This window comes from Streptomyces fradiae (genome assembly GCF_041270065.1).
Lineage (GTDB): Bacteria > Actinomycetota > Actinomycetes > Streptomycetales > Streptomycetaceae > Streptomyces.
In genome coordinates this window covers 4,883,953-5,796,334 of the sequence record NZ_CP065958.1, presented here as the reverse complement: position 1 = coordinate 5,796,334, position 912,382 = coordinate 4,883,953, and the positions used below count along the sequence as shown (strand labels likewise).

Sequence of the window (912,382 nt, the reverse complement as noted above, 5' to 3'; positions counted from 1 at the left end):
TAGGGCCTCGAACCGGGGCAGTTCCGTACCAGAGGAGAGGGCAGCGGGGATTAGCCCATCTCCTCCAACGCCTTGCCCTTGGTCTCCCTGACGTACCTGAGCACGAAGGGGATCGAGAGCACGGCGAAGACCGTGTAGATGACGTAGGTGCCGGAGAGGTTCCAGTCCGCGAGGGACGGGAAGCTGGCGGTGATGGCCCAGTTGGCGATCCACTGGGCGGAGGCGGCGACGCCGAGGGCGGCGGCGCGGATCCGGTTGGGGAACATCTCGCCGAGGAAGACCCAGACGACCACGCCCCACGAGAGGGCGAAGAAGAGTACGAAGACGTGGGCGGCGACGAGCGCCACGACGCCCTGGGTGGTGGGGAGCTTGCCGTCGACGAGGTCGGCGGAGAAGGCCCAGGCCTCGAAGGCGAGGGCGATCGCCATGCCGACGGAGCCGACGAGGGCGAGCGGCTTGCGGCCGACCCGGTCGACCAGGACCATCGCGATCACGGTGCCGACGATGTTGATGATCGACGTGGTGAACGAGTAGAAGAACGAGCCCGAGGGGTCGATGCCGACGGACTGCCACAGCGTCGCGGAGTAGTAGAAGGCGACGTTGATGCCGACGAGCTGCTGGAAGACGGAGAGGCCGATGCCGACCCAGACGATGGGGAGCAGCTTGAACCGGCTGCCGGCGGTCATCAGGTCCCTGAAGGTGGACTTGTGCTCGCTGCGCATGGCCAGGTCGATCTCGGCGACCCGGCGGTCCAGGTCGACGCCGTGGCCCTCGACCTCGGCGAGGACCTCCTTGGCACGGTCGGTCCGGCCGACGGAGATGAGGAAGCGCGGGGACTCGGGGATCGCGAAGGAGAGCAGGCCGTAGAGGAGGGCGGGGACGACCATCACGCCGAGCATCCACTGCCAGGCCTCCAGGCCGGCGATCTCGCCGCGCTGGTCGCCGTCGGCGATCTGCAGGATGCCGTAGTTGACCAGCTGGGAGATGGCGATGCCGATGACGATGGCGGCCTGCTGGAAGGAGCCGAGGCGGCCGCGGTACGCGGCGGGGGCGACCTCGGCGATGTAGGCGGGGCCGATGACGGAGGCCATGCCGATGGCGAAGCCGCCGACGATCCGCCAGAAGGCGAGGTCCCAGAGGGCGAAGGGCAGCGCGGAGCCGACGGCGCTGACGGCGAAGAGCACGGCGGAGATCTGCATGCAGCGGATCCGGCCGATGCGGTCGGCGATCCGGCCGGCGGTGGCGGCGCCGATGGCGCAGCCGATCAGGGCGATGGCGATGACCTGGGCGAGGGTGCCGGAGCCGATGTCGTAGCGGTCGCGGATGGCCTCGACGGCGCCGTTGATGACGGAGCTGTCGTAGCCGAAGAGGAAGCCGCCCATCGCGGCGGACGCCGTGATGAAGATGACGTGTCCGATGTGGTCCGGATGGGCCGAACGGCCTTCGGACGAAGGCGGTGTGGGCGCCTGCGCGGTGCTGGTCACAAGGACTCCTCGGGGCTCCGGCAGCGTCGCCGGTGCGGTGGGGGGCGAGCCCTTCAAGTGGGGCACAAGTTCACGCCGGGCACCACTTGAAGGTAAAAGCAACGTTGCAGAGACTATGCCTTCAGGTTTCGAAGTCAATAGGCGATGTCGTATGACTTGAAACGCACTCGATGGCTTGTTGCCTTCAGGAGTTGAAGTGATCTTGAGGAGTCGCCCTGGGAAAGGAGCCTGCTCAGCGGAGCCGCTGGCTGATCACCTTCGAGACGCCGTCGCCCTGCATCGACACGCCGTACAGCGCGTCCGCGACCTCCATCGTGCGCTTCTGGTGCGTGATCACGATCAGCTGCGAGGACTCCTGGAGCTCCTGCATGATCCGGATCAGCCGCTGCAGGTTGGTGTCGTCGAGCGCCGCCTCGACCTCGTCCATCACGTAGAACGGGCTGGGCCGCGCCTTGAAGATGGAGACCAGCAGCGCCACGGCCGTCAGCGAGCGCTCGCCGCCGGAGAGCAGCGAGAGCCGCTTGACCTTCTTGCCCGGCGGGCGGGCCTCGACGTCCACGCCGGTGGTGAGCATGTTGTCCGGGTCGGTGAGCACCAGCCGGCCCTCGCCGCCGGGGAAGAGCCGGGAGAACACGCCCTCGAACTCGCGGGCGGTGTCCCGGTACGCCTCGGTGAAGACCTGCTCGACGCGCAGATCGACCTCCTTCACGACCTGAAGGAGGTCCGTCCGGGTCTTCTTCAGGTCCTCCAGCTGCTCCGACAGGAACTGGTGCCGTTCCTCCAGGGCCGCGAACTCCTCCAGGGCGAGCGGATTCACCTTGCCGAGCTGCTGATACGCCCGTTCGGCGGCCTTCAGCCGCTTCTCCTGCTCCGCGCGGACGAAGGGCCGGGGCTGGTTGCGCGGGTGGTCGGGGTCGTCGGGGAGCGTCTCGCCCTCGGCTGGCGGCGACGGCGGTACGGGCTGGTGGGGGCCGTACTCCTCGACCAGCGCCGCCGGTTCGACACCCAGCTCCTCCAGGGAGCGGGACTCCAGCTGCTCGATCCGCAGGCGCTTCTCCGCGCCGAGCACCTCGCCGCGGTGCACCGAGTCGGTGAGCTTGTCCAGCTCCGCCTTCAGCTCGCGGCCCCTGGTGCGGGCCGCCGTCAGGCCCTGCTCGCGGGCGCCCTTGGCCGCCTCGGCGAGCGCGCGCTCCCGCTCGGCGCGGGTCAGCGACACCTCGATGTGGGCGAGCAGCTGGCGGGCGCCGGCGGCGACGGCCCGGGCGACCTCGGCCTCGTGGCGCAGCCGGGCCCGGCGCTGCTCGGCGCGCGCCCGGGCCTCGCGCTCGGCGCGGGCCGCCCGGTCGAGCGAGTCCGCCCGGCCGGCCAGGCCCTTGACCCGCTCCTCGTGGGTACGGACCTGGAGGCGGGCCTCCATCTCGGTCTGGCGCGCGTTGGAACCGTCGATCGCGAGCCGGTCGCGCACCGACGCGTCGGGCTCCTCCGCCCCCTCGTCCTGCAGGGTCTCCTCCGCGACCAGCAGCCGCTCGGTCAGCTCCTCCGCCTCGACGAGCGCCCTCTCCAGGGCCTCCTCGGCCCGGGCCGCCGCGGCGGCGGTCCGCTCGGCCTCCCCGGCCGCTCCCCTGGCCTGCCCGGCCAGCCGGCCGAGCTGCTGCGCCACCTGCGACTTCTCCCGGTCGGCCGTCCTGCGCCGCTCGGCCAGCTCCTCCACCAGCCGCGCCGCCTCACGCCGCCGCTCCTGGGCCGCCTCCTTGGCGGTGACCAGCTCGGCGCAGCGCACCTCCAGTTCGGCCAGCTCGGCCGCCGCCTCGTCCACCGAGGCCTGCACCTCCAGGAGACTGGGCGCCCCGGCGGAACCGCCCTGCGCGAAGTGCGCGCCCAGGAGGTCCCCCTCGCCGGTCACCGCCGTCAGCTCCGGCCGCGCCCGCACCAGCTCGACGGCCTCGTCGAGCCCGGTGACGACCACGATGCCGCGCAGCAACCTCCGTACGGAGCCGATGAGTTCGGCGGGGCCGGTGACGAGGGAGGCGGCCGCATGCACCCCGTCCGGCAGCGGCACCTCCGGTACGGCCGGCTGGTCGCCCGCCAGCAGCAGTGCCGCCCGCCCCGCGTCCTGCTTGCGCAGCAGGCGCAGCGCCTCGGCGGCGGTGGCGGGGCTGGTGACGGCGAGGGCGTCGGCGGCGGCGCCCAGGGCGGCGGCGAGGGGGAGCTCGTATCCGGGGGTGACGGTGAGGAGTTCGGCGGCCGGGCCGAGCAGGCCGGTGAGGCCGGCGGAGAGCAGGGCGCCGGTGCCGTCCTTGCGGCGCAGGCCCAGGGCGAGGGCGTCGTGGCGGGCGCGGGTGGCGGCGCGGGAGCGGTCGGCTTCGGCGGCGGCCTCGCGGGCGGCGGTGAGGGCGGTCTCGGCGTCGGCGAGTTCGCGGCGGGCGGCCTCGTAGCGCTCCCCCAGCTCGGTGTCGCCCGCGTCGAGGCCGTCGACCTCGGCCTGCAGCTGCTCGTACTCCTCCTGGGCGGCAACCGCCCGCTCCTGGGCCTCGTCGCGGGCGGCGGCCATCCGGTCGATCTCGGCCTGGGCCGAAGCGGCGCGCGAGCGGGCCGCGTTGACCTGGCCGTGCAGCCGGGCGAGGCCCTCGCGGCGGTCGGCGATGGCGCGCGCGAGGTCCTTGAGGCGGCGCTCCTCGACGGCGAGGGCGCGTTCCAGTTCGGCGCGGTGGGCGACGGTGTCGTCGAGGGCGCGCTCGGCGGCTTCGAGGGCGGCCTCCAGTTCGGCCTCCTGCTCGCGGATGCGGGCGGCCTCGCGCTCCATGTCCTCCGGGTCGCGGCCGCGCCGCTCCTCCGGCGGCTGCGCGGTGGCGCTGGTGATCCGGGCGTCGGCGAGGGAGACGGTGCCGCGCACCCGCTCGGCGAGCTGCGACAGCTCGTACCAGCTCTGCTGGGCGCGCTGGAGCCGCGGCGCGAGGCGGCGCACCTCGTCCTCCAGGCCGGCCTCCTTCGCGAGGGCCGCCCTCAGTTCGGCCTCGGTGGCCTCCTTGCGGGCGAGCAGCGCGGCCTCGTCGGCGACCTCCGCCTTCAGCGCCTCCTTGAGGCGTACGAGGTCGTCGGAGAGCAGCCGCAGCCGCGCGTCGCGCAGGTCGGCCTGGATGACGGCGGCGCGGCGGGCGACCGCGGCCTGCCGGCCGAGCGGCTTGAGCTGGCGGCGCAGTTCGTCGGTGAGGTCCTGGACGCGCGCGAGGTTGGCCTGCATCGCGTCCAGCTTCCGCAGCGCCTTCTCCTTGCGCTTGCGGTGCTTGAGGACGCCGGCGGCCTCCTCGATGAAGGCACGGCGGCCCGCCGGGTCGGCGTGCAGGACGGAGTCGAGCTGCCCCTGGCCGACGATGACGTGCATCTCGCGGCCGATGCCCGAGTCGGACAGCAGGTCCTGGATGTCGAGCAGCCGGCAGGTGTCGCCGTTGATCTGGTACTCGCTGCTGCCGCCGCGGAACATGATCCGGGTGATGGTGACTTCGGCGTAGTCGATCGGCAGCGCGCCGTCGGAGTTGTCGATGGTCAGCGAGACCTCGGCGCGGCCGAGCGGCGGGCGCCCGGTCGTGCCGGCGAAGATGACGTCCTCCATCTTGCCGCCGCGCAGCGACTTGGCGCCCTGCTCTCCCATGACCCAGGACAGCGCGTCCACGACATTGGACTTGCCCGAGCCGTTGGGCCCGACGACGCAGGTGATTCCCGGTTCGAACCGCAGCGTGGTGGCGGAGGCGAACGACTTGAAACCGCGGAGCGTCAGGGCCTTGAGGTGCACGCCTGCGGACTCTACCCGGGGTCTCGGGTTTCACCCGTGATCGTGCAGGGCACACCCTCCCCCAAGGAGTGTCACGCGGGGGACGGGGGGCGCCTCAGGAGCTGCACGAGAGGTTCGCGAGAGCTTCGGCGAGAGGTCCGCGAGAGGCTTCGCAAGAAGGCAAGAAGGAAGGGACGCCGGAGCGCCCCTTGCAGGTCCAGCATGTGCGATGTCGTGCAGTGTCGGCCATGTGCGATGCCGGCTGTGCTGGCGTGAGTGTTTCTCACCTGGCCCCTCGGGGCTGGGACCTCAGGTGAGCGCAGGCTCCGCATTGGTGACGTCGAGATCGATGCTGTCCAGCAGCGACTCTCCCTGGTGCTGGGCGGCGGCAGCCGCAAGCGCGTCGTTCTCGGACTGGATCCGAACCAGCTCGGACTCGAGGTCCTGGACGCGCTGCTGAAGCCGTCGCATCTCGGCGAGGAGTCGCGGGTCGGAGCCGCCGACGTAACCGAGAAGCGCCTTTGCCATGATGGATGGTCCTCCACAATGAGTGACCGACCGAAGCGGTGTGGGTCGTGAGGGATTCGCACCCGCGGTGCTCGGCCGTGCTCTTTGTCGTGCCGGTTCTCACGGTCGAACAGCTAAGGTGCGCGGGGCTTCCAGAGTCTCACCAAAAAGTTTGACGGTCAACACGATCACGCCCTGCTTCCGGGGCTCACCGGGGGGCTGCGGCCGCGGAATTCCGGCGGCGGCGCCTCGCAACTCGGTGCCCGAGGGGCGTGGAGATCATCCTTACTGCCGCAGCCTGGCACGGCGCGCCGTTCTACGCAACCACCAGGTGGTTCTCGCTTCCGCGGCCGTTCACCGCAACCCCCGTCCGGGGCCGTTCGGGGGCGTCGGACGGGGGTGTGCGGAGCGTGGTCGGGGGTCTTCGGAGGGCGAGGGTCAGCGGATGGCGAAGCCGTCGTAGCCGCCGCGCGGGGTGTCCCATATCTCAGTGACACCGTCCACGCGCCCGGGCGTGTCGGCGGAACGGAGCCAGTCGAGCAGACGGTGGCAATTGTCACTCGGCCCCTCGGCCACGACCTGGACCCGGCCGTCGTCGAGGTTCAGGGCGAAACCGACGAGCCCGCCGATCTCCAGCGCGTTTGCCCTGGTGAACCAGCGGAAGCCCACTCCCTGTACCCGGCCGCGCACCCAGGCGGTGATCCGTACGTCCTCATTCATGCCTGCACGCTAACGGGCGAATTACGGAAGGAGCACGTCAGCCCCGCATGTCATGGCGTACAGTCCGTGCGGAACGGGCCTCACCCGTTCGGCGGCACCCTGTTCGAAGGCCCGCCGGAAGGCCCGCAGAAGCAAAGATCAGCAAAGAGCGCAGCTCAGACCGTTGAGCTCAGGCGCGGTTCAGTTCAGTACGTCAGGAGGCGAGCAGATGGGACGGCATCGCGGCACACGGCGCGGCGCACCCGTGAAGACCGGGCTGCTCGGTGTCTCCGCGGCGGTCGCGGTCGGCGCGATCGGCATCGCCTCGGGTCTGCTGCCCGGCGGCGAGACGTTCTCGTTCGACAACGCCGGCAAGGACGAGCCGCGCGTGACGGCACAGGCCGAGCAGCAGGCGCCGAGTCTGAACACCCAGGGCGGCGCCTCGGCCACCGCGGCCGGCCAGTCGGCCGGGACCCGGAAGACCGCCGCCCCGTCGGCGAAGCCCGCGCCGAAGCCGACCCCCTCGAAGACGGCGACGCCGAGCCCGAAGCCCACGACCGCGAAGCCCACGCCCAAGGCGACCCCGGCTCCGGTGCGGACGACCCCGCCGGCGCCGGCCCCGACCACCCGGGCCCCCGTCGCGCCGACCACCGTCGCCCGCTCCCTGAGCGCCCGCGAGCAGGCCGCCGAGGCCGAGGTCGTGCGCCTGGTGAACGCGGAGCGCGCCAAGGTGGGCTGCGTCCCGGTCCGCTCGGACGCCGAGCTCGCCGCCCTGGCCGGCGCCTTCAGCGCCGACATGGCCGCCCGGAACTTCTTCGACCACACCGACCCCGACGGCGCGACCCCGTGGTCCCGCGCCCAGAAGGCCGGAGTCTCGGACCTCGGGGGCGAGAACATCGCCCGCGGCCAGGTCGACGCGGCCGCGGTGATGAAGTCCTGGATGGCCAGCGACGGACACCGCGCCAACATCCTGAACTGCGACTACACCGCGCTCGGCGTCGGTGTGCACTTCGGCTCCGGCGGCCCGTGGTGGACGCAGGACTTCGGCTTCTGAGCCCCGGACTCCCCGGATACGCGGGAGGGCCCCGTCACCGATGCGGTGACGGGGCCCTCTCGCGTACGGGGCGGGCGACGGCTCAGGCCGCGACCTTGCCGAGCGCGAAGGTGCGGGCCGTGGCGGCGACCCGGCGGCCGAGGTGCTCGGCGGTGGCTATGTCGGCCTTGTGGACGCCCTCCGGGCCCAGGTCGTTGGGGGTCTGGGCGCCCGCGCCGGCGAAGAAGCCGAGGCGGTTGAGGTCGTTCTCGGAGGCCTCGGTGGTGTTCCAGCCGGGCTTCAGACCGAGGTTGACCCAGGTCATGCCGTGCTGGCCGGCGAGGGTCTGGAAGAACTGCAGGGTGTGCAGCTTGTCGCCGCTCTTCGAGCCGGAGTTGGTGAAGCCGGCGGCCAGCTTGTCCAGCCAGGCGTCGGTGAACCAGCGCTTCGAGGTGGCCTCGGCGAACTGGTGGAAGGCGCCGGAGGCGGTGCCCATGTAGGTCGGCGAGCCGAAGACGATCGCGTCGGAGGCGTCGAGGAGCTCCCATTCGGCGTCGGTGATCTCGTCGACCTTGATCAGGTGCACGGTGGCGCCGGCGTCGGCGGCTCCGTCCCGGACGGCCTCGGCGAGGACGGCGGTGTGGCCGAAGCCGGAGTGGTACGCGATGGAGACGACGGGCGTGGTCATGAAAGGGCTCCTCGGCGGTGCGAAGGACGGCAGGAGGGGAACGACGAGAAGTAGAGCACTAACTTTTGGATAGTGCAACCCTGTGGTTAGCGCCCACTGTTCCACAGCGCTGTCCGCGCGTATGGTAGAGGGCATGAGCGATGACCCGGGCCTCGAAGGCCTCGCCTTCAACGTGTTCGCCAAGGCCTGTCCCTCCCGCGGCACGCTGGAGCACGTGACCGGCCGCTGGGGCAGCCTCACCCTGGGCGCCCTGCACGAGGGCGGCGCCCGCTTCAACGAGCTGCGCCGCCGGGTGGACGGCGTCAGCGAGAAGATGCTCTCCCAGACCCTGCACGCGCTGGAGCGCGACGGACTGGTGCACCGCGAGGCCCAGCCCACCAACCCGCCCCGGGTCGACTACCGGCTCACACCGCTGGGCACCGAGGTCGCCGAGCGGCTGCTCGGCCTGATCCACCTCGTCGAGGGGCGCATGCCGCAGGTGCTCGCCGCCCGCGAGAGTTACGACGCGGAGCGCGCGCCCGTCACCGGGTGAGCCGGGCGGCGCGTCAGGCGGTGAGCCGGGCGGTGCGTCAGGCGGACGCGCGCGGCGGACGCTGGCAGCGCGGGCAGTAGTAGCTGGAGCGGTTCATCCACGGACGGCGGCGCATCGGCGTCCCGCACCGGCGACAGGGCTCGCCCTCCCGCCCGTAGGCGTCGAGCGAGCGGTCGAAGTAGCCGGACTCGCCGTTCACGTTCACGTACAGGCTGTCGAAGCTGGTGCCGCCGACCGCGAGCGCCGCGTTCATCACGTCCCGGACGTGCCCGAGCAGCTCGGCCGAGCGCGGCCGGGTGAACGTGGCCGTCGGCCGCTCGTAGTGCAGCTTCGAGCGCCACAGCGCCTCGTCCGCGTAGATGTTGCCGACCCCGCTGATCAGCGACTGGTCGAGCAGCGCCCGCTTGATCGTGGTCCGCCGCAGCCGCAGCGCGCTCGCGAAGGCGGCGTCGTCGAAGGCCGGGTCCAGCGGGTCGCGCGCGATGTGCGCGATGACGTCCGGCAGCCCGTCGGTGCTGTCCGGGGCGGTGTCGTGCAGCGAGAGCCCACCGAAGGTCCGCTGGTCCACGAAGCGCAGCTCCGTGCCGGCCGTGTCGTCGAAGCGGATCCGGATCCGCAGATGCTTCTCGTCCGCCGCGTCCTCCGGCTGTACGAGCAGCTGGCCGCTCATCCCGAGGTGTCCGAGCACGGAGGCGTCGCCGGAGTCCAGCGGCAGCCACAGATACTTGCCGCGCCGTCGGGCGACCCCGAACCGCTGTCCCTTCAGGCGCGCCGCGAAGTCCGCCCCGCCCTCGGGGTGCCGGCGCACCGCGCGCGGGTGCAGGACCTCGACCTCCGCGACGGTCCGCCCCGCGACCCACCGCTCAAGACCGCGTCGTACGACCTCGACCTCGGGCAACTCGGGCACGGGACTTCCTCCGGACGGCACGCAGAAGGCTGGTGGGGACTGCTGATCGCAGCCTACCGCCGGGCACCGACAGCACGATGCCCCCGTCCCTGAGCGGGACGGGGGCATGCGCCCGGAAACGGAAGGGGTCAGGCGGTGGCCTGGTCCCCGGCGGAAGAGGTGTCGGCGCCCTCTTCCACGGTCGCGGCCTTCGCCGCTGCCGCGCGCTCGTCCGCGGCGGCGCGAATCGCGCGCCACGCGGACTCCGCCGCCTGCTGTTCCGCTTCCTTCTTGCTGCGGCCGGTGCCGGTGCCGTACGAGACACCACCGACGCGGGCGGCAGCAGTGAACGTCTTCTCGTGGTCCGGACCCTCCTCGCTGACGAGGTACTCCGGCACACCGAGACCCTCGGCCGCGGTGAGCTCCTGGAGACTGGTCTTCCAGTCCAGGCCGGCACCGAGGTTCGAGGACTTCTCGATCAGCGGGTCGAAGAGCCGGTGGACCAGCTCGGACGCCGCGTCGAGGCCCCGGTCGAGATACACCGCGCCGATCACCGCTTCAAGGGTGTCGGCGAGGATGGACGCCTTGTCCCGGCCGCCCGTGCCTTCCTCGCCCCGGCCGAGCCGGATGAAGGAGCCCAGGTCGAGGCCGCGGCCCACCTCCGCCAGCGCACGCGAGTTGACCACCGCGGCCCGAAGCTTGGCCAGCTGGCCCTCGGGGAGATCCGGGTGGGTGCGGTACAGCGTGTCCGTGACCACCAGGCCGAGCACCGAGTCCCCGAGGAACTCCAGCCGCTCGTTGGTGGGCAGACCGCCGTTCTCGTACGCGTACGAACGGTGGGTGAGCGCACGCACCAGAAGGGCGGACTCGAGCTGATACCCGAGCCGCCCTTCCAGAAGCGTGTGGGACGAGGCCGAATTGACGTGGTCAGACATCGTGCCTCTCACCAGCCCCTCAGACCGAGAGGACCTGGCGCTTGTTGTAGGTGCCGCAGCTCGGGCACGCGATGTGCTGCTGCTTCGGCTCCTGGCAACGCTCACACGAAACCAGGGTGGGGACCGCAGCCTTCCACTGCGACCGGCGGTGGCGCGTGTTGCTGCGCGACATCTTCCGCTTCGGAACAGCCACGGCTACTTCTCCTGCTCTTCGTCGACACCGGTTGCGGCGCCGCTCATGTTGTCCTTCTCATCGGTTCCCAGCGAACCGGCGAGTCCCTGCAATGCCGCCCAACGTGCGTCGACGGCGTCGTGGTGGTGGTCCGGGTTGTCGTTCAGGTTGATTCCGCACTCGGAACACAGACCTTCACAGTCCTCCCGGCACACCGGCTGCATCGGCAGTGCGAGCACCACCGCATCACGCAGCACGGGTTCGAGGTCGAACATGCCGTCCTCGAGGGGGATCATGCTCTCGTCGTCCTCGGCTTCGTCGTCCGCGGCCGCCTTGGAGCGGCCCCGGTCGTCGGAGTCGGGGTACGAGAACATCTCCTGGTAGTCCGCGTCGACATCAAGCTCGACGGGCTCCAGACACCTTACGCACTCCCCCTCGGCCGACGCACGGGCGGTGCCTGTGACAAGCACCCCTTCCATGACCGACTCGAGGCGGAGCTCGATCTCCACCGGGGCGCCCTCGGGCACCGCGATGACCCCCGCGATCCCCAGGTCCCTGGGGGCGTCGACCGTGCGGGAGAGCCGCTGCAGGGCACCAGGACGCCGTCCCAGCTCGTGTGTGTCGAACACGAGGGGATTGCGGTGGTCGAGGCGCGTGCTCAGGGCTCTTCCTGCTTTCGGATCGTTCACAACGTGAGGGGCTGCCGAACGAGGGCAGCATGGATGGGCCACGACAGGCGTGACCGAACAGCCAGGATACTGGACGCTTCGCGCAGCTCCCAATCCGGGATCAGTGGCCCTGTTCGTACCGGCGCAGCTGTTCGAGGTCGATCATGCTCGTGTCGAAGAAGCTGGTCTCGTCGAGCGAGGCGGGCGCCTGCTGCTGGACCGGCTGCTGCTGCTCGTACGTGTACTGCCCCTGGTACGCGTAGGGGTCGGCCTGCTGGGGCTGCTGCGGGTACCCGTAGGGGTCCTGCTGGACCGGCTGCTGGTACCCGTAGGGGTCCTGCTGCTGGTACACGTACGGGTCCTGCTGGGCCGGAATCTGTACGGGCTGCGCCGGCTGGGCCGGCTGTACGGGCTCGGGCTCGGGGTCGGCCAGCTCCGCGAGGCCGGCCAGGTAGTCGGCGTCGCTGCCGTGGTGAAGGCCGCCCGCGCCGCCGGCCGCGTCCTGGGCGGCCATGTGCTCGCCGAGGGCGTCGGAGGCGATCCGGCCGTGCAGCGTCTGGCGGCCGCGGCCGACGGCCTCCAGGGTCTTACTCAGGACGGCCTCGAAGGCGCCCAGCTTGACGTCCACGTAGGCGTCGGCGCGCTGGATCAGGGTCTGCGGGTCCGCGCTGTACTCGGGGGCGTCCTCGTCGGCGTACCCCTCGGCGTCGAGGCCCGGGCCCCGGCCGAGCAGCTTCTCGCGGCCGCGGTCCACCGAGGCGATGGTCTTGTTGAGGACGACCTCGAAGTTGGCGAGCTTGGAGTCGACGTAGTCGTCGGCCTCGGCGCGGATCTCCTCGGCCTCGCGGCGGGCCTCGGCGAGGATCCGCTCGGCCTCGTCCTGGGACTGCCGGGCGACCTGGGAGTCGGAGACGATCGAGCCGCGCTCGGCGTGGGCGGCCTCGATGATCCGCTCCGCCTCCTGGCGGGCCTGCTCGACCATCTGCTCGCGCCCGCCCAGGAGCTCCTGGGCCTGGGCCAGGGAGCCGGGCAGGGCGCCCCTGACCTCTTCGAGCAGAGCGAGCAGCTCGGCCCGGTTGACCACGCAGGACGCCGACATGGGCATGGAGCGGGCGCTCCGGACCGTATCGACGATGTCGTCGAGCTTCTTCTGCACGTCCACCGGTGCTCGCCACTCTCTACAGCTGGATGGAGACGGACGGGACGACTGTAAGGCCAGTCGGGGCCCGTCCGGCACCTGGTGACGGAGCGTCAGGGGCGGTGGCCGGGGGTCACGGCCGGTGCACGGCCGGTGGAGACCCGGTTCAGCGCTCCCGGAGGCGCTCGGTGAGCCGGCCGAGGACCTGCGGCGGCACCAGGTGGGAGACGTCGCCGCCCCAGGCCGCGACCTCCTTGACCAGGGAGGACGACAGGAAGCTGTAGGTGGGGTTGGTGGGCACGAACAGCGTCTCGACGCCGGAGAGCCCGTTGTTCATCTGGGCCATCTGCAGCTCGTAGTCGAAGTCGCTGACGGCGCGGAGCCCCTTGACGATGGCGGGGATGTCGCGCTGCTTGCAGAAGTCGACGAGGAGGCCGTGGAAGGACTCGACCTCGACGTTCCCGAAGTCGGCGGTGACCTCGCGGATCAGCTCGATCCGCTCGTCGACCGTGAACAGGCCCTTCTTCGACTGGTTGATCATCACCGCGACGTGCACGACGTCGTACAGCTTGGAGGCGCGGGCGATGATGTCGAGATGTCCATTGGTGATGGGGTCGAACGACCCCGGACATACGGCGCGGCGCAACTTGGTTCCCTCGCTCTCCGGTCCGGTCATCGTGCGTCTTCGCACGTAGAGGCGGCGCGACCGTACCAAAACGTTCCCTCGCCGTAGCGACGGGCCCGCAGTGGTTCGAAGCCGTCCGGCCAGCCGAATTCGCCGCCCCGGGTGCTGCGCTCCACGGTGACGAGGGCATCCTCCGCCATCCAGCCCCCCGACCGCATTGTGAGGAGGATCTCGCAGAGATCGGCGTCGGCGACGGCGTAGGGCGGGTCGAGGAAGACCAGGTCGTACGGCTCGGCCGGGGCCGCTCCGGTGACGATCTGCTCGGCCTTGCCGGTGCGCAGCTCGGCGCCGGGCAGGCCGAGACTGCGGATGTTGTCGCGGACGGTCTTCGCGGCGCGCGGCTCGGCCTCCACGAGGAGGGCGTGGGCGGCGCCGCGGGACAGCGCCTCCAGGCCGACGGCGCCGGAGCCCGCGTACAGGTCGGCGACCCGGGCGCCGGCGAGGCCGTGGAAGGACTCCCAGGTGGAGAAGAGACCTTCCCTCGCGCGGTCGGAGGTGGGCCGGGTGCCGTTGCCCGGGGGCACGGCGAGCCGTCGTCCGCCGGCGGTGCCGGCGATCACGCGGGTCATGTGGGTTCCTCGTTCTCCATAAACCATTGCGTACGCAATAGCTTATGGCGGTCCGGGCGGGATTCGGCCTGGTGTGCGGCGACCGGCGGCGCTCAGCGGTGGTCAGCGGCCGTCAGCGGTGGTCAGCCCTTCTCCAGGTACTCCTCCCGGTCCTTGTCGAGCAGCGCGTCGAGCGCCGTGCGCAGGGCGGGGTGGGCGGTGAGGTCGGGGTCGGCGAGGACGAGGGCCGTGGCCTCCTCGCGGGCGGCGGCGATGACCTCCTCGTCCTCGATGACGGCGAGGACCCGCAGGGAGGAGCGGACGCCGGACTGGGCCTGGCCGAGGACGTCGCCCTCGCGGCGCTGTTCGAGGTCGATCCGGGAGAGCTCGAAGCCGTCGAGGGTGGAGGCGACCGCGCCGAGGCGCTGGCGGGCGGGGCTGGCCTCGGGCATCTCGGTGACGAGGAGGCAGAGGCCGGCGGCGGAGCCGCGGCCGACGCGGCCGCGGAGCTGGTGAAGCTGGGAGACGCCGAAGCGGTCGGCGTCCATGATCACCATGGCGGTGGCGTTGGGCACGTTGACGCCGACCTCGATGACGGTGGTGGCGACCAGGACGTCCACCTCGCCGGCGGCGAAGCGGCGCATGACCTCGTCCTTGTCGTCGGGGTGCATCCGGCCGTGCAGCACCTCGACGCGGAGTCCGGCGAGCGGCCCGGCGCGCAGCTGCTCGGCGACGTCGAGGACGGCGAGCGGCGGGCGCTTCTCGGCCTCGTCCTCGGGGCTGGGCTTCTTCCCGCCGCCCTTCCGCTCCTTCTGGTCCTCCTCGTCGCCGATCCTCGGGCACACCACGTATCCCTGGTGGCCGGCCTCGACCTCCTCGCGGACCCGTTCCCAGGCGCGGGCGAGGAAATGGGGCTTGTCGGCGGCGGGGACGACATGGCTGGCGATCGGGGAGCGGCCGGCGGGCAGCTGGTCGAGGACGGAGGTCTCCAGGTCGCCGAAGACGGTCATCGCGACCGTACGGGGAATGGGCGTGGCGGTCATGACGAGCAGGTGCGGGGGCTGTTTGCCCTTGCCGCGCAGGGCGTCGCGCTGTTCGACGCCGAAGCGGTGCTGTTCGTCGACGACGACCAGGCCGAGGTCGCGGAACTGCACCTTGTCCTCGATCAGGGCGTGGGTGCCGATGACGATCCCGGCCTCGCCGGTGACCAGGTCGAGCAGCGCCTGCCGCCGGGCGGCGGCGCCCATGGAACCGGTGAGCAGCACGACCTTGGTGCCCTGGTCGGCGCCGCCGAGCATGCCGCCCTCGGCGAGGTCGCCCATCATCTCGGTGACCGAGCGGTGGTGCTGCTGGGCGAGCACCTCGGTGGGCGCGAGCATGGCGGCCTGTCCCCCGGCGTCGACGACGGCGAGCATGGCGCGCAGCGCGACCATGGTCTTGCCGGAGCCGACCTCGCCCTGGAGGAGGCGGTGCATGGGGTGCTCCGTGGCGAGGTCGTCGAAGATCTCCGCGGACACCTTCTGCTGGCCGTCGGTGAGGGTGAAGGGGAGGCGGGCGTCGAAGGCGGTGAGGAGGCCGTCGGGGGCGGGGCGGCGGGGGACGGCGGCGAGCTGGGTGTCGGCGTGCCGGCGGCGGGCCAGGGCGACCTGGAGGACGAAGGCCTCGTCCCACTTGAGGCGGTCGCGGGCGTCGGCGATGTCGGCCTTGGTGTGCGGCCGGTGGATCTTCAGCAGCGCGTCGGGCAGCTCGGTGAGGCCGCGGCCCTCGCGCAGGGCGGGCGGCAGCGGGTCGACGAGGCCCTCCCAGGCGGTGGCGGCCATGGAGTCGAGGGCGATGCCGACGGACTGCTCGATGGTCCAGGACTCCAGCTGCTTGCAGGCCGGGTAGATGGGCAGCAGTTCGCTCGCGAAGGCCTTGACGGTCTCGGTGTCGCTGTCGGCGTCGAGGAGCTTGTACTCGGGGTGGGCGAGCTGGAGGCGCCGGTTGAACATGCCGACCTTGCCGGCGAACATGGCGCGCCGGCCGGGCAGCAGTTCCTTCTGGTGGAAGTGGACGGTGCGGCCGAAGAAGACCAGCTGCATCCGGCCGCTGCCGTCGGTGATGGTGACCTCCAGGCGCTGGCCCTTGCCGCGGCCGCCCCGGTTGAAGGTGTGCACGCGCGCGTCGGCGACCTGGGCGACCACGGTGACGTGCTCGTCCAGCGGGAGGTCGGCGAGCGCGGTGAGCTCGCCGCGCTCGGCGTACCGCCGCGGGTAGTGGTGCAGCAGGTCGCCGACCGTGTGCAGGTCCAGGTGCTCGGCCATCACCTTGGCGGTGGCGGCGCCGAGCAGTTTCTTGAGGGGTTCGTCGAGCGCGGGCACGTGGTCCATTGCACACCACGGCACTGACAGAAGTCGCGCCCCTCGGCCCCGTACACCCGCCTATTCGACGCCGATGAGCAGCGGGGGCGCTCCCTCGCCGGCGTGGTAGACGGTGGTGTCGACGGCCAAGTAGGTGGTGCGGACGTGCCGTTCGAGGGTGTCGGCGAGGTCGTCGGGGGTGTCGGCGGCGACGACCACGGTGACGAGTTCGCCGCCGGCGGAGAGCATCCGGTCGAGGACGGTGACGGCGGTGGCGGTGAGGTCCCGGCCGATGACGGCGACGTCGCCCTCGATGAGGCCGAGGACGTCGCCGGCCTGGCAGACGCCGGCGGAGGTGAAGGACTGGCGTGCGGCGACGCCGAGTTCGGCGTAGCGGGTGGCGCCGGCGGCGGCGGTCATGGCGACGACGTCCTCGTCGAAGCGCCGCTCGGGTTCGTGGACGGCGAGCGCGGCGATGCCCTGGACGGCGGCGCGGGTGGGGATGAGGGCGACCCGGATGCCCTCGCGGCGGGCGTGCTCGGCGGCCTCGGCGGCGATCTCGCGCAGTTCGGTGTCGTTGGGGAGCAGCACGATCTCGCGGGCGTGGGCGCGCCGGATGGCCTCGGTGAGCTCGGCGGCGGTGGGGGTCTCGCCGGGGCGGGCGACCAGCGTGGTGGCACCGGCCTCGGTGCACAGCCCGGCCAGGCCCTCGCCGGGCAGCACGGCGACGACGGCCCGCTCGGCGGGTTCGGGGCGGCTCTCGAAGTGGGTGACGCGGATCCGGTACGGGCGTCCCGCCTCGACGCCGGCCTCGACGGCGGCGCCGGCGTCGTCGACGTGGACGTGCACGTTCCACAGGCCGTCGCCGCCGACGACGACCAGGGACTCCCCCAGCTCGTCGAGCCGGCCGCGGAGCCGGTCCACGGCCTGGTCGTCGGCCTCCAGGAGGTAGATGACCTCGTAGGCGGGGCCGGTGCCGGCGGCGCAGTCGGTGCCGAGCGGCGGGTGGTGGTGCGGGGCGGGTTCGGCGGGCCGGTCGGGTGCCTCGCCGGTGAGGGTCTCCAGGAGGGCGCCGAGGACGGCGACCAGACCGGCGCCGCCGGCGTCCACGACGCCGGCCCGGCGCAGCGCGTCGAGCTGTCCGGGGGTGGCGTCGAGGGCGGCGCGGGCCCCCTCGTACGCCCGTTCCGCGACGGTGACGAGGTCCCCGCCCGCGGCGCAGGCGCCGGCCGCCGCGTCGGCGACGGTGAGGAGGGTGCCCTCGACGGGGTGGGCGACGGCCTGGCGGGCCTGGCCGGCGGCGTTCGCGAGGGCGCGGGCGAGGTGGTCGCCGTCGGCGCCCTCGGCGAGGACCACGGCCATGCCGCGGAGCAGCTGGGAGAGGATCGTGCCGGAGTTGCCGCGGGCGCCGAGGAGGGCGCCGTGCGCCATGATCCGTATGATCTCCGCCACGTCGGCGGCCCGGTCGGCGGCGTCCACGGCGCGGGCGGCGGACTCCACCGTCAGGTAGAGGTTGGTGCCGGTGTCCCCGTCGGCGACGGGATAGACGTTGATGGCGTCGATCTCCGCGCGCTCTCTCCCGAGCGCCGCAAGGGCTCCCGCGCACCAGGATCGGACCGTCTCGGCGTCGAGGGTCTGCGGAGCTCGCGGCAACGGGTGGTCCTCCTGTGCTTCGCGGTGGGTTCACCGCAGGGTAGACCGGCGTCCGCCCGGAGCCGGGGGCGGGGGCCGGGCGGGCCGTGGTAGTTTCGTTCCACCGAAGCATCCGTTGTATGCTGCTTCGGTTGCCCGGCACTGACCGGGCCATTCCCCGGCAAGCCACTTCAGATCCCTGATCCGATTCCGGTGCGCCGGTTTCACTGTAAATCTGAAGTCTTTGGAGTGACCCGTGGCTGCCAACTGCGACGTCTGCGGCAAGGGGCCGGGCTTCGGCAACAACATTTCGCACTCGCACCGCCGTACGTCTCGTCGCTGGAACCCGAACATCCAGCGTGTGCGTGCCGTGGTCGGTCGGACGCCGAAGCGGCTCAACGTCTGCACCTCGTGCATCAAGGCCGGCAAGGTCTCGCGCTAATCGCGACGTCGTGTCGTAGCGCAGCCCCTGCGGTTGCCTTGAAAGGCCGGTTCACCTCGGTGAACCGGCCTTTTGCCTTGCCCGGAAACGGCTTGCCCGGAGACAGTCCGGCGGGCGACGGCTAGCGGCGCAGTCGCCAGGCGTGGTCGACCGGGCCGATGCCCGCGCCCAGCGCGAATCCGGCGGCGATGGCGCCCGTGACATACGCCTTGGCCTGCCGTACGGCCTCCGGGACCGTGAGGCCCTTCGCGAGGCCCGAGGCGACCGCGGAGGCGAGCGTGCAGCCGGTGCCGTGGGTGTGCCGGTTGTCGTACCGGGGGGCGCGCAGCCAGTGCTCCTCGGTGCCGTCGGTGAGCAGGTCCACGGCCTCCGGGGCGGCTCCGGGCAGGTGTCCGCCCTTGATCAGGGCCCAGCGCGGTCCGTACGCCAGGATCGCGTCGGCCGCCCGCCGCATGCCGGCCTCGTCCGCGACCTCGATGCCCGTGAGCTGCGCCACCTCGTCCAGGTTGGGCGTGGCGACGGTCGCGACGGGCAGCAGCTTCGTACGGACGGAGTCCAGGGCGGAGGCGGCGAGCAGGGAGTCGCCGTGCTTGGAGACGCCCACCGGGTCGACGACGACGGGGGCGTCCACGGGGGCAAGCAGTTCGGCCACGGTCTCCACGAGCGCCGCCGAGGCCAGCATGCCGGTCTTGACGGCCTGGACGCCGATGTCGTCCACCACAGCCCGGTACTGGGCCCGTACGGCCTCCTCGGGCAGCTCCCAGGCGCCTTGGACGCCCAGGGAGTTCTGGGCGGTCACGGCGGTGATCACGCTCATGCCGTGGACGCCGAGCGCGAGCATGGTCTTGAGGTCGGCCTGGATGCCCGCGCCGCCGCCGGAGTCCGATCCGGCGACGGTGAGCACCAGGGGCGGCCGGGAGGTCACTCGGTCTCCCCGAAGTGGTCCCAGCCGCCGGTGCTGTGCCAGGGGGCGCCGTCGACGGTGACCTGGGGCAGCGCGGAGGGGTTGAGGACCTCGCCGATGACCTTCCAGCGGGCGGGCAGCTTCACGTCCGGCGGGAAGGTGGCGACGATCGCGTGGTCCTCTCCCCCGGTGAGCACCCACTGCAGCGGGTCGACGCCGACGGCCTGGCCGATGTCGTTCATCTGGCTGGGGATGTCGATGAGGCCGGAGCGCAGGTCGATGCGGACCTTGCTGGCCTCGGCGATGTGCCCGAGGTCGGCGATCAGGCCGTCGCTGACGTCGCACATGGCGGTGGCGCCGAGGCCGGCCGCGGCGGGGCCGGCGTGGTACGGCGGCTCGGGGCGGCGGTGGGCCTCGACGAAGGCGCGCGGGGAGCGGAAGCCGCGGGAGAGCACCGCGTAGCCGGCGGCGGACCAGCCGAGCCAGCCGGTGTAGGCGACCACGTCGCCGGGCTTGGCGCCGCCGCGGATGACCGGGTCGTGGTTGCGCAGGTCGCCGAGGGCGGTGATGGAGACCATGATCGTGTCGCCGCGGACCACGTCGCCGCCGACCACGGCAGCACCGGCGACCTGACATTCGTCGCGCAGTCCGTCCATGAGTTCGGTGGTCCAGGTGACCGGGAGCTCGGCGGGTACGACGAGGCCGAGGAGCAGCGCGGTGGGGACGGCGCCCATGGCGGCGATGTCGGCGAGGTTCTGCGCGGCGGCCTTGCGGCCGACGTCGTAGGCCGTGGACCAGTCGCGGCGGAAGTGGCGTCCTTCGAGCAGGATGTCCGTGCTGGCCACCACCCGCCGGTCGGGGGCGGAGACGACCGCGGCGTCGTCGCCGGGCCCGATCCGCACCGCCGGGGTGGAGGTGAGCCGGGAGGTCAGCTCCCTGATGAGCCCGAACTCGCCGAGCTCTCCGACTGTGCCCTTCACCGCGATTCACCTCGTGTCGTCGTGCCGGCCGCCGCGCCGCCGTGCCGCTCCTCGCCGTGCGGGTCGCGGGCCGTCACCGTGCCGGATACCGTCAAGTAGACCGTCAACTTCTCATGTGCGTACGCCACCCCGCGTGCGCCTCCGAGCCCGGAGGTCTCCCCGCGGCCCGCGGCGACGCGGTACCGTGGCGTCTCTTTCTCCCACAAGATCCTCGTGGCCGCCCTGGAGGTTCCGTGGTTCAGGCGTACATCCTTATTCAGACCGAGGTGGGCAAGGCGACGACCGTCGCCGAGACCATCGCCAAGATTCCTGGAGTGATCCAGGCGGAGGACGTGACCGGTCCCTATGACGTGATCGTGCGGGCCGAGGCCGACACCGTGGACGCGCTCGGGCGCATGGTGGTCGCCAAGGTCCAGCAAGTGGAAGGCATCACGCGCACCCTCACCTGCCCGGTCGTGCATATCTAGCCCCCGTCTACCCTTGGCCGGTGATGTCTTCCCACCGGCCTTTCGGCCTGCCCGCCTTCGTCGCCGCGGCCCTGCTGCTGCCGGCCGCCACCGGCTGTTCCGCGTCGGACGCGAAGGCGTCGGTGCCGGTTCCCGGTCCGCCGGCGGCCGAGGCCGCCGTCTGCCGTGCGCTCGCGAAGGAGCTGCCCGGCACCGTGGCCGGTCTGGCGCGGACCGGGACCGAGCCGGAGTCCGAGCTGACCGCCGCGTGGGGGGATGCGGCGATCGTACTGCGCTGCGGGGTCCCCCGGCCCGAAAAGATGAACGATCCACAGGCGCAGGGGATCGACGCGAACGGCGTGAACTGGCTGTTCGAGCCGCGCGCGGGCGACGGGCCGCGCTTCACCACCACGTACCGCAAGGCGTATGTGGAGGTGACGCTCGACGCGCGCTACGCGCATGACGTCGGCCCGCTGGTGGACCTGGCCGAGCCGGTGAAGAAGGCCGTGCCCCCCAGCCTCTGAGAGAAGCCTCCGAGAGACCGGGGGGCCGGGACACCCAAGGGTGGCCCGGGGGTTCTAGCGCAGACCGGTGGAGCGGTTGAGCGCGGCCTGGATGAGCCGGTCGACGAGCTCCGGGTAGCTGACGCCGCTCTCCTGCCACATCCGCGGGTACATCGAGATGGGCGTGAAGCCGGGCATGGTGTTGATCTCGTTGATGACGAAGCCGCCGTCCTCGGTGAGGAAGAAGTCGGCGCGCACCAGGCCCTCGCAGGACACGGACTCGTAGGCGAGGACCGCGAGCCGCTGCACCTCGGCGGTGGCCTCGTCGCCGATCGGCGCGGGCACCAGGCCGGAGGCCGAGTCGATGTACTTGGCCTCGAAGTCGTAGAAGTCGTGGTCGGTGACCGGCGGGATCTCGGCGGGCACGCTGGCGCGCGGGCCGTCCTCGAACTCCAGGACGCCGCACTCGATCTCGCGGCCGCGCAGCAGCGCCTCCACGATGATCTTCGGGTCGTGGCGGCGGGCCTCCTCGACGGCCTCGTCGAGGCCGGAGAGGTCGTCGACCTTGGTGATGCCGACGGACGAGCCGCCGCGGGCCGGCTTCACGAAGAGCGGCCAGCCGTGGTCGGCGGCGAACTCCACGATCTTCTTGCGGGCGGCGGCCGGGTTCTGCTCCCACTCGCGCGGGCGGATCACCTCGTACGGGCCGACCGGCAGGCCGAAGGAGACGAAGACCCGCTTCATGTACTCCTTGTCCTGGCCGACGGCGGAGGCGAGGACGCCGGCGCCGACGTACGGGATGTCGGAGAGCTCCAGGAGGCCCTGGAGGGTGCCGTCCTCGCCGTACGGGCCGTGCAGCACGGGGAACACGACGTCGACCTCGCCGAGCGCCTGCGGCAGCGCGCCGGGCTCGTTGAGGACCACCTCGCGGCTGGCCGGGTCGACGGGCAGCACGACGCCGCCGGTGGCGGACTCGGCGAGTTCGGCGACGTCCGGCAGGGCGCGGTCGCTGATGGCCATCCGCTCGGGGGCGTCGGCGGTCAGCGCCCAGCGGCCCTCGCGGGTGATGCCGATGGGCAGCACGTCGTACTTGTCCCGGTCGATGGCGCGCAGGACGGCACCGGCGGTGACGACGGAGATGGCGTGCTCGGAGCTGCGTCCGCCGAAGACGACGGCCACGCGCGGCTTGCGGGGGCTCTGGGTGTTCTCGCTCATATCGCGATGAGCGTACCTTGCGGCGTCCGAACTGCTGAGCCCCCGCGGCCGCCGCGCGCGTACGGCTCAAGAAGGGCCCCTCCTTGCCCGGCTCAGCGGCGCTCGGGCTTGGCGCTGCGCGACATGAGCTCCTTGAGCGCGACGACCGGCGGCTTGCCGTCGTGGACGATCGAGACGACCGTCTCGGTGATGGGCATGTCGACGCCGTGGCGGCGGCCCAGATCCAGCACGGACTCGCAGGACTTGACGCCCTCGGCGGTCTGCTTGGTGGCCGCGATGGTCTCCTGGAGGGTCATCCCGCGGCCCAGGTTGGTGCCGAAGGTGTTGTTCCGGGAGAGCGGCGAGGAGCAGGTGGCGACGAGGTCGCCCAGGCCCGCGAGGCCGGAGAAGGTCAGCGGGTCGGCGCCCATGGCGAGGCCGAGGCGGGTGGTCTCGGCGAGGCCGCGGGTGATGAGGGTGGCCTTGGAGTTGTCGCCGAGACCCATGCCGTTGGCGATGCCGACGGCGAGGCCGATGACGTTCTTCACCGCGCCGCCGAGTTCGCAGCCGACGACGTCGGTGTTGGTGTACGGGCGGAAGTACGGGGTCATGCAGGCGCTCTGGAGCCGCTGGGCGACCGACTCGTCGGCGCAGGCGACCACGGCGGCGGCGGGCTGCCGGGCGGCGATCTCCTTGGCCAGGTTGGGGCCGGTGAGCACGGCCACGCGCTCGGCGGGCACGTCGGCGACCTCGCGGATGACCTCGCTCATGCGCTTGGCGGTCCCGAGTTCGATGCCCTTCATCAGGGACACCAGGACGGTGTCCGGGGCGAGTTTCGGCGCCCACTGGGCGAGGTTCTCGCGCAGCGTCTGGGAGGGGACGACGAGCACGGTGAAGTCGGCGTCGCGGGCGGCCTCGGCCGGGTCGGCGGTGGCCGTGATGCCCTTGGGGAGTTCGACGCCGGGGAGGTACTCGGGGTTGGTCCCGGTGCTGTTGATGGCCTCGGCGAGGGCGGCGCGGCGGCCCCACAGGCTCACCTCGCAGCCCGCGTCGGCGAGCACCATGGCGAAGGCGGTGCCCCACGATCCGTTGCCGAAGACGGCTGCCTTGGTCACTTGGTGCCCTCTCCGGTCGTGCCCTCCGCGGCGGCCTTGCGGCGCTGTTCCTGCCGGGCCTTCCGGTGGTCGTACGGCTCGGCCGGCGCCTGCTCCCCGCGCACCTCCTCCAGGAGGCGGGTGATGGCGGCCATGATCTCCTCGGTGGCCTCGCGCAGCACGTCGGGCGTGGGCTCGACGTCGTAGAAGCGGGAGAGGTCGACCGGCGGACCGGCCTGCACGATCAGGGTCTTGCGGGGGCGCAGCCGGAGCTTGTCCTGCTTGGCGTACGGCGGCATGGCGAGGTTGGCGCCCCACTGGGCGACCGGGATGACGGGGGCCTTGGTGAGCAGGGCGACGCGGGCGGCGCCGGTCTTGCCGGCCATCGGCCACATCTCGGGGTCGCGGGTGAGGGTGCCCTCGGGGTAGAAGGCGACGCACTCGCCGCGCTCGATGGCGTCGACGGCGGCCCGGAAGGCGTCCAGGGCGTTGGTGGTCTCGCGGTAGACCGGGATCTGGCCGGTGTTGCGGAGCATGGTGCCGACGAATCCGGCCTTGAAGAGGCCCGCCTTGGCCAGGAAGCGGGGCACGCGGCCGGTGTTGTACTGGTAGTGCGCGTAGGAGAGCGGGTCCAGGTACGAGTTGTGGTTGACCGCGGTGATGAAGCCGCCGTCGGCCGGGATGTGCTCCTGTCCGCGCCAGTCCCGGTTGAACAGCACCACCAGTGGGGGTTTGGCGATGACCGCCGCCAGGCGGTACCAGAAGCCGATTCTGCGGCGGGACACGCGAACACCTTTCTCCGGACTGCGCAAGGGGTCAAGTGTCACCCCCTGCTCCTGGCCTGTCGAGGACACCGTACGCCCCGGGGCTCGGGCGGTTCGCGCGGGCGGGACAGAATGGGGCGCGATGACGAGCCACGCCGAGCACGACACCGAGAACGACTGGTCGCTGGTGGTGCCCCTGAAGCCGCTGGCCCGCGCCAAGAGCCGCCTCGCACCCGCCGTGGGCGGGGCGCTGCGCGGCCGGCTCGCGCTCGCGTTCGCCGAGGACACGGTGGCGGCGGCCCTTTCCTGTGCCGCGGTACGGGATGTGGCGGTCGTCACGGACGACCCGGCGGCCGCGGCGGCGCTCGGCGCCCTCGGCGCCCGTATCGTCCCGGACCTCCCGGGCGCGGGCCTCAACGGCGCCCTCTCGCACGGCGCCCGCGCGGTCCGCGCGCTGCGCCCGGCCGCCCGGATCGCCGCCCTCAACGCCGACCTCCCGGCCGTCCGCCCCGCCGAGCTGGCCCGGGTCCTGGCGGTGGCCCGACAATTTCCCCGGGCTTTTCTCGCCGATGCCGCCGAAATAGGTACGACATTCCTCTCGGCGGCCCCGGGCGTCGAATTGGAACCCGCATTCGGAGGCCCTTCCCGCCGCCGCCATTTGTCCTCGGGCGCGGTGGAAATCCACCTCCCGGACGTCGATTCCGTCCGCCGCGACGTCGACACCGGCGACGACCTGGCGGCGGCCATGGCGCTGGGCGTGGGCCCGCGGACGGCGGCGCGCTGGGTACGGGCCGCGGGCTAGGGCCGTCCTCCGGGACGTACTCCGGGCCGTCGTCCGGGGCGTCCCCGGGCCCGGCCGATAGGCTGGCCGTATGCAGGCGACCGCGTACACGTACGACCCCGAGACCCGCAGCGGCAGTGTGCTGCTCGACGACGGCACCCCGGTGGAGTTCGGGGGCGAGGCCTTCGAGGCCGGGGGGCTGCGGTTGTTGCGGCCGGGGCAGCGGGTGCGGATCGAGACGGAGGGCACCGGGAGTGCCCTGCGGATCACGCTGGTGACGCTGCAGACCTTCTAGGAGCGCGGGCGGACACGCCGCGGGCCGGGCTCCCCTGGGGGGAGCCCGGCCCGGCGTGTGAGCACCAGCCGTCCTACTTCTTCGCGGCGGTCTTCTTCGCGGTGGTCTTGCGCGCCGTCGTCTTCTTGGCGGGCGCCTTCTTCGCGGTGGCCTTCTTGGCCGGCGCGGTCTTCTTCGCGACGGTCTTCTTGGCCGCGGCGGTGGTCTTCTTCGCCGGGGTCGCCTTCTTCGCGGCCGCGGTGGTCTTCTTGGCGGCGGCCGTGGTCTTCTTGGCGACCGTCTTCTTGGCCGCGGCGGTGGTCTTCTTCGCCACGGTCTTCTTGGCCGGGGCCGCCTTCTTGGCGGCGGCCTTCTTGGCGGTGGTGGCCTTCTTGGCCGCCGCCTTCTTCACCGTCGCGGCGGCCGCGCCGCCGGTCAGGGAGCCCTTCGGGGCCTTCTTGACGGAGACCTCGCCGCCCTTGGGGAGCTTCTTCGAGCCGCTGACCAGGTCCTTGAAGCCCTGACCGGCACGGAAGCGCGGGACGGAGGTCTTCTTGACCCGGACGCGCTCACCCGTCTGCGGGTTGCGGGCGTAACGGGCCGGACGGTCGACCTTCTCGAACGAGCCGAAACCGGTGACCGAGACCCGGTCCCCGGAGACCACGGCGCGCACGATGGCGTCGAGCACGTGGTCGACGGCTTCGGCGGCCTGCTGGCGACCGCCCAACTTGTCGGCAATCGCTTCTACGAGCTGCGCCTTGTTCACGTCTTCCCCTTCGGAGACTTTGCCGGAACGAAAGTGTTCAAGCTTTTTCGCACGTTAGGCATGTATATACCGCAAATCAAACACGAAACGGGCTAATCACCCTTGTGCCGCAACGCGGTGGACGAGTTGCGGAGTTCCGGGTGTCAGTCGTCTTCAGGGAATCGACCCTCGTCGAGGTCCTTCATCAACCGGTCCAGACGCGTTGCCGCGTCCTTGAGATCGTGCTTCGCCGCGGCCGTGACGACCAGCAGCTTCCGGGACAGCGCCATCCTTACGCCCTCCGGGACTTGCAGTTCGCGCACCCTTGTGTGCGCTTCCTTCAATCGGGCGGCGACTGCCTCGTAGAGCTCGAGTTGGCTGTCGCGTTCCATGCACCGATTGTGCCATCTAGGGCGAGTTGTCGCCCGACAGGGTCTCAACAAGCGACTGCGCCCCCCACCGGACGGTGGGGGGCGCAGTACTGGAAAAGCGCTGCTCAGACGGTAATTGTACGGGGCTTGAAGGCCGGCCTGGCGGCCTCGTAGGCCGCGATGTCCGCTTCGTTCTGAAGGGTGAGGCTGATGTCGTCCAGACCGTTCAGGAGCCGCCAGCGGGCGTTCTCGTCGAGCTCGAAGTCGGCGTCGATCCCGGCCGCGAGGACCTTGCGGGCCTCCAGGTCGACGGTGATCTCGGCGGTCGGGTCGGCCTCGGTCAGCTCCCACAGCGCGTCCACGGTCGCCTGCGGCAGGACCACCGTCAGCAGACCGTTCTTCAGCGAGTTGCCGCGGAAGATGTCGGCGAAGCGGCTGGAGATCACGGTCTTGAAGCCGTAGTTCTGCAGCGCCCAGACGGCGTGCTCGCGGGAGGAGCCGGTGCCGAAGTCGGGGCCGGCCACCAGGACCGTGGCGCCCTGCCGCTCGGGGCGGTTGAGGACGAACTGCTCGTCCTTGCGCCAGGCCTCGAAGAGGCCGTCCTCGAAGCCGTCGCGGGTGACCTTCTTGAGCCAGTGCGCGGGGATGATCTGGTCGGTGTCGACGTTGCTGCGGCGCAGCGGAACGGCGCGGCCGGTGTGGCTGGTGAATGCTTCCATGGTTCCTCAGACCCCCGCGGTGGTGGCGACGTCGGACAGATCGGCCGGGGAGGCCAGGTGGCCCAGGACGGCGGTGGCGGCGGCGACCTGGGGGGAGACCAGGTGGGTGCGGCCGCCCTTGCCCTGCCGTCCCTCGAAGTTGCGGTTGGAGGTGGACGCGGAGCGCTCACCGGGGGCCAGTTGGTCGGGGTTCATGCCCAGACACATGGAGCAGCCCGCGTGCCGCCATTCGGCGCCGGCCTCCTTGAAGACCTTGTCCAGGCCCTCCTCGACGGCCTGCAGGGCGACCCGGACGGAGCCGGGGACGACCAGCATGCGGACGCCGTCGGCGACCTTGCGGCCCTCCAGGAGGGAGGCCGCGTTGCGCAGGTCCTCGATGCGGCCGTTGGTGCAGGAGCCTACGAAGACGGTGTCGACCCTGATGTCGCGCAGCGGCTGCCCGGCGGTCAACCCCATGTACTCCAGGGCCTTTTCGGCGGCGAGGCGCTCCGAAGCGTCTTCGTACGAAGCGGGGTCGGGGACGTGCGCCGAAAGCGGCGCGCCCTGGCCGGGGTTGGTGCCCCAGGTGACGAACGGCGCGAGCTCGGCGGCGTCGATGACGACCTCGGCGTCGAAGACGGCGTCCTCGTCGGTCTTGAGGGTCTTCCAGTACGCGACGGCGGCGTCCCAGTCCTCGCCCTCGGGGGCGTGGGCGCGGCCCTTCAGGTAGGCGAAGGTGGTCTCGTCGGGGGCGATCATGCCCGCGCGGGCGCCGGCCTCGATGGACATGTTGCAGATGGTCATCCGGGCCTCCATCGAGAGCTTCTCGATGGCGGAGCCGCGGTACTCCAGGACGTAGCCCTGGCCGCCGCCGGTGCCGATCCGGGCGATGATCGCCAGGATCAGGTCCTTGGCGGTGACGTCCTCGGGCAGCTCGCCGTCCACGGTGATGGCCATGGTCTTCGGGCGGGCCAGGGGCAGCGTCTGGGTGGCGAGCACGTGCTCGACCTGGCTGGTGCCGATGCCGAACGCCAGCGCGCCGAAGGCGCCGTGCGTGGAGGTGTGCGAGTCGCCGCAGACCACCGTGGTGCCCGGCTGGGTCAGTCCCAGCTGCGGTCCCACCACGTGGACGACGCCCTGCTCGACATCGCCCAGCGGGTGCAGCCGGACGCCGAACTCGGCGCAGTTCTTGCGGAGGGTCTCCAGCTGGGCGCGGGAGACCGGGTCGGCGATCGGCTTGTCGATGTCGAGGGTCGGGGTGTTGTGGTCCTCGGTGGCGATGGTGAGGTCGAGGCGCCGCACCTGCCGGCCGTTCTGGCGCAGGCCGTCGAAGGCCTGGGGGCTGGTCACCTCGTGCAGCAGGTGCAGATCGATGAAGAGGAGGTCGGGCTCGCCTTCGGCGCGCCGGACGACGTGGTCGTCCCAGACCTTCTCCGCGAGAGTCCTACCCATCGCTTTCCCTCCGGCCGGCGGCGTGCGCCGACACCACTAGAGATCGTTTCGCGGGCCGTCGTGCGGCCGCCTCACCAGAGTGACGCGTTCCTCGGAAAATTGAACTTGCGTTTCACAGAGTGAGACGCGAATATCGTTGCATGGACAACTCTAGCGGCGTAGGCGTTCTCGACAAGGCAGCCCTTGTCCTGAGCGCCCTGGAGTCCGGTCCGGCCACCCTCGCAGGACTGGTCGCGGCGACGGGACTCGCACGACCCACGGCCCACCGACTGGCCGTGGCACTGGAACACCACCGGATGGTGGCCCGCGACATGCAGGGCCGGTTCATCCTCGGACCGCGGCTCGCGGAGCTCGCCGCCGCGGCCGGCGAGGACCGGCTGCTCGCGACGGCCGGACCGGTGCTCACGCATCTGCGCGACGTGACCGGCGAGAGCGCCCAGCTCTACCGGCGCCAGGGCGACATGCGCATCTGCGTGGCGGCGGCCGAGCGGCTGTCCGGACTCCGGGACACCGTCCCGGTCGGTTCGACGCTCACGATGAAGGCCGGCTCGTCCGCGCAGATCCTGATGGCCTGGGAGGAGCCCGAGCGGCTGCACCGCGGCCTCCAGGGCGCCCGCTTCACGGCGACGGCCCTGTCGGGCGTACGGCGCCGCGGCTGGGCCCAGTCGATCGGCGAGCGGGAGCCGGGCGTCGCGTCCGTCTCCGCGCCCGTGCGCGGCCCCAGCAACCGCGTGGTGGCCGCCGTGTCGGTCTCCGGGCCGATCGAGCGCCTGACCCGCCACCCGGGCCGGATGCACGCCCAGGCGGTCATCGACGCCGCCGCGCGCCTGTCCGAGGCCCTGCGCCGCAACGGCTGACCCGCTTTCCCTCTGTTCAGCTGTACGCGCTTCATCTGCACGTGTCCGGCCCACCGCTCCAACGCCGCAGCGGTGGGCCGGAGTTGTGTCCGCCACAAGATCGTCCGTGATGGAACGACGAAGAAGCCCTCCCCCGAAGGGAAGGGCTTCTTCTGTGCGTACCCCCGACCGGATTCGAACCGGCGCTACCGCCTTGAGAGGGCGGCGTGCTAGGCCGCTACACAACGGGGGCATGGATCCTGCGTCTCCGCAGATCCAAGCTGGTCTACCAGGACTCGAACCTAGACTAACTGAACCAGAATCAGTCGTGCTGCCAATTACACCATAGACCAAAGTGGTTTAGACCAACTCGTACCCCCGACCGGATTCGAACCGGCGCTACCGCCTTGAGAGGGCGGCGTGCTAGGCCGCTACACAACGGGGGCCCTAGCGATCCTGCATCAGAGTCACCGGGAGCTACCCAAGTGATCCTGCGGGAAGGATCTGTACCCCCGACCGGATTCGAACCGGCGCTACTGCCTTGAGAGGGCAGCGTGCTAGGCCGCTACACAACGGGGGCTTTGTGGATCTATTATCCACGGTTGCAGATGAGCTCTGCGAGCTGGCCTACCTGGACTCGAACCAAGACTAACTGAACCAGAATCAGTCGTGCTGCCAATTACACCATAGGCCACCGGGGCGCGATCCCATCGAGAGGGGATCTTGCTCTGGCTTGCGCTTCCGGGGCTTTCCGGCCTTTCGGCCCGTTCCCCTCGGCGCAGGAAGAACATTACCCGAAGGTGGACGGTGCTCCAAAACGCGTATCCGCTCGCAGCAGCGCCGGGAGCTGGCGGAGGTTCGTGATCCGCTTCAGTTCGGGCCGTCCGCCGGTGTCCGCGCGGTCCAGCCAGATGCCCGTCAGGCCGGCCCCGTCGGCGCCGCGCGCGTCGATGTCGGGGTGGTCCCCCACGTACGCGACCTCGCAGGGCCGCAGGTCGAGGGCGGTGCAGGCGGCATGGAAGGCCTCCGGGGCCGGCTTGGCCACGCCGAGCTCCACGGCGCACACCACGGCCTCGAAGCGGTCCCGCACGCCGAGCGCGCGGAGCTTGTGGTCCTGGTTGTGCAGGCTGGAGTTGGAGAGGACCGCCTGACGGTAGTCGGCGGCGAGCAGGTCCAGGACGGGCACGGCGTCGGGGAACAGCGCCCAGGCGGCCTCGTAATGGACCACATAGCGCTCGAACCAGCCGTCGGCCTCCCCGGCGGTCAGCTCCGGCCGCCCGAGGAAGTCCCGGACCCTCCCCCGCCGCTGCTCCTGCCAGTCCCCGCCGCCCGCCTCGTAACGCCGCCAGTGCAGCTCCGTGAGCTCCTTCCAGCGCGCGAGGGCGTCCTCCACCGACCCGTACCGCCCGAGCAGCCCCTCCGCGGCGAGATGGGCGCGCATGCCCGCACGGTCGGCGGCGGCGTAATCGAAGAGCGTGTCGTCGATGTCCCAGAGGACGGCGCGGATGGCCATGGAAACGACGGTACCCCCGTCCCGGGGCGGGACGGGGGTACTCCGGGCGGGCCCGGGGAGGGTCAGCCGGCGAGCTTCGCCAGGGCCGCGTCGATGCGGGTCAGGGTCTTCTCCTCGCCCAGGATCTGGAGGGACTCGAAGAGCGGGAGGCCGACCGTGCGGCCGGTGACGGCGACGCGGACCGGGGCCTGGGCCTTGCCGAGCTTGAGGCCGTGGGCCTCGCCGGCGGCCAGGACGGCGTTCTTGAGCGACTCCGGGTCGTTCCAGTCGGCGGCCACGAGCTTCTCGCGGGCGGTGGTGAGGAGGGCGGCGGGCTCGCCCTTCATCGCCTTGTCCCAGGAGGGCTGGTCGAAGACCGGCTCCTTCAGGAAGAGGAAGTCGACGTTGGCCGTGATGTCCGACAGGACGGTCAGGCGGGTCTGGGCGTAGGGCGCGATGGCCTCCCAGGCGGCCCGGTCGAAGTCCTCCGGGGCCCAGTTCGCGTGCGGGGCCCGCAGCCAGGGCTCGCAGGCCGCGGCGAAGTCCTTCACGTCCAGCATGCGGATGTGGTCCGCGTTGATGGACTCGGCCTTCTTGAGGTCGAAGCGGGCCGGGTTGGCGTTGACGTCCGCGATGTCGAACTTCTCGACCATCTCGGGGATGGTGAAGAGGTCCTGGTCGGCGGAGAAGGACCAGCCGAGGAGGGACAGGTAGTTCAGCAGGCCCTCGGGGAGGAAGCCGCGCTCCCGGTAGAGGTTGAGAGAGGCCTGCGGGTCGCGCTTGGAGAGCTTCTTGTTGCCCTCGCCCATCACGTACGGCAGGTGGCCGAAGTGCGGGATCTCCTTGGCGACGCCCAGCTCGATCAGCGCCTTGTAGAGCGCAATCTGGCGCGGGGTGGAGGAGAGCAGGTCCTCGCCGCGCAGGACGTGGGTGATCTCCATCAGGGCGTCGTCGACCGGGTTGACCAGGGTGTACAGCGGGGCGCCGTTGGCGCGCACGATGCCGTAGTCCGGGACGTTCTCCGGGGTGAAGGTGAGCTCGCCGCGGACCAGGTCGGTGAAGGTGATGGTCTCGTCGGGCATCCGGAAGCGGACGATGGCCTCGCGGCCCTCCGCCTGGTAGACCTCGACCTGCTCGGCGGTCAGCTCGCGGCAGTGGCCGTCGTAGCCGGACGGCTTGCCGGCGGCGCGGGCGGCCTCGCGGCGGTCGTCCAGCTCGGTCTGGGTGCAGTAGCAGTGGTACGCGTACCCGCCGGCGAGCAGCCGCTCGGCGACGTCCTTGTAGATGTCCATCCGCTGCGACTGGCGGTACGGCTCGTGCGGGCCGCCGGTCTCGGGGCCCTCGTCCCAGTCGAGGCCGAGCCACTTCAGCGAGTCGAGGAGCTGGTTGTACGACTCCTCGGAGTCGCGCGCAGCGTCGGTGTCCTCGATGCGGAAGACCATGGTGCCCTGGTTGTGCCGGGCGAAGGCCCAGTTGAAGAGGGCGGTGCGGACCAGGCCCACGTGGGGGTTGCCGGTCGGCGAGGGACAGAAACGGACGCGGATATTCGCGTTAGCCACGCTTGATCACCCTGTTGGTGAGAGTGCCGATGCCTTCGATGGTGACGGCGACCTCGTCGCCGACGTTGAGGGGGCCGACCCCGGCGGGGGTGCCGGTGAGGATGACGTCGCCCGGGAGCAGCGTCATGGCCTCGGAGATGTGGACGACCAGGTCCTCGATGGAGCGGATCATGTCGCTCGTACGACCCAGCTGACGCTGTTCGCCGTTGACCGTCGCCTGGACGGTGAGGTCGTTCGCGTCGGCGGTGCTCAGGCCGGTCTCGATCCAGGGGCCCAGCGGGCAGGAGGTGTCGAAGCCCTTGGCGCGGGCCCACTGGGACTCGCGCTTCTGGACGTCGCGCGCGGTGACGTCGTTGGCACAGGTGTAGCCGAAGACGACGTCCTGGACGCGCTCGCGGGGCACCTCGCGGCACATGCGGCCGATGACCACGGCCAGTTCGGCCTCGTGGTGCAGCTCGTGGGAGAAGGAGGGGTACTCGATGGCGTCGCCGGGGCCGATCACCGAGGTGGTGGGCTTGAAGAAGGCCACCGGGACCTCGGGGACCTCGTTGCCGAGTTCCTTGGCGTGCTCCGCGTAGTTGCGCCCGATGCCCACGACCTTGTTGGGGAGCACGGGCGGCAGGAGCCGGACCTTGCTCAGCGGGACCTTGGTGCCGCTGAGCTCGAAGTCGGTGTACGGGATGCCCTTGATGATGTCGAGGACCAGGCCGCCGGACTCGACGGTCCCCTCGCCCTCCACGGCTCCGAAGGCGACGTTGCCGTCGATGGAGAATCTGGCGATGCGCACGAGTGCTGTCGCCCCTCACTTGCTACTGGCTGGAGTCTGACGCTGTCAGGCTATCTCGGCCGGTAGCGGTGACCGTCTGATCACTCGGCGGAGAGGTACGCCGGGACGTACGGGGCGGGCGGGACCATCAGGACCGTGCGGCGCGGGTTGGCGGTCGCGCCGGGGAGCGCGGCGGCGTACTCGGGCTGGGCTCCCCGGCCGAGCTCCTGCGCGTCCTCGAGGTGGGCGAGGGTGGAGCGGCGGGGGTTGGCCGTGGTGCGGAGTACGGACGTCGTGTTCATCGCGGTGTCGGACCCTTGTCTGCGTGGGGCGCGCCCGTAGGGGGCGCGTGGTACGGGATGCCCATTCTGTAAAGCGTCAGGCTAAACATGCAATTCCCTTCGAATGCATGGCGGATTCAACGAACTACGTGTGAGTTTGCTCACCACCACGGGAACAATCCGGGCATTACGCACCGCCATTCGAGGTAACCGAAACGGACATTCCTCCACTGAACGATTCATTCCGCTGCTGATCATCGCGACTGGGACACCCCCACCCCTCCGTCACTTCGCCAGGTTTCGCCCGGTTCGTCCGTGATCATCTTCTACATGGGGTGACACCGCGTTCACACGTTGTCATGCCTGTCTCGGCACGCTCCACGGCCCTTGTTGGAGATCCGGCACTGTGCTGGAATTCCACGCACCGCCGCGGGCTTCAGGCCGGCGCGCAGGGGGCGCAACGCAGCGCCGGCCGAGTGGCGGGGAAGGGGGATCTGCGCCGGTCACCGACGACCACCACTGGGGCGCACCTGCGCCCCACGACGCCGACACCGTCCTCTCCGTTCACCCGGAAGGACGCCTGGTCCAGAGGTTGCGACGCTAGTGCAGGGACGTTTCAAGAGGGATGGCACGGGCTCTTCCCAGGCCCGCAAGGGCCGAGGGGAAGCTGCTGCGGAGCAGGAGCCGCGTGCCGGGACCCAGCACGGATCCCCGGCCCCGCACCCCCAGAACCAGGGGAAGCCCCAGGGGAAGACCCAGGGCAAGGGCGACTCCGGCGACGGCTCGGGCCGCGGCACCGCCGCGGACGCCGTGGCGGAGAGCGCTCCGCTGCCCCGGCTGGCCGGCGACAACCAGGTCGGCCCGCGAATAGCCCTGCGCAACTGGCGCATCTCCACGCGCCTGGTCGCGCTGCTGACCCTCCCCGTGGTCGCGGCGACCAGCCTCGGCGGCATCCGCATCAACGAGTCCTTGCAGGACATGGAACAGCTGGATCAGATGCAGCTGCTCACCAGGTTGACCAAGGAAGCCACCAACTTCGCCGAGAAGCTGCAGCGGGAGCGCGACCTCTCCGCCGGTCCGCTGGCGAACGGCCGGTCGAGCGGCGACTACCAGGTCGCGAGCCCGCGCAAGGAGACCGACCGCGCGCACCGGGCCTTCCTCGACGCCACCAACGAGATCCCGGCGACCGACGACGACGAGTCGCTGCGCAGCATCCGGCAGAACGTCAGCCAGATCGCCTCGCAGGTCAGCTCGCTCGGCTCGATCCGCGCCACCGCGTACGAGAAGAACGTCGCCCACTCGGTGACGGTCGAGGCCTACAGCCGTCTCATCCGCTCGCTGCTCAGCCTGTCCCAGGACATGGCCCAGGCCACCAGCAACCCGGACATGATCAAGCGGACCCGCGCGCTCGCCGCGTTCTCGTCCGCCAAGGAGTACGCCTCCATCCAGCAGGCGATCATCGCCTCCGCGCTGCCCCCCAACGACAGCCGCGCCGGCAGCATCGCGCTCGGCGACCGCCTCTACGGCGACGCCGCGTTCACCAGCGAGGACGTCGAGCTCAAGTCGTTCAAGGCGATCTACGAGTCGACCGGCGGCGACGCCGAGGAGCTCACCGCCTCCCTGGAGAGCGGCAACCCCTCGATCGAGGCCGCCAACAACTACACGCGCCGGATGCTGAAGGCGGACCGTCCGCTCGACATCAAGCGCGGTCACTTGAACTTCACCGACGAGTACGACACCAAGATGCGTGCGATGAAGACCATCGAGGCCACGCTGCTCGGCGAGATGGAGACCAAGGCGCGCGAGCTGCGGCAGGAGTCGCAGCGCGACGCCATCATCAACGGTGCGCTGATCCTCCTCGTCCTCGGCGTCTCCCTCGTCGGCGCCTTCGTCGTGGCCCGGTCCATGATCCGCTCGCTGCGCCGGCTCCAGGACACCGCGACCAAGGTCGCCCAGGAACGCCTGCCCGAGCTGGTCAAGCAGCTCTCCGAGTCCGACCCGCAGGACGTCGACACCTCCGTCGAGTCCGTCGGTGTGCACTCCCGGGACGAGATCGGCCAGGTGGCCGCGGCCTTCGACGACGTGCACCGCGAGGCGGTCCGCCTCGCCGCCGAGCAGGCCCTCCTCCGGGGCAACGTCAACGCGATGTTCACCAACCTCTCGCGCCGTTCCCAGGGCCTCATCCAGCGCCAGCTCTCGCTCATCTCCGAGCTGGAGTCCCGCGAGGCCGACCCGGACCAGCTGTCCTCGCTGTTCAAGCTCGACCACCTCGCGACCCGTATGCGCCGTAACGGCGAGAACCTCCTCGTCCTCGCGGGCGAGGAGCCGGGCCGCCGCTGGACCCGCCCGGTCCCGCTGGTCGACGTGCTCCGTGCCGCCGCCTCCGAGGTGGAGCAGTACGAGCGCATCGAACTGGCCGCGGTCCCGGCGACCGAGGTCGCCGGCCGGGTCGTCAACGACCTCGTCCACCTCCTCGCCGAGCTGCTCGAGAACGCCACCTCGTTCTCCTCGCCGCAGACCAAGGTCCGGGTCACCGGTCACGCGCTGCCCGACGGCCGCGTGCTCGTCGAGATCCACGACACCGGCATCGGCCTCTCCCCCGAGGACCTGGCCGCGATCAACGAGCGGCTCGCCTCGCCGCCCACCGTGGACGTCTCGGTCTCCCGCCGCATGGGTCTGTTCGTGGTCGGCCGGCTGTCCCTGCGCCACGGCATCCGGATCCAGCTGCGGCCGTCCGACTCGGGCGGCACCACCGCGCTCGTCATGCTCCCGGTCGACGTCGCCCACGGCGGCAAGAAGCCCGCGCCGAAGCCCGGCGCCGGCGGCCAGGGCGCGATGCCGCAGGGCCAGGGTGCCCCGGGCGGGCGCCTCGCCGGCGGTCAGGGCGCGGCCGGTGGCCCCGGCGCGCTCGGCGGCGGGCGTCCGGGCGGTGCCCCGTCGGCGCCCGGCGGCCGGCTCGGTGCCGGTGCGGCCCGTGGCGCGCTGCCCGCGCGCGACGGCGCCGGCCAGGGCCAGAACGGCCCGAGCGGCCAGAACTTCTTCCAGGAGCGCTCGCAGGCGCCCGCCCCGGCGCAGGCCCAGGCTCCGGCCCAGGACCCGGGTCCGCAGACCCAGCCGATGCCGCCGGTCCCGCAGGACGACCGGCGCCCGGCGCCCGGTGGTTTCGGCGGCGGCGCGCAGAGCGCCATCCCGTCCCGTACGGACGTGTGGGGCGGCCAGGGTCCGGCGAACGGGCAGCCCGCGCGCGGCCCGCAGGCCCCGCAGGCTCCCCAGCAGCCGCAGGCCCCGCAGGAGCCGCGTCCGGTCCAGGGCGGCTTCCCGCGGGCCGAGCTGCCCGGGGGCACGTCTCAGCCACAGCACCCGGCCCGGCCGCAGGCCACCAGCTGGGGCAACGACCAGGCGCAGCCGGTCCGCCGGCCGCAGCAGGACATGACGCCGCTGGACGCGCCGCGTGGTCACGAGGAGCCGTTCGACGGTCCGGGCTCCACCGGCCAGTTCGCGCGCCCCGACTTCGGTGCGCCGCAGGCTCCCCAGCAGGCCCCGGCCCAGCAGCCGATGGCCCCGCAGGGCTACCAGGACCCGGCGTCCACGGCGCAGTTCCCGCGCCCGGACTTCGGCGCCCAGCAGGCTCCCCAGCAGCAGCAGTACGGCCACCAGCCGTACGTACCGCAGGCACAGGCCCCGCAGCAGGCACCGCAGGCCCCGCGCCAGCGCACGGCGAACGAGCCGCAGCAGCCCCAGCAGCCGCAGCTCCAGCAGCCGCGCCGCCCGGAGGCCCTGCCGCCGGCGCAGCACGCCGGTGACGGCCGTACCCCGCTGTACGACACGCTGGAGACCAACTGGTTCCACCAGGAGCAGGGCCAGGCCCAGGGCGGTCAGCCGCAGGGCCAGTACCAGGCTCCCGCGCAGGGCCAGTACCAGGCTCCCGCGCAGAACCAGGGTCAGGGCCAGGGCCAGTACCAGGCCCCGCGTCAGGCCCCGGCTCCGGCCGCTCCCTCCCAGGGCGCGCCGGACGTCGAGCGGACGACGCAGACCCCGGTGGTCCCGCAGTCCGAGGCGGGCCGGCCGAACGGCCCGGCCGCCTGGCGGACCTCGCCCAACGACGAGCTGGTGCGCCAGGCCGAGCGGGTGCGCAAGCCCGCCGCCGGCGGGGTCACCACCTCCGGGCTCCCGCGGCGCGTGCCGCGGGCCAACCTCGTGCCCGGGACCGCCCAGGAGCAGGCCACGCAGGCCGGCCCCCAGGTGTCCCGCGCACCCGACGACGTCCGCGGCCGGCTCACCAATCTGCGCCGCGGTATCCAGCAGGGCCGTCAGGCGGGCAACTCGACCACGGGTTCCTTCCATGTCGGTCCGACCCACCAGCAGGAGCGTTAGTTGAGCGCGATGAGCCAGGCGGCGCAGAATCTGAACTGGTTGATCACCAACTTCGTGGACAACACCCCCGGGGTGTCGCACACGGTGGTGGTCTCCGCCGACGGACTGCTCCTTGCCATGTCCGAAGGGTTCCCCCGCGACCGCGCCGACCAGCTTGCGGCGGTCGCGTCCGGACTGACCTCGCTGACCGCGGGCGCGTCCAGGATCTTCGAGGGCGGACCCGTGGCACAGACCGTGGTGGAGATGGAGCGCGGCTTCCTCTTCATCATGTCGGTCTCCGACGGCTCCTCGATGGCCGTACTCGCCCACCCGGAGTGCGACATCGGTCTCGTGGGCTACGAGATGGCGCTGCTCGTCGACCGGGCGGGCAGCGTCCTCACCCCCGATCTGCGGGCCGAGCTCCAGGGCAGCCTGCTCCGCTAGCCGGGGCGCCGCCCGTCGAGCCCGGACCGCTCGAATCCGTACCCGAGACCGATCCGTACCCGAAACCGACACGCCCGCGGGCGGTGCGCCCCTCCGCACCGCCCCGGACCCGTTCACCGTCCGGCCGCCCCAAAGCACTCGGCCCCCCACCGGCCCCATCAGACGGCAGAAGGTTCTGCTGTCACGCCCGGAGGATTCATGACCCCGCCCCCCGCCTCTCACGATCCGTACGGCACATCGATAGACGAGCCGTACGGAGCGGAAGGCGACCAGCCGCTGGTCCGGCCCTATGCCATGACCGGCGGCCGGACCCGGCCGCGCTACCAGCTCGCCATCGAGGCGCTGGTCAGCACCACGGCCGACCCGGCGCATCTGGCCACCCTGCTGCCGGAGCACCAGCGGATCTGCCACCTCTGCCGTGAGGTCAAGTCGGTGGCCGAGGTGTCGGCGCTCCTGTCGATGCCGCTCGGCGTCGCCCGCATCCTCGTGGCCGACCTGGCCGAGGCGGGCATGGTGGCCATCCACCAGCCGGGCAACGGAGAGGCCGGCGGCACGCCGGACGTGACACTGCTCGAAAGGGTGCTCAGTGGACTTCGCAAGCTCTAGCGGCCCCGCCTCCGCGGCCCGTTCGACCACCAGCGCGAAGATCGTGGTGGCCGGCGGGTTCGGCGTGGGCAAGACCACGTTCGTGGGCGCCGTCTCCGAGATCAACCCGCTGCGGACCGAGGCCGTCATGACGTCCGCCTCGGCGGGCATCGACGACCTGACGCACACCGGTGGCAAGACGACCACCACCGTGGCGATGGACTTCGGCCGTATCACCCTGGACCAGGACCTGATCCTGTACCTCTTCGGTACGCCCGGTCAGGACCGCTTCTGGTTCATGTGGGACGACCTGGTCCGCGGTGCCATCGGCGCCGTGGTGCTCGTGGACACCCGGCGGCTCGCCGACTGCTTCCCCGCGGTCGACTACTTCGAGAACTCGGGCCTCCCCTTCGTCATCGCGCTCAACGGTTTCGACGGGCAGCAGCCCTACACGCCGGACGAGGTGCGCGAGGCGCTGCAGATCGGGCCGGACGCTCCCATCATCACGACCGATGCCCGCCACCGCGCGGACGCCAAGAGCGCGCTCATCACCCTCGTCGAGCACGCCCTCATGGCGCGGTTGAAGTAGTACACCGCAAGTAGAAGTCGATATACGTCAGTTGTCGTAGAGATTTTGGGGGCGGTCTGTGTCGTTGGACACGACCGCCCTTGACGGTTCCGCCGGTTCATAACGTTTCGACAGAGAATTGCGGCGTCTCGGACACCCGACGCATCCGGCTGATGCCGCTGCGCTCACATGAGCCCCGCCTTTTGGCGGGGCTCGCTCTTTATGCCCGTTTTATCGGCGGCGTGAGCCACGAAAACCGGGCGCTCCGCACTGTTTGGAGGGGACCCCCTTCACGTGCTGCAATTCATGAACTCCCGAGTAGTACGGCCCTGAACGAAACACCCGGCACAACACAGGTGCCGGCGCCGAGAGGTTGTTGGTCGAGTGAGGCGAAGCAAGGAAAGCTCCGCGGAGCAGCAGACGCGGGGCAACTTCACGCCGCCGTCGCGCGCGGCTATGCCGCCCGCGGACGAGCCCGTGGCGTCGCCGGCCCCGAGCCGCAAGGGCAGCACCAGCAAGATGTCCCCGCGCAACTGGCGGGTGCCCACCAAGCTGAACGCGATCCTCCTCATACCCGTGCTTGTGGGCCTCGTCATGGGCGGCTTCCAGGTGAAGACGGCCATCGACACCTGGCAGGAGGCGCAGGACGCCGAGAAGACGGCGCTCATCGTGCGCGCCGCCTCGGACTACGGCCAGGCTCTGCTCAACGAGCGCGACCTCACCGCCGCCCCGCTCCTCAAGGCGAAGTCGCCCGAGGACCGCGAGAGCGACGAGGTCACCCAGGCCTACGCCGCCACCGACGCCGCCAAGGCGAAGTTCGACGAGGCCGTCAAGAGCATGCCGAGCGGGGACGGCCTTGAGCGCCGCCTGAGCCTGTTCCGCAACGCCGAGCCGAAGCTCGAGGAGCTCCGCAAGGTCGCGTACACCCGGTCCCAGGACCCGGTGACCACCCAGACCTCGTACACCGAGGTCCAGCACTACCTGATGGAGTTCTCCAACGAGCTCGGTCTGGGCACCGGCAACATCACCAGCTACGGCCGCACCGTCTACGCGATCCAGCTGTCGAAGGCCGCCGAGTCCCTGCAGCGCTCGATCGGCACCCAGCTGCTCGTCCGGCCCAGCGCGAAGGACGAGGTCTTCGCCCAGCAGTCGGTCGCCTTCAACTCGTACAACTACCTGGAGCAGATCGCCCTCGGCGAGTACCAGTCCGGCGGCACGCAGGCGGACGTGGACCGGCTGAAGGAGGTCATGGCGGGCAAGGCCTCCGAGGGCGCCAAGAAGATGGCCCAGCTGGGCATCGAGCTGCCCAAGGGCACCGGCAAGGACCAGTCCGTCTACGCAGGCGTGGCCCAGGCCATCGGCGGTGCCAAGGACGCCGACGCGATCGCGGACCTGAAGAAGCAGGGCATCACGCCCGAGACCTGGATGGCCGTCGCCACCGCCAAGTTCGACGGCTACACCGAGGTCGAGAAGGAGCTCGTCGACAAGGCCGTGACCGAGGCCGCCGACATCTCCGGCGAGGCCCAGACCGACGCCTACGTCACCGGTGGCATCACCGTCGTCGCCCTGCTCGCCGCCTTCATCCTGGCCGGCCTCATGGCCCGCCAGATGAGCCGCTCGATGCGCGAGCTGCGCACCGCCGCCTTCGGCATCGCCGAGCAGCGTCTGCCGATGCTCGTCGACCAGCTCTCCCGGACCGAGCCCGGCCGGGTCGACACCCGGGTGCAGCCCATCCCGATCGACTCCACGGACGAGATCGGCGAGGTCGCCCGCGCCTTCGACCAGGTGCACCGCGAGGCCGTCCGGCTCGCCGCCGAGCAGGCCCTGCTCCGCGGCAACATCAACGCGATCTTCACCAACCTGTCGCAGCGCAACCAGTCGCTGATCGAGGGCCAGCTGGGCCTCATCACCGACCTGGAGAACAACGAGGCCGACCCGGACCAGCTGGAGAACCTCTTCCGCCTGGACCACCTGGCCACCCGTATGCGCCGTAACGGCGAGAACCTCCTGGTCCTCGCCGGCCAGGAGCCCGGCCGCCGCTGGGACCAGCCGGTCCCGCTGGTGGACGTCATGCGCGCCGCCGCCTCCGAGGTGGAGCAGTACGAGCGCATCGACATCGCCGGTGTACCGGAGGCCGAGATCCACGGCCAGGCCGTGACCGACCTCGTGCACCTGCTCGCCGAGCTCCTGGAGAACGCCACCACGTTCTCCTCCCCGCAGACCAAGGTCCGGGTCACCGCGACCCGGCTGCCCGACGGCCGCGTGATGGTCGAGATCCACGACAAGGGCATCGGCCTCACCGCCGAGGACTTCGCGGACATCAACCACAAGCTGGCCAACCCGCCGACCGTGGACGCGGCCGTCTCCCAGCGCATGGGCCTCTTCGTGGTCGGCCGGCTCTCCGACCGCCACGGCATCCGGGTCCAGCTGCGCCCCTCGGGCGAGCAGGCCGGCACCACGTCGCTGGTCATGCTGCCGGACGCGATCACCCATGGTGGTGGTGGCGAGACGGCGCCGATGCAGGACGACTTCACCGTCTCGCAGATCATCCCGCAGCAGCAGGTCCAGTCGGCCTTCGAGCCGCAGGCCCAGCCGATGCGCACCGCGGCCGAGCTCGGCTTCGACGACTCGCGCTACGAGCAGCCGGGCGAGGAGCGCCAGCTCGACCCGGTCAACCGCTCGCTGATGCGCGAGGAGCGCCGGGCGGCCCTGGAGGCCCAGGTGCAGGGCGGCGAGCGCCCGATGTTCCAGGACGAGCTCGAATCCGGCGCGCCCGATCAGCAGACGTTCGTACAGCAGGAGCACGAGCAGGAGTACGCATCGGCCTACCCCGGTGAGTACCAGCAGGAGTACCAGCAGGACTACGCGCAGCCGCAGCAGCCGCAGGGCCAGGACGCCTACGGCTATGCCGAGCAGGGTTACGAGGGCTACCAGCAGCCCGCAGACGGCTACCCGGCGCAGGGCTATGCGGAAGCCGGGTACGACCAGGGCGCGACCGCTCAGCAGGGGTACGCGAACGGCTACGAACCCCAGGCCGACCAGGGCGGCTGGCCGCAGCAGCCCGGCTACGACCAGGGCTACGCACAGCAGTTCGGGACGGAATCGGAATCTGCCCAGGGCGCTCCCGAACAGGACCGCGACCGCGTAGGCTTCGACCGTCCGGGGAGTGGCCCCACTCCCACCCCGGACGCCGGCCACACGCTGACCGGTGCCGGACTGCCGCGCCGCGGCAGCAGCGCCCCGCAGGCGCCGCAGACCCCGCAGGCGGGACAGTCCGAGCCGCCGGCCCAGCAGATGCGGCAGGACAGCACGAGCACGGCACCCATGGACGCCGGCGGCTCCGACGACTGGCGCTCGGCCAACGACGAGCGCTGGCAGCGGGCCGAGAAGCTCCGCGACCCGAAGGCGGGCGGGGTCACCTCCTCCGGCCTTCCCCGACGGGTTCCCAAGGCCAATCTGGTCGAGGGAGCCGCGGAGCACACCCCGCAGGGCGGCCCACAGGTCTCCCGCGCACCCGAGGACGTCCGGGGCAGGTTGAGCAACCTGCGCCGCGGCATCCAGCAGGGACGCAGCGCGGGTACGGACACGAACGGATCGGGCCTCGGCCCGGGCAACACCTACAACCAGGAGCGTTAGTGTGAGCGCGATGAGCCAGGCGGCGCAGAATCTGAACTGGTTGATCACCAACTTCGTGGACAACACCCCCGGGGTGTCGCACACGGTGGTGGTCTCCGCCGACGGCCTCCTGCTGGCGATGTCCGACGGGTTTCCCCGGGACCGCGCCGACCAGCTTGCGGCGGTCGCCTCCGGACTGACCTCGCTGACCGCGGGCGCGTCCCGGATCTTCGAGGGCGGTGCGGTCAACCAGACCGTCGTGGAGATGGAGCGCGGCTTCCTCTTCATCATGTCGATCTCGGACGGCTCCTCGCTGGCCGTGCTCTCCCACCCGGAGTCCGACATCGGTCTCGTGGGCTACGAGATGGCTCTGCTCGTCGACCGGGCGGGCAGCGTGCTCACCCCCGATCTGCGGGCCGAGCTCCAGGGAAGTCTTCTCAACTAACAGACAGACAGTGCGTTTCTCGCCACCGCACCGTAGGGTGCGGTGGCGCGGTTCCAAGGGACATGGGACCGCGAGGCAGTCGGAGGAGGAGACGTGGGCACACCCCCGGGCGGAAGCCCTTATAACGGTTTTGACGCGCATCAGTCGCCGGTGGGCGACCCCGCGCAGAACCGCTACAACTTTCCCTCCGCGCCGAGCAGACCGGGTATGTCGCAGCCGTATCAGCAGCCGCAGGCCCAGCCCACGCCCACCGGTGCGCCGGGTGCGCCGGCCGGCCGTGCGGGCGCCGCGGGCGGGAACAACCCGCTCGTCCGCCCGTACGCGATGACCGGCGGCCGGACCCGGCCGCGTTACCAGCTCGCCATCGAGGCGCTGGTCAGTACCACGGCCGATCCGGCCCGGCTGCAGGGGCAGTTGCCCGAGCACCAGCGGATCTGCCGGCTGTGCTTCGAGATCAAGTCGGTCGCCGAGATCTCGGCACTGCTCTCCATCCCCCTCGGCGTTGCCCGGATTCTCGTGGCCGACCTGGCCGAGGCCGGACTCGTAGCCATCCACCAGCCCGGCGGCGACGAGGCCGCCGGCGGTCAGCCAGACGTGACACTGCTCGAAAGGGTGCTCAGTGGACTTCGCAAGCTCTAGCGGCGGCGCGGCCCGTTCAACCACCAGCGCGAAGATCGTGGTGGCGGGCGGCTTCGGCGTGGGCAAGACCACGTTCGTCGGCGCGGTCTCGGAGATCAACCCGCTGCGAACCGAGGCCGTCATGACGTCCGCTTCCGCGGGCATCGACGACCTCACCCACACGGGCGACAAGACGACGACGACTGTCGCCATGGACTTCGGCCGCATCACCCTGGACCAGGACCTGATCCTGTACCTCTTCGGTACGCCCGGTCAGGACCGCTTCTGGTTCATGTGGGACGACCTGGTGCGCGGTGCCATCGGCGCCGTCGTCCTGGTGGACACCCGGCGGCTCGCCGACTGCTTCCCCGCGGTCGACTACTTCGAGAACTCGGGCCTCCCCTTCGTCATCGCCCTCAACGGCTTCGACGGCCACCAGCCGTACCAGCCGGAGGAGGTCCGCGAGGCCCTTCAGATCGGTCCCGACACCCCGATCATCACCACCGACGCCCGCCACCGCGCGGACGCCAAGAGCGCGCTCATCACGCTGGTCGAGCACGCCCTCATGGCCCGCCTGCGGTAGTTGTCCCGCCGTCTTTCGCGGAAGGCCGCGTTCCCGTTCCGGGACGCGGCCTTCCGCATGTGATCCCCGAACTCCGCATGTGATCCCCGACACGCGAAACCGCCCCCGCGGGGCGGGGCGTCCAGTACGTTGTACGGGGACCTCGGGGGGAGACGATGGGTTCGCTGGACGGTACGCGCCGGATCGGCCGCTTCACGGTCGAACGCACGCTGGGCAACGGCGGGATGGGCAAGGTCTATCTGTGCCGCACCCCCGCCGGGTTACGCCTGGCGGTCAAGGTGATCAGCGCCGAGCTCGCGCACTCGCGGGCCGGGCGGATCAGGTTCCACCGCGAGGTCGAGGCGCTGCGCGACGTGCGCAGCCCGTACACCCTCCCGCTGTACGACGCCGAGACGCTCACCCCGCCGTACTGGCTCGCCTCCCGCTACGTGGAGGGCCCCACCCTCGACCAGCACGTGCGCAAGCGGGGGCCGCTGCCCGAGCGGCGGGTCGCCGAGCTGGGCGCGATGCTCGCCGAGGCGCTGGCCGGGGTGCACGCCCACGGGCTGATCCACCGGGACCTCAAGCCCAGCAACATCATCCTGGAGGACGGCGAGCCGCGGCTCATCGACTTCGGCATCGTCCGCTCCGACAGCTGGACCCGGGGTCTGACCGACCCGATGTCGCCACCCGGCACCAACGGCTTCATCCCGGCCGAGAGCCTGCGCGGCGGCGAACCGACGCCCGCCGTCGACGTGTTCGCGCTCGGGGTCGTCCTGGTCTTCGCCGCCACCGGCCTGCTGCCCTTCGGGCACGGCCTTCCCGCCACCCTGCGGATCTACCAGGGGGTGCCGCCCCGGCTCACCGGTGTACCGGCCGCGCTCGCCGGGGTCGTCCGCTCCTGCCTCGCCCCCGCCCCGGCCGACCGGCCCGGTCCGGACGAGCTGATGGCGGAGCTCGGGGCGCTCCTGAAGCCCCCGCCGGGGGCCGGGCGTCCGGTGCCGAAGCCGCCGCACCCGCCGACCGTCCCGGTCGCCGATCCCCCGCACCACTGCCACGCCCCCGTGCCGCCGGCCGCCGGCGGGGGCTGCGCGCTGCGCCCGGTCGCCGCGCGGCTGCTCGCGGCCGGGCTGTCCCGTCCGCTGATCCGGAAGGCGGTGCTGCACCGTGAGCCCTGAGCCCGTGGTCGAACTGCGCGACGGCTGGGAGTCGTTGGTACGGGAATGGGCGCGCCGCCGCGGCGAGCCGGTCCAGACCGAGGACGGCGCCCTCTTCCTGGAGACCAGGACCGGCGACCCGTCCGGGCCCCGGCTCACCGTGGACATCAGCCGGGCCGCCGGCTCGCTGGTGGTGGCCGTCACCGACGGGACGCTCGTCCCCTCGGACCGGCTGGCCCCGACGGCGGCCGCCGCGACCGCGTGGAACGCCCACGAGGTGACGCCGGCGGCGGTGCTCGGCGACGCCCGCAGCGAGGAACCGCTGCTCTCCGCGGTGCTCGCGCTGCCGCTGGTCTGCCATCTGACGGCCACCGGGTTCGCGACCACCCTCGACGCGCTGCTCGACCGCTCGGTGCGGCTGCTGCGGGAGTGCCACGACCTGGGTTTCGTGCTGCGGAGCTCCGATGACCTCGCCTCGCCGGAGTGAGCCCGTGGAGACCTCCGCGCTGATCCTCACCTTCGTGGTGCTGCCGCCGACGGCCCTGCTGCTCGCGCTGTGGGCGAGCACCGGCTCCTGGTTCTCCGGCTCCCGGCGCCCCGAGGAGCCGGAGCCGCGGCACGAGGCACCGGCCACGCCCGAGGCCCCTTCCGCGTACGCGTCCGAGTCCGAGTCCCTGTCCGAGGAGGCGCCGATGCCCGAGCAGGACGGGACCCGGGAGGGGCGGGGCGCCCGGCCGCGGACGGAGCGGGCGGCCCACCCCCGGCTGCAGGACGACGTCCGGTGGATGGTGTCCAACTCGCGCGCGGTCCTCGGCGACGCCCTCGACACCGCGCTCGACGCGGCGGCCGGGCTGCTGCCGTTCCGTACGGCCCCGACGGCCCCGACGCCTCCGGGGCAGGAGCCCGCACCGGCCCCCGCTCCCGGAGCTCCCGCTCCCGCGCCTGGACCGCCCGCGGCGCTGCCGCCCGCGCCCCGGGCCCCCGAACTGCCGAGCGGCTGGCGGCCGGCGCCGGAGCCCGCTCCTGAGCCGGAGCCGACACCGGTGCCGAAGCCGGAGCCGCCGCCCGCACCCGCACCGGAGCCGGCCGCCGGGCCCGGGACCGTGTACCGGGCCGCCGCCGCGACGGCCGCCGCGCGCGAGTCCGACACCCTCGCCCTCGGCACCGGCTACCGGGCCGTCGTCACCGCCGCGACCTGGCTGCGCCCCGACGGGTACGTGGAGTGGGACGGCGCCCTGTGCCGGGCCCGCTGGCGCGGCCCCGCGACGGCCTACCCGCGCCCCGGGGACCTGGTCCGGGTCACCGCGTCGCCGGACACCGACCCGCCGCTGCTCATCGCCTCCCCGCTCCACTGAACTCCCCGCTCTCCTGGACCTTTCGCTCTCCTGACGCACACCCGAAGCATGCTCACCGTCCCCGTTCCGCCCTCGCACGCCGGAGTAGCCGTGTACCCGACCGCAAGTCCCGACGAAGCCCCGCTCCCCGTGCCGTACATGGGCTTCGAGTTCGACAGCGCCCAGCGGCTGCCGCTGCTGCTGTGCCTGGACACCTCCTCGTCGCTCAGCCAGAGCGGCGCGATCGGCGCGCTCAACGACGCCCTCGACTCCTGGGCCGGGAGCCTCGCCGAGGACACCGCGCTCAGCGCCGCCGTGGACGTCGCCCTCATCACCTTCGGCGGCACCGAGGGCATCACCGTCTGGCAGGGCGCCACCCCGCTGGGCGCGCTCGCCCCGCGCTGGCCGCACAGCCCGTTCGTACCGGCCCACGAGTTCCGGCCGCCGGCGCTGCGCGCGCACGGCGTGACCCTGATGGACCGGGCGCTGCGGCTCGCCATGGAGGTCGTCGCCGACTACAAGGCCGGGCTGCGCGAGGAGGGCCTCACCTACTACCGGCCGCAGATCTGCGTGGTCACGGACGGCGCGCCCAGCGACGAGCAGGGCCGCTTCTCGCACGCGTACCGGGATCTGCTGCCCGAGCTGCGCAAGGCCGAGGAGGAGCGCCGCTTCCGGCTCTTCGCGGTCGGCGTCGGCGAGCGGCACGCCGGGGCCGAGGAGGTCCTCAAGGAGCTGGCCCCGCACTACCACGCCTGGCTGGACGGCTTCCCGTTCGCCGAGCTGCTCACCGCGATGTCGCACAGCGCCCGCGCCACCCAGGGCGGTGCCGACGAGGCCGAGTTCCAGGAGATCTTCGCCCGGCTGAAGCGCCGGCGCGGCGGCGGGCAGGTCCCGGCGTGAGCCCCGGCGGGGCGAGCCGGCGGGGCCGGCCCGCCCACCGCTGGCGGGTGCACGGGATCAGCGCGACCGGCTACCGGCACCTGCGGGACGACAAGCCCTGCCAGGACGCCTGGAAGCACCGGGAGGTCCCGGGCGGTCTGGTCCTGGCGGTGGCGGACGGCGCGGGCAGCGCCGAACGCTCCGGCGAGGGCGCGCGGGTGGCGGTGGAGCTCGCGGTGGACGCCTTCGCCCCGGTCGCCGCGCCCTGGCGGCGCGGGGACGACCCGCACGAGCGCAGGGAGCTGCTGACCGAGGCCTTCCGCGAGGTCCGGGCCGAGTTCCTGACCTGGTGCGCGGGCCCGGCCGCCCCGTTCGCGACCACCCTCACCGTGGTGGTGGCCGCGGAGGGCTGGCTGGGCCAGGTGTCGATCGGCGACGGCCTGGTGCTGCTGCGGGCGGAGGGCGGGGTGCCGGACGAGCGCCCGCCCGGTGGCGGGGACACGGCCTCGCCGCCCGGCCCCGCCTCGTACCATCTGCTCCCCCAGACCCACTCCGGCAGCGAGTACGCCAACGAGACCGTCTTCCTCGGCTCGCCGACCGCGCTCGGGCAGCTGCGGGTGGACTGTGTCCGCGACCCGCGGATCGAAGGGGTGCTGCTGTCCACGGACGGGCTCACGCACGCCCTGCTCCGCCGCTCCCCCGCCGGGCCGCCGCTGCCGCACGACGCCTTCCTCGGCCATCTCTTCGAACGGCTCGGCCGGGACGGCTACGACCACGACGAGGAGGACCGCCGGCTCGCGGAATTCCTCGCCTCCGACCAGATCTCCCGAGTGACCGGGGACGACAAGACTCTCCTGTGGGCGATACGACATGACGACCACTGACGGCACCGGCGCCGGCACCGGCTCCGACTCCGGCGACGACGACTCCCTCACCGACCCCGTGGACCTGACGCTCGGCGACGGCACCCGGATCAGCCGCACCGGCAAGCCCCTCGGCACCGGCGGCCAGGGCAGCGTCTGGGCCTTCGCGGAACGCGCCGACCTCGCCGGCAAGATCTACAACCGGCCGCCCGACGCGGCCCAGCTGCGTCGGCTCGCCGCGATGCTGCGCGCCGACCCGCTGGCCGGGGAGCAACTCGCGGCCGGGCAGCCGCCGATGCTGGTGTGGCCGGTGCAGCTGATCGAGTCGGCGGGGCGGCCGGTCGGGTACGGGATGCCGATCCTGGACCCGGCGGCGCACGTCCGGCTCAGCGGGCTGCTGCAGAAGAACGTGCGGCGCAGCCAGTACCAGGGCCGGGCGCACTGGGGCTTCCTGCTCGGGGTGGCGTCCAACCTCGCGTACATGACGGCGGAGCTGCACCAGCGCGGCTATGTGGTCGGCGATCTGTCCAGCGCGAACGCGGTGGTCGACCCGAAGGGCTATGTCACCCTGCTCGACTGCGACTCCTTCGCCTTCACCGACCCGCTGACCGGTGAGTTCTTCGGCAGCGACGTCTTCACCGACGACTACGCGGGACCCGAGCGGCACCGCGGCGGGCCGCCGACCCGGCACTCGGACGACTTCGCGCTCGCGGTCCTCGTCTACCAGCTGCTGACCAGCGGGAACCATCCGTACGACGGGAGCCCGCGGGTCGGTGCGGCCGAGTCCACCCGCAAGGACAACGTGCTCGCCGGGAACTCCTTCCTGGTGCATCCGGACCGGGTGCGGGTGCCGCGCCGGCAGCTGCCGGTCGAGACGCTGCCGCCGGAGGTGCTGCGGCTGGCCCGGCAGACCTTCGGGCCCGGCTGGCGCGAGCCCGCCCGGCGGCCGTCCTCGGCGGCCTGGCTGCAGGCCCTGGACGAGGCGAAGGAGTCCGTGGTGGTGTGCGGCGAGGTGCCGGAGCACCACTACGGCGGGCATCTGCGGGCCTGCCCGTGGTGCGCGCACGCGGAGAAGGGCCACCCGGACCCCTTCACCGGGGGCGGCGGGACCCGGGTCCGGGCCCCCGGCGCGTCCGCCTCGGCGTCGTATTCGGCCTCGGCGTCCGCCTCGGCGTCCGCGTCCGTATCGGCATCGGCTTCGGCCTCGGCGTCCGCCTCCGCGTCGGCGCGGCCGTCGGCGTCCGCGAAGGCCTCCGCTCCGCCGCCCCCGCCGCCCCCGGCGGCACCGCCCTCGCCGCCTTCGCCGACGCCCGCGCACGCGCAGAAGCCGGACCCGCTGACCAAGGGCGACATCGCGCTCGCGATCACCCTGATCGTGGGGGCGCTGGCCATCCTGGTCGGGGTGGTCTGGGGGATCGTCGCGCTGATCGGGGCGCTGGTCTCCTGACGCCCGTGCCGGCGGCACACACGGCTACGGACACGGCGAAGGGCCGGACCCCGGGTGTTCCCGGGGGTCCGGCCCTTCGCCGTCGGTCCGTGCGTCAGCGCCAGCTGTGCGGGGCGCGGAAGCCGTTCTCGCGCTCCAGACGGCGCCAGCCGGCGGTGCGGGGACGGTGGTGGGCGGCCGGCTCGGCGGGCTGGGCCGCGGCGCGGGCGAGGAGGACCGCGGTGATGGCGGCGAGCTCCTCGGGGTCGGCGTGGCCCTTCTCGACCCGGAGCAGGTTGGCTGTGGCAGGCGTGGTCACTTCGGTGAACTCCTCTGATGAGGGTTGCTGAGGCGGGGGAGGTCGGGGGAAGCCCGGGAGGCTTACTGCGGCGGGTTGCCGTGCTTGCGGGACGGCAGGTCCGCGTGCTTGGTGCGGAGCATCGCAAGGGACTTGGCAAGGACCTCGCGGGTCTCGGCGGGGTCGATGACGTCGTCGACGAGGCCGCGCTCCGCCGCGTAGTACGGGTGCATCAGCTCGGCCTTGTACTCCTTGACCATGCGCGTCCGCATCGCCTCGGGGTCCTCGGCCTCCGCGATCTGCTTGCGGAAGATCACGTTCGCGGCGCCCTCGGCGCCCATGACCGCGATTTCGTTGGTGGGCCAGGCGTACGTCAGGTCGGCGCCGATGGACTGGGAGTCCATCACGATGTACGCGCCGCCGTAGGCCTTGCGCAGGATCAGCGAGATCCGGGGCACGGTCGCGTTGCAGTACGCGTACAGCAGCTTCGCGCCGTGCCGGATGATTCCACCGTGCTCCTGGTCTACACCAGGCAGGAAGCCGGGTACGTCCAGAAGAGTGATGATCGGGATGTTGAAGGCGTCGCACATCTGCACGAAGCGGGCGGCCTTCTCGGAGGCCTCGATGTCAAGGACACCGGCGAGGGACTGCGGCTGGTTGGCGACGATGCCGACGACCTGGCCGTCGAGCCGGGCCAGGGCGCAGATGATGTTGCGGGCCCAGCGCTCGTGGATCTCCAGGTAGTCGCCCTCGTCGACGAGCTCCTCGATGACCTTGTGCATGTCGTACGGGCGGTTGCCGTCGGCCGGCACCAGGTCGAGCAGCACGTCGGAGCGGCGGTCCGCCGGGTCCTCGGAGGCGACGACCGGCGGGTTCTCGCGGTTGTTCTGCGGCAGCATCGACAGCAGGTACCGCACCTCGGCGATGCAGGTCTCCTCGTCGTCGTACGCGAAGTGCGCCACGCCGCTGGTCTCGGCGTGCACGTCGGCACCGCCCAGTCCGTTCTGGGTGATCTCCTCGCCGGTGACCGCCTTGACGACGTCCGGGCCGGTGATGAACATCTGCGAGGTCTCGCGGACCATGAAGACGAAGTCCGTGAGGGCCGGGCTGTAGGCGGCGCCGCCGGCGCACGGGCCGAGCATCACGGAGATCTGCGGGATGACGCCGGAGGCCTTGGTGTTGCGCTGGAAGATGCCGCCGTAGCCGGCGAGGGCGGAGACGCCCTCCTGGATACGGGCGCCGGCGCCGTCGTTCAGGGAGACCAGCGGCGCACCGGCCGCGATGGCCATGTCCATGATCTTGTGGATCTTGGTGGCGTGGGCCTCGCCCAGGGCACCGCCGAAGATCCGGAAGTCGTGCGCGTAGGTGAAGACCGTGCGGCCCTCGACCGTGCCCCAGCCGGTGATGACACCGTCGGTGTACGGCTTCTTGGCCTCCAGGCCGAAGCCGCTGGCGCGGTGCCGGCGCAGCTGCTCGACCTCCTGGAAGGAACCCGGGTCCAGGAGCAGCTCGATCCGCTCGCGCGCGGTGAGCTTGCCCTTCGCGTGCTGCGCCTCGGTCGCACGGTCACTCGGGCCGCGCCGCGCCTGCTCACGCAGTTCGTGCAGCTCGGCCACACGGCCACGGGCGTCGGCGGGCTCGCTCGGGATCTGGTCCACAACGGTCATGTACCGACCCTACGAACTCACCCGATAAAACCCCGCCGTCGACTCCGTACAGTCTCGCGTGTCGAATCCTGGTGGGGCATGACAGAACCGTCGCCCCACCAGGTCGAGTCGACAGCCGTACACCCCAGATGATTGTAGGGTTTCCACATAGACCCCGTCCGGACCGTACGCGTGGCCCCTACCGCGGCACGTCACATCAGCACGTCACATCAGCACGTCGCAGCGGTGGCCCGCCCCGGCCGTCCCCGGGGTGATCCGCAGCCGCAGCCCGCCCGTCCCGGCGGCCAGCACCTCGACCGACGCGTCCCGGGCGAGCACCGCCCGGACCGGCCGGTCCCAGCGCAGCTCGTAGGGCTGTCCTGAGCGCATCGGCTCGGCGGTCCGCAGGGTCGCGGTGGTCCCCGTCCGGCGGAGCAGGACGCTCGCGGGGGCGGAGGCGGTGAGCCGGTCCACCGTACCGGCGCGCCAGTAGTTGGCGGCGGTCAGTCCGAGGGACGGGACGCGGACGGCCTGGAGCTCGGCGCGGTTGGCGAGGATCCGCAGCCAGCCGGGGTCGGCGGCGCGGGCGGCGAGGGTGCGGACGCCGGCGCCGGGCATCAGGAGGTAGGCGTACGAGGCGTCCGCCGGGTCGGTGCCGTGGTCGAACCAGAGGGTCTGGTAGCGGCGGGTGCGGCGCTCGGTGGAGCTGGTGGTGTTGATGTCGCTCCAGGCGCCGGTGCGGTCCTCGCGCAGGGTGCGCAGGTCCGCGGCGCCATCGGGGCCGGCGCCGCCGGGGCGGGGGAAGACCCAGCCTCCGTGGCCGGCCAGGTGGGCCCAGCCGTCGCCGGTGGTCAGCGCGGCGGTGCCTCCCTCCCCCAGGCAGCGGTTGTCGACGATCGTCTCGACCGGGACGCCGTCCTTCGCGGTGATGCCGGCGCCCAGGCAGATGACGGTGTCCGCCGCGCAGAACCAGGACTTGCGGGCCTCCAGGGTGGAGCCGAGGCCCTTGAGGTGCTGACCGACGGCGGCGAACTCGCCGTCGGTGACGCCGCCCACCCACTTCACGGCGGGCCGGGGCGCGCCCCACTCGCCGCCGGCGCGGTCGGCGAGGCGTTTGGTGGAGACGGTGGTGCCGGGCAGCCGGTAGGGGTCGACGGTGGGCCAGAACCAGTCGGTGTACTGGCCGCCCTGACCCTTCGTCCACCAGGAGAGCATCCCGGATCCGGTGTGCCAGCCGCGCGGGTTCTCTCCGTTGCCGCACTCGTAGTGGGTGATCCGCTCGGAGGCCATGGAGATGTTCGCGGCCCAGCCGGGGCGGCGGTGCACGGCCCGGTCCATGGCGGCGAAGAGACGGTGGCCGGTGGGTTCGGGTGCGGCGGGGGCGGGGCCGTCGGCGATGGCGCGGAGCCGGGCGAGGTCGGCGACGCCGAACTGGCGGGCTTCGAGGATCGGGGTGACCGTGTCGCGTTCGATCCACCCCTTCACGCGCGCGTGCCAGCGGTCCCGCTCGGCGGGGCTCGCGCCGCCGGCGAGCACCGCGATCGCGGCGATCAGACCCTGGCCGTGGAAGTGGTCGGAGCGCATGATCTGCCGCTCGTCGCCCTTGAGGTAACCGCGGCTGATGGCACGCCCGTTGACGCTGTCCATCATCAGGCCGTCGTAGAGGAAGGGCGCGTAGGCCCGTTCGACGCTGTCGAGGATGATCTGCCGGTTCGGGTCGATGACGGCCCAGCTGGATCCGGCGAGCAGGGTGAAGAGCCGGCCGAGGCCGTCGAGCATGACCTGTCCGTAGGTGCCGGAGTAGGCGACCCAGGTGTGCTGGACGAAGGAGCCGTCGGCGTAGAGGCCGTCGCCCTTGGTGACGTACGGGAAGACGGGCGAGAGCGCGTCCCGGGCGAGGGCGATCTTGGCGGGGCTCGCGCCGAGGACCCCGCGCAGGGCGACCGAGCGGCACAGGTCGACACGGTTGGCGCCGGTGGAGGTGCCGGTGTACGAGCCGAGCGTCACGTCGGGGACGAAGTGGTCGACGGCGGCGCAGGCGGCGGCGATCCGCTCGGCGCCGAGCAGCGGGTGGAGCGCGGCGACGATGTCCATGAGGATCCGCGGGGAGCCGATCTGCCATTCCCACCAGTTGCCGTAGCGCGGAGCACCGCTCCGGTAGACCCGCTCGGAGAGGTGGTCGAGGCCGCGCAGGACGTCGGCGAGGAGCGCCGGGTCGCCGGTGGAGCCGGTGCCCTCCTGCACATACGCCTGGGTCATGGTCCACAGCCGGCCGTAGCTCTGGGTGATGCCGGCGGGCGGGTCGAAGGGGACGCCGGGCCAGAGGGTGGTGGCGGTGGGGGCCATGGCGGCGCGGAAGCCGCGGGCGAGGGTGCCGGTCTCGGCGAGCCGGGAGGCGTAGGGCTCGGCCGCGGCGTCGTAGCCGGAGCCGAGTTGGAGGTCGAGCCAGCGCCGCCGCAGCGTCTCGAACTCGGCCGAGTCCGAGTCGGCGTCCGTGCCCTCGGCCGTGGCGGCCTGGGCCTGCGGTGCGAGGGCTAGGACTGCTGCGGCGGCAGCAGCGGCAGCGGAGGTGGTGGTCAGGAAGGTGCGGCGGGACCAGACGGGCACGGGAGCCTCCCGGGGGGATGGGGACCGGTTGGCGCCTGGTTCTAGCAGCGGCCTTCCGACGCAATCAATGAGCACAGCAAGCGCTTGCTGCCCTGGAGGGGTGAATCTCTTCCCCAGATGTTGAAAGTTGAACGGAATAGGTCTATGGTCGATGTCGTTGAAGGTTCAACGAATGCACGACCAAGCGCCTCCCCCCGCGCACCGTCCCCCCAAGGAGCACGTCATGGGTCTCTTCAGCCGCAAGAACAACACCGAGTCCGCCGCCACCGTCGCCACCCTCCCCGTGGACCCGGCCCTGGCCGCCCTGACCGGCGACTACACCATCGACCCGGCCCACAGCAGCATCGGCTTCACCGTTCGGCACGCCATGGTCACCAACGTCCGCGGCAGCTTCGCCGAGCACGAGGGCTCGCTGAAGCTGAACGGCACCGACCCGGCCGCCTCCAGCGCCGCCATCGATGTCAAGATCGCCTCGATCGACACCGGCATCGCGGACCGCGACGGGCACCTGCGCAGCGGCGACTTCTTCGACGCGGAGACCTTCCCGCTGATGACCTTCCGGTCCACCGAGGCCGCGCACCTGGGCGGCGACAAGTACCAGGTCAAGGGCGACCTGACGATCAAGGACGTCACCAAGCCGCTCGCCATCGACCTGGAGTTCAACGGCACCGCGACCGACGTCTACGGCAACGAGCGGGTCGGCTTCGAGGGCACCGCCGAGATCCTGCGCTCCGACTGGGGCCTGACCTGGAACGCGGCCCTGGAGACCGGCGGCGTCATGGTCTCCGACAAGGTGAAGCTGAACTTCGACATCTCCGCCATCAAGAACGCCGCCTGATCCCCCGGTTCCAGGCGACCGCACACCCCGAACCCGGCAGCCCCGAGGGCTGCCGGGCGGTGGTGTTTCCCCCTGCCTCTCGCCTCCGCCCGACTCAGCCGCGCTCCAGGGCGCCGAGCACCGGCTCCAGCTCCTCCGGCATGACCGCGAGGAGGACCGGTCCGGCGGCCGACTCGCAGGCCACGATCCGGGCGAGCGGATTGAGTCGTACGGCCTCGCGGACGGTGGGCCGGCGGGTGCCGGTGACCCGCAGCTCGGCCGGCAGCACGACCTCGCCGCCGCGCGCGAACGGGCGCCAGACCAGCGGCCGCGCGCCGATCACCAGGCGCCCCGGCCGCCAGCGGGAGCCCTGCCGGAGCAGCACGGGGACGGCGGCCGTGCCCCCGTCGGCGAGCGCGGCGGCGCGGCGGCGCTGCCCGCCCCGGACGAGCCAGCCGACGAGCAGCACGAACGGCAGGAAGAACAGCAGCTCGGTCATGCGCGGCCGTCCCGGCGGTCCGCGGCGGCCGTGACCGTACGGATCAGGCGGCCGTTCTCCAGCGCCCCCGGTCCGGCCAGGAAGCCGAAGCGGCGGCGGGCGTAGCTGTAGGAGAGGGCACGGGAGGGGTCGGCCAGGGACTGGGTGCCGGGGGCGCCGCTGTGGCCGACGGCGGTCGGGCCGAGGGAGGGGTAGCGGGTGGCGAGCGGGACGAAGCCGAGGCCGAAGGCGTTGGTCTCGCCGGTGACCAGGTCCGTGCCCGAGGAGTGCGCCCGGGAGAACTCGGCGAGCGTCTCCGGCTTGAGCAGCGGGGGCCGGCCGTCGAGCTCGCCGGCCACCGCCGCGTACACCCGGGCGAGGCCGCGCGCGGTGCCGATGCCGCCGCCGGAGAGCGGCGAGGCGGCGTGCACGGCGCGGGAGTTGCCGAAGGCGACGATGTCGAAGGGCGGATCGGCCTGCTGGTCGAAGGCGACGGCGAGCAGACTGTCCGGCGCGATCGGGTGCTCCGCCTCGAAGGCCTCCTGGACCGGGGTGGGCCGCACCGGCAGGGCCGGGCGGAAGCGGGCCTCCAACTCCTCGGGCAGGCCGAGGTGGTAGTCGGCGCCGTACGGCTCGCGGACGCGCTCGGCGTAGTGGTCCTGGACCGTGCGGCCGGTGGCGCGCAGCACCACCTCGCCGGCCAGGGCGCCGAAGCTGAGCGCGTGGTAGCCGTGGCCGGTGCCGGGCTCCCAGTACGGGGCGTGGGCGGCGATCCGGGCGGCGACGAGGCGGTCGTCGGCGAGCTCGTCGAGGGTGAAGCCGCCGGTGACGCCGATGGCGCCGGCCCGGTGGGCGAGCAGCTCGCGGACGGTGACGGCGCCCTTGCCCGCGGCGGCGAACTCGGGCCAGTAGGACGCCACTTCGCGGTCGAGGTCCAGTGCGCCGTCCTGCACGAGGAGGGCGGCGACCAGGGCGGTGACGCCCTTGGCGGAGGAGTAGAGCGCGAGGAGCGTGTCGCCTTCGACACCCTCGCCGCCCCACAGGTCGACCACGAGCTCGCCGCGGTGGTAGACGGCGAGCTGGGCGCCGCCGTCCCGGGCCTCCTCGGCCGCGACCGTGGCGAACTCCTCCCGTACGGACTCGAATCCGCTCGCCACGGTGCCGTGGACCTGCGTCATGACCGCCCCTCCCCCTGTGTGCATCCTCGCGGCTGTCTCAGACACCCGAACGATCAAGGGCCCGCCCGGATTCCCGCCCGGATTCCCGCCCGGGGCCGCTGGTCGCGAAGAGCAGTCCGGCGGCGACGAGGACGGCGGCGGCGGTGGCCGCGTGGATGCCGAGGGCGGCGGCGTACGAGCCGCCGTGGCTCAGGACCGAGAGGCAGTCGCCGACGGGCGCGATCGTCATCAGCAGCATCACCCAGGCCAGCGAGCGGCGGCGGCCGAGGGCCAGCAGGGCGAGGATGACGGCGCCGTTGGCGAGGTCGCGGGCGGCCTTGACGCCGAAGTAGCCGGCCGCCTGACCCTCGGGCCAGGCCGGGATGCCGAAGCCGGCGGCGGCGGTCTCCGGGGCGAAGAGGAAGTCGAGGCCGAACCAGAGGCAGGCGAGGCCGCCGAGGGCGGCGAGGACGGTGGCGGCGCGGTGGGTGAGGGACGTCCTGGACGCCTGCGCGAGGGACGGGGCGGACGACTGCACGGACGACTGCACGGACATGGGAACCCCCTGGAGCTGACGGACACAGCTGACGGACACAGTTGGCGGACAAAACCAGCGACCTAGCGGCGCTAGGCACAACGGCAACGCTAGACCTAGCTATGCTCTCCTGTCTAGCACCGCTAGAATTCTTTGTGTGAGGGATTGCCAGTGGCGGCCGTTAGCGTCGGCGACATGGAATTCCGTATCGACAGCGGGGCGTTGACCGAGGCCGTGGCCTGGGCCGCCCGCGTGCTGCCCGCCCGCTCCCCCGTCCCGGTCCTCGGCGGCCTGCTCCTGGAGGCGACGGCGGACGGACGGCTCGGCGTCTCCGGTCTCGACTACGAGGCCTCGGCCCGGACCGAGGCCGACGCCGAGGTCCTCGGGGAGGGCCGGGCCCTGGTGCTCGGGCGGCGGCTGCTCGACATCTGCAAGGTGCTGCCGCCGGGGCCGGTGGAGTGCGCGGTGGACGGGGCGCGGCTCTCGGTGACCGGCGGCGGCGCCAGGTTCGGGCTCTCGCTGCTGCCGCTCGACGACTATCCGGACCGGCCCGCGCTGCCCGCGCTGCGCGGCGAGGTCGACGCGGCGGCGTTCGCGGCGGCCGTCGGGCATGTGGCGGTGGCGGCCGGGCGGGACGACGCGCTGCCGGTGCTCACCGGAATACGCCTCGGCCTGGACGGCGCGACGATGACGCTGGCCGCGACCGACCGCTATCGGTACGCGGTGCGCACCCTGGAGTGGAAGCCGGCGGCAGACGCCTCCGGCGAGGCGCTGGACGTCGTGGTGCCGGCCCGCCGGCTCAGCGAGGTGGCCCGCTCGTTCACCGGCGCCGGGAGGGTCCGGCTCGCCCTGGACGGCGGCTCGCTCGGCTTCGAGAGCGGCGGGATGCGCACCACCACCCGGCTGCTCGACGGCCGGCTCCCCCGGCACGACAAGCTCTTCGCGCTCGGGGAGCACGCGGTGGCCGTGACCGGGCGGGCGCCGCTGGTGGAGGCCGTGAAGCGGGTGGCGGTGGTCGCGGAGGGCGACAGCCCCGTACAGCTGGCCTTCGACGGGACGACCGTCCACCTCCAGGCGGGGTACGAGGACGATGTGGCCTCGCAGCGGCTGCCGGCCGCGCTGACCGGCGCCGACGCCATGACGGTGGCCTTCAACCCGGGGTATCTGCTCGACGCGCTGGGCTCGTTCGACGCGCCGGAGCTGAGCCTGCGGCTGCTCGGTCCGGGCCAGCGGGCCCTGATCACGGACGCGACGGACGGAGGTGAGGGCACCCACCGGCATCTGCTGATGTCGGTGAAGCCGCTGGTCTGACGACCGCGCGGGGTCGACCGCGCGGGGCTTCTAGAAGCCCCCTCCGCCGTCGAACCCGCCGCCTCCGTCGAAGCCTCCGCCCCCGCCGAAGTCGCTGCCGCCGAAGTCACCGGGGTTGAAGTCGGCGCCGGAGAAGTCGCCGCCCTGGAAGTCCTGGAAGTCCCCGCCGCCGTACTCGGAGGCGTAGGCGGGGGTGGAGAGCATCGAGCCGAGCATGGTGCCGACGAGCAGGCCGGGCAGCAGGCCGCCGCCGAAGTAGCCGCCGGCCCACGGGCCGTACGCCGGGCCCGCCTCCCAGTAGGGGCGGCGGCCGCCGTCGGTGTCGACCGTGCGGGCCTGCGGGTCCTGGCCGTCGTCCAGCCGGGCCGCGTCGGCGGCGCAGACCGGGACCTCGCGGGGCGCGCCGCCGGCCGGGGTCCAGGTGCGGTCCTGGGCCGAGGGGCCGTGGCGGGGGTCGAAGAAGCAGGGCGGGCGGCGCTCGGGCAGCGGCCGGTGCTCGCGGCGGGCGGCCAGGACGGCGAGCGAGAAGCGTCCGTCCTCCAGGGCCTGGGTGACGGCCCGCACCTCGTGCGGCCGGGTCACGGCGCCCATCCGCGACTTCGCCGTGTCGTAGGAGTCGAGGGCGCGCTCGTAGTCGCCGCGCATGGCGTCGTCGGCGCCGGCCTCGGCCGGGTGGAAGTCGAGCCGTTCGAGCTCCTCGCCGAAGGCGGTGATGTCCTCGTCCACGACGACCCGCAGCCGGTCGAGGGCGGCGCGCTCCTCGGCCTCCTTGCGGAGCCGGTTGCGCCGGACCACGGCGTAGGCGCCGGCGCCGCCGGCCACCACGACACCGCCGAGGACGACGAGTCCGGCCACCGGCACCCCGGAGTCGTCGGCGGCCGTGCCCCAGGAGGCCGGGGCGGAGCCGCGCAGGGTGGGCAGGGCCTGGTCGACGAAGTTGTTGAGCTCGGTGGCCGCGTCCACGCCGGGCTGCCGTACGGAGGTGACGAGGTTGTCGACGGCGGCGCTCGACATCACGGCGCGGTCGGCGCCCGCGTCGAAGCCGTCGCCGAGGCGGATCGCGTAGAGCCCGGTGATCCCGGTCTGGGTGCGTACGTTGCGCAGCAGGTTCTCGGGCGGGAACTGCGCGTTCGCCGGCAGCACCGCCACGAAGAGCGGTTTGTCGGCGTCCTTGATCTTCTGCGCGAGGGCGGTGGCGTCGGCCGTGGAGAGCTGATCGGCGGCGCCGGGGTCGACGTACACCGGGCCCTGCTTGAGGGCCGCGGCCACGTCGGGCACGCCCGTGGCCCTGGCGCTCGCGGTGGGCGCCAGGACCAGAAGCAGCAGGAGTATCAGCCCGCCGAGGGCGGACCACACGGATATCGCCCTGGTCCTCATGATTCGAAGCTACCCGAACCAGACCAAACCGAACACAGATGGCTGATATCGAACGATCGGTCTGTCCGTTCCGGACTATTCGGCGGGGTCGACGCCGGCCCGCAGCAGCCCGTAGGTGAAGGCGTCCTCCAGGGCCTGCCAGGAGGCCGCGATGACGTTCTCGCCGACACCGACCGTGGACCACTCGCCGTTGCCGTCGCTGGTGGTGACCAGGACGCGGGTGGTGGACTCGGTGCCGTGCCGGCCCTCCAGGATGCGGACCTTGTAGTCGATGAGCTCGAACTTGGCGAGCTGCGGGTAGATCCGCTCCAGGCCGATCCGGATCGCCCGGTCGAGGGCGTTGACGGGGCCGTTGCCCTCGGCGGTGGCGACGATCCGCTCGCCCTTGGCCCAGAGCTTCACGGTGGCCTCGTTGGCGTGGGTGCCGTCGGGGCGGTCCTCGACGATCGCGCGCCAGGACTCCGTACGGAAGTAGCGGCGGGCCCGGCCCTCCGCCTCCTCGCGGAGCAGCAGCTCGAAGGAGGCGTCGGCGGCCTCGTAGGTGTAGCCCTTGAGCTCGCGCTCCTTGACCCGCTCGACGACCCGGGCGACCAGGGCGCGGTCGCCGCCGAGGTCGATGCCGAGCTCCTTGCCCTTGAGCTCGATGGAGGCGCGGCCGGCCATGTCGGAGACCAGCATCCGCATGGTGTTGCCGACCAGCTCGGGGTCGATGTGCTGGTAGAGGTCGGGGTCCACCTTGATGGCGGAGGCGTGCAGGCCGGCCTTGTGGGCGAAGGCGGAGACGCCGACGTAGGGCTGGTGGGTGGAGGGGGTGAGGTTGACGACCTCGGCGATGGCGTGCGAGATCCGGGTCATCTCGGCGAGCGCGCCGTCGGGCAGCACCCGCTTGCCGTACTTGAGCTCCAGGGCCGCGACGACAGGGAAGAGGTTGGCGTTGCCGACCCGCTCGCCGTAGCCGTTGGCGGTGCACTGGACGTGGGTGGCGCCGGCGTCGACGGCGGCGAGGGTGTTGGCGACGGCGCAGCCGGTGTCGTCCTGGGCGTGGATGCCGAGGCGGGCGCCGGTGTCGGCGCGGACGGTGGCGACCACGGCCTGGACCTGGGCGGGCAGCATGCCGCCGTTGGTGTCGCAGAGGATGACGACGTCGGCGCCGGCCTCGTGCGCGGTGCGGACGACGTCCTTGGCGTAGCCGGGGTTGGCCTTGTAGCCGTCGAAGAAGTGCTCGCAGTCGACGAAGACCCGGCGGCCCTGGGCGCGCAGGTGGGAGACGGTGTCGCGGACCATCTCCAGGTTCTCGTCGAGGGTGGTGCGCAGGGCGAGCTCGACGTGCCGGTCGTGGGACTTGGCGACCAGGGTGATCACCGGGGCGCCGGAGTCGAGCAGGGCCTTGACCTGCGGGTCGTCGGCGGCGCTGCCGCCGGCCCGGCGGGTGGCGCCGAAGGCGACCAGCTGGGCGTTCTTGAACGCGATCTCCTGCCGGGCGCGGGCGAAGAACTCGGTGTCCCGCGGGTTGGCGCCGGGCCAGCCGCCCTCGATGAAGCCGACCCCGAAGTCGTCGAGGTGCCGCGCGATGGTCAGCTTGTCCGCGACGGTGAGGTTGATGCCTTCACGCTGCGCGCCGTCGCGCAGGGTGGTGTCGAAGACATGGAAACTGTCGTCGAGGCGCGAGCCCTCGGCGTTCTCCGTGGTCATGGCTCTGATGACTCCTGTCGGATGTGGCTCCGGAAGGTATGGATCCACTTGCCCCCATTCTCACGCGCCGTCCGCTTCCGGCACTGGTGGGGCCGGAAAACGAAAAAACCCCTCGCGGGTGCGAGAGGTCTGCGCGCGGGTCTGGGGCACGGTGTCCACTGCCGCGGGGGTCGTACCGCGAATCAGTGGCCACTGCGGACCGGCGCGCTGCTGCCGATAATCATGGTGGTAGCGAGCACGCCGGAAGTCTGACACAGGTGGCGGATCAGGCGGACGCCGGTCTCACGATACGGGCATTTGATCTCGCGGCCGCCGCGGCTCGGTGGTGGCGCCCACCCGGGCCAGGTCGATGTCGCGGGTCTCCCTCATGGTGAGGTAGACGATCAGGGAGACGGCGGCACAGCCGGCCACGTACCAGTAGTAGCCGGACTCGATTCCCGCGTCCTTGAACCACAGGGCCACGTATTCGGCGGTGCCGCCGAACAGCGCGTTGGCGATGGCGTACGGCAGTGCGACGCCGAGGGCGCGGATGCCGGTCGGGAAGAGCTCGGCCTTCACGCAGGCGTTGATCGAGGTGTAGCCGGTGACGACGACCAGCGCGAGCAGGGCGAGCCCGAGGGCGGGCCAGAAGGATCCGGCGTGCTGGAGCAGCGTCATGATCGGCACGGTGAGGAGGGTGGAGCCGACCGCGAAGGTGATGAGCAGCGGGCGGCGGCCGATCCGGTCGGAGAGCCGGCCGGCGAGCGGCTGCAGGCAGGCGAAGACGATCAGCGCACAGAAGGAGACCAGGGTCGCGGTCTGCTTGGGCAGTCCGGCGGAGTTGGACAGGTACTTGGTGAGGTAGGTGGTGTACGTGTAGTAGGCCACCGTGCCGCCCATGGTGAGCGCGACGACGAGGAAGGCCTCGCGCTTGTGCGCCCACAGGGCCTTGAGGGTGCCCTGCTGGCCCTGGGCGACGCCGGCGTCGGCGGTCTCCTCGTACACCTCGGTCTCCAGCATGGTGCGGCGGAGGTAGAAGACGACGGCCGCGCCGAGGGCGCCGACGATGAAGGGGATGCGCCAGCCCCAGCTGTGCAGGGCCTCGGTGGACATGGTCCGCTGGAGGACGATCTGCAGGCCGAGGCCGATGATCTGACCGGCCGTCATGGACACGTACTGGAAGCTGGAGGCGAAGCCGCGGTGCTGCGGGGCGGAGGCCTCGGTGAGGTAGGTGGCGCTGGCGGCGTACTCGCCGCCGACGGACAGGCCCTGCAGGAGCCGGGCGATCAGGAGGACGGCGGCGCCGCCGTAGCCGGCGACGGCGTAGGTGGGTGCGACGGCGATGAGGACCGCCGAGGCGGACATCAGGGTGACGGTGAGGGTGAGGGCCGCCTTGCGGCCCTTGCGGTCACCGACCCGGCCGAGCAGCCAGCCGCCGACCGGGCGCATGAAGAAGCCGACGGCGAAGATGCCGGCGGTGTTCATGAGCTTGGCGGTGTCGTTCCCCTCGGGGAAGAACGCCCCCGCGAAGTAGGTCGCGAAGCTCGCGTACACGAACCAGTCGAACCATTCGACCATGTTGCCGGCCGAACCGACCCAGATCTTCTTCCAGTGCTCTCGTCCCATGGGCAGGAACCGTGCCGGAGGCGGCCGGGCGGCAACAAGGGTGAACGGCGCAACGATCGGGACTACTTGCGTGCCTAACGGTCACGGAAGCAGTGTTTCGGCGATGAACTCCCGTACGTGGTCGAGGACTTGGGCCCGGCCGGTGCCGGGGATGCCGACCGCGACGTGCACGCTGAATCCGTCGAGCAGGGCCCGCATCCGGTGCGCGAAGCGATCCGGGTCGACGGGCCGGAACTCGCCGCGCGAGACGCCCTCGGCGAGGATCGCGACCAGGTCGCGGTGCCAGGCGCCCTCGATGGCGGCCTGCCGGGCGCGGGCGTCGTCGTCGGCGTTCTGCGAGCGGTTCCAGACCTCCAGCCAGAGCGTCCAGTGCGGGTCGCGCGGCCCGTCCGGCACGTACACCTCGACATAGCCGTCCAGCCGCTCCCGCGCGGTGCCCGGCCCCGCGAGCAGCGCCCCGCGCTCGGCCCCGAGCCGCCCCTCGCTCCACTCCAGCGTCTGCAGCAGCAGCTCGTCCTTGGTGCGGAAGTAATAGAGCAGATGCCCACTGCTCATCCCGACCTGCCGCCCGAGCCCGGCCATGGTCAGCCCGTCGAGCCCGCGCTCGGCGATGGTGCCCATGGCGGCGGCGAGCACGTCCTCCCGGGGCGGCGCGGCCTGATTGCGGCGCCGGGGGTGGGACGGCGAGGGGGTGGGGTTGCTGCTCTGACTCACTCGTACGTTCTACAGGATGCGGCGGCCGGGAGGACCCGGCCGCCGGGCTCAGACCGGTTCCACGCGGACGGCGTCCGGCGGGAAGAGGGTCTCGTACGCGGTGGTGCAGTCACCGAGCGCGATGGCCACCTCGGCCCCACAGGCGCAGACCCGGTTGGCACCCCCGTCGCCCGCGGGCCCGCAGCAGCCGATGAGCCGCCGGTAGTCCGGGTGGAAGTCGAGCGGGAGCACGTCGTCGGGGTGCAGGACGTAGCAGTCCCGCGGACCGCCGGCGACGAGCCAGCCGGACTCGCCGCACCTCCACGGACCGTCGGGGAACGCCCCGTCGTACGCGTCGTCGTCGCCCTCGTACGGGACGAACGGCCCCGTCCGGCGCTCGGGGTCGACCGCGTAGCGGCCGCGCGGCAGGGTCGCCGGCGGGCGCCGATAGCCGTCCGGACCGACGAGCCCGTCGAAGCCGGGCCGTTCGGGCATCGGGTCGAGCAGCCGGAGGGGCACGGTGAGGGGGCGGTCGCAGGCCGCGCAGAGCAGTCTCTCCATCGGCCGCGATCCTAGAGCGGCAGCACGGACCGGGACACCGGCTTTCTGTTCCGGCGGCGCGCCCCCTCGCCTTCGGACGGAGGAGGCGCCTTGTATGTTCGTGGCGCCCCCAGAGCTACGACTGCCGACGCGCCCGCACAGCGTCGGTGTAGAGCTCGCGAGTCAAGTCCTTCTCCTCGATGCCAAGCTCGGCCAGGACGACACGGATGTCGCTCAGCGCCTCGTGGACCTGGGCATCAGCTACCAGGGTCTCCACCTCAAGGAAGGTTCCATCCACCTCGGGGACTCGCACGAGGGTCGCAAGCATCTCTCGGCCCCGGGCCTTGAAGGTGTAGTTCCGGCACCGCTTCTCAAACGCGATCGTGGGGACATAGCCGAGACCACGGACGATCGCGTGCGCCGCGTCGGCGTTCTCGACCCGGGTCTCCGCTTCCGGCTTCGAGCCCGACGCCTCATCGACTGCGGCGCCTTTGTACGTCAGGACGGTTCGCGTGTCGGTAGGTCCGTGGACGGTGCGGATGCGCAGCTCGGCGCCGCGCGCTTCGAGGTTGCCATCCGGGGCGTCGTAGTACGTGTCCTGGTAGACCTCGGGGACACCCTCAGCCCGCCCGTCGAGTCGCCGCAGGACCTCCTCCGGTGTGTGCACGCGGGCCTTGAGCTCCGCCTCGATCACCGGCTTCTCCCTTCCCTCATACGGTCCGCTCCGCACCGTCGAGGAGCGCCTCGAACATTCGCCGGAAGCCCCGGCAGAAGGGGCCGTGCGGCGTCTCCATCACCTTGTACGTCGCCGACTCGTGGCCTTCCCAGCCCGCGTCGAAGGCGCCGGTGAACATCGTGCCGTCGAGCCGAATAATGCGCCAAGTGGGCAGCTGCCGGTACCGGTAGACCTGTACGTCGCCCGAGAGTTCGCGCAGTCGTGCCTCTGCCAGCCGAATCCCACTGGCGAGGGATTCGGCGGACTCCCCGATCTCGGCTGCGCGGCGGACGGTGGCCGGCGACTCGGGGTCGAGGAGCAGCACCCGGACGCGCAATCCCCGACCGCCCTGGTCACGAGGCAGGCAGTACTCCCTGAGGAGGCTGTCGTTGAGGCCGATGAGCCCAAGGCCGCGCACGGCCAGGACGTCGAGCTCCTCGGCGGCTGCGGCATGCTGGCGGATCTCCGCGCGCGCGGAGGCCTGGGAGGAGTAGACCCTGACGACCTCAGGGAAGGCGGCAAGGTCGAATGCGACCCCGCCGGCCCGCTTCTCCCTGCCGGCGGCGAGGCCGAGGATGTGGCGGGCGTCGTCGGGCATCCGCAGGCCGTCGGCGATCCGCTCGTAGACCTCCAAGTCCTTGACTTCCCGCCTGCCGTTGATGATCTCGTTCACGCGCCCCTGCGACAGTTCGACGGCAGTGGCGATCCGGGCCTGACTGGCGCCGCTGTACCGCTGTACATACCGGAAGACCGCGCCGATGTCGCGCGCACGCAGGGCCTGCCGGACCTCCGCCCGCTCCCACGACCATGCCTCTAACTCGATGGGTCCGAGGGCCATGCGACGCCTCCACAGTCATCGTGGGATCGAAATCCATCTCACCATGAGATTACCGGTCTGAGATCGAATCAGCACCCTCCGTCACCAGATCCTTGCGGCATGACATCTCGGCTCACGGACCGGCTGCCCGCTGGACGCACGATCATGATGCGGGCGGCCGGTAGATGGTGGGATGGGGTACGGGTCCCCTGCGAGACCACGCAAATTCCCGTCCCCGGACCGCAGCGGACCTCCGGCCCTCTCTGGCGGATCCCCTCGACTTCTCACCGATGGACCACGTGCGTCAAGGCCCTGGAACGGGCCCGCCGGCACGCTGTCGCCACCGAGCTCAGCCCGCATGCGTCGCCCAGTGAGCGCCCCGGCCAAACCGACCGCCCACATCCTCCCCGAGTGCCGGTTCGAGGTGCACTTCGCTTGCAAGACCGGCGAGGTCCGCACCCCGACCTACGACGACCTCGTATTCACCGTGTCGTGTGTCTGCCCCTGCCACCCCCCGGCCCCGAAGGAGCACCCCCGTGCCTGACCGCCGCTGCGCCCGCTGCCGCAAGGCCACCAGCCCGAACGGGGCGCCCGTCGTGGTCGTCGCTGTCGAGGACGGTCGCGACGTGTACGCATGCGCCGACCACCGGACCGAGCTGGCGGCACCCGCTGGCGACCTGCTCGTCGCGACCGCCCAATACCAGGACATGGCCCGCCGCCGTCGCGCGGGCCGATGAACGTCTGCTCGTGGACGAGACAGCGGTCCGTCCGCGAGCAGGCCCAAAACCGCCCCGGCCGCATACCTCGCCAGGAACCCGACCGGGGCGCACCCACCCTCTTGCAGAACGGGAGGCACCACCATGAGTACCACTGCGACACCCGCGGTTCGAGACGCCGCATCCCTCCTCACTCGGGCCGAATTCGACGGCGTCACGGCCACTGTCCTCGACAACAACCGCGACATGGCCGAGCAGGACGCCCGGCGGATCGTCGAGGAGGCCCTCAAGTTCGTCGCTGCCGCAGCCATGTTCCCGGGCGGTATGCGGCCGTCCCGCACGATTGACGAGGGCTGGCACGCGCTGATCCTCCACACTCGCGTCTACCAGGCGCTGTGCAGGCGGCTCGGCCGCTTCGTACACCATGTCCCCGAGCGGCCGGACCCGACGCGGCACGACCCGACGGCCCTGGAGCGCACGCAGGCCCGGATCACCGAGGCCGGCTACGTGGTCGACCGCACCCTGTGGCTCGGGCCCTCGAACGGCGGTATCCCTGTCGCCGCAGAGTGCGAGCACGCGAGTTGTGGGGACGGGAACTGCGAGGCCAACTGCAGCGACGCCCACCCGAACTGACCGGCACAGCGCTAGGCTGACTGTCCGTGAGCACCTCGTGGCAGAACGACAACGCGAACGGCCTCCTCGGCCATCTCACCGAGCTGCGCCGCACCCGCCGATTCCTCGGCACCCGCCGTGGCCCCGGACGCTGCCGCAGCTGCAAGGGCGCCCGCCGCGTCGTCCTGGTCGACGCCGATCGCCACGTGCTGTACAGCGAGCCGTGCCTCGCCTGCACCGGTGACGGCACCAGCGAACCCGTCGCCTCACCGTGAGAGCCCGGGCCCGGCCGGTCACATCTCCCGTGACCGGCCGGGCCTGTCGCGGGATACCCCGCTCAGACCGCCGGCTGCTGCTGGGTGATGCAGTGGATGCCGCCGCCGCCCGCGAAGATCGGGCGGGCGTCGACCAGGGTGACCTCGCGGTCCGGGAAGAGGCGGCGGAAGATCTCGGCCGCGAGTTCGTCGTGCGGGTCGTCGAAGGCGCAGAGGACGACGCCGCCGTTGCAGAGGTAGTGGTTGATGTAGGAGTAGTCGACCCAGTCGCCCTCCTCGTCCTTGAGGACGGTGGGGGCCGGGACCTCGATGACCTCCAGGGGGCGGCCCTGGGCGTCGGTCTGGCCGCGCAGCAGGTTGACGTAGAGGCGGGAGCGCTCGTAGTCGGGGTGCTGGGGGTTCTGCTGGCTGTGGACCAGGACGGTGCCGGGGCGGGCGAAGGCGGCGACGATGTCGACGTGGCCCTGGGTGCCGTAGAGGCCGTAGTCGCCGGCCAGACCGTGCGGGAGCCAGATCGCCTTGGTGGTGCCGAGCCTGGCGTGGATCTCGGCCTCGACCTGCTGGCGGTTCCACTCGGGGTTGCGGCCCGCGCCGAGCTGGACGGTGTCGGTGAGCAGGACGGTGCCCTCGCCGTCGACGTGGATGGCGCCGCCCTCGTTCACGAGGGGGGACGGCAGTACGGGGACCCCCGCCACGTCCGCGACATGGCGGGCGATCTTGGAGTCGTGCTCCCAGCGGGCCCAGTCCTGCCCGCCCCAGCCGTTGAAGACCCAGTCCACGGCGGCGAGCCGGCCGTCCTCGTCCTTGACGAAGGTGGGGCCGATGTCGCGCATCCAGGCGTCGTCGAGCTCCCGCTCGACCAGCTCGACGCCGTCACCGAGGAGGGCCCGGGCCGAGTCGGCGTCGCCGGGCGCGACGACCATGGTGACCGGCTCGAAGCGGTGGACGGCGCGGGCGACGGAGGCCCAGGCCTCGCGGGCCTCGGCCAGCTCCTCGTCGTTGGTGAAGGTGGGGTTGGGGCTGGGCCAGGCCATCCAGGTGCGCTCGTGGGGGGTCCACTCGGCGGGCATGCGGTAGTTCATCAGGGCGGGTCCTAAGCGGTTCAGAGGAAGTAGAGGCGGTTGAGCGAGACGGACTCGGCCGCCTCCGAGCGGATCGGCGTGCCGTCGAGCGAGACGAGGCCGGTGCGGCCGTCGACCTGGACGTCGCCGATGCGGGAGTTGAGCCGCAGGTCGGCGGGGCCGATGCCGCGGGTGCCGCGCACCGGGACGCGCCGGCGGCGGGTGGGCATCCGGTCGGCGCCGAGGTCGACGGCGGCCTGCGCGACGAAGGCCACGGAGATGTCGGCGGCGGTCGCCCCGTGGGCGCCGAACTGCGGGCCGAGCACGAGCGGTTCGCAGGTGTCGGTGGCGGCGTTCGGGTCGCCGGTGACCCCGTACGCGGGGAAGCCGGATTTCAGCACCAGCTGCGGCTTGGCGCCGAAGAACTCGGGCCGCCACAGCACGATGTCGGCGAGCTTGCCGGTCTCGATCGAGCCGATCTCGTGCGCGAGGCCGTGCGCGATGGCCGGGTTGAGGGTGAGCTTGGCCAGGTAGCGCAGCACGCGCGCGTTGTCGTCGTGCGCGCCGTCGCCCTCAAGGGGCCCGAGCTCGGCCTTCATCTTGCCGGCCATGGCGAAGGTCCGGCGTACGGTCTCGCCGGCCCTTCCCATGCCCTGCGCGTCCGAGGACGTGATGCCGATCGCACCGAGGTCGTGCAGGACGTCCTCGGCGCCCATCGTCCCGGCCCGGATCCGGTCGCGCGCCATCGCGGCGTCGCCGGGCAGGTCGGTCTTCAGGTCGTGGACGGACACGATCATGCCGTAGTGCTCGGCGACGGCGTCGCGTCCGAAGGGCAGCGTGGGGTTGGTGGAGGAGCCGATGACGTTCGGCACGCCCGCCATCTTCAGCACGTTGGGGACGTGCCCGCCGCCGCAGCCCTCGATGTGGAAGGCGTGGATGGTGCGCCCGTCGAGGACCTTCAGGGTGTCCTCGACCGACAGGCACTCGTTGAGGCCGTCGCTGTGCAGGGCGACCTGGACGTCGTGCTCCTCGGCGACCCGCAGTGCGGTGTCCAGGGCCCGGGTGTGGGCGCCCATGTCCTCGTGGACCTTGAAGCCGGAGGCGCCGCCCTCGGCCAGCGCCTCGACGAGCGGCGCCGGGTCGGAGGAGGAGCCGCGGGCGAGGAAGCCGATGTTGACCGGCCAGGCGTCGAAGGCGTTGAAGGCGTGCCGCAGCGCCCACGGCGAGTTGACGCCGACGCCCCAGACCGGGCCGAACTCCTGGCCGATGACCGTGGTGACACCGCTGGCGAGCGAGGCCTCCATGATCCGGGGCGAGAGCAGGTGGACATGGGTGTCGACGGCGCCGGCGGTGGCGATCAGGCCCTCGCCGGAGACGATCGAGGTGCCGGTGCCGACGACCACGTCGACGCCGTCGAGGGTGTCCGGGTTGCCGGCCCGCCCGATGGCGTGGATGCGGCCCTCGCGGATGCCGATCGAGGTCTTGCGGACGCCCTGCACGGGGTCGATCACCAGCACGTTGCTGATCACGACGTCGCAGGTGTCGCGGACGGCGGCGGCCTTCAGGTGCAGCCCGTCGCGGGCGGTCTTGCCGAAGCCGGCGAGGAACTCGTCGCCGGGCTTCTGGGAGTCGGACTCGACGCGTACGACGAGGCCGGAGTCGCCCAGGACGACCCGGTCGCCGGCCCGGGGGCCGTGCACGGAGGCGTACTCGTAGGGGTCCATCACTCGCCCTCCTTCGGGGCTTCGGCGCCGAGATATCCGCAGGCCGCGGCCCTGCGCAGGGCCTCGTCCCGCGCCCCGGGGGCGTCCAGCGGGCCGTCGACCAGGCCGGCGAAGCCGATCGCGACGCGGGCGCCGCCGATCGGGACCAGGCCGACCTCGGCCGCGCCGCCGGGGTCGAAGCGGAAGGAGGCTCCGGCCGGGATGGCCAGGCGCATGCCGTACGCCGCCGCGCGGTCGAACTCGAGGCGCGGATTGGCCTCGAAGAAGTGGAAGTGGGAGGTGACGCTGACCGGGACCGCGGCGGTGTTGCGGACGACGAGGGCGACGGCCGGGGCGGTCTCCTCGTACGCGGGCCCCGGGAGCAGCGCGCCGGGCGCGCCGTCCCCCAGCGTGCCCCCGCCGATGGGGTCGGAGACCACCGCGAGCCGGGAGCCATCGTCGAAGACGGCCTCGACGTGCACCTCGGTGACCACGTCGGCGACGCCGGGCAGCACGTCGTCGGGGCCGAGCACCGAGCGGGCCGCCGCGATCGCCTCGGCGAGCCGCCGGCCGTCGCGGGCCGCCTCGCAGACGGTGTCCGCGATCAGCGCGGTCGCCTCGGGGACATTGAGCCGCAGGCCGCGGGCCCGGCGCGCGCGGGCCAGCTCGGCCGCGCCGAAGAGCAGCAGCCGGTCGCGTTCCGTGGGGGTCAGTCGCACGTCCCGTACACCTCCTGATCGAACGACTTCGAGCACACTTTGAGCAACACTCTAAATGGTGAGACGCCATCTTCCAAGCATTGACGTGACCGACGGACGTGGTTCACATTGAACGGCAAGCCGGGACTAGAGCGGCGCTCAAAATCGGCGCCCCACGATCTGGGAGTTCTCATGGCGATAGAACAGCGCGGAGTCGACACCGTCCCCGAGGAGGAACGCACCAGCGGTCCCCGCGACCTCGTGTCGATCCTGCTCGGCTCCAACCTCTGCCTCGGCGTGATCGTCTTCGGCTGGCTCCCGGTCTCCTTCGGGCTCGGCTGGTGGGCCTCGGTGACCTCGGTGGTCGCCGGCACCCTCGTCGGCGTCGCCGTCACCGCCCCGCTCGCGCTGGTCTCGCTGCGCACCGCCACCAACCTCTCCACCTCCTCCGGCGCCTTCTTCGGCGTCCGCGGCCGGCTCGTCGGCTCGGTGGTCGGACTGCTGCTCTCCCTCGGCTACACCGCGCTGACCCTGTGGATCGGCGGCGACGTGATGGTCGGCACCCTGGAGCGGCTGATCGGCCTGCCCACCGGCGGCGCCACGCACTCCGCCGTGTACGCGCTGCTCGCCGCGCTCACCGTGATCGGCGCGGTCTACGGCTACCGGCTGCTGCTCCGGCTCAGCCAGGTCCTCGCCATCGGCATGACCGTGCTGCTCGCCGTCGGACTCGTCGCGTACGCCGGGGACTTCACCACCGCGGCGGCGCCCGACACCCCATATCTGCTCGGCTCCTTCTGGCCGACCTGGCTGCTCTCGGCGGTCGCCGCGGGCCTCAGCGGACCGGTCGCCTTCATCACCCTGCTCGGCGACTACACCCGCTACATCTCGCCGCGGAAGCACGACCCGAAGAAGGTCTGGCGGGCCACCTGTCTCGGCCTGGTCATCGGCCTCCTCGTGCCCCAGCTCTTCGGCACCTTCACCGCCCTCGCCGCCCGCGGCGGCGCCGACTACGCCGGACCGCTGGTCGCCGCCTCGCCCGTCTGGTACCTGGTGCCGCTGCTGCTCGCCGCGACCGCCGGCTCGGTCGGCAACGCCGGACTGATGCTCTACTCGATGGGCCTGGACCTGGACGCGATCCTGCCGAAGGCCACCCGCGCCCGCGCCACCCTGGTCGTCGCGGCCGTCGCCACCGCCTTCGTCTTCCTCGGGCACTTCGCCTCGGACGCCCAGACCGCGATGACCTCGTTCGTGCTGCTGCTCACCGCGATCGGCACGCCGTGGGCGGTCATCACCCTGATCGGGCACCGGCGGTGCCGTGGGGAGTACGACGCGGAGGCGCTCCAGGTCTACAACCGGCGCTCGCGCGGCGGGATCTACTGGTTCGCCGCCGGCTGGCACCCGCGCGCCACCGCCGCCTGGGCGATCGGCGCGGCGGTCGGCCTGGCCGGGGTGTCCACCCCGCTCTACGAGGGCCCGCTGCTCTCCCTGACCGGCGGCATCGACTGCAGCTTCGTGCTCTCCGGGATCGTCGGCGGAGTGCTGTACGCGCTGCTCACGCCGGCGTCCACCGCGCAGGCGGCGCCCGGGAACGCGGAAGCGCCCGGGACGGAGACCGTCCCGGGCGCCCTGGTGGACTCGGAGCCGTAAACCCCTGATGGGCTCGGGGCCGTGAACCCCGGGCCCCGGGTGCTACTTGCCCAGCTCGTGCATCCAGCCGTGGACATCCTCGGCGCGGCCGGTCTGGATGGCGAGCAGCGCCTCGCGCAGCTTCATCGTGGTCTCGCCCGGCTGACCGCCGGAGTGCTGCCAGTCGCCCCGGGCGGACTTGACCGTGCCGACCGGGGTGATGACGGCGGCGGTGCCGCAGGCGAAGACCTCGGTGAGGGTGCCGTTCGCGGTGTCGGCCTGCCACTGGTCGATGGAGACGCGGCCCTCCTCGACCTCGTACCCGAGGTCGGTGGCGAGCTTGAGCAGCGAGTCACGCGTGATGCCCGCGAGCAGGGAGCCGGTGAGGGCCGGGGTGATGATCTTGTTCCCGTACACGAAGTACAGGTTCATGCCGCCGAGTTCCTCGACCCACTTGTGCTCGACCGCGTCCAGGTAGCAGACCTGGTCGCAGCCCTTCTCGGCCGCCTCGGCCTGCGCGAGCAGGGAGGCCGCGTAGTTGCCGCCGGTCTTGGCGTCGCCCATGCCGCCGGGGACGGCGCGGACCCGGTCCTCGGAGGCCCAGATGGAGACGGGCTTCACGCCGCCGGCGAAGTACGGGCCGGCCGGGGAGGCGATGACGACGAACAGGTACTCGTTGGCCGGGCGGACGCCCAGGCCGACCTCGGTCGCGATCATGAACGGGCGCAGGTAGAGCGACTCCTCGCCGCCGTGCGCCGGGACCCAGGCCTGGTCCTGGCGGACCAGCACGTCACAGGCCTCGATGAAGGTCTCGACGGGCAGCTCGGGCATGCCGAGGCGGTGCGCGGAGCCCTGGAAGCGGCGGGCGTTGGCGTCCGGGCGGAAGCTGGCGACGGAGCCGTCGGGGCGGCGGTAGGCCTTCAGGCCCTCGAAGATCTCCTGGGCGTAGTGCAGGACGTTCGTCGCCGGGTCGAGGGAGAGCGGGCCGTACGGCACGAGCTGGCCGTCGTGCCAGCCGCGGCCCTCCGTCCAGCGGACGGTGACCATGTGGTCGGTGAAGTGCCGGCCGAACCCGGGGTTGGCCAGGATCGCCTCGCGCTCCGCGTCGGACAGCGGGCTGGAGGAGGGCTTGAGCTCGATGGTGGGCGTCGTCATGAGTGCTTGTCCTTCACCGGTTGTGTGGGTCGGACCGCGCTCACGCCGCTCCGCAGTCACGCAAACCTCACGCGGTACTGCTAGGACGTCCGAGCTTTCCCGCATGCCGCGGCCCCACGTTCGATTATCGCGCGTGGGAGCCGGTGCACGAAACGGTGTGTACGCGGTCCAGGGTTCGATGGTGGCACCCTGCGACCGCACAGGTACAGCCGCCGGGTGCGAGGGGCGACCCGGCGGCTGTCTTCGTGGAAGGTGCGAAGCGTCAGCGGCGGGTCAGCTCGCTACTCGCGCGGCGAGCGCGTCGCCGATCTCGTCCGTGGAGCGGACGGCGTCGCCGCGCTCGGTGAGGTCGGCGGCGACGGCCGCCTCGATCCGGGCGGCCTCGGACTCGTGGCCGAGGTGGCGCAGCAGGAGGGCGACGGAGAGGACGGTGGCCGTCGGGTCGGCCTTGCCCTGGCCCGCGATGTCCGGCGCGGAGCCGTGCACCGGCTCGAACATGGACGGGAAGGCGCCGCTCGGGTTGATGTTGCCCGAGGCGGCGACGCCGATGCCGCCGGAGACGGCCGCGGCGAGGTCGGTGATGATGTCGCCGAAGAGGTTGTCGGTGACGATGACGTCGAACCGGGCCGGGTCGGTGACCAGGAAGATCGTCGCGGCGTCGACGTGCAGGTAGTCGGTGGTGACCTCGGGGAACTCGGCCGCGACCTTGTTGAAGATGTTCGTCCACAGGTGGCCCGCGAAGGTCAGCACGTTGTTCTTGTGGACCAGCGTGAGCTTCTTGCGGGGGCGGGCCTGGGCGCGGGCGAAGGCGTCCCGGACCACGCGCTCGACACCGTAGGCGGTGTTGACGGAGACCTCGGTGGCGACCTCGTGCTCGGTGCCCTTGCGGATGGTGCCGCCGTTGCCGGTGTACGGGCCCTCGGTGCCCTCGCGGACCACGACGAAGTCGATCTCGGGCTGGCCGGCGAGCGGGGTCGCGACGCCGGGGAGCAGCTTCGAGGGACGCAGGTTGACGTGGTGGTCGAAGGCGAAGCGGAGCTTCAGCAGGAAGCCGCGCTCCAGGACGCCGGACGGGACCGACGGGTCGCCGATCGCGCCGAGCAGGATCGCGTCGTGCTGCTTGAGGGCGTCGAGGTCGGCGTCGGTGAGGGTCTCACCGGTGGCGTGGTAGCGCTTGGCGCCGAAGTCGTACTCCTTCGTCTCCAGCTTCACATCCTGGGGAAGGACGGCCGCGAGGACCTTGAGGCCCTGGGCCACGACCTCCTGGCCGATGCCGTCGCCGGGGATGACTGCGAGATCGATGCTGTGAGACATGTCGGCACCCTACTGCTCGTCCCATCGTCTGACACGTCCCGTCCACCATGTGGACGAACGGACAGGTCGGGAAGTGGACCCGGGCGGGTTTCAGTGGCCGGTCTCGCCACCGTTGTCACGGCGGTCGAGGGCGCGCTGGAGGGCGGCGGCGGCGTTCTTGCGGGCGTCGTCGCTGGGGCGGACGGCGGAGTGGCGGACGCGGCGGGCGGTCTGAGCGGCCATGAGGGATCGACTCCTTGAGATCAGGGCGGTGATCGAAGGCGCCGGAATGGGGCGGGGAGCGCCGCCGCAGGGGTTGCCTGCATGGGGCGTCGCGCTCTCGACCGCCCTGCGCTCGATGGAGCGGGACGTTCGGCTTCCACAAAGCTAGACCCGAACCGCGCGACTGTCTCCACAATTACTCGGACTTCCTACTATCTGAGACGGCGCACACTCGCACACCTAGCTAGATTGCATTCCTACCTAGGTAGTGATGGAATGCCGCCATGGCCGCAGACCGCAGACCCAGCTGGCTCAAGGGAGTCCTCGACCTGCTCGTCCTCTCCTGCCTGACCGACGGGGAGAGTTACGGGTACGAGATCGCCAAGGCGCTCGCGGAGGCGGGCCTGGGCGAGATCAAGGGCGGGACGCTCTATCCCGTACTGAACCGCCTGGAGGAGGCGGGCCTGGTGGAGGCCGAGTTCCGGGCCGCCGAACGCGGCCCCGGGCGGCGCTACTACCGGCTCACGGGGGCGGGCCGCACCCATCTCACGGCCGAGACCGAGGCGTGGACGGAGTTCCACCGGGCCGTACAGAACAAGCTGCACACAGGGGGAACCGCATCATGAGCACCGACGCCTACTTCACCGAACTCACCGAGACGCTGCGCACATCCGGCGTCCCCGAGGAGCAGATCACCCGGACGGTGGACGAACTGCGCACCCACCTGGCGGAGTCCGGGACGACGCCGGAGGAGGAGTTCGGCCCGGCCGCCGCGTTCGCCGGCTCGCTCGGCGGGCTCGCGCCCACGCCCGGCGAGCCGGAGGCCGAGGCGGAGCGCTGGACCTGGACGGCGGACCTCTTCAACGACCGGCGGATGCTCGCGGTCCACGGCGACCAGGGCTGGGAGGTGGAGTCGCTGGACTCCCTCGGCCGCTTCGTCTGCCGCCGCGCACCCGGAATCGCCCTCGCCTGGGAGTACCGGCGCGAGGTGATCGCCGGCCGGCGCCGGGCGGCGGTGTTCGGCGCGCTGGAGCCGGAGGGCTGGGAACTGTGCGGCGAGTGGCTGGTGTACGGCTACTTCAAGCGCCCGAAGGCGGCGACGGCCGGCCCGGAGGGCGCCCTGCGCGCGGTCCCGCGCACCCCCGTCGGCCATCTCTTCCTGAGCCGGCGCGCGAAGGCGCTGCTCGCGGTGTGGGCGGTGGCCTCGGCGGCGGCGTACGTGTCGATGGGCACGCCGGGCCTCGCGGTCCTGGTGGCGCTCGGCGGCGCGGCCATGGCGCTGCTGACGGCGAGCCTGGAGACCCGGAAGGGCGAGGAGGCCCGGAGGAGCAAGGAGACCCAGACCCCTTCCTAACCTCTAAAGTGTCATTGACAGGTTAGAGGTGGACGCGGTTGACTCCTCTCGTCACCACATAACCGGTCACCGCCGCATGAGGGGTTAGAGACATGTCCGTGCTCCCGGTCCACCACCGCTCCGTCACCGTCCGCGGCCACGCGATCCACTACCGGGAGGCGGGCCCCGCCGACGCGCCCGCACTGCTCCTGCTGCACGGCTTCCCGACCAGCTCGCACATGTTCCGCGAGCTGATCCCCCGGCTCGCCCACCGCTACCGCCTGATCGCCCCGGACCATCTGGGCTTCGGCCGCAGCGACGCGCCGGACGCCGCCGACTTCCCGTACACCTTCGCGGAACTGGCGGCGCTCACCGCAGAGTTCACCGAGGAGCTGAAGCTCGACCGGTTCGCGCTCTACATCCAGGACTACGGCGCGCCGATCGGCCTGCGCCTCGCCCTCGCGCACCCCGAGCGGATCACCGCGATCATCAGCCAGAACGGCAACGCGTACGAGGAGGGGCTGGGCGCCGAGGCCTGGGCGCCGGTCCTCGCGATGATCGCCGACCGGACGCCCGAGACCGAGGAGCCGGTGCGGGAGATCCGCTCCCTGGACGGCATCCGCTGGCAGTACGAGACGGGCGTCCCGGAGGAGTTCCGCGAGCTGCTCAGCCCGGACGCCTGGCACCACGACGCGGCCCTGATGGCCCGCCCGGGCCAGGACGCGATCCAGCTCGACCTGATCGGCGACTACGGGGCCAACTTCGCCCTCTACCCGGCCTTCCAGGAGTACTTCCGCACCAGCCGGGTGCCGCTGCTCGCCGTCTGGGGCGAGGGCGACCAGGTCTTCGTACCGGCCGGTGCCGAGGCCTTCCGGCGCGATCTCCCGGACGCCGAGATCCATCTGCTGCCCACGGGCCACTTCGCCCTGGAGACCCACGCGCCGCGGATCGCCGCGCTGATCGACGACTTCCTGGCGCGGCGGGTCACCGACGCGCCGTAGCGGTCAGGCCGGGGCAGTCAGGCCGTAGCCCGCTCCAGCTCGTGGGTCACGCGCTCCACCCATGCGGTGAAATCCATGCGCGCGTGCGCGTCGCCCTCGCACAGGGCGGTGACCTGCGCGTGCGTGAGCCGCTCCGGTCCCGTCGCGGTGAGCAGCCGGTGCAGCTCCCGCATCACGGTCGTCAACCGCTGGGCGTCGGGGTGGTCGATCGCGTCGACCCCGTGCCCGGGGCCGAGGGTCGTCGAACCAGGCATGCCGTACCTCCTCGCAGCACCGGCCCCCTCCCCAGCAGCGTAAACCCGCCCCATGGAAACCGCCCCCGACCTCGGTTGGGGGACCAAGGAAGGGGGCGGTGTTCAGTGGCCGCTCGGGGAAGAGAGCGGCGAGGGGCGTCAGCCCATGTGCGGGTAGCCGTACTCGGTCGGCGGGACCAGCGTCTCCTTGATGGCGCGGGTCAGCGTCCAGCGCATCAGGTTCTGCGGGGCGCCGGCCTTGTCGTTCGTACCCGAGGCGCGGCCGCCGCCGAAGGGCTGCTGGCCGACGACGGCGCCGGTCGACTTGTCGTTGATGTAGAAGTTGCCGGCGGCGTAGCGCAGCTTCTCCATCGTGTACGCGGCGGCGGCGCGGTCGTTCGCGATGACCGAGCCGGTCAGGGCGTAGGCGGACACCGACTCCATCTGGGTCAGCATCTCGTCGTACTTCGCGTCGTCGTAGACGTGGATCGCGAGGATCGGGCCGAAGTACTCGGTCGTGAAGACCTCGTTCTCGGGGTCGGCGCACTCGATGACCGTCGGGCGCACGAAGTAGCCCTCGGAGTCGTCGTACGTGCCACCGGCGACGATCGTGCAGGTCTCGTCGGCCTTGGCGCGGTCGATCGCGGCCTTGTTCTTCGCGAAGGCGCGGTCGTCGATGACGGCGCCGATGAAGTTGGTGAGGTCGGTGACGTCACCCATCTTGATGCCGTCGACCTCGGCCGCGAACTCCTCCTTGAAGCCGTCGTTCCAGATGGAGGCCGGGACGTAGGCGCGGGAGGAGGCGGAGCACTTCTGGCCCTGGAACTCGAAGGAGCCGCGGGTCAGCGCGGTCTTCAGGACGGCGCGGTCGGCGCTGGGGTGCGCGACGACGAAGTCCTTGCCGCCGGTCTCGCCGACGATCCGCGGGTAGGAGCGGTACTTCTCGATGTTGGTGCCGACCGTCTTCCACAGGTGCTGGAAGGTGCGGGTGGAACCGGTGAAGTGGATGCCGGCCAGGTCGGGGTGGTTCAGGGCCACGTCCGAGACGGCGATGCCGTCGCCGGTCACCAGGTTGATGACGCCCTTCGGCAGGCCGGCCTCCTCCAGGAGCTCCATGAGGAGCACGGCGGAGTGGGTCTGGGTCGGGGACGGCTTCCAGACCACCACGTTGCCCATGAGGGCGGGGGCGGTGGGCAGGTTGCCCGCGATGGCCGTGAAGTTGAACGGCGTGATCGCGTAGACGAAGCCCTCCAGCGGGCGGTGGTCGAGCCGGTTCCACACGCCGGGGGAGTTCGCCGGCGGCTGCTCGGCGAGGATCTGGCGGGCGTAGGCGACGTTGAAGCGCCAGAAGTCGACGAGCTCGCACGGGGTGTCGATCTCGGCCTGCTGGGCGGTCTTCGACTGGCCGAGCATGGTGGAGGCGGCCAGCGTCTCGCGCCACGGGCCGGCGAGCAGCTCGGCGGCGCGCAGGATGATCGCGGCGCGGTCGTCGAAGGACATCGCGCGCCAGGCCGGGGCGGCGGCCAGGGCGGCGTCGATCGCGTCCTGGGCGTCGGCCTGGGTGGCACCGCGGAAGGTGCCGATGACGGCCTTGTGGTTGTGCGGCTGGACGACCTTGAACTCCTCGCCGCCGCCCATGCGCTTCACGCCGCCGATGGTCATCGGCAGGTCGCGCGGGTTGTCGGCCAGCTCCTTGAGCTTGGCCTCCAGGCGGGCGCGCTCGGGGGAGCCCGGGGCGTAGCCGTGCACCGGCTCGTTGACGGGAGTGGGGACCTGGGTCACAGCGTCCATGTGTCTCTTGACTCCTTCGGAGGGGTGGGAGGCCTGGGGGGTGGGGGGCTTAGGCCGTGCCATGTGGATCAGGCCGGATCAGCGAGCGGCGTCCGGTGCCGTGGATCGCAAGGCGGAGGAGGGAAGCGATGCGGAGCATCGGCGACCGACGACAACGCGGCGAGGCGCGGTATCGGACGTCGGGAGCCCGGCATGATCCACATGGCACGGCCTAACCCTTGGTGAGCATGGAGCGGACGAAGAAGAGGAGGTTGGCCGGCTTCTCCGCGAGGCGGCGCATGAAGTAGCCGTACCAGTCGGTGCCGTAGGCCGTGTAGACGCGCATCCGGTGGCCTTCGGCGGCGAGCCGGTTCTGCTCCTCGCTGCGGATGCCGTACAGCATCTGGAACTCGTACTCGTCCAGCTTGCGCCCGGCGCGCCGGGCCAGCTCCTGGGCGATCGAGATGAGGCGCGGGTCGTGCGACCCGATCATCGGGTAGCCCTCGCCGTCCATGAGGATCTTCATGATCCGGACGTACGCCTTGTCGATCTCGGCCTTGTCCTGGATCGCGACCTCGGCGGGCTCCTTGTAGGCGCCCTTCACGATCCGCACGCGCGAGCCGGCGGCGGCCAGGCGGCGGGCGTCGTCCTCGGTGCGGAAGAGGTAGGCCTGGATGACGCAGCCGGTCTGCGGGAAGTCCTTCCGCAGCTCCTCGTGGATGGCGAACATCGAGTCGAGCGTGGTGTGGTCCTCGGCGTCCAGGGTGACCGTGGTGCCGATCTCGGCGGCGGCCGCGACGACCGGGCGGACGTTCGCCAGCGCGAGCTCATGACCGTTGTCGAGCGACTGGCCGAACATCGACAGCTTGACGGACATCTCGGCGCGGGTGCCGAGGCCGAGCTCCTTGAGCCGGCCGATCAGCTCCAGGTAGGCGTCGCGGGCGGCGTACGACTGCTCGACGGTGGTGATGTCCTCACCGACGACGTCGAGGGTGACCTCCAGGCCGCGGGCGGCCAGGTCCTGCACGATCGGGACGACGTCGTTCACCGACTCGCCGGCGATGAAACGGGCCACGACCTGCTTGGTCCCGGGGGCGGCCGACACGAAACGGCGCATCTTGTCGCTGCGCGACGCGGCGAGGATCACGGGACCCAGCACGGGGGACCTCCAGAGGGCAGGGTGACGAAAGGCGCCGTACCCGAATTTTCGTAACCAAACGGGAACAGCACGAAGAACCACCGTGAAACCTAAGGATCGCTCCGATCGTCCGCCATCTACAGCTGTCACGCATCCGTGTCCGCGCTCTCAGACATCTGTCTGAAGAACTCCGGTCACGGTGCGAGAATGGCGCCGTGAAGGGCGATTACCAGGACCTGGTCGACGAGATCTCGGCGCTGCTCGGCACCCCCGCGACCCTGGAGAACCGTGACTTCGGCCTGATCGCCTTCGGCGCGCACGACAGCGAGGACGACAGCGCGATGGACCCGGTCCGCACCCGGTCGATCCTCACCAGGAAGTCCACGCCCGCGGTCCGCGCCTGGTTCGAGGGCTTCGGCATCGCCCGGGCGACCGGCCCGGTGCGCATTCCGGCCGCGCCGGACGCCGGGGTCTTCCGGGACCGGATCTGTCTGCCGGTACGCCATCGGGGTGTCGTCCTCGGGTACGTCTGGCTGCTCGACGCCGAGCCGGGTCCCTCGCACGAGCGGCTCACCGCCGCGATGGAGGTCGCGTCCCGGATCGGGGACCTGCTCGCCGACGAGGAGCGGGCGGGCGCCGACCTCTCCCGCGAGCTGCGGACCACGCTGACGGCGGAGCGCGGCTGGCAGTACGACATGGCCGTCGCCGCCCTGCGCACCGCGCTCGGCCCGGACGCGGACGGCCTGCACACCCTGGTCTGCCTGGCGCCCTGGCCCGAGGAGGACTCCCCCTCGCCGCGTACGGTGCCGGGCGCGGCGGCCCTTTGCACGGTGCCGTGGCGGGCGACGGCGGGCCCGGTCGGGGTCGGTTCACCCGAGGGCCGGGCCGCGCCGAATCCGTACGTCCCCGGCTCCGGCACCGGAACCGGCCCCAGCACCGGCCCCGGCACCGGACGCGCCCTCGCCGTGCTCGTCCGGCTGCGCTCGGCCGACAACCTCTCCCCCGCCGGCACCGCCGCCGACCGGCTGCGCGGCACGGCGGGCCCGGCCGCCGTCGCCGGGGTCGCCGCGCCCCGGCGCGGGCTCGCGGAGCTCGACGCGTCCTGGCGCGAGGCCGCCTCCGCCGCCCGGGCGGCGACCGCCCAGCCGCGGCTCGGCCCGCTCGCGGAGTGGTCGGCCATCGGCCCGTACCGGATGCTCACCGCCCTCCCGGCGGCCGAACCGGACCCGGCGGTCCGTGCGCTGCTCGCCCCGGCCCATGCCGAACTGGCCCGCACGGCCGAGGTGTTCCTCGATCACGCGGGCCAGGCGGGGCGCACGGCGACGGCCCTCGGCATCCACCGCCAGACCCTCTACTACCGGCTCTCCCGCGTCGAGCAGCTCACCGGCCTCGACCTGGACGCGGGCGAGGACCGTCTGTTGCTGCACATGGCGCTGAAGTCGGCGCGCCTGTAGGGCGGTTGAGCGCCGGGGTTGTCACGAGGTCTTACGAGGTCGGCTCCAGGCGGACGCAGCAGTGGCCCTCACCGGGCGCCAGGCACGCCTCGTACCCCTGCTCGTCGAGTCCTTCGAGGACTCCGCGCATCAGATGCAGGTTCAACCCGCAGACGGTGGCGGTGTGTTCGCGCGCGAGCGCGTGGAACGGGCAGTTGCCGAGCACGAGCGCGGTGCCGTCCGGGCCGTCGGGGCGCGGCTCGAAGCCGTACCGCTCCAGGAAGGCGAAGAGCTCGGCGCACTCCCGCTCGGCGAGCCGGGCGCCGAGGGCGTGGGCGTTGCGGTGCAGGACCTCCCGGGCGGGCTCGCCGGTGGTCTCGGACTCCTCCAGGGCCTGGGCGAGCAGCCGGCCGGCGAGTTCGTAGTGCCGCTCGGGCAGGCTGACGGCGACCTCGCGCCCGGAGCGCCGGTACAGCTTGGCGGGGCGGCCGGCGCCCGGCCCGGTCCGGCCGGAGCGGCGCTCGTAGACCACGTCGAGCAGGCCCTCGTCGGCCAGCCGGTCGAGGTGGAAGGCGGCGGTCTGCCGGGCGAGTCCGAGCGCCTCGGCTGCCTCGTCGCGGCCGACCGGATCCGGCCGGCGGACCACATGGTCGTAGAGCCGGCGCCGGGTCGGCTCGTCAAGGGCGGCTACCGCCGATACGTCATTCGAGTGCTCCACGAACACCAGTGTAAAACCCACCCCCATTGACTTAAGAGAGCGAGCGCGCTTCTATCGTTAATGAGAGTTGTCGATAGAAAAATCGGCAGCGAGAGCCATGAGAGGCGTGCGCCATGTCGTCCCCCACTGCCCCATCCACCACTCCCGGGCGGCAGCAACGCCGGGCCGCGCTCCACGACCCCGGCTACCAGGCCTTCCTCATCCTGCGCACCGGCTTCACCGTGGCGCCGATCCTGTTCGGCCTGGACAAGTTCGCCAATCTGCTCACCGACTGGCCCCAGTACCTCGCGCCCTGGATCGACGACATCGTCCCGGGCACCGCGCAGCAGGCCATGTACGCGGTGGGCGTCATCGAGATCGTCGCGGGCGTCGCCGTCGCGCTCGCCCCGCGGTTCGGCGGCTGGCTGGTGGCGGCCTGGCTGGCCGGCATCATCATCAACCTGCTGACCATCCCCGGCTACTACGACGTCGCCCTGCGCGACTTCGGCCTGCTGCTCGGCGCGGTCGCCCTGGCCCGGCTCGCGGAGCGCTACCGGGCGGACCGGGTGGAATGACCGGGCCGGTCTGACCAGCCCTACTCCCCCATCAGCACCTTGAGCCCCTCGGTCAGGTCACCGGCGGTCGGCGCGGTCTCCGGATCGACCACCCACTGGATCATCACGCCGGTCGCCAGGGCCTGCAGGAGCAGGCCGGCGACCCGGGCCTTCTCGGGGTCCGCCGCCGGGTCGATGCCGAGCATGCCCTCGGCCATGCCGAGCCGGCCCTCCCGCTGCGGCTCCTTGATCGCCTCACGGAGCTTCTCGTCGTCGTCGAGGCGGGTGACGACCTCGGTCTGCAGCTTCCAGACCGGGCGGCTCGCCTCGGCGGCGCCGATCAGGCGCTCCCAGACGGCGCGGAACCGTTCGTACGGATCGGCGGGGAGCTTGTCGGCACCCTCGGCGTCGGCCCCGCCGACCGCGTCGCCCCACTCCTCGGTGAGCGCGAGGAAGGCCTGCTGGAGCAGGGCGTCCTTGGAGCCGTAGTGGTAGCCGATGGAGGCGAGGTTGGTGCCGGAGGCGGCGACGACGTCACGGGCGGTGGTGCGCCCGTACCCCTTCTCCAGGAGGCAGCGCTTGGCGCCCTCCAGCAGATCTTCCTTGTGTCCCATGACAGCACTGTACCCGGCCACTAGACGCCCGTGTAAGACGGATGTCTAGCGGCCGGGTACGGGTGTATCCACCGGTCAGACGGGTCAGACCAGGTTGACCGAGCGGGCCGAGGCCGCGCCGATCTCCTCCGCGATCTCCGCGAGGACCGGCGCCGGGACGGTCTCGTCGACGGTGAGCACGACGAGCGCCTCGCCGCCCTCCACGGTCCGGGAGACCTGCATGCCGGCGATGTTCAGACCGGCCTCGCCCAGGATCCTGCCGACCGTGCCGACGACGCCCGGACGGTCCTCGTAGCGCAGCACCGCCATGTGGTCGGCGAGCGCCAGGTCCACGTCGTAGTCGCCGACCGCGACGATCTTCTGCAGGTGCTTCGGGCCCGCGAGGGTGCCGGAGACCGAGATCTCCTGGCCGTTCGAGAGCGTGCCGCGCACGGTGACCATGTTGCGGTGGTCGGGCGACTCGGAGCTCGTGGTCAGACGCACCTCGACACCGCGCTCCTGCGCGAACAGCGGGGCGTTGACGTACGACACGGTCTCGTCGACCACGTCCTCGAACACGCCCTTGAGCGCGGAGAGTTCGAGCACCTTCACATCGTGCTGGGTGATCTCGCCGTAGACCTCGACGTCAAGGCGCGAGGCGACCTCGCCGGCCAGGGCGGTGAAGATCCGGCCGAGCTTCTCGGCCAGCGGCAGACCCGGCTTCACGTCCTCGGCGATGACGCCGCCCTGGACGTTGACCGCGTCCGGGACCAGCTCGCCGGCGAGCGCCAGGCGCACCGAGCGGGCGACCGCGATGCCCGCCTTCTCCTGGGCCTCGTCCGTGGAGGCGCCGAGGTGCGGGGTGCAGACGACCTGGTCGAGCTCGAAGAGCGGGGAGTCCGTGCAGGGCTCCTTCGCGTACACGTCGAGGCCCGCGCCGGCGACCCGGCCCTCCTTGAGCGCCGAGTACAGCGCCGCCTCGTCCACGATCCCGCCGCGCGCGGCGTTGACGATCCGGACCGAGGGCTTGACCTTGTGCAGCGCCTCGTCGCCGATGAGACCGAGGGTCTCCGGGGTCTTCGGCAGGTGGACGGTGATGAAGTCGGCGACCTCGAGCAGCTCGTCCAGGGACAGCAGCTTCACGCCCATCTGGGCGGCGCGGGCCGGCTGCACGTAGGGGTCGTAGGCGACGATCTTCATGCCGAACGCGGACATGCGCTGGGCGACCAGGACGCCGATGCGGCCGAGGCCGACGACGCCGAGGGTCTTCTCGCTGAGCTCGACGCCGGTGTACTTCGAGCGCTTCCACTCGCCGTTCTTCAGCGCGGTGTTGGCCTGCGGGATGTTGCGCGCGGTGGCGACGAGCAGACCGCAGGCGAGCTCGGCGGCGGTGACGATGTTGGAGGTCGGGGCGTTCACGACCATCACGCCGGCCTTGGTGGCGGCGGAGACGTCCACGTTGTCCAGGCCGACACCGGCGCGGGCGACCACGCGCAGCTTCTTGGCGGCGGCGATGGCCTCCGCGTCGACCTTGGTCGCGGAGCGGATCAGGATGGCGTCGACGTCGGCGATCGCGGGGAGCAGCTCCGCGCGGTCGGCGCCGTTGCACTGCCGGATCTCGAAGTCCGGGCCCAGTGCGTCCACGGTGGCGGGCGACAGCTCTTCAGCGATGAGTACGACGGGTTTCGAGCTCACGTTGAGTCCTCACAGAGACGGTGCGGACGGCCGTCCCGACGGCCGCAGCGGTGGAGGGGGCTTGCCGCGTGAAAGCGCACGACGCTGTGGGCCAGACGCGATGTTGTTGAGCAGTGTAGTGGTGCGGTGGCGCGGTTCCTGCGCCTCGTTGGAAGGATCACCCTTCCGTGGTTGGACGGGGTGTCCAACGATGTGGCCCGGGTGCGGACACTGTGTCCGGACCCGGGCCCAGAGGCTTACGCCTCCTCGTCGTTCACCCAGCTCATGAGCTTGCGCAGCTCCTTGCCGGTGGTCTCCAGGAGGTGCTTCTCGTCCTGGGTCTTGTACTCGTTGTACTTCTTCAGACCGCCGTGGTACTCGTCCATCCAGTTCTTGGCGAAGGTGCCGTCCTGGATCTCGGTGAGGACCTTCTTCATCTCGGCCTTGGTGTCGGCCGTGATGATGCGCGGGCCGGTGACGTAGTCGCCCCACTCGGCGGTCTCGGAGACGGACCAGCGCATCTTCTCCAGGCCGCCCTCGTACATGAGGTCGACGATGAGCTTCAGCTCGTGGAGGCACTCGAAGTAGGCGATCTCCGGCTGGTAGCCGGCCTCGACCAGGGTCTCGAAGCCCGCCTTGACGAGCGCGGAGGCGCCGCCGCAGAGCACGGCCTGCTCGCCGAAGAGGTCGGTCTCGGTCTCCTCGGTGAAGGTGGTCTTGATGACACCGGCACGGGTGCCGCCGATGGCCTTGGCGTACGACAGGGCCAGGGCGAAGGCGTTGCCCGTGGCGTCCTGCTCGACGGCGGCGATCGCCGGAACGCCGCGGCCCTCCTCGTACTGACGGCGGACCAGGTGGCCCGGGCCCTTCGGGGCGACCAGGGCGACGTCCACGCCGGCCGGGGGCTTGATGAAGCCGAAGCGGACGTTGAAGCCGTGGGCGAAGAAGAGGGCGTCGCCGTCGTTCAGGTGCGGGGCGATGGACTCCTCGTAGACCTTGGCCTGGATCGGGTCCGGGATCAGGATCATGATCACGTCGGCCTCGGCGGCCGCCTCGGCGGGCGTGACCACGCGCAGGCCCTGCTCCTCGGCCTTGGCCTTGGACTTGGAGCCCTCGTGCAGACCGACGCGGACGTCGACACCCGAGTCACGGAGCGACAGCGCGTGGGCGTGGCCCTGGCTGCCGTAACCGATCACCGCGACCTTGCGGCCCTGGATGATCGAGAGGTCGGCGTCGGCGTCGTAGAACAGCTCGGCCACTGGAAATCTCCTTGAGGTGCTGGTGTTGCGTCCCACCGTACGGCGGGGTGCGGGAGGAAGGTTGTCGGGTCTCGCCAGGCGGACCGCCGGCCGGACCGGCGGTCGACCCCTGGTGACGTGCGGTGTATCAGAAGCTGCGGTGCATCAGACGCTGCGGTGGATCAGGCGCTGCGGTGTATCAGGCGCTGCGGTCGAGGGCGCGCAGCGAGCGGTCCGTGATGGACCGGGCCCCGCGCCCTATGGCGATCGTGCCGGACTGGACGAGCTCCTTGATGCCGAACTGCTCCAGCATCTTGAGCATCGCCTCCAGCTTGTCACTCGAACCGGTGGCCTCGATGGTGACCGCCTCGGGCGAGACGTCCACGGTCTTGGCGCGGAACAGCTGGACGATCTCGACGATCTGGGAGCGGGTCTCGTTGTCGGCGCGGACCTTCACCAGGACGAGCTCGCGCTGGATCGCGGCGCTGGGCTCGAGTTCGACGATCTTCAGGACGTTGACCAGCTTGTTGAGCTGCTTGGTCACCTGCTCCAGGGGCAGGTCCTCGACACCGACCACGATGGTGATGCGGGAGATGTCGGGGTGCTCGGTGACACCGACCGCGAGCGAGTCGATGTTGAAGCCGCGGCGGGAGAACAGGGCGGCGATCCGGGCGAGGATGCCGGGCGTGTTCTCGACCAGGACGGAGAGCGTGTGCTTCGTGGACATGATGGGGGTCTCCTGTTCGCGCTTTCGCTCTTCGCCTCAGTCGTCTTCGCCGTCGCCGAAGTCGGGGCGGACGCCCCGGGCGGCCATGACCTCGTCGTTCGAGGTGCCGGCGGCGACCATCGGCCAGACCTGCGCGTCCTCGTGGACGATGAAGTCGATCACGACCGGGCGGTCGTTGATGGCGTTGGCCTCGGCGATGACCTTGTCCAGGTCGGCCGGGTCCTCACAGCGCAGGGCGACACAGCCCATGGCCTCGGACAGCTTCACGAAGTCCGGGACGCGGGTGCCCTTGGCCTCCGGGTTGATGTCCTCCGGGCCGGAGTGCAGGACCGTGTTGGAGTAGCGCTGGTTGTAGAAGAGGGTCTGCCACTGACGGACCATGCCGAGGGCACCGTTGTTGATGATGGCGACCTTGATCGGGATGTTGTTCAGGGCGCAGGTGGTGAGCTCCTGATTGGTCATCTGGAAGCAGCCGTCGCCGTCGACCGCCCAGACCGTGCGGTCCGGCATGCCGGCCTTGGCGCCCATGGCGGCCGGGACCGCGTAGCCCATCGTTCCGGCGCCGCCGGAGTTGAGCCAGGTCGCGGGCTGCTCGTAGTCGATGAAGTGGGCGGCCCACATCTGGTGCTGGCCGACGCCGGCGGCGAAGATCGTGCCCTCGGGGGCGAGCTTGCCGATCCGCTCGATGACCTGCTGCGGCGAGAGGCTGCCGTCCTCCGGCAGGTCGTAGCCGAGCGGGTAGGTCTCGCGCCAGCGGTTCAGGTCGCTCCACCAGGCGGTGTAGTCGCCCTTGTGGCCGTCGCTGTGCTCGGCCTGGACGGCCTGGACCAGGTCGGCGATGACCTCGCGGGCGTCGCCGACGATCGGGACGTCGGCGGTGCGGTTCTTGCCGATCTCCGCCGGGTCGATGTCGGCGTGGACGATCTTGGCGTACGGGGCGAAGCTGTCCAGCTTGCCGGTGACGCGGTCGTCGAAGCGGGCGCCGAGGGCGACGATCAGGTCGGCCTTCTGCAGCGCGGTGACGGCGGTGACCGCACCGTGCATGCCGGGCATTCCCACGTGCAGCGGGTGGCTGTCGGGGAACGCGCCCAGGGCCATCAGGGTGGTGGTGACCGGGGCGCCGGTGAGCTCCGCGAGGACCTTCAGCTCGGCGGTGGCGCCGGCCTTCAGGACGCCGCCGCCGACGTACAGGACGGGCCGCTTGGCGGCGGTGATCAGCTTGGCGGCCTCGCGGATCTGCTTGGCGTGCGGCTTGGTCACCGGGCGGTAGCCGGGCAGCTCGGTCTGCGGCGGCCAGCTGAAGGTGGTCTTCGCCTGGAGGGCGTCCTTGGCGATGTCGACCAGGACCGGGCCGGGGCGGCCGGTGGCGGCGATGTGGAAGGCCTCGGCGATGGTCCGCGGGATGTCCTCGGCCCGGGTGACCAGGAAGTTGTGCTTGGTGATCGGCATCGTGATGCCGCAGATGTCCGCCTCCTGGAAGGCGTCGGTGCCGATCGCCTTGGAGGAGACCTGGCCGGTGATCGCGACGAGCGGGACGGAGTCCATGTGGGCGTCGGCGATCGGGGTGACCAGGTTGGTCGCACCGGGGCCCGAGGTCGCCATGCAGACGCCGACCTTGCCGGTGGCCTGCGCGTAACCGGTGGCGGCGTGGCCCGCGCCCTGCTCGTGGCGGACCAGGATGTGGCGGACCCGCTTCGAGTCCATCATCGGGTCGTACGCCGGGAGAATCGCGCCGCCCGGAATGCCGAAGACGGTGTCGGCGCCCACTTCCTCGAGAGAGCGGATGAGGGACTGCGCACCCGTGACGTGCTCGACGGTGGTGGCGGGCTGTGCGCCGCTACGGGTCCGCGGCTGCGGATGGTGCCCGGTGGCCTGCTCGGTCATCAGCATTCTCTTCTCGAAGCAGAGGTTTTTGCGAGGGTTTGGTACGACTTCGGGGTGATCCGGTGCAACAAAAAACCCCCCGTGCCGATAGGCAAGCGAGGGGAGCGCGTCGGGTGCGTTTCAGGCGGGCCTTCCTTGGCCTGCCTCAGCCGACGCGCTGTCCAAGTACGAGAATTCGGGTGCGCATGGCACTGACCCTCCCCCCGACGCACTGTCACTGTCAAGTAGGTGGGACAGGCGTCTCATCATGTGAGCGGGTGGGCGGCCGGTTTCCGGCGCTGACCGCGACCGCTCCGGGCAGCGGATACTCGTCCCGCACCAGCGCCCGGCGCAGCCGGTACTCGTCCAGCGGGCCGGAGAACGCCATGCCCTGGCCGTGGGTGCAGCCCATGGAGCGCAGCGCCAGCACCTGCTCGGGCATGTCCACGCCGTCGGCGACGGACTGCATCCCGAGGTCGCCGGCGATGCGGAGCAGCCCGCTGGTGATCTTGCGCAGTCTGGCCGATTCCACGATGCCCTCGACCAGGCCGCGGTCCAGCTTCAGTATGTCGACCGGAAGCCGCCGCAGGGCGTTGATCGCGGCATGTCCGCTGCCGAATCCGTCGAGGGCGATCTTGACGCCGAGCCGGCGCAGGGCGGCCAGGCGCTGCTCCAGCTCGTCGAAGGAGACCCGGGGGTCCCGGGGGTCGCTGTCGGCGAGCTCGACGATCAGCGAGCCGGAGGGCAGCCCGTGCCGGGTGAGCAGCGACTCGACGGAGCCCAGCGGCAGCGAGCGGTCGAGCAGCCGGCGGGCGGAGAGCCGCACGGTGACCGGGGCGCGATGGCCGATTCCGGCCCGCTCGGCGGCCTGCTCGACGGCCTCCTCCAAGAGCCAGCGGCCGAGCTCGGCGGTGCGCTCGCCGTCCTCGGCGACCCGCAGGAACTCGGCCGGCGTGAAGAGGATGCCCTGCGCGGAGCGCCAGCGGGCCTGGGCGGCGACGGCGGCGATCCGGCCGGTGCTCAGGTCGACCACGGGCTGGTGGAGCAGGGCGAACTCGCCGTCGTGCAGCGCGGTGCGCAGCCGGGCGGCGAGCTCGGTGCGGCGCACCACCTCGGCCTGCATCTGCGGGGCGTAGAGCTCTACCCGGTCCTTGCCGGCGGCCTTGGCCCGGTACATGGCGAGGTCGGCGTTGCGCAGCAGGTCGCCCGCGCCGATGCCGGGCTCGGCGAAGGCGACGCCGATGGAGGCGGCGACCCGCACCTCGTGGGCGGCGCCGTCCACCCGGTACGGCTGGGAGAGCGTGACCCGCAGCCGGTCGGCGATCTCGGCCACCCGGCACTCGCGGTCGGCCCGGTCGCGGTTGCCGTCGCCGAGGATGAGCGCGGCGAACTCGTCGCCGCCGAGCCGGGCGGCGGTGTCCCCGGCCCGCACGGACTCGTGGAGCCGGCGGGCGGCCTGGACGAGGAGTTCGTCGCCGGCCTGGTGGCCGAGCCGGTCGTTGACCGCCTTGAAGCCGTCGAGGTCGATGAAGAGCACCGCGGTGCCGATGTCGGTGGCGCGGCGGCCACTGAGCGCGCCGCGCACCCGCTCGGTGAACAGCGCCCGGTTGGGCAGGTCGGTGAGCGGGTCGTGCTCGGCGTTGTGCCGCAACTGGGCCTGGAGCCGGACCCGTTCGGTGACGTCGCGGCTGTTGAAGATCAGCCCGCCCTGGTGCCGGTTGACGGTGGACTCGACGTTGAGCCAGTCGCCGCGACCGGAGCGGAAGCGGCACTCGATCCGGGTGGTGGGCTCCTCGGAGGGCGGGGCGGCCAGGAAGCGGCGCACCTCGTGGACGACGCCGCCGAGGTCCTCGGGGTGGATGAGGGAGGCCAGCTCGGAGCCGATCAGCTCCTCGGCCTCTCGCCCGTACACCCCGGCGGCGGCCGGGCTGACGTAGCGCAGTATGCCGGTCGGCGCGGCGATCATGATGACGTCGCTCGAGCCCTGCACGAGGGACCTGAAGTGGTTCTCCTTCTGGGCCAGTTCGTGGGTGAGGGCGATGTTGTCGAGCAGCATGATGCCCTGCCGGACGACGAGGGCGAGCACGACCGTGCACCCGGTGAGGACGACGACGCGGTCGACGCTGCGGCCCTCGACGACGTTGTACAGGATGCTCAGGGTGCAGACTGCGGCCGCGAGGTACGGCGTGAGCGCGGCGAGCGAGCCGGCGAGCGGGCGGCTGTGCGGGTGCCGGACGCGGGCCGCGGCGGGCCCGGGGTCGACGTGCCGGCGCACCCCCCAGGGGGCGTACGCGAGCAGCAGGGAGCCCGCGAACCAGCCGGCGTCGAGGAGCTGACCGGAGCTGTAGTGCTCGCGCAGGAGCGGCGAGGTGAACAGCGCGTCGCACAGCACGGTGAGGGCGAGCGCGGCGATGGCGGTGTGGACGGCCGAGCGGTTGATGTGGGAGCGCCGGAAGTGCAGCGCGAGCACCATGCTGACGAGCACGATGTCGAGCAGCGGGTACGCGAGGGAGAGCGCCGCGCGGGCGACGCTCTCGCCCGGCACGTACGCGGTGTGCGCGAGGGCGAGGCTCCACGACAGGGTGAGCAGGGAGCCGCCGATCAGCCAGGAGTCGAGGCCGAGGCAGACCCAGCCGGCCCGGGTGACGGGCTTCTTGGCGAGGACGAGCAGGCCGACGATGGCGGGCGGGGCGAAGAGCAGGAAGCAGAGGTCTGCGGAGGAGGGGCTGGGCACCGCGCGGCGGAGCACGACCTCGTACCACCCCCAGACGGCGTTCCCGGTGGCGGCCATGAAGGACGAGAAGGCGAAGAGGTACCAGGCGGGGCGGAAGGCGCGGCGGCGGCCCCGGGCGTAGAGGAAGCAGGAGACGGCGGCGGCGAGCGCGGCGGCGCTCAGCCCGAAGTCGCCCATGACGAGGGCGAGTTCCGCGGAGCCCCAGCCGACCGCGGCGCCGGTGGCATAGCCGCCGCAGAGCAGGCCGAGGCCGAGCTGCGCGAGCGCCCCGCCCGCGCCGGGGCGGGGCCGCCCGGGCCGCCGGCCGCGTCCGGGGGCGGGTGCTCCGGGGCCGGAGCCGGCGCCGGAGCCGGGTCCGGCGGTGCCGCCGACGCCCGCGCCGACGGGCGCGGGTGCGGCGAGGGCCGCGGTGCTCACCGGTCCCTCCGGGATCTCGCCGGGGTGCGGCTGCGCCGGCTGCGCCGTGAGGGCGTCGGCGGGGCCTTCGGAACGCGGTACGGCGTGGCTTCCGCAGCCGCCGGACGGCTCGCCGAGCTCCTCGCAGCGGGTGCCGGCCGCGCGCGGCGCGGGCACGGCGACGGTGCCGCGGCCGTCCGCGGCGGGTCCGGGTCCGGGGGCGCGGGCGGGCTGGTCCGGCACCGGCCGGTCCGGCAGGGCGGCTGCGCGACGCGGGGCGACCGGCGGCGGCACCGTCGCGTCGGATCGTCGGTCGCTCGGCCGTGCTCCACCCGTCGCCCCCCTCGGAATCTGATGTCCCGTCACTTCGCTCCCCAGCGTCTGCCCGTTCTCGACGCAGTCCCCCGCTCCGGGACCATACACCAGGATCGTCACTCAGGGACAGGGGTGCAGTACTCTCCGTGACGGTCAGGGGGCTTGTGAGGAGCGCGTTCGGGGGGGCGCACGCCCCCGGGGAGCCGGCTCAGGTGGTGAGGACCACGTTGGCCAGGTCCTCGCCCGCGACGAAGCGGGTCAGCTGGGCCGCGATCAGGCGCTTGGCGCGCGGCATGAACGCCGAGGTGGAGCCGCCCACATGGGGGCTCACGAGCACACCGGGAGCGTGCCACAGGGGGTGCCCGGCCGGCAGCGGTTCCGGATCGGTGACATCGAGTGCCGCGCGGATCCGGCCGCTCTCGGCCTCCTTCAGGAGCGCGGCGGTGTCCACCACCGGACCGCGCGCCACGTTGACGAGCAGGGCGCCGTCCTTCATCCGGGCCAGGAAGTCCGCGCCGGCCAGCTGCCGGGTCTCCGGGGTGAGCGGGGTGGACAGCACCACCACGTCGGCCTGCGGCAGTTGCGCGGCCAGTTCGGTCATCGGCAGCACCGGCCCGCGCGCGGTGGTGCGCGCCGAGCGCGCGACGCGGACGATCCGCGCGCACTCGAAGGGCGCGAGCCGGTCCTCGATGGCGGCGCCGATCGATCCGTACCCGACGATCAGCACCGACTTGTCGGCGAGCGCCGGATAGAACCCGGCCCGCCACTCCTCCGCGTCCTGACCACGCACGAAGCCCGGGATGCCGCGCAGCGAGGCGAGGATCAGGGCCAGGGTCAGCTCGGCGGTGCTGGCCTCGTGCACGCCCCGCGCATTGCACAGGCGCACGCCGGAGCGCAGCGCCCCGATGCCGGGCGTGACGTGGTCGACCCCGGCGGACAGGGTCTGCACGACGCGCACCGAGCTCATCCCGGCGAGCGGCCGGACGGCGATCTCCTCGCCCTTCATGTAGGGCACGACATAGAAGGCGCAGCGGGCGGGATCGGCCGGAAAGTCCGGCCCGCCGTCCCAGAAACGGTAGTTCAGGCCCGACGCGCCCGGCGCGGGCAGGCCGTCGATCTCGTCCGCGGGAATCGGAAGCCACACGTCAGCGGCGGTGTCATCGAGTGTCATGACCGGGAGGCTATGCGATGAATCCCGCGCGCCATTGGTTACTTTGGGGGCTGCACAGGGAGGGGTTGCGGCAGGTGGAGCGCAGGACGATCGGGGCGGCGGCGCTCGGAGTGGGTGCGGTGGGCCTCGGGTGCATGCCGATGAACTGGGCGTACAGCTCCTCCCGGCAGCGGGGCGACCGGTCCCTGCGTACGGTGCACGCGGCCCTGGACGCCGGGGTGAGCCTGCTCGACACCGCCGACATGTACGGGCCGTTCACCAACGAGCTGCTGCTCGGGCGGGTGCTGAAGGAGCGCCGGGCGGACGTGTTCGTGTCGACGAAGTGCGGTCTCCTTGTGGGCGACGGGCATGTGGTGGCCAACGGGCGGCCCGGTTATGTGCGCCGGGCCTGTGATGCCTCGCTGCGGCGGCTGCAGACCGATGTGATCGACCTCTACCAGCTGCACCGGGCCGATCCCGAGGTGCCGGTGGAGGAGACCTGGGGCGCGATGGCCGATCTCGTGCGGGCCGGAAAGGTGCGGGCGCTCGGGCTGTGCGCGGTGGGTGCCCGGACCCGGTTCTTCCGGCGGCCGGTGACGGGCGGCGGCTTTGACGGAACGATCCGGCAGCTTGAGCGGATCCAGCAGGTGTTCCCGGTGAGCGCGGTCGAGGCGGAGCTGTCGGTGTGGTCCCCGGAGGCCCTGGAACGGCTGCTGCCGTGGTGCGCGGCGCGGGGCGTGGGCTTTCTGGCCGCGATGCCGCTGGGCAGCGGCTTCCTCACCGGCACGCTGACGCCCGGCGGCGGTTTCGAGGCGGACGATCCGCGCGCCCGGCACCCGCGCTTCACGGCCGAGATGATGGCCGCGAACCAGCCGCTGGTGGCGGGCCTGCGCCGGGTCGCGGCCCGGCACGGCGCGGAGGTCACCCCGGCGCAGGTCGCGCTGGCCTGGGCGCTCGCCCAGGGCCCGCACGTCGTCCCGATCCCGGGCACCAAGCACGAGCGGTGGGCGGTCGAGAACGCCCGCGCGGCCGGCCTCGTCCTCGACGCCGCCGACCTGACGGAGATCGCGGCGCTTCCGGCGGCCCGGGGGTCGTGGGACTGAGCCGCGTCCGGGCCCTTGTCGGTCCGGCGGTGTATCAAGGAAGGAGCCGCCGGAAGCAGCCGCCGAAGGGACCGGGTCATGAGCCGAGGCCGAGTCGTCAGCAGGACACTGACGGGCGGCGCGGTCGCGCTGCTCCTGGCCACCGGGTGCTCCTCCACCCCGTCCTCCGGCCCGTCCTCCGCCCCGCCCGCCAGCCCGCCGCCCGCGTCCACCGCGCCGCCGACGACGAGCCCGGCGGCACCCGTACGGGTCGCCGGGACGCTGACCGAGGGGCTGAAGTCGCCGTGGGGGCTCGCCGAGCTGCCCGGCGGGGATCTGCTGGTGTCGTCGCGGGACGAGCGGACGGTGACCCGGATCGACGGGCGGACGGGCCGGCAGACGCCGGTCGGCGAGGTGCCGGGGGTCGTGCCGGGCGGGGAGGGCGGGCTGCTCGGGCTCGCCGTGCGGGACGGCTGGGTGTACGCGTATCTGACCGCCGAGTCGGACAACCGGATCGTCCGGATGCGGTACGGCGGGGGCGCGGGCGACCGGCTCGGGGCGCCGGAGCCGGTGCTCACCGGTCTCCCCAAGGGCTTCATCCACAACGGCGGGCGGATCGCGTTCGGCCCGGACGGGATGCTGTACGCGGGGACCGGCGAGACCGGGCGGACCGGGCTCGCCCAGGACAAGGGCTCGCTCGGCGGGAAGATCCTGCGGATGACCCCGGAGGGCCGCCCGGCGCCCGGCAACCCCTTCCCGGGCTCCCTGGTGTACTCGTACGGCCACCGCAACGTCCAGGGCCTCGCCTGGGACGCCGACGGACGCCTCTGGGCATCGGAATTCGGCCAGAACACCTGGGACGAGCTGAACCTGATCCGGCCCGGCCGGAACTACGGCTGGCCGGTGGTGGAGGGCATCGCCGGGCGGGCCGGCTACACCGACCCGGTGGCCCAGTGGCCCACCTCGGAGGCCTCGCCGAGCGGCATCGCGTACGCCCGGGGCGCGATCTGGATGGCCGGGCTGCGCGGCGAGCGCCTGTGGCGCATTCCGCTCTCCGGCGCGGAACGATCCGGGGAGCCGGTGGCGTTCCTGAAGGGTGAGTACGGACGGCTGCGCACGGTCCAGGCGACCGCGGGCGGCACCCGGCTCTGGCTGGTGACCAGCGAGACCGACACCCGGGGCACCCCGGGACCCGGCGACGACCGGATCCTGCGCCTGGAGGTCGGCTAGCACCTCGTGAGGGAGGCGGAGCACGTGTTCAACATGATGGAAGAGCTGTTCGCACCGGGCCGCAAGCACACCGACGACGAGCGGCAGCGGCTCGCGCTGACCCGGGAGGACCTGGGCGACGGCGACCCGTACCGGGGGCCGATAGACCTGTCCTCGGGGAAGGTGACCATACGGCTGCCCCGCCCCGCCGACGGCGACTGATCAGGCCGGTGCGTCGAGCAGCCGCAGCCGGTGTGCGAGCGCGGCCGCCTCGCCGCGCCCCGCGACGCCCAGTTTGGCGAGGATGTTGGAGACGTGGACGCTCGCCGTCTTCGGCGAGATGAAGAGCTCCTCGGCGATCTGGCGGTTGGTGCGCCCGGCGGCGACGAGGCGCAGGACGTCCTGTTCGCGCGGGGTGAGGCCGAAGGCGTCGCCCTCCTCCGGCTCCGGCTGCCGCGGGGCGTCCGGGGCGGCGGAGAGCGGGGCGAGGCGGGCCCGGGCGGCGAGCAGTTCGACGTCCTCGCGCAGCGGCTGCGCCCCGAGGCGTACGGCGGTGGTGTGGGCGGCGTGGAGCAGGGCGGCGGCCTCCTCGCGCCGGCCGCCCTCGGCGAGCAGCGCGTCGGCGTGGCGATGCCGGGCCCGGGCCAGCTCGTAGGGGCGGTCGAGGGGCTCGAAGGCGGCGACGACCTCGGCCCAGCGCTCGGCGGTGGCCCGGTCCTCGGCGCGGGCGAGTTCGGCGGAGACCTGGTGGGCGTACGCCTGCCAGACGGGCGCCGGGGCGGCGAGGCTCCGGACGCAGCGGCGTATCAGGTCGAGCGCGGCGGCGCGGCCCGCGTCGGCGGCGGGCAGGCCGCGGGCGTCGGCCTCGGCGGTGACGGCGGTGAGGACGAGCGGCCAGCCGTAGCGGTGGGTGCCGGGCGGGAAGCCGGCCTCGGCCGCGGCGGCGAGGCCGGTGCGGACGTCGGCGAGGCGGCCCTCGGCGGCGGCGATCTGAAGGGCCACGTGGGCGGTCGGCAGGGTGTACTGCGGGATGGGGTCGCGGCTGCCGTAGCGGGCGGAGGACTCGGCGAGCCGGCCGGCGGCGGTGCCGGGATCGCCGCGCTCGACGGCGAGCCGGGCGAGGAGCAGCAGGGCGGTGCCGCCGGGCTTGGTGTCGGCCGCGCCGCCGCGCAGCAGCAGTTCGCACTCCTCCTGGGCGCGGTCCCACTCGCCGAGGGAGTACAGCGACTCCGCGAGGTTGGCGCGAACCCAGCCGGCGCTGTCGACGAGGCCGTGGGCGCGGGCGGAGGCGATGCCGTCGGTGGCGATGTCGACGGCCTCCCGGGAGCGGCCGAGGCCCTCCAGGCCGGAGGAGATGTTGACGTAGGTGCGCGAGGCCTCGTGGAACTGGCCGAGGGCCAGGGTCCGTCGGCGTACCTCGTGGAGCTGGGCGAGTCCGGCGTCGGGGTCGCCCGCGGCCGTCATGAGGGAGCCGAGGGTGCCGAGGGCGGAGAGTTCGGTGGCCTCGGCCTTGACCAACCGGGCGTATTCGACGGCGCGTTCGGCGTCTGCGAAGGCCCCGGGGCCGGGGTTGCGGAGCATGCCCCAGCCGGCCGCGATGCCCAGGACGACGGCGTGCACGGCGGACGGCGGCAGGCCGCGGACGAGTTCCTGCGCGCGGGCGATCTCGGCCCAGCCGTCGCCGCGGGCCAGGTTGGACTGGAGGCGGGCGCGTTCGACGTAGAACCAGGCGGCGCGCAGCGGGTCGTGTTCCTCGTCGCTGTCGAGGATGCGGAGCGCGGTGCGGCCGATCTTGAGGGCCCGTTCGCGTTCGCCGGAGAGGCGGGCGGCGAAGGCGGCCTCGGCGAGCAGGTCGAGATGGCGGAGCGGGGTCTCGGGGTCGCGGGAGCAGGCAGGGTAGGACTCGGCGTAGTCGAGGGGGCGCAGGGCGGCGCGGACCGCGTCGGGGACCTCGTCCCAGAGTTCCATGGCCCGTTCGAGGAGCCGGAGTTGTTCGGCGTAGGCGTAGCGCTTGCGGGCCTCGACGGAGGCGCGCAGGACGGCGGGCAGGGCGCGGGCGGCGTCGCGGGCGTGGTACCAGTACGTGGCGAGCCGGGTGGCGCGTTCGTCGGCGCGGACCAGCGCGGGGTCGGCCTCCAGGGCTTCGGCGTAGCGCCGGTGCAGCCGGGAGCGTTCGCCGGGCAGCAGGTCGTCGCTGACGGCCTCGCGGACCAGGGAGTGGCGGAAACGGTAGCCGTCGCCTTCGGGGGCGGCGAGCAGGATGTTGGCGCCGACGGCGAGGCGCAGGGCCTCGATGAGGGTGTCCTCGGGCAGTCCGGAGACGGCGGCAAGCAGGTCGAACTCGACGGTGGAGCCGCCTTCGGCGGCGATCCGGACGACCCGCTGGGCGGCCTCGGGCAGGGCTTCGACGCGGACCAGGAGCAGGTCGCGCAGGGAGTCGCTGAGGGCGGTGGCGGCGCAGCCGGACTCGTGGGAGGCGACGAGTTCCTCGACGAAGAAGGCGTTGCCGTCGGAGCGTTCGAAGACCTGGTCGAGGAGGGCGGGGTCGGGTTCGGCGGCGAGGATGCCGGTGAGCTGGCGGTGCACCTCGGCACGGGTGAAGCGGGCGAGTTCGATGCGGCGGACGGAGCGCAGCCGGTCGAGTTCGGCGAGCAGCGGGCGCAGCGGGTGGCGGCGGTGGATGTCGTCGGCGCGGTAGGTGGCGACGACGGTGATCCGGCCGTGGGCGAGGGTGCGGAAGAGGTAGGCGAGCAGGTGCCGGGTGGAGGTGTCGGCCCAGTGCAGGTCCTCCAGGACGAGGGCGACGGTGCGGTCGGCGGCGAGGCCTTCGAGGAGCCGTACGGTGAGCTCGAAGAGGCGGGCGGTGGCCTCCTCGGCGGCGGGTTCGTGGCCGGTGGGGTCGCCGAGTTCGGGGAGCAGCCGGGCGAGTTCGCCCTCCTGGCCGGCGGCGGCCGCGGCGAACTCCTCGGGGAGTTCCCGGCGCAGCGCGCGCAGGGCGGTGGAGAAGGGGGCGAAGGGCAGTCCGTCGGCGCCGATCTCGACGCAGCCGCCGAGCGCGACGACGGCGCCGGCGGCGCGGGCCCGGGCGGTGAACTCCTCGACGAGGCGGGTCTTGCCGACCCCGGCCTCGCCGCCGAGGAGGAGCGCCTGGGGCTCTCCCGCGGCCGCGCGGGAGAGCGCCTCGGTGAGGGCGGTGAGTTCGCCGGCCCGGCCGACGAAGACGGGGCTGACTGACCTGGTCTCCACGGCGCCGAGCATCGCACAGGCGTCCGCGGGTGTGCTCGTACGGGTGTCACGCGGCGTATCCGAGCCGTGCGGCATTCCGGGTCACGCGGCCCGGACGAAGCGCTGCCGGTCGGTATTCACCCGCCCCTCGGGTTCCTGGCGCCGGCTGCGGGCGGCCTCGCGGGCCTCCCGGGCGAGGCGCTGGGCGGCGGCCCGGGCGACGAGCTCGGCGTGGCGGACCTGGTGGAGTTCGTACGCGTACATGGTGTGCTCCCTGGGGTTCGGGGCCGGTCGGTCCCGGTGTCGGTATCGCTTCCTGCGATGCCTCTACTGTCGTTTCCCAGGGGGTGCGGCCACATCGGGAGAGTGCCGCATGTTCGGCGTACGGGGGTCCTTAGATGCGCCCCAGGGGGCCTTAGGCGCGCCCCGGCCCGGCCTCAGGCGACCTCAGGCCTCCTTCGCGGCCCGCCACTCCGGGGCGAGCACCGACCAGATCTCGGTGTCGTTGCGCTTGCCGCGGTAGGGGTAGTTCTCGCGGAGCACGCCTTCCTTCGTCATGCCGAGGCGGCGGGCGACGGCGATGCTGGGCGTGTTCGCGGGCGAGACCTGCCATTCGACGCGGTGGATGCCGCGCCGCTCGATCGCCCAGTCGATGATGGCCCGGCAGGCGCGGGTGACCAGGCCCCGGCCCGCGTACCCGGGCTCGATCCAGCAGCCGGCCTCGGCCGTCCCGCCCGTCGCGTCGAAGTGGACGAAGAGGACGCCGCCGACGAGGAGGCCGTCGACCCGGATGCCGTAGAGGTAGCCGGCGTCGCGGGCGGCCCGGTCGGCGTAGCGGGTGAGGTGGGCGCGGGCGGTGTCGAGGTCGGTGACGATGTCCGGGAGGCCGACGTGCGCGCCGATGAAGTCACGGCCGCGGTCGATGTGGGCGAGGAACTCGTCCGCCTGCCAGGGGGCCAGCGGGGTGAGCTCGGCGCCGTCGTCACCCAGTGGTATCGCGAACATCTTCGGTCGTCTCCTCCGCCTGCGTCGCCGTGAGCACCCGCTGTGCGGGTATCCGCGCGGGCTCCGGGGCCTCCAGGGTCTCCAGGGCCTCGGTGGCGATCTTCGCACGGGCGTCGGCGGCCACGCGGCACTCCGGCGGCTCGATGCTGATCCGCGGCAGCCGGCGGTCCAGCCAGCGGGGCAGCCACCAGTTGGCGCCGCCGAGCATGTGCATGAGGGCGGGGACGAGGAGGGTGCGCAGGACGAAGGCGTCGAGGGCGACGGCGGCGGCGAGCGCGATGCCGAACATCGCGATGACCCGGTCGCCGGAGAGGACGAAGGCGAGGAAGACGGAGATCATGATGACCGCCGCCGAGTTGATCACCCGGCTGGTCTCGGCGAGGCCGACCCGGACCGCGCGCCGGTTGTCGCCGGTCTCCAGCCACTCCTCGTACATCCGGCTGACCAGGAAGACCTGGTAGTCCATGGAGAGGCCGAAGAGCACCGAGACCATGATCACGGGCAGGAAGGGTTCGATGGGCCCGGCGCTGCCGAGGCCGAGCAGCTCGGTGCCCCAGCCCCACTGGAAGATCGCGACGACCACGCCGAAGGCGCCGGCGACGGCCATGACGTTCATCAGGGCGGCCTTGAGCGGGATGCCGATCGAGCGGAAGGCGAGCAGCAGCAGGACGCAGCCGAGCGCGATGACCACGCCGACGAAGAGCGGCAGCTTGCCGACGATGATCTCGGCGAAGTCGTCGAAGGAGGCGGTGACGCCGCCGACGTGGACCTGGAGCGAGCTGCCGTCCTCGGCGGCCGGCAGGACGTCGTGGCGGAGCCGGTCGACCAGCTCGCTGGTGGCCTTCGACTGGGGCGAGGAGTCGGGGACGACGGTGAGGACGGCGGTGTCGCCGGGGCCGTTGTACGTGATCGGGGAGACCGACTCGACGCCCTTGGTGTGCGCGAGGCGGGCCGGCAGCGCGTCGAGGGCGACCCGGTCGTCGGCGCCGTCGAGCTCGGCGACGAGGGTGAGCGGCCCGTTCGTACCGGGTCCGAAGCCCTCGGCGATCAGGTCGTAGGCCTTGCGGGTGGTGGCGGTGGCCGCGTTGTTGCCCTGGTCGGAGCTGCCCAGGTGGAGGGCGAAGGTGGGCAGGGCGAGGACGAGCATGACGACGGCGGCGACCGCGCCGAGCAGCTTGGGGTGGCGCTCGACGAAGGCGGACCAGCGGGCGGCGAAGCCGGTGGGGAGCTCGGGCTGGGGGCCGTGCTCGGCGAGCTGCCGGCGTTCCTTGCGGCTCAGCGCGCGCATGCCGATGAGGGAGAGCAGCGCGGGCAGCAGGGTGACGGAGGCGGCGACGGTGAGGACGACGGTGAGCGAGGCGGCGATGGCGACGCCGTTGAGGAAGCCGAGCCGGAGGATGAGCATGCCGAGCAGGGCGATGCAGACGGTGGCGCCGGCGAAGACCACGGCGCGGCCGGTGGTGGCGACGGCTATCCGGGCGGCCTCGGCCACCGGCAGGCCGCGTTTGAGGCCCTTGCGGTGGCGGGTCACGATGAACAGCGCGTAGTCGATGCCGACGCCGAGGCCGATCAGCATGCCCAGCATGGGCGCGAAGTCGGCGACCGTCATCAGATGGCCGAGGAGCACGATCCCGGAGTAGGCGATGCCGACGCTGACCAGGGCGGTCGCGATGGGGAGCACGGCGGCGGCGAGGGAGCCGAAGGCGAGGAAGAGGACGACGGCGGCGACGGCCACGCCGACGATCTCGGCGGTGTGACCGCCGGTGGAGACGGTGGCGCCGACGGCGGCGCCGCCGAGCTCGACCTGGACGCCGTCGGTGGCGGCGGCCTTCGCGGTGTCGACGAGGGCCTGGGCCTCGCTCTTCGGGATGTCGTCGGCCTGCGCGTCGAAGGTGACGGCGGCGTAGGCGGTGCGCCCGTCCTCGCTGATCTGGCCGGGGGCGGAGCCGTACGGGGAGGCGACGGAGGCGATGCCGGGGAGGTCCTCGACCTTGTGGAGCATGGCGGTCATCCGCTGTTCCACGTCGGGGGCGCGGACGCTGCCGCGGTCGGTGTGCCAGACGATGGTGTCGCTGTCGCCGCCGGCGCCGTGGAAGCCGCGGTCGAGGAGGGCGGTGGCCCGGCCCGACTCGGTGCCGGGCACCTCGTAGTCGTTGGAGTACGCGCTTCCGGCGAGCGCCGCTCCGGTGACGGCGCCGCCGAGGGCGACGAGCCAGAGCAGAACGGCGACGAGGCGGTGCTTCACGCACCACCGGGCGATGGCTGCCAACGAAGGTTCTCCCCTGGGTGGGTCAGTGCTCCGCCCACTGTCGCAGCCAATCGTGATCGTTTGCCCGTTTCGTGGCGATCCTCACAGGGATGTCGGAAAGGGATAAGGAACCGGGGCAATCCGATCCCTCGCCCCTTATGGAGAGCGCGCGAAGTGCCCGGCACGGGGAGAGCGCGAAGTGCACGACCGGCGGCCGGCGAACGGCTTACGGTGGCGTCCATGACGGACAGCACCGCGGTGGACAAGTGGGGCCACTACGAACTGACTCTGATCTTTCCGCCGTTCACCCGAGAGGCGCCCGAGACGGCGCCGCCGAACGACCCCGGGCGGGCCCGCCGCGTCGCCGAGTCGCTCGGCACCGTCGCCGAGGTCCTGGAGGAGCTGCCCTCGCGCGCCCTGGACGAGCTGCCGCGGCCGGAGACCCGGGCGGGCCTCGACCTCGTCGCCGTCGGCTGCTGGGGCGGGACCGTCCTGGTCGTCGACCCGGCCCTGGCCGGTGACGCGGTGGTCGCCGCGATGGCCGAGGAGATCGGCCGGCAGCGGGCGCTGCACCCGGAGGCCCGGATCGCCGGCTCCGTACTGCTCGACGCGGGGCAGGCGTACGAGGAGCATCTGATCGATCTGCCGGGCGGCCCGGCGCTGCGGGTCGGCGGCTGGGACGACGAGGAGGCCTGGGAGCCGGACGGCGACCCGGCGGAGCTGCTGCGCGCGGTCGGCATCGACCCCGCCGACCACGGCGACGCCGACGTCGACCTCGACGAGGAGCCGCGCCTGGCCGACTGGGACGCGTACGTGCTGCTCGCCCTCGGCCGGCAGCTCACCGACGGCGACCGTTCCCGGCTGCGGCCTTCGCTGTTCCGCGTACGGCGCACCGAGCGGGCCGCGGCGAACCTCACCGACGTGTGGTTCGGCTGATCTTCGCCGCCCCAACTTCCCACAGAAACTTCACAGTTGCGGCTCTGCAATGTTCGCGTCAACGCGCCGACGCGTCCTAGGGTGGGGCATTCCGGGGTGGGCCAGCAACGGGGGCCGTGCACCACCCCGTGACACGACGACTCCCCCTGCCCCCATCAAGGGATCAGCAACCGTGAGTTCTCACATAACAAGCCCACCGAAACGGCTCAGGGGCCGTCTGGCGGCCGTGATCCTCGGCACCTCGCTGCTCGCCGTCGGCCTGCCGGTCGGACTCCCCGGCGCCCAGTCCGAGGCGGACGCGGCACCGGTCAAGCGCTGCCAGGACAAGTTCGGCACCAGCCCGAAGGAGCCCGCCCGCAACACCCTGCCCGGCTACAAGCCGGCCGGGCCCAACCAGTGGCAGACGCCCGACGCGGAGCAGCTGTTCTACGACTTCGAGCAGCCGACCCTCAACGTCACCGGCATCAACGCGCCCGCCGACGTCGCCAAGTACGGCACGGACACCGGCAAGTACAAGATCGGCACTCCGGAGCACGCCTACGCCTCCTGGAACAGCCGCCAGGCGAGCAACAACACCTACAAGGGCCCGTTCGCCGACTGGCTGCAGGACGTCTACATCGAGAACAACGCCCGCAACCGGCGCGGTGGCGGCTTCGAGCGCGAGGTGGCCCGCCACTTCGACCTCGGCGGCGTCAACTGGCTGTGCGAGACGTATCTGCGCGACTTCGACCCGCAGCTCGACAAGGAACTGCGGCAGAAGCTCGGCGACAAGGTCGTCGGCCCCAACGGGCGGCGCTTCGACGCGGTCGACCCGCGCACCAAGACCGTCTACGAGTTCAAGTCCGGCATCGACCCCAAGCCCAAGCAGCTGAAGGTCGACGCCGAGCTCGTCCGGCGCGGCTGGCGCGTGGTCTACATCCACGGCCAGGAGCCCACCGACAAGGTCAAGGCCCAGTACCGGGCGGCCGGCATCAACTACTACCGGCACGGCGCCACCCCGGCCCCGTACGCGCCGGGCAACCAGTACAAGTCGCGGTTCCCGGGCCTGATGACGGCGAACCCGGCCAAGCCGTCGACCGGCGCCGGCAACGACCTGATCAGCCGGTCCATGCCGACCCCGGAGGACGTGCGCCGCCGGCAGGAGGCCGCCCGCCCGTTCCAGCAGAACACCAAGAACGCCCTGCGCGGCCCCGGCGGCGTCGACTTCACCAGCCTGGAGCTGCGCTACGTCGGCCAGAACGAGACCGGCAGCCTCAACTACTCCTTCTCCGCGAAGAACACCGATGAGGACGAGAACCCCGGCTTCGGCGGCATGGAGAAGGCCCAGATGGCCTCGGACTCCTTCTTCACCTGGCTGGCGCTGTCGCCCGAGAAGTTCTGGGTGAACCTCAACCCGGACGAGCCCGACCGGATCATGGACCGCTCCTTCGGCAAGACCGACGCGGGCCGGGTGCTGCTCGACGCCGACCTGGAGATGAAGCACGATTTCTCCCGGGCGATGGACCCCAAGACCCCGGCGGGCTCCGAGTTCTGGAAGAACCTCACCCACAAGGACAACCGGATCTGCCTGCACGGCATCCGCAACTGGATCACCCCGCAGCCGGCCAAGGTGCGCGAGCAGGACGGCGGCATCTTCATCCTCGACGCCCCGCTCAAGGTCAACTCCGTCCCGCAGGAGACGAAGACCCAGCCGCCCGGCGAGCAGTGCCGGCTGACCGAGGCCGAGATCCAGCACAACCAGGCGCTCGTCGAGCGGCTCCTCGTCCCGATCGTGGAGAAGAAGATCGCCGAGGGCCCGGCCTACGCCGATCTGCGGCGCGTCTACGCCTCCCGGGTGGCCGCCGAGTGGATCAAGCAGCAGGACGCGAAGAAGCCCGGCGAGTTCCACAAGATCATCGGCAGCGACGACGCGAGCCGCTGGCCGATCCGCGGCGCGAAGTGGGACTCGTACGAGGTCTGGAAGAACTACCGCAAGTCGTTCATGGAGGGCGACTACAAGTACGAGTACAAGGAGGGCGAGTACGTCTACACGCTGACCGTCGGCGGCGTGGACTTCTCCAAGTCGCCCAAGAAGAACATCACCCGCACCCAGTTCAACGCGGAGAAGCCGAATCTGTCGGACGTCACCAAGGGCTCGCGGGCCGAGGTCCTCGGCTACAAGGACTCGCCGACCACCCTGCTCGGCGGTGACACCGCGGTGCGGAAGTCCCCGCCCAAGCCCAGCCCGAGCCACCCGACGCCCAGCCCGTCCCCGACGAAGCCGGGCGACCCGTCCACGCCGCCGCCGAGCGGCACCCCCGGCCCGTCCAAGCCGGGCGGGGACTCCGGCGGCACGGGCGGCACCGGCCCGGGCGGCGACCTCGCCCACACCGGCTCCGACACCCCGATCGGCCTGATCGCCGGCATCGCGGCGCTGCTCGCCGCGGCGGGCGGAGCCCTGCTGTGGTGGAAGCGCGGCCGCAGCGGCTCCGGACAGCACTGACACGCAGCACGCACGGGGGCGGCCCCGCACCGGAACTCCGGTGCGGGGCCGCCCCTTTACGCGTACGAGAAGGCGGGCTCAGCCCTCGCTGACGCCCAGCTTCTCCAGGATCAGGTCCTTGACCTTCGCCGCGTCGGCCTGGCCACGGGTGGCCTTCATGACCGCGCCGACCAGGGCGCCGACCGCGGCGACCTTGCCGCCGCGGATCTTGTCGGCGATGGCCGCGTTGCCCGCGATGGCCTCGTCGACGGCCGCGCCGAGCGCGCTGTCGTCGGAGACGACCTTCAGACCGCGCTTCTCGACGACCTCGTCCGGGGTGCCCTCGCCGGCGAGGACGCCCTCGATGACCTGACGGGCCAGCTTGTCGTTCAGGTCACCGGCGGCGACCAGGGCCGACACGCGGGCCACGTCCGCCGGCGTGATGGGCAGCTCCTCCAGGGAGACGCCCTTCTCGTTGGCGTTGCGGGCCAGCTCGCCCATCCACCACTTGCGGGCCGACGCCGCGTCGGCGCCCGCCTCGGTGGTGGCGACGATCGCGTCGACCGCACCGGCGTTGAGGATGGACTGCATGTCCAGCTCGGACACGCCCCACTCCTCGCGCAGCCGGTTGCGGCGCAGCCGCGGCAGCTCCGGCAGACCCTTCCGCAGTTCCTCGACCCACTCGCGGGCGGGGGCCACCGGCACCAGGTCCGGCTCGGGGAAGTAGCGGTAGTCCTCGGCGTTGTCCTTGATGCGGCCGCCGGTGGTGGTGCCGTCGTCCTCGTGGAAGTGCCGGGTCTCCTGGACGATCGTGCCGCCCGCGGAGAGCACCGCCGCGTGCCGCTGGATCTCGAAGCGCGCCGCCCGCTCCACCGAACGGAGCGAGTTGACGTTCTTCGTCTCCGAGCGGGTGCCGAAGGTCTTCGCGCCGTTGCGGCGCAGCGACAGGTTGACGTCGCAGCGCATCTGGCCCTTGTCCATGCGCGCCTCGGAGACGCCCAGGGCGCGGATCAGCTCGCGCAGCTCGGCGACGTACGCCTTGGCGACCTCGGGGGCCCGCTCGCCGGCGCCCTCGATCGGCTTGGTGACGATCTCGATCAGCGGGATGCCTGCCCGGTTGTAGTCGAGCAGCGAGTGCGAGGCTCCGTGGATGCGGCCGGTCGCGCCACCGATGTGGGTGGACTTGCCGGTGTCCTCCTCCATGTGGGCGCGCTCGATCTCCACGCGGAAGACCTCGCCGTCCTCCAGCTGGACGTCCAGATAGCCGTTGAAGGCGATCGGCTCGTCGTACTGCGAGGTCTGGAAGTTCTTCGGCATGTCCGGATAGAAGTAGTTCTTCCGGGCGAAGCGGCACCACTCGGCGATCTCGCAGTTCAGCGCGAGGCCGATCTTGATCGCGGACTCGACGCCGACGGCGTTGACGACCGGCAGCGCGCCGGGCAGGCCGAGGCAGGTCGGGCAGGTCTGCGCGTTGGCGTCCTGGCCGAGCTCGGTCGAGCAGCCGCAGAACATCTTCGTCTTCGTGCCGAGCTCGACATGGACCTCCAGGCCCATGACGGGGTCGAACTCGGCGAGCGCCGCCTCGTACGACAGCAGTTCAGTGACAGTCACGGTGGAACTTTCCCTCTCAGCCCAGCAGGACGTCGTCGTCGCCGAGACGCTTCAGCTCGCGGTACAGGATCGCGAGGCCGGTGACGATGGCGGCGGCGGACACCACGGCGTCGACGAGCTTGAGCGTGTCGTGCTCGGCGCGGGCCTTCTTGATCTGCTTCGTCACGGCGATGGCGCCGAACGCGGTGGTGCCCATGGACAGGTACGTACCGGTCTTGGACTTCTTGAAGCCCTTGGCCTTCTGCAGTGCACTGGTGGAACTCGTGGTCGTACTCACAGCGACGGAGCCTCCTCGAGCAGCGGGTGGCCCCACTTTTCCACGAAGGCGGCCTCGACGGCGGCACCGACCTTGTAGAGGCGGTCGTCCTTCAGGGCGGGGGCGATGATCTGCAGACCGACCGGCAGGCCGTCCTCCGGCGCGAGGCCGCAGGGCAGCGACATGGCGGCGTTGCCCGCCAGGTTGGTCGGGATGGTGCAGAGGTCCGCGAGGTACATCGCCATCGGGTCGTCGGCGCGCTCGCCGATCGCGAAGGCGGTGGTCGGCGTGGTCGGCGACACGATGACGTCGACCTGCTCGAAGGCCTTCTCGAACTCGCGGGTGATGAGCGTGCGGACCTTCTGCGCCGAGCCGAACCAGGCGTCGTAGTAGCCGGAGCTCAGCGCGTACGTACCGAGGATGATGCGGCGCTTGACCTCGGGGCCGAAGCCGGCCTCGCGGGTGAGCGCGGTGACGTCCTCGGCGGACCGGGTGCCGTCGTCGCCGGCCCGCAGGCCGTAGCGCAGGCCGTCGAAGCGGGCCAGGTTGGACGAGCACTCGGACGGCGCGATCAGGTAGTACGCGGAGAGCGCGAGGTCGAAGGTGGGGCAGTCCACCTCGACGATCTCGGCGCCCAGCGACTTGAGCAGTTCGACGGACTCGTCGAAGCGCTGCACGACGCCGGCCTGGTAGCCCTCGCCGCGGAACTGCTTGACGACACCGACCCGCATGCCCTGGACGCTGCCGTTGCGGGCGGCCTCGACGACCGGCGGGACCGGGGCGTCGATGGAGGTCGAGTCGAGCGGGTCGTGCCCGGCGATGGCCTCGTGCAGCAGGGCCGCGTCGAGGACCGTACGGGCACAGGGGCCGCCCTGGTCGAGCGAGGACGAGAAGGCCACCATGCCGAAGCGGGAGACCGCGCCGTAGGTCGGCTTGACGCCGACGGTGCCGGTGACGGCGGCGGGCTGGCGGATGGAACCGCCGGTGTCCGTGCCGATGGCGAGCGGGGCCTCGTACGAGGCGAGGGCGGCCGAGGAGCCACCGCCGGAGCCGCCGGGGATCCGGGTCAGGTCCCAGGGGTTGCCGGTCGGGCCGTAGGCGCTGTTCTCCGTGGAGGAGCCCATCGCGAACTCGTCCATGTTGGTCTTGCCCAGGATGACCACGTCGGCCGCCTTGAGCTTCTTGACCAGCGTGGCGTCGTACGGCGGGATCCAGCCCTCCAGCATCTTCGAGCCGACCGTCGTGGGCACGCCCCGGGTCGTGAAGATGTCCTTGAGCGCGAGCGGGACGCCGGCCAGCGGGCCGAGCTTCTCGCCGCGGGCGCGCTTCTCGTCCACGGCGCGGGCCTGCGCGAGCGCGCCCTCGCGGTCGACGTGCAGGAAGGCGTGCACCTTCTCGTCGACGGCGTCGATGCGCGCGAGGTGGGCCTCGGTGACCTGGACGGCGGTGAGCTCGCCGGAGGCGATCTTCGCCGCGATCTCGGCGGCGGTGAGCTTGATGATCGTGCTGTTGTCCGTCATGGCGTTCTTAGTCCTCCCCCAGGATCTGCGGCACCTTGAAACGCTGCTGCTCCTGGGCCGGGGCGCCGGAGAGCGCCTGCTCGGGGGTGAGCGACGGACGGACCTCGTCCGCCCGCATGACATTGGTCAGCGGCAGCGGGTGGGAGGTCGGGGGTACGTCTTGGTCGGCGACCTCGGAGACGCGGGCGACCGCGCCGATGATGTCGTCGAGCTGTCCGGCGAAGTGGTCGAGTTCTTCGCTCTTGAGCTCCAGACGTGCCAGCCGGGCGAGGTGGGCGACCTCCTCGCGCGTGATGCCAGGCATGCGGATCCTCACGGGGTGAGTTTGATGGTGTTGGCCCAATCCTATGGGGCCCGCGCCGCTCCCCGTGAAACGGTCACTGCACCACGTGGTCCGAAGGGTGGTCGACCTCGGCCAGGGCCGCGATCTCCGAGGGGCGGCGCCAGCCGTGTTCGCCGCGGGCGCGGAGCCAGGCGGTGGTCTCGGCGGGCGGCATGGCGGCGGCGACCAGCCAGCCCTGGACGGCGTCGCAGCCCAGGTCGCGCAGGCGCTCCCAGGTCTCGTCGTCCTCGACGCCCTCGGCGACGACCAGCAGGCCGAGGGAGTGGGCGAGGTCGAGGGTGCAGCGGACGATCTCGGCGTCCTCGGAGTCGACGGCGAGCCGGGCGACGAAGGAGCGGTCGATCTTGAGCTCGCTCACCGGGAGGCGGCGCAGGTGGACCAGGGAGGAGTAGCCGGTGCCGAAGTCGTCGAGGGACATCTTCACGCCGTGGCCGGTGAGCCCGGCCATGGTGTCGGCGGCCCGCTGCGGGTCCTCCAGGAGCACGTGCTCGGTTATCTCCAGCTGGAGCGCGCCGGCCGGGACGCCGTGCCGGGCGAGCCGGGCGGCGACGGCGCCGGCGAAGCCGGGGGTGTGCACGTCGCGCGGCGAGACGTTGACGGCGACCGGCACGTCGAGCCCTTGGGCGCGCCAGCGGGCGACCTGGGCGAGGGCGGTCTCCAGGACGTATTCGGTGAGGTGGGGCATGAGGCCGGAGGACTCGGCGATGGCGATGAACTCGTCCGGAGGAACCTTCCCTCTCTCGGGATGGACCCAGCGGACCAGCGCCTCGAGACCGGCCACCTGGCCGTCGAAGCGGACCTTCGGCTGGTAGTGCAGCTCGACCTCGCCGGCGTCGAGGGCGCGCCGCAGGTCGCCGAGGAGTCCGAGCCGGTCGGGGGTGTTGGAGTCGCGCTTGGACTCGTAGACCTCGACGCCGGTGCGGTCCCGCTTGGCCTGGTACATGGCGACGTCGGCGCGGCGCAGCAGGCCCTCGGCGTCCAGGGCGTGCTCCGGGAAGACGGCGACGCCGGCGCTGGCCTCCAGGACCAGGGTGAGCCCGTCGAGGTCGAGCGGGGAGGACAGCTCGGCGACGAGGTGGCGGGCGACCCGCTGGGCGCTGGTGGTGGAGTCGGCGGTGGGCAGCAGGACGGCGAACTCGTCGCCGCCGAGCCGGGCGGCCTCGGCGCCGCGGGGCAGCGCGAGCCGGAGCCGTTCGGCGATCTGCAGGAGCAGCCGGTCGCCGGCGAGGTGCCCGAGGGTGTCGTTGACCGAGCGGAAGCGGTCGAGGTCGATCAGGACGAGCGCGGAGCGGACGCCCTCGCCCTCGGCCTCCTCCAGGGCGGTCCAGGTGCGCTCCAGGAGCCACTGGCGGTTGGGCAGTCCGGTGAGCGGGTCGCGCAGCTGTTCCTCGGCGCGGGCGCGGGCGATCCACAGGGTGGAGTCGAGGGCGATCAGCGGGACGGCGAAGAGCGGCAGGAGCGGGGGCCGGGAGGCGGCGACGACGCAGATGAGGGGGGCGATGCCGAGCAGGGCGACGGCGACCAGGCCCTGGCGGAGCAGCGCGGTGCGGGCGGCGGTGGGCAGTCCGCCGGTCTGCGGGGCGAGGGCGTACCACAGCAGCAGCCGGGTCGCCACAAGGTAGGCGACGGCGGCGAGCATCACTTCCGGTACGTCGCCGATCCCCCAGTCGAGGGGCTGCCAGGGCCGCTCGACGGTGGGGACGTCGCCGAAGGTGGCGAGGACGAGGGCGGCGGCGCCGGTGCCGATGACGTCGACGGCGCCGTGCAGCAGGCCCTGGCGCCAGCGGTGCCGGCGGGCGGCGGCGACGAGCACGACCACGGTGAGCGAGACCAGACAGGCGGGCACCCAGCCGTACAGGAGCAGCACGGCGAGGGTGAGGGCGGCGCCGGAGCCGGTGCCGCCCCACCAGCGGTCGCGGCCGAGCGCGACCAGGTGGCCGACGATGAGGCCGGTGAGGACGGCGAGGGACCAGCCGGCGGAGCCGCCGGGGAAGAGTCCCTGGCCGGTGCTCAGCGTCCGGTAGAGACCGGCGGTGAGCAGGACGGCGGCGACGCCCACCAGTGCTCCGGGCAGCCCGGAGGTGATGCCCACGAACGCCGCACGGCCCTGGGGCCGTGCGACCGGGGCGGCACTCTCGGTCGGTTTCATTCCCGTCCCTCTCACAGCCGGCGGTGCCGTCGCAACGCGGGGCCGTCGTGATGCCTCTGGGCCGTCGTCCCGCCGCGCGCCGGACACACGTGTCCTGCTCCTGCGCGCCGGCAGGGCCTCGCGCGGCCGTGCGTGACGGACGCACGGTCACCACACTAGGCCGCGGAGGGCCGCTACGGGCAGCGCTCTCCATCTCTTGCCCGAATGCGACCCGGCCACCCCTAACGATCTGGTATGCGCCGAACGGGTGAGCTTCCGGGGCCCGTCCGCGGCTACTCGGCGACGGGCAGCGCGGCCTCCTGAGCGGCTTCCGGACCCTGTTCGAGCAGGATCCGGAAGCCGGGCTCGTCGAGAACCGGAACCTTCAGCTGCATCGCCTTGTCGTACTTGGAGCCGGGATTGTCGCCGACGACCACGAAGGCGGTCTTCTTCGAAACGGAACCCGTCACCTTCGCTCCCAGGGCTTGCAGCGACTCTTTTGCGCCATCCCTGGTGAAGTCCTGCAGGGTGCCGGTGACCACCACGGTCAGTCCCTCCAGCGGGCGCGGGCCCTGCTCCTCGCCGGCGCCCTCGTCCTCGAAGGTGACCCCGGCCGCGCGCCACTTGCGCACGATCTCCCGGTGCCAGTCCTCCTCGAACCACTGCTTCACGGCGGTGGCGATGATCCCGCCGACCCCGTCGACCGCCGCCAGCTCCTCCTCGGTGGCCTGCTCGATCCGCTCCAGGGAGCGGAACTCGCGGGCCAGCGCCTCGGCGGCGACCGGGCCGACGTGCCGGATCGACAGCCCGTTGAGGAAGCGGGCGAGCGGGCGGGTCTTGGCCGCCGCGATGTTCTCCAGCATCGCCAGGGCGTTCTTCTTCGGCTCGCCCTTCTGGTTGGCGAAGACGAAGACGACCTTCTCCTCGCCGGTCTTCGGGTCGCGCTTGGGCAGCCCGCTGTCCGCGTCGAGGACATACGCCTTGATCGGCAGCAGCTGCTCGATGGTCAGGTCGAAGAGGTCGCCCTCGTCGGCGAGCGGCGGCTCGGCCGGCTCAAGCGGGCGCGTCAGCGCCGCCGCCGCGACCATGCCGAAGTTCTCGATGTCCAGGGAGGACCGCCCGGCCAGGAAGAACAGCCGCTCGCGCAGCTGGGCGGGGCACGACCGCGCGTTGGGGCAGCGCAGGTCGATGTCCCCCTCCTTCATCGGCTTCAGCGGCGTGCCGCACTCCGGGCACTCGGCCGGCATCACGAACTCCCGCTCGGAGCCGTCCCGCAGGTCCGCGACCGGGCCGAGGATCTCCGGGATCACGTCACCGGCCTTGCGCAGCACGACCGTGTCGCCGATCAGCACGCCCTTGGCCTTCACCACGTCCTGGTTGTGCAGGGTGGCGAACTCGACCTCGGAGCCGGCCACCGTCACCGGCTCCACCTGCGCGTACGGCGTGACCCGGCCCGTACGCCCGACGCCGACCTTGATGTCGACCAGCTTGGTGTTGACCTCCTCCGGCGCGTACTTCCAGGCGATCGCCCAGCGCGGGGCGCGCGCCGTGGAGCCGAGCCGGCCCTGCAGCGGGATCTCGTCGAGCTTGACGACGACGCCGTCGATCTCGTGCTCGACGGAGTGCCGGTTCTCCCCGAAGTACGCGATGAAGTCCTTCACCGCGGCCAGACCGGAGACCACCTTGTTGTGCCGGGCGGTGGGCAGGCCCCACTCGTGCAGCAGCTCGTACGTCTCCGAGAGCCGGGAGATGTCGAAGCCCTCGCGGGCGCCGATGCCGTGCACCACCATGTGCAGCGGCCGGGACGCCGTCACCTTCGGGTCCTTCTGGCGCAGCGAACCCGCCGCCGCGTTGCGCGGATTGGCGAAGGGCTTGTCCCCGGCCTCCACCAGGCGCGCGTTGAGCCCCTCGAAGGCCTCCATCGGGAAGTAGACCTCGCCGCGGATCTCCACCAGGTCCGGGATGCGCTCGCCGCGCAGCCGGTCCGGGATGTCGGCGATCGTCCGCACGTTCGGCGTGATGTCCTCGCCGGTGCGTCCGTCGCCGCGGGTCGCGGCCCGGGTCAGCCGCCCGTGCTCGTACGTGAGGTTCACGGCGAGGCCGTCGACCTTGAGCTCGCACAGGAAATGGTAGTCGCCCGTGCCGACGTCCTTCGCGATCCGCTCGGCCCAGGCGGCCAGCTCCTCGTCGTCGAACGCGTTGTCCAGCGACAGCATCCGCTCGCGGTGCTGGACCGCGGTGAACTCCGTCTCGTACGACCCGGCCACCTTCTGGGTCGGCGAGTCCGGCGTCCGCAGCTCCGGGTACTCCTCCTCCAGGGCCTCCAGGGCGCGCAGGAGCCTGTCGAACTCCGCGTCGCTGACGACCGGCTGGTCCTTCACGTAGTACCGGAAGCGGTGCTCCTCGACCTGCTCCGCCAGCTCGGCGTGCTTCTCCCGCGCCTCGGCGGGGGCCCCCTGTTCGACTGCCACCGTTCCTCGTCCTCCCGATCCCTGAAACCCGGTCACTCTGGGTTGTCCGCGAGCGATCTCGCCGCCCGGACGCAGTGCGCGAGCGCCTTGCGCGCGTACGCCGGCGAGGCCCCCGCGAGACCGCAGGCCGGGGTGACCACCACGGACTCGGCGAGAGTCCCCGGATTCAGCCCCAGCCTGCGCCACAGCGTCCTGACACCCATGACGCTACCGCCAGGGTCCGACAATGCCCCCGAGGCCGGGTCCGTGGACGGCACCACACCGGCGAAGAGCTTGGTCCCGGCCTCCACGGCCTCCCCGATCGGCTCCTCGTCACGCTCGGTGAGCAGCGAGAAGTCGAACGACACCCCGGCCGCCCCGGCCCGCCGCAGCAGCCCGAACGGCACGCCCGGCGCGCACGAGTGCACCACGACCGGACCGCCGTGCACCGCGATCACGTCCCGCAGCGCGCTCTCCACCACCTGCCGGTCCACGGCCCGGTGGGTGCGGTAGCCGCTGGCGGTACGGATCTGCCCGAGGAGTACGGCGGTCAGCGAGGGCTCGTCGAGCTGCAGCACGATCCGGGCGCCCGGCACCCGCTTGCCGACCTCCGCGAGGTGCCCGCGCAGCCCCTCGGCCAGCGAACCGGCCAGGTCCCGGCAGGCCCCCGGGTCCGACAGGGCGGCCTCTCCCCCGCGCAGCTCCAGGGCCGCGGCGAGCGTCCACGGCCCCACCGCCTGCACCTTCAGCGCGCCCTCGTACCCCTGCGTGAACTCCTCCAGGGCGTCCAGGTCCTCCCCGACCCACGACCGCGCCCGCCGGGTGTCCCGCCCGGGCCGGTCGCTGATCCGCCACCCGCTCGGCTCCACGTGCGCGTACAGCTCGACGAGCATCCCGGCGGTCCGCCCGATCATGTCCGCGCCGGGCCCGCGGGCCGGCAGCTCGGCGAGGAACGGAAAGTCCTCGAAGGACCCGGTCACGGTCTTGGCGGCCTCTCGCGCGTCGCCGCCGGGCAGGGAGCCGACGCCGGTGGCGGGGGCCCAGGGGAAGGTGTCCTTGTCGCTGTTCTCGCTCACCCGGGAAGCGTACGTGCCAGCCGTTCCAGGGTCTCGCGGGTGGCGACGGTGACGGGGTGGCCGGGGCCAAGGACGCGGGTGCGGGCGGCGAGGACGGCGGTGAGTTCGGGGAGGGCGTCGGCCGGGGCGAGGCAGCGGGCGAGGTTGAAACGGGCGGAGAGCGTGTGCGGGTGATCCGCGCCGAGGAGCCGGTGCCGGGCCGCCACCACGGCCGCCAGCTCCGCCCGTGCGAGGTCCCGGTCACCGGACTCCAGGAGCAGGACCGCCCGGTTCTCCCGGGTGACGAGCGCGTTGGGATGGTCGGCGCCCAGGGTGCGGGCCTCCGCCGCCCGTACGGTCTCCAGCTCGGCCAGCGCCTCCTGGGTGCGCCCGAGCAGGGCGAGGCACACCGCGAGGTTGTGCCGGCAGGCGAGGGTGCGCCAGTGGTCCGGCCCCAGGGCGCGGGCGCAGCCGTCCAGCGCCCCGGCGTACTCGGTGCGGGCCCGCTCCAGTTGTCCGTTCTGCTGGAGCGCGGTGGCCAGCTCGTTGCGGACCTGGAGGGCGAAGACGAGGTCGGAGTCCTCGGCCGGGACGAGGGCGGGGTCCGCGGCGGTGGCCGCGTCCGGGTGCGGGTGCGCGTCCAGGTCCGGGTCCGCCGCCGGGGCCGGGGCGGTCGGGCGGTCCGCGCCGACGGCGACGCCGACGGCGGCGGCCAGTTCGCCGAGCAGGGCGAGTGCTTCCCGCTCGCGGCCGGCGTTCAGGAGCGCCCGGCCGTGCTCGAAGCACGCCTCCCGCACCGTCCGGTGCGCGTCCCCGAGCCGGTCCGCGGCGCCCCGGCGCACCCGCTCCACCTCCGTGCCCGCCTCGGCGACCAGGCCCCGGGCGTTCAGCGAGCGGACGGCGAGCACCGCGCCCGCCCAGACGTCCTCCGGCGCGTCCGGCCCCAGGTCGTCGAGCAGGTGCGGCACGAGCAGCGGCCAGAGCGGACCGTGCTCCTCCGGCACCTCACTGTCCAGCGCCGCCTCCGCGGACAGCCGCTCCCGCTCCCCCCGGTACGCGTCCCGCACCAGCGGATGGAGCGTCACCACCGGCTCGCCGTCCGTACGGAGCGAGGCCAGGCCCAGCCGGTCGAGGGCCTGGAGGCAGGTCCACAGCTCGCCCGGCGGGATGTCGACGCGGCCCGGGGCGAGGACCCGCAGCGGTACGGGCGCGTCCGCGAAGCCGGCGAGGAGGCGGAGGACGTCCTCCACGCGCGCGTGGCCCCGGTCCTGGAGGAGGCGCAGGGACATGGCCCAGATCCGGGCGAGGGTGCCGTCGCGGTCGACGGCGAGGTCTCCCGTACCGAGGGCGGCGAGATAGGCGCCGTACGTGGCGGGCTCGCCGTCCGTACGGAGGAAGGCGGGGCGCTCGGCGACCGAGGCCAGGTAGCGGCCGGCGCTGTCCAGGGCGAGCGGCAGGCCCCCGAGGCGTACGGCGAGCAGCTCGGCGTCCGTCGCCGGGCCGGCCTGCTCGCCGGCGCGGTCGGCGAGCACGCGGGCGCCCTCGGGGCCGGGCAGGGCGCCGAGCGGGTGGAGGACGGGTCCTGCGCCCCAGGCGGCGGGGTCGCCGTCGCGGGTGGTGACGAGGACCAGACCGCTCGTACGGGGCGCGCGGGCCCAGCCCGTACCGGCGGCGAGCGATCCCGGGCCGTCGAGCAGGGCCAGGTCGTCGGCGTTGTCGAGGACGAGGAGCCAGGGGCCGGGCAGGGCGGCGAGGCGTTCCCACAGCAGGTCGGCGGTCTGGCCGCTCGCCAGCTCGTCCTCGCGGACGCCGACCCGGCGGGCGACCGCCCGCAGCCCGCCCGCGAGCCGCCCGGCGTCCTGCGCGGCCACCCACCACACGGGGGCGCCGCGGCGCGCGAGCACGTCGGCGGCCGCCAGGGCGAGGCTGGTCTTGCCGACGCCGCCGAGCCCGTACAGGACGTGTGTGCCGGAGGCGTCGAGCAGCCGCGCGAGCAGCTCCGCGCGCCCGCGCAGGGGCGTGCCGCGCCGCCCGAACGGGGGCGCGACGGTCACCTCGTCGGCGGGCGGCGGCGTCTGATGCACCACCAGGTTCTCGATGTGCCCGGCCTGGACGACGGTCCCCTGGGTCCCGCCGCTGATCGAGTTCCCGCCCGCCCCCGCACCCGCCCCCGTGGTCATCGCGGCGTCAGCGCCCGGGCCGCACGGTCAGGTCGTTGACCTCCGCGTCGCGCGGCAGGTCGAGCGCCATGACGATGGTCGTCGCCACCGACTCGGGGTCGATCCAGCGCTCAGGGTCGTACTCCTTGCCCTCCTGCTGGTGCACCTTCGCCTGCATGGGGCTCGCGGTCCGCCCCGGGTACACGGAGGTGACCCGCACCCCGTTGCCGTGCTCCTCGTGGCGCAGGGAGTCGGCGAGCGCCTTGAGCCCGTGCTTGGACGCGGCGTACGCGCCCCACTCGGCGTGCGCGGCGAGCCCGGCGCCCGAGTTCACGAACACCACATGCCCCTTGGAGACCCGCAGCTGCGGCAGGAAGTGCCGGGTGAGCTCGGCGGGGGCGACCAGGTTGACGTTCAGCTGATGGTGCCAGCTCTTCGGGGTGAGCTCCCCGACCGGCCCGAGGTCGACGACCCCGGCGATGTGCAGCAGGCTGTCGACCCGCTCCGGCAGCGTCTGGTGCGAGAACGCCCACGACAGCCGGTCCGGATCCGCCAGGTCCCCGACGAGCGTCCGCGCCCCGGGAAACTCCGCCGCCAACTCCTTCGCCCGCCCCGCGTCCCGCACATGCAGCACAAGCTCGTCCCCGCGCGCGTGCAGCCGCCGCGCGACGGCGGCGCCGATGCCGGAGCCGGCTCCGGTGATCACATGAGTAGCCATGGGCCCATGCTCTCAGGACTCACGGAAGCGGCGCGGCAGCGGACCAGAAGTCGGAGCGGACGTTGGGGGTGGGGATCTTGCCGAGGGGGTAGGCGGGGCCGTTGGGCGGGGTGGTGGGTTCGGCGACCTCGGACTCCTCGACGCAGGGGGTGTCGGCCTTGAAGACCACTTGGCCCTTGTAGCCGACGCTCAAGGTGAGCTGGAATCCATCGGACGTCTTGGCGAAGATGGCCGGCATCGCCTTGCTCTTGTTCACACCGGTGATCTCGTAGCCGCTCTTCTGCCAGAAACGCTCGATGACTCCGAGGAAACTGCCCCGCCGCTGTTCGGAGATGATCGTCATCACCTTCCGCCGCCGCGTCACCGTGCAGCTTCCGCTGGTCCAGGTGTGGTGCGTCCACTGGATCTCCGGCACGACCGCTCCGATGGTCGCGTCGAGCATCGCGTCCGCACGGTCCGCCGCATCCTGCATGTTCATGTTCTCCGTGGCTCCTCCCCCACTCAGAATTCCGCAACCCGCGAGTAGCGCGCCCACCAGGAGTCCGGGCAAGGCAACACGAGCCGCGCGGCCGGGCAGCTTCATCGGTACTCCTCCGTGGTGATGTTCTCAGGCGCCCCACCGACGATCTGGGCGATGTTGTTCGCGGACTCCGGGTCCAGTTCCGGTGTGAAGTACTGGGAGTGGGCGTCGAAGCCCCCCAGTTCGAGAGCGGGGGCGGGCCCGTCATCGACCCTGAAGCGACGGGCTCCGAAGCCTTCACTGGCCGGATCCTGGCCGAAGTAGAGGTGGTCGGTGAGCCTGGGAGCGACCACGGCGGCGGTCGTACCCGTCAACGGCAATCCGGCCAATGCCTCGGCCGGTTTCGGAAGGTGGGTCACGGGATCGTTGTCCGCCGCACCCACGAATACGTGTCCCCGGCCTACGCCCAGGTCCTCGGCCCGGTCCACGCCGACACCAGGACTGCCGAGCAGAACGATGTCGTCCACGCCTGGGATCCCGCCGGACTGCCGTGCCGCGGTGCCCACGGTGAGCGAACCATAGGAGTGTCCGATGGCGGTCAGGTGGGGGTCCTTGTTCTGGTTCGTGGCCTCCAGGCCTGCCATGAACGCGTTGTAGGCGGGCGCGCCCTTCTCCGCATTGCTCGTGGACACGACCTGCGCGAAGTTCGGAGCGTCGTAGCCGAGCCAGACGATCGCCGCGCTGGAGGGATCCACATCACGCGCGCCGACAGCCGTGTCCTTGGCCCGCTTCATCGTGTCCTTGACGAACTCCTTGTCGAGAGTGGTCGCCAGCCCGGGCACGTACGCCGACACATTCTTCGACGTGTCCGGGTTGCCGTACGCCACGATCGCGCGCCCATTCCCCTCGTCCCCGATGCCCAGCAGGAACATCGGCGGGTCGCTCGGCTTGTTCAGCTTGTCCCGGATCATGCGCAGCGCGTCGAGCTTGGTCGCGGAGTCGCCGTCGTCCTTCCGGCCCAACTCGTCGATCAGCAGCGGCAGATAGCGCCGGTTCGCCTCGTCCCTCGCGACGGCCGGAATGCCGTCCACCGCGCCGATCAGGTCCGGCGCGATGTCGAGGTACTCCCGGCGCTGCTCCTCGGGAAGTGCGTCCCACCATGCCCTGCGTTCGGCGGGGGTCTTGTCCATCGGAACGTGGTCCCTGAGGTACCTGCCGGCGGCGGACCGTACGTCCGCCGTGTCGCCGGCGACGTCCTTCAGGGTGGCCTTGGTGACGTCGAGGCCCTTCTCCGCCTTGAGGCCGTTCAGGGTCTTCGCGTATCGGGCGTCGATCTCGGACGCAGAGCGCACGGCCCGGGCGACACGGTCGGCCACATCCTGTGCCTTCAGCGCGTTCGGGTTGAGCGGCTTGAAGCCCGAGTAGCCCGGATACACGGGCGACTGCCCGTTGGGGCCGAAGCCGGGCGGTTCCAGCGGGAGGCGGGAACTGCCCTTGACCATGCCGCCCGGGGCCTCCTTCTTCGCGCCGGTCAGGTCCGCGACCTCGGCCGCCGGATAGCTCACCGAGCCGTCCTCGTGGACGGTGAGGTTCTGGGCGGCGGCATCCGCGAGGGCATGCTTCAACTGGCGCTGCGGCTCGGCGAGATCGCCGGCCAGGCCGTTGAGCGCCGTGCGGACGAGCCCGCACTCTGCGTGCATGTACGAGAAATTGCGGCTGAGGCGCTGGAGTCGGCCGACGGCCGCCGTCGCGGACTCGCTCTCCTGGGTCTCGCGGAGCTTGGCCGACATCGCCCGGTCGACGCGTACCCGGTCGGAGTCCGAGCGGCCGGAGACCTGGTGCCAGGCGTCGCCCGCCTGCTCGAATTCGGAGAGCTTCAGGTCGCGAAGCTGGTGCCAGGTGAGGGTTCCGGTCGTCATCGCCTGTCCTTCGACTTCGCGCCGACCCCGGCGAAGGAGTCCCGGACCTGGATGTCGGTCTCGCCCATCTCCTTCGCGACCTTGTGCAGAGCGCCCTCGAGCCCGTCGCACTCGTCGCGCACCGCCGCGAGTCGGTCCTCCCAGGACTTCCGTACGCGCGCGAGTGCGGCGACGGCGGTCAGACCCGCGCCGGCCGCCGTCACGCCCTCGTGGCCGGGGCCGAGGGCCGCGCGGCTCGTCTCGGTGCTGATGTGCAGGTCACCGGCGGTGCCGGCGGCGCTGGTCCAGGGGCCGCCGGTGTGCTGGAGGTTCCCCGGGCCCGTGCCGCCTGCCGGGGGCGCGGGCGCGGGCGCGGTGGACGCCAAGGCCATCCGGGCGTCGCCTTCCAGCGGCCCGAAGAGTTCCTGCCAGCGCGTCGAGTACGACATGGCCCCCCGTTCTTCCCCGTCTGCGGCGTGCGCCGCTCGGCAAGATTAACGAGGCAAGATCATCGATACGCAACCGCGAAGGGAGGTTCGAGCAAATCCGGACGCGACGCCATAACACTCCCGCTGACCAGTGCACAAGAGTGATGCCGCCCAGGTCGCACGCCCTTCGGACCGTTCGCGAACTCAACGCATCACGGTCTCCTCCAGGTACGCGAGGGCCGCCGCACCGTCCTCCGCGAAGAAGACCAGGTCGCTCAGCGGGATCGGCAGGAAGCCCTCGGCCTCCATGCGGCGGAACTGGGTCTTCAGGCCGTCGTAGAAGCCGGCCGTGTTGAGGAGGACGACGGGCTTGGTGTGCTTGGCGTGCTTCTTGAGTTCGAGGATCTCGGTGGCCTCGTCGAGGGTGCCGGTGCCGCCGACCATGACGACGATCGCGTCGGACCTGGCGAGGAGGAGGGCCTTGCGCTCGGCGAGGTCCTTGGTGATGAGCATCTCGTCGGCGACCGGGCGGGCCTTGGCGGCCAGGAAGTCCACCGAGACGCCGACCAGTCGGCCACCGGCCTCCGCGACGCCGTCCGCAACGACCTTCATCAGGCCGGTGTCGGAGCCGCCCCAGACGAGGGTGTGGCCCGCCTTGCCGAGGCGGGTGGCGAAGTCGCGGGCGGGGGTGGTGTAGCGCTCGTCGAGGTCGGCGGCGGAGAGGAAGACGCAGATGTTCATGCGCTCCACCGTAGGCGCTCGCACCGACAGCGAGAATTTTTTCCGGAAGTTCCCGCCGGGAGCGATGAGTTCCGCGGACGGCGCCGGTCTGCCCTTCCATGGACGAGGTGAAGACGACGCGGTGCGGGGCCCGGGGACTTGTCAGGTCGCAGGACGGGACGCGGATCGCCTATGAGCGGTACGGGGACGGGCCGCCGGTGATCCTGGTGAGCGGGGCGCTCGGGACGGCCGGCGGCGAGCGGGCGCTGGCCGGGCTGCTCGCGCGGCGCTATTCGGTGGTGGCGTACGACCGGCGCGGGCGGGGCGCCAGCGGGGACACCGCGCCGTACGCGGTGGAGCGGGAGATCGCCGACCTGGCGGCGCTCGTCGACGCGGTGGGCGGCGCGGCGGGTACAGCGGCGGTGCACGGGACGGCCTGCGGCGGCGCGCTCGCGCTGGCGGCGGCCGCGGCGGGGGTGCCGGTCGGGCCGGTGTCGGTGTACGAGCCGCCGTACGGCCCTGAGGCGGCGGCCCGGCGGAGCCGGGTGCGGGCGCTGCTCGACCGGGGGCAGCGGGGCGCGGCGCTGGACGCGTTCCTCGCCGAGGGGGCGGAGGCCATCGGCCCGGCGCGGCCGCGCCCGGCCCTGGAGGCGCTGGCGCACACCCTGGCGTACGACGACGCGGTGGTGGGCGACGGCGCGGTGCCGGCGGCGCGCCTCGGCCGGGTGCACGCGCGCGTGCTGGTGGTCGACGGCGGGGCGAGCCCGTCGTGGACGCGGCGGGTGGCCCGTTCGGTGGCGGCGGCGGTCCCGCGCGGCCGGCACCGCACGCTGACCGGCCAGACCCACCAGGTGGCGCCGCACGTGCTCGCGCCGGTCCTGGCGGGGTTCCTGGACGAGTGCCGCGCGGAGGAGCCGGCCGGGACCTGAGGCGGCCCTGGGCGATCAGGCGCCGGGCCTCAGACAGTCGCCGGCGCCGTCCTCCGTACCGTCGTGGCGATGGTCGCCGAGCCGACCACCCGCGTGCCGTCGTACAGCACGATCGCCTGGCCCGGGGCCACGCCCCGGACCGGCTCGTCGAAGGTGACGGACAGCTCGCCGTCGGCCAGGGTCGCGCTCACCGGGGTCTCGTCGCCGTGGGCGCGCAGCTGGGCGGTGTAGCGGCCGGGGCCCTCGGCGGCGGCGCCGCACCAGCGGGGCTTGATGGCGGTGAGGGCGGTGACGTCGAGGGCCTCGGCGGGGCCGACGGTGACCGTGTTGTTCACGGGCGAGATGTCGAGGACGTAGCGCGGCTTGCCGTCCGGGGCGGGGTGCCCGATGCGCAGGCCCTTGCGCTGGCCGATGGTGAAGCCGTACGCGCCCTCGTGGGTGCCCACCTTCGTACCGGACTCGTCGACGATGTCGCCCTCCGCCGTGCCGAGGCGGGAGGCGAGGAAGCCCTGGGTGTCGCCGTCGGCAATGAAGCAGATGTCGTGGCTGTCGGGCTTCTTCGCGACCGCGAGGCCGCGCCGCTCCGCCTCCGCCCGGATCTCGTCCTTGGTGGTGAGGGTGTCGCCGAGCGGGAACATGGCGTGCGCCAGCTGCTTCTCGTCGAGCACGCCGAGCACGTACGACTGGTCCTTGGCCATGTCGGAGGCCCGGTGCAGCTCTCGGGTGCCGTCCTCGTTCAGGACGACGGTCGCGTAGTGGCCGGTGCAGACGGCGTCGAAGCCGAGCGCGAGGGCCTTGTCGAGCAGCGCGGCGAACTTGATCTTCTCGTTGCAGCGCAGGCACGGGTTGGGCGTGCGGCCCGCCTCGTACTCGGCGACGAAGTCGTCCACGACGTCCTCGCGGAAGCGCTCGGCGAGGTCCCACACGTAGAAGGGGATGCCGATGACGTCGGCGGCGCGCCGGGCGTCGCGCGAGTCCTCGATGGTGCAGCAGCCCCGCGCGCCGGTACGGAACGACTGCGGGTTCGCGGAGAGGGCCAGGTGCACGCCGGTGACGTCGTGACCGGCCTCCGCGGCGCGGGCGGCGGCGACGGCGGAGTCCACTCCGCCGGACATGGCGGCGAGGACCCGGAGGGGTCGGGGGTCGGGGCGCTGCGGCGAGGTCTCAGTCATAGCCCTACCAGGGTACGGGGCGCCGGGAACCGGGATCGCGGGAGTAAGCGTTGTCGATCACATGGGGAACAAGGGGAGCGGAAAGAAGCGGCCTGCGAAGAAGGGAGCCGCGGGGAAGAAGGGCGGGGCGGGGAAGAAGGGCGGGGCGGGGAAGAAGGGCGGGGCCACGCGGCGGGCGGTCCTGCTCGGCGGCGCGGTCGCCGTCGCCGGCGCCGCCGTCTTCGCCCGCGACGAGCTGGGCCGGCTGTGGTGGCGGCTGCCCGGCATGGAGAAGAAGCGGGTCGAGGGCGAGCTCGACCACAAGGGCGCCGAGTGGACGGCCGCCTCCGACTACAACTGGCGGCGGGCCGACCGCCCCGACGACTACGTGATCGACCGGGTCGTCATCCATGTCGTCCAGGGCAGCTACCGGTCGGCGCTCAAGGTGTTCAAGGACCCGTCCCACGGGGCCGCCGCGCACTACGTGGTGCGCAAGGACGGGCACATCGCCCAGATGATCCGCGAGCTCGACGTCGCCTTCCACGCCGGCAACCGCGACATGAACGAGCGCAGCATCGGCATCGAGCACGAGGGCTTCGTCGACCGCCCGCAGGACTTCACGACGGCGATGTACGAGTCCTCCGCCCGGCTGACCGCCGACATATGCGCCCGGTACGGGATACCCGTGGACCGGGAGCACATCATCGGGCACGTGGAGGTGCCGGGCACGGACCACACGGACCCGGGGCCGCACTGGGACTGGAAGCGGTACATCGCGCTGGTGCGGAAGGCGCGCGAGAAGGTCCCGGCCGGCGTCGGCTGAGGCCGGCGGGTCAGGTCAGGTCAGATCAGGCCGGGCCGTCAGGTCAGGCCGGCCGTCCGCGCGCGTTCCACCGCCGGGGCGATGGCCTCGGCGACCGCCGTCACGTCCTCCTTGGTGGAGGTGTGGCCGAGGCTGAAGCGGAGGGTGCCGCGCGCCAGGTCCGGCGAGGCGCCGGTGGCCAGCAGGACGTGGCTGGGCTGGGCGATGCCGGCGGTGCAGGCGGAGCCGGTGGAGCAGGCGATGCCGGCGGCGTCGAGGAGGAGCAGCAGGGAGTCGCCCTCGCAGCCGGGGAAGCTGAAGTGGGCGTTGGCGGGGAGCCGCCCGTCCGGGTCGCCGCCGAGGATCGCGTCCGGGACGGCGGTACGGACGGCGGTGACGAGCTCGTCGCGCAGGGCGCCGACGGTACGGGCGAAGTCCTCCTGGCCGTCGGCCGCGTGGCGGGCGGCCACGGCGAAGGCGGCGACGGCGGGCACGTCGAGGGTGCCGGAACGGACGTGGCGCTCCTGGCCGCCGCCGTGCAGCACGGGGACCGGGGTGTACTCGCGGCCCAGGAGCAGCGCGCCGATGCCGTAGGGGCCGCCGATCTTGTGGCCGGAGACGGTCATGGCGGCGAGGCCGGACGCGGCGAAGTCGACCGGGACCTGGCCGACGGCCTGGACCGCGTCGGCGTGCAGCGGTACGCCGAACTCTGCGGCGACGTCGGCCAGTTCACGGACCGGCATGATCGTGCCGATCTCGTTGTTGGCCCACATCACGGTGGCCAGGGCGACGTCCTCGGGGTTCCGGGCGATCGCCTCGCGCAGGGCGTCGGGGTGCACCCGGCCGTACGAGTCGACCGGCAGGTACTCGACGGTGGCCCCCTCGTGGGTCGCGAGCCAGTCCACGGCGTCCAGCACCGCGTGATGCTCGACGGGGCTGGCGAGCACCCGCGTCCGGCGCGGGTCGGCGTCCCGCCGCGACCAGTAGAGGCCCTTCACTGCGAGGTTGTCGGCCTCGGTGCCGCCGGAGGTGAGAACGACCTCACTGGGCCGCGCGCCGAGCGCGCCCGCGAGGGTCTCCCGGGCCTCCTCGACGGTCCGCCGGGCGCGGCGCCCGGCGGCGTGCAGCGAGGAGGCGTTGCCCGTGACGGCGAGGTGGGCGGTCATCGCCTCGATCGCCTCGGGGAGCATGGGCGTGGTCGCCGCGTGGTCGAGGTAAGCCATCATGGTGCGTCGATTCTACGAGGCGGTGCCGGCCACCTGGGAAGGCGGCCGGTTTGCGCCACCGGGGGCGGCAGGGCGGGGCGGGGTCGCGGGCGGAGCCGCCGACCGAGCTGCGGGCCGAGGCCCGGCCGAGCCGCAGGCGGAGTCACGGGCCGCACCATCGAAGGCTCGGGCGGCGTCGCCGACAGAATCACCTGGCCGAGTAGCGGCTTGAATCGCCGACCGTGTCGCGCGCGGAGCCGCGGGCCGAGGCACCGACCGAGCCCAGACGGAGGCGCGGGCCGCACCGGCGGAGGCTCGGCCGGGTGCGCCAGCCGAGCCGCGGGTTGCACTGGCGGGATCGCCAGCCGAGCCACGGCCGGATCGCGGACGAAGTCACCCGCCAAGCCGCCAGCCAAGCCACCGACCACAGCACCCAGCCGAGTCGCGGGCCGCGGCACCGGCCGGGCCGCGCGCGCAGTTACGGGCCGCACCGGCAGGGTCGCCGGTGCGAGCCGCGGCCGGAATCGCCGGCCGTGCCGCGCGGAGCCACGGTCCCAGGCACCGACCGAGCCGCAGGCCGAGTCACCGTCCCGAGCCGCAGGCGGAGTCGCAGGCCGGGTCACCGGGCCGGGTCACCCGTCGGCTCGCCGGCCGCGTGAACAGTGCCGCCGTACAAGGTCACCGTCTCTGCCGCCGCCTCCGCGAGGTAGGTGCGGGCCTCGGGCGGGGTGAGGACCTCCAGGCTGGCGCCCAGGGCGAGGAGTGGGCGGAGTTCGCCGAGTTCGGCGACGGACAGCTCGACGTCCGTCCAGTCGGCGGTGGCACGGACGGGGGGCGGGGCGGTGAGGCGGTCGGCGTGGAGGCGCAGGAAGCGGTCGTAGCGGTCGCGGTGGACCCGGGCGGTGACGGTCAGCCCGGCCGGGCGCCGCTCGACCCGTTCCCGCAGCAGCGCCCACACCTCGGCGAGTTCGACGCCGGGGCGGCGCCGTACCGGCTCGTCGAGCGGTTCGGCGGCCTCGACCCGATCGGCCCGGAACAGGCGCGGCTCGCCCTCGCGGTCCGCGACCAGGTACCAGACGCCGGCCTTCACGACGAGGCCGTACGGGTCGACGGTGTACGCCTTCGGGGCGGGCGCCCCGCTGCTGCGGTAGCGCAGCGCGAGCCGCCGGTCGGCGAACACCGCCCGGTGCAGCACGTCCAGGTCCAGGTCCGCCCGCGGCGCGCTCATCCAGCGGTCCGGGTCCACCAGGATCCTGCGACTGGTCGCCTCGGCACCCGGGCGGTGCGGGGCGGGCAGTGCTGCCATCACCTTCCGCAGCGCCGAGCCAAGCGCCTCGTCGAGCCCGAGCGCCCGGTGCGCCCCCTGCGCGGCGAGCACGAACAGGGCCCGTGACTCGTCGGCGGTCAGCCCGGTGACGTCCGTCCGGTACCCGGCGAGCAGCGCGATCCCCCCGTACCGCCCGCGCTCCGCGTACACGGGCACGCCCGCCGCCGACAGCGCCTCGACGTCCCGGTAGACCGTCCGTACCGACACCTCAAGTCGCTCAGCCAGCTCGCTCGCGGGCACGAGCCCCCGGGTCTGGAGCAGCAGGAGGAGGGACAGCAGCCGGTCGGACTTCACCGGGGCAGGCTAGCGGGGCGGCGGCGCCGGGCGGCCTGCGCCCGGGGCGCACAAGCCCGCGGTACGGCGCCGCCGAGGCGCGCGGAACGCCGGAGGGCGTTCGCGGCCGGCCGCGCCCCGCTCGGCAGACTCCGCCGGGGCGCGCGGAACGCCCGGCACCGATCGGGCCGGCCTCACCGGACCGGCCCGCAGAGCCGTCCGTCCGTGCCGGCCGTGCCGGCCGCGCCGCGCCGTCAGCCCCTCGGCGCCCGCGCCAGCTGGCGGGACTGGGCGACCAGCCGGTCCGCGCTGTCCCAGACCTCGGCGTCCTCCTCCAGGAAGCCGCCCGCGAGGTTGCGGGTGGTGATGGAGACGCGGAGGGGGCCGGGGGCCGGGCGGCAGCGGACGTGGGTGGTGAGTTCGACCGTGGGGGTCCAGCCCTTGAGGCCCAGCTCGAAGGAGGTCGGCGGGAGGGCGTCGACCGTGAGCAGGAGGGAGAGCGGGTCGGGGTCGCGGCCGTCGGCGAGGCCGAACCAGCCGCGCATCGCGCCCTTGCCGGACGGCGCGCCGATCGCCCAGCCGACGGTCGCCGGGTCGAGCCGGATGTCGAGGCGCTCGGTGATCGCCGAGGAGCCGGGGATCGCCGGGGTGGGACCGTCAGAGGCGCCGAAGCACTGGTCGATCGGGGCGATCGCGGGCGGGGCCGCCGTGGTGCGGACGTCGTCCGGGAGCGCGTCCAGGTCGCCGTACGAGGCGAGCACGCGGATCCGCTCGACCTCGGTGCCGTCCTCCGCGTACTGGAGGAGGGAGGCCTGGCCGGTGGACAGGGTGCGGCCGGTGCGGACCGTCTCGACGCGGATCACGGCCGGGCCCGGCACGGACGGCGTGAGGTAGTGCGCCGAGATCGTGAACGGGTCGGGGTGCGGCAGGTGCTGGCCGAGCGCGCGGCCGAGGAGGGCGAGGAGGTAGCCGCCGTTGACGGCGTGGATGATCGTCCAGCCCGCGGAGAGCTCGGCGTCGTACACCCCGGGCGCGCGCAGGGTGACTGCCGTGTCCCGGTCGAACTCGCTCGCGCTCGCGCTCACGGTCTCCATGCTGCTCGTACTCATGGCCGAAACGCTACAGGAACAGATTACTAAGCGGTAGCTTTTTCGTTTCCGGGTTCCTCACGCGCGTTCGACCGGCGGTTCCAGGCGCGCGGTGCCCGCCAGTGGTACCGCATCGCGAGCAGCCGCAGCACGAAGGCGGTCAGCACGGCGATGCCGCTGGTGTAGGCGTTGAGCACGTCGAAGCGGAGGGCGAGCACGACGATCGTCGCGCCCACGATGGCCGGTACGGCGTAGAGGTCGCGGTCCCAGCGCAGCAGCGACGGCACCTCGTTGGCGAGCACGTCGCGCAGCACACCGCCGCCGACGGCCGTGGCCAGGCCGAGCGCCGCCGAGGAGGTCAGGCCGAGGCCGTAGTCGTACGCCTTGGTCGTCCCGGTCACGCAGAACAGGCCGAGGCCCGCCGCGTCGAAGACGTTGACCGCGTTCTGGGTCCGCTCCACCTCCGGGTGGAGGAAGAACACCAGCACGGCCGCGACCAGTGGCATCAGGAAGTAGCCGAGATCGGTGAAGGCGGCCGGCGGCACCGCACCGATGATCAGGTCACGGAAGATCCCGCCGCCGAGCGCGGTGGCCTCGGCCAGGACGGCGATGCCGAAGACGTCGAAGTTCTTGCGGACGGCGAGCAGCGCGCCCGAGATGGCGAAGACGAAGATGCCGACGAGGTCCAGCGCATGCTGGACCGACGGATTGAACAGATCGTGGAGCACCGAACCATTGTCCCGGCTCCGCAGGGCCCTCCCGTCCGCCCCACGCGCGTGAGGCCCCGTCGCCTGACGGCGACAGGGCCCCCTCACGTACGAGAAGCGCAGATCACTCCTCGGTCTTCGCGTCCTCCGGCTTCGAGTCCTCGGACTCCTGGACCGCCTCGGGCTTCGAGTCCTCCGGCTCCGGCGCCACGTCCTCCGGCGTCACGTCCTTCGGCGTCACGTCCTCCGGCTCCGGCGTCACGTCCTCCGGCTCCGCCTGCTTCTGCGCAGGAACCACCGGCTTCGCGTCCTCCGGCTCCGGCTCCCCCGCCCGCGTGATCGTCCCCTCCGCGATCTCCCGCGCGAAGTGGCACGCCACCTTGTGGCCGTCGCCCGCGTCCGTCAGCTCCGGGCGCTCGGTCGCGCAGCGCGTCGCCTGCGCCCACGGGCAGCGGGTGTGGAAGCGGCAGCCGGCCGGCGGGTTGGCCGGGGACGGGAGGTCGCCGTGCAGCAGGATGCGCTCGCGGCGCTCCTCGACCTCCGGGTCCGGGACCGGGACCGCCGACATCAGGGCGCGGGTGTACGGGTGCAGCGGCTCCGCGTACAGCACGTCGCTCGGCGCCTCCTCGACCAGCGAGCCGAGGTACATCACACCGATGACGTCCGAGATGTGCCGGACCACCGCCAGGTCGTGGGCGATGACCAGGTAGGTCAGGCCCATCGACTCCTGCAGCTCCTCCAGGAGGTTGATCACCTGGGCCTGGATGGAGACGTCCAGGGCCGAGACGGGCTCGTCGCAGATGATCAGGTCCGGCTCCAGGACGAGCGCCCGCGCGATGCCGATGCGCTGGCGCTGGCCGCCGGAGAACTCGTGCGGGTAGCGGGAGAGGGCGTTGGCGGGCAGGCCCACCTTGGCCAGGATCTCCTTGATCTTCTCCCGGCGCTCCTCCTGGTCCGCGCCGATCCCGTGCGCGGCCATGCCCTCGCTGAGGATCGACTCGATGTTCTGCCGCGGGTTGAGGCTGCCCAGCGGGTCCTGGAAGACCATCTGGAGCCGGCGGCGGAAGGAGCGCAGCTCCTTCTCGGGGAGCTTGGCCACATCGGTGCCGTCGAGCACGACCGAGCCGTCGGTGATGTCGACCAGGCGCAGTACGGCACGCCCGAGGGTCGTCTTGCCGCAGCCCGACTCGCCGACCAGGCCGTAGGTCTGGCCCGCCTCGACCGACAGCGAGATGCCGTCGACGGCGTAGACGTGGCCGACCGTGCGGTCGAAGAGGATGCCCTTCTTGACGGGGAAGTGGACCTTCACTCCGTCCAGTTCGAGCAGGCTCATGCCGGGACCTCCGTCGTGGCCAGGACCGGGTTGGCGCAGCGGGCGCGGTGTCCGGCCTCGCGGGGTTCGGTCAGTTCGGGCGTGCCGGTGAGGCACTCCATCTCGTACCGGTCGCAGCGCGGGGCGAAGGCGCAGCCCTCGGCCCAGGCGATCTGGTCGTTGATGGACCCGCGAATGGGGTTCAGGGACTCGCCGCGCGGGGCGTCGAGCCGGGGGATGGAGCCGAGCAGCCCGTGGGTGTACGGGTGCGTGGGGTGCGCGAACAGCTCGCGGCGGCCGGCCGATTCGACGACCTTGCCCGCGTAGAGCACGTTCACCTGGTCGCACAGGCCGGCGACGACACCCAGGTCGTGGGTGATCATCAGCAGCGCGGTGCCCTCCTGGTCGACCAGTTCCTTGAGGAGTTCGAGGATCTGGGCCTGGATGGTGACGTCGAGCGCGGTGGTCGGCTCGTCGGCGATGAGCAGCCGGGGGGCGCAGGCCACCGCCATGGCGATGAGCGCGCGCTGCCGCATGCCGCCGGAGAGCTGGTGCGGGAACTCCTTCAGGCGCCGCGTCGGGTCGGGGATGCCGACCCGGTCGAGCAGGTGGGCGGCCTCCTTGCGGGCGGCCTCCCCCTTCAGGCCGCGGTGGCGCTGGAGGATCTCGGTGACCTGGAGGCCGATCGGGATGACCGGGTTCAGCGAGGACAGCGGGTCCTGGAAGATCATCGCCAGGTCGCGGCCGCGCAGGTCGCGCATCTTGCCGGGGCTGAGCGTCAGCAGGTCGGTGCCGTCGAAGTCGGCGCGCCCGCCGAGCGTGACGCCCTTGGCCGGCAGCAGGCCCATGAGGGCGAGCGAGGTCACGGACTTGCCGCAGCCCGACTCGCCGACCAGGCCGACGACCTGGCCCTGGTCCACGCTGAAGGAGACGCCGTTGACCGCCCGGACGTCCTTGCGGCCGCGGCCGCCGAAGGTGACGGTGAGTTCGTCCACGGTGAGGAGTGGCATGACTAACCTCGCAGCTTCGGGTCGAGCGCTTCGCGCATGGCCTCGCCGAGCAGGGTGAAGCCGAGGGCGGTGATGATGATGGCGACCGCCGGATACATGGACATCATCGGCGCGTTGTCGAAGAAGCGTTCCGCCTGCGAGAGCATGACGCCCCACTCGGGAACCGACGGGTCGGGGTTGCCGAGTCCCAGGTAGGAGAGGGCGGCGGCCTCGATGATGGCGGTGGCGAGGCTGAGCGTCGCCTGGACGATCACCGGGCTGAGCGAGTTAGGCATGATCTGGGTGAGGACGATCCGCCGCTTGCGCAGGCCGAGCGCGCGGGCCGCGAGCACGTAGTCGCTGCCGCCCTGGGCGAGCATCGAGCCGCGCAGCAGGCGGGCGAAGACCGGGATCTGCACCACGCCGACGGCGATCATCACGGTGGTGAGCGACTGGCCCATCACGGCGGCGACGGAGACGGCTAGGAGCAGCGAGGGCAGCGCGAGGAGGATGTCGGTGACGCGCATGACCGCGTCGTCGATCCGCTGTCCCGTCCGGCCGCCGAGGGTGGCGGCCGCACCCGACAGGGCGCCGATCAGGGCGCCGATGATCAGGCCGATGAGCATGGAGACCACGCCGACGAGCAGCGTCTGGCGGGCGCCGACGAGCATGCGGGAGAAGACGTCGCGGCCGAGGTGGTCGAGGCCGAACCAGTTCTCGGCGCGCGCGCCGACGAACTGTCCGCGGTTGGGGAAGACCTCGCCGCGCCAGGCCTGGTCGGTCGGGGCGTGCGGGGCGATCCAGGGGCCGATGATCGCGAGCAGCACGAACGCGGCGATGATCACGGCGCCGATGATCGCGGCCTTGCTGGAGCGCAGCCGGCGCATCGCCTCGCGCCACAGGCTGGCGCCGCTGGCGGTCTCGGTCGTCGCCGTGAGCTGGGCGAGGCGGTCGACCTTGGAAGCGGTGTTTGTCAGGCTCATCAGTGCACCCGCACCCTCGGATCGATGACGCTGTAGGCGAGGTCCACGAGCATGTTGATCAGCACGTAGATCATGGCGATGAACATGATGAAGCCGACGAGCACCGGATAGTCGCGGGCGTCGATGGCGGTGCGGATGAAGGAGCCGATGCCGCCGAAGGAGAAGACCGACTCGGTGAGCACCGCGCCGGAGAGCAGGCTTCCGGTGAGCAGACCGATGGTGGTGACCACCGGCAGCAGCGCGTTGCGCAGGATGTGCCGGCCGCGGACGACGCGGCGCTCCAGGCCCTTGGACTCGGCGGTGCGGATGTAGTCCTCGCCGAGCACCTCCAGGACGCTGGCGCGGGTCATCCGCACGATGACGGCGAGCGGGATGGAGGCCAGGGCGATGCCGGGCAGCACCAGGTGCATCAGCGCGTCCCAGGCGGCGTCGAACTCTCCGGTGAGCAGGCCGTCGAGGACGGCGAAGCCGGTCACGCTGGTCGCGTCCATGCCGGTGGACTGGCGGCCGAAGGTGCCGAAGACGTCGCCGAAGGCGCCCTTGAGGATGTCGGCCAGGAAGAAGACCGGGATGCAGATGCCCACGAGCGAGCCGGAGACGGAGGCCACGTCGAGCCAGCCGCCGCGCTTGCGGGCGGCCAGATAGCCGAGCGGGACGCCCACGACGACCGCCAGGAACATGGCGGCGAGGCTGAGTTCGACCGTGGCGGGGAAGCGCAGCACGAACTCGTCCCAGACCGGCTGTCCGGTCTGCACCGAGGTGCCGAGGTCGAGGTTGAAGAGCCGCTTGAGGAAGCGTCCGTACTGGACGTAGATCGGCTGGTCGAGTCCCAGTGCGCGGTTGATCCGCGCCACGTCGGCTTCGGTCGCCCGCTCGCCCAGGATCGCTGAGGCGGGTCCGCCGGGCAGCCGGTTCAGCCAGATGAAGAGCAGAACCGACAGGCCGAGCAGGGTGGGTATCAGCTGGAGAAGTCGTCGTACGACGAGTCGCAACACCCCGCGTGCCCCTTTCTTGCGTTGTTCGGGAGTCGGATGCGCGGACGCCCGGTCACGAGAGGAACGCGTGACCGGGCGGACCGCTGGCGGTGGTGTTACTTGAAGGAGACCTCGGCGAAGTTCTCCTGCGTCAGCGGGGAGACCTTCGGCGGGTTGACGTTCTTGCCGAACGCGATGGCCGGCGGCGAGGAGGACAGCGGGACACCGGGGAGGTAGTCCATGATCGCCTCGTTGGCGGCCTTGTACAGGTCGGTGCGCTTGGTCGGGTCGCCCTGGAGCGAGCCCGCCTTCACCGCGGCGAAGACCTTGTCGTCCTTGAAGCCCCACTGCTTGTCGTACCCGGCGAACCAGGTGCCGATGAAGTTGTAGCCGTCGTTGAAGTCACCGGTCCAGCCGAGCATGTGCAGGGCGCAGGAGCCGGCCTCGGTGGCGTCCAGGTAGTCCGGGTTCCACTTCATCGGCTTCGGGGTGACCTTGATGCCGGCCTTCTCCAGGTCGGCCTTGATCAGCTCGAAGATGTCCTGCGGGGCAGGCATGTACGGGCGGGTGACCTCGGTCGGGTAGCAGAACTCGACGTTCAGGTTGCTCTCGCCGGCGGCGGCGAGGAGCTGCTTGGCCTTGGCCGTGTCGAAGGGGTACTTCTTCACGTTCTCGGACCAGCCGGCGACCGTGTCGGGCATGAACTGGGTCGCGACCTTGCCGCCCGCGGGCAGCTGGGTCTTGACGATGTTCTCGCGGTCCATGGCGTGGGCGATGGCCTGGCGGACCTCGGGCTTCTTCAGCGCCGGGTTCTTCTCCTGCGACATGCCGACGTAGAGCAGGTTGAAGACGTCACGGGTCGGGACCTTGAAGCCGGCCGCCTCGAGCGTCTTGATGTCGGCGGGCGCGACCAGGTCGTAGCCGTCGATGTCACCGGCCTGCAGCGCCTGGCGGCGGCCGCTCTCGGTGTCGATGGTGCGGAAGACCAGGTTCTTGACCTTGGCCTTCTCACCCCAGTAGTCGTCGAAGCGGGTCAGGGTGACTTCCTTGTTGCCCTTGTTCCACTTCGTGATCTTGTACGGGCCGGTGCCGGCGACCGTGCCGGCCTCCTGGCTGTACTTGGGGTACGTGATGGCGTCGCCCTTGGCGGTCGCCTCCTGCTTCGCGTACTCCTTGAGCGCCTTCGGCGAGTGGATCGCGAGGGCCTGCAGGGAGAAGCCGCCGGGAAGGTTGGCGGAGGGCTCGAAGACCTCGATGACGGCCGTGTTCGCGTCCTTGACGGTGCAGGACTTGTAGTTGGCCTTCGGGGTTTCCTTGTCCTCGTTCTTCGCGAACCCGCCCATGATGGTCTGCCAGTAGTAGGAGACCGCGCTGGACTGGTACGTGCCCTTCCAGTTGAACCAGTAGTCGTAGTTCGCGCAGACCGCGGCGGCGTCGAACTTCTCGCCGTCGTGGAACTTCACGCCCTGACGCAGGTTGAACGTCCAGACCGTGCCCGCAGGGTTGCTGGACCACTTCTCGGCGAGACCGCCGACCAGCTTGCTGCCGCCGGACTCGTGCTCCAGCAGGGCCTCGAAGGCCTGCCGGGTGACACGGAAGGTCTCGCCGTCGGAGGCGAGGGCCGGGTCGAGGGAGGCCGGGTCACCGGGGGCACCGAACACGAAGGTGTCCTTGGCGCCGTCCTTGTCCCCGTCCTTGCCCCGCTCGCTCGCGCAGCCGGTGGCGATGAGGCCGACCGCGAGGGCCGCCGTCAAAGCCCGGGCTGACCGGGACGTGAATATTCGCATGGGTCCACCCCTGGGTCGCCATGTGTGGTCGGTCTGACCGGCCGAACGCTACTGGCGAGTGACGCGGCAGAGAACAGTCCGCATAGCGGTGATATCAAGCTGAGACCCGGACAGTTGGCAAATCGGGCGGATGCGGGACAGAGCCGCCGCGTCGCCCGCAAGCGGAGCCAAAACCTCAGCTCGGAAAGGGATTTCGCCACCGTCTTGACAAAGCGGCGGGAAGGACTCAGGCGTGCCGTGCGGGCGGGTAGCCGTATCCCGACTGGTGAGACGAGGAGCCCGGCCCCGCGGCGTGCGCGTCGCGGTCGTAGAACGGACGGGCGTGGGCGTACAGCCACATCGCGACCGGGTCGTACGTGTCGGACATGGCCACCGTGGAGACCGGCAGTCCGTCGGGGACGGCGGCGACGGTCTGGTGCATCATCGCCCGCACGGCCTCGACGGAGGCCGGCGAGGAGTCGTACAGGTCGAGGCCGATCGCGAGGTACGGGGAGCCGAGCGCGGGCTGCACCCAGGCGCGGCGCAGCGAGCGGACGGCGGAGGTGCGGTGCGCGTTCTGCGTGAGCAGGGCGTAGAACTGCGGGATCTCCACGGCGGGTTCGGAGAGCCGCAGCGGGCCCGCGGGCATCCGGTCGAGGCCGGTGGCGATCCGGCGCAGGTCGGCCCAGGGGATGCCGACGCCGCCGCCGGGGGCGTGCGGATTGAGCCAGATGCCCCAGCGGTCGGGGTAGAGGGCGCGGGCGATCTCGAGTCCGGAGACGAGTTCGTGGCCGCGGGTCCAGCCGGAGGCGGCGAGCTCCTGGGCGGAGGTGACGCACGGCGCGTAGCCGTAGCCGTCGACCTCCATGTTGCCGTACTGGGCGTCGGGCGAGCCCGGGGTGCCCTGCCAGAGCAGCATCCGCACCTCGGAGCCGGCGAGGGCGCGCAGCAGCTGCTCGTAGGCGTCGTGGCGCCCGGGTGCCACCTGGCGCAGCATGTGCTCGACCTGTCCGGTCGCGGCGGTGCCTGACGCGCTCACCGTGGGTCCCGCCCCTCTTGTCGTACGACTCGGCTCGGTGGTTCTCGGAGTGGTTCTTGAAGTGGTTCTTGAATCAGTTCAGCTTAAACAAGGGGTACGTCACACGGCGGCGCGCTGGTAGAAGGGGCGCACCTTGTCCAGCATCCAGTCGCCGACCGGGTCCTGGGCCACGTCGAGCAGGATGAGGTTGACCGGCCAGGCGACCTCGACCCGGCCGAGGGCGCGGCCGAGGGCGTCGAGCGGGGCGTTGCGGTCGGCGTCGGGGCCGGTGAGCTCGACGCCGACGAAGAGCGCGGGCTCGGTGCCCTCGACGCTGGCGAGGACCCGGCGGGCGACCGCGACGACGCCGGTGGCCTCGAACTCGGCGGAGGCGGCGGCGAGGAAGTCGACCGGGTCGTCCTGCCAGTCCGGTTCGAAGAGCCGCACCCGGCCGCCGCTGGCCGGCCCGTCGAGGGCGGTGCGGCCGGTCCGGCACAGCTCGGCGACGGCGGGCGGGGGCAGCGGGACGCCGACGGTGCCGCCGGGGTTCACGGCGATGCCGAGCTGCGGCGGCAGACCGCGGGCGAAGTCCCGGGCGGGGGCGATGGTGTACGACATGTGCTCGCCGGCGATGGCGAGGAACTGCTGCTCGGAGCTGAACACGGGCACGTAGGCGGCGCCGTCGATCTCCATGGTGGGCAGGTCGAGGTCCCGGCTCTCCGGCCCGCCGCCGTTGGGCAGCGGCACCCAGACGGGGCTGCGCCCGAGCACCTCGACCAGGCGTCCGCCGGCGGAGGGGTTGCCGAGGGAGGCGGCCAGCACTTCCTCGAGCTCATTGCCCGGCCACGTCACGTCCACGGTTCGTCGTCCCCTTCCCGGCACACGGTCGGTCAGAACCCTAATGGCGCTGTCGGCCCCGTGTGACCGAAAAGGGTGCGGAGTGCGTCACGGCCAGACACGGTCTAGTCCCGGAAGGCGATCTTCCGCAGGGCGTCGGCGGCGTCGCGGTCGAGCAGGGTGACCGAGGCGCAGCCCGGGGGCAGGGTGCCGGCCTCGGCGGTGCGGACCAGGCGGGCGACGGCGCGGCGGTGGCGGGCGAAGGCGTACGGGGAGACGCCGCGGCCGCGGTCGCGCTGGCCGGCCCGGGCGGTGGCCGGGTCGACGTCGAGCAGGATCAGGTGCATGGCGGCGCCGCGGCGGCGGGCGTCGCGGGCGAGCCAGCCGCGCACCCAGGACTGGGTGCCGCAGTCGTGGACGATCACCCCGGCGCCGGTGCGCAGGGCGCGGCGCAGCCCCGCGTAGTGGGCGAGGCGGGCGAGCGGGCGGTAGAGCGCGTACGGCAGGAAGCGGGGCAGCCGGGCCTCCCAGCGCTCCCGGGTGTCCTGGGAGTCGACGGCGCGGCCCTCGGCGGCCCGGGCCATCAGGGTGGACTTGCCGGCGCCGGGCAGCCCGGAGACGACCACGACGTCGCCGGCGGCGAAGGTGAGCGCGCGGGGGCTGCGGCCGGCCCGCTCGCGCAGGTCGCGCAGCAGCCGGGCGCGGCGCCGGCTGCGGGCCCGCTCGCGGGTGCGGGCCCGGGCGACCGCCCGCTGGGCGGGTATGCCGGTGTTCGTCATTCCGGTGTTCGTCGCCGCGGCCGGGAGGCCGGTGTGCCGGATCGTCATCGCTTCTCCCCCTGTCGGGTCTCCCCGTGTCGGGTCTCCCGTGACGGGACTGCGGGACCCCTGCCCACAAAGTGTAAAGAGACGGTAATGCGGCACAAGCGATTTGCCGCGCGGATCGGCCGTGCAATGATGAGCGCGCCACGCGCTCGCACGAGCGCGCACAACCGCATACCGGCCGCTCGAATCCGCGCGGGAGAGTTCCGGGTCCAGCCGGCGCAGTCGCGCCGCGTGCCCGGGCGCCGAAGGAGCAAGTACCTCCCTTGAATCTCTCAGGCCCCGTACCGCGTGGATGAGGCAGATCTGAAAAGCGGGTCGCCCTGCCGCGTCCCCACCCAAGGTGCAAGCCGATCTCTCGGTGACGAGATGCTCTCGGTGAACCTCTCAGGTTCCATGACAGATGGGGAGGATCGTCCTCACCGTCATGTATGTCGTGCCCCGCACGCCTTGGACCCGGGAGCCACCCCATGAGCACTGCCCCCCGTCTGACCGCCCTCGATGCCCTGCATCGCTCGCTGGGCGCGACCATGACCGACTTCGCCGGCTGGGACATGCCGCTGCGGTACGGCAGCGAGCGCGACGAGCACAACGCCGTCCGCAACCAGGCCGGCCTCTTCGACCTCTCCCACATGGGCGAGATCACCGTCACCGGCCCGCAGGCCGTGGAGCTCCTGGACTACGCCCTGGTCGGCAACATCTCGACCGTGGGCAACGGGCGCGCCCGCTACACGATGATCTGCCAGGAGGACGGCGGCATCATCGACGACCTGATCGTCTACCGCCTGGGTGAGACCGAGGCTGGGTTTTCTGAATACATGGTCGTCGCCAACGCCTCCAACGCCCAGGTCGTGCTCGACGCCCTGGCGGCCCGCTCCGAGGGCTTCGACGCCGAGGTCCGCGACGACCGCGACGCGTACGCCCTGATCGCCGTCCAGGGCCCGGAGTCCCCCGGCATCCTGAAGTCGCTCACCGACGCCGACCTGGACGGTCTGAAGTACTACGCGGGCCTGCCCGGCACCGTCGCCGGCGTGGACGCGCTGATCGCCCGTACCGGCTACACCGGCGAGGACGGCTTCGAGCTGTTCCTGAAGCCGGCCGACGCCGAGGGCGTGTGGCGGGCGCTGACCGAGGCCGGCAAGGACGTCGGCCTGATCCCGTGCGGCCTGTCCTGCCGCGACACGCTGCGCCTGGAGGCGGGCATGCCGCTGTACGGGCACGAGCTGAACACCTCGCTCACCCCCTTCGACGCGGGCCTCGGCCGGGTCGTGAAGTTCGAGAAGACCACCAACGAGGGCCGCTTCGTCGGCCGCGAGGCCCTTGAGAAGGCCGCCGAGCGCGCCGCGTCCGCCCCGCCGCGCAAGCTGGTCGGCCTGATCGCCGAGGGCCGCCGCGTCCCGCGCGCCGGCATGTCGGTGGTCGCGAACGGCGAGGTCATCGGCGAGATCACCTCCGGCGCCCCGTCCCCCACCCTGGCCAAGCCGATCGCCATGGCGTACGTGGACGCGGCCTTCGCCGAGCCGGGCACGGAGGGCGTCGGCGTCGACATCCGCGGCACGCACGAGCCGTACACGGTCGTGGCGCTGCCGTTCTACAAGCGCCAGAAGTGAGGATGGGGCGACAGCCCCGCCCCCTCCGAACGTGACGCTTTCGTCTCCGGACGTGACGCATTCGTCTCAGGACACGTCTCACCCCGCAAGACCCCCGTACATCCGCACTCCCCGCATCCAGGAGAATCAGGTCATGAGCAACCCCCAGCAGCTTCGCTACAGCAAGGAGCACGAGTGGCTGTCGGCCGTCGAGGACGGCGTCGCCACGGTCGGCATCACCGAGCACGCGGCGAACGCGCTCGGCGACATCGTGTACGTCCAGCTCCCGGCCGTCGGTGACACCATCACCGCCGGCGAGTCCTGTGGCGAGCTGGAGTCGACGAAGTCCGTCAGCGACCTCTTCGCCCCCGTGACCGGCGAGGTCGTCGCGGCCAACGAGGACGTCGTCGCCAACCCGGAGCTGGTGAACACCGACCCGTTCGAGGGTGGCTGGCTGTTCAAGGTGCGCATCGACGAGGAGCCGGCCGACCTGCTCTCCGCCGACGAGTACACCGCCTTCACCGCAGGCTGACCGAGACCCCCAGGGATCGCTTCATGTCGCTTCTGAACACCCCTCTCCACGAGCTGGACCCGGACGTCGCCGCCGCCGTCGACGCCGAGCTCCGCCGCCAGCAGTCCACCCTCGAGATGATCGCCTCGGAGAACTTCGCTCCGGTCGCGGTCATGGAGGCCCAGGGCTCCGTCCTCACCAACAAGTACGCCGAGGGCTACCCGGGCCGCCGCTACTACGGCGGCTGCGAGCACGTCGACGTGGCCGAGCAGATCGCGATCGACCGGATCAAGGACCTGTTCGGCGCCGAGTACGCCAACGTGCAGCCGCACTCCGGCGCCTCCGCCAACCAGGCCGCGCTGTTCGCGATCGCCCAGCCCGGCGACACGATCCTCGGTCTCGACCTGGCGCACGGCGGCCACCTCACCCACGGCATGCGCCTGAACTTCTCGGGCAAGCAGTTCAACGTGGTCGCGTACCACGTGGACGAGCACGGCCTGGTCGACATGGCCGAGGTCGAGCGCCTCGCCAAGGAGCACCGCCCGAAGGTGATCATCGCCGGCTGGTCGGCGTACCCGCGTCAGCTCGACTTCGCCGAGTTCCGCCGGATCGCCGACGAGGTCGAGGCCTACCTGTGGGTCGACATGGCCCACTTCGCGGGCCTGGTCGCGGCCGGTCTGCACCCGAACCCGGTCGAGTACGCGGACGTGGTGACCTCCACCACGCACAAGACGCTCGGCGGCCCGCGCGGCGGCATCATCCTGGCGAAGAAGGAGTTCGCGAAGAAGCTGAACTCCTCGGTCTTCCCCGGCTTCCAGGGCGGCCCGCTGGAGCACGTGATCGCGGCCAAGGCCGTCTCCTTCAAGGTCGCGGCCTCGGAGGAGTTCAAGGAGCGCCAGCAGCGCACCCTGGACGGCGCCCGGATCATCGCCGAGCGCCTGGTGCAGGACGACGTCAAGCAGCACGGCGTGTCCGTGCTGTCCGGCGGCACCGACGTGCACCTGCTCCTGGTCGACCTGCGGAACTCGGAGCTGGACGGCCAGCAGGCCGAGGACCGGCTGCACGAGGTGGGCATCACGGTCAACCGGAACGCCGTTCCGAACGACCCGCGCCCGCCGATGGTCACCTCCGGCCTGCGCATCGGCACGCCGGCCCTCGCCACCCGCGGCTTCGACGCCGAGGACTTCCGCGAGGTCGCCGACGTGATCGCCGAGACCCTGAAGCCCGGCTTCGACGCCGAGGCGCTGAAGGCCCGGGTGACGGCGCTGGCCGACAAGCACCCGCTGTACCCCGGCCTGAAGTAATTTCGTACGATTTAGTTGCGGCTTTGTTCGTACGACAGCTCCGGGGCACCGCGCACACTGGACAGTGAGCGCGGTGCCCCACCGCATTACCGCCCTCCCCGCTTCACCGCCCCTCCCCGCTCTTCCGGCTCGTTCTGCACCACCCCGGCAGACAACGGCGTCTAGCCCCACAAGGAGTCCCCCGTGGCCATCTCGGTCTTCGACCTGTTCTCGATCGGCATCGGCCCGTCGAGCTCCCACACGGTGGGCCCGATGCGCGCGGCCCGCATGTTCGCCCGCCGGCTGAAGAACGAGGGCCTGCTCGCCCACACCGCGTCGATACGGGCGGAGCTGTACGGCTCGCTGGGCGCGACCGGCCACGGCCACGGCACCCCGAAGGCGGTGCTGCTCGGCCTGGAGGGCAACTCGCCGCGCACGGTCGACGTGGAGAACGCCGACGACGAGTTCGAGCGGATCAAGGCGAGCGGGAAGATCAACCTGCTCGGCGCGCACGAGATCCCGTTCTCCTTCGACGACGATCTGATCCTGCACCGCCGCAAGGCGCTGCCGTACCACGCCAACGGCATGACGGTCTTCGCGTACGACGCCGAGGGCGCGCTCATCCTGGAGAAGACGTACTACTCGGTCGGCGGCGGCTTCGTCGTGGACGAGGACGCGGTGGCCGGCGAGAACCCGATCATCCCGGACGACACCGTCCTGAAGTACCCCTTCCGCACCGGCGACGAGCTGCTCCGCCTCACCAAGGAGACCGGCCTGTCGATCTCCTCGCTGATGCTGGAGAACGAGAAGGCCTGGCGCACCGAGGACGAGATCCGCGCCGGCCTCCTGGAGATCTGGCGGGTCATGCAGGCCTGCGTCTCGCGCGGCATGTCCCGCGAGGGCATCCTGCCGGGCGGCCTGAAGGTCCGCCGCCGCGCCTCGACCCTGGCCCGCAAGCTGCGCTCCGAGGGCGACCCGACCACCCACGCGATGGAGTGGATCACTCTGTACGCGATGGCCGTGAACGAGGAGAACGCGGCGGGCGGCCGCGTGGTCACCGCCCCGACGAACGGCGCGGCCGGCATCATCCCGGCCGTCCTGCACTACTACATGAACTTCGTGCCCGGGGCCGACGAGGACGGCGTGGTCCGCTTCCTCCTCGCCGCCGGCGCCATCGGCATGCTCTTCAAGGAGAACGCCTCCATCTCCGGCGCCGAGGTCGGCTGCCAGGGCGAGGTCGGCTCCGCCTGCTCCATGGCCGCCGGCGCCCTCGCCGAGGTCCTCGGCGGCTCCCCCGAGCAGGTGGAGAACGCCGCCGAGATCGGCATGGAGCACAACCTGGGCCTGACCTGCGACCCGGTCGGCGGCCTCGTCCAGATCCCCTGCATCGAGCGCAACGGCATGGCCTCGGTCAAGGCCGTCACGGCGGCGAAGATGTCGATGCGCGGCGACGGCAGCCACCTGGTCTCCCTCGACAAGGTCATCAAGACCATGAAGGAGACCGGCGCGGACATGTCGGTCAAGTACAAGGAGACCGCGCGGGGCGGGCTCGCGGTGAACATCATCGAGTGCTGAGGCCGCCGCCGCCCCGGGCCGTCCGCTAGGGCAGCAGCCAGTGCGGGTCCGGGACGACGGTGAGCAGGGCGGAGACGAGGACCACGAGGGCGAGGACGCCCAGTTCGACCCGGGCCGGGGGGCGGGCGTCGGCGCCGTGCAGCATGCGGCGGCGGGCGGTGAGGGCGAGCAGGGCGGTGAGCCCGAAGAGCGCGAGCTTGACCAGCAGGACCCGGCCGTACGCGGTGGAGAGCACGCCGTCGAGCGGGAGCCGGCGCAGGGTGGAGAAGGTGCCGGTGACGCAGAGGGCGGCGAACGCGCAGGCCGCCATCCGCGCGTACCGCATCAGCACGTCCTGGCCGCCGCCGCGCAGCCGCATGGTGCGCAGCACGTACAGGAGGCTGCCGCACCACAGGGAGGCGGCGGTGAGGTGCACGACGGTGAGGCTGACGCCGATCGCCGGGGTGTACGCCTCGGGGTGGGCGCGCATGGCCTCGGCGCCGACGGCGACGGCGAGCGGCCCGAGGGCGAGGGCGGGGCGGCGGGTGGCGGCGCACAGCGCGGCGAGCGCGAGCGCGTTGGTGGTGACGAGGAGGAGCCGGCCCTCGCGGAGCCCGTAGACGGTGCCGAGGCTGAGGCCGCTGAGCCGGCCGAGGAGGACGAGCATGCCCGCGGAGGCGGCGGCGCCGGTGGCGGCGGCCGGGACGGACCAGCGGCGGGGCAGCGGGCCCTCGCCGGCCAGGCGTACGCCGGCGAGCTCGCCGATCTGGACGGCGAGCGCGGTGAGGACCAGGAGCCGCAGCAGCGTGATGGTGCCGGCGGCGGGGATCTCCAGCTCGCCGGTGCCCGTCTGGGCGAGCGAGACGCCGAGGAGGGCGACGGTGAGGACGCCGATGAGGGCGAGAACAGCTGCCGTCAGACGGATCGGGGTGCCGAGGGGTCCGGGGAGGCTCACCGAATGATCGTTACCGGGGGCCGGACGGGCGGCAACTCGCGTACGTACGCATGGTCGTACGGAGCCGCCCGCCCGCGCCCCGAGCGGGGTCAGCCCCTGGCTCAGGCCTTGCTGAGGTGGGACCAGAACTCCTCGAAGGAGAGCTTGCCGTCGCCGTTGTCGTCGCGCTGCTTGATGAGCGCCTCGGCGACCGTCTCGGTCGTGTAGAAGTCGCCCATCTCGGCCATGACGTGCTTGTACTCGGCGGCCGTGATGAAGCCGTCCCCGTCCACGTCGAACTTGTTGAATGCCGTACGTGCCGACTCGATGTCCGCCACTGCTTCCGCCCCTTCATGGTGCTTGATGTCGGGGGCCAGATTAGCGGGCGGCCCGGTGGCCGATGATGGGGGCATGAACAGCGACGTGGCGGAGATGGCGGAGATACTGGCGGCGGCGGCCCGCGGGGAGTTCCCGCCGCCGGACGGTTCGACGACGGTGCTGCCGCAGCCGAGCGGCCGGGACGCGGGGGTGCTCTCCTTCACGGCGCACTCGGTGGTCTTCCTCGACGAGGACCCGGAGTGGATCCGGGCGGAGCTCGCCCGGGCCTCGACGGACCCGCTGGTGGCGAGCATGACCCCGCGCTTCCTTACGGCGCTCACGGCCCGCACCGGCCGTTCGATGAACACCATCGACCTGATGACGGTCGCGGACGCGCTGCCCGGCCCGCCGGAGCTCGCGCTCCGGGAGATCCACGACCAGGACCATCCGCGGGTGGCCCGGGCGCTGAAGTACCGCGACGAGGTACGGGTGTGGGTCACCGACGGCGGTCTGGTGACCCTGGGCCGGGGCGTGGCGGGCCGGGTGGAGGTGGCGATCGAGGTCGACGAGGACGCCCGCCACCGCGGCCTGGGCCGCGCCCTGGCCACGGCCGCCCGCCATCTCACCCCGGACCCGGTGGTGTGGTCCCAGCAGTCCCCCGGCAACGCCCGCAGCGTCCGCGTCTTCCAGGCGGCGGGCTACCGCCCGGTGGGCTCGGAGGCGCTGCTGATCGCCGCCTGAGCCGTCAACGGAACACTCCGGTGTGGCCGAGCGAGTAGCGGCCCGGCTGGGGGTAGACCGCGAGGCCGTGGGGGCCGCTGCCGACCGGGATGCGGGCCAGCTGCTTCCCGCTCGTCGTGTCGATCGCGTAGACCTCGGAGTCGTAGCGGCCGGAGAGCCACAGCACCTTGCCGTCGGCGGAGACCCCGCCCATGTCGGGGGATCCGCCGTCGGGCAGCTTCCACTTCTTGGTGAGGGCGTTCTTGGTGAAGTCGAAGACCGAGATCGTGCCCTCGCCGCGGTTCGAGACGTACATCTCCTTGGAGTCGCGGGAGACGTAGAGGCCGTGGCAGCCCTTGCCGGTGGGCAGCAGGGTCGGGGTGGTGAACCTGTCCCCGTCGAGTACCCACATGCCGTGCGCCATCATGTCGGCGACGTAGAAGGTCTTGCCGTCCGGGGAGAGCTTCACGTCCTGCGGCATGGCGCCTTCGAGGGGCAGCTTCTGCTGGCCGACGACCTCCATCTTCTCGGTGTCGACCTTGAGGAGTTCGCCGGAGAACTCGCAGGAGACGACGAAGTAGCGCCCGTCGGCGGAGAAGTCGGCGTGGTTGACGCCGTAGCAGGTGACCGGGACGGTCTTCCTGCGCTCCATGGTGTGCGGGTCGCGGAAGACCAGCTCGCGGTCGAGCGAGGCCATGACGACGGCGTACTTGCCGTTCGGGGTGAAGTACAGGTTGTACGGGTCGTGCACCTCGACCGGTTTGCCGGCGACGCCGGTGGCGGGGTCGATGGGGGTGAGGGTGTGGCCGCGGTCGTTGTTGACCCAGAGGGTCTTCAGGTCCCAGGAGGGGACGACGTGCTGCGGCTGGTTGCCGACCGGGATGGTCTCGATGACCTTGTAGGTGGCGGGGTCGATGACGGAGACCGTGTTGGAGTTGGTGTTGGGGACGTAGACCCGGGACGGGAAGCCCTTGACGACCGGGGAGAGCGCGTTCGGGCGGTCGGCGGCGTAGATGTCGTCCGGCTGGAGCAGCGGCGGCATGCCGGGCAGTCCGGCGGGCGCCGCGGCCGGCCTGGGCACGGCGGCCTTGGTGGTGGCGGCGCTGGGGTGCGGGGTCGCGGGCCGGGGGCTGCCGCAGGCCGCGAGGCTGCCGAGCAGCAGGGCGGTGGCGGTGGCGGCGAGGACGGCCTTGTTGCGGCGATACGGGGACGGGGTCGAGGGAATCGGCATCAGCTCAGCAGCTCCGTGGTGGTGACCGCGGAGAGGCCGCGGCGGTCGAGGTCGGCGAGGAGGCGGGGCAGCGCGGCGACGGTGTCCTGGTAGCCGAAGTGCAGGCTGACCACCGAGCCGGGCGTGATCCGTCCGGTGACGTTGGCGACGACGGCCGCCGGTCCGGGCGAGGTGAAGTCGAGGGAGTCGACGTCGTACGAGAGGGCGTGCGGGTAGCCGGCCCGGCGGGCGGCGCGCAGCACGGTCTCGGTGGCGTGCGGGGTACGGGAGGGGCGGAACCAGCTGCCGACGGAGCCGGTGAGGCGGCGCAGCCGGCCGGCGCAGGCGTCGATCTCGGCGAAGGCCTCGTCCTCGGTCATGGCGCTGATGTCGATGTGGCGCTGGGTGTGGTTGCCGAGGTCGTGGCCGCCGTCGAGGATCCGCCGGGCCATCGAGGGGTGCTGGTCGAGCCAGCTGCCGACGGCGAGGACGGTGATCCGGGCGCCGGCCCGCTCGGCGCCGTCGAGGATCGCGCGGGCGAGCGCGGGGTCGCCCTGGCCGTGGAAGGTGAGGGCGACGCGGGGCCGGTCGCGGGGCCCGTGGGCGATCTCGGCGGGCCGGCCGGGCCAGCGGCGGGGCGCGGGGGCGGCGACGGGCGCGGCGTGGGCGGGCCGCTCGGTCTTCGGGGCGGGGCGGGGCTCCGTGCCGCAGGCGGTGGCGAGGGCCCCCGCGAGGGCGGTGGCCGCGCCCGCCCGGAGGGCACCGCGGCGGTCGGTCGGCATCACGGGGACCATTTAAAGGCGGACAGGTCCGAAAGATGACGATTGAGCCGATTCAGGACGTTTGCGGGTCGCGATCAGCCGTCCACCATGCGGACGGGCCGAGGAAACACCCGATGAACCCCATAGTTATTCATGTTTTGCAAGGCGGGTGCTCTAGGTCACCAATGATTCATCGAGGAATCATTCCAGTTTGTCCGGATCTGACCCGGTAGGGACTTTTGGCGTCGAGGCCACCCGTCTGCCATAGTCGATGACACGACCCCCATTGACCCGGGCCAGGTCGTCGAAGCAGCCGCGGATACACCCCCCCAATCCGCGGCGCACCACACGAGAGCCCCCAGCGCGCCCCACCCGGGCCGGACGGGGGCTTTCGTGCATCCGCGACGGCATCCGCGACCGCATCCGCGACACAGGCCCGGCCCTAGCGGTCGCTGACCCGCATCTCGAACCAGGTGGTCTTGCCGCGCGGCGCGAGGTCGACACCCCAGCGGTCGGAGAGCTTGTCGACGAGGAAGAGCCCACGGCCGCTCACGTCCAGCTCGTGCACCGGCATCAGACAGGGCAGCCCGCGCGAGGGGTCGCGCACCTCGACCCGGATCCAGCCGCGGCGGCGCAGCAGGCGGAGGGCGAAGACCCGGGCGCCGGTGTGGCGGACGGCGTTGCCGACGAGTTCGGAGACCAGCAGCACGGCGTGCTCGGCGATCTGCGGGGTGAGGCCCCAGTGCCGCACTATCACCCACTGGGTGAGCCGGCGGGCGACCGCGGCGGATTCCGGCCGGGACGGCAACCGGGCGTCCTCGTCGGCCGGATTCCCGTACAACTTCAGTGCTTCCGCGGCCTGTTCGTCCTCGGTGCCCGGCACCCACCGGGCGGCGGTCGCGCCGCCGCGCTGCCGCGGTTGTTCCGTACCCTCCAGGCCCGCCATGCCCACCATCATGGCCGGACGGGGCCCGGCGCGGGGCCGTTCCGGGGGATTCGCCCCCTCGGAATCGACAATTCCGCGAGACTGACTCTGGCATATACCAAAGTCAGTCGGAACGCGGTCGTGAACGGCCTGATCCGACCGGTTCCGGCCGGGTCGGGCTGCCGGGTCCGGCCGGATCAGGCTCCCGGATCGGGCCGTTCACGCGAGGTCGAACGCCTAGACGAACTTCGCCTTGCCCGGGCCCTCTTCGACGAAGCTGCGCATGCCGCGCTCGCGGTCCTCGGTGGCGAACAGGCCCGCGAACCAGGTGCGCTCGACGGCCAGACCGGTGTCGATGTCCGTCTCCAGACCCTGGTCGATCGCCTCCTTGGCCGCGCGCAGCGCGATGGCCGGGCCCTGGGCGAGCTTGGCGGCCCAGGCGTGGGCCTGCTCGTACACCTCGGCGGCCGGGACCACCCGGTCGACCAGGCCGAGCTGGAGCGCCTCGTCGGCCTTCACCATGCGGCCGGTGAAGATGAGGTCCTTGGCCTTGGAGGGGCCGATGAGCCGGGCGAGGCGCTGGGTGCCGCCGGCGCCCGGGATCAGCCCGAGCAGGATCTCCGGCTGGCCCAGCTTGGCGTTGTCCGCGGCGATCCGGTAGTCGGCGCAGAGCGTCAGCTCGCAGCCGCCGCCCAGCGCGTAGCCGGTGATCGCGGCCACGACCGGCTTGGGGATGCGGGCGATCGCGGTGAAGGAGTCCTGCAGCGCGCAGGACCGCTTGACCATGGCCGCGTGGTCCATGACCTGCATCTCCTTGATGTCCGCGCCGGCCGCGAACACCTTCTCGCCGCCGTAGAGGATCACGGCCCGCACGTCGTCGCGGTCGGTCGCCTCCTGGGCCAGCTCGCGCAGCCGGTCCTGGGTGGCGATGTCCAGGGCGTTCATCGGGGGGCGGTCGAGACGGATCGTGCCGACGCCTTCGGCGACTTCGAGGTTCACAGTCATGGTCGGAAGGTTAGCCGCCGTTAACGGGGAGGGCCCCGGTGCGGTTGGTCACAACCGCACCGGGGCCCTCGTCACGCGCACGAAAGGGCTTACGCCTTCCACTCCGACCAGTCCATGTTCCAGCCGTTGAGGCCGTTGTCGGGCTGGATCTGCTTGTCCTTCGAGTTCTTCACGACGACCACGTCACCGATGAGCGAGTGGTCGTAGAACCACGCGGCCGGCGTCGAGGAGTCCCCGGCGCCCCGGGCGTCGCGCAGACCGACGCAGCCGTGGCTGGTGTTGGTGGTGCCGAAGATCCCCGGCGAGCCCCAGTAGTTGCCGTGCACGAAGGTGCCCGAGGCGGACAGGCGCATCGCGTGCGGCACGTCCTTGATGTCGTACTCACCGCCGAAGCCGACCGTGGCCCCGTTCATCCGGGTCACCTTGAACTTCTCGCTGATGACCATCTGCCCGTTGTACGTCGTCGTGGACGGCGCGCCCGCGCTGATCGGGATGGTCTTGACGATCGCGCCGTCGCGCTCGACCTTCATCGTGTGCGCGGAGGCGTCCACCGTGGAGACCTGACGGCGCCCGATGGTGAAGGAGAAGGTCTTCTTCTGCTTGCCGTAGACGCCCGGGCGGCCCTCGACGCCGTCCAGGTTGAGCTGCACGGTCACCTTGGTGCCCGCGGCCCAGTACTCCTCCGGCCGGAAGTCGAGGCGGTCGTTGCCGAACCAGTGGCCCTCGATCTCCACCGCCGGCTCCGCCGTCACCTTGATGGCGCGCTCGACGGCCTCCGGGTCGGTGATGCCCCGGGTGAAGTTGATGGAGACCGGCATGCCGACGCCGACGGTCTGCCCGTTCTCCGGCGTGTAGTGGCCGATGAAGGTGTTCTTCGGGGTGAGGGTCGAGAAGGTGGTGTCCTTCGCCGACTCACGGCCCTCGGTGTCCTTGGCGATGGCGTGCACCTTGTACTGGGTGCTCGCCGACAGGTGGCCCACCGGCTCCCAGCTGCTGCCGTCGGCGGCCAGCTTGCCCTCCACCGGGTGGCCCTCGGTGTCGGCGACGGTGACCGTGGTCAGCTTGCCCTGCTGGGCCGTCACCTTCAGGGCCCCGCTGGTGGCGACCGCGTCGGCGCCGTCCTTCGGGGCGATCGTCACGACGGCCTGCGAGGCCGCGTTCTCCTGCTTGCCGCCGCCGCTCGCGCCGCCGTCCTTGCCCCCGCTCGCACCGGCGTCGGTGCCACCGCCGCCGCAGGCGGTCAGGACGAGGAGCAGCGTCCCCGTCGCCAGGGCCCCCAGGCGGGCGCCACGGCGGCGTCGTCCGGCGGTCGATCCGGATATCGGCTGCCCGTTCACTATGGTGTTCTCCCCTCGCACGACCCCGGCGATGCCCGGGCCCCACCCCCGTGCGCATCCTCACGCGCACACGGCGTTAATTAATCACACCGGAGGACACGAAAGTTCCTCGTACATGTCACCGTTCAGTCCCAGTTGGCGTGATACGGCGGACGGGGCGCGGGCGTGCGCTGTTCTGTGACGTGCAGGGGGCGTGCGCAAGGGGTGCGCGGAAGGGCTCAGTCCAGGGCCGAGCCGGCCTTCCAGCGGCCCCAGTCGAGGTTCCAGCCGCCGAGCCCGTTGTCCGGGGCGACCTGCTTGTCCTTCGAGTTCACCACCTCGACCACGTCGCCGACGAGGGTCCGGTCGAAGAACCAGCCGGCCGGGGTGTCCGGCCCGCCGCCCTTCACGTCCCGCAGGCCGACGCAGCCGTGGCTCACGTTCGCCGAGCCGAAGGTCGAGGCGGAGGCCCAGTAGTTGCCGTGCAGGAAGGTGCCCGAGTCGGTCAGCCGGATCGCGTGCGGCACGTCCTTGATGTCGTACTCGCCGCCGAAGCCGACCGTGGCCCCGTTCATCCGCGTCACGTCGTACAGCTCGGTCGCCACCATCTTCCCGTTGTACGTGGTGGTCTTCGGCGCCCCGGCGGTGATCGGCAGCGTGGTGAGCAGCGCGCCGTCCCGGTGGATCTCCATGGTGTGCTTCTCGGCGTCGACCAGGGACACCTGCGAACGGCCCACCGTGAAGCCGACCGTCTTGCGCTGGATGCCGTACACCCCCGGCGCGCCCTCGACGTCACGCAGCGCCAGGTCGACGGTGACCCTGGTGCCCGGCCGCCAGTACGCGGCGGGGCGGAAGTCCAGGCGCTCCTTGCCGAACCAGTGGCCGGCCACCTCGACCGGAGGGTCGGAGGTGACGCGGATGGCCCGCTCGACCTCGGCCCGGTTCTCGATCTCCCGGTTGAAGGAGAAGGAGACGATCATCCCGACGCCGACCGTGGAGCGGTTCTCCGGCTTGAAGTAGCCGATGAAGCGGTGCTCGGGGACGACGGTGGTGAAGGTGGTGTGCCGGGCCGAGCGGCGCCCGTGCCCGTCGAGCGCGACCGCGTCCACGCTGTACTTGGCGGCGAGGGCGAGCCGGGTGTCCGGGCGGGGCCGCCAGCGCAGCCCGTCGGCGGAGATCTCCCCCGCCACCTCGGTGCGCTGGGCGTCCTCCACCTGGACCACCGTCACCCGCTCCAGGCGCCCGCTGTCGACCTTCACCTCGACCGGCCCGCTGGCTGGGACCGCGCGGGCCCCGTCCTCGGGGCTGACCCGGATGACGTCACCGGGTGCCCGCGCCTTCCCCGGGAGCGTCAGGTCGATGCCCCCGCCGCCGTCCCCTCCGGTGCAGCCCGCGAGCCCCACGAGCAGTCCTGCCACCGCGAGGGCGTACCCCGCCCGCTTCAGTACAAGTGTCACGCCCAGACCAACGACGGCCCCCCTCCAGGGGAAACGTGCGTACGGGTCATGTTGGGAGCGCGCCCGCGCGGGCAGAACAGGTGGGAGAACACGTACGGGGGACGGTCGCCGGGACGCGGCCGGGCGGTCGGGACACGGCTCCCTCCCGTACGAGAGCCGCGGGAGGCCGGACGGTGTCGAGCGCAGCCGAGCAGGAGGCGGTACGTCAGCATGCCCGCGTGCCGCGGGAGGCGAGGGTGTGGCCGGGCGCGCCCACGCCCCTCGGCGCCCGCTGCCGGGTGGGGCCGGGCGGGGTCGCGGGCACCAACTTCGCGTTGTGGGCGGGCGGGGCGGAGGCCGTCGAGCTGTGTCTGTTCGACGCGGACGGCAGCGAGATCCGGCTGCCGCTCAGCGAGCTGACCCATGAGATCTGGCACGGCTTCGTGCCCGGCGTCGGACCCGGGCAGCGCTACGGCTACCGGGTGCACGGGCGCTGGGACCCGTGGACCGGGGCCCGCTGGAACCCGGCGAAGCTGCTCCTCGACCCGTACGCGCGGGCGGTCGACGGCGGCCGGGGGAACGATTACACGTCCCTGCCGCCCGAGGTGTACGGGCACGTCCGCGACTGGCCCCAGCAGCATGTCGCCGACACCGTCCGCGACGAGCGGGACTCCGCCCCGTACGTCCCCAAGGGCGTGGTCGTCCAGGACGACGACGACTGGTCGGACGACCGCAGGCCCAAGACGCCCTGGCCGGACTCCGTCCTCTACGAACTGCACGTCAAGGGTTTCACCGCCCGCCACCCCGGCATCCCCGAGCGGCTGCGCGGCACCTACGCGGGCCTCGCCCATCCGGCGGCCGTCGAGCATCTCGTACGGCTCGGGGTGACGGCCGTCGAACTGCTGCCGGTGCACCAGTTCGCGCACGAGGACCATCTGCTGCGCCGCGGCCTGACCAACTACTGGGGCTACAACTCGATCGGCTACTTCGCGCCGCACGCCGCCTACTCCTCCTCCGGCACCACCGGGCAGCAGGTCGGCGAGTTCAAGCGGATGGTGCGGGCGCTGCACGCGGCCGGCATCGAGGTCATCCTCGACGTGGTCTACAACCACACGGCGGAGGCCGGCGAGCTCGGCCCCACCCTGTCCCTGAAGGGCATCGACAACCGCGGCTACTACCGGCTCCAGTCGGACGCGCGGCGATACGCCGACTACACGGGCTGCGGCAACACCCTGCACGTGGTGCAGCCGCAGGTGCTGCGGCTGATCACCGACAGCCTGCGCTACTGGGTGACCGAGATGGGCGTGGACGGCTTCCGCTTCGACCTGGCGGCGGCCCTCGCCCGGTCGATGCACGACGTCGACATGCTCTCCCCGTTCCTCGCCGTCATCGCACAGGACCCGGTCCTGCGCCGGGTCAAGCTGATCGCCGAGCCGTGGGACGTCGGCAACGGCGGCTACCAGGTGGGCGCCTTCCCTCCGCTGTGGACCGAGTGGAACGACCGCTACCGGGACGCCGTACGGGACTTCTGGCGCGGCGCGCTGCCCGATGTGCGCGACCTCGGCTACCGGCTCTCCGGCTCCAGCGACCTCTACGCCTGGGGCGGGCGCCGCCCGTACGCCTCGGTCAACTTCGTCACCGCCCACGACGGCTTCACCCTGCGCGACCTGGTCACCTACGAGCGCAAACACAACGAGGCCAACGGGGAGGGCAACCGGGACGGCACCGACGACAACCGGGCCTGGAACTGCGGGGTGGAGGGCGAGACCGACGACCCGGCGGTGAGCGCCCTGCGCCGCCGTCAGCTGCGCAACCTGATGACGACCCTGCTGCTCTCCACCGGTGTGCCGATGCTGGTCGCGGGCGACGAGATGGGCCGCACCCAGGGCGGCAACAACAACGCCTACTGCCAGGACAACGAGACCGGCTGGCTCGACTGGACCCTGCCGGACGAGCCGGGCCGCGCCGAACTCCTGGCGCTGACGAGGCGGCTGCTCGCCCTGCGCCACCGCCACCCGGTGCTGCGCCGCCGCGCCTTCTTCTCCGGCCGGCGGGGCGCGGACGGGCTGCGCGACCTGGCCTGGTTCACGGCGGCCGGCACCGAGATGACGGAGCCCGACTGGTACGCCCCGGCCGCCACCCTCGGCCTCTATCTCTCCGGCCGCGACATCCCGGGCCGCGACCCGCGCGGCGAGCGGATCACCGACGACAGCTTCCTCGCCGTGCTGCACGCGGGCCCCGACCCGGTGGACTTCCGGCTGCCGGGGCCGCCGTGGGCGGAGTCGTACGACCTGGTCGTGGACACCGCCCGGGAGGAGCAGTCCGCCGCCCCGGCGACGGCGCACCGCGGCGGGGAGGTGCTGACGGTGGCGGGGCGGTCGGTGGTGCTGCTGCGGGTCGGGGGATGAGTCAGTCCCGCGAGGTGCGCACGTAGCAGGTGAAGGTGCCGTCCACGTCGACGTCCGGTCCGACGTAGGCGTAGCTGTTCGCCGCGGAGCCGTAGGTGTAGAAGCCCCCCGCCGGACGCCCGTCCGCCGTCCAGGACTTGGGCGCGGCGCCGTACGCGCGCTCGCACTTGTCCCTGGCCTTGCGCGTCGCGAGGGCGTCCGGGTCCTGCTGCCCGCGCAGCTTCTCCTTGATCTTCACCTGGCCGAAGACCCGCAGGTCCGCGCCGGCGCCGCAGGGCACGACGCGGACGACCTGGAGGCTGCCGCCGAGGCCGGTGTCGGCGGAGCCGCAGGCCCCGGGCGCGACCTGGGCCAGCGGGGTCACGGCCTTCTCGGCGTCGGCGGCCGCCTTCGCCGCCGCGGGCGGCGCCGGCACGGGCGCGGCGCCGAGCCGGGTCAGCCGGTACTCGGCCTTCAGCGAGGTCACGCCCTTCAGCCGGCCGGCATCGTGCAGGGCCTTGAGGGCGGGGGTGTAGTCGGCGGTGGCGCTGGTCAGCCGGCCCTCGCCGTCGAGCACCACGGTCAGCGGCACGCGCTCGGCGTCGTCGTTGTAGAGCAGTGCGTTCTCGAGCCGTACGGGCAGGGCGGCGGCCGCCGTCTGCGGCGGGACGCTCAGCGTGTACGTACGGCTGCCGTCGGCGCCCTTGGCGGGCTGCTTCTGCGCGTCGGCGTGCCGGACCACCTCGGCGAGCGTCCGCCCGTACGGCGCGGCGTCGCCCGCGTACTGGAGGACGCCGTCGTAGAAGTCGACCATCTCCTTGGGCGCGGAGGCGGAGTAGCGCAGCCAGTCGCCCTTGCGCGTCTCGTAGGTGACGTCGTTGCCGTCGACCAGATAGGTGCCGGGCGCGCCGGGGCCGCCGGGCGTGCCACCGAGGTCGCCGGCGGCGTCCTCCGGGAAGCGGCGCGGGACGGTCACGGTGCGTTCGGCGCGAGCCGTCTTCTTCGCGTAGTCCTGTGTGCCGGTCGTCCGGTCCACGGCGGTGCCCTTGGCGGAGCCGTAGCTCAGCGTCCAGGTGAAGGCGGACGAGCCGGACGCCGTGGTGGCCTTGCTCGCCGCCTGCAGCTGGTCGTCGAGCCGGACCTCGTACACCGGCGTGCCCGTCGGCTTCGGCTGCTTCGCGTCCGTGGCCGCCCCGCCGCCGGACTGGCAGCCCGCCAGGGCCGCGAGCAGCAGCGGCAGGGCCGCCCGTCCGACCGGCGCGTTTCTCATGTTCCCCACCCCTTGATCGTCGAGCGGCGATCGTACGGGACGGGGGCGCCCACCGACCGAGGTGGTGCCGGTGGCCGGAAAACCACATGAGGGATGTCAGGGGTGAACCCTAGGCTCGGGCCTGATGCCCGAGAAACATGCACCCGCCAAGGACCGGCCGGCCGAGTCCGCCCCCGAAGACCGGTCCGCCGTCCGCTCGCTGCTGCGCCTCTGGCCGTACGTACGGCCCGTGCGCGCCCGGCTGTTCACCGCCGCCCTCGTCGCGATCGTCGCCTCCTGTCTGTCGCTGGTCATTCCGCTGGTCCTGAAATGGCTGGTGGACGGGCCGGTCACGGACCGGGACACGGCCGGCGTGTGGTTCGGCGCCCTCTACCTGCTGCTGCTCGGCATCGCCGAGGCGCTGCTCTTCGGCCTGCGGCGGTGGCTGGTGGCCCGGCCGCTGGCCGGCGTCGAGGCGCGCATGCGGGCCGCGCTCTACCAGCGGCTGCAGCGCCTCCCGATCGCCTTCCACGACCGCTGGGCCTCCGGCCAGCTCCTGTCGCGCGGCACCACGGATCTGATGCTGGTCCGCATGTTCCTGGCCTTCCCGCTGACCTTCCTGCTGGTCAACGCGGTGACGATCCTGGTCGGTTACGCGGTGCTGCTCGCCCAGGACTGGACGCTCGGCCTGGTGCTGCTCACCCCGGTGGCGCCGATGGTGATCCTCTGCTCGGTCTTCGAGCGGAAGTACGCGGTGGTGGCGCGGCGGGCGCAGGACCAGGTGGGCGATCTGACGACGGTGGTCGAGGAGAGCGTCCTCGGCATCCGCATCGTCAAGGGCTTCGGCCGCCACCGCAGCCAGGCGGAGGCCTTCCGGAACCTGGCCGAGCGGCTGCGGGGCACGGAACTGGCCAAGGCCCGGCTGCTCGCCGGGATCTGGGCGCTCATCACCTTCCTGCCGGAGCTGGCGGTGGGCGCGGCGCTTGTGCTCGGCACCGTGCAGGTCGCGAACGGCGAGCTGTCGGCCGGCACCCTGGTGGCCTTCCTGTCGACGGCCCTTGCGCTGCGCTGGCCGGTGGAGTCGATCGGCTTCCTCCTTGCGATGAGCCAGGAGGCGGCGACGGCGACGGAACGGTACTTCGAGGTGATGGACGCGGCGGAGGAGTCGGATGCGGGGGCGGGCACCGAGGGACGTGCGGACGGGGTGCGGGACGGGGTGCGGGACGGGGTGCGGTTCGAGAGCGTCACGTTCCGTTTTCCCGACGCGCCGGCGGACGCGCCGCCCGTGCTCGACGGGATCGACCTGCACGTCCGGCCCGGCGAGACGATGGCGCTGGTCGGCGGCACCGGCTGCGGCAAGACCACGCTCACCGCGCTCGTACCGCGCCTGCACGAGCTTTCCGGCGGGCGGATCCTGCTCGACGGCGAGGACATCACCCGCATGCCGCGCGAGCGGCTGCGGTCGCTGGTGTCGGTGGCCTTCGAGGACCCCACCCTCTTCTCGGCGAGCATCGGCGAGAACGTCCTGATGGGCGCGGGACCGGAGGCGGGCGAGCCGGAGCTGCGGCGCGCCCTTGCCGTCGCCCAGGCCGAGGGCTTCGTGGACCGGCTGCCCGACGGCACCGCCACCGAGGTCGGCGAGCAGGGGCTCAGCCTGTCCGGCGGCCAGCGCCAGCGGCTCGCGCTCGCCCGCGCGGTGGTCGGGCGACCCCGCTTCCTGGTCCTGGACGACCCGCTCTCCGCGCTCGACGTGCACACCGAGGCCCGGGTCGAGGCGGCGCTGCGGGAGGTGCTGCGCGACACCACCGCCCTGGTGGTGGCGCACCGGCCGTCGACGGTGCTGCTCGCCGACCGGGTCGCGCTGCTGTCCGGCGGCCGGATCACGGCGGTGGGCACGCATCAGGAACTGCTCCGGGAGAGCCCGGAGTACGCCTGGCTGATGTCGGGTGCGGCCGATGAGCAGGACGAGTACGAGGGGGCCCGATGACGGACACCGAGTCGACGGCGGCGGCAGAGCCGAAGACGAAGGACACGCCCGCCCCCGACCCCTTCGACCAGGACGACCTCCCCACCGCGCCGGGCGCGACCGGCCGGCTGCTCCGCTCGCTGCTCGCCGCGCACCGGACGCGGGTGGTGGTCGCGGCGCTCGTGCTGCTCGTGCAGCAGGCGGCGCTGCAGGCGGGCCCGCTGCTCGTGGCGTACGCGATCGACCGGGGCGTACCGGCCTTCCGGGACGGCAACCACGCCCCGCTGATCGCGGTGGCGCTCGGCTATCTGGCGTGTGCGGCGGGCAGCGGGCTGCTGCAGTACGCGTTCGTGCGCGCGGCGGCCCGGATCAACCAGGACGTGCTGCTCGATCTGCGCGGGCGGATCTTCCGGCACGCGCAGGTGCTCAGCGTGGACTTCCACGAGCGCTACACCTCCGGCCGGCTGATCTCCCGGTCGACCACGGACGTCGAGTCGCTGCGCGAGCTGCTCTCCGAGGGGCTGCAGGAACTCATCGGCGTCGTCCTGTCGTTCGTCTCGATCTCGCTGATGCTGCTCTGGCTGGATCTGGGCATCGGTGCGGTGGCGGTGGCCTCGTTCGGGCCGCTGTATCTGCTCGTCCGGCTCTACCGGCGGCGTACGGCGGTGGTGTTCGCGAAGCGGTCGACGGCGATCGCCGGGGTGATCGTGAAGTTCGCGGAGACGATGAACGGGATCCGGCCGGTACGGGCGTTCCGCCGGGAGCGGGCCAACGACGTGGAGTTCGGCGCCCTGAACGACCGGCACGAGCGCAGCAACGGCGACGCGATCCTGGAGATGGCGCGCTATGTCGTCGGCTCGCGGCTCGTCGCCAACACGGCGGTGGCCGGCATGTGTCTGTGGGGCGCGCTGCGGGTCGTGGACGGCTCGCTCGAGCTGGGTGTCCTTGCGGCGGCGGTGCTGTACATCCGGCGGCTGTACGACCCGATCGACCGGCTCGGGATGTTCCTCAACTCGTACGAGTCGGCGGCGGCCTCGCTCGCCAAGATCGCGGGCCTGCTCGCGCAGGAGCCGGGCGTCCCGGAAACGGCGACGCCGCGCCCGCTGCCGGAGCGGACCGGGGCGGCGCCGGGGCGGGAGGTCGTCTTCGAGGGCGTCCGCTTCGCGTACCGGACGGGCGGCGAGGTGCTGCCGCGCTTCGACCTGACGATCCCGGCCGGGCAGACGGTCGCGGTGGTCGGCGCGACGGGCGCGGGCAAGTCGACGCTCGCGAAGCTCCTCGCCCGCTTCTACGACCCGACGGACGGGCGGGTCCTGCTCGACGGGGTCGACCTGCGGGACCTGGCGACGCCGGAACTGCGGCGCGGGGTGGTGATGGTGACGCAGGAGGCGTTCCTGTTCTCCGGGACGGTCGCGGAGAACATCGCGATCGGGCGGCCGGACGCGAGCCGCGCGGAGATCGAGCAGGCGGCGAAGGCGATCGGCGCGCACGACTTCATCGCGGGGCTCCCGGACGGCTACGACACGGACGTCCGCAAGCGCGGCGGCCGCATCTCGGCCGGCCAGCGCCAGCTGGTGGCCTTCGCCCGCGCGCTCCTCGCCGACCCGGCCGTCCTCATCCTCGACGAGGCGACCAGCTCCCTCGACGTCCCCGGCGAACGCGCCGTCCAGCGCGCCATGGACACCGTCCTCGCCGGCCGCACCGCGGTCGTCATCGCCCACCGCCTCTCCACGGTCGAGGTCGCCGACCGCGTCCTCGTCATGGACGCGGGCCACATCGCCGAGGACGGCACCCCCGCCGCCCTGGTCCGCGGCGACGGCCACTACGCGGGCCTGCACCGGGCGTGGCGGGACAGCCTGGTCGGCTGACGGCCCGTACCCGTACCCGTACCGGTAACCGAACGCCCCCGCCGGGGACGCCCGAAGGCGGCCTTTGGCCGGGGGCGTTCGGCGTGCGGGTCATGCACCCGTCCGCTTCCTCAGCAGCCCGTACGACAGGGCCGCCGCCAGGAGCGAGACCGCGGCCGCGCCCAGGGCCGCCGCGCCGACGGCCTCGGTGAAGGCGGCGCGGGCCGCGTCCAGGACCGGGCCGGGCGAGGGGAGGGCGGCGGCGAGGGAGTCGCGGGCCGGGGGCGGGGTCCAGGGGGGCATCGAGGCGGTGTAGACGGCGGCGCCGAGGGCGCCGAGGAGGCCCATGCCGAGGGCGCCGCCGAGTTCCTGGCCGGATTCGAGGACGGCGGCCGCGGCGCCGGCGCGGTCGGTGGGGGCGGCGCCCAGGGCGAGTTCGTTGGCGAGGGTCATCGCGGAGACGAGGCCGGCCGCGTAAGCGCCGCAGGCGGTGAGGACGACCCACAGCGGGGTGCCGAGGTCGACCAGGCCGAGCCACCCGAAACCGGCCGCGGCGACGACGAACCCGCCGGCCATCACGTACGCCCGGTCGATCCGCCCCGCGAGCGCCGCGGCCGTCGGGGCGGCGACCATGACGCCGGCGCTCGGCACCAGGCTCCACAGCGCGGCCTCCAACGGGCTCTGGCCCAGGACGGACTGGAGGTACTGGGTGAGGAAGACCGCGAAGCCGACCGTGACGCACATGGCGAGCATGTTGACCAGGAGCGCGCCGCCGTACGCCGGGAGGCGGAGCAGCGAGAGGTCGACCATGGGGTGGGCGGCGCGGGACTGGCGGCGTACGAAGAGCGCGCCGACGCCGAGCCCGGCGGCGACGGCGAGCGCCGCCCCGCCCGACCAGCCGTCCTTGGCGAACTCCTTCACCCCGTACACCACCGGCAGCATCGCGCCCAGCGAGAGCACCGCGCTGAACCAGTCGAAGCGCCCGGCCGCCGCCGCGCCGCGCGAGGCGGGCAGCAGGAGCGGGCCGAGGAGCAGCAGCAGCGCCATGGCGGGAAGGTTGACGAGGAAGACCGAGCCCCACCAGAAGTGTTCGAGGAGCGCGCCGCTGAGGATCGGGCCGAGCGAGATGCCGCTGGCCATGACGGCGGTCCAGACGGTGACGGCCCTGGCGCGCTGCGCCTCGTCACGGAACAGCGTGCGGATCATCGCGAGCGTGGACGGCATCAGGCAGGCGCCGCCGACGCCGAGGAGCGCGCGGGCCCCGATGAGCCCGCCCGCGCTCCCGGCGAGCGCGGCGGCGACGGACGCGGCGCCGAACAGGGCCGCCCCGCCGAGCAGGACGGTGCGGCGGCCGATCCGGTCGCCGAGCGCGCCCATGGTGACGAGGAGTCCGGCGAGCACGAAGCCGTAGATGTCGAGGATCCACAGCTGGGCGTTGACGCCGGGGTGGAGTTCGGCGGCGATCGACGGGATCGCGAAGTAGAGGACGGAGACGTCCATGGAGACGAGCAGCAGCGGCAGCATCAGGACGCCGAGAGCGACCCATTCGCGCCGCCCGGCGCGCTCGGAGTCGTCGCGGTCCGCGCGGTCGGAGCGGTCGGAGCGGTCGTCACGGTCCGCGCGCCGTGGTGAGGAGAGCGTCATGCCCGGAGGGAAGCAGCGGCGTCCCGCACCCCGCCAACCCCGCCCTAGTGCACCCCACCCCCTCGGCCGGAAAATCGCAGGTCACACCCGTGTACGGCGTGCCGGTCGCACTAGTACACTCGCGCGCCGTGACGCCTCAGCCGCCCTACCTCGCCATCGCCGCCGAGATCGCCCGCCGGATCCGGTCCGGCGCGCTCGTCCCGGGTGACCGGGTGCCGTCGACGCGGGCCATCACCCGGGAGTGGGGGGTCGCGATGGCGACGGCGACGAAGGCGCTCGCGGCGCTGCGCCGGCAGGGTCTGGTGCGGCCGGAGCCGGGCGTGGGGACGGTGGTCGCGGCACCGCCCGCGGACCGTTCCGCGGCGGCGGCGCATCTGACGCGGGAGCGGATCGTCGCGGCGGCGATCGAACTGGCCGACGCTGAGGGGCTCGGTGCGCTGACGATGCGCCGGCTCGCGACGGTGCTGTCGGTCTCGACGACGGCGCTGTACCGCCATGTGCCCGGCAAGGGCGAGCTGGTGCGCCTGATGACGGACGCGGTGTGCGCGGAGCTCCCGCTGGGGCCGGTGCCGGCGGACTGGCGCACGGGTCTGGAGCGCGGCGCGCGCTGGCTGCGCGGGGTGTACACGCGGCACCGGTGGATGGCGCACGCCATGGCGGGGTTCATGCGGCCGGTCGCCGCCCCGCACGCGATGGCGTACACGGAGTGGATCCTCGCGGCGCTGCGGTCCACGCCGATGACGGCGGGGCAGAAGCTGCACAGCCATCTGACGATCTTCGCGTATGTCCAAGGGGTGGGAATGGCCGACGACTTGGAGGAGCAGGCGCGCCAGGAGACGGGCTTGTCGGGCGACGAGTGGATGGAAAAGAACGAGCCACGGTTCGACGCGATCCAGTCGGCCGGTTCCTACCCTCTCCTGAATGCCCTGACGGAGGAGGGCGGGTTCGTGCTCGACCTGGAGTCGCTCTTCGAATTCGGCCTCCGGAGAACGCTGGACGGCATCGCCGTCATGATCGGTGAAACGTCCGCTTAACGAACAGGCCCCTTCGGCCATCGGACGAATTCCGGCCAACTTGTTGACGCGCTCCTGACAGCCGGTGTCCATACCTGCCACTCTCTCCCCGGCTCTTCGCAAACACGTTCAGCCGTTCACCCGCACGTGCTCCACAGCTCTGTTTGCTCTGCCCGGCCGTCCCCACCCAGCCGGCCGGTACCCCCCTCGCAAAAGGAGTCTGCGTGAGATCCACGCCCAGCCGTCGCGCCACCGCGACCGGCGCTCTGATCGCTGCCGCCGCCATGATCGCCGTCGGTGTCCAGACCGGCACCGCCACCGCCGACCAGCTCGGCGCCGCGCCCCAGGCGCAGGCCGCCGGCAAGGCCAACCCCGGCAAGCTGCCGGCCGACCTCTCCCCGGCCCAGCGGGCCGCGCTGATCAAGGCCGCCCAGGCCGACTCGGCCGCCACCGCCCAGCGGCTCGGCCTCGGCGCCCAGGAGAAGCTGGTCGTCCGCGACGTGGTCCAGAGCCGTGACGGCTCGACCTACACGCGCTACGAGCGCACCTTCCAGGGCCTCCCGGTGCTCGGCGGCGACCTCGTCGTCGAGGCCACCAAGGCCGGCGCGACCACCTCGGTCACCAAGGCCACCCGCGCGGACATCACCAAGGTCGACGTCGCCGCCGCGACCGTCGCCCCGGCCGCCGCCGAGAAGCAGGCCGTCGGCCGCGCCAACGCCGAGGGCGCCAAGTCCACCAAGGCGAACCGCGCCCCGCGCAAGGTCGTCTGGGCCGCGAACGGCACCCCCGTCCTCGCGTACGAGACCGTCGTCGGCGGCCTCCAGCACGACGGCACCCCGAACGAGCTGCACGTCATCACGGACGCCAAGTCCGGTGCCAAGCTCTTCGAGTGGCAGGCCATCGAGACCGGCATCGGCAACACGATGTACAGCGGCCAGGTGACCCTCGGCACCGCGCCCTCGTACTCGCTGACCGACACCACGCGCGGCAACCACAAGACGTACAACCTCAACGGCGGTACGTCGGGCACCGGCACGCTGTTCACCAACAGCACCGACACCTGGGGCAACGGCCTGCCCTCCAACAAGGAGACGGCCGGCGCCGACGCCCACTACGGCGCCGCGCTCACCTGGGACTACTACAAGAACGTGCACGGCCGCTCCGGCATCCGCGGCGACGGCGTCGGCGCGTACTCCCGGGTCCACTACGGCAACGCGTACGTCAACGCCTTCTGGTCCGACTCGTGCTTCTGCATGACGTACGGCGACGGCACCAACAACACCAAGCCGCTGACGTCCATCGACGTGGCCGCGCACGAGATGACGCACGGCGTCACCTCCAACACCGCGGGCCTGGTCTACAGCGGTGAGTCCGGCGGCCTCAACGAGGCCACCTCGGACATCATGGCGGCGGCCGTCGAGTTCTACGCCAACAACGCCAACGACAAGGGCGACTACCTCGTCGGCGAGAAGATCGACATCCGCGGCAACGGCACCCCGCTGCGCTACATGGACAAGCCGAGCAAGGACGGCTCGTCCAAGGACTCGTGGTACTCGGGCATCGGCTCCATCGACGTCCACTACTCCTCGGGCCCGGCGAACCACTTCTTCTACCTGCTCTCCGAGGGCAGCGGCGCCAAGACCGTCAACGGCGTGAACTACGACTCGCCGACCTCCGACGGCCTGCCGGTCACCGGCATAGGCATCGACAAGGCCCGCCTGATCTGGTTCAAGGCGCTCACCACCAAGTTCACCTCGAACACCAACTACGCCGGTGCCCGCACCGGTACGGTCGCCGCGGCCACCGAGCTCTACGGGGCCGGCAGCGCCGAGGTCACGGCGGTCGAGAACGCCTGGGCCGCCATCAACGTCGGCTCCCGCCCCGGCGGCGGCACCCCCGGCGGCACGGTGTTCACCAACGACACCAACGTCAACATCCCGGACAACGGCGCGGCGGTGACCTCCTCGGTCAACGTCACGGGCATCACGGGCAACGCGCCCAGCAACCTCTCCGTCGGCGTGGACATCGTCCACACCTGGATCGGTGACCTGGTCGTCGACCTGATCGCCCCCGACGGCTCGGTCTACAACCTGCACAACCGGACCGGCAGCAGCGCGGACAACATCCAGCAGACCTACACCGTGAACGCCTCCTCGGAGGTCGCCAACGGCACCTGGAAGCTCCGCGTCCAGGACAAGGCCAGCTACGACACCGGCTACATCAACAGCTTCAAGCTGACCTTCCCGTAAGGGAACCGGCGCCGGCGCCACCGTGCCGATCGCGCTGACAGTGCGTCAAAATGACGGTCCCCGGGGCGAATTCGCCCCGGGGACCGTCGACGGCATTTCGGGGGTGTGTCCGTGCACGCGTCAGGACGAGGACGACAGGAGCTGGGTCCGGAGGACCCGCGGCAGGTCGGGGAGTACGCGATCACCGGCAGGCTCGGCGAGGGCGGCATGGGCCGGGTCTACCAGGGCCGCTCCCCCGGCGGCCGGCTGGTCGCCGTCAAGGTGGCCCGCGCCGAACTCGCCGCCGACGAAGGCTTCCGCGCCCGCTTCCGCAGCGAGATCTCCGCCGCACGGCAGGTCGGCGGCTTCCACACCGCGCAGGTCGTGGACGCGGACCCGGACGCCACCCCGCCCTGGATGGTCACCGCCTTCGTGGCCGGCCGCGACCTCGACCGGACGGTGACCGAGGACGGGCCGTTCGACGAGGGCGCGCTGTACGCCCTGGGCGCGGCGCTCGCCGAGGCGCTGACCGCGATCCACGCCTGCGGGGTGGTGCACCGCGACCTCAAGCCGGGCAACGTCATCATGTCCGACGACGGGCCCCGGGTCCTCGACTTCGGCATCGCCCGCGCCCTCCACGACACCCGGCTCACCCACACCGGAAGCGTGATCGGCACGGCCGGGTTCCTCGCGCCCGAGCAGATCGAGCAGGGCACGGTCGGGCCCGCCTGCGACGTGTTCGCGCTCGGCGCGGTCCTGGTGCACGCGGCGGGCGGCAGCGCGTTCGGCGAGGGCCCGCCGATGAGCCTGCTCTACCGGGCCGTGCACGGCGAACCGGACGTGTCGGCGGTGCCGGAGGGGCTGCGTGCCCTGGTCGGCTCCTGCCTTGCCAAGGACCCGGCGGACCGGCCCACCGCGCCGGGCCTCCTCGCCGAACTGCGCGTCCACGCGCCGGTGGTGCCGGTCGCGGACCCGGCCCCGGCCCCGGCCCCGGTCCCCGATGCGGTCCCGAGGCCGCCGGCCGCGCCGCCCGCCGCCCCGGTGCAGGCACCCGCCGCCCCGGTGCCGGTGCCGCCCACCGCCGTCGCCCCGCCCGCCCCCGTGGTCTTCGAGGCGACCCCGGGCCGCAAGCTCGCCGGACTCGTCTGGAGCCTGGCCGGCGCACTGTTCGCGGGCCTGGTCACGCTCGGGGCCTGGCAGACCGACTACGCGGAGTACGACTCCGGGGAGAGCCTGCGGCTCTGGGCGCCGTTGGCGCTCGCCGCGTTCGCGCTCCGCATCGCGGCCGTCCTGGCCCGCCCCCACACCGTCACCGTCGAGGCGCCCGGACTCACCGTCCGCAGCCGCCGCGGCACCCACAAGGACGACCCGCTCGTCACCATCCCGTGGACGGACGTCGTCGCCGTCAGCCGCCCGCCGGTCGCCAAGGGCCCGAACGTGCAACTGCTCCTCAGGCTGCGCTGGGGCGCCCCGCTGCCGCTCCCCCGCCAGGGCGTCGAGCCCCGCCAGCCCGACTGGGTCACCGTCACCGTCCCGCGCCCGGTCGGCACCACGACCACCACCCTGCGGGGACAGCTGCGCGAGGCCGTCGCCCGCTGCGCCCCGCACGTCCACGTCGACTACCTCTGAGCCCGCCGGGGGCCGCGCCCCCGCCCGTACGCTGGGCGGATGATCAGGGTGCTGCTTGCCGACGACGAGACGATGATCCGGGCCGGGGTACGGGCGATCCTCGCCACCGACCCCGGGATCGAGGTGGTCGCCGAGGCCGGGGACGGGCACCAGGCGGTCGAACTGGCCCGGCTGCACCGCCCCGACGTGGCCCTGCTCGACATCCGGATGCCCCGGCTCGACGGGCTCGGCGCGGCCGAGGAGCTGCGGCGGGCGGCGCCCGGGACGGCGGTCGTGGTGCTCACCACCTTCTCGGAGGACGCGTACATCGAGCGGGCCCTGGGCAGCGGCGTGAGCGGCTTCCTGCTGAAGTCCGGGGATCCGCGCGAGCTGATCGCCGGGGTGCGGGCGGTCGCGGGCGGCGGGGCGGCGCTCTCGCCCCTCGTCGCCCGCCGGGTCATCGACACCCTCGGCGGCGAGCGGCTCGGCCGGGCCGCCGACGCCCGGGACCGGCTGGCGCCGCTCACCGGCCGCGAACGGGAGGTGGTGGCGCTGCTCGCGGCCGGCCTGTCGAATCAGGAGATCGCCGAGCGGCTCCATGTGGTGGAGGCGACCGTCAAGGCGCATGTGAGCGCGGTTCTTGGCCGTCTGGGCCTGCGCAACCGGGTGCAGCTCGCGGTCCTCGCGTACGAGGCGGGCCTGGTCCCGGGCACGTCGGATGCGGATGCGGACGCGTCGGATGCGTGAGCGCCTCTTCGACCTCGGTCTGTGGCTGCTGCTCTGCGTCCCGGTGCTGCTGCGCTCCGACCCCGCGGACGGCGGCTCGTGGACCCAGGTCGCGGTGGGTGTGGCCGTCCTCGGCGGGTGCGTCGCGGTCAGCCGGCGGTGGCCGCTGCTGCCGCTCGCCGTCACGGTCGCGGTCAGCCTGCCCGCCACCCTGGAGCTGTTCACCCCCTCGTACAGCCTCGCCCTGGTCGCCTTCGGGTATCTCGCCGGGCGGCGGCAGGAGCAGAGCCGGGGCGCGTGGTGGCTGTTCGGCGCGGTGGCGGCGGTGGGCCTGGTGCTCACCCGGTTCACCGGGACCTCGCTCGGGCCGTGGTTCACGCTGCTGCTCGCGATCGCGCTCGCGGTCGTGGCGCCGTGGCTGATCGGGCGTTACGTACGCCAGTACGACCGGCTCGTACGCAGCGGCTGGGAGCTGGCGGACCGGATGGAGCGCGAGCAGGCGGCGGTCGCGGACCGGGAGCGGCTGCGCGAACGGTCCCGCATCGCGGGCGACATGCACGACTCCCTCGGCCACGACCTGGCGCTCATCGCGGTCCGCGCGGGCGCCCTGGAGGTCGACCCGGCCCTCGGCCCGGACCAGCAGCACGCGGCGGGCGAACTCCGCCGTGCGGCGGCGGACGCGACCGAGCGTCTCCGGGACGTGATCGGCGTGCTCCGGGAGGACCACACGGCACCCCCGACGACCCCACCCGCCGAAACGCTCCCCGCCCTGCTCGCCCGCGCCCACGCCTCCGGCCTCCCGATCACCCTCACCGGCGCCCCGGTGCCGAACCTGCCCGGCATGCCCGGCCGCGCGCTCCACCGGGTCGTCCAGGAGGCCCTGACCAATGCGGCCAAGCACGCACCGGGCGCCCCGATCACGGTGACGGTGGAGGTGGAGGAGCCCGGCGACACGGTCCGGGTACGGGTGGCCAACGGCCCGGCCGGCGACTTCTCGCGCGGGCCCGCCGGCGGTCCGGGCAGCGATACGGACACCCCGCGCGGGCCCGCCGGCGGGACGGGCGCCCCGCGGGGCGCCAACCCGCCCGGCCGCAGTGCCGGCACGTCGCACGCGACGGCCACCGGCACCGGTCTCGTGGGCCTCGACGAGCGGGTGCGGCTCGCGGGGGGTTCGCTCGATCACGGGGCGTCCCCGGACGGGGGCTTCGTCCTGACGGCCACGGTGCCCCGGCGGGCGCCGGTGGCGGCGCCGGCCGCCGCACCGACCTCGGCGCGTGAACTGGACCGGGCCCGCCGGGAGGTGCGCCGCGACCTGGTCCGGGCGATCTGGATCCCGATCGCGCTGCTCGTCGCCCTGACCGCGCTGGTGGGCGCGGTCGCCGTCTGGACCCAGTCCCGCTCCTACCTGGAGCCCGACAACTACGCGCGCCTCCTCGTCGGCCGGCCCTACGCCGACCTGTCCGACGACCTCCCCGACCACCCCCTCCCCACCGCCCCGCCCGGCCTCCCGCCGGAGCCGTCGTCCGCGGACGAGTGCCGGTACTACCGCTCCACCGTCTTCGCGGCGGTTCCGGTGTACCGGCTCTGCTTCACCGACGGCCGGCTGGTCTCGAAGGACCGGCTGGGCTGAGGCGGGCCCTCAGCGCAGCAGCACCCCCGCCCCCTCCCCCGTCGTCTCCGCCGGGAGGGCCGCCAGGCCGAGTTCGGCCGGGTGGGTGAGGAGGGGATGGGCGGGGAGGACGCGGACCGTGCAGCCGAAGGGGCCCGTGCGGTCCAGGGAGAGGGCGCCCGCGTAGGGGAGGCGGCCCTCCAGGTCCGGGCCGCCCGCGGGCTTGAGGACGGCGGTGCGGGGGGAGAGGAGGCGGTCGTCGGCGTCGACGCGGCCGGTGACGACCTGGACCTCGACGTCGTCGGGGTGGAGCTCGCCGAGGGACACGCGGACCCGGACCGCCGGGGTCGCGCCGAGTTCCGCGTCGCGGAGGTCGTCGCCGACCTCGACGTGGTCGACGGAGACCTTGGGCCAGGCGGCGCGTACCCGGGCCTTCCAGGCGGCGAGTTCGCGGGCCGCGTCGGGGCCGAGGGCCCGGTGGGCGGCGGCCGCGGGGGCGTAGAGCCGCTCCACGTACTCCTGGACCATGCGGTCGGCGAGCACCTTGGGGCCGAGGTCGGCGAGGGTGCGGCGGACCATCGCGGTCCAGCCGGCCGGCACCCCGTCGGCGCCCCGGTCGTAGAAGCGGGGGGCGACGCGGCGCTCGATCAGCTCGTAGAGCGCGGCCGCCTCCAGGTCGTCGCGCCGCTCCTCGTCGAGCGCGGCGGCGCCGTCGGCGGTGGGGATGGCCCAGCCGAAGTCGGGCTCGAACCACTCGTCCCACCAGCCGTCCAGGACGGAGAGGTTGAGGCAGCCGTTGAGCGCGGCCTTCATCCCGCTGGTGCCGCACGCCTCAAGGGGGCGCAGCGGGTTGTTCAGCCACACGTCGCAGCCGGGGTAGAGACCGCGGGCCATGCCCATGCCGTAGTCGGGCAGGAAGACGATCCGGTGCCGGACCCGCGGGTCGTCGGCGAACCGCACCAGCTCCTGCACCAGCTTCTTGCCGCCGTCGTCCGCCGGGTGCGCCTTGCCCGCGACGACCAGCTGCACCGGCCGCTCGGGGTGAAGGAGCAGCGACCGCAGCCGGTCCTTGTCGCGGAGCATGAGGGTGAGCCGCTTGTACGAGGGGACCCGGCGGGCGAAGCCGATGGTGAGGACGTCGGGGTCGAGGACGGAGTCGGTCCAGCCGAGTTCGGCGGCGGCCGCGCCGCGCTGCCGCCAGGAGGCCCGCAGCCGCTGCCGTACGTCGAGGACGAGCCGCTCGCGCAGGGTGCGGCGCAGCTCCCACAGCTCGCCGTCGGTGGCGTCGGGGGCGAGCCCGGCGACCTCGGGGGCGGTCCAGGTGGGGGCGTGCACGCCGTTGGTGACGGAGGTCAGCGGGACCTCGTCGGCGTCGAAGCCGGGCCAGAGTCCGGCGAACATGGCGCGGCTGACGGCGCCGTGCAGGGTGGACACGCCGTTGGCGCGGCGGGCGAGCCGCAGTCCCATGGCGGCCATGTTGAAGACGCCGGGGTCGCCGCCGAGCGGGGTCTCGTCGCCGAGGGCGAGGATCCGGCCGGTGTCGACGCCGGGCAGCGCGCCGTCCTCGCCGAGGTGGCGGGCGACCAGGGTGCGGTCGAAGCGGTCGATGCCGGCCGGGACGGGGGTGTGGGTGGTGAACACGGTCCCGGCGCGGACGGCCTCCAGGGCGGCGTCGAAGTCGAGCCCGGGGCGCCCGTCCGCCGCCGGTTCGGCGAGCTCGCGGATGCGTTCGAGGCCGAGGAAGCCCGCGTGGCCCTCGTTGGTGTGGAAGACCTCGGGCGCGGGGGTGCCGGTGAGCCTGGCGTACGTACGGAGCGCGCGGACGCCGCCGATGCCGAGCAGCATCTCCTGGAGCAGCCGGTGCTCGCTGCCGCCGCCGTAGAGCCGGTCGGTGACCTCGCGTTCGCCGGGGGCGTTCTCCTCGACGTCCGAGTCGAGCATGAGGAGCGGGACCCGGCCGACCCGGGCGATCCAGATGTGGGCGTGCAGCGAGCGCCCGCCGGGCAGGGCGAGGGTGACCCGGGCGGGGGTGCCGTCGGGTTCGCGCAGCAGGGAGAGCGGGAGTTCGCCCGGGTCGAGCACCGGGTAGTGCTCCTGCTGCCAGCCGTCGCGGGAGAGCGACTGCCGGAAGTAGCCGTGCCGGTAGAGCAGTCCGACGGCGATCAGCGGCACGCCGAGGTCGCTGGCGGCCTTGAGGTGGTCGCCGGCCAGGATGCCGAGGCCGCCGGAGTACTGCGGGAGGGCGGCGGTGACGCCGAACTCGGGCGAGAAGTAGCCGATCGCGGCAGGCAGGTCGCCGGGCTGCCGCTGGTACCAGCGGGGTTCGGTCAGATAGCGGTCGAGGTCCTCGGCCGCCGCCCGCAGCCGGGCCTGGAAGTCGGGGTCGGCGGCGAGCGCGGCGAGCCGCCCGGCGTCGATGGCGCCGAGCGCGCGGACGGGGTCGCCGTCGGCGGCGCGGACCCCTTCCGGGTCCACGGTCTCGAAGAGGGCGCGGGTCGGCTCGTGCCAGGACCAGCGCAGGTTGCACGCCAGGTCGGCGAGCGGTCGAAGGGTGTCGGGGAGGACGGGACGCACGGTGAATCGACGGATTGCCTTCACGTGTTCCACCTTCGCAGGAGGTGACGGAGCGGGGCGGAAGCACCACGCTGTGCGTCCGCCGTGTTCCGTGACCGGACGCTAGGGCACGCGGGGCGGCGCGCGCCACGGCGCGCGAAGGATCCGCGGCGGCGCGGCGATGAGTTTTCGGGTCCCGGGGAGTCCCATCATCGACACCACCATCGACACGACATCCCTGGCCCGGCTCGGAAGGAACACCACCCCATGGCACGGCAACTCCTGAAGGTCCAGAATTTCAACGTCTCGCTCGACGGCGTCGCCGCCGGCGAGGACCAGACCCTTGAGCGCCCCTTCGGGCATGCGATCGATCCGCAGAAGATGTTCGCCTGGTGCGGGGCGACGGCGAGCTGGCCGACGCGCACCGAGGAGGGCGGCAGCCGGGGTCTGGACGACTATCTGGTGCGGGACTTCTCGCACAACATCGGCGCCGAGATCATGGGCCGCAACAAGTTCGGTCCGCAGCGCGGCCCGTGGCAGGACCTGGAGTGGCAGGGCTGGTGGGGCGACGAGCCGCCGTTCCACACGCCGGTGTTCGTGCTGACCCACCATCCGCGACCCTCGTTCACGCTCTCCGACACCACCTTCCACTTCGTGGACGCCGATCCGGTCACCGCCCTGGAGATGGCGAAGGAGGCGGCGGAGGGGAAGGACGTACGGCTCGGCGGCGGGGTCACCACGGTCCGCGAGTTCCTGGACGCCGACCTGATCGACACCCTGCACATCGCCGTCTCGCCCGTAAAGGCGGGTTCCGGTCTGCGGCTGTGGGAGTCGCCCGAGGAGCTGACCGACCGTTACCACCTCGATGTGGTGCCGAGCCCCAGCGGCGTCACCCACCACCTGTTCTGGCGGAAGTGACCCGGCGGGACGCGCACGCGGCCCCGACCCGGAACCGGCTCCGTCCCCCAGGGACGGAGCCGGTTGCTTGTCCGGGAGCTGTTCTTGTCGTTCGCGCCCCTACGCCCTAGTAGTTAACAAACAGCCGGATTGCCCACCCGAAATCCGGGGGAAGGCTCCTCCTCGTACCCCGCTGTACTCCTCCGAGACCCGCCATCCGAGTGAACGCGCACGGGAGTGGCCATGCCCTCAACTCCCCGGCCGTCGACGGAGCTAGAAAGAGCGCACACCACCCGCACCCTCGCGAACCGTCAGGTGATGCCGTGAATCCGCTCATGGGACGCATTCCCGTCCTGGACGTCAGCCCTCTGGTCGATTGCGGCCGCCGCCCCGCGAAGGCGGTGGTGGGCGAGACCTTCGAGGTCACGGCCACCGTCTTCCGCGAGGGGCACGACGCCGTCGCCGCCAATGTCGTGCTGCGCGGCCCGTCCGGGCGGCCCGGGCCCTGGACCCCGATGCGGGAGCTGGCGCCGGGCTCCGACCGGTGGGGCGCCGAGGTCACCCCGGACGCCGAGGGCCTGTGGACGTACACCGTCGAGGCGTGGAGCGATCCGCTCGCGACCTGGCGGCACACCGCGCGGATCAAGATCCCGGCCGGGATCGACTCCGAGCTGGTCCTCGCCGAGGGCGCGGAGCTGCACGAGCGGGCCGCGAAGGGCGTGCCGAAGAAGGGCGGCGGCCGGGAGGCGGTGCTCGCCGTCGCGGACACCCTGCGCGACGAGTCCCGGCCGGCGGCGGTGCGGCTCGCGGCGGCGCTCGCGCCCCGGGTGGTGGAGTCCCTGGACCGGCATCCGCTGCGCGAACTGGTCTCCCAGTCCCCCGCGTTGCCGCTGCGGGTGGAGCGCGAGCGGGCGCTGTTCGGTGCGTGGTACGAGTTCTTCCCGCGCTCCGAGGGGGTGCGGACGGTCCGCGGGCGGACGAAACCGGGCACCTTCCGCACCGCCGCGGAGCGGCTTCCGGCCATCGCCGCGATGGGCTTCGACGTGGTGTACCTGCCGCCGATCCATCCGATCGGCGTGACCCACCGCAAGGGCCCGAACAACTCGCTGTCGGCGAGCCCGGAGGACGTGGGCGTGCCGTGGGCGATCGGCTCGCCGGAGGGCGGGCACGACGCGGTCCATCCGGACCTGGGCACGATCGAGGACTTCGACGCGTTCGTGGCGCGGGCGCGCGAGCTGCGGCTTGAGATCGCGCTGGACTTCGCGCTGCAGTGCTCGCCGGACCACCCGTGGGTGGAGAAGCACCCGGAGTGGTTCAGGCGCCGGCCCGACGGCTCTATCGCGTACGCGGAGAACCCGCCGAAGAAGTACCAGGACATCTATCCGATCGACTTCGACGGCGCCGGCGACGACATGGCCGGGATCGTCGCGGAGACGGTGCGGGTGCTTCGGCACTGGATGGACCACGGGGTGCGGATCTTCCGGGTGGACAACCCGCACACCAAGCCGGTGGTGTTCTGGGAGCGGGTGATCGGCGAGATCAACGGCCAGGACCCGGATGTCATCTTCCTGGCGGAGGCGTTCACCCGCCCTGCGATGATGCGCACGCTCGGCGCGGTCGGCTTCCAGCAGTCGTACACGTACTTCACGTGGCGCAACACCAAGGCGGAGCTGACCGAGTACCTGACGGAGCTGTCCGGGGACGCGGCCGCGCACATGCGCCCGAACCTCTTCGTGAACACCCCGGACATCCTGCACGCCTATCTGCAGCACGGCGGCCGGCCGGCCTTCGAGACGCGGGCGGTGCTCGCCGCGACCCTCTCCCCGACCTGGGGCATGTACGCGGGCTACGAGCTGTGCGAGGGCACGCCGCTGCGCGAGGGCTGCGAGGAGTACCTGGACTCGGAGAAGTACCAACTGCGACCGCGCGACTGGGAGTCGGCGGAGCGCTCGGGCGCCTCGATCGCCCCGCTGATCACCAGCCTGAACCGGATCCGGCGCCGCAACCCGGCGCTGCGGCGGCTGCGGAACCTGACCTTCCACGCGACGGACAACGACGCCGTCATCGCGTACGCCAAGCGTTCGGGTCCGAACACCGTTCTGGTGGTCGCCAACCTCGACCCCCACCACACCCAGGAGGCCACGGTCTCGTTGAACATGCCGGAACTCGGCCTCGCCTGGCACGAGACCGTGCCGGTGCGCGACGAGCTCACCGGCGAGACCTATCACTGGGGCAGGGCCAACTACGTGCGTCTGGAACCGGGTGTCACGCCCGCGCACGTGCTCGTCCTGCGACCGTCCCCGCAGACCGGAGGGTCACCCACATCATGACAGTCAACGAACCCGTCCCCGACACCTTCGAGGACACCCCCGCCAGGGACCGCGATCCCGACTGGTTCAAGCGGGCGGTCTTCTACGAGGTCCTGGTCCGCTCCTTCCAGGACAGCAACGGCGACGGAGTCGGCGACCTGAAGGGCATCACGTCGCGTCTCGACTATCTGCAGTGGCTGGGGGTGGACTGCCTCTGGCTGCCCCCGTTCTTCAAGTCGCCGCTGCGCGACGGCGGCTACGACGTCGCCGACTACACCTCGGTGCTCCCGGAGTTCGGCGATCTCGCCGACTTCGTGGAGTTCGTGGACGCGGCGCACGCCCGCGGGGTGCGCGTGATCATCGACTTCGTGATGAACCACACGAGCGACGCGCACCCGTGGTTCCAGGAGTCGCGCAGCGACCCGGACGGCCCCTACGGGGACTACTACGTCTGGGCGGACGACGACAAGCAGTACCCGGACGCCCGGATCATCTTCGTGGACACGGAGACGTCCAACTGGACCTTCGACCCGGTCCGCAAGCAGTACTACTGGCACCGCTTCTTCTCCCACCAGCCGGACCTCAACTACGAGAACCCGCGGGTCCAGGAGGAGATCCTGTCCGCGCTGCGCTTCTGGCTGGACCTCGGCATCGACGGGTTCCGGCTGGACGCGGTGCCGTACCTCTACCAGGAGGAGGGCACCAACTGCGAGAACCTGCCCGCCACCCACGCCTTCCTCCGGGCGGTCCGCAAGGAGATCGACGAGCACTACCCGGACCGAGTGCTGCTCGCCGAGGCCAACCAGTGGCCGGAGGACGTGGTCGACTACTTCGGCGACTTCCGCTCCGGCGGCGACGAGTGCCACATGGCCTTCCACTTCCCGGTCATGCCGCGGATCTTCATGGCGGTACGGCGCGAGTCGCGCACCCCGGTCTCCGAGATCCTGGCGAAGACCCCGGCGATCCCGTCCGGCTGCCAGTGGGGCATCTTCCTGCGCAACCACGACGAGCTGACCCTCGAGATGGTCACGGACGAAGAGCGCGACTACATGTACGCCGAGTACGCCAAGGACCCGCGGATGCGGGCCAACATCGGCATCCGGCGGCGGCTCGCCCCGCTCCTCGACAACGACCGCAAGCAGATGGAGCTGTTCACCGCGCTGCTGTTCTCGCTGCCGGGCTCGCCGGTGCTCTACTACGGCGACGAGATCGGCATGGGCGACAACATCTGGCTGGGCGACCGGGACGGGGTGCGCACCCCGATGCAGTGGACGCCGGACCGCAACGCGGGCTTCTCGTCCTGCGATCCGGGCCGGCTCTACCTCCCGGCCATCATGGACCCGGTGCACGGCTACCAGGTGACCAATGTGGAGGCGGGGATGGCCTCGCCGTCCTCGTTGCTGCACTGGACGAAGCGGATGATCGAGATCCGTAAGCAGAACCGTGCCTTCGGGCTCGGCTCGTACACCGAACTGCCGTCGACGAACCCGGCGGTGCTCGCCTTCCTCAGGGAAGACGGTGACGACCTCGTGCTGTGCGTGAACAATTTCTCCCGCTTCGCGCAGCCGACCGAGCTCGACCTGCGCCGCTTCGACGGCGTGAAGCCGGTGGAGCTGATCGGCGGGGTGGAGTTCCCGGCGATCGGGCAGTGGCCGTATCTGCTGACCCTCGCCGGGCACGGGTTCTACTGGTTCCGCCTCAAGCGATCCTGAAGTACCGTCATTTCAGTTCTGTCCCGTGTGAGGCGGTTTCCACCGCCTCATACCGGGAGGCTCCGTACGGGACTTCTTGCCGGACCCGTACGGATCTTCCCCCTCCGACACGTCCCGCACAGCCGGACAGCCGAAGCCGCCATCCGGGACAATCTGCGCATTTGAATGCATACGAACCCACCGTGCGCACCCCGGGGAAAGGACGCGATGCCATGCCGGAGACCGCATCCACCACCCGGGCCCCGGACGCCCTCCTTCCGTCACTCACGCCCCTGCTGCACACCTGGCTGCCCCGGCAGCGCTGGTTCGCCGGCAAGGGCCGCCGGGTCACCGGATTCGCTCTGGACGCGGCCACCGAGCTGCTGCCGCTGGACGGCACCGGACCCGGTCTCCTCCATCTGCTCGTACGGGTCGAGCAACCCGGCCGGCCGGCCGGAACGCCCGCCGACTGCTACCAGTTGCTCCTCGGGGTGCGGCCCCAGCTGCCGCCGCGCCTCGCCCCCGCCCTCATCGGGCGGATCCGCCAGGGCCCGCTGGCGGGCCGGGCCGTCTACGAGGGGCTGCGCGACCCGCGGCTCGCCGGACTGCTCTACGAACGGCTGCGCGCGCCCGGCCGGATCGGCCCGCTGCGCTTCCACACCACCGCCCCGCTGCTGCCCGCGCTCGCCCCGCGGGTGCTCGACGCCGAGCAGTCCAACTCGTCGCTGGTCTACGGAGATTCGTTCATCCTGAAGATCTTCCGGCGGGTCAGCCCGGGCGCCAACCCGGACCTGGAGCTGCCGCTCGCCCTGGCACGGGCGGGCTGCGCGCGGGTGCCGGAGCCGGTGGCCTGGTTCGAGACCGAGCACGCCACCCTGGGTGTCCTTCAGCCCTTCCTGCGCGAGTCGCGGGACGGCTGGCGGCTCGCCCTCGACGCGCTCGCCGACGGGCGGGAGTTCACCACGGAGGCGCGCGCGCTCGGCCGGGCCACCGCCGAGGTGCACCTCGCCCTGGCGACCGCCCTGCCCACCGAGCGCCTCCGGCGCGACCGGGCCGCGCACCTGGCCGCCGCGATGGACGCCCGGCTGCACGCCGCCGCGCAGGCGGTGCCCGCGCTCCTGCCGTACGTCCCGGGGCTGCGGGCCGTGTTCGCCGCCGCGGGCGACGCGGGCGGCGCCGGGCCGCTCCAGCGCATCCACGGCGACCTGCACCTCGGCCAGACGTTGCGCGGCTCGGACGGCGCGTGGGCGGTGATCGACTTCGAGGGCGAGCCTGCCAAGCCGCTCGACGAGCGCCGCAGCCCGCAGCCGCCGGTCCGCGACATCGCCGGCATGCTCCGCTCCTTCGACTACGCGGCCCGCACCCACCGCCCCTGGAACGCCGACTGGGCCGCCCGCTGCCGCGCCGCCTACTGCACGGGCTACGCGGAAGCCTCCGGCACCGACCCCCGCGCCCACCCCGCCCTCCTCCGCGCCTACGAGACCGACAAGGCCGTCTACGAGGTCGTCTACGAGGCCCGCCACCGCCCGGACTGGCTCCCGGTCCCGATGGCGGCGATCGAACGCCTGGCAGGAGGAGCGTGACCCTCCCGTCCCGCCGCCCTACCGGCCGGTGCCCACCCGCACGGGCGGTGCGGGCTTTCGCCCCACCCCGTGTGGGCATTCGTCCCGCAGGGGCTGGGGGTCCCCCCAGGGCGAAGCCAGGGGGAGGGTGGGCACACGGGACGGCGCCCATGCGGGCGCGCTCCGCACCCGGGCCTACCCGCACCACCAGCGCGGCGCACCCGTGGTGCGGGCACAGGCCCGGAAGCCTAGGCCCGGCAAGGGGCGCCGTCCCGTGTGCCCACCCGTCCCGCCCCAGCGGGACGAATGCCCACACGGGGTGGGGCGAACCCCGGCCTCGAGTGCCCGCCCCGTTCGGCCCAGCCTCACCCCACGCATCGTCCCGTCCCGCCTGCGGGGTTCGGACGGGGCCCGTTCGGCCGAGTGTCCGGTGCGCGATGCGCGGCGTTGCGCTTGCGTGGAAGCGCCCGGGCGCGCCCGCCCGTAGATGACTCACTCCCACACCCACTTCAGGAGGCCTCCCCGTGACCGCCCGATCCGCAGGCAGGACAGCCCGCAAGCCGAAGACGCCCGCTCCCCGGGCGGAGGCCAAGCCGGACCTGGCCGTCGTACGCGCGGCGCCCCCGCTCCACCCGGACGACCGGGCCCGGCTGATCGCCGGGGAGCATCACGATCCGCACGGGCTGCTCGGGGCGCACCCCGTGAAGGGCGGGGTGGTGATCCGGGCGCTGCGGCCGTGGGCGAAGGAGGTGGCGGCGGTGCTGCCGAAGGGGCGCCGGGTCGCGCTCCACGCGGACGGCGACGGACTGTTCTCGGCCCTGGTCCCCCGCCTCCGCAAGGTGCCGGAGTACGAGCTCCGCGTCCGCTACACCGACGCCGCCGCCGACGAGCTCGCGCTCCACGACCCGTACCGCTTCCTGCCCGCCCTCGGCGACCTCGACCTGCACCTGATCGGCGAGGGCCGGCACGAGGAGCTGTGGACGGCGCTCGGCGCCCGCGTCATGACCCACCAGGGCGTGACCGGCACCCGCTTCACCGTCTGGGCGCCCAACGCCCGCGGGGTCCGGGTGACCGGCGACTGGACGTACTGGGACGGCAGCGCGCTGCCGATGCGCTCGCTCGGCTCGACCGGCGTGTGGGAGCTGTTCGTGCCGGGCATCGGCGAGGGCGCGGCGTACAAGTTCGACATCACCCGCCCCGACGGCAGCCACACCCTGCGCGCCGACCCGATGGCCCGCCGCACCGAGTGCCCGCCGAACACCGCCTCGATCGTGACCGCCGACCACCATGTGTGGCAGGACGAGGAGTGGATGGCGCGGCGCGGCTCCCGCCCGCACCACGAGGCGCCGATCTCCGTCTACGAGCTGCATCTCCCGTCCTGGCGCCCGGGCCTGACGTACCGCCAGCTCGCCGAGCAGCTCCCCGCCTACGTCCGCGATCTCGGCTTCACGCACGTGGAGTTCATGGCGGTCGCCGAGCACCCCTTCCACGGCTCGTGGGGCTACCAGGTCACCGGCTTCTACGCGCCGACCGCCCGCATGGGCACCCCCGACGACTTCCGCCACCTCGTCGACGCGCTGCACCAGGCCGGCATCGGCGTCCTGATGGACTGGGTGCCGGCGCACTTCCCGCGCGACGACTGGGCCCTTGCCGAGTTCGACGGGCGCCCGCTGTACGAGCACGAGGACCCGCGCCGCTCGGCGCACCCCGACTGGGGCACCCTGGAGTTCGACTACGGGCGCACCGAGGTGCGCAACTTCCTGGTGGCCAACGCGGTGTACTGGTGCGAGCAGTTCCACCTCGACGGGCTGCGCGTGGACGCGGTCGCCTCGATGCTCTACCTCGACTACTCGCGCGAGGGCGGCGACTGGCTGCCGAACGAGTTCGGCGGCCGGGAGAACCTGGACGCGGTGGCCTTCCTCCAGGAGATGAACGCCACCGTCTACAAGCGCTGCCCGGGGATCATCACCTTCGCCGAGGAGTCCACGGCCTGGGACGGGGTGACCCGGCCGACCGACCAGGTCGGCCCGGGCGGCTTCGGCGGGCTCGGCTTCGGCATGAAGTGGAACATGGGCTGGATGCACGACTCGCTCGGCTACATCGGCAAGGAGCCGGTGCACCGCAAGTACCACCACCACGAGATGACCTTCTCGATGGTGTACGCGTACAGCGAGAACTACATCCTGCCGATCTCCCACGACGAGGTCGTCCACGGCAAGCGCGCGCTGGTGTCGAAGATGCCGGGCGACTGGTGGCAGCGGCGCGCCAACCACCGGGCCTATCTGGGCTTCATGTGGTCCCACCCGGGCAAGCAACTCCTCTTCATGGGCCAGGAGTTCGCCCAGGGCGCGGAGTGGTCGGCGGAGCACGGGCCCGAGTGGTGGCTGATGGACGAGACGTACGCCTCGGCCGGCGACCACCGCGGCGTACGGGACCTGGTGCGCGACCTGAACACGGTGTACACGGCGACGCCCTCGCTGTGGGAGCGGGACACCGCTCCCGAGGGCTTCCAGTGGATCGTCGGCGACGCGGCGGAGGACAACGTCTTCGCCTTCCTCCGCTTCGACGCGATCGGCTCGCCGCTGCTCGCGGTCTCCAACTTCTCCCCCGTGGTCCGGCACGACTACCGCCTGGGCGTGCCGGACACCTTCGCCGCCTGGGCAGAGGTCCTGAACACGGACGCGGCGCGCTACGGCGGCGGCGACGTGGTGGGCACGGACCCGGTGAAGACGGAGTCGGTGCCGTGGCACGGGCGGGCGGCGAGCGTCCGGATGACGCTGCCGCCGCTCGCCACCGTCTGGCTCAGGCCCGCCTGATCAGACCGCCCGCCTGATCACACCCATCCGCTGGGTGGCCCGGGTCAGCGCCACGTACAGGTCGTTGATGCCGTGCGGAGCGGCGGATCGGATGGCCTCGGGGTCGACGACGAGCACCGTGTCGAACTCGAGGCCCTTCGCCTGGCGCGGGTCGAGCAGCACGACCGGGCGCGTCAGGTCGGGCTTCGGCCCGTACGCGGCGTCGGGCAGGGCCGCGATCAGGTCGGGGTGGAGGGCGGCCGGGGCGATGACGGCGAGCCGGCCCTCGGGCCGGAGCTCCGCCGCGACCGCGTCGGCGGTCTCCTTCACCGGGTCCTCGACCGTACGGTCCCAGGGCGCGACGCCCGTGGAGCGCACCGAGCGCGGCGGCTCGAAGCCCGGGTCGGCGGCGCGCCGCACCTCGGCGGCGACCTCCATGATCTCGGCCGGGGTGCGGTAGTTGACGCCGAGCCGGACGAGCTCCCAGCGGTCCTCCACGTACGGCGCGAGGATCTCCTGCCAGGAGCCGACGCCGGCCGGGTCGCCGGTCTGCGCCGGGTCGCCGACCAGGGTCATGGAGCGGGTGGGGCTGCGCCGCATGAGCAGCCGCCACAGCATCGCGGACAGCTCCTGCGCCTCGTCGACGATGATGTGGCCGAAGGCCCAGGTGCGGTCGGCGGCGGCGCGTTCGGCGGCGCTGCGGTGGTCGGCCTCCTCGTGGCGCTCGGCGAAGCGTTCGGCGTCGATGATGTCGTGGGCGGACAGCACCTCGGAGGCGTCGGCGTCGAGTTCGGTCTTGTCCTCGAACTCGTACGTGCGGGAGGCGAAGGAGACGTCGAGGACGCCCTGCGCGTAGGCGATCTGCTTCTGTCGTTCGGCCTCCTCGGCGGCGCGGGCGGCGGAGTCGTCCTCGCCGAGGAGTTCGGCGGCCTCGTCGAGGAGGGGGACGTCGGCCGGCGTCCACTCTCCCTGGTCGCGGCGGATCGCCGCGATGTCGGCGTCGTCCAGGTGGGTGGGCTCGGCGAGGTAGTCGGCGAGGAAGGTCTCGGGGGTGAGGGCCGGCCACAGGGTGTCGAGGGCGGCGTGCACCTCGGGGTTGGCGGCGACGCCCTTGGCGAGCAGCGCGCGGTCGTCGGGGCCGAGGAAGTTGGGGCCGCCGTAGGGGTCGGCGCCGATGCGGTCGGCGAGCTGTTCGGCGAGCGCGTCGAGGATCGCGAAGACGAAGTAGGGGCGGGCCAGGTTGTGCGGCAGGAAGGTCTCGCGGGCCTTGTGCCGGGCCTCCAGGGCCATGTCCCAGTCGACGATCAGGTCGCCGTCCTCGTGCGGGACGACCAGCGGCGCGCCGCGCTCGGGGACCTGCTGGCGGTCGCGTACGGCCTGCGCCAGGGCCTCCGCCATCCGGGCGGAGCCCTTGACGGCGGCGGCGCGCGGGGTGTCCGTACCGGTGGCGTGGACGCCGGGGTAGAGCTCGCCGGGGGTGGCGAGGAGGACGCCGGTCTCGCCGAGGGAGGGCAGGACGTTGCCGATGTAGCCGAGGAAGGCGGGGTTCGGGCCGACGATGAGGACGGCGCGCTTGGCGAGCTGCTCGCGGTGGGCGTAGAGGAGGTACGCGGCGCGGTGCAGGGCGACGGCGGTCTTGCCGGTGCCGGGGCCGCCCTCGACGACGAGGACGCCGCGGTGCGGGGAGCGGATGATGGCGTCCTGCTCGGCCTGGATGGTCTGCACGATGTCGTGCATACGGCCGGTGCGGGCGGCGTCGAGCGCGGCGAGCAGGACCTCGTCGGCGTCGCGGTTCTCGTGCCCGGTGCGGGTCGCGTCCCGCAGGTCGAGCACCTCGTCGTGGAGGGACACCACGTCGCGGCCGTGGGTGGTGATGTGGCGGCGGCGCCGGAGCCCCATCGGCTCGTAGCCGGTGGCCAGGTAGAAGGGGCGGGCGACGTCGGCGCGCCAGTCGACGACGAGGGGGGTGCGGTTCGGGTCGTCCCGCCGGATCCCGATCCGCCCGATGTGGTGGTCGCGCCCGTCCCGGAACACGAGCCGCCCGAAGCACAGCCCGCTCTCCCCCGCGTTCAGCGCGGTGAGCAGCCCGGACTGCTCGGCCACGAGCACGTCCCGCTCCAGGCGCGCCTGCGCGCTGCCCTCGCCGGGCGTGGCGAGGGCCCGGGCGACGCCGGCCTCGGCCTGGTCCCTCAGGTCGTCGAGTCGTGCGTAGAGCTCGGTGATGAATTTCTGCTCGTTCCGAAATTCTTCGGTTGACAATTCGACTCCCGGCGCGATACAGTGCGTTTAGTGAATCCGCCCGTGTGCTTGCTGTGCGCGGACACGGAATCCATGAATATACGTGAGACGCGCCCCTGACTGCAATTCTAAGTCCGGGGATTTTTTGTGCCCCGAGAGCGCGAGCGCCGCGAAAATCCCGCGCGCGGGCCGGCGGGCCCCTGCTAGCGTCTGCCGTATGAAGCAGCGTGCCGCGTTCCAGACGACGACGCCGGAGAGTGTCCCGGCGCGCTGACAGCTGAGTTTGTCCGAAGCCCCGGGGCGAGTGCCCCGGGGCTTCGGCGTCGTCGCGTCCGGGTGCTCGCTCCCCCGTGAAGAACGAGGAGTGACGATGAGCATCGACAAGGGTGCCGAAAAGGGAGTCGACCACCGCAGGCTGGGCCGTGAGCTTGAGCTGTTCGACACCGATCCGCTGATCGGGGCCGGGCTGCCGTACTGGCTGCCGGACGGGGCCGTCGTGCGGCACGCGCTGGAGGAGTACGTACGGGAGGCCGAGCGGCGGGCCGGGTACCGGCATGTGTACTCGCCCGTGCTGGGCAAGCGCGAGCTGTACGAGATCTCCGGGCACTGGGCGCACTACCAGGACGACATGTTCCCGCCCATGGACGTCGGCGGCGAGCAGTTCGTGCTGCGGCCCAGCCTCTGCCCGCACCACGCCGTGATGTTCCGCTCCCGCGCGCACAGCTACCGGGAACTCCCCCTCCGCATGGCCGAGTTGGGCGGCATGTTCCGGTCCGAGATGTCCGGTGTGCTCGGCGGGCTGACCCGGGTGCGGGCCATCGGGCTCAACGACGCGCATGTCTTCTGCACCCTCGACCAGGTCGCCGAGGAGGCCGCCGCCGCGCTGCGCCTGATCCGCGAGGCGTACGCCGCCATGGGCATCGAGGCGGCCCGCTACCGGCTCTCGCTCGCCGGGCCCGGCGGCAAGTACGTGGACGCACCCGAGAAGTGGGCCCGTGCCACCGCACTCCTCCGCGAGGTCCTGGACGCCTCCGGGCTCGCCTACGAGGAGGCCGAGGGCGAGGCCGCCTTCTACGGGCCGAAGATCGACGTGCAGGTCGCCGACCCGGCCGGCCGCGAGTCCACCCTCTCCACCGTGCAGATCGACTTCCACCAGCCCGAGCAGTTCGACCTCCACTACATCGGTGCCGACGGCGCCAAGCACCGCCCCGTGATGGTCCACCGCTCCGTCGTCGGCAGCGTCGAACGCGCCGTCGCGCATCTCGTCGAGCACCACGCCGGCGCCTTCCCCGCCTGGCTCGCCCCGGTCCAGCTCGCCGTACTGCCGGTCTCCGACGCCGAGTACGAGGCCGCCGCCGGGCTCGCCGCCCGCTGCGCCGAACTCGGCCTGCGCGCCGAGGTCGTGGGACCCCACCACGGCACCCTCGGCGCCCGCATCCGCGCCTCCCGCCTCGTCCCGTACCAGCTCGTCATCGGCGCGAAGGAGGCCGCCGACGGCCAGGTGGCGGTACGGCTCCGGGACGGACGCCGCCTCGACCCGATGCCGGCGGCCGAACTCGTCGAGCGGGTACGGGGGTTGGTGGCGGCGCACGCCACCGCGCTCTGGGACGACCTCGCCTAGAGCAGCGGGGCCACGACCGCGAGGAGGCGGGCGCCGAGCTCTCGGCGCGCCTCCTCGGTGTCGGCGTGCGGGTCGCCGAAGCCGTCCCAGTCGACCTCGCCGAGCGCGGACTCGAACATCGGCAGGGTCAGCGACTCGTTCGCGTACCCCGGCCACTCGTCCGCCTCCCGCAGCAGCCGCTCCACGAGCGCCAGCGGCGGCGTGCAGCTCTCGGCCAGGAGCACCGCGTCATACAGGTCCTTGCCCTGCGGGTACATGTCGCTGAGCAGCCACATGAGCTTCCAGGCGAGGGAGAGTTCGCGGCTCGCGGCCGTCACGCGCACGCCCACCACCTCGGCCGGCTCGGCGGGCAGCGGAAGGGGCTCGTTGAAGACGAAGTCGAGCTGGACCTGACCGCCGGGCAGGCCCGGCGCCGTCCACGGGATCACCAGACGGTGGCCCGGCACCCGCTCGTAGGTCCAGATCTCCTCGGTCACGGCCCCGGCCGCGGAGAGCTCGATCTCGGACCCCACCGTACGTGCGTGCCGCTCGGCCGCCTCGGCGATGCCGTCGAGCATGGCGCGGGTGCGCGGCTCCTCGATGCGCCAGGTCGCGGGGACCACGACGAAGTCGATGTCCTTGGGCGAGCGGGCGGCCTCGCCGAACCAGGCCGACATCAGCATGCTGCCGCGCAGCACCAGGGAGTCCGCCCAGGGCGAGCCGGCGACGGCCGCGAGGACCAGGCCGAGGGCGGAGCGGCGGGCGTCCTGCCAGCGGGCGCGGAGCTCCGGGTCCGCGACCACGGTGTCCGTGGGGGCGAAGGCCTGGTCGAACTGCTTGAGGGCCGGGTCGAAGGCGCGGTGGCGGACCGCCGCGGCGCCGATCCCGGCGGTCAGGGTGCGGGGCACCTGGTCCCGGTAGCGGACATGGTCGGAGTAGGGGTCGGAGCGGGGGTCGAAGTCGGCGTCGGTCACGGGGTCGGTCACGGGGTTTCCTCTCGTACGGTCTCGTCCAGCCAGCCCTCGTCGAGCGACAGGTCGCTGTCGGACAGGACGAACTCCCGCTCCTCCGAGAGGAGTTCGTGCCCGGCTCCGACCAGCACGGCCCGCAGCGCGTCGCACGCCCGGCCCGCGAGGTCGGCGGGTCCCGGGTGCCGCTGGGTCACGAAACGCTCGTGCCGGCCGCCCGGGCCCGGCAGCACCCGGCGGGCGTTCCACGAGACATGGGCACCGTGCGGCACGACGAGGGCTTCGAGCGCGGCCCGGTCGTGGTCGGCGGGGAGCGCCAGCTTGAGGTGGTGCTCGAAGTAGCCGCCGCCCGGGCCCGCGGGCTCCGTGCTCCACGGCACCGTCTCCACCTTGACCCGCACCGGCTCGAAACCGGCCGCGCGCAGCCCCGCCACGAGCGCCGGGTGGCCGGTGCGGTCGGGCAGGGTCAGCATCGGCTGGACCGGGGTGCGGCCGCGCGCCAGGACGATGGTGGTCAGCTTCAGGCCCCGGTCCGCCGCCCATCCGGCGAGCCGGTCCCGCTGGTCCTCGGTGCGGCAACGGACCGTCACATGCGTCTCGTACACCCGGGCGATTGTGTCAGCAGGAAAGGCCCCGCTCACCCCCATTTCCCACCCGGTCAGGCCGGTTCCCCGGCCGGGAGCAGCGGCTTTCGCTCCACCGGGGAGGTGAGGACGATGGAGGTGGTGGTGCGGCCGAGGGCGGAGGTCTGTTCCAGGACCTCCTCCAGGTGCACGGTGTCGGTGACGGCGACCTTGAGGATCCAGCAGTCCTCGCCGACCACGTGGTGCGCCTCGCGGATCTCGGGGCGGGCGAGGAGTTCGAGGGTGCGGGGGTGCTTGAGGGTGTAGCCGCCGTGCGGGTTGACCCGGACGAAGGCCTGGATGCCGTAGCCGAGGCGGGCGGGGGCGACCTGCGCGCCGTAACCGGTGATCGCGCCGCAGGACTCCAGGCGGCGGACCCGCTCGGTGACGGCGGCGGGGCTGAGCCGGACCCGGCGGCCGAGCTCGCTCAGTTTGATGCGCCCGTCGCTCTGCAGCAGGTCCAGGATCTGCCGGTCCACGGCGTCGAAAGCGGCCGCCGTCGTTTCGACGGCGGCGAACCGCGGCGACCGTGGTTCCTTCGGCGGGACGGCCCGGACTCCCATGTTTCCCCCTTCAGTTGGCGAGGCGCCAACGTAACACTGGTGGGCATGGAGATCTTGGTCATCGGCGGTACCCGCTATTTCGGAAAGCGGCTGATCACGCGCCTGCTCGACGCCGGACATCGCGTCTCGGTCCTCAACCGCGGTTCGTCCCCGGCGCCGGAAGGGGTGACGGAACTGCGCGCCGACCGCAATGACGAGAAGGCGCTGGAAAGCGTCCTCGCGGGGCGGACCTTCGACGTCGTCGTCGACCAGGTCTGCTACACCCCGCGCCAGGCGGCCATCGCCACCCGCGTCTTCGCGGGGCGCACCCGGCGCTATGTGATGACGTCGACGGTCGAGGTGTACGAGTACGAGGACTCGGCGTTCCCGGTCGCCGAGGGCGCCGTCGACCCGGCGACCGTCGCGGTCGACCTCGGCCTGCCGTGGGAGGACCCGGAGTTCCTGGACGCGCACTACGGGGAGGGGAAGCGGCAGGCGGAGGCGGTGTTCGCGGCCGGCGCGGAGTTCCCGTGGGCGGCGGTGCGGGTCGCGCATGTGCTGGGCGGCGCGGACGACTTCACCGGGCGGGTGGCGCACTACGCGGAGCGCATCCGGGCGGGCGAGCCGATCGCCGTACCGCCGGTGAACCGGCCCGCGACCTATGTGTATGTGGAGGAGATCGCGGCCTTCCTGGCGTGGGCCGCGACGGAGACGGATTTCACCGGGCCGGTGAACGCGCATTCCCACGGGCCGCTGACGACGGCGGAGATCTGCGCGGCGATCTGCGCGGAGATCGAGACGGTCCAGGGCGGGGGCCGGACCGCGTTCCGGGAGGTGGAGGTCGGGGAGGTCTCGCCGTTCTCCTTCGCCCGCTCGTACGGCATGGACAATTCCCGCGCGGAAGCACTCGGTTTCCGTTTCTCGCATTCCTCGGAATGGCTCCGCAAGGCCGTCTCCGAGACCCTTTCCGCCGCCACCGTCGCCCAGGAGGGCTGATGCCGACTCTGCACCGCACTCTCGGCGACCGCACCGTCGGCGCCGTCGGACTCGGCGCGATGCCGCTGTCCATCGAGGGGCACCCGGACGAGGCCCGGGCGGTCGCCACCGTCCACGCCGCCCTGGACGCGGGCGTGACCCTGCTGGACACGGCGGACTCCTACCACCCGCCGGGCGGGGAGACCGGGGCCAACGAGCGGCTGGTGGCGCGTGCGCTCGCCGCGTACGGCGGGGACCGCGACGCCGTGCTCGTCGCCACGAAGGGCGGGCGCGGCCGGAGCGCCGACGGCGGCTGGACGGTCGACGGGCGCCCGGAGCACCTGCGGCGGGCGGCCGAGGGCTCGGCGCGGCGCCTGGGGGTGGCCGCGATCGGGCTGTACCAGCTGCACAAGCCGGACCCGGCGGTGCCGTACGCCGAATCGCTGGGCGCGGTACGGGAGTTGCTCGACGCGGGCACGGTCCGGCTCGCCGGGGTCTCGAACGTGGACCGGGAGCAGATCCTGCTGGCCCGGGAGATCCTGGGCGACCGGCTCGTGTCGGTGCAGAACCGGTACTCCCCCGCCGTCCGGGACAGCGAGCCCGAGCTGCGGCTCTGCGCCCAGCTGGGGCTCGCCTTCCTGCCGTGGAGTCCGCTGGGCGGCATCTCGCGCAGCTCGCTCGACGGGGCCTCGGCGCCGGCGGAGGCGGACCCCCGGTTCGGCGCCTTCCACCGGGTGGCCCGGGCGCGGGGCGTGTCGCCGCAGCGGGTCGCGCTCGCCTGGCTGCTCGCCCGGCCCGGCGGTCACGTCCTGCCGATCCCGGGCGCGAGCCGGCCGGAGTCGGCGCGGGACTCGGCGCGGGCCGCGGAACTGGTCCTTACGGAGGCGGAGTCGGCCGAGCTGGACGCCGTACCGGAGCCGTGATGGCCGTACCAGAGCCGTGATGTCAGACCCCGCCCGTACTCTTTGATCATCGGCCACGAGGGTCGTACGACACGCATCACCTGGGGGGAGTCGCCGTGCTGAGCGACGAGATTCCGCTGACGCCGGACGCGGAGTGGCTGGAGGCGCGGCTCGGCGCGGGCTCGCTCTGGCGGCCCGACGAGGCCGCGCTGCCGGCCGAGCTGACGGACGCCGGGACGCGCGCGTTCCTGAGCACCGTCGGGTTCCCGGCGGTCGCGCTCGAACCCGCCGGGCTCGACACCCGGGACCTGCGCGGCGAGCACAGCATGGAGCCGTTCGACGCGGACGAGCTGTACGGCGAGCGCTACCCCGACGACGACTCCCCGCCGACCAACTTCTGCTTCTTCATAGCCTCCTGGGGCGATCAGAACCTGATGCTCGACGCGGACGGCGGCATCACCCACTACGACCCCAACGGCTGGGACCACGCGGCCGGCTGGAAGGGCCCGGCGGCCGACTCGCTGCCGCGGCTCGCCGTGCTGCTCGGTCTGATCGCGGAGGCGAGCGGCGCCCTGGAGGCGGAGGAGGACGACGACGCCCGGGAGGCCGCCGTGACCGCGCTGCGGGAGCGGCTGACGGGCGTCGACGTGAATGTCGGCGACTCCGAGTTCTGGGACGAGGTCTTCGAGAGCCTGCTGTAGCGGCGGGGCTGCTGGAGCGGCGACCCGGGGCGTACGGAACGCCCCCGCCGCGGGTGCGACGGGGGCGTTCCGCGTCCGGGACCCGGATCCGGCTCAAGGCCCGGGGCCCGGGGGCTCGTGGACGTGACGGCTCGGGCTCAGGCTCGCGCTCAGACGCCGGCCCGGGCCTTCTCCTCGCCCTCGTCGGCGCGCTGGTCCGGTACGCCGGCGGGGGCGTGGTCGTCGACGAGGGTGGTCTCGTCGAAGGGCGCGCGGCCGGCGAGGACCTCGGTGACCCGGGCCTTGTCGATCTCCTTGGTCCAGGTGCCGACCAGGACGGTGGCGACGGCGTTGCCCGCGAAGTTGGTGAGGGCGCGGGCCTCGCTCATGAAGCGGTCGATGCCGACGATCAGGCCGACGCCGTCGACGAGTTCGGGGCGGTGCGACTGGAGGCCGCCGGCCAGGGTGGCGAGTCCGGCGCCGGTGACGCCCGCCGCGCCCTTGGAGGCGATGATCATGAAGACGAGGAGGGAGATCTGCTCGCCGATCGACAGCGGGTCGCCCATCGCCTCGGCGACGAAGAGCGAGGCCATCGTCAGATAGATCGCGGTGCCGTCGAGGTTGAAGGAGTAGCCGGTCGGGACGGTGATGCCGACCACCGGCTTGGAGACGCCCAGGTGCTCCATCTTCGCGATCAGGCGGGGCAGCGCCGACTCGGAGGAGGAGGTGGACAGGATGAGCAGGAACTCGCGGCCCAGGTACTTCAGGAGCGACAGGATGTTGACGCCGGCGATCAGCCGGAGCAGCGTGCCGAGCACCACGAAGACGAAGAGCGCGCAGGTGATGTAGAAGCCGATCATGATGACGGCGAGCGACTTCAGGGCGTCGATGCCGGTGGCGCCGACGACGGCGGCCATCGCGCCGAACGCGCCGACCGGCGCGGCCCACATGATCATCGCGAGGATGCGGAAGACAAGCCGCTGGATGTGCCCGATGCCGCGGAGCACCGGCTCGCCGGCGGAGCCCATCGCCTGGAGCGCGAAGCCCGCGAGGAGCGCGACGAGCAGGGTCTGCAGCACCTCGCCCTCGGTGAAGGCGGAGACGATGGTCTTGGGGATGATGCCGAGGAGGAAGTCGGCGGTGCCCTCGCTCGCGCCCGCCGCCTGCTTGGCGCCGGCCTCGGCGATGTCCTTGGTGAGGTGCAGGCTGGACCCGGGCTCCAGGATGTTGCCGACGACCAGGCCGATGCCGAGGGCGACGGTCGACATCACCAGGAAGTAGCCGAGGGCGAGGCCGCCGACCGCGCCGACCTTGGTGGCTTTGCGTACGGAACCGACGCCGAGCACGATCGTGCAGAAGATGATCGGCGAGATCATCATCTTGATCAGGTTGACGAAGCCGGTGCCGAGCGGCTTGAGCTCGACGGCGAAGTCCGGCGCCAGGAAGCCCACGGCGATGCCGAGCACGACGGCGCCGATCACGGCCAGGTACAGGTAATGGGTGCGGTCCCGTCTTGCGGCCACGGGGTTCTCCTCGTCCTCAGGTGTCCACGTCCCGGTGGATCCCCAGGACTATCCATCAGCCCTGTGACCGGGGTCACCCTTGCGTACGTTTCGTTCATGGCCGAAGTACGTCACGAGTACGTCACTCCGGTCCGCGGTACCGCGGTCGCGTGTGACCGGGGCACACTGGCTGACATGCGTCTCCGCCTCCCCCGCCCCCGCAGCCTGGCCGGCCAGCTCTTCGCCATGCAGGTCGTGCTGGTGGCGGCCGTCGTCGCGGGCTGCGCCGTGTTCGCATACGTGACGGACCGCGCCCAGGCGGAGGAGACCGCGCGCCGGCAGTCCACGGCGACGGCGACGGCGGTCGCGGCCTCCCCGGCCGTGGTGGCGGCGGCCCGGGCCGCGGACCGCACGGACCCGACCGCGCTGCTCCAGCCGTACGCGGAGGCCGTACGGCGCGACGCGGGCGTCAGCTATGTGGTGGTCATGGCCCCGGACGGCACGCGCTGGACCCACCCGGAGCCCGAGCAGATCGGGCGCACCTACCTCGGGCACATCGACCGGGCGGTGCGCGGCGAGACCTTCTCCGAGACCCACATGGGCGTCCTCGGCCTCTCGGTGCGCACGGTCGCGCCGGTCTTCGACGCCGGCGACCCGGCGCACCGCCGGGTGATCGCCCTGGTCAGCTCGGGTATCACCATCGAGCGGATCAGCCAGCAGGTACGGGAACAGGTCGCCGCGCTGCTCGGGATGGCGGGCGCGGCGCTCGCGCTCGGCGGCGCCGGCACGTACGTCATCAACGCGCGCCTGCGCCGCAGCACCAAGGGCATGAACGCGACCCAGCTCAGCCGGATGCACGACTACCACGAGGCCGCGCTGCACGCGGTGCGCGAGGGTCTCGTCATGCTGGACGGGCAGCGCCGGATCGCGCTGATCAACGACGGGGCGCGGGAGCTGCTCGGGCTCTGCGGGGCCGACGTGGTGGGCCGCTCGCCGGCGGAGCTCGGGCTGCCCGCGCCGCTGACCGGGGCGCTGCTCTCGGCCGAGCCGCGGGTGGACGAGCTGCATCTGACCGACGAGCGGGTGCTCGTCCTGAGCACCCGGCCGGTGGTCGGCGGGGAGCGCCGCGGCACCGTGGTCACCCTGCGGGACCGCACCGAGCTCCAGTCGCTCTCGGGCGAGCTGGACTCGGAGCGCGGCTTCACGGAGGCGCTGCGCTCGCAGGCGCACGAGGCGGCGAACCGGCTGCACACCGTGGTCTCGCTGATCGAGCTGGGCCGGGTCGAGGAGGCGGTCGGCTTCGCCACGGCCGAACTGGAGCTGGCGCAGGCGCTCACCGACCGGGTGGTGACGGCGGTCGGCGAGCCGGTGCTCGCCGCGCTGCTGCTCGGCAAGGCGGCGCAGGCCAACGAGCGGGGCGTGGAGCTGGTGCTCACCGAGGACAGCCGGATCGACGACGGGCTGCTGCCGGCCTCGCTGCCCGCCCGCGATCTGGTGACCATCCTGGGCAATCTGATCGACAACGCGGTGGAGGCCGCCGGACTCCCCGAGTGCGTACGGAGCGGGCGGGTCACCGTCACCGCGCTCGCCGCGGAAGGCGGGGCCGGCGAGCTGCTGCTGCGGGTCGGGGACAGCGGGCCCGGGGTGCGCCCCGAGGACCGCACCGACGTGCTCGACCGCGGCTGGTCGACCCGCGGCCCGGGCCGGGGCCTCGGCCTGGCGTTGGTCCAGCAGGCCGTTCGCCGCGCCTCGGGCACCCTGACGATCGCCGAATCCCCGCTGGGCGGCGCGGAGTTCACCGTACGGCTGCCGCTGGGTGCTCCCGTCGCCGGACGGATCACGGCGGAGGTGGGCGCGTGAACCGGAGTGCTGGTATCCGGGTGCTGGTGGTCGAGGACGACCCCGTGGCCGCCGACGCGCACGCCCTGTACGCGGGTCGGGTGCCCGGCTTCACGGTGGTGGGCGTGGCGCACTCGCGGGCCGAGGCGGTACGGATCCTCGACCGGACCCGGGTGGATCTGCTGCTGCTCGACCTGTACCTGCCGGACGGGCACGGGCTCCAGCTGCTCCGGGCGCTGCGCGCGGCCGGCCACGCGGCGGACGTGATCGCGGTGACCTCGGCGCGGGACCTGGCGATCGTGCGGGAGGGGGTGTCGCTCGGGGTCGTGCAGTACGTCCTGAAGCCCTTCGCCTTCGCGACGCTGCGGGACCGGCTCGCGCGCTACGCGGAGTTCCGGGCGGCGGCCGGGGAGGCCTCCGGCCAGGACGAGGTGGACCGGGCGCTCGCGACGCTGCGCGCCCCGCAGCCGGCGGCGCTGCCCAAGGGCCTGAGCGGCCCCACCCTGGAGGCGGTGACCCGTTCGCTGCGGGCCGCGCCGGACGGGCTCACGGCGGCGGAGGCGGGCACGGCCGTGGGCATCTCGCGGATCACCGCGCGCCGCTACCTGGAACATCTGGTGACGGCGGGGCGGGCGGCGCGGGCGCCGCAGTACGGTCAGATCGGGCGGCCGGAACTGCAGTACCGGTGGCTGGAGGCGCGCGGCCACTGACGGGGGTCGCTGGCGCGGCCGCCGACCGGGGTCGCCGACCGCGCCAGCGGCCCGTGATCACGGAGAGTCGATCACGTGGTTACTCATCGGTTCCCACGTTCCCACAAGCGAAAGCGTTGGGTGAACGCACCGTAGCCAGCAGTCACCCCCCGCCCCTACCGTGGCCGGGTGCACCATCCCTCACCACCCTTCAACGCCCTCGCCGCGCGCCGACTGCGCGAGGGCCTCGGCATGGCCCCCGGACACGTCGCCTACGGGCTCCGCGCCCAGTACGGCCTGTTCGTCACCCCCGAGACCGTCATCGCCTGGGAGCGCGGCCGCGCCGCGCCCACCGCGCAGGAGCTCACCGCCCTCGCCGGCGTGCTGTGGTGCTCCCCGGCCGAGCTCCTGATGGCCGCCACCACCCTGCGCGAGCACCGGATCGCCCGCGGCCTCGCGCCCGAGGACCTGGCCCGGCAGGTGGGGCTCGACCCCGCCGCGTATCTGCGCATGGAGGAGACCGGCGGCTGGCGCGGCAACGAACGGCAGACCGCCGCCCTCGCCGAGGTCCTCGGCCTCGGCCCGCGCGCGCTGCTGACCGCGACCGGCGGCGACGCGAAGCTGTCCGACCTGCTGCGGGACGCGGCGACGACGCGCTGGCAGGCGTACGTGAAACCGGTCGGCAAGCTGTTGCCGCTGCCGCGGCGGGCGGTGGAGCAGGCGCTGCAGCGGCTGCACACCGACTACCACGCGCGGATGGCGGCGACGAGCAGCTGGGGCGCGTCGGGTGCGACGGGCGACGAGGGCCGGGCGTACCTGGACGAGATCATGGACCATTTCTGGGAGACGGTCGCGCCTCTAGGGTGACCGTGTGAGACGACACATAACCTTCGAACGGCTCCACAACTTCCGTGACCTGGGCGGCTATCCGACCGCCGACGGAGGGAGCGTGCGGTGGGCGACCCTCTACCGTTCCGACTCCCTCGGCAAGCTCGCCGGCCCCGACGCGCGCGCCTCCGATCTGGAGCGCTTCCGGGAGCTGGGCATCGAGGCCGTGATCGACCTGCGCTACCCGTCGGAGATCGCGCACCGCGGCCGCCATCCCGAGAGCGAGCCGCAGACCTGGCACAACCTGAGCATCGAGCACCGCCCCTACGACCAGGTCGACCGGGCCCCGGACCCCGACCCCTGGCGCTTCCTCGCCGACCGGTTCGCCGAGGTCGCCCTCGACGGCGCCGCCGAGATCCGCCGCGCCCTGGAGACCATCGCCACCACCGAGGGCCCCCTGGTCTTCCACTGCGCCGCCGGCAAGGACCGCACGGGCCTCCTCGCCGCCCTCGTCCTCGGCCTCCTCGACGTCCCCGACGAGCACGTCGTGGCGGACTTCGCCCTCACCGAACTCGCCACCGCCCGCTTCTTCGCCGACTGGAAGTCCGCCCACCCCGACGCCCACCTCCGCTGGAACGGCTTCGGCCGCGCCCCCGCCGTCGTCATGGACCTCTTCCTCGCGGACCTGCGCACCGAGTACGGCTCGGTCCAGGAGTACGCCACGGGCCACGTGGGACTGGACCCGGAGGTGATCGGGGCGCTGCGGGCACGGCTGGTGGAACGGGCGGCGGGCTAGACCGCCGGTCCCTGCTTCGCCCGCTCGAACGCGAAGAGTTGCCCCCTCGCGTCCGCCCTGCACGGCGCCTGCGTCAGCGGGGCGCCCTCGGCTCCGGGGGTGTCGGTCACCGTGATGCAGGTGTCGGGGGTGGCGGAGTCGGCCGGGGCGATGCGGTAGCCGGGGCCGTGGGGGGTCAGGGTGAAGGATTCGATACGGGTGGGGTCGCCGCACTCGGAGTCTTCGAGGGCGGCGTCGGGTATCCGGCCGCCGGAGGGGAGGCCGGAGCAGCCGGGGCCGTAGTCGGGGTGGGCGGTGACGAGGCGCCAGTGGGCGTCGGCGAGACGTTTCAGCGAGTAGCGGGGCACGCCGGCGTCCGCGCAGGCGAGCTGGCGGACCTGGCCGGAGCGGTCGCCGCGGCGCTCGCCGAGGCAGAGGCCGGAGTCCACCGCGCGGATCGTCACCGGGCCCTCGGGCGGGCCGCCGCCGTGCGCCGGGGTGCCGTCGCGGACCAGGGCGACCACGCTGACGGCGGCCAGGACCAGGCCGGCCACCCCGATCACGCCCACCAGACCGAGCCGCCGCCGCCCGCCCGGGCCCGCCCCCGGCTCCGGCTCCAGGCCCGGCTCCAGCTCCGGAACCGCCTCCCGGCCCGCCTCCGGCTCGGCGCCGCCCGGCCAGACCGGCGGCTCGGACCGGGTCTCCTCCTCGCCCGCGTCCCCGGCCCCCGCCGCCAGCTCCCTCCGTACCGCCTCCCACTCCGCCGCCTCGCCTTCCCCCGCCCCGCAGGCCCGTACGAACACCGCGAGCAATTCCTCCCTGGGCAGGGTGGCCCGCGACAGCATGTTGGCGACGGTCGAGCGCGGCAGGACCTCGCCGAGAGCGGTGGCGCGGGTGGAGAGTTCGCGGTAGGTGAGGCCGGAGCGGGTCTTGAGGCGGCGGAGGTGGGCGACGAAGTCGGCGGGGGTGCGGGCCGACCGGGGGTCGGGGGCCTGGGCGCCCGTGGTCATGCGTGCCGCTCCCTCGCGTCGGGTCCGGGCCGGACGGGGGTTGGGACATGTCCGGGACGGGCCCAAGCCTTGTTGATCGCGCCGCCGGGCTCAAGCATGGATTCGGCCCCGATCCTCCACACGGGGGGAGGATCGGGGCCGGGACAGTCCAAGCGATGGGCGAACGGTCAGAAGACGGTCAGAAGACCGACTCGGCCTCCCGCATCCGGTCCTCCGGCACCGTCTTCAGCTGCGTGACCGCCTCCGCGAGCGGCACCATCTCGACGTTCGTCCCGCGCAGCGCCGTCATCCTGCCGAACTCCCCGCTGTGCACGGCCTCCACCGCGTGCCAGCCGAAGCGGGTCGCGAGCACCCGGTCGTACGCCGTCGGCGTGCCGCCGCGCTGCACGTGGCCGAGGATGACGGGCCGGGCCTCCTTGCCGAGGCGGCGCTCCAGCTCGTACGCGAGGGCCGTGCCGATGCCCTGGAAGCGCTCGTGGCCGAACTGGTCGATCTCGCCCTTGCCGTAGTCCATCGTGCCCTCGGCCGGGTGCGCGCCCTCGGCGACGCAGATGACGGCGAACTTCTTGCCGCGGGCGAAGCGTTCCTCGACCATCTTGACCAGGTCGGCCGGGTCGAAGGGCCGCTCGGGCAGGCAGATGCCGTGGGCGCCGCCGGCCATGCCGGACTCCAGGGCGATCCAGCCGGCGTGCCGGCCCATCACCTCGACGACCATGACGCGCTGGTGGGACTCGGCGGTGGTCTTGAGCCGGTCCATCGCCTCGGTGGCGACGCCGACGGCGGTGTCGAAGCCGAAGGTGCGGTCGGTGGAGGAGATGTCGTTGTCGATGGTCTTCGGCACGCCGACGACCGGGACGCCGGCCTCGGACAGCATCCGGGCGGCGGTGAGGGTGCCCTCGCCGCCGATCGGGACGAGCGCGTCGAAGCCGCTCTTCTCGATCAGCTCCTTGGCGTTGGCGCAGGCCGCGGCGAAGCGGGCGCGCTCCAGGCGGGAGGAGCCGAGGATGGTGCCGCCGCGGGCGAGGATGCCGCTGACGGCGTTGAGGTCGAGGGTGCGGTAGCGGCCGTCGAGCAGGCCCGCGTAGCCGTCCTCGAAGCCGATGACCTCGTCGCCGTAATGCGTCACGGCCCGGTGCACGACGGACCGGATCACCGCGTTCAGACCGGGGCAGTCGCCGCCCGCTGTCAGTACTCCGATGCGCATCGTGCTGTCTCTCCTGCTCGGTAGTGGTACGGGTGAGCCGTTGTCGATTCTCACACGGTCGGCGGTGCGGAGGCGCTCGCTGCTGCTCCGCGGACCCGCCGCGCACCCGCCGCGGCCGGGCCCTCGGGGGCCTTGTGGGGCCTTTGGTCCCGGCGGTCCGGGCCCTTCGTCCAGCGGGCGTCGTATCGAGCCACAGGGGTATTGTCAAGAGGGCATTGCCGCCCTATCGGTGGTTTTTACATCCACCAGGCTGACAAGTAAGCCGCTCGGATTCGGACAGGAGACCACGGCGTGACGCGCAGCGTGTACGTGACCGGGATCGACCGCGGAGACGGCCGCCAGGTCGTCGAGCTGGGAGTCATGGAGCTCCTCACCCGCCAGGTGGACCGGGTCGGGGTGTTCCGGCCGCTGGTGCACCACCGCCCGGACCGTCTGTTCGACCTGCTGCGCAGCCGCTACCGGCTGACCCAGGACCCCGCCACCGTGTACGGCATGGACTACCACGAGGCGTCCGCGCTGCAGGCCGAGCGGGGCACCGACGAGCTGGTGTCCCAGCTGGTGGACCGGTTCCACGCGGTGGCCCGCGACTACGAGGTCGTCCTGGTCCTCGGCACCGACTTCGCCGCCACCCAGCTGCCCGACGAGCTGGCCCTGAACGCGCGCCTCGCCAACGAGTTCGGCGCCTCGGTGATCCCGGTGGTCGGCGGCAAGGGCCAGCCCGCGGAGTCGGTGCGGGCCGAGGCGCGCAACGCCTTCCGCGCGTACGACGGGCTCGGCTGCGACGTGCTCGCGATGGTGGTCAACCGGGTGGCGGCCGAGGACCGGGCGGCGATAGCCGAGCGGCTGACCGCCCGGCTGCCCGTGCCCTGCTACGTCCTCCCGGACGAGCCGGCGCTCGCCGCGCCGACGGTCTCCCAGATCACCCACGCGCTCGGCGCCACCGTGGTGCTCGGCGACGACGCGGGATTCGCCCGCGACGCCCTCGACTTCGTCTTCGGCGGCGCGATGCTGCCGAACTTCCTCAACGCGCTGACCCCGGGCTGTCTCGTCGTCACCCCCGGCGACCGGGCCGACCTGGTGATCGGCGCGCTGGCCGCGCACTCGGCCGGCACCCCGCCGATCGCGGGCGTGCTGCTCACCCTCGACGAGCGGCCCAGCGACGCGATCCTCACCCTGGCCGCCCGGCTCGCGCCCGGCACCCCGGTCATCTCGGTGCCCGGAACCAGCTTCCCCACGGCCGCCGAACTCTTCGCCCTCGAAGGCAAGTTGAACGCGGCGACGCCCCGCAAGGCGGAGACGGCGCTCGGTCTCTTCGAGCGCCACGTCGACACCGCCGACCTGCTGCGCCGGGTCTCGGTGGCCCGCAGCGGCCGGGTCACCCCGATGATGTTCGAGCACGAACTCCTGGAGCAGGCCCGGGCCGACCGGCGCCGGGTGGTCCTTCCGGAGGGCACCGAGGAGCGGGTGCTGCGCGCCGCCGACGTGCTGCTCCGCCGCGGCGTGTGCGACCTGACCCTGCTCGGCGACGTCGAGACGATCCGCAAGAAGGCCGCCGACCTGGGCATGGACCTCGGCGACAGCCAGCTGATCGACCCGCAGACCTCGGAGCTGCGGGACTCCTTCGCGGAGAAGTACGCGCGGCTGCGCGCCCACAAGGGCGTCACGGTGGAGCTCGCGTACGACGTCGTCTCGGACGTGAACTACTTCGGCACCCTGATGGTCGAGGAGGGCCTGGCCGACGGCATGGTGTCCGGCTCGGTGCACTCCACGGCGGCGACGATCCGCCCGGCCTTCGAGATCATCAAGACGAAGCCGGAAGCCTCGATCGTGTCGTCGGTCTTCTTCATGTGCCTGGCCGACAAGGTGCTCGTGTACGGCGACTGCGCGGTCAACCCGGACCCGAACGCCGAGCAACTGGCCGACATCGCCGTGCAGTCGGCGGCCACCGCCGCGCGCTTCGGCGTGGAGCCGCGGATCGCGATGCTGTCGTACTCCACCGGCACCTCCGGCTCCGGCGCCGACGTCGACAAGGTGCGCGAGGCGACCAAGCTGGTCCGCGAGTCGCGGCCGGAGCTGCGGATCGAGGGGCCGATCCAGTACGACGCGGCCGTCGAGCCGTCCGTCGCGGCCACCAAGCTGCCGGGCTCGGAGGTGGCGGGCCAGGCCACCGTGCTGATCTTCCCGGACCTCAACACCGGCAACAACACCTACAAGGCCGTGCAGCGCTCGGCCGGCGCGGTCGCCGTCGGCCCGGTCCTGCAGGGTCTGCGCAAGCCCGTGAACGACCTCTCGCGCGGCGCGCTCGTCAGCGACATCGTCAACACGGTCGCCATCACGGCGATCCAGTCCCAGCCCCAGCCCGAGTCCCAGGAGCTCCCGGCATGACCCCTCCCACCCGCGTACTGGTCCTCAACTCCGGTTCCTCGTCGGTGAAGTACCAGCTGCTCGACATGCGCGACGACCGCCGGCTGGCCCAGGGACTGGTGGAGCGGATCGGCGAAGAGACCTCGCGGATCGTGCACACCCCGCTCCAGGGAGGCGAGAAGCGCGAGAAGAACGGGCCGATCGCCGACCACGCGGCCGCCCTGAAGGCGGTCGCCGAGGAACTGGCGGCGGACGGCCTGGGGATGGACTCCCCCGAGCTGGCCGCGATCGGGCACCGGGTGGTGCACGGCGGGCTGCGGTTCACCGAGCCGACCGTCATCGACGACGAGGTGCTCGCGGAGATCGAGCGGCTCGTGCCGGTGGCGCCGCTGCACAATCCGGCGAACCTGGTCGGCATCCGTACGGCGATGGCGATGCGCCCGGACCTGCCGCAGGTGGCGGTCTTCGACACCGCCTTCCACACCACCATGCCGGAGTCGGCGGCGCGGTACGCGATCGACGTGGAGACCGCGGACGCGCACCGGATCCGCCGCTACGGTTTCCACGGCACCTCCCACGCGTACGTCTCCCGGGAGACGGCGAAGCTCCTCGGCAAGGAGCCGGCGGAGGTGAACGTGATCGTGCTGCACCTGGGCAACGGGGCCTCCGCCTCGGCGGTGCGCGGCGGCCGGTGCGTGGACACCTCGATGGGGCTGACCCCCCTTGAGGGCCTGGTCATGGGCACCCGTTCGGGCGACATCGACCCGGCGGTGACCTTCCATCTGAAGCGGGTGGCGGGCATGTCGGCGGACGAGATCGACGTACTGCTCAACAAGAAGTCGGGGCTCGTCGGGCTCTGCGGCGACAACGACATGCGGGAGATCCGGCGCCGGATCGACGAGGGCGACGAGCGGGCGGCGCTGGCCTTCGACATCTATGTGCACCGCCTGAAGAAGTACATCGGGGCCTACTACGCGGTGCTCGGCCGGGTGGACGCGGTGGCGTTCACGGCGGGGGTCGGCGAGAACGCGGCGCCGGTGCGGGAGGCTGCGATCGCGGGCCTGGAGGAGCTGGGGCTCGCGGTGGACGCGGAGCTCAACTCCGTACGTTCCGACGAGGCCCGGATCATCTCGCCGGTGTACGCGCGGGTGGCGGTCGCGGTGGTGCCGACGGACGAGGAGCTGGAGATCGCGCGGCAGAGTTACGCGCTCGTTCTGGAAGGGGCGGGCTCGAACGAGTGAACGCCTGAGCGGCCCCGCGCCCATTTGTACTTTCCACCAGACGGAATATTCCGCAGTGAAACAAACCGATAGGATCCGCCGTATGCGCCGTTCCAAAATCGTCTGCACGCTGGGCCCCGCCGTCGACTCCTATGAGCAGCTGAAGGCTCTCATCGAGGCCGGCATGAACGTGGCCCGATTCAACATGAGCCACGGGACCCAGGCAGAGCACCAGGAGCGGTACGACCGCCTCCGCAGGGCCGCCGCCGACACCGGCCGCGCCGTCGGCGTGCTCGCCGACCTCCAGGGCCCCAAGATCCGTCTGGAGACCTTCGCCGAGGGCCCCGTCGAGCTGGTGCGCGGTGACGAGTTCACCATCACCACCGAGGACGTCCCCGGCGACAAGGCCATCTGCGGCACCACGTACAAGGGCCTGCCCGGCGACGTGTCCAAGGGCGACCAGGTCCTGATCAACGACGGCAACGTCGAGCTGCGCGTGGTCGAGGTCGAGGGCCCACGGGTGAAGACCATCGTCGTCGAGGGCGGGGTCATCTCCGACCACAAGGGCATCAACCTGCCCGGCGCCGCGGTCAACGTCCCGGCCCTGTCCGAGAAGGACGTCGAGGACCTCCGCTTCGCGCTGCGCATGGGCTGCGACATGGTCGCCCTCTCCTTCGTCCGCGACGCCGCCGACGTCAAGGACGTCCACAAGGTGATGGACGAGGAGGGCCGCCGGGTCCCCGTCATCGCCAAGGTCGAGAAGCCGCAGGCCGTCGAGAACATGGCCGAGGTCGTCGCCGCCTTCGACGCCGTCATGGTGGCCCGTGGCGACCTCGCCGTCGAGTACCCCCTCGAGCGGGTCCCGATGGTGCAGAAGCGGCTCGTCGAGATGTGCCGCCGCAACGCCAAGCCGGTCATCGTCGCCACCCAGATGATGGAGTCGATGATCACCAACTCGCGGCCGACCCGCGCCGAGGCGAGCGACGTCGCCAACGCGATCCTGGACGGCGCGGACGCGGTCATGCTCTCCGCCGAGTCGAGCGTGGGCGCCTACCCGATCGAGACCGTGAAGACGATGTCGAAGATCGTCGCCGCGGCCGAGGAGGAGCTGCTCTCCAAGGGCCTGCAGCCGCTGGTGCCGGGCAAGAAGCCGCGCACCCAGGGCGGTTCGGTCGCCCGCGCGGCCTGCGAGATCGCCGACTTCCTGGGCGGCAAGGCGCTGATCGCCTTCACCCAGTCCGGCGACACGGCCCGCCGGCTCTCCCGCTACCGCACCCAGCAGCCGATCCTGGCCTTCACCACCGACGAGGGCACCCGCAACCAGCTCACCCTGAGCTGGGGCGTGGAGTCCTTCCTGGTGCCGTTCGTGAACAACACCGACGCCATGGTGGACCTGGTCGACGCCGAGCTCCTGAAGCTGCAGCGCTACAACGCCGGCGACACCATGATCATCACCGCCGGTTCGCCCCCCGGCGTCCCCGGCACCACCAACATGGTCCGGGTGCACCACCTGGGCGGCGCGGCGAACGCCTGACGCGTCCGCCTCGGCTCATGACGGAGCCCCCGTCCCTCCTCGGAGGGGCGGGGGCTCCGTCCTGTGCGGCTCCCGGAAGGGTCTGTGGGTTCTGTTGCGCGGTGGGCCCTGTTACGCGTTGGGCTCGATGGTGTTGCGCAGGCCCGGGACCTTGAGCGTGCCGCCGAACTGGCCGGCCTGCTTCACCGTGCAGTTGGTGAAGACGGCCCACGGGACGTCGAGCGGCGGCGGGGACTGCGGGCTGAAGGTGACCGGGATGAGGCCGAAGAGATTGCCCTTCAGCTCCTCCGTGTACATGGTCACCGTGCCGTTGCGGATGGTGGACTTCGAGCCCGGGTTGGAGCGGACGTGTCCGGTCAGCCCGTCGGAGTGCTCCGTCAGCTGGTGCAGGTTCCAGATGTCCACCTCGTCCGCGGTGAACTTGAGGACCTTCTTGATCTGACCGCTGCCCGTCTTCACCTCGACGATGCCGTGGTACTTGAGGCCGCGCAGCTCCAGGGTGCTGGTCTCCAGGCGCCACGGCGCGTCCGGGAGCAGCGGCATGCCGGGCTCCAGCTCCGCCGCGGCGAGCGCCTCGGGGTCGGGCTCGGGGCAGGGGAAGCGCGGCTTGGCGCCGTCCGGTATGTCCTCGTCCGCGGTCGGTTCGAGGCCCTTCGCGGAGTCGTCCAGCTCCTCCGTGGTGGCGCCGGCCTTGTCGGCGGCGTCCTGGATGGCGGCCTTCGTCTTGTCGACCGTGTCGGTCGTCTCCGTCTTCCCGGCGGGCTTGTCCGCGGTCGTGCCGGTCGGCGCGGTGGGCGCCTTCGTGGGGGCCGTGGTCGTGGTGGGCGCCTTCGTCGGGGTGGCCGACGAGGTGGGCGCGGGCGCCGGTGCGGTCGTCGCGTCGGGCCCGTCGAACAGGTCCTTGAGCGCGTCGCCGAGGCCCAGCGGGTCGAGCGGGTTGACCGACTTGGTGGGCGTCGGGGTGGGCGCGGGCGCCGTGGTGGTCTTGGGCGCGGGCGCCTGGGTGGTGCCCGTCTTCGGCTGCGCGGTCGCGTCGGAGGTCGCCGTCGGCTTGGGTTCCGTGCTCGCCGAGGCGTCCGGGGGGGGGCTCCTCGGTGGGCTGCGCGGTCGCGGTGGCGCTCGCGGTCGGCTTCGGGCTCTCCGTCGCGTCCGCCGTGGCGGACGGGTCGGCCGTCGGCTCGTCCGAGCGGGTCACGCACGGGCCGGGCGCGAAGGGGATGTCCTTGCTGTCGTCGGCGAGGGCGAGCCGGGGCGCCAGGCCCATGCCCACGATCACCGCGGTGGGCATGGCCGCGAGGGCCATCGCCTTGCCGACCGGCGCGTGGAGCTTGTTCAGGAAGGACTTGCGGGGGGCCGCGTGGCGCGGTCCTCTCTCCGTCCCGGCCGACTGTGTTTCGTCACCCCGCACTGTTACTCCCGCCGTTGGCTTCGGTCGTGGTCTCGGCCACCGGGACCTCGGCACCCTGCTGGGGGATCAGCGGCTGCGTCGTACCGGTCGTGCCGTCGTGCTCGTGGTGCTCGCCCGGGGCGGCCGGCGCCGCCTCCGTCCGCTCGTCCGACTCCGGCCGCTCGGCCCACTCCGACTGCTCGGCCCGCTCCGGCTCCTCCGCGGACTCCTCCGCCGGCGGGGCCGGGGCCCACGCCGCGGACATGCCGCCGCCGACGAGGGCGAGGAGGAAGCCGACGACCAGGCCGCCGAAGTTCGACACGGGGATGGAGATGAGTCCGAGCACGATGGCCGCCACGCCCGCGAAGACCCGGACGGCGGGCTGGAACCACATGGTGAGCCCGAGGGTGATCAGCAGCACGCCGATGATCAGCGCACCGGCTCCGGCGGTCGTCGCCATGGCGAGGGTGACGTTGCCGAGGCGCATGTCCCCGTACGGGAGGTACGCGATCGGGACGCCGCCCAGCATCGTGAACAGGCCCGCCCAGAAGGGCCGGGTCTGCCGCCAGACACGGAACCGGTTCTCCTGGTGGACTCCGCTGGAAGCAGTGGACTCGGCGCTCATGGAAACAGCTCCCTGAAAGCGGTGGTACTGAGAAAAGAGGGAAGAGCGGGCAGGTGCCCGTGGTGTGCGGATGCGGGGCCGCGCGAGGCGGCCCCACACCCCCGGGCTTCAGTCCGAGGTGGACGTCTGCCTCAGAAGCACTCGACCCCGGCGCCCTTGCCGCGCTTCAGCGACAGGTCGAGGTCGGGCAGCTTGAAGGTGCCGGCGGTGGTCGCCCACGCCGTCTGCTGCACGTTGGACAGCCGGGCCACGTCCGCGCGCTGGCCGAAGCCGTACGGGTTGGCCTTGGTGTTCGGCTGGATGCCCGGCTTGCCCGGCGCCTTGGCGAGGTTGCCCGCCGCCACGCCGATGTCGATGTTCTCGAACTCGGCGTCGGTCTTGAGCGAGGAGACATCCAGGTAGATGTTCTTCGCGTAGACCTTCTTGGAGGCGTCGTTGGCGCCGCCGGTGCCGGCCTTCAGCTGCAGCGTCACATCGCCGACGAACGGGATGTTCGGCGTCACGACGGACTGGCACATGTTGGTGATCCAGGCCTCGGAGAAGCCGGAGACCGCCACCGGAGCGGCGAAGTCCTTGCCCTCGAGGTCCTTGCCCGCGTCCACGCTGCCGTACTGCACGAAGTCATTGCCGACGAGGCTGTCGGTGCTGACCTTGAACTCCTGGCCGGAGATGCTGAACGACGCGGCGAGCGCGCCCTGGGCCAGGCCGACACCGATCGCGGCCGTCGCGGCCACGCTCGGCACCATGACGACGGCGAACCGCTTCCATCTGGTCCCGCCACGAACCTGGGACTTCATGAGAATTCCTCCTTCTCGGACGTACATCTCCGGATGGGCCCAGGGCCCGTCCTGGGATGGGAGAAGTGCTACGTCCTCGGGAAGGAGAGCGCCGAGGGCTCAGGCGGCACGACGCGCGTCCTAATCACCGGCGATCACCCCCGAGCGACAACCACTGGCCACGCGGTGCGCGGCCGGATCGGACAGGCCCTGCCGGTCAGAGCAGGAACCCCCCTGTCCACGGCCGGCGACGTCGCCGCCGGCCCGCTCGGTGGGGACCCTTCGCCGCGCGCAGTCGGCGGGGAGCCGGGCTGGTGCGGTGTCGGACCGAGCGTCGCCGATCGTGGTCCATTACGGGCGCCCGCACAAGGGGGTTCGTTACTCGCTAGTAACGGCCTGATAACCACGACACGACGGGCCGACATCGGACGGCCACACAGGGTGCCTCCGCGTGACACGACAAAGGAGGATGAGGGCGGAGAAAACCGGACAGATTTTCGGGTTCGATTTACTGCAAGTAACAGCGGCCGCGATTACCAAGTTTTGGTAAAGCGCGGCCGCCGAATGTCACTGTGTCGCCAAATCGTCCCGTTGTGGAGCGCGGGCGAGGACCGGACGAGGGCTCAGAACAGGGCGCTCGCCAGGGCCTGCCGGGCCGCCGTCACCCGCGGGTCGTCGGCGCCGATCACCTCGAAGAGCTCCAGGAGCCGCAGCCGCGCCGCGTCCCGGTCCTCACCGGCCGTGCGGCGCACGGCGTCGATGAGCCGCCCGAAGGCGTCCTGCACGTGCCCGCCCACCAGGTCCAGGTCGGCGGCGGCGATCTGGGCGGCCACGTCGGCCGGGTTGTCCGCCGCGTTCTTGCGCACCTGCTGCGGGTCCACGCCCTGCACCCGGGAGAGCAGTTCGGCCTGGGCGAGCCCCAGCTTGGCCTCCGGGTGACCGGGGTCGTCGGCGAGCACGTTCTTGTACGCCTGGACGGCGCCGGCCAGGTCGCCCGCGTCGAGCGCGGACATGGCCGCCTCGAGCAGCGCGTCATACGGACCGGCCGGCGCGGGCGCGGCGCTCTCGTCGCCGGTCGCGTCGGGGTCGACCTGGATGCCGGTGAGGCCGAAGCGCTCCTCGGCGACCTGGACCAGCTGGTCGAGGGTCTGGCGGATCTGCGCCTCGGGGGCGGCACCCTGGAAGAGCGGCAGCGCCTGACCGGCGACCACCGCGAAAACGGCCGGAATTCCCTGGATGCCGAACTGCTGCATCAGCATCTGGTTGGCGTCGACGTCGACCTTGGCGAGCAGGAACCGCCCGTTGTACTCGACGGCCAGACGCTCCAGAAGGGGGCCGAGCTGCTTGCAGGGCTCGCACCACTCGGCCCAGAAGTCGATGACGACCGGGACCTCGGCGGACCGCTGGAGCACATCGCGCTCGAAGCCGGCCTCGTCGACGTCGATCACCAGGGCGGAGGGGGCGACGGCGGACGTGCCGCCGTGCCGCGCGGCCTCGGCGCGCGCCGCCTCGGCCTTCGCCTTGGCCTCGCCGGCCGCCTTCACCGCGGCGAGGTCGACGACGCCGCTCATGGACATGTTTCGGGGCTGCATGGCTACATCCTCCCCCCTCCGCGCGCGTAACCGGAAAGCCATGGCTGAACCGCGCCGTCCGGGGTGGGACGATGCGGTTCGGTGTGTGCGGGTGTGCGCCGGGTCCCCACCCGGCGCGGTGGTTGTCGCTGAGGCTGTTCAAGCCTTTCGCTACGGGTCGTAGCGTAATGGCAGCGACCCCCGGCGTGGGGCGGGGCCGGTGGTGAACTGGCTCACATCGCCCGCCACTGGCGCAATACCTACTGACGGGTATGGTCGCGTCCATGTGTAGCCGCACCCGTTCCCGAAGCCGAACCGGACGCCCGCGCTCCGTGGAGGCCGACACGGCCATCCTGGAGGCGACCCGGGCGGCCCTCGTGGAACTGGGCTGGTCCAAGCTCTCCATGGGCGATGTCGCGACCCGGGCCGGCGTCGCCAAGACCACGCTCTACCGGCGCTGGGCCAACAAGAACGAACTCGTCGTGGACGCCGTCGCCGTCCTGTTCGACGAACTCGAACTGCCTGATCTGGGTTCCCTGCGCGCCGACATCGAAAACGTCGTCCTGCAGTTCGCCGCGCTGCTCGAACGCCCCGAGACCAAGACCGCCCTGATGGCGGTGGTCGCCGAGTCCACCCGCGACGAACCGCTCCGCGAGCGGATCCGCGACTCCATCGTGGACCGCCAGAAGCGACTGGTCCTGGAGGGCCGCCAGCGCGCCCAGGAGCGCGGCGAGCTGCCCGCCGAGCGCGACCCGGAGACCATCGCGGCCGGCGACGACCTGATCTTCGACGTGGTGGCCGGCGCCGTGGTGCACCGCGCCCTGGTGAGCGCCGAACCGGTCGACCAGGCGTGGGTGCGGCGCCTGTCCGCACTGCTCATCGGCGGCCTCGGCGCGGTGGACGAGGCCGGCCAGGTCGGCTAGGACGGCCGAAAAGCGACGCCGGCGGCCGGGGCCGTACGACGAAGGGGCGGTACGGGAACTCCCGTACCGCCCCTCGTGCCTGACGGCGGAGGCCCTAGAAGCCGGCCGGCTCCGTGTAGACGCCCCACTCCTCGCGGAGCACGTCGCAGATCTCGCCCAGCGTGGCCTCGGCCCGTACGGCGTCGAGCATCGGCGGGATCATGTTGTTCCCGTCCCGGGCCGCCGCCAGCATCGCTTCGAGGGCGGCGCGCACCTTGGCCTCGTCCCGCTTGCCCTTGCGGTCGCCGAGGACGCGGACCTGCTCCCACTCGACCTCGTGGCTGACCCGCAGGATCTCCAGGTCGCCGGTGACCGAGCCGTGGTGCACATTGACGCCGACGACCCGCTTCTCGCCCTTCTCCAGGGCCTGCTGGTAGCGGAAGGCGGACTCGGCGATCTCGCCGGTGAACCAGCCGTCCTCGATGCCGCGCAGGATGCCGGAGGTGATCGGCCCGATCGGGTGCTTGCCGTCCGGGTGGGCGCGCAGACCGCGCTCCTTGATCTGCTCGAAGATCTTCTCGGCGTCGGCCTCGATGCGGTCGGTGAGCTGCTCCACGTACCAGGAACCGCCCAGCGGGTCCGCCACGTTGGCGACGCCGGTCTCCTCCATCAGCACCTGCTGGGTGCGCAGCGCGATCTCGGCGGCCTGCTCGCTGGGGAGCGCGAGGGTCTCGTCGAGGGCGTTGGTGTGCAGCGAGTTGGTGCCGCCGAGGACCGCGGAGAGGGCCTCGACCGCGGTGCGCACGACGTTGTTGTACGGCTGCTGCGCGGTGAGCGAGACACCGGCGGTCTGGGTGTGGAAGCGGAGCCACTGCGCCTTGTCGGTCTTGGCGCCGTAGACCTCCTTCATCCAGCGGGCCCAGATCCGGCGCGCGGCGCGGAACTTGGCGATCTCCTCGAAGAAGTCGAGGTGCGCGTCGAAGAAGAAGGAGAGGCCGGGCGCGAAGACGTCGACGTCGAGGCCGCGGGAGAGACCGAGCTCCACGTAGCCGAAGCCGTCGGCGAGGGTGTACGCGAGCTCCTGCGCGGCCGTCGCCCCGGCCTCGCGGATGTGGTAGCCGGAGACCGAGAGCGGCTTGTACGCGGGGATGCCCTGCGCGCAGTGCTCCATCAGGTCGCCGATCAGGCGCAGGTGCGGCTCCGGCGGGAAGAGCCACTCCTTCTGCGCGATGTACTCCTTGAAGATGTCCGTCTGCAGCGTGCCGTTGAGGACGGCCGGGTCGACGCCCTGGCGCTCGGCGGCGACCAGGTACATGCAGAAGACGGGGACGGCGGGGCCGGAGATCGTCATCGAGGTGGTGACGTCGCCCAGCGGGATGTCCTTGAAGAGGACCTCCATGTCGGCGGCGGAGTCGATGGCGACACCGCAGTGCCCGACCTCGCCGAGCGAGCGCGGGTCGTCGGAGTCGCGGCCCATGAGGGTGGGCATGTCGAAGGCGACCGAGAGCCCGCCGCCGCCGGCGGCCAGGATCATCTTGTAGCGCTCGTTGGTCTGCTCGGCGTTGCCGAAGCCGGCGAACTGGCGGATGGTCCAGGTGCGGCCCCGGTAGCCGGTCGGGTGCAGACCGCGGGTGAAGGGGTACTCACCGGGCCAGCCGATGCGCTCGAACCCCTCGTAGCTGTCCCCGGGGCGCGGGCCGTAGACCGGCTCGACCGGGTCCCCGGAGAGCGTGGTGAAGTCGGCGTCGCGCTTGCGGGCCTTGTCGTAACGGGCCTGCCAGCGACGGCGGCCTTCCTCGATGGCGTCAGCGTCCATGCTTCGAATTTACTAGGACGTCCTAGTAAATGTCGATGGCAAACCTCCGCACATACGTACGGAGGTTCGGGGTCAGGCCTTGGCCGGAGCCGGCTGCGCGCCGCTGACCAGCGGAAGCGTCTCGGCGACGACCTTGCGCTCGACGAAGAAGGCGGCCGTGGGAATCGTGCCGGAGACCAGCACCCACAGCAGCTTGCCGAACGGCCACTTGGCCTTGGAGCCCAGGTCGAAGGCGAAGATCAGGTAGATGATGTACAGGACGCCGTGGGCCTGGGAGACCGCGAAGGTCAGGTCCTCACCGACGCCGAAGCCGTACTTGGCGACCATGCACGCGCAGAGGATGAGGAGCATGACCGCGGTGACGTACGCCATGACGCGGTAGCGGGTCAGCACGCTGGATTTCATGGCATCGAGCGTAACGGCAGGTTCCGGGCGATCTTCGCGCGGGTCAGCCCTCGTCGAAGTCGTGCGCCGCGACCCGCAGCGGGCGCAGCATCGCGAAGATCTCGGCGCACTCCTCGGCGTCGTACGCGCCGAGCCCGAAGTCCATCTCCATCAGGTCGCGGGTGGCGGACTCGACCACCTCGCGGCCCTTCTCGGTGATCGAGGCGAGGGTGCCGCGCCCGTCGTTCGGGTTGGGGCGCTTGGCGACCAGGCCGGACTTCACCAATCGGTCGACGGTGTTGGTCACCGAGGTCGGGTGGACCATGAGCCGCTCGCCGATCTTCGACATCGGCAGCTCGCCGGCCTTGGAGAAGGTCAGCAGGACCAGCGCCTCGTAGCGGGCGAAGGTCAGCCCGTACGGCTTGACCACGGCGTCCACCTCGGCCAGGAGGATCTGGTGGGCGCGCATGATCGAGGTGATCGCGGCCATCGAGGGGACCGGGCCCCAGCGCTTCTGCCAGAGTTCGTCGGCGCGGGCGATGGGGTCGAAGGGGAGACTGAGCGGCTTCGGCACGCGTCGACCTTACCGACTGGTCATATGGCGGTCAGCCCCGTCTCGCCTTTCGGTCGATCCCGTCGTCCTCGGGACCGTTCCGGACCGTCCGGACCGTCCGGACCTCGCGTACGAGCAGGGCCACGCACCCGGTGCCGAGGATCCCGGCGCCCGCGACCACGGTGTGCACGGCGGCGAACTCGGCGGCCACGCCCGCCGCGGCCATGCCGAGGCCCTGGCTGGTCATCATCCCGGCGCTCATCAGCGTCATCGCCCGGCCCCGACGCTCCTCCGGGACGGCCGCGACGAACCAGGCGTCCAGACCGAGGGTGTACGCGCCGGTGGCGCCGGCCAGGACGAGCGCGGCCGCCGCGAGCCCGACGCCCGGCCCGGCCGCGTACAGGAGGAAGGGCAGCAGCCCGGTCGCGGCCAGCGGAAGCACGATCCGGGCCCGGGCGGCGGCGGAGAGCAGCGAACCGGCGAGCAGCTCGCCGAGCACCGTGCCGACCGGCAGCGCGCACATCAGCAGCCCGAGCGCGGCGGTGGACGCCCCGGCCGCGTCCGCGAAGGGCGCGGCCAGCGCCTCGGGCACCACGGCGAACATCGGCGGCACCCAGAACATCAGCATCAGCGCCCGCACCCGGCGGTCCCGCAGCACGCCCCAGGTGGCCCGCAGGCCCTCCCGCTCCCCGGCGCCGCGGGCCGGGCGGCGGGCGGTGCCGAGGCGCAGCAGCAGCGCGGAGCCCAGGAAGGTGCCTGCGGTGATGCCCAGCGCGCCGCGCGGCGGCACGGCGGTGAGCAGCACGCCGCCGACGGCGAAGCCGGCGAGCAGCGCGCTCTGCGACACGATCCGCAGCAGCGACCGCCCGAGCACGAACAGCTCCCCCTCGCCGAGGATGTCGGCGAGGGTCGCCGTCCGGGTGCCCTGGAACACGGGCGCGACGACGGCGACGGCGCAGCGCAGCGCTAGCAGCCCGGCGACGGGCGTGAGCGGCACGGTCATCAATGCGACGCAGGCCGCACAGATCACGTCGCAGACGACGAGGAGCCGGCGCGGCGGGACCCGGTCGGCGAGCCCGGCGAGCACGGTGCCGCCGAAGAGGTACGGCAGGAAGCCGAGCGCGAAGGTGAGCGAGGAGAGCAGCGGCGAGCGGGTGAGCTCGTACACGAGCACGGTGAGCGCGAGCTCGCTGACGACGACGCCGAGCAGCGAGCAGAGGTGCGCGGCGAACACGTAACGGAACTCGCGGACGGCGAAGACGGCACGGTAGCCGGTCTGCGGGGCGGCCGGCGGGCGGGTGTCGGCGGGCGCCGGGGGCTCCCCCGGCGGCTTGAGGTCGTTCGTGGGCATGCCCGCAGCGTGCGGGGGTGTCAGTGTCCCGCCCTAGACTTTCGGCCCCAGCCGAAAGTCTCTGCGGCTCCCTGGAGGCCCCGTGCCGTACCACCTGCACTTCGGCGAGGCCGATCCGCTGCGCATCCGGTTCGCGATCTCGCCGCTGTGGGAGACGCAGTCCGCGGTGCGGGTCCTTGCCCGGCCGCGGCAGCAGAAGTACCACCTGCCGTGGCTGCGGCGGATCGCGGAGGCGGCGCGCGGCCTTGACCTGGCGCCGCTGCAGCTGCTGATGCCGCGGCGCGGGCACAGCCCGGACTGCCTCTATCCGCCGCCGCTCACGCCGGCCGCGGTGCTCGCGGAGGAGATCGCGGCGGTGCGGGCGACCGCGCCGGAGGTCGCCGCCGCGGACTTCGCCCGGGCCCTCGCGGACACGCCGGGGGCCACGGAGAGCGCGGAGGGGCGCCGGATCCTGGCGGACCCGGCCGCCTCGCTCGCCCGCCTCGCGGATCTCCTCGAACGGGCCTGGGAGACGCTGGTCGAGCCGGAGTGGCCGCGCCTGCGGGCGCTGTTGGAGGCGGATGTCGCGTACCACTCGCGGCGGCTCGCCGACGGCGGTCTGGAGCGGCTGCTCGGCGAGCTGCACCCGGCCTTCGCGTGGTCGGAGGAGACGGCCACGCTCGTCGTGGACCACTACCGGGGCGAGCATGTGCGGGCCCTGGCGGGCCAGGGTCTGGTGCTGCTTCCGTCGGTGTTCGTCTGGCCGGAGGTGGTGAGCGGTTTCGACCCGCCGTGGCAGCCGACCATCGCCTACCCGGCGCGCGGGATCGGCGGGCTGTGGACGGAGCCGGGCGAGCGCACCCCGGAGGCGCTGGCCCGGCTCCTCGGCCGGGCGCGGGCGGACGTGCTGTGCGCGCTCGACGAGCCGGCGGGCACCTCGGCGCTCGCGCACCGGCTCGGCCTCGCGCTCTCCTCGGTCTCGGCGCATCTGTCGGTGCTGCGGGCGGCGGGGCTGCTCACCTCTCGGCGGTACGGGCATCAGGTGCTGTACGAGCGGACGGCGCTCGGGATCGCGCTCGCGGTGTCGCAACCGGACACAGACTGACCGGTATGTCACGATAGCCCGACATGTGGCCCGACACGTCACGTCTCGTCGTCCTGTAACCCGACCCGACCCTGGGGGCCGGATGCTCCGCCGCCGTCACGTCACCACCGCCGCCGCTCTCTGCCTTGTCACCGCCCTCCTGCTCACCGGCTGCGGCACGGGCGACGACGGGCCCGACTCCCCCGTCGGGCCTCCCTCGGCGCGCGGCGAGGCGGCGCCGCCGACCGGCGGCTCGCCCTTCTGGGTCGACCCGGAGAGCGACGCGGCCCGGCAGGTGCGGCAGTACGAGGCACAGGGCCGTGCCGAGGACGCCAAGGTACTGCGGCGGATCTCCGAACAGCCGGTGGCGGACTGGCCGGCCGGCGACAACCCGGTGCCGGACGTGTCCCGGGCGGTGAAGGGCGCGGCGCCCGACGAGCGCACGGTGGTCTTCGTCGCGTACAACATCCCGCACCGCGACTGCGGGATGTACTCGGCGGGCGGGGCGCACGACGGGCAGGCCTACCGCACCTGGGTGGACGCCTTCGCCACGGCCATCGGGGACGCGCCCGCCGTCGTGGTCCTGGAGCCCGACGCGGTGCCGCACGTCGTGGACGGCTGCACCCCCGGCGAGTACCACGAGGAGCGGCTGCAACTGCTCTCCGAGGCGATCGAGCGCTTCAAGCGGCAGCCGCACACCCGGGTCTATCTGGACGCCGGCAACCCGGCCTGGATCGACGACCCGAACAAGCTGGTGGAGCCGCTGCGCCGGGCGGGCATCGCGCGCGCCGACGGCTTCGCGCTCAACGTCTCCAACTTCCAGACCAACGACGTCGTACGGGGCTTCGGCGCGGGTCTGTCCCGGCTGCTCGGCGGCACCCACTTCACCGTGGACACCAGCCGCAACGGCGACGGCCCCCTCCCGGGGGACCGGGCGGAGGCCTGGTGCAATCCCCCGGGCCGGGCGCTCGGCGTGCCGCCGACGGACCGGACCGGGGACGAGCTGGTCGACGCGTATCTGTGGATCAAGCGCCCCGGCGACTCGGACGGCCCCTGCCGGGGCGGTCCGGCCGCTGGGACCTGGTGGCCCGACTACGCGCTGGGCCTCGCGCGCCGGGCCAAGGGCTGAGCCGGGCGAGGGGCTGAGCCGGGCGAAGGGTCAGGAAGCCTCCGGCTCATCGCTCTCGCCCGCCACCTGGATCCACTTCGCCTCGGACGGGATCCCGTCCTGGTCCGTCACGAACAGCATGTACCAGCCGGGCGGGACCAGGGTGCGGTCCTTGGGGACCTCGACGGTGACGGTCACCCCGTCCGCCTCCTTCGTCAGACCGAGCTCGATGGAGCGCTGTTCGACGTCCGTCGTGTGGGTGACGGCGCTGGGCCGCATCAGCCGGGCCGCGGTGATCCGGGTCGCGTCCTGGGTCTTGAAGGTGGCCCGGCCGTTCTGGTCGAGCTCCTGCGGGCCCTCGCCGAGCACCGGCCGGTTCCCGCCGGCCCGGTGCAGGGCGGGCGGGGTGAAGACCTCGATGCGCTGCTCGAAGGTGCCGAGCTTGGTGTTGTCCTTGTTGCTGTAGAGCGGGTCGGAGCCGAAGGTGGCGACCCGGCCGTCGGGCAGCAGCAGCGCCTCGGAGTGGTAGTTGCGGCCGACGGTCGGCTCGGCGGCCTCGTTGAAGGCGTTGCTCCGGGGGTCGTAGAACTGCGACTTGAGGATGTCGCTGCCGCCCGATCCCCGGTACTGCTCGGAGCCGCCGCTGGTGAAGACGGTGTCGTCGGGCATGAGCACGCTGCTGAGATAGCGGGTGCCCTGGGGCAGGGCCGGCCCGTCGGTGAAGACGGGGCTGTCCTTGGACAGGTCGATGATGGAGGTGCGGGCGGTGGAGTTGGGGGACTCGCCGACCCCGCCGCCGCCGAGCACCATGACCTTCTGGTCCTGGGCGGGCGGCAGCATCAGGGAGGCGGAGGTCTCCAGCTGGTCGGGGTCGGTGAGGCCGGGCAGCTTGGTGAAGGCGTTCTTCTTCAGGTCCCACAGGCCCGGCTCGCGGCCCTTGTCGGCGGGGCCGTAACCGGCGTTGGAGCCGGTGTAGAGGAGCTTGCCGCCCTTGGTGAGGAAGAGCGCCGGGTAGGTGGGGAAGTAGCGGAAGGGTCCCTTGGACCACTTCTTGGTCTTCGGGTCGTAGATCTCGTTGTCGCCGGGGACGACGTCGCCGACGTCGTTGAGCCCGGACACCGCGAGCACCTTGCCGTCGTCGAGGGTGACGAGGGTCGGGTACCAGCGGGCGTCCTTCATCGGCGCGACCGGGATGTACCGCTCGGCCTTCGGGTCGAACTCGTAGGCCGCCTTGATGCCCTGGAAGTCCTGCTTCTCGGTGGTGAGCTTCTGGGCCAGGCCGTAGACGTTGTCGGCGTCGTCGCCCTTGAGCCCGACGACCTCGTACTGCGCGGCCTCGGTGGTGAGCGCCTGCGGGCCCTCCTTGACGGCCTCGACGAAGACCCGCGCCTCCGCCGCGGTGACCTTGGTCTTCCAGGGCTTCATCTGGCCGCTCTTGAAGTACGAGATCTCGAACTCGCGCTTGGCCTTGGGGACGGTGACGTCGAACTTCGACACGTACTCGACACCGGACGGCGAGCGGAAGACGGTGCCCTTCTTGAGGGTGATCGCCCGGTCGGGACTCTCGTTCTTGACCCGCATGCCGCCGCCGGCCTTCTTCACCTTGCCGTCGAGGATCTCGTAGCGGGCGGTGCCGCCGGCCACCAGGAGGCGCCCGTCGGGGAGCTGGGTGTGGCCGGAGCAGAAGAAGTCCTCCGGGGTGTCGATCTTCTTGAAGGTGTTCTTGACCGGGTCCCACAGGACGGTCTCGAAGGTGCCGGCGTCGAACTTCTTCTGGTTGTTGCCGGAGCCGGCGATGAGCAGCACCTTGCCGGTGTGCAGCAGGGCGGCGTGGATGGCGTTGACCCGGTACTGCTCGGGGACGTCGACCACGTCCCAGGAGCCGTACTTCTTCATGTACTCGGGCTGCGCGATCTTGTACGCGTGGTACTTCTCGCTCGCGAAGGAGACGGCGGCCGGAGCGTTGAGGGCCGCGAGGACGAGGACGGCACCGCTGCCGAACAGGGTCTTCTTGAACTGCTTGGACGGCCGGTAGGCCATGGCTCAGTTCCCTCCGGTCGTCGTGGGCGCGGGAGCGGTGGTGGGCTTGGGACCGGTCTTGGCCGGGGTGGAGACGAGGGTGCGGCCCTCGGCGGCGAGACCCTCGGCGGCGTCCGTACGGCCGCGGGCGCGGGTCCTGGCCCGGGCGGCGGCGCGCACCCGGAGCCGGCGCTTCTCGCGCTGGGCGGTGAAGGCCCACACGGTGATCGGGGCGAGCGCGATGACCAGGGCGAGCACGGCCCAGGTGCGCATAGCGGCGTGGGTGTGGCCGAAGTGGACGGAGGCGACGAGGGAGGCGATGAGGACGGCGGCCCAGTAGAGATGGATCCGGAAGGTGAGGATCCGGTCGGGGCTGGCCTCGCCGCCCTTGGGGGTGACGACGAAGCGGCCGCGGGTGCGGAGCAGCGCGGAGCCCAGCGACTTGAGGTAGATCGGCGCGGAGATCGCGGACATCGCCATGCCGGCGAGGCCGCCGGAGCCCTCGGGCTCGTGCGGCGAGACGTTGTGGCGGCGGTTCCAGAGGTAGAGGCCGATCTGCAGGGCGACGGCGTCGCTGTAGATCATCAGCCAGACCGAGGAGGAGACCTGGGTGCCGGAGGCGCCGAGCCAGAGGAAGAGGACGCAGGAGAGGATGCCGAGCAGCCAGTTGACGGCCGTCATCGGGTAGTAGACCAGCATCAGCGTGTAGTTGAGGAGCCGTCCGGGCGGGGTCCGGAAGGGCGCCTTCCAGTATTGCTTGAGCAGCGTCTCGTAGGTGCCGCGGGACCAGCGCAGCTGCTGGGTGAAGAAGTCGGTCCAGGAGGCCGGCCCCTCCCCCACCGCGAGCACGTCCGGGGTGTAGACGGAGCGCCAGAAACGGCCGGTCAGCGGGTTGCGGCGGCGGTGCAGTTCGAAGCCGGTGGCCATGTCCTCGGTGATGGAGTCGTACAGGCCGCCGATCTGCTTGAGGGCGGAGATCCGCACGACGTTGTTGGTGCCGACGAACATGGGGGTGCGGTAGCGGTTGCCGGCCCGCTGGATGAGCGCGTGGAAGAGGAACTGCTGCGACTCGGCGGCCTTGGTGACGGCGGAGGTGTAGTTGCCGTACACCTGCGGGCCGACCACGAAGGCGATGTCGGGGTCGCGGAAGTAGCCGAGCATCCGCTCAAGAAAGTTGGGCAGCGGCACGTGGTCGGTGTCGACCGAGGCGAAGAAGTCGTAGCCGTCGCCGTGCATCGCGAGCCAGGCGTTGTAGTTGCCGTGCTTGGTGCGGGCCTTGTGGACGCCCTTCCTGCGGTTCCACTCGGGGACTCCGGCCCGGGTGAAGTGCCGGACGCCGAGCTCCTCGCAGAGCGCCTTGGCGTCGGCGTCGTCGCCCTCGTCGAGCAGCCACACGTCGAGCGGCCCGTCGTGGCGCAGCCGTACGGCCCCCTGGAGGGTGGCCCGGACCATGGAGAGCGGTTCCTTGCCGGGCACGTACGTGGTGAGGAAGGCGACCCGGGTGCCGGGGGCGGCGCGCACGGGTATCGGGTCACGGGCGACGAGGGTGGCGTGCGCGATCGAGGTGACGTTCACCAGCATGAAGAAGCAGATCAGCCCGATCGCGACGAGCATGACGGTGTCGTACGGCACCCGCCAGACGTCGTCCCCCTCGCGCACGGTCCAGTGGCTGGGCCAGACGAGATACGCCAGGAGCAGCGCCGAGAGCAGCGGCGCGAGCCCCATGAGGAGGACGGCTCGTATTCGGTGCGGCTCCTTCGAGAGCAGACTCCGGTACTGCACCCGGTAGGGCCCGTTCGCCTGGTCCGGTTCCGTGAGGGGACCGGCGAGTCGGCTGTAGGTGTCGTAGTCGTAGCCTCCCGGCCGCACGGTGCCTCCAGCTGTCGTCGAACCTGTCGATAGCCCCACAAAAGGGGACATTCATCGGCGTGTCGACTGGAAGCGTCCGAGTGAGGGGTTTTCAGATCCCGCCATCCTCTACGCGCAACGGGTGACAGACGGCCCGGGGACCCTGGGGCGCCGAGCCGACCTCCCGCCCGAACCCCTCGACGAAGGCGGTGAGCAGCCGGGCGAACTCCACCCGGTCGGCCGCCGGCCAGTCCGCCATCGCCCGGGCGAACACCTCCTCACGGAGGCGGTGGGTCCGGTCGAGCCGATCCCGGCCCTCGGGCGTGAGCGCGAGCAACGTCCGGCGGGCGTCGCCGGGGTCCGGGGCCCGCGTCAACCACCCCTCCTCGGCGGCGCGCAGCACCAGCCGGCTGGCCCGGGGCTGGTCCACCCCGAGCGCGGCGGCGACGTCCGAGACGGAGCAGGCACCGTCACGCTCCTCGACGGCGTCGAGGACGCCGAAGAGGGTGGGGTCGACGGGCCGGCCCTCGCCGTCGGGCGGGGCGAGGCGGCCGAGGGAGCGGCGGGTCTGGCTGCGGCGGATGGCGACCATGGCGCGCTCGACGGCGGTGAGGGCCTGGCGCTGTTGCTTGTCCGACATGCATGCTAGTTTACAACTGTTGTAAAAACACATGCATTGGCGCCCACGATGGGGGAACGTCATGGAAGACCTCCGCACCCAGCGCCCGCTCGGCTACTGGCTCAAGCACATCGACGGCGCGATCGAGGCCGCCATGGCCCGCCTCTTCGCCGCCGACGACCTGACCCGGCGCGGCTGGCAGGTCCTGAACACCCTCTCGTACGAGCCCATCACCCCGAGCCGGATCGACGAGACCCTGGCCCCCTTCCTCTCCCCCGCCGAACCGTCGACGCGCCCCTACGTCGACGCCCTGGTCCACCGCGGCTGGGCCCGCCCCGGCCCCGCCGACACGATCCAACTGACCGCCCCGGGCCACGCGGCCCACCGCCGCATAGCCGAACAGGTCACCGCCCTCCGGTCCCGGGTCACCGAGAGCCTGTCCCCCGAGGAGTACGGAACCCTCCTCACCCTGCTCCGGCGCGTCGCCGACCACCTGGACGCGACGGAGCCCAGGACCGATTGAGGTCCGGGGCTCCGCGAGGACGCGTCACGCACCCAGGTGCCGCTCCACCGTCTCGACCTTCTGCGTCAGGCCGTCCGTCACGCCGGGGCGGATGTCCGCCTTCAGGACGACGGAGACGCGCGGGGCGCGCGCCTCGACGGCGGCGACGGCGCGCTTGACGACGTCCATCACCTCGTCCCACTCGCCCTCGATCGAGGTGAACATGGCGTCCGTACGGTTCGGGAGGCCCGACTCGCGGACGACGCGGACCGCGTCGGCGACGTACTCGCCGACGTCCTCCCCCACACCCAGGGGGGTCACCGAGAACGCGACGATCATGCGTTGACCACGCCCTCGCGGCGGGCGCGGGACGCGATGACCGCGGCCTCGGCCTCACGCTTCAGCTTGCGCTCGGCGACGAAGCCGCCGAAGGGAAGCACGGAGAGGACGAAGTAGAGCGCGGCCGTGCCGAAGCTCCACTTGGTCTTGTTCCAGGCGTCCAGCCAGAAGAGGACGTAGAGGATGAAGAGGATGCCGTGGATCGCGCCCATGACCGGCACCGCGTTGAAGTCCGTCGTCCGCTTCAGCACCGAGCAGACCAGGAGCAGCAGGAAGGACACTGCTTCCGGTGCGGAGACGAGCCGGAGCCGGTGCAGGGAGGAGGCGGTCTTGATGTCCACGGGAGGGGTCACCTTCGTTCGGATCTTGTGAACGGATGCACAAGGGCCGTTCCATTGTGCACGGCGACTTTGCTGTCCCTTTATCCGGGGGCCCAGTACCTTCCCTGGGTGGCAACGTTCCGACTCCAAGGCAGCAAAGTGCTCGCCGTGACCATGACCGGCGACGCCGTGAAGGCGAAAAACGGCTCGATGGTCGCCTACGACGGCCAGATGGCCTTCAAGAAGATGTCCGGCGGCGGTGAGGGTCTGCGGGGCATGGTGACCCGCCGGCTGACCGGTGAGCAGATGGAGGTGATGGAGGTACGGGGGCAGGGAACCTGCTGGTTCGCCGACCGGGCCTCCGAGATCAACCTCGTCCAACTGCACGGCGACAAGCTGTGGGTGGAGGCGAGCAATCTGCTCTGCACCGACGCCGGGCTGCGCACCGGCACGACGTTCACCGGGCTGCGCGGGGGTGCGACGGGCAACGGTCTGTTCACCACGACCGTGGAGGGCACCGGGCAGGCGGCGATCATGTCGGACGGTCCGGCGGTGGTGCTCCGGGTGAGCCCGCAGTACCCGCTGTCGGTCGACCCCGGCGCGTACATCGCCCACCAGGGCAACCTCCAGCAGAGCTTCCAGTCCGGTGTGACCTTCCGCACCTTCCTGGGCGAGGGCGGCGGCGAGGCGTTCCAGATCCGCTTCGAAGGTGACGGACTCGTGTACGTCCAGCCGTCCGAGCGGAACACGATCGGAGGTGACGTCTGATGCCGTTCCGCGAGATCAACTCCAAGATGATCGAGGCCACGGTGATTCCGGGGCAGCGGCTCTTCAGCCAGCGCGGCGCGATGCTCGCGTACCGCGGCGACGTCAGTTTCACGCCGAACATCACGGGCGGCCAGGGCGGTCTGATGTCGATGATCGGCCGCCGGGTGGCCGGCGAGGCGACCCCGCTGATGACCGTGGAGGGCAGCGGCACGGTGATGTTCGGGCACGGCGGCCACCACATCCAGGTGATCGCGCTGACCGGCGACACCCTCTACGTGGAGGCCGACCGGCTGCTCGCCTTCGACGGCACCCTGGAGCAGGGCACCATGTTCATGGGCTCGCAGGGCGGCGTGATGGGCATGGTGCGCGGCCAGGTGACCGGTCAGGGCCTGTTCACCACGACCCTCAAGGGCCATGGCTCGGTGGCCGTGATGGCGCACGGCGGGGTGATCGAGCTGCCGATCACGCCGGGCCGTCCGGTGCACGTCGACCCGCAGGCGTACGTGGCGCACCACGGCGACGTGCGCAACAAGCTGTCGACGGCGCTCGGCTGGCGGGACATGGTGGGCCGGGGCTCGGGCGAGGCGTTCCAGCTGGAGCTGAGCGGCAGTGGCGCGGTCTACGTCCAGGCCTCGGAGGAGAAGCTGTGAGCACCCCTGTGATCCACGACCCGATGACTCTGCCGTCGGACGACAACGTCAATCCGTACACCTTCTGCGTGGAGCTGAAGGGCTCCCAGTGGTTCCTGCAGAAGGGCAAGATGATCGCCTATTACGGGCGGATCGACTTCAACGGGATCGGTCACGGCCGGCTGGACCGGCTGGTGCGGACCTCGTTCCATTCGCCGCTGCACGCGAGCGACTGGGTGGTGGCGGAGGGCAGCGGGAAGATGCTGCTCGCGGACCGGGCGTTCGACGTGAACTCGTACGACCTGGACGAGGGCAATCTGACGATCCGTTCGGGGAATCTGCTGGCGTACCAGCCCTCGCTGGCGCTGAAGCAGTCGATCGTGCCGGGCTTCGTGACGCTGATCGGTACGGGGAAGTTCGTGGCGGCGTCGAACGGTCCGGTGGTGTTCATGGAGCCGCCGCTGCGGGTGGATCCGCAGGCGCTGGTCGGCTGGGCGGACTGCCCCTCCCCCTGCCACCACTACGATCACGGCTATCTGACCGGCGTGATGGGCGGCGTACGGGCCCTGACGGGCATCGGCGGCTCGTCGGGCGAGGAGCACCAGTTCGAGTTCGTCGGGGCCGGTACGGTGCTGCTGCAGTCCACGGAGCTGCTGATGGCGGAGCGGGCGATCGGCGCGCCGGGGGCGGCGGCGGGACCGGGTGTGCCGGGTGCCGTGCCGGGGATGCCTGGATCGCATGGTTCCGGCCAGAACCAGGCGGGGTCGGTACCGCGTCTTCCCGGCCAGCTGGGGGACCTGCAGCGTCGCTTCGGTCTGTGAGCGGTAGTCTGCGGAGCGTGACGCGTCGAACACACTCCCAGAGTTCGTCAAGTATTCAACTTCTTTAGGTAGAATCCATATATGGAGACCGAGACCGCCACCCCCTGGCTCACGGACGCAGAGCAGTGCGCCTGGCGCACCTTCCTGGACGTCAACAGAATGCTGACGTACCAGTTGGAGAAGGACCTCCAGCCCTTCGGCCTGACGATGAACGACTACGAGATCCTCGTGAACCTCTCGGAGTCGGCGGAGCGGCGGCTGCGCATGAGCGATCTGGCCGCCGCCACCCTGCAGTCCAAGAGCCGGCTCTCGCACCAGATCACCCGGATGGAGAACGCCGGCCTGGTGCGCCGCGAGAACTGCGAGTCCGACCGGCGCGGGCTCTACGCGGTGCTGACGGACGAGGGCATGGCGACCATGCACAAGGTCGCCCCGCACCACGTCGAGTCGGTGCGCAAGCACTTCATCGACCAGATCGGCCCGGAGGCCCTGACCGACCTCCACGACTCGCTGAAGCCGGTCGCCGAGCAGCTGCGCGGCCGCCGCGGGAAGCCGTAGGCCGTGTCTTAGCCCCGCAGCACCTTTCCGTACGGGAAAGGGCCCGGCGCCCCTCGCGGGTGCCGGGCCCTTCTCGTACGTACTGCTGCGCGCGCCTACCGGCCCGTCAGGCTCGCGATCAGCTCGTCGGAGGCCGCGTACGGGTCGAGCTCGCCGGCCGTGATGCGCTCGGCGAGCGCGTCGAGCCGGCGGTCGCCGCGCAGGTCGCCGATCCGCTCCCGCAGGGCGGTGACGGCGATCGTCTCGACCTCGCGGGCCGCCCGGGCCCGGCGCCGCTCCGCGAGCACGCCGTGCTCCTCCATCCAGGCGCGGTGCTTCTCCAGGGCCTCCACGACCTCGTCGACGCCCTCGCCGCGGGCGGCGACGGTCTTGACGATCGGGGGGCGCCAGTCGCCGGGCGCGCGGGCCTCGCCGAGGCCCAGCATGTGGTTGAGCTCGCGCGCGGTGGCGTCCGCGCCGTCCCGGTCGGCCTTGTTGACCACGTACACGTCGCCGATCTCCAGGATGCCCGCCTTGGCGGCCTGGATGCCGTCGCCCATGCCCGGGGCGAGGAGCACCACCGAGGTGTCGGCCTGGGAGGCGATCTCGACCTCGGACTGGCCGACGCCGACGGTCTCCACCAGGATCACCTCGCAGCCGGCCGCGTCCAGGACGCGGATGGCCTGCGGGGCGGACCAGGCGAGACCGCCGAGGTGCCCGCGGGTGGCCATCGAGCGGATGTAGACGCCCGGGTCGGAGGCGTGCTCCGACATCCGCACCCGGTCGCCGAGCAGCGCCCCGCCGCTGAACGGCGAGGACGGGTCGACGGCGAGCACGCCGACCCGCTTGCCGGCCCTGCGGTACGCGGCGACGAGCGCCGAGGTCGAGGTCGACTTGCCGACGCCGGGCGAGCCGGTGAGGCCCACCACGTAGGCGTTGCCGGTCAGCGGCGCGAGCGCCGCCATCACCTCGCGGAGCTGCGGGGACGCCCCCTCCACCAGCGAGATCAGCCGGGCCACGGCGCGCGGCCGGCCCTCCCGTGCCTGGTCGACCAGGGCGGGGACGTCCACCATGTGCGCTGCTCCTTGAGATGACGGACTACGGACCATGTGCCCGGACTGCCTGCCCGGGCCACGGGCCCGGATTACTTGCCGGGGACCTTCACGATCAGGGCGTCGCCCTGGCCGCCGCCGCCGCACAGGGCCGCCGCGCCGACGCCGCCGCCGCGGCGCTTGAGCTCCAGGGCCAGGTGCAGCACCACGCGGGCGCCGGACATGCCGATGGGGTGGCCGAGCGCGATGGCGCCGCCGTTGACGTTCACCTTTTCGGAGGTGACGCCGAGGTCCTTCATTGACTGGTGCGCGACGGCGGCGAAGGCCTCGTTGATCTCGATCAGGTCGAGGTCGGAGACCTCCAGGCCCTCCTTCTTGAGGGCGTGCAGGATCGCGTTGGACGGCTGCGACTGCAGCGAGTTGTCCGGGCCGGCCACGTTGCCGTGGGCGCCGATCTCGGCGATCCACTCCAGGCCGAGCTCCTCCGCCTTGGCCTTGCTCATCACGACCACGGCGGCGGCGCCGTCGGAGATCTGCGAGGAGGTGCCGGCGGTGATGGTGCCGTCCTTGGCGAAGGCCGGGCGCAGCTTGCCGAGGGACTCGGCGGTGGTCTCGGCGCGGATGCCCTCGTCCTGGGAGAAGACGACCGGCTCACCCTTGCGCTGCGGGATCTCGACCGGGGTGATCTCGGCCTCGAAGATGCCGTTCTTCTGGGCGGCGGCGGCGCGCTGGTGCGACAGGGCGGCGATCTCGTCCTGGGCCTCGCGCGGGATGCCGAGGCGGGTGTTGTGCTTCTCGGTGGACTCGCCCATGGCGATGCCCTCGAAGGAGTCGGTGAGGCCGTCGTACGCCATGCAGTCGAGCATCTCGATCGCGCCGTACTTGAAGCCCTCGCGGGACTTCGGCAGCAGGTGCGGGGCGTTCGTCATGGACTCCTGGCCGCCGGCCACGATGATGTCGAACTCGCCGGCGCGGATCAGCTGGTCGGCCAGCGCGATGGCGTCGAGCCCGGACAGACACACCTTGTTGACGGTGAGCGCGGGGACGTTCATCGGGATGCCGCCCTTGACGGCGGCCTGACGGGCGGGGATCTGCCCGGCGCCCGCCTGGAGCACCTGGCCCATGATCACGTACTGCACCTGGTCGCCGCCGATGCCGGCCCGGTCCAGGGCGGCCTTGATGGCGAAACCGCCGAGGTCGGCGCCCGAGAAGGACTTGAGGGAGCCGAGCAGGCGGCCCATGGGCGTGCGGGCGCCCGCGACGATCACTGAGGTGGTACCGGTCGTTCCAGACATGAGGCGCAGCCCCTTGGGATGAGGAGTGAACGAGGGTTTACCTTCAATGTACTGAGCCGCGACGGGCCGGGTCACCGGGCTGCCGGTGTGACGGCGCGCACGTTGCGTAACCATGCCCCGGGCGCTGCACTGGGAGCATGCTGACGCGTATCGACCACATCGGGATCGCCTGCTTCGACCTCGACAAGACGGTGGAGTTCTACCGGGCGACCTACGGCTTCGAGGTGTTCCACGAGGAGGTCAACGAGGAGCAGGGCGTGCGCGAGGCCATGCTCAAGATCAACGAGACCTCCGACGGCGGCGCCTCCTACCTCCAGCTCCTGGAGCCCACCCGCGAGGACTCGGCGGTGGGCAAGTGGCTGGCCAAGAACGGCGAGGGGGTGCACCACATCGCCTTCGGCACGGCCGACGTCGACGCCGACTCGGAGGCCATCCGCGGCAAGGGCGTCCGGGTGCTCTACGACGAGCCGCGGATCGGCTCCATGGGCTCCCGCATCACCTTCCTCCACCCCAAGGACTGCCACGGCGTCCTGACGGAACTGGTCACTTCGGCGAAGCCTTCCGCTGACCACTCCTCAGCGGAGCACTGACCTCCGGATTCCCGGCCCGGTAGAGTGGGCAACTCCGGGCCGGGGCCGGTCGGAGCCGTCCGCGTGCGGCTGCGAAGTCGGGATGTCGGGGTCGTCCGATCTGCCACGATTCCCCGGGGGGACCGTTCTGTCCGGTGAACGGTGCTCGTCGGAATGTCGCGACCGGGGTTGGGGTCTCCCCAGCTCGCCTGGCTCGGGGAAGGATGGACCGCGCAGTGCGGGGCTACGAACGCCAGGAGAGCCACCGAGCTGAAGACGACCATCTCTCGCGGTTCGAGGCCGAGATGGACCGGCTGAAGAAGGAGCGAGAGAAGGCCGTCCAGCACGCCGAGGACCTCGGGTACCAGGTCGAGGTGTTGCGCGCCAAGCTCCACGAGGCGCGCCGCACGATCGCGTCCAGGCCCGCGTACGACAGTGCGGACATCGGCTATCAGGCCGAACAGCTGCTGCGCAACGCGCAGATGCAGGCCGAGCAGCTGCGCCAGGACGCCGAGCGCGAGCTGCGCGAGGCCCGCGCCCAGACGCAGCGGATCCTGCAGGAGCACGCCGAGCAGCAGGCCCGGCTCCAGGCCGAGCTGCACACCGAGGCCGTGCAGCGCCGCCAGCAGCTCGACCAGGAGCTGAGCGAGCGCCGGCAGACCGTCGAGTCGCACGTCAACGAGAACGTGGCGTGGGCCGAGCAGCTGCGGGCCCGCACCGAGTCCCAGGCCCGCCGCCTGATGGAGGAGTCCCGCGCCGAGGCCGAGCAGGCGCTCGCCGCCGCCCGCGCGGAGGCCACCCGGATCGCCGAGGAGACCCGCCGCCGGGCCGGCACCGAGGCGGAGACCGCCCGGGCCGAGGCCGAAGCGATTCTGCTGCGCGCCCGCAAGGACGCCGAGCGGCTGCTCACCGCCGCCTCCAGCCAGGCCGAGGAGGCCACCAGCCACGCCGAGCGGCTGCGCTCCAGCACCACCGCCGAGACGGACCAGGCCCGCCGCGAGGCCGCCGAGCTGTCCCGTACGGCCGAGGTGCGCGTCCAGGAGGCCGAGCTGAGGCTGCGCGAGGCCCGCGTCGAGGCCGAGCGCACCCTCTCCGAGGCCAAGGACGCCGCCGCCAAGCAGATCGCGAGCGCCGAGTCCGTCAACGAGGCCCGCACCCGCACCGCCAAGACCGAGATCGCCCGCCTGGTCGGCGAGGCCACCAAGGAGGCCGAGGCCCTCAAGGAGCAGGCCGAGGAGAAGCTCCGCGAGGCCACCGCCGAGGCCGAGAAGCTGGTCTCCGAGGCCTCCGACAAGGCCCGTACGGTCGCCGCCGAGGACTCCGCCGCCGCGCTCGCCAAGGCCGCGCGCAACGCCGAGGAGATCCTCACCAAGGCCTCCGCGGACGCCCAGGAGACCACCCGCAAGGCCGCCGAGGAGGCCGAGCGGATCCGCCGCGAGGCCGAGACCGAGGCCGACCGGCTGCGTTCGCAGGCCGAGGAGCAGGCCGACGAGCTGCTCGGCTCGGCGAAGGACGACACCAAGGAGTACCGGGCCAAGACGGTCGAGCTGCAGGAGGAGGCCCGCCGACTGCGCGGCGAGGCCGAGCAGCTGCGCGCCGAGGCCATCGCCGAGGGCGAGCGGATCCGCGGCGAGGCCCGGCGCGAGGCGGTCGGCCAGATCGAGGAGGCGGCGAAGACCGCCGAGGAGCTGCTCACCAAGGCCCGCACCGACGCCGAGGAGCTGCGCGGCAGCGCGAGCGCCGAGAGCGAGCGGGTGCGCGCCGAGGCCATGGAGCGGGCGCAGACCCTGCGCACCCAGGCCGAGGAGACCCTGGAGCGCACCCGGGCCGAGGCGGACCGGCTGCGCGCCGAGGCCGAGGAGCAGGCCGAGTCGGTACGGGCCGCGGCCGACCGCGAGGCCGCCGAGACGCGCGAGGAGGCCGGGCGGGCCGCCGCCGCGCGCCGGGCCGAGGCCGCCGAGGAGCTGACCCGGCTGCACACCGAGGCCGAGACCAAGCTCGCCTCGGCCGGCCAGGAGCTGACCGACGCCCGTACCGAGGGCGAGCGGATCCGGCGCGAGGCCGCCGAGGAGACCGAGCGGCTGCGCGCCGAGTCGGCCGAGCGGATCCGTACCCTCCAGGCCCAGGCCGAGACGGAGGCCGAGCGGCTGCGCGCCGAGGCCGCCGCCGACGCCTCGGCCACCCGCAGCGAGGCCGAGACCGCCGCCGGCACCGTGCGGACGGAGGCCGACGCCGAGGCCGAGCGGCTGAAGTCGGAGGCCCAGGAGACCGCCGACCGGCTGCGCGCCGAGGCCGCGGCCGCCGCCGAGCGGGTCGCCGCCGAGGCCGCCGAGGCGCTCGCCGCCGCCCAGGAGGAGGCCAACCGGCGCCGCCGGGAGGCCGAGGAGACCCTGGAGTCGGCGCGCGGCGAGGCCGGCCGGGAGCGCGAACTCGCCCGCGAACAGAGCGAGGAGCTGCTCGCCTCCGCCCGCAACCGGGTCGAGGAGGCGCAGACCGAGGCGCAGCGCCTGGTGTCCGAGGCGGACGCCCGGGCCACCGAGATGGTGTCGGCCGCCGAGACCACCGCGCAGGAGGTGCGGGACTCGGTCTCGGGTCTGCGCGAGACGGCCGAGGAGGAGATCTCCGGGCTGCGCAGCGCCGCCGAGCACGCGGCCGAGCGCACCCGAACCGAGGCGCAGGAGGAGGCGGACCGGGTCCGCGCCGACGCGTACGAGGAGCGGGAGCGGGCCACCGAGGACGCGAACCGGGTCCGCGAGCGCGCCCAGGAGGAGTCCGAGGCCGCCAAGGCGCTGGCCGAGCGGACCGTCGCGGACGCGATCGCCGAGTCGGAGAAGCTGCGGGCGGACACCGCCGAGTACGCCCAGCGGGTACGTACGGAGGTCACCGACTCGCTGGCCTCGGCCGAGCAGGACGCGGCCCGCACCCGCGCGGACGCCCGCGAGGACGCCAACCGGATCCGTTCCGAGGCGGCCGCGCAGGCGGAGACCGTCGTGGGCGAGGCCCGTACGGAGGCGGAGCGGATCGGCGAGGAGGCGGCGCGCGTCCTCGACGAGGCCCGCGAGGCCGCCGACAAGCGGCGCGCGGACGCGGCCGAGCAGGCGGACGCGCTGGTCGGCGAGGCGAGCGCGGAGGCCGAGCGGATCGCCAACGAGGCCGAGCAGCTCCTGGTGGAGGCCGAGCAGGTCAAGGCGGACGGCGAGGCCGAGGCCGAGGCACTGCGGGCGGCCGCACGGGCCGACGGCGAACAGGTCCTCGACGAGGCCCGCCAGGCCGCCGACAAGCGGCGCGCGGACGCCGCCGAACAGGCCGACACCCTCGTGCGCGAGGCGACTGCCGAGGCGGAGCGGCTGACCGCCGACGCCGAGCGGCTCAAGGTGGAGGCCGAGCAGGTCAAGGCAGACGGCGAGGCCGAGGCCGAGGCACTGCGGGCGGCCGCACGGGCCGACGGCGAACAGGTCCTCGACGAGGCCCGCCAGGCCGCCGACAAGCGGCGCGCCGACGCCGCCGAACAGGCCGACACCCTGGTCGGCGAGGCGACGGCGGAGGCCGAGCGGATCACCGCCGAGGCGGCGGAGCTCCTCGAGTCGGCGGAGCAGGACGCGCAGCGGATCCGTACCGAGTCCGAGCAGGTCAAGGTGGACGGCGAGGCGCACGCGCAGGCGCTGCGCAGTGCCGCGCTGGCGGACGCCGACCGGATCCTGGACGAGGCCCGCAAGGCCGCGGACAAGCGCCGGGCGGACGCCGCCGAACAGGCCGACACCCTGATCGGCGAGGCCCGTACGGAGGCCGAGCGGATCGGCGAGGAGGCGGCGCGCGTCCTCGACGAGGCCCGCGAGGCCGCCGACCAGCGGCGCGCCGACGCAGCCGAGCAGGCCGACACCCTGGTCGGCGAGGCGACGGCGGAGGCCGAGCGGATCGCCGCGGAGGCGGTACGGGTGCGGGCGGACGCCGAGGCCGCGGCCGAGGAGATGCGGGCCGACGCGCGCGCGGAGGCCGACCGGACGCTCGACGAGGCCCGGGAGGCGGGCGCGAAGAAGCGCGCGGACGCCGCCGAGCAGGCCGACCAGCTCATCGCCAAGGCCCAGGAGGAGGCGCTGCGCGCCACCACCGAGGCCGAGGAGCAGGCGGACACGATGGTCGGCGCGGCCCGCAAGGAGGCCGAGCGGATCGTCGCCGAGGCGACCATCGAGGGTAACTCGCTGGTGGAGAAGGCCCGTACGGACGCCGACGAACTCCTGGTCGGCGCACGCTCGGACGCGACCGCCATAAGGGAGCGGGCGGAGGAGCTGCGCGGCCGGATCGAGGGCGAGATCGAGGAGCTGCACGAGCGGGCGCGGCGCGAGACGGCCGAGCAGATGAAGACGGCCGGCGAGCGGGTCGACAAGCTGGTGAAGGCCGCCGAGGAGCAGCGCGCCGAGGCCGACGAGAAGGCCAAGGAGCTGGTCTCGGAGGCGACTTCGGAGGCGAGCAAGGTCCGGATCGCCGCGGTGAAGAAGGCCGAGGCGCTGCTCAAGGAGGCCGAGCAGAAGAAGGCCTCGCTGGTCGCGGAGGCGGAGCGGATCAAGGCCGAGGCCGAGCGGGAGGCCGAGCAGACCGTCACGGAGGGCAAGCGCGAGCTGGATGTCCTGGTGCGCAGGCGCGAGAACATCAATGCCGAGATCTCCCGTGTCCAGGACGTGCTGGAAGCGTTGGAGTCTTTCGAGACCCCGTCGGCGGGCGGGAAGTCCGAGGGCCGGGACGGGGTCAAGGCCGGAGCTTCGACGGGGTCCACTCGTTCGGGGGGCAAGTCCTCCGGTAGCTAGCCACTCAAAAGGCTGGACATTCTCCAGATCAAACGGGCATACGCTCGATGACACGCCGCTTCGACCCCTAGGATTCCCCCTAACACCTCACCGGTCTCATTCGACAGGAACCCCATGAGCGACACTTCCTCCCCCTTCGGCTTCGAGCTCGTGCGGCGTGGTTACGACCGCGGTCAGGTGGACGACCGCATTACCAAGCTCGTCGCCGACCGTGACAGTGCTCTGGCCCGAATCACCTCTCTGGAAAAGCGCATCGAGGAGCTGCACCTCGAGACGCAGAACGCCCAGGCCCAGGTCACCGACGCCGAGCCGTCGTACGCCGGTCTCGGCGCGCGCGTCGAGAAGATCCTCCGGCTCGCCGAGGAGGAGGCCAAGGACCTGCGCGAGGAGGCCCGTCGCGCCGCCGAGCAGCACCGTGAGCTCGCCGAGTCGGCCGCCCAGCAGGTGCGCAACGACGCCGAGTCGTTCGCCGCCGAGCGCAAGGCCAAGGCCGAGGACGAGGGCGTCCGGATCGTCGAGAAGGCCCAGGGCGAGGCCAACTCGCTGCGCGCCGAGGCGCAGAAGGACGCGCAGTCGAAGCGCGAGGAGGCGGACGCGCTCTTCGAGGAGACCCGCGCCAAGGCCGCCCAGGCCGCCGCGGACTTCGAGACCAACCTCGCCAAGCGCCGCGAGCAGTCGGAGCGCGACCTGGCCTCCCGTCAGGCCAAGGCCGAGAAGCGCCTCGCGGAGATCGAGCACCGCGCCGAGCAGCTGCGCCTGGAGGCGGAGAAGCTGCGTACGGACGCCGAGCGCCGGGCCCGCCAGACGGTGGAGACCGCGCAGCGCCAGGCCGAGGACATCGTGGCCGACGCGAACGCCAAGGCCGACCGGATCCGTTCGGAATCGGAGCGCGAGCTGGCGGCGCTGACGAACCGCCGCGACTCGATCAACGCGCAGCTGACCAACGTCCGCGAGATGCTGGCCACGCTGACCGGTGCCGCGGTGGCGGCGGCCGGCTCCCCGATCGACGACGAGCGCACCGCGGGCGTCCCGGCCCAGCAGACCCGCTGAGCCCGGCACACCTTCGTAAAAAGACCCCCTGTCATTCCGGTGGCGGGGGGTTTTGCGTGCCCTTAGGTTGGTACGCATGATCGAGCTGGAGGGTCTCACCAAGCGGTTCGGGTCGAAGACGGCGGTCGACCACCTCACCTTCACCGTGCGCCCGGGGGTGATCACCGGCTTCCTGGGGCCGAACGGGGCGGGCAAGTCGACGACGATGCGGATGATGCTCGATCTGGACAACCCGACGAGCGGGACGGTCCGGATCGACGGCAAGCACTACCGGGAGCTGCAGGAGCCGCTGAAGTACATCGGGGCGCTGCTCGACGCCAAGGCGATGCACGGCGGCCGCTCCGCGTACAACAACCTGCTGTGTCTGGCCCAATCGAACAGGATTCCGGCCCAGCGGGTCTCCGAGGTGCTCGATCTGGTCGGTCTGACGGCGGTGGCGCGGAAGAAGTCGAAGGGCTTCTCGCTCGGTATGGGCCAACGCCTTGGAATCGCCTCCGCGTTGCTGGGTGATCCCGAGATCCTGATGTTCGACGAACCCGTCAATGGTCTGGACCCTGAGGGAATTCACTGGATCCGCAATCTGATGAAGGCGCTCGCCGCCGAGGGCCGGACGATCTTCGTTTCCAGTCATCTGATGAGTGAAATGGCGCTGACGGCCGATCATCTGATCGTGATCGGACAGGGAAAGCTGCTCGCCGACACGTCGATGGCCGATTTCATCCAGCAGAATTCCCGGAGTTACGTACGGCTGCGCTCGCCGCAGCAGGAGCGCCTGCGGGACGTGCTGCACGCCAACGGTTTCGTCGCCGTCGAGGCGGGCGGCGGGGTCCTGGAGGTGGACGGCGCGACCACGGAGAAGCTGGGCGAGCTGGCGGCCTCGCAGCAGATCGTGCTGCACGAGCTGAGCTCCCAGCGGGCCTCGCTGGAAGAGGCGTTCATGCAGATGACGGCGGCCGCGGTGGAGTACCACGCGCACGGCACGGACATCCACGGCGGCGGCGACGCCCAAGACCCGGCAGGGCCCCGCTGGGGCGAGAGCTTCGAGGGAGCCTGATCGATGGCAGCGGTATCCGCGGTCCTGCAGTCGGAGTGGACCAAGATCCGGACGGTCTCGTCGACGGTGTGGACGCTGGCCAGCGCGCTGGCGGTGACGGTGGCGATGAGCGCGGCGCTGTCCGCGCTGCTCAAGTCGACCTTCGACGACCTGTCCGAGCTGGAGCAGGCCACCTTCGACCCGACCTTCGTGAGCTTCTCCGGGATGGTGCTCGGCCAGCTGGCGATGGTGGTCTTCGGAGTGCTCGTGGTGGGCACCGAGTACTCCTCGGGCATGATCCGCACCTCGCTCGCCGCCGTCCCGCAGCGGGCCACCTTCCTCTTCTCGAAGATCGCGGTGGCCGGCGTGCTCGCGCTGGTCGTCGGGCTGGTGACCAGCTTCCTGTCCTTCTTCCTCGGGCAGGCGCTGCTCGGCGACCACCGCACCACGCTCGGCGCGGACAACGTACTGCGGGCGGTGGTCGGCGCCGGCCTCTACATGGCCCTGATCGCGCTGTTCTCGATGGGCGTGGCCACGATGCTGCGCTCCTCGATGCTGTCGCTCGGCATCCTGGTGCCCTTCTTCTTCCTGATCTCGCAGATCCTGTCGGCGGTGCCGAAGGCGAAGGAGGTCGCCCGCTACTTCCCGGACCAGGCCGGCTCCAAGATCATGCAGGTGGTGCCGGACGCGATGGGCTCGGAGAAGGCGCCGTACGGGCCCTGGGGCGGGCTCGGGATCATGGTGCTGTGGGTGGTGGCGGCGCTGCTGGGCGGCTATCTGGTGCTGAAGAAGCGGGACGCCTGACGGGACCCGGAATTCTCCCTGAACCGGACCTGCACCGGACCTGCACCGGACCTGATCCGACCCTGATGCGTCCCTGGTTCTTCCCCCAGGTCTCGATTCCGCTTCGTCGGAACCGTAAACGGCTGGATAAGCTCTTCGCTCATACGGGGGGCCACGGCCACCGGCCACGACGCCCCGACGAGGACACGACCTGACCTGTCGATGGGGCTGGAGAATGATCGAGGCAGTCGGCCTGACCAAGCGCTACGGCGCGAAGACGGCCGTGTACAACCTTTCCTTCCAGGTGAGACCCGGCCATGTCACGGGCTTCCTGGGCCCCAACGGCTCGGGCAAGTCGACGACCATGCGGATGATCCTCGGCCTGGACATGCCGACCTCCGGCCATGTGACGATCGGCGGGCACCCCTTCCGGCAGCTGCCGAACGCGCCCCGGCAGGTCGGCGCGCTGCTCGACGCGAAGGCCGTGCACGGCGGCCGCAGCGCCCGCAACCACCTCCTGTCGCTCGCCCAGCTGGCCGGCATCCCGGCCCAGCGGGTCGACGAGGTGCTCGGCGTGGTCGGCCTGCAGGATGTCGCCCGGCGCCGCTCCAAGGGCTTCTCGCTCGGCATGGGGCAGCGGCTCGGCATCGCGGCGGCGCTGCTCGGCGACCCGCAGGTGCTGCTCTTCGACGAGCCGGTCAACGGTCTGGACCCCGAGGGCATCCTCTGGGTGCGCAACCTGATGAAGAAGCTGGCCGCCGAGGGCCGCACCGTCTTCGTCTCCAGCCACCTCATGAGCGAGATGGCGCTCACCGCCGACCATCTGATCGTGATCGGCCGCGGCCAGCTGCTCGCGGACATGAGCGTCAAGGACTTCATCTCGGCGAACTCGGCCGACTTCGCCCGGGTGCGCACCCCGCAGACCGAGCCGCAGCAGCGCGAGAAGCTGACCGCGGTGCTCACCGAGGCCGGCGGCCGGGTGCTCTCGGAGCCGGACGGCGCGCTGCGGGTGACCGGCCTCCCGCTGCCCCGGATCAGCGACCTGGCGCACGGGGCGGACGTCCGGCTGTGGGAGCTCTCCCCGCACCAGGCCTCGCTGGAGGAGGCGTACATGCGGATGACGCAGGGCGCCGTGGACTACCGCTCCACCGACGACCGGCTCGCGCACCTCCAGGCGCCGGTGCCGCCGCACCAGCTGCCGCAGGACCCGCAGGCGCAGTACGTGATCCCCGAGGTGCCGCAGCAGGGCTGGTACGCCCCGCCGCCGCCCGGACAGAACCCGTACGCCACCGCCCCGCAGGACCCGCAGCAGCCGGGCCAGAACCCCGAGGACGCCCGATGAGCAGCCCGACGCAGCCGATGAACGGGCCGGCGCCCGCCCCGTACGCGTACACCTCCCCCATCCCGGTCCGCCGGGCGCACCTCGGCGACGCGCTCGCCTCGGAGTGGACCAAGATCCGCTCGGTGCGCTCCACGATGTGGACGCTGGGGGTCATGGCGCTGCTGATGCTCGGCATCGGGCTCGCGGTCGGCGCGGTCGCCGCCGCCTCGATGTCCGAGTACTCGGAGGAGCCCGCGCTCGGGCTCGGCTTCTTCGGCGTCCTGCCGGCCTCGATCTGTGTGATCACCCTCGGCGTGCTGACCATCAGCTCCGAGTACGGCACCGGCATGATCCGCACCACGCTGACCGCCTGCCCGAGCCGCGGCCGGGTGCTCGCGGCGAAGGCGATCGTCTTCTTCGTCCTGGTCTTCACGCTCGTCACGGTGCTCGCCGGCGTGGTCGGGGCGGCCCAGGTGTCGATGGTCGACGCGGCCACGCCGACCGCCGGCGAGTGGCTGCGGGCCACCGTCGGCGTGGGGCTCTTCCTGTCGCTGCTCGGCCTGCTCGGGATGGGCATCGGCGCGATCGTGCGGCACTCGGCGGGCGCCATCACCGTGATGATCGGTCTGCTGCTGCTCCCGCTGGTGGCGGCGATGTTCATGTTCTCGGAGGCGCTGCGCTCGCTGCAGGCGGCGCTGCTCACGTACGCGCTGCCCTCGCAGATGATCGCGCTCTACAGCGAGACCGCGCCGTTCGACGGGAAGGGTCCGGCCGGCTGGGAGCCGGTGCTCATCCTCTTCGCTCTCACGGCGGCCGTGCTCGGCGGCGCGTTCGCGCTGCTCAACAGCCGGGACGTCTGACCGCCGCTCAGGACCGAGCGCTCAGTAGCGCGGCGCGTTTCGGGACCGCTGCACCCGGGTGGTGCGGCGGTCCTTCGCGTTCCAGCAGGCCTTGTGCCAGTGCCGGCGGTCGTCGACGCCGCCGTACTCGGGCCAGGCCACCAGGTGCGGGGCGCCCGGGGGGATCTCCTGATCGCAGCCGGGGCAGCGGTAGCGCTTGCCCGGCGCGCTGGCGCCGGCGACGTGCCGGACGCACCACTCCTCGCCCTGCCAGGTCTCGGTGCTCTGCACACCGCCGTACCGGTCGCCCTGCTCGCTCTGCCGGTCGGGCTTCGCGCCGCCTCGGGGGCGGTTGTTCCGCGGGGACACTTCGGCACCTCGCTCGGGCTCGGGGACACGGACGGTTCCGTCCAGCGTACGGGCCGCGACGGGGTGTCCCGGCACGGGGCCGGGGGCGGATCAACGGAAAATCGCAAGAACTTCCCGCGGGGCCGTTGCCTTTGGCACGTGTCAGACGTTGTTGCCAGTACGAGGGGACGCGCGGGCGAAGTCCGCGAGGGAGACCGCGCCGGGCCGCGAGGAGGCAGAAGCGATGCGCGTGGGTACGTTCGTGCTGGCCGCCCAGTTTCCGGGGCAGGGCCAGGGTGAGGCACTGCACCGGGCGGTGCGGACGGCGGAGGTCGCCGAGGAGGCGGGCCTGGACTCGGTCTGGCTGGCCGAGCACCACTTCGTGCCGTACGGGGTGTGTCCCTCGGCGATCACCCTGGCCGCCCTGCTGCTCGGCCGGACCCGCCGGCTCCGGGTGGGCACGGCGGTCAGCGTGCTGCCGACCGTCCACCCGGTGGCGCTCGGCGAGCAGGCCGCGATGCTGCACGTGACCTCCGGGGGCCGGTTCACCCTCGGGGTGGGCCGCGGCGGCCCGTGGATCGACCTGGAGGTGTTCGGCGCGGGACTGCCCGCGTACGAACAAGGGTTCCCCGACTCCCTCGACCTGCTGCTGCGCTGGCTGACCGAGCCGCGCGTGGGCGCCCGGGGAGAGCGGTTCTCCTTCCGCGAGGTGGCGGTCGTGCCGCGCCCCGGCGAGCTGATCGGCGGGCCGGCCGCCCCCGAGGTGGTGGTCGCCTGCACCTCGCGGAACAGCGTGAGGCTCGCGGCCGAGCGCGGCCTTCCGATGCTGCTCGGCATGCACTGCGGCGACGCGGAGAAGGCCGAGATGGTGGCCTGCTGGGAGCGGGCCGCGCGGGAGGCCGGGCGCACCCCGGACGAGATCGCGGAGATCGGCGCCGGCCATGTCTCGGCGGGCGTGGTCCAGCTGGCGGACCGTACGGCGGAGGCGTCGGAGGCCTTGGTGAAGGCGATGCCGGGCTGGCTGAAACAGGGTCTCGACGCTCATGTCACGGTGGACGGCAGGTTTCGATCGATGCGGGACCCCGTGGCGTACACCGAGCTGCTGTGCGGGCTTCACCCGGTGGGCACCCCCCGGCTCGCGGCGGACCGGCTCGCGGCGACCGCGGAGCGCACGGGCATCACCCGCTTCGCGCTGCTCGCGGAGGGTTCCGGCGATCTGGCCGGCACGGAGGAGAACCTGCGGCGCCTGGGCTCCGAGGTGCTTCCGCTGCTCGTCTGACATGGGTGGTGAGGTGACTCTCCGGGGGTCCGGGGGGGACGACCGTGCCGCCGCGTCCGCGATCAGTGAAGCTCTCCCGCGACGCGGAGCGGCGGCACCAGGCCTGTCAGCAGTCGCGCAGTTCCGGCGACTGGTTGAGGAGCTGCGCCCGCACGGACGTGAAGCGGGCGAGCCGCTCGTCGACCGACGGGTCCAGCGGGAAGACCGCCACCCGGTGGCAGTTCTGGAAAGCGAGGCGTACCCCGAAGTGCCGCTGCAGCGCACCACGGATGGCGTCGCTCGCGAGAGCGCGCAGCAGCTGACCACGTGCCTGCTCGTCCGGCGGCGGCGTCTGGTTGTCGGCGAAGTCTCCGCCGTCGACCTTCAGCTGGGCCACCAGAGAACTGATCATCTCCCATGCGAAGGGCAGGGAGGTCCGGACGCAGTCGACGAAGGCGGCTTCGTCGACCTCGCCTCGCTCGGCCTGTTCCAACAGGTCCGGTGAGACGTCGAGCGACATGGGTTCTCCTCTCGCGACCCCGGCGGGCGGGGTCTTGCGGGCAGGGACGGGTGGCAGTCGTCGCGCACGCAGCGTGCACGGACGACGACCTCCTGTCCTCCACGTTAAGCGCCGGGTCCTGCCCGCACCAGGAGAATGGGCGCACAACCGGCCAATAAGTGACGGTGGTTGGGCGCACGCGCCGCGGGCGCCGGGCGGACACCGGCGGACGCCCGGCGCCCGCCCGGCGCCCGAATCGCGTGGAGGCTCGTCCGTCTTGTAGCGTTGCGGACCATGCGTCTCGTCATTGCCCGCTGTTCCGTGGACTACGCGGGCCGGCTCACGGCCCACCTGCCCTCCGCTCCCCGTCTGATCCTCGTCAAGGCAGACGGCAGCGTCTCGATCCACGCGGACGACCGGGCGTACAAACCGCTCAACTGGATGTCCCCGCCGTGCACCCTCAAGGAGGGTGTCGACGGCGAGGAGGGCGTCTGGACCGTGATCAACAAAGCGGGCGAGAAACTGATCATCACGATGGAGGAGATCCTCCACGACTCCTCGCACGAGCTGGGCGTCGACCCGGGTCTGATCAAGGACGGCGTGGAGGCGCACCTCCAGGAGCTGCTCGCCGACCGCATCGAGACCCTGGGCGAGGGCTGGACCCTGATCCGCCGCGAGTACCCGACGGCGATCGGCCCGGTGGACATCCTGTGCCGGGACTCCGACGGCGGCACGGTCGCGGTGGAGCTCAAGCGGCGCGGCGAGATCGACGGGGTGGAGCAGCTGACCCGCTATCTGGAGCTGCTCAACCGCGACCCGCACCTGGCGCCGGTGAAGGGCATCTTCGCGGCGCAGGAGATCAAGCCGCAGGCCCGGGTGCTCGCGAACGACCGCGGCATCGACTGCGTGGTGCTCGACTACGACGCGCTGCGGGGCATCGAGGACGACAAGCTGCGGCTTTTCTGACGCCGGATTCGTTGCTGTTGTACGGGTGAGGGCCCGGGTGCGAGTGATCGCGCCCGGGCCCTCGGCGTACCGGACGCCGGGCCGTCAGATGGTGGGAGGCTCGGAGGTAGCCGACGTGGAGCCGCTTGCTTCGCCTCCCCCGCCGGGGCTGGACGGAGTCGACGTCGTGCCGCTCGGCGTCGTCGACGGCGTGCCGCTCGGCGTCCCACTGCTCGTGGCCGACGGCGAGCCCGACGGGGTCGAGGACGGGGTCGTCGACGGCTTGGTCGTCCTCGTCGGCTTCGTCGTCGCCGTCCTGCTCGGCGTCGGGCTGCCCGTCGCCGTCGGCGAGCCGGTCGGCGTCGGCGAGGTGCCGGCGGTGCCGGTCGCGCCCGGGCTCGGCGTGCCGGTCGCGGTCGGGGACGCCGGGTCGGCGGGGCTGGTGGTGGCGTCCTCGGTGGGCTCGGTGTCGTCGCCGCCGCCGTCGTCGAGGCCGGCGTCCTGGGTCGGGGTGCTGTCGGAGGTGACCGTGCCGGTGCCGGGGTCGTCGGCGTCGCCGGAGGTGAGGCCGAGGGTGACCACGGTGCCGAGGACGGCGACGAGTACGGCGCCCGCGCCGACGGCGGCCAGGTTGCGGCGGGCCCCGGTGAGGAGGCCCTTGCGCAGGCCGCCGCCCTTGGCGGGCTCGCGGTCGTCGGGCGGGCCGACGACGACGGTCGCGGGCTCGTCGGTGAACGACGCGAAGGCGTCCAGGGAGGCCGAGGAGCCGGCCATGGGGCGCGCCGGGGCCGGCGAGGCGAGGTCCGGGAAGGCGGGCTTCACGGGCAGCGGGGCGGCCGCGGGTATGCCGCGCGGCGGCGAGGCGGGTCCCTCGCGGCGCGGCAGGGGCGCGGTGCGGGCCGTCGGCCCGGCGGCAGGCTTCCCGGCCGGCTGACCGGCAAGCTGCCCGCCCTGCTGTCCGGTCTTCGGTCCGGTCTTGGGCAGGGGCGTGGTCTTCGCGAACGAGGCCGGCTCGGGCTCGGCGTCCACCGGGGCGGCCTGGCCGGTCAGGTCGGCGACCAGGGCGAGGGCGCGGCGGCCGGCGACGGTGCCGCGCTTGTCGGCGAGGGCACCGCGCATGCCGATCGAGGCCTCCAGCTCGGCGCGGGCCCGCTGGAGGCTGCCGCGGCAGAGCGCGAGGACGCCCAACTCATGGTGGAACCAGGCCTCTTCGGCGACCTCGCCGGCCTGGCGGGCGGCGCCCTGGCCGCCCCGCAGGGCCCGCTCCCAGGCGCTCCAGTGCAGCCCCGCGGCGAAGGCGGGGGCGGCGGCGCGGGCGAGCAGGACGGCGGTGGCCGGGTGTTCGGGGGCGGTGCCGGGGGACAGCGCGGCGAGGGCGGCGAGCAGCGAGTCGGCCTCGGCGGTGGCGCGCTCGGGGGTGACCGAGGGGTGGCCGGCCCACCACGCGTAGTGCTGGGCGACGGCATGGGCGCGGCCGAGCGGGTCGGGCTCGTAGTTCTGGGCGACCAGCTGGGTGAGGACGCCGGCGGCCAGGCGGTAGCGGGTGCCGACCGGGGAGAGCAGTCCGCAGGCCATGAGTTCGCCGACGGCGGCGTCGGCGTGGGTGTCGCCGACGAGCGCGGGCAGGTGGGCCTGGTGCGGGACCTCGCCGCCGAGGGCGACGGCGAGCCGCAGGGTGTCCTGGGCGGCGCGGCTGAGCCGGGAGGCGAGCAGCACGGCGGGGGCGGCGCCCTCGCCGAGGCTGGGCAGGGGCACCTCGCGGAGTTCGACGTCGGGGTCGTCGCCGGCGGCGGCCGGAGCCGCAGCCTGGGCGGTGCTGCCGGTGCTGCCGCCGGGGTTGCCGAAGGCCTCCTCCAGGGCGCCGAAGGCATCGAACTCGGCGGGGCCGACACGCAGCCGGTCGCGCTGCCGGAGCAGGGCGCCGGCCTGGACGAAGCGGAGCGGCAGTCCTTCGGACTCGAACCAGAGGTCGCCGGCCCAGTTGACCTCGTCGTCGGTGAGGGCGCGGCCGGTGGCGTGCTCAAGCAGCTCGACGGCGGCGGCGCGGGCGAGCCCGGTCAGGGCGACCTCTTCGAGGCCGGCCTCGGCCGAGGGCGCGGCTGTGTCCGGGGTGGCGCCGAAGAGGAAGGCGCAGTCGGGGGTGGCGGCGAGCAGTTCGTCGAGCGCGGCGCCGCCGAACTCCAGGTCGTCGACGACCACGATGGCGCCGATGCGGCGGACCTCCAGGAGGAGTTCCTCGCGGTCGGGCCGGAAGCCGGGGGCGTACTGGACGGCGTGGAAGAGCTCGTACAGGAGGTCGGTGGGCGTGCGGTGGTGGCCGGAGAGCCGGACGACGCCGTCGGGGGCGACCTTGCCGCACTCGGCGGCGACCGCGTCGAGGAGCCGGGTGCGGCCGGAGCCGGCCGGGCCGGTGAGCCGGGCGGAGCGGCCCCGGGTGAGGTGCTGCACGAGGGTGTCGCGCTGCTCGTCGCGTTCGAGCAGCGGCAGGGCGGGCGCCGCGGGGCCCGGCGGTACGGGCGGGGCGGCGGCGCGGGCGGCCTCGGCGCGCTCCGGCGCGGTCCTGCGGCGCGGTGCCTGCGGTTGATCCGCGGGCGGGCAGACCTCGATCTCGCTGCCGTCGAGCGGGTTGACGGTGAGCAGGAGGCCGCCGGAGACCAGCCGGGCGGTGCGCACGCGGGCGGGGGCGGTGGACACGGGGGCGGGTGCGGCGGGGCCGGGGCGCACGTCCTCGCCCTCGGCGGCGTGACCGTATTCCTCGGGTCCCCGGTTGATCGGGTCCATGGTCCAAGCTCCCAAGCGGCGGGCGATGTGCAGGCGAGCCGACCCTAGACGGTTGTCCGGGTCCCGTGAACATCCGGGGGCCGGTGGAGACCAAGACGTCACGGTCTTGTGAGGATTGGGTGTGACGCGTGGTTCGCACAGGTGCTTCACAGCCGCGTGTCACGGCCGTGACCTGTGTGCCACGGAGTGTTCGATCGGACGCGAGGAAGCGATCGGACGCCAGGAGGCGATCAGACGCGAGGAAGCGATTCCGCTGCGAGCCCGCCCTCGATCGCGAGGATGCGGTGCAGCCGGGTGGCGACGAGGAGGCGCTGCATCTGCGGCGGCACTCCGCGGAGCACGAGCCGGCGGCCGCAGCGGCCGGCGCGCCGGTGGGCGCCCATGATGACGCCGAGTCCGGTGGCGTCCCAGGAGTCGAGGCCGGTCAGGTCGAGCACGAGGTCGCCGACTCCGTCGTCGACGGCCGTGTGCAGGACCGTTCGGGCGTCAGCCGCGCTGCGGACGTCGAGGCGGCCCCCGACGACCAGCTCGGCGTCGTCGCCCCTGATGTGCATATGCGCTCCCCGAGAGTGCTCCGTGTCGTGTGCCCGTCTTCGCAACGCTTGACTGTCTGACTGCCGCATCGGCAGAAGCGTTGCGCCTTGTAAGCGAACCGATATCGAAATTCACCCCTGGGGGCGATGGCGCCGGGGCGGTCGGACCCCAGTGCGGGAATCGGTGCGCCACCCCGGCGGCAGGGCGCGCCATGCGGAACGCCCTGGGGCGCGCCTGGTGGAGCGCCCCGTGTCCGGTCGAGGTGTCAGTACGTGTAGAAGCCCTGCCCGCTCTTGCGGCCGATGTCACCCGCGTCCACCATCCGGCGCATCAGCTCCGGCGGCGCGAACTTCTCGTCCTGGGACTCCGTGTAGATGTTGTTCGTGGCGTTGACGAGGATGTCGACGCCGGTGAGGTCGGCGGTGGCGAGCGGGCCCATCGCGTGACCGAAGCCCAGCTTGCAGGCGATGTCGATGTCCTCGGCGGTGGCCACGCCCGACTCGTAGAGCTTGGCGGCCTCGACGACGAGCGCCGAGATGAGGCGGGTGGTGACGAAGCCGGCGACGTCGCGGTTGACGACGATGCAGGTCTTGCCGACGGACTCGGCGAACTCCCGCGCGGTGGCGAGGGTCTCGTCGCTGGTCTTGTAGCCGCGGACGAGCTCGACGAGCTGCATCATCGGGACCGGCGAGAAGAAGTGGACGCCGACCACGGCCTCCGGACGCTCCGTCACCGCGGCGATCTTGGTGATCGGGATGGCGGAGGTGTTGGAGGCGAGGACCGCGCCGTCCTTGGCGATCTTGTCGAGGGAGCGGAAGATCTCGTGCTTGACCTCCAGCTTCTCGAAGACGGCCTCGACCACGATGTCCGCGTCGGCGACGGCGTCGAGCTCGGTGGTGGCGGTGATCCGCCCGAGCGCGGCCTCGGCCTCGGCGGCCGTCATCTTCCCCTTGGCGACGAAGCGCTCGTACGAGGCCTTGACGGCGTCCGTGCCCCGGGTCAGCGCGGCGTCGGTGACGTCGCGCAGCACGACGTCCCAGCCTGCCTGGGCCGAGACCTGCGCGATGCCGGACCCCATGAGTCCGGCTCCGATGACGGCGAGCTTCCTGGCCACTGATTCCACCCCTTGATGCCTCAACAACTGTTCACTTCTGGCTCTTCGGCGGAGATTAGCGGGCGGCGGGCGCCATGTGACCGCTAAGTAAGCCACGTCACGCCCGGTTTGACGGACGTCACACTCACGACACCCCCGGCTTGGCCGGATCCGCATCGCGGCATACCCCCCAGGGGTATAGAGTCTGCTGGGAGTCGAGTGACGAACGGGAGGAGGCCGCCATGCGCCGGTTCGCCCCGCGCGCCGTCCCGGCGCCGCTGCTGCTGTTGACCGGCATGGTCAGCCTTCAGTGCGGCACCGCGTTCGCCAAGACGCTTTTCGCCCATATCGGACCTCATGCCGCGACCCTGCTGCGGCTGTTGATCTCCGCCGCACTGCTGTGTCTGTTCTCCCGGCCCGCCGTACGGCTGCTGCGCGGCCACTGGCGGCTGCTCCTGCCGTACGGAGCGGTCTTCGCCGTGATGCAGTTCGCGTTCTACGAGGCGACCTCCCGGCTCCCGCTCGGCGTGGTCGTCACCGTCGAGTACAGCGGGCCGCTGCTGCTCGCCGCGCTCACCTCGCGGCGGGCGCTCGACCGCCTGTGGGTGCTGCTCGCCGCCGCCGGGCTGCTCGTCCTGGGCGGCACCCGGGGCCTGGACGACCCGGTCGGCCTCGCCGCCGCGCTGCTCACCGGCGCGGCCCTGACCGGCTACATCCTGCTCGGCGCCCGGGTCGGGCGGGCCGTGCCGGGCGGCGCGGGCCTGGCCCTCGGGCTCACCGTCGCCGCCGTGCTCGCGCTGCCCACCGCCCCGCTGCTCGGCATCCCCCCGCTCGGCGCCCTCCTGGAGCCGGCCGTGCTCGGCGCGGCGCTCGCTGTGGCCGTACTGACCACGGTGATCCCGTTCTCGCTGGAGTTCGCCGCGCTGCGGCGGCTGCCGCCCCGGGTCTTCGCCGTGCTCTCCACGGTCGAGCCGGTCATCGCCGCGCTGGCCGGCCTCGCCCTGCTCGGCGAACACCTCTCGGGCGCCCAGTGGGCCGCCGTGCTGTGCGTCGTCGGCGCCGCGCTCGGCACCGGCATCGGCGCGGCCGGCGCCGGCGCGGAGCCCACGCCGCCCGCGTCCCCCTCCCCCGCACCACCCGATCGATCCCCATCCCGGAAAGAGAACGGAGTGCACCAGACATGAGCCTGACGACCCTTCACACGAGCACGAGCACGAGCACGGCCGCGACCGAGGCCGCCGCCGCCCGCGTCGCGCCCCTCCTGGAGACCGTCTCCCGCACCAGCCGCTCGGCCGTCCTGGTCGCTGGCGGCTACTTCGACACGGCCGCCGGCATCGGCGCCTTCTCGCGGAACTCCTTCGCCCTGGGCCTGGAGACCGGCCGCGCGGCCCGCCGGCTGCACCGCGGCAACAAAGTGGTGTACGACGTCATCGTCAACGACCTCGGCATGTCCTGTTCCACCGACGTCTGTACGGTCCCGGCCCCGGGCTCGCCCGCCCCGGAGGCGCTCGACCTCGCCCCGCTCGACGCGGCCGCCGCCGCGGCCGGGGTCGCGTACTCCGTCACCCGCGAACGCACCCTGCGCAACCGCGCCGCCCGCGCGATGAAACCGGCCCTGCGGGCACCGGAACTCGATCCGCCGTTCGCCCGCGAGGGCGACGAGATCCTGTTCCGCTCCCGGACGTACGCCAAGGTGCTCGCCGGTGTCGTGAAGGACGACCACGTGGTGCCGCGCTGCCCGCTGATCGTCGCCGAGTACTTCGCCCGCTACTTCGCGCGGCTTCGCGCCTTCCCCGACTGCGCCCGCCGCCATGTCATCGACATCAACTCGCTCGCCGACCGGGACAAGGTGACCAAGGGCGCGGAGATCTATCTGCGCACCCAGGGCACCCCCGAGGAGGAGATCGTGCTGGTTTTCGCCGACGCGGAGTGCACGGATCCGATCGCCCTGCCGTACACCGCGCAGGACTTCTGAGCATCCGTCACACACCGCAAGGGGAGAGCGACATGGCAACGATCTATCTCGACCACCAGGCGACCACCCCGATGGACCCGGCGGTCGCCGCAGCGATGCTGACGGCCGCCACCGAGTGCTTCGCCAATCCGTCCAGCCCGCACGCGGCCGGCATCCGGGCCTTCCGCGAGGTCGAGCGGGCCCGCGGCACGGTGGCCCGGTTCCTCGGGGCGGGGCGCAGCGAGATCTACTTCACCTCGGGCGCGACCGAGGGCAACAACCTGGCGGTCAAGGGCGTGGTCGGCGGCGGTCCTGACGCCCGGCCGCGGCATGTGATCACCACGGCGGTGGAGCACAAGTCCGTGCTCGACACCTGCCGTTCGCTGCGCGCGGCGGGCCACGAGGTGACCGTGCTCCCGGTGGACGCGGCGGGCCGGGTGGACCCGGCGGCGGTCGCGGCGGCGTTGCGCCCGGAGACCGCCCTGGTGTCGGTGATGCTGGCGAACAACGAGATCGCGACGGTCCAGCCGGTGGCCGCGATCGCCGAGCTCACCCGGGCGGCCGGGGTGCCGCTGCACTGCGACGCGACCCAGGGCGTCGGCACGCTCGCGGTGGACGTGCGCGCGCTCGGCGTGGACCTGCTGACCTTCTCCGGCCACAAGATCTACGGCCCGAAGGGCGTGGGCGTGCTCTACGTGTCGAACGCGCTGTCCGACCGGGCCCCGCTGGCGCCGCTGCTGCACGGCGGCGGCCAGGAGCGCGGTCTGCGGGCGGGCACCCTCAACACCGCGGCGGTGATCGGTCTGGCCACGGCGGTCGAGCTGCTCGCGGCGGGCCGCGAGCGGGAGGCGGCGCGCCTCGCCGGCCTGCGGGCCCGGTTCCTCGGGGAGCTGGCCGGGCTCGTGCCGTACACGCTCAACAGCGGGACGGGCGAGGGCTTCCTGCCGCAGGCGGTGAACCTGTCCTTCGCGGGCGCGGACGCGCAGCAGCTGCTCCTGGAGGTGACGGAGGTGGCGGTGTCCTCGGGCTCGGCGTGCAACAGCTCCGCGCAGGAGCCCTCGCACGTGCTGACCGCGATCGGGCTGGCGCCGGAGCGGATCCGGGGCAGCATCCGGGTGGGCTTCGGCCGGTTCTCCACGGAGGCGGAGGCGGTACGGGCGGCCCGCGCGCTCGCGGCGGGGGTACGGGCCTCCGCCGGCATGGCGGCGGCTCAGCCGGCCGGGCGCACCGCGTAGTCGAGCACGGCCCCGCTGAGCAGGTCCTCGATCTCGTCGAGCAGGTCGAGGGCCTCGCGGGAGACCTCGTTCGGCTTGCCGCCCGCGGTCATCCGGTCGGTGATGAACTCGACGACGGTGCCCTGGATCCAGCCGATCTGGCCGCCGACGAGCAGCGGCATCGGGTCCTCGGGCCCGGTGCCGGCCTCCTCGCGCAGGGCGGCGACGGTGGCCTGACGGACGTCCTGCTGAAGGTGGAAGAGCCGGGCCTTGAGGGTGGGGGCGTCCTCGATCACCCGCATGAAGTCGGCGTAGCCGTCCATGAGTCCGTACGCGGGCGAGACCGCGGCGACATGGCCGCGGATCTCGCGCAGCACGGCCCGGGCGGCGGACTCCCCCGGGTCCCGGCCGCGGATCATCCGGGCGAGGCGCTGAGCGACGCCCTCCATCCGGTCGAAGAAGAGGTCCTCCTTGGCCGGGAAGTAGTTGTAGACGGTGTTGACGGAGACGTCGGCGGCCTCCGCGATCTCCGCCACCGTCACGGCCTGGAAGCCGCGCTCCAGGAAGAGCCCGGTCGCGATGTCCGAGATCCGCTGTTTCGTCTGGCGCTTCTTGCGCTCCCTCAACCCTTCAGCCATGCGCTCATCCTAGGCAGCCGTGCACCTCCTTGAATTTTGGAGGCGTTGCAAAATTTCAGTGACTCTGTTTTTGTAGTCAGCATGGCAATCATCAGTACCGCCGGGCTTTCCCGGACCTTCCGCACGCCACGGGGCGAGGTGCACGCGGTCCGCGGCATCGACCTCACCGTCCGCCCCGGCGAGATCCTCGGCTTCCTCGGACCCAACGGCGCCGGCAAGTCCACGACCCTGCGCATGCTCAGCACCCTGCTCCCGCCCACCGGCGGAGCCGCCACCGTCGCCGGCCACGACCTGCTGCGCGACCCCGTCGGCGTCCGCCGGAAGATCGGGTACGTCGCCCAGGGCGGCGGCGTCGACCCGCAGGAGACCGTGCGCTCCGAACTCGTCCTCCAGGGACGGCTCTACGGGCTCCCGCGCGCCGAGGCCGCGGCCCGGGCCGGCGAACTCGCCCGCGACCTCGACCTCACCGAGCTCCTCGACCGGAGCACCACCGCCCTCTCCGGCGGCCAGAAGCGCCGGCTCGACCTCGCGCTCGGCCTGACCCACCGCCCCGCGCTGCTCTTCCTCGACGAGCCGACCACCGGCCTGGACCCCGGCAGCCGGGCCGCCCTGTGGGCGCTTGTGCGGCGGCTGCGCGACGAGCACGGCACCACCGTCGTCCTCACCACCCACTACCTCGACGAGGCGGACGCCCTCGCCGACCGGCTGGTGATCATCGACCGCGGCGTCGTCGCCGCCGAGGGCTCCCCCGCGGCGCTCCGCGCCGAGCACGGCGCGGACACCCTCCAGGACGCCTTCCTCACCATCACCGGGCGCGGCCCCGCGCCCGTCGACACCGCCCCCGTCGCCGTCTGACCGCCGTCCGTCCGCCACCGTCCGACCGTCACCGTCACAGTCCAGGAATCCACGCGATGCTTCTCCACGACACCGCGGTCCTCTTCGGCCGCTACGCCCGGCAGACCCTGCGCTCGCCGTTCCAGATCTTCTTCGGCGCGCTGATGCCGCTGCTCTACCTGTTCTTCTTCGGCCCGCTGCTCACCGGCCTCCCGCTCGGCCGCGAGGGCGACGCCTGGCAGGTCCTGGTACCGGGGCTGCTGCTCCAGCTCGGCCTGTTCGGGGCCTCGTTCGCGGGCTTCGCCGTGATCATGGAGAAGAACTGGGGCGTCCTCGAACGCATGCGGGTCACCCCGGTCAGCCGTCTCGCGCTGCTGCTCGGCCGGACCCTGCGGGACGCCGCCCTCTTCCTCTTCCAGGCCGTCCTCCTCGTCCTCGCCGCCCTGCTCATGGGCCTGCGGGCGCCGCTCGCCGGCATCCTCATCGGCTTCGGCTTCGTCGCCCTGCTGACCTTCTCGCTCGCCTCGCTCTCGTACGTCCTCGCGCTGCGGCTGCCCAGCCCGCAGGAGTTCGGCCCGGCGATCAACACCCTGGCCATGCCCTCGATGCTGCTGTCCGGCCTGATGCTCCCGATGGCCCTCGCGCCCGGCTGGCTCGACGTGCTCTCGCACTTCATGCCGTTCCGCTATCTGGTGGACGCGGTACGGGACGCGTACGTGGGGCACTACGCGACCCCGACGATGCTGTACGGCGTCCTCGCGGCGGCCGGACTCGTGGCGCTCGCCGTGACGGTCGGCACACGGACGTTCCGCGGGGCCCAGGCGTAACTACGCTGGAGTCATGGTCAATCTGACGCGCATCTACACCCGCACCGGCGACCAGGGCACCACCGCCCTCGGCGACATGAGCCGGACCGCCAAGACCGATCTGCGGATCTCGGCCTACGCCGACGCCAACGAGGCCAACGCCGTCATCGGCACGGCCATCGCCCTCGGGCAGCTCGACGAGGACGTGGTGAAGGTCCTCGTCCGCGTGCAGAACGACCTGTTCGACGTGGGCGCCGACCTGTCCACCCCGGTGGTGGAGAACCCGCAGTACCCGCCGCTGCGCGTCGAGCAGTCGTACATCGACAAGCTGGAGGCGGACTGCGACCTCTTCCTGGAGCGCCTCGACAAGCTGCGCTCCTTCATCCTGCCCGGCGGCACGCCCGGCGCGGCGCTGCTGCACCAGGCGTGCACGGTGGTCCGGCGGGCCGAGCGGTCCACGTGGGCGGCGATGGAGGTGCACGGGGAGACCATGAACCCGCTCACCGCCACGTACCTCAACCGGCTCTCAGACCTGCTCTTCATCCTTGCGAGGATCGCGAACCGTGAGGTCGGGGACGTGCTCTGGGTCCCGGGCGGGGACCGCTGACGGTTCCGCCTTCTTGGGCGCCTTCTTCGGCCAGAGCGCGTACGAGAGCGCGATCACGCCGTGGATGCCGGCCGCCCGCCAGGCGGTCCCGATCCAGGCCCACAGCGACTCGGTGTTCCCGTCGGGGCCGACGTACCAAATGGCGAGGAGCAGCAGGCCGGAGGCGACGGCCGCGGCGAGCACCGAGCCCAGCCACACCTTGCCCTCGTGGCGGGCCCGGGCCATGCCGTAGCGCGGCGGCTTCACCGGCGGCGGGCCGCCCGCGAGGCGGTGGGCGGCGTGGCCGTCGAGCCACTTCACCGTGCGGTGGCCGTGGCCGACGGTGTAGCCGATGTAGAGCGCGGCGAGGCCGTGCTTCCAACTGGGGTCGGCGCCGTTCTTCAGGTCGACGGCCGTCACCACCAGGAGCAGCACCTCCAGGAGCGGCTCGCAGAGCAGCAGCGCGAGGCCGGTGCGCGGCATCCGCAGCAGATAGCGGGCGGCGAGTCCGGCGGCGAGCAGGACCCAGAAGCCGACCTCGCAGATCACGATCAGCGTGACGATCACGGGACTCCCCTTTCGGTACGGCTTCCGGTACGTCTCCAGGCTTCCGTGCGGACGGGGCCCGCGCGTCGTCGGCGCCGATGAACCGCATCTACATCCTTCGACGGAGTCCGACGGGGGCGCGGCTCGGTCCGGACGAGGACGCCGGGGCCCGTACCCACCGTGTTGGATGGGGACGTGCGCCTTCCCCGCCCCCCTCGCGACGACCTGCTGATCGCCCTCGCCGGACTGGTCGGCGGCCTGCTGCTGTGGTCCTTCGGCCTCTACACCACGGACGACCGGATCTTCGACCAGCGGTGGGCGCCGCTCGTCCCCCTCGCCGTGATGACGGTGGCGGAGGCGGGGCGCCGGGTGGCTCCGCAGACCGTGCTGATCATCGGCACGGTCGCCGTGGCGGCCGACCAGTTCACCAACGGGAGCCTGGCGACCGTGCTGATGTTCACGGACGTCGTCTACGCCGCCGTCGTCTACGGCACTCCCGCGCAGGCCCGCCGGATCCCGTACTCCACCGCGCTCGTCACCGTGGGCGTCACCGTGGTCTTTCTGGTGTGGTGGCAGAACGCCATCGCGCTCCTCGTCGGCGCGCTGACCGGCATCGTCTCCTTCCTGCCCGCCGTCACCGGCTCGATCGTGCGCAACCACCGGGAGGCGGCGGAGGCCGCCCGGCTGCGGGCCGAGCAGACGGCGCTGCTCGCCGAGATGGACCGGGCGCAGGCGGTGACCGCCGAGCGCAGCCGGATGGCGCGCGAGCTGCACGACATGGTCGCCAACCACCTCTCGGCCATCGCGATCCACTCCACCGCCGCGCTGTCCTTGGACGACCCGGCCACCACCCGGCAGGCGCTGACCGTGATCCGGGAGAACAGCGTGGACGGCCTGGCGGAGATGCGCCGGCTGATCGGGCTGCTGCGGGACAGCAGCGGGGACACCGAGCCGGCCGCCGCGCCGACCCTGGCCGGTCTGGAGGCGCTGCTCGCGCAGGCCCGGACGAACGGCGAGTCCAGCGGGCTCGGCTTCGCCCTGGAGGACACCCGCCCGGCGGGCGAGGAGGCGCTGCCGGCACCGGTCGAGCTGGCCGCGTACCGGATCGTGCAGGAATCTCTGACCAACGCCCTCAAGCACGCCGCCCCGGGCACGGTCGCCGTGTTCCTGGCCCGTGACGCGCGGGCGCTGACCGTACGGGTGTCCAGCCCGTACGGCGACCGGCCAGGGCCGCGCGCGCCGGGCTCGGGGGCCGGACTGGTGGGGATGCGCGAGCGGGTGGCGCTGCTCGGCGGGGAGTTCGAGGCGGGACCGGTCTCCGCGGGCGACGGGACGAAGACCTGGCAGGTGCGGGCGGTGCTGCCCGCGGAGGAGAGGACACCGGACGCATGACGGACACGGGCACGGGACGCGCGACGGACACGGGCCGTACGAGCGGGGCCCGGGTGATCCGGGTCGTGGTCGCCGAGGACCAGAGCGCGGTACGGGCCGGCCTCGTGCTGATCCTCGGCAGCGCGCCCGACATCGCGGTGGTGGGCGAGGCGGCGGACGGCGAGCAGGCCGTCGAGCTGGCCCGCGCACTGCGCCCGGACCTGGTCCTGATGGATGTGCAGATGCCGAAGCTGGACGGGGTGTCGGCGACCCGGCAGGTGGTGGCCGAGGGCCTGGCGGACGTCCTGGTCCTGACCACCTTCGACCTCGACGAGTACGTGTTCGGGGCGCTGCGCGCGGGCGCCTCCGGTTTCCTCCTGAAGAACACGGACGCCCGGGACCTCATCGAGGCGGTACGGACGGTGGCGCGCGGCGAGGGGCTGATCGCCCCGGCGGTGACCCGGCGCCTGATCGCCGAGTTCGCGGCCCCGCGCCGCCCCGAGCCCCGGGTCGATCCGGGCGTCGTGGACCGGCTGACCCCGCGCGAGCGGGAGGTCCTCGGGGCGCTCGGCTCGGGCCTGTCGAACGCGGAGATCGCGGTGCGGCTCGACATGGCGGAGGCGACGGTGAAGACGCACGTCAGCAAGGTGCTGGCAAAGCTGGAACTGCGCAGCCGGGTCCAAGCAGCCGTGCTGGCCCAGGAGTTGGGGATCTGAAAGCAGACATTCCGACGTTGGTCTGGACCTCTTGACGGCTGGTCCAGACCTTTCTACGCTCGCGGGGCGCGCGCACCTTCCCGGACCACCCCCACTCTTGTCGTCCGCAACGTCCGCAACTTGAGGAGCACCGTTGAGCACTCAAGCACCGACGCGCAGAACAGGCTTCAGACGCCGGGCCGCCGCCGGTCTGACCGCCCTCGTCCTGCCCCTGGCCGCGATGATCGGCCTCGCCGCCCCCGCCGAGGCCGCCACCTCCGCGACCGCCACCTATCAGAAGACCCAGGACTGGGGCTCCGGCTTCGAGGGCAAGTGGACGGTGAAGAACACCGGCACCACCACGCTCTCCTCCTGGACCGTCGAGTGGGACTTCCCCTCCGGCACCGCCGTCACCTCCGCCTGGGACGCCACCGTCACCAGCTCCGGAACCCACTGGACCGCCAAGAACGTCGGCTGGAACGGCACCCTCGCCCCCGGCGCGACCATCTCCTTCGGCTTCAACGGCACCGGCTCCGGCGCCCCGTCCGGCTGCAAGGTCAACGGCGGCTCCTGCGACGGCTCCGGCGGCCAGCCCGGCGACAACGCCCCCTCCGCCCCCGGCACCCCGGTCGCCTCCAACATCACCGACACCTCGGTGAAGCTCACCTGGACCGCGGCCACCGACGACCACGGCATCAAGAACTACGACGTGCTGCGCGACGGCGCCAAGGTCACCACGACCACGGGCCTCACGTACACCGACAGCGGTCTGTCCGCCGGCACCGACTACAGCTACACGGTCGTCGCCCGCGACACCATCGACCAGACCGGCCCGGCCAGCGCCGCCACCCCGGTCCACACCACCGGCGGCGGAGGCGGCACCCCGCCCCCGAACGTGGTGAAGATGGGCTACTTCACCAACTGGGGCGTCTACGGGCGCAACTACCACGTGAAGAACATCGTGACCTCGGGCTCCGCGTCCAAGATCACCCACATCAACTACGCCTTCGGCAACGTCACCGGCGGCAAGTGCACCATCGGTGACTCCTACGCCGACTACGACAAGGCGTACACCGCCGACCAGTCCGTCGACGGCGTCGCCGACACCTGGGACCAGCCCCTGCGCGGCAACTTCAACCAGCTGCGCAAGCTGAAGAAGGCCTACCCGAACATCAAGGTCATCTGGTCCTTCGGCGGCTGGACCTGGTCCGGCGGCTTCGGCCAGGCCGTGCAGAACCCGACCGCCTTCGCGCAGTCCTGCTACGACCTGGTGGAGGACCCGCGCTGGGCCGATGTCTTCGACGGCATCGACCTGGACTGGGAGTACCCCAACGCCTGTGGTCTGTCCTGTGACACCAGCGGCCCGAACGCCTTCAAGAACATGATGCAGGCGATGCGCGCCAAGTTCGGCGCCAACGGGATCGTCACCGCGGCCGTCACCGCCGACGCCTCCGCCGGCGGCAAGATCGACGCCACCGACTACGCGGGCGCCGCGCAGTACATGAACTGGTTCAACGTGATGACGTACGACTTCTTCGGCGCCTGGGCGGCGCAGGGCCCGACGGCCCCGCACTCCCCGCTGACCTCGTACGCCGGCATCCCCCAGCAGGGCTTCAACTCCGCCGAGGCGATCGCCAAGTTCAAGGCCAAGGGCGTCCCGTCGAACAAGCTGCTGCTCGGCATCGGCTTCTACGGCCGCGGCTGGACCGGCGTCACCCAGTCCGCCCCCGGCGGCACCGCCACCGGACCGGCGCAGGGCACGTACGAGCAGGGCATCGAGGACTACAAGGTCCTCAAGAACTCCTGCCCGGCCAACGGCACCGTCGCCGGCACCGCCTACGCCCACTGCGGCACCAACTGGTGGAGCTACGACACCCCCGCCACCGTCAACTCCAAGATGAGCTGGGCCAAGAACAATGGCCTCGGCGGCGCGTTCTTCTGGGAGTTCAGCGGTGACACCAGCAACGGCGAGCTGGTCGGCGCCATCAACAGCGGTCTGAGCTAGTTTCCGTACGACGAAGCGGGGGACGGCGCAGCACGCCGTCCCCCGCTTCTTCATGCAGTGCGTGAATACCTACGCGACATTCACCCTCTGGCCGGGCGGTGCCGCCTCCAGCCAGGCCAGGAAGCCTGTCAGGGCGTCCTCGCTCATCGCCAGCTCAAGCCGCGTGCCGTTCACCCGGCAGCCCTGGATCACGGAGTCCGAGAGCAGCGCGAGCTCCTCCTCGCCCTCCGGCATCCGGCGCTCCAGGACCTCGATCGCCGAGCGCTCCATGACGTGCTTGGGGCGGGGCGCGTACGAGAAGACCCGGAACCAGGCGATCTCGTCACCGCTGTACCGGGCCACCCCGTAGGACCAGCCCTTGCCGCTGCGGTCCGGGGTCTCCGCCACGGGGCTGCGCAGCGAACAGTCGAAGGTGCCGCCGGCCCGCTGGATGAGCCTGCGGCGCAAGCCGAAGACGAAGAGCCCGATCACCAGAGTCGCGACGACCAGGCCGCACACGAGCAGCGCGAGGAACATCTTCACCGACCTCCTCGCTGCGTCCCGTGGCCGGCGGAACCGGCCTGACCGAATACGACCTGCATATGCATCGCCTCAGCCGCGGCACGGTCTGGAAAATTCCAGCCGTGCCGCGGCTGAGGTCTGGGGCTCTCGGCGCGGTCCGCTAGCGGACCGCTACCGCGCGCAGCCGGACCTCGGCGCGCCGCTCGGCGGCGGCGTCCTCCTCGGCCTTCGCGCGCTCCAGCGCGCGCTCGGCACGCTGGGCGTCGATCTCGTCCGCCAGCTCGGCGATCTCCGCGAGCAGAGACAGCTTGTCATCGGCGAAGGAGATGAAACCGCCGTGGGCGGCGGCCACGACCGTGCCGCCCTCGCTCGTACGGATCGTCACCGGGCCCGACTCCAGCACACCGAGCAGCGGCTGGTGGCCGGGCATGACGCCGATGTCGCCGGAGGTGGTACGCGCGATGACCAGGGTGGCCTCGCCGGACCAGACACTCCGGTCCGCGGCGACCAGCTCGACGTGCAGCTCAGCAGCCAAGGGTGGCTCCTCGGGTCACCACCCGGCGGTGCTGCCGGGTGTTGGGGTCAATTCTAATGGGCGTGAAGAGGGGGGCGGGACCAGTCCCGCCCCCCTCAGGCGAGCACGGGGCTCAGGAGACGCCGAGCTCCTTGGCGTTGTTCTTGAGGTCCTCAAGACCACCGCACATGAAGAACGCCTGCTCCGGGAAGTGGTCGAACTCACCGTCGCAGATCGCGTTGAACGCGGCGATCGACTCGTCGAGCGGAACGTCCGAACCGTCCACACCGGTGAACTGCTTCGCCGCGTGGGTGTTCTGGGACAGGAAGCGCTCGACACGGCGGGCGCGGTGGACAACGAGCTTGTCCTCCTCGCTCAGCTCGTCGATACCGAGGATCGCGATGATGTCCTGGAGGTCCTTGTACTTCTGCAGGATGCCCTTGACGCGCGTGGCGGCGTCGTAGTGGTCCTGCGCGATGTAGCGCGGGTCCAGGATCCGGGACGTGGAGTCCAGCGGGTCCACGGCCGGGTAGATGCCCTTCTCGGAGATCGGACGGGAGAGAACCGTCGTCGCGTCGAGGTGGGCGAAGGTGGTCGCCGGCGCCGGGTCGGTGAGGTCGTCGGCGGGGACGTAGATCGCCTGCATCGAGGTGATCGAGTGACCACGGGTCGAGGTGATGCGCTCCTGGAGGAGACCCATCTCGTCGGCCAGGTTCGGCTGGTAACCCACCGCGGAGGGCATCCGGCCGAGCAGGGTCGACACCTCGGAACCGGCCTGGGTGAAGCGGAAGATGTTGTCGATGAAGAACAGCACGTCCTGCTTCTGCACATCGCGGAAGTACTCCGCCATGGTCAGACCGGCGAGGGCGACCCGGAGACGGGTGCCCGGCGGCTCGTCCATCTGGCCGAAGACAAGGGCGGTCTTGTCGAGGACGCCCGAGTCCTCCATCTCCGCGATGAGGTCGTTGCCCTCACGCGTACGCTCACCGACACCGGCGAACACGGAAACACCCTCGTGCAGCTTGGCCACACGCATGATCATTTCCTGGATCAGAACGGTCTTGCCGACACCGGCACCACCGAACAGACCGATCTTTCCACCCTTGACGTACGGGGTGAGAAGGTCGACGACCTTCAGGCCGGTCTCGAACATCTCGGTCTTCGACTCGAGCTGGTCGAACGCCGGGGCCTTGCGGTGGATGGACCAGCGCTCGCCGACCTCGGACTCGGCCTCGGGCTCGTTCAGGATCTGACCCAGCGTGTTGAACACGCGGCCCTTGGTGACGTCGCCGACGGGCACGGTGATGCCGTCGCCGGTGTCCACCACGGGGGCCTGGCGGACCAGACCGTCGGTGGGCTGCATCGAGATGGTGCGGACGATGCCGTCACCGAGGTGCTGCGCGACCTCGAGGGTCAGCGTCTTGAGCGCGCCCTCCTCGGCCGGGTCGGCAACCTGGACGTGCAGGGCGTTGTAGATCTCCGGCATCGCGTCGACGGGGAACTCCACGTCGACGACCGGGCCGATGACCCGGGCGACGCGGCCCGTGGCGGCGGCCGTCTCAACAGTGGTCGTCATTACTTGTCACTCCCCGCGGTCGCGTCGGCCAGGGCTGCGGTGCCACCGACGATCTCGCTGATTTCCTGGGTGATTTCGGCCTGGCGGGCCGCGTTGGCAAGTCGGGAGAGGTTGTTGATCAAGTCTCCCGCGTTGTCGGTGGCCGACTTCATCGCGCGGCGCGTGGCGGCGTGCTTGGAGGCAGCCGACTGCAGCAGCGCGTTGTAGATCCGGCTCTCGACGTAGCGCGGCAGCAGGGCGTCGAGGACGTCCTCCGCCGACGGCTCGAAGTCGTACAGCGGTCGGAGGGTGTCCGGCTCGCCGGCCTCCTTCGCCACCTCGTCGAGGCTGAGGGGCAGCAGCCGGGCCTCGATCGCCGTCTGGGTCATCATCGAGACGAACTCGGTGTAGATGATGTGGAGCTCGTCCACGCCACCCTCGGCCGTGTCCTTCTCGATCGCCTCGATCAGCGGTACCGCGATCTTCTTGGCGTCGGCGTACGTGGGCTCGTCCGTGAAGCCGACCCACGTGTCGCTCAGCTTCCGCTCACGGAAGTTGAAGTGCGCGACGCCACGGCGGCCGACCACGTAGATGTCGACCTCCCTGCCCTCGCCCTCCAGCTTCTTGATGAGCTGCTCCGCCGCCTTGATGGCGTTGGAGTTGAAGGCACCGGCCAGACCGCGGTCGCTCGAGAGGAGCAGGACCGCGGCACGGCTCGGGTTCTCCGCCTCCGTGGTCAGCGGGTGCTTGTCGTTCGCACCCGTGGCCACGGCCGTGACCGCGCGCGTGAGCTCGGTCGCGTACGGAGTCGACGCCTGCACCTTGCGCTGCGCCTTGACGACACGCGAGGCGGCGATCATCTCCATCGCCTTGGTGATCTTCTTCGTCGCGGTGACGGATTTGATGCGACGCTTGTAGACCCGGAGCTGCGCTCCCATGAGTCAGGTCCCTTCCGTCGTCACTTCGAGACGTTGACGGCGGAGGCGTCGTCGCCGAGCAGCTTGCCGTCAGAGGTCTCGAACTGCTTCTTGAACTCCGCGATGGCGTCGGCGACGGCCGTCAGGGTGTCGTCCGACATCTTCTTGCCCTCGCGGATGGAGGTCATGAGGCTCGCGTGGTTCTGGCGCAGGAACGCCAGCAGCTCGGCCTCGAAGCGACGGATGTCGGCGACCGGGACGTCGTCCATCTTGCCGGTGGTGCCGGCCCAGACGGAGACGACCTGGTTCTCGGTCGGCATCGGCTGGTACTGAGCCTGCTTGAGCAGCTCGACCATGCGCTGACCGCGCTCCAGCTGCGCCTTCGACGCGGCGTCCAGGTCGGAACCGAAGGCGGCGAACGCCTCCAGCTCACGGAACTGGGCCAGGTCCACGCGGAGGCGGCCGGCGATCTGCTTCATGGCCGGGTGCTGGGCGGAGCCACCGACTCGGGAGACCGAGATACCGACGTTCAGGGCCGGACGCTGGCCGGCGTTGAACAGGTCGGACTCCAGGAAGCACTGGCCGTCGGTGATGGAGATGACGTTGGTCGGGATGAACGCCGAGACGTCGTTGGCCTTGGTCTCGACGATCGGCAGACCGGTCATCGAACCGGCACCCAGCTCGTCCGAGAGCTTGGCACAGCGCTCGAGGAGACGCGAGTGCAGGTAGAAGACGTCACCCGGGTAGGCCTCACGGCCCGGCGGGCGGCGCAGCAGCAGCGACACGGCGCGGTAGGCGTCGGCCTGCTTCGACAGGTCGTCGAAGACGATCAGGACGTGCTTGCCCTGGTACATCCAGTGCTGACCGATGGCGGAACCGGTGTACGGCGCCAGGTACTTGAAGCCGGCCGGGTCGGACGCCGGGGCGGCGACGATCGTCGTGTACTCGAGCGCGCCGGCCTCTTCCAGGGCGCCGCGGACGGACGCGATGGTCGAGCCCTTCTGGCCGACGGCGACGTAGATGCAGCGGACCTGCTTGTTCACGTCGCCCGAGCGCCAGTTGTCGCGCTGGTTGATGATCGTGTCGACGCACAGCGCGGTCTTGCCGGTCTGACGGTCGCCGATGACCAGCTGACGCTGACCACGGCCGACCGGCGTCATGGCGTCGACGGCCTTGTAGCCGGTCTCCATCGGCTCGTGCACCGACTTACGGGCCATAACGCCCGGGGCCTGCAGCTCGAGGGCGCGGCGGCCCTCGGTCGCGATCTCGCCGAGACCGTCGATCGGGTTGCCGAGCGGGTCGACGACGCGACCCAGGTATCCCTCACCGACACCGACGGAGAGGACCTCGCCGGTGCGCTGCACCGACTGTCCCTCCTCGATGCCGCTGAACTCGCCGAGGACGATCGCACCGATCTCGCGCTCTTCGAGGTTCAGCGCGAGACCGAGGGTGCCGTCCTCGAACTTCAGCAGCTCGTTCGCCATGGCCGAGGGAAGACCCTCGACCTTGGCGATGCCGTCGCCGGCCAGGCTGACCGTGCCGACCTCCTCGCGCGAGGCCGCGTCCGGCTGGTACGACTGGACGAAGTTCTCCAGCGCGTCCCGGATCTCCTCCGGCCGGATCGTGAGCTCCGCCATCTGGGTTCCCTGCTCTCCTTGTTGGGCCCGAAGTTTCTTAAGGGGTCTGGGGGCCGACCCCCAGGAATCTTCTGCAATCTCTGCACGGCCCAACCGGGCCGCTTGTGTTGCCGTGTTGCTGTTCTGCTGTGTGGCTGCCGTCAGCCGGCCAGGCGGCGGGTCGCCTCGTCGAGACGCTCCGCGATGGTGCCGTCGATGACCTCGTCGCCGACCCGCACCGAGATCCCGCCGAGGACCGTGGGGTCCACGTCCAGGTTCAGGTGCATCGGGCGGCCGTACAGCTTGGCGAGGACGGCGCCGAGGCGCTGCTTCTGCTGGTCGGTCAGCGGCACCGCCGTGGTGACGACGGCGACCATGCGGTCCCGGCGCGCCGCGGCGAGCTTGGACAGGGACTCGAGTCCCGACTCCAGGCTACGTCCCCGGGGCTGGGTCACCAGCCGGACGACCAGGCGCTCGGTGACGGCGTTGGCCTTCCCGCCGAGCAGGCTGCGGAGCAGCTCGCCCTTGGCGGAGGCCGTGGCCTTCTTGTCCGTCAGCGCGGAGCGGAGCTCGTTGCTGGAGGAGACGATCCGGCCGAATCGGAACAGCTCGTCCTCGACGTCGTCGAGGCCGCCCGCCTTCTGGGCGGCGGTGAGGTCGGCGGTGTTCGCCAGCTCCTCGAGACCGTCGACCAGGTCGCGCGACTGCGACCAGCGGGAGCGGACCATTCCGGAGACCAGGTCGACGGCGGGGCCGTCCACCTGACCCGACAGAAGGCGCTGTGCGAGTTCGGCCTTGGCCTCGCCCGCCTGCGCCGGGTCGGTCAGGACCCGACGCAGCGACACCTCGCGGTCGAGCAGCGCGGTGACCGCCGCCAGCTCGCCCGCGAGCTTGCCGGCGTCGACCGACGTGTTGTCGGTCAGCGCGTCGAGGGCCTCGCGCGCGGTGCTCAGTGCTTCGCGGCTCGCTCCGTTCATCGGACGGCCTCGGCCTTCTCCTCGAGCTCGTCGAGGAACCGGTCGATGGTGCGGCTCTGGCGGGCGTGGTCCTCGAGGGACTCGCCGACCAGCTTCGCGGCCAGATCCGTGGCGAGCTTGCCGACATCCTGACGCAGCGCGGCGGACGCGGCCTTGCGGTCGGCCTCGATCTGCGTGTGGCCGGCCGCGATGATCTCCTCGCGCTGGCGCTGGCCTTCCGCCTTCATCTCCTGGATGATCGCGGTGCCCTGCTCCGTCGCCTCCTGGCGGAGACGCGCGGCTTCGTGGCGGGCCTCGGCGAGCTGAGCCTTGTACTGCTCCAGCACACTCTGAGCCTCGATCTGGGCCGACTCGGCCTTCTCGATGCCACCCTCGATGGCCTCGCGGCGCTCTTCCAGAACCTTGTTGATGTTCGGGAGGAGCTTCTTGGCGAGGAAGCCGAAGACGATGACGAAGGCGATCAGGCCGATGACGAGCTCGTCGAGATGCGGGATGAGCGGAGGCTGCTCCTCCGCCGCTTCCGCAAGAAGCAGAGCGTTCACATCAGTGCCTTCCGTAAAAAGAATCGGGCTGTCGGTCCGGCTTACTTGTAGACGAAGCCCATGACGATGCCGATGAGGGCGAGCGCCTCACAGAAGGCGAAACCCATGATCTGGTTGGTACGGATCAGGCCGGCCGCCTCGGGCTGGCGGGCGAGGGCCTGGGTGCCGTTACCGAAGATGATGCCGACGCCGACGCCGGGGCCGATGGCCGCGAGGCCGTAGCCGATGGAGGCGACGTTTCCGTTGACGGCGGCGAGAGTCTCGAGAGCGGACATGCCGGTTCTTCCTTCTCTTTCAAGGACCCGGTGGGGGTTGGCCACCGGACGACTGTTGGTAAGGGGGTGGTGAAGCTGCTGCCGGGCCGGCTCAGTGGTGCTCGGCGAGCGCGCCCTGGACGTAGCTGCAGGCCAGGAGGACGAAGACGTACGCCTGGACGGCCTGGATGAAGAGCTCGAAGGCGGTCATCACGATGACCATCACGAAGGAGGCGCCGGCGTAGACGAAGCCGAGGCCGTTCATGAGGTACCAGGTGGCCAGCGAGAACATCACGATGAGCAGGTGACCGGCGAACATGTTCGCGAACAGTCGGACCGCGTGCGTGAAGGGCCGGATGATCAGGTTCGAGAAGAACTCGAGCAGCATGATCAGGGGGAGGATCGCGCCCAGCGACTTGTCGTAGCCGAGGATGTTCTTCCAGCCGCCGACGAAGCCGTGCTTCTTGAAGGTCAGCGAGACCCAGATCACGTAGACGATCAGCGCGAGGGCCGCCGGGAAGGCGATCAGCGAGGTGACCGGGAACTGGGCCAGCGGGATGATGGACCAGAGGTTCATGATCCATACGAAGAAGAACAGCGAGACCATGAACGGCACGTACTTCTGGCCGTCCTTCTTGCCGATGATCTCGTAGACGATGCCGCGGCGGACGAAGTCGTAACCGGCCTCGCCGACCATCTGCATCTTGCCGGGGATCAGCTTCGGCTTGTTGAACGCGGCCCAGAAGAAGCCGACGACCACGATCGAACCCAGGATGGCGAGCAGCATCGGCTTGGTGAAGTCGAAGCTGCCCACGGTGAAGATGGGCTCGTACATGAACGTGTGCAGCCCCGGCGCCGGGAAGCCACATCCGGTGAAGATGTGGCAATCCGGGTCGAAGGCAAGCGTCTGGTCAGCACTCACCGCGGGCTCCTTCAGCGTGGCGCATAGGTACGGCAACCTCGTTGTGTCGGCGCGGCACGCAGCCGCGGGTCGGCACTGGACTGGTCTTACGGATAAGGGGGCGGCGGTTCGGCATCGAGCCTCGCGCTGGGACAGGCGCCGCTTCGGATGCCCGCGCCCGCAGTGCCGCAGTTGGCACCGGACGATAGCAGGAAGCCGAACGGCTCTTTATCCCGGCCCTACCCTTCACGACTTCGGTCCCGTTTTGTCGGGCTCGACGTACATGATCTTGGCCTTCATATAGGCCCGGGCCTGGGCGGCGACCCACACGATGGTCGTGGCGAGCAGCGTGAAGGCGAAGGCCTTGAAGTCGAACGCCGAGGTGTCCTTCAGCAAGGCCAGGAAGATGAAGAGGACCAGCAGCTGGGCCGTGTAGAGCATCAGCCCCATGGCCTGGAACAGCTGCGGAAGCTTCTTCGCCGTCCGCTGCAGAACCACCAGCCCGATACCCATGAAGAGAAGGACCACGGCGGTGCCGACGACGGCGCCGAGCGCACCCTTGCCACCGGCGACCACACCGCTGACGACCGTGGCGATGACGCCTACGGCGGCGGTGGGCACTGCGGTGAGCAGCAGGGTGCGTGCGTCGTTGGACGGCATGGCGGTGTCTCCGCTTGCTGGTGGGGGCGATGGTGTCGTCAGGGACGAGCGTAGGCCCGGTCCGAGGTGTGTCTCGGGGCCAACAGACCGTCGCACTACGGTCTTTCGGCACTGTCGCCGGGTCTCGTGAACCGTATCACAAACTATTTGAATAGGTCTTTACCCGTAGGTGTGCCAACTCTCACACGTGAGAGTGACCCTGCGCGTGTGTGCACGGCGGCGGGGAGATATGTCTGGTAATGGCCTCGAATGCGACTCTCGTCAACCGCGGTTAACCCGCGCGTCAACCGCGCGCTCCGGCCTTACTCCGGTCGGAGAAGCGCGAACGGTGACCGATGGCGGTCGCTCCGTTGACTCCGGCCGGCACGGGCTCGCGCTCCTCCAGGACGGCGGCCGGCTCCGGATCCGGTTCCACGACGACGCGGCGGCGCCGGTAGCGCGGCGGCACGACGGCCTCCGCCCAGCGCGGGGCGCGCGGCGTGAAGCGGGGCAGCAGGAGCAGCACCAGACCGACCGCGCTCAGGAAGACCACGGCGAGGACGATCCACATCGAGGTCGAGTGCACCGAGTAGGCCAGCGTGCCGAAGGCGATGAGCGCCGACCAGAAGTACATGATCAGCACCGCGCGGCTGTGCGAGTGCCCGATCTCCAGGAGCCGGTGGTGCAGGTGCCCGCGGTCCGCCGCGAACGGCGACTGGCCCTTCCACGTACGGCGCACGATCGCCAGGACCAGGTCGGCCATCGGGATCGCGATGATGGTCAGCGGCAGCACCAGCGGGATGAAGACCGGCAGCGCCGCGTGCGTGGCCGCCTTCGTCGAACCCTCGAAGATCCGCAGCGCGTCGGGGTCGACCTGGCCGGTGATGGAGATGGCGGAGGCGGCCAGGATCAGGCCGATCAGCATCGAGCCGGAGTCGCCCATGAAGATCCGCGCCGGGTGCATGTTGTGCGGCAGGAAGCCCAGGCACATGCCCATCAGGATCGCGGCGAAGAGCGTCGCGGGGGCGGCCGCCTCGATGCCGTAGCTGAACCAGATCCGGTAGGCGTAGAGGAAGAAGGCCGCGGCGGCGATGCACACCATGCCGGCGGCGAGGCCGTCGAGGCCGTCGACGAAGTTCACGGCGTTGATGGTGAGGACGACCAGGGCGACGGTCAGGAGCGTGCCCTGCCACTGGGTGAGCGCGACCGTGCCGACGCCCGGGATGGGCAGCCACAGGATCGTCAGACCCTGCATGACCATCACGCCCGCGGAGATCATCTGCGCGCCGAGCTTGATCAGCGCGTCCAGCTCGAACTTGTCGTCGAGGACGCCGATCAGCCAGATCAGGGCGGCGCCGGAGAGCAGCGCGCGGGGCTCGTTGGACAGCTCGAAGACGCTGTTGAGGTTCTGCAGGTGGTCGGCGACGAGCAGGCCCGCGCACAGCCCGAAGAACATGGCGATGCCACCGAGCCGCGGAGTCGGTTCTCGGTGCACGTCGCGGGCGCGGATCTCCGGCATCGCGCCGGTCGCGATGGCGAACTTCCGCACCGGACCGGTCAGCAGATAGGTCACCGCGGCCGTGACACAGAGCGTCAGCAGGTAATCACGCACGGGCTGCCCCACAGGAATCGCTGGCCATCTCAGCCCCACACCCTAGCCGGGCCGTCCCCATGGTTGAGGACATACGGGTGGCGCGAACGGTTGCGGTGGGACCCGCGCTACCGGCCATACGGGGGAAAACGCCCTGCTAGTGCGCGTACTTCCGCGCGTACCCGGGCCGTCTCCTCCGCGTCGTCCCGCAACGCGGCGGTGAACAATCCCGCAATTCTCGCCATCTCGGGGGCGCCCATGCCCTGGGTGGTGACGGCCGCCGTGCCGAGCCGGATGCCGCGGCCGTCCCCGTACGGCAGCGCGCAGGTGTCGAGCACGATGCCGGCGGCGGCGAGCCGGGCGCGCGCGGTGCGTCCGTCGACGCCGAGCGGGGCGGGGTCGGCGGTGATGAGGTGGGTGTCGGTGCCGCCGGTGGTGAGCGCGAAGCCCTCGGCGGCGAGGGCGGCCGCGAGCACCCGGGCGTGCTCGACCACCTGATGGGCGTACGTGGTGAAGGCCGGGGTGGACGCCTCGCCGAAGGCCACCGCCTTGGCGGCGATCGTATGCATCTGCGCACCGCCCTGGGAGAACGGGAACACCGCCCGGTCCACCCGCTCGGCCAGCTCGCCCCCGCACAGCAGCAGCCCGCCGCGCGGCCCGCGCAGCACCTTGTGGGTGGTGCCGCAGACGATGTCGGCGTACGGCACGGGGCTCGGGGCCGCGCCGCCGGCGATCAGGCCGAGGGGGTGGGCGGCGTCGGCGATGAGGTACGCGCCGACCTCGTCGGCGATGGCGCGGAAGAGGGGGTAGTCGAGGTGCCGGGGGTAGGAGATCGAGCCGCAGACGATCGCCTTGGGGCGGTGGTGCCGGGCGAGGGCGGCGACCTGCTCGTAGTCGACGAGCCCGGTCTCGGCGTCGACGCCGTACGGGACGAAGTCGAACCAGCGGCCGGAGAAGTTGGCGGGCGAGCCGTGGGTGAGGTGCCCGCCGTACGCGAGGCCCATCGCGAGCACGGTGTCGCCGGGGCGGAGGAGCGCGGCGTAGGCGGCGAGCACGGCGGAGGAGCCGGAGTGCGGCTGTACGTTGGCGTGCTCGGCCCCGAAGAGCGCGCGGGCGCGGTCGACCGCGATCCGCTCGACGGCGTCGACGTACTCGCAGCCGCCGTGGTGCCGGGCGCCCGGGTAGCCCTCGGCGTACTTGTTGGCGAGCTGCGACCCCAGCGCGGCGAGCACCGCGGCGGAGGTGAAGTTCTCGGCGGCGATCAACTGCAGGCTGTCCCCCTGCCGCCGCACCTCCCCGAACAGCACGTCGGCGACCTCGGGATCCTGACGGCGCAGCACGTCGAGCCCGTGCTCGGCTTCGATGGGAGCGGTGACCGGCATGACGCACTCCGTGCGTGAGGGGGGACCTGAAACCCCACTCTAGGCACCAACCCCCACCCCCGCCCCCGGAACTGCTCCAGCCGCCCCCAGGGCCCCACAGAGGCCCCTTCTAGCGCCGCGCCCTGACCCCGGTCAGCGCGGTGACCACCGGATCCAGCGCCGTCTGGATCTCGTCGCCGATCGAGCGGAAGAACGTGATCGGCGCCCCGTACGGGTCGTTCACCTCGTCCGCCTCGACCGACGGGGCGAGGAGCCACCCGCGTAGAGCGGCCGCCGCGCGGACGAGAGCACGCGCGCGGTCGACGGTGCCGTGGCCTTCGCGGGGGTCCGGGAGGGTCGCGGGGTCTATGGCGCGGACGAGGCGGGTGAACTCCTTCAGGGTGAAGGTGCGCAGGCCCGCCGAGTGGCCCATCGAGATGACCTGCGCGCGGTGGTCGCGGGTCGCGGTGAGGACCAGGTCGGCGCGGATGACGTGTTCGTCGAGGAGCTCGCGGCCCATGAAGCCGCTGAAGTCCGCGCCGAAGTCCGCGAGGACCTGCTCCGCGTTGGACTCCATCGGGGCGCCCTCGTGGCCCCAGGTGCCCGCGCTCTCCACGATCAGGCCGCCGCCCATGGGGTCGCCGAGCCGGTCGATCAGGGCATGGCGGGTCAGCCGCTCGGTGATCGGCGAGCGGCAGACGTTGCCGGTGCTGACGTGGAGGATGCGGAAGGTCTTGCCGTCGTGCTCGTGCCCCGCTATGCCACGCCCCTCAGGGGCGGTCAATTCGCCACCTCGAGGTCGGGTACCACCTTCCGGAGCTCCTCCGCCGTGAGCGCGCCCTCGCGCAGCAGCACCGGCACCTTGCCCGTGACGTCCACGATGGACGACGGCACGTTGCCGGGGGTCGGACCGCCGTCGAGGTACACGGAGACGGAGTCGCCGAGCATGCCCTGCGCCGCGTCGCAGTCCTCCGGCGCCGGGTGCCCGGTGAGGTTCGCCGAGGAGACCGCCATCGGGCCGACCTCCGTGAGCAGCTCGATCGCGACCGGGTGCAGCGGCATCCGGATCGCGACGGTGCCCCGGGTGTCGCCGAGGTCCCACTGCAGCGACGGCTGGTGCTTGGCGACCAGGGTCAGCGCGCCCGGCCAGAACGCGTCGACGAGCTCCCACGCCATCTCGGAGAAGTCCGTGACCAGGCCGTGCAGGGTGTTCGGGGAGCCGATGAGCACGGGCGTGGGCATGTTGCGGCCCCGGCCCTTGGCGGCGAGGAGGTCCGCGACGGCCTCCGAGCCGAAGGCGTCCGCCCCGATCCCGTACACCGTGTCGGTGGGGAGGACGACCAGCTCGCCGCGGCGCACGGCGGACGCGGCCTCACGCAGACCCGTCGCCCGGTCCGTCGCCTCGTTGCAGTCGTATCGCCGAGCCATCAGTCCCGGTCCTCCTCGTACACGTCGTGCCTGGTCATGGGGTCGCCTTGCGGGCGGTCGCGAAACGCGGCCGGTTGTTCAGGTCGGGGTGGTCGGCGGCGTCCACCCAGCCGGCCTCCTCGTTGAAGATCCACGGCACCTGGCCGCCCTGGGTGTCCGCGTGCTCGATGACCACCAGGCCGCCGGGCCGCAGCAGCCGGTGCGCGGTGCGCTCGATGCCGCGGATGGTGTCGAGGCCGTCCTCGCCGGAGAAGAGGGCCATCTCCGGGTCGTGGTCGCGGGCCTCGGGGGCCACGTACTCCCACTCGGTGAGCGGGATGTACGGCGGGTTGGAGATGACCAGGTCGACCTGCCCGTTGAGCTCCGGCAGCGCGGTCAGCGCGTCGCCCTCGTGCAGCACCACACGGGAGCCGTCGACGTTCTTGCGGGTCCACACCAGCGCGTCCTCGGACAGCTCCACGCCGTGCACGCGCGAGCGCGGCACCTCCTGGGCCAGCGCGAGCGCGATCGCGCCGGAGCCGGTGCACAGGTCGACGATCAGCGGTTCGACGACGTCCATCGCCCGCACCGCGTCTATGGCCCAGCCGACCACGGACTCGGTCTCGGGGCGCGGCACGAAGACGCCGGGGCCGACCTGGAGCTCCAGGTAGCGGAAGAACGCGCGGCCGGTGATGTGCTGGAGCGGCTCGCGCGCCTCGCGGCGGGCGATGGCCTCCCAGTAGCGGGCGTCGAAGTCCGCGTCCTTGACGTTGTGCAGCTCCCCCCGCTTGACGCCGTGCACGAACGCGGCGAGCTCCTCGGCGTCGAAACGCGGTGAGGGAACGCCGGCGTCGGCCAGCCGCTGGGTGGCCTGGGCCACCTCGGCAAGCAGCAGGTTCACGCTGGTCCTCCGTGGTGCGGGTGGGGCTGACAAGTACGGGCGCTGGCTTACGCGTTGGCGAGCTTCGCCGCCGAGTCCGCGTCCACGCAGGCCTGGATGACGGGGTCGAGTTCGCCGTCGAGCACCTGGTCCAGGTTGTACGCCTTGAAGCCGACGCGGTGGTCCGAGATGCGGTTCTCCGGGAAGTTGTACGTACGGATCTTCTCGGAGCGGTCGACGGTGCGGACCTGGCTGCGGCGGGCGTCGGCGGCCTCGGCCTCGGCCTTCTCCTGCGCGGCGGCGAGCAGCCGGGAGCGGAGGATGCGCATGGCCTGCTCCTTGTTCTGGAGCTGGCTCTTCTCGTTCTGGCAGGAGGCGACGATGCCGGTCGGCAGGTGCGTGATGCGGACCGCGGAGTCGGTGGTGTTGACCGACTGGCCGCCGGGGCCGGACGAGCGGTAGACGTCGATGCGCAGGTCGTTGGCGTGGATCTCCACGTCGACCTCCTCGGCCTCCGGGGTGACGAGCACGCCGGCGGCGGAGGTGTGGATGCGGCCGGCCGACTCGGTGGCGGGCACGCGCTGCACGCGGTGCACCCCGCCCTCGTACTTCAGCCGGGCCCAGACGCCCTGGCCGGGCTCGGTCGCGCCGTTGCCGCCCTTGGTCTTCACGGCGACCTGGACGTCCTTGTAGCCGCCGAGCTCGGACTCGGTGGAGTCGATGATCTCGGTCTTCCAGCCGATCCGCTCGGCGTAGCGGAGGTACATCCGGAGCAGGTCGCCGGCGAACAGGGCGGACTCGTCGCCGCCCGCGCCGGCCTTGATCTCCAGGATGACGTCCTTGTCGTCGCTGGGGTCGCGCGGAACGAGCAGCAGACGGAGCTTGTCGGTGAGCTCCTCGCGCTGCTTCTCCAGCTCCTTGACCTCGGCGGCGAACTCGGGGTCCTCGTGCATCAGCTCGCGGGCCGTCTCGATGTCGTCACCGGTCTGCTTCCAGGAGAGATAGGTGGCGACGATCGGGGTCAGCTCGGCGTACCGCTTGTTCAGCTTGCGCGCGTTGGCCTGGTCGGCGTGGACCGAAGGATCGGCGAGCTGCTTCTCGAGGTCGGCTCGTTCGCCGACCAGTTCCTCGACCGCCTCGAACATCGGGGGCTCCTGGGGTTTTCGTCAGTTGCTACGGGGACGGCAAAGCGCCGGTCCCGGCCGCCCCGCGCAGGGGCAGCCGAAGACCGGCGCTGTGGCTCGCTACTTCTTGGCGGAGCCGGCAGCCTTGCCGAAGCGGGCCTCGAAGCGGGCGACGCGGCCGCCGGTGTCGAGGATCTTCTGCTTGCCCGTGTAGAACGGGTGGCACTCGGAGCAGACCTCGGCACGGATGGTGCCCTCGGTGAGGGTGCTACGGGTGGTGAACGACGCGCCACAGGTGCAGCTGACCTGGGTCTCGACGTACTCGGGGTGGATCTCGCGCTTCAAGGTGTCTCCTAGTTCCGGGAGGGCTCCGGGTCGCCCGTGCGGGATGCACATGCGTGAACCGGGGCCGACGTACCAGTCTGCCAGGACCGGCCGCATCTCCCAAAACCGGGGTCGGTGCGGAACTATTCCTGGGCGAGCTGCGGGGTCATTTCACCAGGCCGGCGGCCTGGCCGGTGGCGGCGTCCCTGGTGGCCGACCCGGGGATCGGCTTGTCCGCCTTGAGCGCCGCCCAGACCTGCTTGCCCTGGGCCTCCAGGGGCACGACGCGGTTGGGGTCGCGCGGGTCGTACTCAACCGGCAGCGTGATCATGTGCACGTCGTCGGCGCCGAGCCCGGACAGGCCCTTGGCGAAGCCCATCAGCTCGTTGACGGAGTCGAGCTCGGAGTCCGGCGTGATGGCCTTGGTGGCGGTGTCGGCGAGGTCGAAGAGCGTCTTGGGGTTGGAGAAGACGCCGACGCTCTTCACCTGGTCGATGAAGGCCTTCATGAAGGCCTGCTGGAGCTGGATGCGGCCGAGGTCGCTGCCGTCGCCGACGCTCTTGCGGGTGCGGACCAGGCCGAGGGACTGCTCGCCGTCGAGGGTGTGGGTGCCCGGTGCGAGGTCGAGGTGGCTCTTGGCGTCCTTGATGGCCTTGGTGGTGGTGATCTCGACGCCGCCGAGCTTGTCGATGAGCTTCTTGAAGCCGGTGAAGTCGACCTCGATGTAGTGGTCCATGCGGATGCCGGACATGGCCTCGACGGTCTTCACGGCGCAGGCCGGGCCGCCGACCTCGTACGCCGTGTTGAACATGGCACGGTGCTCGGCGGGGGCGGTGCTGCCGTCGCCGGCGGTGCACCGCGGGCGGTCGATCAGGGTGTCGCGCGGGATGGAGACCACGGAGGCCTTCTTGTGGCCCTCGTAGACGTGCACGACCATCGCGGTGTCGGAGCGGGCGCCGCCCTCGTCCTTGCCGTACGCGCCGTTGGCACCGGAGCGGGAGTCGGAGCCGAGGACGAGGATGTCCATCGAGCCGTTGTCGACGTTCTCGGGCCGGTCCTTGCCGAGCGCCGCGTTGATGTCGACGCCTTCGAGGTTGCCGTTGAGCTTGAAGTACACGTAACCGAGCCCGGAGCCGCCGGCGAGGACCAGCACGGCGGCGCTCCACGCGGCGATCACCGCGGCGCGGCGGCCCCTGGCGGGCGGCTTGCGGCGGCGGCCCCGGGTGCCTATTCGGCCGTTGCTGTTCTGCTCGGTCATCGTCTTCCCTCAGCCCTATGGTTCACCTTGTGTGACGGCAAAGCACCCGAAAGGGTTGCATGGGCGGCTGTGAGGTTTCGATGAGCGACGGCCGGTAACGCGACTGCGCCCACCGAGCGGGGCTCGGTGGGCGCAGTCGTTTGTGCAGGTCACGGCGAGGTTACGACCCAGGGGCCGCCGTCACGCCGTGTGACGAGGATCTCGGCGTCAGTCGTTGCCGCCGCCGGGCGTCGTCTTCTGGATCTGCAGCAGGAACTCGGCGTTCGACTTCGTCTGCTTGAGCTTGTCGAGCAGCAGCTCGATCGCCTGCTGCTGGTCGAGCGCGTGCAGCACGCGGCGCAGCTTCCAGGTGATGGAGAGCTCCTCGCTGCCGAGCAGGATCTCCTCCTTGCGCGTGCCCGAGGCGTCGACGTCGACGGCCGGGAAGATGCGCTTGTCGGCGAGCTTCCGGTCGAGCTTGAGCTCCATGTTGCCGGTGCCCTTGAACTCCTCGAAGATCACCTCGTCCATGCGCGAGCCGGTGTCGACCAGCGCGGTGGCCAGGATGGTCAGCGAGCCGCCGTCCTCGATGTTGCGCGCGGCACCGAAGAAGCGCTTCGGCGGGTAGAGCGCGGTCGAGTCGACACCACCGGACAGGATGCGGCCGGAGGCGGGCGCCGCGAGGTTGTACGCGCGGCCCAGGCGGGTGATCGAGTCGAGCAGGACGACCACGTCGTGACCCAGCTCCACGAGGCGCTTGGCGCGCTCGATGGCCAGCTCGGCGACGGTGGTGTGGTCCTCGGCGGGACGGTCGAAGGTCGAGGAGATGACCTCGCCCTTCACCGACCGCTGCATGTCGGTGACCTCTTCCGGACGCTCGTCGACGAGGACGACCATCAGGTGGCACTCGGGGTTGTTGTGGGTGATCGCGTTGGCGATCGCCTGCATGATCATGGTCTTGCCGGTCTTCGGCGGGGCCACGATCAGACCGCGCTGGCCCTTGCCGATCGGCGACACGAGGTCGATGATCCGCGTGGTCAGCACGCCCGGGTCGGTCTCCAGACGGAGGCGGTCCTGCGGGTACAGCGGGGTGAGCTTGTTGAACTCGGGGCGGCCGCGGCCGGACTCCGGCGCCATGCCGTTGACCGAGTCGAGGCGCACGAGCGCGTTGAACTTCTCGCGGCGCTCGCCCTCCTTCGGCTGGCGCACGGCACCGGTGACGTGGTCGCCCTTGCGCAGGCCGCTCTTGCGGACCTGGGCGAGGGAGACGTACACGTCGTTCGGGCCGGGCAGGTAGCCGGAGGTCCGGATGAACGCGTAGTTGTCGAGGATGTCGAGGATGCCCGCGACGGGGATCAGCACGTCGTCCTCGGAGACCTGCGGCTCGCCGGTCGCGAAGTCGTCACGGCCGCGACGGCCACGACGGTCGCGGTAGCGGCCGCGACGGCCCCGGCGGCCGCCCTCGAAGTCGTCGTCGTCCTGCGGGCCGGCCTGACCGCCCTGCTGGCCCTGACCCTGGCCGGCCTGCTGGCCGCCCTGGCCCTGGCCGCCCTGACGCTGGCGCTGGCCGCCCTGGCCACCGCCCTGCTGGTCGTCGCCCTTGCGGTCGCGCTGACGGTCGCGGCGGTCGCGGCGGTCACCGCGCTCGCCCCGCTCACCGCGGTCGCGGCGGCCCCGGCCCTCGGCGCCGTCGGCGGCGGCCTCGGCCTTGGCGTCGGTCGCGGCCTGCGGCTCCGCCTTGGTCTCGGTACGAGCCTCGGTACGGGCCTCGGCGCGGGCCTCGGCGCGGGCCTCGGTCTTGACGGCCTGCGCGGTCTCGGCCTTGGCCTCGCCCTCCGGCGAACCGGCGGGGGCGGTGGCGCGCCGGCGGCGGCGCTCGCCGGCCGGGGCCTCGCCCGCCGGCTGGCCCGGGATCTCGATCTGCTGCTGGGCGCTCTCGCCCTGCTCGGCCTGCTCGGCCTTGGGCGCGGCGGTCTCGGCGGCGGACTCGCCCGTGCGGGCCTTGGAGGTGGCGCGGCGCTTCGGCTTGGTCTCGGCGGCGTCGCCGGACTTGGCGGGCGCGGCGGAACCGGCGGCGGAGCCCCCGGCCTGCGCCTCCTTGATGACCTCGATCAGCTGGCTCTTGCGCATCCGCGCGGTGCCCCTGATGCCGAGGCCGGACGCGACCTGCTGCAGCTCGGCCAGGACCATGCCCTCGAGGCCGGTGCCGGAGCGGCGGCGCCGTGCGGTGGTGCCAGTGGCAGCACCTGCGGCGGGCGCGGTGGTGTCGACACTGTTGTCGGCAGTCACGCCCATCAGATCGGTGGTGTCGCTCACGAAGGGTCCTTCCCTGGAGCGGACGTCGGCCATCTGGCTCGGCGACCGGTTGTGCTGTCCGGCAGCGGTCCTGCTTGGTGGACCGTGTCGGGGCGGTGGTCCCGCCGGGTGCGGCGGAGAGAGAAATACATGCTGTGGTCCGGCCCGAGCGCCCCCTGCTCGGCCCTCGACGAGAAAGAACGAGGGGTGTCGCGCCGGTTCCGGAGCGTGCTCGAAACTGCTCAGGCAGGCTGCTCAGGCAGTGGAGGAGGCTCCCGGAAGAATCAGTGGTCCCGGACGGGGACACTCAGCACCGCGTCTCGTAGACGTCGGGTGCAGACTTGAGGTTAACACTACCGGCTCCAACAAACATTCCCCCTCTCCGTCACCGGCAATCCCGTGTCCGCGCGGTCCGGCTCGGAGACCGCGCGGCCGGGTACGTCAGGGCGCGAGCGGCAGCACGCTCGCACCGGGCATGTCGAGCTCGAGCCGGTTCGCGGCCCAGCCCTCGCCCGCAAGCAGGGCGACCTTGTCGGCCGTCCCGTGTTCGGCCAGCGCGAGGACCGTGGGGCCCGCGCCGGAGATGACCGCGGGGATCCCGTCCGCCCGCAGCCGGTGCACCAGGGCCAGGCTCTCCGGCATCGCGGGGGCCCGGTACTCCTGGTGCAGCTTGTCCTCGGTGGCCGCGAGCAGCAGTTCGGGGCGGCGGGTCAGGGCCTCGACGAGGAGGGCGGCGCGGCCGGCGTTGGCGGCGGCGTCGACGTGCGGGACGGTGCGCGGGAGCAGACCGCGGGCGGTCTCGGTGAGCACCGGCTTCCCGGGGACGAAAACCACCGGAACGATGGAATCGGAGGGTTCCATCCTGATCGCCCGCGCGGCACCGGCCTCGGTCCAGGCGAGCGTGAAGCCGCCGAGCAGACAGGCGGCGACGTTGTCGGGGTGCCCCTCGATCTCGGTGGCGAGTTCGAGCAGTGCCGTCTCGTCGAGGCGGGCGTCGCCGCCTATGGTCACGGCGCGGGCGGCGACGATGCCGGCGCAGATGGCGGCGGAGGAGGAGCCGAGGCCGCGGCCGTGCGGGATGCGGTTGGCGCAGACGACCTCGAGGCCGCGCGGCTGCCCGCCGAGCAGGTCGAAGGCCGTGCGCATCGAGCGGACGAGCAGGTGGCTCTCGTCGCGGGGCAGGGTGTCGGCACCCTCGCCGGCGATGTCGACGTGCAGCCCGGAGTCGGCGACCCGGACGACGACGTCGTCGTACAGCCCGAGGGACAGCCCGAAGGCGTCGAATCCGGGGCCGAGATTGGCACTGCTGGCGGGAACGCGCACCCGTACGGCGGCGGCGCGGAACGCTGGACCGGCCATCGCTCGATGACTCTCCTTGACTTGCGGGGTGGCTCGAAGGAAGTGCGGAGAACCCGGGGGCCGTTCGCGCCTCACGGGCGACGGCAACAACACCGCACATCTGCGGCGGGGCGGGTTGGGCACAGCCTATCGAAGGAAGGTTCTGTCGCGACATAGGGCGCACAGGAGGCGCACGATGCGTGTCGCGCGCCAACCTGTGCGCCTATGTAGGTTCCTGATCGGGTTTGCCCCTTGATCGGAAACCAAGGGGCACCGTTTTCAGGCCAGAATTTCGGGACCGGATCCTCAGGCCAGGCCGAGGCGCTCGGCGGCGGCCGAGGCGTCGACCGGGACGGTCACCGGCTGCGGGGCGCCGGCGACGGCCCAGTCGGGGTCCTTGAGGCCGTTGCCCGTGACCGTACAGACGATGGTCTGGCCCGGGTCGACCTTGCCCTGCGCGGCGGCCTTGAGGAGGCCGGCCACCGAGGCGGCCGAGGCGGGCTCGACGAAGACGCCCTCCTGAGCGGCCAACAGGCGGTAGGCCTGCAGGATCTCACGGTCCGTCACCTCGTCGATGAAGCCGCCCGACTCGTCGCGCGCGGCGATCGCGTAGTCCCACGAGGCCGGGTTGCCGATGCGGATCGCGGTGGCGATCGTCGACGGGTCCTTGACGACCTCCCCGCGCACGAGGGGCGCGGAGCCGGAGGCCTGGAAGCCCCACATGCGCGGGCGGTGGGTGGCGAGACCGTCGGCGGCGTACTCGCGGTAGCCCTTCCAGTACGCCGTGATGTTGCCGGCGTTGCCCACGGGCAGGACGTGGATGTCCGGGGCGTCGCCGAGCATGTCCACGATCTCGAAGGCGGCGGTCTTCTGGCCCTCGATACGCACCGGGTTGACGGAATTGACCAGCGCGACCGGGTAGTTGTCGGACAGCGCGCGGGCCAGGTCCAGGCAGTCGTCGAAGTTGCCGTCGACCTGGAGGATCTTCGCGCCGTGCACGAGGGCCTGGCCCATCTTGCCGAGCGCGATCTTGCCCTGCGGGACGAGCACCGCGGAGACCATCCCGGCGCGCACCGCGTACGCGGCGGCGGAGGCCGAGGTGTTGCCGGTGGACGCGCAGATCACGGCCTGCGCGCCCTCCTCCTTGGCCTTCGAGATGGCCATGGTCATGCCGCGGTCCTTGAAGGAACCGGTGGGGTTGGCGCCCTCGACCTTGAGGTGCACCTCGCAGCCCGTGCGCTCGGAGAGGACCTGAGCGGGGACGAGCGGCGTGCCGCCCTCACGGAGCGTGACGACCGGCGTCGTGTCCGTGACCGGAAGACGGTCCCGATACTCCTCGATGATGCCGCGCCACTGGTGGGTGCCCTTGGTGGTCATGGGTCCTTACTCCCCTTCAACACGCATGATGCTGGCGACACCGCGCACGGTGTCGAGCTTGCGCAGCGCCTCGACGGTCCCGGAGAGGGCGGCGTCGGGCGCGCGGTGGGTGACGACGACGAGCGAAGCCTCGCCGTCGCCGTCCTGGCGACCGTGCTGGCGCACGGTGTCGATGGATACGCCGTGCTCGGCGAAGACCGTCGCGACCTGGGCGAGCACGCCCGGCTTGTCGGCCACGTCGAGACTGATGTGGTACCGCGTCACCACGTCGCCCATGGGGCTCACGGGCAGCTGGGTGTACGCGGACTCGCCGGGGCCCGTCGCCTCGTTGAGACGGTTGCGGCAGACGGCGACGACGTCGCCGAGGACGGCCGAGGCGGTCGGCGAGCCGCCGGCGCCCGGGCCGTAGAACATGAGCCGCCCGGCGGCCTCCGCCTCGACGAAGACCGCGTTGTACGCCTCGCGGACGGAGGCGAGCGGGTGGCTGAGCGGGATCATCGCGGGGTGCACGCGCGCGGTGACGGACTCGCCGTCGGCGGCCCGCTCGCAGATCGCGAGCAGCTTGATGGTGCAGCCCATCTGCTTGGCGGAGGCGAAGTCGGCGGCGGTGACCTCGGTCATGCCCTCGCGGTAGACGTCGTCGAGGCGCACGCGCGTGTGGAAGGCGATTCCGGCCAGGATGGCGGCCTTGGCGGCGGCGTCGAAGCCCTCGACGTCGGCGGTCGGGTCGGCCTCGGCGTACCCGAGCGCGGTGGCCTCGTCCAGGGCCTCGGAGTAGCCCGCCCCGGAGGTGTCCATCTTGTCGAGGATGAAGTTGGTCGTGCCGTTGACGATGCCCATCACCCGGTTGATCTTGTCGCCGGCGAGGGACTCGCGCAGCGGCCGGATCAGCGGGATGGCGCCGGCGACGGCGGCCTCGTAGTAGAGGTCCTGGCCGTTCTCGATGGCGGCGGAGTGCAGGGTCGCGCCGTCCTGGGCGAGCAGCGCCTTGTTGGCGGAGACCACGGAGGCGCCGTGCTCGAAGGCGGTGGTGATGAGGGAGCGGGCCGGCTCGATGCCGCCGATGACCTCGATGACGACGTCGATGTCCCCGCGTTTCACGAGGGCGGTCGCGTCGGTGGTGATGAGCTCGGCGGGGACGCCGCCGCGCACCTTGTCGGGCCGGCGGACGGCCACGCCGGCGAGCTCGACCGGCGCACCGATGCGCGCGGCGAGGTCGTCGGCGTGCGTCGTCATGATGCGCGCCACCTCTGAGCCGACCACTCCACAGCCCAGCAGCGCCACCTTCAGCGGACGCGTACGCATCATCCGACCTCGTCTCTCGTACCTACTGATCCGTATCTCTACGGTCGTTTCCCTGATGGGATCTCCGGGGAATCTCCGGGGATCCCCACGGTGGAACCAGTCTCACTCACCGGACGCCCGTTTCAGGGCATAGTCCGAATGGCGAGACATGGTTTCCACCACGTGACTATTTCATCACCCGACGTCGAGACGCAGGAGATCTTCCTCCGTCTCGCGGCGCACGATGACGCGTGCTTCCCCGTCCTGTACGGCCACGACCGGCGGGCGCAGCGCGTGGTTGTAGTTGCTGGCCATGGAGCGGCAGTACGCGCCGGTGGCGGGCACGGCGATGAGGTCGCCGGGCGCGAGGTCGGCCGGCAGGAAGGCGTCGCGCACGACGATGTCGCCGCTCTCGCAGTGCTTGCCCACGACACGGGTCAGCATCGGTTCGGCGTCACTCGTACGGGAGACCAGCGCGACGCTGTACTCGGCGTCGTACAGCGCGGTGCGGATGTTGTCCGACATGCCGCCGTCGACGGAGACGTACGTGCGCAGCCCCTCCAGCGGCTTGACCGTGCCCACCTCGTACAGGGTGAAGGCGGTGGGCCCGACGATGGCGCGCCCGGGCTCGACGGAGATGCGCGGGGTGCGCAGCCCGGCGGCCTCGCACTCGCGGCTCACGATCTCGGTGAGCGCCTTGGCGATGTGATGCGGCTCGCGCGGGTCGTCGTCGGAGGTGTACGCGATGCCCAGGCCGCCCCCGAGGTCGATCTCGGGCAGCTCGACGCCGTGCTCGTCGCGCACCTCGGCGAGCAGCTGCACGACGCGCCGGGCGGACACCTCGAAGCCGGCCATGTCGAAGATCTGGGACCCGATGTGGGAGTGGATCCCGATGAGTTCGAGACCGTCGAGGGTCAGCGCCCGCCGCACCGCCTCGGCGGCCTGTCCGCCGGCGAGCGCGATGCCGAACTTCTGGTCCTCGTGGGCGGTGGCGATGAACTCGTGGGTGTGCGCCTCGACGCCGACGGTGACGCGGATCTGCACGCGCTGCCGCTTGCCGAGGGACTGCGCGATGTGCGCGACCCGCACGATCTCCTGGAAGGAGTCGAGCACGATCCGCCCGACGCCGGCCTCGACCGCGCGGTGGATCTCGTCCGTGCTCTTGTTGTTGCCGTGGAAGGCGATGCGCTCGGCCGGCATGCCGGCGGAGAGGGCGGTGGAGAGCTCGCCGCCGGAGCAGACGTCGAGGTTGAGCCCCTCTTCCTTGAGCCAGCGCACGACGGCGCGGGAGAGGAAGGCCTTGCCCGCGTAGAACACGTCGGCGTCCTTGCCGAAGGCGTCGGCCCAGGCGCGGCAGCGGGCGCGGAAGTCGTCCTCGTCGAGGAAGTAGGCGGGGGTGCCGAACTCCTCGCGGAGCCGGGTCACGGAGAGCCCGCCGACGGTGAGCTGCCCCTGCTCGTCCCGCTCGACGGTCCGGGACCAGACCTTGGGGTCGAGCCGGTTGAGGTCGGCGGGGGGCGCGGAGTAGTGCCCCTCGGGGAGGACGTCGGCGTGGCGGGGCCCGGCGGGGTGGGCGGAACGGCTCATGTCTCTGCGTCTTTCAGATCTGGTCGGGTGCGCTGATGCCGAGCAGGGAGAGGCCACCGGCGAGCACCGTCCCGGCGGCTTCGGCGAGCGCGAGCCGGGAGCGGTGGGCGGCCGAGGGTTTCTCGTCGCCGAGGGGCAGGACGGTGTGCTGATACGCGAGGACCGCGTCGGCGATCCCCTCCAGGTGCCGGGCGACCCGGTCGGGGGCGCGGTGGCGGGCGGCGGAGGCGAGGACGTCGGGGTGGTCGCCGAGGAGGGTGAGGAGGTCGTCGGCGTCGTCGGTCTCCCCCGGCTCGCTCCGGAAGCCGAGCTGCTCGGCGTTGCGGGTGAGGGCGCGGGTGCGGGAGTAGGCGTAGCGCACCCGGAAGAGGGGGTTGTCCTCGTGCTGGTGGAGCAGCTCGTCACCGAGCCTCGCGTGGTCGTGCCCGGCGGCGGCGAGGAGTCCCCAGCGTGCGGCGTCGCGGCCGAGGCGGCGGTAGAGCTCGGCGGCGCCGAAGGGGACGGGCAGGGGCGCGATGTCGGTGGTCAGCCGCCCGCGGGCGTGCTCGACCTCGGGGCTCGCGCCGAGCAGGGCCCAGTCGGGGTCGGCGGCGTCCTCGCAGGCGACCCGGACGAGGATCCCCTGGGAGACGAGGATCCGCCGTACGGCATCGGCGGTGACGGCGGCGCGGACGTCGGCGCGGTGGACCGGCTGGGCGACGGCCCCGCTGGGCCCGCGCCGCCCGTACTCCGCACCGCGCCGCAGGATGTCCCGTACGAGCTCCTGCCGGCTGTCGCCGTCCAGCGTGAAGTTGAGGAACCCGGGCCCGGTGATGTCGACGGAGCGGACGCCGGGGCTGTCGTGGAGCCGTTCCTTCAGGATCGCGGCGACGGCGCGGGCGTCCAGCCCGGCGGGCCGGGCGAGCCCGAGCGCGACACTGCTCGCGTAATCACCGGTGCCGCCGGGCCGGGGCCGCTCGACCTTGACGCGCGCGGGCACCTCGACCCGCAACGCACCCTCGTCGACCGCACGGCGCACGGCGTGCAGCACGGTGAGGGAGAGGTCCGCGGGGGTCACGGGACAAGCCTAGGGGAGGAGGGGGGTACGAACGCGAACGGGTTTCGGCATGTGGGCGGTGGGGGCGGGCGCGGGGCCGGGCCCGGGTCCGCACCGGCACTAGGGCCTGGGGTCTGCCCCTGCTCAGGCCCTGCACGGTGCCGGGCTGAGGCGAGCCCGGTCTCAGCTCCTGCCCGGTACCGCGCCAGGCCTGGGTCGGACTTCGGGACTCAGTCCTCTCGACTCAGGCCTCTCCGGCGCAGCGGCTCGAACTCACTGCGGGCGGCTCCTCGGCGCCGTCCTGCCCCTGCCCACCGCCCGCTCCCCCACCGTCCCGCGGCCCGCGCCGCTCGCGGTGCATGAGCTGCCGTACGACCCGCACGAGCTCGGCCGGCTCGAAGGGCTTGGCGAGGAACGCGTCGACTTCGGAGAGGCCGCCGCCGTCCGTGTCGTACTCGGTACAGGCACTGATGATCGCCACCGGCAGATCCCTGGTCCGCGGATCCTCCCGCAGCCGCGCGGCGGTCTTCAGCCCGTCGAGCCGGGGCATGACGACGTCCAGGGTGACGACATCAGGACAGACCTCATGCACGACATCCAGACACTCGGCACCATCGGCCGCGGTCACCACCTCGAACCCCTCGAGTTCGAGATTGACCCTGATCAGCTGGCGGATCACCCGGTTGTCATCCACAACCAGCACCCGCCCGGACACGCCTGACACACCTCGAGAGTAGGACCCGCGCAGCCACTGCGTCCGGCTTTTGCCCACTTCTGACCCGTGCGAGGGACCCCCACCCCGGTGACGCCCCGGAAATACCTGTTCACAGGCACACTCCGAGAGCTGGTAGTGTTCTTCCCGTCGCCGCGACAAGCGGTGAAGCCCCCGTAGCTCAGGGGATAGAGCAACGGCCTCCGGAGCCGTGTGCGCAGGTTCGAATCCTGCCGGGGGCACTCCAGCTCGGACAGCGTGATCAACCCGCTGACCAGCGAGAGTGCCAAACACAGAGACCCGGACTCAGTCCCACTGAGTCCGGGTCTCTGTCGTTGTGTGTCACTGATCGCGAGTGAGTGGCGAGTGGGAGCGTGAGGGCGCCGGCGCCCATCGCTTGCCCAGCCCCCCCACCCCCACGCACGCAACGTCGGCTGCACGACCCGCGGTCGAACGACAGGGAGTCGCTGTGTCAGGCGCCAACGTGCGGCACACTGTGGTCCGATCCGCATCTAAGCATCACGCCACGGGACTCGAATGCTCTTCTCGAAATGACTGACCAGATCACATACCAGTTTGAGGCCTTCCTCCAGCGCATCACACTTTCAGACAGCGAGAAACTAAACGCCCTAGAACAGGGACAGAGCCTCTCCCGAAGAATCGAGCAGCGATCCGAAGTGCGAGAGTGTCTCATTACGGGGTCGATGGTGAGATCTACAGCCATTCGAAAATTCTCGGATGTTGACATCGTGGCTGTCATCGAACCCGAGGATCAACTTGCCCATTCAGAGCCCGCAGCGCTGGTCTCCGCTGTCGCACAAATACTGCGAGAGATGGAGCCGGACGTACAGGTATCTGAGAACGCTGTCCGCGTCACACATGTGGACGGCGGAGTCGTGGATGTCCTCGCCTCAGTTCACCTCGGCATCAACGCCGAGGGTGACGAAGAGTACCGGATCCCAACTGCCCGCCAGGACGGATGGGAAATATACGCACCTGAAGCGCAGAACAGAAGAATCCGAGAGGCTACCAAGCTACTCGGGGAAGATTTCAAGCGATTGATCCGCCTGTGCAAGTGGTGGAGCAAAACACACGACCAGCCGATTCCGTCTCACGAGATCGAGCTTGCCGCCTATCGGGCGTTCCCTAGGGAGATTCCAGAACTCTCGCGGGCAGTAGTCGAGTTCTCTGAATCCATCAGACACCAGATCGATGGAAGTCCACTAGCGCAGACAGCATTGCTGGACTTCAACAGGCTAGCCCGAGAGGCCTACGGCGAGCAGACCTCGGGCAATTTCCAGAAATCAAGCGAGCTATGGGGGAGGGTGTTCGGTGACGAATTCACAGCTGTCATCGCTTGAGGTCATCGGTCTGGCTGATGACCAGCTCGTCAAGGCAAACAAATATTACAAGTGGAGCCGCAGGCTACCTGTTGCCACCTTCGCCTTGAGCATAGTTTCAATCTTCATCTCCAACCCATACACCTACATCCCTGCATTGCTGGCTCTTGTCGTGCAGGTCAGCTCATGGCTGGCCCGAGACAAGGCTGGCAGTCTCCACAGCGCTGGCGAAGAGGGGAGGACTCACGGACTCTCCCTAAACGCACTAGGCACCCCAGCAGAACGACTTGAGCTCAACAAATGGCTCAGTCGCGTCACTCCCAGAGTGCCCAGCCAGGCAACAGAGCCAGCCACATCAGACTACTACGCAAGCAATGCACCGATTGGCTTGCGAAGACTCTGCGATAATCTCCAAGAAAATTCCTTCTGGAACATGCATCAGTACCAGAAGACGGCGGCCCATTACGCCCGACTCCTTTGGGTATCTTTCGGGGCAACGCTCGCCATGATCCTTGTCGCGATCCCGCTCACCTCCGGAGACGGCAATCTCATTCTCGCCCGAATCTTGGTGGCCGTTCTAGCGTCCGGTGCAGCACTGACCCAACTCGGCGAAGTTCGGTCCTGGAAATCTGCCGAGGCCAAAAGCGAACGCCTCGACATCCGCCTTGACTCGCTATCCTCGCTCTCCGAAGAGGAACTGAGGGAGGAGAAGCTCGGGACGATCCTCGCCATCTATGGTGACTATCGAGTCACCACGGCCGGTGCACCTCCAATTCCCAAATGGATGTACGACCGCGAAAGAGATCGCCTGAATGATCTCTGGGCTAGACGGGCGGACTCCACGTAACAGAAGAGGGAGGACGATGGCGACCGTCCAAGAGAGTTCCAAATCTCAGAAGGTCGCCACTCTCCGACTAGTTACACTCGCTCGGTCCACCCCATAGCTCGTTCAATCTTCGAATTGTTGACTTCTTCATGGCCGTCGATGCAGCCCTCATTGCGGCGGTGAATGACCTCGGGTGAATTGCCCGCTCGACGGGCTACCTCGGCGCCAGGAACGCCCGCGTTCAGCCAGTTGGTAATGCAGGTGTGCCGCAGGTCGTACGGACGGTGGGCGAGCGGGGATTCCACTTTGTCCGGCGGCAGGGCAATCGGGCGGGCTTCCTGCCAGACCCTCCAGTCGCTGGACGTCCCGAGCACGGCGCCCCGCTCGTTGGCGAACAGCCGACCGTCCTTCGCCGTGCCGAACTCCGCTTTGTGCGCGCGGAGCATGGCGACAAGTGTCGGAGGAATCGGGACGGGGCGATCCGCCTCGGGCTCCCGAGACTTGAGCCCGCGCTTGTCGTGGCGCTGCCCCGAATCTGTCCACCGCTTGCCGGACACCGGCCGGGACTCTTTGAGGGTGAGCGTCCCCCATCCCTTCTCGGGCAGGTAGCAGTCCTTCTGCCGGAGCCCCACCGTCTCGGCCGGCCGCATCGCCGCGTAGAGCTGGCAGGCGAAGAAGGCGACGAGTCGCCGCCCGCGGTTCCGGTGGACGGAGCCCACATACGAGACGGCCGTGAGGAGCTGGTCACCCTGGACTGTGTTGACCAGGACACGGGGGTCCACGACGTCCCCCTTGGTGGCCCCCGCGCGCTTCACCCCCGCGAGCGGGTTCTCCTCTAAGTACCCGCACTCGATGGCGTACTCCATGGCCGTGTTGAAGCCGCGACGTCGGCGCTTGTAGGTCTCCCCCGCTGCTGGGGTGTCGTCCAGCTTGAACGAGAGCCGGTACTGGACATCTCGAACCACCTTGGGGTCAGTGAGGGCCGAGAGCCGCAACGATCGCGCCCGGAGCCACGCGCACGCCGCCACAAACTCCGCGGGCGGCTCCTCTTCCTGGTGCGCCGGCACGACCGCCCACCGCATCGCGAGCCGCGTCTCCTCCGGCGTGGGCGCCTTCTTGCCGTCCTCCACCATCGCGAGCGCCACCGTGGCAAGGCTGTCGGCCAGCCCTTCGCGTGTCTTCGCCGCCGCCGTACGCCATCGGCTCGCCATGTACTCACGGCTGAAGTCCCACCACGACGGATCGGGCTTCTCGTTCTCCCTCGCGGCAGCCGCCCGGAGTTCCGACTCCGGCAGGCCGGACGCCACGTCGAACGCCTCGCCCTTCCGCATTGCCTGCCACAGCTCGGACCGGCGGCTCTCCGCAAGAGCCACGGTGGCGAAGCTAGCGGCCTTCACCTTTCCGGCGACCGTCCAGCGGGTCTGGTACGGGGCCTTCTTGCTCCGCACCTGGTTGACCTTCCAGACCCGTACGTCCGTGGAGAGAGTCAGGTCCCCCGAAACGGGCGGGCGCCCGGGGTCTTGCTGGACTTGCGATAGGTCACGCGGCTTCCTCCAGGGTCTCGATCCAGCGCTCCAGGTCCAAGCGACGGATGCGGACCGCGCCGTTCGGGAGCTTGATGGCCTTCGGGCCCTTCTTGAGCTGACGCCACCGGTAGAAGGTGGCTCGGGGCACTCCGATCTCCTCCACGACCTGGGGGATCGTGAGCATCTCGTCACGCGTCGCGGACACGGGTCCTCCTAGACCAGCTACCGAAGACAGGGCGGGGCGCCGCAGAAACCACAGAAACCGCAGAAAGCTGCGAATCCGGTGTCTGACCTGCGGCGTTGGAGGTGCTGGGGTGGTTGCCGCAGGTGGGCGCAGACGCTCCGAGGATTCTGCGGTTTGTGCGGCGGGGGTCCCTTGCGCGGGCAGGAGGGGAGGCTCATGCCTTGGGCTCGCGGACGCTCGGGTGGATGAGGTAGAGGGGCCCCGGCGGTCGGCCCCGTTTGCCGGTGCGGGGCGGGGTCTCGCTGCGGAGGTAGCCGTGCTCCTCGAGGACGGCGGCGACCGGCTCCAGTTCGGCGATGGTGGGGAACTCGGAGCGGGAGAGCTTGGCGAAGAGGTCGCGACGGCTGACGCTCTCCCAGCCGTTGTCCTCCAGGACGGCCAGCAGGCTGCGGGCGCGAGCAAGGGTGGCGTCGGCGCCCATGAGGTCGAAGACGGTCAGGGCGTGGGCGGCGAAATACTCGGCCAGCTCGATCGAGGCGGCCATCGTGGTCGCGCTGATCGGAGTCTTGGTACCGCCGTCAATGTGCTCGGCGAGGTGCAGCAGACCAGCGATGCGGGCCGCGGCGCCCACGAGCTTCCCCGCCCATTTCCCGATGTGCCCGAGGCGCCCGCCCTTGGTGCGGAGCTGCGGCTCCAGACGCTCGGCGTACGCCTTGAGGGCCGCGTCTGCTTCGGGGCCCACCTGGACAACGAGGGGGTCGGTCCAGTCCGCGAGCCTGAGCGTGAGCGCGTAGACGTTGCGCTCGTACGTGGCCCCGATGGTCGCCGGTACGGGGTCGGGGTCGATCTTCCGGAAGCCGACCGCCGCGGTCCGGGAAGTCCGGGAGGAGACGGGGATGGAGGTGGAGGTGGAGGTGGACAACATCGTCGGCCTCTACACGGACCCGGACCACGTCTTGGCGTACGACGACGGTGAGGTCCGCCAGCAGTTCTCCATCTGCTTCCGGGCCCACCCGGTCGGCGGAACCCTCCGCACGAGCAGCGAATCAAAGGAGGTCCGCTGGGTGAACCCAGCGGACCTCGAAGACCTGGACATCCATCCGTCCATGATGCTGCGCATCCGGCACGGCCTGGACGAGTCGCGGCGGGAGCCCTACCTCGGCTGAGCGCCGGCCGCGGCAGCAGCCAAGCGCTCAACCCGCTCATTGGCGGCGTAGATCTCGGGCGCCGCGCGTTGAATGAAGCGCCCCACGATGGTGTCCGGCCCGTATCGCTGCACGATCTCGTCCAGTCGGGCGATCGGGGTGGTGTGCCCGCCGTCTGGTGTCGTCGTCATGTCGGAGACGATCAGCGCGTCCACCAGCTCGTGCCGCTCAAGCTCGAACTCAGTCTCAAGCTCTTGCCGGAGTCCTCGCTCCTCGGCCTCCAGGAGCGCACAGGAGTGATGCGCCACGAGCCGCAACACACGCTCGTCGGCGCCCTCCTGGTCCCGCAGGAACCGGGCCCCGTCGAGCGGGTGGAAGCCGGTGGTCGCGATGGCCGGCGAGTACCCGACGTCGTGCAGTACGGCCGCGGCCTCCAGCAGCTCGGCGTCGGCGCCGAGGATCGGGTTCAGAGACCGAGCCCGCTTGGCGACGCCGAGGGAGTGTGCCCAACGACGCGGCAGCGGCTCGGACAACATCGATTCGGAGAGCGAGTACGCCCACTCGGTAAGCCCCATGGTCGCCAAGGCTACGGGTGCGCGGACGAACCTGGGAGGGCACGTACCGTACGCCCCTTCCCATGCACGGTGCCGAGCAAGCCGTTTCCCTCCATTCGCGCCAGCACACGGCGCACTGCCGTGCGGGATGCCGCGAAGCGTTCACAGAGCCTCGCCTCAGATGGGTAGGCATCACCGACGGCAAGGGATTCCTCCATGATGAGGTCAACCATCCGCTGAGTAAGCGATCGACGGTCGCCGTCTCGACGGACGCGCCAACCGACCCCTGGTTCGGATTCGAGCACCCCCTCGGCTGCAAGCCTCTTCAGCGCGCACGACGAATCGTGTTGCGAGCAACACCAAACGTCCGCCCAAGTTCCCCTTCTGATGGAAAGGAATCAACCAGCTCTCCGTGCTCAATTTTCTCTCGAATTACCGCAGCGATCGGCCAGGTAGGTGTCACGCGGGCTGGAGTCGGTCACGGGCCCCGCTCCTCGTATCGAAGGTCACGATTTGCATCACCATCAGCCGCCTGCAGGTCCACTGCTCTCCAGCGCTCCCTGCCAGCCTCGATCCTAGCCTGCACATTTTCAAGATCTGCCCGAACGTGGGCAATCTGCCGCTGCAGGTCGGCAGCCATGGAACGAGCGCCTTGAAATTCAGATTCAGCGACCTCTCTCTCCATTACCTCCTCACGCGCCCGGGATTCAATCAACCGCGTCTCAGCTTCAATTTCCAATGCCCGCGCTTGATGATATTCTCGCTCAAGGAACGCCAACTCGCGCCTTAGTCGCATCGCGCGCCCAGTAAAGGAATTCCCGGGAAGCGAATCGAGATTAATGCGCCGATCCCTATTGGAAGCGACGGTGGCGATTCGCTGAACGTAAGCCCACTGACGGGGTGTCATGGTAACCGTCACATCACCGTTCTCCCCGAAGTCGGCACCGTTACCATTAGAGAGATTGTCAATTATCTTGATCAGGTAACCGCCCTCCCTGTGGGCTCGACCTGCGTCCCCTCTTGCAGACTTCCCCAATCGCGCCTCATTGGCCACCCTGCGATACTCGGCGGTCAGAGCCGCGATGAGGGCATCGTACTCATCACGAGGAAGCACGTACTCTTCTTCGAAACCACCAACGCGACGCAGGTCTGCGCTCTCGGCTTGAGCCACCGTGGAAGCACTAATTGCCGCGCCCAGCTTCCCCTTAGCGACCTTCAGGAAGAGCGCCAGATTCACGAGAAGGAAGTCCTCTCCGCACCTCCCCTGGAATTCAGCGATCAACTCCGGCCTGGGTCCCACTACGAGGCCAGCTTGTTTATGGACCCAATCCTTCTTCTCATCGTTCGTTACGAATATGACCGAAGACTTTCGCTTTTCCGCCTCACGAAGGAGCTGCTCCCAAACAAAGAAGTCACCATGCCCATTTTCCGACTTCCGCGCATCTTCGAACCCTGGGGGAATTCCCTGCTCTACCCTCTCTTTGAATTTCTCCTTAAATTCCTCGACCTCCTGATCAGTGAATGGACCCCCCGTTCTTCCGTCTAGAATTCCAGCCAGCGCGGCAAGAACCGGGTCATTCGTGACCACTTTAACCAAATCCAGGTCGAACGACTCACTGCGCTTATTGATATCTTCGATGACTCCCTTGAAGGCAGCCTCTAGCGGTTGAGTGAGCTTTTCTCTTTCATCGCCAGGGATTGAACAGCGTCGCGCAAACTTGTTGAGTTCTTGAAGCGCCTTGGATTCTGCCTCACGTAGCGCATTCGGCACGGAGGCGTAGAGGTCAAGATGTTCCTTAATCGCATCGACCCTTCGGCCGTAATACTCCTTCCCGACCTGATGAGGAATCCAAAGGCGATCTTTCACTCCGTCGAGAACATTGATTAGCTCATTGCGGGCGTTCGAGGTGAAGCGGTACAGCTCAAGAAGCACATTCGTATCCAAGACGACGAGGTACTCAGAGACCCCGCGCTCGTAATCCTGGACGGGCCGTCGCCACATCCCAGCAAAGTCGGCAAGAAACGACGAAACCACTCAGACCCCCCTTAGAGTCACTTACGTACAGACCACGATAGCGATCCCCTCAGAGGTGTGTCCGGCTTCGCGCGAGCTGGCCAGGCAGCTCGCGCGACACGAAGCACTGGCAGTCCTGATGCCTGGACTGCGAGTGAGCAGCGAGTGAAGTGCAAGTACCAGTCAGCCTGCCCTGGCGTCCGTGCAGCTCAGAGCAAGGTGTTCACTTCAAGAGCCGACGGCCTCCGGAGCCGTGTGCGCAGGTTCGAATCCTGCCGGGGGCACTTCGCAGGAAGTGCCAACAAGACCCCGCCGTCAGCGGAAACGCTGAGGACGGGGTCTTGTTGCATGTGCAGCCGGATGCCGCCCCGAGCCGCCGTATGTCGGGGCCGGGGCCTATTCGTGGGCGTGGAGGCTGCGGCTTCAGGGAGTCGTGTTCGAAGGGGTCGGGTCGGGCGTGTCCCTGCCGCAGAGTGCGCGGTGATAGCGAAGGTGGGCCTCTTTTATCTTGTGGGCGGGGTGCCGGCGGAGGCGGCCGATGGTGGTGTCGTCCGCGGTGGAACGAACGGTGCCCTCGGCGTCGACGTAGATCGCCAGGGTGTCGAACTGGACGTGGTGGTTCGGGCACAGGACAAGCAGGTTGGACTGTTCGTCGGGACCGTTGTGTGGCCGGCCGAGACCGCGGATGTGTGCGGCCTCGCTGTACGTGCCGAAGCGAGTCGCGAGCCGTAGGTCGCAGACCTGGCATTGGTCGCCGTGCAGCTTCTTCACCCTGGCCGTCAGGGCGGTGTCGCGGACGACGCGGGAGGAGGAGGTTGTGCGTCGTGGGGCCGGGCCCCACTCTGTCGCCTGGTCCTCTTCGAGTTGGTCGACGCCGCTCGCACTTTCGTAGCCGGCCAATCCGAGCCGTTCCATCAGCGCGTGCTGATCGATGTCGGCCAGGTAGGTCTCCCGCAGGACGGCCACGGCCTGGGATCGCACGAAGGGGTCCCGCAACAAATGCTCGGCCTGTTCGGTCACGCCACCGGTGGGATTGAGCCGGTCGAACGTTGCGGCATGAGCCGCGACGGCCTGGCCGGACGGAAGGCCGTGGACGCCCCACAGTTGGCTCGTCCGGAGATGCCAGAACGGATATTCGGGGGTGACGGAGGAGTCGGGAAGGCCGAACTCGGACAGTATCTCCCCCACTTCGTCGCGGAATTCGTGCCATGGCGCAAGGTGTGACTTGCCCGCGGCGACCCTGGAGATGCCCCACAGCAGAGCCAACGGCTTGTGCCTGCTCGGCCGGCCGTTTCTTGTGTGGACCCTGAGGTTCCTCAACCTGTCCATGAGCGTGCTCACCGTCAGCTCGGCGGATGACGGGCCCGATGCGACGGAGGCAGGATCGGGAGCAGGTCCACTCGGCCCGCGGGGCGAGAGAAGCGAAGGCACGGCCACGCGACCATGCCCCTCGGGTCGAACCACGTCTCCCCGCTCCACCCACTCGCGCCAGGAGCGTGGCGCGAGCTCGAGCGTCTCATCGGCCGAGAGATCAGGATTGCCGCGAGCTTCGATCCAAGCCCAGTCGACCCGGTCGTTCTCAGACCTGAGGTCCAGGACCGACAGGTCGTAGCGGTAGTTGGGGAAGGACACGCCCCGCGCCTGCTGCTCGATCTCCACGGCGCTTTCGATGACGGCCACACCGCAGAACTCGACGTATCCCTTGTGCGTCCCGTTGCGCGACACCGAGGAGAAGACCAACAGCGGTGCGGCCAGTGCCCGCTGCTCTGCCGTGAGACCCCGATGTTCCGCCATCGCCTCCAGCAGCACCGCATTGCCCTGCGTGGTTCCCACGGGGACCGTGTGGTCGACCCTGTGGTCCCCGAAGTAGCTGATGCGGTTGTTGTCGAGGTCGAACGAATCGTGCCAGGGAGTCTCGGCCGTACCGGCCTTCCAGAGGCTGGAACGGATCAGGATGCACGGTCGGCGCCGCCCGCCAGGTGCTTTGACCTTCGCGGTCGGATTGATGCCCTTGCTGAGCTGAACCTGAGCGAGGGTTTCGGAGGCCGTGACGTGATGGAGGTTCGGATAGCCGTCGATGAGCACCACGGCGGGGTCGCGGTTCCGGGCAGATCGGAACACCTCACCGACACGCAGATGACTTCCCACTGGCCCTCCCCCGGACGACGCGCCTCGCTTCCCGATCTTGCCATCCTCGCGACGTCCTACGGAGGTGACGTCACCCGACTCACCACCAGTCACGTCCCGTACCCGATCCGCGGAGGTCAGCCCAGGCGGAGTTCCTGTTGGGCGTGGGCCACGCGGAAGAGGGCCTCCGCGATGGTGGTGGATTCGTCGTCGGTGAGGTGGCGGGAGAAGTGTTCCCAGATGCCGGCCATGTAGGCGGGGGCCGTGGCGTGGATGGCGGCGCGGCCGGCTTCGGTGATGGTGGCCCAGGTGACGCGTTTGTCCGTGGGGTCCGGGCGCTTGGTGACCAGGCCTGATCGGGCCATCTCGTCGACCAGGCGGCTGACCCGGGTGCGGCTGAGGACGACCCGTTCGGCGACCTCCTGCATGCGCAGGCCCTGGTCGCCGCCGCTCCTGACTTCCAGGAGGACGTCGTACCAGGTCAGCGGGATGGTGCCGTTGCGCGCCACATCACTCTCGATGGCGCGCACGGCGGCGCTGTGGGCGAGAAGCAGTGCTCGCCAGGCCTCGAGTCGGTGCTCACCTTCGTTCACAGGGACGAGTGTAACGGGACTTGCGTGCGTGCGCACGCATTGATTAATGTGTGTGCGGACGCACTGATTAACCACTCATGCTGGAGGCACGGACATGGTCCAGAAGATCACCCGCGACGAGCTGCAGAAGAAGATCGACGAGGGCCTGGTGACGGTCGTCGAGGCGCTGCCGCTGTCGTACTACGCCGACAAGCACCTCCCCGGCGCCCTCAACCTGCCGCTCGACCAGGTGGACGAGCTCTCCCCGACCCTGCTCCCGAACAAGGACGCGGCGATCGTCACCTACTGCGCCGACGGCCCCTGCCCCAACTCGGGCATCGCCGCTGAGCGTCTGGTGGAGCTCGGCTACACCGACGTGCGCGAGTACTACGAGGGCAAGGCCGACTGGGTCGAGGCCGGCCTGCCGACCGAGTCCGGCGCCTGAGACCGCCGGTCTCCGACCTCCGACCTCCGAACAGAGGACGCGACTGACATGACCACTTCCCCGACTCGTACCGTCGACGGCGTGGAGCTGCCCGCCGTCGGCACCTGGAAGATCGACCCGGGCCACGCCGAGGTCGGCTTCCTCGGTCGCCACTTCATGCTGACCAAGGTCCGCGGCCGGTTCACCGGCGTCGACGCCACCATCGAGATCGGCGAGCGGCCGGAGGACAGCAAGGTCACCGCCGTCATCGACATGGCGAGCGTGGACAGCGGCGACCAGACCCGCGACGACCACCTGCGCTCGGGCGACTTCTTCGACGTGGAGAAGTTCCCGAAGGCCACCTTCACCTCCACCCGGGTGACCTGGGACGGCAAGCGCGGCACGCTCAGTGGCGACCTCACCATCAAGGACGTCACCAAGCCGGTGACCCTGGAGGTCGACTACCTGGGCCACGCCCGCGACCCGTGGGGCAACGACCGTACGGTCTTCTCCGCCCACGGCAAGGTCAACCGCGAGGACTGGGGCCTGACCTGGAACATGGTCCTGGACTCCGGCGGCATCCTCGTCTCCAAGGAGATCGAGCTGTCCCTGGAGCTCGAGGCGATCAAGGAGAACTGACCTCCTGACGCCCGCGCCACGAAGGGCCTCGGTCGTGCCTGCTCGCACGGCCGAGGCCCTTGCCTCGCGCCACGCGCTCAGGCGCCGGTGATCCGGGCCACCAGGGCGAGCAGCGCGCCCCGGATCCGTTCGCCGTCGAACTCGCCCTTCCGCAGCGCGTGCTGGAGGTCGGAGTCCAGGGGCGCGAGAAGCAGATGCGCGCCACAGTCGGCGTCGAGATCCGGACAAGCCTCGCGGAGCAGAATGGTCAGATGCACGCGCCAGAAGGCGTACGAACCTATCTGGTAGCGCGCGCCCGGCGCGGCCGTCTCCGAGAGCCGTACCAGCTCCAGGTTCTCGTCCAGAAGGTCCAGGTAGGCGCCGAAGAAGGCGGTGACGCGCGCCGCCGCCGGAGCGCCCGGGCCGAGCGGTGGCGGGCCGTGCAGGATGCGCTCCTGAAGGCGGCTGTCCTGCGCGTCGAGCAGGGCGGCGGCCAGCCCTGCCTTGCTGCCGAACCTGCGGAAGAGCGTGCCCTTGCCGACGCCGGCCGCGGCGGCGATGGCGTCCATGGACACGTTCGCCACACCGCGCCGGTCGAAGAGTTTCTGGGCGGCGGCGAGGATCCGCAGCCGGTTGCGCGCGGCGTCCGAGCGCTCGGCCGGCGGCTCGTGCAGGGCGCAGGGCAAGGGCGCGCAGGGCAAGGGCGCGGGCGAGAGGTTCTGCACGCGGGGCCTCGGTTCTTTCTCCGTGGGGATGTCGGAGCGGGGGCGGCGTAGGTGCAGTGTACGGGGAATGGTCCAGGCCGGACCGTCGCGGCGCCGTGGCGCCGTGGCGCCGTGGCGCCATGACCCGAGCACGGAGCGCCCACCGACCGACCCTCGGACCGATCACCCGTCCGCCCCCGTCCGACCGCAAACCGACCATCGTGCGACGGCCATATGACCATCGCGCAACCGGCGTCCAGAAGATGGCCCACTCCTTGGCGAGCCGCTTGTACCGCCGCCGCCGACTGTGACAGAGTCCCCAATCGGACCGCAGTCCGTTTACGGGGGTAATCATGGCTGTAACGCGATCCGGCAGGAGCCCTTCGACCTCCTCCCGCAGACGCATTCACTCCACCGTTCCGTAGGACATTCCTAGGGACGTCCCTAGGACATCCCTAGGACATCGCCGCACCCGCAGCCCCGTCCGCATGGACGGTTCCCGCGTGCCCCGAGGCCGCGGCCTGCAACGAGAAATCCTCTTGAGCACGAGCCGGACCGGCCGGCGCCGCCATGCGCCCGCCCGCCCACCCGCCCGTGCTCCTCATCCGTACGCCGTACGACCGGAGGAACCATGACCGTGCACGCCGACACCTTCCTGGACCTGACCCAGCACGAGATCCAGGCGCTCCGCACCGAGTTCAACCTCGCCGACGCCCACACCCACCAGCGCCAGTCCGCCTCCCAGCACGGGATCGTCGAGCGGCTGCCGCAACTGTGGTACGAGGCCGAGGAAGGGCTCCAGGCCACCTACGAACAGCGTTTCACCGAGGCCTTCTTCCGCCTCCACCGCCAGCCCACCGCGCTCGAGAAGAACAAGACGCTGCTGTCGTACGCGGCGTCCATCTCCACCATGGTCGTCGCGATGTACCTCAAGCGGCAGCGCATGGCCGTGACCCTGGTCGAGCCCTGCTTCGACAACCTGCACGACGTGCTGTCGAACATGGGCGTGCCGCTCTACCCGATCGACGAGTCCGCGCTGCACGACGTCGACCGCATCTACACCGAGCTCAAGCGCCGGGTCCGCACCGACGCGCTCTTCCTCGTCGACCCCAACAACCCCACCGGCTTCAGCCTGATGTCGCACGGCCGCCGGGGCCTTGAGGAGGTCGTCCGGTACTGCAAGGACCACGACAAGCTCCTGGTCATCGACTTCTGCTTCGCCTCCTTCACGCTGTACGACGAGGAGCTCGCCCGCTTCGACGTGTACGAGCTCCTGGAGGACTCCGGCGTCCGCTACCTGGTCATCGAGGACACCGGCAAGACCTGGCCCGTGCAGGACGCCAAGGCCGCGATGCTCACCGCCAGCGACGACATCAAGGAGGACGTGTACAACCTGCACACCAGCGTCCTGCTCAACGTCTCGCCCTTCGTCCTCAACATGCTGGCCGAGTACATAGAGAACTCGGCCAAGGACGGCATGGCCTCGGTCCGCGACCTCCTCGACGTCAACCGGGCCGCGGTCAAGGAGGCGCTGGCCGGCACGATCCTGGAGTACCAGGAGCCGGTCGCCAAGACCAGCGTGGCCTGGGCGAAGATCCGGCACCCCGAGCTGACCGCGACCGAGCTGCAGCGCGAACTGCGCGGCGAGGGCGTGTACGTGCTGCCGGGTCGCTTCTTCTTCTGGAACGAGCCCGGCAAGGGCGAGCCCTACATCCGGATGGCCCTGGCCCGCGAGCCGGAGATGTTCGCCGGGGCGATGAAGCGCCTGCGGGAGGTGCTGGACCGCTATGCCGGCTGACACGACCAGCACGACACCCCTCGACGACGCCGAGCCGTTCATCGACGCCGATCTCTTCCTCGGCATGAACAGCGCCGACGACGACATCCGCATCGCCTGCAAGGCGTTCTTCGTGGAACGGCTCGGCGGGCGGGTGACGATGAGCCTGGAGCAGGTGGGTCGCTGCGACGACGTCATCTGGGGCTACTCGCGCGAACTCCAGGACCTCTACTACCCGTTCATGGACCACCTCCACACGGTCATGGACATCAGCCGGGAGGGGTACGAGCCCGCCGACGCGCAGCTCGCCCTCGCCGAGGACTCCGGCCTGCCCGCGCGGCTGCCGTTCACCGACCGGCTGCTGCTCGCCCAGGTGATCCATCGCAAGGGCCTGCTCCACACCGCAGGCCCGCGCCTGGACACCTTCGGAGGGCTTCCGGTCCGCACGGTGGCCGCCCGGTCGGCCGGCGCGCCGGAGCCCTCCTTCCCCGAGCCGCTGGAGCGGCTCTACCGCACGTCACTGGCCCTGCGCCTGCCCCTTCCCCCGTCCCTGCCCGAGGGAGCGTGAGATGTTCCAGGGAGTGATCGCGGCCCTGGTGACGCCGCTCTCGGAGACCGGAGAGGTCTCCGAGAGCGGGGTCGCCCGGCTGCTGGACAGCATCCGTCCGCACGTCGACGCCCTGCTGCCCAACCTCAGCACCGGCGAGGGCCGGTGGCTGACCGACCGCCAGTGGGAGGCCATGCTCACGGCGACCGTGAAGCACGCGGGCGGCCTGCCCGTCCTCGCCGGCGTGCTGCGCCCCACCACGGACCAGGTCCTGGAGCGGGCCCGGGTCGCCGCCGACCTCGGCGCGAACGGGCTGGTCAGCACCACCCCGTACGGCTCCGGCGTCAGCCAGGACCAGATCCACCGCCACTTCGCCGAGCTCGACGCCCGCGCCGGGCTCCCGGTCGTCGCGTACCACGGCACCGAAGTCGCCGACAACTGCGCCGACTTCGAGACGCTGCTGCGCATCTGCGAGCTGCCGTCGGTGGTCGGCGTCAAGGACTCCTCCGGCAGCTCCGCCTTCACCCGGCGGCTCGTCGAGGCCGCGCCCGGCGCCCGCGTCTACGCCGGTCTCGAGCACCTGCTGCTCGAGTCCGGGGCCGTCGACGGGTACGTGGTGGCGCTCGCCAACCTCGAACCGGCGCTGTGCGCCGACCTGTTCGCGGGCCGTCTCGACGACCCGGCCGCGCGGCTGACCGAGGCCGTGGAGCGGTACGGCCTGGAGGAGGACGACTGGTACGTACGGGTCAAGACCGCGCTCTACGAGCGCGGTGTGCTGGAGACGGACCGGACCGTGGACACGGGAGAGGTCGGGGGATGAAGGCAGCCACCACCACGACGACAGACCGCATACCCGGCCCCCGCCCCGGCGAGGCCGGGGCCGACGCCGAATCGGCGCACCGCGAGCTGTTCCGACTCAACCGTTCGCGTCTCGACTCCCGGCTGCTCGCGCGGGTCGAGGAGATCGAGAAGGGCTGGATCCTGCCCCTGATCGACTCGGTCGAGGCGGCCGGCGAGCCGGTGCCCGACCGGGCCGCCTGGCAGCGGCTGCTCGACGGGCTGCTCGCCGAGGAGCGCGAGCCGAGCCCGGCCGGCACGTACCTGGCCGACGAGGCGACCCGCGAGGAATTCACCCTGGTGGTACGGGAGTTCGCGCTCGACGGGCTGACCGAGGCGCAGAACTTCTTCCCCGCCGTGCCCCGGCTGCCGATCAAGTCCCAGATGGCGGTGATGCGGGTTCTCATCGACGAGTTCGGCTGCGGAAACCTCCAGCAGGCGCACTCCCAGCTCTACCGGCTGCTCCTGGCCGAGCTGGGTCTGCCGACCGAGCCGGAGCACTTCGTCGACACCACCGCGGACGAGACCTTCCAGTTCCTCAACGTCTTCTACTGGCTCACCCAGCGCGCCCCGCACGTCGAGTACTTCCTGGGCGCCCTCGCCTATCTGGAGGCCTCCATCCCGGACGCCTTCACCTACCAGGCGCGGGCCTGCGAGCGGCTCGGCATCGCGCACGGCCGCTACTACACCGAGCACCTGCACATCGACACCTTCCACATGCAGGAGATGCAGCTGGCCATCAAGGAGTACGAGGCGGCGCACGGCCTCGATCCGGCGCGGCTGTGGACCGGTGCCCGGCTGCTCTCCGGGCTGATCGGCGGCGCCTTCGACGCGGCCGTGGCCCGCGCTCGGGAGCTGGCCGGCGGGGCGGTGGCATGAGCGCGCCCGATGAGAACAGGACCCCCGGACCGCCCCGCGAGCCCGCCCTCGAAGAGCTCCCCGGCGACCGGCTCCGGGTCCGCGTCGCCGGGCAGGAGTTCGTCGTCGGCGCCTCCTGCCCGCACCGCAAGGGCCGGCTCGTGCACGGCTACGTCAACCCGCGGACGCTGCGGATCAGCTGCCCGCTGCACCACAGCGCCTTCGACCTGGCCACCGGCTGCCCGGCCGGCGGCCCGACCGAGGACGCGCTGCCGGTGTACCGGGCGGGCGTCTGGCCCGGCTACTACCGGGCCGAGGAGGTCTGGCTGCCCGCCTCGGAGCAACTGCTCGACTGGGGCGAGGAGTTCCATGAGCTGATGCTCGGCGACGACCTGCGCATGGCGGCCTTCAAGACCGCCGTGACCGAGGCCGTACGCCCCGGGGACACCGTCCTCGACCTGGGCACCGGCACCGGCATCCTGGCCATGTGGGCCCTGGAGGCCGGGGCCGCCAAGGTCTACGGCATCGACCTCAACGAGAAGGTCCTCGACGCGGCGGTCGAGCGGCTCGACGCGGCCGGCTTCGCCGACCGGTTCGAGCCACTTCTCGGCCTCTCCTTCGACCTGGAGCTGCCCGAGCGGGTCGACATCGTCATCTCCGAGATCATGGGGAACCTCGCCGACAACGAGAACTTCTCCGCGATCCTCGACGACGCCCGCGAACGGTTCCTGCGCCCCGGCGGCCTCATGCTGCCGCGGGTCGTCGACAGCTTCCTGGTGCCGGTGGCCGCCGAGGAGGCGCACGCGCAGCTGACCGGCGAGGGGCCGCGGGACGCGGGCGGGCCGGAGGCGTTCGCCGCCCTGCTCGCGGCGCGCGGCGCGAAGGACCCGTACGCGCTGTACTACGACGTGATCCTGCCGGTCGCCGGGCATCTCGCCGCGCCCCGGCTGGTCCGCCGCTACGAGCCCGAGCGGCCGGAGGCCACCCCGACCTCGTACGACGTGCCGCTCGTCTACACGGTGCAGCGGGACGGCGTGCTCACCGGCTTCAAGGGGTACTTCGCCGCCCGGCTCTCCGAGACCGTCTCGCTGGACATCTCCGGCGACGACATCGCGGGCCGCACCACCTCCGACAGCTGGAAGCACTGCTATCTGCCGATCGGGCGGCCGGTACGGGTGCGGCGCGGCGACCGGATCGCGATGACCCTGGCCCGGGCGGCGGGCCGCGACGGGAGCCCCTTCGGCCAGACGTACACGTGGAAGGGGCGGGTCCTCTCCGGCACCCGGGTGGTGGCCGAATTCGATCACAGCACCGGCACCGCCGAAACCGCCCCGCCCGACTAGCCGTCCAGCACAACAACCAATCACCACGGGGGAGTTCACCAAGGATGACGAACAGCACAGCATCGGCGGCGGCGACGGAGCGGCACCCGGACGAGCACGGGCGGCCGGTCCGTACGTACGACGTCGTGGCCCTCAACGTCCCGATCGCGTACAACGCCTTCGGCGACCACGACCGCAACGGCGCGCTCTACACGCTCGCCTCGGACGCGCCGGAGCTGCGGGAGCTCGCGGCCTCCTGGCCGCAGCCGTTCCCCAGCTATCTGGAACACCCCGAGCTGGTGCCCGGTCCGCACCCGCTCGCCCGCCCGCTGGTCCTGCGGGTCCGGCGCGGCGAGCGGCTGCGGGTGCGGCTGACCAACGAGCTCTCGCGGCGGGCCGGCATCACCCTGCAGGGTGTGCGGTACGACGTGCGCACGATGGACGGCCTGGCGGCGGGCGCGAACCCGGACACGAGCGTGGCGCCGGGCGACACCCGGGTGTACGAGTGGCTGTGCGAGCACGAGGGCGTGTTCCACTTCGGCGACATGTCCGACGCGCGGGGCGAGGGCTCGCAGAGCCACGGCATGGTCGGCGCGGTGGTGGTCGAGGCGCCGGAGGCGACCTGGACCGACCCGGAGACGGGCGGACCGCTGGCCACCGGCCTGTACGCGGACGTCCACCTCCCGGACCGCAGCTTCCGCGAGTTCGTGGTCTTCATGATGGAGTACCCGAGCAACGACAACCCGGTGACGCCGCCGCCGATGCCGGGGCACGGGGGCGGGCACGGCGGCGGGAGCGGCGAGGGCGGGCACGAAGGGCACGCGCTCGCCGCCGTGGCCGACGCCTCCGCTCCGGCCGCCGACACCGGCATCTACCGCCCCTCCGCCACCGGCGCCCCGGCGCTCCGGCCCGGCACCTCCGACACGATCGACGACCTCACCCCGCTCAACAACGCGATGCTGCCGGTCAACCACCGCATCGAGCCGATGGAGTGGCGGATGTACCGCTACCACCAGCTCCTGGAGCAGGGGAAGATCGACCCGGTCCGCGACGCCATGATCGGCGAGGAGATGCACCACAGCTCCTGGCTGTTCGGCGACCCGGCGACGCCCGTACTGCGCGGCTACTCCGGCGACCCGACCGTGATCCGGCTTGTCCACGGCGGCATGCGCGACACTCATGTCTTCCACACCCACCTGCACCAGTGGCGGGTGCGCGCGGAGGACGAGAACGCGCCGATCGTCGACTCCGTCAGCATCGGCCCGCAGGAGGCCATGACCCTCGAACTCATCGGCGGTCTCGGGTCGAAGCAGGGCGCGGTCGGCGACTCGATCTGGCACTGCCACATGTACGTCCACTTCCACATGGGCATGTGGGGCCTGTTCCGGATCTTCGACACCCTCCAGGACGGCACCGGTCACTACCCCGACGGGCGGCCCGTGCAGGCGCTCGTACCGCTCCCCCACCGTGCGGCACCGCCGGAGCCGACGCCCGAGCGGCCCGGCTTCCCCGGCTTCATCACCCAGTCGGCGACCTTCCCGCAGAAGAACCCGCGGCCGCCGCGGACCCCGCTCCAGCCGCCGGGCATGGGCCGGGAGCCCACTCCCCTGGAGCTCGCCGCGTTCGTGGACGACCCGCAGCCCGGCGAGGCCTTCACGAAGATCGGGCCGGCGGACGCGCCCGTACGCCGCTTCCACCTGGTCGTCACCAACGGCACGCTCTACTACCACGGGGACCCGACCGACGAGCACGCCACGACCTGGCACGACCACAACGCCCACTTCTACGTCCTCGCCGAGGAGATCGAGGAGGCCGGCGGCCTGGAGCAGTTCAAGCGGCAACTGGCGGCGGGCGAGCGGACGTTGGAGCCGCTGGTCATTCGCGCCAACAAGGGCGAGGTGCTGGAACTCACCCTCACCAACGCCCTGCCGCCCGGCCCGCAGAAGGAGTCGGCGTTCGACGCGCCGCTGCCCTTCCAGCCCGAACTCGGCCTGCACACCCACCTGGTGAAGTACGACCCGCTGGTCTCCGACGGCTCGGCGGTGGGCTGGAACTACCTGTCCGCGACCACGACCGCCGACCAGGGCGAGGAGGCGTTCGGGCAGTACAACTCGTGGACCTACCGCTGGTACGTGGACGAGGAGTTCGGCACCGTCCTCTTCCATGACCATCTGCTCGCCAACTACCGCCAGCGGCACGGCCTGTTCGGCGCGCTGATGGCGGAGCCGGAGGGCGCGACCTGGGTGTCGCCGGAGGATCACGGCAAGGAGCTGCGGCGCGGTACGCAGGCGGTCGTCAAGCTCGCCGACGGCACGTCGCACCGCGAACTGGTCCTGGCCATCGGCGACTTCGTGCCGATGGTGCGGCACGGGCACGGCGACCACGGCGGGCCGATCAATCCGCCGCCGGCCCCCGGCGCGCCCGACGACCAGGGCGTGATGGGCGTCAACTACCGCAGCGAGCCGCTGTCCGAGCGGGGCGGGGACCCGGCGCACTGGTTCTCCAGCGCCGAACACGGCGACCCGGGCACGCCGCTGCTTCGCGGCTACCCCGGCGAGGACCTGCGCGTGCACGTCGTGCAGGGCTCGCACGACCTCCAGCACAGTTTCACGATCTCCGGGGCGCGCTGGCGGGAGTGGGCGGGCCGGGATGACACCGCCTGGCGCAACCAGCAGACCTTCGGCATCTCGAACGTCGCCCAGATGCGGCTCGCCCCGACGCTGAGCGCCGGCGACCACCTGTGGTCGTTCAGCGCGGGCAACGACCTGTGGCTGGGCTGCTGGGGTCTGCTGCGGCTGCACGAGCGCCCGCAGGCGGACCTGCCGCCGCTGCTGAGGCCGGGGCACCCGGCGCCGGTGCCGGCACCGGTGCCGCTTCCGCCGCGCCGCCGGGTGCGACGGCACACCGTACGGGCCCGTTCCCAGGTCATCGAGTACAGCCCGCTGCGCACCGACCCGTACGGGCTCGTGTTCAGCGCCGAGGGGGACGGCGGCCCGGAGGAGGGCCCGCTGGTGCTGCGCTGCCGGGCCGGCGAGTGGGTGGAGGTCACCCTCGTGAACGAGCTGGACGGGCCGCCGCCCGCCAGCCCGCTGGACCCGCGGCTGATGAACGAGGCCGACCCGGGAGCCCGTACGGTCTCCGGCCGGGTCTCGCTGCACCCCACCCTGCTCGACTTCGACGTGCGGACGGACGACGGCGCGCACGTCGGCCGCAACTCCGACTCGACGGTGAAGCCGGGATCCTCGCGGACCTACCGCTGGTTCGCCGGCGAGCCGGGCGTGGTGCTGCTGCGCTCGCACGCGGACGTGATCTCGCATCCGCGGCGCGGCCTGGTGGGCGTGCTCGTCGTGGAGGAGGCCGACGCCACGCCGTACGACCCGGACACCGGCCGGGAGCGGTGGACCGGCGAGCGGGCCGTGGTCCGCCGGCCGCACGCCGAACCCGTACGGGAACTGGTCCTGGTCACGCAGGACGGGCTGCGGCTCTACCACGACGGCGACCTCACCCAGCCGGTCACCGACCTGTTCTCGGACAGCCCGGACGACGCCGGCCAGAAGGCGTACAACTACCGCACCGCGGCCCTGCACCCGCTCGACCCGGTGCTGTCCGACCCGGAGCCGCCGACCCCGCTCCTGACCGTCCGTCCCGGCGACCAGGTGGCCGTCCATCTGGCGATCGGCTCGCACCGGATGCGCAACCAGGGCTTCACGGTGCACGGGCAGGTGTGGGACGCCTCGGAGACCGGCCTCGGCTGGTACGTGTCGACGATCGGCGCGCTGGCCTCCGGAAGCACCCGGACGGTGCGCTTCCGGGCGCAGCATCCGGGCGACCATCTGTACCGCACCAGCAACATGCACTGGGGTGTCAGCGAGGGCTGGTGGGGACTGATCCGCGTAGAGGAGGGCCCATGACATCCACGCCCGACGTCGTACCCGAAACGACGACCACCGACCCGCGGCTGCCCGCCGCGCCCGACACCATCGCCGTCTACACCGACCTCAACTGCTCCTTCGCCCATGTCGCCGTGCACCGGCTGCACGAGACGCGGCGGCGGCTCGGCCTGGAGGGCAGGGTCTGGTTCGACTTCCGGGCCTTCCCGCTGGAGCTGTTCAACCGCGAGGTCAACGCCCGCCCGGGCGTCGACTCGGAGATCTCCGTCCTCGGCTCCCTGGAGCCCGAGGCCGGCTGGCAGCTCTGGCAGGGCCCGGACTGGACCTACCCGGTGACCACCCTGCCCGCCCTGGAGGCCGTCCACGCGGCCAAGTCCCAGAGCTGGCACGCCAGCGAACAGCTCGACCGCGCCCTGCGCCGCGCCTTCTGGGCGCAGGGCCGCTGCATCTCGCAGCGCCACGTGATCCTGGAGGTCGCGGAGGAGACCGGCGCGGTGGACGTCGACCTCCTCGCCGCCGCCCTCGACAGCGGCACGGCCCGCCCGGCGATCATGTCCCAGTACGACTCGGCCCGCGACGGCCGCGTCAACTGCAGCCCGCACGTCTTCCTCCACGACGGCACGGACGCGGCCAACCCGGGCATCCGGGCCCGCTGGATCAACGGAGGCTTCGGCACGGGCTACCCGTACATCGACGAGGACCGCCCGGAGATCTACGAGAAGCTGCTGCGCCAGGCGGCGGAGCTGCTGTAGACGGGGCGGGGGAACGACCGCGGGGCCGTACGGCAGGACTGCCCATCCTGCCGTACGGCCCCGTTTCATGGGCGATCGGTGTTACTTGACGTTGACCGCCTTCCAGGCGGAGGCGACCGCGTTGTACTCCGCGCTGCCGGCGCCGTAGAGGTCCGTGGCGGCGGACAGGGTGGCGGCGCGGGCGCCGGCGTAGTCCGTGGAGGAGGTCATGTAGGTGGTCAGGGCCTTGTACCAGATCTTGTAGGCCTTCTGGCGGCCGATGCCCGTGACGGTGGAGCCGTCGTAGGTCGGGGAGTTGTAGCTGACGCCGTTGAGGGTCTTGGCACCGCTGCCCTCGGACAGCAGGTAGAAGAAGTGGTTGGCCGGGCCCGAGGAGTAGTGGACGTCGAGACGGCCGACGCCGCTGGACCAGTAGTCGGCGGAGTTGCCGTCCTTGCTGGGCTTGTCCATGTAGCGCAGCGGGGTACCGTTGCCGCGGATGTCGATCTTCTCGCCGATGAGGTAGTCACCGGTGTCCGAGGCGTTGTTGGCGTAGAACTCGACCGAGGTGCCGAAGATGTCGGACGTGGCCTCGTTCAGGCCGCCGGACTCGCGACGGTAGTTGAGACCGGCCGTGGAGGCGGTCAGGCCGTGGGACATCTCGTGGCCGGCGACGTCGAGCGAGGTCAGCGGCTTGGTGTTGTTGGTGCCGTCGCCGTAGGTCATGCAGAAGCACTGGTCGGACCAGAAGGCGTTGACGTACGCGTTGCCGTAGTGGACCCGGCTGTAGGCGGCGACGCCGTCGCCACGGATGCCGTTGCGGCCGAGCTCGTTCTTGTAGAAGTCCCAGGTGACGGCCGCGCCGTAGTGGGCGTCGGCGGCCGCGGTCTCCGGGTTGCTCGCGCTGCCGTTGCCCCAGGTGTCGGTGCTGTTGGTGAACAGCGTGCCGGTGCCGGACGTGCCGCCGTTGAGGTTGTACGTCTTGTGGCCGCCGCGGGTGGCGTCGGTCAGGGTGTAGCCGGCGGAGGTGCCGAGGGTGACCTGGCCGCTGTACTGGGTGTTGCCGACGCCGGTCTCGATGGCCTCGTAGGAGTAGAGCTCCTTGCCGGAGGTGGCGTCCGTGATGACGTGGCGCTCGCTCGGGGTGCCATCGGCTTGCGTGCCGTGGACCACGGTCTCCCACGCGAGGGCGGGCTTGCCGTCGGCCGCCCAGATCACCTTGCGGGCGTCGGCGGCGGCAGCGGCGGCCGGGGCGGCGGCGGCCTTCGTGGTGGCCACGGATATGCGGGCGTTGGTGCCCTTGGTGGTGGAACGGGCGCCGTTCTTCTTCTGGTGCACGACCAGGTCGCCGCCGAGCACCGGCAGGCCCTGGTAGGTGCGCTCGAAGCGGGTGTGGACGGTGCCGTCCGCGTCCTTGACGACGTCGCGGGCGACCAGCTTCTCCTGGTCGGACAGGCCGATCGCCTTCGCGGTGGCGGCGGCTCCGCCCTGGGCCTCCTGGATGGCGGCGGCGCGCTGCGCACCGCTGAGCACGAGCGCGGTCGCGCCGGCCTCGCGCTGGGCGTCGGCGCTGGCGGATCCGGTCTGGACTCCGACGACGACCATGGCGGCGGACGCGATGAGGGCGGCGGCTCGGGCGGTGGTACGAGAGGTACGGCGCGAGGACTGCTGGCGGGTCACGCGGGCTCCTTCGCTGATGAAGCGTGGGGGTTTCATGTGGGGGGTGGTGCGGGTGCGAGCGTGCCAGCGAGCAGGCCTGATTGACAGGTATGCAACAAGGATTTGACCAACCGTTGTCCGAAGGGCGGCCAACTCCGTCCGCTATACGGCGAGCTGACCGCTCCAAGGGTCAATGAGGGTGGAGATAGGGGTGACCGAGGGGCGCCGGAGGGGGTCTGAGCGGCGTCGGAGGGGCGTCGGAGGGGCGGCCGGGAGGTTACGGAACGATGAGCTCCGCCGTCGCCGACAGACGGTGCACCGACGGAGGTTCGGCGAGCGCGGCAGGGGCGCGCAGCGCCAGGGCGGCGTCGTGGGCCGGGCCGCAGGGCAGGTCGTACAGGCTCCAGCCGGCCGGCGCGGGCGCCGCCGCGCTCAGGTCGTCCAGGTGCGCGGCCCGGCCGAGGCCTGTGCCGAGCCCCTTCAGATACGCCTCCTTGCGCGCCCAGATCCGCCCGAAGGCGGCGGCATCGCCGTCCGGTCCGACCTCGGCCCGCTCGGCCGGGTGCAGGACGGCGACCAGTTCCCGTACGGCCGCGGGCTCGGGGCGCAGTTCGACGTCCGCGCCGACCGGGACCGGCGCGGTGGCGATCAGCACCCGGCCGCGCGTGTGCGAGAGAGAGAAGTGCAGCGGGGGCCCGGGCAGCGCGAGGGCGGGCCGGCCGTGGGGTGCGTCGCAGCACGGGCAGGGTTCGCGCGTGAACTCCAGGTCCGCCGGCCGCTCGCCGAGCAGACCGGCGAGTACGGTGCGCAGCGCGACGTGCGCGGCGACGTAGAGCACGCGGTCGGCGGGCCGCAGGAACGCCGCCGCCCGCCGGCGCTCCCGCTCGTCGAGGACGCCCTGGTCGAGGAAGGGCGGGGCGAGCGACGGCGCTTCTGCGGTTTCGTTCAGTTCCAGCAGCCAGGCATCGGCGCGCATTGGTCGGTGGCCCCCCGTCCTTCCGGTCCGGCCCCGACCGTACACGTATGTGACGGTCGAACGGTCGAACTCGTCTGCCAGGGGGCGGGTTCAGGCCGTGCGGACAGGTCAGGCCGTGCGGACGGGTCAGGCCGTGCGGACGGGTCAGGCCGTGCGGACGGGTCAGGCCGTGCGGACGGGTCAGGCCGTGCGGACGGGTCAGGCCGTGCGCTTGTGCGGCGTCGTCTTCTTCGCCGTGGCCTTCTTCGCGGTGGACTTCTTCGCCGTCGTCTTCTTGGCGGGCGTGGGCTGCTTCTTGGCCGGCTGCGTCTTGGCCGGCTGCGTCTTGGCCGGCTGCGTCTTCTGCGCGGTCGACTTCCGGGCCGGCGCCGCCGCCGTCTTCTTCGCCGCGGTCTTCGCCGTCGACTTCTTCGCGCCAGTCTCCTTCAGCGTCGCCGCCGCCGTCCGCTTCCGCGGGCGCAGCTCCGTGACCGGCGCCGCCTCGCCCCGGGCCTCCTTCGCCGCCCGGACGCTGCTCTCCAGGGCCGCCATCAGGTCGATGACCTGGCCGCCGCCGCCCGTCTCGGGCTCCGGCGGGGCGACGCCCGCGCCGCCCTCCGCCTTCGCGGCGATCATCTCCTCGACGGCCTCGCGGTAGTCGTCGTGCAGGGACGAGATGTCGACCTCGCCGAGGGTGGCCATCAGGGCGTCGGCCAGGTCAAGTTCGGCCTCCCGCACCGTCACCGGGGTCTCCGGGGCCACGCCCTCCGGGACGCGGATCTCGTCCGGCCAGAGCAGCCCGTGCATGGCGATCACGTCGTCCACGACCCGCAGCATGCCGAGCCGCTCGCGCCCGCGCAGGGCGTATTTCGCGACCGCCACCTTGTCGCTGCGCTTCAGCGCCTCGCGCAGCAGGGTGTACGGCTTGGCGGCCGGCACTCCGTTGGCGGAGAGGTAGTACGCGGCGTCCATCTGGAGCGGGTCGATCTCACCGGCCGGGACGAAGGCCACGATCTCGATCGTCTTCGCCGTCGGGAGGGGCAGCGCGGCCAGGTCCTCGTCGGTGATCGGGATCATGGTGCCGTCGGCGTCCTCGTACGCCTTGCCGATCTCCGCCTGGGTGACCTCGGCGCCGTCCAGCTCGCACACCTTCTTGTAGCGGATGCGGCCGCCGTCCTCGGTGTGCACCTGGCGGAAGGAGACGGACCGGCTCTCGGTGGCGTTGACCAGCTTGATCGGGATGCTGACCAGGCCGAAGGATATGGCTCCGTTCCAGATGGATCGCACGCTTCATCCCCTTCGCGCCGGCGGCTTGCCCTGTATGTACTGATACGTCCCGATATCCGTGGGATTCTCATCGTATGACGCCCATCACAGAGGTGGAGGGGCGCCGGCTGTCCCTCAGCAACCTGGACAAGGTCCTCCACCCCGCCACCGGCACCACCAAGGGCGAGCTGCTGCACTACTACGCCACCGTCGGGCCCGCGATCCTGCCCCATCTGCGGGACCGGCCGGTCTCCTTCCTGCGCTACCCGGACGGCCCGGACGGGCAGCTCTTCTTCACCAAGAACCCGCCGCCCGGCACGCCCGCCTGGGTGAAGACCACGCCGGTGCCTCGTTCCGACGCCCCGCGCGCCCGGCAGGTCATGGTCCAGGACCTGGCCTCGCTGATGTGGGCGGCGAACCTGGTCGTCGAGTTCCACACGCCGCAGTGGCGGGCCGGCGCGCCCGCCGTGGCCGACCGGCTGGTCCTCGACCTCGACCCGGGGCCGCCCGCGACCGTCGTCGAGTGCTGCCGGGTCGCCCTCCACCTGCGGGAACGGCTGGCGGCGGACGGTCTCACGGCGTACGCGAAGACCTCCGGCTCCAAGGGGCTCCACCTGCTGGTTCCGGTCACGCCGACGCCGTCGGAGGAGGTGTCGGCGTACGCGCGCCGGCTCGCCGTCGATGCCGAGGCGGAGCTGCCGCGGCTTGTCGTGCACCGGATGGCGAAGGCCCTGCGGCCCGGGAAGGTCTTCGTCGACCACAGCCAGAACGCCGCCGCCAAGACCACCGCGACCCCCTACACCCTGCGGGCCCGCCCGCTGCCGTCCGTCTCCGCCCCCGTGACCTGGGACGAGGTCGCCGACACCGCCGAGAGCGGCGCGCCGGAGCGGTTGGTCCTGCTCCTTGACTCGATCGGGCCGCGCCTGGAGACGTACGGCGAGCTGCTCGCCCCGCTGTTCGACCCGTCGGCCGCGGGGCCGGTGCCGTGAGCGGCGGGGGCGGGGGGGGGGTGGGGGGGGGGGGCGGGTTCGGGTTGGGGGGGGGGGGGGGGGGGGGGGGCCGGGGGGCGGGTGCGGAGGCGGGTGCCGGTGCGGGCCGCGGGCCGGGTTCGGGGGGGCGGGTGCCGGTGCGGGCCGCGGGCCGGGGGGGCGGGTGCCGGTGCGGGCCGCGGGCCGGGTTCGGGGGCGGGTGCCGGTGCCGGTGCCGGTGCCGGTGCCGGTGCCGGTGCCGGTGCCGGTGCCGGTGCCGGTGCGGATGTGGGTACGGGCGCGGGTACGGGTCCAGTTGCAGGTGGCGGTACGGGGTGGGGGCCGGGCCCTCAGCCGTACCCGGACCGCGATCCGGGCCGAGCCCCTGCCCGCGGCCCCACGGCCGAGGCCGGCACCGCCCGGGCCCCTGGCCCGGACCCCGAACCCAGCCCCGGGCCGAACCCGGGCGGGGCAGGCCCCGCCTCGGCCCCTGCCCCGACTCCCGACCCCGAACCTGGCCTCGGCCCTGGGTCAAACCCGGGCCGTGCCGCCGGATCCGGCCCGGAGGCCGCAGGCTCCGCCGCAGACTCCGCCTCTGGCCCTGACCCGACTCCGGACCCCGAACCTGACCCCAACCCCGGCCCGAGAGCCACAGGCTCCGCCGCGGACCCTGACCCGGGCCCTGGCCCAACTCCGGGATCCGGCCCCGACGTTGTTCTTCGGCCGCCGGTCGACGTCATGCGGCCGCGCGCCGCCGACGTGCTGCCCCGGCAGGGCGAGGTTCCGGGCGGGTACCAGTACTCCCTCAAGCTCGACGGTTTCCGCGCCCTCGCGTTCGTGCTCGACGGCGGGCAGGTGTTCCTGCAGTCCCGGGCCCGGCGCGACCTGGCGCCGGAGTTCCCCGGGATCGCCGCCTATCTGGGCGAGCGGTTGCCACCCGGGATCGTCCTGGACGGCGAGCTGTGCGCGTACCGCGACGGGCGGCTGAGCTTCACCGACCTGCTGCGCTCGCACCGGGACCGTGAGCGGGCCGGCATCCCCGTCTCGTACATCGCCTTCGACCTGCTCGCCCTCCCCGGCCACGACCTGCGCGCCCGGCCGCTGCGAGAACGCTGGGAACTGCTCGGCGCCGCCCTTGCCGACACCGGGCCGCCGCTCCAGCGGGTGCTCGCCACCGAGGACGAGGCGACCGCCCGCGACTGGTTCGACGCGCTGCGCGCGGCCGGGGTCGAGGGGGTGGTGGCGAAGGCCTGGAACTCTGCGTACCGGCCGGGCGGCACCTGGGCCTGGCGCAAGGTCCGGCACTCGGACACCGTCGACGCCCGGCTCGTCGGGCTCTTCGGGCCGCCCGGCCGGCCGCACGCGCTGCTCGTCCGGCTGCCCGACGGGCGCGAGTTGCGGACGGCGCCGCGGCTCACCGGACAGCAGGCGCACGAGGTCGCCGGGCCGGCGGCCGAGGCCGGGGTCGCCGCCGATCCGGTCGAGCATCCCGAGCACGGGCCGGTACGGCCCCTGGCCGCGCCCGTGACGGTCGAGCTGCGCGTCATCGCCGGCCGCCAGGACACCGCCCGCTTCATCCGCGTACGGGAGACGGAACCCTGGCCCGACCTCGACCCCTTGGACCCGGACGCCGACCCGGACACAGGCCCGGACACTGCTCCGGGCGCCGACTCGGACTCGGGTCACCCGGACTCCGCCCCCGACCCGAACCCGTACCGCGACCCCGCCGGGAACCCCGATCCCGAGGCCGCCCCCGGCCCCGCCCCGGACCGGCACCCGGATCCTGACCCCGACCCGGACACAGCCCCGGACCCCGACTCGGACTCGGGTCCCCCGGACGCCGACCCGGAGGCCGCCCCGGCCCCGGGCACAGACCCGGGCACAGACTCGGGCTCGGGTCCTCCGGGCGCCAACCCCCATCCGGACCCCGCCGCGGATCCCGATCCCGAGGCCGCCCCCGGTCTCGACCGGGACGCCGCCCCGGACTCCGCCCCGGGCGCCGGCTCAGACTCGGGTCCCCCTGACCCGGACCCCAGCCCCAACCCCGGACCCGGACCCCAACCCCGCCCCCCACACCCCCTGACCCGACCACCCCTCCCCCGGCCACCGAAACCGCGCCCCCTGGCCTGAACCCGGCGGCCGCTCTGCTCCGTTCCGTTCAGGACAAAGTCCCCGGACGGGGGTCGCGGGGCGCCCGGGGCGCACTCCGGCGCACAAGTGCGCATGTCCAGCGGGCGCGGGGCGGGCCGGGAGGCCGGGGAAGGGGGCGCGCGGGGGCTCCGGAACGGCCGGGCGGGGGTCCGCCGGGGCTCCCGGCGGACCTGCGGATGGCGCAAAGCGAGCGGCCGCACCGGGCTCGCGGGACCGCGTCCGGCCGGTGGGGCCTTGTGCGGGGTGCGTTGGTGCACACTTGCTGCCTGGTACAGCGCTCACGGGGAAGGCGGCGGCCTGCATGCTGACGGGGATCGAGGAGGTCGACTGGGCCTCGCTGGGCCATGCCTACGGCCCCGCCGACGATGTGCCGGAGCTGCTGCGGGGGCTCGCCTCCGCGGATCCCGCCGAGCGCGAGAACGCCCTCGACGGCATGTACGGAGCCGTCCACCACCAGGGCGACGTCTACGACTCGACCCTCGCCTGCATCCCCTTCCTCCTCGAACTCGTCGCCGACCCCACGGTCCAGGACCGGGGCGGCATCGTGGAGTTGCTCACCAGCATCGGCGGCATCGACCTCTGCGGCGACGAGGAGCTGGACGAACTCGACCCGGACGACGCCGAGTTCACCCCGGCGGCGAACTACGCGATGGCCGCTGCCGCCGTCGCCGCCGGCGCCGACGTCTTCCTCGGCCTGGTCCACGACCCCGACCCCGAGGTGCGGCTCGCGGCGCCGTGCGCGCTCGCCTCGCTGCACGGCGACCCCGTCCACGTACTCGAACTGCTCCGTGAGCGGCTGACGATCGAGCGGGACACGGAGGTACGGCTCGCGCTCGTCGCCGCCCTCGGGCGGATCGCGCTGCGGCACGAGTCGCTGCGCGCCGAGACAGTGGAGTGGCTGGACTGGCTGTCGCGGGTCGCGCAGGCGCCGGGTCTGCGGCTCGCCGCGCTCGCGCAGCTCGCCCGGGTGGCGCCCGCCGAGATCCCGTACGACGTGGTGGAGCGGGTGACGGTGCTGCTCGACGAGGTGCGCACGGCGCCCGCCGACGTCCCCGCGGAACCGGCCCGTACGGCCGCCGCCCCCACCCTCGTCGGGCAGGTCCGCGAACTCCTCGAAGAACACTCGACGGGCCGCCCCACCCCCTGGACCGAGGAGCTCCTCCGCACCCTGCACACCGCCCTCGACGACCGGGTCGACGACCGCATCGCGCTCATCCTGGCCCAGCTGCGCAGCCCCGACTGGGGGCAGCGTTCGGACGCCATCTGGCTGTGTGGCGGTCTGATACGAGTGTGGCGCGGGCGGTACGACGAGGTGGTGCGGCTCGTCGGGGCGCAGCTGGGCGACCCGGAGCCGCGGCTGCGCGAGGCGGCCACGTCGTTCCTTGAGCGCCTCTTCGAGCTGGCCGCGCCCTCGGCCGACGCGCTCGCCGCCCGGTTGACGGCCGGGGCGAGCGGGCCGACCGGGGCGACAGGCGCGACCGGGGTGAACCGGGGGCCTGGCGCGCGGGCCGGCCGGGGCGGCGCGCTGCTCGCGCTCGCCCGGTCGGGCGACTCGCGGGCGATCCCGCTGCTCGCCCGCGCCCTGGAGGAGGAGCGCGAGGTGCGGCGGGAGCTGCTGTACGCGGTGGACGCGCTGGGCCCGGCGGCCCTGCCGCTCGCCCCCGTACTGCGGCGCCGGCTCGCCGAGGTGGAGCTCGACGACCTGCTGTACGACCGGGCGGCGCCGCTGCTGTTCGCGCTGGGGTCGGTACGGGGCGCGCAGGCGCTGCCGGAGGTGCTGCGCGTCCTGCGCGGGGCGCCCGCGAACCGGCGGGACTGGGTGCACGAGGCGTGTCTGCGCACGCTGACGGCGTTCGGCCCGGCGGCCCGGGAGGCGCTGCCGGACGCGCGGCGGCTGCTCGCCTCGCCGTCGGCGGCGGTCTCGGCGATGGCGGCGCGCGCGGTGTGGGCGCTCGACGGTTCGCTGGACGAGGCGCTCGACACCCTCGACCAGTGGCTGCGGCCGGGCACCTCGGGCGAAGAGTGGTGTGCGGCGGCCCTCTCCCTGGGCGCCATCGGCCCGGCGGCGGCACGGACGGCGCCGGCCCTGCGGGCCGGGCTCGGCGCGCGGGAGCTGTGGGTGCGGGTGCGATCGGCGGCGGCGCTGTGGCGGGTGACGGGCGACTCCGTGGACACCCTGCCGGTGCTGCTCGCGGCCTGGGAGGAGAACCGTCACACCCGGGTGGCCGTGGCGGAGTGCCTGGCGGAGATGGGTCCGGCGGCGGCGGGCGCGGAGCCCGCGATCCGCGCGGAGCTGTCCCGGCGGCGGCGCCACAACGCACGCGAGGACGGCGCGGGCTCGCACGACGTGCACGACGACGAGAAGCTCCTGACCTTGTGCCGGGCGGCCCTGTCGCAGCTGGAGCGCCGCGCGGTGTGAAGCCGAGTGCTCACCGTCGGCCCACTGTTACACAATCGCAAAATCGGACATTTACCTTCGTATCCGGTCAGCAGTCACTAGTCGGCAGTCAGCAGTCGGCAGTCGCGACCAGCCCAGCCGCCCGGATCGGAGTCCGTCATGCCCCGCGCCCGCACCGCGCCCCCGTCCCGCCCCGCCCGCCGCCGCGCCGCCCTCGCCGGGGGCGCGCTCGCGCTGGCCGTCGGCGGCGGGCTGCTCGCCTGCGGGGGCGCGGCAGGGGCTGGAACGCATACGACTACGGCTACGGCTACGGCTACGGCGCCCGACGTGGTCGTACGGAATGTGACGGTGGCGCCGGCCGGGCGCGACAAGGCCGCTCCACCCATGGCGGCCTCGGAACCGACCCGCCTGGTCGTACCGTCTGCGGGGGTGGACGCCGGGCCGGTGCTGCGGCTCGGGCTCGACGCGGATCGGGAGATGCAGGTGCCGTCGGAGGAGCAGGCGGAGCAGCCGGGCTGGTACACCGGGAGCGTGACACCGGGCGAGCGCGGGGCCGCGGTGCTGGTCGCGCACTACGACACGGCGCGCGGCCCGGCCCTCCTGCGCGACGTCGCCGGCGTGCGGACCGGGGACCTCATCGAGGTGGGTCGGGCGGACGGCTCGACGGCCCGGTTCGCGGTCCGGGAGATCCAGCAAGTAGACAAAAAGGACTTCCCTACGAATAAGGTCTACGGGAAGACCGAGCGTCCCGAGCTGCGCCTCATCACCTGCGGCGGACCCGTACGGGACGGTCACCGCACCGACAACATCATCCTCTTCGCCGACCTGGTGAAGTAGCGGTGGTGACGTAGCACCGGACACACACAGGAGCAGCGTGGGAATGCGCCGCCGGCGGCCGATCGCCGTCATCACCGCCGCGGGCGGTGCCGTCGGCGTGCTCGCCCTCACCGCGTTGCTCGGCGTGCTGCTCGCCGGCTGCGGCGGGCAGGGCGAGCTGCAGAGCGCGGGGCGCGCGCCCGGCGCCGTCGGGCCGGTGCGGCTCTGGCCGGATCTGCCGCCCGCGACCAATCCGCCGATCGACTACGGCGAGAACACCACGGAGCGGGTCCCCGGCATCGAGGTCCGGGACAACGACGTGCGCTCGGTCGACCCGGTCGCCGTCGTCCAGGCCGAGGTGCGCGGGCACGAGGACGCGCGGTCCGGGCAGGACGGGCTGTACGAGGAGACCGTACGGGCCATCGAGAAGTGCCCCGCCGGCACCAGAGGCACCACCGGCACCACCACCCCGGCCGACAGCCCCGACAGCGCCGCCCGTAAGAACTGCCCCCTCCTCACCCCGTACTACCGCGACCTCACCGGCAACGGGCGGGACGAACTGATCATCGGCATTCGCATGCCCGACCAGCAGCTCGGCCTGCGCGTCTATCTCGCCGAGAACGACGGGCTGACCCGGATCATGTCCACGGTCGACCAGGTGGTGAGCATCGAGCTGGCCGGCCGGGACCTGATCGTACGGGCGAGCTCGGCCGGGATCCCGGGCTACGAGTACCGGACCGCCTGGTCCTGGGACGAGCAGCAGCGCACGATGCTGCCGGCCCGTGACGAGATCGTCCGCGTCAAACCGCGCGGCCCCGGCGCCTCGACCGTCCCCGCACCGGACCTCGTCAGCCCCACCGCGTCCCCGGCCCCCCGCGCCGTACCTCCGCCGGGGGCCTCCGGCAGCCCCTCGCCCGGGCCCACCGCGGACCTCGCGCCCGACGCCTCCGAGGGCGGCCCGTGAGCCGGGCCCCGGGCGCCGGCGCAGCCGGGAGCGGCGGCGCCCGGCGTCGGATGCCGCGGCAGCCCGCCTGGACGGCGACGCTCACCTTCAAGGCCGCCGTCTTCATCGCCGTGATGTGCTGCGCGCTCGCGGCGCTGCTCGGCGTGCTCGTGCACGTGTCGGTGGCCGGGCAGACCGTGCGGGACTCCCGGGACAAGGCGCTGGCCCGGCTCGACGAGGTCGGCCGGCTGTACGAGTCGGGCGAGCCGCTGCCCCGGTTCGCCGGGGTGGACCCGGCGGGCCTGCCCGCCTCGCTGCGGGCGCTCGCGGCGGGCGGCGAGCGGGGCACGATGGTGGCGGATTTCGAGGGGCGCCCGACGATGTGGGCGGCGGGTCCGGCGGACGGGCGCGCCCTGGCCGTACGCATCGACTACACGCAGAGCGCGGCGACGATCGACCGGCTCGACCGTTCGATCCTCGGCTCGTCGGTGCTCGCCATCGGGGCCACCCTGCTCGTCGGGGCGTTCGCCGTCACCCGGGTCACCCGGCGGCTGCACGCGACCGCGACGGTGGCGCGCCGGATCAGCGCCGGCGACCTGGACGCGCGCGTCAACGACCCCCGTACCAAGGACCCTTCCCGCCCCCTCGACGAGGTGGCCACGGTCTCCGGGGCGCTCGACACGATGGCCTCCTCGCTCCAGCGCAAGCTGCAGAGCGAGCAGCGCTTCACGGCGGACGTGGCGCATGAGCTGCGCACCCCGCTGACCGGGCTGTCCGCGGCGGCCGAACTGCTGCCGGAGGGACGGCCGTCGGAGCTGGTACGGGACCGGGTGCGGACGATGCGGGCGCTGACCGAGGACCTGCTCGAGATCTCGCGGCTCGACGCGGGCACCGAGCGGGTCGACCTGGCCGTGCACGACCTCGGGCCGCTGGCCGAGCGGGTGGTGCGCGCCGCCGCGAGCACCTCGGGCACCGTGACCGAGGTGCGGATGGTGCGGGACGCGACCGTGGAGACGGACAAGCGGCGTCTGGAGCGGGTGCTCGGCAATCTGGTCGCGAACGCGCACCGGCACGGCGCGGCGCCGGTGGTCCTGTCGGTGGACGGGCCGGTGGTGACGGTGCGGGACCACGGCGCGGGCTTTCCGGACTATCTGCTCGCGGCCGGCCCGCAGCGGTTCCGCACCGAGAGCGGCGGCAAGGGCCACGGGCTCGGGCTCACCATCGCGGTCGGGCAGGCGGAGGTGATCGGCGCGGAGCTGGTGTTCGCCAACGCGCCGGAGGACGACGAGGGCGGCGGTGCGGTGGCGCGGCTGACGCTGCCGGAGTACGTACGCCTCGCGGAGCCGGACGACGAGGGGCCGGAGGAGCAGGAGGACCCGGAGGAGCCCGAGGCCCCCGAGGACCCGGCGAAGGCGTAACGCCCCGGACGCCCCGAACGCGGCACACCGCGGCACACCGTCACACAAAAGGGACATAAGGCTTACTGCTTGCTACGTTGCGGTCCATGACCGCACCGCCGCCGACGGACGCGAAGGACATCAGGGACGCGCCCCCGCCCGGGGTCCGGGTCCCGAAGCGGCGCGGTGTGGAGTTCTCGCTGCTGGTCGGCGCGGTCCTGATCTCGGTCCTGGGGTACGCGGAGGTCGGGCTCGCCCGCAACGGAGCCGTACCGCCGGACGCCGCCCGTTACGGTGCCGGGCTCGGCACGCTCGCGCTCCTCGCGCATCTCGCCGTACGGCTGCGCGCCCCGTACGCCGATCCCTTGCTGCTGCCGATCGCGGTGCTGCTCAACGGGTTCGGTCTGGTGCTGATCTACCGGCTCGACCTGGAGTCGGCGGCCGACATCGCCGCGCCCACCCAGCTGGTCTGGTCGACCGTCGGGGTCGGACTCTTCATCGTGGTGGTGCTGGTGATCCAGGACCACCGGGTGCTGCAGCGCTACGCCTATCTCTCCGTCACCGCCGCCCTCGCGCTGATGATCCTGCCCATCTTCTTCCCCGCCGTGAACGGGGCGAAGATCTGGATCCGGATCGGCGGACTGTCCTTCCAGCCGGGCGAGTTCGCCAAGATCCTGCTGGCGGTGTTCTTCGCCGCCTACCTGGCCGCCAACCGCAACGCGCTCGCCTACACCGGGCGGAAGATCTGGCGGCTGCAATTCCCGACCGGCCGGGTGCTCGGCCCGATCGTGGCGATCTGGGGCCTGAGCGTCTGCGTCCTCGTCCTGGAACGGGACCTGGGGACCTCGCTGCTGTTCTTCGGCCTCTTCGTGATCATGCTGTACGTGGCGACCGGCCGCACCGGCTGGATCGCGGTCGGGCTGCTGCTCGCCGCGGCCGGCGCCTTCCTGGTCGGCTCGCTCGAACCGCATGTGCACAGCAGGGTGCAGGACTGGCTGGACCCCTTCGCCTCGATCCGCGCGGGCGACGGGCCGGGGCAGCTGGCGCAGTCGCTGTTCGCGTTCGCGGCGGGCGGGATGCTGGGCACGGGTCTGGGCCTCGGGCACTCGGTGCTCATCGGCTTCGCCGCCAAGTCGGACTTCATCCTGGCGACGGCGGGCGAGGAGCTCGGCCTGGTCGGCCTCACCGCGCTCTTCCTGCTGTACGCGCTGCTCGTCGCCCGCGGCTACCGGGCGGGGCTCGCGCTGCGCGACCCCTTCGGGCGGCTGCTGTCCGTCGGCCTGGCCTCGATCCTGGCGCTGCAGGTCTTCGTCATCGCGGGCGGGGTGATGGGGCTGATCCCGCTGACCGGCATGGCGATGCCGTTCCTCGCGCAGGGCGGCTCGTCCGTCGTCACCAACTGGGTGATCGTGGCGCTGCTCGTGCGGGTCTCGGACTCGGCGCGGGCGCCGCGCCCGGACATGGCGGACACGGGTGTGATCGCCCCGATCGCGGAGGACGCGGCGTGATCAGGTACATCCGGCGGGCCGCGGCCCTGTGCTTCCTCCTGCTCGTGGCTTTGCTGGTGAACGCGGCCCGGGTGATGGTCTTCGAGGCCGACTCGTACGACGACAACCCGGCGAACCGGCGGGTCGCGATCACCCGCTGGGGCCAGCCGCGCGGCGAGATCCTGGTGGACGGGCGCCCGGTGACCGGCTCGCGCGACAGCCGGCAGCAGCTGCGCTGGGAACGCACGTACACCCAGGGGCCGTTGTACGCGCCGGTGACCGGCTACGCCTCGCAGACGTACGGCACGACGCTGGTCGAGGACGCCGAGGACGCCGTCCTGTCCGGCACAGACCCGATGCTCGCCCCGCTCCCCCTGTGGAACGACGTCAGCCGCGGCCTGCAGCCCGGCGGCGACGTGGTCACCACCATCCGGGCCCGGATGCAGGAGGCGGCGTACCGCGGCCTCGACGGCAAGCGGGGCGCGGTGGCGGCGATCGAGCCGTCGAGCGGCCGGATCCTGGCGCTCGTCTCCTCGCCCTCGTACGACCCGGGGGTCCTGTCCGGCACCGGCCCGGCGGTGGCGGAGGCGTGGCAGCGGCTCAACACCTCCCCCAACCAGCCGATGCTGGACCGGGCGATCCGGCAGACGTACCCGCCGGGCTCCACCTTCAAGATCGTGACGGCGGCGGCCGCCCTGGACACGGGCGCCGTCACCGACCCGGACGCCCCGACCGACACACCCGACCCCTTCATCCTCCCCGGCACCCGCCAGGTCCTCCCGAACGAGGCCACCGGCTGCGCGAACGCCTCCCTCGCGTACGCCATCCAGTGGTCCTGCAACACGGTGATGGCCGGCCTCGGGGTGAAGGTCGGCCTCGCGGACATGGTGGGCACGGTCGGCAACTTCGGCTTCAACGACCCGGGGCTGCGCATCCCGTCCTGGGTGGCCAAGTCCAACTTCGACACCGATATGTCCGAGGACCAGCTGGCCCTCTCCTCCATCGGCCAGTTCGACACGGCGGCCACCCCGCTGCAGATGGCCATGGTCGCGGCGGCCGTCGCCAACAACGGCGAGATCGCCGCCCCCCACCTGGTCGAACGCACCACCACCTCCGCCGGCACCACCATCGACACCCCGGCCCGCCGCACCTACCGCCAGGCCATGCGCCCCTCCACCGCCACCCGCCTCCAGGACCTCATGATCCGCGCCGTCGAGGACGGCACCGGCACCAACGCCGCCATCCCCGGCGCCCGCGTCGGCGGCAAAACCGGCACCGCCCAACACGGCCTCGGCAACACCGGCACCCCCTACGCCTGGTTCATCGCCTGGGCCCAGGCCCCCGACTCCGCCCAGCCGGCCGTCGCCGTCGCCGTCGTGGTCGAGGACGCGGAGGCCAACCGCACGGACATCAGCGGCGGCGGCAGCGCGGCCCCGATCGCGAAGGCGGTCATGGAGGAGGGGCTGCGGCTGGAGGCGGAGGCGCGGGGGCGGTAGCTCCGGTTATCAGCCGATCTCGGCAGTCGCTGGTGCACACGATGATTGCCGCGGCCCCAACGACTGCCATCAGACATCACGATGGCCCCGCCGGAAGCGCTCTCCGGCGGGGCCACACATGTTTCGAGTTACATCAAGTTACAGCGGGGCATCGGCATCAGTCAGCCACGCTTCGAAGTCCTCGACACCGTGAAGGTAGGACTCCGGCGACTGTTTGAGATCTGCACCTGCCAACCGATCCAAAAGCGTCCACAGGACAGCATTGGAGGAGTAGTCGGCACTCTCGTCCCTGATTTTCTCCATTGCCCAGTCGGCAGCTTCCGCCCGGTCCACCTGGCCGGAAATCAATCCGGCCAGGAGCCTTCGCGCCTCGATGAATGTCTCGTCCATGGCTAGAAGGTACCCGTGAAATTGCCCAGGGCGTCGAACACGTAGTGCACCTTGGTCCCGCCTGTCACGTTCACGTCCGGTCGAACAATTCTCACTCGTCCGGCATGGTCGACAGTCTCGTGCCAGATGCGAGTGGCGCCCGTTGCAGGGTTCCACTCACGAACCAACCGGCGCCCAAGCATCTCGCCGGGCGTACGAGCCACGGCTACCTCGCCGTAGAAGCGGAAGCGTCCATCCGGAAGCTCACGGACTCCAGCCTTGCCATACTTCGCCGCCTGATCCAGAAACTCCCTGGGGTAGGCACTGAAATAGGACTCCGCGCTGTTGCCGCCACCGCTGTCTCCGCTGCCTGAGCTACCGCTGTTGGAGCTTCCGCTACCGCAGTTGTGAACCAGGACAGAAGTGCTGGCCGCCGCCACGTAGTAGGTGTGGAGGTCGGAAACGGTGAGGTTGTGAACAACGGCGGTCTGGGCCGTCCAGCGCCGGACCGCGGTGACCTGGACAAGCGTGCCGCTACTGGTCTGGAGCCACTGGCCGGACTTCAGGTCGGTGGCCTTGATCCAGTCGCCGAGCTCGGGGACCCAGATCGGGTGACCGTCGGTCGCGGTGATCTGAGCCGTCTTTTCACCGGTCTTGCCGTCGACATCGATCGTGATCTTGACCAGGTGCTTGAGACCCTGGCCCTTGATCTCGGCCGTGACCGTCTCGACCCGGGTCTCCCCGGTTTTCGGGTCGGTCGCGACGACCTTGTCGCCGGCCTTCACCTGCTCGATCGGCTTGGTGGAGCCATCGGCCATCAGCACCTTCGTGCCGGGCACGAAGCTGTTGCAGGTTTCGCCGTCGCCGCCGCCGTCGCCGCGCTCGCCGCCACCGCCGTCGGCCTTGCCTGAGCCACCGCTTCCGCTGGAACCGCCCTTACTACGCGCGGAGCCGCCGGACTTGCCGCCGCCTCCACCGCCGGAGCTCTTGCTTCCGCCACCCTTGCTGGATGCGGGGTGGGAGGAGGACTTCGGTGCTGACTTGGCCTGGGCCTGCTTGTGGACGGGGTTACCCGTCTTCCGCTTCGCGGCGGCCGCTGCGTCGGCTCGTCTCTTGGCGGCTTCTGCCGCCTTCTTCTTGGCTCTTTGAGCAGCTTCCTTCTTGGCCTTTTCAATGGCCAGTTTCTTGGCCCTCAGCGCGGCTGCCTCGGCGGCCTTGGCTGCCTTCAGGACCGCTTCCGCCGCCCGCTTGGCCGCCTTGAACGCCTTGATGGCGTCGATGGTGCGGTTGACCGCCTTGATGACGGACGGGATCTTGCCGAGCTTCGTCCACGGAATCGCGTCGATGATGAGGCTCGCGCAGGACCACATGTCACCGCCGAAGCAGGCCATGGCGTCGTTGATACCGATGAAGTCCTTCAACGTCTCCCAGGCCACAGCCAGGATGACCGAGGTGAGGGACTTGCCCTGCATCGCCTGCGCCTGCGCAACCTGAGCTGCGGACAGACCCGCGCCGGCCAGGGCCGCAGCCTTCTCCGAAGCGGTCAGGCTGATCGCGAGACCGGTCGGGTCGGAATACGTGACCGGGTTGTTCTGCGCGTACGCGTACCCGTTGGACTGCAGCGGGTCGTTCAGGTCGAGCACCGGGTCGACGGACAGGAAGCGCCCGACCACCGGGTCGTACAGACGAGCACCCAGCGGCTGGAATCCGGAGGCGTCGTCCCGGTCCTTCCCCAGGAAGCCCTTGTGGTTCTGGAGGTTCTGACCGGCCGTGTCGGCGCCACGCTGGTTGCCGAACGGGTCCTGCTTGCGCACCCGCACCGGCATGCCGGTGTAGAGGGCGACCTCCGCGTACACGCTGCCCTGGTGGTCCATGGCGAGCGCGTTGAGCGCGTCGCCACCCGTGCCGTTGGCGTAGCGCAGAACCGCGCCGCCGGGGCTCGCGTAGGTGCGCTCGGTGCGGACCAGGACACCACCCTGCTGGACGGTGACCGTCGCCTCGCCCAGGTTCAGCGTGGCCTGCTTGCCCTGGATGGTCAGCAGGCGCTCGCCGTCAGGGCCGTAGATGTGACGGGTGTCGTTCTGCGGCAGCCACTGCTGGGCGGCCTGGGCCGCGTCGCAGGTGGCGAGCACGATCGCGGTGCCGTTGACGTTCGCCGCGCCCTGCACCGCGAGGCACAGGCCGGAGGCGACATGGGTCAGCTGACCGGAGGCGTTGCGCTTGACCTGCTGCGCGGTGGTGCCGTTGCACTTCTGCACCTGGAGCGCGGAGCCCGCGGTGTTGGCCGCCGGCTGGACGCACCAGGTGTCGTAGACCGACAGCGTGCCCAGGTTGGCGTCCGTCTGCCCCGGGGCCGGGGTGAAGCGCCAGTTCTGCGCGACCGTGGCATTGCACTGGTACAGCTGGATCGGCTGACCGGCGGCCGCAAGACCCGACTTCAGGTCGAGGCACTTCTGGCCGAGACCCACGTACGGGGTCTTGCCTCCCGTGCCCTGGCCGGTGATCCGGTCGACCTTGCCGTCGTACGTCCAGGTCAGGTCCTGCTTGTCGCCATTCTGGACCGAGGTGATCGACTTGGTCTCGCCGGTCAGCTCGTACAGACGCGTGGCCTCGGCCGTGACCTGCGCACCCGCGGGGGTGGTGTAGGTCTTCGACACCTTGGTCAGCGAGTGCGGCTGGCTGCCGTCGGCCTTGCCGTACGCGTAGGTGCTGACGGCGTCCTTGGCGGTGTTGCCGGAGAGGTCCTTCTCGGTCAGCTTGGTGCGGTTGCCGAGCAGGTCGTACTCGTACTCCTGCCAGTAGCCGGAGGCGTCCGGGCCGGCGGCCACGTTGAGCGTGCCGTCGGCGTTCTTCGGGGTGGTGCAGTTCTGCGTCGCCGGGTCCTTGGAGGTCCAGGCGGACTTCAGCTGCCCGATCGGGTCGTAGACGAAGCACTGGCGCTCCTCGATCCCGACGGACTTCTCCTGGATCGAGGTGACATTGCCGGCCGGGTCGTAGGTGTACGCCCGGTTGGAGACCAGGTTGCCGCCGACGAGACTGGCGTCGTTCTTCTCTCGGTAGACCGACTGCTCCTTGAGCTCACCGCTGCCCTCGTCGTACGAGTTCTGCGTCCACACCCGGTACGGCTGCGCACCGAGGGTGGAACGGAGCACCTGGCCGTAGGGCGAATAGACGGTCTCGGAGCCGTACCAGTCCTTGCCGGAGATCGAGACCGGCTTGCCGTCCTTGTTGTAGCGGACGACCAGCTTCTCGCTGGCGAACTTGCCCACCGCGGGAAGGGTGGATTCGTTCAGCATGCCGTTGTCGGAGTACGCGTAGTCGTACGTGTAGTCCTTGGCGAAGCCCCAGGTGTCGACGATCGACTGCGGCAGGGAGAGGGTGGTCGAGGTCGGCTGGTAATCCTTCGTGTAGCCGTTGACCTTCTGCGTGTACGCCAGCGCGTCCGTGTAGCGGGTGGCGGTGGCGGGCATGCCCTTGCCGCCCGGAGCGGTGTCGTACGTGAAGTCGGCCAGGAGCTTGCCGGTGGAACTGTCCTCACGCTGCTGGGTCGGCCGCGACAGCTCGTCGTAGCCGTTCCAGACCTTGCTTCCAAGGGCATTGGTCGTCGTGAGGACACGGCCCCGGGCGTCGTACTCGGTGCGGGTGGTGCCCGAGTCCGGGTCGGTCGCCGTCTGCATCCGCCCGTTGTGGTCGTACGTCCACGTCCAGGGGTGCGTCGGGTCGGCCGAGGCGGTCGCCTTCACCGGCTGTCCGTGCGAGTCGTACTCGTAGCGCGTCGACGTGAACCCGCCGGGCGCGGCCGGGTTGAAGGTGTCCGTGCGGGTGGTGCGGCCCAGCGCGTCGGTCCAGACGCGGTAGGACGAGTCGCCCTCCGGCTGGATGACCTTCGACCAGTCCTCGCCGTACTCGTAACGGACGGCCCGCTCCGGGTACGCCCTGGAGATGGTCTCCTGGGTGCTCGGGTCCACGTACTTCATGTACGGGGTCTCCTGGAGCACACGGCCCAGACCGTCGTACGTGTAGCGCGTGATGTTCGGGATGGCCGTGTCGGAGAGCGGCGTGAACAGCTCGCCCGGCTTGGCCTCCTTGGTCAGGTAGGCGTTGTTGGTCTGCCAGACCTCACCGGAACTGTTGTAGAGCGTGTCGGTGACGAGGTAGCCGGCGTCGTTGTCGGCCTCTTCGAGCGACTGACGCTCACGGCCGAGGCCGTCGTAGAGGGTGACGGAGGTCTCGATCCGGTCCTCGTAGCCACGCGAGTAGGTGGTGACGTACGGAGGCTTACGGATCTTGATGTTCTCGTCGGTGGGGTCGGTCTCCTCCGCCGGGATGGTGTAGACCGCACGGAAGTCCGGCACGCCGTTGCCCGGCGTACGGCCCGGGGCCCACGCCTCGGCCAGCCGGCCCATCGGGTCGTACACGGCCTCGCTGACGAGATTGTTCGCGTCGGTCGTCTTGAGGGTGACCGCGCGGCCCGGCTCCAGTTCCTGAACCTGCGTGTGACCGAGCGAGTTGGCGGTCGTGACCTTGAAGACCTGCCCGGTGGGCGGGTCGAACGTGAGCGTGGACGACTTGCCGTCCGGGTCGGTCTCCCTGGTCACACGGCCGATAGCGTCGAAGCCGGTGGTGCCGGCGGTCTGAAAGCCGGTGCCTGCGCCGTTCAGCAGCCACGACTCGGTGGCCAGGCCGCGGCTGGTGGAGCCGAGGGCTGTGCCGTAGGCGGTGCCGTCGTAAGCGGTACGAGCACCGCCGCTGAGCGTCGACAGGTCCGCCCAATTGGCGCTCGCGCACGTCGTCGGCGAGTTGAGCACCTGCTTCGACAGACCGATCAGGTTCTTCGTCGTCTCGTGCAGGTACTCCAGCTTGGTGCAGGACTCGTCACCGCTCTTCCCGGTGTCACCGAGCGACTCCACCAGCGTCGGCAGACCGTACGTCGAGTCGTACGTCGTCACCGTCTTGACCGAGCGCACCGTACGCGGGTCGTCCGTGTTCGTACCGGACGACTTGGTGTACGCGATCTCCTCGGGCTCCGTCACGCGCCATGCCTGCAGCGGGCTCAGGCCGTCGCCGAGGTCGCGCCGGGCGAGTTCGGTCGCCGCGGGCTTGGTGATGGAGCGGCTGAGCCAGTCGGTGTCGGCGTCGGTCGCGTTGGAGTAGGTGAGCTCCTCGGCGATGCGGCCGGCGAAGGGCTCGGCGTCCTTGGCGATCTCGGCGCCCGTGATGTCCTTCACGGACACGGTGTCGCCCATGCCGCGGAAGAAGCGGGTGACGGCCTTGGACTGCTTGCTGCCGATGGCCGGGTCCTCGGTGCCGGTGAGCACCGTGGTCTGCTCGAAGCCCGCGAACCGCGAGTACGTGCGGGTCGACTTCTTGGTGAACTCGGCCTCGGCGAGCTTCCAGCCGGGGTTCTTGTACGCGTACGCCGTCTTGGTGGCGAAGGCGCCGTCGACGTTCGGGAGTTCCTCGATCGACTCGACCACGTACTTGTGGAACCAGTCGATGTCCTCGACCTCGGGGTCCGGGTTCCAGTACGACGGGTAGCAGAGACGGGTGTTGGCCTTGAGTGCTGCCGTCTCCGTCTTGCTGGGGAGGTTCTGTCCGGTGGCGCAGTCGTTGGTCTGGCCGGTCGGGTCGTTCGCGTCGGGCGTCTTGTACGTGACGATGGTCTCGCCGCCGTACTCGTTGATGACGCGCGCGATGCGCAGCCGGGAGAAGCCGGGGCGCTCCGGGTGGTACGCCTTGACGCGGTTCGGCATGTCCTCGGCGTTGGGCTCGAACCGCACCGGGTTGAGCGACACGCTCGCGTCGGTGGAGCCGTTGCGGGCGTAGCCGGTGCGCTGGACGGACTCCAGCCACAGGGCGGTGTTCGGGCCGGTCCGCAGCTCCGCGAAGCTCTGCTTGAGCTGGTAGACGTCGACGACCTGGCGGGCCTCGGTGTCGGTGCGGCGCTGGGCCGAGGTCTGGATCTTGTCCAGGCGCTTGCGGGACCAGAAGGTCGGACCCGCGTTCCAGCACATCTTGGCCTTCTCACACCGGAGGTCGCCCGGGGTGTCGTACCAGATTCTGTAGTTGCCGGGGTCCTTCGAGGTGAAGTTGGCCTCGGTGCACTTCACCGCGTCCAGGCAGCGCTCCGCGACGGTGAAGCCGACGCGGGCCGGAGCCGTCGCGCTGAAGATGTTGTCCTTGCGCTGGCCGTAGTAGATGTGGTCCAGCCAGCCGTCGCGGTCGTAGACGACCGGGCCCTTGAAGTACAGGTTCCGGGCGTAGTAGTTCTGGTCCTTGTCCCACCACAGCGTCATGGCGTTGCCGTGGACGTCCTCGACGTAGTCGAGGCCCCAGCGCCAGCCCTGGTTGCAGTAGGACTTCTTCCAGTCCTCGACCGTCGGACCCTGGTAGCAGTCCTCGCCCGCGTGGTTGCCGTACACCGGGACGGTGAGCACCGACTTGGTGGTCGGGTCGTCGTCGGCGGTGTCGGGGGTGCCCTTGTCGGACCAGCCCGGCAGACGGTTCTTGCCGAAGTGGTACTTGGTGCCGTCCTTGGTGGTGACGATCCAGTACTCGCCGTCCTTGGCACCGTTGCCGGTGCTCTGGCCCGTGACCTGCTCGATCTTGGAGCCGTCGCCGTTGGCGGTGAACCACTTGTTCTTGGTGGCGTCCCACACCAGCTCGGTGGTCATGCCGCCGAGCGAGAGGGTGGCGTTGTTGGAGCCCCAGCACAGGTCCGGCGTGCGGTGGGTGGAGTTGTTGGAGCCGGCCTTCTTGGAGTCCTGGCGGCAGTTGTTGTACGTCCGGGTGATGGAGCCCGGGTTGTAGTCCCAGCCGTCGCCGATCCAGGAGGCCTGGTTGTTGCTGGCGGAGGTGCGTCCGTCGACGGACTGCGAGGAGTAGCCGAGGGAGATCTTCGGCATCAGACCGCCGGCGGTCTCCGGGACCTGCACGTCGTACGAGTACGTGAAGGCACCCGAGGACGAGCCGGCCGACCAGGCGCCGGAGGACAGCAGCGGGGAGGCGGTGAAGTCACCGGACACCGAGGAACCGGTGTCCATCATGCCGACCGCGCCCGAACCGCTCGTCGCGCCGGCCGTCTTGAACGACGCCTTGTTCGCCGAAGCACCGTCGGCGCCCTCGGCCTTGCTGTCGGCGTCCTCGGCGAGCAGCTTGCCCACCGGGATGGTGCCGGTGACGATCTTGCGGGTCTTCGCCGACTTGGCGGTCTTCGTGTGGGTGGGCGCGTCCTTGGCGGCCACGGTCTCGACCGTCGAGCGGAGCCGCTCGAACTTGCCTTCGGTCTCGGAGCCGTCGGAGCCGGCCATGGTCTGCGTGCTCGGGTCGGCCTCGCAGTCGCCCACGCCCATGCCGTCGATGACACAGTCGGGCAGCAGCACGAGACCGAACCGGTCGGCGGCCTGCGGGCCGTAGAGGTCGGCGAAGCCGGTGGTGTCGACGCTGAGCGCGACCTGGGCGGCCGGGTCCACGCCGGCCGGCGGCGTGACCTTCATGATCAGACCGGAGACGCCCGCGTCCTGGGACTCCACGGGGGTCTGCAGGTCGACGGTCCAGTCACCGGCGAGCGTCGCCGGGTCCCCGCCCTCCGGCACGCCGATGGCGATCGGCAGATCGCCCGACACCGCCTTCATGGTGCCCGGCGCGTCGGTCGCCTCGAGCGGCGCCGTGCCCACGCCGGCCGTCCACGGCACCGCGTTCTTCGGGTCGTACGGGTCGACCGGGACCTGCGGGGCCAGGCTCAGCTTCGTGTCGGCCGTCTCGTCGCCGGCGGCCTCGGTGTTCTTGGGCAGGTCCGGCAGGTCGACCTGGGAGATCGACTCCTCACGGCTCATGCCCGGGCCGGGGATGGCGAGTGCCTGCCCGCCCAGGCTTGTCACCGTCAGAGTCGAGGACAACAAAAGGACGATCGCCGCGCGGCTTCGCCGCCGGCGCCGTCGTTGTGACTCTGTCAGGGCTGGGCGTCCTCGCCCCAGCCATGACAGCGGACCTGAAGCACGCATGCGCGTCGACTCCCACCCTGGCAACTTCGATACGGACGAGGTGCGGAAACACCAAAAGGCACACGTCTGGCTCAGGCGCGTGCGTGCGCACTCTCTGTCATGCTCCGGGCACTTATCAAGATCGCCGGCAGCCACGTAAAGCCGGGATAAGTGATCTCGATCACGGGATGAAGTCGCGCGGACCGGCACAGTGACGACGCGCCAGACAGATCATTCGAAGTCGACCCATCACAGGCGATTACGGTCCCGAAATGCCGCGAACCGGGCTTCGTTGACGCTTCGTCAAGCACCTTCCATGTTTGCGTAACGGATTCATAAATTCTTCACGCGTAGACGCAATGCTTCACATGTGTGATCGTGTGCGCGCCTTATGCCCCGCGGCTTGCCGTCCGGGGCTCTCTGTGTTGTCCCCATCCATATGGTTCCCACGGGAGTAGACCGCCGTGACCGCGCCGCCCCGATATCTCAGCCCCTTCGTGCGCACGCGCACGCGGCTGTCCCTGACCCTCGGCCTCGTCCTGGCCGCCCTGACCGCTGCCCTGTTGCCCTGGTGGCAGCCCTCCACCCCGCCCACGACCACCGGTTCCGGGGCGGTGGACGCCAAGCAGGCGTCGACCGGCCCGAAGGACGAGGCCACCGCGGTGGCCGAGGCCGCTCGCACCGGCAAGAAGGTACTCGTCGAAACGGCCACCTCGGCCACGGCTCTGACCTGGGCCCTGCCCAACGGTCAGCTCCGCACCCAGACGCACGCGCTGCCCCAGCGGGCGAAGAACGCCGAGGGCCACTGGGCCCCGATCGACAACACGCTGAAGCGTTCCGCAAAGGCGCCCCGTGGACTGGGCATCGCACCGGTGAACGGTGCCGTGCCCGTACGGTTCGCCAGTGGCAGCGCCGACGCCTCACGCGCCAACCGCTCGTACGCCCGCGCCCCGCAGCCCGGTGAGACCGTGCTGGCCGAGGTCGAGTTCGAGGGCCACACCATCGCCTACACCTGGCCGGGCACCCTGCCCGAGCCGGTGCTCGACGGTTCCCGCGCGCTCTACCCCGAGGTACTGCCCGGCGTCGACCTGCTGCTGATCGCGCGCGAGGAGGGCGGCTTCGGCCAGCTCCTGATCGTCAAGACGCCCGAGGCCGCCAAGAACAAGGCCCTCGCCAAGGTCGGTTACGGGCTCCGGTCCGCCACGGCCACCTTCCACAACGACCCCGAGCACGGACGTGTCCAGGTCCTGGACAAGGCCGGTAAGGAGATCGCCGCCGTCCCGACGCCCTTCGCCTGGGACTCGAACGGCCGCGACACCGAGCTCCCCGCCGGCACCACACAGCGCACCGCCACCGGCACCCCGGCGGACGTGCTGAAGCTGTCCGGCCTGACCGGTGTCGAGCCCGGCACCAAGGCCGCTCAGCTGCCCGTCGCCCTGGACGGCGACCGCACCGGCGCCGCCCGCATCGAGCTGGACGTGGCGGGCACGGGCCTGCTGTCCGGGACCGGCGTGAAGTACCCCGTCTTCGTCGACCCGTCGATCAACCCCGGCACCGCGGCCTGGGCGCTCGTGGTCAAGAACTACCCCAACTCCAACTACATCAACGGCACCAACTACAGCGGTGGCACGTCCGAGGCCCGCGTCGGCCACGAGAACGACACCGGCATCACCGCCCGGTCCTTCTGGCGCATGGGCTTCTCCAGCTCCCTCAAGGGTGCGACGATCACCCGCGCCGTCTACAAGGTGAACAACACCCACTCGTGGTCCTGCTCCACCCGCGAGTTCCAGTTCTACCTGACCGGCTCGATCTCCTCCGGCACGACCTGGAACGCCCAGCCGTCCTGGTCGACGCAGCTGAAGCGATGGAGCTTCGCGCACGGCTACTCCTCGTCCTGCCCGGACGCCTACGAGGCCATCGACGTCAAGAGCGCCGCGCAGTCGGCCGCGAACGGCGGCTGGTCGAACATCACCTTCGGCCTGCGCGCCACCACGGAGACGGACTCGTACACCTGGCGCAAGTTCACGGCCAAGTCCGCCGTCCTGGAGGTCGACTACAACCGCCCGCCGACCGAGCCCACCGACGGTGAGATCAACGGGCTCGACTGCGTCGTCAGCGCCACCGGCCCGGGCCAGACCATGGGCAAGACCAACCTGGTCCTGAAGGCCAAGGCCACCGACCCCGACGGCAACCTCCTGGGCCTGCGCTTCAAGTTCTGGAAGAAGGGCGACGCCGTCCCGGCGGGCACCCTGGCCACCAACCTTTCCAGCGGCTACGCCTCGACCACGATCGCGTCGACCACCCTGGTGGACAAGGCCACCTACTTCTGGGCCGTGCGCGCCGAGGACTCCGGCGGCCTCTCCTCCAGCTACTTCCCGGCGAACACCGCGGACAACTGCGCCGTCACCATCGACGGCTCCGCTCCGCCGCCGCCGGCCGTGACCAGCAACGAGTTCAAGCGGGCCACCTCCGACGGCGCCACCTGGGCCACCGTCAAGTTCGGCTCCACCGGCTCCATGACGTTCACCTCCACCGGCGCGGCCAAGTTCCGCTACGGCTGGGAGGGCGTCAACTACGTCGACGTCGCCGCCACCAACGGCTCCCTCACCGTCACGGGTCTCAAGCCGCTGCACGCCGGCCCGAACTGGATGCACGTCTTCGCCCTGGACTCCGTCGGCAACGTCAGTGCCCGCACCGACTACGCCACCTACGTCCCGCCCCGCGACACCGCGGACGGCCCCATGGACGTCGGCGGTGACGGCGTCCCGGACCTGATGATCATCGACGCCAACGGCAACTTCTTCTCCTACCCGGGCACCCCGGGCGGCGAGCTGTACGCCGGCCTCACCGGCTCGTACACCATCGGCACCGACGGCAAGCCGGTCCTCGCGCCGAAGACCCCGTGGTGGAACGGCACCAAGGCGGCGCTGATCTCCCACTACCAGGACGTCTACCCCGGCGACGGCTCCACCGACCTGTTCGCGGTGGACCCCGACGGCACGTTCTACCTGTACCCGGGTGACGGCTACGGCACCTTCAACGTGGACCAGCGGCTGAAGATCCGCCTCCCGTCGAACGCCCCGGCGCCGTCGACCTGGCTGCAGATGAAGGCCATCGGCGACATCACCGGCGACAAGCTGCCCGACCTCACCCTGCGCACCGCGAGCGGCGGGTTCTGGGTGCTCTCGGGCTACACCGGCGCCTCGTTCCAGAGCGCGACGCTGATGAACTCGGACGCCTGGGCGCGCCGTGACATCGTCAACCTCGCGGACATCAACAAGGACGGCACGCCCGACCTGCTCTGGCGCAACCTGGACGCCGGCAGCATGTACGTCCGCCATGGCAAGCCGGGCTCCGTGGCCGGCAGCGTCGACCTCAACTCCCTGATGCTTGCGGCCAACTCGCTCAACGGCGACGTGGCCTACGGCACCAGCTGGACCGAGGCCAACGTGTCCACGGCGATCGGCATCCCGGACGTGAACGGCGACGGTGTCCCGGACATCTGGGCCCGGTTCGCGTCCGACGGCCACATCTCCCTGTACTACCCGTCCACCACCAACACCAACGCGCCGGTCAAGACGGTGCTGTCCTCCAACTGGAACGGCATCAAGTCCTTCGGCTGATGCGTCCGCTCCCGTGAGCAAGGGGTGAGCCCCCGGTGCCGGAATCCCGGCACCGGGGGCTCACCCCTTTCCGTGCGCTCCGCAGACGGCACCACCGGCCGCTGCGGCCACCGACTCCGCCCAGCCCGCCGTCGCGGTCGCGGTCGTCGTCGAGGACGCGGAGGCCAACCGCACGGACGTCAGGGGCGGCAGCCCCTCGGCCGGGCGTTCCGCACATCACATCTGGCACATCACGTCAGGCGAGTTTGAAGTCGCTTCGAATGACGCCGTATTCGGTGGGCTCCACCCAGCAGGTGTACGAGCGGCCCACAAGGTCGGATACATCAATTCCCAGTTGTCCCGCGAGGTCGGTGGCACCGGTCTTGAACGTCCGACCAGGGTCATCGGCCGCCTGGAAATGGGCAGTGGCCCCGCGCAGCTCTACGACGACATACGCGACACGACTTCCTTTTCGGGCGGGCTTGTCGTCATGGTGCTGCTTATGGTCGCCATGGGCATTCATCGGCTGACCGCAGATCCCGCAACGCATCTCGTCTCGCAGAGTGTCCATGGAGGAAATCGTACCTCCACATGGCAAAGCTCCTGCCGGAGCAGCCCTGTGAGAAGACTGTCCGGCAGGAGCCCGGTGAAGTGATCCCTACCCGTCCGTCGAGAAGATGTTCATTCCACCATTTCCATCAGGCCACAGATATTCAAAGGTCGAGGCCGTGTCCTCTGCTGAAGTCCTCATCTGCGCCTGGCAGGGCCCACATGGCGGCTTGGTGCCGGTAATTCTCACCCGTCCGCCGTCAGGAACAGGACTGGCCATGAAGAAGGGGTCGTCCTGAATGACCGTGTCCTTGATCATGGGCGCACCGCCGGCTGCGCGCGCCGCTCGGTTCTCGGTGTGGACCGCCTGCCGTGCGCGTCCCACACCAATGGCCGCCTCCTCCGGGGTGGTGGCACCGCTCCGAAGGGAATACGAGTCGATCTGGGTTCCGTCGGCGTCGAAGACTTCGACATCGGCGTAGTGCGTATTCTCCGTGACCGGACCACAGACCTGCGGAAGGTTGGCGTTGTGGACCAGGACCGGGGTGGCACCCGCCAGCACGTAGTACGTGTGCAGGTCGGAGACGGTCAGGTTGTGGACCGTCGCGTCCTGCGCGGTCCACCGCTGGATCGCGGCGACCTGCACGTGGGTGCCTGCGCTGGTCTGGAGCCATTCGCCGGACTCGAGGTCGGTGGCATCGACCCACTTGCCGAGCTCGGGGACCCAGAAGGGGTGGCCGGCGGTAGCGGTGATCCGGGCCGTCTTCGAGCCGTTCTTGCCGTCGAGGTCGATCGTGACCTTGACCAGGTGCTTGAGGCCCTGACCCTTGATCTCCGCGGTGACCGTCTCGACGACGGGCTCACCGGACTTCGGATCGGTCGCGACGACCTTGTCGCCGGCCTTCACCTTCTCGATCGGCTTGGTGGAACCGTCGGCCATCAGTACCTTCGTGCCGGGCACGAAGCTGTTGACGGGACAGGAACCGCCACTGCCGCTGCTGTCGCCGTCGGCCTTGCCGGAGCCGCCGCCACCGCTGCTGCCGCCGTTGCTGCGGGAGGAGCCGCCGGACTTGCCGCCGCCACCGCCCCCGGAGCTCTTGCCGCCGGAACTCTTGCCACCACCGCTCTTGCCCGCACTCGGGTGCGAGGAGGCCTTCGGCGCGGCCTTGGCCTGGGCCTGCTTGTGGACAGGGTTACCTGTCTTCCGCTTCGCTGCGGCTGCCGCGTCGGCCTTTCTCTTGGCCGCTTCGGCTGCCTTCTTCTTGGCTCTTTGCGCGGCCTCCTTCTTGGCCTTCTCGATGGCCAGTTTCTTGGCCCGTAGCGCTGCCGCCTCGGCCGCCTTGGCCGCCTTGAGGACCGCTTCCGCCGCCCGCTTCGCGGCCTTGAAGGCCTTGATGGCCTCGATGGTGCGGTTGACCGCCTTGATGACGGCCGGGATCTTCCCCAGCTTCGACCACGGAATGGCGTCGACGGCGATGCTGACGCACGACCACATGTCACCGCCGAAGCAGGCCATGGCGTCGTTGATGCCGATGAAGTCCTTCAGCGTCTCCCAGGCCACAGCCAGGATGACCGAGGTGAGGGACTTGCCCTGCATCGCCTGTGCCTGTGCGACCTGAGCTGCGGACAGGCCCGCGCCGGCGAGGGCCGCGGCCTTCTCCGAGGCCGTCAGGCTGATCGCCAGTCCGGTCGGGTCGGAATACGTGACCGGGTTGTTCTGCGCGTACGCGTACCCGTTGGACTGCAGCGGGTCGTTCAGGTCGAGCACCGGGTCGGCGGACAGGAAGCGTCCGACCACCGGGTCGTACAAGCGAGCACCCAGCGGCTGGAAGCCGGAGGCGTCGTCCCGGGTCTTGCCCAGGAATCCCTTGTGGTTCTGAAGGTTGGCACCGGCGGTGCCGCGTTCGTTGCCGAAGGGATCCTGCTTGCGAATGCGCACCGACTGACCGCCGTAGAGGGCGACCTCCGTGTACGCGCTGCCTTGGTGGTCCGTGGTCTGGGCGACCAGCGTCTCCGAGCCGGTGCCGTAGGCGTAGCGCATGACCGCGCCGCCCGGGACCCCGTAGGTGCGCTGGGTGTTGACGAGGACGCCGCCCTGCTGGACAGTCACCTCGGCCTCGCCCAGGTGGAGGGTCGCCTGCTTGCCCTTGATGGTGAGCAGGCGGGCGTTGTCGGGGCCGTAGATGTGACGGGTGTCGTTCTGCGGCAGCCACTGCTGGGCGGCCTGGGCCGCGTCACAGGTGGCGAGCACGATCGGCGTCGCGTTCACGTTCGCCGCGCCCTGCACCGCGAGGCACAGGCCGGAGGCGATGTGGGTCAGCTGACCAGCCGCGTTGCGCTTCAGTTCCTGTGCGGCGGAGCCGTCGCACTTCTGGATCTGGAGCGCCGACCCGGCCGTGTTGGCGGCGGGCTGGAGACACCACGTGCCGTTCACCGAGAGCGCGCCCCGGTCGGCGTCGGTCTGCGGTGCCGTCGCCGTGCCCGGGGTGGGCGTGAACTTGAAGTTCTGCGCCACGGAGGTGTTGCAGGCGTAGAGCTGGATCGGCTGGCCGGCAGCGCCCAGACCCGACTTCAGGTCCAGACACTTCTGGCCGAGACCCACGTACGGGGTCTTGCCGCCGGTGCCCGCTCCGGTGATCCGGTCGACCTGACCGTCATAGGTCCAGGTCAGGTCCTGCTTGTCGCCGTTCTCGACCGAGGTGATCGTCTTGGTCTCGCCGGTGAGTTCGTAGAGCCGGGTGGCCTCGGACGTGATCTGTGCCCCGGCCGGGGTCTTGAGGGTCTTCGACACCTTGGTCAGCGTGTGCGGCTGGTCCTTGGCGGCGTTCTTGCCGTACGCGTACGTGCTGACCGCGTTCTTGGTGGTGTCGCCCGTGAGGTCGTTCTCGGTCAGCTTGGTGCGGTTGCCGAGCAGGTCGTACTCGTACTCCTGCCAGTAACCGGAGTTGTCCGCGCCCGCGGCGACTCGGAGCGTGCCGTCCGCGTTCTTGTTGAGCGAGCCGTCCGGGTTCCTCGGGTTGACGCAGCTCGTCTGGTCCTTGGCGGTCCAGGCGGACTTCAGCTGCCCCATGGGGTCGTAGACGAAGCACTGACGCTCCGCAATCCCGTCAGACTTCTCCTGGATCGACGTGATGTTTCCGGCCGGGTCGTAGCTGTAGGCCCGGTTCGAGACGAGGTTGCCGCCGACGACGCTCTTGTCGGTGGCGGGGTCGTTGGAGCCCTTCTCGCGGTAGACCGAGTGTTCGATGAGCTCACCGCTGGACTCGTCGATGGAGCTCTGCGTCCACACGCGGTACGGCTGGGCACCGAGCGTGGAGCGGAGCACCTGGCCGTACGCGTCGTAGGTGGTCTCGGAGCCGTACCAGTCCTTGCCGGAGATGGAGAGCGGCTTGCCGTCCTTGTTGTAGCGGACGACCAGCTTCTCCGAGCCGAACTTGCCCACCTCGGGAAGGGTGGTCTCGTCCAGCATGCCGCGGTCGTTGTACGTGTAGTCGTACCTGTAGTCCTTCTTGAAACCCCAGGTGTCGACGATGGACTGCGGCAGGGTCAGCGTGGTCGCGGTCGGCTGGTACTCCTTTGTGTAGCCGTTGACCGCCTGGGTGTACGCCTCGCCGTCGGTGTAGCGGGTGGCAGTGGCGGGCATGCCCTTGCCGCCCGAGACGGTGTCGTACGTGAACGAGGACAGCAGCTTGCCGGCGGCGTCGTTCTCACGTGCCTCCTTCGGCCGCGACAGCTCGTCGTAGCCGTTCCAGACCTTGACACCGCGGGCGTTCTCGGTCGTCAGGACACGGCCGAAGGCGTCGTACGTATTACGACTCGTGCCCGCGTCGGGGTCGGTCGCCGTCTCCACCTGACCGTCGTGGTTGTACGTCCACGTCCACGGATGGGTCTGGTCGGCCGACGCAGTCGCCTTGACGAGCTGGCCGTGCGGGTCGAACTCGTAGCGGGTCGACGTGAACCCGCCGGGGGCCGCCGGGTTGAAGGTGTCCGTGCGGGTGGTGCGGCCCAGCGCGTCGGTCCAGACGCGGTAGGACGAGTCCCCCTGCGGCTGGACGACCTTCGACCAGTCCTCGCCGTACTCGTAGCGGACGGCACGGTCCTCGTAGGCCTTGGAGAAGGACTCCGTGGTGACCGGGTCGACCCACTTGAGGTACGGCGTCTCCTTCACTACGCGGCCGAGACCGTCGTAGTCGTAGCGCGTGATGTTCGGGACGGCCGTGTCGGAGAGCGGGGTGAACAGCTCGCCCGGCGTGGCCTCCTTGGTCAGGTAGGCGTTGTTCGTCTGGTAGACCTCACCCGACGTGTTGTGCAGGGTGTCGGTGATCAGCCAGCCGGCGCCGTTATCGGCCTCCTCCTGCTTCTGCCGCTCGCGGCCGAGGCCGTCGTAGAGGGTGACGGAGGTCTCGATCCGGTCCTCGTAGCCCCGCGCGTACGTGGTGACGTACGGAGGCTTACGGATCTTGATGTTCGCGTCGGTCGGGTCGGTCTCCTCCGCCGGAATCGTGTAGACCGCGCGGAAGTCCGCTATGCCGCTGCCCGGCGTACGGCCCGGGGCCCACGCCTCGGACAGCCGGCCCATCGGGTCGTACACGGCCTGGCTCACGTATCCGTTGACGTCGGTCGTCTTGACGGTGACCGAGCGACCCGGCTCCAGCTCCTGGATCTGGGTGTGCCCGAGCACATTGGTCGAGGTGACCTTGAACACCTGGCCCGTGGCCGGGCCCTCGGACGCGTAGCTGATCGTCTCGGACTTGGGGGTCTGCTGGGTCAACTGGTCCGCGGGGGTCTGCTTGACCACGCGGCCGACGGCGTCAAACTCCCGGGTGCCAGTCGTCTGGAAGCCGGTCCCGCTGCCGTTGAGCGTCCAGGACTCGGTGGCCAGACCCCGGGACGTGCCGCCGAGCGCGGTGCCATAGGCCGTACCGTCGTATGCCGTGCGGCTGCCGCTGCTCAGCGACCCGTAGTCCGCCCAGTTGGCGTTCGCGCAGAGCGTCGGCGACACCAGGACCTGCTTGCTCAGGCCGATCAGGTTCTTCGCCGTCTGGTGGACGTACTCCGACTTGGTGCAGGACTCGTCACCGGTCTTCCCGGTGTCACCGAGGGACTCCACCAGAGTCGGCAGCCCGTACGTCGGCTCGTACGTCGTCGACGTCTTCACCGTGCGCACCGTGCGCGTGTCGTCGGTGTTCGTGCCGGACGACTTCGTGTACGCGATCTCCTCGGGCTCCGTGACCCGCCAGGCCCGCAGCGGGGTCAGGCCGTCGTCGCGGTCGCGCTTGGCGAGTTCGGTGGCCTCGGGCTTGGTGATGGAGCGGGACAGCCAGTCGGTGTCGGCCTTCGTGGAGTCGAGGTAGGTGAGCTCCTCGGCGATCCGGCCGGCGAAGGGCTCGCGGTCCTTGGCGATCTCGGCGCCCGTGATGTCCGTGACGGGCACCGTGTCGCCCATGCCCCGGAAGAAGCGGGTCACGGCCTTGGAGCGCTGGCCGGGAGCGTCCGGGGTGCCTTCGACGACCGGGCCCGTGAGGACCGTGGTCTGCTCGAAGCCGGCGAACTGCGAGTACGTCCGGGTGGACTTCTTGGTGAACTCCGCCTCGGCGAGCTTCCAGGCCGGGCTCTTGAACTCGTACTCGGTCCTGGTGGCGAAGCTGCCGTCGATGTTGGGCAGTTCCTCGACGGTGTCCACGACGTACTTGTGGAACCAGTCGATGTCCTCGACCTCGGGGTCCGGGTTCCAGTACGACGGGTAGCAGAGCCGGCTGTTGGCCTTCAGGGCCGCCGTGTCCGTCTTCGTCGGGAGGTTCTGTCCGGTCGCGCAGTCGCCCTCGATCGGCTTGTAGCGGACGATGGTCTCGCCGCCGTACTCGTTGACGACGCGGACGATGCGCAGCCGGGAGAAGCCGGGGCGCTCCGGGTGGTACGCCTTGACGCGGTTCGGCATGTCCTCGGCGTTGGACTCGAACCGGACCGGGTTCAGCGTGACCTTCGCGTCGGTGGAGCCGTTCCGGGCGTAGCCGGTGCGCTGGACGGACTCCAGCCACAGGGCCGTGTTGGGGCCGGTCTTCAGCGTGGCGAAGCTCTGCGTGAGCTGGTAGTCGTCGACGACCTGGCGGGCCGTGGTGTCGGTGCGCCGCTGGGCCGAGGTCTGGATCTTGTCGAGGCGCTTGCGGGTCCAGAAGGACGGGCCGGCGTTCCAGCACTTCTTGCCGGCCTCACAGCGCAGGTCGGCCGGGGTGTCGAACCAGGGCCGGTACTGGCCGGGGTCCTTCGAGGTGAAGTTGGCCTCGGTGCAGGTGACGGTGCCGACGGTGTAGCAGCGCTCCGCGACGGTGAAGCCGACCCGGGCCGGGGCGGTCGCCGTGAAGATGTTGTCGCTGCGCTGGCCGTAGTAGATGTGGTCGAGCCAGCCGTCTCGGTCGTAGACGACCGGAGCCTTGAAGTTGAAGTTGCGGGCGTAGTAGTTCTGGTCCTTCTTCCACCACAGCGACATGGCGTTGCCGTGGACGTCCTCGACGTAGTCGAGGCCCCAGCGCCAGCCCTGCGTGCACCAGGAGTTGGTCCAGTCGGTGGTCGTCGGACCCTTGTAGCAGTCCTCGCCGCTGTGGTTGCCGTAGACGGGGACCGTCAGGACGGAGTCCGTGGTCGGGTCGTCGGCGGCGGTGCCGTGGTCGGACCAGCCCGGGAGCTTGTTCTTGCCGAAGTGGTACTTGGTGCCGTCCTTGGTGGTGACGACCCAGTACTCACCGTCCTTGGCGCCGTTGCCGGTGGCCTCGCCCTTGATCACCTGGACGGTGGAGCCGTCGCCGTTGGCGGTGAACCACTTGGCCTTGGTGGCGTCCCACACCAGCTCGGTGGTCATGCCGCCGAGCGAGAGGGTGGCGTTCTCGGAGCCCCAGCACAGGTCCGCGGTGCGGTGCGTGGAGTTGTTGGAGCCGGCCTTCTTGGAGTCCTGGCGGCAGTTGGCGTACGTACGGGTGATGGAACCCGCGTTGTAGTCCCAGCCGTCGCCGATCCAGGAGGCCTGGTTGTTGGTCGACGAGGTGCGGCCGTCGACGGACTGCGAGGAGTACGCCAGGTTGACCTTCGGCATCAGACCGCCGGCGGTCTCCGGCACCTGGATGTCGTACGAGTAGGTGAACGCGCCCGAGGACGAGCCCGCCGACCAGGCGCCCGAGGAGAGCAGCGGCGAGGCCGTGAAGTCACCGGACACCGACGAACCGGTGTCGAGGCCACCGACGGCGGCGCCGCCGTTCGCGGAGACCGCGGGCTGGACGCCGTCCCGGTAGGAGGCCTTGGTCGCGCTGGAGGGGACGAAGCCCTCGCCGACGAGGCTGGAGACCGGGATGCTGCCGCTGAGGATCTTGCGCGTCTTGGCGCTCTTGGCCGCGGTGGACTTGGTGGGCGCGTCCTTGGCGGCCACCGTCTTCACCGAGCTGCGCAGCCGCTGGAAGTTCTTCTTGCCGTTCTTGACGTCCTTGTCCGCGTCGGAGAACGACATCGGCTCCGTACCGCCGCCGTCGGCGCAGTCGCCGGTGGTCGGGGACGAGTAGACGCAGTCCGGGAGCAGCATCAGACCGAAGCGGTCGGCGGCCTGCGGCCCGTACAGGTCGGCGAAGCCGGTGGTGTCGATGCTGATCGCCACTTCGGCGTTCGGATCGACCGTGGCCGGCGGGGTGAGCTTCATGACGATGCCGGAGACGCCCGCGTCCTGCGAGGTCGTCTGCGGGGCCACGCCCACGGTCCAGTCACCGGCGAGCGCGGCGGGGTCCCCGCCCTCCGGCACGCCGATGGCGACCGGCAGGTTGTTGGTGACCGGCACGGTGGTGCCCGGCGCGCTGGTCCCGGAGAGCGTGGCGTTACCGGTGCCCGAGGTCCACGCCGCGGTGTTGGCGGGGGCGTACGGGTCGACCGGGACCTGCGGAGCCAGGGTGAGCGCCTTGTCCGCGGCCACGTCGCCCTCTGCCGTGGTGGCCGTCGGCAGGTCCGGGAGATCGACCTGGGAGATCGACTCCTCACGGCTCATGCCCGGGCCGGGGACGGCGAGCGCCTGCCCGCCCAGGCTCGTCACCGTCAACGTCGAGGACAACAGAAGGACGATCGCCGCGCGGCTTCGCCGCCGGCGCCGTCGTTGTGACTCTGTCAAGGCTGGGCGTCCTCGCCCCAGCCATGACAGCGGACCTGAAGCACGCATACGCGTCGACTCCCACCCTGGCAATTCAGACAACGGACGAGGTGCGAAAACACCAAAGAGCACACGCCTGACCAGGCGTGTGCGTGCGCACTCTCTGTCATGCCCGGAGCGGATTTCAAGATCGGTCCGAGTCCCGGAAGGAGATATGAGTGATCTGCGTCACAGGGCGAAATGGATCATTCCATTTCACCGACGCCCAATCAGAGAGTTGGGGCCTTTCTGCCGATCACGGCCAATACAGCCCCATGAAAGCCCTAAACCAGACCCAGTTGACGCCGCGTCGCATCGGTTCCACCTTCGCGTAACGGATTCATAAAACCTTCATACATGGACGCCGTCCTTCGCATGTGTGACCGTGTGCGCGCCTTCTGCCCCGCGGCCTGCCGACCGGGGCTGTCTGTGCTGTCCTCAATCCGCCTGGTTCCCACGGGAGTAGACCGCCGTGACCGCGCCGCCCCGATATCTCAGCCCCTTCGTGCGCACGCGCACGCGGCTGTCCCTGACCCTCGGCCTCGTCCTGGCCGCCCTGACCGCCGCCCTGTTGCCCTGGTGGCAGCCCGGCGGCTCTTCCCCGTCCACCGCCGGTGGCGCCACCGACGCCACCCGGGCCTCGACCGGTCCGCGCGACGAGGCCGCCGCGATGACCGAGGCCCTGCGCACCCGCAAGCAGGTGCTCGTCGACACGGCGACCACCGCCACCGCGCTGACCTGGGCGCTGCCTGACGGGCAGTTCAAGACCCGGGTCACGGCCGCGCCGACCCGGGCCAGGAACGCCGAGGGCGAGTGGGCCCCGATCGACAATCGTCTGAGGCGGAGCGCCAAGGCCCCCAAGGGCCTCGGCATCGCGCCCGCGAATCCGGCCGTTCCGGTCCGTTTCGCGAGCGGAAACGCCCAAAAGCCCCGTGCCGACCGTTCGTTCGCCCGCGTCGAGACACCCGGCGAGACGGTGCTCGCCGAGGTGGAGCTCGACGGGCACACGGTCGCCTACACCTGGCCGGGCGCACTGCCCGAGCCGGTGCTCGACGGACCGCGCGCGCTGTACTCGGAGGTGCTGCCGGGGGTCGACCTGCTGCTCGTGGCCCGCGAAGAGGGCGGCATGGCGCAGGTGCTCATCGTCAAGTCCCCCGAGGCGGCACGGCAGGAGGCGCTGCAGACCGTCACGTACGGGCTGCGCTCGACCACCGCCGTGTTCAGGCAGGACCGCAAGGCCAGCCGGGTCCAGGTTCTGGACAAGGCCGGCAAGGAGGTCGGCTCGATCCCGACCCCGTTCGCCTGGGACTCCAGTGGCCGTGACCCCGAGCTGCCCCCGGGCACCCCGAACCGCACGGCCGTCGCCACCCCGGCCGACGTGCTGAAGCTGTCGGGCCTCACCGGCATCGAGCCGGGCGCCCAATCGGCCGCGCTGCCGATCGCCCTGGCCGGCGAGAACACCCACGCGGCCCGGCTCGGCCTCGGCTTCGCCGCCACCGGCCTGACCGCCCGCAAGGACGTCACGTACCCGCTGTTCGTCGACCCGCCGCTGAACACCGGCTGGGACGCGTGGACGGTGGCCTACAAGCCGTACCCGAGCACGAGCTTCTACAACGGCACCAACTTCTCCTCCGGCACCTCCGACGCCCGCGTGGGCCACGAGTCCGACACCGGCGGCACCGCCCGCTCCTTCTGGCGGATGGACTGGTCCAGCAGCATCAAGGGCGCGGAGATCACCAGCGCGACCTTCAAGGTGCTCAACAACCACTCCTGGTCCTGCACCGACCGTGAGATGCAGCTGTGGCGCACCGGCTCGATCTCCTCGGGCACGACGTGGAACGCGCAGCCGAGCTGGTCCGCCGAGATCCAGCGCAAGTCCTTCGCGCACGGCTGGTCGACCTCGTGCCCGGACGCGTACGAGGCCTTCAACGTGAAGTCCGCCGCCCAGTACGTCACCGACAAGGGCTACTCGACGCTCACCATGGGCATGCGGGCCACCAGCGAGTCGGACACCCAGACCTGGCGCAAGTTCCGGGCGACGTCCGCGACCGTCGAGGCCGTCTACAACCGCAACCCGAAGGAGCCCTACAACGGCACCTCGACCCCCGGCGGCGCCTGCACGCCCGGCCCCGGCGCGGGCGTGACGGTCGGCAAGACCAACATCACGCTCAAGGTCACCGCCACGGACCCGGACAACAACATGAGCAAGGTCCGCTTCCGGTTCTGGAAGACCGGTGGCACCGTCCCGGCCGGCACGTACGTGACGATCGGCGCGAGCGGCGGCACCGCCTCACTGACCATTCCGGTCACCGACCCGCTCCTGAAGGACATCACCGCCAACACCACGTTCTCGTGGGACGCGATGGGCCAGGACTCGGCCGGCGCGACCTCCACCAACTACCCGCCGGGCACCGAGCCCTGCCGGATCACGGTCGACCCGAGCGGCCCGTCCCAGCCCATCGTCGAAAGTGACGTGTTCCTCAAGGCCACCTCGGACGGCGCCACCTGGGCGACCGTGAAGTTCGGCCAGACCGGGCCCATCACCTTCGAGTCCCCCGGCGCCGTGAAGTTCACGTACGCCTGGGGCGGCGTCACCCCGGTCACGGTCAACGCCGATGCCAACGGCCTGGCCACCGTGTCCGCCCTGAAGCCGCTGAACGCCGGCCCGAACACGCTCCAGGTCTACGCCTACGACAGCCTCGGCAACCCGAGCGTGCGGACCGACTACACCACCTACGTCCCGCCGAAGGAGAGCGAGGACGCCCCCGGTGACACGGGCGGCGACGGCACGCCCGACCTGCTGGTCATCAACGCCGACGGCACCCTGCGGACGTACCCGGGCGCGCCGGTCGGCGGCACGGGCCAGCCGGGCGGCGAGCTGTACAGCCAGTTGTCCGCCTCGTACACCATGGGCGCCGACGGCAAGCCGGTGCTCAACCCGACCGGGCACTGGTACGACGCGACGACCGGCAAGGCCGCGCTGATCGCGCACTACCAGGACGCCTACCCCGGTGACGGCACGACGGACCTCTTCGCCGTCACCCCCGACGGAGGCTTCTGGCTCTACCCGGGCGACGGCTACGGCTCCTTCGACGTCGGCCAGCGGATGAAGGTCCGCCTGCCGTCGAACGCGCCCGCGCCGTCCACCTGGACCCAGCTGAAGGCCGTCGGTGACATCACCGGCGACAAGCACCCCGACCTCGCGCTGCGGGCCGGGACCGCCTTCTGGGTGCTCTCCGGCTACACCGGCGGCGCCTTCCAGGCCGCCACGCTGATGGAGGGCACCGCGTGGGCACCGCGTGACATCGTCAACATCGCGGACATGAACAAGGACGGCACGCCCGACCTGCTCTGGCGCAACACCGACAACGGCAACATGTACGTCCGCCACGGCAAGCCCGGCGCGGTGGCCGGCAGCGTCGACCTGGAGTCCATCAAGCTGGCGGCGAACTCGCTCAACGGCGACGTCTCCTTCGGCACCAGCTGGACCAAGACCAACGTCGACTGGGCCATCGGCATCCCGGACATCAGCGGCGACGGCATCCCGGACATCTGGGCCCGTTTCGTGTCCGACGGTCACATGGCGATCTACCACCCGTCGACCACCAACACCAACGCCCCGGTGAAGACCGTCATCGGGTCCGGCTGGAACGAGAAGCTCGGCTTCGGGTGATCCGAGGCCCTTCGGGTCGTGTACGAGTGAGCCCCCGGTGCCGGATTCCCGGCGCCGGGGGCTCACCCCGTCCTCGCGGGTACTACTCGGAGCCCTCCGCGATCGCCTCCGTCACCTCGGCGACCCGCAGCGCCTCCTCCGCCGCGAAGCGTTCGCGGTCGAGGGCCTCCGCGATCTCCTCGTCCTGGGTCATGAGGAGGTCGAGGTTGGAGTCGCCGAGGTCGAAGACGCCCATGTCGAGGTAGGCCTTCTGGAGGCGCTCGCCCCAGAGGCCGATGTCCTTGACGCAGGGCACGATCCGGCTGAAGAGCAGCTTGCGGAAGAGGTGCAGGAACTCGCTCTGTTCGCTGAGGTCCTCGGCCTCCTGCTTCGGGATGCCGAAGTTCTCCAGGACCTCGACGCCGCGCAGCCGGTCGCGCATCAGGTAGCAGCCCTCGATGACGAACTCCTCGCGCTCGCGCAGTTCGGCGTCGGTGAGCTGCTTGTAGTAGTCGCGCAGCGCCATCCGGCCGAAGGCCACGTGGCGGGCCTCGTCCTGCATCACGTACGCCAGGATCTGCTTGGGCAGCGGCTTGTCGGTGGTGTCGCGGATCATGCCGAAGGCGGCGAGGGCGAGGCCCTCGATCAGCACCTGCATGCCGAGGTAGGGCATGTCCCAGCGGGTGTCGCGGAGGGTGTCGCCGAGCAGGCCCTGGAGGTTGTCGTTGATCGGGTAGAGCATCCCGATCTTCTCCTGGAGGAAGCGCGCGTAGATCTCGGCGTGCCGGGCCTCGTCCATGGTCTGGGTCGCCGAGTAGAACTTGGCGTCCAGGTCGGGCACCGACTCCACGATCCGGGCGGCGCAGATCATCGCGCCCTGCTCGCCGTGCAGGAACTGGCTGAACTGCCAGGAGGTGTAGTGCCGGCGCAGCTCGCCCTTGTCCTTCTCGGTGAGCTTGGCCCAGTGCCGTGTGCCGTACAGGGACAGGGCCTCGTCAGGGGTGCCGAGCGGGTCGTACGGGTCGACCTCCAGGTCCCAGTCGATGCGTTTGGCGCCGTCCCACTGCTTGTCCTTGCCCTTCTGGTAGAGGGCGAGGAGGCGGTTCTGGCCGCTCTGACCGCTCTGGCCGTCGTCGGCCTGGGGGTCGTACTCCCAGGTGAAACGGGCGGCGCCGGACGCCGGCACCGACCAGATCGGCTCCCCCGGGGCCCGGACGTAGAAGTCGTGCGTCGACACTGACGGCTCCTTCCCGCTGTCTTCCAGCAGGCTCACACGTTGGTAGACGCAGGGTCAACAAGTCGTGCGCGAGGGATTGACCGAGTTACTGACGAGGAGTCTTATAAATGGCATGCCCCGCCTGACCGAGCCCGACTTCAGCCTCCTGCGGGACGCCCTCGGGCCGCTGCGCGACCGCGAGCAGGTCGCACAGCGGCTCCTGGAGTCCTCCCTCAAGCACTCCTACGACCCCGAGACCGAGCTCGACTGGAACGCGCCCTTCGAGGACGGCAAGTGGTTCTGGCCGCCGGAACTGGTCTCCCTCTACGGCACCCCGCTCTGGCGCCGGATGTCCGAGGAGCAGCGGATCGACCTGTCCCGGCACGAGGCCGCGTCGCTCGCCTCGCTGGGCATCTGGTTCGAGATCATCCTCATGCAGCTGCTCGTCCGGCACATCTACGACAAGTCGCTGACCAGCAGTCATGTGCGGTATGCCCTCACCGAGATCGCCGACGAGTGCCGCCACTCGATGATGTTCGCCCGGCTGATCCGGCGCGGCGGCGCGCCCGAGTACCCGGTGCCGCGGATCTACCACAACCTCGGCCGCGTCCTGAAGACCGTCTCCACCACCCCCGGCTCCTTCGCCGCGACCCTCCTCGGCGAGGAGATCCTCGACTGGATGCAGCGCCTGACCTTCCCGGACGAGCGGGTCCAGCCGCTGGTCCGCGGGGTCACCCGCATCCACGTGGTCGAGGAGGCCCGCCACGTGCGCTACGCCCGCGAGGAACTCCGCCGCCAGATGATCACCGCCCCGCGCTGGGAGCAGGAGTTCACCCGCCTCAGCTGCGGCGAGGCCGCCCGGGTCTTCTCCACCTGCTTCATCAACCCCGCCGTCTACGACAACGTCGGCCTGGACCGCCGCGAGGCCGTCGCCCAGGTGAGGGCCAGCGGCCACCGGCGCGAGGTGATGCAGTCGGGCGCGAAGCGGCTGACGGACTTCCTCGACGACATCGGCGTGCTGCGGGGCGCGGGCCGGCGGCTGTGGAGGTCGTCGGGGTTGTTGGCCTGACCTGACATCGCCCCTCGGGCGTCGCCCCCGCGGGGGTTACGCTGCGGGCATGACCAGTGCCGCCTCGCCCGCGTACCGCCGCCTCAGCGTCGAGGAGCGGCGGCGGCAGCTGCTTGAAGCCGCGTTGACGCTGTTCGCGCACCGGCCGCCGGAGGACGTGTCGCTCGACGACGTCGCCGAGGCGGCGGGGGTGTCGCGGCCGCTCGTGTACCGGTACTTCCCCGGCGGGAAGCAGCAGCTGTACGAGGCGGCGCTGCGCTCCTCCGCCGACGCGCTGGAGCGCTGCTTCGCCGAGCCGCCCGAGGGGCCGCCCACCGAGCGCCTTTCCCGGGTACTGGACCGCTATCTGGCCTTCGTGGACCAGCACGACGCGGGGTTCGCCGCCCTGCTGCGCGGCGGGAGCGTCGCCGAGACCTCGCGGACCAGCGCGATCGTCGACGAGGTGCGGCGGGCCGCCGCCGAGCAGATCCTCTTCCATCTGGGCGTGGGCGCGCCCGGGCCGCGGCTCGGGATGATGGTGCGGACCTGGATCGCGGCCGTCGAGGCGGCTTCGCTGATCTGGGTCGACGAGGGCAAGCGCCCGCCGGCCGCCGAGCTGCGGGACTGGCTGGTCGACCATCTGGTCGCGCTGCTCACCGCGACCGCCGCCGGCGACGCGGAGACCGCCGACGTCGTCGCCCGGCTGCTCTCCCAGGAGCGGGCCGCGGGCCCGGTGGGCCGGCTGGCCAGGCGCGTGATCCCCGTGGTGAGCCAGGCCGCGCACCTCCTCTGAACCGGCCAGAGGGGCCAGAGGGGACACTGGTGGGGTGAAGAGCGAGAACACCCCCTTCCGCGGCGGGCCCCTCGACGGCCGGGTCCTGCCCGTGCTCGTCGGCCCGACCGGGCACCCCCCGAAGTGGTACGAGGTGCCGGTCCCGGCCCACGACGGGCACCCGGCCACCGTGTACGCGTACCGCCGCGAGCCCGCCGGCTACACCAAGCGGCTCGGGCTGCAGCGCGGCTGGGTGTACGAGTACGCGCCGGGCGGGCGCGAGCGGCGCGAGCTGAAGTGGCCGTGGTCGAAACCGTCGCCCAGGCCCAAGCCCGAGCCCGGGCCCGGCCCCAAGCCCGCTGCGCCGTCCGAGTGAGCGCGCCGCGCACCGCGCCGATGGTCCGGTAATCACACCATCCGTCCCGTCATCATCCACCTGGAGGTGGTGACGTGCCGGGACGCCTGCTGCGCACGGTCTGTACGGGAGCACTGGCGGGGGTCCTCACGGGGGTCCTGGCCCTGTCGACGACGGTCGCCGGAGCGGCCGGAGCCGCCGCCGCCCCCACCGACCCCACCGACTCCGTCGGCGGCCTCCTCACCCGGCTCCGCACCCTCTACCAGGAGACCGAACGCGCCAGCGAGGCCTACAACGCCGCCGACGAGGCCCTGAAGAAACAGGCCGCCGACACCCGGAAGACCGGCGCCCGCCTTGCCACCGCCCGCGCCGCGCTGCAGAAGGGCCGCGACGAGGTGGGGCGGCTCGCGCGCCAGCAGTACCGCAGCAGCGGCGAGCTCTCCCCGTACCTCGGACTGCTGCTCTCCGCCGACCCCGGCGAGGCCCTCGACCAGCGCCGGCTGCTCGCCCGCGCCGCCCGCGAACGGGCCGCCGCCGTCGCCCGCCTGCAGACCGCCGAGAAGCAGGCGGACGCCCTCGCCGCCGCCTCCCGCACCGCCCTGGAACGCCGCACCGCGCTGCTCGGCGGCCGGAAGAAGCAGAAGGAGACGGTCGAGGCGAAGCTCCGCGAGGTCGAACGGCTGCTCGCCGGCCTCTCCCCCGACCAGCTCGCCCGGCTCGCCTCCCTGGAGACGCAGGCGACCGCCGGCGCCCAGAGCGCCCTGCTCGGCTCCGGCGCGCTCGACGGCGCCCTCGACCCGACCCGTACCCCGTCGCAGGCCGGCGGCGAGGCGCTGCGCTTCGCGGTCGGGCAGGTCGGCAAGCCGTACGAGTGGGGCGCGGAGGGCCCCGACACGTACGACTGCTCCGGCCTGACCCAGGCGGCCTGGGCGGCGGCCGGCCGGGAGCTCCCCCGCACCAGCCAGGAGCAGTGGGAGACCCTCCCGCACGTGGCGCTGACCGACCTGCGCCCCGGCGACCTGGTGGTCTACTTCCCCGAGGCCACCCACATCGCCCTCTACCTCGGCGACGGCATGGTCGTGCACGCCCCGCGCCCCGGCGCCCGGATCAAGGTCTCCCCGATCGCCGCCAACCCGCTGCTCGGCGCCGTACGCCCGGACCCGGCGGCTCGGCCCCTGGACACGTTCGCGCCGCCCGAGCTCCCGGCGGGAGCCACGGACGGCGCGGACGAGGGTCTGTCGGACGAACCGGCTCAGCCGCCGGAGGGCAGCCGGGCTCAGGCCCCGGCCGCCCCGGCGACCGACTCCAGGTAGGCCGCGGTCTTCTCCGGCTCGAAGAAGAAGTTCTCGAAGTCCGCCGGGTTGTCGAAGCCGTTCGCGAACCGGTCGGCCACCGGCTGCAGCTGCCCCGCCGCGCCGATCAGGTTCAGGACGTGCTCCGGCGGGACGCCGAGCATCGCGTTGGTCCACTTCGTGACGTGCTGGGCGGTCTCCCAGTAGCGGTCGAAGGTGGCCCGCATCCACGCCTCGTCGAAGGGCCGGTCGCCGTGCTCGACGATCGCGTCGAGGTACGTGGCGGCGCACTTGGCCGCCGAGTTGGAGCCCTGGCCGGTGATCGGGTCGTTGGCGACGACCACGTCGGCGACGCCGAGCACCAGACCGCCGCCCGGGAGGTGCCCGATCGGGTTGCGCACGGTCGGGGCGTAACGGCCCGCCAGTGTGCCGCCCGCGTCGGTCAGTTCGACCTTCGTGGCCCGCGCGTACTCCCACGGCGTGAACTTCTCCATCAGTTCAAGCGTGAGCGCCAGGTGGTCCGCCGGGTCCTTGATGCCGCGGAAGGCGTCGACCGGACCGCCCGGGACGCCCTCCCAGAAGAGGATGTCGGCGCGCCCGGAGGTGGTGAAGGTCGGCATCACGAACAGCTCGCCGACGCCCGGCACCAGGTTGCAGCGCACCGCGTCGAAGTCCGGGTGCTCGGGGCGCGGGCCGAGCCCGTGCACGTACGCGACGGCGAGCGCGCGCTGCGGCTCCGCGTACGGGGAACGCTCCGCGTCCCGGCCGAACATCGACACCAGCTCGCCCTTGCCGGCGGCGACAAGCACCAGGTCGTAGCCGCGCGCGAAGTAGTCGAGGTCGCCGACGGCCGCGCCGTGGATGACCAGCTGGCCGCCGCGCTGGGCGAAGGTCTCCAGCCAGCCGGCCATCTTGACCCGCTGGTCGACGGACTGCGCGTAGCCGTCGAGCCGGCCGACCCAGTCGATCACGCGCTCGCCGGCGGGGCCGGCGACGGAGACGCCGAGGCCCTCGGTCCGCGGGGCCTGCGACTCCCAGAAGTTGAGGCCCAGGTCGCGCTCGTGGCCGAGCGCGGTGTCGAACATGCACTGGGTGGACATGACCCGCCCGGAACGGATCTCGTCCGCCGTCCGGTTGGACATCAGGGTGACTTCGTAGCCCTTCGACTGCAGTCCGAGGGCGAGCTGGAGGCCGGACTGACCGGCCCCGACTATGAGGATCTTCCGCATGGGCGGTGGTGCTCCTGTCGAACTTTTCAGGCTATTCGGGGGTGGCTTCGAGGGCGTGCTCGACCATCGCGAGCAGCGTCTCGACCACGCTGTACCGCTTGCGCGCGTCCATGATCAGGACCGGTACGTGCTCGGGCACGGTCAGCGCGTCCCGGACGTCCGGCACGTCGAATCGCTCGGTGCCCTCGAAGTGGTTGACGGCCACGATGTACGGCAGCCCGCAGCTCTCGAAGTAGTCGAGCGCGGGGAAGCAGTCGGTGAGCCGGCGGGTGTCGGCCATGACGACGGCGCCGATCGCGCCGCGCACCAGGTCGTCCCACATGAACCAGAAGCGCTGCTGCCCGGGCGTGCCGAAGACGTAAAGCACCAGGTCGTCGTCGAGGGTGATCCGCCCGAAGTCCATCGCGACGGTCGTGGTCAGCTTGTCCGGCGTGGCGGTGAGGTCGTCGGTCTCCTCGCTCGCCTGCGTCATCAGCGCCTCGGTCTGGAGCGGGGTGATCTCCGAGACCGCGCGGACGAAGGTGGTCTTGCCGACGCCGAAGCCGCCCGCGACGACGACCTTGGTCGCGATCGGGGCGCGGGTGTGGTCCAGCTGCCAGTCCCGGGCGCCCTCTTCGGGATCGGGTTCGGCCGCACGTTCAGGCTCGTGTTCGGGCTCGGCCGCGGATTCGGGCTCGGCCGCCGTGGGCTGGGCGGGGATGCCGGTGAGCACCGGCGCTTCGGTTTCGTCGGAGACGGAAGTCGCCTCAGAGACGGCGGAGTCCACTCAGCACCCTTTCGAGCAGCGCGCGGTCGGGCTGGCCGGTGCCGTGACCGGTCCCGTACACACGGATCTTTCCCTGGTCGGCCAGGTCGCTGAGCAGCACCCGGACGACACCCAACGGCATCTTCAGAAGCGCCGATATCTCCGCCACCGTCCGCATCCGGCGGCAGATCTCGACGATGGCCCGCATCTCCGGCATCAGGCCGCGCGCGGCCTTCCCGCCGTCCGTGAGGGCCTTGCGCCCCGGCGCGGCCTCCAGGGCCGCCACGAAGGTCTCCACGAGGAGGACGTGGCCGAAGCGGGTGCGGCCGCCGGTGAGCGAGTAGGGGCGGACCCGGGAGGGGCGGCGCCCCTCTCCGCGTATCGGCAGCCGGTGGCTGTGCGACGCGGCGGTCACTGTGCGCTCTCCATGGACCGGGCGGACTTGGCCAGTTCGCTGCGGAGCTCAGGGGTGAGGACGTGGCCGGCGCGGCCCACGAAGAGCGCCATGTGGTACGCGATGACGCTCATGTCGCAGTCGGGCGTGGCGTGCACGCCGAGCAGCGAGCCGTCGCTGATCGACATGACGAAGACGCTGCCCTCCTCCATCGCGACCATGGTCTGCTTGACCCCGCCGCCGTCCATCAGCCGGGCGGCGCCGATGGTGAGGCTGCCGATGCCCGAGACGATGGTGGCGAGGTCGGCGCTGGAGCCGCGCGGCCCGTCGGCCCGGTCGGCCGCCTCGGGCGCCCCGGTCGGGACGTCCGGGTCCGACGACAGCAGGAGCAGGCCGTCGGAGGAGACCACGGCGACGGAGCGGACGCCCGGCACCTCCTCGACCAGGTTGCCCAGCAGCCACTGCAGGTTGCGGGCCTCGCTGCTCAGTCCGAATGTTCCGGTCGCAGTCAACTGCGTGCCTCCTCGACTGTGTCCCCCGTCTTCTCCTCGGTACGGCTTGCGTCAGCGGCGCGGATCTCGGCCGCGACGTCGCGGCGGCCGTTCTCGGCTCCTCGCTGGAAGCCGCCCAGGCGCCTGCGCAGCGCCTCGGCGTCCACGCCGCCGCGTCGTATCGGCGCGGTGGGGGCACCGGCCTGACGCACTGTCCGCGGGGTGCGCTTGGGCAGTCCCTTGTCGGTGACCCGCTCCCACTGCCCGGAGCGCGGGCCGGACACGAGGTCGGCCTCGGGCTCGGGCGCGTACGTCACCTCGGGCTCCGGTGCCGCGAACTCCTCGGTGGCGCGCTCGTGCGCGTCGGGCTCGGCCGGCGGGTCGGGCAGGCGCACCTGGAGCGTGGTCTCGGACACGGACTCGCCGAGGCCGAGGGTCTGTACGGGCTCCTGTACGGACTCCTGTACGGGTACGGGTTCGGGCGCGGGCTCCTGAACGCGTACGGGTACGGGCTCGGCGGCCGGAAGCGGCGGCTCCGCCTCCGCCTGCGCGATGGCCCGCTCCGCCGCCTCGACCAGCGGGTCGCGGTGCGAGGGCAGGGTGTTGGAGTTCGCCTCGGCGACCGAGCCCGGCAGGGTCAGTACGGGCACGTGGCCGCCCGCCGCCAGGGTGACGGTCGGCGGGACGGTGGCCGGCGGGGCGGAGGGCAGCAGCGGCAGCGGAAGCACCACGACGGCGGTGGTGCCGCCCTGGGTGTGCTCGCGCAGCTCGACCCGTACGCCGTGGCGCTCGGCGAGCAGCGCGGTGACCCGGATGCCCAGGCCCTCGCCGTCCGCGCCGGTGCCGGCCGGGTCGCCGGGGTCGGCGAGCCGCGCGTTGAGCTCGGCGGTGCGGGCGGCGGAGATACCGATGCCCCCGTCCTGGACGGAGAGCATGACCTCGCCGGACTCCAGGAGCCAGCCGGACAGCTGGACCTGGGTGTCGGGCGGCGAGAAGGAGGTGGCGTTCTCCAGGAGTTCGGCGATCAGGTGGCTGAGGTCGTCCGCGGCGAAGCCGGCCACCTGGGCGTGCGGCGGCAGCGACTGGATGCTCACCCGCTCGTAACGCTCGATCTCGCTCACGGCGGCGCGCAGCACGTCGACCAGCGGCACCGGGCCGGGGTGGCCGTGGTGGTGCTCGTGCCCGGCGAGGACCAGCAGGTTCTCGCTGTGGCGGCGCATGACGGTCGCCATGTGGTCGAGCTTGAAGAGGGTGGCGAGCCGGTCCGGGTCCTGCTCGCGCTCCTCCAGCTTCTCGATGACGCCGAGCTGCCGCTCGACCAGGCCGAGGCTGCGCAGCGAGAGGTTGACGAAGGTGTGCTGGACGGTGCCGCGCAGCCGCTGCAGCTCGGCGGTGAGCAGCGCGTTCTGCCCCTGGAGCTCGGCGCGCTGGGCGGCCAGCTCGGCGGCGACGGCCTCGCGGGCGGCGGCCAGTTCGGTGCGCTCGCCGTCGAGCCGCTCGACCCGGGCGGAGAGCTCGGCGAGCCGGCCCTGCAGGGTGTTGAGGGACCGTACGACCTGGGCGAACTCGTCGTTGCGGCCGGTGAAGCGGATCGGGCTGCCGGCCTCGCCGTCCGGTACGGAGCCGGGCTCGGTCGCGGCGGCGAGCCGGGCGGCGCCGATGCGGAGCACGGCGAGCGGGCGGGTCATCGAGCGGGCGACGTAGGTGGCGATGCCGACGGCGACGAGCAGACAGCCGCCGAGGAAGGCGATCCGGACCTCGAGCGCGGTGACGTCGTCGTCGCGGAGCGCGGAGAGGGCGTCGACCCGCTGGGTGGCGAGGGTGGACTCGACGCCGCGCATCTGCTCGATGCGGGCGGAGAGCGCGGCGTCCAGCTTGACCGGGTCGGTGTCGAGTTCGGACTCGGAGAGCTCGGGCCGGTCGGTGAGCTTGCCGAGGTAGCGCTCGGCGCTCTTGACGTCGGGGCCGGCGACGGTGGCGGCGAGGGAGTCGCGGGCCGGGGCGGCGGCAGCCTGGTCGAAGTCGGCGAGGGCGGCGAGTTCGCGGACCCGGGCCTGCTGGGCGGCGGCGGTGAGCGCGTTGCGGGCGCGGTCGGCCTCCTCCGCGCCCTCGGGCTTGTCCGTGACGTAGGTGCCGGTGGCCGGGTCGTAGTGGGTCGTGCCGCCGGACTCGGGGCGCGGGACGGCCAGCGCGGCGAGCAGCAGTCCGCGCTCGGCGGAGGCCTGCTCGGTGGCGCGGCCGAGGGCGGCGGGGGCGCGCAGGGCCTCGGCGGCGCGGGCCGGGGTGCGTTCGGCGAGCGCGTCGGCGAGGGCCTGGAGCTTGCCGATGACGTCGGTGTAGGCCTTGTGGGCCTCCAGGGCGGTGCCCTTGCCGGTGAGCGCGGTGCGCCGGATGGAGGGCAGGCCGGCCAGGTCGCGGCGGAGTTCGGCGGGGGCGGCGGCACGGATCTCGTCGATCTGGCGGTCGACCCGGGCGGAGCGGGCGTCGGTGATCCGGCGCTTGTCCTTGGCGCTGCCGGTCTGCTCGTCGCGGCCGGCGGCGATGTAGGCGACGACCTCGTCGCGCTCGTCGGAGAGCGAGTGGGCGAGGGTGACGGCCTGGCGGTCGAGTTCGGCGAGGGCGACCAGGTCGACCGACTCGTCGAGGTCGGCGGAGGCGGTGAGGACCATGGGGGCGCCGGCGGCGAGCACGGTGACGCCGACCAGGGCGACGCCGGCGAAGAGCCGGCTGCGGACGCGCTTGGCGCGGCCGGCCGGGGCCGCGGCGGCAGGGGTCGTCGCACCGGGACCGGGGGTCGTGGCGCCGGGGGCCGCGGGGGTCGCGGGCAGCCCGGGGTTCTGCGGGTCACCGGGGGTCTGGCTCCGCGTGCCGTTGTTGCTCCGAGGCCGCTTCTTCTGCACCGGTGCTCGCATTCTTGACTCGTCCGCCCATGAAGCAGAGGTGACGACCGGTCACATGTAAGAGCCCCCACCCCTGGTGTGTCTTCCGACCATTTCAGCGGTTCTGGTCAGGGGTCTGGCATCGGCCGCTCCGCCACCCGAACGAGTGAACAACACTCCGTAGTTGGCGAACAACTCCCGCCCGCGGGTACGGGTGTGTCCGGCTTACCGCCGGTTGGATCTTCCGCGCGGGCTTTGGCAGGATGCCCGCCCGCAGCTTCCCGGAGCCTTCACTTCCGGGCCTCCACCCCCGTCAGGCGCCTTTGGTACAGGCCATTTTCGGGCGCCTGGAGGCGGTGTGAAGGAGTGATGCAGGCGGGTCGTCCGGCGAGGCCGCGCGGGGCAGACTGTGGATCATGCGCACGGAAGCGGTGACCCTCCCCGGCAGTCCCGAACGCCCCAATGAGGACTGGGCGGCCGCAGCTCTGCCCGCCGCGGGGGCGGGCGGGACGGTCGTGGTCCTGGACGGGGTGACGCCCCCGGCGGGCGACGACGGTTGTGTGCACGGGGTGCCCTGGTTCACCGCCCGGCTGGGCGGCGCTTTGACGGAACTGTCCGCTTCCCGGCGCGATCTGACGCTGTCCGGGATTCTCTCCTTGGCAATCCGGCGCACCGCGGACGCCCACCGGAACACCTGTGACCTTTCTCACGTCCGTACTCCGCAGGCGACGGTGGCCATGGCGCGCTGGGACGAGGCCACGGTGGAGCACCTGGTGCTGTCCGACGCGGCGCTGCTCCTCGCCGCCCCGGACGGCGCGGTACGGGCTGTGCTCGACGACCGGCTCGACCGGGTGCCGGAGGAGGTGCGCCGCTCCCTGGCGGCCACGGACCGGCTGCGCAACGCGGAGGGCGGCTTCTTCACGGCCGCCGCCGACCCCTCCGTCGCCGCCCGCGCGGTGACCGGGACGAGCCCGCGCTCGGCCGTACGGGCCCTTGCGGCGCTCAGCGACGGCGCGACCCGCTGGGTGGAGCTGTTCCGGGCCGGCGACTGGACGGACCTCTTCGCGGTCCTCGACAAGGAGGGCGCGTACGGGCTGCTGCGCCGGGTGCGGGTCCTGGAGGCGGCGGACGCGGCGGCCGGCGGCGTACACCGCTGGAAGCTCCACGACGACGCGACGGCGGTCTACGCGGAGCTGTGAGCGCCCCGGGCCGCCCTCAGCCCTCCGCCGACCGTACGTTGAAGTGGTGGAGCAGCCGGGCCAGTTCCGCGACCTCGGCGCGGTCCCAGTCGGCGAGCTTGCGGACGTACCGCTCGCGGCGGGCGTCCCGGACGTGGCGGAAGCGGCCCTGGCCCTCCTCGGTGAGCCGGACCAGGGAGGCGCGGCCGTCGGCGGGGTCGGGGTCGCGGGCGACCAGGCCGAGGTCCTCCAGGGCGCGCAGCTGGCGGCTCATCGTGGCCTTGCCGACGCCGAAGTAGCCCGCCAGGTCGGTGGCGCGCTGGGGTCCGGCGTCGTCGAGCCGGACGAAGAGTCCGTAGGCGGCGGGCTCCAGTTCGGGGTGGACCTCGCGGGCCATCTCGCCGGACTGGGCGCGGGCACGGCGCAGAAAGACCGCCAGTTCGCGTTCCAGGGCGAGGAATTCCTGGTCCACACCACTCCCGCTCTTGGGTCCGGCTTCACTCCCCGTACCGCTTACGTGCACGTCAGCACCCCTCGCGCGCTTTCCGCTCGCTGAAAGTTTCTTACGCCGGCGGCCATCGCCGCAGCTCTTTCAGTATTTCGCAGGCGTAGACCAACGGCAGCCGCCGGGCCCTCTTCCGCCCGGCGGGTCTACGTGCGTAGCGTCGTCTCCGGCGACACCGCATGACATGTCCGCGCCAGCTTTGACGCGGACAGCTCCGTCCTGGTTCCCCCGTCCTGGTTCCCCCGCCGAGCCCCTCGGAGGCACGCGATGCGTGTGCACAGATCCGGAACGACCCTCGCCGGCGCCGCTCTCGCGGCCCTGACCCTCACCCTCCCCCTCGCCCTCTCCGGCACCGCGAGCGCCGCGCCGGACCCCGACGCCAAGACCCCGAAGGCCGCCCCGGCCGCCAAGCAGGTCCCCGCCCGCGGCTCCGCCTACATGGGCATGGGCGTGATCGCCCACGACGGCCAGGGCACGGCGCCCGGCGGCATCTCGATCCAGGCCGTCCAGACCGAGGGCGTGGACGTCTCCAGCCACCAGGGGAACGTCGCCTGGTCGACGCTGTGGAACAGCGGGGTGAAGTGGGCCTACGTCAAGGCGACGGAAGGCACCTACTACAAGAACACCTACTTCGCGCAGCAGTACAACGGCTCGTACAACGTGGGCATGATCCGCGGCTCGTACCACTTCGCCACGCCAGACACCACGACGGGCGCGGCGCAGGCCGACTACTTCGTGAACAACGGCGGCGGCTGGTCGAAGGACGGCAAGACGCTGCCCGGCGCGCTCGACATCGAGTGGAACCCGTACGGCGCGACCTGCTACGGCAAGACGCAGTCGGGGATGGTCTCCTGGATCCGCGACTTCGTGAACCGCTACAAGTACCGGACCGGCCGCGACCCGGTGATCTACACGGCCACCAGCTGGTGGAAGCAGTGCACCGGCAACTACGGCGGCTTCGCCACCACCAACCCGCTGTGGGTCGCGCGCTACAACTCCACGGTCGGCGAGCTCCCGGCCGGCTGGGGCTACTACACGATGTGGCAGTACACCTCGACCGGCCCGACGGTCGGCGACCACAACCACTTCAACGGCGACCTCTCGCGGGTGCAGGCGCTCGCGAACGGCTGACGAAGCGATCCGTCCGCCGGTACGCGGCGGGGCTCCGGGGCGGCGGCACCCCGGGGCCCCGCCTCCTCGCGTTCACGGGTCACCCCCTCTTGCCTATTGGTATGGACCAATGCGACCCTCTTGGCGGCGCCACAGGGAGGCCGCAACTCCCGTGCGTCGCACGTGTGTTGCTCGACCCGTCCTCCCCCATGCACGAGAGAGAGCCCCCGCATGCCGTCCCCTCGCCGCACCACCGCCGCCCTCGCCGCGGTCTCCGCCGCCGCGCTCGTCTCCCTCACGCCGACCGCCGCGCAGGCCCACGGTGCCGTGTTCAACCCGGTCAGCCGGATCGCCGCCTGTTACGCCGAGGGGCCTGAGTCCCCCGACTCGCAGGTGTGCAAGGACCTCGTCGCCGACTCCGGCACCCAGCCGCTGTACGACTGGAACGAGGTCAACATCGCCAACGCCGACGGCAACCACCAGGCCGTCATCCCGGACGGCAAGCTCTGCTCGGCCAACCGCGACAAGTACCGCGCGCTCGACTGGGCCCGCACCGACTGGCCGGCCACCGCCGTGAACTCCGGCCCCTTCGGCTTCAAGGTCCGCGTCACCGCCCCGCACTCCGGCACGATGACGATGTACATCACCAAGCAGGGCTTCGACCCGACGCAGCCGCTCAAGTGGTCGGACCTCGACAGCACCCCCGCCGCCGTCTACAACACCACCCGCACCTCGACCGACGGCTACTACGCCTTCAACGGCACCCTGCCGTCCCGCACCGGCCGCCACATCGTCTACATGGTCTGGCAGCGCAACGACAGCCCCGAGGCCTTCTACAGCTGCTCGGACGTCACCTTCGGCAGCGCGACCACCACCACGGCCGCGCAGGCCCCGACGGAGTCGAAGATCGCCGCGGGCGCCTCACTCTCCACCGTCAGCCACGCGGGCCACGGCGGCGACGAACAGCCCCCGGCCCTCTCCGCCGACACCACCGAAACCCCCTCCTCCCCCCTCCCCCTCGCCCTCGCGGGCGCCGGCGCACTCGCCGCCTTCGGCGCGGGCAGCATCCTGCTGACCCGCCGCCGCAACGAGGGCTAAGGCGTCAGGCCTTCAGGGCGGCGACGAAGGACTCCCACGCCGGGGCGGCCACCACGAGGACCGGCCCGGCGGGGACCTTGCTGTCGCGGACCGGGACGACGCCGGGAACGTCGTCCCGGACCTCTACGCAGGAGCCGCCGTTGCCATCGCTGTAGGAGCTCTTGCGCCAGCCGGCGTCAGCGAAGTCATACGACGCCTCGACGCAACTTCCGCAGTCGCCGTCGCTGTAGGAGCTCTTGAACCAGTGGGCGTTGTTCAGGTCGTAGTCGCGCATCGTCTGTAGTCCTCCGCCGCCGATTCGATCAGGGCCAGGGACGCCTCCGGCGACAGCGCGGCGGCCCTCAGCAGATCGTAGGCCGCCTGGCAACGCTTCACCACTGCCGGATCGTCCAGCAGATTCCCCGAAAACAGCGCCTCCGTATAGGCCGTTGGAGGCGCGTCTTCGAACTCCATGAGCTGGATCATGTTCCCCATCTCGGTGTGGGCCCCCGCAGCAAACGGCAGAACCTGAACCAGCGCCTTGCGCTCGCGCACGTGCGCCGCGATGTGGTCCAGTTGCTCGGCCATCACCGCCGGGCCGCCGACCGGGATGCGAAGCGCCGTCTCGTGGAGGATGACCCAGTACACGGGCCGTGTCGCGTCCTTCAGGATCACAGACCGCTCCATCCGCCCTTTGACGGTGTCCTCGACGTACTCATCGGTGGCGAGCGGGTTGCTGGCGAGGGTGACGACCCGCGCGTAGGCCGGCGTCTGCAGCAGGCCAGGCACAACGGTGGGCGCGAACTCGCAGATCTTCGTCGCCACGGCCTCCAGCTCGGCCGCCGCCTGAAAATACGACGCGTACGGCGACTTGTTGATCAACCTCCGCCAGGTCTTCTCGAACAGGTGCCCCGTCTTCAGCACCTCGTCGAACATCGTCGCCAGCTCCAGCTGCGGCTTCCGGACCCCCTGCTCGAACAACCCGATGTACGCCCCGGAGACGAACACCCGCGCACCCAACTCGCTCTGCGTGAGCCCCGCCGCCTCCCGGTGCTCCTTCAGCAGCTCACCGAAGAACTCCCACGCTTCCTGCCGCTTAGCCTTGGCCATGGTTTAACTCCCCAACCCTGCAGCGCAGTTGCCACCCCCGTAGCCACCACCGACTCTACGGACTCCCCCTCACCCAAAGCACCCGGACCCGGAGATTCCCCCGAACGGGGGTTAACGGCGAACAGGAGGGTTCCACTTCCGGCCACATTGACGCCCTATCAGCCATTGACCCCCTGAACCTGACACAGTCCCCGTTTACATTCTTGCTCGTCGGCCGCGTAGCTGAAGAATCGCAGACTCATGCCAATTTGAAGTAAGTTGAGGATTCTCACATGCGCATATCGGCCTCCAAGGTTGCTGTCGCGGCCGCGATCACGCTGGTACCGGTACTGGGAGCCGCCTCCACAGCGAGCGCCGGAACCGCAGGCGCGCAGGTCACCACCTGCCCCAGCGACGGATACATCACGCGCGGCGATCGTTGCACCACGCTCTCCAACGGCTACCTCTCGATCCACCTCGGAGACGGTGGTAAGACGATCTCGGTCGTGTACCGCAAGACGGGCGGAAGCGCCATCACTGGGAAGTTGGGATATCTCCGTAGCGGCAGCACCCATTACAAGGCGTCCCAGACCATCACGACGTCGGTAGAGGCTTACGCCCTGTGGGGCGGGGTCGCCAATCCGTGCTACCCCACCAACGGGCTTCTCTACACATCCGGAACGACCTACCAGACGCCTGCCGCCACCTCCAGCAGCTGCTGACACGGTTCGCGTCCGACCTGCTTCCCGTCCCGGTGCGCTACCGCACCGGGACGCATCACATCGCGCTGCCATCGCCTAGAGAGACCCTGAATTGCTGTACGCGGTATTCAAAGGGCACGAGATGTTCGTGCTCTTGGCCACCCTCATCGCCTTGTCCGTGGGAGCTCTGCGCTTTCGCATCGCGCGATCGAGAGAAACCGAGCGCCCCGCGTTCCACGCCTTGCTCGCGGCAGCCGTCACCGCCGTCGTCTCTCTGACGCTGTGGTCGACCGGATCGCCCACGGAACAGTCGCGGATCTGCATCGTGAACAGCGACATAACCGAGCCCCTCACGACATCCCAGGGAATCCTGAACGCTGGACTCTTCCTCCCGGTCGGCCTCCTCGGCGTGTTGGCGACACGCAACATCCTGGGAACCCTCATCGGCGGCTTCCTGCTGACCACCGGCATTGAAACCGCCCAGGCCACACTGACCTTCCTGGGGCGGGGCTGCGACACGAGCGACCTGCTGATGAACACTCTCGGAGTTGCCGCCGGCGCCGCCGTCGGATGGGTCGTGACAAGGATCGACGACTCCGGAGGTTCGGTGCGCCTGCTTTACGCCACGCGCCCACTCGTCACCGTGTGGCTGGGTTCTGCCGCGCTCCTCATCGGCCTTTGGGTTGCGTTCATTCACCCCGAGAAAGTGGCATATACAGTCGCTGTCGTCGACGCAAACGAAGACCAGCAAGGCGCGGCTCGCAAGGCCGTCGCATCCGCATTCGGCAACCATTTCAAAATCAACAGCATCGATTTTGCGCGAGGCCCGAGTGGTGATGCCGGCACGGTGATGGCCAACCTCGACGTGGGGTTCGCCGAGTTGAGCTGGCCGGATCGCAGAACCTTCAAGGCGTCCCTCGACATGTCGAGCGGGAACGGCTCCACCGGGTATCCGCTCGGCGGCAAACCTGTCGGTCGCCCCATCAACGCGCAGGCGGCACAGGATCTCGCTCTCTCGTATGCCAAGGACCACGCCCCATGGGCCCTGGGCGGCGCCGAACCCGTCACGTCGCCCGTGGGGGCCAAGGCCGAGATGGGCTGGATGACAAGCTGGCGCCGCCACAACAAGGATGGCGTGATGATGCCGATGCGGCTCGACATTCAGGTCGACCCTTCCGGAGCGATGACCCAGCTCATCATGCGCGATATCGATGATCCCGCTCTTCCTGCCCCCAGAGTGACGAGGGAAGAGGCAGCCAGAATGTTCCGTCAGGCAGCCGCGGTCGGCTCGGGTACACCGGTCGAACTCGAGCTGGTCGCGAAATCAGTCGACGACGAGTGGAAGATTCACTGGCTCGCCTTTGGTCAGATCAAGGGAGGGAGCGGTCTCGCAGTCATCGACGCCGAGGCGCGAAATCTCATTAGTTTCAGCTCGCAATCAGCAGGCGTGCCCATCAATGAAGTGGTGGGCGAGGCGGCTCAGTAAACAGCGCCTGCCGCCCCGTCTGCCGGACAGGCCACGCGGGAGGCGCCCGAGGTGTGCGTCGCCCTCGTACCCTCCGTCGCTCCATCGGGTGTCGATTTCGCGCCATCCGCACCAGGACGGGTGGGAGTGGGTGGTTCCGTGGACAAGCTTCGGGAGAGCTCTGTTCGAACGGCCGTCAGCGCACGTCGTCCGATCGCGAAGGTGAGCACTCCATGCGGAAGCAGCAGCGGTGGGTCTACCACCGCGGAGATGGGCCGCGCACGGTCGGGGTGGAGGAGGAACTGCTCCTCGTCGATCCCGAGAGCGGGATGCCCCGGCCGCTGTCCGGCGCCGTCACCGAGATCGCCGCCTGGCACGCCGATGTGCTGCGGCCGGCGGAGCGGGGCGAGCCGGCGAAGTCCGAGTTGTTCTGCGAGATGCTGGAGATCGCCACCCCGCCCTGCGCCACCTCGGCCGAGCTCGACGAGCGGCTGCGGCAGGCCAGGACCGCCGCCGCGGCCGCCGCCAAGGAGGCGGGCGCGGCCGTCGCGGCCCTCGCGACCGCGCCGGTGCGCTTCGACCCGCTGCTCAATCCGGCCGACCGCTACCGGCGGATCGAGGACCGGTTCGCCCGGCTCGTCGACGACAAGCTCACCTGCGCCTGTCACGTGCACGTCCATCTCGCCTCCGCCGAGGAGGGCGTCGGGGTCCTCGACCGGCTCCGGCCCTGGCTCGCGCCGCTCCTCGCGCTCAGCGCCAATTCGCCGTACTGGCAGGGCCGGGACACCGGCTACGCGAGCTGGCGCCACCAGCTCTGGTCGCGCTGGCCGATGAGCGGGCCGAGCGAGCTGTACGGCGACGTCGCGGCGTACGAGGAGACCACGCGGGCGATGCTGGCGAGCGAGGTGCTCGTCGACGACCACATGGTCTACTTCGACGCCCGGCTGTCCCGCCGATACCCGACGGTGGAGGTGCGGGTCGGCGATGTGTGCCAGCACGTCGAGGACGGGGTGCTCCTGGCCGTCCTCGTCCGCGCCCTGGTGGACACCGAGGCGAGGTCCTGGCGGGCGGGCCGGGAGGCCGATCCCGTTCCGACCGCCGTGCTGCGCCTGGCGTCCTGGCGGGCCAGCCGATACGGGCTCCGGGGCGAGCTGCTGCACCCGCTGACCTGGCAGCCGGCCCCGGCGGCGGCCGTCCTGGAGGCCCTGCTCCACCATGTCACCCCGGCCCTGCGGGCCGCCGGCGACCTGGACCGGACCGTGCGCGGACTGGAGCTGCTGTTCGCCCGGGGCACCGGGGCCGACCTCCAGCGGGCCGCGCGGGACGGCGCCCCGGGTCTCGCCTCGGTCGTCGCCGACGCCGTACGCCGTACCACCCCCGCCTGAGACGGCCGGTGGGGCGCGCCCCACGCGGAACGCGCCCCACCGGACCGGCCGTCAGGCCGGACCGGCCGTCACGCCGCCGCGCTCACCGCGAGCTCCGCCGGGGTCAGCGCGATCTCCAGGACCTGGCGGACGTCCGTGACCGGGTGGACCTCCAGCTTCTGGAGGATCTCGGCGGGGACGTCGTCGAGGTCGGCCTCGTTGCGCTTGGGGATCACGACCGTCGTGATGCCCGCGCGGTGGGCGGCGAGGAGCTTCTGCTTCAGGCCACCGATCGGGAGGACCCGGCCGGTGAGGGAGACCTCGCCGGTCATCGCGACGTCCGTGCGCACCTGCCGGCCGCTGAGCAGCGAGGCGAGGGCGGTGGTCATCGTGATGCCCGCGCTGGGGCCGTCCTTCGGGACCGCGCCGGCCGGGAAGTGGATGTGCACGCCGCGGTCCTTGAGACCGGTGACGGGCAGCTCCAGCTCCGCGCCGTGCGAGCGGAGGAAGGAGAGCGCGATCTGCGCGGACTCCTTCATCACGTCGCCCAGCTGACCGGTGAGGGTCAGTCCGGCCGCGCCGGTCTCCGGGTCGGCCAGCGAGGCCTCGACGAAGAGCACGTCGCCGCCCGCGCCGGTGACGGCGAGACCGGTGGCCACACCGGGCACCGAGGTACGGCGCTCGGCCGGGTCCTGGGCGGACTCGGGCACGTGGTGCGGCCGGCCGATCAGGCCGCGCAGGTCGTCCTCGCCGAGGGTGGCGGGCAGCTCGCGCTCGCCGAGCTCGTGCTGGGCGGCCACCTTGCGGAGCAGCCGGGCGATCGAGCGCTCCAGGGTGCGGACGCCCGCCTCCCGGGTGTACTCGCCGGCCAGCTTGCGCAGCGCCGACTCCTCCAGGACGATCTCGCCCTCGGCGAGGCCGGCCCGCTCCAGCTGCCGGGGCAGCAGGTGGTCACGGGCGATGACGACCTTCTCGTCCTCGGTGTAGCCGTCGAGGCGGACCAGCTCCATGCGGTCGAGCAGGGCCTCCGGGATGGCCTCCAGGACGTTCGCCGTGGCCAGGAAGACCACGTCGCTCAGGTCGAGTTCGACCTCCAGGTAGTGGTCGCGGAAGGTGTGGTTCTGCGCCGGGTCGAGGACTTCGAGCAGCGCCGCCGCCGGGTCGCCCCGGAAGTCGGAGCCGACCTTGTCGATCTCGTCGAGCAGGACCACCGGGTTCATGGACCCGGCCTCCTTGATCGCCCGGACGATACGGCCGGGCAGCGCGCCGACGTACGTGCGCCGGTGGCCGCGGATCTCCGCCTCGTCCCGCACGCCGCCGAGGGCGACCCGGACGAACTTGCGGCCCATCGCGTGCGCGACGGACTCGCCGAGCGAGGTCTTGCCGACGCCGGGCGGGCCGACGAGCGCGAGCACCGCGCCGCCGCGGCGGCCGCCGACCACGCCGAGGCCGCGCTCGGCCCGGCGCTTGCGGACGGCCAGGTACTCCGTGATGCGCTCCTTCACGTCCTCCAGGCCCGCGTGCTCGGCGTCCAGGACCGCCTTGGCGCCCAGGATGTCGTACCGGTCCTCGGTCCGCTCGTTCCACGGGAGTTCGAGCACGGTGTCCAGCCAGGTGCGGATCCAGGAGCCCTCCGGGGACTGGTCGCTGGACCGCTCCAGCTTCTCGACCTCCTTGAGGGCCGCTTCGCGGACCTTCTCCGGCAGGTCGGCGGCCTCGACGCGGGCCCGGTAGTCGTCGGTCTCGTCGGCCTCGGCCTCGCCGTTGAGCTCGCGCAGCTCCTTGCGGACGGCTTCGAGCTGACGCCGCAGCAGGAACTCGCGCTGCTGCTTGTCGACGCCCTCCTGGACGTCCTTGGCGATGGTCTCGGCGACGTCCTGCTCGGCCAGGTGCTCGCGCAGCTGCGCGGTGGCGAGCTTGAGGCGGGCGACCGGGTCGGCGGTCTCCAGGAGCGCGAGCTTCTGCTCGACGGTGAGGAAGGGCGAGTAGCCCGAGTTGTCGGCGAGGGCGCCGACGCCCTCGATCTGCTGGACGCGGTCGACGACCTGCCAGGCGCCGCGCTTGCGCAGCCAGCTGGTGGCCAGCGCCTTGTACTCCTTGACCAGTTCGGTCACGGAGCCGGGCAGCGGCTCGGGCAGGACCTCCTCGACGACGGTGCCCTCGACCCACAGGGCGCCGCCGGGGCCGGTGGTCCCGGCGCCGATGCGGACCCGGCCGCGGGCGCGGATCAGGGCGCCGGGGTCGCCGTCGGACAGCCGTCCGACCTGCTCGACGGTGCCGAGCACACCGGTCCCGGCGTACGTGCCGTCCACCCGCGGCACCAGCAGCACCCGGGGCTTCCCGGTCCCGCCGCGCGCGGCGGCCTGCGCGGCCTCGACCGCGGCCCGTACGTCGTTGTCGGACAGGTCCAGCGGCACCACCATTCCGGGCAGCACGACCTCGTCGTCGAGCGGCAGCACAGGCAGAGCGATCGGCGCGGACGCCATGGACTCAGCAGCCATGATCTCCCCTTCGGCAGTCAAGTTGAGCTATGCCGACTCAATGCATCTGCGCCCAGGAATGTTCCCCACCCCCTGTTCGCTCTGAGCGATCACCTCTCCGCAGGCCGTGAACAGCCGATGTAATGGCCTCATGGATATTGCAGCTATTACATCGGCCTGGGTGGCCGGCTGGACCGTCTCCCGGGGCACCCCGCCCGCCGTCGTCGAGCCCTGGGGCTACCGGATCGACGTCGGACTCCCCGGGCACGTCTTCCGGCACGTGCTGCCGCACCCGGACGCGGTGTCCGTCGGGAAGCTGTGCGCGGGGATCGCCGAGCCGGGCGCCTGGCTGAAGGTGATGGCCGCGCCCGAGGAGGTGACGCCCTGGATCACCGAGGGCTGGACGGTGCCCGACGACCCCGGCTTCATGATGACCAAGCGGCTCGACCCCTCGGTCCGGCCCGCGCCGCCCGAGGGCTACGCGCGCACCACCGAGACCCGCGACGGGGTGATCCGGGTGCGCATCCTCGCCCCCGACGGCACCCTGGCGGCCCGCGGCCAGATCGCGCCGACCGGGGAGACGGCGGTCGCGGACCAGATAGAGACGGATCCGGCCCACCGGCGGCGCGGCCTCGGCGCCAATGTGATGCGCACCCTGGAGGCTGCCGCCGCGCAGGCCGGCGCCGAGACCGGGGTCCTGTCGGCGACGACCGACGGGATGGCGCTCTACGACTCCCTCGACTGGTACCACCGCGGTCCGCTCACCGGCATCGTCCGCACCGCCTGAACCGGTCCCCTTCACTCGTTCCGGCTGCGGACGACCCCGAAGTGCGGGCATGCTCGGGCCATGGAGCACGTGAAGCGGTACGGAGCGGCGGCGGTCCTCGCCGCGGTCGTCGTGGTCACCGGCTGCGGCCAGGCCCCCGCGGCGCCCCCGGACACCCCCGGCCCGAGCAGCACCGCACCCCGGGACGGGCAGACCCGGGACGAGCAGCCGGCCCCCCAGGAAGACCTGGTCGAGGTCGTCGTCAGCGGCGGCTTCGCGGGCGTCCGGAACAAGCTGGTCGTCCATTACGACGGCTCCTGGACCCTCCGCAGGGGCACCGGCGAGCCGAGCACCGGCCGGATGACCCCGGCCCGTGTCGCCGAGCTCCGCGCCGCCCTGGAGGACCCGGCGTACGCGAAGGTTCCGGACCGCCCCACCGGCCGCCCGGTCGCCGACGGATTCGAGTACGCCGTCACGTACGCCCACCGGCTCGTCCTCACCCGCGACGGCGAGGACCGCCCGCCCGCGCTCCAGCGGGTCTTCGACGCCCTCCCCGACGGCGGCCCGCCGACCGCGCCCTGAGGCCACGCCCTGAGGTGCGCGCCCCGCGGCCGCGCCCCGTCCGCGCGCCCTGTCCGGAAAGCGCCGATAAGGGTTTGTCCCGGCCGCCCCGCCTTCCGGAGGATGGCCGGGTCGGACACGTACGCACCGAGCCAGGGAGTGAGCATGACCAGCCCCGTCACCCTCGACCGCCGCGAGGGCCCGTACGGAGAGGTCGTCCTGCGCCGGCGGGACGCCGCGCACGCCGGGGACCGCACCCACTACGAGATCATCGCCAACGGCACCTTCCTGATGGACACCTCCGACGGGCGCTCGGAGCGGCTGCTCGTGGACGCGGCGATGGACGCCCTGCCCGAGGAGCGGCGGCCGGGCGCCGCCGTCCTGATCGGCGGTCTCGGTGTCGGCTTCTCGCTGGCGCACGCCGCCGCCGATCCGCGCTGGGGACGGATCGCCGTCGCCGAGCGTGAGGAGGCGATCATCGACTGGCACCGGCAGGGTCCGCTGGCCACCGTGTCGGGCCAGGCGCTCGCCGATCCGCGCACCGTGATCCTGCACACGGACCTGGTGGAGTACGTCCGCACCTCACCGGACACCTACGACGCGCTGTGTCTGGACATCGACAACGGGCCGGACTGGACGGTCACCGAGGACAACGAATCCCTTTATTCCGCCGAGGGTTTGGCGGCCTGCGCGGCCCGCCTGAAGCCGGGCGGAATCCTCGCCGTGTGGTCCGCGCAGCCCTCCGCCGATTTCGAAGGCTCGTTGCGGAATGCCGGATTCAGCGGGGTACGGACGGAAGAGATCCCCGTTGCCCGGGGCGTCCCCGACGTGGTCCACCTCGCCGTCCGCCCCGCCGGATCGCCTGCGTAGCCTTGACGGCGCCGCTGCCTCTAGGCTGCTGCACCGATGTTGGCGACGCGAGGCGGGGCAATGGAGCAGACACACACCACGAACCACGGTGCGGCGACGACTCCGGGAGCTCAGCGCCGCGTCCTGGTCGTCGAGGACGACGCCACGATCGTGGAGGCGATCTCCGCGCGGCTGCGGGCCGAGGGCTTCCTGGTGCAGACCGCGACCGACGGCCCGGCCGCGGTGGACGCCGCCGAGGCGTGGCAGCCGGACCTGATGGTGCTCGACGTGATGCTGCCCGGCTTCGACGGCCTGGAGGTCTGCCGCCGGGTGCAGGCCCAGCGCCCCGTCCCGGTCCTGATGCTCACCGCGCGGGACGACGAGACGGACATGCTGGTCGGCCTGGGCGTCGGCGCCGACGACTACATGACGAAGCCGTTCTCCATGCGCGAGCTGGCCGCCCGGGTGCACGTGCTGCTGCGCCGGGTGGAGCGGGCCGCGCTCGCCGCCGTCACCCCGCGCAGCGGGATCCTGCGGCTCGGCGAGCTGGAGATCGACCACGCGCAGCGCCGGGTCCGGGTCCGCGCGGAGGACGTGCATCTGACGCCCACCGAGTTCGACCTGCTCGTCTGCCTGGCGAACACCCCGCGCGCGGTGCTCTCCCGCGAGCAGCTGCTGGCCGAGGTGTGGGACTGGGCGGACGCCTCCGGTACCCGGACCGTGGACTCCCACATCAAGGCGCTGCGCCGGAAGATCGGCGCCGAGCGGATCCGTACGGTCCATGGCGTCGGCTACGCCCTGGAGACCCCGGCGCCGTGAGCCGGCGGGGGCCCAGGGGGCCGGAGGGACCAGCGGGGTCGGAGCGACCCGACGGACCACAGGGACCCGAAGGACCGGCGGGCCCCGAGTCGCCGAGCGCCCCCCGCGGGCCGCTCGCCCGCCGCCGGCGGCGGCACCGGATAGCGATCTCGATCAAGACCAAGCTGGGCGCCCTGGTCGTCGGGGCGGTCCTGCTGACCTCGGGCCTCGCCCTGGTGGCGATCCGCACCTCGACCGAGTTCCGCTACATCACGATCTTCGCGATGATCGCGACCCTGCTGATCACCCAGTTCGTGGCGCAGTCGCTGACCGCGCCGCTCGACGAGATGAACCATGTCGCCGGGTCGATCTCGGACGGCGACTTCAGCCGCCGGGTGCGCGGCGCCGACCGCCGTGACGAGCTCGGCGACCTGGCCTCCACGATCAACCGCATGGCGGACGACCTGGAGGCCGTGGACCGGCACCGCAAGGAGCTGGTGGCCAATGTCTCGCACGAGCTGCGCACCCCCATCGCCGCGCTGCGGGCGCTCCTGGAGAACGTCGTGGACGGTGTCTCCGAGGCCGACCCGGAGACCATGCGCACGGCCCTGAAGCAGACCGAGCGGCTCGGCCGGCTGGTGGAGACGCTGCTCGACCTGTCACGGCTCGACAACGGTGTCGTCACGCTCCGGCGCACCCGCTTCGAGGTGTGGCCGTATCTGTCCGGGGTGCTGCGCGAGGCCAATCTCGCCGCCTCCCAGCGCGGTCTGTCCTCCACCTCCGGCCTGCACCGCCGCACCGACGTGCATCTGCACCTGGACGTCTCGCCGCCCGAGCTGACCGCGCACGCGGACGCGGAGCGGCTGCACCAGGTGATGGCCAATCTGATCGACAACGCGGTGAAGCACTCCCCGCCGCACGGGCGCGTGACCGTACGGGCCCGGCGCGGCCTGTGTCCCGAGTCGCTGGTCCTCGAGGTCGCCGACGAGGGCCCCGGGATCCCGGCGTCGGAGCGGCACAAGGTCTTCGAGCGCTTCAACCGGGGCGCGGTCCCGGCGCAGCAGGGCCCGGGCAGCGACGGCGGCACCGGTCTCGGCCTGGCCATCGCGCGCTGGGCGGTGGATCTGCACGGCGGTCACATCGGCGTGGCCGAATCGTCACGTGGATGCCGCATTCAGCTCACTCTTCCGGGCAGCTTTCCCGCACGGGATTGACGTAGGGTTCGAACCGGAAGCTCTCGTTCTGCGTGTACGTGTACGACTGCCCCGTGCGGGATTCGTACAGGTGACGCGCGGAACCGGTCAGGGGTGCGGTCCAGCGGGCCGCAGCCACGCTGCTCCGTACCCTCACTGCACCGGAACCACGCTTGTTTCCCGCCATTCACAGCGGCGAAACACCCCGTCAAGTGTGACTTGCGCGACGTTGGAGTGCCCGGCCTGCACCTCCAGGCCAGGGAGGCGTAGCCTTTATTTCCGCTGTCCATCACCTTGTGAAGCGGAAGAGGGCGGTTGCCGCCGTGTCGTCTCAGTCCCCCAGTACCCCGAGCTCCCCGACCGACCAGGACGGGCAGGGGAAGTCCCCCGCCGCCGCCTTCGGTGCCAATGAGTGGCTCGTCGACGAGATCTACCAGCAGTACCTCCAGGACCCGAATTCGGTCGATCGTGCCTGGTGGGACTTCTTCGCCGACTACAAGCCCGGTGGCGCGGAGACCCCCGCCCCGGCCGCCACCACGCCGACCACCCCGAGCGCGCCCGCCGCGCCGCAGGCGGGCCCCGCACAGGCCGCACCTGCCGCGCCCGCCGCTCCGGCCTCCGTGCCCGCGCCGGCCGCCGCCCCCCACCGCGGCCAAGCCCGCGGCCGCCGCCCCGGCTCCGGTGAAGGCCGCTCCGGCCGCCCCGGCCCCCGCGAAGGCCGCCCCGGCGAAGCCGGCCGCGGCCCCCGCCACCGAGGCGCCCGCCGGCCCCGAGCTGGTCACCCTGCGCGGCCCGGCCGCCGCCGTCGCGAAGAACATGAACGCCTCGCTGGAGATGCCGACGGCCACGTCCGTCCGCGCCGTCCCGGTGAAGCTGCTCTTCGACAACCGGATCGTCATCAACAACCACCTCAAGCGCGCCCGGGGCGGGAAGATCTCCTTCACGCACCTGATCGGCTACGCGATGGTGCAGGCGATCAAGGCCATGCCGACGATGAACCACTCCTTCGCGGAGAAGGACGGCAAGCCGACCCTGGTCAAGCCGGAGCACGTGAACTTCGGCCTCGCGATCGACCTGGTGAAGCCCAACGGCGACCGCCAGCTCGTCGTCGCCGGCATCAAGAAGGCCGAGACCCTGAACTTCTTCGAGTTCTGGCAGGCCTACGAGGACATCGTCAAGCGCGCCCGCGTCGGCAAGCTGACGATGGAGGACTTCACCGGCGTCACGGTCTCCCTGACCAACCCCGGCGGCCTCGGCACCGTCCACTCCGTGCCGCGTCTGATGCCCGGACAGTCGGTCATCATGGGCGTCGGCTCCATGGACTACCCCGCCGAGTTCCAGGGCACCTCCCAGGACACCCTGAACAAGCTGGGCATCTCCAAGGTCATGACCCTGACCTCGACCTACGACCACCGGGTCATCCAGGGCGCGGCCTCCGGCGAGTTCCTGCGGATCGTCGCCAACCTCCTCCTCGGCGAGGACGGCTTCTACGACGACGTCTTCAAGTCGCTGCGCATCCCCTACGAGCCGGTCCGCTGGCTCAAGGACATCGACGCCTCGCACGACGACGACGTCACCAAGGCCGCGCGGGTCTTCGAGCTGATCCACTCCTACCGGGTCCGCGGCCACGTCATGGCCGACACCGACCCGCTGGAGTACAAGCAGCGCAAGCACCCCGACCTGGACATCACCGAGCACGGCCTCACCCTGTGGGACCTGGAGCGCGAGTTCGCGGTCGGCGGCTTCGCCGGCAAGTCGATGATGAAGCTCCGCGACATCCTCGGCGTGCTCCGCGACTCGTACTGCCGCACCACCGGCATCGAGTTCATGCACATCCAGGACCCGAAGCAGCGCAAGTGGATCCAGGACCGCGTCGAGCGTCCCCACGCGCGCGTGGAGCGCGAGGAGCAGCTGCGCATCCTGCGCCGGCTGAACGCGGCGGAGGCCTTCGAGACCTTCCTGCAGACCAAGTACGTCGGCCAGAAGCGGTTCTCCCTGGAGGGCGGCGAGTCCGTCATCCCGCTGCTCGACGCGGTCATCGACTCGGCGGCCGAGTCCCGCCTCGACGAGGTCGTCATCGGCATGGCCCACCGCGGCCGCCTCAACGTCCTCGCCAACATCGTCGGCAAGTCGTACGCGCAGATCTTCCGCGAGTTCGAGGGCAACCTCGACCCGAAGTCGATGCACGGCTCCGGCGACGTGAAGTACCACCTGGGCGCCGAGGGCACCTTCACCGGTCTCGACGGCGAGCAGATCAAGGTCTCCCTGGTCGCCAACCCCTCCCACCTGGAGGCGGTCGACCCGGTCCTGGAGGGTGTCTCCCGCGCCAAGCAGGACGTCATCAACAAGGGCGGCACGGACTTCACCGTCCTGCCGGTCGCCCTGCACGGCGACGCGGCCTTCGCGGGCCAGGGCGTCGTGGCCGAGACGCTGAACATGTCGCAGCTGCGCGGCTACCGCACCGGCGGCACGGTCCACATCGTCATCAACAACCAGGTCGGCTTCACCGCGGCCCCCGAGTCCTCGCGTTCCTCGATGTACGCGACGGACGTGGCCCGCATGATCGAGGCGCCGATCTTCCACGTGAACGGCGACGACCCGGAGGCCTGCGTCCGCGTGGCGCGGCTCGCCTTCGAGTTCCGCCAGACGTTCAACAAGGACGTCGTGATCGACCTCATCTGCTACCGCCGCCGCGGTCACAACGAGGGCGACAACCCGCAGTTCACCAACCCGCAGATGTACACCCTGATCGACAAGAAGCGTTCGGTGCGCAAGCTCTACACCGAGTCGCTGATCGGTCGCGGCGACATCACCCTGGAAGAGGCCGAGCAGGCCCTCCAGGACTTCCAGGGCCAGCTGGAGAAGGTCTTCGCGGAGGTCCGCGAGGCCACCTCGGCGCCGGCCCAGGCGCAGGTCCCGGACGCGAAGCCGCAGTTCCCGGTCGCCGTGACCACCGCGGTCTCCCAGGAGGTCGTGAAGCGGATCGCGGAGTCGCAGGTCAACATCCCGGAGCGGGTCACGGTCCACCCGCGTCTGCTGCCGCAGCTGCAGCGCCGCGCGGCCTCGATCGACGACGGCACCATCGACTGGGGCTTCGGCGAGACCCTCGCCATCGGCTCCCTGCTGATGGAGGGCACCCCGGTCCGGCTCTCCGGCCAGGACTCCCGCCGCGGCACCTTCGGCCAGCGCCACGCGGTCCTGGTCGACCAGGAGACCGGCGAGGACTACACGCCGCTGCTCTACCTGACGGACGAGCAGGCCCACTTCAACGTCTACGACTCGCTGCTCAGCGAGTACGCGGCGATGGGCTTCGAGTACGGCTACTCGCTGGCCCGTCCGGACTCCCTGGTCGTCTGGGAGGCCCAGTTCGGCGACTTCGTCAACGGCGCGCAGACCGTCGTCGACGAGTTCATCTCCTCGGCCGAGCAGAAGTGGGGCCAGACCTCCGGCGTCACGCTGCTCCTGCCGCACGGCTACGAGGGCCAGGGCCCGGACCACTCGTCCGCGCGCCCGGAGCGCTTCCTCCAGATGTGCGCCCAGGACAACATGACGGTCGCCATGCCGACGCTGCCGTCGAACTACTTCCACCTGCTGCGCTGGCAGGTCCACAACCCGCACCACAAGCCGCTCATCGTCTTCACCCCGAAGTCGATGCTGCGTCTGAAGGCCGCGGCGTCGAAGGTGGAGGAGTTCACCACCGGCGGCTTCCGCCCGGTGATCGGCGACTCCGCCGTCGAGGCGGGTACGACGAACGCGGCGGACGTCCGCAAGGTCGTCTTCTGCGCCGGCAAGGTCTACTACGACCTGGAGGCCGAGCGGCAGAAGCGCGGCGTCACGGACACCGCGATCATCCGTCTGGAGCGCCTGTACCCGCTGCCGGGTGCCGAGCTGCAGGCCGAGATCGCGAAGTACCCGAACGCCGAGAAGTACCTGTGGGCCCAGGAGGAGCCGGCGAACCAGGGTGCCTGGCCGTTCATCGCGCTCAACCTGATCGACCACCTCGACCTGGCGGTCGGCGCGGACATCCCGGCGGGCGAGCGCCTGCGCCGGATCTCCCGCCCGCACGGCTCGTCCCCGGCGGTCGGCTCGGCCAAGCGCCACCAGGCGGAGCAGGCGCAGCTGGTCGCGGAGGTCTTCGACGCCTGATCCCGCTGATCGGATCGCGTACGACCGAGGCCCGGCTCCCCGAAAGGGGGGCCGGGCCTCCGGCGTTCGTACGCGCTCGTACGGGCTTTCAGCCGAGGTTGGCCTCGAAGTCCCAGTACGGGCGGTTCCGCTGGCGCGCGGAGAGGGTGTGCGGGTGCTGGGCGCCCAGCGTCCGGGTGAGGGTGAGCAGGGCGTCCTCCTCCAGCTTGCCCGCCTCCTCGTTCTCCCGGAGCCCGCGCAGGTCGGTGGCGAGCGCCACCTGGCAGGAGAGCGTGAGCGGGTGCTCGTTGCCGAGGGTGTGCCGGGCCCGGCGCAGGGTGTCGCGGCTGAGCTCGGCGGCGTCGGCCACCCGGCCGTTGAAGTTGCGGGCGGCACCGGCGTTGAGGGCGCAGCCGAGGACCCAGGGGTGGTCGGGTCCGAGGGAGGCGGTCAGACCGGCGAGCGCGGCCTCCAGGATGGCGAGCGCGTCGGCGCGCTGCCCGGAGGCCTGGAGCACGAGCGCGGTGTTGGCGAGGACGCCGGTGGCGACGGGGTGGGCGGGGCCGAGCAGGGAGCGGTAGCCCGCCTCGGCCTCCTGGCTGAGTTCGCGGGCGTGGTCGAGGTCGCCGTGCTCGCGCAGGAAGTTGGCGTAGTTGTTGATGGAGGAGAGCGTCACGTAGTGAGTGCGGCCGTGCACCTGCTCCAGCTGTTCGAGGAGGCTGGCCATGGTGGCGCCGAGGTCCTGCTGGAAGCCGCCCTCGCGGCGCCGGCACAGGGCCAGCTGGGCGCGGGCGTACAGGGTCTGCAGGTGCTGGGGGCCGAGGATCCGGACGTGTACGCGGACGCCGGCCTCCTGGCGGGCCAGCGCCTCCCGGTAGTGGCCGAGCAGGCGCAGGTCGTGGGCGACGTTGTTGCTGATGGTGAGGGTCTGCGAGTGCAGGGCGCCGAGGGTGTTCTCCGCGCGGGCGAAGGTGGCGATGTCCTGGTCGTACGCCTCCTGAAAGCGGCCGAGCAGGCGCAGCGCGATGCCCAGGTTGTTGCCGGCGACGAGGGTGAGGAACTCGTTCTCGCCGAGCAGGCGCTGGGTCTCGGCCAGGATGTCGCGCTGCATCCGCTCCGACTCCTGGTACTGGCCGAGGAAGCGGAGGTCGTTGGCGATGGAGACCGAGGAGCGCAGCGAGGCGAGCGGGTCGGGGGTGGGCGCCTCCTCGATCCGGGCGCGCAGGGCGAGGTCGAGCTGGTAGGCGTCGCGGAAGCGCCCGTAACGGCGCAGGATGTAGCTCTCCTGGTTGGTGAGCTCCTGCATCTCGGGGCTGACCGGGTCCATGAAGCCGGACCAGTTCTCGCGGATCCGCTCCGCGAGCCGGACCCCGGCCTTGAACTCGCCGCTGCGGAAGCAGTAGCGCAGGCAGTTGAGGACGGCGGTCTGCACCCGCGGGTTGCGGCTGGCGAGTGCGCCGGAGGGTTCGAGGTGCGGGAGGAGTTCGGCGTACCGGGGCCAGTTCCGGCTGTCCAGGGGGTTGCCGGGGTCGGCCTCGGCGAGCAGGGTGCGCACCGCCTTGCGGTGGGCCGAGCGGTGTTCGCCGTCGGTGAGCCGGGAGACGATGTCGTGGACGAGCCGGTGCATGTGCACGGACTCCTGCTGGGGTCCCAGCTCCCCGCCGGCCACCGGCCCGCGGGACTCGCGGCTGAGCACCGAGTAGTTGACGAGGGTGTCCAGGGCCCGGGACCAGGCGGCCAGGTCGGTCACCATCCAGCGCAGGTCCTCGGGGAGTTCGGCCTGCGGATAGGCGCGGACGACGCCGAGCGGGATGCGGCCGGGGGCGAAGGAGGCGCACAGGCTGAGCACGTCGATGGCCTGCGGCTGGGAGCGCCGGAGCCGGTTGATCAGTATCGACCAGGAGGTGAGGGACGCGTTGGGGATGCCGTCGCCGCCGGAGGGCTCGTCCACGGCGGAGATGCGTCCGTCGCGGACCATCCGCAGGTACTCGGTGACCTCCATGCGGGACTCGCCGAGCCAGGCGGCGGCCTGTACGAGCGGCAGCGGTACGTCGCCGAACTCGGCGGCGACCTCGTCGGCCTCGGGCGCGGTGATGTGCGGGGCGCGCCGCATCAGATAGCCGGTGGACTCGGCCCGGTCGAAGCCGGGGACTTCGAGGATGTCGGTGTGGTCGCCCCAGCCGCGGTTGCGGGAGGTGACGAGGACGTGGCCGGGGCCCTGGGGCAGGATCACGTTGGCGCCGTCGGTGTCGTCCCAGCCGTCGAAGACGACGAGCCAGCGGGAGTGCGGGGCGCCGCGGCGCAGCGCCTCGCGGACGGCGCGGATGCGTTCGCCGGGCTCGTTGCCGGTGGAGAGGCCGAGCTGGGCGGCGAGTTCGCCGAAGCGGTCGCGCTGCACGTTGCGGTCGTCGGAGCTGACCCACCACACCACGTCGTAGTCGGAGCTGAAGCGGTGGGCGTACTCGGCGGCGATCTGGGTCTTGCCGATGCCCGACATGCCGAGCAGGGTGCAGGCGGCGTTGCCCCGCTCGGCGTCCATGAGCCGTTCCTGGAGCTCGGTGAGCAGGTCGTCGCGGCCGGTGAAGCGCGGGTTGCGGCGCGGGATCTCGCCCCAGATCTCGGGCGGGGTGTCCGGGAACCGGACGAGGGCCGTGGCGGGCAGCCGGCGGCCGGTGGTGCGCCCCGGCTCGACGCCGAGCCGGCTGAGCAGCCGGGCCTCGGCCTCCTCCTCGCCGACGCCCCAGAGGCTGACGGGTTCGAGGACGGCGGTGGCCGGGAGCAGGGTGCGGTTGGTGAGGTTGACGGCGGCGAAGCGCTCGGCGTGGGCTGCGACGAAGCCGCGGAGCACGTCGTTCCATTCGCCGGCCGCGCGCGGGCCGAGCTGGAAGAACCAGTCGTCGAGGACGAGCAGGACGTGCCCGCGGGCGAGCAGCAGATCGCCGAGCGAGTCCTCCAGGGGCACCTCGCGCGGCGGATCCCAGCGCTGCAGGCTGGCGCGCACCCCGTGGGCGTCGAGCCGCTGGTTGATCCAGTTCGCCCACGGGCGGTGATAGCCGGGGAAGACCACGAGGACGTGCTCCGGCGCACCCCTGCCTCCGTGCTCCGCCGCACCGCCCGACCGCTGTTCCGCCATCTGTCGTGTCTCCCGTCCCGCTCCCGCGCACCGCTCTCACAACGCAGTGTCATGTGCCGTCGGCACAGTGTTACCCGGCGGCGAGGGGAGTCGCGCCCAGGCTCGCATGATGCTGCCTCATTTGGGCCGCGAACTCCCGCCCCTCCGCAGTCAGTTCATCGGATTCAAGCAGGATCAGGAGGGCTTCACCCACCTGATCGTGGATGTCGTCGAACTGCTGCCCGGCACCCGACCGCCAGGCCCTCGGGACCCCGTCGGCGGTGACCGCGCGCCGCCACAGATCGGCCAGGGCCAGATGCGCGTAGGCGCCGTGCAGCACGCCCGCGATGGGCCGCGGGTCCGGCCGCCAGCCGACCCGGTGGACGGCGTCCCGCCCGGAGCCGTACAGCGGCACGATCTCGTGGAGCGTGGCCAGTTTGCTGTGGTGCAGCTCGTGCACGAGGGTTTCGGCCATGCCCTGCCCCTCGGCGGGCAGCGAGGTCAGTACGGCCCCGGGCGCGGCGCTCAGGGTGGCGCCGAGGTGCCGGGGGCCGTGCCCGACCAGCGGGACGACCACCCGGACCGCGCCGGCGACCTCGGCCGCCCGGCCCGGGTCGGTGCGCAGCAGCACCTCACGGGCGGCGCGCCAGCGGTCGGACCAGGCGGCGTGGTCGGTGTCGGCGTGCTCGGCGGCGGTGCCGACGGACGGGCCGCCCGCGTCGGCCGGCACCCGGTACGGATCGAGGTCGTCGAGCCGGGCGGTGCCGCCCGGCAGCCGGTGCACCGCGCTCCAGCCGGGGCCGTGACCGGCGAGGACGCCGCGGTGCCGGTCCATGAGGGCCAGTCCGGCGGGCAGCGCCGCCCGGCCGCCGTCCGGGTGGAACCGTGCGGTCCGGCCGTCCGCCCCGACCCGGACCCGCCCGGCGGCCACCCGCAGGCGTCCCACGCCGGGCAGCGAGAGGAGGCCGTCCGGAGTCGCGACGGTCAGATCGAGCGGACTGCCGCAGCGCAGCGCCGCGGTGAGCGCGAGCGCGTCGAAACGGGCGAGCAGCCGGTCCAGACCCGGCCCGGCAGGCTCAGCGAGCGCGGCGGCCAGCCAGACCCCGGTCGACGGGTAGTCGAGGACGCCCCGGACCACGGCGGGGTGCTGCCGCTCGACCCGTTCGAGCAGCCCCCAGGAGCGCTCGAACCCGGCGAGCACGCCGGGTTCGACGGCCTCCCGATGCCGCTGCACCCGGACCAGGAGCGCCTTGAGGAGCAGCAGCCGCCGGGTGTGCAGGGCGGAGCCGAGGAGGGTGAGCCCGGCCGGGTCGGGGCTGGTCCGGGCCAGTCGCGCGAAGGCGGCCGGGGACAGGGGCACGGTCTTCACTCGCGCCTCCCTCCCCGTTGCTGCGGGCCCTCCGCTCCCCACGGGCATCTGGCCGGAAACGACCGGTCGGTCGGGCCGGTCCGGCCGGTCCGCCGAAGGTCAGCGGGCTCTGTCCTCCATCCAGGAGTCGGCCAGGTCGTGCGTCTGCCAGAGCACCTGCTCGACGGCGGCCGACAGGTCGGGATCGTCCATGAAGCGCAAGGTCCGCAGGTCGACGCCGGTGAGATCCGGCATGCGCCGCGGCCGCCCGTCGGTCCTGTCGACGCCGGCCACCCACTCCATGTGCTGCAACACCCTCGGCTCCTCCTCACCGACCCTTGTCCCCCACGGTCGTAGCGGCGGACCGGTTCTTCCCGACCGGCCGAACCCAGAAACCCGTTCGACTCAACTGCGCCCATGCACGCCCCCGTTATCAAGCCGTCCCGATTCCGTCGCGGCGGTGCCGGGGCCGGGTCTTCCGATCAGGCCGGATCGCACGGCCTACGTGTCCCCACCGCGCCAGGCCCACCACGGCGGGGCGATGCGCTTCCGCTCCGCCCGGGTGAGCCTGCCCGGCAGCGGGGCCGGCACGGCCGTGACCTCGGCGAGCAGCGTCCGGGTCCGCTCCACGTCCGCCCAGTCCACCGGCACGAGGGCGCCGTCGAGGCGCCGCCACTGCTCCGCCGCGGCGCGCAGGGCGGTCGCGGCGGCGGCCAGGCGGTCCATCAGGAGGAGGACCGCGCCCTGGCCGTGCAGGGCGCGGGCCAGGGTCACCGTGCCGGGGTGCGTGCCGTGGGCGGTGCGGGTGTCCTCGGCTGCTTGCTGGTAGGCGGCGAGGGCGTCGGTGAGACGCCCGTCGCGGGCGGCCTCGCTCAGCTGGAGGCGGACCCAGGCGAGTTGGAGCCACACCTCGGCGCGGGCGGCCTGGTCATGGGTGGTGCGGACGGCCTGGTCGAGGAGGTGGCGGCTCTCGAAGAGGTCGGGCAGGAAGCCCGCGCGGTCGAAGCGCAGCGCGAGGACGCTGCCGATGAGGACGATGGCCCGGGAGCGGACGCCGGCGGTGGCGGGCAGGCAGGTGAGGGCCTCGCGCAGGACGGACTCGGCGCGGTCGACGGGCGCCGTCCCGGTGTCGGCGGCGGCCCGGCGCAGCAGGGACTCGCCCCAGGTGAGGAGGAGCCGGCCGCGCTGTTCGCCCTCGGCGGGGGTGAGCAGGGTGGCGCTCTCGTACGCCTCGTCGGCGGCCGGGCCGTCGCCGGTGGTCTCGTACAGCCTGGCCCGCGCGGTGGTCCAGCGCAGCCGCAGCGCGAGCGAGTCGCCGAGCAGCGGTTCGGCGCGGTCGAGGGCGTCGGCGACGCTCGCGGGCGGGGCGGCGGCGAGGTGGAGGGCGTCGGCCAGGTCGAGCAGCACCGGGCCGGTGGTCCGCAGGGCGAGTGCGGCGGTGAACTCGGCGGCGGCCTCGGCGCCTTCGGCACGGGCGAGGCGCAGCCGGCCGCGCCGCACCCGCAGGGCGTGCCGGTGGCTCTCGGGCCAGTCGGCCGGGTCGCCGGCGAGCGCGGCGAGGGCCGCGTCGAGCGGTCCGGTCTCCTCGGTGTGCCGCCACAGCGCGTGCTGGACGGCGGCCTGTTCGAGCCGGGCCTCGGCCCACTCCGGGCCGCCGGGCGCGGCGAGCTCCCCGGCCCGTACGAGCTCGGCCAGGGCCCGGTCGAGCAGTTCCCGGCGCTGTCCCCGGTCCCGTACGGCCGCGGTGCCGGCCTGCGCGTACAGCACCTGACCGAGCACCAGACGGGCCCCGGCGAGCTCCTCGGGGCGGGCGGGCGGTCCGTCGGCGCCGAGCGCGGTCTCGGCGAGCTCGCGGGCGGAGGCGAGGAGCGAGGGGTCGGACTGGCCGCGCCACCGGTCGAGCAGCCGGCGGGCGGCGGCGAGCGGTTCGGGGGTGACGAGGTCGGGGTGGTAGAAGCGCAGCACGCGCGCGGGGATGCGGGCGAAGAGCTCGGAGGCGGCGCCCGCCTGCGGTTCGTCGTCCTCCACGGGCACGGTGGCGGCGCCTGCGGCGGCCGGTTCCTCGTCGGTGCCGTGCCCGGCGAGCCGGGCCGCGGCGAGGGCCGGGAAGTTGCGCATGCCCTGCCCGAAGTGCCGCTCGACGAACTCCGAGCAGTGCTTCAGGACCAGCGCGGCGGCGCCCCGGTCGAGCGAGCCGAGGAGATGGTCCTGGACGGCCGGCGGATAGCTGTAGCAGGGGTACGGGGTGGGGCCGGGCAGCCGCCGTAACAGCCCGCTGAGCAGCACCTCGGCGAGCTCCATGGGGCCGGTGTCGGGGAGCATGGCGCGCTGCACCAGCTGCATCACGGGCAGCGCGAGCGGGGCGGCGGCGAGGTGCACGGCGAGCCGGACCGCCCCGGGCGAGGCGCCGGCCCGGAAGGCGCGCAGGAGTTCGTCGTCGCCGCGCCGGGAGGCGGCCGGGGCGGTCGGGCGGGTGGCGGGGACGGTCGCGAATCGCTCACCGGTCACGACGGACGCCGGGAGGCCGATGCGGGCTGCCCAGCCGGGTACCGCTCCCCCGCCGTGCCCGGTCAGCAGCCGCGCCCAGGAGGCGAAGGCCTCGGGGGTCGGGGTGAGCACGGGCACGGCGCGCAGGTCGGCGGCGACGGGCTCCCAGTCCGGCTCGTCGGGCTCGAAGCGGACGTGTCCGCCGGGTCCGGCGGGCCGTTCCAGGGTGCCGGGTTCGACGGTCAGCGCGGTGCGCGGCCACAGCCGGGGCGGCAGCGGCTGGACGAGGGCGAGCGGGGAGTGCCGGGGCCACTGGTGGATGAGCTTCTGGGCGGCGCCGCGCTGCCAGAGCGGGCCGACGCAGTCGGAGACGACGAGGGTGAGGCGGCGCCCGGTGGGGTCGTGGAGCTGGTCGCCGGGCCGGAGCCGGGGCCGGCCGTCGCGATCGGTGGTGGTGGTGACGAGCGGCGGGCCCTCGCCGGTGTCGTGCAGGCGGTGCACCCGGACGTCGCGGAAGGCGCCGGACTGCTGGCAGGCCTGGCGCAGTTCCTCGACCATCCGGGTCCACACGACCATGGCCGGGCCGGTGTCCATGAGCAGCTGGATGTCGGGGCGCTGGCCGGCGGCGGGGCGCAGCACGGGGGTGAGGATGCCGGAGGCGGCGCTGCGCTCGGCGGTGGCCTCCTCGTCGAGGCGGCGGCTGCCGGGGCGGGCGGGCAGCAGGGCGGCGTAGTGGCGCAGCGGCCGGAGCGCCTTCTGCAGGCCGAGGAGGCCGGGCAGGGCGTTGGCGCCGGGTGCGCGGACGGGCAGCGCGGCGCCGCCGCCGCGCGCGGGGACGGCGCGTCCGCCGGGGCCGTCGCCGGGTCCGCCGCCGTCCTTCGGCATCAGCAGGTCGACGGTCTCGGCGGCCCGGCCCGGGGCCGCCTTCGCGGCCTCGGGTGCCTCCGGGTCCGGTGGGGTGTCGGTGGCGGGTGTGCCGGAGCCGCCGTCGGCGCCGGCTCCGGTGGCCGGATCCCGGTGGTCCTCGTCGGTGCCGGGCGCGGCCGGCGGGCCCGGCGGCGGGTCCCCGGCCCGGCCCGCCGGATCGGCGCGCGGCAGCCACTGGGCCAGCCAGACGGCGTCCGCGATCTCCTCGGCCGTCGGGTCCTGCCCGCCGGCCCGGAGTCTGCGGGTGAGCTCTTCCAGATGCATCCGGTGCATCCGGCCATCACCTCGGCTGATCGAGCGGCTGCATGAGCATGTCCGCGATGCGGTCCCGGGTCACCCGCTCGGCGCGGGGGGCGTGCTGGGTCAGATAGAGGGCGTTGAGCAGCTGGTCGGTGGCGATGACCTCGCCCGGCTCCCGGTGCAGGAAGCGGGCGACGAGCCCGGGTTCGGCGGCGGCGGCGTCGGCCCCGAGGTGGGCCTCGATCATGGCGTTGAGCTGCTCCTCGCCGGGCGCCTCCAGCTCCAGGCGAATGCAGCGGCGCAACAGGGCGGCGGGGAAGTCCCGTTCGCCGTTGGAGGTGAGCACGATGAACGGGAAGGTGGTGCAGCGGACCCGTCCGCCGTACACGGGCACCTTGCGTCCGTCGTCGGTGAGCACCTTCACGACCGGTTCGCGGTCGGCGAGCCGCTCCAGCTCGGGGATCGCGAACTCGCCCTCCTCCAGGGCGTTCAGGAGGTCGTTGGGCAGGTCGAGGTCGCTCTTGTCGAGCTCGTCGATGAGCAGCACACGGGGCAGTTCGGAGGGCAGCAGCGCGGTGCCGAGCGGTCCGAGCCGCAGATACGAGCCGATGCCTGCCGCGCTCGCGGCACCGCCCTCCCCGGCCCCGTCCCGGGCGGCTGCGTCCCCGGTGCCGTCCCCCGCTCCGTCCGCGGTACGGGACTCGGCGCGGGCGCGCTCCAGCTGCACGTCCTGGAGGCGGCCGATCGCGTCGTAACGGTAGAGGCCGTCCTGGAGCGTCGAGCGGCTGACGATCGGCCACCGCAGCACCCGCCCGAGGCCCAGCTCGTGGGCGACGGCGTGCGCGAGGGTGGACTTGCCGGTGCCGGGGTTGCCGGTGACGAGCAGCGGACGGCGCAGATAGAGCGCGGCGTTGACGGCGTCGGTCTCGGCGGGCCGGGGGTGGTGGTTCTGCACCAGCCGACGGCGCACGCCGAGCCGCCGGTCGGAGCCGGCCAGGGTGTCGTCGGCGCCGCCCGCGGAGAAGTCCCGCCACGGCGGCGGCGCGGGCAGTCGCCGTATCTCGTCATGCGGATGGCCGGCCCCACGGTAGATCCGCCAATCGTTCACGCCTGACCCCTCCTGGCTGTGATGCCTGCGCCGACCCCCGTCGACCGTACCGCTCGGACCTCTGCTCCGTCTCCGGCCAATCCAGCCCCGTCGAGCGTGAGTTGACCCGAACGGCCGAAGCCGGTCCGCACCCGCCGGCACGCGCCGGGCGGCTCCCCCGTCGAAACTGCCCCGTCGCGGCCGGGTTGAGTCCGCGCGCCGCCGAACGGCCTCGCACGGGCTCCCACTCGGACAACCGTCCGGACCCCCGCCAGGACTCCCGCCCGACCCCTGACCGGTCCCCCATTCCGCCCCGTACGGGTCACCGCTCGTCCTCGCCGAGCAGCGACGGGCCCTCCAGCGGGGCCTCGAACGGCGGGCGGTCGGGCGGGTCGTAGAGCACCGCAAGGCCCTCGGCCCAGGCGTGCTCGGCCCGCTCCCGGGGGTCCGCCTCGGTGTCGCCCACGCGCCGGCGCAGGGTGCGCACGGGACGGTGCAGTCCGTCGGCCGCGCCGGCGCCCGCGAGCAGCACCCCTGCGCCCTTGTGGAACTCGGGGCAGTCGCCGTGCTCGCGGGCCGAGTGCCGCCACAGCGCGACGGGGTGCCCGGCGGCGAGCGCGGCGTCCAGGGCGCGCCGCCCGTCGCCCGTACCGACCGCGCCGCAGAAGACCGGCACGCTGCCGTCGGGGGCCGCGTCCAGGCGCTCGTACGACGCGGTCCGGCTCTCCTTGCGCAGCTGCGCGGCGTGCGCCTCGGCGCCCGCGGCGAGCACCTCGGCGCGCAGCGGCACCGCCCGCAGCGGGCCGCCCTCGCTGCCCCGCCAGCGCCGGTGCCACTCCGGGGAGGGCCGGCGGCGGCCGCGGTGGCGGTCGCGGAGGACGACGGTGCGCCGCTGGCCGAGGGGCAGGGAGCGCTCGCCGAAGGGTTCGTCCTCGGGCGCGAGCCGCCAGGTGTCGAAGGGCAGGTCGAACAGCTCGCGCGGCACCACGAATTCGACCGCGGCGAGGTGGTCGCCGCTGTCCCCGTGGCCCAGGGCCTCGTCGAGCGGGCCGCGCAGGCTGTCCTGGAGCTGGTCCCGGAGCAGTCCCTCGTCGTGGCCGGCCAGCGGGGTCATGGTGCGGCCGTCGAAGAGCAGCATCACGCGCCAGGTGTAGCGCGGGGCTCCGGTGGCCCAGGGCACGGAGTCGATCTCGATCCGCACGTCGGCTCGCGGTCCGGCCGCCCTGGCGGGGGTGACGGGGTCCGCCGGCGCGGGGTCGAGCAGGGCGGCGATCTCCTCGCGCACGGCGGCGTGGGCGTCGCCGGACTCGTCGGTGATCCAGTCGACCAGGCTCCCGAGCCCGAGGGCGGTCGGGGTGCCGGGGCCCGCCTCGGCGCCGTAGCGCTCGGTGAGGTGGCGGACGACGTGCGCCGCGTAGAGGAGCACGGCGTCGAGTCCGAGGTCGGTGCTGCCGCGCCCGTCCTCCCGCTCGCCCTTGTGCAGTTCGTGGAGCAGGCCCACGCCGTCGCGCCAGGTGCGGGCGTCGGTCTCCAGGACGGCCTGGTAGTCGGGGTGGAGGACCCGGCGCTTGACCGCGTCGACGAGGGCCATCACCTCGCCGGGGCCGGTGGGCGAGGGGAGTTCGGCGAACCGTCCGTACAGCTGGGTGCGCCGGGCGGGGCTGACCCCGCGGGCCGCGGCCGGCCACAGCGCCATCTGGCCGTCGGTCCAGGTGCGTCCGGAGCGGAGCGAACGGTGGCGGGCGAGGTGGTGCCGGTCGTGGGCGCGCAGCACCTCGTGGAGCACCTGGCCGCCGGGCACGTCGTGGAGCTCGCGCAGCGAGGTGAGCGGCACGGCGGCCCCCTCGTCCTGGCCGCGGCCCTTGTTGACGCCGATGACGGCGCCCCGGGTGAGGTCGACGACCGGGCCGCCGGAGCAGCCCTCGACGGGGACGCCCCACTTGAGGAGCAGGGCGCCCGCCTCGAAGCCGTACGCCGTGCCGAGCACGTCCCGGACGCCGACCTCGCCGGTCTGCCGGGCCCAGCCGTGCAGGCTGACCTGGGTGGGGGTGGTGGGCGGGCGCTCGCTGAGCCGGACGCAGGCGGCGTCCTCGGCGCCCTCGACCCGGACGAGCGCGAGGTCGGGGAACTCCCAGAAGCCGGGCTCCTCGTCAGGCGTGGCGGGGCGCGGCTTGGCGAGCACCAGCCGGCCGGTGGTCCGGCCGCCCTCCCAGGTGATGCCGACGGCGGGTTCCTCTCTCCACACCGCGCTACCCCCCTTGGCCACGACGTGGGCACAGGTCAGCACCCAGCCGGGGGCGATGAAGAATCCCGTGCCCCAGAACGGGTCGCCGTGCGGGTCATACCCGTCGCCGGGAGCGGCGATGCGCACGAGCGCGGGGCGCACGAGCGCGTCGAAGGCGCTCATACGGCGCCAGGGCCGTTCTCCGGGGAGGCGGCGGGCGGGGGCAGCGGCAGGGTGGGCGCGGCGGGCGGGGCCGGGGGCATGGGCGGCACGGAGGCGGGTACGAGCCCGGGCGCGGCGGCCTCCTCCGCGCGCGTGGCGCCGTCCTCGGCCGGACGGCCAGGTTCCGTCCAGGTCAGGGAGACGTTGATCGAGGCCTTGCCGCCGCCGTCGGCGAGCACGCCGATCACCTTGCCCGCCTGCGCGGAGAGCTCGATCCCGAAGCTGACGGCGACCTCGACCGAGCCCTCCGGGTCGAGTCCGGCGCGCAGCGAGCCGACCACCCCGCGCACCACGTCCGTGAGGCCGCCGGCCATGGAGACCACCCGGTCCCCGATCCGGTCCCCGATCCCGGTGTCCTGGAACGCGCCGCCGGGGACGCCCCGGCGCAGCTCCTCCGCCCCGCTGACCCGGGCCCACACGGGCGTGCCGTCGTCCAGCCGAATCCGGGCGATTCCATCCGTCACAGCGGCCCCCGCTCCCCGAAACGATGATGAAAGAGGCTAGTCCGTGGTGCTCAAGAGGAACAGGGGACGCGGTCGGCTCCGCTGACCACGGCCTATTCTGATCGCATGTACTTCACCGACCGTGGCATCGAGGAACTGGAGAAGCGGCGCGGCGAGGAGGAGGTCACCTTCGAGTGGCTCGCCGAGCAGCTGCGCACGTTCGTCGATCTGAATCCCGACTTCGAGGTGCCGGTCGAGCGCCTCGCGACCTGGCTGGCGCGGCTCGACGACGAGGACGACGACGAGTAGGCGCCGGTCGCGCGATCAGGGGGCGGCTTCCGGCAGGTGGCCGTAGAGGCGGGCGTAGAGGCGGTCGTAGGCGAGGCCGGCGGCCCCGTGGACGACGAGCAGCGCACCGGCCGTCGCCCAGCCGCCGCTGCGGCGGCCGATCCCCCAGGCGAGCAGCGGAAGCCCGGCCGCGAGCTGGGCGGCGGCGAGGACGCGGGCGCGGGGACCGCGCAGGTACGGGCCGATGCGGGTGTCCTCGACGGCGTCGAGTTCGGCGCGTACGGCGTCCCGCCAGCCGGACCATTCGAGGAGTTCGGCGCCCTGGGCGCGGGCCGCCGAGCGCAGCCGGTCGGCGCTGTCGCCGGGCGTGAGGCCGGCGGGCAGGGCGAGTCCGGTGCGGGCGAGGACGGCGACGAGACCGACGAGCCGGGCGTGGGCGTCGGCGTCCGGGTCGGGCCGGGTGAGCGGTTCCAGGGCCTGGACGTCGAGCACGGGGTCGAGCGCGAGCCGGGCGGCGAAGGTCCGCATGGCCTCGTCCTCGCCGACCGGGGTGCCGTCGGCGAGCCAGGTGTAGCCGACGGTACGGCGGAAGCCGGCGGCCAGCGTGAGTCCGGCGCGGTCCGCGTCCCACCAGAGGGCGAGAACCGGCCAGATGGCGGCGCCGACGGCAAGAGCGGTGGCCCAGCCGGTGACGACGCGTTCGACGGGTTCGCCGTCGTCGAGCCAGGGTTTCCCCTCCGGGACCAGCACGCTCCAGTCGGGTCCCGCGGGTGCGAGCAGGAGCTGCTCGCGGAGCAGCTGGGCCGGCGGGCGGACCGCCGGGGGCTCGGCGCGGCAGAGCAGCAGCGCTCCTGCGGAGCGGGATCCCGATGTCGCAATCATGCCCCCAACGTAGGGCAATTGTCCGCTTCAAGGAGTGAATGCCCCGGATTACGCACGCCCCCATCCCTGTCAGGGTCGGGCTCGACTCCGTCCGGGGCGAGTCAGGGTTGACTTGACCGCACCGCGATATATCGTGTCTATCGGAAGACGCGATATGTTGCGTCGCAGTCGACATCGTGACCGTGACACGGGAGGGCAGCACCATGACAGAGTGGTCCGTCACCGAGCCTCGCAAGATCCCGCTGACCGACCCCGTCCGGCGGCTCCAGGTCCGTGTGGTCAACGGAGCGGTGAACGTGGTGGGGACCGACGAGAGTTCCGCGCGGGTGGAGGTCTCGGAGATCGAGGGCCCGCCGCTGATCGTCTCGCAGCAGGGCTCCACGCTGGTCGTGAGCTATGAGGACCTGCACTGGAAGGGCATCCTCAAGTGGCTCGACCCCAAGGGCCACCGGCGCCGGGTCGTGGTCTCCGTGGCCGTGCCGGCCGGCACCGACGTCGAGGTCGGCGCGATCGGCGCCGAGACGGTGATCTCCGGCGTCAGGGGACGCACGGCGGTGCGTGGCGTCACCGGCGACACCACGCTCGTCGGCCTCGCCGGCCCGGTGCGCGCCGAGACGGTCTCCGGGAACCTGGAGGCGCAGTCGGTCACCGGCGCGCTGCAGATCAACTCGGTGACGGGCGACGTCACCGTGATCGACGGCGCCGGCTCGGCGGTGAAGGCCGAGACGGTCAGCGGGGACATGGTCATCGACCTCGACCCGGCGGCCGGCCAGGACGGGCCGCCCGCCGACATCCGGCTGACCAGCGTCTCCGGCGAGGTCGCGATCCGGCTGCCGCACCCGGCGGACGCGCGGGTCGAGGCCAGCACCACCAGCGGTTCCGTGTCGAGCGCCTTCGAGGACCTGCGGATCGGCGGCTCCTGGGGCACCCGTTCCATCTCCGGCACGCTGGGCGCCGGCCAGGGCACCCTGAAGGCGACCACCGTCTCCGGCTCCATCGCCCTGCTGCGCCGCCCCGAGCCGGAGCACGGGCCGGACGGCGACGGCGACGGCTCGGCCGCCGCCTCCCCCGCGTCCGGAAAGGTCCTCTGACATGGCGCCCGTCTTCGCCCACGGCCGGCTCCGGCTCTATCTCCTCAAGCTGCTCGACGAGGCCCCCCGCCACGGGTACGAGGTGATCAGGCTCCTGGAGGAGCGCTTCCAGGGCCTGTACACGCCCTCGGCGGGCACGGTCTACCCGCGGCTCGCCAAGCTGGAGGCGGAGGGTCTGATCACCCACGCCACCGAGGGCGGCCGCAAGGTCTATTCGATCACCGACGCAGGCCGGGCCGAGCTGGCCGGACGCGGCGGCGAACTGGCCGACCTGGAGGAGGAGATCCGCGAGTCCGTCTCCGAACTGGCCGCCGAGATCCGCGACGACGTGCGGGGCGCCGCCGGAAAGCTGCGCAGCGAGATGCGGGCGGCGGCGACCGCCTCCCGTACGGCCGGCGCCTCGGCCTCCTTCGACGCCCGGGAGGAGCTGCGCAAGGCGAAGCAGGAGCTGAAGGAGCAGGCCCGCCAGGCACGGGCGGAGGCGCAGTCGGCCAAGCGGCAGGCGAAGGAGTACCAGCGGATCGCGCAGCAGCTCCAGGACCAGTTCCAGGACCGGCTGAAGGGCGGCGACTGGCCGAAGGGCGTCTGGGAGGGCATCTCGGACATCACCGCCCAGCTGGGCAACCTGGTGACGAGCACGACCCACGGCCCGGCCGCCGGCCGGCCGAGCTCACCCGAACAGGCCGTCTCCGACTGGGCGAAGGACATCGACGGCGCCGCCGAGCCGGCCCGTGAGCTGGACCGGCTGCTCGACCGCTTCCGCGACGACGTCCGCGACGCCGCCCGCGACCACGGCGTGAGCCGCGACCAGCTGGCCGAGGCCCGCCGCCATCTGGCGACGGCGGCGGACGGCATCCTGTCCCTGCTCGGCCCGGACCGCCGCAGGCCGTAGGGCGGGGCCGGGCCGGGAAACCCGCAGGCCGTAGCCGCCGGGTCGGGTCCGGGCCCCGGGCGAGCCCGGGCCCGCCCAGGGCGACGCCCTTCCCGCCTCCCGGCCCCGTCAGCCGCGGTCGGTGGCGGCCACCGTGACCGTCACCCGGGTGCCCGGGGTGGCGAGGACCAGGGCCTTGCCCTGGGCGGGGCGGAGCACGATCGCCCTCCCCCGGGTCGCGACCTGCCACGCGCCCGGGGGCAGGGAGAGTTCGGTGACGCGGGAGCCGCGGGGGCCGGCGGCGTCGTACTCCAGGCGGTAGACGCCGGCCGCGGCGTCGTAGGAGGAGGCGCGGACGGTGCCGGCGACGGCCTCGGCGTAGGGCTCGGCGGTGAGCTCCTTGTTCGTACGGAAGGTGCCGTCGCCGTTCACCGCGCAGTAGCCGCCGCCGTAGCACCAGACGTAGCCCGCCCAGCCGGAGCTGTAGCGGCCGAGCGAGACCATGGCCTCGCGGTAGAAGCGGTTCATGTTCGGGAGGGAGTTGTTGAGCGGGCCCCATTCGCCCACGACCACCGGGACCTTGTACTCCTTGGGGTACTGGGTCACCGCCTGCTCGTAGCTCTCGATCCAGCCGGCGGCCGGGTCGTAGTCCGCGCCCGCCTCCATGCCGGTGTTGTAGAAGTGCGGGGCGTACACGACCTTGGGGTCGTCGATCCGGCCGAGGCCGGTGGGCACGCCCTCGCCGACGATCGGGGTCGGCTCGACGAAGACCCAGGCGTCGCGGTCGGCCGAACGGATCGCGTCCGCCAGGCGGTTGTACATCGGGGTGAGCTGCTCGCGCTCGATGCGGCGGGCCGCGGTGGGCAGGTCCTCGCCCTCCCGGAGTTCGCCCATGGGCTCGTTGACGGGGTCGTAGCCGATGACGGCCGGGTGGCCGGCGAAGCGTTCGGCGAGGACGCGCCACATCCGGGCCTGGGCGCGCCGCAGGTCGGCGTCCTCGTAGAGGTGGGTGAAGGCGCGCTGCACGGCGGGCTGGAAGTACTCGGAGAACCAGTCGTCGGGGTTGCGCTCGAAGGGCAGTCCGTCGGTCCGGGTGGCCCACTCGGGGATGCCGCGGTGCCCGAAGGCGGGGCCGAAGACGTCCTGGTGGGCATCGATGAGGACCTTGACGTCGTACTTCTCGGCCCAGTCCAGGATGCGTTCGATCCTGCGGAGGTAGTCCTGGCTGTACTGGCCGGGGCGGGGCTCCAGGTCGTCCCAGAAGACCAGCAGGCGGGCGAAGTTGAAGCCCTTGGCGCGCATGTCGCGGAAGTGCTTCTCGGTGATGGCGGAGAGGGCCTGCTCGCCGCGGTGGGCCTTGTCCTCGACGTTCCAGCCGCGCAGGGTGAGGGCGCGCCCCTTGGCGTCGGTGAGGACGGGGATCGCCCCACCGGTGCCGTCTTGGGCGGCGGCGGTCGGGACGGCGGCGGTCGGGGCGGCGGTGGGAGCGAGGAGCGCGGCGGCGAGGGCGCCCGCCACGAGGGTGGTACGCAACAAGGGGGACCTCCGGCAGGCGATGTGAGCGTTGTTCACCTTTTCGCGATGCCGGAGATCCCATCAGGACAAGCGTCCTGGTTCAAGAGGTCGGTCCGGAGGTCTTCAGAAGGTCTTCAGTCCGTCTTCAGGACGATCTTTCCGAAGAGCTCGCCGGACGCCATCTTCTCGAAGCCCTCGCGCGCCCGGTCGAGCGGCAGCACCTCGTCGATCACCGGGCGGACGCCGGTGGCCGCGCAGAAGGACAGCAGGTCCTCCAGCTCGTCCTTGGAACCCATGGTGGAGCCGACCACCTTGAGCTCCAGGAAGAAGATCCGGGTGAGTTCGGCGTGCGCGGGGCGGTCGCCGCTGGTGGCGCCGGAGATGACCAGGGTGCCGCCGGGGCGCAGCGACTTGACGGAGTGGGACCAGGTGGCGGCGCCGACCGTCTCGATGACCGCGTCGACGCGCTTCGGCAGCCGCGCGCCCGGCTCGTAGGCCTCGACGGCGCCGAGCTCGACGGCCCGCTTCCGCTTGGCCTCGTCACGGCTGGTGGCGTAGACCCGCAGCCCGGCCGCCTTGCCGAGCGCGATCGCGGCGGTCGCGACACCGCCGCCCGCGCCCTGCACGAGCACCGAGTCGCCGGGCCGTACACCGGCGTTGGTGAACAGCATCCGGTACGCGGTGAGCCAGGCGGTCGGCAGACAGGCGGCCTCCTCGAAGGAGAGCTCCTTCGGCTTGGGCAGCACGTTCCAGCTGGGCACGGTGACCCGCTCGGCGAAGGTCCCCTGGTAGCGCTCGGTGAGGATGGAGCGCGGCTCGTCGGGGCCGACGCCGTGGCCGGTCTGGCCGATGACGGAGTGCAGCACGACCTCGTTGCCGTGCTCGTCGATGCCCGCGGCGTCGCAGCCGAGGATCATCGGCAGCTTCTCCTCGGGCAGTCCGACCCCGCGCAGCGACCACAGGTCGTGGTGGTTGAGCGAGGCGGCCTTCACGGTGACGGTGGTCCAACCGGGCCGCGCCTCGGGCTCGGGGCGCTCCCCCAGTTCGAGGCCGTTCAGCGGCTGGTCGCGGTCGATTCGGGCGGCATAGGCAGCGAACATGGCCCCGACCCTAGGCGCGCACCGGGTGATCGCGTAACCACACCCCGCTGTGACGCGCGTCCCTCATCCAGGCCCTGCCCGCCCCCACGGCACGTACACGAATGCCCCGCCCACGCGAAAGCCCCGCCCGGTTCGGCCGAACCCGGGCGAGGCTTCCTCTCGACTTGCGCGGCGCACGAGGCGCGGGGCGCGATACGCGCTGCGCGTCAGCGGCGGGCGACGCCCTCCGCGCGGGCCGCGGCGGCGACCGCGGAGGCGACGGCCGGGGCCACGCGCTCGTCGAACGGCGACGGGATCACGCAGTCCGCGGACAGGTCGTCGCCGACCACGCCGGCGATGGCGTCGGCGGCGGCGATCTTCATGCCCTCGGTGATCCGGGAGGCCCGGACCTGGAGCGCGCCGGCGAAGATGCCGGGGAACGCGAGGACGTTGTTGATCTGGTTCGGGTAGTCCGAACGGCCGGTGGCCACGACCGCCGCGTACTTGTGCGCGACGTCGGGGTGCACCTCGGGGTTCGGGTTGGCCATGGCGAACACGAAGGCGTTCGGCGCCATGGCCGCGACGGCCGCCTCGGGGACCGTACCGCCGGAGACGCCGATGAAGACGTCCGCGCCGGCCAGGGCGGTCTCCAGGGAGCCGGAGAGGCCCGCCTTGTTGGTGAGCCCGGCGATCTCGCGCTTGACGTCCGTCAGGTCGGTCCGGTCACTGCTCACGATGCCCTTGCGGTCGGTCACGGCGACGTCGCCGATACCCGCCGACAGCAGGAACTTCGCGATGGCCACACCGGCCGCGCCCGCGCCGGAGATGACCGCGCGCAGGTCGCCCAGGGTGCGGTCGGTCAGCTTGGCCGCGTTGCGCAGGGCCGCGAGCGTCACGATCGCGGTGCCGTGCTGGTCGTCGTGGAAGACCGGGATGTCCAGGCGCTCCTGGAGCTTGCGCTCGATCTCGAAGCACCGGGGCGCCGAGATGTCCTCCAGGTTCACGCCGCCGAAGGACGGGGCGAGCCGGACGACGGTCTCGACGATCTCGTCGGCGTCGGTGGTGGCGAGCGCGATCGGAACCGCGTCCACGCCGCCGAACTGCTTGAAGAGGATGGCCTTCCCCTCCATGACCGGGAGGGAGGCCTCCGGGCCGATGTCGCCGAGGCCGAGCACCGCCGTGCCGTCGGTCACGACCGCGACGACCTGGGACTTCCAGGTGTAGTCGTTGACCAGCTCGGGCTGCTCCGCGATTGCCGTGCACACCTTGGCGACGCCGGGCGTGTACGCGAGGGACAGGTCGTCCTTGTCGCGCAGCGGCACCGTGGCCGAAATGGCCATCTTGCCGCCGCGGTGCAGCGCGAACGCCGGGTCGAAGGGCTCCTCGGGAGCCCCTTCCGTACCGGTCTCGCTGCGAGGATTGACGATCTCCGCTGCCATTGGGTTGACCCCTTAAGTCTTCTTCATTTGAGGGTGGCCACTCCCGGTTGAGGAGGGGTGGGTGGGTCCCGCGGCCGCCTTGTCTGGCAGCCGCGCGGGCGCGCCGCACAACGCGCCCTGAGCCCCGGATGAGGGGTGTAAGGATCCTTCTTACCGGACAGACGGGTCCGGAGACGAGTCGATACCTCCTCGGTGACGCGACTCATACCGAGTGCTACCGGCCCTGAACGGAGCACGGATAGAGAATGACTCGTCACTCGATGTCCGATAGGTGCCCCGAGCACCCGAATAGCCGCCTTCGTGTCGTCCGAATGGCGAGATGAACAGGAGAATTTACGGTCCCTTGGGCACCTTCCCGCAGAAGGTTTCGCCTTGGGGGGACTGGCCGCCGCGATTCGGCCACGACCCGTTATCCGATTTTGACATCCGTGGCCGTCGGTTTGAGGCAGTCCGAATGGCAAGATGCCGTAATCACACGAGGTCGCGGCACTCGAAGGTGCGTGCGCGGCCTAAGGCAACTCCCTCACCTGCCGGAGGAACCCGACCATGACCGCACGCTCCACGCGCTCGACGACCGCCGCCAAGACCCGTACGTCCCGTCTTGCCGCGGTCGCCGCCATCGCGGTCGCCGGCTCGATGCTGATGACCGCCTGTGGCGACCAGACCAATGACAGCGGCGCCACCAAGCCGGGCGGTTCCTCCGCACCGGCCGCCGACAAGGCCCCCCTCTTCTCGAAGCTCCCGGCCGACATCCAGAAGGCCGGCATCATCAAGGTCGGCACGGACGCCTCGTACGCGCCGATGGAGTTCACCGAGGGCGGCAAGATCGTGGGTGTCGACCCCGACATCGCCGAGGCCCTGAGCAAGCAGCTCGGTGTGAAGTTCGAGTTCACCTCGGGCACCTTCGACGGCCTGATCACCTCGATCTACACCGGCCGCCAGGACCTGATCATGTCGTCCATGACGGACAACAAGAAGCGTCAGGAGGGCCTGGACGACAACGGGAAGAAGATCGGCAAGGGCATCGACTTCGTCGACTACTTCAGCTCCGGCGTCTCCCTGCTGGTCAAGAAGGGCAACCCGCAGGGCATCAACTCCCTCGACGACCTGTGCGGCAAGACCGTCGCCGTGCAGCGCGGCACGATCTACGAGGACACCTTCAAGGCCCAGGCGACCAAGTGCGGCGCCAACAAGCTGACGATCCAGGCCTTCGACACCGACGCCGAGGCGCAGACCCGCGTCAAGGCCGGCGGCGCCGTGGCCGACCTGAACGACTACCCGGTCGCCGCGTACATCGCGAAGACCTCGGGCGGCGGCAACGACTTCGAGGTCGTCGGCAGCCAGAGCGACGTCGGCCTCTTCGGCATCGGCGTGTCCAAGGACAAGACGCAGCTGCGCGACGCCGTCAAGGACGCGCTCGACGCGATCATCAAGGACGGGTCCTACGCCGAGGCCCTGAAGAAGTGGAACGTCGAGGGCAGCGCCGTGCAGTCGGCCACCGTCAACGCCGGCAAGTGACCTCCTCGTTCCACTGAAGGGCAGTCGTCGTGACTGACAAGATCTCCAAGGAGCCGTCGGACGCGCGTCCGGCCGGCTCCGGCCCCTCGGGCGTCCCGTACGAGGCGATCAAGGCGATCCCGGTGCGCCACTACGGGCGCTGGGTCAGCGCCGTCGTGGTGGTCGCGCTCCTCGGATGGCTCATCTACGCGTTCTCCCAGGGCAACATCATCTGGGACACCGTGTGGGACAAGGTGTTCGACCCGTCCGTCCTCGACGGTCTCGGCAACACCGTGATCATCAGCGTCGCCTCCATGGCGCTGGGCCTCGTGCTCGGCATCCTGTTCGCGGTGATGCGCCTGTCGAAGAACCCGGTCACCGGCGCGGTCGCGTGGCTGTACATCTGGTTCTTCCGGGGCACCCCGGTGTACGTGCAGCTGCTGGTGTGGTTCAACCTGTCGCTGATCTTCCAGTACATCAACCTCGGGCCGATCTACAAGAACGAGACCGTGGACGTCATGACGCCGTTCATGGTCGCCCTGCTCGGCCTCGGCCTCAACGAGGGCGCCTACATGGCGGAGATCGTCCGGGCCGGCATCCAGTCGGTCGACGAGGGCCAGACCGAGGCGGCGCACGCGCTCGGCATGTCGCAGACGAAGACCATGTGGCGGGTCGTGCTGCCGCAGGCCATGCGCGTGATCGTGCCGCCGACGGGCAACGAGTTCATCAACATGCTGAAGACCTCGTCGCTGGTCTCGGCCGTGCAGTACACCGAGCTCCTGCGGGCCTCCTCGAACATCGGAAACACGGCCGGCGCCGTGATGGAGATGCTCTTCGTGGCCTCGATCTGGTACCTCGCGCTGACCAGCGTGTTCAGCGTCGGCCAGTACTACCTGGAGCGTCGTTTCGCCCGCGGTTCGACCCGTAACCTGCCGCCCACCCCGTGGCAGCGGGTCAAGAAGAACCTGGCCACGTTCAAGCGTTCCCCGGAGATGTCGGCATGACCGAGCCCATGGTAAAAGCCGAAGGCGTCCACAAGTCCTACGGAGCCGCGCACATCCTCCGCGGCATCGACCTGGAGGTGCAGAACGGCGAGGTCTTCTGCCTCGTCGGCCCCTCCGGCTCCGGGAAGTCCACCTTCCTGCGCTGCATCAACCACCTGGAGCGCATCGACGGCGGCCGGCTCTCGGTCGACGGCGAGCTGGTGGGCTACCGGCAGAAGGGCGACAAGCTCTACGAGCTGAAGGACAGCGAGGTCGCGGTCCAGCGCCGTGACATCGGCATGGTCTTCCAGCGCTTCAACCTGTTCCCGCACATGACGGCCCTGGCCAATGTCATGGAGGCGCCGATCCAGGTGAAGGGCGAGTCCAAGGCGGTGGCGCGCGAGCGCGCCGAGCGGCTGCTCGACCGGGTCGGCCTGCGGGACAAGATGGGCAACTACCCGTCGCAGCTCTCCGGCGGCCAGCAGCAGCGCGTCGCCATCGCCCGTGCGCTGGCGATGGAGCCGAAGCTGATGCTCTTCGACGAGCCGACCTCGGCGCTCGACCCGGAGCTCGTGGGTGACGTCCTCGACGTCATGCGCGACCTGGCCGAGTCGGGCATGACGATGATCGTCGTCACGCACGAGATGGGCTTCGCCAGGGAGGTCGGCGACTCGCTGGTCTTCATGGACGGCGGCGTGGTGGTCGAGTCGGGCAACCCGAGGGACGTCCTGACGAACCCGCAGCACGACCGGACGAAGGCGTTCCTGTCGAAGGTGCTGTAAGGCGCTGCCCGGCGCTTCGGGCGTACGGGAAGGGGCGGTACGGGCGCGAGCCCGTACCGCCCCTTCCGGCGTCCCCCTGGCCCTACTTCACGGCGAGGAGCAGGGTGTCGGAGGGCGAGGCCCAGACGGTGCGGGCCTCGCCGAAGCCGGCGGCGCGGAGGGCGTCGGCGTGCCAGCGGGGCGCGGGCATGTCGCCGTCGGCGTGCTCGCCGTAGATCTCGAAGCGGCGGGCGGTGGGCTCGGCGAGCACCGGGTCCTTGGCGGCGAGCGCCCACCAGTCGGCCCAGTCGAGCACCCCGGCGGCCTTCTCGCGGTCCATCCGGGCGTGCCGCTGGGCGCGCTCGGCGGCGTTGATGCGGGGCGTGGAGGTGTCGATCATGTGGTCGGCGTTCATCAGGACGCCGCCGTCGCGGACGAGCCCGGCGAGCTGCCCGTAGAGCGCGGCCAGGGGCTCGCTGTGCAGCCAATGAAGGGCCGTGGCGGTGAGGACGGCGTCGTACGTGTCGTACGGCAGCGCCTCGGTCCAGGCGGGGTCCTTGAGGTCGGCGGCCACGAGGCTGACGCGGGCGTCGCCGGCGAAGGTGCCCTCGGCGATGGCGAGGAGCGCGGGGTCGAGGTCGACGCCGGTGCTGGTGGCGCCCGGGAACCGCCGGAGCAGCCGGCTCGTGATACTCCCCGTACCGCAGGCGAGGTCGAGCACGCGGGGCTCCGGTCCCACGAGCGCCTCGACCATGTCGAGCATCACGCGGAAGCGTTCCTCGCGGTCGGGCATGTACCACTCCTGCTGACGGTCCCAGCTGCGCTGCCAGGCCGCCGCCCAGTCGGTCCGGGTCCCGGTTCCGGTCGTGTGAGCGTCCGTGGCGTCCTTGGTGTCCGTCATGTCTCAGCCTCCACCCTCTTCGTAATACCCTCGAAGGGAACGCGTCGCTTACCCTTCCCCGCCCCGACCCTAGACCGCCGGAGTAAGGACTACAAGTGGAACTGGCCTATTACTCGGACTACGCCGTACGCCTGGTCAACACCGAGGAGCCGGCCCGCAACAAGGACTCCCTCACCTCGGTCGAGGCGGTCCGGGACCTCTTCGGCGCCGCGTCCCAGATGGCCCGGCGGGCCACCGACGCCGACGTGACGCGCTTCCGCTCGGTACGCGCCCGGCTGCGCGCCGTCTTCACGGCCGCCGACGAGGGCGACCACACCGGAGCCGTGGACCTGCTGAACTCGCTCCTCCTGGAGTTCCCGGTCAGCCCGCAGATCTCCGGCCACGACTACCTCGACGAGGAGGGCCGGCCGCGGTGGCACATGCACCTCGCCGATCACCCGTCGAACGCGACCGCGGGGTACGCCGCCATCGCCGCGATGGGCCTGGCCTTCCACCTCACCGAGTTCGGCGCCGACCGCCTCGGCCTCTGCCAGGCGGCGCCGTGCCGCAACGCCTACCTGGACACCTCTACCAACCGCTCCCGCCGCTACTGCTCGGACCGCTGCGCGACCCGCGCCAACGTGGCCGCCTACCGCGCCCGCAAGCGTCAGGAGGCCCTCGACGCCGAGCGCACGGGCCTGACGGCGGAGAAGAGCCAGGAGAGCGCCACACCGGCCGACCGCTGACGCCCGGGGGTGACCGGCCGGTACCGCGCCCGCACCCGCCCGAGCACCAGCGGCTCCGGTACGACCCCGAATACCCGGCTGTCCCCCTCGGCGTCCGGATTGTCCCCGAGCACCCACCAGCCGCCGCCGCGCCGCTCGATCAGCCGCTTCACGATGAGCAGATCCTGCTGGAGCGGGTGGCGCAGCACGGCCACGTTCCCGGGCCGCAGCCGCGCCCCGTAATGCACGAACAGCTGATCGCCGTGGAGCAGCGTGGGCACCATCGACACCCCCGTCACCTCGGCGATCCCGAACGGGGCCCCGGGCTCCCGCCCCGCCGTACGCCCCGATTCCACCATCCGGCACCTCCCGGTCCGATCGTCCACGAGTCCCATGGTGACCCTGGACTTTTGTCCTAAGCACCAGGGGGCGCTCGCGAAAACGCGCTTCTCACCGAGTAATGTCCCACTTGAGAAGACGATCACGAGGAAGGACAGCAGAATGCTCTCCCGCCTGTTTGCCCCCAAGGTCAAGGTCAGCGCCCACTGCGACCTCCCCTGCGGCGTGTACGACCCGGCCCAGGCCCGCATCGAGGCCGAGTCCGTCAAGGCCGTCCAGGAGAAGTACCAGGCGAACGAGGACCCGCACTTCCGCGCGCGCGCCGTCGTCATCAAGGAGCAGCGCGCGGAGCTCGCCAAGCACCACGTCTCGGTCCTCTGGAGCGACTACTTCAAGGCCCCGCACTTCGAGAAGTACCCCGAGCTCAACCAGCTCGTGAACGACACCCTGAAGGCCCTGTCGGCGGCGAAGGCCTCGACGGACCCGAAGACGGGCGAGAAGGCGCTGGAGCTCATCGCCGAGATCGACCGCATCTTCTGGGAGACCAAGAAGGCCTGATCTCTGGTTAGGCGTTCTGACCTGCGGTTTCGCGGGCCATGTCGCCTACCTGTCCGCACCCGGTCCGCAAGCCGCCGAGCACGGCGTCCATGACGGCCCGGGTGCGGTCTTCTTCCCCGGGCCACAGGTGCGCGTAGATCCGCAGCGTGATGACGGCGGACGCGTGCCCGAGGACGAGCTGCACCTGCTTGACGCTCGCGCCGCCGCCGATGAGCGCGGAGGCGTAGAAGTGCCGCAGGTCGTGGGTGACCATGTGCGGCAGCTCGACGGGCTTACGGCCCTCACTCTTGGCCGCCTCGTTCTCCTCCGCCTGGAGCGCCCTGCGGGCGCAATTCCACTCGGTCTTCCAACGCCGGTAGTTGAGCGGCTCCCCCTCCTCCATCGTGAACAGCCACTCCTTGGAGGGGCGTGCGGCGAGATGCGCGAGGAGGGCGTCGGTGACAATCTCGCCGACCGGGACCGTACGCCGGGACTTGGCGGTCTTCGGCGGGCCGATCTTCCCCGACTGGAGCCGCTGCCGCTCGACGCGGATGGTGCCGGCCTTGAAGTCGACGTCCGACACCTTCAGGCCGAGCAGTTCACCGATGCGCAGCCCTGATCCGGCGAGGGTGACGATCGCCGCGCGGATGTACGACGGCATCACCCGCGCCATCGCCTCGACCTGCTCGACGGTGGGCGGGGTGACCTCCTCGTCCGGCATCGCCGGGAGGGTGATCCGGCGGCACGGGCTGGAGGCGATGACCTTGTCGTCCACGGCCGCCGTCATGACGCGCACGAGGACGTCGTAGACGTTCCGCACGCTGCCGGGGCCGAGCTGGTCGGACAGGTGCTTGAAGAGCACCTGTATGTCGTTGCGGCGTATCGCCGCCATGGAGCGGGCGCCCAGCGCCGGTACGAGGTGGAGCCGGAGCGCGTTGTCGGTGATGCGTTCACCCGCCTCGCTCGCGATGAGCGAGCCCTCCCACTTCTCGGCGTACTTCTCGAACGTGATCCGGCCGGCGCGCGGGTCGACGTACTGACCGGTGACCATGCTCGCCGTGACCTCGTCGAGCCACCGCTGGGCATCGAGCTTCCGCTCGAAGTGGCGGGCGTGCTCCTTGCCATCAAGGTCGCGGTAGCGGGCCCGCCATTTGCTGTTGGGGCGCTTCTGAATGTTGGCCAAGTGGCCTCTCCTTCGTGTCGGTTGTCAGTAGTGGCCCCCGTCCTCGATGTCGTTGCTGAGCGTGCGAGCGTCCCGCTCGTCGCCCATGAGGCGGAGGCACTGCTCGTGGATGGCCCGCGAGCTGTCGGGATGGGCCTTGATGTGGTCGGCGATGGCGACCACGGCACGATGCAGGCGGTCGCGCGCATCTCGGGCCTCGTAGAACGCTTCGACGGCCTCCTGGACGAGGCGCCGACTATCGATGTCGAGCCCCTCCAGGGGCGGGGACATCAGCTCTTCGAGAGGGAGCTCGAAGACGCGGGAGAAGGCGAGGGCCTCGTCGAGGTTGATGCGCCGCCGGGGGGTGCCGTTCTCGATGCGCCAGACCGCTGTCTGGTTCATCTTGATGCCGGCTCTGGTCACCCGCTCGGCCAGCTCGGTCGTGCTCCACCCCCTGACCTCGCGCTCCAGGGCCACGCGCGCGGCCACGTTCCCTTCGCTGTAGAGCACCGGCACCTCGCCGCCTTCGGGTCTGTCGCCTGCCATCGAACCTCCATCACGACCGTCGCTATCCAAATTGAAACATGAGCTTCCCGATTTGGCTAACCGCCGATCCCGGGGTACAACTTTATGCAGATCGAATCGCCACCTAACCGAATGGGAATGCATGCGATACCTGACCACCGCCGAGGTCGCCGAGCGCTACCGCACAGCCGAGAGCACCGTCCGCTACTGGCGCCAGATCAAGAAGGGGCCGCGCGGCATCAAGGTCGGCAAGCGGGTGCTCTACCCCGAGGCCGAGCTGCTGCGCTACGAGCGCACGCTGATCGACGGCCGGAACGAGTGGGGCCTGGCCTCATGAGCCACCGGAAGCCCCGGACACAGCAACGGCCCCCGGCGCGCCAACGCCGAGGGCCGGAGATTCCCCTGCACGTCGCCCATCCCTGAACGAACGAACTGGTGGGAGGCGGGGACCTTGCCCGTCCCGTCCCTCACCTGAGAGGAACGTCTATGGAGGACTCTACGTCCCTCGCCACCTCGAAGGCGTCCGAGGTTGTCTGGCCCACCCCCGCGGTCCCCGGCCAGGGCATCCCCTGGCGCAACGGGGACCGAGGCGGGGACCGAACGGAGTCACGGTCCCCTGCTTCGACGGGTGTTCCGGTCGGGGACCGAAACACGCCCAGCGCGGAACAGGCGCAGGTCAGTGCCCTGGGGACCGGTCCCGCCGAACCGGACGCCGGGGACCGGACAGAGACTTCCGGTCCGCTGGTCCCCGAACCCGGTCCCCGAATCCCAGGCGAGCACGGCGCGCCCCGAGCCGATGGTGAGGGCCACGGTCCCCACATATCTACGGGGACCGCGGCCCCCGACGGGGGATCGGGGACCGGGGACCGCGCCGGTGCGAGCGACGAGACGGCCGACGAAGGAGCCGCGCTGCTGGATGACCTCCGTACGGCGATCGGCCGGTACGTAGTGCTGCCGAGCGAGGAGGCCCTGACGGCGGTCACGTTGTGGGTGGCGGCCTCCCACATCCAGCCCGCCCTCCAGCACGCGCCACGGCTGGCGGTGGTGGGGCCGACCAAGGGGTGCGGCAAGTCCCGCGTCCTGGACGTGCTCCACGAGACCGTGCATCAGCCGATGATGACGGTGAACACCTCGCCTGCGGTGGTCTTCCGCGTCATCGGCAAGAACCCGCCGACGCTGCTGGTGGACGAGGCCGACACCATCTTCGGCCCCAAGGCCGGTGACAAGGAGGACCTGCGCGGCCTGCTGAACGCGGGGCACCAGCGCAACCGGCCCGCCTGGCGGATCTCCGGCCCGGAGCACAAGCCGACGGCGTTTCCCACCTTCGCCATGGCCGCGCTCGCCGGGATCGGCGACCTGCCGGACACGATCATGGACCGGGCGGTCGTGCTCCGCATGCAGAAGCGCAAGCCGGGCGAGCGCATCGCCCCGTTCCGCTCGCGGTACTCCGTTCCGGAACTGAACGCGCTGCGCGACCGGCTGACCGCCTGGCTGGCCCCGCTGCGGAGCACCGCAGAGGGCTTGGTTCCGCACATGCCGGTCGAGGATCGCGCCGCCGATACGTGGGAGCCCCTGATGATCGTCGCCGGCCTGGCCGGCGGGCACTGGCCCTCGCGGGCCCGTGCCGCCTGCCTGGCGATGACGCGCAACGAGGTGGTCCAGGACGAACAGACGACGCTGAAGACGCGGCTGCTGCGAGACGTCCGCCGCGTGTTCGAGCAGGAGGGGCACAAGGAGGCTCTGCGCAGCCAGGACCTGCTCGCCGCCCTCGTTCAGGACGCGGAGGCGCCTTGGGCCGAGTACGGGACGAAGGGCCTGAACGCCTACCACCTGGCCAACCTGCTGCGCGACTTCGGCATCAGCCCGGCCAACCAGCGCTTCGAGAACGGCAGGCAGGCCAAGGCGTACGCCCGCAACCAGTTCCTCGACGCCTGGGCCCGCTACTGCCCCGACCCCGCCCAACCGGCACCCGCAACCGGCGAGGCTGCGCCCACACGTCGGGCCCAGGGCAAGCCACCGGCCCCTCCGTCGGGGACGTTGCCCATCGGCCCGCCCGGCGGGCCTGCCGGCCCCAGGCCCACGCGCTGACGCCAGCTCCGTATCAATCCGTCGCATCCGTCCCCGCGCAGGTCAGCGCGGGGACGGAGTTCCTTGCCGATACGGATCACTCCGTACCTGCGACCGGCTCCGTACCTGTCCTGACCAGCTACGGGACGGATGCAACGGACGTGACGAAGCCCCACCCCACACGACCACCGGAGCACCACCATGCCCGAAACGAGCACCGACAACTCCCCCACCCGCCGCCGCAAGGGATTCTTCGGCCTGACCCGCCGATCAGCAGCAAGCTGGAGCGAACGAGCCTCTAACGAGGCTTCGTCCGCGCTTGCCCCCGCCCCAGGGGTGGCGGAGGAGGAGGCCGAGCGCCAGGGGGCGCCCGAGCTGGAAGGGGTCATAGCCGACTCCGCCGCCCTCCGCTCCCAGACACCGACCGACGTCCAACCGCCTGTCGAGCAGCCCTCCTGGCGGGACCTCGACGCCCCCGCACTGCCCGCACTGATGAACCGCAAGCGCACCGTGGAGAAGCGCGACCAGGAGAAGACCATCCGCTTCACACGGACAGCGGTCGGCGTGATCAGCGCCGCCGCCCACCAGCGCGGTCAGAAGTTCGCCGGATTCGTCGGCGACGCCGCCCTGGCCGTCGCCCTCGGCAAGGCGGGGCTGGTCGGTAGCCCGGAGGACGACCCGGTCCGCCCACTGGTCGAGGCAGTCGAGGCACACACGGTCGCGCTGAACCGCATCGGCGGCAACCTCAACCAGATCACCGCAGCCATCCACCGAGGAACAGTGCCCGAGCGCGCCGAGGCGGTGCTGGACCGCGTCGAGCAAGCCGCCGAGAGCAGCTACCGACTGATCGACCAGCTCCTGGCGGAAGGCACCGCGCATGGTGCCTGACGTCTCCACCGGCTCCGACACCCGCGGACTGATCGCCTACCTCTTCGGCCCCGGCCGCCGCGACGAACACACCAACCCACACATCGTCGCCGCCTGGGACATGGCCGGCGCCCCTGACCCTGGCCGCGACCCGGCAGCCACCTACTCCCTGCTCGCCAAGCGCCTCGACCACCATGTCGACCTGCGCACCCGCGAGCTGGGCGGCAAGAAGCCACCTCAGCACGTCTGGCACTGCCCCGCCCGCACCGCCCCCGGCGACCGCTACCTCACCGACGCCGAGTGGGCCGAGGTCGCCCGCCGCATCGTTCACGCCACCGGCATCGCCCCCGAAGGAGACGAGAAGGCATGCCGGTGGATCGCCGTGCGCCACGCCGACGACCACATCCACATCATGGCCACCACCGTCCGCGCCGACGGACGCCGCCCACGCACCCACCACGACGGACAGCGGGCCCAAGCCGAATGCCGCAAGATCGAAGCCGAGTTCGGCCTGCGCCGCCTGAAGTCCGGCGACCTCACCGCACCCCGAACCCCCACCGGCGCCGAACGCGCCAAGGCCGAGCGCCAGGGCCAGACGGTCACGGCACGGCAGTGGCTGCGCGAGCAGGCGTACGCGGTCGCTGCCGCCGTACGAACCGAAGCCGACTACTTCACCGTGCTGCAGTCCCTCGGCATCAAGGTCAAGACCCGCCTCGGCCCCGAGACCGGCGACGTGATCGGCTACAGCCTCGCCGCACCCGGCGACACCAACGCGGCCGGCGAACCCATCTGGTACGGCGGCTCGAAACTCGCCCCCGACCTCTCCATCAACCGCCTACGCGAACGCCTCCCCGACCAGGAGATAGCAGACCGCCCCCGATACGCGACGGACCCCGCCGACCCCTGGCGCCACACCACCACCGCCATACACACGGCACGCACCGCCCTCGACTCCGATGACGAAGCCGCCGCCCAGGGCCACCTGGCCGCCTTCGGCGACGCCCTGTACAACATCGCCAGCGCCACGACCGGCCCTCACCAGGCGGAACTACGAGCGGCGGCAATGGCGTTCAACCGCGCCCGCCGCTCCGCCACCCGCGCCGACCACCAGGCCGCCACCGCCCTGCGCAAGGCCGCCAAGGAACTCGCCTACGCCTCCAGCGAACCGGGCGGGCTCGCCATCGCCCTGCTCTTCGCCACCGTGCACCTGGCCCGCGCCGCCGCCAAGTGGCACGAGCAACGCGGCCACGAACAGCAGGCGGCAGCAGCCGAGGAAGCCTTCCGCCACCTCCAGGCGGGCTACCAGCAGGCCGCCCCACCCGTCCTGGCGGACTTGGCCCACCGCGCACCACGAGCCGCAACCGCCAGCCGCTACGAGCAGGACGTGCGCGCGGCCCTCCGCCACCACGCCGACCGAATCCTCGCCGACCCCACTTGGACCGCCCTAGCCACCACCCTCGCCCACGCCGAAAACGCCGGCCACAACCCCCGACGTCTCCTGGCCGAAGTGGGCACCCAGCGGGAACTCGACAGCGCCGAGCACCCCGCCGAGGTCCTCACCTGGCGCATCACTGCTCAGCCGAACCGGCGGACGCAAGCGGCTCGCAGCCGAAGCACCATCAGCGGACCTTCGTCCATGTCCGCCACGCCACACCCTCCGGCCGCACCAGTGGCTACGAGGCCCGAAGAGCGCAGTCGGCACCGCTGACCCCGGTTTCTCCCAGCCAGATTCCCGACGAAGGGACCGGCAGGCGAAGGCCGGCACAGCCCCCTGGTGCGACACGTCCCCGAGGGAACATCGGAAGTGTTCCCTCGGGGAACGCCCAACCCTGAGGAGACGGGGCTTTCCGTTCAGTTCCGGATGGCGTACCAGATCAGCTGGAGCGCTGAGCGGTTGCCTGAAGGTGCTCATAGAGGAAGGGGTCGTCGAGACGTGTGCCGACGACACGATCGCGCACTTCGGTGAGAAGCCAGCCCAGCAGCTCGGCAGTGGCGTCGTACTCATCGTAGAAGCCCATGCGCACGTCGGTGATCTCGAACTCGAACATCACGTCTTTAACGAGGTCTGCCAAGTGCGCGTCAGCGGCTGGGGTATTGGTCGCGGTCCATGTGTTCAGCCAAGGACTCAGGCTGTTGGTGGCCACGGTGATGAGGCTGAGGGAATCCCTGACGGGCACGGGGCTGGGGTGGGTATGCAGCGTGCTCTGCCACCAAGCGGACCAGACGTCCCGTAGGGCCGTGGTCAAGGGCAAGTCCCAGGTAGTCCAGCCCGCCTGAACCAGGCGGGAGGCGATGAGCTCCTCGTCGACGTGGAGCTGGCCGGTGACGAGTGGGCGAATGATGCGCGGGACGAGGCGGCGATAGAGACGAGGGAAGTCCCCCCAATGATCAGGCACCTCTGCGGCAACCGAGGAGACCAGGTCGTCGGCTATGAGGTGCAGTGGCCCGGAGAGTTCCGCGAAGTCTTGCTCGACGTAGCAGTACGTGCACCCTGTGACGAGGAAGGGATCTTCTGAGGCGAAGGCGTGGTCCAGGGCATCGAGAGCTGTCATGAGCTGCTCAGAGCAAGACATGAAGACCTGCCGGGGGACTCCGTCCGGGCGACCGGCGAAGATCGCAGGCTATCAGGCCGTGCCCCAACTCTCACGCAATGCCTTGATGGTCCGAGTGGAGGGGGCCGAGGTTCCGTGAAGGATCTCTCTCCGATCCTCACACGGGCGACTCGATAGGATCGGGCCATGATGGAGAGTCCCGTGGTCGAGCTGCTTGAGGCCGAGTATCGACGCGTTTGGGACCGCTTCTACGACGAGTTCAAGTTCCAGCCGAGTACGAGTTCTTTCAAGTGGCCAGCCATCAAGGAGCCCGTCGCATCGGTTACCTGGAGCCTTGCCGCGCTTGACGACGACCCTGAATACGAGCGTTTGGACCGCCTGGTCGAGGTGGTCGAGCAGGGGCTGACGTCCTGCATTGGCCCGAGCGGAACGCTGCTCGCACTCGACTGGCAGCACACGTCGTATCGCTTCGCCCCGCAGGGTGTCGGTGGCCCTGGGCAGCCAGCATGGCCTTTGAGTCCGTACCCTGACGGGGATTACTACATCTACCTCTCGGAAGACTTCCGTATAGGCAGTTTTGGGCACCCCTGGGAAGAGTCCCTCTGTCTGTTCGGTCAGGAACTCCTCGACGCCGCGTCCGCGGAAGTAGAGAAGCTTCTCGGCCAGCCGATCCGTAGGTCCGGCAGGGCAGTCGGCACCGCCTGAATTGGATCCCTACTCCAAAGGCACCCAAGTAGTCAGGCCCAACAACGCACCCTGATGCCCTCGCTGCCCGTAGCAGCGAGGGCATCAGTCGTCAGGAGGCGCGGACTGTGGGTAACTGCGCGACCCACTTCGTCACCTCGGTCAGGTGGTCGGGCTGAAGCCCGAGGTGTGGGTCGGGCTGTACGAGGAGGGTCGCCGTTCCGCGGGCGGTGCGCTCCTCCGCCCAGGCATGGTCGAGGCCGGTGAAGTCGTCGTCGATCCAGACGGCGGGGGCGTCGACGAGCCAGGCGTCGACGTGGTCGCGCTTCCACAGGTAGCCGTTGGGGTGGCTGGTAGTGATCTGCGGACGCGGGAGATCGACGTGCGGCAGCGTCGGGAGGCCCAGGAGGGGCCCGATGAGGGTGGTGGCGTCCTGGCGCCAGCTGGTGCACCAGACGGGGGTGACCAGGCCGGTGCGGATCACGTCCATGAGCAGGCGGCCGTGGTCGGGGTGGAGCCAGACGGTGATCGGGTTGTCGGTGCTGCGGCCGGTGGGGACGACGTCGTGGCGGACGTGGGTGGCCGGGGTCGAGCCGTCTGCGTTGGGGAAGGGTATGAGGACGCCGTCGATGTCGAGGAGCAGGTAGGGCGGGCGCATCGGTTCCTCCGGGGGAAGCCGGGGCGAATGGCTGGTCAGAGCTTGCGGGCGCGGATCAGCAGGGTGGTGGGCCAGTGGCCCATGCGGGGGTCGTGGAACTCCTGGGCCGAAGTGAGCCAGAAGCCCGCCCGGCTGAGGTGCTTCTCCCAGCGGTCCGCGGAGAACTCCCATCGGGCGATGGGGAGCCGGGTGCGATCGGGAAGAGTTACGTGGTCGCTACGAGGCCGGTCGTCGCCCGAGGGGCTTCGGCCGCCGCGCTGCGGGTGCGGGACGGAGAAGGCGAGCACTCGGCCGGGCGTGAGGCGCTGGGCCATGGCCGGGAGCAGGACCTCGGGCGCGACGAGCCCGACGGCGCCGAAGACGGAGTAGATCGCGTCGAACTGCTCATCGGAGGCGTGCAGGTAGTGCAGGGCGTGGCCGGCGACGAAGGTGAGGTTGTTCAGCCGTCCGTAGTGGGAGCGGGCGCGGCGGACCTGGAGGCCGACCAGGTCGACGCCGGTGACGCGGGCGTTGTGGCGGGTGGCGAGGTGGGCGGCGTTGTGGCCGGGGCCGCAGCCAAGTTCCAGGAGTCGCTTGCCGCGCAGGTCGGGGCCGAGGATCTCGGCTCCGGGACCTTGGCCGGGTCTCGTGGTCCATTCCATCCGTGCGGGTACGGACAGGGGTTCGGCAAGTCCGACGGCGGTGCGCTGGAGGGCGTGGGCGTGCCAGGGGGACGCCTGGGCGAGCACGTCAGATCTCCAGGAGGTGGAGGACGTCGGTGAGGTGGCGACGGACCGCCTTGAGGTAGGCGGGGTCGCTGGCCGGATCGTTGATCCAGCGGACGGCCTGCTCCATGAACCACTCGACGGCCCACATGCGGTGCCAGCCCAAGGCCCAGTTCTCAGCGGTGAGCCCGCCGCGCGGGGCGAGGGCGTCGGGGGTGCCGCCGGCGGTGACGTACTGCTCCAGGAAGACGCGCAGGCGCACGGGGTGAGGGGGATCGATGGTTCCGTGCCAGCTGGCGAGGTCGAGTAGGCCGGGGCCGGTGAAGGCGCGGGCGAAGTCGAGGAGCCGCCAGCCGCGCTCGCCGATGTGGAGGCTGGTTGGGTGGAACTCGGAGTGCACCCAGCCGAACGGTTCCAGCATCGCTCCGGCCGAGCGGGCCTCGGCGGCCTGGGCGATCCGGTCGAGCGCGTCCTCGACGTCGTCGGCGTCCTGCCACCGGTCGGCCTTGCGCAGCTGTTCGAGGTGTTCCAGCGCCCGGGCCGGCAGCGTCCGCAGCCGGTCCTGGTCGAGGACGGGCAGGGGCGGAGCCGTACGGGTGCCGTGCAGGACCACGGCCGCGGCGACGCCGTCGAGGTCGTCGGCCTCGCGTAGGGAGGATCCGAGGTCCTCCATGAGCATGCCGAGCCAGCCGTCCAGGACGGCGGAGGCGTGGACCTGGGGGACGGGTACGCCGAGGGTGTGGGCCAGGCGGAGGGCCTGGTCCTCGCTGTCGAAGGGCTTCTTGGCGTACTTGAAGATGGCCGTGGAGCCGTCGGGGAAGGTCGCGCGCTCGACGCCGGACATGGACCACACGCGTACCTCCTCCCGTACGGCGGTGGTCTGGCCGGTCGCGGTGAGCAGGTTGTCGAGGAGTTCGGCGCTGGGGTTTGTGGTCATGGGAGGGCTCCGGGGGATGGTGGCTTCCGGGGCGGGCGAGGGATGCCGGCCCGCCCCGGAAGCCTGATCGGGTGGGTTACGCGGCGGGGTTCACGCGGTGGGCGTAGACCTGCTCGATCCAGCCCGCCTTGAACGCGGCGAGGTCGTCGCGGAAGTTCGCCATCGAGGCACCGTAGGGCGCGACCACGCCGCCGGACTGGTCCGGCACGGACTGGCAGCCGTGCACGAGCCGGCCGCCGAGGGCGGCGTGGGCCTTGATGGACTCGATGCGGCGGTGCTCGTTGAACCAGCCGCCGTGGTAGACCTCGTCGAGCATCCCGCCCGTCTCGTCGTCCAGGTCGAAGACGACGGAGGTGGCGGCGGGGAAGAACCAGCACGGGCCGACGTTGGAGATGTGCCCGTCGAGCTCGACCTTGTTGAGCGCCATGAGCGTGGCGGCCTCGCGGAGCATCCGCAGGTGGTCGGCGGTGATCTGCGGCAGGCCGAGGCCGGTCAGGTGCTCGTCGCGGAAGAGGTACGTGTACACCTCGTACGCGGTGGCCAGGACGCGGGCCGCGTCGGAGGTGGACTCGCTGTGCTGCTTGATGAAGTCGAGCGCGAGCTGCTCGACCGCGCTCTCGGTCGTCTCGTCCACGTCCAGGAGCTGGGCCTTGACCAGCTCCCAGTCGGCGACGAGCCAGGTGTTGGACTCGAAGCGGAAGAAGTACTCGGCCGGGTCGATCGTGATGCGCCGGCCGTCGACCTGGATGCCGGGCAGGCGGCCCCAGCGCGGGTCGAACGCCTCGGGCAGCTCGACCGTGATGGCCTTGGTGTCGATGGTGGTCACCGTGTCTCCGTCTCTGATCGGCCAGGTCCGGGCACAGGAATGCCCGAGCCCGGTGTGGGCGTACGGAACTTCGGGGTGCCGCCCGGATCCAGGGGGAGCCTGGATCACGGTCGTGCCGTTCCGGGCGGCTGCTGATAAGTGAACCGGTGGTCACGCTCAGTGGGTACGGTGGAAGGCAGTTGAAGCGGTATACGCGGTTTACAGCTCCAGGGCGGAGGCGATCGTGGCGGCGCAGCGAGAACCCAACTCCCTTCTGCGCGATGCCATCGACGCAGTCGGCTGCACCTACGAGGCCCTCGCCAGAGACGTGCGGCGCATCGCCGCCGAGAACGGCGAGATCCTCCAGACCAACAAGTCGGCCATCTCGCACTGGGTGAACGGCAACCGCGCCCCGTCCGGCCGGGTAGGTCAGTACCTGGCCGAGGCACTGTCCCGCCGAGCGGGGCGCACGGTCACCCGTACCGAGATCGGCTTCCAGACCGGTGATGACGAAGAGCCGGCGGAATCCGACCCCGTCCTCGCCGCCACCGACCTGGGCCGTGCCGACGTCGAGCGCCGCCGCTTCCTCGCCATCGCGGCCTTCACCACCGCCGGCGTCACCATGCCGCTCGGATACGACCACGAAGCCACCGCCCGCATGCTCCGCGCCCGCACCGGCACGTCCCTGGTCGGCACGGAGGACGTGGACGTCGTACGCCAGATCACCACGGCCTTCAGCGCCGCCGACGAGCGCCTCGGCGGCGGTCACGGCCTGACCACCGTCACCGCGTACCTCGCCGACACCGCCGCCCCGATGCTCCGCGGACGCTTCCCCAGCGAAGCCTTACGCCGGGCCGCCTTCGGCGCCGTCGCCGAACTCGCCTACCTCGCAGGGTGGAAGCACCACGACCTCGGCCAGGAAGGCGCGGCCCAGCGCTACTACCAGGTCGGCTACAAGCTCGCCTGCGAAGCGGACCCCCACGGCCACGGGGCCTGGATGATGCGTGCCCTCGCCCACCAGGCCCTGAGCCTCAAGCAGCCCCACCACTGCGTCGACCTCGTCGAAGGCGCCCTCCGGGCTGGTCTCGGCCACGTCGACGGCCAGACCGAGGCCCTCCTCCACATCACCCACGCCCGCGCCTACGCCGCGGTCAACGAGAACCCCTTGGCCGCGCGCGCCCTGCTCGCCGCCGAAGACGCCCTCCTCAGGGACGATGGGCCGCAACCCAGCTACTCCCGCGTCAGCGGCCCCGCCGCCGGCACCGTGGCCAGCCACACCGCTCGCACCCTGACCGACCTCGCCGACCACATCGGCACCGAGCAGCAGCACCGGGACGCCCTCACCCGCTGGGACCCCGAAAAGTACAAGCGCGTCCACGCCCTCACCCACGCCGATCTCGGCGACAGCCTCGCCGCTCAGGCCCGCGCCGACGAAGCGGTCGCCGCCTGGACCCAGGCCCTGGTCCTGATGGAGGGCATGACCTCTGACCGCACCCGGAAAGCGATCACCTCGATCCGCTCCACGCTCGCGGTCTACCAGCGCCGCCGCGTTCCCGGTGCCGCCGATCTGGCCCGCCGCGCCCGCGAGGCCCTCGCCTAACATGCCCAACAACCCGTCCGACGAAGGGAACACCGTGCCCCAGCAGACCGACGATCAGCCGAAGGCCCTCAAGCCGGCGTCCGAATCCATGACCCTGCTGGTCGCCGCCGTCATCGTCCACGACAAGGCCACCAACCGCGTCGTCCTCCTCCAGCGCAGCGAGAACGCCAAGTTCGCCCAGGGCCTATGGGACCTCCCCGTCGGCAAGAGCGAGCCGGGCGAACCCATCACCGAAACCGCGGTCCGCGAGCTGTACGAGGAGACCGGCCTCACGGTGAAGCCCGAGTCCCTCAAGGTCGCCCACATCATCCACGGCGCCTGGGGCGTCGAAGCCCCCAACGGCTTCCTCACCGTCGTCTTCGCCGCCCACGAATGGACCGGCGAACCCGAGAACCGCGAACCCCGCAAGCACTCTCAGGTCCGCTGGGTCGACGCCAACGCCATCCCGGACGAATTCGTGGAGACCACCGCCAGCGCCCTCCACCGCTATCTCGAAGGCGGACCGCAGGTCTCCCTGAACAGCTGGAAGTAGTTGCGCGAGACGCGCTACTCAAACAGGACAATTCATGCCGGGCTGCGACGCACGGATGTAGTCCCCCGACCAGTCCGTCGAAGCTTCGGGTACCCGGGCTGGCCTGCCGACACGGTGCGGGAGGCAGAATAGGAGGTGACAAGGCGCGGGCGAGGGAGCGTTGCGAGTGAGGCCGGGAAGGCGGCAGGAGCTGGCCGAGGACACGGGTGAGGCACGTGCTGCGAACGGGGCACTCGCGAATAGCGGCGTCCTGAAGGTCTCAGGGGATCTCGTCCTGGGGCACCACCGCCCCCCGGTCGTGCGCTCGGGCTATCTGCACGAGGTTGCCCAGCTCGCAGCCGCCCAGTTCGAGGGCCGAGCTGCTGAGCTGGCGGCCATGGCTGCGTTCTCCACCTCACCAGACGGTGTCCAGGAGGCCCAGGGAGGCTATGCGGGCACGGCCTACTGGCGATGGCTGGCGCCAGCGTGGTCGGGAAAAACCGCGCTCATGGCGCAGTTCGTGATGCATCCTCCGCAAGGCGTAGACGTGTTGGCCTTCTTCATCACCGCGCGTAATGCAGGACGCTCAGACCGAACCTCCTTCCTAGCCACTCTGCAGGGGCAGTTGCGGGAGTACCTCTGCGACGCCGATGTGGACTGCGCCTCCCAGGGCCAGTTCCTCGATGCCCTCGAACGCGCCGCCGGAAAAGCCACGGCCGAAGGCCGACGGCTGGTCCTGCTGGTTGACGGACTCGATGAGGACACTGGCGTCGAGTCGGCCAGCAGCGGCTACAGCATCGCGGCGCTGCTGCCGCGCATGCCGCCTCCGGGACTACGGATCGTCGTGGCCGGCCGTCCAAATCCACCCATCCCGAGCGACGTGCTGGAGAACCACCCGCTACACAGCGCACGCATCAACCACCTGCTGTCACCGTCACCCGCGGCGCAGGCGCTTCGGAAGGCCGCGGAGCGTGACCTTCATGCCCTGCTGACGGGTGGTGGCCCCGGGCGAGAGGTGGCGTGCCTAATCGCCGCCGCCAGTGGTGGTCTGAGCGCCCAGGACCTTTCCGACCTCATGGGCGAGGTGAGCGCTTGGGAAGTCGAAGAGGTCCTCGGTGGGTCGTTGGGCCGGTCCTTCCAGCACCGGCCAGCCCAATGGCCAGCACCCGGCGAACAACCAGCGCATCTGTTCTCCTTCGCCCACGAAGAGCTGCAGCAGGGCGCTCTGAAGCGGATCTCCCGAGCGGCGCTGGAGGGTTACCGTGCGCGGGTGCACGCCTTCACCGACGCCTGGCGCGAGGCCGGCTGGCCACCTGACACGCCCGAATACGCCCTCGTCGGCTACCCGCAGTTGTTACGCAACCTTGCGGACACCACTCGTCTTACCGTGCTGGCGACCGATGCGGTGCGGCACGAAAGGCTGTGGGAGACCACCGGCTCCGACACCGAGGCGCTGGCCGAGATCGCCGCCGCGATCCGTCTCCACCGGGCCGCCACCGATCCCGACCTGCGGGCGTGTGTGCAGCTCGCTCACCGCCGCGACGAGATCCGGGGACATGTCGCCGCTATCCCCGGCGACGTCATCGAGACCTGGGCCATCCTGGGGCATGTACGACGTGCCCTCACCCTGGCCCAGGTGGCGCACGGTTCGCGGGGGATTCCCGACCTCGTCAGAGGGCTCTTCCGTGTGGGTAGAACAGACCACAACACTGCGTCGCTCGTGGCGTCGGTCGCACGTCAGCTTCTGAGCCCCATCCAGGACGCCTCGGAACTCCGAGACGTCGCCGATGCGCTCTGCGAGGCCGGACACCCCCAACAAGCCGCGGGCCTCGCCCGCAACATCGCCAGGCCCGACCGGCGCGACGACGCACTAGCGGCCGTCGTCAGCTCAATGGCCAAGAGTGGAGACCCTCGACAGGCTGCCGAGCTCGCCCGTGACATCACCGACCCCGACCGGCAGGCCGGAGTCCTTGCCTCCGCGGCTAGGGCGCTCGCCAGATCGAGACGTCACGAGCAAGCCGTGGAGCTCGCCAGAAGCATCACCGACCCAGAGCGGCGGAATGGGGTCCTTCGCTCGCTGTCCGCAGCTGCCGCCGAAGCCGCGGATGATGGGCCAGCCAATGGTTGGGAAACCGAGATCCAGATCCCGAACGAGCCCGTCGAAGACCTCCAATTTGCGAAGGGCTCGGAGCGGGCTGTCGAACGTGCCCGCTGCATCTCTGACCCGGACCGCCAGGCCAGGGCCCTTGGAGCCATTGCCAGGAGGTTAGCCCTAAGCGGATTCCACCGGCAGGCCACCGAACTCGCCGACGAAGCCGCTCGCCTTGCCCGCAGCATCGTAAATCGTGATGAACGAGACGGAGCGCTCACCGTCGCTGCCCGGGCCGTAGCCCGCAGAGGGCACCATGCTTTGGCAGCCGGACTCGCCCGCACCGTCGCCGACAGCGACCGGCGCGCCAGCACCCTGGCGGCTGTCGCAGCGCGGATGGCCCGCGCGGGTGCCAGTCAGCAGGCAGCCGCACTCGCCACCGAGGCAGCAGAGCTCGCCCGTGGCCGAACCGTCCTCAGTTCGAATGCCCCACTGCGGGCGGTCGTCGCCGAGGCCATAGCACTCACGGGACGGCATGAGGAGGCGGCCGAACTCGCCCGTGAAGCAGCGCAGCTCGCCGACTCGTCCAAAGCCTCAAGTCAACGTGCAGCAGCCCTCACGCTGGCCGCCAGGGCCATGGCCCGCACCGGACGCCATCGGCAAGCGATCGACATCGCACGAATGGTCACGGAACCTGACTTGCTAGAGCGGGCGTACGGGGCCGTGGCCGAGGTGATTGCCCACGCGGGGGACCCACGGGATGCGATTGAACTCGTCGGAAGAATCGATGCCCCCGATCGGAAGGCGAAGGCGCTGACAGCAGTCGCCACTGCGCTGGCCTACACGGGGCGTCACCGGCAAGCCGCCGAATTTGCCCTAAGCATCGCCCCGCCGACCAGCCGGGTGAGGGCCCTGTCCCTCGTGATCAAGGCCATGACCCGAGCAGGGTACCGGCAGGAGGCCGTTGAACTTTCCCGGATAGCTGTCGACCTCGCCCACGAAGTCAGACATCCGAACTGGCGCGCCAGAACACTGGCGACCGCCGCTGAGGTGCTGGCCCAGGAAGGGCACCTCGAGCAGGCCGCCGCTCTCGCCCAGGCAGCCGCCGAGCTCGCCCATACGGTCAAAGACCCCGGCCGACGGGCGGCGGCAATGACGGATGCCGCGCGTGCCCTGAGCCGAACGGGGTGTCGGGAACAAGCTGAAGACGTCGGGCGAGAAGCCATCAACGCGGCCCGCACCCTCAAGGACCCCGGGCAGCGGGTCAAGGCGCTGACGTCCACGGCGAGGAAGTGCGGGGATATCCTCGACCGGCGTGTGCTGCTTGCCGAGGCACTCGACATCGGCCCCTTGCAGGAGGTGGTCGAGTGCCTGCCCGACATCGCGCCGGAGACCCTGGAAATGCTGGCGCGACTAATGACCGCCGAACGTCCGGGAATCGACCGTGGGCGTACGGCCCGAGCGGGGACATCGACAGGATGCCAGCTCGACAATGACGCGAAGGAGATGGGCCGATGAGCGGACGGCAGCGACTGGTGGCAGGTCTGACTGGACTGGCGGTGGCGGCGCTGGCCGGGGTCTTCTGTTTTCTGAGCTGGGATCGGGCTAACCAGGTCGCCGGGATCGTCTCGGCCCTGGTGGGCGTCGTGGCCCTGGGGGCCGGGGTCCTGGCCCTTATGTCGGGCCGTGGGGGGTCGGTGCGGATCGCGAACACCGGTCCAGCTACCGCGGTGGGCACGGGTTCACACGCCAATACCGGTCTGACCGCTCAGGGGAGCGTGCACGGAAGCATGGAAGTTGACGGGACCGCAGAGGCACGGGCCGAGGACGGAGGACGCGCGAATACCGGCCACGACCAGCTCTAACGCCGTCGCCGTGCGTGCCTGATAGTGGGAAGCGCAGCGGTCCGCACACAGTCCGCAGGACACCCGATCAAGACCGTCGCACCCCATCGCCAGCCATCAGTAAAAGGCCAGGTCAGCGCCCCACAGGGAAGATCCCCGCAGGTCACCGACCCGGCCCATTACTAGGAGACCAAGAAGGCCTGACCTTCCTCCCTGCAAGGCCCCAAGACCGCACCCGGTCCGCAGTCCGCCGTCACCGGCGTTCACGGCGGCCCGGGTGCGGTCTTCTTCCCCGGGGCACAGGTGCGCGTAGATCCGCAGCGTGCCGATGTACGCGATGAGCGCAGCTCTACTCGTAGAGGGTGGCCGCACGGAGGGCTCGGGCCATGAAGGTCCAATCCCCGTCGGGCGGGATGCCTCCTCCTGCGTGGCGGTATGCGCCTGGAGAGTCATGCACCCATGCGGCGAGCGCCTCAAGGAAGCCGTCCAGCGTGTTGTTCTCCCACTCGTCGCCGCGAGCACGGAACTCCTGGTGCAGCTCCTGGAGGAAGGAAACCAGCTCTTCACGGCTGCGCGGTTCAAACGACATCACGCCAACGTACCCGGAGTGATTTCGTGGGATCCAGGACCGTCACGAGATCAACGCTGGAGCCTGAGGTTGCCGCCGACTGTCGTCAGCATCTGGCCGAGCAAGTGATGACGTCGCGAAGGGTACGCCGGATCGGCGGGCCGAAGACTCGACCGGTCCGCCAAGCCTCGCGAGGATCGGTCCCGGGTACCTCATCCCGCAAACCCTCGGGGATGGCCTGCACGCTCATGATCGACGGAGCCTACTGCCCCCTGGTCAGGGCCCGATCCAGAGGTGACGGCGACGGCTGGTGGGACTGATCGCAACCCGCAGAACGCAATGCAAGCCGTCTTACCGATCAGTCCCAGTAGGACGGCGGCTGCTCGACTCGACCGCCTCTGTGAGCTGTGGGGATGTAGTTGTCAGCACCTCCTGGGAGGGAGGCGACGCACTCCGGCGAGCAGGCGTTGACCAGCAGCGGCAACACGTCCGTGGCCACGCGCAGGGAGATCCACACCTGCTGGAGTCCGCCTTGTGCAATCGGGCCGCCGCAGGCACTGCAGCCTCGGAAGGCTGTGGGACCCCAGCGCCCGGGATCCAGACGCTCCGGATCGAGGCTCATGAGGGATTCCGGGGACGAGGTCAGTTTCGGGAAGGGCGGCCGGATCTTGAAGTTGCCGAAGAGGGCTCGCGTGCTCACCGTGCTGCGGGTCAACCGTCGACAGCGGGTGATCTCGTAGGGGAACCAGTGCAGCCGGTAGGAGGTGTACGGGGTGAACTCCTCCAGGCTGGTCATCGCCCCAATCTCGGGCGGGAGCCGAACCAGGTTGCTGCCGTAGAGCACGAGATGCTTGACCGCCGTCAGGCTGGCGATACTCGGCGGCAGTGTGATGACCTGCCGTCGCTCGTCCGGGCTCAGCTCGATCAGCGGCTTGAACTCCTCGCGCCCGTCAGCAGCAGCCTCATCGACCAGCTCCAGCAGACGCCGCCAGCCCGGCGCGGTGGGGTCCTGCCGCTCAGCGTGGAACCCGACGCGGGCTCGCGGGTGGGGCTTGGACTGATCGAAGCAGGAGCAGAAGTCCCGGAAGATCCCGCGCCCACCCGTCACCGAACCCGCAACGTCGGCCCATCGGTTCGCAACGACCTGCGGCTCTCCCCTGTCCGTCATGGCGCCACGGTACCGAGGCCGTCGCAGTCCGTCGCAGCGAATTCGCGATGAGGTAGCTGACTGCCACAACCCTTTCGCATGTACGGCCGCACCGCTCACTACGCTGGCAGGCGTGAACACGCCGTCGACCCCACGACTGACCCTGGAGAACGCCCGAGCCCTTCAGGGCATGCTCCGAACCGAGATCGGACCGGGGCTCACCGAGCAGGAACTCGACGCGGTCGAGGCACGGTTCGGCTTCACCTTCGCAGCCGACCACCGCGTCTTCCTCTCCGCCGGCCTCCCGCATGGCTCATCGACGTGGCCCGACTGGCGCAACGGCAGCCCCGAGGACCTGGCCGGACGACTGACGCGGCCCGTGGAGGGCGTGCTCTTCGACGTGGAGCACAACGCATTCTGGCATCCCCTCTGGCCGTCGAGGCCGGCGGAGACATCCGAGGCACTGCGCGTCGCGAGGACGGAGTTGGAGAGCGTGCCGCAGCTGGTCCCGGTCTACGGGCACCGCTACCTGCCCGGCACGGCGGGCGAGCACGGGCACCCCGTCCTGTCCGTCTACCAGACCGACATCATCCTGTACGGCAACGACCTCGCCGACTACATCCACCACGAATTCGCCGGCCGCTCGACCAGCCTCCCCGCCCATACGACAGTCGACTTCTGGGCCTACTTCGTCGAGGGCGGACCGGGCATCGACGTCACCCTGCCCACGCCCTTCACGCCGTACGCCACGAGCGCGCAGGAGGCCGTCGACTGCATCAGGATGCTGGCCCTGGAACGCCTGATCGGCCGTCGGCACCACCCGGAGCAGCTCATCGAAGCCGGCCTCACAGCCCTGATTCTCGACGTCGAGACGGAGTCCCTCCCCCTCCTCGCCGGCCTGTCACGCTCCGAGCACGAGCAGGCGGACGCCCTTTTCAACCAGGTGCTTGACGAACTGGGCCTGCTCCAGGACCTCTCGGCCGACACTACCGACCTCCCCTGGGAAGCGGCCCGCTGGGAACTCGTCCGCTGGTGGCTCCGGCTGGTCGTGAACGGCAGCCTGGCCCCCGGCGCCGGCGGTGACCTGATCACGTACGAAGGGTGGGGCGCACTGGCCCAGCCGCAGGCGCTCCGACCCCTGGTCGACAAGACCGACGCCTACAACGACTGGGCAGCGATCCGACGCGGCGACCGGGACCCCCTGGCGGACTCGATCGTCGAGGAGGCAGGACGCCTGCTCGCCGGGCCCTGGCCGCCAGTGGGCTGATCTCACCGGCGGCAGACGAGGATGCCGCCACGGCAGGCGATCTCGTACGCGCCTTCGCGGCGATGTCGTCGGCGACGAGGGCACGGGCCCGGTCGATGGTCGCATCGAAGGGCACGTCGTGCCGGTTCAGCGGCGAGGGTGCCCACGGCCGCGCCCCCACGCCCCAAGGCCGTCCGGCTGCCAATCTTGCGATCAGTAGAACCAGACGACGAGCCGCACCTGATCCGCTCCGTGGAGTTCGCCGAGCGTTCGCATCACGCTCCAGACCGGTCCCAGTTGCGGATGCCGAAGAGGCAGGCGAGAGCGTCGTAGGCGTTGCCGTTGTTGAGGAGGAAGAGGTCGATGGCGGCATGCCACACGGAGTCCTCGTCGTCGGGGCCCCAGAGGCGGGCGCCCGGTCGGCACTCGATCATCCCGCTGACTTCGGTAGACATACCGGGATCGTGCCTGAAGTGCGCCTGACTCGGCATCCGCATCAGCGGTGAGTGCCTCAAGCTCGCCGGCATCCGCACGATCTGCGGTCCCGAAAGGGGTACTGCCCGTGGGTCGCCATGACCAAGGTCGGTATGTGTCTGCGGAGCGACCTTTGTCAGTGGCGGAATGCAGACTCCCGATATGAGAGCCTCCTCGTCCTCCGCCCCCGATTCTTCCCAGACTCCCCCTGTCTGGGTGGAGTCAATGGGTGGCCCCTTGATCGCCATCCCCGTCTCCGCGCTGGACGCGTGGCACGGATGCACAGAGGACGGGATGGTCCTGTCGGACGGACCCGACCCGGACGACTACGACAGGGCCTGTGCTGTGGACGCACTGGCCGGCACCATCACGGTCGGTGAAGAGGGAACGGAGGCTCTGGTGCTGGGGGACGAGCCGGCCACCACCTGCTACATCCCTGAGCATCGCGTCTTCCTGCGCTGGCTCGCCGCCGGCTCCGAAGCCGAGCTCAAGGCCGCGGCAGAAGCCGTTCTCGCCGATCCTGCCACCCCGTGGGAGGAATGCGGGACGTGGACCACAGACGGCCCCGCTGTGCTCATGGACTCCGCCGAAGCGGGGACTGATCTGAGCGTGGAGTATCCGGATGGAGGATTCCCCGCACAGGCAACGGTGTCACTGCCCCCAGGCCGCTGGAGGATCCGTGCCGCCCACACCAAGGCCGACGAGGGGAACTGGGTCGGCCTGGTGCAGCTCCAGGCCGGCGCGCCAAGCCTCTGGGTACCCGCTCCTGCCGTGGGCTAGAGGCGGGTCGCGGTGCGGACGAGGGCGGCGACGGGTTGGGATCTGCTGTGGGGTGGCCAGGCGATGACGGTGGTGACGGGCGGTGCGTCCGGGACCGGGACCGTCGCGTGGGTGTCGCGCAGGTGGGCGCGGAGGGACTCGGGTACGAGCGCGCAGGCCCGGCCGAGTGCGATCAGTTGGAACAGCTGGGTGTGGTCGCGCACCTGGGGGCCGGGGCCGTCCGGGTAGCCTCCGTCCCGTCGGGGCCAGCGTGGCAGGGGCAGGTCCGTCAGGGTGGTGACCTCGGCCATCGACAGACGGGGGCGGTCGGCCAAGGGGTGCCCCACGGGCAGGACCACGATCTGCTGTTCGGTGTGCAGGACCTCGGTGTCGAGTCCGGCCGTCGTGTCGAACGGCCGGTGGAGCAGAGCGACGTCCGCACGCCCGTCGCGCAGCAGCCCTTCCTGCTCGCCGGGCCCGCACAGCATCACCTCGACGGCGACCGCGCCGGGCTCGGCGGCGTAGGCGTCCAGCAGCTTCGACAGCAGTGCACTGGACGCTCCGGCTTTCGTGGCAAGGACCACGCCGGCCGGTTCGGCGGCTGCGCGGCGGGTGCGGCGCTCGGCGGCTGCGACCGCGTCGAGTGCGGCCCGGGCCTCCCGCAGCAGCACCGACCCGGCCTCGGTCAGGGCGACCGCGCGAGGAGTGCGGTGCAGCAGAACGACTCCGAGGCGCCGTTCGAGCTGCTGGATCGCCCGCGACAGCGGTGGTTGCGCCATGGCGAGCCGCTGCGCCGCCCGCCCGAAGTGCAACTCCTCCGCGACGGCGACGAAGTACCGCAACTCCCGCGTCTCCACCGCGTCATCGTATCCGGCGCTCACCAGGACCGATATCCATGCGGTATCGCCGCGCACCCAGTCGGTCTTGGACGTCCCGCCCGAGTCCGCACCACGCTGGACGACATGAGTGAACAGACGATCGCGCTGGTGACCGGTGCGAACAAGGGGATCGGATACGAGATCGCGGCCGGCCTGGGCGCCCTCGGCTGGCGGATCGGCGTGGGCGCGCGGGATCGACAGCGCCGCGACACCGCGGTGGAGAAGCTGCGCGCGGCCGGGACCGACGCGTTCGGCGTTCCGCTCGACGTGGCGGACGACGCGAGTGTGGCCGCCGCGGCCGAGCTGATCGCCGACCGCGCCGGCGGGCTCGACGTCCTGGTCAACAACGCCGCGATCACCGGCGGTATGCCGCAGACGCCCACCACGGTCGAACCCGCGACCGTACGGGGCGTCGTGGAGACCAACGTGATCGGGGTCATCCGCGTCACCAACGCGATGCTGCCGATGCTGCGTGCCTCGGCATCGCCGCGGATCGTGAACATGTCCAGCAGCGTCGGCTCGCTCACCCTGCAGACCACGCCCGGCGTCGACATGGGCCCGGTTCCGGCCGCGTACTTGGCGTCCAAGACCTTCCTCAACGCCGTCACCGTCCAATACGCCAAGGAACTGGGCGACACCCGCATCCTGATCAACTCCGGCTGTCCCGGCTACACGGCCACCGACCTCAACGGCTTCCAGGGCGTCCGCACCGCCCACCAGGGCGCGGCGATCGCGATCCGCCTCGCGACCCTGCCCGACGACGGGCCGACCGGCGGATTCTTCGACGACGGTGGATCAGTGCCCTGGTGACAGGTTCATTCGGCGGCCTGAAGGGTGTAGCGGGCCTTCGGTTTCGAGGTGGCGCCCGCGCGGGCGTAGAAGCGCATCGCCGAGGTGTTCCAGGCGGGGGTCTGCCATTCGACGTGGGGAAGGCCCAGGGCGCGGGCCTCGGCGCGGACGGCGGAGAGGAGGAGGGCGCCGAGGCCGTGGCCGCGGGAGGACTCGGTGAGGTAGAGGCAGTCCATGTGGAGGTACTCGCCGGCGGACCAGGTGGAGAGTTCGGGGGCGCAGGTGGCGTAGCCGGCGAGGGTGCCGTCGGGGAGTTCGGCGACCAGGCAGCGCAGGCGCGGGGCGGGGGTGGCGAAGAGGAGCCGGTGGAGGGCCGCGGCCAGGTCGGGGCGGGGCGGGGCGGCCTGCTCGTACGCTGCGTGCTCGGCGGCAAGTTCGGCGACCCGCGCCAGGTCCTCGGGGCGCGCGTGGCGGACGGTCATCGGACCTCGCCCTCCAGGGTGTCGGCGGCCCAGGCGGCCACCCGGGCGGGGGCCGGGCCGGTGCCGTCGAGGAGGTGGCGGACGAAGGCCTCGCGCTCGTGGGCGAGGACGGCGGCCTCCCAGACGCACGGGGCGAGTCCGGCGCGGCCCGGGCGCAGTTCGGCCGGGCGGCCGGCCGGGCCGGTCCAGACGGCCAGGTCCGACATGTGGCCCTCGATCCAGCTGTGCGCGAGCACGTAGTCGCCGTCGGCGCCCGCGTGCACCAGCAGCACCGCGAGCCCGAGCGAACCCCGGTGCCGGCCGAGCGCCAGGTGGTCGGCGGCGAGCGCGAGCGCCGGGCCGGCCTCCGCCTCGCCGACCGTACGGCCGGGCGCCTCGATCCCGTACACCTTCAGGAGGTGACCGGACATCTCCCGGACGCCCAACGCGCGTACCGTCCGCGCGTGGTGGCCCTCGGCGAGCGCCATGACCGCGCCCCATTCCCCGTGTTCGCTCATGCGGACATCATGCACGGTCCCGCCGTCCCGCCCGCGTGCAGCCAGCGGCGGTACGGGGCCGCGCGGAGGGCGGCCTCGCGGTAGGCGGCGGTGAGGTCGGCGTACGGCCCGTCCAGGGGGACGCCGGGGGCCGCGAAGAGGAGGAGGCGGACGGCGAGGGGGTCGCCGCGGAGGGGGCGGACGGCCATGTCCTCGCGCGGGTGCGAGGTGGGCTGGCAGGGGGCGACGGCCTCGCCGAGGGCGATCAGCGAGGCGGCCGTGTGGTAGTCGGCGTGCAGCAGCGGCGGGTCGAGGCCCGCCGCGCCCAGGACCCGGCGCAGGCCGTCCCACTCGCCGTCGACGGCCGGATCGACCGTCCAGCGGTCGTGCGCGAGGTCGGCGAGGTCGACGACCTCGTGGCCGGCCGCCGGGTGGTCGCTCGCCATGGAGACGAACTGCGGCTCGCGCTCGACCAGGACCCGCCCGGTCAGACCGGCCGGAACCCGCAGCGGGCAGCCCTCCACCTCGTGGACGAACGCCAGGTCGAGCCGGCCCGCGGCGACCGTGCGCAGCAGGATGTGGGCCGAGACGTCGACCCGGAGTTCGATGTCGGTGCCCGGCCGGCCCTGGCGGAGCCGGCGCAGCCAGCCGGGCAGGGCGCGGCTGGCGGTGGAGCCGACCCGGAGGACCGGGCCGTCGGCGGACCGGGCGGCGGCCGCGCGGGTCTCGGTGACCAGGGCGGTCATGCCGTCGACCAGCGGGCGGGCCCGGCTGAGGACGGAGCGGCCCAGCGGGGTGGGCAGACAGCCGGTGCGGCCGCGGGTGAAGAGTTCGGCGCCGAGGGCGTTCTCGATCCGGCGCAGCTGGGTGGTCAGCGAGGGCTGGCTGACGCCGAGCCGGCGGGCCGCCTTGTGCAGGCTGCCGGTGTCCGCGATGGCGCAGAGCGCCCGCAGGTGCCTCACCTCCAGCTCCATGGGTCCGAGGTTAGGGCGGCTCCGGGGCGCGCACCAGACCACGCCGCCCGCCCCCGTACGCCCCGGTGCGAATGTGTCAACTCCCCCGCGATAGCGCGGTGTTATCAGCGGATGGCATCATTCCCCGTCCGCACCCGGCTCCCCCACACTCTCCTCAACCCCACAGGAGGAGCCCCCCATGCGACACCCGAAGTTCCTCACGTCCTTACTCACCGCCGCCCTCGGTGCCGGTCTCACCCTCTCCCTCGGCGCCGCCCCGGCCTCCGCCGCACCCACCCCCACCGCCGACCGCGCCGGATACGCGGGCTACGCCGGTTCGGCCGAGGAGACCAGGGCCAACCAGGCGTTCTTCGACGCCGTCGTGAAGTCGGTCGCGAAGAAGCGGGCCGCCACGCCTGGTGCCGCCGCCGTCACCGTGGTCTACAGCACCGCCAACGCACCCAGTTTCCGTACCCAGATCTCCCGTTCGGCGCAGATCTGGAACAGCTCCGTCGCCAACGTCCGGCTCGTCGAGGGCTCCAACCCCGACTTCGCGTACTACGAGGGGAACGACTCCCGCGGTTCGTACGCGAGCACGGACGGGCACGGCAGCGGCTACATATTCCTCGACTACCGGCAGAACCAGCAGTACAACTCCACCCGCGTCACCGCCCACGAGACCGGGCACGTGCTCGGTCTCCCCGACCACTACAGCGGCCCGTGCAGCGAGCTGATGTCCGGCGGCGGGCCCGGCACGTCCTGCCAGAACGCCTACCCGAACTCCCAGGAACGGTCCCGCGTGGACCAGTTGTGGCGGTACGGGCTCGCCACCGCCCTCAAGGCCGGCTGACGGGCCGGGGACGACCTGAAGGGCGGGGGCGCACCCGCGCCCCCGCCCTCCGTGTACGTCCGCGGTCAGGCCGCCTGCATCAGCCCCCGGCCGAACTCGGCGCCCGGCGGCAGCTGCCGGCGCACCCGGCCGAGCGCCTCCTCGAAGTCCCCGCCGGCGATGCCGGACTCGTAGGCGGCGCCCCCGTAGTGCAGCGTGAGGCTGAGGTCGGCGCGCTCGCCGAGGGTCAACAGGCAGCTGAGCGTGGCCTGCTGGCTGACGCCGTCCGCGACGACGGGGAGCGGCAGGTCCCACTCCAGAACGCACCCGGTGAGGGCCTGCCCGCCCTCGCCCGCGGCGCTGAGCGCGGCGAAGCTCGCGCCCGTGTACTCGATTCCCCTGATCCGGGTGGCCACGTGGCTCCCGGCGGCCGTGATGACGATCGCTTCCGCACCACGGCGGTCCCGGTACCAGCCGGTCCAGACTTCTGTCGACTCCGATGACATGCGGCGGACTGTAGCGGTATGACCGGCTCCGGCGCGCGGCCGGTCACCCAGGGGCCGGACTTCTCCCGGTCTCGCCGTTCTTGCCGGTCACGTGCGTGGTAGTGGCTTCCGCGCCGGGTTCCGTACCGTCTTCCGTGCCGGGTGCCGCGCCGCCTCCGCGGGAGCGCGGCGGTGCACCGTCCGCCGCCGCGTCGCCCTCCGGCTCGTACAGCTCGCAGTCCGGATTGCGGCACGGCTGCACGACCCATTCCGGCACCCAGGCCCCGAGGACCTTGTGCCGTTCGGCCAGCACCTGGCGGGGCTGCCCGCAGGCCGGGCACGGATGCTCGGCGCTGGGGTCCCGCGTGGTGTGCGGCGTCTCGTCCGCCATGGTTCCAGCCTAGGCCGGGCCGGGCGTCACCGCTTCCTGGCGTACCAGCGCACGACGACGCCGTTACCGAAGCTGCGGACGTCCTCCAGGACGTAGTCGTGGACGGCGAACTCCGCGCCGAACAGCGGCATGCCGGAGCCGTAGATCTGCGGGTAGGACTTGATGACCAGCTCGTCGACCTCGTCCACGAGCTGTCGCGCGACCTGGCCGCCGCCGCAGAGCCAGATGTCCAGCGGGCCGTCCTCGGCCTTGAGCTCGCGGACCCGGGCGGCGAGGTCGCCGGCGAAGAGTTCGACGTTGGGGTCGGGCGACTCGGTCAGCGAGCGGGTCGCGACGATCTCGCGGAGGTGGCCGTACGGGCTGGGCATCCCGGCCTCCAGGCCGAGACGGTACGAGCCCATGCCCTGGATGACCGTGTCGAACCGCTTGTTGGGCACACCGGTGAGGCCGGCGGCCTCCCGGAAGGCGGTGGGGACGGTCTCCGGGAACTCGGTGTTCATCCAGGAGGCGTACTCCTCGTCCATGAACTGGAACATGGACGAGGCGTCGCCGTTCGGGTCGCCGATGAAGCCGTCGAGGGAGCAGGCGACGTAGTACGTGAGCTTGCGCAAGCCGGAATCTCTTTCCGTAGGAGGCATGACCAGTGGCCGTAACCACTGCGCCTATAGTGCTCCAGGCGTAGTGGTTGCGCAAGCCCTTATCGGTGCTGCTTTCGAAAGAGTCAGCGACTGCGCCGCGTCACGAACTCCGCGAGCGCCAGCAGGTCCCCCGCCGCCGACAAGTCCGGCACCGCCCGCTGGAGTTGCTCGACCGCGCGGGCCATCCGCTCGGCCGCCTGGCTCTGCGCCCAGTCCCGGCCGCCGGCCCGCTCGACCGCGTCGGCCGCCGCCCGCACCGCGGCGGCGTCCAGGACCGGGCGGGCGTACAGCTCGGCCAGCTCGTCGCCCGCAGGGGTCCCGGAGGTGAGCGCGGCCACCACCGGCAGCGACTTCTTGTGGGCGACGAGATCGGCGCCGGCCGGCTTGCCGGTGCGCCCCGGGTCGCCCCAGATCCCGATCAGGTCGTCGATCAGCTGGAACGCGAGGCCCGCCTCCCGGCCGAACGCGTCCAGGGCCGCGACCGCCTCCTCGTCCGCCCCCGCGTACAGCGCGCCGAGCGCGCAGGAACAGCCGAGCAGGGCCCCGGTCTTGGCGGTGGCCATCGCCACCACCTCGTCCAGGGACACCTCCCGGGGGTCGCGCTGTTCGAAGGCGCAGTCCGCCTGCTGGCCCGCGCACAGCTCGATCACACAGGCGGCGAGCCGGGCCGCGCCGGGGACGGCGGCCGGGTGCGGGTCCTCGGCGAGCAGCCGCAGCGCGAGCGCGTTCATGGCGTCGCCGGCGAGCAGCGCGTCCGGGATGCCGAACACCTTCCAGGCGGTGGGCCGGTGACGGCGGGTCGGGTCCTCGTCGACGATGTCGTCGTGGAGCAGGGTGAAGTTGTGGGCCAGCTCCACCGCCGCGGCGGCCTTGACCGCCGGTGCCGGGTCCGCGCCGAGCGCGCGGGTCGCGGCGAGCACCAGGGCCGGCCGGATGGCCTTGCCGCTCTGGCCGCCCCCGGCCGGGGAGCCGTCGGCCTCCTCCCAGCCGAAGTGGTAGGCGGCGATGCGTCGTATGGAGCCGGGCAGGGACTCGACGGTCGTCCGGAGCTGGGGGTCGACGACGCTGCGCGTCCGGTCCAGGAGCAGCGCGGCGCTGCGTCCCCCGGCGGTCCCGGCCGCCCCGGTCTCGGCGTCCGCGCCGGTCGCGCTGATCGCGGTCATCTTCTCGGTCACTTTCCTCATGGCGTGGCCTGGCCTCGCCTGGCCTGGCCTGATGGATGGCGTGCACCGGGGGCGGGGACCCGTCGGCCTGGCCCCCGACCCCGGTGTGTCAGTGGCGGCGGGCGATCTCGACGTTCTCCAGGACGCCCAGCGCGTCGGGGACGAGCACGGCCGCCGAGTAGTAGGCGGTGACCAGGTAGGAGCTGATCGCCTGGTCGTCGATGCCCATGAAGCGGCAGGACAGGCCGGGTTCGACCTCGTCCGGGAGGCCGGCCTGACGCAGGCCGATCACGCCCTGGTCGGACTCGCCCGTGCGCATGCAGATGATCGAGCTGGTACGGGCGCCGGTGACCGGGATCTTGTCGCACGGGTAGAGCGGAACCCCGCGCCAGGTCGTGATCCGCGTGCCGTCGACGTCGACCGTGTCCGGCACCAGGCCGCGCCGGTTGAGTTCCCGCCCGAACGCGGCGATGGCCTGCGGGTGGGCCAGGAACAGCTTGGAGCCGCGCCGCCGGGACAGCAGCTCGTCCAGGTCGTCGGGGCCGGGCGCGCCGTCCTGCGGCTGGATCCGCTCCCCGTAGTCGCAGTTGGCGAGCAGGCCGAACTCCCGGTGGTTGACCAGCTCGTGCTCCTGGCGCTCGCGCAGCGCCTCGACCGTCAGACGCAGCTGGTGCTCGGTCTGGTCCATCGGATGGTTGTAGAGGTCGGCCACGCGGGTGTGGACCTTGAGCACGGTCTGGGCGACGCTCAGCTCGTACTCGCGCGGGGAGAGCTCGTAGTCCACGAAGGTGTGCGGGACGACCGGTTCGCCGACGTGGCCGGCGGAGAGGTCGATGGCCGCCTCGCCCAGCCGGTTGACGGGGTGCGGGGGCAGGACCGCGAACTCGGCGAGGTGTCCGGCCAGCGCGCCGGCCCGCTCGGCGAGGGCGAGCACATCGGCCCGGGTCAGCTCCAGGACCGTACAGGCGGTGGCGGCGCGGGCGGTCCACTCCCACGAGGCGTCGGCGGCGGCCAGCGCGTCCTCGCCGAAGTACGCGCCGTCGGCGAGGACGCCGAGGACGGTCTCGTCGCCGTACGGCCCCTCGCCGAGCCGCTCGACCCGGCCGTGCGCGAGCAGATGGACCCGGTCGGTGCTGGTGCCGCGGGCGGCGATGACCTCGCCCGCCGCGTACTCCCGCTGGACGCAGCGGGCGGCCAGCTCGGCGAGGACGTCCGGCTCGTCGAAGCCGCGCAGGGCGGGGAGCTCGCCCAGCTCGGCCGGGATCACCGCGACCCGTCCGCCGGTCTGCACGAAGGTGACCCGGCCGTCCCCCACGGCGAAGCTGAGCCTCCGGTTCACCCGGTAGACACCACCCCGGACGTCCACCCACGGCAGCGCGCGCAGCAGCCACCGGGAGGTGATCTCCTGCATCTGCGGGGCGGACTTGGTGGTGCTCGCCAGGTTCCGCGCGGCGGCGGTGCCGAGACTCTGCTGCGCGGGCGCCCCGCCCTCGCGCACCTCGCCGTCAACCGAACCAACGGACATGGAACTCCCTCTCGATACGACAGACCTGCGAAGGGAAGCCTTCCAGCACGGAGCGTGTCCGCGCCATTACACAAAAGAGTGGGTGTCGATCACCGTGGGCCTGGGCATGGCGCGCGTTTTCCCCCGCCTTCCCCCGCTGCCCTCCGCCTTCCCCCGCCGCCCACACGCCCCCGATTCGTCCGGATCGGCTCGCACACGAACCGAACGCATGGCAGCGGAGCGGACCGCTCCGGTACCCCGGTAGGGCAGGAGGAACCGGAAGAACCGGAACCCCCCCGTCCCGAAAGGAGCCGGTCATGGCCACACCCATGTCCGCGAGCCGTTTCCTCGACGCGCTGCGCGACGAAGGCCTGACGGTCGTCGAGGTCGGCAACTGGCGCACCCACAACCGCAACCACAAGGGCCCCTGGGGTCCCGTGCACGGCGTGATGATCCACCACACCGTCACCTGGGGCACCAGCAACACCGTCCGCATCTGCCGGGACGGTTACGAGTCCCTGCCCGGACCGCTCTGCCACGGCGTGATCGCCAAGGACGGCACCGTCCACCTGGTCGGCTACGGCCGGGCCAACCACGCCGGTCTCGGCGACGACGAGGTGCTTCGGGCGGTGATCGCCGAGAAGCGCCTGCCGCCGGACGACGAGGCCACCACCGACGGCAACCGGCACTTCTACGGATTCGAGTGCGAGAACCTCGGCGACGGCACCGACCCGTGGCCGAAGGTCCAGCTGGAGGCCATCGCCAAGGCCGCGGCCGCGGTGTGCCGGGCGCACGGCTGGACCCAGCGCTCGGTCATCGGCCACCTGGAGTGGCAGCCCGGCAAGGTCGACCCGCGCGGCTTCACCATGGCGTCGATGCGGGAGCGGATCGCCGACCGGCTGCGGTAGCGCCGGTCCAGCGGGGCGGCCCGCCCGCGGGCGCGGCGAGAATGGCCGGGTGAACGCGCTCGATCTCTCCCGTCTGCGGCCCCGGCTCCCCTCGCCCCTGGAGCCGGTGGCGGACGAGCGCTTCGCCCGGCACGGACTGACCCTGCTGCTGAAGCGGGACGACCTCATCCATCCCGACCTGCCCGGCAACAAGTGGCGCAAGCTCGCGCTCAACCTGCGCGAGGCGGCCGGCCGGCCCGTGCTCACCTTCGGCGGCGCGTACTCCAACCATCTGCGGGCGACGGCCGCGGCCGGCCGGCTGCTCGGTTTCCCGACGGTGGGAGTGGTCCGCGGCGACGAGCTGGCCGGGCGCCCGCTGAACCCCTCGCTGGCGCGGTGCGCGGCGGACGGGATGCGCCTTGAGTTCGTGGACCGGGCCACGTACCGCGCGAAGAACGACCCGGCGACCGTCGCGGCGCTCCTGGAGCGGGCTCCGGCGGGCGCGTACGTGGTGCCGGAGGGCGGCAGCAACGCGCTCGCCGTCCGCGGGTGCGTGGAGCTGGGCCGCGAGCTCGCCGGCCGCGCCGACGTGGCCGCGGTGGCCTGCGGCACGGGCGGCACCCTGGCGGGCCTGGCGGCCGGTTTCGAGGGCCGGACCCTCGGCGTCCCGGTCCTCAAGGGCGGCTTCCTCGGCGGGGAGGTCCGCGCCCTCCAGGAGGCGGCCTTCGGCGGCCCCCGCGGGGACTGGTCCCTGGACGAGCGCTTCCACGGCGGGGGCTACGCGCGCGTGCCGCCCGTCCTGACCGAGTTCGCACAGAATTTCGAGGCGCGGCACGGACTCGCCATCGAGCGACTGTATGTCGCCAAAATGCTCTACGGACTGATGATCCTCGCGGACGAGGGCGCCTTCGCGCCCGGCACCCGGATCGCCGCCGTCGTCACCGGCGCCCCCGAGGGCACCGCCTGACCGACCGGGGAGAGGCGGCCAAGATCCGAAGGACATGGCCTAGTCGGTCTCCCGGTAGGCCGCGGCCTCCTCCAGGTCGAGCCGGCGCAGCAGGGTGCGCATCATCTCGTCGTCGATGCGGCGGGCGTCGCGGAGCTGGACGAAGACCTCGCGCTCGGCGTCGATCATCTCGCGTGAGAGCCGCCGGTAGGTGTCGTCGGCGGTCTCGCCGGTGGCCTCGTTGACGGTGCCGAGCCGCTCCCAGACGGCGTTGCGGCGGCGCTCCATGACCGTGCGGAGCCGGTCCGCGAGCGGGCCCGGGAGGGCGTTGCGCTCGTCGGCGAGGAGTTCGTCGAGCCGGGCCTCGGCGGCCCGGGAGGCCTCGCTCTGGGCCTGGGCCTCGGCGAGGGTGTCCTGGACGCGGTCGCGGCCGGGCAGCTTCAGGAGGCGGATGAGCGGCGGCAGGGTGAGGCCCTGGACGACGAGGGTGCCGATGACGGTGGTGAAGGTGAGGAAGAGGACCAGGTTGCGGGCGGGGAAGGGGACGCCGTCGGTGGCGATCGGGATGGAGAAGGCGATGGCGAGGGAGACCACGCCGCGCATGCCGGCCCAGCCGACGATCACCGGTGCCCGCCAGTCCACCCCGGCCTCGCGGGTGCGGACCCGCGGGGACAGCCAGCGGGGCAGGAAGGTCGCGGGGAAGACCCAGACGAAGCGCACGACGACCACGAAGACGAAGACCCCGACCGCGTACCAGGCGGCCTCCCCGATCCCGTAGGGGCCGAGGCCCTGCACCACGAAGGGCAGCTGGAGGCCGATCAGCGCGAAGACGGCGGACTCCAGGACGAAGGCGACCATCTTCCAGACCGCCTCCTCCTGGAGGCGGGTGGCGAAGTCGACCTTCCAGTTCTTGTGGCCGAGGAAGAGGCCGACCACGACGACGGCGAGCACCCCGGAGGCGTGCACCTGCTCGGCGGCGGCGTAGGCGATGAACGGGATGAGCAGGGAGAGGGTGTTCTGCAGCAGGGCCTCGCGCAGATGGGTGCGGAGCCAGTGGATGGGGACCATGAGGATCAGGCCGACGCCGACGCCGCCGACGGCGGCGAGCGCGAACTCCCGCAGGCCGCCGGCCCAGCTGATGCCCTCCCCCACGGCGGCGGCGAGCGCGACCTTGTAGGCGGTGATCGCGGTGGCGTCGTTCACCAGGGACTCGCCCTGCAGGATGGTGGTGATCCGGCCCGGCAGGCCGAGCTTGCGGGCGATGGCGGTGGCGGCGACCGCGTCCGGCGGGGCCACGACGGCGCCGAGGACGAGGGCCGCGGTGAGCGGCAGGTCGGGCACCAGGACGTAGGCGAGCCAGCCGACCGCGACGGTCGCGAAGAGCACGTAGCCGACGGAGAGCAGCGCGACCGGCCGGATGTTGGCCCGCAGGTCGAGGTACGAGGAGTCGACGGCGGCCGTGTAGAGCAGCGGCGGCAGCACGAGCGGCAGCACGACGTGCGGGTCGAGGGTGTAGTCGGGCACCCCGGGCAGATAGGCGGCGACGAGACCGACGGCGACCAGGAGGAGCGGGGCGGGTACCGGGCTCCGGCGGGCGAAGCCCGCCACCGCGGTGCTCGCCGCGACCAGCGCCACCAGTTGCAGTGCGTCCATGCCGGTCCCTGTCTGTGCCCGTCCGTCACTCCCGCCACAACGTAACCTGGCCATCATGAGCGAGTGCCCGCACGTTGCCGATATGCCGCGCCCCGAACCGGCGCCGCTGAACGACACCTGTCCGGAGTGCCTGGCGGACGGCACGCACCCCGTCCAGCTGCGGCTCTGTCTGAGCTGCGGGCACGTGGGCTGCTGCGACTCGTCGGTGGGACGGCACGCGACGGCGCACTTCCACACCTCGGGGCACCCGGTGATGCGCACCTTCGAGCCGAACGAGCGCTGGCGCTGGTGCTTCGTGGACGGTTCGATCGTCTGACGGCGCGGGGCGGCGGACTGCCGGCGGACGGTTCGATCGTCCGGTGGCTGGGTACGTCACCCCTCCGCGGGTTCTCCGCGGCCGCCGGTGGCGTACGGCGGGTCCTTCCGGACCGGACCCCGCGGGGGCGGTCCTGCCGGGCCCCCGGCGACACGGCGGGACGGATCGCGATAGCGTCTCGGCGGACTGCAGAACCGACTGCGTACCGCCAGGTCCGGGGCTTTCCGCCCCGGATCCCGAAAGAGCTTGTGCCACCTTGGAGGTGAGGGTGTCCCAGATCGCAGGCGAGCCCGGGACCCAGGACTTCGTGGAAGTCCGGCTGCCCGCTGCGGGTGCCTACCTGTCCGTGCTGCGTACGGCCACGGCCGGTCTCGCGGCGCGCTTGGACTTCACCCTCGACGAGATCGAGGACCTGCGGATCGCGGTCGACGAGGCATGCGCGATCCTGCTCCAGCAGGCGGTGCCGGGCTCCGTACTGAGCTGTGTGTTCCGCCTGATCGACGACTCGCTCGACGTCACGGTGTCCGCCCCGACCACGGACGGCCGGGCGCCGGAGCGCGACACCTTCGCGTGGACGGTGCTCTCGGCGCTGGCCGGGAAGGTGGAGTCGTCGGTCGCCGAGGACCGGACGGTCTCCATCAGCCTGTACAAACAGCGCGGCGCGGGGCCAGGCCCGGCGTGAGGAGCGGGGACGCGACGGCCGGCATCCCTGAACAGCAGCGGGCCCGGCCGCAGGGGGCGGCCGGTGTCGAGGTCGAGGTCGAGGTCGCTACGGAGCAGGCGGACCAGATGAGCGAGCACGAGCAGCACGAAGTGGCCCCGGGCGCGGGCGGGCCGCGGGAGGCCCACGGCCGGGTCCCCGACCGGGCGGCCGACGAGATCCCCCGTCCGACCGCCGATCCGGCTGCCGGCCAGACCCCCGAGCCGGCTCCCGGGGCGGCGTCCGGACCGACTTCCGGACCGGCCTCCGAAGCGGCTCCCGGGGCGGCGTCCGAGCAGCCGCACGACCGCAGCGGCGCGCGGGCGCTCTTCGTCGAGCTGCGCGGTCTCCCGGAGGGTTCGCCGGAGAAGGCGGCGCTGCGCGACCGGCTGGTGCGGATGCACCTGCCGCTGGTGGAGCACCTCGCCCGGCGCTTCCGCAACCGGGGCGAGCCGCTGGACGACCTGACGCAGGTGGCGACGATCGGCCTGATCAAGTCGGTGGACCGGTTCGACCCGGACCGCGGGGTGGAGTTCTCCACGTACGCGACGCCGACGGTGGTGGGCGAGATCAAGCGCCACTTCCGTGACAAGGGCTGGGCGGTACGGGTCCCCCGCCGCCTGCAGGAGCTGCGGCTCTCGCTGACGACGGCGACGGCCGAGCTGTCCCAGCAGCACGGGCGCTCGCCGACGGTGCACGAGCTGGCCGAGCGGCTCGGGATCTCCGAGGAGGAGGTCCTGGAGGGCCTGGAGTCGGCGAACGCCTACTCGACGCTCTCGCTCGACGTGCCGGACACGGACGACGAGTCGCCGGCGGTGGCGGACACCCTGGGCGCGGAGGACGAGGCGCTGGAGGGCGTCGAGTACCGGGAGTCGCTCAAGCCGCTCCTGGAGGACCTGCCGCCGCGGGAGAAGCGGATCCTGCTCCTTCGCTTCTTCGGCAACATGACCCAGTCGCAGATCGCGCAGGAGGTCGGCATCTCGCAGATGCACGTCTCGCGCCTGCTCGCGCGCACGCTGGCGCAGCTGCGGGACAAGCTCCTCGTGGAGGAGTGAGCACCGGTGTACGGCGGAGGGGCCGGGGGTGATCCCCCGGCCCCTCCTTCGTGTACGGCACGTACGGCAGGTGCGTTACGAGGCGTCCTGGCCCGGGCGCCGGATGCCGAGCGCCGCCGTGGTGGACGGGCTCACCAGGAGGACCAGGCCGGTCACGGCGAGCACCGCGAGGGCGATGCCGGCCGGGATCATGACGCTGTTCGCCTGGAGGAGCTGCCAGGCGACGGGCAGCGCCAGGATCTGGGTGATCACGGCCGGGCCGCGGCTCCAGGAGCGGCGCAGCCACAGGCCGCGGGCGGCGATCAGCGGGATGAGGCCGAGGGCGACCAGGGTGACCGCGCCCATGAGGGCCGAGGTGAGGTCGTCGGGCCGGTCGCCGAGGCTGGTGACCAGGAGGACGAGGCCGCCGACGACGAGGGCCAGGCCCTCGACCGCGGCCACCACCGCGGCGGCGGTGAGCCGCCCGGGTCGGGAGACCGGCTCCGTCGGCTGCTCGGAACTGCTCGTGTCGGCGCTGCTCGCCCTGCTCGCACTGCTCATGCAAGGCAGGGTAGCCGGGGCGGGTACGGAACGGGGCGCCCAGGCCGTGCCCGGCGCCGCGCACGGCCGCCCTGCCGCGGGCCGTCGCCGGCCGGGCCGAGATCGACAGGACGCATCCAGGGCTCGTCGGGACGGCCAGGCCCTGACCGGCGCCGCGCGCACGGCCGGCCTGCCGCGGGCCGTCGCCGGCCGAGCTGAGATCGACAGGACGCGTCAGGGCTCGTCGGGACGGCCAGGCCCTGACCGGCGCCGCGCGCACGGCCGGCCTGTCGCGGGCTCGCCTCCGGCCCGGGAGCGGCCGGCAGGTGCCGAGGATCGCAAGGCGGAGGGAGCAGTCAACGCGGTGGGGGTACTCCCCCTGGCTTCGCGGGTGGCCCCCCACCGGGCTCGCCGGGCCCAGGGGGAGCGCGGTGCCGGCCGCCGCGAGCCCGGCCTGATCGCCGGGGCGTGCCCTAGGGGCCCGGATCCGGGCCGGGTCCGGGTCCGATCCGGGTTCCGTCCGGGAGGCCGGGACTGGGCCCGGTACCGCCGGGTAGGTACGCTGGCGGACATGCGCGCGCTTCTCGTGGTCAATCCGGCAGCAACCACCACCAGTGCGCGTACACGGGATGTTCTGATCCACGCGCTCGCCAGCGAGATGAAGCTGGAGGCGGTGACGACCGAGTATCGCGGCCATGCCCGTGACCTGGGGCGCAGGGCCGCCGACTCGGACGACATCGACCTCGTGGTGGCGCTCGGCGGTGACGGCACGGTCAACGAGGTGGTCAACGGGCTGCTGCACGCGGGGCCCGATCCGGACCGGCTGCCGGGGCTCGCCGTGGTGCCGGGCGGCTCGACCAATGTGTTCGCACGGGCGCTCGGGCTGCCGAACGACGCGGTGGAGGCGACCGGCGCGCTGCTCGACGCGCTGCGCGAGCGGCGGGCGCGGACGGTCAGCCTCGGACTGGCGTCCGGGACGCCGGGCACGGACGACGAGGCGGTTCCCGAACGCTGGTTCACCTTCTGCGCCGGTTTCGGTTTCGACGCGAGCGTGATCGGCCGGGTCGAACAGCAGCGCGAGCGCGGCAAGCGTTCGACGCACGCGCTCTATCTGCGTCAGGTGGTGCGCCAGTTCCTGGGCGAGCAGAACCGGCGGCACGGCACGATCACCCTGGAGCGGCCCGGCGAGGATCCGGTGAAGGATCTCGTGCTCTCCATAATCTGCAACACCTCCCCCTGGACCTACCTGGGGAATCGTCCGGTGTACGCGTCGCCGGAGGCCTCCTTCGAGACGGCCCTGGACGTGCTCGGACTGAGCCGGCTGTCGGCTCCTTCGGTGGCCCGGTACGCCACTCAGCTGCTCACTTCGACCCCCGAACGGGGGCCCCGCGGCAAGCACGCGGCGACCCTGCACGATCTCACCGACTTCACCTTGCATTCGAAGGTGCCGCTGCCGCTCCAGATGGACGGTGACCACCTCGGGCTGCGTACGAGCGTGACGTTCACAGGCGTACGCCGTGCACTGCGTGTGATTGTGTGACCAGAAGGACCGAAAGTCCTTCTACTCGAACGTTTAGGCTGCCCTCCACCCCCTAGAAGTACGGCTGTGACGGAGCCGACACCGAGGAATCAAAAAAAACTTTCCAGAAGGGGTTGTATCCGTTGCTGGGGTTTGGGAGTCTCTTCTTGGCGATCGGGACGGCCCGCAAGACCGGCCTCCACTGAGAGCCAGAACCCCACCCCAGTGACAAGGACCACGCCAGTTCACCTGGCAGTCGGCCCTTCCCCTGCGGGGGGATTCGTGAAAGCGTTCACATTCACAAGCAACTTGCACGTAACACCTGAGAGAGGTAGCAGCCATGGACTGGCGTCACAACGCCGTTTGTCGTGAGGAAGACCCCGAGCTGTTCTTCCCCATCGGCAACACCGGTCCTGCGCTGCTGCAGATCGAGGAAGCCAAGGCCGTCTGCCGCCGCTGCCCCGTCATGGAGCAGTGCCTGCAGTGGGCGCTCGAGTCCGGCCAGGACTCCGGCGTCTGGGGTGGCCTCAGCGAGGACGAGCGCCGCGCGATGAAGCGCCGCGCCGCCCGCAACCGGGCGCGCAACGCCAGCGCCTGAGCCACCTGCACAGTCTGAGGCAAGCGGCGCGTACACCGTGTACGCATTCACCGCCCCCGAGCCGCAGCGCGCGCAGTAACCCACAGCATTCGAGCCCCGGACCGATTCCTTTCGGTCCGGGGCTCGCTGCTCTTCCGACCGCAACCGCGGGAGGAACTACCCTCCCCCGGAAGGCAGTTCGCCGCATAAGAATTCCGATCCAGGTATTACTTCTGCGGCTGTACGGGAATGTCGAGCACGACCCGGGTGCCGCGTTCCGCACCCGGCTGCATGTCGAAACTGCCGCCGAGTTCGCCCTCGACCAGGGTCCGTACGATCTGCAGGCCGAGGTTGCCGGCCCGCTGCGGGTCGAACCCCTCGGGCAGGCCGCGGCCGTCGTCCTTGACCGTGATCAGCAGCCGGGCGTCGGCGCGGGGCTCGCCGCGGACCGCGGTGACCTCGACCGTGCCCTGCTCCCCCGGCGCGAAGGCGTGTTCCAGGGCGTTCTGCAGGACCTCGGTGAGGACCATGGAGAGCGGGGTGGCGACCTCGGCGTCGAGGATGCCGAAGCGTCCGTTGCGCCGGCAGGTGACCTTGCCCGGGGAGATCTCGGCGACCATCGCGATCACCCGGTCGGCGATCTCGTCGAACTCGACCCGCTCGTCCAGGTTCTGGGACAGCGTCTCATGCACGATGGCGATCGAACCGACCCGCCGCACCGCCTCGTTGAGCGCCTCGCGGCCCCGGTCGGAGTCCATCCGGCGGGCCTGCAGGCGCAGCAGCGCGGCCACCGTCTGGAGGTTGTTCTTCACCCGGTGGTGGATCTCCCGGATGGTGGCGTCCTTGGTGATCAACTCGCGCTCGCGGCGGCGCAGTTCGGTGACGTCGCGGAGCAGGACGAGGGAGCCGATCCGGGTGCCCTTGGGGCTGAGCGGGATCGCCCGCAGCTGGATCACCCCGCCGCTGCCCTCGATCTCGAACTCGCGCGGGGCGTAGCCGGAGGCCATCTTGACCAGCGCCTCGTCCACCGGTCCACGGGAGGGGGCGAGTTCGGCGGTGACCTGGCCGAGTTCCTGGCCGACCAGGTCGGCGGCGAGGCCGAGCCGGTGGTAGGCGGAGAGCGCGTTGGGCGAGGCGTACTGGACGACGCCGTCGGCGTCGAGCCGCATCAGTCCGTCGCCGGCCCGGGGCGAGGAGTCCATGTCGACCTGCTCCCCGGGGAAGGGGAAGGAGCCGGCCGCGATCATCTGGGCCAGGTCGGAGGCGGACTGGAGGTAGGTGAGCTCCAGGCGGGACGGGGTCCGCACGGTGAGCAGATTGGTGTTGCGGGCGATCACGCCGAGGACGCGGCCCTCACGCCGTACGGGGATGGACTCGACCCGTACGGGGACCTCCTCGCGCCACTCGGGGTCGCCCTCGCGCACGATCCGGCCCTCGTCGAGGGCGGCGTCCAGGAGCGGGCGGCGGCCGCGCGGGACCAGGTGGCCGACCATGTCGTCCTGGTAGGAGGTGGGGCCGGTGTTGGGCCGCATCTGGGCGACGGAGACATAACGGGTGCCGTCCAGGGTGGGGACCCACAGGACCAGGTCGGCGAAGGAGAGGTCGGAGAGCAGCTGCCACTCCGAGACCAGCAGGTGGAGCCAGTCGAGGTCGGACTCTCTCAGCGCGGTGTGCTGGCGGACGAGGTCGTTCATGGAGGGCACGTGTGCGAGCGTACCCGTGGAATTCCCGGGCAGTGAACCTGGAGTTCCCGGCGTCCGTGTTGGAGGATGGGCCGGGCACGACCAGGCTCGCATGGATGGACAGACAAGAATGGTCTAGTCCACAATGCTTCCATAGGGCCTCCGTCCTCCCCGCACAGGAGGACGGACGAGGTACCCGGCGCTCTCTGCCCTGACTGCGCCGAGACCTCCCACACGGCCGAGGGACCGCACACCCCCGGCCGGGCAAGCTCCGGGCTGCGGTGCCGGACGGGTTGAGGGTCCCGTCCCGGCGCCGCGGCCCGCGGGTGCCCCCTCCCTTGCGCTGCCGCTCCGCCGGCCACGCGATCTCTTCCCCGTCACCCCGCCATGGACCCGCCGTGCCCGCGCGGGCTCGTCGGCCTGCCCGGAATCGGACCCGGTTCGAGTGGCCGCCGGGTCGGGCGCGGCCGACCATGAAATGAGCCCGTCCGTGGGGCGGGACGGCATGGGCCGAGGGCCTGCGCTCTGCTAGATTTGGGGCTAGATTGGTCTATACCACCGGCTCCTTTCAAGCCCCTCACCAGATCGGCAGGCACAGCGTGGAAGTTGTCATCGTCAAGGACGCCACGGCGGGCGGCGAGCTCATCGCGGACGGCATCGCCGGCCTCCTGCGCCGCAAGCCCGACGCGCTGCTCGGCGTGGCCACCGGCTCGACCCCGCTGCCCATCTACGACGCCCTGACCGCCAAGGTCCGGGCCGGCGCCGTGGACGTCTCCCGGGCGCGGATCGCCCAGCTCGACGAGTACGTGGGCCTGCCGGCCGGGCATCCCGAGTCGTACCGGGCGACGGTGCTGCGCCAGGTCGTCGAGCCGCTCGGGCTCTCCGCGGAGGCCTTCATGGGCCCCGACGGCTCGGCCGAGGACGTCCAGGCGGCCTGCGAGGCGTACGACAAGGCGCTCGTCGACGCCGGCGGCGTCGACCTGCAGATCCTCGGCATCGGCACCGACGGGCACATCGGCTTCAACGAGCCCTGCTCCTCGCTCGCCTCCCGGACCCGGATCAAGACCCTCACCGAGCAGACCCGGGTCGACAACGCGCGCTTCTTCGACAACGACATCGAGCAGGTGCCGCACCACGTCATCACCCAGGGCATCGGCACCATCCTGGAGGCCCGCCACCTGGTGCTGCTCGCCACCGGCGAGGGCAAGGCCGAGGCCGTGGCGCAGACCGTCGAGGGCCCGGTCGCCGCGCTCGTACCGGCCTCCGCGCTCCAGCTGCACCCGCACGCGACCGTGGTCGTGGACGAGGCCGCCGCCTCCAAGCTGAAGCTCGCGGACTACTTCCGCCACACCTACGCGAACAAGCCCTCCTGGCAGGGCATCTAGCCGCCCCAGGCACCACGCCGTACGCGGAGGGGCCCGGCACCTGATCCAGGTGCCGGGCCCCTCCTCGTACTCCTCAGAGCCCGCGCACTCCCGCGATGACCTCCGCCGCGGCCCGGCCGCAGACGCGGGCGGCGCCGTGGGTGGCGATGTGCAGGGCGCCGCGCGGGGACGACTCGTTCAGGCCCATCTCCACCACCACGGTGTCGGGGCGGGCGGCGAGCAGGGCGTCCAGGGTGCCGGCCATCCACGGGTGCCGGTGGGCGTCCCGTACGACCGCGACCACGCGCCGGTCCCCGGCGGCGGCGAGCACCGCGTCAGCCGAGGCCTCCACGCCGTACGAGCCGGTCGCGGTCCCCGGCAGCAGGCGCTGCAACTCGGCGGCGATGCCCCAGGGCGTCTCGTCGCCGACCGCGAAGTTCGCGACCGGGGTGAAGGAGGCCACGTAGGGCGCCGCGGTCAGCGGCTCGAAGGGCCGCTTCCCCGGGGTCACCCGCAGGGCCCGGCGGGCCGCGACGAGTCCGACCTCGGTGCCGGGCGCGGTCCCCTCCTGTGACGCCGCGCCCGGCCCCGATACAGCCCCCCTGACCCGGTGCGCCTGGGTCCAGGCCGCCAGGGCGCGTACCCGCGCCGCGGCGTCTGCCAGCCGCTCCTCGGGCAGTTCACCGGTCCGTACCGCCTCGACCAGCGCGTCGCGCAGCCGCAGTACGGTGTCCTCGTCGGCCAGCCCGCCGCCGACGCAGATGGCGTCGGCGCCCGCGGCGATCGCGAGGACGGATCCGCGCTCGATGCCGTACGTCGACGCGATGGCCTGCATCTCCATCCCGTCGGTGACGATCAGCCCCTCGAAGCCCAGCTCCCGGCGCAGCAGTCCGGTGAGGATCCGCGGGCTCAGGGTGGCCGGCCGCTCGGGGTCGAGCGCGGGAAGCAGGATATGCGCGCTCATCACCGCTTTGGAACCCGCGGCGATGGCCGCGCGGAAAGGTGCCAGCTCACGGGCGTGCAGTGTGGCGAGGTCCACATCGATCCGGGGCATCGCGTCGTGCGAGTCCACACTGGTGTCGCCGTGCCCCGGGAAGTGCTTGGTGCAGGCGGCGACGCCCACGGCCTGGAGGCCGTCGACGTAGGCCACGGTGTGCCGGGCGACCAGGTCGGGGTCGGCGCCGAAGGAGCGCACCCCGATGACCGGGTTGTCGGCGTTGGAGTTGACGTCGGCGGACGGCGCCCAGTTGAGGTCGATCCCGCACTCGGCGAGCCGGCGGCCGAGCTCGCGGGCCACCGCCCGGGTGAGCTCGACGTCGTCGACGCTGCCGAGGGCGTAGTTGCCGGGGAAGGAGGAGCCCTCCCGTACCTCCAGGCGGGTGACGTCGCCGCCCTCCTCGTCGATGGCGACCAGGACGTCCTCGCGCTCGGCGCGCAGCCGGGCGGTGAGGGCGGCCAGCTGGTCGGGGGCGACGACGTTGCGGCCGAAGAGGCCGACCGAGGACAGTCCCTCGCCGATCCGGCGGAGCAGCCAGTCGGGGGCGGTGGTGCCGACGAAGCCCGGCTGGAGGACGGTGAGCGCGTCCCGGGTCAGGGTGTCCGAGCCGGTTGCGAGCGTGGTCATGGAGCTCCGTTATCCCTTCACCGCGCCGGCGGTCATGCCGCCGACGGCCTTGCGCTGGAGGAAGAGGAAGACGATCAGGACGGGGAGCGCGAAGAGGGTCGAGGCGGCCATGGTGGCGCCCCAGTCGCTGCCGAACGCGGTCTGGAACTGGGTCAGCCAGAGCGTCAGGGTCTGCGACTCCTTGTCCTTGTTGAGCATGAGGATCATCGCGAACTCGTTCCAGGCCGTGATGAAGCCGAAGATCGAGGTCGACATCAGACCCGGGGCGAGCAGCGGGAAGATGACCTTGCGGAAGGCCTGGCCGCGGGTGCAGCCGTCGATCTGGGCGGCCTCCTCCAGCTCCACCGGGACGGCGGCGATGAAGCCGCGCAGGGTCCAGATGGTGAAGGGCAGCACCATCACGAAGTAGATGAGCGTGAGGACCGGGATGCTGTTCAGCATGTCGTTCTCGCGCGAGATCATGTACATCGCGATGACCATGACCTCCCAGGGGGCCATCTGGGCCATCATCACGACGAGGACGATGCCCTTGCGGCCGCGGAACCTCATCCGGGCGAGCGCGAAGCTCGCGAGGAGGGCCACGAGCAGGGCGAGGAGCACCGCGCCGAGGGTCACCACGAGGCTGTTGGCGACATAGGTCCAGAACAGGTCGACGCCGGTGGCGGTGGTGTAGTTCTCGAGCGTGGGCGAGAAGAGGAAGACCGGGTCCTTGGTCATGATCTCGTGCTGCGGCTTCAGCGAGGACGAGAGCATCCAGTAGACGGGGAAGACGAAGACCACCGCGATCACGAGCGCGGAGAGGTTCTTGACGACGCCGCCGACCGTGATCCGCTTGCGGGTGCGGTACTTCACCGGCGCGGCCGGGGCGGCGGTGCCCGCCGTGGTGGTGGTGCTGGTGCTCACAGCTCCTCCTCCTGCTTCAGGATCAGGCGGAAGTAGAAGGACATGATCGCGACGAGCATCACGATCGTGAGGACGGAGATCGCCGCGGCGACGCCGTAGTGGAACTGACCCTGGCCCTCGATGTACGCGAAGACGGGCAGCGTCTCGGACTCGCGGTTCGGGCCGCCCTTGTTCATCGCGTAGATCTGGGTGAACGCCTTGAAGACCCAGATGATCTCCAGGAACGTGGTGATCAGGAAGAACGGCTTGAGGTTCGGGAAGACCACGGCCCAGAAGGTCCGCCAGCCGTTCGCGCCGTCCATCTTGGCGGCCTCGTACAGCTCGGTGCCGATGGTGGTGAGGCCGGCGTACATGTTGAGGGCGACGAAGGGGATGGAGCCCCAGGCGATGAGGACGGTGGAGATGGCGAGGGCGGAGAAGCCGGTCTCGAACCAGTTGTGCTGGTCGTAGCCGGCGAAGCCCATGGTGCGCATCAGCCAGTTGGCGACGCCGAACTGCTCGTCGAAGAGCCACTGGAAGACGGTGACGGAGGCGACGATCGGCATGGCCCAGGCGAAGACCAGGGCGAGCGAGAGCAGCAGCCGCATCTTCTTGCCGAGGCGGTTGAGCAGCAGGCCGATGCCGGTGCCGATGGCCATGATCGCCACGACGTTGACGGCGGTGAAGACGACCGAGCGGAGGACGACGGTCCAGAAGTCCGCCTTGGTGAGCAGATCGGCGTAGTTGTCGAAGCCGACCCACACCGTCTCGCGGGTGATGAACTCCTTGCGGCCCAGCTGCTGGAAGGAGAGCATCACATTGCGGATCAGCGGGTAGAGCAGCAGCGCCGCCATCGACAGCAGGGCCGGGGTGACGAGCAGGTACGGCAGCAGCCCGCCGGGCAGGGAGCGTCTCCCCCGCGAGGGCTGACGGACGTCCTTCGGGCCGGTCGCGGCCGGCGGGGTCGGTGACTTCCCTGCCGCCCTCCCGGGCGCGTCCTGGGGACCGGCGGTCGCCGTCCCCGGGGAGTCCACGGTCATGATCTTCTTCCTCGCGGTTCTGGGGCTCCCGGCCCACCGGGACGCGGCCGCCCGGGGGGAGCGGGCCGCTCACAAACTGCGGAGCACACACTGCGGAGACGAACTACGGAGACGAGCTGCGGAGCACCGGCGGTGCGGCCCGCGTGACCGGGCCGCACCGCCGGGCGGTGATCACTGCTGGTTGATGCGCTCGCCGATGACCTTGTCGGCGGCCTCGCCGGCGGCCTTGGCGTCCTCGCCCTTCAGGACCTTGGTCATGTAGTCCTTGATCGGGTTCGGGGCGGTCTCGACGTTCGCCCAGCCCGGGGTCACCGGGGTGATCTTGCCGACGGGCGCGGCCTGGGCCATGGCCTCAGCGAAGGAGCCGGCGGCCGGCTTGAACTGCGCGGCGTCGTTGTTCGGGAGCAGGGCGCCCTCGGTGGCGGCGGCGTACTTGGTCATGTACTCCTGGCCGGCGGCCAGGGCCAGCCACTCCTTGGCGAGGTCCTTGTTCTGGGAGCGCTCGGCCACGGCGAGGTTGGAGCCGCCGAAGAAGACGGAGCCCGGCTTGTCGGCGGTCTTGCCCGGGATCGGGAAGTAGCCGAAGTCGGCGGTCTTGCCGGCCTTCTTCATGGCGTCGATCGCGCCGCCGGCCTCCCAGCCGAGGCCGATCCAGGACGCGACGCCGCCCTTGGGGACGATGTCGGTGGACTGCTGCGGGGTCGCCTCGTCCTTGTCCTTCGGAGCGGTGGAGTAGGACGCCAGCTCCTTGTAGAAGTTCATGGCGGCCGTGGCCTCGGGGGAGGACAGGTTGCCCTTCCACTTGTCGCCGTCCTTGACGGCGAGGTCGCTGCCCTCGTCCCAGATGAAGCCGGCGAGCACGTACCAGCTCTGGCCCGGCAGGTAGATGGCCTGGGACTTCGGGTCGGCGGCCTTGAGCTTCTTCAGGCCCTCGATCCACTCGGCGCGGGTCTTCGGCGGGGTGACCTTGGCCTTGGCGAAGGCGGCCTTGTCGTAGACGACGACGCGGTTGGCGGCGTACCAGGGGGCGGAGTACAGCTTGCCGTCCAGCTCGTTGGAGGCGAGCATGCCCTTGTTCCAGCCGTCGTAGCCGAGCTTGGCCTTGTCGCCGGAGAGGTCGGCGAGGCCGCCGGTGACCGCGTAGCCGGCGGTCTGGGTGTTGCCGAGCTCCAGGACGTCCGGCGGGGTGTCCTCGGAGAGGGCCGTGGTGACCTTCTCCTGGATGCCGTTCCACTGCTGCTTCTCGACCTTGACCTTGACGCCCGGGTGCTTGGCCTCGAACGTCTTGTTGACCTCGGCCATCCAGGCGTCGGGCGCGGAGCCGTCCATCACCCAGACGGTGATGGTCTTGTTGCCGCCCTCGGCCTTGCCCTTGTCCCCCTTGTCACCGCTCTCGCTGCCACAAGCGGCAATGCTGACCATCATGCCCGCGACGCCGATCGCCGCGATGAGCTTGCGCTTCACGCCATCCTCCTCAAGGGATGCCTGCTCCCCCCTCCCACGGCGCGAAGACATACGTCGAGTGATGCTGTGGGGCTGGGACCTGGTCTTTAATGGTTTAGACCAGTACCCGGAGCTTGGCCTAGACCTTTAGGGGTGTCAAGGGTGTATAAGAAGGGCAGTCGCGTCCGTTATCGGACCGACACCTGAGGGAGGGCGACGACCCGTGACCGGTCCGTGCCACCATGTGAGCCGCGACAGACGGAGGAGCCGGTGACGGCAGCAGCACAGGAGTCGGAAAGGCAGGCCATGGCCACGGACGCGGGGAACACCGAGACAGACAGCGGGGCCGCCACCCGTACCGCGCGCGTGCCCAAGTACTACCGGCTCAAGCGTCATTTGCTCGACATGACCGAGACCCAGGCGCCCGGCACGCCCGTGCCGCCGGAGCGGACCCTCGCCGCGGAGTTCGACACCTCGCGCACGACGGTCCGCCAGGCCCTGCAGGAGCTGGTCGTCGAGGGCCGCCTGGAGCGGATCCAGGGCAAGGGCACCTTCGTGGCCAAGCCCAAGGTCTCCCAGGCCCTGCAGCTCACCTCGTACACCGAGGACATGCGGGCCCAGGGCCTGGAGCCCACCTCGCAGCTGCTCGACATCGGCTATGTGACGGCCGACGACACGCTCGCCGGGCTGCTCGACATCTCGACCGGCGGCCGGGTGCTGCGGATCGAGCGGCTGCGCCTCGCCAGCGGCGAGCCGATGGCGATCGAGACCACCCATCTGTCCGCCAAGCGCTTCCCCGCGCTGCGGCGTTCGCTGGTGAAGTACACCTCGCTCTACACCGCGCTCGCCGAGGTGTACGACGTGCACCTCGCCGAGGCCGAGGAGACCATCGAGACCTCGCTGGCCACCCCGCGCGAGGCCGGCCTGCTCGGCACGGACGTGGGCCTGCCGATGCTGATGCTCTCCCGCCACTCGCTTGACGCCAACGGCGAGCCGGTCGAATGGGTGCGCTCGGTCTACCGCGGCGACCGCTACAAGTTCGTGGCCCGCCTCCAGCGCCCCAACGGCTGACCTCGTACGCACGGAACGGCCGCACCCCTGCGCGGGGTGCGGCCGTTTTCGCGTCTCCAGGCCTTCCGCGCTCCTGTCCAGGCCTTTTCCAGACTTTTGTACGAGACGGGCGGGGCCGCTCCGCGGGCGAACCGGAGCCGGTCGCACCGCCCGGCAGCTTCCGCCTGGCCGGAACGTGACGCCGGCCCGGAAGCCGCTGGTCAGCGGCGTGCCGGAGCCCGCGCGGGGCGCTGTCCCGAAGTGGCCAGGCGGCTTGGCGCCAGCCGGATTCCGGTGACACCGGCCCCCGGGCGGGCCAGTCTTGGACCTGTCGAAGCCGCCCCGGGGTCAACGGGAGCGGCACCGGGGCCGGTCCGGCCCCGGGCTCCGAACCCCCGCCACGGAAGGCTGCTCCGCCATGCGCACGCTCGCCCGTTTCGCCCCGTTCACCCTTCTCGTCCCCGCCGTCGCCGCCGTCGTGCTCTCGCTTGGCACCGCGCCGGCCGCGGTCACCGCCGAGGACGCCGTCACCCCCGTCACCGCCCCCGTACAGCCCGGTGACAGTGGCGACGGCTTCTCCTGGGGCTGAGCCATCTACCTCATCGGCATCTCGATGAGGGCACCGGACGACGAACCCGCACCGGACGACCCCCCACCGCTCCCGTCCGCGACCCGACTCGTCGAGACGCTGCACCGCGTCGCCCGGCCGCAGGACCGCTTCGAGTCCGCCCGGGCGCTCGTCCTCGACCGGTCGGTCCGGCTCGCCCTGTACGTCCGGGCACCCGACGAGATCGAGGCCGTCGGCCACGCGCTGCAGCTCTGCCGGCGCCTCCTCGGACACTCCCCCGAACTCCGCGGCCACCGCATCGCGGACTTCCGGCTCCTGTGAAGCCTGCCCGCCTGCCCCCACCCCGCACCCTTCGAGGAACAACCATGCCCAGGGCCCGTCCCAGCGTCTCCGTCATCATCCCCAACTACAACTACGAGAAGACCCTGCGCGCCTGTCTCGACTCGGTCCTCGCCCAGACCCACGCTCCGCTGGACGTCATCGTCGTCGACGACGCCAGCACCGACCGGTCCCGGGACATCGCCCGCGAGTTCGGCGTCGTGCTCATCGCCAACCCCCGCAACCGCGGCGTGTCCGCCGCCCGGAACCTCGGGGCCGCCGCCGCCCGCGGCGAGGTGCTCTTCTTCCTCGACTCCGACACCGCGCTGCACCCCGAGGCCCTGGCCAACGCCGTCGACCTGCTCGACGCCGACCCCGGACTCGGCTGTGTGCACGGCGTCCTCGACCCCGAACCGCTCTTCGACGACGGCCCCGTCGAGCGCTACCACGCCCTGCACGCGCACTTCTGGCGCCGCCGGGCGGCCGGCGAGGTGCGCACCGCCTTCTTCGCGCTCGGCGCGATCCGCAAGGAGGTGTTCGAGCGGGTCGGCCCCTTCGACGAGAACCTGCGCGACTCCGAGGACGTCGAGTACAGCGGCCGCCTGGTCCGCTCCCACCGGATCCTGATGACGGAGGCGATCCGCGGCCGGCACGACGACGTCGACCGGCTCGGGGCGATGCTCTCGGAGCAGTACCGGCGCTCCCAGCTGCTGATCGCGGCCCTCGGCCAGATGCGGGAGGGCGGACTCACCGCCAACCGGCCGCTGGGCGTGCTCGCCGCCGCGCTCACCGGGCCCGCCCTGCTGCTCGGCCTGATCTCGCCCTGGCTGCTGCTCGTGCCGGCCGCGCTCGCGCTGCTCTTCGCCTGCGCCGACCCGGGGCTCAGCCGGTGCGCGCTGCGCCACCGCGGTCCCCGCTTCCTCCTGTACTTCACCGCGGTCCACTTCCTCCTCCACCAGGCGATCGTGCTCGGCGCAGCGCGCGGACTCGTCCGCTGGTTCACCGAGCCGGACTTCGGGCCGAGCGTCCGCCGCCGGGCCACCGCGTCCACGTCCACTTCTGCCTCCACGACCACGACGTCCGTCTGATCCGTCCCAGGAGTCCGCACATGGCTACGCCCACGCTCACCGGCCGGCAGACCCGCCCGACCGCACGGCCGCCCTCTCCCCGGCCACCCGGCCTCGTCGCCGACCTCACCGCCCTGGTCCGCCCCGGCCAGTGGACGAAGAACCTGGTCGTCGTCCCGCTCGGGCTGCTCGGCGCGCCCCGCCTCGACGGCGCCGCGCTCGGCGGCGCGTTCGCCGCGATCGCCGTCTTCACCCTGGCGTCCGCGCTGATCTACCTGGTCAACGACCTCGGCGACCGGGACCGCGACCGGCGCCACCCGGAGAAGCGGCACCGGCCGATCGCCGCCGGCCGGATCGGGGTCGGCACCGCCGTGACGTTCGCCGCCGCCCTCGCGCTGCTGCTCGCGGCCACGATCGGGCTGACTGTCGCCACCGGCGCCACCGCGCCCGCCGACTGGTGGCCGGTCGCCGCGTACGTCGCGCTGAACGCCGCGTACAGCAGGGGGCTCAAGCACGTGCCGCTGCTCGACGTGTTCATCGTCGCGCTCGGCTTCGTGCTGCGGCTCGCCCAGGGCTGTCTGGCCTCCGGCAACCCGGTGCCCAGCTGGCTCGCGCTCGGGGTCTTCACCCTCTGCCTGCTGCTGATCCTCGGCAAGCGGCGGCACGAGATGGGCGTCGGCGGGGTGCTGCACCGGCCCGCCCTTCGCGGCTACACGGTCGGCTTCCTCGACCAGCTGCTCGGCTTCACCGCGGTGCTCGCGGCGGTGAGCTATGTGCTGCACGTGCAGGCCAGTCCGGTCTTCGGCGCCCACGGGCCGCTGGTCGCCGTCCTCACCGCGCCCTGCGCGCTGTTCGGCCTCGCCCGCTACCTCCAGCTGATCGTGGTCGACGCGGGCGGCGGCAACCCCACCCGGGCCCTGTTCCACGACCGGACGACGGTGGCCAACGCGCTGCTCTGGGCGGGCCTGCTCACCGCGGCCTGGCTGCTCGGCCGATGACGACGACCGCCCTGCCCGCCCCCGGCGTACGGCTCCGGCGCCTGCTGCGGGTCCTGTTCCCGCTCGCCGTCGTCAGCGGCATCGGCGTCGCGCTGTACGAGCGGGCCGGCGAGCTCGCCGCGCTCGTCCTGCGGCCCGGCTCCGTCCCGTACCTGCTGCTCGCCCTCGCCGCCAACGCCGTCGCCGTCCTGTTCACCATGGCCACCTGGCGCAGCCTGCTCGCCGACCTCGGGCCGCGGCTGCCCGGCCGGACCACCACCCGGATCTACTTCACCTCCTACCTCGGCAAGTACGTGCCGGGCGCGGTCTGGGGCGTCCTCGCCCAGCTGCGGATGGCCGGCGCCGCCGGGGTGCCCGCACCCGTCGTGCTCGCCGTCTTCCTGCTCAACCTGATCGTCGCCGTCCTCACCGGCCTCGCCGTCGGACCGGTCGCCGCGCCCTGGACGCTCGGCCCCGGGGCCTGGTGGCTGGTGCTGCCGGGCGCGCTCACCCTCGTACTCCTCGTGAAGCCGCGGCTGCTCAACTCGCTGGCGGCGTGCGCCGCCCGGCTCGCCCGGCGGCCGGCGCCGCAGGCCCGGGCCAGTGCCCGGGGCGTACGCCGGGCGCTCGCCGCCGCCACCGCCTCCTGGGCGGTGTCCGGACTGCATCTGTGGGCGCTGGCGGTGATGCTCGGCGCCCCGCCGCTGACCGCGCTGCCGGTCTGCGTGGGCGGCTTCGCCCTCGCGACCGCCGCCGCGAGCCTCGTGGTCGTCCTGCCGGACGGCTGGGGCGCCCGCGAGGCCCTGCTGCTGCTCTCGCTGACCGCCGTCCTGCCCTGGCAGGAGGCGACGGCGGTCGCGGTGGCCAGCCGGGTGGTCTGCACCCTCAGCGAGGTCCTGGTCGGCGGCGCCGCCCTGCTCCTCACCCTGCCCCGGAAGCCCCGCCCCTCCCCCGTCGTTCCCGACTCTCCCGACTCTCCCGAAGGAATCCCGTGTCCGGACAGCAGCTCTACACCGTCGACGACTGCGAGTCGCTGACCACCAAGCAGGTCCACGGCCTCTACAAGGACCACGTCAACAAGGCCCAGGTCTCCCTGATGACCTCCTTCGGCTTCGGCCAGGAGCTCGTCGAGAGCGCCGAGGGCGTCTGGATCACCCAGCGCGACGGCCGGCGGGTGCTCGACTTCACCGGCGGCGTCGGCGTCCTCAACCACGGCCACAACCACCCGCGGATCCTCGCCGCCCGGCAGCGCTTCCAGGACCGCAAGAGCATGGAGGTCCACAAGACCTACTTCTCGCCGTACGTCGCCGCCCTCGGCCACAACCTGGCCCAACTGCTGCCCGGCGACCTGAACATGTCGTTCTTCCCCAACTCCGGCGCGGAGGCGGTCGAGGGCGCGGTCAAGCTGGCGTACAAGTACCACGGCGGCCGGCGCTCCCGGGTGCTGCGGGCCGACATCTCCTTCCACGGCAAGCTGCTCGGCTCGGGCGCCCTGACCGGCCAGAACGCGTCGGGCTTCCAGTTCCCCGGCATCCCGGGCGTGGGGATCTTCCGGTACGGCGACCTGGACTCCGTACGGAAGCTGGTGGCCGAACTCCGCACCGCCAAGGGCGAGTCGGACGTGTACGCGATCCTCATCGAGCCGCTGTCGGCGTCCACGATGAACGAGTGCTCGGAGGAGTTCCTGCGCGGGCTGCGGGAGTTGTGCACGGCCGAGGACATCGTGCTGCTCTTCGACGAGATCTACACCGGCTGGGGCAAGACCGGCACGCTCTTCCACTTCATGCGCTACGAGGGCCTGGTCCCCGACATCCTCACCACCTCGAAGTCCTTCGGCGGCGGCAAGTCCTCCATCTCCGCCTTCGTCGCCCGCGAGCCGGTCTTCCGCAATGCCTACGACAACCTCACCGACGCCCTGCTCCAGTCGACCTCGACGACCTACTACGGCTTCGGCGAGGAGGCGGTCACCGCGATCGAGGCGGTCAACGTGGCCGTGGAGGACGATTATCCGGCGCGCGCCCGGGCCATCGAGCGGATCCTCGGCCCGGGTCTGGAGCGGATCGCCAAGGAGCACCCGGACGTGGTCGCCGAGGTGCGCGGCCACGGGGCGCTGCACGGCGTCTTCCTGCACAAGGGCCCGAAGGTGCTTGAGCTGGTGACGAAGCTGGTGCCGGGCGCGATGACGAAGGACCCGCGCTTCCGCACCAAGCTGATCACCTCGTCGGTGGTCAACGCCCTGTACCGGGACCACGGCGTCTACACGTACTACACGCTCAACGGCGACAACCCGCTGATGGTCGCCCCCTCCCTGGTCGCCGAGGAGCACGAGGTCGAGTTCTTCCTCGACTGCCTCGACAAGACCCTCGCCCAGGGGCTGCCCCGTCTGCTCACCCGTTTCGTCAAGGAGAAGGTGTCGTCGCTGTGGTAACGCGCGCTGAAGGAACCCGGGTCGTGGTCACCGGCGGTGCCGGAATGCTCGGTTCGACCCTGATCGACCGGCTGCTCGATGACGGCCGGCAGGTGCACTGCGTGGACCTGCGGGCCCCCCGTACGGAGCACGGGAACCTCACCCACACCGTCTCGGACGTCCGGGACGAGGCCGTGATGAAGCGGGTGACGGCGGACGCGGACGTGGTGGTGCACTGCGCGGCGGCGCTGCCCAGCTATCCGGCGGACACCATACGGTCGGTGATCGTCGGCGGTACGGAGGCGGTGCTCGGCGCGGCCGAGGCGAACGCCGTGCCGCGGGTCGTGCACATCTCCTCGACCGCCGTGTACGGGCTGCCGAAGGTGGTGCCGACGCCCGAGGAGTACCCGCGCGAGCCGGTCGACACCTACAGCGCGGCCAAGGCGGAGGCGGAGGTGGTCGCGGAGCGCTTCCGGGGCCGGGAGATGTGCGTGCCGATCCTGCGGCCGAAGACCTTCCTCGGGCCGGGCCGGATGGGGTTGTTCGCGATGCTCTTCGAGTGGGCGGAGGAGGGCCGGAACTTCCCGGTCCTCGGCCGCGGCGACGTCCGCATCCAGATGTTCGACGTGGCCGATCTCGTGGACGCGGTGGTGACGGCGATGGAGGCGCCGGACGAGCGGGCCGACGACACCTTCAACCTCGGGGCGACCGAGTTCGGCACGCTCCGCGAGGACTTCCAGGCCGTCCTGGACGCGGCGGGCCACGGCAAGAAGGTCCGTTCGCTGCCCGCCCGGCCGGCGCTCGCCGCGCTCAGCCTGCTGCAGCGCTCCGGGCTCTCCCCGGTCTACGGGCGGCTGCTGCACAAGCTGCTCGACGACAGCTTCGTCTCCACCGACAAGGCCCGTGACGTGCTCGGCTTCCGGCCGCAGCACTCCAACCAGGACGCCATTCTGCGCACCTTCGCCTGGTGGCGCGCCCAGCAGGCCGCGCAGACCGCCGCCCGCCCCGCGAAGAAGAGCGAGGGCGTCACCAGCGTCGAACCGTGGCGCCAGGGAGCCCTCTCCCTCGCCAAGGTCCTCTTCTAAGGTCCTCTCCTAGGAGCACCCGATCATGTCCTCCCTCCCCCTCGTCTCCGTCATCGTCCCCAACTACAACTACGGGCGCTCGATCGGCCTGTGCGTCGAGGCCGCCCTCGCCCAGACGTACCCGAACATCGAGGTCGTCGTGGTCGACGACTGCTCCACCGACGACTCCGCCCGGATCGCCGCCGAGGCCGGCGCCCGGGTGGTGTCCACCGGCGTCAACAGCGGGGTCGCGGTGGCCCGCAACCTCGGCGCCGAGGTCACCACCGGCGAGATCCTGGTCTTCCTCGACTCCGATGTCGCCATGCACCCCGACGCGGTCGCCAAGGCCGTCGAACTCCTCGCCGCCGGGCAGGGGTACGGGGCGATCTGCGGCACCTACGAGCCCGAGCCGCTGATCCGGGACAGCCTGATCGAGGAGTACCGCTCGCTCCAGCAGTACTACCTGCTGCTCAAGTCGGAGGGCGTGATCACCACCGTCCACACCGCGATCCTGGCCATGCCCCGGCGGGTCTTCGAGGAGGTCGGCCCCTTCAACCCGATCCTGCGGCACACCGAGGACCAGGACTACGGGCGCCGCATCTCCGAGCGGTACACGGTGCTCAGCTCCCTGGAGGTGCGGGGGCGGCACGACCACGACGACACCGTGAGGATCGTCCTCGACAAGGTCTTCGCCCGCGCCCGGCTCGCCGTGCCGCTCATCCTCGGCCGCCGCCACCTCCAGGGCGGCTTCGTCACCGGCCCGCGCGCCGGCGCCAGCCTCGCCGCCCCGCTCGCGGTCGCCGCCCTGGCCGCGCCGCTGCTGTGGGGCGCGCTGTGGGCGCTGCTTCCGCTCGCCCTGTTCGTCCTGGGCGTCCTCGGCGACCTGGACATGTACCGGGAGGTGCGGCGGCACCGGGGCCGGGTCTTCCTCGGCTACTTCGTGGCCGTCAACTTCCTGGTGAACCTGACGGTGTTCGCGGCGATCGCCGTCGCGGGCGTGCAGTGGCTGTGCTCGGCGCGCTTCCGGCATCTGTACGACCCGCAGCCCCGCCCCGACGCGGCGCCCGCCCCTGCCTCGGTGGGTGCGGGTCGTGGCTGACACGCTCGCGCCGGAGGCCGTACGGGAGGAGGCCGCCCCGGCCCCCGCCGTACGGCCCCGGGGGCGCCGCCGCAACCTGCTTGTGGCGGGCGCGGCGGCGGCCTGGCTGGTGCTGCTCGGCGTCGAGTGGGTGCTCGACGGGCGGTTCTGGCCCGGCAACCTGGTCGGCATCGTGCCACCCGCCGCCTTCGTGCTCGTCCCGCTGCTCCTCGCGGCCCTGGCGCCGCTCGCCCGGGGCTCCGCCCGGTGGCGCGCCCTGGGCGCGGCGGGTCTCGCCCTGCTCCTCGGTCTCGGGCAGTCGGGCATCGACCCGGCGGCCCTGTGGCGGTCCGAGCCGCGGCCCGGCGCGGACGCGGTCCGGGTCTTCGCCTGGAACACCAACTCGTGGAACCAGCTCCTCGGCACCCAGGACCACTTCTACGCCTTCCTGAAGGCGAAGCAGGCGGATGTGTATCTGCTGCACGAGTACCAGCACGTCACCGCCGACCGGAAGGGCAAGCTCCCGATCGACGACCTGGCGCGGCTGCGCCGGGAGTTCCCCGGCTACGAGGTGGTGGTGCGCGGCGAGCTGGTGACGCTCTCCCGCTTCCCCGTCGTCGGACAGCCGGCCGTCGGCCCGGCGCGGGCGGTCCCGGCGGGCGCCGACTGGGCGACGACCTACCGCGAGACCAAGGTGCTGCGCACGGACCTGCTGGTCGGGGGCCGGGTGGTGTCGTTCTACAACGTGCACATGCCGGTGTGGAACAGCATGCCGGACGGTCTCCTGTCCCCCGCCTTCTACCGGCACATGCGGGAGCGCTTCGCACCGCGCCGGGCGCAGTACGCGGGCCTGACGGCCGACCTGGCCGCGAACCGCAACCCGGTGGTGGTGGCCGGCGACTTCAACACCACGGCCGCCATGACGGACCTGGACCCGCTGCGGGAGCGGCTCGCCGACGCGGCGGGGGTGAGCACCGACCCGTACCCCACGAGCTGGGAGGAGGGCGGCTGGAAGCCGTTCTGGCGCACCGACTGGGCGTTCACCGGGAACGGGGCGCGGGCCGAGCGCTACTCCTTCGGCGATCCGGAGAAGCTGTCCGACCACGCGACGCAGGACCTGTGGGTCGGGCTGCCGGGGAGGGACTGACCGTGGTCCTCCTCTGCACTCTCGGCTGGGCCGGCTTCCTCGCCCTGCACCTCGCGCTCAACGGGCGCTGGTGGCCCTGGCTCGCGGTCTCACTGCTTCCGCCGGTCGCCCTGGCCGCCGTACCGGTGGCGCTGCTGGCCGCCGCCCTGGCCGGCGGGGCGTGGGGGGCCGCGGGGCTGGCGGCCGGCTGCCTGCTCGTCGCCTGGCCGCAGAACGGGATCAATCTCCGGGCCCTCGGGCGGCGGCGGTCCGGCTGCCCGGATCCGGGCAGCGGGCCGCGGCTGGTCTCCTGGAACACCCAGCACTGGAACCAGGGCGGCGATCCCGACCGGTTCTACGCCTTTCTGCGCGAGCTCGACGCGGACGTGTACGTGCTCCAGGAGTACCTGAACGGCTTCGAGGGCGGCGAGGTCTGGGACATCGACGACGAGGAGCGGCTGCGGGCCGCGTTCCCGGACCACCACCGGGCGATCGGCAACAACGCGGTGACGCTGTCCCGGCTCCCGCTCGCCGGGCCGCCGGTGCCGGTCGGCGCCTGCTCGCTGCGGGCGGACCTGCGGACCGGCGACGGGGTGCTTTCCACGTACAACGTGCACATCCCCGTCCAGCTGACCGTCATGAACCCGCTGCGGCCGGCGTTCTTCCGGGACATGCGGCGACGCTCCCGGGCCCGGGACGCGGAGTACGCGGCGCTCGTCGCCGACCTGCGGGACAACCCGCATCCGGTGCTCGTCACCGGGGACTTCAACACCAGCGCGGCGATCGGCGACATCCGCCGGATGCCCGGCTCGCTGCGCGACGCGATCGGCGTCTGCCGCTCGGTCCTGCCGGCCAGCTGGAACGCCCGGTCGCGGCTGCGGCTGTGGCGGATCGACTGGGCGTTCACGGGCGGCGGCGCCCGGGTCGGCGCGTACCGCTTCCGCGACGCGCGGGGCCTGTCGGACCACCTGGTCCAGGAACTCACCCTCATCTCTCCGAAGAAGGGAAACGACTGATGGAGTACACGACGCTCGGCGGGCCCGACGGCCCGCGCGTGAGCACGCTGTGCCTGGGCACCCTGCCCTTCGGCACCCGGATCGACGAGGAGACCGCCTTCGCCGTCCTCGACCGCTTCCACGAGGCCGGCGGCACCTTCATCGACACCGCCAACACCTACGCCTTCTGGGAACCGGGGGCCACCGGCGCGGAGAGCGAGCTGGTCATCGGGCGCTGGCTGCGCAGCCGGGGCGTCCGGGACGAGATGGTGCTCGCCACCAAGGTGGGCGCGCTGCCCGATCCGCCCGGCTCGGCCTGGCCGGAGTGCGCGGAGGGCCTGTCGGCGCCGGTGATCCGGCGGCAGGTGGAGGAGAGCCTGCGCAATCTCGGCACGGACCGGATCGACCTCTACTACGCGCACATCGACGACCGGGCGACGCCGGTCGCCGAGACGATGGGCGCGTTCGGCGAGCTGGTCGCGGCCGGGAAGATCGGCCGGGCCGGCTGCTCCAACTTCGCGGCCTGGCGGATCGAGGAGTCGCGGGGCGCGGCGCGGGCCGCCGGGGTGCCGGACTACGCGGCGGTGCAGCAGCGCTTCACCTATCTGCGGCCGCGCCCGGGCGCGGAGTTCGGGGTGAACCCGCACGCCTCCGAGGAGCTGCTCGACTATCTGGGCACCCGGCCGGAGCTGACCTTCACGGCGTACACGACCCAGCTGACCGGCGCCTACACCGATCCGGCCAAGGAGGTGCCGGAGCAGTACCGGCACGCCGGCTCGGAGCGGCGCCTGAAGGTCCTCGCGGAGGTCGCGGCGGAGACCGGGGCGACGGCGAACCAGGTGGTCCTGGCCTGGGCGCTGGGCGGGCGGCTCCCGGTGCTCCCGGTGATCGGGGCGAGCTCGCCCGGGCAGCTCGACGAGACGCTGGGCGCGGTGGGGCTGACGCTCGACGAGGAGCTGAGGAAGCGGCTCGACGATGCGGACTAGGACCGGGCCGCTGTACGTGGTGTGGCTGCTCGCCCTGCTGGTGGGCGGGGCGGTCGCGATGGCCGGCCTGGGCCGGCTCGACCAGTCGTTCACGGCGACCGGCGGGCCCGGCCACCGCGCCAACCAGGAGATCCACGAGCGGTACGGGAACGGGGCGGCGGTCCCGCCCCTGGTGGCCGTGCCGCCCGCCGGGGACCCGGACGCGGTGGCCCGCGCGGCGGGCCCGGGCGCGCGGACGGTGACCCGTACGGAGGCCGGCATCAGCTACGCGCTGGTGTACCCGGGCGCCGGGAAGGCGGACCTGGCGGGGCTCGCCGCCGTCGAGGAGACGGCCGAGCGGCTCCGGGCCGCCGGGGCCGAGGTGACGGGCGTCCTGCCGCTGACGGCGGACAGCGCGGCCACGGGGCCCGGGCCTTGGGTCCTGGCGCTGAAAGCGGCCTGCGCCCTCGGCTTCCTGACGCTGCTCGCGCTGGCCTTCCGCTCCCCCCTCGGCGTCCTCGCCCCACTGCTGCTCGCGGCGACCGTCACGGTGGGCGCGCTGCTCGCGACCGAGGCGGCGGCCTCGGTGACCCCGGTGAGCTTCGTCGTGGTCTACCTGATCCCCGTGACGGCTCTCCTGATCACGGTCCACCGCCGGACCCTCCCCCCGGAGGCCGCAACCCGCTCGGCCCGCACCGCCGGCCCGGCGGGCGCGGCGGCCTTCGCCGTACTGGCCCTGTTCCCGGGGGTGTTCCTGCGCTCGATCGGCATCGCGGGCGCGGCGGTGTGTCTGGTGGGGCTCGCGGTGACGGTGTGGCTGGACCCGGTGCTGCGGTCGCTGGCGCGGAGCGGCCGGGCAGGCGGCGCAGGCCGAGGTACCACGCGGCGCGCGGCGGAGCCGACGCCGGCGGCAGGCCCGGCGCGGAGCAGCCGGACAGGCACCCCACGCCGCCGCACGACGCGGCGCGCGGGCGCGCCGACGGTCGGCGCCGACCGGCTCCCCGCCCCGGGGCGGTTCCGCCGCCCCGGCCTCGTCTCCTCCCGCTCCCTCCCCCTCGCCGCCCTCGTCCTCCTCCTGCTCTGCGCCGGTGCGGCCCCGCTCCTCCGGGTCGGGAACCCCGAGGCCCGCGCCCTCGTGGACGCCGGGCCCGCCCGCGCCGGGCTGGACCGGCTCACCGCGGCCGGGGTGGCGCCTGGGGTGCTCAATCCGTTGGAGGTGCTTGTGCCTTCGGGCGCGGTCGGGGAGGTCGTGCGGGCTGTGGCGGGCGTTCCCGGGGTGCGGTTCGTCGTGGCGCCGGACGGGGACGGGTGGCGCAGGGGCGGAACGGCCCTGGTCGTGGTGGTGCCCGAGGAGGAGCCGATGACGGCGGGCGGGGCGCGGGCGGTCGAGGGGGTGCGGGCGGCGGTCGCCGGGACCGGCGCGCTGGTCGGCGGTTCGGGGGTGGTGGACCGGGATCTGGTGGCGGGCGACTACGGGTTGCTGCCGTACGCCGTGCCGGTCGCCGCGCTCGCCGCCTTCGGGGTCCTCGTACGCCGGCGGCAGGGCCTGCGGGACAGCGCCCGCACCCTGCTCGGGGCGCTGCTCGCGGCGGGCGCGGCGGCCGGCGGGCCGGTGCTGCTGTGGCAGTACGGGCTCGCGGGCACCGGCACCGGCACCGGCGCCGTGACGGGCTGGGTGCCGCTGGTGGTCGGGGCGTTCGCGTTCTGCGTGACCCTGGAGCGGCCCGGGCCGCTCGCGGCGGGCGCGTGCGCGCTCGCAGTGCTCGCGGTCGGGATCGGCCCGCAGGTCGAACTCGCCCTGCTCGTCTCGGCGTTCGCCCTGACCGCGCTGCTCGGCGCGCTCGGCGCCCGGGCCCGTCTCACCCCTCGGAGTTCACCCCTATTGGTCTAGACCTAGACGGTGGCACCCCTCTAGCATCGACGACCGCCGTGACAAGGGGGAGATGGGACATGCTGGAGGCGCTCGGCATCAAGGAGTCGACGGAGGACGTCTACCGTCTGCTCCTGGAGCGGCCCGAGTACGGGGTGACGGAGATGGCGGCCCATCTGGGCCGCCGGGAGAGCGAGGTCCGCGACGCGCTTCTGTGCCTGGCGGATCTCAAACTCGTCCTGATGGACGAATCCTCGGGCGAGGTGGAGCCCTTCTCCCCCGACGTCGGGTTCTCCTTCCTGCTGTCCCGCGCGGAGGCCGAACTCAGCAAGCGCAGACGCCAGGTGGAGCAGGCGGGCCGCGCGGTGGCCGGAATCCTCGCCAGCTACTCCGAGGGACCCGAGCACACGACCCGCCGCGATCTGGTCGACCGGATCACCGGGCTCGACGCGGTGCGCGAGCGCCTGGAGGACCTGGCGGCCGGCGCCCGCTCCGAGTGCCTGTCACTGCTACCGGGCGGCGCGCAGCTGCCCGACACCATGGACGCGAGCAAGCCGCTCGACCAACTCGCCCTGGAACGCGGGGTCGGGATCCGGTCGATCTACCAGGACAGTTTCCGGAACGATCCGCCCACCGTCGACTACGTGCGCTGGTACTGCGGCCTCGGCGGCGAGGCCCGCACCGTCCCCGTGGTGCCCATGCTCATGGTCATCGTCGACCGCGAGGCCGCGCTCGTCCCGGTCGACCCGACCGACGGCCGGGCGGGCGCCCTGGAGGTGCGCAGCCCGGGCCTGGTGCACGCCCTGGTCGTCCTCTTCGACCGGATCTGGGAGTCCGGCACCCCGTTCGGCGAGGCCCCGCGCCGCGACGAGCACGACCTCTCGCCGCAGGAGCGGGAGTTGCTGATGCTGCTCGGCATCGGCTGCACCGACGACATCGCCGCCCGCCGGCTCGGGGTCTCGCTGCGCACCGTGCGCCGGATGAGTTCGGAGCTGATGAACCGGCTCGGGGCCCGCAGCCGCTTCGAGGCGGGCGTCCGCGCGGCCAAGGAAGGCTGGTTGTGAACCACCACGGCAACACATCCGTGATACGGACAGGGGTTCCGAGAATGCGAACGGTCCCCTAGATTTCCTCGGCATTACCAGGTCATCGGCACGTGGGACGGGATCGCCATGTCACAAGCGGCACAAGGGAACCAAGGGAAACAATCGGTCATCACCCCCATCAGGGTGGTGATCGGGCTCTGCCTCTTCGCGCCGTTCGTCGCGATGCTGTGGGTGAGCTCCTACGCGAAGGTGGATCCCACCTTCATCGGCGTCCCGTTCTTCTACTGGTACCAGATGCTCTGGGTGCTGATCTCGACCGTGCTCACCGTGGTCGCCTACAAGCTGTGGCAGCGTGACCAGCGCGCCCGCAAGGGAGGTGACGCGCGATGAAGGACGGCGTGAACGGCGTCGCGCTCGGCGTCTTCATCTTCTTCTTCCTGGCCGTCACGGTCATGGGCTTCCTGGCGGCCAGGTGGCGCCGGGCCGAGAACGAGCACAGCCTCGACGAATGGGGCCTGGGCGGCCGCTCGTTCGGCACCTGGATCACCTGGTTCCTGCTGGGCGGCGACCTCTACACCGCGTACACCTTCGTCGCCGTCCCGGCGGCGATCTACGCGGCGGGCGCGGCCGGCTTCTTCGCGGTGCCGTACACCATTCTGGTCTACCCGCTGATCTTCACCTTCCTGCCGCGCCTGTGGTCGGTGTCGCACAAGCACGGGTACGTGACCACCTCGGACTTCGTCCGCGGGCGCTTCGACTCCAAGGGTCTTTCGCTGGCGGTCGCGGTCACCGGCATCCTCGCCACCATGCCGTACATCGCGCTCCAGCTGGTCGGCATCCAGGCCGTCCTGGACGTGATGGGCGTCGGCGGCGGCGAGAACACCAACTGGTTCGTCAAGGACCTGCCGCTGCTCATCGCCTTCGGCGTGCTCGCCGCGTACACCTACTCGTCCGGACTGCGCGCGCCCGCGCTCATCGCGTTCGTCAAGGACACGCTCATCTACATCGTCATCGCGGTGGCGATCATCTACATCCCGATCAAGCTGGGCGGCTTCGACGAGATCTTCGGCAGGGCCGGCGAGGCCTTCGCCCAGGTCAACCCGGCCACCGGCAAGCCCAAGGGCGCGCTCATACCCGGCGAGGCGAGCCAGTGGACGTACGCGACACTGGCGCTCGGCTCGGCGCTCGCGCTGTTCATGTACCCGCACTCGATCACGGCGACGCTGTCGTCGAAGAGCCGCGAGGTGATCCGCCGCAACACCACCATCCTGCCGCTGTACTCGCTGATGCTGGGCCTGCTCGCGCTGCTCGGCTTCATGGCCATCGCGGCCGGCGTCAAGGTGCAGAACGGCCAGCTCGCCATCCCGCAGCTCTTCGAGAACATGTTCCCGGACTGGTTCGCGGGCGTGGCCTTCGCCGCCATCGGCATCGGCGCCCTCGTGCCGGCCGCGATCATGTCGATCGCCGCGGCCAACCTCTTCACCCGCAACATCTACAAGGACTTCATCAAGCGCGACGCGACCCCCGCCCAGGAGACCAAGGTCTCCAAGCTGGTCTCGCTCCTGGTGAAGGTCGGCGCGCTGGTCTTCGTCCTCACCATGGACAAGACCGTCGCGATCAACTTCCAGCTGCTCGGCGGCATCTGGATCCTGCAGACCTTCCCGGCCCTGGTCGGCGGTCTGTTCACCCGCTGGATGCACCGCTGGGCGCTGCTCGCCGGCTGGGCGGTCGGCATGATCTACGGCACGGTCGCCGCGTACGGCGTCGCGAGCCCGACCCAGAAGCACTTCGGCGGCTCCTCCGCCGAGATCCCGGGCATCGGCGAGATGGGCTACATCGCCCTCACCGCCTTCGTGCTCAACGTCCTCGTCACCGTGGTCCTCACCTTCGTCCTCAAGGCCGTCAAGGCCCCCGAGGGCGTGGACGAGACCTCGCCGGCGGACTACACGGCCGACGCGGGTGACGCGGGCGTCGCCGCCGACCTGCCGAAGGTCGGCGCCGCCGGTCACTGACCCCGGACCCGCTCCGTACGAAGCCTCCGCCCGTCCCCGGAATCCCGGGGGCGGGCGGAGCCGCGTCCGGGGCAGACTGCGTGCCATGGACTTCACGATCAGAGCTGTACGGCCCGAGGAGTACGAGGCCCTCGGCGAGCTCACCGGCCGGGCCTACCTCGACGACGGCTTCCTCCTGCACGGCGCGGACGACTGGTACTACGGGCATCTGCGGAACGTGGCCGGGCGGGCCGAGGTGGCCGAGGTGCTCGCCGCCGTGGACGCGGACGGCACCGTCCTGGGCGGGGTGACCTTCGTCCCGGCCCCCGGTGTGATGGGCGACCGCGCCCGGCCCGGCGAGACCGAGATCCGGATGCTGGCCGTCGACCGCGCGGCCCGTGGCCGGGGCGTCGGCGAGGCCCTCGTGCGGGCCTGTGTCGAGCGCGCGCGGGCCGTCCCGGGGTGCGAGAGGATCGTGCTGTCCACCCAGCCCGAGATGCGCACCGCGCACCGCATATACGAGCGCCTGGGCTTCCGCCGCGCCCCGGAACGGGACTGGGCCCCCATCCCGGAGAAGCCCGATTTCCTGCTGCTCTGCTACGCCCTGGAGTTGTAGGAATCCAGACGGCTCGTCAGACGACACACAACATGTGGGGGGTGCCGCGATCGGCGCCCCCCACATGTATGCTCGTCCTCGCTGTCGCCGCAGGGGAATCCGGTGGAAGTCCGGAACTGTCCCGCAACGGTGTACTAAGTGCGTTTCCGTACGACGTGAGTCCGAGGACCTGCCGACAGCGCGCCCGGTCCGTCCGTTCCGGGTGCCACAGACGTCCGGGCCTCGCGGAGTGGGCCGGTGGACGCGGCGCCGCCGTGTGCGTACGTACGCCACGAAAGGCCCGTCGTTTCCCGCCTCCCCCGTCCTGGCCCCGAGCCGAGCGAGGGAGAGCCCCCACGTGACCATCGCGCCCGCCGATCCGGCTTCGGCCCAGGCTTCCGCCGTCGACGGCGACGGTCCCGGGACCGCGCTGCTGCGGACCCTGACCGAGCTGACCGCCGACCTCCCGGACACCGACCCCGGCCGGGTCGCCGCCGCCGCGCTGCGCGGCCGGCACGCCGGCTCGGACGCGGCGGAACTGCGCGAGCTGGCCACCGAGGCCGCCGCCGGCCTGATCGCCGAGGACCCGGCGTACTCCCGGCTGGCCGCCCGCCTCCTGACGCTCACGATCGCCGAGGAGGCGGCCGGCCAGGGCGCCGTGTCCTTCTCCGGCTCCGTCGCCGTCGGCCACCGCGAGGGCCTGATCGCCGACCGCACCGCTGCCTTCGTCGCGCTGCACGCGGAGCGCCTCGACGCGGCGATCGACCCGGCCGCCGACGACCGCTTCGGCTACTTCGGCCTGCGGACGCTGTACTCGCGCTATCTGCTCCGGCACCCGATCACCCGCAAGGTGATCGAGACCCCGCAGCACTTCATGCTGCGCGTCGCCGCCGGTCTGGCCGAGGACGAGTCGGTGCGCGCCCTGGACGAGGTCACGGCGCTGTACGGGCTGATGAGCCGGCTCGACTACCTGCCGTCCTCCCCCACCCTCTTCAACTCCGGCACCCGCCACCCGCAGATGTCGTCCTGCTATCTGCTCGACTCCCCGCTGGACGAGCTGGACTCCATCTACGACCGCTACCACCAGGTCGCGCGCCTCTCCAAGCACGCCGGCGGCATCGGCCTCGCCTACTCCCGCATCCGCGCCCGCGGTTCGCTGATCCGCGGCACCAACGGGCACTCCAACGGCATCGTCCCGTTCCTGAAGACCCTCGACGCCTCCGTCGCCGCCGTGAACCAGGGCGGCCGCCGCAAGGGCGCCGCCGCGGTCTACCTGGAGACCTGGCACGCGGACATCGAGGAGTTCCTGGAGCTCCGCGACAACACCGGCGAGGACGCCCGCCGCACCCACAACCTCAACCTGGCGCACTGGATCCCGGACGAGTTCATGCGCCGGGTCAACGCGGACGCCGAGTGGTCGCTGTTCTCCCCGTCCGACGTGCCCGAGCTGGTCGACCTGTACGGCGCGGAGTTCGACGCCGCCTACCGCAAGGCCGAGGCGGCCGGCCTGGCCCGCAAGACCATGCCGGCCCGCGACCTCTACGGTCGGATGATGCGCACCCTCGCGCAGACCGGCAACGGCTGGATGACCTTCAAGGACGCCTCCAACCGCACCGCCAACCAGACCGCCGAGCCCGGCTCGGTCGTGCACTCCTCGAACCTCTGCACCGAGATCATCGAGGTCACCGACGACGGCGAGACCGCCGTGTGCAACCTCGGCTCGGTCAACCTGGGCGCCTTCGTGCTCCCGGAGACCGGCGACCTCGACTGGGACCGGCTCGACGCGACCGTCCGTACCGCCGTCACCTTCCTCGACCGGGTCGTCGACATCAACTTCTACCCGACCGAGCAGGCCGGCCGCTCCAACGCCAAGTGGCGCCCGGTGGGCCTGGGCGCGATGGGCCTCCAGGACGTCTTCTTCAAGCTGAAGCTGCCCTTCGACTCGGCCGAGGCGCGCGCCCTGTCGACCCGGATCGCCGAGCGGATCATGCTCGCCGCGTACGAGGCCTCCGCCGACCTCGCCGAGCGCAACGGCCCGCTGCCCGCCTGGGAGCAGACCCGCACGGCCCGCGGCGTGCTGCACCCCGACCACTACGACGTCGAGCTCACCTGGCCCGAGCGCTGGGCCGCGCTGCGCGCGCGGATCGCGTCGACCGGCCTGCGCAACTCGCTGCTCCTCGCCATCGCCCCGACCGCGACCATCGCCTCGATCGCCGGCGTCTACGAGTGCATCGAGCCGCAGGTCTCCAACCTGTTCAAGCGCGAGACCCTGTCCGGCGAGTTCCTGCAGGTCAACTCGTACCTGGTGGACGAGCTGAAGCGGCTCGGCGTGTGGGACGCGCAGACCCGCGAGGCGCTGCGCGAGGCCAACGGCTCGGTGGCCGGCTTCGGCTGGGTGCCGGACGAGGTGCGCGAGCTGTACCGGACGGCGTGGGAGATCCCGCAGCGCGGCCTGATCGACATGGCCGCCGCCCGCACCCCGTTCCTGGACCAGTCGCAGTCCCTGAACCTGTTCATGGAGACGCCGACCATCGGCAAGCTGTCCTCGATGTACGCGTACGCCTGGAAGCAGGGCCTGAAGACCACGTACTACCTGCGCTCGCGCCCGGCGACCCGGATCGCCCGCGCCGCCCAGGCCACCACCATTCCCGTACAGCAGGCCACGCCCGACGCGGACGCCGTCGCCTGCTCCCTCGAAAACCCCGAGTCCTGCGAGGCCTGCCAGTAATGAGCGCCCACCCGTCGCCCGACCACCGCCCCTCATCGACGGCGCTCCGCGCCGACAGTCGTTCTCACAACCTGCTCGACCCGGGCTTCGAACTGACCCTGCGTCCGATGCGCTACCCGGACTTCTACGAGCGCTACCGCGACGCGATCAAGAACACCTGGACCGTGGAGGAGGTCGACCTCCACTCGGACGTCGCCGACCTCGCCAAGCTGTCCCCGGGCGAGCAGCACATGATCGGCCGCCTCGTCGCCTTCTTCGCGACCGGCGACTCGATCGTGGCCAACAACCTGGTGCTGACCCTCTACAAGCACATCAACTCCCCGGAGGCGCGGCTGTATCTGAGCCGTCAGCTCTTCGAGGAGGCCGTGCACGTCCAGTTCTATCTGACGCTGCTCGACACCTATCTGCCCGACCCGGACGACCGCGCCGCCGCGTTCGCCGCCGTCGAGAACATCCCCTCCATCCGCGAGAAGGCGCAGTTCTGCTTCAAGTGGATGGACTCGGTCGAGAAGATCGACCAGCTGGAGACGGCCGCCGACCGCCGCCGCTTCCTGCTGAACCTGATCTGCTTCGCCGCCTGCATCGAGGGCCTGTTCTTCTACGGCGCCTTCGCGTACGTCTACTGGTTCCGCTCCCGCGGTCTGCTGCACGGCCTGGCGACCGGCACCAACTGGGTGTTCCGCGACGAGACGATGCACATGAGCTTCGCCTTCGAGGTCGTGGACACCGTCCGCAAGGAGGAGCCGGAGCTCTTCGACGACGCGCTGCAGCAGCAGGTCACCGAGATGCTGAAGGAGGCCGTCGAGGCGGAGCTCCAGTTCGGCCGCGACCTGTGCGGCGACGGCCTGCCGGGCATGAACACCGAGTCCATGCGCGAGTACCTCCAGTGCGTCGCCGACCAGCGCCTCACCCGCCTCGGCTTCGCCCCGGTGTACGGCTCGGAGAACCCCTTCTCCTTCATGGAGCTCCAGGGCGTCCAGGAGCTCACCAACTTCTTCGAGCGCCGCCCGTCCGCCTACCAGGTGGCGGTCGAGGGCTCGGTGGACCTGGACGAGGACTTCTAGCCCGTACGACGAAGGGCCCCGCACTGCGAGGAGTGCGGGGCCCTTTCGCGTACGGACGCGGAGATCAGGCGTTCGGGACGGTCTCGTAGCGCGGGGTGCCCTCTTCCATCTGGCGGAGGGCGTCCTTGCGGTCCCGCTTCGACAGCTTGTCGATGTAGAGGAAGCCGTAGAGGTGGTCCGTCTCGTGCTGGAGGCAGCGGGCGAAGTAGCCGGTGCCGCGGACCTTGATCGGGTTGCCGTGCATGTCCTGGCCGTTGACCTCGGCGTAGTCCGGGCGGGCCAGCTCGGCGTAGGCGGTGGGGACGGACAGGCAGCCCTCGTTGGAGTCGTCGAGGTGGCGCTGCTCGGCCGGCAGGTCGACGAGGACCGGGTTGATCACGTGGCCGACGTGCCGCTTGCCCTCGTCGTCCATGCAGTCGTAGACGAAGACCTTGAGGTCGACGCCGATCTGGTTGGCGGCGAGGCCGACGCCCTCGGCGGTGCGCTGGCTGGTGAACATGTCGTCGATGAGCTGCGCCAGCTCGTCGCCGAACTCGGTGACGTCCTTGCACTCCCGGTGGAGCACGGGGTTGCCCACGACCGTGATGGGGCGCGAGGTGCCGCGCTCGCGGTGGGCGGTCTCGCGGGCCTCGGTGTCCTCGGTGTCGACGATGAAGCCGTCCTCGTCCACGGCGTACACGCCCGTCTGCTCCTGCTCAGTGCCCTGCTGCGACATGTCCGCCGTACGCCTTCTTCCTGAGATCCGAGGGATCCGTCGTAGATATGGGGTACAGCCTACGGGCAGCGGTCAGCAGACTTCTTCCAGATCACGCCATTCCCGGCTGTCCGGGCTGTCCGCCACCCAGCCGTCGAGCAGCCCTCGGACCAGGCCCGCCGGGGCCGCGATGCCGCACTCGCGCTCCGGCACCCACAGCTCGCCGGGCGAGCGGTGGCCCAGCGGACCGGGGTGGCCGGGCTCGCTGTGGTCGTGCGGGTCCAGGTGCTCGCCCTCGCCCTCGGCGCTCGGCATCGTCGACTCGGAGCAGGCGCGGCAGAGCAGCCGGACGGAGGACGACCAGTCCTCGGCGGCGAAGCCCGCGTCGGCGGCCAGCTGCTCCAGGGCGTCCCGGTCGGCCTCGGTGGCGGCCTCCAGGAGAACGACCCAGGTGGGGACAGGGGAGGGCGCCCACAGCTCGATCTCGTCGAAGACGGGGTAGGAGGGGCCGGCGCTGGTGGTGCGCTCGCCGTTGGGCACGCCGTCGTGCAGCACGACCTCGCCCCAGCGGCGGCCGGAGGACGGCAGCGGGATGGACAGCACCTCGATCCGGGCCGGGTCGAGCCGGCGGCCCCACACGACCTCGGCCTCACCCTCCGGGGAGAGCCGCACGGCCGCGCTGCCCAGCTCCATGCCGGCCGGCTCGCCGGTGCCGGAGGCGGCTCCGGGGACCCGCAGTCCGTAGGCCTGCCAGGCGCGGCGGGCCAGCGGCCAGTCCTGCAGGGCGGTGGCGGCGATGCCCACGTTCCACCAGTCGGGGGCGCCGGTCTCCTTGTCGAGGAGGGCGACGGCGCGCAGGCCGGCGGCCCGGGCCTGCTCCCAGTCGTGCCGGAACTTGTGCAGCAGGGCCAGGTTGAACCAGGACTCGGAGAGCCAGGGCTCCAGGTCCGCCGCGCGGGTGAGGAGCGCGCCCGCGTCCTCGTACCGTCCGTCGCCGATCAGCGTGAACGCGCGGTCGGTGGCCTGCCGCCACGAGGCGGAGGGCCGATGCCGTACCTTCCCGAAGATCCTCACGATTCCCGCCTGCCGGTCGCTACACCCTCTTGTTCGCATCCAACCATGCCCGGTCGGACGCGCGCTCATTACCCATGGGTTACCCCGGAGGAGCTGGGGTGACGCCGCCTCGCGCGAGAACCCGGGCGAGGGACTCGACGACGTCGGGGTGATAGTCGCGGGCGGTGCCGAGCCGGAGCCGCTCCAGGGCCCCGAGGGCGCCGCCCGCGCGGTCGCCGGCCAGGTCGTCGTAGGCGTTCACGGTCCGTACGATCCGGGCGGGCAGGGGCTGCTCGCGGTACGGGTCGGCCTGCTGCTCGACGATCCGGGCGACGGCCTCGTGGACCCCGGTCCGGCGCACCACGGCGGCGCCGAGCAGGGCGATCCGGCGCTGTTCCGCGGCGGGCAGCGGGGCGGTGGCGCCGCCGTCGACCGGGTCGACGAGCGAGAGCTGTCCGATGTCGTGCATGAGCGCCGCGTACTCGAGGTCGGTCAGCGCGGGCCCGGAGAGGCCGAGCTCCCGGCCGACCGCCCGGCTGAGCGCGGCGACCCGGCGGGCGTGCCCGGGCGGGGTGCAGCCGGCGATCTCGGTGGCGCGGGCGAGGGAGGCGATGGTCTGCCGGTTGGTGGTGCGCACGGCGGCCCAGCGGCGCAGCGAGACCTGGGTGAGCAGCAGCGGTACGGCGAAGACGGGCAGCGCCCACAGGCCCGCGACGGCCACCCCGAGGGCCATCACGGCGCCGGTGGCGCACACGGCGGAGCCGATGCCGAGCAGGGCGCGCAGCTCGTCGCGGAGCAGCGGCCCGTAGGGGTGGTGCTGGCGGGCGCGGCGCAGCAGGGCGGCGACGACGGCGCCGCAGAGGGCGGTGAGGAGGAGCAGGAGCAGCAGGAAGAGGGCGTACTGCGGGCCCTCGCCGATCCGGGCGGTGAGGGTGCCGGCGTTGTAGAGGGGCTGGAAGCAGAGCGCGGCGAAGCCCACGGTGAGGACCCGGAGCGCGAGCTGGTCGCGGTCCGGGCCGTGGCCGCGGGCGATGTGCGGGACGCTGCCGACGAGGCCGGCGGCGACGACCACGGCGACGGTCTGGAGCACGCCGTGGGTGGTGGGCCGGCCGGCGCTCTCGCCGAGCAGCGCGTACGCGAGGGCGCCGGCGGCGGCCAGCGGCGCGGGTTCCCTCTCGCCGCGCTGGGCGCCCCGGCGGGTGAGCTCGCCGAGCGCGACGAGGACGCCGAAGGCGAGGGCGTGGCCGGGTTCGTCGAGCCCCTGCCAGAGGGTGCCGGCGAGGCCGCCGAGGGCGAGCAGCAGGGCGGCGCCGTGGACGAGCCCGATGGTGACGCGCCCGCCGTTCAGGCGTCCGCCGCTCACGCGGGCTCCTGGAGCGCGGCTTCGGGAGCGGGCGTCTGCGCCTGCGGCGTGCCGCGCGGGGTGGGGACGGCCGGTTCGTCGGCGGTGACCTCGGTCTGCCAGCCGTGCCGGTGCAGGGCGCGGGCCAGGGCCTCGACCATCCGCGGGTCGAACTGGGTGCCGGCGCACCGCTCCAGCTCGGCGAGCGCGGTCCCGACCGGCCGGGCGCGGCTGTAGCAGCGGGTGGAGGTCATGGCGTCGAAGGCGTCGGCGACGGCGACCACCCGCGCGTACTCGGGGATCTCGTGGCCCTTGAGGCCGTACGGGTAGCCGGAGCCGTCCATCCGTTCGTGGTGGTGCAGGATCGCCGTGCGGGCCTCGCCGAGGAAGCCGATGCCGCGCACCATCTCGTGCCCGTACTCGGGATGCAGTTCGATGATCCGGCGTTCCTCGGGGGTGAGCGGGCCGTCCTTGCGGAGCACCCGGGTGGGCACGCCGAGTTTGCCGATGTCGTGCAGGATGCCGGCGAACCGCACGACCTCCAGGCGGGGCTCGTCCATGCCGAGTTCATGGGCGATCAGGACGGACGCGCGGCCGACGCGTTCACTGTGGCCGCGGGTGTAGCGGTCCTTGATGTCGACGGCGTGGACGAGGGCCCGGATGGTGGCCTGGTGGGCGGCGCGTTCGCGGTGGTACTGGGCGAAGCCCCAGCTGGACAGGTACATGGGCAGCAGCGCGAACAGGGCGGCCGGCGGCCCGTATCCGCTGCGCCACAGCACCGCCATCATCAGTCCGGCGAGCCCGTGGACGGCGTGCGGGGCGAGGGCCCGCCCGAGCAGTCCGTGCCAGGCGGTGCGCGGCGGCTGCTGTTCGGCGGTGGCGCGGATGCCGCCGTCGAGGGCGGTGAGGACCAGGCAGAAGGTGAGGGCGGTCGCCCCGGCCGGAAGCAGCACGTAGGGGAAGTCGGGGGTCTGCGGGCCGAGCCCGAGGGACTCGTCGCAGCGCAGGGTGCGTCCGACGGCGGCCGCGGCCCCGACGGCGAGGGCGAGTTGGGCGGCCCGCCAGGCCCGGCGCAGGGCGGCGGGCGGCTGGTCGACCCGGGTGAGCACGGCGCCGGGCAGGGCGGTCAGCGCGGCAGCGGACGGCGGAAGCAGCAGCGCGGCGGCGATGAGCACGGGATAGAAGGAGACGGGGCCCAGGGGCGCGGCTCCGCCGTCGTGGCCCGCCCGGCCGCCGAGGGCGCCGCCGGTGAGCCGGCAGCGGGCGGGCAGTTCGCACAGCGGGTAGAGCGCGGCGAGCAGCAGCACGGTCGGCCAGGGGGTGCCGGCGGCCGGGCGTAACGCGGGCAGGGTGACCGCGGCGGCGGCCAGCAGGGCGCAGCCGATGAACACACGTGCCGTTCGCGGGACCACCATCACGCCTGTCACGCTAGCGAGTTGGGGTCCCCGGAGCGGCCGGGCACGGGCGATTCGCACCATCGGGTGATACAAGCCGATGGGCCGATGGGCCGATAGACAGACCGGGAGCCGGGCGAGGTGCTCGCCCGGCTCCCGGTACGCGTCCTGTGTCTTGCGTCCTGCTGCCTACTGCTCCTGCGGGGTGGCGGGAGCCGCGGCGGTGGTGGTGTCCTGCTCGGGGAGCAGATGGCCCTCGCGGATCAGTTCGATCCGGCCCATCACCTTGGCGCGCAGGTCGATCGGCACGTCATCGCTGCCGCAGCAGCGCTTGACCAGCTTCTTCACGGCCTGCTCGAGCCCGTACTTCTCCAGGCACGGGGAGCACTCCTCGAAGTGCACCTCGAACTTGGTGCAGTCGTTGTCCGGCATCTCGCGGTCGAGGAACTCATAGAGATGGTCCAGGATCTCCGAGCAGTCCGTCTCGTGCGGATCTCCGCAGCTCATGAGCCCGAGCCTTTCAGATCGTGCGACGACTCACCGGCGCCCGCGGGTACCAGCCCGCGGTCGCGAGCGTAGTCCTCGAGCATGCCGCGCAGCTGGCGGCGGCCCCGGTGCAGTCGGGACATCACCGTACCGATGGGTGTACCCATGATGTCCGCGATCTCCTTGTACGCAAAGCCCTCTACATCCGCGAGATAGACGGCGATGCGGAACTCCTCGGGGATCGCCTGCAGCGCTTCCTTCACGTCGGAGTCCGGCAGGTGGTCGAGGGCCTGCGACTCGGCCGAACGCAGTCCGGTCGACATGTGCGACTCGGCGCGGGCGAGCTGCCAGTCCTCGATCTCCTCGGCAGCCGAGCGCTGGGGCTCACGCTGCTTCTTGCGGTACGAGTTGATGAACGTGTTGGTGAGGATGCGGTACAGCCACGCCTTGAGGTTCGTGCCCTCGCGGAACTGGTGGAAGGAGCCGTACGCCTTCGCGTAGGTCTCCTGCACCAGGTCCTCGGCGTCGGCCGGGTTGCGCGTCATGCGCAGCGCGGCCGAGTACATCTGGTCGAGGTAGCCGAGGGCGTCCCGCTCGAAGCGCGCGTTGCGCTCCGCGGTCGTCTCCTCGGGGCCGTCGTCGGTCCCTGTGTCGGTCCCAGTGACCGGACCCACCTCCTCCAGCGCTGCGGCGAACCCGAACGCGGATCCGCTCGCTTCGGAGGATAGACGAGGAACCGCTCCGCCCGCCGCCCGAACAGGGGTGACCCGCGCCGCGGGCAGCACGGTCCAGTCGAGCTCCGTGTGCTGCGGTCGCTCACGGCAGATGGCAGAACCCATGCGACGGACTCCCTCTTCCCTTGCTCCAAGCACCGATGTCCGTCACAACAGCACCGCCCCGCCCGGCATTCCCGGCCCCCGGCGGGCGGTCAGCGGAGTGACGCGAGCCACTCGGTGACCGCGCCCACCACGCTGTCCAGGGCCTCGTCCTGGGTGATCGGGGCGCGCTTGGGCACGGCGAAGCCGTGGTCGGCGTACGGCACCTCGGCGAGGGTGTGCGGGCCGGCCGGGAACTCCGCCGGTTTCCCGAAGGGGTCGTTGCCGCCCTGCACGACGAGGGTCGGCACACCGGCGCCCAGGAGTTCGTCAGCTCGGGAGCGTTCCGGCCTGCCCGGCGGGTGCAGCGGAAAGCTCAGGGCGAGGACGGCGGCGGCGCCGAGCTCGCCGGCGGTGCGGCAGGCGACCCGGGCGCCGGCGCTGCGACCGCCGGCGATCACCGGCAGGCCGGGGACGGCGAGCGCGGGCCACAGTCCGCGCCAGCCTGTGTCAAGGGTCTTGGGCGCGGGGGCGACCTTCTTGCCGGCGACCCGCCAGGGCTGCTCGACCAGGGCCACGCTCACGCCCTCGGCGGGCAGCGCGGCGGCCAGGGCGACCAGGTCGCGGGCCTCGATGCCGCCGCCGGCGCCGTGGCTCACCGCGAGCACGGTCCACGGCTTGCGCGCCGGATGCCAGGTGATCCGGGCGTCCCCGGCGTCGGTGGGAACGATCTCGCTCTTCGTCACGGCCTTGGTCACGTCCCCATCCTGCACCTCGGAGGGGTCAGAACAGGGTCGCCTCCTCCGGGCCCTCCAGCTCCTTCAGCAGCTCGGGCCCGTTGTTGCGCACGTTGCTGACCGCCGTCGCCACCGGGTAGGCCCGCATCAGGCCCTCGGGCGGCGGGGCGAGCAGCCCGCCGAGCGCGCCGGGCGTGGTGCGGGCCGGGTCCAGCCAGGCGTCCCAGCGGTCCGGGGTGAGCATCAGCGGCATCCGGGGGTGGATGTCGGCGAGCGAGCGCGGGCCCTCGGCCGGCGCGACGCCGAGCGGCGCGGTCTCGGCCTCGGTGGTGACCACCGAACAGGTCACCCACCAGGCCAGCGGGTGGGCGTCGGGCAGGGTCCGGTCGCGCCAGAACTCGTAGATCCCGGCCATCGCGAAGACCGAGCCGTCGGCCGGGGTCACGAAGTAGGGCTGCTTACGGGCCCGCTTCCGCTTCCCCTCGACCTCCAGGTCGCGCTCGTCGGCGCCGGTCACCCACTCGTAATAACCGTCGGCCGGCACGATGCAGCGGCGCCGGGCGAAGGCCTCCTTGAAGGACGGCTTCTCGTGCAGGGTCTCCGCGCGGGCGTTGATCATCCGGGCGGCGTTCTCCGGGCCCTGCACCCAGGACGGCACCAGGCCCCACTTCAGGACCCGCATCTGGCGAACCGGGCGCCGCGATTCCGCGTCTTTGAGAGGACGCTCCAGAATCACGTGGACCTGCTTGGTCGGGGCCACGTTCCAGTCGGGCGCCAGCGTCTCCGCCGGCTCCCACTTCTCGACCCCGAAGGCCGCCGCCAGCTCCTCGGGGCTCCTGCTCGCCGCATACCGTCCGCACATGCGTGCCACACTGCCACGCAACCGTCACCCACCGAGGAGCCCGTCCACACCATGACCGAATTCCTCGGCCCGTCCCTCGCCCTCGACACGACCGACGTCCTCGGCACCCAGAGCGCCCCCGAACTGTGGATCGTGATCGTCACGGGGGTCGCCGCGATGCTCGCCGTCGTGCCCCGCTCCATATGGCGCCTGTCCCGGAACGCGATCACCATCGCGCACGAGGGCGGGCACGGGCTTATCGCGCTCGTCACCGGCCGCCGGCTGCAGTCGATCCGGCTGCACTCGGACACCAGCGGGCTGACCGTCTCGCGCGGCCGCCCCACCGGCCTCGGCATGATCCTCACGGCCGCCGCCGGCTACACCGCGGCCCCGCTGCTCGGCCTGGGCGGCGCCGCGCTGCTCTCCTCGCACCGGATCACGCTGCTGCTCTGGCTGGCCACGGCGCTGCTGCTGGTGATGCTGCTGATGGTGCGCAACGCGTACGGGATCTTCACGGTGCTGCTCACCGGCGCGGCCTTCCTCCTGGTCTCCTGGCTGACCGGTCCGGACGTGCAGTCGGTGTTCGCGTACGCGGTGGTGTGGTTCCTGCTGCTCGGCGGGGTGCGCCCGGCCTTCGAGCTGCAGGCCAAGCGCCGGCACGGGGACGCGGGCGACTCCGACGCGGACCAGCTGGGCCGCCTCACCCACGTGCCGCCGATCCTGTGGCTGCTGTTCTTCCACGCGGTCTCGATCTGTTCCCTGATCGGCGGCGGACGCTGGCTGCTCGCCGTGTAGCGGCCGCTCTTCGCCCCCGTAAAGTGAGGGCATGACCGACAGCACCCCGTCCACCGATCCGCTCACCGGCCTGTGGCCCGCCCCGTACGCGGGCGGCGCCGTCGACGCCACCGTCACCGTGCCCGGATCGAAGTCGGTCACCAACCGCGCCCTGGTGCTCGCCGCGCTCGCGGCCGAGCCGGGCTGGGTGCGCCGCCCGCTGCGCTCGCGCGACACCGTGCTGATGGCGGAGGCGCTGCGCACCCTGGGCGTGAAGATCGACGAGGGCGTGGGTCCGGACGGCACCGGAGAGGCCTGGCGGATCATCCCGGCCGGGCTGCGCGGCCCGGCGACCGTGGACGTCGGCAACGCGGGCACGGTCATGCGCTTCCTGCCGCCGGTCGCGGCGCTGGCCGACGGGCCGGTCCGGTTCGACGGCGACCCCCGCTCCCACGAGCGCCCGCTGCACGGGGTGATCGACGCGCTGCGCGCGCTCGGCGCCCGGATCGACGACGACGGGCGCGGCGCGCTGCCGATGACCGTGCACGGCGGCGGCGCTCTGGAGGGCGGTGTCGTGGAGATCGACGCCTCCTCGTCCTCCCAGTTCGTCAGCGCCCTGCTGCTCTCCGGCGCCCGTTTCAACCAGGGCGTGGAGGTGCGGCACGTGGGCGGCCGGCTGCCGTCGCTGCCGCACATCCGGATGACGGTCGACATGCTGCGCGCGGTCGGCGCGCAGGTCGACGAGCCGGAGCACGGCGGGCGCCCCGACGTGTGGCGGGTCGCCCCGTCCGCGCTGCTCGGCCGCGATCTGGTGGTGGAGCCCGACCTGTCGAACGCCCAGCCGTTCCTGGCCGCCGCCCTGGTCACCGGTGGCCGGGTCACCGTGCCGGACTGGCCGGCCAGGACCACCCAGCCCGGTGACGCGCTGCGGGAGATCTTCACCGAGATGGGTGGCTCCTGCGAGCTCACCGACGCGGGCCTCACCTTCACCGGCACCGGCCGGATCCACGGCATCGACGTCGACCTCGGCGAGGTCGGCGAGCTGACCCCGGGCATCGCGGCGGTCGCGGCGCTCGCCGACTCCCCGTCCACCCTGCGCGGCGTCGCGCACCTGCGGCTGCACGAGACCGACCGGCTCGCCGCGCTCACCCGGGAGATCAACGGCCTGGGCGGCGATGTCACGGAGACCGAGGACGGTCTGCACATCCGCCCGCGCCCGCTGCACGGCGGCGTGTTCCACACGTACCACGACCACCGGATGGCGACCGCGGGCGCGATCGTCGGCCTGGCCGTCGAGGGCGTGGAGATCGAGAACGTGAAGACGACCGAGAAGACCTTGCCCGACTTCCCGAGGATGTGGACCGAAATGCTCGGAGTCTGAGCCATGCGGCGTTACGGCAAGCACACCGACGCGGACGACATCCGCCAGCGCCCCAACCGCAAGGGCAGCCGCCCCCGGACCAACATCCGTCCCAAGCACGAGGACGCCGTCGAGGGCATGGTCCTCACCGTGGACCGCGGCCGGCTGACCTGTCTGGTCGAGGACCGGACCGTGATGGCGATGAAGGCCCGCGAACTGGGCCGCAAGGCCGCCGTGGTCGGCGACCGGGTCTCCCTGGTGGGCGACCTGTCCGGCGAGAAGGACACCCTGGCCCGGATCGTGCGGATCGGCGAGCGCAGCTCGGTGCTGCGCCGCACGGCCGACGACGACGATCCGTACGAGCGGGTGGTCGTCGCCAACGCCGACCAGCTGGCGATCGTGACCGCGCTCGCCGACCCCGAGCCGCGCCCACGCCTCATCGACCGCTGTCTGGTCGCCGCCTACGACGGCGGGCTCGACCCCTTCCTGGTGCTGACCAAGTCGGACCTGGCCCCGCCGGAGAAGCTTCTCGAGCTGTACGGCGACCTGGACATCCCGTACGTGGTGGTGAACCGCGAGGAGCTGTACGACGGCGGGGCGGCGGACCGGGTGCGGGAGTATCTGGGCGACCGGGTCACCGCGTTCGTGGGGCACTCGGGCGTGGGCAAGACGACGCTGGTGAACGCGCTCGTACCGGAGGAGCGGCGGCGGCTCACCGGCCATGTGAACGCGGTGACCGGCCGCGGCCGGCACACCACGACCTCGGCGCTCGCGCTGCCGCTCGACAAGGTCGACGGCTGGGTCATCGACACCCCGGGCGTGCGGTCCTTCGGTCTGCACCACGTCGATCCGTCCCGGGTCATCCACGCCTTCCCGGACCTGGAGCCGGGCACCGAGGAGTGCCCGCGCGCGTGCAGCCACGACGAGCCGGACTGCGCGCTCGACGCCTGGGTGGCCGAGGGCCACGCGGACCCGGCCCGGCTGTACTCGCTGCGCCGGCTGCTCGCGACCCGCGAGCGCCGCGAGGGCGACTGACCGCGCACGTTTGCGGGCGGGCACGGTTGGTAAGTGCATAATCGCACCAGGTGATCCACATTGTGATCCATATGGGGCGTGGGAGGCACTGACGATGGCGTGGCTGCTGGTGGTGGTCGCCGGGCTCCTGGAGACGGGTTTCGCGGTGTGCCTGAAGCTCTCGCACGGCTTCACCCGGCTGTGGCCGACGATCGCGTTCTGCGCCTTCGCACTCGGCAGCTTCGGGCTGCTGACCCTCGCCCTGCGCAAGCTGGACGTGGGTCCGGCGTACGCGGTGTGGACCGGGATCGGCGCGGCGGGCACCGCGATCTACGGGATGGTCTTCCTCGGCGACGTCGTGTCCACGCTCAAGATCGTCTCGATCACGCTGGTGATCGCCGGTGTGATCGGCCTCCAGCTCTCCGGCTCCGCGCACTGAGCGTCACCACCCTGCGTGTCGGCGCGCCGGGCGTCCGGGACGGGGACTGCGATCGGGGGCGCCACGACATGGCTGAGCGCGAGCCGTACGGCGAGTTCGCAGCCGGCCGCCCAGCGCTCCCCCGCGCAGGCGGCGGTCTCGGCGACCAGTTCGCCGGGCGCGGGCGGCCCGGCGTCGGCGCGCCGCTGGGCCGGTACGGGTGCGAGCCGGGCGCCGGCCCGGGCGGGCCGCGGCCGGGGCAGGGCGTCGTTCCAGGCGTCGGTGAGCAGGGCCCGCAGGATCGGGCGCTCGGCGGCGCGGGCCACGGTCCACTCGGCGACGGCCACCAGATTGCGCTCGGGCGGGGCCGGGGCGGCGAGCACCCGCCGTACCCCCAGGAGATAGGCGTCGGCCTCGCGCCGGACGAGGGCCCGGGCGAGCCCCTCCTTGCTGCCGAACTCGTTGTAGAGGGTCTGCCGGGACACCCGGGCGCGGGCGGCCACGTCGACCATCCGCACGGCGGACCAGGGCAGCGTGCCGAGGGCCGCGAGGGCCGTGTCGAGCAGGGACTCTCGGGCAGTCGGCATCGTCGCCTCCCAGCCGGATCGGTTCTGCGCTCAGCGTTGACGGACGGACACGCACTGTCAAGGGCCGCCGCGGGGCGACGCGTCTTCGGGGGATAGAGTTTCGAGCATGGCCGATTACCACGACGATCTGCGTCTCGCCCATGTCCTCGCGGATGCCGCGGACGCGGCCACGATGGACCGGTTCCAGGCGCTCGACCTGAAGGTCGAGACGAAGCCCGACATGACCCCGGTCAGCGAGGCGGACAAGGCCGCCGAGGAGCTGATCCGCGGGCAGCTGCAGCGCGCCAGGCCGCGGGACGCGATCCTCGGCGAGGAGTACGGCGTGGAGGGCTCGGGCCCGCGCCGCTGGGTGATCGACCCGATCGACGGCACCAAGAACTACGTGCGCGGGGTGCCGGTGTGGGCGACCCTGATCGCGCTGATGGAGGCCGGCGAGACCGGTTTCCAGCCGGTGGTGGGCGTCGTCTCGGCCCCGGCGCTCGGCCGCCGCTGGTGGGCGGCGAAGGGCCTCGGCGCGTACACCGGCCGCAGCCTGGCCTCGGCGAGCCGGATCGGGGTCTCGAAGGTCGGGCGCCTTGAGGACGCCTCCTTCGCGTACTCCAGCCTGACCGGCTGGGAGGAGCGGGGCCGGCTGGACGGCTTCCTGGACCTCACGCGGGCGGTCTGGCGCACGCGCGCGTACGGCGACTTCTGGCCGTACATGATGGTGGCCGAGGGCTCGGTCGACCTGTGCGCCGAGCCGGAGCTGTCGCTGTGGGACATGGCGGCCACGGCGATCGTGGTGCAGGAGGCCGGCGGCACCTTCACCGGGCTCGACGGGCGGCACGGCCCGCACAGCGGCAACGCGGCGGCGTCGAACGGACTGCTCCACGGCGAGCTGCTGAGCTACCTCAACACGGAACCGCCGCAGCAGGACTGACGTTCCGTCACACCCGTCCCACCGTCACCGCCGAGCCCCCGGCACACGCCCCTCGCGTGCTCCCGGGGGCGCTCCGCGCGCCCCCTTGTCGACCCCCTCCCCCGGTGCCACTCTGAGAATCCCCCCTTTGTGAACTTGTGAAAAAGTTCTCGAAGTCTCCGCACGCGAAGTCTCCGAACCGGAGGTGGTTCCCTCCATGCTCGTCCGTGACGCCATGACCACCGTGATCCTCACCATCGGACCGGCCCACACGCTGCGCCAGGCCGCCCGGCTGATGTCGGCGCGCCGCGTCGGCGCGGCCGTCGTCCAGGACGGCGACGCCGGCGGATTCGGCATCCTCACCGAACGCGACGTCCTCAACGCCATCGGCACCGACCGGAATCCCGACCACGAGACCTGCGACGCCCACACCACCCGCGACGTGGTCTTCGCCGCCCCGACCTGGACCCTGGAAGAGGCCGCGGAGGCGATGACCCGCGGCGGCTTCCGCCATCTCGTGGTGCTCGACGACCACGGGCCGGTCGGCATCGTCTCCGTCCGCGACATCATCCGCTGCTGGCTCCCGGTGCACAGCGCCGCCTGACACCCGCTCCCTCGGCCACAACTCCCTCGACTTGGATTTTGTCCAAGTCGAGGGAGTGTCCGAACTCACATCGGTTCGGGACTCGCCGGCGGCGACTGTTACTCTGACCCCCATGAGCGACCTGTTGGAACGACTGCGCGGCCGTGGCTGGCGAATGACCGCGCAGCGCCGTGTCGTGGCCGAGGTGCTCGACGGGGACCATGTGCACCTGACCGCCGACGAGGTCCACGCCCGGGCCGTCGAGCGCCTGCCCGAGATCTCCCGTGCGACCGTCTACAACACGCTCGGCGAGATGGTCACGCTGGGCGAGGTGATCGAGGTGGCCACGGACGGGCGCGCCAAGCGCTACGACCCGAACGCCCACCGACCGCACCAGCATCTGGTCTGCGCCCGCTGCGGCGCGATCCGTGACGTGCACCCGGCCGGCGACCCGCTGGCCGATCTGCCGGCCACCGAGCGTTTCGGCTTCACCATCTCGGACGTCGAGGTCACCTACCGGGGCATCTGCCCGAGCTGCGCGACGACCGCGTAGCTTCTCAGCGGACACACGAGAGCCCCGCCTTCGGGCGGGGCTTTTCCGTGCCCCGCGACAGCTGCCGGCGCATACGACGAAGGCCCGGATCCGAGGATCCGGGCCTTCGTGCTACTGAGTAGCGGGGACAGGATTTGAACCTGCGACCTCTGGGTTATGAGCCCAGCGAGCTACCGAGCTGCTCCACCCCGCGTCGGTGAACCCAACCTTACGGGACGGCCCTCACCAGCGCAAATCCATTAACGCGGTGCCGTTACGCGGTGAGCTCCTGGTGCAGCGCCTCGCTGAGCCGGGCCGCCCGCTCGGCCACCTCGGCCGGGCCGAGCTCGACCGCGCGGTCGCACCAGCGGCGCCCCTCGGTGAGCTCGCCGCGCCGGGCGGCGAGCAGCGCGAGCCGCAGGGCGGCCCGGCCGTGCCCGGCGTGCGCGGCGCGGGTCCACCACAGGGCGGCCTCCCGCTCGGCGCCCTCGCGGGCGAGCAGCAGACCGAGGTTGAAGGCGCCGTTGCGGGAGCCGGCCTCGGCCGCCTCCCGGTACCAGCGGGCCGCCTCCTCGACGTCGCCGCGCGCGGCGGCGAGCATGCCGACCCGGACCTGGGCGCGGCGGTGGCCCTGCTGGGCGGCCCGCTCGTACCACTCCTCGCACTCGCTCTTCTCCTCGCGCGGCGCGCCGAGGACCGGCGGCCCGGGGGCCGGGCGGCGCGCGTCGAGGACGGTGGCGAGCCGGTAGGCGGCCTCGGCGCTGCCGCCGCCGGCCGCGCAGCGCAGATGGCGCTCGGCGGCCTGCTCGTCGCCGTCGCGCAGGTGCGCGATGCCGACCTGGAGGGCGGCCTCGGTGTGTCCGGCGGCCGCGGCCCGCTCGTACCAGGTGAGCGCGGTGCGGTCGTCGTCCCGGCCGGCGTGGAGGATGCCCAGGTTGAAGGCGGCGTCGACGCTGCCGGCCTCGGCGGCCTTGGAGAACCACGGCTCGGCGCCGCCCGCGTCACCGGCCTGGAGCAGCAGCACGGCCAGCGCGTTGGCGGCCTCGCGGTGCCCGGCGTAGGCGGCCCTGCGGTACCACTGCTCGGCCTGCTGGGTGCGCTCCTGGGCGGCGCAGAGCAGCCCGAGGTTGTAGGCGCCGTTGACGTCGCCCGCGTCCATGGCGGCGCGGTACCAGCGCTCGGCGGTCTGCTGCTCGCCGCGGGCGGCGTGCAGCGCGCCGAGCGCGTTGGCGGCGTTGCCGTCGCCGTCCTGGGCGGCGCGCAGCCACCACACGGCGGCGCTCTCCTCGTCGCCGGCGTCGCGCAGCAGGAAGCCGAGCGCGCGGGCGGCCTTGGCCTCGCCGTCCTTGGCGGAGGTCAGATACCAGCGGCCGGCCTCCTTGAGGTCGCCGCGCTTCTCCAGGATGGCGCCCAGGTGCAGGGCGGCCCGCCGGTGCCCGCGCGCTGCGGCCTGCCGGAACCACTGCTCGGCCTCGCCGAGCCCGTCCTCGGCCCCATCGGCCCCGTCGGCCGCCGGGCGGGTGCCGGCGCCCGGGCGCGCGCCGGCGCGCAGGCCGGTGCCCGTGCTCGTACCCGCGCCTGCGCCCGTGTCGTACGCGTGCGGGCCGCGGGCGGCCGGGCCGGTGGCGCGGCGCTCCAGGGCCAGGGCGAGCCGGTAGGCGGCCTCGCGGTGGCCCTGCTCGGCGGCGGCGCGCAGCCAGCGCTCGGCGCCGACGTCGCTGCGGTGCTCCAGGAGGTCGGCAAGGGCGTACGCGCCCAGGGCGTGGCCCTGCTCGGCGGCCTGGCGCAGCCAGTACTCGGCGGCGGGCTCGTCACCGCGCTCGCGGTGGTGGCGGCCGAGGGCGTGGGCGGCCGGGGCGGAGCCGGCGACGGCGGCGACCCGCCACCAGCCGGCGGCCTCGTCCGGGTAGCCGCGCTGGTGCAGCAGGACGCCCAGGTTGTTGGCGGCGGCACGGTCGCCCTGGCCGGTGGCGCCGCGCAGATAGGGCTCGGCGCCGTCCAGGTCGCCGCGGCGCAGCAGCAGGGCGCCGAGCACGCTCATCGACGCGGCCTCGCCCTTCTCGGCGGCAAGGCGGTGGCGGGCCTCGGTCTCGGCCTCGTTCTCCTGGTCGGCGGTGGTGTCGACGGCCGCATCGACGGCCCCCGCGGCCTCGATGATCTCGTCTGCGGCGTTTCCGGCATGCCGCTGCACAAACCGCCCTGTCTCCAACAGAGTTGCCCTGTCCCCCATAAATACCATCGTCGCACCACCCGCAACCCGCGTACACCTGGTATATCGCAGCCAGTGAGGTCACTTCAGCGTTTTGTCGACATGCCCACAGAGAGACAAGTCAAACACGACTCACGCCAACTCCCCCCATCCATACCGCCCTTCGTGCCCGAGGTGGCTCCGGACACACGACGAGGGCCCGAATCCTTATGGATTCGGGCCCTCGTCGTCAGTAGCGGGGACAGGATTTGAACCTGCGACCTCTGGGTTATGAGCCCAGCGAGCTACCGAGCTGCTCCACCCCGCGTCGGTAAGGAAACCGTATCACGACGCGAGGTGGGGCCTTGACCGATTATCTGCCGGGTTGGGCCGGCTGACCGGACTGCTCGGGCTTGCCCGGCTGGCCCGGCTGACTGGGCTGGAGCTTCGCTCCGGCGTCGGCCGCGCGCTGGAGGGCGTCCTGCAGGGCCTCCTGGGCCTTGCCGTACGCCGTCCAGTCGCCCTTCTGGAGCGCCGCCTGGCCGTCGTCGTACGCCTTCTGGGCGTCCGCGATGGCCTGCTTGAGGGCGGCGTCGTTGGTCGGCGGAGTCGTCGGCGTCGTCGGGGGCTTGGTGCCGGGCGGCTGGGTGGCCGGCGGCTGGGCGCCCTCGACCCCGAAGACCGCGTTCAGGGCGTCCGTCAGGTTGTCCGCGAACACCGTGGTGTCCGTGGTGGTGTCGCCCTTCGGCTGGTCCGTGTCCACATGGGACACCGCCACCTTCTTCAGGAGCGGGTACTGCCCGGTGCGGCCCTGCGCGTACACCGGCTCCACGTACAGGAAGCCGCCGTCCAGCGGGACCGTGAGCAGGTTGCCGTAGATGATGTCGGAGTCGGCGCCCTTCATGTCACGCACGAAGGTCGCCACCGACGGGAGGCTGTTGAGCTTGTTCTGCACCTGCTGGGGTCCCGGCACGTTCTCGCCGACTCTCAGCAGCCTTATCCGGCCGTAGTCCTTGCTGTTGGCGTCCGCGTCCACCGCCATGAACCCGCCCAGGTTGGGCCGTCCGTTCGGCGTGAACGTCGTCGTCAGCGAGAACTTCTGCGCGGTGTCCCCGGGCATCTTCAGGCTCAGGTAGTACGGCGGGACCGCGTTGCCGTCCTTGCTGGTCGGGTCGTCCGGCACCTGCCAGGCGTCCGAGCCGCTGTAGAACTGCGCCGGGTCCTGCACGTGGTAGCGGGTGAGCAGCTCGCGCTGGACCTTGAACATGTCCTGCGGGTAGCGCAGGTGGGCGAGCAGGTCCGGCTTGATCGCGGAGCGCTCCTTGACCGTGCCGGGGAACGCCTTCATCCAGGTCTTCAGGACCGGGTCCTGGGTGTCCCACTGGTAGAGGTTCACCGTGCCGTCGTAGGCGTCGACGGTGGCCTTCACCGAGTTGCGGATGTAGTTGACCTGGTTCTGCTGGGCGACGACCGCGCGCTGCTGGTTACCGACCGTCAGGGCGTCCGCGGTGCTCTCGCCGAGGGTGGTGCGCGAGGCGTACGGGTAGCCGTTGGTGGTGGTGTAGGCGTCGACGATCCACTGGATCCGGCCGTTGACGACCGCCGGGTAGGCGTCGCCGTCGATGGTCAGCCACGGCGCGACGGCCTCGACCCGCTCCTTGGGGGTGCGGTTGTAGAGGATCCGCGAACCGTCGCCGATGGCCCCCGAGTAGAGGATCTGCGGCTCGCTGAACGCGACCGCGTACGCCGCCCGGTTGAAGGCGCTGAAGAGGCTGACCCCGCTGTCGCCCTGGTAGCTGGTGGTCTTCTCGCCGTTCTCCTCGTAGTCGAGCTCCTTCTGGGGCCCGCCGACGATGGAGTACTGGTCGGTCTTCTCGCCGTAGTAGATGCGCTGCTCGTACTTGGGGAGCATGCCCGTCGTCGGCAGGCCCTGCTCGGTGAAGACCGGGGAGCCGTTGCTGTCCGTCTGGGTGCCGGTCGCCATGATGGCGCCGTAGCCGTGGGTGTAGGTGAAGTGGTCGTTGATCCAGTTCCGCTTCGGGATGCCCTTGATGTTGAGCTCACGGAGACCGACCACGGTGTCCTTGCCCGCGTAGCGGTCGACGTCCAGGGTCAGCGGGAACTGGTAGTACTTCCGCTTCTGCTCCAGCTGCTGGAAGGTCGGCGAGACCACGTTCGGGTCGACCAGGCGATAGCTGGCCGCCGTGTCCGAGTCGGTGCGCAGCTGGTCCTTCGCCTTGACCGTCGACTTGCCCGAGTAGTCCTCGGGCTTGGTGGAGTCGATCGCGTAGGCCTTGCGGGTCGCGTCGATGTTCTTCTGGATGTACGGCGCTTCCTTGGCCTGCTCGTTCGGCTGGACCTGGAACTTCTGCACGATGGCCGGGTACAGGCCGCCGATCAGGATCGCCGAGAGCACCATCAGACCGAAGCCGATCACCGGCAGCTGCCAGGTGCGCCGCCACAGCGTGGCGAAGAACAGCACCGCGCAGATCACGGCGATGCAGAAGAGGATGGTCTTCGCCGGCAGGTACGCGTTGGCGTCCACATAACGCAGACCGGTCCAGTTGCCGGTGGCCTTGAAGTCGCTGGACTTCACCGCCAGGCCGTACCGGTCGAGCCAGTACGCCACGGCCTTCAGCGACACGAACACGCCGAGCAGCACCGAGAGGTGGCCGGTCGCGGCGGCGGTGGCGCGCGCGCCCGGGCTGGTGATCCGCAGCCCGCCGTACAGGTAGTGGGTGAGGGCGGCGGCGATCAGCGAGAGGACGGTGGCCGCGAAGCCGAAGGCGAGCAGGAAGCGGTACCAGGGCAGGTCGAACGCGTAGAACGACACGTCGAGCTGGAACTGCGGGTCCTTCTCGCCGAAGGAGACCCCGTTCACCCACATCAGCCAGGTGCGCCACTGCCCGGAGGCGGAGGCGCCGGCGATCAGGCCGACCAGGGCGGTGACCGCGAGCAGCACCCACTTCTTGAAGGGCGCCAGACCCATCCGGTACCGGTCGAGGCTCTGCTGCTCGAGCGACATCGCGCTCAGCGGCGGCCGCAGCCGGTACGCCAGCCAGATGTTCAGGCCGACGGCCAGCGCCATCAGCAGGCCGAACACCAGGAACAGGCCGATCTTGGTCCACAGGGTGGTGGTGAACACGGACGAGTAGTGGACCGAGCGGAACCACAGCCAGTCCGTCCAGAACCCGGCGAACATCACGAACGCCATGGCGAGGACCGCGAGGACGCCCAGCGTCATCAGCAGCGTACGGGCGCGCCGGGACGGCCGGCCGACTCTGATCCTCGGCCCGGAAGGACCTGTGCCGCCGCCGCGGTCCGGCATCTGGAAAGCCAACGTGCGCCCCTCGAGGTTGATGCGTCGAATGCGTCGATAAGCAGGCTCCGCGATCGTAGAGCCCACTGATGCAACTTACTGAGGCTTTACCTAGTTCCCGTCTTCGGGAGAAGACCAGGCAGGATATTGCTCATGTCCAACGTTTCCCCCTCCGGCCCCCCGATGGCCGCGAGCCCCCTCACCCGCGCGGTGCTCGAGATCGACGAGTACGCCTCGGGTCTCGGCTGGGACCGGCCGGCCCGCCTGTTCGCCCTGGTCGACACCGCGCGGCTGCGCGCCCAGGCGCCCTCGCTCTCCTCCCAGCTGGGCGCCGGCGCCGACCAGACCACCACCTACACGCCGATCGAGCAGGAGGAGCTGCCGAAGGGCAAGCCGCTCGACGAATTCCTCGGCACCATCGCCTGGCCCGAGGGCGTGGCCGGCTGCGCGCTGACGGTGGAGCGGCTGATGCTGCCGCCGTCGGCCGAGTCCCAGGTGCCTCAGGGCATGGGCGAGAAGCAGCTCGCCAAGTGGGTGGCCGCGCATCCGGACCGCCAGGAGGTCCGGATGACGGTCGCCGTGCTGCGGGACGGGGCCCGGGAGGCCGCGATCCGGCTGCGCGAGAAGGACTCGCCGAACGAGGTCCTGACCGGCCCCGACCTGGTGCCGGGGCTCGCGGACGCGCTGGCCGCGACCTTCGAGGGCTGAGGCCGCGGCGGTACGGCCGTACGCGGAAGGGGGCGCCCTGCGGGGCGCCCCCTTCCGTATCGGCTCTTGCTGATCAGCTCCCGGAGATCAGCTCTTGGAGCAGCTGGGCAGCGAGCTCGTGTCGCCCTTGCGGAGCTTCTCCAGCGACTTCGTCGCGTCGTCGATGGTGTCCACCTTGATCAGGGTGAGGCCGGCGGGGGTGTCGGAGGCCGCGGCGGCGCAGTTGTCGGCGGGGGTGAGGAAGTACTGGGCGCCCGCCCGGCGCGCGCCGACCAGCTTCATCTCGATGCCGCCGATCGGGCCGACCGCGCCCTTGTCGTCGATGGTGCCGGTGCCGGCGATGAACTTGCCGTCGGTGAGCGGCCCCGGGGTGAGCTTGTCGACGATGCCGAGCGCGAACATGAGTCCGGCGCTGGGGCCGCCGACGTCGGCCAGCTTGATGTCGATGGTGAACGGGAAGACGTGGTCGGTGCCGGCCTGGATGCCGACGATCGCCCGGTCGCCCTCCTCCGACTTCACGGTCTTGATCACCACCTGCTGGGTGGCGGTGGCCTCCTTGTGGGCCTTCTCCGCGGCGGCGGCCTCCTTGGCCGGGACGATCGTGAAGACCACGTCCTGGCCGGGCTTGCGCTTGGTGACCTGCTTGGCGACGTCGCCGGGCTCCTTGACGGGCGTGCCGTCCACGGCGCGGATCACGTCGCCCGCGTGCAGCTTGCCCTCGGCGGGGGTGCCCTTGACGACGGTGGCGACGACGACCCGGGTGGTGACCGGGATGTTCAGCTCCTTGAGGGCGGCGACCTTGGCGCTCTCCTGGGACTGGCTGAACTCCTCGGCGTTCTCCTGGCTCGACTCCTCCTCGGTCTTGCCGTCCGGGTAGAGGGTGTCGTGCGGGACGATCACGCTGTCGTGGGCCAGCCAGCCGTAGACGGCCTCGACCGCGTTCATCCGGTAGTCCGCGCCGGTGACCCGCACGGTCGTCATGTTGAGGTGACCGGTGGTCGGGTAGGTCTGGCGCCCGGAGATCTGCAGAACCGGTTCTCCGCGGGCTTCACCGAGGGTGTTCACGGTCGGGCCGGGGCTCATCTCCGCGTACGGGACCGGAATGAGGACGCCGACGCAGAGCAGCGTGATCAGGACCAGGGTGGAGGCGAGCATCGTCGCGGTGCGGCGTGGCATGGAACGACAGTACGGGACCGGTCTGTGAGTGCGCCCCTGGGGCAGTCCGTACGTGATCAGCCGGTGGTGGTCACCGGCGCGGCCTCGCGTTCGGGCACCAGCGAAGCGGAGGTGGCGGCGGTCGTGGGGTCGGCGGGGACGGCGTGGGCGCGCTCCATGGCGTCCCGGAACCGTGCGTAGCCCGCGAGCTCGGCGACGTCGCCTATCGTCTTGTTCCTCGAAGCCCAGCTTCCCCATATCGCCGCGCCGACGACGGCGAAAAGCGGAATCAGCAACCAAGCCAGCGCTGCCATCCCGACCTCCCATCCCCAATGGTCCGCAGTGAGTTGATCAGCAGATTATTCATCCGCGGAATCAACGCTCACGCGCGGGGGCCGGTTACGCAAATCGGGGCGTTCGACTACGGGTCGTCGGCGTGGCTCCTTGCACCCGAACCTGCTTCTCAGCAGGCGCCGACCCACTCCTCCGTACCGTCGGAAAACGTCTGGTGCTTCCAGATCGGGACCTCGTGCTTCAGGTCGTCGATCAGCATCCGGCAGGCCTCGAAGGCCTCGCCGCGGTGGGGACAGGAGACGGCGACGACGACCGCGATGTCACCCACACGGAGGTCACCCACCCGGTGGACGGCGGCCAGGGCGCGGACCGGGTGGTTCGCGACGACCTTCTCGGCGACGCGGCGCAGCTCGGCCTCGGCGGTGGGGTGGCAGGAGTAGCCGAGCGCGTCGACGTCGGCGCCTCCGTCGTGGTTGCGCACGGTGCCCACGAAGAGGGTCGTGCCGCCGGCCGCGTCGTCGCCGACCGCGCGGAAGACCTCGTCGAGCGAGAGCGGGACGTCCCGGATCGCGAGGAGCTTGATCGGGTCGTCCGCGACGCGCTCACCGGGGTGGTCGGGGCGGTCGCCGGCGTGGGTGTGGGCGTGCGTGTCTGCCATGCCCTCCATCGTGCCGTACGCCGCCGACAGCGCGGAATAGCGTTTTCGACCGGCGGGCCGGACCCTCCGTAGGAGGGTCCTACAGGCCGCGCCGCTTCCGCATCTGCCGCACCAGGGCCGCCGTGCCGAGCAGCGCCACCGTCGCACCGGCCGCGCCCGCCGCCGTCGCGTCCTTGCGGCCGAGCCGGCGCCCGGCGACCGTGTGCCGGCCCTGCACCTCCTCCAGGAGCGCGGCCAGCACCTCCTCGTTGGTCCACTGCGGCCGCCAGCCCGCGTCGTGCAGGCGTCCGACGCTGACCACCCAGGGGTGCATGGTGTACGCGAGGTCGCCCGCCGGGGACGGGGTGAGGCCGATCCGGTGCAGCCGGGCCGCCGCGCCCAGGGCGACCGCCGAGGGCAGCTCCATGCGCCGGATGCCGGACAGCTCCTCGACCTCCTCCTGCTCCAGCCAGCCGTCGCAGCCGACCGCGAACTCGCCGTCGACCTTCTCCAGGGCCGCGTACTCGAGCGCGCTGACCAGGTCGTCGACGTGGCAGAACTGCCAGGTGGGACGCGATCCGGCGACGACGAGCAGCCGGGGCGACTCGAAGTAGCGGGTGAGCGCCGTGTCCGTACCGCCGACCAGGACCGCCGGGCGGACCACGGTCACCTGGAGCCCGGGGTGGGCGCGCGGGGCGCGCCGGGCGAGCCGCTCGATCTCCAGGAGGTCGCCGACGCCGGTGGCCTCGGCGGTGGCCCGCAGCTCGGCGTCCTCGGAGAGCGGGATGTCGTTGTCGGGCAGCGCGCCGTAGACCATCGCCGAGGTGCACAGCACCACCCGGTGCACGCCGGCCGCCGCCGCGGCGGTGAGCACGGTCTGGGTGCCGCGCACGTTGTACGCGGTGCGCGCGGCCGGGTCGGTCTCCAGGTCGAGGTCGACCGCGAGGTGCACGACCACGTCCGCGCCGCGCAGCTTCTCGGCGATGGCCGGATCGCGTACGTCGAGGATGTGCCACTGCGCCTCGGACACCTCGCCGCGGCGCTCGTCGATCGCGATGACCTGCTTGACCTCCTCGGACGCGGCGAGGCGCCGGGTCAGCAGGTCACCGATGCCGGCCGCGGCACCGGTGACCGCGACGACGGGGCCGCGCGCGGCGGACCGGGTTGAGGGGTTTCGCGCTCCGCGAACCTGAGGATCTGGGGAACTCACCGGGCGTCTCCAGCGGTTGTCTTCAGTACGTACCCGAATGACGCGTACGTACCAGGTGGCGTCCATCCTGCCCCAGGCCACGGCCCGGCGGAGCACCGAGCCCGGATCCGGTGCGGATGTCGGGGCGCGGACGCGCCGGTCGGCCCGGTCCGAGCGGCGAGCCAGCGCCTACGCTGGTGGTGAGAGTCCGCCGTCGGCAGCACGCCGGCGGCCCTACGAGCCGAGGAAACCTGTGAGCGACACCCCATTCGGATTCGGCCTTCCGCCGGAGGAGCCGGACGACGGCGACGAGGGCAAGAAGAAGGACCCCGCCGGAGGTGGCCAGGGGTCCGGTGGCCAGGGCGGGGGCAACCCGTTCGGCTTCGGCGGGCTGCCCGGCATGGGCGGGCCGGGCGGCGCGGACAATCCGTTCGCGGCGATGTTCGGTTCGCTGAACCCCCAGGACCTGGGGGCGGCCTTCCAGCAGCTCGGCCAGATGCTGAGTTACGAGGGCGGGCCGGTCAACTGGGACATGGCCAAGCAGATCGCCCGCCAGGTCGTGGCGCAGGGAACCCCGGACGGCACCAAGGACGCGAGCGTCGGCCCCGCCGAGAAGGCGGCGGTCGAGGAGGCGGTGCGCCTCGCCGACCTGTGGCTGGACCAGGCGACCTCGCTGCCCTCGGGCGCGAGCACGGCGGTGGCGTGGAGCCGCGCCGAGTGGGTCGAGGCGACCCTGCCGGCCTGGAAGCAGCTGGTGGACCCGGTCGCCGAGCGGGTCGGCGCGGCGATGGGCGATGTGCTGCCGCAGGAGATGCAGGCCATGGCGGGCCCGCTGATCGGCATGATGCGCTCGATGGGCGGCGCCATGTTCGGCCAGCAGATCGGCCAGGCCGTGGGCGTGCTCGCGGGCGAGGTCGTCGGCTCGACCGATGTCGGCCTGCCGCTGGGCCCGGCCGGCAAGGCGGCGCTGCTGCCGCTGAACGTCGCGGCCTTCGGCAAGGACCTGGGCGTCCCCCAGGACGAGGTCCGGCTCTATCTGGCCCTGCGCGAGGCGGCCCACCAGCGGCTCTTCGCGCATGTGCCGTGGCTGCGCTCGCATCTGTTCGGCGCGGTCGAGGGCTATGCCCGCGGGATCAAGGTCGACACCTCCAAGCTGGAGGAGGCGGTGGGCCAGCTCGACCCGACCCACCCCGAGCAGCTGCAGGAGGCGCTCCAGCAGGGCATGTTCCAGCCCGAGGACACCCCCGAGCAGAAGGCCGCGCTCGCCCGTCTGGAGACGGCGCTTGCGCTGGTCGAGGGCTGGGTGGACGCGGTGGTGCACGAGGCCGCGAAGACCCGGCTGACCTCGGCGGACGCGCTGCGCGAGACGCTGCGCCGGCGCCGGGCGACCGGTGGACCCGCCGAGCAGACCTTCGCCACCCTGATCGGCCTCGAACTGCGTCCGCGCCGGCTGCGGGACGCCTCGCGGCTGTGGGCCTCGCTCACCGACGCGCGCGGTGTGGACGGCCGGGACGGCCTGTGGGAGCACCCGGACATGCTGCCGACGGCGTCCGACCTGGACGACCCGGACGGCTTCGTCCACCGCGAGCAGCTGGACTTCTCCGAGCTGGACAAGATGCTGGGCGAGGCGGCCCGGGGCCGCACCCAGGACGCGGGCCAGGACGACGGCGACGGCAACGGCAACGGCACGAACGACGGCAAGGACGAGACCGAGAAGTGAGCCTGTACGACGACGCGGTCCTGGTGCTCAAGGAGTACGCGGACCAGCCGGAGCTGCGTGACGTCTATCTGGAGCACCTCGCGGCGCACGGTGAGGGCGGCATGTACAAGCCGTCCTCGGCCGGGCACGTGACGGCGAGCGCCCTGGTGATCGACCCCGAGCGGGGCCGGGTCCTCCTCACCCTGCACAAGAAGCTGAACATGTGGCTGCAGATGGGCGGGCACTGCGAGCAGGAGGACGCGACGGTCGCGGCGGCGGCGCTGCGCGAGGGCACCGAGGAGTCCGGCATCGCGGGCCTGACGCTGCTGCCGGGCGGCCCGGTGCGCCTCGACCGGCATTCGATTCCGGCGCCGTGCAACTGGCACCTGGACGTGCAGTACGCGGCGATCGCCCCGGCCGGGGCGGCGGCGGAGATCAGCGACGAGTCGCTGGACCTGCGCTGGTTCGCGTACGACGAGGTGGCCGGCGTGGCGGACACCTCGGTGGTGCGTCTGATGGAGAACACGCTGAAGCGCCTCTGAGCGGTGCAGCGGTAAGGGGCGGTCGCCGTGGCGACCGCCCCTTACGCGTGCCCCGTGGGGCGCTGCCTCAGTTCCAGGTGTCAGTTCCAGGCGTTGTTCTGGTTCTGCGCGTGCGCGCCGTGCTGGCCGACGCCGTACTGGGCGGCGATGCCCTGCCCGATCCCGGCGTTCTGCGGCGGCATGACCTCGCTCGGCTGCACCAGGGCGAAGCCCTGGCCGAGGAAGCTGAGCTCCCAGCCCTCGCCGGTGTTGCCCCGGCGCTGACGGACGCCCGAGTTGTGCGTCTGGGCCTGCATCTGCACCCGGAGCCCGGTGGACCAGGCGACGATCGCGTCGGCGTCGGCGCTCACGTACTTGTCGGGCGTCACCTGCATCATCAGCGGCTGGCCGGAGGTCATCAGGGCGACCTTGCCGCGGCCGGTGATGTTCAGCTGGTACTTGCCGGTGCCGGACACCCCGTACTGGCTGTCCACCGCGATGACCTCGGTGTGCAGGGTCGAGTCGAGCGCGAGCACATAGGCGCTGTCGACGGTCAGACCCTCGTGGTCCACGTCCACGACGTGGATGTACTGCGCCAGGTTGGCGAAGTAGACCGTGCCCTGCCCGGAGCAGCGCATCAGGTCGAGGCCCTCACCGGTGCGGGCGCGGGCCCGGCGCTGGTTGGACGTCTGGTACTCGCCGTCGAAGTCGACCAGGCCCTGGTAGGCGACCATCGCGCCCTTACGGGCCAGGATGTCGTCCTGGCCGGTCAGGGAGACCCGCAGCATCTGCGGGTTCTGCACGACGTAGCGCTCCTGGCTCTGCTGCTCGGCGTGGTTGAAAAGCGGGCTCTGCATCTGTCTCTCGCTCCCCCTCAGCCCCGGACCCGGAGCCGGTCGCTGCTGTCCTCGCTCGGCTGTACGACGACGATGCCCTGGCCCGAGAAGGCCATCTGGAACGCCTCGCCACTGCCCCGGCCGATCAGGGAGGAGGCCTTGAAGCTGCGCTTGCCCTTCACCTTGAGCGCGGGCGACCAGGCGACCAGGGCGTCCGGGTCGACGTAGGTCTCGTCCTCGCCGCGGCCGCAGTCGACGACGACCGGCGTGCCGCGCGAGGTGATGGCGACCCAGCCGGTGCCCGCGAGCTCGACGTTGAACAGGCCCTGTCCGGCGAACTTCGCCAGGCCCTTGACCCGCTCGACGCCCCACTGGAGGTGCGCGTCGAAGGCGAGCAGGTTGGTGCCGTTCACGGAGAGCGAGTCGTTGTTGAGGTTGATGACGACCACGTCGGCGCCGTAGTCGGCGAGGTAGAGCAGGCCGTCGCCGGTGCACTTCATGATCGGCGCGCCCTCGCCGGTGATCCACTGCTGGGCGACCTGCCGGACGGCCGGCGGGTTGGGCTCGTAGCTGATGAAGCCCTCGTAGGCGACCATCGAGCCGGTGCGCGCGTACAGGTCCTGGCCGGTGGCCATGGCGACCTTGAGCATGGCGCGGCCGTGGTTCTCCATCCGGGCCGCGATCGGGGTCGGGGCGTAGCCCGCGAGTTGCTGGTTCATGGTTCCGGGCTCCCTCAGACCTCGTAGGGCTGGACGACGATGAAGTTGCCGGGGGCGCCCCGGAACTGGAGGTTCACGGTCTCCCCGCTGTGTCCGGGGTAGGCGTTGCGGCGCAGCCGGACCTGGCTGGACAGGATGACCTGGGACGCGGCCGACCAGGCGACGACGGCGTTGCAGTCGGCGAAGGTGGTCGGGGTGACGGGCAGCACCACGGGCGTGCCGTGGGTCTTCACGACGACCGTGCCGGTGCCCTGGAACTGCATGGTGAACAGCGCGCCGCCGGGGATGCCGTGGCCCTCGATGCGCCGCACCTCGTACTGCAGCGACTCGTCGAAGGCGAGCACGTTCTCGGCGGAGACGCAGATGCCGTCGCCCTGGAGCTCGATCGGGTGCAGGTGCGCGCCGTTCTCGGCGAGGAAGACCTGGCCGCGTCCGGTGCAGCGCATCAGCTGCATCTCCTGGCCGGTGGCGTTGCCGACGATGCGGCCGGCGAAGCCGGCGCCCTTGTAGGAGAAGTCGACCTTGCCCTGGTACATGACCATGGAGCCCTGGCGGGCGAGGACGGGCGTGCCGCCCATGGCGAGGTCGACCCGCATGAGCTGCTGGTTCTGCGGGGTCCAGCGGACGCCGGTCGCGTTCTCCTTGAACGGCGCGAGCGCGGCGGCGAGCCCGGCGCCGGCGGCCGGCGCGCCCTGGGGCACGCCCTGCTGCGGGAACTGGCCGGGGGCCTGACCGGGGACCTGGCCGAACTGCGGCTGCTGCTGGCCGTACGGGGCCGGGGCCTGCTGTCCGTACGGGGCGGGCGCGGGCTGTCCGTACGGTGCGGGCGCGCCGTGCGGCGGCGTCTGGCCCGGAACCTGGCCGAACTGCGGGGGCTGCGGGGGCTGTCCGTACGGCGCGGGGGCCGGCGCGGGCGCGGGCGGCGGGGTGGGCGCCTGGGGCGTCATGGGGCCGACCATCGTCGGCGCGGAGTGCACCGGCGCGGGCGCGGGCGGCGGCGTCGGAGCGGCCGGGGCACCGAAGGCCGGGGCGGGAGCGGGGGCCGGGGCCGGGGCGGCGGGGGCGCCGAAGGCGGGCGGCGCGGCGGCCTGGGCCGGCGGCGCGAAGCCGGGGGCGGCACCCTGCGGCGCCGGCGGCTGCGCGGCGGGCTCCTCCTCGGCGACCTCGCCGCCGAAGTTCTTCAGGAGCGCTTCCAGACCGCCGTCGAAGCCCTGGCCGACGGCGGCGAACCGCCACACGTCCTTCAGGTAGAAGTCGCCGAGCATGACGGCGCGCTCGGTGGAGAACTCCGCGCCGTCGAAGGCGTAGCGGGCCACCTCCTCGCCGCCCGCGACGATCCGGATCCAGCCGGGCCCGACCTGCGACATCTGCCCGGCGCCGTCGATGGTCGCGGTGAAGGACAGCTTCTGGATCTGCGCCGGGATCCGGTCGAGCGTCACCCGGAAGGATTCCGTGTCACCGGACTGCGCGCCGAGCAGCTGGATGGACTCCTCGGGCGACTTGGGCTGGTTGAAGAAGACGAAATAGCGGTCGTCCGAGAGCCGCTCGTCGGCGTCCAGACCGAAACAGCTGATGTCGAAGCTCAGGCCGGGCCCCGCGATCTGCACGCCCACGTACAGATCGGTTCCCGCCGTGAGATCGCTGATCTTGGCCTTGTGGCCGCGTTGGAATTCCCTGGCCATGAGTGACGACCGTCCCCCATCCGATTACGACGATTGCGTCGCGCCAGGCTAACGGGTGGCCGGGACATCGCGGCAGGGCCGTGCCCGTTCGGTACAGAACCGGAGCACACGGCTACGGAGCGGAACAGGCCGCCACGGAGCGGAGCACGCCCCCGCGGTCACTCCTCGCGGTCGCCCTCGCGGTCGCCCTCGCTGGCGGTGTCCGGTCGGTGCGGCAGCCGTGCGGCGGCGGCCACGCCCTCCAGATAGCCGCGGGCCCGCTCGGTGCGCGGGTAGGCGTCCAGGAGGCGCCAGAAGCGCGGGCCGTGGCCGGGCACGAGCAGATGGGCCAGCTCGTGGCAGAGCACGTAGTCGACGACGTACTCGGGCATGCCCTGGAGCCGGTGGGAGAGCCGGATGCTGCCCTCGGAGGGGGTGCAGGAGCCCCAGCGGGTGTTCTGGTTGGTGACCCAGCGCACCGAGGTGGGGCGGGCCCGGCCGCCGAAGTACTGCTCGGACAGTTGTGCGGCGCGCTCGGTCAGCGCGCCGTCGCCGAGCACCCGCTTGCTCTCCTGCGCGGCCAGCTTGTCCAGCATCACGGTGACCCAGCGCTTCTCCTCCGCCTCCGACATGCGGGCGGGGATGAGCACGACGGTCCGGTCGCCCTCGCGGTAGGCGGAGACCGTTCTGCTCCGGCGGGAGCTTCTGCGCACCTCGACCGCGCTCGTCCCCGAGCCGCGGGGCGGTCTGCTTGTCACGCTGGGCTGTGGGTCGGCCGGCACGGCCCCGACGTTACCCGTATGCGGCGGCGGAAGTCCCGCACCGCCGCATTCGAATGATTAATGCCTCAGCCCTGTGGACAACTTTCCGCACCGGTCGCCCGGACCGGGCAACCTGACCGTGGAAGTGATGACCGGGGAAGCGATGACCGGGGACGACGGGGGTTGACCGATGCATCCGATGGTGAAGCCGGCGCTGCGGCGCGCCTGGCGCGACATGCAGTCCGTGCAGTTCGGGGTGACGCCCGCGCACGCGGTGGTCCTGGGGCCGATGGACCTCACGACCGGCAGCCTGCTCGGGCTGCTCGACGGGACGCGGGGCCTGGAGCTGCTGCGGGCCGAGGCGGCCGCGCTCGGTCTGCCGGAGGGGCGTCTTGACGCGCTGCTCGGCCGGCTCGCCGCCGCCGGGCTGATCGCCGACGCGGCGGTGCGGGGCGACTCCGGACAGGAGCTGGATCCGGTGCGCGCGGACCTGGCCTCGCTGTCGGTGGTCCACCCGGCGCCGGACGGGGCGGCGCGCACACTGGCGGCGCGGCGGGCGGCGCGGGTGCAGGTGCGCGGTGCGGGACGGGTGGGTGCGGCGGTCGCGGCGCTGCTTTCGGCGGCCGGGGTCGGCGGGGTCGAGGTGCTGGACCGGGGCACGGTCCCGCCGTGGGAGGTCGCGCCGGGCGGGCTGCCGGCCGAGGCGGTCGGCGAGCGCCGGACGGTGGCGGCGCGACGCCTGGTGGGCCGGTCGGCGCCGGGCGGGCGGCTGCCGCGGGGCGCGCCCGGCGGGCCGGGTGACGGGAGCGGGGAGCCGGGGCTCGCGCTCGTGGTGGTGACCCCGCGGGACGGTCTCGGCGCCTATGTGCCGGACCCGCTGCCGGCGGAGGCCTGGCTGGCCACCGGGACCCCGCATCTGTACGCGGGGGTGCTCGAAGCCACCGGTGTGGTGGGCCCGTTGGTGCTGCCGGGCGGCACGGCCTGCGCGGGCTGCATGCAGCGGGAGCGGACCGACCGGGAGCCGGTGTGGCCGCGGCTGCCGGCGCAGTGGCGCTCGGGTCCGCCGCATGCCCTGCCGGCCTGTGACGTGACGCTCGCGGCGGCGGTCGCGGGGCTGGCCGCCGCGCACGCCCTGGCCTTCCTGGACGGGGATCTGCCGGCGAGCACCGGGGCGCGCTGGGAGGTGTCGCTGCCGCTGCTCGAGTGGCGCTCGGCGCCGGTCCGGGCGCACCCGGCGTGTCCGTGCGGGGCGCGTCGCGGCGTCGAGGGGGAGCATGCGACCGCGCCCCGAGCGGTGCACGACACAATGGCGGGGCAGGGTTCCCGAGCGGCACGGCAGTCTGGGACTTGGAGGGCGCATGTCTGATCTTCCCCGGAAGGCGGTCACCCGGACCGCCAAGTTGGCCGCGTTGCCCCTGGGCTTCGCCGGCCGGGCCACCTGGGGCCTGGGAAAGCGGATCGGGGGGAAGTCCGCGGAGATCGTGGCGCGGGAGCTGCAGCAGCGGACGGCCGATCAGCTGTTCAAGGTCCTGGGCGAGTTGAAGGGCGGTGCCATGAAGCTCGGGCAGGCGCTGTCCGTCTTCGAGTCGGCGCTGCCGGAGGAGGTCGCCGGGCCCTACCGGGCGGCGCTCACCAAGCTGCAGGACGCGGCGCCGCCGATGCCGACCCGGACCGTGCACGCGGTGCTCGAGGAGCGGCTGGGCGAGGGCTGGCGGGAGCTGTTCGAGGAGTTCGAGGACAAGCCGGCGGCGGCCGCGTCGATCGGACAGGTGCACCGGGCGGTGTGGCACGACGGCCGCGAGGTCGCGGTGAAGGTGCAGTACCCGGGCGCCGGGGAGGCGCTGCTCTCGGACCTCACCCAGCTGAGCCGGTTCGCCCGGCTGCTCGGCCCGCTGATCCCCGGCCTGGACATCAAGCCGCTGATCACGGAGATGCGGGACCGGGTCTCGGAGGAGCTGGACTACGGTCTGGAGGCCGAGGCGCAGCGGGCGCACGCGGCGGTGTTCGCCGACGACCCGGACGTGGTGGTGCCGGCGGTGGTGCACCAGTCGGAGCAGGTGCTGATCACCGAGTGGATGGACGGCGTGCCGCTGTCGGAGGTGATCGCGGACGGCACGGCGGAGCAGCGCGACCGGGCCGGTCAGCTGCTCGCCCGGTTCCTGTTCTCGGGCCCGGCGCGCACCGGGCTGCTGCACGCGGATCCGCACCCGGGGAACTTCCGGCTGCTGCCCGGCCCGGCGGGCGAGGGCGGAGCAGGGGACGGGGGCGGAGCCGGGGACGCCGGGTCGTGGCGGCTCGGGGTGCTCGACTTCGGCACGGTGGACCGGCTGCCGGGCGGGCTGCCGGAGACCATCGGCACCTGTCTGCGGATGACCCTCGCGGGCGAGGCCGAGGAGGTCTACGGGCTGCTGCGGGCGGAGGGCTTCGTGAAGGAGTCCGTGGCGCTCGACCCGGACGCGGTCCTGGAGTACCTGCTGCCGATCATCGAGCCGGCCGAGGTGGAAGCCTTCGGGTTCACCCGCGGCTGGATGCGCGCGCAGGCGGCCCGGATCGCCGACCCCCGCTCCCCCGCCCACCAGTTGGGCAAGCAGCTGAATCTGCCGCCCTCGTATCTGCTGATACACCGTGTGACGTTGAGCACGATCGGGGTGCTGTGCCAGCTGGGCGCGACGGTGCGGCTGCGGGACGAACTCGCGGAGTGGCTTCCCGGCTTCGTCGCCGCGGAGGGGTAGCGCTCACCACCAGGAGGAGTCGAGGCGTCCCTCGATGGCCCTGATGTTGGCGCGGGCGCAGTCCTCGCAGAAGTACTGGCGGGTGCCGTTCTCCACCGAGCAGGTCCAGGTGACGGGCAGCTCCGGGGCGGTCTTGCCGCAGCGGGCGCAGACGACGGGGGGCTTCTTCGTAGGGGCGTCGTTCACCTTGGTGACGATAACCCGAGGAGGGCCCGCCGGCAGGGCAACGCACCGCGGGGGCCGGTCCGTTCGGACCGGCCCCCGCGGGGTCAGGGTCTGCCTGGCTCTTCAGGTCGTCAGTGCATGACGGCCATGGCGAGCGCGCGGCGGGCGCGCAGCGAGACGCGCTCGGCGCGCCGCTGCATCCGCCGGGCGGCGACCAGGCGCACGGCCTGGCGTTCCGCCTCGGCTTCACGCCGCCTGTCGTGCATATGGGCACGGGCCAGGGCTTCTGGGATGAGTTGCATCTCACGGGTCCTGTTCTGGCGCGAGCGGTTCGCGCCGCTGATCGAAACGTCTGGGGTCGCGGAGCCGGAGGGCTCGTGGGCGGACGAGGTCATCGGGGCCTGCTTCTGGGGATCGTGCGTGAGGGGGCGGTCGATGGTTCCGGAGACGTTCATGCCGCGACCGGGTTCTTGCGCGGACGGCCACGGGGCCGCTTGCGGGCGACGACCACACCCTGGACGAAGAGTTCCCCACCCCAGACGCCCCAGGGCTCGCGACGCTCCTGGGCACCCGCCAGGCAGGCCGCCACGAGCGGGCAGGTCTTGCAGAGGGACTTGGCGTACTCGACGTCGGCCGGGGACTCGGCGAAGAAGACCTCGGGGTCGTAGGAACGGCACGGGACGGGCACGCCGAGGTTCTCGATGGCGTCGTCGAGCGCGGTGAGCGTGGTGAGCGGGGTCAAGGCGGAGTCCTTCGTGAGGCCGGGCGGGGGGATCGTTTCGGAAGGCGGTACGGACGGGGCGTGCGCTTCGAGTTGCACGGGTCTGACTTCCTCGTCTGGTCGTTCCGGCCTGGTGGGCCGGGGTTTCGGCTGGTACCGGGTGTTGCTGGTCCCGAGGCCCCCTCGCTCCGTCGTCCCCGTTCGGGGACAAACAGAAGGGCCGCGGATCCCTGATGGGGTTCCGCGGCCCTGAAGGCGCCGGCCTGATCGTCGATCAGGCTGGATCACTCCAGGGTTCGAGCCCACGGAAGGCCCACATCGTGTGGTGGTGCTGCGTCGTCGTCCGCTGAATGCCGGCACCAGTTGCGGCGAAGCCATAGGCAGCGGCCTTGGCCTTGCCCACCACTCCTGCTTCCAGTGCCTTGGTCGGTCGCTCAGCGCCCTCAAGTCGATCCATCAGCAGGCTGTTGGGCATGCCGAGGGACAGACCGGCTCCGGACAGACCGGTGCCAAAGGCGGCGGGCGAGGCAAAGGCGGTGAGGCCGAGCGGGCAGGCGGAGGCGACGACCGAGAGATCGGTCATTTTGGCGGTGCTGGTCTTGATGTTGGTGATGCTGATCACTGGAATCGCCTCCTCTCGGCGTCTCGGAGGGCTCGGGGTGAGCCGGACCCTCATGTTTATTTGGACAAGTACAGCACGAAGACAGGGCTTCAAAGAAGCCGCTGTGTCGTGGTTAAGAACCTATGGGGCTTGACGGGGCGGGCGCAAACTATTTTTCCCACGAGTTTTCATCAGTCCTCCTCGTCGCTTCCTCCGGGCTCCTCACCTGCGCAGATGGCGAGAACATCGGCGCCGAAGCGGTCGAGCTTGCGGGCCCCCACCCCGGAGATCGAGGAGAGCTCGCCGTCGGAGGACGGGACGCGCTCGGCGATCGCCATGAGGGTCTTGTCGGTGAAGACGCAGTAGGCGGGCTGACCGAGCTCGCGGGCCTGGACCGAGCGCCACTCGCGCAGCCGCTCGTACAGCCCCTCGTCCATGTCGGAGGGGCAGCCCTCGCAGCGCATCAGCTTCATCTCGCCGGCCTCGGTGAGGGTGGCGCCGCAGACCCGGCAGAGCACCGGTCCGCGCCGCTTACGGCGGCCGCCGGCGCCCCGGTCGATGCCCCCGCCGCCGCCCGCGCCGGACCCGCCGAGCGGGCCGGAGCCGGGCCGCAGGCCCTTCAGGAAGCGGGTGGGGCGCCGGGAGGCCCGGCCGCCCGGGGAGCGCGAGAGCGCCCAGGACAGCGACAGGTGGAGCCGGGCCCGGGTGACGCCCACGTAGAGCAGCCGGCGCTCCTCCTCGACCTGCTCGTCGGTCTTGGCGTAGGTGATCGGCATCATGCCCTCGGTGAGGCCGACCAGGAAGACGGCGTCCCACTCCAGGCCCTTGGCGGCGTGCAGCGAGGCCAGGGTGACGCCCTGGACGGTGGGGGCGTGCTGGGCGGCGGCCCGCTCGTCGAGCTCGGCGACCAGGTCGGAGAGGGTGGCACCGGACCTGGCCCGGGCGAAGTCCTCGGCGAGCCGGACGAGCGCGGCGAGCGACTCCCAGCGGTCCCGGACGGCGCCGGAGCCGGCCGGCGGCTCGCTCGTCCAGCCCTTGGTGGAGAGCACGGCCCGCACCTGGGACGGCAGGTCGTCGGCGTCGTCGAGCAGCGCGTCGTTCCCCCCGGCGCGGGCGGCGCCGCGCAGGGCGACGCCCGCCTCGCGGACCTCCTGGCGCTCGAAGAAGCGCTCGGCGCCGCGCAGCTGGTAGGGCACGCCGGCGTCGGCGAGGGCCTGCTCGTAGACCTCCGACTGGGCGTTGATCCGGTAGAGCACGGCGATCTCGCCGGCCGGGACGCCGGCGGCGATCAGGTCGCGGATGCGGCGGGCGGTGCCCTCGGCCTCCGCGGGCTCGTCCGCGTACTCGGTGTAGACCGGCTCGGGGCCGGGGTCGCGCTGGGAGATCAGCTCCAGGCGGTGCTCGGCGGCCTTGCCGCGGGCCTGGCTGAGCAGCCCGTTGGCCAGATGGACCACCTGCGGGGTGGAGCGGTAGTCCCGGACCAGCTTGACCACGGTCGCGTTCGGGTGGCGGTTGCGGAAGTTCAGCAGGTGGTCGGGGGTGGCGCCGGTGAACGAGTAGATCGTCTGGCTGGCGTCGCCGACCACGCACAGGTTGTCCCGGTCGCCGAGCCACAGGTCGAGCAGCCGCTGCTGGAGCGGCGACACGTCCTGGTACTCGTCGACCACGAAGTGCTGGTACTGCCGGCGGATCTGGTCGGCGATGTCGTGCCGGTCCTGGAGGATGCCGACGGTGAGCAGCAGCACGTCCTCGAAGTCGATCACGTCGCGGTCGCGCTTCAGCTGCTCGTACATCGCGTAGATCTGGCCGATCTCGGCGGGGTCGCGGGGGGCCTCGCGGACCGACTTGGCGACGGCGGCCGGATAGTCGGCGGGGACGGTCTGGGTGACCTTGGCCCACTCGATCTCGCCGGTGACGTCCCGCAGCTCGTTCCGGTCGAGCCGGACGCGGCAGCGCGCGGCGGCCTCGGCGACCAGCTGGATCTTCCGCTCCAGGAGCCGGGGCAGCTCGCCACCGACGGCTTTCGGCCAGAAGTACTGGAGCTGGCGGAGGGCCGCGGAGTGGAAGGTGCGGGCCTGGACGCCGCCCGCGCCGAGCTGGCGGAGCCGGCCGCGCATCTCGCCGGCGGCCCGGTTGGTGAAGGTGACGGCGAGCACGCTCGCGGGCGGGAGTATGCCCGCCCGCACCCCGTACGCGATGCGGTGGGTGATGGCCCGCGTCTTGCCCGTGCCGGCACCGGCGAGCACGCACACCGGGCCGTGCAGGGCCAGGGCGACCTCGCGCTGCTCGGGGTCGAGCCCGTCGAGCACCGCGTCGGCCGACTCGGGGACCTGCGGGAAGAGAGTGGAGTGCGTTGCTGCTGTCACCCCGCCATGCTGCCAGGTTCCGCGGGGTCGGTGCGGCGGGTTGTCCACAGGCGGGCGGCTCCGGTCATACGAATCACGCTCCGCGTTTTCCGGGAATGGCCGGGTGACCGCGTACGTTCTTCCTCTCGGCACCGACCCGAGCAACCCCGACCCGAGGAGCACCAGGCCATGCAGGGCACTGTGACGATGTACAGCACGACGTGGTGCGGCTACTGCCGCCGGCTGAAGAGCCAGATGGACCGCGAGGGCATCGCGTACACGGAGATCAACATCGAGCAGGACCCGGAGTCGGCCGCTTTCGTGGAGAAGGCCAACGGGGGCAACCAGACCGTTCCGACGGTGCTCTTCGCCGACGGCTCGACGCTGACGAACCCGTCGCTCGCCCAGGTCAAGCAGAAGGTCGGCGTCTGACCCCGCCTGGCCGAAAACAGCCCCCGTCCGGTCCTGCCGGGCGGGGGCTGTCGCGTCTCAGAGCGCGTCGCCGGGCCTCGGCAGCGGCTTGCCGTACCAGAGCTCGATGAGCCGGGAGGCGATCGAGATCCCGTACGGCGCGAGCACCTCGCCGGACTCGAAGGCGGCGGCCAGCTCCTCGCGGGAGAACCAGCGGGCCTCGTGGATCTCCTCGCCGTCCACGTGTATCTCGGCGGAGGTCGCCCGGGCGAGGAAGCCCAGCATCAGGCTGGACGGGAAGGGCCAGGGCTGGCTGGCCACGTACTCGACCTCGCCGACGACGACGCCCGCCTCCTCGAAGACCTCGCGCGCCACGGCCCGCTCGATCGACTCGCCCGGCTCCACGAAGCCGGCCAGGGTCGAGAAGCGGCCCTCCGGCCAGTGCACCTGGCGGCCGAGCAGCGCACGGTCCTGGTCGTCCGTCACCAGCATGATCACGGCCGGGTCGGTGCGCGGGTAGTGCTCGGCGCCGCAGGCCTGGCAGCGGCGGATGTGCCCGGCCGCCGCGATCACCGTGCGCTCGCCGCAGCGCGAGCAGAAGCGGTGCAGCCGCTGCCAGTTCTCCAGGGCCACCGCGTGCACCATCAGACCGGCGTCGCGCGGCGAGAGCAGCAGCCCCGCCTCGCGCAGCCCGGCCGGGCGGGCCGACTGGTCCATCCGGCCCGGCAGGCTGTCCTTCTGCAGCGCGAAGTAGGACACGCCGTCCTCGTCCGTGCCCAGGAAGTAGCGGTGGGTCTCGGTGACCGGGGCCTCGAAGGCCGGGGTCATGACCAGCTCGGTGCGGCCGTCGGGCGTGTCGTCGATCAGCACCTGGCCGCCGGAGACCACGAAGACCCGGGTCGTCGGGTGGCTCCAGGCGGCCGCGAGCCACGCCTCGTCGAGACGGTGGTGGGCGGCGCGGTCGATCCCGCTCGGGGCGGTGAGCGAGATCGGGCGGTCCGCGAACGCGTTGTTCAAGGTGCTCACAGGTGCTTCCAACTCCCCCGGTTCGGTGTCAGTGAATGCGAAGTTCGGCGGACGGCGTTCAGCGCCGGACGGCGGCGCGGAGGGCGGCGGGCAGCTCGCCCCACAGGTGCGCGGCCGTCTCGACGCCCTTCATGAGGAGATCGAGCTCGATCTTCTCGTTCGGCGCGTGCCAGCCGTCCGACGGCACCGAGATGCCCAGGAACAGCACGGGCGCGCCGAGCACGTCCTGCAGGTCGGCCGCCGGCCCCGAGCCGCCCTCGCGGGTGTAGCGGACCTTGGCGCCGTCGAAGGCGCGGCTCATCGCACCGGCCACCGCCTTCAGGGCTGGGTGGTCGAGCGGGGTCAGACAGGGCCGGGTCGGGGCGCCGAAGACGATCTCGTGGCGGACGCCCGCCGGGACCAGGCCGGCGAGCCAGTCCCGTACCGCGGTCTCGATCCGCGCCGGGTCCTGGCCGGCGACCAGGCGGAAGGACAGCTTCAGATGGGCGGCGGCGGGGACGATGGTCTTGCCGCCGGGGCCCTGGTAGCCGCCGCCGATGCCGTTGACCTCGGCGGTCGGGCGGGCCCAGACCCGCTCCAGGGTGGAGTAGCCGGCCTCGCCGAGGGTGCCGTGCGACTTGGCGGTGGCCAGCCAGCCGGCCTCGTCGAAGGGCAGCTCGGCGATCAGCTCCCGCTCGGCCTCGGTGAGCTCGGTCACGCCCTCGTAGAAGCCGGGGATCGCGACCCGCTCGTCGGCGTCGTGCAGGGCGGCGACGATCCGGCCGGCGACGGTGGCCGGGTTGGGCACGGCGCCGCCGAAGGAGCCGGAGTGGATGTCCTGGTCCGGCCCGTACAGGTCGATCTCGCAGTCGGCGACCCCGCGCATGCCGGTGCACACGGTCGGGGTGGTCTCGGACCACATGCCGGTGTCGGAGACGATCACGGCGTCGGCGGCGAGCCGGTCGGCGTGCTTCTCCACCAGGGCGCGGAAGTGCGGCGAGCCCGACTCCTCCTCGCCCTCCACCACCAGCTTCAGGTGGACGGCGGGCGCGGTGCGGCCGGTCGCGGCGAGGTGGGCGCGGACGCCGAGGGTGTGGAAGAACACCTGGCCCTTGTCGTCGGCGGCGCCCCGCCCGTACAGCCGCCCGTCGATCACGGTCGGCTCGAACGGGTCGGTGTGCCAGCCGTCCTCGCGGGCGGCGGGCTGCACGTCGTGGTGCCCGTAGACGAGGACGGTCGGCGCGTCCGGGGCGTCGGACGGCCACTCGGCGAAGACGGCGGGCGCGCCGTCGGTCTCCCACACCTCGACGGTGGGGAAACCGGTCTCCGTGAGCTTGGCGGCGAGCCACTCGGCGCTGCGCCGCACGTCCCCGGCGCGCTCCGGCTGCGCCGACACCGAGGGGATCCGCAGCCACTCGGCGAGGTCGCCGAGGAAGGCCCTGCGGTGCTGCTCGACGTACGCGCGTACGGCAGCGGTCGGTTCGGAGTGGACGGCGTTGTCCGGGGTCTCGCTCATGCCACCGAGCCTATCCGGCGCCGGAAGCCGCTCCGTCCCCGGTGGGAGTGCCGAGCAGCACAGTTTCCAGCTCGGCCCGGCCGGGCAGCCGCCGCGGCCGGACGACCTCCCCGGTCCGTACGTACACGAAGGCGGCGGCCACCTCCTCCGGGTCGAGGCCGTGCTGCTCGGCCCAGGCGAGGCGGTAGATCGCCAGCTGGAGCGGGTCGGCGTTGCGCAGATGGCTGGTCTTCCAGTCGACGATCTCGTACGCGCCGGTGTCCGGGTCCCGGTACACGGCGTCGATCCTGCCCCGGACCACCCGGCCCGCGAGGGAGAGGTGGACGGGGACCTCGACCTTGTACGGGGTGCGGCGGGCGTACGGGGTGCGGTCGAAGGCCTCCTTGAGCGACTCCAGGTCCCGCTCGTCCAGGATCTCCGGCTCGCCCGCGAACTCCTCGCCGCCCGGCAGCTCGTCCGGCCCGAGCAGCGGCAGCGGCAGCTCGTCGAAGCGGGACTCCACCCAGGCGTGGAAGCGGGTGCCGCGCCGGGCGGCCGGCTGCGGCGGCTTCGGCATCGGCCGGGCCAGCTCCTTGGCGAAACCCTCGGGGTCGGCGGCGAGGCGCAGCACCTGGGAGGCGGAGAGGTACGCGGGCAGCAGGACGTCCCGCGTGGTCGCGCGGGCGCGCTGGAGCTCGGCGGTGAGGGCGGTGAGGTCGCGGTCCCAGGAGGCGATGGTGCGGCGCTCTTCCGGTGTGAGGGGGTTCGGCTCCTCGCGCGGTGCGGGCACGTGGGGCTCGTCCCACTCCGGTTCGTACGAAGGGCCTTCCTCGTACGAAGGGTCCTCCAGGTCCTCCGGGAGCCAGAGGTCGTCCGGCTCGTCCAGAGCCGGGGTGGGGGTGGAGGTGGAGGTGGGAACCTCCTGAGCCCACAAGCGGTTCAGCACCGCCTGCGCGGCCTCCCGCCTCCGCGCCAGCCCCTCCTTGTCCAGCGGCAGCGGCCACGCCTGGTCGCGGAGTTCCGCCGCGAGGACCGGGTTCTCGGCGCCCTCCTCCGGCGGGTCGGCCCAGGCCTCGATCTCGCCGTGGCCGGCGGCGCAGTGCTCGTACAGCGCGAGGAGGAAGTCGGAGGGGCCGCGGGGCTTCTTCTGCGCCGGGCCCCACCAGTGGGCGGAGCCGAGGAGCAGGGAGCGGGGGCGGGTGAAGGTCACGTAGCCGAGGCGGAGCTCCTCGGTGTGCTGGTGGTCGCGCAGCGCGCCCTTGAAGGCGGTGAGCGCCTTGGCGTCCCAGGTGTCGAGCACGGGCAGGGTGGCCGCGTCGCCGCGCAGGGCGTGCGGGAGGACCTGCGGCTGGGCGGTCCAGGACTCGCGGGCGCGGGCCGACGGGAACTGGCCGGTGACCAGGCCGGGCACGGCGACGACGTCCCACTCCAGGCCCTTGGACTTGTGCGCGGTCATCACCTTGACGGTGTTCTCGCCGCCCGGCAGCGCGTTGTCCAGGCCCTTCTCGTACTGCGCGGCCGTGCGCAGGAAGCCGAGGAAGGCGAGGAGGGTGGCCTCGCCGTCGAGGGAGGCGAAGCCGGCGGCGATGTCGAGAAAGTTGCCGAGGGTCTCGCGGCGGCGGGCGGCCAGGGCGTGCGGGGAGGCCGACAACTCGACCTCAAGGCCGGTGGCGGCGAGCACCCGGTGCAGCACGTCCATCAGCGGGTCGGCGAGGGAGGTGCGCAGCGCGCGCAGTTCGGCGGCGAGGCGCGCGAAGCGGACCCGGGCCTCGGCGGAGAAGGGCAGCTGGTCGTCCTCGGTGCCGGTGCCGCCGGAGTCGAGGAAGGTGTCGAGCGCGTCGGCGAGGGAGATCACCTCGGCCGGGTCGACGCCCTCGACGGCGGCGGCGAGCCGCTGGTCGGCGTCGTCCGCGTCCGCTCCCGGCCGGTGCACGAGGAGCCGGGCGCGGCGGCCGAGGAGGGCCAGGTCGCGGGGGCCGATCCGCCAGCGGGGGCCGGTGAGGAGCCGTACGAGGGAGGCGTTGGCGCCGGGGTCCTGGAGGACCTCGCAGACCGCGACCAGGTCGGCGACCTCGGGCAGGTGGAGCAGCCCGGACAGGCCGACGACCTCGACCGGCACGTCGCGGGCGACCAGGGCGGCCTGGATGGCGGGGAAGTCGGTGGCGGTGCGGCACAGGACGGCGATCTCGCCGGGCTCGGTGCCGGTGCGGACGAGGTGGGCGAGGGAGTCGGCGATCCAGTCGAGCTCCTCGGCGTGGGTGGGCAGCAGCGCGATCCGCACACTGCCGTCCCGTTCGGCGCCGGGCGCCGGCCGCAGCGCCTCCACGCCCGCGTGCATGGCGCGCAGCGGTGCGGCGAGGCCGTTGGCGAGGTCGAGGAGACGGCCGCCGCTGCGCCGGTTCTCGGAGAGCGCGAAGCGGGTGGCGGGGGTGCCGTCCTCGTAAGGGAAGTGTTCCGGGAAGTCGTCGAGGTTGGCGACGGAGGCGCCGCGCCAGCCGTAGATGGCCTGGCAGGGGTCGCCGACGGCGGTGACGGCGTGGCCGGTGCCCTGGCCGAAGAGGCCGGAGAGCAGCAGCCGCTGGGCGACGGACGTGTCCTGGTACTCGTCGAGGAGCACCACCCGGAACTCGTCGCGGAGGATCGCGCCGACCTCGGGCCGGGTGGTGGCGAGCTCGGCGGAGAGCGCGATCTGGTCGCCGAAGTCGAGCAGGTCGCGGGAGCGTTTGGCGGCGCGGTAGCGCACGACGAGATCGAGGAGCTCGCGCCGTGCGGTCGCCGCCTCGGGGAGTTTGCGCAGGTCGGCGTTGGTGAGCTTGGCGCCGGCGAGTTCGGTGAGCAGCTCGGAGTCGTACGCGAGGAGGCGCTCGGGCCGTACGAGGTGTTCGGCGAGCTCGGCGTCGAGCGCGAGCAGGTCGCCGACCAGGGTGGGGAAGGAGCGGGTGAGCGCGGGGTACGGGCCGGGAGCCTCGCGCAGCACGCGGGCGGCGAGCTGGTGGCGGGTGGCGTCGGCGAGGAGCCGGGAGGTGGGCTCCAGGCCGAGGCGCAGGCCGTGGTCGGTGAGGAGCTGGCCGGCGAAGGCGTGGTACGTGGAGATGCGCGGCTCGCCCGGCGGCTCGTCCGGGTCGATGACGTCGGGGTCGGTGACGCCGGCCCGGACGAGGGCGGTGCGGACGCGCTCGGCGAGCTCGCCGGCGGCCTTGTTGGTGAAGGTGAGGCCGAGGACCTGCTCGGGCGCGACCTGGCCCGTGCCGACCAGCCAGACCACCCGGGCGGCCATCACCGTGGTCTTGCCGGAACCGGCTCCGGCCACGATGACCTGCGGGGCGGGCGGCGCGGTGATGCAGGCCGTCTGCTCCGGGGTGAACGGGATGCCGAGCAGCTCCTTGAGCTGCTCGGGGTCGGTGATGCGTGCGGTCACCCGAAAGAGGCTAACGGGACGCACTGACAGTCCGGACCGGGTGCCCGGTCGGGGTGGGGGCCGTCAGGCGGGGGTGCCCTGGTCCAGCTTGGTGAGGTCCACGGTCTGGTCGGCCGGCGGGGTGACGACCTTCACGGGTTTGTCGTAGTCGGAGAGGACCACGCTGCCGGGGTCCGTGCCGCCCGTCTTCACCGTCTTCAGGATGTAGGGCTTGCCGCGCTCGGAGACGGAGACGGTGGTGGTCTCGCCGCCGGTCTTCCGCTTCACCAGGGTGGCGACGGGGGTGCCCTTCACCTCGCCGTCGGGGCCGCGGACCAGACCGGTGCGCTCTTCCTTGTTCCTGCCGAGGTCGGCGAGGAGCGACTTCAGGTCGCAGACGCTGCCGAGGTCCTCGGTGCCGGGCTGTCCCTGGGGGATCTTCAGCCAGCGCCCCTTGAGGAGCTCGATCGTCGCGTCGATCTGCGCCGGGGGCATGCCCTGCGAGGTCATGGAGGCGCGCCAGAAGGCCTCGTCGCCCTTCATGTACGTGACGCCGCCGGTGCGGCGGAGTTCGGCGACGCCTCCCTGGAGCTTGATGGCGCCCGTGCACTCGCTCTTGTCGCTGACGGAGAAGTCCACGTCCAGCGGCTGCCCGCCGGAGGAGACCCGGCCGGTCATGCGCAGGGAGGTCGCGGACTGGGTGGCGGCGACGGCCTTGTCGCCGATCTGGTCGGCGGTGAGGCCCTTGAAGGGGTCGGGGGCGGGGGTGGGGCTCGGAGCCCGTACGGATACGGGTGGGGGCGCGGCGTGGGCGGCGGGTGCCAGGGCGACGGGCGCGCCGCCGACGAGCAGGGCGGCGGCGACGATGCCGGTGGCGCGGAGGGTGGTGGTGTGGGACGCCATACGAGCCTCCTCGCGGACTTCTCCCCGAAATTCCAGGGTGCCGGAGCGGGCCGGGGGCCGCGACTTCTCGGTGACTTCCTGGGGGCGCGGTCAGTCCACGACCTGGCGGCCCTCCGGGCGGGCGCTGCAGGAGGCGCGGAAGGAGCAGGTCGTGCAGTGCTGCCCGGCGGTGGGCGTGAAGCGCTCGTCGAGGACGCGGCCGGCGGCGCCGGCGAGCAGGTCGCCGATCCACGCGCCGTCCGGCGGTTCCTGCGCCTGCACCTTCGGCAGGGCGTCGCCGCCCTCCTTCTTGGGGGCGGCCTGGCGGAGGTGGACGAGTTCGGCGCCGCCGGGTTCGGGGGTGCGGCCGCCGAAGACCTCGTCGACGGCGCCCTCGCGGACGGCGAGCTGATAGACGGCGAGCTGCGGGTGGTGGGCGACCTCGTCCCTGGTGGGCGCGGACTTGCCGGTCTTGAAGTCGACGACGTAGGCGCGGCCGTGCTCGTCGGCCTCGACGCGGTCCATGGAGCCGCGGATGCGGACCTGGTACGGGCCGGCGCCGAGGGTCACGTCGAAGTCGTGCTCCGTCGCGGCCGGGGTGCGGCCCGCGCCGCGGTCCATGACGTGCCAGTGCAGGAAGCGCTCCAGGGCGACCCGGGCGTTCTGCTTCTCCTGCGCCGACTTCCACGGCGCGTCGAAGGCGAGGGCGTCCCAGACGGAGTCGAGCCGGGCCATGAGGACGTCGAGGTCGGCGGGGGTACGGCCGGAGGCGACCTCGTCGGCGAGGACGTGCACGACGTTGCCGAAGCCCTGGGCGGCGGTCGCCGGGGCGTCCGCCTTGACCTCGCGGCCCAGGAACCACTGCAGCGCGCAGGTGTTGGCGAGCTGGTCGAGCGCGGAGCCGGAGAGCGCGACGGGGCGGTCCCGGTCGCGCAGCGGCACCTCGCTGCGGGTCGGCTCGGCGAGGCCCCACCAGCGGTCCGGGTGGGCGGCCGGGACGAGCGGGTGGCCGTCCTCGTCGGCGAGGGCGGCGAGCGTGGCGAGGCGTTCGGCGGCGGCGGCACGCAGCTCCGGCGAGGCAGCCGGGTCGACGGTGGTGGCGCGCAGCTCGGCGACGAGCGCGGCGACGGCGAGGGGGCGGCGGGGGCGGCCGGTCACCTCCTTCGGCTCGACGCCGAGCTCGGTGAGGAAGCGGGAGGGCTGGTCGCCGTCCTCGGCGGGGGCCTTGACGGCGGTGACGACGAGACGGTCGCGGGCGCGGGTCGCGGCGACGTAGAAGAGCCGGCGCTCCTCCGAGAGGAGGGCGCCGGGGGTGAGCGGCTCGGCGAGCCCGTCGCGGCCGATCCTGTCCGCCTCCAGGAGCGAGCCGCGGCGCCGCAGGTCGGGCCACAGGCCCTCCTGCAGGCCGGCGACGACGACGAGGCCCCACTCCAGGCCCTTGGAGCGGTGCGCGGTCATCAGGCGTACGGCGTCGGGGCGGGTGTGGCGGCGGGTGAGGGTGTCGGCGGCGATGTCCTGCGCGTCCAGCTCCTCCAGGAAGTTCAGCGCGCCGCGCCCGCCGACCCGGTCCTCGGCCCGCGCCGCCGTCTCGAACAGCGCGCACACCGCGTCCAGGTCGCGGTCCGCGTTCCGCCCGGCGGGCCCGCCCCTGAGCGACGCCCGCTCAAGCCGCCCGGGCCACGGCGTCCCGTCCCACAGCAGCCACAACGCCTCCTCCGCCGTTCCCCCGGCCGCCAGCCTCTCCCGCGCCTGCCGCAACAGCAGCCCGAGCCGCCGCGCCCCCCGCGCATACGTCTGGTCGTGCGCGCCCAACCGCTCCGGCTCCGCGAGCGCCCGCGCGAGCAACACATCCGACGGCGCGGGCACCTTGTTCCCGCCTGCCCGCTCCTCATCCCGCAGGGCCCGCCCGAGCCGCCGCAGATCGGCGGGGTCCATCCCGCCGAGCGGCGAGGCGAGCAGAGCGACGGCGGTCTCGGTGTCGAGCCACGGCGCGGGCGCGGCGGGGCTGGTGCCGTCGGCAGGGACCTCGGGCTCGTGGCCCCCACCCGACGCCGCGTCAGCGGGCGCCTGGGCTCCGCCCGTGCCGCCGACGGGGACACCGGGCCTGCGGCCCGTGTCCGGACCGGCAGGCGCGTCGAAGACTGCGCCGACCGTCGCAGTCGCGCCAACGCCAGAGGCCTCCGGGCCCCGGCCCGCACCCGGCGCCGCGTCAGCGGGCGGCTCTCCCCCCGCGGGTGCGGCGGAAACGGCGACGTCCGCCGCGCCCTCGCCCTCGCCGGCCTCCACTCCGCCCGCCGCCGCCCGCAGGGCCAGCAGCAGGGGGGCCACGGCCGGCTCGTGGCGGAGCGGGGTGTCCGCGGCGTCGGTCTCCACGGGGACTCCCGCGGCGGTCAGGGCGCGGCGGAGGGAGGGGAGGGGGGTGGCGGAGCGGGTGAGGACGGCCATGTCGTGCCAGGGGGTGCCGTCTTCGAGGTGGGCGCGGCGGAGGAGGTCGGCGATGTTGTCGGTCTCGGTGGAGGGGGTGGGGTAGGTGTGGACCTCCGCGCGGCCGCCGTCGCGGACCGGGGTGAGGGCGCGGTGCGCGCGGACGCGGTCGGCGGGGAGGCGGGGCAGCGGCATGCGCTGGGTGAGGAGGCGGGTGGCGGCGAGGAGGGCGGCGCCGGAGCGGCGCGAGGTGTCGAGGACGCGGACGGCGGCGCCGAAGGTGGCGGGGAAGTCGAGGATGCCGTTCACGTCGGCGCCGCGGAAGGCGTAGATGGACTGGTCGGGGTCGCCGAAGGCGACGACCGTGGCGGCGGTGCCGGCGGTGAGCCCCCGCAGCAGCCGGACCTGCGCCGGGTCGGTGTCCTGGTACTCGTCGACGAAAACCGCGTCGTACGCGGGAAGGGCGCCGGGCGCCGCCGACTCCGTCAGGAGCACGGCGCGGTGCACGAGCTCGGTGTAGTCAAGGACGCCCTGGAGGTCCAGGACGTCGAGGTACTCCGCGAGGAAACCGGCCGCCGCGCCCCAGTCGGGCCGTCCCACGCGCCGGGCGAAGGCGTCGAGGGCATCGGGGCCGAGGCCCAGCTCGCGGGAGCGGGCGATCACCGCGCGGACCTCGTCGGCGAAGCCGCGCGTGGTGAGGCAGGCGCGCAGTTCGTCGGGCCAGCGGACGTGCCCGAGGCCGAGCTTCGCCAGGTCGATCTGGCCGGCGAGCAGCTCCCGTACCGCCAGGTCCTGCTCCGGGCCGGACAGCAGCCGCAGCGGTTCGGCGAACAGGTCGGCGTCCTGGTGGGCGCGGACGAGGGCGTAGCAGTACGAGTGGAAGGTGGTGGCCTGCGGCGGGCGCCGACCGCCCAGCCGGGCCGCCATCCGGTCGCGGAGTTCCACGGCCGCCTTGCGGCTGAAGGTGAGGACGAGGAGGCGTTCCGGGTCCGCGCCCGCCTCGACCCGGGCCGCGACCGCCTCGACCAGCGTCGTCGTCTTGCCGGTGCCGGGTCCGGCCAGGACCAGAAGTGCTCCGTCCGCGTGGTCAACCACCGCGCGCTGTGCTGCGTCAAGCACAGGGGGCCGCACCGGTGCCGGCACGGCCCGCACCAGCCGGTACGCGCCGGGGCCCCGCGTATAGCGAAGGGTGGAGGAGGAAGTCACGTGGGTCGCCGGTCCTGCTGCTGGGTCTGTCGGGTTCGTGCTCGCGCGGTGTGTCGTTCCGCACGGGGAGCGCTCGGGTGAGGAGCGCGACCCTCGACGTTACGCGATTCCGGGCGCGGACCCGGGTGTCCGACCCGAACCGGGTGTCCGCCCCGAACCCGGCCCCCGGCCCGCGCCACCACGCGCCCTCACTCGCGCACCGCCACCCCGTCCCACCGCGCCCGCCGCATGTCGAGGCGCAGCGCACCGCCGCCCGCCGGCTGCCGCAGCGGGGTGCCCTCCGCGCGGTAGTGGCCGAGCGCGCGGAGCTCGTGGCCGGGCAGCGGGACGCCGTCCGCCCGCACCACGCGCCACCACGGCACGGAGCCTCCGTACAGCGCCATCGCGCGGCCGACCTGCCGGGGGCCTCCCTCGCCCAGCCACTCGGCGACGTCGCCGTAGGTCATCACCCGGCCGGGCGGGATCTCCTCGGCGACCTGAAGGACCCGTTCCGCATAGTCGGGCAGCTCGGGCAGCTCCTGCGTCTCCATTCGGCCCATCCTGCCTCACCCCACCGACAACCCCCTGATGCCTCCGAACGGCCCCGCTTCGTGCCACCATCGTCCGGGCGGTGACTGGTGATACGAGATCAAGAACAAGATCAAGAACACGTTCGAGAACGAACGACGAAAATTGACCCGAAGACAGAGCAGACGACGGAACCGATGACCGAGACGGACAGGGTGATGGCTCACGACAGCCCGCCGGAGCGCGCTCCCGAGCGCGTGTCCGGCGACGAGCCGCTGCTCGCCGCGCGGGTGCACCGGCCGTCGGATCTGATGCGGCTGCTGATCGGCGTCCTCGCCATCGCCGTCGTCCTCGGCATCGCCGCCTTCGCCCACGGCACCACCTCCGGTCTGGAGCAGGACATCAACAAGGGCGCCGGCGGCGCCCCGGACGTCTTCGTCAAGATCGCCGGTCTGGTGTCGTCGATCGCCGTCCTCCTCGTCCCGGTCGCTTTCGCCATCGAACGCCTGGTCAAACGGGACGGGCTGCGCATCGCCGACGGCGTGCTCGCCGCCGTCCTCGCGCACGGCGTGACCCTCGCCACGGACCTGTGGGTGGCGAAGGCCGCGCCCGGCACCATCGCGGACGCGCTGACCCAGCCGCAGTCCGGCGGCGGGCTCACCGACCCGGTGCACAACTACCTCGCGCCCGTCATCGCGTACATGACCGCCGTCGGCATGGCCCGGCGCCCGCGCTGGCGGGTGGTGCTGTGGGTGGTGCTGCTGCTCGACGCGTTCACCATGCTCGTCGCCGGCTACACCACCGCCTTCTCGATCATCCTCACCGTGCTGATCGGCTGGACCGTGGCGTACGGCACGCTGTACGCGGTCGGCTCGCCGAACGTCCGGCCGACCGGGCAGACCCTGCTCGCCGGCCTGCGCCGGGTCGGCTTCCGGCCCGTGACGGCGCTGCGCGCCGAGGGCGTGCCGGACTCGGCCGACAGCGGGGACCGGGGCCGGCGCTACATCGTGACCCTGGAGGACGGGCCGCCGCTCGACGTCACGGTCGTCGACCGCGAGCAGCAGGCGCACGGCTTCTTCTACCGGGCCTGGCGCCGCCTCACCCTGCGCACCATCACCACCCGCCGCTCGATCGTGTCGCTGCGCCAGGCCCTGGAGCAGGAGGCGCTGCTCGCGTACGCGGCGATCGCGGCGGGCGCGAACGCGCCGAAGCTGATCGCCACCTCCGAGCTCGGACCGGACGCCGTGATGCTCGTGTACGAGCACCTGGGCGGCCGGACCCTGGACTCGCTGGACGACGACGAGATCACCGACGAGCTGGTGCGCAGCGCCTGGCGCCAGGTGAAGGCGCTGCAGTCGCGCCGGATCGCGCACCGCAGGCTCGCGGGGGACGCGATTCTGGTGGATCGTTCCGGCAGGGTGATCCTCACCGATCTGCGCGGCGGCGAGATCGCGGCGGGCGACATCGTGCTGCGGATGGACATCGCGCAGCTGCTCACCACCCTCGGTCTGCGGGTCGGGGCGGAGCGGGCGGTCGCCGCGGCCGTGGAGATGCTCGGCCCGGACGCGATCGCCGACTGTCTGCCGCTGCTCCAGCCCATCGCGCTGAGCCGGTCGACCCGCGGGGAGCTGCGCCGGCTGGCCCGTGAGCGTTCCGCGCGCGAGCGCGAGGCGGTGCTCGCGGCCTCCGAGGCGGCCAAGCAGGCCCGGGCGGAGGCGCGGGCCCAGGCCAATCTGGAGACCGACCGGAAGGCGGCCCGGGCGGAGAAGCAGGCCGACAAGAAGGCGGAGAAGCGGGCGCTCGACTCGGCCCTGGACGAGGCCCGCGAGGAGGATCTGCTCGCGCAGATCCGCCAGCAGGTGCTGCTGATCCGGCCGCAGGCGCCGGTGGAGCCGGTCCGCCTGGAGCGCATCAAGCCGCGGACGCTGATCTCGCTGCTCGCGGGCGCGGTCGCCGCGTACTTCCTGCTCTCGCAGATCGCCCGGACGCCGCTGTCGACGGTCAGCGAGGCGGACTGGCGGTGGGTGGCCGCGGCGGTGGTGTTCTCCGCCCTCAGCTATGTGGCGGCGGCGATGAGCCTGCTCGGCTTCGTGCCGGAGCGGGTCGGGTTCTGGCGGACGGTGGTGGCGCAGGTCGCCGGTTCGTTCGTGAAGATCGTCGCCCCGGCGGCGGTCGGCGGAGTCGCCCTCAACACCCGGTTCCTGCAGCGCTCGGGCGTGCGCCCGGGGCTCGCGGTGGCGAGCGTGGGCGCCTCGCAGCTCTTCGGGCTCGGGGCACACATCCTGCTCCTGCTCGCCTTCGGCTATCTGACGGGCACCGAGAAGTCGCAGTCGTTCTCGCCGTCGAGGACGGTCATCGCGGGGCTCCTGACGGTCGCGGTGCTCGTCCTGGTGATGACGGCCATCCCGTTCATGCGGAAGTTCGTCTCGACCCGGGTGCGCTCGCTCTTCGCGGGCGTGGTGCCGCGCATGCTGGACGTGCTCCAGCGGCCGATGAAGCTGGTCACCGGCATCGGCGGGATGCTGCTGCTCACGGGTGCGTTCGTCTTCTGCCTGGACGCGTCGATCCGCGCGTTCGGGCACGGGAACGCCACGATCAGCTACGCGAGCGTGGCCGTGGTCTTCCTCGCGGGCAACGCGCTCGGCTCGGCGGCCCCGACGCCCGGCGGTGTCGGCGCGGTCGAGGGCGCGCTCATCGGTGGTCTCGTCGCGGTGGGCCTGCCCATCGACGTCGCCACCCCGGCGGTGCTCCTCTACCGTCTGCTGACGCTGTGGCTGCCGGTGCTGCCGGGCTGGATCTGCTTCAACTGGCTGACCAAGCAGGAGGCGCTCTAGCCGCCCTTGTCGTACGAGCCGGGCCCCGCCCGTACGACCACGGGCACCCCCGTATGCCACGGGCGCCCCCCTACCCGTACACCGCCACCACGAAGCCGAGCAGCAGCAGCGAGCAGCCGACCTCCACCGCGCCCACCACCGGCACCTTCAGGCCCCGGCCGGGCAGGACGGCCGCGCGGGCGAGGTAGACCGCGAAGGGCAGGGCCAGCCAGGGGTTCAGGAGGGCGGCGGCGAGCAGCGCCGCCGCGTGGTAGGCGACCGAGCCCTTCCGGTACGCGGCCGAGTTCTTCTCGCGGATCATCGTCTTCACGTACGGCACGGTGCCGGCGAAGTAGAGCAGGCAGACGAGCGCCGGGGCGAGGCCCTCGGCGAGGGTGCCGCCGCCGAGCCGGAGCGCGACGAGGAGCATGCCGCAGGCGGGGACGACGGCGGCGAGGCCGTTGAGCAGCGCGCGTTCCCGGTTCACGCGCGCGTGCCGGGCGTTGACCGCGAGGAACGGCGCCATGGCGGCGGCCGCGAGCAGCAGCCACGGGTAGGCGACGGCGAGCGGGAGGCCGAGGACGGCCGTGCAGCCGCCCAGGACGACGGCGGGCCTGACGTGCCGGGCGGCCGCGCGGGGGTTGCGGGACAGTCGGCGGAGCCGTAGCCACTGCTGGGCGTGGAAGGCGGCGACGTACGCGGCCAGCCAGGCGGCGAACAGGGGCAGTTGGGCCCACCCGGGGTCGCCGAGCAGCACGCCCGCCGCGTAGGGCACGGTCAGCATCGCCCAGGCACCGTGCTGGTTCGGGATCCATCGTCCGGCAGCGCTCACCCTCACACCGTCACACACCATCTGCCGGGACAACTACGGGATTTGGTCACCCCACGGAGGGACCATCGGCCCCCTTCCGCGCCCTCCCGCCGGTTCTAGCCTCGAAGCACAGATCTCACAGACGCACAGATCTCACAGATCACGCAGATCGCAGCGACGTGCCGTCGGTCGTGAAGGAGTCAGCCGTGCAGCAGAGGCCCCACCCCGCCGAAACCCTCCTCCGGGCGGGCGGATTCTTCGCCCGCGCCTCCGGTGCTGAGGTCTCCGAGGACCTGCGCACCGTCCACCGCACCGGCGGCCGCGAGGGCGAGGCCTTCTACCGGGACCGCTGGAGCCACGACAAGGTCGTGTACTCGACGCACGGGGTGAACTGCACCGGTTCGTGCCGCTGGAAGGTGTACGTCAAGGACGGCATCATCACCTGGGAGACGCAGGCCACCGACTATCCGTCGGTCGGCCCGGACCGCCCGGAGTACGAGCCGCGCGGCTGCCCGCGCGGGGCCTCCTTCTCCTGGTACAGCTACTCCCCCACCCGGGTCCGCCACCCCATGGTCCGGGGCACGCTCCTCTCGATGTACCGGGAGGCGAAGCAGCGCCTGAAGGACCCGGTGCTCGCCTGGGCGGACATCCAGCGCGACCCGGAGCGCCGCCGCACGTACCAGCGAGCCCGGGGCAAGGGCGGTCTGGTGCGGGCGAGTTGGGACGAGGCCCTGGAGATCGCGGCCGCCGCACACGTGCACACCATCAAGGAGCACGGGCCCGACCGGGTGGCGGGCTTCTCGCCGATCCCGGCGATGTCGATGGCCTCGCACGCGGCCGGCGCCCGCTTCCACTCGCTCATCGGCGCGCCGATGCTGAGCTTCTACGACTGGTACGCGGATCTTCCGGTGGCCTCGCCGCAGGTGTTCGGCGACCAGACCGACGTACCGGAGTCGGGCGACTGGTGGGACGCGGCCTATCTGCTGATGTGGGGCTCGAACGTGCCGGTGACCCGGACCCCGGACGCGCACTGGATGACGGAGGCCCGCTACCGGGGCCAGAAGGTCGTCACGGTCTCCCCCGACTTCGCGGACAACACCAAGTTCGCCGACGAGTGGATGCACCCGCACCCGGGGACGGACGGGGCGCTCGCGCTGGCGATGGGGCATGTGGTCCTGAAGGAGTTCTTCGTCGAGCGGCAGACGCCCTTCTTCCTGGACTACGTCCGCACCTACACCGATCTGCCGTTCCTGGTCTCCCTCCGGGAGACGGAGCGGGGCCTGGTCCCGGGGAAGTTCGTCACCGCCGCCGACCTCGGGCAGGACGTCGAGAACGCCGCCTGGAAGACCGTCCTCGTCGACGACGCCACGGGCGAGCCGGTCGTCCCGAACGGCACCCTCGGCCACCGCTGGGCCACCGACGGCAAGCCCGAGTGGAACCTCGACCTCGGCGACACTGTGCCGCGCCTGAGCCTGCTCGATGAGGGATCGGCCGCCGAGATCGTGCTGCCGCGCTTCGACGAGGAGGGCGAAGTACTGCGGCGGGGCGTGCCCGTACGCCGGCTCACCGCGGACGGCCCGCTGGTCACCACGGTGTACGACCTGCTGCTCGCCCAGTACGGGGTGGGGCGCCCCGGCCTGCCGGGCGAGTGGCCCGACTCGTACGAGGACGCCGGCGCGCCCGGCACCCCGGCCTGGCAGGAGACGCTGACCTCGGTCCCCGCCGCCCAGGCGGCCCGCGTGGCCCGGGAGTTCGCGGACACCGCCGAGCGCTCGCGGGGCCGCTGCATGATCCTCATGGGCGCGGGCACCAACCACTGGTTCCACTCGGAGACGATCTACCGCGCCTTCCTCGCCCTGCTGACGCTGACCGGCTGCCAGGGCCGCAACGGCGGCGGCTGGGGCCACTACGTGGGCCAGGAGAAGTGCCGGCCGGTGACCGGCTGGGCCACCCTCGCGAGCGCCTCCGACTGGGGGCGCCCGCCCCGGCACATGATCGGCGCGGGCTGGTTCTACCTCCACACCGGCCAGTGGCGGTACGACACACTGCCGGCCGACACGCTGGCCTCGCCGCTCGGCGCGGGCCGGTTCGCGGGGATGACGGGCGCCGACTGCCTGGCGGCGGCGGCCCGGATGGGCTGGATGCCCTCGTACCCGACCTTCGACCGCAATCCGCTGGAGCTCGGCGCGCAGCCCGACCCGGTCGGCGACACCGTACGGGCGCTCCAGGACGGCTCGCTCGGCTTCGCCGGGGAGGACCCGGACGCGCCGGAGAACTGGCCGCGGGTGCTCAACGTATGGCGGGCGAATCTCTTCGGCTCGTCGTCCAAGGGCAACGAGTACTTCCTCAAGCATCTGCTCGGCACCCACTCCAACCTCCCGTCCGACGGCCCGCGTTGCACGCCGAGGGACGTGCGGGCGCCGGCCGCCGACGTCGAGGGGAAGCTCGACCTTCTGCTGTCGCTGGACTTCCGGATGACGAGCACGACGCTGCTGAGCGACATCGTGCTGCCGGCCGCGACCTGGTACGAGAAGCACGACCTGTCGTCCACCGACATGCATCCCTTCCTGCACGCCTTCACCCCGGCCGTCGACCCGCCCTGGCAGGCCCGCTCCGACTACGACGCCTTCCTCGCCCTCGCCCGCCGCTTCGGCGAGCTGGCGAAGGAGCACCTGGGGGTGCGCAGGGACCTGGTGGCGACGGCGCTCCAGCACGACACGGCGGGCGGCGAGATGGCGCAGCCCGGCGGGGTGGCGCTCGACTGGTCGAAGGGCGAGTGCCCGGCGGTGCCGGGGCAGAGCATGTACAACCTGACGGTCGTGGAGCGCGACTACGGCGCGGTGGGCGAGAAGTTCGCGGCGCTCGGCCCGCTCGTCGACACCCTCGGGGTCACCACGAAGGCGATCACCTTCGACGTCGGCGAGGAGGTCGCGTACCTCGGCGAGAAGAACGGGCGGGTACGGGGCGGGGTCGCCGACGGCCGGCCGCGGCTCGACACCGCGCAGCGCGCCTGCGAGGCGATCCTCTCCCTCTCCGGCACGTCGAACGGGCGGCTCGCCACCCAGGGCTTCGAGAAGCTGGAGAGGCGAGTCGGTACGGAGATGGCGCACCTGGCGGCGGAGGCCGAGGGCAAGCGGATCACCTTCGCCGACACCCAGGCCCGGCCGGTCCCCGTGATCACCTCGCCGGAGTGGTCGGGCAGCGAGTCCGGCGGGCGCCGCTACACCGCGTTCACCGTCAACACCGAGCAGCTGAAGCCCTGGCACACCCTCACCGGGCGCCAGCACTTCTTCCTGGACCACGACTGGATCCACGAGGTGGGCGAGGCGCTGCCGGTCTACAAGCCACCGCTGGACATGCACCGGTTGTACGGGGAACCGGAGTTGGGGTCCGTACAGGACGGTCGCGACGGGCGGGACGGCCGGGAGGTCGCGGTCCGGTATCTGACCCCGCACAACAAGTGGGCGATCCACTCCCAGTACCAGGACAACCTCTACATGATGACGCTCGGCCGGGGCGGGCAGACGGTCTGGATGTCGCCGCAGGACGCCGACGCGATCGGGGTCCGGGACAACGACTGGATCGAGGCCGTGAACCGCAACGGCGTGGTCACCGCCCGCGCGATCGTCTCCCACAAGATGCCGCCCGGCACGGTGTACATGAACCACGCGCAGGAGCGCACGGTCGGCGTCCCGAAGACGGAGAAGACGGGCCGCCGGGGCGGCATCCACAACTCGCTCACGCGCGTGATGCTCAAGCCGACCCACCTGGTGGGCGGTTACGCGCAGCTCACCTGGGCCTTCAACTACCTGGGCCCGACCGGCAACCAGCGTGACGAGGTGACGGTGATCCGCCGCCGCGACCAGAAGGTGGAGTACTGATCCGATGCGCGTGATGGCTCAAGTGGCGATGGTCATGAACCTCGACAAGTGCATCGGCTGCCACACCTGTTCGGTCACCTGCAAGCAGGCGTGGACCAACCGGCAGGGCACCGAGTACGTCTGGTTCAACAATGTCGAGACGCTTCCCGGGCAGGGCTATCCGCGCCGCTGGGAGGACCAGGAGCGGTGGAAGGGCGGCTGGGAGCGGACCCGCTCGGGGAAGCTGCGGCTGCGGGCCGGCGGGCGGCTCAAGCGGCTCGGGCAGATCTTCGCCAACCCCGAGCTGCCGGAGCTCGACGACTACTACCAGCCGTGGACGTACGAGTACAAGAACCTCACCGAGGCGCCGGCGGGCGACGACCTGCCCGTCGCCCGCCCGGTCTCGCAGCTCACCGGCGCGCCGCTCGACAAGGTCGAATGGGGCCCCAACTGGGACGACAACCTGGGCGGGGCGCCCGAGCACGGGCCGAAGGACCCGCTGGTGGAGAAGGTCCGGGCACAGGTCGGGGAGAGGATCCGCTTCGAGTTCGAGCAGAGTTTCCTCTTCTATCTGCCGCGGATCTGCGAGCACTGCCTCAATCCGGCGTGCGTCTCGTCCTGCCCGTCCGGCGCGATGTACAAGCGGGAGGAGGACGGGATCGTCCTGGTGAACCAGGACCAGTGCCGGGGCTGGCGGATGTGCGTGACCGGCTGCCCGTACAAGAAGGTCTACTTCAACCACGCCACCGGCAAGGCCGAGAAGTGCACCTTCTGCTTCCCGCGCATCGAGGTCGGCATGCCGACCATCTGCTCCGAGACCTGCGTGGGCCGGATGCGCTACCTCGGCGTGATGCTGTACGACGCCGACAAGGTCGCGGACGCGGCGGCCGTGGAGGACGAACACGACCTCTACCCCGCCCAGTTGGAGTGCTTCCTCGATCCGGCCGACCCGGCGGTCGCGGCCGCCGCGCGGGCCTCCGGGATCAGCGAGGAGTGGCTGGACGCGGCCCGCCGCTCCCCCGTCTACGACCTGATCGCGACCTACCAGGTCGCCCTGCCGCTGCATCCGGAGTACCGCACGATGCCGATGGTCTGGTACGTGCCACCGCTCTCGCCCGTCGTCGACGCGGTCGCCGCGACCGGCAGCGACGGCGAGGACGCGGGCAACCTCTTCGGCGCGATCGACGCCCTGCGCATCCCCGTCGAGTACCTCGCCGAACTCCTCACCGCCGGGGACACCTACCCGGTGGAGGCGGTGTTGCGCCGGATGGCGGCCATGCGCTCCTACATGCGGGCGGTCAACCTCGGCGAGGCGAAGGACGACACGATCGCGAAGGCGGTCGGGCTGACCGGCGAGGAGATGGAGGACATGTTCCGGCTGCTCGCCGTCGCCAAGTACGAGGACCGGTACGTGATCCCGACGGCAGCCCGCGCCGACGCGGACGCGCTCGCGGACGCCCACCCGCTGGACGCCGGCTGCCCGGTCGCCGAACAAGGGGGCGGCGGTGGCAGCCGGGTCCTGCTCAACCTCAGCCGTACGAGGAGGAACCCGTGAACCCTGACGCCGTGGTCCGGCTGGTGGCGGCGCGCTGCCTGACCTACCCGGACGAGCGCCTGTACGCCGAACTCCAGCTGCTCCGGCATGTCTTGGAGGGTGTACGGGGCGGGGGCGGGCTCGCGGCCTTCCTCGACCATGCGGAGCGCACCGCCCCGCTGGAGCTCGCCGCGCACTACACCGACACCTTCGACACCAGGAACCGGCGCTGTCTGTACCTCACCTGGTGGACGGACGGCGACACCCGGCGGCGCGGCCTCTCCCTCGTACGGATCAAGGGCCTCTACCGCGACCACGGCCTGGAGTTCGACAGCGACGAGCTGCCCGACTTCCTGCCCGCCGCCCTGGAGTTCGCCGCCCGGCACGAGGAGCCCGGCACGGCGCTGCTCCAGGAGCACCGGGCGGGGCTCGAGCTGCTGCGGCTGGCCCTTGCCGGCGTGGACACCCCGTACACCGGTGTGCTCGAAGCGGTCTGCGGCACGCTCCCCGGCCCCTCCCCGCAGACCAAGGAGGAGGCGAAGGCGCTGGCCCGGTCCGGGCCACCGCGCGAGCTCGTCGGACTCGAACCCTTCGGGCCCGGCGTCGAACTGCCCTGGCCCACCGTGAGCCGTGCGGAAAGGACCCCGGTCTGATGGATCTGCTGCTCTGGGGCGTGCTGCCCTACGTCTCCGTCGTGCTGCTCGTGGCGGGCACGGTCTGGCGCGGCCGGCACGACCGCTTCGGGATCACCACCCACTCCTCGCAGCTGCACGAGTCGCGGCTGCTGCGGATCGGCTCGCCACTGTTCCACTTCGGCATGGCCTTCGTGGTGCTCGGCCACGTGGTCGGACTCCTTGTGCCCATGTCGTGGACGGACGCGGTCGGCCTGAGCGACCACGCGTACCACCTGATGGCGGTGTCCACGGGCGCCGTCGCCGGAGTGGCCGCCACCGTCGGCATCGGGATCCTGGTGTACCGGCGGCTGCGGGTGCCGGCCGTGCGGCGGGCGAGCCTGCGCAGCGACCGGGTGATGTACGCGGTGCTGCTCGGCGCGATGGCCCTCGGGCTGCTCGCCACCGTCCTCAACTCGACCGGTCAGACGGACGGCTACAACTACCGGGAGGGCGTCTCGGTCTGGTTCCGGTCGTTGTTCGCGCTCAGCCCGGACTGGGCGCTGATGGCGGGCGCGCCGCTCGTGTTCAAGCTGCACGTGCTCTTCGGCTTCACACTGTTCGCGCTGATCCCCTACTCCAGGCTCGTACACATGTTCGCCGCGCCGGTGCGGTATCTCTTCCGGCCCTTCGTGGTCTACCGGCGCCGCCGCCCCGGCAGGCTCGCCACCCGCGAGCCGAAGCGCGGCTGGGAGCGGGTGCCGTAGGGGCCGTCGTAGATACAGGGGCGCCGGGCCACCCGCTTGGCCCACCGCCCGCGCGGGCCCCTCCCGGGCGGCCCACGATGGGATCATGCCGATCTCCGCCGCCCAGCGCACCGCCCGGCGCGCCGCCCTGCTGACCGCGACCGCCCTGCTCACCGCGACCAGCGGGTGCTCGGACGACGGAGGGCAGGCGGCCCCCGCATCCAGCGGCCCCACCGGGCTCGACGGGCTCGCGGCGCAGAAGCTCGAATGGTCCGCGTGCCTGCCGCCGTCGCCGGCCGAGGGCGGCGGCCCCGCCCCCACGCCGCTGCCCGACGGCACACCGTGGGAATGCGCCTTCATGACGGCGCCGCTCGACTATTCGAAGCCCGACGGCGAGACCGTCGACCTGGCCCTGATCCGCGCCAGGGCCGCCGCCCCCGACCGGCGGATCGGCTCCCTCGTCTTCAACTTCGGCGGGCCCGGCGGCTCCGGCGTCACCGGCCTGCCCGGCTTCGCCACCGACTTCGAGACCCTGCGCTCCCGCTACGACCTGGTCTCCTTCGACCCGCGCGGGGTCGGCCGCAGCGCGCCCGTCGAGTGCGCCACCGACAAGGAGCTCGACGCCTACTACGCACTCGACTTCACCCCCGACGACAGCGCCGAGGAGAAGACCCTCTCCGAGGCGCAGAAGGCCTACGCCGGCGGCTGCGAGAAGGACGCCGGCAACCGGCTCCCCTACGTCGGCACGGAGAACGCGGCCCGTGACATGGATCTGATGCGCCGGGTCCTCGGCGACGCCAAGCTGCACTACTTCGGCATCTCCTACGGCACCGAACTCGGCGGCGTCTACGCCCACTTGTTCCCCGCGAACGTCGGCCGGGCGGTCTTCGACGCGGTCGTCGACCCCACGGCCGGCGTGGAGGCCGGCGCCCTCGGGCAGACGAAGGGCTTCCAGCTCGCCCTGGACAACTTCGCGCAGGACTGCGTGGACCGCGGCGACGACTGCCGGCTGCCGGGCAGCAGCGTCGCCGAGATCGAGGAGTTCATCACCGGGCTCCTCGCGGAGCTCGACGCCAAGCCCATCGCGGGCATCGGCGACCGCAAGCTCACCCAGACCCAGGCCACCAACGGCATCGCGCAGGCCCTGTACTCCAAGGAGTTCTGGCCCTATCTCGAACAGGGCCTCGACGAGGCCGACGGCGGCAACGGCGCCCTGCTGCTCGCCCTGTCCGACTCCATGAACGGGCGGAACCAGAGCGGCAGTTACAGCAACATCCAGGCCGCCAACGCCGCCATCAACTGCGTGGACTTCAAGGAGCGGTTCACCCTCGGCCAGGCCAAGGAACGCCTCCCCGAGTTCCAGAAGGCCTCCGCCGTCTTCGGCGACTTCATGGGCTGGGCGCTGTCCAGCTGCGGCCAGTGGCCGGTGCCCGGCACCTGGGAGCACCCGAACGTCTCCGCGCCGGGCTCCGCGCCGATCCTGGTCATCGGCAACACCGGCGACCCCGCCACCCCGTACGAGGGCGCCCGCGCCATGGTGAACGCGCTCGGCAAGGGTGTCGGCGTGGAGCTCACCTACAAGGGCCAGGGCCACGGCGCCTACAGCAGCGGCGACAAGTGCGTGAAGTCCGCGACCGACGCGTATCTGCTGAACGGCAAGGTGCCGGCCTCCGGGACCGTCTGCCCGTGACCGTCCGCCCGTAGCCGCCCCCCTAGGATGGCGGTCCGGCTCGGATCAGGGGGTGGCGCTCGGTGCGCTCGTCGTTCATACGTACGGGGGCCGTCGTCGCCCTCTCCGCAGTGCTCGCCACGGGATGTACGGCCACGGGCGGGACCGGCCCCGCCGGCACCCCGAGCTCCGCCCCGGCGGCCGGCGACGCCAAGCCCTCCGTGTCCAGCACCGACCCCGGCGGGCCCGCGCTGCCCGCCGCGCTCACCGGGCAGCACCCCGACTGGCGCCGCTGCACCGCCCCCGAGGGCGGCGAGGCCCCTGGCTCCGCCTGGCGCTGCGCCACGGTGAAGGTGCCCCTCGACTACGCGAAGCCGGACGGGCCGACGATCCCGATCGCGCTGATCCGCAAGGAGGCCGGCGCCAAGGACGCCCGGATCGGCTCGCTGCTCTTCAACTTCGGCGGGCCCGGCGGCTCGGGCGTCGACATCCTGCCGCGCGGCGCCGCCGAGTACACGGCCCTCGGCAGCCGCTACGACCTGGTCTCCTTCGACCCGCGCGGCGTGCAGCGCAGCTCGGGCGTGGTGTGCCGGGACGACAAGGAGCAGGCGAAGGCCGAGCGGACGGTCGACTACACGCCCGAGACGGCGGCCGAGGAGAAGGCCTTCCGCGCCGACGCCGTCGCCTTCGGCCAGGGCTGCGCGCGCCGCTCCGGCCTCGTCCTGCCGTACACCACGACCAGCAACACGGCCCGCGACATGGACCTGATCCGCCAGGTCCTCGGCGACCCGAAGCTGAACTACTTCGGCATCTCGTACGGAACCCAGCTCGGCGCCGCCTACGCCCATCTGTTCCCCAGGAACGTGGGCCGGATGGTGCTCGACGCGGTGGTCGACCCGACCGCCGACTCCGTCGGCCACGCCCGCAACCAGACCATCGGCTTCCAGCGGGCACTCGACAACTATCTGACCTCCACCGGCCAGGACCCGAAGGACGGCACCCGCCGGATCGTCCGGCTCCTGGAGAAGCTCGACAAGAAGCCCCTCGCGGTCGGCGACCGCGAGCTCAACGACTCCCTCGCCCTCACCGGCGTGGTCATGCCGCTGTACGCCCAGCAGAACTGGCCGCTGCTGACCTCGGCGCTCACCAAGGCGGAGAACGGCTCCGGCGCCGAACTCCTCTCCCTCGCCGACTGGTACAACGACCGGGACGCCGCCGGCCACTACTCGACGCAGTCCCACGCGCAGCGGGCGATCTCCTGCGCCGACTCCTCCGAGCGGCCCACCCTCGACGAGGCGCGGACGCTGATCCCCGAGTTCCGCCGCCTCTCCCCCGTCTTCGGCCCCTTCCTCGCCTGGGACACGGCCGGCTGGTGCGCCGACTGGCCGGTCGAGGGCGAGGCCACGACCACCGCGGCGAGCGCCCCGGGCGCCGCCCCGATCCTGGTCGTCGGCACGACGGGCGACCCGGCCACCCCGTACGAGGGCGCGGAGCGGATGGCGAAGGCGCTGGGCCCGGGCGTGGGCGTGCTCGTCACCAACAAGGGCGAGGGCCACGGCGCGTACGGCTCGGCGGCCTGCGCGACGAAGACGATCGACGCGTATCTGCTGCGGGCCGAGGTCCCCGCGTACGGCAAGACCTGTCAGTAGCCGGCAGACACGCACGAGGGCCCCCGGACCTGAGACAGGTCCGGGGGCCCTCACGCATGCCTACGCCTAGTAGATCGGCTTCTCCGGCTCGATCTGGTTGACCCAGCCGATGACGCCGCCGCCGACGTGCACCGCGTCCGCGAAGCCCGCGGACTTGAGCACGGCGAGGACTTCCGCACTGCGGACACCCGTCTTGCAATGCAGGACGATCTTCTTGTCCTGCGGCAGGTCCTGGAGGGCGTTGCCCATCAGGAACTCGTTCTTCGGGATCAGCCGGGCGCCGGGGATCGAGACGATCTCGTACTCGTTCGGCTCGCGGACGTCGATGATGTCGATGTTCTCGCCGTCGTCGATCCACTCCTTGAGCTGCTTCGGAGTGATCGTGGAGCCGAGCGCCGCTTCCTGGGCCTCCTCGGACACGACGCCGCAGAAGGCCTCGTAGTCGATGAGCTCGGTGACGGTCGGGTTCTCGCCGCAGACCGCGCAGTTGGGGTCCTTGCGGACCTTGACCTGGCGGTACTGCATCTCCAGGGCGTCGTAGATCATCAGGCGGCCGACCAGCGGCTCGCCGATGCCCGCGAGGAGCTTGATGGCCTCGTTGACCTGGATGGAGCCGATGGACGCGCACAGCACGCCCAGGACGCCGCCCTCGGCGCAGGACGGGACCATGCCCGGCGGCGGGGGCTCCGGGTAGAGGCAGCGGTAGCAGGGGCCGTGCTCGGACCAGAAGACCGAGGCCTGGCCGTCGAAGCGGTAGATCGAGCCCCACACGTACGGCTTGTTGAGCAGCACGCACGCGTCGTTGACCAGGTAGCGGGTCGCGAAGTTGTCCGTGCCGTCGACGATCAGGTCGTACTGGCTGAAGATCTCCATCACGTTCTCGGCCTCGAGCCGCTCTTCGTGAAGGACCACGTTCACGTACGGGTTGATGCCGAGCACGCTGTCGCGCGCCGACTCCGCCTTGGAGCGGCCGATGTCGGCCTGGCTGTGGATGATCTGGCGCTGCAGGTTCGACTCGTCGACCTCGTCGAACTCCACGATGCCGAGGGTGCCGACACCGGCCGCGGCCAGGTACATCAGCGCCGGGGAGCCGAGACCGCCGGCGCCCACGGCGAGCACCTTGGCGTTCTTCAGCCGCTTCTGTCCGTCCATCCCGACATCCGGGATGATCAGGTGGCGGGAGTACCTGCGGACCTCGTCTACGGTGAGCTCGGCAGCCGGCTCGACCAGGGGTGGCAGCGACACGGAGACCTCATCAATACAGCTGGTCGGGATGTCATTGAGACGCTTGTTCTCCGCACAACACTGCCACGCCCCTTCTCATTCCGAGACACCCCGTCCGATACGCGAGACAATTTCGTCCCAGTAGCCGGGCAGCGAGTGGAATGCACCGGTTTGTCCGGGCCCACCCGGGCGGTCGGTCATGAAGACCGTCCCGGCCCCCTGCCAGCGGGCGATCCGCAGCGCTTCGTCCAGATGTGTCCTGGGCACTCCGTGGACGAGATGGACGAACTTCCCCGCCGGGTAGTCGGCGGTCCACTCCGCCACCTGCGACCAGCGGTAGTCGGTCCAGGCGCCGGAGAACGTCACCAGCTGGTCGGCGACCTCGGCGTAGCCCGGGTACGGATGGGTGCCGTGCCCCAGGACGAGGTGCGCCTCGCCGTCCCGCAGCGCCTCCAGGGTCGCCGAGAGCCGCCGTACGCCGGGCAGGTCGGCCCGGTCGGCGGGCGCCCGGTCCAGATAGAAGCCGTCCGCCTTGTACCAGTCGAGGAACCGCTGCGCGTCGGCGACCAGCTCGTCGTAAGGACGTGACCCATCACACAGGTCGAGGTGTCCGAGCACCCGGACCCCGGCGTTGCGCAGCTTGCCGGCCGCTTCCAGGCAGTGCGGGTCGGGCCGGGCGCCCGGCCCGTCGGCGACGTTGAGCACGGCCCAGTGCACGGGGGCGCCGGGGCGGGTGAGCTCGGCCCACTCGACGGGGGCGAGGAGGGGGTGGGCGTAGCCGGGGACGCCCACTCCCATCCCGGTGACCGCGCCCGTCTCCGTCCCGGTGCCGGTGGCGGTCAGATGCGACATGCCGCCTCCATCCAGATGTCGGCGAGCGACTCCTCCAGATTGATCCGGGGGCGCCAGCCGAGCCGGTCGCGGGCGGTGCGGACGTCGGCCTGCTGCCAGGGTCCGCAGCCGTCGGGGTACGGGTAGGGGGCGGCGGCCAGCTGTTCGGCGATGGTCGCCTCGGTGCGCGGGGCGCCGATCACCGGGCGCTGCGGCGGGCCGTCGACCTCGTGCAGCTGGCCCGCGTAGCCGGCGACCCGGGCGAGCACGGCGGCGGCGTCGCGGAGCTTGACCGCGCGGCCGGTGCCGATGTTGACCACGCCCTGGGCCGCGGACAGGGAGGCGGCGTGCACGGCCCGGGCGACGTCGCGGACGTCCACGAAGTCGCGCTGGACGCCGAGTCCGCTGAGCTTCAGCTCGCCGTCCCCGGCCTGGATGGCCCGGCGCATCGCCTCGGCGAGCCGCCCGAGCGGGGAGCCGGCCGGGGTGCCGGGGCCGACCGGCGAGAACACCCGGAGCACGACCGCGTCGAGGCCGGAGCCGAGGACGAGTTCGGTGGCGGCCAGCTTGGACACGCCGTACGGGCCGCCGGGCCGCGGCACCGCGTCCTCGGCGGTCGACGAGCCGGGCTGGCTGGGCCCGTACTCGGAGGCGCAGCCGACCTGGACGAGCCGGGCGCCGCAGCCGCTGCGCCGCAGCGCCTCGCAGACGGTGGCGACGGCGACGGTGTTGTGCCGGGTCAGGTCGCGGGCGCCGCCGCGGGTGGCGCCCGCGCAGTTGACGACGACGCCCGGGTGGACGGCGTCGAGGAACCGGGTGAGCGCGCCGGGGCTGCCGGTCGCGAGGTCGAACCGTACGTCGGCGTCGTCGCCGCGCCCGAGGGCGGTGAGGTGCACCGCCGGGTCGGCGAGCAGCCGGTCGGCGACGAACCGTCCGATGAATCCATTGGCTCCGAGCAGCAGCACCCTCATCGTGCGGCCCCTACGTGCCGACCGGCCGTGGTGCGGGATCCGGGTGTCATGTGTCCTTCTTCTCCTTGGGAGGTCTCACGTGGGTGACACGCCCGCGGCGTCGGCTCCGCGGGTGCGCGATCGGGTGTGGGGGTGGGGTGGGGGCGGCAGGCCTGCGCCTACGCGTGGGCCGAGGCGCGGGAGAGGGCCTCGGTGGCGTGGGTGAGCAGGGCGAGGGCGGCGCAGCCGCAGACCAGGGCGGGCAGGGCGGCGGGGCCGCCGAGCCGGACGAGCTCGCGGACCGGGGCGCCGATCACGTCGAGGCCGGGGAGGCGGGCGGCGAGGACGCTCGCGAGGGCGAGGAGCTCGGCGGCGCAGGCGGCCCCGAGGGCGCGGGCGGCGGTCTCGGCGAAGCCGTGGACGGCGAGCAGCCGGGCGATCAGGAGCAGCGCGCCGAGCGCGAGGGCGCCGGGGTGGAAGCCGGTGAGGGCGAGCAGTCCGGCGAGCAGGGCGAGGTGGAGGGCGACGGTGCCGAGGAGCAGCGGGCGGGCGCCGGCGGCGAAGTCGGCGAGGCCGCGGCTGGCGGCGAGCCGGTGGCGGGCCCGTACGGCGAAGAGGTGGGCGCACCAGGCGGCGGGGGCGACGGACAGGGCGAGGGCGAGCAGGGGCGCGGTGTCGAAGGCCCAGTCGGCGGCGGCGACCGGGCCGTCGAGGGCGGTGACGACGACCGGCCCGGTGTCGGGTCCGCCGCGCAGCACCTGGTCGAGGAGTCCGTCGCCGGCCGCCGCGTAGGCGAGCAGGCCCAGGGTCCACAGGGGGGCGGCGGTCGGGGTGCCGGCGGTGACGCGGAGCGGGCCGCGGCGCACGGCGACGACGAGTCCGGCGAACAGTCCGACGACGCCGATCGCTCCCGCGGCGAGCCGGAGCCCGCCGGTGCCGAGGGCGAGTCCGAGGGTGGCGAGGGCGGCGACGGCGCCGGGCGCGCAGACGGTGAGCGCCCAGCTCGCGGGGCCGGGCCGGTCCGCCCGGTCGGCCGGGGTACGGGACACGGTGGCCTCCCCGCGCGGGACGCGGGCGTACAGCTCCTCGGCGAGCGAGAACACGTCGCGGTGCCGGAAGCGGGCGGCGGTGCGGTCGGTGACGCCGTGCGTCTCCAGGCCGGCGGCGATCTCCAGCGGGTCCACGGCCCGTTCGCACAGCTCGCGGTGGCGGTGCATCAGGGCCTTGACGGGGTCGGCGGGGCCGCGCCGGGGCCGCGCGGAGGCGGCCTGGACCGCGGTCGGCACCGCGGTCTGCTGAATCGCTTCGGCAGGGGCGGCCGGGGCGGGCTTCGGCTCGACGGCAGGGGCGGGTACGGGGGCTGGTGCGGCCGGTACGGCAGGGGCCGCCGCCAGGTCGAGTCCGCCGGACGGCAGCAGCGCGGGCGGTGCCGTGAGCGCGGGCGCGCTAGGTCCTGTCTGGAGTTCCAGCGCGGGAGAAGGAGCGGTGTCCGGTGCCGTCGCGTCCAAGGCGGAGGAAGGAGCGATGGCGGAGGGGGCACCTCCCGTGCCCGAAGGGCTACGGGGGACCTCGCGACTGACGACAACGCCGGAGGCGGCGGTGCCGGGCGCCGCGACGCCGCGGGGGGACTCCAGACAGGACCTGAGCAGCGCCTCGGAGCGGGAGTCCCAGGGGCCGGGGCTGGTGGGTGCGGCGGGGCCGCGCATGGATGTGCCTCCTTCATGCATCGGGATCTCCCGCACCGGCCGCCGCGGTGACCGGCTGGTCCGCCCAGCTGCCCGGCACATGGGACTCGGCCGGGTGGGCGAAGGGCACGCCGCTGGTGGTGCGGCGGCGGACCGGTGAGTGGGAGAGAAGTTCGAGGTAGATGCCGCGGAACGCCGCCAGGTTCTGTTCCACGGTGAACAGCTCCAGGGCGCGGGCGCGGGCGGCCGCGCCGAGCCGGTACCGGCGGTCCGGGTCGCGCAGCAGCGCGAGGCAGGCGTCGGCGAGCGCCTTGGGGTTGCGCGGGGGGACGACGAGCCCGGTGCCGCCGATGACCTCGACGACCGCGCCGACGTCCGTGGAGACGGTGGCCCGGGCGCAGAACATGGCCTCGACGAGGCCGACCGGGAAGCCCTCGACGACGCTGGAGAGCACGACGACGGCGCTGGCCGCGTAGGCCTCCTCCAGGCTGGGCGCCTCGGGTCCGCCGAGCTCCTCGAAGGAGACCGGGTTCTCGCCGATGGCGTGCGCGCCGGCCGCCTCGTCGGGGAACAGCTGCTCGGCGAGGCCGCGGCAGTGCGCGAGGTACGCGGCGGCGCCGGGCTCGGTCACCGGCGCGGCGACGATCCGCAGCCGGGCGTCGGGCTGCTGCCGGCGCACCTCGGCGAAGGCGTGCAGCAGGGCGACCAGGTCCTTGGCGGGCTCGACCCGGCCGATCCAGGAGAGGGTGGCCGGGTCGCCGCTCTCCTCGTCCTCGCCGACCTCGGCGAAGCGCTCGGCGTCCATGCCGGGGTGGACGGTGCGCAGCCGGGCCCGGTCGGCGCCGCACTTCTCCTGCCAGCGGCGGGCGTGCGCGTTGCCGGGGGTGAGCAGGGCGGCCTGCCGGTAGACCTCGCCGGCGAGCCGTCCGTGGAAGGCGGCGAGCAGGGCGCGTACGGGGGTGGTGAGGGGGGCGTCGGTGGCGGCGAGGTAGTGGGCGCGGAGCTGGACGCCGTACTCGGTGACGAGCAGCGGGGTGCCGAAGAAGCGTTTGGCCAGGAGGCCCGGGAGGGCGGCGGCACCGGCGGAGGCGGCGTGGCAGAGGTCGACGAGCCCGAGGCCGCCGGCCGTTCCGTCGAGGCCGGCCTCCTCGTCGTACCAGCCGAGCGAGAGGGGGCGCAGGGCGCGCTCCAGCTGTTCGGTGAAGGCGAGTTGGTCGGGAACGGTGGCGGCGGCGACGCCGCGGCGGGCGCCGGGGGCGCGGCAGGCGGCCTCCAGGACCCGGACGACGGACTCGGAGCGCAGCGCGGCGGCGAGTCCGCCGCTCTCGCGGGCGAGTTCGGCGAGTCCGTAGAGCCCGGCGGCGAAGCGCTCGGGGCCGCCGTCGGCGGCGGGCCGGTCGGTGCCGTCGCCGGCCGGGTCGGCGGCGCAGACGCCCTCGGCGAGCTCCCGGAACGCGTCCTCGAAGCGGCGCCGGTCGCGCCGGCCGTAGCCGCGGCCGCGGGCCCGGCCGGGGCCGCGGGTGTCGTCCTCGGGGGTCCACAGCGGGGCGGTGCGCACGCCGCGCACATTGGGCGGCAGCGGCAGCCGGCCGGCGGCCTCCTGGCGGGCGTCGCGGCTCAGCGCGTAGAGGTCGAACTCGTGCGGGGCGAGCCCGCGGACGAGCCGGTCGCACCAGAGCCCGGACTCACCGGCGGCATGCGGGTAGCCACCCTCCGTGAGCAGTCCGATCCGCATGAGTACACCCCCGTTCTCCCGTGACGGTTCTCCCGTGACGGCGGTCGCCGTTCGGTCCGGCGACCCGCAGCGTGAAGAACGTAAGCGGACATGACGGGGGTGTGATGGACGGTTGTCCGTCGCACCACCGGAAGGGGTGAATGCGCGTGACTTTCCCGCGCCGGTCGCGTTCCGTGGCGCTACCGGCCGGTTCCGTCACTCTCCGTCAGGCCCCGGGGGGTAATTCGACGGGGTGTCAACTGGTGCCCGTTGACGTCAACTTCCCGGGTGCACCCAGGGGTTGGGGCGGCACCTGATGCCGTCGATGTCGAGCGACTTGGTCTGCTGCTGCATCACCGGGGCGAGCGCGCCGGGCGTGCGGCAGCTCACGTGGTTGTGGCCGAGCCGGTGCCCGACTTCGTGGTTGATGAGCATCTGGCGGTAGGCGTGCATCGCGGCCGGGCCGAAGGTGTCCGAACCCTGCGCCCACCGGAAGGCGTTGATCATCACGCGCTCGGTGGAGGCGGAGTCGCAGGACACGTTGTCGACGGTGGTGTCGAGACCGGACTTGCGGCACCAGTCGCCGGTGGTGCCGGGGCTGGCGAGGGTGATGACGAAGTCCGGGTCCCCGCTGGAGATCCGCTCGAAGGTCATCTCGCCCCGGCCGGCCCAGCTGCGCTCGTCGTTGAGCGTCTTCTGCACCGCCTGCGCGAACAGCGCGCCGTCGAGCCCGAGGCCCTGCTCCACGTCGACCCGGTAGCGGATCTTGCGGCCCTTGCCGGGCGCCTTGTCGAAGCCGGGCACGGCGTCGAACTTCCCCGGGCCGTGCAGCTTCGGGTCGATCGGGAACTGCCGCGCCATCAGCTCCTCGTACGAGGGCGGCGGCGGGGCGGGCGCCGTGGGCGTACGGGTCGGGCGGTCGTCCGAACGGGACGCCGGGTTCTCGGCCCCTGCCCGGTCGGTGGGCCGGTCCGCCGCCCGCGACTGCGCCGCGCCGCCGCTCTCCCGCTCGGCCACCTGCCCGGCCACGACCACGGCGAGCACGGTGGTGATCGCGGCGGCAGCGACCCCGGTGAAGGTCCGCCCGAGGCCGCCGGCCCGCGCGGGTCGCCGCGCGTCGGTGCCGGGCTCGGCCTCCGTGCCGGTCTCGTCCGGCTCCTCGACGGCCGGCCGCGGCGGCGCCTCACGGCGCGGGCCGGGCACGAACGGCGCCGCGGGGCGCGCGGTCTCCTCGTGCTCGGGGTGCCCGCCGCGTACGAAGGCGTCCTCGGCGCTCGGGTCGTACGGCCCCTGGAAGCGCGGCGTGCCGTGCATCGGCGTGTCGAACAGCGGCGCGGGCGTCCGCCTCGGCGCGCCGTACATGGGGACACCCTGCGGCGGGGTGCCCTGCCCGGGGCCGTACGGACGAGGCGGCTGCGGCGCGGCCTGCGGCCGGGGCCCACCGGGGTACTGCGGTGCGGCCTGACCGCCGGGCCCACCAGCCTGCGGCTGCCCACTCGGGTTACGGGGTCCACCGGCCTGCGGCCGTGCGCCGGGCGGGTACGGGGGCGTGCTCTGCGGGTGGAGGCCACCGGCCTGCGGCCGTGGGGCGCCCATGGGCTGCGGCGCGCCCTGCGGTCGGGCGCCGCCACCCGGATACTGCGGCACGCCCTGCGTACGAGGCCCGCCGGCCTGCGGCCGGCCGCCGCCCGGGTACTGCTGCGCGGCCTGCGGCCGCTGCGGCGTCGGGGGCCGGCCGGCCTCCCAGTAGTCACCCGCCTGCGGCTGCGGGCTCTCGCCGCGGCGGCGGCGGCCGCTTCCCGGGCCGGGCCTCGCGGGCTCCTGTCGTCCGGTGTCGGCCACCGGCGCGGGCGCGGGCGCGGGCGCGGGCGCGGGCCCCTTGCGACTATGTCGTCCCACGGTCCGGCTCAGCTCCCGCCCTCGGCCGCGGTCCGCGCGGCATCGGTGATCAGCTCCCGGACCGCCGCGGCGACGGTCTCCGGATACTCCATCATGGCCACGTGCCCCGCCTCCGGGAGCGTGAGCAGCCGCGAGCCGCGGAACGCGGCGGCCGCCTTGCGCGCCATCCGGTAGCCGACCAGCTGGTCGCGGCCGCCGTAGACGAGGAGGGTCGGGGCGAGCACCCGCTCGGCCTGCCGCCAGAGCCCGTGCTGGCCGCCCAAGGTGTACGCGTCGACGATGCCGCGCGAGGAGCGGGCCATCGCGTCCCAGAAGTACGGCAGCTCCAGGCGCCGTTCCATCTCCTCGACGGCGTGCCGGAAGCCCTCTTCGCTGACCCGCCCGGGGTCGCCGTAACAGAGGGAGAGCACCCCGCGGACCCGCTGCTCCGGCGTCCAGTCCCTGCTGAGCCGCGCGAACAGCGGCGCGATGCCGGGCAGGGCGAACAGCGCGGTCGGCCACGCGGTCTTCTGCACGCGCAGCTCCGGCAGCGCCGGGGAGACCAGGGTGAGGGTGCGCACCAGGTCGGGGCGCACGGCGGCGACCCGGGTGGCGACGGCGCCGCCCAGCGAGTTGCCGAACAGGTGCACCGGGCCGCGGCCGGCCGCGTCGAGCAGCCGGATGACCGCCCGGGCGTGTCCCGTCACCGAGTAGTTGCCGTCGTCCGGCGGCGGCGAGTCGCCGAAGCCGGGCAGGTCGACCGCCTCGCCGTCCACGAGGTCGGCGAGCCGCGGCATCAGGTCCGACCAGTTCTGCGAGGAGCCGCCGAGCCCGTGCACGTACAGCGCGGGCGGCAGACCGGGGCGGGCGGCGGGCCGGGAGCGCACGGTCAGGGTGAGCCCGGGCAGCGCGACGGAGCGCAGTCTCTCGCCGTCGGCGACCCGCACGGCGCGCGGCGGGCTCGCGGGCGGGGCGGCGGTCCGGGTTTCCGGCAGCTCGGTCGAGGACATGGCAGCGATATTACGAGACGATCACGCCCGGGCGCGTGTGGGTGGCGTCACAGGATCGGGTGCGGCGCGCCGGGGGAGCTCCTAGGCTCGGAGTTGAGGGTCATCGGACAGGACCCGCGGACCCGCCACGCCGGAAGGAACCGCATGACTGTCGACCCGAACGAGCCGGACACATTCGCCGAGGAAGAGGACGTCGTGCTCGACGAGGAGATCCCGGAGGCCGACGCGGCCGAGCAGCACACCGAACTGCAGCAGCGCGAGGACGAGCGGCCCCAGCAGTTGCCGCACGACCAGGCGAACGACGCGGACGCGGTGGAGCAGACCCGGGTGGTCAGCGTCGACGAGGACGACTACCGCTGATCCGGCCGCTGATCCGGACGGATCGTGCACCCCCGGGGCGGATCGTGCCCGTATCGGCGCGTTGTCCCCGCATTACCGACGGGTAGCCACGTATGGACCGAACACCCTCAGCCGATTTGTTCGGTTACCTGACCATCTTGTTGCCCGTCGCCTCTCGCCCCGAACGTCCGGTCCGTGAAATTCTGCGTTCGCACCGCGCACAGCCGGGTTACCCAAAAGTACGATGGCGGCGCGACGCCAATGCGCGCATGGATCGAACTTTGGAGGCGGCGTGAGCGCCATCGAGCAGACAGAGGCAGCACGCCCCCGGGGCACGCGCCTGCCGCGCCGTGCCCGTCGGAACCAGCTGCTCGGCGCGGCCCAGGAGGTGTTCGTCGCCCAGGGTTACCACTCGGCCGCCATGGACGACATCGCCGAGCGGGCCGGCGTCAGCAAGCCGGTGCTCTACCAGCACTTCCCGGGCAAGCTCGAGCTCTACCTGGCGCTCCTGGACCAGCACTGCGAGGCGCTGCTCCAGTCGGTGCGCACGGCCCTGGGCTCCACCTCCGACAACAAGCTGCGGGTCGCGGCGACCATGGACGCCTACTTCGCGTACGTGGAGGACGAGGGCGGCGCCTTCCGACTCGTCTTCGAGTCGGACCTGACCAACGAGCCCGCCGTGCGCGAGCGCGTCGACCGGGTCTCGCTGCAGTGCGCCGAGGCCATCTCCGAGGTCATCGCGGAGGACACCGGCCTGTCGAAGGACGAGTCCATGCTCCTCGCCGTGGGCCTCGGCGGCGTGTCCCAGGTGGTCGCGCGCTACTGGCTGTCCAGCGAGTCGCCGATCCCCCGCGACACGGCGGTCGGCCTGCTGACCTCGCTCGCCTGGCGCGGCATCGCCGGCTTCCCGCTGCACGGCACGGAGGGCCAGCTCGCCGCCGAGGGCCACTGAGCCGCACGTTTCTTCATGAAGGCCCCGGGCACCCCGCCCGGGGCCTTTCCCTTTCGCCCCTCCCCTTTGTTCCCCCGCGCTGTTCGCTCTTGGCGTGCCCCGTGCGCACCGTGTCCGTCCCCTCACCGGGCTAATGTGTGGCAGGTACGGCGCGGGATCCTCGCGCACAGCAGACCGTTCGGAGGGACATAGCCGTGGAGGTCAAGATCGGCGTGCAGTACGCACCCCGGGAGATCGTTCTGGAGAGCGGGCAGTCCGCCGAAGAGGTCGAGCGTGCGGTCGCCGACGCGCTGGCCGGCAAGACGCCGCTGCTCAGCCTGACGGACGAGAAGGGCCGCAAGGTCCTCGTCCCGTCCGACAAGATCGCGTACATCGAGATCGGCGAGCAGGCCGTGCGCCGGGTGGGCTTCGGCACCCTCTGAGACGTACGACAGAAGCGAAGGGCCCGGCGGACGTGCTGTCCGCCGGGCCCTTCGTCATACCTCTCGCCGTACGTCTCGTCGTACGTCTCGTCGTACGTCCCGTCGTACGTCTCGTCGTACGTCTCGTCGTACGTCTCGACAGTTCGTCACCTTGTCCCCGTCTGCCCACGTCAGGGGGTACGGGGAGGATTGTCATCCGGAGTGACCGGGTAGGACGGGAGTGACCGAACTGCCCGCCCCGCCCCGCACGCGAGGTGATCCGCCGTGTTCCTGGAAGCCCTCGGTTCCGCCCTGCTCGGATTCGCCCTGGCCTGGGCCGCCGCGCACCGGCTCCCCGATCGCCTCCCCGGACGGGCCGCCGTCCTGCTGACCGGCGCGCTCGGCGGCGTCTTCGGCGCCCTGGTGACCCACGGCGCCCTCGGGCCCGGCCACTTCCTGGCCACCCTGATCGGCGCCGTCGCCGTCACCGCCGTACTGCTGTCGCTGCTCGTCCGCCCGGCCTCGCGGCGGCGGCTGCGCCGCTCAGCCGCCGCGGGCTGAGCGAGCGCCCGGCGGCCTGTGCGCTCGCTTACGCGGCCAGGCCGAGCGCGGCCATCCGCTTGGTGTGCGCCTCGGTGATACGGGAGAACATGCGGCCGACCTCGGCGAGGTCGAAGCCCGCGGCCATCCCGTCCACGCCACCGACCAGCATCGTCGACAGCGCGTCGCGCTCGGCGACCACGCGCTGGGCCTGCGACAGGGCCTCGCCCATCAGCCGGCGCGCCCACAGGGCGAGGCGGCCGCCCACCCGCGGGTCGGCGTCGATCGCGGCGCGGACCTTCTCCACGGCGAAGTTGCCGTGGCCGGTGTCGTCGAGCACGGAGAGCACGAGCGCGCGGGTGTCGGTGTCGAGCCGGGCCGCGACCTCGCGGTAGAAGTCACTGGCGATCGAGTCGCCCACGTACGCCTTGACCAGGCCCTCCAGCCAGTCGGACGGCGCGGTCTGCCGGTGGAAGTCGTCCAGCGCCTTGGCGAAGGGCTCCATCGCCCCGGTCGGCTCGGCGTCCACGGCGGAGAGCCGGTCACGCAGCTGCTCGAAGTGGTGGAACTCGGCGGAGGCCATCTTCGCCAGCTCCGCCTTGTCCGCGAGGGTCGGCGCCAGCTTGGCGTCCTCGGCGAGCCGCTCGAAGGCCGCGAGCTCGCCGTAGGCCAGCGCGCCGAGCAGGTCGATCACGGCGGCGCGGTACTGCGGCACGGCGGAGGCCGTGGCCCAGTCCTGGGCGGCGATACCGGTGGGTGTGGCGTTGTCAGGCGTCTCCATGAACCGCACAATAGCCCGCTCCCCGTGACCCCCGGGGCGCCGGTCGTCCCCTGTGACCGCGGCCTCCCCGGGAATTCTCCCAACACACATGCGCGATTCCGGGGTACAGTGGTAATGCGCCTGCTGAGTATGCGGACATGCTTTCGCACGTTCGGACGTACCCGGTGGGCCGACTGATGAATGAGGATGCCCGGTCGGTGGCCCGATCGGCTCCGGCCCGACAGCCCTTCCGGCGGACCCGCCGAAGGGTCCCTCAGCGGCACGACGCTCGAGCGACGGCAGTGGTCCCGCGCCGACCCGACGGTGATCTTCCCGATCCCCCCAGTGGTTCCCGGCACGGTGAGACCCCCTTCGTTCGCCTCGCGCCGCGTCTCACAGAAGAGGCAGCACCCTGACTACGTTCCGAGACCTCGGGATCCTTCCCGAGACGGCCGAGGCCCTGGAAGCCGTCGGCATCGTTTCCCCCTTCCCCATCCAGGAGATGACCCTTCCGGTCGCCCTTTCCGGCACCGACGTCATCGGCCAGGCCAAGACCGGTACGGGCAAGACCCTCGGCTTCGGCCTCCCGATCCTGGAGCGCGTCATCGTCCCCGCCGACGTCGAGGCGGGCCGGGCCGAGCCCGGGCAGCTGACCGACGCCCCGCAGGCGCTCGTCGTCGTGCCCACCCGCGAGCTGTGCCAGCAGGTCACCAACGACCTGCTCACCGCCGGCAAGGTGCGCAACGTGCGGGTCCTCGCCATCTACGGCGGCCGGGCCTACGAGCCGCAGGTCGAGGCGCTGAAGAAGGGCGTCGACGTGATCGTCGGCACCCCCGGCCGGCTGCTCGACCTGGCCGGGCAGCGCAAGCTCGACCTGTCGCACGTCAAGGCGCTCGTCCTGGACGAGGCCGACGAGATGCTCGACCTGGGCTTCCTGCCCGACGTCGAGAAGATCATCAACATGCTTCCGGCGAAGCGCCAGACCATGCTGTTCTCGGCGACCATGCCGGGCGCCGTCATCGGCCTGGCCCGTCGCTACATGTCGAAGCCCACGCACATCCGCGCCACCTCGCCGGACGACGAGGGCGCGACCCACGCGAACATCGCGCAGCACGTCTTCCGCGCCCACAACATGGACAAGCCGGAGATGGTCTCGCGCATCCTGCAGGCCCGCGGCCGCGGTCTCGCGATGATCTTCTGCCGTACGAAGCGCACCGCGGCCGACATCGCCGAGCAGCTGGAGCGCCGCGGCTTCGCCTCCGGCGCGGTCCACGGCGACCTCGGCCAGGGCGCCCGCGAGCAGGCGCTGCGCGCCTTCCGCAACGGCAAGGTCGACGTCCTCGTCGCCACCGACGTCGCCGCCCGCGGCATCGACGTCGAGGGCGTCACGCACGTCATCAACTACCAGTCCCCCGAGGACGAGAAGACCTATCTGCACCGCATCGGCCGCACCGGCCGCGCGGGCGCGAGCGGTACGGCGATCACGCTGGTCGACTGGGACGACATCCCGCGCTGGCAGCTGATCAACAAGGCCCTCGAGCTGAACTTCAGCGACCCGGTCGAGACGTACTCCAGCTCGCCGCACCTGTACGAGCTCCTCAATATCCCCGAGGGCACCAAGGGCATCCTGCCGCGCGCCGAGCGCACCCGCGCCGGTCTCGACGCGGAGGTCCTGGAGGACCTGGGCGAGCCGGGCGGCAAGCGCGGCCGTGGCCCGCGCCGCGAGCAGCAGCAGACCGAGGAGCGCCCGGCCGGCACCCGTACGCCGCGTCAGCGCCGCCGCACCCGTGGCGGTTCGGAGCTCGGTGACGGCGCGCCTGCCGTCGTCGAGACCCCGGCCGTCGGTACGGACTCCGGTACGGACGCCCCCGAGGCGCCCGCCGGCCCGCGCCGCCCGCGCCGCCGCCGCACCCGCGGTACGGGCGGGCCGTCGGCCGGTATCCCGGTCGCCGGCGCGTCGAGCACGACCGCGGTCGCCGAGGCGCCCGAGCCGGTCGTCGAGGCCCCGGTGGCCGAGGCTCCGGTCGTGGAGGCCCCGGTGGCCGAGGCGCCCGCCGAGGCGCCGCGCTCCCGCCGTGGCCGTACCCGGACCCGCGCCGCGGAGGCCACCGAGGTGGCCGAGGCTCCGGTCGCCGAGACCCCCGCCGTCGAGGCTTCGGCCGCCCCGGCCGAGGAGTCCCGGCCGCGCCGCCGGCGTTCCCGTGGCGCGCGTCCGGAGGCCGCCGAGCCGGTGACCGCCGCCGCGCCCGCTGCCCCGGCTCCGGCTGCCGCCGCCCCGGCCCCGCGCAAGCGCCGGGTCCGGCCGCGTCCGGCCGAGGAGACCGTGTCGTTCCAGACGGTCGAGACGGCCGCCGCCGCGCTGGCCGCCGCCACGGCCCGTACGGTGCCGGCCCAGGCGACCGAGCCGAAGGCCGCCGAGGTCAAGGCCGCCGAGCCGAAGGGCGTCGAGCCGAAGGCCGCCGAGGTCAAGGCCGCGGAGGCCAAGGCCGCCGTCCCGGCGCAGGCCGCCGAGCCGGTGACCGCCGCTCCGGCCGCCGCCCCGTCGGCACCGCGTGCGCGCCGCCGCGCCACCCGCCCGGTGACCAGCACGGCCCCGACCGTCGAGGCCCCGGCCGCCCCGGAGCCGGCCCCCGCGCCGGTCGCCGAGGAGCCCAAGCCGCGCCGCCGCGCGACCCGCCGGGCCTCCAGCCCGGTGACGTCGACCGCGGACACCGGTGCCGTGGTGATCGTCGAGGCCGCCGCCCCGGTGGCCGAGCCGGTCGTGACCGAGGAGCCGAAGAAGGCCGCTCCGCGCAAGCGGGTCGCCAAGAAGGCCGTCGCCGCCGAGGCCCCGGCCGAGACGACCGAGGCCCCCAAGAAGGCCGCTCCGCGCAAGCGGGTCGCGAAGAAGGTCGCCGAGACCGTGGCCGAGGCCGCGACCGAGGTGACCGAGGAGCCGAAGAAGGCCGCTCCGCGCAAGCGTGTGGCCAAGAAGGCCGTCGCCGCCGAGGCCCCGGACGCCTCGGAGCCGAAGACGCCGACCCGTCGTCGTACGACGAAGAAGGCCGTCGCCGCCGAGGCTCCGGCCGAGGCCGCGGAGACCGCCCCCAAGAAGGCCGCTCCGCGCAAGCGGGTCGCCAAGAAGGCTGCCGCCCAGCCCGAGGCGTAAGCAGCCGGCAGCACCACCACCGCGGCCCGGCCCCTCTCCGGAGGGTGCCGGGCCGCGGTGCGTTCAGGCGCGGGCGCTCGTCGGAGGCGCCGCTCCGGTTCCGGTTAGAGTCGCTGTATGAGCAAGCCCCGGTCCCTGGCGCTGCCGCCCCGTACCCGTCGCCATCGGCTGGCGACCGCGCGCGGCCCCTTCGCCGTACTCGACACCGCGCCCGACGGACCCCGGCACGGGACCGTGCTGTTGCTGCCCGGGTACACCGGCAGCAAGGAGGACTTCCTCGCGCTGCTCGGCCCGCTCGCCGAGGCCGGGTACCGGGCGGTCGCCGTCGACGGGCGGGGGCAGAACGAGACGCCGGGGCCGCGTGGCCGGGCCGCGTACCGGCGCAAGGCACTGGCGCTGGACGTGGTGGCGCAGGCGGCGGCGCTCGGGGACGGGCCGGTGCATCTGCTCGGGCATTCCTTCGGCGGCCTTGTGGCCCGGGCGGCGGTCGCGCTCGCGCCGGACGCCTTCTCCTCACTGACCCTGCTCTCCTCGGGCCCCGGCCGGGTGGCCCGGCCGCAGCGGGTCCGGATCCACGCGTTGCGCGGCGCGTTCGCGCTGCTGCCGAAGGAGCGGGTGTGGCAGGCGACCCGCTGGCTGGACAGCCGCGGCGAGGAGCCGGGCGCCGAGGACCCGCAGGAGATCGTGGACTTCCTGCGCCGGCGCTGGATGCTGACCCGGATCGCCCAGCTCTCGGGCGCGGGCCGGCTGCTCGTGCGCGACCCGGACGGCACGGCGGCGCTGCGGGCGCTGCCGATGCCGCTGCATCTGGCGTACGGGGACGAGGAGACGGTCTGGCCGGTGCCGGACCTGGCGGCGGCGGCCGCCCGTACCGGCGCGCACCACACGGTGGTGGCGGGGGCCGGCCACTCCCCCAATGTGTCGCACCCGGAGGAGCTCGCGGCACGGCTCGCGGCGTTCTGGGACGCGGTCCAGGAGCGGGCGGTCCCGGGTCGTACCGAGGTGCCGATCGGCGGAAATCCGGCCGAAGCACCCTCGTAACGCGCTTCGTCGATGATGGTCCCGAGAGGGGTCTACCCGACGGTATTTAGCCTCCCGAAAATTTTCCTTAGCGTAGGGAATGTTTGCAGGGTGCATGCCGTTGGACAGGTATGTACGCCGCCACAGAGGCCGGCGTACACCCAGTTCTCCATCAGGAGGATCAACTCAGACGAAGGGAGAAGCCCATGCGCTTCGAAATCCTGCGACTCGACGACATCGACGGCACGCCCGTCGACCGGACCGTCGTGGACGCCGCCTCCGTCAACCGGATCGTGCAACAGGCCGCCGCTATCGGTCAGCGCATCTGGATCCGCCCGGCCGAGACCTCGGCCTCGTAAAGACGAAGCTCCACCACGCACCGCGCCCCCGCACGGACTCCGGAGAACCGAAATCCGTACGGGGGCGCAGTGGTGTGTACGGCACAAGCCCGTCCGGAGGCGTCAGGCGCCCTGGATGACCTGGGTGACGCCGTTGATGATCTGCTGCACGGCGATGGCGGCGAGCATCATGCCGGCCAGCCGGGTCACCAGGACCACGCCGCCGTCCTTGATGACGCGGATGATCAGCAGCGAGTAGCGCATGGCCAGCCACAGCACGACGTGCATGGCGACGATCGCGGCCCAGACGGAGACCTGGGCGGCGGCGCCGTCGGCGTGCTGCACGGCGAGGATGACCGAGACGATGGCACCGGGCCCGGCGAGCAGCGGCATGCCGAGCGGGACCAGGGCGACGTTGACGTCCTTGGTCTGCTGCGGCTCGTCGTTCTTGCCGGTGAGCAGGCTGAGCGCGATGAGCAGCAGGAGCAGTCCGCCCGCGATCATCAGCGCCGGGACGGAGACGTGCAGGTAGTCGAGGATCTGCTGGCCGAGCACGCCGAAGACGGCGATGACGCCGAAGGCCACGGCGACGGCCTGCCAGGCCATGCGGCGCTGGACCTTGGCGGGGCGGCCGGAGGTGAGGGCGAGGAAGATCGGGGTGATCCCCGGGGGATCCATGATCACGAAGAGGGTCAGGAACAGCGAGCCGAAGACGGCGACGTCGAACACGGTGTGGGTGCCTTGCGGGAAAGGGGTGTACACGAACGTCCGGAATCAGGGATTCCGGAGAGTGGGCAGGCCGGAGCCGGCCGGGAGGGGAAGCACGGGGACGCCACGGCACGGCGGACGGGCCGCGCGGAGCGGCCGGCCGTCAGGCAGGAATCGACGACAGGAGTCGAAAGAGGTGTGGCGTTGACGAGGGGTTACGGGCGTCCGCCCGCGCCCGGCACCGGGAAGGCACCGGCGGCGCGGCGGGTGATCTCGCCGTAGATCTCGGGGTCGGTGGTGTACTCGCCGAGGCCGACGGTCTTTCGGCTGCCGTGGTAGTCGCTGGAGCCGGTGGTGAGCAGCCCCAGCTCCTTGGCGAGGCCGCGCAGCCGGGCCCTGGTCGGCTCGTCGTGGTCCATGTGGTCCACCTCGATGCCGTCGAGACCGGCCTCGGCGAGCTTCGCGATGGCGGACTCGGGCACGCACTCGCCGCGCTTGACGGCCAGCGGGTGGGCGAAGACGGTGACCCCGCCGGCGGCCTTGACCAGGCGGATCGCGTCGATCGGGTCGAGCTCGTGCTTCTGCACGTGGGCCCGGCCGCCGTCGGCGATCCACTCGGGCGTGAAGGCGCCGGAGACATCGGGCACGACACCGAGTTCGACCAGCGCCTCGGCGACGTGCGGTCGGCCCACGGAGCCGTCGCCGGCGATCCGGGCGACCTGCTCCCAGGTGACCGGCACGCCGAGCTCCTGGAGCTTGCCGACCATGGCGCGGGCGCGCGGCACCCGGTCGTCCCGGACCAGCTCGCGCTCGGCGAGCAGGGCGGGCTCCTCGGGGTCGAAGAGATAGGCGAGCATGTGGAGGCTCACGCCGTCGTAGCGGCAGGAGAGTTCGGCGCCGGTGACCAGGGTGAGGCCCTCGGGGAGGGCCGCGATGGCCTCGCCGTATCCCCGGGTGGTGTCGTGATCGGTCAGCGCGACCACGTCGAGGCCCGCGGCGGCGGCGTTCCGCACCAGCTCGGCGGGGGTGTCCGTACCGTCCGAGGCCGTGGAGTGGGTGTGCAGGTCGATGCGCACGACGCGGGACTCCGGGGGCTCGGGGCGGACTGAAGGGACCGCTCCAGCATAACGGGCGAATCAAGCCCCTTCGTACGGATCCACCGAAGCCCCCGCCCCTTACCCGCGGTCGCGCGACGCCCCGCCGCCAGGTGAGCAGCACTACGTGAGCGGCGCTACGTGGGCAGCGCTACGTGAGCAGCCTCGGTGTCAGCGCGCCGCACGGCAGCAGCTCGACCTCCGCTCCGGCGTCGCGCAGATCCGTGAGGACCAGCTCGTCGTACATCAGCAGGCCGGACTGCTCGGGCCAGACGATCGCCCACAGCCAGAGTCCGCGCGCCTCGCCGGCGAAGACGGCGCGGTCCTGCGGGGCGCCGGTGACATGCCAGAGCGGGGTGGGGCGGCCGGCGGCGAGCACCTTGACCTGGGGTGGTTTGTCGATCGCCATGCCGGGGCCGGGATCGGGGCCGTCCATGCCCGCGTACCGGGCGCCGAGTCCGACGCCGAGCTCCTCGGCGACGAGCAGCAGCTCCCCGATGCCGCCGAGCGGACCGGGCCCGGAACAGGCCACGGCGGTCGCGCGTCCGCCGCTGCGGTCGTCACCGGCGTACGCCACTCCGGTGAAGAGCCATCCGACGGGCAGGGGCCACGGCATCCACACCGGCACATGGGCCCGGTGCACGACCACACCGAGGCCCTCGACGCTGGGTGGGATCACGGGCTGTAGCGGGTGCACCGAGCCGTGCACGTCGCACTGCCAGGAGTCGGCGAAGAGACCGGGCGCCCTGACCCGGCCACCGCACTTCGGGCAACTGGGTTCGCCCCTCATAGGGCTCAACGGTCCTACCCGCGCGGCCCCGCGTCAAGGACGATCACCGATGATCACCCGTCCGGCCGGAGCGCTTCACCCGGAGCACCCGGAGCACTTCAACCGGACCGCGACCGGACGACGATCATCCGCCGGCGCCGGTCCGCCGCCCCCGGCTCCCCGCTCAGTCCAGGGTCACGGACTTGCGCAGCGGATCGCGCAGGTCCGTTCCGTTGCTGAGCCAGCGCTCCTCCAGGGCCTGCGCGCCGTGCACCCGCTTCCAGGCGGCCTCGTTCGAGGTCATCGGGAGCAGCGGCAGGAAGCGCACCGGGTCCAGCGGGGCGTCGAGATCCAGGTCCTCGACCAGGCCGCCCGACTCGGCGACCAGGACCGAGCTGAAGGGCGCGCCCGGCCACAGGGGTTCGCCCACGTCGAGCGAGGCGCCGGGGGCCACGACGACGCCCTCGACCTGCGGGGTGGCGGCGAGCACGGCGAGCGGGCGGAGCACCTGGTCGGTGTCGGCGAGGCCGGCGCGGACGGTGAGCAGCAGTTCGGCACGCGGGCCCTTCACCGGGTCGGCGAGCGCGGAGGTGGGGTCGGCCATCGGCTGCGCGGACATGCCGAGGGTCGCGTAGCGCACCAGGCCGGCCTCGGCGTCGATGAACCGGAGCACCTCGATCCGGTCGGTGCCGAGGAAGGTGATCGCCGCCCGCGCGTCCGGCTCGCCGAGGGCGGTGCGCAACCGGGCCTCGACCAGAACGAGAATTTCTGCCATGCGGCGAGCATAAAGCGCGTATGGAACGGGCAAAGTAAGGGATTGACCCTCGGTCGGCTGATAGTGTGGGCGACTGGTCGGGCTTGATGACCCGACTGCTCGTCACACGTCATCCCTCACGAGGGACCGGCCGGAGGAGGTGGGACTGCGATGGATCGAAGTCGACCCGGCAGTACCAGCCGCTCTTCCGCCGCCACGCACCCCAGCCCGGTGCGCTCCTCCCTCCGGTGACCCGCGGATCCCGTTAGCCTCTCGGCCTTCCCGGATCCTCATCTCCCCGGTCTCCGGCAGCTCGCACGACGGAAGAGCACCTTCTTGCCTCCCTGTCTGTAGCGAACGCCGTCACCGCGATCCGCCGGTGCCGCCCGCTTTGTGGACGACGTGGCTCCACGTCCTCATTCCGGGCTGTGCCACCGTCGCCGACGGCCTCTCCGTGAAGGAGCACGCCCATGTCGATGATCCGTGACCTGCGCGCCGCCGTCCGTCCGTCCCTGCTGCACCCGCTGCGCAAGACGGCCACCGCGACCGCCTCGCAGTACGCCAACTACGACGCCACCCGCGACCCCACGGCCGCGAGCGCCGTCGTCGACTGCGCCGTCTACCGCGAGGGGCGCCGGGTCGACGACCGCGCGTGCCTCACCCCGCGCGGCGCGATGCGCCAGGTGCGGGAGAGCGGCGGCTTCGCGTGGATCGGTCTGCACGAGCCGACCGAGGCCGAATTCGCCGGTATCGCCGCCGAGTTCGGGCTGCACCCGCTCGCCGTCGAGGACGCCGTCCACGCCCACCAGCGGCCCAAGCTGGAGCGCTACGACGACACTCTCTTCACCGTCTTCAAGACGATCCACTACGTCGAGCACGCCGAACTCACCGCCACCAGCGAGGTCGTGGAGACCGGCGAGGTGATGGTCTTCACCGGCCCCGACTTCGTCATCACCGTCCGGCACGGCGGCCAGGGCTCGCTGCGCAACCTCCGGCACCGCCTCCAGGGCGAGCCGGAGCTGCTCGCCAAGGGCCCCTCCTCCGTGCTGCACGCCATCGCCGACCATGTCGTCGACGGCTACATCGCGGTCGCCGACGCCGTCGAGCTCGACATCGACGAGCTGGAGATCGACGTCTTCTCGCCGGCCGCCAAGGGCTCCACGCGCGGCGCCGACACCGGCCGGATCTACCAGCTCAAGCGCGAGGTCCTGGAGTTCAAGCGGGCGGTCACGCCGCTGCTCCGCCCGATGCAGCTGCTCAGCGAGCGGCCGATGCGACTCGTCGACCCCGACATCCAGAAGTACTTCCGGGACGTCGCCGACCACCTCGCCCGGGTCCAGGAGCAGGTCGTCGCCTTCGACGAACTGCTCAACTCGATCCTCCAGGCCAATCTGGCGCAGGCGACCGTCGCGCAGAACGAGGACATGCGCAAGATCACCTCGTGGGCGGCGATCGTCGCCGTCCCGACGGCGGTCTGCGGCGTCTACGGCATGAACTTCGACCACATGCCGGAGCTGCACTGGAAGTACGGCTACCCGATGGTGCTCGGCGGCATCGCCGTCATCTGCTTCGCCATCCACCGCACGCTCAAGCGCAACGGCTGGTTGTAGCCGCCCCGGGCCGTGGGGCTTCCGTGGCTCGATAGGCTTCGGACCATGACCGAAGAGCTGTTCCTCGTCGAGGAGGCCACCAAGAAGTCGGGCCTCGTCTGGGTACGGGGCGAGGCCCCGGCGGCCCGCGCGCTGTGGCACGTGTGGCACGAGGGCGCCGCGCTCGTCGTCGGCGACGGCCCGGGCGAGCAGCCGCTGCCGGGCCTGACCGACGGCGGCACCGCCGAGGTCACCGTGCGCAGCAAGGACAAGGGCGGCCGGGTCGTCGCCTGGACCGCCGCCGTGCGCGAGCTGCCGGCCGGTACGGAGGAGTGGGCGGCGGCCGTCGCCGAGCTCAAGGGCAAGCGGCTGAACGCGCCCGACGGCGAGGCGATGCCGGAGCGCTGGGCCCGGGAGTGCCGGGTCGTCCGGCTCGAACCGCGGGCCTCGACCACCGACCTGCCGGACGGCTCGCTGGCCGCCGTACCGCTGCCGTCCCCGGGCATCACCCGGCGGCCGATCCCGGCCGGACTGCCGAAGCTGCTTCTGAAGCGGAAGCGGAAGCCCCGCCGCTAGGCCGTCAGTTCGGCGGTACCTGTGCCGAAGGGGTTGTCGGTGGCGGTCCGCCTGAGTGAGCTCAGGTGCGGGGCAGCTGCTTGCCGTAGTCGAGGGTCTGGCCCTTCTCCGGCTCGGCCAGCGGGAAGTCCTTGTCCCACTCGGACAGGATCACCACGCCCGCGCCGCCGCCGCGCGCGAAGCGCAGCGGGTACGGGACGCCCTCCAGGGACACGTCGAGCGAGCCGCCCATGGCGTCCTCGCCGCCCCGGACGTTGATGGTGCGCGTCCCGCCGATCGTGTCGTGGTCGCCCTTGACGAGGTCGCCGTGCAGCCCGATCAGCCCGTCGAGCAGCAGGTTCATGTCGGTGAAGCCGCGCAGCTGCTTGTACGAGGGGTCGTCCTCCGGCACCTTCACGTACTTGTCGCCGAGCGTGTCGGCGGCCTCCGAACCGGCGTCGTCCGGACCGGACTCACCGGAGCCGGAGCCGTCGGAGCCCGAGCCGTCGGAGCCCGCGGCTCCCGAGGGGGCGGCCGAGCCGCCGGCGCCGCCGTCCTCGTGCTCCCAGAAGCCCGCGTCCGCCTTCAGATAGAGCGCGTCGCCGACCCGCAGCAGCTCGAAGGTGCTGTTCTTCGTGGTCACCGAGCCGCTCGCGCCGTCCTGCTTGAGGCGCATGTTCAGCTTGTAGGTGCCGCCCTTGCTGACCAGCGTGCCGGAGAGCCGTACCGCCTTGGCCGTGTCGGCCGCCTGCTGGGCCTTCTGCTCGATCACCGCGGCGTCCAGCCGCCCGACGCCGTTGGTCCCCTCGTCCGGGTCGGCCGCGCAGGCGCCGAGCACCGACACCAGGCCCACGCAGAGCGCGAGCGGAAGGACGGCCCCGCGGACGCGCGAGGTCGGACGGAGCACGGTCACCTGGGCACCTCTCGAGAGGGTGGGGGGACGGCCGGTGGGATCCGGAGCCGGTGGGGGGCGGCAGACCGCAGCGTACCCGGGTCGGGTCACCGCCCCGCAGGCAGCCGGACGGGCGCTCTGCCGAAGCGGCACCGTCCGCCACGGGCTAGCCTGAACCCGGCAAGCGGGACGAGCGGTCACGGACCGGCCCGAATCGTGCGGCACGGAGGAGGCGCGTGGCATGGCGGCAGGCGCCCCCCGGGTCTTCGTCTCCCATCTGGCCGGCGTCCCGGTCTTCGACCCCGTCGGCGACCAGGTCGGCCGGGTCAGCGATCTGGTGGCCATGCTGCGGGTGGGCCGCCGCCCGCCCCGGCTGCTCGGCATGGTGGTCGAGGTGCTGTCCCGGCGCCGGGTCTTCGTGCCCATGACCCGGATCACCGGCGTCGAGTCCGGCCAGGTCATCACCACCGGCGTCGTCAACATGCGGCGCTTCGAACAGCGCCCCACCGAGCGCCTGGTCCTCGGCGAGCTGCTCGACCGGCGGGTGACGCTGGTCGAGAGCGGCGAGGAGGTCACCGTCCTCGACGTGGCGATCCAGCAGCTGCCGGCCCGACGCGACTGGGAGATCGACAAGGTCTTCGTACGGCGCGGCAAGGGCGGGGCGCTTCGCCGCAAGGGCGAGGCGCTGACCGTCGACTGGTCGGCCGTCACCGGCTTCTCCCTGGAGGAGCACGGGCAGGGCGCCGAGAACCTGGTCGCCACCTTCGAGAAGCTGCGCCCGGCCGACCTCGCCAACGCGCTGCACCACCTCTCCCCCAAGCGGCGCGCCGAGGTGGCCGCCGCCCTCGACGACGACCGGCTCGCGGACGTCCTGGAGGAGCTGCCGGAGGACGACCAGATCGAGATCCTGGGCAAGCTGAAGGAGGAGCGGGCCGCCGACGTCCTGGAGGCGATGGACCCGGACGACGCCGCCGACCTCCTGAACGAGCTGCCGGAGGACGAGAAGGAGCGGCTGCTCACCCTGATGCAGCCGGACGACGCGGCGGACGTGCGCCGGCTCATGGCGTACGAGGAGCGGACCGCGGGCGGTCTGATGACGACCGAGCCGATCGTGCTGCGCCCGGACGCGACGGTCGCCGACGCGCTCGCCCGCGTACGGCTGCAGGACCTCTCCCCCGCGCTCGCCGCGCAGGTGTACGTGTGCCGGCCTCCGGACGAGACCCCGACCGGCAAGTACCTGGGCACGGTGCACTTCCAGCGGCTGCTGCGGGATCCGCCGTTCACGCTGGTCAGCGCGCTGGTGGACAGCGATCTGCCGCCGCTCGGGCCGGCCACCCCGCTGCCGGCGGTGACCAGCTACTTCGCCGCGTACAACCTGGTGGCGGCGCCGGTGGTGGACGAGAGCGGTTCGCTGCTCGGCGCGGTGACCGTGGACGACGTGCTCGACCACCTGCTGCCGGACGACTGGCGCGAGACCGAGTTCCACGAGGAGGGGGTGGGCGGTGGCTGAGCGCGCGCAGGAGCGGGACCGCGAGCGCGACCGGGAACGGGGGGAGCGGGAGCGCGCGCTGCCCCGGATCCGGCTCGACCTGCCGCGCGAGCGGCGGACCCGGCTGCTGCCGGAGTACGACCCCGAGGCCTTCGGGCGCCTCTCGGAGCGGATCGCCCGCTTCCTGGGGACGGGCCGGTTCCTGGTCTGGATGACCCTGACGGTCGTCGTCTGGATCGGGTGGAACGTCTTCGCGCCGGCGCCGCTGAAGTTCGACGAGTACCCCTTCATCTTCCTGACGCTCGCCCTGTCCCTCCAGGCCTCGTACGCGGCGCCGCTGATCCTGCTCGCGCAGAACCGGCAGGACGACCGGGACCGGGTCAACCTGGAGCAGGACCGCAAGCAGAACGAGCGCTCGATCGCCGACACCGAGTACCTGACCCGGGAGATCGCGGCGCTGCGGATGGGTCTGGGCGAGGTGGCCACCCGCGACTGGATGCGCTCGGAGCTCCAGGACCTGCTGAAGGACCTGGAGCAGCGGGACGGGGACCGGCGCGACGACCGGCGGGACGACCGGCGGGATCTATTCCCGGACGGCGGTCCGCACGGGAGTGACGTACCCGACCGTTGACAGCCCTTTCATGAGCCGGTGGTCGTCGCCGTACCATCTCTCTATGGCTATGGAAGACGCGGTGCGCGAAGCACTGGCGACGGTGAACGACCCCGAGATCAACAAGCCGATCACCGAGCTCGGCATGGTGAAGTCGGTGGAGATCGGTGACGACGGCACGGTCGCCGTGACGGTCTACCTCACGGTCTCCGGCTGCCCTATGCGCGAGACGATCACCCAGCGCGTGACGGACGCCGTCTCCCGGGTCGAGGGCGTCACCGGCGTCGACGTCTCCCTGGACGTGATGAGCGACGAGCAGCGCAAGGAGCTCGCGGCGGCGCTGCGCGGCACCACCGCCGAGCGCGAGGTCCCGTTCGCCAAGCCGGGCTCGCTGACCCGGGTCTACGCGGTGGCGTCCGGCAAGGGCGGCGTCGGCAAGTCCTCGGTGACGGTCAACCTGGCGGCGGCGATGGCCGCCGACGGTCTGAAGGTCGGTGTCGTGGACGCCGACATCTACGGCCACAGCGTGCCGCGCATGCTGGGCGTGGACGGCAAGCCCACCCAGGTCGAGAACATGATCATGCCGCCGTCGGCGAACGGCGTGAAGGTCATCTCCATCGGCATGTTCACCCCGGGCAACGCGCCGGTGGTGTGGCGCGGCCCGATGCTGCACCGCGCGCTCCAGCAGTTCCTCGCGGACGTGTACTGGGGCGACCTGGACGTCCTGCTCCTCGACCTGCCGCCGGGCACCGGCGACATCGCGATCTCCGTGGCCCAGCTGGTGCCGAACGCGGAGATCCTGGTCGTCACCACCCCGCAGCAGGCAGCGGCCGAGGTCGCCGAGCGGGCCGGCGCGATCGCCGTGCAGACCCACCAGAAGATCGTCGGCGTGGTCGAGAACATGGCGGGCCTGCCGTGTCCGCACTGCGACGAGATGGTCGACGTGTTCGGCACGGGCGGCGGACAGAAGGTCGCCGACGGCCTGACCAAGACCACCGGCGCGACTGTCCCGGTGCTCGGCTCGATCCCGATCGACGTGCGCCTGCGCGAGGGCGGCGACGAGGGCAGGCCGGTCGTCCTGGCCGACCCCGACTCCCCGGCCGGCGCGGCCCTGCGCACCATCGCGGGCAAGCTGGGCGGCCGCCAGCGCGGTCTGTCGGGCATGAGCCTGGGCATCACGCCGCGGAACAAGTTCTGAGCGTGTGACGGTACGTACGCCGAAGGGCGCCCCGCGCGAGTCGCGGGGCGCCCTTCGGCGTTGCCGGGGCTCCGTCAGGCGTACGCGCCCAGGTCCTTGACCCGCGCGAACCCGAGCCCGTACGCGCTCATGCCCCGCCCGTACGCGCCGATGTGGACGCCGTCCGCCGAGCCGGCGAGGACCCAGCCGAACTCGGACTCGCGGTAGTGGAAGGGCACGGGGACGCCGTCCACGGGCAGCGAGAGCGCGGTCCAGGCGGGCCCGTCGAGGTCGTCGGCGAGTTCGAAGGCGGTCTCGGTCTGCTGGTCGAGCCAGTTGTCGCGCAGGGCGTGGTCGAGCTGCGCGGGCCAGGTGTGGGCCAGGAGGCCCGAGCCGGCCAGCCAGGCCGCCGAGGAGACCGTGGTGGCGTCCAGGACGCCGGTGCCGTCGCCGGTGCGGCGCACGGGGTTGGCGGCGACCGTCACGACGACCGCGAAGCGCTCCTTCTCCGTACCCGCCCCGCCGGCCTCGGACTTTATCGACGGCTCGTCACCGTGGCCCATGGAGCCGTGCTGCACGGTGCCGTCCGCCGCCGTGCCGATCTGCATCAGCCGGCGCGGTCCGGTGAACGCCTCGTCGAGCCCGTACCAGGCGAAGGGTGCGCGCAGAAAGCCGTCGGCTTCCACCCGACTCGTCGTCTTCATCTCGGCCGCCTCCTCGTTCAGTCAACAGAGGGAGGATAGCCACCGCTGCGGGGTGGTTCGGTGACAGGGCGTCGTCGGCGCCGGTGGGACGGCGCGTCAGGCGCCCGTCGACTCGCCCGTCAGGTCGCGTCGTAGTCGTACGGCGGACGCTCGGCGTTGTCCGGCTTGTCCTGCTTCTTCAGGAGGTCCGGCTTGCCGCTGGTGACCGCGGGAGCGGACGAGGAAGACGAGGAGGAGGGCTGGGACTCGCGGCCGTGGACCGCGTCGGCGACCTCGTTCATCTCCTTCTTGAGGTCGAAGGTCGAGCGGAGCTCGTTGAGCTCCTTGAAGTCCTCGTTCTCCGCGAGCTGCTTGCGGATGAAGTTCTTGGGGTTGAGGTCCTCGAACTCGAAGTCCTTGAACTCCGGGCCGAGCTCGCTGCGGATGTCCGCCTTGGCGCTGTCGGAGAACTCGCGGACCTTGCGGATGAACCGGGAGACGTCCTGGATCACCTTCGGCAGCTTGTCGGGTCCGAAGATGAGCACGGCGAGCACCACGAGCGTCACCAGCTCGAGTGCGCCTATGTCGCTGAACACCCTGTAGCTCCTTCTCGCCGGTCCCGGGCGGCCCGCTCCACGGTACCCGCCGAAACTGTCCGGCGGGTACAGCGTGGTGTCCTCCACATGGCCACTGGGCGGTCCCTCGGCTGCCCTCAGGTGCCGGTCTCAGGTGCCGGTGGAGGAGCCCAGGGTCAAGGTCTTTGTCTGCTCTTTGCCGTTACGGGTCAGGGTCAGCTTCAGCTTGTCGCCGGGGCGGTGCGAGCGGATCTTCACGATCAGCTCCTCGCCGCTGTGGACGCGCTGGCCGTCGACCTTGGTGATGACGTCGCCGGGGCGGATGCCGGCCTTGTCGGCGGGGCCGCCGGCGGTGACCGAGGGGGTGTTGCCCTTGCCCTTGTCACCGACCCGGGCGCCGTCGCCGGTGTAGGCCATGTCGAGGCTGACGCCGATGACCGGGTGGGTGGCCTTGCCGGTGTTGATGAGCTCCTCGGCGACCCGCTTGCCCTGGTTGATGGGGATGGCGAAGCCGAGGCCGATGGAGCCGGACTGGCCGCCGCCCTCGCCGCCGGAGCCGCCGCCGGCGGCCCGGATGGCGCTGTTGATGCCGATGACCCGGCCCTGTCCGTCGACCAGCGGGCCGCCGGAGTTGCCGGGGTTTATCGGCGCGTCGGTCTGGAGGGCGTCGACATAGCTGACGTCGCTGCCGTCGCCCTTCTCGCCGCCCGCGGTGATGGGCCGCTCCTTGGCGCTGATGATGCCGGAGGTGACCGTGTTGGAGAGGTCGAAGGGGGCGCCGATGGCGACGACCGGGTCGCCGACGCGGACGCTGTCGGAGTTGCCGAGCGCGAGCGGCTTGAGGCCGGAGACGCCGCGGACCTGGATCACGGCGAGGTCGTAGCCGCTGTCGCGGCCGATGAGCTTGGCGCGGGCGGTCTCGCCGTTGCTGAAGGTGACGGAGATCTCGCCGGAGGAGGCCGCCGCGTCCACCACGTGGTTGTTGGTGAGGATGTGGCCGCGGGTGTCGAGCACGAAGCCGGTGCCGGTGCCGGAGGAGCCGCTGCCGCTGACGTGGATGGTGACGACGCTGGGCAGGGCGCTGGCGGCGATCCCGGCGACGCTGCCGGGGGCGCGGGCGGTGTCGCCGGGGCCGGCCTGCGGGAGTTCGACGGTGCTGAGGCCGCCGTTGCGCTCGACGTACGCGCCGACGCCGCCGCCGACCACACCGGTGACGAGCGCGAAGGCGAGCGCGCCGACCAGCGCGAGGCCGCGCCGGGGCTTGCGGGGCGCCTTGCCCTCGACCGCGAGCGGCTGGGCGCCCCACGGGTCGTACGCGGGCACGGGCGCCGGCGCCGCCATGGGGGGCGCGGGCGCGGGCGCGGGCGCGGGCGCCGGCATCGGCGCGGGCGGCTGGACCGGGGGCGCGGGCGCCCACGGGCCCGGCTCGCCGTAGGGCGGCGTCCGGTACGGGTCGGGGGCGTGCAGCGGCTGCTGCGGCGCCGGCGCCTGAGCGGGTGCCGGAGCCGATACGGGCTCGGGCGCGGGCGCGGCTTCCGGCGCGGGCCCGGTCTCCTGGACCGGTACCGGTACGGGTACGGGTACGGGCTCAGGCGCCGGCTCGGCGGCCGGTTCCGAGGCCGGGGCGGCCGGCGGTACCGCCGGAGCCGCGAGGGTGAAGTCGGCGTCGTCCGCCCCTTCGGGCGGTGCGGCGGGGGCCGTCGGTGTGGTGGTCGACGGCCGGCTCCACCAAGTCGGCTTCCCGTTCTTCATGCTCTCCCCGCAACAAAGCCCTGTCCGCGCCGCCCGTGTCGCCGGGCGGCGCGCCCCTGCCCCCTGGATTCAACCAGGTTGGATTCAACCAGGTCGCGGGTCAGGGGTGGGAGGGCCCGGGGGTGGGGGTCGGCGTCGGGGAGCCGGTGGGCAGCCCCGGCGCGTAGGACAGCCGGAGTGCCGGGCTCATCGGGCGGACGAACGGGGCCAGTTCGAGGCGGGCCGGGATGACCGTCGGAGGCGCGGCCTCCGGGGTCGCCTCGCGGCGCGAGCCGGAGGCGAAGGTCGAGGGCGCCCGCAGCGGGGTGATGTTGCTGCCGGTGCCCTGGCCGCCGCGCGGGGCGTCGATCGACAGGGTGCTGCTCAGCGCGATCGCGGCGAACGAGACCGCGCTGGCAGCGGCGAAGGCGAAGCGCCGTCCCCGCCCGGCGGACCGGTCGCCGACCGCGTGGATGGGGAAGCCGCTGTCGGGGGTGACGGGCCGCGCGGTGGCGAAGCCGTCGGCGCGCACGCCGCCGCCCCGCAGCAGGTCGTCGAAGGGTCCCCCCTGGTCAGGCGGTCCCCCCGGCAGCCCCTGGAGCCGCGCGAGCAGCCCCTCTGAGGGGGCGGGGGGCGCGGAGGAGGCGAAGACGCTCTTCAGGGTGCGCTGGGCGTCGGCCTCGGCCTTGCAGCGCGCGCAGGTGGCGAGATGGGCGAGGACCCGCTCGCGGGCGTCATGACCGAGCTCGCCGTCGACGAGCGCGGCGAGCCGGTCCCCGAGATGGTGTTCCGCGAGTCGCTGCTCCTCGGGGGTCGCGGACGGACGGGTACCGCTCACGCTGTTCCGCCCTCCCATCCGACGGCGGCGAGGGCCCGCTCCGCGCGCGCCTCGGGCGAGCGGTGCTTGAGCGCCTTGCGCAGGTGGGAGCGGCCGCGGTGGATGCGGCTGCGGACGGTGCCGAGCTTCACGCCGAGGGTCGCGGCGATCTCCTCGTACGACAGGCCCTCGATGTCGCAGAGCACGACCGCGGCCCGGAACTCGGGCGCGAGGGTGTCCAGGGCCTGCTGCACGTCGGCGTCGAAGTGGGTGTCGTTGAACGCCTGCTGCGGGGACGGCTCGCGGCTCGGCAGCCGCTCGGCGGCGTCGTCGGCGAGCGCGTCGAAGCGGATCCGCTGCTTGCGGCGGACCATGTCCAGGAACAGGTTGGTGGTGATCCGGTGCAGCCAGCCCTCGAAGGTGCCGGGCGTGTACGACGACAGCGAGCGGAAGACCCGGACGAAGACCTCCTGGGTGAGGTCCTCGGCGTCGTGCTGGTTTCCGGTCAGGCGGTAGGCGAGCCGGTAGACCCGGGCGCTGTGCGTGCTGACGATCTCCTCCCAGCTGGGCGGAGTCCACGCCTGCGATTCCGCATCCGATGCGAAGGTCGCGGTGGTGGGTGCGGTAGCAGTGCGGCGGATGGTGTCAGCGGTGTCGGTCACGGATTTCGGCTCACCCGCCGACCCGAGAAGGCGCCGCAGCACTCCTCTCCGATCCACAGGCGCAGCCGCACCTCCCCTGTCGGCTCTGGTGGTGTCCAGTGGAGCCCCTACCATAGCCACCTCGCCCGTTAGCTCCGGATAAGAATCTTTACGCGAATTTGGGACGGGCTCGTGTCGCCGTCCCGCTCGCTTCCCGTCAGTAGGAACGCGCGGTCCCATCTGCGGGTTCCCGCGCGCAGCGGATACAGTCGACGCCTGAGTCGACCACGACGTCCAAGACGGGGACAGGAGAGGGCCATTACCGCCAACCGGCAGACGAGTTTGGCGTTCGCCGACGCCTATGTCGCCGAGGACGAAGCGCTGCGCTGGGCCCGCGACCGGGCCCGGGAGGCGGGGCTCCCCTCGGTGTCTTCGGGCACCGGCGCCGCCCTGCGCCTGCTGGCCGCGACGGCGGACGCCAAGGCGGTGGCGGAGATCGGCACGGGCACCGGGGTCTCCGGGATCTATCTGCTCCTCGGGATGCGCCCGGACGGGGTGCTGACCACGGTCGACGTCGAGCCGGAGCGCCAGGCGCACGCGAAGGCGGCGTTCCGCGCGGCGGGTTTCGCGGGCAACCGGGCCCGGTTCATCCCCGGCCGCGCGCTCGACGTGCTGCCGCGGCTCGCGGACGGCGGATACGACCTCGTCTTCTGCGACGGCGACCGTCTTGAGCTGCTCGACTACCTCGCTGAATCGTTGCGCCTGCTGCGCCCGGGCGGTCTGGTCTGCTTCGAGGGCGTCTTCGCGGACGGCCGTACGGTGGACTCGGCGGCCCAGCCGGCCGAGGTGCAGCGGATACGGGAACTGCTGCGGACGGTGCGCGAGAGCCGTGAGCTGCTGCCCACGCTGCTGCCGGTGGGCGACGGCCTGCTGTGCGCGGTCCGCCGCGGCGCCTGAGCCTGAGCGGCGGCCTTCAAGCCCCCCGGACGGCCGCGGCCCCGTACCGACCCCCGACACACCACTGCCCCGGTGCGGTGGGTACCGTACCGGGGCAGAAGCGGGAAAAACGCTACGGGGGCGTCAGCCGACGACGTCCTTCAGGGCGTCGCCGAGTGCCTTCGCCTCGTCCGGGGTCAGCTCGACGACGAGCCGGCCGCCGCCTTCGAGCGGAACGCGCATGACGATGCCCCGCCCCTCCTTGGTCACCTCGAGCGGGCCGTCACCCGTCCGCGGCTTCATGGCCGCCATGCTCGTTCCCCTTCCGCAAAACCAGCTCATCGTCAGCATCGAACACGATTGCTTCCCGGTCATTATCCCGCATCACAGGACCCGATGACCAACATCAGCAGGCATCGCTTCCGCAACGCGCTTTCACAAAGCCGCATATTTCGCCGATCCACCTGCGATACTTCGCCGCCGTCTTTGACACAGCTCACATGTGCGGACCGGGCGATCACCCCGTGATCTCCGCCATGCTGAGCTGCGTCAGAGACGCGAAGACGCGAAGGGATCCCGATGGCCGACACGGTGCTGTACGAAGTGAGCGACGGACTCGCCACCATCACGATCAACCGCCCCGAGGCGATGAACGCGATGAACGTGGCGGCCAAGGTCGCCCTGCGCGACGCGGCCGAGGCGGCCGCCGCCGACCCGGCGGTCCGGGCGGTGCTGCTCACGGCGGCCGGCGACCGCGCGTTCTGCGTGGGCCAGGACCTCAAGGAGCACGTGGGCCTGCTCCTGCAGGACAAGGAGTCCGGCACGCAGCACACCATGAACACGGTGCGCGACCACTACAACCCGATCACGAAGGCGCTCGCCGGGATGGCCAAGCCGGTCGTCGCGGCCGTGAACGGCGTCGCGGCCGGCGCGGGCTTCGGCTTCGCGCTCGCGGCGGACTACCGGATCGTCGCCGAGCACGCCTCCTTCAACACCTCCTTCGCCGGCGTGGCGCTCACCGCCGACTCGGGCATGTCGTGGACGCTGCCCCGGCTGATCGGCCAGAGCCGCGCCGCCGACCTGCTGCTCTTCCCCCGCTCGATCAGCGCCCAGGAGGCGTACGAGCTGGGCATCGTGAACAGGCTGGTGCCGGGCGAGTCGCTCGCCGAGGAGGCCGGGAAGCTGGCCCGCAGCCTCGCCGAGGGCCCGACCGTCGCCTACGCGGCCCTGAAGGAGTCCATGGCCTACGGCGCCGACCACTCGCTCGCCGAGGCCCTGGAGAAGGAGGACGAGCTCCAGACGAAGGCCGGCGCCTCGGCGGATCACACCATCGCGGTGCAGGCCTTCATCGCGAAGGAGAAGCCGAAGTACCTCGGCCGGTAGGACCGTCGGCAGGCCCGTCGGCAGGCCCGGCCTTCCGTACGGCCGGGCGCCCGGCGCCGCGCGCGACGCAGCCCTCGACATGGTCGTCGACCAGGCCGCAGGCCTGCATCAGCGCGTACGCCGTGGTCGGGCCGATGAAGCGCAGACCGCGCTTCTTCAGGTCCTTCGACAGGGCCGTGGACTCGTCCGTGACCGCCGGGACCTCGGAGATCACGGCCGGGGCCGGGCGGGTCGCCGGGTCCGGCGCGTACGACCAGATCAGCGTGTCGAGCTCGCCGGCGTCCCAGCCGGCGAGCACCTTCGCGTTGGCGAGGGTGGCGTCGATCTTGGCGCGGTTGCGGATGATGCCCTCGTCGGCGAGCAGCCGCTCCCGGTCGGCGTCGGTGAACCGGGCCACCTCGGCGATCCGGAAGCCCGCGAAGGCCTTCCGGAAGCCCTCCCGGCGGCGCAGGATCGTGATCCACGACAGGCCGGACTGGAAGGCCTCCAGGCAGAGCCGCTCGAAGAGCGCGTCGTCGCCGTGGACCGGGCGGCCCCACTCCTCGTCGTGGTACGCCACGTAGTCCTCGGTGGACAGGCCCCAGGGGCAGCGCAGCAGGCCGTCGGGCCCGGGGATCGCCGTGCCCTCGCTCACGCGCCCTCGCCTCCCTCGCCCTCCGTACCGCCCTGCTCGCCGCCCTGCGCGCCGCGCGAGCGGGCCCCGGCGAGCGCGGCCTCGAGCTCGGCGATCCGGGCGTCCCGCTCGGCGAGCTCGGCGCCGAGCCGACCGAGGACGTCGTCGACGTCCGCCATCCGATAGCCCCGGGGGGCGACCGGCAGGCGCAGCGCCTCGACGTCGGCCTGGTCGGCCGGGCGGCTCGCGGGCAGCGGATCGACCAGCTGCTGCGGCGCCGCCTCGGGCAGCACCTCGCTGTCGCCGCCCCCGACCACCGCCAGGGTGACCGCCGCGACGACCACGACCATCGTGATCAGCAGAAACCAGAACACCTGCGCGCCTTTCCCCGAGCGTGTTTCCCCGCGTGGAAAACGTCCGGTGCCGATCGTGCCATGCGCCACCGACGGTTAGGGTCGCAGGCGAACGGACGCGAGGGAGGACAAAAGGGATGCTCCGCTTGGGACGGCGTGAATTCGGGCCGCACGAGCCGGTGATCATGGCGATCGTGAACCGGACCCCGGACTCCTTCTACGACCAGGGGGCCACCTTCCGGGACGAGCCTGCGCTCGCGCGGGTCGAGCAGGCCGTGGCCGAGGGCGCGGCGATCATCGACATCGGCGGGGTCAAGGCGGGCCCCGGCGAGGAGGTCACGGCCGAGGAGGAGGCGCGGCGCACGGTCGGCTTCGTGGCCGAGGTGCGGCGCCGGCACCCGGACGTGGTGATCAGCGTGGACACCTGGCGGGCGGACGTCGGCGAGGCGGTCTGCGAGGCCGGCGCGGACCTCCTGAACGACGCGTGGGGCGGGGTCGACCCGCGGCTCGCGGAGGTGGCGGCGAAGTACGGCGCGGGCCTGGTGTGCACGCACGCGGGCGGCGCGGAGCCGCGGACCCGGCCGCACCGGGTCGCGTACGAGGACGTGATGGCCGACATCCTGCGGGTCACGGTCGGGCTCGCGGAGCGGGCCGTGGCGCTGGGCGTGCGGCGCGACGGGATCATGATCGACCCGGGCCACGACTTCGGGAAGAACACCCGGCACAGCCTGGAGGCGACCCGCCGGCTCGGCGAGATGACGGAGACCGGCTGGCCGGTGCTCGTCTCGCTGTCCAACAAGGACTTCGTCGGCGAGACGCTGGACCGGCCGGTGAAGGAGCGGGTGCTCGGCACTCTGGCGACGACGGCGGTGTCGGCGTGGCTGGGGGCGCGGGTGTACCGGGTGCACGAGGTGGCGGAGACGCGGCAGGTGCTCGACATGGTGGCGACCATCGCGGGGCACCGGGAGCCTGCGGTGGCCCGGCGGGGGCTGGCGTAGGCGGGCGGGCCAAGGGGCGCCACAGAGGCGCCCCCGCTCAGAACCGTACGGGCCCTAGCGCCCGACCTCCTTGCTCACCAGCGCCACCGCCTCGTCCACGTCGTCCGTGACGTGGAAGAGCAGCAGGTCCTGCTCGGACGCCTTGCCGCCGGCGACGACGGAGTCGCGCAGCCAGTCGACGAGCCCGCCCCAGTACTCCGTACCGAAGAGCACGATCGGGAAGCGGGTGACCTTGCGGGTCTGGACGAGGGTGAGCGCCTCGAAGAGCTCGTCGAGGGTGCCGAGTCCGCCGGGCAGGACCACGAAGCCCTGCGCGTACTTCACGAACATCGTCTTGCGGACGAAGAAGTAGCGGAAGTTCACGCCGATGTCGACGTGCGGGTTGAGGCCCTGCTCGAAGGGCAGCTCGATACCGAGGCCGACCGAGATGCCCTTGGCCTCCCGGGCGCCGCGGTTGGCGGCCTCCATGGCGCCGGGGCCGCCGCCGGTGATCACCGCGAAGCCGGCCTCGACGAGGGCGCGGCCGAGCCGGACGCCCGCCGCGTACTCGGGCGAGTCCGGCTTGGTGCGGGCCGAGCCGAACACGCTGATGGCGCTGGGCAGTTCGGCGAGCGCGCCGAAGCCCTCGACGAACTCGGACTGGATCCGCATGACCCGCCAGGGGTCGGTGTGCACCCACTCCGAGTCGCCCTCGGTGTCGAGCAGCCGCTGGTCCGTGGTGCCGGCCTGCACCTGGTCACGGCGCCTGATCACCGGTCCCAGCCGCTGTTCCTCGAGCTTCTTCGGCTCTTCGGGTACGCCCATGGCCTGCTCCTCTCACCGTTCCACTGATCGACGTTCCATCGATCGACCGGCGTTGATCTTCCGGTCCGGTCAGGGTAGGTCCACGGAGGTGACGAAAAGCGGAATTACGGGAATCATCGGGAATCATTCCGTCAGCCAGTCGCGGAGCCGCGCCTCGCAGTGGTGGATCCTCTCGACGTGCACGTGCTCGTCGCGCTTGTGCGCGTAGAGCGGGTCGCCCGGCCCGTAGTTGACGGCGGGGACGCCGAGCGCGCTGAAGCGGGCGACGTCGGTCCAGCCGAACTTGGGCATGGCGCTGCCGCCGACCGCCTTCATGAAGGCCGCGGCGGCCGGGTGGGAGAGACCGGGCAGCGCGCCCGGGCTCTCGTCGTCGACCTCGATCGACGTGACGCCGCAGTCCGCGAAGACCTCGTGGACGTGGGCGAGGGCCTGGGCGATCGAGAGGTCGGGGGCGAAGCGGTAGTTGACGGTGACCACGCACTCGTCGGGGATGACGTTGGTGGCGACGCCGCCCTCGATGCCGACCGCGTTGAGGCCCTCGTGGTACTCCAGGCCGTCGATGACCGGCTTGCGCGGCTCGTACGCGGCGAGCCGGGCCAGGATCGGGGCGGCGGCGTGGATGGCGTTGGCGCCCATCCAGGAGCGCGCGGAGTGGGCCCGCTCACCGGCCGTGTGCAGCTTGACCCGCAGCGTGCCCTGGCAGCCGCCCTCGACCTGCCCGAAGGAGGGCTCCAGGAGCACGGCGAAGTCGCCGGCGAGCCAGTCGGGGTGCGCGTCGGCGATCTTGCCGAGGCCGTTGAGGTGGGCGGCGACCTCCTCGTTGTCGTAGAAGACGAAGGTGAGGTCGCGGTTGGGCGCGGGGACGGTGGCGGCGATCCGCAGCTGGACGGCGACGCCCGACTTCATGTCGGAGGTGCCGCAGCCCCACAGGACGCCGTCCTGATCGAGCCGGGAGGGCACGTTGTCGGCGATCGGCACGGTGTCGATGTGTCCGGCGAGGACGACGCGCTCGGGGTGGCCGAGGTTGGTGCGGGCCACCACGTTGTTGCCGTGGCGGTCGACGGTGAGGTGGGGCAGGCCGCGCAGGGCGCGCTCGATCGCGTCGGCGAGCGGCTGCTCGGTTCCGCTGACGGAGGGGATGTCGACCAGGGCGGCGGTCAGCGCGGCGCCGTCGAGCGAGAGGTCCAGCGAGGGCGCCGGAGCGGGGGCCGTCGAAGGGGCCGTCGAGGGGGCCTGAGCGGGTTCCGAAGCAGCGGTGTCAGCCATGTGTCGACCCTAACGCGGCCTCCAGTACGGTGGGGCGCGTGTCCGAGCCCACCCGCCCCTCCCGTCCCGCCCGCCACGGCCGCGCCGTCCGGTTCACGGCGGGCCTCGCCGTGCTCCTCGGCCTGGTCGCGTACGTGACGGTGCACTACGTCACGGGCAGCAAGGGTGCGCCCCGGTGCACCATCGGAAGCGGGTCGAACCGGTACGAATTCACCCCGGAGCAGGCGTCGAACGCCGCGACGATCGCGGCCGTGGGCACCGGCCGGGGGCTCCCGGAGCGCGCGGTCACGATCGCGCTCGCGACCGCGCTGCAGGAATCGGGGCTGCGGAACATCGAGCACGGCGACCGCGACTCGCTCGGGCTGTTCCAGCAGCGCCCGTCGATGGGCTGGGGCACGCCGGAGCAGATCCTCGACCCCGTGTACTCGTCGGGGAAGTTCTACGAAGGTCTGGAGAAGGTTCCGGGCTATTCGCGGCTGCCGCTGACGGTGGCGGCGCAGAAGGTGCAGCGCAGCGGTTTCCCGCAGGCGTACGCGAAGCACGAGCCGGACGCCACGCTCCTCTCGGCGGCCCTCACCGGCCGCGCCCCGGCCGCGCTCGCCTGCACGGCGGACGTCCAGGAGGGCCGCCCCGGCGATCCCTCCCGGGTCCGCGCCGAGCTGATTCGCGCCTTCGGCGAGGAGACCGCCCCCAAGGGCGTCACTGCGGGCGCCGGCGCCGCGGGTGCAGCCGCGGCCGTCCCGCCGGCCGTGGAGCTCTCCGTCCCGGTCCGCCCCACCGGCGCCCAGCGCGACCAGCGCGGCTGGGAACTCGCCCAGTGGGCGGTCGCCCGCGCCGACGACCTCCGCATCGCGGAGGTCTCCTACGGCGACCGCACCTGGATCGCGGACGACGCCTCGGGCGACTGGACCCCGGCCGGCTCCCGCTCCACGGACGGCTCGACGGTCCGGCTCCGCCTGGCCCGCTGACCCGCCGAAGGCAGCCGGGGCCGCTGACGCCGGGCCCCGGTCCGGCGCAGGGCCCGTCGGCCGACGCCTGGCAGGCGCCCCGGGCCACGCCACGGGCGCGGTCTGCCGGTGCCTCCCGGCAAGCCCGCTACCGGCACGCCGGCCGCTCGGAAGGAAGCGGGCACCCGACACCCCGCACCGCACCTGCTCCCCCATCGCTCGCCCGTACGACCGGTCCCCCGGACGTGTCATGCGGTCGGCGCGGCGCCGAGTGCTTGAGCGAGCCGCCCCCGACCCCCACCCCGCCTCTGCAAGATCCTTGCGGTGCAAGGGGAGTGACGGTTCAGCAGCTACGTCCGTCCGGCCACCTTCGTCCGGTTTCCTCCCCGCCCGACAATCGTACGCATTACCCAGTCTTTACCTTCGGCGTCCGCAACCTCCCCCGCCCCGGGGCCGGTTGTCACCGCGTACACGTCCTCTCGTCGAAGGAGCACCATGTCCCTCCCCCTGACCCGTCGGATCGCCCGCGCCGCCCTGATCGTCGCGGCCGGAGCAGCCCCCGTGGTCGCGGCGGCCGGCACCGCGAGCGCCGCGGAACCGTCGCTCGCGCCGGCCGGCGCGCTGACGGGTCTGACCTCCCTGGACAAGGCCGGTGCCGAGGGCGCCCTCGGCACCGCGACCGAGACCGCGACCGGCGTCGCGAACAAGGTGCCCGCCGCGCAGAAGGTCACCGGCGCCACCGGCCAGGCGACCGACACCGTCGGCCAGACCACGGGCGCCGTCACCGAGAAGGCCGAGGCCCCGACGGGCGGCGCGCTCGGCGGCCTGCCCACCGGCCAGCTGATGGGCGGCCTGCCGATCGGCGGCTGACCCCGGCCACGGGCGCACCGTCGCCGCACACCCGAAGGCCCCGGAGAGCACTGCTCTCCGGGGCCTTCGCCACGCTTTCGGCGCCGTCAGCCCAGCCGCTTCACGGCCGCCTCGACCCGCTCGTCGGTCGCCGTGAACGCCACCCGCACGAACCGCTCCCCGGCCTCGCCGTAGAAGTCGCCGGGCGCCACCAGGATGCCCTTCTCCGCCAGGTACGCCACCGTCTCCCAGCACGGCTCGTCCCGCGTCACCCACAGGTACAGGCTGGCCTCGCTGTGCTCGACCCGGAAGCCGTGCGCCTCCAGGGCCGTCCGCAGCGCCGCGCGCCGCGCCGCGTACCGCTCGCGCTGCTCCGCCACGTGCGCGTCGTCGCCGAGCGCGGCCACCGTCGCGGCCTGCACCGGCGCGGCGGTCATCATGCCGCCGTGCTTGCGGATCTGCAGCAGCTCGCCGAGGACCGCCGCGTCGCCGGCGACGAACGCCGCGCGGTAGCCCGCCAGGTTGGAGCGCTTGGACAGCGAGTGGACGGCGACGATCCCCTCGTACGAGCCACCGCAGACGTCCGGGTGCAGGACGGAGACCGGCTCGGCCTCCCAGCCCAGCTCCAGGTAGCACTCGTCGGAGAAGACGAGCACGCCGTGCTCGCGCGCCCACGCCACGATCCGGGCCAGCTCGTCCTTGCCGAGCACCTTGCCGGTCGGATTGGACGGGGAGTTGAGCCACAGCAGCTTCAGACCGGCCGGGTCCAGGTCCACCGTCGGGTCGTCGTAGACGACGGGGGTCGCGCCGCACAGCCGCGCGCCCACCTCGTACGTCGGGTAGGCGAGCCGCGGGTACGCCACGACGTCACCCGCCCCGAGCCCCAGCTGGGTCGGCAGCCAGGCCACCAGCTCCTTGGAGCCGACCACCGGCAGCACGTTCTCGTGGGCGAAGCCGACCGCGCCCAGGCGCCGCTCGCACCAGCCGCTGATCGCGTCGCGCAGCGCGGCCGTGCCCCACACCGTGGGATAGCCCGGCGAGTCCGCCGCCGCCACCAGGGCCTCCTGGATCAGCGCGGGGACCGGGTCGACCGGGGTGCCCACGGACAGGTCCACGATGCCGTCCGGGTGGGCGGCGGCGGTCGCCTTGTAGGGCTCCAGCTTGTCCCAGGGGAAGACGGGCAGGCGCGAAGAGACGGGGGCGCTCACGGTGGGGCTCACTTCCTCGTACGTACGGAGAACACAACGGTCCCGTACAGCGGCGGCGACGCCGTACGGGACCGAGGGTGGTGGATCAGTGGTGATCGTCCGATCAGCCGTTCTGCGGAGGCAGGGCGGCGATGAAGGGGTGGTCGCGCTCGATCAGGCCGAGCTTGGAGGCGCCACCGGGCGAGCCGAGCTCGTCGAAGAACTCGACGTTCGCCTTGTAGTAGTCCTTCCACTCCTCCGGGGTGTCGTCCTCGTAGAAGATCGCCTCTACCGGACACACCGGCTCACAGGCCCCACAGTCGACGCACTCGTCCGGGTGGATGTACAAGGACCGCTGGCCCTCGTAGATGCAGTCGACGGGGCACTCCTCGATGCACGCCTTGTCCTTGACGTCGACACAAGGCTGCGCGATGACGTAGGTCACGCTGTCGTTCCTCCTCGATAGGGCTGGTCTGCGCGGGAGCGCGGTGTCGTCGATGCCCGCCCCTAGTATCTCCGTTCTTGGGGACGATCCGAACAGGAGGGGCGCAGAAGCTGTGGAATTCACCGGTGGAGGACGGCTCGAGGTCCGCATTACGGCGGCTGACGTGGGAAAACGCGTCTCTGTTCGGTACGTGACGGAGTCGGCCGCCCCGGGTGAGAAGTTCACCGACGCGGTCGGGGTTCTCACATCATGGGACGCGGGTGTGCTGCTGATCACACGCAGGACCGGCGAGGCCGTCCGGATCGCGGAATCCGCCCTCGTCGCCGGCAAGACCGTCCCCGCCGCCCCGGCCCGCCGCCGGGGTCCCGCGGCCGGCTTCCCCGAGCTCGCCCGCGCCGCCGCGCGCGCCTGGCCGCCGCTGGAGAGCGAGCCGCTCGGCGAGTGGACCCTGCGGGCCGCCGCCGGATTCACCCGCCGGGCCAACTCCGTGCTGCCGCTGGGCGATCCGGGCCTCCCGCTCGACGCCGCGCTCGAGCGGGTACGGGACTGGTACGCGGCCCGCGGCCTGCCCGCGTACATCCAGACCGCGACCGGCGCGGCGGACACGCAGGAGCTGCTGAGCGCGGAACTCGACCGGCGTGGCTGGACCCGCGAGGTCACCGCCGAGCTGCGGATCGCGGCGCTCGCCCCGATCGGCGACCTGGACGCCGCCATCTCGGCGGTACGGGTCGGGCGCGGCTTCGACGAGGCCTGGCTGCGCCGCTACCAGCGCTTCGGCGAGCCGGGCCCGCACGTCACGAAGGTGCTCGGCGGCGGGCCGAGTGTGTGGTTCGCGTCCATACCGGGCACGGAAGACAACGCGGGGGCCGTGCCGGCGGCGATCGGGCGCCTCGTCGTGGACGGCCGCTGGGCCGGCTTCATGGCGGTCGAGGTCGACCCGGAGCAGCGGCGCCGGGGCCTGGCGAGCTCCGTCATGACCGCGCTCGCCCGCAAGGCCCTCGACGAGGGCGCGTCGGCGGCCTGGCTCCAGGTGGAGTCGGACAACCACGGCGCGCGGGCGCTGTACGACGGGATGGGCTTCACCACCCATCACCACTACCACCACTACCGATGGACGGGCGCATGACCGAAGGGCGCATGCCGGACTGGCGGCGGGAGTTCGCCGAGGAGGCCAGGTCCGAGCGGCCCGACCTCGCCCGGCTGTGCCTGCTGCTGTGCGCCGTCGCCGATCCGGACGTCACCGAGGCCGACCTCGACGAGGCCGAGATCGAACTCGACCGGCTCGCCGGGCTCGTCCCGTACGGGACCCGCGGCGCCGACGCGTGGGTCGCGGCGCTCGCCGAGCTGCTCGGGCGCCGCGAGGGCTTCCAGGGCGTGCCCGCGGACTACCAGCGGCTGGAGTCCTCGCTGCTCCACGAGGTGCTGCGGACCCGGCGGGGCCTGCCCATCCTGCTGTCCGTGGTGTGGCTGGAGGTGGCCCGCCGGGCCGGAGCGCCGGTGTACGGCCTCGGGCTGCCCGGCCACTTCGTGGTCGGCTTCGGCGACCCCGCGGAGCTGCACCTCGCCGACCCCTTCGCCGGCGGCCGCGCGATGACCGGCACCGACGCCGAGCTCATCGTCACGAGCGCCACCGGCGAGGCCCTCGACCCCTCGATGCTGCGCCCCGCGACCCCGCCGGCCATCGTGCTGCGCGTCCTCAACAACATCCGCGCCTGGGCCTCCCCCCGCCCCGAACGCTCCGACGTCGCCCTCTGGGCCGTCGAACTCTCCCTGCTCCTCCCCTCCCACCCGGCCCGCCTCCGCTACGAGCGCGCGGAGCTCCTCGTGCAGCGCGGCGACTTCCTGACGGGAGCGGCGGAGATGGAGGCCTACGCGACCATCATGGACGCCGTCGAACCGAGCGCCGCGGAAACCATCCGCCGCCGCGCGAAGGCGGCACGCGCGCTGCTGAACTAGGCGGCGGGCCGGGTGCGGATCCACCGCACGAGCCCCACCGGCCGAAGGCCCTTGCAGAAGCCTCGGAGCCCCACCTGTGGGCGCAGGTGGGGCTCCTCGGACGAGAGACCGGGGGACGTCGGGCCCGTCAGCCCTCGCCGCTCAGGTCGATCGTCTTCGTGCGCTCGGCCTTGGTCTTGCCGCGCAGGGCGTCGCGCATCACGAAGGCGACGTCGTCGGCGTTGACCTGGTGCTTGGTGCCGTCGGCCTTGGTGATCATGATGCCGTCGAAGACGCCGTCGAGGAGCTCGGTGATCGCCTGCTTGTTGTAGACCTCGACCAGGCGGCCGTCGACAGCCTTCATGGAGAGGATCTTCGGGAGGGACCGGGCGGGGCCGAAGTCGATGTGCTTGGTGCCGGCGTTGATGGTGATCTTGTCGGACATCGCGGGCTGGGCGAACTCCTCCATCGCCCGGTCCAGCTCGTCCTTGGTGACGCTGGGCTGGCGGGTGACGACGGGGAGCTCGACGGTGTTGGGCCGGCCGGTCTCGACCTGGGAGCGGTAGGCGTCCTTGACCGAGATCATGGAGCGCTGGATGTCCAGGCCCTTGCCCGCCTTGCCCTCGACCGCGGTGACCTTGTTCGGGGCGAAGACGATGGTGCCCTCGGTGACCGAGCCGGAGGTGCCGGCCAGGTCGGTGAGGGCGACGGCGAGCTTCTCGTCGTCGACCGGGAAGACCGGCTTCGCCTCGCGCGTACCGCCGAAGAGGGAGCCGATGACGGAGACCGGGTTGTAGTCGCTGCCCGCGGCGGCGCGGACGGTCTCCTGGGCGTCCAGGGCGAGGCCCGCCTTGTCCGGGGCGATTTCGGCCTTGGCGCCGCCGATGTTGAGCTGCAGCGGGGCGTGGGCGCGCTTGCCGAGGGCCGCCTCCAGCTTGGCGACGGCCTCCTCCTTCGTACCGCCGCCGATGTCGACGCCGAGGACCGTCGTGCCCTTGGGGACGTCGGAGTGGTTGAGGAGCAGGCCCGCGCCGTAGGCGACGCCGGCCAGGCCGACCACGCCGACGCCGACGAGGACCAGCTTGGAGCGGCCCTTCTTGGCCGGGGCGGGGGCGGGCTTCGGCGCGGGCTTGGCGGCGCTCCGGGGCGCGGCGGCGGCCGGCTCGGCGCGCTCGGGGATGCGCGGGGTCAGGTCGGGCCCGGCCGGCGGGACCACCGGCATGCCGCTGGTGAGCGTCGAGCCCGAGACATGACCGTGGCCCGGATCGGCGCCCGGCGGCACCGGCGCGGGGGGCTGCGGGGTGAGGATCGCGGTGTCGTCGGACATCCGCGGCGCCATGGGCCGGCGCGGCGCGGCGCCCCGGCGCTGGTCGGGGCCGGCGACCGGGCTGCTGCCGGTGACCGGGCCGGTGGTCGGCCCGGCCGGGGGCGCGGCGGCGTCGACGACGGGCGTGCCGCCGGCCGGGGTGTGGCCGGGGCCGTTGTCGTAGAGCGGGTTGCCGTTGCCGTAGTAGGGGTCACCGGGGACGGGACCGTCGTAGCGCGGGGTGCCGCCCGCCGGCGTGGGTGCCGGGCCGCCGGTGAGCGGGGTGACCACCGGCATGCTCTGGGTGGTGCTGCCCACGGACGGGACGCCGTCGCCTGCGGAGCCCGCGAAGCCGGGGGCGGCCGGGGCGGGCGCCGACGGGGCCGGGGCCTGCGGGGCGGGGGCGGCGGGCTGCTGCGGGGCCGGCGGCTCGGGGGCCTTGGCCGCGGACGGCTTGCGCGGCGCGAACCAGCTGCTGGTCGGCCGCTCCTCGCCGGCACCACCGGCGCCCGGCTCGGCCGGGGCCGCGGCCTCCGGCTCGCGCACGGGCGCGGGTGGCCGGGGCGGGTGCCTGGCGCGCCGGGGCCGGCCGGGTGGGCAGCGGCGGCTCGGCGGCCCGCTGCTCCTCCGCCGGGGTCTCGGCCGCGCCGGCGGCGCGGTCCGCGTCACCGACCGGCTTGCGGACCACCACGGGCGGGATCGGCCGCGAACCCGGGATGTTGATCCGGATCCGGGTGGTCAGCGTGGTCTCGGTCTTGGGCTCCTCGGGCGGCCCGGCGGCGGCGCCGTTCTCCGGGGCAGCCTCCTGATCGCCGCGCAGACCGTACGGCGGGGTGCCCGAGGGGTACGCGGCCCCGCCGCGCCCCTGGGCGCCGGAGGACGAACTGTCAGTCTCTCGACCAGTTTCACGACTCAAAGCAGGATCTCCCGGTTGGCTCCGCCGCCCGCTCTTGCTGATGCTCGTGGTGATCCGGGCGGTCGACGGCGCGCACCACCATACTGGCCGCCGCCGATCCGCACCCGACCCGGCGTGGATCCGCCACGGGCAATCCGGCCGAAGTCAAGACACTCTCGCGTCAAGTCGGCCTGTTCACGCGCCCGGTCGGGCCATGCGGGTCATCGTGGCGCACATCACAGCGACCGCCATGCCGCCGAGCAGGAAGACCATCTCGCCGATGCCGCCGCCGAACAGACCGTCACCTTCCGGGCGTCCGAAGCTCAGCAGGATGATGGCGACGAGCCAGCCGGCGCCGGCCGCGGCGACGCCGAGCTGGTTGCCGGTGGCGCGCCGGGCGCCGTAGAAGACGGCTCCGGAGGCGAGCAGGGCGAGCAGCAAACCGGCCGGGAACCAGGCGGCTTGGACGAGGGAGCCGGCGGTACCGACGAGTACGCCGAGCACCAGAAGCACCGCGTACCAGGCGTATCGGGCGCCCGAGGAGAGGTCGGATCCGGTCATGCGCCCGTCACCTCCTCCGTACCGCCCAGCCCTTCCGTACCGTCCAGCCCTTCCGTATCTTCGAGACCCGCGAACAGGTCGGTCTCGCGGGTGCCCTCGGGCGCACCGGAGGTGCCCCGCACCAGCTCGTAGTACTCGGTGGTGAAGATCGGCTGCGCGAGGTTGTTGGAGAGCGCGAAGAAGGGCCCGTCGACGGCGACTTGGGTGGCGTGGGCGGCCATGGCCGCGGTCTTCCGTGCGGTGTGTGCCTCCCCGCCCGCGATCTCGGCGGTGACGCGCTCCTCGGGGACCACTCCGGGCACGTCGCCGATGACGGCGTCGGCGGGGAACACGGAGCCCTCGGCGGCGAGGCGGGCGAAGCCGGCCTCGGCGACCGGGCGCGGCACCCGGTTCCAGTAGATCTTGGCGACGGCGTGGGCGGGGCCGAGCTCCGGGCGGTAGCCGGGGTCGGCGGCGAGGTCGGCGGCGCGCATGGCGACCCGGTGGGCCTGGATGTGGTCGGGGTGGCCGTAGCCGCCGTCGGGGTCGTAGGTGACGAGGACCTGCGGGCGGGTCTCGCGGATCACCTCGACGAGGTACGGGGCGGCCGCGTCGACCTCGGTGTTCCAGAAGGCGCCGGGGCGGCGGTTCTGCTCGGCGCCCATCATCCCGGAGTCGCGGAAGCGGCCGGGGCCGCCGAGGAAGCGGTGGTCGGTGACGCCCAGCTCCTTCATGGCGGCGGCGAGTTCGCCGACCCGGAAGGCGCCGAGCCGGTCCTCCCGGTCGGGTGCGAGGTGGGCGAGCTCGGGCGGGATGACCTCGCCCTCCTCGCCCAGGGTGCAGGTCACCAGGGTCACGAGGGCGCCCTCGGCCGCGTACTTGGCCATGGTCGCGCCGTTGTTGATCGACTCGTCGTCGGGGTGCGCGTGCACCAGGAGCAGACGACGGGCTGGGAGAACCGTCATGGCCCCACCCTACGAGACGCGTAGGGCCTGTCCGGCGGATCAGGGTCGGACAGGCCGCGGGGTCTGGTGCGGTGCATCGCAAGGCGCCGGAGCGTCTCGATAGCGGAGCTATCGGGGCGCTTCGGCAACGCGGCGAGGTGCCGTGCCAGGCGTCGCGGACCCGGCCATGATCCGCCGGACAGGCCCTGGGAGGCGGGGCCGGGGAAAGACCGGCAGGTCAGAACTTCAGGTCAGAACTTGAGGCCGCCGATCATGCTCGCCACGTTCGTGGTGAGGGTGCTGATGGACGGGGCGATGGACGAGCTCGCCAGATAGAAGCCGAGCAGCGCGCAGATCGCCGCGTGACCGGCCTTGAGTCCGGATTTCCGGATCAGCAGGAAGACGACGATCGCCAGCAGCACCACCACCGAGATCGAGAGTGCCACGGCGGTTCACCTCCACACTTCTTCGGTCGGACGTTTCTTCGGTCGGACGTTCGGTTGGCATGTGCCCGATGGATGCTTACCCACCTAGCGCTACGGATCATAACTATCCGTGCCATCGCATCGATCGGTGTACGGAGGCATGAGGGGGCGCACGGACGCTAGTTTCGGTCACATGACTTCGTCGCACGAGCAGGCCTCGTTCCCCCGCCAGTACGCCAGGACACAGCGGTTCACCCTCGGCGCACCGCGCGCGTTCACCGTGGCGCCGGACGGCGGGCGCGTGGTGTTCGTGCGGTCCGGTTCGGGCACGGACCGCTCGCACCGGCTGTGGGTGCTCGACCTGGACGGTCCGGGCGGTCCGGACGGACCGGTCGAGCGGCTCGCGGCCGACCCGGAGGCGCTCCTCGGCGGCGCCGCCGAGGAGTTGTCGGCGGAGGAGCGGGCCCGGCGGGAGCGCAGCCGGGAGGGTTCGGCGGGGATCGTGGGCTATGCGGTGGACGGGGCCGCGGAGTTGGCGGCGTTCGCGCTCTCCGGGCGCCTGTTCACGGCGGAGCTGCGGGCGGGCACGGCCCGCGAGCTGCCGGTGCCGGGTCCGGTGGTGGACCCGCGACCCTCGCCGGACGGGCGTCTGGTGGCGTACGCGGCGGGCGGCGCGCTGCGGGTGACCGGGGCGGACGGCACCGGCGACCGGGCGCTCGCCGAGCCGGCGGACGGGGAGGACGGAGTCGTCTACGGGCTCGCCGAGTTCGTGGCCTCGGAGGAGATGGGCCGGTCGAGGGGCTTCTGGTGGGCGCCCGGCTCGGACCGGCTGCTGGTCGCGCGGGTCGACGAGTCGCCCGTACGACGCTGGTGGATCGCGGATCCGGCGCATCCGGAGCGGGAGCCGCAGGCGGTCGCGTACCCGGCGGCGGGGACGCCGAACGCGGACGTCCGGCTCTTCGTCGTGGATCTGACCGGAAATCGCACCGAGGTCTTGTGGGACCGGGCCGTCTTCCCCTACCTGGCCCGGGTGCACTGGTCGTCCGGCGGTGCGCCGCTGCTCCTCGTACAGGCGCGGGACCAGCGGAGTCAGGCGTGTCTGACGGTCGATCCGGAGACGGGCGCGACCGAGACGCTGCAGGTGGACGAGGACCCGGTGTGGCTGGAGCTGTTCGGCGGGGTGCCGGCGTGGACGCCGGACGGGCGGCTGGTACGGATCGTGGACCGGGACGGCGTGCGGGTCCTGGCGGTCGGCGACCGGGCCCTGACGGACGCGCGGCTGCACGTACGGGCGGTGCTCGACGTCGGCGCGGAAGATGTCCTGATCTCGGCGTCGAAGGGTGAGGCGGCGGAGGAAGACGCTGCTCCGGAGACCGGTGAGATCCATGTGTACCGGGTGAGTGAACGGGGCGTGGAGCGGGTCTCGGAGGGGCCCGGGGTGCACTCGGCCGTACGGTCCGGCTCGGGTGCCGGCGCGGTCACCGTGCTGTCCTCGGCCCGCCCGGACGCGCCCGGCAGCACCGTACGCGTGCTGCGGGACGGCAAGCGGCTCGCCGAGGTCGTCTCGTACGCGCAGCGGCCGGCGCTCTCCGCGGACATCACGCTCGTCGAGGCGGGCGAGCGGCGCATCCCGTGCGCCGTGCTGCTGCCCTCGACGTGGCGGGAGGGCGACGGGCCGCTGCCGGTGCTCATGGACCCGTACGGCGGTCCGCACGGGCAGCGGGTGGTCGCCGCGCACAACCCGCATCTGACGTCCCGCTGGTTCGCCGAGCAGGGCTTCGCGGTGATCGTGGCCGACGGGCGCGGCGCCCCGGGCCGCTCCCCCGCCTGGGAGAAGGCGATCAGCGGCGACTTCACGCTCACCCTCGACGACCAGGTCGAGGCGCTGCAGGCGCTCGCCGGGCGCTTCCCGCTGGACCTCGGCCGGGTCGCGATCCGGGGCTGGTCCTTCGGCGGCTATCTGGCGGGGCTTGCGGCGCTGCGCCGTCCGGACGTGTTCCACGCGGCCGTGGTGGGCGCGCCGGTGACGGACTGGCGGCTCTACGACACCCATTACACCGAGCGCTATCTGGGCCTGCCGGAGGAGGGCGCGGAGGAGGCCGACGTCTACGCGGCGAACTCGCTGATGTCCGACACCGGCCTCACCGAACCCCGGGAGCCGGCCCGGCCGATGATGGTCGTGCACGGTCTCGCCGACGACAACGTGGTGATGGCGCACACCCTGCGGCTCTCCTCCGCCCTCCTCGCGGCGGGCCGCCCGCACGAGGTGCTGCCGCTGTCGGGCGTCACGCACATGACGCCGCAGGAGCAGGTGGCGGAGAACCTGTTGCTGCTGCAGGTGGACTTCCTGAAGCGGTCGCTGGGCCTGGGCTGATCACCAGCCCGGCGGGCGGTGCGCGGGCGGCGCCGGCGGGAGGGCGGCGACCGGGCGGTACGGGGTGCGGCGGCGGCCCGGGCGGGCGAGCAGGAGCAGCACGGCGAGGCCCGCCAGCAGGGAGTAGCCGCAGCCGATGTCGTACGCCAGGGAGTAGATGTCCTGCTCGGGCACGTAGGTGTGCCAGCTCTGGCGCAGGGCGGCCGCCGTGCCGCCCGCGCCGACGCCCGCGAGGAGCAGGCCGGCGAGGAGGCCGAGCGGGCGGGTGTGCGGGGCGCGGGCGAAGGCGCTGCCGGCGGCGGCGAGGAGGAGCAGGACGAGGACGGCGTTCAGCCAGCCGGGCGGGACGGCGAGGGTGGGCAGGAGCAGGGAGCGGCCGCCGGTGTAGCGGCCGACGGTGTACTCGACGGGCAGCAGGGTCGCCCAGCGGATCTCCCAGGCGGCCCACATCAGCCCGGCGAGCGCGCACAGGACACCGGCGGTGACGGCGGGTCCGGTACGGGGACGGTCGGGGGTCCCGGGGGCCGCGGGGTCGCCGGGGGCCCGGCCGGCGGGCTCGCGGCCTGCGGGCTCACGGCCGGCGGCGGCGGTGACCACCAGGGCGCCGCCGAGGGCGAGCACGATCATGGTGCCGACCAGGGCCTCGACGCCGGAGGCCCACAGTCCGGGAAGGCGCAGGCCGAGGGTGGTGAGTCCGGTGACGGCCATCGCGGACCCGGCGAGCGGGGAGCGCAGGGCGACGACGGCGGTGACCGCGTAGGCGGCGAGCAGCAGCGGGTCGACGAGGGTGGTGGCCGCGGTGGGCTGGAGGCGGAAGCCGTGGTCGCCCGCCCAGTACCAGAGCAGTTCGGCGGTGGGCCCGAAGGTCGCGAGGTCGCGCAGCAGCCAGACGAGGGTGACGAGGGCGAGCGCGGCGCACAGTGCGGCGCCGGTGAGACGTGCCGTTCGTGTCACTGTCACGAGGCCGATACTCACGGTCGCCATCGGCCGAAACAAGCGGTTCCGCATATGCGGGGTGCGTGTGCGTCAAGTCGAGACATCGGGGAGGCCCGGCGAGCGGGGCGGGCGGCCGGCCGGGGCGCCGCGTGCGCCGCCCCGGCCGGCCTACGGCACCCGCACGGCCGTACGCCGATCAGCGTCCCGCGTCCGTATATCGGAACCGATTCACCGGTGTTGCGGCGCTGTTAATGCGGTCCCCTCACAGCGACTTGGGGCCCGGCGGCTCCTCGCCGGGCTCCTTGCCGACGCCGGGCTCCTCGCCGGCCTCGCCCGGCTCCTCCGGCGGCACCACCACCTTCTCCTCCGCGAAGTGGCAGGCCGAGTCGTGCTTGGCCGGGGTGTCGGTGAGGCGGAAGACGGCTGGCACGGCGAGCAGCGGGACCTCCAGTTCGCAGCGTTCCTGCGCCTTCCAGCAGCGGGTGCGGAAACGGCAGCCGGAGGGGATGTTCGCCGGGGAGGGCACGTCGCCGGTGAGCAGGATCCGCTCGCGGTGCTCGCGCGCGTCCGGGTCCGGCACGGGCACGGCGGAGAGCAGCGCCTGGGTGTAGGGGTGGGTGGGGTGGTCGTAGATCTCGGCGTCGGTGCCGATCTCGACGATCCGGCCCAGGTACATGACGCCGACCCGGTCGGAGATGTGCCGGACGATGGAGAGGTCGTGCGCGATGAAGACGTACGACAGCTTGAACTCGCTCTGGAGCCGGTCGAGCAGGTTGACGACCTGGGCCTGCACGGACACGTCGAGCGCCGAGACCGGCTCGTCCGCGACGATGATCTCGGGCTGGAGGGCCAGGCCGCGGGCGATGCCGATGCGCTGGCGCTGGCCGCCGGAGAACTGGTGCGGATAGCGGTTGATGTACTCGGGGTTGAGGCCGACGACGTCGAGCAGGTCCTGCACCTTGCGGCGCCGGTCGCCCTTGGGCGCGACCTCGGGGTGGATCTCGTACGGCTCGCCGATGATGTCGCCGACCGTCATGCGCGGGTTCAGCGAGGTGTACGGGTCCTGGAACACCATCTGGATGTTGCGGCGCACGGACTTCAGCGCGCGCGGCGACATCTTCGTGAGGTCCTCGCCCTTGTACCTGATCGTGCCGGAGGTCGGCTTCTCCAGGTTGACGAGCATCTTCGCGACGGTCGACTTGCCGCAGCCGGATTCGCCGACGATGCCGAGGGTCTCGCCGGCGGTGAGGTCGAAGTCGACGCCGTCGACCGCCCGGACCGCACCGACCTGCTTCTTGAAGAGGATGCCCCGGGTCAGCGGGTAGTGCTTGTGCAGGTCGCGGACCTGGAGAATCGCCTCAGCCATGGAGGCACTCCTTCCAGAAGTGGCAGGCGCTGGAGCGCGGTACGGGCGATTCGGTGACGTCGTACAGCGGCGGCTCCTCGACGCGGCACCGGTCCCGGGCGAGCGGGCAGCGCGGGTTGAAGGCGCAGCCGGGCGGGATGGCGAGGAGGTTGGGCGGCAGGCCCTTGATCGCGTACAGCTCCTGGCCCTTCTGGTCCAGGCGCGGGATGGAGTCGAGCAGGCCGCGGGTGTAGGGGTGGGCGGGCGCCTTGTAGATCTCGTGCACCGGGGCCTGTTCGACGATCCGGCCGGCGTACATCACGGCGATCTTGTCGGCGACGTCGGCGACGACGCCGAGGTCGTGGGTGATGAGGATGAGGCCCATGTTGAGTTCGCGCTGGAGCTCGGCGAGCAGGTCCATGACCTGGGCCTGGACGGTGACGTCGAGGGCGGTGGTGGGCTCGTCGGCGATGATCAGCTCGGGTTCGAGGGCGAGCGCCATGGCGATCATGATGCGCTGGCGCATGCCGCCGGAGAACTGGTGGGGGTACTGGCCGACGCGTTCCTTGGCGGCGGGGATGCGGACCCGGTCCATCAGTTCGACGGCTCGGGCCCGGGACTCCTTCTTGCTCATCCCCTTGTGGACCACGAACATCTCGCCGAGCTGTTCGCCGACACTGAGCACGGGGTTGAGGGAGGACAGGGCGTCCTGGAAGATCATCGCCATCTTGGCGCCGCGGACCTTCCTGCGCTCGTCCTCCTTGAGCTTGAGCAGGTCCTGGCCCTGGAAGCGGATCTCGCCGCCGGTGATCTTCCCCGGGGGGATGTCGAGGATGCCCATGACGGCCTGGGCGGTGACGGACTTGCCGGAGCCGGACTCGCCGAGCACGGCCAGGGTCTCCCCCGCGTCGACGGAGTAGTTGACGCCGTTGACGGCCTTGGCGACGCCGTCGCGGGTGTGGAACTCCACGTGCAGGTCGCGCACTTCGAGCAGCATGGGCCCTACCTCAGCTTCGGGTCGAGGGCGTCGCGCACCGCGTCGCCGAGCATGATGAAGGCGAGCACCGTGATGGCGAGCGCGCCGGCCGGCCAGAGCAGCATGTGCGGGGCGTTGCGGATGTACTGCGAGGCCGAGGAGATGTCGATGCCCCAGGAGACGGTGGGCGGCTTCAGGCCGACGCCGAGGTACGACAGGGTCGCCTCCAGGGCGATGTAGGTGCCGAGCGCGATGGTCGCGACGACGATGACGGGGGCGACCGCGTTGGGGGCGATGTGGCGCAGCAGCATCCGGGAGTTGGAGGCGCCGAGCGCCCGGGCGGCCTGCACGTAGTCGTTCTGTTTCGCGGTGATCACCGAGCCGCGGGCGATCCGGGAGATCTGTGGCCAGCCGAGCAGCACCATGAAGCCGATGACGGGCCAGACGGTGGCGCTGGACACCACGGAGAGGAAGACCAGGCCGCCGAGGACGACGGGGATGGCGAAGAAGACGTCGGTGATCCGGGAGAGGACGCCGTCCCAGCCGCCGCCGAAGAAGCCGGCCAGGCCGCCGAGGATGCTGCCGAGGATCGCGACGCCGAGGGTGGCCAGGACGCCGACGGTGACGGAGGTGCGGGCGCCGTAGACGGTGCGGGTGTAGACGTCGCAGCCCTGGCCGTTGAAGCCGAAGGGGTGGCCGGGCTGGGAGCCCTCCTGGGCCTTGGACAGGTCGCAGTCGAGGGGGTCTCCGGAGGCGATCAGCTGGGGCCAGATCGAGATGATCACCAGGAAGAGGATGACCAGGGCGGAGATGATGAAGACCGGGTTGCGGCGCAGGTCGTGCCAGGCGTCGGACCACAGGGAGCGGGCCTTCTGCTCGGGGCCGGGGCCGGCGGCGCCGGGGTCGGTCTCCTCGGGCGGCGCGGGGTTCCTCTCCAGGGTCTCGGCCTCGGCGGTGCCGTAGTCGGCCGCGCCTCCGGCGCCGGTCGAGGCCACGGCGCGACCCTCCTCACCGTACGACTCCAGCGGTTCAAACGGCTCGGGCTCAGGCATAGCGAATCCTCGGGTCAAGGACGGCGTACAGGAGGTCGACCAGCAGGTTGGCGATCAGGAACACCAGGACGAGGACGGTCACGAAGCCGACCACGGTCTGGGTGTTCTGGCGCACGATGCCCTGGTAGAGCTGGTAGCCGACGCCGTGGATGTTGAAGATCCGTTCGGTGACGATGGCGCCGCCCATGAGCGCGCCGACGTCGGCGCCGATGAACGTCACCACGGGGATGAGGCTGTTGCGCAGCAGGTGCCGGGTGATGACCCGGCGGCGCGGCAGGCCCTTGGCGACCGCGGTGCGGACGTAGTCGGCGCGCTTGTTCTCGGCGATCGAGGTGCGGGTGAGCCGGGTGACGTACGCCAGGGAGACGGAGGCGAGGACGAGGCCGGGGACGATGAGTTCGTTGAAGGGGGCCTCGGGCGAGACGGCCGGTTTGATCCAGCCCCATTCGACGCCGAGCAGCAGCTGGACCAGCAGACCGGTGACGAAGGTGGGGATGGAGAGGACGACCAGGGTGAGCAGCAGCACCGAGGTGTCCACGGGGTGGCCGCGCTTGAGACCGGTGAGGACGCCGAGGGTGATGCCGATGACGATCTCGAAGAAGATGGCGACGATGGTGAGCCGGATGGTGACCGGGAACGCGGTGGACATCAGCTCGGTGACCGGCTGCCCGTTGAAGGCGGTGCCGAAGTCGCCGGTGAAGACGTTGCCCATGTAGGTCAGGTATTGCTGCCAGACCGGCTTGTCGAGGCCGAACTCCTTGCGCAGCTGGGCGGCGGTGGCGGGGTCGCAGGCCCGGTCGCCGCACAGGCCGGCGATGGGGTCGCCCATCACGTTCACCATCAGGAAGATCAACAGCGTGGCGCCGAAGAAGACCGGGATCATCTGCAGCAGGCGCCGGATCACATAACGACCCATGAGGGGCTCCGGGGGTTGAGGGAAGGCGTACGGCCCGGCGCGGGGGTTCCGCCGGCCGGGCCGTACACCGCCGACCTGCTACGGCGTCAGCTGACCTTGATCTGTTCGTAGACGGGCACGCTGAACGGGTTCAGGGTCACGTTGGAGACCCGCTCCGAGTAGCCGGCGCTGCCGTTCTGGTACCAGAGGGGGATGGCGCCCATCTGGTCCCGCAGCACCTCCTCGGCCTGCTGGAAGGTCTGCACGGCCTTCGCCTGGTCGGTCTCCGCGTTGGCCTGGTTGACCAGCTGGTCGAACTGGGCGTTGGTCCACTTGCCGTCGTTGGACGAGGCGCCGGTGTAGTACAGCGGCTGGAGGAAGTTCTGGATGAGCGGGTAGTCCATCTGCCAGCCGGCCCGGAACGGTCCCGGCATCTTGGACTGGGTGATCTGGTTGCGGAAGTCGGCGAAGGTGCCGATGGGGTTGCCGACGCAGGCCTTGGTGTTGCCGAGGGCCTTGTTGATGGAGTTGCAGACCGCGTCCACCCACTCCTTGTGGGAGCCGGTGTCGGCGTTGTACGAGATCTTCATCGTGCCGCCGGGGATGCCGCCGCCCTCGGCGACCAGCTTCTTCGCCTCGGCCGCGTCGTACTTGCAGGAGTCGCCGCAGAGGGTCGAGCTGAAGCCGCCGGCCTCGCCGAGCACCGGGGAGGTCCAGTCGGTGGCGGGGGTGCGGGTGTTCTGGAAGATCGTCTCGGTGATCTGCTTGCGGTCGATCGCCATCGACAGGCCGGTGCGCAGCTTCTCCTGGCCCGGCTTGTTCCAGGCCGGGTCGTAGAACGGGAAGGCGAGGGTCTGGATGATGCCGGCGGGCTGGTTGATGTAGCGGTCGCCGAGGTCGGCCTTGACGTTCTTCAGCTGGGACGCGGGCACGTCGTCGACGAGGTCGAGGTTGCCGGCCGTCAGGTCGGTGTAGGCGGTGTTGTTGTCGGTGTACACCTTGAGGGTGACACCGCCGTTCTGCGCCTTGTCCGGGCCCGGGTAGTCGGCCCACTTCACCAGCTCCATCTGGGAGCCCTTGGCGTACGACTGGATGGTGTACGGGCCGTTGCCGACGGGCTTGGAGACCCAGGCGGCGTGGTCCGTGAAGAAGGCCTGGGGCAGCGGCGAGAAGGCCGCGTAGCCGAGGGTGTCGGGCCAGGTGGAGAACTTCTGGGTCAGCTTGACCGTGAAGGTCTGGGGGCCGGTCACCTTCAGGCCGGACATCGTCTGGGCCGTGGGCTCGCCGGACTCGGGGTGGACCTGGTCGTAGCCCTCGATCTGGCCGAAGAAGAACGCGTTGCGCTGGTTGTTCTTCAGGTTGGCGCCGTAGTTCCAGGCGTCCACGAAGGACTTGGCGGTGACCTGCTCGCCGTTGGAGAAGGTCCAGCCGTCCTTGACGGTGATGGTGAAGTTGGTCGAGTCGGTGGTGTCGATCTTCTCGGCGAGCATGTTGTTGGCCGCGCCGGTCTTCGGGTCGTACTGCTTGAGCCCGCGGAAGATCATGGACAGCACCTTGCCGCCCTGCACCTCGTTGGTGTTGGCCGGCTCCAGCGGGTTCTGCGGGTCGCCCCAGGAGGAGCTGACGATCCCTTCGGCGCCTCCGCCACCGCCGCCGCCGTCGTCGCCACCGCCGCAGGCGGTCGCCGCGAGGGCGACTGCGGTGGCCAGAGCGGCCCACTTGGCGTGCGTGGCTCCGCGCATGGAGTGCCTCCCGAATGTGTCCTCAGTATTACTTAGGCCCCAATATCACCCCTTTGCCCGGAGAGTGCATTTTTACGGCGTCCGTATGAACGGGCGCCGCTTCGGCGACGCGTGGGCCGGACACGCGAAGGCCCCCGCACCTCCGTAGAGGTGCGGGGGCCTTTCGCATCGGCCTTTGGTACGTGATCAGCTCGCGCCGACGACGTCCTTCTCCTCGGCGAAGTGGCACGCGGACTCGTGCGCCGCCGGCGTGTCCTGGCCGCGGAAGCGCTCCGGAATCGCGAGCACCGGCACCTCGGTGGCGCACTTGTCCTGCGCCTTCCAGCAGCGGGTGCGGAAGCGGCAGCCCGACGGCGGGTTGGCCGGCGAGGGCACGTCACCGGTGAGGATGATCCGCTCGCGGTGCGCGCGGGCCTCCGGGTCCGGCACCGGCACCGCGGAGAGCAGCGCCTGCGTGTACGGGTGGGTCGGGTGGTCGTAGATCTGGGTGTCGGTACCGATCTCGGCCATCTTGCCCAGGTACATCACGCCGACCCGGTCCGAGATGTGCCGGACGATCGACAGGTCGTGCGCGATGAAGATGTAGGACAGGTTGAACTCGTCCTGCAGCTTCTCCATCAGGTTGATGACCTGCGCCTGGACGGACACGTCCAGGGCGGAGACCGGCTCGTCGCAGATGATGATCTCCGGGTTGAGCGCGAGGCCGCGGGCGATGCCGATGCGCTGGCGCTGACCGCCGGAGAACTGGTGCGGATAGCGGTTGATGTACTCGGGGTTCAGACCGACGACGTCGAGCAGCTCCTGCACCTTGCGGCGCCGGTCGCCCTTCGGGGCCACCTCGGGGTGGATGTCGAAGGGCTCGCCGATGATGTCGCCGACCGTCATGCGCGGGTTCAGCGAGGTGTACGGGTCCTGGAACACCATCTGGATGTTCCGGCGCACGGCCTTCAGCGCACGGCCGGACAGCCGGGTGATGTCCTGGCCCTTGTAGAAGACCTCGCCCGCGGTGGCCCGCTCCAGGTTCATCAGGAGCTTGGCGACCGTGGACTTGCCACAGCCGGACTCGCCCACGATGCCGAGCGTCTCGCCCTGGAAGAGGTCGAAGGAGACCCCGTCCACGGCCTTGACCGCACCGATCTTCTTCTTGAAGAGGATGCCCTGGGTCAGCGGGAAGTGCTTCTGCAGGTTGCGCACCTGGAGGATCGGCTCACCGCGCTCGACGGGAGCCTCGATGGCGGCCACGGCCTCCGCCTCGGACACGCCCCCGGCGTTGTCGTTCTTGCTGAGCTCAGCCATGGATCGTCTCCTTCCAGTAGTGGCAGGCGCTCTTGCGGCCCGGCAGCTCGGCGCCGTCCTGCTCGGTGACCGGCACCAGGGCCGGCACCTCGGTGTGGCAGAGGTCACTCGCCATGGGGCAGCGCGGGTTGAAGGCGCAGCCCGACGGGATGTTGAGCAGGTTGGGCGGCAGACCCTTGATCGCGTACAGCTCCTGGCCCTTCTGGTCCAGGCGCGGGATCGAGTCGAGCAGACCCCGGGTGTACGGGTGGGCCGGGCGCTTGTACAGCTCGTGCACCGGCGCCTGCTCCACGATCCGGCCGGCGTACATGACCGCGATCTTGTCCGCGACGTCGGCGACGACGCCGAGGTCGTGGGTGATCAGGATCAGACCCATGTTGTACTCGCGCTGCAGCTCCGCGAGCAGGTCCATGACCTGGGCCTGGACCGTCACGTCGAGGGCCGTGGTCGGCTCGTCGGCGATGATCAGGTCCGGCTCCAGGGCGAGCGCCATGGCGATCATGATGCGCTGGCGCATACCGCCGGAGAACTGGTGGGGGTAGTCGCCGACCCGGGCCTTGGCGGCCGGGATCTTGACCTTGTCCATCAGCTCGATGGCCTTGACCTTGGCGTCCTTCTTGGACAGGCCGTGGTGGACCCGGAACATCTCGCCGAGCTGGTAGCCGACGGTGAGGACCGGGTTCAGCGAGGACAGCGCGTCCTGGAAGATCATCGCGATGCGGCGACCGCGGATCTTCCGGCGCTCCTCGTTGGACATCTTCAGCATGTCCTGGCCGCGGAACAGGATCTCGCCCTGCGGGATCTTGCCGGGCGGCATGTCGAGGATGCCCATGATGGCCTGGGCCGTGACGGACTTGCCGGAGCCGGACTCGCCGAGCACGGCGAGCGTCTCACCGGCGCTGACCGAGTAGTTGACGCCGTTGACCGCCTTGGCCACACCGTCGCGGGTGTGGAACTCGACGTGCAGGTCACGGACTTCGAGCAGCGGACCGTTGTAGTCGTCGCCGGCGCGCGGCGCCGGAACGGTCGTCGTCTTGTCGATGGTGCTCACGTGTACGCCCTCCTCAGCGCAGCTTGGGGTCGAGGGCGTTGCGGACGGCTTCGCCGAGCATGATGAACGCCAGGACGGTGATGCTCACCATGATCGACGGGTACAGCAGGATGTGCTGCGACGTACGGATCGCCTGAACACCGGCGGAGATGTCGACACCCCACGAGACGGTCGGGGACGCGAGGCCCAGGCCGAGGTAGGACAGGGTGGCCTCGGCCGAGATGTAACCGCCGAGCGCGATGGTCGCGACGACGATCACCGGGGCCATGGCGTTCGGCAGGATGTGCCGGAACAGGATCCGGGTCGTGCCGGCGCCGAGCGCCTTCGCGGCGTGCACGTAGTCGGCCTGCTTCACCGTGATCACCGCACCGCGCATGACGCGGGTGATCTGCGTCCAGCCGAGGAAGGCCAGGGCGAAGACGACGACCCAGATGGTGCGGTCGGTGAAGGCCTGCAGGATGACCATGGCGCCGAGCATGAACGGGATGCCGAAGAAGATGTCGGTGATCCGGGAGAGGATCGCATCCGTGATGCCGCCGAAGTAGCCGGCGATCATGCCCATGATGCCGCCGACGACCGTGACGATCAGCGTGACGGCTACGCCCACGATGATGGAGGCGCGGGTGCCGTAGATCAGGCGGGCGTAGACGGACCGGCCCTGGATGTCGTAACCGAGCCAGCCCTCGGAGCCGATACTGCCCAGCTCGGGCTTGCCGATGTAGTGGTGGACGAGGTCACCCGCGGTCGGCGAGGCGCTGGTGAACAGGCCCGGGAACGCGGTGATCGACAGCAGCACCACGATCAGCCCGGCCGACACGATGAAGTACGGGTTGCGGCGCAGGTCGCTCCAGGCGTCGCCCCACAGGGAGCGGGCCTTCTCCGGCTTCTGCGCGGACGTGGAGTTCTCGGCGACGGAGGGAGTGTCGACGACGTCCCCAGCCGCGGCGACGGTCTTGGTCACGTCAGGCATACCGGATCCTCGGGTCCAGGACCGCGTACAGCAGGTCGATGAGCAGACTGGTGACCAGGTAGACGACCACCAGGATGGTGACGAGGCCGACCAGGGTCGAGCCCTCGCGGCGGGTGATCGACTCGTAGATCAGACCACCGACGCCCTTGATGTTGAAGATGCCCTCGGTGACGACCGCACCGCCCATGAGGGCGCCGATGTCGGTGCCCAGGAAGGTGATGACGGGAATCATCGAGTTGCGCATCAGGTGGACGCCGATGACGCGGCGCTTCGGCAGGCCCTTGGCGATGGCGGTGCGCATGTAGTCGGCGCGCAGGTTCTCCGCCATGGACGTACGGGTCAGCCGGGCCACATAGGCGAGCGATAGACCACCGAGCACGACGGCCGGGGCGATCATCTCGGAGAGCAGCTGATCGTTGCTGACGTTCGGCTCCATCCATCCCAGCTGGAAGGCGAAGACCATCTTGATGAGGAAGCCGAGGACGAAGACCGGGATCGAGATGATCAGCAGGGTGAAGATCAGGATGACGTTGTCGGCCAGGCGGCCGGCCTTGAGGCCGGCGACGATGCCGAGCGTCACTCCGAAGACCATCTCGAAGACGAAGGCCAGCGCGGCCAGTTGGAGCGTCACCGGGAAGGCGTCACCCAGCACGTCGGTGACCGGACGGTCGTTCCGGATCTGGGTGCCGAAGTCGAAGTGCAGGATGATGCCGGTCATGTAGTCCCAGTACTGCTTCCACAGTGGCTGGTCCAGACCGAGCTTGTGCCTGATCGCCTCCAGGGTCGCCGGATCGGCGCCCTTGTCGCCGAACAGACCCGCCACGGGGTCGCCGGGCAGGCTGTAGACCATCAGGAAGATCAGCAGGGTTGTCCCGAAGAAAACCGGGATCATCTGGAGCAGTCGTCGTGCGACATAACGCCCCATCATGCCTCCGTTGAGATATCACAGCGGCAGCCGACGGGCCCTCCCGTGACTCGGTACCCGGTTCCGGGCACGGCGATGTCATGGGAGGGCCCCCCAGCCACTGCGTTAGGCGCCGGGACGGGCCGACCGACGGGCGGCCGGCTCGTTCACGGCAGGCGGACTACTTCTGGGTTTACTTGTGGACCTCGACGCCGGTCAGGATCGGTTCACCGTCCTGGCCGAACTTCACGCCGGAGACCTTCTCCGAGTAGCCCGCGTTGACCTTGTAGTACCACATGGGGATCGACGGCATGTAGTTGACGAGTTCCTTCTCGATGGCCTGGTAGGCCTTGACGGACTCGTCGAGGGTCGCCGCGGAGTCGGCGGCCGCGATCTTCGCGTCCAGCTCCTTGTTCGAGAAGCCACCCTGGTTGCCGCCCGCACCCGTACGGAACAGGTCCGAGATGAAGTTGGCGTTCACCGGGTAGTCGAGCACCCAGCCGGACCGGTAGAACGACTTGACCTGCTTCGTCTTACGGGCCGTCAGGTCGGCCTGGAAGTCCGGCTTGCTGTCGCCCACGCACTGGATGCTGGTGGCCTGCTGGATGGAGTTGCAGACCGCCTCCACCCACTCCTTGTGACCGCCGTCGGCGTTGAACTGGATGGAGATCTTGTTGCCGGGGACGCCGCCACCGGCCTTGATGAGCTCCTTGGCCTTGGCCGGGTCGTACTTCGTGACGTCGCCCGCCGCGTTCTCCTGGTAACCGAGGACGCCCTTGGCAACCCAGCCGGTCGCCGGCTCACGCGTGCCGTTCAGCACCGTCTTGGTGATGGTGGCGCGGTCGATCGCCATGGACAGGCCCTGGATGACCCGCGGGTCGACCGGCTTCGGCTTGCTCCACTGGTCGGCGTAGAAGGCGACGGCGATCGTCTGGATCGCGGAGTACGGCTGGTCGACGGCACGGTCGCCGAGGTCCTGGCGGTAGACCGGCAGGTCCTTCGGGCCGACCTGGGTGATGACGTCCAGGTTGCCGGACTTCAGGTCCTCGTACGCGGCCTCGAGGCCGGTGTAGTTCTTGAAGACCACACCGCCGTTCTTCGCCTTGTTCGGGCCCTTGTAGCCGTCGTAGCGGACGACCTCGATCTGCTTCTTGTGGTCCCAGCTCTTGAACTTGTAGGGACCGTTGCCGACCGGCGCCTGGCCCGCGGCCTTCGTGTCCTTGTAGAAGGACTCCGCCAGCGGCGCGAAGGAGATGTAGGCGAGCTTGTGACCGAAGTACGGGACGGCCTTCGACAGCTCGATGGTGAAGGTGCTGTCGTCGACGATCTTCAGACCCTCGAGCTTGTCCGCGGTCGGCTTGGCGCCCTCGGCCTCGGGGTGGACCTTGTCGAAGCCCTTGATGTCAGCGAACCAGGACGCGAGGCCCATGGCGTTGTTGACGTTGGCGTTCCAGTTCCACGCGTCCACGTAGGACTTGGACGTGACCGGGGTACCGTCGTGGAAGGTCCAGCCCTGCTTGAGCTTGACGGTCCAGGTCTTGGAGTCCGTCGTGCTGACCGACTCGGCGTTGACCATCTCCAGGGAGCCGTCGGCCTTGTAGTCGACGAGGGTCGAGTAGAGGCCCTTCATGACCGCGGAGCCGTAGGACTCCATCGTGTCACCCGTGTACAGGGGCTTCTCCGGCTCACCGTTCTCGATGGTGAAGATGCCGTTCGGGTCGATGGCGCCGGCGCCGCCCTTGCCCGAGTCGCTCTTACCCCCGCCACAGGCGGTCGCTGCCAGGGCGACGACGATCGCGCCCACTACCCACTTGGCGCTCTTGGCACCGCGCATGGGAGTTCCTCCTCATGAGTCCACTTGTCACTACAAGAGGGGCACTGCGGGTGGTAGCCGACACCCCTGACGGCCTTTCACCCAAGTACCCACAGTGTGCTCGTGAGTCGGCACTCCCCACAGTGCGTGACCCATTGACCCGAGCTCAATGGAGCCAACTATTAAGTACGACCGGGCTGTAAACCACACTTAAGCGGTCTCGGTTTGACAACATCGCCAGGGCCGGGAAGCCCGAAATCCGGACAAAGCGAGCACAGACAGACACCGACGAAACGGACCGTTAACACACGTTCCGGAGAGCGACGGCCGATAACCGGACGGACGGCTTCTGAAACCAGGTTGACGAAACGTTGAGAGTCCGTCCGGAAAAGGCCCGGCCCCCCGTACGTGGTACGGGGGGCCGGGCCCTGAATGTGATCTTCCGCTCGCCCCCTCAGGAGGCGGACGGGGAAGGTCAGCCGTTCTTCGCGCGCGAGGCGGAGCGGCCGCGCTCCTTCTGGTCCAGGACGACCTTGCGGATGCGGACGGCCTCCGGGGTCACCTCGACGCACTCGTCGTCGCGGCAGAACTCCAGCGACTGCTCCAGGGAGAGCTTGCGCGGCGGCACGATCGCCTCGAAGGAGTCGGCGGAGGAGGAGCGCATGTTGGTGAGCTTCTTCTCCTTGGTGATGTTCACGTCCATGTCGTCGGAGCGCGAGTTCTCGCCGACGATCATGCCCTCGTACACCTCGGTGCCGGGGTCGGTGAACAGGACACCGCGCTCCTGGAGGTTGGTCATCGCGAAGGCGGTGACCGCACCGGCGCGGTCGGCGACCAGCGAACCGTTGTTACGGGTCGTCAGGGTGCCGAACCACGGCTCGTGGCCCTCGTGGATGGAGTGGGCGATGCCCGTACCGCGGGTGTTGGTGAGGAACTCCGTACGGAAGCCGATGAGGCCGCGGGACGGAACGACGAACTCCATGCGCACCCAGCCGGAGCCGTGGTTCGACATGTTGTCCATGCGGCCCTTGCGGACACCCATGAGCTGGGTGACGGCGCCCATGTGCTCCTCGGGCACGTCGACCGTGAGGCGCTCGACGGGCTCGTGGATCTTGCCGTCGACCTCCTTGGTGACGACCTGCGGCTTGCCGATGGTGAGCTCGAAGCCCTCGCGGCGCATCTGCTCGACCAGGATGGCGAGCGCGAGCTCACCACGGCCCTGGACCTCCCAGGCGTCCGGGCGCTCGGTGTCGAGGACGCGGAGCGAGACGTTGCCGATCAGCTCGCGGTCCAGGCGGTCCTTCACCTGGCGGGCGGTGACCTTGCGGTCCTTGACGGCCGACTTGGCCTCGGCGCCCTTGCCGGTGCCGCCGCGGCCGACGAGCGGCGAGGTGTTCGTGCCGATGGTCATCGAGATGGCCGGCTGGTCGACCGTGATCAGCGGCAGCGCGATCGGGTTCTCCGGGTCGGCCAGGGTCTCGCCGATCATGATGTCGGGGATACCGGCGACGGCGCAGATGTCACCGGGGCCGGCGACCTCGGCCGGCTTGCGGGTGAGCGCCTCGGTCATCATCAGCTCGGTGATGCGGACGTTGGAGATCGTGCCGTCGCGCTTGATCCACGCGACCGTCTGGCCCTTGCGCAGCTCGCCCTGCTCGACGCGGAGCAGCGCGATGCGGCCGAGGAAGTTGTCGGCGTCGAGGTTGGTGACGTGGGCCTGGAGCGGCGCGTCCTCCTCGTACGACGGGGCCGGGACGTGCTCCAGGATCGCGGAGAAGAACGGCTCCAGGTTGTCGGAGTCCTGCGGGACCGTGCCGTTCTCCGGCTTGGTCAGCGAGGCGATGCCGTCGCGGCCGCAGGCGTAGACGATCGGGAACTCGATCTGGTCCTCGTCGGCGTCCAGGTCCAGGAACAGGTCGTAGGTCTCGTTGACGACCTCGTCGATCCGGGAGTCCGGGCGGTCCGTCTTGTTGATGCAGAGGATGACGGGCTTGCGCTGCTGGAGGGCCTTGCGCAGCACGAAGCGGGTCTGCGGGAGCGGGCCCTCGGAGGCGTCGACCAGGAGGACGACGGCGTCCACCATCGACAGACCGCGCTCGACCTCGCCGCCGAAGTCGGCGTGGCCGGGGGTGTCGATGATGTTGATCGTGATCGGGGCCCCGCCGTCCTTGGGGTGGTACTTCACCGCCGTGTTCTTGGCGAGGATCGTGATGCCCTTCTCACGCTCCAGGTCGTTCGAGTCCATGACTCGGTCGTCGACCTGCTGGTGGGCGGCGAAGGCACCGGCCTGCTTGAGCATGGCGTCGACGATGGTCGTCTTGCCGTGGTCGACGTGGGCGACGATGGCGACGTTACGGATGTCGTGGCGCGTGGGCATGGGTGGCTTGCGCTTCTCTCGGATCGTGGGAATCGGCGTCAGTTCCTCTTACGCCCGCCGGGCGGACGCGCCACGGCTATGTCCTATGGTACGGGGCCGCCGTGCAAGGGGCTTCCCCGGATCGATCCGAGAGGGTCTACTGGGAGGTTTCAGGGTGTGGGGAGAGTCACGCGGGCCGGGTCAATGGTCCGCTGCGATCGTGCCCGCCCGGGCCTCCGCCGGGCAAGGAACTTGAGCTGCTTCTGAGCTTGCGACTTGGAGTTTCTGCCGCTTTCGGGTAATGGGGCGGTTTCGTGTACGGGGTGGAGGGCGGCGGTCCGAATGGAAGGCGTCCGTCCGGTTGAGCGGGCCGGGGCACGGGCATGGCGAGGGCCCGGCCGGTGCGGCTGCCCGGCCGGGCCCTGGTCCTGGTGGTGCTGGTGCTGGTCCTGCTGAGCGGATCAGCCCTTGTTGCGCTCGGCGCCCTGCGCGCTCTGCGGCTTCTTGTAGCCGATGTCCTGGTAGCGGGGGGCGGCGAAGCCCCAGGCGCCGGCGTTCACCAGCTCCGGCTTGGCCGCGACGAGCTGCGGGCGCTGGTAGAGCGGGATGGAGCCGGCCGCGGCCCAGATCCGGGCGTCGGCCTGGCGGACCAGGTCACGGGCCTCCTCCTCGTCCAGGGTGGCGGCCGCCTGGTCGAAGAGCTGGTCGATGCGGTCGGTGCCGACCCGCGCGTAGTTCTGCTCGACCAGGAGCGAGCCGTCGGAGGCCGGCTCCGGCTTGGCGTAGATCGGCCGGGCGTCGGTCGCCGGGAAGGCGGTGGCGGGCCAGGAGTAGAGGGCCAGGTCGTAGTCGCCGGAGGCGATGTGGTCCTTGAAGAAGCTCTCGTCGGAGACCTTGGTCACCTCGGTGCGGATGCCCACCGCGTCGAGCATCCGGACGATCCGGTCACCGACCGCCCGCAGCGACTCCGAGCCCGGCCCGGACGGCAGCACGAAGCGGAGGCTGAGCGCCTTGCCGTCCTTGCCGAGGGCCTTCGCGGCGGCCGCGTCGACGGCGGCCGGGGCCGCCGGGGCGGCGGAGCCGCGCGGGGCGTAGGCGCCGGCCACCGGCTTGGTGCCCGTACCGGTGTCGAGGGCCGCGGCCTGGCGGAGCAGGGCGGCGCCCTGGAAGGCGGCGACCGGCGCGGGCGCGAGGATGTTGGTGCCGTTCTCGGGGCCGCCGGCGCCGATCAGCGGGCTGGTGCGGCGGTCGCCGGGCTTGTCGTCGCCGACGATGTAGAGCCCCTCGTCGGAGGCGGCGTCGGCGTCCTTCGCGCGGGCCTTCTCGTCGGCGGCCTTCTTCTCGTCGGCCTTCTTGTCGGCGTCCGCCTTCTTCTCGGCATCCGTCTTCTCGGTGTCGGCCTTCTCTTCCGCGTCCGTCTTCTCGGTGTCCTTCTTGGCCGCGTCCTTCTTGGCCGCCTCGCTCCCGGCCTTCGTGCCCGCGGTCGTCGCGGGCTTCTTCAGTGCGCCGCCCGGCACCCAGCCGGCGTCGGCGAGCAGCGCCGCCGCCTCCTTGGTGTCCTGGTCGCCGAGCGCGTCGCTGCTGTCGGCGTAGGCGGCCTGTCCGGCGAGCGCCAGGTGGCTGCCCGGCGGGCGGGCCGGCAGGCCGAGCGGCTTGAGCACGGTCTCGGCCAGCTCCTGCCGGTCGATCGCCCGGGCGACCGCCCGGCGTACCCGCTCGTCGGCGAGCGGCCCGGACTCCCCGTTCAGGGAGAGCTGGGTGTAGGCGGGCTCCAGGGACTTGCGGACCACGAACTTCGCGAGGCCGTTCTGCTCGGCGGCGTACGCGGCGATCGCCTTGCCGTTCTCCTCGCGGGCGGCCCGTACCTCCTCCGCCTTCTCCTCGTCGGAGCCGTGCGCCAGCGCCCACGAGCGCAGGGCGGCGGCCGGGGTGATGCCGGCGCCGGGGCCGTGGGCCAGTGCGGCCTGGGCGCCGCTCTGGCCGGCGCGGGCGTCCCGTACCGCGAGCGCGATCCGCTCGGCGGCGGACCGGTCGATCTCGGCGAGGTCCAGCTTTCCGGAGGCGAGTGCGGCGGCCCGGTCGGCGCGGGGCACGGCGGTCAGGACGAGGCTGTCGAGCTTGGCGGCCTGGCCCCACCAGCGGGGGTTGCGGGCCAGCGTGACACTGCCGCTCTTGCGGTCGACGCCCTTGAGGACGAACGGTCCCGCGGTGGCCTTCAGGGCGGTGCGGGCGCCGTCGTTGAAGGTGTTCGGGGTGCCCATCACCTCCTTCGGGTAGAGCGGGGTGAAGAGCGCCCGCCAGTCGGCGTACGGCTTGGCGAAGGTGACCCGTACCTCCAGGTCGTCCTTGCCGCGCTCGATCTTCTCGATCCGCTCGTACCCGGCGTTGCGGGCGGTCCAGTAGGCGGTGTCGCGGCCGCTGAGCGCGCGCCACTGGGCGACGAAGTCCGGTGCGCCGATCTCCCGGCCGGTGCTCCACACCGCCTGCTGGTTGAGCTTGTAGAGGACGACCTGCTTGGGCTCGGTCTCGACGACCTGCGCGGACTCCAGGTAGTCGGGGTTGAGCTGCGGCCGGCCGCGCTCGTCGAGGGTGTGCAGGGCGGGCAGCACGGCGCCGGCGATGCGCGCGGTGGCGGCGTCGGCGTCGGCCTGGAAGGCGTTGAGGGTGGTGGGCAGTGCGTCGACGGCCCAGCGCACGGTCCCGCCGTCGGCGACCTTGTCGCGCGCGGCCGGCGCGTTGTCCTGGGCGGCGGCGGGCGACTGGTCGCCGCCGTCTCCGGAGCTGCATCCGGCGAGCACGGCCAGGGCGAGGACCGCGCTGCCGAGGGAGGCGACGGAGCGGAGCGTGCGGGAGCGGGGGCTCCTGGAGCATGTCCTTCCGCGAGGGGCGCCGACCTGGGACATGACTTGTACCCCTTCGTCCAGTTTTATGCCATTTGGAGATGATCACACCTATTGCTCATACACTGAAAAGGACGGAGCGGATCCGGTGACGGCGACACGGCGGCACGGCCGGCAAACCCCACTCGTGCGGCCCAATCGCCCCCGAACCGGGGCGCCCCGGACGAGTGGAATCAGGTGCACACGGCTTCCCAAGCGGGATGTGACGCGCGACACTCGCGTGAGTCCCGCAGGCACCGGCGGAAACCGGCGGAAGTCGCTCGCGGAAGTGAGGGCAACCATGTCCGTTCAGGACGACCTGGCGGCCGTCAAGCGCCGTCTGCAGGACCTGGAACGCACGGTCGAAGAGCTGGAACACCGCGTCGGGACGGAACGGGGCACGCCGACCGGGACCCGCGCCGAGCCCATGGTGACGATCCCCGACACCCCGTACGACTCCCAGAAGTGGACGGACACCGACGACGAGGGACTGGGAGCACGCGACCGCCACGCGCCGTAGAGCCGAGGAGGCCCTGTTGGCCACAGGTACGGAACCCCCTTCAGCGACCACGGGGGTGCGCTCGCCCGGGCGCGCCTCCCTCGCCGCCCGCCATCTGCGCACCGACCGCTGGTGGCTGGCACCGGCCGCCACCACCGTCGGACTGCTCGCCTTCGTCGCCTACTCGACCTGGCGGGCCTTCGCGAACGCCCACTACTACGCCGCCCCCTACGTCTCCCCGTTCTACTCGCCCTGCCTCGCCGAGAACTGCGTCCCGATGCGCGGCGGCCCCAACTGGGAGATCTTCGGCAGCTGGTGGACCCTCTCCCCCGCCCTGCTGATCCTGGTCTTCCCGCTCGGCTTCCGGCTGACCTGCTATTACTACCGGAAGGCCTACTACCGGGGCTTCTGGGCCTCTCCGCCGGCCTGCGCGGTGGCCGAACCCCACCGCACGTACACCGGCGAGACCCGCTTCCCGCTGATCCTGCAGAACATCCACCGGTACTTCTTCTACCTCGCCCTGCCGGTCGCCGGGATCCTCACCTACGACACCGCGCTGACCTTCCGGGACGCCTCCTACGACTGGGGGCACATGGGGCTCGGCAGCCTGGTCTTCCTCGTCAACATCGTCCTCATCTGGGCGTACACCCTGTCCTGCCACTCCTGCCGGCACATCGTCGGCGGCCGGCTGCGGCACTTCTCGAAGCACCCCGTCCGCTACCGGCTGTGGACCTGGGTCGGCCTGCTGAACCGCCGTCACATGCGGCTCGCCTGGGCCTCGCTGATCAGCGTCGCCGTCTGCGACCTGTACGTGTACCTGCTCGCCACCGGCGCCTTCGACGACCCGAGGTTCTTCTGACATGACTTCTGTGGAACGCCAGCGGTGGGACGTGATCGTGGTCGGCGCCGGCGGCGCCGGGCTGCGCGCGGCGATCGAGGCACGGCAGCGGGGTGCCCGTACCGCCGTCATCTGCAAGTCCCTCTTCGGCAAGGCGCACACGGTGATGGCCGAGGGCGGCATCGCCGCCGCCATGGCCAACGCCAACCCGCACGACACCTGGCAGACCCACTTCCGCGACACCATGCGCGGCGGGAAGTTCCTCAACCAGTGGCGGATGGCCGAGCTGCACGCCCAGGAGGCCCCCGACCGGGTCTGGGAGCTGGAGACCTGGGGTGCGCTCTTCGACCGGACGGCGGACGGGCGGATCTCGCAGCGCAACTTCGGCGGCCACGAGTACCCGCGGCTCGCGCACGTCGGCGACCGCACCGGCCTGGAGCTGATCCGCACCCTCCAGCAGAAGATCGTCGCGCTGCAGCAGGAGGACTTCCGGGAGACCGGCGACTACGAGAGCCGCCTGAAGGTCTTCCAGGAGTGCACGGTCACCCGGATCTTGAAAGAACACAGCCTGAAGGACGATTCGGGCCGGGTCGCGGGGGTCTTCTGTTACGAGCGGGAGACCGGCCGCTTCTTCGTCCTGGAGGCCCCCGCGGTCGTCCTCGCGACCGGCGGCATCGGCAAGTCCTTCAAGGTGACGTCGAACTCCTGGGAGTACACCGGCGACGGGCACGCGCTCGCGCTGCTCGCCGGGGCGCCGCTGATGAACATGGAGTTCGTGCAGTTCCATCCGACCGGGATGGTCTGGCCGCCGTCGGTGAAGGGGATCCTCGTCACCGAGTCGGTGCGCGGCGACGGCGGGGTGCTCAGGAACTCCGAGGGCAAGCGGTTCATGTTCGACTACGTCCCCGAGGTCTTCAAGGAGAAGTACGCGCAGTCGGAGGAGGAGGGCGACCGCTGGTACGAGGACCCGGACCACAACCGGCGCCCGCCCGAGCTGCTGCCGCGCGACGAGGTGGCGCGGGCGATCAACGCCGAGGTGAAGGCGGGCCGCGGCTCCCCGCACGGCGGGGTCTTCCTCGACGTGTCGACGCGGATGCCCGCCGAGGTGATCCGGCGCCGGCTGCCCTCGATGTACCACCAGTTCAAGGAGCTCGCGGACGTCGACATCACGGCCGAGCCGATGGAGGTCGGGCCGACCTGCCACTACGTGATGGGCGGCATCAACGTCGACTCGGAGACCGCCGCCACGGTGGGCGTGCCCGGTCTCTTCGCGGCCGGCGAGGTCGCCGGCGGCATGCACGGCTCCAACCGGCTCGGCGGCAACTCGCTCTCCGACCTCCTGGTGTTCGGCCGCCGCGCCGGACTGCACGCGGCGGAGTACGCGGCGGGCGCGGAGGCGGGGGCCGGGCTCCCGGAGGTCGGCGAGGAGGCGGTGGCGGCGGCCCGGACGGAGGCGCTGGCCCCGTTCGACGGCGAGTCCTTCGGCGAGGCCGGCGAGAACCCGTACACCCTCCATCAGGAACTCCAGCAGACGATGAACGACCTGGTCGGGATCATCCGCCGGGAGGGCGAGATGGCCGAGGCCCTGGAGCGGATCGCCGCGCTGCGCGAGCGGGCGCGGCGGGTCGCCGTCGAGGGCCACCGGCAGTTCAACCCCGGCTGGCACCTCGCCCTCGACCTGCGCAACATGCTCCTGGTCAGCGAGTGCGTGGCGCGCGCGGCCCTGGAACGCACCGAGTCGCGCGGCGGCCACACCCGGGAGGACCGCCCCGGCATGGACCGTTCCTGGCGCCCGGTGAACCTGCTGTGCCGGACCGAGGGCGAGGGCATCGCCCTGGAACGGGTGCGGACGGAGCCGATCCGCCCCGATCTGCTCGCCCTGTTCGAGAAGGAGGAGCTGGCCAAGTACCTCGCCGAGGAGGAGCTGGAGTCGAAGGGACTGGACGCATGAGTACGTACGAGGCGAGATTCCGGGTCTGGCGGGGCGACGCGGAGGGCGGCGAGCTCACCGACTACACGGTGGAAGTGCACGACGGCGAGGTGGTCCTCGACATCGTCCACCGCCTCCAGGCCACCCAGGCCCCCGACCTGGCCGTCCGCTGGAACTGCAAGGCCGGCAAGTGCGGCTCCTGCTCGGCCGAGATCAACGGCCGCCCCCGGCTCCTCTGCATGACCCGGATGTCGGTCTTCGACCGCGACGAGACGGTCACCATCACCCCGATGCGCGCCTTCCCGGTCATCCGCGACCTGGTCACGGACGTCTCCTTCAACTACGCGAAGGCCCGCGAGATCCCGGCCTTCGTCCCGCCCGCCGACCTCGCGCCCGGCGAGTACCGGATGCGGCAGGAGGACGTCGACCGCTCGCAGGAGTTCCGCAAGTGCATCGAGTGCTTCCTGTGCCAGAACACCTGCCACGTCGTCCGCGACCACGAGGAGAACAAGCCCGCCTTCGCCGGCCCCCGCTTCCTCATGCGGATCGCCGAACTCGACATGCACCCCCTCGACGCCGCCGAGGACTCCGGCCTCGACCGCCGCCGCACGGCCCAGGACGTCTACGGCCTCGGCTACTGCAACATCACCAAGTGCTGCACCGAGGTCTGCCCCGAGTCCATCGCCATCACCGACAACGCCCTGATCCCGATGAAGGAACGCGTGGCGGACCGCAAGTACGACCCGGTGGTCTGGCTGGGCAGCCGGATCCGCCGCCGCAAGGGCTGAGCCCGGCGGGGGCCGGTCAGTGCCAGCCCTCCCGGTAGGCCTGCCAGTCGCCCTCCTCCGCCGCGAAGTCGACGTACAGCGCCACCCCGAACCGGTCCCGGCCCGCGTCCGTACGGCCCAGGCCCAGGCGGACGCCGCGGACGGCGGCCGAGACGGTTTCGGCGGACTCGTGGTGGCCGAGGTCGTCCTCGTGGAAGAAGGGGAGACCCATCAGGAGGTCGGTGCCCTCGGGGGTGACCTCCAGGGCGAGGGCGGTCTGCTGGGCGACATAGCCGCCGTAGAGGCCTTCCAGGGGCATCCAGGTGTCGTAGGACATGACGGCTATCTGGTCGACGCGGCGGGCGACCTGGCCGAAGAACTCCTGGGACCACCACTTCTCGCTGCCGTTGGACGAGACCGCGCCGAGCACCGTGTGCGCGGCCGGGAGCGGGTCTATCTGGTGGGCGGCGACGGAGAGCGGGGCCTTGCGGGGGCGGGTGAGGGCGCGGAGGTCGTCGAGGAGGGAGAGGTAGTCGGCGTCGTCGGAGTGGAGCGGCTCCAGGTCGAAGTGGACGCCCTCGAAGCCGGCATCGAGGACCTGCCGGGCCGAGGTCACCACGGCCGCTCGGGTGCCGGCGTCCTCCAGGCGCAGGCCGTCGGGGCCCTCGGTGGCGAGGACGTCGCCGAGCCAGGCGTGCACCCGTATGCCGGGCATCGTGCGGTGCACGGCGTCGACGAGCCAGCGCGCCCGGGGGTGCCGGGCGGCGGGCAGGGTGCCGTCGTGTTCGAGGGGGCCGGCGTGCACGTACAGGTCACGGATGCCGGTGCCCTTGATCCGGGCGGCGAAGGCGGCCACGTCGGCGTCCTTCTTCCGGCCGTCGACCCAGGCGTGCCCGAGCCATATCGCGTCCTTGCCCCGGCTCTTCGCGTCCTCGCGCAGATCACCGCTGTAGTTGAGGCGCAGGGCCGTGCCCGCGACGAGCACCGGCACGACGAGCGCCAGGACGAGTCCGAGGACCCACCAACGGCCCCGCCGCCACACGCGCTTCCACCGTCCGTTCAACCGGTCCCCCCAGGGCTTGTCGTATCACTGGAACTCACTGGAACCACCGTAGCGATGATTACTGACAGTGACGCAAGCCTGTGGAGAATGGTTTCACCCCATCCGAACCCGGGCCGCGCCCGCCCGGTCCCGCCCGGTCGCGCCCACGCAAACCCGGACATAGCCTCCCTCATGTGACGCGAATAGCCGCCCGAGCCCTGCTCTCGGTCCTGGTGGCGACGTGGTGGCTGATCGTGCCCGCCGTTCACGGCGCCCACGCCGACGACCCCGTCGTGCTGTCCCGCGAGGGCCAGATCACCGACCGGGTCGACGCGCTGGGCGACCGGCGGCCGGAGGTGGTGCGGGCCCTCGACGGCCTCTACGACGCCCGCCGCGTCCAGCTCTTCGTCGTCTACGTACGGGACTTCTCCGGCAGCCCCGCCCAGACCTGGGCCGACGCCACCGCCGAGCGCAACGGACTCGGCCGCGACGACGTGCTGCTCGCCGTCGCCACCCACGACCGCCAGTACGGCTACTCAGCCGACCCCGGCTCCCGCCTCACCCAGCCCCAGCTGGACGACGTCGCCCGCACCGCGATCGAGCCCGCCCTGCGGCAGAACGACTGGGCCGGCGCGGCGATCGGCGCCGCGAACGGCTACACCGCCGTGCTCGCCGGACAGCCCGTGCCCGCCCCCGCCATCACCCCCGGCCCGGCCGACCCCGGCGGCGGCAGCGGTTCGGGCGAGGACTCGACCTCCGCCTCCGACCTCGTCCTGCCCGTGGTCCTGGTCGGTGGCGCGGGCGCCGTCGCCGCCTACGCGTACACCAGACGCCGCCGCCGGACCCGGGCGCGCACCACCCCCGGCGGCGGGGGCTGGGGCTCCGCCGCCGGGGGCACCGGCTGGGGCGCGCCGAGAGGGCTGCCCCCGCTGCCCCCGCTCGACGAGGTGGACGGCAGGGCGCGGCAGGCGCTCGTCGCCACCGACGACGCCGTCCGCACCAGCGAGGAGGAACTGGGCTTCGCGACCGCTCAGTTCGGCGACGAGGCGGTGAAGCCGTTCACGGCGGCGGTGGCGTACGCGCGGGGCGAGCTGACGGCGGCGTTCCGGCTGCGGCAGCAGCTCGACGACGCCTTCCCCGAGGACGACGCGACCCGCCGCACCATGCTGGAGGAGATCCTCCGGCGCTGCGCAGACGCCGACGCCCGCCTGGACACCGAGGCGGCGGACTTCGACCGGCTGCGGGACCTGGAGCGCACCGCGCCGGACGCGCTCGCCGCCGTGGAGGCCGCGTTCCGCGAGCAGACCGGCCGGGTCGGCAGCGCCGAGGCGGCGCTGACCGCGATGCGCGAGCGCTACACCGAGTCCGCCGCGGCCCCCGTCTCCGGCGACGTCGAACAGGCCAAGGACCGTCTGGTGTTCGCCACCGCCGCCGTCGACCAGGCCCGGCAGCTGATCGACCGGGGCGACAACGGCGGCGCCGCCGTACAGATCCGGGCCGCCGAGGGCGCCGTCGACCAGGCGGCACGGCTGATCGAGGCCGTGGACCGGCGCGCCCAGGAGCTCGCGGAGGCGGTGGGGAAGCTGTCCGGGGCGCTGTTCGAGACCGAGGCCGACCTCGCCGACGCCCGCGGTCTCCTGGAGGGCACCGAGGAGGGCGTGCCGACGGCCGATCTACGGGGCCGGATCGGGCGGGCGGATTCGGTGCTCGCGGCGGTGCGGACGGCGATGGAGTCCGGCCGTTACGACCCGCTCGACGCGCTGCGCCGGGTCGAGGAGGCGGACACCGCGCTCGACGAGGCCCTCGCGGGCGCCCGGGAGCGCGCGTCGGGCTCGCGGCGGGCCAGGGCGCTGCTCGACCAGGCGCTCCTGACGGCCCGTTCCGCGATCGGCGCCGCCGCCGACTACGTGACGACGCACCGCGGCGCGGTCGGCGCCGAGGCCCGCACCCGCCTCGCCGAGGCGCAGCGGCGGCTCGACCGGGCGGAGCAGCTGGCGGACGAGGACCCGGCGGCGGCGCTGTCCGAGGCCCAGCAGGCGGACGCGCTCGCCCGGCGCGCCCAGGACCTCGCGGAGCAGGACGTACGCCGGTACGGGAATCCCAACGGCCTCGGCGGCGCCACGGGCGGTGTCGCGGGCTCCGGGGGCGGCGGCCTCGGCGGGGCGGTGCTCGGCGGCATCATCCTGGGCGGTCTGTTCGGCGGGGGCGGCCCCTCGCGGGGCGGGTCCGGCGGGTCCGGCGGCTTCGGGGGCGGTTTCGGCGGCGGTCCCGGCAGCTTCGGCGGCGGGGGCACGCGCGGCCGGCTGGGCGGTGGCGGCCGCTTCTGAACCTCCCCGCTCCGCCCGCACTCCCGTACCCCTGCCCCGTACCCCTGCAAGGAGAAGAACGACATGAGCAAGCAGACCATTCTCGGCCGGGTCACCCAGCTCGCGAAGGCCAACATCAACGCCCTCCTCGACCAGGCGGAGGATCCGCAGAAGATGCTGGACCAGCTCATCCGCGACTACGCGAACAACATCGCGGAGGCGGAGGAGGCGGTGGCGGCGACCATCGGCAATCTGCGGCTGATGGAGCAGGACCACGCGGAGGACGTCGCCGCGGCGAAGGAGTGGGGCGAGAAGGCGCTCGCCGCGAGCCGCCGGGGCGACCAGATGCGGGCCGGCGGGCAGACCGACGAGGCGGACCGCTTCGACAACCTCGCCAAGGTCGCGCTCGGCCGCCAGCTCCAGTCGGAGAAGGAGGCGCAGACGGCCGAGCCGACCATCGCCGCCCAGACCGAGGTCGTACAGAAGCTGCGGACCGGCCTCGACCAGATGAAGACGAAGCTGGGCGAGCTGCAGGCCAAGCGGGACGAACTGGTCGCGCGGGCGAAGTCGGCGCAGGCGCAGAACACGATGATGGACGCGGTGAAGAACATCGACGTGCTCGATCCGTCGAGCGAGCTGAGCCGGTTCGAGGACAAGGTGCGCAGGGAGGAGGCGAAGGCGCTGGGCAAGCAGGAGCTCGCCGCCTCGTCCCTGGACGCGCAGTTCGAGCAGCTCGACGCGCTCGGCGACCAGGCCGAGATCGAGGCCCGGCTCGCCGCCCTCAAGGGCTGAGTCCCCCTCAAGGGCCGAGCGGGCCTTCACCCGCAGGGTCAGAACATGCTGAGCAGCTGCTCGACCGTCGGTTCCGCGCTCCCGTCGCCGTCCGGCAGCGGGAGTTCGAACCACACCGTCTTGCCGCGCGGGGTGCGGCGCGAGCCCCAGGCGGCGCTGAGCAGGCCGACGAGCTGGAGGCCGCGGCCGCCCTCGTCGGTGTCCTTGGCCCGGCGACGGCGCGGCTGGACCAGGCCCGCGTCCCACACCTCGCAGACCAGGGTTCGGTCGCGGAGCAGCCTCAGCCGGATCTCGCCCTCGCCGTAGCGCAGGGCATTGGTGACGAGTTCGCTGACGAGGAGTTCGACGGTGTCGACCAGGGCTTCGAGGTTCCAGGTGGTGAGCTGCGCGCGGGCCAGTTCGCGGGCCCGGCCGACCGAGCGGGGTTCCCTGGGCAGCCGCCAGTCGCCGACCGCCTCGCTGGGCAGTCCCTGGATACGGGCCATCAGGAGGGCGATGTCGTCCTCGCCGTGGCGGGTGTCGAGGGTGCTCAGGACGTGGTCGCAGACGTCCTCGAGCGGCCGGCCGCGGTTGGTGAGGGCGCTGCGGAAGGCGCTCAGTCCCTCGTCGAGCGGGTGGTCGCGGGATTCGACGAGCCCGTCGGTGTAGAGCGCGAGCAGCGCGCCTTCGGGCAGCTCGACCTGCACCTCCTCGAAGGGTTCGCCGCCGACGCCGAGCGGCATCCCGGGCGGTACGTCGAGGAGCAGGGCCTCGCCGTCGGGTTCGACGAGGACCGGCGGGAGGTGGCCGGCGTTGGCGAAGGTGCAGCGCCGGGTGACCGGGTCGTAGACGGCGTAGACGCAGGTGGCGAGGTAGACCTCGGAGAGTTCGGGGCCGCGGGCCTTGTGGGCGCGGCCGGACTGCTGGGCGCCGGCGGGGGCGCCGAGGCCGCGGGCGATCTCGTCGAGGTGGGAGAGGACCTCGGCGGGTTCGAGGTCGAGCTGGGCGAGGGTGCGTACGGCGGTGCGGAGTTCGCCCATGGCGACGGCGGCGCGCAGGCCGCGGCCCATGACGTCGCCGATGACGAGGGCGGTGCGGTGGCCGGGGAGTTCGATGACGTCGAACCAGTCGCCGCCGACCTCGGAGCCGACGGTGCCGGGGAGGTAGCGGCAAGCGATGTCGAGTCCGGCGGCCTCGGGGTCGCCGGGGGGCAGCAGGCTGCGCTGGAGGATGAGGGCGCGTTCGTGTTCGCGCCGGTAGAGGCGGGCGTTGTCGATGCAGACGGCGGCGCGGGCGGCGAGTTCGACGGCGAGGGCGCGGTCGCGCTCGCCGAAGGGTTCGCTGCCCTTGACGCGGGAGAACTGGGCGAGGCCGACGACGGTGTCGTGGGCGACCATCGGCACGACGAGGGTGGACTGCACGAGGCTGCCCTCGGCGCCGGGGACGGTGCGCACCCGGCCGGTGCGCAGGGCGCCGGCGCAGGCCGAGTTGAAGGGGTAGTGGTGGACGGCGCCGACCTGGATGGGGTGTTCGTCGCAGCACAGGTCGAGGCCGGGGGCGGTGCCGGCGGCCTCCGGGGTGGCGGTCGGCTCGGCGGATGCGCCCGGTGCCGGTACCGGTACCGGCACGGCGTCGTCGCCGCTGGGCCGGGGCTTGCCGACCCGTACGGGGTTGTCGGGTACGGCGCTGGCGACGGCGACCCGGCGCAGTTCGGCGCTCCCGGAGCCGTAACCGACGTCCTGGGGGCTGCCCCAGCGTCCGGGCGGGGCCTCGTCGCCGGTGAGCAGCCCCTGGTAGAGGTCGACGGCGGCGAGGTCGCAGAAGCCGGGGACGGTGACGTCGAGCAGCTCGCGGGCGGTGGCCTCCAGGTCGAGGGTGTTGCCGATGCGGGCGCCGGCCTCGTTGAGCAGGGCGAGGTTGCGGCGGGCGCTGGCGGCCTCGCGGGCCGCGTTGTAGCGGCGGGTGACGTCGATGCCGAGGCCGGCGACGCCGATGGGGCGGCCGGAGCCGCTGTGCACGCGGTAAAGATTGATGGCCCAGTGGCGGCGGTCCTTGGCGCCGGGGGCGGCTCCGACGATCTCCAGGTCGGTGACGGACTCCCCGGTCTCCAGGACCTTGCGGAGCGCGGCGGTCATCCGGTCGGCCTCGGCGCGCGGCAGGTAGTCGTGGACGGTGCGGCCGCGGTGGTCGTCGGCGTTGCCGCCGAAGACGGTGGCGAAACGGCGGTTGGCGCGCTTCACGGTGAGGTCGGTGCCGAAGAGCAGAAAACCGAAAGGGGATTGGCCGAAAATGGCCTGCGAGGCGGCGAGGTCGGTCTCGATCCGGCGCAGCGCCCGGACGTCGACCACGATGCACAGCGCGGCCCGCTCACCGCTCTCGGTCTCACTGGGCATCACATACATCTCGGCGATGCCGTGCGGGCGGTCCTCGCCGGGGATCCGGAACGGGACGAGGCCCGTCCACTCCTTGCCGTCGAGGATCTCGCGCACCCTGCGGTGGCCGCGGTCGCGCAGGTCGGGGGGCATGAACGCGTCCACAGGGTCCTTGCCCCTGGCGTCCTCGGCTGTCACGCCGAACAGCTCGACGGCCCGCCTGCTCCACTGGTCGACCAGCCCGTCAGGGCCGATCGAGAAGGAGGCGACCCGGATGTAGTCATAGATCGACCCGGGCGGGCTGTTCTGCCACATGACACCACTCGGCGTCTCAGGTATCTCGCTCACGCGACCGTCCCCTCCAGCTCACCGCACCGGACCGGCCATGACCGAAGTATTCAGCACCACGGCCCCCGTCGGCACGACGTTCACGATCACAGGGTGGTCTCGTTCGTTTCCGGCCGAGTCCCGCTGATCGTCGTCCCACCCTGTTTACTCACCAGGGAGGGCCAGCTCGAACCACACGGTTTTCCCGTCGTGCCCGGTACGGGTGCCCCAGCGGCGTGCGGAACAGGCCACGAGCTGGAGTCCGCGGCCGCCCTCGTCGTCGGGTCCGGCGGGGCGTTCGGTGGGCTTGTCCGGAAGCGGATCGGAGACTTCCACGAGCAGCGCGGGGCCGTGTCCGGGGCCGGTGCCGTCGGGGCCGACGCGGACCAGGCGGACGCCGATGGGGCCGGAGGCGTAGCGCAGGGAGTTGGTGACGAGCTCGCTGACGAGGAGGACGGTGACGTCGCCGATCACATGGTCGAGCCGCCAGGACCGCAGGGTGTCGCGGACCGCGTGACGAGCCGTGCGCACGGCGTTGGCCTCCGCGGGAAAGTGCCACTCGGCGCAGTCGCCTTCGGTGTCGATCACGAGACCCACGTCCTATTTCGGGGGGTTAATCACGACATACCCGAAATATGGAGCGGGATATCCCGCCGGTTGGACCCGTCGGCGCACGGTGGCACGAACGGCGTAGGAGCCCGGCCCACGCGCCCCTGAGGCCGGTCCGGTGAGCCCCTAGGGAGCAGGCGGCGCGGCCGTGAGCCGGAGTGCGGCCTCGGCGACGGCGGGGCGGTCCTGGTCGAGCCAGTCGACGGAGTCGAGTTCGTGGCGGGCCAGCCAGCGCAGCTCGTCGTGGTCCTCCAGCGGCTCGGGGGCGCCGGAGAGCAGCCGCGCGGTCCACACCCGCAGGACGTAACCGGGCTTGAGCGGCCATTCGCCGGGGATCCGCTCGACGGTCTCGGTCTCCACCCCGAGCTCCTCGCGCAACTCCCTGACAAGGGCCTCCTCGGGGCTCTCGCCGGGCTCCAGCTTGCCACCGGGCAGCTCCCAGCGGCCGGCCAGCTCGGCGGGGGCGCTGCGGCGCGCGGCGAGCAGCCGGCCGCCGTCGCAGAGGGCGCCGGCGACGACGACCACGACGGGCTCGCGGTCGGCGCGGTGATCGGCGCGGTGGTCGGGACAGCGCTCGGGACGGTGCTCGGTCATGGGCCGGAGCGTAACCCGGGCGGCGGCGGGGCCCTCCCGGGCCGCCCGGGCGACGCCCCGGCCGGTGGTTCAGAGCGCGGGCTGTCCGATGCGCTCGACCCAGTAGAGCTGCTTGTGACCGCGGGCGTCGAGACTGTCGGCGACCTTCTGGGCCTCGTCCTCGGTCGCGTACCGGCCGACGCGGTAGCGGTTGCCGTTGTCGTCCTGCCGTATGACCAGCCAGGCAAGGTCGGGACCGCTGTCGCTCATCGGGCTTCTCCCTCCGCCGGTCCGGCCGCCATCTCTAACGATCTCCTGGAAACCGCAATGCGCATATGCCTGACCTTACGCCTGACATTTACGCAGCGGATACGGGTTTTCACAAAGAGATACGTATCTGGCCAGTAACAACCGGCGGAAGGGGAGTTTCCGGGGCTGCAGGACGGGCTGCGGGACCGTCCGCAGGACGGGTGTTCGCCCGGTGACGGGGGCTCAGCCGGCCTCGGGCGCGGCCTCGGGAGCACCCTCGGGCAGGGCCGAACGGACCGTGGGCAGCGGCAGCAGTACGAGGCCGGTGGCGGCGGCCGGGTCCTTGCGGCAGAGATCGTCGCAGCCGGCGTCGAGCGAACAGCACAGGGAACAGACCGGCCCGGCGTGGGCGGGGCAGTCGGCGATGTCGGGCAGCTCGTACGCGGTCTCGCACACCGCGCACTCCAGGGTGGCCGTCTCGTCGGCGGCGCCCGTCGCCGCCGGCCCCACCACCGGGTTCGGCCTGGCCAGGTAGTACTTGCCCTTCGTCGCCCACGCGATGAGCGGACAGAGGACAAGGGCGAGCCCGGCCGCGACGAAGGTCGAGAAGGCCTCCGCGTACCGGCCGAAGACACCGAAGAAGGCGAGGATCGAGACCACCGAGGCGATCGTCATGGCGCCGAAGCCGGCCGGGTTCACGGCGTACAGATAGGCGCGCTTGAACTCGATGTACGGCGGGCTCCAGCCGGCCCGCTTGTTGATGACGAGGTCGGCGGCGACGGCCGCGATCCAGGCGATGCCGACGTTGGAGTAGAAGCCGAGGAGCTTGCCCAGGGCCGCGAACATGTTCATCTCCATCAGCGTCAGCGCGATGGCGAGATTGAGGAAGATGTACCAGACCCGGCCCGGGTGCCGGTGGGTGACGCGGGAGAAGAAGTTCGACCAGGACAGCGAGCCGCTGTAGGCGTTGGTGACGTTGATCTTGATCTGGGAGACGATCACGAAGAGCGCGGCGGCCGGCAGCGCGAAGGAGCCGAGCCAGGGCTTGAGCGCCTCGATCTGCGGGGCGATCGGCTCCAGGGCGTGGGTCGCGCCGACGGCCTCCAGGGCGACGAAGGCGAGGAACGCGCCGCCGAGCTGCTTGGCCGCTCCGATCACCACCCAGCCGGGTCCTGCGGCGAGCACGGCGAGGTTCCAGCGCACCCGGTTGTGCTCGGTCTTCGCGGGCATGAAGCGCAGATAGTCGGCCTGTTCGCCGATCTGCGCGATGAGGGAGAGCGCGACGCCGGTGCCGAGTCCGAAGCCGATCCACGAGAAGCCGGCGCCCGCGCCCTCCGTGCCGCCGAAGGACGTGAACGCGCCCCAGGCCTCCGGCGCCTCGAACGCGAGCACCAGGAAGGGCAGCACCAGGCCGATCAGCCACAGCGGCTGCGTCCACGCCTGCACCTTGGCGAGCGCGCCCATGCCGCGGAAGACGATCGGGATCACGATCAGCGTGGTGAGCAGATAGCCGGCCGGGAGCGGAAGGCCGACGGCCTGGTGCATGGCCTGGGCCATGATCGAGCCTTCGAGCGCGAAGAAGATGAAGGTGAAGGAGGCGTAGATGAGCGAGGTGAGCGTCGAGCCGAAGTAGCCGAAGCCCGCGCCCCGGGTGATCAGGTCCATGTCCAGGCCGTACCGGGCGCAGGCGCGGGCGATGGGGATGCCGGTGAGGAAGATGATCACGGCGGCGGTCAGGATCGAGGCGAGCCCGCTGGTGAAGCCGTAGGTGAAGACGATCGAGGCGCCGATGGCGAAGTCGGCGAGGTACGCGATGCCGCCGAGCGCGGTGCCGGCGACGGTGCCGGGCGACCAGCGCCGGAAGGAGTGCGGCGCATAGCGCAGCGAGTAGTCCTCGCGGCTCTCGTCGGCGGCCAGCTTCGCGTAGCGGCGGCGCGGTGGCGGCGGCTGCGCCGCCGAGGTGTCACGGGCGACCGTGTCCGTCATGAGGGTCCCTCTCGTCCGACCGGGGTGCGGGTACGGACCGGGAAGGTAGGGGCGGAGCATGACGAACCGTCGCCGCCGGGCGTTGCCCATCGGTTACGGGATCGGACACCGCGTCAACTCGACGTGAACGGGCGCCCCGCGAGCCCGCCGCGGGTGCCGCTCACCACACCGCCCGGGAGGCGACAACCGCGCGGCGCACCGCTCACCGCACCGGCAGGTGGTACGCCACCTTGTAGCGGTCGGCCGGGACGACCACGTCGGCGGTCTCGACGGCCCGCCCCGAGGCGTAGTAGGTGCGCTCGATCACCATCACCACATGACCCGGCACACCGCCCAGGGTCAGCAGCTCCTCCGCGAGTCCGGGGCGGGCCCCGACCTCCTCCACCACGTTGTCCACGACCACGTCGATCGCGGCCATCCGCTCGACGACGCCGCAGCCGCCCAGCGGCCCTTCCTCGGGCAGCATCACCGGGCTCCGGCCGGTGACGGCGAGCGGCTCCCAGGAGGTGGAGAGCATCATCGGCTCACCGCCGTCCCGGAACACGTACCGCGTGCGCATCACCCGCTCCCCCGGCTCGACGCCGAGCCGGGCGGCCACCTCGGCGCTCGCCGGCTCCTGCTCGCTCGCCGACTCCCAGGTGCCGCGCACCCCTTCGGAGGCCTGCTCCTGGCGGAAGGGGCTGGCCCCGGCCGCCGGCCGGTACCCGGAACGGGCGATCCGGCGCGGCACGGGGCGCTCGCGCACATAGGTCCCCGAGCCCGAGCGGCCCTCGACCAGGCCCTCGGCCATGAGGACCTTGCGCGCCTCCAGTGCGACGGTGTCGGAGACCCCGTACTCCTCCCGGATCCGTGCCTGCGAAGGGAGCCGGGTGTGCGGGGGAAGCGAGCCGTTGGCGATCTTCTGGCGGAGATCGCTCGCCACCCGCAGATAGGCGGGCTGCTCACCGAACGTCACTGGACACTCCCCTCAGCTTGACTGTCAGCAACAGAGTGACAACCGAGGGTGGGCGGCCGCAAGCATGGGCCAGAGTTTCACCCGAAGTGATGACATGCCTTTACGCGGCCCCTTTTCGCAGGTATAGCCGCCGAACTCCCGTCGGAATCCTTGACGTTAATGGTCCAGACCAATACGTTGCCGCCCATGCGTCGAAGAACCCATTCCCGGCTGTCCCTCGCCGCCCTCCCCCTCGGCCTGCTCGGCCTCCTCGGCACCCTCACACCCACCGCCGACGCGGCGACCGAGCACGTCTCCAAGCCCGCGTACAACAACGCGCACAACAGCGCGTACAAGCGCGTCGGCTACTTCACCCAATGGGGCGTCTACGGGCGGAACTTCCAGGTCAAGGACCTGGAGACGAGCGGCACCGCCGCCAAGCTGACCCACATCAACTACGCCTTCGGCAACGTGAGTCCGGAAGGCACCTGCTTCACCGGCAACGTCCCCGGCGAGGCGGACGCCTGGGCCGACTACGTCCGCCCGCTCGACGCCGCCGGCTCCGTCGACGGCGTCGCCGACACCGCCGAGCAGCCGCTGGCGGGCAACTTCAACCAGCTGCGCGAGCTCAAAGCCAAGCATCCCGGCCTCAAGGTGATGATCTCGCTGGGCGGTTGGAGCTGGTCCACCCACTTCTCGGACGCCGTCCGCACCCCGGCCTCCCGCAAGGCCCTGGTGTCCTCCTGCATCGATCTCTACATCAAGGGCAACCTCCCCGTGGACGGCGCCCGGGGTGGCGCGGGCGCGGCGGCCGGTCTCTTCGACGGCATCGACATCGACTGGGAGTGGCCGGGCTCGGCCGGCGACACCGACACCGTCTTCCGCCCCGAGGACAAGCAGAACTTCACCGCGCTGGTACGGGAGTTCCGCACCCAGCTCGACGCGTACGCCAAGTCCCAGAGGCCCGTGAAGGGGCAGCCGCGCAAGCACTACGAGCTGTCCGCGTTCGTGCCCACCGCGCCCGCCAAGATCGACGCCGGCTTCGAGGTCGCGAAGATCATGCGCGACTTCGACTTCGTCAATCTCCAGGGCTACGACTTCCACGGCAGCTGGGAGTCCACCACCGCCCAGCAGTCCGCGCTCTTCGCCGCCAAGGGCGACTTCAGCGTCGACCAGACCGTGAACGACTGGCTGAAGCGCGGCGCGCCCGCCCGCAAGCTGGTGGTCGGCATGCCGTTCTACGGGCAGGGCTGGACCGGCGTCAGCGGCGGCGGCACCGGCCTCGGGCAGCCCGCCACCGGCGCGGCGCCCGGCACCTGGGCCGCGGGCTCGGAGGACTACGAGGCGCTGCGGAAGCTGGCGGACTCCGGCGCGTACACCGTGCACCGCGACCGCCGGAACGGCCACGCCTGGCTGTTCGACGGCAGCACCCTGTGGACCTACGACGACCCGCAGGTGCTGCGCACCAAGTCGGCGTACGTCCGGGCCAGGGGCCTCGGCGGCGCGATGTTCTGGTCGCTCGACGGGGACACCCCCGACGGGCAGCTGATCACGGCCGTGCACGGCGTCCTCGGCGGCCGCCGCTGAGCCACCAACGGGCACCACACGCGCGTGCTTACGTCCGCACCTAGGCCACGGGGCCGGGTCTCTTCGTGGGACCCGGCCCCGTGCCGTACACCCCTGACCGCCCGGCCGACCCCTCGTCAGCCGTCCGTCGAGCCGTCAGACGTCCTCGCCGCTGCTGTCCTCCAGGGTCCCGGTCAGCCCGAGCGAGGACCGCGACTCCGACTCGTGGTCGGTCGAGAGGGCGTCGAACGCGTCCTCGTAGTCCGCCCAGAAGGCGTCCGAGTCCGCCGCCTTGGCGAGCCGCTGCCACGTCTTCGCGGCGGCGTCGAGCCGGCCGGCCAGCTTCTCGACCGGCTGGGCGGAGGCGCCGGACCAGGTGTGGCCGCGCAGTCCGGCGCTCGCCGAGGTGACCGCCGTGTGCATCTTCGCGGCCCAGGCCTTGTTGGCAGCGAGGTCGGCGTCCGCGTCCTCGTCGGGCTCCTCGGCGATGACGTCGTCGATCGGGTTCATCGTGCGCAGGAAGTGCAGCTGATGGGCGTCGAGGGTGCTCGCGTCACTGCGCAGCGAGGCCGTGAAGGGCGCCTCCTCGGTCGCGAAGGCGCAGGTCACCGAGCGGTCGCCGGCCCGCCAGCTCTGCCGGCTGGGGAGGTAGTAGTAGACCAGCGCCTCCTCCGGCACCGCCCAGGTGTCGAGCGCGTAGTCGGTGTTCATGCGGTCGCAGCGCACCTCGGCGAGCTTGTCGATCGCGTCCTCGCCCGGCCACTCCTTGAAGCCCGAGAGCTTGAAGTCGCCGGTGACCTCGCCCTCGTGCGGGCTGGTGCAGGGCACGGTGTCGACGTCCGTCGTGTAGGTCTCCAGCTTGCCCTTGATGCGGAAGCAGTCGCCCTTGTCCAGCGAGAACGGCGACTGGGCCGCCGCGGCGTCGTCCAGGCCCTTCTTGAAGCCGCTCCAGAACTCGCCGATCCCGCCGGTCACCAGGCCGAGGACGACGAGCAGCGTGGCGAGGGAGGAGAGCACGATGCCGGCGACGGCCATGCCCTTGCCCTTCTGCTGCTTCTTCTTGATCTGCGGCAGGGCTATGAGACCGAGGGCGAGGCCGAGCGGCGGCAGACAGCAGACGATGCCGGAGACCATGGAGGCCACCGCCAGACCGCTGGTGGACTGTCGCGGCATCCCGTACGGTCCGGGCGTCCCGTAGGGGCCGTACGGTCCGGCGGGCGGCGAGGTGTACGGCCCGGGCGCGGCGTACGGTCCGGGCACGGGCCCCGGCGCCTGCGGGCCGAACCCCTGACCGGGCGGCGGTGGAGGCTGCTCCGGGGAGGGCGAGTCCTGAGGCGGCTTGAAGGGGTCCACGAGTACGGTGCTCCTGTTGGGGCGGGAATCCTGGATGGGCGCGCGCATCGTACGCGGACCCGGCGCGGGGGCGACATGCGGGTCGGCATGGATGAGGGGGCGGCCGCGTAGGCGGCCGCCCCCTCATCGTTCGACAGGCGTCGGATCAGTGGGCGTCAGAACTGCAGCGCCCAGGAGTCGATCTTCCCGGTGTCCCAGTACGCGTTGTCCGTGACCCGGAGCTTCCACGTGCCGTTCGCGGCCTCCGAGGAGGCGTTGACGGTGTAGGTGGTGTTGATGTTGTCCGCGCTGCCGCCGGTGCCGAAGCCCTTCAGCGTGTACGCCGTCCCGTCGGGGGCGATCAGCTGGACCTGGAGGTCACCGATGTAGGTGTGAACGATGTTCACAGGCACCTGGAGACCGGACGGAGCGTTCCCGCTGATCCCGCTGACGGTGATCGGGGACTCCACGGTGGCGTTGTCGCGGATCGCGTAGTCCGCGGTGTTCTCGAAGCGGTCGCCGGTGGGCGGCGGGGTGGTGCCGCCGTCGCCGACGTACAGCAGCTTGTTCGGCGAGCCGGTGCCGGGGCTGGTCACCACGTTCGGGGTGGCGGCCGTGGTCAGCGCCGAGGAGACCTGCGACGGGGTGGCCGTCGGGTTGGCGCCCAGGTAGAGGGCGGCGGCGCCGACGACGTGCGGGGTGGCCATCGACGTACCGGAGATGGTGTTGGTGGCCGTGTCGCTGCTGTTCCAGGACGAGGTGATGGAGGAGCCCGGCGCGAAGATGTCCAGGATGCTGCCGTAGTTGGAGTAGCTGGCACGGGCGTCGGACGACGTGGTGGCGCCGACGGTGATGGCCTCGGCGACGCGGGCCGGCGAGTAGTTGGACGCGTTGGCGCCGTCGTTGCCGGCGGCGACGGCGTACGTGACGCCGGAGGCGATCGAGCGGCGGACGGCGTCGTCGAGGACGCTGTCGGCGCCACCGCCGAGGCTCATGTTGGCGACGGCCGGCTTGACGGCGTTCTGGGTCACCCAGTCGATGCCCGCGACGACCTGCTCGGTGGTGCCGGAGCCGGAGTTGTCGAGGACGCGGACGCCGACGATCTTCGCCTTCTTGGCGACGCCGTACGAGTTGCCCGCGACGGTGCCGGCGACGTGGGTGCCGTGGCCGTGCCCGTCCTGCGCGGTGTTGTCGTTGTCGATGGCGTCGTAGCCGTAGGAGGCCCGGCCGCCGAAGTCGCTGTGGGTGATGCGGACGCCGGTGTCGATGATGTACGCCGTGACGCCCTGGCCCGCGCTGTCCGGGTAGGTGTAGCTCTGGTTGAGCGGCAGGGCCTTCTGGTCCAGCCGGTCGAGGCCCCAGGACGGCGGGGAGGGCTGCGTGCCGTCTACGTGGAAGACGCGGTTCTGGCTGACGGTCTCGACGGCCGGGTCGGCGGCGAGCTTCTTGGCCTGGGCCTCGGAGAGCTCGACCGAATAGCCGTTGAGCGCGGCCGTGTAGGTCCGCTTGATCTTGGCGCCGAACTTCGTCGCCACCGCCCGGCCCTTCGCGGTCTCCGCCTGGGCTGCGGACTCGCGGAGGGTGACGATGTAGCTGTTGGCGACGGTGCCCTCCGCGCCGGCGTTCAGGATGACGCCTTCGGCGGTGGTCCCGGCCGCGTTGGCCGGGAGGGCGGAGAGGGAGCCGAGCGCGAGGGCTGCGACGGCTATGGCACCGGCCGCGGCGAGTCTGCGCCGCGAATCACGCATCACGGACATGTGAGGGGTCCTCCTCATAGGTGGTGCGTTGCTGTGGGGGTCGTGGAGCCGCGCTCCCGCCGAGGCGGGAGCGAATGAACATGGACATGACAAAAGAGCGTGAGGGATCCGCGCCGTTCGTCATCTCCGGCTTCCTGGCGAAAGATTGACCGATCCATAGGAATCCCACAAGGGCCCCGAGCGCCTTGACACGCCCGCGTCACACCACTGTCATCCTGGGGATCATGACGACCTACGTGTGCCCGCGCTGCGACGTCCACTCCCCCGCGTCCGCCCTCACCTGGTGTTGTCCCCGCTGCCGCGGTCCCTGGGACCTCGATTTCACGAGCGCGCCGGTGCCGCGGGAGTCCCTCGCGTCCCGCTCGAATTCACTGTGGCGTTACGCCGAAGCACTGCCGCTCGCCACCGAGTACCCGCACATCACCCTCGGCGAGGGCCGCACCCCGCTGGTCCCGCTCACCGACACGGTTTCGGCCAAACTCGACTTCCTCATGCCCACGTTGTCCTTCAAGGACCGCGGCGCCGTGATGCTCGCCGAACTCGCCCGCCGGCTCCGCCCCCGCTCGGTGCTCGCCGACAGCAGCGGGAACGCGGGGACGGCCGTCGCCGCCTACTGCGCCCGCGCCGGACTCGACTGCTCCGTCTACGTGCCCGAGGGCACCTCCCCCAAGAAACTGGAGCAGATCCGCGCCCACGGCGCGCACACGGTCGTCGTCCCCGGCGACCGCGAGGCCACCGCCCGGGCGGCCCGCGCCGCGGCCGACGAGCCGGGGGTCTTCTACGCCTCGCACGTCTACAACCCGCACTTCCTGCACGGCACGAAGACCTACGCGTACGAACTCTGGGAGGACCTCGGCGGCCGGCTCCCCGACACCCTGGTCGTCCCCGTCGGCAACGGAACGCTGCTGCTCGGCGTGGCCCTCGCCGTCGAGGAGCTGTACAGGCACGGGCTCATCGACCGGCGCCCCGCGCTCGTCGCGGTCCAGGCCGAGGCGGTCGCGCCGCTGGCCGCCGCCTTCCACGCGGGCGCGGACGAGCTCACCGGCCCGCCCGGTCCGCCATCTCCCGTACGCCCCACCCTCGCCGAGGGCATCGCCATCCCGGCTCCGCCGCGCGCCGCCCAGATCCTGCGCGCCGTACGCGCCTCGGGCGGCACCTTCCGCACCGTGACGGAGGACCAGATCCGGGCCGCCCAGCTCGACCTGGCCCGGCGCGGACTGTACGTGGAGCCGACGGGGGTGGCCTGCTGGGCGGCCGTACGGGCGGCGCCGGAGCGCCCGGGCACAACGGTCGTCCCGCTGTGCGGCGCGGGCGCGAAGACGGGCCTGGCGCCGACCTCGTAAGAGGTCAGTCGGTCCAGTAGGTGTCGTGCTTGATGAAGAACTCCGTCCGCTCCTCGTCCGTCATGCCGGCGACGGTCGACACCTTCTCGAAGTACTCCTCGCGGGGCGCGCCGGGCGCGAACAGCAGGAGCATGGAGGAGGGTTCGTCGGAGTCGTTCCGGAACGCGTGCAGGCCGCCGGTCGGCACGTAGAGGAAGTCGCCCTTCTCGGCGTCGACCCACCGCTCCCCGTCGTACAGCCGGACCGTCCCGTCGAGAATGAAGAAGGTCTCGGAGATGGTGCGGTGGAAGTGGGTGGCCGGGCCGCCCGCCTTGGCCTGCATGTCGATGCGGTAGAGGCCGAACTCGCCGCCGGTGGAGGCGGTGGTGGCGAGGTAGTGGGTGCGGGTGCCGCCCGGGGAGACGAACTCCGGCGGTGTGCCGGCCGGCCGGAACGCGGCGCTGATCTCGCCGCCTTCGCCGTGGTAGCGGGCTTCGGGGTACGACATGGGTTGCTCCGATCGTCAGGGGGCCGGGGAGGCGGCGCAGGTGCGCGGGGCGACCCGCTCCGTCCTCCTCCGCCGTCCTCCCCCGTCCCGCCGACTAGAACTCGTCGGCGCCGTTGCGGAGTTCCTGAGTCCAGTAACCGGTCTTGGCGGCGTCCTCGTCGACGGCGATCCCGCCGGCCGGGGCCTTGACCACGAGGGTGCCCTCGGTGGGCTCGTCGCCGGTGAACAGGTTCACGTCGAAGGAGTTCACGACCTTGTTGTCCTCGTGGACGCCACCGAGGGAGATCCGCACATTGGCGTACGCCGGGTCGCCGGGCTGCAGCACGACCGGGGCGGCCGGCTTGCTCTTGGCGACGGGCGGGATGTCCTTGGCGGTGTGGATCTCGCCGAAGGCGATCAGCGGGTAGCCGTCGAGCCGGCAGGCCCGGCCGGACTTGTTCACGGCGGTGAGCACGATGTGCTCGGTCGGCGTCTCGTCTGCCTTGGCCGCGGTTACCCGCACGTCCTTGAACGTGCAGGAGACCGTCTTGCCGCCGGTCGCGGCAGCCTTCTTGGCCCCGGGGCCGGTACCGGTACCGGTGGCAGTACCGCCGGTGGTCGAGGCGGCCGTCGTCGCCGACGCCGTGGCGGTGGCCGTGGCCGTGGCCGACGAGTTGCTCGTGGTGGCGGCCCCCTCGTCCCGAGTCCCCGTCCCCTTGTCGTCCCCACCACAGGCGGTCAGCCCCAGGGAAAGGACGGCAACGGCCGCGACAGCCAGGACGGTGTTCTTACGATGCGTACGGGTGCTGCGCATGGTGGTTTCTCCCCCGCGTAAAGGTCGGTCGGCGCGCGCTCGGCGCCACAACACCACCATCTCCTCCGCCCTTACCGTCCCGCTGCCGCCCCACTAACGCCCCGCTACCGCGCGCCCCCCGTACAAGCCCGGCCGTGAACGCAGAAAAGCCCCGCACCATAAGGTGCGGGGCTTTCCCACAATGATTGTTCGGCGGCGTCCTACTCTCCCACAGGGTCCCCCCTGCAGTACCATCGGCGCTGAAAGGCTTAGCTTCCGGGTTCGGAATGTAACCGGGCGTTTCCCTAACGCTATGACCACCGAAACACTATGAAGTTGAACCGCCGCACCTCCCGTAGGGGGGCGTGTTCGTTACTTCAGAACTAACACAGTGGACGCGAGCAACTGAGGACAAGCCCTCGGCCTATTAGTACCGGTCAGCTCCACCCATTACTGGGCTTCCACATCCGGCCTATCAACCCAGTCGTCTACTGGGAGCCTTACCCTCTCAAGGAGGTGGGAATACTCATCTCGAAGCAGGCTTCCCGCTTAGATGCTTTCAGCGGTTATCCCTCCCGAACGTAGCCAACCAGCCATGCCCTTGGCAGAACAACTGGCACACCAGAGGTTCGTCCGTCCCGGTCCTCTCGTACTAGGGACAGCCCTTCTCAATATTCCTGCGCGCACAGAGGATAGGGACCGAACTGTCTCACGACGTTCTAAACCCAGCTCGCGTACCGCTTTAATGGGCGAACAGCCCAACCCTTGGGACCGACTCCAGCCCCAGGATGCGACGAGCCGACATCGAGGTGCCAAACCATCCCGTCGATATGGACTCTTGGGGAAGATCAGCCTGTTATCCCCGGGGTACCTTTTATCCGTTGAGCGACGGCGCTTCCACAAGCCACCGCCGGATCACTAGTCCCGACTTTCGTCCCTGCTCGACCCGTCGGTCTCACAGTCAAGCTCCCTTGTGCACTTACACTCAACACCTGATTGCCAACCAGGCTGAGGGAACCTTTGGGCGCCTCCGTTACCCTTTGGGAGGCAACCGCCCCAGTTAAACTACCCATCAGACACTGTCCCTGATCCGGATCACGGACCGAGGTTAGACATCCAGCACGACCAGAGTGGTATTTCAACGACGACTCCACAACCACTGGCGTGGCCGCTTCACAGTCTCCCACCTATCCTACACAAGCCGAACCGAACACCAATATCAAACTGTAGTAAAGGTCCCGGGGTCTTTCCGTCCTTCTGCGCGAAACGAGCATCTTTACTCGTAGTGCAATTTCACCGGGCCTATGGTTGAGACAGTCGAGAAGTCGTTACGCCATTCGTGCAGGTCGGAACTTACCCGACAAGGAATTTCGCTACCTTAGGATGGTTATAGTTACCACCGCCGTTTACTGGCGCTTAAGTTCTCAGCTTCGCAACCCCGAAAGGTCACTAACCGGTCCCCTTAACGTTCCAGCACCGGGCAGGCGTCAGTCCGTATACATCGCCTTACGGCTTCGCACGGACCTGTGTTTTTAGTAAACAGTCGCTTCTCGCTGGTCTCTGCGGCCACCCCCAGCTCACGGAGTAAATCCGATCACCAGGTGTGGCCCCCCTTCTCCCGAAGTTACGGGGGCATTTTGCCGAGTTCCTTAACCATAGTTCACCCGAACGCCTCGGTATTCTCTACCTGACCACCTGAGTCGGTTTAGGGTACGGGCCGCCATGAAACTCGCTAGAGGCTTTTCTCGACAGCATAGGATCATCCACTTCACCACAATCGGCTCGGCATCAGGTCTCAGCCTTAACGTGTGACGGATTTGCCTACCACACGGCCTACACCCTTACCCCGGGACAACCACCGCCCGGGCTGGACTACCTTCCTGCGTCACCCCATCGCTTACCTACTACCACCTTGGTTCGCCGGCTCCACCACTTTCCATTCCCCGAAGGGTCCGGAACGGCTTCACGGGCTTAGCATTAATGGGCTCGATATTGGGCGTTTCAAAGCGGGTACCGGAATATCAACCGGTTGTCCATCGACTACGCCTGTCGGCCTCGCCTTAGGTCCCGACTTACCCTGGGCAGATCAGCTTGACCCAGGAACCCTTAGTCAATCGGCGCACACGTTTCTCACGTGTGTATCGCTACTCATGCCTGCATTCTCACTCGTGAACCGTCCACAACTCGCTTCCGCGGCTGCTTCACCCGGCACACGACGCTCCCCTACCCATCACAGCGGGCGTTGGCCCTCATGCTGCAATGACACGACTTCGGCGGTACGCTTGAGCCCCGCTACATTGTCGGCGCGGAATCACTTGACCAGTGAGCTATTACGCACTCTTTCAAGGGTGGCTGCTTCTAAGCCAACCTCCTGGTTGTCTCTGCGACTCCACATCCTTTCCCACTTAGCGTACGCTTAGGGGCCTTAGTCGATGCTCTGGGCTGTTTCCCTCTCGACCATGGAGCTTATCCCCCACAGTCTCACTGCCGTGCTCTCACTTACCGGCATTCGGAGTTTGGCTAAGGTCAGTAACCCGGTAGGGCCCATCGCCTATCCAGTGCTCTACCTCCGGCAAGAAACACACGACGCTGCACCTAAATGCATTTCGGGGAGAACCAGCTATCACGGAGTTTGATTGGCCTTTCACCCCTAACCACAGGTCATCCCCCAGGTTTTCAACCCTGGTGGGTTCGGTCCTCCACGAAGTCTTACCTCCGCTTCAACCTGCCCATGGCTAGATCACTCCGCTTCGGGTCTTGAGCGTGCTACTGAATCGCCCTGTTCGGACTCGCTTTCGCTACGGCTTCCCCACACGGGTTAACCTCGCAACACACCGCAAACTCGCAGGCTCATTCTTCAAAAGGCACGCAGTCACGAGATACAAGCAAGCTTGTATCCGACGCTCCCACGGCTTGTAGGCACACGGTTTCAGGTACTATTTCACTCCGCTCCCGCGGTACTTTTCACCATTCCCTCACGGTACTATCCGCTATCGGTCACCAGGGAATATTTAGGCTTAGCGGGTGGTCCCGCCAGATTCACACGGGATTTCTCGGGCCCCGTGCTACTTGGGTGTCTCTCAAACGAGCCGCTAATGTTTCGTCTACGGGGGTCTTACCCTCTACGCCGGACCTTTCGCATGTCCTTCGACTACATCAACGGTTTCTGACTCGTCCTGTCGCCGGCAGACGACAGAAGAGAGATCCCACAACCCCGCATGCGCAACCCCTGCCGGGTCTCACACGCATACGGTTTGGCCTCATCCGGTTTCGCTCGCCACTACTCCCGGAATCACGGTTGTTTTCTCTTCCTGAGGGTACTGAGATGTTTCACTTCCCCTCGTTCCCTCCACATGCCCTATGTGTTCAGGCATGGGTGACAGCCCATGACGACTGCCGGGTTTCCCCATTCGGAAACCCCCGGATCAAAGCCTGGTTGACGGCTCCCCGGGGACTATCGTGGCCTCCCACGTCCTTCATCGGTTCCTGGTGCCAAGGCATCCACCGTGCGCCCTTAAAAACTTGGCCACAGATGCTCGCGTCCACTGTGTAGTTCTCAAGCAACGACCAGCCACCCATCACCCCACCACTACGTGGCGAGTTCACTGGGGCCGGCATCGCGAAGGCAAGACCTTTCGGCCGTACCCTCAGATACCCAACAACGTGCCAAGCGTGAGCACCGTCCGTGCCGTTCCGTTCCACGCCGAAGCAGTACTAGGAAGACCATCAGGCCACTCACGCCAACTAATCAACGTTCCACCCATGAGCTGACCGTGCGAGACGTTTGCTCGCAATCGGTACTGTGCTCCTTAGAAAGGAGGTGATCCAGCCGCACCTTCCGGTACGGCTACCTTGTTACGACTTCGTCCCAATCGCCAGTCCCACCTTCGACAGCTCCCTCCCACAAGGGGTTGGGCCACCGGCTTCGGGTGTTACCGACTTTCGTGACGTGACGGGCGGTGTGTACAAGGCCCGGGAACGTATTCACCGCAGCAATGCTGATCTGCGATTACTAGCAACTCCGACTTCATGGGGTCGAGTTGCAGACCCCAATCCGAACTGAGACCGGCTTTTTGAGATTCGCTCCGCCTCACGGCATCGCAGCTCTTTGTACCGGCCATTGTAGCACGTGTGCAGCCCAAGACATAAGGGGCATGATGACTTGACGTCGTCCCCACCTTCCTCCGAGTTGACCCCGGCGGTCTCCTGTGAGTCCCCATCACCCCGAAGGGCATGCTGGCAACACAGGACAAGGGTTGCGCTCGTTGCGGGACTTAACCCAACATCTCACGACACGAGCTGACGACAGCCATGCACCACCTGTATACCGACCACAAGGGGGCACCCATCTCTGGATGTTTCCGGTATATGTCAAGCCTTGGTAAGGTTCTTCGCGTTGCGTCGAATTAAGCCACATGCTCCGCTGCTTGTGCGGGCCCCCGTCAATTCCTTTGAGTTTTAGCCTTGCGGCCGTACTCCCCAGGCGGGGAACTTAATGCGTTAGCTGCGGCACCGACGACGTGGAATGTCGCCAACACCTAGTTCCCAACGTTTACGGCGTGGACTACCAGGGTATCTAATCCTGTTCGCTCCCCACGCTTTCGCTCCTCAGCGTCAGTAATGGCCCAGAGATCCGCCTTCGCCACCGGTGTTCCTCCTGATATCTGCGCATTTCACCGCTACACCAGGAATTCCGATCTCCCCTACCACACTCTAGCCTGCCCGTATCGGATGCAGACCCGGGGTTAAGCCCCGGGCTTTCACACCCGACGTGACAAGCCGCCTACGAGCTCTTTACGCCCAATAATTCCGGACAACGCTTGCGCCCTACGTATTACCGCGGCTGCTGGCACGTAGTTAGCCGGCGCTTCTTCTGCAGGTACCGTCACTTTCGCTTCTTCCCTGCTGAAAGAGGTTTACAACCCGAAGGCCGTCATCCCTCACGCGGCGTCGCTGCATCAGGCTTTCGCCCATTGTGCAATATTCCCCACTGCTGCCTCCCGTAGGAGTCTGGGCCGTGTCTCAGTCCCAGTGTGGCCGGTCGCCCTCTCAGGCCGGCTACCCGTCGTCGCCTTGGTGAGCCGTTACCTCACCAACAAGCTGATAGGCCGCGGGCTCATCCTTCACCGCCGGAGCTTTCCAGTCTCGAAGATGCCCTCGAGACTCGTATCCGGTATTAGACCCCGTTTCCAGGGCTTGTCCCAGAGTGAAGGGCAGATTGCCCACGTGTTACTCACCCGTTCGCCACTAATCCACCCCGAAGGGCTTCATCGTTCGACTTGCATGTGTTAAGCACGCCGCCAGCGTTCGTCCTGAGCCAGGATCAAACTCTCCGTGAATGTTTACCGGTAATCCGGTGCAACACACACGAGAGCGGAACAGTCATGCCGGAATGTGGCCGACTGTTCACAGCGTCCTCGCTGTGCGCCACCCACAAGGGGTGGACTTTTTCAAAGGAACCTCGACCATCCGAAGATGGACGGGGTATCAACTAATCTGGCGTTGATTTTTGGCACGCTGTTGAGTTCTCAAGGTGCGGACGCTTCCTTTGTACTCACCCTCGCGGGCTTTCCTCCGGGCGCTTCCTTCGTTTCCGACTCTATCAGATCCTTTCGGCGTCTGATTCCCAGTCAGCGGGATTTGTCTTCCCGGCCGTTGGGCCGTTCCGACGAGTGAGACTCTAGCGGATTCCCCGGCTCCGACGCTAATCGGGGCCGGCGTTCAGAACTTCGAACGCGGATTCCTCATCTCGCAAAAACGCACGGAAACACAGGACGGCGCGACGAATCGACACCGTCAGGCATTGATGGTTCTTGCGGAATGGCTGTCCGGGGCCGACCGGGGTCGGTGCTCACGTCGGACAACTCGGAGAACACTACGGACGGGGAAACCCCGTGTCAACTTCACGATGACGAAGGGGCCGGCCCCGGAGGAGCCGACCCCTTCTGACCTGCGTCCGGGCCGGACGGACGTCGCGGCTCAGTCCCGGGCGACCTCCGTGACGCTCAGTACGTTGATGAGCTTGTCGAGCTGCTTGGTCACCTGCTCCAGCGGTGTGTCGTCCGCGTCGACCACGAGGGTGACCTGGGAGAAGCCGTCCGCCTCGGCCGGGACGACGGCGAGGGAGTCGATGTTGAAGCCGCGCCGGCTGAAGAGGGCGGTGACCCGGGTGAGCGCGCTGGGCTTGTCCTCGACGAGGACCGACAGGGTGTGTGTGCTCATGAGTCGTCGCTCTCCCACCTCGGAGTCATGTCCCGGGCGATCTTGATGTCGTCATTGCTGGTCCCGGCGGGGACCATGGGCCAGACCATGGCGTCCTCGTGGACCACGAAGTCGATGACCACCGGCACGTCGTTGATCTCCATCGCCTTGGCGATCGTGGCGTCCACGTCCTCGGGCCGGGTGCACCGCAGACTGACGCAGCCGTAGGCCTCCCCCAGCTTCACGAAGTCGGGGACGCGCTGGGCCGTCCGCAGATCGGAGTTGGAGTACCGCTGGTCGTAGAAGAGCGACTGCCACTGGCGGATCATGCCGAGGTTGCCGTTGTTGATGACCGCGACCTTGATCGGCGCGCCTTCGAGCGTGCAGGTGGCCAGCTCCTGGTTGGTCATCTGGAAGCAGCCGTCTCCGTCGATGGCCCAGACGACCGTGTCCGGCCGCCCCATCTTGGCGCCCATCGCGGCGGGCACGGCGAAGCCCATCGTGCCCAGGCCGCCGGAGGTGATGAAGGCGCCGGGCCGCTCGAAGCCGATGAAGTGGGACGCCCACATCTGGTGCTGGCCGACGCCGGCCACGTAGAGGGCGTCCGGCCCGACGAGGGAGCTGAGCCTCTCCAGGACGTATTGCGGAGCCAGCGAGCCGTCCGCGAAGTCCTCGTACCCCAGCGGGTAGGTCTCCTTCAGCCGGTCGAGGAGCCCACGCCACTCGGTGTAGTCCCCGGGGCGGTCGATCGCCTGGACGAGGGCGCCGATGACCTCCTTGCAGTCGCCCACGATCGGGACGTCCGCCACCCGGTTCTTGGAGATCTCGGCCGGGTCGATGTCCGCGTGGATGACCTTGGCCCGCGGTGCGAACGAGGACAGCTGCCCGGTGACCCGGTCGTCGAACCGCACGCCCAGGGCGATGAGCAGGTCTGCCTTCTGCAGTGCGCCCACCGCCGAGACGCTGCCGTGCATGCCGGGCATCCCCATGTGGAGCGGGTGGCTGTCGGGGAAGGTGCCCCTGGCCATCAGCGTGGTGACGACCGGAATACCGGTCAGCTCTGCCAGGCGGAGCAGTTCCGCCGAGGCGCCGGCCTTGTGCACGCCGCCGCCGACGTACAGCACCGGGCACTCGGCCTCGGAGATCAGCTTGGCCGCTTCCTGGATCTGTTTGGCGTGCGGCCGGGTGACCGGCCGGTAGCCCGGCAGGTGCGTCGTCGGCTCCCAGTGGAATTCGGTGGCGGCCTGCAGCGCGTCCTTGGTGATGTCGACCAGTACGGGACCGGGACGGCCGCTGGAGGCGATGTGGAAGGCTTCCGCGATGGTGCGCGCGATGTCGTCGGCGTCGGTCACCAGGAAGTTGTGCTTGGTGATCGGAAGGGTGATGCCGCAGATGTCGGCTTCCTGGAAGGCGTCCGTGCCGATCATGCTGCTCGACACCTGGCCGGTGATGGCGACCATCGGGACGGAGTCCATGTACGCGTCGGCGATCGGGGTGACCAGATTGGTGGCGCCCGGGCCGGAGGTGGCCATGCAGACGCCGACCTTGCCGGTGGCCTGGGCATAGCCTTCCGCGGCGTGTCCGGCGCCCTGCTCGTGCCGGACCAGTACGTGGCGGACCTTGGTCGAGTCGTAGAGGGGGTCGTAGGCGGGGAGGATATGGCCGCCCGGATATCCGAACACGGTGTCGACTCCGACGTGCTCCAAAGCCCTGACCAGGGCTTGAGCACCTGTCATCTGTTCGGTCATCTGCTCGTTCCTATTGGCTTGACTCGAATACTGATTCGAAGGACAGCGCGCAGAATTCAGCAGTCGGACGGTAAGTCCGGAAGTACTACAAGATGGCGCGCAAAGAGCGGTGTCGGGTGACGACTACGCGCTCGGCGGCTCCGAGGGATCAGAACTCTCGTCGGAGCAGAGCGAATCCGTTCGTGACGGCTCAAGCAAGTTCCCGCGGTAGACCACGGGAATGCGAGGTTTCAGCTTATCTTCTCGCTGTGTGCGGACGCCAATCCCCGGGGCATGAATTCGGTCAGATAGTAGAGGCCGGCCAGCAGCGGGAAGGCGATGCCGCACCAGGCTATGCCCGCCCATCCGTACGACGCGTACACCGAGCTGGCCACGGCGGATCCGATCGCGCCTCCGAGGAAGAAAATCGCCATGTAGAGGCCGTTGAGTCGACTGCGGATCTCCGGCCCCAGCGAGAAGATCGCGCGCTGCCCCAGCACGAGGTTGCACGAGATCCCCACGTCGAGCAGGAGTGCCGCGACGAACAGGGCCGCGACGACGTGGCCGCCACTGGCGAACACCAGAAGGAAGCAGGCCACGACGGTCAGGATCGCGATGCCCGTCGCGGGTTTCGTCAGACCGCGGTCGGCGATACGGCCCGCAACCGGCGCGACGAAGGCGCCGAGCACCGCCGCCAGGGAGAACAGGGCGATTCCGCCTTGGCTCAGACCGCACGCCGGGCTCGCCAGGATCAGTGGCACGGCGGTCCAGAACAGGCTGAACGCCCCGAACAGCATGGCGTGGTAGAACGCCCGTCGCCGCAGGATCGGCGTGCGGACGAGCAGCTGCCCCATCGACCCCAGCAACGCCAGGTAGGGGACGGAGGTGCTCGGCTTCCGTTCCGGAAGGACCGAACGCAGGGTGACGGCGAGCACCAGCATCAGGCCGGCGGAGATGGCGAAGATCGCACGCCAGCCGAGCAGGTCGGTCGTCATGCTGGCCACGGGACGCGCGAGCAGGATTCCCATCAGCAGGCCGCTCATGACGTTGCCGACGACCTGTCCACGGCTCTCTTCCGGGGCGAGATGGGCCGCGAAGGGCACCAGCATCTGCACCACGACCGAACTCAGGCCGATGATCAGCGAAGTGGCGAGAAACAGGCCGGCGTTCGATGCGACCGACGCGCTCAGCAGCGCCGCCATGCAGGCCGCCAGGGTGACCATGATGAGACGGCGGTTCTCGAAGATGTCGCCCAGCGGAACCAGTACGACGAGGCCGACGCCGTAGCCGATCTGGGTCAGGGTCACCACGAGGCTGGAGGCGCTCGCGCTCAGGCCCACGTCGGGGCCGATCAACGCCACCAGGGGCTGCGCGTAGTAGATGTTGGCCGCGACCGCGCCGCAGGCCACGGCCATCAGGAAGGTCAGGCCGCGTGACATGCCGAGCTGCGCCGCCCGGCTTGTTGCACTCTCAGTGGTCATTGCTCTCTCGACAGGATGGGGAATCGACGTTCACACGGCACATGCTTGGACGACCGCGAATTCCGGACGCGCGGACAGGATCTGAGGGGCGGAAAAGCCTGCCGCGTTCAGGAGTCGCGTGAAGTCGTCCAGGGTGCGCTCACGCCCTCCGTGCAGGACCAGCATCTGCAGATCGAGCACCAGGTCGAGCGGATCGCAGTCCTTCGGGGACTCCTGCAGGACGCGGTCCACGACGACGAGTCGGGCGCCGGCGCTCATCGCCTTGCGGCAGTTGCGGAGAATGGACTCCGCCTTCTCGTCCGGCCAGTCGTGGAGAATCCACGACAGGATGTAGATGTCTCCTCCCGTGGGTACCTCGTCGAAGAAACTGCCCGCGCGCGTGCTCAGTCGGGCGTCCCCCGGTGCCTCGGGCAGGGCCGAGATGACGCTGGCCTGGTCGTACAGGACGGCTCGCGCGTCCGGATTCCGTTCGAGAATGGTCCGGGCCAGGCTTCCGGTTCCCCCGCCGACGTCGATCACTCGTTCGCCGGGAGCCACCGCGAGTACGTCGGCGATCGCCGCGTAGCGTCCCGGATATCCGCTCGCCATGTAGCGCTGATAGAGCGCTTCCTCTTCAGGGCTTCCGTTCATGTAGGCGAAGAAGTCCTGCCCGTTGACGTGCGAGAACGCTTCCTCGCCGGTACGGGCGCAATGGCTCAGCGCTCCCCAGGACCGCCAGATGCCCGGCATCCCCCAGAATCGCGCGGCCCAGTGGAGCGAGGGGCCGGCCGTGGTGGTCCTCAGCAGGCGGGAGGCTTCGTTGTGGCGAATTCCGCCGTCCGCGTCGACGTCGAAGATGCCGTAGGAGGACAGTGCTCGGGCAAGCCGCGTCAGGACGCCGGCGTGCACCTTCAGCTGTTCGGACAGAGTCGCCAGCGAGGTCGCGTCGTCGTCCATCGCATCGGGCAGTCCGACTTCGCAGGCCGCGGCGATCATCTGGGTGACCGCCATGCCGCGGATCAGTTCCTGCATCCTGCGAATGTCACCGGCAGCCGCTGCCCCGGTCTCGGTACCTTCGCGCTCGGCGGGTTCCGCCTGGAAAGACGTCTGGATGGTCATGCGACCTTCTTCTCCTCGTTCATCACCACGTGTGGACGGGCCGCCGCATTCCCGAGAATCTGGCGCAAGGCTGCGCGGAGCGAGTCCACGGCCGCGGAGGAGTCCTCCTTGCGCCAGGCGACGAACGCGTCCGGACGCACCAGCAGACAGCCGTCCTCGGGCATTTCCGTGACGTCTGCCCAGTCGCCGTAGAGGTCCTGCAGGGCGTGTCCGGGGCCGATGACATGCGCGGCGATCTCGATGTCGAGCTCTTCCGAAAGACGCTGGGCGGCCTGGAGCCAGATCTGCCCGTTCAGCCCCGTCAGCAAGGTGAACCTGCCCTTGCCCACCACGTCCAGGCTCGAGACCTGCGTACCCTGCCGGTCGAGCCACGCGTGCGGCAGGCGGGCGCCGGGCCGGCTGGACGCCTGGTAGTACAGCTCGGGGTCGCGCTGCCAGGCGGGCTGCGCCGTACCGTCCGGGCAGACGGCATCCGACGCGTAGCGCTGGTTGAGTTCGACGCCTTGCGTGGCGAACTCGTACGACTTGAGCTCGATGGCCTCGCGCAACATCTTGCGCTTCTCGGCGCCCGCCGCGGAGGCCTCCTTCAGGACGGACATGTTGACGCGCATCTGCTCCGCGTCCAGGTTCGCGTCCAAGCCGAGTGCGGAGAAGATGCCGCCGAACTGCTCGATGCTCTTGTTCGCGCGTTCGACTATCTGCTTGCCTATCGGCGCGCGTTCCTGGTCATAGGTGTTCAGGAGTCGGTCCGACGCCTGCCCCTTCAGGACCATCGCCATCTTCCACGCCAGGTTGTAGGCGTCCTGGATGGACGTGTTCGAGCCCAGGCCGTTCGACGGCGGATGACGGTGCACCGCGTCGCCCATGCAGTACACCCGCCCCCGGGAGTACTTGGTGGCGTACTGCTGGTTCACCGTCCACGTCGAGACCGAGCGGATGGTGATGTCCACCGAGTCGTCGCCGATCAGTTGACGGGCGATGCCGACCGCGTCGATCTCGGAGACGTCGGGCTCGCCGGCGCTCATGTCGTAGCCCCACACGATCTGCCACTCGTTCCACGGCCGGACCATGCGGAGGAGGCCCATGCCGATGCCTCCGACGTTGGCACCCGGCTGCATGATCCACCAGAGGTAGCCGGGACGGTGTGCCACGAGGTGGGAGAGATCCGCGTGCAGGATGATGCTGATGCTGCCGGCGAGCCCCATGTGGCCTTCCATGGGCAGGCCGATCTGCTCCGCCACGAGGCTGTTGCCGCCGTCCGCCCCGATCAGGTACTTGGCGCGGATCTCGTAGCGCTCGCGCTTCAGCCGGTCCAGGACCTGCGCGGTGACACCGTGCTCGTCCTGGTCGAGGCGCAGGAACTCCGTGTCGAACCGGACATGGCTGCCGCGCGCGGCGGCATTGGACAGCAGGATGGGTTCAAGCAGGGTCTGCGGCAGGTCGCAGTGTTCGGCCGGGCTGGCCAGCGCGTAATCGCTCTGCCGTTGTGCCCTGTTGGCGCCGTAGGGCAGTCGCCCCAGCTCCTCGCCCACCAGGCTGGTGCAGAAGACGACATTGCCCATGACTTCTTTGGGTGAGGCCTTGGCGAGGATCTCGTCCGCCACGTCCAGGTCGCGGAAGACCTCCATGGTGCGTTGGTTCTTGTAGTGCGCACGCGGAGTGTCGGCGAGCCAGCGGTGCTTCGTGATCACGAGGTTCTCGATGCCGTACGTGCTCAGCATCAGTCCTGCGGAGGACCCCGCCGGACCGCTCCCGACGATCAGGACGTCAGTGTCGTACACGTGGAATGTCTCCTGGGTTCATGTAGATCGACGGTCGTCGCGTCATAGCCGAAGACCCAGGCCGGGTCTTCGGCGTCCTTGAGCCACGAGTTCTCGGCGGACACGGCCTGGATCCGAGCGGTGCGCTGCTTGCGGCTCTCGGCGTAGCGCCAGAACGCGGCCTCGATCTCGTTCTCGGCTTCCAGGCAGCGCAGCAGCAGCACGCCGTCCTCGATGGCCATGGCCGCCCCTTGGGCCATGTGCGGCCTCATGGGGTGGCAGGCGTCGCCGAGGAGCGCGATGCGCCCTCGTCCCCATTGCTGCATCGGCGGGCGCTCGAAGAGCGGCCACTTGGTCAGGGACCGAGCCGCGTGGAGCAGGCTGAGGACTTCGTCGCAGGAGCCGGTGAAGGCGGCCAGCATCTCGTCCTTGTCGCCGTCGACCCAGGACTGCGGATGCGGCCAGGTGTCGGCCGCCGCGCCGGCGACGAAGTAGTAGTCACCGCTCCGGGAGTCGGTCGGGTAGCCGATGACAAACCTGTCGTCGGCCCACCACTTGGTGATGCACCGTCTGTCGACAGGGACTCGGGTGTGCGCGGGCACGGTCGCCCGGTACGCGATCTGGCCGGAGAAGCCGGGGTGTTCGGCGCCGTGCATCACTTCACGGACCCGAGACCCCAGACCGTCGGCACCGATGACGCAGGAGGCCTCGGCGGTGCTTCCGTCGGCGAAGTGCATCCGCACGTCCGTGCCGCGGTCGTCGAGCGAGACCAGTCGCTTGTCGTACTGCACGGTGTCCGGACGCAGGGCGCCGAGCAGCTCTCGATGGAGGACGCCGCGGCCGACGGTGAGATAGGGAGCTCCGTACCTCTCCTTCACCTGGTCACCGAGCGGCAGTGCGCACCTGACGGAATTCGATGTCAGGTTCCGGCTGGTGAATGAATCGGGCAGGTGTCCGGACCGGACGAGCGCGTCGCCGATCCCGACATGGCCCAGGATGCGCGTCACGTTGGGCGTCAGATGGATCCCGGCGCCGGCGGGCTCGAACGTGCGCGCCTGCTCGAACACCGCCACGGAATGGCCGGCCTGCTGCAGCAACGCGGCCGTCGCGGCTCCGCCCAATCCACCGCCGACGATGGCGATCGAGGTCTTGTTGTCGATGCCCATGGGCTACGCCTGCGCCTCGATTTCGTCGTGGAACAGGTTCAGCAGCCTCGCGCGACTGTCGCTCGGCAGCCATTCGGGCCGGTCTTCCACGACGTCCTTGACGAAGTCCCAGAAGTCCGCGCTCTGATTGATGCCGTAGTCGCGTGCCATGGAGACGAGACGGATACGGGACAGGAAGTCCGGCTCCGTGATGTCCTGCTTGCTGGTCACGACCTTTCCCGCGTTCATGAAGTACGGGAGGATGGAGCTCTCCGGTGTGTCCGGCGACCAGACCAACCACATCTCCTGGTTGGTGTGTGTCGTATTGACGAAACCATGCGTGTAGTTGCGCGGAACGTAGAGCAGTTCTTTCGGGCGCATCGGCAGCATGACGACGGTCTCCTTGTCGGCACCGTCGCCCGGCGTGATGTCCAGGTCAGGGAACTCGTTGGGCCCCATGAAGATGCTGAATCCGCCGTTGGGCGCGTAGAACCATTCATCGGTACGGTGATGGATGTGCGGCGGCGGGCCGACGTGCGGCGGCACGGTCAACTTGGAGAACAGGAACTTGCCGCCGTTGCTCTCGCCGGTCTGCACGAAGTTGAAGACCTCGCCCGCCGGGCCGAGCACCAACGGCTTCTCGGGGCCGGGCTCGATCTCCGGGAAGTCGAATACTTCATATTCGGTGCTCATGGAACTGCCTTCCTTCTCGGGGAGCCGGCACCATCGCCGTCGACGTGACCTCGCGCAGGGCGGTCATGCCTTGTCGCGCCAGCGGCGCGGGGGGCCGCATCTTGTAATGATCATTGAATATCTCGAGCGAGATCGGGCCGTCATAACCGTTGGCCAGCACAGGCGCCAGGAACGCGGCTACATCGAAATCGCCCTCACCCGGCAAGCAGCGGTGATGCCGGCTCCAGGACTTCACGTCCAGCCCCATGCGGGGAGCATCCGAGACCTGGATCAGCGCGATGCGCTCCGGCGGCACGTCGGACAGGTCCTCGAAAGGGTCGTTCAGGGCCAGGGTGTGAAAGCTGTCCAGTACCAGACCTATATTTCCGACGCCGGAGAGCTCGATCATTCTCCAGGCCTGACGGAACGTATTGACCCGCAGCCCCCAGGACAGCGCCTCGTAACCGATGGAAATCCCTCTGGCCGCGGCCCTTTCGCCCAGGAGCGCCAGGTCTTCGGCGACCTCTTCGTCGTCGAGATCCGAAACGTCGCTGACGTTGCTGCACAGGATCAGCGTGCTGGTCCGCAGCTGCTCCATGGAGTCGAAGATTCGCTCGATCCGGTCCAACTTGGGCGCCAGCTGCTCCCTGGGGCCGCCTTCGAAATCCCTGAGCGGCTGATAATTGATGATCTCCAGGCCGAGGTCTTCCGCCATGGTTCGGGCGACGGGAACCGAGGATCCCTGCAGGTCCCATTCCATCAATTCGATACCAGAGAAGCCGGCGTCGGCGATTGCTTCCATTTTGTCTGGCAGCGAGCCACCCAGGGTGACCGTACCCATGTAGTAATCCACTTCGCTTACCTCCCGATAGTGGAACGGCACGTCACAGTGCAGATCGATAGCTGCGTTCGCAGTCGGCAGGCAGCTACATCGAAACCGGTTCCAAACCGGCCTGAATCCGCCGGCGGTGTTCCGGCGAGCGGTTTCAGGCGGCCTCTGGCAGACAGGCAGTCACACGCCGAGCATTTTTGATGCCGGCCACTGATGACTCTCTCCTGCTTCCTCGGTCGACCCATACGATGTCAACCAGGAGCGGCGGGCAGGCGGAACTGCACCCAAGGATGCACCGGGCCCGGGGCCGAGCCCGCGACCGCGATCAGGACGAGGGCGAGGACGCGGGCGAGAACGAGGGCAAAGACGCGGGCGAGGGTCTGCGTACACCCTTGGATGCAGTCACGGCCTGGGACGACACATTCCTCGTAGGCTGAACGCCGTGACAGTGACCTCCGGCAGAGCTCTCCTCCCCGAATCGCGGCCTCGTGTTTCGCGGCCTCGTGCTCCGCTCTGCCGCGGCCTCCGCTACGCGCGTCTGAGCCTGGTCGAGGCACGGCCCGTGGTCCAACTCGTGTTCCTCACACGGTTCGCGGTGGGCGCCGCCTTCGTCTCCCGGGATCTGGCGGACGGACCGCACCTGGCGGCCGGGGTCCTCGTCTGGTGGCTGGCCGTGGTGGCCGCCTACCTCGTCAACGGGGTGCTCGACGTCAAGGAGGACCGCGCCAACGGGTCCGCCCGTCCGATCGCCCGGGGCGATCTGCCGGAGCGTACGGCCGCGTTGCTCACCGCGGTCGTGGCCGCGGGGTCCCTTCTGCTGTCCCTGTACGTCCCCGGACTCACCCTGTGGGTGGCGCTGTTCCTGCTCCTTGGCTGGCTCTATTCGGCGCCGCCGTTTCCCGCGAAGCGCTGGAGCAGCACCTGCGCGGTGGTGGTGTTCGGACTCGGCTGGACCTCGTTCGCGGCGGGTGCCGTGGCCGTGGGAGGCGAACTCGGCCCTTCCGGACTGGTCTTCGCCGCGGTGATGAGCGCCTGGATGGCCCTGGTGGGAGCGGTCGTCAAGGACCTCGGTGACGTCGAGGGAGACGCCGTCGGCGGGCGCCGTACCGTGGCCGTGCGCCACGGTGCCGCCCGGGCCCGCGCGGTCGCGGTGGCGGGCGCTCTCCTCGTCGGAGCGGGCGGGGTACTGGCGGCGCTCGTCTGGGCTCCGCTGACGCTGGCCGGAGCGGTCCCCGTGGCGATCGGCGCCGTCTGCCTGGTGGCGGGGATCATCCGTACGGCCAGGGCCGCCGACGGCGACAGGAAGGCCCGCCGCGGTGCGTACCGCGTGTTCATGTGCACCCAGTTCGCGGCGAACATCACGATGCTGCTCGCGCTCCTGCTGCACGGACCCGCGTGACCGTGGCCGCCCGTACAGCGGTCCGTGCGGCGGTCCGTACAGCGGTCCGCAGGTCAGTAGCGCCCGAAGGCCTTGTTGACGGCGTCGATGCGGGACACGGCGCCCAACTTGCCGTAGATGTTGTTGAGATGCCGCTTCACGGTCGCCGTGGTGATGCCGAGCTGGCGGGCTATCTGGCTGTTGGTCATCGCCTTCGCCACCCCCTCGAGCACCTCCTTCTCGCGCCGGGACAACGCCACGCCCACCCCGGCGTGCATCGGCGCCGCCTCGGAGACGCCCTCTGCGGCCGCGGTGTCGTCATCGTTCGGCAGGGGGTCGGTAGTCCGGTCGGTGGTCCGGGTGGTGGCCCCGCCGTAGCCGACGGCGCCCGCGTAGAGCCGGCTTCCGGCGCTGGAGCGGAAGGCGGTACTGATCAGCAACAGCGCGGGGGCCCGTCGCGCGGGCGCCTCGTGCTGCACGGCGGCGTTGATGGTCGGCTGCATGGCGTTCCACAGGATCTCCACCGCACGCACCGACTCGGCGACCGCGATTCCCTGGTTGGCCCGGTCGGTGCCCACGAGATGCGAGTACCGCCAGGCTTCGGCCGACTCGAGCGGCCCGTCGCCGGTCAGTCGCGCGACACAGTCCTCCACGATCGCCTGCGCCTGGTCGCGGCACTTCGGCCACGCCTCCTTGCGCATGGCCAGGGGGCTGCGGACCGTCCTCAACGCCAGCTGATAGGCATGGATGACGTCCGGTATCGCGTTACGCAGAAACTGCGCCGCAGCCGGGTAACGCAAAGGCCCTCCCTGCTACAGCCCTCTCGAACGAGCGGTTCGAGGCCGCAGCCCAGTGTGACGATGATCGTTCCGAACACGATACCGAACACCCCCACCCCATGCCTCGGCGCCCCGAGGGCCCGACCCCACGGCGTCGGCCCCTCCCTGACCTGTACTTGTGCAGGTCAGGGAGGTCGTGACACGGCAGCCGCTACACGTTGAAGCGGAACTCCACCACGTCGCCGTCCTGCATGACGTACTCCTTGCCCTCCATACGGGCCTTGCCCTTGGAGCGGGCCTCGGCGACCGAGCCGGCTTCCAGGAGGTCGGCGAAGGAGATGACCTCGGCCTTGATGAAGCCCTTCTGGAAGTCGGTGTGGATGACACCGGCGGCCTCGGGGGCCGTCGCGCCCTGGGGGATGGTCCAGGCGCGGGACTCCTTGGGGCCGGCCGTCAGGTAGGTCTGGAGGCCGAGGGTGGCGAAGCCGACGCGGGCGAGGATGGCCAGGCCGGGCTCCTCGGCGCCGACGGACTCCAGGAGCTCCAGGGCGTCCGCCTCGTCGAGCTCGGCGAGGTCCGCCTCCAGCTTGGCGTTGAGGAAGATCGCCTCGGCGGGGGCCACCAGGGCGCGCTGCTCGTCCTTGAAGGACTCGTCCGTCAGCTCGTCCTCGTCGACGTTGAAGACGTAGAGGAAGGGCTTGCTGGTGAGGAGGTGGAGGTCGTGGAGGAGCTCCGCCTTCTCCGAGCCCTGGACGACGCCCTGCGAGAAGAGGGTGTCGCCGCGCTCCAGGATCTCCTTCGCCGCCTCGACGGCCGCGACCTTGGGCCCGATGTCCTTCTTGATCCGCGACTCCTTGGCCAGGCGCGGGAGGACCTTCTCGATGGTCTGGAGGTCGGCGAGGATCAGCTCGGTGTTGATCGTCTCGATGTCGTCCTTCGGCGAGACCTTGCCGTCGACGTGCACGACGTTCTCGTCCTTGAAGGCCCGGATGACCTGGCAGATCGCGTCCGACTCGCGGATGTTCGCGAGGAACTTGTTGCCCAGGCCCTCGCCCTCGCTCGCGCCGCGCACGATGCCGGCGATGTCGACGAAGTCGACCGTCGCCGGGAGCAGCCGCTGCGAGCCGAAGATGTCGGCGAGCTGCTGCAGGCGCGGGTCCGGGACGCCGACGACGCCGACGTTGGGCTCGATCGTGGCGAACGGGTAGTTGGCCGCCAGCACGTCGTTCTTGGTCAGGGCGTTGAACAGGGTCGACTTGCCGACATTCGGCAGGCCGACGATTCCGATCGTGAGCGACACGGTGGCGACTTCCCTATGAGGAGTGGAGGTGGGGCGATCCCCCAGTTTACGGGGCGCGCGTCCGGGTCCCGCCGCTCGCACCGAGGGGTGCCCCGGACCGTGACCCCGGGCGGACCGACCCGGCCAGGACGGCCCTCTTCGCGCCAAGGTCACCCAAAGGGCGTGTCCCGTACGGGGTTCCCGGGCCGTTCCGACCTACGTTGGTGGGGTGGAGCAGCACAAGACACGTAAGCCGCAGCCCCGCCGACCCGCCGCGGGCCGGCCGCAGGGCCCCGTGACGCCGCCCGGCGCGCTGGTCGAGGGTGCCGCGGTGTACCGCGTGGCCGCCCGGCCCCGGCCCGGCCGGCCGCGGGTGGAGCGGCCCGCGCCGCCCGTCGTGGTGGCGCTGCGCCGGCTGCCCAATCCGCGGCTCACCGGGCTCGGCGCCGGGCTCTTCGCGTCCGCCGTGATGCTGGTGATCGGCTTTCTGGACTGGCTGATCCTCGACGGTTCACCGCTCGCCTACGGGCTGCTGTTCCTGCCGGTCAGCGCGCTGACCGCGCTGTGGGTCCGTACCGCCGACCTGGTCACCGCGCCGATCAGCGTGCCGATCGCGTTCGCCGTGGGCGTGGTGCCGATCTCCGGCGGTACGGGCGGGGTCGGCGGGCAGGCGATGGCCCTGGTCACGGCGCTGGCCGTGCACGCGGGCTGGCTGTACGGCGGCACTCTCGTCGCCGGTGTCATCGCGAGCGTACGCAAGGTGCGGGACATGGGGCGCCGTCAGCGTGCCGCCGCGGCAGCCGGCGGCGGCAAGCCCGTACGCCCGGTACGCCGCCCGGCCCCCGAGCGCGGCTAGCAGAGGCAGGGGCCGAGGCAGGAGCAGGGAGAGGCCCCCTATCCCTTCGCCGCCATCGCCGCGCCCACGATGCCCGCGTTGTTCTGCAGCTCCGCCGGGACGATCTCGGCGCGGATGTCCTCGATCAGCGGCAGGAACTTGTCCGCCTTGCGGCTCACGCCGCCGCCGATGATGAAGAGCTCCGGCGAGAACAGCATCTCCACGTGCGCCAGGTACTTCTGCAGCCGCCGGGTCGCCCAGTGCTCCCAGCTCAGGTCCTCGTCCTCGCGGGCCTTCGACGAGGCGCGCTTCTCGGCGTCGTGGCCCTTGAGCTCCAGGTGGCCCAGCTCGGTGTTGGGGACCAGGGTGCCGTCGACGAAGACGGCCGAGCCGATGCCGGTGCCGAGGGTCAGCAGGATGACGGTGCCCTTGCGGCCGCGGCCCGCGCCGAAGGTCATCTCGGCGATGCCGGCGGCGTCGGCGTCGTTGAGGACGGTCACCGGGAGCCCGCCGAGGCGGTCGGCGAGCAGCTTGCCCGCGTCGACGCCGATCCAGCGCTTGTCGACGTTGGCGGCGGTGCGGATGGTGGAGCCGGTGACCACCCCGGGGAAGGTGACGCCGACCGGGCCCGACCAGCCGAAGTGCTCGACGACCTCGACGACGCGGCCCGCGACGTCGTCGGGCGTCGCGGGCTGCGGGGTGAGCACCTTGTGGCGCTCCTGGGCGAGGTCGCCGCGGCCGAGGTCCACGGGCGCGCCCTTGATGCCCGATCCGCCGATGTCCACTCCGAAGACGTTCATGGACCCAACGTTACGGGCCGGAGCGCTCCGTCACTCGTTTTCGACGAGGGCCGCGGCCTTGGCGCGCAGGTCCTGGTCGCGCAGCTCCTTCGGGAGGGAGAAGGTCAGCGACTCGTCGGCGGTCTTGACCAGCTCGACGTCCACGTAGCCGCGCTGGGACAGCCACTCCAGGACCTCCTGGACGAGGACGTCCGGCACCGAGGCGCCCGAGGAGAGGCCGACGCTGGTGACGCCCTCCAGCCAGGCCTCGTCGATCTCGCTCGCGAAGTCGACCAGGTACGCGGCGGGGGCGCCGGCCTGCTTGGCGACGTCGACCATGCGCTGCGAGTTGGAGGAGTTCTTGGAGCCGACCACGATGACCAGCTCGGACTGGCCGGCGAGCTCCTTGATGGCGGTCTGGCGGTTCTGCGTGGCGTAGCAGATGTCGTCGGAGGGCGGGGAGATCAGCTCGGGGAACTTCTCCTTGAGCGCGTCCACCGTCTCCATGGTCTCGTCGACCGAGAGCGTGGTCTGGGAGAGCCAGACGACCCGGGACGGGTCGCGGACCTCGACCTTGGCGACGTCCTCGGGGCCGTCGACGAGCTGGATGTGGTCGGGGGCCTCGCCGGAGGTGCCGATGACCTCCTCGTGGCCCTCGTGGCCGATGAGGAGGATGTCGAAGTCCTCGTTGGCGAACCGCACGGCCTCCTTGTGGACCTTGGTGACCAGCGGGCAGGTGGCGTCGATGGTCTTCAGGCGGCCCTCGCGGGCCTCCTCGTGCACGGTCGGGGCGACGCCGTGGGCGGAGAACATCACGATGTTGCCCGGCGGCACCTCGGTCGCCTGGTCGACGAAGATCGCGCCCTTCCGCTCCAGGGTCTGGACGACGTACTTGTTGTGGACGATCTCGTGCCGGACGTAGATCGGGGCGCCGTACTGTTCGAGCGCCTTCTCCACGGCGATCACGGCACGGTCCACGCCCGCGCAGTAGCCGCGGGGAGCGGCGAGCAGGACACGCTTCGGGCGGTTGGCGGCGGGCGTCGCAGTCATGGTCCCCATCGTAAGGCCGCGCGGGTGGGTGGCTGATCGGCGTTCCGGTCGGCGTTTTGATCAGCGGTTCGCCTTGCGGCGTGGCCGAGACTTGCGCCATGGCTGAGGAATCCCAGGTGCGGGACGAAGCACCCGACCACGAGGGGCTTCGGCGGAATCTGGGCTTTCGCGACCTGGTGGTCTACGGGCTCCTGTTCATCGCCCCGATGGCGCCGGTCGGCGTGTTCGGCACGCTCGACGCCAAGTCGCATGGCGCGGTCGCACTCGTGTACGTGGTGGCCACGGTCGCCATGGGCTTCACGGCCTTCAGTTACGCGCAGATGGTGCGGGTCGCGCCGCGGGCCGGGTCGGTCTTCACGTACGCCCGTACGGCGCTGGGCGAGGGCCCCGGTTTCGTGGCCGGGTGGATGGCGCTGCTCGACTACCTCCTCATCCCGGCGGTCGCGTATCTCTTCGCCGGCATCGCGATGGAGGCGCTGGTCCCCGAGGTGCACCGCTGGGTGTGGACCGGGATCGCGGTGGTCGTGACGACCCTGCTGAACCTGTGGGGGGTACGGGCCGCGGCCCGGGTCGGTTTCGCGGTGCTCGCGATGGAGCTCGTGGTGCTCCTCGTCTTCGTGGTCTCGGCGGTCGTCGTGCTCGTACGGAACGGGCCGCAGCGGGACTGGTGGTCGCCGCTGACCGGTGACGGGGGCTTCTCGGTGGCGGCGGTCGTCGGCGCGGTGTCGGTGGCCGTGCTGTCGTACCTCGGCTTCGACGCGATCGCCTCCTTCGCGGAGGAGGTGACCGGCGGGCCGTCGAAGGTGGCGCGGGCGGTGCTGTTCTGTCTGGTGCTGGCGGGTGCGCTGTTCGTGGCGCAGACCTGGCTGGTGGCGCTGCTCGAACCGGTCTCGTCGGCGGAGCTGGCGGTCGAGCCGGCGCGGCAGGGTTCGGCGTTCTACGACGCGGTGGACACGTCCGTGGGCGGGTGGCTGCACGACCTGGTGGCGGTGTCGAAGGCGATCGGCGCGGCCTTCGCGGCGCTCGCCGGGCAGGCGGCGGGCGGCCGGCTGCTCTTCGCAATGGGCCGGGACCGGCGCCTGCCGCACCTCCTGGCCCGTACCGACTCCGGCGTGCCGCGGGTGGCGCTGCTCGTCTCGGCGACGGTCACGATGATCGCGGCGGTGTGGGCCGCCCGCAGTGACGACGGCCTCGACCATCTGGTCTCGGTCGTCGACATCGGCGCCCTCACCGCCTTCGTGCTGCTGCACGCGAGCGTGGTGAGCTGGTTCGCCGTCCGCCGCATGGCCGGCCCGCCCCGCTGGCTGCCGCACGTCGTGGCGCCCGTCCTCGGCGCGGCCATCCTGATCGCGGTGATCGTGGAGGCGTCCCCCTCGGCGCAGGTGGTGGGTGTGATCTGGTTCGGCATCGGGCTTGTGGTGCTCGCGATGCAGGGGGTGCGGCGGCCGATGCCGTGAGGTGGGGTGGGATGGGGTGGGGTGGGGTGGGCCCCGCACGGCGGACTTACGGTGTCCGACCCTCCCGTTACGCTCGGTGCATGGGTCTGAACACGTCAGCGGAAGCGCCGATCCCCGTCGGTGAGGTGTCCCGGCTGATCGGGGGGTGGATCGATCGGTTGGGGGCGATCTGGGTCGAGGGGCAGATCACGCAGTTGTCGCGGCGGCCGGGGGCCGGCGTGGTGTTCCTGACGCTGCGGGATCCGTCGTACGACATCTCGATCAATGTCACCTGCTATCGCCAGGTCTTCGACGCCGTCGCGGACGTCGTGTCCGAGGGCGCCCGGGTGATCGTGCACGCGAAGCCGGAGTGGTACGCGCCGCGGGGGCAGTTGTCTTTGCGGGCCGCGGAGATACGGCCGGTCGGGATCGGCGAGCTGCTCGCGCGCCTGGAGATGCTGAAGCGGACGCTGGCCGCGGAGGGACTGTTCGCGCTCGACCGGAAGAAGCCGGTGCCGTTTCTGCCGCAGTTGATCGGCCTGGTCTGCGGCCGGGCGTCGGCGGCCGAGCGGGACGTGCTCGAGAACGCGCGGCGTCGCTGGCCCGCCGTCCGGTTCGAGGTGCGGAACGTGGCGGTGCAGGGCGTGAAGGCCGTGCCGCAGGTGATCCAGGCGGTGCGGGAGCTCGACGCGCACGCGGGGGTCGACGTGATCGTGGTGGCCCGGGGCGGCGGCAGCGTCGAGGACCTGCTGCCGTTCTCGGACGAGCAGCTGATCCGGGCGGTGGCGGAGTGCCGTACGCCGGTGGTGTCGGCGATCGGCCACGAGCCGGACTCGCCGCTGCTCGACCTGGTCGCGGACCTGCGGGCGTCCACGCCCACCGACGCCGCCAAGAAGGTGGTGCCGGACGTGGGCGAGGAGCTGGACCGGGTGCGCGGGATGCGGGACCGGGCGCTGCGCGCCGTACGGGGGCTCCTGGAGCGGGAGGAGCGGGGGCTCGCGCACGCGCTCGCCCGGCCGGTCATGGAGCACCCGCAGCGGATGGTCGAGGTCCGCGAGGACGAGCTCGACGCGCTGCTCGCCCGCAGCCGCCGTACCTTCGGGCATCTGCTCGACCGGGCCGACTCGGAGCTCTCGCACACCCGGGCCCGGGTCCGCGCGCTGTCCCCGGCGGCCACGATGGAGCGGGGTTACGCGGTGCTCCAGCGCGCCGACGGCTCGGTGGTGCGGGACCCGGCGGAGGTCGCGGCGGACGAGGAGCTGCGGGCCCGGGTGGCGGCGGGCGAGTTCACCGTCCGGCGCGTGGACGGCTGACGGGCGGACGACCGACGGGCGCGGCTTCCGTATCCGGCCGAAAAGCATCGAACGAACAAGACGACCTGACAGACGAAGGTGGAACCCATGGCAGCGCGCAACGGCACCGAAGAGACTGCGACCGCACTCGGCTACGAGCAGGCGCGTGACGAGCTCATCGAGGTCGTCCGGCGCCTGGAGGCGGGCGGCACGAGCCTGGAGGAGTCGCTCGCGCTCTGGGAGCGCGGCGAGGAGCTGGCGAAGGTGTGCCGGCACTGGCTCGAAGGGGCCCGGGCCCGGCTCGACGCCTCGCTGGCGGCTGAGCGCACCGAGGGCGAGGGCGGCGGCGAGGCCGCGTCCGACGGGGAGTGACGGCTCGGTCGGGCGGGGTGTGACGGGACGGACGTGACGGGCGGGTCCGCAGGCGTCCCGCCGGGCACGTACACTCGGGTCTGTGAAGCGGATCACTATCCGGTTCGGATAGTTGAAATTTCACCTACTCCGGACGTACTGTCGAGACATCGCTCGAATCCCGACGGGCGAACCCCTTGCAGTCCGGAAGGTATGCAGCATGTCTCTCGCTCTTGACCCCGCCGCCCAGGACCTCCTCTTCCGCGAGGCCCGCACTGCCAACACGTTCACCGACGAGCCGGTGACCGACGAGCAGGTCCAGGCGATCTACGACCTGGTCAAGTTCGGCCCCACCGCCTTCAACCAGAGCCCGCTGCGCATCACCCTGGTCCGCTCCCCCGAGGCCCGTGAGCGTCTGGTCAAGCACATGGCCGAGGGCAACCAGGCCAAGACCGCTTCCGCCCCGCTGGTCGCGATCCTCTCCGCCGACAACGAGTTCCACGAGGAGCTCCCGGCCCTGCTCCCGCACTTCCCGCAGGCCAAGGACATGTTCTTCGCGGAGCGTCCGGTCCGTGAGGGCTCCGCGCTGCTGAACGCCGCCCTCCAGGCCGCGTACTTCATCGTGGGCGTCCGCGCCGCCGGGCTGGCCGCCGGCCCGATGACCGGTCTCGACTTCGCCGGCGTCCAGAAGGAGTTCCTGGACGACGACCACACCCCGCTGATGGTGATCAACATCGGCAAGCCGGGCGAGGACGCCTGGTTCCCGCGCTCCCCGCGGCTGGCCTTCGACGAGGTCATCACCACCGTCTGATCCAGACTGATCAGACCGATCACGGCATGACGAAGGGCCCCGGTGCATCGCACCGGGGCCCTTCGTCATGCCGTGCGGCCCGCGCTCAGACCTTCTGCGGCTGCAGCGCGCCCGCCATCTGCGCCAGCCGGTCGAACGACGCCGTGCCCGTCACGACCGTCGTCGCGCCGCCCTCGGAACGCACCAGGGCGTCGTACTTCGGGCCCTCCCAGAGCTGCCACTCGCGGCCGCCCACCGACCGGGTCTTCCCGGTGTTCTTGGCCTCCATGGTCACCTTGGGCACGTACTTCTTCGGGTCCTCGGTGGACTGCTGGACGGCCACGTACTGGGTGTCCGGGTCCAGGAAACCGAGCCGCCAGGCGTCGTGCTCCTCGCGCTTGTACGAGACGACCGTCGCCTTCCAGTCGTCGCCGAGGCCCTGGGGGGCCAGCACCGGGTACGGCGCCGCCCGCTGGGCCGTCAGGAGCTCGACCCGGTAGTCCTTCGCCTCGACCGGGTCGGCCTTCTCGTCGTGCGGAATGAAGAGATACATCACGCCCGCGGCGACCATGATCACCGCGAGGGACTGGAACATCCCGCGTACCGTCTGCCTGCCTCGCATACCTGCCACGCCCCTTATGGTCGCATCAAGGGTTCGTGCTCATACGTGGGGCCCTCTGCTCAATTTGTCGACCTGACGATAGAGTCCTAGCACCCTCCTTATTTCCGGCCGTCGCCGTACAGAAAGGTGCGCTCCGATGACCGAGCACCACTTGTTGCCGCCCGAGCTCGAGGTTTCGCCCGAGGCTCCCGACCGCAACCTCGCCCTGGAACTGGTCCGTGTGACCGAGGCGGCCGCGATGGCCGCGGGCCGCTGGGTCGGCCGCGGCGACAAGATCGGCGCCGACGGGGCGGCCGTGAACGCCATGCGGACCCTGATCTCCACCGTCTCGATGAACGGCGTCGTCGTCATCGGCGAGGGCGAGAAGGACGAGGCCCCGATGCTCTTCAACGGAGAGCGCGTGGGCGACGGCACCGGCGCCGAGGTCGACATCGCGGTCGACCCGATCGACGGCACCACCCTGAACGCCAAGGGCATGCCGAACGCCATCGCCGTCCTCGCCGCCGCCGACCGCGGCTCCATGTTCGACCCGTCCGCGGTCTTCTACATGGACAAGCTGGTCACCGGCCCCGAGGCCGCCGACTTCGTGGACATCAACGCGCCCGTCTCGGTGAACATCCGCCGGGTCGCCAGGGCCAAGGGCATGAACGCCGAGGACGTCACCGTCGTCATCCTCGACCGCCCGCGCCACGAGGGCATCGTCAAGGAGATCCGCGAGACCGGCGCCCGGATCAAGTTCATCTCCGACGGCGACGTGGCCGGCTCGATCATGGCCGCCCGCGAGGGCACCGGCGTCGACCTGCTCATGGGCATCGGCGGCACGCCCGAGGGCATCATCTCGGCCTGCGCCATAAAGTGCCTGGGCGGTGTGATCCAGGGCAAGCTGTGGCCGAAGGACGAGGCGGAGCGGCAGAAGGCCCTGGACGCCGGGCACGACCTGGACCGGGTGCTCTCCACGAACGACCTGGTCTCCGGCGACAACGTCTTCTTCGTCGCCACCGGCATCACCGACGGCGAGCTGCTGCGCGGCGTGCGCTACCGCTCGGAGACCGCGACCACCCAGTCGCTGGTGATGCGCTCGAAGTCCGGCACGATCCGCCAGATCGACTCGACGCACCGGCTCGCCAAGCTGCGCGCCTACAGCAAGATCGACTTCGACCGGGCCAAGTAGCCCGGTCCGCCGGATCCGGCGGCGGTACGAAGAGGGGCGCCCCCATGTGCGGTGGGGGCGCCCCTTCTCGTACCCGTACGGACGCGGAAAGCGGTCCTGTCGGCCGGACCCGTCAGCCGGCCTGGGCGATCCGCTCGGCGCGCTCCGCGGCGGCGGCCTTGCGCAGCTCGACCTCGCGGCGGCGGCGCCGGGCGAGCACGACACGGCGCTCGGCGGCGGTGAGCCCGCCCCACACGCCGTACGGCTCGGGCTGCAGCAGCGCGTGCTCGCGGCAGTCGACCATCACGGGGCAGCGGGCGCAGACCCGCTTGGCGGCCTCCTCGCGGGAGAGCCGGGCGGCGGTCGGCTCCTTGGAGGGGGCGAAGAAGAGTCCGGCCTCGTCCCTCCGGCACACCGCCTCCGTGTGCCAGGGACCGGCCTCGTCCTCCCGAGCGGGGATCCGCTGGGGCGGCACGGCGGCGGCGACCCGGAGGGGCTGATGCGGCGTGTGCAGCACGGTCTACTCCTGACGACGGCTTCCGCGGGCGAGCGAGCGACGATGCACGAGCCCTACCCGCTGTGCGCGCGCCTATGCACTGCGTGCCGTGGTGTTCCGCAGCGCGGACAGCGGACGGCGAAATCCGGTCACCGCCGGGCCGGCCGGGAGGAGCGGAACGCGGGCGTCAGTGGCCGAGGTGCTTGCGCAACTTGTCCTGAACGAGGTTCTGCAGGTCGGTGACCCACTTGCCGCGCTTGGGACGGGCCTCGACGTTGCCGAAGACCGAGTAGCCGTTGACCATCACGACCGGGGCCTGCGGGTCGGCGCCCTCCAGGGTCACCACCTCGAAATTGCCGAAGATGCCGGTGCCGCTGCCGCGCATCGTCACGTTCTCCGGGACGCGGATCTCGACGTTGCCGAAGATCGAGGTGGCGTTGATGGTCGTGAGGCGCTGGGCGAAGATCGCCTCGGTCAGGTCGATCTCGATGCTGCCGAACAGCGAGAAGGCGTTGGTGCGGCGGCCGACCCGCCAGCGGCCCTTGCGGGTGGAGGCGGAGAAGACCGCGACCATGGTGTCCGCGGGGCCTTCGGGCTCCTCGGAGCCCCACAGGGTGGCGGACGACGGGGCCTGGCCGGTGCGGGCCGCGGGCAGGTCCCGGACGATCGGCTCCAGCTCGCCGACCGTCTTGGCCCGGTAGACGGCGTCGATCCGCTCCGAGTGCTCCTCGGCGTCGAGCCGGCCCTCCGCCAGCGCGTCCCGGAGGATGTCCGCGATCCGGTCCCGGTCGGCGTCGGAGGCGCGCAGCGAGCCCTGCGGATCCGCGTAGTCGGGCCGGGCCGCGGGGGTGGGCGCCGGGGCCGGGGCCGGGGCGGGTTCGGCGGGGGCGACCGGCTGCTGGGGCTGCTTTTCGAGGTCCACGACCTCAGCCTAGCGAAACGCGATAGATCGCGACTAGGGGGAGCCCCCGTGTCCTGTGGACAACTCCCCCGAACCGGCCACCGGTGGCGTCCGGTTGGACCGGCGGAGGGCCGGCGGAGGGCCGCCGGAGGGCCCGGCACGCGCCCGCGTGCCCCCGCGCGAGGGACAAAACGCCCCGCGCGAAGAAGCCCCGCCGGGCCGCGAATGCGCCATTCCGGCGCGGTCCCGCCGGCTAGTGAGCCTTACCTCACAGGATCGGGACCGCGCCCGCGTCTTACGCTGGAGGGCGCGCCCGCCAACGGAGGCGGCGCGCTGCTGTCGCCGAGTGAGGAATGGCTGCCCCCATGCCAGAGTTTGCGTACTCCGATCTGCTCCCGCTGGGAGAGGACACCACGCCCTACCGCCTGGTGACCTCCGAAGGTGTCTCCACCTTCGAGGCCGACGGCCGTACGTTCCTCAAGGTCGAGCCGGAGGCGCTGCGCAAGCTGGCCGCCGAGGCGATCCACGACATCCAGCACTATCTGCGCCCGGCCCACCTGGCGCAGCTGCGGCGGATCATCGACGACCCGGAGGCGTCGAGCAACGACAAGTTCGTCGCGCTCGACCTCCTCAAGAACGCGAACATCGCCGCCGCGGGTGTCCTGCCCATGTGCCAGGACACCGGCACCGCGATCGTCATGGGCAAGCGCGGCCAGAACGTGCTGACCCAGGGGCGCGACGAGGAGGCCCTGTCGAAGGGCATCTACGACGCGTACACCAAGCTCAACCTGCGCTACTCGCAGATGGCCCCGGTGACCATGTGGGAGGAGAAGAACACCGGCTCGAACCTGCCCGCGCAGATCGAGCTGTACGCGACGGACGGCGGCGCGTACAAGTTCCTCTTCATGGCGAAGGGCGGCGGCTCCGCCAACAAGTCGTACCTCTACCAGGAGACGAAGGCGGTCCTCAACGAGGCCTCCATGATGAAGTTCCTGGAGGAGAAGATCCGTTCGCTCGGTACGGCGGCCTGCCCGCCGTACCACCTGGCGATCGTGGTCGGCGGCACCAGCGCCGAGTTCGCGCTGAAGACCGCGAAGTACGCCTCCGCGCACTACCTGGACGAGCTGCCGACCGAGGGCGACGCCGCCACCGGCCACGGCTTCCGTGACAAGGAGCTGGAGGAGAAGGTCTTCGAGCTGACCCAGAAGATCGGCATCGGCGCGCAGTTCGGCGGCAAGTACTTCTGCCACGACGTGCGCGTGGTCCGCCTCCCCCGCCACGGCGCCTCGCTGCCGGTCGCGATCGCCGTGTCCTGCTCGGCGGACCGCCAGGCGGTCGCGAAGATCACCGCCGAGGGCGTCTTCCTGGAGCAGCTGGAGACCGACCCGGCGCGCTTCCTGCCGGACACGACGGACGAGCACCTCTCCGCGGACGGGGACGTCGTGAAGATCGACCTGAACCAGCCGATGGACACGATCCTGGCCGAGCTCACCAAGTACCCGGTGAAGACCCGGCTCTCGCTGACCGGCCCGCTGGTCGTGGCGCGCGACATCGCGCACGCCAAGATCAAGGAGCGCCTGGACGCGGGCGAGGAGATGCCGCAGTACCTGAAGGACCACCCGGTGTACTACGCGGGCCCGGCGAAGACCCCCGAGGGCTACGCCTCCGGTTCCTTCGGCCCGACGACGGCCGGCCGCATGGACAGTTACGTCGAGCAGTTCCAGGCGGCGGGCGGCTCCAAGGTCATGCTGGCCAAGGGCAACCGCAGCAACCAGGTCACGGACGCGTGCGGCACGCACGGCGGCTTCTACCTGGGCTCGATCGGCGGCCCGGCGGCGCGTCTCGCGCAGGACTGCATCAAGAAGGTCGAGGTCGTCGAGTACGAGGAACTCGGCATGGAGGCGGTCTGGAAGATCGAGGTCGAGGACTTCCCGGCGTTCATCGTGGTGGACGACAAGGGCAACGACTTCTTCCAGAACCCGGCCCCGGAGCCGACGTTCACCCACATCCCGGTGCGGCAGGGCTCCCAGCTGTCGTAACCCCGGGTAGCACGGAGAGCGTTCCACGGCGCCCCCGGTCCGTACGTACGGACCGGGGGCGCCGTCGTATCCCGCGTCATGTCCCGCTGGGAAAGTCGCTACCGACTGGTAGCCATTCGGCCACCTACTGGTCAGTATGGGTCGCGAGCATGTCAACCACTGAGCCGGTCGACCACTCGGGAGCCCCCCATGCCCTCCGCCAAGGCCAAGGCAACTGCCGCCACCACCCTCGCCCTGAGCGCCGTCCTGGTGCTCGGCGCCGCGCCCAGCGCGTCCGCCGCCGACCCGGACACCCACCACACCTCCACCGCCGCGATCCAGGACATCGACTACACGACCTGGCGCAAGGACGTGGCGGCCGTGGTCGCGCAGGCGAAGCCGTACATCGAGGAGCGCACCGAGGACGCCGACGGCGAGCGGCAGGCCATCGTCCTCGACATCGACAACAGCTCCCTGGAGACGGACTTCCACCCCTTCTGGGAGCTGCCGACCCCGGCCATCCCGGAGATCCACGACCTGGTGGCCGACGCGCACGCCCGCGGCGTCTCCGTCTTCTTCGTGACCGCCCGGCCCGGGATCATCTACTCCCTGACGGACTGGAACCTGAAGCAGGCCGGCTACCCGGTCGACGGCCTTTACGTGCGCTCGCTGCCGGACCTGTTCTCCGAGGTCAGCGCGTACAAGACGGCCAAGCGCGCGGAGATCGAGGCCAAGGGCTACACGATCATCGCGAACATCGGCAACAACACCACCGACCTGGTCGGCGGCCACGCCGAACGCACCTTCAAGCTGCCGGACTACGGCGGCAAGCTGTCCTGACCCGGGCCCTGAGGCCGCGCGCCCCTAGCGGGTGAGGTGGAAGTCCATCCGCTCGTAGTCCCCGTCCGGGGTCACGCGGATGTAGCCGCTCACCGTCTTGAAGTCGCCGGTGCCACCCGTGACGGCGAGGTCGAAGGCGGACGGCCCCTCGGCCGAGATGTCGAACGTCGTGAGCGCCTGGGCGGTGAGCTGGCCGCCCGGGCCGCCGTTCAGAACGAAGGTGCCGACACAGTTCGTGTCGGCCTGGTCCCCGGACGTGCGCACCACTCCGCAGATGACACCGTCCCGGCCGACCTGGTCACCGCCCTTGGTCTTGAACAGGTCGTCGGCGAACGTGAAGGTGTCGCCGACCTTGGGCGGCGGGCCGCTCTCGTCGGCGCCGGGTGCGGGTATCTCCTTGGCGTACAGCGTGAACTCGAAGCCGTCGCCGTTGTCGGCCTGCGCCGAGGCCGAGGCCGGCAGCGGGGCGGCGGTGACAAGGGCCACGGCCGCGACCGCACCGGCGCCGAACGCGCCGATCCTCCTGAAGCTGCGCATGTCCTGCCTCCAGCGGGTGAGGGATCTCCCCCAGGGGCCCACTGGTCATTGTCCGACGCTCCCCCGCCGCCCGCCCGGCGAGCCCGCTCCCCGCTCACGGGTCCCGGAGACGTCCCGGGACGCGTTCCCGGGACGTCACTGGGGTCACCTGGCGTGCGCTCGCTCGGCTACGCGAAGCGCTGGTTCGCCGAGCCGTCGCAGGCCCGCAGCCGGATCGCGTCGTTGGCCGCGCCCTGGGTCAGGCACAGGCCGGTCGCCGCGGCCGGCCGCAGGGTGGCGCCGTCGCGGACGAACTTCTGGTTGGCGGCGCCGCTGCAGTTCCAGATGATGAGCGCCTTGCCGGACTCGTAGACCGCGCCGGGGACGTCCAGGCAGCGGTCCTGGGTGAGCTGGGTGTGCAGGGTGCGCCGGGTGGAGTCGTACCACCAGCCCTGGTTGCGGCCGCCGTGGCAGTCCCAGCCGAGGACGGCGGTCTCGTTGGCGGACTCCGAGGCGTTGACGTCCAGGCAGTTGCCGGTGGCGGCGTTCTTCAGCGGCTTGTACGCGTCGTCCCAGGCGACCGGGAAGAGGGTGGGCGTGCCGCCGGAGTCGACGTCGGAGCAGCTCGCCTCGCGCAGGTTCGAGGCGTAGATCTGGGTGAGGCAGGACGCGAAGGCGGCGTGGCCGCGGTAGTTGGGGTGGAAGGACTGGCGGGCGGTGTTCTCGTCCCAGGGGAAGTGGTCGGCGAGGTCGAGGTAGAGCCCGCGGGCCCACGGGTCCTCCATGCAGACCTCGTGGCCGTGGAAGAGCCGCGAGTTGTCCAGGTAGACCGCGCCGGTGTTGCGGGCCGCCGCGCGCATGCCCTGCTCGAAGGCCGGCACCGCGGCGTTGCGGCCCCACTTGGCGTCGGAGTCGTAGCCGGCGCAGCCGCCGGGGAGCTTGCCGGGGAAGTTCGGGTTGTCGTAGATGTCGGGGCCGATCGGGCTCGGGTAGCCCATGACCACGAGCTTGTACGCGTCGTCCGCGTACCCCGCCCCGCGCATCACGGTGCGCAGGTCGCCGATGGTGGCCTCGACCTTGGGGCGCAGCCCGTCGACGCGGGCCTGCCAGCCGGGGGCGTACTTCGGCTCGCAGGCGCCCTGGCTGAGCACCCAGCGGGTGACGCAGTCGGTCATGACGGGGCCGAACTGGAGGTCGTCGTTGGCGCCGGCGACCAGGACGATCATCTTGATCCGGGTGTTGCGGGCCTTGATGGCCAGGCTGTCGCTCTGGACCAGCTCGTCGGCGTACTGCTTCGAGCCGCCGATCCGGATGTTCCCGGTGTAGGCGCCGGAGCAGGCCACGTTGAAGGTGAGGTCGGCGGCGATCCCGGTGCGGTGGATGGCGGTGTCGGGCGAGCGGTGGCACTGGTTGGACGAGGTGTTGGTCGCCGGGTCGTAGTTGCCGACCCCCTCGCCGGAGATCTCGCTGTCGCCGAGCGAGATGAGTCCCGTCTTGCGCTCGGCGAGCGGGCGTTCCTCGGGGCTGCCGTAGATCCTGGTGGCCTCGGCGGCGCGGATCGCCTCCAGCTCGGGAGAGAGCGGTACGGAGGAGATGGCGGCCGTGTCGCTCGTGTCGGCCGCGCCGGCGGGGGTGGCGGCCGTCATGCTGCCGAGGGCGGCCGCGGCAGCGGCGAGGGCCGCGACCGGCCAGCGGAGTCTGTACCTGGTGCGCGTCATTGCGCCTCCTGGAAGTGGGGTTACCCACGGTTTTTACTGGCCGGTAAGCGACTTGGGAATACATCGAACAAGACAAGTGCTCATCTTCTGCAGGAGGTTGACGAACCATGAGCGATGAAGAGACCGGCACCGGCGACTACCGCGTCGAGCACGACTCCATGGGCGAGGTGCGGGTGCCCGCCCATGCCAAGTGGCGCGCCCAGACCCAGCGGGCGGTGGAGAACTTCCCGGTCAGCGGCCAGCGCCTGGAGCGCGCCCACATCGCGGCGCTCGCCCGGATCAAGGCCGCGGCCGCCACGGTCAACGCGGAGCTCGGGGTGCTCGACCCGGAGGTGGCGCGGGCGATCCGGGAGGCGGCGGAGGAGGTCGCCGAGGGGCGCTGGGACGAGCAGTTCCCGGTGGACGTCTTCCAGACCGGCTCGGGCACGTCCTCCAACATGAACACCAACGAGGTGCTCGCCACCCTGGCCTCCGAGCGGCTCGGCCGGGACGTGCACCCCAACGACCACGTGAACGCGTCCCAGTCCTCCAACGACGTCTTCCCGTCCTCCATCCACATCGCGGCGACCGCCGCGGTGACCCTGGACCTGATCCCGTCGCTCGACCGGCTGGCCGCTTCCCTGGAGCGGAAATCAGCCGAATTCGCGAGCGTCGTCAAGTCCGGCCGTACCCATCTGATGGACGCCACCCCGGTCACCCTCGGCCAGGAGTTCGGCGGTTACGCGGCGCAGGTCAGGTACGGGATCGAGCGGCTGCGCGCCGCACTGCCGAGGCTCGCCGAACTGCCCCTCGGCGGCACCGCGGTGGGCACCGGCATCAATACCCCGCCCGGCTTCTCCGCCGCCGTGATCGCCGAGGTCGCCCGCGCCACCGGGCTGCCGCTCACCGAGGCCCGCGACCACTTCGAGGCGCAGGGCGCCCGCGACGGCCTGGTCGAGACGTCCGGGCAGCTCAGGACCATCGCGGTCTCCCTCACCAAGATCGCCAACGATCTGCGCTGGATGTCCAGCGGCCCGCGCACCGGACTCGCCGAGATCAACCTGCCCGACCTCCAGCCGGGCTCCTCGATCATGCCGGGCAAGGTCAACCCGGTGGTCCCGGAGGCGGTCCTCATGGTCGCCGCGCAGGTGACCGGCAACGACACGACGGTGGCGGTGGCCGGCGCGGCCGGCAACTTCGAGCTCAACGTGATGCTGCCGGTCATGGCCAAGAACCTGCTGGAATCCGTACGCCTTCTGGCCAACGCGGCCCGGCTGCTTGCCGACCGCACGGTGGACGGCATCACCGCCAACGCCGAGCGGGCCCGCGAGTACGCCGAGTCGTCCCCGTCCGTCGTCACCCCGCTGAACAAGTACATCGGCTACGAGGAGGCGGCGAAGGTGGCCAAGAAGTCGCTGGCCGAGCGCAGGACGATCAGGGAGGTGGTCCTGGAGTCGGGGTACGTGGAGCGGGGCGATCTGACCGCCGAACAGCTCGACGAGGCGTTGGACGTCCTGCGCATGACCCGCCCCTGACCCGCTCCTGACCCGCCCCCGGCTGATCCCTGGCTGATCCCTGACCCGTCCCTGACTCATCCATGACCTTTCCCGCAGCGGTGCCGGGGAGCCGCCCCTAAGATCTGCGCATGACAGGATCCGGCCGCTCTCCGCACTGGGCGCCGGGGGATCAGATCCTCTGGCGCTACCTCGACAACGGCACCGGCGACGTGCACATCTGCCGCCCGGTGACCGTGGTCCAGGACACCCCGGAGCTGCTCGCGGTCTGGATGGCGCCCGGCACCGAGTGCGTGAAGCCGGTGCTCGCCGACGGCCGCACCCCCGTCCACGAGGAGCCGCTGGCCACCCGCTACACCGCGCCGCGCACCACCGCGCGGGCGCACTGGCACGGCGCCGGGGTGCTGAAACTGGCCAGGCCGACCGACCCGTGGTCGGTGTGGCTGTTCTGGGACCGCGGCTGGCGGTTCCGCAGCTGGTACGTCAACCTGGAGGCGCCCCGGACCCGCTGGACCGGCGGCGTCGACTCCGAGGACCACTTCCTCGACATCTCCGTCTACCCCGACCGCAGCTGGCTGTGGCGGGACGAGGACGAGTTCGCCCAGGCCCAGCGGGCCGGCCTGATGGACGCCGCGCAGGCCGCCCGGGTCGAGGAGGCGGGCAGGTCGGCCGTCGAACTGATCCACGCCTGGGGGCCGCCGTTCTCGGCCGGCTGGGAGGACTGGCGGCCGGACCCGGCCTGGCCCGTACCCGAACTGCCGGCCGACTGGGATCGCACCCCGGCGCACACGGCACCATGAGACCCTTGATGCGCCCCCCGGGTGCAAACGTAGGATCGTCCTCCGCACGTACTCGACCGCGTACTCGACCGCACCCGATCGATCGGATCGCACGTCACCGACCCGGCACGACACAGGACCTGACCACACGTCACCCAGACGTCTTCCAGATTGCCTCACGAGGGGGGAGAGCAGTGCCGGACCCGTGCGCGGACGCCCCGCCCCCCTTCTCCAGATCCTCCTCCAGATCCTCCAGATCGAGCGCGTGCCGGTGGTTTAGCCCCGCCGAAGTGGCGGCATCGGCGAGAAGAGCGCGTGCAACGCACCACCGGCCCGGACGGACGGAATCCCAGGCGTGACGGAGCATCCCACCTCCCACGAAGGCCGCAAGGCCATGGCCGACCGGCCGCAGGAACGCACTCGCCCCCGCCAGGAGGCGGCGACGAGCGCGGCCGCGGCCGCCGTCGCCGTGCCCGCACCCGCGCCGGGCGGCGGTCCGGCCGGACCCGACGGCGCCGCCACGCGCCGCGAGGGCGACCGGCTGCGGTTCGTGGGCGCCGCGACCCGGCGGATCGCGCGCGGCCTCGACCTCGACGAGATCGTCCTCGGGCTGTGCCGGGCGACCGTCCCGACCTTCTCCGACGCGATCCTGGTCTATCTGCGCGACCCGCTGCCGGTGGGCGACGAGCGCCCGGCCGAGCCGTTCGTGCTGCGGCTGCGCCGCACCGACCGGCTGCGGTTAACGGACCTGGAGGGCGAGGAGCTGGTCCTCGTCCCCGACCCCGACCCGACGCCCGCCGCCGAGCTGTGCGAGGTCCGCTCGGGCAGCGCGCTCGCCGAGGTGCTGCGCGGGGTCCGGCCGGTGCCCGGCGACTCCCCGGCCGCCCGCGCGGCGCTGCCGGAGCTGCTCGGGCCGGAACACCCGCTGCCGCCGGGGCACCGGGCCATACTCGCGCCGCTGCGGGGGCGGCGCCGGGTGATCGGCGCGGCGGTCTTCCTGCGCCGCCCCGAGCGGGCCGGCTTCGAGCCGAACGACCTGCTCGTGGCGGCCCAGCTGGCCACCCACACCGCGCTCGGCATCGACAAGGCCGTGCTCTACGGGCGCGAGGCCTACATCGCGGACGAGCTGCAGCGCACCATGCTGCCCGACTCGCTGCCGCAGCCCACCGGCGTGCGGCTCGCCTCCCGCTATCTTCCCGCGGCCGAGACGGCCCGGGTCGGCGGCGACTGGTACGACGCGATCCCGCTGCCGGGCAGCCGGGTCGCGCTCGTCGTCGGCGACGTCATGGGCCACTCCATGACCTCGGCGGCGATCATGGGCCAACTGCGCACCACCGCGCAGACCCTGGCCGGGCTCGACCTGCCGCCGCAGGAGGTCCTGCACCACCTGGACGAGCAGGCCCAGCGGCTCGGCGAGAACCGCATGGCCACCTGCATGTACGCGGTGTACGACCCGGTCTCGCACCGGATCACCATCGCCAACGCGGGCCACCCGCCGCCGATACTGCTCCACCTGGGCGGCCGCGCCGAGGTGCTGCGGGTGCCGCCCGGCGCGCCGATCGGGGTCGGCGGGGTGGACTTCGAGGCGGTCGAGCTCGACGCGCCCGCCGGAGCCACGCTGCTGCTCTACACCGACGGCCTGGTGGAGTCCCGGCTGCGCGACGTGTGGACCGGGATCGAGCAGCTGCGCGAGCGCCTCGCGGCGACGGCCCAGCTCACCGGCCCGGACCACTCGCCTCCGCTGGAGGCGCTGTGCGACGACGTGCTCGACATGCTCGGGCCCGGCGACCGGGACGACGACATCGCGCTGCTCGCCGCCCGCTTCGACGGGATCGCGCCGAGCGACGTGGCGTACTGGTTCCTGGAACCGGAGGACGCGGCCCCGGGCCGGGCCCGCCGGCTGGCCCGCCGGGCGCTCGCCCGCTGGGATCTTGAGGACCTCACCGACTCGGTGGAGCTGCTGATCAGCGAGGTGGTGACGAACGCCGTGCGGTACGCGGAGCGGCCGGTGACGCTGCGGCTGCTGCGCACCGACGTGCTGCGCTGCGAGGTCGGCGACGACTCGCCCCAGCTGCCCCGGCAGCGCCGGGCGCGGGACACCGACGAGGGCGGCCGCGGCCTGTTCCTGGTGAACCGGCTGGCCCGGCGCTGGGGCGCGACGCGCCTTTCGGGCGGCAAGGTGGTGTGGTTCGAGCTGGCCACGCGCTGAGCCCGGAGCCGTACCGCTCGGAGCCGTACCGTACGAACACGAAAAGACAAGAAGGAGGCCGGACCCCTCTCCAGGGGTCCGGCCTCCTCCGTGTCGACTACGCCTGCGTCACTGGTCTCCGGGCCGGCTGTCGACGATGCCCGTGCCGTCCGGCGGCGGCTGGATCGTCGGCTCGATCGTCTTGGTGCCGGTCGGGGTCGGCGGCTCCGGCGGGGTCGTCGCGGTCGACGTGGGCGGCTGCGTCGGCGTGGTGCCGGTCGGGGTCGGCGGCTCCGGCGGGGTGCTGGCGCCCCCGGTGGCCGTCGGGGTCGGCGACGGGGAGTCGCTCGCGGTCTCCGTCGGCGTCGGCAGGCCGGTGTCGCCGCCCGAGGTGCCGTCGGTCTCCAGGTCGAAGGAGGCGCTGGAGCCGCCGCCGAGGGCGGTGGTGGTGTAGGCGCCCCAGATCTCGGCCGGGGTCTTGCCGCCGTTGGCGCGGCCCACGTTGATGGTGTTGGTCAGGGTGACCTGGTTGCCCTTGACGTCCTCGCCGAACAGGCCGACGGCGGTGACGAGTTCGGGGGTGTAGCCGACGAACCAGGCCGAGCGGTTGTTCTCGGAGGTGCCGGTCTTGCCGGCCGCCTCGTAGTCGCCGGCGGCGCGGGTGCCGGAGCCGGACTGGACGACGCCCTGCATGGCCTTGGTGGTGGTGTCGGCGGCCTCGCGGCTGATGACCTGGTCGCCGATGGACTTCACCGGGTCGGCCTTGCGGTCCTTGTGCTCGGCGGACTTCACCAGGGTCGGGGTGACCTTCACGCCGTGGTTGTCGAGGGTCGCGTAGGCGCCGGCCATGTCCATGGTGGAGGCGCCCATGACGCCGAGGGACATGGCGGGGGTCGCGCCGAAGTCCTTGCCGTCCTTCATGCCGAGGCCGATGGCGGTCTGCTTGGCCTTGGTGGGGCCGACGTCCACGATCATCTGGGCGTAGACCGAGTTGATCGAGCTGTTGGTGGCCTTCTGTACGGTGACCGGGCCGTAGTTCTGGTCGTCCTCGTTCTCCGGGGCGAAGGCGACGGCGCTGCCGACGACCTTGCGCTTGCTCGTGCCGTCGTAGATCGTGCCGAGGCCGATCTTCCGCCCGTCCTGGGTCACCGAGTGGTTGTCCAGGGCGGAGGCGAGGACGAGCGGCTTGAAGGTGGAGGCGGGCTGGTAGTCGCGCCGGGTGGCGTTGTTCGTCCAGTGCTCGGTGGCGCCGATGCCGCCGTACATGGCGACGACCGCGCCGGTCTTCGGGTTGACGGAGGTGGCGCCGGCCTGGACGGTGGCGTCCTTCTTGTCGCCCTTGCGGTCGAGCTTGGCCTCCAGCTGCTTGTCGACCGCCTTGACGAGGGCCTTCTGCTTCTTCTCGTCGATGTTGAGGGTGATCGTCCAGCCGCCGGCCTTCAGGTCCTCCTCGCTGACGCCCTGGCGCATCAGCTCCGCGTTCGCCGCCTCGACGATGTAGCCGCTCTGGCCGCTCATGCCCTTGGGCGCCTTGGGCTTCTGCGGGGCGGGGAACTTCATCCCGGCGCGCTCGCCGGCGTTCAGCCAGCCCTCGTCGACCATGTTGTCGAGGACGTAGTTCCAGCGGGCCTCGACGAGCTTGCGGCCCTCGGGGCCGGCGAAGGTCCAGTCGTACTGGCTGGGGGCCTGGAGCACGGAGGCGAGGTAGGCGCCCTGGGCGACGTTGAGCTTGGTGGCGTCGACGCCGTAGTAGGCCTGGGCGGCGGCCTGGATGCCGTAGGCGTTGCGGCCGTAGTAGCTGGTGTTGATGTAGCCGGCCAGGATCTCGCTCTTGCTCATGTTCTGGTCGACCTTGAGCGCGATGACGATTTCCTTGAGCTTGCGGCTCGCCGTCTGGTCCTGGCTCAGGTAGTAGTTCTTGACGTACTGCTGGGTGATCGTCGAGCCGCCCTGCTTGCCCTTGCCGGTGAGGGTGTTCCAGGCGGCGCGGACGGTGCCCTTGATGTCGACGCCGTTGTCCTTGTAGAAGGTCTTGTTCTCGGCGGCGACGAAGGAGCGCTGGACGTCCAGCGGGACCTTCTCCAGGCCCACGATCTCGCGGTTGATCTTGCCGGTCCGGGCGAGCACCTTGCCGTTGGCGTACTTGTAGACGTTGCTCTGGAGGGTCGCGTCCGCGTTGGCCGTGGGGACCGGGACCATCAGGTACAGCACGTAGAAGGCGCCCATGGCGAGCAGGCAGCCCACGAAGAACGTGCCCAGGAGCTTCTTCCAGGTGAAGAGGCGGCGTATGCGCCCGCGCTCCCCCGCCTGACCCTTGCCTGTTCGGCCCATGTCCTCGTTCGCTCCGCTCGTCCCGCTCGTCGTCGGTCGTCCGTCGTCCGTCGTCGAATCAGCTTGGAAAGCTAACACCGCCCATTACGACAAAGGGCGATCGATCCGGCTTTTCCGGGCGTGAGAATCAGCACCCACCCCCGACGGAACCGACGCTCCACAGGCGGAGATGGTTGTGTGCCGGTGGTCACAGTCTGTGCGTTCGAGGGGTAAAGCCCGGGTACGGGGCGGCCGTTGACCACGCCCAGGGCTCTATACATCGTGCGTATACACCCCATGTACAGTGACGGACATGTCCATCGGTCACACCCTCCTCGGACTCCTGGAGTCCGGCCCGCGCCACGGTTACGACCTCAAGCGGGCCTTCGACGAGCGCTTCGGCCACGACCGGCCGCTGCACTACGGGCAGGTCTACTCGACCATGTCCCGCCTCCTGAAGAACGGCCTCGTCGAGGTCGACGGCATCGAGGCCGGCGGCGGCCCGGAGCGCAAGCGGTACGCGATCACCGAGGCCGGCATCACCGATGTCGAGCAGTGGCTCGCCAGCCCCGAGAAGCCCGAGCCGTACCTCCAGTCCACCCTCTACACCAAGGTCGTGCTCGCCCTGCTCACCGGGCGCGGCGCCGCCGAGATCCTGGACACCCAGCGCGCCGAGCACCTGCGGCTGATGCGCGAGCTGACCCGGCGCAAGAAGGACGGCGACCTCGCCGACCAGCTGATCTGCGACCACGCCCTGTTCCACCTGGAGGCCGATCTGCGCTGGCTGGAACTGACCGCCGCCCGCCTGGACCGGCTCGCCGAGGAGATCCGCCGATGAGCGCCCAGCACTCTGCCGGTCCGAACGCCCTGCTCGCCGCGAGCGGCCTCGACAAGGCCTACGGGCCGACCCCGGCGCTGACCGGCGCCGACTTCTCGCTGCGTGCCGGCGAGGTCGTCGCCGTGATGGGCCCCTCGGGCTCCGGCAAGTCGACCCTGCTGCACTGTCTGGCCGGCATCGTCCGCCCGGACGCCGGGACCATCCACTACGACGGGCGCGAGCTCACCGCGATGAGCGACGCCGGGCGCAGCGCCCTGCGCCGCTCCGACTTCGGCTTCGTCTTCCAGTTCGGGCAGCTGGTGCCTGAGCTGACCTGCGTCGAGAACGTCGCCCTGCCGCTGCGCCTGAACGGCGAGCGGCGCCGGGCCGCCGAGCAGCGGGCCCACGACTGGCTGACCCGCCTGGAGGTCGAGGACGTGGCCGGAAAGCGCCCCGGGGAGATATCCGGCGGCCAGGGCCAGCGGGTCGCCGTGGCCCGCGCGCTCGTCACCGCCCCGCGCGTGATCTTCGCCGACGAGCCGACCGGCGCCCTCGACTCGCTCAACGGCGAGCGGGTCATGTCCCTGCTCACCGACGCCTCCCGGGACACCGGCGCCGCCGTCGTCCTGGTCACCCACGAGGCCCGGGTCGCCGCCTACTCCGACCGCGAGATCGTGGTCCGCGACGGCGCGGTGCGCGACGCGGAGTGGGCGGCATGAGCGGCGATCGTACGGAGATCAGCGGTACGAGCGTGAGCGGTCCGGACGTCAGCGGTACGGGTACGAGCGGCGCCCCTGGTACGGGGAGGGGCACCGCCCGTACGACCGACACCACCGGCCCCGGCCCCGGCACCGGCACCGGCCCCGCGGCCTGGCTGCGCGACCTCGCGCTCGGCGCGCGCTTCGCCGTCACCGGCGGGCGCGGTGGCTGGCTGCGCACCGTCCTCACCGCGACCGGCATCGGCCTGGGCGTGGCCCTGCTCCTGGTCGCCGCGTCCTTGCCGAACATGCTGTTCCAGCGCGAGGTGCGGGAGTCGGCGCGGCAGCCCGACGCCAGCCACGAGGTCGCCAAGCCCGGCCCGGACACCTTTCTCTACGTCCAGGCCGAGACCGTCTACCACGGCGACACCGTCACCGGTCTGCTGCTGCGGCCCGAGGGACCGAAGGCGGCCGTACCGCTCGGCGCCGCGCGGCTGCCCGCGCCCGGCGAGATGCTGGTCTCCCCCGCGCTGCGCGAGCTCCTCGACTCCCCCGAGGGCGCCCTCCTCAAGAAGCGGCTGCCCTACAAGGCGGTCGGCACCGTCGGCGAGGCGGGACTGATCGGCCCGGCCGAGCTGCGCTACCTCGCCGGGACGGACACCCTCACCACCGACAACTACGACGGCCGCGGCCGCACCTACGGCTGGTCCGTGCCCGAGGAACCGATGAACGCGTTCCTCCTGCTGCTCGTCGTCATCGCCTGTGTCGTCCTGCTCCTGCCGGTCCTGGTCTTCATCGCGACCGCCGTCCGCTTCGGCGGCGAACAGCGCGACCGGCGGCTCGCCGCGCTGCGCCTCGTCGGCGCCGACACCGCCATGACCCGGCGGATCGCGGCAGGAGAGTCGCTCGCGGGGGCGCTGCTCGGCCTCGCCGCCGGCGCCGGCTTCTTCGCCGTGGCCCGGCAGCTCGCCGGGACCGTGCAGATCTGGGACGTCAACGCCTTCCCGGCCGATGTGTCCCCGGTGCCGTGGCTGGCCGCGGTGGTCGTCGGGGTCGTGCCCCTCGCGGCCGTCGTCGTCAGCCTGTTCGCGCTGCGTGGCGTCGCCATCGAGCCCCTTGGCGTGGTCCGCACGGCCACCCCGCGGCCGCGCCGGGTCGCCTGGCGGCTGGTCCTCCTCCTGGCCGGTGCGGCCGTCCTCGTACCGAGCGTGGACGACGTGGAGATCACCGGGACCAGCATCGAGACCCCGGGCATCGCGATCGGCGCCACGCTCGCCCTGATCGGCCTCACCACGCTGCTTCCCTGGCTGGTGGAGGCCGTGGTCAAGGGGCTCCGGGGCGGCCCGGTGGCCTGGCAGCTCGCCACCCGCCGGCTCCAGCTGAGCAGCGGCACCGCCGCCCGTACCGCCAGTGGCATCGTCGTCGCCGCGGCCGGTGCGATCGCCCTGCAGATGCTGTTCCAGGCCATGCAGAGCGACTTCATGCGGCCCACCAACATGGACACCGCCCGCGCCCAGCTGGAGACCCGGGTCGCCGCCCGGTCCGCCGACGACGCCCGGCGGGCGATCGACTCACTGGCGAGGACCCCGGGCGTCAGCGGCGTCATGGGCACCATCGAGTCGAACGTGTGGCGGTCCGGACCGCCCGCGGAGGGCCAGGAGTTCGGCGCCATCACCTCCGCCTTCGTCGGCGACTGCGCCTCCCTGCGGGAACTGGCCACGCTGCCGTCCTGCACCGACGGCGACGTGTTCATCGCCCTCACCCACGGCAAGGAGGGCCCCGAGGACTCCTGGGTCACCCAGACCGCGAAGGCCGGTGCGACCGTCGCCCTGCGCGACCCGCAGACCCACGGCGAGCCCATGCCCACCTGGCGGATCCCGGACACCGCGCGGACCGTCGACTCCCGGCGCGACCCCATGGGCCGCTATCAGTTCGGCGTGCTCGCCACCCCGAAGGCCCTCGACGCCGCCCGGCTCGACGAGCCCGTGGCCGGTGCCATGATCCGGATCGACCCGGCGGTGCCGGACGCCGAGGAGCACGTACGGAACACGGTCGCCGCGCTCAGCCCGCTCACCCGGGTGCAGACCCTGCAGAACATGGAGCGCGACGCCCAGTACTCCAGCGTCCGCACCGGCATCCTGGTCGGCGCCACCCTCACCATGCTGCTCGTCTCGGTGTCGCTGCTCGTCACCACCCTGGAGCAGCTGCGCGAGCGCAAGCGGTTGCTGTCCTCGCTGGTCGCCTTCGGCACCCGCCGTTCCACGCTCGGCTGGTCGGTGCTGTGGCAGACCGCCGTGCCGATCGTCCTCGGACTCGCCCTGTCGGTGGCCGGCGGACTCGCCCTCGGCGTGGTGCTGCTGCGGATGATCGGCAAGCAGGTCGAGGACTGGTGGGTGTTCCTGCCGGTCGCCGGGGTCGGCGGTGCGCTGATCCTGCTCGTGACGCTGCTCAGCCTGCCGCTGCTGTGGCGGCTGATGCGGGCGGACGGGCTCCGTACGGAATGAACCACGTACGGAATGAGCCACGTACGGAATGAGCCACGTACGGAATGAGCCACGTACGGGACGACGCGGGTGTCAGCACCGTCGGGCCTGATGATCACCGTACGAGTGGTTTGGCGCCCCTTCCGTGTGACGCCGCTGGTGGCGAGGTGCCGTCGTCACCCAGGGTGATCGGCGATGACTACTCATGACCGCAGCACCCAGGATCTGACCACTCCCGACACTCGGTCCCACGGCGTGCCGCCCTCGCGGCGCGCCGTGGTCCGTGCGACCGGCGCCACGGCGCTCGCCGCCGGACTCGCCACCACCGCCACCGGGGCCGAGGCGGCCACCGGAGCCACCGCGCTCGCGCCCGGCACCGCGCCGACCGCCGCCCCGCCGGGCACCGACCCCGCCGCGTACACCACCGTCGCCCGGGCGATCACCGTCCACGACGCACACGACCGGCCGCTCGTCCCCGGCTATCTGGACATCCTCCGCAACGGCCTGCCGACTCGCCCCGGCCGCCCCACCAAGCGGATCCTCGTCATCGGCGCCGGACCGGCCGGACTGCTCGCCGCCGACCTCCTCAACCGCGCCGGCCACCAGGTCGTGGTGATCGAGGCCAACGGCAACCGGGTCGGTGGCCGGATCAAGACCTTCCGCAAGGGCGGCCACGAGAACGGCGCCCAGCCCTTCGCCGACCCCATCCAGTACGCCGAGGCCGGCGCCATGCGGCTGCCCGGCAGCCACCCGCTGCTCATGGCCCTCCTGGAGAAGTACGACCTGCCCCGGCAGGAGTTCCTGCTCGTCGACGTCGAGGTCGAGAACCCGACGAAGCGCGCCAACCGCACCTGGATCCACGTCAACGGCATCCACGAGCGGCGCGCCGACTACGAGAAGAACCCCGCCCGCGTCAACGACACCTTCGGCGTCCCCGCCGCGTACCGGCACAAGACCGCCGCCGCGATCCTCGCCGAGGCCCTGGAACCCGTGCACCTGCTCGTCCGCGGCAAGGAGGGCAGCGCGCTCGTCGAGGGCTGGGCGGAGGTCCTGCGGCGCTACGGCCACTGGTCGATGTACCGCTATCTCACCGAGGCCGCCAAACTGGACACCCGCACCCTCGACCTGGTCGGCACCGTCCAGAACCTCACCTCCCGCATGCATCTGTCCTTCATCCACAGCTTCCTGTCCGCCGCGCTCATCGACCCGAAGACGACGTTCTGGGAGATCAAGGGCGGCACGGCGAAGTTCGCCGACGCGCTGTACGCGCCGGTCAAGGGCAAGGTGCGGCTCGACCGGCGGGCCGTGCGCATCGAGCGGCACCCCGGCGGCGGCGTCCGGGTGCACACCGTGTCCGAGGACTGCCAGACCGGCAAGGGCGGGGTCACCGAGGTCTTCGAGGGCGACGAGGCGGTCGTCACCGTGCCGTTCTCCGGCCTTCGGCACGTCGCCTTCGACCCGCCGCTGTCCTACGGCAAGCGCCGGGCGATCACCGAGCTGCACTACGACGCCGCCACCAAGGTGCTGCTCGAATTCTCCCGCCGCTGGTGGGAGTTGACCGAGGAGCAGTGGCAGGAGGAGCTCGACGCGATCGAGCCCGGCCTGTACGCGAAGTACCGGGACGGCAAGGTCCGCGACGCCCGGCACCTCGGCGCCCACCCGTCCGTGAAGGCCCTCGGTGTGCGTCTGCCGCACGAGCTGAAGCACTGCTTCTCCGCCTTCCGGCCGACGCGCCGACGCGACCCGGAGGCCGCCCATGTCCGCGGCGGCGGCTCCGTCACCGACGGGCCCAACCGCTTCACGTACTTCGAGCACGCCCACCCCATGGAGGGCAGCCTCGGCGGCGTCGTCCTCGCCTCGTACAGCTGGGCCGACGACGCCCTCAAGTGGGACGCGTACGCCGACGAGGAGCGCTATCTGCGGGCGCTCGCCGGGGTGCAGGCGGTCTTCGGGCGCCGCTGCGAGGTCTTCTTCACCGGCAAGGGCAAGACCCAGTCGTGGATGCGCGACCACTACGCGTACGGGGAGGCGTCCGTGCTCCTGCCCGGCCAGCACACCGAACTCTTCCCGGACATCCCCGGCTCGGAGGGCCCGCTGCACTTCGCCGGCGACCACACCTCGATCAAGCCCGCCTGGATCGAGGGCGCCCTGGAGTCCGCCGTACGCGTCGCCCTGCAGGTCCACACCGGCTAGGACAGGCCCTAAGCGCCGGGGACGACCATCCTGACCGGGAGGCGGCGCATCGCCTCCCGCAGCGAGCCCGCCAGCTCCGCGAACTCGGACTGGCGGGCCGCACCCGTCCGCATCGCGAGCGCGATCCGCCGCGACGGCGCCGGATCGGCGAACACCCCCGTGAACAGCGCCGCGTTCCGCGCCGTCTCCACCTTCACCGCGGTCCGCGGCAACAGCGTCACACCGAGCCCGCCGGCCACCAGCTGCACCAGCGTCGAAAGACCCGCCGCGGTCGTCGTCACCGGCGCCCCCTCGGTCCGCCCCGCCTCCCGGCAGATGTCGAGCGCCTGGTCCCGCAGACAGTGCCCCTCGTCCAGGAGCAGCAGCTTCAGCTCCTTCAGCGCCTCCCGCGGAATGTCCACCCGCCCGGCCAGCGGATGCCCCTCGGGCGTCACGAGCACGAAGTCCTCGTCGAACAACGGCAGTTCCGTCACCCCCGGCACCCCCAGCGGCACCGCGAGCAGCAGCAGATCGAGCCGCCCGGCCGCCAGCCCGTCGAGCAGCGAGGACGTCTGCTCCTCGTGCACCTGCAGATCCAGCTCCGGATACCGGCCGTGCACCAGCCGCAGCACCGTCGGCAGCAGATACGGCGCCACCGTCGGAATCACCCCGAGCCGCAGCACCCCGGTGAACGGCGCCTGCGCCGCCTCCGCCTCCTCCATCAGCTCCCCCACCGCGTCGAGCACGGCCTGCGCCCGCACCGCGAGCCGCTCCCCCGCCGGCGAGAGCAGCACCTTCCGCGTCGTACGCTCGAGGAGCTGGACACCGAGTGCCTCTTCGAGAGCCGAAACCGCGCCCGAAAGCGCCGGCTGACTCATCCCGATCGCCGCCGCGGCATCCCGGAAGTGCAACTGCTCGGCGACCGCCGCGAACGCTCTGAGCTGGGAAAGGCTGGGCTGCTTCGCCCGCCGGCCTGGAGTCACTGATAACCACCTTCGATCAACACGACCCAGTTTGCCCAGGAAAGGCCTACGAGGGCAATTGACCTCCTCCAGCGCCCCGAAGAGCGAGAGATTCTCCGCCTGCGCGCCGCCTCCGAGGCGGAGGCCGCCCGCTTCGGACGGGTTCCTGCTTCCTCCCCACCACTGGTGGGGTTCGCGCACGCCGCCCGGCTCACCGCCAGGTCTTACACACGCTCCACAGGCATGAACCGCCACCGTCACCGGCGACGGGCCCCCGGTCCGGGGGGGGATGGTGCCGTCTTCGAAGCCGCGAGGACACGACGTCCCTCGCGGCGGATGGTCTTCCCCGCGTTCCAGTCCCGATCAAGTCGGACGCCGCACCCCGGACAGGTCCAGGTACGCACCCACAGCGGCTTGGCACCGTCACGGCGCCCACAGGACGAGCAGATCCGGGAGCTGGGAAACCGACTGTCGACCTTGGCGAACGAACGCCCACGCCGCTTGGCCTTGTACTCCAGGAACCCGACGAACTGAGCCCAGCCCGCGTCGTACACGCTCTTGGCCAACCGGGTGCGCCCCATCCCTCGCACATTCAGGGTCTCGCAGTAGACGGCTTGGTTATCGCGCGTCAGCCTGTGGGACCACTGATGGTGGAAATTACGGCGCGCGTCTGCCACGGCGGCATGCGTGCGCGCGACCTTGATCCGGGCCTTCTCCCGGTTCTTCGACCCCTTCTCCTTCCGCGCCAGCTCCCGCTGCCGCCTTGCCAGCTTCTTCTCGGCCCGCCGCAGGAACCTCGGGTTCGCGATGTGCGAACCGTCGGCCAGCACCGCAAACCGCGTCAGACCGAGATCGACGCCCTGATCACGGTCGACCGGCGGCAACAGGTCCGCGACCGGATCGGCTTCCACCACGAAAGACACCCAGTATCGACCGGACCGATCCCTGATGAGCGTCACCGACGACGGCGCCGACGGAAGATCGCGACTCCACCTGATCCGCACGTCCCCGATCTTCGGCAGCCGCAGCCTGCCGTCATCGAGCACCCGGAACCGGTCCGACACGGTGAACCGCGCCGTCTGCCGCATGTCCTTCCGGCTCTTGAAAGCGGGCGGCCCCACCCGGGGACCCGGCCGGCGGCCGGACTTGGAGTCCTCGTGCGCCTTCCACGCCCGGTCCAGGTCCCGCAGGGTCTGCTGCAACACCCCGACTGGAGCATCGGCGAGAAACGCCCGCCGCGCGGCCTTCTTCGCCTCAGTGATCAACAACCGCCCCAGCTCAACGGCCTTCGGGATGCCCCAGTACGGGCCCTCAGCAAACCGCGCCCGCGGACCGCCGAGCAGGCTGTTCGCCTGCTTGCGCGGTGCCACGATCGCGAGGGCGTCGTTCCAGACCACGCGCTTGCAGCCGAAAACCCTGGCGGCGCGGATGCACTGCCCAGGCGTCAGCCGGGCACGGAACTGGTAGCGAAGTTGCACAGGGTGACCGTAGAACGCGCAGCCGTCGCCGCCTACCGATCGACCGGAATCGCCCGGAACTGTCCCTGCCCCGCCCCTTCGTCCGTGATTCCTGCGCACATCACTGCGATAATCGAACGGTAGACCCCGGATACTGATAACCGGCACGAATCAGTCTGACCCGATTGATCGATTTCACTGCCTGATGTCCGGTGTGAAAGCCTTCATGCGTCCAACCCCTCATCCGCATGGAGAATCACTGTGCTCACCGTCGGTGACAAGTTCCCCACCTACGACCTGACCGCCTGCGTGTCGCTGGAGAGCGGCAAGGAGTTCGCGCAGATCGACCACAAGTCGTTCGATGGCAAGTGGCGTGTGGTGTTCTTCTGGCCGAAGGACTTCACCTTCGTCTGCCCGACCGAGATCGCCGCGTTCGGCAAGCTGAACGACGAGTTCGCCGACCGTGACGCGCAGATCCTCGGCGTCTCCGGCGACTCCGAGTTCGTGCACCACGCCTGGCGCAAGGACCACGCCGACCTGCGTGACCTGCCCTTCCCGATGCTCGCCGACTCGAAGCACGAGCTCATGCGCGACTGCGGCGTCGAGGGTGCGGACGGCTTCGCGCAGCGTGCCGTGTTCGTGATCGACCCGAACAACGAGATCCAGTTCGTCATGGTGACCGCCGGTTCCGTCGGCCGGAACCCGAAGGAGGTCCTGCGGGTCCTGGACGCCCTGCAGACCGACGAGCTGTGCCCGTGCAACTGGAGCAAGGGCGAGGACACCCTCGACCCGGTCGCGCTGCTGGCCGGTGAGTGAGCATGGCCCTCGATGAGCTGAAGGCCGCCATACCGGACTTCGCCAAGGACCTGAAGCTGAACCTCGGTTCGGTGATCGGCAACAGCGACCTGCCGCAGCAGCAGCTGTGGGGCACGGTGCTCGCCTGCGCGATCGCCTCGCGGTCGCCGAAGGTGCTGGCCGAGCTGGAGCCGGAGGCCAAGGCGAACCTGAAGCCCGAGGCGTACCAGGCCGCCAAGTCGGCCGCCGCGATCATGGCGATGAACAACGTCTTCTACCGGACCCGGCACCTGCTGTCGGACCCGGAGTACGGGACGATGCGCGCCGGTCTGCGGATGAACGTCATCGGCAACCCGGGTGTCGACAAGGTCGACTTCGAGCTGTGGTCGCTGGCCGTGTCCGCGATCAACGGCTGCGGCCAGTGCCTGGACTCGCACGAGCAGGTCCTGCGCAAGGCCGGTGTCGACCGCGAGACGATCCAGGAGGCCGTGAAGATCGCCGCGGTCGTCCAGGCGGTCGGCGTGACGCTGGACGCCGAGGCGGTCCTGGCCGAGTAGGGCCGGGCCGTACGGTACGCAGAAGGGCCCCGGGGTTCGGACGAACCCCGGGGCCCTTTCGCGTACCGCCGCTCATTTCTTCCTGAGCGCCGTCATCATCTGCTTGGTGTCCTCGACGAGGTACGTACGGAGGGCGGCCGGGTCGAGTTTCGGCGGCTCGGCGCGCGGGTTGCCGTTCTCGTCGTACTCCATGGACGGGGAGAGGCTGATCCGGAGGTCGGCCGGTCCGTCGATCACGTTGATGACCATGCCGTCGGCCGCGTTGGCGCCGTCGTTGACGAAGGCCGTGTCGCCGATGCCGTCGATCCGGTCGCCGCCGTCGTAGAAGGGGTCGTGCATCAGGGCCTCGAACTCGGGGCGGGGGTCGGTGACCCGGTGCAGCGTGTAGGTCACGTCGACCTGGTAGACGACGGGCGCGGCCTGCAGGACGACGGTGCAGTTGGCGCGGTAGAGGGCGGGCTCGTCGAGCTGGGTCGGCTCGGAGGTCTCGGCCCTGGGGCCGATCGCGGCCGACAGGCCGTGGAAGGTGCCCGCCTTGCACGGGTCGGCGCCGACGCGATAGCCGCGCAGGTCCGGCCCCTCCTCCCCCGCGTAGCGGTCGTACGCCACGAGCCCGCCGCCCCACACCGCCGACGCGGCCACCGCGCCGCCGAGCGCCCACAGCCACGGGCGGCGGGTCCGGGACGCCGACTCCTCCCGGGCCGGCGGGGGTGGCGGGGGCGGGAGCGGGGCGGCGCCCGGCTCGGGGAAGGCCGGGCCGCCGACGAGTTCGGGTTCGGAGATCACGTGTCGTTCCTCGTCGCCACGGCGCCGGGCGCGGCGACCGGGGCGACCTCGTAGGCGGTGGCGCCGTGCGGTTCGGGGGCGGCGCGCAGGGTCTGCTCGCTCGTGTACGCGCGGAGGTAGCCGACCACGGTGTTGGCGACGGCGACCAGCGGGACGGCGACGACGGCGCCGCCGATGCCGGCGGTCAGCCCGCCGGCGGCGACCGCGAGGACCACGGCGAGCGGGTGGACGCGGACGGCCCGGCCGAGGATGAAGGGCTGGAGCACGTGGCCTTCGATCTGCTGCACGGCGAGGACGACGACGAGCACCATCAGGGCGGTGAACACGCCGTTGGTGACGAGGGCGACGACGCAGGCGAGGGCGCCGGAGACGACGGCTCCAACGAGCGGGATGAAGGCGAAGAGGAAGATGAAGACGGCGAGCGGCACGGCCATCGGCACTTCCAGGAACCACAGTCCGAGGCCGATGAACACGGCGTCGATGAGGGCGACGAGGACGGTGCCGCGGACGTAGGCGGTCAGGGTGCGCCAGGCGCGCGGTCCTGCGCCGGCGACTCCGGGCCGGGCCTGGGCCGGGACCAGCTTCAGCGTCCATTCCCAGACCTTCTTCCCGTCGTAGAGGAGGAAGAGGGTGGAGAACATGGCGAGCAGGATGCCGGTCATCGCCTCGACGACCACGGTGACGCCCTGGAGTCCGGCGGAGGTGATCTGTTCGGCGTTGGATCCGATGGTGTCGCTGAGGTTCTTGGCGATCTCGTTGATCTGCTGCTCGGTGACGTGGAAGGGGCTGTCGAGGAGCCAGCGCTTGAGCTCCTCGATGCCGTCCTTGACGCGGTCGGACAGGCTGTCGATGTTGTCCATCACCTGCCAGACCACGAACCAGCCGACCAGGCCCATGATCACGAAGCCGGAGACGGCGGTGACGGCGGTGGCGAGGCCGCGGGGCAGGCCCTTGCGGCGCAGCAGGGCGACGGTGGGCTGGAGGAGGGCGGTGATGAGGAGTGCGGCGACGAAGGCGAGGACGACCAGCTGGACGGAGCTGATCACCTTCATCAGGACCCAGACGGTGCCGGCGAAGACGAGCAGGCGCCAGCTCGCCTCGGCGGCGACGCGCATGCCCCAGGGGATGGCGGCGACGGGGTCGGGGCGGGCGGCGACGGCGGGGGCGTACGACGGCGGGGCGGGTACGGAGCCGGACCCGGACCCGGACCCGGAGGCCGATCCCGGCGCGAGGGCGGGGGCGGTGGCAGCCGGTTCGGGGACCGGGACCACGGCCGGGACCGGCTCGGGTGCCGGAGTCGGAGTCACGGTCGGCTCGGGGTCAGGCTCCGCGGCCGGGGCGGCGGGGGCCGGCGCTCCCAGGGTGTCCCGGTCGGCGCGCGCCCGGCGTTCGTCCAGGCGTTCGCCCATGCGGCTGAGGCCCGCACCGGCGCGGTTCAGCCATCCTGGCAGTCTCGACATGCTCTTCCCTCTCCCCCTTCGGGCCCCCGAACCTACACCCCCGCACGCGTGCAGCCCCTCACCGAAAGGACGGCGAGGGGCTGCACGGGGTTGAGCGGGGGCCGGTGCGGATCCGGCGGCTGCCCTAGTACCAGCGGTTGGCCTGCCAGAACGACCAGGCGCCGCAGGGGCTGCCGTAACGGCCGTCCATGTAGCTGAGGCCCCACTTGATCTGGGTGGCCGGGTTGGTCTGCCAGTCGGCGCCGGCGGACGACATCTTCGAGCCGGGCAGCGCCTGGACGAGGCCGTAGGCACCCGAGGAGGCGTTGGTGGCGCGGTAGTTCCAGCCGGACTCGTGGTCCACGATGTTGCTGAAGCACTGGAACTGGTCCGCCGGGATCATCTGGCGGGCGATCGCCTTGACCTCGGAGATGCTGTACGAGCTCTGCGCGGCGAAGCTGGTGGCGTCGCGGACGGCGGACCGGCTGGCGCGCTCGGCCTCTTCCTTCTCCTTGCGCTCCTGCTCGGCCTTGTCGGCGGCCTTCTTCTTGGCCTCGGCGTCCTTGGCGGCCTGGATGCGGGCGGCTTCCTCGGCGGACTTGCGCGCGAGGGAGTCGGCGGCGGCGGCCTGGACGTCGGCCTGCTCGGAGAGCGAGGTGACCTGTACCTGGGCCTGCTCGCCCGCGGGGATGTCCGCGAGCAGCGTGGTGTCGGCCGCGGTGGCCTCGAAGTTGTCGTCCGAGGCCTGGGCGGCGTTGCCCGAGGCAACACCCACGACGGCGCCGACGGTGGTGACCGCGGTGGCCGAGGCCACTGCGAATCCCCGGACCGAGATCCGGCTCACACGGTTTCCTTCCACAATCGCCCACAGGGTGACCGAGTGGGCGAAATCTTGCCCCTGACGCTGGTCTCCGTACTGCTGGGTCACAGAAGACACGGGCCCGTGGTGCTGTGGGCGGCATACGGCGAACGAGTGTTGAGTTGTGTGGTGCAGCACCACTGGGGGTGCACGTGTGCCGTATGCGGGGCCTGACGGAAGCAAGACTTTGCCGGACGGCAACGCCGCAAGGCAATTCCGCGTTGCGTGTGAAAGCTCACACCTGGGTGGACGCACGGGATTTGGCCGATACGGCGGACAGCGCGGCGCCGCCCGGCTAAGCTCTCGCGCTTTGCCGGGCGGCGCCAACTCCCGTGCGGGCAGGGCCGGGCACGGGACGAAGCGGGTCAGATCTGGCCGTCCTCCAGCATTTCGGTCACGAGCGCGGCGATCTGCGAGCGCTCGGAGCGGGTGAGCGTGACGTGGGCGAAGAGCGGATGACCCTTCAGCTTCTCGACCACGGCGACGACTCCGTCGTACCGACCGACCCTCAGGTTGTCGCGCTGGGCGACGTCATGGGTCAGCACCACCCGGGAATTCGCCCCGATCCGGGACAGAACGGTCAACAGCACGTTCCGCTCCAGGGACTGGGCCTCGTCGACGATGACGAACGCGTCATGCAGCGAACGGCCCCGGATGTGGGTGAGCGGCAGCACCTCCAGCATGCCGCGGCTCAGCACCTCCTCGATGACCTCACGGCCCGCCACGGAGGAGAGGGTGTCGAACACCGCCTGCGCCCACGGGCTCATCTTCTCGGCCTCGGTGCCCGGCAGATAGCCGAGCTCCTGCCCGCCCACCGCGTACAGCGGACGGAAGACCATCACCTTCTGGTGCTGGCGGCGCTCCAGGACCGCCTCCAGGCCCGCGCAGAGCGCGAGCGCCGACTTGCCGGTGCCGGCCCGGCCGCCCATCGACACGATGCCGACCTCCTGGTCGAGCAGCAGGTCGAGCGCGATCCGCTGCTCGGCGCTGCGGCCGCGGATGCCGAAGACCTCCCGGTCGCCGCGCACCAGGCGCACCGACCCGTCGGCCCCGATCCGGCCGAGCGCCCGGCCGCGCTCGGACTGCAGCACGAGCCCGGTGTGCACCGGCAGCTCGGCCGCCTCCGGCACGTACAGCGTCTCCTGCTCGTAGAGCAGATCGACCTGGTCCGCGGACAGGGCGAGTTCGGACATTCCGGTCCAGCCGGAGTCCGTGATGGCGAGTTCCGCCCGGTACTCCTCGGCGAGGAGACCGACCGAGGACGCCTTGATCCGCAGCGGCAGGTCCTTGGAGACGACCGTGACGTCGTACCCCTCGGCCTGGAGGTTGCGCGCGACCGCGAGGATCCGCGAGTCGTTGTCGCCCAGCCGGTAACCGGCGGGCAGGACACCGGGGTCCGAGTGGTTGAGCTCGACCCGCAGCGTGCCGCCCAGCTCCCCGATCGGGAGCGGGGAGTCCAGCCGGCCGTACCGCACCCGGAAGTCGTCGAGCAGGCGCAGCGCCTGCCGTGCGAAGTAGCCGAGCTCGGGGTGGTGGCGCTTGGCCTCCAGCTCGGTCACGACGACGATCGGGAGCACGACCTCGTGCTCCTCGAACCGGGACATCGCGTTGGGGTCGGCCAGCAGGACGCTGGTGTCGAGAACATAGGTGCGCCTGTCGGACAAGCGGCGCTTAGTGCTGGTCACCACGGAAGGACAGACCCCCTTCGAGGGCCCCTGTGAGGCCCTGGTGCGACGGCTCCGCGGGTGGGGAAGCCGATGTCGCGGCGGAATGGGACCGGGCTCAGGCCGCGATGCGCGGGCCGAGCACCGGCCCTCCGCTTCGTCCGCGCGTGTCCCGCACGGTCGTCCTGGTGCAAAGGGCCTCCCGGGTGGCGGTCTCCGTGCCGCTCACTTCACTGGGGATATGCCCTCCAACACGTGCCGTCATGCCATGGCATATGACGGCGTGTTCATGAACAGGAGGTGTCAGTTGCCGAAGCGGCGGTGCCGGGCCGCGTAGTCGCGCAGCGCGCGCAGGAAGTCGACCTTGCGGAAGGCGGGCCAGTGCACTTCGCAGAAGTAGTACTCGGAGTGCGCGCTCTGCCACAGCATGAAGCCGGACAGGCGCTGTTCGCCGCTGGTGCGGATGACGAGGTCCGGGTCGGGCTGGCCGCGGGTGTAGAGGTGCTCGGAGATCAGGTCGATGTCGACGACCTCGGCGAGCTCCTCGAAGCTGGTGCCGCGCTCGGCGTGGTCCAGGAGGAGGGAGCGGACCGCGTCGGCGATCTCCTGACGGCCGCCGTAGCCCACGGCGACGTTCACAAGTATGCCCGTGTTGTCGAGGGTGGCCTGCTCGGCCTCCTTCAGTACGGACTGGGTGCGCGCCGGCAGCAGGTCCATGGTGCCGACGTGGTGGACCCGCCAGCGGCCGTCGGCGGCGAGCGCCCGTACGGCGTCCTCGATGATGCCGAGCAGCGGAAGGAGCTGCTCCTCGGGGCGGTTCAGGTTGTCGGTCGAGAGCATCCAGAGCGTGACGACCTCGACGTCGGTCTCGGCGCACCAGCCGAGCAGCTCCTGGATCTTGTCCGCGCCGGCCTTGTGGCCCTGCTCGGGGGTGCCGCCGGAGGCCTTGGCCCAGCGCCGGTTGCCGTCGAGGATGACACCGATGTGCTTGGGCACCTGGGCGTGGTCGAGACGGCCTTCCACCCGGCGTGCGTAGAGCCCGTACACCAGGTCGCGCAGGTTCACTGTTCTTAACCCCTCCATGCAGTGTCGGCCCCCGAAGACCGCCACATTACTGCGGACGGGTAACCGGCTCCCAGCCCGGGACTGTCACAAGTCCGTGATAAGCAGAGATACGTGACTGATTCCCCCCTGTACCGCGCCGCCGCGGACCGTTACGACTCCATGGAGTACCGCCGTACCGGCCGCAGCGGGCTCAAGCTCCCGGCGATCTCGCTCGGCCTGTGGCACAACTTCGGCGACGACCGCACCCTCGACTCGCAGCGTGCGATCCTGCGCCGCGCCTTCGACCTGGGTGTCACCCACTTCGACCTGGCCAACAACTACGGGCCGCCGCCCGGCTCGGCCGAGCTGAACTTCGGCAAGATCTTCGCGCAGGACTTCGCCCGGTACCGGGACGAGCTGATCGTCTCGACGAAGGCGGGCTACGAGATGCACCCCGGGCCGTACGGCGAGTGGGGCTCCCGCAAGTACCTGATGTCGTCGCTCGACGCGTCCCTGAAGCGGATGGGCCTCGACTACGTCGACATCTTCTACTCGCACCGCTTCGATCCGGACACCCCGCTCGAGGAGACCATGGGCGCGCTGGCGTCCGCGGTGCAGCAGGGCAAGGCGCTGTACGTGGGCGTCTCCTCGTACACGAGCGAGCAGACCGCGGAGGCGGCGCGGCTCCTGAAGGAGATGGGCGTCCCGGCCCTGATCCACCAGCCGTCGTACTCGATGATCAACCGGTGGACGGAGGAGGACGGCCTCCTCGACACGCTGGAGGCGGCCGGCATGGGCTGCATCTCCTTCGTGCCGCTGGCGCAGGGTCTGCTGACCAACAAGTACCTGAAGGGCGTCCCGGAGGGCTCGCGGGCCACCCAGGGCAAGTCGCTCGACCCGAACCTGCTGTCGGACGAGGTGCTGCGGCGGCTGCGCGGTCTCGCGGACATCGCGGAGCGGCGCGGGCAGTCGCTGGCGCAGCTGGCGCTGAACTGGGTGCTGCGGGACCCGCGGATGACCTCGGCGCTGATCGGCGCGTCCAGCGTCGGCCAGCTGGAGGAGAACGTGGCGGCACTGGCGGGCGCGCCGCTGTCGGCGGAGGAGCTGAAGGAGATCGACTCGTTCGCCGTCGACACCGCCGGCACGAACATCTGGGCCGGACGGGGCTGAGCCTGCCCGAGGAAACCCCTGAGGAAACCTGAGGGAAAGAAAAACGGGCCGGTCCGTGGGGGGGGGATACGGACCGGCCCGAGGGGGGGTTTCCACCATAACCCTTCATTAGTCGTGCTGTGTGCCGACTGCGCCGACCGAAGCACGGGGATTTCGCCGGAGGCCAAGCGGCACAAGGGCTCCAGGGGTGCGTGGCGGGTTTATGCCCGGGCGTGGCGGCGTAATCCGTACCTCCCACGGGGGACCCGGTCAAAGAGTCGCCCGGTTGACCCGGCGGCGCGGATCAGATGCAGGTCAGGGGGTTCCTCGGCGGTGGAGCAGGGTGATCCCGTCACGGCGGGCGACGACCTCGTAGCCGTGGGTGCGCTGGGCCGCGGCGAGCTCTTCGCGCTGCTGTTCCAGGGGGTAGGGCCAGTGGCCGCGGCGGTACGGCCAGGCCTCGGGGGCCTCCGGGTCGTGGACGATCCATTCGGCGGTGGGCGCGGGCAGGGGGCCGCGCCGGTACTCGTAGAGCCGCCCGCCGACCGGGAAGGTCGGGAAGAGGACCACGGTGCAGCGTGAGGTGAGCTGCGGGGCGAGCCGGTTGGAGGCGGCGACGGTCGCGCCGTCGGGGATCCTCGCGAGCAGTTCCCGGGCGGCCTGCAGGTGGGGGGTGGTGTGCCAGGTGGCCCGCTGGGCGAGCTGGGCCAGTGGGAAGGACGGGACGAGCACGGCGGTGACGGCGAGGACGGTGGCGAGCGCGGCGCGGACGTTGCGCCGGTCGCGCTCTCGGTCCTCACGGCTCAGGACGTCGAGGAGTCCGGCGAACACGACGGGCATGAGCACCGCGCTGTAGTGGAAGGCCGTGCCCCAGTGGAAGACGTTCTCGGACGCCATGCGCCAGGCGAGGGTGGGCAGGGCGATCAGCGCGAGCGGGGAGCGCAGTGCGAGCAGCGCGGACGGGGCGAACACCAGGATGAGGGTGGTGGCCTTGATGTCGGGGCGCAGCAGGTCGAGGGGCGCGTGCGCGAGCGCGGACAGCAGGGAGCCATGGGCGGCGGCGAGTTGCCCGCCGTGCGCGTAGCCGCCGGTGACGTCGAGGGCCGGCAGGAGCACCTTGATCTCCAGGGCGGAGCCGATGAGTCCGGCGGCGGCGGTGGCGAGGCCGAACCGGCGGACGCGTCTGTCCTTACGGCCCTTCAGGGCGATGTACGCGCCGATGGCGGCGAGGGTGAGCCCCAGGTCCTCCTTGATCAGGAGCAGCGGCGCGGCCCAGGCCACGGCGGCCGTCCAGCGGCGCCGGCCCAGGGCTTCGAGGGAGAAGGAGAGCAGGGGTACGGCGAGCGCGACCTCGTGGAAGTCGAACGCGGCGGCGGACGCGACGCCCCAGCTCAGCCCGTACCCGGCGGCGACGGCGTGCGCGCCGCGCGGGCCGACCGCGCGCACCGCCCAGCGGAAGAGCGGGACGACGGCGAGGGCGAGCAGCGCGGACTGGACGACGAGCAGGGTGAGGGGGGACGGGAAGAGCCGGTAGAGCGGGGCGAGGGCGGCGAGGAGCGGGTGGAAGTGGTCGCCGAGGAGGTTGAAGTCCTCGCCGCGCAGCGGGACGACGGGGGCGCGGAACTCGGCGTAGGCGCGGACGGCCTGCTCGAAGATGCCGAGGTCGTAGCCGGTGGTGCGCATGAGCTGGTGGCGGCGCACGGCGACGGTGGCGTAGAGGAGACAGAGGCCGGCGGCCCAGATCCAGGCCCCGCTCCGGGCCACGCTCCAGGCCCCGCTCCGGGCCCAGGGGAGCCGGGGGCCCGGGGCGCGCTCCTGCCGCGGGCCGGTATCTGCCCCTGCCAGGCGCGCATTTGGGGTCGATTCCGTATCGATTGTCCGCATCATCCGCATATGGCGTGATGCTAGGGCGGGCCGTTCAGGGCAGGGCGGTGAACGCGCCGAGCAGCAGCCCGAGGAACGCGCCCACGATCATGAACGGGCCGAAGGGGATCGCCGAGCCGCGCCCGGCCCGGCGGGCGACGACGAGCCCGAGCCCGTACAACGCCCCAAGGGCGAACCCCGCGAAGGCTCCGACGAACAGCACGCCCCACCCGTACCAGCCGAGCGCGGCGCCCAGCGGGACGGCGAGTTTCACGTCGCCGAAGCCCATGCCGTTGGGGTGGAGGAGGAACAGGCCGAGGTAGCCGCCGCCGAGGGCGAGCGCGCCGAGCAGGGCGTGGAGCCAGGACCCCGCCGCGTACGGGAGGAGCGCGGCCGGCGCGAGGAGCAGCGGCAGCGCGGCGGCGAGCGGCAGCGTCAGCGGGTCGGGGAGGCGGTGGACGCGGGCGTCGACGACGGCGAGGAGCGTGCCGAAGGGCGCGACCAGGAGCCAGACGAGCAGTTCGGGGCGGGGCGCGCCGGTGGCCGCGGCGAGCGCCGCGCACGCGAGCGCGGTGAGCAGCGGCGCCACGAGCGGCGCAGGCGTGGTCGCGCAGGCGGCTCGCCCGGGGCCGCCGAGCCAGCCGCGCGCGGGCCCCGCGAAGGGGTGCCCGGCCGGACAGGCCGCGCGCCAGGGCTCGTCGGGGGCGACGGACAGGCGGTACGCGGCGCGGGGTACGAGCAGCCCGGCCGCGGCGCCCCACAGGGCGGCGGCCGCGACGAAGGCGATCGACAGGGCGTCCACGGGCAGACCCTAGGGCTAGGGTCGGGCACATGGGGAGGACTTGGGGAAGGGCATGGGGCAGGACCTGGCGGGACGGGACGGGCTGGCTGGGCACGCCGGACGGCGGGCGGGTGCCGGTAGAGATCGCCGCTACCCATAAATCCCGGCGCCGGGGCCTGCTCGGCCGTGACGGGATCGACGGCGCCCTGCTCATCACGCCCACCAACAGCATTCACACCTTCGGGATGCGCTTCACCCTCGACATCGCCTATCTCGACCGCTCGTTCACCGTCCTCGACGTCGTCACCATGCGGCCGGGCCGGCTGGGGATGCCGCGGCTGCGCGGCCGGCACGTCCTGGAGGCGGAGGGCGGCACGATGGCGGGCTGGGGTCTTCGGCCGGGTGCGGTGGTCACGGTGGACCGGCGCCGAGGAGCGTGAACGCCCCGTACACGGCGGAGGCGAGCGCGAGCCCGGCGAGGACGGGCACGGCGGTACGGGCCCGGAGCCGGGCCAGCGCCGCGGCCGGCGGCAGGAGCAGCCCGAACGCGGGCATCATCAGGCGCGGCCGGGACCCGAAGTACGCGGCGCCGACCAGCGAGATGACGACGACGGCGACCGTGTAGACGAGCAGCGGGAGCGGCTGGCGCTGTCGCACACACAGGAAGAGCAGCCAGCCGAGCAAGGCGAGGGCGAGGCACAGCCCGAGGGCCGCCGGCCAGGGCAGTCCTGCGATGAAGCGGGCGAGCGCGACGCCGCCGTCGATGGAGTTGCCCCAGGCCGCCTGCACGTCGAAGTAGGCGGTGGCGCTGCCCTGCCGGACCCCCACATACACGACGTACCCGAGCCAGCCGAGCGGCGCGAGGAGCGTGCCCGCCGCGACCCGGGCGCGCAGCCGCCGCTCCCGTACGACGGTGACGACGGCCGTGATCCCGATCGCGGCGATCAGCGCGGCCGCCGTCGGCCGGGTCAGCCCGGCACACACGCACAGGACGCCGGCGAGGACCCAGCGGTCGCGCAGCAGCGCGAGGATCGACCAGGCGGCGAGGGCCGTGAACAGGGTCTCCGTGTACGCCATCGACTGCACGAACGCCGTCGGGTACACCCCCCACAGGACGGCGAGTACGACTCCGGTGCGCGGGCCCGCGACGTGCGCGCCGACCGCGTAGATGCCCCAGGCGGCGGCGAGCGAGGCGGCCCAGGAGACGAGGAGTCCGGCGGTGGCGGCGTCGACGGGGAGGACGGTGGCCAGGGCCCGTTCCAGGGCGGGGAAGAGGGGGAAGAAGGCCAGGTCGGCGTGGACGGCGCCGTTGGGGAGGGTGACCTGGTGGCCGTAGCCGTGCTCGGCGATCCGCGTGTACCAGACCGCGTCCCACCGGCCCGTCAGCCGGTGCATCCCGTCCTTGCCCGTGGCCGCGGCGACGATCGCGAGCGCGGCGAGCCCGAGGAGGCGGGTGGCGACGTACCCGCCGAGGGCGAGGGTCCGTGGGGAGAGCGTGGAGGGTGGGGCGGAGCGGAACATGCGCTCGATTATCAACCGCCGGGTCGCAGCCTCAGGAATCTGGCCGCCATGACCGGCCCCAGCTCGCCCACGATCCCGTACCCCGGCTCGTACGGGTGCGGCAGGTCCCCGAGGAAGGACGTGACGATGACGTCGTCCACCCCGGCCTCGCCGCGCCGGCTCTGCTCCTCAAGGAAGTCGAGGGTGCGCCGCCAGTCGACGGGGCGGCCCTCGTCGCCCTCCTCACCGAGGAAGGCGCGCACCGTGCCCTGCACGACATCCCAGAAAAAGACATGCGGCTGGACGCGCCCCTGGCTGAAGACGTGGGCGTCGTAGGCGCTGCGGAACCCGGGGACGCGGTCGACGAGGTCGCTGACGAGCTGAACGCCGCTGGTGGTCGGGGCGAGGGCGGGAGTTGTCATCGGCTGCCCGTTTCGGAAGCACTGAAAGCACTGAGAACCACTGAGAAGCCCTGCGAGCTCTCACTCAGTCCTCAGCATGCCCGTTCCGGGATGTCCGATCTCACCACCTACCAGCACTTTTGCAGTTTCCTGACGGACCCTTTCGCGGAGTTTTCCACAGGGGGATCGTTTGCTCGTATGTACGAGTTGATGAGACTCGCCAGGGGCGGGGTGCTGCTCACGGTGTGGGCGCTCACGGCGGGCTGGCCGCGCGGCCGGCTCGCCCGGCGGCTGCGCGTGGACGGCTGGCATCGGATCTGCAGGGGCGCGTGGGCCGTCCCGGAGAAGGAGGTGGACTGGCGGGTGCGGGCCCGGGCCGCCCAGCTGCTGCGGCCCGAGCTGGTGTGCAGCCACCGCACGGCCGCCGCGCTGCACCGCATCGAACTCCTCACGGGGCCTGGGGCGGACGCGGATCTCCTGGAGTTCACCGCACACCGGAGTTCGGGGCCCCACGACCGGATACGGGTGCACGCCACGTCCCAGCTCACCGACGCGGACTGCGGGACCCGGCGCGGCCTGCGCGTGACGACGGCGGCGCGCACGGTCGGCGACCTCATACGGGCTGCCGCCTCCCGCGAGGCGGCCGTGGTCGTCGCGGACTCGGCGCTGTCCCCCCGCTTCGTCGCCGGCCTGCGCCGCCCGCCGCTCGTCGGTACGGCGGACCTGGCCGCCGAACTCGCCGCGCCCCGCCGCCCCGGCGCCCCCTCGGCCCGCCGCTGGCTCCCGCTCGCCGTCGCGGGATCCGGCTCCCCCGCCGAGACGGTCGCCAGGCTGCGGATGCACGACGCGGGCCTGCACCCCGAGACCCAGCCGACCCTCCACACCGACACGGGCCGCCCCCTGCGCCCCGACTTCCTCTTCCGCGCCGCCGGACTGGCCGTCGAGATCGAGGGCTTCGCCTTCCACGGCACCCCCGCCGCCCACGAACGCGACGTCCACCGCTTCAACGACCTCCAGAGCTGCCCGGCCGTCCGCCGCGTCCTCCGCTTCACGGCCCGCGAGGTCTTCACCCACCCGGACCGGATGATCGCGACGGTCAGGAGGGCGCTGGAGCGGTAGCCGCGCGCCGCGAGCCGAGGTGCTCGGGCCGGGGGGTCCTTGAGGGCTTCTGGTGCGGCCGCCCTCTCTCCGAGTGTGGCCCCCTCCACCACCGCGTCAAGGGCGCCTTCGGCGTCGCAAGCGATGGGCTTCGCCCACCCTTGACCCGGTGCCTCTGGGGGCCTTTTCACACTCGGAGGGCGGCCGGGGGAGCGGGCCGCGCGGACAGGTCCGGGTATCGGCCGGCCGCCGTAGGCGGATGGCGGGTGCGTGGGTGGTGGGACCGGGTATCGCTCCGCCGAGGAAGCCCCTTCGCATTGAGGGGGTGGGGGGCTCGGTTCGTGGCGAGGGCAGTTGGGACCGATCCCTCGGTGGGGGTGCGCGGGAGTGGAATGGGGCGCCCATTCCCGGCTCGGCGGCCGACGGCCGTCGCCGGGTCGGGCTGCATGCCCGGCTGGTCATTCCTGTTAGCGGATTGGGCGCGGAATCAGTCCGCGTCCTCGGGCAGGTGGAAGTAGACGGTTCCCGACCGCCAGGGGCCGTGTTCGGTCATCTCAGATGTGATGACCACGTCCTGGATCTCGGCGGGGCCGAGCGCCTCGATGGAATCGGCCAGCCGCCGCAGGAGGGCCGGCACGCTGTCGCAGCCGGGGCCGGCGGGGTTGGCCTGTGAGAAGTGGCGGATGGTCCAATGCGTCGGGATGTCGCTCACGGGCCCGATCGTAGGCCCGGCCGTGCCTGGCCTACGGCGTCATACCCGGCCCCTATCCTCGCGAGCATGACGATTCAGCGCATGGACAACGTCGGCATCGTCGTCGACGACCTCGACGCCGCCGTCGCCTTCTTCACCGAGCTCGGCATGGAGCTGGAAGGGAGGATGCCGATCGAAGGAAGCTGGGCGGGGAAGGTCGTCGGGCTCGACGGCATGCGCAGCGAGATCGCGATGATGCGGATCCCCGGTGCCCCGGGCCGACTCGAACTGTCGACGTACCACTCCCCGAAGGCGATCACCCCCGAGCCCGCGATCACCCCGGCGAACACGCTTGGCCTGCACCGCGTCATGTTCGCCGTCGACGACATCCACGCCACCCTCGCCCGCCTCCGCCCGCACGGCGCCGAACTCGTCGGGGAAGTGACGCGCTTCGAGGACAGCTACCTGCTCTGCTACCTCCGGGGCCCGAGCGGAATCATCCTCGCCCTGGCCGAAGAACTGAGCTGACCGTGGCGGCGCAAAGTCCGCAATCCGCAGACGAAATGGGGCGGGTGTGAACTCGTGTGACTCCAGAGGCGTTCCCTAGCGAACCCGACCTCGCGCTAGCGGACTTTGCCCGGTCATCGCACGCGCCGAGCACTGCCGGGCGGTGCAAACTCCGCAATCCCCACCCCGGGACGAGACATCCGGGACTCCTGTGACTCCAGTGGTGGCTGGCGGCGTCCAGGGCCTCGCGCGAGCGGGGTTTATGCCGCCCACAGGCCGTGCCCAGCGGGGCATGCGCCCCGGCCCGCCGACGGCTGCCCCCCATTCCACGCCCCGAACCGGCGGACACCGTCCCACCAACCTCAGCCACGAACCGAGCCCCCACCCACCGGGCAACAGAACGCCCCCCGGCCCGGAGCGATACCCGGCCCCACCACCCACGCACCCGCCATCCGCCTACGGCGGCCGGCCGATACCCGGGCCTTTCCGCGCGGCCCGCTCCCCCGGCCGCCCTCCGAGTGTGAAAAGGCCCCCGGAGGCACCGGGTCAAGGGTGGGCGCAGCCCATCGCGGAGCGACGCCGAAGGCGCCCTTGACGCGGTGGTGGAGGGGGCCACACTCGGAGAGAGGGCGGCCGCACCAGAAGCACACAAGCAACGGCCACCCCGACGGCCGTCAGAACCAGCACCTCACCAGGGCAGTACCACCCATGACTTCGTCCCCCGGTGCGGCGGCTGAGCCTCGGTGATGCCCCACTCGCCGCCCCAGTCCTCCACGGCGACGTCGAGCAGCCACAACGCCCGCCGGCGCCGGGCCGCGCAGACCGTCTCGGCGTCGGGTTCCTCGTGGCGGGGGTGTTGGTCCCAGAGGACCAGGCGGAGTGAGTCGGGGCGGCAGCCGAGGGAGAAGTACGCGTCCTCGCCCGGGGCCAGCCGAGCGGCGGTACTGACCAGTTCGCTGGCGGCGAGTTGCGCGGGGAAGGTGTAACGGCGCAGCCGATGCGCATGCAGGGCGGAACGTACGGCGGTACGGACGACGGCAGCGCTGCTGCACGTACCCGGAACGGTGAGGCTGTACGTGAATCTGACGCCGGCCTCGGCGGCGTGCGGAGAAACGGGGCAGATGGCGGTGCGAAGGGTCGGCGACATGCGGACTCCCTTGCTCGGAGCTTGCGTTGACCTGGCTGATCCGATCGACGACGACTCATCGAGGCGCACGAGTGGCCCGGCTCCGGCGGTGCGTACGCGTGGTGGCGTGTCTCCCTGACGCGAGACCACCCCTCCCAGGGCAGGAGGTTCCGGGCAGGCCTGCGCGATGCACTTCCACGCGCCCACGGTGAGCGAGCGGTGCGCCCCCAATGTAGACCTGGAGGGCAAAATAGCCCTCGACTTCGCGGAGATTAACCCTTTCGTGGATCGCTGGCGTACACAGGCGGCAGACTTCCACCGACGACACGGTGAGGAGCGGCATGGCAGCAAGGACATCCCCGACCGAACGCCAGAAGCGTCTTGGCTACGAGGTCCGCAGGATGCGCACGTCGTCCGGGATTTCCGCCGAGTCGGCGTCGAGCCTGCTCGGTGTCGATCGCAGCAAGATCTCCAACATCGAGTCGGGCAAGCGCCCCATCAGCCCCGAACGCCTTCGCGCTCTCGCCGCCCATTGCGACTCCGCAGACGACAGGTACGTCGAGGCACTTACCGAGATGGCACAGCCCGGCCAGCGCGGCTGGTGGGAGGGCTACCGCAGCTCGCTACCTCCCGCCCTCCTCGACATCGCCGAGCTGGAGGCGAACAGCGTCGGCATGCGCGCGGCCTACTCCATGCACATGCCCGGCCTGCTCCAGACTTCGGAACACGCGATGGCGGTCTTCCGCATGGTCATCCCGCAGCTTCCCGAGCACAAGATCGCCCTGCGCCTCGCGCATCGCATGGAGCGCCAGCGGGTGCTCGACGGCCCCGACGCCGTCCCGTACCTCGGCATCGTGCACGAAGCCGCCCTGCGAATGCGCTTCGGCGGAAGAACCGTGGCGCGCGCCCAGTTGGAACACCTGTTGCAGAAGTCGGAGCAGGAGAACATCACGATCCTCGTCCTCCCATTCGAGGCGGGGGCGTTCCCCGGAGCCGGGCAGACCGTCCTCTACGCCGAGGGAGCCGTTCCCCGGCTCGACACCGTGCAGATCGACAACTCGCACGGGCCCGACTTCCTGTACGAGGAAACGCAGTTGGCGAAGTATCGAGCGCACCTGGACTGGATGGAACGCATCGCGCTGTCCCCGACGGACTCACGCGCGTTCCTCCATGAGATGGTGCGCCAATTCTGAAGGAGGTCCACATGCCAGAGGTCAGCTGGGAAGAGCCGTACTGCGGGGAAGGAAACTCCTGCTACCGCTTCGGGACGGACGCCGACGGCAACAGCTACATAGCCGTCGCCGGGCAGGAGGACCACCACCTCACCGACAGCCGTGACGCCCTCCGGCAACTGATCCTGGACATCAAGGCCGGCAAGGCGGATCACCTCCTCTGACAAGGCGGCCGCTATCCGCCGGAGGTGCGCGGGAAGGAGACCTCGACGCGGCGGTTCTTCTTCCGGCCCTCCTCGGTGGCGTTGTCGGCGATGGGGTAGTCCTCGCTGTAGCCGCGGATGTCGAACGTCGTGCCGGGGTCGAGGTTCTTGGCGAGTTCGAGCTGTACGGCGTCGGCGCGTTCCTTGGACAGCTTCAGCCCGTGCTCGTACGACCCGAGGTCGTCGGTGAACCCGAAGACGCGGACACGCCGGGAGGCCTGCTTGTTGATCTCGGCGGCGATCGCGGCGATACGGGCGGTGGCGGACGGGCTGAGCTTGGCGCTGTCCTTGGGGAAGAGGACTTCGGCCTGAAGGGCGAAGGTGACGTCGACGTTGGTGTCCTCGCGACGCTGCTCGCCGCCTTCCTCCTCGACGATCTGCTTGATGTCGAGGACCTTGGCGGGCGCGAGGGTGGCCCCGTCGGGAAGCATCAGGGCGGGTGAGCTCGCGTCGATGACGGGGGGCGGGCCGCCGTTGGTGGTGGAGTTGGGCGGGTCGTCGGCGCGGGCGGCACCGGCCGTGCCGACGGTGCCGACCGTGCCGGTCAGGAGCACGAGGGTTGCCGTGAGGGTGGCGAGGCGGCGCGGGGTGGTCGTCGTCGTCATGACTGCGCCTCAGGAGAGTTTGATGGTGGCGGGGGTGAAGGTGGGGAGCTGGAGCGAGACCTCGGTGGTGGTGGCGGGCGGGGCGGGGAACTGCATGAATACCGGGGACGAAGCTCCTGGCGCCAAGCTGTCGAAACCAGTCGTCGTAAGGGGGCGGCCGTCCGTGTCGCGAAGGACGTAGTAGCGCTTCTTGCCAACAGAGTCGACGAGGGTGGCGCCGCCTAGTGAGATGCCGTGCTTGATGATCTCGGTCTCGTTGCCGCCGACCTGGGCAGGGATGACGGCCACGTCGCTCCCCGCGTTCGTCAGCTTGCCGCTGACGGTGACGAAGCCGCCCTGATCGCGCTTGGCGGAGGAGACGACCAGTTCGAGCCCTTCCTGGCCCTTCAGCACGGCGATGGGTTCGGACGGCTCCTCGGACTGCGGCTGGGGGTTCCCACCGGTCTTCTTCGGAGCGGAGGTGGTGGGCGCCCCCTTGCCCTCGGGCGGCTTCTCCTCGCCGCTTCCGCAGCCGGCGAGTCCGAGCAGCAGCCCCGCCGCCATGACCGCGGCGACCACTCCTCTGCCGGTCTTCTTCGCGTACCGCACACTCATGGGAAACAGGGTCCTTCGCTCGTCAGTCGACCAGTCGGACGGAAAAGAGATCAGCGGCGCCGGGCAGCTGCGGGTCTTCCGGGTCGATCGTCCACTCGACGCCGTCGCAGACGAGGCCGGTGATCGGTTCCGGTTCGGGGCTCGGTGTGGGAGTCGGTTCGGGCGTGGCCGAGCCGGTCGGTGCGGGCGTGGTGGGCGGGGGCGTCGGCTCTGGGGCATCGAAGAAGCAGCGGGGTTCCAGGATGGCAGTGGCGGTCGCTTCTGCACTCCGGTCACTGTTCGGCACGATCGACTTGCCCACGGTGCCGCTGGTGCTGATGTGCACGCGGAACTCGATTCCGTCGCCTGATGGCTGGTCGGAGCAATCCGCGTCGGACATCTCGGCGTCGTTGTCATGGGCGTACTGCGCTGCCCGCTCGCAGGCCGCGCCTCTGTCGTATCCCCTGCCTTGGAGGAATCCGCCCCAGGAATCCGGGTCGAGGATCACCTCACGCCATCCCTCGCGTAGTTGTCTGCGGGCGTCCTGGGCCGCAGCAAGTGCGGCGGCGTCAGCTGCGGTCTGCCCTCCGCTGCGCAGGACTGACGCTTGTGCCACGACGAAGTAGACGAACGCGAGGAACAGCAGGCCGCCGATCACCGTGATGTATACGGGGAAAGCTTGTCCTGAGTCGCCCGATCGGGGATGCCTCAGCTCCCCCCGCCTCCGGTGAGGCTGGCGATCTTCCGGGAGATGGCGTTCCTGATGCTCTGTCCGATGTCCGTCCCCGAGATCGCGATCACGATCGCCACCACCACAACGATGATCCCCAGGTACTCCACCGCCGTCTGCCCCCGGTCGCGGTCGCGGTCCCGCCGCGCCGCAGCTCGGCGTTCGCCCCAACTCGCCCCGTGCACCTTGGCCTTGGTCAGGGCCCTCAGCAGCGCCTCGTTCATCGTGTTCCCCTCCGAGTCCGGCGACTCGGGCAGGGTACGCCGTTCGGGTGGGGGGATCACAGGGTCCGTAGGCCCAATCACCCTGGGTAGTCAGCGCCCGAGGCGCCGCCGGGCTCATGACGCGGTCCTCGTGCCGAGCCAGGAGGCGATGGCTTCGCCGCGGGTGGTGCTGTGGAGTTTGGCGAAGATGCGGTTGATGTGGTTCTTGACGGTCTTTTCGGAGATGGAGCAGGTAGTGGCGATCTGCTGGTTGGTCAGGCCGGTTGCGATCAGGTCCATGACCTCCACCTCCCTCGCACTCAGACCGAAACGTTGCACTCGCGAAGCTGGATTTCTGAAGTGCAGTATATTCCCCAGAGTTGACCTCACGCCAGCATGTGCAGTCGCACGCACCGTCCGTACGAGCTCCGCCACGTCGAAGCGGCCGTGGACCAGCCGCCCCGCTGCCGCCCCGAACGCCCCGTCCCCCACCGGCTCGTGCGTCAGCAGCAGCACCGGCGCCAGCGCCGACAACCGCTCCACCGCCTCCGCGTCCCCGTCGACCACCACGAGGTCCGCGCCCGCGCCCTCCCCCACCACCTCCATGTCCGGGCACGCGCCCAACAGCACCGTCAGGCCCGCCCGTACGACCGGGTTCGCGGCCACCACCAGAATCTTCAGCGTCCGCATGTCACTCGCCCGTGATCGAGCCGAAGTCGGTGCCGGTGCCCAGGAACAGGCCCGCGCCGAGCAGGATCATCGTGGCCGGGACCATCAGGGTGGTGATCACCATCGTGGCCTTGGGCACGGCCTTCGCGGCCTTGCGGCGCGCGTTCTGGGCGTCGGTCCTGCGCATGTCGTTGGCGATCTGGATCAGCGTGTCGACGATGGGCGCGCCCAGCTCCTCGCCCTGCTGCAACGCCGTCACGAACTGGGCGACCTGTTCGGAGTCGTTGCGTCGCCGCAGTTCGTCGAAGGCGTCGCGGCGGCTGACGCCCATGTCCATCTGGCGGAGGGTGATGCGGAGTTCGTCGGCCCAGGGGCCCTCGTACTTGTCGGCGACCCGTTCCAGGGCCTGGCGGAATCCGAGGCCGGCCGACACCACGACCGCGAGCACATCCAGGAAGTCGGGCAGCGTCCGCTCGATCTGGTCCTTGCGGATGCGGACGGCGGACCAGATGCCGACCTCGGTCCAGAAGGCGCCGAAGGCGAAGAGCAGCAGGGCGACCAGGAAGGACCCCCTGCTCAGCATGAGCAGGCCGCCGAGGACGCCCAGGAAGCCGTAGACGGCGCGCCGCGCCCCGTAACGGTCGATGGTGAGGCCGCCCGGGTTTCCGGCGAGGTCGATCCGGCGGCGGACGGAGTTGACCCGCTTGGGGCCCATGAGCCGGAGGACGGCCGGGGACCAGCGCATGCCGAGGCGGTCGACGACGGAGTCGACGGCGCCGGTGCGGGTGGCGCCGACCTCCAGGGCGAGCTGGAGGTCGGTCGGGAGTTTGGCGTCGGCGCGGTAGAGGCGGATGCCGTAGGCGGCGCCGGCCACGGAGAGGCCCCCGAGGAGGGCCAGGAGAAGATCCACAGTCCTTGTCCCTGTCCCTACACGTCGATCTTCGCGAAGCGGCGGATCACGACGAAGCCGACCACGTACAGGCCGAACGCCAGCACCACCGCCAGCTGTCCAAGGCCCGAGCCGGTCATCCGGTCGAGGGCGCCGGGCTGCATGTTGTCGATGAGCAGCAGCGAGCCGACGCCGATGACGGGGACCGCGTACGCCGTCATGCTCACCTGCGACAGCTGCGTGCGCACCTCGCGCCGGGTCTCCTTCCGCTCCTCCAGCGTCTCGGTGAGGTTGCGCAGCGAGGAGACGACGGTGCCGCCGGCCCGGTTGGCGAGGACCAGGGTCGTGACGAGGACGACGAGTTCGCGGGACGGGAGGCGTTCGGCGAGTTCGCCGAGGGCGTCGTCGATGGAGGTGCCGACGGCGAGCTGCTGGGCGACCTTCTCCAGTTCGTCGCCGGCCGGCGCGTCCATCTCGTCGGCGGCGAGCGAGAGCGCCATGCGCAGGGCGAGGCCGGCCTGGGTGGCGTTGGCGAGGATGCGGGAGAGCTCGGGGAGCTGGTTGATGAACTTCTCGATCCGCTTCTGCCGCTGCCAGTTGAGGAAGCCCATCGCCACCCACACCCCGAGGAAGCCGCAGATCGGCCCGAAGAACGGCGACAGCAGGGCCTGCCCGGTCGCCCACAGCGCGGCGACGGTCACGGCCATGGCGACGACGAACTCGCCCGGTGTGACGTCGAGTCCGGTGGCGGAGATACGGAGCTCCAGCTTGCGGCCCAGCGCGGTGCGGCGCACCCGCCGGTCGACGCCGCGGAACGGGCGCCTGCGCCGGCCGCCGGGGTCGCCCGTCTCGCCCGCGTTCTGCGAGAGGCGCGCGATGAGCGCGGAACGCTGGGCGGCGCCGCTCGCGTACAGCTGGATTCCGGCCACGGCCAGGACAGCGCACACGAGTGCGGCGCCGACGGTCAGCAGGGTCGGGGTCGAGGTCAGGGTCATCGTCCTTCTACTTCCTTCCCTACGTGGCTACGTGGCTTCTCGCGTGGCGAGTTGCGCGTCGGTCGCGGCCACGCCGAAGGCCTGGGGGATGGGCTGGCCCGCCATGTAGAGCCGGTCGGCGACCCGGCGCGGCAGCGGGTGGTACGAGAAGCGGCCGTGCACCCGGCCGTCGGCGCCGATCGGCTGGGCGTCGAAGCGGCACACGGTGGCGAGGAGGTAGCCCTCGCGGCCGTGCGAGGCGAGGACCGCGATCTCGGTGACGCGGCGGGTGCCGTCGGGGTGGCGGGTGAGCTGGACGAGGATGTCGACGGCGCTGTTGATCTGGTCGCGCAGCGCCTCGAACGGCACCTTCACCTCGGACATCGAGGCGAGGGTCTGGAGGCGCATGAGCGCGTCCTCGGCGGAGTTGGCGTGGACTGTGGCGAGGGAGCCGTCGTGGCCGGTGGACATGGCCTGCAGCATGTCGAGCGTCTCGCCGCCGCGGACCTCGCCGACGACGATACGGTCGGGGCGCATGCGCAGGGAGTTGCGCACGAGGTCGCGGATGGTGACCTGGCCGCGGCCCTCGATGTTGGGCGGCCGGGCCTCCAGGCGGATGACGTGGGACTGCTGGAGCTGCAGCTCGGCCGAGTCCTCGATGGTGATGACCCGCTCGCCGTCGGGGATGAGCCCGGACAGGGCGTTGAGGAGGGTCGTCTTACCGGTGCCGGTGGCGCCGGAGACGATGATGTTGAACTTGGCCTGGACGAGTCCTGACAGCAGGAGCAGCATCTGCTCGTCGAGCGAGCCGAGACCGATCATCTCGTGCAGCGTGTACGCGCGCGGGAAGCGGCGAATGGTGAGCGTGGCGCCGGTGAGCGACAGCGGCGGAATGATCACGTTGACGCGCTCGCCGGACGGCAGCCGCGCGTCCACCATCGGATTCGACTCGTCGACCCGTCGGTTGACGGTCGACACGATCCGCTCGATGGTCTGCATCAGCTGCTCGTGGGACGCGAACCGCAGCGGGAGCAGCTCCACCCGGCCCGCCCGCTCGATGTAGATCTGGTCGGGGCCGTTGACCATGATCTCGGTGATGGAGGCGTCTTCGAGGAGCGGTTCGAGCACGCCGAGGCCGAGGGCCTCGTCGACGACGCGGCGGATCAACTGGGCGCGCTCGGCGGTGGAGAGCACCGGGCCCTCGCGGCTGATGATGTGGCCGAGGACGCGTTCGAGCCGGGCCCGGCGCTCGGCGGCGGCGAGCGCGGACATCTCGGTGAGGTCGATCTCCTCCAGGAGCTTCGCGCGGAACGCGGCGACGAGATGTCCGTCCTCCCGTCCGGCGGCGCCGCCGGACCGGTTCTCCTCGGGGGTGTGGATGCGGGACCGCAGGCTCATGGGCGCTCCTCCTCGGATGCGGAGTCGGGGACGGGCATGGTGGCGGTCCTGGTCACCCTGAACGGGCCCAGGAAGGGGATGAGGCCGGGGACCCGGACGGTGACGCTGTAGCTGCCCTCTCCCGAGGAGCTGAACGACCTGTGCTCGACGATCCAGTCGCTCATGGACGCGTCCGCGGCCGCCCTCGGCCTCGGTACGGAGTCGGGGTCGTCCACGCTCGCCGCCCGCGCCGCCGCCCGCGCCCCCGTGCCCGCCTGCTGGGCCGCGTACGCGACGAGGCCGAGCTGGATGCCCGCCAGGCCGACGATCAGCAGGATCGGCAGAAAGCCCAGGTACTCGATGGCCACCGAACCGCGGTCGCGCCTTCGGAAGCGTTTCATCGGTCCTTCCCCTCCCACACCGCCGCCGCCTTCCCGTCGACCCGCCACGGGAAGGTGATCGAGCCGGGGAACAGCACGGGGGTGCGGAGCGTGACCGTCACCGTGACCATCCCGCCCGACGGAACCCCGCAGTCGACACTCGCACCCGACGCCCACGCGCCCTCCACGTGCCGCCGCGCCGCTCCCTCGCAGTCGCCGTCGACCGCCGCCGCCCGCGCCGCCTCGTCCGCCGCGTTCCCCGCCAGCGTGTACGTGTAGCCGATCAGGACGCACTGCCACAGCAGCACCAGCGTGAGCAGGATCAGCGGCAGCATGCCGACGAACTCGACCGCCACCTGGCCGCTGTCACTCCGCCCCCACACCCGCACGGCTATCGCCCTCCGCCGCCGCGCCGCCGCAGGCCGAGCGCGCCGCGATCCCCGCCCCGTACGAGCTCCTTGCTGGGCCCGCCCACGCCCGCCGCCTTCACCAACCCCAGCTCCCCCGCAAGCGCCCACAGCGCCTGCTTGACGCTCGACCGCGCGTCCAGGTCGTGCAGGCGGCCCGCGTCGACGACGGCCGCCAGCTCCTTGTACGCGGCGGGAACAGCCACACCCGCCATCCGCGTCCCGGTGATCTTCTGGACGAGCGGGGGCTGGATCTCGGTGGCGCGCTGGTGGCGGTTGACCAGGACGGTGCTGTCCTCCGGCTTGCGGATCTGGAGCCGGTCCCACATCCGTACGACCCGCTTGGCGGCCCGTACGGCGACGACGTCCGGGGTCGTCACCAGCAAGGCGACGTCCGCCGTCTCCACGGCCGCCGCGCCCGCCGAGTCGAGATGGGTGCCGCAGTCGACGACGACGACCTCGTGGCGGGTGCGCAGGGCGTGGACGATCTGGCGGGCGGCGCGGTCGGTGACGTCCTCGCCCCGCTCGCCCTCCCCCGGGGCCAGGAGCAAGGACAGACCCGTCTCGTGGACGTACACGGCGTCCTGAAGCACCCGCGGCGAGATGTCGTTGATGGCGGCCAGGTCGGCGACCGAGCGGCGGAACTGGACGTCGAGGTACGAGGCGATGTCGCCGCCCTGGAGGTCCAGGTCCACCAGCGCCACCGTGTGGCCGGAGGCGCGGGCGGCGAGGGCGAGGTGGACGGCGGTGACGGTGGTGCCGACGCCGCCCTTGGCGCCGCTGACGGTGACGACCCGGCCGCCGGGGCCGGTGAGGGCGGCGTCGGGGCCGGCGGCGCCGAGGTGGCGGCGGACGCCGGTGGACCACTGGGCGGCGGCCTGGACGCGGCTGGCGAGCTCCTCGTAGCCGAGGGGCAGGGTGACGAGGCCGCGGGCGCCGGAGTCCATGGCGGCGGAGAACAGCACGGGGCTGGCGTCGGCGGTGATGAGGACGACGCCGACGGCGGGGAAGCGGAGGGCGACCTCGCGGATGAGTTCGAGCGCGGGGACGGGGCCGATGCGCTCGTGGACGAGGACGACCTCGGGGAGCTCGTCGAGGGAGTGGGCGGCGAGCCGGGCGAGGGTGTCGAGGAGCTGGGTGGAGTCGGCGACGGGCCCGGCGGGTTCGGCGTCGGGCAGCTGGCCGATGAGGGTGGTGACGGCGCGGGCCGCGTCCGGGTCGCCGACCGCCGGCAGGATCCTCGTGGTCATGCGGGCCTCACTTGTCCTTGTCGAGCGTGTACGTGCGGTCGCCCGGGGCGGGCGCACTGCTGCCGCCGCCGGGGGCGACGAGGGCGAGGCGGACGTGTTCGGCGAAGGACTCGGCGTAGGCGACGCGCTGGGTGTCGGCGGTGGAGAGGGCGAAGGTGATCGGCACGGCCTCGGTGGCCCGGCCGGCCTTGTCGTCGCGGCTCTCGATGGGGGTGAGCTTGCCGATGGCGAGGACCTTGGCGCCGGCGACGATCAGCTTGGACTGGTCGGGCGGGCCGCCGCGTTCGCCGGCGAAGGTGGCGTAGATGTTGACGGAGGCGCCTGGGGTGATCTTGCCGGCGACGCCGGTGGCGCCGTCGACCATGATGGCGAGTTCCTGCTGGCCGGGGGCGAGCGCGGGCCGGTCGACGATCATGTCGCTCTGCAGCAGGGAGCCGGCCTTGAGGGTCGTGACGGCGATCTTGCCCTCGGTCCTGCGGAGGTCGGTGACGGCGGTGGCGGGCAGCCAGCGCTCCGGCATGGTGATCTTCTCGAAGTTCCCGGGGCCGAGGGCGGCGTACGGCTCGATGTCGTCCTTGACGCGGTACGCGGTCACCTCGGGCCCGACCTTGGAGTTCACGTCGCTGATGACCGTGAGGACGCCGGCGAACACGCCGAGGGCGCACAGGACGGACAGCAGCAGCAGGAGCACGCCGCGGCGCTGGCGGGAGTTCATGGCCGTACTACCTCGATCGATCGTGGACGGGAACAGGGAAGGGGCAGGTTGAGGCTGGCTAGCGGGACGCGGGCGTGGGCTCGGCTGTGCTCGGCAGGGGCGCGGCGCAGAAGCCGCAGCGGTCGCCGATGAGCTCCATGCGGCACCAGTGGCAGGTCTCCCGCCGTACGGAGGAGACGAGTTGGTGCAGGACGGGCAGATCGGGCAGGTACGCGGCGAACTCGACGAGCTTGCCCGTGCCCCACCAGCGGGGCGAGGACTCGGGCAGTGCGGCCTCCTGGACGGCGCGGACCCGCCAGCCGGGGGCCAGGGTCGCCGTGGGCCAGTCGGTGGCGAGCTGGCCGCGGGCCAGGACGAGGTCGGTGGTGAACTCGGGCCCGGTCAGGGTCTCGTGCGCCCCGGATCCCGACCCTGATCCCGACCCGGATCCCGACCCTGATCCCGATCCGAGGCGTACGAGCTGGGGCTCGGGTCCGGCGAGGACGGCGAAGTGGGCGCCGGGCAGCCAGCCCTTGACGTGGGAGCCGAGGCCGACGGGCACGTGGTCGAGCTTGGCGACCGAGCCGAGGACGGCGCCCGCGTACACGTAATGGGCAAGCAGCCGGGCGGCGGAGGCGAGGACTCCGGGGCTGAAGTCGCAGACGGAGAGCTGGCGGAGCTGCCGGACGAGGACGGCGGTGCCGAGCGGCGGGAGGCCGGTGCGGACGATCGCGATCCGGTCGGATTCGAGCAGGGAGCGTACGGCGTGCAGGCGTTGGGCGGTCGCGCGTGGTACGGAATCGGGGCAGACGACGATCAGATGCCCCTGCTGATCGAGCAGCCGGCGCACGTCGGCGAGGGCCACGTCGAGCGGCCGGGCCTCGGGGCCGGGCAGCACGGCGGCGGGGGGCGTCTGCGGATCGGTCGGCGGCAGCACCAGGTCGGCGCCGGTGACCGCAATCGCTGTCGGCACGTCGGGCTCCCCCGATCCCTCAATCCCTCAATGATCACTAGCTGCGCTCGCAGCGTTACCTACCGCCTCTGCACTTTATCCAGGCCACCGGAGTGGTGAACACACAATCCTGCAAGCTCCGTCACTTTCTCGACCGAAGGAGTCGGCTCTGAACTGCGGTTCGTGCCAGAGGTCTTGACAACCCAATTGGTCTGGACCAACTTGTTCACCCGACGGAGACTCCCCCTCTCCCTCTCCCCGCCTTCCCTCCCCCACTCCCCCGGAGGCAACACGTGGACCGCACCACCACTCGGCCGCACCGCCGCAGACTCCTCGGCGGCGCACTCGCGCTGACCGTCGGTTCCGGCCTCGTCCTGGTCGGCGGCGCCGGCACCGCGCAGGCCGCGGACGTCAACGTCGCCAAGAACGCCGGCTTCGAGAACGGCCTGACCAACTGGTCCTGTTCGGCCGGCAGCGGCGCCGTCGTGTCCTCGCCGGTACGCACCGGGGCGGGCGCCCTGCGCGCCACCCCGGCCGGCCTCGACAACGCCAAGTGCACGCAGACCGTGACCGTGAAGCCGAGCTCCACGTACACCCTGAGCGCCTGGGTGCAGGGCGGTTACGCCTACCTCGGCGCCACCGGCACCGGCACCACCGACGTGTCGACGTGGACCCCGGACAGCGGCACCTGGAAGCAGCTGACGACCACCTTCACCACCGGCGCCAACACCACCTCCGTGCAGATCTACACCCACGGGTGGTACGGCACGGCCGCCTACTCCGTCGACGACGTGAGCGTCTTCGGCCCCGACGGGGGCGGCGGCACCGACCCCGAGCCGACGGTCCCGGCCACCCCCGCCGGTCTCACGGCCGGCAGCGTCACCACCAGCTCCGTCTCCCTCAGCTGGGGCGCGGTCTCCGGCGCGACCAACTACAAGGTCTACAAGGACGGCGCCCTCGCGACGACCGTGAGCAACAGCGCGGCCACCGTCACCGGCCTGACCGCCGACACCTCGTACCAGTTCCAGGTCTCGGCCACCAACGCCGCGGGCGAGTCCGCCAAGTCGACGGCCGTCACCGCACGGACCGCCAAGGTCACCGACCCGGGCCCCGGCCCGGCCGTGCCCAAGCACGCGCTGACCGGCTACTGGCAGAACTTCAACAACGGCGCGACCGTGCAGAAGCTGCGCGACGTGCAGTCGCAGTACGACATCATCGCCGTCTCCTTCGCCGACGCGACGACCACGGCCGGCCAGATCACCTTCAACCTCGACCCGGCCGTCGGCTACGCCTCCGCCGCCGACTTCAAGGCGGACGTCGCCGCCAAGAAGGCCGCCGGCAAGTCCGTCATCCTCTCCGTCGGCGGCGAGAAGGGGAACGTCACCATCAACAGTGACGCGTCCGCGACCGCCTTCGCCAACAGCGCCTACGCGCTGATGCAGGAGTACGGCTTCAACGGCGTCGACATCGACCTCGAGCACGGCATCAACTCCACCTACCTGACGAAGGCGCTGCGCCAGCTGTCCGCCAAGGCCGGCTCGTCGCTGGTCCTGACGATGGCGCCGCAGACCATCGACATGCAGTCGACCGGCACCGAGTACTTCAAGACCGCGCTCGCCGTGAAGGACATCCTCACGGTGGTCAACATGCAGTACTACAACAGCGGTTCGATGCTCGGCTGCGACGGCAAGGTCTACAGCCAGGGCTCGGTGGACTTCCTCACCGCGCTCGCCTGCATCCAGCTCCAGGGCGGCCTGGACGCCTCCCAGATCGGCCTGGGCGTGCCCGCCTCGACGCGGGGCGCGGGCAGCGGCTACGTCGACCCGCAGATCGTGAAGAACGCGCTCGACTGCCTCGCCAAGGGCACCGGCTGCGGCACCTTCAAGCCGGCCCAGACCTACCCGAACATCCGGGGCGCGATGACCTGGTCGACCAACTGGGACGCCACGGCCGGCAACGCCTGGTCGAACGCGGTCGGCCCGCACGTCCACAACCTGCCGTAACCACTCCCCGACTCCCCGCCTGGGGAATTCCGCTCCGCAGCGCCGCCGCTCTCCCGGCGGCGCTGCGCCGTTTCCGGTCCGGTCCGATCGGGTCAGGCGCGCGGGTAGCCGTACCCGGGGGCGGGCGGGCCGGGCGGTCCGGCCGGGTAGCCGGGCGCCGTACCCGGGAACGGGGCCGGGCCCGGGGCCGGCGAGCGGCCCGGCATGTAGACGGCGAGGACCTGGTCGATCCGCGCCGCCCACTCGTCGACACGGGTGTGCCGGCGCCCGTCGACCTCGCAGACGAAGTTCGTCCCGTCGCGCAGGAACAGCAGGAGGCGCAGCACCCGGCCGCGGCGGGTCGGGTGGTGCTGGACCGCGGCGATCTCGTCCCAGCGGAAGTCGGCCTCGGCCTCCCGGAGCTGGAACGTCACGCCGTGCGCGTCGATCACGACCCCGCCCTTGGCGTCGGCGGCGACGAAGTCGGCAGCGGCACCGCGACCGGCACCCGGTGCGTACGACGGGGGCGGGGGCGGGGACATCGGTACGGGCACGGCGGCGCCGCCGGACGGGTACGGGGAGCCCGGGACGTACGGGGCGGTGGGGGTGTACGGGAGGCCCGCGGGCGACGGTGCGGCAGGCGGTGCGGTCGGCGGCACGGGTGTCGGGGCGCCGAAACCGGGAGTCGGGGTGGGGGTCGGCGGCACGGGGGTGGGCGGTACCGGGTTGGGGGCCGAGCGGGGGTCGGGCACGTCGAGGACCGTCGGCCGGTGTTCCGGGGCCGGGATCGCCTGAGCGCCCGCGCCCGGGCCGAGTTCGTCGAGGATCCGCTCGGGCGTCGGCCGGCTGCCGGGTTCCTTGGCGAGGCAGCGGCCGACCAGGTCGCGCAGCCCCTCCGGCACCGCCGTGAGGTCCGGCGCCTCGTGCACCGAGCGGTACATGAGGCCCATCGGCGTACCGCCCCCGAACGGGCTGCCGCCGGCCGCCGCCACCAGGACGGCGCCGAGCGCGAAGACGTCGGCGGCGCCGGTGACCTCCTCGCCGAGGGCCTGCTCCGGGGCGAGGTAGCCGGGGGTGCCGAAGGCGACGCCGGTGGCGGTCATCCGGTTCGACTCCAGGGCCCGGGCGATCCCGAAGTCCAGGACGCGGGGCCCGTCCGGGGCCATCACGATGTTGCCCGGCTTGAGGTCGCGGTGGACCAGGTCGCAGGCGTGGATGGCCTCCAGGGCCTCGGCGAGGGCGGCCGCGAGCGCCCGCAACCGCTCTTCGTCCAGGGGGCCTTCGCTGTCGACGAGGCCGGCGAGCGTGGGTCCGGGGATGTAGGCGGTGGCGAGCCAGGGCTCCGCCGCCTCCGGGTCGGCGTCGACGACCTGCGCGGTGTGGAACCCGCCGACCCGCCGGGCGGCGGCGACCTCCGCGCGGAAGCGCGCGCGGAAGGCCGGGTCGGCGGCGAGTTCCGGCCGGGCCACCTTGACGGCGACGGCGCGCCCGCCGCGCGACCGGGCCAGGTAGACGGTGCCCATGCCGCCTTCGCCCAGCTTGTGCTCGATCACGTATCTACCGATGAGGGTCCCCACGCAGGACAGTATGGCCGAACCCCGCACACTGATTCGGCCATGCCATCCGTACCGGGATGAGTACCGGGACGGGTTACGACGCCTTGGCGTCGCCCTCGTCGAAGTAGGCGTCCAGGACCGCGTCGAGCTCCGACTCCCACTCGGCGACCCGGGCCTTGGCCGGCGCGTCGATCTCGATCGGGTACCAGCGCCGGTCCGGGGTGTGCACGATGATGGTGAACCGGCGCCCGAAGCGGGACACCTCGGTCTCCACCGCGCCGATCTCGTCCCAGCGGAACTCGCAGTGCTCCTCGTCGAGGCTCAGTTGTACGCCGGTGGCGTCGGCCACGATCCTGGCGCGCCGGTCGGCGGCCTCGAAGACGGGCCCGTCGGGCACGGCCTCCGCGTCAGCTTCCGGGTCCGTGTCCGGGTCCGCTTCCGCCGCCTCGGGCTCCTTGAGGGCCAGGGCCGAGGCCGGAACCGCGTCCTGCGGCTCGACCACGTCCTCCGGCTCCTCGACCGACTGCACCGGGGCGAGCCCCGTGATGCCCGGGACGAACGCGGGGTCCGCCGCGGCGCCTTGCACCGCCTGAATGCTGCTGGGTCCTGTGCGCTGCTCCACGGCGGAAGTATGGCCGACGTTCCTGTGGACGTTCGAGCCGCCCCGGCAAGTCCCGGAGATTCCCCGGGAAATCCTCGGCAATCCGGTCTACACGATGGTGAGCGGATTCAGGAGGATCAGCTGGACCTCAGCCGAGGACCGCGAGGGCGTCGATCTCGATGAGGAGCCCCGCCGGCAGGCCGACGTACACGGTGGTACGGGCGGCGGCGGGGGCCTTCAGGCCCTGCTCCTCGAAGTACGCGTTGTAGATCTCGTTCATCTCGGCGAAGTGGTCCACGTCCGTGAGGTAGACGCGCATCATCATCACGTCGTCCCAGCTCGCGCCGCCCTCCTCCAGGATCGCCTTGACGTTGGCGAAGGTCTGGAGGGTCTGCTCGCGCAGCGTCGGGCCGGCGGGCGTGGGCGGCTGTCCCTCGACGGCGGGCAGGAAGCCGACCTGGCCGGCGACCTGGAGGATGTTGCCCTTCTTCACGCCGTGCGAGAACTTCGCCGGCGGGGCGGTGTGGGTGGCGGGGGTGATCGCGGTCTTCTCGGTCATGCGCTGGCTTCCTTCGGTGGGGTGGTGCCGGAGTATTCGCGGCTGATGTCGTCGGCGGTGCGGCGCACCAGCGGGAGCAGGGTGAGGAGTTCCTCGGCGGTGACGACGACGTTGGGCGCGGACACCGACATGGCGGCGACGACCCGGCCGTCCGCGCCGCGGATGGGTGCGGCGACGCAGTTGATGGACTCCTCGTGGCCGCCGAGGTCGGTGGCCCAGCCCTGTTCGCGTACGATCGCCAGCTCCTTGAGGAAGGCGGCCGCGTTGGGGGTCGAACGGGGCGTGTACAGGGGGTAGTCGAGCTTGGCGGCGAGGGCGCGGCGCTCGGGCTCGGGGAGGTCGGCGAGGAGCAGCTTGGCGACGGCGGCGACGGTGAGGGCGACCGGCTTGCCGATCCGCGAGTACATGCGGACGGGGTAGCGGCTCTCGACCTTGTCGATGTAGAGGACCTCGCCCTCCTCGTGGACGGCGAGGTGGACGGTGTGTCCGATGCGCTCGTTGAGGGCGGCGAGGTGGGGGTGGGCGATCTCGCGGATGTCGAGGTTCTCGACGGCTTCCTGGGCGAGCGCGAAGAGGCGGGCGCCGAGTCGGTAGCGCTGGTCCTGCTGGCGGTAGACGAGGCCGTGCTCGTGGAGGGTGCGCAGCAGGCGCAGGGCGGTGGACTTGTGGACGCCGAGCCGTTCGGCGACCTGTCCGAGGTCGGCGGGTCCCTGGGCGAGCAGCGGCAGGATGCTGAGTGCCCGGTCGACGGTCTGGCTCATGGCGTACGTACCTCCTGGTCCTCCCCCGTCCAGCCGGGGCCGAGGTGAAGTCTCCCCCAGGCCTCGTCGGGCGCGGCGGCCAGCCGGTCGGCGTGGGCGCGCCGCGCGGGGGCGGCGAGGTCGCCGGGGACGGTGAGCGCGGCGGCGGCCATGAGGTGCCCGTGCCGCAGCCGAGCTTTGGCGTCGAGGCCGCGGAGGGTGCCGGAGAGGAACCCGGCGGCGAAGGCGTCGCCGGCGCCGACGGGGGCGACGACGTCGACGCGGGGGGCGGGGACGTGGGTGACGGTGTCGGGACGGGGGCCGGCAGCAAATCCAGCCCCGCCGGCGTTTGAGGCGCGGGGGTCCGGGGGCAGAGCCCCCAATTCGGGAAGGGGCGGGGTGGGGAAAGATGCCGCGCAGCGCTCGTACACCGTCGCCCCCACCTCCCCCCGCTTCACCACCAGCACCCCCGGCTCCGGCAGCGCGCGCCGGATCGCGTCCGGCTCCCCGACACCCCACGCCGCCTCCGCCTCGTCGGCGCCGACGAACACGACGTCGGCCCCCCGCGCCAGGTCCAGCAGCACGCGCCCGCCCGCCGCCGGATCGGCCCACAGCCCGGGCCGGAAGTTGACGTCGAAGGAGACGAGCGGCCGGCCGGGCCGGGGGCCGGTGAGTTCCCGTACGAGCGCGAGGCAGGAGGCCGACAGCGCGGCCGTGATACCGGTGAGGTGGAGGATCCGGCCGCCCGCGACGACGTCGTACGGCACGGTCGACGGCGCCATCGCCGAGGCCGCGGACCCGGCCCGGTGGTAGACGACCTCGTGCGCGTCCGTGGCGCGGTCGGTGGCGGTGCGGAAGTAGACGCCGGTGGGCCGGCCGGGGTCGCGGACGACGGCGGAGACGTCGACGCCGTACGCGCCGATCGCCTCGGTCAGGTGGGTGCCGAAGCCGTCCCGGCCGACCCGGCCGACCCACCGCGCACGGTGGCCGGCGGCGGCGAGGGCGCAGGCGACGTTGGACTCGGCGCCGCCGATGCCGCGGTCGAAGGAGGGCACGTCGGCGAGGCGCCCGGGCCGGGTGGGCAGGAAGGTGACCATGGACTCGCCGAGGCAGACGACGTCCACGGGGTGCTGTCCTGTCACTGCGCGGCTCCTCGGCGTGGGTACGGATCCATTGACCCGGTCCATTGACCCGGCGCTGGCCCGGATGTTAGACAGCCTTGAGCGATATACGCAATGACTGTTGCACACACTGCAACACTGACCGGAGCGGTGAGAATCGGCAGGCGACACCCACTCGCGTACCCGCCGCCCTCGACGAGGAGGACACCCCCATGCCGGACCTGGCCCACGAGGTCGTCGACCACCGCTTCAAGGCCCTGCCGCCGGACGCCGCGGGGCTGACCGTCGGCGAGCTCGCCGCCCAGCGCCGCAACCTGTTCACCGGCGGTTTCACCACCCCCGTCCTCGCCCTCTCCGCCGAGTCCGTCGAGCACAACCTGCGCCTCCTGGAGACGTACACCGAGCGCCACGGCCTGGCCTTCGCGCCGCACGGCAAGACGTCCATGGCCCCGCAGCTGTTCGACCGTCAGATCGCCCACGGCGCCTGGGGCATCACGGCCGCCGTCCCCCACCAGGCCCGGGTCTACCGCGCGCACGGCGTCGCCCGGATCTTCCTCGCCAACGAGCTCGTCGACGCCGTCGCGCTGCGCTGGCTCGCCGCCGAGCTGGACGCCGACCCGGACTTCCGCTTCGTCTGCTACGTCGACTCCGTGCGCGGCGTCGAGCTGATGGACCAGGCGCTGACCGCCGCCGGGGCGCGCCGCGCCGTGGACGTGGTGGTCGAACTGGCCGCCGGTGCGACCGGGCGTACGGGCGTACGGACGGAGGCGGAGTGCGCGGCCGTCGCCGACGCCGTCGCGGCCGCCCCCGCGCTCCGTCTCGTCGGCGTCGCCGGGTACGAGGGCACGATGCCCGGGGCTGACACCGACTCCGTACGCACCTGGCTGCAGCGGCTCATCGGGCTCGCCGCCGAGTTCGACAAGGCCGGCCGCTTCGACCCCGCCGTCGGCGAGATCGTGGTGAGCGCGGGCGGCAGCGAGTGGTTCGACGCGGTCGCCGAGTCCTTCGCGGAGATCCCCGCGCTCTCCCTGCCCGTCCTGAAGCTGCTGCGCTCCGGCGCGTACGTCTCGCACGACGACGGGCAGTACCGCGACCGCACCCCCTTCAACCGGATCCCTGAGGAGGGTGCCCTCCAGCCCGCGTTCCGGCTCTGGTCGCAGGTCGTCTCCCGGCCCACCGCCGAGCAGGCCTTCACCAACGCGGGCAAGCGGGACGCCTCTCACGACCTGCACCTGCCCGAGGCGCAGGTGGTCCGCGACGCCCGGACGGGTGAGATCCGCGCCGCGGCGGGCATCACCGTGACGGGCCTCTCCGATCAGCACGTCTGGCTCGGCACCGAGTCCGGCGCAGAGCTGGAGGTCGGCGACTGGGTGGGGATGGGCCTGTCGCACCCCTGCACGATCTTCGACAAGTGGCAGCTGATCCCGCTGGTCGAGGCGGACGGCACGGTCGTCGACTACATCCGCACCTTCTTCTAAAGGAGCCCCGACCGTGATGGACCTCGTCTTCCGTGACGCGGAGGTCGTCGACGGCACCGGCGAACCCTCCTACCGCGCCGATGTCGCCATCGACGGCGGCCGGATCGCCGCAATCGTCAAGGAGGCCGCGCAGGCCGGCTGCCAGCGCCCGACGGCCCGCCGGATCGTCGACGCCGAGGGGCTCGCCCTGGCCCCCGGCTTCATCGACATGCACGCCCACAGCGACCTCGCACTGCTCCGCGACCCGGACCACAGCGCGAAGGCGGCGCAGGGCGTGACCCTGGAGGTCCTGGGGCAGGACGGCCTGTCGTACGCACCGGTCGACGACCGCACACTGGCCGAGGTCCGCCGCACCATCGCCGGCTGGAACGGCGGCGGTCCCGACGACACGACGGTCGACTTCGACTTCGACTGGCGCACGGTCGGCGAGTACCTGGACCGGCTGGACACCGCGCACGGCGGGCGGGGCATCGCCGTGAACGCCGCCTACCTCGTCCCCCAGGGCACGGTCCGCATGTACGCGATGGGCTGGGAGGACCGGCCGGCGACGGACACCGAGCTGGAGCGGATGCGGCAACTGGTCGCCGAGGGCCTGGAGCAGGGCGCCGTCGGCATGTCCTCCGGGCTGACCTACACCCCCGGGATGTACGCGCCGGACGCCGAACTGACCGAGCTGTGCCGGGTGGTGGCCTCGTACGGCGGCTACTACTGCCCGCACCACCGCTCGTACGGGGCGGGCGCCCTGCGGGCGTACGAGGAGATGGTCGCGCTCACCCGTGACGCGGGCTGCGCCCTGCACCTCGCGCACGCCACGATGAACTTCGGCGTGAACAAAGGGCGCGCGCCGGAGCTGCTCGCGCTCCTGGACGCGGCCCTCGACGGCGGCGCGGACATCTCGCTCGACACCTACCCGTACACCCCGGGCTGTACGACGCTGGTCGCCGTGCTGCCGAGCTGGGCGCACGAGGGCGGGCCGGAGGCGCTGCTCGCGCGGCTCGCGGACGACGCGACGGCGGAGCGGATCCGGCACCACCTGGAGGAGCTGGGCTCGGACGGCTGCCACGGGGTGCCGGTGGAGTGGGACACCATCGAGATCTCCGGGGTGACGAACCCGGCGCTGGCGGAGTGGGTCGGCCGCACGGTCCCCGACTGGCCGACGGCGCGCCGGCTGCTCCTGGAGGACCGGCTCGGCTCGACGGTCCTCCAGCACGTGGGCCACGAGGAGAACGTGCGGGCGATCATGCGCCACCGGGTCCACACCGGCGGCTCGGACGGCATCCTGCAGGGCGCCAAGCCGCACCCGCGCGCGTACGGCACCTTCCCCGAGTACCTCGGCCGTTACGTCCGCGAGGAGGGCGTCCTCTCCCTGGAGGAGTGCGTCGCCCACCTCACCTCCCGCCCCGCCGCCCGCCTCCGGCTCCCCGACCGCGGCCGGATCCGCGAGGGCTTCGTCGCCGACCTGGTCCTCTTCGACCCGGCGACGGTCGCGGCCGGCTCGACGTACGCCGCTCCCCGCACCCTCCCGGTGGGCATCCCGCACGTGCTGGTGAACGGCCGGTTCGTGATCGAGGACGGCAAGCGGACGGACGAGCTGCCGGGCCGGTCGGTCAGGAGGAGCGGGCGCTGAGGGATACGTGGCTAGGCGGTACGGGACCGCCGGGCCGGGAGCCGGAAGAGGGCCTTCATCCGGCGCAGGGCCTCGGCGTCCCCGGTCGCCGTGGCGGCGCCGTCCGCGACGGCCTCGGCCAGGCCCGCACCCTCCACCGCAGCGAGGAACGCCTCCTCGCCGATCGTCAGGGTCGCGTCCGGGTCCTGTGCGGCCGGGCCGTGGAGGGTCTCGACGGTCCCGTCGGCGACCCGGGCGTGGAAGACCTCGTCGCCGACGCGGAACTCGTACACCGCGTGGAGCCCGGCCGCCGCCTCCGGGTCGAAGCAGGCCCGCAGGCCGAGCACGGCCCAGCCGGGGTGGAAGGCCTCGCTCTCGCGCCGCTCCCCCATCGCCCAGGTCATGCCCCAGCGGGCGAGGGCAAGCACGGCGGGGCCGAGCTCCTCGCCGGCCTCGGTGAGGGCGTACGCGGGGGTGCGGGCGGGCGCCGGGAGGGTGACCTTGTGCGCGAGGCCCTCGCGCTCCAGGTGCTTCAGACGGGTCGAGAGCAGACCGGTGCCGAGGCCGCGCAGCGCGGCCTGGAGGTCGCCGAAGCGCTTGGGCCCGGTGAGCAGCTCGCGGATCAGGAGCAGCGTCCAGCGCTCGCCGACGAGGTCGAGGGTGCGCGCGGTCGCGCAGTACTGGTTGTACGTTCGCTGCTCCACGCCCTCACTGTAGGCCGGGGGCGCTAGGCCGGGGCCTCCAGGAGCAGCCGGGCGAGCGGCTCGGGGTCGGTGAGCATCACGTCGTGCGGGCCGTCGAGCGCCCGGGTCCGGTAGCCGAGGGCGGCGCCGAAGCGGTCGAACGGGTAGGTCGCGGGCCGGCAGTGGACGGCGGTGCCGGGGATCGAGTCGACGGCCCCGCGCAGTCGGCTCGCCTCGGTGAAGGTGCGCAGCGGCTGCGGGACGAGGCGGGGCGCCAGCCAGGCCGTGTCGGCGGCGCCGGTGATGCCGAAGGCGGCCGGGGGCGGGGCGGGGATCGTGAGCCCGTCCCCGTCCGGGGAGGCCGCGGCGGCGCCGCGCAAGGCGGCGGCGAAGGAGTCGGGGGCCAGGTCGAAGAGGCTGACGCCGTCGGGTCCCGCCCAGCCGTCCACGAGGACCAGGTGGCCGACGGCGTCCGGCCGGGCGTCGGCGGCCTCACGGACGACGAGGCCGGCATAGCTGTGCCCGACCAGGACCACGTCGTCGCCGTGGGGGACGGAGTCGAGGGCGGCGACGACCGTGCGGGCGTCGTCGTGCAGCCCGTGGTCGCTGGGTGCGCCCAGATCCGGGGTGACGGTGCGGGCCCCGGCGGCGTGCAGCAGGGGCACGAGCCGCTCCCAGGCCCAGGGCCCGTGCCAGGCCCCGTGGACGAGTACATAGGTCGTCGTCATGGGTCCCGACCCTAGACCTCGACTTCTTGTTTTTGAAGTATCTACTTCAAAATCAGGAAGGATGGCGGGAAGTCGCCGAGCGCTCCCGCTCCCCCGCCCTCGCCGCCTGCGCGGGCAGCGTCACGCGACCGTCCGCCCCCTCCGCCTCACGCCCCTGGCCCCACGGCTCGCGCCGGGCCCACCACAGCCCGGCCGCCACCACGGCGCCCGCCGCGACGAAGCCGTACCAGGGGGTGTGGCCGGAGGGCGCCGTCTCGTACGCGAGACCGGCGGACACCACCGCGAGCACCTGCCCGAGGCGCCCGCCCCAGGCGACGGCCGCGACCGCGCACGTACCCCACAGGGCGTACCAGGGCTGGACCATCGGGGAGAGCGCGACGAGGGCGAGGAGCGAGAGGCCGAGGCCCAGGACCGGATCGACGCGGCCCTTCCAGGCGCGCCAGGCCACGGCCGCGATCACGGCGCCCGCCACCAGCAGGCCGAGCTTCTGGACCAGGCCCTTCACGGGCTCCGGCTCGCCGGAGACGAGCAGCCCGAGGCCGAGGCCCAGGTCGCTCGTCACGGAGAGGGCGGTGTGGATGGTGGCGGCCACGCTCTGGGTGCGGAGCCAGCCGAAGCCGGTGCCCGCGAGGAGGCTCGCGCCGGCGGCGACGGCCACGGCGACCGCCCCCGGCAGCAGCCCGTACAGCAGACGGCCGCGCCGCCGGGCGATCACGATCCCCGCGAAGAGGAGGCCCAGCGCGGCCGGCGACTTGATCGTCATCGCGAGACCGATGAGCGCCCCGGCGAGCGCACCCCCGACCAGCCACCGCCCGCGCACGGCGCACAGCATGCCCGCGAGCAGCAGCCCGGCCATCAGACCGTCGTTGTGCAGCCCGCCCACGACATGGACGAGCAGCAGCGGGTTGAGCGCGGCCAGCCACAGGGCGCCCGCGCGGTGCCGCTCGGGCGCGAGCCCCCGTACGGCCCACACGATGAGGAGCAGCGCGAGGAGTGCGATCAGCCGCATGCCGAGCACGGCGGGCACGACCGCGCCGCCGGTGAGCTTCACGACCGCCTGGGCGAGGACGAGGAAGAAGGGGCCGTACGGGGCGGGGGTGTCGGTCCAGTGGCCGCCGACGCTCGCGGCGGCCTCGTACCCGAGCTCACCGGGCCGCAGCATGGCCGGCCCGGCGCCGTACACGTCATGGCCTTCCAGGACCATCGCGCCCTGGGCGATGTAGCTGTAGACGTCGGCGCTGTACAGCGGCGGGGCGAGCAGCAGCGGCGCCGCCCAGCAGACGAGGGTCACCCCGACCCGGTCCCGGGCGCCCGCGCGCAGGCGTCGCCCGTACTGCCACCAGGCCAGGATCAGCAGAGTCAGCCCGAGGTACGCGACGATCGCCCCGGCCACCGTGACCGCGTCCCCGTGCGGCTGCCAGAGGCCGGCCCCGCCGCGCACCGGCAGCGTTCCGGCGGCCCAGCCGCCGGCGGTGACGGCGAGCGTTCCGGCCGCGCCGAGCCACCGGCAGCCGGCGGTGCTGAAAACCCACATGACGGACCAACCTATCCTGCGCCCCGAAGGCCGCCGCCCTCCGTGTGTCTCCGCACGCCGTACCTCCGCCCGCTACCGCTGCTTCTTCTTCGTGCCGGGCGCCGCACCCGACTTCCCGGGGAAGTACGAGGCGCCCCCCGAGGCGGTCGGGGTGGGCGCGCCGGTCGCCCCCGCGGACGGCGTGGGGCCGGTCGGCGACGCCGTGCCGGCGGACGGCGAGGCCGAGCCGCTCGACGTCGCCCCGGGGCTCGCGGACCGCCCGTCCCCGTCCCCGTCGCCGGAGTCGTCCCCGGCACCGGACCGGTCGGGCTGGATCAGCGCGGGCATCCCGGGACGCCCTTCGTCGACGGCGGGGCCACCGCGCGGCCCCGTGCCGCCCGGGCCGGAATCGAGCGCGGCCATCGCCGACAGGACCCCGGCCGCGACGAGGGCGCCGCTGCCGAGGATCCACAGCGGACCGGGGCCGCGCCGCTTGGAGGCGTGCCGAGCCCGTCTCGGGGGCTCCGCGCCCCCCGCGTCGTAGGAAGTCGGAGTCACGAGGCGTGATTGTAGGGATCACGACATCCCCGGGCGCGACCTGGGTCACACCGGCCGCCCCGGCCCACCACCGTCGCCCCGCCCTTTCCCCTACCTCCATGAAGCGCACCGAACGCCCGACGTGTCCCAAAACACGAAGCGCGCGGAGACCACCGGCCGTAAGCTCTCGTCATGCAGGTGATCCAGTCCACGAAGCTCGCCAACGTCTGTTACGAAATCCGCGGCCCGGTGCTCGAAGAGGCGATGCGGCTGGAGGCAGCGGGCCACCGCATCCTCAAGCTCAACACCGGAAACCCGGCCGCCTTCGGCTTCGAGTGCCCGCCGGCCATCCTCGAGGACATGCTGCGCAACCTCTCCGAGGCGCACGGCTACGGCGACGCGAAGGGCCTGCTGTCCGCACGCCGCGCGATCATGAGCCACTACGAGACCAAGGGCATCCCGCTCTCCGTCGAGGACATCTACCTCGGCAACGGCGTCTCCGAGCTCATCCAGATGGCGATGCAGGCGCTGCTCGACGACGGCGACGAGGTGCTCGTCCCGTCCCCCGACTATCCGCTGTGGACGGCCTCGGTGGCGCTCTCGGGCGGTACGGCCGTGCACTACCGCTGCGACGAGCAGGCGGACTGGATGCCGGACCTGGCCGACATCGAGCGGAAGATCACCGACCGCACCAAGGCGATCGTGATCATCAACCCGAACAACCCGACCGGCGCCGTCTACGACGACGAGATGCTGCGGTCCCTGACGGAGATCGCCCGCCGGCACAACCTGGTGGTCTGCTCGGACGAGATCTACGACAAGATCCTCTACGACGGCGCCACGCACACCCCGACCGCCGCGCTCGCCCCCGACCTGCTCTGCCTCACCTTCAACGGGATGAGCAAGAACTACCGAGTGGCGGGCTTCCGCTCCGGCTGGCTCGCGGTCTGCGGCCCGAAGGCGCACGCCTCCTCGTACATCGAGGGCCTGACGATCCTGGCCAACATGCGGCTGTGCGCCAACATGCCGGCGCAGCACGCGGTGGCCGCGGCCCTCCAGGGCCGGCAGTCGATCGAGGACCTGGTGCTTCCGGGCGGGCGGCTCCTGGAGCAGCGGGACACGGCGTACGAGCTGCTCACCCAGATCCCGGGCGTGACGTGCGTGAAGCCGAAGGGCGCGCTGTATCTGTTCCCGCGGCTCGACCCGGCGGTCTACAAGATCAAGGACGACCGGCAGATGGTCCTGGACCTGCTGCGGGCCGAGAAGATCATGGTCGTGCACGGCACGGGCTTCAACTGGCACGAGCCGGACCACTTCCGGATCGTGACCCTGCCGAACGCGACGGACCTCGCGGACGCGGTGACCAGGATCGGGCGCTTCCTGGACGGCTACAGCCAGTACTGACCCCGCCCTCGCCCGGCCCCTTGTCCCACCCCTTGTCCGACCCTTTACCCCGTTCTTTACCCGGACTCGGCTCAACTTTAGATTGAATCCAAGCTAGGATGCCTCCAGAGCTCATCTCAGGAGGCCGTCCCCATGTACGAACCGATCCGCACCAAGTCGGTCCACCGGATGGCCGACGACACCCGGAACGACATCCCGCACCGCTCCCGCGGCGAGGAGCTGGACATCCAGCTCGCCGGACACCTCGCCGCCCTGCTCGCCGTCACCGACGAGCTGGGCGAGACCGCGGCGGGCGAGCTGATCGCCCGCCAGGTGGCCAGGCTGCGCGGCGCCCCGCCGGCCCGGCACGCGGGTCTCAGCGGCGACCCCGCCGAGGCCCTGCACCGCAAGGCGCACGCCCTGGCCGGCCGCGCCCTCGTCGTCGCCGCCTCCCGTGCCGACACCGCCGCCGCGATCCTCGCCGCCGAGCGCATGGACGCCCACGCCGCGGCCCTCTCCGGCGACCCCCTGGTCGCCGCCCCCTGACGGCCCCGGGCCGCGCGGCCACGATCCCGCCCGGCCCGGGCGCCACCCACGTGAGGTACGCCCCCGGTACGCCTCGCTCCGGTTCACTACCGGGATCACCGCTTCACCCGCCGTACACCCGACTCCCCCTGGAATGTGGGCTTCCGCGAGCAGCCTGCACCCGTGAGACGCATTCTGGGAATCGTCCTCGCCGTCCTTCTCCTCGGCGGCGTGGCCGCCGCCCTCGTGGTGGGCGGCGACCAGGACGACAGCGGCACGGCAACGAAGACCGTGCGAGGAGTGATCGGGTCGGAGAAGGCGGAGTTCTTCGCCGATCCCGAGGTCGTGAAGGCCCTGGCAGCCAAGGGCCTCACCGTGCGGACCGAGACCTCCGGGTCCTGGGACATGGAACAACTGCCCCTGGCCGGCTACGACTTCGCGTTCCCGTCCGCCAAGGCGCCCGCCGACGGGATCAAGGCGAAGACGAAGACGACCGCGACCCCGCTGCGGCCCTTCTACTCGCCGCTCGTGGTCGTCGCGCACAGCGCCGCCGCCAAGGTGCTCGCGGACAACGGGCTCGCCACCCTCGGCGCCGGCGGCCACACCGGCACCCTGCGGATGGAGCCGTATCTGGCCGCCGCCCGCGCCGACCGCACCTGGCAGCAGCTCAAGGGCTCGGCCGGACACGCCGAGCTGAGCGGCACCCTCTTCATCACCTCGACCGACCCCGTCGCCTCCAACTCCGGCGCGCTCTACCTCGCCGCCGCGAGCTATGTCGCCGACGGCGGCCGGGTCGCCGGGGACAAGGCCGCCGTGGACCGCACCGCGCCGCTGCTGCGCAAGCTCACCCAGGTGCAGGGCGCCCAGCAGTCCAGCTCGGACGCGCCGTTCCGGGACTTCGTCAGCGGCGTCGGCAACCCGCTGGTGCTCGTGTACGAGTCACAGGTGGCCTCCCAGCTGATCGCCAAGCAGGACCTGGGCGACCTGGTGGTGCTCTACCCGGACACCACCGTCAACAGCGACCACACCCTCGTACCGCTCACCGAGACCGGCCGCACCCTCGGCGAACTCCTCTCCTCCGACCCCGAGTTGCGCAAGCTCGCGGTACGGCACGGGTTCCGCCCGCAGGGCGCCGCGGCCGAGTTCACCGCCGCCACCGCCGGACACACCGGCTACCTCAACCAGACGCTCGGCGGAGTCCGCCAGGCGCCCGTGCCCACCTCGCAGGTGCTGCACGAGATGGCGCTGCGGGCCCGCGACCAGGGGGGCACCGCATGACCACACCCACCACTCCCTCGCTCCAACCGCCCGACGAGACGCCGCTCGTCCTCACCCCGCCCGAGCCGGTCGCACCGATCCGCGCCGAGCAGGCCGCCACACTCGTACCGGTCGACGACTCCGTCCGTACGGAGATGGACCGCAGGGCCGCCGAGTACGTCGGCTCGCTCGCCGGACTCGACACCCGCTCCCCCGAGTTCACCGGCCGCATCGGCGAGATCGCCGCACTCGGCTCCGGCGAGATCCGCACCGCCGCCCAGCAGTCCAACCGGATGCTCGACCGCACCGTCCGCTCCCTCGGCACCGCCGGCGGCGACCCCAGCGCCCGGGTCGGCGACTCCCTCGTCGCACTGCGCCGCACCATCGAGGACCTCGACCCGCGCGACACCCCCGGCAAGGGCGTGCGCGGCCTGCTCGCCAAACTGCCCGGCGGGAACCGGCTGCGCGACCACATCGCCCGCTACGCCTCCTCGCAGGACACCATCAGCCGGATCCTCGACGCGCTGCGCGGCGGCCAGGACGAACTGCGCCGCGACAACGCGGCGTTGCAGACCGAACGCACCCGCCTCTGGGAGACCATGGGCAAGCTCCAGGAGTACGCGGTGCTCACCGAGGCCCTCGACGCGGCCGTGGAGCAGCGGATCGCCGGCACCGCCGACCCGGGCCGGGCCGACGCGCTCCGCGCGGACGTGCTGTTCCCGGTGCGGCAGAAGCACCAGGACCTGCTGACCCAGCTCGCGGTGTGCGCGCAGGGCTATCTCGCGATGGACGTGGTGCGCCGCAACAACGACGAGCTGATCAAGGGCGTCGACCGGGCCGCCACGACGACGGTCACGGCGCTGCGGATCGCGGTGATGCTGGCCGCCGCGCTCGACCACCAGAAGAAGGTCGTCGAGCAGGTGAACGCGCTGCGCGGGACGACGGAGACCCTGATCCAGGGCAACGCGGCGGCGCTCGCCGGGCAGTCCGGCGACATCCAGCGGCTCGCGGCGGAGCCCGCGGTCGGCCTGGAGACGGTGCGCACCGCGTTCCAGCAGATCTACCGGACGCTCGACGCGATCGACACGTACAAGGTGCGCGCGACGGAGTCGATGGCGCAGACCGTGGAGGCGCTCTCGGGCGAACTGCGTACCGCGAGCGCGTACGTGGAGCGGGCGCAGGGGACAGGCGACAGCCACGCCCCCGGCATCCTCGAAGGAGGCCGCGGATGAGACCGCGTACAACAGGAGTCGGCAGAGCAGGAGTTCGTACGGGCCGGCTCGCCGCCCTCGCCCTCGCCCTGGCCCTCGCGGTCACCGGCTGCACCTCCGGCGCCGACGACAAGGGCGGCGGCCCGTCCTCGCCGGACACCGGCGCGTACCGCCCCGGCACCCTGCGGGTCCTCGCCTCCTCCGAACTCGCCGACATGGCCCCGGTCCTTGAGGAGGCCCGCAAGGCCACCGGCGTCACCGTGCGCCCCACGTACGCCGGCACCCTGGACGCGGTCGAGCGGATCGCCTCGGGCGAGGCGGACAGGCAGTACGACGCGATCTGGCTGTCGTCGAACGACTATCTGCGGCTGCGTCCCGAGGTCGCCAAGCGGATCACCGGCGAGACGCCGGTGATGACCTCGCCGGTGGCCTTCGGCGTACGGCCCGAGGTGGTGACCCGGCTCGGCTGGGACCCGGAGAAGGTCACCTGGGCGCAGATCCACCGGGCGGTCGCCGAGAAGAAGCTGACCTACGGCATGACGGACCCGCTGCGCTCCAACTCCGGTTTCTCCGCGCTCGTCTCGGTCGCCTCCGGGCTGTCCGGCGCGCAGGCGGCGCTGACCGATGCCGATGTGAAGGCGACGAGCCCGAAGCTGAAGGAGTTCTTCGCCGGGCAGAAGCTGACCTCCGGCTCCTCCGGCTGGCTGGCCACCGCGTACGCCCGCCGCACCGACGTCGACGCGCTGGTCAACTACGAGTCGGTGCTGCTCTCGATGCCGCAGAAGCTGACCGTGATCCGCCCGGCCGACGGGGTGGTGACCGCCGACTATCCGCTGACCTCGCTGACGGCCGCCCGGCCCGAGGCGAAGGACGCGGCCCGCCGGCTCGCCTCGCACCTGCGCACCCCGGCCGCGCAGCGGCTGATCACCGAGCGGACCCTGCGCCGCCCGGTCGTGCCCGGTGTGGCGCCGGAGCCGCGGCTCGCGGCCGGTCCGCGCCGCGAACTGCCGTTCCCCGGCAGCCGGTCGGTGGCGGACGGACTGCTCGACGCGTACGACAACACGCTGCGCCGCCCCTCGCGGACGGTGTACGTGCTCGACACCTCGGGCTCGATGGACGGCGAGCGGCTCGACCGGCTGAAGAAGGCCCTGGTGGAGCTGACCGGGGACTTCCGGGACCGGGAGGAGGTGACGCTGCTGCCGTTCGGCTCCTCGGTGAAGGAGGCCGAGGTCACCACGCACACGGTGGACCCGGCGGCGCCGAAAGCCGCCCTCGACGCGATCCGCGCCGACGCGAACCGGCTCTCGGCGTCCGGCGGCACGGCCATCTACTCCAGTCTGGAGGCGGCGTACGGGAAGCTGGGGACCGCGCCGGACGACACCTTCACCTCGATCGTGCTGATGACGGACGGCGCCAACACCGACGGCGACCCGGCCGGTGCCTTCGACGGCTTCTACCAGAGTCTCCGCCCCGAGCAGCAGCGCATTCCGGTGTTCCCGATCCTGTTCGGCGACTCCGACCGGGCGGCGCTCGACCACATCGCGCAGCTCACCGGCGGCCGGCTGTTCGACGCCCACCAGGGCTCGCTCGACGGGGCCTTCGAGGAGATCCGTGGCTATCAGTAGGAGCGCGCTGCGCTATCTGGAGTCCCGCAAGAACCTGGTGGGCTGCGCGTGCGGCCTGGCCGGGCTCGGGCTGACCCTGACCGGCGCGGCGGGCGCGCTGTGGCCGGTGGTGGTCGCGGGTCTGTACGGGGCGGGGGCGCTGATCGCGCCGCCGGAGCGGCCGCCCGCCCCGGCGTTCCCCGAGCCGGCCGAGCAGCTCGACGCGCTGCGGACGGACCTGGCGACGCTGCGCGCGTACCTCGCCGAGGTGGAGCTGCCGCCCGCCGCCCACGGCCGGCTGACCGAGCTGGACACCCTGGTCGGCGCGCTGCTCGAACCGGGCTGGGTGAGCGACCCGGAGCACGTCCGGGTGCTCGGCCGTGCGGTGCGGCAGGACGTGCCGGAGGCGGTCGACGCCTTCGTACGGACCCGCTGGTGGAACCGGGTGGTGCCGGGCGCGGAGCCGCCGGAGCGGCATCTGGAGCGCCAGTTGGGGGCGTTGTACGAGGAGGCGGCGGCGATCGCGGACGCGCTGCGGGAGGCGGAGGCGCGGCGCCAGGAGACGCACACGCGTTATCTGGAGGACCGCGGCCGGTGATCCGTAATGTTCCGGCCATGACATACGACAAGGCTCACGACCAGGCCGCCTCCGACCGGGCCCCTTCCGCGCGGCGCCCCGGCGCCTCCCGCCGTACCGTCCTGACCGCGCTCGCCGCCGCCACCGTGGGCGCCCCGGTCCTCGCCCAGCTCGCCGCCGCGACCCCGGCGGCGGCCGCCGACCGCTACGCCTCCAACACCGCGCTGTACCAGGCCCTGGCGGGCCAGGAGGGCACGACCTTCGGGCGCCGGTACCGGTGGCACGAGCGGACCGACACCCGGCTTGACACGGTGTACCCGTTCCCGCGGACGGCGGTCCTGGCGCTGCACGGCGGCGGCATCGAGTCCGGTACGAGCGAGCTGTGCCTGGCCGTCGCCGGTTACAGCCCGCGCGATCCCGAGGGCGCGCCGATCCTGTCGGAGACCCATGACTACTGGATGTTCGAGGGCCTGATGAGCAGCGGAAACAAGGAGGCGCTGCATGTCACCGCGAGCCACTGCGACGACCACGTGGCGCTGGCGACGGCCGCCGGGCACCTCAACGTACTGAGCCTGCACGGCTGCACCTTCGACTCGCTCGGGCTGCCGGTGCCGGCGGACGGGGACAGGCGGATGGCGGTGGTCGGCGGGCTGAACGCGGACTTCCGGGCGGCGCTCGTGGCCGAGCTGACGGCGGCCGGTTTCCCGGCGGTCGACGCCTTCGACCCGGCGCACGCGGCGGGACTCACCGAGTTCAACGGCGATCATCCGCTCAATCCGTGCAACCGCACGATGCTGGGCCGGGGCGCGCAGCTGGAGCTGACGACGGAGCTGCGCAACAGCCTGTTCGGGGACGCCTCCAGCCGGTCGCGGCGGGCCGAGACCTGGGACGCGCCGGGTGCGGCGCTGATCCCGTTCCGGGATGCCTGTCGGCGGGCGATCGCGACGGTGGAGGCCGCGCAGCCGATCCTGTGAGGCACGGTGAGGCGTCGGACGGGAACATGCGCCGGCCCCCGGAGCCGTGAGGGGGCTCCGGGGGCCGGATGCGTCGTGACGGGCCGTCGTGACCCCAGCTGGTCAGGGCGGAAATCGGGGCAACCCGCCACGAGTCTCTACGGGATGGGCGGGATCAGCCCAGCCGCTTCACCAGGTTGTTGTACTGGTCCCACAGCTCCTTCGGGGTGTGGCTGCCGAAGGTCTCCAGGTGCGCGGGGACCAGGGCGGCCTCCTCGCGCCAGACGTCCTTGTCGACGGTGAGCAGGAAGTCCAGGTCCTCGTCGGCCAGTTCGAGGCCGTCGGTGTCCAGGGCGTCCTTGGTCGGCAGGATGCCGATGGGGGTCTCGACGCCCTCGGCCTTGCCGTCGAGGCGCTCGACGATCCACTTCAGGACGCGGCTGTTCTCGCCGAAGCCGGGCCACACGAACTTGCCCGCGTCGTTCTTGCGGAACCAGTTCACGTAGTAGATCTTCGGGAGCTTCGCGCTGTCCGCGTTCGCGCCGACCTTGATCCAGTGGGCCATGTAGTCGCCCATGTTGTAGCCGCAGAACGGCAGCATGGCGAAGGGGTCGCGGCGCAGCTCGCCGACCTTGCCCTCGGCGGCGGCGGTCTTCTCGGAGGCCACGTTGGCGCCGAGGAAGACGCCGTGGTTCCAGTCGAAGGACTCGGTGACCAGCGGTACGGCGGAGGCGCGGCGGCCGCCGAAGAGGATCGCGGAGATCGGGACGCCCTTGGGGTCCTCCCACTCGGGCGCGATGATCGGGCACTGGCCGGCCGGGACGGTGAAGCGGGCGTTCGGGTGGGCGGCCGGCGTCTCCGACTCCGGCGTCCAGTCGTTGCCCTTCCAGTCGGTGAGGTGCTTGGGCAGCTCCTCGGTCATGCCCTCCCACCACACGTCGCCGTCGTCCGTGAGCGCGACGTTGGTGAAGACGGAGTTGCCCCACATGGTCTTCATGGCGTTGGCGTTGGTGTGCTCGCCGGTGCCGGGCGCGACGCCGAAGAAGCCGGCCTCGGGGTTGATCGCGTAGAGGCGGCCGTCCTCGCCGAAGCGCATCCAGGCGATGTCGTCGCCGATGGTCTCGACCGTCCAGCCGGGAACCGTGGGCTCCAGCATGGCGAGGTTGGTCTTGCCGCAGGCCGACGGGAAGGCTGCGGCCACGTACTTGGCCTCGCCGCGCGGCGGGGTGAGCTTGAGGATGAGCATGTGCTCGGCGAGCCAGCCCTCGTCACGCGCCATGACGGAGGCGATGCGCAGCGCGTAGCACTTCTTGCCGAGCAGGGCGTTGCCGCCGTAGCCGGAGCCGTAGGACCAGATCTCGCGGGTCTCGGGGAAGTGCGAGATGTACTTGGTGGTGTTGCACGGCCACGGCACGTCCGCCTCGCCCTCGGCGAGCGGGGCGCCGACGGAGTGCACGGCCTTGACGAAGAAGCCGTCGGTGCCGAGCTCGTCGAGGACGGCCTGTCCCATGCGGGTCATAGTGCGCATGGAGACGGCGACGTACGCGGAGTCGGTGATCTCGACGCCGATGGCGGAGAGCGGGGAGCCGACCGGGCCCATGCAGAAGGGCACGACGTACATGGTGCGGCCCTTCATGGAGCCGCGGAAGATGCCCTTGTCGCCGGCGAAGAGCTCGCGCATCTCGGCCGGGGCCATCCAGTTGTTCGTCGGGCCCGCGTCCTCCTCCTTCTCGGAGCAGATGAAGGTCCGGTCCTCGACGCGTGCGACGTCGGTCGGGTCGGAGGCGGCGTAGTACGAGTTCGGGCGCTTGACCGGGTCCAGCTTCTTGAAGGTCCCCTTGGCGACCAGTTCCTCGGCGAGGCGGTCGTACTCGGCCTCGGACCCGTCGCACCAGACGACGCGGTCGGGCTGGGTGATCTCGGCGATCTCGTTGACCCAGGAGACGAGCTCCTGGTGCTGAGTGGGGACGGTGGAGGGAGCCGCGTTGTCGCGCGCCACGATTGCTCCTTGAAGAGGGGTTTTTAGATGTATGCCCCTTGGGGGCTGCGACCCGGATGCGTGTGTTGCGTCGTAGGCGCTCATCCGGTGCCGACCGCACTCATTTGATCATCCGATGCCGGCGCCCATATGTCCAGAGGGCCGCACACGTGAGCATCACCACTCATATCCATGGCTTACGGAGGCGTAGGTACGATGGCGAGCCATGACAGCAGCCTCGCCGGACCTCACCGCAATGGAGCAGCGCCCGGCGCTGCCGCTCCCGCTCAAGCCGAGACTCCGAGGCTGGCTGCACGCCGGAATGTTCCCCGCGGTGATCGTCGCGGGGCTTGTTCTGGTCGCCCTCTCCGACTCGCCGCGGGCCCGCGTCGCCTGCGGTGTCTACGTGCTCACGGCCTGCCTGCTCTTCGGCATCAGCGCGCTGTACCACCGGGGCAACTGGGGTCCGCGCGGCGAGGCGGTGCTGCGGCGCCTCGACCACGCCAATATCTTCCTGATCATCGCGGGCACCTATACCCCGCTGACGCTGCTGCTCCTCCCCGACTCCACCGGACGGCCCCTCATGTGGGCGGTCTGGGCGGCGGCCGCCGCCGGCATCGCCTTCCGCGTCTTCTGGGTCGGCGCCCCGCGCTGGCTCTACACCCCGTGCTACATCGCGATGGGCTGGGCCGCCGTCTTCTTCCTCCCCGACTTCATGCGGGCCGGCGGCATCGCCGTCCTCGTCCTGGTGATCGTCGGCGGCCTGCTCTACAGCGCGGGCGGCGTCATCTACGGCATCAAGCGCCCGAACCCCTCCCCCCGCTGGTTCGGCTTCCACGAGGTCTTCCACTCCTTCACCCTCGCCGCCTTCATCGTCCACTACGTCGGCATCTCCCTGGTCGCCTACAGCCACGCCTGATACCGGCCCGAACGAGAAAGGACCCGCCCGGATGGGCGGGTCCTTCGTCGTCAGACCGTTGAGCTCTCCCGGACCGGCGGCCGCGGGACGGTGGCGGGCTCGGCCGCGGGAAGGTCCGCGAGCGGGAGCCGGGCGGCGGGCGGCTCGGCCGCCCTGAGCTGGTCGACCGCCCGGTCCAGGCCCCGCCGGAGCAGCGGCGCGAGCGGCCGCTCGATCAGCCGGTGCACCAGCCAGGCGGCGCCAAGCATTCCGGCGGTGACGGCCGCGACCGCCACCCAGGGCTGGACGCCGTGGCGGTGGAGCAGCCGGAGGAAGGTCCAGCCGATGACCTCGTGCAGCAGGTACAGCGGATAGGTGAGCGCTCCGGCGACGGTGAGCCAGCGCCAGCGGATCCGGGCCGTCCAGCCGAGCGCGACCGCGATCATCACCAGATAGGACAGGGTGATCAGCAGGACGCCGGGCCACTCGTGCAGGTGGCTGCCGCCGATGTTCAGGTCCGGCACATGGGTCCGGCCCAGGGCCGGGTTGATCTGCGCCTGGTGCTCGACCGCGTACTGGACGGACAGGATCCAGCTGAAGGCCACGATCCCCCAGAGCAGCAGGTTGGGCCCGTACCGGTGCATCAGGTAGAGCGCCAGACCCGCCACGAAGAACGAGGAGTAGTCGGACATCACCAAGGTGTCCAGCATCGGCAGCTTGAGCAGTCCGGCAACCGTCCAGAGCAGACAGAAGGCGACCACCTTGCGATAGGTGACGCCCTTCCAGACCACCAGCGCGAACAGCAGGTAGAAGCGGAGCTCGATCCAGAGCGTCCAGTACACGGCGTCGACGCTGCTGATGCCCAGGCCGAGGTGGACCATGGTCAGGTTGGCCAGGACGTGATGGACGCCCATCGGCTCCCGCACCACCGGCCACAGGACGAGGACGGCGGTGGTCGCCAGTACCGCGAACCAGTAGGCCGGGTAGAGCCGCATCACCCGCGACCGGAAGAACGCGCCGAGCCCGCGGCCCCAGCTGCTCATGCAGATGACGAAGCCGCTGATGATGAAGAACAGGCAGATGCCGGCCCAGGCGTAGGCGCCGGCGCCCGCGGCCCGGTGGAAGACCTCGGAGGCGGGCCGGCCCCAGGCGCTGTCGCTCGGCTTGGTCCCGCCGCCGTAGCCGACATAGTGGTGGAACACCACCATCAGTGCGGCGAGAAGGCGGAGACCGTCGAGCGCGGCCAGTCGGCCGGTCGAGCGGGGAGCCACCGGCGCGACGGCGCGGCGACGGGAGAATCGTTTCACCGGAGGACCATACCTGCGGTTCCGAACACCACCGGACGCGGAGCCGGGCGATCCTCCTGACCAGGCACAATGTCCGCCATGGCGGAAACCCCCGAGACCCCCGCGCGCCCCTCGCTGCGTGAGCGCAAGAAGCTGAAGACCCGCGCCGCGATCCGGCGGGCCGCCTATCGGATCGCGGGCGAGCAGGGGTGGGAGGCCGCCACCGTCGAGGCGATCGCCGCGGGGGCCGAGGTGTCGCCGTCGACCGTGGTGCGGTACTTCCCGGTCAGGGAGGACATCGTCCTCACCGACGACCAGGACGAACTGCTCCTGGCGCGGCTGCGGGCCCGGCCGGCCGGGGAGGAGCCGCTCGACTCGCTGCGGGCCGTCGTCCTGGACGCCGTCACCGCCTCGCTCGCCGCCGAGCCCGCCGAGACCCGGCTGCGGGCCGGGCTCATGGTGGAGGTCCCGGCCGTGCGGGCCCGGCTCACCGAGACCACCGCCCAGACCGGGCGGCTGCTCTCCGGGGCCGTCGCCGAGCGCACCGGCCGCTCCCCCGACGACCTGGAGGTACGGGTCTTCACCGCGGCCGTCCTCGGTGCCCTGCGCGAGGCCACCGTGCACTGGGCCGAGCACGGCCAGGGCGACGATCTGGTGGAGCTGCTCGACCGGACCGTCGAGACCCTCAAGGCCGGGCTGACGCTCCGAACGCGCCCCTGACCACCTCGCCCGAGGCCGGGTTCGCCGCGCACTCCCACACCCCGTGCGGGCAGTAGTCGGTGAAGGTCTGGTAGAGCGGCCGGTGCCGCGCGAACCAGTCCAGCATCCCCCGTACGTACGCCGGATTGTCCCCGTTGCGGAACAGCCCCCACTCCGGGAACGACACCGGCTTGCCGTGCTCCGCCGCGAACCGGACGTGGAAGTCGAGCCCGTACGGCTCCGTCACCTGCTCCTCGAACGACAGACCGGCCGGCTGGTCGTAGGCGTCGAGGCCGATCACGTCCACCACGTCGTCGCCCGGGTAGCAGCGCGGCCAGGGCACCGCGTCCAGACCCCGGCTCGGCGTGAAGTCGAAGCGGAACCGCTGCCCCGGCACCGCCCGCAGCTCCGCCACCACCCGCCGCCAGTACGCCTTCCAGCGCTCCGGGTCCGGCCCGCAGCGGTGCGCGTACGTGGTGCCGTTCATCTCCCAGCCGAGCACCAGGACCGCGTCCGCGAGCCCGTACGTCACCAGGCGTTCGCCCAGCGTCCGGAAGTGCCCGTCGAACTCCCCGGCCGCCCCGCGCCGCAGCCCCGCCCGCACCTCCGCGTCGGACAGGCCCTCCTCGTTGCGGTCGAGCAGCGGCACGTTGAGCACGAACAGCCGGCCCGGCCGCGCCGCCTTCCACCGCGCCCACGGCTCGAACAGCGCCGGATGCCCCTCGATGTTCGACCAGCGGTCGCCCGGCAGATAGGTGTGCCCGACGGTCAGCGACGCCCCGCCCAGCCACTCCTCCACGCCGGCGATCCGCCGCACCCCGGCCTCGTCAGAGCCGGTGAAGAAACCGGACGGCACGGTCACCCGTGGCGGTACGGGCTCCGCCAGCGGCGCCCGCCCGTCCGGCGCGAGCCGCCCGTACGGCAGCAGGAACACGAGAACGACCGCGAGCAGCACCGTCAGCGCGACTCGCGGCCAGATCGTCAGGGAGCGCACGTCAGCTCGTCCAGAACTCCCACCAGCGGGTCAGGACCAGCATCCCGATGATCCCGATGTGCAGCACCGGCAGTGCGAAGGTGAACTCCGTCAGGAAGCCCTTCACGGCGGCGGGCGCGGGCAGGAACCCGTGCCGCAGGTTGTGCGCGGTCGTGTACCAGAACATGACGATCGTCGCGCACCAGGCCAGCGAGCACCACAGGCACAGGGCGTTGATCTCGTACAGCGACTGCTGCATCAGCCAGGTGCAGAAGGCGACGCCGAACAGCATCCCGCCGTTGAGCCCGAGCCAGAACCAGCCCCGGTAGCGGGCGCCGGCCAGGATCCCGGCGCCCACGGCGACGACGACGGCGTACGTGATGAGGCCCAGCATCGGGTTCGGGAACCCGAACACGCCCGCCTGCTCGCTCTGCATCACGCTGCCGCAGGAGATCACCGGGTTCAGGCTGCACCCCGGCCGGAAGCCCGGGTCCTCGGCCAGCTTGATCTTGTCGATGGTGATGACCCAGCCGGCGAGCACACCCGCCGCACCGGTCACCATGAGCATCCAGGCGAAGGCCCGGCTCGCGCCGGTCCCCGCTCCGCCCGCCCGCTCGGTCTCCTCCTGCTGCCGCTGACCGGGGACCCCGGTCCCGCGGTGTGCGTTCACCGTCGCCATGAGCGCGCCCCCTGCCCGCTCAGCCCTGGATCCGGCTCACCGGCACGGCGATGAGACCCGAGTTCCGCACGACGTGGTCGTCCATGAGGAAGGCCTTCAGGCCGTCCTCGGTGACCGGCACGCCCGGCCGCGCGTCCGGCCACGGCACGACCGGGATCTTCACGATGACGTGGCCCGTCTCGTACGCCGCCGCCTGCCACTCCGGCGGCACCAGGCACTGCGCGTTCATGAACGGCAGGGTCAGCACGGCCCGCCCCGCCTCGACGAGCAGATGCGCGCCGACCCCGCGGTCCTGGCCGGCGTCGACGACGATGCCGCCGATCTGCACGCCCATGTCCTCCAGGGTCGTCCGCAGCTCCGCCTCGACGGCCTCCGGGCCGTGCTGGCCGTCCCCGAGGGAATACACCATCAGAAAGGGGGTGGCGGGCATGTCGTCGGTGGGGCCGAGGGTCCACGAGATGACGGTGAGCGTCCCCATCGAATGGGCGCTGTGCGCCTTGGCCGCGACGTTGGAAGTGGTCATGAATCCGGATGCTAGGGGAAGAACACCCGGAGGCCGGAGCCGAATTCACTCATTCGGCCGAGAATCCGTCCGCCGGCATTTCCGCCGCAACGAACCGGGGTTTTCATCGTTGTGCCCATAGGGCACCTTTTCGACCCCAGGAGATCACTCATGATCGTCCCGCGCCGGGTGGCCGTGCGTTCGCTTTTCGCACTGGCCGTCACCGCCTTCACCGGCGGCGCGCTCACCCGTATCACCGCCATACCGGACCGGCGGAACCGGACCGGTCCGTACGACACCGGCGACAACCTGCCCGCCTTCGACGAGTTCGACGAGTTCGACGAGATGTACGCGGGCCGGCGCATCCGGGGCTTCGCGGGCCCCACCGGCGAGCCCGTGGCGCTCGTCGACGGCCGGCCGCTGCACCTGATGCGCTGCGCCGACGGCGGCTGGGTCACCCCGGTCTACCACTACGAGTCCTGCCCCACGCCGCTCGCGGCCACCCGCGCGGCCGTGGCCGAGCTCGGCCCCGAGCCGCTGAGCCGGTACGCCGCGGGCCACGGCGGCCACGACGCCGGGGCCGCCTATCCGGGAGGGAGCCCGCGTGGCGTACACGCGTAAGAACCAGCGCGACCTGACGAGCGCCGAGCGCCGGCGCTTCGTCTCCGCGGTCCTGGAGCTCAAGCGGGCCGGGGGGTACGACGAGTTCGTCCGCACCCACATCGACTACTACGTCTCCGACGGGGAGGGGAAGCTGCGCGTCGCCCACATGTGCCCCAGCTTCCTGCCCTGGCACCGCAAGTTCCTGCTCGAGTTCGAGCGGGCGCTGCGCAAGATCGACCCGTCGGTGACCGTGCCGTACTGGGACTGGACCCGGGACAACACCCCGGCCGCGTCCCTGTGGGGCGAGGACTTCCTCGGCGGCAACGGACGGCCCGGCGACCACCAGGTGACGACCGGCCCCTTCGCGTACGCCACCGGGCGCTGGACCGTCCGCCACGGCATGACCGAGCAGAAGTACCTGAGCCGGGACTTCGGCCGCCCGGGCGACCCGATCACGCTGCCCACCGCCGCCGACGTGGACACGGCGCTGCGGGAGCGTACGTACGACACGGCGCCGTGGAACTCCACCAGCGCCACCGGCTTCCGCAACCGCGTCGAGGGCTGGGGCCCGGGCACCGGCAACGCCCGCTTCCAGCTGCACAACCGGGTGCACCGCTGGGTCGGCGGCCTGATGCTCGGCGGCGGCTCGGTCAACGACCCGGTGTTCTGGCTGCACCACGCCTACGTGGACCTGCTGTGGTCGCGCTGGCAGGCCCGCAACCCGGGCGCGGGCTATCTGCCGAAGGACCCGCCGCCGCTCGGCGACCCGCAGTACCGCAAGGTCGCGGCGCTGCGGGAGCGGATGGGCCCGTGGAACGTCGCGCCGTCCGAGCTGCTCGACCACAGCGGCATCTACCGCTACGCATGACAGCGTCCCCCCGGCCCGCGGGTGTGCGGGCCGGGGGGACGCCGTCGTGACTGCCTACGGGGAGGCGGAGGGTCAGCCGCCGTAGCCGCCGTTGTCGCCGCCGCGGTCGTGGCCGCCGTCGACGTTCGCGCACTGGTTGCCGAAGGCCGGGTTGATCAGACCGATGACGTTGACGGTGTTGCCGCAGAGGTTGACCGGAACGTGGATCGGAACCTGCACGACGTTGCCGGAAGCGACGCCGGGCGAGTGGGCGGCGACAGCCTCGGCGCCGGCGTCGGCGACGGCCAGGCCGGCCCCGCTGAGGGCAACGGCACCGGTGCCGGCGATAACAGCGGCAGCCTTCGCGATGCGAGACATCAAGAACTCCTTGAACGGGGAAAGCGACCGCGAGAATCACGGCCACACGGTCCTTCAACGGCGAAAGCGCGCACGAGTCACGGGCATTGCGCCGAATGGGAGCGAAGAAAAATCAGAATCGGAAGAGATGGCCCGCGGATCAGCTGTCCGCCCGCCGTCGGATACGACGGGCCGGACCGGTGTTCCGCGGGCCGCGGCCATGCGACAAGCCTTCACTTGCAACGAGCGCGGGCCCCATGAGTGGCGGGAAGAATCGTGTCTTCACCCGCCGAACCAGCGCTCTGCACAAGACCTGCGCAAACCGTCGGCGGGCGCGTCAGGGACGAGTCAGGGGCGCGTCAGGGGGCGAGACCCAGCTGCGGGTCGAGCGCACCGTTCAGCGCGGGGGTGAGCAGACCGACCTCGGGGACCCCGAGCCCGGGCAGCCCGAGCGGGTCGCCCTGCGGCGCGTGCAGCGCGTTGCCGACGGTGGCGCCGGGGGTGACGGCCTGCATCTCGGAGCGTGGGCTGCTGAGCTCGGCGGTGCCGGGCTCGCTGCCGCGCAGCACCTCGGGCAGCGGCGCCGCGATGTCGGTCTCCGACAGGGTGCTCGCGAGCGGGAGGCGGGGCAGGGTGAGGTCCGGCAGTGCGCCGGTGCCCTCGTGGAAGCCGGTGGGCGCGCCCGGGATCGGCGTGGGGACACCGGTGGCGAGCGTGGGGGCGTCCATCGGGAGCACCGGCTCCAGGCCCTGCAGCGGGACGACCACGGGGGCGTCGGCGGAGGCGGTGGGGGCCAGGGCCGCCGAGGCGAGGGCGGCGGCGAGGAGGCCCAGACCGGCGTGAGATCGCAGATTCATGTCCTGCAAACGAGTTGCGGGGCCGATACGTGACGGGATTCCCCTGAGTGCAGCAACACGAGGCCCCCACCGGTGAGGGCGGGGGCCTCGGTTGACGTCACGTCACGTCGCGTCGCGTCAGTGCCGGCGACCGCGGCCGCCGCTGACCAGCCGGCCGCCGCGCAGGTACATCACGGTGCCGCCGATGACGAGCGCGGCGCTGATGGCCGCGGCGCCCATGAGGGCGGCGGAGTCGCTACCGGTGTCCGGCAGGTGCGGGTGGTCGGTCTCGCAGCCGTAACCGTGCTCGCCCTCTTCGCAGGGGGGCGTGGTGGTCGTCTCCGTCGGCGTCGGTGTGGTCGTCTCGCAGCCGTGACCGTGCTCGTCCTCTTCACACGGCGGGGTCGTGGTCGTGGTCGGCGTCGGCGTGGTGGTCGTCTCCGTCGGAGTCGGCGTGGGAGTCGTCTCCGTCGGCGTGGGTGTGGGCGTGGTGGTCGTCTCCGTCGGTGTCGGAGTCGGCGTCGTCTCCGTCGGCGTCGGCGTGGGCGTGGTGGTCGTCTCCGTCGGCGTCGGAGTCGGCGTGGTCGTCTCGCAGCCGTGACCGTGCTCGTCCTCTTCACAAGTCGGCGTCGGCGTGGGCGTCGTCTCGGTCGGGGTCGGAGTCGGCGTGGTCGTCGTCTCCGTCGGAGTCGGCGTGGGAGTCGTCTCCGTGGGCGTCGGAGTCGGAGTCGGGTGATCCGTCTCGCAGCCGTGGCCGTATCCGCCCTCCTCGCATCCCGGGTGGTCCGTGGGCTTCGGCTTGGGGTGGCCGCCCTCGTCGTCGCCGTAGCCGTCGGGGTCGTCGTGCCCGCCGCCCCGCACCGCGGACTCGACCGCCTGCCGGCAGATGTCGTCGACCGCGGCGGAGAGCTCTCCGCCCAGCCCGGCGTGGTGGCCGCAGACGTTGCCCGGCAGGGGCACCTGCGCGTGCTGACCGGTGCCGGTGGTGGACGGATCGCCCGTCGCGGCCACGGAGTTCATGGCGAGACCGATGCCGCCGGTGAGGGACAGGATGCCGGTCGCCGCGGCGGTCGTGAGGACTTTTCTGCTGATGTTGGGTCGCATTCCGCTCTTCCTCCACATGCCACGCCTCCGACTGCGTGGGACGTACGCGAGCGTAGGAAGCGGGACCTCAGGAAGCGGGAGCAACACGACATACCATCAGAAAATCATTCAATCGGACCTCGAATGGAGGCAAAAGGCGCGGCCCTGGCCGGAAATCGCCAGGGCCGTTCACCGCACCGGTGACCGGTGACCGAGCCGCCGTCAGCCGCCCAGCTGGCCGACACCCAGCGGGCTGGCACCCACCGGCAGGCCGCCGAGCAGCTCGCCGCCACCCTTGCCGACCTCGTTCACCTTCTCCGCCGTGTCGGTGACCGCCTTGACCGGCGAGCCCTCCGTGGTGTTGCTGAGCGCGTCCGTCTTCAGCCCGCCGGTGAGCGCGCCGAGGCCACCGTCCAGGCTGGTGGGCAGCGGGCTTTCCGCGGCCATGGCGGGCGCGGCGACACCCAGGGCCAGCAGAGAACCGGCGACGGCCGCGGCAACCTTGGTGGGCTTCATGAAGGGGTTCCTTCCATCGGTGAGCAATCGGTGAGCAACTCGCTTGCCGTGCAGGCCTCTTGGCGTGATTCCTGTACGTCGTTCCGCTCTCTGTAACGAGACGTCCGCCGCCCGGGAAACTCCGTGAACGGCGATTTCTCGACACTGCACCCGAAGGAAGGGAACCGGTGTGATTGACAGACCGCCCGCGCACGCCGGCGCGAAAGGGGCCGGGCCCGCCCAGAAGTTCTGGGACGGGCCCGGCCCGGGGTGCGCGGATCCGGCTAGCGGACCGGCAGGGCGCCCGTCGACACCGGCGGCTTCACCGGCAGGGCGTCCGTCGACACCGGCGGCGTGACCGGGAGGGTGTCGGTGGAGGGCGGGGTGACCGGCAGGGTGTCCGTGGAGACCGGCGGCTTCACCGGCAGGGTGTCCGTGGAGACCGGGAGGCTCGGCAGCGTGGGCAGTCCGGCCAGGTTCGGGGCCGGCAGACCGCTGCCGAGTACGGTCGCCACGGCCAGGTTGACCAGCGAGGTCAGGGTTGCGGTGACCTGCGGGACGACACCGGTGGCGTTGCCGGAGGTGACGGCGGCGAGCAGGTCGGCGACCGCCTTCTGGACCGTGGCGAGCGCGTCGCCGACGATGTCGGCGGGCGCCGCGGCCCGAACACCGGTCGGCACCACGGAGGTCACGGGCGTCGTCACGGCCGAGGTCACCGGCGAGGTCGCCGGCGTCTCGACCGCGGGCGGAGTCACCGGCGTCTCGGCGGCCGGCGGGGTGACCGGGGTCTCGGCGGCCGGCGGAGTGACCGGGGTCTCGGCCGCGGGCGGCGTCACCGGGGTCTCGGGGGGCGTGACCGGGGCGGTCTCCTTCGCCGCTTCGAGGGCGGTCGTGATCTTCTCCTTGAACGCCTCGGCGTCGGCGGCGGGCAGCTGCCCGTCGTCGGCCTTCAGGGTCGCGGTGATCAGCTCGGTCACCGGGGTGCTCACGGAGCCGAGTTCACCGAGGGCCTTGGCCTGGGCGAGGAGGGCGGCGGAGTCGGGGAGCGGGGCTCGGGTGCCGGCGTGGGCGGCCGGGCCGGACGGGCGGTGTTCGTCGGCGAAGGCGGGTCCCGCCATGCCGAGGGCGAGTGCGGCGGATATCGCCAGGGCGGTGATGCGGGATGAGGCGTGGGGACGCATATGTGTTCCTTTTCCTTATGCGTCGGACAACAGCTCTGTCACCGTGCCTGCGGCTATAGCGCTCCGCAACCGCTGGACTACTGAGCGCCACGAATCCGTTCGGGTGAATCCACCCGCCTGACCTGCTCCTGCACGGGGCGTGCGCCGTTGCACCGGGCGGCGCACGGGGGTGCGTCCGAACGTGGCCCGGGACGAGGCCCGGGCGAATCGGCACAGGGGGGGCAGCACGGTGGGCGGACGGCGAAAGGCCGGCGCGGCGACCCGGAAGGGTCGCCGCGCCGGCCTCGGAAGGACCGCGATCCGGCGCGTGAGGTCAGCCGTGGTTGACGCAGGTGTTGCCGAAGGCCGGGTTCAGGGCACCGATGACGCTCACGGTGTTACCGCAGACGTTGATCGGGACGTGGACCGGGACCTGGACCAGGTTGCCGGACAGCACGCCCGGGGAGTGCACGGCGGCACCCTCGGCTCCGGCGCTGGCGGCGGCGACACCGGCGGAACCGGCGACAGCGGCAGCCGCACCGACGGACAGAGCAACGGCCTTCGCGATACGGGACATGGAGAACGACTCCTCGATCGATTTTCAACTCGGACGGCGCGGACGGTATTGCCCGGCTGCATCAACAACGCCGCTGGATTTCATCGGTTGCTCTCCCGAACGGGTGACGTTCAACCGATCTTTGGGCCATAGGAGCGTCATTCGAGTGACTGGGCCCAGAAAGGCGCAACACGCTCAACGAGGAACGTGCCGGTTGGATACGGAAGTTAGCGTTTGTGAGCATCTAATGCTTACTATCGCCCGTCGCGGGGGTTATAACGTTCCCGAACGTTGCTTCCGGTCCCGTCGCGCGTTCATCCATTTCGCGCGACCGACTTCTCTCCCCCCTCCCCCGGTCACCACGGGTCTTCCCTTCTCTCTCTCATCAAAGCGGAGAACCTGTATGCGGAATTCAGCGGTTCATGCCGTACGTCGGGGTCTGGTGTGTGCCTTCTCGTGCGCGGCGCTCTCCGCCGCGCTCCCGGCCGCCTCGGCCGCCGCGCCCCCGGTGGCGCCCCGGCCCGAGGAGTCCGCCCGACTCCCGTTCACGGCGAGGTACGAGGCGGTGCAGCACGGTGGGGTCGTGCGGGCCGCCAACACCTCGGCCACCGGCGCGGCCGGCACCGAGTCGGCCAACGACGGCGCCACCATCGCGTACGTCGACGTCGACGCCGATCCGAACACCTACAACTCCAGCCGTGCCGAACTCCGCGTGCCCGACGGCGCCCGGGTCAGCTGGGCCCGCCTGTACTGGGGCGGGAACCTGCGGGTGGGTGAGCAGAAGCCGCCCAAGGACAACGGGCGGGTGCTGATCGCCGAGCCCGGCGGCCAGTACAAGGCGGTGCTCGCCGACACCACGATCGGCCACCGCACCGCCGACGGCGCCGACGCCTTCCAGGCCTCCGCCGATGTCACCGACCTTGTCCGCTCGTCCCGTTCGGGCCTGTGGACGGTCGCCCAGGTGAACGTCGCCATGGGCCGCTCCGCCGTGGGCGGCTGGGGCGGCTGGACGCTGGTCGCCGCGTACGAGAAGGCCGACGAGCCGCTGCGCCGGCTCGCCGTGTGGGACGGGTTCGAGGCGCTCGGGCCGGGGAAACCGGAGCTCGCGGTCCCGCTCGCCCTGGGCGCGCACCGCGTGCCGAGCGGCGCGGACGGACACCTCGGAATCGTCGGTTACGACGGCGACCGGGGGACGTCCGGCGATTACCTGGCGGTGGAGACCGGCCGGGCGAAGAGCGTCACGCGCAGCGTGATCTCCGATTCCGCGAATTCCGCGGACGACGTGATGAACTCCAGCATCACGGAATCGGGAGCCAGTCGTATGGAACGACTGCCCGCTCATCAGAACACCCTGGGGTACGACTCGGACGTCTTCGATCTGCGGGGGGCGCTGCGCCATGGGGCCGATCGTTTCCACATCCGCCTCGGGAGCCGGAAGGACGCCGTCTGGCTCGGCGCGCTCTTCCTCCAGGCGGACCTCGAACAGCCGGCCCGCGGACAGGCGGGCCCCGGAAAGCCCGGAGTCGCGAAGCCCGGTCTCGGAAAGCCCGGACTCGCACAGCCCGGACTCGCACAGCCCGGTCTCGGAAAGCCCGGCGCCGGACTGCTGCCCCTCGTCGCGCCCGGCCGAGGAGCCGAGCCCGACGCGGACTGACCCCGGGCCGGACGTGCTGCACGCCGTCCAGCCCGGTGACGGCGGGGTCGCCCGGGTCGTGACCGACCTGGTCCGCGGCCAGCTGGCGGCGGGCCTCCGGGTCGCCGTGGCCTGTCCGCCCGGCACCGAACTCGCCGCCGCGGTACGGGCGGAGGGCGCCGAGGCGTACGACTGGCGGGTCGGCCGCGAGCCCGGCCCCGCGCTGCTGAGGGAGACCCGGGAGCTCGGCCGGCTGCTGCGGGCCGTGCGGCCGGCGCTCGTCCACGCCCACAGCGCCAAGGCCGGGCTCTGCGCCCGGCTCGCGCTGCGCGGCCGGGTGCCGACCGTGTACCAGCCGCACGCCTGGTCCTTCGAGGCCGTCGGCGGGACGACCGCCGCCCTCGCCCGGATGTGGGAGCGCGCGGCGGCCCACTGGACCGACCGGATCGTGTGCGTCAGCGCGGCCGAGCGCCGTACCGGCGAGAACGCCGGGGTGCGCGCCGCCTGGTCGGTGATCCACAACGGGGTGGACGCCGCCCGTTTCGCGCCGCCCGCGGATGCCCCGGCGAGCCCGGGCCCGGAGTGCGAACTCCCGGGTGCCGGGCCGCTCGTGGTGTGCGTGGGCCGGCTGTGCCGGCAGAAGGGGCAGGACGTCCTGCTCGACGCGTGGCCCACGGTGCTCGCCGCCGTGCCGGAGGCCCGTCTCGTCCTGGTCGGCGACGGCCCGGACGCGGCGGCGCTGCGGGCTGCCGCCGACCCGTACTTCTCGGTGCACTTCACCGGCGCGGTGGCCGACCCCGCGCCCTGGTACCGGGCCGCCGACCTGGTCGTCCTGCCGTCCCGCTGGGAGGGCATGGCGCTCGCGCCCCTGGAGGCGATGGCGAGCGGGCGGCCCGTGGTGGTCGGCGACGTGGACGGGGCGCGGGAGAGTCTGCCGCCCGGCCACGAGGAGCACTGCCTGGTCCCCTCAGGGGACCCCGCCGCGCTCGCCGCCGCGCTCGGCCGCCTTCTGGGCCGTACCGAGTTGCGGCACTCGCTGGGCCGGGAGGCCCGCGAGCACGTACTCAGCAGATTCGATGTGCGGCGCACCGGCGCGGCCGTCGCGGAGCTCTACCGCGAACTGGCCGGAGTGCGGTGCACGGAGCACAGAGAGCCGATCGCACAGTGACAACCGAAAGCACCAGCGTCAACCCTTCGCCGGGCCCGTGGCCCGTGGCGGGCCAGTTCTCCGGCCGCGCCTCGCTCGCCTCCGCCTCCGCCTCGCCACGGACGGCGTCCGACCGGCTCGCGCTGCCGGTGCGCCGGCCCCTGCGGGAGCGGTACGCGGCCGTGCCGCTGGTCGCGGCCGACGTGCTGGCCGTGCTGCTCGCGGTCGGTGTGCTGTCCGCGGCGCACCGCCGCTGGGAGCTGGCGCTGCCGGTCGTCCTCCTGGTCGTGGCGCTCGACGCGCGGGCCGGGCTGCACCGGCCGGCCGCGCTGCCCGCCGGGGTGCTCGACGAGGTGCCGGCGCTCGCCGCCCGCGCCGGGATCGCCTGGTGCGTGACGGCGGCCGCGGTCGCCGCGTACGCCCCGGCGCTCGTGATCGGACCGCTGCGGCTCTGCGCCGCGTACGCCGTGCAGGTGACGGCGGTGTTCGTGGTGCGCGGTCTGGTGCTCGCCCGGCGGCGCCGGACGGCCCGTACGCATCCGCGGTCCGCGCTCGTGGTGGGCGCGGCGGGCCCGGCCCGGCGGTTCGCCGCCGCGCTGGCCCAGCACCCGGAGTACGGAGTGCGGCCGGTCGGGATCGTCGCGCCGCGCGCGGACGGCGAGCCGGGCCTGCCGGTCCTGACGACCGCCGAGGAGGTCCACCGGGCGGTCATCCAGAACACGGTGCGCGACGCGGTGCTGCTCTCCTCGGACGCGGGTTCGGACGCGGGTTCGGGCGAGGGTTCGGAGGACGGTCTGGTGGCGCTGTTCCAGCAGCACGGCTGCGCCACCTGGCGGGTCGGCGGGGAGCAGGCGGGCGGTCCGATGGGCGACCATCTGTGGGGCTTCGGCTGCCGGCGTCTGGTGCCGCTCGGCGAGCGGCGCGGGCTGACCGCGAAGCGCGCCCTGGACGTGGCGCTCGCCGGTCCGGCGCTCGCGCTCGCGCTGCCGGTGCTGATGGCGTGCGCGCTCGCGGTGCGGATCGCGGACGGACCCGGGGTGCTGTTCCGGCAGGAGCGGGTGGGTCAGAACGGGCGCCTGTTCACGCTGTTGAAGTTCCGTACGCTCAAGCCGGCCGACGAGACGGAGTCGGCGACCCAGTGGAGCATCGCGAACGACCGGCGGATGAGCCCGGCCGGGCACTTCCTGCGGAAGACCTCGCTGGACGAGCTGCCGCAGCTGTGGAACGTGCTGCGCGGGGACATGAGCCTGGTCGGGCCGCGGCCCGAACGCCCGTACTTCGTCGCACAGTTCAGCCGGATCCACGCGGGTTACGCGGCCCGGCACCGGATGCCGGTGGGGCTGACCGGCCTGGCCCAGGTGCACGGGCTGCGCGGTGACACCTCGATCGAGGACCGCTGCCGCTTCGACAACCACTACATCGACCACTGGTCGCTCTGGCAGGACGTCTGCATCCTGCTGCGTACGGCGGCCGGCCTCGTGCGACCGACGGGAAGCTGACGATGACCACGGCCGTGACGGCGACTGCGCCCGTGCCGGTACCGGTGCCGGACACCGGGCTCGCGGCCCGCTCCGAGGTCCGGGAGTGGGCGCGCCGGGCCGGGGCGCTGTCCCCGGTGCTCGCGGTGATCGCCCTGCTGCTGGTGCCGGGTGGCGGCGGCGCGCAGGGCGGGACGGGCGGCTCGGGCACGGTGGCCGACGCCGCGTCGGGGCTGCTCGTGCTGATCTGTCTGCTGCGGGTGGTGCGCGGCGGGGCCCGGCCGCTGACCCGGGCGGCGGCGGTCGTGCTCGGTCTGCCGGTGCTCGGTGTGTGCCTGGCCGCGATCACCTCGAACGACCCGGGCGCCAGCCTGCCGGGCGTGGCCCGCTATCTGCAGATCTTCGTCCTTGTGCCGGGCGCGGTGCTCGTGATGATCCGCGACCGGCGGGACTTCGCCGTGGTGGCGTGGGGCCTGGTCGGGCTCGCCCTGCTCGAGGGCGGGGTGGGCGTGCTCCAGTTCGCGACCGGCACCGGCGCCTCGTACCAGGGCGCGGACATCCGGGCGGTCGGCACCTTCGGCGCCACCGACGTCATGGGCATGGCGACGGTCGTCGCGTACGGGCTCGTCATCGCGGCGGGCCTGGCGCTCGGGGGCCGGGCGGGCAGCCGGGGGCGGACGGCGGCGCTGGTCTGTGCGGGGCTGCTGTTCGTGCCGCTGGTGCTGTCGTTCAGCCGGGGCGCGTGGATCGCGACCGTGCTCGCCGTGGGGCTCCAGCTGCTGCTCTCCGGTCCGCGCCGGGCCGCCCGGGTCGCGCTCGCCGGCGCGGCGCTCGGGGTGGTCCTGGTGGGCGGGTTCGGCATCGGCTCCGACATGGTGAAGGAGCGGGTCACCAGCATCACCCAGGTGACCGCCGCGCCCGACCAGTCGGTCACCGACCGGTACACGATGTGGGCGGCGGCCGGCCGCATGTGGCGCTCCGAGCCGCTGACCGGCGTCGGGCTCAAGGGCTTCCCGGCCTACCGCGACTCCAACGCCTCGCTCGCCCTGTCCTCCGGCAGCGACACGGCGGGCGCGGGCGCCGCCTTCGCCCGCCAGCCGCTGCTGTCCCCGCACAACATGTACCTCCTGGTCCTCAGCGAGCAGGGCCTGATCGGCCTGCTCGCCCTCGCCGGCAGCTGGGCGGCGCTCCTGGTCGCGGCGCTGCGCCGGCGCCGGCGTGGCGCCGACTGCGCGCTGGTGGCGGTCGGACTCCTTTCGTGGCAGCTCATCGACTTCTTCTACGCGGACATCGGCGGCCCCTCGACGGTCCTGATGTCCGTCGTGCTCGGCCTGGCGGCCTGGTGGTCGCTGGCGGAGGTGCGCGATGCCTGACTCCCGGTCCGCCTCCCGGCCCCCGGCCGACACCCCCGCCCACGGCCTCGACCTGGGCGGGGCCGGGGCGTGGGCGGCCGGAGTGCCGGGCGGCGAGAGGGCGGGCGCGGCGAGCGGCGCGCACGCCCCGGGCGACGGTGTGCCCGGCCGCGCCGGGGGACCCGGCGGGCGGGCCGCCTCAGGCTCCGTGGGCGACTGGCACGGGGTCGGTTCGCTCTCGGCGCCGGGCAGCGAGAGGGCGGGCGGGACGACCGGCGAGCACGCCGCGGGCGCCGGTGTACCCGGCCGCGCCGGGGGACCCGGCGGGCGAGCCGTCTCCGGCGCCGTGAGCGACCGGACCGGGGCCGGGACGGCCGACGGGCGGGCCGGCTCCGGTGTCGGGGGCGACGGGGCGTGGGCGTCGGAGACCACGCTGCAGCTCCGCCTTCCCTACGGCCGCGCCGACCGCACTCCCCCGCTCGGGCCCGGCGACCCCTGGTCGCTGCTCGCGCCCGAGGACCCGCTGTGCGACCTGCCGGCCGGCGGGCCGGGCGGGGACGGCGTGCGGGGCGGCGGCGGGCCGGGGCGCGCGGACACGGGTCCCGCCGATCCGTGGGCGGCCGGCAGCGGCCCCGATCTGCTGTGCGGGGTGGAGCCGCGCGGCGCAGCCGCAACCGCCGAGCCGGGCACCGAGCCGGGCATGGGCCCCGGGCGGCCGCCGCGCGACCCGTGGGACCTCGCGGGCGCGACCGACGGCCGGACCCCGGCGGGTGGCAGCCGGGTGGTGCGGCGCGGCCCCATGGTCATCACCAGCCGTTCGGTGCCGGGCGAGGCGGCCCGGCCACCGCTGCTCGGCGGCCGGCCCCTCGGCCACGGCGCCCGGCCCGCCGGTCCGCCGGAGGAGCCGTCCGTCCGGGCCCGGCACGCCCGGCGGCGTACCAAGTGGTCGCCGTCGGGCCGCTTCCTGCTGCGGGCGGCGGCCGTGACGGCGGTGCTGACCGCCGTCGGCGCGGTGCTCGGCCTGGTCCGGGACCAGATCCTCGCCGGGTACTTCGGCGCGGGCGCCGAGACCGACGCGTTCCTGGTGGCCTGGACGGTGCCGGAGTTCGCGTCGACGCTGCTCATCGAGGACGCGATGGCGCTGATCCTGGTGCCGGCGTTCTCCCGGGCCCTCGCCCGCCGCGCCGGCAGCCTGTTCGGCGACCCCGTCCGTACCCTCGTACGCGCCACGCTCCCCCGGCTCGTCCTCGGCGTCGCCGCCGCCTCCGCGCTCCTCGTCTTCCTCGCGCCGTGGCTCGTCTCCGCGCTCGCGCCCGGTCTTCCGGACCCGCAGCTCGCGGTGGACTGCACCCGGCTCACGGCGACCTGCGTGCTGTCGTTCGCGCTCGCCGGGTACTGCTCGGCGGCGCTGCGCGCGCACGGCTCGTTCCTGCCGCCGGCGGCGATCTACGTCGCGTACAACGTCGGCATCATCGGGACCACGCTCGTCCTGCGCGAACCGCTCGGCGTGCGCTCCGCCGCCGCCGGGGTCGCGGTCGGCGGCGTCCTGATGGTGCTCGTCCAGGCGCCGTCGCTGCTGCGGGAGCTGCGCTCCCGGCCCGTCCCGAAGACCGAGCCGAAGCCCCCCGCCCCGGGCGGCGGCGACAACCGACTCCTCGTCCTCGGGATGATCGCCCCGGTCGTCGTCTTCGCGCTGACCCGGCAGTCGCAGATCCTCATCGAGCGCTTCCTCGCCTCGCCGCTCCCGGCCGGCGCGATCTCGCATCTGAACTACGCGCAGAAGGTCGCGCAGATGCCGATGATCCTCTCCCTGATGCTGTGCACGGTCAGCTTCCCCGTGGTCGCCCGGGCGCTCGCCTCCGGCGACGCGGAGGCGGCCCGCCGCCGGGTCGAGCGGGACCTGCTGCTCGCCGCCGTCGTCGTGCTGATCGGCGCGTCGACGGTGATCGCCGCCGCGCCGCAGATCGTCGGACTCCTCTTCGAACGCGGCGCGTTCGACACCGGCGACACCGCCGCCACCGCCGCCGTGATGCGGGTGTACGCGCTCGGGCTGCTCGGCCAGACGATGGTCGGCGCCCTGGTCCGCTGCTACTTCTCCGCGGTCCGCCCGCTCTGGTACCCGGCCGCCGCGATGGGCGCCGGGCTCGCCGCGACCGCCGTGACCGGCGCGGGCGCCGCGCACCTGTGGGGCGCCGCGGGCATCGCCGGCGCCAACGCCTTCGGCATCACCCTGACCGCCGTGATGCTGCTGCTCGGCGCGCACCGGCAGTCCGTGCCGGTCGACGTGCGCCGGCTCGGCGAGGGGCTGCTGCGGCTCGCCACGGCCGGCGCGTGGGCGACCGGCGCGGGCTGGCTGTGCTCGGTGGCGATCGACCCGCCGCTGCTGTCGCTCACCGTCGCCGCGCTCGTCGTCGTCGGCGTCTTCCTGCTGTTCATCGCGTGCGCCGCCAAGGCGCCCGAGATCCCGCCCCTGCCCCGCTCCCGCTGTCGAACCCTCCGACCCCTCCGAAGGACCCCCCATGCCCGCCCCAGCTGTGCTGCGTCGTCTGCTGCCGAAGCCTCCCCTGTGGGTCGCGATGTACCACTCGATCGCGGACGCACCCGATGATCCGTACCGGGTGACCGTCTCCCCCGTGCGCTTCGCCCGCCAGCTGCACTGGCTCGGCGACCGGGGGCTGCGCGGGGTGTCCGTACGGGAGTTGCTCGCGGCGACCGCGGCGGGCCGCGAGCGCGGACTCGTCGGCCTGACCTTCGACGACGGCTACGCGGACTTCCTGGAGTCGGCGGTGCCGCTGCTGCGCCGGCACGGTTTCACGGCGACGGTGTACGTGCTGCCGGGGCGGCTCGGCGGCGACAACGCGTGGGACGCGCACGGGCCGCGCAAGCCGCTGCTCGACGAGGACGGCATCCGCAAGGCGGCCGCCGCCGGCATGGAGATCGGCTCGCACGGGCTGCACCACGTGTCGTTGACGGACGCCGACGACGCGACGCTCGCCGCCGAGACCCGGCACAGCCGGGAGCTGATCGAGGACATCACCGGCGGTCCGGTGGACGGCTTCTGCTACCCGTACGGGACGGTCGACGCCCGGGTCACGCGCGCGGTCCGCAAGGCGGGTTACGCGTACGGCTGCGCCATCGACCCGGGCCCGCTGTCCGGTACGTACGCGCTGCCGCGGGTGCACGTCGGCGAGGAGGACACCTCGTGGCGGCTCACCGCGAAGCGCGTCCTGCACCCGCTGCGGCGGCGCCGCCCCGCCGATCTGATCCCCGCGCAGAGCGGCCCGGCCCGGTCGGTCCTGTCATGAGCCCGGACCTGAAGGGCCCTGCCCCGAAGGGCCCTGACCTGAAGGTGCTGCACGTCATCACCGGCCTCGGCATCGGCGGCGCCGAGCAGCAGCTGCGGCTGCTGCTGCGCCATCTGCCGGTGCGGAGCCGGGTGGTGACCCTGACCAATCCGGGCGCGGTCGCCGACGGCATCGAGGCGGACGGCACCCCGGTCACCCACCTCGGCATGACCGGCAACCGCGACGTCGGCGCGCTCCCCCGGCTCACCCGGCTGATCCGCCAGGGCGGCTACGACCTGGTGCACACCCATCTCTACCGGGCCTGCGTGTACGGCCGGCCGGCGGCGCGGCTCGCCGGCGTGCGGTCCGTCATCGCGACCGAACACTCCCTCGGCGACGCCCAGATCGAGGGCCGGCGCCTGTCCGCCGGCACCCGCGCCCTGTATCTGGCGACGGAACGCCTCGGCACCTCCACGGTCGCCGTCTCCCCGAGCGTCGCCCGCCGCCTCGCCCGCTGGGGCGTCCCCCCGGCCCGTATCCACGTGGTCCCCAACGGCATCGAGACCACCCGCTTCGCCCACGACCCCACCGCCCGCGCCCGCACCCGCGCCGCTCTCGGCCTGCCCGCCGACGCCTTCGTGGTCGGCGGCGTAGGCCGCCTCACCCCCGGCAAGCACTTCGACCGTCTCCTCCGCGCGGTGGCCGCCCTCCCGGACGCCCACCTCCTCCTCGTCGGCGACGGCCCCGAACGCGCCAAGCTCCTGCGCCTCGCCGCGGAGTGCCGCGCGGCGGACCGGGTGCTGCTGACGGGCGCGGTGCCGGACCCGCCGGAGGGACCGGGTGAAAGGCCCGATCTGCCGTCGTTGCTCGCCGCGATGGACGTGTTCGTGTCCGCGTCGCCCGACGAGACCTTCGGGCTCGCCGTCGTCGAGGCGCTCGCGGCCGGGCTGCCCGCGCTGTATGTGGCGTGTCCGGCGATCGAGGACCTGCCGCCGGAGGCGGCGCCCGGAGCGCGGCGGGTCGGCGGGGCGGTGCCCGAGCTGGCCGCCGCGCTGGACGAGGTGCTGCGGGAGCGGGGCGGGCGGTTGGTGCCGCCGGAGGCCCTCCGCCGTTACGACATCGCGCACAGCGCCGAGCAGTTGCTGTCCCTCTACCACCGGGCCGTCCGCGGCCCCCACCCCGTGAAGTGAGACCTGTGTCATGACCACCACCCCGCCACGTTCCTCCCTGCTCACCCCCGCCCGCTGGATGGTGCTGCCGGCCGCCGTGCTCGCCGGCGCGGTCCTCGGCGGCGGCTACGGCGCCCTGAAGACCCCCGAGTACGCGGCGACCAGCTACGTCATCGTCGTCCCCGGCGAGAAGTCCGACCCGTCCGCCGCGCTCGGCTTCGCCCAGGCGTACGGGCGGGTCGCCACGGACATCGCGGTGACCGGCGACGCCCAGGTGTGGGCGGGCGTCTCCGCGGACACGCTGCGGCAGAGCGTGCAGGCGTCGACCTCCCCGGACGCCCCGATGATCTCGATCACGGCCCGGTCGGCGAAGCCGGCGACGGCGGTGTCGATGGCCGACGGCGTGGCCCGCGCGCTCGTCACCAACAGCACGCACGTCGCCGCCAACACCGGCGTCAAGGTCGTCCAGTTCTCCCGCGCGACCAAGCCGCAGCAGCCGGTCTCGCCGTCGGCGCCGCTGTCCGCCCTGGTCGGCGGCTGCGCGGGCGGGCTGCTCGGCGGCCTCGCCCTGCTCGTACGTCCGAAGCGCACGGCCCGCGCCGAGGCCCGGCACTCCCGGCAGCCGGCCGCGGCCGCGGCCACGGGCAGCGCGGCGCAGGTGCCGGGTCCGGCGGGCGCCGCCGCGCAGCAGCCGGAACCGGAGGCGGTGTGAACGGCAGATCCTTCCTGACCGAGATCATCCGGGACTGCGCCGAGTTCGAGCGGCTCGGCCCCGAGTGGACGGCGCTGTACGGGCGGTGCGCCACGGCGACGCCGTTCCAGTCGTACGCGTGGCTGCACTCCTGGTGGGTGTCGTACGGGCGCCCCGGCGACCTGCGCGTCGTCCTGGTGCGGCGGGCCGACGGCACCCCGGTCGGCGCGGCGGCGCTGATGCGGGCGCCCGGCCCGCTGCCCGCGCTCGCCCCGCTCGGCGGCGCGATCACCGACTTCACCGACGTGCTCCTCGACGACTCCTGCCCGGAGGCGGCGCCCGCGCTCGCCGGCGCGCTGGCCCGGGCGGCCCGCGGCACGGTGATCGACCTGCGCGAGGTACGGCCCGGGGCCGCGGCCGAGCGGGTCTACGAGGCCTGGCGCGGCCCCCGCCGCCGGCTCGCCGACTCGCTCTGCCTGGAGCTGCCCGCCGTCCCCATGGAGGCCCTGCTCGAACGCATCCCCTCCGGGAAGGCCCAGCGGGTACGGGCCAAGCTGCGCAAGATGGACGCGCTCGGCATCGACGAGCGGATCGTGCCCGCGGCCGAGGTCCCCGGCGCCCTGGAGCGGCTGCTCCGGCTGCACCGGCTCCAGTGGCAGGGCCGGGGCGTGACCGCCGAGCACACCAGCGAGCGGTTCGCCCAGCACCTGGCGCGGGCGGTCCGCCCGATGGTCGAGCGCGGCGACGCCATGGTCACCGAGTTCCGGCTCGGCGGCGACGTGGTCTGCGCGGACCTGACCCTGATGTCGCCGCGCCTCGCGGGCGGTTACCTGTACGGGGCGGACCCCGAGCTGCGCGCCCGCAAGGTCGACGTGGCCGCGATGCTGCTGCGGCACGGGGCGCGCGAGACCAGCGCGAGCGGCCGGGCCACCCTGAGCATGCTGCGCGGCACCGAACCGTACAAGCACCACTGGCGGCCCGAGACCGTGCCCAACCAGCGCCTGATGCTGGCCGGGCCGGGCGCCGCGCCGCTGCTCTGGCTGCGCGCGGGCGCCGCGAACGGGCGGCGCTGGGCGGCCGGTCAGGTGCGCGAGCGGGAGTGGTTGGGGCGCGCGGTCGGACGGCTTCGCGGAACGCCGGACGGCGGCGGAGGATGAGCTCCTCCGCCGCCGCGCCGGGTGTCAGAACGGCCAGATCCCGTTCAGGGCTCCCTTCCAGTCGATCTTCAGCCCGTCCTGCCAGCCGCCGGCCGGCTTCGCCGGCGGCTTGGCGGGAACCGCGGGCACGGTGGGCACCGTGGGCCTGGCGGGCAGGGCTGGCACGGCGGGCGTGGCGGGCTCCTTCAGGGGGTCCTTCCAGGAGGTGTCCTTCGGGACGCAGACCGGCCCGCCGATCCAGCTCTCCACCCACGAACCGAGGTCCAGCTTCCAGCAGTCGGGCTTGGCGGGTTCGGGCTTGGGTTCCGGCTTCGGCTCGGGCTTGGGCTCGGGCTTCGGTTCCGGCTTCGGCTCGGGCTTCGGTTCCGGCTTGGGCTCCGGCTTCGGCTCGGGCTTGGGTTCCGGCTTGGGCTCGGGCTTCGGCTCGGGCTTGGGTTCCGGCTTCGGTTCCGGCTTGGGCTCGGGCTTGGGTTCCGGCTTCGGCTCAGGCTTGGGTTCCGGCTTCGGCTCCGGCTTCGGGACCGGCACCGTCGGGTCCACCGGGTCCGTGGGCTCAGTCGGCTCAGTCGGCTCCGTGGGCTCAGTCGGCTCCGTGGGCTGAGTCGGCTCCGTGGGCTCCACCGGGTCCGTGGGCTCAGGCGGCTCGGTCGGCTCCGTCGGCTCCGTGGGCTGAGTCGGCTCCGTCGGCTCCGTCGGCTGAGTCGGGACCTCCGGCTCCACCCCGTACAGCATCTGACGGAACACCAGCGACGACTGCGGATTGTCGTCGCACTGCCAGACGCCGTGCGGGCAGTAATCGGTGATCGTGTGGTACAGCGGCTGATGCCGTTTCATCCAGTCCAGCATCTGTCGCATGTACGCGGGGTTGTCTCCGTTCCGGAACAGGCCCCATTCCGGATAGGAGATCTGCTTTCCGTGCTCGGCCGCGAAATCGACCTGCGCCTGGAGCCCGTACGGCTCCTTGACGTGTTCGTCGAAACTGGAGCCCGGCGGCTGGTCGTAGGAGTCCATGCCGATGACGTCGACGACGTCGTCCCCGGGATAGCACTCGGTCCACGGAATCGCGTCACGGCCGCGGCTCGGGTTGAAGTCGAAGCGGAACTTCTGGCCCGGCACGGAACGCATCGCCCCGACGATCCGGTTCCAGTACCGCTTCCAGGCCGTCGGGTCCGGCGCGCACCGGCTGGTGTAGGTCGTGCCGTTCATCTCCCAGCCGAGCACGATCACGGTGTCCGTGGCCCGGAGGTCGACCAGGCGCCGGGCGAGGGTGCGGAAGTGCTCGTCGTAGTAGCCCGCGGCACCCAACTGGAGCTGGCGGCGGACCTCGTAGTCGGAGACGCCGGCCTCGTTGCGCTCCAGCATGGGGACGTTGAGGACGAACATCCGGTCGGCACGCTCGTTGCGCCAGGCCGCCCAGGAGTCGAGAAAGCCGGGCGGGCCCTCGATGTTCGACCAGAGGTCGCCGGGCAGGTAGGTGTGCCCGACCCGGAGTTCGTGCCCGCCGAGCCAGCGCTGCAGCTGGGCGATGCGGGCGACTCCGACAGGTCCCGATTCGAGGAACGCTCCCATGGCGCTGGAGAGAGTCGGTTGGGGGTCCCGGGTCGTTACGGATGCGGCGGAGTGAGCGTGAGCGGGGGACGACAGCACGACAGAACCTGACGCAAGGAGACCGGCGGTGAACACCCCCAGCCACACCCTCGAAGTTCTGCGGTTTCGGTTGACCATGGCAGCTTCTCCTTCGCTCGCACGCCGCGTGATGGACCGTCAGTCGGATCTTCCGAATGTATTCCTAATGCGCCGACCGAGAACTCCGCTCCGATCCGCTCAATAGTCCGTTAGAGGATTCCTCATCGCCCGATTGGGCCCCCGAGACGAAGGAATGCCGTGCCGAGTTTTGACACCCGTGTCCCCGCGGTCCTTGTGCGGCTCGACGCGAACCCCTTTCACCACGGCACGCTCGGCGCCGTGCGCTCCCTGGGGCGAGCGGGCATCGCGGTCCACGCGGTGGTCGAGTCGCCGGACAGTCCGGTCGTCCGCTCCCGCTACCTCCGGGGCGCGCACCGCCGCCCCGACGAGCCCTCCCCCGCCGAGCTCACCCGGCTGCTGCACCGCATCGCGGACGGGCTCCCTCCCGATGCCGATCGGACCGACGGCACGTCACCTCCCGCGCTGCTCGTGCCCCTCGACGACATCACCGCGCTGCTTCTCGCCGAGTGCCGGCCCGAGCTGGGGGGCCGTTTCCTGCTGCCCGACCAGTCGCCCGAGCAGCTCGCCCGGGTCGCCGACAAGGCCCAGCTCGCCGAGACCTGCCGGGCCCTGGGCCTCCCCCACCCCCGTACCGAACTCCCCACCGGCGCCGACGAGGCCGCCGCCATGGCCTGGTCGCTCGGACTTCCGGTGATCGCCAAGTGGAGCCGCCCCTGGCTGCTGCCGGCCGGCGGCGGCCTGCGCAGCACCACGATCCTCGGCTCGCTCGCCGAGGTCCGCGAGCTCTACGCGCGCACCCCGCAGGCCGGCAGCCGGCTGCTGCTGCAGGAGCTGCTGCCGGCCGGGCGGGACCTCGACTGGTTCTTCCACGGGTACGTGGACTCCGCCGGCGGCTGCGCGACCGGCGCCACCGGCCGCAAGGAGCGCTCCTGGCCGGACGGAGCCGGGCTCACGGCGGTCGGCCGGTGGACCGCGAACCCGGCGGTCGACACGGCGGCCCGGGAGCTGCTCGGCGCGCTCGGCTACCGGGGCGTGTGCGACCTCGACTTCCGGCTGGACCGGGGCACCGGCGCGTACCACCTGCTCGACTTCAATCCGCGGCCCGGCGCCCAGTTCCGGCTGTTCGCCGACCGGGACGGGCTCGACGTGGTGCGGGCCATGCATCTGGACCTCACCGGCCGGCCGGTGCCGGCGCACCTGCCCTCGTACGGGCGCCGGTTCGTCGTCGAGAACTACGCCGCTCTGTCGTACCTGGTCTCGCCGCGCCGCCGGTACGCGCCCGAGCCGGCGGGTCCGGTCGGCACGGGCGGTGGCCGCGAGGCGGCCTGGTTCGCCGCCGACGACCTCCGGCCGGCCCTCGCGATGCTGCGGGCCTGGCTCGCGCACGCCCTGCGCAAGGCGCTGCCGGCGCTGCGCCGGCTGCTCCGGGGCGGGCCGGGCATCCTGCGGCGGCCGGCCCGCGTACCGCCGCAGCCCTCGGCCCGTACCTCCTCCACCGGCCGGGTGACCCGGCGGTGACCCCCGACACCCCCCTCAGACCCGCGAGAACGACGCGACGACTTCGAAGGCGGAACGCACGATGTACGACCTGGTGATTGTGGGAGCGGGCCCCTACGGGCTCTCCGTCGCCGCCCACGCGGCGGCGCACGGCCTGGACCTGCGGATCTTCGGCCGCACGATGGAGTCCTGGCACGCCATGCCCTCGGGGATGTACCTGAAGTCCGAGCCGTGGGCCTCCCATCTCTCCGACCCGGAGGGGGTCTACGGGCTCGACGCCTACGCGGCCACCCGGGGCGTGCGCGCCGAGCACGGGGTGCCGCTGCCGGTCGGCTTCTTCGCCGCGTACGGCGACTGGTTCGCCCGGCAGGCCGTGCCCGCGCTCGACGAGCGCCTGGTCACCACGGTGGCGGCGGAGACGGGCGGCGGCGGGTACGCGGTGACCGCCGAGGACGGCGAGACGGTCCGGGCCCGGACGGTGGCGCTGGCGGTGGGCGTGCTGCCCTTCATGGAGATCCCCGGGCCGCTGCGCGGGCTGCCCCGGCGTTACGTCACCCACTCCAGCCACCACGGCGAGCTGGACGGCTTCGCCGGCAAGGACGTCACCGTGATCGGGGCCGGGCAGGCCGCCCTGGAGACCGCGGCGATCCTCGCCGAACAGGGCGCCGCGCACGTACGGGTCCTGGCCCGCTCCGACCGGCTGAACTGGAACACCGTGCCGCCGGCGCTCGACCGCGGGCCCTGGCGTTCGCTGCGCGCTCCGCACACCGGGCTCGGCTGCGGCTGGCAGAACAAGCTGTACGCGGACACCCCGGGGATCTTCCGGCGGCTGCCCGCCGCCACCCGCGAGCGGATCTTCGACTCGGCGCTCGGGCCGGCCGGCGCCTGGTGGCTGCGCGAGCGGTTCGCCGAGGTGAAGGACGTGCGGCTGGGGCGGTGGGTGAGCTGCGCGACGGTCACGGCGGACGACCGGCTGCGGCTCGACGTGACCGGCCCGGACGGGGCCGCGGAGGTCGTGGAGACCGACCATGTCATCGCGGCGACCGGCTTCGTGCCCAGCCTGGACCGGGCCGACGTGCTCGCGCCCGAACTGCGCGACGGGCTGCGCCGGGTGGGTGCCGGTGGGTCGGGCGCGGGCGGGGCGGGCGGGGCGCCGGAGGTGGGCGCGCTGTTCGAGTCGTCCCGGCCGGGCCTGTTCCTCGCCGGACTGCTCACGGCTCCCTCGTACGGGCCGTCGATGCGCTTCGTGTTCGGCGCGGACTACACGGCGGGGCGCCTGGTGAAGGGCGTACGGCAGCGGCTGCGGGCCGGTGCCGGGCGGGGCGACGGGGTCCTCGGGCGTCCCCGTACGGGCGAGGAGCGGGTGACCGCCCCGGCGTCCTGAGGCCTTGTCAGGTACGGCGAAGGCCGGCCCCGGGGAGTGTGGTGGACACTCCCCGGGGCCGGCCGGGACCCTCGGAGCCGTGACGTCAGCGGTTGACGCAGACGTTGCCGAAGGCCGGGTTGAACAGGCCGATGATGTTCACGCTGTTGCCGCAGACGTTGATCGGGATGTGGATCGGCGCCTGGATCACGTTGCCGGACAGGACGCCGGGCGAGCCGACGGCGAAGCCCTCGGCGTGCGAGTCGGCCATCGCGGGAGCGGCGGCACCCAGGGCCATGAGCAGACCGGCAACGGCGACCGCGGCCTTCTTGCACTTCATTTCGTCTGGATCCTTTCTGCGGCGGAAGAGAATTCACGGATTTCGCGATTACGGGAGCCCTGCGGACTCCCGCCTTCCACTGCACGGTTCTCAACGACCCTGCCACGAAAAGGGAACCGTCGGATGGTCCGACCGGCCCCCTTCACCCCATTGCCGCGCACCCGAATGGTCAACGCGGCCAAATAGGTGTTCTCATCAGCCGTTCCCACTCCCGGTCCGGCACTCCGGGCACCACCCGGCCTGCCTGTTCCCACTGGCGGGCCAGGGAGGAATAGAGCGGGAAGGGCTCCCGCTCGGGCGGCGGGTCGGGAACATAACGGCTCTTCGGAATGAAGGCCATGCGCTCCCATTTCCCTGGATCGGGGGCCATATTCGCTCCTTTCACCGGTGTTCCGGCATCATGACACAGCCGTCGCAGGCGGGTGATTCGAACTGCCGATGTCGCGTCGCGCACCTGTGTGCGAGTGTGCCCGAATTAACGTTCCGCCATGAATTCCCCCCACAGCCTCCGGCGCCCCGGCCCCGGCCCACGCCCGCGCCCGCACTCGCGCCGGAGACGTACGCTGCTTCTGTCCACCGCCCTGGTCGCGCTCGGCACCGGCGTCCTCGCCGCGGCGCCGTCGGAGCTGCCCTCGCCGAAGAAGGGCCTGAATCTGCTGGTGGTCGGCGTCGACGGCCGCAAGGCGGTGACCGCCGCCGAGAAGAAGAAGTACCGGCTCGGCAGCCGCGAGTGCGCCTGCACCGACGTGATCATGCTGGTGCACGTGTCGGCGAAGAACGACCGGGTGAGCGTGGTGAGCCTGCCGCGCGACTCGCTCACCGAGTTCCCCGACGGGCATGTCGACCGGCGGACCGGGGAGCAGCACGAGGCCCACCCGGCGAAGATCAACGCCGCCTGGGCGGAGGGCGGTTCGGCCTTCACGATCGAGACCGTCGAGGCGATGACCGGGGTTCCGGTCCACCGTTATCTGGAGATCGACTTCCGCCGCTTCATGGACACCGTGAACGTCTTCGACAAGGGCACCCCCATCTGTACGAAGAAGCGGCTCAAGGACCCGGTGACCGGGCTCGACCTGAAGGCCGGCTCGAAGTCGGTGCGGGGCGGCGAGGCGCTGCAGTACGTCCGCTCCCGCCGGGCGGACGGCAAGATGGACTTCGGGCGCATCCAGAAGCAGCAGCTGTTCATCGCCAACCTGCACCGCAGTCTGCGCGACGGGCTGATCAAGAGCCCGAAGGCGCTGAAGGCCTTCGCCTCCACGGTGCGCGGCAAGGGCAGGGCGGAACGCGGGATCTTGGTCACCGAGCTGGTCGCGCTCGCCGGCCGGCTGAAGAACCTCACCCCGGCCCGTACCGAGTTCGCGGTCGTCCCGGTCGCGGGCTTCAACGCGAACATCGAGGACGTCGGGTCGACCCTGGCCTGGGACGAGAAGCACGCGGACCAGGTGTTCGCGGCGATGCGCGCCGACAAGGCGCTGCCGAAGGCCCGGCCGGAGCCGACCAGTGAGATCCCGCGGGGCCTCGGCGACTACAAGCCGGTGAAGGGCGCCTCGCTGCTCTGCAAGTGACGCGGGCGCCCCTCCGCTGCCCTTCCGCTTGGCTAGCGGCCGAGCTTGCGGGCGAGCAGCTCGGGGTCGGTGGCCGGCGCGTCGCACACGAAATGCCGGCAGACATAGGCGGCGGCCCTGCCGTCGACCAGCGGCCGGTCCCTCAGGAGCGGGAACTCCTCGCCGTCGGGCAGCCCGGCGGCGAGGACCGCGCCGGGCGTGGCGGCGTGCAGGGCGGTACGGCGCAGGGCCCGGAAGCCCTCGTCGTCGGGGGCGCCGACCACGGCGATCTCCCGGGGCCCGTCGCGCAGCGCCTCGGCGACGGCGAGGCCCCAGCCGATGAACCGGGGCGCGCGCGGCCCGAGCGCCTTGACCACGCCGAGGGCCCGTTCGGCGGCGGTGCGGTGCGCCTCGGAGCCGGTGTGCGCGGCGTACGAGAGGAGCGCGCCGGCGGCCGCGGTCCACCCGGACGGGGTGGCGTTGTCGGTGGGGTCCTGGGGGCGGCGGATCAACTGCTCGGCGTCGTGCGCGGTGTCGTACAGTGCGCCGCCCTCGGCGGTGAAGCGGTCGAGGACGATGTCGAGGAGGAATCCGGCGAACTCCAGCCACACGCCCTCGCCGGTGACGGAGGCGAGCGCGAGGAAGCCCTCGGCGACGTCGGCGTAGTCCTCCAGGACTCCGGTGTTGCCGCCCGCGCGCCCGTCCTTGGAGGTACGGGTGAGGCGGGCGCCGTCGTCGAGGTGCACCCGGACGAGCAGGTCGGCGGCCTCGGTGGCGCGCTCGATCAGGTCGGGGCGGTCGAGCAGGGCGCCGGTCTCGGCGAGGGCCGCGACGGCCAGGCCGTTCCAGGCGGCGACGATCTTGTCGTCGCGGCCGGGTCGCGGGCGCTCCTCGCGGGCGGCGAGCAGCCGGGTGCGGATCGAGGCGATGCGGTCGGCGTCGGCGAAGGAGCCGTCCTGCGGGAGCTGGAGCACCGAGGCGCCCTCCTCGAAGGTGCCCTCCTCGGTGACGCCGAAGTAGCGGGCGGCGTGCCGGGCGTCCTCGGCGCCGAGGACCGCTTCGAGCTGGGCGGGCGTCCACGCGTAGTAGGCGCCCTCGACGTGCTTGCCGCTTCCGTCGTCGGAGTCGGCGTCGAGCGCGGAGGCGAAGCCGCCCTCGGGGGTGCGCAGTTCGCGGACCATGAAGTCGGCGGTCTCCAGGGCGACCCGGCGGGCCAGGTCGCTGCCGGTGACCCGCCACAGGTGCGCGTACACCCGGCAGAGCAGCGCGTTGTCGTACAGCATCTTCTCGAAGTGCGGCACGACCCACTGGCGGTCCACCGAGTAGCGGGCGAAGCCGCCGCCGAGCTGGTCGTAGATGCCGCCGCGGGCCATCGCCTCGCAGGTGTCGGCGGCCATCTGGAGGGCGCCCTCGGAGCCCGTACGGGCGTGGTGGCGGAGCAGGAACTCCAGGACCATCGACGGCGGGAACTTGGGCGCGCCCCCGAAGCCGCCGTCCTGGGCGTCGTACTCCCGGGTGAGACCGAGCAGGGCCTGCGCCAGCTCTTCGTCACCGGGCACGCCGTCCCCGCCGTAGGCGAGCGAGCGGGCCGACAGGTCCTCGACGATCTTCGCGGCGACCTGGGAGACCTCCTCACGCCGCTCGGTCCACGCCCGCGCGACCCCGTCGAGCACGTCGGAGAAGGACGGCATGCCGTGCCGGGGCTCGGGCGGGAAGTAGGTGCCGAAGTAGAAGGGCTCGGCGTCCGGGGTGAGGAACACGGTCATCGGCCAGCCACCCTGGCCGGTCGCGGCCTGCACGGCCTCCATGTAGACGGCGTCGACGTCGGGCCGCTCCTCGCGGTCCACCTTCACGGCGACGAAGTGCTCGTTGACCAGGCCGGCGGTGGCCTCGTCCTCGAAGGACTCGTGGGCCATGACGTGACACCAGTGGCACGAGCTGTAGCCGACGCTGAGCAGCACCGGGACGTCGCGGCGGCGGGCCTCCTCGAACGCCTCGGCCGACCAGGGCCACCAGTCGACCGGGTTGTCGGCGTGCTGGAGGAGATAGGGGGAGGTCTCTTGGGCCAGTCTGTTCGGCATGACCCCATCCTCGCGCACCCGGGGCGGCGGCGGGCGGGGAAACACCGCCCGTACGCCATGGGTGGGGCGGGTGCGGGCGGGGCAGGGATCATGGCGAAGCGGCCCCGCTCCTCGCACTGGCTCTGCGAGGAACGGGGCCGCTTCAGCGGGGCTCGGAAGATCAGCCGCCCATGTTGCCGTTCTGGGAGAGGACCTCGCCCAGGATGTGCGACAGAGCGTCGTCGCCCTTCTGCTGCACGGAGTTCTGGGTGCAGGTCTGGTTCGCGATGGGGTTGCCGAGGACGTCCTGGACGGCGATCGGGACACCGATGAGGGCGCCGATCGGCACCTGGGCCTCGACCTTCTGGACGTCGAAGCAGTGCAGGACGCCACCGTTGACGAGACCGAAGTTCGGGCTCATGTAGCCACCGGTGGAGTTGCTGCCGATGGACTGCTTCGACGTGTTGCCGATGATGTTGGCGCTACCGCCGTCGTTACCGGCCGCCATCGCCGTGGTCGCGGACATGCCGGCGACGGTGGCCGCGACAGCAGCGGTAGCAAGAACCTTCTTGATCACGAGTATTCCTTCTTGAGCTCGATGGCCCGGAGCTCGATGGCCCGGAACTGCTCCGTTGACCGAAGCGTCCTGATCAACTGCCCCGGGAAGGATTGGTTCCGGTGCATCACCCGGACGCGGTATTCGGCACATGAACGCCATCGGACGGGAGGTCGACGGGCAGTCGTTCGGTCAGTTCCCGTGTGGGGCGCGGTTCCTTGGGAACACCGGGCGGCGACGTCCGTCCCTCGCGTCGGCGCATGTCTCCGAGGACACTGGGCACCGGACTGTTCGAGGCGGAGTGCGCCGGGAACTTGACACGCCCCGGCGTCGCGAGCAAAGGGGGAACGCGATGCGGGACAGCCATCGGGCCGAGGCCGAGGGGCTGTGGGCACGGGCCGTGGAGGAAGAGGTACGGCGCTCGGGCGGCCGCTTCGACGGGGCGGTCCTGCTGTCCCGCGGGAAGGCGGCGCTCGACGCGATAGCGGCGCCGGCCGCCGAGGAGTACGCGGCCTATCTGCGGGCCGTGGAGGCGGCGGAGGCCGGCCCCGCGTCCCCGGCGGACCTGACGACGCCGGCCGTGGTGACGGCGGTCGCGGCCGCCGCGGCGGTCGGCGGCGACCTCGCCCTCGGTACGGCGGCGGGCACCGCGTTCGGCGCGGGCGCCGTGGTCGCGGTGGCGGGCGCCGCCGCTGCCGCGTTCAAGCTCGGCGGGGAACGGCGGGCGGCGGCGCACCGCAGGGCCGGGGCGGCGGGCCGGCCGGGCGGGGTGGAGCAGCTGCGGCTGCAGTGGCTGACGGCCCTGGAGGTGCGGGGCGTGCGGCCGTTCCTGGACAAGGAGCGGGTGCTGCTGCGGACGGCGGGGCAGCCGGCGCAGCGGACGGTGGAGCGGCTGCGTGGCGCGGACCGCAGTGCGGCGGCCCGGCGACGGGCGGTCCTTGAGCAGTCCTTCGGGCAACTTCCGGACGCGGACGGGCCGTTCGCGGGGCGTCGGGCCGAGCTGGCGCAGATCACCCAGTGGGTGCAGGCGGGCCGGGCGGCGACCACGACCCGGCCGACGGTGGTGCTGCTGCCCGGCGCGCCCGGCTCGGGCCGTACGGCACTGGCGGTACGGGCGGCGCACGCGCTGCGGGACCAGTTCCGCGGGGCGTGCGTGGTGGACCTGCGGGGCGGGGCCACCCGCGGGCAGCAGCCGCTGTCCACCCGGGAGGCGCTGCTGCACCTGCTGAACCGGCTGGGCGCGCCGCGCGAGCAACTCCTGTTCCGGGAGCGGGCGTCGGCCGAGCAGCAGGTGCGACGGCTTGCGGAGCTGTACCACCAGCAGCTGACGGGACTCGCGGTGACGCTCGTCCTGGACGACGCGGTGGACCCGGATCAGGTGCGCACGCTGCTTCCGGAGCGCTCCGACAGTCTGGTCCTGGTGACCTGCCGGGAGCCGCTCGACCTGGGCGCGGACCTGCCGGCCTCGGTGCATGTGCTGCCGGTGGCTGAGCTGGACGCGGCGGGCGCGGAGGAGCTGCTCGGGGCGTCGTCCGGTGCGCGGGGGCCGTATGACGCGGAGGGGTTCGAGCGGGCGCGGGAGCTGTGCGGCGGGCTGCCGCTGGCGCTTCGCACGGCGGGCGCGCTGCTCGACGGGCGGCCGGCGGCCGAGGTGGCGGGGCTGCTCGCGGCGGCCGGGCCGGACGCGGGGCCGGTGGAGCGGGCGCTCGCGGCGGGGTACGCGACGGGTCTGGACGAGGACGGGCGGCGGCGGCTGCTGCGGCGGCTCGCGCTCGGGGGGGGGGGGGGGGGGGGGGCGGGGGCGGCGGCCGCGGCGGCGCTGCTCGGCGGCAGCCAGGCGGACGGGGCGCGGCTGCTCGGGGAGCTGACCGGCGCCGGGCTGCTCGACCACGTGCGCGGGAAGCGCTACCGGCTGCACGACGCGGTGCGCGGTTTCGCGGCGGCGCGGCTCGTCGAGGAGGAGGACCAGGCGGAGATCGCGGCGGCGCAGGAGCGGCTGATCCGCAACTACGCGGAGCTGGCGGACGCGGTGCTGCGGATGGTCGACGGCAAGATGTCGACGCGCGCGGACCGCTTCGACGGGCACGGGTTCGGTTCGCTGGACGCGGCGCTGCGCTGGCTGGACGAGGAGTCCAGCTTCATCACGGCGACGCTGCGGCACACCGAGGGCGTGGACCAGCAGACGGTGCTCGATCTGCTGGGCGCGCTGTGCGACCACTGTCTGCTGCGCGGTGATCTGTACCGGCTGGGTGAGATCAACGAGCTGACGGAGGCGGTGGGGCAGGGGCTGCTGTCGCGCTCGGTGCAGTGGCGCACCGGTATCGCGGCCCGGCAGCTGGGCGAGCTGGACAAGGCGCGGACGACGCTGACCTCGGTGGTGTCGCTGTATCAGGAGGCGCATCAGGACGCGGGCGCGGCGCTCGCGCTGTGCTCGCTCGGCATCACGCTGCACCACCAGGGGCAGTTGGCGGAGGCGGCGGCCCGGCTGCGGGAGGCGCTCGATCTGCAGGAGCCGGAGTCGCTCGCGGCCGACCGGGGCTGGACGCTGCACGCGCTCGGGGCGGTCGAGCGGGACCAGGGCCGGCTGGCGGAGGCGCTCGATCTGCTCGACCGGGCGCTCGCGCTGCACCGGGAGCACGAGTCGCTGCACGGCGAGGCCTGGACGCACTTCCAGCTGGGCCAGGTGCGGCTGCGGACGGGTGAGGTGGAGCGGGCCGAGGCGGAGCTGCGGCTCGCCCTCGACGAGTACGGGCGGACCCGGGACGGGCGCGGCGAGGCGTGGGCGCTGACCCAGCTGGCCCGGGCGCGGCTTGTCGCCGGGGACGTGGGGCCCGCGGTGGACGGGCTGCGGCAGGCGCTGTCGCGGCATCGCGAGCAGGAGGACGCCCGCGGCGAGGCGTGGACGCTCTACTACCTGGGGCACGCCCTGGAGGAGCGGGGCGACCGGGACCAGGCGGTGCGGGAGCTGGAGCGGGCGCGGACGATGTTCTCGCGGATGCGCGACGTCTACGGTTTGGCATGCGCCCGCCATCATTCGGGTCGGGTGACCCGGGACCAGCGGGCCGCGCAGACCGGCAACCTGCGCAACTCGGGCTTCGCCCGCCAGCTCCTGATGGACGCCCGGGCCGACTTCCGCCGGATCGGCGTGGCCCACGGCGAGGCCTGGACATGTCTGGAGCTGGCCGTGGTCGACGCGGGCAACGGGCGCACCACGCAGGCCCTGGGCCTGTGCGAGGAGGCGGCCGGCCTCTTCGCCGGGTACGGCGACCGGCGGGGCACCGACTGGGCCCGCTTCCTGCGCGCCACCCTGCTCCCCGACCCGGCCGCGGCCCGCGAGGAACTCGCCTCCCTGACCGCCGCCCCCCACCCGTCCCGGGACCCCCGCCTCACCGACTGCGCCGAGGCCTACGCCCTGGTCCTCGACCGCGGCACCGCCCCGGACACCACCTGGCAGGCCTGGGACCTGGGCATGGTGCCGGGACGGCAGGCGCGGGAGGTGATGGGGGTGCCGGTGGGGTAGGCCCTGTGTGTCGGGGCCCGGGCAGCGCTCGCAGGGCCCCGGCGGTGCCGGGGCCCCGGAGGCGTACCGCCCGCTACTTCTTCGAGCCCTCGGCCGCCGAAGCCGGCGCGCCCGCGGCCGCCGGGTCCGGGGCCTCCGCGAAGTCGACCTTGTGCATGTGGCGGTTCATCGACTTCATCAGACCCCAGACGGCCAGCGCCAGGACGGCGAAGACGACGAAGCCGAGGACGCCGGGGGTCACCTTGTTCTCGTCCAGCTCCTTCGCGGCGAAGGGGACGAGCTCGGTCAGTGCCAGGTGTGCGCTCATGCTAGGCATTGTCCCGGATGCCCGCGAAGAGGTCGCTCTCGGGGAGGGAGGTGTCCACGAGGGACTTGCTGAGCTCGTACTCCTCCGTGGGCCAGACCTCCTTCTGGATGTCCATCGGAACCCGGAACCAGCCGCCGTCGGGGTCGATCTGGGTGCGGTGGGCGATCAGGGCCTTGTCGCGGATCTCGAAGAACTCCGCGCAGGGCACGTAGGTGGTGAGGGTGCGCTCCTTGCGCGAGAACTCGTCCCAGCGCTTCAGCCAGTCCCCGTACGGCGACTCCAGGCCCCGGTCGAGCAGCGCCTGGTGCAGCGCCTCGGTGCGCGGGCGGTTGAAGCCCTGGTTGTAGTAGAGCTTGCTCGGCGCGTGGGCCGGGCCGAACTCGTCCTCGGGGTACTTCTCGGTGTCGGCCGCGCCGTCGAAGGCCACCATCGAGATCTTGTGGGTCATGATGTGGTCGGGGTGCGGGTACCCGCCGTTCTCGTCGTAGGTCGTGACGACCTGCGGGCGGAACGCGCGGATCTTGCGGACCAGCTCGCCCGCCGCCGCGTCCACGTCCTCCAGGGCGAAGCAGCCCTCGGGGAGCGGCGGCAGCGGGTCGCCCTCGGGCAGGCCCGAGTCGACGAAGCCCAGCCACTCCTGCTTCACGCCCAGGATCTCGCGCGCCTCGTCCATCTCCTTGCGGCGCACCTCGTGGATGTTCGCCTCGATGTAGGGGTCGCCCTGGAGCTTCGGGTTGAGGATGGAGCCGCGCTCGCCGCCCGTGCAGGTCACCACCAGGACCTCCACCCCCTCGGACACATACTTCGCCATCGTGGCCGCGCCCTTGCTCGACTCGTCGTCGGGGTGGGCGTGAACGGCCATCAGTCGCAGCTGCTCAGTCAAGACTCGGTCCTCAGTCATTCGTCGCCTAGGGAGGTCTCTATAGTGACGGAATCGGGGGAGGGAAAATTCCGGTACCCCGACGGCGAGAGGAACGATCATGGGCGCGGTGCGAGAGCGGCTCCCCGAGGGGCGCTACGGGCGCTCCGCGGACGCGCGGGCCGACCGCAAGCTCATGATCGCCGGGGCGGTGCTCGGCACCCTCTTCCTCGCCATGATGGGCTGGTTCGGCTGGCACTACGTCGTCGACAGCAAGATCAGCGCCGAGGTCATCAAGTTCGAGGTGACCGGCGACAGCGAGGTCCAGGTGCACCTGGAGATCCGCAAGGACACCGACGCCAAGGGCGTGTGCACACTGCGCTCCCGCTCCGAGGACGGCACCGAGGTCGGCCGCAAGGACGTCCGGATCGAGGAGAGCACGGACCGGCTCGACAAGGTCTACTCGATCCGCACCACCGCACGGGCCACCAGCGCCGAGCTGATCGGGTGTACGGCGCGGTAGCGGTGGGTAGGGAGCGGGGGTAGAGCCCCCGCCAGGCCGCCCCGGTGACCTGGGGTGACGTAAAGACCGCGGTTATGTCCTCCCGCTTTTCGCCACTCATTGTTAGGCTCGTGGTTTCGCCCGCTCGGAAGGCGCAAGAAGGCGCAAGCTGGACATGTGGCTTTCCGCTCAGGGCGAGCTTTTGTATTCCCAGTACCTACGAGGAGCACCTGTGACCCAGACCAGCGAGAACGTCACCTGGCTCACCCAGGAGGCGTACAACAAGCTCAAGGAGGAGCTTGCGTACCTGTCTGGTCCCGCGCGTACCGAGATCGCCGCGAAGATCGCCGCGGCGCGCGAGGAGGGCGACCTGCGGGAGAACGGCGGGTACCACGCGGCCAAGGAGGAGCAGGGCAAGCAGGAGCTCCGGGTCCGCCAGCTCACGCAGCTCCTGCAGAACGCCAAGGTCGGCGAGGCCCCGGCGGACGACGGCGTCGTCGAGCCGGGCATGGTCGTGACGATCGCCTTCGACGGCGACGAGGACGACACGATGACCTTCCTGCTCGCCTCCCGCGAGTACGCGAGCGGTGACATCGAGACCTACTCCCCGCAGTCGCCGCTCGGCCTGGGCGTCAACGGCAAGAAGGCCGGCGAGGACGCCGAGTACGAGCTGCCGAACGGCAAGATGGCCATGGTGAAGATCCTCAGCGCCACGCCGTACACCGGCTGAGCCCGCTTTTCCCGTTCGACCGCGAGACCGTACGCGCGTACGAAGGGCCGGACCCCGCGAAGGGGCCCGGCCCTTCGTCATGCTCATGCAATGATCGGAGGCATCGGCCGCAGAAGGGGGATGGGGCAGATGCTGGGACCGCTGCGCGAGGGCGCGCCACGGCACATCGGACCGTACGAGGTGCTCGCGCGGCTCGGCGCCGGCGGCATGGGCGAGGTGTATCTGGCGCGGGACACGGCCCCCGGCGCCCCGCCCGGCACGTACGTCGCCCTGAAGACCATCCGGACCGATGTCGCCGGCGAGCCCGCCTTCCGCGAGCGCTTCCGCCGCGAGATCAGGGTGGCGGGGATGGTGCGCAGCGCGTACGCCGCCGCGCCCGTCGGCGGCGACCCCGACGCCGGGACCCCGTGGCTGGCCACCGCCTATGTGCCCGGCCCCAGCCTCGCCCAGGCCGTGCGGCGCGGCGGCCCGCTGCCGGTCGCGACGGTGCGGGCGCTCGGCGCCCGGATCGCCCGCGCGCTGGCCGATCTGCACGCGGCCGGGGTGCTGCACCGCGACCTCAAGCCCGGCAACGTGATGCTCGCCGTCGACGGCCCGCGCCTGATCGACTTCGGCATCGCGCGGGCCGGCGGCGCGACCACCATGACCGCGACCGGTGTGATCGTCGGCACGCCCTCCTTCATGTCGCCCGAGCACGTGGCCGGCGCCCGGCACGTGACCGGCGCGTCGGACGTCTTCTGCCTCGGCTCGCTGCTCTGTTACGCGGCGACCGGCGAGGACCCGTTCGGCGAGGGCCCGGTCGCCGCCGTCCTCTACCGCGTCGCGCAGGCCGAGGCCGATCTGACCCGGCTGCCGGAGGAGCTGCGGGCCGTCGTCACCGCCTGTCTGTCCCGCGACCCGGCGGACCGGCCCGCGCCGGAGGCGCTGGCCGAGCTCCTGGGCGGCACGGCCGGGCGCCCGCCCGCGTGGCCGGAAGCCGTACGGGAGCACATCGGCGAGTACGGGCGGGAGCTCGCCCAGCTCGTCGCGTCCGGCGGCCCGCTGCTGGAGGTCCCCGCGGCCCCCGCCCCGACGTCCGGCACGCCCGCGTCCGGCGGGCCCGGGCTGCACGCGGCGCCGACCGTCGCCCCCTTACCCGTACCCGTATCGCCCCCCACGCCCCAGCGGCGCCGCCGCCGTGGTCTGATCGCCGCCGTGGTGGCCCTGGCGGTCCTGGGCGGCGGCGTCGGCACGTATCTGCTGTGGCCGGAGCCCGCACCGAAGAAGCCCGCCACGGCCGGTCCCCCCGCCGCGTCCGGGCCGCGCGTCCCGGGCGTCGACGACCGGGGCCTGGCGGACGCGTCCGGGGTCGTACCGCAGAACGCGGCCCAGCGGCCGGCCGGCTGGAAGCCGTGGCGGGCGAAGCTGTCGGCGCCGGCGTTCGGCTGCTCGGGGAACGAGAAGGCGCTGGTGTGCCGGACGACGGACGGCTGGTACGAGGCCCTCGACCCGGCGAACGGGAAGAAGCTGTGGGAGGCGAGCGCCGGCGGGGCGGGCCGGGGCGGCCAGAGCTACATGAACGACCACGGCGTGCCGTGGATCGTCGACAAGGCCTCCCGTCCCACCGTCCACGACTCGGTCGTCGTCCTCGCCTGGGAGGGCAGGCTCCAGGTCCGTGACGTGCGCAGCGGCGCGGTGCGATGGGAGTCGAAGGAGCCGATGCAGGGCACGCAGCGGGAGGTGACCCGGCCGATCGTGGCCGACGGCACGATCTTCGCCGCGGTCGCGGGCCCGTCGCCGGACGGCGTCATCCATCCGCCCATCGGGATGGCGGCGTTCTCCCTCACGGACGGCCGCAAGCTCTGGTCGAAGATGCTCACCAGCGACGAGATCCCGTACTCCGAGACCCGCCCCTTCGAGCCGGTCGCCTACGCCAAGGGGCAGGTGTACGCGCTCAGCGACGGCGGGCTCGTCACCTACGACGCCAGGACCGGCGAGCTGCGCGGGCAGGTCGACCGGGCGGCGGCCGAGTGCGAGGCCGTGAAGGTGCTCGGCGACTCGGCGTACTGCGTCAGCACCCCGCACGTCGTCGACGCCGAGGAGCGACTGCACGTCCTCGACGCGGCCACCCTCGCCGCGAAGGGCACCGTGCCCGCGTCGCTGGAGAGCCTGAGCGCCGATGTGATCAGCCCGAAGGCCTTCGCCGGCTTCGCGAAGGAGGGCCTGGGTGTCTACGACCCGAAGGACGGCACGCGGCTCGCCTCGTACCCCCTGAAGGACACCGCGCCCGCCGGGCTGAAGCAGGAGCTGTCCTCTCCCCTGCTCGCGGGCGACCGGCTGGTGTTCGCCGACTACTCCGCGCTCTACACCGTGGGGCTCGGCGCGGACGGCAGGCCGGGCGGGCTCAAGGCCACGCCGGTGCCAGGCGCGCCGGGGCCGCGGGCCGAGGAGGACGAGCGCGACCCGAACTACGGCATCGTCTACGGCCGGAGGATCCGGCAGCCCGAGGTGCTGCCGGTCGGCGGGATCGCCTATGTCGTGTACGACAAGGGCGCCGTCGCGTCCGTCGAACTGCCCCGGTGAACCGGGCCCGGGCCTGGGCCCCGTGAGTCACCCCGACAGCCCCATCGGAAAGGCGTGTTGACCGTGCTGGAAGCACTGCCCGCCGGGCCGCCCCGGCTCGTCGGCCCGTACCGGCTGCTCGCCCGGCTCGGCGCGGGCGGCATGGGCGAGGTCCACCTGGCTTGCCGTACGGACGCGCCGACGGCCGACCCGTACCGGATGGTCGCGGTGAAGACCGTGCGCGCGGAGCTGGAGCTCGACGAGGACTTCCGGACCCGCTTCCGGCGCGAGATCACCTCGGCGCGGGCGGTGGACAGCCCCTACACGGCCCGGCTCGTGGACGCGGACGCCGACGCACCGGCGCCGTGGCTGGCGACCGAGTACGTGCCGGGTCCCTCGCTCGCCGAAGCGGTCGTCCGCGCCGGTCCGCTGCCGGTCACGGCGGTACGGGAGCTGGGCGTCGCCCTCGCCCGGGCGCTCGGCGCGGTGCACGAGGCGCAGGTGCTGCACCGGGATCTGAAGCCGGCGAACGTGCTGCTCGGCGCGGCCGGGCCCAAGCTGATCGACTTCGGCATCGCGCAGGCCTTCGAGGCGACGGCGCTGACCTCGACGGGGCTGGTCGTCGGCTCGCCGGGCTTCATGTCGCCGGAGCACCTGGTGGGCGGCCGGGCCGTGGTGCCGGCCTCGGACGTGTTCTGCCTGGGGGCGGTGCTCGCTTTCGCGGCGAGCGGCCGAGGGCCCTTCCACGACGACGAGATGGCGGCCGTGGTCTACCGGATCAGCCGGGCCGATGCCGAACTGTCGGGCGTGCCGGAGGAGTTGCGGCCGGTCGTGGAGCGCTGCCTGCGGCTCGATCCGGCGGAGCGGCCCTCGGCGGCGGAGCTGGCGGAGCTCCTTGGTTCCGAGGCCACGGAGGAGGAGGTGTTTCCGTGGCCGGGCGGCGTGTTGTCGCTGCTCGCCGAGTACGGGGACGCGGCCCGCGAGTTCGGCGAGGCGGCGGCCTCGGGCGCGGGCGTGGCCGAGCTGCCGACGATGGCGCCGGTCGTCGCGGTGCCGTACTCCCCCACGGCGGCGGTCGCCCGGCCCGCCGGTCCCGCCGGGCCGGAGCCGCGGCGCCGCCGGTGGGGGCGGATCGTCGCCGCGGCGGTCGCGGTGGCGGTGGTGGCGACGGTGGGAGTGGTGCTGCTCGACCGGCAGGGCGGGCAGGGGGATCAGGCCGGAAGCGGTCCTTCGGGTCCTTCGGGTCCTTCGGGTTCGGCCGGGCCGTCCGCGTCGGCGTCCGGGCCGGGCGGGGTGGGGTCGCTGAGCCAGGTCGTCCGGCCGTACGGCGGTGAGGGGCACGCCGGCGACTTCGGGACGTCGGCGACGGACAGCGGGGCCCGGCCGGCCGGCTGGTCGCCGTGGGCGACCCGGGTCGGCCCGGGGATCAGCAACTGCTCCCTGGCGCCGAAGGTGCTGCTGTGCGCGGGCACCGGCGGCGGGGCCCTCGCCCTGAACGCGGCCGACGGCAAGCGGCTGTGGGCGGTCCCCGGCCGCGAGACTCCCGGCGACTTCGGCATCCTGGCGTCGCCGGGCGATCCGTCGGTCGTCGGCGACACGGCGTACATCGCGGGCGCCGACGGCCTGACGGCGTACGGCCTCGATGACGGAAAGGTGCGCGGGAAGGTGCCCGCGCCGGGCCCGGAGTGGGCGGAGAAGGGCTCCGACCTGGTCGGCGACGTCCTGTACAGCAGCCTGCTGCACCGTACGGACGAGGGCAAGGGCCTGGTCACGGCGGTGAAGCTGGACGGGAAGGGCGGCGGCCGTGAGCTGTGGCGGAAGGAACTCGACGCGATCCCCGAGCAGTTGGTCGCCTCGGGGAACCGGGTGTACGTGACGGTCGGCGGGACCGTGCCGGTGGCTCTCGACACGGCGACCGGCAAGGAGACGGCCCGGGGCGGAGCCGGCGTGGAGTGCTCGACGATCGTGGTGCACGGGGACGCGGTGCTGTGCCAGAACGCGCAGGACGGCGGGGTGCCCGTGCTCGACGCCCGGACGCTGCGGCCGCGGCGCACGCTGGCGGAGGATCTGACGATCGTCGCCGGTCCGGCGGTGCGCGCAGACGGCACGGTGGCCGTGGTCGGCAGTCTCGTCGGCAGCTCGGTCAGCTTCACCGTGGTCACCTACGACCTGGCGAGCGGGCGCGAGCTGCGGCGGGCGACGACGGCCGGCAGCTTCGACAACGGGGTGGACCGGGTCGCCTTCGCGGGCGACCGGCTGGTCGTCGCGGGCAAGCAGCAGGTGCAGTCGCTGCCCGCGACCGGCCCGGTGGGCGACCGCGACGTGAAGTCCCGCAACGCGGTCCTTCCGGACGGGGTCGAGGCGAAGTCGCTGACCCCGGGCGAGCCCCTGGTCGCCGGAGGGGCGGTCTTCGTCCCCTTCGACGACCTGGTGATCTCCGGCTATCTGCCGTGAGCCCCGTGCGCGTCGCGTCAGGCGGTGGCCGAGCGGTACTTCCGTACCGCCAGCGTCCGGAACAGCACGATGATCAGGACCGAGTAGATCAGCGAGGCCCACACCGGGTGCTGCATCGGCCAGGCCTGGGACTGGGAGACTCCCGGGTCGCCGAAGAGCACGCGACAGGCCTGCACGGTGGCGCTGAAGGGGTTCCAGTCGGCGACCTTCTGGAGCCAGGGGGTCATCTGGCTGGAGTCCACGAACGCGTTCGAGATGAACGTGACCGGGAAGAGCCAGATCAGTCCGCCCGAGGTGGCCGCCTCCGGGGTGCGCACGGACAGGCCGATCAGCGCGCCGATCCAGGTGAAGGCGTAACCGAGGAGCAGCAGCAGGCCGAACCCGGCCATGATTCTGGCGAAGTTGGTGGGCTCCGCGAAGCCGGGGCGCCAGCCGACGATGAGCGCGACGACCGCCAGGACGAGCAGGGTCAGTGCCGTCTGCACCAGGTCGGCGAGGGTGCGGCCGGTGAGGACCGCGCCGCGCGCCATGGGCAGCGAGCGGAAGCGGTCGATGAGGCCCTTGTGCATGTCGTCGGCGATGCCCGCGCCCGCGCCGGCCGTGGCGAAGGTGACGGTCTGGGCGAAGATGCCGGCCATCAGGAAGTTCTTGTAGACCTCCGGGTCGGTGGTGTTACCGATCTTCATCGAGCCGCCGAAGACGTACGTGAAGAGGATCACGAACATCACGGGCTGGATGAGGCCGAAGATGACCATCTCCGGGATGCGGGTCATCCGGATCAGATTGCGCTTGGTGACGACCAGCGAGTCGCTGATCGACTGGGCGATGGCGCCGCGCTGCTGCGGCTTGGCCAGGGTGTCGGTCACCGCGGTCACTTGACGGCCTCCTTCCGGTCGTCGCGGTCCTTGCGGGCGCTCTTCGCCGCGCCGCCGCCGCTCGCGCCGTTCTCGCCGTTCTCCTCGGCCTGTTCGGCCACGTGGCCGGTCAGCGAGAGGAACACGTCGTCGAGGGTGGGGCGGCGCAGGCCGATGTCGTCGATCTCGACGCCGACGGCGTCCAGGTCGCGGATGACCTCGGCGAGCAGCTTGGCGCCGCCGGTGACCGGGACGGTGAGTTTGCGGGTGTGCTCCTCGACGCTGATGTCGCCGGCGTCGATGTCGCCGCGGCCGACGCCCGCCGTCCCGTAGCGCGCGAGGACCTCGCGGGCGGCCGGGATGGTGTCGCGGTCGTGGACGACGACCTCGACGCGCTCGCCGCCGGTCTGGGCCTTGAGCTGGTCGGAGGTGCCGTGGGCGATGACCTTGCCGTGGTCGACGACGCAGATGTCGTGGGCCAGGTGGTCGGCCTCCTCCAGATACTGCGTGGTGAGGAGGAGGGTGGTGCCGCCCGCGACGAGCTCCTGGATGATCTCCCACAGGGCCTGCCGGTTGCGCGGGTCGAGGCCGGTGGTGGGCTCGTCCATGAACATCACGGGCGGGGAGACGACGAGGGCGGCGGCCAGGTCGAGCCGGCGCCGCATGCCGCCGGAGTAGGTCTTGGCGGGGCGGTCGGCGGCGTCGGCGAGGTTGAAGCGCTCCAGGAGCTCGCCCGCGCGGACCTTCGCCGCCCTGCCGTTCATCTGATAGAGCTGCCCGACCATCTGGAGGTTCTCGCGGCCGGTCAGATACTCGTCGACCGCGGCGAACTGGCCGGACAGGCCGATCGCGCGGCGCACCTCGTTGGGGTGCTTGAGCACGTCGATCCCGGCCACGACGGCGCGGCCGCTGTCCGGTTTGAGGAGCGTGGTGAGCACGCGCACGGCGGTCGTCTTCCCCGCGCCGTTCGGGCCGAGCAGGCCCAGGACGGTGCCCTCGGGTACATCGAGGTCCACCCCGTCCAGAGCTCGTACGTCGCCGAAGGTCTTCACCAGACCTTCGGCGTGAATCGCGCCTGGCATGCGTTCTCCCAGATGATTTGAGAGGTTTTGAAAGATTTCGTCCAAGCTTAGAGACGCCGAGCGGACGACGCCCGGCGTTCGAGTGACCCGGACCACACACTAACGCGATACATCGCGATACACAACCGGTTTGCGCACACTGCCCGATCGGTCGCCCGGTTCTGCCCGCCCGCACCTCGAAACAGCGCTCCTCCGCCGTGTACGCAGGAAGTCCACGCCGACGCCGAAGAGGAGGGGGACCCGTGCGGACCCCGAACGACGACAGGACGGGCAGCGCCCACCGGCCGGACCGGACGGAGGCCGCCAGGACACCTACTACGGGGCGGGCGCCGGAGACCTCGTCTCCCGCGCTGCCCGGCCCGCTCGGCGCGGCGGGCAACGCGGCCGTCGTGCAGCTGCTCCGCCAGGCCGGCCACCCCTGGGCCCAGGAGCGCCACGAGCACGGCGCCGGCTGCGGACACCGGCAGCCCCCGGTCCAGCAGCCCCCCGTCCAGCGGTCCGCCGTGCACGAGGTGCTGCGCGCGCCGGGGCGCCCGCTGGACGAGGCCACCCGGACCGACATGGAGGCCCGGCTCGGCGCGGACTTCTCCGACGTACGGCTGCACACCGACTCCACCGCCCGCGCCTCCGCCGCCGAGGTCGGCGCCCGCGCCTACACCAGCGGCAACCACGTCGTCATCGGCGACGGCGGCGCCGACCGGCACACCCTCGCCCACGAGCTCACCCACGTCATCCAGCAGCGCCGGGGCCCGGTGGCCGGCACCGACAACGGCGCGGGACTGAAGGTCTCCGACCCCTCCGACCGCTTCGAACGGGAAGCCGAGGCCAACGCGCGCCGGGCCCTCGGCGGCCCGGCACCCGCCACCCCCGCCACCCCCGCCACCCCCGCCCCCATCCAGCGCGCCATCGGCCTGGAGATCGAGACGGACCGGCCCGTCTCCAAGGCGGACGGCACCAACGTCGAAGCCCGCGACGCGAACGGCGAGCCCGTCTCCGGACCGATCCTCGTCACGCACCAGAGCGGCGTGAAGATGGTGGGCGACAAGCGGAACGCCCCCGACAGGACCCAGTACACGAACGCGGAATTCGTCACCCCGCCGATGAACGTCCTTCCGGGAGAGACCCAGCACGGCGACCTCCGTACGACCCTCGACACCCTCAGGGCCATGCACAGCAAGCTCTACGGCCCCGGCCCTAACTCGACGAACGAGGAGAAGTCACTCGCGCACCTCTATTCCGAGGCGGCGTTCACCCACGACGAGACCTCACTGGTGGGGACGGACCTCCGAGTGGCACCCGAACGCCCGCACACCGAGACGCGAGGGCGCCCGGGTTACGGGGACGGTCTGTTCGCCCACCAGACCGTGGGCGTCCCCCTGCACGGCATGGCCGGCTTCTTCCAGCACATGCTGACCGAACCGGAACCGGCCAACGCGGGCGGCACGAAGACCCGGATCTCGCCCAACTCGAAGGCGCACATCCACCTTTCCCAGAGCCTCGTCTTCGGCCGGCGGGTGGCCGATCTCTTCCTCGGGGGCCAGATGGACGTGGACGGGGCTGCCTCGCAGACGACGACCGCCGAGCAACTGCGCGGCTTCGCCGCCCTCTTCTACAACCAGCTGGCCGCCCTCGGCGACCTGGCCGAGCAGGAGCGCAACGCCGAGAGGCTGACTCTGGGCAAGAACAAGACCGCGGTCCTCTCGCGGGTCAACCTCAAGACCGTCGGCGGGTTCCTTCCGGACCCGGCCAGGGTGTTCCTGGACGACAACTACGACGCCGTCGTGGGCGTCTTCGGGGAGGTCTACGGACTCCCCCTCGCCGACTGGGGCGGTGGAGCGGTGGCCGAGAAGGCCCGAAAGTACGCCCATACCTCCCTGCGCAAGCGCACCGCCAAGACCGAACAGGTCCACCAGACCGACGCGTTCGGCGCCATGACGGTGCTGGGCGACTCGAATGCGAGGCGGGAGAAGGTGGGAGACATTCCCATCGTCCCCCTGGAGCTGCGGAAGTTCGGGCGCCAGAAGGTCAGCTTCGACGAGCTGGGACAGGACGTCGGACTGCTCACCCAGTGGTCCAGGGAAGCACTCGCAGGCGCACAGCAGGCCGCCGTCGACCCCACCGCGACGCTGGCCGACATCTCGGCCCCGGCGCCGGTCGACTTCGCCGGCAGGATATTCCGGCTGTGCACCGGAGGCATCGACACGCTCCAGAAGCTGAACAGCAGGAACCCGTACGCGAAGGCAACGAACACCAGGAAGACGCTTCCGGTCCTGAACTTCGTCCTCACGGAGCTTCGGAAGCTCGCGGGCACCCTCCCGACCGATCCCCGGGAGACCCTCCGCAAACTCCAGGATGCCGCGCTGGCACTGAACAAGGCGGCGAACGACCTCGCCGCGGGGCAGAGTCCGAGCATCGGACCGCGCATCGACGAGCTCGCCGACACCGTGGCCGAGCTCGGAAACACCACCGTGGCGGACCAGATCCGCAAGGCCCGCGAACGCCTCTAGGCGAGCCCCGGGGGGTGCCCAGCACCCCCCGGGGGGAGCCTCACCCCAGGACCGTGTACCCCGCGTCCCGCAGCGCCTCCGTGACCTCCTCGCAGTGCTCCGGGCCCTTCGTCTCCAGGTGCAGCTCGACCTCCGCCTCCGTGAGGCCGAGCCGCGGGTCGGTCCGTACGTGGCTGACGTCGAGGACGTTCGCGTCGACCACGGTCAGCACCGCGAGCAGCGTCGCGAGGGCGCCCGGCCGGTCGGTGACCTTCAGCCGCAGGCTCAGATAGCGGCCGGCCGCCGCCATGCCGTGGCGCAGGATCCGCTGCATGAGGAGCGGGTCGACGTTGCCGCCGGAGAGCACCGCCACCACCGGGCCGCGGCCCCGGAAGGCGTCCGGGTCCGCGAGCAGGGCCGCCACCGGGCTCGCCCCGGCCGGCTCCACCACCAGCTTGGCCCGCTCCAGACAGAGCAGCAGCGCCGAGGACAGCGCGTCCTCGGAGACCGTGACGACCTCGTCCACGTACTCTCTGACCAGGGCGAACGGCACGTCGCCCGGCCGCCCCACCTTGATGCCGTCGGCCATCGTCACCGGCGACTCGATCGCCACCGGGTGCCCGGCCGCGAGCGAGGGCGGGTAAGCCGCCGCGCCCTCCGCCTGCACGCCGATCACTCGCACGTCGGGCCGCAGCGACTTCACCGCGAGGCCGATGCCGGCCGCGAGCCCGCCGCCGCCGACCCCGACCACGATCGTGCGGACCTCGGGGCACTGCTCCAGGATCTCCAGGCCCACCGTGCCCTGCCCGACGATGACGTCGGGGTGGTCGAAGGGGTGGATGAACACCGCGCCGGTCTCCCGGGCGTACTCCTCCGCCGCCGCAAGGGTCTCGTCCACGACGCTGCCGTGCAGCCGTACGTCCGCGCCGTACTCGCGGGTCGCCGCCACCTTCGGCAGCGGGGCGCCGACCGGCATGAACACCGTGGCGTGCACGCCGAGCAGCGCCGAGGCCAGGGCCACGCCCTGCGCGTGGTTGCCGGCCGACGCGGCGACCACCCCGGCCGCCCGCTGCTCGGGGCGCAGCCCGGCGATCCGCACGTACGCGCCGCGCAGCTTGAAGGAGCCGGTGCGCTGCAGGTTCTCGCACTTGAAGTGGACCGGCGCCCCGATCAGCGAGGACAGATGGCGGCTGCCCTCCATCGCGGTCACCCGGGCCACCCCGGCCAGCATCTTCTGCGCCCCGCGCACGTCGTCGAGCATCAGCGGGTGCAAGGGGCGTGGCGTACGGAAGCTCATGACAGCAAGTCTCGCAGCTCACGGCCCCCGTGGCCGCCCGGCGGGCGGGCCGCCGGACAGGTTTGCGCAGCGCCGGTACGGACCCCGGCGGGGCCGCGTACTCTGTCCCCCACCAAACGCCCGCCGCACGAGAGAGCCCCCACAGCCATGCCCACATCTCAGGACATGACGACTGAGTTCGACCCCGGTCTCCTCGACGCCCTCCAGCACCAGGTGGCCGTCTTCGCCCGACGGGCCGAGCAGACCCGCCTCGGCGGCACCGGACAGCTCCGCAACTCCATGGACCGCGCCGCGTACCTGCTGCTCAACCGGCTCGACCGGGAGGGCCCGATGGGCGTGAAGGCGCTCGCCGCGGGCATGGGCATCGACTCGTCGACGGTGACCCGGCAGGTCGCCCCGCTCGTCGACACCGGCCTCGTCAAGCGCACCTCGCACCCCGAGGACGGGCGCGCGGTGGTGCTCCAGCTGTCGCCTCGCGGCCAGGCCCGTCTGGAGGAGGTCCGGGCCTCGCGCCGCCAGCTGATGGTGGAGGTCACCGAGGGGTGGACGCCCACCGAGCGCGAGTCCTTCTGCGCACTGCTCACCCGCTTCAACACCGCGCTCTCGGCCCGCCAGTCGGGGCTGCCCGCGCCCGCCGACCCGGCCGCGTCCACGTCGTGACCTGTCGCGGCGACCGGTCGTGGCCCGTCGCGGCCAAGTCGTGACCTTGTGCCCCGTCCACGGGGCTTGACCGGGACCGCGCGCCGGTCTCAACTGGGGGCGTGCGAGAGCCCGCAGACGGCCAGACCGGCGAACACGCGCGGCGCACCCGGGAATTCAACGCGTTCGCGGCCGGGGCGTCGGGCCGGCTGCTGCATGCCGCGACGCTGCTCACCACCGAGCCGGACCGCCGCAATCCGCTCGCCCAGGCCCTGCTGACCGCCGCCCTGGCGCACACCTACGCCCACTGGGACCGGCTGCGCGGCGAGGACCCCTACGAGTTCACCCGCTCCGAGCTCGCCACCCGCTTCGCCCGCACCGCCTGGCGCCACCACAAGGGCCGCGGCGGGGTGCTCTCCGCGCTCACTCCGCAGGAACGCCTGGTCGTCGTGCTGCGGCTGTACGAGGGCGTCGCCGAGGAGCAGACCGCGGCGCTGCTCGGGGTGCCGGAGGACCGGGTGCGGGCCATCTGCGCCCGTTCCGTGAGCACCCTGCGGGCCGCCTCGTGAACCGGCACGAGCGCAAGGAGGACGAGGTCCGCCGGCTGCTCTCGGCCGGCCAGCCGCAGGTCCCCGGCGACCTCGCCGCCCGGGCGGTGGCCCGCGGCGTGCGGCTGCTCCGCCGGGACCGGGTGCTGCGCCGGATCGGCTGGACGCTGCTCGCGCTCGCCGCCGTCGCCTTCCTGGTCTGGGCCTCGGTGGCCCGGCCCTGGGAGGTTCCGCCGACGGACGTGACGCCCCCGCTCGAAGGCTTCTGAGAACCGGCCTAGCCTGGAAAAAAGGGGGAGGGTGACAGGAGGTCGACATGGCCAGGAAGGCAACCGACTGCCGGGACTTCCCCAGCGTCTCCAACTGCTCGATGTACATGGCGGGCGAGGAGGACGAACTCCTGAAGGCGGCCGTCGCGCATGTGATCGCCGTACACGGGCACACCGACAGCCCCCAGCTGAGGGAGGACGTCAAGGCGAGCATGAAGGACCCGGTGCCCGGCTCCTGAGCGCGCACGGGCCGGCCTCCAGGGCGGAGGCCGGCCCGTACTCGTACCCATAAAGCTCGTACCCGTAAAGCTCGTACCCGCGAAAACGCAGGTGACTAGCCCAGCGCCTCGCGCAGGTCGGCGATCAGGTCGTCGGCGTTCTCGATGCCGACGGAGATGCGGACCAGGTCCGCCGGGACCTCCAGGGCGGAGCCCGCGACGCTCGCGTGGGTCATCCGGCCCGGGTGCTCGATCAGGGACTCGACGCCGCCGAGGGACTCGCCCAGGGTGAACAGCTTGGCGCGGTTGCAGACCTCGACCGCCGCCTGCTCGCCGCCCTGGACACGGAACGACACCATGCCGCCGAAGGCGCGCATCTGCTTGGCCGCGATCTCGTGGCCGGCGTGCTCCGGCAGACCCGGGTAGAGGACCTGGGTGACCTTCGGGTGCTGGGTCAGCATGTCGACGACCTTGCCGGCGTTCTCGCTGTGCCGGTCCATGCGGACGGCGAGGGTCTTGATGCCGCGCAGCACGATCCACGAGTCGAACGGGCCGGCGACCGCGCCCATCGCGTTCTGGTGGTACGCCAGCTCCTCCCCGAGCTCCGCGTCGGCCGCGACCAGGGCGCCGCCGACGACGTCGGAGTGGCCGCCCATGTACTTGGTGAGCGAGTGCACGACGACGTCCGCGCCGAGCGACAGCGGCTGCTGCAGGTACGGCGAGGCGAAGGTGTTGTCGACGACCAGCTTCACCCCGGCCTGGCGGGCCACGCCCGCGACGGCCTCGATGTCGGTGATGCCGAGCAGCGGGTTGGAGGGGGTCTCCACCCAGACCAGCTTGGTGCGGTCGTTGATCGCGGCGCGCACCTCGGCCACGTCGGACGTGTTGGCGACGGAGAAGTCCACGCCCCAGCGCTGGACGACCTTGGCGAACAGGCGGAAGGTGCCGCCGTAGGCGTCGTTGGGGATGACGACGTGGTCGCCGGGGACGAGGAGGGTGCGCAGCAGGCAGTCCTCGGCGGCGAGGCCGGAGGCGAAGGCGAGGCCGCGGCGGCCGCCTTCCAGGGCCGCGAGGTTCTCCTCGAGGGCGGTCCGGGTGGGGTTGGCGCTGCGGCTGTACTCGTAGCCGCCGCGGAGCCCGCCCACACCGTCCTGCTTGTAGGTGGACACCTGGTAGATGGGCGGGACGACCGCGCCGGTCAGCGGGTCGGCGGTGTTGCCCGCGTGGATGGCGCGGGTCTCGAAGCTCTGGTGGGAGTGCTGGTCGCTCATGAGGCAGGAGCGTAGTCCGGTGGCGGCGCTGTCGCCGCCTGGTGGGACGGGCCGTCTCACCAGGCGTGCCGGGGCGTCCTGGACAATGGACGCATGGAGATTCTGTGGTTCCTGATCGCCCTCGGCCTGATCTTCGGTGTCCTGGGCCCCTTCGTGTTCCGCCGTCGGGCCGGCGGCATCCGGCAGGTGGCCCCCGGATCACCGGACGCGGCCGATCCGGCGGCGTACGGTTTCCTGCGCCAGGAGGAGCAGGACGTACGGCTGCCGGGGCCCGACCGGGATCTCCTGGACGTGCTCGACGTGGTGCAGGCGACGCAGGACTGGCGGGCCGCCTCGCAGCTCCTGAAGGGCACCGAGCAGCAGGGCGAGCTGCGCTGGCAGCGGGTGCAGGCCTTCGCGGGCGCGGCCTCTCTGGAGCTGGCCGAGAAGCCCGGCGTGGGCGGCGCGTGGCTGCGGTCCTGGCATGCCGAGGCGCCGAAGGACGCGGGCGGCGCGCAGGTGTACGCGGAGTTCCTGGTGCAGCAGGCCTGGCGGTCGTCGACGGCCGGCAGCGACGACTTCCGGGTCATCCTGGAGGAGGCGCGCAAGGCCTGCGAGGAGGCCGCGCTGCTCGCGCCGGGCGACCCCGTGCCGTACATCTCGCAGCTCGCGGTGGCCCGTGGACTCGGCTACTCCCACGAGGAGTTCGACCAGCTGTGGGCGAAGGTGATCGACCGCGCACCGGAGCACATGGGGGCGCATCTCGCGGCGCTGCACTACTGGTGCGAGAAGTGGCACGGCTCGCGCGTGGAGGCGGACCACTTCGCGACGACGGCCGCGGCGCGGGCGCCGCAGGGTTCGCTGCTCGCCGCGCTGCCGCTGTTCGCGGTCTTCGAGAACCGGCCGGAGATCGTGGTCGGCGTGGACTTCTACCGCACGGCGGTGGTGTCGAAGGCGGTCGACGGCGCGATGTACGCGGTGCACTCGGCTCGGGTGGACGACCCGATGCTGGCGCACGTACGGCATCTGCTCATCGAGTTCCTGATGGGCCAGGAGCGGTGGGCGGAGGCGATGCGGCTGCTCGTGAAGGTGGACGGGTACGTGGGCGCGCTGCCGTGGACGCTGCGCGACGACCCGGCGCTCGCGTACACGGTGCACCGGAACCTGGTGGTGGCGGGCTACGAGTCGGACGGCGGGAGCCCGGCGACGCTGTCGAGGTGACCGGGGAATCCACGCCATTCCCGTCGCGTTGTGCTGAGGGCCTGGCCCACCCGTCGAGGAGAGATGCCGCATGTTCCTGTCCCGCACCCCCGTCCTCCCCACCCCCGACCAGGCCCTGGGCGGGCGCCCCGAGCCCGCGTTCGCCGTCCCGGAGCGCCACACGGTCCTCGGCACCCCGCTGCTCGGCCCGTACCCGGAGGGCCTGGAGGTCGCCGACTTCGCCCTGGGCTGCTTCTGGGGCGCCGAGCGCAAGTTCTGGCAGACCGAGGGCGTGTACACGACCCTGGTCGGCTACCAGGGCGGCCACACCCCGAACCCGCTGTACGAGGAGGTGTGCTCCGGGCTCACCGGCCACACCGAGGTCGTCCGGGTGGTCTTCGACCCCTCGAAGGTGTCGTACGAGCGCCTCCTGAAGCTGTTCTGGGAGTCCCACGACCCCACCCAGGGCTTCCGCCAGGGCAATGACGTCGGCACCCAGTACCGCTCGGCCGTCTACACCCACTCCCCCGAGCACCAGACCACCGCCGAGGCCTCCCGCGCCGCCTACCAGCAGGTCCTCACCGGCTCCGGCTACGGCGAGATCACCACCCAGGTCCTCCCCGCCGAGGACCGCCCCTTCTACCCGGCCGAGCCCTACCACCAGCAGTACCTGGACAAGAACCCCGCGGGCTACTGCGGCATCGGCGGCACGGGCGTGTCGTGCCCGATCGGCGTGGCGAAGGCGGAGTAGGCCGGGGCGGAGCGGAGCCGTACGGGTCAGGGCGCGGCCCGCTCCTCGCGCGGGTCCCTGAGGACCAGCAGGAGCAGGCCGGCCGCGCCGCCGACCAGCCAGCTCACCAGCAGGGTGACCATGTGCCCGAGGGCCGCCCCGGCGAGGAAGCCGGGGAGCGCCGCGCTCATCACGGCGGCGGCGACCCGGCGCGGCCAGCCGCCGCCCCACTGCCGCCGGAGCGGACCGTCGGCCCGCCACACCCGCCACAGCGCGACGGCGCCGATGACCGCCCAGACGGCGACGAAGGGCAGGGGCACGGCCCCGAAGTCCCGGACCGGCCCCCGGCCGGCCGTCAGGTCACGCACACCGGCGAGAATCGTGAGCGGCCCGACCACGGCCAGCACCGCGGCCACGAAGCGCAGGTAGCGGATGCCCGGCGTCGCTCCCCGCCACCCGCCGAACGGCAACCGGTCCGCCCACGCGTGCAGGCGGTAGGCCGCGCCCCGGAAGTCCGTGGCCACGATCCAGCCGAACGCGGTCGCACCCACCCCCCACACCAGCGAGAACCCGACCCCGTCCGTCATCCCGGCCCCTCCATCGCGTTCCGCCCCTGCCGTCCCTGACGCTAGGCCTCCGCGCGGCCCGCCGGGATGCCGGAGTCCGGCAGTGATGAGGGCTCCCGGCTGCCGGATGTCACAGAACGGCGGGCCGGCTCGTCTCCTCTCGGGGAGAGTGGGGGGCGGGACGTGTGCGGGTGGTGCGAGGAGGAGTCGGGATGAGTGGGGCGAGCGGGAGCGCGGGGGCGGCGGCGGAGGCCGGGGAGGTGCGGGTCTTCGAGGGGCTGCGGCCGCTGTTGTTCTCCATCGCGTACCGGATCCTCGGGAGCGTCGGCGAGGCCGAGGACGCCGTGCAGGAGACCTGGCTGCGCTATGCCACCGCGCCGAATCCCCCCGTCTCGCCCAAGGCCTTCCTGTCCGCGACCGTCACCCGGATCTCGATCGACGTGCTGCGCTCGGCCCGGGTGCGGCGCGAGCAGTACGTCGGGGACTGGCTGCCGGAGCCGCTGCTCGCCGATCCGTACGAGGATCCCGAGCGCGCGGCCGAGCTGGCCGACTCGGTGTCGATGGCGGCGCTGCTGCTCCTGGAGCGGCTGAGCCCGCTGGAGCGGGCGGTGTTCGTGCTGCGCGAGGTGTTCGGCTTCGGGTTTCCCGAGGTGGCGGAGGCGGTGGACCGCTCGGAGGCGGCCTGCCGGCAGCTCGCCGTACGGGCGCGGCGGCACATGGCGGCCGGGCAGGCCAGGTTCGAGGCGGACCGGGTGGAGCGGGAGGAGCTGGCGGCGCGGTTCTTCGACGCCCTGCAGGCGGGCGAGGTGGACGGGCTGCGGGCGCTGCTCTCCGCCGATGTGCAGCTGGTCGGGGACGGCGGTGGCAAGGCGCCGGCGCTTTCGCGGACGCTGGTCGGCGCGGAGCCGGTGGCCCGGCTGCTCACCTCGTACATCGGCCGGCTGTCCCTGGTGGACGCGTCCTTCGAGGCCCGCGAGGTCAACGGCGGCCCCGGCGCGGTGTTCCGCGACCGGGACGGCCGGGTGCTGTTCATCTGGGCCCTGGACGTCGTCGACGGGCAGGTCCGGACGGTCCGCGCGATCACCAACCCCGACAAGCTCGACCACGTGGGGCCGGTGGCGGACGGCTGGAAGGTCGCCGCCGAGGTCCAGGAGCGGCAGCGCGCGGAGCGCCGCCGGCAGCGGGAGCCCCGGGAGCACTGAGCCTTCAGGACTGGGCGGCCCGCACCCGGGCGGCGGTGGCGGCGGTCTCGTACCCCTCGGGCACGCCGTCGATCAGCAGCAGGTCGCCGCTCATGTGGCGGGTGCGCAGTGGGAGAAGTTCCTGGTAGGCCGGGGAGTCGTACCAGGCGCGGGCGTCCTCGTACGTCGGGAAGCCGACGATCACGACGCCGCCGGGCCAACTGCCCTCGCGCACCTCTCGCTCGGGCGCGCCGTGGACCAGGAAGCGCCCGCCGAAGGGGTCCAGGGTGCCCTGGACGCGCTCCATGTAGGCGAGGACCTCCTCGTGGAGGACGGAGTTGGGGTGCAGGTTCGCGATGGCGTATGCGGTCATGGGAACAGCGTGCCGGGGCATGCCGTACGGGTCGATTACCCCGCAGGTCATGCCCCGGCGACCACACCCGGCGGAACGGTCAGATCGTCGATGCGTCGATCACGAAGCGGTAGCGCACGTCGGACGCCTCCACCCGCGCGTACGCCTCGTTCACCTGGTCCGCGGTGATCAGCTCGATCTCCGCGCCCAGGCCGTGCGCCGCGCAGAAGTCCAGCATCTCCTGGGTCTCCTTGATGCCGCCGATCATCGAGCCGGCCAGCGTCTTGCGGCCGCCGATGAGGGAGAACAGGCCGACCTTGACCGGCTCCTCCGGGGCGCCGACGTTGACCAGGGCGCCGTCGGTCTTGACGAGGCTCAGGTAGGCGTCGAAGTTCAGCGGCGCGGAGACCGTGGAGATCACCAGGTCGAAGGTGCCGCGCAGGGCCGTGAAGGTCTCCGGGTCGCTGGTCGCGTAGTAGTGGTCGGCGCCCAGCTTGAGGGCGTCCTCCTGCTTCTTCAGGGACTGGCTGAGCACCGTCACCTCGGCGCCGAGCGCGTGGGCAATCTTGACGCCCATGTGGCCGAGGCCGCCGAGGCCGACGATGGCGACCTTCTTGCCGGGGCCGGCCTGCCAGTGGGCGAGCGGCGAGTAGAGGGTCACGCCGGCGCACAGCAGCGGCGCGGCGGCGTCCAGCGGGATGCCCTCGGGGATCCGCAGGGTGTAGTTCTCGTCGACGACGATGTGGGTGGAGTAGCCGCCGTAGGTCGGCTCGCCGTACTTGTCGATGCTGTTGTACGTGCCGGTGCCGCCCGTGACGCAGTACTGCTCCAGGCCCTGCTCGCAGTACTCGCACTCGCGGCAGGAGTCGACGAAGCAGCCGACGCCGACCCGGTCTCCGACGGCGTGCTTGGTCACGCCGGAGCCGACCTCGGTGACGATGCCGGCGATCTCGTGGCCCGGCACCATCGGGAAGATGCCCTCTCCCCAGCCGTTGTGGGCCTGGTGGATGTCGGAGTGGCAGATCCCCGCGAACTTGATCTCGATGAGCACGTCGTGCTCGCCGACGGCGCGGCGCGGCACGGTGGTGCGCGCGAGCGGGGCGTCGGGGGCGGGGGCGGCGATGGCGGAAACGTGGGTGGTCATGGCAGCAAGACTGCCGAAGGTTTCCGGTCTCACCCAGACCACTGTTCTGCCTACGACCGGCGTGCCTACCACTGGCAGGGTCAGGAACGCGCGTCCGGTTCCGGCCGCGAACGGGAATACTGGGGAGGTATGGACCTCAGTTCCGAACTCAGCGAATTCCTCCGCACCCGCCGGGCCCGGCTGAAGCCGCAGGACGTCGGGCTGCCGGAGTTCGGCCGGCACCGCCGGGTGCCGGGCCTGCGCCGGGAGGAGCTGGCACAGCTGGCCGGGGTCTCCGTGGCGTACTACACCCGCCTTGAGCAGGGCAACGGCAAGAACGTGTCCATGGAGGTCCTGGACTCGATCGCGCGGGCGCTGCGGCTCAGCGACACCGAGCGGGCGCATCTGACGCACCTGGCGAAGCCGACCATGAAGAAGCGCCAGCGGGCGGCGGCCAACCGCCCCCAGAAGGTGCGGCCGGGCCTTCTGCACCTCCTCGACTCCATGGAGGGCATCCCGGCCTTCGTGCTGGGGCGGCGGGGCGACATCCTGGCCTGGAACCGGATGGCGCGGGCGCTGATGGGCGACTTCGCCGCCTGGGAGCCGCGCGAGCGGAACATGGCCCGGATGGTCTTCCTCGATCCGAACGCGCGTGATCTGTACGTCGACTGGGAGTGCAAGGCGACCGAGGTCGTGAGCGTGCTGCGGCTGTACGCCGGGATGAACCCGGACGATCAGGAACTGCTGTCCCTGGTGGGCGAACTGTCGGTGCGCAGCGAGGAGTTCCGCTCCCTGTGGGCGGCGCACACGGTGACCGACAAGGGGCACGGCACGAAGCGGCTGCGGCATCCGCTGGTGGGCGAGATGACGCTGGCGTACGAGTCGCTGAAGATCTCGGGCGACGACCCGGACCTGATGCTGGTGACCTATCACGCGGAGCCGGGCTCGCCGTCGGCGGACGCGCTGCGGCTGCTCGCGCAGTGGGGTGTGGACGAGCCCGTGGACGTACAGAAGTAGACGCACGGAAATGACGCGACGGCCCCCTCGTCTCCGGGAGACGAGGGGGCCGCCTTTCGCGTGCCGTGCGGGCGGATCAGACCGCGGAACCGGCCTTCCACGCCGACCAGTTCATGTTCCAGCCGTTGAGGCCGTTGTCGGGGGCGATCGTCTTGTCGGCGGAGTTCTTGACGATGACGACGTCGCCGACGATCGAGTTGTTGAACAGCCAGGCGGCCTGCTGGTTCGGGTCGCCGGCGCCCTTGACGTCGGCGAGGCCCACGCAGCCGTGGCTGGTGTTGACGCTGCCGAAGATGGAGCGGGCACCCCAGTAGTTGCCGTGGATGAAGGTGCCGGAGGTGGACAGGCGCATGGCGTGCGGCACGTCCTTGATGTCGTACTCGCCCTTGCCGTCGTCGTCGGTGAAGCCGACGGTGGCGCCGTTCATCCGGGTCTCCTTGAACTTCTCGGAGATCACCATCTGACCGTTGTAGGTGGTGTTCTCCGGGGAGCCGGCGGAGATCGGGATGGTCTTGATCGTGCGGCCGTCCTGGGTGACGGTCATCGTCTTGGTCTTCACGTCGACCGTGGAGACCTGGTTGCGGCCGATCTTGAAGGTGACGGTCTTCTGCTGGACGCCGAAGACGCCGTTGGCACCCTCGACGCCGTCGAGGTCGAGCTTGAGGGTGACCGTGGAGCCCTCGGTCCAGTAGTTCTCGGGGCGGAAGTCGAGCCGCGTCGAGTTGAACCAGTGGCCGACGACCTCCTGGCCGGAGCTGGAGCTGACGGTGATCCCGCCCTGCACGGCCTTCTTGTCGGTGATCGCCTTGTTGAAGTTGATCGAGACGGGCATGCCGACGCCGACCGTCGAGCCGTTCTCCGGCGTGAAGTTGCCGATGAAGCTGTTGGCCTTGGTGACGGTGGTGAAGGAGGCGTTCTCGTGGGCCTCCAGGCCGTCGGCGTCCTTGGCGGTGGCGGCGATCTTGTAGACCGTGCCGCGCTCCAGCTGGCCGGTGGGCTTCCAGCTCAGCCCGTCGGCCGATATCTGCCCCTCGACGGTCTTGCCCTCGGCCGAGGTCATGGTGACCTCGGTGAGCTTGCCGTCGGTGACGGCGACCTTGGCGTCGTCGTTGATCGACGCGTTCTGCGCGCCGTTCTTGGGCGTGATGGTGATCTGCGCCTTGGAGGTCTTCTGCGCGGCGGCCTCGTCGACCTGGGCCTGCGACTGGGCGCTCTGCGAGGCGTCGGCGGCGCTGCCGCCCTTGTCGCCGTCGTTGCACGCCGAGAGCACCAGCACGCCGCCGAGCACCGCGGCCGCGGCGGCCAGGCTCTTACGGCGCTTGCCGTCCGTCATCACACGCTTCTCCATCGTCGCCGACTACCTGCCATTTCCCACTGAAACACCCATGAGAACCCGTCCGGTTCCATAACCGGCGGGTATGTGGGGAACACCACTGATCCACTGATCCACACGTCCCGGCGGCCCGTTCGGTTCCCGAGCGCGTGGAAAAGGCCCCGGGACGCCGGTCCGGCGTCCCGGGGCCCTCAGGGGCGGCCGTGGCGCCGGTCAGTCGCCGGCGCGCGCCGGTTCGTCGTCGTCTTCCCACCCCTCATCTTCGTCGTCGAGGTCCCACTCCTCCGCATCGGGGTCGTAGTCGACCTCCTCGGTGCTCCAGGAGGCCTGGACCAGGTCGACGCCGGGCACGCCGGCGACCACGTCGAAGGGCTCGACGAGATACGCGAGGGCCTCCGCGCTGTCCTCGGCGACGGCGGCGCGGGCGTGGGTCCGCTCCTCCTCCGGCATGGAGGTGTCGGCGTCGATCCGGCCGAGCGCGGCCTCGGTGACCTCGGCCGGTCCGTCGATCTCCAGGACGAGATCGACCCGAAGGCGTACATAACGTGATGTCTCGGAAGTGCTCATGGGCGGAGCGTAGAACGCGGGAGGGCCTCGGGTTTCCCGCGACCCGCTGTGTTCAATACCATCAGCGCACCTACCAATTCGCGGTTTCCGCAAGGGGGATCGAATACCCGTGTCCGTCGCTCGACGCCCGCTGCTCACCGCCACCGCCGCCGGGACACTGCTCTGCGCGCTGTGGTTCGTGCCGAACGCGAACGCCACCGGGGAGCAGGGCAGAGACGGCGCCGCCACGCAGTCCGCCTCGGCGGAGGACGAGGGCGTGACCGGCGCCGGTACCCGGCTCGCCGAGACGGGCGGCCCGAACACCACTCCGTACCTGCTGGGCGGGTCGCTGTTCCTGGGCGTGGGGGCCGGTTTCGTGACGCTGGCGATGCGGCGGGGCGGCCGGGCCTCGTGAGGGCCTGAGCCCCTGGACGTACGGAAGGGCCGCTCCCGTCGGACGGGAGCGGCCCTTTCTCATGCCCGGGGGTTACGCCAGGGGTTACGCCAGGGGGCCGGTGACCGGCTCCACGGCGGCGACCAGGCGGCCGGCCCGTACGAAGGCGTCGGCGGCGGCCAGGTCGGGGGCGAGGAAACGATCCGGCCCGGGGCCGGCGACACCGGCGGCGCGCAGCGCCTCGATGGCGGCGGCGGAGGCCGGGGCCGGGCTCAGGCCGTGGCGCAGCTCGATGCCGCGGGTGGCGGCGTAGAGCTCGACGGCGATGATCCGGGTGAGGTTGTCGATGGCGGTGCGCAGCTTGCGGGCGGCGGACCAGCCCATGGAGACGTGGTCCTCCTGCATCGCCGAGGACGGGATGGAGTCGGCGGAGGCCGGGACGGCGAGCCGCTTCATCTCGCTGACCAGGGCGGCCTGCGTGTACTGGGCGATCATCAGGCCCGAGTCCACGCCGGCGTCGTCGGCGAGGAAGGGCGGCAGGCCGTGCGAGCGGTTCTTGTCGAGCAGCCGGTCGGTGCGGCGCTCGGCGATGGAGCCGAGGTCGGCGGCGGCGATGGCGAGGAAGTCGAGGACGTACGCGACGGGGGCGCCGTGGAAGTTGCCGTTGGAGCGGACCTCGCCGCTGGGCAGCACGATCGGGTTGTCGACGGAGGCGGCGAGCTCGCGCTCGGCGACCAGGCGGGCGTGCGCCATGGTGTCGCGGCCGGCGCCGGCGACCTGCGGGGCGCAGCGCACCGAGTAGGCGTCCTGGACCCGGGGGGCCTCGCCGCTCTGGTAGTGGCCGGTGAGCTCGGAGCCCTTGAGGACGGCGAGCATGTTGGCGGCGGAGTCGCCCTGGCCGGGGTGCGGGCGGACGGTGTGCAGCTCGGGCTCGAGGACCTTCTCGGTGCCGAGCAGCGCCTCCAGGGAGAGGGCGGCGGTGACGTCGGCCGACTTGTAGAGGTTGTCGAGGTCGGCGAGGGCCATGATCAGCATGCCGAGCATGCCGTCGGTGCCGTTGAGGAGGGCGAGGCCCTCCTTCTCGCGGAGCTCGACGGGCTCGATGCCGGCGGCGGCGAGCAGCTCGCCGGCCGGCTTCACCTCGCCGTCGGGGCCCTCCGCGTCGCCCTCGCCCATGAGCGCGAGCGCGCAGTGGGAGAGCGGCGCGAGGTCGCCGGAGCAGCCGAGGGAGCCGTACTCGTGGACGACCGGGGTGATGCCGGCGTTGAGCACGTCGGCCATGGTCTGGGCGACCTCGGGGCGGACGCCGGTGTAGCCGGAGGCGACGGTCTTGAGCCGCAGGAACATCAGTGCCCGGACGACCTCGCGCTCGACCCGCGGGCCCATGCCGGCGGCGTGCGAGCGGACGATGTTGCGCTGCAGCTGGGTGCGCAGGTCATGCCCGATGTGGCGGGTGGCGAGCGCACCGAAGCCGGTGGAGACGCCGTACACCGGCTCGGGCTTGGCGGCGAGCGCGTCCACGGTGGCGCGGGCGGCGGCGAGCGCCTGGACGGCGTCGGATGACAGCTCGACGCGCGCGCCGTGGCGGGCGACGTCGATGACGTCCTGCGGGGTGGTGCCGGACGTCCCAAGGACGACAGTCTGCATATCCATATTCAGAACCTTACGGATTGAAGAGCGACCTGTCACTAGGTGACTTTGTCATCGGTCCGACACCGATGGGCCCCTTACCGGTGCCGGGGCGGGCACCGGGGCACGCCAAGGAGCGGACGGAGCGGTTCCAGTCTGACGTGTGGGGCGCTCAGCGGCCCAGCAGGCGGCGCCAGAGGGGGCGGGCGGAGCGGGCCGCGGCGCGCATCAGCGCCAGGGTTCCGGCGTACTCGACGACGTCGGGGTGGGAGGGGCCGAGGACGCTCCGCAGCTCGGCGACCGCCCGGCCGAGCAGGGCGACGGCCTCCGCGCGGCGGCCCAGGTCCCAGTAGCTGACGGCAAGGTTGCCCCGCAGGAAGGACGTCTGGTGGTGCTCGGCGCCGAGCAGCCGTTCGGCGTCCGCGAGCGCCCGTTCCTTCAGCGCCACGGCCTCGACCGGCCTTCCGGCGTCGTGGTAGGCGGCGGCCAGGTTGTTCCGTACACCCAGGAGCGTGGGGTGGTCCGGACCCACCGCCTCCTCCATCTCCACGAGGGCCCGCTCGGCCAGGACGAGGGCCTCGGAGAGCCGGCCCGTCTCCTGGAGGTAGGCCGCCAGATTGGCGCGCGCCTGGGCGGTGTCCGCGCCACCGGGCCCGAAGAGCCGGTCCCGGTCGGCGACGACCTGCTCCATCAGGGCCACGGCCTCCGGGAGCCGTCCGGCCATCGCGTAGGAGGTGGCGAGATCGGCGCGGGTGACGAGGGTGTCGTTGTCCTCGGGCCCCAGCACGCGCTCGCAGGCGGCCAGCACGCCCTCCTCCACCTCGATGGCCTCGGCGACGCGACCCGTCCGCGAGTACGCTTCGGCGAGGCGCGCGAGGGCCTGCAGGGTGTCGGGGTGTTCGGCGCCCAGAAAAGCCGCGCAGGCGTCGGCGACCGCAGCCCAGTAGGCCGTCGCGGCGCCGAGCCGCCCCTCCCTGAACAGACTGAACCCGGCCGTGAACACCAGCTGCCGGCAGTCGATCACGTCCCACACCAGCGGGCCCACGGCCGCCGCGAGGCTCACCGTGTTGGCGCGCAGGACCGCGGCCAGCTCCCAGTCCGGCCGCTCCGGCTCCGGCCACAGGAACAGCAGCGCCTCGGCCGCCGCCTCCGCCAGGCCGGCGAACTCCTCCTCGGGGGTCGTCTCCCGTACCGCCCGGGCCGTCAGGGCGTGCATCCGGACCGTCCCCGTACCGCTGTCGCAGGTCAGCAGGGCGTACCGGTGGAGAACGCGCAGGCTCGCGCGGATCTCCTCGGGCTCGTGGTCGCCGAGCGGGTCGAGGTGGTCGAGCACCGCCTCCGTCTCCCACAGGGCCTCCGGATGCCCTGCCGGGTCCAGGAGGGCGGCCAGCCGCAGGATCGGGCGGCCGAGGCCGGCCGGGTCGGCGGCCTCGGCCGCGTCGAGGGAGAGGAGGAGGGTCGTGGCCACCGCGCGCCCGTACCCCTCGGCATCGGCGGACGGCGGCAGCGCGTCGCCGAGGGACGAGCGGCGGAAGAGATCCAGGTAGGCGGCGCAGCCGAGGCCGCTGTTGAGCATGTACGCGGCGGCGTGCCCGAGCGCGAGCGGGAGGTGTCCGAGCTCGTGGGCCAGCTCCTCCTCCGCGCCGTCCGCGAGCCCCGCTTCCTCCGCGAGCCGGGCCCGCAGATAGGCGGCCGCCTCGGCGGGCTCGTACACGTCCACGGAGACCCGGCGGCGGCCCCCGCCGGTGAGCCGGGCGTCGTGGAGGCGGGTGGTGGCGAGGACCCAGCCGGTGCCGGTGCGGCTGCTCGGCCACCAGCCCTCGACGGTGTCCGGGTCGCCGATGTCGTCGAGCACGACGAGCCAGCGGCGGTCCGTGGTGGCGAGCCACGCGAGGAACGCGCGGGCGTCGGCCTCCGGGTCCTCACCGGCCGCGCCGGGCGCGGCGATCCGCTGCGCGGCGCGCGCGTACAGGGTGACGACCTGCTGGAGCTCCCCGGCCGGTACCCACACCACCAGGTCGGTCCCGTCGGCGACGGCCCCGGCCGCGTACGAGGCGGCGAGCTGCGACTTGCCGACCCCGCCGCCGCCCGACAGGACCTGCGTCAGCACCGCCGTACCGCCCTCGGCGCGCACCGCGTCGATCCGCTCGCGCAGCCCGGCGCGCGGCTGGAAGGCGGAGGCGAGCGCGGGTACGGAACCGACCTCGACGGGCCACTCGACCGCCGGGGCGTCCGGGGCGGGGGCCTGCTGGACGACGACGGAGCTGTACGGGCCGATCGCGCTGTACGCGACATCGCCCCCGACCTGGACGCCCGGCTCCTTCCGCCGTCGCCATCGGCTCACCGGCGCTCGCTCTCGTCACCGATCGCGCTGTCCCGTACATCCCCGAGGATCACGGTGCTGTCCCGGCCGCCGCTGACGTCATCGGCGGGCGGGCGCGGAGCGCCGCCGGCGGGTGGCGAGGCGGAGACGGGAGTGGGCGGCCCGGTGACCTTCGACCCGCGCCCGAGGGCGCTGCCGGTGACGTTCCCGTCGATGACCGTGGCACCGCGCCCGGCCCTGATGCGGCGCCCCTGCCCGGCGGGCTGCGCGGTGACGACGGTGAACCCGGCGAGCAGCACGCTCACCACGGCCCCGGCCACGCTCGCGATCTTCTCGCCCTGCTCCAGGTCCGTCACGAGCACCACGACGACGAGCCCGGCGGCGACCACCACCGCCGCCCCCGCCACGACCCACCTGACGACCGTCATGGTCCCTCCCCCCACCCGCGCCGACACGCCTGCTCGCCAGGCTAGGACGCGGACGGCGCCAAGGTGCGCAGGACGCAGAACTCGTTGCCCTCGGGGTCCGCCATGGGCACCCAACTCCGCCCGGACCCCTGGCCCACGTCCACCGTGACGGCGCCGAGGCCGAGCAGCCGGGCCACCTCGTCCTCCGTACTGCCGTCGATCGGGCTGACGTCCATGTGCAGCCGGTTCTTCGGCACCGCCTTGCCCTCGGGCACTCGGATGAACACCACGGTGGGCGGCATCTGCCGGGCCCGGACCTCTTCGAGCCTGCTCGATCTTCGCCCAGTGGGCCCCGCGGGCTTCCCCGTCGATCCGCTTCATCCGAGCGCTCAGCCCGAGCCCTCAGCCCGAACCGCCGACCCGTGCTCCGCCGACCAGCGCCTCGCCGAGCGGGGTACGCCGGTAGAGCACCGAACGTCCGGAGCGGGCGCGGACGAGCAGCCCCGCGCTGCGCAGGATGGCGAGGTGGTCGCCCACCGCGCCGGGTGCCATGGCGAGGCTGCGGGCGAGGTGGCTGGTACTGGCCGGGGCGTCAAGGGCCAGCAGCAGCCGGGCTCGGGCGCGGCCGACCAGGGCGGTCAGCGCGTCCGGTCGCGGGACGGTCTCCTGCTCGCCCCACAGGGCGGCGGTGCCGCGGGCCTGGTAGACCAGGGTCCTGGGCCAGGGGTCTTCCATGTGGGCGGCGACATGCCCGACGAAGACCGAAGGGATCACCAGGAGCCCGTCGCCGGCGAGGCGGATGGTTCCGCCTCGGAGGAAGCCGATCTCGATGCCGCCCTCGCGCCAGGCGATGCCCGGGTGCAGGCTCTCGATGGCCGTGGCCCAGCCGTGTTCGCCGATCACCCCCACCCGGTGCACGACATCGCGCTCACAGATCGCGCGCAGTTGCGGCCAGTCGGCGGCGAGCAGCTTGTGCCACGCCCGGTCCATCGCCTCGGCGATCCTGGGGACGGCGTCCGGCGAGTCGAGGACCGCGCGTACGCGGGGATCACGGGCGTACGGGCCGGTCGCGGTGGTGGCCCACTCCTGGCGGGCCGCCTCCAGCGGTGTGGCCCGGATCGTGGCCAGGTCGTCCGCCCAGGACTGGTTGAGGCCGCGCGGGGGCGGGGCGACGAAGTTCGGTCCGGACAGCGGGGTGTGCAGGGCGAGGACGGCATCGAGTTCGGTCTCGCGGCAGAGCCGCTCGAAGGCCGGCCGGAGCCGGGCGGCCCAGGCGTGCGGCAGCGGCCGGTCCTGGCCGGCGAGCGAGCGCAGCAGCAGGCAGAGGTCCAGCGCGGGCGACAGGGCGAAGCGGCTGCGCAGCAGGTCGTCGACGGAGACTTCGAAGCGGAGCACCTCGCCAGGCTACCGGCGACGTCCGTTTCGATTCGTCCAGCGACGAATCATTGGTGAGCGGCGTGCGTACGCGGCGAGGTTGGGCGTCATGACCCCGACCGCCGGCCCCGCACTGGGCAACCGCCGTGCCACCTACCGGGAGGTGCTTGCCGAGCCGCGATTCCGGCTGCTGTTCTCGACCCGTACCGTCGCGATCACCGCGGGCGCGCTGCGGATCACCACGTTCTCGGTGCTGGTCTTCGCGTCCACCGGCTCCCCGCTGCTGAGCGCGCTGGCCTTCGGCATCGGCTTTCTCCCCCAGCTGTTCGGCTCGCTGCTCCTTGGCTCGCTGGCCGACCGCCTGCCGCCCCGCGCGCTCATCGCCGGCGGTTACGCGTTGGAGGGCGCCGCCGCCCTGCTGCTCGCCCTGGTGCGGATGCCGGTCGCGGCGAGCCTCGGCGTCGTGGCCCTTGTCGCCCTGGCCACACCGGTGTTCGGCGGCGCGTCGGGCCGGCTGGTCGCGCAGTGGCTGGAGGGCGACGCGTACGTACTGGGCCGTTCACTGAACAACATCGCCGGCTCCGGCGCGCAGTTGCTCGGTCTGGCGCTGGGCGGTGCGGCCGTCGCGGTACTCGGCCCGCGCCGGGCGCTCGCGGTGAGCGCCGTCCTCTACCTCGGCTGCGCGCTCGCCGTCCGCCTCCGGCTGCCCCGGCTGCAGCCGGGCGAGTTCGGCGGCAGCGGCCCGGGCGACGGCGGGGCCGTACGGGCAAGCCTGCGCGGTGCCGGCCTGCTACTGCGCGGCCGGCCGGTGCGCCGCCTGATGCTGGCCCAGTGGCTGCCGCCCGCGTTCGTCGCGGGCGCGGAAGGCCTGATCGTCGCCTACGCGGGAGCACGCGGCTTCGCGCCCGGCTGGTACGCCGTGCTGATGGCCTGTCTGCCGGTCGGCATGCTCGTCGGTGACCTGCTGGTCGGTCGACTGCTGCGGCCACCCACCCGCGAGCGACTGGTCGTCCCGCTGATCGCGCTGATGGGCCTGCCGCTGGTCGGCTTCGCCGCCGAGCCCGGCGTGGGCGTCTCGTCCTGCCTGCTGCTGCTCTGCGGCTTCGGATTCGCCTACGGCCTCGGCCTGCAACGGCCGTTCCTGGACGCCCTCCCGCCGGACGGCCAGGGCCAGGCCTTCGGCCTGCTCGGCTCCGGCGGCATGACGCTGCAGGGCGTCGGCCCGGCCTGCTTCGGCGTCGTGGCCGCGGGCGTCGGAACAGGCGGCGCGATCGCCCTGGCGGGCGGCGCGACGGCGCTCGCCGCCGGCTGGATCCTCACCTGGCACCCCTGTGACCACAATCAGCCCATGAAAGGCTCATCCGCATGATCGACGAATTCGCGAAGGACCACCTGCACGCGAGACTGCGGCGGGACCGCGAGGCGCTCCTCTGGAAACTCGACGGCCTCTCCGAATACGACGCCCGCCGCCCTCTGACAGCGACCGGGACCAACCTCCTCGGCCTGGTCAAACACGTGGCCACCGTCGAGGCCCGGTACTTCGGCGAGGTCTTCGACCGCCCCTCCCCGGAACCGCTGTGCCGATGGCAGGACCACGACGGCAGCGATCAGTGGGCGGCGGAGGACGAGACCCGCGAGGAGATCATCGCCTTCTACCGGCGCACCTGGGAACACTCGGACGCGACGATCACCGCGCTCCCCCTCGACGCCGCCGGCCACGTCCCGTGGTGGCCGGAGCCCTCCCCCAACACAGACCTCTTCGGCGTCTTCCTCCACGTCCTCACGGAGACCATCCGGCACACCGGCCACGCCGACATCCTGCGCGAGAGCGTCGACGGCCGGACCGGGCTGCGCGCCGAACACGAGCGTCCGATCGACGAGGAGGCCCGCGCGGCCTACTTCACGAAGCTCGAACAGGCCGCCAGGTCCGCCGCTCGCGTCTAGCGCCGGCCTCCGTGGCGAGGTTCCACATACTCGCCGAACAGTGGGTCGAACTCCTGCCCGTCGTCGTCGGCCACGCCGTAGTCCGGTTCGGTCCTCGAAGCGGCCGCGTGCAACCGGACCACGAGGTCGGCGACGGGCACGATACGCAGCGACAGGGCCGCGGCCACCCGAGCGGCCTCGTCGTCGGCCTCGTCGCCGATGTCCGGGGTGGTCCGGATCAGGTCGAGGACACGCTCGCTTGAGGTCATGGCACGGACGATAGCGAGTACAGCTGACGAGCCCCGAAAGGGCCGGTACGGGAGGCCACTTGGGCAGGAAAAACGCAACTTCGACAAGGTCCGCGGAGACGGCTACCTTCACGTGGTCCTCGGCGATCACCCACGGTCGCACGGGAGTTCCTGCAGGCCGAGCCATCCGGGAGAGACACGTGCCCCACCCCCGCCTTGCCCTCTACACCTTCGGCGTCCTGAAGTCGCCGCTCGCCGATCCCACACCCCTCACCCGCGAACTCCACGACAGCGGCATGGCTATCTACCCGGAGATCAGCCGGCACCCCGGCTACCTCACTCGCGCGCAACCGGCCGACGCCGGCCAGGGCACGCACTTCGACCTGGACTGGGGTGCGTGGGGCGAGTTCGTCGTACCGACCTGGTACGACAAGGGCCGTACGGCCGCGACCACCGCCATGGACGCGACCCTCTCCCTCTGGACCGACCTGCCCTCCGCCTTCGACGCCATCTACACCGGCCTGCACCGTCAGGCGCTCAACAGGCGCCACGACTGGTTCGAGCGGACCGGACGCCCGAGCCACGTCCTCTGGTGGGTCCCCGCCGGCGCGACCCCCACCTGGCACGACGGCGTCTCCCGCCTGGAGCACGTCCACACCCACGGCACGGCACCGCACGCCTTCACCTTCCAGCGCCCCTTCACCCCGGACGGAACCCCAGCCGATAGGTGAGATGCCTGCCGTCCGGCATGGCCATGAGGGCGGCCTCCATCGGCGTCCCGTCGGCGGTCCGTGTCAGACGTAGCAGGCGCAGGACCGCGCTTCCCTCGGGCAGGCCCAAAAGCTCACACTCCTCCGCAGTGGCGAGCGCGGCGCTCACGTCCTCCACCACCTCGGCACCGGTGTACCCCAACTCCTTGAGCAGGGTGACCGCGCCGCCGCGCACCTTGCCCGGCTTCGCGAGTGGCGTGCCGCCTGCGATGGAGACGGGGTAGTAGGAGTCGGCCAGCTCTACGGGCTGCTCATCGAGCAGGATCAACCGACGCCTGACGATCACGCGCTCACCGGTGGGCAGCTGCAGCGCGGCACGGACAACCTCGGGGGCGTCCACTTCGCTCGCCTGGAGCAGACGTTGCCCGCCCCGACGCCCACGGCGAGCGGCTTCTTCGGTCCACGCATCGCTCTGGCCAGGCCCGCGCGGCGCCAGGTACGGCGCGGTCTCACTGATCCACGCCTCGTCGCTCGACATAACCAGCAGGCTAGTTGAGCCCTCGGACGCCGTGCATACGGGCGAACGTGAGGAAGGTGGTCCAGGCGGCGGGGGTGGCGGTGAGTTCGCCCTGGGCGTGGTCCTTGGTGTCGCGGACGCGGACGATGCGGGGAACGTTGTCGGCGACCTCGACGCAGTTGTCGTTGTTGCCGCTGTACGTGCTCTTGCGCCATATCGGCTCAGTCATCGTGCATCCCCAGTGCGTCACGCATGAACTCTCTTGATTCATCGACCCCGAGGGCGTCGGCGTGCAGCCGATCATAGATCTTCTGGAAGGTGGCGACCTCTGCCGCTTCGACCATGTAGCGGCCGGTACCGAACCCCTCGGTATAGGCGGTACGTTCACCCGAGGGAAGGGTCAGCAGGCTCACCGATCCGCGGATGACGGCACGGTCGGTACGCAGGACCTGCACGTTGATGTACGGCTTCTCGGTGGCTTCCAGCAGCCACTCGATCTGCTCACGCATGACCTTCTTCGACCCCATGACCTTCGTGAGCGCGGACTCGTCGAGTACGACCCACAGCCAGGGCGGATTCGGCCCCTGGAACACCGCTTGGCGTTCCACTCGCCGCTGCACGGACCCCTCGACGTCAGTGACTCCGTCCGGATCCTCCAAGCTCATGATCGCTCGCGCGTAGTCCGGGGTCTGTAGCAGGCCGGGGACCACCAGGGAGAACTCGTAGATGGCCCGCGCCCTCGCCTGGTCCCTCAGGAACCCCTGCGCGTAGTCGCGAAAGGCGACCCGGTCGCGGATCACCAGCAGGTTCGTCAGCCTTCCGCCCAGGTCGAGAACCTGGTCGATCTGCCGCCCCAGCTTCAAATCCGGCGGGTCCCCGTTCTCGATCTCGGAGATCCGGGTCGTACTGCTGAACACCTTCGCGGCCAGGTCCACCTGTCGCCACCCACGGGCCTTCCGCGCGTCCCGGACCTTGGCGGCGATGAAGCTCTCCAGGCTCTCGCTCGGGTCGATCTCGTTCTCGGCTGGCATATGCCTCGTTTCCCGATCCGCTCCGGAAACCAAACTCCTAGTGAGCGTAGGTCACTCCACGTCATCGTGGAGGTGTTCCGGAGGAGAACGACCAGAAGGAGAGCCCTCCATGAGCACTTCCACGAACTCACCCCCCATCCGCCCCATCTCCGAGGCCGAGGCCGCCCAGGTCTTCCGGGGGCTCAAGGCCGCCATGGAAGGCGCCGGCCTTCCCACGAGCGGGCTGTACCGCGACGTGACGCGCGGGCCCGGCGGGGACACGCACGCGTTCGGGCTCGGGGTCGTGTCCGTAGGCGCGGCCAAGCGGCTGACCGCCGTGCTGCACGCGGCTCGGAGGGCGGGGTGAGGTACCGGACGGGGGACATCGTGACGGACGCGGCCCGGGCCCTGACGGGCAGGGTGCACTGCGTGCACGGGGACTCCGTCATCCTGGTCCGCCCCAGCGGTCACACCTGGGAGGCGGCCCTCAGCCAGTGCTGGGCGGCGAGCCCGGAGGAGCGTCAGAGCCTGACCCCGCGCGGAGCGGTAAGGATCATCACCACGAACGGAGTGCACAAGATGGCGAAGCACGGCGGCGGTACCGGCAGCGGGCAGGGCGGCAGCCAGCAGGACGACAGCAGCAGCGGACGCGGGCATGGCGGCGGGGGCTCGGAGACGAGAGGCGGGAACCCGTCCGACGGCTCCGGCCCCGCGAAGTAGCAGCCGGTGGATGCGCGTACGGAGGAGGCGGGTCCCTCGGGGCTCGTCTCCGCGCTCATCGCGTCCGGCGCTCTGCGGTCCGACTGGGTGCGCAGCTTTGAGGCCGTCCCCCGGGAGGCGTTCGCGCCGGACCGGATCTGGCCAGGGATCGCGGACGGCACCCGGCAGCAGGCCTTGGTGGACCGCGCCGCCGACCCCGCCGGCTGGCGGACGGCCGTCTACTCCGACATCCCGCTGACCACCCAATGGGACGACGGCGCACACACCGGCGATTCCCTCGGCACCCGCCCGTCGAGCAGCAGCTCACAACCCAGCATGGTGTGCACGATGCTGGCCGATCTCGATGTCCAGGACGGGCACAGGGTCCTGGAGATCGGCACCGGTACGGGGTGGAACGCCGGGCTGCTCTCCCACCGGCTCAGGCCGTTGGGCCACCTCGTCTCCGTCGAGTACGACCCGGTCGTGGCTGCGGGGGCCGCCGAGCGCCTGCGCAAGAGCGGCCTCGATCCCACGCTGATCGTGGGGGACGGAAGGCTCGGGCACGCGGGACTCGCCCCGTACGACCGCGTCATCGCCACCTGCTCCGTCGGGTACATCCCTCCCGCCTGGGTCGAGCAGACCGTCCCCGGCGGGATCGTCGTCGCCCCCTGGGGCACTACCTACGGCGGCGAAGCCGTCGTCCGGCTCACCGTCGGCGAGGACGGCACCGCGAGCGGGCACTTCACCCGCTCCAGCGCGTTCATGCGGCTCAGACAGCAGCGGCCCGAACTGCCCTCCCACGACGCCTACTTCCGGGGACGGGAATGGCCGGCGGACGGTGTCCGGAGCAAGAAGACACTCTCGCCCGCCGAAGTCGGCGGATGGCTTGAGCAGTTCGTGATCGGACTGCGCGTACGGCACGCGTTCTGGACGGTCGAGCGGTACGACGACGGCGCGTACACGCTGTGGACGTACGACACGGACGACGCGGAGTCCTGGGCCTCGGCCGACTACGAGCCCGGCGCCGGGGAGTTCGAGGTCGTACAGGGCGGGCCGCGCCGGCTCTGGGACGAGACGGAGGCGGCGTACGAGTGGTGGGTACGGGAAGGGCGGCCCGGGTTCGGGAGGTTCGGGTTGAGCGTTGGGGCGGGGGCGGCGCAGACGGTCTGGCTGGATGGCCAGGGCGATCACCCACAAGTGGCATATTCACTCGATGCGTTCATACCGCCACTCTCCGTGCGGTAGCGTTCACGCAAAACGGCCCTCTCAGATGGTTCGCACCCATCCGCGAGGGCCTAGACCACTAGTGGAAGACGACTCCACCGTGATGTACCGGCACTTTATCGCGCCCTCGCGCGGCTTCACCCAGTTCTCGCACGACCTCATCCGGCATCCGAGCCTCAACTCCGACGCCGTACGCCTCCTGACCTGGCAGCTTTCCCTCCCCGAAGGCGCCCGCGAGTCACTCTCCCGAACGGCCGAAAAAGCCCGGATCGGGGCATGCGCGTTCACCCGGGCCAAGCGGCAGCTGAAGGCGGCGGGCTTCGTCCACGAGCGGCGGGTCCAAGGACCCGGTGGGCGGTGGGTGACACAACAGCTCGTGTCCAACCGGCCGTTGAGCGAGGCCCAGGCCGCCAAGCTGCTCGGACGGACGCCACCGAGTCCCGTAAATCCGACGGTCGGTGAGCCGACACCCCGGCCCACCGACGGTTATCCAAAGGATGAACACCTAGGGGAGGACAACTCCATCCTTCCCCCCGAGCCGGATCCCGAGCCGGAGCCGACACCGGATGTCCCCGAAGAGGCCCGCGCCGTCGTCGGCACGCTGCCCCTCCTCTCCCCCGCCCTCAAGCACATCCCGCCCGGCATGCGCGACGAACTCGCCCGACTCGCCGCCGCCTGGCTCGCCGCCGGACACACCTCCGCCGCCATCCACGCCCACCTCCTCCGCGGCCTGCCCGGCGGCGACACGCCCGTACACCGACCCGGCGGGCTCGTCCGCTACCTACTCCGCGCGATCCCGCCAGTGGCGCCCCCGCAGCCCCCACCACCCACCGGACCCGGAATCTCCGCCCGACTCGCCGAAACCCGGGAATGCGAAGGCCAGCACGCCCAAGCCACGCTCTTCCGGCCCGTCGGCGACGAGACACTGTGCCGCCAATGCGCGGAAGAGGCGGCGGGCGTCGGCTAGGCGTCCGGGTTCTTGCCGGTCGCGGACGTGGTGATGCGGTCGACCTGGAGCTTGGCGAAGGACTGGATGTCGTGATCCTTGGGGAGGTTCTCGCCGAACATCACGGCCACGACGGAGCCGACGCGCAGCGACACGGTCGCGTATCCCTCCTCCGTGAAGGCGTCCGTCTCGTCGGCGCCGGCGTCCAGGGTCAGCGGTGTGGTCTTGGCGTTCGCGTCCTTGTGGGTCTCGGCGACCGCCGCCTTCAGGCCCGCCTTGGCGTTGTCGACGGAGTCGTAGGCGAGGAGGGTGAACAGCACGTCCACGTCCTTGTCGCCGTTCGTCTCGTAGTCGGCCTGCCGGGTCGTCGCCTGAGCGGTGAGCCCGGCGCAGTTCCACTGGCCCTGCGTCTGGCACTGCTGCTGGGCGGCGCTTCCGTCGAGGACGCGCGGTTCCTGGGCGTTCCAGCCCTTCGGGGCGGCGAGCTTGCTCGGGATGGCCTGGGCCACCTGGGACGGGTTGAACGGCGCGTCGGCCACGCCGCCGCCCCCGCTTCCGCCCTTCCCGCCGTCCCCGCCATCCGCGCCGCCGCCCGAGCAGCCCGCCAGCGCCAGCACCAGCGCCGCCCCTATGACCGCACCACGTGTCCTCTGAAGCATCGTTCACCCCGTTCATGATCTACCGTCAGCCGCACTTGAATATCACGGAGTTCGGGCGAACGGGCCGGGTCACCTCGGCGGCGCGTCCCTGAACCGTCGCCGGTCCCGCGCCCCCGGCGGGGCGTCCGCCAGGCGGATCACCGTGCCGTCGCGGCCCGCGACGACCGGTTTCGACGAGCGGGCGGCCTTCGCCTGGTACTGGGCGGCGTCGGCGAGGCGGAAGAGGCGGCGGGCGGACTTGAGGGGGCCGATGGGGTCGCCGGTGGAGGCGACTCCGCAGGCGACGCCCTCGCCGAGCTCCAGCTCCGCGGCCCGTACGCACAGCTCCTCGGCGACGGCGACGACCTCGTCGGCCGTCGGGCCGACGGACAGCAGGCAGAACTCGTCGCCGCCGAGGCGGGCCGCGAGGGCACCGGGGAGCATGGCGCCGCAGCGGGAGAGGACGGAGCCGAACCGTTCCAGGAGGCGGTCACCGACGGCGTGGCCGTGGGTGTCGTTGACGCGCTTGAGGCCGTTGAGGTCGCAGACGAGGAGGCTCACGACGGAGCCGTCCTCGCGGTAGCGCTCGATCGCCTCGTCGAGCCGGGCGTCGACCGCCCGGCGGTTGGCGAGGCCGGTCAGCGGGTCCGTGAAGGCGAGCTTGCGGACCTCCTCCAGGCGCTCGGCCTGGGCGATGCCGGCCGCCACGACGGCGGCGAGGACGGTGGCGAAGTCGGCGTCGTCGCGGTCGAAGGGCTGCGCGCCGGCCGGGCGCGCCACGTACAGCTCGCCCCAGGCCCGCCCGTGCAGCACGATCGGCGCGACCACGCAGCAGCCGCGCCCGCGCCGCCGCAGGCCGGTGACCCGGCCGGTGGGGACCCGGTCGTCGGCGGTCTCCACCCAGGCGTCGGGCTCGCCGCCGCCCGCCCACTGCTCGTGCAGGAACTCAGTGATCTCCGGGAACTGGTGCACCGGGTACGTCTCGGCGTCGGGGAACTCCTCCTCGCCCTCCGCCCGCGACCCGGCGTTCACCAGGACCTTCAGCCGGCCGTGGTCGCGCTCCCAGACCGAGAGCGCGGCGAAGCTGCCGCCGAGCCCCTCGCAGGCGCCCAGCGCGGCGGCCCGCCAGAACTCCCGCGGAGTGTGCGCCGCCGCCATCGCCTGAGCCAGCGCCACTACGGCCCGCAGCCGCACGTCCTCACCCATTCCTCCAGCTTAGGGAGGAATGATCCGTTTTCCCTTCCGAGACGTCACAGAAAGTTACATATAGTGAAAATCGGGAGCAATTGCACACGAGCGGCGCCCTGCCCAGCTCCCCGCACTCACTCGCCCGGCCACTCCGGCTTCCGCTTCTCGTTGAACGCCGCGACGCCCTCCGCCCGGTCCCCGGAGAAGGCCACCGACCTCCAGGCCGCGTCCTCGACCTCAAGGCCCGCCCGCAGGTCCAGGCCCTGGCCGAGCCGCATGGCCTTCTTGGCGGCGCGCAGGCCGACCGGCGAGTTCACCGCGATCCGGGCGGCGAGCTCCATCGCGGCCACCTTGGCGTCGCGCTCCACGAGGTCCACGAGCCCCAGCTCGCGGGCCTCGGCGGCCTCCACCCGGCGGGCCGTGAAGACCAGCTCGGCGGCCCGGGCGGCGCCCACCCGGCGCGGCAGCAGCTGGGTGCCGCCGCCGCCGGGGATCACGCCCACCGAGACCTCGGGCAGGCCCACGACGGTGCTCGCGTCCGCCACGATCACGTCGCAGGCCAGCGCCAGCTCGTAACCCCCGCCGAGCGCGAAGCCGTGCACGGCCGCGACGGTCGGCATCGGCAGTTCCAGGACGCCGGTGTACGCGGCGCGGGCGACCGGCCGCTGCCGGACCAGCTCGGCGTCGCTGAAGGAGTTGCGCTCCTTGAGGTCGGCGCCGACGCAGAAGGCCCGGTCGTTGGAGGAGGTGACGACCGTGACCCGGACGGCCGGGTCGGCGGCGAGCGCGGCGCAGGCGGCGCCGATGGAGCGGGCCATCTCCGAGGAGACCGCGTTCATCGCCTTGGGCCGGTCCAGGACGAGCTCGGCGACATGCCCGCGCTCGTCCTTCCGTACCGCCACGAACTCACCAAAGCGCTGCTCGGACTGCTCGGACATCGTCGTCCACCCTCCCGGTCCCCGGCCGAAGCCTGTTAACGGCTGTTAACGGCTGTTCACCGCAGATCTTAGGTGGGACGGCGGCTCAGCAGCCAGGGCTCCACGACACCCAGTCCACGCACCGGTCGCTGCCACATCGGCTGGAGCGCGAAGCGGTACGTGGGCGCCTTGTCGCCCTCCTTCTCGGCGCGGGCGGCCTCCTCCGCCGCCTGCGTCTCGGAGACGGGCGCCGCGCCGGCCCTGGTCAGCTCCTCGGCGAGGGAGCTGTCGACCAGGACGGCGTCCTTGGGCGCTATCGAGGTGAGCCGGCTGGCCAGGTTCACGGTCGTGCCGAAGACGTCGCCCATCCGGGTCGTGACCGCGCCGAAGGCGAGGCCGACGCGGAGCGCGGGCATGGTCTCGTCGTGGCTGAGGGTCTCGATGAGCCGCAGGCCGATCTCGGCGGCCGTGCCGGCGTCGTCGGCGCAGTAGAGGACCTCGTCGCCGAGGGTCTTGATGAGCCGGCCGCCGTGCGCGGCGACCAGGTCGGCGCAGGTGGTCTCGAAGGCCTCGACGAGCTCGCCGAGCTCCTCCTCCTCCAGGCGGCGGGTGAGCCGGGTGAAGCCGACGAGGTCGGCGAAGCCGACCGCGAGCCGCCGGTCGACCATCTCCTCGTCGTCGGCGGCCTGCACGACCCGGCCGGTGGCGGCGGCGAGCTGGCGGCGCCACACGTAGATCAGGAACTCCTCCAGCTCGGGCAGCAGCAGCTCGACCAGGGGGTACGTGACCTCGGCGCGGGTCATGCCGGGCTCGGGCGGATCGGTGAGGCCCTCCAGGAAGGAGTCGATCTGCCATTCGGCGAGGCGCGCGGTGGTCTGGCCGGTGGAGCGGGCGACCTGCACGGCCATCGGCTCGCTGAGCAGCCCGGCCTCGACGAGACCGGCGAGCCGGCGCAGCGCGAGGACGTCGGCCTCGGTGAGCGCCTTGGCCTGGCCGATGTCGGCGAAGCCCATGGCGCGCCAGAAGCGGGAGGCGAGCTCCATGGAGACGCCGGCGGTGCGGGCGGCCTGGAAGGGCGTGTAGCGGCGGTCGGCGCCGAGGATGAGCTGTTCGAGGCGGATCGCGAGGGGGTCGTCGGTCGGCTCGGCCGTGTGGTCGACGACATGGTGGGGTGTCGGGTACGTGGGGGTGGGGGGTGGCTCTTCGGCCTCGGCCCCGGCGCCGTTGTCCGCGTCGTCGGCGCCGTTGCTCGCGTCGTCGACGGTCACCGGCCGCCTCCTGCCCGTTCCCTGCCCACTTGTCCTGCCGATCTGTCGCGTGGATCGCGCTCAACGATACGACAGGTGTGTGCTGGCTCACGCCCGAACCGGCCCCCGAACCGGTCCCACACCACGACGTACGGGACCGGTTCGGGTGGAAGAGCGCTCAGTCGGCGGCCCTCAGATGGACGATGTCGCCGGCCGCGACCGCCTCCGTACCGCCGCCCTCCGTCTCGACGACGAGCCGTCCGTCGCCGTCGACGCCGACCGCGTCGCCCTCCAGCATCCGCTCGCCGGGCAGGTCGGCGCGGACCCGGCGGCCGAGGGTCGCGCAGCCCGCCTCGTAGGCCTGCTGGAGGCCCGAGGCGGCGGGGTCGCCGTCGGCCCGTACCCAGTCGCCGTACCACTGCTCCAGGGAGCGCAGGACGGCCCGCAGCAGGGTGTCGCGGTCGGTGGAGACGGCGTCGGCGAGGAGCAGCGAGCCGGCGGCGGGCACCGGGAGCTCGTCCTCACGGAGGGTGACATTGATGCCGAGGCCGACGACGACGCCGTCGGCGCCGGCCCGCTCGGCGAGGATGCCGCCGGTCTTGCGTTCCTCGCCGCCGACCTTCACCAGGAGGTCGTTGGGCCACTTGAGGGAGAGCGCGGCGCCGGCGGCCTTGCCGAGGCCGGTCGCGGCGGCGACTCCGGTGAGCAGCGGCAGCCAGCCCCAGCGGTGCACGGGCACGGCGGGCTTGAGGAGGACGGAGACGAAGATGCCGGAGCGGGCGGGGGCGGTCCAGGTGCGGTCGAGCCGGCCGCGTCCGGAGGTCTGCTGCTCGGCGACGAGTACCGCGCCCTCGGGGAGTTCGTCGGCGCGGGCGGCGAGGTCGGAGTTGGTGGAACCGGTGGACTCGACGACATCGAGGGAGGTCCACAGTCCGCCGGGGAGCACGAGGGCGTGGCGCAGGGCGGGAGCGTTCAGAGGGGGCCGGTCGAGGTCGGACCAGCGTCCCGCGGAGCCTTGGGAGGACGTCATGCAAGCCAGCGTAGGTGTGGCAAACGCCGCACTGCCGAACCGTATCGACGCCGATACGCTACGGGTCAGTAGCAGGGCAGTAGCCCATTCGTAGTCAACGAACCCCCCGTGACCAGGCAGGGAGCCGCATCCCGATGTCCGAGCCGGCAGAGCACCACCAGATCGACATTCACACGACCGCGGGCAAGATCGCGGATCTGCAGCGCCGGATCGGCGAGGCCACCCACGCCGGTTCCGAGCGGGCGGTGGAGAAGCAGCACGCGAAGGGGAAGCTGACCGCGCGGGAGCGGATCGCACTGCTGCTCGACGAAGGTTCGTTCGTGGAGCTGGACGAGCTGGCCCGGCACCGGTCGACCAACTTCGGCCTGGAGAAGAACCGGCCGTACGGCGACGGCGTCGTCACCGGCTACGGCACCGTGGACGGGCGCCCGGTCGCGGTCTTCTCGCAGGACTTCACCGTCTTCGGCGGCGCGCTCGGCGAGACCTACGGCCAGAAGATCATCAAGGTCATGGACTTCGCCCTGAAGACGGGCTGCCCGGTCGTCGGCATCAACGACTCCGGCGGCGCCCGCATCCAGGAGGGCGTGAGCGCGCTCGGCATGTACGGCGAGATCTTCCGCCGCAACACCCACGCGTCCGGCGTGATCCCGCAGATCTCGCTGATCGTCGGCCCGTGCGCGGGCGGCGCGGTGTACTCGCCCGCGATCACCGACTTCACGGTGATGGTGGACCAGACCTCGCACATGTTCATCACCGGACCCGACGTCATCAAGACGGTGACCGGCGAGGACGTGGGCTTCGAGGAGCTGGGCGGCGCGCGCACCCACAACTCGACCTCGGGCGTGGCCCACCACATGTCGGGCGACGAGAAGGACGCGATCGAGTACGTCAAGTCCCTTCTGTCCTACCTGCCTTCGAACAACCTGTCCGAGCCGCCCGCCTTCCCGGAGGTCGCCGAGACCGAGGCGTCGGACGAGGACCGCGAGCTCGACACGCTGATCCCGGACTCGGCGAACCAGCCGTACGACATGCACACCGTCATCGAGCACGTCCTCGACGACGGCGAATTCCTGGAGACCCAGGCGCTGTTCGCGCCGAACATCCTGACCGGCTTCGGCCGTGTCGAGGGCTTCCCGGTCGGCGTGGTCGCCAACCAGCCGATGCAGTTCGCCGGTTGCCTCGACATCGGCGCGAGCGAGAAGGCCGCGCGCTTCGTCCGCACCTGCGACGCCTTCAACATCCCCGTCCTCACCTTCGTCGACGTGCCGGGCTTCCTGCCGGGCGTCGGCCAGGAGCACGAGGGCATCATCCGGCGCGGCGCGAAGCTGATCTACGCGTACGCCGAGGCGACCGTCCCGCTGATCACGGTCATCACCCGCAAGGCCTTCGGCGGCGCGTACGACGTCATGGGCTCCAAGCACCTGGGCGCCGACCTCAACCTGGCCTGGCCGACCGCGCAGATCGCCGTCATGGGCGCGCAGGGCGCGGTCAACATCCTGCACCGGCGCACGCTGGCCGAGGCGGAGGCGAACGGCGAGGACATCGAGGCGGTGCGCACCCGGCTCATCCAGGAGTACGAGGACACCCTGCTCAACCCGTACATCGCGGCCGAGCGCGGCTACATCGACGGGGTGATCCTGCCGTCCGAGACCCGCCCGCAGATCGTCAAGGGGCTGCGTCAGCTGCGTACGAAGCGGGAATCCCTGCCTCCGAAGAAGCACGGCAACATCCCCCTCTAGGACCTGGACCGAGACCTCAAGGAGCCGTTGTGATCAAGGTCGTACGAGGCAACCCGACCCCGGAGGAGCTGGCCGCCGCCCTGGCGGTGGTCCAGGCCCGGGCCGCGGCCACGGCGGCGGCTGCCGCCGCGGGCGACGGCCCGAAGCTCCCCGAGGGCTGGTCCGACCCGGCCCGCATCGCCCGCAGCGTCCGGCCGCGGCCGGGCCCGCGGTCGTGGGCGCGGTCCTACTGGCCCGTCTAGTCACGTCGGTACGCGGACACGTTCGTACGGCGAAGGCCGGATCCCTTGTGCGGGGGATCCGGCCTTCGCCGTACGCCCGGATCTGCCCGGACCGGGTCACCAGCGGCGCAGGAAGAGGGCCGAGGTCAGGACGCCCGCCAGGACCAGGCCCGCGTTGACGAGGACCGCCCGGGAGATGCCGTCCGGGAGTGCGGTCGTCGTGACGAGGACGGCGCTCATCACCGGGGTGCCGAGCGTGATGCCGATCTGCTGGGTCATGGTGGCGATGCCGGTGGCCATGCCCTGTTCGGCATCGGGCAGGCCGGAGGTGGCGGTGACCATGAAGGCGACGATGGCGAGCATGTTGCCGACGCCGCCCGCGAAGGTGGCGGCGAGCAGCAGTCCGTACGACGGGTCGACGAGGACCAGCGTGGCGGCGGCCTGCAGCAGGCCGCCCGCGATGAGCGCCGTACGGGGCGAGAAGCGGCCGAGGAAGCGGGGGGCGAGCAGGCCGCCGAGGACGGTGCCGGCGCCGAGGACGCCGAAGGACAGGCCGGCGGCGAGGGCGGAGAAGCCGAGCACGTCCTGGAGGTGCAGGGTCATCAGGAAGACCAGCGAGGTCTCGGTGGCGAAGGCGACGAGGCCGGCGAGGTTGCCCCAGACGACGGTGCGGCGCTTCAGGACGCGGACCGGGACCAGCGGGGCCGCGGCCCGGCGTTCGACCAGCGGGAAGGCGGTGAGCAGCACGGCGGCCGCGGCGAGCGCCGCGAGGGCGGCGGGATCGGTCCAGCCGTGCTCGCCGGCCGCGGTGAGTCCGTAGACGAGGGCGAGCAGACCACCGGTGACGGTGATCGCGCCGGGCACGTCGAGCCGGGGCCGGTCGGCGGGGCGGCTCTCCTTGAGTACGGCGGGGGCGACGAGCAGCACGGCGGCGGCGACCGGCACGTTGACGAAGAAGGCCCAGCGCCAGGACAGCAGGTCGGTGAGGACGCCGCCGAGGACGGCGCCGGTGGTGAACCCGGCGGACATCAGCGCCCCGTTGAGCCCGAGCGCCCGGTCGCGCAGCGGGCCCTCGGGGAAGGCCGAGGTGAGCAGCGAGAGCCCGGCCGGGGTGACGGCGGCGGTGGCGAGGCCGTGGACGACGCGGGCGGCCATCAGGAGCTCGGGGCCGGTGGCGAGCCCGCCGGCCAGCGAGGCGGCGCCGAGCACGGCGAGGCCGCCGAGGAAGATCCGGCGGCGGCCGACGAGGTCGGCGATCCGCCCGAAGAGGAGGGTGAAGCCGGCGGCGGCGAGGGCGAAGGAGGTGGCGATCCACTGCAGACCGCCGAGGGAGAAGCCGAGCCCTTCGCCGATGACGGGCAGGGCGACGTTCAGGATCGAGAAGTCGACGGCCAGCATGAACTGGGCGACGAGGAGGACGACGAGGACGAGCCGCATCCGTCCGTCCATGCGGGCGTCCATGCGGGCGGATGTGACCGTGACGGGAGGAGCATCGAGCGCAGTCATGGCGACAGAACCCCTTAATGGGAGACTGGTTCCGTTAGGATGGCAGACGAGACGCTAGCAGAGTGCCCCGCCTTAACGGAACAGGAGACCCATTTGAGCGAGAGCAGCCCATCGGCCGTGCCCCCGTCGGCCGTGCCCGGCACCCAGCGCCCCGGAGGCCGCACCGCGAAGGTGCGCCGGGCGGTCCTCGACGCCACCGAGGAGACCCTCGCCACCGGCGGCTTCCACACCCTGAACATGGATCAGATCGCCGCCGCCGCGGGCGTCGGCAAGACCACCGTCTACCGCCGCTGGGGCTCCCCCGTCGGCCTGGTCACGGACCTCCTGCACGACATGGCCGAGCAGTCACAGCCGGCCGCCGACACCGGCGGCCTCGCGGGCGACCTGCGGGCCAACGCCGCGCTGGTACGGGAGACCCTCACCGACCCGCGGATGGGCGCCGTGTTCCGGGCCGTGATCGCCGCGGCGGCCTGCGACGAGGAGTGCGCGGCGGCGCTGCACGGCTTCTACCGCACCCGCCTGGCCGAATGGGCGCCGGTCGCGGCCCGCGCCGAGGCCCGCGGCGAACTCCCGGCCGGCACCGACGCCCTCGAACTCCTCCGCGCGGTCTCGGCCCCGCTCTACTACCGCTTCGCGATCACCCGCGAGCCGCTGACGCCCGCCGACGCGGAGCGGGCGGTGACGGCGGCGCTCGCCGCGTCGGCCGCCGGGGCTTTTCGCACCTCCGGAGGGCCGGACGGGCCGGAATAGTCCTTTGGCACCGGAGCGGTTGAGTACCCGTACTCAGGCGCCCCGGCGGCCCCACCCCGCACGATCGGAACATGCTCTGGTCCGACCCCGAAGACGAGCCGCCGAAGGACATGCGCGAGATGCAGGCGATGCTGCAGCGCGCGGGCCTCGTCATCGGCCTGGCGTTAGTGGTGTGGATGTTCCTGATCGCCGCACGCTGACCGCCCGCCGCCGGACCGACGGACCGGCCGCCGACAGGAAGAGGACCGGCCCTCGGCTCGCTACGCTTCCCCCATGACTGCTGATCGCCGCCGCCTCGTGCTCGCCTCCGCCTCCCCCGCCCGGCTCGGACTGCTCCGGCAGGCCGGGCTCGCGCCGGAGGTGATCGTGAGCGGTGTCGACGAGGACAAGGTGCACGCGCCGACACCCGCCGAGCTGGCGCTCGCCCTCGCCGAGGCGAAGGCCGCGCACGTCGCGGCCAAGCCGGAGGCGAGCGGCGCCCTGGTCATCGGCTGCGACTCGGTCCTGGAGCTGGACAAGGAGGCGCTCGGCAAGCCCGCCGACGCCGCCGAGGCCACCGCCCGCTGGCGGTCGATGCGGGGCAGGGTCGGCATCCTGCAGACCGGCCACTGCGTGTACGACACGGCGGCCAAGCGCTACGCCTCGGCCACCGCCTCCACCGTGGTCCGCTTCGGCGACCCGACGGACGCCGAGATCGACGCGTACGTGGCCAGCGGCGAACCCCTCCACGTGGCGGGCGCGTTCACGCTCGACGGGCGCTCGGCGCCGTTCATCGAGGGCATCGACGGCGACCCGGGCAATGTCATCGGTCTCTCGCTGCCGCTGCTCCGCACGCTGCTGCGCAAGCTGGACGTCTCGATCACCGACCTCTGGACCTGAGGGCCTAGGCCGGCTGGGCCTCGGCCGGTTCGCGGTCGGCCTTGCCCTCCCCGTACGCCACCAGGGTGAGCACGATCAGGCCGACCACGGCCATCAGGAACGCGAAGGACGCCCAGCCGAGCAGCCCCACCGCCACCGCGCCGAGGACGCCGTGCACGATCGCGCAGCCGATGAGCAGCGCGCGGCTCGGGCGGCCGGGGCGGCGGTCGCGGATCGCGGCGATCAGCGGGACCAGGCCGCACAGGAGCAGCAGCGCGCCGGAGCCGATGCCGAGGGCCCAGGTGCCGGTGTACATGACGTCCGGATCCATCCCGTCGAGGGACATCGACTGGGCCTTCACGAAGCGGGCCATCACCCCGTTGATCGCGACGATGCCGGGTGCTTCGAGGAAGAGCACCGCGGCCGTCACGAGCGCTATCGGTCTGCGGGCCACCTCGGCCACCCCCTGGATCCCGTGAACACGGCAGTTACCTACGGTACGTACGACAGCGCGAAGGCTACTGACCGGTAAACCGCCGGACAAGGGCCGGACAAGGGTTCGTGCGACCGGGTATCCAGGGGGTGCCCGTCCGGCCAAGGCGCAAAGAATCATTGAGCCATTCGTAGGGACTCCACAAAGAAACCCATTTGGCGACTGGCCGCGTGAACAGAGACCTGCGCCACACCTCGGAGCTACTGTGCCGTAAAGAATCCCTGCGTACCGTGGTGCGACAAGGGATTTCACGACCCGAGCGAGCCTCGATTCACGCTCCGTGTGGGCAAGCTCACCATTGGGGACGGGTCGAAGTGCCGTGTCGGCAGTCCCTAAACTCAGCTTGTTTCAAGGAGGGAGCCATCGTGCGCAAGGTGCTCATCGCCAACCGTGGCGAAATCGCTGTCCGCGTCGCCCGGGCCTGCCGGGACGCCGGGATCGCCAGCGTAGCCGTCTACGCCGATCCGGACCGGGACGCTCTGCACGTCCGCGCGGCCGACGAGGCGTTCGCCCTGGGCGGTGACACCCCGGCCACCAGTTACCTGGATGTCGCCAAGGTGCTCCAGGCCGCTGCCGACTCGGGCGCCGACGCGATCCACCCCGGCTACGGCTTCCTCTCCGAGAACGCGGAGTTCGCCCAGGCCGTGATCGATGCCGGCCTGACCTGGATCGGCCCGCCGCCGCAGGCCATCCGCGACCTCGGTGACAAGGTCGCCGCCCGGCACATCGCGCAGCGCGCGGGCGCCCCGCTGGTCGCCGGCACCCCGGACCCGGTCTCGGGCGCCGACGAGGTCGTCGCCTTCGCCCAGGAGCACGGCCTGCCGATCGCGATCAAGGCCGCCTTCGGCGGCGGTGGCCGCGGTCTGAAGGTCGCCCGCACCCTCGAAGAGGTCCCGGAGCTCTACGACTCCGCCGTCCGCGAGGCCGTCGCCGCCTTCGGCCGCGGCGAGTGCTTCGTCGAGCGCTACCTCGACAAGCCGCGGCACGTCGAGACCCAGTGCCTCGCCGACTCCCACGGCAACGTCGTGGTCGTCTCCACCCGTGACTGCTCGCTCCAGCGCCGCCACCAGAAGCTGGTCGAGGAGGCCCCGGCCCCCTTCCTGTCGGACGAGCAGAACGCGGAGCTGTACGCCGCGTCGAAGGCCATCCTCAAGGAGGCCGGCTACGTCGGCGCCGGCACCGTCGAGTTCCTCGTCGGCCTGGACGGCACGATCTCCTTCCTGGAGGTCAACACCCGCCTCCAGGTCGAGCACCCGGTCACCGAAGAGGTCACCGGCATCGACCTGGTCCGCGAGATGTTCCGCATCGCCGACGGCGAGGAGCTCGGTTACGGCGACCCGGAGATCCGCGGTCACTCCTTCGAGTTCCGCATCAACGGCGAGGACCCGGGCCGCAACTTCCTCCCGGCCCCCGGCACCGTCACCACCTTCAACGCGCCGACCGGCCCGGGCGTCCGCCTGGACGCGGGCGTCGAGTCCGGCTCGGTCATCGGCCCGGCCTGGGACTCCCTGCTCGCCAAGCTGATCGTCACCGGCGCCACCCGCGAGCAGGCGCTGCAGCGCGCCGCCCGCGCGCTCGGCGAGTTCAAGGTCGAGGGCATGGCCACCGCCATCCCGTTCCACCAGGCCGTCGTGGTCGACCCCGCCTTCACGGCGGACCCGTTCCGCGTCCACACCCGGTGGATCGAGACCGAGTTCGTCAACGAGATCAAGCCCTTCGCCCCGGCGGGCGCCGAGGCCGACGAGGACGAGACCGGCCGCGAGACCATCGTCGTCGAGGTCGGCGGCAAGCGTCTCGAGGTCTCCCTCCCGTCGTCGCTCGGCATGACCCTGGCCCGCACCGGCCTGGCCGCCGGCGCCAAGCCGAAGCGCCGCGCCGCGAAGAAGTCCGGCCCGACCGCCTCCGGCGACACCCTCGCGTCCCCGATGCAGGGCACCATCGTCAAGGTCGCGGTGGAGGAGGGCGCGGAGGTCAAGGAGGGCGACCTGATCGTCGTCCTGGAGGCCATGAAGATGGAGCAGCCGCTCAACGCGCACCGCTCCGGCACCGTCAAGGGCCTGAGCGCCGAGGTCGGCGCCTCGGTCACCTCCGGCGCGGCGATCTGCGAGATCAAGGACTGACGTCCGCCACAGGTACGGTACGAAGGGCCCGCAGGCGTTCAACGTCTGCGGGCCCTTCGCCGTATCGGAACCACAAGGAAGAGGGCGTACTCATGCGTGCGGACGCCCGCCGCAACCACGAGCGGCTGCTCGCCGAGGCGCGGGCCGCCTTCGCCGCGCACGGCACCGACGCGTCCCTGGAGGACATCGCCCGCCGCGCGGGGGTCGGCATCGGCACCCTGTACCGCCACTTCCCCACCCGGGAGGCGCTGCTCGGCGCGGTCGTACGGGACGGGCTCGCCGGCCTCCTCGACCGCTCGGCGGAGCTCGCCACGGCGCCCGACCCGCGCGCCGCCCTCGTGGCGTGGCTGCGCGCCCTGATCACCCACGCGCGGGAGTACCGCGGCCTGTCGGTGGCCCTCATGTCCGCGGCGCCCGGCGGGAGTTCGACGCTCGCCGAGTGCGGCGAGCCGCTGCGGGCGGCGGGCGACCGCCTGCTCACCCGGGCCCGCACGGCGGGCGCGGTCCGCACCGGGGTCCCCATCGAGGACCTGACGAAGCTGGCCCACGCCATCGCCCTGGCCGCCGAACGCTCCCCGGAGGACCCGGAGTTGGCGGACAGGCTCCTTGACCTGACGGTCCGGGGACTGGCGTCGTAACAGCGGATCGGCACCGCCTCTGCGGCACCGCCTCAGCGACGCCGCAGATCCGCCACGCGCGCCGCCGACCGCTCGGGCGCGAGCACATCGGCGCCGAGCGGACCACCGGGCCCGCGGAACTGCCCGCCCGGGAGCCGGCCGCGCTGCCCCGGCAGCGGCACGTCACGGCGCGGCCTGCCGCCGCCCGGGGGGTGCTGCTCGCCCCCGTGCGCGGCGGCGCCGGTCCCGGCCACCGCGATCTGCACGCCCTGGTCGGCCAGGGCCTGCAACTCGGTGGCGGCGCGCTCGTCGTGCGCGGGGGGCTCGTCGGTGACCAGGCGGGTGATCACATCGGTCGGCACCGTCTGGAACATGGTGTCGGTGCCGAGCTTGGTGTGGTCGGCGAGCACCACGACCTCCGCCGCCGCCTGCACCAGCGCCCGGTCCACGCTCGCGGAGAGCATGTTGGAGGTGGAGAGGCCGCGCTCGGCGGTGAGGCCGCTGCCGGAGAGGAAGGCCCGGGAGACCCGGAGCCCCTGCAGCGACTGCTCGGCCCCGCTGCCCACGAGCGCGTAGTTGGAGCCGCGCAGGGTGCCGCCGGTCATGACGACCTCGACCCGGTTGGCGTGGGCGAGGGCCTGGGCGACGAGCAGCGAGTTGGTGACGACGGTGAGCCCGGGCACCCGGGCCAGCCGGCGGGCCAGCTCCTGCGTGGTGGTGCCGGCGCCGACGACGATGGCCTCGCCCTCTTCGACGAGGCTCGCGGCGACATCGGCGATGGCGGTCTTCTCGGCGGTGGCGAGATGGGATTTCTGCGGGAAGCCGGACTCGCGGGTGAGCCCGCCCGGCAGTACCGCACCGCCGTGCCGGCGGTCGAGGAGTCCTTCGGCCTCCAGGGCCCGCACGTCTCGCCGTACGGTCACTTCTGAGGTCTGGACGACGCGGGCGAGCTCGCGGAGCGACACGGCTCCATTGGCGCGCACCATTTCGAGGATCAACTGGCGACGTTCTGCAGCGAACACGAAACCGACAGTAACGTGACCGACGGCACTTTGGGCCGATTTGCAGAAGATGCACACAGGCGGGGCCTCCACGTGATACGGGAGACCCCGCCATTGATCCGGACCATGCCAGGACTATGCCCCGCCTTGCCGGGGGTTGTCCGAGTCGGCGAACCGTTCCCGCAGGCCGGGGCACTGCCCGGCCGCCCGGTTACGCCTCGCCCGCGGTCTTTCGGGTGTGCAACTGCCGTGCCACTTCCGCGATCGAGCCCGACAGGGAGGGGTACACGGTGAAAGCATTTGCGATCTGTTCCACCGTCAGATTGTTGTCGACCGCGATCGAGATGGGGTGGATCAGCTCGCTCGCGCGCGGCGCGACGACACAGCCGCCGACCACGATGCCGGTGCCCGGACGGCAGAAGATCTTGACGAAGCCGTCCCGGATGCCCTGCATCTTGGCGCGCGGGTTGCGCAGCAGCGGCAGCTTGACGACCTTGGCCTCGATCTTGCCGGCGTCGACGTCGGCCTGGGTGTAGCCGACGGTGGCGATCTCGGGGTCGGTGAAGACGTTGGAGGAGACCGTCTTCAGGTTGAGCGGGGCCACCGCGTCGCCGAGGAAGTGGTACATCGCGATGCGGCCCTGCATGGCGGCCACGGAGGCGAGCGCGAAGACGCCGGTGACGTCGCCCGCCGCGTACACACCGGGAGCGGAGGTACGGGAGACCCGGTCGGTCCAGATGTGGCCCGAGTCCTTCAGCCGGACCCCAGCCTCCTCCAGGCCCATGCCTGCGGAGTTCGGGATGGCGCCGACCGCCATCAGGCAGTGGGTGCCGGAGATGACCCGGCCGTCGGAGAGAGTGACCTCGACCCGGTCGCCCACCCGCTTGGCGGACTCGGCGCGGGAGCGGGCCATGACGTTCATGCCGCGGCGACGGAAGACGTCCTCCAGGACCGCGGCGGCGTCCGGGTCCTCGCCCGGGAGCACGCGGTCGCGGGACGAGACCAGGGTGACCCGGGAGCCCAGCGCCTGGTAGGCGCCGGCGAACTCGGCGCCGGTGACACCGGAACCGACCACGATGAGCTCCTCGGGGAGCTCCTTGAGGTCGTAGACCTGGGTCCAGTTGAGGATCCGCTCGCCGTCCGGCTTGGCGTCCGGCACCTCGCGCGGGTGCCCGCCGGTGGCGATGAGGACGGCGTCGGCGGTCAGCGTCTCCTCGGTGCCGTCGGCGCTGGTCACGATCACCTGGCGGGAGCCGTCCATGGCCTGCCGGCCGGACAGCCGGCCGCGGCCGCGCAGCACACGGGCGCCGGCCCGGGTGACGGAGGCGGTGATGTCGTGCGACTGGGCGAGCGCGAGCCGCTTCACACGGCGGTTGACCTTGCCCAGGTCCACGCCGACGACGCGGGCCGCCTGCTCGATGTGCGGGGTGTCGTCCGCCACGATGATGCCCAGCTCCTCGTACGAGGAGTCGAAGGTGGTCATCACCTCGGCGGTGGCGATCAGGGTCTTGGAGGGAACACAGTCGGTCAGGACGGACGCGCCGCCGAGGCCGTCACAGTCGACGACGGTCACCTCCGCGCCGAGTTGGGCGCCCACCAGGGCCGCCTCGTATCCGCCGGGTCCGCCGCCGATGATCACGATCCGGGTCACTGGGATCTACGCCTCGCGCTCTCGTTCTGCCGGGGAGTCCCCCCGCTGGGCTGCAGTGCGTACGCCATTGTCCCGCACGCTTCAAGTGCGTACCCCATTGTCCCGTACGGACGGCCGAGCCACGCGCCGGGGGCGGGACGGGGGTGTCGGGGGCGCGGCGCGGGGTGTCGGGAGGTCGCTGGGGGCGGGGCGCGGGTGTGCCACCGGGTCGCTGGAGGCAGGGCGCAGGCGGGGCGCGGGTGTGCCGGGGGCCTACCCACCGGTCACTTTCCGGCGCCGTACTCCCGTCATCACTCCCGTCATCCCCCCGTCACCCGGGACGTCGTCATCCACCCCGCCCGCTCCCGTACTCTCGACCCCATGTCGCTCTACGCCGCGTACGCCGGCAACCTCGACGCGCGGCTGATGACCCGCCGCGCTCCCCACTCGCCGCTGCGCGGCACCGGCTGGCTGAACGGCTGGCGGCTGACCTTCGGCGGGGAGCAGATGGGCTGGGAGGGCGCGCTGGCCACGATCGTGGAGGACCCCGGCTCCCAGGTCTTCGTGGCGCTCTACGACATCGCGCCGATGGACGAGGAGTCGATGGACCGCTGGGAGGGTGTCGGGCTCGGCATCTACCGGCGGATGCGGGTGCGGGTGCACACGCTCGACGGCGACGAGTCGGCCTGGGTGTACGTGCTCAACGCGTACGAGGGCGGGCTGCCCTCGGCCCGCTATCTGGGCGAGGTCGCGGACGCGGCGGAGTCGGCGGGCGCGCCGCACGACTACGTGATGGAGCTGCGCAAGCGCCCCTGCTGAGCCGATCGGCAGACGGCGACCGCCGATCTCTTCGTCGGAAACGACAAGACAACGATCGCAGCTCCGTGCGCGACGTCATCTACGCGCGTAGGGATTCTCGGGCTAGGCTGCTGGGCGTATCAAATCCGTCCGGGGCCTCCTCCTCGGACCCCCCTCCCCGAGGCGAGAGAGTCAGTGAACGCTACTGCCACCCCGTACGAGGCCGCCGAGGCCGCCGCCGCGCGCCTGCGCGAGCTGACCGGCGTCGAGAACCACGACGTCGCCCTGGTCATGGGCTCCGGCTGGGCCCCCGCCGTCGACGCGCTCGGCGCGCCCGAGGCCGAGTTCCCGGTCACCGAGCTGCCCGGCTTCCCGCCGCCGGCCGTCGAGGGCCACGGCGGCAAGATCCGCTCGTACAAGATCGGTCAGAAGCGCGCCCTGGTCTTCCTCGGCCGCACCCACTACTACGAGGGCCGCGGCGTCGCCGCCGTCGCCCACGGCGTCCGCACCGCCGTCGCCGCGGGCTGCAAGACCGTCGTCCTCACCAACGGCTGCGGCGGCCTCCGCGAAGGCATGCGCCCCGGCCAGCCGGTCCTCATCAGCGACCACCTCAACCTGACGGCCGCATCCCCGATCGTCGGCGCCAACTTCGTCGACCTGACGAACCTGTACTCGCCGCGGCTGCGCGCGCTGTGCAAGGAGGTCGACGAGACGCTGGAGGAGGGCGTCTACGTCCAGTTCCCCGGCCCGCACTACGAGACCCCGGCCGAGATCAACATGGTCCGCGTCCTCGGCGGCGACCTCGTCGGCATGTCCACCGTCCTCGAGGCCATCGCGGCCCGCGAGGCCGGCGCCGAGGTCCTCGGCATCTCCCTCGTCACCAACCTGGCGGCGGGGCTCTCGGGCGAGCCGCTGAACCACGAGGAGGTGCTCCAGGCGGGGCGCGACTCGGCGGCGCGGATGGGCGAGCTGCTGACGCGGGTGCTGGACCGGATCTGACCGTAGGGCGGGGGCCGCTGCGCGGGGCTTGTCCCCCACCCCGCCCCTTCCCGAAACCGGGGCTTCGCCCCGGACCCCGTACGGCCTTCGGCCGTGTCCTCAAACGCCGGACGGGCTGGGTGTTCCGCCCGGCGGGCGAATCTCAGCCTCGCCGGCGATTGAGGCGCGGGGGTCCGGGGGCAGAGCCCCCGGTTACGGGAAGGGGCGGGGTGGGGAAAGGCTCCGCGCAGCGGCACCCCGCACCCACTCCACCCGCCCCACCCGAAAGGCACACCACCGTGACGCAGGACGACCTCCTCGCCCGGGCCCAGGCGTGGCTCGCCGAGGACCCCGACCCGGAGACCCGTGACGAACTCGGCGCGCTCCTCGACCGCGGCGAGGCCGCGCGGGACGAGCTCGCCGCCCGCTTCGCCGGCACCCTGCAGTTCGGCACCGCCGGCCTGCGCGGGGAGCTCGGCGCGGGCCCGATGCGGATGAACCGCGCCGTCGTGATCCGCGCCGCCGCCGGCCTCGCCGCGTACCTGAAGGCGAAGGGCCAGACCGGCGGCCTCGTCGTCATCGGCTACGACGCCCGCTACAAGTCCGCCGACTTCGCCCGCGACACCGCCGCCGTGATGACCGGCGCCGGCCTGCGCGCGGCGCTGCTGCCGCGGCCGCTGCCGACGCCCGTCCTCGCGTACGCCATAAGGCACCTGGGCGCCGTCGCCGGCGTCGAGGTGACGGCGAGCCACAACCCGCCGCGCGACAACGGCTACAAGGTCTATCTGGGCGACGGCTCGCAGATCGTGCCGCCCGCGGACGCGGAGATCGCCGCCGAGATCGACGCGGTGCGCGCGCTGGCCGACGTACCGCGCCCGACCGAGGGCTGGGAGGTGCTCGGCGACGGCGTCCTGGAGGCCTATCTGGCCCGTACGGACGCGGTCCTGACGCCCGGTTCGCCGCGCACCGTGCGCACCGTCTACACGGCCATGCACGGCGTCGGCAAGGACGTCCTGACGGCCGCCTTCGGCCGGCACGGCTTCCCGCCGCCGGCGCTGGTCGCCGAGCAGGCGGAGCCGGACCCGGCGTTCCCGACGGTGGCGTTCCCGAACCCGGAGGAGCCGGGCGCCATGGACCTCGCCTTCGAGGCGGCCCGGGCCGTGGACCCCGACATCGTGATCGCCAACGACCCGGACGCCGACCGCTGCGCGGTGGCCGTGCCGGACGCGTCCGTCGAGGGCGGCTGGCGGATGCTCCGCGGCGACGAGGTGGGCGCGCTGCTCGCCGCGCACCTGGTGCACAAGGGCGCGACGGGCGTGTTCGCGGAGTCGATCGTGTCGTCGTCGCTGCTGGGCCGGATCGCCGAGGCGGCCGGGGTCGGCTATGAGGAGACGCTGACCGGCTTCAAGTGGATCGCCCGCGTGGAGGGTCTGCGGTACGGCTACGAGGAGGCGCTCGGCTACTGCGTCGACCCGGAGGGCGTCCGCGACAAGGACGGCATCACGGCGGCGCTGCTCATCGCCGAGCTGGCCTCGGAGCTGAAGGAGCGGGACCGCACGCTGACCGACCTGCTCGACGACCTGGCGGTGGCGCACGGTCTGCACGCCACGGACCAGCTGTCGGTGCGGGTCGAGGACCTGGGCGTCATCGCGAACGCGATGGCGGCGCTGCGCGAGAAGCCCCCGGTGCACCTCGCCGGCCTCACGGTCGTCTCGGCCGAGGACCTGACCAAGGGCACGGAGTCGCTGCCGCCGACCGACGGTCTGCGCTACCACCTGGAGGGCGACTACAAGGCCCGGGTGATCGTCCGCCCCTCCGGCACCGAGCCCAAGCTGAAGTGCTACCTGGAGGTCGTGGTGCCGGTCGCCGACGCGAGCGCGCTGGCGACGGCGCGGGCGACGGCCACGACGGTGCTCGGCGCGATCAAGAAGGACCTGGCGGAGGCCGCCGGTCTGTAGCGGCTGTGGGAGGGCCCGTACGGATGCGATTCCGTACGGGCCTTCGCCGTACGCGCCGTCGCGTACCGGCCCCTCGCCCTTCCGGGTGATTCGGGTACGACGGCGAGCGCGACGCGCGGACGGGTTCGGCCCCCGGGTCGGGCCCGGCGGGGCAGGGTGGCCCCCGTGTCCCCCGTGCCGTCGCAGCTGACCCGCCGCCGCACCCCACCGCTCCCCACCGCACCGCCCTCGTCCCCCGCACCGCCTCCCGGAAGTCCGGGCGACATCGTGGCGCGGGCGCTGCGGCACACGGCCCCGGCGCTGCTCGGCTATCTCGCGGTCCGGCTGCTCGGCCTCCTCGTACTCGCGCACTGGACGCATCTGCGGGGCCACGGGGTCTGGCCGGTGCTCGCGACCTCCTGGGACTCCAACTGGTACCTGGGGATCGCCGATCACGGCTACACCCACGAGTACCGCGACCGGCTCACCGATCCCCCGCGCAGCCTGGCCTTCTTCCCGCTCTACCCGGCCCTGGTGAAGGCCGTCGCGGCCGTCACCCCGGGCTCGCGGGCCTCGGTGGGGCTTGTCCTTGCGGTGCTGTGTTCGTTCGCCGCCGCGTGGGGTGTCTTCGCGGTCGGCGACCGGCTGCGCGGGCGTCGCACCGGCACGCTGCTCGCGGTGCTGTGGGGCGCGACGCCGGTCGCCCTGGTGCAGTGGATGGGCTATACGGAGTCGCTGTTCACGGCGCTCGCCGCGTGGGCGCTGTACGCGGTCCTGACCGGGCGCTGGGCCTGGGCGGCCGGCCTGGCCATCGGCGCGGGCCTCACCCGGCCGACCGGCATCGCGGTGGCGGCGGCGGTGTCCGTGGCCGGCCTGCTCGCCGCCCGCCGCCAGGGCCGGGCACCCGTGCTCGCCGCGCTGGCGGCGCCGCTGGGCTGGCTGGCGTACGTCGGCTGGGTGGGCCTCCGGGTCGGCCGCTGGGACGGCTACTTCGCCGTACAGCGCGTCTGGGGCAACGTATGGGACGGCGGCACGGTGACCCGTACCCGGCTGCTCCAGCACCTCGTCCGCTCCCCCGACCCGCAGCTCTTCCTGGTGGTGGTGTCGGTGGTCCTCGTGCTCTCGGCCGGCCTCTACCTGCTCTGCCTGACGGACCGCCAGCCCCTCCCCCTGCTGGTGTTCACCGGGGTGCTGCTCCTCGTGGTCCTGGGCAGCGGCGGCGTCTACTTCCCCCGCGCCCGCTTCCTCCTCCCCGCCTTCCCGCTCCTCCTCCCCCTGGCCACCTCCCTGGCCCGCACCCGCATCCCGACAGCGGCCGTGGTCCTCTGCGGCACGGCCCTGTCCTCGGCGTGGCTGGGGGCGTACATGCTGCTGGTGTGGCAGGGCCCGCCGTGAGCGACGGGCCCGGGCGGGCGGGAAGCCGGCCCTCAGGCCGGCTGATCGGCCCGCCCGTGGGGACGACCCGCCGGCGGGCCAGTAGGCCGCCCGGCACATCCGCCGTCCACGGACCCGCGGGTCGCCCGGCACGCCTGCCTGCGGTCGGCTGACCGACCGGCAGGCAGGGCCACAGGGCGGAGGGCGGAGGGCGGACCTTCCGTCAGTCCGCGGGACGGCGGTGCCACTCCGCCGGTCCGGAGAAACGACCGTCCCGCCGGGCGCACGAGACCGCAGGAGCGCAGGTCGCCCGGTCCGCAGGACAGCACGTCCGCCCGTCCGCAGGACAGCAGGTCGCCCTGCCCGCCTGCCTACGGCGGCCGGTCGGCAGGACCTCGGACGGCAGGTCCGCTCGTCCGCAGCCGGCCCGTCAGCCCGTCGCCATCAGGACCACGAGCAGCACCAGGCCCGCGACGGCCGGCGCGATCACCTCGTACGCCCAGCGGATCTGCGGCTCGCCCTGGGCCTCCGGGAGGGCGCCGCGGCGCTCGGCCATCTCCCGCAGGTCGGCGACCGACTGGTCGGCGGGCGCGACGCGGGCCTTGTCGCCGACGTCGGCGGTGACCGAGGTGCGTCCGTGCGGGTCGTCCTGGGAGGCGCGGGCGGCCTGGCGGGCGGCGCGCTTGCGCTGGCGGAGCGAGACGGGGACGGCCCAGAGCTGGTACTTGCGGCCCTCCTGGGTGAACACCTCGCTGGAGTAGCTGGCCCGCACGTCCGCGATGGCGCCCCAGGGCAGCGTGATGGTCCGGAACGGGTTGCGGATCCGCAGCCGCTCGGCCCCGGCGAACACGGCCGGCCGCACGGTGAAGGCGACGATCAGCGGGATCACCAGGAGCAGCGCGGCCAGCGCCAGCCACGGCGCCCGCCCGTCGCCGCGCAGGATCGTGTCGCCGCCGAGCACGACGGCGAGCACGAGCAGGAACACTCCGCCCGCGATCCCCATGGGTGACCGGAAGACCCGGTCCTTGACGGGCTCGGAGGGCTCGGAGGGCTGCGGTGCGGGCGGCTCGGCGGAGGTCATGGCCCGATTCTGCCTCAGCCCTCACGCGCCGGCCGTGACGAGGCCCACGTACACCCCGGGGCGCACCCGCGCACGGTCACCCACCGCACCCGACCCCGTACCCGCACCGCCCTGTGACCGGACTCACTCGCCACCCCATTCCCCCACGCCCGCCTGCGCTTTCGTACGCTCGGACGAGCGGGGGCCTGTACACGCCGCTACGCGCGTAGATATGCTCGACTGGTGACCATGCCCACCACTGCACCTGCAGCACACGCTTTCGCCGACGTGACCGCGTCCGAGAGCACGCTGCGCCGCTTCCTCCACGGGCTGCCCGGCGTCGACGCCGTCGGCCTGGAGGCGCGCGCCGCGTCCCTCGGCACCCGCTCGATCAAGACCACGGCCAAGGCCTACGCCATCGACCTGGCCATCTCGATGATCGACCTGACGACGCTCGAAGGCGCGGACACCCCGGGCAAGGTCCGGGCGCTCGCCGCGAAGGCCGTCAATCCCGATCCGACCGACCGCACGACCCCGACGACCGCCGCCGTCTGCGTCTACCCCGACATGGTGGCCACCGCCAAGGCCGCCCTGAAGGGCTCCGGCGTCAAGGTCGCCTCCGTCGCCACCGCCTTCCCGGCCGGCCGCGCCGCCCTCCCCGTGAAGCTGGCCGACACCGCCGACGCGATCGCCGCCGGCGCCGACGAGATCGACATGGTCATCGACCGTGGCGCCTTCCTCGCCGGCCGCTACCTGGAGGTCTTCGAGCAGATCGCCGCCATCAAGGCCGAGTGCGGCGACCGCGCCCGGCTCAAGGTGATCTTCGAGACCGGCGAGCTGTCCACGTACGACAACATCCGCCGCGCCTCCTGGCTCGGCATGATCGCCGGCGCGGACTTCATCAAGACCTCGACCGGCAAGGTCGCGGTCAACGCCACCCCCGCCAACACGCTCCTGATGCTGGAGGCCGTGCGCGACTTCCGCGCCCAGACCGGCGTCCAGATCGGCGTGAAGCCGGCCGGCGGCATCCGCAACACCAAGGAAGCGATCAAGTTCCTGGTCCTGGTCAACGAGACCGCGGGCGCGGACTGGCTGGACAACCACTGGTTCCGCTTCGGTGCCTCCAGCCTGCTGAACGACCTGCTCATGCAGCGTCAGAAGCTGGCGACCGGCCACTACTCCGGCCCCGACTACGTGACGGTGGACTGATCACCATGGCATCTGCACCTGCATCCGCATCCCCCTCCCCGTTCGAGTACGCACCGGCGCCCGAGTCCCGGTCCGTCGTCGACATCGCCCCCTCCTACGGCCTCTTCATCGACGGCGAGTTCGTCGACGCCGCCGAGGGCAAGGTCTTCAAGACCGTCTCCCCCTCCACCGAGGAGGTGCTCTCCGAGGTCGCCCAGGCGGGCGCCGAGGACGTGGACCGCGCGGTGAAGGCGGCCCGCAAGGCCTTCGAGAAGTGGTCAGCGCTGCCCGGCGCCGAGCGCGCCAAGTACCTCTTCCGGATCGCCCGGATCATCCAGGAGCGCAGCCGCGAGCTGGCCGTCCTGGAGACCCTGGACAACGGCAAGCCGATCAAGGAGACCCGCGACGCGGACCTCCCGCTGGTCGCCGCGCACTTCTTCTACTACGCGGGCTGGGCCGACAAGCTCGACCACGCCGGCTACGGCGCGAACCCGCGCCCGCTGGGCGTGGCCGGCCAGGTCATCCCGTGGAACTTCCCGCTGCTCATGCTCGCGTGGAAGATCGCCCCGGCGCTCGCCACCGGCAACACGGTGGTCCTCAAGCCCGCCGAGACCACCCCCCTGTCCGCTCTGTTCTTCGCGGACATCTGCCGCCAGGCCGGGCTCCCGAAGGGTGTCGTCAACATCCTCCCCGGTTACGGGGACACGGGCGCCGCGCTCGTCGAGCACCCGGACGTGAACAAGGTCGCGTTCACCGGCTCGACCGCCGTCGGCCGCGCGATCGCGAAGTCCGTGGCGGGCACGAGCAAGAAGCTCACCCTGGAGCTGGGCGGCAAGGGCGCCAACATCGTCTTCGACGACGCCCCCATCGACCAGGCCGTCGAGGGCATCGTCAACGGCATCTTCTTCAACCAGGGCCAGGTCTGCTGCGCGGGCTCCCGCCTCCTGGTCCAGGAGTCGATCCACGACGAGCTGCTGGACTCGCTCAAGCGGCGCCTGTCCACGCTGCGCCTGGGCGACCCGCTCGACAAGAACACCGACATCGGCGCCATCAACTCCGAGGAGCAGCTGTCCCGGATCACCTCGCTCGTCGAGCGGGGCGAGGCGGAGGGCGCCGAGCGCTGGACCGCCGCCTGCGACATCCCGTCGGCCGGCTACTGGTTCGCCCCGACGCTCTTCACGAACGTCACCCAGGCGCACACCGTCGCCCGCGACGAGATCTTCGGCCCGGTCCTGTCGGTGCTGACCTTCCGTACGCCCGACGAGGCCGTCGCCAAGGCCAACAACAGCCAGTACGGCCTGTCGGCGGGCATCTGGACGGAGAAGGGCTCCCGCATCCTCGCGGTCGCCAACAAGCTCCGCGCCGGTGTCGTCTGGGCCAACACGTTCAACAAGTTCGACCCGACCTCGCCGTTCGGCGGCTACAAGGAGTCGGGCTTCGGCCGCGAGGGCGGCCGTCACGGTCTGGAGGCCTACCTCGATGTCTGACCAGCAGACCCGTCTGGGCGTCTTCAAGACCTACAAGCTGTACGTGGGCGGGAAGTTCCCGCGTTCCGAGAGCGGCCGGGTGTACGAGGTGACGGACTCGAAGGGCAAGTGGCTGGCGAACGCCCCGCTCTCCTCCCGCAAGGACGCCCGTGACGCCGTCGTGGCGGCCCGCAAGGCGCAGGGCGGCTGGGCGGGCGCGACCGCGTACAACCGCGGCCAGATCCTCTACCGCGTCGCCGAGATGCTGGAGGGCCGCCGGGACCAGTTCGTGCGCGAGGTCGGCGAGGCCGAGGGCCTGTCGAAGTCGAAGGCCGCCGCGGTCGTCGACGCGGCGATCGACCGCTGGGTCTGGTACGCGGGCTGGACCGACAAGATCGCCCAGGTCGTCGGCGGCGCCAACCCGGTGGCGGGCCCGTACTTCAACCTGTCCACCCCGGAGCCGACCGGCGTCGTCACCGTGATCGCGCCCCAGGACTCGTCGTTCCTGGGCCTGGTCTCGGTGATCGCCCCGGTCATCGCGACCGGCAACACCGCCGTCGTCGTCGCGAGCGAGAAGGCCCCGCTCCCCGCGCTCTCCCTGGGCGAGGTCCTGGCCACCTCCGACCTGCCCGGCGGCGTGGTCAACATCCTGTCCGGCAAGGCCGCCGAGATGGGCCCGCACCTCGCGGCCCACCTCGACGTCAACGCCATCGACCTCACGGGCGCGGACGCCGACCTGGCCCGCGACCTGGAGATCGCCGCGGCGGACAACCTCAAGCGCGTCCTGCGCCCGCGCACCGAGGACTTCACCGAGTCCCCGGGCACGGACCGGATGACCGCGTTCCTGGAGACGAAGACCGTCTGGCACCCCACGGGTTCGCTGGGCGCGAGCGGCTCCGCGTACTAGATCGCGTACGCGCGAGAGGCCCCGACCTTGACCGGTCGGGGCCTCGTCGTCGTACCGCTACGGCAGCAGGCCCTGCGTCAGCGGCCCCGCCACCGGCAGGTCGGCGAGCGCGCCGCCCTTGGTGACCAGGTCGGTCGCCATGTTCGTGCCGACCGGCTTGAAGTCGGCGACCTGGGTGCCGAGTCCGTTGTCCAGCGGGTCCACGCCGGTGTTGGCCAGCGGGTCGAGCTGCAGCCTGGTCAGCGGGGCCACACCGTGGCCGACGCCCTCCAGGGCCGCGGCGCCGTCCGTCTTGGTCAGGCTGTCCACCGGGAGCGGCACGCCGACGCCTTCGGCGGCCTGGGCCGCGGCGCCCGCGCCGAGCAGGGCGGCGCCGGCCGCCGTGACGGTGAGGCCGGCCTTCAACAGGGCGCTGCGTCGGGAGGTTCGGGGAGCGGCGTGACTCGCCATGGGGAGAGTTCCTTCCGGAGGGTGGTCGAGCGGGCACCGACAGTAGTAGAGGTGTGATGCTCGATACCAACGGGTCACCTCGGGGGTCCCCTATTGGGGGGAATGGTTCACACTGGTGTCCCGTGAGTTCCCAACCGATCCCGACCCGGGTCGTCCTGCTCGCGGGCCCCTCCGGCTCCGGCAAGTCGTCCCTCGCCGCCCGCACCGGCCTGCCGGTCCTGCGCCTCGACGATTTCTACAAGGAGGCCGACGACCCCTCCCTGCCACTGGTCGAGCACAGCACCGACATCGACTGGGACTCGCCGCTCTCCTGGGACGCCGATGAGGCCGTCGCCGCGATCGTGCGGCTGTGCCGTACGGGACGGACCGACGTGCCGGTGTACGACATCGCCACCAGCTCGCGGGTCGACCACGAGGTCCTCGACATCGAGCGCACCCCGCTGTTCGTGGCGGAGGGCATCTTCGCCGCCGAGATCGTGGAGCGCTGCCGCGAGCTCGGCGTGCTCGCCGACGCGCTGTGTCTGCGCGGCCGGCCCTCGACGACCTTCCGCCGCCGGCTGCTCCGGGACCTCAAGGAGGGCCGCAAGTCCGTGCCCTTCCTGCTGCGCCGCGGCTGGCGCCTGATGCGCGCCGAGCGCGCGATCGTGGCCCGCCAGGCCGCGCTCGGCGCCCACCCGTGCGCCAAGGACGAGGCCCTCGGCCGGCTCGCCGCTGCGGCCGCCGGCCGCTGCCGGGTGCCCGCCGCCCGCTAGGGCGCGCCCTGCCCGTAACGGGTCCGTACACACGGAAGGCGCGGCCCGGACAAGACCCCCGCTTGTCCGACCCGCGCCGATTTCCCCGTACCCCCGTACGGTCCCCCGTGTGGTGCTCCCCCGTGTTCCCCCGTACTTCCCCCGTGTGCCCTCAGGCGACGAGCTCGCCGAAGGACTCCTCCTCGTCACGGCCGAAGCTCAGCACCTCGTCCTCGCGCAGTCGCCGCAGCGAGCGCCAGATGCTCGACTTCACCGTGCCGACACTGATGTCCAGGATCTCCGCGATCTCCGGGTCGGTCCGGCCCTCGTAGTAGCGCAGCACCAGCATCGTGCGCTGGAGCTCGGGCAGACGGGCCAGCGCCTGCCAGAGGACCGCGCGCAGTTCGGTGCCGCGCATCGCGTCCGTCTCGCCCACCGTCTCCGGGAGCTCCTCGGTCGGGTACTCGTTGAGCTTGCGCCGGCGCCAGGCGCTGATGTGCAGGTTCGTCATCGTGCGGCGCAGGTAGCCGCCGACCGCGGCCTTGTCGCTGATCCGGTCCCAGGCGCGGTACGTGGAGAACAGCGCGCTCTGGAGCAGGTCCTCGGCCTCGAAGCGGTCGCCGGTCAGGTGGTAGGCGGTGGCGTACAGGGAGGCCCGGCGCTCCTGGACGTAGGCCGTGAACTCGGCCTCCGAGCAGGAACGCTCCCCCGTGACCTCCCCGTACGCCGCTCCCCCGTCAGTCACGGCGACCATGTACGGCGCCTTGTACTGACGCCCGACGCTACGAGCGCACCCCCGCCCGCCCGCTACGCCGGACTTCTCGGTGTTCCGCGTGACGTCGTGGAGACGCGTGACAACTGCGCTGGAGGTGGTGCTGTGCAGTGCGTTCATCTCGCGCCCCCCGTCGGTCGGAATCCGTAGGTCCTTGATGTCGAAAAGCTTGCCCGGCGCACTTCATGGCGGTGTCCGCCGACTGTCACAGGCGTGTCACAGGGCCGGGCGTTACGGGAACGTGGCCGCCGGCCGGAAGGGAGGGGTGGCCGGACGGTCGAACTCGGACGGGCGCATGGGACAGAATGAGGCCGTGCCTTTCCTGTTGCTGATCGAGGACGACGACGCCATCCGCACGGCCCTCGAACTCTCCCTGTCACGCCAGGGCCACCGTGTGGCCACCGCGGCGACGGGCGAGGACGGCCTGAAGCTGTTGAAGGAACAGCGGCCGGACCTGGTCGTGCTGGACGTGATGCTGCCCGGCATCGACGGTTTCGAGGTGTGCCGGCGCATCCGGCGCACGGACCAGTTGCCGATCATCCTGCTGACGGCCCGCAGCGACGACATCGACGTGGTCGTGGGCCTGGAGTCGGGTGCCGACGACTACGTGGTGAAGCCCGTGCAGGGCCGGGTGCTCGACGCCCGGATCCGCGCGGTGCTGCGGCGCGGCGAGCGGGAGGCCACCGACTCGGCCACCTTCGGCTCGCTGGTGATCGACCGCTCCGCGATGACCGTGACGAAGAACGGGGAGGACCTGCAGCTCACGCCGACCGAGCTGCGGCTGCTCCTGGAGCTGAGCCGCCGTCCCGGCCAGGCCCTGTCGCGCCAGCAGCTGCTGCGGCTCGTCTGGGAGCACGACTACCTGGGCGACTCGCGCCTGGTCGACGCCTGTGTGCAGCGGCTGCGCGCCAAGGTGGAGGACGTGCCGTCCTCGCCGACCCTGATCCGTACCGTACGGGGCGTGGGCTATCGGCTGGACGTCCCTGCGTGAGCAAAGGGATCATCACGGCGCTCCGCTTCACCAGCCTGCGGCTCCGTCTCGTCGTCGTCTTCGCCCTGGTCGCGCTCACCGCGGCCGTGTCGGCCTCCGGCATCGCGTACTGGCTCAACCGCGAGGCCGTGCTCAAGCGCACCCAGGACGCGGCGCTCAACGACTTCCGGCAGGAGATGCAGAACCGGGCGGCGACGCTGCCGCTGCGGCCCACCCAGGAGGAGCTGCGGCGCACCGCCGAGCAGATGGCGGGCGGCAGCGCCGGCTACAGCGTGCTGCTGATCGGCGAGCGGGCGGCCGGCAAGCCGATCGTCGGCGCCTCCGACCCGGACAGCTTCACGCTCGCGGACGTGCCGCGGTCGCTGCGTACCGCGGTGTCGACCGAGCGGCCGGTCACGGACGCCAACCCGTACCGCTACCACCTGGTGTGGCAGCGCACCCAGCGCGGCTCGACGCCGTATCTGGTGGGCGGGACGAAGATCGACGGCGGCGGGCCGACCGGCTACATGTTCAAGTCGCTGGCGGCGGAGAAGGCCGACCTCAACTCGCTGTCCTGGTCGCTCGGCATCGCCACCGGCCTCGCCGTGATCGGCTCGGTGCTGCTCGCGCAGGTCGCGGCGACCACTGTGCTCCGTCCGGTGCACCGGCTCGGCGAGGCGGCCCGGCAGCTCGGCGAGGGCAAGCTCGACACCCGGCTGCGGGTCTCCGGCGCGGACGAACTGGCCGATCTGTCGCGGACCTTCAACAGCGCGGCGGAGTCGCTGCAGAAGAAGGTCGCGGACATGAGCGCGCGGGAGGAGGCGAGCCGCCGCTTCGTCGCCGACATGTCGCACGAGCTGCGCACCCCGCTGACCGCGCTGACCGCCGTGACCGAGGTCCTGGAGGACGAGCAGGACGGCCTGGACCCGATGATCGCGCCCGCGGTCGCGCTGGTCGTCAGCGAGACCCGGCGGCTCAACGACCTGGTGGAGAACCTGATGGAGGTGACCCGCTTCGACGCGGGCACCGCGCGCCTGGTCCTGGACGACGTGGACATCGCCGACCAGATCACCGCCTGCATCGACGCCCGGGCCTGGCTGGACGCGGTCGACCTGGACGCCGAGCGCGGCATCGTGGCCCGGCTCGACCCGCGCCGCCTGGACGTCATCCTGGCCAATCTGATCGGCAACGCGCTCAAGCACGGCGGTTCGCCGGTGCGGGTGTCGGTACGGACCGAGGGCACGGGGGCCGAGGAGGAGCTGGTGATCTCGGTGCGCGACCACGGGCCCGGCATTCCGGTGGAGGTGCTTCCGCACGTCTTCGACCGCTTCTACAAGGCCAGCGCCTCGCGGCCGCGTTCGGACGGCAGCGGCCTCGGTCTCTCCATCGCCATGGAGAACGCGCTGATCCACGGCGGTTCGATCACGGCCGCCAACTCCACGGACGCGGAAGGACGGGTGGACGGCGCGGTGTTCGTGCTGCGGCTGCCCCGGGGCGAGGTGGAGGAGAGTTGAGAGGGCTGCGGACTTTCCCGCGCCGTGCGGGCCTGCTGGTCCTGGGCGCCGTGCTGCTCGCGGGCTGCGGCATCCGTACGACCTCGGTGCCGGTCGACGCGGGCGCGGCGCCCTCCCGGGTGCCGTGCAGCGTGCCGGGCGGGGCCTCGGAGACCGGGATGCAGAGCGGGGTGCCGCTGCGCGTGTACCTGCTGTGCGGGGCGCAGTTGGAGCCGGTGGAGCGGCGGTCGCCGCTGCCCGAGGAGAAGGCGTCGGGCGATCCGGTGCGCACCGCCTCCGCGCTGCTCGTACAGCTGGAGACCGAGCCCTCGGAGGAGGAGCGGCGGGCCGGGTTCGGCACGGCGGTGAAGGGACCGCTGGTGGTCACCGGGCCGCACAAGGGCGACCCGGCGGGCACGCTGCGGCTGAGCCGGCAGCCCGAGGACCTGCCGCCGACCGCCCTGGCGCAGATCGTGTGCACCTTCGCGGAGAGCCCGGCGGGCGAGTCGGCCCCCGGCGGCTCGGGCGGCGACTCGATCGTGCTTGGCGGCCCCGGCCCGTACCAGCCGCGCCGCTACAGCTGTACGGCCGACCTGAAGGAGCGCCCGGAGACGGCGGTGCCTTCGGCGCCGGCGTCGTCGGCCTGACGCGGCCCGTTCTGTCGCCTGCGTCACCTGGTCCGGACCCGGCGGAACCGATTCCGCCGGGGTGCGCGTCTTGGGGGGCGTGCAGCGTCAAGGTTCGGGCGGTTCGGGCAGTTCCGGCGGCAGTGTCGCCGTGGTCGTACGCGTGGCGGGGTTCGTCCTTCTCCTCGCGCATCTGCTGCTCGTCGCCTGGGTGACGCTCCGGCCCCGGGACGTGGCATGGGTGACCGCGCCCAATCTGACCCCGCTGGCGGGAATCCGGGGCGATCTGGCGCTCGGCCCGGTCGAGGCGTTCCGGCGGATCGGCGGCGGGCTGCTGCTCCTGGCCCCGCTCGGGGTGCTGCTTCCGATGTGCGAGGGGCGGCTCACGGTCTCGCCGTGGGCGTCGCTGACCCGGACCACGGCGGCCGGGGCGCTGGTGTCGCTGGCGATCGAGCTGTTGCAGACGGCGGTGCCGGGGCAGGTCGTGGACGTGGACTCGGTGCTCCTGAACACGGCGGGTGTCGCCTTCGCGCATCTGCTGTTCGTGCCGGCGACGCGGGCCCGGCTGCGGCGCGGTCCGCGCGGCGGACGGCGTTCCGCGGGCCGTACGCCGGGGGCCGCCGCTTCGGGTGGTGCGGGCCCGGTCTCCTCCTCGGGGAGGAGCCCCAGGGTCGCTTCTCAGGGGCCGACCCCGACGATTCCCAGGGTCGGGATCGCCCCGTAGAGGGACGCTTTGTCCGGGCGGTCGGCGGCACCATGGAGACATCGGGAAGGCCCGATGGAACACCACGGAGACCCGGAAGCACCGGGAAGCACCGGGAAGCCCCCGGAGAAGAAGGAGCCCACCATGGCCGCGATTGTCCGCCCCCGCGAAGGTCGCATGCTCGGCGGAGTGTGCGCGGCGCTGGCCCGGCGCTTCGGCATATCGGCGACGGCGATGCGCGTGATCTTCCTGGCCTCGTGTCTGCTGCCCGGCCCGCAGTTCCTGCTCTACCTGGCGCTGTGGGTGCTGCTGCCGGGCGAGAAGACCGCGAGCGCGGCCTGGTAGCCGGAGCCTGGTAGCCGGAGCCTGGTAGCCGACGGCTCGATCCGTACGCGTACGCCGAAGGGGCACCTCCCGGAAGACCGGGGGCGCCCCTTCGGTGTGCGTACGGGCAGGGCCCGGGCGGAATCAGACGCCGAGACCGCCGAGGCCGCCGACCGGGAGGCCGCCGAGCAGGCCGGTGGCCGCGCCGAGCGGGGTGGCGGCGAGGCCGCTCTGGGCGCCCTGCAGCGGCAGGTCGGTGGCCTGCTTCTGCACCTCGGCCGGGAGGTTCTGGGCCTGCTCGACGGCGCCCGGGAGGGTGTTGGCGCCCTGCTCGACACCGGTGCCGACGGCGGTCTCGCCACCGGCCAGGGCCTCGCCCGCACCCGCCGGGAGGGTGGTGACGTCCTCGCCGAGCGGCACGGTGCTGGTCACCAGGCCCAGCGCGTCGGGGCCGGCCGGCAGCGGGGCCGGGGCGGCGGAGGCCGTACCGGCGGCGACAGCGGCGAAGGCGGCACCGAGGGCGGCGACACCGAGCGTCTTGGCGGCAGACTGCTTCATCAGAAAATCTTCCTCAGGGAATCTCGGGGCGCAGGGGAATAACGCGGGGGAATTGCGGGGAATGCAGAGTGGCTACGCAAACTAGCCAGCGAACGTTCCGTCCGCAAACACCGAACGGCGGCCGGGCGTGGTGCGCCCGGCCGCCGTGTCCCGTGTCCCGAGGGCGGCGATCAGCCCGTGTGGGCGGAAGACTCGCTGGTGGTGGCGGTCTGCTGGAACAGCCATTCGGACTTCAGCTCGGCGTATCCCGGCTTGATGACGTCGTTGATCATGGCGAGTCGTTCATCGAAAGGAATGAACGCTGATTTCATCGCATTGACCGTGAACCACTGCATGTCGTCGAGCGTGTAACCGAATGCCTCGACCAGGAATTCGAATTCCCGGCTCATGCTGGTGCCGCTCATCAGCCGGTTGTCGGTGTTGACCGTGGCGCGGAAGTGCAGCTTGCGCAGCAGCCCGATGGGGTGCTCCTTGTAGGAGGTCGCGGCGCCGGTCTGCAGATTGGAGGTCGGGCACATCTCCAGCGGGATGCGCTTGTCCCGGACGTAGGCGGCGAGCCGGCCCAGGGTGACCGAGCCGTCGTCGGCGACCTCGATGTCGTCGATGATCCGCACGCCGTGGCCGAGCCGGTCGGCGCCGCACCACTGGAGGGCCTGCCAGATCGACGGCAGGCCGAAGGCCTCGCCGGCGTGGATGGTGAAGTGGTTGTTCTCCCGCTTCAGGTACTCGAAGGCGTCGAGGTGGCGGGTGGGCGGGAAGCCGGCCTCGGCGCCCGCGATGTCGAAGCCGACGACGCCGGTGTCGCGGTAGCGGTTGGCGAGTTCGGCGATCTCCAGGGCGCGGGCGGCGTGCCGCATCGCGGTGAGCAGGGCGCCGACCCGGATCCGGTGCCCGTTGGCGCGGGCCCGCCGCTCGCCCTCGCGGAAGCCCTCGTTGACGGCCTCGACGACCTCTTCGAGGGTGAGCCCGCCCTCCAGGTGCTGCTCGGGGGCGTACCGCACCTCGGCGTAGACGACGCCGTCCTCGGCGAGGTCGGCGGCGCACTCGGCGGCGACCCGGAACAGGGCCTCGCGGGTCTGCATGACGGCGCAGGTGTGCGCGAACGTCTCCAGGTAGCGCGGGAGCGAGCCGGAGTCGGCGGCCTCCCGGAACCAGATGCCGAGCTTGTCCGGCTCGGTCTCCGGAAGGTTCTCGTAGCCCTGCTCACGGGCGAGTTCGATGATCGTGCCGGGGCGCAGCCCGCCGTCGAGGTGGTCGTGCAGCAGGACCTTCGGGGCGCGGCGGATCTGGTCCGCGGAGGGGGTGCTGGGGATCTGGCTCGTCATTGCCGCACTCTAGCCCCTACGCGCGTAGAGCGCGCCCTCGGCGCCGGATCCGATCGCCGGAATTTCCGGTGCGGGCAGCCCGCCCGTCGGCTTAGCCTGCCCGTATGAGCACCCCATCGGACGCGCCCGCCGCCGACCTCGCCGAACTGCGCCGGATCCAGGGCTTCCTGTCGGAGTTCACCCGGCGGCAGGCGGAGCGGACGGTCGGCTTCCCGGGCGGTTTCGCCGCGCTCGACGACACCTACGCACTGTCCCACGGCAACAACCACGTCCTGGTGGACGGCACGCCCGCCCCCGAGACCCTGCCCGCCGTGGTCGACGAGCTCATGTCCCATCTGGCGCACCGCACCGTCTACATCCCGGACGCGGCGGTCGCCGAGGCCTGCGCCGGACCGCTCGGCGCGGCCGGCTACACCCGTGCCACGGTCCTCCTCATGCTCCACACCGGCCCGGTCCCGGAGCTCGGCGGCGCGCGCGAGGTGGAGCTGCCGGCCCTGCGCGGCCCGGTGGCCGAGAGCTGGCGGCGCTTCCTGCCGGAGGCCGGGGAGGACGTGGTGCACGCCCTGGTCGAGCGCCGTACGGCCCGGCTGCGCGGCGCCGACGACGTGCGTTTCCTCGCCTCCCACGACGAGTTCGGCGAGGTCGCCTCCTGGGCCGACCTCTACATCGACCCGGCCACCCGCGTGGCCCAGATCGAGGACCTGGTCACCGCCGGTACGCACCTCGGCCAGGGCCACGCCGGAGTCGTCCTGGACACCGCCCTGCGCCTCGCCGCCGACGCCGGCTGCACCACGGTCTTCCTCACCGCCCTGACCGACGACTGGCCGCGCCACTGGTACGAGCGGCGCGGGTTCGTTGCGGTGGGCGAGGTGCACTGCTTCGAACGCGCGTAGCAAGGCCCGTACGCACGGCGGGCGTTCGGCGAGCGGACGATACGTAACAGAGATCGCGCGTACCACTGTCGTACACCTCGGCTTCTGAGACTGTTCTGCCATGGCGCACAACGCACTTGTGGGACCGGCCACCTCCCGGACACCCCGGCTCGGCCGTCCCGTCGCGGCGACGACGGCGGTCACCGAGGCGGGCGGGGTGGTGCTGCTGCTCCCGGACGGCGAGACCGTGTCCGGGCGGCGGGCCTCGGTACGGGCGCACGCGGCGGCGCTGCCGCTCGGGCGGCGGCTCGCGCGGGCGGGGCGGGCGGACGGTCTGGTGGCGCACGTGGTGCGCTATCGGGGCCGCGGCTGGAACGGCCCGGACGCGCAGCTCGCGGCGGACGCCCGGTGGGCGGTCGCGGAGGCGGTACGGCGCTACGGCGACGTCCCGGTCTGCCTGGTCGGGCGCGGGATGGGCGCGCGGGCGGCGCTGCACGCGGGCGGGCACCCGGCGGTGACGGCGGTCCTGGCGCTCGCGCCGTGGCTCCCGGAGGAGGACCGCGCGGCCGAGCCGGAGCCGGTGCGCCACCTGGTGGGACGCCGGGTGCTCCTCGTACACGGCACCAACGACGCCCGTACGGATCCCGAGTTGTCCTACCGCTTCGCCGAGCGCGCCAAGAAGTCCAACCGCGACACCTGCCGCTTCGAGGTCCACGCGGACGGCCACGCGCTGCGCCAGTACCAGGCCGAAGTCCAGGCCCTGGCCGCGGACTTCGTCCTGTCGGCCCTCTTCGCCCATCCCCAGAGCCGCCCGCTCGCGGACGCGATGGCGGCGCCGCCGCCGCTGGGCCTGCGGATGCCGCTGGCGGCGGGCTTCGGCACGGGGCGGTCACTCCGGTAGCAGGCTGCCCCGTTTGCTCAGCAGGAACTTCTTGAAGGCGGCCACCGGTGGGGTGTCGGGGTGGCCGTCCAGCCAGGCGACGCCGATCTCGCGGGCCGCGCGGGGAGAGGTGACGCCGAGCTCGACGACGCCCGGGCGGGCGACGGCCGGCGGCGGCAGCAGGGCCACGCCGAGGCCCGCCGCGACCAGGCCGCGCAGGGTCTCCGCCTCCTCGCCCTCGAAGGCGACGCGTGGGGTGAAGCCGGCCTGGGCGCAGAGGTCGTCGGTGATGCGGCGGAGGCCGTAGCCGGGTTCGAGGGTCACGAAGGTCTCGTCGGCGGCCTCGGCGAGCCGGATGCGCTTGCGGCTCGCGAGCCGGTGGTCGTCGGGGACGACGAGCCGCAGCCGCTGTTCGTCGAGCCGGCGGGCGACCAGGTCGGGGGCGTCGGGCACCGGTGAGGTGAGGCAGAGGTCGAGGTCGCCGGCCCGGAGGCGTTCGATCATCGCCTCGCCGTAGTTCTGCACCAGGGTGAAGCGGACCTTGGGGTGGTCGACCCGGAAGGCCCGGATGAGGCCGGGCACGGTCTCCGAGCCCATGGTGTGCAGAAAGCCGAAGGCGACCCGGCCGGCGGTGGGGTCGGCATCCTCCCGTACGGTGTCGGCGGCCCGCTCGACCTCGGCGAGCGCGCGGTCGGCGGCGGTGAGGAAGCGGCGGCCGGCCGGGGTGAGCGAGACCGTGCGCCCGCGGCGGGCGAACAGCGCGACGCCGAGGTCCTCTTCGAGCCGGACCATGGCCCGCGACAGCGTCGACTGCGGCACGCCCATCTCGGCCGCGGCCCTGGTCACGTGCTCGTGCCGGGCGACGGCGGCGAAGTACGCGAGCCGGGGCGCGAGCAGCAGTCCCATGTCTTCTTCGTTACTGTTCGATGACAGCCGATGCTGTGACCTGTACTCATGCGCCATGGGAACGATTACAGCAGTTCCGTGCATTGGACGCATGAACCGGGGAGTTCTACGTTCGAGGCATGCCTTCCGCCAGTACCAAGGCGGCCGCCACCCGCGCGGTCGCCGACGCAAGCCTTGCCTCAGCCGCCTCCACCGAAGACACCCGCCTCTCCCCCGGCCGGCCCGGCTACCGCCGGATGAGCCTCGCGCTGTTCGCCGCCGGAGTGGCCACCTTCGCCCTCCTGTACTCCACCCAGGCCCTGCTCCCCGCGGTCTCGGCGGCCTTCGGCGCCACCGCGTCGGCGGCCTCCTGGACGGTCTCCGCCGCGACCGGCGCGCTCGCCCTGTGCGTGCTCCCGCTCAGCGCGCTGTCCGAGCGCTACGGCCGCCGCTCGATGATGACCGCCTCCCTCGCGGTCGCCGTCGCCGTCGGGCTGCTCGTCCCGCTCGCGCCGAACCTGGAGACCCTGATCGCGCTGCGCGCCGTACAGGGCGCCGCGCTGGCCGGCGTACCGGCCTCGGCGATGGCCTTCCTGGCCGAGGAGGTACGGCCGAAGGCGCTGGTCGCCGCGATCGGTCTGTTCGTGGCGGGCAACTCCATCGGCGGCATGAGCGGCCGCATCGTCACCGGCTGGGTCGCCCAGCTGTGGGGCTGGCGGGCCGGGCTGGCGGCGGTCGGTCTGATGGCGGCGGTGTGCGCGCTCGCCTTCCGGGCGCTGCTGCCGAAGGCCCGGCACTTCTCGCCCGGCACGCTGAACCCCAAGGCGCTGGCGAAGACCGTGCGCGGGCACCTCGCGGACCCGCTGCTCGTACGTCTGTACGCGATCGGCGCGCTGTTCATGACGGTGTTCGGCGCGGTCTACACCGTGATCGGCTACCGGCTCGTCGAGGCGCCGTTCTCGCTCCCGCAGGGTGTGGTCGGCTCGATCTTCCTGGTCTACCTGGTCGGTACGGTCTCCTCGGCGGCGGCGGGCAAGCTGGTCGGCCGGCTCGGCCGGCGCGGGGCGCTGTACCTCGCCGTGTCGACGACGGCGGCCGGTCTGCTGCTCTCCCTCGCCGACGCGCTGCCGCCCGTCCTGGCGGGTCTGGTCCTCATCACGGCGGGCTTCTTCGCCGGGCACGCGGTCGCCTCGTCCTCGGTGAGCCGGACCGCGAAGACGGGCCGCGCGCAGGCCTCGGCGCTCTACCAGTCCGCGTACTACCTGGGCAGCAGCGTGGGCGGCACGCTCGGCGCGGTCGCCTTCCACGCGGGCGGCTGGGCCGGCACGGTCGTGATCGGTCTGGTGGCGGTGCTCGGCGTCGTGTCGATCACGCTGTACGGGACGCACAGCGCGCGCGTCGCGGCGCGGCAGCCGCGGGTGGCCCGGGCCTGACGCCCAGCGGCCTGACGCTCCGCAGTCGCGCTTGGTCGCACCGCAACCGTCGGCCCCTCTCGGTCGTCTTAACCGACAGGACTCTAGGGGGAGTTGACGATCATGAAGGCGATGGGAAGCACGGGGCGGAGGAGAGCCGGCATCGGCCTCGCGGTGACGTCCCTGGTGGTGCCGATGACGGTGGCCCTCGGCGCCGCCCCGGCGCAGGCCGCGTCGTACTGCAACACGACGACCGGCCCGTACCAGAAGCAGGTGGAGAAGTTCCTCGGCCGGACGGTCGACGGGCGCCAGTCGCTCGCCGACTGCCGGGCGATCCAGGCCTTCCAGGCCAAGCACGGGATCACCCCGACCGCCGGGTACGCCGGGGTGATCACCTGGCGCACCATGTCGACGATGCTCGCGCAGAAGGCGGCCGGGACCAACCCCAACAAGGACCGCAAGTGTCCGACGAACAAGGGCCGGATCGCCTGCGTCGACCTGACCCGCCAGCTCAGCTGGATCCAGGACGGCTCGCGCCTGAAGTACGGCCCGGTGCCGGTGCGCACCGGCAAGGACGGCACGGAGACCCGTACCGGCGCCAAGAAGATCTACTGGCGCAACATCAACCACTGGTCGACGCTCTACCACGTCTCGATGCCGTACTCGCAGTTCTTCGACGGCGGGCAGGCCTTCCACTCGACCACCAAGTCCATGTGGAACCCGCCGGGTTCGGGCGGCTGCGTCAACATGCGGTCCGCCGACGCGAAGGCGTACTGGAACCTGCTCAGGAACGGTGACGACGTGTTCGTGTACGGGCGGAAGCCCGGCACCTGACCGGAACCGGTCGCCGCTGTCAGTGGGCTGCGATACGTTCCCCTCATCGGCGTCGAACGGGCGCCGGTGAGGGGCGAGCGGGGTGGACGCGATGGCCATGACGACCGGCGACCTGAAGTCGGACGACCTGGAGAAGTACCGCACGGAGCTGACCGGTTACTGCTACCGGATGCTCGGTTCCGCCTTCGAGGCGGAGGACGCGGTGCAGGACACCATGGTGCGCGCCTGGCGTTCGCTCGACTCCTTCGAGGGGCGCTCCTCGCTGCGGTCCTGGCTGTACCGGATCGCGACCAATGTGTGCCTGGACTCGCTGAACGCGGGGAACCGGCGGGCCCGGCCGATGGATCTGACGGACCCGACGCCGGTCGCGCAGGCCCGGCTCAACGAGCGGCCCGAGATCACCTGGCTGGAGCCGGTGCCGGACGGGCGGGTGCTGCCGTCGGTGGCGGACCCCGCGGAGACGGCGGTCTCGCGCGAGACGGTGCGGCTCGCCTTCGTGGCCGCGCTGCAGCACCTGCCGCCGAAGCAGCGGGCGGTGCTCATCCTGCGCGAGGTGCTCGCGTGGAAGGCGGCCGAGGTCGCCGAGCTGCTCGGGCTGACGGTCGCCTCCGTCAACAGCGCGCTGCAGCGGGCCCGGGCCACGATCGCCGAGCACGCCCCGGCCACCTCGGACGCGGCGGACCCGCTGGACGAGGAGCAGAAGGCGCTGCTCGAGCGCTATGTGGCGGCCTTCGAGGGGTACGACATGCAGGCGCTCACCGCGCTCCTCCACGAGGACGCGACGATGTCCATGCCGCCGTACGACCTGTGGCTGCGGGGCCACGAGGACATCGTGGGCTGGATGCTCGGCGTCGGTGAGGTGTGCCGCGGCTCGAAGCTGGTCCCGACCGTGGCGAACGGCCAGCCGGCCTTCGCGCACTACCACCCGGACCCGGAGGGCGGCTTCGCGCCGTGGGCGCTGATCGTGCTCCAGCTGAACGACGGGAAGATCGGCGGGATGGACTTCTTCCTGGACACCAAGCGCTGGTTCCCGCTGTTCGACCTGCCGGAGCGGCTGCCCGCCTGACGCTTCCGGGGCTCACAACAGGTCCCCGAGCCCGACGAGCCCCAGCACATCCCTCAGCTCGGGCCCGGCCCCCCGGAACTCCAGCCGGTGCCCGCACCGCCGCGCGGTCAGCCGCAGCCGGGCGAGGGCATCTACGGCGCCGAGCCCGACGCGGCCGAGCCCGCCGATGTCGCATATGACAAGGCTCGGCTCCGCCGCTTCGAGCAGCGCGCAGAGGCGCCCGACGTCGTCCGGGGCGGGCCGCCCGGTGAGCCGTACTTCGATGGTCGGAGAGGTCGGAGAGGTGTCCACACCAGGGAGACCGCGTGCGGGCCCGGAACTCATCGATGGGGCGAGGTGGGGCCTGGGAGGGGTTCAGCCGAACGGGAACACGCTGGTGTCGATCGTGAGGTCGAAGGGGGCGGGGAGGTGGATCTCCTCTCCGAACCTCACTTTCTGGAGCTCCTGATAGACGTCGCTCGGCTCGCCGTAGAGCGTGACGGTCGGGCCCCCGGGTCCGAAGCGGTCGATGAGGAGGTAGAGCGGCACCTTCGCCTCCGCGTATGCAGCCGCCTTGTTCAGCCTGTCGTAGCTCGCGTTGGACAGCGACGTGACCTCGACGACCAGTTCGGCTGCGGTGAGTGGTGCAGATTCGCCGCCTTCCAACTCGGCCATGACCCGTTCCGGGATGACGACGAGGTCGGGGACATAGAGGCGGCCCCGCGCAGGATGGGCGACCCCCTGCGTCTCGTAGACACACCAGTCCTCCGGGACCACGGTGTACAGCCGGCGATGGACCTTCTCGACGATACGGTTGTGCGGCGCGCCGGGCGGTGGTGTCACGACAATGATCCCATCGATGATCTCCACCTTGCTGCCCTCGGGCCAGTCCGACTCCTCCCAGAAGCGGACGAGCTCGTCCCAGTGCGGGCCCGGAGCGGGATCGACGGGGAGTGCACTCATGGCGGTCTCCTTTTCGGTGTGACACCGATCCCAGCATGCCGAACGGGGTCGATGGACGTCCATCGACCCCGTTCACCCGAAGGTGTCACCGGCACATGCCAGAGGCGATCACGGCATCACGCGATGCGGTCGAGCACGATCGGGTTCGGGGTGAACTTCGCGCCCGGCTCCGCGATGTCCCAGGCGTCCGTGAGGGACTTCAGGGCGTAGTCGAACTTCTCCGGGGTGTCCGTGTGGAGGGTCAGCAGGGGCTGGCCCGCGGTGACGGTGTCGCCCGGCTTGGCGTGGAGTTCGACGCCGGCGCCGGCCTGGACCGGGTCCTCCTTGCGGGCGCGGCCGGCGCCGAGGCGCCAGGCGGCGATGCCGATGTCGTAGGCGTCGAGGCGGGTCAGGACGCCGGTGGAGGGGGCGGTGACGACGTGCTGCTCGCGGGCGACCGGGAGGGTGGCGTCCGGGTCGCCGCCCTGGGCGGCGATCATGCGGCGCCAGACGTCCATCGCGGAGCCGTCGGCGAGGGCCTTCGCCGGGTCGGCGTCCTTGACGCCGGCCGCGTCGAGCATCTCGCGGGCGAGCGCGATGGTGAGCTCGACGACGTCGGCCGGGCCGCCGCCGGCGAGGACCTCGACGGACTCGCGGACCTCAAGGGCGTTGCCGGCGGTGAGGCCGAGCGGGGTGGACATGTCGGTGAGCAGCGCGACCGTCTTGACGCCGCTGTCGGTGCCGAGCGCGACCATGGTGGAGGCCAGCTCGCGCGCGTCGTCGATGTTCTTCATGAAGGCGCCGGTGCCGACCTTGACGTCGAGGACCAGCGAGCCGGTGCCCTCGGCGATCTTCTTCGACATGATGGACGACGCGATCAGCGGGATCGCCTCGACCGTTCCGGTGACGTCACGCAGGGCGTAGAGCTTCTTGTCGGCCGGGGCCAGGCCGTCACCGGCCGCGCAGATCACCGCGCCGGTGGTGTCGAGGACGTGCAGCATCTCCTCGTTGGAAAGCAGCGCGCGCCAGCCGGGGATGGACTCCAGCTTGTCGAGGGTGCCGCCGGTGTGGCCGAGGCCGCGGCCGGAGAGCTGCGGGACGGCCGCGCCGCACGCGGCGACCAGCGGGGCGAGCGGCAGGGTGATCTTGTCGCCGACGCCGCCGGTGGAGTGCTTGTCGGCGGTCGGGCGGGACAGCGAGTCGAAGTTCATGCGCTCGCCGGACGCGATCATCGCCGCCGTCCAGCGGGCGATCTCCTCGCGGTCCATGCCGTTGAGCAGGATCGCCATGGCGAGCGCGGACATCTGCTCGTCGGCGACCTCCCCGCGGGTGTAGGCGTCGATGACCCAGTCGATCTGCTCGGGGCTCAGCTCGCCCTTGTCCCGCTTCGTGCGGATGACGGAGATGACGTCCATGTGATGGTGCCTCTTTCTACGCGCATAGAGGGGGAAAGGAGGAGCGGCCCTTCCCATCGTGCCGGAAGGGCCGCTCCGAGGTATTACTTCGCCAGGTGGTCCGGGCCGAACGCCTGCGGGAGCATCTCCGCCAGGGTGACGAACCCGGCGGGCGTCTCCAGGACGAGTTCGGCGCCCCCGAACTCGTACAACAGCTGCCGGCACCGGCCGCACGGCACCAGCGGGCCGCCGCTGCCGTCCACGCACACGAAGTGCGTGAGCCGGCCGCCGCCGGTCGCCTGGAGCTGCGAGACGAGCCCGCACTCGGCGCACAGGCCGAGGCCGAACGAGGCGTTCTCCACGTTGCAGCCGGAGACCACCCGCCCGTCGTCGACCAGCGCCGCCGCCCCCACCGGGAAGCCGGAGTACGGGGCGTAGGCGTGGGACATCGCCTCGCGAGCGACCTTGCGAAGGAGGTCCCAGTCGGCGCCGGGCGGGGGCGTCGTCACTTGCCCTGGCCCTTCCGGTACGGCAGACCGTCGGCCTTCGGCATCCGCAGCCGCTGCGCCGACAGGGCCAGCACGAGCAGCGTGGTGATGTACGGGGCGGCGTCGACGAACTGGCTGGGGACCTCGTCGGTGAACGCGTACCAGAGGAAGAAGGCGACCGAGAAGGCGGCGGCGATGCCGGCCGACACGTACTTCTTCTTCCACAGCTGCCACAGGAAGGCGACCACGAGCAGCGCCGCGACCAGCAGCAGCAGCGCGTGCACGTTCTCGGCGCCGCCGCGCAGCTTGAGGCTGTCGGTGAAGCCGAACAGGCCGGCGCCCATGGCCATGCCGCCCGGCATCCAGTTGCCGAAGATCATCGCGGCGAGACCGATGTAACCGCGGCCGCCGGTCTGGCCCTCCTGGTAGATGCCGGTGGAGACGATCGCCAGGAACGCGCCGCCGAGGCCCGCGAGGCCGCCGGAGATCGCCACGGCGATGTACTTGTACTTGTAGACGTTGACGCCGAGGGACTCGGCCGCGACCGGGTTCTCGCCGCAGGAGCGCAGCCGCAGGCCGAAGGCCGTACGCCACAGCACCCACCAGGTGGCCGGGATCAGCAGGATGGCGACCACGGTGAGCAGCGACAGGTTGGTGACCAGACCGCCGAGCAGACCGGCGATGTCGGAGATCAGGAACCAGTGCTTCTGCTGGAGGTCCATCAGCCAGTCCGAGAGCCCCGGGATGGTGATGTCGGTGATCGGGTCGATGCGCGGGGACTGCTTGGAGGAGCCGCCCTCGGCCTCGGCGAACGTGAAGTTCGACAGGTACTGGGTGAAGCCGACCGCCAGGATGTTGATGGCGACACCGGAGACGATGTGGTTCACGTTGAACGTGACGGTGATGATCGCGTGCAGCAGACCGCCGAGCGCACCGCCGAGGATGCCGACGACGACACCCGTCCACGGGCCCCACTGGTAGCCGGCCCAGGCGCCGAACCAGGTGCCGAGGACCATCATGCCTTCGAGACCGATGTTGACGACGCCCGCCCGCTCGGACCACAAACCGCCGAGACCGGCCATGCCGATCGGCACGGCGAGCTGGAGCGCGCCGGAGACCTGGCCGACCGAGGTGAGGTCGTCGGCCCCGGAGATGACGCGGACCATCGAGAAGAGGACCAGACCGGCCGCGACGAGCAGCAGGATCCAGGGCCAGGTCAGCTTGCGGCGGCCGCCCGCCTTCTTGGGCGCGGCGCTCGGCTTGGCAACGGTGCCGGTGCTCATGCCGCCACCTCCTTGTCGGTCTTGAGGGCGCCGCCGGCGGCCAGCTGCTCGCCGACCTTCTGCTGCTGGCGGCGGAGGCCGTAACGGCGGACGAGCTCGTAGGAGACGACCACGGCGATCACGATGATGCCCTGCATGATCTGGGTGATCTCCTTCGGATAGCCCTCCACGTCGAGCGACGACGAGGCCTTCTCCAGGAAGGCGAAGAGCAGGGCCGCGAAGAAGATGCCGACCGGGTGGTTGCGGCCGAGCAGCGCGATGGTGATGGCGGTGAAGCCGACACCGACCGGGAAGTCGAGGCTGTACGTGTGGGTCTCGCCGAGCAGGGTCGGCATGCCCGACAGACCGGCGAGCGCGCCGGAGAGCAGCATCGAGGTGAGGATCATCTTCTTGGCGTCGACACCGCTGGCCTGGGCGGCGGACTCGCTGGCGCCGGTGGCGCGCAGGTCGAAGCCGAACTTGGTGCGGTTGAGGACGAACCAGTAGACGACGCCGAGCGCGAGCGCGACGAAGGTGAAGCCGTAGATGACGCCGTTGCCCTCGCCCATGTCGATGCCCGGGAACCAGCCGGACTCGGCGATCTCACCGGTGGTGAGGTTGTTGGAGCCGGCCGGCTGGACGCCGAAGTTCTTCGGCAGGATCAGCCAGGCCACCAGCGAGGTCGCGATGGCGTTGAGCATGATCGTCGAGACGACCTCGGAGACCCCGCGGGTGGTCTTCAGGATGCCGGCGATGCCGGACCAGATGGCACCGGTGAGCATCGCGGTGAGCACGATGACCAGGATGTGCAGCGGGCCGGGCAGCTCGACGGACGCGCCGATGAGGGCGGAGACCATCGCGGCGAGCCGGTACTGGCCGTCGACGCCGATGTTGAAGAGGTTCATCCGGAAGCCGATGGCGACGGCCAGGGCTGCCAGGTAGTAGATCCCGGTCTGGTTGACGATCAGGACCTGGATGTCCGAGAACCCGGCGTTGTCGATCATCAGCTGGATCGGCTCGATCGGGTCGAGGCCCGTGGCGAGCAGCACCAGCATGGTGAGCACGAACGAGGAGACCAGCGCGAGCACCGGGCCGGCGGCCCCGATGATCAGCTTGTCCTTGTCGAATTTCATCATCGGGCGTCACCGTCTTCGGACTGCTCGGTGCCTTCGAGCTGGCCGGTGGCCGCGCCGGTCATGGCGGAGCCGAGCTGCTCGGGCGTGATGGTGGCGGGGTCGGCGTCCGCGACGAGCCGGCCGCGGTACATGACCTTGAGGGTGTCGGACAGGCCGATCAGCTCGTCGAGGTCGGCGGAGATCAGCAGCACCGCCAGGCCCTCGCGGCGGGCGTCGCGGATCGCGTCCCAGATCTGCGCCTGGGCGCCGACGTCCACACCGCGGGTGGGGTGGGCGGCGATCAGGAACTTCGGGGCGTGGCTCATCTCGCGGCCGACGATCAGCTTCTGCTGGTTGCCGCCGGAGAGCGAGGCCGCGGTGACGTCGATGCCGGGGGTGCGCACGTCGTACTCGCGGACGATCCGCTCGGTGTCCTTGCGGGCGCCCTTCGGGTCGAGGATGCCGCGCTTGGAGTTGGGCGCCTCGGTGACGTGGCCGAGGATGCGGTTCTCCCAGAGCGGGGCCTCCAGGAGCAGGCCGTGGCGGTGGCGGTCCTCGGGGATGTAGCCGATGCCGCCCTCGCGGCGCTTGCGCACCGAGACCTTGGAGATGTTCTGGCCGTCGAGGGTGATGACGCCCGCGTCGGGGCTGTTCAGACCCATGAGGGCCTCGATGAGCTCGGTCTGGCCGTTGCCCTCGACGCCGGCGATGCCGAGGATCTCGCCCTTGTGGATGGTGAGCGAGATGTCGTCGAGCAGCTTGCGGCCGGTGGTGATCTCCTGCAGCGCGACGGTGCCGGACGGGTCCGGGGGCGCGGCGGTGGTCAGCGGGGCGGCCGCGGCGGCGCCGGCCTCGGTCAGGGTCAGGCCCTGGACCTGCAGCATCGGCACGTCGGTGACGGTCGACTCGCGGGTCTCCGGGGAGGGCAGCTCGGTGCCGACCATCAGCTCGGCGAGCTGCTTGGTGGTGGCGGTCTTCGGGTCGGCGGTGCCGACCGTGGTGCCGCGCCGGATGACGGTGATGTCGTCGGCGACCTTCAGGACCTCGCCCAGCTTGTGCGAGATGAAGATGACGGTCAGGCCCTCGGACTTGAGCTCGCGCAGGTTGTCGAAGAGCGCGTCGACCTCCTGCGGGACGAGGACCGCGGTCGGCTCGTCGAGGATGAGGATCTTGGCGCCGCGGTAGAGGACCTTGAGGATCTCCACGCGCTGCCGGTCGGCGACGCCGAGGTCCTCGACCAGTGCGTCGGGGCGGACGCCGAGGCCGTACGCGTCGGAGATCTCCTGGATCTTCCGGCGGGCCTTGGCACCGATGCCGTAGAGCTTCTCGCCGCCGAGGACGACGTTCTCCAGGACGGTGAGGTTGTCGGCGAGCATGAAGTGCTGGTGCACCATGCCGATGCCGCGGGCGATGGCGTCACCGGGGCTGGCGAAGGTGACCTGCTCGCCGTCGACGGCGATGGTGCCCTCGTCCGGCTTCTGCATGCCGTAGAGGATCTTCATCAGGGTCGACTTGCCGGCACCGTTCTCACCGATCAGGGCATGCACGGTGCCCTTGCGAACGGTGATCGCGATGTCCTTGTTGGCGACGACGCCGGGGAAGCGCTTGGTGATGCCGTGGAGTTCTACGGCAGGGGGGCTGGACGCGTTGATGGCGCACTCTCCTTGGCCGAAAGGAGTGGGAGCGGACGGGCAGGGCGGGGCGAAGTTATCGTGCCGCTGGGACATCTACACGCGTAGCACTGCCGAAAATTGAAAACCCGTACGGGAATGGGGCCGGGGCCCGGTTCCAGTGGGAGTCACTGGAACCGGGCCCGCGGCCTCAGGTCAGGACCTGGGTGCCGTTACGGCGCGGTCTTGACGGTGATCTTGCCGTCGACGATGTCCTTCTTCGCCTGGTCCACGGCGGCGACCATCTCGGTCATGCTCGAGTAGGTCGGGTTCGAGGTGGCGAGGCCGACGCCGTCCGTCGCGAGGCCGTAGCGGACCTCGCCGGACTGCGGCTTGCCGTCCTTGACCGACTTGATCAGGTTGTAGACGGCGCCCTGGACGTTCTTGGTGACCGAGGTGAGGATGTGGTCCTTGTAGGCGGCCAGACCCTTCTGGTTGTACTGGTCCGAGTCCACGCCGATGGCCCACTTGCCGGCCTTGGCGGTGGCCTCGATCGCGCCGGAGCCGGCGAGACCGGCGGCCGCGTAGATCACGTCGGCGCCCTTGTCGAGCTGGCCCTGCGCGGCGGCCTTGCCGAGGTCGGGCTTCGAGAAGCCGTCGAAGTTCGGCGGCTGGGTCAGGTACTGGGTGAGCACCTTCGCCTTGGGGTTGGTGGCCTTGACGCCCTGGGTGAAGCCCGCCTCGAACTTCTTGATCAGCGGAACCTCGACACCGCCGATGAAGCCGACCGTGCCGGTCTTGGACGCCTTGGCGGCGGCGACGCCGGCCAGGTAGGAGCCCTGCTCCTCGTTGAAGACGAGGTTGGCGATGTTCGGGCCGGTCTTCGACGTGTCGTCGATGAGGCCGAAGGTCGTCTTCGGGAACTGCTTGGCGACCTTCTCGATGGCCGGGGCGTAGGCGAAGCCGACACCGATGACCGGGTTGTTCCCGGCGCGGGCCAGCGCGGTCAGGCGCTGCACCTTGTCGGCGTCGCCCTCACCGGCGGACGGCTCGGCCTCGGAGCCCTTGACGCCCAGGTCGTCCTCGGCCTGCTTCAGGCCCGCGTAGGCGGCGTCGTTGAAGGACTGGTCGCCGCGGCCGCCGATGTCGTAGGCGATGGCGACCTTGGTGGCACCCGCGCTGGAGCTCGAGCTGGAGCCCGAGTCCGTCGACGACTTGCCACACGCGGTGGCGGACAGGGCGAGCGCCGCGGAGGCGATGCCCACGGTCGTGATCCTGGTGATCCGGCGCAAGAGGAGGGTCCCTTCAAGACTGACCGAAAGCGCCTCTTCCGGCGCTGGTTTCGCGGCGATCGTAACGCGCGTAGATGTCAGTTAAAGACCCGTTCATGAGTCGTTATCGGATCGACGCGAACCGGCCAGGGGGGCCACCCCCGGCGTCCGGCCCGATACCGCCCGTCATACACGCTGGTACGGGCGTTCGGGCCGGGCCCGTAAGCGACACGCCGGGGGCTGGGCCGGACGGATGAGCGGGGTCCGGCCGGCCATTAAGTCGTACTTATAGTCCGGATTTCGCCGTCGGCGGAGGTGGCCCGCGGAGGCGGCCGCGAGAGGTGCGGGTTCAGCGGCCGGGCGTGCCGTCGAGGAGGGCCGCCGCGGTGAACAGCTCGACGCCGACCTGGATGGCCCGCTCGTCCACGTCGAAGTCGCCCGCGTGCAGGTCGCGGACCCGGGTGTCGCCGGGGGTGCGCACCCCGAGCCGGGCCATGGCGCCGGGGACGTGCTCCAGGTACCAGGAGAAGTCCTCGCCGCCGAGGGACTGCTCGGTGTCCTCGACCGAGTCCGGGCCGCGCCGGGCGGTCATGGCGTCATGGACGAGCTCGGTGACGACCGGGTCGTTGACCACCGGGGGCACGCCGCGGACGTAGTCGACGGTCGACTTGGCGCGGTGCAGCGTGGCGACCTCGTCGATCGCCGCGTGCACCAGGTCGGGGGCCTCGCGCCAGGTGGGCAGGTCGAGGCAGCGGACGGTGCCGGAGAGCTCGGCGTGCTGCGGGATGACGTTGGGGGCGTGCCCGGACTCGATCCGGCCCCAGGTGACCGAGAGGCCGGAGCGGGCGTCCACCCGGCGGGCGAGCACGGCGGGCACGTCGACCGCGATCCGGGCGGCGGCGGTGACCAGGTCGGTGGTGAGGTGCGGGCGGGCGGTGTGCCCGCCGGGGCCGTCGAGGGTGACCTCAAGACGGTCGCAGGCGGAGGTGATGGGCCCGACGCGCAGCCCGATCTTCCCGGCGTCGACCTTGGGGTCGCAGTGCACGGCGATGATCCGGCCGACCCCGTCCAGGACGCCCGCCTCGACGGCGTCGGCGGCCCCGCCGGGCAGCACCTCCTCGGCGGGCTGGAAGAGCAGCCGTACGGCGGCGGGGAGGCGGCCCTGCCGGTCGAGCTCGGCGAGCACGAGCCCGGCGCCGAGGACGGTCGTGGTGTGGACGTCGTGGCCGCAGGCGTGGGCGCGATTCTGTTCGGTGGAGCGGTACGGGACGGTCTTCACGTCCGGGATGGGCAGCGCGTCCAGGTCGGCGCGGATCGCCAGCATCGGGCGTTTGCGGTCCCAGGTCCCGATGTCGCAGACGAGTCCCGTACCGCCGGGCAGGACCCGCGGGCGGAGCCCCGCGGCCTCGAGCCGGGCCTTGACGGCGGCGGTGGTACGGAACTCCTGGTTGCCGAGCTCGGGGTGCATGTGCAAGTCCCTGCGGAACGCGATCAGTTCGGTGCGCAGGGATTCGGACAGCGTTCCGGGCAGCGCTGCGGGCGCCGCTCCGGAGCCGGGCTCACGGGACTTCAACTGGTTCACCTTTTGAAGGGTAGGCCCCCGGAGAGGTCAACTGCCCGATGATCACGAAAAGTTCAGCCCCTTAGGGGAAAAGAATCTCATTCCCTGGGCATGACGGTCACCCTCTGTGGGTACGCTTAACCGAATTCGAGTCTCTCGGTGCCGGTGGCGGTGCCCGCGACGCCGGACAGGAAGCCCTGGGCGCGCGGGGAGGCGTTCGCGCGGAGCCACTCGGGGGCGATCCCGCAGACGGCGACCTTCACGCCGGTGCCGGCCAGGGCCAGTGGCAGGGTGTGCACGACCGTGGACGGAAAGCTGACGATGGTGCGGCCGATGGGGCCGCGGCGGGCGATCAGCTCCAGCGGCAGATCGGGGCGGACCACTTCGAGGCCGGTCTCCACGGCGATCCGGTGGAGCTTCTCGGCGCTCTCGCGGCGGTGCGCGAAGTAGCGGGTGGCACCGTGGGTGCGGGCCAGGACGGTGACGGCCCGCAGATACTCGTCGGGGTCGACGACCCCGGTCTCCACGAGCGAGGTGCCGACCAGGTCGGCGCCGCGGGTGAGCCGGGGCGGGCCGAAGCGGGACCGGGTCCAGGCGAAGTCGTTGACGGTGACCGTGGTGCCCGCGGGCGGTTCGACCGGCAGCGAGGTGAAGATCTCCACGGTACGGCGCGGGCCGGGCGCCAGCTTGCGGCGGGCCAGCGAGGTGACCGGCGCGAGCACCAGCTCGCGCGGCCCGCGGCTGCCGCCCCGCCGGTGCCAGCGCACCAGCCGCTCGCCGCGTGCGAGTTGGGCGGCGAACTCCATGGTGGCGGTGCCGTCGTCGACGACGGTCACCCGGCGCGGGCCGTACAGCGTGAGCAGCAGCTGCACGTACCGCGAGAACGGATCCCCCACGATCACCCGCTCCGCCGCCCGCAACGGCCCGGCAAGCTCCCGCAACGTACTGACCACCGCCCCCTTCCCCTGCCGCGCCTCCTGCCACTTCACGGTGACCCCCTCATCCCGCGCGAGCTGCGCCATCCGGCGCAGCTGCCCGCGGGACATGGGGTCGGTGGGCGACAGGACCACGATGGTGAGGCCGGCGTGGGCGAGGGAGGGGGCGGGGGTGGTGGGCGCGTCGGGGCCGTCGTCGAGGGCCTGGCCCCCGACCCCGGTCACGGCCCCGGGGGCCGGGCCCGCCGGGCCGGACGACGCCAGGCGACCGTCGGCGCCCGCCGGGCCCGGCTGGGTCCCGCTCCCCCGCCGGGCCGGCTGGCGCGGGACCGCGGACAGGCGGGGGGCCGGGCGGAGGGTGGTGGCGTGGGCCCATTCCAGGACGTTCAGGAGCTGGACCGGGCTCTCGACGAACGCCAGCCGGCTGGTCATGCGGCGACGACGCCCGGGACCCGGCGGAGCTTCTTCATCGGGCCGAGCTCCGACTCGTAGACCTTCTTGACGCCGTCGCCGAGCGCGGTCTCGATGGTGCGGATGTCGCGGACCAGGCGCTGGAGGCCCTGGGGCTCGACGGAGGCGGCCTGGTCGGAGCCCCACATGGCGCGGTCGAGGGTGATGTGGCGCTCGACGAAGGTGGCGCCGAGGGCGACCGCGGCGAGGGTGGTCTGGAGGCCGGTCTCGTGGCCGGAGTAGCCGATCGGGACGTTCGGGTACTCCTCCTGGAGCGTCTGGATGACGCGCAGGTTGAGCTCCTCGGCCTTGGCCGGGTAGGTGGAGGTGGCGTGGCAGAGCAGGATGTTGTCGCTGCCCAGGACCTCGACCGCGTGGCGGATCTGCTTCGGGGTGGACATGCCGGTGGAGAGGATCACCGTGCGGCCGGTGGCGCGCAGCTCGCGGAGCAGCTCGTCGTCGGTGAGGGAGGCGGAGGCCACCTTGTGGGCGGGGACGTCGAACTTCTCCAGGAAGGCGACGGCCTCGGTGTCCCACGGCGAGGCGAACCACTCGATGCCGCGCTTCTTGCAGTGCTCGTCGATGGCGCGGTACTCGTCCTCGCCGAACTCCACGCGGTGGCGGTAGTCGATGTAGGTCATCCGGCCCCACGGGGTGTCGCGCTCGATGTCCCACTGGTCGCGCGGGGTGCAGATCTCCGGGGTGCGCTTCTGGAACTTCACGGCGTCACAGCCCGCCTCGGCGGCCACGTCGATGAGCTTGAAGGCGTTGTCGAGGTCGCCGTTGTGGTTGATGCCGATCTCGCCGCAGACGTAGACGGACTGGCCCGGGCCGGCGGTCTTGGTGCCGAGGGTGCGCAGACGGGAGTTCATGATCGTTCCTTACCGGTTGGGCGAGTTGGGGGTGTTGAGCTCGGGTCCGAGGAGCCAGGCGGCGATCTCGCGGATGGCTCCGGAGCCGCCGGGGGTGTCGGTGACCGCGCGGGCGGCGGCCCGTACGGAGTCGTGGGCGCTGCCCACCGCGACGGGCCAGCCGACGAGGTGGAAGCAGGGCAGGTCGTTGACGTCGTTGCCGGCGTAGAGCACGCGCTGCGGGTCGATGCCCTGCTCGTCGCACCACTGCTTGAGGGCGAGGTCCTTGCGGTCCACGCCGTGCAGCACGGGGATGCGGAGCTTGCGGGCGCGGGCGGCGACGACGGGGTTCTGCTCGGTGGAGAGGATGAGCAGCGGGACGCCGGCCTTGCGCAGGGCGGCGATGCCGAGGCCGTCGCCGCGGTGCACGGAGACGAACTCGCGGCCGTCGGCGTCGATGTGGACCCGGTCGTCGGTCTGCGTGCCGTCGAAGTCGAGGACGACGGCGTCGACGTCGGCGAGGACCGGGGTGACCGGCGCGTCGAGCAGCGGCGCGAGGGCCCGGGAGCGGGCCAGGTCGTGCGGGTCGTCGATCTCCAGGACGCGGGCCGGGTCGGTGACGACGAGTTCGGTGCGGCCGAAGAAGCGGTGCCGGTGGGTGCGGAAGCCGTCGGCGGCCATCGCGTAGACCGAGCCGGTCTCCAGGTACTCGGGCTCGCGGTCCTGGCGGCGCGGCCGGTGGGCCTTGTCGTGGTTGACGCCGAGGGCGCCGCCGTCGTTCTCCCGCCAGAGGAAGCCGTGGCTGGGGGCGGCGGTGAAGGCGGTGTCGGCGGCGCCCTCGGTGATCCGGCGGGCGGTCTCGTCGACCTCGACGGCGGTCAGGAAGGGGCTGGTGCACTGGACGAGCAGGACCACGTCGGCGGTGCGGCCGTGGGTGGCCTCGAAGGCGTCCATGGCGTGCAGCACGGCGGACTCGCTGGTCGCGGTGTCGCCGGAGAGCTCGGCGGGGCGGCGCACGGCCTCGGCGCCGAAGGCGCGGGCGGTGTCCGCGATGGCCGCATCGTCGGTGGAGACCACGACGTGGGTCACCGCCGGGGCGCCGAGGCAGGCCCGGACGGCCCGGCCGACCAGCGGGATCCCGGCGACCGGGGCGAGGTTCTTGGCGGGGACGCCCTTGGAGCCGCCCCGTGCGGGGATGACGGCGAGCACGGTGGGGACGGGAGCGGGTGTGGGCATCAGAGTTCTCCCAGTCGGCGGATGACGGGGGCCACGCGCTGGACGCCGTGGCGGTAGGCGCCGCGGGCCGCCTCGCGGACGATCCGGCGCACCCCGCTCTCGCGGGGCTCGGGCGCGCTGAGGTCGAGTCGGTCGAGACGGTGGCGGGCGAGGATGCCGGGCAGATAGCCGCCGGCGGTCTCGGCCGTGTAGTACGGGGCGACCGGCGCCAGCGGCGGGCCGGAGAGGAGCCGGGCGACGCGCTCGCGGGCGGCGTCGAAGGCCTGCTCGTACGGGATCGAGCCGGGCAGTCCCTCGGCGCCGACGCCCTGCCGGGCCAGCCACCGCTCGTCGGGCTCGGGGACGGCGCCCTGGTCGAGGGCGTCGAAGGAGGTGAGCAGGCCGGAGCCGATGAAGTGGTGGTTGCCGAGCGGCTCGCGCACCCCGAGGTCGGTGAGGATCGCGGTGGGGATGCGCCGGTGCAGGGCTTCGAGGGCGGCCGTGGAGGAGACGGTGACAAGCAGGTCGGTGCGGTCCAGGACCTCGCCCATGTGCCCGTACACCAGACGGAAGTTGGGCGGGGTCGGCAGTTCGCGCACCAGCTTCTGGTACGGGAACTCCTCCAGGTGCGTGGTGTGTTCGCCGGGCCGGGAGCGGAGCTTCAGGAGCACCTCGCGGTCCGGGTGCAGCCGGGCGTGCTCGACCAGGCGGCGCAGCACGTAGGCGCGTTCGGCCTTGGTGACCGGCACCGAGGGCTGCGCGGCGAAGACCAGGGTGTCGCGGCCGGGTTCGGGCTTGTGCGGGGCGCCGCCGAGGAACGGCAGGGCGGCCTCGACGACCGACCCGGGGTCGGCGCCGACGCCCTCGTACACGGCGCGGAAACGCTCCGCGTCGTGGCGGGAGTTGGCGAGCACGACGTCCGCGCCATGGCGGAGCAGCAGCCCGTCGGCGAGCTTCTCGTAGACGACGCCGACATAGCCGGTGACGAGCACCGGGCGGCGCTCCAGGCCGAGGTCGGCGATGCCCTGGAGCACGGCGCGCACGGTGCCGCCGACGAGGGCGAGCACGACGACGTCGTACCCCTCGCCGCGCTCCGCGGCGACGCGCACCTCACGCAGGAACTCCGCGCCGGTCACCTCGCGGGGCACGGTGTCGGACACCGCGGTCTCGGCGAGCTGGCGGGTGGTGGGGGTGGCGCGGCCGCGCAGCACGAATCCCGTGGGAGCGGGGGCGTTTTCGGCGCCGCCCGCACGGCTGCTTTCGGGGCTGCCAGGGCTGATTCTGCGTGCGGTGAGCACGCCCCATTTCCACCGGGTGTCGGAGTCGGCGAGAACGGCGACGCGCACCGTTCGATCGGTACGTGATGGCACGTCCAGGACGCTAGGAGGGCTCGGGGATTCGCAGCCCAACTGGGCCACAACAAATGGTTAACAGCACCATGACGCACAGCGGGAAACGGACAGAAAGGGGAGTGCATCCGGGGTGGTTAAGGGGCTCGCCGCTTTGTGTTCACCGGGCATCCCCTTGTCGGTCAGGACGAGTGCCGGGGCGCCGCCTAGCGTCGCTTCCGTGGTCAAGCTCTCCGTCGTCGTGCCGTTCTACAACGTGCAGACATATGCCCCCGACGCCCTCAGAAGCCTGCGCGCGAACGCCCGCGAGGACTTCGAGTTCCTGCTGGTCGACGACTGTTCGACGGACGGGACCCCGGAGCTCCTGGAACGCGCGGAGCGCGAGATCCCGGGGGCGCGGCTGCTGCGGCACGCCCGCAACGAGGGCCTGGCGACCGCCCGCAACACCGGTCTGGACGCGGCCCGCGGCACGTATCTGGCGTTCCTGGACGGCGACGACTGGCTCTCCCCCGGCTTCTACGGGCGCCTTGTCGCCACCATGGAGGAGCTGGACTGCGACTTCCTGCGCACCGACCACGTCCGGGTGACCGGGCGCGGCCGGTCGGTGCGGCGGGTGCCGGTGGGCCGGCGCGGGGAGGTGCTGCGGCCGCGTGACGCGATCCTGCCCGCCGACCGGACGACCTCGGTGGACTATCCGTACGCGTGGGCCGGGATGTATCACCGGCGGCTGCTCGACCGGGGGTTGCTGCACTTCCCGCACGGCCTGCGGACGGCCGAGGACCGGCCGTGGATCTGGCGGCTGCACCGCGAGGCGGAATCCTTCGCGGTCGCCGGCGATCTCGGAATCTTCTACCGGCGCGGAGTGGCCACCTCGCTCACTCAGATCGGTGATGTACGGCAGCTCGATTTCATCCGCGCTTTCGATCAGGTGATCGACGAGACCAGGAATGATCCCGATGCGGAACGACTGCTGCCGAAAGCCGTCCGCACCTATTGCGCGGTGATTTCCCACCACATCGGGAACATGGCGAAATTCGAACCCGAGGTCGGACGGCAATTGCGGGCGATGAGTTCGGGCGCGCTGCGCAGGCTGCCGCAGGACGTCCTCGCCGAGGCCCTCACGGCGATGGGCGAGGACCGGGCCGGCCCGCTGCGCCGGCTCAAGCGCCGCCGCCCCGCCCCCGCCCCGGCCGCCCCGGCCCCGCGCCCGGCCGCTCTGGAGACGAACGCCGCATGAACCGCACCACCCCCGCACGCAGGACCACGCAGATCTTCTACGCGTCCACCCTGTACGGCGCCGCCACCCTCGCCGCCGCCCTCGACAGCGGCTGCTTCGGCCCGGCCGACCGGCGGCTGCTGCTCGTCTCCACCAACGCCGCCGTCCCGGAGACCACCACCCCGCTCGACCGCATGCCCGGCTTCGAGAAGCTGCGCGGCCGGTTCGACGAGGTCCTCGACTGGAACGCGACGATCGAGCCGCTGCACCCCGGCGGTTGGACCCCGCGCGCCGACGACCTGCCGATGCTCCAGCGGCACCTGCGGCGCCTGTGGCGGCTCGGCGACGACCGGATCGAGCTAGCGCTTGAGTCCGTGCAGGTCGCGCCCGCGCTGACCATCGCCCAACTGCTGCCGGACGCCTCGATCGACGTGTACGCGGACGGGCTGATGAGCTACGGCCCCACCCGCAACAAGATCGACCCGCTGGTCGGCGAGCGGGTCCGCCGGCTCCTCCACCTGGACCTGGTGCCGGGGCTCGAACCGCTGCTGCTCGCCGAGTTCGGGGCGGTCGCCGAGACCGTGCCGACGGAGGCCTTCACCAAGGTGGTGGAGGAGCTGTCGGGCCCCCTTGCGACCGGGCCCGCCGACGGGGAGGGCCCGGCCCTGCTCCTCGGCCAGTACCTCGCCGCGCTCTCCCTCCTCACCCCCGAGGAGGAGGGCGAACTGCACCTGAAGATGGTCCGCGGCGCGGTCGCCCGCGGCCACCGCCGGCTCGTCTTCAAGCCGCACCCGACCGCCCCCGACGCCTGGTCGCAGGCGCTGGTGCGGGAGGCGGCGGCGCTCGGCGCCGAACTGACCGTCGAGGACCGCCCGGTGCTCGCCGAGGTGCTCTACCGGGAGCTGCGGCCCGCGCTCGTGGTGGGCTGCTTCTCGACGGCGCTGTTCACGGCGAGCGCGTTCTACGGCATCGAGACCGCGAAGGTCGGCACCCGGCCGCTGCTCACCCGGCTCACGCCGTACCAGAACAGCAACCGGGTGCCGGTGGCCCTGGTGGACGCGCTGGTCCCCGACCTGGAGGAGCCGACCGGCAAGGCTCTGCCCCTGCAGGAGCTCCGGGGCCTGGTCGCGGCCGTGGGCTTCGCGATGCAGCCGAAGATCCGCCCGGACCTGCGGGAGCCGGCCGTACGCCACCTGTCCGGCCCGCTCGCGGCCGGCACCCGGCACCACTTCACCCGCCGCCGGCTCACCTCGCTCGGCCTGCCCGGCGGCCTCCCGGTCCCCCGCCATCCGCGGCTGCGCCGCCTGGCCCGCCGCGCCCTGAAGCTGAAGCGGCGGGCCCTGGGCGGGCGGTAGGTGTGGCCTAGGGCCTATCCGACCCTGATCCGCCGGACAGGCCCTAGCCGCGGGTGACCGGCTCCTGGAGCTCGGTCACCCAGCGGGAGGTGTCCTCCGGGCACTCCAGATACAGCTCACGGGCATAGCCGGCCGACACGTATCCGTTGGTGTCGATCCAGCCCGCCAGGGTCTGCGAGGTCGGCAGGATGTCGTCCATCGACCCGCGGTGGACTACGGTCGCCGCCTCCTCGATCCCGGGCAGGACGTGCACCTCGACGCCCTCCACGACCGTCCCCTCCGGGACGCTCATCCCGGCGTGCACGCGCACCGAGCCGTCCCCGCGCCCCGCGTCCTCGTAGTACGCGATCCCCGGCCCGAACTCCTTGACCCCGGCGGCCTCCAGGCGGCCGCACAGCTCCTCGTACAGCGGCCCGATCACCGGGCTGATGTCGGCCGGCCCGAAGCTCGCGGCGATCCCGCTCAGCTCCGCGATCCGCACGGCCGGAATCCTCTTCACGACGACGTCCTGCGTGGACATGCGTCCCTCGCTCTCGATGGCTCGGAGCCGCGCCCCGACCCGCGCGAGCCGCGCCGCCGCCTCCGCGGCGGCGGTCTCCAGCTCGGCCTGCCGCAGCCGCAGCATCCCCCGCAGCTCCTCCGCCCCCACCTGCTCGTCGAGGATCGCCCCCACCTGTTCCAGGGTGAAGCCGAGCTCCTTGAGCGCGATGACACGGTTGAGCCGCGCGAGCTGCCCCGCCTCGTAGTAGCGGTAGCCGCTGTGCGGGTCGACACGGGCCGGGCGCAGCAGTCCGACGGCGTCGTAATGACGCAGCATCCGGACCGACACCCGCCCGTGCCGGGCGAAGTCTCCGATGGCGAACATGACGCCCCTTACTCAAAACTCTGACACGGCGTGAGGGTCAAGCGCCGCCCCGGGAGGCTACGTGGCCCGATAGCACGGCGAAGTCTCCGATGTTGAAAGCTCCCTGTCGGGAGGACAGGGATTCCTGGCTCAGACCGCCTCCTGGAGTCGCGCTCCAGGAGGTCTCACGCCCTCGATGCCAGCCGGGTCCAGACCCGCCCGGACGAGCATGACGCGCGCGGAGTTCTTGTCCCTCGGGGACGTCGCTCCACATGCGGTGCACGTATACGTACGTTCCGACAGCGGCAATGCGTGCTTGGCTCTCGCTCCGCAGCGTCCGCAGTCCATGGTGGTGTGCGCAGGGTTCACCAGACGGACGTCCCGTCCGTGCTTGCGGCCCATCTCGATCAGGGCCTTCTTGGTCGCGCCGATGGCCGCGTCGGCGGCCTTCCGTGCCATCGTCGTCCTGGCGAGGAACTTGGGACGGAAGTCCTCCACCGCAATGGCGTCATGGTCGCGCACGACCTGCTTCGCCCACTTCCGTCCGGCGTCCAGGCGTTGCCTGGCAACCTTCCGATGGGCCTTCGCGCGCAGCGTCCGAGCCGCCCGATACCCCTTCGAAGGGGCGCTCCCTCTCCTCGGTTTACGCCGGGCCATCATCCGGTCGTACCGGGCCAGCTTCTGCCGGGCCTTGCTGCCGTATGCGGGGTGCGAGAGATCGTGGGCGTCGCTCGTGGTGGTTGCGATCTCCTTCACTCCCCAGTCGACACCGAGCATCGCACCGGTTCCCGGGAGGGGCTGGAAGGTTTCCGGCACGACGAACGAGGCGTACCAGTGCCCGATGGCATCCCGATACACCCGCACCGAAGTCGGATCGGCAGGCAGCTCCCGCGACCAGACGACCGACAGTACGATCCCGCCCGCCAGGTGGAGACGTCTGCCCTTGAGCCGGAATCCGCGCCGTGTGTAGTTGAGTGTCGGCAGGGACGCGCGCTTCTTCTTGTACTGCGGCATCCCGGCCCGTCGCCGGGCCGGTACGCGCCCCCTGACGTCCTTGAGGGCCCTCGCTCGGGCCTTGCCGAAGTCACGGATCACCTGCTGCTGCAGCACCGACGATCCACGGGCCAGCCACGGGGTGACGGCACGGGCCCCGGTCAGCATCCGGTCCAGCCGGGCCGGCCCGCACGACTCGTCGTCCGCGTAGGCCTTCTTCGACCGCGCGACACATTCGTTCCAGACCCACCGGCACCGGTCCCACTCTCCACTCAGTGCGGAGAGTGCCGTGGACGAGGGGCGCAGCCGGTATGTGTACCGGCTGCGCCCCTCGTTGCCACGCGTCGGCGGAGGCGTCATGGTGTGACCCTAGGGGCGCTGGTCCGCTCGTTTGCCCGAAAGGGGCAGATTCACTGGAACGAGTGAGCGACCCCTGTCCGGGTCAGGCGCCGGCCAGCGAGAGCTTCGCCGCGAAGCCGAGGAAGAGGGCGCCCGCGGCCGTGGTGGCGCCGGCGGAGAGGCGCTTGCGGCGGCGGAAGGCGGCGGCGAGGCGGGTGCCGCTGAAGATGAGGGTGGTGAGGTAGAGGAAGCTGCCGAGCTGCAGCAGGGTGCCGAGGACCAGGAAGGAGAGTGCCGGGTAGGCGTAGGACGGGTCCACGAACTGCACGAAGAAGGAGATCAGGAAGAGGATCGCCTTCGGGTTGAAGAGGCTGATGATCAGCGCGCGGCGGTACGGGTGCTCGGAGGGGCCCGCGTCCGGCTCGGCGGCGTCGTCAGTGACGGCTTCGTGCCGGGTGCGCCACATCTCGCGGGCGGCGCGCAGCATGCCGTACGCCATCCAGGCCAGGTAGCCGGCGCCCGCGTACTTCACGATCATGAAGAGCAGCGGGGTGGTCTGGAGCAGCGAGGCGGCGCCGAGGGCGGCGAGCGTCATCAGGACGGCGTCGCCGGTGAACACCCCGGCGGCGGCCTGGTATCCGGTCCGGGTGCCCTTGCGGGCGGCGACGGACAGCACGTACAGCGAGTTCGGCCCCGGCAGGAGGATGATGAGGACGAGCCCGGCGAGATAGGTCGGCAGATCGGTGACACCCAGCATGAAGCGGAGTGTCGCACACCGCTTCGACCCTCCGCTTTAAATTTCAACGGGTGGGATCGGAGCCGGTCAGAAGGCGTCGGTCGGGACGTACGTGCCCCACACCCCGCGCAGCGCGTCGCAGACCTCGCCCACCGTGGCCCGCGCCTTGAGCGCCGCCTTCATCGGGTAGAGGACGTTGTCCGTGCCCGCCGCGGCCTTGCGGAGCTCGGCCAGGGCCGCGTCCACCGCGCCCCGGTCGCGCTCGGCGCGCAGCCGGGCGAGGCGCTCGGCCTGCTGGGCCTCGATCGCCGGGTCGACGCGCAGCGGCTCGTACGGCTCCTCGACGTCCACGGTGAAGCGGTTGACGCCGACCACGACCCGCTCGCCGGAGTCGGTCTCCTGCGCGATCCGGTACGCGGAGCGCTCGATCTCGTTCTTCTGGAAGCCGCGCTCGATCGCGTGCACCGCGCCGCCCAGGTCCGCCACCTTCCGCATCAGCTCCAGGGCGGCGGCCTCGACCTCGTCGGTCATCGACTCCACCACGTACGAGCCGGCGAAGGGGTCGACGGTGGCCGTCACGTCCGTCTCGTACGCGAGGACCTGCTGGGTACGCAGCGCCAGGCGGGCCGACTTGTCCGTCGGGAGCGCGATGGCCTCGTCGAAGGAGTTGGTGTGCAGCGACTGGGTGCCGCCGAGGACCGCCGCGAGGCCCTGGACGGCGACCCGCACCAGATTGACCTCGGGCTGCTGCGCGGTGAGCTGCACCCCGGCGGTCTGGGTGTGGAAGCGGAGCATCAGCGACTTGGGGTTCTTCGCGCCGAACTCCTCCCGCATCACCCGCGCCCAGATCCGGCGGGCCGCCCGGAACTTGGCGACCTCCTCCAGGATCGTGGTCCGCGCCACGAAGAAGAAGGAGAGGCGCGGCGCGAAGTCGTCCACGTCCATGCCGGCGGCGACGGCCGTGCGGACGTACTCGATGCCGTCGGCGAGGGTGAAGGCGATCTCCTGCGCGGGCGAGGCCCCGGCCTCCGCCATGTGGTAGCCGGAGATCGAGATGGTGTTCCACCGGGGGATCTCGGCCCGGCAGTACTTGAAGATGTCGGCGATCAGCCGGAGCGAGGGCTGCGGCGGGAAGATGTACGTGCCGCGGGCGATGTACTCCTTCAGCACGTCGTTCTGGATCGTGCCGGTCAGCCGGTCCGCCGGCACGCCCTGCTCCTCGCCGACCAGCTGGTAGAGCAGCAGCAGGAGGGCGGCGGGCGCGTTGATCGTCATCGACGTGGAGACCTGGTCGAGCGGGATGCCGTCGAACAGCACCCGCATGTCGTCGATCGAGTCGATGGCGACGCCGACCTTGCCGACCTCGCCGTGCGCGATCGGCGCGTCCGAGTCGTGGCCCATCTGGGTCGGCAGGTCGAAGGCGACCGAGAGGCCCATGGTGCCGTTGGCGATCAGCTGCTTGTAGCGGGTGTTGGACTCCACGGCGGTGCCGAAGCCCGCGTACTGGCGCATCGTCCACGGCCGGCCGGTGTACATCGACCGATAGACACCGCGGGTGAAGGGGTACGCGCCGGGCTCGCCCAGCTGCTCGGCGGGGTCCCAGTCCCGCAGCGCGTCCGGCCCGTAGACCGGTTCGATGGGCAGTCCGGACTCCGACTCGCGCGCCATGTGTCTGTGCCTCCCGATCGACCCTTTTCGCCTTCCTCCCAGGATGCACGTCTCTTTTCGGTCACGTGCGCAACCACCCGGGTGTGGGAAGCATCCCTTGTGTACACACGTCGTTTTCGGGGGGCTGAAATGAAGCGTTCGTCCGTCATACGCAGAGTCGTTCTCGCCGCCACGGCCGTGGCCCTGGCCGCCGGCTGTACGCCCGGGGGCAGCGACCCCGGGAAGGGCACCGTCAGCCCGGCGCCGACCACGGCCGCGCCGGCGCCCACGGCGAGCGGCACGGGCGACGACAAGCCGTCCTCCCCCGCCACCGCCCCCCCTTCCGCTTCCGCCACCCCGTCCACCGGCACGCCCTCGGCCACGGCCACCACCGCGCCGCCCACGGGCCGGATCCTCATGAAGGACGGCGACGAGAACGCGCAGGTGCGCGAGCTCCAGGCGCGGCTGCGGCAGATCGGCTACTTCGACCGGGCGCCCACCGGCTTCTACGGGACGATGACCGGGGGCGCGGTGAAGGGCTTCCAGAAGAAGCGGGAGCTGCCGCAGACCGGCTCGGTCGACGAGACGACCTGGCAGCGGCTGCTCGGGATGACGCGGAAGCCGACCGCCGCCGAGCTGCGCCCGGCCACCAGCAACAAGCTGGACACGCCGGACCCGCGCTGCATGACCGGCCGGGTGATGTGCATCAGCAAGGAGAGCCGGACGCTCGCCTGGATGATCGACGGCAAGGTCGTCTCGTCGTTCGACGTGCGCTTCGGCTCGGAGAACACCCCGACCCGCGAGGGCGAGTTCAAGGTGGAGTGGAAGGCCCGCGAGTGGACCTCCACGATCTACCACACGCCGATGCCGTACTCGATGTTCTTCAGCCGCGGCCAGGCGGTGCACTACTCGGCGGACTTCGCGGCCCGCGGCTACAACGGGGCCTCGCACGGCTGCGTCAACGTCCGGGACAAGGCGAAGCTCGCGGTGCTCTTCGACCAGGTGAAGGTCGGCGACAAGGTCGTCGTGCACTGGTGAGGCACTGGAGGCTGAGGCTCAGGGAGTAGAGAGGGCGCGGGTGGGACCGGGGGAACGTGTCCCACCCGCGCCGGTGCGCTGAGCCGAAGGTACGGGGGGAACCCCGGCTCGATGCGCTCGCCGATGACCAGTCGGCTCACTCAGTACTGCGCCGGGGGGTCGAAAAGTGTCACACCCCGGGTCGGGGCTGGGTACGCGAGCGGTCGGAGTCGTGCTTTCCGGAGCCGTGGGAGCCGCCCTTGGCCGGGCCGTCGCCCTTGGAGCCGTCGCGGTCCTTGTCCCGGTCGCGGTCGCCTCGGCCGCCTCGGTCGCTGCTGTCGTCGCCGTCGGAACCGCCGCTCTCGGAACCGCCGGTGGCCGTGCCGTCCTTGCCGGTGCCGCCGGTCTTGCCGGTGGTGCCGGAGGAGGTGCGGCCCGCGGTGGACGGGGAGGTGGTGGCGCCGGAGGGCGTGCCGGAGAGGATCCGGTCGCAGTAGCGCTTCACGGTCTCGCCGTTGCGCAGGGCGTCGGTGAGGCGCTGCCGGCCGCCGCTGCCGAGGGTGCCCGAGCGGAAGTCCTGGCAGGCCTTGACGGTCTTGGCGCGCTCCTCGTCCTGGGTGCCGCCGTCCGTGCCGCCGGCGTTCCCGCCGGGGGTGGCGGACGGGTCGTCAGGTCCGGCGGTGGCGTCGGGGCCCGCGGTGGCGGTGCCCGTGCCGTCGGTGGCGCCGGGCGTACCGGGCCGTCCGTCGTCGGGTCCGCCGGGCAGTGCGGTGCCGGCGCCGCCGGTGGGCGAGCCGGACCAGCCGGGCGACGAGGGGTCGACGGCCACGACCGAGGTGCCGGGTTCGGGGTCGGCGGTCAGCGGCAGGACGCCGGTGCCGGCGGCCACGGCGACGCCGCCGACCGTGACGGCGGCGACCGCGGCGGCGAGCCCGTACCGCAGGGAGCGTCCCCAGGCCCGGCCGGTGCGGGCCGGGGTGAGCCGGACGGCGCCGAGGTCGGCGGTGGCGGCGCGGCCCGCGTAACCCGGGGCGGCGGCGCGTTCGGCGACGGCCTTGCGGAAGGCGGCGAGGGCGGCGGCCTCGCCGGGGAGTTCGCCGCCGGGGCCGGCGAGCGGGCCGGCGGTGGGCGTACGGGCGGTGTCGAGGGCGCGGGCGAGCAGCTCCGCCTCGGCGCGCGCGGAGGTGCCGACGGGGTCGACCGACTCGCCGCGCAGCAGCCGCTCCGCGGCCTCCTGGTCGAGCCACTGGTACTCGTCGGCCATCACATGTCCTTCTGCGTCCGCGCGCGCGATTGCGTCACACCGCCGGGGCGGGCGGGGCCGGGGCGGCGACCGCGTTGCGGAGGAACGCCGTCCAGTGCGCCGGCCGGATCGTCGCTCCCGGCCGTACCGAGGAGTTCGGCGAGTTTCTTGAGACCGCGGTGGGCGGCGGTACGGACCGCGCCGGGCCGCTTGCCGAGCGTGTCGGCCGCGCTCTTGGCGTCCAGGCCGACCACGACCCGCAGGACGACGGCCTCGGCCTGGTCCTGCGGCAGTTGGGCGATGAGGTGCATGGTGCGGCCGGTGGCCAGGGCTTCCAGGGCCTCGCCCGCGGTGTCGGAGTCGGCGGGCTTGTCGGTGAGCTCGGTCTCGTCGCCGCCGACGGCGGGCCGGCGGCCGCGCATCCGGATGTGGTCGAGGGCGCGGTTGCGGGCGATCCGCGCGGCCCAGCCGCGGAAGCGGTCGGCGTCGCCGCTGAACCGGTCGAGGTCGCGGGCGATCTGCAGCCAGCTCTCGGAGGCCACGTCCTCCGCGTCGGCCTCGCCGACCAGGGTGCGTATATAGCCGAGGAGCCGGGGATGCACCGCGCGGTACACGGTACGGAAGGCGTCCTCGTCCCCGCCCTGCGCGGCGAGCACTGCGGCCGTCAGCTCCGCCTCGTCCCCCAGCACTCCCCACACCTGTTCGTCGTCGCGCTCATCGCGGCTGGTCGTCACCGCCACGCCGCCTTGGGCGCAGCAGAACGCTACGTCCTTTTCGGGCGCCGCGTCCACGCGGGTCCGATTCTTTGTGCAACTCGCAACTTCCCCGGAGGAGGGCCGGAAACGGGGTGTGACAGAAAACGCATGCCCGGCGCTGTATGGAGTACGGGGCCGTGCTGCGGCTCCGCGGACGACGACCGGGGCCTCTCCTGTGGGGGGTGGCGGCCCCGGTCGTCTTCTTTTTCAGCGCCTGTGACCAGGCGCTTTTTTCATTTCCCGGCCCGCTTCCCGACCCGTTTGCCGACAGCCGCACCACCATTGTCAACCGATGGTTGACAGCCCAAGACTGTCAACCTAGGGTTGCACCCATGACGAATCCACTCGGCATGAGCAACCCCGTGCGGCTCGACGACCTGATCGAGGCGATCAAGAAGACCCACCCGGACGACGCCCTCGACCAGCTGTCCGACGCGGTCATCGCGGCGGACCACCTCGGCGACGTCGCCGACCACCTCATCGGCCACTTCGTGGACCAGGCCCGGCGGACCGGCGCCTCCTGGACCGACATCGGCAAGAGCATGGGCGTCACCCGGCAGGCCGCCCAGAAGCGCTTCGTCCCCAAGGACGACAAGGAGGGGGACGCGGCGAAGATGGACCCGAACGCGGGCTTCAGCCGGTTCACGCCCCGGGCCCGCAACGTCGTGATGGCCGCGCAGAACGAGGCCTCCGCCGCCCGCAACGACAAGACGGTCCCGGCCCATCTGACGCTCGGCCTGCTGGCGGAGCCCGAGGGGCTCGCGGGCCACTGGATCCTCGGCCAGGGCGTCACCGCGGAGCAGGTGCGCGAGGCGGTCACGGCGACGCTGCCGCCGGCCGTCGAGGAGGTGCCCGCGCTCATCCCGTACGACGCGGACGCCAAGAAGGTCCTGGAGCTCACCTTCCGGGAGGCGCTGCGGCTCGGGCACAACTACGTCGGCACCGAGCACATCCTGCTCGCGCTCCTGGAGTTCGAGGACGGCAAGGGCACGCTCGCGGGCCTCGGCCTCGACAAGGCGAAGGCGGAGCGGGAGATCTCGGAGGCCATCGCCTCCCTGTCCATCGCGGCGCCCGGGCCGGACGACCAGGCCTGAGGCCCGTACGGCCTCCGGCTCAGGTGGTGCGCGCCCTGCGCGAGACGACCGCGCGCAGGACGCGCCCGCCCTCGGTCGACAGGTCCCGGGCCCGGCGCAGCCCGGTCGGGCCGTGGGCGGCCGATTCCAGAACGGCCCGCTGGCGCTGGAGTTCACCGGCGTGCAGCGGGCCCGCCCCGTTGGCGTCGAGTCCGGCGTGCAGGGCCAGGGCCGCCTCGGAGCAGCTCCGGGTCCAGTCCCGCAGCGGCACCTCGGTCCAGTCGGCGGGCGCCCCGTCGAGCATTGCGCGCACCGGCGCGGCGTCCTCGCGGGCCCCGGCGGCGGCGTCCGCCAGTTCCACCCGCGCCTTTGCGACGGCCTCGCCCCAGGCCGCGCCGTCGCCGCGGGCCACCGCGGCCCACACCGGCCGCAGGACGTCCGCGCCGTCCGGTGCGAGCAGCGGCAGACACCGGTCGAGACAGGCGAGTCCGGCGGCCGCGAGGGCGCGGGCGTCGGCCCGGTCGATCAGTTCCTGCAGGCTCGTGCTCGTCACGGACGTCATGGACGCCTCCTCGCCACCGATGCGGACGCAGTACTTCCCTTACTGCGCCAACCGACGCTTTTTCGTCACTGCGCGGCCGAAATCATGCCAGTGGCCTTGAGGTGCTGCATAGAGGTCAGCTTGCGGACGAAGAGGATCGCGAGGACGGCGGCGGCGAGGTTCAGCGCGTTGCTCACCGCGAGCCACGAGGCCGCGTCGACGTACGCGTCGGCGGTCTCGGCCTTGTCGTACAGCCGGGACGCGATGCGGTCGGCGACGTTCTCCAGCACGAACAGGGTCCACCAGCCGTTCAGCAGCCGCAGCTCGCCCGACGCGTCGGGGGCGGACGGGTCGGGGCGGCTGGCGCGCCAGATCTCGGCCGCGATGTTGCGCGGGATCCACAGGTTGGCGAAGGGGATGAACCAGGCGCCGATCGCCCACCCGGTGGTGCGGCTGTGCTCCGCCGGCGCCCAGACCTCGGCGTTCAGCCGGGTCCGGTGGAACCACACGATCCAGAGCACCACGGTGGCGACGTACAGCAGCAGCTGCACCAGCGACAACAGGGCAACGGTCAGGTCGGCCTGGCCCTCGGCCCACGGTTCCCCGCGCAGCGCGAGCGCGGCGAGCACCGCGATGACGTCGAGGACGGCCGTGACAGCGAGCAGGGCGACAACGGCGTACGACAGGCCGTTGGGATTTCTGAGCATGGTGGAGCGATCCCCCCAGGGACGAGACGGCGCCCCCTCCCCGAGCACGCCGGGCGGCCGCACGGCCGCCGAGTCCGGGACCGTACGGCACGCGCGTCGCCGTGTCCACGCAAAAAGGGCTTGAAAACCCCAGGTCAGCCGCGCACCTTCGCGGCCAGCGACTGGAAGGCCGCCCAACTCAGCGCGGGCTGGCGGGCGTCCCACAGCTTCTGGGCGGTCGCCGTGAGCGGCATCCGGATGCCGGCGGCGACCTGGGCCTCGGTCTGGGCGTTCGCCAGGTCGCACCAGACGGCGAAGCTGCCGCCGAGGATCTGGGGGTCGTAACGGGCGGGGACGGGGGTGGTGCCGCGCAGCACCAGCGGGGTCCACTGCTCGTAGATGCGCCGGCCGGTGGGATAGGTCTGGCCGCGGGGCTGGCCGAGGATGTAGTAGAGGAACACGTCGTTGTAGTTGATCATCTTGCGGCCGGCGCTCAGGTACGAGGTCGGGGTGCGGGCCCCGATCTCGGCGCCGGTCCAGTAGGCGACCTGGAGGTCCGGGGCCGCGCTGGTGACGCCGCCGGCGAAGAAGCCGTCGTTCCAGGCGCGCAGCGCCTTGCCCGTCGGGCGGACGACTGCCGCCCGGTCGTTGAGCCAGCCGGTGGCCAGGTCCTGGATCCGGCCCGAGGGGCCGTACTTCGCGGTCGCGGCGCGGGCCAGCTCCGGATAGGTCGCCTCGGGGTTCTTCGCCATCAGGGCCACGTACTCGTCGCCGCCGAGGTGCCAGTACGCGCCGGGGAACAGGCCCGTGTACTCGCGCAGCAGCTCGTCGACGATCTTCGCGGCGGCCGGGTCGGAGATGTCGACGGTGCCGCGCGGCCTGCCGCCGGTCGCGCTGACCAGCTGGAGGTCGGGGTGCGCGTCGATGACCGCGCCGAGGTGTCCGGGCGAGTCGATCTCGGGGACGACCTGGATGTGCAGGCTCTGCGCGAGGGCCACGATCCGGCGCACCTCGGCCTTGCTGAGATGCCGTTCGGAGACGATCTCGGGGTGGGTGTCGGAGGCGATCCGGAAGCCCTGGTCGTCGGAGAAGTGCAGACCGAGCTGGTTGAGCTTGAGGTCGGCCATCTCGCGCAGCCGGTTCTCGATCCAGTCGGCGGTGAAGTACTTGCGGGCGATGTCGACCATCAGTCCGCGCTGCGGCTTGGCGGGGGCGTCGGTGACGGTGCCCTCGGGCATCGCGCCGGTGGCGTTGACGGACTGTTTGAGGGTGCGGGTGCCGTAGAAGACGCCGGCCTGGTCGGGTCCGGTGATGCGGATCCCGCCGTCGCGGACGGTGAGGGTGTACGACTCGGCGGCACCCCCGCCGCCGAGCGCGAGGGTGACGTCGCCGGGGCGGGCGGCGGCGGTGCCGCGGTACGGGACGCGCAGCTCGCCCGCGATCAGCTTCGCCTCGTCGCCGAGCGCGGCCTCGTCCTTGGCGGCGACCACGACGCCGGTGTCCGGTCCCGGCTTCCAGCCGGGGCCGCGGGCCGCCTGGTGGGCGCGGACGGCGGGCACCACCTGCGGGGCGACGGACAGCGGATACGTCTTCGTCGGCGTCGGGCTCGGCTTCGGCGTCGGGCTCGGGGGCGGCGGCGCGGAGGTGGGGGCCGCGGTCGGGGCGGTCGTCCCGGCGCCCGTACCGGCGGGCGGGGCGGAGGAGGAACCGTCGGAGCAGGCCGCCACGGTGACCAGTGCCACCGCGGCCGCCAGGAGTGCGGGGCCCCGTCGGGGCCCCCGTATGGAGTACCGCATCACCCGGAATCCTCCCTCATCGCACGAAGCCCGGCATCCCGGACCTCTTGTCCACCCTCATGACGAAACCCACTCGTCCAGGTGAAATTCGCGCACCCGTCGGACACTTCCCCCCTTCCCGCCGATAGCGTGGCGTCACACTCACCCCACCCATCTCCCCCGACACCTTCACGTCTTCACGTCGTTTACGTCGTTCACGTCTCGCTTCCGGAGTCCCCGCTGACCAGCGACACCCACGCCGCACCCTGCCGGACCCCGATCCCGCCCGCGATACCTGCCCAGCAGGCCGCCGCCCGGCACCTCACCGGTCTCGTGCGCTTCAACGCGGCCCCGCAGGGCCTCGCCGAGCAGTGGCTGCTCGGCTGCTGCGGCAGCCGCCGCTGGGCCGAACGGGTGGCGGCGCACCGCCCGTACCCGACCCTCGACGCGCTGCTCGCCGCCGCCGACGAGGCCGGCTACGACCTGTCCAAGGCGGACCTCGACGAGGCGCTGGCCCGCGAGACCGCCGCGCTGCCGCACCCGGACGCGCCGCCGGCCGCCCGCACCGCGCTCGGCGCCGCCCTCGCCGCGTACGAGGCGAGCTTCGGGCACGCGTTCGTCATCAGCCTGGACGGGGTTCCGGCGGGCGAACGCCTGAACCAGGTGCTCGCGGGCATCCGGTCACGGCTCGGCAACGAAAGGGAGGAGGAACGGGTGGTCGCCGCCGAGGAGCTGCGCCGGCTCGCCCGGAGCCGCCTCACCCGTTCGGTCGCCGGCTCGTGAATTCGTCCGGAATGCGGCGATTCAGGGTTGAACGATAGTCCGTCCGTGCCTGTTTGATCACACCTATGGACCCCGCGCGAGCGAACCCACGAGTGGTGGCTACGATGACCGGGGCCGGTGGACCGTACCCGGCCGGGCCAGACCGACAGAGCACCTCTTATTTCAAGACTGGCGGCCGGCTCCGATCCCCGCTCCCGGAGGGTTTTTCCGTGCCGGCTGGAACGCTGTACCGCGGCCGGGAAGGAATGTGGTCCTGGGTGGCTCACCGAGTCACCGGCGTCCTCATCTTCTTCTTCCTGTTCGTACACGTGCTGGACACCGCTCTCGTCCGCGTCTCCCCCGAGGCGTACGACGAAGTGGTCGCGACGTACAAGACGCCGATCGTCGCTCTGCTGGAGTACGGCCTCGTCGCCGCCATCCTCTTCCACGCGCTGAACGGTCTCCGTGTCATCGCCGTGGACTTCTGGGCCAAGGGCCCCCGCTACCAGAAGCAGATGCTCTGGACCGTCGTGGGCATCTGGGTCGTCCTGATGGCGGGCTCGCTGTACCCCGTCCTCGGCCACGCCGCACGTGAACTGTTCGGGAGCTGACGCCACCTATGTCCGCTGACACCACTTCGGCCATCGGCCCCGTCGAGGCCACGTCCTACGACGTGGACAACCCCGCCCCGTACATCGAGGCCCCCCGCAAGCGCACGGGCAAGACCCCGCGGGCGACCCGAGGCAACTTCGAGATGGCCGCATGGCTCTTCATGCGCCTCTCCGGCGTCGTCCTCGTCGTCCTGGTCCTCGGCCACCTGCTGATCCAGCTCTTCCTGGACGGCGGCGTCTCCAAGATCGGCTTCGCCTTCGTGGCCGGCCGCTGGGCGTCCCCGTTCTGGCAGGTCTGGGACCTGCTGATGCTGTGGCTCGCGATGCTGCACGGCGCCAACGGCCTCCGCACGGTCATCAACGACTACGCGGAGCGGGCCAACACGCGCCTGTGGCTCAAGGGCCTGCTGTACACCGCCACGGTGTTCACCATCCTTCTGGGCACGCTGGTGATCTTCACCTTCGACCCGAACATCCGCTAGGCACGGGGCTGAGGTAACCACGTCATGAAGTTCCACAAGTACGACACCGTCATCGTCGGCGCCGGCGGCGCCGGCATGCGCGCCGCCATCGAGGCGACGAAGCGCAGCCGCACCGCCGTGCTGACGAAGCTGTACCCCACCCGCTCCCACACGGGCGCCGCGCAGGGCGGCATGGCCGCCGCGCTGGCCAACGTGGAGGAGGACAACTGGGAGTGGCACACCTTCGACACGATCAAGGGCGGTGACTACCTGGTCGACCAGGACGCCGCCGAGATCCTGGCGAAGGAGGCCATCGACGCCGTCCTCGACCTGGAGAAGATGGGTCTCCCCTTCAACCGCACCCCGAAGGGCGAGATCGACCAGCGCCGCTTCGGCGGCCACTCCCGCAACCACGGCGAGGCCCCGGTCCGCCGCGCGTGCTACGCCGCCGACCGCACCGGCCACATGATCCTCCAGACGCTGTTCCAGAACTGCGTCAAGGAGGGCGTGGAGTTCTTCAACGAGTTCTACGTCCTGGACCAGCTGATCACCGAGGTCGACGGCGTCAAGCACTCCGCCGGTGTGGTGGCCTACGAGCTGGCGACCGGCGAGATCCACGTCTTCCAGGCGAAGTCGGTCATCTACGCGTCCGGCGGCACCGGCAAGTTCTTCAAGGTGACCTCCAACGCCCACACCCTGACCGGTGACGGCCAGGCCGCGTGCTTCCGCCGCGGTCTGCCGCTGGAGGACATGGAGTTCTTCCAGTTCCACCCGACGGGCATCTGGCGCATGGGCATCCTGCTGACGGAGGGCGCCCGTGGTGAGGGCGGCATCCTCCGCAACAAGGACGGCGAGCGCTTCATGGAGAAGTACGCGCCGGTCATGAAGGACCTCGCGTCCCGTGACGTCGTGTCCCGCTCCATCTACACGGAGATCCGCGAGGGCCGCGGCTGCGGTCCCGAGGGCGACCACGTCTACCTGGACCTGACGCACCTCCCGCCGGAGCAGCTGGACGCCAAGCTCCCGGACATCACCGAGTTCGCGCGCACCTACCTCGGCATCGAGCCCTACACGGACCCGATCCCGATCCAGCCCACCGCGCACTACGCCATGGGCGGCATCCCGACCAACGTCGAGGGTGAGGTCCTCTCGGACAACACCACCGTCGTCCCGGGGCTGTACGCGGCCGGCGAGGTCGCCTGCGTGTCGGTGCACGGCGCCAACCGCCTCGGCACCAACTCGCTGCTCGACATCAACGTCTTCGGGCGCCGCGCCGGCATCGCCGCCGCCGAGTACTCCCACAAGCACGACTTCGTCGAGCTGCCGGAGAACCCGGAGGCCAAGGTCGTCGAGCAGATCGAGAACCTGCGCAACTCCACGGGCAGCGAGCGGGTCGCCGAGCTGCGCCGCGAGCTCCAGGAGACGATGGACGCCAACGTGATGGTGTTCCGCACCGAGCAGACCATCAAGACGGCCGTCGAGAAGGTCGCCGAGCTGCGCGAGCGCTACAAGAACGTGTCCATCCAGGACAAGGGCAAGCGCTTCAACACCGACCTCCTGGAGGCCGTCGAGCTGGGCAACCTGCTCGACCTGGCCGAGGTCATGGCCATCTCGGCCCTGGCGCGCAAGGAGTCCCGCGGCGGTCACTACCGCGAGGACTACCCGAACCGCGACGACGTCAACTTCATGCGCCACACCATGGCGTACCGCGAGGTCGGCGAGGACGGCTCCGAGACCGTCCGTCTCGACTACAAGCCGGTCGTCCAGACCCGCTACCAGCCGATGGAGCGTAAGTACTGATGGCTACCCCCGTTCTGGACAAGGTGGAGAAGGACTCCGCCGCGTCCCCGTACATCACGGTCACCTTCCGGATCCGCCGCTTCAACCCCGAGGTGTCGGACGCGGCGGTCTGGGAGGACTTCCAGGTCGAGATCGACCCGAAGGAGCGCGTGCTCGACGGTCTCCACAAGATCAAGTGGGACCTGGACGGCACGCTGACCTTCCGTCGCTCCTGCGCGCACGGCATCTGCGGCTCGGACGCGATGCGGATCAACGGCAAGAACAGGCTCGCCTGCAAGACGCTGATCAAGGACATCAACCCCGAGAAGCCGATCACCGTCGAGGCCATCAAGGGCCTCACGGTGCTGAAGGACCTCGTGGTCGACATGGAGCCCTTCTTCCAGGCGTACCGGGACGTCATGCCGTTCCTGGTCACCAAGGGCAACGAGCCGACCCGCGAGCGCCTGCAGTCCGCCGAGGACCGCGAGCGCTTCGACGACACCACCAAGTGCATCCTGTGCGCCGCGTGCACGTCGTCCTGCCCGGTCTTCTGGAACGACGGGCAGTACTTCGGTCCGGCCGCGATCGTGAACGCGCACCGCTTCATCTTCGACTCGCGTGACGAGGCGGGCGAGCAGCGTCTGGAGATCCTCAACGACAAGGACGGCGTGTGGCGTTGCCGCACGACGTTCAACTGCACGGACGCCTGCCCGCGTGGCATCGAGGTCACGAAGGCGATCCAGGAGGTCAAGCGCGCGCTGATCACGCGTCGCTTCTAGCCTTTTTCGACGCGCCCCTCGCACCGCTCGGCGCCTGGGGCGCCTCACGGGCTTCGGGCCGCTGCGGCGGCCTCCGACCGCCGATGCGTGGCTGGGCCCCGCCCTCCCCCCGGGAGGCGGGGCCCTTCGCGTATCCGGGCACACGCGGGGGCCCTTCGGGCGTCACGCATGTGCCAGGATCTGGGGCAGAGTTGACGCCCAGGAAGAACGGGGACACTGATGAGCGATCCGAACCCTTACAAGTCGGGTGACTCGGGGAACTACGAATGGGGGCCGAACCAGCAGGCGGGGACGCCCGCGTACGGCTACCCGCAGACCCCGCCGCCGCCCGCCTACCAGCCGACCCTCGCGGGCGGGCTCCCGGTGCCGGCCCAGCAGGCGCCGATGGGCGGCGGGGCGCCGCTGGTGAGCCTCGGCGACATCACCGTGGTGGGCGACCAGATCATCACGCCGGCCGGGAACATGCCGCTGCGCGGCGCGGTGTGGAACGCGACGGACATGTCGCGGACCGAGGAGAAGATGCCGACGGTCGCGGTCGTGCTCGCGGTCATCTTCTTCCTGTTCTGCCTGCTCGGCCTGCTCTTCCTCCTGATGAAGGAGAAGAAGACCACCGGCTTCATCCAGGTCACCGTCACCAGCAACGGCCGGCACCACTCGACGATGATCCCGGCGACCGGGCCGGACAGCTTCAACTGGGTGATGGGTCAGCTCAACTACGCGCGCTCGCTGAGCGTCTGACGCGGCACCGCATGAGGGGGGCGTCCCAGGGGGACGCCCCCCTCAGCCGTGCCAGTGCGGTACGGAGGGGTCCTCCTCGGCCGCCAGCATGATCCGGCGCAGCAGGTCGTTGAGGACGACGCGCTCCCCGGGGGCGAGCACGCCGAGCAGCCGGTGCTCCTCGTGACCGAGAACGTCCATCGCGCCGAGCCAGGTCTCGTGGCCGGAGTCGGTGAGTTCGACGATCACCCGGCGCCGGTCGGTGGTGGACTGGGTGCGCCGGACGAAGCCGCGCTTCTCCAGGGCGTCGAGGCGGCCGGTGACGGAGGCCGGGGCGAGGTCGAGGTCCTGGGCGAGTTCGGAGGGCGCGGCGCTGCCGCCGCGGCCGGCGAGCTTGTGGAGGGTGTCGAACTCGTGGCGTTCCAGGTCGAAGTCGACGAGGGACTGCTCGCGGACCCGGCGGAAGTAGACCGAGAGCTTCTTCATCCGGGTGACGGCGCCCTCGACGACCGGGTCGAGCCCGGGCAGCACCGGGCCCCAGCGGTCGACGTGGTCGTCGGTCCAGTCGCGCGGGGCCTCGGGCGTGCGCGGTTCCTCGGTCGGGGCCATGGGGTGATCGTACGTCGGCGGTCCGGCCCGCTCCCGGAACACTCCCGACAGAAGTATTTCGTTGACGAATTATTCGGTACCGAAATACTCTCCTCGGCATGTCCGCCTCCGCGACGTCTCCCGCCGTCCCCCATCCGCTGCGCACCCGCCCCTTCCGCCTGCTCTTCACCGGGCGCACCCTCTCCCTGCTCGGCGACGCCGCCATCCCGGCGGCCCTCGCCCTCGCCGTCCAGCAGGCCACCGGCTCCACCGCGGCGCTCGCCCTGGTGCTCGCCTGCTCGATGGTCCCCAAGCTGCTCCTGCTGCCGCTGGGCGGCGTCGCGGGCGACCGCTTCGACGCCCGGACCATCGCGCTCGCCATGGACCTCGTCCGCTGTGTCACCCAACTCGTCGTCGGCGTACAGCTGCTGGGCGGTACGCCCTCGCTCGCCGTGATCGCGAGCGTCGAGGTGATCGGCGGCGCGGCCGGCGCGTTCGCCATGCCCACCTCCTCGCCACTCATCCGGGGCACGGTCCCGGAGGAGGGCCTGCAGCGCGCGAACGCGGCGATGTCGGTGGCGCACAGCGCCAGCCGGGTCGGCGGCCCGGCCCTCGCCGGCGCCCTGATCTTCACCGTGGGCCCCGGCTGGGCCTTCGTCCTGGACGCGGCGAGCTTCGCGGTCAGCGCGGCGCTGCTGTGTGCCGTACGGATCGAGCGCGCCGAGCGGCCGGCCCCGGGCCCGCGCCGCTCCGTCCTCACCGATCTGCGCGAGGGCTGGCAGGAGGTGCGCAGCCGCGACTGGTACTGGTCCAGCCTGATCGGCCACAGCGCGTGGAACGGCGCCGCCGCCGTCCTGATGACCCTCGGCCCGGGCATCGCCGTGCACCGTCTGGGCGGCGGGGCGGCCTGGGTGGCGCTGCTCCAGGCGGGCGCGATCGGGCTGCTCGCCGGCTCGCTGGTGGCCGACCGGGTCCGCCCCCGCCGCCCGGTCCTGACCGCGAACATCGGCCTCGCCACGTACGCGCTGCCGCTGCTGCTGCTCGCGGCCGGGGCGCCGGCCATGCTCGTCATCGGCGCGTACGGCGTCGCGCAGGCCGGTCTCGGCTTCCTCTCGCCGGTCTGGGAGACCGCGGTGCAGCGCGCGGTCCCGGAGCACGCGCTCGCGCGCGTCACGTCGTACGACTGGCTGCTGTCCTTCGCGGCGATGCCGCTGGGTTACGGGCTCGCGCCGCTCGCCGCCTCCGCCTGGGGCCCGGGCGTGCCGCTGACGGTCGCGGCGCTGGCGGTCGCCGGCTGCTGTCTGGGCTCGGCGCTGCTGCCGGGGGTGCGGAGGTTCACCGACGCGACGGCCTCGGGCCCGGCCGAGTCCAAGACCGAGGCCGGAACCGGGGCCGGGGCCGGAACCCGGACCGGAACCGGAACCCGGACCGGGACCGGAACCCGGACCGGGACCGAAGGTGCGGCTACGACTCCGGCTGCGGCTCCGGCCGGGAAGGTCAGCCCGCCAGGAACTCGCTGATCAGTCGGGTGGTCTCCGCCGGGCGCTCGACGGCCGGCAGGTGGCCGGCCCAGTCGAGGGTGACGCGGCGGACGTCCGGGAAGAGACCTGCGAGGCGGTCGCCGATGACGCCGAAGTCGGGGATGTCGTGGCCGCCGGTGGCGACGAGGACGGGGACGTCGATCGCCGCGAGGTCCTTGTCGGTGACCTCGACCTCGCCGGGGGCGAACTCGTCGGGGGCGGGCAGCTGGAGCTCGAAGGCGCGGGTCTGCATGCGCAGCACCAGGTCGCGGGCGGCGGCGTCGGCGTCCGGGCCGAGCCAGAAGTCGACGTTGAGCGCGGCGGCGCCCGCGATGTCGCCGGCCACGAGCAGTTCGCGCTCACGGCCGAAGAACCCGCGGAGCTCCGGGCCCGCCTCGTGGCCCGGGGCGGCGGCGCAGAACAGGGCGAGCGCGGTGGTGCGGCCGGGGTGGCGGACGGTGAACTCCAGGGCCACCTCGCCGCCGAAGGAGGAGCCGACGATCGCGGCGCGCTCGACGCCGAGGTGGTCGAGCAGGTCGCGGACGTCGTCCGCGTGGACGTGCGGGGCGTCGATCGGGGTGTCGCCGAAGCCGCGCAGGTCGCACCGCACCACACGGTGGCCGGCTTCGGCCAGGGCGTGGAACTGCCCGTCCCACATGCGGCGGTCGCAGACGCCGGAGTGGAGCAGCAGAACGGTGTCGGGGCCGTCGCCGGCCACGTCGTGAGCAAGTGTCATGCGCTCGACCCTAGATCGCCCGGCACCTTTCCCACCAGGGGTTTCGGCGCACCTCCCGCAACCGACTTGAACACGTTCAAGGAGAGGTCTACAGTCATCGACGTCAGCTTTGAACGCGTTCAAGGGAGCGTGGGGCATGGACCTCACTGTCGTCGCGTACGTCGTCTACCTGCTCGTCAGTGTCGGGCTCACCATCTGGGTCGCCCGCACCCTCAGCCGCAACGGGCGGGTCTTCCTCGCCGACGTCCTGCACGGGAACGAGAAGCTCGCGGACGCCGTGAACCACCTGCTCGTCGTCGGCTTCTACCTCGTCAACCTCGGCTTCGTCGCCCTCTATCTGAGCCGGGACGACGCCGTCGCCGACGCCCGGCGGCTCGTGGAGGCGCTGTCGGTGAAGCTCGGCGTCGTCCTCCTCGTGCTCGGCGTGATGCACCTCGGCAACGTCTACGTCCTCAACAAGATCCGCCGCCGGGGCGTCCTGGAGCGCGGCCAGGTCCCGCCGGTGCCGCCGCAGGGCTGGACCCCGCCGGCCGGCCAGGGCGGCCCGCGCGGACCCCAGGGCCCCGGCACCGGCGCCGGCCCGTGGGCGACCCCGGCCACCGGCGTCTGAGCCCTGCGCCCCTGCGGCCCGGACCGGGAGGAGCAACCCATGGATCCGAACTCGCCCGTGCGGCGTCTGACCGTCCTCTACGACGCCGACTGCCCGCTCTGTGTCCACCTGCGCCACTGGCTGCTCGGGCAGGCGCAGTTGGTGCCCCTGGACCTCGTACCGGCCGGGTCCGCGGAGGCGCGGCAGCGCTTCCCGGAGCTCGACCACACCGACACCCTGCGGGAGATCACGGTCGTCGGCGACGGCGGCCAGGTCTACCGCGCCACCGACGCCTGGATCGTCTGCCTCTGGGCCCTGGTCGCCCACCGGCCCCGGGCCCACTGGCTGGCCACCCCGGCCGGCCGGCCGTTCGCCCGGGCCACCGTCCTCGCCGCCGCGAAATGGCGCGAGGCCCTGAAGGCCCGGCCCGCCGACGGCCCGGGCGGCTGCGCCGAAGGACGGTGCGAGGCACCGCCCGTGGCCGACTAGGCTCGGGAGTGTGAAGGACGCGATGGAAGAGAAGCCCGCCGAGCCGGCACCGAACGCCGAGGCCGCTGCAGCCTCCGGGTCCACCGAGACCGCCGAGTCCACCGGGGCCGACAAGCCGGCCAAGGCGCCCAAGAGCGAGCAGACCCGCGCGCTCATCCTGGAGACCGCGCTCCGCCTGTTCAAGGACCGCGGCTACGACAAGACGACCATGCGGGCCATCGCGCAGGAGGCGGGCGTCTCGGTCGGCAACGCCTACTACTACTTCTCCTCCAAGGAGCACCTCGTCCAGGGCTTCTACGACCGGATCGCCCAGGAGCACCAGCGGGCCGTCGAGCCCATCCTGGAGAGCGGCGAGAAGGATCTGACCGCCCGGATCCGCGGGGTGCTCCTGGCCTGGCTCGACATCGCGGAGCCGTACCACGAGTTCGCGGCCCAGTTCTTCAAGAACGCGGCCGACCCGGACAGCCCGCTCAGCCCGTTCTCGCCCGAGTCGGCGGGCCCGCGCGAGGCGGCGATCCAGGTGCACCGCCGGGTCATCTCCGGCGCCAAGGTGAAGGTCGACCCGGAGCTGGCCGAGCCGCTGCCGCGGCTGCTGTGGCTCCAGCAGATGGGCCTGGTGCTGTTCTGGGTGTACGACCGCTCCGAGGGCGCCGCCAACAGCCGCCGCCTGGTGGAGCGGCTGGCCCCGGTGACCGCCCGGGCCATCTCGCTGTCCCGCTTCCGCATCCTGCGCCCGCTGGTCACCGACGTCCACGACGTCCTGTCCGACTTCATGCCGACGGCGGCGGGCATGGCGGCCTCGGGCAAGCCGAAGCGGGGCGGCGCCGCCAAGAAGTCCTGAGCAGCACCTGAAAAAGGAGGGACGGACCGTGAAGTGCACGGTCCGGGGCCCCTCCAGCATGCTCTGCGGGCTAGATCCAGCTCAGTTCCCAGAGGCGCCAGATGCCGGTGCCGTCCGAGAGGTACTGGGAGCCGGCGACCTCCTCCGTCGACAGCACGTAGTCCTTCTTCTGCCACAGCGGCACCAGCGGCACGTCCTTGGCGACCTCGTCCTGGATGGCCTTGAAGTCGCCGGCCGCGCGGCCGCGGTCGCTGTACTGCTGGGTGGCGGCGATCAGCGAGTCGACCTTCGCCCGGGAGTAGCCGTTGTGCAGCGCGTTGCCCGTGCCGACGAGCGGGGCGGTGAAGTTGTCGGAGTCGGCGAAGTCCGGGAACCAGCCGATGGGGTAGGCGTCGAACGTGCCCGCCGCGTACTCCTTCTGGAAGTTCTGCCAGTCCACCGACTTGACTGTGACCTCGAACAGGCCGGTCTCCTCCAGCTGCTTCTTGATCTCGGCGGCCTCGGCGGCGTACGTGGCGTCCTTGCGGTGGCCGAGCGAGAACTTCACCGGGGTGTCGACGCCCGCGTCCCGCAGCAGCTGCTTGGCCTTGGTGGCGCTGGGCTCCGGATAGGTGTCGTAGAAGGCGGTGCTGTGGCCGACGAAGCCCTGCGGGATGAGGGAGTAGAGCGGCTCGACCGTGCCCTTGTAGGGACCGGTGACGATGGCCGGGCGGTCGATGACCGCGGCGATCGCCTGGCGGACCGCCGTCTTCGACATCACCCTGCCGGGGCGGATGTTGAAGTTGAGGTTGCGGATCTCCGCGCTGGCCGCCTCGGTGACCCGGGTGCCGTCCTTCGACGCGTCGCCGAGCTTGTTGAGGAAGTCCGGCGGCATCTGCCGGTGGGTCACGTCGACCTTCTTGGCGTTCCAGGCGGTCGCGAGCTCCTCGGACTCCTTGAAGTACTTGACGACGACCGGCCGGCCGGTCTTGGTGAGGGCGCCCCGGTAGCGGGGGTTCGGCTCGAGGCGCGCGCTGACGCCCGGCTCGTACTCCTTGAGGACGTACGGCCCCGAGCCGTCCACCGCGTTGCCGCCGCGCAGCTCCTTCGCCGGGTACGCGGTGTGGTCGACGATCGAGCCGGCACCGGTGGCCAGCTTCAGCGGGAAGGTGGCGTCACGGCCGCTGAGCTGGAAGGTCACCTTCTGGCCCGCGGCCACGACCTTCTTCAGTGTCGGGAACAGCGGCGCCGGGCCGACGTCCGTCTTGATCGCCAGCATCCGCTCGAAGGAGTAGCGGACGTCCTCGCCGGTGATCTTGTGACCGTTGGAGAAGGTCAGGTCGTCGCGGAGCTCGCACTCGTACGTCGAGAGCTTCGAACCGACGAACCGGCAGCTCTCGGCCGCGTCCGGAACCGGCGTCGTGAAGCCCGGCTTGAAGGTCAGCAGTGACTGATAGATGTTGCTGTAGATCGCCCAGGAACCGGCGTCGTAGGCACCGGCCGGATCGAGCGAGGTCACCTCGTCGGTCGTACCGACGGTGATGGCGTCCGTTCGCACGTCGTCGGAGGGCAGCAGTTGCCAGCCCCCGATTCCGGCCGCTACCAAAACCCCACAAATGATCAAAATGCGCAGACGGACCGTCGACCGCATGAGACGTGCATCCTTTTTTGCGTTCCCACCCCTGTCGCGGCGGAATTCGGCCAGCCGCGATGGCGCCCATCCCATCACACGAATTTCACTGGTGGAAGAGTAAACCTTCACACCGCACGTATATGTCCCGGGATAGGGGATTTCAGGGGACTGAGCAGTACGTATCGGTCACAAAGCACTCCGTTACGCCAGCCAGCCGACCTGCCCGGCCTGCCTGCCTGCCTGCTTCGGCTACGCCTGCTTCGAGGCGAGCTCCACCACCGTGATGTCGGAGGGCGCGCCGACCCGGACCGGGGGTCCCCAGGCGCCCGCGCCGCGCGAGACGTACAGCTGGGTGTCGCCGTACCGCTCCAGGCCCGCGACGGTGGGATTGGCCAGTTCGGCGATGAGGTTGCCGGGCCAGAGCTGGCCGCCGTGGGTGTGGCCGGAGAGCTGGAGGTCGACGCCGTGGCGGACGGCGTCGTCGATGACGATCGGCTGGTGGGCGAGGAGCACGGCGGTACGGGACCGGTCACGGTCCCCGAGGGCCTTGCCGAAGTCGGGCCCGTGGCCCTCGCTCTCGCCGGCGACGTCGTCGATCCCGGCGAGGTCGAAACCGGCGCCGATCTCGACCCGGGCGTTGCGCAGCGGGTGCAGGCCGAGCTCGCGGACGTGGTCGATCCAGGCGTCGGCGCCGGAGAAGTACTCGTGGTTCCCGGTCACGAAGAAGGCCCCGTCGCGGGCCTGCAGCCGGGCGAGCGGCTCGGCGGCCGGGCCGAGGTTCGCCACCGTGCCGTCGACCAGGTCGCCGACGACGGCGACGAGGTCGGGCTGGGTGGCGTTGATGGTGTCGACGATCCGCTGGGTGTGGGCCCGGCCCAGGATCGGCCCGAGGTGGATGTCCGAGACCACCGCGATCCGGTAACCGTGCGCCCCGCGCGGCAGCTTGGCGAGCGGCACGGTGACCCGCTTCACCCGCGGGCCGCGCAGCACGCCGTACGTGCCGTAGCCCACCGTCCCGAGGGCGACGGCCGCGGCGGACCCGGAGACGACGCGGTTGACGAACAGCCGCCGGGAGAGGTCGGGGGTCTCGGGGGCGGCCGGTGCCGGAGGCTCGGGCGCCGCCGACGGTACGGGCACGGGCACCGGCACCTCGGCCGGCACCTCGGCCGGGACCTCGGCCGGTGCCTCCGCCCGGCGGGCGAGCAGCCGCCGCAGCAGCGGCCGCAGCGGTTCGGTGACGGCCAGCGCGAGCGTCACGTACAGCAGCACCGCGAGCCACAGGAAGCCCGGCCACGCGAGCACCCGCTCCAGGACGAAGGGCGCGCCGGCCCGCCCGGAGACGAGCGCGCCGACCGAAAGCAGCGGCAGCACGACCGCGACCGCGGTCCCGACCCGCCGCGCCGCCCCGCCCGGCACGGTCAGATCCCGCACGAGCCGCCGCCACACGTACCAGTGCACGCCCCCGAGCAGCCCCAGAACCACGACCAGCACCAGCACCACCAGCACCACGCCCACGCCCGCCCCTTTGTCCTCTTCCGTCAGCCGTGCTCAGTCGCGTTCAGCCGTGATCAGGCGCGCTCGCGCCGAAGCGCGCGCACTCCACGCAACCCGATCACCCCGACCACCGTCCCCAAGACAAAGGACGTGATGGCCAGCAGCAGGTGAACCCAGAAATAGGCGGTCGGATCGCCCGCGTCGTCGAAGGCGAGTCCACTCCCGTCCTTCCACAGGTTCTTGACGAAAGTGATCCAGATGACCCAGCTCCACACTCCGAACACGAGCAGGAACCAGGAGACAGGGCGGCTGAGCTTCATGGTCCCAGTATCACCATCCGCCCCACGGCCCCTGCGGACGGGTGGACGAGCGGGGACGAACCGCCCCGCGAGGTTCGGAAGGACCTTCGGGGGATGTACGTTTCCGATCGTGTCCGCTTCGAAGATGACCGCGAAGGCCGCTTTGGCGGCCACCGCCGCCGCCACTCTGCTGCCCCTCCTCGCCGCCGCGCCCGCGCACGCAGACGACAAGGCGCCGCAGCCCCAGCCGCCGGCCACGATGTCGAGCGTGGGCGGGACGCTGCTGTCCAAGGCCGGCACTCAGGTGCAGCTGGGGGTGGGGGCGCCGGTGCTGCCGAAGGAGTTGAGCGCGCGGTCGTGGATCGTGGCGGACGCGGAGAACGGGCAGGTGCTCGCCGCGCACAACGCGCACTGGCCGCTGGCCCCCGCCTCCACCCTGAAGATGCTCTTCGCGGACACCCTGCTGCCGAAGTTCCCCAAGACGCAGAACCACACGGTGATCCCGACCGACCTCCAGGGCCTCGGCGCCGGCTCCAGCCTGGTCGGCATCAAGGAGAAGCAGACCTACAGCGTCCACGACCTGTGGCTGGGCGTCTTCCTGCGCTCCGGCAACGACGCCGTGCACGTGCTCGCCGCGATGAACAACGGCGTGGACCAGACCGTCAAGGACATGCAGACGCACGCCGAGGAGCTCCAGGCCCTCGACACCCACGTCAAGTCGCCGGACGGCTACGACGAGCCGGGCCAGGTCTCCTCCGCGTACGACCTCACCCTCATCGCCCGCAGCGGCATGCAGAACCCGGACTTCCGGGAGTACGCGGCCACCCCGCGGGCCAAGTTCCCGGGCGAGGCGAAGCCGGGCAAGAAGCGCGAGGCCTTCGAGATCCAGAACACCAACCGGCTGCTGACCGGTGACATCGGGGTCGCCCCGTACCAGGGCATCGCCGGGGTCAAGAACGGCAACACCACCGAGGCCGGCGCGACCTTCACCGGTGTCGCCGAGCGCAACGGCAAGGTGCTGCTCGTCACCGTCATGAACCCCTCCTCGAAGGAGCAGCACGCCGTCTACAAGGAGGCCGCGCGGCTGCTCGACTGGGGCTTCGCGGCGACCGGCAAGGTGACGCCGGTGGGTGAGCTGGTGCCGCCGGCGACGGCGGGCAGCACGGCGGGGGCGGAGCCCGCCCCCGGCAAGGAGGCGCCGGGCAAGGGCGAGGACGCCGCGGACGGTACGGGGCACGCTTCGGTCGCCGCGTCGAAGCCGTCCGGCGGGATCGGCATCGCGCTCGCCGTGGCGGGCGGGGTGCTGGTGCTGCTCGCGGGCGCGGTGTTCCTGGTCAACCGGCGCTGGCCGCTGGCGGGTGCGGCCCGTCGCCGGGGCCGGGAGCAGGAGACTGTGGCCGGTCAGGAGACGGCGGGCGATCAGAAGACTCCTCCGGTCGAGGAGACTCCGGCGGCCTCCTGACCCCGACGGCCGTCCACGCCGCGCAGAACAGCAACAGCTTCGCGGTGAAGTTGATCCACAGCAGCAGGGCGACCGGCACGCCGAACGCCCCGTACATCGACTTCGCCGCGACGCCCTTCATGTAGCCGCCGAGCAGCAGCTTGAGCAGTTCGAAGCCGACCGCGCCGAGCAGCGCGGCGACCACCAGGTCGCGGCGCTTGGGCTCGACGCCGGGCAGCAGCGTCAGCACGTACGACAGGATCAGGAAGTCCGCGACGATCGCGACCAGGATCGCCGCGGCCTCGATCAGCATCCCGCCGGCGCCCTTGTGCTCGATGCCGAGCTGCTCGGCGCTCCAGCCGACGGCGGTGGAGCCGAGCCAGGACGCGGCGAGCGAGCAGATCATGACCCCGCCGAGGCCGAGCAGCACGCCCGCGTCCTTGCCCTTGCGGACGAACGGGTTGCCCTGGTCGGCGTCGTCGAGGCCCCAGACCGTGCGCAGGCACTCCCGCATCGAGCCGACCCAGCCGATGCCCATGAAGAGCAGCACGGCGCCGGCGACGAGACCGATGGTGCCGGCGTTGTCGACGAGGCCGGCGATGTCGAGCTGGTCGGAGATGCCGGGCACCTGGTCGGCGATCTTCGTCTCGATCTTGTCGAGCTGCTCGGTGGAGAGCAGCGCGGCGCCGATCGCGGCGGCGACGGTGATCAGCGGGAAGAGGGCGAGGAAGCTGAGGAAGGTGATGGCGGCGGCGAGCCGGGCCCAGCGGACCTCGTCGAGCCGCTCGTACGCGCGGTAGGCGTGGGTCCGCATCAGCCGCGCGACCCAGGGGCCGACGACGGGGAGTTTGGTCAGCCAGTCCATGGCGGGCGGCGCGCCTCCTCGGTCGCAGGGTTCCGGAACACCAGGGTCCGGGTCCCCCAGAATCGCAGACAGGTCGCCAGGACCATGCCCACGCCGAGTCCTGACACCGTGTCGGCGCGGGCGGAGGTGAGGCCGAGGCCGTGGTGGGAGACGGCGAGGCAGAGCAGCTGGACGGCGGCGCCGGCCAGGTTCACGGCGAAGAAGACGGCGTAGTCGCGGAGGGCGACGGTGGTGGCGCGGCGGCGGTAGGTGCCGAGGGCGTTGCCGAGGTAGGCGACCGTGCAACCGGCCAGGAAGGAGAGGGTCTTGGCGGTGAGCGGGTCCTGGCCGAGCGGCCCGCGGAGGATGAGGAAGACGGCGAGGTCGGCGGCGTACGCGGCGAGGCCGGCGGCCGCGAAGCCGAGCAGCTCACCGCTCAGGCGCCGGGGCCGGCTCACAGGTCGGCGACCGCCATCCCGTACATCGCCGCCCATACGAGGCCGATGACGGCGAGCGGCCGGTCGCGCAGGACCACGTCCTCGGGGGCGCCGGCGGTGCCGCGATCGGCGAAGACGGCGTAGCGGAGGACGGCGAGGACGAACGCGACGACGGACAGCTGCCGCCACGGCAGCAGCGCGCCGTGCGCGACGCCGCCGCTCTCCAGCGCCCACAGGCAGTAGCCGAGGACGGCGACGACCGCCGCCGACTGCCAGACGAAGCGCAGATATCCGGGCGTGTACTGGGTGAGCAGCGCGCGGGTCGCGCCCTGCGCGTCGGCGAGCTGGACCGCCTCCGAGTAGCGCTTGGCGGCGACCATGAACAGCGCGCCGAAGCCGGTGGTGATGAGGAACCAGCGCGAGAGGGGGATGTTCAGGGCGATCCCGCCGGCCATCGCACGGAGGAGGAAGCCGGCGGCGACGACGGCGAGATCGACGACGAGGACGTGCTTGAGGCGTACGCAGTAGGCGAGTTGCATGATCAGGTACGCGGCGAGCGCCAGCGCCGTCATCCCGTTGCACCAGACCGCCGCGGCCCCCGCCGCCCCGAGCCCGAGCGCGGCCCCGGTGCCGTACGCGAGGGGTACGGGCACGACCCCGGCGGCCACCGGCCGGTACCGCTTGACCGGATGCGCCCGGTCGGCCGCGGCATCGCGCGCGTCATTCACCAGATACACGGCCGCGGCGGCCGCCGTGAACAACCCGAACACGACCGCGAGTCGGCCCGCACTGTGCCACGACCAGAACTGCCCGGCGGCGACGGGCGCGGCGACGACGAGCACGTTCTTGACCCACTGCCGGGGCCGGGAGGTCCGGACGAGTCCGCGGGCGAGGGCGAGGGGGCTGCGCCCCTGCGCCGCTGCGCCGATGCCGGGCGCGGGGCGTGTCGCCGTACCGGCGACAGCGGCGGAGGCGAGGCCCGACAACGTGGCGACGTCCGCCCCGGCGTCAACGGCGGCGGCGATGCTGGGGCCGGCGCCAGGTGCCGGGGCGGCCGTGGTCGTCGTGGTCCGGTCAGGCAACGGGGCCTCCGGTCAGCCAGCGGCGGGCCGCGGCGGCCGTGGCGGCGCCGAGCAGGGCGCCGGCGGCGACGTCGGTCGGGTAGTGGACGCCGACGACGAGGCGGGACACGCACATCGCGGCGGCGGCCGGGACGAGGACGTGGCGCACCGGTGGGTGCAGCGTCGCGAAGGCGACGGCGGCGGCCGCGGCCGAGCTCGCGTGCGAGCTGGGGAAGGAGTGGCGCCCGGCGGTCCGCACCAGGGGCGCGAACTCCCCGGCGGGCGGGCGGGCCCGCCGTACCGCCCGCTTCACCCCCATGCTGGCCAGGTGCGCGCCGCCGACCAGCGCGGTGCCCCGCAGCCAGCCGGCCCGCCGGGGCCGGTCGACGACGGCGCCGAGCAGCCCGGCGGCCAGCCAGACCGCGCCGTGCTCCCCCGCGAACGACAAGCCGCGCGCCGCACCCCCGACCCCGGCCCGGCCCCCGACGTCGCGGAGGACGTGAAGCAGCCGCCGGTCGAGGCCGGGTGGGCGGGGGGTCGGGGGGTGGGTGCCGCCCCGGACGTGGCCGGGCCCGGAACCGGGCCCTGTCAGCACCGCCGCACGGCCGTACGGCCCACCGGTCTCCGGCCCTGCAGGCCCCGCCGGAGCCGCCGTACCGGCGGCCGGCGCCGCCGCCCGCTCCGTCCCGCTCGGGTCCGCAATACGCGTCATCGTGGTTCGGCTCCCCGTGTCAGCGCTTCCGCGTCGGCCATCGGCGACTCTGACGCGCCAAGGTGTCCGGAAAAGCAAGACGCTTTCCTGACACTCGTTTAATCACCCATTTCGCCGAACCACCCGCCAATCCCGGCATAAGCGACACTCCCGGCTATACGGTCACCCCATGGCAGCCGACACCTCCGCCGTCACCCCCGCCGTCAGCGACGCGGACGCGGACATCGACACCCTCACCGGCTGGGGCCGCACCGCCCCCACCCACAGCCGGGTGATCCGCCCCCGGACGTACGAGGAGGCCGCCGCGGCCGTACGGGCGTGCGGGGCGCGGGGGTCGATCGCGCGGGGGCTGGGGCGGGCGTACGGGGACGCGGCGCAGAACGCCGGGGGGTCCGTGCTCGACATGACCGGGCTCGCCCGGATCCGGGCCGTCGACGCCGAGGCCGGGCTCGTGGTGTGCGACGCCGGGGTGAGCCTGCACCACCTGATGGAGGTGCTGCTGCCGCTCGGCTGGTTCGTGCCGGTGAGCCCCGGCACCCGTTACGTCACCGTCGGCGGTGCGGTCGGCGCCGACATCCACGGCAAGAACCACCACGTCTCCGGCTCCTTCTCCCGGCACGTCGTCTCACTCGACCTGCTCACCGCCGACGGCCAGGTCCGCACGGTCGCCCCCGGCACCCCGCTCTTCGACGCCACCGCCGGCGGCATGGGACTGACCGGGGTGATCCTCTCCGTCACCCTGCGCCTGCTGCCCGTCGAGACCTCCCTCATGTCCGTCGACACCGAACGCGCCACCGACCTCGACGACCTGATGGCCCGGCTGACCGCCACCGACCACCGCCACCGCTACTCCGTCGCCTGGATCGACCTGCTCGCGCGTGGCGCGTCGACCGGCCGGGCCGTCCTCACCCGCGGCGACCACGCCCCGTACGACGCCCTGCCGGTACGGGCGCGGCGGGCCCGGCGCGAGCCGCTGGCCTTCCGGCCGGGACGGCTGCCCGCGGCCCCCGCGTACGTCCCCGAGGGGCTGCTCGGCCGCACCACCGTCGGTCTGTTCAACGAGCTCTGGTACCGCAAGGCCCCCCGGCACTCCACCGGCCGGCTGCAGTCCCTCGGCTCCTTCTTCCACCCGCTCGACGGCGTGCCGCACTGGAACCGGATCTACGGGCGCGGCGGCTTCGTGCAGTACCAGTTCGTCGTCGGCCACGGCCGGGAGGAGACCCTGCGCCGGGTGGTGCGCCGGATCGCGACCCGCCGCTGCCCGTCCTTCCTGGCCGTCCTGAAGCGCTTCGGCGAGGCGGACCCGGGCTGGCTGTCGTTCCCGATGCCCGGCTGGACCCTGGCGCTCGACATCCCGGCCTCGCTCAGCGGCCTCGGCGCCTTCCTCGACGAGCTGGACGAGGAGGTCGTCGCGGCCGGCGGCCGGGTCTACCTCGCGAAGGACTCCCGGCTCAGGCCCGAGCTGCTCGCCGCGATGTACCCCCGGCTCGGTGACTTCCGCGAGCTGCGCGCCGCGCTCGACCCGCGCTCGGTCTTCGTCTCCGACCTGGCCCGCCGGCTCGCCCTCTGAACCCCTGAACCCCTGAACCCCTGACTCCCCTGCCGTCCCCCTCCCGTCCCTTGTCCCCTCCGGAGCGTGAACGTCATGAAGGACGCCTTCGGCGCACCCCAGTCCCTCCTCATCCTCGGCGGCACCTCCGAGATCGGCCTCGCCACCGCCCGCCGGCTGATCGCCCGCCGCACCCGTACGGTGTGGCTGGCCGGCCGCCCCTCCCCCGCGCTCGCCGCCGCCGCGGACTCGCTGCGCGCGCTGGGCGCCGACGTGCACACCGTGCCCTTCGACGCGCTCGACACCGACTCCCACGAGGAGCGGCTCGGGAAGATCTTCACCGAGGGCGACATCGACCTCGTCCTGCTCGCCTTCGGCGTCCTCGGCGACCAGGTGCGCGACGAGTCCGACCCGCTCTCCGCGGTCCGGGTCGCCCAGACCAACTACACCGGCGCCGTCTCGGCCGGCCTGGTCTGCGCCCAGGCGCTGCAGGCGCAGGGGCACGGCTCGCTGGTGGTGCTGTCCTCGGTGGCGGGCGAGCGGCCCCGGCGGGCGAACTTCATCTACGGCTCGTCGAAGGCCGGGCTCGACGCCTTCGCCCAAGGCCTCGGCGACGCGATGCACGGCACCGGGGTGCACGTGATGGTGGTACGGCCCGGCTTCGTCCGCACCCGGATGACCGCGGGCCTCGCGGAGGCGCCGCTCGCGACCACCCCGGAGGCGGTCGCGACGGCGATCGAGCTGGGGCTGCGCCGCCGCTCGGAGACGGTGTGGGTGCCGGGCGCGCTGCGCGTGGTGATGTCGGCCCTGCGGCACGTGCCGCGGCCGCTGTTCCGCCGCCTGCCGGTGTAGCCGTACGGGCGCACAGGGGCACGGGAAGGGCCAGGCCACGGTTCGTTCCGCCAGATACAGCCTCAGGCCCCAGAAGAACCGAGAGAGGGGGGGGCAGTAACCGCACCCAGCCCGGGCTCGCGGAGCAGGAGGATGAGCGAGGCGAGGTGGACTCCGGCTTTGTAGCGGGTGGCGAGTTTGTCGAAGCGGGTGGCGATCGCGCGGAACTGCTTGAGGCGGTTGAAGCGGCGTTCGACCACGTTGCGGGTCTTGTAGAGCTCGCGGTCGAAGGCCGGCGGCCTGCCGCCGGTCTGTCCGCGCCGCACACGGTTGGCTTCTGGCCCGACCGCTCTGGGATCACTGCCCGGATGCCCTGCAGGGCCTGGCGGACAGCCCGGGACGAGTACGCCCTGTCGGCAATGACCACGTCTGGCCTGCGGCGGAGCCGCCCCACCCCGACCCGAGGCACCCTCAGCACGTCCATGACCGTGCCGAAGGCGGTGGAATCGTTGAGGTCGCCGGGCGGGACGACGACGGCCAGGGGCAGGCCCCGGCCGTCGCAGGCGAGATGGACCTTGGCGGTCAGCCCGCCATGGGACCGGCCGAGCGCCTGGCCAGCCGACGGACATGCCGGAACTTCCAGTTCGTCCCCCGTCGTCGCCGCCGCCCCCTTTTACAGACGCCGGCGGCGTGCTGGTGAACCCGGCTGATCGTGGAGCCGACCGACACCGTCCACTCCACGGACCCGACGGCGTCGTCCCGGATCTGGACCTGTTCGAGCAGGCGAGCCCAGGTTCCGTCCCCCTCCCAGTGGGCGAACCGCTCATAGCCGGTCTGCCACGGCCCAAAGCGTTTTGGCAGGTCACGCCACGGAGCACCGGTCCGTAACCGCCACAAAACCTCGTTGATCACCTGCCGGTGATCCCGCCACGGCCGACCTCGCCCGTCAACACCCGGCAGCAGGGGCTCTATCCGCCCCCACGCCGCATCCGCCGGCTCACCACGACCCACCACAAGATCAATTATCAGACAGGTCCTAGGTCCAACCGCTTCACCGTGGGGCCGTGAGCAAGGCGCACGCAGCCGCTCGTTCCGGCCCGGCTGTCTGGGCACGTCCGGGACATCGCGCCCAGCCGGGAGTGGATGAACCGCGGCCACCCCGACTCTGAGGCGGCGGAGAGGAAGACGAGGTCCGCGTTCCCGAACGCACCGCATGCGCAGCCACTCGCAAGGGCATCACGCTGTCCCGGTCCAGCGCGACCCTGGACGGACTTGGCACCCCATCAGAACGGTGTCGGGAGCAGCGAGCCAGCCGGGGCCGACCGGCAGGTTCGCATCGCAATCCGTTCGGAGTCCTCGCTCGATCACCCGTAGCCAGGATCCAACTGCACGGCCGGCAGCATGTCGGAAAGCTGCTCCCGGGCGAAGGCCACCCAGTCGTCCTCCTCCACAGCCAACAGGATGTCGAAGGCGAGGGAGGCACTGGCCGGGGACAGCCCGGAAGCGATCTCCTCCAGAAAGAGCCAGACACCCGGGCGGATCACCTGCTGGCACTGCTCGACCAGATCGTCGATGTCGCCGTCCGACAGGTCCAGCAGCACCTCCAGGATCACCGTGCGCGCTGCCCCTGTGGGGTAGAAGGGCAGCGCAGCCATAAGGATCTCGGCCACAGCCGGCGCCGGCCGGTGGTGGAACGACCCCGACATGGCATGGCCTTCCATCCAGTCCCGGCGCTCCCGGAGGCTGTCAGGATCTCTGTCCAGGGTCTCGAAGAACTCCTCGATCATGTGGAGGGCGTTCGCTCCGCACTCGCAGCGAAGCGTCGTGATGCCGCTGTCCTCGATCGCGGCGCGGATGAGTCGTCGTGGATGCGTCATCGTTCCATCTCTTGGTTCATGGCCACCCGGCACGGACCGGAGCGGCTCTGGGCCCCGCTCGCCCACGTGGGGCGAGCGGGGCCTGCACCGTATCTCAGGCCCATGGGCCTGAGGCGTCGTCACCCCTGAGGTACCAGATGGCGGGTGTGCCATCCCTGAGCTCTTTGGCTCCCGTGACGCCGGGCTCGAAGAAGTGCGCGTTCGGGTAGTCCACCTGGCACTTGGGACACACCGGCTTCACCTCGACACGGAAACCTTCGGCCGCGTTGCCCCGGACCCAATAGGCGATGGTGAGCACCACGCGCGACGCGTCGCCACCGAGGGCCCAGACGACGTTTCCTTCGGCGCAGTAGGCGCAGCCGTTGTGAGATCCGCCCGAAGCGGCGAGCGCGATCTCGCCGGTGTCGATGTTGTAGCCGCCGACGTACGAGCGCGAGGCAGGCTGGTTGGCACGGTGCTTCAACGCGAAGTCGGGAACCGCGGCGGCGGCCGCCTTGAGCTGCCCCTCGTCGGTCCAGCCGGTCGGGGGCCTGATGGTCTGCACGATCGTCGGATGCTTCGTCGAAGCTACACCCCGAGGTGAGGGCGTCATACGGGGGAAGCCGGCCCGGATGTTCCGGATCGATCCCCGGCTCGCCGCCGCCGCACCCTTGGTCGCGGCCGACGTGGTCTTGCTCGCCGTCTTGGCGATCATCGAGGGTGCCTTCGCGGCCATCCCGGCGCCGGGCAGGATGGGCATGAAGATCTTCACCGCCGTGTACGACGCACGGTACGCGAAGCTGTTGGAAGGCTTACCAGCCAGGTTCTTCAGGTACTGGGTCCCGTTGAACGGGACCCCGCTGTTAGGCCCGACCCTGTTCTCCCGCTCCGCCTTCATGCGGTCCGCCTTCGCGGGGTCACCGAACCAGCGGTGCCAGGTCTCCCCCGTCTCCGACGTCCAGTCGACGACGCCGTGCCACGCGCCCTTCGCAGCGTCCTTGGCCCAGCCCACGAAGTCCCAGAGTCCCGTCGGGTCGCTGCGCGTGACGGGGTTGCCGTGGGCGTACGTGTACCCATTCATCTGGAGCGGGTCAGTGATGTCGATGACCGGGTCGGCCGAGAGGAAGCGCCCGGTCGCCGTGTCGTACTCACGGGCTCCGATGTGCGTCAGACCGCTCGGGTCGTCGATGCCTACCCCGAGGTACGACCGCCGCTCGGGCCAGGCAGGCTTGGCGCCGCGTGTCTCCCCGTACGGCTTGAAGAACCGGCGGGTCACCGGCTGACCAGCCGCCTGGGTCACAGCTGTCAGAGCGGTGCCCAGATGGTCGGTGACCAGGACCGTCAGTACATGACCTGTCGTCGCCCCGTTGGTGGCGGAACGGACCACACTGGGCGCGCCCTGATGGGCATAGGTGCGGGTCGCCCGGGTTATCTTGCCGGCCGCAGTGGTCAGCTCCGTCTCACCGAGGTAAAGCACGCTGCCCGTCGGGGTGTTCTCCAGGACGCGGTTGCCGTCGGCGTCGTAGACGTACTTCGTCGTCACGCCGTTCTCGGTGACCGAGGCGAGCTTATCCTCGCTCGTCCAGTCCAGAACCTGGCTTCTCGTCGGCAGGTTCCGGTGCGTCGTGTTACCGGCGACGTCCGATGTGTAGGTGCTGCTCGCCCCCGCCGTCGGCGTGGAGACACTCGAGAGGACGTGCGGCTGGGTCCGTTGGGACGGAGTGGTCTGATTGCCCGTGACCACGGTGCCGTACCCGTAGGTCAGGGTGACGTCCTTCGTCGGGTCGGCGGGGTTGTGCTCCACCAGGGAGCGCCGGTTGCCGATCACGTCGAACGTGAAGGACTGCGAGTAGGACGTGCCGTCCTTGGCCACGGTTCCGGCGGCGGGGGCAGCCTCGGCCAGGGACTCCGTCAGCGCCGTGTCCGGGGTTTCGGAGTCGGTCACGGAGTCCGCCGCCTGAGCCACCGGGCCGCTGGAGACTCCGCCGTCCGTCGTCGGTCCCCATGTGTCGCCGCTGGCGGACTTGCAGCCCGTCCCGGAGGTGGTCGGCACCGTGCTGGAGGTCCAGGCGTGAACCAGTTGTCCCAGCGTGTCGTACGTGTAGCACTGGCTGTCCCACCGGGAGGTGGCCCCGTCGGTCAGCTTGCGCAGGTTGGACGTGATGTTGCCCGCGAGGTCGTACGCGTACTGACTGTCGCTGACACGGTGCGCGTTGGCCGTCTCGCGGTCGACGACCGATCGCTGCACACGACCGGTGTGGTCGTCGACGAAGTGGGTCGTCCACACGCGGTACGGCTGTGGTCCGCTCACGGTCCGGAGCGGCTGCCCGTACGCCGAGTAGGTGACGTCGGTGGTGTACCAGTCGATGCCCGCGGTCGACTCGGCCAGACCGTCGCCGTTGTATCGGGTGACGACCTTCTCCTCAGCGAGGCCGCCCTTGGCAGGAAGCGTCACGGAGAGTGGCCTGCCGGTCGGCGTGTAGGCGTAGGAGTACGCATAAGTTCCGGCGACACCGGTGGTCATCGGATTCGACGGGATGACCCTTTCGCTTCCGGTGGGCTGGTAGTCCACGCCGTATCCGGTGATGCGGTTGATGTAGTCGCCGCTCGCGTCGTGGCGGATGGACGCGACCTTCAGGCCCAACGCACCGGGAAGGGTGTCGTAGGTGAACTCCTTGATGGGCTGTGCGGTTTCGGAGCCGTCCCGGACGGCGGTGACCCGGTTGAGTTCGTCATAGCCGGTGTACGTCGTGCCGTGGCTGTCGGTCACACTGACAGTGCGGTCGGCGTCGTCGTAGGTGTATGTGGCGGAACCGGTGTCGGGGTCGCTCGTCGCGGTGAGACGGCCGCGGGCGTCGCCGTACGTGTAGCTCCAGACGTTGCCGGCGGGGTCGGTGACCTTGGCGAGGTTGCCGCGGGCGTCGTAGCTGTACGCGGTGTCACGCCATGCGTTACCGCGGGTGTCCGTGGAGTGCTGGACGAGCGTCACGCGGCCGCGGGCGTCGGTCCAGGTCTTCACGTCCGGGGCGGCGCCTCCCGCCGGATTCGAGTACGTGCTCGTATCTTCGTAGGTGCTGTACGAGAGGTACGCGAAGGCACCGCCGTGGAAGGTCGAAACCCGGAGAGGGCGCTCCAGTCCGTCGTACTCCGTTCTGGTCAGTGTGGGGACCAGGGTGTCCGACTGCCTCTTGAACTGGGCGGGCGTGGGCTCGCCCTTTGCCAGGTAGGCACCGGTCCGCTCCCTGACCAGGCCGTGGTCGTCGTACCTGGTGTCAGTGATGATCCGGCCGGGGCCATGTGCCTCGCTCTGTGTCTGAACCGGACGCATGAGGCCGTCGTAGATCGTCACCTGCTGCGCGTAGGTGCCGTCGTCCTTGATCCGCTGGACCGTGACGGCGGCGGGCCTGGTCACGGTCGTGGTGGCCTGCGCGCTCTGATAGGTGACCTGGAGATCAGGTGTCTGCGTCCCGGACGAGCGCGTGGGCGACCACTGCTTGACAATGCGTCCGAAGGCATCGTGCTCGCTGCGGACCAGTCGTCCGTTGGGGTCGGTGACGGTCAGTACGGTCCCTCGCCCGGGGTCGAACGTCGTGACGGTCGCATGCTTCTTGGCGTTGATCACCTTGACCGAGGTGGTGGGACCACCTTCATCACCGGGGGTGTACTGCGTCTCGGTGGTCCCCACGAGGGGGCTCGTGACCGTGCGTACGCGCCCCAGCGGGTCGAAGGTCGTGCTCGTGACCACGTTGTGCGCGGTGCCTGCGCCGTTGATGCCCGCAACGCTCGTGACGAGACCCTTGGTCGGCGCATCGCCCCATGCTTGCCCGTCGTAGGTGTAGCGCTCCGACTCCATCAGCTCGCCGTCCGGGGCCGCCGTGGCGAAGTCGGCGCATGTCGTTGCCGTCTTGCGTACGGACTTCGGCATGCCAAGAAGATTCCTGGCCTCGTTGTGCGCGTACTCGGTTCGGGAGCAGGTGGGGTCGCTGAGCGTTTCGCCGCCGGTGCCGTCCGGCTTGACGACCGTGCTCCGCACCTCAACCGGGAACCCGTGGGCGTCGACCTCCGTCTCGGTCCTGACCGCCTGCCATCCGGCATCCACTGTCTGGATGGCGTCGGTTCTGCTGATCCCGCCCTGGTGAGCGAGCAGCGGGTCGAGGCCGCCGGCCCGCTCGCGCGAGGACGTCTGCTTCGACCAGGGGAAGTTCAGGACACGCCTGACGACCTTTCCGCCGGAACCGTCGTAGGTGATGGTTTCGGCGGGCAGCCCCGCGTACTGCGGAGCGTCGTCCGCGGCGAGCGTCACCGCCCCCTTCGAGTCCTTGACGGGCCCACCCTTGCCGCGGAAGTAGCGGGTTACCTCGTAGGACTGCGTCTGCTGGTGGACGTCGGCCTTATAGCCCTTGGTCGTGATCACCTGCTGGTAGCCGCGCCACGTGCTGTACGTCCGCAGTCCGGGCTTGACGAACTCGTCGTCGCTCAGCCCCCAGGCGGCGTCCTGGTACGTGTATCGCGTCGTGACGCGGTCCGAGACGCCGGTGATCCGATCGGTCTCGGTCACGGTTTGGACGACGTACTTGTTGAACCAGGCAAGGGCGGGCTTGTCCAGGTCACCGTCCGGGGACCACCGGACGGGATAGCAGGTACCGGTGTTGTCCTGCGGTGCGACCGTGGGCTGGACCTTGCAGCCTCCGGTGTACACCACCTCGATCTCGCCGCCGTTCTCTGTGAGGACGGAGCCGATACGCGGGCGGGTGAAGCCGGGGCGGGGGTCGTCCTTGGACCGGGGGACGAGGTTGGGGAGTTGGCGGTCTTTGAGGTACCCGCCGAGCGGGTGGGCGATATCGACGACATACGGGGCGAAGCTGATGCCGGCCGGAGACATCAGGGTGCCGACCGTGTCACCCGGGCGGTGGCCGTAGCGGGTGATCGAGTTCAGCCACAGCCCCGGAGACGTGTCGTACCAGTCCCGGGGAAACGAGTGGCGCAACCGGTAGGTGTCGACCTTGGCGAGGCCCGTCACGCCCGGGCGGTGGGCGTAGGTCACGACCTCGGCGAGGCGCTGACGGCTCCAGAAGGAGGGGAAGGCCGGGCAGAGCTTCGAGTCCGCCTTGCAGTTCAGGTTGCCGGGACTGTCCCACCAGGGCCGGTACGCCGCGGGCTCCTTGGTGTTGTCGAACCGAGCCGGGTCGCAGGCGGTGTCATCCTGGAGGCAGCGCTCTTTCAGAACGAAGTCGACCTTGGCCGCTGGCGTTGCCCCCAGGACTCCGGAGCGCAGGCCGTACTCGATGGACGTGGGCATGCCGCCGCGGTCGTAGGCCTCCGGGGTCTTGAACTTCTTGTTGACCGCGTAGTGGTTCTGCGCCTTGGTCCAGTTGACGACCATCACGTTGCCGTGCAGGTCGACAACCTTGTCCAAGCCCCAGAACCATGCCTGCTGCTTCTTGTCGGCGTCGTTGCAGCGGGAGGCGGCGAAGGTGGCCGCGTGGCAGGGCTCGCCCGGGTGGTTGCCGAACACGGGGACGGTGAACACGGAGTTGGTGTCGGCGTGGCCCTCACCGATCCGGTTCAGGCCGTAGGTGTAGGTGATGCCATCCGGAGTGGTGACGACCCAGTACTCGCCGTCGTTGTCGTTATTGGATCCGCCGGTCTTCAGTTCGACGCGGGTTCCGTCGTCCTGCTGCGGCTTGTAGAGGTTGCTGTCGCCGACGCGTACGAGCTCCATCAACTTGCCGTTGAGAGTGATGACGGCATTGTGGGAGACCCAGCACAGGTCGGAGGTCTTGTCCTTCTTGGCCGTGTTGTTGGGCGTTCCGGCGGAGGTGGCGTCGCGGTCGTCCCGACAGGTGCGGTAGCGGCGCTCGATGTGTCCCGGGTCGTACTCCCAGCCCTCTCCGATCCAGGACGCCTGCGGGCTCGTGCCGGCGGTCTTGCCGTCCACGGCCTGGGAGTTGTAGTGGAAGGCGACCTCGGGCGCGGGGCCGGCGGGGGCAGGGGGCACGGCCAACGGGTAGGACCAGGAGAAGGCACCGGAGGAACCACCGGCCGACCAGCTTCCGTTGGAAGCGAGCGGCGTCGCCTTGAACGAACCGGCTTCGCCCGCGCCCGAGTCGATGGCACCCACGACCGCCCGGTCACCCCCCGCGGTCGCGGATGACACGAACGCCGCCTGCATCACGCCCGGTCCAGTCACCGTACGCGGGGCCACTGTCGGCGTGACGGTGCCGTCTGCGGCCGTGTCGACGGTCGCGGTGAGGGTCTTGGTCACCGGGTCGTTGACCGTGTCCAGCTCTTCGTACGTCTGGCAGACCTCGAGTTCCGGTGTGTCGCGGTAGCACTCGGGGAACTGGACGAACGTCAGTCGCGACGTCCATTCGGCCCCATAGAGGTTTTCGTAGGCCTTGTAGTCGAGCTGGATGGACACGGGAACAGACCCTGTGTCGGGCGCGGTCACGGTGACCAGTGCACCGTCGACCCCGTCCGCCTCGGGTGCCGTGCGCGAGGAGAGGCTGACTTCCCAGGTGCCGGTGGGAGCGGCTGCCCCCGGCGCCTGTCCGAGCTTCACCGGCAGGGCCCCGGCGGGGAGGAGTTCCCCTGCCGCGTCTTCATACGCCGATGCCTGCACGGGCGACGAATCGCTGTCGGCGTGGAGTGCGGGTTGCTCCGCGGGGGCGTCGAAGGTTACGGGGGCGGAGCCGCCTGGAGGAGGCGACGCTGTCCCGGCCGGCGCCTCCTCCAGGTTCTCCGGAGCCTTGCTCTCGATGCTGTCCAGACCCGCGTTCCGGGTACTTCCCGCGACCCTGGCGGTCTCCGGCAGCTTCTCCAGAACGAGTTCGTCCCGTGGGACCTCGTCCTTCGTGGGATCCGGCGGCAGCGCAAGTGCTTCGACAGGCAGCAGCGCGACCATGAGCACGGCACCGAGCACCGATGCCACGCCGGAACGAATGCGCCTACGGCGCACCGAAGTTGAAGCAGGCACGAGTGGAGTCCCCCCGGACGAAGTGGTGCCCTGCGCGGACCGCAGACGGGTCACATCAGACACGGGGGATTCTGTGCGGGAGCTGTGAAGGAGATCCAGGGGAACGAGGATCAAGTGATGATCATCACAGTCCGCTAACACTCCACTTCCCTACGTAACGAGACAAGAGATGTCGAGTGAGGAACGTTTCACCCATAGTTTCCAAAAGGTCATCACATTTTGACATGTTACGCACGTGAGATTCCGATTCATTCCCTCCTGAGCACGGTCCCGCACGTCCGCAGTCCGCCAGCCCCCGCTGCAGTGGGAGCCCAGCCGTGGCCGTGACTCCCCAGGCTTGCTTGGTCCATGATCTCCACGCATCCGTCACAGACGGCGCCTTCGCGTGCCTGCTGACGGGCCAGGAAGTCCGGTGGACGGGCCGCCCGTCCTCCGGTTTCGAGGGGGGAAGGGAATCCGCTCATGACGAGCAGATGGCGCCGCATGCCCGGACGCCGGTCGATCGCGGCCGCCATGGCCGCCGCCGTCGTGGCCACGGGCTTGACCGTGTGGGGGCTGAACGCCCCGGAAGACAGCGGGAGTCCACCTCCAGCGCGCACCAAGGCCACGGGACCGCTGACAGAGGCCGACGCGGCGCTGGAGGCGGCAAGGGTACGGAGAGTCGTGGAGGCCACGGCCCTGCGCACCCCGTACTCCACGACGTGGGCCAGACCCGACGGACTGCTGCAGCGCCGCATCCACGCCAACCCGGTACGCGCCAAGGTGGGCGGTGAGTGGAAGCCGATCGACACCACGCTCGTCCGTGTTCCGGGCGGTTGGTCCCCCCGGGCGACCAACACCAAGATGGTGTTCTCAGCCGGTTCACGGCCGAGCAGCAACCGGGCGTCGAGAGCCGGCGGGCGACCGGTGGCCCTGCTTCCCATGTCCTCTCCACCACTCAATTCGCTGGCCATCATCGAGTCCGACGACGACTGGATGGCATTGACGTGGCCCGGTGTCGTCCCCGAGCCTGTCGTCAACGGTTCCCGCATCCTCTACCCAGAGATCATCCCCGGCGCGGACCTGGTGATCACTGCCGACGACGGCGGATTCGCCCAGGTTCTCGTCGTCAAGAATCGTGAGGCCGCCGCCGACCCCCGCGTCGCGAAACTGTCCTATGGGCTCTGGTCCTGGACCTTGGACTTCCGCATCGACCCCGTCACAGGCGTGCTCAGCGGAACCAACAGCGGCCGGGAGGTCCTCGAATCGGCGACGCCGCTGATGTGGGACAGCGCGGGCTCTCCCGCCGTCAGCGACGGCCAGGCGGGCAGCGGTGCGACACCGACCGAGCCCGAGGCCCTGCCCAGTGACAGCTCGACCCCGTCGCCGGACGCCGACCCCACGGATCCGGTCACGCCGGAACCGACGGACGCCATCGACAACGGCGATCAGGGGGACGTTCTCGACGAGCCGCTCCCCGAGGCAGTCGACGGGACTCCCGACCCCGTCACGGGGTCCGCGCCGCTGCCTCCCGTGCCCGCCGAACCGACACCCGAGCCGTCTCAGACCGGCACCGCCGCCACGCTCTCCCTGCCCGCCCTGAACGGTCCGCAGCCCGACTCGCACGGCGCGCTCGTCGGCACCGATCTGGACCACATCGAGGACGACTGGACCTCGAGAGGCTGGTACCTCACCCCTGACCAGGAGTTTCTCAACGATCCCGACACCGTCTTCCCGGTCTTCATCGATCCCTCGGTGAAGAAGCACACCAACGACTGGACCACCGCTTACAGCCGTCACCCGAACGCGAGCTTCTACAACGGGAAGAACTTCAACAAGGGTGGGACCCACGAAGCCCGTGTCGGGTTCGAGTCCGACACCTGGGGAACGTCACGTTCCTTCTTCAGCATCGACTGGGACCCCGACCTCAAGGACGCAATCGTGCACAGCGCGAAACTGCGCGCCCTTGAGACGTACTCCTGGTCGTGCAGCGCGCGAACGATGACCGTTCACCTGACCGGCGTCATCTCTTCCAAGACAAACTGGAAGAACGCGCCGCGCATGAACAACTCGAACAAGATCGGCGGAGCGAGTTTCGCGCACGGCTGGAAATCATCGTCCTGCCCCGACGACTTCGTCGTGTTCGACATCAAGTCGACGGCGCAGAAGGCCGTCACCGGCGGCTGGAAGACACTCACGATCGGGTTCAAGGCAGGCGACGAGAACTCCCAGTTCGCCTGGAAGAAATTCCAGGCCGACGGCGACTACGGCCCGTACGTCGATCTCGCCTACAACCGTCCGCCGGCCCCGCCCAGCGGTCTCGACCTCGACCCCAACCAGAGCTGTGACACGACGGCTCCCTACATCAACGTGGGCGCGTCCTCCCTCACCTTCTGGGGCGGCGGCAGTGACAAGGACGGCAATCTGGCTTCCCTGATCTTCGAGTTGTGGCCCTCCGGCGGTTCGACGGCGAATCTGCTCGGAGCCAAGGGGACCGTCTCCGTCGGCAGCCAGACCAAGACCGCCCGCGTCCACACCGATCCCTTCCCCACGGGGAACGTGACCGGTGGGCTCAAGCTCGTCAACGGTGCCACGTACTCGTGGCGGGCCCGGGCCGTCGACAAGTTCGGCAAGAGTTCGGCCTACTCCCACACGAAGACTCCCTGCCGATTCGTCTTCGACAACACCCGGCCCTCACCGCCGACCGTCACCTCCACCCAGTTCCCCGACGCCGACGCCAACGACAACGGGTTCAACAACGAGCCCGAGGACATGAAGTGGAGCGCCGTCAAGTTCGGCACGGCCGGCTCGTTCACCTTCAAGGCCGCCCAGACCGACGTCGTGAAGTTCGAGTACGGCTTCAACCAGGCTTCGTACCCCTTCTCGGTCGCACGGACGAGCGGCGCGCCGGTGACCACGCTGACGACGATCTCCAACGCCAAGCCACCCCTGGCCGGACCCAACGTCCTGTACGTACGGGCCGTCGACGGGGCCGGACACGTCTCCGAGCCGCGCAAGTACTTCTTTTACGTCACGCCCCGGGACCAGGCGGACAAGCCCGGAGACTTCACGGGCGACGCGCTGCCGGACCTCATGGTCGTGGACGGCAACGGCAACCTCCGCCTCTACCCCTCGGAGGCCACCACCGACCTGACCAAGGGAACCGGTGACCTCGACTACTCCATGTCAGGCGCCTACCGAGGGAACCCCGACAAGGACCCGGTCGGCGACGACGGCAGTCCGGTGTACATCGCTGCACCCTCCGGCTACTGGAAGAACACCCTCATCACCCACCTGGGAGACGTCTACGGAGGCGACGGCCTGCAGGACCTCATCGCTGTCCGCGAGGGCAGGATGTGGGTCTACCCGGGTGACGGCTACGGAGGAGTGAACATCGACCGGCGCCAGGAGGTCCTGCTGCCGGCCGGCGCACCCGCGCCGAGCACCATCACCCAGATCTCCGCCGCCGGCGACGCGACGGGAGACGGCAAGCCGGACTTCTTCCTCAAGGCCGGAGACGCCTTCTGGGCTCTCATCGGCTACAACGGCGCCACCGTGGAGCGGGCGGTTCAGCTGTCGTCCTCCGCGTGGCTCGACCAGGACATCGTCACGGTCCAGGACATCACCGGGGACGGGGTGACCGATCTTGTCTACCGGGCCAACACCGCCGCCCGCCTGATGCTGCGGACGGGGAAGAAGGCTGCCTCCGGCTCGGGGGTCGACCTGCTATCGCTGGGGTCGGCGGCCGCTTCGGCCGGCGGAGCCGACATCGTGTACGGATCCGGCGGCTGGGGCCGGACCAGCATCCGCTTCCTGTACGGCACTCCCGACGCCACCGGCGACGCCATACCCGACGTCTGGAGTGTGCGGACTGATGGTGCCGTCCGCTTCTACGCCGGCGGCCGGACGGTGCTGCCCGGCAGCGGAACCGAGATGGTGAGCGCAGTCGGCGGTGGCTGGAAGGACAAACTGGCCGTCGGATGACCGGCCCGACACCGCCTGCGGCGCCCACTCCCTATCGAGGGGTGGGCGCCGCAGACCGTTCGGCACACGGCCCGGTCGTCCCCGGAGTGGTCGCCATTCACGCTCCGTGGCGGGGCGATCTTCTGCGCCCATTGATCACAAGGGGAATGAGTCGGCTAGGGGGTCGTGGCCGGGGCGTCGACCGGGCTGCCGCCCTGGGCCGGGACGGCGGAGATCGTGCGGCCGCTGCCGAACTCGTAGTCGTACAGCTTCCGCCACACCTCGTCCGCGCCCTGCTCGTACAGCGCGAAGGAACGGCAGGTCCACTCCGCCGCGTAACCGGACAGCTCCTCGAAGGCGCGGTCCATCGCCTCCTCGGCGATGCCGTGCGCGACGGTGACGTGCGGGTGGTACGGGAACTGGAGCTCGCGCGGGACCGGGCCGGCCTCGTCGCGGACGCGCTGCTGGAGCAGGTCGCAGCCGGTCGCGCCCTCGACGAGCTTGACGAAGACCACCGGGGAGAGCGGCCGGAAGGTGCCGGTGCCCTCCAGGCGCATCGCGAAGGGCCGGCTGAGCGCCGCGATCGAGGCGAGGTGCGCCTCGATCTCCGGCAGCCGCTCCGCGTCGACCTCGGTCGGCGGCAGCAGCGTGACGTGGGTCGGAATGCCGTGCGCGGCGGGATCCCCGAAGCCCGCGCGCCGCTCCTGGAGCAGGCTGCCGTGAGGCTCCGGGACCGCGATCGAAACGCCGAGCGTTACGGTCCCCACGTCGTTCTCCTCCATCGTCCAGGATTGTGGTGGTGCAGCCGCCAGTGTGCGGCTTGCACCACCCTTTCGGCCAGAGTCGTTCGACCCGTGCCCGGGCACGCGTCCCGGCTCAGTGCTTGGCGGGCAGGAAGCCGATCTTCTCGTACGTCTGCGCCAGCGTCTCGGCGGCGACCGCCCGGGCCTTCTCCGCGCCCTTGGCCAGCACCGAGTCCAAGGTCTCGGGGTCGTCCAGGTACTCCTGGGTGCGGGTCCGGAAGGGAGTGACGAAGTCCACCATGACCTCGGCGAGGTCGGTCTTGAGGGCGCCGTACATCTTGCCCTCGTAGCTCTTCTCCAGGTCGGCGACCGACGTGTCGGTGAGCACGGACATGATGGTGAGCAGGTTGGAGACGCCGGCCTTGTGCTCCGGGTCGAAGCGGATCACCGTGTCGGTGTCGGTGACCGCGCTCTTGACCTTCTTGGCGGTCGTCTTCGGGTCGTCGAGCAGGTTGATGAGCCCCTTCGGCGTGGACGCCGACTTGCTCATCTTGATCGCCGGGTCCTGCAGGTCGTAGATCTTCGCCGTCTCCTTGAGGATGTACGGCGCCGGGATCGTGAACGTCTCGCCGAACCGCCCGTTGAAGCGCTCCGCGAGGTCGCGGGTCAGCTCGATGTGCTGGCGCTGGTCCTCGCCGACCGGGACCTGGTGGGCCTGGTAGAGCAGGATGTCGGCGACCTGGAGGATCGGATACGTGAAGAGGCCGACGGTCGCGCGGTCGGCGCCCTGCTTCGCGGACTTGTCCTTGAACTGGGTCATCCGGGAGGCCTCGCCGAAGCCGGTGAGGCAGTTCATCACCCAGCCGAGCTGGGCGTGCTCGGGGACATGGCTCTGGACGAAGAGGGTGCAGCGCTCCGGGTCGAGACCGGCGGCGAGCAGCTGGGCGGCGGCGAGCCGGGTGTTGGCGCGCAGCTCGGCGGGGTCCTGCGGGACCGTGATCGCGTGCAGGTCCACGACCATGTAGAAGGCGTCGTGGGACTCCTGCAGCGCGACCCACTGCCGGACGGCGCCGAGGTAGTTGCCGAGGTGGAACGAGCCTGCGGTGGGCTGGATTCCGGAGAGCACACGAGGTCGATCAGAGGCCATGCTCATCATTCTCTCAGGTGTGCGGAGCGTTCCCGGACTGCCCGCCCACCGCGGGCCGATGAGACGCGGAACACACCCCGCGTCTCACCCGGTCGAGCGGGCGTCGAGCGGACTCAGACGGGCAGGCCCGGGGCCGGGAAGGCGGCCATGAGCTCGGCGACCTCGGCACGGATCACCGCGAGGGCGTCCTCGTCGCCCTTGCCCGCGGCGGTGACACCGCGGTCGATCCAGTCGGCGACCTGCGGCATGTGGTCGGTGGTGAGGCCGCGGGAGGTGAGGGACGGGGTGCCGATGCGGACGCCGGAGGGGTCGAAGGGCTTGCGGGGGTCGTAGGGGACGGTGTTGTAGTTCACGACGATCCCGGCCCGATCGAGGGCCTTGGCGGCGATCTTGCCGGGGACCTCCTTGGGGGTGAGGTCCATCAGGATCAGGTGGTTGTCGGTGCCGCCGGAGACCAGGTCGAAGCCGCGGGCGAGCAGCGCCTCGGCGAGCGCCCTGGCGTTGGCGACGACGGCGTGGGCGTACTCCCGGAAGGCGGGCCGGGCCGCCTCGTGGAGGGCGACGGCGATGGCGGCGGTGGTCTGGTTGTGCGGGCCGCCCTGGAGGCCCGGGAAGACGGCCTTGTCGAGGGCCTTGGCGTGCTCGGCGCGGGACATCAGCATGGCGCCGCGCGGGCCGCGCAGGGTCTTGTGGGTGGTCGTGGAGATCACGTCCACATGGCCGACCGGGGACGGGTGGGCGCCGCCGGCGATGAGGCCGGCGATGTGGGCGACGTCGGCGACGAGCACGGCGCCGGCCTCGCGGGCGATCTCGCCGAAGGCGGCGAAGTCGATCGTGCGGGGCAGCGCGGTGCCGCCGCAGAAGATCACCTTGGGGCGCTCGGCGAGGGCGAGCTCGCGGACCTGGTCGAAGTCGATGAGGCCGTTGTCCTGGCGTACGCCGTACTGGACGCCCCGGAACCACGTGCCGGTGGCGGAGACGCCCCAGCCGTGGGTGAGGTGGCCGCCCATGGGCAGGGCCATGCCCATCACGGTGTCGCCGGGCTGCGCGAAGGCGAGGTAGACGGCGAGGTTGGCCGGGGAGCCGGAGTACGGCTGGACGTTGGCGTGGTCGACGCCGAAGAGGGCCTTGGCGCGCTCGATCGCGAGGGTCTCGACCTGGTCGATGTTCTGCTGGCCCTCGTAGTAGCGGCGGCCGGGGTAGCCCTCGCTGTACTTGTTCTGCAGCACGGTGCCGGAGGCTTCGAGGACGGCGGCGGAGACGTAGTTCTCGCTGGGGATGAGCCGCAGGGTCTCGGCCTGCAGCCGCTCCTCGGCGCCGACGAGCGCGGCGAGCTCGGGGTCGGCGGCGGAGAGTGCGGGGTGATGGGCGGGAAGGCCGGTGGCGGGAAGGTTCATGGCGTGCGCTCCTCCGGGCAGCTGGGTCCCGACGCGCGTGGCGCACGGGACTCGACGGTGTGTCCCGTGATGCCCAGGCGAGCGGCACCTCGTGTGGTCTGCCGCGCACGGCTCCCCCGGGGTCGGTTCCCCGTACGCCAGTCGCCGTGCGTGTTTCCACAGTAGCGGGCGCGTCGTCGCCGGAGGTTTCCCCGTCCGGCATGCGAGCGACGATAAGAAAAGGGAGCCACACCCGCACCTGCCGCAGGACGAACGGAGATCCCGTGTCGAGTACGCCGAGTACGCCGAGTCCGTCGAGGACGCAAGACGAGATCGCTGCCGCGGACGCGCACAGCGCCCACAACTACCACCCCCTGCCCGTGGTCGTCGCGTCCGCCGAGGGCGCGTGGATGACCGATGTCGAGGGGCGCCGCTTCCTCGACATGCTCGCCGGGTACTCGGCGCTCAATTTCGGCCACGGCAACCGCCGCCTGATCGACGCCGCCAAGGCGCAGCTCGACCGGGTGACGCTGACCTCGCGGGCCTTCCACCACGACCGGTTCGGCGAGTTCTGCGAGCGCCTGGCCGAGCTGTGCGGCAAGGAGGCGGTGCTCCCGATGAACACGGGCGCGGAGGCCGTGGAGACGGCGGTGAAGACCGCGCGGAAGTGGGGGTACGAGGTGAAGGGCGTGCCGGACGGGCACGCAAAGATCGTGGTCGCGGCGAACAACTTCCACGGCCGGACGACGACGATCGTCAGCTTCTCCACGGACCACGAGGCGCGCGACCACTTCGGCCCGTACACGCCGGGGTTCGAGATCGTGCCGTACGGGGACCTGACGGCCCTGGAGGCGGCGGTCACCGAGAACACGGTGGCGGTGCTGCTCGAACCCATCCAGGGCGAGGCGGGGGTCCTCGTCCCGCCGCCCGGCTATCTGCGCGGGGTGCGGGAGCTGACGGCCCGGCGGAACGTGCTGTTCATGGCCGACGAGATCCAGTCGGGGCTCGGCCGTACGGGGAAGACCTTCGCGTGCGAGCACGAGGGCGTGGTGCCGGACGTCTACGTCCTCGGCAAGGCGCTCGGCGGCGGCGTGGTGCCGGTGTCGGCGGTGGTCGCGGACCGCGACGTCCTCGGGGTGTTCCGGCCGGGCGAGCACGGCTCGACCTTCGGCGGCAACCCGCTGGCCTGCGCGGTCGCCCTGGAGGTGATCGCGATGCTGCGCACCGGCGAGTACCAGCAGCGGGCCGCCGAACTGGGCGAGCACCTGCACGCGGAGCTGGGCCTCCTGGTGGGCGGCGGCGCGGTGGAGGCGGTGCGCGGCCGGGGCCTGTGGGCGGGCGTCGACATCGCGCCCTCGAAGGGCACGGGCCGGCAGATCTCGGAGCGGCTGATGGAGCGGGGTGTCCTGGTGAAGGACACCCACGGGTCGACGATCCGGATCGCGCCGCCGCTGGTGATCTCGAAGGAGGACCTGGACTGGGGGTTGGAGCAGCTGCGGGCGGTGCTGTCGGAGTGACGGCGGCGGCGTGACGGGGGCGGACACGGGCCGGCGGCGCCGTTGGTGCCGTCGGCGCGGGCGCGCCGGACCTCGGCGGTCTGCCTCCCGGCGGACCGCCGGCGTCCGTTTCGCGCGCAACTCTCCCCATTGACACCCCAGTTGGTCTAGGCCAATGATGGCCGTCATGCCGAGACCCCGTCTGCGCCGCGCCCTGCGCCGCACTCTCGCCGTACTCGCCCCCGTCGCCCTCCTGGGCGCGCTCACCGGCCCCGCGCAGGCCGACCAGGCCGCCTGGCCGGAGCCCGTACCGGTCGTGAACCATGTCGAGACGACCGATCCGGTCGTCTTCCTCACCATCGACGACGGCTGGTACCACGACCCGGCCGCCGCGAAGCTGCTGCTCGACCGTCGGGTGCCCGCCTCCCTCTTCCTGCTGCCCGGCGCGTACGCGTACGACTCCGGCTACTTCCACACGCTGCTCGACCAGGGCCCTTCCCGGGTCGAGAACCACACCGTCGACCACCCGGACCTGACCGCCCTCGACGCGGCCGGCCAGAAGGCTCAGGTGTGCGGGGCGCGCGAGGCGCAGCTCGCCGAGTTCGGGGACGGGGCGCGGCTGCTTCGTCCGCCGTACGGGACGTACGACGCGACCACGCTGACCACCGCGCGGGTGTGCGGGGCGAAGGCGGTGGTGACGTGGACGTACGACATGACGACCTGGGGCCAGTGGACCCCGCCGACGCCGGAGCTCAAGGCGGGCGACATCGTCCTGCTGCACTTCAACGAGACGATCGAGCAGGACCTGAAGCGCGCCCTGGCGGCGGCCGACGCGGCCGGACTGCGGCCGGCGCCGCTCAGGGACTACGTACCGGAGTCCTGATCAGAGGACCGGGCTCAGAGGGCTCAGAGGGCTCAGAGGATCACGTGCGGGATGAAGCGGGCGTACTCGTCCGTGACCAGACCCGCCGACTCGCGGATGCCGAGCCCCGCCGACTCGTCGCCGACGGTCCACGCGCCGAGCACGACGCGGTTGCCGTCGAAGTCGGGCAGCGGGGCGAGCTCCTGGTAGCAGACCGGCTCGTCGCCGAGGACGACCGGGGAGCCCGGCTCGTGGAGGGTGACGCCCGCGCCCTCGCGGCCGAGCAGCGGCTTGGCCACCCAGCCGGTGGTGGTGGCGAGTTCGCGCGGGCCGTCGAGGTAGGCGGGCAGCAGGTTGGGGTGGCCCGGGTAGAGCTCCCAGAGGATCGCCAGGAGCGCCTTGTTGGAGAGCAGCATCTTCCAGGCGGGCTCGATCCAGCAGGTGGTGCCGCTGCCGCCGCCGTTGTCGAGGGTGTCGAGGACGTACGGGCCGAAGGCGTCCGTGGTCAGCCACTCCCACGGGTAGAGCTTGAAGCAGGCGCGGATGAAGCGCAGCCGGTCGTCGACGAAGCGGCCGGAGATGCGGTCCCAGCCGATCCGCTCGACCGACAGCGCCTCGGTCGCGAGGCCGGCCTGCTGGGCGGTCTCGCGGAGGTACGCGACGGTCATCAGGTCCTCGCCGAGCTCGTCGACGTCGGAGTGGACGAAGTGCACGGGGCTGCCGGGCGGCAGCAGGTGCGCCTGTCGCTTCCAGGCGTCGACGAGGCGCTCGTGGAGGGAGTTCCACTGGTCGGCGCCGGGGAAGCGCTCCTCCATCCAGAACCACTGCGGGCTGGCGGCCTCCACGAGGGAGGTGGGGGTGTCGGCGTTGTACTCCAGCATCTTCGCCGGGCCCGTGCCGTCGTAGCGGAGGTCGAACCGGGCGTAGATGGTGGGGAGTTCGGCGCGGCGGCGCCAGGACTCGGCGACCCGGCGGGCGAGCCGGCGGTCGGTGATGCCGAGTTCGGCGAACCGGTCCTTCTCGACGATGTGCGCCGCCGCGGCGAGGCACATGGCGTGCAGCTCCTCGACGACCTCCTCCAGGGCCTCCACCTCGGGCAGGCTGAAGGAGTAGTAGGCGCTCTCGTCCCAGTAGGGGCGCAGGGAGTCGTCGGGGTAGCGGGTCAGGGGGTAGATCAGGCCCTGTTCCTCGACGGTCTGCTGCCAGCCGGGCCGCGGTTCGATGGTGTGGCGCCGCACGGGGGATCAGCCGCCGGAGGAGGAACCGTGGCCGCCGAAGCCGCCGCTGGAGACGGCGGACTTGTCGAAGCTGCCGCCGCTGACCTTGCCGCTGCTGGAGGAGCCGCCGTAGTAGTAGCGGCCGGAGTGGCTGTGGCTGGAACTGCTGCCGTCGCCGTCGCCGTCGCCGCACTCGTAGTCCGGGAGCTCCTTGTAGGTCACCGGATCGATGCAGCGGCGGTCGGGCTCGGACGAGCAGGCCGTAAGCGTCGCGGCGAGCAGGCCCACTCCGCCCAGGACCACCGTGGTCGACCTCACTCTGCGCATGTCCGTCCCCGTCCCTCCCTGTGGGCCGGGCTGGCGGCGGCTGCCGGCACCCGGTTGCGACCGCACAGTGTAGGCCCGGCGTGAACGCGCGTCCGATCCCCGTCGCACTAGAGTCCCTTTCGTGCTTCTTGGGATGATCTGCGCGCTCGGTTCGGCCGTCTGTTTCGGCGCCGCCTCCGTCTTCCAGGCGCTCGGCGCGCGGGCCGCCGGACCCGGCACGGGCGGCGGGGTCGACGTGGCGCTGCAGTTGCGGGCGCTGCGGCAGTGGCGGTACGTGGCCGGGCTCGGCATGGACGGACTCGGCTTCGTCCTGCAGATCGTGGCGCTGCGGACGCTGCCGATCTACGTGGTCGGCGCGTCGCTCGCGGCGAGCCTCGCGGTGACGGCGGTGATCGCCTCCCGGATGCTGAAGGTACGGCTCAGCCGTACGGAGTGGGCGGCGGTCGCGGTGGTCTGCCTGGGCCTGGCGATGCTGGCGCTCGCGTCCGGTCGGGAGGGCCACGAGGGCGCCGACGCCGCGCTCTCCTGGGGCCTGCTCGCGGCCTCCTTCGGCGTCCTCGCGGCGGGCGCCGCCGCCGGCCGCCTCCCGAACCGCCCCCGCGCCCTCACCCTCGGCCTCGCGGGCGGGCTCGGCTTCGGGGTGGTCGAGATCGCGGTCCGCCTCCTCGACTCCTTCGACCTGACCGACCCTGCCCTCTACGCCCTCCTGGTCGGCGGCGGCGGCGCCTTCCTCCTCTACACCTCCGCCCTCAACCGCGGCGCCGTCACCACCGCCACCGCCGGCCTCGTCCTCGGCGAAACCATCGGCCCCGCCGTCGTCGGCATCACCTGGCTCGGCGACACCACCCGCCCCGGCCTGGGCTGGCTCGCCCTCCTGGGCTTCGCGGTGGCGGTGGCGGGCTCGCTGACGCTGGCGCGGTTCGGGGAGGCGCCGGCGGAGGCCGAGGGGAGGGCGTCGGGGGCGGGGGCGGGGGCCGGGAGCTAGCCGAAGGCGGGGGCCGAGCCCGGGGCCGGCGAGGCCCCGCCGGCAACGCGGCGAGCGTTGAGGCTCCGGCCGAAGGCCGGGAGCCGGGGCCGGGCACCAGAGGGCGGGGGCCGGCTGGGCTTCGCCCGCCGGGCGGGGCGCGTCCTTGACGGACGAAGGGAATGCGCGCCGGTGCCGGCGGCGCCTGCCAGGGACGCGGCGGACATCGAGGCTCCGGCCGAAGGCCGGGAGCCGGGCCGGGGGCCGGCCCCCGGCCGGTACGCGGGGCTCAGGCTCCGGGCTCCGACGGCGCCGGGGTTTCGACGGTCCGGCGGAAGGTCGCGCGGTAGGCGCTCGGGCGGTGGCCCGTGTGGCGGGTGAAGAGGGCGGCGAAGGTGCCGGGGTCCTGGTAGCCGACCGAGGAGGCGATGGCGGCGACGGTGCGGTCGGTGGTCTCCAGGAGGTGGCGGGCGCGGCGGACTCGGGCGGACTGGAGGTGGGCGAGCGGGGTGTGGCCGGTTTCGGCGGAGAAGCGGCGCAGGAGGGTGCGGGTGCTGACGCGGAAGGCGGCGGCGAGAGCGGGGAGGTCGTAGCGGGCGGCGAGGTTCTGGTCGAGGCGGCGCATGACCCGCTGGGAGAACTCGCTGCCGGGCTGCGGCAGCAGGCTCGGGTCGACGTACGGGGTCTGGGAGGTGCGAGCGTCGTCGACGAGGGCGAGCCGGGCGGTGGTCCGGGCGACCCGCGGGCCGCTGTGGTGGCGGATCAGTTCCAGCGTGAAGTCGTACATCGCGCCGAAGGCGGCCGTGGTCGTCACGCCCCGGTCGGTCACGACCAGGTGCTCGGGCCGTACGTCGGCCGCCGGGTACCGCCCGGCGAGGGCGTCCGCGTGCAGCCAGGACGTGGTGGCCCGGCGCCCGTCGAGCAGCCCGGCCTCGGCGAGCAGGAACGCGCCGACGCACAGCGACACCACCGCCGTACCGGCCGCCGCCCGCGCGCGGATCGCGGCGATCTCGGGCGCGAGCCCGCCGAGCCACGCGTCCAGGTCCGCGCCCAGGCGCAGTTCGAACCCGGGGACCACGAGGACGTCCACCTCGCACAGCGGCCGCACGTCCAGGCTCGCGCCGCCCGACGCGACGACCCGGCGGCGCGGCGACACGATCGCGACCCGGTACCCGGGCGCCTCCGGGCCCGCCACATGGGCGGCCATCGTCAACAGATCGGGTACGCCGAAGACTTCGGACGCGAAGCATCCCGGGTACGCGAGGACCCCGACCCGCAGCTCCCCCGGCGTCGCCATGAGCCATCCCCTCTCGCCATCGACTGGCGAGATTACCGTTCCTCACTAATCAGTCAGCAGGAGTGGGTCTTGGACCCACTCCTGCTCACTGCGGACACCCCGAACGGCCTTGGGTGTCCTGGTCGCCCGCTTTCGCTCCGCGTCCGGCGCCTGCGGATCGTGTCCGTGGTCCGGGAATGCGGCGGCGGGTTTCCTCACGCCCCCGGTCACCGTGTCCGGCCTGGGCGGTCCGATACCCGCGACGATCGCTCTGGTCGTCGCGGGGCGGTGCCGCACGTCGCCGGATGCGGTGCCCGAGGGCGCGCCTTCCGATCGCCACGGCAGCACTGTCGTGGCGAGTGGTCTTTCGGTGCTTGGTGGTGAGGGGTTTCTGCCAGTGCTGGGCTCCCCATTTGCTGGTGTAGGCGGGATCGACCGCGATGACGGTGATGCCGAGTTCGGCGGCCATCGCCACGAGCCGGGCCCGCAGCCTTGCCACCGGCATGCCGGAGATCAGCTTCCGGAACCTCTTGCATCGGCCATGCTTCTCCCGGGTCTTCTCCGCGCTGAAGTCGAGGTCTTCGATCGCGATGGTGAGGTTGTGCCGTCGGGCCCAGTGCAGGAGCCGGGTGAGCGCGTGCCGGACCTGAGCATCCCGGTGCTGGGCGTTGCCGGACAGGTCGTAGAAGAAGCGACGGGGCTCACCGCACGGGTTCCCGTGGGCGTCGAGACGCCAGGCCGCCAGGTGATCTGCGTTGGTGTCGACCCCGATCACACCACCCGCTCGTGCCGCCTCCAGCGGTACGGTCCTGACCGGAGCAATGGTCCACGAGGCGGTGAGATACCAGCGTCCGCGTTCGGTGTCATGGTGGATGCGATAGGCGACCGCACGGTTCGCGCATACGCGGTCGGCCCACTGATCACCCCGATGCCGGAACGCTACGGCCCCAGTGAGGACATACCGGCCGCGTGGAGCGTTGGCCAGATGAGCCAGCGGGGCGGGCAGCTTGAGCGAGACCTCTCCTTCGGGGGTGACACGGATGGTCTCGTTGCCGAACCGCTTGCCCGTCTCGCCGTCCGCGGCGAGGAACCAGCGCGCTGTCTCCCACCGCTCCCGCCACTCCGCCTCGGTGAGCTGTGCGGCGCCGAGATGATGCCGGGTGTTGAGCAGGCGCCGGCCACCGCGCACGACCCGCACCCGACCGGCCTCCCGGTCGGCCCGCGCACGCTTCAACCGGTCCTCCAGCACGCCCAGGCGCCGGGACTTGGCGAACCACTCCCGCCGACTGCGATAGCCGCCCGGAGCCCGCTTCGAACCCTTCTCGCCGACCGGCAACGACAGGCGCTGTGCGACCGTCCTGATGCCCGTTTCCAGCCCCTGGATGTGGGCGAGCTGCCCGCGTCGGGACAGCGCCCACTGATCATGGGTGGCCTTCGTGATGCTCCCGGCCCAACGGGAAGACGACTCACCGGTCAGCGTTCGCTTCCGAGCCGCCCACGTATCCGTTGTGTGCTCCAGACCCTCCGCGCACCGCTGCCTCAGATCACGACCGGCCAGCGACCCCAGATGCGCGCCGACCAGCCGCAGCACCTCCTCGTCCCCGGCCGCCAGGTGCTTCAGACGCGTGCGAATCGACACCCCCGAAGGGCCGACGGCGACGAACGGCGCCGACAACTCACGCAACGCACCCACCCCAGCACCCCCGCCCGAACCCAGCTCCGTCCCCACTCTCAACGACCAGACTCCGAAAGGGTCACACATTCGACCCCGGACATTCCGTTCGTCAAGACATCGATCCACACCGCAGCCCCAGCACTCACCCACTCTGGCGAGATCACCCCTGGCATTGGCGATCCGGCCCCTCAACGGGACACCTCACGGCCCGTCACGCTGACGCCCATGACCAGAGACGACGATCCCATCGAGGACTTCGACCGCCGCCGCGTCACCGTCCACGGCGTGACCAAGCACGTGTACGTCGCCGGCGCCGGGCCCGCCGTCGTCGTGCTGCCCGAGATGCCGGGCATCAGCCCCGACGTGCTGCGGCTCGCCCGCTGGGTGCGGGACGCGGGCCTGACCGTGTACGTGCCGTCCCTGTTCGGCACCGACGGCGCGTTCCCTACGGCCGACGGCGGTCAGGAGGTGGTCCGCCGGGCCTGCGTCAGCGCGGAGTTCCGCGCGTTCGCCGGCGGCGGCACCAGCCCCGTCACCCGGTGGCTGCGCGGCCTTGCGCGCCAGGCGCACGCGGAGTGCGGCGGGCCCGGCGTGGGCGCGATCGGGCTCTGCTTCACCGGCAACTTCGCGCTCACCATGGCCCTGGAGCCGGCCGTCGTCGCGCCCGTCGTCAACCATCCCTCCCTCCCCCTCGACGACCCCGCCGGGATCGAGCTGGACCCGGCCGACGCGCGGGCCGTCCGTGACCGGCTGACCCGCGACGGGCTCACCGTCCTCGCCTACCGCTTCGAGGGCGACCGCTGGTGCACGGGGCAGCGCTTCGCTGCGTACCGCGCGCTCCTCGGCGACGCGTTCGACGGCCGGGTCCTGCCGGACAGCGCCGCGAACCCCGCCCCGCCGCCCTTCTTCGCCGAGGTCGTCGGCTCCCCGCACAGCGTCGTCACGGCGCACCTCGTCGACGAGGCCGGGCATCCGACCCTCCGCGCCCGCGACGAGATCCTCGCCTTCCTCACCGCCCGGCTGCTGCCTCGCCAGACACGGCCGGACAGGCCCTAGGGCAGCACCCGGCAGAGCGCCTCGAGCGCGCCCGACCAGGCGCTGTCCGAGGGGGTGCCGTAGCCGACGACCAGGGCGTCGCGGGTGCGCGGGACGGTGGGGTGGCGGAAGCGGTTGATGCCGAGCAGGGCCAGGCCCTGGAAGGCGGCGGCGCGCAGCACCGACTCCTCGGTGCCCTCGGGGAGTTCGAGGACCGCGTGCAGTCCGGCCGCGATGCCGCTGATCCGGGTCTCGGGCGAGGCGGCGGCGACCGCCGCGACGAGCTGGTCGCGGCGGCGCCGGTAGCGCAGCCGCATGGCCCGTACGTGCCGGTCGTACGCGCCGGAGGCGAGGAACTCCGCGAAGGTGAGCTGGTCGGTCGCGCTGGACACCCAGTCGACGGTGCCCTTCGTCGCGACGACCTCGTCGACGAGCTGTTCGGGCAGCACCATCCAGGCGATCCGCAGGCCCGGCGCGAGGGACTTGCTCGCGGTGCCGAGGTAGACGACCCGGTCCGGGTCGAGCCCCTGCAAGGCGCCCACCGGCTGCCGGTCGTAGCGGAACTCGCCGTCGTAGTCGTCCTCCAGGAGCAGCCCGCCGGCCGCCCGCGCCCAGTCGACGGCCGCCGCGCGCCGGTCGGGCCGGAGGGCGCCGCCGGTCGGGAACTGGTGGGCGGGCGTCAGCAGGACCGCCCCGATCGCACCCCGCTCCTGCGCCCCCAACTCCTCGGTGCGGGTGCCGCGTTCGTCGAACGGCAGGGCCGGCATCCGCAGCCCGGCGCCGGCGAGCAGGTCCCAGTGGACGTCGAGGCCGTACGACTCGACGGCCACCTCCCGCACCCCGCGGGCCCGCAGCACCTGCCCCATCAGCATCAGGCCGTGCACGAACCCCGAGCAGAGCACGATCCGTTCGGGCCGCGCGTACACGCCGCGGGCCCGCGCGAGGTATTCGGCGAGCACGGTGCGCAGTTCGATGCGGCCGCGCGGGTCGCCGTAACCGAAGGCCTCGTCGGGCGCGGCCATGAGCGCCTTGCGGGCGGCCTTGAGCCAGTCGGCGCGGGGGAAGGAGGCGAGGTCGGGGGTGCCGGGGCGCAGGTTGTACGTGGGCTTCCCGGCGGGCAGCGCGGTGACGGAGCGGCTGTGCGGGGCGACGGCGGGGGCGGCCCGCGGGGCCTGGCGGCGGGGTACGGAGCGCTGGGCCACGCGGGTGCCGGAGCCCTGCCGGGCGGTGAGCCAGCCCTCGGCGACGAGCTCGGCGTAGGCGTCGGCGACGGTGTTGCGGGCCACGCCCAGGTCGGCGGCGAGGGAGCGCGAGGAGGGCAGCCGGGTCCCGGCGGCGAGGCGCCCGCTGCGCACGGCGTCGCGGAGCGCGTTCATCAGGCCCTCGCGCAGGCCCTCCCCCTGCCCGTACGGTTCGAGGTGCAGGTCGGCGCCGAAAGTGGCCCAGTCATTCACCATGGGAATGGACCATACCTGGGCACCACCCGGTCCGTACGGTGGTCGGCATGACCACCACCACGACGCAGGACACCGCACAGGCCGCCACGACGGCATACGTTCCCGAGCACCCGGCCCGGCAGGCCTTCGCCGAGCGCCACCCCGAGTTCTACAAGGCCATGATCGGCCTGGAGATCGCCGCGTCCAAGCACGTCGAGCCGAAGCTCTACGAGCTGATCAAGATCCGCGCCTCGCAGATCAACAACTGCGCCTTCTGCCTGGACATGCACACCAAGGACGCGCTGGCGGCGGGCGAGAGCGTCCAGCGGATCGTGCAGCTGGCGGCCTGGCGCGAGTCGAAGCACTTCTACACGGAGCGGGAGCTCGCCGCCCTTGCCCTGACGGAGGCGGTCACCGTCCTCACCGACGGCTTCGTGCCGGACGAGGTGTACGCGGAGGCGGCCCGCCACTTCGAGGAGACCGAGCTCGCGCACGTCATCGGCGCGATCGTGACGATCAACTCCTGGAACCGGATCGCCGTGACCACCCGGATGGTCCCGGGCCACTACACCCCCGGGGCGTACAAGAAGTGAGCGGTCCGGCCCTCGCGCTCCGCGCGCTGCACCTCGGCCGGGCGGCCGGCGATCCGCTGGTGCTGCCCGGCCCGTGGGACGCGGCGAGCGCCGTCGCCTTCGAGGCGGCCGGCTTCCCGGCCCTCGCCACGCCCAGCGCCGGGATCGCCCGCTCGCTGGGGTACGAGGACGGGAGCACGCCCGCCGACGAGATGTTCGCCCAGGTCGCGCGGATCGTCCGGGCGGTGTCCGTCCCGGTGACCGCGGACGTGGAGGGCGGTTACGGGCTCGCGCCGAAGGAGCTCGTCGAACGGGTCCTGGAGACCGGCGCGGCCGGAGTGAACCTGGAGGACTCCGACGGCCGGGGCGGTCTGAGGGACGCCCATGAGCACGCCGACCTGCTGGCGGCGGTACGGGCGGAGGCCGGGGACGCGCTCTTCGTCAACGCCCGCGTCGACGTCTACCTGCGCGACGTCCCCGCCCCCGCGACCGCGGCCGTGGCCCGGTCCCTGCGGTACGCGGCGGCGGGCGCCGACTGCGTGTACCCGATCGCCGCCCCGGTCGCCGACCTGCCGGCCCTGCGTTCTGGTCTCGGCGCGGACCTGCCCCTCAACTTCCTGGCCCGCCCGGACAGCCCGCCGTTCGCGGAGCTCGGCCGCCTGGGCGCGACCCGCATCACCTTCGGCCCGGGCCTGTTGCTCCGTACGCTCGACCATGTCCGCGCTCTGGCCGAGGAGTTGCGCGGCGCATAGCCCGGCCCCGGACACAACACAGCGCCCCCGGCCGGAGAATCCGGCCGGGGGCGCTGAGGAAAGCGGTCAGACTCAGATGAGGCCGAGCTCGCGAACAGCGTCGCGCTCCTCGGAGAGCTCGTTGACCGAGGCGTCGATGCGGGCGCGGGAGAACTCGTTGATCTCCAGGCCCTGGACGATCTCGTACTTGCCGTCCTTGCAGGTGACCGGGAAGGAGGAGATGAGGCCCTCCGGGACGCCGTAGGAGCCGTCGGACGGGACGCCCATGGAGGTCCAGTCGCCTTCGGCGGTGCCGTTGACCCAGGTGTAGACGTGGTCGATGGCGGCGTTCGCGGCGGAGGCCGCGGAGGACGCGCCACGGGCGTCGATGATCGCGGCGCCGCGCTTGGCGACGGTCGGGATGAAGGTGTCGGCCAGCCACGCCTGGTCGCCGACGACCTCGGCGGCGTTCTTGCCGGCGATCTCCGCGTTGAAGATGTCCGGGTACTGGGTCGCGGAGTGGTTGCCCCAGATGGTGAGGCGCTTGATGTCCGTGACCGAGGAGCCGGTCTTCTGGGCCAGCTGCGTCAGGGCGCGGTTGTGGTCCAGGCGGGTCATCGCGGTGAAGCGCTCGGCCGGGACGCCCTTGGCGGCCGACTGGGCGATCAGGGCGTTGGTGTTGGCCGGGTTGCCGACGACCAGGACCTTGATGTCGTCCGCGGCGTGGGCGGCGATGGCCTCGCCCTGCGGCTTGAAGATGCCGCCGTTGGCGGCGAGCAGGTCGCCGCGCTCCATGCCCGGACCGCGCGGACGCGCGCCGACAAGCAGGCCGATGTTGGCGCCCTCGAAGCCCTTGTTCGGGTCGTCGAAGATGTCGATGCCCTTGAGCAGCGGGAAGGCGCAGTCGTCGAGCTCCATGGCGGTGCCCTCGGCGGCCTTCACGCCCTGCGGGATCTCGAGGAGGCGCAGCTTGACCGGCACGTCCGCGCCGAGCAGGTGGCCGGAGGCGATGCGGAAGAGCAGCGCGTAGCCGATCTGGCCGGCCGCGCCGGTCACGGTGACATTCACGGGAGTGCGGGTCATGGCGATCTCCGTAAGACAGCTGGCGGTGGGGGTCCCTGCCCCTGATGCTGGATGTCTCCCCTTGATCGATCGATGTCTCGACGTGAAGAGATATCCAGCGGTCAGGCTATCGGACCCGGGGCGGTGCGCACCCCCACCCCCTTGTGGTGCGGCTCACCCCACACGTATGCATAACGAGCCACGTACCGGAATCGTCACTTCCGTCACCTCCGTGCCACAACGGTCCGGCGGACCTTGATCGGGCATTGGCACGTACATGACCCTGGAACGCAGCGGCGCCCGTCCTCCCACGGGGGAGAGGACGGGCGCCGTCACTTCTCTGCGAGGCAGGCCTCAGCTCACCGTCAGATGGAGGATGTCCTCCAGGAACGGGATCCGCAGCCAGGGCTCCGGCTGCACCATCAGGGCGAGCAGCACGATCAGGCCGCCCATCACCCCGTACGTGATCATGTCGGTGAAGCGGGAGCGCACCGCCAGCATGCCGACCGAGGGCAGTACGCGGCGCAGCACCGCACCGGTCAGGAGCGCCGCCCCGACCAGCAGGGTGCCGACCCGGAAGGCCTGCGGGAACAGGTCGGTGCCCACGATCAGCAGCCCGAGCGCGGACAGGCCGAGCACGGTGAGCAGCGGCCACTGGCGCGCGGGCGCCGACGCGTCGCCCGGCGCCGCCCGGCCGCCGCCCTCGGGGCGGGCGGTCGTGGTCGTGAGCGTGGCCCGGGGGTGGCGGCGCGGGCGTACGGCCTCGGCCCCATCGGCAGCCGGGGCCCCCTCGGCCGCACCCACACCCGCACCGGCACCGGGGTCCGCACCGGCGTCCGGCTCCTCCGAGGTCCGCGGCACCTCCGCGTCGGAGGAAGACATGGTCAGCGGACCCCGGCCGCGCGCTCGGCGGCCTCGACGACGTTGACGAGCAGCTGGGCGCGGGTCATCGGGCCGACGCCGCCCGGGTTCGGGGAGATCCAGCCGGCCACCTCGGTCACGCCCGGGTGGACGTCGCCGACGATCTTGCCGTCGGCGTCGCGCGAGACGCCGACGTCGAGCACGGCCGCGCCCGGCTTCACGTCCTCCGGCTTGATCAGATGCCCGACACCGGCCGCCGCGACGATGATGTCGGCGCGCCGCAGGTGCGCCGCGAGGTCCTTGGTGCCGGTGTGGCACTGGGTCACGGTGGCGTTCTCGGAGCGGCGGGTCAGCAGCAGCGGCATGGGGCGCCCGATGGTCACGCCCCGGCCCACGACCACGACCTCCGCGCCGTTGATCTCCACGCCGTGCCGGCGCAGCAGCGTGATGACGCCGTTGGGGGTGCAGGGCAGCGGGGCGGGCTCGTTGAGGACGAGCCGGCCGAGGTTCATCGGGTGCAGGCCGTCGGCGTCCTTCGCCGGGTCCATGAGCTCCAGGATGCGGTTCTCGTCGATGCCCTTGGGGAGCGGCAGCTGCACGATGTAACCGGTGCAGGCCGGGTCCTCGTTGAGCTCGCGCACGACCGCCTCGATCTCCTCCTGCGTGGCGGTGCCGGGGAGTTCGCGCTGGATGGAGGCGATGCCGACCTGCGCGCAGTCGCGGTGCTTGCCGGCGACGTACTTCTGGCTGCCCGGGTCGTCGCCGACCAGGACGGTGCCGAGGCCGGGCGTGACGCCCCGCTCCTTGAGAGCCGCCACACGGACGGTCAGATCGGACTTGATCGCGGCTGCGGTGGCCTTGCCATCGAGAATCTGGGCGCTCATGCGGACATCTTCCCGGATGGGCCCCGCCGGATTCCAATTCGGAAGCAGAGGTTGCACTTGCACAACCGCACTGCGTATCGACTGGACAAGCAGTCGCCGTTTTGACGACGATGATCTGCGCAGTGCCGCGAGCAGTGCCGGGGGGCAACACCGCTCATACGTCGTGAGACACGCATGACACCTCCTCCGCGCAGGGCCGCGACGCACGTCCCTGCACAGGAACCAACGGAGGAACCCCCGATGAGCTTCGGCGACCCGAACAACCCCTACGGCCAGCAGCCGCAGGGCCAGCCCGGATACGGCCAGCCCCCGCAGGGCCAGCCCGGTTACGGCTACCCCCAGCAGGCCCCGCAGGGCGTCCCGCCGCAGCAGGGCTACGGCTACCCGGCGGCCCCGCCGGTGTCGCCGTACGGCGGCGGGTACCCGGGCGCACCGGCGGAGATGCCGGGCGGCGTGAAGGCGGCCCGCGTGATGCTGTGGATCCTGGGCGTGCTCCAGGTCCTCGGCGGCATCGCCGCCGCGGTGGGCGGCAGCGCGTTCGTCGACGAGATGTCGAAGAGCAGCAGTGAGTTCAGCAACACCGAGGGCGCCTCGGCCGCCCTCACCGGCGTCTTCGTCGTCGTCGGCATCATCGCCGTCGCCTTCGGCGTCTGGGCGATCATGACGGCCGTCAAGACGGCGACCGGCGGCAACGGCGTCCGCGTCGGCGGCATCGTCTACGGCTCGCTCGTGACCCTGGGCAGCCTGATCAGCCTCCTCGGCGCCAACGTCTTCGCGCTGGTCAGCCTCGTGCTCGGCATCCTGGTCATCGTCTTCTTCGCGAAGGGCGACGCTGCGGCCTGGTTCAAGCGCCCGCGCTTCTGATCCCGGTCTCGCGGCGTACGCGAAGGGGCCCCCGTTCCGTCCGGAACCGGGGCCCCTTCGCGTACGCACCGCCGCAACCGACCGCGGCCTCACTGCCGCTTGAGCACCGCGAACTGCCCCGCCATCGCCGTCACCGCGTACCGCGCCTCCGGGTGCAGCTGGGCGGCCAGCGCGACCGGGTCGGTGACCGGCTGGGACCAGCCGGAGGAGAGGTCGAGGGCGAGGTAGTCGGGGTGGACGCCCTGCGCGCCGCCGACCCAGTAGACGGTGTGGTTCCCGGTGAGGTGGGCCATGAGCGTCACGTTCGTCTCGACGCTCGCGCCCGCCGGCACCGCCGCGACCGCGCGCCGCGCGTCGAGGGTGCGGGAGTCCGTGCGGTAGGTGTCGGGGCGGGTCAGCTCGCGCAGCGGCATGTCGAGGGCGTGCACGAGCGCGATCGCCGTGACGACGGGCACCGCCACCCGCCCGTACGCGACGAGCCAGGGCCGCGGCGAGGTGCGCACCGCGCGGACCGCGTCGACCAGGGCGAGGAACACCACCGGCATCAGGATGGCGTTGTAGTGCCAGAACATGCCCCAGTGGTTGGAGTCGTGCGAGAGGAACCGCCAGCCGAGGGTGGGCAGCACCAGCAGCATCAGCGGGGAGCGCAGGCACAGGAAGCCGGTGACGCCGACGAGGAAGAGGAGCATCTCCCACTTCTCGCCGTGCTGGAACGCGCCGAGGAGCGAGTCGGCGAACGAGACCTGGCTGCCGTCGCCGCCCTTCTCGATCTTGGCCCAGTAGTCGTACTGGCCGACCCGGCTGGCGGCCGGGATGAGCACGAGCACGGTGAGCGCGAAGAAGGCCGTGCCGAAGGCGGCGAGGGCGGCGCCGAGCCGCCGCTGCCCCTTCAGGAACAGCACCGCGCCGACCATGGCGACCGTCAGGCCCATGTCCTCCTTGACCAGGACCAGCGGCAGGGACCAGGCGACGGCGGCGGTCCAGCGGCCGAGGAGCAGCGCCCGGCAGGTCAGGGCGAGCAGCGGGACGGCGAAGGCGATCTCGTGGAAGTCGGACTTGACGGCCTCCTGGAGGCCCCATGACAGCCCGTACGCCACGGTGAGGGCGATTCCGGCGGCCCGGCTGCCGAGCACCTGCTGGGCGGTGCGGCCGACCACGGCGGCGGAGGCGGCGAACAGCGCGGCCTGCGCGAAGAGCAGCGCGAGCGGGGAGGACCACACCCAGTAGAGCGGCGCGAGGAGCGCCGTCACGGGACTGAAGTGGTCCCCGAGTATGAGGAAGCCGGGGCCCTTGATGTCGACGATCGGGGCGCGCAGCTCGGCGTACGCCCTGACGGACTGCTCGAAGATCCCGAGGTCCCAGGAGGGCGTGCGGAAGTGTTCGTACTGCACCCAGGAGTAGAGGAAGTACAGCGCGCCGAACACGGCGGCGACGATCGCGTACGGGCGGACGGGTGCGGGCGCGAGACCGCCGGGCGACCCGTCCGCGGGCCCGCCGTCGGCCTCGGGCGCGGAGGGCTCCGCCGTGGAACCGTTCTGCAGATCCAACACCGTGCCCCCAGGGACCGACCGCCGACGAAAAGAGCAATTCATTAGAACAGAGGTCCCGCGAGCGGCGGAATCGCGGACGGGCCGGGGGCCGGGGCGCTGCGCCCCGGCCCCCGGCCCGTCCACCGCCGGGTGACCGTCAGTGGAAGAAGTGGCGCGTACCCGTGAAGTACATCGTCACGCCGGCCTTCTTCGCGGCCTCGACCACCAGCTCGTCGCGGACCGAGCCGCCCGGCTGCACGACCGCCTTCACGCCGGCGGCGGTCAGGATCTCCAGGCCGTCCGGGAAGGGGAAGAAGGCGTCCGAGGCGGCGTACGAGCCGCGGGCGCGCTCCTCGCCGGCCCGCTCGACGGCGAGCTTCGCGGAGTCGACGCGGTTGACCTGGCCCATGCCGACGCCGACCGAGGCGCCGTCCTTGGCGAGCAGGATCGCGTTGGACTTGACCGCACGGCAGGCCTTCCAGGCGAAGGCGAGCTCGGCGAGCTCGTCGGCCGAGAGGGCCTCGCCGGTGGCCAGGGTCCAGTTCGCCGGGTCGTCGCCCTCCGCCTGCAGGCGGTCGGTGACCTGGAGGAGCGCGCCGCCGTCGATCGGCTTGACCTCGACCGGGTTGGCCGGGGCGCCCTCGGCGCGCAGCACGCGGATGTTCTTCTTCTTGGCGAGGACCTCGACCGCGCCGTCCTCGTAGCCGGGGGCCACGATGACCTCGGTGAAGATCTCGGCGACCTGCTCGGCCATGGCGACGGAGACCGGGCGGTTGACGGCGATGACGCCGCCGAACGCGGACAGCGGGTCGCAGGCGTGCGCCTTGCGGTGCGCCTCGGCGACGTCCGCGCCGATCGCGATGCCGCACGGGTTGGCGTGCTTGATGATCGCGACGCACGGCTCTGTGTGGTCGTACGCGGCCCGGCGCGCGGCGTCGGTGTCCGTGTAGTTGTTGTACGACATCTCCTTGCCGTGCAGCTGCTCGGCCTGGGCGAGGCCGCCCGTGCCGTCGACGTAGAGCGCGGCGCCCTGGTGCGGGTTCTCGCCGTAGCGCAGCACGTTGTTCCGCTCGTACGTGGCGCCCAGGAAGTCCGGGAAGCCGCTGTCGTCGGCGGCGGCGTAGTCGTCGGCGAACCAGGAGGCGACGGCCACGTCGTACGCGGCGGTGTGCTGGAAGGCCTCGGCGGCGAGCCGCTTGCGGGCCTTCAGGTCGAAGCCGCCGGAACGGACGGCGCCGAGGACGTCCGCGTACCGCTCGGGGCTGGTGACGATGGCGACCGACGGGTGGTTCTTGGCGGCGGCGCGGACCATCGACGGGCCGCCGATGTCGATCTGCTCGACGCACTCGTCCGGCGTGGCGCCGGAGGCGACGGTCTCGCGGAACGGGTAGAGGTTCACCACGACCAGGTCGAAGGGCTCCACGCCGAGCTCGGCGAGCTGCGCGCGGTGCGACTCCAGGCGCAGGTCGGCGAGGATGCCGGCGTGCACGCGCGGGTGCAGCGTCTTGACGCGGCCGTCCAGGCACTCGGGGAAGCCGGTCAGCTCCTCGACCTTGGTGACCGGGACGCCGGCCGCGGCGATCTTCGACGCGGTGGAGCCGGTGGAGACCAGCTCGACGCCGGCCTCGTGCAGCCCACGGGCGAGCTCCTCGAGCCCCGTCTTGTCGTAGACGCTGACCAGCGCTCGGCGGATGGGCTTAACAACGTCAGTGCTCACCGACATGAACCTTTCGTCCCTCAATGCTGTAGCCGTTGCGGGCGAGCCGCCCCACGACCTCGACGAGCAGCGATCGCTCGACTTCCTTGATGCGCTCGTGGAGCGCGGCCTCATCGTCCTCGTCCCGCACCTCGACCACGCCCTGGGCGATGATCGGGCCGGTGTCGACGCCGTCGTCGACGAAGTGGACGGTGCATCCGGTGACCTTCGCGCCGTAGGCGAGGGCGTCGCGCACGCCGTGCGCGCCGGGAAAACTGGGGAGAAGTGCCGGGTGGGTGTTGACGACCCGGCCGCCGAAGCGGGCGAGGAACTCCTTGCCGACGATCTTCATGAAACCGGCCGAGACGACCAGGTCCGGCTCGTACGCGGCGGTGGCCTCGGTCAGCGCCCGGTCCCACTCCTCGCGGCTCGCGTGGTCCTTGACCCGGCACACGAAGGTGGGGATCCCGGCGCGCTCGGCGCGCTCCAGGCCGGCGATCGCGTCGCGGTCCGCGCCGACGGCGACGATCTCGGCACCGTAGCCCTCGGGGCCCTCGGGGTCGGCGGCGATCGCGTCCAGCAGGGCCTGGAGGTTCGTGCCGGAGCCGGAGACCAGGACGACGAGGCGGGCGGCAGCCACTGCGGTCACTCTTTCCGTGGTGTTTGTGCGGTCGTACGAACGAATCGCATCCCTCGATACGGGGAACCCTACGAAGGGCCCGACCGTCAGCAACGATACCGGCACTCCGGACAACCCCCACGGGACGGGGGCGTGACCGGGGGGTAGCGTCAGGGTCCGACGACATGCGACACCGCGTCACATCACGACCGGGCCGCACGCCACAGCCGCACGCGCACCTGCACGCCACACCCGCGCACACAGACAGAGGGAAGACGTCCAGCACATGCCGGATCGCCAGTCCACGAACGACAGCAACCCGTTCGCCCCGCCGCCGGAGGGGCAGCCGGACCAGCCGTGGCAGCCAAGACTCCCGGAGGGCTCCGACCAGGGCTCGGCCGGAGGTCAGACCGGGGGTTCGGCCGGAGGTCCGGGCTGGAGCAGCAGTCAGCCGGGCCGTTCCTCCGACGGCTTCGGCGGCCGCCCCGAGCGCTCCTCGGGCGGCGGCGGCCAGGGCGGCGGCCCCGGCGGCGGGCCGGACGGCGGCCAGGGCCCCGGGCTGCGCTGGGACCCGACGGACCCGGCGCAGCGGCGCGCGCGGTACGCGGTGCTCGCGGGCATGTGGGCCTTCTTCTTCTCCTTCTTCATCCAGGAGCTGGCGCTGCTGCTCGGCGCGCTCGGCGTCTACTGGGCGATCAGCTCCCTGCGGGCCCGCGCGAAGGCCCCGGAAGGTCCGCCGTCCGCCGAGCGCGTCGCCGCGGCGGCCACCGCGAACCGCGCGAAGCAGACCGCGGCGATCAGCGGACTGGTGGCCTCCGCGCTCGCCCTGATGATCGTCGGCAGCGGCTTCCTCGTGCACTTCGTCTACCGCGACTTCTACGAGTGCCGGGCCGACGCCCTGACCAAGCAGAGCCAGCTGGCCTGCAACGACCTGCTCCCGAAGCCGCTGCAGGACACGCTGGGCGTGCACGAGTAGTCAGTCGCCGTCGGGGGCCGGGGCCGGGGCCGGGGCCGGTGGGGCGGCCTGCTCGGGATCCGGTTTCGGTTTCGGTTCCGGTTCCGGTTTCGGTTCCGGTTTCGGTTTCGGTGAAGGATCCGGCACGGGTTCCGCCGCGGGTTCCCAGGCGGCGGGCAGGAAGCCGTAGTCCTCGTCCACCCCGTCGTCCAGCTCCTCCAGCGCGTCGAGCCGGGCCAGGGCGCCGGCCGTCTCCGGAGCGGGCTGCGGCAGTACGGACTTGGGCGGTACGGGCTCCGCCTCCGGTACGGGGACGGGGCCCTGGCCGGGCGCCGGGACCTGCGGGGCGGCGGGGGTCGCGGCGCGGCGTTCGGCGCGGCGGCCCCAGGCCCGTACCGCGAACGCCGTCGGCACGCCGACCGCCCCGCACCACAGCACCGCCGCCGCACCGGTCTGCCACCACACCGGTCCGAAGACGGCCAGCCGGCCCGAGCCCAGCGGGCCGCCGGCGAGCGCGGTGAGGACGGCGACGGCCGCCCCGGACACCCAGGCCGCGCCCAGCGCCGTCAGCGCCGTGTCCTGCGCCGTCCAGGCGCGCGCCGCCCGGCCCACCCGGTGCCCGGCGACGAGCGCCGCCACCACCGGGACCGCGAGCGCGGCCCAGTGCAGCCACCGGCCCGGGCCCGCGCCGGGCAGCGCCGCGAGCAGCGGGAAGTCGGGGGCGGCCGGGGTGCCGGTGAAGCCGAGCGGGGTGACCAGGGCGCCCGTACCGAGCGAGAAGCCGGGGCCGAGTCCGTACGCGAGACCCCAGAGGGCGGCGTTCGGCAGCAGCGCGCAGGCGAGGAGCGCGACCGAGGCCCGGCCCGACCACTCCCCCGCGAGCCCGTCGAAGGACGTCTGCGCGTCGCCGACGTGCCAGAACAGCGAGGCCCCGAAGAGCAGCGCGCCGCCCGCGCCGAGCACGGCCAGGGCCGGTACCGCGGCGCGCAGGGCGACCGCGTACTGCGCCCGGTCCGGCAGCGGCCGGCCGTGCGCGGTCCAGGCGCCCGCGGCGGCCGCCGCGAAGACGGTGACCGGCGTCCAGACGCCCGTGGCTACCAGGTCCGCGGGCAGCGTCCCGGCCTCCGTGTAGACCACGACGGCCGCCACGACCAGCAGATATCCCGCGGTGACGGCCGCGACGGCGCCGACCGGCGAGGGCCGGAGGCGGCCCGCGCCCGGGTTCGAGTCCGGGTCCGAGTCCGAGTCCGAGTCGGGGTCGGGGTCGGGGTCCAGGGTGTCGCGGGCCGCCCGGTGCGCCAGCCACAGCGGCAGGGCGGTGAGCAGCAGCGGGGTGACGCCGAGCGGGGCGGGCACGCCGGAGACGGTGTCGGTGCGGATCAGATCGGCGCCGTGCGCGAGCAGCCACAGCCCGGCGGCCGTGTGCAGGGCTCCGGCGGGGCCGCTGTCGGGGAACGGCGAGGCGATCCAGGCGGCGGTCACGAGCACGGCGACCGCGCCGAGGCCGAGGCCCGCCGCCACTCCGCCGCGCACGAAGGCGGTGGCCAGGGCGGCGGGCGCCAGTGCGGGGCGCTGCTCGACGGTCAGGTGCGTCACAGGGCTCATGCTGCCAGCGACACGCTGTTTGCCCTCGTAACAGGCGAATGGCCGTTGTGTCGCTCAAGATACGTTTATGTGCATTTCCGTCCGGAGTCGCGCTGTGGGAGGTCGACGCCGATGAGTCCGACGAGCCCCTCCGTCCAGCTCCCCTCCCCCAAGGAGCGGCGCCGGCTGCGGGAGTCGCTCTCCCTCAGCGAGGACCAGGTCGCGGAGGCCCTGGGCGTCACCCGGGCCACCGTCCGCGCCTGGGAGACCGGCCGCAGCTCCCCGCGGGGCCGTAAGCGGGAGGCGTACGCGAAGCTGCTCGGCGTCTACGAGGAGCCCGCCGCGCCCCGTACGGAGAAGCCCGCCCGGCCGTCCCCCGCGGCCACCCGGCCCCGCCCGGCCGCCAAGGGCGCCGCGCGCCCGCCGAAGTCCCCGGCGGCGCCGGGTCCGGCGAAGCCCGCGGCCCAGAGGCCGGCGGCCCCGAAGCCGACGCCCCGGCCCGTCACCCGAACGGCCGAAGCCGCCGAGGAGCCTGCCGAGGAGCGGGCCCAGGAGCGGGCCCAGGAGCGGCTGAAACCGGCACCGGTGGCGGAGGAGGAGGCGCCCGCGTCGGAGACTCCGGCCCCTGCTCCGGCCCCCGCGCCGGAGCCCGCGGCATCGGAGCCCGTCACGCCCGCGCCCGCCCCGGCGGCCACCACCTTCCCCGGCCCCACGCCGGAGGAGGCCTTCGACGCCCTCTACGACCACGCCGCCCCCGGCCTGGTCCACCAGACCTATCTGCTCACCGGGCGCCGCCGGCTCTCCCGCGAGTCGGTCGAGTACGCCTTCCACCACGCCTGGCAGCACTGGCCCGAGGTGGCCATGGACGGCGACCCGGTGGGCTGGGTGCGGGCGACGGCGTACGAGTACGCGCTCTCGCCCTGGCACCGCTTCCGGCGCCGCCACCGGCACCCGGACTCACCGCCGACCGAGGCCGCGCGGCGGGCGCTGCTCGGCGCGCTGCTCGATCTGCCCGCCCCGTACCGCCGGACCGTGCTGCTGTACGACGGGCTGGGCCTGGACCTGCCGGAGACCGCCGCCGAGACCGAGGCGAGCACCCCGGCCGCCGGGAACCGGCTGCTGCACGCCCGTACGGTCATCGGACAGAAGATCCCCGACCTCGCCGAACCCGAGGCGCTGCAGCGGCGGCTCGGCGCGCTCGTCGCGGAGGCGCCGACGGCCACCCTGCCCGCCGCGCGGGCGGTGCGGACCGGCAGCGAGCGTCGCTCGCGGCTGCTGACCCGGGCGGTGGTGGGGGTGACGGCGGCGCTGATCGCCGTCACGGCCCTCACCGCGGCGACCGCGCCGACCCAGTACATCCCGGTGAACGCGCCGGGCGAGGTCGTCGAAGGCGTCCCGGTCCGCGGCGGCCCGCAGAAGCTGCGCCCGGAGGACAAGGAGCTGCGCGAGATGCTGCGTACGGCCCCGAACCCGGGCCCGGAACGCCTGGTCCCGGCAGCAGAGTAAGCGCGTATGCGAGTGGGCCCCGCCCCGACCGTGAACCGGTCGGGGCGGGGCCCACTGATGCGTGGTGCCGCGATCAGCCCGCGAGGATGGCGCGCGCCAGCTTGGCGGTCTCGGTCGGGGTCTTGCCGACCTTCACACCGGCGGCCTCAAGGGCCTCCTTCTTCGCCGCGGCGGTGCCGGAGGAGCCGGAGACGATGGCGCCGGCGTGGCCCATGGTCTTGCCCTCGGGCGCGGTGAAGCCCGCGACGTAGCCGACGACCGGCTTGGTGACGTTGGCCTTGATGAAGTCGGCCGCACGCTCCTCGGCGTCGCCGCCGATCTCGCCGATCATGACGATCAGGTCGGTGTCGGGGTCCGCCTCGAACGCCGCGAGGGCGTCGATGTGCGTGGTGCCGATGACCGGGTCGCCACCGATGCCGACGGCGGAGGAGAAGCCGATGTCACGGAGCTCGTACATCATCTGGTACGTCAGCGTGCCGGACTTCGAGACCAGGCCGATGCGGCCCGGCTTGGTGATGTCGCCCGGGATGATGCCGGCGTTCGACTGGCCCGGGGTGATGAGACCGGGGCAGTTCGGGCCGATGAGGCGGGTCTTGTTGCCCTTCTCCACGGCGTACGCGTAGAACGCGGCGGAGTCGTGCACCGCGATGCCCTCGGTGATGACCACGGCGAGCGGGATCTCGGCGTCGATCGCCTCGACCACGGCGGCCTTGGCGAAGGCCGGCGGCACGAAGAGGACCGAGACGTTGGCGCCGGTCTCCTTCATGGCCTCGGCGACGGTGCCGAAGA

The 912,382-nt window shown here is 71.8% G+C and carries 800 protein-coding genes, 9 tRNA genes, 3 rRNA genes, 8 pseudogenes and 3 riboswitches (2 of these 823 running past the window's edge); of the genes and pseudogenes, 356 read left to right on the top strand and 464 right to left on the bottom strand.

The genetic code is table 11. From position 1 onward, the window contains the following. Positions 1-3, top strand: the end of a protein-coding gene (locus JAO84_RS26605; RefSeq protein ID WP_370415086.1) for an LLM class flavin-dependent oxidoreductase. Its footprint begins 975 nt before the window's first position; the window shows 3 of its 978 coding nt (coding positions 976-978); the start codon falls outside the window, past its left edge; its stop codon occupies positions 1-3. Between the two features lie 47 nt (positions 4-50). Here the strand turns inward: JAO84_RS26605 and JAO84_RS26600 are convergent, their stop codons facing one another. From JAO84_RS26600 to JAO84_RS26585, 4 genes are all read right to left on the bottom strand, one after another. Beyond that, positions 51-1,484: a sugar porter family MFS transporter gene (locus tag JAO84_RS26600; protein ID WP_370415085.1), complete on the bottom strand. Its 1,434-nt coding sequence runs from the start codon at positions 1,482-1,484 to the stop codon at positions 51-53. 232 nt (positions 1,485-1,716) lie between these two features. After that, positions 1,717-5,274 carry a chromosome segregation protein SMC gene (gene smc, locus JAO84_RS26595; protein WP_370415084.1) on the bottom strand — a complete coding sequence of 1,186 codons (3,558 nt, stop codon included), beginning with the start codon at positions 5,272-5,274 and terminating at the stop codon, positions 1,717-1,719. A 288-nt stretch (positions 5,275-5,562) separates the two neighbouring features. Then, the gene (locus tag JAO84_RS26590) at positions 5,563-5,781 is read right to left on the bottom strand and encodes a hypothetical protein (RefSeq protein WP_265864635.1); all 219 of its coding nucleotides are present in this window, start codon (positions 5,779-5,781) and stop codon (positions 5,563-5,565) included. 417 nt (positions 5,782-6,198) lie between these two features. Next, positions 6,199-6,480 carry an acylphosphatase gene (locus JAO84_RS26585; RefSeq protein WP_265864636.1) on the bottom strand — a complete coding sequence of 94 codons (282 nt, stop codon included), beginning with the start codon at positions 6,478-6,480 and terminating at the stop codon, positions 6,199-6,201. Positions 6,481-6,688: 208 nt separating this feature from the next. Between JAO84_RS26585 and JAO84_RS26580 the strand changes: the two genes are divergently transcribed. After that, positions 6,689-7,513, top strand: a complete 825-nt coding sequence (locus tag JAO84_RS26580) for a CAP domain-containing protein (RefSeq protein ID WP_370415083.1) — start codon at positions 6,689-6,691, stop codon at positions 7,511-7,513. 82 nt (positions 7,514-7,595) lie between these two features. Here the strand turns inward: JAO84_RS26580 and JAO84_RS26575 are convergent, their stop codons facing one another. Continuing rightward, positions 7,596-8,180, bottom strand: coding sequence for a flavodoxin family protein (locus tag JAO84_RS26575; RefSeq protein WP_370415082.1), 585 nt, complete (start codon positions 8,178-8,180; stop codon positions 7,596-7,598). Between the two features lie 133 nt (positions 8,181-8,313). Here JAO84_RS26575 and JAO84_RS26570 point away from each other — a divergent pair, with 133 nt between their 5' ends. After that, entirely contained in the window at positions 8,314-8,712 is a 399-nt protein-coding gene (locus JAO84_RS26570; protein WP_370415081.1) for a winged helix-turn-helix transcriptional regulator, read from the top strand. A 37-nt stretch (positions 8,713-8,749) separates the two neighbouring features. On the opposite strand, the gene mutM is transcribed toward JAO84_RS26570, so the two are convergent. The 9 genes from mutM to JAO84_RS26525 all read right to left on the bottom strand — a co-directional run bounded on the left by mutM (position 8,750) and on the right by JAO84_RS26525 (position 17,736). Beyond that, entirely contained in the window at positions 8,750-9,619 is an 870-nt protein-coding gene (gene mutM / locus JAO84_RS26565) for a bifunctional DNA-formamidopyrimidine glycosylase/DNA-(apurinic or apyrimidinic site) lyase (RefSeq protein ID WP_370415080.1), read from the bottom strand. A 128-nt stretch (positions 9,620-9,747) separates the two neighbouring features. Further along, positions 9,748-10,533 carry a ribonuclease III gene (gene rnc, locus JAO84_RS26560; protein ID WP_265864641.1) on the bottom strand — a complete coding sequence of 262 codons (786 nt, stop codon included), beginning with the start codon at positions 10,531-10,533 and terminating at the stop codon, positions 9,748-9,750. A 19-nt stretch (positions 10,534-10,552) separates the two neighbouring features. Beyond that, complete coding sequence (gene rpmF, locus JAO84_RS26555; RefSeq protein ID WP_030496967.1) at positions 10,553-10,726, bottom strand: 50S ribosomal protein L32; 174 nt, start codon at positions 10,724-10,726, stop codon at positions 10,553-10,555. Between the two features lie 2 nt (positions 10,727-10,728). Beyond that, positions 10,729-11,394: a DUF177 domain-containing protein gene (locus JAO84_RS26550; protein WP_370415079.1), complete on the bottom strand. Its 666-nt coding sequence runs from the start codon at positions 11,392-11,394 to the stop codon at positions 10,729-10,731. Positions 11,395-11,494: 100 nt separating this feature from the next. After that, entirely contained in the window at positions 11,495-12,535 is a 1,041-nt protein-coding gene (locus JAO84_RS26545) for a cell division initiation protein (RefSeq protein ID WP_370415078.1), read from the bottom strand. 142 nt (positions 12,536-12,677) lie between these two features. Beyond that, on the bottom strand, positions 12,678-13,157 hold the full coding sequence (gene coaD / locus JAO84_RS26540) for a pantetheine-phosphate adenylyltransferase (protein WP_265864814.1): 480 nt from the start codon (positions 13,155-13,157) through the stop codon (positions 12,678-12,680). 26 nt (positions 13,158-13,183) lie between these two features. Continuing rightward, entirely contained in the window at positions 13,184-13,765 is a 582-nt protein-coding gene (gene rsmD, locus JAO84_RS26535; RefSeq protein ID WP_370415077.1) for a 16S rRNA (guanine(966)-N(2))-methyltransferase RsmD, read from the bottom strand. A 122-nt stretch (positions 13,766-13,887) separates the two neighbouring features. Beyond that, on the bottom strand, positions 13,888-16,113 hold the full coding sequence (gene recG, locus JAO84_RS26530; RefSeq protein ID WP_370415076.1) for an ATP-dependent DNA helicase RecG: 2,226 nt from the start codon (positions 16,111-16,113) through the stop codon (positions 13,888-13,890). Positions 16,114-16,164: 51 nt separating this feature from the next. Then, a complete protein-coding gene (locus JAO84_RS26525) occupies positions 16,165-17,736 on the bottom strand; it encodes a DAK2 domain-containing protein (protein WP_370415075.1) in 1,572 nt (523 codons plus the stop codon). Between the two features lie 235 nt (positions 17,737-17,971). On the opposite strand from JAO84_RS26525, the gene rpmB reads away from it, so the two are divergent. Next, complete coding sequence (gene rpmB, locus JAO84_RS26520) at positions 17,972-18,157, top strand: 50S ribosomal protein L28 (protein WP_003957616.1); 186 nt, start codon at positions 17,972-17,974, stop codon at positions 18,155-18,157. A gap of 121 nt (positions 18,158-18,278) precedes the next feature. Here the strand turns inward: rpmB and thiD are convergent, their stop codons facing one another. Both thiD and JAO84_RS26510 read right to left on the bottom strand, forming a co-directional pair. Beyond that, complete coding sequence (gene thiD, locus JAO84_RS26515; protein WP_370415074.1) at positions 18,279-19,082, bottom strand: bifunctional hydroxymethylpyrimidine kinase/phosphomethylpyrimidine kinase; 804 nt, start codon at positions 19,080-19,082, stop codon at positions 18,279-18,281. After that, positions 19,079-20,041 (bottom strand): thiamine-phosphate kinase, encoded by a 963-nt coding sequence (locus tag JAO84_RS26510; protein ID WP_265864648.1) that lies wholly within the window; start codon positions 20,039-20,041, stop codon positions 19,079-19,081. Before JAO84_RS26510 ends, thiD begins: the two co-directional genes overlap by 4 nt. 233 nt (positions 20,042-20,274) lie before the next feature. Between JAO84_RS26510 and JAO84_RS26505 the strand changes: the two genes are divergently transcribed. Both JAO84_RS26505 and JAO84_RS26500 read left to right on the top strand, forming a co-directional pair. Continuing rightward, positions 20,275-20,508, top strand: a complete 234-nt coding sequence (locus JAO84_RS26505) for an Lrp/AsnC family transcriptional regulator (RefSeq protein WP_265864650.1) — start codon at positions 20,275-20,277, stop codon at positions 20,506-20,508. Between the two features lie 23 nt (positions 20,509-20,531). Then, positions 20,532-21,011, top strand: coding sequence for a DUF3515 domain-containing protein (locus JAO84_RS26500; protein ID WP_370416873.1), 480 nt, complete (start codon positions 20,532-20,534; stop codon positions 21,009-21,011). A gap of 54 nt (positions 21,012-21,065) precedes the next feature. On the opposite strand, the gene JAO84_RS26495 is transcribed toward JAO84_RS26500, so the two are convergent. The 3 genes from JAO84_RS26495 to JAO84_RS26485 all read right to left on the bottom strand — a co-directional run bounded on the left by JAO84_RS26495 (position 21,066) and on the right by JAO84_RS26485 (position 24,063). Further along, positions 21,066-22,205 carry a D-alanine--D-alanine ligase family protein gene (locus tag JAO84_RS26495; RefSeq protein WP_370415073.1) on the bottom strand — a complete coding sequence of 380 codons (1,140 nt, stop codon included), beginning with the start codon at positions 22,203-22,205 and terminating at the stop codon, positions 21,066-21,068. A 92-nt stretch (positions 22,206-22,297) separates the two neighbouring features. Further along, a complete protein-coding gene (locus JAO84_RS26490) occupies positions 22,298-23,299 on the bottom strand; it encodes an NAD(P)H-dependent glycerol-3-phosphate dehydrogenase (protein WP_265864653.1) in 1,002 nt (333 codons plus the stop codon). Then, a complete protein-coding gene (locus JAO84_RS26485; RefSeq protein WP_370415072.1) occupies positions 23,296-24,063 on the bottom strand; it encodes a lysophospholipid acyltransferase family protein in 768 nt (255 codons plus the stop codon). Before JAO84_RS26485 ends, JAO84_RS26490 begins: the two co-directional genes overlap by 4 nt. A 121-nt stretch (positions 24,064-24,184) precedes the next feature. Between JAO84_RS26485 and cofC the strand changes: the two genes are divergently transcribed. Both cofC and JAO84_RS26475 read left to right on the top strand, forming a co-directional pair. Beyond that, positions 24,185-24,844, top strand: a complete 660-nt coding sequence (gene cofC, locus JAO84_RS26480; RefSeq protein ID WP_370415071.1) for a 2-phospho-L-lactate guanylyltransferase — start codon at positions 24,185-24,187, stop codon at positions 24,842-24,844. Positions 24,845-24,914: 70 nt separating this feature from the next. Continuing rightward, positions 24,915-25,118 (top strand): hypothetical protein, encoded by a 204-nt coding sequence (locus JAO84_RS26475; protein ID WP_265864656.1) that lies wholly within the window; start codon positions 24,915-24,917, stop codon positions 25,116-25,118. 73 nt (positions 25,119-25,191) lie between these two features. On the opposite strand, the gene JAO84_RS26470 is transcribed toward JAO84_RS26475, so the two are convergent. The 4 genes from JAO84_RS26470 to leuC all read right to left on the bottom strand — a co-directional run bounded on the left by JAO84_RS26470 (position 25,192) and on the right by leuC (position 28,363). Continuing rightward, complete coding sequence (locus tag JAO84_RS26470) at positions 25,192-25,863, bottom strand: HU family DNA-binding protein (RefSeq protein WP_265864657.1); 672 nt, start codon at positions 25,861-25,863, stop codon at positions 25,192-25,194. A 143-nt stretch (positions 25,864-26,006) separates the two neighbouring features. Beyond that, positions 26,007-26,234, bottom strand: a complete 228-nt coding sequence (locus JAO84_RS26465; RefSeq protein WP_265864658.1) for a hypothetical protein — start codon at positions 26,232-26,234, stop codon at positions 26,007-26,009. Between the two features lie 104 nt (positions 26,235-26,338). Further along, complete coding sequence (leuD, locus tag JAO84_RS26460) at positions 26,339-26,932, bottom strand: 3-isopropylmalate dehydratase small subunit (protein ID WP_265864659.1); 594 nt, start codon at positions 26,930-26,932, stop codon at positions 26,339-26,341. Positions 26,933-26,938: 6 nt separating this feature from the next. Further along, a complete protein-coding gene (gene leuC, locus JAO84_RS26455; RefSeq protein ID WP_370415070.1) occupies positions 26,939-28,363 on the bottom strand; it encodes a 3-isopropylmalate dehydratase large subunit in 1,425 nt (474 codons plus the stop codon). Between the two features lie 140 nt (positions 28,364-28,503). Here leuC and ndgR point away from each other — a divergent pair, with 140 nt between their 5' ends. Beyond that, positions 28,504-29,220, top strand: a complete 717-nt coding sequence (ndgR, locus tag JAO84_RS26450) for an IclR family transcriptional regulator NdgR (protein WP_005311436.1) — start codon at positions 28,504-28,506, stop codon at positions 29,218-29,220. A 159-nt stretch (positions 29,221-29,379) separates the two neighbouring features. Here the strand turns inward: ndgR and JAO84_RS26445 are convergent. The 9 genes from JAO84_RS26445 to JAO84_RS26405 all read right to left on the bottom strand — a co-directional run bounded on the left by JAO84_RS26445 (position 29,380) and on the right by JAO84_RS26405 (position 33,318). Continuing rightward, positions 29,380-29,452: transfer RNA gene (locus tag JAO84_RS26445), tRNA-Glu, on the bottom strand. Between the two features lie 28 nt (positions 29,453-29,480). Beyond that, positions 29,481-29,552: transfer RNA gene (locus JAO84_RS26440), tRNA-Gln, on the bottom strand. A 20-nt stretch (positions 29,553-29,572) separates the two neighbouring features. After that, positions 29,573-29,645: transfer RNA gene (locus JAO84_RS26435), tRNA-Glu, on the bottom strand. Between the two features lie 61 nt (positions 29,646-29,706). Further along, positions 29,707-29,779, bottom strand: a tRNA-Glu gene (locus JAO84_RS26430). Positions 29,780-29,821: 42 nt separating this feature from the next. Further along, positions 29,822-29,893: transfer RNA gene (locus JAO84_RS26425), tRNA-Gln, on the bottom strand. A gap of 96 nt (positions 29,894-29,989) precedes the next feature. Next, entirely contained in the window at positions 29,990-30,712 is a 723-nt protein-coding gene (locus JAO84_RS26420; protein ID WP_370415069.1) for an HAD family hydrolase, read from the bottom strand. A 62-nt stretch (positions 30,713-30,774) separates the two neighbouring features. Next, positions 30,775-32,250, bottom strand: coding sequence for a glutamate--tRNA ligase (gene gltX / locus JAO84_RS26415; protein ID WP_370415068.1), 1,476 nt, complete (start codon positions 32,248-32,250; stop codon positions 30,775-30,777). Then, complete coding sequence (locus JAO84_RS26410; protein WP_265864663.1) at positions 32,243-33,037, bottom strand: fumarylacetoacetate hydrolase family protein; 795 nt, start codon at positions 33,035-33,037, stop codon at positions 32,243-32,245. Before JAO84_RS26410 ends, gltX begins: the two co-directional genes overlap by 8 nt. 80 nt (positions 33,038-33,117) lie before the next feature. Then, positions 33,118-33,318, bottom strand: coding sequence for a hypothetical protein (locus JAO84_RS26405; RefSeq protein ID WP_370415067.1), 201 nt, complete (start codon positions 33,316-33,318; stop codon positions 33,118-33,120). A gap of 582 nt (positions 33,319-33,900) precedes the next feature. On the opposite strand from JAO84_RS26405, the gene JAO84_RS26400 reads away from it, so the two are divergent. The 14 genes from JAO84_RS26400 (at position 33,901) to JAO84_RS26335 (ending at position 50,167) form a co-directional block, all read left to right on the top strand. Next, complete coding sequence (locus JAO84_RS26400) at positions 33,901-37,671, top strand: nitrate- and nitrite sensing domain-containing protein (protein WP_370415066.1); 3,771 nt, start codon at positions 33,901-33,903, stop codon at positions 37,669-37,671. A gap of 9 nt (positions 37,672-37,680) precedes the next feature. Continuing rightward, on the top strand, positions 37,681-38,094 hold the full coding sequence (locus JAO84_RS26395; protein ID WP_265864815.1) for a roadblock/LC7 domain-containing protein: 414 nt from the start codon (positions 37,681-37,683) through the stop codon (positions 38,092-38,094). Between the two features lie 198 nt (positions 38,095-38,292). Then, entirely contained in the window at positions 38,293-38,700 is a 408-nt protein-coding gene (locus JAO84_RS26390; protein WP_265864666.1) for a DUF742 domain-containing protein, read from the top strand. After that, positions 38,681-39,268, top strand: a complete 588-nt coding sequence (locus JAO84_RS26385; RefSeq protein WP_265864667.1) for an ATP/GTP-binding protein — start codon at positions 38,681-38,683, stop codon at positions 39,266-39,268. The genes JAO84_RS26390 and JAO84_RS26385 overlap by 20 nt, the downstream gene beginning before the upstream one ends. Positions 39,269-39,631: 363 nt before the next feature. Continuing rightward, complete coding sequence (locus tag JAO84_RS26380; protein ID WP_370415065.1) at positions 39,632-42,883, top strand: nitrate- and nitrite sensing domain-containing protein; 3,252 nt, start codon at positions 39,632-39,634, stop codon at positions 42,881-42,883. A gap of 10 nt (positions 42,884-42,893) precedes the next feature. Further along, on the top strand, positions 42,894-43,307 hold the full coding sequence (locus JAO84_RS26375; protein WP_362534025.1) for a roadblock/LC7 domain-containing protein: 414 nt from the start codon (positions 42,894-42,896) through the stop codon (positions 43,305-43,307). A gap of 93 nt (positions 43,308-43,400) precedes the next feature. Next, entirely contained in the window at positions 43,401-43,946 is a 546-nt protein-coding gene (locus JAO84_RS26370) for a DUF742 domain-containing protein (protein WP_265864669.1), read from the top strand. Next, positions 43,927-44,508: an ATP/GTP-binding protein gene (locus tag JAO84_RS26365; protein ID WP_017235983.1), complete on the top strand. Its 582-nt coding sequence runs from the start codon at positions 43,927-43,929 to the stop codon at positions 44,506-44,508. Before JAO84_RS26370 ends, JAO84_RS26365 begins: the two co-directional genes overlap by 20 nt. 155 nt (positions 44,509-44,663) lie before the next feature. Beyond that, complete coding sequence (locus JAO84_RS26360; protein WP_370415064.1) at positions 44,664-45,665, top strand: serine/threonine-protein kinase; 1,002 nt, start codon at positions 44,664-44,666, stop codon at positions 45,663-45,665. Beyond that, positions 45,655-46,131: a hypothetical protein gene (locus JAO84_RS26355; protein WP_370415063.1), complete on the top strand. Its 477-nt coding sequence runs from the start codon at positions 45,655-45,657 to the stop codon at positions 46,129-46,131. The genes JAO84_RS26360 and JAO84_RS26355 overlap by 11 nt, the downstream gene beginning before the upstream one ends. 4 nt (positions 46,132-46,135) lie before the next feature. Continuing rightward, positions 46,136-46,999 (top strand): hypothetical protein, encoded by an 864-nt coding sequence (locus JAO84_RS26350; protein WP_370415062.1) that lies wholly within the window; start codon positions 46,136-46,138, stop codon positions 46,997-46,999. Positions 47,000-47,089: 90 nt separating this feature from the next. Then, entirely contained in the window at positions 47,090-47,878 is a 789-nt protein-coding gene (locus JAO84_RS26345; RefSeq protein ID WP_365761702.1) for a hypothetical protein, read from the top strand. Beyond that, positions 47,875-48,741 carry a PP2C family serine/threonine-protein phosphatase gene (locus JAO84_RS26340; protein ID WP_370415061.1) on the top strand — a complete coding sequence of 289 codons (867 nt, stop codon included), beginning with the start codon at positions 47,875-47,877 and terminating at the stop codon, positions 48,739-48,741. Before JAO84_RS26345 ends, JAO84_RS26340 begins: the two co-directional genes overlap by 4 nt. After that, on the top strand, positions 48,728-50,167 hold the full coding sequence (locus JAO84_RS26335; RefSeq protein WP_370415060.1) for a hypothetical protein: 1,440 nt from the start codon (positions 48,728-48,730) through the stop codon (positions 50,165-50,167). Before JAO84_RS26340 ends, JAO84_RS26335 begins: the two co-directional genes overlap by 14 nt. Positions 50,168-50,261: 94 nt before the next feature. Here the strand turns inward: JAO84_RS26335 and JAO84_RS26330 are convergent, their stop codons facing one another. The 3 genes from JAO84_RS26330 to JAO84_RS26320 all read right to left on the bottom strand — a co-directional run bounded on the left by JAO84_RS26330 (position 50,262) and on the right by JAO84_RS26320 (position 54,697). Next, on the bottom strand, positions 50,262-50,465 hold the full coding sequence (locus JAO84_RS26330) for an acyl-CoA carboxylase subunit epsilon (protein ID WP_265864676.1): 204 nt from the start codon (positions 50,463-50,465) through the stop codon (positions 50,262-50,264). Positions 50,466-50,527: 62 nt separating this feature from the next. Then, the gene (locus JAO84_RS26325; RefSeq protein WP_365761708.1) at positions 50,528-52,111 is read right to left on the bottom strand and encodes an acyl-CoA carboxylase subunit beta; all 1,584 of its coding nucleotides are present in this window, start codon (positions 52,109-52,111) and stop codon (positions 50,528-50,530) included. A gap of 204 nt (positions 52,112-52,315) precedes the next feature. Beyond that, positions 52,316-54,697 carry a polysaccharide lyase 8 family protein gene (locus JAO84_RS26320; RefSeq protein WP_370415059.1) on the bottom strand — a complete coding sequence of 794 codons (2,382 nt, stop codon included), beginning with the start codon at positions 54,695-54,697 and terminating at the stop codon, positions 52,316-52,318. Between the two features lie 223 nt (positions 54,698-54,920). Here JAO84_RS26320 and JAO84_RS26315 point away from each other — a divergent pair, with 223 nt between their 5' ends. Beyond that, entirely contained in the window at positions 54,921-55,535 is a 615-nt protein-coding gene (locus JAO84_RS26315) for a YceI family protein (RefSeq protein ID WP_370415058.1), read from the top strand. Positions 55,536-55,629: 94 nt separating this feature from the next. Here JAO84_RS26315 and JAO84_RS26310 read toward each other — a convergent pair whose 3' ends face one another. From JAO84_RS26310 to JAO84_RS26300, 3 genes are read right to left on the bottom strand one after another with little or no spacing between them, the layout of a single operon-like run. Continuing rightward, the gene (locus JAO84_RS26310; protein WP_370415057.1) at positions 55,630-56,013 is read right to left on the bottom strand and encodes a hypothetical protein; all 384 of its coding nucleotides are present in this window, start codon (positions 56,011-56,013) and stop codon (positions 55,630-55,632) included. After that, positions 56,010-57,170 (bottom strand): serine hydrolase domain-containing protein, encoded by a 1,161-nt coding sequence (locus JAO84_RS26305; RefSeq protein WP_370415056.1) that lies wholly within the window; start codon positions 57,168-57,170, stop codon positions 56,010-56,012. The genes JAO84_RS26310 and JAO84_RS26305 overlap by 4 nt, the downstream gene beginning before the upstream one ends. Before the next feature lie 37 nt (positions 57,171-57,207). Beyond that, positions 57,208-57,705, bottom strand: coding sequence for a DUF4267 domain-containing protein (locus tag JAO84_RS26300; RefSeq protein WP_370415055.1), 498 nt, complete (start codon positions 57,703-57,705; stop codon positions 57,208-57,210). Between the two features lie 174 nt (positions 57,706-57,879). Here JAO84_RS26300 and dnaN point away from each other — a divergent pair, with 174 nt between their 5' ends. Then, positions 57,880-58,995, top strand: a complete 1,116-nt coding sequence (dnaN, locus tag JAO84_RS26295) for a DNA polymerase III subunit beta (RefSeq protein ID WP_370415054.1) — start codon at positions 57,880-57,882, stop codon at positions 58,993-58,995. 30 nt (positions 58,996-59,025) lie between these two features. Here the strand turns inward: dnaN and JAO84_RS26290 are convergent, their stop codons facing one another. The 7 genes from JAO84_RS26290 to JAO84_RS26260 form a co-directional block, all read right to left on the bottom strand. Continuing rightward, a complete protein-coding gene (locus JAO84_RS26290) occupies positions 59,026-60,372 on the bottom strand; it encodes a hypothetical protein (RefSeq protein WP_370415053.1) in 1,347 nt (448 codons plus the stop codon). Positions 60,373-60,447: 75 nt separating this feature from the next. Then, positions 60,448-62,064: a citramalate synthase gene (gene cimA / locus JAO84_RS26285; RefSeq protein WP_265864684.1), complete on the bottom strand. Its 1,617-nt coding sequence runs from the start codon at positions 62,062-62,064 to the stop codon at positions 60,448-60,450. A gap of 282 nt (positions 62,065-62,346) precedes the next feature. Further along, positions 62,347-63,669: an MFS transporter gene (locus tag JAO84_RS26280; RefSeq protein ID WP_370415052.1), complete on the bottom strand. Its 1,323-nt coding sequence runs from the start codon at positions 63,667-63,669 to the stop codon at positions 62,347-62,349. Between the two features lie 81 nt (positions 63,670-63,750). Next, a complete protein-coding gene (locus tag JAO84_RS26275; protein ID WP_370416872.1) occupies positions 63,751-64,290 on the bottom strand; it encodes a TetR/AcrR family transcriptional regulator in 540 nt (179 codons plus the stop codon). A 141-nt stretch (positions 64,291-64,431) separates the two neighbouring features. Next, positions 64,432-64,923 carry a hypothetical protein gene (locus JAO84_RS26270; RefSeq protein ID WP_370415051.1) on the bottom strand — a complete coding sequence of 164 codons (492 nt, stop codon included), beginning with the start codon at positions 64,921-64,923 and terminating at the stop codon, positions 64,432-64,434. A gap of 115 nt (positions 64,924-65,038) precedes the next feature. After that, positions 65,039-65,596 (bottom strand): class IV adenylate cyclase, encoded by a 558-nt coding sequence (gene cyaB, locus JAO84_RS26265; protein WP_370415050.1) that lies wholly within the window; start codon positions 65,594-65,596, stop codon positions 65,039-65,041. Between the two features lie 16 nt (positions 65,597-65,612). Continuing rightward, positions 65,613-66,455 carry a helix-turn-helix domain-containing protein gene (locus tag JAO84_RS26260; RefSeq protein WP_370415049.1) on the bottom strand — a complete coding sequence of 281 codons (843 nt, stop codon included), beginning with the start codon at positions 66,453-66,455 and terminating at the stop codon, positions 65,613-65,615. Between the two features lie 515 nt (positions 66,456-66,970). Here JAO84_RS26260 and JAO84_RS26255 point away from each other — a divergent pair. The 3 genes from JAO84_RS26255 to JAO84_RS26245 all read left to right on the top strand — a co-directional run bounded on the left by JAO84_RS26255 (position 66,971) and on the right by JAO84_RS26245 (position 68,037). Continuing rightward, complete coding sequence (locus tag JAO84_RS26255; RefSeq protein WP_370415048.1) at positions 66,971-67,171, top strand: hypothetical protein; 201 nt, start codon at positions 66,971-66,973, stop codon at positions 67,169-67,171. A 123-nt stretch (positions 67,172-67,294) separates the two neighbouring features. Next, positions 67,295-67,783: a hypothetical protein gene (locus tag JAO84_RS26250; RefSeq protein ID WP_370415047.1), complete on the top strand. Its 489-nt coding sequence runs from the start codon at positions 67,295-67,297 to the stop codon at positions 67,781-67,783. Between the two features lie 26 nt (positions 67,784-67,809). Next, positions 67,810-68,037 (top strand): hypothetical protein, encoded by a 228-nt coding sequence (locus tag JAO84_RS26245; RefSeq protein WP_370415046.1) that lies wholly within the window; start codon positions 67,810-67,812, stop codon positions 68,035-68,037. A gap of 62 nt (positions 68,038-68,099) precedes the next feature. Here JAO84_RS26245 and JAO84_RS26240 read toward each other — a convergent pair whose 3' ends face one another. Genes JAO84_RS26240 through ureA form a run of 3 tightly spaced genes read right to left on the bottom strand, consistent with a single transcriptional unit; the run spans position 68,100 to position 71,520 of the window. Continuing rightward, entirely contained in the window at positions 68,100-69,119 is a 1,020-nt protein-coding gene (locus JAO84_RS26240; RefSeq protein ID WP_370415045.1) for an agmatine/peptidylarginine deiminase, read from the bottom strand. Between the two features lie 20 nt (positions 69,120-69,139). Further along, the gene (locus JAO84_RS26235) at positions 69,140-70,822 is read right to left on the bottom strand and encodes an urease subunit alpha (RefSeq protein WP_370415044.1); all 1,683 of its coding nucleotides are present in this window, start codon (positions 70,820-70,822) and stop codon (positions 69,140-69,142) included. Beyond that, the gene (gene ureA, locus JAO84_RS26230) at positions 70,822-71,520 is read right to left on the bottom strand and encodes an urease subunit gamma (RefSeq protein ID WP_370415043.1); all 699 of its coding nucleotides are present in this window, start codon (positions 71,518-71,520) and stop codon (positions 70,822-70,824) included. The genes JAO84_RS26235 and ureA overlap by 1 nt, the downstream gene beginning before the upstream one ends. A gap of 171 nt (positions 71,521-71,691) precedes the next feature. Between ureA and JAO84_RS26225 the strand changes: the two genes are divergently transcribed. Further along, complete coding sequence (locus JAO84_RS26225; protein ID WP_370415042.1) at positions 71,692-73,146, top strand: cytosine permease; 1,455 nt, start codon at positions 71,692-71,694, stop codon at positions 73,144-73,146. A gap of 42 nt (positions 73,147-73,188) precedes the next feature. On the opposite strand, the gene JAO84_RS26220 is transcribed toward JAO84_RS26225, so the two are convergent. The 3 genes from JAO84_RS26220 to JAO84_RS26210 all read right to left on the bottom strand — a co-directional run bounded on the left by JAO84_RS26220 (position 73,189) and on the right by JAO84_RS26210 (position 75,816). Further along, on the bottom strand, positions 73,189-74,280 hold the full coding sequence (locus tag JAO84_RS26220) for a branched-chain amino acid aminotransferase (RefSeq protein WP_265864690.1): 1,092 nt from the start codon (positions 74,278-74,280) through the stop codon (positions 73,189-73,191). Positions 74,281-74,553: 273 nt separating this feature from the next. Continuing rightward, complete coding sequence (locus JAO84_RS26215) at positions 74,554-75,594, bottom strand: 3-isopropylmalate dehydrogenase (protein ID WP_370415041.1); 1,041 nt, start codon at positions 75,592-75,594, stop codon at positions 74,554-74,556. A gap of 90 nt (positions 75,595-75,684) precedes the next feature. Then, positions 75,685-75,816, bottom strand: a complete 132-nt coding sequence (locus tag JAO84_RS26210; RefSeq protein WP_265864692.1) for a hypothetical protein — start codon at positions 75,814-75,816, stop codon at positions 75,685-75,687. A 263-nt stretch (positions 75,817-76,079) separates the two neighbouring features. Between JAO84_RS26210 and JAO84_RS26205 the strand changes: the two genes are divergently transcribed. The 3 genes from JAO84_RS26205 to JAO84_RS26195 all read left to right on the top strand — a co-directional run bounded on the left by JAO84_RS26205 (position 76,080) and on the right by JAO84_RS26195 (position 78,129). Continuing rightward, positions 76,080-76,421 carry a PadR family transcriptional regulator gene (locus JAO84_RS26205; RefSeq protein ID WP_370415040.1) on the top strand — a complete coding sequence of 114 codons (342 nt, stop codon included), beginning with the start codon at positions 76,080-76,082 and terminating at the stop codon, positions 76,419-76,421. Beyond that, positions 76,418-77,149, top strand: coding sequence for a hypothetical protein (locus JAO84_RS26200; RefSeq protein WP_370415039.1), 732 nt, complete (start codon positions 76,418-76,420; stop codon positions 77,147-77,149). Before JAO84_RS26205 ends, JAO84_RS26200 begins: the two co-directional genes overlap by 4 nt. A gap of 92 nt (positions 77,150-77,241) precedes the next feature. After that, the gene (locus JAO84_RS26195; RefSeq protein ID WP_370415038.1) at positions 77,242-78,129 is read left to right on the top strand and encodes an alpha/beta fold hydrolase; all 888 of its coding nucleotides are present in this window, start codon (positions 77,242-77,244) and stop codon (positions 78,127-78,129) included. A 17-nt stretch (positions 78,130-78,146) separates the two neighbouring features. On the opposite strand, the gene JAO84_RS26190 is transcribed toward JAO84_RS26195, so the two are convergent. The 3 genes from JAO84_RS26190 to JAO84_RS26180 all read right to left on the bottom strand — a co-directional run bounded on the left by JAO84_RS26190 (position 78,147) and on the right by JAO84_RS26180 (position 81,291). Then, positions 78,147-78,383, bottom strand: coding sequence for a hypothetical protein (locus tag JAO84_RS26190; protein ID WP_370415037.1), 237 nt, complete (start codon positions 78,381-78,383; stop codon positions 78,147-78,149). Between the two features lie 138 nt (positions 78,384-78,521). Further along, on the bottom strand, positions 78,522-80,153 hold the full coding sequence (gene pruA, locus JAO84_RS26185; RefSeq protein ID WP_370415036.1) for an L-glutamate gamma-semialdehyde dehydrogenase: 1,632 nt from the start codon (positions 80,151-80,153) through the stop codon (positions 78,522-78,524). Positions 80,154-80,364: 211 nt separating this feature from the next. Next, complete coding sequence (locus JAO84_RS26180) at positions 80,365-81,291, bottom strand: proline dehydrogenase family protein (protein ID WP_370415035.1); 927 nt, start codon at positions 81,289-81,291, stop codon at positions 80,365-80,367. A 194-nt stretch (positions 81,292-81,485) separates the two neighbouring features. Between JAO84_RS26180 and JAO84_RS26175 the strand changes: the two genes are divergently transcribed. Next, positions 81,486-82,724 (top strand): PucR family transcriptional regulator, encoded by a 1,239-nt coding sequence (locus JAO84_RS26175; protein WP_370415034.1) that lies wholly within the window; start codon positions 81,486-81,488, stop codon positions 82,722-82,724. Positions 82,725-82,755: 31 nt separating this feature from the next. Here JAO84_RS26175 and JAO84_RS26170 read toward each other — a convergent pair whose 3' ends face one another. Further along, positions 82,756-83,448 carry a helix-turn-helix transcriptional regulator gene (locus JAO84_RS26170; protein ID WP_370415033.1) on the bottom strand — a complete coding sequence of 231 codons (693 nt, stop codon included), beginning with the start codon at positions 83,446-83,448 and terminating at the stop codon, positions 82,756-82,758. Positions 83,449-83,534: 86 nt separating this feature from the next. On the opposite strand from JAO84_RS26170, the gene JAO84_RS26165 reads away from it, so the two are divergent. Continuing rightward, a complete protein-coding gene (locus JAO84_RS26165) occupies positions 83,535-83,975 on the top strand; it encodes a hypothetical protein (protein WP_370415032.1) in 441 nt (146 codons plus the stop codon). Between the two features lie 20 nt (positions 83,976-83,995). On the opposite strand, the gene JAO84_RS26160 is transcribed toward JAO84_RS26165, so the two are convergent. The 7 genes from JAO84_RS26160 to JAO84_RS26130 all read right to left on the bottom strand — a co-directional run bounded on the left by JAO84_RS26160 (position 83,996) and on the right by JAO84_RS26130 (position 94,665). Then, entirely contained in the window at positions 83,996-84,568 is a 573-nt protein-coding gene (locus JAO84_RS26160) for a TetR/AcrR family transcriptional regulator (protein WP_370415031.1), read from the bottom strand. Positions 84,569-84,652: 84 nt separating this feature from the next. Continuing rightward, a complete protein-coding gene (gene serA / locus JAO84_RS26155; RefSeq protein WP_265864703.1) occupies positions 84,653-86,242 on the bottom strand; it encodes a phosphoglycerate dehydrogenase in 1,590 nt (529 codons plus the stop codon). A gap of 236 nt (positions 86,243-86,478) precedes the next feature. Then, positions 86,479-87,480, bottom strand: a complete 1,002-nt coding sequence (gene ilvC / locus JAO84_RS26150; RefSeq protein ID WP_265864704.1) for a ketol-acid reductoisomerase — start codon at positions 87,478-87,480, stop codon at positions 86,479-86,481. 178 nt (positions 87,481-87,658) lie between these two features. Next, a complete protein-coding gene (gene ilvN, locus JAO84_RS26145; protein WP_116158691.1) occupies positions 87,659-88,186 on the bottom strand; it encodes an acetolactate synthase small subunit in 528 nt (175 codons plus the stop codon). A gap of 36 nt (positions 88,187-88,222) precedes the next feature. Beyond that, positions 88,223-90,076 (bottom strand): acetolactate synthase large subunit, encoded by a 1,854-nt coding sequence (locus JAO84_RS26140; protein WP_370415030.1) that lies wholly within the window; start codon positions 90,074-90,076, stop codon positions 88,223-88,225. Between the two features lie 214 nt (positions 90,077-90,290). Next, positions 90,291-93,026, bottom strand: coding sequence for a putative bifunctional diguanylate cyclase/phosphodiesterase (locus JAO84_RS26135; RefSeq protein WP_370416871.1), 2,736 nt, complete (start codon positions 93,024-93,026; stop codon positions 90,291-90,293). A 676-nt stretch (positions 93,027-93,702) separates the two neighbouring features. Beyond that, positions 93,703-94,665 (bottom strand): 2-hydroxyacid dehydrogenase, encoded by a 963-nt coding sequence (locus JAO84_RS26130; protein ID WP_370415029.1) that lies wholly within the window; start codon positions 94,663-94,665, stop codon positions 93,703-93,705. 74 nt (positions 94,666-94,739) lie between these two features. On the opposite strand from JAO84_RS26130, the gene JAO84_RS26125 reads away from it, so the two are divergent. The 3 genes from JAO84_RS26125 to JAO84_RS26115 all read left to right on the top strand — a co-directional run bounded on the left by JAO84_RS26125 (position 94,740) and on the right by JAO84_RS26115 (position 97,157). Next, entirely contained in the window at positions 94,740-95,747 is a 1,008-nt protein-coding gene (locus JAO84_RS26125; RefSeq protein WP_370415028.1) for an aldo/keto reductase, read from the top strand. A gap of 78 nt (positions 95,748-95,825) precedes the next feature. After that, the gene (locus JAO84_RS26120) at positions 95,826-96,956 is read left to right on the top strand and encodes a sorbosone dehydrogenase family protein (protein WP_370415027.1); all 1,131 of its coding nucleotides are present in this window, start codon (positions 95,826-95,828) and stop codon (positions 96,954-96,956) included. 33 nt (positions 96,957-96,989) lie between these two features. Then, the gene (locus JAO84_RS26115) at positions 96,990-97,157 is read left to right on the top strand and encodes a DUF6191 domain-containing protein (protein ID WP_370416870.1); all 168 of its coding nucleotides are present in this window, start codon (positions 96,990-96,992) and stop codon (positions 97,155-97,157) included. Here the strand turns inward: JAO84_RS26115 and JAO84_RS26110 are convergent, their stop codons facing one another. From JAO84_RS26110 to JAO84_RS26095, 4 genes are all read right to left on the bottom strand, one after another. Beyond that, the gene (locus JAO84_RS26110; protein WP_370415026.1) at positions 97,158-100,193 is read right to left on the bottom strand and encodes an AAA family ATPase; all 3,036 of its coding nucleotides are present in this window, start codon (positions 100,191-100,193) and stop codon (positions 97,158-97,160) included. 69 nt (positions 100,194-100,262) lie between these two features. Further along, complete coding sequence (locus JAO84_RS26105) at positions 100,263-100,424, bottom strand: hypothetical protein (RefSeq protein ID WP_370415025.1); 162 nt, start codon at positions 100,422-100,424, stop codon at positions 100,263-100,265. A 183-nt stretch (positions 100,425-100,607) separates the two neighbouring features. Then, positions 100,608-101,165 (bottom strand): GNAT family N-acetyltransferase, encoded by a 558-nt coding sequence (locus JAO84_RS26100; protein ID WP_370415024.1) that lies wholly within the window; start codon positions 101,163-101,165, stop codon positions 100,608-100,610. Beyond that, on the bottom strand, positions 101,143-103,434 hold the full coding sequence (locus JAO84_RS26095) for an MMPL family transporter (RefSeq protein ID WP_370415023.1): 2,292 nt from the start codon (positions 103,432-103,434) through the stop codon (positions 101,143-101,145). Before JAO84_RS26095 ends, JAO84_RS26100 begins: the two co-directional genes overlap by 23 nt. A gap of 219 nt (positions 103,435-103,653) precedes the next feature. On the opposite strand from JAO84_RS26095, the gene JAO84_RS26090 reads away from it, so the two are divergent. Together JAO84_RS26090 and JAO84_RS26085 are read left to right on the top strand one after the other, a co-directional pair. Continuing rightward, positions 103,654-104,349, top strand: a complete 696-nt coding sequence (locus tag JAO84_RS26090; RefSeq protein ID WP_370415022.1) for a DUF6333 family protein — start codon at positions 103,654-103,656, stop codon at positions 104,347-104,349. Positions 104,350-104,575: 226 nt separating this feature from the next. Then, positions 104,576-106,831 carry an LPXTG cell wall anchor domain-containing protein gene (locus JAO84_RS26085; protein ID WP_370415021.1) on the top strand — a complete coding sequence of 752 codons (2,256 nt, stop codon included), beginning with the start codon at positions 104,576-104,578 and terminating at the stop codon, positions 106,829-106,831. Between the two features lie 78 nt (positions 106,832-106,909). On the opposite strand, the gene gatB is transcribed toward JAO84_RS26085, so the two are convergent. The 13 genes from gatB to JAO84_RS26020 form a co-directional block, all read right to left on the bottom strand. Then, the gene (gene gatB / locus JAO84_RS26080; RefSeq protein ID WP_370415020.1) at positions 106,910-108,421 is read right to left on the bottom strand and encodes an Asp-tRNA(Asn)/Glu-tRNA(Gln) amidotransferase subunit GatB; all 1,512 of its coding nucleotides are present in this window, start codon (positions 108,419-108,421) and stop codon (positions 106,910-106,912) included. 16 nt (positions 108,422-108,437) lie between these two features. Then, the gene (locus JAO84_RS26075; RefSeq protein WP_265864717.1) at positions 108,438-108,698 is read right to left on the bottom strand and encodes a hypothetical protein; all 261 of its coding nucleotides are present in this window, start codon (positions 108,696-108,698) and stop codon (positions 108,438-108,440) included. Then, positions 108,695-110,197: an Asp-tRNA(Asn)/Glu-tRNA(Gln) amidotransferase subunit GatA gene (gene gatA / locus JAO84_RS26070; RefSeq protein WP_370415019.1), complete on the bottom strand. Its 1,503-nt coding sequence runs from the start codon at positions 110,195-110,197 to the stop codon at positions 108,695-108,697. The genes JAO84_RS26075 and gatA overlap by 4 nt, the downstream gene beginning before the upstream one ends. Before the next feature lie 7 nt (positions 110,198-110,204). Further along, positions 110,205-110,501: an Asp-tRNA(Asn)/Glu-tRNA(Gln) amidotransferase subunit GatC gene (gatC, locus tag JAO84_RS26065; RefSeq protein ID WP_007266718.1), complete on the bottom strand. Its 297-nt coding sequence runs from the start codon at positions 110,499-110,501 to the stop codon at positions 110,205-110,207. A gap of 73 nt (positions 110,502-110,574) precedes the next feature. Further along, the gene (locus JAO84_RS26060) at positions 110,575-112,689 is read right to left on the bottom strand and encodes a putative bifunctional diguanylate cyclase/phosphodiesterase (RefSeq protein ID WP_370415018.1); all 2,115 of its coding nucleotides are present in this window, start codon (positions 112,687-112,689) and stop codon (positions 110,575-110,577) included. A gap of 272 nt (positions 112,690-112,961) precedes the next feature. Then, positions 112,962-115,139, bottom strand: a complete 2,178-nt coding sequence (gene ligA / locus JAO84_RS26055) for an NAD-dependent DNA ligase LigA (RefSeq protein ID WP_370415017.1) — start codon at positions 115,137-115,139, stop codon at positions 112,962-112,964. A gap of 32 nt (positions 115,140-115,171) precedes the next feature. After that, the gene (locus JAO84_RS26050; RefSeq protein ID WP_370415016.1) at positions 115,172-116,194 is read right to left on the bottom strand and encodes a methionine synthase; all 1,023 of its coding nucleotides are present in this window, start codon (positions 116,192-116,194) and stop codon (positions 115,172-115,174) included. After that, the gene (locus tag JAO84_RS26045; protein WP_370415015.1) at positions 116,191-118,353 is read right to left on the bottom strand and encodes a tetratricopeptide repeat protein; all 2,163 of its coding nucleotides are present in this window, start codon (positions 118,351-118,353) and stop codon (positions 116,191-116,193) included. The genes JAO84_RS26050 and JAO84_RS26045 overlap by 4 nt, the downstream gene beginning before the upstream one ends. A gap of 7 nt (positions 118,354-118,360) precedes the next feature. Continuing rightward, on the bottom strand, positions 118,361-119,050 hold the full coding sequence (locus JAO84_RS26040; protein ID WP_265864723.1) for an SDR family oxidoreductase: 690 nt from the start codon (positions 119,048-119,050) through the stop codon (positions 118,361-118,363). A 19-nt stretch (positions 119,051-119,069) separates the two neighbouring features. Then, complete coding sequence (locus tag JAO84_RS26035) at positions 119,070-119,528, bottom strand: hypothetical protein (protein ID WP_370415014.1); 459 nt, start codon at positions 119,526-119,528, stop codon at positions 119,070-119,072. Between the two features lie 101 nt (positions 119,529-119,629). Further along, positions 119,630-121,429 (bottom strand): alpha/beta hydrolase, encoded by a 1,800-nt coding sequence (locus JAO84_RS26030; RefSeq protein WP_370415013.1) that lies wholly within the window; start codon positions 121,427-121,429, stop codon positions 119,630-119,632. After that, positions 121,426-121,857: a hypothetical protein gene (locus JAO84_RS26025; RefSeq protein WP_370415012.1), complete on the bottom strand. Its 432-nt coding sequence runs from the start codon at positions 121,855-121,857 to the stop codon at positions 121,426-121,428. Before JAO84_RS26025 ends, JAO84_RS26030 begins: the two co-directional genes overlap by 4 nt. Before the next feature lie 183 nt (positions 121,858-122,040). Beyond that, positions 122,041-122,577 (bottom strand): TIGR00730 family Rossman fold protein, encoded by a 537-nt coding sequence (locus tag JAO84_RS26020; RefSeq protein WP_370415011.1) that lies wholly within the window; start codon positions 122,575-122,577, stop codon positions 122,041-122,043. Between the two features lie 98 nt (positions 122,578-122,675). Between JAO84_RS26020 and JAO84_RS26015 the strand changes: the two genes are divergently transcribed. Further along, a complete protein-coding gene (locus JAO84_RS26015; protein ID WP_370415010.1) occupies positions 122,676-123,485 on the top strand; it encodes an alpha/beta fold hydrolase in 810 nt (269 codons plus the stop codon). A 29-nt stretch (positions 123,486-123,514) separates the two neighbouring features. On the opposite strand, the gene mnmA is transcribed toward JAO84_RS26015, so the two are convergent. Further along, positions 123,515-124,657 carry a tRNA 2-thiouridine(34) synthase MnmA gene (mnmA, locus tag JAO84_RS26010; RefSeq protein WP_370415009.1) on the bottom strand — a complete coding sequence of 381 codons (1,143 nt, stop codon included), beginning with the start codon at positions 124,655-124,657 and terminating at the stop codon, positions 123,515-123,517. 61 nt (positions 124,658-124,718) lie between these two features. Here mnmA and JAO84_RS26005 point away from each other — a divergent pair, with 61 nt between their 5' ends. Then, positions 124,719-125,459, top strand: a complete 741-nt coding sequence (locus JAO84_RS26005; protein ID WP_370415008.1) for an N-acetylmuramoyl-L-alanine amidase — start codon at positions 124,719-124,721, stop codon at positions 125,457-125,459. Positions 125,460-125,497: 38 nt separating this feature from the next. On the opposite strand, the gene JAO84_RS26000 is transcribed toward JAO84_RS26005, so the two are convergent. The 12 genes from JAO84_RS26000 to JAO84_RS25945 form a co-directional block, all read right to left on the bottom strand. Continuing rightward, entirely contained in the window at positions 125,498-126,661 is a 1,164-nt protein-coding gene (locus tag JAO84_RS26000) for a cysteine desulfurase family protein (protein WP_370416869.1), read from the bottom strand. A 601-nt stretch (positions 126,662-127,262) separates the two neighbouring features. Continuing rightward, the gene (locus JAO84_RS25995) at positions 127,263-128,264 is read right to left on the bottom strand and encodes a helix-turn-helix transcriptional regulator (RefSeq protein WP_370415007.1); all 1,002 of its coding nucleotides are present in this window, start codon (positions 128,262-128,264) and stop codon (positions 127,263-127,265) included. Between the two features lie 233 nt (positions 128,265-128,497). After that, the gene (locus JAO84_RS25990; protein ID WP_370415006.1) at positions 128,498-129,352 is read right to left on the bottom strand and encodes a thioesterase family protein; all 855 of its coding nucleotides are present in this window, start codon (positions 129,350-129,352) and stop codon (positions 128,498-128,500) included. 26 nt (positions 129,353-129,378) lie between these two features. Next, positions 129,379-130,059 (bottom strand): trimeric intracellular cation channel family protein, encoded by a 681-nt coding sequence (locus JAO84_RS25985; protein ID WP_265864730.1) that lies wholly within the window; start codon positions 130,057-130,059, stop codon positions 129,379-129,381. Between the two features lie 103 nt (positions 130,060-130,162). Then, a complete protein-coding gene (locus JAO84_RS25980) occupies positions 130,163-131,371 on the bottom strand; it encodes an oligopeptide/dipeptide ABC transporter ATP-binding protein (protein ID WP_370415005.1) in 1,209 nt (402 codons plus the stop codon). Continuing rightward, positions 131,368-132,360, bottom strand: coding sequence for an ABC transporter ATP-binding protein (locus tag JAO84_RS25975; RefSeq protein ID WP_370415004.1), 993 nt, complete (start codon positions 132,358-132,360; stop codon positions 131,368-131,370). The genes JAO84_RS25980 and JAO84_RS25975 overlap by 4 nt, the downstream gene beginning before the upstream one ends. Before the next feature lie 2 nt (positions 132,361-132,362). Next, a complete protein-coding gene (locus tag JAO84_RS25970) occupies positions 132,363-133,322 on the bottom strand; it encodes an ABC transporter permease (protein WP_370415003.1) in 960 nt (319 codons plus the stop codon). Then, a complete protein-coding gene (locus JAO84_RS25965) occupies positions 133,322-134,317 on the bottom strand; it encodes an ABC transporter permease (RefSeq protein ID WP_370415002.1) in 996 nt (331 codons plus the stop codon). Before JAO84_RS25965 ends, JAO84_RS25970 begins: the two co-directional genes overlap by 1 nt. A gap of 95 nt (positions 134,318-134,412) precedes the next feature. Beyond that, positions 134,413-136,083 (bottom strand): ABC transporter substrate-binding protein, encoded by a 1,671-nt coding sequence (locus JAO84_RS25960; protein WP_370415001.1) that lies wholly within the window; start codon positions 136,081-136,083, stop codon positions 134,413-134,415. 226 nt (positions 136,084-136,309) lie between these two features. Next, positions 136,310-137,101 (bottom strand): enhanced serine sensitivity protein SseB C-terminal domain-containing protein, encoded by a 792-nt coding sequence (locus JAO84_RS25955; RefSeq protein WP_370415000.1) that lies wholly within the window; start codon positions 137,099-137,101, stop codon positions 136,310-136,312. 99 nt (positions 137,102-137,200) lie between these two features. Next, a complete protein-coding gene (locus JAO84_RS25950; protein WP_265864737.1) occupies positions 137,201-137,938 on the bottom strand; it encodes an enhanced serine sensitivity protein SseB in 738 nt (245 codons plus the stop codon). A gap of 104 nt (positions 137,939-138,042) precedes the next feature. Further along, complete coding sequence (locus JAO84_RS25945) at positions 138,043-138,744, bottom strand: AAA family ATPase (protein ID WP_370414999.1); 702 nt, start codon at positions 138,742-138,744, stop codon at positions 138,043-138,045. A gap of 180 nt (positions 138,745-138,924) precedes the next feature. Further along, positions 138,925-139,038: riboswitch (glycine riboswitch) on the top strand. 170 nt (positions 139,039-139,208) lie between these two features. Between JAO84_RS25945 and gcvT the strand changes: the two genes are divergently transcribed. The 4 genes from gcvT to JAO84_RS25925 all read left to right on the top strand — a co-directional run bounded on the left by gcvT (position 139,209) and on the right by JAO84_RS25925 (position 143,696). Beyond that, entirely contained in the window at positions 139,209-140,348 is a 1,140-nt protein-coding gene (gene gcvT, locus JAO84_RS25940) for a glycine cleavage system aminomethyltransferase GcvT (RefSeq protein ID WP_370414998.1), read from the top strand. Between the two features lie 133 nt (positions 140,349-140,481). Then, on the top strand, positions 140,482-140,859 hold the full coding sequence (gcvH, locus tag JAO84_RS25935) for a glycine cleavage system protein GcvH (RefSeq protein WP_370414997.1): 378 nt from the start codon (positions 140,482-140,484) through the stop codon (positions 140,857-140,859). Between the two features lie 23 nt (positions 140,860-140,882). Continuing rightward, entirely contained in the window at positions 140,883-142,142 is a 1,260-nt protein-coding gene (glyA, locus tag JAO84_RS25930) for a serine hydroxymethyltransferase (protein ID WP_370414996.1), read from the top strand. A 183-nt stretch (positions 142,143-142,325) separates the two neighbouring features. Continuing rightward, positions 142,326-143,696, top strand: coding sequence for an L-serine ammonia-lyase (locus JAO84_RS25925; protein ID WP_370414995.1), 1,371 nt, complete (start codon positions 142,326-142,328; stop codon positions 143,694-143,696). 25 nt (positions 143,697-143,721) lie between these two features. On the opposite strand, the gene JAO84_RS25920 is transcribed toward JAO84_RS25925, so the two are convergent. Then, positions 143,722-144,630 (bottom strand): CopD family protein, encoded by a 909-nt coding sequence (locus JAO84_RS25920; RefSeq protein WP_370414994.1) that lies wholly within the window; start codon positions 144,628-144,630, stop codon positions 143,722-143,724. Positions 144,631-144,731: 101 nt separating this feature from the next. Next, positions 144,732-144,947, bottom strand: coding sequence for an EF-hand domain-containing protein (locus tag JAO84_RS25915; protein WP_370414993.1), 216 nt, complete (start codon positions 144,945-144,947; stop codon positions 144,732-144,734). A gap of 73 nt (positions 144,948-145,020) precedes the next feature. Here JAO84_RS25915 and JAO84_RS25910 point away from each other — a divergent pair, with 73 nt between their 5' ends. Then, on the top strand, positions 145,021-145,668 hold the full coding sequence (locus JAO84_RS25910) for a GNAT family N-acetyltransferase (protein WP_370414992.1): 648 nt from the start codon (positions 145,021-145,023) through the stop codon (positions 145,666-145,668). Positions 145,669-145,672: 4 nt separating this feature from the next. Here JAO84_RS25910 and JAO84_RS25905 read toward each other — a convergent pair whose 3' ends face one another. The 6 genes from JAO84_RS25905 to JAO84_RS25880 all read right to left on the bottom strand — a co-directional run bounded on the left by JAO84_RS25905 (position 145,673) and on the right by JAO84_RS25880 (position 152,321). Beyond that, positions 145,673-146,878, bottom strand: coding sequence for a YncE family protein (locus JAO84_RS25905; RefSeq protein ID WP_370414991.1), 1,206 nt, complete (start codon positions 146,876-146,878; stop codon positions 145,673-145,675). After that, complete coding sequence (locus JAO84_RS25900; protein WP_370414990.1) at positions 146,878-147,639, bottom strand: polysaccharide deacetylase family protein; 762 nt, start codon at positions 147,637-147,639, stop codon at positions 146,878-146,880. The genes JAO84_RS25905 and JAO84_RS25900 overlap by 1 nt, the downstream gene beginning before the upstream one ends. A gap of 421 nt (positions 147,640-148,060) precedes the next feature. Beyond that, positions 148,061-148,564, bottom strand: coding sequence for an ATP-binding protein (locus JAO84_RS25895; RefSeq protein ID WP_370414989.1), 504 nt, complete (start codon positions 148,562-148,564; stop codon positions 148,061-148,063). Positions 148,565-148,780: 216 nt separating this feature from the next. Continuing rightward, entirely contained in the window at positions 148,781-149,548 is a 768-nt protein-coding gene (locus JAO84_RS25890) for an enoyl-CoA hydratase/isomerase family protein (protein WP_370414988.1), read from the bottom strand. A gap of 89 nt (positions 149,549-149,637) precedes the next feature. Next, positions 149,638-150,885, bottom strand: a complete 1,248-nt coding sequence (locus tag JAO84_RS25885) for an Ig-like domain-containing protein (protein WP_370414987.1) — start codon at positions 150,883-150,885, stop codon at positions 149,638-149,640. 218 nt (positions 150,886-151,103) lie between these two features. Next, complete coding sequence (locus JAO84_RS25880) at positions 151,104-152,321, bottom strand: Ig-like domain-containing protein (protein ID WP_370414986.1); 1,218 nt, start codon at positions 152,319-152,321, stop codon at positions 151,104-151,106. 173 nt (positions 152,322-152,494) lie between these two features. Here JAO84_RS25880 and glgX point away from each other — a divergent pair, with 173 nt between their 5' ends. Further along, on the top strand, positions 152,495-154,708 hold the full coding sequence (glgX, locus tag JAO84_RS25875; RefSeq protein ID WP_370414985.1) for a glycogen debranching protein GlgX: 2,214 nt from the start codon (positions 152,495-152,497) through the stop codon (positions 154,706-154,708). Position 154,709: 1 nt separating this feature from the next. On the opposite strand, the gene JAO84_RS25870 is transcribed toward glgX, so the two are convergent. Continuing rightward, a complete protein-coding gene (locus JAO84_RS25870; protein ID WP_370414984.1) occupies positions 154,710-155,957 on the bottom strand; it encodes a hypothetical protein in 1,248 nt (415 codons plus the stop codon). Between the two features lie 124 nt (positions 155,958-156,081). Between JAO84_RS25870 and JAO84_RS25865 the strand changes: the two genes are divergently transcribed. Together JAO84_RS25865 and JAO84_RS25860 are read left to right on the top strand one after the other, a co-directional pair. Next, a complete protein-coding gene (locus JAO84_RS25865) occupies positions 156,082-157,923 on the top strand; it encodes an ABC transporter ATP-binding protein (RefSeq protein ID WP_370414983.1) in 1,842 nt (613 codons plus the stop codon). Then, a complete protein-coding gene (locus JAO84_RS25860; RefSeq protein WP_370414982.1) occupies positions 157,920-159,770 on the top strand; it encodes an ABC transporter ATP-binding protein in 1,851 nt (616 codons plus the stop codon). Before JAO84_RS25865 ends, JAO84_RS25860 begins: the two co-directional genes overlap by 4 nt. A 90-nt stretch (positions 159,771-159,860) precedes the next feature. Here JAO84_RS25860 and JAO84_RS25855 read toward each other — a convergent pair whose 3' ends face one another. Then, positions 159,861-161,273, bottom strand: a complete 1,413-nt coding sequence (locus JAO84_RS25855) for an MFS transporter (protein WP_370416868.1) — start codon at positions 161,271-161,273, stop codon at positions 159,861-159,863. A 248-nt stretch (positions 161,274-161,521) separates the two neighbouring features. On the opposite strand from JAO84_RS25855, the gene JAO84_RS25850 reads away from it, so the two are divergent. From JAO84_RS25850 to JAO84_RS25830, 5 genes are all read left to right on the top strand, one after another. Continuing rightward, positions 161,522-162,427, top strand: a complete 906-nt coding sequence (locus tag JAO84_RS25850; protein WP_370414981.1) for a TetR/AcrR family transcriptional regulator C-terminal domain-containing protein — start codon at positions 161,522-161,524, stop codon at positions 162,425-162,427. 203 nt (positions 162,428-162,630) lie between these two features. Beyond that, complete coding sequence (locus JAO84_RS25845; RefSeq protein WP_370414980.1) at positions 162,631-164,655, top strand: M4 family metallopeptidase; 2,025 nt, start codon at positions 162,631-162,633, stop codon at positions 164,653-164,655. A 111-nt stretch (positions 164,656-164,766) separates the two neighbouring features. Then, positions 164,767-166,263, top strand: a complete 1,497-nt coding sequence (locus tag JAO84_RS25840; protein WP_370414979.1) for a serine/threonine-protein kinase — start codon at positions 164,767-164,769, stop codon at positions 166,261-166,263. 39 nt (positions 166,264-166,302) lie between these two features. Then, entirely contained in the window at positions 166,303-166,989 is a 687-nt protein-coding gene (locus JAO84_RS25835; protein WP_370414978.1) for a response regulator, read from the top strand. Further along, positions 166,982-168,598, top strand: a complete 1,617-nt coding sequence (locus JAO84_RS25830) for a sensor histidine kinase (RefSeq protein WP_370414977.1) — start codon at positions 166,982-166,984, stop codon at positions 168,596-168,598. Before JAO84_RS25835 ends, JAO84_RS25830 begins: the two co-directional genes overlap by 8 nt. Positions 168,599-168,607: 9 nt before the next feature. Here the strand turns inward: JAO84_RS25830 and glgP are convergent, their stop codons facing one another. Next, positions 168,608-171,175, bottom strand: coding sequence for an alpha-glucan family phosphorylase (gene glgP, locus JAO84_RS25825; protein ID WP_370414976.1), 2,568 nt, complete (start codon positions 171,173-171,175; stop codon positions 168,608-168,610). Between the two features lie 222 nt (positions 171,176-171,397). Between glgP and JAO84_RS25820 the strand changes: the two genes are divergently transcribed. From JAO84_RS25820 to glgB, 5 genes are all read left to right on the top strand, one after another. Continuing rightward, the gene (locus JAO84_RS25820; protein WP_370414975.1) at positions 171,398-172,048 is read left to right on the top strand and encodes a dihydrofolate reductase family protein; all 651 of its coding nucleotides are present in this window, start codon (positions 171,398-171,400) and stop codon (positions 172,046-172,048) included. 314 nt (positions 172,049-172,362) lie between these two features. Then, complete coding sequence (locus JAO84_RS25815; protein ID WP_370414974.1) at positions 172,363-174,357, top strand: alpha-1,4-glucan--maltose-1-phosphate maltosyltransferase; 1,995 nt, start codon at positions 172,363-172,365, stop codon at positions 174,355-174,357. Further along, the gene (gene treS, locus JAO84_RS25810; RefSeq protein ID WP_370414973.1) at positions 174,354-176,048 is read left to right on the top strand and encodes a maltose alpha-D-glucosyltransferase; all 1,695 of its coding nucleotides are present in this window, start codon (positions 174,354-174,356) and stop codon (positions 176,046-176,048) included. The genes JAO84_RS25815 and treS overlap by 4 nt, the downstream gene beginning before the upstream one ends. 212 nt (positions 176,049-176,260) lie before the next feature. After that, entirely contained in the window at positions 176,261-177,610 is a 1,350-nt protein-coding gene (locus tag JAO84_RS25805; RefSeq protein ID WP_370414972.1) for a maltokinase, read from the top strand. Positions 177,611-178,113: 503 nt separating this feature from the next. Then, positions 178,114-180,405: a 1,4-alpha-glucan branching enzyme gene (gene glgB / locus JAO84_RS25800; RefSeq protein ID WP_370414971.1), complete on the top strand. Its 2,292-nt coding sequence runs from the start codon at positions 178,114-178,116 to the stop codon at positions 180,403-180,405. Here glgB and JAO84_RS25795 read toward each other — a convergent pair whose 3' ends face one another. Next, positions 180,406-182,643, bottom strand: a complete 2,238-nt coding sequence (locus JAO84_RS25795) for a UvrD-helicase domain-containing protein (RefSeq protein ID WP_370414970.1) — start codon at positions 182,641-182,643, stop codon at positions 180,406-180,408. 349 nt (positions 182,644-182,992) lie between these two features. Between JAO84_RS25795 and thrS the strand changes: the two genes are divergently transcribed. Then, complete coding sequence (thrS, locus tag JAO84_RS25790) at positions 182,993-184,243, top strand: threonine--tRNA ligase (RefSeq protein ID WP_370414969.1); 1,251 nt, start codon at positions 182,993-182,995, stop codon at positions 184,241-184,243. Here the strand turns inward: thrS and JAO84_RS25785 are convergent. Genes JAO84_RS25785 through JAO84_RS25775 form a run of 3 tightly spaced genes read right to left on the bottom strand, consistent with a single transcriptional unit; the run spans position 184,240 to position 186,376 of the window. Then, the gene (locus JAO84_RS25785) at positions 184,240-185,208 is read right to left on the bottom strand and encodes a nucleotidyl transferase AbiEii/AbiGii toxin family protein (RefSeq protein WP_370414968.1); all 969 of its coding nucleotides are present in this window, start codon (positions 185,206-185,208) and stop codon (positions 184,240-184,242) included. The two genes, thrS and JAO84_RS25785, sit on opposite strands and share 4 nt — an antisense overlap. Further along, positions 185,205-185,795: a hypothetical protein gene (locus JAO84_RS25780; RefSeq protein WP_370414967.1), complete on the bottom strand. Its 591-nt coding sequence runs from the start codon at positions 185,793-185,795 to the stop codon at positions 185,205-185,207. The genes JAO84_RS25785 and JAO84_RS25780 overlap by 4 nt, the downstream gene beginning before the upstream one ends. Positions 185,796-185,848: 53 nt before the next feature. Continuing rightward, positions 185,849-186,376, bottom strand: coding sequence for an Lrp/AsnC family transcriptional regulator (locus JAO84_RS25775; RefSeq protein ID WP_370414966.1), 528 nt, complete (start codon positions 186,374-186,376; stop codon positions 185,849-185,851). Positions 186,377-186,421: 45 nt separating this feature from the next. Here JAO84_RS25775 and JAO84_RS25770 point away from each other — a divergent pair, with 45 nt between their 5' ends. The 3 genes from JAO84_RS25770 (at position 186,422) to JAO84_RS25760 (ending at position 188,933) form a co-directional block, all read left to right on the top strand. Further along, entirely contained in the window at positions 186,422-187,351 is a 930-nt protein-coding gene (locus JAO84_RS25770; protein WP_370414965.1) for an NAD-dependent epimerase/dehydratase family protein, read from the top strand. Beyond that, on the top strand, positions 187,351-188,253 hold the full coding sequence (locus tag JAO84_RS25765; protein ID WP_370414964.1) for an aldo/keto reductase: 903 nt from the start codon (positions 187,351-187,353) through the stop codon (positions 188,251-188,253). The genes JAO84_RS25770 and JAO84_RS25765 overlap by 1 nt, the downstream gene beginning before the upstream one ends. Before the next feature lie 95 nt (positions 188,254-188,348). Further along, positions 188,349-188,933 (top strand): SUKH-4 family immunity protein, encoded by a 585-nt coding sequence (locus JAO84_RS25760; protein ID WP_370414963.1) that lies wholly within the window; start codon positions 188,349-188,351, stop codon positions 188,931-188,933. A gap of 149 nt (positions 188,934-189,082) precedes the next feature. On the opposite strand, the gene JAO84_RS25755 is transcribed toward JAO84_RS25760, so the two are convergent. Next, a complete protein-coding gene (locus JAO84_RS25755) occupies positions 189,083-190,435 on the bottom strand; it encodes a cation:dicarboxylate symporter family transporter (RefSeq protein WP_370414962.1) in 1,353 nt (450 codons plus the stop codon). Positions 190,436-190,609: 174 nt separating this feature from the next. Between JAO84_RS25755 and JAO84_RS25750 the strand changes: the two genes are divergently transcribed. From JAO84_RS25750 to JAO84_RS25735, 4 genes are all read left to right on the top strand, one after another. Continuing rightward, positions 190,610-192,274, top strand: a complete 1,665-nt coding sequence (locus JAO84_RS25750) for an ATP-binding protein (protein ID WP_370414961.1) — start codon at positions 190,610-190,612, stop codon at positions 192,272-192,274. Next, positions 192,271-192,963: a response regulator gene (locus tag JAO84_RS25745; RefSeq protein ID WP_265864774.1), complete on the top strand. Its 693-nt coding sequence runs from the start codon at positions 192,271-192,273 to the stop codon at positions 192,961-192,963. The genes JAO84_RS25750 and JAO84_RS25745 overlap by 4 nt, the downstream gene beginning before the upstream one ends. A 231-nt stretch (positions 192,964-193,194) precedes the next feature. Further along, positions 193,195-193,809 carry a helix-turn-helix domain-containing protein gene (locus JAO84_RS25740; RefSeq protein ID WP_265864823.1) on the top strand — a complete coding sequence of 205 codons (615 nt, stop codon included), beginning with the start codon at positions 193,195-193,197 and terminating at the stop codon, positions 193,807-193,809. 4 nt (positions 193,810-193,813) lie between these two features. Then, positions 193,814-194,566 carry a tyrosine-protein phosphatase gene (locus JAO84_RS25735; RefSeq protein WP_370414960.1) on the top strand — a complete coding sequence of 251 codons (753 nt, stop codon included), beginning with the start codon at positions 193,814-193,816 and terminating at the stop codon, positions 194,564-194,566. Here JAO84_RS25735 and JAO84_RS25730 read toward each other — a convergent pair. Continuing rightward, positions 194,563-195,555 carry a helix-turn-helix domain-containing protein gene (locus JAO84_RS25730; protein WP_370414959.1) on the bottom strand — a complete coding sequence of 331 codons (993 nt, stop codon included), beginning with the start codon at positions 195,553-195,555 and terminating at the stop codon, positions 194,563-194,565. The two genes, JAO84_RS25735 and JAO84_RS25730, sit on opposite strands and share 4 nt — an antisense overlap. 178 nt (positions 195,556-195,733) lie before the next feature. Further along, complete coding sequence (locus JAO84_RS25725) at positions 195,734-196,759, bottom strand: ATP-dependent 6-phosphofructokinase (RefSeq protein ID WP_370414958.1); 1,026 nt, start codon at positions 196,757-196,759, stop codon at positions 195,734-195,736. 291 nt (positions 196,760-197,050) lie between these two features. On the opposite strand from JAO84_RS25725, the gene pta reads away from it, so the two are divergent. The 3 genes from pta to pyk all read left to right on the top strand — a co-directional run bounded on the left by pta (position 197,051) and on the right by pyk (position 201,877). Next, a complete protein-coding gene (gene pta, locus JAO84_RS25720) occupies positions 197,051-199,144 on the top strand; it encodes a phosphate acetyltransferase (protein WP_370414957.1) in 2,094 nt (697 codons plus the stop codon). Then, positions 199,141-200,364 (top strand): acetate kinase, encoded by a 1,224-nt coding sequence (locus tag JAO84_RS25715; RefSeq protein ID WP_370414956.1) that lies wholly within the window; start codon positions 199,141-199,143, stop codon positions 200,362-200,364. Before pta ends, JAO84_RS25715 begins: the two co-directional genes overlap by 4 nt. A gap of 82 nt (positions 200,365-200,446) precedes the next feature. Beyond that, a complete protein-coding gene (pyk, locus tag JAO84_RS25710; RefSeq protein ID WP_370414955.1) occupies positions 200,447-201,877 on the top strand; it encodes a pyruvate kinase in 1,431 nt (476 codons plus the stop codon). Between the two features lie 111 nt (positions 201,878-201,988). Here pyk and JAO84_RS25705 read toward each other — a convergent pair. The 4 genes and pseudogenes from JAO84_RS25705 to JAO84_RS25690 form a co-directional block, all read right to left on the bottom strand. Next, positions 201,989-203,285, bottom strand: a pseudogene (locus JAO84_RS25705) (hypothetical protein). Then, positions 203,275-203,889 carry a DUF6114 domain-containing protein gene (locus tag JAO84_RS25700; protein ID WP_370414954.1) on the bottom strand — a complete coding sequence of 205 codons (615 nt, stop codon included), beginning with the start codon at positions 203,887-203,889 and terminating at the stop codon, positions 203,275-203,277. The pseudogene JAO84_RS25705 and the gene JAO84_RS25700 overlap by 11 nt, the downstream one beginning before the upstream one ends. Before the next feature lie 131 nt (positions 203,890-204,020). Then, complete coding sequence (locus JAO84_RS25695) at positions 204,021-204,686, bottom strand: DUF6230 family protein (protein ID WP_265864783.1); 666 nt, start codon at positions 204,684-204,686, stop codon at positions 204,021-204,023. Positions 204,687-205,288: 602 nt separating this feature from the next. Then, positions 205,289-206,257: a tetratricopeptide repeat protein gene (locus tag JAO84_RS25690; RefSeq protein WP_370414953.1), complete on the bottom strand. Its 969-nt coding sequence runs from the start codon at positions 206,255-206,257 to the stop codon at positions 205,289-205,291. Positions 206,258-206,520: 263 nt separating this feature from the next. On the opposite strand from JAO84_RS25690, the gene JAO84_RS25685 reads away from it, so the two are divergent. Continuing rightward, positions 206,521-207,159 carry a TetR/AcrR family transcriptional regulator gene (locus JAO84_RS25685; RefSeq protein WP_370414952.1) on the top strand — a complete coding sequence of 213 codons (639 nt, stop codon included), beginning with the start codon at positions 206,521-206,523 and terminating at the stop codon, positions 207,157-207,159. A gap of 94 nt (positions 207,160-207,253) precedes the next feature. Here JAO84_RS25685 and JAO84_RS25680 read toward each other — a convergent pair whose 3' ends face one another. The 4 genes from JAO84_RS25680 to JAO84_RS25665 form a co-directional block, all read right to left on the bottom strand. After that, positions 207,254-208,954 (bottom strand): methylmalonyl-CoA mutase, encoded by a 1,701-nt coding sequence (locus tag JAO84_RS25680; protein WP_265864786.1) that lies wholly within the window; start codon positions 208,952-208,954, stop codon positions 207,254-207,256. Positions 208,955-209,026: 72 nt separating this feature from the next. Next, the gene (locus JAO84_RS25675) at positions 209,027-209,359 is read right to left on the bottom strand and encodes a DUF3817 domain-containing protein (protein WP_265864787.1); all 333 of its coding nucleotides are present in this window, start codon (positions 209,357-209,359) and stop codon (positions 209,027-209,029) included. A 43-nt stretch (positions 209,360-209,402) separates the two neighbouring features. Continuing rightward, positions 209,403-209,912, bottom strand: coding sequence for a MarR family winged helix-turn-helix transcriptional regulator (locus JAO84_RS25670; RefSeq protein WP_265864788.1), 510 nt, complete (start codon positions 209,910-209,912; stop codon positions 209,403-209,405). A gap of 31 nt (positions 209,913-209,943) precedes the next feature. Beyond that, a complete protein-coding gene (locus JAO84_RS25665) occupies positions 209,944-211,242 on the bottom strand; it encodes an MFS transporter (RefSeq protein ID WP_370414951.1) in 1,299 nt (432 codons plus the stop codon). An 82-nt stretch (positions 211,243-211,324) separates the two neighbouring features. On the opposite strand from JAO84_RS25665, the gene JAO84_RS25660 reads away from it, so the two are divergent. Both JAO84_RS25660 and JAO84_RS25655 read left to right on the top strand, forming a co-directional pair. Then, positions 211,325-212,326 carry a DUF5937 family protein gene (locus JAO84_RS25660; protein WP_370414950.1) on the top strand — a complete coding sequence of 334 codons (1,002 nt, stop codon included), beginning with the start codon at positions 211,325-211,327 and terminating at the stop codon, positions 212,324-212,326. 82 nt (positions 212,327-212,408) lie between these two features. Continuing rightward, positions 212,409-213,434, top strand: a complete 1,026-nt coding sequence (locus tag JAO84_RS25655) for a glycoside hydrolase family 6 protein (RefSeq protein WP_370414949.1) — start codon at positions 212,409-212,411, stop codon at positions 213,432-213,434. Positions 213,435-213,464: 30 nt separating this feature from the next. On the opposite strand, the gene JAO84_RS25650 is transcribed toward JAO84_RS25655, so the two are convergent. The 3 genes from JAO84_RS25650 to JAO84_RS25640 form a co-directional block, all read right to left on the bottom strand. Continuing rightward, the gene (locus JAO84_RS25650) at positions 213,465-215,453 is read right to left on the bottom strand and encodes a galactose oxidase-like domain-containing protein (protein WP_370414948.1); all 1,989 of its coding nucleotides are present in this window, start codon (positions 215,451-215,453) and stop codon (positions 213,465-213,467) included. Between the two features lie 3 nt (positions 215,454-215,456). Beyond that, positions 215,457-217,301 carry a glycosyltransferase family 2 protein gene (locus tag JAO84_RS25645; protein ID WP_370414947.1) on the bottom strand — a complete coding sequence of 615 codons (1,845 nt, stop codon included), beginning with the start codon at positions 217,299-217,301 and terminating at the stop codon, positions 215,457-215,459. Positions 217,302-217,392: 91 nt separating this feature from the next. Then, the gene (locus JAO84_RS25640; protein WP_370414946.1) at positions 217,393-217,920 is read right to left on the bottom strand and encodes a MarR family winged helix-turn-helix transcriptional regulator; all 528 of its coding nucleotides are present in this window, start codon (positions 217,918-217,920) and stop codon (positions 217,393-217,395) included. A gap of 61 nt (positions 217,921-217,981) precedes the next feature. Here JAO84_RS25640 and JAO84_RS25635 point away from each other — a divergent pair, with 61 nt between their 5' ends. Further along, the gene (locus tag JAO84_RS25635) at positions 217,982-218,422 is read left to right on the top strand and encodes a MarR family winged helix-turn-helix transcriptional regulator (protein WP_370414945.1); all 441 of its coding nucleotides are present in this window, start codon (positions 217,982-217,984) and stop codon (positions 218,420-218,422) included. A gap of 24 nt (positions 218,423-218,446) precedes the next feature. Here the strand turns inward: JAO84_RS25635 and JAO84_RS25630 are convergent, their stop codons facing one another. Together JAO84_RS25630 and JAO84_RS25625 are read right to left on the bottom strand one after the other, a co-directional pair. Beyond that, positions 218,447-218,740 carry an MTH1187 family thiamine-binding protein gene (locus tag JAO84_RS25630; protein ID WP_370414944.1) on the bottom strand — a complete coding sequence of 98 codons (294 nt, stop codon included), beginning with the start codon at positions 218,738-218,740 and terminating at the stop codon, positions 218,447-218,449. Further along, positions 218,737-219,081: a DUF3817 domain-containing protein gene (locus JAO84_RS25625; protein ID WP_265864802.1), complete on the bottom strand. Its 345-nt coding sequence runs from the start codon at positions 219,079-219,081 to the stop codon at positions 218,737-218,739. The genes JAO84_RS25630 and JAO84_RS25625 overlap by 4 nt, the downstream gene beginning before the upstream one ends. 108 nt (positions 219,082-219,189) lie before the next feature. Between JAO84_RS25625 and JAO84_RS25620 the strand changes: the two genes are divergently transcribed. The 4 genes from JAO84_RS25620 (at position 219,190) to JAO84_RS25605 (ending at position 221,836) form a co-directional block, all read left to right on the top strand. Then, positions 219,190-219,828 carry an AIM24 family protein gene (locus tag JAO84_RS25620; RefSeq protein ID WP_265864803.1) on the top strand — a complete coding sequence of 213 codons (639 nt, stop codon included), beginning with the start codon at positions 219,190-219,192 and terminating at the stop codon, positions 219,826-219,828. Further along, positions 219,828-220,478, top strand: coding sequence for an AIM24 family protein (locus JAO84_RS25615; RefSeq protein WP_370414943.1), 651 nt, complete (start codon positions 219,828-219,830; stop codon positions 220,476-220,478). Before JAO84_RS25620 ends, JAO84_RS25615 begins: the two co-directional genes overlap by 1 nt. A 23-nt stretch (positions 220,479-220,501) precedes the next feature. Continuing rightward, positions 220,502-221,278, top strand: coding sequence for an AIM24 family protein (locus JAO84_RS25610; protein ID WP_265864824.1), 777 nt, complete (start codon positions 220,502-220,504; stop codon positions 221,276-221,278). 81 nt (positions 221,279-221,359) lie between these two features. After that, on the top strand, positions 221,360-221,836 hold the full coding sequence (locus JAO84_RS25605; RefSeq protein WP_265864805.1) for a MarR family winged helix-turn-helix transcriptional regulator: 477 nt from the start codon (positions 221,360-221,362) through the stop codon (positions 221,834-221,836). A 95-nt stretch (positions 221,837-221,931) separates the two neighbouring features. Here the strand turns inward: JAO84_RS25605 and meaB are convergent, their stop codons facing one another. Together meaB and JAO84_RS25595 are read right to left on the bottom strand one after the other, a co-directional pair. Continuing rightward, positions 221,932-222,888 carry a methylmalonyl Co-A mutase-associated GTPase MeaB gene (gene meaB, locus JAO84_RS25600; RefSeq protein ID WP_265864806.1) on the bottom strand — a complete coding sequence of 319 codons (957 nt, stop codon included), beginning with the start codon at positions 222,886-222,888 and terminating at the stop codon, positions 221,932-221,934. Positions 222,889-222,959: 71 nt separating this feature from the next. Then, the gene (locus tag JAO84_RS25595; RefSeq protein WP_370414942.1) at positions 222,960-224,162 is read right to left on the bottom strand and encodes an acetyl-CoA C-acetyltransferase; all 1,203 of its coding nucleotides are present in this window, start codon (positions 224,160-224,162) and stop codon (positions 222,960-222,962) included. A 137-nt stretch (positions 224,163-224,299) separates the two neighbouring features. Between JAO84_RS25595 and mce the strand changes: the two genes are divergently transcribed. The 7 genes from mce to JAO84_RS25560 all read left to right on the top strand — a co-directional run bounded on the left by mce (position 224,300) and on the right by JAO84_RS25560 (position 234,580). Then, entirely contained in the window at positions 224,300-224,752 is a 453-nt protein-coding gene (mce, locus tag JAO84_RS25590) for a methylmalonyl-CoA epimerase (RefSeq protein ID WP_265864808.1), read from the top strand. 215 nt (positions 224,753-224,967) lie between these two features. After that, a complete protein-coding gene (gene scy / locus JAO84_RS25585; RefSeq protein ID WP_370416867.1) occupies positions 224,968-229,533 on the top strand; it encodes a polarized growth protein Scy in 4,566 nt (1,521 codons plus the stop codon). A 114-nt stretch (positions 229,534-229,647) separates the two neighbouring features. Continuing rightward, positions 229,648-230,583, top strand: a complete 936-nt coding sequence (locus tag JAO84_RS25580; protein ID WP_128984664.1) for a cellulose-binding protein — start codon at positions 229,648-229,650, stop codon at positions 230,581-230,583. Between the two features lie 76 nt (positions 230,584-230,659). After that, a complete protein-coding gene (locus JAO84_RS25575; RefSeq protein WP_370414941.1) occupies positions 230,660-231,637 on the top strand; it encodes an ABC transporter ATP-binding protein in 978 nt (325 codons plus the stop codon). Between the two features lie 3 nt (positions 231,638-231,640). Beyond that, positions 231,641-232,420: an ABC transporter permease gene (locus JAO84_RS25570; RefSeq protein WP_370414940.1), complete on the top strand. Its 780-nt coding sequence runs from the start codon at positions 231,641-231,643 to the stop codon at positions 232,418-232,420. Positions 232,421-232,634: 214 nt separating this feature from the next. Further along, positions 232,635-233,741 (top strand): ATP-binding cassette domain-containing protein, encoded by a 1,107-nt coding sequence (locus JAO84_RS25565; RefSeq protein WP_265868486.1) that lies wholly within the window; start codon positions 232,635-232,637, stop codon positions 233,739-233,741. Next, the gene (locus JAO84_RS25560) at positions 233,738-234,580 is read left to right on the top strand and encodes an ABC transporter permease subunit (RefSeq protein WP_370414939.1); all 843 of its coding nucleotides are present in this window, start codon (positions 233,738-233,740) and stop codon (positions 234,578-234,580) included. The genes JAO84_RS25565 and JAO84_RS25560 overlap by 4 nt, the downstream gene beginning before the upstream one ends. Before the next feature lie 21 nt (positions 234,581-234,601). Here the strand turns inward: JAO84_RS25560 and JAO84_RS25555 are convergent, their stop codons facing one another. Continuing rightward, a complete protein-coding gene (locus tag JAO84_RS25555) occupies positions 234,602-234,928 on the bottom strand; it encodes an ATP/GTP-binding protein (protein ID WP_265868489.1) in 327 nt (108 codons plus the stop codon). Positions 234,929-235,151: 223 nt separating this feature from the next. Between JAO84_RS25555 and JAO84_RS25550 the strand changes: the two genes are divergently transcribed. Beyond that, on the top strand, positions 235,152-236,186 hold the full coding sequence (locus JAO84_RS25550) for an LLM class flavin-dependent oxidoreductase (protein ID WP_370414938.1): 1,035 nt from the start codon (positions 235,152-235,154) through the stop codon (positions 236,184-236,186). 106 nt (positions 236,187-236,292) lie between these two features. Here JAO84_RS25550 and JAO84_RS25545 read toward each other — a convergent pair whose 3' ends face one another. Beyond that, positions 236,293-236,685 carry an SCO5389 family protein gene (locus tag JAO84_RS25545; RefSeq protein WP_265868491.1) on the bottom strand — a complete coding sequence of 131 codons (393 nt, stop codon included), beginning with the start codon at positions 236,683-236,685 and terminating at the stop codon, positions 236,293-236,295. A 273-nt stretch (positions 236,686-236,958) separates the two neighbouring features. Between JAO84_RS25545 and nucS the strand changes: the two genes are divergently transcribed. After that, on the top strand, positions 236,959-237,630 hold the full coding sequence (nucS, locus tag JAO84_RS25540; protein ID WP_370414937.1) for an endonuclease NucS: 672 nt from the start codon (positions 236,959-236,961) through the stop codon (positions 237,628-237,630). Positions 237,631-237,714: 84 nt separating this feature from the next. On the opposite strand, the gene JAO84_RS25535 is transcribed toward nucS, so the two are convergent. From JAO84_RS25535 to JAO84_RS25525, 3 genes are all read right to left on the bottom strand, one after another. Continuing rightward, on the bottom strand, positions 237,715-240,390 hold the full coding sequence (locus tag JAO84_RS25535) for an ATP-binding protein (RefSeq protein WP_370414936.1): 2,676 nt from the start codon (positions 240,388-240,390) through the stop codon (positions 237,715-237,717). 230 nt (positions 240,391-240,620) lie between these two features. After that, the gene (locus JAO84_RS25530; RefSeq protein WP_265868495.1) at positions 240,621-240,944 is read right to left on the bottom strand and encodes an STAS domain-containing protein; all 324 of its coding nucleotides are present in this window, start codon (positions 240,942-240,944) and stop codon (positions 240,621-240,623) included. A gap of 245 nt (positions 240,945-241,189) precedes the next feature. Further along, positions 241,190-242,038, bottom strand: coding sequence for a 3-hydroxyacyl-CoA dehydrogenase family protein (locus tag JAO84_RS25525; RefSeq protein ID WP_370414935.1), 849 nt, complete (start codon positions 242,036-242,038; stop codon positions 241,190-241,192). A gap of 221 nt (positions 242,039-242,259) precedes the next feature. On the opposite strand from JAO84_RS25525, the gene JAO84_RS25520 reads away from it, so the two are divergent. From JAO84_RS25520 to JAO84_RS25510, 3 genes are read left to right on the top strand one after another with little or no spacing between them, the layout of a single operon-like run. After that, positions 242,260-243,201, top strand: coding sequence for a DMT family transporter (locus JAO84_RS25520; protein ID WP_370414934.1), 942 nt, complete (start codon positions 242,260-242,262; stop codon positions 243,199-243,201). Beyond that, positions 243,198-243,992 carry a hypothetical protein gene (locus tag JAO84_RS25515; protein WP_370414933.1) on the top strand — a complete coding sequence of 265 codons (795 nt, stop codon included), beginning with the start codon at positions 243,198-243,200 and terminating at the stop codon, positions 243,990-243,992. Before JAO84_RS25520 ends, JAO84_RS25515 begins: the two co-directional genes overlap by 4 nt. Before the next feature lie 32 nt (positions 243,993-244,024). Continuing rightward, positions 244,025-245,206 carry a cysteine desulfurase family protein gene (locus JAO84_RS25510; RefSeq protein ID WP_370414932.1) on the top strand — a complete coding sequence of 394 codons (1,182 nt, stop codon included), beginning with the start codon at positions 244,025-244,027 and terminating at the stop codon, positions 245,204-245,206. Here the strand turns inward: JAO84_RS25510 and JAO84_RS25505 are convergent. After that, on the bottom strand, positions 245,182-245,823 hold the full coding sequence (locus JAO84_RS25505; RefSeq protein ID WP_370414931.1) for a TetR/AcrR family transcriptional regulator: 642 nt from the start codon (positions 245,821-245,823) through the stop codon (positions 245,182-245,184). The genes JAO84_RS25510 and JAO84_RS25505 overlap by 25 nt on opposite strands. Before the next feature lie 81 nt (positions 245,824-245,904). Here JAO84_RS25505 and JAO84_RS25500 point away from each other — a divergent pair, with 81 nt between their 5' ends. The 3 genes from JAO84_RS25500 to JAO84_RS25490 are packed head-to-tail and all read left to right on the top strand — an operon-like array spanning position 245,905 to position 248,070. After that, positions 245,905-246,678 (top strand): ABC transporter ATP-binding protein, encoded by a 774-nt coding sequence (locus JAO84_RS25500; protein WP_370414930.1) that lies wholly within the window; start codon positions 245,905-245,907, stop codon positions 246,676-246,678. Positions 246,679-246,734: 56 nt separating this feature from the next. Then, positions 246,735-247,484: an ABC transporter permease gene (locus JAO84_RS25495; RefSeq protein WP_370414929.1), complete on the top strand. Its 750-nt coding sequence runs from the start codon at positions 246,735-246,737 to the stop codon at positions 247,482-247,484. A 13-nt stretch (positions 247,485-247,497) separates the two neighbouring features. Continuing rightward, positions 247,498-248,070 carry a cob(I)yrinic acid a,c-diamide adenosyltransferase gene (locus JAO84_RS25490; protein WP_265868504.1) on the top strand — a complete coding sequence of 191 codons (573 nt, stop codon included), beginning with the start codon at positions 247,498-247,500 and terminating at the stop codon, positions 248,068-248,070. On the opposite strand, the gene JAO84_RS25485 is transcribed toward JAO84_RS25490, so the two are convergent. Continuing rightward, complete coding sequence (locus JAO84_RS25485) at positions 247,990-248,616, bottom strand: hypothetical protein (RefSeq protein WP_370414928.1); 627 nt, start codon at positions 248,614-248,616, stop codon at positions 247,990-247,992. The two genes, JAO84_RS25490 and JAO84_RS25485, sit on opposite strands and share 81 nt — an antisense overlap. A gap of 174 nt (positions 248,617-248,790) precedes the next feature. On the opposite strand from JAO84_RS25485, the gene JAO84_RS25480 reads away from it, so the two are divergent. The 3 genes from JAO84_RS25480 (at position 248,791) to JAO84_RS25470 (ending at position 252,666) form a co-directional block, all read left to right on the top strand. Then, positions 248,791-249,987, top strand: a complete 1,197-nt coding sequence (locus JAO84_RS25480; RefSeq protein ID WP_370414927.1) for a sensor histidine kinase — start codon at positions 248,791-248,793, stop codon at positions 249,985-249,987. Further along, positions 249,984-250,682, top strand: coding sequence for a response regulator (locus JAO84_RS25475; protein ID WP_370414926.1), 699 nt, complete (start codon positions 249,984-249,986; stop codon positions 250,680-250,682). The genes JAO84_RS25480 and JAO84_RS25475 overlap by 4 nt, the downstream gene beginning before the upstream one ends. A gap of 133 nt (positions 250,683-250,815) precedes the next feature. After that, a complete protein-coding gene (locus JAO84_RS25470; protein ID WP_370414925.1) occupies positions 250,816-252,666 on the top strand; it encodes a glycosyl hydrolase family 18 protein in 1,851 nt (616 codons plus the stop codon). A 69-nt stretch (positions 252,667-252,735) separates the two neighbouring features. On the opposite strand, the gene JAO84_RS25465 is transcribed toward JAO84_RS25470, so the two are convergent. The 25 genes from JAO84_RS25465 to JAO84_RS25345 all read right to left on the bottom strand — a co-directional run bounded on the left by JAO84_RS25465 (position 252,736) and on the right by JAO84_RS25345 (position 278,695). After that, entirely contained in the window at positions 252,736-253,182 is a 447-nt protein-coding gene (locus JAO84_RS25465) for a DUF2550 domain-containing protein (RefSeq protein WP_265868570.1), read from the bottom strand. Between the two features lie 145 nt (positions 253,183-253,327). Then, complete coding sequence (locus JAO84_RS25460; protein ID WP_265868508.1) at positions 253,328-253,702, bottom strand: F0F1 ATP synthase subunit epsilon; 375 nt, start codon at positions 253,700-253,702, stop codon at positions 253,328-253,330. Positions 253,703-253,814: 112 nt separating this feature from the next. Beyond that, positions 253,815-255,257 (bottom strand): F0F1 ATP synthase subunit beta, encoded by a 1,443-nt coding sequence (gene atpD, locus JAO84_RS25455; protein WP_365755241.1) that lies wholly within the window; start codon positions 255,255-255,257, stop codon positions 253,815-253,817. Next, positions 255,257-256,174: a F0F1 ATP synthase subunit gamma gene (locus JAO84_RS25450; RefSeq protein ID WP_265868510.1), complete on the bottom strand. Its 918-nt coding sequence runs from the start codon at positions 256,172-256,174 to the stop codon at positions 255,257-255,259. Before JAO84_RS25450 ends, atpD begins: the two co-directional genes overlap by 1 nt. Before the next feature lie 20 nt (positions 256,175-256,194). Further along, positions 256,195-257,790, bottom strand: coding sequence for a F0F1 ATP synthase subunit alpha (gene atpA / locus JAO84_RS25445; protein ID WP_370414924.1), 1,596 nt, complete (start codon positions 257,788-257,790; stop codon positions 256,195-256,197). Positions 257,791-257,930: 140 nt separating this feature from the next. Beyond that, positions 257,931-258,746, bottom strand: coding sequence for a F0F1 ATP synthase subunit delta (locus JAO84_RS25440; protein ID WP_370414923.1), 816 nt, complete (start codon positions 258,744-258,746; stop codon positions 257,931-257,933). Beyond that, positions 258,743-259,288 carry a F0F1 ATP synthase subunit B gene (locus JAO84_RS25435; RefSeq protein ID WP_265868513.1) on the bottom strand — a complete coding sequence of 182 codons (546 nt, stop codon included), beginning with the start codon at positions 259,286-259,288 and terminating at the stop codon, positions 258,743-258,745. The genes JAO84_RS25440 and JAO84_RS25435 overlap by 4 nt, the downstream gene beginning before the upstream one ends. Before the next feature lie 41 nt (positions 259,289-259,329). Beyond that, on the bottom strand, positions 259,330-259,563 hold the full coding sequence (atpE, locus tag JAO84_RS25430; protein ID WP_010474382.1) for an ATP synthase F0 subunit C: 234 nt from the start codon (positions 259,561-259,563) through the stop codon (positions 259,330-259,332). A 91-nt stretch (positions 259,564-259,654) separates the two neighbouring features. After that, positions 259,655-260,464, bottom strand: a complete 810-nt coding sequence (gene atpB / locus JAO84_RS25425) for a F0F1 ATP synthase subunit A (protein WP_265868515.1) — start codon at positions 260,462-260,464, stop codon at positions 259,655-259,657. A 225-nt stretch (positions 260,465-260,689) separates the two neighbouring features. After that, positions 260,690-261,103 (bottom strand): hypothetical protein, encoded by a 414-nt coding sequence (locus tag JAO84_RS25420; protein ID WP_265868517.1) that lies wholly within the window; start codon positions 261,101-261,103, stop codon positions 260,690-260,692. A 283-nt stretch (positions 261,104-261,386) separates the two neighbouring features. After that, positions 261,387-262,694: an MraY family glycosyltransferase gene (locus JAO84_RS25415; RefSeq protein ID WP_370414922.1), complete on the bottom strand. Its 1,308-nt coding sequence runs from the start codon at positions 262,692-262,694 to the stop codon at positions 261,387-261,389. A 107-nt stretch (positions 262,695-262,801) separates the two neighbouring features. Beyond that, a complete protein-coding gene (glyA, locus tag JAO84_RS25410) occupies positions 262,802-264,055 on the bottom strand; it encodes a serine hydroxymethyltransferase (RefSeq protein WP_370414921.1) in 1,254 nt (417 codons plus the stop codon). A gap of 109 nt (positions 264,056-264,164) precedes the next feature. Continuing rightward, complete coding sequence (locus tag JAO84_RS25405) at positions 264,165-264,818, bottom strand: protein-tyrosine-phosphatase (RefSeq protein ID WP_370414920.1); 654 nt, start codon at positions 264,816-264,818, stop codon at positions 264,165-264,167. Beyond that, positions 264,815-265,462 carry an L-threonylcarbamoyladenylate synthase gene (locus JAO84_RS25400; RefSeq protein WP_265868521.1) on the bottom strand — a complete coding sequence of 216 codons (648 nt, stop codon included), beginning with the start codon at positions 265,460-265,462 and terminating at the stop codon, positions 264,815-264,817. Before JAO84_RS25400 ends, JAO84_RS25405 begins: the two co-directional genes overlap by 4 nt. A gap of 34 nt (positions 265,463-265,496) precedes the next feature. Continuing rightward, the gene (prmC, locus tag JAO84_RS25395) at positions 265,497-266,342 is read right to left on the bottom strand and encodes a peptide chain release factor N(5)-glutamine methyltransferase (protein ID WP_370414919.1); all 846 of its coding nucleotides are present in this window, start codon (positions 266,340-266,342) and stop codon (positions 265,497-265,499) included. A 47-nt stretch (positions 266,343-266,389) separates the two neighbouring features. Beyond that, positions 266,390-267,466 carry a peptide chain release factor 1 gene (prfA, locus tag JAO84_RS25390; protein WP_265868523.1) on the bottom strand — a complete coding sequence of 359 codons (1,077 nt, stop codon included), beginning with the start codon at positions 267,464-267,466 and terminating at the stop codon, positions 266,390-266,392. Positions 267,467-267,565: 99 nt separating this feature from the next. After that, complete coding sequence (gene rpmE / locus JAO84_RS25385) at positions 267,566-267,790, bottom strand: 50S ribosomal protein L31 (protein ID WP_030761597.1); 225 nt, start codon at positions 267,788-267,790, stop codon at positions 267,566-267,568. Between the two features lie 145 nt (positions 267,791-267,935). Next, a complete protein-coding gene (locus tag JAO84_RS25380; RefSeq protein ID WP_370414918.1) occupies positions 267,936-269,027 on the bottom strand; it encodes an LCP family protein in 1,092 nt (363 codons plus the stop codon). A 207-nt stretch (positions 269,028-269,234) separates the two neighbouring features. Next, positions 269,235-271,322, bottom strand: a complete 2,088-nt coding sequence (rho, locus tag JAO84_RS25375; RefSeq protein ID WP_370414917.1) for a transcription termination factor Rho — start codon at positions 271,320-271,322, stop codon at positions 269,235-269,237. A gap of 420 nt (positions 271,323-271,742) precedes the next feature. Next, positions 271,743-272,660, bottom strand: a complete 918-nt coding sequence (gene thrB / locus JAO84_RS25370; RefSeq protein ID WP_265868536.1) for a homoserine kinase — start codon at positions 272,658-272,660, stop codon at positions 271,743-271,745. Between the two features lie 285 nt (positions 272,661-272,945). Beyond that, a complete protein-coding gene (gene thrC, locus JAO84_RS25365) occupies positions 272,946-274,016 on the bottom strand; it encodes a threonine synthase (protein ID WP_365755256.1) in 1,071 nt (356 codons plus the stop codon). A 6-nt stretch (positions 274,017-274,022) separates the two neighbouring features. After that, complete coding sequence (locus JAO84_RS25360) at positions 274,023-275,324, bottom strand: homoserine dehydrogenase (protein ID WP_370414916.1); 1,302 nt, start codon at positions 275,322-275,324, stop codon at positions 274,023-274,025. A 171-nt stretch (positions 275,325-275,495) separates the two neighbouring features. Continuing rightward, complete coding sequence (gene lysA / locus JAO84_RS25355; RefSeq protein WP_370414915.1) at positions 275,496-276,887, bottom strand: diaminopimelate decarboxylase; 1,392 nt, start codon at positions 276,885-276,887, stop codon at positions 275,496-275,498. Positions 276,888-276,900: 13 nt separating this feature from the next. Beyond that, a complete protein-coding gene (gene nrtL, locus JAO84_RS25350) occupies positions 276,901-277,944 on the bottom strand; it encodes an ArgS-related anticodon-binding protein NrtL (protein ID WP_370414914.1) in 1,044 nt (347 codons plus the stop codon). Between the two features lie 223 nt (positions 277,945-278,167). Then, entirely contained in the window at positions 278,168-278,695 is a 528-nt protein-coding gene (locus JAO84_RS25345; RefSeq protein WP_370414913.1) for a response regulator, read from the bottom strand. Positions 278,696-278,805: 110 nt separating this feature from the next. Between JAO84_RS25345 and JAO84_RS25340 the strand changes: the two genes are divergently transcribed. The 3 genes from JAO84_RS25340 to JAO84_RS25330 all read left to right on the top strand — a co-directional run bounded on the left by JAO84_RS25340 (position 278,806) and on the right by JAO84_RS25330 (position 280,822). Then, a tRNA-Arg gene (locus tag JAO84_RS25340) sits at positions 278,806-278,877 on the top strand. Between the two features lie 309 nt (positions 278,878-279,186). After that, positions 279,187-279,996, top strand: coding sequence for a hypothetical protein (locus tag JAO84_RS25335; protein ID WP_370414912.1), 810 nt, complete (start codon positions 279,187-279,189; stop codon positions 279,994-279,996). Beyond that, the gene (locus tag JAO84_RS25330; protein ID WP_370414911.1) at positions 279,968-280,822 is read left to right on the top strand and encodes a hypothetical protein; all 855 of its coding nucleotides are present in this window, start codon (positions 279,968-279,970) and stop codon (positions 280,820-280,822) included. Before JAO84_RS25335 ends, JAO84_RS25330 begins: the two co-directional genes overlap by 29 nt. Before the next feature lie 71 nt (positions 280,823-280,893). On the opposite strand, the gene JAO84_RS25325 is transcribed toward JAO84_RS25330, so the two are convergent. The 3 genes from JAO84_RS25325 to JAO84_RS25315 all read right to left on the bottom strand — a co-directional run bounded on the left by JAO84_RS25325 (position 280,894) and on the right by JAO84_RS25315 (position 283,436). Beyond that, positions 280,894-282,291: a tyrosine-type recombinase/integrase gene (locus JAO84_RS25325; RefSeq protein WP_370416866.1), complete on the bottom strand. Its 1,398-nt coding sequence runs from the start codon at positions 282,289-282,291 to the stop codon at positions 280,894-280,896. 49 nt (positions 282,292-282,340) lie between these two features. Then, positions 282,341-282,532: a helix-turn-helix transcriptional regulator gene (locus JAO84_RS25320; protein ID WP_370414910.1), complete on the bottom strand. Its 192-nt coding sequence runs from the start codon at positions 282,530-282,532 to the stop codon at positions 282,341-282,343. A gap of 193 nt (positions 282,533-282,725) precedes the next feature. Further along, positions 282,726-283,436: a DUF3987 domain-containing protein gene (locus JAO84_RS25315; protein ID WP_370414909.1), complete on the bottom strand. Its 711-nt coding sequence runs from the start codon at positions 283,434-283,436 to the stop codon at positions 282,726-282,728. On the opposite strand from JAO84_RS25315, the pseudogene JAO84_RS25310 reads away from it, so the two are divergent. Continuing rightward, positions 283,378-283,677 (top strand): annotated as a pseudogene (locus tag JAO84_RS25310) (NUDIX domain-containing protein); the annotation flags it as partial. The gene JAO84_RS25315 and the pseudogene JAO84_RS25310 overlap by 59 nt on opposite strands. Here JAO84_RS25310 and JAO84_RS25305 read toward each other — a convergent pair. From JAO84_RS25305 to JAO84_RS25295, 3 genes are all read right to left on the bottom strand, one after another. Then, positions 283,665-284,231 (bottom strand): HD domain-containing protein, encoded by a 567-nt coding sequence (locus JAO84_RS25305; RefSeq protein WP_370414908.1) that lies wholly within the window; start codon positions 284,229-284,231, stop codon positions 283,665-283,667. The pseudogene JAO84_RS25310 and the gene JAO84_RS25305 sit on opposite strands and share 13 nt — an antisense overlap. A gap of 11 nt (positions 284,232-284,242) precedes the next feature. After that, positions 284,243-284,443, bottom strand: a complete 201-nt coding sequence (locus JAO84_RS25300) for a GntR family transcriptional regulator (RefSeq protein ID WP_370414907.1) — start codon at positions 284,441-284,443, stop codon at positions 284,243-284,245. Positions 284,444-284,688: 245 nt separating this feature from the next. After that, on the bottom strand, positions 284,689-286,212 hold the full coding sequence (locus tag JAO84_RS25295; RefSeq protein ID WP_370416865.1) for a PIN domain-containing protein: 1,524 nt from the start codon (positions 286,210-286,212) through the stop codon (positions 284,689-284,691). Between the two features lie 208 nt (positions 286,213-286,420). On the opposite strand from JAO84_RS25295, the gene JAO84_RS25290 reads away from it, so the two are divergent. Continuing rightward, a tRNA-Arg gene (locus tag JAO84_RS25290) sits at positions 286,421-286,508 on the top strand. A 139-nt stretch (positions 286,509-286,647) separates the two neighbouring features. On the opposite strand, the gene JAO84_RS25285 is transcribed toward JAO84_RS25290, so the two are convergent. Together JAO84_RS25285 and JAO84_RS25280 are read right to left on the bottom strand one after the other, a co-directional pair. Next, on the bottom strand, positions 286,648-288,312 hold the full coding sequence (locus JAO84_RS25285; RefSeq protein ID WP_370414906.1) for an HNH endonuclease: 1,665 nt from the start codon (positions 288,310-288,312) through the stop codon (positions 286,648-286,650). 176 nt (positions 288,313-288,488) lie between these two features. Continuing rightward, positions 288,489-288,944, bottom strand: coding sequence for a MarR family winged helix-turn-helix transcriptional regulator (locus JAO84_RS25280; RefSeq protein WP_265868544.1), 456 nt, complete (start codon positions 288,942-288,944; stop codon positions 288,489-288,491). A gap of 94 nt (positions 288,945-289,038) precedes the next feature. Here JAO84_RS25280 and JAO84_RS25275 point away from each other — a divergent pair, with 94 nt between their 5' ends. Next, the gene (locus tag JAO84_RS25275) at positions 289,039-289,368 is read left to right on the top strand and encodes a rhodanese-like domain-containing protein (RefSeq protein ID WP_265868545.1); all 330 of its coding nucleotides are present in this window, start codon (positions 289,039-289,041) and stop codon (positions 289,366-289,368) included. A gap of 48 nt (positions 289,369-289,416) precedes the next feature. Continuing rightward, complete coding sequence (locus JAO84_RS25270; RefSeq protein ID WP_265868546.1) at positions 289,417-289,986, top strand: YceI family protein; 570 nt, start codon at positions 289,417-289,419, stop codon at positions 289,984-289,986. A gap of 77 nt (positions 289,987-290,063) precedes the next feature. Here the strand turns inward: JAO84_RS25270 and JAO84_RS25265 are convergent, their stop codons facing one another. After that, positions 290,064-290,690 (bottom strand): TetR/AcrR family transcriptional regulator, encoded by a 627-nt coding sequence (locus tag JAO84_RS25265; protein WP_370414905.1) that lies wholly within the window; start codon positions 290,688-290,690, stop codon positions 290,064-290,066. Positions 290,691-291,300: 610 nt separating this feature from the next. On the opposite strand from JAO84_RS25265, the gene JAO84_RS25260 reads away from it, so the two are divergent. Genes JAO84_RS25260 through JAO84_RS25230 form a run of 7 tightly spaced genes read left to right on the top strand, consistent with a single transcriptional unit; the run spans position 291,301 to position 300,652 of the window. Then, complete coding sequence (locus tag JAO84_RS25260; protein WP_370414904.1) at positions 291,301-292,467, top strand: pyridoxal phosphate-dependent aminotransferase; 1,167 nt, start codon at positions 291,301-291,303, stop codon at positions 292,465-292,467. Further along, positions 292,457-293,014, top strand: a complete 558-nt coding sequence (locus JAO84_RS25255; RefSeq protein WP_370414903.1) for a DUF6190 family protein — start codon at positions 292,457-292,459, stop codon at positions 293,012-293,014. Before JAO84_RS25260 ends, JAO84_RS25255 begins: the two co-directional genes overlap by 11 nt. 1 nt (position 293,015) lies before the next feature. After that, complete coding sequence (locus tag JAO84_RS25250) at positions 293,016-293,813, top strand: dihydrodipicolinate synthase family protein (RefSeq protein ID WP_370414902.1); 798 nt, start codon at positions 293,016-293,018, stop codon at positions 293,811-293,813. Continuing rightward, positions 293,810-294,709 (top strand): iron-containing redox enzyme family protein, encoded by a 900-nt coding sequence (locus JAO84_RS25245; RefSeq protein ID WP_370414901.1) that lies wholly within the window; start codon positions 293,810-293,812, stop codon positions 294,707-294,709. Before JAO84_RS25250 ends, JAO84_RS25245 begins: the two co-directional genes overlap by 4 nt. Beyond that, complete coding sequence (locus tag JAO84_RS25240) at positions 294,706-296,031, top strand: methyltransferase domain-containing protein (RefSeq protein WP_370414900.1); 1,326 nt, start codon at positions 294,706-294,708, stop codon at positions 296,029-296,031. The genes JAO84_RS25245 and JAO84_RS25240 overlap by 4 nt, the downstream gene beginning before the upstream one ends. A 44-nt stretch (positions 296,032-296,075) precedes the next feature. Beyond that, positions 296,076-299,921 carry a multicopper oxidase domain-containing protein gene (locus tag JAO84_RS25235; RefSeq protein ID WP_370414899.1) on the top strand — a complete coding sequence of 1,282 codons (3,846 nt, stop codon included), beginning with the start codon at positions 296,076-296,078 and terminating at the stop codon, positions 299,919-299,921. Next, positions 299,918-300,652 carry a DsbA family protein gene (locus JAO84_RS25230; protein ID WP_370414898.1) on the top strand — a complete coding sequence of 245 codons (735 nt, stop codon included), beginning with the start codon at positions 299,918-299,920 and terminating at the stop codon, positions 300,650-300,652. Before JAO84_RS25235 ends, JAO84_RS25230 begins: the two co-directional genes overlap by 4 nt. Before the next feature lie 81 nt (positions 300,653-300,733). Here JAO84_RS25230 and JAO84_RS25225 read toward each other — a convergent pair whose 3' ends face one another. The 3 genes from JAO84_RS25225 to JAO84_RS25215 form a co-directional block, all read right to left on the bottom strand. Next, complete coding sequence (locus tag JAO84_RS25225) at positions 300,734-302,347, bottom strand: M4 family metallopeptidase (RefSeq protein ID WP_370414897.1); 1,614 nt, start codon at positions 302,345-302,347, stop codon at positions 300,734-300,736. Between the two features lie 220 nt (positions 302,348-302,567). Further along, on the bottom strand, positions 302,568-303,266 hold the full coding sequence (locus JAO84_RS25220) for a 4'-phosphopantetheinyl transferase superfamily protein (protein ID WP_370414896.1): 699 nt from the start codon (positions 303,264-303,266) through the stop codon (positions 302,568-302,570). A gap of 198 nt (positions 303,267-303,464) precedes the next feature. Beyond that, on the bottom strand, positions 303,465-304,532 hold the full coding sequence (locus JAO84_RS25215) for a Ku protein (RefSeq protein WP_370414895.1): 1,068 nt from the start codon (positions 304,530-304,532) through the stop codon (positions 303,465-303,467). 74 nt (positions 304,533-304,606) lie between these two features. Between JAO84_RS25215 and ligD the strand changes: the two genes are divergently transcribed. The 8 genes from ligD (at position 304,607) to JAO84_RS25175 (ending at position 316,167) form a co-directional block, all read left to right on the top strand. Further along, positions 304,607-305,500, top strand: coding sequence for a non-homologous end-joining DNA ligase (gene ligD / locus JAO84_RS25210; protein ID WP_370414894.1), 894 nt, complete (start codon positions 304,607-304,609; stop codon positions 305,498-305,500). Between the two features lie 717 nt (positions 305,501-306,217). Further along, positions 306,218-307,609 carry a hypothetical protein gene (locus tag JAO84_RS25205; protein WP_370414893.1) on the top strand — a complete coding sequence of 464 codons (1,392 nt, stop codon included), beginning with the start codon at positions 306,218-306,220 and terminating at the stop codon, positions 307,607-307,609. 322 nt (positions 307,610-307,931) lie between these two features. Next, the gene (locus tag JAO84_RS25200) at positions 307,932-310,049 is read left to right on the top strand and encodes a PBS lyase (protein WP_370414892.1); all 2,118 of its coding nucleotides are present in this window, start codon (positions 307,932-307,934) and stop codon (positions 310,047-310,049) included. 138 nt (positions 310,050-310,187) lie between these two features. Beyond that, positions 310,188-310,865, top strand: coding sequence for a class F sortase (locus tag JAO84_RS25195; RefSeq protein WP_370414891.1), 678 nt, complete (start codon positions 310,188-310,190; stop codon positions 310,863-310,865). A gap of 43 nt (positions 310,866-310,908) precedes the next feature. Further along, positions 310,909-311,808, top strand: coding sequence for a hypothetical protein (locus JAO84_RS25190; RefSeq protein WP_370416864.1), 900 nt, complete (start codon positions 310,909-310,911; stop codon positions 311,806-311,808). 50 nt (positions 311,809-311,858) lie between these two features. Further along, complete coding sequence (locus JAO84_RS25185) at positions 311,859-313,205, top strand: histidine kinase dimerization/phospho-acceptor domain-containing protein (protein ID WP_370414890.1); 1,347 nt, start codon at positions 311,859-311,861, stop codon at positions 313,203-313,205. 86 nt (positions 313,206-313,291) lie between these two features. Continuing rightward, positions 313,292-314,692, top strand: coding sequence for an FtsW/RodA/SpoVE family cell cycle protein (locus JAO84_RS25180; protein WP_370414889.1), 1,401 nt, complete (start codon positions 313,292-313,294; stop codon positions 314,690-314,692). After that, positions 314,689-316,167, top strand: coding sequence for a penicillin-binding transpeptidase domain-containing protein (locus tag JAO84_RS25175; protein WP_370414888.1), 1,479 nt, complete (start codon positions 314,689-314,691; stop codon positions 316,165-316,167). Before JAO84_RS25180 ends, JAO84_RS25175 begins: the two co-directional genes overlap by 4 nt. Positions 316,168-316,305: 138 nt before the next feature. Here the strand turns inward: JAO84_RS25175 and JAO84_RS25170 are convergent, their stop codons facing one another. Together JAO84_RS25170 and JAO84_RS25165 are read right to left on the bottom strand one after the other, a co-directional pair. After that, on the bottom strand, positions 316,306-316,557 hold the full coding sequence (locus JAO84_RS25170; RefSeq protein WP_370414887.1) for a hypothetical protein: 252 nt from the start codon (positions 316,555-316,557) through the stop codon (positions 316,306-316,308). Positions 316,558-316,559: 2 nt separating this feature from the next. Continuing rightward, entirely contained in the window at positions 316,560-324,416 is a 7,857-nt protein-coding gene (locus JAO84_RS25165; protein ID WP_370414886.1) for a ricin-type beta-trefoil lectin domain protein, read from the bottom strand. 599 nt (positions 324,417-325,015) lie between these two features. On the opposite strand from JAO84_RS25165, the gene JAO84_RS25160 reads away from it, so the two are divergent. Further along, the gene (locus JAO84_RS25160) at positions 325,016-328,141 is read left to right on the top strand and encodes a DNRLRE domain-containing protein (protein WP_370414885.1); all 3,126 of its coding nucleotides are present in this window, start codon (positions 325,016-325,018) and stop codon (positions 328,139-328,141) included. Between the two features lie 235 nt (positions 328,142-328,376). On the opposite strand, the gene JAO84_RS25155 is transcribed toward JAO84_RS25160, so the two are convergent. Together JAO84_RS25155 and JAO84_RS25150 are read right to left on the bottom strand one after the other, a co-directional pair. After that, on the bottom strand, positions 328,377-328,691 hold the full coding sequence (locus tag JAO84_RS25155; RefSeq protein WP_370414884.1) for a hypothetical protein: 315 nt from the start codon (positions 328,689-328,691) through the stop codon (positions 328,377-328,379). Between the two features lie 87 nt (positions 328,692-328,778). Continuing rightward, entirely contained in the window at positions 328,779-336,689 is a 7,911-nt protein-coding gene (locus JAO84_RS25150; protein ID WP_370416863.1) for a ricin-type beta-trefoil lectin domain protein, read from the bottom strand. Positions 336,690-337,299: 610 nt separating this feature from the next. Between JAO84_RS25150 and JAO84_RS25145 the strand changes: the two genes are divergently transcribed. Further along, a complete protein-coding gene (locus JAO84_RS25145) occupies positions 337,300-340,500 on the top strand; it encodes a DNRLRE domain-containing protein (protein ID WP_370414883.1) in 3,201 nt (1,066 codons plus the stop codon). 82 nt (positions 340,501-340,582) lie between these two features. Here JAO84_RS25145 and JAO84_RS25140 read toward each other — a convergent pair whose 3' ends face one another. Next, entirely contained in the window at positions 340,583-341,716 is a 1,134-nt protein-coding gene (locus JAO84_RS25140) for a ferritin-like domain-containing protein (protein ID WP_370414882.1), read from the bottom strand. Positions 341,717-341,828: 112 nt separating this feature from the next. On the opposite strand from JAO84_RS25140, the gene JAO84_RS25135 reads away from it, so the two are divergent. From JAO84_RS25135 to JAO84_RS25120, 4 genes are all read left to right on the top strand, one after another. Continuing rightward, on the top strand, positions 341,829-342,764 hold the full coding sequence (locus JAO84_RS25135) for a diiron oxygenase (protein WP_370414881.1): 936 nt from the start codon (positions 341,829-341,831) through the stop codon (positions 342,762-342,764). A 49-nt stretch (positions 342,765-342,813) separates the two neighbouring features. Beyond that, complete coding sequence (locus JAO84_RS25130; RefSeq protein WP_370414880.1) at positions 342,814-343,536, top strand: TetR/AcrR family transcriptional regulator; 723 nt, start codon at positions 342,814-342,816, stop codon at positions 343,534-343,536. A gap of 34 nt (positions 343,537-343,570) precedes the next feature. Next, on the top strand, positions 343,571-343,891 hold the full coding sequence (locus JAO84_RS25125) for a hypothetical protein (RefSeq protein WP_370414879.1): 321 nt from the start codon (positions 343,571-343,573) through the stop codon (positions 343,889-343,891). A gap of 74 nt (positions 343,892-343,965) precedes the next feature. Then, positions 343,966-345,183 carry a C40 family peptidase gene (locus tag JAO84_RS25120; protein WP_370414878.1) on the top strand — a complete coding sequence of 406 codons (1,218 nt, stop codon included), beginning with the start codon at positions 343,966-343,968 and terminating at the stop codon, positions 345,181-345,183. On the opposite strand, the gene JAO84_RS25115 is transcribed toward JAO84_RS25120, so the two are convergent. From JAO84_RS25115 to JAO84_RS25095, 5 genes are read right to left on the bottom strand one after another with little or no spacing between them, the layout of a single operon-like run. After that, complete coding sequence (locus tag JAO84_RS25115; RefSeq protein WP_370414877.1) at positions 345,147-346,391, bottom strand: styrene monooxygenase/indole monooxygenase family protein; 1,245 nt, start codon at positions 346,389-346,391, stop codon at positions 345,147-345,149. The two genes, JAO84_RS25120 and JAO84_RS25115, sit on opposite strands and share 37 nt — an antisense overlap. A gap of 31 nt (positions 346,392-346,422) precedes the next feature. Further along, positions 346,423-347,157 carry an ATP/GTP-binding protein gene (locus JAO84_RS25110; RefSeq protein ID WP_370414876.1) on the bottom strand — a complete coding sequence of 245 codons (735 nt, stop codon included), beginning with the start codon at positions 347,155-347,157 and terminating at the stop codon, positions 346,423-346,425. Beyond that, positions 347,138-347,551, bottom strand: a complete 414-nt coding sequence (locus JAO84_RS25105; protein ID WP_370414875.1) for a DUF742 domain-containing protein — start codon at positions 347,549-347,551, stop codon at positions 347,138-347,140. The genes JAO84_RS25110 and JAO84_RS25105 overlap by 20 nt, the downstream gene beginning before the upstream one ends. Next, entirely contained in the window at positions 347,548-348,042 is a 495-nt protein-coding gene (locus JAO84_RS25100) for a roadblock/LC7 domain-containing protein (protein ID WP_265866514.1), read from the bottom strand. The genes JAO84_RS25105 and JAO84_RS25100 overlap by 4 nt, the downstream gene beginning before the upstream one ends. Then, on the bottom strand, positions 348,039-350,933 hold the full coding sequence (locus JAO84_RS25095; RefSeq protein ID WP_370414874.1) for a nitrate- and nitrite sensing domain-containing protein: 2,895 nt from the start codon (positions 350,931-350,933) through the stop codon (positions 348,039-348,041). The genes JAO84_RS25100 and JAO84_RS25095 overlap by 4 nt, the downstream gene beginning before the upstream one ends. Positions 350,934-351,316: 383 nt before the next feature. Between JAO84_RS25095 and JAO84_RS25090 the strand changes: the two genes are divergently transcribed. Beyond that, positions 351,317-352,099: a hypothetical protein gene (locus JAO84_RS25090; RefSeq protein WP_370414873.1), complete on the top strand. Its 783-nt coding sequence runs from the start codon at positions 351,317-351,319 to the stop codon at positions 352,097-352,099. A gap of 16 nt (positions 352,100-352,115) precedes the next feature. Here the strand turns inward: JAO84_RS25090 and JAO84_RS25085 are convergent, their stop codons facing one another. Then, positions 352,116-352,601, bottom strand: a complete 486-nt coding sequence (locus JAO84_RS25085) for a MarR family transcriptional regulator (protein ID WP_265866517.1) — start codon at positions 352,599-352,601, stop codon at positions 352,116-352,118. A gap of 249 nt (positions 352,602-352,850) precedes the next feature. Here JAO84_RS25085 and JAO84_RS25080 point away from each other — a divergent pair, with 249 nt between their 5' ends. Further along, positions 352,851-353,714: a lysozyme gene (locus JAO84_RS25080; protein WP_370414872.1), complete on the top strand. Its 864-nt coding sequence runs from the start codon at positions 352,851-352,853 to the stop codon at positions 353,712-353,714. A 210-nt stretch (positions 353,715-353,924) separates the two neighbouring features. Then, positions 353,925-354,791 carry a lytic polysaccharide monooxygenase gene (locus tag JAO84_RS25075; RefSeq protein WP_370414871.1) on the top strand — a complete coding sequence of 289 codons (867 nt, stop codon included), beginning with the start codon at positions 353,925-353,927 and terminating at the stop codon, positions 354,789-354,791. Positions 354,792-354,795: 4 nt separating this feature from the next. Here JAO84_RS25075 and JAO84_RS25070 read toward each other — a convergent pair whose 3' ends face one another. Together JAO84_RS25070 and JAO84_RS25065 are read right to left on the bottom strand one after the other, a co-directional pair. Next, positions 354,796-355,065, bottom strand: coding sequence for a DUF397 domain-containing protein (locus JAO84_RS25070; RefSeq protein WP_370414870.1), 270 nt, complete (start codon positions 355,063-355,065; stop codon positions 354,796-354,798). Then, complete coding sequence (locus JAO84_RS25065) at positions 355,047-355,880, bottom strand: Scr1 family TA system antitoxin-like transcriptional regulator (RefSeq protein ID WP_370414869.1); 834 nt, start codon at positions 355,878-355,880, stop codon at positions 355,047-355,049. Before JAO84_RS25065 ends, JAO84_RS25070 begins: the two co-directional genes overlap by 19 nt. Positions 355,881-356,152: 272 nt before the next feature. Here JAO84_RS25065 and JAO84_RS25060 point away from each other — a divergent pair, with 272 nt between their 5' ends. The 3 genes from JAO84_RS25060 (at position 356,153) to JAO84_RS25050 (ending at position 359,410) form a co-directional block, all read left to right on the top strand. Next, entirely contained in the window at positions 356,153-356,581 is a 429-nt protein-coding gene (locus JAO84_RS25060; RefSeq protein WP_265866522.1) for a hypothetical protein, read from the top strand. A gap of 91 nt (positions 356,582-356,672) precedes the next feature. After that, positions 356,673-358,046 (top strand): VanZ family protein, encoded by a 1,374-nt coding sequence (locus JAO84_RS25055; RefSeq protein ID WP_370414868.1) that lies wholly within the window; start codon positions 356,673-356,675, stop codon positions 358,044-358,046. Positions 358,047-358,258: 212 nt separating this feature from the next. Beyond that, on the top strand, positions 358,259-359,410 hold the full coding sequence (locus tag JAO84_RS25050; RefSeq protein WP_370414867.1) for a glutamate--cysteine ligase: 1,152 nt from the start codon (positions 358,259-358,261) through the stop codon (positions 359,408-359,410). Positions 359,411-359,478: 68 nt separating this feature from the next. Here JAO84_RS25050 and lon read toward each other — a convergent pair whose 3' ends face one another. Next, complete coding sequence (gene lon, locus JAO84_RS25045) at positions 359,479-361,890, bottom strand: endopeptidase La (protein WP_370414866.1); 2,412 nt, start codon at positions 361,888-361,890, stop codon at positions 359,479-359,481. Positions 361,891-362,020: 130 nt separating this feature from the next. Here lon and JAO84_RS25040 point away from each other — a divergent pair, with 130 nt between their 5' ends. The 6 genes and pseudogenes from JAO84_RS25040 (at position 362,021) to JAO84_RS25015 (ending at position 370,182) form a co-directional block, all read left to right on the top strand. Continuing rightward, positions 362,021-362,656, top strand: a complete 636-nt coding sequence (locus tag JAO84_RS25040; RefSeq protein ID WP_370414865.1) for a GNAT family N-acetyltransferase — start codon at positions 362,021-362,023, stop codon at positions 362,654-362,656. A 60-nt stretch (positions 362,657-362,716) separates the two neighbouring features. Beyond that, entirely contained in the window at positions 362,717-363,217 is a 501-nt protein-coding gene (locus tag JAO84_RS25035; RefSeq protein ID WP_370414864.1) for a hypothetical protein, read from the top strand. Positions 363,218-363,361: 144 nt separating this feature from the next. Beyond that, positions 363,362-364,066: a spermidine synthase gene (locus JAO84_RS25030; RefSeq protein WP_370414863.1), complete on the top strand. Its 705-nt coding sequence runs from the start codon at positions 363,362-363,364 to the stop codon at positions 364,064-364,066. 60 nt (positions 364,067-364,126) lie between these two features. Then, on the top strand, positions 364,127-364,864 hold the full coding sequence (locus tag JAO84_RS25025; protein WP_265866529.1) for a response regulator transcription factor: 738 nt from the start codon (positions 364,127-364,129) through the stop codon (positions 364,862-364,864). 140 nt (positions 364,865-365,004) lie between these two features. Further along, positions 365,005-366,057 (top strand): ATP-binding protein, encoded by a 1,053-nt coding sequence (locus JAO84_RS25020; protein ID WP_370416862.1) that lies wholly within the window; start codon positions 365,005-365,007, stop codon positions 366,055-366,057. Positions 366,058-366,359: 302 nt separating this feature from the next. After that, positions 366,360-370,182, top strand: a pseudogene (locus tag JAO84_RS25015) (multifunctional oxoglutarate decarboxylase/oxoglutarate dehydrogenase thiamine pyrophosphate-binding subunit/dihydrolipoyllysine-residue succinyltransferase subunit). Between the two features lie 88 nt (positions 370,183-370,270). On the opposite strand, the gene fxsT reads toward JAO84_RS25015, so the two are convergent. The 7 genes from fxsT to JAO84_RS24980 form a co-directional block, all read right to left on the bottom strand. Continuing rightward, positions 370,271-373,294: an FxSxx-COOH system tetratricopeptide repeat protein gene (gene fxsT, locus JAO84_RS25010; RefSeq protein WP_370414862.1), complete on the bottom strand. Its 3,024-nt coding sequence runs from the start codon at positions 373,292-373,294 to the stop codon at positions 370,271-370,273. A gap of 70 nt (positions 373,295-373,364) precedes the next feature. Continuing rightward, a complete protein-coding gene (locus tag JAO84_RS25005; protein WP_370414861.1) occupies positions 373,365-374,642 on the bottom strand; it encodes an HEXXH motif domain-containing protein in 1,278 nt (425 codons plus the stop codon). Positions 374,643-374,741: 99 nt separating this feature from the next. Beyond that, positions 374,742-374,936, bottom strand: coding sequence for a hypothetical protein (locus JAO84_RS25000; RefSeq protein WP_370414860.1), 195 nt, complete (start codon positions 374,934-374,936; stop codon positions 374,742-374,744). Positions 374,937-375,122: 186 nt separating this feature from the next. Further along, positions 375,123-378,308, bottom strand: a complete 3,186-nt coding sequence (locus JAO84_RS24995; RefSeq protein ID WP_370414859.1) for an SAV_2336 N-terminal domain-related protein — start codon at positions 378,306-378,308, stop codon at positions 375,123-375,125. Between the two features lie 7 nt (positions 378,309-378,315). Then, a complete protein-coding gene (locus JAO84_RS24990) occupies positions 378,316-379,383 on the bottom strand; it encodes an AAA family ATPase (protein ID WP_370414858.1) in 1,068 nt (355 codons plus the stop codon). Positions 379,384-379,684: 301 nt separating this feature from the next. After that, positions 379,685-381,769, bottom strand: coding sequence for a trypsin-like peptidase domain-containing protein (locus JAO84_RS24985; RefSeq protein ID WP_370414857.1), 2,085 nt, complete (start codon positions 381,767-381,769; stop codon positions 379,685-379,687). Then, positions 381,766-382,272, bottom strand: a complete 507-nt coding sequence (locus tag JAO84_RS24980) for a CU044_2847 family protein (RefSeq protein ID WP_370414856.1) — start codon at positions 382,270-382,272, stop codon at positions 381,766-381,768. The genes JAO84_RS24985 and JAO84_RS24980 overlap by 4 nt, the downstream gene beginning before the upstream one ends. Before the next feature lie 105 nt (positions 382,273-382,377). Here JAO84_RS24980 and JAO84_RS24975 point away from each other — a divergent pair, with 105 nt between their 5' ends. Then, positions 382,378-382,560 (top strand): DUF6104 family protein, encoded by a 183-nt coding sequence (locus JAO84_RS24975; protein WP_019075209.1) that lies wholly within the window; start codon positions 382,378-382,380, stop codon positions 382,558-382,560. A 15-nt stretch (positions 382,561-382,575) separates the two neighbouring features. Here the strand turns inward: JAO84_RS24975 and JAO84_RS24970 are convergent, their stop codons facing one another. Further along, positions 382,576-383,421 (bottom strand): hypothetical protein, encoded by an 846-nt coding sequence (locus JAO84_RS24970; protein ID WP_370414855.1) that lies wholly within the window; start codon positions 383,419-383,421, stop codon positions 382,576-382,578. 203 nt (positions 383,422-383,624) lie between these two features. Here JAO84_RS24970 and JAO84_RS24965 point away from each other — a divergent pair, with 203 nt between their 5' ends. Continuing rightward, positions 383,625-384,512 (top strand): DUF4097 domain-containing protein, encoded by an 888-nt coding sequence (locus tag JAO84_RS24965; RefSeq protein WP_370414854.1) that lies wholly within the window; start codon positions 383,625-383,627, stop codon positions 384,510-384,512. A gap of 1 nt (position 384,513) precedes the next feature. Further along, entirely contained in the window at positions 384,514-385,404 is an 891-nt protein-coding gene (locus JAO84_RS24960) for a helix-turn-helix transcriptional regulator (RefSeq protein ID WP_370414853.1), read from the top strand. A 108-nt stretch (positions 385,405-385,512) separates the two neighbouring features. Here JAO84_RS24960 and JAO84_RS24955 read toward each other — a convergent pair whose 3' ends face one another. From JAO84_RS24955 to JAO84_RS24945, 3 genes are all read right to left on the bottom strand, one after another. Beyond that, the gene (locus JAO84_RS24955; RefSeq protein ID WP_370414852.1) at positions 385,513-386,919 is read right to left on the bottom strand and encodes a cellulase family glycosylhydrolase; all 1,407 of its coding nucleotides are present in this window, start codon (positions 386,917-386,919) and stop codon (positions 385,513-385,515) included. A gap of 113 nt (positions 386,920-387,032) precedes the next feature. Next, positions 387,033-387,998 (bottom strand): zinc-binding dehydrogenase, encoded by a 966-nt coding sequence (locus tag JAO84_RS24950; protein WP_370414851.1) that lies wholly within the window; start codon positions 387,996-387,998, stop codon positions 387,033-387,035. A 206-nt stretch (positions 387,999-388,204) separates the two neighbouring features. After that, on the bottom strand, positions 388,205-389,416 hold the full coding sequence (locus JAO84_RS24945; protein WP_370414850.1) for an NADP-dependent malic enzyme: 1,212 nt from the start codon (positions 389,414-389,416) through the stop codon (positions 388,205-388,207). Positions 389,417-389,962: 546 nt separating this feature from the next. On the opposite strand from JAO84_RS24945, the gene JAO84_RS24940 reads away from it, so the two are divergent. From JAO84_RS24940 to JAO84_RS24930, 3 genes are read left to right on the top strand one after another with little or no spacing between them, the layout of a single operon-like run. Further along, positions 389,963-390,934, top strand: coding sequence for an ABC transporter substrate-binding protein (locus tag JAO84_RS24940; RefSeq protein WP_370414849.1), 972 nt, complete (start codon positions 389,963-389,965; stop codon positions 390,932-390,934). A gap of 29 nt (positions 390,935-390,963) precedes the next feature. Continuing rightward, positions 390,964-391,917: an amino acid ABC transporter permease gene (locus JAO84_RS24935; RefSeq protein ID WP_370414848.1), complete on the top strand. Its 954-nt coding sequence runs from the start codon at positions 390,964-390,966 to the stop codon at positions 391,915-391,917. Then, positions 391,914-392,678, top strand: coding sequence for an amino acid ABC transporter ATP-binding protein (locus JAO84_RS24930; protein WP_370414847.1), 765 nt, complete (start codon positions 391,914-391,916; stop codon positions 392,676-392,678). The genes JAO84_RS24935 and JAO84_RS24930 overlap by 4 nt, the downstream gene beginning before the upstream one ends. 82 nt (positions 392,679-392,760) lie before the next feature. Here the strand turns inward: JAO84_RS24930 and JAO84_RS24925 are convergent, their stop codons facing one another. Further along, positions 392,761-393,558, bottom strand: coding sequence for a trans-aconitate 2-methyltransferase (locus JAO84_RS24925; RefSeq protein WP_370414846.1), 798 nt, complete (start codon positions 393,556-393,558; stop codon positions 392,761-392,763). 95 nt (positions 393,559-393,653) lie between these two features. Between JAO84_RS24925 and JAO84_RS24920 the strand changes: the two genes are divergently transcribed. Further along, on the top strand, positions 393,654-394,283 hold the full coding sequence (locus JAO84_RS24920; protein ID WP_265866547.1) for a CGNR zinc finger domain-containing protein: 630 nt from the start codon (positions 393,654-393,656) through the stop codon (positions 394,281-394,283). Here JAO84_RS24920 and sodX read toward each other — a convergent pair. Next, positions 394,205-394,621: a nickel-type superoxide dismutase maturation protease gene (gene sodX / locus JAO84_RS24915; RefSeq protein WP_265866709.1), complete on the bottom strand. Its 417-nt coding sequence runs from the start codon at positions 394,619-394,621 to the stop codon at positions 394,205-394,207. The genes JAO84_RS24920 and sodX overlap by 79 nt on opposite strands. 142 nt (positions 394,622-394,763) lie before the next feature. On the opposite strand from sodX, the gene sodN reads away from it, so the two are divergent. Continuing rightward, complete coding sequence (gene sodN, locus JAO84_RS24910; RefSeq protein WP_265866548.1) at positions 394,764-395,159, top strand: superoxide dismutase, Ni; 396 nt, start codon at positions 394,764-394,766, stop codon at positions 395,157-395,159. A gap of 7 nt (positions 395,160-395,166) precedes the next feature. On the opposite strand, the gene JAO84_RS24905 is transcribed toward sodN, so the two are convergent. Both JAO84_RS24905 and JAO84_RS24900 read right to left on the bottom strand, forming a co-directional pair. Further along, positions 395,167-396,321 (bottom strand): tyrosine-type recombinase/integrase, encoded by a 1,155-nt coding sequence (locus tag JAO84_RS24905; RefSeq protein WP_370414845.1) that lies wholly within the window; start codon positions 396,319-396,321, stop codon positions 395,167-395,169. A 24-nt stretch (positions 396,322-396,345) separates the two neighbouring features. Continuing rightward, positions 396,346-396,846 carry a helix-turn-helix transcriptional regulator gene (locus JAO84_RS24900; RefSeq protein WP_370414844.1) on the bottom strand — a complete coding sequence of 167 codons (501 nt, stop codon included), beginning with the start codon at positions 396,844-396,846 and terminating at the stop codon, positions 396,346-396,348. Positions 396,847-396,967: 121 nt separating this feature from the next. On the opposite strand from JAO84_RS24900, the gene JAO84_RS24895 reads away from it, so the two are divergent. From JAO84_RS24895 to JAO84_RS24880, 4 genes are all read left to right on the top strand, one after another. Continuing rightward, positions 396,968-397,162 (top strand): helix-turn-helix transcriptional regulator, encoded by a 195-nt coding sequence (locus JAO84_RS24895; RefSeq protein WP_370414843.1) that lies wholly within the window; start codon positions 396,968-396,970, stop codon positions 397,160-397,162. 482 nt (positions 397,163-397,644) lie between these two features. Further along, positions 397,645-398,913, top strand: coding sequence for a DUF3631 domain-containing protein (locus JAO84_RS24890; RefSeq protein ID WP_370416861.1), 1,269 nt, complete (start codon positions 397,645-397,647; stop codon positions 398,911-398,913). Between the two features lie 315 nt (positions 398,914-399,228). Continuing rightward, a complete protein-coding gene (locus tag JAO84_RS24885; RefSeq protein WP_370416860.1) occupies positions 399,229-399,780 on the top strand; it encodes a hypothetical protein in 552 nt (183 codons plus the stop codon). Continuing rightward, positions 399,770-401,467: a mobilization protein gene (locus JAO84_RS24880; RefSeq protein ID WP_370414842.1), complete on the top strand. Its 1,698-nt coding sequence runs from the start codon at positions 399,770-399,772 to the stop codon at positions 401,465-401,467. Before JAO84_RS24885 ends, JAO84_RS24880 begins: the two co-directional genes overlap by 11 nt. A 166-nt stretch (positions 401,468-401,633) precedes the next feature. Here the strand turns inward: JAO84_RS24880 and JAO84_RS24875 are convergent, their stop codons facing one another. Further along, complete coding sequence (locus JAO84_RS24875) at positions 401,634-402,332, bottom strand: hypothetical protein (protein ID WP_370414841.1); 699 nt, start codon at positions 402,330-402,332, stop codon at positions 401,634-401,636. A 165-nt stretch (positions 402,333-402,497) separates the two neighbouring features. Here JAO84_RS24875 and JAO84_RS24870 point away from each other — a divergent pair, with 165 nt between their 5' ends. Then, on the top strand, positions 402,498-403,016 hold the full coding sequence (locus JAO84_RS24870; protein WP_370414840.1) for a DUF2716 domain-containing protein: 519 nt from the start codon (positions 402,498-402,500) through the stop codon (positions 403,014-403,016). Positions 403,017-403,107: 91 nt separating this feature from the next. On the opposite strand, the gene JAO84_RS24865 is transcribed toward JAO84_RS24870, so the two are convergent. From JAO84_RS24865 to JAO84_RS24850, 4 genes are all read right to left on the bottom strand, one after another. Continuing rightward, entirely contained in the window at positions 403,108-403,653 is a 546-nt protein-coding gene (locus JAO84_RS24865; protein WP_370414839.1) for an HAD domain-containing protein, read from the bottom strand. 35 nt (positions 403,654-403,688) lie between these two features. Next, positions 403,689-404,381 (bottom strand): class I SAM-dependent methyltransferase, encoded by a 693-nt coding sequence (locus JAO84_RS24860; protein WP_370414838.1) that lies wholly within the window; start codon positions 404,379-404,381, stop codon positions 403,689-403,691. A 1-nt stretch (position 404,382) separates the two neighbouring features. Continuing rightward, the gene (locus JAO84_RS24855) at positions 404,383-405,294 is read right to left on the bottom strand and encodes a phosphotransferase family protein (protein WP_370414837.1); all 912 of its coding nucleotides are present in this window, start codon (positions 405,292-405,294) and stop codon (positions 404,383-404,385) included. Positions 405,295-405,370: 76 nt separating this feature from the next. Next, positions 405,371-406,120: a hypothetical protein gene (locus JAO84_RS24850; protein ID WP_370414836.1), complete on the bottom strand. Its 750-nt coding sequence runs from the start codon at positions 406,118-406,120 to the stop codon at positions 405,371-405,373. A gap of 223 nt (positions 406,121-406,343) precedes the next feature. On the opposite strand from JAO84_RS24850, the gene JAO84_RS24845 reads away from it, so the two are divergent. The 4 genes from JAO84_RS24845 (at position 406,344) to JAO84_RS24830 (ending at position 412,164) form a co-directional block, all read left to right on the top strand. Then, positions 406,344-407,699, top strand: a complete 1,356-nt coding sequence (locus JAO84_RS24845; protein ID WP_370414835.1) for a tetratricopeptide repeat protein — start codon at positions 406,344-406,346, stop codon at positions 407,697-407,699. 1 nt (position 407,700) lies between these two features. Then, entirely contained in the window at positions 407,701-408,231 is a 531-nt protein-coding gene (locus JAO84_RS24840; RefSeq protein ID WP_370414834.1) for an NUDIX domain-containing protein, read from the top strand. 376 nt (positions 408,232-408,607) lie between these two features. Continuing rightward, positions 408,608-411,817: a hypothetical protein gene (locus tag JAO84_RS24835; protein WP_370414833.1), complete on the top strand. Its 3,210-nt coding sequence runs from the start codon at positions 408,608-408,610 to the stop codon at positions 411,815-411,817. Continuing rightward, entirely contained in the window at positions 411,814-412,164 is a 351-nt protein-coding gene (locus JAO84_RS24830; protein ID WP_370414832.1) for a hypothetical protein, read from the top strand. Before JAO84_RS24835 ends, JAO84_RS24830 begins: the two co-directional genes overlap by 4 nt. 328 nt (positions 412,165-412,492) lie before the next feature. On the opposite strand, the gene JAO84_RS24825 is transcribed toward JAO84_RS24830, so the two are convergent. Together JAO84_RS24825 and JAO84_RS24820 are read right to left on the bottom strand one after the other, a co-directional pair. Then, the gene (locus JAO84_RS24825; RefSeq protein ID WP_370414831.1) at positions 412,493-412,732 is read right to left on the bottom strand and encodes a hypothetical protein; all 240 of its coding nucleotides are present in this window, start codon (positions 412,730-412,732) and stop codon (positions 412,493-412,495) included. A gap of 337 nt (positions 412,733-413,069) precedes the next feature. Then, entirely contained in the window at positions 413,070-413,879 is an 810-nt protein-coding gene (locus JAO84_RS24820) for a leucine-rich repeat domain-containing protein (RefSeq protein WP_370414830.1), read from the bottom strand. Positions 413,880-413,991: 112 nt separating this feature from the next. Here JAO84_RS24820 and JAO84_RS24815 point away from each other — a divergent pair, with 112 nt between their 5' ends. Continuing rightward, a complete protein-coding gene (locus JAO84_RS24815) occupies positions 413,992-415,125 on the top strand; it encodes a hypothetical protein (protein WP_370414829.1) in 1,134 nt (377 codons plus the stop codon). A 254-nt stretch (positions 415,126-415,379) separates the two neighbouring features. Here JAO84_RS24815 and JAO84_RS24810 read toward each other — a convergent pair whose 3' ends face one another. Then, a complete protein-coding gene (locus JAO84_RS24810) occupies positions 415,380-415,559 on the bottom strand; it encodes a hypothetical protein (protein ID WP_370414828.1) in 180 nt (59 codons plus the stop codon). A 181-nt stretch (positions 415,560-415,740) separates the two neighbouring features. Between JAO84_RS24810 and JAO84_RS24805 the strand changes: the two genes are divergently transcribed. Next, positions 415,741-416,358 carry an Imm21 family immunity protein gene (locus JAO84_RS24805; RefSeq protein WP_370414827.1) on the top strand — a complete coding sequence of 206 codons (618 nt, stop codon included), beginning with the start codon at positions 415,741-415,743 and terminating at the stop codon, positions 416,356-416,358. Here the strand turns inward: JAO84_RS24805 and JAO84_RS24800 are convergent. After that, a complete protein-coding gene (locus JAO84_RS24800; RefSeq protein ID WP_370416859.1) occupies positions 416,355-417,194 on the bottom strand; it encodes a LysR family transcriptional regulator in 840 nt (279 codons plus the stop codon). The genes JAO84_RS24805 and JAO84_RS24800 overlap by 4 nt on opposite strands. A gap of 105 nt (positions 417,195-417,299) precedes the next feature. On the opposite strand from JAO84_RS24800, the gene JAO84_RS24795 reads away from it, so the two are divergent. Beyond that, entirely contained in the window at positions 417,300-418,025 is a 726-nt protein-coding gene (locus JAO84_RS24795; RefSeq protein WP_370414826.1) for an SDR family NAD(P)-dependent oxidoreductase, read from the top strand. Positions 418,026-418,030: 5 nt separating this feature from the next. Here JAO84_RS24795 and JAO84_RS24790 read toward each other — a convergent pair whose 3' ends face one another. From JAO84_RS24790 to JAO84_RS24780, 3 genes are read right to left on the bottom strand one after another with little or no spacing between them, the layout of a single operon-like run. Continuing rightward, positions 418,031-418,486 carry an N-acetyltransferase family protein gene (locus JAO84_RS24790; RefSeq protein WP_370414825.1) on the bottom strand — a complete coding sequence of 152 codons (456 nt, stop codon included), beginning with the start codon at positions 418,484-418,486 and terminating at the stop codon, positions 418,031-418,033. Further along, positions 418,483-418,983 carry a hypothetical protein gene (locus JAO84_RS24785; RefSeq protein ID WP_370414824.1) on the bottom strand — a complete coding sequence of 167 codons (501 nt, stop codon included), beginning with the start codon at positions 418,981-418,983 and terminating at the stop codon, positions 418,483-418,485. The genes JAO84_RS24790 and JAO84_RS24785 overlap by 4 nt, the downstream gene beginning before the upstream one ends. Next, complete coding sequence (locus JAO84_RS24780; RefSeq protein WP_370414823.1) at positions 418,980-419,936, bottom strand: LysR family transcriptional regulator; 957 nt, start codon at positions 419,934-419,936, stop codon at positions 418,980-418,982. Before JAO84_RS24780 ends, JAO84_RS24785 begins: the two co-directional genes overlap by 4 nt. 178 nt (positions 419,937-420,114) lie before the next feature. Between JAO84_RS24780 and snpA the strand changes: the two genes are divergently transcribed. Then, positions 420,115-420,765, top strand: a complete 651-nt coding sequence (snpA, locus tag JAO84_RS24775; RefSeq protein WP_370414822.1) for a snapalysin — start codon at positions 420,115-420,117, stop codon at positions 420,763-420,765. A 65-nt stretch (positions 420,766-420,830) separates the two neighbouring features. On the opposite strand, the gene JAO84_RS24770 is transcribed toward snpA, so the two are convergent. The 5 genes from JAO84_RS24770 to JAO84_RS24750 form a co-directional block, all read right to left on the bottom strand. After that, positions 420,831-421,250 carry a DUF6304 family protein gene (locus JAO84_RS24770; protein ID WP_370414821.1) on the bottom strand — a complete coding sequence of 140 codons (420 nt, stop codon included), beginning with the start codon at positions 421,248-421,250 and terminating at the stop codon, positions 420,831-420,833. Between the two features lie 43 nt (positions 421,251-421,293). Continuing rightward, entirely contained in the window at positions 421,294-421,620 is a 327-nt protein-coding gene (locus JAO84_RS24765; protein WP_370414820.1) for a hypothetical protein, read from the bottom strand. A gap of 26 nt (positions 421,621-421,646) precedes the next feature. After that, positions 421,647-422,231 (bottom strand): dihydrofolate reductase family protein, encoded by a 585-nt coding sequence (locus tag JAO84_RS24760; protein ID WP_370414819.1) that lies wholly within the window; start codon positions 422,229-422,231, stop codon positions 421,647-421,649. Between the two features lie 110 nt (positions 422,232-422,341). Next, the gene (locus JAO84_RS24755; RefSeq protein ID WP_370416858.1) at positions 422,342-423,421 is read right to left on the bottom strand and encodes a family 2 encapsulin nanocompartment cargo protein polyprenyl transferase; all 1,080 of its coding nucleotides are present in this window, start codon (positions 423,419-423,421) and stop codon (positions 422,342-422,344) included. A 109-nt stretch (positions 423,422-423,530) separates the two neighbouring features. Then, on the bottom strand, positions 423,531-424,946 hold the full coding sequence (locus tag JAO84_RS24750; protein ID WP_370414818.1) for a family 2B encapsulin nanocompartment shell protein: 1,416 nt from the start codon (positions 424,944-424,946) through the stop codon (positions 423,531-423,533). 296 nt (positions 424,947-425,242) lie between these two features. Here JAO84_RS24750 and JAO84_RS24745 point away from each other — a divergent pair, with 296 nt between their 5' ends. Together JAO84_RS24745 and JAO84_RS24740 are read left to right on the top strand one after the other, a co-directional pair. Continuing rightward, a complete protein-coding gene (locus JAO84_RS24745) occupies positions 425,243-425,833 on the top strand; it encodes an N-acetylmuramoyl-L-alanine amidase (protein ID WP_370414817.1) in 591 nt (196 codons plus the stop codon). A gap of 49 nt (positions 425,834-425,882) precedes the next feature. Next, entirely contained in the window at positions 425,883-426,779 is an 897-nt protein-coding gene (locus tag JAO84_RS24740; protein ID WP_370414816.1) for a 1-aminocyclopropane-1-carboxylate deaminase/D-cysteine desulfhydrase, read from the top strand. A gap of 39 nt (positions 426,780-426,818) precedes the next feature. On the opposite strand, the gene JAO84_RS24735 is transcribed toward JAO84_RS24740, so the two are convergent. Continuing rightward, entirely contained in the window at positions 426,819-428,411 is a 1,593-nt protein-coding gene (locus JAO84_RS24735) for a Na+/H+ antiporter (protein WP_370414815.1), read from the bottom strand. 55 nt (positions 428,412-428,466) lie between these two features. Here JAO84_RS24735 and JAO84_RS24730 point away from each other — a divergent pair, with 55 nt between their 5' ends. From JAO84_RS24730 to JAO84_RS24720, 3 genes are all read left to right on the top strand, one after another. Further along, the gene (locus JAO84_RS24730) at positions 428,467-428,727 is read left to right on the top strand and encodes a UBP-type zinc finger domain-containing protein (RefSeq protein WP_265866571.1); all 261 of its coding nucleotides are present in this window, start codon (positions 428,467-428,469) and stop codon (positions 428,725-428,727) included. Between the two features lie 268 nt (positions 428,728-428,995). Then, positions 428,996-429,409, top strand: a complete 414-nt coding sequence (locus tag JAO84_RS24725; protein ID WP_123457481.1) for an anti-sigma regulatory factor — start codon at positions 428,996-428,998, stop codon at positions 429,407-429,409. Then, positions 429,406-430,482: a SigB/SigF/SigG family RNA polymerase sigma factor gene (locus JAO84_RS24720; protein WP_370414814.1), complete on the top strand. Its 1,077-nt coding sequence runs from the start codon at positions 429,406-429,408 to the stop codon at positions 430,480-430,482. The genes JAO84_RS24725 and JAO84_RS24720 overlap by 4 nt, the downstream gene beginning before the upstream one ends. 75 nt (positions 430,483-430,557) lie before the next feature. On the opposite strand, the gene JAO84_RS24715 is transcribed toward JAO84_RS24720, so the two are convergent. Further along, positions 430,558-431,022: a hypothetical protein gene (locus JAO84_RS24715; RefSeq protein ID WP_370414813.1), complete on the bottom strand. Its 465-nt coding sequence runs from the start codon at positions 431,020-431,022 to the stop codon at positions 430,558-430,560. A 550-nt stretch (positions 431,023-431,572) separates the two neighbouring features. Here JAO84_RS24715 and JAO84_RS24710 point away from each other — a divergent pair. Together JAO84_RS24710 and JAO84_RS24705 are read left to right on the top strand one after the other, a co-directional pair. Next, positions 431,573-432,541, top strand: a complete 969-nt coding sequence (locus JAO84_RS24710) for a diacylglycerol kinase family protein (RefSeq protein WP_370414812.1) — start codon at positions 431,573-431,575, stop codon at positions 432,539-432,541. A gap of 319 nt (positions 432,542-432,860) precedes the next feature. Further along, the gene (locus tag JAO84_RS24705; RefSeq protein ID WP_003953983.1) at positions 432,861-433,118 is read left to right on the top strand and encodes a WhiB family transcriptional regulator; all 258 of its coding nucleotides are present in this window, start codon (positions 432,861-432,863) and stop codon (positions 433,116-433,118) included. A 206-nt stretch (positions 433,119-433,324) separates the two neighbouring features. Here JAO84_RS24705 and JAO84_RS24700 read toward each other — a convergent pair whose 3' ends face one another. Next, entirely contained in the window at positions 433,325-434,791 is a 1,467-nt protein-coding gene (locus JAO84_RS24700) for a sensor histidine kinase (protein ID WP_370416857.1), read from the bottom strand. Between the two features lie 587 nt (positions 434,792-435,378). Between JAO84_RS24700 and nagB the strand changes: the two genes are divergently transcribed. Continuing rightward, positions 435,379-436,164, top strand: coding sequence for a glucosamine-6-phosphate deaminase (gene nagB, locus JAO84_RS24695; protein ID WP_265866575.1), 786 nt, complete (start codon positions 435,379-435,381; stop codon positions 436,162-436,164). A 73-nt stretch (positions 436,165-436,237) separates the two neighbouring features. On the opposite strand, the gene JAO84_RS24690 is transcribed toward nagB, so the two are convergent. The 4 genes from JAO84_RS24690 to JAO84_RS24675 all read right to left on the bottom strand — a co-directional run bounded on the left by JAO84_RS24690 (position 436,238) and on the right by JAO84_RS24675 (position 441,153). Continuing rightward, positions 436,238-437,767, bottom strand: a complete 1,530-nt coding sequence (locus JAO84_RS24690; RefSeq protein WP_370414811.1) for a glycoside hydrolase family 3 protein — start codon at positions 437,765-437,767, stop codon at positions 436,238-436,240. A 9-nt stretch (positions 437,768-437,776) separates the two neighbouring features. After that, a complete protein-coding gene (locus JAO84_RS24685; RefSeq protein WP_370416856.1) occupies positions 437,777-438,619 on the bottom strand; it encodes a carbohydrate ABC transporter permease in 843 nt (280 codons plus the stop codon). Between the two features lie 47 nt (positions 438,620-438,666). After that, a complete protein-coding gene (locus tag JAO84_RS24680) occupies positions 438,667-439,689 on the bottom strand; it encodes a carbohydrate ABC transporter permease (RefSeq protein ID WP_370414810.1) in 1,023 nt (340 codons plus the stop codon). Between the two features lie 171 nt (positions 439,690-439,860). Next, entirely contained in the window at positions 439,861-441,153 is a 1,293-nt protein-coding gene (locus JAO84_RS24675; RefSeq protein ID WP_265866578.1) for an extracellular solute-binding protein, read from the bottom strand. Between the two features lie 285 nt (positions 441,154-441,438). On the opposite strand from JAO84_RS24675, the gene JAO84_RS24670 reads away from it, so the two are divergent. From JAO84_RS24670 to JAO84_RS24580, 19 genes are all read left to right on the top strand, one after another. Further along, positions 441,439-442,203: a GntR family transcriptional regulator gene (locus JAO84_RS24670; RefSeq protein WP_370416855.1), complete on the top strand. Its 765-nt coding sequence runs from the start codon at positions 441,439-441,441 to the stop codon at positions 442,201-442,203. 397 nt (positions 442,204-442,600) lie between these two features. Further along, on the top strand, positions 442,601-442,771 hold the full coding sequence (locus JAO84_RS24665; protein ID WP_370414809.1) for a hypothetical protein: 171 nt from the start codon (positions 442,601-442,603) through the stop codon (positions 442,769-442,771). A 24-nt stretch (positions 442,772-442,795) separates the two neighbouring features. Beyond that, positions 442,796-443,071, top strand: coding sequence for a hypothetical protein (locus JAO84_RS24660; protein WP_370414808.1), 276 nt, complete (start codon positions 442,796-442,798; stop codon positions 443,069-443,071). A gap of 44 nt (positions 443,072-443,115) precedes the next feature. Beyond that, on the top strand, positions 443,116-444,156 hold the full coding sequence (locus tag JAO84_RS24655) for a glycosyltransferase family 2 protein (RefSeq protein WP_370414807.1): 1,041 nt from the start codon (positions 443,116-443,118) through the stop codon (positions 444,154-444,156). Positions 444,157-444,176: 20 nt separating this feature from the next. Next, positions 444,177-445,133, top strand: a complete 957-nt coding sequence (locus JAO84_RS24650) for a UbiA prenyltransferase family protein (protein ID WP_370414806.1) — start codon at positions 444,177-444,179, stop codon at positions 445,131-445,133. Continuing rightward, entirely contained in the window at positions 445,130-446,149 is a 1,020-nt protein-coding gene (locus JAO84_RS24645; RefSeq protein ID WP_370414805.1) for a lysylphosphatidylglycerol synthase domain-containing protein, read from the top strand. The genes JAO84_RS24650 and JAO84_RS24645 overlap by 4 nt, the downstream gene beginning before the upstream one ends. After that, a complete protein-coding gene (locus JAO84_RS24640; protein ID WP_370414804.1) occupies positions 446,104-447,540 on the top strand; it encodes an aspartate aminotransferase family protein in 1,437 nt (478 codons plus the stop codon). Before JAO84_RS24645 ends, JAO84_RS24640 begins: the two co-directional genes overlap by 46 nt. Positions 447,541-447,563: 23 nt before the next feature. After that, complete coding sequence (locus JAO84_RS24635; protein ID WP_370414802.1) at positions 447,564-448,604, top strand: NAD-dependent epimerase/dehydratase family protein; 1,041 nt, start codon at positions 447,564-447,566, stop codon at positions 448,602-448,604. A gap of 25 nt (positions 448,605-448,629) precedes the next feature. Continuing rightward, positions 448,630-449,682, top strand: a complete 1,053-nt coding sequence (locus tag JAO84_RS24630; protein ID WP_370414801.1) for a glycosyltransferase family 2 protein — start codon at positions 448,630-448,632, stop codon at positions 449,680-449,682. Next, positions 449,675-450,808, top strand: a complete 1,134-nt coding sequence (locus tag JAO84_RS24625; RefSeq protein WP_370414800.1) for an endonuclease/exonuclease/phosphatase family protein — start codon at positions 449,675-449,677, stop codon at positions 450,806-450,808. Before JAO84_RS24630 ends, JAO84_RS24625 begins: the two co-directional genes overlap by 8 nt. Before the next feature lie 2 nt (positions 450,809-450,810). Beyond that, complete coding sequence (locus tag JAO84_RS24620) at positions 450,811-451,803, top strand: endonuclease/exonuclease/phosphatase family protein (RefSeq protein WP_370414799.1); 993 nt, start codon at positions 450,811-450,813, stop codon at positions 451,801-451,803. Next, positions 451,803-452,768: an aldo/keto reductase gene (locus tag JAO84_RS24615; protein ID WP_370414798.1), complete on the top strand. Its 966-nt coding sequence runs from the start codon at positions 451,803-451,805 to the stop codon at positions 452,766-452,768. Before JAO84_RS24620 ends, JAO84_RS24615 begins: the two co-directional genes overlap by 1 nt. Next, positions 452,758-454,638, top strand: a complete 1,881-nt coding sequence (locus JAO84_RS24610) for a hypothetical protein (protein ID WP_370414797.1) — start codon at positions 452,758-452,760, stop codon at positions 454,636-454,638. The genes JAO84_RS24615 and JAO84_RS24610 overlap by 11 nt, the downstream gene beginning before the upstream one ends. Before the next feature lie 59 nt (positions 454,639-454,697). After that, entirely contained in the window at positions 454,698-455,681 is a 984-nt protein-coding gene (locus JAO84_RS24605) for a LuxR C-terminal-related transcriptional regulator (RefSeq protein WP_370414796.1), read from the top strand. A gap of 108 nt (positions 455,682-455,789) precedes the next feature. Continuing rightward, positions 455,790-456,053: a DUF3311 domain-containing protein gene (locus JAO84_RS24600; protein WP_370414795.1), complete on the top strand. Its 264-nt coding sequence runs from the start codon at positions 455,790-455,792 to the stop codon at positions 456,051-456,053. Beyond that, positions 456,050-457,675 (top strand): monocarboxylate uptake permease MctP, encoded by a 1,626-nt coding sequence (gene mctP / locus JAO84_RS24595; RefSeq protein ID WP_370414794.1) that lies wholly within the window; start codon positions 456,050-456,052, stop codon positions 457,673-457,675. The genes JAO84_RS24600 and mctP overlap by 4 nt, the downstream gene beginning before the upstream one ends. A gap of 85 nt (positions 457,676-457,760) precedes the next feature. Continuing rightward, entirely contained in the window at positions 457,761-458,270 is a 510-nt protein-coding gene (locus JAO84_RS24590) for a GNAT family N-acetyltransferase (RefSeq protein WP_370414793.1), read from the top strand. A gap of 34 nt (positions 458,271-458,304) precedes the next feature. After that, positions 458,305-458,462, top strand: a riboswitch (cobalamin riboswitch). 145 nt (positions 458,463-458,607) lie between these two features. Further along, on the top strand, positions 458,608-460,977 hold the full coding sequence (locus JAO84_RS24585) for a ribonucleoside-diphosphate reductase subunit alpha (RefSeq protein WP_370414792.1): 2,370 nt from the start codon (positions 458,608-458,610) through the stop codon (positions 460,975-460,977). Beyond that, entirely contained in the window at positions 460,977-462,041 is a 1,065-nt protein-coding gene (locus tag JAO84_RS24580) for a ribonucleotide-diphosphate reductase subunit beta (RefSeq protein WP_370414791.1), read from the top strand. The genes JAO84_RS24585 and JAO84_RS24580 overlap by 1 nt, the downstream gene beginning before the upstream one ends. Positions 462,042-462,105: 64 nt before the next feature. Here the strand turns inward: JAO84_RS24580 and def are convergent, their stop codons facing one another. The 8 genes from def to JAO84_RS24540 form a co-directional block, all read right to left on the bottom strand. After that, the gene (gene def / locus JAO84_RS24575) at positions 462,106-462,756 is read right to left on the bottom strand and encodes a peptide deformylase (protein WP_370414790.1); all 651 of its coding nucleotides are present in this window, start codon (positions 462,754-462,756) and stop codon (positions 462,106-462,108) included. A 72-nt stretch (positions 462,757-462,828) separates the two neighbouring features. Continuing rightward, entirely contained in the window at positions 462,829-463,809 is a 981-nt protein-coding gene (locus tag JAO84_RS24570; RefSeq protein WP_265866586.1) for a hypothetical protein, read from the bottom strand. 79 nt (positions 463,810-463,888) lie between these two features. Next, positions 463,889-465,151, bottom strand: coding sequence for an HD-GYP domain-containing protein (locus JAO84_RS24565; protein WP_370414789.1), 1,263 nt, complete (start codon positions 465,149-465,151; stop codon positions 463,889-463,891). Continuing rightward, positions 465,148-466,548 (bottom strand): HD-GYP domain-containing protein, encoded by a 1,401-nt coding sequence (locus tag JAO84_RS24560; RefSeq protein WP_370414788.1) that lies wholly within the window; start codon positions 466,546-466,548, stop codon positions 465,148-465,150. The genes JAO84_RS24565 and JAO84_RS24560 overlap by 4 nt, the downstream gene beginning before the upstream one ends. Positions 466,549-466,713: 165 nt before the next feature. Next, complete coding sequence (rsrA, locus tag JAO84_RS24555) at positions 466,714-467,031, bottom strand: mycothiol system anti-sigma-R factor (RefSeq protein WP_370414787.1); 318 nt, start codon at positions 467,029-467,031, stop codon at positions 466,714-466,716. Further along, the gene (locus JAO84_RS24550; protein ID WP_265866716.1) at positions 467,028-467,684 is read right to left on the bottom strand and encodes a sigma-70 family RNA polymerase sigma factor; all 657 of its coding nucleotides are present in this window, start codon (positions 467,682-467,684) and stop codon (positions 467,028-467,030) included. Before JAO84_RS24550 ends, rsrA begins: the two co-directional genes overlap by 4 nt. 254 nt (positions 467,685-467,938) lie before the next feature. Next, entirely contained in the window at positions 467,939-468,571 is a 633-nt protein-coding gene (locus JAO84_RS24545; RefSeq protein WP_370416854.1) for an alpha/beta family hydrolase, read from the bottom strand. A 37-nt stretch (positions 468,572-468,608) separates the two neighbouring features. Then, complete coding sequence (locus JAO84_RS24540; RefSeq protein WP_370414786.1) at positions 468,609-469,424, bottom strand: SOS response-associated peptidase; 816 nt, start codon at positions 469,422-469,424, stop codon at positions 468,609-468,611. Between the two features lie 51 nt (positions 469,425-469,475). On the opposite strand from JAO84_RS24540, the gene JAO84_RS24535 reads away from it, so the two are divergent. The 4 genes from JAO84_RS24535 (at position 469,476) to JAO84_RS24520 (ending at position 472,990) form a co-directional block, all read left to right on the top strand. Next, the gene (locus tag JAO84_RS24535) at positions 469,476-470,198 is read left to right on the top strand and encodes a M50 family metallopeptidase (protein WP_370414785.1); all 723 of its coding nucleotides are present in this window, start codon (positions 469,476-469,478) and stop codon (positions 470,196-470,198) included. Positions 470,199-470,229: 31 nt separating this feature from the next. Beyond that, on the top strand, positions 470,230-471,558 hold the full coding sequence (gene aroA, locus JAO84_RS24530) for a 3-phosphoshikimate 1-carboxyvinyltransferase (RefSeq protein ID WP_370414784.1): 1,329 nt from the start codon (positions 470,230-470,232) through the stop codon (positions 471,556-471,558). Positions 471,559-471,561: 3 nt separating this feature from the next. Further along, positions 471,562-472,572, top strand: a complete 1,011-nt coding sequence (rsgA, locus tag JAO84_RS24525; RefSeq protein ID WP_370414783.1) for a ribosome small subunit-dependent GTPase A — start codon at positions 471,562-471,564, stop codon at positions 472,570-472,572. Between the two features lie 94 nt (positions 472,573-472,666). Beyond that, the gene (locus JAO84_RS24520) at positions 472,667-472,990 is read left to right on the top strand and encodes a multidrug efflux SMR transporter (RefSeq protein WP_370414782.1); all 324 of its coding nucleotides are present in this window, start codon (positions 472,667-472,669) and stop codon (positions 472,988-472,990) included. Here the strand turns inward: JAO84_RS24520 and JAO84_RS24515 are convergent. Next, complete coding sequence (locus JAO84_RS24515; RefSeq protein WP_370414781.1) at positions 472,882-473,556, bottom strand: TetR/AcrR family transcriptional regulator; 675 nt, start codon at positions 473,554-473,556, stop codon at positions 472,882-472,884. The two genes, JAO84_RS24520 and JAO84_RS24515, sit on opposite strands and share 109 nt — an antisense overlap. A gap of 106 nt (positions 473,557-473,662) precedes the next feature. Between JAO84_RS24515 and hisN the strand changes: the two genes are divergently transcribed. The 3 genes from hisN (at position 473,663) to JAO84_RS24500 (ending at position 475,590) form a co-directional block, all read left to right on the top strand. Further along, positions 473,663-474,475, top strand: coding sequence for a histidinol-phosphatase (gene hisN, locus JAO84_RS24510; RefSeq protein WP_370414780.1), 813 nt, complete (start codon positions 473,663-473,665; stop codon positions 474,473-474,475). A 196-nt stretch (positions 474,476-474,671) separates the two neighbouring features. Further along, positions 474,672-475,058 carry a cyclic nucleotide-binding/CBS domain-containing protein gene (locus JAO84_RS24505; protein ID WP_265866595.1) on the top strand — a complete coding sequence of 129 codons (387 nt, stop codon included), beginning with the start codon at positions 474,672-474,674 and terminating at the stop codon, positions 475,056-475,058. A 112-nt stretch (positions 475,059-475,170) separates the two neighbouring features. Then, a complete protein-coding gene (locus JAO84_RS24500) occupies positions 475,171-475,590 on the top strand; it encodes a Fur family transcriptional regulator (RefSeq protein ID WP_370414779.1) in 420 nt (139 codons plus the stop codon). A gap of 119 nt (positions 475,591-475,709) precedes the next feature. Here JAO84_RS24500 and JAO84_RS24495 read toward each other — a convergent pair. From JAO84_RS24495 to JAO84_RS24480, 4 genes are all read right to left on the bottom strand, one after another. Next, positions 475,710-475,783: transfer RNA gene (locus JAO84_RS24495), tRNA-Met, on the bottom strand. Between the two features lie 60 nt (positions 475,784-475,843). Beyond that, positions 475,844-477,808, bottom strand: a complete 1,965-nt coding sequence (locus JAO84_RS24490; protein WP_370414778.1) for a tetratricopeptide repeat protein — start codon at positions 477,806-477,808, stop codon at positions 475,844-475,846. Between the two features lie 203 nt (positions 477,809-478,011). Beyond that, positions 478,012-478,085 (bottom strand) — tRNA-Met (locus JAO84_RS24485). A 45-nt stretch (positions 478,086-478,130) separates the two neighbouring features. Continuing rightward, complete coding sequence (locus tag JAO84_RS24480) at positions 478,131-481,085, bottom strand: UPF0182 family protein (RefSeq protein ID WP_370416853.1); 2,955 nt, start codon at positions 481,083-481,085, stop codon at positions 478,131-478,133. Positions 481,086-481,229: 144 nt separating this feature from the next. Between JAO84_RS24480 and JAO84_RS24475 the strand changes: the two genes are divergently transcribed. Next, positions 481,230-481,784, top strand: a complete 555-nt coding sequence (locus JAO84_RS24475; protein WP_370414777.1) for a PPA1309 family protein — start codon at positions 481,230-481,232, stop codon at positions 481,782-481,784. A gap of 87 nt (positions 481,785-481,871) precedes the next feature. Here the strand turns inward: JAO84_RS24475 and JAO84_RS24470 are convergent, their stop codons facing one another. The 4 genes from JAO84_RS24470 to JAO84_RS24455 all read right to left on the bottom strand — a co-directional run bounded on the left by JAO84_RS24470 (position 481,872) and on the right by JAO84_RS24455 (position 485,080). Further along, positions 481,872-482,960, bottom strand: a complete 1,089-nt coding sequence (locus tag JAO84_RS24470; protein ID WP_370414776.1) for a PDZ domain-containing protein — start codon at positions 482,958-482,960, stop codon at positions 481,872-481,874. A 56-nt stretch (positions 482,961-483,016) separates the two neighbouring features. Further along, on the bottom strand, positions 483,017-483,253 hold the full coding sequence (locus tag JAO84_RS24465) for a hypothetical protein (protein WP_370416964.1): 237 nt from the start codon (positions 483,251-483,253) through the stop codon (positions 483,017-483,019). A 149-nt stretch (positions 483,254-483,402) separates the two neighbouring features. Further along, positions 483,403-483,891 (bottom strand): molybdenum cofactor biosynthesis protein MoaE, encoded by a 489-nt coding sequence (locus tag JAO84_RS24460; protein WP_265866601.1) that lies wholly within the window; start codon positions 483,889-483,891, stop codon positions 483,403-483,405. Between the two features lie 79 nt (positions 483,892-483,970). Further along, a complete protein-coding gene (locus JAO84_RS24455) occupies positions 483,971-485,080 on the bottom strand; it encodes an SDR family oxidoreductase (protein ID WP_265866602.1) in 1,110 nt (369 codons plus the stop codon). Positions 485,081-485,312: 232 nt separating this feature from the next. Here JAO84_RS24455 and JAO84_RS24450 point away from each other — a divergent pair, with 232 nt between their 5' ends. Continuing rightward, on the top strand, positions 485,313-486,779 hold the full coding sequence (locus JAO84_RS24450; protein ID WP_370414775.1) for a zinc-dependent metalloprotease: 1,467 nt from the start codon (positions 485,313-485,315) through the stop codon (positions 486,777-486,779). Beyond that, the gene (locus tag JAO84_RS24445) at positions 486,776-487,300 is read left to right on the top strand and encodes an NUDIX hydrolase (RefSeq protein WP_370414774.1); all 525 of its coding nucleotides are present in this window, start codon (positions 486,776-486,778) and stop codon (positions 487,298-487,300) included. Before JAO84_RS24450 ends, JAO84_RS24445 begins: the two co-directional genes overlap by 4 nt. Positions 487,301-487,380: 80 nt before the next feature. Here JAO84_RS24445 and JAO84_RS24440 read toward each other — a convergent pair whose 3' ends face one another. From JAO84_RS24440 to JAO84_RS24425, 4 genes are all read right to left on the bottom strand, one after another. Further along, entirely contained in the window at positions 487,381-488,136 is a 756-nt protein-coding gene (locus JAO84_RS24440; RefSeq protein WP_265866605.1) for an AIM24 family protein, read from the bottom strand. Positions 488,137-488,153: 17 nt separating this feature from the next. Then, positions 488,154-488,834 (bottom strand): AIM24 family protein, encoded by a 681-nt coding sequence (locus JAO84_RS24435; protein ID WP_370414773.1) that lies wholly within the window; start codon positions 488,832-488,834, stop codon positions 488,154-488,156. Between the two features lie 14 nt (positions 488,835-488,848). After that, positions 488,849-490,516, bottom strand: coding sequence for a TerD family protein (locus tag JAO84_RS24430; RefSeq protein ID WP_370414772.1), 1,668 nt, complete (start codon positions 490,514-490,516; stop codon positions 488,849-488,851). Between the two features lie 158 nt (positions 490,517-490,674). After that, positions 490,675-491,277 carry a M48 family metallopeptidase gene (locus JAO84_RS24425; RefSeq protein WP_370414771.1) on the bottom strand — a complete coding sequence of 201 codons (603 nt, stop codon included), beginning with the start codon at positions 491,275-491,277 and terminating at the stop codon, positions 490,675-490,677. 169 nt (positions 491,278-491,446) lie between these two features. On the opposite strand from JAO84_RS24425, the gene JAO84_RS24420 reads away from it, so the two are divergent. Next, entirely contained in the window at positions 491,447-492,622 is a 1,176-nt protein-coding gene (locus tag JAO84_RS24420; RefSeq protein ID WP_370414770.1) for a ThiF family adenylyltransferase, read from the top strand. Next, positions 492,615-493,988, top strand: coding sequence for an ABC1 kinase family protein (locus JAO84_RS24415; RefSeq protein WP_370414769.1), 1,374 nt, complete (start codon positions 492,615-492,617; stop codon positions 493,986-493,988). Before JAO84_RS24420 ends, JAO84_RS24415 begins: the two co-directional genes overlap by 8 nt. A gap of 3 nt (positions 493,989-493,991) precedes the next feature. Here the strand turns inward: JAO84_RS24415 and JAO84_RS24410 are convergent, their stop codons facing one another. From JAO84_RS24410 to JAO84_RS24390, 5 genes are all read right to left on the bottom strand, one after another. Then, positions 493,992-494,174 carry a hypothetical protein gene (locus JAO84_RS24410; protein ID WP_265866611.1) on the bottom strand — a complete coding sequence of 61 codons (183 nt, stop codon included), beginning with the start codon at positions 494,172-494,174 and terminating at the stop codon, positions 493,992-493,994. 110 nt (positions 494,175-494,284) lie between these two features. After that, on the bottom strand, positions 494,285-494,608 hold the full coding sequence (locus tag JAO84_RS24405) for a hypothetical protein (RefSeq protein ID WP_265866612.1): 324 nt from the start codon (positions 494,606-494,608) through the stop codon (positions 494,285-494,287). Continuing rightward, complete coding sequence (locus tag JAO84_RS24400; protein ID WP_265866613.1) at positions 494,605-494,973, bottom strand: WhiB family transcriptional regulator; 369 nt, start codon at positions 494,971-494,973, stop codon at positions 494,605-494,607. The genes JAO84_RS24405 and JAO84_RS24400 overlap by 4 nt, the downstream gene beginning before the upstream one ends. Before the next feature lie 175 nt (positions 494,974-495,148). Then, the gene (locus JAO84_RS24395) at positions 495,149-495,496 is read right to left on the bottom strand and encodes a hypothetical protein (protein WP_370414768.1); all 348 of its coding nucleotides are present in this window, start codon (positions 495,494-495,496) and stop codon (positions 495,149-495,151) included. Positions 495,497-495,666: 170 nt separating this feature from the next. Then, complete coding sequence (locus JAO84_RS24390; RefSeq protein ID WP_370414767.1) at positions 495,667-497,841, bottom strand: ATP-dependent DNA helicase UvrD2; 2,175 nt, start codon at positions 497,839-497,841, stop codon at positions 495,667-495,669. 168 nt (positions 497,842-498,009) lie between these two features. Here JAO84_RS24390 and JAO84_RS24385 point away from each other — a divergent pair, with 168 nt between their 5' ends. Beyond that, positions 498,010-498,252, top strand: coding sequence for a mycoredoxin (locus tag JAO84_RS24385; RefSeq protein WP_149547526.1), 243 nt, complete (start codon positions 498,010-498,012; stop codon positions 498,250-498,252). 57 nt (positions 498,253-498,309) lie between these two features. Here the strand turns inward: JAO84_RS24385 and nudC are convergent, their stop codons facing one another. From nudC to JAO84_RS24355, 6 genes are all read right to left on the bottom strand, one after another. Continuing rightward, positions 498,310-499,257 carry an NAD(+) diphosphatase gene (gene nudC / locus JAO84_RS24380; protein WP_370414766.1) on the bottom strand — a complete coding sequence of 316 codons (948 nt, stop codon included), beginning with the start codon at positions 499,255-499,257 and terminating at the stop codon, positions 498,310-498,312. Between the two features lie 58 nt (positions 499,258-499,315). Then, positions 499,316-500,752 carry a dipeptidase gene (locus JAO84_RS24375; RefSeq protein ID WP_370414765.1) on the bottom strand — a complete coding sequence of 479 codons (1,437 nt, stop codon included), beginning with the start codon at positions 500,750-500,752 and terminating at the stop codon, positions 499,316-499,318. Between the two features lie 10 nt (positions 500,753-500,762). Beyond that, positions 500,763-504,149, bottom strand: coding sequence for a UvrD-helicase domain-containing protein (locus tag JAO84_RS24370; RefSeq protein WP_370414764.1), 3,387 nt, complete (start codon positions 504,147-504,149; stop codon positions 500,763-500,765). Positions 504,150-504,212: 63 nt separating this feature from the next. Continuing rightward, positions 504,213-505,031, bottom strand: coding sequence for a hypothetical protein (locus tag JAO84_RS24365; protein WP_370414763.1), 819 nt, complete (start codon positions 505,029-505,031; stop codon positions 504,213-504,215). Positions 505,032-505,121: 90 nt separating this feature from the next. Beyond that, the gene (locus JAO84_RS24360; protein WP_370414762.1) at positions 505,122-508,640 is read right to left on the bottom strand and encodes an ATP-dependent helicase; all 3,519 of its coding nucleotides are present in this window, start codon (positions 508,638-508,640) and stop codon (positions 505,122-505,124) included. A 188-nt stretch (positions 508,641-508,828) separates the two neighbouring features. Further along, complete coding sequence (locus tag JAO84_RS24355; protein WP_370414761.1) at positions 508,829-509,179, bottom strand: MGMT family protein; 351 nt, start codon at positions 509,177-509,179, stop codon at positions 508,829-508,831. Between the two features lie 165 nt (positions 509,180-509,344). Here JAO84_RS24355 and JAO84_RS24350 point away from each other — a divergent pair, with 165 nt between their 5' ends. Next, on the top strand, positions 509,345-511,981 hold the full coding sequence (locus JAO84_RS24350) for a flippase-like domain-containing protein (RefSeq protein WP_370414760.1): 2,637 nt from the start codon (positions 509,345-509,347) through the stop codon (positions 511,979-511,981). A 70-nt stretch (positions 511,982-512,051) separates the two neighbouring features. On the opposite strand, the gene JAO84_RS24345 is transcribed toward JAO84_RS24350, so the two are convergent. Then, positions 512,052-512,792 carry a YwiC-like family protein gene (locus JAO84_RS24345; RefSeq protein WP_370414759.1) on the bottom strand — a complete coding sequence of 247 codons (741 nt, stop codon included), beginning with the start codon at positions 512,790-512,792 and terminating at the stop codon, positions 512,052-512,054. Positions 512,793-512,977: 185 nt separating this feature from the next. Between JAO84_RS24345 and JAO84_RS24340 the strand changes: the two genes are divergently transcribed. The 6 genes from JAO84_RS24340 (at position 512,978) to JAO84_RS24315 (ending at position 522,840) form a co-directional block, all read left to right on the top strand. Beyond that, positions 512,978-516,652, top strand: coding sequence for a nitrate reductase subunit alpha (locus tag JAO84_RS24340; RefSeq protein ID WP_370414758.1), 3,675 nt, complete (start codon positions 512,978-512,980; stop codon positions 516,650-516,652). Between the two features lie 4 nt (positions 516,653-516,656). Then, on the top strand, positions 516,657-518,186 hold the full coding sequence (gene narH, locus JAO84_RS24335) for a nitrate reductase subunit beta (RefSeq protein WP_370414757.1): 1,530 nt from the start codon (positions 516,657-516,659) through the stop codon (positions 518,184-518,186). Next, entirely contained in the window at positions 518,183-518,818 is a 636-nt protein-coding gene (narJ, locus tag JAO84_RS24330) for a nitrate reductase molybdenum cofactor assembly chaperone (protein ID WP_370414756.1), read from the top strand. Before narH ends, narJ begins: the two co-directional genes overlap by 4 nt. Continuing rightward, entirely contained in the window at positions 518,818-519,543 is a 726-nt protein-coding gene (gene narI / locus JAO84_RS24325; RefSeq protein WP_370414755.1) for a respiratory nitrate reductase subunit gamma, read from the top strand. The genes narJ and narI overlap by 1 nt, the downstream gene beginning before the upstream one ends. Positions 519,544-519,628: 85 nt before the next feature. Continuing rightward, on the top strand, positions 519,629-521,212 hold the full coding sequence (locus JAO84_RS24320; RefSeq protein ID WP_370414754.1) for an alpha/beta hydrolase: 1,584 nt from the start codon (positions 519,629-519,631) through the stop codon (positions 521,210-521,212). Between the two features lie 62 nt (positions 521,213-521,274). After that, positions 521,275-522,840 carry an alpha/beta hydrolase gene (locus tag JAO84_RS24315; RefSeq protein WP_370414753.1) on the top strand — a complete coding sequence of 522 codons (1,566 nt, stop codon included), beginning with the start codon at positions 521,275-521,277 and terminating at the stop codon, positions 522,838-522,840. Positions 522,841-522,906: 66 nt separating this feature from the next. Here the strand turns inward: JAO84_RS24315 and moeZ are convergent, their stop codons facing one another. The 7 genes from moeZ to JAO84_RS24280 form a co-directional block, all read right to left on the bottom strand. Next, positions 522,907-524,085 carry an adenylyltransferase/sulfurtransferase MoeZ gene (moeZ, locus tag JAO84_RS24310; RefSeq protein WP_265866628.1) on the bottom strand — a complete coding sequence of 393 codons (1,179 nt, stop codon included), beginning with the start codon at positions 524,083-524,085 and terminating at the stop codon, positions 522,907-522,909. Positions 524,086-524,160: 75 nt separating this feature from the next. After that, on the bottom strand, positions 524,161-524,916 hold the full coding sequence (locus JAO84_RS24305; RefSeq protein WP_370414752.1) for a spherulation-specific family 4 protein: 756 nt from the start codon (positions 524,914-524,916) through the stop codon (positions 524,161-524,163). After that, entirely contained in the window at positions 524,904-525,866 is a 963-nt protein-coding gene (locus JAO84_RS24300) for an NAD(P)-dependent oxidoreductase (protein ID WP_265866630.1), read from the bottom strand. Before JAO84_RS24300 ends, JAO84_RS24305 begins: the two co-directional genes overlap by 13 nt. Before the next feature lie 158 nt (positions 525,867-526,024). Beyond that, the gene (locus tag JAO84_RS24295) at positions 526,025-527,551 is read right to left on the bottom strand and encodes a hypothetical protein (protein ID WP_370414751.1); all 1,527 of its coding nucleotides are present in this window, start codon (positions 527,549-527,551) and stop codon (positions 526,025-526,027) included. Between the two features lie 13 nt (positions 527,552-527,564). Continuing rightward, entirely contained in the window at positions 527,565-529,265 is a 1,701-nt protein-coding gene (locus tag JAO84_RS24290) for a DUF3492 domain-containing protein (protein ID WP_370414750.1), read from the bottom strand. A gap of 255 nt (positions 529,266-529,520) precedes the next feature. Beyond that, on the bottom strand, positions 529,521-531,143 hold the full coding sequence (locus JAO84_RS24285) for a DUF3152 domain-containing protein (protein WP_370414749.1): 1,623 nt from the start codon (positions 531,141-531,143) through the stop codon (positions 529,521-529,523). A gap of 8 nt (positions 531,144-531,151) precedes the next feature. Continuing rightward, positions 531,152-532,132 (bottom strand): alpha/beta fold hydrolase, encoded by a 981-nt coding sequence (locus tag JAO84_RS24280; RefSeq protein ID WP_370414748.1) that lies wholly within the window; start codon positions 532,130-532,132, stop codon positions 531,152-531,154. 144 nt (positions 532,133-532,276) lie between these two features. Between JAO84_RS24280 and JAO84_RS24275 the strand changes: the two genes are divergently transcribed. The 4 genes from JAO84_RS24275 to JAO84_RS24260 all read left to right on the top strand — a co-directional run bounded on the left by JAO84_RS24275 (position 532,277) and on the right by JAO84_RS24260 (position 534,385). After that, on the top strand, positions 532,277-532,492 hold the full coding sequence (locus tag JAO84_RS24275) for a hypothetical protein (RefSeq protein WP_365755442.1): 216 nt from the start codon (positions 532,277-532,279) through the stop codon (positions 532,490-532,492). A 271-nt stretch (positions 532,493-532,763) separates the two neighbouring features. Continuing rightward, entirely contained in the window at positions 532,764-533,423 is a 660-nt protein-coding gene (locus tag JAO84_RS24270) for a TetR/AcrR family transcriptional regulator (protein ID WP_265866636.1), read from the top strand. A 194-nt stretch (positions 533,424-533,617) separates the two neighbouring features. Further along, complete coding sequence (locus JAO84_RS24265; protein WP_370414746.1) at positions 533,618-533,845, top strand: DUF3107 domain-containing protein; 228 nt, start codon at positions 533,618-533,620, stop codon at positions 533,843-533,845. A gap of 264 nt (positions 533,846-534,109) precedes the next feature. Next, positions 534,110-534,385 (top strand): hypothetical protein, encoded by a 276-nt coding sequence (locus JAO84_RS24260; protein ID WP_265866638.1) that lies wholly within the window; start codon positions 534,110-534,112, stop codon positions 534,383-534,385. A 28-nt stretch (positions 534,386-534,413) separates the two neighbouring features. On the opposite strand, the gene JAO84_RS24255 is transcribed toward JAO84_RS24260, so the two are convergent. After that, complete coding sequence (locus JAO84_RS24255; RefSeq protein ID WP_370414745.1) at positions 534,414-535,145, bottom strand: ferritin-like fold-containing protein; 732 nt, start codon at positions 535,143-535,145, stop codon at positions 534,414-534,416. 481 nt (positions 535,146-535,626) lie between these two features. On the opposite strand from JAO84_RS24255, the gene JAO84_RS24250 reads away from it, so the two are divergent. The 3 genes from JAO84_RS24250 (at position 535,627) to JAO84_RS24240 (ending at position 539,651) form a co-directional block, all read left to right on the top strand. After that, on the top strand, positions 535,627-538,272 hold the full coding sequence (locus tag JAO84_RS24250; RefSeq protein ID WP_370414744.1) for a DEAD/DEAH box helicase: 2,646 nt from the start codon (positions 535,627-535,629) through the stop codon (positions 538,270-538,272). Between the two features lie 117 nt (positions 538,273-538,389). Further along, on the top strand, positions 538,390-539,313 hold the full coding sequence (locus JAO84_RS24245) for an alpha/beta fold hydrolase (protein ID WP_370414743.1): 924 nt from the start codon (positions 538,390-538,392) through the stop codon (positions 539,311-539,313). Positions 539,314-539,498: 185 nt separating this feature from the next. Continuing rightward, positions 539,499-539,651, top strand: a complete 153-nt coding sequence (locus JAO84_RS24240; RefSeq protein WP_086823662.1) for a hypothetical protein — start codon at positions 539,499-539,501, stop codon at positions 539,649-539,651. Between the two features lie 102 nt (positions 539,652-539,753). Here the strand turns inward: JAO84_RS24240 and JAO84_RS24235 are convergent, their stop codons facing one another. The 4 genes from JAO84_RS24235 to JAO84_RS24220 form a co-directional block, all read right to left on the bottom strand. Further along, positions 539,754-540,359 (bottom strand): MarC family protein, encoded by a 606-nt coding sequence (locus JAO84_RS24235; RefSeq protein WP_370414742.1) that lies wholly within the window; start codon positions 540,357-540,359, stop codon positions 539,754-539,756. A gap of 194 nt (positions 540,360-540,553) precedes the next feature. Next, positions 540,554-541,414, bottom strand: coding sequence for a PHP domain-containing protein (locus JAO84_RS24230; RefSeq protein ID WP_370414741.1), 861 nt, complete (start codon positions 541,412-541,414; stop codon positions 540,554-540,556). Between the two features lie 169 nt (positions 541,415-541,583). After that, positions 541,584-542,222 (bottom strand): DUF6758 family protein, encoded by a 639-nt coding sequence (locus JAO84_RS24225; RefSeq protein ID WP_265866643.1) that lies wholly within the window; start codon positions 542,220-542,222, stop codon positions 541,584-541,586. 163 nt (positions 542,223-542,385) lie between these two features. Then, positions 542,386-542,976: a suppressor of fused domain protein gene (locus JAO84_RS24220; RefSeq protein ID WP_370414740.1), complete on the bottom strand. Its 591-nt coding sequence runs from the start codon at positions 542,974-542,976 to the stop codon at positions 542,386-542,388. A gap of 449 nt (positions 542,977-543,425) precedes the next feature. Between JAO84_RS24220 and JAO84_RS24215 the strand changes: the two genes are divergently transcribed. Continuing rightward, positions 543,426-544,565, top strand: coding sequence for a magnesium and cobalt transport protein CorA (locus tag JAO84_RS24215; RefSeq protein WP_265866645.1), 1,140 nt, complete (start codon positions 543,426-543,428; stop codon positions 544,563-544,565). A 45-nt stretch (positions 544,566-544,610) separates the two neighbouring features. Further along, the gene (locus JAO84_RS24210) at positions 544,611-545,120 is read left to right on the top strand and encodes a hypothetical protein (protein WP_370414739.1); all 510 of its coding nucleotides are present in this window, start codon (positions 544,611-544,613) and stop codon (positions 545,118-545,120) included. A gap of 61 nt (positions 545,121-545,181) precedes the next feature. On the opposite strand, the gene JAO84_RS24205 is transcribed toward JAO84_RS24210, so the two are convergent. Further along, positions 545,182-546,012, bottom strand: a complete 831-nt coding sequence (locus JAO84_RS24205; protein ID WP_370414738.1) for a hypothetical protein — start codon at positions 546,010-546,012, stop codon at positions 545,182-545,184. A 220-nt stretch (positions 546,013-546,232) separates the two neighbouring features. Between JAO84_RS24205 and JAO84_RS24200 the strand changes: the two genes are divergently transcribed. Genes JAO84_RS24200 through JAO84_RS24190 form a run of 3 tightly spaced genes read left to right on the top strand, consistent with a single transcriptional unit; the run spans position 546,233 to position 549,288 of the window. Continuing rightward, a complete protein-coding gene (locus JAO84_RS24200) occupies positions 546,233-547,501 on the top strand; it encodes a magnesium transporter MgtE N-terminal domain-containing protein (protein WP_370414737.1) in 1,269 nt (422 codons plus the stop codon). Then, positions 547,494-548,111 (top strand): DUF1003 domain-containing protein, encoded by a 618-nt coding sequence (locus tag JAO84_RS24195; protein WP_370414736.1) that lies wholly within the window; start codon positions 547,494-547,496, stop codon positions 548,109-548,111. The genes JAO84_RS24200 and JAO84_RS24195 overlap by 8 nt, the downstream gene beginning before the upstream one ends. Positions 548,112-548,154: 43 nt before the next feature. Next, positions 548,155-549,288, top strand: a complete 1,134-nt coding sequence (locus tag JAO84_RS24190) for an Mrp/NBP35 family ATP-binding protein (protein WP_265866650.1) — start codon at positions 548,155-548,157, stop codon at positions 549,286-549,288. Between the two features lie 74 nt (positions 549,289-549,362). Here JAO84_RS24190 and JAO84_RS24185 read toward each other — a convergent pair whose 3' ends face one another. The 5 genes from JAO84_RS24185 to sigE all read right to left on the bottom strand — a co-directional run bounded on the left by JAO84_RS24185 (position 549,363) and on the right by sigE (position 553,849). Next, positions 549,363-549,971 (bottom strand): hypothetical protein, encoded by a 609-nt coding sequence (locus JAO84_RS24185; RefSeq protein WP_370414735.1) that lies wholly within the window; start codon positions 549,969-549,971, stop codon positions 549,363-549,365. A 119-nt stretch (positions 549,972-550,090) separates the two neighbouring features. Next, positions 550,091-550,546: a sec-independent translocase gene (locus JAO84_RS24180; protein ID WP_265866653.1), complete on the bottom strand. Its 456-nt coding sequence runs from the start codon at positions 550,544-550,546 to the stop codon at positions 550,091-550,093. A gap of 129 nt (positions 550,547-550,675) precedes the next feature. Further along, positions 550,676-552,277: a S1C family serine protease gene (locus tag JAO84_RS24175; protein WP_370414734.1), complete on the bottom strand. Its 1,602-nt coding sequence runs from the start codon at positions 552,275-552,277 to the stop codon at positions 550,676-550,678. A 100-nt stretch (positions 552,278-552,377) separates the two neighbouring features. Next, entirely contained in the window at positions 552,378-553,094 is a 717-nt protein-coding gene (locus JAO84_RS24170) for a zf-HC2 domain-containing protein (RefSeq protein WP_370414733.1), read from the bottom strand. Further along, on the bottom strand, positions 553,091-553,849 hold the full coding sequence (gene sigE / locus JAO84_RS24165) for an RNA polymerase sigma factor SigE (RefSeq protein ID WP_265866656.1): 759 nt from the start codon (positions 553,847-553,849) through the stop codon (positions 553,091-553,093). Before sigE ends, JAO84_RS24170 begins: the two co-directional genes overlap by 4 nt. Positions 553,850-554,056: 207 nt before the next feature. Here sigE and JAO84_RS24160 point away from each other — a divergent pair, with 207 nt between their 5' ends. Further along, complete coding sequence (locus JAO84_RS24160; protein ID WP_265866657.1) at positions 554,057-554,671, top strand: class I SAM-dependent methyltransferase; 615 nt, start codon at positions 554,057-554,059, stop codon at positions 554,669-554,671. Between the two features lie 123 nt (positions 554,672-554,794). Here JAO84_RS24160 and JAO84_RS24155 read toward each other — a convergent pair whose 3' ends face one another. Continuing rightward, positions 554,795-554,962, bottom strand: a complete 168-nt coding sequence (locus JAO84_RS24155) for a DUF3117 domain-containing protein (protein ID WP_205628308.1) — start codon at positions 554,960-554,962, stop codon at positions 554,795-554,797. A 267-nt stretch (positions 554,963-555,229) separates the two neighbouring features. On the opposite strand from JAO84_RS24155, the gene JAO84_RS24150 reads away from it, so the two are divergent. Next, positions 555,230-556,033, top strand: coding sequence for an enoyl-CoA hydratase/isomerase family protein (locus JAO84_RS24150; protein WP_370414732.1), 804 nt, complete (start codon positions 555,230-555,232; stop codon positions 556,031-556,033). Here JAO84_RS24150 and JAO84_RS24145 read toward each other — a convergent pair. Continuing rightward, positions 555,996-556,667, bottom strand: coding sequence for a DNA-3-methyladenine glycosylase I (locus JAO84_RS24145; protein ID WP_370414731.1), 672 nt, complete (start codon positions 556,665-556,667; stop codon positions 555,996-555,998). The genes JAO84_RS24150 and JAO84_RS24145 overlap by 38 nt on opposite strands. After that, positions 556,664-557,020: a DivIVA domain-containing protein gene (locus JAO84_RS24140; protein ID WP_370414730.1), complete on the bottom strand. Its 357-nt coding sequence runs from the start codon at positions 557,018-557,020 to the stop codon at positions 556,664-556,666. The genes JAO84_RS24145 and JAO84_RS24140 overlap by 4 nt, the downstream gene beginning before the upstream one ends. Before the next feature lie 116 nt (positions 557,021-557,136). Between JAO84_RS24140 and folP the strand changes: the two genes are divergently transcribed. Then, on the top strand, positions 557,137-557,997 hold the full coding sequence (folP, locus tag JAO84_RS24135; RefSeq protein WP_370414729.1) for a dihydropteroate synthase: 861 nt from the start codon (positions 557,137-557,139) through the stop codon (positions 557,995-557,997). A 54-nt stretch (positions 557,998-558,051) separates the two neighbouring features. Here the strand turns inward: folP and JAO84_RS24130 are convergent, their stop codons facing one another. Together JAO84_RS24130 and dapE are read right to left on the bottom strand one after the other, a co-directional pair. Continuing rightward, entirely contained in the window at positions 558,052-558,801 is a 750-nt protein-coding gene (locus tag JAO84_RS24130) for a TIGR00730 family Rossman fold protein (RefSeq protein ID WP_265866661.1), read from the bottom strand. 123 nt (positions 558,802-558,924) lie between these two features. After that, positions 558,925-560,067 carry a succinyl-diaminopimelate desuccinylase gene (gene dapE / locus JAO84_RS24125; protein ID WP_370414728.1) on the bottom strand — a complete coding sequence of 381 codons (1,143 nt, stop codon included), beginning with the start codon at positions 560,065-560,067 and terminating at the stop codon, positions 558,925-558,927. A 38-nt stretch (positions 560,068-560,105) separates the two neighbouring features. On the opposite strand from dapE, the gene JAO84_RS24120 reads away from it, so the two are divergent. Both JAO84_RS24120 and JAO84_RS24115 read left to right on the top strand, forming a co-directional pair. Further along, positions 560,106-561,035, top strand: coding sequence for a hypothetical protein (locus tag JAO84_RS24120; RefSeq protein ID WP_370414727.1), 930 nt, complete (start codon positions 560,106-560,108; stop codon positions 561,033-561,035). Positions 561,036-561,509: 474 nt separating this feature from the next. After that, positions 561,510-561,884, top strand: coding sequence for an ATP-binding protein (locus JAO84_RS24115; RefSeq protein WP_265866664.1), 375 nt, complete (start codon positions 561,510-561,512; stop codon positions 561,882-561,884). Between the two features lie 86 nt (positions 561,885-561,970). On the opposite strand, the gene dapC is transcribed toward JAO84_RS24115, so the two are convergent. Further along, positions 561,971-563,071: a succinyldiaminopimelate transaminase gene (gene dapC / locus JAO84_RS24110; protein WP_370414726.1), complete on the bottom strand. Its 1,101-nt coding sequence runs from the start codon at positions 563,069-563,071 to the stop codon at positions 561,971-561,973. Positions 563,072-563,174: 103 nt separating this feature from the next. Then, complete coding sequence (gene fdxA, locus JAO84_RS24105; RefSeq protein ID WP_010474859.1) at positions 563,175-563,495, bottom strand: ferredoxin; 321 nt, start codon at positions 563,493-563,495, stop codon at positions 563,175-563,177. 112 nt (positions 563,496-563,607) lie between these two features. On the opposite strand from fdxA, the gene JAO84_RS24100 reads away from it, so the two are divergent. Then, a complete protein-coding gene (locus JAO84_RS24100) occupies positions 563,608-564,621 on the top strand; it encodes a GNAT family N-acetyltransferase (protein ID WP_370414725.1) in 1,014 nt (337 codons plus the stop codon). Beyond that, positions 564,618-565,451 (top strand): transglutaminase-like domain-containing protein, encoded by an 834-nt coding sequence (locus JAO84_RS24095; protein WP_265866667.1) that lies wholly within the window; start codon positions 564,618-564,620, stop codon positions 565,449-565,451. Before JAO84_RS24100 ends, JAO84_RS24095 begins: the two co-directional genes overlap by 4 nt. A gap of 127 nt (positions 565,452-565,578) precedes the next feature. On the opposite strand, the gene JAO84_RS24090 is transcribed toward JAO84_RS24095, so the two are convergent. The 4 genes from JAO84_RS24090 to JAO84_RS24075 form a co-directional block, all read right to left on the bottom strand. Beyond that, on the bottom strand, positions 565,579-567,282 hold the full coding sequence (locus tag JAO84_RS24090) for a hypothetical protein (RefSeq protein ID WP_370414724.1): 1,704 nt from the start codon (positions 567,280-567,282) through the stop codon (positions 565,579-565,581). A 544-nt stretch (positions 567,283-567,826) separates the two neighbouring features. Then, positions 567,827-568,192 carry a DUF6113 family protein gene (locus tag JAO84_RS24085; protein WP_370414723.1) on the bottom strand — a complete coding sequence of 122 codons (366 nt, stop codon included), beginning with the start codon at positions 568,190-568,192 and terminating at the stop codon, positions 567,827-567,829. Beyond that, the gene (mshB, locus tag JAO84_RS24080; protein ID WP_370414722.1) at positions 568,189-569,136 is read right to left on the bottom strand and encodes an N-acetyl-1-D-myo-inositol-2-amino-2-deoxy-alpha-D-glucopyranoside deacetylase; all 948 of its coding nucleotides are present in this window, start codon (positions 569,134-569,136) and stop codon (positions 568,189-568,191) included. The genes JAO84_RS24085 and mshB overlap by 4 nt, the downstream gene beginning before the upstream one ends. 230 nt (positions 569,137-569,366) lie before the next feature. Then, positions 569,367-569,561, bottom strand: a complete 195-nt coding sequence (locus JAO84_RS24075) for a hypothetical protein (RefSeq protein WP_046911704.1) — start codon at positions 569,559-569,561, stop codon at positions 569,367-569,369. A gap of 172 nt (positions 569,562-569,733) precedes the next feature. On the opposite strand from JAO84_RS24075, the gene JAO84_RS24070 reads away from it, so the two are divergent. Beyond that, positions 569,734-571,914 carry an alpha/beta fold hydrolase gene (locus JAO84_RS24070; RefSeq protein WP_370414721.1) on the top strand — a complete coding sequence of 727 codons (2,181 nt, stop codon included), beginning with the start codon at positions 569,734-569,736 and terminating at the stop codon, positions 571,912-571,914. On the opposite strand, the gene JAO84_RS24065 is transcribed toward JAO84_RS24070, so the two are convergent. From JAO84_RS24065 to JAO84_RS24005, 13 genes are all read right to left on the bottom strand, one after another. Beyond that, complete coding sequence (locus tag JAO84_RS24065) at positions 571,915-572,874, bottom strand: hypothetical protein (RefSeq protein ID WP_370414720.1); 960 nt, start codon at positions 572,872-572,874, stop codon at positions 571,915-571,917. A 238-nt stretch (positions 572,875-573,112) separates the two neighbouring features. Then, complete coding sequence (locus JAO84_RS24060) at positions 573,113-574,216, bottom strand: ABC transporter ATP-binding protein (protein WP_370414719.1); 1,104 nt, start codon at positions 574,214-574,216, stop codon at positions 573,113-573,115. Continuing rightward, positions 574,209-575,192, bottom strand: coding sequence for an ABC transporter ATP-binding protein (locus tag JAO84_RS24055; protein ID WP_370414718.1), 984 nt, complete (start codon positions 575,190-575,192; stop codon positions 574,209-574,211). Before JAO84_RS24055 ends, JAO84_RS24060 begins: the two co-directional genes overlap by 8 nt. A gap of 5 nt (positions 575,193-575,197) precedes the next feature. Then, the gene (locus tag JAO84_RS24050) at positions 575,198-576,223 is read right to left on the bottom strand and encodes an ABC transporter permease (RefSeq protein ID WP_265866675.1); all 1,026 of its coding nucleotides are present in this window, start codon (positions 576,221-576,223) and stop codon (positions 575,198-575,200) included. After that, complete coding sequence (locus JAO84_RS24045) at positions 576,216-577,139, bottom strand: ABC transporter permease (RefSeq protein ID WP_370414717.1); 924 nt, start codon at positions 577,137-577,139, stop codon at positions 576,216-576,218. The genes JAO84_RS24050 and JAO84_RS24045 overlap by 8 nt, the downstream gene beginning before the upstream one ends. 86 nt (positions 577,140-577,225) lie before the next feature. Further along, positions 577,226-578,860 (bottom strand): ABC transporter substrate-binding protein, encoded by a 1,635-nt coding sequence (locus tag JAO84_RS24040; RefSeq protein WP_370414716.1) that lies wholly within the window; start codon positions 578,858-578,860, stop codon positions 577,226-577,228. Positions 578,861-579,046: 186 nt separating this feature from the next. After that, positions 579,047-580,156: an ABC transporter ATP-binding protein gene (locus JAO84_RS24035; RefSeq protein ID WP_265866678.1), complete on the bottom strand. Its 1,110-nt coding sequence runs from the start codon at positions 580,154-580,156 to the stop codon at positions 579,047-579,049. Beyond that, positions 580,149-581,207 carry an ABC transporter ATP-binding protein gene (locus JAO84_RS24030; protein ID WP_265866680.1) on the bottom strand — a complete coding sequence of 353 codons (1,059 nt, stop codon included), beginning with the start codon at positions 581,205-581,207 and terminating at the stop codon, positions 580,149-580,151. The genes JAO84_RS24035 and JAO84_RS24030 overlap by 8 nt, the downstream gene beginning before the upstream one ends. A gap of 13 nt (positions 581,208-581,220) precedes the next feature. Next, a complete protein-coding gene (locus JAO84_RS24025; RefSeq protein WP_370414715.1) occupies positions 581,221-582,177 on the bottom strand; it encodes an ABC transporter permease in 957 nt (318 codons plus the stop codon). Next, positions 582,170-583,102 (bottom strand): ABC transporter permease, encoded by a 933-nt coding sequence (locus JAO84_RS24020; RefSeq protein ID WP_265866724.1) that lies wholly within the window; start codon positions 583,100-583,102, stop codon positions 582,170-582,172. The genes JAO84_RS24025 and JAO84_RS24020 overlap by 8 nt, the downstream gene beginning before the upstream one ends. 172 nt (positions 583,103-583,274) lie before the next feature. Then, positions 583,275-584,915: an ABC transporter substrate-binding protein gene (locus tag JAO84_RS24015; protein ID WP_370414714.1), complete on the bottom strand. Its 1,641-nt coding sequence runs from the start codon at positions 584,913-584,915 to the stop codon at positions 583,275-583,277. A 454-nt stretch (positions 584,916-585,369) separates the two neighbouring features. After that, positions 585,370-587,271 carry a translational GTPase TypA gene (gene typA / locus JAO84_RS24010; protein ID WP_265866684.1) on the bottom strand — a complete coding sequence of 634 codons (1,902 nt, stop codon included), beginning with the start codon at positions 587,269-587,271 and terminating at the stop codon, positions 585,370-585,372. Between the two features lie 440 nt (positions 587,272-587,711). Continuing rightward, a complete protein-coding gene (locus JAO84_RS24005; protein ID WP_370414713.1) occupies positions 587,712-590,153 on the bottom strand; it encodes an ABC transporter family substrate-binding protein in 2,442 nt (813 codons plus the stop codon). 277 nt (positions 590,154-590,430) lie between these two features. On the opposite strand from JAO84_RS24005, the gene JAO84_RS24000 reads away from it, so the two are divergent. The 4 genes from JAO84_RS24000 to JAO84_RS23985 are packed head-to-tail and all read left to right on the top strand — an operon-like array spanning position 590,431 to position 594,184. Next, positions 590,431-590,649 (top strand): hypothetical protein, encoded by a 219-nt coding sequence (locus tag JAO84_RS24000; RefSeq protein ID WP_370414712.1) that lies wholly within the window; start codon positions 590,431-590,433, stop codon positions 590,647-590,649. Between the two features lie 16 nt (positions 590,650-590,665). Beyond that, positions 590,666-591,487: a hypothetical protein gene (locus tag JAO84_RS23995; protein WP_370414711.1), complete on the top strand. Its 822-nt coding sequence runs from the start codon at positions 590,666-590,668 to the stop codon at positions 591,485-591,487. Between the two features lies 1 nt (position 591,488). After that, on the top strand, positions 591,489-593,417 hold the full coding sequence (locus JAO84_RS23990) for a fumarate reductase/succinate dehydrogenase flavoprotein subunit (RefSeq protein ID WP_370414710.1): 1,929 nt from the start codon (positions 591,489-591,491) through the stop codon (positions 593,415-593,417). After that, positions 593,414-594,184 (top strand): succinate dehydrogenase/fumarate reductase iron-sulfur subunit, encoded by a 771-nt coding sequence (locus JAO84_RS23985; protein WP_370414709.1) that lies wholly within the window; start codon positions 593,414-593,416, stop codon positions 594,182-594,184. The genes JAO84_RS23990 and JAO84_RS23985 overlap by 4 nt, the downstream gene beginning before the upstream one ends. A gap of 16 nt (positions 594,185-594,200) precedes the next feature. On the opposite strand, the gene JAO84_RS23980 is transcribed toward JAO84_RS23985, so the two are convergent. Beyond that, positions 594,201-595,226 (bottom strand): hypothetical protein, encoded by a 1,026-nt coding sequence (locus JAO84_RS23980; RefSeq protein ID WP_370414708.1) that lies wholly within the window; start codon positions 595,224-595,226, stop codon positions 594,201-594,203. A gap of 173 nt (positions 595,227-595,399) precedes the next feature. Here JAO84_RS23980 and JAO84_RS23975 point away from each other — a divergent pair, with 173 nt between their 5' ends. After that, positions 595,400-597,532 carry a TPM domain-containing protein gene (locus JAO84_RS23975; RefSeq protein ID WP_370414707.1) on the top strand — a complete coding sequence of 711 codons (2,133 nt, stop codon included), beginning with the start codon at positions 595,400-595,402 and terminating at the stop codon, positions 597,530-597,532. Between the two features lie 63 nt (positions 597,533-597,595). Next, positions 597,596-598,303, top strand: a complete 708-nt coding sequence (locus tag JAO84_RS23970; RefSeq protein WP_370414706.1) for a PspA/IM30 family protein — start codon at positions 597,596-597,598, stop codon at positions 598,301-598,303. 38 nt (positions 598,304-598,341) lie between these two features. Here the strand turns inward: JAO84_RS23970 and JAO84_RS23965 are convergent, their stop codons facing one another. The 6 genes from JAO84_RS23965 to JAO84_RS23940 form a co-directional block, all read right to left on the bottom strand. Next, positions 598,342-600,969, bottom strand: a complete 2,628-nt coding sequence (locus tag JAO84_RS23965) for a SpoIIE family protein phosphatase (protein ID WP_370416852.1) — start codon at positions 600,967-600,969, stop codon at positions 598,342-598,344. Between the two features lie 177 nt (positions 600,970-601,146). Next, a complete protein-coding gene (locus JAO84_RS23960; RefSeq protein WP_265866695.1) occupies positions 601,147-601,569 on the bottom strand; it encodes an ATP-binding protein in 423 nt (140 codons plus the stop codon). A 147-nt stretch (positions 601,570-601,716) separates the two neighbouring features. Further along, complete coding sequence (locus JAO84_RS23955; protein WP_370414705.1) at positions 601,717-602,184, bottom strand: (deoxy)nucleoside triphosphate pyrophosphohydrolase; 468 nt, start codon at positions 602,182-602,184, stop codon at positions 601,717-601,719. Positions 602,185-602,253: 69 nt separating this feature from the next. Next, positions 602,254-602,433, bottom strand: a complete 180-nt coding sequence (locus JAO84_RS23950) for an SPOR domain-containing protein (protein WP_265866697.1) — start codon at positions 602,431-602,433, stop codon at positions 602,254-602,256. 222 nt (positions 602,434-602,655) lie between these two features. Continuing rightward, on the bottom strand, positions 602,656-604,398 hold the full coding sequence (locus JAO84_RS23945) for a cytosine permease (RefSeq protein ID WP_370414704.1): 1,743 nt from the start codon (positions 604,396-604,398) through the stop codon (positions 602,656-602,658). A gap of 202 nt (positions 604,399-604,600) precedes the next feature. Then, positions 604,601-605,353 (bottom strand): GntR family transcriptional regulator, encoded by a 753-nt coding sequence (locus tag JAO84_RS23940; RefSeq protein WP_370414703.1) that lies wholly within the window; start codon positions 605,351-605,353, stop codon positions 604,601-604,603. A gap of 186 nt (positions 605,354-605,539) precedes the next feature. Here JAO84_RS23940 and JAO84_RS23935 point away from each other — a divergent pair, with 186 nt between their 5' ends. Continuing rightward, on the top strand, positions 605,540-606,919 hold the full coding sequence (locus JAO84_RS23935) for a glycoside hydrolase family 18 protein (RefSeq protein ID WP_370414702.1): 1,380 nt from the start codon (positions 605,540-605,542) through the stop codon (positions 606,917-606,919). A 135-nt stretch (positions 606,920-607,054) separates the two neighbouring features. Here the strand turns inward: JAO84_RS23935 and JAO84_RS23930 are convergent, their stop codons facing one another. Both JAO84_RS23930 and JAO84_RS23925 read right to left on the bottom strand, forming a co-directional pair. Next, complete coding sequence (locus JAO84_RS23930; protein WP_370414701.1) at positions 607,055-608,158, bottom strand: DUF4190 domain-containing protein; 1,104 nt, start codon at positions 608,156-608,158, stop codon at positions 607,055-607,057. A 248-nt stretch (positions 608,159-608,406) separates the two neighbouring features. Next, positions 608,407-609,987, bottom strand: coding sequence for a S8 family serine peptidase (locus tag JAO84_RS23925; RefSeq protein ID WP_370414700.1), 1,581 nt, complete (start codon positions 609,985-609,987; stop codon positions 608,407-608,409). A gap of 224 nt (positions 609,988-610,211) precedes the next feature. On the opposite strand from JAO84_RS23925, the gene JAO84_RS23920 reads away from it, so the two are divergent. Further along, positions 610,212-611,330 carry a threonine synthase gene (locus tag JAO84_RS23920; protein WP_370414698.1) on the top strand — a complete coding sequence of 373 codons (1,119 nt, stop codon included), beginning with the start codon at positions 610,212-610,214 and terminating at the stop codon, positions 611,328-611,330. Positions 611,331-611,334: 4 nt separating this feature from the next. Here JAO84_RS23920 and JAO84_RS23915 read toward each other — a convergent pair whose 3' ends face one another. The 13 genes and pseudogenes from JAO84_RS23915 to JAO84_RS23855 all read right to left on the bottom strand — a co-directional run bounded on the left by JAO84_RS23915 (position 611,335) and on the right by JAO84_RS23855 (position 627,526). After that, positions 611,335-611,817 carry a cupin domain-containing protein gene (locus tag JAO84_RS23915; protein WP_370414697.1) on the bottom strand — a complete coding sequence of 161 codons (483 nt, stop codon included), beginning with the start codon at positions 611,815-611,817 and terminating at the stop codon, positions 611,335-611,337. A gap of 94 nt (positions 611,818-611,911) precedes the next feature. Further along, positions 611,912-612,610 carry a DUF4232 domain-containing protein gene (locus JAO84_RS23910; RefSeq protein WP_370414696.1) on the bottom strand — a complete coding sequence of 233 codons (699 nt, stop codon included), beginning with the start codon at positions 612,608-612,610 and terminating at the stop codon, positions 611,912-611,914. A 187-nt stretch (positions 612,611-612,797) separates the two neighbouring features. Beyond that, positions 612,798-612,914: ribosomal RNA gene (gene rrf / locus JAO84_RS23905) — 5S ribosomal RNA — on the bottom strand. A gap of 82 nt (positions 612,915-612,996) precedes the next feature. After that, a 23S ribosomal RNA gene (locus JAO84_RS23900) occupies positions 612,997-616,117 on the bottom strand. 285 nt (positions 616,118-616,402) lie between these two features. Beyond that, positions 616,403-617,928, bottom strand: a 16S ribosomal RNA gene (locus JAO84_RS23895). Together the 16S, 23S and 5S rRNA genes form the textbook arrangement of a ribosomal RNA operon. Before the next feature lie 652 nt (positions 617,929-618,580). Further along, positions 618,581-618,811, bottom strand: a pseudogene (gene ilvN / locus JAO84_RS23890) (acetolactate synthase small subunit); the annotation flags it as partial. Then, positions 618,808-620,598 (bottom strand): acetolactate synthase large subunit, encoded by a 1,791-nt coding sequence (locus JAO84_RS23885; RefSeq protein WP_370416851.1) that lies wholly within the window; start codon positions 620,596-620,598, stop codon positions 618,808-618,810. The gene JAO84_RS23885 and the pseudogene ilvN (JAO84_RS23890), both read right to left, overlap by 4 nt. 170 nt (positions 620,599-620,768) lie before the next feature. Beyond that, positions 620,769-621,998, bottom strand: coding sequence for an MFS transporter (locus JAO84_RS23880; protein ID WP_370414695.1), 1,230 nt, complete (start codon positions 621,996-621,998; stop codon positions 620,769-620,771). A 30-nt stretch (positions 621,999-622,028) separates the two neighbouring features. Then, complete coding sequence (locus JAO84_RS23875) at positions 622,029-623,096, bottom strand: methyltransferase (protein ID WP_370414694.1); 1,068 nt, start codon at positions 623,094-623,096, stop codon at positions 622,029-622,031. Next, positions 623,093-624,877, bottom strand: a complete 1,785-nt coding sequence (locus JAO84_RS23870) for an FAD-dependent oxidoreductase (protein ID WP_370414693.1) — start codon at positions 624,875-624,877, stop codon at positions 623,093-623,095. The genes JAO84_RS23875 and JAO84_RS23870 overlap by 4 nt, the downstream gene beginning before the upstream one ends. Further along, positions 624,856-626,022, bottom strand: coding sequence for an FAD-dependent monooxygenase (locus JAO84_RS23865; protein ID WP_370414692.1), 1,167 nt, complete (start codon positions 626,020-626,022; stop codon positions 624,856-624,858). The genes JAO84_RS23870 and JAO84_RS23865 overlap by 22 nt, the downstream gene beginning before the upstream one ends. A gap of 3 nt (positions 626,023-626,025) precedes the next feature. Continuing rightward, positions 626,026-626,694: a cupin domain-containing protein gene (locus tag JAO84_RS23860; protein WP_265868749.1), complete on the bottom strand. Its 669-nt coding sequence runs from the start codon at positions 626,692-626,694 to the stop codon at positions 626,026-626,028. Further along, the gene (locus JAO84_RS23855) at positions 626,678-627,526 is read right to left on the bottom strand and encodes a sugar phosphate isomerase/epimerase family protein (RefSeq protein ID WP_370414691.1); all 849 of its coding nucleotides are present in this window, start codon (positions 627,524-627,526) and stop codon (positions 626,678-626,680) included. The genes JAO84_RS23860 and JAO84_RS23855 overlap by 17 nt, the downstream gene beginning before the upstream one ends. A 553-nt stretch (positions 627,527-628,079) precedes the next feature. On the opposite strand from JAO84_RS23855, the gene JAO84_RS23850 reads away from it, so the two are divergent. Then, positions 628,080-628,904 (top strand): UbiA prenyltransferase family protein, encoded by an 825-nt coding sequence (locus JAO84_RS23850; protein WP_370414690.1) that lies wholly within the window; start codon positions 628,080-628,082, stop codon positions 628,902-628,904. Positions 628,905-628,957: 53 nt separating this feature from the next. On the opposite strand, the gene JAO84_RS23845 is transcribed toward JAO84_RS23850, so the two are convergent. Both JAO84_RS23845 and ychF read right to left on the bottom strand, forming a co-directional pair. Further along, positions 628,958-629,683 carry a LuxR C-terminal-related transcriptional regulator gene (locus JAO84_RS23845; protein WP_370414689.1) on the bottom strand — a complete coding sequence of 242 codons (726 nt, stop codon included), beginning with the start codon at positions 629,681-629,683 and terminating at the stop codon, positions 628,958-628,960. A gap of 190 nt (positions 629,684-629,873) precedes the next feature. Further along, the gene (gene ychF / locus JAO84_RS23840; RefSeq protein WP_370414688.1) at positions 629,874-630,962 is read right to left on the bottom strand and encodes a redox-regulated ATPase YchF; all 1,089 of its coding nucleotides are present in this window, start codon (positions 630,960-630,962) and stop codon (positions 629,874-629,876) included. A gap of 208 nt (positions 630,963-631,170) precedes the next feature. On the opposite strand from ychF, the gene JAO84_RS23835 reads away from it, so the two are divergent. Beyond that, positions 631,171-631,797 carry a DUF6542 domain-containing protein gene (locus tag JAO84_RS23835; protein ID WP_265868757.1) on the top strand — a complete coding sequence of 209 codons (627 nt, stop codon included), beginning with the start codon at positions 631,171-631,173 and terminating at the stop codon, positions 631,795-631,797. 38 nt (positions 631,798-631,835) lie between these two features. On the opposite strand, the gene ppgK is transcribed toward JAO84_RS23835, so the two are convergent. Beyond that, positions 631,836-632,576 (bottom strand): polyphosphate--glucose phosphotransferase, encoded by a 741-nt coding sequence (gene ppgK / locus JAO84_RS23830; RefSeq protein ID WP_370414687.1) that lies wholly within the window; start codon positions 632,574-632,576, stop codon positions 631,836-631,838. A gap of 30 nt (positions 632,577-632,606) precedes the next feature. Continuing rightward, the gene (locus tag JAO84_RS23825) at positions 632,607-633,614 is read right to left on the bottom strand and encodes a 4-hydroxy-3-methylbut-2-enyl diphosphate reductase (RefSeq protein WP_370414686.1); all 1,008 of its coding nucleotides are present in this window, start codon (positions 633,612-633,614) and stop codon (positions 632,607-632,609) included. Positions 633,615-633,703: 89 nt separating this feature from the next. Here JAO84_RS23825 and JAO84_RS23820 point away from each other — a divergent pair, with 89 nt between their 5' ends. The 4 genes from JAO84_RS23820 (at position 633,704) to JAO84_RS23805 (ending at position 637,495) form a co-directional block, all read left to right on the top strand. Then, a complete protein-coding gene (locus tag JAO84_RS23820; protein WP_370414685.1) occupies positions 633,704-635,062 on the top strand; it encodes an APC family permease in 1,359 nt (452 codons plus the stop codon). Between the two features lie 80 nt (positions 635,063-635,142). Further along, complete coding sequence (gene xseA / locus JAO84_RS23815; protein ID WP_370414684.1) at positions 635,143-636,354, top strand: exodeoxyribonuclease VII large subunit; 1,212 nt, start codon at positions 635,143-635,145, stop codon at positions 636,352-636,354. An 87-nt stretch (positions 636,355-636,441) separates the two neighbouring features. Further along, positions 636,442-636,705, top strand: coding sequence for an exodeoxyribonuclease VII small subunit (locus JAO84_RS23810; protein ID WP_370414683.1), 264 nt, complete (start codon positions 636,442-636,444; stop codon positions 636,703-636,705). A gap of 199 nt (positions 636,706-636,904) precedes the next feature. Continuing rightward, positions 636,905-637,495 carry a malonic semialdehyde reductase gene (locus tag JAO84_RS23805; RefSeq protein ID WP_370414682.1) on the top strand — a complete coding sequence of 197 codons (591 nt, stop codon included), beginning with the start codon at positions 636,905-636,907 and terminating at the stop codon, positions 637,493-637,495. Between the two features lie 85 nt (positions 637,496-637,580). Here the strand turns inward: JAO84_RS23805 and JAO84_RS23800 are convergent, their stop codons facing one another. Then, complete coding sequence (locus JAO84_RS23800) at positions 637,581-638,105, bottom strand: DUF4245 domain-containing protein (RefSeq protein WP_370414681.1); 525 nt, start codon at positions 638,103-638,105, stop codon at positions 637,581-637,583. A gap of 127 nt (positions 638,106-638,232) precedes the next feature. Here JAO84_RS23800 and glpX point away from each other — a divergent pair, with 127 nt between their 5' ends. After that, complete coding sequence (glpX, locus tag JAO84_RS23795) at positions 638,233-639,267, top strand: class II fructose-bisphosphatase (RefSeq protein ID WP_370414680.1); 1,035 nt, start codon at positions 638,233-638,235, stop codon at positions 639,265-639,267. 112 nt (positions 639,268-639,379) lie between these two features. On the opposite strand, the gene JAO84_RS23790 is transcribed toward glpX, so the two are convergent. Beyond that, a complete protein-coding gene (locus JAO84_RS23790; RefSeq protein ID WP_265868770.1) occupies positions 639,380-639,763 on the bottom strand; it encodes a WhiB family transcriptional regulator in 384 nt (127 codons plus the stop codon). A 166-nt stretch (positions 639,764-639,929) separates the two neighbouring features. Further along, positions 639,930-640,664, bottom strand: coding sequence for a DUF1707 domain-containing protein (locus JAO84_RS23785; protein ID WP_370414679.1), 735 nt, complete (start codon positions 640,662-640,664; stop codon positions 639,930-639,932). A gap of 344 nt (positions 640,665-641,008) precedes the next feature. Here JAO84_RS23785 and JAO84_RS23780 point away from each other — a divergent pair, with 344 nt between their 5' ends. Beyond that, positions 641,009-642,682: a fumarate hydratase gene (locus JAO84_RS23780; protein WP_265868774.1), complete on the top strand. Its 1,674-nt coding sequence runs from the start codon at positions 641,009-641,011 to the stop codon at positions 642,680-642,682. A 189-nt stretch (positions 642,683-642,871) separates the two neighbouring features. Beyond that, positions 642,872-643,501: an HAD family acid phosphatase gene (locus tag JAO84_RS23775; protein ID WP_265868776.1), complete on the top strand. Its 630-nt coding sequence runs from the start codon at positions 642,872-642,874 to the stop codon at positions 643,499-643,501. A 24-nt stretch (positions 643,502-643,525) separates the two neighbouring features. On the opposite strand, the gene JAO84_RS23770 is transcribed toward JAO84_RS23775, so the two are convergent. Together JAO84_RS23770 and JAO84_RS23765 are read right to left on the bottom strand one after the other, a co-directional pair. Beyond that, on the bottom strand, positions 643,526-644,038 hold the full coding sequence (locus JAO84_RS23770) for a hypothetical protein (RefSeq protein WP_370414678.1): 513 nt from the start codon (positions 644,036-644,038) through the stop codon (positions 643,526-643,528). A gap of 167 nt (positions 644,039-644,205) precedes the next feature. Continuing rightward, positions 644,206-645,735 carry a ricin-type beta-trefoil lectin domain protein gene (locus tag JAO84_RS23765; protein ID WP_370414677.1) on the bottom strand — a complete coding sequence of 510 codons (1,530 nt, stop codon included), beginning with the start codon at positions 645,733-645,735 and terminating at the stop codon, positions 644,206-644,208. 107 nt (positions 645,736-645,842) lie between these two features. Between JAO84_RS23765 and JAO84_RS23760 the strand changes: the two genes are divergently transcribed. The 3 genes from JAO84_RS23760 to JAO84_RS23750 all read left to right on the top strand — a co-directional run bounded on the left by JAO84_RS23760 (position 645,843) and on the right by JAO84_RS23750 (position 650,216). Beyond that, positions 645,843-647,249 (top strand): class II fumarate hydratase, encoded by a 1,407-nt coding sequence (locus JAO84_RS23760; protein ID WP_370414676.1) that lies wholly within the window; start codon positions 645,843-645,845, stop codon positions 647,247-647,249. A gap of 110 nt (positions 647,250-647,359) precedes the next feature. After that, a complete protein-coding gene (locus tag JAO84_RS23755; RefSeq protein ID WP_370414675.1) occupies positions 647,360-648,028 on the top strand; it encodes a DUF402 domain-containing protein in 669 nt (222 codons plus the stop codon). Positions 648,029-648,362: 334 nt separating this feature from the next. Further along, positions 648,363-650,216 carry a SpoIIE family protein phosphatase gene (locus JAO84_RS23750; RefSeq protein WP_370414674.1) on the top strand — a complete coding sequence of 618 codons (1,854 nt, stop codon included), beginning with the start codon at positions 648,363-648,365 and terminating at the stop codon, positions 650,214-650,216. Between the two features lie 108 nt (positions 650,217-650,324). On the opposite strand, the gene JAO84_RS23745 is transcribed toward JAO84_RS23750, so the two are convergent. Beyond that, positions 650,325-652,526, bottom strand: coding sequence for a transglycosylase domain-containing protein (locus JAO84_RS23745; RefSeq protein WP_370414673.1), 2,202 nt, complete (start codon positions 652,524-652,526; stop codon positions 650,325-650,327). A gap of 292 nt (positions 652,527-652,818) precedes the next feature. Here JAO84_RS23745 and JAO84_RS23740 point away from each other — a divergent pair, with 292 nt between their 5' ends. The 4 genes from JAO84_RS23740 (at position 652,819) to JAO84_RS23725 (ending at position 658,696) form a co-directional block, all read left to right on the top strand. Further along, entirely contained in the window at positions 652,819-653,343 is a 525-nt protein-coding gene (locus tag JAO84_RS23740) for a PadR family transcriptional regulator (protein ID WP_370414672.1), read from the top strand. Continuing rightward, positions 653,340-654,041 (top strand): ABC transporter ATP-binding protein, encoded by a 702-nt coding sequence (locus JAO84_RS23735; protein WP_370414671.1) that lies wholly within the window; start codon positions 653,340-653,342, stop codon positions 654,039-654,041. The genes JAO84_RS23740 and JAO84_RS23735 overlap by 4 nt, the downstream gene beginning before the upstream one ends. Next, positions 654,038-656,524, top strand: a complete 2,487-nt coding sequence (locus JAO84_RS23730; protein WP_370414670.1) for an FtsX-like permease family protein — start codon at positions 654,038-654,040, stop codon at positions 656,522-656,524. Before JAO84_RS23735 ends, JAO84_RS23730 begins: the two co-directional genes overlap by 4 nt. Before the next feature lie 174 nt (positions 656,525-656,698). Further along, positions 656,699-658,696, top strand: coding sequence for an FAD-dependent oxidoreductase (locus JAO84_RS23725; RefSeq protein WP_370414669.1), 1,998 nt, complete (start codon positions 656,699-656,701; stop codon positions 658,694-658,696). A gap of 8 nt (positions 658,697-658,704) precedes the next feature. Here JAO84_RS23725 and JAO84_RS23720 read toward each other — a convergent pair whose 3' ends face one another. Beyond that, positions 658,705-659,658, bottom strand: a complete 954-nt coding sequence (locus tag JAO84_RS23720) for a hydrogen peroxide-inducible genes activator (protein ID WP_370414668.1) — start codon at positions 659,656-659,658, stop codon at positions 658,705-658,707. A 236-nt stretch (positions 659,659-659,894) separates the two neighbouring features. Continuing rightward, positions 659,895-661,115 carry an RNA-guided endonuclease InsQ/TnpB family protein gene (locus tag JAO84_RS23715; RefSeq protein WP_370414667.1) on the bottom strand — a complete coding sequence of 407 codons (1,221 nt, stop codon included), beginning with the start codon at positions 661,113-661,115 and terminating at the stop codon, positions 659,895-659,897. Between the two features lie 240 nt (positions 661,116-661,355). On the opposite strand from JAO84_RS23715, the gene JAO84_RS23710 reads away from it, so the two are divergent. Both JAO84_RS23710 and JAO84_RS23705 read left to right on the top strand, forming a co-directional pair. After that, the gene (locus JAO84_RS23710) at positions 661,356-661,910 is read left to right on the top strand and encodes a peroxiredoxin (protein WP_370414666.1); all 555 of its coding nucleotides are present in this window, start codon (positions 661,356-661,358) and stop codon (positions 661,908-661,910) included. A gap of 2 nt (positions 661,911-661,912) precedes the next feature. Beyond that, positions 661,913-662,446, top strand: a complete 534-nt coding sequence (locus JAO84_RS23705) for an alkyl hydroperoxide reductase (protein WP_370414665.1) — start codon at positions 661,913-661,915, stop codon at positions 662,444-662,446. 72 nt (positions 662,447-662,518) lie between these two features. Here JAO84_RS23705 and JAO84_RS23700 read toward each other — a convergent pair whose 3' ends face one another. The 5 genes from JAO84_RS23700 to JAO84_RS23680 all read right to left on the bottom strand — a co-directional run bounded on the left by JAO84_RS23700 (position 662,519) and on the right by JAO84_RS23680 (position 668,259). Then, a complete protein-coding gene (locus JAO84_RS23700; RefSeq protein ID WP_370414664.1) occupies positions 662,519-663,232 on the bottom strand; it encodes a hypothetical protein in 714 nt (237 codons plus the stop codon). Continuing rightward, positions 663,229-664,692, bottom strand: a complete 1,464-nt coding sequence (locus JAO84_RS23695) for an AI-2E family transporter (RefSeq protein WP_370414663.1) — start codon at positions 664,690-664,692, stop codon at positions 663,229-663,231. Before JAO84_RS23695 ends, JAO84_RS23700 begins: the two co-directional genes overlap by 4 nt. A 124-nt stretch (positions 664,693-664,816) precedes the next feature. Beyond that, a complete protein-coding gene (locus JAO84_RS23690) occupies positions 664,817-665,515 on the bottom strand; it encodes a transglycosylase SLT domain-containing protein (RefSeq protein WP_370414662.1) in 699 nt (232 codons plus the stop codon). A gap of 380 nt (positions 665,516-665,895) precedes the next feature. Continuing rightward, positions 665,896-667,218, bottom strand: a complete 1,323-nt coding sequence (locus JAO84_RS23685) for a PhoH family protein (RefSeq protein WP_265868802.1) — start codon at positions 667,216-667,218, stop codon at positions 665,896-665,898. 279 nt (positions 667,219-667,497) lie between these two features. After that, entirely contained in the window at positions 667,498-668,259 is a 762-nt protein-coding gene (locus tag JAO84_RS23680; RefSeq protein WP_308404126.1) for an isoprenyl transferase, read from the bottom strand. A 111-nt stretch (positions 668,260-668,370) separates the two neighbouring features. On the opposite strand from JAO84_RS23680, the gene mgrA reads away from it, so the two are divergent. Then, positions 668,371-669,408 (top strand): L-glyceraldehyde 3-phosphate reductase, encoded by a 1,038-nt coding sequence (gene mgrA / locus JAO84_RS23675; RefSeq protein WP_265868804.1) that lies wholly within the window; start codon positions 668,371-668,373, stop codon positions 669,406-669,408. 294 nt (positions 669,409-669,702) lie between these two features. Here the strand turns inward: mgrA and JAO84_RS23670 are convergent, their stop codons facing one another. Then, a complete protein-coding gene (locus tag JAO84_RS23670) occupies positions 669,703-671,151 on the bottom strand; it encodes a DUF2079 domain-containing protein (RefSeq protein WP_370414661.1) in 1,449 nt (482 codons plus the stop codon). Between the two features lie 154 nt (positions 671,152-671,305). Then, complete coding sequence (locus JAO84_RS23665) at positions 671,306-672,043, bottom strand: prepilin peptidase (RefSeq protein WP_370416850.1); 738 nt, start codon at positions 672,041-672,043, stop codon at positions 671,306-671,308. Between the two features lie 38 nt (positions 672,044-672,081). Here JAO84_RS23665 and JAO84_RS23660 point away from each other — a divergent pair, with 38 nt between their 5' ends. Continuing rightward, a complete protein-coding gene (locus tag JAO84_RS23660) occupies positions 672,082-672,471 on the top strand; it encodes a DUF192 domain-containing protein (RefSeq protein ID WP_370414660.1) in 390 nt (129 codons plus the stop codon). On the opposite strand, the gene JAO84_RS23655 is transcribed toward JAO84_RS23660, so the two are convergent. Both JAO84_RS23655 and JAO84_RS23650 read right to left on the bottom strand, forming a co-directional pair. Further along, positions 672,443-673,552 carry a hypothetical protein gene (locus tag JAO84_RS23655; protein ID WP_370414659.1) on the bottom strand — a complete coding sequence of 370 codons (1,110 nt, stop codon included), beginning with the start codon at positions 673,550-673,552 and terminating at the stop codon, positions 672,443-672,445. The two genes, JAO84_RS23660 and JAO84_RS23655, sit on opposite strands and share 29 nt — an antisense overlap. A gap of 11 nt (positions 673,553-673,563) precedes the next feature. Next, positions 673,564-673,953 (bottom strand): hypothetical protein, encoded by a 390-nt coding sequence (locus JAO84_RS23650; RefSeq protein ID WP_370414658.1) that lies wholly within the window; start codon positions 673,951-673,953, stop codon positions 673,564-673,566. 189 nt (positions 673,954-674,142) lie between these two features. Between JAO84_RS23650 and JAO84_RS23645 the strand changes: the two genes are divergently transcribed. Then, positions 674,143-675,051 (top strand): hypothetical protein, encoded by a 909-nt coding sequence (locus JAO84_RS23645; RefSeq protein WP_370414657.1) that lies wholly within the window; start codon positions 674,143-674,145, stop codon positions 675,049-675,051. 466 nt (positions 675,052-675,517) lie between these two features. Here JAO84_RS23645 and JAO84_RS23640 read toward each other — a convergent pair whose 3' ends face one another. After that, entirely contained in the window at positions 675,518-675,742 is a 225-nt protein-coding gene (locus JAO84_RS23640) for a hypothetical protein (RefSeq protein ID WP_370414656.1), read from the bottom strand. Between the two features lie 66 nt (positions 675,743-675,808). Between JAO84_RS23640 and JAO84_RS23635 the strand changes: the two genes are divergently transcribed. Then, positions 675,809-676,249: a VOC family protein gene (locus JAO84_RS23635; protein WP_370414655.1), complete on the top strand. Its 441-nt coding sequence runs from the start codon at positions 675,809-675,811 to the stop codon at positions 676,247-676,249. Positions 676,250-676,916: 667 nt separating this feature from the next. Here the strand turns inward: JAO84_RS23635 and JAO84_RS23630 are convergent. Further along, complete coding sequence (locus tag JAO84_RS23630) at positions 676,917-677,375, bottom strand: ATP-binding protein (RefSeq protein WP_370414654.1); 459 nt, start codon at positions 677,373-677,375, stop codon at positions 676,917-676,919. Between the two features lie 320 nt (positions 677,376-677,695). On the opposite strand from JAO84_RS23630, the gene JAO84_RS23625 reads away from it, so the two are divergent. Together JAO84_RS23625 and JAO84_RS23620 are read left to right on the top strand one after the other, a co-directional pair. Then, a complete protein-coding gene (locus JAO84_RS23625; RefSeq protein ID WP_370414653.1) occupies positions 677,696-678,547 on the top strand; it encodes a helix-turn-helix domain-containing protein in 852 nt (283 codons plus the stop codon). Between the two features lie 11 nt (positions 678,548-678,558). Beyond that, positions 678,559-678,750, top strand: a complete 192-nt coding sequence (locus JAO84_RS23620; RefSeq protein ID WP_370414652.1) for a hypothetical protein — start codon at positions 678,559-678,561, stop codon at positions 678,748-678,750. An 11-nt stretch (positions 678,751-678,761) separates the two neighbouring features. Here the strand turns inward: JAO84_RS23620 and JAO84_RS23615 are convergent, their stop codons facing one another. The 13 genes from JAO84_RS23615 to JAO84_RS23555 all read right to left on the bottom strand — a co-directional run bounded on the left by JAO84_RS23615 (position 678,762) and on the right by JAO84_RS23555 (position 688,513). Beyond that, positions 678,762-679,394, bottom strand: a complete 633-nt coding sequence (locus JAO84_RS23615; RefSeq protein ID WP_370414651.1) for an OmpA family protein — start codon at positions 679,392-679,394, stop codon at positions 678,762-678,764. A gap of 9 nt (positions 679,395-679,403) precedes the next feature. Next, the gene (locus JAO84_RS23610; RefSeq protein WP_370414650.1) at positions 679,404-679,988 is read right to left on the bottom strand and encodes a hypothetical protein; all 585 of its coding nucleotides are present in this window, start codon (positions 679,986-679,988) and stop codon (positions 679,404-679,406) included. A 22-nt stretch (positions 679,989-680,010) separates the two neighbouring features. Next, complete coding sequence (locus tag JAO84_RS23605; protein ID WP_370414649.1) at positions 680,011-680,625, bottom strand: hypothetical protein; 615 nt, start codon at positions 680,623-680,625, stop codon at positions 680,011-680,013. 50 nt (positions 680,626-680,675) lie between these two features. After that, the gene (locus JAO84_RS23600; RefSeq protein ID WP_370414648.1) at positions 680,676-680,921 is read right to left on the bottom strand and encodes a Flp family type IVb pilin; all 246 of its coding nucleotides are present in this window, start codon (positions 680,919-680,921) and stop codon (positions 680,676-680,678) included. Between the two features lie 114 nt (positions 680,922-681,035). Further along, complete coding sequence (locus JAO84_RS23595; protein ID WP_370414647.1) at positions 681,036-681,590, bottom strand: response regulator transcription factor; 555 nt, start codon at positions 681,588-681,590, stop codon at positions 681,036-681,038. Position 681,591: 1 nt separating this feature from the next. Further along, the gene (locus JAO84_RS23590) at positions 681,592-682,479 is read right to left on the bottom strand and encodes a DUF5936 domain-containing protein (protein ID WP_370414646.1); all 888 of its coding nucleotides are present in this window, start codon (positions 682,477-682,479) and stop codon (positions 681,592-681,594) included. A 17-nt stretch (positions 682,480-682,496) separates the two neighbouring features. Further along, positions 682,497-683,453, bottom strand: a complete 957-nt coding sequence (locus JAO84_RS23585; RefSeq protein WP_370414645.1) for a type II secretion system F family protein — start codon at positions 683,451-683,453, stop codon at positions 682,497-682,499. A 27-nt stretch (positions 683,454-683,480) separates the two neighbouring features. Further along, entirely contained in the window at positions 683,481-684,830 is a 1,350-nt protein-coding gene (locus JAO84_RS23580) for a CpaF family protein (RefSeq protein ID WP_370414644.1), read from the bottom strand. Next, positions 684,827-685,210 (bottom strand): TadE/TadG family type IV pilus assembly protein, encoded by a 384-nt coding sequence (locus JAO84_RS23575; protein ID WP_370414643.1) that lies wholly within the window; start codon positions 685,208-685,210, stop codon positions 684,827-684,829. The genes JAO84_RS23580 and JAO84_RS23575 overlap by 4 nt, the downstream gene beginning before the upstream one ends. Further along, positions 685,207-685,545 carry a TadE/TadG family type IV pilus assembly protein gene (locus JAO84_RS23570; RefSeq protein ID WP_370414642.1) on the bottom strand — a complete coding sequence of 113 codons (339 nt, stop codon included), beginning with the start codon at positions 685,543-685,545 and terminating at the stop codon, positions 685,207-685,209. The genes JAO84_RS23575 and JAO84_RS23570 overlap by 4 nt, the downstream gene beginning before the upstream one ends. A 35-nt stretch (positions 685,546-685,580) precedes the next feature. Then, a complete protein-coding gene (locus JAO84_RS23565; protein WP_370414641.1) occupies positions 685,581-686,846 on the bottom strand; it encodes a CpaE family protein in 1,266 nt (421 codons plus the stop codon). A gap of 7 nt (positions 686,847-686,853) precedes the next feature. Continuing rightward, on the bottom strand, positions 686,854-687,561 hold the full coding sequence (gene cpaB, locus JAO84_RS23560; RefSeq protein WP_370414640.1) for a Flp pilus assembly protein CpaB: 708 nt from the start codon (positions 687,559-687,561) through the stop codon (positions 686,854-686,856). 58 nt (positions 687,562-687,619) lie between these two features. Then, on the bottom strand, positions 687,620-688,513 hold the full coding sequence (locus JAO84_RS23555; protein ID WP_370414639.1) for a hypothetical protein: 894 nt from the start codon (positions 688,511-688,513) through the stop codon (positions 687,620-687,622). Positions 688,514-688,785: 272 nt separating this feature from the next. Here JAO84_RS23555 and JAO84_RS23550 point away from each other — a divergent pair, with 272 nt between their 5' ends. Continuing rightward, the gene (locus JAO84_RS23550; protein ID WP_370414638.1) at positions 688,786-690,495 is read left to right on the top strand and encodes a chitinase; all 1,710 of its coding nucleotides are present in this window, start codon (positions 688,786-688,788) and stop codon (positions 690,493-690,495) included. A gap of 92 nt (positions 690,496-690,587) precedes the next feature. Here JAO84_RS23550 and JAO84_RS23545 read toward each other — a convergent pair whose 3' ends face one another. The 5 genes from JAO84_RS23545 to JAO84_RS23525 all read right to left on the bottom strand — a co-directional run bounded on the left by JAO84_RS23545 (position 690,588) and on the right by JAO84_RS23525 (position 695,027). After that, the gene (locus tag JAO84_RS23545; RefSeq protein WP_370414637.1) at positions 690,588-692,027 is read right to left on the bottom strand and encodes a serine/threonine-protein kinase; all 1,440 of its coding nucleotides are present in this window, start codon (positions 692,025-692,027) and stop codon (positions 690,588-690,590) included. Positions 692,028-692,124: 97 nt separating this feature from the next. Next, on the bottom strand, positions 692,125-692,652 hold the full coding sequence (locus JAO84_RS23540; protein WP_370414636.1) for a hypothetical protein: 528 nt from the start codon (positions 692,650-692,652) through the stop codon (positions 692,125-692,127). Positions 692,653-692,779: 127 nt separating this feature from the next. Then, the gene (locus JAO84_RS23535; protein ID WP_265868834.1) at positions 692,780-693,190 is read right to left on the bottom strand and encodes a RidA family protein; all 411 of its coding nucleotides are present in this window, start codon (positions 693,188-693,190) and stop codon (positions 692,780-692,782) included. Further along, complete coding sequence (locus JAO84_RS23530; protein WP_370414635.1) at positions 693,187-693,951, bottom strand: IclR family transcriptional regulator; 765 nt, start codon at positions 693,949-693,951, stop codon at positions 693,187-693,189. Before JAO84_RS23530 ends, JAO84_RS23535 begins: the two co-directional genes overlap by 4 nt. Beyond that, positions 693,948-695,027: a sugar kinase gene (locus tag JAO84_RS23525; protein WP_370416849.1), complete on the bottom strand. Its 1,080-nt coding sequence runs from the start codon at positions 695,025-695,027 to the stop codon at positions 693,948-693,950. Before JAO84_RS23525 ends, JAO84_RS23530 begins: the two co-directional genes overlap by 4 nt. Before the next feature lie 236 nt (positions 695,028-695,263). Here JAO84_RS23525 and JAO84_RS23520 point away from each other — a divergent pair, with 236 nt between their 5' ends. Continuing rightward, positions 695,264-696,529, top strand: a complete 1,266-nt coding sequence (locus tag JAO84_RS23520) for an alanine racemase (protein WP_370414634.1) — start codon at positions 695,264-695,266, stop codon at positions 696,527-696,529. 16 nt (positions 696,530-696,545) lie between these two features. Next, positions 696,546-698,156, top strand: a complete 1,611-nt coding sequence (locus JAO84_RS23515; RefSeq protein WP_370416848.1) for an amidohydrolase family protein — start codon at positions 696,546-696,548, stop codon at positions 698,154-698,156. Between the two features lie 11 nt (positions 698,157-698,167). Here the strand turns inward: JAO84_RS23515 and JAO84_RS23510 are convergent, their stop codons facing one another. From JAO84_RS23510 to JAO84_RS23495, 4 genes are all read right to left on the bottom strand, one after another. Next, complete coding sequence (locus tag JAO84_RS23510; RefSeq protein ID WP_370414633.1) at positions 698,168-698,839, bottom strand: winged helix-turn-helix transcriptional regulator; 672 nt, start codon at positions 698,837-698,839, stop codon at positions 698,168-698,170. Positions 698,840-698,862: 23 nt separating this feature from the next. Then, positions 698,863-699,546: an alpha/beta fold hydrolase gene (locus tag JAO84_RS23505; protein ID WP_370414632.1), complete on the bottom strand. Its 684-nt coding sequence runs from the start codon at positions 699,544-699,546 to the stop codon at positions 698,863-698,865. A gap of 52 nt (positions 699,547-699,598) precedes the next feature. Continuing rightward, a complete protein-coding gene (gene mptB, locus JAO84_RS23500) occupies positions 699,599-701,080 on the bottom strand; it encodes a polyprenol phosphomannose-dependent alpha 1,6 mannosyltransferase MptB (protein ID WP_370414631.1) in 1,482 nt (493 codons plus the stop codon). Between the two features lie 72 nt (positions 701,081-701,152). Further along, positions 701,153-701,617, bottom strand: coding sequence for a hypothetical protein (locus JAO84_RS23495; RefSeq protein ID WP_370414630.1), 465 nt, complete (start codon positions 701,615-701,617; stop codon positions 701,153-701,155). A 171-nt stretch (positions 701,618-701,788) separates the two neighbouring features. Here JAO84_RS23495 and JAO84_RS23490 point away from each other — a divergent pair, with 171 nt between their 5' ends. The 7 genes from JAO84_RS23490 to JAO84_RS23460 all read left to right on the top strand — a co-directional run bounded on the left by JAO84_RS23490 (position 701,789) and on the right by JAO84_RS23460 (position 709,127). Continuing rightward, entirely contained in the window at positions 701,789-703,000 is a 1,212-nt protein-coding gene (locus JAO84_RS23490) for a pyridoxal phosphate-dependent aminotransferase (protein ID WP_370414629.1), read from the top strand. A 132-nt stretch (positions 703,001-703,132) separates the two neighbouring features. Beyond that, positions 703,133-703,525: a hypothetical protein gene (locus JAO84_RS23485; RefSeq protein ID WP_370414628.1), complete on the top strand. Its 393-nt coding sequence runs from the start codon at positions 703,133-703,135 to the stop codon at positions 703,523-703,525. Between the two features lie 135 nt (positions 703,526-703,660). After that, positions 703,661-704,782, top strand: a complete 1,122-nt coding sequence (locus tag JAO84_RS23480) for a hypothetical protein (RefSeq protein WP_370414627.1) — start codon at positions 703,661-703,663, stop codon at positions 704,780-704,782. Further along, complete coding sequence (locus JAO84_RS23475; RefSeq protein WP_370414626.1) at positions 704,779-705,993, top strand: toxic anion resistance protein; 1,215 nt, start codon at positions 704,779-704,781, stop codon at positions 705,991-705,993. Before JAO84_RS23480 ends, JAO84_RS23475 begins: the two co-directional genes overlap by 4 nt. Further along, complete coding sequence (locus JAO84_RS23470; RefSeq protein WP_370414625.1) at positions 705,990-707,597, top strand: substrate-binding domain-containing protein; 1,608 nt, start codon at positions 705,990-705,992, stop codon at positions 707,595-707,597. Before JAO84_RS23475 ends, JAO84_RS23470 begins: the two co-directional genes overlap by 4 nt. Continuing rightward, positions 707,584-708,174 carry a hypothetical protein gene (locus JAO84_RS23465; protein ID WP_265868213.1) on the top strand — a complete coding sequence of 197 codons (591 nt, stop codon included), beginning with the start codon at positions 707,584-707,586 and terminating at the stop codon, positions 708,172-708,174. The genes JAO84_RS23470 and JAO84_RS23465 overlap by 14 nt, the downstream gene beginning before the upstream one ends. Positions 708,175-708,191: 17 nt before the next feature. After that, complete coding sequence (locus tag JAO84_RS23460) at positions 708,192-709,127, top strand: poly-gamma-glutamate hydrolase family protein (RefSeq protein WP_370414624.1); 936 nt, start codon at positions 708,192-708,194, stop codon at positions 709,125-709,127. Between the two features lie 154 nt (positions 709,128-709,281). Here the strand turns inward: JAO84_RS23460 and JAO84_RS23455 are convergent, their stop codons facing one another. Further along, positions 709,282-711,105: a phosphoenolpyruvate carboxykinase (GTP) gene (locus JAO84_RS23455; protein ID WP_370414623.1), complete on the bottom strand. Its 1,824-nt coding sequence runs from the start codon at positions 711,103-711,105 to the stop codon at positions 709,282-709,284. A 205-nt stretch (positions 711,106-711,310) separates the two neighbouring features. Here JAO84_RS23455 and JAO84_RS23450 point away from each other — a divergent pair, with 205 nt between their 5' ends. Beyond that, a complete protein-coding gene (locus JAO84_RS23450) occupies positions 711,311-712,003 on the top strand; it encodes a hemolysin III family protein (protein WP_370414622.1) in 693 nt (230 codons plus the stop codon). A 50-nt stretch (positions 712,004-712,053) separates the two neighbouring features. Here JAO84_RS23450 and JAO84_RS23445 read toward each other — a convergent pair whose 3' ends face one another. Continuing rightward, positions 712,054-713,289: an acyltransferase family protein gene (locus JAO84_RS23445; protein WP_370414621.1), complete on the bottom strand. Its 1,236-nt coding sequence runs from the start codon at positions 713,287-713,289 to the stop codon at positions 712,054-712,056. A 78-nt stretch (positions 713,290-713,367) separates the two neighbouring features. Between JAO84_RS23445 and JAO84_RS23440 the strand changes: the two genes are divergently transcribed. Further along, positions 713,368-713,988 carry a TetR family transcriptional regulator gene (locus tag JAO84_RS23440; RefSeq protein ID WP_370414620.1) on the top strand — a complete coding sequence of 207 codons (621 nt, stop codon included), beginning with the start codon at positions 713,368-713,370 and terminating at the stop codon, positions 713,986-713,988. Here the strand turns inward: JAO84_RS23440 and JAO84_RS23435 are convergent. The 3 genes from JAO84_RS23435 to JAO84_RS23425 are packed head-to-tail and all read right to left on the bottom strand — an operon-like array spanning position 713,954 to position 716,142. Next, positions 713,954-714,961: a glycoside hydrolase family 26 protein gene (locus JAO84_RS23435; protein ID WP_370414619.1), complete on the bottom strand. Its 1,008-nt coding sequence runs from the start codon at positions 714,959-714,961 to the stop codon at positions 713,954-713,956. The two genes, JAO84_RS23440 and JAO84_RS23435, sit on opposite strands and share 35 nt — an antisense overlap. 1 nt (position 714,962) lies before the next feature. Beyond that, positions 714,963-715,619: a vitamin K epoxide reductase family protein gene (locus JAO84_RS23430; RefSeq protein WP_370414618.1), complete on the bottom strand. Its 657-nt coding sequence runs from the start codon at positions 715,617-715,619 to the stop codon at positions 714,963-714,965. Positions 715,620-715,638: 19 nt separating this feature from the next. After that, complete coding sequence (locus JAO84_RS23425) at positions 715,639-716,142, bottom strand: DUF5949 family protein (RefSeq protein ID WP_265868207.1); 504 nt, start codon at positions 716,140-716,142, stop codon at positions 715,639-715,641. 150 nt (positions 716,143-716,292) lie between these two features. Here JAO84_RS23425 and JAO84_RS23420 point away from each other — a divergent pair, with 150 nt between their 5' ends. Then, positions 716,293-716,742: a tyrosinase family oxidase copper chaperone gene (locus JAO84_RS23420; protein ID WP_370414617.1), complete on the top strand. Its 450-nt coding sequence runs from the start codon at positions 716,293-716,295 to the stop codon at positions 716,740-716,742. Then, positions 716,726-717,592: a tyrosinase family protein gene (locus tag JAO84_RS23415; protein ID WP_265868205.1), complete on the top strand. Its 867-nt coding sequence runs from the start codon at positions 716,726-716,728 to the stop codon at positions 717,590-717,592. The genes JAO84_RS23420 and JAO84_RS23415 overlap by 17 nt, the downstream gene beginning before the upstream one ends. A 72-nt stretch (positions 717,593-717,664) precedes the next feature. Here JAO84_RS23415 and JAO84_RS23410 read toward each other — a convergent pair whose 3' ends face one another. From JAO84_RS23410 to JAO84_RS23385, 6 genes are all read right to left on the bottom strand, one after another. Beyond that, positions 717,665-717,949 (bottom strand): chaplin, encoded by a 285-nt coding sequence (locus JAO84_RS23410; protein WP_370414616.1) that lies wholly within the window; start codon positions 717,947-717,949, stop codon positions 717,665-717,667. A gap of 338 nt (positions 717,950-718,287) precedes the next feature. Further along, a complete protein-coding gene (locus JAO84_RS23405; protein WP_370414615.1) occupies positions 718,288-718,785 on the bottom strand; it encodes a hypothetical protein in 498 nt (165 codons plus the stop codon). 117 nt (positions 718,786-718,902) lie between these two features. Further along, on the bottom strand, positions 718,903-719,868 hold the full coding sequence (locus JAO84_RS23400) for a hypothetical protein (protein WP_370414614.1): 966 nt from the start codon (positions 719,866-719,868) through the stop codon (positions 718,903-718,905). Between the two features lie 201 nt (positions 719,869-720,069). Then, complete coding sequence (locus tag JAO84_RS23395) at positions 720,070-720,363, bottom strand: hypothetical protein (RefSeq protein ID WP_370414613.1); 294 nt, start codon at positions 720,361-720,363, stop codon at positions 720,070-720,072. 263 nt (positions 720,364-720,626) lie between these two features. Then, on the bottom strand, positions 720,627-721,523 hold the full coding sequence (locus tag JAO84_RS23390; protein WP_370414612.1) for a hypothetical protein: 897 nt from the start codon (positions 721,521-721,523) through the stop codon (positions 720,627-720,629). Positions 721,524-721,836: 313 nt separating this feature from the next. Continuing rightward, complete coding sequence (locus JAO84_RS23385; RefSeq protein WP_370414611.1) at positions 721,837-722,079, bottom strand: chaplin; 243 nt, start codon at positions 722,077-722,079, stop codon at positions 721,837-721,839. A gap of 421 nt (positions 722,080-722,500) precedes the next feature. On the opposite strand from JAO84_RS23385, the gene JAO84_RS23380 reads away from it, so the two are divergent. From JAO84_RS23380 to JAO84_RS23340, 9 genes are read left to right on the top strand one after another with little or no spacing between them, the layout of a single operon-like run. Beyond that, on the top strand, positions 722,501-723,712 hold the full coding sequence (locus tag JAO84_RS23380) for a DUF3344 domain-containing protein (RefSeq protein ID WP_370414610.1): 1,212 nt from the start codon (positions 722,501-722,503) through the stop codon (positions 723,710-723,712). A gap of 13 nt (positions 723,713-723,725) precedes the next feature. Further along, a complete protein-coding gene (locus tag JAO84_RS23375) occupies positions 723,726-724,859 on the top strand; it encodes a glycosyltransferase (RefSeq protein WP_370414609.1) in 1,134 nt (377 codons plus the stop codon). Then, complete coding sequence (locus tag JAO84_RS23370) at positions 724,856-726,337, top strand: exopolysaccharide biosynthesis polyprenyl glycosylphosphotransferase (protein WP_370414608.1); 1,482 nt, start codon at positions 724,856-724,858, stop codon at positions 726,335-726,337. The genes JAO84_RS23375 and JAO84_RS23370 overlap by 4 nt, the downstream gene beginning before the upstream one ends. Before the next feature lie 2 nt (positions 726,338-726,339). Next, the gene (locus JAO84_RS23365; protein ID WP_370414607.1) at positions 726,340-727,689 is read left to right on the top strand and encodes an O-antigen ligase family protein; all 1,350 of its coding nucleotides are present in this window, start codon (positions 726,340-726,342) and stop codon (positions 727,687-727,689) included. Further along, entirely contained in the window at positions 727,682-730,276 is a 2,595-nt protein-coding gene (locus JAO84_RS23360; protein ID WP_370414606.1) for a lipid II flippase MurJ, read from the top strand. The genes JAO84_RS23365 and JAO84_RS23360 overlap by 8 nt, the downstream gene beginning before the upstream one ends. Next, a complete protein-coding gene (locus JAO84_RS23355) occupies positions 730,188-730,973 on the top strand; it encodes a polysaccharide deacetylase family protein (protein ID WP_370414605.1) in 786 nt (261 codons plus the stop codon). Before JAO84_RS23360 ends, JAO84_RS23355 begins: the two co-directional genes overlap by 89 nt. Positions 730,974-731,011: 38 nt before the next feature. After that, complete coding sequence (locus tag JAO84_RS23350; RefSeq protein ID WP_370416847.1) at positions 731,012-732,142, top strand: glycosyltransferase; 1,131 nt, start codon at positions 731,012-731,014, stop codon at positions 732,140-732,142. A gap of 10 nt (positions 732,143-732,152) precedes the next feature. Further along, complete coding sequence (locus tag JAO84_RS23345; protein ID WP_370414604.1) at positions 732,153-732,833, top strand: lipopolysaccharide biosynthesis protein; 681 nt, start codon at positions 732,153-732,155, stop codon at positions 732,831-732,833. After that, positions 732,830-733,969 (top strand): GNAT family N-acetyltransferase, encoded by a 1,140-nt coding sequence (locus tag JAO84_RS23340; protein ID WP_370414603.1) that lies wholly within the window; start codon positions 732,830-732,832, stop codon positions 733,967-733,969. Before JAO84_RS23345 ends, JAO84_RS23340 begins: the two co-directional genes overlap by 4 nt. Positions 733,970-733,993: 24 nt before the next feature. Here JAO84_RS23340 and JAO84_RS23335 read toward each other — a convergent pair whose 3' ends face one another. After that, a complete protein-coding gene (locus JAO84_RS23335; protein ID WP_370414602.1) occupies positions 733,994-735,538 on the bottom strand; it encodes a glycoside hydrolase family 26 protein in 1,545 nt (514 codons plus the stop codon). Between the two features lie 315 nt (positions 735,539-735,853). Here JAO84_RS23335 and JAO84_RS23330 point away from each other — a divergent pair, with 315 nt between their 5' ends. Together JAO84_RS23330 and JAO84_RS23325 are read left to right on the top strand one after the other, a co-directional pair. Further along, positions 735,854-737,194 (top strand): ATP-grasp domain-containing protein, encoded by a 1,341-nt coding sequence (locus JAO84_RS23330; protein ID WP_370414601.1) that lies wholly within the window; start codon positions 735,854-735,856, stop codon positions 737,192-737,194. Between the two features lie 61 nt (positions 737,195-737,255). Next, the gene (locus JAO84_RS23325; protein ID WP_370414600.1) at positions 737,256-738,557 is read left to right on the top strand and encodes an FAD-dependent oxidoreductase; all 1,302 of its coding nucleotides are present in this window, start codon (positions 737,256-737,258) and stop codon (positions 738,555-738,557) included. A gap of 85 nt (positions 738,558-738,642) precedes the next feature. Here JAO84_RS23325 and JAO84_RS23320 read toward each other — a convergent pair whose 3' ends face one another. Beyond that, positions 738,643-738,876, bottom strand: a complete 234-nt coding sequence (locus JAO84_RS23320; protein WP_370414599.1) for a chaplin — start codon at positions 738,874-738,876, stop codon at positions 738,643-738,645. Positions 738,877-739,364: 488 nt separating this feature from the next. On the opposite strand from JAO84_RS23320, the gene JAO84_RS23315 reads away from it, so the two are divergent. After that, positions 739,365-740,441 (top strand): LCP family protein, encoded by a 1,077-nt coding sequence (locus JAO84_RS23315; protein WP_370414598.1) that lies wholly within the window; start codon positions 739,365-739,367, stop codon positions 740,439-740,441. A 32-nt stretch (positions 740,442-740,473) separates the two neighbouring features. Here the strand turns inward: JAO84_RS23315 and JAO84_RS23310 are convergent, their stop codons facing one another. Then, entirely contained in the window at positions 740,474-742,501 is a 2,028-nt protein-coding gene (locus JAO84_RS23310) for a thioredoxin domain-containing protein (protein WP_370414597.1), read from the bottom strand. Between the two features lie 160 nt (positions 742,502-742,661). Next, entirely contained in the window at positions 742,662-743,057 is a 396-nt protein-coding gene (locus JAO84_RS23305) for a rodlin (RefSeq protein ID WP_265868184.1), read from the bottom strand. A 331-nt stretch (positions 743,058-743,388) separates the two neighbouring features. Between JAO84_RS23305 and JAO84_RS23300 the strand changes: the two genes are divergently transcribed. After that, positions 743,389-746,556, top strand: a complete 3,168-nt coding sequence (locus JAO84_RS23300; protein ID WP_370414596.1) for a tetratricopeptide repeat protein — start codon at positions 743,389-743,391, stop codon at positions 746,554-746,556. A gap of 73 nt (positions 746,557-746,629) precedes the next feature. Here the strand turns inward: JAO84_RS23300 and JAO84_RS23295 are convergent, their stop codons facing one another. Further along, positions 746,630-746,872 carry a hypothetical protein gene (locus JAO84_RS23295; protein WP_370414595.1) on the bottom strand — a complete coding sequence of 81 codons (243 nt, stop codon included), beginning with the start codon at positions 746,870-746,872 and terminating at the stop codon, positions 746,630-746,632. After that, positions 746,865-747,746 (bottom strand): mycothiol conjugate amidase Mca, encoded by an 882-nt coding sequence (mca, locus tag JAO84_RS23290; protein ID WP_265868181.1) that lies wholly within the window; start codon positions 747,744-747,746, stop codon positions 746,865-746,867. Before mca ends, JAO84_RS23295 begins: the two co-directional genes overlap by 8 nt. A gap of 97 nt (positions 747,747-747,843) precedes the next feature. Here mca and JAO84_RS23285 point away from each other — a divergent pair, with 97 nt between their 5' ends. The 4 genes from JAO84_RS23285 to JAO84_RS23270 all read left to right on the top strand — a co-directional run bounded on the left by JAO84_RS23285 (position 747,844) and on the right by JAO84_RS23270 (position 753,949). Continuing rightward, on the top strand, positions 747,844-748,245 hold the full coding sequence (locus JAO84_RS23285) for a DUF4307 domain-containing protein (RefSeq protein ID WP_370414594.1): 402 nt from the start codon (positions 747,844-747,846) through the stop codon (positions 748,243-748,245). 211 nt (positions 748,246-748,456) lie between these two features. Next, complete coding sequence (greA, locus tag JAO84_RS23280; protein WP_265868179.1) at positions 748,457-748,954, top strand: transcription elongation factor GreA; 498 nt, start codon at positions 748,457-748,459, stop codon at positions 748,952-748,954. Between the two features lie 129 nt (positions 748,955-749,083). Beyond that, complete coding sequence (locus JAO84_RS23275) at positions 749,084-751,516, top strand: protein kinase (protein ID WP_370414593.1); 2,433 nt, start codon at positions 749,084-749,086, stop codon at positions 751,514-751,516. Positions 751,517-751,579: 63 nt separating this feature from the next. Next, a complete protein-coding gene (locus tag JAO84_RS23270) occupies positions 751,580-753,949 on the top strand; it encodes a protein kinase (RefSeq protein ID WP_370414592.1) in 2,370 nt (789 codons plus the stop codon). 17 nt (positions 753,950-753,966) lie between these two features. Here the strand turns inward: JAO84_RS23270 and JAO84_RS23265 are convergent, their stop codons facing one another. Both JAO84_RS23265 and JAO84_RS23260 read right to left on the bottom strand, forming a co-directional pair. Further along, positions 753,967-754,824 (bottom strand): ABC transporter permease, encoded by an 858-nt coding sequence (locus JAO84_RS23265; RefSeq protein ID WP_370414591.1) that lies wholly within the window; start codon positions 754,822-754,824, stop codon positions 753,967-753,969. After that, positions 754,821-755,885: an ATP-binding cassette domain-containing protein gene (locus tag JAO84_RS23260; protein ID WP_370414590.1), complete on the bottom strand. Its 1,065-nt coding sequence runs from the start codon at positions 755,883-755,885 to the stop codon at positions 754,821-754,823. Before JAO84_RS23260 ends, JAO84_RS23265 begins: the two co-directional genes overlap by 4 nt. 389 nt (positions 755,886-756,274) lie before the next feature. Here JAO84_RS23260 and JAO84_RS23255 point away from each other — a divergent pair, with 389 nt between their 5' ends. Then, complete coding sequence (locus tag JAO84_RS23255) at positions 756,275-758,392, top strand: DUF4157 domain-containing protein (RefSeq protein ID WP_370414589.1); 2,118 nt, start codon at positions 756,275-756,277, stop codon at positions 758,390-758,392. 40 nt (positions 758,393-758,432) lie between these two features. Here JAO84_RS23255 and ilvA read toward each other — a convergent pair whose 3' ends face one another. After that, on the bottom strand, positions 758,433-759,668 hold the full coding sequence (ilvA, locus tag JAO84_RS23250) for a threonine ammonia-lyase (RefSeq protein WP_370414588.1): 1,236 nt from the start codon (positions 759,666-759,668) through the stop codon (positions 758,433-758,435). A 147-nt stretch (positions 759,669-759,815) separates the two neighbouring features. Between ilvA and JAO84_RS23245 the strand changes: the two genes are divergently transcribed. The 4 genes from JAO84_RS23245 (at position 759,816) to JAO84_RS23230 (ending at position 761,363) form a co-directional block, all read left to right on the top strand. After that, positions 759,816-760,328 (top strand): MarR family winged helix-turn-helix transcriptional regulator, encoded by a 513-nt coding sequence (locus JAO84_RS23245; protein ID WP_370414587.1) that lies wholly within the window; start codon positions 759,816-759,818, stop codon positions 760,326-760,328. A gap of 101 nt (positions 760,329-760,429) precedes the next feature. Beyond that, positions 760,430-760,876 (top strand): sigma factor-like helix-turn-helix DNA-binding protein, encoded by a 447-nt coding sequence (locus JAO84_RS23240; protein ID WP_265868172.1) that lies wholly within the window; start codon positions 760,430-760,432, stop codon positions 760,874-760,876. After that, complete coding sequence (locus JAO84_RS23235; RefSeq protein WP_370414586.1) at positions 760,873-761,124, top strand: hypothetical protein; 252 nt, start codon at positions 760,873-760,875, stop codon at positions 761,122-761,124. Before JAO84_RS23240 ends, JAO84_RS23235 begins: the two co-directional genes overlap by 4 nt. Positions 761,125-761,171: 47 nt before the next feature. Next, a complete protein-coding gene (locus tag JAO84_RS23230) occupies positions 761,172-761,363 on the top strand; it encodes a DUF1059 domain-containing protein (RefSeq protein WP_365754959.1) in 192 nt (63 codons plus the stop codon). A 95-nt stretch (positions 761,364-761,458) separates the two neighbouring features. On the opposite strand, the gene JAO84_RS23225 is transcribed toward JAO84_RS23230, so the two are convergent. After that, positions 761,459-762,613 carry a cystathionine gamma-synthase gene (locus tag JAO84_RS23225; RefSeq protein WP_370414585.1) on the bottom strand — a complete coding sequence of 385 codons (1,155 nt, stop codon included), beginning with the start codon at positions 762,611-762,613 and terminating at the stop codon, positions 761,459-761,461. Between the two features lie 93 nt (positions 762,614-762,706). On the opposite strand from JAO84_RS23225, the gene JAO84_RS23220 reads away from it, so the two are divergent. After that, the gene (locus tag JAO84_RS23220; protein ID WP_370414584.1) at positions 762,707-763,813 is read left to right on the top strand and encodes a hypothetical protein; all 1,107 of its coding nucleotides are present in this window, start codon (positions 762,707-762,709) and stop codon (positions 763,811-763,813) included. Positions 763,814-763,883: 70 nt separating this feature from the next. Next, positions 763,884-764,543 carry a peptide-methionine (S)-S-oxide reductase MsrA gene (gene msrA, locus JAO84_RS23215; protein ID WP_370414583.1) on the top strand — a complete coding sequence of 220 codons (660 nt, stop codon included), beginning with the start codon at positions 763,884-763,886 and terminating at the stop codon, positions 764,541-764,543. 26 nt (positions 764,544-764,569) lie between these two features. Here the strand turns inward: msrA and JAO84_RS23210 are convergent, their stop codons facing one another. Next, a complete protein-coding gene (locus JAO84_RS23210) occupies positions 764,570-765,109 on the bottom strand; it encodes a hypothetical protein (protein WP_370414582.1) in 540 nt (179 codons plus the stop codon). 191 nt (positions 765,110-765,300) lie between these two features. Between JAO84_RS23210 and JAO84_RS23205 the strand changes: the two genes are divergently transcribed. Continuing rightward, positions 765,301-766,290, top strand: coding sequence for an RNA polymerase sigma-70 factor (locus JAO84_RS23205; RefSeq protein WP_370414581.1), 990 nt, complete (start codon positions 765,301-765,303; stop codon positions 766,288-766,290). Positions 766,291-766,294: 4 nt separating this feature from the next. On the opposite strand, the gene JAO84_RS23200 is transcribed toward JAO84_RS23205, so the two are convergent. After that, the gene (locus tag JAO84_RS23200; RefSeq protein WP_370414580.1) at positions 766,295-766,642 is read right to left on the bottom strand and encodes a DUF1330 domain-containing protein; all 348 of its coding nucleotides are present in this window, start codon (positions 766,640-766,642) and stop codon (positions 766,295-766,297) included. 79 nt (positions 766,643-766,721) lie between these two features. Then, on the bottom strand, positions 766,722-767,765 hold the full coding sequence (locus JAO84_RS23195) for an NAD(P)-dependent alcohol dehydrogenase (protein ID WP_370414579.1): 1,044 nt from the start codon (positions 767,763-767,765) through the stop codon (positions 766,722-766,724). A gap of 129 nt (positions 767,766-767,894) precedes the next feature. Between JAO84_RS23195 and JAO84_RS23190 the strand changes: the two genes are divergently transcribed. Then, positions 767,895-768,761, top strand: coding sequence for a helix-turn-helix transcriptional regulator (locus tag JAO84_RS23190; protein ID WP_370414578.1), 867 nt, complete (start codon positions 767,895-767,897; stop codon positions 768,759-768,761). A 76-nt stretch (positions 768,762-768,837) separates the two neighbouring features. Here JAO84_RS23190 and JAO84_RS23185 read toward each other — a convergent pair whose 3' ends face one another. Both JAO84_RS23185 and JAO84_RS23180 read right to left on the bottom strand, forming a co-directional pair. After that, positions 768,838-770,109 carry an Ig-like domain-containing protein gene (locus tag JAO84_RS23185; protein ID WP_370414577.1) on the bottom strand — a complete coding sequence of 424 codons (1,272 nt, stop codon included), beginning with the start codon at positions 770,107-770,109 and terminating at the stop codon, positions 768,838-768,840. A gap of 198 nt (positions 770,110-770,307) precedes the next feature. Further along, positions 770,308-770,661, bottom strand: a complete 354-nt coding sequence (locus tag JAO84_RS23180) for a hypothetical protein (protein ID WP_370414576.1) — start codon at positions 770,659-770,661, stop codon at positions 770,308-770,310. 109 nt (positions 770,662-770,770) lie between these two features. On the opposite strand from JAO84_RS23180, the gene JAO84_RS23175 reads away from it, so the two are divergent. Next, positions 770,771-771,055, top strand: a complete 285-nt coding sequence (locus JAO84_RS23175; protein WP_370414575.1) for an LAETG motif-containing sortase-dependent surface protein — start codon at positions 770,771-770,773, stop codon at positions 771,053-771,055. A gap of 84 nt (positions 771,056-771,139) precedes the next feature. On the opposite strand, the gene hutH is transcribed toward JAO84_RS23175, so the two are convergent. The 5 genes and pseudogenes from hutH to JAO84_RS23150 all read right to left on the bottom strand — a co-directional run bounded on the left by hutH (position 771,140) and on the right by JAO84_RS23150 (position 776,788). After that, positions 771,140-772,681: a histidine ammonia-lyase gene (gene hutH, locus JAO84_RS23170; RefSeq protein ID WP_265868224.1), complete on the bottom strand. Its 1,542-nt coding sequence runs from the start codon at positions 772,679-772,681 to the stop codon at positions 771,140-771,142. A 154-nt stretch (positions 772,682-772,835) separates the two neighbouring features. Further along, positions 772,836-775,007 carry a tetratricopeptide repeat protein gene (locus JAO84_RS23165; protein WP_370414574.1) on the bottom strand — a complete coding sequence of 724 codons (2,172 nt, stop codon included), beginning with the start codon at positions 775,005-775,007 and terminating at the stop codon, positions 772,836-772,838. Further along, positions 775,004-775,414: a hypothetical protein gene (locus tag JAO84_RS23160; RefSeq protein WP_370414573.1), complete on the bottom strand. Its 411-nt coding sequence runs from the start codon at positions 775,412-775,414 to the stop codon at positions 775,004-775,006. Before JAO84_RS23160 ends, JAO84_RS23165 begins: the two co-directional genes overlap by 4 nt. Positions 775,415-775,455: 41 nt before the next feature. Next, positions 775,456-775,719: pseudogene (locus tag JAO84_RS23155) on the bottom strand (VOC family protein); the annotation flags it as partial. A 76-nt stretch (positions 775,720-775,795) separates the two neighbouring features. After that, the gene (locus tag JAO84_RS23150; RefSeq protein WP_370414572.1) at positions 775,796-776,788 is read right to left on the bottom strand and encodes an ArsR/SmtB family transcription factor; all 993 of its coding nucleotides are present in this window, start codon (positions 776,786-776,788) and stop codon (positions 775,796-775,798) included. A gap of 88 nt (positions 776,789-776,876) precedes the next feature. On the opposite strand from JAO84_RS23150, the gene JAO84_RS23145 reads away from it, so the two are divergent. Then, positions 776,877-778,136, top strand: a complete 1,260-nt coding sequence (locus JAO84_RS23145; RefSeq protein ID WP_370414571.1) for an MFS transporter — start codon at positions 776,877-776,879, stop codon at positions 778,134-778,136. Continuing rightward, positions 778,133-778,711 carry a DinB family protein gene (locus JAO84_RS23140; RefSeq protein ID WP_370414570.1) on the top strand — a complete coding sequence of 193 codons (579 nt, stop codon included), beginning with the start codon at positions 778,133-778,135 and terminating at the stop codon, positions 778,709-778,711. Before JAO84_RS23145 ends, JAO84_RS23140 begins: the two co-directional genes overlap by 4 nt. Here the strand turns inward: JAO84_RS23140 and JAO84_RS23135 are convergent. Further along, entirely contained in the window at positions 778,708-778,959 is a 252-nt protein-coding gene (locus JAO84_RS23135) for a hypothetical protein (protein ID WP_370414569.1), read from the bottom strand. The two genes, JAO84_RS23140 and JAO84_RS23135, sit on opposite strands and share 4 nt — an antisense overlap. Positions 778,960-779,138: 179 nt before the next feature. Between JAO84_RS23135 and JAO84_RS23130 the strand changes: the two genes are divergently transcribed. After that, the gene (locus tag JAO84_RS23130; protein WP_370414568.1) at positions 779,139-779,669 is read left to right on the top strand and encodes a DUF3291 domain-containing protein; all 531 of its coding nucleotides are present in this window, start codon (positions 779,139-779,141) and stop codon (positions 779,667-779,669) included. On the opposite strand, the gene JAO84_RS23125 is transcribed toward JAO84_RS23130, so the two are convergent. Genes JAO84_RS23125 through JAO84_RS23115 form a run of 3 tightly spaced genes read right to left on the bottom strand, consistent with a single transcriptional unit; the run spans position 779,638 to position 781,196 of the window. After that, positions 779,638-780,186, bottom strand: a complete 549-nt coding sequence (locus tag JAO84_RS23125) for a GntR family transcriptional regulator (RefSeq protein WP_370414567.1) — start codon at positions 780,184-780,186, stop codon at positions 779,638-779,640. The genes JAO84_RS23130 and JAO84_RS23125 overlap by 32 nt on opposite strands. A 10-nt stretch (positions 780,187-780,196) precedes the next feature. After that, positions 780,197-780,394 (bottom strand): DUF397 domain-containing protein, encoded by a 198-nt coding sequence (locus JAO84_RS23120; protein ID WP_370414566.1) that lies wholly within the window; start codon positions 780,392-780,394, stop codon positions 780,197-780,199. Next, a complete protein-coding gene (locus tag JAO84_RS23115; protein ID WP_370414565.1) occupies positions 780,387-781,196 on the bottom strand; it encodes a Scr1 family TA system antitoxin-like transcriptional regulator in 810 nt (269 codons plus the stop codon). Before JAO84_RS23115 ends, JAO84_RS23120 begins: the two co-directional genes overlap by 8 nt. Before the next feature lie 109 nt (positions 781,197-781,305). On the opposite strand from JAO84_RS23115, the gene JAO84_RS23110 reads away from it, so the two are divergent. From JAO84_RS23110 to JAO84_RS23095, 4 genes are all read left to right on the top strand, one after another. Beyond that, a complete protein-coding gene (locus JAO84_RS23110; protein WP_370414564.1) occupies positions 781,306-781,542 on the top strand; it encodes a hypothetical protein in 237 nt (78 codons plus the stop codon). 20 nt (positions 781,543-781,562) lie between these two features. Further along, positions 781,563-781,895, top strand: a complete 333-nt coding sequence (locus tag JAO84_RS23105) for a hypothetical protein (protein WP_370414563.1) — start codon at positions 781,563-781,565, stop codon at positions 781,893-781,895. Positions 781,896-781,901: 6 nt separating this feature from the next. Beyond that, the gene (locus JAO84_RS23100; protein WP_370414562.1) at positions 781,902-783,119 is read left to right on the top strand and encodes a methyltransferase domain-containing protein; all 1,218 of its coding nucleotides are present in this window, start codon (positions 781,902-781,904) and stop codon (positions 783,117-783,119) included. A gap of 61 nt (positions 783,120-783,180) precedes the next feature. Next, positions 783,181-784,065: a hypothetical protein gene (locus JAO84_RS23095; RefSeq protein ID WP_370414561.1), complete on the top strand. Its 885-nt coding sequence runs from the start codon at positions 783,181-783,183 to the stop codon at positions 784,063-784,065. Here JAO84_RS23095 and JAO84_RS23090 read toward each other — a convergent pair. From JAO84_RS23090 to JAO84_RS23070, 5 genes are all read right to left on the bottom strand, one after another. Continuing rightward, the gene (locus tag JAO84_RS23090; protein WP_370414560.1) at positions 784,062-784,703 is read right to left on the bottom strand and encodes a hypothetical protein; all 642 of its coding nucleotides are present in this window, start codon (positions 784,701-784,703) and stop codon (positions 784,062-784,064) included. The two genes, JAO84_RS23095 and JAO84_RS23090, sit on opposite strands and share 4 nt — an antisense overlap. A gap of 69 nt (positions 784,704-784,772) precedes the next feature. Then, complete coding sequence (locus tag JAO84_RS23085) at positions 784,773-785,888, bottom strand: diguanylate cyclase domain-containing protein (RefSeq protein ID WP_370414559.1); 1,116 nt, start codon at positions 785,886-785,888, stop codon at positions 784,773-784,775. Positions 785,889-786,004: 116 nt separating this feature from the next. Further along, the gene (locus JAO84_RS23080) at positions 786,005-786,808 is read right to left on the bottom strand and encodes an enoyl-CoA hydratase/isomerase family protein (protein ID WP_370414558.1); all 804 of its coding nucleotides are present in this window, start codon (positions 786,806-786,808) and stop codon (positions 786,005-786,007) included. 68 nt (positions 786,809-786,876) lie between these two features. Next, positions 786,877-788,055: an adenylate/guanylate cyclase domain-containing protein gene (locus JAO84_RS23075; RefSeq protein ID WP_370414557.1), complete on the bottom strand. Its 1,179-nt coding sequence runs from the start codon at positions 788,053-788,055 to the stop codon at positions 786,877-786,879. A 157-nt stretch (positions 788,056-788,212) separates the two neighbouring features. Then, the gene (locus JAO84_RS23070) at positions 788,213-789,064 is read right to left on the bottom strand and encodes a biotin--[acetyl-CoA-carboxylase] ligase (RefSeq protein ID WP_370414556.1); all 852 of its coding nucleotides are present in this window, start codon (positions 789,062-789,064) and stop codon (positions 788,213-788,215) included. Between the two features lie 134 nt (positions 789,065-789,198). Between JAO84_RS23070 and JAO84_RS23065 the strand changes: the two genes are divergently transcribed. Continuing rightward, the gene (locus JAO84_RS23065) at positions 789,199-790,803 is read left to right on the top strand and encodes an acyl-CoA carboxylase subunit beta (protein ID WP_370414555.1); all 1,605 of its coding nucleotides are present in this window, start codon (positions 789,199-789,201) and stop codon (positions 790,801-790,803) included. Positions 790,804-790,832: 29 nt separating this feature from the next. Beyond that, positions 790,833-791,045: an acyl-CoA carboxylase subunit epsilon gene (locus JAO84_RS23060; protein WP_265868139.1), complete on the top strand. Its 213-nt coding sequence runs from the start codon at positions 790,833-790,835 to the stop codon at positions 791,043-791,045. A 96-nt stretch (positions 791,046-791,141) separates the two neighbouring features. Here the strand turns inward: JAO84_RS23060 and JAO84_RS23055 are convergent, their stop codons facing one another. Then, complete coding sequence (locus JAO84_RS23055; protein WP_370414554.1) at positions 791,142-792,530, bottom strand: MFS transporter; 1,389 nt, start codon at positions 792,528-792,530, stop codon at positions 791,142-791,144. Between the two features lie 39 nt (positions 792,531-792,569). On the opposite strand from JAO84_RS23055, the gene JAO84_RS23050 reads away from it, so the two are divergent. From JAO84_RS23050 to JAO84_RS23040, 3 genes are all read left to right on the top strand, one after another. Next, positions 792,570-793,280 carry a TetR/AcrR family transcriptional regulator gene (locus JAO84_RS23050; RefSeq protein ID WP_370414553.1) on the top strand — a complete coding sequence of 237 codons (711 nt, stop codon included), beginning with the start codon at positions 792,570-792,572 and terminating at the stop codon, positions 793,278-793,280. A gap of 71 nt (positions 793,281-793,351) precedes the next feature. Beyond that, positions 793,352-793,480: a morphogenic membrane protein MmpB gene (gene mmpB, locus JAO84_RS23045; RefSeq protein WP_370414552.1), complete on the top strand. Its 129-nt coding sequence runs from the start codon at positions 793,352-793,354 to the stop codon at positions 793,478-793,480. Positions 793,481-793,553: 73 nt separating this feature from the next. After that, positions 793,554-794,159 (top strand): nucleoside triphosphate pyrophosphatase, encoded by a 606-nt coding sequence (locus tag JAO84_RS23040; RefSeq protein WP_370414551.1) that lies wholly within the window; start codon positions 793,554-793,556, stop codon positions 794,157-794,159. A gap of 4 nt (positions 794,160-794,163) precedes the next feature. Here the strand turns inward: JAO84_RS23040 and JAO84_RS23035 are convergent, their stop codons facing one another. Further along, positions 794,164-794,592, bottom strand: coding sequence for a hypothetical protein (locus JAO84_RS23035; RefSeq protein ID WP_370414550.1), 429 nt, complete (start codon positions 794,590-794,592; stop codon positions 794,164-794,166). 404 nt (positions 794,593-794,996) lie between these two features. Between JAO84_RS23035 and JAO84_RS23030 the strand changes: the two genes are divergently transcribed. After that, complete coding sequence (locus tag JAO84_RS23030) at positions 794,997-796,751, top strand: biotin carboxylase N-terminal domain-containing protein (protein WP_370414549.1); 1,755 nt, start codon at positions 794,997-794,999, stop codon at positions 796,749-796,751. Between the two features lie 92 nt (positions 796,752-796,843). Beyond that, positions 796,844-797,389 carry a TetR/AcrR family transcriptional regulator gene (locus tag JAO84_RS23025; protein ID WP_370414548.1) on the top strand — a complete coding sequence of 182 codons (546 nt, stop codon included), beginning with the start codon at positions 796,844-796,846 and terminating at the stop codon, positions 797,387-797,389. A 32-nt stretch (positions 797,390-797,421) separates the two neighbouring features. On the opposite strand, the gene JAO84_RS23020 is transcribed toward JAO84_RS23025, so the two are convergent. Together JAO84_RS23020 and JAO84_RS23015 are read right to left on the bottom strand one after the other, a co-directional pair. Beyond that, a complete protein-coding gene (locus tag JAO84_RS23020; RefSeq protein ID WP_370416846.1) occupies positions 797,422-798,354 on the bottom strand; it encodes a DeoR/GlpR family DNA-binding transcription regulator in 933 nt (310 codons plus the stop codon). Between the two features lie 226 nt (positions 798,355-798,580). Then, positions 798,581-800,020: an NAD(P)H-quinone dehydrogenase gene (locus JAO84_RS23015; RefSeq protein WP_265868132.1), complete on the bottom strand. Its 1,440-nt coding sequence runs from the start codon at positions 800,018-800,020 to the stop codon at positions 798,581-798,583. 360 nt (positions 800,021-800,380) lie between these two features. Here JAO84_RS23015 and JAO84_RS23010 point away from each other — a divergent pair, with 360 nt between their 5' ends. The 4 genes from JAO84_RS23010 to JAO84_RS22995 all read left to right on the top strand — a co-directional run bounded on the left by JAO84_RS23010 (position 800,381) and on the right by JAO84_RS22995 (position 805,107). Then, positions 800,381-800,818, top strand: a complete 438-nt coding sequence (locus tag JAO84_RS23010; protein ID WP_370414547.1) for a gamma-glutamylcyclotransferase — start codon at positions 800,381-800,383, stop codon at positions 800,816-800,818. 174 nt (positions 800,819-800,992) lie between these two features. Next, positions 800,993-801,796 (top strand): purine-nucleoside phosphorylase, encoded by an 804-nt coding sequence (locus JAO84_RS23005; protein ID WP_370414546.1) that lies wholly within the window; start codon positions 800,993-800,995, stop codon positions 801,794-801,796. A 278-nt stretch (positions 801,797-802,074) separates the two neighbouring features. Beyond that, the gene (locus JAO84_RS23000; protein ID WP_370414545.1) at positions 802,075-803,733 is read left to right on the top strand and encodes a phospho-sugar mutase; all 1,659 of its coding nucleotides are present in this window, start codon (positions 802,075-802,077) and stop codon (positions 803,731-803,733) included. A gap of 174 nt (positions 803,734-803,907) precedes the next feature. Then, the gene (locus JAO84_RS22995) at positions 803,908-805,107 is read left to right on the top strand and encodes a hypothetical protein (RefSeq protein ID WP_370416845.1); all 1,200 of its coding nucleotides are present in this window, start codon (positions 803,908-803,910) and stop codon (positions 805,105-805,107) included. A 409-nt stretch (positions 805,108-805,516) separates the two neighbouring features. Here the strand turns inward: JAO84_RS22995 and JAO84_RS22990 are convergent, their stop codons facing one another. Next, on the bottom strand, positions 805,517-806,167 hold the full coding sequence (locus tag JAO84_RS22990; RefSeq protein ID WP_370414544.1) for a PH domain-containing protein: 651 nt from the start codon (positions 806,165-806,167) through the stop codon (positions 805,517-805,519). Between the two features lie 228 nt (positions 806,168-806,395). On the opposite strand from JAO84_RS22990, the gene deoC reads away from it, so the two are divergent. The 3 genes from deoC to JAO84_RS22975 are packed head-to-tail and all read left to right on the top strand — an operon-like array spanning position 806,396 to position 809,707. Further along, positions 806,396-807,355, top strand: a complete 960-nt coding sequence (deoC, locus tag JAO84_RS22985; protein ID WP_265869052.1) for a deoxyribose-phosphate aldolase — start codon at positions 806,396-806,398, stop codon at positions 807,353-807,355. Positions 807,356-807,360: 5 nt separating this feature from the next. Beyond that, positions 807,361-808,821 carry an aldehyde dehydrogenase family protein gene (locus tag JAO84_RS22980; protein ID WP_370414543.1) on the top strand — a complete coding sequence of 487 codons (1,461 nt, stop codon included), beginning with the start codon at positions 807,361-807,363 and terminating at the stop codon, positions 808,819-808,821. Then, the gene (locus tag JAO84_RS22975) at positions 808,814-809,707 is read left to right on the top strand and encodes an aldehyde dehydrogenase family protein (RefSeq protein WP_370414542.1); all 894 of its coding nucleotides are present in this window, start codon (positions 808,814-808,816) and stop codon (positions 809,705-809,707) included. Before JAO84_RS22980 ends, JAO84_RS22975 begins: the two co-directional genes overlap by 8 nt. A 57-nt stretch (positions 809,708-809,764) precedes the next feature. Here JAO84_RS22975 and JAO84_RS22970 read toward each other — a convergent pair whose 3' ends face one another. Next, complete coding sequence (locus JAO84_RS22970; RefSeq protein WP_265869007.1) at positions 809,765-810,157, bottom strand: hypothetical protein; 393 nt, start codon at positions 810,155-810,157, stop codon at positions 809,765-809,767. Positions 810,158-810,213: 56 nt separating this feature from the next. Between JAO84_RS22970 and JAO84_RS22965 the strand changes: the two genes are divergently transcribed. Continuing rightward, the gene (locus JAO84_RS22965; RefSeq protein WP_370414541.1) at positions 810,214-810,909 is read left to right on the top strand and encodes a uridine kinase; all 696 of its coding nucleotides are present in this window, start codon (positions 810,214-810,216) and stop codon (positions 810,907-810,909) included. A gap of 151 nt (positions 810,910-811,060) precedes the next feature. On the opposite strand, the gene JAO84_RS22960 is transcribed toward JAO84_RS22965, so the two are convergent. Further along, entirely contained in the window at positions 811,061-811,780 is a 720-nt protein-coding gene (locus JAO84_RS22960; protein ID WP_365754872.1) for a SigE family RNA polymerase sigma factor, read from the bottom strand. A 193-nt stretch (positions 811,781-811,973) separates the two neighbouring features. On the opposite strand from JAO84_RS22960, the gene afsQ1 reads away from it, so the two are divergent. The 5 genes from afsQ1 to JAO84_RS22935 all read left to right on the top strand — a co-directional run bounded on the left by afsQ1 (position 811,974) and on the right by JAO84_RS22935 (position 815,797). After that, entirely contained in the window at positions 811,974-812,651 is a 678-nt protein-coding gene (afsQ1, locus tag JAO84_RS22955) for a two-component system response regulator AfsQ1 (protein WP_265869013.1), read from the top strand. Next, positions 812,648-814,144, top strand: a complete 1,497-nt coding sequence (locus JAO84_RS22950; protein WP_370414540.1) for an ATP-binding protein — start codon at positions 812,648-812,650, stop codon at positions 814,142-814,144. Before afsQ1 ends, JAO84_RS22950 begins: the two co-directional genes overlap by 4 nt. Then, positions 814,141-814,770 carry a hypothetical protein gene (locus tag JAO84_RS22945; protein ID WP_370414539.1) on the top strand — a complete coding sequence of 210 codons (630 nt, stop codon included), beginning with the start codon at positions 814,141-814,143 and terminating at the stop codon, positions 814,768-814,770. Before JAO84_RS22950 ends, JAO84_RS22945 begins: the two co-directional genes overlap by 4 nt. 79 nt (positions 814,771-814,849) lie before the next feature. Continuing rightward, complete coding sequence (locus JAO84_RS22940; protein ID WP_370414538.1) at positions 814,850-815,473, top strand: VanZ family protein; 624 nt, start codon at positions 814,850-814,852, stop codon at positions 815,471-815,473. A 123-nt stretch (positions 815,474-815,596) separates the two neighbouring features. Continuing rightward, entirely contained in the window at positions 815,597-815,797 is a 201-nt protein-coding gene (locus tag JAO84_RS22935; RefSeq protein WP_370414537.1) for a PspC domain-containing protein, read from the top strand. Positions 815,798-815,920: 123 nt separating this feature from the next. Here the strand turns inward: JAO84_RS22935 and JAO84_RS22930 are convergent, their stop codons facing one another. After that, the gene (locus JAO84_RS22930; protein ID WP_265869018.1) at positions 815,921-816,334 is read right to left on the bottom strand and encodes a hypothetical protein; all 414 of its coding nucleotides are present in this window, start codon (positions 816,332-816,334) and stop codon (positions 815,921-815,923) included. 170 nt (positions 816,335-816,504) lie between these two features. After that, positions 816,505-817,659: an adenosine deaminase gene (locus tag JAO84_RS22925; protein WP_370414536.1), complete on the bottom strand. Its 1,155-nt coding sequence runs from the start codon at positions 817,657-817,659 to the stop codon at positions 816,505-816,507. A gap of 104 nt (positions 817,660-817,763) precedes the next feature. On the opposite strand from JAO84_RS22925, the gene JAO84_RS22920 reads away from it, so the two are divergent. Then, positions 817,764-818,552 (top strand): GNAT family N-acetyltransferase, encoded by a 789-nt coding sequence (locus JAO84_RS22920; protein WP_370414535.1) that lies wholly within the window; start codon positions 817,764-817,766, stop codon positions 818,550-818,552. 100 nt (positions 818,553-818,652) lie between these two features. After that, positions 818,653-819,432 (top strand): alpha/beta hydrolase, encoded by a 780-nt coding sequence (locus JAO84_RS22915; RefSeq protein WP_370414534.1) that lies wholly within the window; start codon positions 818,653-818,655, stop codon positions 819,430-819,432. Here JAO84_RS22915 and JAO84_RS22910 read toward each other — a convergent pair. Further along, positions 819,421-820,374 (bottom strand): LysR family transcriptional regulator, encoded by a 954-nt coding sequence (locus tag JAO84_RS22910; RefSeq protein ID WP_370414533.1) that lies wholly within the window; start codon positions 820,372-820,374, stop codon positions 819,421-819,423. The two genes, JAO84_RS22915 and JAO84_RS22910, sit on opposite strands and share 12 nt — an antisense overlap. Before the next feature lie 62 nt (positions 820,375-820,436). On the opposite strand from JAO84_RS22910, the gene JAO84_RS22905 reads away from it, so the two are divergent. The 3 genes from JAO84_RS22905 (at position 820,437) to JAO84_RS22895 (ending at position 823,608) form a co-directional block, all read left to right on the top strand. After that, complete coding sequence (locus JAO84_RS22905; protein ID WP_370414532.1) at positions 820,437-821,729, top strand: MFS transporter; 1,293 nt, start codon at positions 820,437-820,439, stop codon at positions 821,727-821,729. 111 nt (positions 821,730-821,840) lie between these two features. Beyond that, on the top strand, positions 821,841-822,542 hold the full coding sequence (locus tag JAO84_RS22900) for a L,D-transpeptidase (protein WP_370414531.1): 702 nt from the start codon (positions 821,841-821,843) through the stop codon (positions 822,540-822,542). A gap of 91 nt (positions 822,543-822,633) precedes the next feature. Next, the gene (locus JAO84_RS22895; RefSeq protein ID WP_265869028.1) at positions 822,634-823,608 is read left to right on the top strand and encodes a sigma-70 family RNA polymerase sigma factor; all 975 of its coding nucleotides are present in this window, start codon (positions 822,634-822,636) and stop codon (positions 823,606-823,608) included. Between the two features lie 12 nt (positions 823,609-823,620). On the opposite strand, the gene JAO84_RS22890 is transcribed toward JAO84_RS22895, so the two are convergent. The 13 genes from JAO84_RS22890 to JAO84_RS22830 form a co-directional block, all read right to left on the bottom strand. After that, positions 823,621-823,899: an STAS domain-containing protein gene (locus JAO84_RS22890; RefSeq protein WP_370414530.1), complete on the bottom strand. Its 279-nt coding sequence runs from the start codon at positions 823,897-823,899 to the stop codon at positions 823,621-823,623. Between the two features lie 63 nt (positions 823,900-823,962). Beyond that, a complete protein-coding gene (locus JAO84_RS22885; RefSeq protein WP_370414529.1) occupies positions 823,963-824,550 on the bottom strand; it encodes a Uma2 family endonuclease in 588 nt (195 codons plus the stop codon). A gap of 116 nt (positions 824,551-824,666) precedes the next feature. Further along, positions 824,667-825,944, bottom strand: a complete 1,278-nt coding sequence (locus JAO84_RS22880) for a thymidine phosphorylase (protein ID WP_370414528.1) — start codon at positions 825,942-825,944, stop codon at positions 824,667-824,669. Positions 825,945-826,027: 83 nt separating this feature from the next. Continuing rightward, a complete protein-coding gene (locus JAO84_RS22875) occupies positions 826,028-826,432 on the bottom strand; it encodes a cytidine deaminase (protein ID WP_370414527.1) in 405 nt (134 codons plus the stop codon). Next, a complete protein-coding gene (locus tag JAO84_RS22870; protein ID WP_370414526.1) occupies positions 826,429-827,694 on the bottom strand; it encodes an ABC transporter permease in 1,266 nt (421 codons plus the stop codon). The genes JAO84_RS22875 and JAO84_RS22870 overlap by 4 nt, the downstream gene beginning before the upstream one ends. Continuing rightward, positions 827,691-828,809: an ABC transporter permease gene (locus JAO84_RS22865; protein WP_265869037.1), complete on the bottom strand. Its 1,119-nt coding sequence runs from the start codon at positions 828,807-828,809 to the stop codon at positions 827,691-827,693. Before JAO84_RS22865 ends, JAO84_RS22870 begins: the two co-directional genes overlap by 4 nt. Beyond that, positions 828,806-830,515, bottom strand: coding sequence for an ABC transporter ATP-binding protein (locus tag JAO84_RS22860; RefSeq protein WP_370414525.1), 1,710 nt, complete (start codon positions 830,513-830,515; stop codon positions 828,806-828,808). The genes JAO84_RS22865 and JAO84_RS22860 overlap by 4 nt, the downstream gene beginning before the upstream one ends. A 116-nt stretch (positions 830,516-830,631) precedes the next feature. After that, complete coding sequence (locus tag JAO84_RS22855) at positions 830,632-831,690, bottom strand: BMP family protein (protein WP_265869041.1); 1,059 nt, start codon at positions 831,688-831,690, stop codon at positions 830,632-830,634. Positions 831,691-832,018: 328 nt separating this feature from the next. Next, positions 832,019-833,251, bottom strand: coding sequence for an amidohydrolase (locus JAO84_RS22850; protein ID WP_370414524.1), 1,233 nt, complete (start codon positions 833,249-833,251; stop codon positions 832,019-832,021). 116 nt (positions 833,252-833,367) lie between these two features. Continuing rightward, positions 833,368-834,597: a hypothetical protein gene (locus tag JAO84_RS22845; protein ID WP_370414523.1), complete on the bottom strand. Its 1,230-nt coding sequence runs from the start codon at positions 834,595-834,597 to the stop codon at positions 833,368-833,370. Beyond that, a complete protein-coding gene (locus tag JAO84_RS22840; RefSeq protein ID WP_265869045.1) occupies positions 834,594-835,487 on the bottom strand; it encodes an N-acetylneuraminate synthase family protein in 894 nt (297 codons plus the stop codon). The genes JAO84_RS22845 and JAO84_RS22840 overlap by 4 nt, the downstream gene beginning before the upstream one ends. A gap of 9 nt (positions 835,488-835,496) precedes the next feature. Continuing rightward, positions 835,497-836,702 (bottom strand): acylneuraminate cytidylyltransferase, encoded by a 1,206-nt coding sequence (locus JAO84_RS22835; protein ID WP_265869046.1) that lies wholly within the window; start codon positions 836,700-836,702, stop codon positions 835,497-835,499. Further along, on the bottom strand, positions 836,702-838,051 hold the full coding sequence (locus JAO84_RS22830) for a DUF6716 putative glycosyltransferase (protein ID WP_370414522.1): 1,350 nt from the start codon (positions 838,049-838,051) through the stop codon (positions 836,702-836,704). Before JAO84_RS22830 ends, JAO84_RS22835 begins: the two co-directional genes overlap by 1 nt. Before the next feature lie 199 nt (positions 838,052-838,250). On the opposite strand from JAO84_RS22830, the gene JAO84_RS22825 reads away from it, so the two are divergent. Further along, a complete protein-coding gene (locus JAO84_RS22825) occupies positions 838,251-839,267 on the top strand; it encodes a glycosyltransferase family 2 protein (protein ID WP_370414521.1) in 1,017 nt (338 codons plus the stop codon). Then, on the top strand, positions 839,264-840,601 hold the full coding sequence (locus tag JAO84_RS22820) for an alpha-2,8-polysialyltransferase family protein (protein WP_370414520.1): 1,338 nt from the start codon (positions 839,264-839,266) through the stop codon (positions 840,599-840,601). Before JAO84_RS22825 ends, JAO84_RS22820 begins: the two co-directional genes overlap by 4 nt. A gap of 43 nt (positions 840,602-840,644) precedes the next feature. On the opposite strand, the gene JAO84_RS22815 is transcribed toward JAO84_RS22820, so the two are convergent. From JAO84_RS22815 to JAO84_RS22800, 4 genes are all read right to left on the bottom strand, one after another. Further along, a complete protein-coding gene (locus JAO84_RS22815; RefSeq protein WP_370414519.1) occupies positions 840,645-841,466 on the bottom strand; it encodes a MerR family transcriptional regulator in 822 nt (273 codons plus the stop codon). A gap of 129 nt (positions 841,467-841,595) precedes the next feature. Next, positions 841,596-842,798 carry an RNA-guided endonuclease InsQ/TnpB family protein gene (locus JAO84_RS22810; protein ID WP_370414518.1) on the bottom strand — a complete coding sequence of 401 codons (1,203 nt, stop codon included), beginning with the start codon at positions 842,796-842,798 and terminating at the stop codon, positions 841,596-841,598. An 82-nt stretch (positions 842,799-842,880) separates the two neighbouring features. Further along, complete coding sequence (leuE, locus tag JAO84_RS22805; protein WP_370414517.1) at positions 842,881-843,534, bottom strand: leucine efflux protein LeuE; 654 nt, start codon at positions 843,532-843,534, stop codon at positions 842,881-842,883. Positions 843,535-843,600: 66 nt separating this feature from the next. After that, positions 843,601-845,181 carry a methylmalonyl-CoA mutase gene (locus JAO84_RS22800; RefSeq protein ID WP_370414516.1) on the bottom strand — a complete coding sequence of 527 codons (1,581 nt, stop codon included), beginning with the start codon at positions 845,179-845,181 and terminating at the stop codon, positions 843,601-843,603. Positions 845,182-845,310: 129 nt separating this feature from the next. Here JAO84_RS22800 and JAO84_RS22795 point away from each other — a divergent pair, with 129 nt between their 5' ends. After that, the gene (locus JAO84_RS22795; protein WP_370414515.1) at positions 845,311-846,198 is read left to right on the top strand and encodes a L,D-transpeptidase family protein; all 888 of its coding nucleotides are present in this window, start codon (positions 845,311-845,313) and stop codon (positions 846,196-846,198) included. 169 nt (positions 846,199-846,367) lie between these two features. Here the strand turns inward: JAO84_RS22795 and JAO84_RS22790 are convergent, their stop codons facing one another. Together JAO84_RS22790 and JAO84_RS22785 are read right to left on the bottom strand one after the other, a co-directional pair. After that, the gene (locus JAO84_RS22790) at positions 846,368-847,441 is read right to left on the bottom strand and encodes a hypothetical protein (protein WP_370414514.1); all 1,074 of its coding nucleotides are present in this window, start codon (positions 847,439-847,441) and stop codon (positions 846,368-846,370) included. Next, positions 847,441-848,109 carry an RNA polymerase sigma factor gene (locus tag JAO84_RS22785; RefSeq protein ID WP_370416844.1) on the bottom strand — a complete coding sequence of 223 codons (669 nt, stop codon included), beginning with the start codon at positions 848,107-848,109 and terminating at the stop codon, positions 847,441-847,443. Before JAO84_RS22785 ends, JAO84_RS22790 begins: the two co-directional genes overlap by 1 nt. Before the next feature lie 398 nt (positions 848,110-848,507). Here JAO84_RS22785 and JAO84_RS22780 point away from each other — a divergent pair, with 398 nt between their 5' ends. After that, the gene (locus tag JAO84_RS22780; RefSeq protein ID WP_370414513.1) at positions 848,508-849,269 is read left to right on the top strand and encodes a Clp protease N-terminal domain-containing protein; all 762 of its coding nucleotides are present in this window, start codon (positions 848,508-848,510) and stop codon (positions 849,267-849,269) included. A gap of 19 nt (positions 849,270-849,288) precedes the next feature. Here the strand turns inward: JAO84_RS22780 and JAO84_RS22775 are convergent, their stop codons facing one another. From JAO84_RS22775 to JAO84_RS22765, 3 genes are all read right to left on the bottom strand, one after another. Continuing rightward, positions 849,289-849,810, bottom strand: coding sequence for a hypothetical protein (locus tag JAO84_RS22775; protein ID WP_370414512.1), 522 nt, complete (start codon positions 849,808-849,810; stop codon positions 849,289-849,291). 65 nt (positions 849,811-849,875) lie between these two features. Continuing rightward, a complete protein-coding gene (locus JAO84_RS22770) occupies positions 849,876-850,496 on the bottom strand; it encodes a DUF4328 domain-containing protein (protein ID WP_370414511.1) in 621 nt (206 codons plus the stop codon). A 134-nt stretch (positions 850,497-850,630) separates the two neighbouring features. After that, entirely contained in the window at positions 850,631-852,271 is a 1,641-nt protein-coding gene (locus JAO84_RS22765) for a glycoside hydrolase family 20 protein (protein ID WP_370414510.1), read from the bottom strand. Positions 852,272-852,529: 258 nt separating this feature from the next. Here JAO84_RS22765 and JAO84_RS22760 point away from each other — a divergent pair, with 258 nt between their 5' ends. The 6 genes from JAO84_RS22760 (at position 852,530) to JAO84_RS22735 (ending at position 857,380) form a co-directional block, all read left to right on the top strand. Further along, positions 852,530-853,033, top strand: coding sequence for a 2-oxo-4-hydroxy-4-carboxy-5-ureidoimidazoline decarboxylase (locus tag JAO84_RS22760; protein WP_370416843.1), 504 nt, complete (start codon positions 852,530-852,532; stop codon positions 853,031-853,033). 209 nt (positions 853,034-853,242) lie between these two features. Beyond that, entirely contained in the window at positions 853,243-853,623 is a 381-nt protein-coding gene (gene sdhC, locus JAO84_RS22755; RefSeq protein WP_128982417.1) for a succinate dehydrogenase, cytochrome b556 subunit, read from the top strand. An 8-nt stretch (positions 853,624-853,631) separates the two neighbouring features. Continuing rightward, positions 853,632-854,105 (top strand): succinate dehydrogenase hydrophobic membrane anchor subunit, encoded by a 474-nt coding sequence (locus JAO84_RS22750; protein WP_265867615.1) that lies wholly within the window; start codon positions 853,632-853,634, stop codon positions 854,103-854,105. Between the two features lie 24 nt (positions 854,106-854,129). Further along, positions 854,130-855,884 (top strand): succinate dehydrogenase flavoprotein subunit, encoded by a 1,755-nt coding sequence (gene sdhA / locus JAO84_RS22745; protein WP_370414509.1) that lies wholly within the window; start codon positions 854,130-854,132, stop codon positions 855,882-855,884. Next, positions 855,884-856,642 carry a succinate dehydrogenase iron-sulfur subunit gene (locus tag JAO84_RS22740; protein WP_265867613.1) on the top strand — a complete coding sequence of 253 codons (759 nt, stop codon included), beginning with the start codon at positions 855,884-855,886 and terminating at the stop codon, positions 856,640-856,642. Before sdhA ends, JAO84_RS22740 begins: the two co-directional genes overlap by 1 nt. A 219-nt stretch (positions 856,643-856,861) precedes the next feature. Next, positions 856,862-857,380, top strand: a complete 519-nt coding sequence (locus JAO84_RS22735; RefSeq protein WP_370414508.1) for a hypothetical protein — start codon at positions 856,862-856,864, stop codon at positions 857,378-857,380. Positions 857,381-857,422: 42 nt separating this feature from the next. Here the strand turns inward: JAO84_RS22735 and JAO84_RS22730 are convergent, their stop codons facing one another. Continuing rightward, positions 857,423-857,968 carry a MarR family winged helix-turn-helix transcriptional regulator gene (locus JAO84_RS22730; protein WP_370414507.1) on the bottom strand — a complete coding sequence of 182 codons (546 nt, stop codon included), beginning with the start codon at positions 857,966-857,968 and terminating at the stop codon, positions 857,423-857,425. Between the two features lie 98 nt (positions 857,969-858,066). Here JAO84_RS22730 and JAO84_RS22725 point away from each other — a divergent pair, with 98 nt between their 5' ends. Beyond that, complete coding sequence (locus JAO84_RS22725; protein ID WP_370414506.1) at positions 858,067-859,467, top strand: MFS transporter; 1,401 nt, start codon at positions 858,067-858,069, stop codon at positions 859,465-859,467. On the opposite strand, the gene JAO84_RS22720 is transcribed toward JAO84_RS22725, so the two are convergent. Next, positions 859,445-860,203, bottom strand: a complete 759-nt coding sequence (locus JAO84_RS22720) for an alpha/beta fold hydrolase (RefSeq protein ID WP_370414505.1) — start codon at positions 860,201-860,203, stop codon at positions 859,445-859,447. The genes JAO84_RS22725 and JAO84_RS22720 overlap by 23 nt on opposite strands. A 136-nt stretch (positions 860,204-860,339) precedes the next feature. On the opposite strand from JAO84_RS22720, the gene JAO84_RS22715 reads away from it, so the two are divergent. From JAO84_RS22715 to JAO84_RS22705, 3 genes are read left to right on the top strand one after another with little or no spacing between them, the layout of a single operon-like run. Beyond that, entirely contained in the window at positions 860,340-860,813 is a 474-nt protein-coding gene (locus tag JAO84_RS22715) for a hypothetical protein (RefSeq protein ID WP_370414504.1), read from the top strand. 39 nt (positions 860,814-860,852) lie between these two features. Beyond that, the gene (locus JAO84_RS22710; RefSeq protein WP_370414503.1) at positions 860,853-861,281 is read left to right on the top strand and encodes a thiol-disulfide oxidoreductase DCC family protein; all 429 of its coding nucleotides are present in this window, start codon (positions 860,853-860,855) and stop codon (positions 861,279-861,281) included. A 10-nt stretch (positions 861,282-861,291) separates the two neighbouring features. Further along, positions 861,292-862,122: a TetR family transcriptional regulator gene (locus tag JAO84_RS22705; protein ID WP_265867604.1), complete on the top strand. Its 831-nt coding sequence runs from the start codon at positions 861,292-861,294 to the stop codon at positions 862,120-862,122. Positions 862,123-862,192: 70 nt separating this feature from the next. Here JAO84_RS22705 and JAO84_RS22700 read toward each other — a convergent pair whose 3' ends face one another. The 3 genes from JAO84_RS22700 to JAO84_RS22690 all read right to left on the bottom strand — a co-directional run bounded on the left by JAO84_RS22700 (position 862,193) and on the right by JAO84_RS22690 (position 865,548). Then, positions 862,193-863,752 carry an ABC transporter substrate-binding protein gene (locus tag JAO84_RS22700; protein WP_370414502.1) on the bottom strand — a complete coding sequence of 520 codons (1,560 nt, stop codon included), beginning with the start codon at positions 863,750-863,752 and terminating at the stop codon, positions 862,193-862,195. Between the two features lie 231 nt (positions 863,753-863,983). After that, entirely contained in the window at positions 863,984-865,243 is a 1,260-nt protein-coding gene (locus JAO84_RS22695; protein ID WP_370416842.1) for a metallophosphoesterase, read from the bottom strand. 59 nt (positions 865,244-865,302) lie between these two features. Next, positions 865,303-865,548 (bottom strand): SCO4848 family membrane protein, encoded by a 246-nt coding sequence (locus JAO84_RS22690; protein WP_370414501.1) that lies wholly within the window; start codon positions 865,546-865,548, stop codon positions 865,303-865,305. On the opposite strand from JAO84_RS22690, the pseudogene JAO84_RS22685 reads away from it, so the two are divergent. Next, positions 865,487-866,509, top strand: a pseudogene (locus JAO84_RS22685) (D-alanyl-D-alanine carboxypeptidase); the annotation flags it as partial. The gene JAO84_RS22690 and the pseudogene JAO84_RS22685 sit on opposite strands and share 62 nt — an antisense overlap. A 352-nt stretch (positions 866,510-866,861) precedes the next feature. On the opposite strand, the gene JAO84_RS22680 reads toward JAO84_RS22685, so the two are convergent. The 4 genes from JAO84_RS22680 to JAO84_RS22665 form a co-directional block, all read right to left on the bottom strand. Further along, positions 866,862-867,833 carry a YihY/virulence factor BrkB family protein gene (locus tag JAO84_RS22680; RefSeq protein WP_370414500.1) on the bottom strand — a complete coding sequence of 324 codons (972 nt, stop codon included), beginning with the start codon at positions 867,831-867,833 and terminating at the stop codon, positions 866,862-866,864. Continuing rightward, positions 867,821-868,306 (bottom strand): GtrA family protein, encoded by a 486-nt coding sequence (locus JAO84_RS22675; RefSeq protein ID WP_370414499.1) that lies wholly within the window; start codon positions 868,304-868,306, stop codon positions 867,821-867,823. The genes JAO84_RS22680 and JAO84_RS22675 overlap by 13 nt, the downstream gene beginning before the upstream one ends. After that, positions 868,267-869,178 (bottom strand): decaprenyl-phosphate phosphoribosyltransferase, encoded by a 912-nt coding sequence (locus JAO84_RS22670; protein WP_370416841.1) that lies wholly within the window; start codon positions 869,176-869,178, stop codon positions 868,267-868,269. Before JAO84_RS22670 ends, JAO84_RS22675 begins: the two co-directional genes overlap by 40 nt. Positions 869,179-869,323: 145 nt before the next feature. Beyond that, on the bottom strand, positions 869,324-869,758 hold the full coding sequence (locus tag JAO84_RS22665; RefSeq protein WP_370414498.1) for a phosphatase PAP2 family protein: 435 nt from the start codon (positions 869,756-869,758) through the stop codon (positions 869,324-869,326). Between the two features lie 433 nt (positions 869,759-870,191). Here JAO84_RS22665 and JAO84_RS22660 point away from each other — a divergent pair, with 433 nt between their 5' ends. Together JAO84_RS22660 and JAO84_RS22655 are read left to right on the top strand one after the other, a co-directional pair. Further along, on the top strand, positions 870,192-871,592 hold the full coding sequence (locus JAO84_RS22660) for an FAD-binding oxidoreductase (protein ID WP_370414497.1): 1,401 nt from the start codon (positions 870,192-870,194) through the stop codon (positions 871,590-871,592). A 75-nt stretch (positions 871,593-871,667) separates the two neighbouring features. Then, a complete protein-coding gene (locus JAO84_RS22655; RefSeq protein WP_370416840.1) occupies positions 871,668-872,423 on the top strand; it encodes a decaprenylphospho-beta-D-erythro-pentofuranosid-2-ulose 2-reductase in 756 nt (251 codons plus the stop codon). A gap of 62 nt (positions 872,424-872,485) precedes the next feature. On the opposite strand, the pseudogene JAO84_RS22650 reads toward JAO84_RS22655, so the two are convergent. The 3 genes and pseudogenes from JAO84_RS22650 to JAO84_RS22640 all read right to left on the bottom strand — a co-directional run bounded on the left by JAO84_RS22650 (position 872,486) and on the right by JAO84_RS22640 (position 881,189). Further along, positions 872,486-873,416, bottom strand: a pseudogene (locus tag JAO84_RS22650) (IS5 family transposase). Between the two features lie 350 nt (positions 873,417-873,766). Beyond that, a complete protein-coding gene (locus JAO84_RS22645) occupies positions 873,767-874,279 on the bottom strand; it encodes a hypothetical protein (RefSeq protein WP_370414496.1) in 513 nt (170 codons plus the stop codon). Between the two features lie 94 nt (positions 874,280-874,373). Then, the gene (locus tag JAO84_RS22640) at positions 874,374-881,189 is read right to left on the bottom strand and encodes an RHS repeat-associated core domain-containing protein (RefSeq protein ID WP_370414495.1); all 6,816 of its coding nucleotides are present in this window, start codon (positions 881,187-881,189) and stop codon (positions 874,374-874,376) included. Between the two features lie 507 nt (positions 881,190-881,696). Between JAO84_RS22640 and JAO84_RS22635 the strand changes: the two genes are divergently transcribed. Beyond that, a complete protein-coding gene (locus JAO84_RS22635; RefSeq protein WP_370414494.1) occupies positions 881,697-885,197 on the top strand; it encodes a DNRLRE domain-containing protein in 3,501 nt (1,166 codons plus the stop codon). A 155-nt stretch (positions 885,198-885,352) separates the two neighbouring features. Here the strand turns inward: JAO84_RS22635 and JAO84_RS22630 are convergent, their stop codons facing one another. The 3 genes from JAO84_RS22630 to glyA (JAO84_RS22620) all read right to left on the bottom strand — a co-directional run bounded on the left by JAO84_RS22630 (position 885,353) and on the right by glyA (JAO84_RS22620) (position 888,463). After that, positions 885,353-885,943 (bottom strand): 2'-5' RNA ligase family protein, encoded by a 591-nt coding sequence (locus JAO84_RS22630; protein WP_370416839.1) that lies wholly within the window; start codon positions 885,941-885,943, stop codon positions 885,353-885,355. Between the two features lie 109 nt (positions 885,944-886,052). Next, a complete protein-coding gene (trpS, locus tag JAO84_RS22625) occupies positions 886,053-887,066 on the bottom strand; it encodes a tryptophan--tRNA ligase (protein WP_370414493.1) in 1,014 nt (337 codons plus the stop codon). Positions 887,067-887,179: 113 nt separating this feature from the next. Then, on the bottom strand, positions 887,180-888,463 hold the full coding sequence (gene glyA / locus JAO84_RS22620; protein ID WP_370414492.1) for a serine hydroxymethyltransferase: 1,284 nt from the start codon (positions 888,461-888,463) through the stop codon (positions 887,180-887,182). A 64-nt stretch (positions 888,464-888,527) separates the two neighbouring features. Continuing rightward, positions 888,528-888,618: riboswitch (ZMP/ZTP riboswitch) on the bottom strand. Between the two features lie 108 nt (positions 888,619-888,726). Between glyA (JAO84_RS22620) and rocD the strand changes: the two genes are divergently transcribed. Beyond that, complete coding sequence (gene rocD, locus JAO84_RS22615) at positions 888,727-889,959, top strand: ornithine--oxo-acid transaminase (protein WP_370414491.1); 1,233 nt, start codon at positions 888,727-888,729, stop codon at positions 889,957-889,959. Positions 889,960-890,125: 166 nt separating this feature from the next. After that, the gene (locus JAO84_RS22610) at positions 890,126-890,821 is read left to right on the top strand and encodes a polysaccharide deacetylase family protein (protein ID WP_370414490.1); all 696 of its coding nucleotides are present in this window, start codon (positions 890,126-890,128) and stop codon (positions 890,819-890,821) included. Between the two features lie 32 nt (positions 890,822-890,853). Here the strand turns inward: JAO84_RS22610 and JAO84_RS22605 are convergent, their stop codons facing one another. Next, positions 890,854-892,038, bottom strand: coding sequence for a glutathionylspermidine synthase family protein (locus tag JAO84_RS22605; protein ID WP_370414489.1), 1,185 nt, complete (start codon positions 892,036-892,038; stop codon positions 890,854-890,856). Positions 892,039-892,044: 6 nt separating this feature from the next. Beyond that, a complete protein-coding gene (locus tag JAO84_RS22600; RefSeq protein WP_370414488.1) occupies positions 892,045-892,344 on the bottom strand; it encodes a hypothetical protein in 300 nt (99 codons plus the stop codon). A 133-nt stretch (positions 892,345-892,477) separates the two neighbouring features. Between JAO84_RS22600 and JAO84_RS22595 the strand changes: the two genes are divergently transcribed. Next, positions 892,478-893,329: a hypothetical protein gene (locus JAO84_RS22595; protein ID WP_370416838.1), complete on the top strand. Its 852-nt coding sequence runs from the start codon at positions 892,478-892,480 to the stop codon at positions 893,327-893,329. Positions 893,330-893,597: 268 nt separating this feature from the next. Here JAO84_RS22595 and JAO84_RS22590 read toward each other — a convergent pair whose 3' ends face one another. Next, positions 893,598-894,605: a GlxA family transcriptional regulator gene (locus JAO84_RS22590; RefSeq protein ID WP_370414487.1), complete on the bottom strand. Its 1,008-nt coding sequence runs from the start codon at positions 894,603-894,605 to the stop codon at positions 893,598-893,600. 45 nt (positions 894,606-894,650) lie between these two features. Continuing rightward, positions 894,651-896,277 (bottom strand): annotated as a pseudogene (locus tag JAO84_RS22585) (IS200/IS605 family accessory protein TnpB-related protein). 207 nt (positions 896,278-896,484) lie between these two features. Here JAO84_RS22585 and JAO84_RS22580 point away from each other — a divergent pair. Continuing rightward, positions 896,485-897,315 (top strand): dienelactone hydrolase family protein, encoded by an 831-nt coding sequence (locus JAO84_RS22580; protein WP_370414486.1) that lies wholly within the window; start codon positions 896,485-896,487, stop codon positions 897,313-897,315. Here the strand turns inward: JAO84_RS22580 and JAO84_RS22575 are convergent. Continuing rightward, entirely contained in the window at positions 897,312-898,751 is a 1,440-nt protein-coding gene (locus tag JAO84_RS22575) for a PLP-dependent aminotransferase family protein (RefSeq protein ID WP_370414485.1), read from the bottom strand. The genes JAO84_RS22580 and JAO84_RS22575 overlap by 4 nt on opposite strands. Before the next feature lie 47 nt (positions 898,752-898,798). Between JAO84_RS22575 and JAO84_RS22570 the strand changes: the two genes are divergently transcribed. Both JAO84_RS22570 and JAO84_RS22565 read left to right on the top strand, forming a co-directional pair. Continuing rightward, complete coding sequence (locus JAO84_RS22570) at positions 898,799-899,323, top strand: carboxymuconolactone decarboxylase family protein (protein WP_370414484.1); 525 nt, start codon at positions 898,799-898,801, stop codon at positions 899,321-899,323. Then, positions 899,320-900,054, top strand: coding sequence for an isocitrate lyase/phosphoenolpyruvate mutase family protein (locus JAO84_RS22565; protein ID WP_370414483.1), 735 nt, complete (start codon positions 899,320-899,322; stop codon positions 900,052-900,054). Before JAO84_RS22570 ends, JAO84_RS22565 begins: the two co-directional genes overlap by 4 nt. Positions 900,055-900,126: 72 nt before the next feature. Here the strand turns inward: JAO84_RS22565 and JAO84_RS22560 are convergent, their stop codons facing one another. From JAO84_RS22560 to JAO84_RS22550, 3 genes are all read right to left on the bottom strand, one after another. Further along, complete coding sequence (locus JAO84_RS22560) at positions 900,127-901,116, bottom strand: malate dehydrogenase (protein ID WP_370414482.1); 990 nt, start codon at positions 901,114-901,116, stop codon at positions 900,127-900,129. Positions 901,117-901,449: 333 nt separating this feature from the next. After that, positions 901,450-901,977, bottom strand: coding sequence for a DUF3017 domain-containing protein (locus JAO84_RS22555; RefSeq protein WP_370414481.1), 528 nt, complete (start codon positions 901,975-901,977; stop codon positions 901,450-901,452). Between the two features lie 2 nt (positions 901,978-901,979). Next, positions 901,980-902,840 carry a bifunctional methylenetetrahydrofolate dehydrogenase/methenyltetrahydrofolate cyclohydrolase gene (locus JAO84_RS22550; protein ID WP_370414480.1) on the bottom strand — a complete coding sequence of 287 codons (861 nt, stop codon included), beginning with the start codon at positions 902,838-902,840 and terminating at the stop codon, positions 901,980-901,982. A gap of 240 nt (positions 902,841-903,080) precedes the next feature. Here JAO84_RS22550 and JAO84_RS22545 point away from each other — a divergent pair, with 240 nt between their 5' ends. Further along, entirely contained in the window at positions 903,081-903,704 is a 624-nt protein-coding gene (locus tag JAO84_RS22545; protein WP_370414479.1) for a hypothetical protein, read from the top strand. A gap of 89 nt (positions 903,705-903,793) precedes the next feature. On the opposite strand, the gene JAO84_RS22540 is transcribed toward JAO84_RS22545, so the two are convergent. The 3 genes from JAO84_RS22540 to purN form a co-directional block, all read right to left on the bottom strand. After that, the gene (locus tag JAO84_RS22540) at positions 903,794-905,296 is read right to left on the bottom strand and encodes a DUF2079 domain-containing protein (RefSeq protein WP_370414478.1); all 1,503 of its coding nucleotides are present in this window, start codon (positions 905,294-905,296) and stop codon (positions 903,794-903,796) included. 94 nt (positions 905,297-905,390) lie between these two features. After that, a complete protein-coding gene (gene purH, locus JAO84_RS22535) occupies positions 905,391-906,956 on the bottom strand; it encodes a bifunctional phosphoribosylaminoimidazolecarboxamide formyltransferase/IMP cyclohydrolase (protein WP_370414477.1) in 1,566 nt (521 codons plus the stop codon). Further along, the gene (gene purN, locus JAO84_RS22530) at positions 906,940-907,569 is read right to left on the bottom strand and encodes a phosphoribosylglycinamide formyltransferase (protein WP_265867629.1); all 630 of its coding nucleotides are present in this window, start codon (positions 907,567-907,569) and stop codon (positions 906,940-906,942) included. Before purN ends, purH begins: the two co-directional genes overlap by 17 nt. Before the next feature lie 265 nt (positions 907,570-907,834). Between purN and JAO84_RS22525 the strand changes: the two genes are divergently transcribed. Next, entirely contained in the window at positions 907,835-908,524 is a 690-nt protein-coding gene (locus JAO84_RS22525) for a hypothetical protein (protein ID WP_370414476.1), read from the top strand. Here the strand turns inward: JAO84_RS22525 and JAO84_RS22520 are convergent, their stop codons facing one another. Then, positions 908,525-910,108, bottom strand: coding sequence for a DUF6350 family protein (locus tag JAO84_RS22520; RefSeq protein ID WP_370414475.1), 1,584 nt, complete (start codon positions 910,106-910,108; stop codon positions 908,525-908,527). 111 nt (positions 910,109-910,219) lie between these two features. Between JAO84_RS22520 and JAO84_RS22515 the strand changes: the two genes are divergently transcribed. Further along, positions 910,220-911,593: a helix-turn-helix domain-containing protein gene (locus tag JAO84_RS22515; protein WP_370414474.1), complete on the top strand. Its 1,374-nt coding sequence runs from the start codon at positions 910,220-910,222 to the stop codon at positions 911,591-911,593. Positions 911,594-911,666: 73 nt separating this feature from the next. On the opposite strand, the gene sucD is transcribed toward JAO84_RS22515, so the two are convergent. Beyond that, positions 911,667-912,382 carry the 3' portion of a succinate--CoA ligase subunit alpha gene (gene sucD, locus JAO84_RS22510; protein ID WP_265867565.1) on the bottom strand. It continues 169 nt past the right edge of the window, so the window shows 716 of its 885 coding nt (coding positions 170-885); its start codon lies off the right edge, out of view; the stop codon is at positions 911,667-911,669.

Excerpts from the sequence above, each read along its gene's own strand:
- JAO84_RS26590 (WP_265864635.1), bottom strand. The coding sequence starts at position 5,781 with ATGGCAAAGGCGCTTCTCGGTTACGTCGGCGGCTCCGACCCGCGACTC.
- JAO84_RS26585 (WP_265864636.1), bottom strand. The coding sequence starts at position 6,480 with ATGAATGAGGACGTACGGATCACCGCCTGGGTGCGCGGCCGGGTACAG.
- JAO84_RS26580 (WP_370415083.1), top strand. The coding sequence starts at position 6,689 with ATGGGACGGCATCGCGGCACACGGCGCGGCGCACCCGTGAAGACCGGG.
- JAO84_RS26575 (WP_370415082.1), bottom strand. The coding sequence starts at position 8,180 with ATGACCACGCCCGTCGTCTCCATCGCGTACCACTCCGGCTTCGGCCAC.
- JAO84_RS26570 (WP_370415081.1), top strand. The coding sequence starts at position 8,314 with ATGAGCGATGACCCGGGCCTCGAAGGCCTCGCCTTCAACGTGTTCGCC.
- rnc (WP_265864641.1), bottom strand. The coding sequence starts at position 10,533 with ATGTCTGACCACGTCAATTCGGCCTCGTCCCACACGCTTCTGGAAGGG.
- rsmD (WP_370415077.1), bottom strand. The coding sequence starts at position 13,765 with ATGACCCGCGTGATCGCCGGCACCGCCGGCGGACGACGGCTCGCCGTG.
- recG (WP_370415076.1), bottom strand. The coding sequence starts at position 16,113 with ATGGACCACGTGCCCGCGCTCGACGAACCCCTCAAGAAACTGCTCGGC.
- JAO84_RS26500 (WP_370416873.1), top strand. The coding sequence starts at position 20,532 with ATGTCTTCCCACCGGCCTTTCGGCCTGCCCGCCTTCGTCGCCGCGGCC.
- JAO84_RS26495 (WP_370415073.1), bottom strand. The coding sequence starts at position 22,205 with ATGAGCGAGAACACCCAGAGCCCCCGCAAGCCGCGCGTGGCCGTCGTC.
- cofC (WP_370415071.1), top strand. The coding sequence starts at position 24,185 with ATGACGAGCCACGCCGAGCACGACACCGAGAACGACTGGTCGCTGGTG.
- JAO84_RS26475 (WP_265864656.1), top strand. The coding sequence starts at position 24,915 with ATGCAGGCGACCGCGTACACGTACGACCCCGAGACCCGCAGCGGCAGT.
- JAO84_RS26465 (WP_265864658.1), bottom strand. The coding sequence starts at position 26,234 with ATGGAACGCGACAGCCAACTCGAGCTCTACGAGGCAGTCGCCGCCCGA.
- leuD (WP_265864659.1), bottom strand. The coding sequence starts at position 26,932 with ATGGAAGCATTCACCAGCCACACCGGCCGCGCCGTTCCGCTGCGCCGC.
- leuC (WP_370415070.1), bottom strand. The coding sequence starts at position 28,363 with ATGGGTAGGACTCTCGCGGAGAAGGTCTGGGACGACCACGTCGTCCGG.
- ndgR (WP_005311436.1), top strand. The coding sequence starts at position 28,504 with ATGGACAACTCTAGCGGCGTAGGCGTTCTCGACAAGGCAGCCCTTGTC.
- JAO84_RS26420 (WP_370415069.1), bottom strand. The coding sequence starts at position 30,712 with ATGGCCATCCGCGCCGTCCTCTGGGACATCGACGACACGCTCTTCGAT.
- JAO84_RS26405 (WP_370415067.1), bottom strand. The coding sequence starts at position 33,318 with ATGAACACGACGTCCGTACTCCGCACCACGGCCAACCCCCGCCGCTCC.
- JAO84_RS26395 (WP_265864815.1), top strand. The coding sequence starts at position 37,681 with ATGAGCCAGGCGGCGCAGAATCTGAACTGGTTGATCACCAACTTCGTG.
- JAO84_RS26390 (WP_265864666.1), top strand. The coding sequence starts at position 38,293 with ATGACCCCGCCCCCCGCCTCTCACGATCCGTACGGCACATCGATAGAC.
- JAO84_RS26375 (WP_362534025.1), top strand. The coding sequence starts at position 42,894 with ATGAGCCAGGCGGCGCAGAATCTGAACTGGTTGATCACCAACTTCGTG.
- JAO84_RS26360 (WP_370415064.1), top strand. The coding sequence starts at position 44,664 with ATGGGTTCGCTGGACGGTACGCGCCGGATCGGCCGCTTCACGGTCGAA.
- JAO84_RS26335 (WP_370415060.1), top strand. The coding sequence starts at position 48,728 with ATGACGACCACTGACGGCACCGGCGCCGGCACCGGCTCCGACTCCGGC.
- JAO84_RS26325 (WP_365761708.1), bottom strand. The coding sequence starts at position 52,111 with ATGACCGTTGTGGACCAGATCCCGAGCGAGCCCGCCGACGCCCGTGGC.
- JAO84_RS26315 (WP_370415058.1), top strand. The coding sequence starts at position 54,921 with ATGGGTCTCTTCAGCCGCAAGAACAACACCGAGTCCGCCGCCACCGTC.
- JAO84_RS26310 (WP_370415057.1), bottom strand. The coding sequence starts at position 56,013 with ATGACCGAGCTGCTGTTCTTCCTGCCGTTCGTGCTGCTCGTCGGCTGG.
- JAO84_RS26305 (WP_370415056.1), bottom strand. The coding sequence starts at position 57,170 with ATGACGCAGGTCCACGGCACCGTGGCGAGCGGATTCGAGTCCGTACGG.
- JAO84_RS26300 (WP_370415055.1), bottom strand. The coding sequence starts at position 57,705 with ATGTCCGTGCAGTCGTCCGTGCAGTCGTCCGCCCCGTCCCTCGCGCAG.
- dnaN (WP_370415054.1), top strand. The coding sequence starts at position 57,880 with ATGGAATTCCGTATCGACAGCGGGGCGTTGACCGAGGCCGTGGCCTGG.
- JAO84_RS26290 (WP_370415053.1), bottom strand. The coding sequence starts at position 60,372 with ATGAGGACCAGGGCGATATCCGTGTGGTCCGCCCTCGGCGGGCTGATA.
- cimA (WP_265864684.1), bottom strand. The coding sequence starts at position 62,064 with ATGACCACGGAGAACGCCGAGGGCTCGCGCCTCGACGACAGTTTCCAT.
- JAO84_RS26280 (WP_370415052.1), bottom strand. The coding sequence starts at position 63,669 with ATGGGACGAGAGCACTGGAAGAAGATCTGGGTCGGTTCGGCCGGCAAC.
- JAO84_RS26275 (WP_370416872.1), bottom strand. The coding sequence starts at position 64,290 with ATGGGCACCATCGCCGAGCGCGGGCTCGACGGGCTGACCATGGCCGGG.
- JAO84_RS26270 (WP_370415051.1), bottom strand. The coding sequence starts at position 64,923 with ATGGAGAGACTGCTCTGCGCGGCCTGCGACCGCCCCCTCACCGTGCCC.
- JAO84_RS26260 (WP_370415049.1), bottom strand. The coding sequence starts at position 66,455 with ATGGCCCTCGGACCCATCGAGTTAGAGGCATGGTCGTGGGAGCGGGCG.
- JAO84_RS26250 (WP_370415047.1), top strand. The coding sequence starts at position 67,295 with ATGAGTACCACTGCGACACCCGCGGTTCGAGACGCCGCATCCCTCCTC.
- JAO84_RS26240 (WP_370415045.1), bottom strand. The coding sequence starts at position 69,119 with ATGAACTACCGCATGCCCGCCGAGTGGACCCCCCACGAGCGCACCTGG.
- JAO84_RS26235 (WP_370415044.1), bottom strand. The coding sequence starts at position 70,822 with ATGGACCCCTACGAGTACGCCTCCGTGCACGGCCCCCGGGCCGGCGAC.
- JAO84_RS26225 (WP_370415042.1), top strand. The coding sequence starts at position 71,692 with ATGGCGATAGAACAGCGCGGAGTCGACACCGTCCCCGAGGAGGAACGC.
- JAO84_RS26220 (WP_265864690.1), bottom strand. The coding sequence starts at position 74,280 with ATGACGACGCCCACCATCGAGCTCAAGCCCTCCTCCAGCCCGCTGTCC.
- JAO84_RS26215 (WP_370415041.1), bottom strand. The coding sequence starts at position 75,594 with ATGTCTCACAGCATCGATCTCGCAGTCATCCCCGGCGACGGCATCGGC.
- JAO84_RS26210 (WP_265864692.1), bottom strand. The coding sequence starts at position 75,816 with ATGGCCGCTCAGACCGCCCGCCGCGTCCGCCACTCCGCCGTCCGCCCC.
- JAO84_RS26205 (WP_370415040.1), top strand. The coding sequence starts at position 76,080 with ATGGCCGCAGACCGCAGACCCAGCTGGCTCAAGGGAGTCCTCGACCTG.
- JAO84_RS26200 (WP_370415039.1), top strand. The coding sequence starts at position 76,418 with ATGAGCACCGACGCCTACTTCACCGAACTCACCGAGACGCTGCGCACA.
- JAO84_RS26195 (WP_370415038.1), top strand. The coding sequence starts at position 77,242 with ATGTCCGTGCTCCCGGTCCACCACCGCTCCGTCACCGTCCGCGGCCAC.
- JAO84_RS26190 (WP_370415037.1), bottom strand. The coding sequence starts at position 78,383 with ATGCCTGGTTCGACGACCCTCGGCCCCGGGCACGGGGTCGACGCGATC.
- pruA (WP_370415036.1), bottom strand. The coding sequence starts at position 80,153 with ATGGACGCTGTGACCCAGGTCCCCACTCCCGTCAACGAGCCGGTGCAC.
- JAO84_RS26170 (WP_370415033.1), bottom strand. The coding sequence starts at position 83,448 with ATGGGGGTGGGTTTTACACTGGTGTTCGTGGAGCACTCGAATGACGTA.
- JAO84_RS26165 (WP_370415032.1), top strand. The coding sequence starts at position 83,535 with ATGTCGTCCCCCACTGCCCCATCCACCACTCCCGGGCGGCAGCAACGC.
- JAO84_RS26160 (WP_370415031.1), bottom strand. The coding sequence starts at position 84,568 with ATGGGACACAAGGAAGATCTGCTGGAGGGCGCCAAGCGCTGCCTCCTG.
- ilvN (WP_116158691.1), bottom strand. The coding sequence starts at position 88,186 with ATGTCCACGAAGCACACGCTCTCCGTCCTGGTCGAGAACACGCCCGGC.
- JAO84_RS26140 (WP_370415030.1), bottom strand. The coding sequence starts at position 90,076 with ATGCTGATGACCGAGCAGGCCACCGGGCACCATCCGCAGCCGCGGACC.
- JAO84_RS26130 (WP_370415029.1), bottom strand. The coding sequence starts at position 94,665 with ATGACACTCGATGACACCGCCGCTGACGTGTGGCTTCCGATTCCCGCG.
- JAO84_RS26120 (WP_370415027.1), top strand. The coding sequence starts at position 95,826 with ATGAGCCGAGGCCGAGTCGTCAGCAGGACACTGACGGGCGGCGCGGTC.
- JAO84_RS26115 (WP_370416870.1), top strand. The coding sequence starts at position 96,990 with ATGATGGAAGAGCTGTTCGCACCGGGCCGCAAGCACACCGACGACGAG.
- JAO84_RS26110 (WP_370415026.1), bottom strand. The coding sequence starts at position 100,193 with ATGCTCGGCGCCGTGGAGACCAGGTCAGTCAGCCCCGTCTTCGTCGGC.
- JAO84_RS26105 (WP_370415025.1), bottom strand. The coding sequence starts at position 100,424 with ATGTACGCGTACGAACTCCACCAGGTCCGCCACGCCGAGCTCGTCGCC.
- JAO84_RS26100 (WP_370415024.1), bottom strand. The coding sequence starts at position 101,165 with ATGTTCGCGATACCACTGGGTGACGACGGCGCCGAGCTCACCCCGCTG.
- JAO84_RS26090 (WP_370415022.1), top strand. The coding sequence starts at position 103,654 with ATGACGGACAGCACCGCGGTGGACAAGTGGGGCCACTACGAACTGACT.
- gatA (WP_370415019.1), bottom strand. The coding sequence starts at position 110,197 with ATGACGGACAACAGCACGATCATCAAGCTCACCGCCGCCGAGATCGCG.
- gatC (WP_007266718.1), bottom strand. The coding sequence starts at position 110,501 with ATGCCTGGCATCACGCGCGAGGAGGTCGCCCACCTCGCCCGGCTGGCA.
- JAO84_RS26060 (WP_370415018.1), bottom strand. The coding sequence starts at position 112,689 with ATGAAACCGACCGAGAGTGCCGCCCCGGTCGCACGGCCCCAGGGCCGT.
- JAO84_RS26045 (WP_370415015.1), bottom strand. The coding sequence starts at position 118,353 with ATGACCACGGGGGCGGGTGCGGGGGCGGGCGGGAACTCGATCAGCGGC.
- JAO84_RS26040 (WP_265864723.1), bottom strand. The coding sequence starts at position 119,050 with ATGGCTACTCATGTGATCACCGGAGCCGGCTCCGGCATCGGCGCCGCC.
- JAO84_RS26035 (WP_370415014.1), bottom strand. The coding sequence starts at position 119,528 with ATGAACATGCAGGATGCGGCGGACCGTGCGGACGCGATGCTCGACGCG.
- JAO84_RS26030 (WP_370415013.1), bottom strand. The coding sequence starts at position 121,429 with ATGACGACCGGAACCCTCACCTGGCACCAGCTTCGCGACCTGAAGCTC.
- JAO84_RS26025 (WP_370415012.1), bottom strand. The coding sequence starts at position 121,857 with ATGTCGTACTCGACGCGCTGGCAGGAACTCTTCGGGCCGCTGGAAGGC.
- JAO84_RS26020 (WP_370415011.1), bottom strand. The coding sequence starts at position 122,577 with ATGAACATCTGCGTCTTCCTCTCCGCCGCCGACCTCGACGAGCGCTAC.
- JAO84_RS26015 (WP_370415010.1), top strand. The coding sequence starts at position 122,676 with ATGGACGAGGTGAAGACGACGCGGTGCGGGGCCCGGGGACTTGTCAGG.
- mnmA (WP_370415009.1), bottom strand. The coding sequence starts at position 124,657 with ATGACTGAGACCTCGCCGCAGCGCCCCGACCCCCGACCCCTCCGGGTC.
- JAO84_RS26005 (WP_370415008.1), top strand. The coding sequence starts at position 124,719 with ATGGGGAACAAGGGGAGCGGAAAGAAGCGGCCTGCGAAGAAGGGAGCC.
- JAO84_RS26000 (WP_370416869.1), bottom strand. The coding sequence starts at position 126,661 with ATGGCTTACCTCGACCACGCGGCGACCACGCCCATGCTCCCCGAGGCG.
- JAO84_RS25990 (WP_370415006.1), bottom strand. The coding sequence starts at position 129,352 with ATGAGTACGAGCAGCATGGAGACCGTGAGCGCGAGCGCGAGCGAGTTC.
- JAO84_RS25980 (WP_370415005.1), bottom strand. The coding sequence starts at position 131,371 with ATGAGCCTGCTCGAACTGGACGGAGTGAAGGTCCACTTCCCCGTCAAG.
- JAO84_RS25975 (WP_370415004.1), bottom strand. The coding sequence starts at position 132,360 with ATGCCACTCCTCACCGTGGACGAACTCACCGTCACCTTCGGCGGCCGC.
- JAO84_RS25970 (WP_370415003.1), bottom strand. The coding sequence starts at position 133,322 with ATGAGCCTGACAAACACCGCTTCCAAGGTCGACCGCCTCGCCCAGCTC.
- JAO84_RS25960 (WP_370415001.1), bottom strand. The coding sequence starts at position 136,083 with ATGCGAATATTCACGTCCCGGTCAGCCCGGGCTTTGACGGCGGCCCTC.
- JAO84_RS25945 (WP_370414999.1), bottom strand. The coding sequence starts at position 138,744 with ATGACGATCCGGCACACCGGCCTCCCGGCCGCGGCGACGAACACCGGA.
- gcvT (WP_370414998.1), top strand. The coding sequence starts at position 139,209 with ATGAGCACTGCCCCCCGTCTGACCGCCCTCGATGCCCTGCATCGCTCG.
- gcvH (WP_370414997.1), top strand. The coding sequence starts at position 140,482 with ATGAGCAACCCCCAGCAGCTTCGCTACAGCAAGGAGCACGAGTGGCTG.
- glyA (WP_370414996.1), top strand. The coding sequence starts at position 140,883 with ATGTCGCTTCTGAACACCCCTCTCCACGAGCTGGACCCGGACGTCGCC.
- JAO84_RS25910 (WP_370414992.1), top strand. The coding sequence starts at position 145,021 with ATGAACAGCGACGTGGCGGAGATGGCGGAGATACTGGCGGCGGCGGCC.
- JAO84_RS25905 (WP_370414991.1), bottom strand. The coding sequence starts at position 146,878 with ATGCCGATTCCCTCGACCCCGTCCCCGTATCGCCGCAACAAGGCCGTC.
- JAO84_RS25900 (WP_370414990.1), bottom strand. The coding sequence starts at position 147,639 with ATGCCGACCGACCGCCGCGGTGCCCTCCGGGCGGGCGCGGCCACCGCC.
- JAO84_RS25895 (WP_370414989.1), bottom strand. The coding sequence starts at position 148,564 with ATGGCGGGCCTGGAGGGTACGGAACAACCGCGGCAGCGCGGCGGCGCG.
- JAO84_RS25890 (WP_370414988.1), bottom strand. The coding sequence starts at position 149,548 with ATGACTGTGAACCTCGAAGTCGCCGAAGGCGTCGGCACGATCCGTCTC.
- JAO84_RS25870 (WP_370414984.1), bottom strand. The coding sequence starts at position 155,957 with ATGAGAAACGCGCCGGTCGGACGGGCGGCCCTGCCGCTGCTGCTCGCG.
- JAO84_RS25865 (WP_370414983.1), top strand. The coding sequence starts at position 156,082 with ATGCCCGAGAAACATGCACCCGCCAAGGACCGGCCGGCCGAGTCCGCC.
- JAO84_RS25860 (WP_370414982.1), top strand. The coding sequence starts at position 157,920 with ATGACGGACACCGAGTCGACGGCGGCGGCAGAGCCGAAGACGAAGGAC.
- JAO84_RS25855 (WP_370416868.1), bottom strand. The coding sequence starts at position 161,273 with ATGCTGCCGCTGCTGCTCGTCTCCATGGACGTCTCCGTCCTCTACTTC.
- JAO84_RS25835 (WP_370414978.1), top strand. The coding sequence starts at position 166,303 with ATGATCAGGGTGCTGCTTGCCGACGACGAGACGATGATCCGGGCCGGG.
- JAO84_RS25830 (WP_370414977.1), top strand. The coding sequence starts at position 166,982 with ATGCGTGAGCGCCTCTTCGACCTCGGTCTGTGGCTGCTGCTCTGCGTC.
- JAO84_RS25820 (WP_370414975.1), top strand. The coding sequence starts at position 171,398 with ATGGCACGGCAACTCCTGAAGGTCCAGAATTTCAACGTCTCGCTCGAC.
- JAO84_RS25815 (WP_370414974.1), top strand. The coding sequence starts at position 172,363 with ATGGGACGCATTCCCGTCCTGGACGTCAGCCCTCTGGTCGATTGCGGC.
- treS (WP_370414973.1), top strand. The coding sequence starts at position 174,354 with ATGACAGTCAACGAACCCGTCCCCGACACCTTCGAGGACACCCCCGCC.
- JAO84_RS25805 (WP_370414972.1), top strand. The coding sequence starts at position 176,261 with ATGCCGGAGACCGCATCCACCACCCGGGCCCCGGACGCCCTCCTTCCG.
- thrS (WP_370414969.1), top strand. The coding sequence starts at position 182,993 with ATGAGCATCGACAAGGGTGCCGAAAAGGGAGTCGACCACCGCAGGCTG.
- JAO84_RS25775 (WP_370414966.1), bottom strand. The coding sequence starts at position 186,376 with ATGGGAGTCCGGGCCGTCCCGCCGAAGGAACCACGGTCGCCGCGGTTC.
- JAO84_RS25770 (WP_370414965.1), top strand. The coding sequence starts at position 186,422 with ATGGAGATCTTGGTCATCGGCGGTACCCGCTATTTCGGAAAGCGGCTG.
- JAO84_RS25765 (WP_370414964.1), top strand. The coding sequence starts at position 187,351 with ATGCCGACTCTGCACCGCACTCTCGGCGACCGCACCGTCGGCGCCGTC.
- JAO84_RS25750 (WP_370414961.1), top strand. The coding sequence starts at position 190,610 with ATGCGTCTCCGCCTCCCCCGCCCCCGCAGCCTGGCCGGCCAGCTCTTC.
- JAO84_RS25740 (WP_265864823.1), top strand. The coding sequence starts at position 193,195 with ATGGCCCCCGGACACGTCGCCTACGGGCTCCGCGCCCAGTACGGCCTG.
- JAO84_RS25730 (WP_370414959.1), bottom strand. The coding sequence starts at position 195,555 with ATGACCACGGGCGCCCAGGCCCCCGACCCCCGGTCGGCCCGCACCCCC.
- JAO84_RS25725 (WP_370414958.1), bottom strand. The coding sequence starts at position 196,759 with ATGCGCATCGGAGTACTGACAGCGGGCGGCGACTGCCCCGGTCTGAAC.
- JAO84_RS25715 (WP_370414956.1), top strand. The coding sequence starts at position 199,141 with ATGACCCCTCCCACCCGCGTACTGGTCCTCAACTCCGGTTCCTCGTCG.
- pyk (WP_370414955.1), top strand. The coding sequence starts at position 200,447 with ATGCGCCGTTCCAAAATCGTCTGCACGCTGGGCCCCGCCGTCGACTCC.
- JAO84_RS25700 (WP_370414954.1), bottom strand. The coding sequence starts at position 203,889 with ATGAGCGCCGAGTCCACTGCTTCCAGCGGAGTCCACCAGGAGAACCGG.
- JAO84_RS25695 (WP_265864783.1), bottom strand. The coding sequence starts at position 204,686 with ATGAAGTCCCAGGTTCGTGGCGGGACCAGATGGAAGCGGTTCGCCGTC.
- JAO84_RS25690 (WP_370414953.1), bottom strand. The coding sequence starts at position 206,257 with ATGCAGCCCCGAAACATGTCCATGAGCGGCGTCGTCGACCTCGCCGCG.
- JAO84_RS25685 (WP_370414952.1), top strand. The coding sequence starts at position 206,521 with ATGTGTAGCCGCACCCGTTCCCGAAGCCGAACCGGACGCCCGCGCTCC.
- JAO84_RS25680 (WP_265864786.1), bottom strand. The coding sequence starts at position 208,954 with ATGGACGCTGACGCCATCGAGGAAGGCCGCCGTCGCTGGCAGGCCCGT.
- JAO84_RS25675 (WP_265864787.1), bottom strand. The coding sequence starts at position 209,359 with ATGAAATCCAGCGTGCTGACCCGCTACCGCGTCATGGCGTACGTCACC.
- JAO84_RS25665 (WP_370414951.1), bottom strand. The coding sequence starts at position 211,242 with ATGCCCACGAACGACCTCAAGCCGCCGGGGGAGCCCCCGGCGCCCGCC.
- JAO84_RS25655 (WP_370414949.1), top strand. The coding sequence starts at position 212,409 with ATGCTCCGCCGCCGTCACGTCACCACCGCCGCCGCTCTCTGCCTTGTC.
- JAO84_RS25650 (WP_370414948.1), bottom strand. The coding sequence starts at position 215,453 with ATGGCCTACCGGCCGTCCAAGCAGTTCAAGAAGACCCTGTTCGGCAGC.
- JAO84_RS25640 (WP_370414946.1), bottom strand. The coding sequence starts at position 217,920 with ATGTCGGACAAGCAACAGCGCCAGGCCCTCACCGCCGTCGAGCGCGCC.
- JAO84_RS25635 (WP_370414945.1), top strand. The coding sequence starts at position 217,982 with ATGGAAGACCTCCGCACCCAGCGCCCGCTCGGCTACTGGCTCAAGCAC.
- JAO84_RS25630 (WP_370414944.1), bottom strand. The coding sequence starts at position 218,740 with ATGATCGTCGCGTTCTCGGTGACCCCCCTGGGTGTGGGGGAGGACGTC.
- JAO84_RS25615 (WP_370414943.1), top strand. The coding sequence starts at position 219,828 with ATGCCGTTCCGCGAGATCAACTCCAAGATGATCGAGGCCACGGTGATT.
- JAO84_RS25610 (WP_265864824.1), top strand. The coding sequence starts at position 220,502 with ATGACTCTGCCGTCGGACGACAACGTCAATCCGTACACCTTCTGCGTG.
- JAO84_RS25605 (WP_265864805.1), top strand. The coding sequence starts at position 221,360 with ATGGAGACCGAGACCGCCACCCCCTGGCTCACGGACGCAGAGCAGTGC.
- meaB (WP_265864806.1), bottom strand. The coding sequence starts at position 222,888 with ATGGTGGACGTCCCCGCCCTGGTCGACCAGGCACGGGAGGGCCGGCCG.
- JAO84_RS25595 (WP_370414942.1), bottom strand. The coding sequence starts at position 224,162 with ATGTCTGGAACGACCGGTACCACCTCAGTGATCGTCGCGGGCGCCCGC.
- mce (WP_265864808.1), top strand. The coding sequence starts at position 224,300 with ATGCTGACGCGTATCGACCACATCGGGATCGCCTGCTTCGACCTCGAC.
- JAO84_RS25580 (WP_128984664.1), top strand. The coding sequence starts at position 229,648 with ATGAGCGACACTTCCTCCCCCTTCGGCTTCGAGCTCGTGCGGCGTGGT.
- JAO84_RS25575 (WP_370414941.1), top strand. The coding sequence starts at position 230,660 with ATGATCGAGCTGGAGGGTCTCACCAAGCGGTTCGGGTCGAAGACGGCG.
- JAO84_RS25570 (WP_370414940.1), top strand. The coding sequence starts at position 231,641 with ATGGCAGCGGTATCCGCGGTCCTGCAGTCGGAGTGGACCAAGATCCGG.
- JAO84_RS25565 (WP_265868486.1), top strand. The coding sequence starts at position 232,635 with ATGATCGAGGCAGTCGGCCTGACCAAGCGCTACGGCGCGAAGACGGCC.
- JAO84_RS25560 (WP_370414939.1), top strand. The coding sequence starts at position 233,738 with ATGAGCAGCCCGACGCAGCCGATGAACGGGCCGGCGCCCGCCCCGTAC.
- JAO84_RS25550 (WP_370414938.1), top strand. The coding sequence starts at position 235,152 with ATGCGCGTGGGTACGTTCGTGCTGGCCGCCCAGTTTCCGGGGCAGGGC.
- JAO84_RS25545 (WP_265868491.1), bottom strand. The coding sequence starts at position 236,685 with ATGTCGCTCGACGTCTCACCGGACCTGTTGGAACAGGCCGAGCGAGGC.
- nucS (WP_370414937.1), top strand. The coding sequence starts at position 236,959 with ATGCGTCTCGTCATTGCCCGCTGTTCCGTGGACTACGCGGGCCGGCTC.
- JAO84_RS25535 (WP_370414936.1), bottom strand. The coding sequence starts at position 240,390 with ATGGACCCGATCAACCGGGGACCCGAGGAATACGGTCACGCCGCCGAG.
- JAO84_RS25530 (WP_265868495.1), bottom strand. The coding sequence starts at position 240,944 with ATGCACATCAGGGGCGACGACGCCGAGCTGGTCGTCGGGGGCCGCCTC.
- JAO84_RS25520 (WP_370414934.1), top strand. The coding sequence starts at position 242,260 with ATGCGCCGGTTCGCCCCGCGCGCCGTCCCGGCGCCGCTGCTGCTGTTG.
- JAO84_RS25515 (WP_370414933.1), top strand. The coding sequence starts at position 243,198 with ATGAGCCTGACGACCCTTCACACGAGCACGAGCACGAGCACGGCCGCG.
- JAO84_RS25510 (WP_370414932.1), top strand. The coding sequence starts at position 244,025 with ATGGCAACGATCTATCTCGACCACCAGGCGACCACCCCGATGGACCCG.
- JAO84_RS25505 (WP_370414931.1), bottom strand. The coding sequence starts at position 245,823 with ATGGCTGAAGGGTTGAGGGAGCGCAAGAAGCGCCAGACGAAACAGCGG.
- JAO84_RS25500 (WP_370414930.1), top strand. The coding sequence starts at position 245,905 with ATGGCAATCATCAGTACCGCCGGGCTTTCCCGGACCTTCCGCACGCCA.
- JAO84_RS25495 (WP_370414929.1), top strand. The coding sequence starts at position 246,735 with ATGCTTCTCCACGACACCGCGGTCCTCTTCGGCCGCTACGCCCGGCAG.
- JAO84_RS25490 (WP_265868504.1), top strand. The coding sequence starts at position 247,498 with ATGGTCAATCTGACGCGCATCTACACCCGCACCGGCGACCAGGGCACC.
- JAO84_RS25475 (WP_370414926.1), top strand. The coding sequence starts at position 249,984 with ATGACGGACACGGGCACGGGACGCGCGACGGACACGGGCCGTACGAGC.
- JAO84_RS25465 (WP_265868570.1), bottom strand. The coding sequence starts at position 253,182 with ATGTTCCTCGCGCTGCTCGTGTGCGGCCTGGTCGTCGCGACTCTGGTG.
- atpD (WP_365755241.1), bottom strand. The coding sequence starts at position 255,257 with ATGACGACCACTGTTGAGACGGCCGCCGCCACGGGCCGCGTCGCCCGG.
- JAO84_RS25450 (WP_265868510.1), bottom strand. The coding sequence starts at position 256,174 with ATGGGAGCGCAGCTCCGGGTCTACAAGCGTCGCATCAAATCCGTCACC.
- atpA (WP_370414924.1), bottom strand. The coding sequence starts at position 257,790 with ATGGCGGAGCTCACGATCCGGCCGGAGGAGATCCGGGACGCGCTGGAG.
- JAO84_RS25440 (WP_370414923.1), bottom strand. The coding sequence starts at position 258,746 with ATGAACGGAGCGAGCCGCGAAGCACTGAGCACCGCGCGCGAGGCCCTC.
- atpE (WP_010474382.1), bottom strand. The coding sequence starts at position 259,563 with ATGTCCGCTCTCGAGACTCTCGCCGCCGTCAACGGAAACGTCGCCTCC.
- JAO84_RS25420 (WP_265868517.1), bottom strand. The coding sequence starts at position 261,103 with ATGCCGTCCAACGACGCACGCACCCTGCTGCTCACCGCAGTGCCCACC.
- glyA (WP_370414921.1), bottom strand. The coding sequence starts at position 264,055 with ATGCCGGTCACCGCTCCCATCGAAGCCGAGCACGGGCTCGACGTGCTG.
- JAO84_RS25400 (WP_265868521.1), bottom strand. The coding sequence starts at position 265,462 with ATGGCTCGGCGATACGACTGCAACGAGGCGACGGACCGGGCGACGGGT.
- prfA (WP_265868523.1), bottom strand. The coding sequence starts at position 267,466 with ATGTTCGAGGCGGTCGAGGAACTGGTCGGCGAACGAGCCGACCTCGAG.
- JAO84_RS25380 (WP_370414918.1), bottom strand. The coding sequence starts at position 269,027 with ATGACCGAGCAGAACAGCAACGGCCGAATAGGCACCCGGGGCCGCCGC.
- thrB (WP_265868536.1), bottom strand. The coding sequence starts at position 272,660 with ATGGCCGGTCCAGCGTTCCGCGCCGCCGCCGTACGGGTGCGCGTTCCC.
- thrC (WP_365755256.1), bottom strand. The coding sequence starts at position 274,016 with ATGACCACCAAGGGCACCCACCAGTGGCGCGGCATCATCGAGGAGTAT.
- JAO84_RS25360 (WP_370414916.1), bottom strand. The coding sequence starts at position 275,324 with ATGATGCGTACGCGTCCGCTGAAGGTGGCGCTGCTGGGCTGTGGAGTG.
- lysA (WP_370414915.1), bottom strand. The coding sequence starts at position 276,887 with ATGAGCCGTTCCGCCCACCCCGCCGGGCCCCGCCACGCCGACGTCCTC.
- JAO84_RS25335 (WP_370414912.1), top strand. The coding sequence starts at position 279,187 with ATGACTGACCAGATCACATACCAGTTTGAGGCCTTCCTCCAGCGCATC.
- JAO84_RS25315 (WP_370414909.1), bottom strand. The coding sequence starts at position 283,436 with ATGTTGTCCACCTCCACCTCCACCTCCATCCCCGTCTCCTCCCGGACT.
- JAO84_RS25305 (WP_370414908.1), bottom strand. The coding sequence starts at position 284,231 with ATGGGGCTTACCGAGTGGGCGTACTCGCTCTCCGAATCGATGTTGTCC.
- JAO84_RS25300 (WP_370414907.1), bottom strand. The coding sequence starts at position 284,443 with ATGGTTGACCTCATCATGGAGGAATCCCTTGCCGTCGGTGATGCCTAC.
- JAO84_RS25295 (WP_370416865.1), bottom strand. The coding sequence starts at position 286,212 with ATGTGGCGACGGCCCGTCCAGGATTACGAGCGCGGGGTCTCTGAGTAC.
- JAO84_RS25275 (WP_265868545.1), top strand. The coding sequence starts at position 289,039 with ATGGTCCAGAAGATCACCCGCGACGAGCTGCAGAAGAAGATCGACGAG.
- JAO84_RS25270 (WP_265868546.1), top strand. The coding sequence starts at position 289,417 with ATGACCACTTCCCCGACTCGTACCGTCGACGGCGTGGAGCTGCCCGCC.
- JAO84_RS25260 (WP_370414904.1), top strand. The coding sequence starts at position 291,301 with ATGACCGTGCACGCCGACACCTTCCTGGACCTGACCCAGCACGAGATC.
- JAO84_RS25255 (WP_370414903.1), top strand. The coding sequence starts at position 292,457 with ATGCCGGCTGACACGACCAGCACGACACCCCTCGACGACGCCGAGCCG.
- JAO84_RS25250 (WP_370414902.1), top strand. The coding sequence starts at position 293,016 with ATGTTCCAGGGAGTGATCGCGGCCCTGGTGACGCCGCTCTCGGAGACC.
- JAO84_RS25245 (WP_370414901.1), top strand. The coding sequence starts at position 293,810 with ATGAAGGCAGCCACCACCACGACGACAGACCGCATACCCGGCCCCCGC.
- JAO84_RS25240 (WP_370414900.1), top strand. The coding sequence starts at position 294,706 with ATGAGCGCGCCCGATGAGAACAGGACCCCCGGACCGCCCCGCGAGCCC.
- JAO84_RS25235 (WP_370414899.1), top strand. The coding sequence starts at position 296,076 with ATGACGAACAGCACAGCATCGGCGGCGGCGACGGAGCGGCACCCGGAC.
- JAO84_RS25230 (WP_370414898.1), top strand. The coding sequence starts at position 299,918 with ATGACATCCACGCCCGACGTCGTACCCGAAACGACGACCACCGACCCG.
- JAO84_RS25225 (WP_370414897.1), bottom strand. The coding sequence starts at position 302,347 with ATGAAACCCCCACGCTTCATCAGCGAAGGAGCCCGCGTGACCCGCCAG.
- JAO84_RS25220 (WP_370414896.1), bottom strand. The coding sequence starts at position 303,266 with ATGCGCGCCGATGCCTGGCTGCTGGAACTGAACGAAACCGCAGAAGCG.
- ligD (WP_370414894.1), top strand. The coding sequence starts at position 304,607 with ATGACGCCCATCACAGAGGTGGAGGGGCGCCGGCTGTCCCTCAGCAAC.
- JAO84_RS25205 (WP_370414893.1), top strand. The coding sequence starts at position 306,218 with ATGCGGCCGCGCGCCGCCGACGTGCTGCCCCGGCAGGGCGAGGTTCCG.
- JAO84_RS25200 (WP_370414892.1), top strand. The coding sequence starts at position 307,932 with ATGCTGACGGGGATCGAGGAGGTCGACTGGGCCTCGCTGGGCCATGCC.
- JAO84_RS25195 (WP_370414891.1), top strand. The coding sequence starts at position 310,188 with ATGCCCCGCGCCCGCACCGCGCCCCCGTCCCGCCCCGCCCGCCGCCGC.
- JAO84_RS25190 (WP_370416864.1), top strand. The coding sequence starts at position 310,909 with ATGCGCCGCCGGCGGCCGATCGCCGTCATCACCGCCGCGGGCGGTGCC.
- JAO84_RS25185 (WP_370414890.1), top strand. The coding sequence starts at position 311,859 with ATGCCGCGGCAGCCCGCCTGGACGGCGACGCTCACCTTCAAGGCCGCC.
- JAO84_RS25180 (WP_370414889.1), top strand. The coding sequence starts at position 313,292 with ATGACCGCACCGCCGCCGACGGACGCGAAGGACATCAGGGACGCGCCC.
- JAO84_RS25170 (WP_370414887.1), bottom strand. The coding sequence starts at position 316,557 with ATGGACGAGACATTCATCGAGGCGCGAAGGCTCCTGGCCGGATTGATT.
- JAO84_RS25155 (WP_370414884.1), bottom strand. The coding sequence starts at position 328,691 with ATGGACACTCTGCGAGACGAGATGCGTTGCGGGATCTGCGGTCAGCCG.
- JAO84_RS25150 (WP_370416863.1), bottom strand. The coding sequence starts at position 336,689 with ATGAGCCGTGAGGAGTCGATCTCCCAGGTCGATCTCCCGGACCTGCCG.
- JAO84_RS25135 (WP_370414881.1), top strand. The coding sequence starts at position 341,829 with ATGCCCCGCCTGACCGAGCCCGACTTCAGCCTCCTGCGGGACGCCCTC.
- JAO84_RS25130 (WP_370414880.1), top strand. The coding sequence starts at position 342,814 with ATGACCAGTGCCGCCTCGCCCGCGTACCGCCGCCTCAGCGTCGAGGAG.
- JAO84_RS25115 (WP_370414877.1), bottom strand. The coding sequence starts at position 346,391 with ATGCGGAAGATCCTCATAGTCGGGGCCGGTCAGTCCGGCCTCCAGCTC.
- JAO84_RS25095 (WP_370414874.1), bottom strand. The coding sequence starts at position 350,933 with ATGCGAGCACCGGTGCAGAAGAAGCGGCCTCGGAGCAACAACGGCACG.
- JAO84_RS25090 (WP_370414873.1), top strand. The coding sequence starts at position 351,317 with ATGCGCACGGAAGCGGTGACCCTCCCCGGCAGTCCCGAACGCCCCAAT.
- JAO84_RS25080 (WP_370414872.1), top strand. The coding sequence starts at position 352,851 with ATGCGTGTGCACAGATCCGGAACGACCCTCGCCGGCGCCGCTCTCGCG.
- JAO84_RS25075 (WP_370414871.1), top strand. The coding sequence starts at position 353,925 with ATGCCGTCCCCTCGCCGCACCACCGCCGCCCTCGCCGCGGTCTCCGCC.
- JAO84_RS25070 (WP_370414870.1), bottom strand. The coding sequence starts at position 355,065 with ATGCGCGACTACGACCTGAACAACGCCCACTGGTTCAAGAGCTCCTAC.
- JAO84_RS25065 (WP_370414869.1), bottom strand. The coding sequence starts at position 355,880 with ATGGCCAAGGCTAAGCGGCAGGAAGCGTGGGAGTTCTTCGGTGAGCTG.
- JAO84_RS25060 (WP_265866522.1), top strand. The coding sequence starts at position 356,153 with ATGCGCATATCGGCCTCCAAGGTTGCTGTCGCGGCCGCGATCACGCTG.
- JAO84_RS25050 (WP_370414867.1), top strand. The coding sequence starts at position 358,259 with ATGCGGAAGCAGCAGCGGTGGGTCTACCACCGCGGAGATGGGCCGCGC.
- lon (WP_370414866.1), bottom strand. The coding sequence starts at position 361,890 with ATGGCTGCTGAGTCCATGGCGTCCGCGCCGATCGCTCTGCCTGTGCTG.
- JAO84_RS25040 (WP_370414865.1), top strand. The coding sequence starts at position 362,021 with ATGGATATTGCAGCTATTACATCGGCCTGGGTGGCCGGCTGGACCGTC.
- JAO84_RS25035 (WP_370414864.1), top strand. The coding sequence starts at position 362,717 with ATGGAGCACGTGAAGCGGTACGGAGCGGCGGCGGTCCTCGCCGCGGTC.
- JAO84_RS25030 (WP_370414863.1), top strand. The coding sequence starts at position 363,362 with ATGACCAGCCCCGTCACCCTCGACCGCCGCGAGGGCCCGTACGGAGAG.
- JAO84_RS25025 (WP_265866529.1), top strand. The coding sequence starts at position 364,127 with ATGGAGCAGACACACACCACGAACCACGGTGCGGCGACGACTCCGGGA.
- fxsT (WP_370414862.1), bottom strand. The coding sequence starts at position 373,294 with ATGGCGGAACAGCGGTCGGGCGGTGCGGCGGAGCACGGAGGCAGGGGT.
- JAO84_RS24995 (WP_370414859.1), bottom strand. The coding sequence starts at position 378,308 with ATGCACCGGATGCATCTGGAAGAGCTCACCCGCAGACTCCGGGCCGGC.
- JAO84_RS24985 (WP_370414857.1), bottom strand. The coding sequence starts at position 381,769 with ATGAGCGCCTTCGACGCGCTCGTGCGCCCCGCGCTCGTGCGCATCGCC.
- JAO84_RS24975 (WP_019075209.1), top strand. The coding sequence starts at position 382,378 with ATGTACTTCACCGACCGTGGCATCGAGGAACTGGAGAAGCGGCGCGGC.
- JAO84_RS24970 (WP_370414855.1), bottom strand. The coding sequence starts at position 383,421 with ATGATTGCGACATCGGGATCCCGCTCCGCAGGAGCGCTGCTGCTCTGC.
- JAO84_RS24965 (WP_370414854.1), top strand. The coding sequence starts at position 383,625 with ATGACAGAGTGGTCCGTCACCGAGCCTCGCAAGATCCCGCTGACCGAC.
- JAO84_RS24960 (WP_370414853.1), top strand. The coding sequence starts at position 384,514 with ATGGCGCCCGTCTTCGCCCACGGCCGGCTCCGGCTCTATCTCCTCAAG.
- JAO84_RS24950 (WP_370414851.1), bottom strand. The coding sequence starts at position 387,998 with ATGTTCGCTGCCTATGCCGCCCGAATCGACCGCGACCAGCCGCTGAAC.
- JAO84_RS24945 (WP_370414850.1), bottom strand. The coding sequence starts at position 389,416 with ATGGCAGCGGAGATCGTCAATCCTCGCAGCGAGACCGGTACGGAAGGG.
- JAO84_RS24940 (WP_370414849.1), top strand. The coding sequence starts at position 389,963 with ATGACCGCACGCTCCACGCGCTCGACGACCGCCGCCAAGACCCGTACG.
- JAO84_RS24930 (WP_370414847.1), top strand. The coding sequence starts at position 391,914 with ATGACCGAGCCCATGGTAAAAGCCGAAGGCGTCCACAAGTCCTACGGA.
- JAO84_RS24925 (WP_370414846.1), bottom strand. The coding sequence starts at position 393,558 with ATGACGGACACCAAGGACGCCACGGACGCTCACACGACCGGAACCGGG.
- sodX (WP_265866709.1), bottom strand. The coding sequence starts at position 394,621 with ATGGTGGAATCGGGGCGTACGGCGGGGCGGGAGCCCGGGGCCCCGTTC.
- sodN (WP_265866548.1), top strand. The coding sequence starts at position 394,764 with ATGCTCTCCCGCCTGTTTGCCCCCAAGGTCAAGGTCAGCGCCCACTGC.
- JAO84_RS24900 (WP_370414844.1), bottom strand. The coding sequence starts at position 396,846 with ATGGCAGGCGACAGACCCGAAGGCGGCGAGGTGCCGGTGCTCTACAGC.
- JAO84_RS24895 (WP_370414843.1), top strand. The coding sequence starts at position 396,968 with ATGCGATACCTGACCACCGCCGAGGTCGCCGAGCGCTACCGCACAGCC.
- JAO84_RS24880 (WP_370414842.1), top strand. The coding sequence starts at position 399,770 with ATGGTGCCTGACGTCTCCACCGGCTCCGACACCCGCGGACTGATCGCC.
- JAO84_RS24875 (WP_370414841.1), bottom strand. The coding sequence starts at position 402,332 with ATGTCTTGCTCTGAGCAGCTCATGACAGCTCTCGATGCCCTGGACCAC.
- JAO84_RS24870 (WP_370414840.1), top strand. The coding sequence starts at position 402,498 with ATGATGGAGAGTCCCGTGGTCGAGCTGCTTGAGGCCGAGTATCGACGC.
- JAO84_RS24865 (WP_370414839.1), bottom strand. The coding sequence starts at position 403,653 with ATGCGCCCGCCCTACCTGCTCCTCGACATCGACGGCGTCCTCATACCC.
- JAO84_RS24855 (WP_370414837.1), bottom strand. The coding sequence starts at position 405,294 with ATGACCACAAACCCCAGCGCCGAACTCCTCGACAACCTGCTCACCGCG.
- JAO84_RS24840 (WP_370414834.1), top strand. The coding sequence starts at position 407,701 with ATGCCCAACAACCCGTCCGACGAAGGGAACACCGTGCCCCAGCAGACC.
- JAO84_RS24835 (WP_370414833.1), top strand. The coding sequence starts at position 408,608 with ATGGCTGCGTTCTCCACCTCACCAGACGGTGTCCAGGAGGCCCAGGGA.
- JAO84_RS24830 (WP_370414832.1), top strand. The coding sequence starts at position 411,814 with ATGAGCGGACGGCAGCGACTGGTGGCAGGTCTGACTGGACTGGCGGTG.
- JAO84_RS24825 (WP_370414831.1), bottom strand. The coding sequence starts at position 412,732 with ATGTCGTTTGAACCGCGCAGCCGTGAAGAGCTGGTTTCCTTCCTCCAG.
- JAO84_RS24820 (WP_370414830.1), bottom strand. The coding sequence starts at position 413,879 with ATGACGGACAGGGGAGAGCCGCAGGTCGTTGCGAACCGATGGGCCGAC.
- JAO84_RS24810 (WP_370414828.1), bottom strand. The coding sequence starts at position 415,559 with ATGTCTACCGAAGTCAGCGGGATGATCGAGTGCCGACCGGGCGCCCGC.
- JAO84_RS24805 (WP_370414827.1), top strand. The coding sequence starts at position 415,741 with ATGAGAGCCTCCTCGTCCTCCGCCCCCGATTCTTCCCAGACTCCCCCT.
- JAO84_RS24795 (WP_370414826.1), top strand. The coding sequence starts at position 417,300 with ATGAGTGAACAGACGATCGCGCTGGTGACCGGTGCGAACAAGGGGATC.
- JAO84_RS24790 (WP_370414825.1), bottom strand. The coding sequence starts at position 418,486 with ATGACCGTCCGCCACGCGCGCCCCGAGGACCTGGCGCGGGTCGCCGAA.
- JAO84_RS24785 (WP_370414824.1), bottom strand. The coding sequence starts at position 418,983 with ATGAGCGAACACGGGGAATGGGGCGCGGTCATGGCGCTCGCCGAGGGC.
- JAO84_RS24780 (WP_370414823.1), bottom strand. The coding sequence starts at position 419,936 with ATGGAGCTGGAGGTGAGGCACCTGCGGGCGCTCTGCGCCATCGCGGAC.
- snpA (WP_370414822.1), top strand. The coding sequence starts at position 420,115 with ATGCGACACCCGAAGTTCCTCACGTCCTTACTCACCGCCGCCCTCGGT.
- JAO84_RS24770 (WP_370414821.1), bottom strand. The coding sequence starts at position 421,250 with ATGTCATCGGAGTCGACAGAAGTCTGGACCGGCTGGTACCGGGACCGC.
- JAO84_RS24765 (WP_370414820.1), bottom strand. The coding sequence starts at position 421,620 with ATGGCGGACGAGACGCCGCACACCACGCGGGACCCCAGCGCCGAGCAT.
- JAO84_RS24755 (WP_370416858.1), bottom strand. The coding sequence starts at position 423,421 with ATGACCGCGATCAGCGCGACCGGCGCGGACGCCGAGACCGGGGCGGCC.
- JAO84_RS24750 (WP_370414818.1), bottom strand. The coding sequence starts at position 424,946 with ATGTCCGTTGGTTCGGTTGACGGCGAGGTGCGCGAGGGCGGGGCGCCC.
- JAO84_RS24745 (WP_370414817.1), top strand. The coding sequence starts at position 425,243 with ATGGCCACACCCATGTCCGCGAGCCGTTTCCTCGACGCGCTGCGCGAC.
- JAO84_RS24735 (WP_370414815.1), bottom strand. The coding sequence starts at position 428,411 with ATGGACGCACTGCAACTGGTGGCGCTGGTCGCGGCGAGCACCGCGGTG.
- JAO84_RS24730 (WP_265866571.1), top strand. The coding sequence starts at position 428,467 with ATGAGCGAGTGCCCGCACGTTGCCGATATGCCGCGCCCCGAACCGGCG.
- JAO84_RS24715 (WP_370414813.1), bottom strand. The coding sequence starts at position 431,022 with ATGAGCAGTGCGAGCAGGGCGAGCAGCGCCGACACGAGCAGTTCCGAG.
- JAO84_RS24710 (WP_370414812.1), top strand. The coding sequence starts at position 431,573 with ATGCGCGCGCTTCTCGTGGTCAATCCGGCAGCAACCACCACCAGTGCG.
- JAO84_RS24705 (WP_003953983.1), top strand. The coding sequence starts at position 432,861 with ATGGACTGGCGTCACAACGCCGTTTGTCGTGAGGAAGACCCCGAGCTG.
- JAO84_RS24700 (WP_370416857.1), bottom strand. The coding sequence starts at position 434,791 with ATGAACGACCTCGTCCGCCAGCACACCGCGCTGAGAGAGTCCGACCTC.
- JAO84_RS24690 (WP_370414811.1), bottom strand. The coding sequence starts at position 437,767 with ATGACCACGCTCGCAACCGGCTCGGACACCCTGACCCGGGACGCGCTC.
- JAO84_RS24680 (WP_370414810.1), bottom strand. The coding sequence starts at position 439,689 with ATGACCGTGGACTCCCCGGGGACGGCGACCGCCGGTCCCCAGGACGCG.
- JAO84_RS24670 (WP_370416855.1), top strand. The coding sequence starts at position 441,439 with ATGGCCACGGACGCGGGGAACACCGAGACAGACAGCGGGGCCGCCACC.
- JAO84_RS24665 (WP_370414809.1), top strand. The coding sequence starts at position 442,601 with ATGCGCACGCTCGCCCGTTTCGCCCCGTTCACCCTTCTCGTCCCCGCC.
- JAO84_RS24660 (WP_370414808.1), top strand. The coding sequence starts at position 442,796 with ATGAGGGCACCGGACGACGAACCCGCACCGGACGACCCCCCACCGCTC.
- JAO84_RS24655 (WP_370414807.1), top strand. The coding sequence starts at position 443,116 with ATGCCCAGGGCCCGTCCCAGCGTCTCCGTCATCATCCCCAACTACAAC.
- JAO84_RS24650 (WP_370414806.1), top strand. The coding sequence starts at position 444,177 with ATGGCTACGCCCACGCTCACCGGCCGGCAGACCCGCCCGACCGCACGG.
- JAO84_RS24645 (WP_370414805.1), top strand. The coding sequence starts at position 445,130 with ATGACGACGACCGCCCTGCCCGCCCCCGGCGTACGGCTCCGGCGCCTG.
- JAO84_RS24630 (WP_370414801.1), top strand. The coding sequence starts at position 448,630 with ATGTCCTCCCTCCCCCTCGTCTCCGTCATCGTCCCCAACTACAACTAC.
- JAO84_RS24615 (WP_370414798.1), top strand. The coding sequence starts at position 451,803 with ATGGAGTACACGACGCTCGGCGGGCCCGACGGCCCGCGCGTGAGCACG.
- JAO84_RS24610 (WP_370414797.1), top strand. The coding sequence starts at position 452,758 with ATGCGGACTAGGACCGGGCCGCTGTACGTGGTGTGGCTGCTCGCCCTG.
- JAO84_RS24605 (WP_370414796.1), top strand. The coding sequence starts at position 454,698 with ATGCTGGAGGCGCTCGGCATCAAGGAGTCGACGGAGGACGTCTACCGT.
- JAO84_RS24600 (WP_370414795.1), top strand. The coding sequence starts at position 455,790 with ATGTCACAAGCGGCACAAGGGAACCAAGGGAAACAATCGGTCATCACC.
- mctP (WP_370414794.1), top strand. The coding sequence starts at position 456,050 with ATGAAGGACGGCGTGAACGGCGTCGCGCTCGGCGTCTTCATCTTCTTC.
- JAO84_RS24590 (WP_370414793.1), top strand. The coding sequence starts at position 457,761 with ATGGACTTCACGATCAGAGCTGTACGGCCCGAGGAGTACGAGGCCCTC.
- JAO84_RS24580 (WP_370414791.1), top strand. The coding sequence starts at position 460,977 with ATGAGCGCCCACCCGTCGCCCGACCACCGCCCCTCATCGACGGCGCTC.
- def (WP_370414790.1), bottom strand. The coding sequence starts at position 462,756 with ATGTCGCAGCAGGGCACTGAGCAGGAGCAGACGGGCGTGTACGCCGTG.
- rsrA (WP_370414787.1), bottom strand. The coding sequence starts at position 467,031 with ATGAGCTGCGGAGATCCGCACGAGACGGACTGCTCGGAGATCCTGGAC.
- JAO84_RS24540 (WP_370414786.1), bottom strand. The coding sequence starts at position 469,424 with ATGTGCGGACGGTATGCGGCGAGCAGGAGCCCCGAGGAGCTGGCGGCG.
- JAO84_RS24535 (WP_370414785.1), top strand. The coding sequence starts at position 469,476 with ATGACCGAATTCCTCGGCCCGTCCCTCGCCCTCGACACGACCGACGTC.
- aroA (WP_370414784.1), top strand. The coding sequence starts at position 470,230 with ATGACCGACAGCACCCCGTCCACCGATCCGCTCACCGGCCTGTGGCCC.
- rsgA (WP_370414783.1), top strand. The coding sequence starts at position 471,562 with ATGCGGCGTTACGGCAAGCACACCGACGCGGACGACATCCGCCAGCGC.
- JAO84_RS24520 (WP_370414782.1), top strand. The coding sequence starts at position 472,667 with ATGGCGTGGCTGCTGGTGGTGGTCGCCGGGCTCCTGGAGACGGGTTTC.
- JAO84_RS24515 (WP_370414781.1), bottom strand. The coding sequence starts at position 473,556 with ATGCCGACTGCCCGAGAGTCCCTGCTCGACACGGCCCTCGCGGCCCTC.
- hisN (WP_370414780.1), top strand. The coding sequence starts at position 473,663 with ATGGCCGATTACCACGACGATCTGCGTCTCGCCCATGTCCTCGCGGAT.
- JAO84_RS24505 (WP_265866595.1), top strand. The coding sequence starts at position 474,672 with ATGCTCGTCCGTGACGCCATGACCACCGTGATCCTCACCATCGGACCG.
- JAO84_RS24500 (WP_370414779.1), top strand. The coding sequence starts at position 475,171 with ATGAGCGACCTGTTGGAACGACTGCGCGGCCGTGGCTGGCGAATGACC.
- JAO84_RS24490 (WP_370414778.1), bottom strand. The coding sequence starts at position 477,808 with ATGGTATTTATGGGGGACAGGGCAACTCTGTTGGAGACAGGGCGGTTT.
- JAO84_RS24480 (WP_370416853.1), bottom strand. The coding sequence starts at position 481,085 with ATGCCGGACCGCGGCGGCGGCACAGGTCCTTCCGGGCCGAGGATCAGA.
- JAO84_RS24475 (WP_370414777.1), top strand. The coding sequence starts at position 481,230 with ATGTCCAACGTTTCCCCCTCCGGCCCCCCGATGGCCGCGAGCCCCCTC.
- JAO84_RS24470 (WP_370414776.1), bottom strand. The coding sequence starts at position 482,960 with ATGCCACGCCGCACCGCGACGATGCTCGCCTCCACCCTGGTCCTGATC.
- JAO84_RS24465 (WP_370416964.1), bottom strand. The coding sequence starts at position 483,253 with ATGGCAGCGCTGGCTTGGTTGCTGATTCCGCTTTTCGCCGTCGTCGGC.
- JAO84_RS24460 (WP_265866601.1), bottom strand. The coding sequence starts at position 483,891 with ATGGCAGACACGCACGCCCACACCCACGCCGGCGACCGCCCCGACCAC.
- JAO84_RS24440 (WP_265866605.1), bottom strand. The coding sequence starts at position 488,136 with ATGCAGAGCCCGCTTTTCAACCACGCCGAGCAGCAGAGCCAGGAGCGC.
- JAO84_RS24435 (WP_370414773.1), bottom strand. The coding sequence starts at position 488,834 with ATGAACCAGCAACTCGCGGGCTACGCCCCGACCCCGATCGCGGCCCGG.
- JAO84_RS24430 (WP_370414772.1), bottom strand. The coding sequence starts at position 490,516 with ATGGCCAGGGAATTCCAACGCGGCCACAAGGCCAAGATCAGCGATCTC.
- JAO84_RS24420 (WP_370414770.1), top strand. The coding sequence starts at position 491,447 with ATGCATCCGATGGTGAAGCCGGCGCTGCGGCGCGCCTGGCGCGACATG.
- JAO84_RS24415 (WP_370414769.1), top strand. The coding sequence starts at position 492,615 with ATGTCTGATCTTCCCCGGAAGGCGGTCACCCGGACCGCCAAGTTGGCC.
- JAO84_RS24405 (WP_265866612.1), bottom strand. The coding sequence starts at position 494,608 with ATGAACGTCTCCGGAACCATCGACCGCCCCCTCACGCACGATCCCCAG.
- JAO84_RS24385 (WP_149547526.1), top strand. The coding sequence starts at position 498,010 with ATGCAGGGCACTGTGACGATGTACAGCACGACGTGGTGCGGCTACTGC.
- JAO84_RS24375 (WP_370414765.1), bottom strand. The coding sequence starts at position 500,752 with ATGAGCGAGACCCCGGACAACGCCGTCCACTCCGAACCGACCGCTGCC.
- JAO84_RS24365 (WP_370414763.1), bottom strand. The coding sequence starts at position 505,031 with ATGGCGTCCCACACCACCACCCTCCGCGCCACCGGCATCGTCGCCGCC.
- JAO84_RS24355 (WP_370414761.1), bottom strand. The coding sequence starts at position 509,179 with ATGGGCCGAATGGAGACGCAGGAGCTGCCCGAGCTGCCCGACTATGCG.
- JAO84_RS24350 (WP_370414760.1), top strand. The coding sequence starts at position 509,345 with ATGACCGAGACGGACAGGGTGATGGCTCACGACAGCCCGCCGGAGCGC.
- narH (WP_370414757.1), top strand. The coding sequence starts at position 516,657 with ATGCGCGTGATGGCTCAAGTGGCGATGGTCATGAACCTCGACAAGTGC.
- narI (WP_370414755.1), top strand. The coding sequence starts at position 518,818 with ATGGATCTGCTGCTCTGGGGCGTGCTGCCCTACGTCTCCGTCGTGCTG.
- JAO84_RS24320 (WP_370414754.1), top strand. The coding sequence starts at position 519,629 with ATGCCGATCTCCGCCGCCCAGCGCACCGCCCGGCGCGCCGCCCTGCTG.
- JAO84_RS24305 (WP_370414752.1), bottom strand. The coding sequence starts at position 524,916 with ATGTCGCATCTGACCGCCACCGGCACCGGGACGGAGACGGGCGCGGTC.
- JAO84_RS24300 (WP_265866630.1), bottom strand. The coding sequence starts at position 525,866 with ATGAGGGTGCTGCTGCTCGGAGCCAATGGATTCATCGGACGGTTCGTC.
- JAO84_RS24295 (WP_370414751.1), bottom strand. The coding sequence starts at position 527,551 with ATGCGCGGCCCCGCCGCACCCACCAGCCCCGGCCCCTGGGACTCCCGC.
- JAO84_RS24290 (WP_370414750.1), bottom strand. The coding sequence starts at position 529,265 with ATGCGGATCGGACTGCTCACGGAGGGTGGCTACCCGCATGCCGCCGGT.
- JAO84_RS24280 (WP_370414748.1), bottom strand. The coding sequence starts at position 532,132 with ATGTCCTCGACCGAGCTGCCGGAAACCCGGACCGCCGCCCCGCCCGCG.
- JAO84_RS24275 (WP_365755442.1), top strand. The coding sequence starts at position 532,277 with ATGACTGTCGACCCGAACGAGCCGGACACATTCGCCGAGGAAGAGGAC.
- JAO84_RS24255 (WP_370414745.1), bottom strand. The coding sequence starts at position 535,145 with ATGGAGACGCCTGACAACGCCACACCCACCGGTATCGCCGCCCAGGAC.
- JAO84_RS24250 (WP_370414744.1), top strand. The coding sequence starts at position 535,627 with ATGACCCTTCCGGTCGCCCTTTCCGGCACCGACGTCATCGGCCAGGCC.
- JAO84_RS24245 (WP_370414743.1), top strand. The coding sequence starts at position 538,390 with ATGAGCAAGCCCCGGTCCCTGGCGCTGCCGCCCCGTACCCGTCGCCAT.
- JAO84_RS24240 (WP_086823662.1), top strand. The coding sequence starts at position 539,499 with ATGCGCTTCGAAATCCTGCGACTCGACGACATCGACGGCACGCCCGTC.
- JAO84_RS24225 (WP_265866643.1), bottom strand. The coding sequence starts at position 542,222 with ATGAGGGGCGAACCCAGTTGCCCGAAGTGCGGTGGCCGGGTCAGGGCG.
- JAO84_RS24220 (WP_370414740.1), bottom strand. The coding sequence starts at position 542,976 with ATGGCAGAAATTCTCGTTCTGGTCGAGGCCCGGTTGCGCACCGCCCTC.
- JAO84_RS24215 (WP_265866645.1), top strand. The coding sequence starts at position 543,426 with ATGTCGATGATCCGTGACCTGCGCGCCGCCGTCCGTCCGTCCCTGCTG.
- JAO84_RS24210 (WP_370414739.1), top strand. The coding sequence starts at position 544,611 with ATGACCGAAGAGCTGTTCCTCGTCGAGGAGGCCACCAAGAAGTCGGGC.
- JAO84_RS24200 (WP_370414737.1), top strand. The coding sequence starts at position 546,233 with ATGGCGGCAGGCGCCCCCCGGGTCTTCGTCTCCCATCTGGCCGGCGTC.
- JAO84_RS24190 (WP_265866650.1), top strand. The coding sequence starts at position 548,155 with ATGGCTATGGAAGACGCGGTGCGCGAAGCACTGGCGACGGTGAACGAC.
- JAO84_RS24185 (WP_370414735.1), bottom strand. The coding sequence starts at position 549,971 with ATGAAGACGACGAGTCGGGTGGAAGCCGACGGCTTTCTGCGCGCACCC.
- JAO84_RS24175 (WP_370414734.1), bottom strand. The coding sequence starts at position 552,277 with ATGAAGAACGGGAAGCCGACTTGGTGGAGCCGGCCGTCGACCACCACA.
- sigE (WP_265866656.1), bottom strand. The coding sequence starts at position 553,849 with ATGGTAGGGGCTCCACTGGACACCACCAGAGCCGACAGGGGAGGTGCG.
- JAO84_RS24155 (WP_205628308.1), bottom strand. The coding sequence starts at position 554,962 with ATGGCGGCCATGAAGCCGCGGACGGGTGACGGCCCGCTCGAGGTGACC.
- JAO84_RS24150 (WP_370414732.1), top strand. The coding sequence starts at position 555,230 with ATGGCCGACACGGTGCTGTACGAAGTGAGCGACGGACTCGCCACCATC.
- folP (WP_370414729.1), top strand. The coding sequence starts at position 557,137 with ATGCTCCGCTTGGGACGGCGTGAATTCGGGCCGCACGAGCCGGTGATC.
- JAO84_RS24130 (WP_265866661.1), bottom strand. The coding sequence starts at position 558,801 with ATGGGCGTACCCGAAGAGCCGAAGAAGCTCGAGGAACAGCGGCTGGGA.
- dapE (WP_370414728.1), bottom strand. The coding sequence starts at position 560,067 with ATGGCTGACACCGCTGCTTCGGAACCCGCTCAGGCCCCCTCGACGGCC.
- JAO84_RS24115 (WP_265866664.1), top strand. The coding sequence starts at position 561,510 with ATGTCCCTCCCCCTGACCCGTCGGATCGCCCGCGCCGCCCTGATCGTC.
- JAO84_RS24095 (WP_265866667.1), top strand. The coding sequence starts at position 564,618 with ATGACCGAAGGGCGCATGCCGGACTGGCGGCGGGAGTTCGCCGAGGAG.
- JAO84_RS24085 (WP_370414723.1), bottom strand. The coding sequence starts at position 568,192 with ATGACCGGATCCGACCTCTCCTCGGGCGCCCGATACGCCTGGTACGCG.
- mshB (WP_370414722.1), bottom strand. The coding sequence starts at position 569,136 with ATGACGGTTCTCCCAGCCCGTCGTCTGCTCCTGGTGCACGCGCACCCC.
- JAO84_RS24070 (WP_370414721.1), top strand. The coding sequence starts at position 569,734 with ATGACTTCGTCGCACGAGCAGGCCTCGTTCCCCCGCCAGTACGCCAGG.
- JAO84_RS24060 (WP_370414719.1), bottom strand. The coding sequence starts at position 574,216 with ATGGCTGAGGCGATTCTCCAGGTCCGCGACCTGCACAAGCACTACCCG.
- JAO84_RS24055 (WP_370414718.1), bottom strand. The coding sequence starts at position 575,192 with ATGCTGCTCGAAGTGCGCGACCTGCACGTGGAGTTCCACACCCGCGAC.
- JAO84_RS24050 (WP_265866675.1), bottom strand. The coding sequence starts at position 576,223 with ATGCCTGAGCCCGAGCCGTTTGAACCGCTGGAGTCGTACGGTGAGGAG.
- JAO84_RS24045 (WP_370414717.1), bottom strand. The coding sequence starts at position 577,139 with ATGGGTCGTTATGTGATCCGGCGCCTGCTGCAGATGATCCCGGTCTTC.
- JAO84_RS24040 (WP_370414716.1), bottom strand. The coding sequence starts at position 578,860 with ATGCGCGGAGCCACGCACGCCAAGTGGGCCGCTCTGGCCACCGCAGTC.
- JAO84_RS24035 (WP_265866678.1), bottom strand. The coding sequence starts at position 580,156 with ATGGCTGAGCTCAGCAAGAACGACAACGCCGGGGGCGTGTCCGAGGCG.
- JAO84_RS24025 (WP_370414715.1), bottom strand. The coding sequence starts at position 582,177 with ATGCCTGACGTGACCAAGACCGTCGCCGCGGCTGGGGACGTCGTCGAC.
- JAO84_RS24020 (WP_265866724.1), bottom strand. The coding sequence starts at position 583,102 with ATGGGGCGTTATGTCGCACGACGACTGCTCCAGATGATCCCGGTTTTC.
- JAO84_RS24015 (WP_370414714.1), bottom strand. The coding sequence starts at position 584,915 with ATGCGCGGTGCCAAGAGCGCCAAGTGGGTAGTGGGCGCGATCGTCGTC.
- typA (WP_265866684.1), bottom strand. The coding sequence starts at position 587,271 with ATGCCCACGCGCCACGACATCCGTAACGTCGCCATCGTCGCCCACGTC.
- JAO84_RS24005 (WP_370414713.1), bottom strand. The coding sequence starts at position 590,153 with ATGTCCCAGGTCGGCGCCCCTCGCGGAAGGACATGCTCCAGGAGCCCC.
- JAO84_RS24000 (WP_370414712.1), top strand. The coding sequence starts at position 590,431 with ATGTCCGTTCAGGACGACCTGGCGGCCGTCAAGCGCCGTCTGCAGGAC.
- JAO84_RS23990 (WP_370414710.1), top strand. The coding sequence starts at position 591,489 with ATGACTTCTGTGGAACGCCAGCGGTGGGACGTGATCGTGGTCGGCGCC.
- JAO84_RS23985 (WP_370414709.1), top strand. The coding sequence starts at position 593,414 with ATGAGTACGTACGAGGCGAGATTCCGGGTCTGGCGGGGCGACGCGGAG.
- JAO84_RS23970 (WP_370414706.1), top strand. The coding sequence starts at position 597,596 with ATGAGCAAGCAGACCATTCTCGGCCGGGTCACCCAGCTCGCGAAGGCC.
- JAO84_RS23965 (WP_370416852.1), bottom strand. The coding sequence starts at position 600,969 with ATGTGGCAGAACAGCCCGCCCGGGTCGATCTATGACTACATCCGGGTC.
- JAO84_RS23955 (WP_370414705.1), bottom strand. The coding sequence starts at position 602,184 with ATGACCGAGCACCGTCCCGAGCGCTGTCCCGACCACCGCGCCGATCAC.
- JAO84_RS23950 (WP_265866697.1), bottom strand. The coding sequence starts at position 602,433 with ATGAGCGACAGCGGTCCCGACCTTGCCTGGCTGGTCATACGGCAGGAC.
- JAO84_RS23945 (WP_370414704.1), bottom strand. The coding sequence starts at position 604,398 with ATGACGGACACGGTCGCCCGTGACACCTCGGCGGCGCAGCCGCCGCCA.
- JAO84_RS23935 (WP_370414702.1), top strand. The coding sequence starts at position 605,540 with ATGCGTCGAAGAACCCATTCCCGGCTGTCCCTCGCCGCCCTCCCCCTC.
- JAO84_RS23925 (WP_370414700.1), bottom strand. The coding sequence starts at position 609,987 with ATGTCCGTGATGCGTGATTCGCGGCGCAGACTCGCCGCGGCCGGTGCC.
- JAO84_RS23920 (WP_370414698.1), top strand. The coding sequence starts at position 610,212 with ATGACGACCTACGTGTGCCCGCGCTGCGACGTCCACTCCCCCGCGTCC.
- JAO84_RS23915 (WP_370414697.1), bottom strand. The coding sequence starts at position 611,817 with ATGTCGTACCCCGAAGCCCGCTACCACGGCGAAGGCGGCGAGATCAGC.
- JAO84_RS23910 (WP_370414696.1), bottom strand. The coding sequence starts at position 612,610 with ATGCGCAGCACCCGTACGCATCGTAAGAACACCGTCCTGGCTGTCGCG.
- JAO84_RS23880 (WP_370414695.1), bottom strand. The coding sequence starts at position 621,998 with ATGACCACTGAGAGTGCAACAAGCCGGGCGGCGCAGCTCGGCATGTCA.
- JAO84_RS23875 (WP_370414694.1), bottom strand. The coding sequence starts at position 623,096 with ATGACCATCCAGACGTCTTTCCAGGCGGAACCCGCCGAGCGCGAAGGT.
- JAO84_RS23865 (WP_370414692.1), bottom strand. The coding sequence starts at position 626,022 with ATGGGCATCGACAACAAGACCTCGATCGCCATCGTCGGCGGTGGATTG.
- JAO84_RS23860 (WP_265868749.1), bottom strand. The coding sequence starts at position 626,694 with ATGAGCACCGAATATGAAGTATTCGACTTCCCGGAGATCGAGCCCGGC.
- ppgK (WP_370414687.1), bottom strand. The coding sequence starts at position 632,576 with ATGAACGTCTTCGGAGTGGACATCGGCGGATCGGGCATCAAGGGCGCG.
- JAO84_RS23825 (WP_370414686.1), bottom strand. The coding sequence starts at position 633,614 with ATGGGGACCATGACTGCGACGCCCGCCGCCAACCGCCCGAAGCGTGTC.
- JAO84_RS23820 (WP_370414685.1), top strand. The coding sequence starts at position 633,704 with ATGGCTGAGGAATCCCAGGTGCGGGACGAAGCACCCGACCACGAGGGG.
- xseA (WP_370414684.1), top strand. The coding sequence starts at position 635,143 with ATGGGTCTGAACACGTCAGCGGAAGCGCCGATCCCCGTCGGTGAGGTG.
- JAO84_RS23810 (WP_370414683.1), top strand. The coding sequence starts at position 636,442 with ATGGCAGCGCGCAACGGCACCGAAGAGACTGCGACCGCACTCGGCTAC.
- JAO84_RS23805 (WP_370414682.1), top strand. The coding sequence starts at position 636,905 with ATGTCTCTCGCTCTTGACCCCGCCGCCCAGGACCTCCTCTTCCGCGAG.
- glpX (WP_370414680.1), top strand. The coding sequence starts at position 638,233 with ATGACCGAGCACCACTTGTTGCCGCCCGAGCTCGAGGTTTCGCCCGAG.
- JAO84_RS23780 (WP_265868774.1), top strand. The coding sequence starts at position 641,009 with ATGCCAGAGTTTGCGTACTCCGATCTGCTCCCGCTGGGAGAGGACACC.
- JAO84_RS23775 (WP_265868776.1), top strand. The coding sequence starts at position 642,872 with ATGCCCTCCGCCAAGGCCAAGGCAACTGCCGCCACCACCCTCGCCCTG.
- JAO84_RS23770 (WP_370414678.1), bottom strand. The coding sequence starts at position 644,038 with ATGCGCAGCTTCAGGAGGATCGGCGCGTTCGGCGCCGGTGCGGTCGCG.
- JAO84_RS23765 (WP_370414677.1), bottom strand. The coding sequence starts at position 645,735 with ATGACGCGCACCAGGTACAGACTCCGCTGGCCGGTCGCGGCCCTCGCC.
- JAO84_RS23760 (WP_370414676.1), top strand. The coding sequence starts at position 645,843 with ATGAGCGATGAAGAGACCGGCACCGGCGACTACCGCGTCGAGCACGAC.
- JAO84_RS23755 (WP_370414675.1), top strand. The coding sequence starts at position 647,360 with ATGACAGGATCCGGCCGCTCTCCGCACTGGGCGCCGGGGGATCAGATC.
- JAO84_RS23745 (WP_370414673.1), bottom strand. The coding sequence starts at position 652,526 with ATGGGCCGAACAGGCAAGGGTCAGGCGGGGGAGCGCGGGCGCATACGC.
- JAO84_RS23740 (WP_370414672.1), top strand. The coding sequence starts at position 652,819 with ATGTCCATCGGTCACACCCTCCTCGGACTCCTGGAGTCCGGCCCGCGC.
- JAO84_RS23735 (WP_370414671.1), top strand. The coding sequence starts at position 653,340 with ATGAGCGCCCAGCACTCTGCCGGTCCGAACGCCCTGCTCGCCGCGAGC.
- JAO84_RS23730 (WP_370414670.1), top strand. The coding sequence starts at position 654,038 with ATGAGCGGCGATCGTACGGAGATCAGCGGTACGAGCGTGAGCGGTCCG.
- JAO84_RS23725 (WP_370414669.1), top strand. The coding sequence starts at position 656,699 with ATGACTACTCATGACCGCAGCACCCAGGATCTGACCACTCCCGACACT.
- JAO84_RS23705 (WP_370414665.1), top strand. The coding sequence starts at position 661,913 with ATGGCCCTCGATGAGCTGAAGGCCGCCATACCGGACTTCGCCAAGGAC.
- JAO84_RS23695 (WP_370414663.1), bottom strand. The coding sequence starts at position 664,692 with ATGTCGAGACTGCCAGGATGGCTGAACCGCGCCGGTGCGGGCCTCAGC.
- JAO84_RS23660 (WP_370414660.1), top strand. The coding sequence starts at position 672,082 with ATGGGGAGGACTTGGGGAAGGGCATGGGGCAGGACCTGGCGGGACGGG.
- JAO84_RS23655 (WP_370414659.1), bottom strand. The coding sequence starts at position 673,552 with ATGTTCCGCTCCGCCCCACCCTCCACGCTCTCCCCACGGACCCTCGCC.
- JAO84_RS23650 (WP_370414658.1), bottom strand. The coding sequence starts at position 673,953 with ATGACAACTCCCGCCCTCGCCCCGACCACCAGCGGCGTTCAGCTCGTC.
- JAO84_RS23645 (WP_370414657.1), top strand. The coding sequence starts at position 674,143 with ATGAGACTCGCCAGGGGCGGGGTGCTGCTCACGGTGTGGGCGCTCACG.
- JAO84_RS23635 (WP_370414655.1), top strand. The coding sequence starts at position 675,809 with ATGACGATTCAGCGCATGGACAACGTCGGCATCGTCGTCGACGACCTC.
- JAO84_RS23630 (WP_370414654.1), bottom strand. The coding sequence starts at position 677,375 with ATGTCGCCGACCCTTCGCACCGCCATCTGCCCCGTTTCTCCGCACGCC.
- JAO84_RS23625 (WP_370414653.1), top strand. The coding sequence starts at position 677,696 with ATGGCAGCAAGGACATCCCCGACCGAACGCCAGAAGCGTCTTGGCTAC.
- JAO84_RS23620 (WP_370414652.1), top strand. The coding sequence starts at position 678,559 with ATGCCAGAGGTCAGCTGGGAAGAGCCGTACTGCGGGGAAGGAAACTCC.
- JAO84_RS23615 (WP_370414651.1), bottom strand. The coding sequence starts at position 679,394 with ATGACGACGACGACCACCCCGCGCCGCCTCGCCACCCTCACGGCAACC.
- JAO84_RS23610 (WP_370414650.1), bottom strand. The coding sequence starts at position 679,988 with ATGAGTGTGCGGTACGCGAAGAAGACCGGCAGAGGAGTGGTCGCCGCG.
- JAO84_RS23600 (WP_370414648.1), bottom strand. The coding sequence starts at position 680,921 with ATGAACGAGGCGCTGCTGAGGGCCCTGACCAAGGCCAAGGTGCACGGG.
- JAO84_RS23595 (WP_370414647.1), bottom strand. The coding sequence starts at position 681,590 with ATGCGGACGCTGAAGATTCTGGTGGTGGCCGCGAACCCGGTCGTACGG.
- JAO84_RS23585 (WP_370414645.1), bottom strand. The coding sequence starts at position 683,453 with ATGACCCTGACCTCGACCCCGACCCTGCTGACCGTCGGCGCCGCACTC.
- JAO84_RS23580 (WP_370414644.1), bottom strand. The coding sequence starts at position 684,830 with ATGAGCCTGCGGTCCCGCATCCACACCCCCGAGGAGAACCGGTCCGGC.
- JAO84_RS23575 (WP_370414643.1), bottom strand. The coding sequence starts at position 685,210 with ATGAAACGCTTCCGAAGGCGCGACCGCGGTTCGGTGGCCATCGAGTAC.
- JAO84_RS23565 (WP_370414641.1), bottom strand. The coding sequence starts at position 686,846 with ATGACCACGAGGATCCTGCCGGCGGTCGGCGACCCGGACGCGGCCCGC.
- cpaB (WP_370414640.1), bottom strand. The coding sequence starts at position 687,561 with ATGAACTCCCGCCAGCGCCGCGGCGTGCTCCTGCTGCTGCTGTCCGTC.
- JAO84_RS23535 (WP_265868834.1), bottom strand. The coding sequence starts at position 693,190 with ATGACCGAGAAGACCGCGATCACCCCCGCCACCCACACCGCCCCGCCG.
- JAO84_RS23530 (WP_370414635.1), bottom strand. The coding sequence starts at position 693,951 with ATGAGCCAGACCGTCGACCGGGCACTCAGCATCCTGCCGCTGCTCGCC.
- JAO84_RS23525 (WP_370416849.1), bottom strand. The coding sequence starts at position 695,027 with ATGGTCACCTTCCTGCCCACCCGGCCCGGGCGCCTCGCCGACGTGCCC.
- JAO84_RS23520 (WP_370414634.1), top strand. The coding sequence starts at position 695,264 with ATGCCGGACCTGGCCCACGAGGTCGTCGACCACCGCTTCAAGGCCCTG.
- JAO84_RS23515 (WP_370416848.1), top strand. The coding sequence starts at position 696,546 with ATGGACCTCGTCTTCCGTGACGCGGAGGTCGTCGACGGCACCGGCGAA.
- JAO84_RS23505 (WP_370414632.1), bottom strand. The coding sequence starts at position 699,546 with ATGACGACGACCTATGTACTCGTCCACGGGGCCTGGCACGGGCCCTGG.
- mptB (WP_370414631.1), bottom strand. The coding sequence starts at position 701,080 with ATGTGGGTTTTCAGCACCGCCGGCTGCCGGTGGCTCGGCGCGGCCGGA.
- JAO84_RS23490 (WP_370414629.1), top strand. The coding sequence starts at position 701,789 with ATGCAGGTGATCCAGTCCACGAAGCTCGCCAACGTCTGTTACGAAATC.
- JAO84_RS23485 (WP_370414628.1), top strand. The coding sequence starts at position 703,133 with ATGTACGAACCGATCCGCACCAAGTCGGTCCACCGGATGGCCGACGAC.
- JAO84_RS23475 (WP_370414626.1), top strand. The coding sequence starts at position 704,779 with ATGACCACACCCACCACTCCCTCGCTCCAACCGCCCGACGAGACGCCG.
- JAO84_RS23470 (WP_370414625.1), top strand. The coding sequence starts at position 705,990 with ATGAGACCGCGTACAACAGGAGTCGGCAGAGCAGGAGTTCGTACGGGC.
- JAO84_RS23460 (WP_370414624.1), top strand. The coding sequence starts at position 708,192 with ATGACATACGACAAGGCTCACGACCAGGCCGCCTCCGACCGGGCCCCT.
- JAO84_RS23450 (WP_370414622.1), top strand. The coding sequence starts at position 711,311 with ATGACAGCAGCCTCGCCGGACCTCACCGCAATGGAGCAGCGCCCGGCG.
- JAO84_RS23440 (WP_370414620.1), top strand. The coding sequence starts at position 713,368 with ATGGCGGAAACCCCCGAGACCCCCGCGCGCCCCTCGCTGCGTGAGCGC.
- JAO84_RS23430 (WP_370414618.1), bottom strand. The coding sequence starts at position 715,619 with ATGGCGACGGTGAACGCACACCGCGGGACCGGGGTCCCCGGTCAGCGG.
- JAO84_RS23425 (WP_265868207.1), bottom strand. The coding sequence starts at position 716,142 with ATGACCACTTCCAACGTCGCGGCCAAGGCGCACAGCGCCCATTCGATG.
- JAO84_RS23420 (WP_370414617.1), top strand. The coding sequence starts at position 716,293 with ATGATCGTCCCGCGCCGGGTGGCCGTGCGTTCGCTTTTCGCACTGGCC.
- JAO84_RS23410 (WP_370414616.1), bottom strand. The coding sequence starts at position 717,949 with ATGTCTCGCATCGCGAAGGCTGCCGCTGTTATCGCCGGCACCGGTGCC.
- JAO84_RS23405 (WP_370414615.1), bottom strand. The coding sequence starts at position 718,785 with ATGAATCTGCGATCTCACGCCGGTCTGGGCCTCCTCGCCGCCGCCCTC.
- JAO84_RS23400 (WP_370414614.1), bottom strand. The coding sequence starts at position 719,868 with ATGCGACCCAACATCAGCAGAAAAGTCCTCACGACCGCCGCGGCGACC.
- JAO84_RS23395 (WP_370414613.1), bottom strand. The coding sequence starts at position 720,363 with ATGAAGCCCACCAAGGTTGCCGCGGCCGTCGCCGGTTCTCTGCTGGCC.
- JAO84_RS23390 (WP_370414612.1), bottom strand. The coding sequence starts at position 721,523 with ATGCGTCCCCACGCCTCATCCCGCATCACCGCCCTGGCGATATCCGCC.
- JAO84_RS23385 (WP_370414611.1), bottom strand. The coding sequence starts at position 722,079 with ATGTCCCGTATCGCGAAGGCCGTTGCTCTGTCCGTCGGTGCGGCTGCC.
- JAO84_RS23365 (WP_370414607.1), top strand. The coding sequence starts at position 726,340 with ATGACCACGGCCGTGACGGCGACTGCGCCCGTGCCGGTACCGGTGCCG.
- JAO84_RS23360 (WP_370414606.1), top strand. The coding sequence starts at position 727,682 with ATGCCTGACTCCCGGTCCGCCTCCCGGCCCCCGGCCGACACCCCCGCC.
- JAO84_RS23355 (WP_370414605.1), top strand. The coding sequence starts at position 730,188 with ATGCCCGCCCCAGCTGTGCTGCGTCGTCTGCTGCCGAAGCCTCCCCTG.
- JAO84_RS23345 (WP_370414604.1), top strand. The coding sequence starts at position 732,153 with ATGACCACCACCCCGCCACGTTCCTCCCTGCTCACCCCCGCCCGCTGG.
- JAO84_RS23335 (WP_370414602.1), bottom strand. The coding sequence starts at position 735,538 with ATGGGAGCGTTCCTCGAATCGGGACCTGTCGGAGTCGCCCGCATCGCC.
- JAO84_RS23325 (WP_370414600.1), top strand. The coding sequence starts at position 737,256 with ATGTACGACCTGGTGATTGTGGGAGCGGGCCCCTACGGGCTCTCCGTC.
- JAO84_RS23320 (WP_370414599.1), bottom strand. The coding sequence starts at position 738,876 with ATGAAGTGCAAGAAGGCCGCGGTCGCCGTTGCCGGTCTGCTCATGGCC.
- JAO84_RS23315 (WP_370414598.1), top strand. The coding sequence starts at position 739,365 with ATGAATTCCCCCCACAGCCTCCGGCGCCCCGGCCCCGGCCCACGCCCG.
- JAO84_RS23310 (WP_370414597.1), bottom strand. The coding sequence starts at position 742,501 with ATGCCGAACAGACTGGCCCAAGAGACCTCCCCCTATCTCCTCCAGCAC.
- JAO84_RS23300 (WP_370414596.1), top strand. The coding sequence starts at position 743,389 with ATGCGGGACAGCCATCGGGCCGAGGCCGAGGGGCTGTGGGCACGGGCC.
- JAO84_RS23295 (WP_370414595.1), bottom strand. The coding sequence starts at position 746,872 with ATGCCTAGCATGAGCGCACACCTGGCACTGACCGAGCTCGTCCCCTTC.
- JAO84_RS23285 (WP_370414594.1), top strand. The coding sequence starts at position 747,844 with ATGGGCGCGGTGCGAGAGCGGCTCCCCGAGGGGCGCTACGGGCGCTCC.
- JAO84_RS23275 (WP_370414593.1), top strand. The coding sequence starts at position 749,084 with ATGCTGGGACCGCTGCGCGAGGGCGCGCCACGGCACATCGGACCGTAC.
- JAO84_RS23260 (WP_370414590.1), bottom strand. The coding sequence starts at position 755,885 with ATGCCAGGCGCGATTCACGCCGAAGGTCTGGTGAAGACCTTCGGCGAC.
- ilvA (WP_370414588.1), bottom strand. The coding sequence starts at position 759,668 with ATGAGCTTCCGTACGCCACGCCCCTTGCACCCGCTGATGCTCGACGAC.
- JAO84_RS23245 (WP_370414587.1), top strand. The coding sequence starts at position 759,816 with ATGCCCACATCTCAGGACATGACGACTGAGTTCGACCCCGGTCTCCTC.
- JAO84_RS23230 (WP_365754959.1), top strand. The coding sequence starts at position 761,172 with ATGGCCAGGAAGGCAACCGACTGCCGGGACTTCCCCAGCGTCTCCAAC.
- JAO84_RS23225 (WP_370414585.1), bottom strand. The coding sequence starts at position 762,613 with ATGAGCGACCAGCACTCCCACCAGAGCTTCGAGACCCGCGCCATCCAC.
- JAO84_RS23220 (WP_370414584.1), top strand. The coding sequence starts at position 762,707 with ATGGAGATTCTGTGGTTCCTGATCGCCCTCGGCCTGATCTTCGGTGTC.
- msrA (WP_370414583.1), top strand. The coding sequence starts at position 763,884 with ATGTTCCTGTCCCGCACCCCCGTCCTCCCCACCCCCGACCAGGCCCTG.
- JAO84_RS23210 (WP_370414582.1), bottom strand. The coding sequence starts at position 765,109 with ATGACGGACGGGGTCGGGTTCTCGCTGGTGTGGGGGGTGGGTGCGACC.
- JAO84_RS23205 (WP_370414581.1), top strand. The coding sequence starts at position 765,301 with ATGAGTGGGGCGAGCGGGAGCGCGGGGGCGGCGGCGGAGGCCGGGGAG.
- JAO84_RS23200 (WP_370414580.1), bottom strand. The coding sequence starts at position 766,642 with ATGACCGCATACGCCATCGCGAACCTGCACCCCAACTCCGTCCTCCAC.
- JAO84_RS23195 (WP_370414579.1), bottom strand. The coding sequence starts at position 767,765 with ATGACCACCCACGTTTCCGCCATCGCCGCCCCCGCCCCCGACGCCCCG.
- JAO84_RS23190 (WP_370414578.1), top strand. The coding sequence starts at position 767,895 with ATGGACCTCAGTTCCGAACTCAGCGAATTCCTCCGCACCCGCCGGGCC.
- JAO84_RS23185 (WP_370414577.1), bottom strand. The coding sequence starts at position 770,109 with ATGGAGAAGCGTGTGATGACGGACGGCAAGCGCCGTAAGAGCCTGGCC.
- JAO84_RS23180 (WP_370414576.1), bottom strand. The coding sequence starts at position 770,661 with ATGAGCACTTCCGAGACATCACGTTATGTACGCCTTCGGGTCGATCTC.
- hutH (WP_265868224.1), bottom strand. The coding sequence starts at position 772,681 with ATGCAGACTGTCGTCCTTGGGACGTCCGGCACCACCCCGCAGGACGTC.
- JAO84_RS23160 (WP_370414573.1), bottom strand. The coding sequence starts at position 775,414 with ATGACGGTCGTCAGGTGGGTCGTGGCGGGGGCGGCGGTGGTGGTCGCC.
- JAO84_RS23145 (WP_370414571.1), top strand. The coding sequence starts at position 776,877 with ATGACCCCGACCGCCGGCCCCGCACTGGGCAACCGCCGTGCCACCTAC.
- JAO84_RS23140 (WP_370414570.1), top strand. The coding sequence starts at position 778,133 with ATGATCGACGAATTCGCGAAGGACCACCTGCACGCGAGACTGCGGCGG.
- JAO84_RS23135 (WP_370414569.1), bottom strand. The coding sequence starts at position 778,959 with ATGACCTCAAGCGAGCGTGTCCTCGACCTGATCCGGACCACCCCGGAC.
- JAO84_RS23125 (WP_370414567.1), bottom strand. The coding sequence starts at position 780,186 with ATGTCGAGCGACGAGGCGTGGATCAGTGAGACCGCGCCGTACCTGGCG.
- JAO84_RS23120 (WP_370414566.1), bottom strand. The coding sequence starts at position 780,394 with ATGACTGAGCCGATATGGCGCAAGAGCACGTACAGCGGCAACAACGAC.
- JAO84_RS23115 (WP_370414565.1), bottom strand. The coding sequence starts at position 781,196 with ATGCCAGCCGAGAACGAGATCGACCCGAGCGAGAGCCTGGAGAGCTTC.
- JAO84_RS23110 (WP_370414564.1), top strand. The coding sequence starts at position 781,306 with ATGAGCACTTCCACGAACTCACCCCCCATCCGCCCCATCTCCGAGGCC.
- JAO84_RS23090 (WP_370414560.1), bottom strand. The coding sequence starts at position 784,703 with ATGCTTCAGAGGACACGTGGTGCGGTCATAGGGGCGGCGCTGGTGCTG.
- JAO84_RS23085 (WP_370414559.1), bottom strand. The coding sequence starts at position 785,888 with ATGGGTGAGGACGTGCGGCTGCGGGCCGTAGTGGCGCTGGCTCAGGCG.
- JAO84_RS23080 (WP_370414558.1), bottom strand. The coding sequence starts at position 786,808 with ATGTCCGAGCAGTCCGAGCAGCGCTTTGGTGAGTTCGTGGCGGTACGG.
- JAO84_RS23070 (WP_370414556.1), bottom strand. The coding sequence starts at position 789,064 with ATGACGTCCTCCCAAGGCTCCGCGGGACGCTGGTCCGACCTCGACCGG.
- JAO84_RS23065 (WP_370414555.1), top strand. The coding sequence starts at position 789,199 with ATGTCCGAGCCGGCAGAGCACCACCAGATCGACATTCACACGACCGCG.
- JAO84_RS23055 (WP_370414554.1), bottom strand. The coding sequence starts at position 792,530 with ATGACTGCGCTCGATGCTCCTCCCGTCACGGTCACATCCGCCCGCATG.
- JAO84_RS23050 (WP_370414553.1), top strand. The coding sequence starts at position 792,570 with ATGGCAGACGAGACGCTAGCAGAGTGCCCCGCCTTAACGGAACAGGAG.
- mmpB (WP_370414552.1), top strand. The coding sequence starts at position 793,352 with ATGCTCTGGTCCGACCCCGAAGACGAGCCGCCGAAGGACATGCGCGAG.
- JAO84_RS23040 (WP_370414551.1), top strand. The coding sequence starts at position 793,554 with ATGACTGCTGATCGCCGCCGCCTCGTGCTCGCCTCCGCCTCCCCCGCC.
- JAO84_RS23025 (WP_370414548.1), top strand. The coding sequence starts at position 796,844 with ATGCGTGCGGACGCCCGCCGCAACCACGAGCGGCTGCTCGCCGAGGCG.
- JAO84_RS23020 (WP_370416846.1), bottom strand. The coding sequence starts at position 798,354 with ATGGTGCGCGCCAATGGAGCCGTGTCGCTCCGCGAGCTCGCCCGCGTC.
- JAO84_RS23010 (WP_370414547.1), top strand. The coding sequence starts at position 800,381 with ATGTCGCTCTACGCCGCGTACGCCGGCAACCTCGACGCGCGGCTGATG.
- JAO84_RS22990 (WP_370414544.1), bottom strand. The coding sequence starts at position 806,167 with ATGACCTCCGCCGAGCCGCCCGCACCGCAGCCCTCCGAGCCCTCCGAG.
- deoC (WP_265869052.1), top strand. The coding sequence starts at position 806,396 with ATGCCCACCACTGCACCTGCAGCACACGCTTTCGCCGACGTGACCGCG.
- JAO84_RS22980 (WP_370414543.1), top strand. The coding sequence starts at position 807,361 with ATGGCATCTGCACCTGCATCCGCATCCCCCTCCCCGTTCGAGTACGCA.
- JAO84_RS22975 (WP_370414542.1), top strand. The coding sequence starts at position 808,814 with ATGTCTGACCAGCAGACCCGTCTGGGCGTCTTCAAGACCTACAAGCTG.
- JAO84_RS22970 (WP_265869007.1), bottom strand. The coding sequence starts at position 810,157 with ATGGCGAGTCACGCCGCTCCCCGAACCTCCCGACGCAGCGCCCTGTTG.
- JAO84_RS22965 (WP_370414541.1), top strand. The coding sequence starts at position 810,214 with ATGCTCGATACCAACGGGTCACCTCGGGGGTCCCCTATTGGGGGGAAT.
- JAO84_RS22960 (WP_365754872.1), bottom strand. The coding sequence starts at position 811,780 with ATGAACGCACTGCACAGCACCACCTCCAGCGCAGTTGTCACGCGTCTC.
- JAO84_RS22935 (WP_370414537.1), top strand. The coding sequence starts at position 815,597 with ATGGCCGCGATTGTCCGCCCCCGCGAAGGTCGCATGCTCGGCGGAGTG.
- JAO84_RS22930 (WP_265869018.1), bottom strand. The coding sequence starts at position 816,334 with ATGAAGCAGTCTGCCGCCAAGACGCTCGGTGTCGCCGCCCTCGGTGCC.
- JAO84_RS22925 (WP_370414536.1), bottom strand. The coding sequence starts at position 817,659 with ATGACGAGCCAGATCCCCAGCACCCCCTCCGCGGACCAGATCCGCCGC.
- JAO84_RS22920 (WP_370414535.1), top strand. The coding sequence starts at position 817,764 with ATGAGCACCCCATCGGACGCGCCCGCCGCCGACCTCGCCGAACTGCGC.
- JAO84_RS22915 (WP_370414534.1), top strand. The coding sequence starts at position 818,653 with ATGGCGCACAACGCACTTGTGGGACCGGCCACCTCCCGGACACCCCGG.
- JAO84_RS22910 (WP_370414533.1), bottom strand. The coding sequence starts at position 820,374 with ATGGCGCATGAGTACAGGTCACAGCATCGGCTGTCATCGAACAGTAAC.
- JAO84_RS22905 (WP_370414532.1), top strand. The coding sequence starts at position 820,437 with ATGCCTTCCGCCAGTACCAAGGCGGCCGCCACCCGCGCGGTCGCCGAC.
- JAO84_RS22900 (WP_370414531.1), top strand. The coding sequence starts at position 821,841 with ATGGGAAGCACGGGGCGGAGGAGAGCCGGCATCGGCCTCGCGGTGACG.
- JAO84_RS22895 (WP_265869028.1), top strand. The coding sequence starts at position 822,634 with ATGGCCATGACGACCGGCGACCTGAAGTCGGACGACCTGGAGAAGTAC.
- JAO84_RS22885 (WP_370414529.1), bottom strand. The coding sequence starts at position 824,550 with ATGAGTGCACTCCCCGTCGATCCCGCTCCGGGCCCGCACTGGGACGAG.
- JAO84_RS22880 (WP_370414528.1), bottom strand. The coding sequence starts at position 825,944 with ATGGACGTCATCTCCGTCATCCGCACGAAGCGGGACAAGGGCGAGCTG.
- JAO84_RS22870 (WP_370414526.1), bottom strand. The coding sequence starts at position 827,694 with ATGAGCACCGGCACCGTTGCCAAGCCGAGCGCCGCGCCCAAGAAGGCG.
- JAO84_RS22865 (WP_265869037.1), bottom strand. The coding sequence starts at position 828,809 with ATGATGAAATTCGACAAGGACAAGCTGATCATCGGGGCCGCCGGCCCG.
- JAO84_RS22860 (WP_370414525.1), bottom strand. The coding sequence starts at position 830,515 with ATGTCCCAGCGGCACGATAACTTCGCCCCGCCCTGCCCGTCCGCTCCC.
- JAO84_RS22845 (WP_370414523.1), bottom strand. The coding sequence starts at position 834,597 with ATGACCAGCCGGCTGGCGTTCGTCGAGAGCCCGGTCCAGCTCCTGAAC.
- JAO84_RS22840 (WP_265869045.1), bottom strand. The coding sequence starts at position 835,487 with ATGAACTCCCGTCTGCGCACCCTCGGCACCAAGACCGCCGGCCCGGGC.
- JAO84_RS22835 (WP_265869046.1), bottom strand. The coding sequence starts at position 836,702 with ATGCCCACACCCGCTCCCGTCCCCACCGTGCTCGCCGTCATCCCCGCA.
- JAO84_RS22820 (WP_370414520.1), top strand. The coding sequence starts at position 839,264 with ATGAACCGCACCACCCCCGCACGCAGGACCACGCAGATCTTCTACGCG.
- JAO84_RS22815 (WP_370414519.1), bottom strand. The coding sequence starts at position 841,466 with ATGTTCGCCATCGGAGACTTCGCCCGGCACGGGCGGGTGTCGGTCCGG.
- JAO84_RS22810 (WP_370414518.1), bottom strand. The coding sequence starts at position 842,798 with ATGACGCCTCCGCCGACGCGTGGCAACGAGGGGCGCAGCCGGTACACA.
- leuE (WP_370414517.1), bottom strand. The coding sequence starts at position 843,534 with ATGCTGGGTGTCACCGATCTGCCGACCTATCTCGCCGGGCTCGTCCTC.
- JAO84_RS22800 (WP_370414516.1), bottom strand. The coding sequence starts at position 845,181 with ATGGCGCGCGAGTCGGAGTCCGGACTGCCCATCGAACCGGTCTACGGG.
- JAO84_RS22795 (WP_370414515.1), top strand. The coding sequence starts at position 845,311 with ATGAAGCGTTCGTCCGTCATACGCAGAGTCGTTCTCGCCGCCACGGCC.
- JAO84_RS22790 (WP_370414514.1), bottom strand. The coding sequence starts at position 847,441 with ATGGCCGACGAGTACCAGTGGCTCGACCAGGAGGCCGCGGAGCGGCTG.
- JAO84_RS22780 (WP_370414513.1), top strand. The coding sequence starts at position 848,508 with ATGACGAATCCACTCGGCATGAGCAACCCCGTGCGGCTCGACGACCTG.
- JAO84_RS22775 (WP_370414512.1), bottom strand. The coding sequence starts at position 849,810 with ATGACGTCCGTGACGAGCACGAGCCTGCAGGAACTGATCGACCGGGCC.
- JAO84_RS22770 (WP_370414511.1), bottom strand. The coding sequence starts at position 850,496 with ATGCTCAGAAATCCCAACGGCCTGTCGTACGCCGTTGTCGCCCTGCTC.
- JAO84_RS22765 (WP_370414510.1), bottom strand. The coding sequence starts at position 852,271 with ATGCGGTACTCCATACGGGGGCCCCGACGGGGCCCCGCACTCCTGGCG.
- JAO84_RS22750 (WP_265867615.1), top strand. The coding sequence starts at position 853,632 with ATGTCCGCTGACACCACTTCGGCCATCGGCCCCGTCGAGGCCACGTCC.
- sdhA (WP_370414509.1), top strand. The coding sequence starts at position 854,130 with ATGAAGTTCCACAAGTACGACACCGTCATCGTCGGCGCCGGCGGCGCC.
- JAO84_RS22740 (WP_265867613.1), top strand. The coding sequence starts at position 855,884 with ATGGCTACCCCCGTTCTGGACAAGGTGGAGAAGGACTCCGCCGCGTCC.
- JAO84_RS22735 (WP_370414508.1), top strand. The coding sequence starts at position 856,862 with ATGAGCGATCCGAACCCTTACAAGTCGGGTGACTCGGGGAACTACGAA.
- JAO84_RS22730 (WP_370414507.1), bottom strand. The coding sequence starts at position 857,968 with ATGGCCCCGACCGAGGAACCGCGCACGCCCGAGGCCCCGCGCGACTGG.
- JAO84_RS22725 (WP_370414506.1), top strand. The coding sequence starts at position 858,067 with ATGTCCGCCTCCGCGACGTCTCCCGCCGTCCCCCATCCGCTGCGCACC.
- JAO84_RS22720 (WP_370414505.1), bottom strand. The coding sequence starts at position 860,203 with ATGACACTTGCTCACGACGTGGCCGGCGACGGCCCCGACACCGTTCTG.
- JAO84_RS22715 (WP_370414504.1), top strand. The coding sequence starts at position 860,340 with ATGGACCTCACTGTCGTCGCGTACGTCGTCTACCTGCTCGTCAGTGTC.
- JAO84_RS22710 (WP_370414503.1), top strand. The coding sequence starts at position 860,853 with ATGGATCCGAACTCGCCCGTGCGGCGTCTGACCGTCCTCTACGACGCC.
- JAO84_RS22700 (WP_370414502.1), bottom strand. The coding sequence starts at position 863,752 with ATGCGGTCGACGGTCCGTCTGCGCATTTTGATCATTTGTGGGGTTTTG.
- JAO84_RS22690 (WP_370414501.1), bottom strand. The coding sequence starts at position 865,548 with ATGAAGCTCAGCCGCCCTGTCTCCTGGTTCCTGCTCGTGTTCGGAGTG.
- JAO84_RS22680 (WP_370414500.1), bottom strand. The coding sequence starts at position 867,833 with ATGGACTGGCTGACCAAACTCCCCGTCGTCGGCCCCTGGGTCGCGCGG.
- JAO84_RS22675 (WP_370414499.1), bottom strand. The coding sequence starts at position 868,306 with ATGGGCGGCGATGTACGGGATGGCGGTCGCCGACCTGTGAGCCGGCCC.
- JAO84_RS22660 (WP_370414497.1), top strand. The coding sequence starts at position 870,192 with ATGGCAGCCGACACCTCCGCCGTCACCCCCGCCGTCAGCGACGCGGAC.
- JAO84_RS22655 (WP_370416840.1), top strand. The coding sequence starts at position 871,668 with ATGAAGGACGCCTTCGGCGCACCCCAGTCCCTCCTCATCCTCGGCGGC.
- JAO84_RS22645 (WP_370414496.1), bottom strand. The coding sequence starts at position 874,279 with ATGACGCATCCACGACGACTCATCCGCGCCGCGATCGAGGACAGCGGC.
- JAO84_RS22635 (WP_370414494.1), top strand. The coding sequence starts at position 881,697 with ATGACGAGCAGATGGCGCCGCATGCCCGGACGCCGGTCGATCGCGGCC.
- trpS (WP_370414493.1), bottom strand. The coding sequence starts at position 887,066 with ATGGCCTCTGATCGACCTCGTGTGCTCTCCGGAATCCAGCCCACCGCA.
- glyA (WP_370414492.1), bottom strand. The coding sequence starts at position 888,463 with ATGAACCTTCCCGCCACCGGCCTTCCCGCCCATCACCCCGCACTCTCC.
- JAO84_RS22610 (WP_370414490.1), top strand. The coding sequence starts at position 890,126 with ATGCCGAGACCCCGTCTGCGCCGCGCCCTGCGCCGCACTCTCGCCGTA.
- JAO84_RS22600 (WP_370414488.1), bottom strand. The coding sequence starts at position 892,344 with ATGCGCAGAGTGAGGTCGACCACGGTGGTCCTGGGCGGAGTGGGCCTG.
- JAO84_RS22595 (WP_370416838.1), top strand. The coding sequence starts at position 892,478 with ATGATCTGCGCGCTCGGTTCGGCCGTCTGTTTCGGCGCCGCCTCCGTC.
- JAO84_RS22590 (WP_370414487.1), bottom strand. The coding sequence starts at position 894,605 with ATGGCGACGCCGGGGGAGCTGCGGGTCGGGGTCCTCGCGTACCCGGGA.
- JAO84_RS22580 (WP_370414486.1), top strand. The coding sequence starts at position 896,485 with ATGACCAGAGACGACGATCCCATCGAGGACTTCGACCGCCGCCGCGTC.
- JAO84_RS22575 (WP_370414485.1), bottom strand. The coding sequence starts at position 898,751 with ATGGTGAATGACTGGGCCACTTTCGGCGCCGACCTGCACCTCGAACCG.
- JAO84_RS22570 (WP_370414484.1), top strand. The coding sequence starts at position 898,799 with ATGACCACCACCACGACGCAGGACACCGCACAGGCCGCCACGACGGCA.
- JAO84_RS22560 (WP_370414482.1), bottom strand. The coding sequence starts at position 901,116 with ATGACCCGCACTCCCGTGAATGTCACCGTGACCGGCGCGGCCGGCCAG.
- JAO84_RS22555 (WP_370414481.1), bottom strand. The coding sequence starts at position 901,977 with ATGTCTTCCTCCGACGCGGAGGTGCCGCGGACCTCGGAGGAGCCGGAC.
- JAO84_RS22550 (WP_370414480.1), bottom strand. The coding sequence starts at position 902,840 with ATGAGCGCCCAGATTCTCGATGGCAAGGCCACCGCAGCCGCGATCAAG.
- JAO84_RS22545 (WP_370414479.1), top strand. The coding sequence starts at position 903,081 with ATGAGCTTCGGCGACCCGAACAACCCCTACGGCCAGCAGCCGCAGGGC.
- JAO84_RS22540 (WP_370414478.1), bottom strand. The coding sequence starts at position 905,296 with ATGAATTGCTCTTTTCGTCGGCGGTCGGTCCCTGGGGGCACGGTGTTG.
- purH (WP_370414477.1), bottom strand. The coding sequence starts at position 906,956 with ATGTCGGTGAGCACTGACGTTGTTAAGCCCATCCGCCGAGCGCTGGTC.
- JAO84_RS22525 (WP_370414476.1), top strand. The coding sequence starts at position 907,835 with ATGCCGGATCGCCAGTCCACGAACGACAGCAACCCGTTCGCCCCGCCG.
- JAO84_RS22520 (WP_370414475.1), bottom strand. The coding sequence starts at position 910,108 with ATGAGCCCTGTGACGCACCTGACCGTCGAGCAGCGCCCCGCACTGGCG.
- JAO84_RS22515 (WP_370414474.1), top strand. The coding sequence starts at position 910,220 with ATGAGTCCGACGAGCCCCTCCGTCCAGCTCCCCTCCCCCAAGGAGCGG.